936 protein-coding genes, 16 tRNA genes, 3 rRNA genes, 1 other RNA gene, 6 pseudogenes and 1 CRISPR repeat array (2 of these 963 only partly in view) are annotated in these 862,918 nt (G+C 69.3%); of the genes and pseudogenes, 462 read left to right on the forward strand and 500 right to left on the reverse strand.

Annotated elements, in window-relative coordinates:
* Positions 1-33, reverse strand: the start of a protein-coding gene (locus ACV7JO_RS04545) for a transcription initiation factor IIB (RefSeq protein WP_470355161.1). The gene continues 933 nt to the left of window position 1, outside the view; 33 of the gene's 966 nt are visible here — the first part of the coding sequence; its start codon is at positions 31-33; its stop codon lies off the left edge, out of view.
* A gap of 220 nt (positions 34-253) precedes the next feature.
* Here ACV7JO_RS04545 and gatC point away from each other — a divergent pair, with 220 nt between their 5' ends.
* From gatC to ACV7JO_RS04565, 4 genes are read left to right on the forward strand one after another with little or no spacing between them, the layout of a single operon-like run.
* A complete protein-coding gene (gene gatC, locus ACV7JO_RS04550; protein WP_470355162.1) occupies positions 254-532 on the forward strand; it encodes an Asp-tRNA(Asn)/Glu-tRNA(Gln) amidotransferase subunit GatC in 279 nt (92 codons plus the stop codon).
* A 1-nt stretch (position 533) separates the two neighbouring features.
* A complete protein-coding gene (gene gatA, locus ACV7JO_RS04555; protein WP_470355163.1) occupies positions 534-1,823 on the forward strand; it encodes an Asp-tRNA(Asn)/Glu-tRNA(Gln) amidotransferase subunit GatA in 1,290 nt (429 codons plus the stop codon).
* Positions 1,824-1,827: 4 nt separating this feature from the next.
* Positions 1,828-2,004 (forward strand): hypothetical protein, encoded by a 177-nt coding sequence (locus ACV7JO_RS04560; protein WP_470355164.1) that lies wholly within the window; start codon positions 1,828-1,830, stop codon positions 2,002-2,004.
* A 39-nt stretch (positions 2,005-2,043) separates the two neighbouring features.
* Positions 2,044-3,570 (forward strand): FAD-binding domain-containing protein, encoded by a 1,527-nt coding sequence (locus tag ACV7JO_RS04565; RefSeq protein WP_470355165.1) that lies wholly within the window; start codon positions 2,044-2,046, stop codon positions 3,568-3,570.
* A 21-nt stretch (positions 3,571-3,591) separates the two neighbouring features.
* Here the strand turns inward: ACV7JO_RS04565 and ACV7JO_RS04570 are convergent, their stop codons facing one another.
* The gene (locus tag ACV7JO_RS04570; RefSeq protein ID WP_470355166.1) at positions 3,592-4,695 is read right to left on the reverse strand and encodes a glycosyltransferase family 4 protein; all 1,104 of its coding nucleotides are present in this window, start codon (positions 4,693-4,695) and stop codon (positions 3,592-3,594) included.
* Positions 4,696-4,787: 92 nt separating this feature from the next.
* Between ACV7JO_RS04570 and ACV7JO_RS04575 the strand changes: the two genes are divergently transcribed.
* Positions 4,788-6,107, forward strand: coding sequence for an MFS transporter (locus tag ACV7JO_RS04575; protein WP_470355167.1), 1,320 nt, complete (start codon positions 4,788-4,790; stop codon positions 6,105-6,107).
* Here ACV7JO_RS04575 and ACV7JO_RS04580 read toward each other — a convergent pair whose 3' ends face one another.
* Positions 6,108-7,157: a glycosyltransferase family 4 protein gene (locus ACV7JO_RS04580; RefSeq protein WP_470355168.1), complete on the reverse strand. Its 1,050-nt coding sequence runs from the start codon at positions 7,155-7,157 to the stop codon at positions 6,108-6,110.
* 82 nt (positions 7,158-7,239) lie between these two features.
* Here ACV7JO_RS04580 and ACV7JO_RS04585 point away from each other — a divergent pair, with 82 nt between their 5' ends.
* The 4 genes from ACV7JO_RS04585 (at position 7,240) to ACV7JO_RS04600 (ending at position 9,822) form a co-directional block, all read left to right on the forward strand.
* A complete protein-coding gene (locus ACV7JO_RS04585; RefSeq protein WP_470355169.1) occupies positions 7,240-7,527 on the forward strand; it encodes a ribonuclease P protein component 4 in 288 nt (95 codons plus the stop codon).
* Between the two features lie 51 nt (positions 7,528-7,578).
* Positions 7,579-7,827, forward strand: a complete 249-nt coding sequence (locus ACV7JO_RS04590) for a YhbY family RNA-binding protein (protein WP_470355170.1) — start codon at positions 7,579-7,581, stop codon at positions 7,825-7,827.
* Positions 7,827-8,714 carry a mechanosensitive ion channel family protein gene (locus ACV7JO_RS04595; RefSeq protein WP_470355750.1) on the forward strand — a complete coding sequence of 296 codons (888 nt, stop codon included), beginning with the start codon at positions 7,827-7,829 and terminating at the stop codon, positions 8,712-8,714. The genes ACV7JO_RS04590 and ACV7JO_RS04595 overlap by 1 nt, the downstream gene beginning before the upstream one ends.
* Before the next feature lie 196 nt (positions 8,715-8,910).
* Positions 8,911-9,822, forward strand: coding sequence for a CheF family chemotaxis protein (locus ACV7JO_RS04600; RefSeq protein WP_470355171.1), 912 nt, complete (start codon positions 8,911-8,913; stop codon positions 9,820-9,822).
* A gap of 129 nt (positions 9,823-9,951) precedes the next feature.
* On the opposite strand, the gene ffs is transcribed toward ACV7JO_RS04600, so the two are convergent.
* Together ffs and ACV7JO_RS04610 are read right to left on the reverse strand one after the other, a co-directional pair.
* Positions 9,952-10,263: signal recognition particle sRNA (gene ffs, locus ACV7JO_RS04605), an RNA gene on the reverse strand.
* 78 nt (positions 10,264-10,341) lie between these two features.
* The gene (locus tag ACV7JO_RS04610) at positions 10,342-10,755 is read right to left on the reverse strand and encodes a DUF7548 family protein (protein ID WP_470355172.1); all 414 of its coding nucleotides are present in this window, start codon (positions 10,753-10,755) and stop codon (positions 10,342-10,344) included.
* Between the two features lie 79 nt (positions 10,756-10,834).
* Here ACV7JO_RS04610 and ACV7JO_RS04615 point away from each other — a divergent pair, with 79 nt between their 5' ends.
* A complete protein-coding gene (locus ACV7JO_RS04615) occupies positions 10,835-11,119 on the forward strand; it encodes a DUF5798 family protein (RefSeq protein ID WP_470355173.1) in 285 nt (94 codons plus the stop codon).
* On the opposite strand, the gene ACV7JO_RS04620 is transcribed toward ACV7JO_RS04615, so the two are convergent.
* On the reverse strand, positions 11,120-11,752 hold the full coding sequence (locus ACV7JO_RS04620) for an RAD55 family ATPase (protein ID WP_470355174.1): 633 nt from the start codon (positions 11,750-11,752) through the stop codon (positions 11,120-11,122).
* A gap of 206 nt (positions 11,753-11,958) precedes the next feature.
* On the opposite strand from ACV7JO_RS04620, the gene ACV7JO_RS04625 reads away from it, so the two are divergent.
* The 6 genes from ACV7JO_RS04625 to ACV7JO_RS04650 all read left to right on the forward strand — a co-directional run bounded on the left by ACV7JO_RS04625 (position 11,959) and on the right by ACV7JO_RS04650 (position 19,332).
* Positions 11,959-12,033 (forward strand) — tRNA-Arg (locus ACV7JO_RS04625).
* 663 nt (positions 12,034-12,696) lie between these two features.
* Positions 12,697-13,926: an ABC transporter substrate-binding protein gene (locus ACV7JO_RS04630; RefSeq protein ID WP_470355175.1), complete on the forward strand. Its 1,230-nt coding sequence runs from the start codon at positions 12,697-12,699 to the stop codon at positions 13,924-13,926.
* A gap of 135 nt (positions 13,927-14,061) precedes the next feature.
* Complete coding sequence (locus ACV7JO_RS04635; RefSeq protein ID WP_470355176.1) at positions 14,062-16,002, forward strand: 3-hydroxyacyl-CoA dehydrogenase/enoyl-CoA hydratase family protein; 1,941 nt, start codon at positions 14,062-14,064, stop codon at positions 16,000-16,002.
* On the forward strand, positions 16,002-17,195 hold the full coding sequence (locus ACV7JO_RS04640) for a thiolase C-terminal domain-containing protein (RefSeq protein WP_470355177.1): 1,194 nt from the start codon (positions 16,002-16,004) through the stop codon (positions 17,193-17,195). Before ACV7JO_RS04635 ends, ACV7JO_RS04640 begins: the two co-directional genes overlap by 1 nt.
* On the forward strand, positions 17,192-17,698 hold the full coding sequence (locus ACV7JO_RS04645) for a Zn-ribbon domain-containing OB-fold protein (protein ID WP_470355178.1): 507 nt from the start codon (positions 17,192-17,194) through the stop codon (positions 17,696-17,698). The genes ACV7JO_RS04640 and ACV7JO_RS04645 overlap by 4 nt, the downstream gene beginning before the upstream one ends.
* A 2-nt stretch (positions 17,699-17,700) precedes the next feature.
* A complete protein-coding gene (locus ACV7JO_RS04650; RefSeq protein ID WP_470355751.1) occupies positions 17,701-19,332 on the forward strand; it encodes a long-chain fatty acid--CoA ligase in 1,632 nt (543 codons plus the stop codon).
* A gap of 68 nt (positions 19,333-19,400) precedes the next feature.
* Here the strand turns inward: ACV7JO_RS04650 and ACV7JO_RS04655 are convergent, their stop codons facing one another.
* Positions 19,401-19,928 (reverse strand): winged helix-turn-helix domain-containing protein, encoded by a 528-nt coding sequence (locus ACV7JO_RS04655; RefSeq protein ID WP_470355179.1) that lies wholly within the window; start codon positions 19,926-19,928, stop codon positions 19,401-19,403.
* A gap of 177 nt (positions 19,929-20,105) precedes the next feature.
* Here ACV7JO_RS04655 and ACV7JO_RS04660 point away from each other — a divergent pair, with 177 nt between their 5' ends.
* From ACV7JO_RS04660 to ACV7JO_RS04685, 6 genes are all read left to right on the forward strand, one after another.
* Positions 20,106-20,960: a TrmB family transcriptional regulator gene (locus ACV7JO_RS04660; RefSeq protein ID WP_470355180.1), complete on the forward strand. Its 855-nt coding sequence runs from the start codon at positions 20,106-20,108 to the stop codon at positions 20,958-20,960.
* Complete coding sequence (locus tag ACV7JO_RS04665; protein ID WP_470355181.1) at positions 20,957-22,024, forward strand: glycosyltransferase family 4 protein; 1,068 nt, start codon at positions 20,957-20,959, stop codon at positions 22,022-22,024. Before ACV7JO_RS04660 ends, ACV7JO_RS04665 begins: the two co-directional genes overlap by 4 nt.
* An 80-nt stretch (positions 22,025-22,104) precedes the next feature.
* A complete protein-coding gene (asnB, locus tag ACV7JO_RS04670) occupies positions 22,105-23,934 on the forward strand; it encodes an asparagine synthase (glutamine-hydrolyzing) (RefSeq protein ID WP_470355182.1) in 1,830 nt (609 codons plus the stop codon).
* 58 nt (positions 23,935-23,992) lie between these two features.
* Positions 23,993-25,372 carry a sulfatase gene (locus tag ACV7JO_RS04675; protein ID WP_470355183.1) on the forward strand — a complete coding sequence of 460 codons (1,380 nt, stop codon included), beginning with the start codon at positions 23,993-23,995 and terminating at the stop codon, positions 25,370-25,372.
* Positions 25,373-25,441: 69 nt separating this feature from the next.
* A complete protein-coding gene (locus ACV7JO_RS04680) occupies positions 25,442-26,878 on the forward strand; it encodes a lipopolysaccharide biosynthesis protein (RefSeq protein ID WP_470355752.1) in 1,437 nt (478 codons plus the stop codon).
* A 39-nt stretch (positions 26,879-26,917) separates the two neighbouring features.
* Positions 26,918-28,270 (forward strand): sulfatase, encoded by a 1,353-nt coding sequence (locus ACV7JO_RS04685; protein WP_470355184.1) that lies wholly within the window; start codon positions 26,918-26,920, stop codon positions 28,268-28,270.
* A 476-nt stretch (positions 28,271-28,746) separates the two neighbouring features.
* Here the strand turns inward: ACV7JO_RS04685 and ACV7JO_RS04690 are convergent, their stop codons facing one another.
* From ACV7JO_RS04690 to aglG, 3 genes are all read right to left on the reverse strand, one after another.
* Positions 28,747-29,037, reverse strand: coding sequence for a DUF8011 family protein (locus tag ACV7JO_RS04690; RefSeq protein ID WP_470355185.1), 291 nt, complete (start codon positions 29,035-29,037; stop codon positions 28,747-28,749).
* A gap of 139 nt (positions 29,038-29,176) precedes the next feature.
* A complete protein-coding gene (locus tag ACV7JO_RS04695; protein ID WP_470355186.1) occupies positions 29,177-30,319 on the reverse strand; it encodes a glycosyltransferase family 4 protein in 1,143 nt (380 codons plus the stop codon).
* Positions 30,320-30,323: 4 nt separating this feature from the next.
* Complete coding sequence (aglG, locus tag ACV7JO_RS04700) at positions 30,324-31,259, reverse strand: glucosyl-dolichyl phosphate glucuronosyltransferase (RefSeq protein ID WP_470355187.1); 936 nt, start codon at positions 31,257-31,259, stop codon at positions 30,324-30,326.
* A gap of 119 nt (positions 31,260-31,378) precedes the next feature.
* Here aglG and ACV7JO_RS04705 point away from each other — a divergent pair, with 119 nt between their 5' ends.
* Entirely contained in the window at positions 31,379-34,315 is a 2,937-nt protein-coding gene (locus tag ACV7JO_RS04705) for an oligosaccharyl transferase, archaeosortase A system-associated (RefSeq protein WP_470355188.1), read from the forward strand.
* A 131-nt stretch (positions 34,316-34,446) separates the two neighbouring features.
* On the opposite strand, the gene ACV7JO_RS04710 is transcribed toward ACV7JO_RS04705, so the two are convergent.
* Positions 34,447-34,626 carry an HEWD family protein gene (locus ACV7JO_RS04710; RefSeq protein ID WP_470355189.1) on the reverse strand — a complete coding sequence of 60 codons (180 nt, stop codon included), beginning with the start codon at positions 34,624-34,626 and terminating at the stop codon, positions 34,447-34,449.
* A gap of 105 nt (positions 34,627-34,731) precedes the next feature.
* Between ACV7JO_RS04710 and ACV7JO_RS04715 the strand changes: the two genes are divergently transcribed.
* Positions 34,732-35,286 carry a class I SAM-dependent methyltransferase gene (locus ACV7JO_RS04715; RefSeq protein WP_470355190.1) on the forward strand — a complete coding sequence of 185 codons (555 nt, stop codon included), beginning with the start codon at positions 34,732-34,734 and terminating at the stop codon, positions 35,284-35,286.
* Here ACV7JO_RS04715 and ACV7JO_RS04720 read toward each other — a convergent pair.
* The 3 genes from ACV7JO_RS04720 to ACV7JO_RS04730 are packed head-to-tail and all read right to left on the reverse strand — an operon-like array spanning position 35,283 to position 36,541.
* Positions 35,283-35,738 carry a DUF7992 family protein gene (locus ACV7JO_RS04720; protein ID WP_470355191.1) on the reverse strand — a complete coding sequence of 152 codons (456 nt, stop codon included), beginning with the start codon at positions 35,736-35,738 and terminating at the stop codon, positions 35,283-35,285. The genes ACV7JO_RS04715 and ACV7JO_RS04720 overlap by 4 nt on opposite strands.
* A 25-nt stretch (positions 35,739-35,763) precedes the next feature.
* Entirely contained in the window at positions 35,764-36,213 is a 450-nt protein-coding gene (locus ACV7JO_RS04725; RefSeq protein WP_470355192.1) for an acyl-CoA thioesterase, read from the reverse strand.
* A 52-nt stretch (positions 36,214-36,265) separates the two neighbouring features.
* On the reverse strand, positions 36,266-36,541 hold the full coding sequence (locus tag ACV7JO_RS04730) for a PadR family transcriptional regulator (protein ID WP_470355193.1): 276 nt from the start codon (positions 36,539-36,541) through the stop codon (positions 36,266-36,268).
* Between the two features lie 279 nt (positions 36,542-36,820).
* Between ACV7JO_RS04730 and ACV7JO_RS04735 the strand changes: the two genes are divergently transcribed.
* From ACV7JO_RS04735 to purM, 3 genes are all read left to right on the forward strand, one after another.
* Positions 36,821-38,341, forward strand: a complete 1,521-nt coding sequence (locus ACV7JO_RS04735; protein WP_470355194.1) for a TraB/GumN family protein — start codon at positions 36,821-36,823, stop codon at positions 38,339-38,341.
* Positions 38,338-38,970, forward strand: a complete 633-nt coding sequence (locus ACV7JO_RS04740; RefSeq protein WP_470355195.1) for a site-2 protease family protein — start codon at positions 38,338-38,340, stop codon at positions 38,968-38,970. Before ACV7JO_RS04735 ends, ACV7JO_RS04740 begins: the two co-directional genes overlap by 4 nt.
* A 109-nt stretch (positions 38,971-39,079) precedes the next feature.
* Positions 39,080-40,090: a phosphoribosylformylglycinamidine cyclo-ligase gene (purM, locus tag ACV7JO_RS04745; protein WP_470355196.1), complete on the forward strand. Its 1,011-nt coding sequence runs from the start codon at positions 39,080-39,082 to the stop codon at positions 40,088-40,090.
* Here purM and ACV7JO_RS04750 read toward each other — a convergent pair whose 3' ends face one another.
* Entirely contained in the window at positions 40,091-40,633 is a 543-nt protein-coding gene (locus ACV7JO_RS04750) for a CBS domain-containing protein (RefSeq protein ID WP_470355197.1), read from the reverse strand. It lies immediately after the preceding gene.
* A 75-nt stretch (positions 40,634-40,708) separates the two neighbouring features.
* Positions 40,709-41,080, reverse strand: a complete 372-nt coding sequence (locus ACV7JO_RS04755; RefSeq protein WP_470355753.1) for a DUF555 domain-containing protein — start codon at positions 41,078-41,080, stop codon at positions 40,709-40,711.
* Between the two features lie 254 nt (positions 41,081-41,334).
* Between ACV7JO_RS04755 and ACV7JO_RS04760 the strand changes: the two genes are divergently transcribed.
* From ACV7JO_RS04760 to ACV7JO_RS04785, 6 genes are all read left to right on the forward strand, one after another.
* Positions 41,335-41,505 carry a hypothetical protein gene (locus ACV7JO_RS04760; RefSeq protein WP_470355198.1) on the forward strand — a complete coding sequence of 57 codons (171 nt, stop codon included), beginning with the start codon at positions 41,335-41,337 and terminating at the stop codon, positions 41,503-41,505.
* A gap of 58 nt (positions 41,506-41,563) precedes the next feature.
* On the forward strand, positions 41,564-42,295 hold the full coding sequence (gene psmB, locus ACV7JO_RS04765) for an archaeal proteasome endopeptidase complex subunit beta (protein WP_470355199.1): 732 nt from the start codon (positions 41,564-41,566) through the stop codon (positions 42,293-42,295).
* 63 nt (positions 42,296-42,358) lie between these two features.
* Positions 42,359-43,714, forward strand: coding sequence for a phosphohexomutase domain-containing protein (locus tag ACV7JO_RS04770; protein ID WP_470355200.1), 1,356 nt, complete (start codon positions 42,359-42,361; stop codon positions 43,712-43,714).
* Positions 43,715-43,753: 39 nt separating this feature from the next.
* Positions 43,754-44,140 (forward strand): cytidine deaminase, encoded by a 387-nt coding sequence (gene cdd, locus ACV7JO_RS04775; protein ID WP_470355201.1) that lies wholly within the window; start codon positions 43,754-43,756, stop codon positions 44,138-44,140.
* Positions 44,137-44,961 (forward strand): nucleoside phosphorylase, encoded by an 825-nt coding sequence (locus ACV7JO_RS04780; protein WP_470355202.1) that lies wholly within the window; start codon positions 44,137-44,139, stop codon positions 44,959-44,961. Before cdd ends, ACV7JO_RS04780 begins: the two co-directional genes overlap by 4 nt.
* A 141-nt stretch (positions 44,962-45,102) precedes the next feature.
* Positions 45,103-45,498 carry a DUF7344 domain-containing protein gene (locus ACV7JO_RS04785; RefSeq protein ID WP_470355203.1) on the forward strand — a complete coding sequence of 132 codons (396 nt, stop codon included), beginning with the start codon at positions 45,103-45,105 and terminating at the stop codon, positions 45,496-45,498.
* 113 nt (positions 45,499-45,611) lie between these two features.
* Here ACV7JO_RS04785 and ACV7JO_RS04790 read toward each other — a convergent pair whose 3' ends face one another.
* Both ACV7JO_RS04790 and ACV7JO_RS04795 read right to left on the reverse strand, forming a co-directional pair.
* Positions 45,612-46,775 (reverse strand): NAD(P)/FAD-dependent oxidoreductase, encoded by a 1,164-nt coding sequence (locus ACV7JO_RS04790; protein WP_470355204.1) that lies wholly within the window; start codon positions 46,773-46,775, stop codon positions 45,612-45,614.
* A gap of 126 nt (positions 46,776-46,901) precedes the next feature.
* Entirely contained in the window at positions 46,902-47,435 is a 534-nt protein-coding gene (locus ACV7JO_RS04795) for an HTH domain-containing protein (RefSeq protein ID WP_470355205.1), read from the reverse strand.
* A gap of 125 nt (positions 47,436-47,560) precedes the next feature.
* Here ACV7JO_RS04795 and ACV7JO_RS04800 point away from each other — a divergent pair, with 125 nt between their 5' ends.
* On the forward strand, positions 47,561-48,478 hold the full coding sequence (locus ACV7JO_RS04800) for an NAD-dependent epimerase/dehydratase family protein (RefSeq protein WP_470355206.1): 918 nt from the start codon (positions 47,561-47,563) through the stop codon (positions 48,476-48,478).
* Positions 48,479-48,560: 82 nt separating this feature from the next.
* Complete coding sequence (gene rocF / locus ACV7JO_RS04805) at positions 48,561-49,475, forward strand: arginase (RefSeq protein ID WP_470355207.1); 915 nt, start codon at positions 48,561-48,563, stop codon at positions 49,473-49,475.
* Positions 49,476-49,531: 56 nt separating this feature from the next.
* Here the strand turns inward: rocF and gyrA are convergent, their stop codons facing one another.
* On the reverse strand, positions 49,532-51,973 hold the full coding sequence (gene gyrA / locus ACV7JO_RS04810; protein ID WP_470355208.1) for a DNA gyrase subunit A: 2,442 nt from the start codon (positions 51,971-51,973) through the stop codon (positions 49,532-49,534).
* Positions 51,970-53,898 carry a DNA topoisomerase (ATP-hydrolyzing) subunit B gene (gyrB, locus tag ACV7JO_RS04815; RefSeq protein ID WP_470355209.1) on the reverse strand — a complete coding sequence of 643 codons (1,929 nt, stop codon included), beginning with the start codon at positions 53,896-53,898 and terminating at the stop codon, positions 51,970-51,972. Before gyrB ends, gyrA begins: the two co-directional genes overlap by 4 nt.
* Positions 53,899-54,113: 215 nt before the next feature.
* Between gyrB and ACV7JO_RS04820 the strand changes: the two genes are divergently transcribed.
* The 3 genes from ACV7JO_RS04820 to ACV7JO_RS04830 all read left to right on the forward strand — a co-directional run bounded on the left by ACV7JO_RS04820 (position 54,114) and on the right by ACV7JO_RS04830 (position 57,844).
* Positions 54,114-56,510 (forward strand): DNA topoisomerase VI subunit B, encoded by a 2,397-nt coding sequence (locus ACV7JO_RS04820; RefSeq protein ID WP_470355210.1) that lies wholly within the window; start codon positions 54,114-54,116, stop codon positions 56,508-56,510.
* Complete coding sequence (locus tag ACV7JO_RS04825; RefSeq protein ID WP_470355211.1) at positions 56,507-57,613, forward strand: DNA topoisomerase IV subunit A; 1,107 nt, start codon at positions 56,507-56,509, stop codon at positions 57,611-57,613. The genes ACV7JO_RS04820 and ACV7JO_RS04825 overlap by 4 nt, the downstream gene beginning before the upstream one ends.
* Positions 57,614-57,682: 69 nt before the next feature.
* On the forward strand, positions 57,683-57,844 hold the full coding sequence (locus ACV7JO_RS04830) for a hypothetical protein (protein WP_470355212.1): 162 nt from the start codon (positions 57,683-57,685) through the stop codon (positions 57,842-57,844).
* Positions 57,845-57,937: 93 nt separating this feature from the next.
* Here the strand turns inward: ACV7JO_RS04830 and ACV7JO_RS04835 are convergent, their stop codons facing one another.
* The 5 genes from ACV7JO_RS04835 to ACV7JO_RS04855 all read right to left on the reverse strand — a co-directional run bounded on the left by ACV7JO_RS04835 (position 57,938) and on the right by ACV7JO_RS04855 (position 65,105).
* A complete protein-coding gene (locus ACV7JO_RS04835; RefSeq protein ID WP_470355213.1) occupies positions 57,938-58,684 on the reverse strand; it encodes an MBL fold metallo-hydrolase in 747 nt (248 codons plus the stop codon).
* A 64-nt stretch (positions 58,685-58,748) separates the two neighbouring features.
* Positions 58,749-60,407, reverse strand: a complete 1,659-nt coding sequence (ligA, locus tag ACV7JO_RS04840) for an ATP-dependent DNA ligase LigA (protein WP_470355214.1) — start codon at positions 60,405-60,407, stop codon at positions 58,749-58,751.
* Between the two features lie 38 nt (positions 60,408-60,445).
* Entirely contained in the window at positions 60,446-62,890 is a 2,445-nt protein-coding gene (locus tag ACV7JO_RS04845) for a type II secretion system F family protein (protein ID WP_470355215.1), read from the reverse strand.
* A 1-nt stretch (position 62,891) separates the two neighbouring features.
* A complete protein-coding gene (locus ACV7JO_RS04850; RefSeq protein ID WP_470355216.1) occupies positions 62,892-64,517 on the reverse strand; it encodes a type II/IV secretion system ATPase subunit in 1,626 nt (541 codons plus the stop codon).
* An 87-nt stretch (positions 64,518-64,604) separates the two neighbouring features.
* The gene (locus tag ACV7JO_RS04855; protein ID WP_470355217.1) at positions 64,605-65,105 is read right to left on the reverse strand and encodes a TIGR04206 family protein; all 501 of its coding nucleotides are present in this window, start codon (positions 65,103-65,105) and stop codon (positions 64,605-64,607) included.
* Positions 65,106-65,238: 133 nt separating this feature from the next.
* On the opposite strand from ACV7JO_RS04855, the gene ACV7JO_RS04860 reads away from it, so the two are divergent.
* A complete protein-coding gene (locus ACV7JO_RS04860) occupies positions 65,239-65,667 on the forward strand; it encodes a DUF5793 family protein (protein ID WP_470355218.1) in 429 nt (142 codons plus the stop codon).
* Here the strand turns inward: ACV7JO_RS04860 and ACV7JO_RS04865 are convergent, their stop codons facing one another.
* Entirely contained in the window at positions 65,668-66,429 is a 762-nt protein-coding gene (locus ACV7JO_RS04865; RefSeq protein ID WP_470355219.1) for an NAD-dependent protein deacylase, read from the reverse strand.
* A 93-nt stretch (positions 66,430-66,522) separates the two neighbouring features.
* Here ACV7JO_RS04865 and ACV7JO_RS04870 point away from each other — a divergent pair, with 93 nt between their 5' ends.
* From ACV7JO_RS04870 to ACV7JO_RS04915, 10 genes are all read left to right on the forward strand, one after another.
* A complete protein-coding gene (locus tag ACV7JO_RS04870) occupies positions 66,523-66,795 on the forward strand; it encodes a hypothetical protein (RefSeq protein ID WP_470355220.1) in 273 nt (90 codons plus the stop codon).
* Positions 66,796-66,949: 154 nt separating this feature from the next.
* Entirely contained in the window at positions 66,950-68,101 is a 1,152-nt protein-coding gene (sucC, locus tag ACV7JO_RS04875; RefSeq protein ID WP_470355221.1) for an ADP-forming succinate--CoA ligase subunit beta, read from the forward strand.
* Complete coding sequence (gene sucD, locus ACV7JO_RS04880) at positions 68,101-68,973, forward strand: succinate--CoA ligase subunit alpha (protein ID WP_470355222.1); 873 nt, start codon at positions 68,101-68,103, stop codon at positions 68,971-68,973. The genes sucC and sucD overlap by 1 nt, the downstream gene beginning before the upstream one ends.
* Before the next feature lie 393 nt (positions 68,974-69,366).
* On the forward strand, positions 69,367-70,002 hold the full coding sequence (locus ACV7JO_RS04885) for a sensor histidine kinase (protein WP_470355223.1): 636 nt from the start codon (positions 69,367-69,369) through the stop codon (positions 70,000-70,002).
* A 169-nt stretch (positions 70,003-70,171) separates the two neighbouring features.
* A complete protein-coding gene (locus ACV7JO_RS04890; protein ID WP_470355224.1) occupies positions 70,172-70,408 on the forward strand; it encodes an HVO_2901 family zinc finger protein in 237 nt (78 codons plus the stop codon).
* A gap of 153 nt (positions 70,409-70,561) precedes the next feature.
* Complete coding sequence (locus tag ACV7JO_RS04895; protein ID WP_470355225.1) at positions 70,562-71,464, forward strand: ABC transporter ATP-binding protein; 903 nt, start codon at positions 70,562-70,564, stop codon at positions 71,462-71,464.
* A complete protein-coding gene (locus tag ACV7JO_RS04900; protein WP_470355226.1) occupies positions 71,465-73,303 on the forward strand; it encodes an ABC transporter permease family protein in 1,839 nt (612 codons plus the stop codon).
* Entirely contained in the window at positions 73,296-74,381 is a 1,086-nt protein-coding gene (locus ACV7JO_RS04905) for an ABC transporter permease (RefSeq protein ID WP_470355227.1), read from the forward strand. The genes ACV7JO_RS04900 and ACV7JO_RS04905 overlap by 8 nt, the downstream gene beginning before the upstream one ends.
* Before the next feature lie 47 nt (positions 74,382-74,428).
* Complete coding sequence (locus ACV7JO_RS04910; RefSeq protein ID WP_470355228.1) at positions 74,429-75,406, forward strand: aldo/keto reductase; 978 nt, start codon at positions 74,429-74,431, stop codon at positions 75,404-75,406.
* 353 nt (positions 75,407-75,759) lie between these two features.
* Positions 75,760-77,019: an ABC transporter substrate-binding protein gene (locus ACV7JO_RS04915; RefSeq protein WP_470355229.1), complete on the forward strand. Its 1,260-nt coding sequence runs from the start codon at positions 75,760-75,762 to the stop codon at positions 77,017-77,019.
* Between the two features lie 162 nt (positions 77,020-77,181).
* Here the strand turns inward: ACV7JO_RS04915 and ACV7JO_RS04920 are convergent, their stop codons facing one another.
* From ACV7JO_RS04920 to ACV7JO_RS04930, 3 genes are all read right to left on the reverse strand, one after another.
* Positions 77,182-77,475, reverse strand: coding sequence for a DUF8145 family protein (locus tag ACV7JO_RS04920; RefSeq protein ID WP_470355230.1), 294 nt, complete (start codon positions 77,473-77,475; stop codon positions 77,182-77,184).
* Positions 77,472-77,972, reverse strand: a complete 501-nt coding sequence (locus tag ACV7JO_RS04925; RefSeq protein WP_470355231.1) for a macro domain-containing protein — start codon at positions 77,970-77,972, stop codon at positions 77,472-77,474. The genes ACV7JO_RS04920 and ACV7JO_RS04925 overlap by 4 nt, the downstream gene beginning before the upstream one ends.
* A 67-nt stretch (positions 77,973-78,039) precedes the next feature.
* Positions 78,040-78,432 (reverse strand): DoxX family membrane protein, encoded by a 393-nt coding sequence (locus tag ACV7JO_RS04930; protein WP_470355232.1) that lies wholly within the window; start codon positions 78,430-78,432, stop codon positions 78,040-78,042.
* Between the two features lie 110 nt (positions 78,433-78,542).
* Between ACV7JO_RS04930 and ACV7JO_RS04935 the strand changes: the two genes are divergently transcribed.
* The 6 genes from ACV7JO_RS04935 to ACV7JO_RS04960 all read left to right on the forward strand — a co-directional run bounded on the left by ACV7JO_RS04935 (position 78,543) and on the right by ACV7JO_RS04960 (position 84,562).
* A complete protein-coding gene (locus ACV7JO_RS04935; protein ID WP_470355233.1) occupies positions 78,543-79,214 on the forward strand; it encodes a DUF2071 domain-containing protein in 672 nt (223 codons plus the stop codon).
* A 235-nt stretch (positions 79,215-79,449) separates the two neighbouring features.
* A complete protein-coding gene (locus ACV7JO_RS04940) occupies positions 79,450-80,175 on the forward strand; it encodes an ABC transporter ATP-binding protein (protein ID WP_470355754.1) in 726 nt (241 codons plus the stop codon).
* Positions 80,172-81,563, forward strand: a complete 1,392-nt coding sequence (locus ACV7JO_RS04945) for a hypothetical protein (RefSeq protein ID WP_470355234.1) — start codon at positions 80,172-80,174, stop codon at positions 81,561-81,563. Before ACV7JO_RS04940 ends, ACV7JO_RS04945 begins: the two co-directional genes overlap by 4 nt.
* Positions 81,564-81,639: 76 nt before the next feature.
* Positions 81,640-83,034, forward strand: coding sequence for a sensor histidine kinase (locus ACV7JO_RS04950; protein WP_470355235.1), 1,395 nt, complete (start codon positions 81,640-81,642; stop codon positions 83,032-83,034).
* Positions 83,035-83,068: 34 nt separating this feature from the next.
* Entirely contained in the window at positions 83,069-83,866 is a 798-nt protein-coding gene (locus tag ACV7JO_RS04955; protein WP_470355236.1) for an HAD-IIA family hydrolase, read from the forward strand.
* Between the two features lie 102 nt (positions 83,867-83,968).
* Positions 83,969-84,562, forward strand: a complete 594-nt coding sequence (locus ACV7JO_RS04960; RefSeq protein WP_470355237.1) for a DJ-1/PfpI family protein — start codon at positions 83,969-83,971, stop codon at positions 84,560-84,562.
* Here ACV7JO_RS04960 and ACV7JO_RS04965 read toward each other — a convergent pair.
* Positions 84,559-85,896 (reverse strand): PQQ-dependent sugar dehydrogenase, encoded by a 1,338-nt coding sequence (locus tag ACV7JO_RS04965; RefSeq protein ID WP_470355238.1) that lies wholly within the window; start codon positions 85,894-85,896, stop codon positions 84,559-84,561. The genes ACV7JO_RS04960 and ACV7JO_RS04965 overlap by 4 nt on opposite strands.
* Positions 85,897-86,015: 119 nt before the next feature.
* On the opposite strand from ACV7JO_RS04965, the gene ACV7JO_RS04970 reads away from it, so the two are divergent.
* A complete protein-coding gene (locus tag ACV7JO_RS04970; RefSeq protein WP_470355239.1) occupies positions 86,016-86,264 on the forward strand; it encodes an MTH865 family protein in 249 nt (82 codons plus the stop codon).
* On the opposite strand, the gene ACV7JO_RS04975 is transcribed toward ACV7JO_RS04970, so the two are convergent.
* The gene (locus tag ACV7JO_RS04975) at positions 86,257-86,763 is read right to left on the reverse strand and encodes a metal-dependent hydrolase (protein WP_470355240.1); all 507 of its coding nucleotides are present in this window, start codon (positions 86,761-86,763) and stop codon (positions 86,257-86,259) included. The two genes, ACV7JO_RS04970 and ACV7JO_RS04975, sit on opposite strands and share 8 nt — an antisense overlap.
* Positions 86,764-86,845: 82 nt before the next feature.
* On the opposite strand from ACV7JO_RS04975, the gene ACV7JO_RS04980 reads away from it, so the two are divergent.
* Complete coding sequence (locus tag ACV7JO_RS04980; RefSeq protein WP_470355241.1) at positions 86,846-87,001, forward strand: hypothetical protein; 156 nt, start codon at positions 86,846-86,848, stop codon at positions 86,999-87,001.
* Positions 87,002-87,398: 397 nt separating this feature from the next.
* Here ACV7JO_RS04980 and ACV7JO_RS04985 read toward each other — a convergent pair whose 3' ends face one another.
* From ACV7JO_RS04985 to ACV7JO_RS05005, 5 genes are all read right to left on the reverse strand, one after another.
* The gene (locus ACV7JO_RS04985) at positions 87,399-88,619 is read right to left on the reverse strand and encodes an ABC transporter substrate-binding protein (protein ID WP_470355242.1); all 1,221 of its coding nucleotides are present in this window, start codon (positions 88,617-88,619) and stop codon (positions 87,399-87,401) included.
* A gap of 158 nt (positions 88,620-88,777) precedes the next feature.
* On the reverse strand, positions 88,778-88,870 hold the full coding sequence (locus ACV7JO_RS04990; RefSeq protein WP_470355243.1) for a pentapeptide repeat-containing protein: 93 nt from the start codon (positions 88,868-88,870) through the stop codon (positions 88,778-88,780).
* A gap of 430 nt (positions 88,871-89,300) precedes the next feature.
* A tRNA-Trp gene (locus ACV7JO_RS04995) sits at positions 89,301-89,481 on the reverse strand.
* A gap of 48 nt (positions 89,482-89,529) precedes the next feature.
* A complete protein-coding gene (locus ACV7JO_RS05000; RefSeq protein WP_470355244.1) occupies positions 89,530-89,757 on the reverse strand; it encodes a DUF5795 family protein in 228 nt (75 codons plus the stop codon).
* 38 nt (positions 89,758-89,795) lie between these two features.
* Positions 89,796-90,683: a DUF5794 domain-containing protein gene (locus ACV7JO_RS05005; RefSeq protein ID WP_470355245.1), complete on the reverse strand. Its 888-nt coding sequence runs from the start codon at positions 90,681-90,683 to the stop codon at positions 89,796-89,798.
* Between the two features lie 386 nt (positions 90,684-91,069).
* Here ACV7JO_RS05005 and guaB point away from each other — a divergent pair, with 386 nt between their 5' ends.
* Both guaB and ACV7JO_RS05015 read left to right on the forward strand, forming a co-directional pair.
* Positions 91,070-92,554 carry an IMP dehydrogenase gene (gene guaB / locus ACV7JO_RS05010; RefSeq protein WP_470355246.1) on the forward strand — a complete coding sequence of 495 codons (1,485 nt, stop codon included), beginning with the start codon at positions 91,070-91,072 and terminating at the stop codon, positions 92,552-92,554.
* 151 nt (positions 92,555-92,705) lie between these two features.
* Entirely contained in the window at positions 92,706-93,137 is a 432-nt protein-coding gene (locus tag ACV7JO_RS05015) for a GNAT family N-acetyltransferase (RefSeq protein WP_470355247.1), read from the forward strand.
* A gap of 92 nt (positions 93,138-93,229) precedes the next feature.
* On the opposite strand, the gene ACV7JO_RS05020 is transcribed toward ACV7JO_RS05015, so the two are convergent.
* Positions 93,230-93,303: transfer RNA gene (locus tag ACV7JO_RS05020), tRNA-Lys, on the reverse strand.
* Positions 93,304-93,456: 153 nt separating this feature from the next.
* On the opposite strand from ACV7JO_RS05020, the gene ACV7JO_RS05025 reads away from it, so the two are divergent.
* Positions 93,457-94,920: a DHH family phosphoesterase gene (locus ACV7JO_RS05025; RefSeq protein WP_470355248.1), complete on the forward strand. Its 1,464-nt coding sequence runs from the start codon at positions 93,457-93,459 to the stop codon at positions 94,918-94,920.
* On the opposite strand, the gene ACV7JO_RS05030 is transcribed toward ACV7JO_RS05025, so the two are convergent.
* Positions 94,917-95,222, reverse strand: coding sequence for a PRC-barrel domain-containing protein (locus tag ACV7JO_RS05030; protein ID WP_470355249.1), 306 nt, complete (start codon positions 95,220-95,222; stop codon positions 94,917-94,919). The genes ACV7JO_RS05025 and ACV7JO_RS05030 overlap by 4 nt on opposite strands.
* Positions 95,223-95,327: 105 nt before the next feature.
* Here ACV7JO_RS05030 and ACV7JO_RS05035 point away from each other — a divergent pair, with 105 nt between their 5' ends.
* The gene (locus ACV7JO_RS05035) at positions 95,328-95,792 is read left to right on the forward strand and encodes an SRPBCC family protein (protein WP_470355250.1); all 465 of its coding nucleotides are present in this window, start codon (positions 95,328-95,330) and stop codon (positions 95,790-95,792) included.
* Positions 95,793-95,805: 13 nt separating this feature from the next.
* Here ACV7JO_RS05035 and ACV7JO_RS05040 read toward each other — a convergent pair whose 3' ends face one another.
* Positions 95,806-96,342 carry a DUF7504 family protein gene (locus ACV7JO_RS05040; protein ID WP_470355251.1) on the reverse strand — a complete coding sequence of 179 codons (537 nt, stop codon included), beginning with the start codon at positions 96,340-96,342 and terminating at the stop codon, positions 95,806-95,808.
* 161 nt (positions 96,343-96,503) lie between these two features.
* Here ACV7JO_RS05040 and ACV7JO_RS05045 point away from each other — a divergent pair, with 161 nt between their 5' ends.
* A complete protein-coding gene (locus ACV7JO_RS05045) occupies positions 96,504-97,178 on the forward strand; it encodes a metal-dependent hydrolase (protein ID WP_470355252.1) in 675 nt (224 codons plus the stop codon).
* Between the two features lie 57 nt (positions 97,179-97,235).
* Positions 97,236-97,922, forward strand: coding sequence for a protein sorting system archaetidylserine synthase (locus ACV7JO_RS05050; RefSeq protein ID WP_470355253.1), 687 nt, complete (start codon positions 97,236-97,238; stop codon positions 97,920-97,922).
* A gap of 28 nt (positions 97,923-97,950) precedes the next feature.
* On the opposite strand, the gene ACV7JO_RS05055 is transcribed toward ACV7JO_RS05050, so the two are convergent.
* A complete protein-coding gene (locus tag ACV7JO_RS05055) occupies positions 97,951-98,727 on the reverse strand; it encodes an alpha/beta fold hydrolase (RefSeq protein WP_470355254.1) in 777 nt (258 codons plus the stop codon).
* Positions 98,728-98,877: 150 nt separating this feature from the next.
* On the opposite strand from ACV7JO_RS05055, the gene ACV7JO_RS05060 reads away from it, so the two are divergent.
* Together ACV7JO_RS05060 and ACV7JO_RS05065 are read left to right on the forward strand one after the other, a co-directional pair.
* Positions 98,878-99,129 carry a DUF7127 family protein gene (locus ACV7JO_RS05060; protein WP_470355255.1) on the forward strand — a complete coding sequence of 84 codons (252 nt, stop codon included), beginning with the start codon at positions 98,878-98,880 and terminating at the stop codon, positions 99,127-99,129.
* Positions 99,126-101,390 carry a CDC48 family AAA ATPase gene (locus ACV7JO_RS05065; protein WP_470355256.1) on the forward strand — a complete coding sequence of 755 codons (2,265 nt, stop codon included), beginning with the start codon at positions 99,126-99,128 and terminating at the stop codon, positions 101,388-101,390. The genes ACV7JO_RS05060 and ACV7JO_RS05065 overlap by 4 nt, the downstream gene beginning before the upstream one ends.
* A gap of 87 nt (positions 101,391-101,477) precedes the next feature.
* Here the strand turns inward: ACV7JO_RS05065 and ACV7JO_RS05070 are convergent, their stop codons facing one another.
* The gene (locus ACV7JO_RS05070) at positions 101,478-102,932 is read right to left on the reverse strand and encodes a methyl-accepting chemotaxis protein (RefSeq protein ID WP_470355257.1); all 1,455 of its coding nucleotides are present in this window, start codon (positions 102,930-102,932) and stop codon (positions 101,478-101,480) included.
* Between the two features lie 105 nt (positions 102,933-103,037).
* Here ACV7JO_RS05070 and ACV7JO_RS05075 point away from each other — a divergent pair, with 105 nt between their 5' ends.
* The 3 genes from ACV7JO_RS05075 to ACV7JO_RS05085 all read left to right on the forward strand — a co-directional run bounded on the left by ACV7JO_RS05075 (position 103,038) and on the right by ACV7JO_RS05085 (position 106,204).
* Positions 103,038-104,231, forward strand: a complete 1,194-nt coding sequence (locus ACV7JO_RS05075; RefSeq protein ID WP_470355258.1) for an ABC transporter substrate-binding protein — start codon at positions 103,038-103,040, stop codon at positions 104,229-104,231.
* Positions 104,232-104,400: 169 nt separating this feature from the next.
* Positions 104,401-105,651, forward strand: a complete 1,251-nt coding sequence (locus ACV7JO_RS05080; RefSeq protein ID WP_470355259.1) for a mandelate racemase/muconate lactonizing enzyme family protein — start codon at positions 104,401-104,403, stop codon at positions 105,649-105,651.
* A gap of 28 nt (positions 105,652-105,679) precedes the next feature.
* Positions 105,680-106,204, forward strand: a complete 525-nt coding sequence (locus ACV7JO_RS05085; RefSeq protein ID WP_470355260.1) for a hypothetical protein — start codon at positions 105,680-105,682, stop codon at positions 106,202-106,204.
* Positions 106,205-106,230: 26 nt separating this feature from the next.
* Here the strand turns inward: ACV7JO_RS05085 and ACV7JO_RS05090 are convergent, their stop codons facing one another.
* Together ACV7JO_RS05090 and ACV7JO_RS05095 are read right to left on the reverse strand one after the other, a co-directional pair.
* A complete protein-coding gene (locus tag ACV7JO_RS05090; protein WP_470355261.1) occupies positions 106,231-107,832 on the reverse strand; it encodes an AMP-binding protein in 1,602 nt (533 codons plus the stop codon).
* Positions 107,825-108,688: an alpha/beta fold hydrolase gene (locus tag ACV7JO_RS05095; RefSeq protein ID WP_470355262.1), complete on the reverse strand. Its 864-nt coding sequence runs from the start codon at positions 108,686-108,688 to the stop codon at positions 107,825-107,827. Before ACV7JO_RS05095 ends, ACV7JO_RS05090 begins: the two co-directional genes overlap by 8 nt.
* 56 nt (positions 108,689-108,744) lie before the next feature.
* On the opposite strand from ACV7JO_RS05095, the gene ACV7JO_RS05100 reads away from it, so the two are divergent.
* On the forward strand, positions 108,745-109,578 hold the full coding sequence (locus ACV7JO_RS05100) for an aldo/keto reductase (protein ID WP_470355263.1): 834 nt from the start codon (positions 108,745-108,747) through the stop codon (positions 109,576-109,578).
* Entirely contained in the window at positions 109,566-110,627 is a 1,062-nt protein-coding gene (locus ACV7JO_RS05105; RefSeq protein WP_470355264.1) for a PD-(D/E)XK nuclease family protein, read from the forward strand. Before ACV7JO_RS05100 ends, ACV7JO_RS05105 begins: the two co-directional genes overlap by 13 nt.
* A 285-nt stretch (positions 110,628-110,912) precedes the next feature.
* Here ACV7JO_RS05105 and ACV7JO_RS05110 read toward each other — a convergent pair whose 3' ends face one another.
* Positions 110,913-112,271, reverse strand: coding sequence for an NAD(P)/FAD-dependent oxidoreductase (locus ACV7JO_RS05110; protein ID WP_470355265.1), 1,359 nt, complete (start codon positions 112,269-112,271; stop codon positions 110,913-110,915).
* A 47-nt stretch (positions 112,272-112,318) separates the two neighbouring features.
* A complete protein-coding gene (locus tag ACV7JO_RS05115) occupies positions 112,319-112,873 on the reverse strand; it encodes a response regulator (protein ID WP_470355266.1) in 555 nt (184 codons plus the stop codon).
* A 175-nt stretch (positions 112,874-113,048) separates the two neighbouring features.
* Here ACV7JO_RS05115 and ACV7JO_RS05120 point away from each other — a divergent pair, with 175 nt between their 5' ends.
* Complete coding sequence (locus ACV7JO_RS05120) at positions 113,049-114,005, forward strand: D-2-hydroxyacid dehydrogenase (protein WP_470355267.1); 957 nt, start codon at positions 113,049-113,051, stop codon at positions 114,003-114,005.
* Positions 114,006-114,039: 34 nt separating this feature from the next.
* On the opposite strand, the gene asd is transcribed toward ACV7JO_RS05120, so the two are convergent.
* The gene (asd, locus tag ACV7JO_RS05125; RefSeq protein WP_470355268.1) at positions 114,040-115,077 is read right to left on the reverse strand and encodes an aspartate-semialdehyde dehydrogenase; all 1,038 of its coding nucleotides are present in this window, start codon (positions 115,075-115,077) and stop codon (positions 114,040-114,042) included.
* A gap of 81 nt (positions 115,078-115,158) precedes the next feature.
* Entirely contained in the window at positions 115,159-115,614 is a 456-nt protein-coding gene (locus tag ACV7JO_RS05130; protein ID WP_470355269.1) for a DUF7960 family protein, read from the reverse strand.
* Positions 115,615-115,726: 112 nt separating this feature from the next.
* Here ACV7JO_RS05130 and ACV7JO_RS05135 point away from each other — a divergent pair, with 112 nt between their 5' ends.
* The 3 genes from ACV7JO_RS05135 (at position 115,727) to ACV7JO_RS05145 (ending at position 117,588) form a co-directional block, all read left to right on the forward strand.
* Positions 115,727-116,767, forward strand: coding sequence for a tyrosine--tRNA ligase (locus ACV7JO_RS05135; RefSeq protein ID WP_470355270.1), 1,041 nt, complete (start codon positions 115,727-115,729; stop codon positions 116,765-116,767).
* Between the two features lie 3 nt (positions 116,768-116,770).
* Positions 116,771-117,439, forward strand: a complete 669-nt coding sequence (locus tag ACV7JO_RS05140) for a class I SAM-dependent methyltransferase (RefSeq protein ID WP_470355271.1) — start codon at positions 116,771-116,773, stop codon at positions 117,437-117,439.
* 78 nt (positions 117,440-117,517) lie between these two features.
* Positions 117,518-117,588: transfer RNA gene (locus ACV7JO_RS05145), tRNA-Gly, on the forward strand.
* 194 nt (positions 117,589-117,782) lie between these two features.
* Here the strand turns inward: ACV7JO_RS05145 and ACV7JO_RS05150 are convergent.
* The 3 genes from ACV7JO_RS05150 to ACV7JO_RS05160 form a co-directional block, all read right to left on the reverse strand.
* A complete protein-coding gene (locus tag ACV7JO_RS05150) occupies positions 117,783-118,196 on the reverse strand; it encodes a hypothetical protein (RefSeq protein WP_470355272.1) in 414 nt (137 codons plus the stop codon).
* 67 nt (positions 118,197-118,263) lie between these two features.
* The gene (locus ACV7JO_RS05155) at positions 118,264-119,076 is read right to left on the reverse strand and encodes an HD domain-containing protein (protein WP_470355273.1); all 813 of its coding nucleotides are present in this window, start codon (positions 119,074-119,076) and stop codon (positions 118,264-118,266) included.
* 323 nt (positions 119,077-119,399) lie between these two features.
* On the reverse strand, positions 119,400-119,867 hold the full coding sequence (locus ACV7JO_RS05160) for a redoxin domain-containing protein (RefSeq protein WP_470355274.1): 468 nt from the start codon (positions 119,865-119,867) through the stop codon (positions 119,400-119,402).
* A 118-nt stretch (positions 119,868-119,985) separates the two neighbouring features.
* Here ACV7JO_RS05160 and tatA point away from each other — a divergent pair, with 118 nt between their 5' ends.
* On the forward strand, positions 119,986-120,279 hold the full coding sequence (gene tatA, locus ACV7JO_RS05165; RefSeq protein WP_470355275.1) for a twin-arginine translocase TatA/TatE family subunit: 294 nt from the start codon (positions 119,986-119,988) through the stop codon (positions 120,277-120,279).
* A gap of 86 nt (positions 120,280-120,365) precedes the next feature.
* Positions 120,366-120,439 (forward strand) — tRNA-Arg (locus ACV7JO_RS05170).
* Between the two features lie 376 nt (positions 120,440-120,815).
* Here ACV7JO_RS05170 and ACV7JO_RS05175 read toward each other — a convergent pair.
* Positions 120,816-121,682: a halocyanin domain-containing protein gene (locus ACV7JO_RS05175; RefSeq protein ID WP_470355276.1), complete on the reverse strand. Its 867-nt coding sequence runs from the start codon at positions 121,680-121,682 to the stop codon at positions 120,816-120,818.
* A gap of 227 nt (positions 121,683-121,909) precedes the next feature.
* On the opposite strand from ACV7JO_RS05175, the gene ACV7JO_RS05180 reads away from it, so the two are divergent.
* Together ACV7JO_RS05180 and ACV7JO_RS05185 are read left to right on the forward strand one after the other, a co-directional pair.
* A complete protein-coding gene (locus ACV7JO_RS05180) occupies positions 121,910-122,272 on the forward strand; it encodes a helix-turn-helix domain-containing protein (RefSeq protein ID WP_470355277.1) in 363 nt (120 codons plus the stop codon).
* A gap of 1 nt (position 122,273) precedes the next feature.
* Positions 122,274-122,579 carry a DUF7521 family protein gene (locus tag ACV7JO_RS05185; RefSeq protein WP_470355278.1) on the forward strand — a complete coding sequence of 102 codons (306 nt, stop codon included), beginning with the start codon at positions 122,274-122,276 and terminating at the stop codon, positions 122,577-122,579.
* Between the two features lie 12 nt (positions 122,580-122,591).
* On the opposite strand, the gene ACV7JO_RS05190 is transcribed toward ACV7JO_RS05185, so the two are convergent.
* A complete protein-coding gene (locus tag ACV7JO_RS05190; protein ID WP_470355279.1) occupies positions 122,592-123,101 on the reverse strand; it encodes a halocyanin domain-containing protein in 510 nt (169 codons plus the stop codon).
* A 119-nt stretch (positions 123,102-123,220) separates the two neighbouring features.
* Between ACV7JO_RS05190 and ACV7JO_RS05195 the strand changes: the two genes are divergently transcribed.
* A complete protein-coding gene (locus ACV7JO_RS05195) occupies positions 123,221-124,747 on the forward strand; it encodes a cryptochrome/photolyase family protein (RefSeq protein WP_470355280.1) in 1,527 nt (508 codons plus the stop codon).
* 49 nt (positions 124,748-124,796) lie between these two features.
* Here ACV7JO_RS05195 and ACV7JO_RS05200 read toward each other — a convergent pair whose 3' ends face one another.
* Genes ACV7JO_RS05200 through ACV7JO_RS05220 form a run of 5 tightly spaced genes read right to left on the reverse strand, consistent with a single transcriptional unit; the run spans position 124,797 to position 128,039 of the window.
* Positions 124,797-125,498 carry a DUF2270 domain-containing protein gene (locus ACV7JO_RS05200; protein ID WP_470355281.1) on the reverse strand — a complete coding sequence of 234 codons (702 nt, stop codon included), beginning with the start codon at positions 125,496-125,498 and terminating at the stop codon, positions 124,797-124,799.
* Complete coding sequence (locus ACV7JO_RS05205) at positions 125,495-125,878, reverse strand: helix-turn-helix domain-containing protein (RefSeq protein WP_470355282.1); 384 nt, start codon at positions 125,876-125,878, stop codon at positions 125,495-125,497. The genes ACV7JO_RS05200 and ACV7JO_RS05205 overlap by 4 nt, the downstream gene beginning before the upstream one ends.
* A complete protein-coding gene (locus ACV7JO_RS05210; protein ID WP_470355283.1) occupies positions 125,871-126,377 on the reverse strand; it encodes a DUF6691 family protein in 507 nt (168 codons plus the stop codon). Before ACV7JO_RS05210 ends, ACV7JO_RS05205 begins: the two co-directional genes overlap by 8 nt.
* Complete coding sequence (locus tag ACV7JO_RS05215; protein WP_470355284.1) at positions 126,374-126,847, reverse strand: YeeE/YedE family protein; 474 nt, start codon at positions 126,845-126,847, stop codon at positions 126,374-126,376. Before ACV7JO_RS05215 ends, ACV7JO_RS05210 begins: the two co-directional genes overlap by 4 nt.
* Position 126,848: 1 nt before the next feature.
* The gene (locus ACV7JO_RS05220) at positions 126,849-128,039 is read right to left on the reverse strand and encodes an MBL fold metallo-hydrolase (RefSeq protein WP_470355285.1); all 1,191 of its coding nucleotides are present in this window, start codon (positions 128,037-128,039) and stop codon (positions 126,849-126,851) included.
* 162 nt (positions 128,040-128,201) lie between these two features.
* On the opposite strand from ACV7JO_RS05220, the gene ACV7JO_RS05225 reads away from it, so the two are divergent.
* Positions 128,202-128,471 (forward strand): sulfurtransferase TusA family protein, encoded by a 270-nt coding sequence (locus ACV7JO_RS05225; RefSeq protein ID WP_470355286.1) that lies wholly within the window; start codon positions 128,202-128,204, stop codon positions 128,469-128,471.
* Complete coding sequence (locus ACV7JO_RS05230; protein ID WP_470355287.1) at positions 128,468-129,064, forward strand: DsrE/DsrF/DrsH-like family protein; 597 nt, start codon at positions 128,468-128,470, stop codon at positions 129,062-129,064. Before ACV7JO_RS05225 ends, ACV7JO_RS05230 begins: the two co-directional genes overlap by 4 nt.
* On the opposite strand, the gene ACV7JO_RS05235 is transcribed toward ACV7JO_RS05230, so the two are convergent.
* From ACV7JO_RS05235 to ACV7JO_RS05245, 3 genes are read right to left on the reverse strand one after another with little or no spacing between them, the layout of a single operon-like run.
* Positions 129,061-130,767: an ABC1 kinase family protein gene (locus ACV7JO_RS05235; RefSeq protein ID WP_470355288.1), complete on the reverse strand. Its 1,707-nt coding sequence runs from the start codon at positions 130,765-130,767 to the stop codon at positions 129,061-129,063. The two genes, ACV7JO_RS05230 and ACV7JO_RS05235, sit on opposite strands and share 4 nt — an antisense overlap.
* 46 nt (positions 130,768-130,813) lie before the next feature.
* On the reverse strand, positions 130,814-131,530 hold the full coding sequence (locus tag ACV7JO_RS05240) for a TMEM165/GDT1 family protein (RefSeq protein ID WP_470355289.1): 717 nt from the start codon (positions 131,528-131,530) through the stop codon (positions 130,814-130,816).
* Positions 131,527-132,225, reverse strand: coding sequence for a metal-dependent transcriptional regulator (locus ACV7JO_RS05245; protein ID WP_470355290.1), 699 nt, complete (start codon positions 132,223-132,225; stop codon positions 131,527-131,529). The genes ACV7JO_RS05240 and ACV7JO_RS05245 overlap by 4 nt, the downstream gene beginning before the upstream one ends.
* A 116-nt stretch (positions 132,226-132,341) precedes the next feature.
* Here ACV7JO_RS05245 and ACV7JO_RS05250 point away from each other — a divergent pair, with 116 nt between their 5' ends.
* Entirely contained in the window at positions 132,342-133,910 is a 1,569-nt protein-coding gene (locus tag ACV7JO_RS05250; protein WP_470355291.1) for an aryl-sulfate sulfotransferase, read from the forward strand.
* On the opposite strand, the gene ACV7JO_RS05255 is transcribed toward ACV7JO_RS05250, so the two are convergent.
* From ACV7JO_RS05255 to ACV7JO_RS05270, 4 genes are all read right to left on the reverse strand, one after another.
* Positions 133,897-134,343: a DUF21 domain-containing protein gene (locus ACV7JO_RS05255; protein ID WP_470355755.1), complete on the reverse strand. Its 447-nt coding sequence runs from the start codon at positions 134,341-134,343 to the stop codon at positions 133,897-133,899. The genes ACV7JO_RS05250 and ACV7JO_RS05255 overlap by 14 nt on opposite strands.
* A gap of 119 nt (positions 134,344-134,462) precedes the next feature.
* Positions 134,463-135,824, reverse strand: a complete 1,362-nt coding sequence (locus tag ACV7JO_RS05260) for an aryl-sulfate sulfotransferase (RefSeq protein WP_470355756.1) — start codon at positions 135,822-135,824, stop codon at positions 134,463-134,465.
* Positions 135,825-136,042: 218 nt separating this feature from the next.
* Positions 136,043-136,117, reverse strand: a tRNA-Glu gene (locus ACV7JO_RS05265).
* Positions 136,118-136,182: 65 nt separating this feature from the next.
* On the reverse strand, positions 136,183-137,394 hold the full coding sequence (locus ACV7JO_RS05270) for a helix-turn-helix transcriptional regulator (protein ID WP_470355292.1): 1,212 nt from the start codon (positions 137,392-137,394) through the stop codon (positions 136,183-136,185).
* Positions 137,395-137,690: 296 nt separating this feature from the next.
* Between ACV7JO_RS05270 and ACV7JO_RS05275 the strand changes: the two genes are divergently transcribed.
* The 4 genes from ACV7JO_RS05275 to ACV7JO_RS05290 are packed head-to-tail and all read left to right on the forward strand — an operon-like array spanning position 137,691 to position 141,649.
* Positions 137,691-138,803, forward strand: coding sequence for a branched-chain amino acid ABC transporter permease (locus ACV7JO_RS05275; RefSeq protein WP_470355293.1), 1,113 nt, complete (start codon positions 137,691-137,693; stop codon positions 138,801-138,803).
* The gene (locus ACV7JO_RS05280; protein ID WP_470355294.1) at positions 138,800-140,074 is read left to right on the forward strand and encodes a branched-chain amino acid ABC transporter permease; all 1,275 of its coding nucleotides are present in this window, start codon (positions 138,800-138,802) and stop codon (positions 140,072-140,074) included. Before ACV7JO_RS05275 ends, ACV7JO_RS05280 begins: the two co-directional genes overlap by 4 nt.
* Entirely contained in the window at positions 140,067-140,900 is an 834-nt protein-coding gene (locus ACV7JO_RS05285) for an ABC transporter ATP-binding protein (RefSeq protein ID WP_470355295.1), read from the forward strand. The genes ACV7JO_RS05280 and ACV7JO_RS05285 overlap by 8 nt, the downstream gene beginning before the upstream one ends.
* Positions 140,897-141,649, forward strand: coding sequence for an ABC transporter ATP-binding protein (locus ACV7JO_RS05290; RefSeq protein ID WP_470355296.1), 753 nt, complete (start codon positions 140,897-140,899; stop codon positions 141,647-141,649). The genes ACV7JO_RS05285 and ACV7JO_RS05290 overlap by 4 nt, the downstream gene beginning before the upstream one ends.
* A 34-nt stretch (positions 141,650-141,683) precedes the next feature.
* On the opposite strand, the gene ACV7JO_RS05295 is transcribed toward ACV7JO_RS05290, so the two are convergent.
* The 4 genes from ACV7JO_RS05295 to ACV7JO_RS05310 form a co-directional block, all read right to left on the reverse strand.
* Complete coding sequence (locus ACV7JO_RS05295; protein ID WP_470355297.1) at positions 141,684-143,051, reverse strand: ABC transporter substrate-binding protein; 1,368 nt, start codon at positions 143,049-143,051, stop codon at positions 141,684-141,686.
* Between the two features lie 72 nt (positions 143,052-143,123).
* Positions 143,124-143,867 carry an FAD-dependent thymidylate synthase gene (gene thyX / locus ACV7JO_RS05300; RefSeq protein WP_470355298.1) on the reverse strand — a complete coding sequence of 248 codons (744 nt, stop codon included), beginning with the start codon at positions 143,865-143,867 and terminating at the stop codon, positions 143,124-143,126.
* Positions 143,868-143,925: 58 nt separating this feature from the next.
* Positions 143,926-144,585 carry an RAD55 family ATPase gene (locus tag ACV7JO_RS05305; protein ID WP_470355299.1) on the reverse strand — a complete coding sequence of 220 codons (660 nt, stop codon included), beginning with the start codon at positions 144,583-144,585 and terminating at the stop codon, positions 143,926-143,928.
* Positions 144,586-144,591: 6 nt separating this feature from the next.
* Positions 144,592-145,173, reverse strand: coding sequence for a HalX domain-containing protein (locus ACV7JO_RS05310; RefSeq protein WP_470355300.1), 582 nt, complete (start codon positions 145,171-145,173; stop codon positions 144,592-144,594).
* Positions 145,174-145,292: 119 nt separating this feature from the next.
* Between ACV7JO_RS05310 and ACV7JO_RS05315 the strand changes: the two genes are divergently transcribed.
* A complete protein-coding gene (locus tag ACV7JO_RS05315) occupies positions 145,293-145,868 on the forward strand; it encodes an MBL fold metallo-hydrolase (RefSeq protein ID WP_470355301.1) in 576 nt (191 codons plus the stop codon).
* Between the two features lie 13 nt (positions 145,869-145,881).
* Here ACV7JO_RS05315 and ACV7JO_RS05320 read toward each other — a convergent pair whose 3' ends face one another.
* The 3 genes from ACV7JO_RS05320 to ACV7JO_RS05330 all read right to left on the reverse strand — a co-directional run bounded on the left by ACV7JO_RS05320 (position 145,882) and on the right by ACV7JO_RS05330 (position 148,567).
* Positions 145,882-146,439, reverse strand: a complete 558-nt coding sequence (locus ACV7JO_RS05320; protein WP_470355302.1) for a sensor histidine kinase — start codon at positions 146,437-146,439, stop codon at positions 145,882-145,884.
* Positions 146,370-147,803, reverse strand: a complete 1,434-nt coding sequence (locus tag ACV7JO_RS05325) for a PAS domain S-box protein (protein WP_470355303.1) — start codon at positions 147,801-147,803, stop codon at positions 146,370-146,372. The genes ACV7JO_RS05320 and ACV7JO_RS05325 overlap by 70 nt, the downstream gene beginning before the upstream one ends.
* A 215-nt stretch (positions 147,804-148,018) precedes the next feature.
* Positions 148,019-148,567 (reverse strand): DUF1684 domain-containing protein, encoded by a 549-nt coding sequence (locus tag ACV7JO_RS05330; RefSeq protein WP_470355304.1) that lies wholly within the window; start codon positions 148,565-148,567, stop codon positions 148,019-148,021.
* 106 nt (positions 148,568-148,673) lie between these two features.
* On the opposite strand from ACV7JO_RS05330, the gene ACV7JO_RS05335 reads away from it, so the two are divergent.
* From ACV7JO_RS05335 to ACV7JO_RS05345, 3 genes are read left to right on the forward strand one after another with little or no spacing between them, the layout of a single operon-like run.
* A complete protein-coding gene (locus tag ACV7JO_RS05335; RefSeq protein WP_470355305.1) occupies positions 148,674-149,336 on the forward strand; it encodes a J domain-containing protein in 663 nt (220 codons plus the stop codon).
* A 57-nt stretch (positions 149,337-149,393) separates the two neighbouring features.
* Entirely contained in the window at positions 149,394-150,665 is a 1,272-nt protein-coding gene (hisD, locus tag ACV7JO_RS05340; protein WP_470355306.1) for a histidinol dehydrogenase, read from the forward strand.
* A 41-nt stretch (positions 150,666-150,706) separates the two neighbouring features.
* Positions 150,707-151,081: a HesB/IscA family protein gene (locus tag ACV7JO_RS05345; protein WP_470355307.1), complete on the forward strand. Its 375-nt coding sequence runs from the start codon at positions 150,707-150,709 to the stop codon at positions 151,079-151,081.
* Here the strand turns inward: ACV7JO_RS05345 and ACV7JO_RS05350 are convergent.
* The 7 genes from ACV7JO_RS05350 to ACV7JO_RS05380 all read right to left on the reverse strand — a co-directional run bounded on the left by ACV7JO_RS05350 (position 151,078) and on the right by ACV7JO_RS05380 (position 154,823).
* Positions 151,078-151,278 (reverse strand): dodecin, encoded by a 201-nt coding sequence (locus ACV7JO_RS05350; RefSeq protein ID WP_470355308.1) that lies wholly within the window; start codon positions 151,276-151,278, stop codon positions 151,078-151,080. The two genes, ACV7JO_RS05345 and ACV7JO_RS05350, sit on opposite strands and share 4 nt — an antisense overlap.
* A gap of 45 nt (positions 151,279-151,323) precedes the next feature.
* Positions 151,324-151,983 carry a DUF2238 domain-containing protein gene (locus ACV7JO_RS05355; RefSeq protein ID WP_470355309.1) on the reverse strand — a complete coding sequence of 220 codons (660 nt, stop codon included), beginning with the start codon at positions 151,981-151,983 and terminating at the stop codon, positions 151,324-151,326.
* A complete protein-coding gene (locus tag ACV7JO_RS05360) occupies positions 151,970-152,593 on the reverse strand; it encodes a hypothetical protein (protein ID WP_470355310.1) in 624 nt (207 codons plus the stop codon). Before ACV7JO_RS05360 ends, ACV7JO_RS05355 begins: the two co-directional genes overlap by 14 nt.
* A 48-nt stretch (positions 152,594-152,641) precedes the next feature.
* Positions 152,642-153,556, reverse strand: a complete 915-nt coding sequence (locus tag ACV7JO_RS05365) for a metal-dependent hydrolase (RefSeq protein ID WP_470355311.1) — start codon at positions 153,554-153,556, stop codon at positions 152,642-152,644.
* Between the two features lie 39 nt (positions 153,557-153,595).
* Positions 153,596-154,126, reverse strand: coding sequence for a mechanosensitive ion channel domain-containing protein (locus ACV7JO_RS05370; protein WP_470355312.1), 531 nt, complete (start codon positions 154,124-154,126; stop codon positions 153,596-153,598).
* 91 nt (positions 154,127-154,217) lie between these two features.
* The gene (locus tag ACV7JO_RS05375; protein ID WP_470355313.1) at positions 154,218-154,523 is read right to left on the reverse strand and encodes a DUF7116 family protein; all 306 of its coding nucleotides are present in this window, start codon (positions 154,521-154,523) and stop codon (positions 154,218-154,220) included.
* 60 nt (positions 154,524-154,583) lie between these two features.
* Positions 154,584-154,823, reverse strand: coding sequence for a DUF5816 domain-containing protein (locus ACV7JO_RS05380; RefSeq protein WP_470355314.1), 240 nt, complete (start codon positions 154,821-154,823; stop codon positions 154,584-154,586).
* Positions 154,824-154,895: 72 nt separating this feature from the next.
* Here ACV7JO_RS05380 and ACV7JO_RS05385 point away from each other — a divergent pair, with 72 nt between their 5' ends.
* Together ACV7JO_RS05385 and ACV7JO_RS05390 are read left to right on the forward strand one after the other, a co-directional pair.
* A complete protein-coding gene (locus ACV7JO_RS05385) occupies positions 154,896-156,251 on the forward strand; it encodes a bifunctional metallophosphatase/5'-nucleotidase (RefSeq protein WP_470355315.1) in 1,356 nt (451 codons plus the stop codon).
* Positions 156,252-156,283: 32 nt separating this feature from the next.
* Positions 156,284-156,730, forward strand: coding sequence for a universal stress protein (locus ACV7JO_RS05390; RefSeq protein ID WP_470355316.1), 447 nt, complete (start codon positions 156,284-156,286; stop codon positions 156,728-156,730).
* On the opposite strand, the gene ACV7JO_RS05395 is transcribed toward ACV7JO_RS05390, so the two are convergent.
* The gene (locus tag ACV7JO_RS05395; protein WP_470355317.1) at positions 156,700-157,698 is read right to left on the reverse strand and encodes a mechanosensitive ion channel family protein; all 999 of its coding nucleotides are present in this window, start codon (positions 157,696-157,698) and stop codon (positions 156,700-156,702) included. The genes ACV7JO_RS05390 and ACV7JO_RS05395 overlap by 31 nt on opposite strands.
* 78 nt (positions 157,699-157,776) lie before the next feature.
* Here ACV7JO_RS05395 and ACV7JO_RS05400 point away from each other — a divergent pair, with 78 nt between their 5' ends.
* On the forward strand, positions 157,777-158,349 hold the full coding sequence (locus ACV7JO_RS05400; protein WP_470355318.1) for a PAC2 family protein: 573 nt from the start codon (positions 157,777-157,779) through the stop codon (positions 158,347-158,349).
* Between the two features lie 121 nt (positions 158,350-158,470).
* Positions 158,471-158,653, forward strand: a complete 183-nt coding sequence (locus tag ACV7JO_RS05405; RefSeq protein WP_470355319.1) for a DUF8106 domain-containing protein — start codon at positions 158,471-158,473, stop codon at positions 158,651-158,653.
* On the opposite strand, the gene ACV7JO_RS05410 is transcribed toward ACV7JO_RS05405, so the two are convergent.
* Positions 158,640-159,500 (reverse strand): eIF2B alpha/beta/delta subunit family protein, encoded by an 861-nt coding sequence (locus tag ACV7JO_RS05410; RefSeq protein WP_470355320.1) that lies wholly within the window; start codon positions 159,498-159,500, stop codon positions 158,640-158,642. The genes ACV7JO_RS05405 and ACV7JO_RS05410 overlap by 14 nt on opposite strands.
* Positions 159,501-159,594: 94 nt before the next feature.
* Between ACV7JO_RS05410 and ACV7JO_RS05415 the strand changes: the two genes are divergently transcribed.
* Positions 159,595-160,026 (forward strand): type IV pilin domain-containing protein, encoded by a 432-nt coding sequence (locus tag ACV7JO_RS05415; protein WP_470355321.1) that lies wholly within the window; start codon positions 159,595-159,597, stop codon positions 160,024-160,026.
* 41 nt (positions 160,027-160,067) lie between these two features.
* Here ACV7JO_RS05415 and ACV7JO_RS05420 read toward each other — a convergent pair whose 3' ends face one another.
* Positions 160,068-161,192, reverse strand: coding sequence for a DoxX family protein (locus ACV7JO_RS05420; protein WP_470355322.1), 1,125 nt, complete (start codon positions 161,190-161,192; stop codon positions 160,068-160,070).
* A 24-nt stretch (positions 161,193-161,216) separates the two neighbouring features.
* Positions 161,217-162,215 carry a DUF502 domain-containing protein gene (locus tag ACV7JO_RS05425; RefSeq protein WP_470355323.1) on the reverse strand — a complete coding sequence of 333 codons (999 nt, stop codon included), beginning with the start codon at positions 162,213-162,215 and terminating at the stop codon, positions 161,217-161,219.
* 88 nt (positions 162,216-162,303) lie between these two features.
* On the opposite strand from ACV7JO_RS05425, the gene ACV7JO_RS05430 reads away from it, so the two are divergent.
* Genes ACV7JO_RS05430 through ACV7JO_RS05440 form a run of 3 tightly spaced genes read left to right on the forward strand, consistent with a single transcriptional unit; the run spans position 162,304 to position 164,903 of the window.
* Positions 162,304-162,783, forward strand: a complete 480-nt coding sequence (locus ACV7JO_RS05430; protein ID WP_470355324.1) for a GNAT family N-acetyltransferase — start codon at positions 162,304-162,306, stop codon at positions 162,781-162,783.
* 39 nt (positions 162,784-162,822) lie between these two features.
* Positions 162,823-164,001: a DNA primase small subunit PriS gene (gene priS, locus ACV7JO_RS05435; RefSeq protein ID WP_470355325.1), complete on the forward strand. Its 1,179-nt coding sequence runs from the start codon at positions 162,823-162,825 to the stop codon at positions 163,999-164,001.
* Positions 163,998-164,903, forward strand: a complete 906-nt coding sequence (locus tag ACV7JO_RS05440) for a DNA replication complex subunit Gins51 (RefSeq protein WP_470355326.1) — start codon at positions 163,998-164,000, stop codon at positions 164,901-164,903. The genes priS and ACV7JO_RS05440 overlap by 4 nt, the downstream gene beginning before the upstream one ends.
* A gap of 33 nt (positions 164,904-164,936) precedes the next feature.
* On the opposite strand, the gene ACV7JO_RS05445 is transcribed toward ACV7JO_RS05440, so the two are convergent.
* Entirely contained in the window at positions 164,937-166,037 is a 1,101-nt protein-coding gene (locus tag ACV7JO_RS05445; protein WP_470355327.1) for a S1C family serine protease, read from the reverse strand.
* A gap of 79 nt (positions 166,038-166,116) precedes the next feature.
* Here ACV7JO_RS05445 and ACV7JO_RS05450 point away from each other — a divergent pair, with 79 nt between their 5' ends.
* From ACV7JO_RS05450 to ACV7JO_RS05465, 4 genes are all read left to right on the forward strand, one after another.
* Positions 166,117-166,302 carry a hypothetical protein gene (locus ACV7JO_RS05450; protein WP_470355328.1) on the forward strand — a complete coding sequence of 62 codons (186 nt, stop codon included), beginning with the start codon at positions 166,117-166,119 and terminating at the stop codon, positions 166,300-166,302.
* Positions 166,303-166,428: 126 nt separating this feature from the next.
* Positions 166,429-167,148 carry a metal-dependent hydrolase gene (locus ACV7JO_RS05455; protein ID WP_470355329.1) on the forward strand — a complete coding sequence of 240 codons (720 nt, stop codon included), beginning with the start codon at positions 166,429-166,431 and terminating at the stop codon, positions 167,146-167,148.
* A 119-nt stretch (positions 167,149-167,267) separates the two neighbouring features.
* Positions 167,268-167,663, forward strand: a complete 396-nt coding sequence (locus ACV7JO_RS05460; RefSeq protein WP_470355330.1) for an OsmC family protein — start codon at positions 167,268-167,270, stop codon at positions 167,661-167,663.
* Between the two features lie 44 nt (positions 167,664-167,707).
* On the forward strand, positions 167,708-168,145 hold the full coding sequence (locus ACV7JO_RS05465) for a DUF5799 family protein (RefSeq protein ID WP_470355331.1): 438 nt from the start codon (positions 167,708-167,710) through the stop codon (positions 168,143-168,145).
* Here ACV7JO_RS05465 and ACV7JO_RS05470 read toward each other — a convergent pair whose 3' ends face one another.
* Entirely contained in the window at positions 168,146-168,295 is a 150-nt protein-coding gene (locus tag ACV7JO_RS05470) for a DUF7557 family protein (protein ID WP_470355332.1), read from the reverse strand.
* A gap of 115 nt (positions 168,296-168,410) precedes the next feature.
* On the opposite strand from ACV7JO_RS05470, the gene ACV7JO_RS05475 reads away from it, so the two are divergent.
* Together ACV7JO_RS05475 and ACV7JO_RS05480 are read left to right on the forward strand one after the other, a co-directional pair.
* On the forward strand, positions 168,411-169,193 hold the full coding sequence (locus tag ACV7JO_RS05475) for a class I fructose-bisphosphate aldolase (RefSeq protein ID WP_470355333.1): 783 nt from the start codon (positions 168,411-168,413) through the stop codon (positions 169,191-169,193).
* Positions 169,194-169,195: 2 nt separating this feature from the next.
* Entirely contained in the window at positions 169,196-170,323 is a 1,128-nt protein-coding gene (locus tag ACV7JO_RS05480) for a hypothetical protein (protein WP_470355334.1), read from the forward strand.
* A 32-nt stretch (positions 170,324-170,355) separates the two neighbouring features.
* Here ACV7JO_RS05480 and pfkB read toward each other — a convergent pair whose 3' ends face one another.
* From pfkB to ACV7JO_RS05530, 10 genes are all read right to left on the reverse strand, one after another.
* Positions 170,356-171,264 (reverse strand): 1-phosphofructokinase, encoded by a 909-nt coding sequence (pfkB, locus tag ACV7JO_RS05485; protein ID WP_470355335.1) that lies wholly within the window; start codon positions 171,262-171,264, stop codon positions 170,356-170,358.
* Positions 171,261-172,022: an HTH-type transcriptional regulator GlpR gene (gene glpR / locus ACV7JO_RS05490; RefSeq protein WP_470355336.1), complete on the reverse strand. Its 762-nt coding sequence runs from the start codon at positions 172,020-172,022 to the stop codon at positions 171,261-171,263. The genes pfkB and glpR overlap by 4 nt, the downstream gene beginning before the upstream one ends.
* A gap of 66 nt (positions 172,023-172,088) precedes the next feature.
* A complete protein-coding gene (locus tag ACV7JO_RS05495) occupies positions 172,089-173,072 on the reverse strand; it encodes an isocitrate/isopropylmalate dehydrogenase family protein (protein WP_470355337.1) in 984 nt (327 codons plus the stop codon).
* A gap of 257 nt (positions 173,073-173,329) precedes the next feature.
* Positions 173,330-173,974, reverse strand: a complete 645-nt coding sequence (leuD, locus tag ACV7JO_RS05500) for a 3-isopropylmalate dehydratase small subunit (RefSeq protein WP_470355338.1) — start codon at positions 173,972-173,974, stop codon at positions 173,330-173,332.
* Positions 173,971-175,392: a 3-isopropylmalate dehydratase large subunit gene (gene leuC, locus ACV7JO_RS05505; protein ID WP_470355339.1), complete on the reverse strand. Its 1,422-nt coding sequence runs from the start codon at positions 175,390-175,392 to the stop codon at positions 173,971-173,973. The genes leuD and leuC overlap by 4 nt, the downstream gene beginning before the upstream one ends.
* Complete coding sequence (locus ACV7JO_RS05510) at positions 175,389-175,616, reverse strand: DUF7989 family protein (protein ID WP_470355340.1); 228 nt, start codon at positions 175,614-175,616, stop codon at positions 175,389-175,391. Before ACV7JO_RS05510 ends, leuC begins: the two co-directional genes overlap by 4 nt.
* Positions 175,609-176,643: a ketol-acid reductoisomerase gene (ilvC, locus tag ACV7JO_RS05515; protein WP_470355341.1), complete on the reverse strand. Its 1,035-nt coding sequence runs from the start codon at positions 176,641-176,643 to the stop codon at positions 175,609-175,611. The genes ACV7JO_RS05510 and ilvC overlap by 8 nt, the downstream gene beginning before the upstream one ends.
* Positions 176,636-177,223: an acetolactate synthase small subunit gene (ilvN, locus tag ACV7JO_RS05520; RefSeq protein WP_470355342.1), complete on the reverse strand. Its 588-nt coding sequence runs from the start codon at positions 177,221-177,223 to the stop codon at positions 176,636-176,638. The genes ilvC and ilvN overlap by 8 nt, the downstream gene beginning before the upstream one ends.
* 14 nt (positions 177,224-177,237) lie before the next feature.
* A complete protein-coding gene (gene ilvB / locus ACV7JO_RS05525) occupies positions 177,238-179,019 on the reverse strand; it encodes a biosynthetic-type acetolactate synthase large subunit (protein WP_470355343.1) in 1,782 nt (593 codons plus the stop codon).
* 339 nt (positions 179,020-179,358) lie between these two features.
* Entirely contained in the window at positions 179,359-180,609 is a 1,251-nt protein-coding gene (locus ACV7JO_RS05530) for a LeuA family protein (RefSeq protein ID WP_470355757.1), read from the reverse strand.
* Positions 180,610-180,713: 104 nt separating this feature from the next.
* Here ACV7JO_RS05530 and ACV7JO_RS05535 point away from each other — a divergent pair, with 104 nt between their 5' ends.
* Positions 180,714-181,016 carry a DUF5779 family protein gene (locus ACV7JO_RS05535; protein WP_470355344.1) on the forward strand — a complete coding sequence of 101 codons (303 nt, stop codon included), beginning with the start codon at positions 180,714-180,716 and terminating at the stop codon, positions 181,014-181,016.
* A 45-nt stretch (positions 181,017-181,061) separates the two neighbouring features.
* Here ACV7JO_RS05535 and ACV7JO_RS05540 read toward each other — a convergent pair whose 3' ends face one another.
* Positions 181,062-181,751: a VOC family protein gene (locus ACV7JO_RS05540; protein ID WP_470355345.1), complete on the reverse strand. Its 690-nt coding sequence runs from the start codon at positions 181,749-181,751 to the stop codon at positions 181,062-181,064.
* 91 nt (positions 181,752-181,842) lie between these two features.
* Here ACV7JO_RS05540 and ACV7JO_RS05545 point away from each other — a divergent pair, with 91 nt between their 5' ends.
* The 3 genes from ACV7JO_RS05545 to ACV7JO_RS05555 all read left to right on the forward strand — a co-directional run bounded on the left by ACV7JO_RS05545 (position 181,843) and on the right by ACV7JO_RS05555 (position 184,320).
* The gene (locus ACV7JO_RS05545) at positions 181,843-183,051 is read left to right on the forward strand and encodes a PQQ-binding-like beta-propeller repeat protein (protein ID WP_470355346.1); all 1,209 of its coding nucleotides are present in this window, start codon (positions 181,843-181,845) and stop codon (positions 183,049-183,051) included.
* 133 nt (positions 183,052-183,184) lie between these two features.
* Positions 183,185-183,865 (forward strand): hypothetical protein, encoded by a 681-nt coding sequence (locus tag ACV7JO_RS05550; protein ID WP_470355347.1) that lies wholly within the window; start codon positions 183,185-183,187, stop codon positions 183,863-183,865.
* A 44-nt stretch (positions 183,866-183,909) separates the two neighbouring features.
* A complete protein-coding gene (locus tag ACV7JO_RS05555) occupies positions 183,910-184,320 on the forward strand; it encodes a JAB/MPN domain protein-containing protein (RefSeq protein ID WP_470355348.1) in 411 nt (136 codons plus the stop codon).
* Between the two features lie 9 nt (positions 184,321-184,329).
* On the opposite strand, the gene ACV7JO_RS05560 is transcribed toward ACV7JO_RS05555, so the two are convergent.
* Together ACV7JO_RS05560 and ACV7JO_RS05565 are read right to left on the reverse strand one after the other, a co-directional pair.
* Entirely contained in the window at positions 184,330-184,539 is a 210-nt protein-coding gene (locus ACV7JO_RS05560; protein ID WP_276277535.1) for a ribbon-helix-helix domain-containing protein, read from the reverse strand.
* Between the two features lie 58 nt (positions 184,540-184,597).
* A complete protein-coding gene (locus tag ACV7JO_RS05565; RefSeq protein WP_470355349.1) occupies positions 184,598-184,852 on the reverse strand; it encodes a hypothetical protein in 255 nt (84 codons plus the stop codon).
* Positions 184,853-184,957: 105 nt separating this feature from the next.
* Here ACV7JO_RS05565 and ACV7JO_RS05570 point away from each other — a divergent pair, with 105 nt between their 5' ends.
* On the forward strand, positions 184,958-185,107 hold the full coding sequence (locus tag ACV7JO_RS05570) for a DUF1272 domain-containing protein (protein ID WP_470355350.1): 150 nt from the start codon (positions 184,958-184,960) through the stop codon (positions 185,105-185,107).
* Between the two features lie 11 nt (positions 185,108-185,118).
* Here ACV7JO_RS05570 and ACV7JO_RS05575 read toward each other — a convergent pair whose 3' ends face one another.
* A complete protein-coding gene (locus ACV7JO_RS05575) occupies positions 185,119-186,294 on the reverse strand; it encodes a M24 family metallopeptidase (RefSeq protein ID WP_470355351.1) in 1,176 nt (391 codons plus the stop codon).
* Positions 186,295-186,320: 26 nt separating this feature from the next.
* Between ACV7JO_RS05575 and ACV7JO_RS05580 the strand changes: the two genes are divergently transcribed.
* The 6 genes from ACV7JO_RS05580 to ACV7JO_RS05605 all read left to right on the forward strand — a co-directional run bounded on the left by ACV7JO_RS05580 (position 186,321) and on the right by ACV7JO_RS05605 (position 192,063).
* Positions 186,321-187,409 (forward strand): ABC transporter ATP-binding protein, encoded by a 1,089-nt coding sequence (locus ACV7JO_RS05580; RefSeq protein ID WP_470355352.1) that lies wholly within the window; start codon positions 186,321-186,323, stop codon positions 187,407-187,409.
* Entirely contained in the window at positions 187,406-188,278 is an 873-nt protein-coding gene (locus tag ACV7JO_RS05585; RefSeq protein WP_470355353.1) for an ABC transporter permease, read from the forward strand. Before ACV7JO_RS05580 ends, ACV7JO_RS05585 begins: the two co-directional genes overlap by 4 nt.
* A gap of 73 nt (positions 188,279-188,351) precedes the next feature.
* Positions 188,352-188,813: a cupin domain-containing protein gene (locus ACV7JO_RS05590; RefSeq protein ID WP_470355354.1), complete on the forward strand. Its 462-nt coding sequence runs from the start codon at positions 188,352-188,354 to the stop codon at positions 188,811-188,813.
* Between the two features lie 41 nt (positions 188,814-188,854).
* Positions 188,855-190,138: a 3-phosphoshikimate 1-carboxyvinyltransferase gene (gene aroA / locus ACV7JO_RS05595; protein WP_470355355.1), complete on the forward strand. Its 1,284-nt coding sequence runs from the start codon at positions 188,855-188,857 to the stop codon at positions 190,136-190,138.
* 97 nt (positions 190,139-190,235) lie between these two features.
* Positions 190,236-191,435 (forward strand): chorismate synthase, encoded by a 1,200-nt coding sequence (gene aroC / locus ACV7JO_RS05600; RefSeq protein WP_470355356.1) that lies wholly within the window; start codon positions 190,236-190,238, stop codon positions 191,433-191,435.
* A gap of 1 nt (position 191,436) precedes the next feature.
* Positions 191,437-192,063: a uracil-DNA glycosylase gene (locus ACV7JO_RS05605; RefSeq protein WP_470355357.1), complete on the forward strand. Its 627-nt coding sequence runs from the start codon at positions 191,437-191,439 to the stop codon at positions 192,061-192,063.
* A gap of 53 nt (positions 192,064-192,116) precedes the next feature.
* Here ACV7JO_RS05605 and ACV7JO_RS05610 read toward each other — a convergent pair whose 3' ends face one another.
* Entirely contained in the window at positions 192,117-192,545 is a 429-nt protein-coding gene (locus ACV7JO_RS05610) for a CBS domain-containing protein (protein WP_470355358.1), read from the reverse strand.
* A gap of 100 nt (positions 192,546-192,645) precedes the next feature.
* Here ACV7JO_RS05610 and ACV7JO_RS05615 point away from each other — a divergent pair, with 100 nt between their 5' ends.
* The 9 genes from ACV7JO_RS05615 (at position 192,646) to ACV7JO_RS05655 (ending at position 197,798) form a co-directional block, all read left to right on the forward strand.
* Entirely contained in the window at positions 192,646-193,383 is a 738-nt protein-coding gene (locus ACV7JO_RS05615; RefSeq protein WP_470355359.1) for a hypothetical protein, read from the forward strand.
* Between the two features lie 40 nt (positions 193,384-193,423).
* Positions 193,424-193,507 (forward strand) — tRNA-Ser (locus tag ACV7JO_RS05620).
* Between the two features lie 77 nt (positions 193,508-193,584).
* Entirely contained in the window at positions 193,585-194,967 is a 1,383-nt protein-coding gene (locus ACV7JO_RS05625) for a hypothetical protein (protein ID WP_470355360.1), read from the forward strand.
* A 42-nt stretch (positions 194,968-195,009) separates the two neighbouring features.
* Complete coding sequence (locus ACV7JO_RS05630) at positions 195,010-195,309, forward strand: DUF5785 family protein (RefSeq protein WP_470355361.1); 300 nt, start codon at positions 195,010-195,012, stop codon at positions 195,307-195,309.
* 61 nt (positions 195,310-195,370) lie between these two features.
* Positions 195,371-195,706, forward strand: a complete 336-nt coding sequence (locus tag ACV7JO_RS05635) for a DUF7344 domain-containing protein (RefSeq protein ID WP_470355362.1) — start codon at positions 195,371-195,373, stop codon at positions 195,704-195,706.
* A 48-nt stretch (positions 195,707-195,754) separates the two neighbouring features.
* Positions 195,755-196,513: a GTP cyclohydrolase III gene (locus ACV7JO_RS05640; RefSeq protein ID WP_470355363.1), complete on the forward strand. Its 759-nt coding sequence runs from the start codon at positions 195,755-195,757 to the stop codon at positions 196,511-196,513.
* Between the two features lie 75 nt (positions 196,514-196,588).
* A complete protein-coding gene (locus tag ACV7JO_RS05645; RefSeq protein WP_470355364.1) occupies positions 196,589-197,164 on the forward strand; it encodes a CBS domain-containing protein in 576 nt (191 codons plus the stop codon).
* Positions 197,165-197,230: 66 nt separating this feature from the next.
* Positions 197,231-197,698, forward strand: a complete 468-nt coding sequence (locus ACV7JO_RS05650) for a GNAT family N-acetyltransferase (protein WP_470355365.1) — start codon at positions 197,231-197,233, stop codon at positions 197,696-197,698.
* A gap of 26 nt (positions 197,699-197,724) precedes the next feature.
* Positions 197,725-197,798 (forward strand) — tRNA-Thr (locus ACV7JO_RS05655).
* Between the two features lie 142 nt (positions 197,799-197,940).
* On the opposite strand, the gene ACV7JO_RS05660 is transcribed toward ACV7JO_RS05655, so the two are convergent.
* Entirely contained in the window at positions 197,941-198,597 is a 657-nt protein-coding gene (locus tag ACV7JO_RS05660; RefSeq protein ID WP_470355366.1) for a lactate utilization protein, read from the reverse strand.
* A 265-nt stretch (positions 198,598-198,862) separates the two neighbouring features.
* Positions 198,863-200,223: a CRISPR direct-repeat array (repeat unit 31 nt; unit sequence GCTTCAACCCCACAAGGGGTCCGTCTGAAAC).
* Positions 200,224-200,415: 192 nt separating this feature from the next.
* On the opposite strand from ACV7JO_RS05660, the gene ACV7JO_RS05665 reads away from it, so the two are divergent.
* A complete protein-coding gene (locus ACV7JO_RS05665; protein WP_470355367.1) occupies positions 200,416-201,033 on the forward strand; it encodes a class I SAM-dependent methyltransferase in 618 nt (205 codons plus the stop codon).
* Positions 201,030-201,593, forward strand: coding sequence for a hypothetical protein (locus ACV7JO_RS05670; RefSeq protein WP_470355368.1), 564 nt, complete (start codon positions 201,030-201,032; stop codon positions 201,591-201,593). Before ACV7JO_RS05665 ends, ACV7JO_RS05670 begins: the two co-directional genes overlap by 4 nt.
* A 7-nt stretch (positions 201,594-201,600) precedes the next feature.
* Here the strand turns inward: ACV7JO_RS05670 and ACV7JO_RS05675 are convergent, their stop codons facing one another.
* The 4 genes from ACV7JO_RS05675 to ACV7JO_RS05690 form a co-directional block, all read right to left on the reverse strand.
* Positions 201,601-201,873, reverse strand: a complete 273-nt coding sequence (locus ACV7JO_RS05675; RefSeq protein WP_470355369.1) for a hypothetical protein — start codon at positions 201,871-201,873, stop codon at positions 201,601-201,603.
* Between the two features lie 63 nt (positions 201,874-201,936).
* Entirely contained in the window at positions 201,937-202,581 is a 645-nt protein-coding gene (locus tag ACV7JO_RS05680; RefSeq protein WP_470355370.1) for an alpha/beta hydrolase, read from the reverse strand.
* Positions 202,582-202,736: 155 nt separating this feature from the next.
* The gene (locus ACV7JO_RS05685; protein WP_470355371.1) at positions 202,737-203,582 is read right to left on the reverse strand and encodes a beta-keto acid cleavage family enzyme; all 846 of its coding nucleotides are present in this window, start codon (positions 203,580-203,582) and stop codon (positions 202,737-202,739) included.
* A complete protein-coding gene (locus ACV7JO_RS05690; protein ID WP_470355372.1) occupies positions 203,579-203,764 on the reverse strand; it encodes a hypothetical protein in 186 nt (61 codons plus the stop codon). The genes ACV7JO_RS05685 and ACV7JO_RS05690 overlap by 4 nt, the downstream gene beginning before the upstream one ends.
* A gap of 122 nt (positions 203,765-203,886) precedes the next feature.
* Here ACV7JO_RS05690 and ACV7JO_RS05695 point away from each other — a divergent pair, with 122 nt between their 5' ends.
* A complete protein-coding gene (locus ACV7JO_RS05695; RefSeq protein WP_470355373.1) occupies positions 203,887-204,843 on the forward strand; it encodes a ring-cleaving dioxygenase in 957 nt (318 codons plus the stop codon).
* Between the two features lie 3 nt (positions 204,844-204,846).
* Positions 204,847-206,067 carry an iron-containing alcohol dehydrogenase family protein gene (locus ACV7JO_RS05700; protein WP_470355374.1) on the forward strand — a complete coding sequence of 407 codons (1,221 nt, stop codon included), beginning with the start codon at positions 204,847-204,849 and terminating at the stop codon, positions 206,065-206,067.
* Positions 206,068-206,142: 75 nt separating this feature from the next.
* Here ACV7JO_RS05700 and ACV7JO_RS05705 read toward each other — a convergent pair whose 3' ends face one another.
* The 3 genes from ACV7JO_RS05705 to hisC are packed head-to-tail and all read right to left on the reverse strand — an operon-like array spanning position 206,143 to position 208,333.
* A complete protein-coding gene (locus ACV7JO_RS05705; protein ID WP_470355375.1) occupies positions 206,143-206,751 on the reverse strand; it encodes a CDP-alcohol phosphatidyltransferase family protein in 609 nt (202 codons plus the stop codon).
* Entirely contained in the window at positions 206,748-207,254 is a 507-nt protein-coding gene (locus tag ACV7JO_RS05710) for an adenylate kinase family protein (RefSeq protein ID WP_470355376.1), read from the reverse strand. The genes ACV7JO_RS05705 and ACV7JO_RS05710 overlap by 4 nt, the downstream gene beginning before the upstream one ends.
* Positions 207,251-208,333, reverse strand: a complete 1,083-nt coding sequence (gene hisC / locus ACV7JO_RS05715; protein WP_470355377.1) for a histidinol-phosphate transaminase — start codon at positions 208,331-208,333, stop codon at positions 207,251-207,253. Before hisC ends, ACV7JO_RS05710 begins: the two co-directional genes overlap by 4 nt.
* Before the next feature lie 152 nt (positions 208,334-208,485).
* Between hisC and ACV7JO_RS05720 the strand changes: the two genes are divergently transcribed.
* From ACV7JO_RS05720 to ACV7JO_RS05730, 3 genes are all read left to right on the forward strand, one after another.
* Positions 208,486-209,184, forward strand: coding sequence for a chemotaxis protein CheC (locus tag ACV7JO_RS05720; protein WP_470355378.1), 699 nt, complete (start codon positions 208,486-208,488; stop codon positions 209,182-209,184).
* 73 nt (positions 209,185-209,257) lie between these two features.
* Positions 209,258-209,713 (forward strand): transporter, encoded by a 456-nt coding sequence (locus tag ACV7JO_RS05725; RefSeq protein ID WP_470355379.1) that lies wholly within the window; start codon positions 209,258-209,260, stop codon positions 209,711-209,713.
* A gap of 156 nt (positions 209,714-209,869) precedes the next feature.
* Positions 209,870-211,822, forward strand: a complete 1,953-nt coding sequence (locus tag ACV7JO_RS05730; RefSeq protein WP_470355380.1) for a methyl-accepting chemotaxis protein — start codon at positions 209,870-209,872, stop codon at positions 211,820-211,822.
* 114 nt (positions 211,823-211,936) lie between these two features.
* On the opposite strand, the gene ACV7JO_RS05735 is transcribed toward ACV7JO_RS05730, so the two are convergent.
* Positions 211,937-212,710 carry a fumarylacetoacetate hydrolase family protein gene (locus ACV7JO_RS05735; RefSeq protein ID WP_470355381.1) on the reverse strand — a complete coding sequence of 258 codons (774 nt, stop codon included), beginning with the start codon at positions 212,708-212,710 and terminating at the stop codon, positions 211,937-211,939.
* Positions 212,711-212,890: 180 nt separating this feature from the next.
* On the opposite strand from ACV7JO_RS05735, the gene ACV7JO_RS05740 reads away from it, so the two are divergent.
* Genes ACV7JO_RS05740 through ACV7JO_RS05755 form a run of 4 tightly spaced genes read left to right on the forward strand, consistent with a single transcriptional unit; the run spans position 212,891 to position 216,819 of the window.
* Positions 212,891-213,622, forward strand: coding sequence for a prephenate dehydrogenase (locus ACV7JO_RS05740; RefSeq protein WP_470355382.1), 732 nt, complete (start codon positions 212,891-212,893; stop codon positions 213,620-213,622).
* Positions 213,619-215,022, forward strand: coding sequence for a small ribosomal subunit Rsm22 family protein (locus ACV7JO_RS05745; protein ID WP_470355383.1), 1,404 nt, complete (start codon positions 213,619-213,621; stop codon positions 215,020-215,022). The genes ACV7JO_RS05740 and ACV7JO_RS05745 overlap by 4 nt, the downstream gene beginning before the upstream one ends.
* Before the next feature lie 55 nt (positions 215,023-215,077).
* On the forward strand, positions 215,078-215,866 hold the full coding sequence (gene surE / locus ACV7JO_RS05750; protein WP_470355384.1) for a 5'/3'-nucleotidase SurE: 789 nt from the start codon (positions 215,078-215,080) through the stop codon (positions 215,864-215,866).
* Positions 215,867-215,886: 20 nt separating this feature from the next.
* Complete coding sequence (locus tag ACV7JO_RS05755; protein WP_470355385.1) at positions 215,887-216,819, forward strand: DMT family transporter; 933 nt, start codon at positions 215,887-215,889, stop codon at positions 216,817-216,819.
* A 5-nt stretch (positions 216,820-216,824) separates the two neighbouring features.
* Here ACV7JO_RS05755 and ACV7JO_RS05760 read toward each other — a convergent pair whose 3' ends face one another.
* From ACV7JO_RS05760 to ACV7JO_RS05770, 3 genes are read right to left on the reverse strand one after another with little or no spacing between them, the layout of a single operon-like run.
* Entirely contained in the window at positions 216,825-217,283 is a 459-nt protein-coding gene (locus ACV7JO_RS05760; protein ID WP_470355386.1) for an arsenate-mycothiol transferase ArsC, read from the reverse strand.
* 28 nt (positions 217,284-217,311) lie between these two features.
* A complete protein-coding gene (gene arsB / locus ACV7JO_RS05765; protein ID WP_470355387.1) occupies positions 217,312-218,370 on the reverse strand; it encodes an ACR3 family arsenite efflux transporter in 1,059 nt (352 codons plus the stop codon).
* Complete coding sequence (locus ACV7JO_RS05770; RefSeq protein ID WP_470355388.1) at positions 218,367-218,759, reverse strand: ArsR/SmtB family transcription factor; 393 nt, start codon at positions 218,757-218,759, stop codon at positions 218,367-218,369. Before ACV7JO_RS05770 ends, arsB begins: the two co-directional genes overlap by 4 nt.
* A gap of 282 nt (positions 218,760-219,041) precedes the next feature.
* On the opposite strand from ACV7JO_RS05770, the gene ACV7JO_RS05775 reads away from it, so the two are divergent.
* Positions 219,042-219,356 (forward strand): hypothetical protein, encoded by a 315-nt coding sequence (locus tag ACV7JO_RS05775; protein WP_470355389.1) that lies wholly within the window; start codon positions 219,042-219,044, stop codon positions 219,354-219,356.
* A gap of 29 nt (positions 219,357-219,385) precedes the next feature.
* Here ACV7JO_RS05775 and ACV7JO_RS05780 read toward each other — a convergent pair whose 3' ends face one another.
* Together ACV7JO_RS05780 and ACV7JO_RS05785 are read right to left on the reverse strand one after the other, a co-directional pair.
* On the reverse strand, positions 219,386-219,679 hold the full coding sequence (locus ACV7JO_RS05780; protein WP_470355390.1) for a chorismate mutase: 294 nt from the start codon (positions 219,677-219,679) through the stop codon (positions 219,386-219,388).
* The gene (locus ACV7JO_RS05785; protein WP_470355391.1) at positions 219,676-220,551 is read right to left on the reverse strand and encodes a shikimate kinase; all 876 of its coding nucleotides are present in this window, start codon (positions 220,549-220,551) and stop codon (positions 219,676-219,678) included. Before ACV7JO_RS05785 ends, ACV7JO_RS05780 begins: the two co-directional genes overlap by 4 nt.
* A 111-nt stretch (positions 220,552-220,662) precedes the next feature.
* On the opposite strand from ACV7JO_RS05785, the gene ACV7JO_RS05790 reads away from it, so the two are divergent.
* Positions 220,663-221,100 (forward strand): DUF5796 family protein, encoded by a 438-nt coding sequence (locus ACV7JO_RS05790; protein ID WP_470355392.1) that lies wholly within the window; start codon positions 220,663-220,665, stop codon positions 221,098-221,100.
* A 19-nt stretch (positions 221,101-221,119) separates the two neighbouring features.
* Here the strand turns inward: ACV7JO_RS05790 and ACV7JO_RS05795 are convergent, their stop codons facing one another.
* Positions 221,120-221,254: a DUF7128 family protein gene (locus ACV7JO_RS05795; RefSeq protein ID WP_470355393.1), complete on the reverse strand. Its 135-nt coding sequence runs from the start codon at positions 221,252-221,254 to the stop codon at positions 221,120-221,122.
* Positions 221,255-221,339: 85 nt separating this feature from the next.
* Between ACV7JO_RS05795 and ACV7JO_RS05800 the strand changes: the two genes are divergently transcribed.
* Positions 221,340-223,469 (forward strand): AAA family ATPase, encoded by a 2,130-nt coding sequence (locus ACV7JO_RS05800; RefSeq protein ID WP_470355394.1) that lies wholly within the window; start codon positions 221,340-221,342, stop codon positions 223,467-223,469.
* Positions 223,470-223,637: 168 nt separating this feature from the next.
* Here the strand turns inward: ACV7JO_RS05800 and ACV7JO_RS05805 are convergent, their stop codons facing one another.
* Positions 223,638-226,193 (reverse strand): DUF7827 domain-containing protein, encoded by a 2,556-nt coding sequence (locus tag ACV7JO_RS05805; protein WP_470355395.1) that lies wholly within the window; start codon positions 226,191-226,193, stop codon positions 223,638-223,640.
* Between the two features lie 155 nt (positions 226,194-226,348).
* Between ACV7JO_RS05805 and ACV7JO_RS05810 the strand changes: the two genes are divergently transcribed.
* A complete protein-coding gene (locus ACV7JO_RS05810) occupies positions 226,349-227,920 on the forward strand; it encodes an aldehyde dehydrogenase family protein (RefSeq protein ID WP_470355396.1) in 1,572 nt (523 codons plus the stop codon).
* Positions 227,921-228,173: 253 nt separating this feature from the next.
* On the opposite strand, the gene ACV7JO_RS05815 is transcribed toward ACV7JO_RS05810, so the two are convergent.
* The 5 genes from ACV7JO_RS05815 to ACV7JO_RS05835 all read right to left on the reverse strand — a co-directional run bounded on the left by ACV7JO_RS05815 (position 228,174) and on the right by ACV7JO_RS05835 (position 231,152).
* Positions 228,174-229,211, reverse strand: a complete 1,038-nt coding sequence (locus ACV7JO_RS05815; protein ID WP_470355397.1) for a DUF4349 domain-containing protein — start codon at positions 229,209-229,211, stop codon at positions 228,174-228,176.
* 79 nt (positions 229,212-229,290) lie between these two features.
* Positions 229,291-230,109, reverse strand: a complete 819-nt coding sequence (locus ACV7JO_RS05820; protein ID WP_470355398.1) for a carbon-nitrogen family hydrolase — start codon at positions 230,107-230,109, stop codon at positions 229,291-229,293.
* Positions 230,110-230,134: 25 nt separating this feature from the next.
* Entirely contained in the window at positions 230,135-230,566 is a 432-nt protein-coding gene (locus tag ACV7JO_RS05825; RefSeq protein WP_470355399.1) for an SRPBCC family protein, read from the reverse strand.
* A gap of 38 nt (positions 230,567-230,604) precedes the next feature.
* Positions 230,605-230,829: a DUF7123 family protein gene (locus tag ACV7JO_RS05830; protein ID WP_470355400.1), complete on the reverse strand. Its 225-nt coding sequence runs from the start codon at positions 230,827-230,829 to the stop codon at positions 230,605-230,607.
* Positions 230,830-230,921: 92 nt separating this feature from the next.
* Positions 230,922-231,152 carry a DUF7525 family protein gene (locus ACV7JO_RS05835; protein WP_470355401.1) on the reverse strand — a complete coding sequence of 77 codons (231 nt, stop codon included), beginning with the start codon at positions 231,150-231,152 and terminating at the stop codon, positions 230,922-230,924.
* A gap of 167 nt (positions 231,153-231,319) precedes the next feature.
* Between ACV7JO_RS05835 and aglJ the strand changes: the two genes are divergently transcribed.
* Complete coding sequence (gene aglJ, locus ACV7JO_RS05840; RefSeq protein WP_470355402.1) at positions 231,320-232,324, forward strand: S-layer glycoprotein N-glycosyltransferase AglJ; 1,005 nt, start codon at positions 231,320-231,322, stop codon at positions 232,322-232,324.
* 70 nt (positions 232,325-232,394) lie between these two features.
* On the opposite strand, the gene ACV7JO_RS05845 is transcribed toward aglJ, so the two are convergent.
* Together ACV7JO_RS05845 and ACV7JO_RS05850 are read right to left on the reverse strand one after the other, a co-directional pair.
* Positions 232,395-232,721 (reverse strand): hypothetical protein, encoded by a 327-nt coding sequence (locus ACV7JO_RS05845; RefSeq protein WP_470355403.1) that lies wholly within the window; start codon positions 232,719-232,721, stop codon positions 232,395-232,397.
* Positions 232,722-232,763: 42 nt separating this feature from the next.
* On the reverse strand, positions 232,764-233,120 hold the full coding sequence (locus tag ACV7JO_RS05850; RefSeq protein WP_470355404.1) for a winged helix-turn-helix transcriptional regulator: 357 nt from the start codon (positions 233,118-233,120) through the stop codon (positions 232,764-232,766).
* Positions 233,121-233,256: 136 nt separating this feature from the next.
* Here ACV7JO_RS05850 and ACV7JO_RS05855 point away from each other — a divergent pair, with 136 nt between their 5' ends.
* Both ACV7JO_RS05855 and ACV7JO_RS05860 read left to right on the forward strand, forming a co-directional pair.
* The gene (locus tag ACV7JO_RS05855) at positions 233,257-233,676 is read left to right on the forward strand and encodes a DoxX family protein (RefSeq protein ID WP_470355405.1); all 420 of its coding nucleotides are present in this window, start codon (positions 233,257-233,259) and stop codon (positions 233,674-233,676) included.
* Positions 233,677-233,761: 85 nt separating this feature from the next.
* On the forward strand, positions 233,762-235,411 hold the full coding sequence (locus tag ACV7JO_RS05860) for a rhomboid family intramembrane serine protease (RefSeq protein WP_470355406.1): 1,650 nt from the start codon (positions 233,762-233,764) through the stop codon (positions 235,409-235,411).
* Between the two features lie 9 nt (positions 235,412-235,420).
* On the opposite strand, the gene ACV7JO_RS05865 is transcribed toward ACV7JO_RS05860, so the two are convergent.
* From ACV7JO_RS05865 to dph2, 5 genes and pseudogenes are all read right to left on the reverse strand, one after another.
* Complete coding sequence (locus ACV7JO_RS05865; protein ID WP_470355407.1) at positions 235,421-236,047, reverse strand: METTL5 family protein; 627 nt, start codon at positions 236,045-236,047, stop codon at positions 235,421-235,423.
* A gap of 43 nt (positions 236,048-236,090) precedes the next feature.
* Positions 236,091-237,173 carry a sensor histidine kinase gene (locus ACV7JO_RS05870; protein ID WP_470355408.1) on the reverse strand — a complete coding sequence of 361 codons (1,083 nt, stop codon included), beginning with the start codon at positions 237,171-237,173 and terminating at the stop codon, positions 236,091-236,093.
* 3 nt (positions 237,174-237,176) lie between these two features.
* A pseudogene (locus ACV7JO_RS05875) lies at positions 237,177-237,625 on the reverse strand (response regulator).
* The gene (locus ACV7JO_RS05880) at positions 237,618-240,395 is read right to left on the reverse strand and encodes a PAS domain S-box protein (protein ID WP_470355409.1); all 2,778 of its coding nucleotides are present in this window, start codon (positions 240,393-240,395) and stop codon (positions 237,618-237,620) included. The pseudogene ACV7JO_RS05875 and the gene ACV7JO_RS05880 overlap by 8 nt, the downstream one beginning before the upstream one ends.
* A 78-nt stretch (positions 240,396-240,473) precedes the next feature.
* Positions 240,474-241,520 (reverse strand): diphthamide biosynthesis enzyme Dph2, encoded by a 1,047-nt coding sequence (gene dph2 / locus ACV7JO_RS05885; RefSeq protein WP_470355410.1) that lies wholly within the window; start codon positions 241,518-241,520, stop codon positions 240,474-240,476.
* 112 nt (positions 241,521-241,632) lie between these two features.
* Here dph2 and ACV7JO_RS05890 point away from each other — a divergent pair, with 112 nt between their 5' ends.
* From ACV7JO_RS05890 to ACV7JO_RS05910, 5 genes are all read left to right on the forward strand, one after another.
* The gene (locus tag ACV7JO_RS05890; RefSeq protein WP_470355411.1) at positions 241,633-242,031 is read left to right on the forward strand and encodes a YlbF/YmcA family competence regulator; all 399 of its coding nucleotides are present in this window, start codon (positions 241,633-241,635) and stop codon (positions 242,029-242,031) included.
* Between the two features lie 93 nt (positions 242,032-242,124).
* Complete coding sequence (locus tag ACV7JO_RS05895) at positions 242,125-242,958, forward strand: MBL fold metallo-hydrolase (RefSeq protein WP_470355412.1); 834 nt, start codon at positions 242,125-242,127, stop codon at positions 242,956-242,958.
* Between the two features lie 107 nt (positions 242,959-243,065).
* Positions 243,066-244,199, forward strand: coding sequence for a zinc ribbon domain-containing protein (locus ACV7JO_RS05900; RefSeq protein WP_470355413.1), 1,134 nt, complete (start codon positions 243,066-243,068; stop codon positions 244,197-244,199).
* A 39-nt stretch (positions 244,200-244,238) separates the two neighbouring features.
* Positions 244,239-245,135 carry a phosphoribosyltransferase HisG-related protein gene (locus ACV7JO_RS05905; protein ID WP_470355414.1) on the forward strand — a complete coding sequence of 299 codons (897 nt, stop codon included), beginning with the start codon at positions 244,239-244,241 and terminating at the stop codon, positions 245,133-245,135.
* Between the two features lie 52 nt (positions 245,136-245,187).
* Complete coding sequence (locus tag ACV7JO_RS05910; RefSeq protein ID WP_470355415.1) at positions 245,188-246,024, forward strand: HpcH/HpaI aldolase/citrate lyase family protein; 837 nt, start codon at positions 245,188-245,190, stop codon at positions 246,022-246,024.
* 169 nt (positions 246,025-246,193) lie between these two features.
* Here the strand turns inward: ACV7JO_RS05910 and ACV7JO_RS05915 are convergent, their stop codons facing one another.
* From ACV7JO_RS05915 to ACV7JO_RS05940, 6 genes are all read right to left on the reverse strand, one after another.
* Complete coding sequence (locus ACV7JO_RS05915; protein WP_470355416.1) at positions 246,194-247,231, reverse strand: tyrosine-type recombinase/integrase; 1,038 nt, start codon at positions 247,229-247,231, stop codon at positions 246,194-246,196.
* Positions 247,228-247,647, reverse strand: a complete 420-nt coding sequence (locus ACV7JO_RS05920; protein ID WP_470355417.1) for a DUF5805 domain-containing protein — start codon at positions 247,645-247,647, stop codon at positions 247,228-247,230. The genes ACV7JO_RS05915 and ACV7JO_RS05920 overlap by 4 nt, the downstream gene beginning before the upstream one ends.
* Before the next feature lie 366 nt (positions 247,648-248,013).
* Positions 248,014-248,382: a hypothetical protein gene (locus ACV7JO_RS05925; RefSeq protein WP_470355418.1), complete on the reverse strand. Its 369-nt coding sequence runs from the start codon at positions 248,380-248,382 to the stop codon at positions 248,014-248,016.
* Between the two features lie 262 nt (positions 248,383-248,644).
* A complete protein-coding gene (locus tag ACV7JO_RS05930; protein WP_470355419.1) occupies positions 248,645-248,857 on the reverse strand; it encodes a sigma factor-like helix-turn-helix DNA-binding protein in 213 nt (70 codons plus the stop codon).
* Positions 248,854-249,171 carry a hypothetical protein gene (locus ACV7JO_RS05935; protein ID WP_470355420.1) on the reverse strand — a complete coding sequence of 106 codons (318 nt, stop codon included), beginning with the start codon at positions 249,169-249,171 and terminating at the stop codon, positions 248,854-248,856. The genes ACV7JO_RS05930 and ACV7JO_RS05935 overlap by 4 nt, the downstream gene beginning before the upstream one ends.
* Complete coding sequence (locus tag ACV7JO_RS05940) at positions 249,171-249,329, reverse strand: hypothetical protein (protein WP_470355421.1); 159 nt, start codon at positions 249,327-249,329, stop codon at positions 249,171-249,173. The genes ACV7JO_RS05935 and ACV7JO_RS05940 overlap by 1 nt, the downstream gene beginning before the upstream one ends.
* Before the next feature lie 331 nt (positions 249,330-249,660).
* Here ACV7JO_RS05940 and ACV7JO_RS05945 point away from each other — a divergent pair, with 331 nt between their 5' ends.
* Together ACV7JO_RS05945 and ACV7JO_RS05950 are read left to right on the forward strand one after the other, a co-directional pair.
* Positions 249,661-249,978 carry a MarR family transcriptional regulator gene (locus tag ACV7JO_RS05945; protein ID WP_470355422.1) on the forward strand — a complete coding sequence of 106 codons (318 nt, stop codon included), beginning with the start codon at positions 249,661-249,663 and terminating at the stop codon, positions 249,976-249,978.
* A 6-nt stretch (positions 249,979-249,984) separates the two neighbouring features.
* On the forward strand, positions 249,985-250,269 hold the full coding sequence (locus ACV7JO_RS05950) for a hypothetical protein (RefSeq protein WP_470355423.1): 285 nt from the start codon (positions 249,985-249,987) through the stop codon (positions 250,267-250,269).
* Between the two features lies 1 nt (position 250,270).
* On the opposite strand, the gene ACV7JO_RS05955 is transcribed toward ACV7JO_RS05950, so the two are convergent.
* The 9 genes from ACV7JO_RS05955 to ACV7JO_RS05995 form a co-directional block, all read right to left on the reverse strand.
* Positions 250,271-250,672 (reverse strand): hypothetical protein, encoded by a 402-nt coding sequence (locus ACV7JO_RS05955; RefSeq protein WP_470355424.1) that lies wholly within the window; start codon positions 250,670-250,672, stop codon positions 250,271-250,273.
* On the reverse strand, positions 250,669-250,944 hold the full coding sequence (locus ACV7JO_RS05960) for an AbrB/MazE/SpoVT family DNA-binding domain-containing protein (RefSeq protein WP_470355425.1): 276 nt from the start codon (positions 250,942-250,944) through the stop codon (positions 250,669-250,671). Before ACV7JO_RS05960 ends, ACV7JO_RS05955 begins: the two co-directional genes overlap by 4 nt.
* A 40-nt stretch (positions 250,945-250,984) precedes the next feature.
* Positions 250,985-251,575: a tyrosine-type recombinase/integrase gene (locus tag ACV7JO_RS05965; RefSeq protein WP_470355426.1), complete on the reverse strand. Its 591-nt coding sequence runs from the start codon at positions 251,573-251,575 to the stop codon at positions 250,985-250,987.
* Between the two features lie 114 nt (positions 251,576-251,689).
* Positions 251,690-251,812, reverse strand: coding sequence for a hypothetical protein (locus tag ACV7JO_RS05970; protein WP_470355427.1), 123 nt, complete (start codon positions 251,810-251,812; stop codon positions 251,690-251,692).
* On the reverse strand, positions 251,809-252,312 hold the full coding sequence (locus tag ACV7JO_RS05975; RefSeq protein WP_470355428.1) for a PD-(D/E)XK family putative nuclease: 504 nt from the start codon (positions 252,310-252,312) through the stop codon (positions 251,809-251,811). Before ACV7JO_RS05975 ends, ACV7JO_RS05970 begins: the two co-directional genes overlap by 4 nt.
* Positions 252,309-252,968, reverse strand: coding sequence for a hypothetical protein (locus ACV7JO_RS05980; protein ID WP_470355429.1), 660 nt, complete (start codon positions 252,966-252,968; stop codon positions 252,309-252,311). Before ACV7JO_RS05980 ends, ACV7JO_RS05975 begins: the two co-directional genes overlap by 4 nt.
* Entirely contained in the window at positions 252,961-253,413 is a 453-nt protein-coding gene (locus tag ACV7JO_RS05985; RefSeq protein WP_470355430.1) for a hypothetical protein, read from the reverse strand. Before ACV7JO_RS05985 ends, ACV7JO_RS05980 begins: the two co-directional genes overlap by 8 nt.
* Positions 253,414-253,424: 11 nt before the next feature.
* The gene (locus tag ACV7JO_RS05990) at positions 253,425-253,961 is read right to left on the reverse strand and encodes a hypothetical protein (protein WP_470355431.1); all 537 of its coding nucleotides are present in this window, start codon (positions 253,959-253,961) and stop codon (positions 253,425-253,427) included.
* The gene (locus ACV7JO_RS05995; protein WP_470355432.1) at positions 253,919-254,053 is read right to left on the reverse strand and encodes a hypothetical protein; all 135 of its coding nucleotides are present in this window, start codon (positions 254,051-254,053) and stop codon (positions 253,919-253,921) included. The genes ACV7JO_RS05990 and ACV7JO_RS05995 overlap by 43 nt, the downstream gene beginning before the upstream one ends.
* A gap of 135 nt (positions 254,054-254,188) precedes the next feature.
* Between ACV7JO_RS05995 and ACV7JO_RS06000 the strand changes: the two genes are divergently transcribed.
* Genes ACV7JO_RS06000 through ACV7JO_RS06050 form a run of 11 tightly spaced genes read left to right on the forward strand, consistent with a single transcriptional unit; the run spans position 254,189 to position 258,917 of the window.
* The gene (locus tag ACV7JO_RS06000) at positions 254,189-254,416 is read left to right on the forward strand and encodes a hypothetical protein (protein WP_470355433.1); all 228 of its coding nucleotides are present in this window, start codon (positions 254,189-254,191) and stop codon (positions 254,414-254,416) included.
* The gene (locus ACV7JO_RS06005; protein WP_470355434.1) at positions 254,417-254,935 is read left to right on the forward strand and encodes a hypothetical protein; all 519 of its coding nucleotides are present in this window, start codon (positions 254,417-254,419) and stop codon (positions 254,933-254,935) included.
* A 12-nt stretch (positions 254,936-254,947) separates the two neighbouring features.
* Positions 254,948-255,373: a hypothetical protein gene (locus ACV7JO_RS06010; RefSeq protein ID WP_470355435.1), complete on the forward strand. Its 426-nt coding sequence runs from the start codon at positions 254,948-254,950 to the stop codon at positions 255,371-255,373.
* Entirely contained in the window at positions 255,373-255,717 is a 345-nt protein-coding gene (locus tag ACV7JO_RS06015; protein WP_470355436.1) for a hypothetical protein, read from the forward strand. The genes ACV7JO_RS06010 and ACV7JO_RS06015 overlap by 1 nt, the downstream gene beginning before the upstream one ends.
* The gene (locus ACV7JO_RS06020) at positions 255,714-256,685 is read left to right on the forward strand and encodes a hypothetical protein (RefSeq protein WP_470355437.1); all 972 of its coding nucleotides are present in this window, start codon (positions 255,714-255,716) and stop codon (positions 256,683-256,685) included. Before ACV7JO_RS06015 ends, ACV7JO_RS06020 begins: the two co-directional genes overlap by 4 nt.
* A 2-nt stretch (positions 256,686-256,687) precedes the next feature.
* Positions 256,688-257,278: a hypothetical protein gene (locus ACV7JO_RS06025; RefSeq protein WP_470355438.1), complete on the forward strand. Its 591-nt coding sequence runs from the start codon at positions 256,688-256,690 to the stop codon at positions 257,276-257,278.
* Positions 257,271-257,879 carry a hypothetical protein gene (locus tag ACV7JO_RS06030; RefSeq protein ID WP_470355439.1) on the forward strand — a complete coding sequence of 203 codons (609 nt, stop codon included), beginning with the start codon at positions 257,271-257,273 and terminating at the stop codon, positions 257,877-257,879. Before ACV7JO_RS06025 ends, ACV7JO_RS06030 begins: the two co-directional genes overlap by 8 nt.
* Positions 257,866-258,396 (forward strand): hypothetical protein, encoded by a 531-nt coding sequence (locus tag ACV7JO_RS06035; protein ID WP_470355440.1) that lies wholly within the window; start codon positions 257,866-257,868, stop codon positions 258,394-258,396. The genes ACV7JO_RS06030 and ACV7JO_RS06035 overlap by 14 nt, the downstream gene beginning before the upstream one ends.
* Positions 258,393-258,605 (forward strand): hypothetical protein, encoded by a 213-nt coding sequence (locus ACV7JO_RS06040; protein WP_470355441.1) that lies wholly within the window; start codon positions 258,393-258,395, stop codon positions 258,603-258,605. Before ACV7JO_RS06035 ends, ACV7JO_RS06040 begins: the two co-directional genes overlap by 4 nt.
* The gene (locus ACV7JO_RS06045; RefSeq protein ID WP_470355442.1) at positions 258,595-258,744 is read left to right on the forward strand and encodes a hypothetical protein; all 150 of its coding nucleotides are present in this window, start codon (positions 258,595-258,597) and stop codon (positions 258,742-258,744) included. Before ACV7JO_RS06040 ends, ACV7JO_RS06045 begins: the two co-directional genes overlap by 11 nt.
* Complete coding sequence (locus ACV7JO_RS06050) at positions 258,741-258,917, forward strand: hypothetical protein (RefSeq protein ID WP_470355443.1); 177 nt, start codon at positions 258,741-258,743, stop codon at positions 258,915-258,917. Before ACV7JO_RS06045 ends, ACV7JO_RS06050 begins: the two co-directional genes overlap by 4 nt.
* On the opposite strand, the gene ACV7JO_RS06055 is transcribed toward ACV7JO_RS06050, so the two are convergent.
* Genes ACV7JO_RS06055 through ACV7JO_RS06070 form a run of 4 tightly spaced genes read right to left on the reverse strand, consistent with a single transcriptional unit; the run spans position 258,918 to position 260,645 of the window.
* A complete protein-coding gene (locus ACV7JO_RS06055) occupies positions 258,918-259,817 on the reverse strand; it encodes a DNA adenine methylase (protein WP_470355444.1) in 900 nt (299 codons plus the stop codon). It lies immediately after the preceding gene.
* Positions 259,814-259,978, reverse strand: coding sequence for a hypothetical protein (locus ACV7JO_RS06060; RefSeq protein ID WP_470355445.1), 165 nt, complete (start codon positions 259,976-259,978; stop codon positions 259,814-259,816). Before ACV7JO_RS06060 ends, ACV7JO_RS06055 begins: the two co-directional genes overlap by 4 nt.
* Complete coding sequence (locus ACV7JO_RS06065) at positions 259,975-260,208, reverse strand: hypothetical protein (RefSeq protein WP_470355446.1); 234 nt, start codon at positions 260,206-260,208, stop codon at positions 259,975-259,977. The genes ACV7JO_RS06060 and ACV7JO_RS06065 overlap by 4 nt, the downstream gene beginning before the upstream one ends.
* Positions 260,205-260,645: a hypothetical protein gene (locus ACV7JO_RS06070; protein WP_470355447.1), complete on the reverse strand. Its 441-nt coding sequence runs from the start codon at positions 260,643-260,645 to the stop codon at positions 260,205-260,207. Before ACV7JO_RS06070 ends, ACV7JO_RS06065 begins: the two co-directional genes overlap by 4 nt.
* Positions 260,646-260,879: 234 nt before the next feature.
* Between ACV7JO_RS06070 and ACV7JO_RS06075 the strand changes: the two genes are divergently transcribed.
* Positions 260,880-261,065 (forward strand): hypothetical protein, encoded by a 186-nt coding sequence (locus tag ACV7JO_RS06075; protein ID WP_470355448.1) that lies wholly within the window; start codon positions 260,880-260,882, stop codon positions 261,063-261,065.
* Between the two features lie 142 nt (positions 261,066-261,207).
* Here the strand turns inward: ACV7JO_RS06075 and ACV7JO_RS06080 are convergent, their stop codons facing one another.
* From ACV7JO_RS06080 to ACV7JO_RS06090, 3 genes and pseudogenes are all read right to left on the reverse strand, one after another.
* A complete protein-coding gene (locus ACV7JO_RS06080) occupies positions 261,208-261,504 on the reverse strand; it encodes a PIN domain-containing protein (RefSeq protein WP_470355449.1) in 297 nt (98 codons plus the stop codon).
* Between the two features lie 138 nt (positions 261,505-261,642).
* Positions 261,643-261,690: pseudogene (locus ACV7JO_RS06085) on the reverse strand (hypothetical protein); the annotation flags it as partial.
* Between the two features lie 255 nt (positions 261,691-261,945).
* Positions 261,946-262,017, reverse strand: a pseudogene (locus ACV7JO_RS06090) (hypothetical protein); the annotation flags it as partial.
* 104 nt (positions 262,018-262,121) lie between these two features.
* Between ACV7JO_RS06090 and ACV7JO_RS06095 the strand changes: the two are divergent.
* Positions 262,122-262,292 carry a hypothetical protein gene (locus tag ACV7JO_RS06095; RefSeq protein WP_470355450.1) on the forward strand — a complete coding sequence of 57 codons (171 nt, stop codon included), beginning with the start codon at positions 262,122-262,124 and terminating at the stop codon, positions 262,290-262,292.
* A 267-nt stretch (positions 262,293-262,559) separates the two neighbouring features.
* Entirely contained in the window at positions 262,560-263,390 is an 831-nt protein-coding gene (locus ACV7JO_RS06100; RefSeq protein WP_470355451.1) for a hypothetical protein, read from the forward strand.
* A gap of 10 nt (positions 263,391-263,400) precedes the next feature.
* On the opposite strand, the gene ACV7JO_RS06105 is transcribed toward ACV7JO_RS06100, so the two are convergent.
* The 3 genes from ACV7JO_RS06105 to ACV7JO_RS06115 form a co-directional block, all read right to left on the reverse strand.
* Positions 263,401-265,725 (reverse strand): heavy metal translocating P-type ATPase, encoded by a 2,325-nt coding sequence (locus tag ACV7JO_RS06105; RefSeq protein ID WP_470355452.1) that lies wholly within the window; start codon positions 265,723-265,725, stop codon positions 263,401-263,403.
* A 148-nt stretch (positions 265,726-265,873) separates the two neighbouring features.
* Positions 265,874-267,778, reverse strand: a complete 1,905-nt coding sequence (locus tag ACV7JO_RS06110; protein WP_470355453.1) for a HAMP domain-containing protein — start codon at positions 267,776-267,778, stop codon at positions 265,874-265,876.
* A gap of 1 nt (position 267,779) precedes the next feature.
* Positions 267,780-269,135 (reverse strand): ABC transporter substrate-binding protein, encoded by a 1,356-nt coding sequence (locus tag ACV7JO_RS06115; protein WP_470355454.1) that lies wholly within the window; start codon positions 269,133-269,135, stop codon positions 267,780-267,782.
* A gap of 131 nt (positions 269,136-269,266) precedes the next feature.
* Between ACV7JO_RS06115 and kdgK1 the strand changes: the two genes are divergently transcribed.
* The 3 genes from kdgK1 (at position 269,267) to ACV7JO_RS06130 (ending at position 273,137) form a co-directional block, all read left to right on the forward strand.
* Complete coding sequence (gene kdgK1 / locus ACV7JO_RS06120; protein ID WP_470355455.1) at positions 269,267-270,226, forward strand: bifunctional 2-dehydro-3-deoxygluconokinase/2-dehydro-3-deoxygalactonokinase; 960 nt, start codon at positions 269,267-269,269, stop codon at positions 270,224-270,226.
* 123 nt (positions 270,227-270,349) lie between these two features.
* Positions 270,350-272,107, forward strand: a complete 1,758-nt coding sequence (pyk, locus tag ACV7JO_RS06125; protein WP_470355456.1) for a pyruvate kinase — start codon at positions 270,350-270,352, stop codon at positions 272,105-272,107.
* Between the two features lie 58 nt (positions 272,108-272,165).
* Entirely contained in the window at positions 272,166-273,137 is a 972-nt protein-coding gene (locus ACV7JO_RS06130; protein ID WP_470355457.1) for an ROK family protein, read from the forward strand.
* Between the two features lie 24 nt (positions 273,138-273,161).
* Here the strand turns inward: ACV7JO_RS06130 and ACV7JO_RS06135 are convergent, their stop codons facing one another.
* Genes ACV7JO_RS06135 through glpK form a run of 3 tightly spaced genes read right to left on the reverse strand, consistent with a single transcriptional unit; the run spans position 273,162 to position 277,054 of the window.
* Positions 273,162-274,337, reverse strand: coding sequence for a Cdc6/Cdc18 family protein (locus ACV7JO_RS06135; protein WP_470355458.1), 1,176 nt, complete (start codon positions 274,335-274,337; stop codon positions 273,162-273,164).
* Positions 274,338-274,393: 56 nt separating this feature from the next.
* The gene (locus ACV7JO_RS06140; protein ID WP_470355459.1) at positions 274,394-275,518 is read right to left on the reverse strand and encodes a DUF7973 family transport facilitator; all 1,125 of its coding nucleotides are present in this window, start codon (positions 275,516-275,518) and stop codon (positions 274,394-274,396) included.
* A gap of 3 nt (positions 275,519-275,521) precedes the next feature.
* A complete protein-coding gene (glpK, locus tag ACV7JO_RS06145) occupies positions 275,522-277,054 on the reverse strand; it encodes a glycerol kinase GlpK (RefSeq protein WP_470355460.1) in 1,533 nt (510 codons plus the stop codon).
* Positions 277,055-277,781: 727 nt separating this feature from the next.
* Between glpK and glpA the strand changes: the two genes are divergently transcribed.
* From glpA to ACV7JO_RS06160, 3 genes are read left to right on the forward strand one after another with little or no spacing between them, the layout of a single operon-like run.
* Complete coding sequence (gene glpA, locus ACV7JO_RS06150; RefSeq protein ID WP_470355461.1) at positions 277,782-279,509, forward strand: anaerobic glycerol-3-phosphate dehydrogenase subunit GlpA; 1,728 nt, start codon at positions 277,782-277,784, stop codon at positions 279,507-279,509.
* Positions 279,499-280,773: a glycerol-3-phosphate dehydrogenase subunit GlpB gene (gene glpB / locus ACV7JO_RS06155; RefSeq protein ID WP_470355462.1), complete on the forward strand. Its 1,275-nt coding sequence runs from the start codon at positions 279,499-279,501 to the stop codon at positions 280,771-280,773. The genes glpA and glpB overlap by 11 nt, the downstream gene beginning before the upstream one ends.
* Positions 280,770-282,161 carry an anaerobic glycerol-3-phosphate dehydrogenase subunit C gene (locus tag ACV7JO_RS06160; protein ID WP_470355463.1) on the forward strand — a complete coding sequence of 464 codons (1,392 nt, stop codon included), beginning with the start codon at positions 280,770-280,772 and terminating at the stop codon, positions 282,159-282,161. Before glpB ends, ACV7JO_RS06160 begins: the two co-directional genes overlap by 4 nt.
* A gap of 22 nt (positions 282,162-282,183) precedes the next feature.
* Here the strand turns inward: ACV7JO_RS06160 and ACV7JO_RS06165 are convergent, their stop codons facing one another.
* Both ACV7JO_RS06165 and ppc read right to left on the reverse strand, forming a co-directional pair.
* Complete coding sequence (locus ACV7JO_RS06165; RefSeq protein WP_470355464.1) at positions 282,184-282,633, reverse strand: universal stress protein; 450 nt, start codon at positions 282,631-282,633, stop codon at positions 282,184-282,186.
* 108 nt (positions 282,634-282,741) lie between these two features.
* Positions 282,742-285,438 carry a phosphoenolpyruvate carboxylase gene (gene ppc, locus ACV7JO_RS06170; protein WP_470355465.1) on the reverse strand — a complete coding sequence of 899 codons (2,697 nt, stop codon included), beginning with the start codon at positions 285,436-285,438 and terminating at the stop codon, positions 282,742-282,744.
* Between the two features lie 322 nt (positions 285,439-285,760).
* Between ppc and ACV7JO_RS06175 the strand changes: the two genes are divergently transcribed.
* The gene (locus tag ACV7JO_RS06175; protein ID WP_470355466.1) at positions 285,761-286,198 is read left to right on the forward strand and encodes a DUF302 domain-containing protein; all 438 of its coding nucleotides are present in this window, start codon (positions 285,761-285,763) and stop codon (positions 286,196-286,198) included.
* 2 nt (positions 286,199-286,200) lie between these two features.
* On the opposite strand, the gene ACV7JO_RS06180 is transcribed toward ACV7JO_RS06175, so the two are convergent.
* The 4 genes from ACV7JO_RS06180 to ACV7JO_RS06195 form a co-directional block, all read right to left on the reverse strand.
* Entirely contained in the window at positions 286,201-287,019 is an 819-nt protein-coding gene (locus ACV7JO_RS06180; protein ID WP_470355467.1) for an ATPase, read from the reverse strand.
* A complete protein-coding gene (locus tag ACV7JO_RS06185) occupies positions 287,016-287,285 on the reverse strand; it encodes a DUF5827 family protein (RefSeq protein WP_470355468.1) in 270 nt (89 codons plus the stop codon). Before ACV7JO_RS06185 ends, ACV7JO_RS06180 begins: the two co-directional genes overlap by 4 nt.
* Before the next feature lie 121 nt (positions 287,286-287,406).
* Positions 287,407-288,018: a superoxide dismutase gene (gene sod, locus ACV7JO_RS06190; protein WP_470355469.1), complete on the reverse strand. Its 612-nt coding sequence runs from the start codon at positions 288,016-288,018 to the stop codon at positions 287,407-287,409.
* 240 nt (positions 288,019-288,258) lie between these two features.
* The gene (locus tag ACV7JO_RS06195; protein ID WP_470355470.1) at positions 288,259-289,662 is read right to left on the reverse strand and encodes a cryptochrome/photolyase family protein; all 1,404 of its coding nucleotides are present in this window, start codon (positions 289,660-289,662) and stop codon (positions 288,259-288,261) included.
* 159 nt (positions 289,663-289,821) lie between these two features.
* Between ACV7JO_RS06195 and ACV7JO_RS06200 the strand changes: the two genes are divergently transcribed.
* Entirely contained in the window at positions 289,822-290,616 is a 795-nt protein-coding gene (locus tag ACV7JO_RS06200) for an enoyl-CoA hydratase/isomerase family protein (RefSeq protein ID WP_470355471.1), read from the forward strand.
* Positions 290,617-290,764: 148 nt separating this feature from the next.
* On the opposite strand, the gene ACV7JO_RS06205 is transcribed toward ACV7JO_RS06200, so the two are convergent.
* Both ACV7JO_RS06205 and ACV7JO_RS06210 read right to left on the reverse strand, forming a co-directional pair.
* Complete coding sequence (locus tag ACV7JO_RS06205) at positions 290,765-291,046, reverse strand: UPF0058 family protein (RefSeq protein ID WP_470355472.1); 282 nt, start codon at positions 291,044-291,046, stop codon at positions 290,765-290,767.
* A gap of 74 nt (positions 291,047-291,120) precedes the next feature.
* Positions 291,121-291,336 (reverse strand): ribbon-helix-helix domain-containing protein, encoded by a 216-nt coding sequence (locus tag ACV7JO_RS06210; RefSeq protein ID WP_470355473.1) that lies wholly within the window; start codon positions 291,334-291,336, stop codon positions 291,121-291,123.
* A gap of 236 nt (positions 291,337-291,572) precedes the next feature.
* Between ACV7JO_RS06210 and ACV7JO_RS06215 the strand changes: the two genes are divergently transcribed.
* A complete protein-coding gene (locus ACV7JO_RS06215; protein WP_470355474.1) occupies positions 291,573-292,910 on the forward strand; it encodes an isochorismate synthase in 1,338 nt (445 codons plus the stop codon).
* 5 nt (positions 292,911-292,915) lie between these two features.
* The gene (menD, locus tag ACV7JO_RS06220) at positions 292,916-294,712 is read left to right on the forward strand and encodes a 2-succinyl-5-enolpyruvyl-6-hydroxy-3-cyclohexene-1-carboxylic-acid synthase (protein WP_470355475.1); all 1,797 of its coding nucleotides are present in this window, start codon (positions 292,916-292,918) and stop codon (positions 294,710-294,712) included.
* On the opposite strand, the gene ACV7JO_RS06225 is transcribed toward menD, so the two are convergent.
* The gene (locus ACV7JO_RS06225; RefSeq protein ID WP_470355476.1) at positions 294,702-295,670 is read right to left on the reverse strand and encodes a J domain-containing protein; all 969 of its coding nucleotides are present in this window, start codon (positions 295,668-295,670) and stop codon (positions 294,702-294,704) included. The two genes, menD and ACV7JO_RS06225, sit on opposite strands and share 11 nt — an antisense overlap.
* Positions 295,671-295,725: 55 nt before the next feature.
* Positions 295,726-296,025 (reverse strand): DUF8066 domain-containing protein, encoded by a 300-nt coding sequence (locus ACV7JO_RS06230; RefSeq protein WP_470355477.1) that lies wholly within the window; start codon positions 296,023-296,025, stop codon positions 295,726-295,728.
* A gap of 125 nt (positions 296,026-296,150) precedes the next feature.
* Between ACV7JO_RS06230 and ACV7JO_RS06235 the strand changes: the two genes are divergently transcribed.
* A complete protein-coding gene (locus tag ACV7JO_RS06235) occupies positions 296,151-296,558 on the forward strand; it encodes a CBS domain-containing protein (protein WP_470355478.1) in 408 nt (135 codons plus the stop codon).
* A gap of 63 nt (positions 296,559-296,621) precedes the next feature.
* Positions 296,622-297,572, forward strand: coding sequence for a 1,4-dihydroxy-2-naphthoyl-CoA synthase (locus ACV7JO_RS06240; protein ID WP_470355479.1), 951 nt, complete (start codon positions 296,622-296,624; stop codon positions 297,570-297,572).
* 345 nt (positions 297,573-297,917) lie between these two features.
* Here ACV7JO_RS06240 and ACV7JO_RS06245 read toward each other — a convergent pair whose 3' ends face one another.
* Positions 297,918-299,537 (reverse strand): long-chain-fatty-acid--CoA ligase, encoded by a 1,620-nt coding sequence (locus ACV7JO_RS06245; RefSeq protein WP_470355480.1) that lies wholly within the window; start codon positions 299,535-299,537, stop codon positions 297,918-297,920.
* Between the two features lie 126 nt (positions 299,538-299,663).
* Here ACV7JO_RS06245 and ACV7JO_RS06250 point away from each other — a divergent pair, with 126 nt between their 5' ends.
* From ACV7JO_RS06250 to ACV7JO_RS06270, 5 genes are read left to right on the forward strand one after another with little or no spacing between them, the layout of a single operon-like run.
* On the forward strand, positions 299,664-300,611 hold the full coding sequence (locus tag ACV7JO_RS06250) for a 1,4-dihydroxy-2-naphthoate polyprenyltransferase (RefSeq protein WP_470355481.1): 948 nt from the start codon (positions 299,664-299,666) through the stop codon (positions 300,609-300,611).
* Positions 300,608-301,666, forward strand: a complete 1,059-nt coding sequence (locus ACV7JO_RS06255) for a mandelate racemase/muconate lactonizing enzyme family protein (protein ID WP_470355482.1) — start codon at positions 300,608-300,610, stop codon at positions 301,664-301,666. Before ACV7JO_RS06250 ends, ACV7JO_RS06255 begins: the two co-directional genes overlap by 4 nt.
* Entirely contained in the window at positions 301,659-303,137 is a 1,479-nt protein-coding gene (locus ACV7JO_RS06260) for an AMP-binding protein (protein WP_470355483.1), read from the forward strand. The genes ACV7JO_RS06255 and ACV7JO_RS06260 overlap by 8 nt, the downstream gene beginning before the upstream one ends.
* Before the next feature lie 39 nt (positions 303,138-303,176).
* A complete protein-coding gene (locus tag ACV7JO_RS06265; protein ID WP_470355484.1) occupies positions 303,177-303,914 on the forward strand; it encodes an NRDE family protein in 738 nt (245 codons plus the stop codon).
* Between the two features lie 27 nt (positions 303,915-303,941).
* A complete protein-coding gene (locus tag ACV7JO_RS06270) occupies positions 303,942-304,292 on the forward strand; it encodes a helix-turn-helix transcriptional regulator (protein WP_470355485.1) in 351 nt (116 codons plus the stop codon).
* Between the two features lie 72 nt (positions 304,293-304,364).
* Here the strand turns inward: ACV7JO_RS06270 and ACV7JO_RS06275 are convergent, their stop codons facing one another.
* From ACV7JO_RS06275 to ACV7JO_RS06295, 5 genes are all read right to left on the reverse strand, one after another.
* Positions 304,365-304,796 (reverse strand): hypothetical protein, encoded by a 432-nt coding sequence (locus ACV7JO_RS06275; RefSeq protein WP_470355486.1) that lies wholly within the window; start codon positions 304,794-304,796, stop codon positions 304,365-304,367.
* A gap of 40 nt (positions 304,797-304,836) precedes the next feature.
* Positions 304,837-305,214, reverse strand: coding sequence for a DUF8060 family membrane protein (locus ACV7JO_RS06280; protein ID WP_470355487.1), 378 nt, complete (start codon positions 305,212-305,214; stop codon positions 304,837-304,839).
* A complete protein-coding gene (locus ACV7JO_RS06285; RefSeq protein WP_470355488.1) occupies positions 305,211-306,224 on the reverse strand; it encodes a DUF7490 domain-containing protein in 1,014 nt (337 codons plus the stop codon). The genes ACV7JO_RS06280 and ACV7JO_RS06285 overlap by 4 nt, the downstream gene beginning before the upstream one ends.
* Before the next feature lie 132 nt (positions 306,225-306,356).
* The gene (locus tag ACV7JO_RS06290) at positions 306,357-307,112 is read right to left on the reverse strand and encodes a DUF2797 domain-containing protein (protein WP_470355489.1); all 756 of its coding nucleotides are present in this window, start codon (positions 307,110-307,112) and stop codon (positions 306,357-306,359) included.
* 114 nt (positions 307,113-307,226) lie between these two features.
* Complete coding sequence (locus ACV7JO_RS06295) at positions 307,227-308,153, reverse strand: NAD-dependent epimerase/dehydratase family protein (protein WP_470355490.1); 927 nt, start codon at positions 308,151-308,153, stop codon at positions 307,227-307,229.
* Between the two features lie 85 nt (positions 308,154-308,238).
* Between ACV7JO_RS06295 and ACV7JO_RS06300 the strand changes: the two genes are divergently transcribed.
* Genes ACV7JO_RS06300 through ACV7JO_RS06310 form a run of 3 tightly spaced genes read left to right on the forward strand, consistent with a single transcriptional unit; the run spans position 308,239 to position 310,859 of the window.
* Entirely contained in the window at positions 308,239-308,910 is a 672-nt protein-coding gene (locus ACV7JO_RS06300; RefSeq protein WP_470355491.1) for a DsbA family protein, read from the forward strand.
* A complete protein-coding gene (locus tag ACV7JO_RS06305; RefSeq protein ID WP_470355492.1) occupies positions 308,907-309,455 on the forward strand; it encodes a tRNA (cytidine(56)-2'-O)-methyltransferase in 549 nt (182 codons plus the stop codon). The genes ACV7JO_RS06300 and ACV7JO_RS06305 overlap by 4 nt, the downstream gene beginning before the upstream one ends.
* A gap of 51 nt (positions 309,456-309,506) precedes the next feature.
* Positions 309,507-310,859, forward strand: coding sequence for a sulfatase (locus tag ACV7JO_RS06310; protein WP_470355493.1), 1,353 nt, complete (start codon positions 309,507-309,509; stop codon positions 310,857-310,859).
* Here ACV7JO_RS06310 and ACV7JO_RS06315 read toward each other — a convergent pair.
* Positions 310,856-311,587, reverse strand: a complete 732-nt coding sequence (locus tag ACV7JO_RS06315) for an FkbM family methyltransferase (RefSeq protein WP_470355494.1) — start codon at positions 311,585-311,587, stop codon at positions 310,856-310,858. The genes ACV7JO_RS06310 and ACV7JO_RS06315 overlap by 4 nt on opposite strands.
* 105 nt (positions 311,588-311,692) lie before the next feature.
* On the opposite strand from ACV7JO_RS06315, the gene ACV7JO_RS06320 reads away from it, so the two are divergent.
* From ACV7JO_RS06320 to ACV7JO_RS06350, 7 genes are all read left to right on the forward strand, one after another.
* Positions 311,693-312,187, forward strand: a complete 495-nt coding sequence (locus tag ACV7JO_RS06320) for a dihydrofolate reductase (RefSeq protein ID WP_470355495.1) — start codon at positions 311,693-311,695, stop codon at positions 312,185-312,187.
* 64 nt (positions 312,188-312,251) lie between these two features.
* Positions 312,252-312,782 carry a transcription factor E gene (gene tfe / locus ACV7JO_RS06325; protein WP_470355496.1) on the forward strand — a complete coding sequence of 177 codons (531 nt, stop codon included), beginning with the start codon at positions 312,252-312,254 and terminating at the stop codon, positions 312,780-312,782.
* Positions 312,783-313,457, forward strand: coding sequence for a DUF2110 family protein (locus ACV7JO_RS06330; protein ID WP_470355497.1), 675 nt, complete (start codon positions 312,783-312,785; stop codon positions 313,455-313,457).
* A gap of 1 nt (position 313,458) precedes the next feature.
* Entirely contained in the window at positions 313,459-314,238 is a 780-nt protein-coding gene (locus tag ACV7JO_RS06335; protein WP_470355498.1) for a DUF5803 family protein, read from the forward strand.
* Between the two features lie 42 nt (positions 314,239-314,280).
* The gene (locus ACV7JO_RS06340; RefSeq protein ID WP_470355499.1) at positions 314,281-314,970 is read left to right on the forward strand and encodes a competence/damage-inducible protein A; all 690 of its coding nucleotides are present in this window, start codon (positions 314,281-314,283) and stop codon (positions 314,968-314,970) included.
* A 200-nt stretch (positions 314,971-315,170) separates the two neighbouring features.
* Complete coding sequence (locus ACV7JO_RS06345; protein WP_470355500.1) at positions 315,171-316,244, forward strand: ATP-NAD kinase family protein; 1,074 nt, start codon at positions 315,171-315,173, stop codon at positions 316,242-316,244.
* Positions 316,245-316,348: 104 nt separating this feature from the next.
* The gene (locus tag ACV7JO_RS06350) at positions 316,349-317,383 is read left to right on the forward strand and encodes a PhoU domain-containing protein (RefSeq protein WP_470355501.1); all 1,035 of its coding nucleotides are present in this window, start codon (positions 316,349-316,351) and stop codon (positions 317,381-317,383) included.
* Positions 317,384-317,391: 8 nt separating this feature from the next.
* On the opposite strand, the pseudogene ACV7JO_RS06355 reads toward ACV7JO_RS06350, so the two are convergent.
* Positions 317,392-318,611 (reverse strand): annotated as a pseudogene (locus ACV7JO_RS06355) (LEA/WHy family protein).
* Between the two features lie 64 nt (positions 318,612-318,675).
* Positions 318,676-318,822 (reverse strand): hypothetical protein, encoded by a 147-nt coding sequence (locus ACV7JO_RS06360; RefSeq protein ID WP_470355502.1) that lies wholly within the window; start codon positions 318,820-318,822, stop codon positions 318,676-318,678.
* A 109-nt stretch (positions 318,823-318,931) separates the two neighbouring features.
* On the opposite strand from ACV7JO_RS06360, the gene ACV7JO_RS06365 reads away from it, so the two are divergent.
* Positions 318,932-319,654 carry a profilin-fold protein gene (locus tag ACV7JO_RS06365; RefSeq protein WP_470355503.1) on the forward strand — a complete coding sequence of 241 codons (723 nt, stop codon included), beginning with the start codon at positions 318,932-318,934 and terminating at the stop codon, positions 319,652-319,654.
* Positions 319,655-319,657: 3 nt separating this feature from the next.
* On the opposite strand, the gene ACV7JO_RS06370 is transcribed toward ACV7JO_RS06365, so the two are convergent.
* Positions 319,658-321,580: a beta-CASP ribonuclease aCPSF1 gene (locus ACV7JO_RS06370; protein WP_470355504.1), complete on the reverse strand. Its 1,923-nt coding sequence runs from the start codon at positions 321,578-321,580 to the stop codon at positions 319,658-319,660.
* Positions 321,581-321,774: 194 nt separating this feature from the next.
* Between ACV7JO_RS06370 and ACV7JO_RS06375 the strand changes: the two genes are divergently transcribed.
* Positions 321,775-321,951 carry a DUF5786 family protein gene (locus ACV7JO_RS06375; RefSeq protein ID WP_470355505.1) on the forward strand — a complete coding sequence of 59 codons (177 nt, stop codon included), beginning with the start codon at positions 321,775-321,777 and terminating at the stop codon, positions 321,949-321,951.
* Positions 321,952-321,990: 39 nt separating this feature from the next.
* Here the strand turns inward: ACV7JO_RS06375 and ACV7JO_RS06380 are convergent, their stop codons facing one another.
* The 3 genes from ACV7JO_RS06380 to ACV7JO_RS06390 all read right to left on the reverse strand — a co-directional run bounded on the left by ACV7JO_RS06380 (position 321,991) and on the right by ACV7JO_RS06390 (position 323,837).
* Positions 321,991-322,329, reverse strand: a complete 339-nt coding sequence (locus ACV7JO_RS06380) for a glutaredoxin family protein (protein WP_470355506.1) — start codon at positions 322,327-322,329, stop codon at positions 321,991-321,993.
* A gap of 40 nt (positions 322,330-322,369) precedes the next feature.
* Complete coding sequence (locus ACV7JO_RS06385; protein WP_470355507.1) at positions 322,370-322,603, reverse strand: BolA/IbaG family iron-sulfur metabolism protein; 234 nt, start codon at positions 322,601-322,603, stop codon at positions 322,370-322,372.
* Positions 322,604-322,781: 178 nt separating this feature from the next.
* Positions 322,782-323,837: a TrmB family transcriptional regulator gene (locus tag ACV7JO_RS06390; protein ID WP_470355508.1), complete on the reverse strand. Its 1,056-nt coding sequence runs from the start codon at positions 323,835-323,837 to the stop codon at positions 322,782-322,784.
* 182 nt (positions 323,838-324,019) lie between these two features.
* On the opposite strand from ACV7JO_RS06390, the gene ACV7JO_RS06395 reads away from it, so the two are divergent.
* Positions 324,020-326,794, forward strand: a complete 2,775-nt coding sequence (locus ACV7JO_RS06395; protein WP_470355509.1) for a glycoside hydrolase family 3 C-terminal domain-containing protein — start codon at positions 324,020-324,022, stop codon at positions 326,792-326,794.
* 3 nt (positions 326,795-326,797) lie between these two features.
* On the opposite strand, the gene ACV7JO_RS06400 is transcribed toward ACV7JO_RS06395, so the two are convergent.
* The gene (locus ACV7JO_RS06400) at positions 326,798-327,208 is read right to left on the reverse strand and encodes a CoA-binding protein (protein ID WP_470355510.1); all 411 of its coding nucleotides are present in this window, start codon (positions 327,206-327,208) and stop codon (positions 326,798-326,800) included.
* An 89-nt stretch (positions 327,209-327,297) separates the two neighbouring features.
* On the opposite strand from ACV7JO_RS06400, the gene ACV7JO_RS06405 reads away from it, so the two are divergent.
* A complete protein-coding gene (locus ACV7JO_RS06405; RefSeq protein ID WP_470355511.1) occupies positions 327,298-327,825 on the forward strand; it encodes a multiprotein bridging factor aMBF1 in 528 nt (175 codons plus the stop codon).
* Here ACV7JO_RS06405 and ACV7JO_RS06410 read toward each other — a convergent pair.
* Positions 327,822-328,379 (reverse strand): response regulator transcription factor, encoded by a 558-nt coding sequence (locus tag ACV7JO_RS06410; protein WP_470355512.1) that lies wholly within the window; start codon positions 328,377-328,379, stop codon positions 327,822-327,824. The two genes, ACV7JO_RS06405 and ACV7JO_RS06410, sit on opposite strands and share 4 nt — an antisense overlap.
* A gap of 120 nt (positions 328,380-328,499) precedes the next feature.
* On the opposite strand from ACV7JO_RS06410, the gene tpiA reads away from it, so the two are divergent.
* Positions 328,500-329,147 carry a triose-phosphate isomerase gene (gene tpiA, locus ACV7JO_RS06415; protein WP_470355513.1) on the forward strand — a complete coding sequence of 216 codons (648 nt, stop codon included), beginning with the start codon at positions 328,500-328,502 and terminating at the stop codon, positions 329,145-329,147.
* A 93-nt stretch (positions 329,148-329,240) separates the two neighbouring features.
* The gene (locus ACV7JO_RS06420) at positions 329,241-330,287 is read left to right on the forward strand and encodes an ATP-binding protein (RefSeq protein WP_470355514.1); all 1,047 of its coding nucleotides are present in this window, start codon (positions 329,241-329,243) and stop codon (positions 330,285-330,287) included.
* Between the two features lie 3 nt (positions 330,288-330,290).
* Here the strand turns inward: ACV7JO_RS06420 and ACV7JO_RS06425 are convergent, their stop codons facing one another.
* Entirely contained in the window at positions 330,291-332,123 is a 1,833-nt protein-coding gene (locus tag ACV7JO_RS06425; RefSeq protein WP_470355515.1) for an ATP-binding protein, read from the reverse strand.
* Positions 332,124-332,258: 135 nt separating this feature from the next.
* Here ACV7JO_RS06425 and ACV7JO_RS06430 point away from each other — a divergent pair, with 135 nt between their 5' ends.
* Positions 332,259-332,606, forward strand: a complete 348-nt coding sequence (locus tag ACV7JO_RS06430; protein WP_470355516.1) for a hypothetical protein — start codon at positions 332,259-332,261, stop codon at positions 332,604-332,606.
* Between the two features lie 6 nt (positions 332,607-332,612).
* Here the strand turns inward: ACV7JO_RS06430 and dinB are convergent, their stop codons facing one another.
* The 5 genes from dinB to ACV7JO_RS06455 all read right to left on the reverse strand — a co-directional run bounded on the left by dinB (position 332,613) and on the right by ACV7JO_RS06455 (position 337,264).
* A complete protein-coding gene (gene dinB / locus ACV7JO_RS06435; RefSeq protein ID WP_470355517.1) occupies positions 332,613-333,977 on the reverse strand; it encodes a DNA polymerase IV in 1,365 nt (454 codons plus the stop codon).
* 62 nt (positions 333,978-334,039) lie between these two features.
* A complete protein-coding gene (locus tag ACV7JO_RS06440) occupies positions 334,040-334,552 on the reverse strand; it encodes a hypothetical protein (RefSeq protein WP_470355518.1) in 513 nt (170 codons plus the stop codon).
* Positions 334,553-334,771: 219 nt separating this feature from the next.
* Positions 334,772-335,101: a DUF7964 domain-containing protein gene (locus tag ACV7JO_RS06445; RefSeq protein ID WP_470355519.1), complete on the reverse strand. Its 330-nt coding sequence runs from the start codon at positions 335,099-335,101 to the stop codon at positions 334,772-334,774.
* 51 nt (positions 335,102-335,152) lie between these two features.
* Positions 335,153-335,530, reverse strand: a complete 378-nt coding sequence (locus ACV7JO_RS06450) for a hypothetical protein (protein WP_470355520.1) — start codon at positions 335,528-335,530, stop codon at positions 335,153-335,155.
* A gap of 45 nt (positions 335,531-335,575) precedes the next feature.
* On the reverse strand, positions 335,576-337,264 hold the full coding sequence (locus ACV7JO_RS06455; protein WP_470355521.1) for a hypothetical protein: 1,689 nt from the start codon (positions 337,262-337,264) through the stop codon (positions 335,576-335,578).
* A gap of 109 nt (positions 337,265-337,373) precedes the next feature.
* Between ACV7JO_RS06455 and ACV7JO_RS06460 the strand changes: the two genes are divergently transcribed.
* The 4 genes from ACV7JO_RS06460 to ACV7JO_RS06475 all read left to right on the forward strand — a co-directional run bounded on the left by ACV7JO_RS06460 (position 337,374) and on the right by ACV7JO_RS06475 (position 340,465).
* Positions 337,374-338,156, forward strand: coding sequence for a VOC family protein (locus tag ACV7JO_RS06460; protein ID WP_470355522.1), 783 nt, complete (start codon positions 337,374-337,376; stop codon positions 338,154-338,156).
* A gap of 109 nt (positions 338,157-338,265) precedes the next feature.
* Positions 338,266-339,468, forward strand: a complete 1,203-nt coding sequence (locus tag ACV7JO_RS06465; RefSeq protein WP_470355523.1) for a LolA family protein — start codon at positions 338,266-338,268, stop codon at positions 339,466-339,468.
* 315 nt (positions 339,469-339,783) lie between these two features.
* The gene (locus tag ACV7JO_RS06470) at positions 339,784-340,152 is read left to right on the forward strand and encodes an ArsR/SmtB family transcription factor (RefSeq protein WP_470355524.1); all 369 of its coding nucleotides are present in this window, start codon (positions 339,784-339,786) and stop codon (positions 340,150-340,152) included.
* Between the two features lies 1 nt (position 340,153).
* The gene (locus tag ACV7JO_RS06475) at positions 340,154-340,465 is read left to right on the forward strand and encodes a DUF7521 family protein (protein WP_470355525.1); all 312 of its coding nucleotides are present in this window, start codon (positions 340,154-340,156) and stop codon (positions 340,463-340,465) included.
* A 259-nt stretch (positions 340,466-340,724) separates the two neighbouring features.
* Here the strand turns inward: ACV7JO_RS06475 and ACV7JO_RS06480 are convergent, their stop codons facing one another.
* The 4 genes from ACV7JO_RS06480 to ACV7JO_RS06495 form a co-directional block, all read right to left on the reverse strand.
* Positions 340,725-340,910 carry a DUF7576 family protein gene (locus tag ACV7JO_RS06480; protein WP_470355526.1) on the reverse strand — a complete coding sequence of 62 codons (186 nt, stop codon included), beginning with the start codon at positions 340,908-340,910 and terminating at the stop codon, positions 340,725-340,727.
* Between the two features lie 66 nt (positions 340,911-340,976).
* Positions 340,977-342,158: a bifunctional sugar-1-phosphate nucleotidylyltransferase/acetyltransferase gene (gene glmU / locus ACV7JO_RS06485; protein WP_470355527.1), complete on the reverse strand. Its 1,182-nt coding sequence runs from the start codon at positions 342,156-342,158 to the stop codon at positions 340,977-340,979.
* Positions 342,159-342,258: 100 nt separating this feature from the next.
* Positions 342,259-342,365 (reverse strand) — tRNA-Glu (locus tag ACV7JO_RS06490).
* A 116-nt stretch (positions 342,366-342,481) separates the two neighbouring features.
* Positions 342,482-344,446: a 3-hydroxyacyl-CoA dehydrogenase/enoyl-CoA hydratase family protein gene (locus tag ACV7JO_RS06495; RefSeq protein ID WP_470355528.1), complete on the reverse strand. Its 1,965-nt coding sequence runs from the start codon at positions 344,444-344,446 to the stop codon at positions 342,482-342,484.
* Positions 344,447-344,759: 313 nt separating this feature from the next.
* Here ACV7JO_RS06495 and cysE point away from each other — a divergent pair, with 313 nt between their 5' ends.
* Both cysE and ACV7JO_RS06505 read left to right on the forward strand, forming a co-directional pair.
* Positions 344,760-345,329: a serine O-acetyltransferase gene (gene cysE / locus ACV7JO_RS06500; RefSeq protein WP_470355529.1), complete on the forward strand. Its 570-nt coding sequence runs from the start codon at positions 344,760-344,762 to the stop codon at positions 345,327-345,329.
* A gap of 43 nt (positions 345,330-345,372) precedes the next feature.
* A complete protein-coding gene (locus ACV7JO_RS06505) occupies positions 345,373-345,984 on the forward strand; it encodes a DNA-3-methyladenine glycosylase family protein (protein WP_470355530.1) in 612 nt (203 codons plus the stop codon).
* On the opposite strand, the gene ACV7JO_RS06510 is transcribed toward ACV7JO_RS06505, so the two are convergent.
* Positions 345,985-347,334: a RimK family alpha-L-glutamate ligase gene (locus ACV7JO_RS06510; RefSeq protein ID WP_470355531.1), complete on the reverse strand. Its 1,350-nt coding sequence runs from the start codon at positions 347,332-347,334 to the stop codon at positions 345,985-345,987. It lies immediately after the preceding gene.
* 112 nt (positions 347,335-347,446) lie between these two features.
* Here ACV7JO_RS06510 and ACV7JO_RS06515 point away from each other — a divergent pair, with 112 nt between their 5' ends.
* The 6 genes from ACV7JO_RS06515 to ACV7JO_RS06540 all read left to right on the forward strand — a co-directional run bounded on the left by ACV7JO_RS06515 (position 347,447) and on the right by ACV7JO_RS06540 (position 352,438).
* A complete protein-coding gene (locus tag ACV7JO_RS06515; protein WP_470355532.1) occupies positions 347,447-348,487 on the forward strand; it encodes a succinylglutamate desuccinylase/aspartoacylase family protein in 1,041 nt (346 codons plus the stop codon).
* Positions 348,488-348,603: 116 nt separating this feature from the next.
* Positions 348,604-348,999: a succinate dehydrogenase, cytochrome b556 subunit gene (sdhC, locus tag ACV7JO_RS06520; RefSeq protein WP_470355533.1), complete on the forward strand. Its 396-nt coding sequence runs from the start codon at positions 348,604-348,606 to the stop codon at positions 348,997-348,999.
* Positions 348,999-349,364, forward strand: a complete 366-nt coding sequence (locus ACV7JO_RS06525; protein WP_470355534.1) for a succinate dehydrogenase hydrophobic membrane anchor subunit — start codon at positions 348,999-349,001, stop codon at positions 349,362-349,364. The genes sdhC and ACV7JO_RS06525 overlap by 1 nt, the downstream gene beginning before the upstream one ends.
* A 3-nt stretch (positions 349,365-349,367) precedes the next feature.
* The gene (locus ACV7JO_RS06530) at positions 349,368-350,252 is read left to right on the forward strand and encodes a succinate dehydrogenase/fumarate reductase iron-sulfur subunit (protein ID WP_470355535.1); all 885 of its coding nucleotides are present in this window, start codon (positions 349,368-349,370) and stop codon (positions 350,250-350,252) included.
* Between the two features lie 177 nt (positions 350,253-350,429).
* Positions 350,430-352,256: an FAD-binding protein gene (locus tag ACV7JO_RS06535; protein ID WP_470355536.1), complete on the forward strand. Its 1,827-nt coding sequence runs from the start codon at positions 350,430-350,432 to the stop codon at positions 352,254-352,256.
* 80 nt (positions 352,257-352,336) lie between these two features.
* A tRNA-OTHER gene (locus ACV7JO_RS06540) sits at positions 352,337-352,438 on the forward strand.
* A gap of 330 nt (positions 352,439-352,768) precedes the next feature.
* On the opposite strand, the gene ACV7JO_RS06545 is transcribed toward ACV7JO_RS06540, so the two are convergent.
* Positions 352,769-352,853: transfer RNA gene (locus ACV7JO_RS06545), tRNA-Leu, on the reverse strand.
* Positions 352,854-352,984: 131 nt separating this feature from the next.
* Between ACV7JO_RS06545 and ACV7JO_RS06550 the strand changes: the two genes are divergently transcribed.
* The 3 genes from ACV7JO_RS06550 to ACV7JO_RS06560 all read left to right on the forward strand — a co-directional run bounded on the left by ACV7JO_RS06550 (position 352,985) and on the right by ACV7JO_RS06560 (position 355,279).
* Positions 352,985-353,485 carry a helix-turn-helix domain-containing protein gene (locus tag ACV7JO_RS06550; protein WP_470355537.1) on the forward strand — a complete coding sequence of 167 codons (501 nt, stop codon included), beginning with the start codon at positions 352,985-352,987 and terminating at the stop codon, positions 353,483-353,485.
* 75 nt (positions 353,486-353,560) lie between these two features.
* Complete coding sequence (locus tag ACV7JO_RS06555; RefSeq protein ID WP_470355538.1) at positions 353,561-354,694, forward strand: acyl-CoA dehydrogenase family protein; 1,134 nt, start codon at positions 353,561-353,563, stop codon at positions 354,692-354,694.
* 42 nt (positions 354,695-354,736) lie between these two features.
* Positions 354,737-355,279, forward strand: coding sequence for an HAD family hydrolase (locus ACV7JO_RS06560; protein ID WP_470355539.1), 543 nt, complete (start codon positions 354,737-354,739; stop codon positions 355,277-355,279).
* Here ACV7JO_RS06560 and ACV7JO_RS06565 read toward each other — a convergent pair.
* Positions 355,258-355,485, reverse strand: a complete 228-nt coding sequence (locus ACV7JO_RS06565; protein WP_470355540.1) for a DUF5822 domain-containing protein — start codon at positions 355,483-355,485, stop codon at positions 355,258-355,260. The genes ACV7JO_RS06560 and ACV7JO_RS06565 overlap by 22 nt on opposite strands.
* A gap of 113 nt (positions 355,486-355,598) precedes the next feature.
* On the opposite strand from ACV7JO_RS06565, the gene panB reads away from it, so the two are divergent.
* Positions 355,599-356,381 carry a 3-methyl-2-oxobutanoate hydroxymethyltransferase gene (panB, locus tag ACV7JO_RS06570; RefSeq protein ID WP_470355758.1) on the forward strand — a complete coding sequence of 261 codons (783 nt, stop codon included), beginning with the start codon at positions 355,599-355,601 and terminating at the stop codon, positions 356,379-356,381.
* Between the two features lie 42 nt (positions 356,382-356,423).
* Complete coding sequence (gene bioB / locus ACV7JO_RS06575; RefSeq protein WP_470355541.1) at positions 356,424-357,536, forward strand: biotin synthase BioB; 1,113 nt, start codon at positions 356,424-356,426, stop codon at positions 357,534-357,536.
* A gap of 100 nt (positions 357,537-357,636) precedes the next feature.
* Here bioB and ACV7JO_RS06580 read toward each other — a convergent pair whose 3' ends face one another.
* The 3 genes from ACV7JO_RS06580 to ACV7JO_RS06590 form a co-directional block, all read right to left on the reverse strand.
* Positions 357,637-358,053 (reverse strand): DUF8036 family membrane protein, encoded by a 417-nt coding sequence (locus ACV7JO_RS06580; protein WP_470355542.1) that lies wholly within the window; start codon positions 358,051-358,053, stop codon positions 357,637-357,639.
* A complete protein-coding gene (locus tag ACV7JO_RS06585) occupies positions 358,043-358,336 on the reverse strand; it encodes an ArsR/SmtB family transcription factor (RefSeq protein WP_470355543.1) in 294 nt (97 codons plus the stop codon). Before ACV7JO_RS06585 ends, ACV7JO_RS06580 begins: the two co-directional genes overlap by 11 nt.
* 107 nt (positions 358,337-358,443) lie before the next feature.
* Positions 358,444-358,833 carry a DUF7475 family protein gene (locus ACV7JO_RS06590; protein ID WP_470355544.1) on the reverse strand — a complete coding sequence of 130 codons (390 nt, stop codon included), beginning with the start codon at positions 358,831-358,833 and terminating at the stop codon, positions 358,444-358,446.
* A 320-nt stretch (positions 358,834-359,153) separates the two neighbouring features.
* Here ACV7JO_RS06590 and ACV7JO_RS06595 point away from each other — a divergent pair, with 320 nt between their 5' ends.
* Genes ACV7JO_RS06595 through ACV7JO_RS06605 form a run of 3 tightly spaced genes read left to right on the forward strand, consistent with a single transcriptional unit; the run spans position 359,154 to position 362,469 of the window.
* Positions 359,154-360,665: a COG1361 family protein gene (locus ACV7JO_RS06595; protein WP_470355545.1), complete on the forward strand. Its 1,512-nt coding sequence runs from the start codon at positions 359,154-359,156 to the stop codon at positions 360,663-360,665.
* Positions 360,662-361,324, forward strand: a complete 663-nt coding sequence (locus ACV7JO_RS06600; protein WP_470355546.1) for an ABC transporter ATP-binding protein — start codon at positions 360,662-360,664, stop codon at positions 361,322-361,324. Before ACV7JO_RS06595 ends, ACV7JO_RS06600 begins: the two co-directional genes overlap by 4 nt.
* The gene (locus ACV7JO_RS06605) at positions 361,321-362,469 is read left to right on the forward strand and encodes an ABC transporter permease (RefSeq protein WP_470355547.1); all 1,149 of its coding nucleotides are present in this window, start codon (positions 361,321-361,323) and stop codon (positions 362,467-362,469) included. The genes ACV7JO_RS06600 and ACV7JO_RS06605 overlap by 4 nt, the downstream gene beginning before the upstream one ends.
* Positions 362,470-362,859: 390 nt before the next feature.
* Here ACV7JO_RS06605 and ACV7JO_RS06610 read toward each other — a convergent pair whose 3' ends face one another.
* Positions 362,860-363,933 carry a phosphotransacetylase family protein gene (locus ACV7JO_RS06610; protein WP_470355548.1) on the reverse strand — a complete coding sequence of 358 codons (1,074 nt, stop codon included), beginning with the start codon at positions 363,931-363,933 and terminating at the stop codon, positions 362,860-362,862.
* Positions 363,930-366,035, reverse strand: coding sequence for an acetate--CoA ligase family protein (locus tag ACV7JO_RS06615; RefSeq protein ID WP_470355549.1), 2,106 nt, complete (start codon positions 366,033-366,035; stop codon positions 363,930-363,932). Before ACV7JO_RS06615 ends, ACV7JO_RS06610 begins: the two co-directional genes overlap by 4 nt.
* A 147-nt stretch (positions 366,036-366,182) precedes the next feature.
* Here ACV7JO_RS06615 and ACV7JO_RS06620 point away from each other — a divergent pair, with 147 nt between their 5' ends.
* The gene (locus tag ACV7JO_RS06620) at positions 366,183-366,566 is read left to right on the forward strand and encodes a DUF8048 family protein (protein ID WP_470355550.1); all 384 of its coding nucleotides are present in this window, start codon (positions 366,183-366,185) and stop codon (positions 366,564-366,566) included.
* Positions 366,567-366,731: 165 nt separating this feature from the next.
* A complete protein-coding gene (dpsA, locus tag ACV7JO_RS06625) occupies positions 366,732-367,280 on the forward strand; it encodes a DNA starvation/stationary phase protection protein DpsA (RefSeq protein WP_470355551.1) in 549 nt (182 codons plus the stop codon).
* A gap of 142 nt (positions 367,281-367,422) precedes the next feature.
* On the opposite strand, the gene ACV7JO_RS06630 is transcribed toward dpsA, so the two are convergent.
* Positions 367,423-367,581, reverse strand: coding sequence for a hypothetical protein (locus tag ACV7JO_RS06630; protein ID WP_470355552.1), 159 nt, complete (start codon positions 367,579-367,581; stop codon positions 367,423-367,425).
* Between the two features lie 92 nt (positions 367,582-367,673).
* Between ACV7JO_RS06630 and ACV7JO_RS06635 the strand changes: the two genes are divergently transcribed.
* Together ACV7JO_RS06635 and ACV7JO_RS06640 are read left to right on the forward strand one after the other, a co-directional pair.
* On the forward strand, positions 367,674-368,264 hold the full coding sequence (locus ACV7JO_RS06635) for a DUF7547 family protein (RefSeq protein ID WP_470355553.1): 591 nt from the start codon (positions 367,674-367,676) through the stop codon (positions 368,262-368,264).
* 76 nt (positions 368,265-368,340) lie between these two features.
* The gene (locus tag ACV7JO_RS06640; RefSeq protein ID WP_470355554.1) at positions 368,341-368,823 is read left to right on the forward strand and encodes an HTH domain-containing protein; all 483 of its coding nucleotides are present in this window, start codon (positions 368,341-368,343) and stop codon (positions 368,821-368,823) included.
* 23 nt (positions 368,824-368,846) lie between these two features.
* Here ACV7JO_RS06640 and ACV7JO_RS06645 read toward each other — a convergent pair whose 3' ends face one another.
* The 20 genes from ACV7JO_RS06645 to ACV7JO_RS06740 form a co-directional block, all read right to left on the reverse strand.
* Positions 368,847-370,055 carry an aminotransferase class V-fold PLP-dependent enzyme gene (locus tag ACV7JO_RS06645; RefSeq protein WP_470355555.1) on the reverse strand — a complete coding sequence of 403 codons (1,209 nt, stop codon included), beginning with the start codon at positions 370,053-370,055 and terminating at the stop codon, positions 368,847-368,849.
* A gap of 43 nt (positions 370,056-370,098) precedes the next feature.
* Positions 370,099-370,485: a Zn-ribbon domain-containing OB-fold protein gene (locus ACV7JO_RS06650; RefSeq protein WP_470355556.1), complete on the reverse strand. Its 387-nt coding sequence runs from the start codon at positions 370,483-370,485 to the stop codon at positions 370,099-370,101.
* Positions 370,482-371,633 (reverse strand): thiolase family protein, encoded by a 1,152-nt coding sequence (locus ACV7JO_RS06655; RefSeq protein ID WP_470355557.1) that lies wholly within the window; start codon positions 371,631-371,633, stop codon positions 370,482-370,484. The genes ACV7JO_RS06650 and ACV7JO_RS06655 overlap by 4 nt, the downstream gene beginning before the upstream one ends.
* A 63-nt stretch (positions 371,634-371,696) precedes the next feature.
* A complete protein-coding gene (locus tag ACV7JO_RS06660) occupies positions 371,697-372,521 on the reverse strand; it encodes a DUF7551 domain-containing protein (protein WP_470355558.1) in 825 nt (274 codons plus the stop codon).
* Positions 372,522-372,523: 2 nt separating this feature from the next.
* The gene (locus tag ACV7JO_RS06665) at positions 372,524-373,351 is read right to left on the reverse strand and encodes an ABC transporter ATP-binding protein (RefSeq protein WP_470355559.1); all 828 of its coding nucleotides are present in this window, start codon (positions 373,349-373,351) and stop codon (positions 372,524-372,526) included.
* Positions 373,351-374,484 (reverse strand): FecCD family ABC transporter permease, encoded by a 1,134-nt coding sequence (locus tag ACV7JO_RS06670; RefSeq protein WP_470355560.1) that lies wholly within the window; start codon positions 374,482-374,484, stop codon positions 373,351-373,353. Before ACV7JO_RS06670 ends, ACV7JO_RS06665 begins: the two co-directional genes overlap by 1 nt.
* Positions 374,485-374,493: 9 nt before the next feature.
* Positions 374,494-375,654 (reverse strand): ABC transporter substrate-binding protein, encoded by a 1,161-nt coding sequence (locus tag ACV7JO_RS06675; RefSeq protein WP_470355561.1) that lies wholly within the window; start codon positions 375,652-375,654, stop codon positions 374,494-374,496.
* 135 nt (positions 375,655-375,789) lie between these two features.
* A complete protein-coding gene (locus ACV7JO_RS06680) occupies positions 375,790-376,116 on the reverse strand; it encodes a DUF8022 family protein (protein ID WP_470355562.1) in 327 nt (108 codons plus the stop codon).
* On the reverse strand, positions 376,116-377,699 hold the full coding sequence (locus tag ACV7JO_RS06685; protein WP_470355563.1) for an acyl-CoA carboxylase subunit beta: 1,584 nt from the start codon (positions 377,697-377,699) through the stop codon (positions 376,116-376,118). The genes ACV7JO_RS06680 and ACV7JO_RS06685 overlap by 1 nt, the downstream gene beginning before the upstream one ends.
* Position 377,700: 1 nt before the next feature.
* Positions 377,701-378,444: a beta-ketoacyl-ACP reductase gene (locus ACV7JO_RS06690; RefSeq protein WP_470355564.1), complete on the reverse strand. Its 744-nt coding sequence runs from the start codon at positions 378,442-378,444 to the stop codon at positions 377,701-377,703.
* Positions 378,445-378,781: 337 nt separating this feature from the next.
* Positions 378,782-379,825, reverse strand: a complete 1,044-nt coding sequence (trmB, locus tag ACV7JO_RS06695; RefSeq protein WP_470355565.1) for an HTH-type sugar sensing transcriptional regulator TrmB — start codon at positions 379,823-379,825, stop codon at positions 378,782-378,784.
* A 47-nt stretch (positions 379,826-379,872) separates the two neighbouring features.
* Positions 379,873-381,012, reverse strand: coding sequence for an ABC transporter ATP-binding protein (locus ACV7JO_RS06700; RefSeq protein ID WP_470355566.1), 1,140 nt, complete (start codon positions 381,010-381,012; stop codon positions 379,873-379,875).
* Positions 381,013-381,163: 151 nt separating this feature from the next.
* On the reverse strand, positions 381,164-382,540 hold the full coding sequence (locus ACV7JO_RS06705) for an ABC transporter substrate-binding protein (RefSeq protein WP_470355567.1): 1,377 nt from the start codon (positions 382,538-382,540) through the stop codon (positions 381,164-381,166).
* Positions 382,541-382,754: 214 nt separating this feature from the next.
* Positions 382,755-383,819: a glucose 1-dehydrogenase gene (locus ACV7JO_RS06710; protein ID WP_470355568.1), complete on the reverse strand. Its 1,065-nt coding sequence runs from the start codon at positions 383,817-383,819 to the stop codon at positions 382,755-382,757.
* An 81-nt stretch (positions 383,820-383,900) separates the two neighbouring features.
* A complete protein-coding gene (locus ACV7JO_RS06715; protein WP_470355569.1) occupies positions 383,901-384,107 on the reverse strand; it encodes a DUF8005 family protein in 207 nt (68 codons plus the stop codon).
* Entirely contained in the window at positions 384,107-385,303 is a 1,197-nt protein-coding gene (locus ACV7JO_RS06720; protein ID WP_470355570.1) for an ABC transporter ATP-binding protein, read from the reverse strand. Before ACV7JO_RS06720 ends, ACV7JO_RS06715 begins: the two co-directional genes overlap by 1 nt.
* A gap of 4 nt (positions 385,304-385,307) precedes the next feature.
* Positions 385,308-386,306 carry a carbohydrate ABC transporter permease gene (locus ACV7JO_RS06725; protein ID WP_470355571.1) on the reverse strand — a complete coding sequence of 333 codons (999 nt, stop codon included), beginning with the start codon at positions 386,304-386,306 and terminating at the stop codon, positions 385,308-385,310.
* A 1-nt stretch (position 386,307) separates the two neighbouring features.
* Positions 386,308-387,297 (reverse strand): carbohydrate ABC transporter permease, encoded by a 990-nt coding sequence (locus ACV7JO_RS06730; protein ID WP_470355572.1) that lies wholly within the window; start codon positions 387,295-387,297, stop codon positions 386,308-386,310.
* Positions 387,298-387,373: 76 nt separating this feature from the next.
* Positions 387,374-388,912, reverse strand: coding sequence for a substrate-binding domain-containing protein (locus ACV7JO_RS06735; protein WP_470355573.1), 1,539 nt, complete (start codon positions 388,910-388,912; stop codon positions 387,374-387,376).
* A gap of 231 nt (positions 388,913-389,143) precedes the next feature.
* Positions 389,144-390,223, reverse strand: coding sequence for a TrmB family transcriptional regulator (locus tag ACV7JO_RS06740; RefSeq protein WP_470355574.1), 1,080 nt, complete (start codon positions 390,221-390,223; stop codon positions 389,144-389,146).
* 281 nt (positions 390,224-390,504) lie between these two features.
* Between ACV7JO_RS06740 and ACV7JO_RS06745 the strand changes: the two genes are divergently transcribed.
* Both ACV7JO_RS06745 and gfcR read left to right on the forward strand, forming a co-directional pair.
* Positions 390,505-391,308 carry a DUF8054 domain-containing protein gene (locus ACV7JO_RS06745; protein ID WP_470355575.1) on the forward strand — a complete coding sequence of 268 codons (804 nt, stop codon included), beginning with the start codon at positions 390,505-390,507 and terminating at the stop codon, positions 391,306-391,308.
* 294 nt (positions 391,309-391,602) lie between these two features.
* Complete coding sequence (gene gfcR / locus ACV7JO_RS06750) at positions 391,603-392,244, forward strand: transcriptional regulator GfcR (protein ID WP_470355576.1); 642 nt, start codon at positions 391,603-391,605, stop codon at positions 392,242-392,244.
* Between the two features lie 24 nt (positions 392,245-392,268).
* Here the strand turns inward: gfcR and ACV7JO_RS06755 are convergent.
* From ACV7JO_RS06755 to ACV7JO_RS06770, 4 genes and pseudogenes are all read right to left on the reverse strand, one after another.
* A pseudogene (locus ACV7JO_RS06755) lies at positions 392,269-393,941 on the reverse strand (glycoside hydrolase family 13 protein).
* 68 nt (positions 393,942-394,009) lie between these two features.
* Positions 394,010-395,098 carry a M24 family metallopeptidase gene (locus ACV7JO_RS06760; RefSeq protein ID WP_470355577.1) on the reverse strand — a complete coding sequence of 363 codons (1,089 nt, stop codon included), beginning with the start codon at positions 395,096-395,098 and terminating at the stop codon, positions 394,010-394,012.
* Positions 395,095-396,201 carry a Gfo/Idh/MocA family protein gene (locus ACV7JO_RS06765; RefSeq protein WP_470355578.1) on the reverse strand — a complete coding sequence of 369 codons (1,107 nt, stop codon included), beginning with the start codon at positions 396,199-396,201 and terminating at the stop codon, positions 395,095-395,097. Before ACV7JO_RS06765 ends, ACV7JO_RS06760 begins: the two co-directional genes overlap by 4 nt.
* Positions 396,202-396,318: 117 nt before the next feature.
* Positions 396,319-397,287, reverse strand: a complete 969-nt coding sequence (locus tag ACV7JO_RS06770; RefSeq protein ID WP_470355579.1) for a sugar phosphate isomerase/epimerase family protein — start codon at positions 397,285-397,287, stop codon at positions 396,319-396,321.
* 99 nt (positions 397,288-397,386) lie between these two features.
* On the opposite strand from ACV7JO_RS06770, the gene ACV7JO_RS06775 reads away from it, so the two are divergent.
* On the forward strand, positions 397,387-397,938 hold the full coding sequence (locus ACV7JO_RS06775) for a type IV pilin domain-containing protein (protein ID WP_470355580.1): 552 nt from the start codon (positions 397,387-397,389) through the stop codon (positions 397,936-397,938).
* Positions 397,939-397,977: 39 nt separating this feature from the next.
* Positions 397,978-398,535, forward strand: a complete 558-nt coding sequence (locus ACV7JO_RS06780; RefSeq protein ID WP_470355581.1) for a DUF420 domain-containing protein — start codon at positions 397,978-397,980, stop codon at positions 398,533-398,535.
* Positions 398,536-398,586: 51 nt separating this feature from the next.
* Here ACV7JO_RS06780 and purF read toward each other — a convergent pair whose 3' ends face one another.
* Genes purF through ACV7JO_RS06800 form a run of 4 tightly spaced genes read right to left on the reverse strand, consistent with a single transcriptional unit; the run spans position 398,587 to position 401,502 of the window.
* The gene (purF, locus tag ACV7JO_RS06785; RefSeq protein ID WP_470355582.1) at positions 398,587-400,029 is read right to left on the reverse strand and encodes an amidophosphoribosyltransferase; all 1,443 of its coding nucleotides are present in this window, start codon (positions 400,027-400,029) and stop codon (positions 398,587-398,589) included.
* Between the two features lie 9 nt (positions 400,030-400,038).
* Positions 400,039-400,212 (reverse strand): 50S ribosomal protein L37e, encoded by a 174-nt coding sequence (locus ACV7JO_RS06790; protein WP_004517916.1) that lies wholly within the window; start codon positions 400,210-400,212, stop codon positions 400,039-400,041.
* Positions 400,209-400,391 (reverse strand): LSM domain-containing protein, encoded by a 183-nt coding sequence (locus ACV7JO_RS06795; RefSeq protein WP_470355583.1) that lies wholly within the window; start codon positions 400,389-400,391, stop codon positions 400,209-400,211. Before ACV7JO_RS06795 ends, ACV7JO_RS06790 begins: the two co-directional genes overlap by 4 nt.
* 52 nt (positions 400,392-400,443) lie before the next feature.
* A complete protein-coding gene (locus ACV7JO_RS06800) occupies positions 400,444-401,502 on the reverse strand; it encodes a M20/M25/M40 family metallo-hydrolase (protein WP_470355584.1) in 1,059 nt (352 codons plus the stop codon).
* Between the two features lie 96 nt (positions 401,503-401,598).
* Here ACV7JO_RS06800 and ACV7JO_RS06805 point away from each other — a divergent pair, with 96 nt between their 5' ends.
* Together ACV7JO_RS06805 and ACV7JO_RS06810 are read left to right on the forward strand one after the other, a co-directional pair.
* Positions 401,599-401,838: a hypothetical protein gene (locus tag ACV7JO_RS06805; RefSeq protein WP_470355585.1), complete on the forward strand. Its 240-nt coding sequence runs from the start codon at positions 401,599-401,601 to the stop codon at positions 401,836-401,838.
* Between the two features lie 137 nt (positions 401,839-401,975).
* The gene (locus tag ACV7JO_RS06810) at positions 401,976-402,926 is read left to right on the forward strand and encodes a zinc-dependent metalloprotease (protein WP_470355586.1); all 951 of its coding nucleotides are present in this window, start codon (positions 401,976-401,978) and stop codon (positions 402,924-402,926) included.
* Here the strand turns inward: ACV7JO_RS06810 and ACV7JO_RS06815 are convergent, their stop codons facing one another.
* On the reverse strand, positions 402,927-403,274 hold the full coding sequence (locus ACV7JO_RS06815; protein ID WP_470355587.1) for a hypothetical protein: 348 nt from the start codon (positions 403,272-403,274) through the stop codon (positions 402,927-402,929). It lies immediately after the preceding gene.
* A gap of 22 nt (positions 403,275-403,296) precedes the next feature.
* The gene (locus tag ACV7JO_RS06820; protein ID WP_470355588.1) at positions 403,297-403,842 is read right to left on the reverse strand and encodes a hypothetical protein; all 546 of its coding nucleotides are present in this window, start codon (positions 403,840-403,842) and stop codon (positions 403,297-403,299) included.
* 101 nt (positions 403,843-403,943) lie between these two features.
* Between ACV7JO_RS06820 and ACV7JO_RS06825 the strand changes: the two genes are divergently transcribed.
* Together ACV7JO_RS06825 and ACV7JO_RS06830 are read left to right on the forward strand one after the other, a co-directional pair.
* A complete protein-coding gene (locus ACV7JO_RS06825; RefSeq protein WP_470355589.1) occupies positions 403,944-404,345 on the forward strand; it encodes a DUF2237 family protein in 402 nt (133 codons plus the stop codon).
* 66 nt (positions 404,346-404,411) lie between these two features.
* Positions 404,412-407,159, forward strand: coding sequence for an AAA domain-containing protein (locus tag ACV7JO_RS06830; RefSeq protein ID WP_470355590.1), 2,748 nt, complete (start codon positions 404,412-404,414; stop codon positions 407,157-407,159).
* A 185-nt stretch (positions 407,160-407,344) separates the two neighbouring features.
* Here ACV7JO_RS06830 and ACV7JO_RS06835 read toward each other — a convergent pair whose 3' ends face one another.
* The 4 genes from ACV7JO_RS06835 to ACV7JO_RS06850 form a co-directional block, all read right to left on the reverse strand.
* A complete protein-coding gene (locus ACV7JO_RS06835; protein ID WP_470355591.1) occupies positions 407,345-408,958 on the reverse strand; it encodes a PH domain-containing protein in 1,614 nt (537 codons plus the stop codon).
* Positions 408,955-409,416, reverse strand: coding sequence for a PH domain-containing protein (locus tag ACV7JO_RS06840; protein ID WP_470355592.1), 462 nt, complete (start codon positions 409,414-409,416; stop codon positions 408,955-408,957). The genes ACV7JO_RS06835 and ACV7JO_RS06840 overlap by 4 nt, the downstream gene beginning before the upstream one ends.
* Before the next feature lie 53 nt (positions 409,417-409,469).
* A complete protein-coding gene (locus ACV7JO_RS06845; RefSeq protein ID WP_470355593.1) occupies positions 409,470-410,093 on the reverse strand; it encodes a beta-class carbonic anhydrase in 624 nt (207 codons plus the stop codon).
* A gap of 75 nt (positions 410,094-410,168) precedes the next feature.
* Positions 410,169-412,913, reverse strand: coding sequence for an ATP-dependent helicase (locus tag ACV7JO_RS06850; RefSeq protein ID WP_470355594.1), 2,745 nt, complete (start codon positions 412,911-412,913; stop codon positions 410,169-410,171).
* An 87-nt stretch (positions 412,914-413,000) separates the two neighbouring features.
* Between ACV7JO_RS06850 and ACV7JO_RS06855 the strand changes: the two genes are divergently transcribed.
* From ACV7JO_RS06855 to ACV7JO_RS06865, 3 genes are all read left to right on the forward strand, one after another.
* Positions 413,001-413,900: a dihydrodipicolinate synthase family protein gene (locus tag ACV7JO_RS06855; protein WP_470355595.1), complete on the forward strand. Its 900-nt coding sequence runs from the start codon at positions 413,001-413,003 to the stop codon at positions 413,898-413,900.
* Positions 413,901-413,942: 42 nt separating this feature from the next.
* Complete coding sequence (locus ACV7JO_RS06860; protein ID WP_470355596.1) at positions 413,943-414,725, forward strand: ArsR/SmtB family transcription factor; 783 nt, start codon at positions 413,943-413,945, stop codon at positions 414,723-414,725.
* A gap of 319 nt (positions 414,726-415,044) precedes the next feature.
* On the forward strand, positions 415,045-415,842 hold the full coding sequence (locus tag ACV7JO_RS06865) for an MBL fold metallo-hydrolase (RefSeq protein WP_470355597.1): 798 nt from the start codon (positions 415,045-415,047) through the stop codon (positions 415,840-415,842).
* A 9-nt stretch (positions 415,843-415,851) separates the two neighbouring features.
* Here ACV7JO_RS06865 and ACV7JO_RS06870 read toward each other — a convergent pair whose 3' ends face one another.
* The 4 genes from ACV7JO_RS06870 to rqcH all read right to left on the reverse strand — a co-directional run bounded on the left by ACV7JO_RS06870 (position 415,852) and on the right by rqcH (position 421,312).
* Positions 415,852-417,009, reverse strand: coding sequence for a sensor histidine kinase (locus ACV7JO_RS06870; protein WP_470355598.1), 1,158 nt, complete (start codon positions 417,007-417,009; stop codon positions 415,852-415,854).
* A 205-nt stretch (positions 417,010-417,214) separates the two neighbouring features.
* Entirely contained in the window at positions 417,215-418,282 is a 1,068-nt protein-coding gene (locus ACV7JO_RS06875; RefSeq protein WP_470355599.1) for an mRNA surveillance protein pelota, read from the reverse strand.
* A gap of 59 nt (positions 418,283-418,341) precedes the next feature.
* A complete protein-coding gene (locus ACV7JO_RS06880; RefSeq protein ID WP_470355600.1) occupies positions 418,342-419,061 on the reverse strand; it encodes a DUF4013 domain-containing protein in 720 nt (239 codons plus the stop codon).
* A 115-nt stretch (positions 419,062-419,176) separates the two neighbouring features.
* Positions 419,177-421,312 carry a ribosome rescue protein RqcH gene (gene rqcH / locus ACV7JO_RS06885; RefSeq protein WP_470355601.1) on the reverse strand — a complete coding sequence of 712 codons (2,136 nt, stop codon included), beginning with the start codon at positions 421,310-421,312 and terminating at the stop codon, positions 419,177-419,179.
* A gap of 75 nt (positions 421,313-421,387) precedes the next feature.
* On the opposite strand from rqcH, the gene ACV7JO_RS06890 reads away from it, so the two are divergent.
* Positions 421,388-422,425 (forward strand): hypothetical protein, encoded by a 1,038-nt coding sequence (locus ACV7JO_RS06890; protein ID WP_470355602.1) that lies wholly within the window; start codon positions 421,388-421,390, stop codon positions 422,423-422,425.
* Positions 422,426-422,427: 2 nt separating this feature from the next.
* Here the strand turns inward: ACV7JO_RS06890 and ACV7JO_RS06895 are convergent, their stop codons facing one another.
* Entirely contained in the window at positions 422,428-423,138 is a 711-nt protein-coding gene (locus tag ACV7JO_RS06895; protein ID WP_470355603.1) for an MBL fold metallo-hydrolase, read from the reverse strand.
* A 78-nt stretch (positions 423,139-423,216) separates the two neighbouring features.
* Between ACV7JO_RS06895 and ACV7JO_RS06900 the strand changes: the two genes are divergently transcribed.
* Entirely contained in the window at positions 423,217-423,588 is a 372-nt protein-coding gene (locus ACV7JO_RS06900) for a DUF7994 family protein (RefSeq protein WP_470355604.1), read from the forward strand.
* A 4-nt stretch (positions 423,589-423,592) separates the two neighbouring features.
* On the opposite strand, the gene ACV7JO_RS06905 is transcribed toward ACV7JO_RS06900, so the two are convergent.
* Positions 423,593-425,257 (reverse strand): tRNA uridine(34) 5-carboxymethylaminomethyl modification radical SAM/GNAT enzyme Elp3, encoded by a 1,665-nt coding sequence (locus ACV7JO_RS06905; RefSeq protein ID WP_470355605.1) that lies wholly within the window; start codon positions 425,255-425,257, stop codon positions 423,593-423,595.
* Between the two features lie 108 nt (positions 425,258-425,365).
* On the opposite strand from ACV7JO_RS06905, the gene ACV7JO_RS06910 reads away from it, so the two are divergent.
* On the forward strand, positions 425,366-425,491 hold the full coding sequence (locus ACV7JO_RS06910; RefSeq protein WP_470355606.1) for a hypothetical protein: 126 nt from the start codon (positions 425,366-425,368) through the stop codon (positions 425,489-425,491).
* 4 nt (positions 425,492-425,495) lie between these two features.
* Here the strand turns inward: ACV7JO_RS06910 and ACV7JO_RS06915 are convergent, their stop codons facing one another.
* From ACV7JO_RS06915 to ACV7JO_RS06935, 5 genes are all read right to left on the reverse strand, one after another.
* The gene (locus ACV7JO_RS06915) at positions 425,496-425,984 is read right to left on the reverse strand and encodes a cupin domain-containing protein (RefSeq protein ID WP_470355607.1); all 489 of its coding nucleotides are present in this window, start codon (positions 425,982-425,984) and stop codon (positions 425,496-425,498) included.
* Positions 425,985-426,021: 37 nt separating this feature from the next.
* Positions 426,022-428,271 carry an OB-fold nucleic acid binding domain-containing protein gene (locus tag ACV7JO_RS06920; protein ID WP_470355608.1) on the reverse strand — a complete coding sequence of 750 codons (2,250 nt, stop codon included), beginning with the start codon at positions 428,269-428,271 and terminating at the stop codon, positions 426,022-426,024.
* 54 nt (positions 428,272-428,325) lie between these two features.
* Positions 428,326-428,598: a hypothetical protein gene (locus ACV7JO_RS06925; RefSeq protein WP_470355609.1), complete on the reverse strand. Its 273-nt coding sequence runs from the start codon at positions 428,596-428,598 to the stop codon at positions 428,326-428,328.
* Positions 428,599-428,665: 67 nt separating this feature from the next.
* On the reverse strand, positions 428,666-429,286 hold the full coding sequence (locus ACV7JO_RS06930) for a YIP1 family protein (RefSeq protein WP_470355610.1): 621 nt from the start codon (positions 429,284-429,286) through the stop codon (positions 428,666-428,668).
* 114 nt (positions 429,287-429,400) lie between these two features.
* Positions 429,401-429,979: an NADPH-dependent FMN reductase gene (locus ACV7JO_RS06935; RefSeq protein WP_470355611.1), complete on the reverse strand. Its 579-nt coding sequence runs from the start codon at positions 429,977-429,979 to the stop codon at positions 429,401-429,403.
* Positions 429,980-430,192: 213 nt separating this feature from the next.
* Between ACV7JO_RS06935 and ACV7JO_RS06940 the strand changes: the two genes are divergently transcribed.
* Complete coding sequence (locus tag ACV7JO_RS06940) at positions 430,193-431,176, forward strand: type IV pilin domain-containing protein (RefSeq protein ID WP_470355612.1); 984 nt, start codon at positions 430,193-430,195, stop codon at positions 431,174-431,176.
* Positions 431,177-431,268: 92 nt separating this feature from the next.
* Here the strand turns inward: ACV7JO_RS06940 and ACV7JO_RS06945 are convergent, their stop codons facing one another.
* Positions 431,269-432,225 carry an HhH-GPD family protein gene (locus ACV7JO_RS06945; protein ID WP_470355613.1) on the reverse strand — a complete coding sequence of 319 codons (957 nt, stop codon included), beginning with the start codon at positions 432,223-432,225 and terminating at the stop codon, positions 431,269-431,271.
* 49 nt (positions 432,226-432,274) lie between these two features.
* Positions 432,275-434,116, reverse strand: a complete 1,842-nt coding sequence (locus ACV7JO_RS06950) for a sensor histidine kinase (RefSeq protein ID WP_470355614.1) — start codon at positions 434,114-434,116, stop codon at positions 432,275-432,277.
* Positions 434,117-434,328: 212 nt separating this feature from the next.
* Here ACV7JO_RS06950 and ACV7JO_RS06955 point away from each other — a divergent pair, with 212 nt between their 5' ends.
* On the forward strand, positions 434,329-434,658 hold the full coding sequence (locus ACV7JO_RS06955) for a hypothetical protein (protein ID WP_470355615.1): 330 nt from the start codon (positions 434,329-434,331) through the stop codon (positions 434,656-434,658).
* A gap of 6 nt (positions 434,659-434,664) precedes the next feature.
* On the opposite strand, the gene ACV7JO_RS06960 is transcribed toward ACV7JO_RS06955, so the two are convergent.
* Entirely contained in the window at positions 434,665-435,930 is a 1,266-nt protein-coding gene (locus ACV7JO_RS06960) for an MgtC/SapB family protein (protein ID WP_470355616.1), read from the reverse strand.
* 114 nt (positions 435,931-436,044) lie between these two features.
* Between ACV7JO_RS06960 and ACV7JO_RS06965 the strand changes: the two genes are divergently transcribed.
* Positions 436,045-437,286 (forward strand): AI-2E family transporter, encoded by a 1,242-nt coding sequence (locus ACV7JO_RS06965; RefSeq protein ID WP_470355617.1) that lies wholly within the window; start codon positions 436,045-436,047, stop codon positions 437,284-437,286.
* Between the two features lie 14 nt (positions 437,287-437,300).
* On the opposite strand, the gene ACV7JO_RS06970 is transcribed toward ACV7JO_RS06965, so the two are convergent.
* On the reverse strand, positions 437,301-437,576 hold the full coding sequence (locus tag ACV7JO_RS06970) for a PadR family transcriptional regulator (protein ID WP_470355618.1): 276 nt from the start codon (positions 437,574-437,576) through the stop codon (positions 437,301-437,303).
* A gap of 524 nt (positions 437,577-438,100) precedes the next feature.
* Positions 438,101-438,247: a hypothetical protein gene (locus tag ACV7JO_RS06975; RefSeq protein ID WP_470355619.1), complete on the reverse strand. Its 147-nt coding sequence runs from the start codon at positions 438,245-438,247 to the stop codon at positions 438,101-438,103.
* Between the two features lie 59 nt (positions 438,248-438,306).
* Here ACV7JO_RS06975 and ACV7JO_RS06980 point away from each other — a divergent pair, with 59 nt between their 5' ends.
* Positions 438,307-439,023, forward strand: a complete 717-nt coding sequence (locus ACV7JO_RS06980) for a DUF7117 family protein (protein ID WP_470355620.1) — start codon at positions 438,307-438,309, stop codon at positions 439,021-439,023.
* Here ACV7JO_RS06980 and ACV7JO_RS06985 read toward each other — a convergent pair whose 3' ends face one another.
* The 3 genes from ACV7JO_RS06985 to glyA all read right to left on the reverse strand — a co-directional run bounded on the left by ACV7JO_RS06985 (position 439,024) and on the right by glyA (position 441,741).
* A complete protein-coding gene (locus tag ACV7JO_RS06985) occupies positions 439,024-439,506 on the reverse strand; it encodes an NUDIX hydrolase (protein ID WP_470355621.1) in 483 nt (160 codons plus the stop codon).
* Positions 439,507-440,400 carry a bifunctional methylenetetrahydrofolate dehydrogenase/methenyltetrahydrofolate cyclohydrolase gene (locus ACV7JO_RS06990; protein WP_470355622.1) on the reverse strand — a complete coding sequence of 298 codons (894 nt, stop codon included), beginning with the start codon at positions 440,398-440,400 and terminating at the stop codon, positions 439,507-439,509.
* 93 nt (positions 440,401-440,493) lie between these two features.
* A complete protein-coding gene (glyA, locus tag ACV7JO_RS06995; RefSeq protein ID WP_470355623.1) occupies positions 440,494-441,741 on the reverse strand; it encodes a serine hydroxymethyltransferase in 1,248 nt (415 codons plus the stop codon).
* A gap of 167 nt (positions 441,742-441,908) precedes the next feature.
* Here glyA and ACV7JO_RS07000 point away from each other — a divergent pair, with 167 nt between their 5' ends.
* The 4 genes from ACV7JO_RS07000 to ACV7JO_RS07015 all read left to right on the forward strand — a co-directional run bounded on the left by ACV7JO_RS07000 (position 441,909) and on the right by ACV7JO_RS07015 (position 447,152).
* Positions 441,909-443,990 carry a hypothetical protein gene (locus ACV7JO_RS07000; RefSeq protein WP_470355624.1) on the forward strand — a complete coding sequence of 694 codons (2,082 nt, stop codon included), beginning with the start codon at positions 441,909-441,911 and terminating at the stop codon, positions 443,988-443,990.
* A 248-nt stretch (positions 443,991-444,238) separates the two neighbouring features.
* A complete protein-coding gene (tbsP, locus tag ACV7JO_RS07005) occupies positions 444,239-445,057 on the forward strand; it encodes a transcriptional regulator TbsP (protein ID WP_470355625.1) in 819 nt (272 codons plus the stop codon).
* A 105-nt stretch (positions 445,058-445,162) separates the two neighbouring features.
* On the forward strand, positions 445,163-446,875 hold the full coding sequence (locus ACV7JO_RS07010; protein WP_470355626.1) for a YcaO-like family protein: 1,713 nt from the start codon (positions 445,163-445,165) through the stop codon (positions 446,873-446,875).
* Between the two features lie 118 nt (positions 446,876-446,993).
* Positions 446,994-447,152, forward strand: a complete 159-nt coding sequence (locus tag ACV7JO_RS07015) for a DUF7479 domain-containing protein (protein ID WP_470355627.1) — start codon at positions 446,994-446,996, stop codon at positions 447,150-447,152.
* Here the strand turns inward: ACV7JO_RS07015 and ACV7JO_RS07020 are convergent.
* The 4 genes from ACV7JO_RS07020 to ACV7JO_RS07035 form a co-directional block, all read right to left on the reverse strand.
* Positions 447,149-448,297: a DUF63 family protein gene (locus ACV7JO_RS07020; RefSeq protein WP_470355628.1), complete on the reverse strand. Its 1,149-nt coding sequence runs from the start codon at positions 448,295-448,297 to the stop codon at positions 447,149-447,151. The genes ACV7JO_RS07015 and ACV7JO_RS07020 overlap by 4 nt on opposite strands.
* 66 nt (positions 448,298-448,363) lie before the next feature.
* Positions 448,364-449,200: an inositol monophosphatase family protein gene (locus ACV7JO_RS07025; RefSeq protein WP_470355629.1), complete on the reverse strand. Its 837-nt coding sequence runs from the start codon at positions 449,198-449,200 to the stop codon at positions 448,364-448,366.
* 81 nt (positions 449,201-449,281) lie between these two features.
* On the reverse strand, positions 449,282-449,473 hold the full coding sequence (locus tag ACV7JO_RS07030) for a hypothetical protein (RefSeq protein WP_470355630.1): 192 nt from the start codon (positions 449,471-449,473) through the stop codon (positions 449,282-449,284).
* Between the two features lie 134 nt (positions 449,474-449,607).
* Positions 449,608-449,691: transfer RNA gene (locus tag ACV7JO_RS07035), tRNA-Leu, on the reverse strand.
* Between the two features lie 243 nt (positions 449,692-449,934).
* Here ACV7JO_RS07035 and ACV7JO_RS07040 point away from each other — a divergent pair.
* From ACV7JO_RS07040 to ACV7JO_RS07050, 3 genes and pseudogenes are all read left to right on the forward strand, one after another.
* A complete protein-coding gene (locus ACV7JO_RS07040; RefSeq protein ID WP_470355631.1) occupies positions 449,935-450,765 on the forward strand; it encodes a hypothetical protein in 831 nt (276 codons plus the stop codon).
* A gap of 121 nt (positions 450,766-450,886) precedes the next feature.
* Positions 450,887-451,368 (forward strand): annotated as a pseudogene (locus tag ACV7JO_RS07045) (DUF309 domain-containing protein).
* A 47-nt stretch (positions 451,369-451,415) separates the two neighbouring features.
* On the forward strand, positions 451,416-452,204 hold the full coding sequence (locus tag ACV7JO_RS07050; protein ID WP_470355632.1) for a M14 family metallopeptidase: 789 nt from the start codon (positions 451,416-451,418) through the stop codon (positions 452,202-452,204).
* Positions 452,205-452,221: 17 nt separating this feature from the next.
* On the opposite strand, the gene ACV7JO_RS07055 is transcribed toward ACV7JO_RS07050, so the two are convergent.
* Entirely contained in the window at positions 452,222-452,674 is a 453-nt protein-coding gene (locus ACV7JO_RS07055; RefSeq protein WP_470355633.1) for a UPF0179 family protein, read from the reverse strand.
* A gap of 104 nt (positions 452,675-452,778) precedes the next feature.
* Positions 452,779-453,156, reverse strand: a complete 378-nt coding sequence (locus ACV7JO_RS07060; protein ID WP_470355634.1) for a DUF5820 family protein — start codon at positions 453,154-453,156, stop codon at positions 452,779-452,781.
* A 464-nt stretch (positions 453,157-453,620) separates the two neighbouring features.
* Between ACV7JO_RS07060 and ACV7JO_RS07065 the strand changes: the two genes are divergently transcribed.
* The 5 genes from ACV7JO_RS07065 to ACV7JO_RS07085 all read left to right on the forward strand — a co-directional run bounded on the left by ACV7JO_RS07065 (position 453,621) and on the right by ACV7JO_RS07085 (position 461,779).
* The gene (locus ACV7JO_RS07065) at positions 453,621-455,693 is read left to right on the forward strand and encodes a PrkA family serine protein kinase (RefSeq protein WP_470355635.1); all 2,073 of its coding nucleotides are present in this window, start codon (positions 453,621-453,623) and stop codon (positions 455,691-455,693) included.
* A complete protein-coding gene (locus ACV7JO_RS07070) occupies positions 455,693-457,975 on the forward strand; it encodes a PrkA family serine protein kinase (RefSeq protein ID WP_470355636.1) in 2,283 nt (760 codons plus the stop codon). The genes ACV7JO_RS07065 and ACV7JO_RS07070 overlap by 1 nt, the downstream gene beginning before the upstream one ends.
* A complete protein-coding gene (locus ACV7JO_RS07075) occupies positions 457,966-459,276 on the forward strand; it encodes a YeaH/YhbH family protein (protein WP_470355637.1) in 1,311 nt (436 codons plus the stop codon). Before ACV7JO_RS07070 ends, ACV7JO_RS07075 begins: the two co-directional genes overlap by 10 nt.
* Positions 459,273-461,309, forward strand: a complete 2,037-nt coding sequence (locus tag ACV7JO_RS07080; protein ID WP_470355638.1) for a SpoVR family protein — start codon at positions 459,273-459,275, stop codon at positions 461,307-461,309. The genes ACV7JO_RS07075 and ACV7JO_RS07080 overlap by 4 nt, the downstream gene beginning before the upstream one ends.
* A gap of 83 nt (positions 461,310-461,392) precedes the next feature.
* Entirely contained in the window at positions 461,393-461,779 is a 387-nt protein-coding gene (locus ACV7JO_RS07085) for a secondary thiamine-phosphate synthase enzyme YjbQ (RefSeq protein ID WP_470355639.1), read from the forward strand.
* A gap of 34 nt (positions 461,780-461,813) precedes the next feature.
* Here the strand turns inward: ACV7JO_RS07085 and ACV7JO_RS07090 are convergent, their stop codons facing one another.
* Together ACV7JO_RS07090 and ACV7JO_RS07095 are read right to left on the reverse strand one after the other, a co-directional pair.
* The gene (locus ACV7JO_RS07090; RefSeq protein ID WP_470355640.1) at positions 461,814-463,799 is read right to left on the reverse strand and encodes an AMP-dependent synthetase/ligase; all 1,986 of its coding nucleotides are present in this window, start codon (positions 463,797-463,799) and stop codon (positions 461,814-461,816) included.
* Between the two features lie 120 nt (positions 463,800-463,919).
* Entirely contained in the window at positions 463,920-464,345 is a 426-nt protein-coding gene (locus tag ACV7JO_RS07095; protein ID WP_470355641.1) for an Hsp20/alpha crystallin family protein, read from the reverse strand.
* A gap of 112 nt (positions 464,346-464,457) precedes the next feature.
* Here ACV7JO_RS07095 and ACV7JO_RS07100 point away from each other — a divergent pair, with 112 nt between their 5' ends.
* The 5 genes from ACV7JO_RS07100 to ACV7JO_RS07120 all read left to right on the forward strand — a co-directional run bounded on the left by ACV7JO_RS07100 (position 464,458) and on the right by ACV7JO_RS07120 (position 468,578).
* Entirely contained in the window at positions 464,458-465,291 is an 834-nt protein-coding gene (locus ACV7JO_RS07100; protein WP_470355642.1) for an NOP5/NOP56 family protein, read from the forward strand.
* Positions 465,288-465,920, forward strand: a complete 633-nt coding sequence (locus tag ACV7JO_RS07105; RefSeq protein WP_470355643.1) for a fibrillarin-like rRNA/tRNA 2'-O-methyltransferase — start codon at positions 465,288-465,290, stop codon at positions 465,918-465,920. Before ACV7JO_RS07100 ends, ACV7JO_RS07105 begins: the two co-directional genes overlap by 4 nt.
* Before the next feature lie 56 nt (positions 465,921-465,976).
* Complete coding sequence (locus tag ACV7JO_RS07110; RefSeq protein WP_470355644.1) at positions 465,977-467,071, forward strand: glutamate--cysteine ligase; 1,095 nt, start codon at positions 465,977-465,979, stop codon at positions 467,069-467,071.
* A 448-nt stretch (positions 467,072-467,519) separates the two neighbouring features.
* Positions 467,520-468,017 (forward strand): helix-turn-helix domain-containing protein, encoded by a 498-nt coding sequence (locus tag ACV7JO_RS07115; protein ID WP_470355645.1) that lies wholly within the window; start codon positions 467,520-467,522, stop codon positions 468,015-468,017.
* Positions 468,018-468,089: 72 nt separating this feature from the next.
* Positions 468,090-468,578, forward strand: coding sequence for a phosphopantetheine adenylyltransferase (locus ACV7JO_RS07120; protein WP_470355646.1), 489 nt, complete (start codon positions 468,090-468,092; stop codon positions 468,576-468,578).
* Here the strand turns inward: ACV7JO_RS07120 and ACV7JO_RS07125 are convergent, their stop codons facing one another.
* Positions 468,579-468,887: a transcription initiation factor IIB family protein gene (locus ACV7JO_RS07125; RefSeq protein WP_470355647.1), complete on the reverse strand. Its 309-nt coding sequence runs from the start codon at positions 468,885-468,887 to the stop codon at positions 468,579-468,581. It abuts the gene before it with no gap.
* Between the two features lie 83 nt (positions 468,888-468,970).
* Between ACV7JO_RS07125 and ACV7JO_RS07130 the strand changes: the two genes are divergently transcribed.
* A tRNA-Leu gene (locus ACV7JO_RS07130) sits at positions 468,971-469,055 on the forward strand.
* Positions 469,056-469,147: 92 nt separating this feature from the next.
* On the opposite strand, the gene ACV7JO_RS07135 is transcribed toward ACV7JO_RS07130, so the two are convergent.
* Positions 469,148-469,372, reverse strand: a complete 225-nt coding sequence (locus ACV7JO_RS07135; protein ID WP_470355648.1) for a DUF7385 family protein — start codon at positions 469,370-469,372, stop codon at positions 469,148-469,150.
* Between the two features lie 87 nt (positions 469,373-469,459).
* On the opposite strand from ACV7JO_RS07135, the gene ACV7JO_RS07140 reads away from it, so the two are divergent.
* From ACV7JO_RS07140 to ACV7JO_RS07155, 4 genes are all read left to right on the forward strand, one after another.
* Positions 469,460-470,500 carry a nicotinate-nucleotide--dimethylbenzimidazole phosphoribosyltransferase gene (locus ACV7JO_RS07140; RefSeq protein ID WP_470355649.1) on the forward strand — a complete coding sequence of 347 codons (1,041 nt, stop codon included), beginning with the start codon at positions 469,460-469,462 and terminating at the stop codon, positions 470,498-470,500.
* Positions 470,497-471,789: a cobyrinic acid a,c-diamide synthase gene (locus ACV7JO_RS07145; RefSeq protein ID WP_470355650.1), complete on the forward strand. Its 1,293-nt coding sequence runs from the start codon at positions 470,497-470,499 to the stop codon at positions 471,787-471,789. Before ACV7JO_RS07140 ends, ACV7JO_RS07145 begins: the two co-directional genes overlap by 4 nt.
* Positions 471,790-471,886: 97 nt before the next feature.
* Positions 471,887-472,708 carry a diadenylate cyclase DacZ gene (dacZ, locus tag ACV7JO_RS07150; RefSeq protein ID WP_470355651.1) on the forward strand — a complete coding sequence of 274 codons (822 nt, stop codon included), beginning with the start codon at positions 471,887-471,889 and terminating at the stop codon, positions 472,706-472,708.
* Between the two features lie 2 nt (positions 472,709-472,710).
* Positions 472,711-473,505: a mechanosensitive ion channel domain-containing protein gene (locus tag ACV7JO_RS07155; protein ID WP_470355652.1), complete on the forward strand. Its 795-nt coding sequence runs from the start codon at positions 472,711-472,713 to the stop codon at positions 473,503-473,505.
* On the opposite strand, the gene ACV7JO_RS07160 is transcribed toward ACV7JO_RS07155, so the two are convergent.
* From ACV7JO_RS07160 to purD, 3 genes are all read right to left on the reverse strand, one after another.
* A complete protein-coding gene (locus ACV7JO_RS07160) occupies positions 473,502-474,038 on the reverse strand; it encodes an acyltransferase (RefSeq protein WP_470355653.1) in 537 nt (178 codons plus the stop codon). The genes ACV7JO_RS07155 and ACV7JO_RS07160 overlap by 4 nt on opposite strands.
* Positions 474,039-474,083: 45 nt before the next feature.
* A complete protein-coding gene (locus ACV7JO_RS07165; RefSeq protein ID WP_470355654.1) occupies positions 474,084-475,580 on the reverse strand; it encodes a TrkH family potassium uptake protein in 1,497 nt (498 codons plus the stop codon).
* Between the two features lie 111 nt (positions 475,581-475,691).
* Positions 475,692-476,990 (reverse strand): phosphoribosylamine--glycine ligase, encoded by a 1,299-nt coding sequence (gene purD, locus ACV7JO_RS07170; RefSeq protein WP_470355655.1) that lies wholly within the window; start codon positions 476,988-476,990, stop codon positions 475,692-475,694.
* 89 nt (positions 476,991-477,079) lie between these two features.
* Between purD and ACV7JO_RS07175 the strand changes: the two genes are divergently transcribed.
* The gene (locus ACV7JO_RS07175) at positions 477,080-479,239 is read left to right on the forward strand and encodes a thioredoxin domain-containing protein (RefSeq protein ID WP_470355656.1); all 2,160 of its coding nucleotides are present in this window, start codon (positions 477,080-477,082) and stop codon (positions 479,237-479,239) included.
* Between the two features lie 16 nt (positions 479,240-479,255).
* Here the strand turns inward: ACV7JO_RS07175 and ACV7JO_RS07180 are convergent, their stop codons facing one another.
* On the reverse strand, positions 479,256-479,651 hold the full coding sequence (locus ACV7JO_RS07180; protein ID WP_470355657.1) for a thioredoxin family protein: 396 nt from the start codon (positions 479,649-479,651) through the stop codon (positions 479,256-479,258).
* Positions 479,652-479,691: 40 nt separating this feature from the next.
* Positions 479,692-480,126: a DUF488 family protein, N3 subclade gene (locus tag ACV7JO_RS07185; RefSeq protein WP_470355658.1), complete on the reverse strand. Its 435-nt coding sequence runs from the start codon at positions 480,124-480,126 to the stop codon at positions 479,692-479,694.
* A 108-nt stretch (positions 480,127-480,234) separates the two neighbouring features.
* Here ACV7JO_RS07185 and ACV7JO_RS07190 point away from each other — a divergent pair, with 108 nt between their 5' ends.
* Complete coding sequence (locus ACV7JO_RS07190; RefSeq protein ID WP_470355659.1) at positions 480,235-481,146, forward strand: PLP-dependent cysteine synthase family protein; 912 nt, start codon at positions 480,235-480,237, stop codon at positions 481,144-481,146.
* Between the two features lie 28 nt (positions 481,147-481,174).
* On the opposite strand, the gene ACV7JO_RS07195 is transcribed toward ACV7JO_RS07190, so the two are convergent.
* The 4 genes from ACV7JO_RS07195 to cyaB are packed head-to-tail and all read right to left on the reverse strand — an operon-like array spanning position 481,175 to position 484,831.
* Complete coding sequence (locus tag ACV7JO_RS07195; protein ID WP_470355660.1) at positions 481,175-481,768, reverse strand: DUF5804 family protein; 594 nt, start codon at positions 481,766-481,768, stop codon at positions 481,175-481,177.
* 27 nt (positions 481,769-481,795) lie between these two features.
* The gene (locus ACV7JO_RS07200) at positions 481,796-482,983 is read right to left on the reverse strand and encodes a tRNA sulfurtransferase (protein WP_470355661.1); all 1,188 of its coding nucleotides are present in this window, start codon (positions 482,981-482,983) and stop codon (positions 481,796-481,798) included.
* Positions 482,984-483,025: 42 nt separating this feature from the next.
* Complete coding sequence (locus ACV7JO_RS07205; protein WP_470355662.1) at positions 483,026-484,228, reverse strand: methionine adenosyltransferase; 1,203 nt, start codon at positions 484,226-484,228, stop codon at positions 483,026-483,028.
* Positions 484,229-484,288: 60 nt separating this feature from the next.
* Positions 484,289-484,831, reverse strand: a complete 543-nt coding sequence (gene cyaB, locus ACV7JO_RS07210; RefSeq protein WP_470355663.1) for a class IV adenylate cyclase — start codon at positions 484,829-484,831, stop codon at positions 484,289-484,291.
* A 115-nt stretch (positions 484,832-484,946) separates the two neighbouring features.
* On the opposite strand from cyaB, the gene ACV7JO_RS07215 reads away from it, so the two are divergent.
* Entirely contained in the window at positions 484,947-485,894 is a 948-nt protein-coding gene (locus ACV7JO_RS07215) for an FKBP-type peptidyl-prolyl cis-trans isomerase (protein WP_470355664.1), read from the forward strand.
* Positions 485,895-486,086: 192 nt separating this feature from the next.
* Here ACV7JO_RS07215 and ACV7JO_RS07220 read toward each other — a convergent pair whose 3' ends face one another.
* The gene (locus ACV7JO_RS07220; RefSeq protein WP_470355665.1) at positions 486,087-486,716 is read right to left on the reverse strand and encodes an RAD55 family ATPase; all 630 of its coding nucleotides are present in this window, start codon (positions 486,714-486,716) and stop codon (positions 486,087-486,089) included.
* A 29-nt stretch (positions 486,717-486,745) separates the two neighbouring features.
* Positions 486,746-487,363: a MinD/ParA family ATP-binding protein gene (locus tag ACV7JO_RS07225; RefSeq protein ID WP_470355666.1), complete on the reverse strand. Its 618-nt coding sequence runs from the start codon at positions 487,361-487,363 to the stop codon at positions 486,746-486,748.
* An 85-nt stretch (positions 487,364-487,448) separates the two neighbouring features.
* Here ACV7JO_RS07225 and pyrB point away from each other — a divergent pair, with 85 nt between their 5' ends.
* The 8 genes from pyrB (at position 487,449) to ACV7JO_RS07265 (ending at position 493,852) form a co-directional block, all read left to right on the forward strand.
* Positions 487,449-488,363: an aspartate carbamoyltransferase gene (gene pyrB / locus ACV7JO_RS07230; protein ID WP_470355667.1), complete on the forward strand. Its 915-nt coding sequence runs from the start codon at positions 487,449-487,451 to the stop codon at positions 488,361-488,363.
* Complete coding sequence (gene pyrI / locus ACV7JO_RS07235) at positions 488,360-488,824, forward strand: aspartate carbamoyltransferase regulatory subunit (RefSeq protein ID WP_470355668.1); 465 nt, start codon at positions 488,360-488,362, stop codon at positions 488,822-488,824. Before pyrB ends, pyrI begins: the two co-directional genes overlap by 4 nt.
* A 120-nt stretch (positions 488,825-488,944) precedes the next feature.
* On the forward strand, positions 488,945-489,505 hold the full coding sequence (locus tag ACV7JO_RS07240; protein WP_470355669.1) for a MogA/MoaB family molybdenum cofactor biosynthesis protein: 561 nt from the start codon (positions 488,945-488,947) through the stop codon (positions 489,503-489,505).
* 55 nt (positions 489,506-489,560) lie between these two features.
* Positions 489,561-490,034, forward strand: a complete 474-nt coding sequence (moaC, locus tag ACV7JO_RS07245; protein WP_470355670.1) for a cyclic pyranopterin monophosphate synthase MoaC — start codon at positions 489,561-489,563, stop codon at positions 490,032-490,034.
* Between the two features lie 42 nt (positions 490,035-490,076).
* On the forward strand, positions 490,077-490,901 hold the full coding sequence (locus ACV7JO_RS07250) for a molybdopterin synthase (protein ID WP_470355671.1): 825 nt from the start codon (positions 490,077-490,079) through the stop codon (positions 490,899-490,901).
* Between the two features lie 111 nt (positions 490,902-491,012).
* On the forward strand, positions 491,013-492,464 hold the full coding sequence (thiC, locus tag ACV7JO_RS07255; RefSeq protein ID WP_470355672.1) for a phosphomethylpyrimidine synthase ThiC: 1,452 nt from the start codon (positions 491,013-491,015) through the stop codon (positions 492,462-492,464).
* A 281-nt stretch (positions 492,465-492,745) separates the two neighbouring features.
* A complete protein-coding gene (locus ACV7JO_RS07260) occupies positions 492,746-493,570 on the forward strand; it encodes a hypothetical protein (RefSeq protein WP_470355673.1) in 825 nt (274 codons plus the stop codon).
* Positions 493,571-493,639: 69 nt separating this feature from the next.
* Positions 493,640-493,852, forward strand: coding sequence for a hypothetical protein (locus ACV7JO_RS07265; protein ID WP_470355674.1), 213 nt, complete (start codon positions 493,640-493,642; stop codon positions 493,850-493,852).
* Positions 493,853-493,875: 23 nt separating this feature from the next.
* Here the strand turns inward: ACV7JO_RS07265 and ACV7JO_RS07270 are convergent, their stop codons facing one another.
* Positions 493,876-494,436: an NUDIX hydrolase gene (locus tag ACV7JO_RS07270; protein ID WP_470355675.1), complete on the reverse strand. Its 561-nt coding sequence runs from the start codon at positions 494,434-494,436 to the stop codon at positions 493,876-493,878.
* Between the two features lie 188 nt (positions 494,437-494,624).
* Here ACV7JO_RS07270 and ACV7JO_RS07275 point away from each other — a divergent pair, with 188 nt between their 5' ends.
* The 6 genes from ACV7JO_RS07275 (at position 494,625) to ACV7JO_RS07300 (ending at position 498,074) form a co-directional block, all read left to right on the forward strand.
* Positions 494,625-494,807: a DUF1918 domain-containing protein gene (locus ACV7JO_RS07275; RefSeq protein WP_470355676.1), complete on the forward strand. Its 183-nt coding sequence runs from the start codon at positions 494,625-494,627 to the stop codon at positions 494,805-494,807.
* 9 nt (positions 494,808-494,816) lie between these two features.
* Positions 494,817-495,242, forward strand: coding sequence for an RNA-binding protein (locus ACV7JO_RS07280; RefSeq protein ID WP_470355677.1), 426 nt, complete (start codon positions 494,817-494,819; stop codon positions 495,240-495,242).
* Positions 495,242-495,994, forward strand: a complete 753-nt coding sequence (locus ACV7JO_RS07285; RefSeq protein ID WP_470355678.1) for an RNase P subunit p30 family protein — start codon at positions 495,242-495,244, stop codon at positions 495,992-495,994. Before ACV7JO_RS07280 ends, ACV7JO_RS07285 begins: the two co-directional genes overlap by 1 nt.
* Positions 495,991-496,479, forward strand: a complete 489-nt coding sequence (locus ACV7JO_RS07290) for an Rpp14/Pop5 family protein (RefSeq protein ID WP_470355679.1) — start codon at positions 495,991-495,993, stop codon at positions 496,477-496,479. The genes ACV7JO_RS07285 and ACV7JO_RS07290 overlap by 4 nt, the downstream gene beginning before the upstream one ends.
* Before the next feature lie 2 nt (positions 496,480-496,481).
* A complete protein-coding gene (psmA, locus tag ACV7JO_RS07295) occupies positions 496,482-497,279 on the forward strand; it encodes an archaeal proteasome endopeptidase complex subunit alpha (RefSeq protein ID WP_470355680.1) in 798 nt (265 codons plus the stop codon).
* A gap of 69 nt (positions 497,280-497,348) precedes the next feature.
* Entirely contained in the window at positions 497,349-498,074 is a 726-nt protein-coding gene (locus ACV7JO_RS07300) for a ribosome assembly factor SBDS (protein WP_470355681.1), read from the forward strand.
* Here the strand turns inward: ACV7JO_RS07300 and ACV7JO_RS07305 are convergent, their stop codons facing one another.
* Entirely contained in the window at positions 498,075-498,422 is a 348-nt protein-coding gene (locus ACV7JO_RS07305) for an FUN14 domain-containing protein (RefSeq protein ID WP_470355682.1), read from the reverse strand. It lies immediately after the preceding gene.
* A gap of 119 nt (positions 498,423-498,541) precedes the next feature.
* On the opposite strand from ACV7JO_RS07305, the gene hflX reads away from it, so the two are divergent.
* Positions 498,542-499,852: a GTPase HflX gene (gene hflX, locus ACV7JO_RS07310; protein ID WP_470355683.1), complete on the forward strand. Its 1,311-nt coding sequence runs from the start codon at positions 498,542-498,544 to the stop codon at positions 499,850-499,852.
* A gap of 39 nt (positions 499,853-499,891) precedes the next feature.
* Here the strand turns inward: hflX and ACV7JO_RS07315 are convergent, their stop codons facing one another.
* The 3 genes from ACV7JO_RS07315 to ACV7JO_RS07325 form a co-directional block, all read right to left on the reverse strand.
* A complete protein-coding gene (locus tag ACV7JO_RS07315; protein WP_470355684.1) occupies positions 499,892-501,325 on the reverse strand; it encodes an NAD(P)H-hydrate dehydratase in 1,434 nt (477 codons plus the stop codon).
* Positions 501,326-501,394: 69 nt separating this feature from the next.
* Positions 501,395-501,670 (reverse strand): acylphosphatase, encoded by a 276-nt coding sequence (locus ACV7JO_RS07320; protein WP_470355685.1) that lies wholly within the window; start codon positions 501,668-501,670, stop codon positions 501,395-501,397.
* Positions 501,671-501,701: 31 nt separating this feature from the next.
* Positions 501,702-502,610, reverse strand: coding sequence for a DNA-3-methyladenine glycosylase family protein (locus tag ACV7JO_RS07325; RefSeq protein WP_470355686.1), 909 nt, complete (start codon positions 502,608-502,610; stop codon positions 501,702-501,704).
* Between the two features lie 90 nt (positions 502,611-502,700).
* Here ACV7JO_RS07325 and ACV7JO_RS07330 point away from each other — a divergent pair, with 90 nt between their 5' ends.
* A complete protein-coding gene (locus ACV7JO_RS07330; protein ID WP_470355687.1) occupies positions 502,701-503,186 on the forward strand; it encodes a DUF555 domain-containing protein in 486 nt (161 codons plus the stop codon).
* A gap of 62 nt (positions 503,187-503,248) precedes the next feature.
* Here the strand turns inward: ACV7JO_RS07330 and ACV7JO_RS07335 are convergent, their stop codons facing one another.
* Positions 503,249-503,485 carry a UPF0058 family protein gene (locus tag ACV7JO_RS07335; RefSeq protein ID WP_470355688.1) on the reverse strand — a complete coding sequence of 79 codons (237 nt, stop codon included), beginning with the start codon at positions 503,483-503,485 and terminating at the stop codon, positions 503,249-503,251.
* 184 nt (positions 503,486-503,669) lie between these two features.
* Here ACV7JO_RS07335 and ACV7JO_RS07340 point away from each other — a divergent pair, with 184 nt between their 5' ends.
* The gene (locus ACV7JO_RS07340; RefSeq protein WP_470355689.1) at positions 503,670-504,077 is read left to right on the forward strand and encodes a translation initiation factor IF-2 subunit beta; all 408 of its coding nucleotides are present in this window, start codon (positions 503,670-503,672) and stop codon (positions 504,075-504,077) included.
* A gap of 21 nt (positions 504,078-504,098) precedes the next feature.
* Here ACV7JO_RS07340 and ACV7JO_RS07345 read toward each other — a convergent pair whose 3' ends face one another.
* The 3 genes from ACV7JO_RS07345 to ACV7JO_RS07355 all read right to left on the reverse strand — a co-directional run bounded on the left by ACV7JO_RS07345 (position 504,099) and on the right by ACV7JO_RS07355 (position 505,858).
* Positions 504,099-504,278 carry a DUF7836 family putative zinc-binding protein gene (locus ACV7JO_RS07345; protein ID WP_470355690.1) on the reverse strand — a complete coding sequence of 60 codons (180 nt, stop codon included), beginning with the start codon at positions 504,276-504,278 and terminating at the stop codon, positions 504,099-504,101.
* A 76-nt stretch (positions 504,279-504,354) separates the two neighbouring features.
* Positions 504,355-505,326 (reverse strand): transcription initiation factor IIB, encoded by a 972-nt coding sequence (locus ACV7JO_RS07350; protein ID WP_470355691.1) that lies wholly within the window; start codon positions 505,324-505,326, stop codon positions 504,355-504,357.
* A 247-nt stretch (positions 505,327-505,573) separates the two neighbouring features.
* Positions 505,574-505,858 (reverse strand): DUF357 domain-containing protein, encoded by a 285-nt coding sequence (locus ACV7JO_RS07355; protein ID WP_470355692.1) that lies wholly within the window; start codon positions 505,856-505,858, stop codon positions 505,574-505,576.
* A gap of 93 nt (positions 505,859-505,951) precedes the next feature.
* On the opposite strand from ACV7JO_RS07355, the gene ACV7JO_RS07360 reads away from it, so the two are divergent.
* Both ACV7JO_RS07360 and ACV7JO_RS07365 read left to right on the forward strand, forming a co-directional pair.
* The gene (locus tag ACV7JO_RS07360) at positions 505,952-507,001 is read left to right on the forward strand and encodes an NAD(P)/FAD-dependent oxidoreductase (protein WP_470355693.1); all 1,050 of its coding nucleotides are present in this window, start codon (positions 505,952-505,954) and stop codon (positions 506,999-507,001) included.
* A 74-nt stretch (positions 507,002-507,075) separates the two neighbouring features.
* Positions 507,076-507,363 carry a DUF7545 family protein gene (locus tag ACV7JO_RS07365; RefSeq protein ID WP_470355694.1) on the forward strand — a complete coding sequence of 96 codons (288 nt, stop codon included), beginning with the start codon at positions 507,076-507,078 and terminating at the stop codon, positions 507,361-507,363.
* A 20-nt stretch (positions 507,364-507,383) separates the two neighbouring features.
* Here the strand turns inward: ACV7JO_RS07365 and ACV7JO_RS07370 are convergent, their stop codons facing one another.
* Both ACV7JO_RS07370 and ACV7JO_RS07375 read right to left on the reverse strand, forming a co-directional pair.
* Positions 507,384-508,043 (reverse strand): 2,5-diamino-6-(ribosylamino)-4(3H)-pyrimidinone 5'-phosphate reductase, encoded by a 660-nt coding sequence (locus ACV7JO_RS07370; protein ID WP_470355695.1) that lies wholly within the window; start codon positions 508,041-508,043, stop codon positions 507,384-507,386.
* Between the two features lie 49 nt (positions 508,044-508,092).
* The gene (locus ACV7JO_RS07375; protein ID WP_470355696.1) at positions 508,093-508,548 is read right to left on the reverse strand and encodes a hypothetical protein; all 456 of its coding nucleotides are present in this window, start codon (positions 508,546-508,548) and stop codon (positions 508,093-508,095) included.
* A gap of 243 nt (positions 508,549-508,791) precedes the next feature.
* Here ACV7JO_RS07375 and ACV7JO_RS07380 point away from each other — a divergent pair, with 243 nt between their 5' ends.
* Genes ACV7JO_RS07380 through ACV7JO_RS07390 form a run of 3 tightly spaced genes read left to right on the forward strand, consistent with a single transcriptional unit; the run spans position 508,792 to position 512,499 of the window.
* The gene (locus tag ACV7JO_RS07380) at positions 508,792-510,075 is read left to right on the forward strand and encodes a Single-stranded DNA binding protein (protein WP_470355697.1); all 1,284 of its coding nucleotides are present in this window, start codon (positions 508,792-508,794) and stop codon (positions 510,073-510,075) included.
* On the forward strand, positions 510,072-511,703 hold the full coding sequence (locus ACV7JO_RS07385) for an RPA family protein (RefSeq protein WP_470355698.1): 1,632 nt from the start codon (positions 510,072-510,074) through the stop codon (positions 511,701-511,703). Before ACV7JO_RS07380 ends, ACV7JO_RS07385 begins: the two co-directional genes overlap by 4 nt.
* Positions 511,704-511,749: 46 nt before the next feature.
* Positions 511,750-512,499 (forward strand): metallophosphoesterase, encoded by a 750-nt coding sequence (locus tag ACV7JO_RS07390; RefSeq protein ID WP_470355699.1) that lies wholly within the window; start codon positions 511,750-511,752, stop codon positions 512,497-512,499.
* On the opposite strand, the gene ACV7JO_RS07395 is transcribed toward ACV7JO_RS07390, so the two are convergent.
* Together ACV7JO_RS07395 and ACV7JO_RS07400 are read right to left on the reverse strand one after the other, a co-directional pair.
* Positions 512,496-513,341: a class 1 fructose-bisphosphatase gene (locus tag ACV7JO_RS07395; protein ID WP_470355700.1), complete on the reverse strand. Its 846-nt coding sequence runs from the start codon at positions 513,339-513,341 to the stop codon at positions 512,496-512,498. The genes ACV7JO_RS07390 and ACV7JO_RS07395 overlap by 4 nt on opposite strands.
* Positions 513,342-513,399: 58 nt before the next feature.
* Positions 513,400-514,170, reverse strand: coding sequence for a creatininase family protein (locus ACV7JO_RS07400; protein ID WP_470355701.1), 771 nt, complete (start codon positions 514,168-514,170; stop codon positions 513,400-513,402).
* Between the two features lie 112 nt (positions 514,171-514,282).
* On the opposite strand from ACV7JO_RS07400, the gene ACV7JO_RS07405 reads away from it, so the two are divergent.
* On the forward strand, positions 514,283-517,114 hold the full coding sequence (locus tag ACV7JO_RS07405) for a DEAD/DEAH box helicase (RefSeq protein WP_470355702.1): 2,832 nt from the start codon (positions 514,283-514,285) through the stop codon (positions 517,112-517,114).
* Positions 517,115-517,153: 39 nt separating this feature from the next.
* On the opposite strand, the gene ACV7JO_RS07410 is transcribed toward ACV7JO_RS07405, so the two are convergent.
* Together ACV7JO_RS07410 and ACV7JO_RS07415 are read right to left on the reverse strand one after the other, a co-directional pair.
* Complete coding sequence (locus tag ACV7JO_RS07410; protein WP_470355703.1) at positions 517,154-517,891, reverse strand: sporulation protein; 738 nt, start codon at positions 517,889-517,891, stop codon at positions 517,154-517,156.
* 47 nt (positions 517,892-517,938) lie between these two features.
* A complete protein-coding gene (locus ACV7JO_RS07415; RefSeq protein WP_470355704.1) occupies positions 517,939-518,613 on the reverse strand; it encodes a zinc ribbon domain-containing protein in 675 nt (224 codons plus the stop codon).
* 90 nt (positions 518,614-518,703) lie between these two features.
* On the opposite strand from ACV7JO_RS07415, the gene ACV7JO_RS07420 reads away from it, so the two are divergent.
* The gene (locus ACV7JO_RS07420; RefSeq protein WP_470355705.1) at positions 518,704-520,464 is read left to right on the forward strand and encodes a MutS-related protein; all 1,761 of its coding nucleotides are present in this window, start codon (positions 518,704-518,706) and stop codon (positions 520,462-520,464) included.
* A 15-nt stretch (positions 520,465-520,479) separates the two neighbouring features.
* Here the strand turns inward: ACV7JO_RS07420 and ACV7JO_RS07425 are convergent, their stop codons facing one another.
* Positions 520,480-520,782 carry a hypothetical protein gene (locus tag ACV7JO_RS07425; protein ID WP_470355706.1) on the reverse strand — a complete coding sequence of 101 codons (303 nt, stop codon included), beginning with the start codon at positions 520,780-520,782 and terminating at the stop codon, positions 520,480-520,482.
* Between the two features lie 535 nt (positions 520,783-521,317).
* Here ACV7JO_RS07425 and ACV7JO_RS07430 point away from each other — a divergent pair.
* Entirely contained in the window at positions 521,318-522,037 is a 720-nt protein-coding gene (locus ACV7JO_RS07430; RefSeq protein ID WP_470355707.1) for a halocyanin domain-containing protein, read from the forward strand.
* Here ACV7JO_RS07430 and ACV7JO_RS07435 read toward each other — a convergent pair.
* The 5 genes from ACV7JO_RS07435 to ACV7JO_RS07455 are packed head-to-tail and all read right to left on the reverse strand — an operon-like array spanning position 522,034 to position 528,112.
* Positions 522,034-523,221 carry a hypothetical protein gene (locus tag ACV7JO_RS07435; RefSeq protein WP_470355708.1) on the reverse strand — a complete coding sequence of 396 codons (1,188 nt, stop codon included), beginning with the start codon at positions 523,219-523,221 and terminating at the stop codon, positions 522,034-522,036. The two genes, ACV7JO_RS07430 and ACV7JO_RS07435, sit on opposite strands and share 4 nt — an antisense overlap.
* A 52-nt stretch (positions 523,222-523,273) precedes the next feature.
* Positions 523,274-524,389, reverse strand: a complete 1,116-nt coding sequence (locus ACV7JO_RS07440; protein ID WP_470355709.1) for a zinc ribbon domain-containing protein — start codon at positions 524,387-524,389, stop codon at positions 523,274-523,276.
* A gap of 58 nt (positions 524,390-524,447) precedes the next feature.
* Positions 524,448-525,641 carry a PP2C family protein-serine/threonine phosphatase gene (locus tag ACV7JO_RS07445; protein ID WP_470355710.1) on the reverse strand — a complete coding sequence of 398 codons (1,194 nt, stop codon included), beginning with the start codon at positions 525,639-525,641 and terminating at the stop codon, positions 524,448-524,450.
* Between the two features lie 2 nt (positions 525,642-525,643).
* The gene (locus ACV7JO_RS07450) at positions 525,644-526,876 is read right to left on the reverse strand and encodes a serine/threonine protein kinase (RefSeq protein ID WP_470355711.1); all 1,233 of its coding nucleotides are present in this window, start codon (positions 526,874-526,876) and stop codon (positions 525,644-525,646) included.
* A gap of 51 nt (positions 526,877-526,927) precedes the next feature.
* Positions 526,928-528,112 carry a vWA domain-containing protein gene (locus tag ACV7JO_RS07455; protein ID WP_470355712.1) on the reverse strand — a complete coding sequence of 395 codons (1,185 nt, stop codon included), beginning with the start codon at positions 528,110-528,112 and terminating at the stop codon, positions 526,928-526,930.
* Between the two features lie 122 nt (positions 528,113-528,234).
* On the opposite strand from ACV7JO_RS07455, the gene ACV7JO_RS07460 reads away from it, so the two are divergent.
* A complete protein-coding gene (locus ACV7JO_RS07460) occupies positions 528,235-528,663 on the forward strand; it encodes a CopG family ribbon-helix-helix protein (protein WP_470355713.1) in 429 nt (142 codons plus the stop codon).
* A 26-nt stretch (positions 528,664-528,689) separates the two neighbouring features.
* Here the strand turns inward: ACV7JO_RS07460 and ACV7JO_RS07465 are convergent, their stop codons facing one another.
* Positions 528,690-529,535 carry a VOC family protein gene (locus ACV7JO_RS07465; protein WP_470355714.1) on the reverse strand — a complete coding sequence of 282 codons (846 nt, stop codon included), beginning with the start codon at positions 529,533-529,535 and terminating at the stop codon, positions 528,690-528,692.
* A 78-nt stretch (positions 529,536-529,613) separates the two neighbouring features.
* Here ACV7JO_RS07465 and ACV7JO_RS07470 point away from each other — a divergent pair, with 78 nt between their 5' ends.
* Positions 529,614-531,698, forward strand: coding sequence for a beta-glucosidase (locus ACV7JO_RS07470; RefSeq protein ID WP_470355715.1), 2,085 nt, complete (start codon positions 529,614-529,616; stop codon positions 531,696-531,698).
* Positions 531,699-531,866: 168 nt separating this feature from the next.
* On the opposite strand, the gene rrf is transcribed toward ACV7JO_RS07470, so the two are convergent.
* The 6 genes from rrf to ACV7JO_RS07500 form a co-directional block, all read right to left on the reverse strand.
* A 5S ribosomal RNA gene (rrf, locus tag ACV7JO_RS07475) occupies positions 531,867-531,989 on the reverse strand.
* 127 nt (positions 531,990-532,116) lie between these two features.
* Positions 532,117-535,040: ribosomal RNA gene (locus tag ACV7JO_RS07480) — 23S ribosomal RNA — on the reverse strand.
* 338 nt (positions 535,041-535,378) lie between these two features.
* A 16S ribosomal RNA gene (locus tag ACV7JO_RS07485) occupies positions 535,379-536,849 on the reverse strand.
* Together the 16S, 23S and 5S rRNA genes form the textbook arrangement of a ribosomal RNA operon.
* Before the next feature lie 578 nt (positions 536,850-537,427).
* On the reverse strand, positions 537,428-537,724 hold the full coding sequence (locus tag ACV7JO_RS07490; protein ID WP_470355716.1) for a translation initiation factor eIF-1A: 297 nt from the start codon (positions 537,722-537,724) through the stop codon (positions 537,428-537,430).
* Positions 537,725-537,838: 114 nt separating this feature from the next.
* Positions 537,839-538,075 carry a UPF0058 family protein gene (locus tag ACV7JO_RS07495; RefSeq protein WP_470355717.1) on the reverse strand — a complete coding sequence of 79 codons (237 nt, stop codon included), beginning with the start codon at positions 538,073-538,075 and terminating at the stop codon, positions 537,839-537,841.
* A 300-nt stretch (positions 538,076-538,375) separates the two neighbouring features.
* Positions 538,376-538,534 carry a hypothetical protein gene (locus ACV7JO_RS07500; protein ID WP_470355718.1) on the reverse strand — a complete coding sequence of 53 codons (159 nt, stop codon included), beginning with the start codon at positions 538,532-538,534 and terminating at the stop codon, positions 538,376-538,378.
* Between the two features lie 85 nt (positions 538,535-538,619).
* Between ACV7JO_RS07500 and msrB the strand changes: the two genes are divergently transcribed.
* Positions 538,620-539,027 carry a peptide-methionine (R)-S-oxide reductase MsrB gene (gene msrB / locus ACV7JO_RS07505; RefSeq protein WP_470355719.1) on the forward strand — a complete coding sequence of 136 codons (408 nt, stop codon included), beginning with the start codon at positions 538,620-538,622 and terminating at the stop codon, positions 539,025-539,027.
* Positions 539,028-539,088: 61 nt separating this feature from the next.
* Positions 539,089-539,796 carry a DUF7978 family protein gene (locus tag ACV7JO_RS07510; RefSeq protein WP_470355720.1) on the forward strand — a complete coding sequence of 236 codons (708 nt, stop codon included), beginning with the start codon at positions 539,089-539,091 and terminating at the stop codon, positions 539,794-539,796.
* 6 nt (positions 539,797-539,802) lie between these two features.
* On the opposite strand, the gene ACV7JO_RS07515 is transcribed toward ACV7JO_RS07510, so the two are convergent.
* The 5 genes from ACV7JO_RS07515 to rpl7ae form a co-directional block, all read right to left on the reverse strand.
* Positions 539,803-540,042, reverse strand: coding sequence for a glutaredoxin family protein (locus tag ACV7JO_RS07515; protein WP_470355721.1), 240 nt, complete (start codon positions 540,040-540,042; stop codon positions 539,803-539,805).
* A gap of 87 nt (positions 540,043-540,129) precedes the next feature.
* Positions 540,130-540,594, reverse strand: coding sequence for a nucleoside-diphosphate kinase (gene ndk, locus ACV7JO_RS07520; protein WP_470355722.1), 465 nt, complete (start codon positions 540,592-540,594; stop codon positions 540,130-540,132).
* Complete coding sequence (locus ACV7JO_RS07525; RefSeq protein ID WP_470355723.1) at positions 540,594-540,977, reverse strand: 50S ribosomal protein L24e; 384 nt, start codon at positions 540,975-540,977, stop codon at positions 540,594-540,596. The genes ndk and ACV7JO_RS07525 overlap by 1 nt, the downstream gene beginning before the upstream one ends.
* Positions 540,978-540,979: 2 nt before the next feature.
* Positions 540,980-541,207, reverse strand: coding sequence for a 30S ribosomal protein S28e (locus ACV7JO_RS07530; protein WP_470355724.1), 228 nt, complete (start codon positions 541,205-541,207; stop codon positions 540,980-540,982).
* Positions 541,208-541,218: 11 nt separating this feature from the next.
* Complete coding sequence (rpl7ae, locus tag ACV7JO_RS07535) at positions 541,219-541,581, reverse strand: 50S ribosomal protein L7Ae (protein ID WP_470355725.1); 363 nt, start codon at positions 541,579-541,581, stop codon at positions 541,219-541,221.
* Between the two features lie 297 nt (positions 541,582-541,878).
* Here rpl7ae and tmcA point away from each other — a divergent pair, with 297 nt between their 5' ends.
* From tmcA to ACV7JO_RS07550, 3 genes are read left to right on the forward strand one after another with little or no spacing between them, the layout of a single operon-like run.
* On the forward strand, positions 541,879-544,119 hold the full coding sequence (gene tmcA / locus ACV7JO_RS07540; RefSeq protein WP_470355726.1) for a tRNA(Met) cytidine acetyltransferase TmcA: 2,241 nt from the start codon (positions 541,879-541,881) through the stop codon (positions 544,117-544,119).
* The gene (locus tag ACV7JO_RS07545) at positions 544,116-544,616 is read left to right on the forward strand and encodes a DUF456 domain-containing protein (RefSeq protein WP_470355727.1); all 501 of its coding nucleotides are present in this window, start codon (positions 544,116-544,118) and stop codon (positions 544,614-544,616) included. The genes tmcA and ACV7JO_RS07545 overlap by 4 nt, the downstream gene beginning before the upstream one ends.
* Positions 544,613-544,777: a DUF8014 family protein gene (locus tag ACV7JO_RS07550; protein ID WP_470355728.1), complete on the forward strand. Its 165-nt coding sequence runs from the start codon at positions 544,613-544,615 to the stop codon at positions 544,775-544,777. Before ACV7JO_RS07545 ends, ACV7JO_RS07550 begins: the two co-directional genes overlap by 4 nt.
* Here the strand turns inward: ACV7JO_RS07550 and ACV7JO_RS07555 are convergent.
* A complete protein-coding gene (locus ACV7JO_RS07555) occupies positions 544,774-545,505 on the reverse strand; it encodes a GNAT family N-acetyltransferase (protein ID WP_470355729.1) in 732 nt (243 codons plus the stop codon). The genes ACV7JO_RS07550 and ACV7JO_RS07555 overlap by 4 nt on opposite strands.
* Positions 545,506-545,622: 117 nt before the next feature.
* Here ACV7JO_RS07555 and ACV7JO_RS07560 point away from each other — a divergent pair, with 117 nt between their 5' ends.
* Entirely contained in the window at positions 545,623-545,850 is a 228-nt protein-coding gene (locus tag ACV7JO_RS07560; RefSeq protein WP_470355730.1) for a hypothetical protein, read from the forward strand.
* Positions 545,851-545,875: 25 nt separating this feature from the next.
* Here ACV7JO_RS07560 and ACV7JO_RS07565 read toward each other — a convergent pair whose 3' ends face one another.
* The 30 genes from ACV7JO_RS07565 to ACV7JO_RS07710 form a co-directional block, all read right to left on the reverse strand.
* Positions 545,876-546,244, reverse strand: a complete 369-nt coding sequence (locus tag ACV7JO_RS07565) for a DUF8055 family protein (protein ID WP_470355731.1) — start codon at positions 546,242-546,244, stop codon at positions 545,876-545,878.
* 3 nt (positions 546,245-546,247) lie between these two features.
* Positions 546,248-547,906: an FAD-dependent monooxygenase gene (locus ACV7JO_RS07570; protein ID WP_470355732.1), complete on the reverse strand. Its 1,659-nt coding sequence runs from the start codon at positions 547,904-547,906 to the stop codon at positions 546,248-546,250.
* Positions 547,899-549,557, reverse strand: coding sequence for an electron transfer flavoprotein subunit alpha/FixB family protein (locus ACV7JO_RS07575; protein ID WP_470355733.1), 1,659 nt, complete (start codon positions 549,555-549,557; stop codon positions 547,899-547,901). The genes ACV7JO_RS07570 and ACV7JO_RS07575 overlap by 8 nt, the downstream gene beginning before the upstream one ends.
* A gap of 2 nt (positions 549,558-549,559) precedes the next feature.
* Entirely contained in the window at positions 549,560-550,414 is an 855-nt protein-coding gene (locus ACV7JO_RS07580) for an electron transfer flavoprotein subunit beta/FixA family protein (RefSeq protein WP_470355734.1), read from the reverse strand.
* 242 nt (positions 550,415-550,656) lie between these two features.
* Entirely contained in the window at positions 550,657-550,986 is a 330-nt protein-coding gene (locus ACV7JO_RS07585) for a 4Fe-4S dicluster domain-containing protein (protein ID WP_470355735.1), read from the reverse strand.
* A gap of 48 nt (positions 550,987-551,034) precedes the next feature.
* Positions 551,035-551,946: an alpha/beta fold hydrolase gene (locus tag ACV7JO_RS07590; RefSeq protein ID WP_470355736.1), complete on the reverse strand. Its 912-nt coding sequence runs from the start codon at positions 551,944-551,946 to the stop codon at positions 551,035-551,037.
* Positions 551,947-551,983: 37 nt separating this feature from the next.
* Entirely contained in the window at positions 551,984-552,190 is a 207-nt protein-coding gene (locus ACV7JO_RS07595) for a hypothetical protein (RefSeq protein WP_470355737.1), read from the reverse strand.
* Between the two features lie 74 nt (positions 552,191-552,264).
* Entirely contained in the window at positions 552,265-553,998 is a 1,734-nt protein-coding gene (locus tag ACV7JO_RS07600; RefSeq protein WP_470355738.1) for a glutamate--tRNA ligase, read from the reverse strand.
* 97 nt (positions 553,999-554,095) lie between these two features.
* Positions 554,096-554,935 carry a CPBP family glutamic-type intramembrane protease gene (locus ACV7JO_RS07605; RefSeq protein ID WP_470355739.1) on the reverse strand — a complete coding sequence of 280 codons (840 nt, stop codon included), beginning with the start codon at positions 554,933-554,935 and terminating at the stop codon, positions 554,096-554,098.
* A 105-nt stretch (positions 554,936-555,040) separates the two neighbouring features.
* Complete coding sequence (idsA3, locus tag ACV7JO_RS07610; protein ID WP_470355740.1) at positions 555,041-556,081, reverse strand: geranylfarnesyl diphosphate synthase; 1,041 nt, start codon at positions 556,079-556,081, stop codon at positions 555,041-555,043.
* A gap of 3 nt (positions 556,082-556,084) precedes the next feature.
* Positions 556,085-557,431: an RNase J family beta-CASP ribonuclease gene (locus tag ACV7JO_RS07615; RefSeq protein ID WP_470352807.1), complete on the reverse strand. Its 1,347-nt coding sequence runs from the start codon at positions 557,429-557,431 to the stop codon at positions 556,085-556,087.
* A gap of 271 nt (positions 557,432-557,702) precedes the next feature.
* On the reverse strand, positions 557,703-559,187 hold the full coding sequence (locus tag ACV7JO_RS07620) for a DNA polymerase III subunit gamma/tau domain-containing protein (protein WP_470352808.1): 1,485 nt from the start codon (positions 559,185-559,187) through the stop codon (positions 557,703-557,705).
* Positions 559,188-559,244: 57 nt separating this feature from the next.
* Positions 559,245-559,988: an isopentenyl phosphate kinase gene (locus tag ACV7JO_RS07625; RefSeq protein ID WP_470352809.1), complete on the reverse strand. Its 744-nt coding sequence runs from the start codon at positions 559,986-559,988 to the stop codon at positions 559,245-559,247.
* On the reverse strand, positions 559,985-560,965 hold the full coding sequence (gene mvk, locus ACV7JO_RS07630) for a mevalonate kinase (RefSeq protein WP_470352810.1): 981 nt from the start codon (positions 560,963-560,965) through the stop codon (positions 559,985-559,987). The genes ACV7JO_RS07625 and mvk overlap by 4 nt, the downstream gene beginning before the upstream one ends.
* A 44-nt stretch (positions 560,966-561,009) precedes the next feature.
* On the reverse strand, positions 561,010-562,356 hold the full coding sequence (locus tag ACV7JO_RS07635; RefSeq protein ID WP_470352811.1) for a cytochrome P450: 1,347 nt from the start codon (positions 562,354-562,356) through the stop codon (positions 561,010-561,012).
* Between the two features lie 50 nt (positions 562,357-562,406).
* Positions 562,407-562,790, reverse strand: a complete 384-nt coding sequence (locus ACV7JO_RS07640; protein ID WP_470352812.1) for a DUF5518 domain-containing protein — start codon at positions 562,788-562,790, stop codon at positions 562,407-562,409.
* 43 nt (positions 562,791-562,833) lie between these two features.
* Positions 562,834-563,208, reverse strand: coding sequence for a DUF5518 domain-containing protein (locus ACV7JO_RS07645; RefSeq protein ID WP_470352813.1), 375 nt, complete (start codon positions 563,206-563,208; stop codon positions 562,834-562,836).
* A gap of 84 nt (positions 563,209-563,292) precedes the next feature.
* On the reverse strand, positions 563,293-564,084 hold the full coding sequence (gene rpsB, locus ACV7JO_RS07650; protein ID WP_470352814.1) for a 30S ribosomal protein S2: 792 nt from the start codon (positions 564,082-564,084) through the stop codon (positions 563,293-563,295).
* Positions 564,081-565,286, reverse strand: a complete 1,206-nt coding sequence (gene eno / locus ACV7JO_RS07655; RefSeq protein WP_470352815.1) for a phosphopyruvate hydratase — start codon at positions 565,284-565,286, stop codon at positions 564,081-564,083. Before eno ends, rpsB begins: the two co-directional genes overlap by 4 nt.
* A complete protein-coding gene (locus ACV7JO_RS07660; RefSeq protein ID WP_470352816.1) occupies positions 565,283-565,462 on the reverse strand; it encodes a DNA-directed RNA polymerase subunit K in 180 nt (59 codons plus the stop codon). The genes eno and ACV7JO_RS07660 overlap by 4 nt, the downstream gene beginning before the upstream one ends.
* Positions 565,459-565,659 carry a DNA-directed RNA polymerase subunit N gene (locus ACV7JO_RS07665; RefSeq protein WP_470352817.1) on the reverse strand — a complete coding sequence of 67 codons (201 nt, stop codon included), beginning with the start codon at positions 565,657-565,659 and terminating at the stop codon, positions 565,459-565,461. Before ACV7JO_RS07665 ends, ACV7JO_RS07660 begins: the two co-directional genes overlap by 4 nt.
* 12 nt (positions 565,660-565,671) lie before the next feature.
* Positions 565,672-566,070, reverse strand: coding sequence for a 30S ribosomal protein S9 (locus ACV7JO_RS07670; protein ID WP_470352818.1), 399 nt, complete (start codon positions 566,068-566,070; stop codon positions 565,672-565,674).
* Positions 566,064-566,498, reverse strand: a complete 435-nt coding sequence (locus tag ACV7JO_RS07675) for a 50S ribosomal protein L13 (RefSeq protein ID WP_470352819.1) — start codon at positions 566,496-566,498, stop codon at positions 566,064-566,066. Before ACV7JO_RS07675 ends, ACV7JO_RS07670 begins: the two co-directional genes overlap by 7 nt.
* On the reverse strand, positions 566,495-566,845 hold the full coding sequence (locus ACV7JO_RS07680; protein WP_470352820.1) for a 50S ribosomal protein L18e: 351 nt from the start codon (positions 566,843-566,845) through the stop codon (positions 566,495-566,497). Before ACV7JO_RS07680 ends, ACV7JO_RS07675 begins: the two co-directional genes overlap by 4 nt.
* A gap of 24 nt (positions 566,846-566,869) precedes the next feature.
* Positions 566,870-566,954 (reverse strand) — tRNA-Leu (locus tag ACV7JO_RS07685).
* A 103-nt stretch (positions 566,955-567,057) separates the two neighbouring features.
* A complete protein-coding gene (locus ACV7JO_RS07690) occupies positions 567,058-567,837 on the reverse strand; it encodes a DNA-directed RNA polymerase subunit D (RefSeq protein WP_470352821.1) in 780 nt (259 codons plus the stop codon).
* 3 nt (positions 567,838-567,840) lie between these two features.
* Positions 567,841-568,230, reverse strand: coding sequence for a 30S ribosomal protein S11 (locus tag ACV7JO_RS07695; RefSeq protein ID WP_470352822.1), 390 nt, complete (start codon positions 568,228-568,230; stop codon positions 567,841-567,843).
* The gene (locus ACV7JO_RS07700) at positions 568,227-568,739 is read right to left on the reverse strand and encodes a 30S ribosomal protein S4 (protein WP_470352823.1); all 513 of its coding nucleotides are present in this window, start codon (positions 568,737-568,739) and stop codon (positions 568,227-568,229) included. The genes ACV7JO_RS07695 and ACV7JO_RS07700 overlap by 4 nt, the downstream gene beginning before the upstream one ends.
* Entirely contained in the window at positions 568,739-569,272 is a 534-nt protein-coding gene (locus tag ACV7JO_RS07705) for a 30S ribosomal protein S13 (protein WP_470352824.1), read from the reverse strand. Before ACV7JO_RS07705 ends, ACV7JO_RS07700 begins: the two co-directional genes overlap by 1 nt.
* An 18-nt stretch (positions 569,273-569,290) precedes the next feature.
* Positions 569,291-569,375, reverse strand: a tRNA-Ser gene (locus ACV7JO_RS07710).
* Positions 569,376-569,607: 232 nt separating this feature from the next.
* Between ACV7JO_RS07710 and ACV7JO_RS07715 the strand changes: the two genes are divergently transcribed.
* Positions 569,608-570,666, forward strand: a complete 1,059-nt coding sequence (locus ACV7JO_RS07715) for an Mrp/NBP35 family ATP-binding protein (RefSeq protein ID WP_470352825.1) — start codon at positions 569,608-569,610, stop codon at positions 570,664-570,666.
* A 64-nt stretch (positions 570,667-570,730) separates the two neighbouring features.
* On the opposite strand, the gene ACV7JO_RS07720 is transcribed toward ACV7JO_RS07715, so the two are convergent.
* The 5 genes from ACV7JO_RS07720 to cofD form a co-directional block, all read right to left on the reverse strand.
* The gene (locus ACV7JO_RS07720; RefSeq protein ID WP_470352826.1) at positions 570,731-570,922 is read right to left on the reverse strand and encodes a 30S ribosomal protein S17e; all 192 of its coding nucleotides are present in this window, start codon (positions 570,920-570,922) and stop codon (positions 570,731-570,733) included.
* A 129-nt stretch (positions 570,923-571,051) separates the two neighbouring features.
* The gene (locus ACV7JO_RS07725) at positions 571,052-571,660 is read right to left on the reverse strand and encodes a DUF447 domain-containing protein (RefSeq protein ID WP_470352827.1); all 609 of its coding nucleotides are present in this window, start codon (positions 571,658-571,660) and stop codon (positions 571,052-571,054) included.
* The gene (locus ACV7JO_RS07730; protein ID WP_470352828.1) at positions 571,657-572,517 is read right to left on the reverse strand and encodes a triphosphoribosyl-dephospho-CoA synthase; all 861 of its coding nucleotides are present in this window, start codon (positions 572,515-572,517) and stop codon (positions 571,657-571,659) included. Before ACV7JO_RS07730 ends, ACV7JO_RS07725 begins: the two co-directional genes overlap by 4 nt.
* A complete protein-coding gene (locus tag ACV7JO_RS07735; protein WP_470352829.1) occupies positions 572,490-573,236 on the reverse strand; it encodes a tRNA-dihydrouridine synthase in 747 nt (248 codons plus the stop codon). The genes ACV7JO_RS07730 and ACV7JO_RS07735 overlap by 28 nt, the downstream gene beginning before the upstream one ends.
* Positions 573,236-574,228: a 2-phospho-L-lactate transferase gene (cofD, locus tag ACV7JO_RS07740; RefSeq protein WP_470352830.1), complete on the reverse strand. Its 993-nt coding sequence runs from the start codon at positions 574,226-574,228 to the stop codon at positions 573,236-573,238. Before cofD ends, ACV7JO_RS07735 begins: the two co-directional genes overlap by 1 nt.
* A 135-nt stretch (positions 574,229-574,363) precedes the next feature.
* Between cofD and ACV7JO_RS07745 the strand changes: the two genes are divergently transcribed.
* From ACV7JO_RS07745 to fen, 7 genes are all read left to right on the forward strand, one after another.
* Complete coding sequence (locus ACV7JO_RS07745; RefSeq protein WP_470355759.1) at positions 574,364-574,900, forward strand: protein-tyrosine phosphatase family protein; 537 nt, start codon at positions 574,364-574,366, stop codon at positions 574,898-574,900.
* Positions 574,901-574,983: 83 nt separating this feature from the next.
* Entirely contained in the window at positions 574,984-575,379 is a 396-nt protein-coding gene (locus tag ACV7JO_RS07750; RefSeq protein WP_470352831.1) for a hypothetical protein, read from the forward strand.
* Positions 575,380-575,455: 76 nt separating this feature from the next.
* A complete protein-coding gene (locus ACV7JO_RS07755) occupies positions 575,456-576,679 on the forward strand; it encodes an HD domain-containing protein (RefSeq protein WP_470352832.1) in 1,224 nt (407 codons plus the stop codon).
* Between the two features lie 21 nt (positions 576,680-576,700).
* Positions 576,701-577,723, forward strand: a complete 1,023-nt coding sequence (locus tag ACV7JO_RS07760; protein WP_470352833.1) for an amidohydrolase family protein — start codon at positions 576,701-576,703, stop codon at positions 577,721-577,723.
* A 67-nt stretch (positions 577,724-577,790) separates the two neighbouring features.
* Positions 577,791-577,952 (forward strand): hypothetical protein, encoded by a 162-nt coding sequence (locus ACV7JO_RS07765; RefSeq protein WP_470352834.1) that lies wholly within the window; start codon positions 577,791-577,793, stop codon positions 577,950-577,952.
* Positions 577,953-578,017: 65 nt separating this feature from the next.
* Positions 578,018-578,578 (forward strand): GNAT family N-acetyltransferase, encoded by a 561-nt coding sequence (locus ACV7JO_RS07770; protein WP_470352835.1) that lies wholly within the window; start codon positions 578,018-578,020, stop codon positions 578,576-578,578.
* Positions 578,579-578,587: 9 nt separating this feature from the next.
* Positions 578,588-579,568, forward strand: a complete 981-nt coding sequence (fen, locus tag ACV7JO_RS07775) for a flap endonuclease-1 (protein WP_470352836.1) — start codon at positions 578,588-578,590, stop codon at positions 579,566-579,568.
* Positions 579,569-579,583: 15 nt separating this feature from the next.
* On the opposite strand, the gene ACV7JO_RS07780 is transcribed toward fen, so the two are convergent.
* Genes ACV7JO_RS07780 through ACV7JO_RS07790 form a run of 3 tightly spaced genes read right to left on the reverse strand, consistent with a single transcriptional unit; the run spans position 579,584 to position 582,734 of the window.
* Positions 579,584-580,726, reverse strand: coding sequence for an ABC transporter ATP-binding protein (locus ACV7JO_RS07780; protein ID WP_470352837.1), 1,143 nt, complete (start codon positions 580,724-580,726; stop codon positions 579,584-579,586).
* An 11-nt stretch (positions 580,727-580,737) separates the two neighbouring features.
* Positions 580,738-581,667, reverse strand: a complete 930-nt coding sequence (locus tag ACV7JO_RS07785; protein WP_470352838.1) for a carbohydrate ABC transporter permease — start codon at positions 581,665-581,667, stop codon at positions 580,738-580,740.
* Positions 581,664-582,734 (reverse strand): carbohydrate ABC transporter permease, encoded by a 1,071-nt coding sequence (locus ACV7JO_RS07790; protein WP_470352839.1) that lies wholly within the window; start codon positions 582,732-582,734, stop codon positions 581,664-581,666. Before ACV7JO_RS07790 ends, ACV7JO_RS07785 begins: the two co-directional genes overlap by 4 nt.
* Positions 582,735-583,552: 818 nt before the next feature.
* On the opposite strand from ACV7JO_RS07790, the gene ACV7JO_RS07795 reads away from it, so the two are divergent.
* Together ACV7JO_RS07795 and ACV7JO_RS07800 are read left to right on the forward strand one after the other, a co-directional pair.
* Complete coding sequence (locus ACV7JO_RS07795; protein ID WP_470352840.1) at positions 583,553-584,959, forward strand: class II fumarate hydratase; 1,407 nt, start codon at positions 583,553-583,555, stop codon at positions 584,957-584,959.
* A gap of 504 nt (positions 584,960-585,463) precedes the next feature.
* Positions 585,464-586,195 carry a DUF4397 domain-containing protein gene (locus ACV7JO_RS07800; protein ID WP_470352841.1) on the forward strand — a complete coding sequence of 244 codons (732 nt, stop codon included), beginning with the start codon at positions 585,464-585,466 and terminating at the stop codon, positions 586,193-586,195.
* Between the two features lie 168 nt (positions 586,196-586,363).
* Here ACV7JO_RS07800 and ACV7JO_RS07805 read toward each other — a convergent pair whose 3' ends face one another.
* Positions 586,364-587,164 (reverse strand): DUF7537 family lipoprotein, encoded by an 801-nt coding sequence (locus tag ACV7JO_RS07805; protein WP_470352842.1) that lies wholly within the window; start codon positions 587,162-587,164, stop codon positions 586,364-586,366.
* A gap of 91 nt (positions 587,165-587,255) precedes the next feature.
* On the opposite strand from ACV7JO_RS07805, the gene gatE reads away from it, so the two are divergent.
* Positions 587,256-589,124, forward strand: a complete 1,869-nt coding sequence (gene gatE / locus ACV7JO_RS07810; RefSeq protein ID WP_470352843.1) for a Glu-tRNA(Gln) amidotransferase subunit GatE — start codon at positions 587,256-587,258, stop codon at positions 589,122-589,124.
* Positions 589,125-589,159: 35 nt separating this feature from the next.
* On the opposite strand, the gene ACV7JO_RS07815 is transcribed toward gatE, so the two are convergent.
* From ACV7JO_RS07815 to ACV7JO_RS07825, 3 genes are all read right to left on the reverse strand, one after another.
* Complete coding sequence (locus tag ACV7JO_RS07815; protein ID WP_470352844.1) at positions 589,160-589,918, reverse strand: RNA methyltransferase; 759 nt, start codon at positions 589,916-589,918, stop codon at positions 589,160-589,162.
* Entirely contained in the window at positions 589,915-590,439 is a 525-nt protein-coding gene (locus tag ACV7JO_RS07820; protein WP_470352845.1) for a DUF8114 family protein, read from the reverse strand. The genes ACV7JO_RS07815 and ACV7JO_RS07820 overlap by 4 nt, the downstream gene beginning before the upstream one ends.
* Positions 590,440-590,529: 90 nt before the next feature.
* Positions 590,530-591,999, reverse strand: a complete 1,470-nt coding sequence (locus ACV7JO_RS07825; protein WP_470352846.1) for an alpha,alpha-trehalose-phosphate synthase (UDP-forming) — start codon at positions 591,997-591,999, stop codon at positions 590,530-590,532.
* A gap of 189 nt (positions 592,000-592,188) precedes the next feature.
* Between ACV7JO_RS07825 and ACV7JO_RS07830 the strand changes: the two genes are divergently transcribed.
* The gene (locus ACV7JO_RS07830; RefSeq protein ID WP_470352847.1) at positions 592,189-592,878 is read left to right on the forward strand and encodes a 6-hydroxymethylpterin diphosphokinase MptE-like protein; all 690 of its coding nucleotides are present in this window, start codon (positions 592,189-592,191) and stop codon (positions 592,876-592,878) included.
* Positions 592,879-592,975: 97 nt separating this feature from the next.
* Positions 592,976-593,656 (forward strand): haloacid dehalogenase type II, encoded by a 681-nt coding sequence (locus ACV7JO_RS07835; RefSeq protein ID WP_470352848.1) that lies wholly within the window; start codon positions 592,976-592,978, stop codon positions 593,654-593,656.
* Positions 593,657-593,659: 3 nt separating this feature from the next.
* Here the strand turns inward: ACV7JO_RS07835 and ACV7JO_RS07840 are convergent, their stop codons facing one another.
* From ACV7JO_RS07840 to ACV7JO_RS07850, 3 genes are all read right to left on the reverse strand, one after another.
* Positions 593,660-595,345: a sensor histidine kinase gene (locus ACV7JO_RS07840; protein ID WP_470352849.1), complete on the reverse strand. Its 1,686-nt coding sequence runs from the start codon at positions 595,343-595,345 to the stop codon at positions 593,660-593,662.
* A gap of 59 nt (positions 595,346-595,404) precedes the next feature.
* Positions 595,405-596,040, reverse strand: a complete 636-nt coding sequence (locus ACV7JO_RS07845) for an IS6 family transposase (protein WP_470352850.1) — start codon at positions 596,038-596,040, stop codon at positions 595,405-595,407.
* 67 nt (positions 596,041-596,107) lie between these two features.
* Positions 596,108-597,265, reverse strand: coding sequence for a dihydropteroate synthase (locus ACV7JO_RS07850; RefSeq protein WP_470352851.1), 1,158 nt, complete (start codon positions 597,263-597,265; stop codon positions 596,108-596,110).
* A gap of 159 nt (positions 597,266-597,424) precedes the next feature.
* On the opposite strand from ACV7JO_RS07850, the gene ACV7JO_RS07855 reads away from it, so the two are divergent.
* Positions 597,425-598,438, forward strand: a complete 1,014-nt coding sequence (locus ACV7JO_RS07855; RefSeq protein WP_470352852.1) for a phosphotransferase family protein — start codon at positions 597,425-597,427, stop codon at positions 598,436-598,438.
* Here ACV7JO_RS07855 and ACV7JO_RS07860 read toward each other — a convergent pair whose 3' ends face one another.
* Positions 598,439-599,335 (reverse strand): ATP-dependent ribose-1-phosphate kinase, encoded by an 897-nt coding sequence (locus tag ACV7JO_RS07860; RefSeq protein ID WP_470352853.1) that lies wholly within the window; start codon positions 599,333-599,335, stop codon positions 598,439-598,441.
* 187 nt (positions 599,336-599,522) lie between these two features.
* Between ACV7JO_RS07860 and ACV7JO_RS07865 the strand changes: the two genes are divergently transcribed.
* Genes ACV7JO_RS07865 through ACV7JO_RS07875 form a run of 3 tightly spaced genes read left to right on the forward strand, consistent with a single transcriptional unit; the run spans position 599,523 to position 602,813 of the window.
* The gene (locus ACV7JO_RS07865) at positions 599,523-600,998 is read left to right on the forward strand and encodes a COG1361 family protein (protein ID WP_470352854.1); all 1,476 of its coding nucleotides are present in this window, start codon (positions 599,523-599,525) and stop codon (positions 600,996-600,998) included.
* Positions 600,995-601,675 carry an ABC transporter ATP-binding protein gene (locus tag ACV7JO_RS07870; protein WP_470352855.1) on the forward strand — a complete coding sequence of 227 codons (681 nt, stop codon included), beginning with the start codon at positions 600,995-600,997 and terminating at the stop codon, positions 601,673-601,675. Before ACV7JO_RS07865 ends, ACV7JO_RS07870 begins: the two co-directional genes overlap by 4 nt.
* Positions 601,668-602,813 (forward strand): ABC transporter permease, encoded by a 1,146-nt coding sequence (locus ACV7JO_RS07875; RefSeq protein WP_470352856.1) that lies wholly within the window; start codon positions 601,668-601,670, stop codon positions 602,811-602,813. Before ACV7JO_RS07870 ends, ACV7JO_RS07875 begins: the two co-directional genes overlap by 8 nt.
* On the opposite strand, the gene ACV7JO_RS07880 is transcribed toward ACV7JO_RS07875, so the two are convergent.
* Positions 602,810-603,244: an HTH domain-containing protein gene (locus tag ACV7JO_RS07880; RefSeq protein ID WP_470352857.1), complete on the reverse strand. Its 435-nt coding sequence runs from the start codon at positions 603,242-603,244 to the stop codon at positions 602,810-602,812. The two genes, ACV7JO_RS07875 and ACV7JO_RS07880, sit on opposite strands and share 4 nt — an antisense overlap.
* Before the next feature lie 640 nt (positions 603,245-603,884).
* On the opposite strand from ACV7JO_RS07880, the gene ACV7JO_RS07885 reads away from it, so the two are divergent.
* Positions 603,885-604,046 carry a hypothetical protein gene (locus ACV7JO_RS07885; RefSeq protein WP_470352858.1) on the forward strand — a complete coding sequence of 54 codons (162 nt, stop codon included), beginning with the start codon at positions 603,885-603,887 and terminating at the stop codon, positions 604,044-604,046.
* Positions 604,047-604,159: 113 nt separating this feature from the next.
* Here ACV7JO_RS07885 and ACV7JO_RS07890 read toward each other — a convergent pair whose 3' ends face one another.
* The 11 genes from ACV7JO_RS07890 to ACV7JO_RS07940 form a co-directional block, all read right to left on the reverse strand.
* Entirely contained in the window at positions 604,160-605,236 is a 1,077-nt protein-coding gene (locus ACV7JO_RS07890; RefSeq protein ID WP_470352859.1) for a methionine synthase, read from the reverse strand.
* Between the two features lie 2 nt (positions 605,237-605,238).
* Positions 605,239-606,237, reverse strand: a complete 999-nt coding sequence (locus tag ACV7JO_RS07895) for a 5-methyltetrahydropteroyltriglutamate--homocysteine methyltransferase (protein ID WP_470352860.1) — start codon at positions 606,235-606,237, stop codon at positions 605,239-605,241.
* A 62-nt stretch (positions 606,238-606,299) separates the two neighbouring features.
* A complete protein-coding gene (locus ACV7JO_RS07900) occupies positions 606,300-606,893 on the reverse strand; it encodes a HemK2/MTQ2 family protein methyltransferase (protein WP_470352861.1) in 594 nt (197 codons plus the stop codon).
* Positions 606,890-607,747 carry a 16S ribosomal RNA methyltransferase A gene (locus ACV7JO_RS07905; RefSeq protein ID WP_470352862.1) on the reverse strand — a complete coding sequence of 286 codons (858 nt, stop codon included), beginning with the start codon at positions 607,745-607,747 and terminating at the stop codon, positions 606,890-606,892. The genes ACV7JO_RS07900 and ACV7JO_RS07905 overlap by 4 nt, the downstream gene beginning before the upstream one ends.
* A 38-nt stretch (positions 607,748-607,785) precedes the next feature.
* Positions 607,786-608,349, reverse strand: coding sequence for a DUF655 domain-containing protein (locus ACV7JO_RS07910; RefSeq protein WP_470352863.1), 564 nt, complete (start codon positions 608,347-608,349; stop codon positions 607,786-607,788).
* Positions 608,350-608,460: 111 nt separating this feature from the next.
* Complete coding sequence (locus ACV7JO_RS07915; protein ID WP_470352864.1) at positions 608,461-608,817, reverse strand: RNA polymerase Rpb4 family protein; 357 nt, start codon at positions 608,815-608,817, stop codon at positions 608,461-608,463.
* A gap of 1 nt (position 608,818) precedes the next feature.
* Positions 608,819-609,112 (reverse strand): 50S ribosomal protein L21e, encoded by a 294-nt coding sequence (locus ACV7JO_RS07920; RefSeq protein ID WP_470352865.1) that lies wholly within the window; start codon positions 609,110-609,112, stop codon positions 608,819-608,821.
* 142 nt (positions 609,113-609,254) lie between these two features.
* On the reverse strand, positions 609,255-609,521 hold the full coding sequence (locus tag ACV7JO_RS07925; RefSeq protein WP_470352866.1) for an elongation factor 1-beta: 267 nt from the start codon (positions 609,519-609,521) through the stop codon (positions 609,255-609,257).
* A 2-nt stretch (positions 609,522-609,523) separates the two neighbouring features.
* Entirely contained in the window at positions 609,524-609,703 is a 180-nt protein-coding gene (locus ACV7JO_RS07930; protein WP_470352867.1) for an HVO_2753 family zinc finger protein, read from the reverse strand.
* 71 nt (positions 609,704-609,774) lie between these two features.
* Entirely contained in the window at positions 609,775-610,368 is a 594-nt protein-coding gene (locus ACV7JO_RS07935; RefSeq protein ID WP_470352868.1) for a DUF2391 domain-containing protein, read from the reverse strand.
* Positions 610,365-610,523 carry a hypothetical protein gene (locus ACV7JO_RS07940; RefSeq protein ID WP_470352869.1) on the reverse strand — a complete coding sequence of 53 codons (159 nt, stop codon included), beginning with the start codon at positions 610,521-610,523 and terminating at the stop codon, positions 610,365-610,367. Before ACV7JO_RS07940 ends, ACV7JO_RS07935 begins: the two co-directional genes overlap by 4 nt.
* Before the next feature lie 149 nt (positions 610,524-610,672).
* On the opposite strand from ACV7JO_RS07940, the gene ACV7JO_RS07945 reads away from it, so the two are divergent.
* Positions 610,673-611,632, forward strand: coding sequence for a transcription initiation factor IIB (locus ACV7JO_RS07945; protein ID WP_470352870.1), 960 nt, complete (start codon positions 610,673-610,675; stop codon positions 611,630-611,632).
* A 41-nt stretch (positions 611,633-611,673) separates the two neighbouring features.
* On the opposite strand, the gene ACV7JO_RS07950 is transcribed toward ACV7JO_RS07945, so the two are convergent.
* Both ACV7JO_RS07950 and ACV7JO_RS07955 read right to left on the reverse strand, forming a co-directional pair.
* The gene (locus tag ACV7JO_RS07950) at positions 611,674-612,387 is read right to left on the reverse strand and encodes a bacteriorhodopsin (protein ID WP_470352871.1); all 714 of its coding nucleotides are present in this window, start codon (positions 612,385-612,387) and stop codon (positions 611,674-611,676) included.
* Positions 612,388-612,389: 2 nt separating this feature from the next.
* Entirely contained in the window at positions 612,390-614,708 is a 2,319-nt protein-coding gene (locus tag ACV7JO_RS07955; protein WP_470352872.1) for a methyl-accepting chemotaxis protein, read from the reverse strand.
* Between the two features lie 138 nt (positions 614,709-614,846).
* Between ACV7JO_RS07955 and ACV7JO_RS07960 the strand changes: the two genes are divergently transcribed.
* The 4 genes from ACV7JO_RS07960 (at position 614,847) to ACV7JO_RS07975 (ending at position 618,870) form a co-directional block, all read left to right on the forward strand.
* Entirely contained in the window at positions 614,847-616,283 is a 1,437-nt protein-coding gene (locus ACV7JO_RS07960) for a protein kinase domain-containing protein (protein ID WP_470352873.1), read from the forward strand.
* A complete protein-coding gene (locus tag ACV7JO_RS07965) occupies positions 616,273-616,998 on the forward strand; it encodes a hypothetical protein (protein ID WP_470352874.1) in 726 nt (241 codons plus the stop codon). Before ACV7JO_RS07960 ends, ACV7JO_RS07965 begins: the two co-directional genes overlap by 11 nt.
* Positions 616,999-617,036: 38 nt before the next feature.
* Positions 617,037-617,993: an NADPH:quinone reductase gene (locus ACV7JO_RS07970; protein ID WP_470352875.1), complete on the forward strand. Its 957-nt coding sequence runs from the start codon at positions 617,037-617,039 to the stop codon at positions 617,991-617,993.
* 166 nt (positions 617,994-618,159) lie between these two features.
* A complete protein-coding gene (locus tag ACV7JO_RS07975; RefSeq protein WP_470352876.1) occupies positions 618,160-618,870 on the forward strand; it encodes an SDR family oxidoreductase in 711 nt (236 codons plus the stop codon).
* 30 nt (positions 618,871-618,900) lie between these two features.
* Here ACV7JO_RS07975 and ACV7JO_RS07980 read toward each other — a convergent pair whose 3' ends face one another.
* Both ACV7JO_RS07980 and ACV7JO_RS07985 read right to left on the reverse strand, forming a co-directional pair.
* Positions 618,901-619,137, reverse strand: coding sequence for a DUF7120 family protein (locus ACV7JO_RS07980; RefSeq protein ID WP_470352877.1), 237 nt, complete (start codon positions 619,135-619,137; stop codon positions 618,901-618,903).
* Positions 619,138-619,180: 43 nt separating this feature from the next.
* Positions 619,181-620,188, reverse strand: a complete 1,008-nt coding sequence (locus ACV7JO_RS07985) for a DMT family transporter (RefSeq protein ID WP_470352878.1) — start codon at positions 620,186-620,188, stop codon at positions 619,181-619,183.
* Positions 620,189-620,400: 212 nt separating this feature from the next.
* Here ACV7JO_RS07985 and ACV7JO_RS07990 point away from each other — a divergent pair, with 212 nt between their 5' ends.
* Entirely contained in the window at positions 620,401-621,192 is a 792-nt protein-coding gene (locus tag ACV7JO_RS07990) for a helix-turn-helix transcriptional regulator (RefSeq protein WP_470352879.1), read from the forward strand.
* 13 nt (positions 621,193-621,205) lie between these two features.
* Here the strand turns inward: ACV7JO_RS07990 and ACV7JO_RS07995 are convergent, their stop codons facing one another.
* Complete coding sequence (locus ACV7JO_RS07995) at positions 621,206-621,364, reverse strand: hypothetical protein (protein ID WP_470352880.1); 159 nt, start codon at positions 621,362-621,364, stop codon at positions 621,206-621,208.
* A 40-nt stretch (positions 621,365-621,404) separates the two neighbouring features.
* Positions 621,405-622,028 (reverse strand): uracil-DNA glycosylase family protein, encoded by a 624-nt coding sequence (locus ACV7JO_RS08000; RefSeq protein WP_470352881.1) that lies wholly within the window; start codon positions 622,026-622,028, stop codon positions 621,405-621,407.
* A 135-nt stretch (positions 622,029-622,163) separates the two neighbouring features.
* On the opposite strand from ACV7JO_RS08000, the gene ACV7JO_RS08005 reads away from it, so the two are divergent.
* The 4 genes from ACV7JO_RS08005 (at position 622,164) to ACV7JO_RS08020 (ending at position 627,033) form a co-directional block, all read left to right on the forward strand.
* Positions 622,164-623,714: an acyl-CoA carboxylase subunit beta gene (locus ACV7JO_RS08005; protein WP_470352882.1), complete on the forward strand. Its 1,551-nt coding sequence runs from the start codon at positions 622,164-622,166 to the stop codon at positions 623,712-623,714.
* Between the two features lie 2 nt (positions 623,715-623,716).
* Positions 623,717-624,046, forward strand: coding sequence for a DUF8022 family protein (locus tag ACV7JO_RS08010; protein WP_470352883.1), 330 nt, complete (start codon positions 623,717-623,719; stop codon positions 624,044-624,046).
* A gap of 104 nt (positions 624,047-624,150) precedes the next feature.
* A complete protein-coding gene (locus ACV7JO_RS08015) occupies positions 624,151-625,998 on the forward strand; it encodes an acetyl-CoA carboxylase biotin carboxylase subunit (RefSeq protein ID WP_470352884.1) in 1,848 nt (615 codons plus the stop codon).
* A gap of 90 nt (positions 625,999-626,088) precedes the next feature.
* The gene (locus ACV7JO_RS08020; RefSeq protein WP_470352885.1) at positions 626,089-627,033 is read left to right on the forward strand and encodes a biotin--[acetyl-CoA-carboxylase] ligase; all 945 of its coding nucleotides are present in this window, start codon (positions 626,089-626,091) and stop codon (positions 627,031-627,033) included.
* A gap of 35 nt (positions 627,034-627,068) precedes the next feature.
* Here ACV7JO_RS08020 and ACV7JO_RS08025 read toward each other — a convergent pair whose 3' ends face one another.
* Entirely contained in the window at positions 627,069-627,545 is a 477-nt protein-coding gene (locus ACV7JO_RS08025; protein ID WP_470352886.1) for a universal stress protein, read from the reverse strand.
* A gap of 216 nt (positions 627,546-627,761) precedes the next feature.
* On the opposite strand from ACV7JO_RS08025, the gene ACV7JO_RS08030 reads away from it, so the two are divergent.
* Entirely contained in the window at positions 627,762-628,367 is a 606-nt protein-coding gene (locus ACV7JO_RS08030; RefSeq protein ID WP_470352887.1) for a class I SAM-dependent methyltransferase, read from the forward strand.
* Positions 628,364-628,780, forward strand: a complete 417-nt coding sequence (locus tag ACV7JO_RS08035; protein WP_470352888.1) for a DUF3054 domain-containing protein — start codon at positions 628,364-628,366, stop codon at positions 628,778-628,780. The genes ACV7JO_RS08030 and ACV7JO_RS08035 overlap by 4 nt, the downstream gene beginning before the upstream one ends.
* Positions 628,781-628,830: 50 nt before the next feature.
* Here ACV7JO_RS08035 and ACV7JO_RS08040 read toward each other — a convergent pair whose 3' ends face one another.
* Complete coding sequence (locus ACV7JO_RS08040; protein ID WP_470352889.1) at positions 628,831-628,995, reverse strand: DUF7331 family protein; 165 nt, start codon at positions 628,993-628,995, stop codon at positions 628,831-628,833.
* A gap of 532 nt (positions 628,996-629,527) precedes the next feature.
* Between ACV7JO_RS08040 and ACV7JO_RS08045 the strand changes: the two genes are divergently transcribed.
* Positions 629,528-629,740, forward strand: coding sequence for a DUF8015 family protein (locus ACV7JO_RS08045; RefSeq protein WP_470352890.1), 213 nt, complete (start codon positions 629,528-629,530; stop codon positions 629,738-629,740).
* Positions 629,741-629,812: 72 nt separating this feature from the next.
* Positions 629,813-630,817, forward strand: a complete 1,005-nt coding sequence (locus ACV7JO_RS08050; RefSeq protein WP_470352891.1) for an ornithine cyclodeaminase family protein — start codon at positions 629,813-629,815, stop codon at positions 630,815-630,817.
* Between the two features lies 1 nt (position 630,818).
* Here ACV7JO_RS08050 and ACV7JO_RS08055 read toward each other — a convergent pair whose 3' ends face one another.
* The 3 genes from ACV7JO_RS08055 to srp19 form a co-directional block, all read right to left on the reverse strand.
* A complete protein-coding gene (locus ACV7JO_RS08055; RefSeq protein ID WP_470352892.1) occupies positions 630,819-631,868 on the reverse strand; it encodes a presenilin family intramembrane aspartyl protease PSH in 1,050 nt (349 codons plus the stop codon).
* Between the two features lie 115 nt (positions 631,869-631,983).
* Positions 631,984-632,211 carry an H/ACA ribonucleoprotein complex subunit GAR1 gene (locus ACV7JO_RS08060; RefSeq protein WP_470352893.1) on the reverse strand — a complete coding sequence of 76 codons (228 nt, stop codon included), beginning with the start codon at positions 632,209-632,211 and terminating at the stop codon, positions 631,984-631,986.
* A complete protein-coding gene (srp19, locus tag ACV7JO_RS08065; RefSeq protein ID WP_470352894.1) occupies positions 632,208-632,486 on the reverse strand; it encodes a signal recognition particle subunit SRP19 in 279 nt (92 codons plus the stop codon). Before srp19 ends, ACV7JO_RS08060 begins: the two co-directional genes overlap by 4 nt.
* A 99-nt stretch (positions 632,487-632,585) precedes the next feature.
* Between srp19 and ACV7JO_RS08070 the strand changes: the two genes are divergently transcribed.
* Positions 632,586-633,401 carry a CAP domain-containing protein gene (locus ACV7JO_RS08070; RefSeq protein WP_470352895.1) on the forward strand — a complete coding sequence of 272 codons (816 nt, stop codon included), beginning with the start codon at positions 632,586-632,588 and terminating at the stop codon, positions 633,399-633,401.
* An 84-nt stretch (positions 633,402-633,485) separates the two neighbouring features.
* A complete protein-coding gene (locus tag ACV7JO_RS08075; RefSeq protein WP_470352896.1) occupies positions 633,486-633,746 on the forward strand; it encodes a hypothetical protein in 261 nt (86 codons plus the stop codon).
* 214 nt (positions 633,747-633,960) lie between these two features.
* Here ACV7JO_RS08075 and coxB read toward each other — a convergent pair whose 3' ends face one another.
* The gene (gene coxB / locus ACV7JO_RS08080) at positions 633,961-634,695 is read right to left on the reverse strand and encodes a cytochrome c oxidase subunit II (protein ID WP_470352897.1); all 735 of its coding nucleotides are present in this window, start codon (positions 634,693-634,695) and stop codon (positions 633,961-633,963) included.
* Positions 634,696-634,826: 131 nt separating this feature from the next.
* Here coxB and ACV7JO_RS08085 point away from each other — a divergent pair, with 131 nt between their 5' ends.
* The 7 genes from ACV7JO_RS08085 to ACV7JO_RS08115 all read left to right on the forward strand — a co-directional run bounded on the left by ACV7JO_RS08085 (position 634,827) and on the right by ACV7JO_RS08115 (position 646,343).
* The gene (locus ACV7JO_RS08085; RefSeq protein WP_470352898.1) at positions 634,827-636,224 is read left to right on the forward strand and encodes a heme o synthase; all 1,398 of its coding nucleotides are present in this window, start codon (positions 634,827-634,829) and stop codon (positions 636,222-636,224) included.
* On the forward strand, positions 636,221-636,895 hold the full coding sequence (locus ACV7JO_RS08090; RefSeq protein ID WP_470352899.1) for a DUF7546 family protein: 675 nt from the start codon (positions 636,221-636,223) through the stop codon (positions 636,893-636,895). The genes ACV7JO_RS08085 and ACV7JO_RS08090 overlap by 4 nt, the downstream gene beginning before the upstream one ends.
* Before the next feature lie 49 nt (positions 636,896-636,944).
* Positions 636,945-637,175 carry a SelT/SelW/SelH family protein gene (locus ACV7JO_RS08095; RefSeq protein WP_470352900.1) on the forward strand — a complete coding sequence of 77 codons (231 nt, stop codon included), beginning with the start codon at positions 636,945-636,947 and terminating at the stop codon, positions 637,173-637,175.
* 45 nt (positions 637,176-637,220) lie between these two features.
* Complete coding sequence (locus ACV7JO_RS08100) at positions 637,221-638,159, forward strand: ABC transporter ATP-binding protein (protein ID WP_470352901.1); 939 nt, start codon at positions 637,221-637,223, stop codon at positions 638,157-638,159.
* Positions 638,156-638,896 carry an ABC transporter permease gene (locus ACV7JO_RS08105; RefSeq protein ID WP_470352902.1) on the forward strand — a complete coding sequence of 247 codons (741 nt, stop codon included), beginning with the start codon at positions 638,156-638,158 and terminating at the stop codon, positions 638,894-638,896. The genes ACV7JO_RS08100 and ACV7JO_RS08105 overlap by 4 nt, the downstream gene beginning before the upstream one ends.
* Positions 638,897-639,234: 338 nt before the next feature.
* Positions 639,235-644,082: a glycoside hydrolase family 97 N-terminal domain-containing protein gene (locus ACV7JO_RS08110; RefSeq protein WP_470352903.1), complete on the forward strand. Its 4,848-nt coding sequence runs from the start codon at positions 639,235-639,237 to the stop codon at positions 644,080-644,082.
* The gene (locus ACV7JO_RS08115; protein ID WP_470352904.1) at positions 644,079-646,343 is read left to right on the forward strand and encodes an outer membrane protein assembly factor BamB family protein; all 2,265 of its coding nucleotides are present in this window, start codon (positions 644,079-644,081) and stop codon (positions 646,341-646,343) included. The genes ACV7JO_RS08110 and ACV7JO_RS08115 overlap by 4 nt, the downstream gene beginning before the upstream one ends.
* Before the next feature lie 68 nt (positions 646,344-646,411).
* Here the strand turns inward: ACV7JO_RS08115 and ACV7JO_RS08120 are convergent, their stop codons facing one another.
* Positions 646,412-647,452: a zinc-dependent alcohol dehydrogenase family protein gene (locus ACV7JO_RS08120; RefSeq protein ID WP_470352905.1), complete on the reverse strand. Its 1,041-nt coding sequence runs from the start codon at positions 647,450-647,452 to the stop codon at positions 646,412-646,414.
* A 136-nt stretch (positions 647,453-647,588) separates the two neighbouring features.
* Here ACV7JO_RS08120 and ACV7JO_RS08125 point away from each other — a divergent pair, with 136 nt between their 5' ends.
* The 3 genes from ACV7JO_RS08125 to ACV7JO_RS08135 all read left to right on the forward strand — a co-directional run bounded on the left by ACV7JO_RS08125 (position 647,589) and on the right by ACV7JO_RS08135 (position 650,264).
* Entirely contained in the window at positions 647,589-648,566 is a 978-nt protein-coding gene (locus ACV7JO_RS08125) for a rhomboid family intramembrane serine protease (RefSeq protein WP_470352906.1), read from the forward strand.
* Between the two features lie 2 nt (positions 648,567-648,568).
* Positions 648,569-649,360: an endonuclease V gene (locus tag ACV7JO_RS08130; RefSeq protein ID WP_470352907.1), complete on the forward strand. Its 792-nt coding sequence runs from the start codon at positions 648,569-648,571 to the stop codon at positions 649,358-649,360.
* Between the two features lie 82 nt (positions 649,361-649,442).
* Positions 649,443-650,264: an SDR family NAD(P)-dependent oxidoreductase gene (locus tag ACV7JO_RS08135; RefSeq protein ID WP_470352908.1), complete on the forward strand. Its 822-nt coding sequence runs from the start codon at positions 649,443-649,445 to the stop codon at positions 650,262-650,264.
* Here ACV7JO_RS08135 and ACV7JO_RS08140 read toward each other — a convergent pair.
* The 3 genes from ACV7JO_RS08140 to ACV7JO_RS08150 all read right to left on the reverse strand — a co-directional run bounded on the left by ACV7JO_RS08140 (position 650,261) and on the right by ACV7JO_RS08150 (position 654,045).
* Positions 650,261-651,319 (reverse strand): ArsA family ATPase, encoded by a 1,059-nt coding sequence (locus tag ACV7JO_RS08140; protein WP_470352909.1) that lies wholly within the window; start codon positions 651,317-651,319, stop codon positions 650,261-650,263. The two genes, ACV7JO_RS08135 and ACV7JO_RS08140, sit on opposite strands and share 4 nt — an antisense overlap.
* Positions 651,320-651,370: 51 nt before the next feature.
* Positions 651,371-651,532, reverse strand: coding sequence for a DUF7563 family protein (locus ACV7JO_RS08145; RefSeq protein WP_470355760.1), 162 nt, complete (start codon positions 651,530-651,532; stop codon positions 651,371-651,373).
* A gap of 86 nt (positions 651,533-651,618) precedes the next feature.
* A complete protein-coding gene (locus ACV7JO_RS08150; protein ID WP_470352910.1) occupies positions 651,619-654,045 on the reverse strand; it encodes an ATP-dependent DNA helicase in 2,427 nt (808 codons plus the stop codon).
* A 127-nt stretch (positions 654,046-654,172) separates the two neighbouring features.
* On the opposite strand from ACV7JO_RS08150, the gene ACV7JO_RS08155 reads away from it, so the two are divergent.
* The gene (locus ACV7JO_RS08155; RefSeq protein WP_470352911.1) at positions 654,173-656,341 is read left to right on the forward strand and encodes a PAS domain S-box protein; all 2,169 of its coding nucleotides are present in this window, start codon (positions 654,173-654,175) and stop codon (positions 656,339-656,341) included.
* Between the two features lie 23 nt (positions 656,342-656,364).
* Positions 656,365-658,359 carry an NHL repeat-containing protein gene (locus tag ACV7JO_RS08160; protein ID WP_470352912.1) on the forward strand — a complete coding sequence of 665 codons (1,995 nt, stop codon included), beginning with the start codon at positions 656,365-656,367 and terminating at the stop codon, positions 658,357-658,359.
* Here ACV7JO_RS08160 and mct read toward each other — a convergent pair.
* Positions 658,356-659,540: a succinyl-CoA:mesaconate CoA-transferase gene (gene mct, locus ACV7JO_RS08165; RefSeq protein WP_470352913.1), complete on the reverse strand. Its 1,185-nt coding sequence runs from the start codon at positions 659,538-659,540 to the stop codon at positions 658,356-658,358. The two genes, ACV7JO_RS08160 and mct, sit on opposite strands and share 4 nt — an antisense overlap.
* A 121-nt stretch (positions 659,541-659,661) precedes the next feature.
* Here mct and glmS point away from each other — a divergent pair, with 121 nt between their 5' ends.
* The 8 genes from glmS (at position 659,662) to ACV7JO_RS08205 (ending at position 666,338) form a co-directional block, all read left to right on the forward strand.
* Positions 659,662-660,102, forward strand: coding sequence for a methylaspartate mutase subunit S (gene glmS, locus ACV7JO_RS08170; protein WP_470352914.1), 441 nt, complete (start codon positions 659,662-659,664; stop codon positions 660,100-660,102).
* A gap of 2 nt (positions 660,103-660,104) precedes the next feature.
* A complete protein-coding gene (locus ACV7JO_RS08175; protein WP_470352915.1) occupies positions 660,105-661,559 on the forward strand; it encodes a methylaspartate mutase subunit E in 1,455 nt (484 codons plus the stop codon).
* A complete protein-coding gene (locus tag ACV7JO_RS08180; protein ID WP_470352916.1) occupies positions 661,549-662,817 on the forward strand; it encodes a methylaspartate ammonia-lyase in 1,269 nt (422 codons plus the stop codon). The genes ACV7JO_RS08175 and ACV7JO_RS08180 overlap by 11 nt, the downstream gene beginning before the upstream one ends.
* Positions 662,810-663,892 (forward strand): 2-methylfumaryl-CoA hydratase, encoded by a 1,083-nt coding sequence (gene mch, locus ACV7JO_RS08185; RefSeq protein WP_470352917.1) that lies wholly within the window; start codon positions 662,810-662,812, stop codon positions 663,890-663,892. The genes ACV7JO_RS08180 and mch overlap by 8 nt, the downstream gene beginning before the upstream one ends.
* Positions 663,893-663,913: 21 nt before the next feature.
* Entirely contained in the window at positions 663,914-664,954 is a 1,041-nt protein-coding gene (citE, locus tag ACV7JO_RS08190; protein ID WP_470352918.1) for an L-malyl-CoA/beta-methylmalyl-CoA lyase, read from the forward strand.
* Between the two features lie 190 nt (positions 664,955-665,144).
* Positions 665,145-665,420, forward strand: a complete 276-nt coding sequence (locus tag ACV7JO_RS08195) for a hypothetical protein (RefSeq protein WP_470352919.1) — start codon at positions 665,145-665,147, stop codon at positions 665,418-665,420.
* Between the two features lie 28 nt (positions 665,421-665,448).
* Positions 665,449-666,027, forward strand: a complete 579-nt coding sequence (locus ACV7JO_RS08200; protein WP_470352920.1) for a stage II sporulation protein M — start codon at positions 665,449-665,451, stop codon at positions 666,025-666,027.
* Between the two features lie 74 nt (positions 666,028-666,101).
* Positions 666,102-666,338 carry a hypothetical protein gene (locus ACV7JO_RS08205; RefSeq protein WP_470352921.1) on the forward strand — a complete coding sequence of 79 codons (237 nt, stop codon included), beginning with the start codon at positions 666,102-666,104 and terminating at the stop codon, positions 666,336-666,338.
* Positions 666,339-666,413: 75 nt separating this feature from the next.
* Here ACV7JO_RS08205 and ACV7JO_RS08210 read toward each other — a convergent pair whose 3' ends face one another.
* The 3 genes from ACV7JO_RS08210 to ACV7JO_RS08220 form a co-directional block, all read right to left on the reverse strand.
* Positions 666,414-667,034 carry a YIP1 family protein gene (locus ACV7JO_RS08210; RefSeq protein ID WP_470352922.1) on the reverse strand — a complete coding sequence of 207 codons (621 nt, stop codon included), beginning with the start codon at positions 667,032-667,034 and terminating at the stop codon, positions 666,414-666,416.
* 119 nt (positions 667,035-667,153) lie between these two features.
* The gene (locus tag ACV7JO_RS08215) at positions 667,154-668,272 is read right to left on the reverse strand and encodes a pyridoxal phosphate-dependent aminotransferase (RefSeq protein ID WP_470352923.1); all 1,119 of its coding nucleotides are present in this window, start codon (positions 668,270-668,272) and stop codon (positions 667,154-667,156) included.
* A gap of 36 nt (positions 668,273-668,308) precedes the next feature.
* Positions 668,309-668,452: a hypothetical protein gene (locus ACV7JO_RS08220; protein WP_470352924.1), complete on the reverse strand. Its 144-nt coding sequence runs from the start codon at positions 668,450-668,452 to the stop codon at positions 668,309-668,311.
* 77 nt (positions 668,453-668,529) lie between these two features.
* On the opposite strand from ACV7JO_RS08220, the gene ACV7JO_RS08225 reads away from it, so the two are divergent.
* Both ACV7JO_RS08225 and ACV7JO_RS08230 read left to right on the forward strand, forming a co-directional pair.
* The gene (locus ACV7JO_RS08225; protein WP_470352925.1) at positions 668,530-669,030 is read left to right on the forward strand and encodes a CinA family protein; all 501 of its coding nucleotides are present in this window, start codon (positions 668,530-668,532) and stop codon (positions 669,028-669,030) included.
* A gap of 36 nt (positions 669,031-669,066) precedes the next feature.
* The gene (locus tag ACV7JO_RS08230) at positions 669,067-669,573 is read left to right on the forward strand and encodes a metal-dependent hydrolase (RefSeq protein ID WP_470352926.1); all 507 of its coding nucleotides are present in this window, start codon (positions 669,067-669,069) and stop codon (positions 669,571-669,573) included.
* A gap of 12 nt (positions 669,574-669,585) precedes the next feature.
* On the opposite strand, the gene ACV7JO_RS08235 is transcribed toward ACV7JO_RS08230, so the two are convergent.
* On the reverse strand, positions 669,586-670,320 hold the full coding sequence (locus ACV7JO_RS08235) for a PHP-associated domain-containing protein (protein WP_470355761.1): 735 nt from the start codon (positions 670,318-670,320) through the stop codon (positions 669,586-669,588).
* Between the two features lie 139 nt (positions 670,321-670,459).
* On the opposite strand from ACV7JO_RS08235, the gene ACV7JO_RS08240 reads away from it, so the two are divergent.
* Positions 670,460-670,759 (forward strand): DUF7565 family protein, encoded by a 300-nt coding sequence (locus ACV7JO_RS08240; RefSeq protein ID WP_470352927.1) that lies wholly within the window; start codon positions 670,460-670,462, stop codon positions 670,757-670,759.
* 96 nt (positions 670,760-670,855) lie between these two features.
* Here the strand turns inward: ACV7JO_RS08240 and ACV7JO_RS08245 are convergent, their stop codons facing one another.
* From ACV7JO_RS08245 to ACV7JO_RS08265, 5 genes are all read right to left on the reverse strand, one after another.
* Positions 670,856-671,293: a transcription elongation factor Spt5 gene (locus ACV7JO_RS08245; protein ID WP_470352928.1), complete on the reverse strand. Its 438-nt coding sequence runs from the start codon at positions 671,291-671,293 to the stop codon at positions 670,856-670,858.
* Between the two features lie 4 nt (positions 671,294-671,297).
* Positions 671,298-671,477 (reverse strand): protein translocase SEC61 complex subunit gamma, encoded by a 180-nt coding sequence (locus ACV7JO_RS08250; RefSeq protein ID WP_470352929.1) that lies wholly within the window; start codon positions 671,475-671,477, stop codon positions 671,298-671,300.
* Positions 671,478-671,554: 77 nt separating this feature from the next.
* Complete coding sequence (gene ftsZ / locus ACV7JO_RS08255) at positions 671,555-672,715, reverse strand: cell division protein FtsZ (RefSeq protein WP_470352930.1); 1,161 nt, start codon at positions 672,713-672,715, stop codon at positions 671,555-671,557.
* A gap of 103 nt (positions 672,716-672,818) precedes the next feature.
* Positions 672,819-674,174, reverse strand: a complete 1,356-nt coding sequence (locus ACV7JO_RS08260) for a D-aminoacyl-tRNA deacylase (RefSeq protein ID WP_470352931.1) — start codon at positions 674,172-674,174, stop codon at positions 672,819-672,821.
* Complete coding sequence (locus ACV7JO_RS08265; protein WP_470352932.1) at positions 674,174-675,559, reverse strand: sodium:calcium antiporter; 1,386 nt, start codon at positions 675,557-675,559, stop codon at positions 674,174-674,176. Before ACV7JO_RS08265 ends, ACV7JO_RS08260 begins: the two co-directional genes overlap by 1 nt.
* A gap of 89 nt (positions 675,560-675,648) precedes the next feature.
* Between ACV7JO_RS08265 and ACV7JO_RS08270 the strand changes: the two genes are divergently transcribed.
* The 6 genes from ACV7JO_RS08270 (at position 675,649) to ACV7JO_RS08295 (ending at position 680,510) form a co-directional block, all read left to right on the forward strand.
* On the forward strand, positions 675,649-676,446 hold the full coding sequence (locus tag ACV7JO_RS08270) for a shikimate dehydrogenase (protein ID WP_470352933.1): 798 nt from the start codon (positions 675,649-675,651) through the stop codon (positions 676,444-676,446).
* 50 nt (positions 676,447-676,496) lie between these two features.
* Positions 676,497-676,955, forward strand: a complete 459-nt coding sequence (locus ACV7JO_RS08275) for a helix-hairpin-helix domain-containing protein (RefSeq protein ID WP_470352934.1) — start codon at positions 676,497-676,499, stop codon at positions 676,953-676,955.
* A gap of 96 nt (positions 676,956-677,051) precedes the next feature.
* Positions 677,052-678,518, forward strand: coding sequence for an aminodeoxychorismate synthase, component I (gene pabB, locus ACV7JO_RS08280; RefSeq protein ID WP_470352935.1), 1,467 nt, complete (start codon positions 677,052-677,054; stop codon positions 678,516-678,518).
* Positions 678,515-679,168 (forward strand): anthranilate synthase component II, encoded by a 654-nt coding sequence (locus ACV7JO_RS08285; protein WP_470352936.1) that lies wholly within the window; start codon positions 678,515-678,517, stop codon positions 679,166-679,168. The genes pabB and ACV7JO_RS08285 overlap by 4 nt, the downstream gene beginning before the upstream one ends.
* Positions 679,153-680,025: an aminotransferase class IV gene (locus ACV7JO_RS08290; protein WP_470352937.1), complete on the forward strand. Its 873-nt coding sequence runs from the start codon at positions 679,153-679,155 to the stop codon at positions 680,023-680,025. Before ACV7JO_RS08285 ends, ACV7JO_RS08290 begins: the two co-directional genes overlap by 16 nt.
* Before the next feature lie 68 nt (positions 680,026-680,093).
* Positions 680,094-680,510, forward strand: coding sequence for a Rieske (2Fe-2S) protein (locus tag ACV7JO_RS08295; RefSeq protein WP_470352938.1), 417 nt, complete (start codon positions 680,094-680,096; stop codon positions 680,508-680,510).
* A gap of 45 nt (positions 680,511-680,555) precedes the next feature.
* Here ACV7JO_RS08295 and ACV7JO_RS08300 read toward each other — a convergent pair whose 3' ends face one another.
* On the reverse strand, positions 680,556-680,846 hold the full coding sequence (locus tag ACV7JO_RS08300; protein WP_470352939.1) for a transcriptional regulator: 291 nt from the start codon (positions 680,844-680,846) through the stop codon (positions 680,556-680,558).
* A 43-nt stretch (positions 680,847-680,889) separates the two neighbouring features.
* The gene (locus ACV7JO_RS08305; RefSeq protein ID WP_470352940.1) at positions 680,890-681,525 is read right to left on the reverse strand and encodes an FAD-dependent oxidoreductase; all 636 of its coding nucleotides are present in this window, start codon (positions 681,523-681,525) and stop codon (positions 680,890-680,892) included.
* A 141-nt stretch (positions 681,526-681,666) separates the two neighbouring features.
* On the opposite strand from ACV7JO_RS08305, the gene ACV7JO_RS08310 reads away from it, so the two are divergent.
* The 3 genes from ACV7JO_RS08310 to ACV7JO_RS08320 all read left to right on the forward strand — a co-directional run bounded on the left by ACV7JO_RS08310 (position 681,667) and on the right by ACV7JO_RS08320 (position 685,783).
* Positions 681,667-683,448 carry a 2-oxoacid:acceptor oxidoreductase subunit alpha gene (locus ACV7JO_RS08310; protein ID WP_470352941.1) on the forward strand — a complete coding sequence of 594 codons (1,782 nt, stop codon included), beginning with the start codon at positions 681,667-681,669 and terminating at the stop codon, positions 683,446-683,448.
* Positions 683,445-684,308, forward strand: coding sequence for a 2-oxoacid:ferredoxin oxidoreductase subunit beta (locus tag ACV7JO_RS08315; RefSeq protein ID WP_470352942.1), 864 nt, complete (start codon positions 683,445-683,447; stop codon positions 684,306-684,308). Before ACV7JO_RS08310 ends, ACV7JO_RS08315 begins: the two co-directional genes overlap by 4 nt.
* Before the next feature lie 107 nt (positions 684,309-684,415).
* The gene (locus ACV7JO_RS08320) at positions 684,416-685,783 is read left to right on the forward strand and encodes a cryptochrome/photolyase family protein (protein ID WP_470352943.1); all 1,368 of its coding nucleotides are present in this window, start codon (positions 684,416-684,418) and stop codon (positions 685,781-685,783) included.
* A 27-nt stretch (positions 685,784-685,810) separates the two neighbouring features.
* On the opposite strand, the gene ACV7JO_RS08325 is transcribed toward ACV7JO_RS08320, so the two are convergent.
* On the reverse strand, positions 685,811-686,986 hold the full coding sequence (locus ACV7JO_RS08325) for a hypothetical protein (protein ID WP_470352944.1): 1,176 nt from the start codon (positions 686,984-686,986) through the stop codon (positions 685,811-685,813).
* A 99-nt stretch (positions 686,987-687,085) separates the two neighbouring features.
* On the opposite strand from ACV7JO_RS08325, the gene ACV7JO_RS08330 reads away from it, so the two are divergent.
* The 3 genes from ACV7JO_RS08330 to ACV7JO_RS08340 all read left to right on the forward strand — a co-directional run bounded on the left by ACV7JO_RS08330 (position 687,086) and on the right by ACV7JO_RS08340 (position 689,613).
* Complete coding sequence (locus ACV7JO_RS08330; RefSeq protein ID WP_470352945.1) at positions 687,086-688,321, forward strand: digeranylgeranylglycerophospholipid reductase; 1,236 nt, start codon at positions 687,086-687,088, stop codon at positions 688,319-688,321.
* Between the two features lie 61 nt (positions 688,322-688,382).
* Positions 688,383-689,102: an NAD(+)/NADH kinase gene (locus ACV7JO_RS08335; protein ID WP_470352946.1), complete on the forward strand. Its 720-nt coding sequence runs from the start codon at positions 688,383-688,385 to the stop codon at positions 689,100-689,102.
* 49 nt (positions 689,103-689,151) lie between these two features.
* Positions 689,152-689,613, forward strand: a complete 462-nt coding sequence (locus ACV7JO_RS08340) for a DUF7313 family protein (RefSeq protein WP_470352947.1) — start codon at positions 689,152-689,154, stop codon at positions 689,611-689,613.
* A gap of 193 nt (positions 689,614-689,806) precedes the next feature.
* Here ACV7JO_RS08340 and ACV7JO_RS08345 read toward each other — a convergent pair whose 3' ends face one another.
* From ACV7JO_RS08345 to ACV7JO_RS08380, 8 genes are all read right to left on the reverse strand, one after another.
* The gene (locus ACV7JO_RS08345) at positions 689,807-690,076 is read right to left on the reverse strand and encodes a DUF7314 family protein (protein ID WP_470352948.1); all 270 of its coding nucleotides are present in this window, start codon (positions 690,074-690,076) and stop codon (positions 689,807-689,809) included.
* The gene (locus tag ACV7JO_RS08350; protein ID WP_470352949.1) at positions 690,069-690,368 is read right to left on the reverse strand and encodes a DUF7315 family membrane protein; all 300 of its coding nucleotides are present in this window, start codon (positions 690,366-690,368) and stop codon (positions 690,069-690,071) included. Before ACV7JO_RS08350 ends, ACV7JO_RS08345 begins: the two co-directional genes overlap by 8 nt.
* 118 nt (positions 690,369-690,486) lie before the next feature.
* Positions 690,487-691,257: a cytochrome b family protein gene (locus tag ACV7JO_RS08355; protein WP_470352950.1), complete on the reverse strand. Its 771-nt coding sequence runs from the start codon at positions 691,255-691,257 to the stop codon at positions 690,487-690,489.
* 4 nt (positions 691,258-691,261) lie between these two features.
* Positions 691,262-692,065 (reverse strand): cytochrome b, encoded by an 804-nt coding sequence (locus ACV7JO_RS08360; protein ID WP_470352951.1) that lies wholly within the window; start codon positions 692,063-692,065, stop codon positions 691,262-691,264.
* A gap of 3 nt (positions 692,066-692,068) precedes the next feature.
* Positions 692,069-692,935 carry a ubiquinol-cytochrome c reductase iron-sulfur subunit gene (locus ACV7JO_RS08365; protein WP_470352952.1) on the reverse strand — a complete coding sequence of 289 codons (867 nt, stop codon included), beginning with the start codon at positions 692,933-692,935 and terminating at the stop codon, positions 692,069-692,071.
* A 1-nt stretch (position 692,936) separates the two neighbouring features.
* Positions 692,937-693,356 (reverse strand): DUF7318 family protein, encoded by a 420-nt coding sequence (locus tag ACV7JO_RS08370; protein ID WP_470352953.1) that lies wholly within the window; start codon positions 693,354-693,356, stop codon positions 692,937-692,939.
* Complete coding sequence (locus ACV7JO_RS08375) at positions 693,356-694,018, reverse strand: halocyanin domain-containing protein (protein ID WP_470352954.1); 663 nt, start codon at positions 694,016-694,018, stop codon at positions 693,356-693,358. Before ACV7JO_RS08375 ends, ACV7JO_RS08370 begins: the two co-directional genes overlap by 1 nt.
* Positions 694,019-694,078: 60 nt before the next feature.
* Complete coding sequence (locus ACV7JO_RS08380; RefSeq protein ID WP_470352955.1) at positions 694,079-694,999, reverse strand: DUF7319 domain-containing protein; 921 nt, start codon at positions 694,997-694,999, stop codon at positions 694,079-694,081.
* An 86-nt stretch (positions 695,000-695,085) separates the two neighbouring features.
* Between ACV7JO_RS08380 and ACV7JO_RS08385 the strand changes: the two genes are divergently transcribed.
* Complete coding sequence (locus tag ACV7JO_RS08385) at positions 695,086-695,568, forward strand: DUF7321 family protein (RefSeq protein WP_470352956.1); 483 nt, start codon at positions 695,086-695,088, stop codon at positions 695,566-695,568.
* A 15-nt stretch (positions 695,569-695,583) separates the two neighbouring features.
* Here the strand turns inward: ACV7JO_RS08385 and nth are convergent, their stop codons facing one another.
* The 4 genes from nth to ACV7JO_RS08405 all read right to left on the reverse strand — a co-directional run bounded on the left by nth (position 695,584) and on the right by ACV7JO_RS08405 (position 697,779).
* Positions 695,584-696,267, reverse strand: a complete 684-nt coding sequence (gene nth, locus ACV7JO_RS08390; RefSeq protein WP_470352957.1) for an endonuclease III — start codon at positions 696,265-696,267, stop codon at positions 695,584-695,586.
* Between the two features lie 52 nt (positions 696,268-696,319).
* Positions 696,320-696,772, reverse strand: coding sequence for a peroxiredoxin family protein (locus ACV7JO_RS08395; RefSeq protein WP_470352958.1), 453 nt, complete (start codon positions 696,770-696,772; stop codon positions 696,320-696,322).
* 180 nt (positions 696,773-696,952) lie between these two features.
* Positions 696,953-697,240: a hypothetical protein gene (locus ACV7JO_RS08400; protein WP_470352959.1), complete on the reverse strand. Its 288-nt coding sequence runs from the start codon at positions 697,238-697,240 to the stop codon at positions 696,953-696,955.
* A gap of 14 nt (positions 697,241-697,254) precedes the next feature.
* Positions 697,255-697,779 (reverse strand): DoxX family protein, encoded by a 525-nt coding sequence (locus ACV7JO_RS08405; protein ID WP_470352960.1) that lies wholly within the window; start codon positions 697,777-697,779, stop codon positions 697,255-697,257.
* A 206-nt stretch (positions 697,780-697,985) separates the two neighbouring features.
* Between ACV7JO_RS08405 and ACV7JO_RS08410 the strand changes: the two genes are divergently transcribed.
* Positions 697,986-699,446 carry an RtcB family protein gene (locus ACV7JO_RS08410; protein ID WP_470352961.1) on the forward strand — a complete coding sequence of 487 codons (1,461 nt, stop codon included), beginning with the start codon at positions 697,986-697,988 and terminating at the stop codon, positions 699,444-699,446.
* Between the two features lie 13 nt (positions 699,447-699,459).
* Here ACV7JO_RS08410 and ACV7JO_RS08415 read toward each other — a convergent pair whose 3' ends face one another.
* Entirely contained in the window at positions 699,460-700,599 is a 1,140-nt protein-coding gene (locus tag ACV7JO_RS08415) for an acyl-CoA dehydrogenase family protein (protein WP_470352962.1), read from the reverse strand.
* Positions 700,600-700,695: 96 nt separating this feature from the next.
* Here ACV7JO_RS08415 and ACV7JO_RS08420 point away from each other — a divergent pair, with 96 nt between their 5' ends.
* The gene (locus ACV7JO_RS08420) at positions 700,696-701,505 is read left to right on the forward strand and encodes an RIO1 family regulatory kinase/ATPase domain-containing protein (RefSeq protein WP_470352963.1); all 810 of its coding nucleotides are present in this window, start codon (positions 700,696-700,698) and stop codon (positions 701,503-701,505) included.
* A gap of 31 nt (positions 701,506-701,536) precedes the next feature.
* Here the strand turns inward: ACV7JO_RS08420 and ACV7JO_RS08425 are convergent, their stop codons facing one another.
* The 3 genes from ACV7JO_RS08425 to ACV7JO_RS08435 form a co-directional block, all read right to left on the reverse strand.
* The gene (locus ACV7JO_RS08425) at positions 701,537-702,088 is read right to left on the reverse strand and encodes an FAD-dependent oxidoreductase (RefSeq protein ID WP_470352964.1); all 552 of its coding nucleotides are present in this window, start codon (positions 702,086-702,088) and stop codon (positions 701,537-701,539) included.
* Positions 702,089-702,167: 79 nt separating this feature from the next.
* Positions 702,168-702,653 carry an SRPBCC family protein gene (locus ACV7JO_RS08430; RefSeq protein WP_470352965.1) on the reverse strand — a complete coding sequence of 162 codons (486 nt, stop codon included), beginning with the start codon at positions 702,651-702,653 and terminating at the stop codon, positions 702,168-702,170.
* 66 nt (positions 702,654-702,719) lie between these two features.
* Positions 702,720-703,976 (reverse strand): Glu/Leu/Phe/Val family dehydrogenase, encoded by a 1,257-nt coding sequence (locus ACV7JO_RS08435; RefSeq protein ID WP_470352966.1) that lies wholly within the window; start codon positions 703,974-703,976, stop codon positions 702,720-702,722.
* 137 nt (positions 703,977-704,113) lie between these two features.
* On the opposite strand from ACV7JO_RS08435, the gene ACV7JO_RS08440 reads away from it, so the two are divergent.
* Positions 704,114-704,563: a MaoC family dehydratase gene (locus ACV7JO_RS08440; RefSeq protein WP_470352967.1), complete on the forward strand. Its 450-nt coding sequence runs from the start codon at positions 704,114-704,116 to the stop codon at positions 704,561-704,563.
* Here ACV7JO_RS08440 and ACV7JO_RS08445 read toward each other — a convergent pair.
* The gene (locus ACV7JO_RS08445) at positions 704,558-706,354 is read right to left on the reverse strand and encodes an acyl-CoA carboxylase subunit beta (RefSeq protein ID WP_470352968.1); all 1,797 of its coding nucleotides are present in this window, start codon (positions 706,352-706,354) and stop codon (positions 704,558-704,560) included. The two genes, ACV7JO_RS08440 and ACV7JO_RS08445, sit on opposite strands and share 6 nt — an antisense overlap.
* Positions 706,355-706,448: 94 nt before the next feature.
* On the opposite strand from ACV7JO_RS08445, the gene ACV7JO_RS08450 reads away from it, so the two are divergent.
* Positions 706,449-708,467 (forward strand): PKD domain-containing protein, encoded by a 2,019-nt coding sequence (locus ACV7JO_RS08450; RefSeq protein ID WP_470352969.1) that lies wholly within the window; start codon positions 706,449-706,451, stop codon positions 708,465-708,467.
* 25 nt (positions 708,468-708,492) lie between these two features.
* Here the strand turns inward: ACV7JO_RS08450 and ACV7JO_RS08455 are convergent, their stop codons facing one another.
* Complete coding sequence (locus ACV7JO_RS08455) at positions 708,493-709,368, reverse strand: class 1 fructose-bisphosphatase (RefSeq protein WP_470352970.1); 876 nt, start codon at positions 709,366-709,368, stop codon at positions 708,493-708,495.
* A 323-nt stretch (positions 709,369-709,691) separates the two neighbouring features.
* On the opposite strand from ACV7JO_RS08455, the gene ACV7JO_RS08460 reads away from it, so the two are divergent.
* The 3 genes from ACV7JO_RS08460 to ACV7JO_RS08470 all read left to right on the forward strand — a co-directional run bounded on the left by ACV7JO_RS08460 (position 709,692) and on the right by ACV7JO_RS08470 (position 712,051).
* A complete protein-coding gene (locus tag ACV7JO_RS08460) occupies positions 709,692-709,850 on the forward strand; it encodes a DUF7534 family protein (RefSeq protein ID WP_470352971.1) in 159 nt (52 codons plus the stop codon).
* A 111-nt stretch (positions 709,851-709,961) separates the two neighbouring features.
* Positions 709,962-710,819, forward strand: coding sequence for a 3-hydroxyacyl-CoA dehydrogenase family protein (locus ACV7JO_RS08465; protein WP_470352972.1), 858 nt, complete (start codon positions 709,962-709,964; stop codon positions 710,817-710,819).
* Positions 710,820-710,908: 89 nt separating this feature from the next.
* Positions 710,909-712,051: an acyl-CoA dehydrogenase gene (locus ACV7JO_RS08470; protein WP_470352973.1), complete on the forward strand. Its 1,143-nt coding sequence runs from the start codon at positions 710,909-710,911 to the stop codon at positions 712,049-712,051.
* Between the two features lie 9 nt (positions 712,052-712,060).
* Here ACV7JO_RS08470 and ACV7JO_RS08475 read toward each other — a convergent pair whose 3' ends face one another.
* Positions 712,061-712,354 carry a PadR family transcriptional regulator gene (locus ACV7JO_RS08475; protein ID WP_470352974.1) on the reverse strand — a complete coding sequence of 98 codons (294 nt, stop codon included), beginning with the start codon at positions 712,352-712,354 and terminating at the stop codon, positions 712,061-712,063.
* A 108-nt stretch (positions 712,355-712,462) separates the two neighbouring features.
* Here ACV7JO_RS08475 and ACV7JO_RS08480 point away from each other — a divergent pair, with 108 nt between their 5' ends.
* Positions 712,463-713,212, forward strand: a complete 750-nt coding sequence (locus tag ACV7JO_RS08480) for a pirin family protein (protein ID WP_470352975.1) — start codon at positions 712,463-712,465, stop codon at positions 713,210-713,212.
* 52 nt (positions 713,213-713,264) lie between these two features.
* Here ACV7JO_RS08480 and ACV7JO_RS08485 read toward each other — a convergent pair whose 3' ends face one another.
* Positions 713,265-714,689, reverse strand: coding sequence for an HTTM domain-containing protein (locus tag ACV7JO_RS08485; RefSeq protein WP_470352976.1), 1,425 nt, complete (start codon positions 714,687-714,689; stop codon positions 713,265-713,267).
* Positions 714,690-714,775: 86 nt separating this feature from the next.
* On the opposite strand from ACV7JO_RS08485, the gene ACV7JO_RS08490 reads away from it, so the two are divergent.
* The 6 genes from ACV7JO_RS08490 (at position 714,776) to ACV7JO_RS08515 (ending at position 718,432) form a co-directional block, all read left to right on the forward strand.
* Positions 714,776-715,054 carry a DUF7111 family protein gene (locus ACV7JO_RS08490; RefSeq protein WP_470352977.1) on the forward strand — a complete coding sequence of 93 codons (279 nt, stop codon included), beginning with the start codon at positions 714,776-714,778 and terminating at the stop codon, positions 715,052-715,054.
* A 40-nt stretch (positions 715,055-715,094) separates the two neighbouring features.
* Positions 715,095-715,229, forward strand: coding sequence for a hypothetical protein (locus tag ACV7JO_RS08495; RefSeq protein WP_470352978.1), 135 nt, complete (start codon positions 715,095-715,097; stop codon positions 715,227-715,229).
* A gap of 57 nt (positions 715,230-715,286) precedes the next feature.
* A complete protein-coding gene (locus ACV7JO_RS08500; protein ID WP_470352979.1) occupies positions 715,287-715,709 on the forward strand; it encodes a cobalamin B12-binding domain-containing protein in 423 nt (140 codons plus the stop codon).
* A complete protein-coding gene (gene meaB / locus ACV7JO_RS08505; RefSeq protein ID WP_470352980.1) occupies positions 715,706-716,812 on the forward strand; it encodes a methylmalonyl Co-A mutase-associated GTPase MeaB in 1,107 nt (368 codons plus the stop codon). Before ACV7JO_RS08500 ends, meaB begins: the two co-directional genes overlap by 4 nt.
* A gap of 90 nt (positions 716,813-716,902) precedes the next feature.
* On the forward strand, positions 716,903-717,421 hold the full coding sequence (locus tag ACV7JO_RS08510) for a hypothetical protein (RefSeq protein WP_470352981.1): 519 nt from the start codon (positions 716,903-716,905) through the stop codon (positions 717,419-717,421).
* A 72-nt stretch (positions 717,422-717,493) separates the two neighbouring features.
* Positions 717,494-718,432 carry an alpha/beta fold hydrolase gene (locus ACV7JO_RS08515; RefSeq protein WP_470352982.1) on the forward strand — a complete coding sequence of 313 codons (939 nt, stop codon included), beginning with the start codon at positions 717,494-717,496 and terminating at the stop codon, positions 718,430-718,432.
* Between the two features lies 1 nt (position 718,433).
* On the opposite strand, the gene ACV7JO_RS08520 is transcribed toward ACV7JO_RS08515, so the two are convergent.
* The 3 genes from ACV7JO_RS08520 to ACV7JO_RS08530 form a co-directional block, all read right to left on the reverse strand.
* Positions 718,434-718,814, reverse strand: a complete 381-nt coding sequence (locus ACV7JO_RS08520; RefSeq protein WP_470352983.1) for a Zn-ribbon domain-containing OB-fold protein — start codon at positions 718,812-718,814, stop codon at positions 718,434-718,436.
* The gene (locus tag ACV7JO_RS08525) at positions 718,811-719,977 is read right to left on the reverse strand and encodes a thiolase domain-containing protein (RefSeq protein WP_470352984.1); all 1,167 of its coding nucleotides are present in this window, start codon (positions 719,975-719,977) and stop codon (positions 718,811-718,813) included. Before ACV7JO_RS08525 ends, ACV7JO_RS08520 begins: the two co-directional genes overlap by 4 nt.
* Positions 719,978-720,142: 165 nt before the next feature.
* The gene (locus ACV7JO_RS08530; protein WP_470352985.1) at positions 720,143-720,340 is read right to left on the reverse strand and encodes a DUF5800 family protein; all 198 of its coding nucleotides are present in this window, start codon (positions 720,338-720,340) and stop codon (positions 720,143-720,145) included.
* Between the two features lie 130 nt (positions 720,341-720,470).
* Between ACV7JO_RS08530 and ACV7JO_RS08535 the strand changes: the two genes are divergently transcribed.
* From ACV7JO_RS08535 to ACV7JO_RS08550, 4 genes are read left to right on the forward strand one after another with little or no spacing between them, the layout of a single operon-like run.
* Complete coding sequence (locus ACV7JO_RS08535; protein WP_470352986.1) at positions 720,471-721,466, forward strand: polymer-forming cytoskeletal protein; 996 nt, start codon at positions 720,471-720,473, stop codon at positions 721,464-721,466.
* A 51-nt stretch (positions 721,467-721,517) separates the two neighbouring features.
* Positions 721,518-722,726 (forward strand): outer membrane protein assembly factor BamB family protein, encoded by a 1,209-nt coding sequence (locus ACV7JO_RS08540; protein WP_470352987.1) that lies wholly within the window; start codon positions 721,518-721,520, stop codon positions 722,724-722,726.
* Positions 722,726-724,000, forward strand: coding sequence for an outer membrane protein assembly factor BamB family protein (locus ACV7JO_RS08545; protein WP_470352988.1), 1,275 nt, complete (start codon positions 722,726-722,728; stop codon positions 723,998-724,000). Before ACV7JO_RS08540 ends, ACV7JO_RS08545 begins: the two co-directional genes overlap by 1 nt.
* 48 nt (positions 724,001-724,048) lie before the next feature.
* Positions 724,049-725,227: a redox-regulated ATPase YchF gene (locus ACV7JO_RS08550; protein WP_470352989.1), complete on the forward strand. Its 1,179-nt coding sequence runs from the start codon at positions 724,049-724,051 to the stop codon at positions 725,225-725,227.
* On the opposite strand, the gene ACV7JO_RS08555 is transcribed toward ACV7JO_RS08550, so the two are convergent.
* The gene (locus ACV7JO_RS08555; RefSeq protein WP_470352990.1) at positions 725,224-726,081 is read right to left on the reverse strand and encodes a UbiA family prenyltransferase; all 858 of its coding nucleotides are present in this window, start codon (positions 726,079-726,081) and stop codon (positions 725,224-725,226) included. The two genes, ACV7JO_RS08550 and ACV7JO_RS08555, sit on opposite strands and share 4 nt — an antisense overlap.
* Before the next feature lie 44 nt (positions 726,082-726,125).
* Positions 726,126-726,500, reverse strand: a complete 375-nt coding sequence (locus ACV7JO_RS08560) for a hypothetical protein (RefSeq protein WP_470352991.1) — start codon at positions 726,498-726,500, stop codon at positions 726,126-726,128.
* 88 nt (positions 726,501-726,588) lie between these two features.
* On the opposite strand from ACV7JO_RS08560, the gene ACV7JO_RS08565 reads away from it, so the two are divergent.
* Both ACV7JO_RS08565 and ACV7JO_RS08570 read left to right on the forward strand, forming a co-directional pair.
* Entirely contained in the window at positions 726,589-727,467 is an 879-nt protein-coding gene (locus ACV7JO_RS08565; RefSeq protein WP_470352992.1) for a hypothetical protein, read from the forward strand.
* A 39-nt stretch (positions 727,468-727,506) separates the two neighbouring features.
* Positions 727,507-727,638 (forward strand): hypothetical protein, encoded by a 132-nt coding sequence (locus tag ACV7JO_RS08570; RefSeq protein WP_470352993.1) that lies wholly within the window; start codon positions 727,507-727,509, stop codon positions 727,636-727,638.
* 7 nt (positions 727,639-727,645) lie between these two features.
* On the opposite strand, the gene ACV7JO_RS08575 is transcribed toward ACV7JO_RS08570, so the two are convergent.
* The 5 genes from ACV7JO_RS08575 to ACV7JO_RS08595 form a co-directional block, all read right to left on the reverse strand.
* Positions 727,646-727,942 (reverse strand): DUF8036 family membrane protein, encoded by a 297-nt coding sequence (locus tag ACV7JO_RS08575; protein ID WP_470352994.1) that lies wholly within the window; start codon positions 727,940-727,942, stop codon positions 727,646-727,648.
* A 46-nt stretch (positions 727,943-727,988) separates the two neighbouring features.
* Positions 727,989-728,267, reverse strand: coding sequence for an ArsR/SmtB family transcription factor (locus ACV7JO_RS08580; RefSeq protein WP_470352995.1), 279 nt, complete (start codon positions 728,265-728,267; stop codon positions 727,989-727,991).
* Between the two features lie 101 nt (positions 728,268-728,368).
* The gene (locus ACV7JO_RS08585) at positions 728,369-729,490 is read right to left on the reverse strand and encodes a pyridoxal phosphate-dependent aminotransferase (RefSeq protein WP_470352996.1); all 1,122 of its coding nucleotides are present in this window, start codon (positions 729,488-729,490) and stop codon (positions 728,369-728,371) included.
* A gap of 96 nt (positions 729,491-729,586) precedes the next feature.
* On the reverse strand, positions 729,587-729,790 hold the full coding sequence (locus ACV7JO_RS08590; RefSeq protein ID WP_470355795.1) for a hypothetical protein: 204 nt from the start codon (positions 729,788-729,790) through the stop codon (positions 729,587-729,589).
* 35 nt (positions 729,791-729,825) lie between these two features.
* Positions 729,826-730,596: a DUF7839 domain-containing protein gene (locus tag ACV7JO_RS08595; protein WP_470352997.1), complete on the reverse strand. Its 771-nt coding sequence runs from the start codon at positions 730,594-730,596 to the stop codon at positions 729,826-729,828.
* An 83-nt stretch (positions 730,597-730,679) separates the two neighbouring features.
* Here ACV7JO_RS08595 and ACV7JO_RS08600 point away from each other — a divergent pair, with 83 nt between their 5' ends.
* Both ACV7JO_RS08600 and ACV7JO_RS08605 read left to right on the forward strand, forming a co-directional pair.
* Positions 730,680-731,360, forward strand: a complete 681-nt coding sequence (locus tag ACV7JO_RS08600; protein WP_470352998.1) for a metallophosphoesterase — start codon at positions 730,680-730,682, stop codon at positions 731,358-731,360.
* Between the two features lie 36 nt (positions 731,361-731,396).
* Entirely contained in the window at positions 731,397-731,552 is a 156-nt protein-coding gene (locus tag ACV7JO_RS08605; RefSeq protein WP_470352999.1) for a hypothetical protein, read from the forward strand.
* A gap of 18 nt (positions 731,553-731,570) precedes the next feature.
* On the opposite strand, the gene ACV7JO_RS08610 is transcribed toward ACV7JO_RS08605, so the two are convergent.
* Entirely contained in the window at positions 731,571-732,827 is a 1,257-nt protein-coding gene (locus ACV7JO_RS08610) for an NAD(P)/FAD-dependent oxidoreductase (RefSeq protein WP_470353000.1), read from the reverse strand.
* A 134-nt stretch (positions 732,828-732,961) separates the two neighbouring features.
* Here ACV7JO_RS08610 and ACV7JO_RS08615 point away from each other — a divergent pair, with 134 nt between their 5' ends.
* Positions 732,962-734,122, forward strand: a complete 1,161-nt coding sequence (locus ACV7JO_RS08615; RefSeq protein WP_470353001.1) for a threonine synthase — start codon at positions 732,962-732,964, stop codon at positions 734,120-734,122.
* A gap of 43 nt (positions 734,123-734,165) precedes the next feature.
* Positions 734,166-734,615 carry a DUF6653 family protein gene (locus ACV7JO_RS08620; protein WP_470353002.1) on the forward strand — a complete coding sequence of 150 codons (450 nt, stop codon included), beginning with the start codon at positions 734,166-734,168 and terminating at the stop codon, positions 734,613-734,615.
* Between the two features lie 9 nt (positions 734,616-734,624).
* Here ACV7JO_RS08620 and ACV7JO_RS08625 read toward each other — a convergent pair whose 3' ends face one another.
* Genes ACV7JO_RS08625 through ACV7JO_RS08650 form a run of 6 tightly spaced genes read right to left on the reverse strand, consistent with a single transcriptional unit; the run spans position 734,625 to position 737,476 of the window.
* The gene (locus ACV7JO_RS08625) at positions 734,625-735,227 is read right to left on the reverse strand and encodes a J domain-containing protein (RefSeq protein ID WP_470353003.1); all 603 of its coding nucleotides are present in this window, start codon (positions 735,225-735,227) and stop codon (positions 734,625-734,627) included.
* A gap of 42 nt (positions 735,228-735,269) precedes the next feature.
* Positions 735,270-736,028: a proteasome assembly chaperone family protein gene (locus ACV7JO_RS08630; protein ID WP_470353004.1), complete on the reverse strand. Its 759-nt coding sequence runs from the start codon at positions 736,026-736,028 to the stop codon at positions 735,270-735,272.
* Positions 736,029-736,033: 5 nt separating this feature from the next.
* A complete protein-coding gene (locus tag ACV7JO_RS08635; protein WP_470353005.1) occupies positions 736,034-736,216 on the reverse strand; it encodes an RNA-protein complex protein Nop10 in 183 nt (60 codons plus the stop codon).
* A 6-nt stretch (positions 736,217-736,222) separates the two neighbouring features.
* Entirely contained in the window at positions 736,223-737,023 is an 801-nt protein-coding gene (locus tag ACV7JO_RS08640; RefSeq protein WP_470353006.1) for a translation initiation factor IF-2 subunit alpha, read from the reverse strand.
* Between the two features lies 1 nt (position 737,024).
* On the reverse strand, positions 737,025-737,198 hold the full coding sequence (locus ACV7JO_RS08645; protein WP_470353007.1) for a 30S ribosomal protein S27e: 174 nt from the start codon (positions 737,196-737,198) through the stop codon (positions 737,025-737,027).
* Positions 737,198-737,476: a 50S ribosomal protein L44e gene (locus ACV7JO_RS08650; RefSeq protein ID WP_470353008.1), complete on the reverse strand. Its 279-nt coding sequence runs from the start codon at positions 737,474-737,476 to the stop codon at positions 737,198-737,200. Before ACV7JO_RS08650 ends, ACV7JO_RS08645 begins: the two co-directional genes overlap by 1 nt.
* A 168-nt stretch (positions 737,477-737,644) precedes the next feature.
* Here ACV7JO_RS08650 and ACV7JO_RS08655 point away from each other — a divergent pair, with 168 nt between their 5' ends.
* Complete coding sequence (locus ACV7JO_RS08655) at positions 737,645-737,917, forward strand: HAH_0734 family protein (protein ID WP_470353009.1); 273 nt, start codon at positions 737,645-737,647, stop codon at positions 737,915-737,917.
* Here ACV7JO_RS08655 and ACV7JO_RS08660 read toward each other — a convergent pair whose 3' ends face one another.
* Entirely contained in the window at positions 737,918-740,230 is a 2,313-nt protein-coding gene (locus ACV7JO_RS08660; protein WP_470353010.1) for a DUF2298 domain-containing protein, read from the reverse strand.
* 169 nt (positions 740,231-740,399) lie between these two features.
* Here ACV7JO_RS08660 and ACV7JO_RS08665 point away from each other — a divergent pair, with 169 nt between their 5' ends.
* From ACV7JO_RS08665 to ACV7JO_RS08675, 3 genes are all read left to right on the forward strand, one after another.
* Positions 740,400-741,167 (forward strand): glycosyltransferase, encoded by a 768-nt coding sequence (locus ACV7JO_RS08665; protein ID WP_470353011.1) that lies wholly within the window; start codon positions 740,400-740,402, stop codon positions 741,165-741,167.
* Positions 741,164-741,646 (forward strand): GtrA family protein, encoded by a 483-nt coding sequence (locus ACV7JO_RS08670; RefSeq protein ID WP_470353012.1) that lies wholly within the window; start codon positions 741,164-741,166, stop codon positions 741,644-741,646. The genes ACV7JO_RS08665 and ACV7JO_RS08670 overlap by 4 nt, the downstream gene beginning before the upstream one ends.
* Before the next feature lie 68 nt (positions 741,647-741,714).
* A tRNA-Met gene (locus tag ACV7JO_RS08675) sits at positions 741,715-741,789 on the forward strand.
* 118 nt (positions 741,790-741,907) lie between these two features.
* Here ACV7JO_RS08675 and hpt read toward each other — a convergent pair.
* The 20 genes from hpt to ACV7JO_RS08775 form a co-directional block, all read right to left on the reverse strand.
* On the reverse strand, positions 741,908-742,477 hold the full coding sequence (gene hpt / locus ACV7JO_RS08680; protein WP_470353013.1) for a hypoxanthine/guanine phosphoribosyltransferase: 570 nt from the start codon (positions 742,475-742,477) through the stop codon (positions 741,908-741,910).
* A 44-nt stretch (positions 742,478-742,521) separates the two neighbouring features.
* The gene (locus tag ACV7JO_RS08685; protein ID WP_470353014.1) at positions 742,522-744,435 is read right to left on the reverse strand and encodes a hypothetical protein; all 1,914 of its coding nucleotides are present in this window, start codon (positions 744,433-744,435) and stop codon (positions 742,522-742,524) included.
* Positions 744,432-744,914: a hypothetical protein gene (locus ACV7JO_RS08690; RefSeq protein WP_470353015.1), complete on the reverse strand. Its 483-nt coding sequence runs from the start codon at positions 744,912-744,914 to the stop codon at positions 744,432-744,434. Before ACV7JO_RS08690 ends, ACV7JO_RS08685 begins: the two co-directional genes overlap by 4 nt.
* Positions 744,915-745,004: 90 nt before the next feature.
* Positions 745,005-745,454, reverse strand: a complete 450-nt coding sequence (locus tag ACV7JO_RS08695) for a type IV pilin domain-containing protein (RefSeq protein WP_470353016.1) — start codon at positions 745,452-745,454, stop codon at positions 745,005-745,007.
* A 260-nt stretch (positions 745,455-745,714) separates the two neighbouring features.
* A complete protein-coding gene (locus ACV7JO_RS08700) occupies positions 745,715-746,287 on the reverse strand; it encodes a DUF7344 domain-containing protein (protein WP_470353017.1) in 573 nt (190 codons plus the stop codon).
* Positions 746,288-746,420: 133 nt separating this feature from the next.
* On the reverse strand, positions 746,421-746,909 hold the full coding sequence (locus ACV7JO_RS08705; RefSeq protein ID WP_470353018.1) for a type IV pilin domain-containing protein: 489 nt from the start codon (positions 746,907-746,909) through the stop codon (positions 746,421-746,423).
* A 208-nt stretch (positions 746,910-747,117) separates the two neighbouring features.
* Positions 747,118-748,911 (reverse strand): Na(+)/H(+) antiporter subunit D, encoded by a 1,794-nt coding sequence (locus ACV7JO_RS08710; protein WP_470353019.1) that lies wholly within the window; start codon positions 748,909-748,911, stop codon positions 747,118-747,120.
* Positions 748,911-750,659: a cation:proton antiporter gene (locus ACV7JO_RS08715; RefSeq protein WP_470353020.1), complete on the reverse strand. Its 1,749-nt coding sequence runs from the start codon at positions 750,657-750,659 to the stop codon at positions 748,911-748,913. The genes ACV7JO_RS08710 and ACV7JO_RS08715 overlap by 1 nt, the downstream gene beginning before the upstream one ends.
* The gene (locus ACV7JO_RS08720) at positions 750,656-752,146 is read right to left on the reverse strand and encodes a monovalent cation/H+ antiporter subunit D family protein (RefSeq protein WP_470353021.1); all 1,491 of its coding nucleotides are present in this window, start codon (positions 752,144-752,146) and stop codon (positions 750,656-750,658) included. Before ACV7JO_RS08720 ends, ACV7JO_RS08715 begins: the two co-directional genes overlap by 4 nt.
* Positions 752,139-752,495 (reverse strand): cation:proton antiporter subunit C, encoded by a 357-nt coding sequence (locus tag ACV7JO_RS08725; RefSeq protein ID WP_470353022.1) that lies wholly within the window; start codon positions 752,493-752,495, stop codon positions 752,139-752,141. The genes ACV7JO_RS08720 and ACV7JO_RS08725 overlap by 8 nt, the downstream gene beginning before the upstream one ends.
* Complete coding sequence (locus tag ACV7JO_RS08730; protein WP_470353023.1) at positions 752,492-752,977, reverse strand: Na(+)/H(+) antiporter subunit B; 486 nt, start codon at positions 752,975-752,977, stop codon at positions 752,492-752,494. Before ACV7JO_RS08730 ends, ACV7JO_RS08725 begins: the two co-directional genes overlap by 4 nt.
* Positions 752,974-753,519, reverse strand: a complete 546-nt coding sequence (locus ACV7JO_RS08735; RefSeq protein WP_470353024.1) for a DUF4040 domain-containing protein — start codon at positions 753,517-753,519, stop codon at positions 752,974-752,976. Before ACV7JO_RS08735 ends, ACV7JO_RS08730 begins: the two co-directional genes overlap by 4 nt.
* Positions 753,516-753,836: a monovalent cation/H(+) antiporter subunit G gene (gene mnhG / locus ACV7JO_RS08740; RefSeq protein ID WP_470353025.1), complete on the reverse strand. Its 321-nt coding sequence runs from the start codon at positions 753,834-753,836 to the stop codon at positions 753,516-753,518. Before mnhG ends, ACV7JO_RS08735 begins: the two co-directional genes overlap by 4 nt.
* Positions 753,833-754,108 carry a cation:proton antiporter gene (locus ACV7JO_RS08745; protein ID WP_470353026.1) on the reverse strand — a complete coding sequence of 92 codons (276 nt, stop codon included), beginning with the start codon at positions 754,106-754,108 and terminating at the stop codon, positions 753,833-753,835. Before ACV7JO_RS08745 ends, mnhG begins: the two co-directional genes overlap by 4 nt.
* Positions 754,101-755,099: a monovalent cation/H+ antiporter subunit E gene (locus ACV7JO_RS08750; protein WP_470355762.1), complete on the reverse strand. Its 999-nt coding sequence runs from the start codon at positions 755,097-755,099 to the stop codon at positions 754,101-754,103. Before ACV7JO_RS08750 ends, ACV7JO_RS08745 begins: the two co-directional genes overlap by 8 nt.
* Before the next feature lie 146 nt (positions 755,100-755,245).
* Positions 755,246-756,406, reverse strand: coding sequence for a bifunctional phosphopantothenoylcysteine decarboxylase/phosphopantothenate--cysteine ligase CoaBC (coaBC, locus tag ACV7JO_RS08755; protein WP_470353027.1), 1,161 nt, complete (start codon positions 756,404-756,406; stop codon positions 755,246-755,248).
* A 42-nt stretch (positions 756,407-756,448) separates the two neighbouring features.
* Positions 756,449-757,957 carry a DUF7519 family protein gene (locus ACV7JO_RS08760; RefSeq protein ID WP_470353028.1) on the reverse strand — a complete coding sequence of 503 codons (1,509 nt, stop codon included), beginning with the start codon at positions 757,955-757,957 and terminating at the stop codon, positions 756,449-756,451.
* Positions 757,954-759,276, reverse strand: coding sequence for a DUF58 domain-containing protein (locus ACV7JO_RS08765; RefSeq protein ID WP_470353029.1), 1,323 nt, complete (start codon positions 759,274-759,276; stop codon positions 757,954-757,956). Before ACV7JO_RS08765 ends, ACV7JO_RS08760 begins: the two co-directional genes overlap by 4 nt.
* On the reverse strand, positions 759,273-760,052 hold the full coding sequence (locus ACV7JO_RS08770; RefSeq protein WP_470353030.1) for a DUF7269 family protein: 780 nt from the start codon (positions 760,050-760,052) through the stop codon (positions 759,273-759,275). The genes ACV7JO_RS08765 and ACV7JO_RS08770 overlap by 4 nt, the downstream gene beginning before the upstream one ends.
* Positions 760,049-761,035, reverse strand: coding sequence for a DUF4129 domain-containing protein (locus ACV7JO_RS08775; RefSeq protein WP_470353031.1), 987 nt, complete (start codon positions 761,033-761,035; stop codon positions 760,049-760,051). Before ACV7JO_RS08775 ends, ACV7JO_RS08770 begins: the two co-directional genes overlap by 4 nt.
* Positions 761,036-761,142: 107 nt before the next feature.
* On the opposite strand from ACV7JO_RS08775, the gene ACV7JO_RS08780 reads away from it, so the two are divergent.
* Entirely contained in the window at positions 761,143-762,195 is a 1,053-nt protein-coding gene (locus ACV7JO_RS08780) for a M48 family metalloprotease (RefSeq protein ID WP_470353032.1), read from the forward strand.
* Here the strand turns inward: ACV7JO_RS08780 and ACV7JO_RS08785 are convergent, their stop codons facing one another.
* Positions 762,196-762,939: an FAD-dependent oxidoreductase gene (locus ACV7JO_RS08785; RefSeq protein ID WP_470353033.1), complete on the reverse strand. Its 744-nt coding sequence runs from the start codon at positions 762,937-762,939 to the stop codon at positions 762,196-762,198.
* A 149-nt stretch (positions 762,940-763,088) separates the two neighbouring features.
* On the opposite strand from ACV7JO_RS08785, the gene pan1 reads away from it, so the two are divergent.
* Genes pan1 through ACV7JO_RS08810 form a run of 5 tightly spaced genes read left to right on the forward strand, consistent with a single transcriptional unit; the run spans position 763,089 to position 767,667 of the window.
* Positions 763,089-764,303: a proteasome-activating nucleotidase Pan1 gene (gene pan1 / locus ACV7JO_RS08790; protein ID WP_470353034.1), complete on the forward strand. Its 1,215-nt coding sequence runs from the start codon at positions 763,089-763,091 to the stop codon at positions 764,301-764,303.
* Positions 764,304-764,348: 45 nt separating this feature from the next.
* Positions 764,349-764,999 (forward strand): DUF420 domain-containing protein, encoded by a 651-nt coding sequence (locus ACV7JO_RS08795; RefSeq protein ID WP_470353035.1) that lies wholly within the window; start codon positions 764,349-764,351, stop codon positions 764,997-764,999.
* A 26-nt stretch (positions 765,000-765,025) separates the two neighbouring features.
* Positions 765,026-765,478, forward strand: coding sequence for a DUF5788 family protein (locus tag ACV7JO_RS08800; RefSeq protein ID WP_470353036.1), 453 nt, complete (start codon positions 765,026-765,028; stop codon positions 765,476-765,478).
* A gap of 1 nt (position 765,479) precedes the next feature.
* Positions 765,480-767,216, forward strand: a complete 1,737-nt coding sequence (gene polX, locus ACV7JO_RS08805) for a DNA polymerase/3'-5' exonuclease PolX (protein WP_470353037.1) — start codon at positions 765,480-765,482, stop codon at positions 767,214-767,216.
* Positions 767,209-767,667, forward strand: coding sequence for a Mut7-C RNAse domain-containing protein (locus ACV7JO_RS08810; protein ID WP_470353038.1), 459 nt, complete (start codon positions 767,209-767,211; stop codon positions 767,665-767,667). Before polX ends, ACV7JO_RS08810 begins: the two co-directional genes overlap by 8 nt.
* 55 nt (positions 767,668-767,722) lie before the next feature.
* On the opposite strand, the gene ACV7JO_RS08815 is transcribed toward ACV7JO_RS08810, so the two are convergent.
* A complete protein-coding gene (locus ACV7JO_RS08815; RefSeq protein WP_470353039.1) occupies positions 767,723-768,595 on the reverse strand; it encodes a hypothetical protein in 873 nt (290 codons plus the stop codon).
* Between the two features lie 138 nt (positions 768,596-768,733).
* On the opposite strand from ACV7JO_RS08815, the gene ACV7JO_RS08820 reads away from it, so the two are divergent.
* Positions 768,734-769,210 carry a DUF5797 family protein gene (locus ACV7JO_RS08820; RefSeq protein WP_470353040.1) on the forward strand — a complete coding sequence of 159 codons (477 nt, stop codon included), beginning with the start codon at positions 768,734-768,736 and terminating at the stop codon, positions 769,208-769,210.
* A 1-nt stretch (position 769,211) separates the two neighbouring features.
* On the opposite strand, the gene ACV7JO_RS08825 is transcribed toward ACV7JO_RS08820, so the two are convergent.
* Positions 769,212-770,246 (reverse strand): DUF5787 family protein, encoded by a 1,035-nt coding sequence (locus ACV7JO_RS08825; RefSeq protein ID WP_470353041.1) that lies wholly within the window; start codon positions 770,244-770,246, stop codon positions 769,212-769,214.
* Positions 770,247-770,441: 195 nt separating this feature from the next.
* Here ACV7JO_RS08825 and ACV7JO_RS08830 point away from each other — a divergent pair, with 195 nt between their 5' ends.
* The gene (locus tag ACV7JO_RS08830) at positions 770,442-770,876 is read left to right on the forward strand and encodes a hypothetical protein (protein ID WP_470353042.1); all 435 of its coding nucleotides are present in this window, start codon (positions 770,442-770,444) and stop codon (positions 770,874-770,876) included.
* Positions 770,877-770,914: 38 nt separating this feature from the next.
* Positions 770,915-771,418: a hypothetical protein gene (locus tag ACV7JO_RS08835; RefSeq protein ID WP_470353043.1), complete on the forward strand. Its 504-nt coding sequence runs from the start codon at positions 770,915-770,917 to the stop codon at positions 771,416-771,418.
* Between the two features lie 98 nt (positions 771,419-771,516).
* On the opposite strand, the gene ACV7JO_RS08840 is transcribed toward ACV7JO_RS08835, so the two are convergent.
* Complete coding sequence (locus ACV7JO_RS08840; RefSeq protein WP_470353044.1) at positions 771,517-771,945, reverse strand: hypothetical protein; 429 nt, start codon at positions 771,943-771,945, stop codon at positions 771,517-771,519.
* Positions 771,946-772,113: 168 nt separating this feature from the next.
* A complete protein-coding gene (locus ACV7JO_RS08845; RefSeq protein ID WP_470353045.1) occupies positions 772,114-772,539 on the reverse strand; it encodes a bis(5'-nucleosyl)-tetraphosphatase in 426 nt (141 codons plus the stop codon).
* Between the two features lie 139 nt (positions 772,540-772,678).
* Here ACV7JO_RS08845 and ACV7JO_RS08850 point away from each other — a divergent pair, with 139 nt between their 5' ends.
* Both ACV7JO_RS08850 and ACV7JO_RS08855 read left to right on the forward strand, forming a co-directional pair.
* Positions 772,679-773,008, forward strand: a complete 330-nt coding sequence (locus ACV7JO_RS08850) for a 30S ribosomal protein S10 (RefSeq protein WP_470353046.1) — start codon at positions 772,679-772,681, stop codon at positions 773,006-773,008.
* A 40-nt stretch (positions 773,009-773,048) separates the two neighbouring features.
* Entirely contained in the window at positions 773,049-774,320 is a 1,272-nt protein-coding gene (locus tag ACV7JO_RS08855; RefSeq protein ID WP_470353047.1) for an amidohydrolase, read from the forward strand.
* 1 nt (position 774,321) lies between these two features.
* Here ACV7JO_RS08855 and ACV7JO_RS08860 read toward each other — a convergent pair whose 3' ends face one another.
* Complete coding sequence (locus ACV7JO_RS08860) at positions 774,322-774,825, reverse strand: type IV pilin domain-containing protein (protein WP_470353048.1); 504 nt, start codon at positions 774,823-774,825, stop codon at positions 774,322-774,324.
* A gap of 195 nt (positions 774,826-775,020) precedes the next feature.
* Complete coding sequence (locus tag ACV7JO_RS08865) at positions 775,021-776,394, reverse strand: geranylgeranyl reductase family protein (RefSeq protein WP_470353049.1); 1,374 nt, start codon at positions 776,392-776,394, stop codon at positions 775,021-775,023.
* 114 nt (positions 776,395-776,508) lie between these two features.
* Here ACV7JO_RS08865 and ACV7JO_RS08870 point away from each other — a divergent pair, with 114 nt between their 5' ends.
* Together ACV7JO_RS08870 and ACV7JO_RS08875 are read left to right on the forward strand one after the other, a co-directional pair.
* Positions 776,509-776,841 carry a 2Fe-2S iron-sulfur cluster-binding protein gene (locus ACV7JO_RS08870; RefSeq protein WP_470353050.1) on the forward strand — a complete coding sequence of 111 codons (333 nt, stop codon included), beginning with the start codon at positions 776,509-776,511 and terminating at the stop codon, positions 776,839-776,841.
* 196 nt (positions 776,842-777,037) lie between these two features.
* A complete protein-coding gene (locus tag ACV7JO_RS08875) occupies positions 777,038-777,640 on the forward strand; it encodes a DUF7110 family protein (RefSeq protein ID WP_470353051.1) in 603 nt (200 codons plus the stop codon).
* 15 nt (positions 777,641-777,655) lie between these two features.
* On the opposite strand, the gene ACV7JO_RS08880 is transcribed toward ACV7JO_RS08875, so the two are convergent.
* On the reverse strand, positions 777,656-778,273 hold the full coding sequence (locus tag ACV7JO_RS08880; RefSeq protein ID WP_470353052.1) for a stage II sporulation protein M: 618 nt from the start codon (positions 778,271-778,273) through the stop codon (positions 777,656-777,658).
* Between the two features lie 113 nt (positions 778,274-778,386).
* On the opposite strand from ACV7JO_RS08880, the gene ACV7JO_RS08885 reads away from it, so the two are divergent.
* Entirely contained in the window at positions 778,387-779,361 is a 975-nt protein-coding gene (locus ACV7JO_RS08885; RefSeq protein ID WP_470353053.1) for a phosphoadenosine phosphosulfate reductase family protein, read from the forward strand.
* Between the two features lie 39 nt (positions 779,362-779,400).
* On the opposite strand, the gene ACV7JO_RS08890 is transcribed toward ACV7JO_RS08885, so the two are convergent.
* Positions 779,401-779,742 carry a pyridoxamine 5'-phosphate oxidase family protein gene (locus ACV7JO_RS08890; RefSeq protein ID WP_470355763.1) on the reverse strand — a complete coding sequence of 114 codons (342 nt, stop codon included), beginning with the start codon at positions 779,740-779,742 and terminating at the stop codon, positions 779,401-779,403.
* Positions 779,743-780,141: 399 nt separating this feature from the next.
* Here ACV7JO_RS08890 and ACV7JO_RS08895 point away from each other — a divergent pair, with 399 nt between their 5' ends.
* The gene (locus ACV7JO_RS08895) at positions 780,142-781,350 is read left to right on the forward strand and encodes an MFS transporter (protein ID WP_470353054.1); all 1,209 of its coding nucleotides are present in this window, start codon (positions 780,142-780,144) and stop codon (positions 781,348-781,350) included.
* Position 781,351: 1 nt separating this feature from the next.
* Here the strand turns inward: ACV7JO_RS08895 and ACV7JO_RS08900 are convergent, their stop codons facing one another.
* On the reverse strand, positions 781,352-783,370 hold the full coding sequence (locus ACV7JO_RS08900; RefSeq protein WP_470353055.1) for an AMP-binding protein: 2,019 nt from the start codon (positions 783,368-783,370) through the stop codon (positions 781,352-781,354).
* A gap of 126 nt (positions 783,371-783,496) precedes the next feature.
* Here ACV7JO_RS08900 and ACV7JO_RS08905 point away from each other — a divergent pair, with 126 nt between their 5' ends.
* Positions 783,497-784,084: a GNAT family N-acetyltransferase gene (locus ACV7JO_RS08905; RefSeq protein WP_470353056.1), complete on the forward strand. Its 588-nt coding sequence runs from the start codon at positions 783,497-783,499 to the stop codon at positions 784,082-784,084.
* A gap of 1 nt (position 784,085) precedes the next feature.
* Here the strand turns inward: ACV7JO_RS08905 and ACV7JO_RS08910 are convergent, their stop codons facing one another.
* A complete protein-coding gene (locus ACV7JO_RS08910; protein ID WP_470353057.1) occupies positions 784,086-784,559 on the reverse strand; it encodes an FKBP-type peptidyl-prolyl cis-trans isomerase in 474 nt (157 codons plus the stop codon).
* A 112-nt stretch (positions 784,560-784,671) separates the two neighbouring features.
* On the opposite strand from ACV7JO_RS08910, the gene ACV7JO_RS08915 reads away from it, so the two are divergent.
* Entirely contained in the window at positions 784,672-786,354 is a 1,683-nt protein-coding gene (locus ACV7JO_RS08915; protein ID WP_470353058.1) for an acyl-CoA mutase large subunit family protein, read from the forward strand.
* Between the two features lie 43 nt (positions 786,355-786,397).
* Complete coding sequence (gene mce / locus ACV7JO_RS08920; RefSeq protein WP_470353059.1) at positions 786,398-786,787, forward strand: methylmalonyl-CoA epimerase; 390 nt, start codon at positions 786,398-786,400, stop codon at positions 786,785-786,787.
* A gap of 42 nt (positions 786,788-786,829) precedes the next feature.
* Here mce and ACV7JO_RS08925 read toward each other — a convergent pair whose 3' ends face one another.
* Positions 786,830-787,588 (reverse strand): NUDIX domain-containing protein, encoded by a 759-nt coding sequence (locus tag ACV7JO_RS08925; protein WP_470353060.1) that lies wholly within the window; start codon positions 787,586-787,588, stop codon positions 786,830-786,832.
* Positions 787,589-787,690: 102 nt separating this feature from the next.
* On the opposite strand from ACV7JO_RS08925, the gene ACV7JO_RS08930 reads away from it, so the two are divergent.
* Positions 787,691-788,659, forward strand: coding sequence for a sugar phosphate nucleotidyltransferase (locus ACV7JO_RS08930; RefSeq protein WP_470353061.1), 969 nt, complete (start codon positions 787,691-787,693; stop codon positions 788,657-788,659).
* A gap of 126 nt (positions 788,660-788,785) precedes the next feature.
* On the opposite strand, the gene ACV7JO_RS08935 is transcribed toward ACV7JO_RS08930, so the two are convergent.
* From ACV7JO_RS08935 to ACV7JO_RS08950, 4 genes are read right to left on the reverse strand one after another with little or no spacing between them, the layout of a single operon-like run.
* Positions 788,786-789,505, reverse strand: a complete 720-nt coding sequence (locus ACV7JO_RS08935; protein WP_470353062.1) for a diphthine--ammonia ligase — start codon at positions 789,503-789,505, stop codon at positions 788,786-788,788.
* Between the two features lie 35 nt (positions 789,506-789,540).
* Positions 789,541-790,671 carry a DUF373 family protein gene (locus ACV7JO_RS08940; protein WP_470353063.1) on the reverse strand — a complete coding sequence of 377 codons (1,131 nt, stop codon included), beginning with the start codon at positions 790,669-790,671 and terminating at the stop codon, positions 789,541-789,543.
* A 42-nt stretch (positions 790,672-790,713) separates the two neighbouring features.
* On the reverse strand, positions 790,714-791,712 hold the full coding sequence (gene sppA / locus ACV7JO_RS08945; RefSeq protein ID WP_470353064.1) for a signal peptide peptidase SppA: 999 nt from the start codon (positions 791,710-791,712) through the stop codon (positions 790,714-790,716).
* Entirely contained in the window at positions 791,709-792,446 is a 738-nt protein-coding gene (locus ACV7JO_RS08950; protein ID WP_470353065.1) for a proteasome assembly chaperone family protein, read from the reverse strand. The genes sppA and ACV7JO_RS08950 overlap by 4 nt, the downstream gene beginning before the upstream one ends.
* 84 nt (positions 792,447-792,530) lie before the next feature.
* Here ACV7JO_RS08950 and ACV7JO_RS08955 point away from each other — a divergent pair, with 84 nt between their 5' ends.
* Positions 792,531-792,815: a DUF5789 family protein gene (locus ACV7JO_RS08955; RefSeq protein WP_470353066.1), complete on the forward strand. Its 285-nt coding sequence runs from the start codon at positions 792,531-792,533 to the stop codon at positions 792,813-792,815.
* Here ACV7JO_RS08955 and ACV7JO_RS08960 read toward each other — a convergent pair whose 3' ends face one another.
* The 4 genes from ACV7JO_RS08960 to nreA form a co-directional block, all read right to left on the reverse strand.
* Positions 792,816-793,040 carry a hypothetical protein gene (locus ACV7JO_RS08960; RefSeq protein WP_470353067.1) on the reverse strand — a complete coding sequence of 75 codons (225 nt, stop codon included), beginning with the start codon at positions 793,038-793,040 and terminating at the stop codon, positions 792,816-792,818.
* Between the two features lie 37 nt (positions 793,041-793,077).
* Entirely contained in the window at positions 793,078-793,242 is a 165-nt protein-coding gene (locus tag ACV7JO_RS08965) for a hypothetical protein (protein ID WP_470353068.1), read from the reverse strand.
* A 64-nt stretch (positions 793,243-793,306) separates the two neighbouring features.
* The gene (locus ACV7JO_RS08970) at positions 793,307-793,456 is read right to left on the reverse strand and encodes a hypothetical protein (RefSeq protein ID WP_470353069.1); all 150 of its coding nucleotides are present in this window, start codon (positions 793,454-793,456) and stop codon (positions 793,307-793,309) included.
* Between the two features lie 31 nt (positions 793,457-793,487).
* Positions 793,488-794,780: a DNA repair protein NreA gene (gene nreA / locus ACV7JO_RS08975; protein ID WP_470353070.1), complete on the reverse strand. Its 1,293-nt coding sequence runs from the start codon at positions 794,778-794,780 to the stop codon at positions 793,488-793,490.
* Positions 794,781-794,882: 102 nt separating this feature from the next.
* Here nreA and ACV7JO_RS08980 point away from each other — a divergent pair, with 102 nt between their 5' ends.
* Genes ACV7JO_RS08980 through ACV7JO_RS08990 form a run of 3 tightly spaced genes read left to right on the forward strand, consistent with a single transcriptional unit; the run spans position 794,883 to position 796,462 of the window.
* Positions 794,883-795,272, forward strand: coding sequence for a hypothetical protein (locus tag ACV7JO_RS08980; protein WP_470353071.1), 390 nt, complete (start codon positions 794,883-794,885; stop codon positions 795,270-795,272).
* A 46-nt stretch (positions 795,273-795,318) separates the two neighbouring features.
* Complete coding sequence (rnhA, locus tag ACV7JO_RS08985; protein WP_470353072.1) at positions 795,319-795,915, forward strand: ribonuclease HI; 597 nt, start codon at positions 795,319-795,321, stop codon at positions 795,913-795,915.
* On the forward strand, positions 795,908-796,462 hold the full coding sequence (locus ACV7JO_RS08990; RefSeq protein WP_470353073.1) for a DUF7108 family protein: 555 nt from the start codon (positions 795,908-795,910) through the stop codon (positions 796,460-796,462). The genes rnhA and ACV7JO_RS08990 overlap by 8 nt, the downstream gene beginning before the upstream one ends.
* 1 nt (position 796,463) lies before the next feature.
* Here the strand turns inward: ACV7JO_RS08990 and ACV7JO_RS08995 are convergent, their stop codons facing one another.
* On the reverse strand, positions 796,464-796,823 hold the full coding sequence (locus ACV7JO_RS08995) for a PadR family transcriptional regulator (protein WP_470353074.1): 360 nt from the start codon (positions 796,821-796,823) through the stop codon (positions 796,464-796,466).
* 266 nt (positions 796,824-797,089) lie between these two features.
* Here ACV7JO_RS08995 and ACV7JO_RS09000 point away from each other — a divergent pair, with 266 nt between their 5' ends.
* From ACV7JO_RS09000 to ACV7JO_RS09010, 3 genes are all read left to right on the forward strand, one after another.
* On the forward strand, positions 797,090-797,623 hold the full coding sequence (locus ACV7JO_RS09000) for an inorganic diphosphatase (protein WP_470353075.1): 534 nt from the start codon (positions 797,090-797,092) through the stop codon (positions 797,621-797,623).
* 126 nt (positions 797,624-797,749) lie between these two features.
* A complete protein-coding gene (locus ACV7JO_RS09005; protein WP_470353076.1) occupies positions 797,750-797,884 on the forward strand; it encodes a hypothetical protein in 135 nt (44 codons plus the stop codon).
* 68 nt (positions 797,885-797,952) lie between these two features.
* Positions 797,953-799,296: an alkaline phosphatase family protein gene (locus tag ACV7JO_RS09010; RefSeq protein WP_470353077.1), complete on the forward strand. Its 1,344-nt coding sequence runs from the start codon at positions 797,953-797,955 to the stop codon at positions 799,294-799,296.
* 24 nt (positions 799,297-799,320) lie between these two features.
* On the opposite strand, the gene ACV7JO_RS09015 is transcribed toward ACV7JO_RS09010, so the two are convergent.
* Positions 799,321-800,394: a tubulin/FtsZ family protein gene (locus ACV7JO_RS09015; protein WP_470353078.1), complete on the reverse strand. Its 1,074-nt coding sequence runs from the start codon at positions 800,392-800,394 to the stop codon at positions 799,321-799,323.
* 171 nt (positions 800,395-800,565) lie between these two features.
* A complete protein-coding gene (locus tag ACV7JO_RS09020) occupies positions 800,566-800,841 on the reverse strand; it encodes a MarR family transcriptional regulator (protein ID WP_470353079.1) in 276 nt (91 codons plus the stop codon).
* Between the two features lie 132 nt (positions 800,842-800,973).
* Between ACV7JO_RS09020 and ACV7JO_RS09025 the strand changes: the two genes are divergently transcribed.
* Positions 800,974-801,504, forward strand: coding sequence for an SRPBCC family protein (locus tag ACV7JO_RS09025; RefSeq protein ID WP_470353080.1), 531 nt, complete (start codon positions 800,974-800,976; stop codon positions 801,502-801,504).
* On the opposite strand, the gene ACV7JO_RS09030 is transcribed toward ACV7JO_RS09025, so the two are convergent.
* Positions 801,505-802,167 (reverse strand): halocyanin domain-containing protein, encoded by a 663-nt coding sequence (locus ACV7JO_RS09030; protein ID WP_470353081.1) that lies wholly within the window; start codon positions 802,165-802,167, stop codon positions 801,505-801,507. It abuts the gene before it with no gap.
* A gap of 149 nt (positions 802,168-802,316) precedes the next feature.
* Between ACV7JO_RS09030 and ACV7JO_RS09035 the strand changes: the two genes are divergently transcribed.
* The 3 genes from ACV7JO_RS09035 (at position 802,317) to ACV7JO_RS09045 (ending at position 804,151) form a co-directional block, all read left to right on the forward strand.
* A complete protein-coding gene (locus tag ACV7JO_RS09035) occupies positions 802,317-803,102 on the forward strand; it encodes an aldo/keto reductase (protein WP_470355764.1) in 786 nt (261 codons plus the stop codon).
* 66 nt (positions 803,103-803,168) lie between these two features.
* Positions 803,169-803,918 carry a hypothetical protein gene (locus ACV7JO_RS09040; protein ID WP_470353082.1) on the forward strand — a complete coding sequence of 250 codons (750 nt, stop codon included), beginning with the start codon at positions 803,169-803,171 and terminating at the stop codon, positions 803,916-803,918.
* Between the two features lie 47 nt (positions 803,919-803,965).
* Positions 803,966-804,151 (forward strand): DUF7333 family protein, encoded by a 186-nt coding sequence (locus ACV7JO_RS09045; RefSeq protein WP_470353083.1) that lies wholly within the window; start codon positions 803,966-803,968, stop codon positions 804,149-804,151.
* Here the strand turns inward: ACV7JO_RS09045 and ACV7JO_RS09050 are convergent.
* Together ACV7JO_RS09050 and dnaJ are read right to left on the reverse strand one after the other, a co-directional pair.
* On the reverse strand, positions 804,143-804,892 hold the full coding sequence (locus tag ACV7JO_RS09050; protein ID WP_470353084.1) for a hypothetical protein: 750 nt from the start codon (positions 804,890-804,892) through the stop codon (positions 804,143-804,145). The genes ACV7JO_RS09045 and ACV7JO_RS09050 overlap by 9 nt on opposite strands.
* Before the next feature lie 48 nt (positions 804,893-804,940).
* Positions 804,941-806,089: a molecular chaperone DnaJ gene (gene dnaJ, locus ACV7JO_RS09055; protein ID WP_470353085.1), complete on the reverse strand. Its 1,149-nt coding sequence runs from the start codon at positions 806,087-806,089 to the stop codon at positions 804,941-804,943.
* Between the two features lie 155 nt (positions 806,090-806,244).
* Here dnaJ and ACV7JO_RS09060 point away from each other — a divergent pair, with 155 nt between their 5' ends.
* Entirely contained in the window at positions 806,245-806,757 is a 513-nt protein-coding gene (locus tag ACV7JO_RS09060; protein WP_470353086.1) for a hypothetical protein, read from the forward strand.
* A 61-nt stretch (positions 806,758-806,818) separates the two neighbouring features.
* Here ACV7JO_RS09060 and dnaK read toward each other — a convergent pair whose 3' ends face one another.
* From dnaK to ACV7JO_RS09080, 4 genes are all read right to left on the reverse strand, one after another.
* Positions 806,819-808,720, reverse strand: a complete 1,902-nt coding sequence (dnaK, locus tag ACV7JO_RS09065) for a molecular chaperone DnaK (RefSeq protein WP_470353087.1) — start codon at positions 808,718-808,720, stop codon at positions 806,819-806,821.
* A 151-nt stretch (positions 808,721-808,871) separates the two neighbouring features.
* Positions 808,872-809,567, reverse strand: a complete 696-nt coding sequence (locus tag ACV7JO_RS09070; RefSeq protein ID WP_470353088.1) for a nucleotide exchange factor GrpE — start codon at positions 809,565-809,567, stop codon at positions 808,872-808,874.
* Positions 809,568-809,697: 130 nt separating this feature from the next.
* Positions 809,698-811,116 (reverse strand): MATE family efflux transporter, encoded by a 1,419-nt coding sequence (locus tag ACV7JO_RS09075; RefSeq protein ID WP_470355765.1) that lies wholly within the window; start codon positions 811,114-811,116, stop codon positions 809,698-809,700.
* Positions 811,117-811,182: 66 nt separating this feature from the next.
* Positions 811,183-811,803 carry a hypothetical protein gene (locus ACV7JO_RS09080; RefSeq protein WP_470353089.1) on the reverse strand — a complete coding sequence of 207 codons (621 nt, stop codon included), beginning with the start codon at positions 811,801-811,803 and terminating at the stop codon, positions 811,183-811,185.
* 80 nt (positions 811,804-811,883) lie between these two features.
* Between ACV7JO_RS09080 and ACV7JO_RS09085 the strand changes: the two genes are divergently transcribed.
* Together ACV7JO_RS09085 and ACV7JO_RS09090 are read left to right on the forward strand one after the other, a co-directional pair.
* Positions 811,884-813,221, forward strand: a complete 1,338-nt coding sequence (locus ACV7JO_RS09085; protein WP_470353090.1) for a DEAD/DEAH box helicase family protein — start codon at positions 811,884-811,886, stop codon at positions 813,219-813,221.
* Positions 813,222-813,252: 31 nt separating this feature from the next.
* Entirely contained in the window at positions 813,253-814,794 is a 1,542-nt protein-coding gene (locus ACV7JO_RS09090; protein ID WP_470353091.1) for a DUF790 family protein, read from the forward strand.
* Positions 814,795-814,979: 185 nt separating this feature from the next.
* Here ACV7JO_RS09090 and ACV7JO_RS09095 read toward each other — a convergent pair whose 3' ends face one another.
* Positions 814,980-815,480, reverse strand: coding sequence for a DUF7122 family protein (locus ACV7JO_RS09095; RefSeq protein ID WP_470353092.1), 501 nt, complete (start codon positions 815,478-815,480; stop codon positions 814,980-814,982).
* Positions 815,477-816,385 carry an RsmB/NOP family class I SAM-dependent RNA methyltransferase gene (locus tag ACV7JO_RS09100; protein WP_470353093.1) on the reverse strand — a complete coding sequence of 303 codons (909 nt, stop codon included), beginning with the start codon at positions 816,383-816,385 and terminating at the stop codon, positions 815,477-815,479. The genes ACV7JO_RS09095 and ACV7JO_RS09100 overlap by 4 nt, the downstream gene beginning before the upstream one ends.
* Positions 816,386-816,510: 125 nt before the next feature.
* On the opposite strand from ACV7JO_RS09100, the gene ACV7JO_RS09105 reads away from it, so the two are divergent.
* From ACV7JO_RS09105 to ACV7JO_RS09115, 3 genes are all read left to right on the forward strand, one after another.
* Positions 816,511-817,515 (forward strand): cell division protein CdpA domain-containing protein, encoded by a 1,005-nt coding sequence (locus tag ACV7JO_RS09105; RefSeq protein WP_470353094.1) that lies wholly within the window; start codon positions 816,511-816,513, stop codon positions 817,513-817,515.
* Positions 817,516-817,597: 82 nt separating this feature from the next.
* Positions 817,598-817,924, forward strand: a complete 327-nt coding sequence (locus ACV7JO_RS09110; protein WP_470353095.1) for a transcription factor S — start codon at positions 817,598-817,600, stop codon at positions 817,922-817,924.
* A gap of 9 nt (positions 817,925-817,933) precedes the next feature.
* Positions 817,934-818,542: a DUF6517 family protein gene (locus tag ACV7JO_RS09115; protein ID WP_470353096.1), complete on the forward strand. Its 609-nt coding sequence runs from the start codon at positions 817,934-817,936 to the stop codon at positions 818,540-818,542.
* Positions 818,543-818,580: 38 nt separating this feature from the next.
* Here ACV7JO_RS09115 and ACV7JO_RS09120 read toward each other — a convergent pair whose 3' ends face one another.
* Together ACV7JO_RS09120 and ACV7JO_RS09125 are read right to left on the reverse strand one after the other, a co-directional pair.
* Positions 818,581-819,303, reverse strand: a complete 723-nt coding sequence (locus ACV7JO_RS09120) for a methyltransferase domain-containing protein (RefSeq protein ID WP_470353097.1) — start codon at positions 819,301-819,303, stop codon at positions 818,581-818,583.
* A gap of 1 nt (position 819,304) precedes the next feature.
* Positions 819,305-819,697: a nascent polypeptide-associated complex protein gene (locus ACV7JO_RS09125; protein WP_470353098.1), complete on the reverse strand. Its 393-nt coding sequence runs from the start codon at positions 819,695-819,697 to the stop codon at positions 819,305-819,307.
* A 113-nt stretch (positions 819,698-819,810) separates the two neighbouring features.
* Here ACV7JO_RS09125 and ACV7JO_RS09130 point away from each other — a divergent pair, with 113 nt between their 5' ends.
* Positions 819,811-820,761, forward strand: coding sequence for an AEC family transporter (locus ACV7JO_RS09130; protein ID WP_470353099.1), 951 nt, complete (start codon positions 819,811-819,813; stop codon positions 820,759-820,761).
* On the opposite strand, the gene ACV7JO_RS09135 is transcribed toward ACV7JO_RS09130, so the two are convergent.
* Positions 820,762-821,232, reverse strand: a complete 471-nt coding sequence (locus tag ACV7JO_RS09135) for a hypothetical protein (RefSeq protein ID WP_470353100.1) — start codon at positions 821,230-821,232, stop codon at positions 820,762-820,764.
* 36 nt (positions 821,233-821,268) lie between these two features.
* Positions 821,269-821,736 (reverse strand): PUA domain-containing protein, encoded by a 468-nt coding sequence (locus ACV7JO_RS09140; RefSeq protein WP_470353101.1) that lies wholly within the window; start codon positions 821,734-821,736, stop codon positions 821,269-821,271.
* Positions 821,737-821,895: 159 nt separating this feature from the next.
* On the opposite strand from ACV7JO_RS09140, the gene ACV7JO_RS09145 reads away from it, so the two are divergent.
* Positions 821,896-822,078 carry a DUF8178 family membrane protein gene (locus ACV7JO_RS09145; RefSeq protein ID WP_470353102.1) on the forward strand — a complete coding sequence of 61 codons (183 nt, stop codon included), beginning with the start codon at positions 821,896-821,898 and terminating at the stop codon, positions 822,076-822,078.
* 39 nt (positions 822,079-822,117) lie between these two features.
* Here ACV7JO_RS09145 and ACV7JO_RS09150 read toward each other — a convergent pair whose 3' ends face one another.
* Positions 822,118-822,615: a LabA-like NYN domain-containing protein gene (locus ACV7JO_RS09150; RefSeq protein ID WP_470353103.1), complete on the reverse strand. Its 498-nt coding sequence runs from the start codon at positions 822,613-822,615 to the stop codon at positions 822,118-822,120.
* A gap of 82 nt (positions 822,616-822,697) precedes the next feature.
* Between ACV7JO_RS09150 and ACV7JO_RS09155 the strand changes: the two genes are divergently transcribed.
* From ACV7JO_RS09155 to ACV7JO_RS09210, 12 genes are read left to right on the forward strand one after another with little or no spacing between them, the layout of a single operon-like run.
* Positions 822,698-823,153, forward strand: a complete 456-nt coding sequence (locus ACV7JO_RS09155; RefSeq protein ID WP_470353104.1) for a DUF7310 family coiled-coil domain-containing protein — start codon at positions 822,698-822,700, stop codon at positions 823,151-823,153.
* Complete coding sequence (locus ACV7JO_RS09160; RefSeq protein WP_470353105.1) at positions 823,150-823,629, forward strand: DUF7311 family protein; 480 nt, start codon at positions 823,150-823,152, stop codon at positions 823,627-823,629. The genes ACV7JO_RS09155 and ACV7JO_RS09160 overlap by 4 nt, the downstream gene beginning before the upstream one ends.
* Positions 823,622-825,487 carry an ATPase, T2SS/T4P/T4SS family gene (locus tag ACV7JO_RS09165; RefSeq protein ID WP_470353106.1) on the forward strand — a complete coding sequence of 622 codons (1,866 nt, stop codon included), beginning with the start codon at positions 823,622-823,624 and terminating at the stop codon, positions 825,485-825,487. Before ACV7JO_RS09160 ends, ACV7JO_RS09165 begins: the two co-directional genes overlap by 8 nt.
* On the forward strand, positions 825,484-827,169 hold the full coding sequence (locus tag ACV7JO_RS09170) for a type II secretion system F family protein (protein WP_470353107.1): 1,686 nt from the start codon (positions 825,484-825,486) through the stop codon (positions 827,167-827,169). Before ACV7JO_RS09165 ends, ACV7JO_RS09170 begins: the two co-directional genes overlap by 4 nt.
* Before the next feature lie 33 nt (positions 827,170-827,202).
* On the forward strand, positions 827,203-827,664 hold the full coding sequence (locus ACV7JO_RS09175; RefSeq protein ID WP_470353108.1) for a DUF7283 family protein: 462 nt from the start codon (positions 827,203-827,205) through the stop codon (positions 827,662-827,664).
* Positions 827,645-828,034, forward strand: coding sequence for a DUF7285 family protein (locus ACV7JO_RS09180; RefSeq protein ID WP_470353109.1), 390 nt, complete (start codon positions 827,645-827,647; stop codon positions 828,032-828,034). The genes ACV7JO_RS09175 and ACV7JO_RS09180 overlap by 20 nt, the downstream gene beginning before the upstream one ends.
* Positions 828,031-828,897, forward strand: coding sequence for a DUF7284 family protein (locus ACV7JO_RS09185; protein ID WP_470353110.1), 867 nt, complete (start codon positions 828,031-828,033; stop codon positions 828,895-828,897). The genes ACV7JO_RS09180 and ACV7JO_RS09185 overlap by 4 nt, the downstream gene beginning before the upstream one ends.
* Positions 828,894-831,935 (forward strand): DUF7286 family protein, encoded by a 3,042-nt coding sequence (locus ACV7JO_RS09190; protein ID WP_470353111.1) that lies wholly within the window; start codon positions 828,894-828,896, stop codon positions 831,933-831,935. Before ACV7JO_RS09185 ends, ACV7JO_RS09190 begins: the two co-directional genes overlap by 4 nt.
* A gap of 34 nt (positions 831,936-831,969) precedes the next feature.
* A complete protein-coding gene (locus ACV7JO_RS09195) occupies positions 831,970-832,398 on the forward strand; it encodes a DUF5791 family protein (protein ID WP_470353112.1) in 429 nt (142 codons plus the stop codon).
* Between the two features lie 2 nt (positions 832,399-832,400).
* The gene (locus ACV7JO_RS09200) at positions 832,401-833,291 is read left to right on the forward strand and encodes an SDR family oxidoreductase (protein ID WP_470355766.1); all 891 of its coding nucleotides are present in this window, start codon (positions 832,401-832,403) and stop codon (positions 833,289-833,291) included.
* 40 nt (positions 833,292-833,331) lie between these two features.
* Entirely contained in the window at positions 833,332-834,531 is a 1,200-nt protein-coding gene (locus ACV7JO_RS09205; RefSeq protein WP_470353113.1) for a DHH family phosphoesterase, read from the forward strand.
* A gap of 47 nt (positions 834,532-834,578) precedes the next feature.
* Positions 834,579-835,667, forward strand: a complete 1,089-nt coding sequence (locus ACV7JO_RS09210) for an aldo/keto reductase (protein ID WP_470353114.1) — start codon at positions 834,579-834,581, stop codon at positions 835,665-835,667.
* A gap of 2 nt (positions 835,668-835,669) precedes the next feature.
* Here the strand turns inward: ACV7JO_RS09210 and ACV7JO_RS09215 are convergent, their stop codons facing one another.
* Positions 835,670-835,840, reverse strand: coding sequence for an HVO_0758 family zinc finger protein (locus ACV7JO_RS09215; protein ID WP_470353115.1), 171 nt, complete (start codon positions 835,838-835,840; stop codon positions 835,670-835,672).
* Positions 835,841-835,920: 80 nt separating this feature from the next.
* Here ACV7JO_RS09215 and ACV7JO_RS09220 point away from each other — a divergent pair, with 80 nt between their 5' ends.
* The 5 genes from ACV7JO_RS09220 to ACV7JO_RS09240 all read left to right on the forward strand — a co-directional run bounded on the left by ACV7JO_RS09220 (position 835,921) and on the right by ACV7JO_RS09240 (position 840,213).
* Positions 835,921-837,093, forward strand: a complete 1,173-nt coding sequence (locus ACV7JO_RS09220) for an MFS transporter (RefSeq protein ID WP_470353116.1) — start codon at positions 835,921-835,923, stop codon at positions 837,091-837,093.
* Positions 837,094-837,125: 32 nt separating this feature from the next.
* The gene (locus ACV7JO_RS09225; RefSeq protein WP_470353117.1) at positions 837,126-837,596 is read left to right on the forward strand and encodes a DUF7109 family protein; all 471 of its coding nucleotides are present in this window, start codon (positions 837,126-837,128) and stop codon (positions 837,594-837,596) included.
* A gap of 50 nt (positions 837,597-837,646) precedes the next feature.
* Positions 837,647-838,264 carry an NUDIX hydrolase gene (locus tag ACV7JO_RS09230; RefSeq protein WP_470353118.1) on the forward strand — a complete coding sequence of 206 codons (618 nt, stop codon included), beginning with the start codon at positions 837,647-837,649 and terminating at the stop codon, positions 838,262-838,264.
* Between the two features lie 65 nt (positions 838,265-838,329).
* Positions 838,330-839,115, forward strand: a complete 786-nt coding sequence (locus ACV7JO_RS09235) for a DUF7388 family protein (protein WP_470353119.1) — start codon at positions 838,330-838,332, stop codon at positions 839,113-839,115.
* Positions 839,116-840,213, forward strand: coding sequence for an NAD(P)/FAD-dependent oxidoreductase (locus ACV7JO_RS09240; protein WP_470353120.1), 1,098 nt, complete (start codon positions 839,116-839,118; stop codon positions 840,211-840,213).
* 30 nt (positions 840,214-840,243) lie between these two features.
* Here the strand turns inward: ACV7JO_RS09240 and ACV7JO_RS09245 are convergent, their stop codons facing one another.
* Positions 840,244-840,723: an Hsp20/alpha crystallin family protein gene (locus tag ACV7JO_RS09245; RefSeq protein ID WP_470353121.1), complete on the reverse strand. Its 480-nt coding sequence runs from the start codon at positions 840,721-840,723 to the stop codon at positions 840,244-840,246.
* The gene (locus ACV7JO_RS09250) at positions 840,720-840,878 is read right to left on the reverse strand and encodes a DUF7559 family protein (protein WP_470353122.1); all 159 of its coding nucleotides are present in this window, start codon (positions 840,876-840,878) and stop codon (positions 840,720-840,722) included. The genes ACV7JO_RS09245 and ACV7JO_RS09250 overlap by 4 nt, the downstream gene beginning before the upstream one ends.
* A 104-nt stretch (positions 840,879-840,982) precedes the next feature.
* On the opposite strand from ACV7JO_RS09250, the gene ACV7JO_RS09255 reads away from it, so the two are divergent.
* From ACV7JO_RS09255 to ACV7JO_RS09270, 4 genes are read left to right on the forward strand one after another with little or no spacing between them, the layout of a single operon-like run.
* Positions 840,983-841,774, forward strand: a complete 792-nt coding sequence (locus ACV7JO_RS09255; RefSeq protein ID WP_470353123.1) for a DUF429 domain-containing protein — start codon at positions 840,983-840,985, stop codon at positions 841,772-841,774.
* 44 nt (positions 841,775-841,818) lie between these two features.
* Positions 841,819-843,717, forward strand: a complete 1,899-nt coding sequence (locus ACV7JO_RS09260) for an ABC transporter ATP-binding protein (protein ID WP_470353124.1) — start codon at positions 841,819-841,821, stop codon at positions 843,715-843,717.
* A gap of 60 nt (positions 843,718-843,777) precedes the next feature.
* Positions 843,778-844,200 (forward strand): hypothetical protein, encoded by a 423-nt coding sequence (locus ACV7JO_RS09265; RefSeq protein WP_470353125.1) that lies wholly within the window; start codon positions 843,778-843,780, stop codon positions 844,198-844,200.
* Between the two features lie 51 nt (positions 844,201-844,251).
* Complete coding sequence (locus ACV7JO_RS09270) at positions 844,252-845,967, forward strand: radical SAM protein (RefSeq protein WP_470353126.1); 1,716 nt, start codon at positions 844,252-844,254, stop codon at positions 845,965-845,967.
* Positions 845,968-845,977: 10 nt separating this feature from the next.
* On the opposite strand, the gene ACV7JO_RS09275 is transcribed toward ACV7JO_RS09270, so the two are convergent.
* A complete protein-coding gene (locus ACV7JO_RS09275) occupies positions 845,978-847,717 on the reverse strand; it encodes a histidine kinase N-terminal 7TM domain-containing protein (RefSeq protein WP_470353127.1) in 1,740 nt (579 codons plus the stop codon).
* 172 nt (positions 847,718-847,889) lie between these two features.
* Here ACV7JO_RS09275 and ACV7JO_RS09280 point away from each other — a divergent pair, with 172 nt between their 5' ends.
* From ACV7JO_RS09280 to ACV7JO_RS09300, 5 genes are all read left to right on the forward strand, one after another.
* Complete coding sequence (locus ACV7JO_RS09280) at positions 847,890-849,710, forward strand: flippase-like domain-containing protein (RefSeq protein ID WP_470353128.1); 1,821 nt, start codon at positions 847,890-847,892, stop codon at positions 849,708-849,710.
* A gap of 232 nt (positions 849,711-849,942) precedes the next feature.
* A complete protein-coding gene (locus tag ACV7JO_RS09285; protein ID WP_470353129.1) occupies positions 849,943-850,899 on the forward strand; it encodes a transcription initiation factor IIB in 957 nt (318 codons plus the stop codon).
* A gap of 73 nt (positions 850,900-850,972) precedes the next feature.
* Positions 850,973-851,863 (forward strand): methyl-accepting chemotaxis protein, encoded by an 891-nt coding sequence (locus tag ACV7JO_RS09290; protein WP_470353130.1) that lies wholly within the window; start codon positions 850,973-850,975, stop codon positions 851,861-851,863.
* A gap of 37 nt (positions 851,864-851,900) precedes the next feature.
* Positions 851,901-852,929 (forward strand): DNA-methyltransferase, encoded by a 1,029-nt coding sequence (locus ACV7JO_RS09295; protein WP_470353131.1) that lies wholly within the window; start codon positions 851,901-851,903, stop codon positions 852,927-852,929.
* An 88-nt stretch (positions 852,930-853,017) separates the two neighbouring features.
* On the forward strand, positions 853,018-853,440 hold the full coding sequence (locus tag ACV7JO_RS09300; RefSeq protein ID WP_470353132.1) for a DUF7575 domain-containing protein: 423 nt from the start codon (positions 853,018-853,020) through the stop codon (positions 853,438-853,440).
* A 16-nt stretch (positions 853,441-853,456) separates the two neighbouring features.
* On the opposite strand, the gene ACV7JO_RS09305 is transcribed toward ACV7JO_RS09300, so the two are convergent.
* The 5 genes from ACV7JO_RS09305 to trpC form a co-directional block, all read right to left on the reverse strand.
* The gene (locus tag ACV7JO_RS09305) at positions 853,457-854,623 is read right to left on the reverse strand and encodes a 3-dehydroquinate synthase II (RefSeq protein ID WP_470353133.1); all 1,167 of its coding nucleotides are present in this window, start codon (positions 854,621-854,623) and stop codon (positions 853,457-853,459) included.
* A 75-nt stretch (positions 854,624-854,698) separates the two neighbouring features.
* On the reverse strand, positions 854,699-855,502 hold the full coding sequence (locus ACV7JO_RS09310; RefSeq protein ID WP_470353134.1) for a 2-amino-3,7-dideoxy-D-threo-hept-6-ulosonate synthase: 804 nt from the start codon (positions 855,500-855,502) through the stop codon (positions 854,699-854,701).
* Between the two features lie 26 nt (positions 855,503-855,528).
* Positions 855,529-856,359: a tryptophan synthase subunit alpha gene (gene trpA / locus ACV7JO_RS09315; RefSeq protein WP_470353135.1), complete on the reverse strand. Its 831-nt coding sequence runs from the start codon at positions 856,357-856,359 to the stop codon at positions 855,529-855,531.
* Positions 856,359-857,639 (reverse strand): tryptophan synthase subunit beta, encoded by a 1,281-nt coding sequence (trpB, locus tag ACV7JO_RS09320; RefSeq protein WP_470353136.1) that lies wholly within the window; start codon positions 857,637-857,639, stop codon positions 856,359-856,361. The genes trpA and trpB overlap by 1 nt, the downstream gene beginning before the upstream one ends.
* On the reverse strand, positions 857,636-858,454 hold the full coding sequence (gene trpC / locus ACV7JO_RS09325) for an indole-3-glycerol phosphate synthase (RefSeq protein WP_470353137.1): 819 nt from the start codon (positions 858,452-858,454) through the stop codon (positions 857,636-857,638). The genes trpB and trpC overlap by 4 nt, the downstream gene beginning before the upstream one ends.
* 88 nt (positions 858,455-858,542) lie before the next feature.
* On the opposite strand from trpC, the gene ACV7JO_RS09330 reads away from it, so the two are divergent.
* Positions 858,543-859,010, forward strand: a complete 468-nt coding sequence (locus ACV7JO_RS09330; protein WP_470353138.1) for an MGMT family protein — start codon at positions 858,543-858,545, stop codon at positions 859,008-859,010.
* On the opposite strand, the gene ACV7JO_RS09335 is transcribed toward ACV7JO_RS09330, so the two are convergent.
* Positions 859,007-859,819 (reverse strand): CPBP family intramembrane glutamic endopeptidase, encoded by an 813-nt coding sequence (locus ACV7JO_RS09335; RefSeq protein ID WP_470353139.1) that lies wholly within the window; start codon positions 859,817-859,819, stop codon positions 859,007-859,009. The two genes, ACV7JO_RS09330 and ACV7JO_RS09335, sit on opposite strands and share 4 nt — an antisense overlap.
* Before the next feature lie 3 nt (positions 859,820-859,822).
* Entirely contained in the window at positions 859,823-861,940 is a 2,118-nt protein-coding gene (gene lonB, locus ACV7JO_RS09340) for an ATP-dependent protease LonB (protein ID WP_470353140.1), read from the reverse strand.
* 169 nt (positions 861,941-862,109) lie between these two features.
* Here lonB and ACV7JO_RS09345 point away from each other — a divergent pair, with 169 nt between their 5' ends.
* Together ACV7JO_RS09345 and ACV7JO_RS09350 are read left to right on the forward strand one after the other, a co-directional pair.
* On the forward strand, positions 862,110-862,670 hold the full coding sequence (locus ACV7JO_RS09345; RefSeq protein ID WP_470353141.1) for a nicotinamide-nucleotide adenylyltransferase: 561 nt from the start codon (positions 862,110-862,112) through the stop codon (positions 862,668-862,670).
* Positions 862,667-862,918: the 5' end (the start) of an SAM hydrolase/SAM-dependent halogenase family protein gene (locus ACV7JO_RS09350; RefSeq protein WP_470353142.1), read on the forward strand. 522 nt of this gene lie beyond the right edge of the window; 252 of the gene's 774 nt are visible here — the first part of the coding sequence; its start codon is at positions 862,667-862,669; the stop codon falls past the right edge of the window. The genes ACV7JO_RS09345 and ACV7JO_RS09350 overlap by 4 nt, the downstream gene beginning before the upstream one ends.

The raw sequence follows: 862,918 nt of genomic DNA on the forward strand, positions 1-862,918 counted from the left end.
GTTCGCGTATCGGCGGATGGTGGTGTCGGTCATTGGTCACGGACAAACGGGGATGGATACCCGAAGAACGTCTTGTACACCTATCTGTTGCGGTCCGAGCGACTTAAAACCTTTGCCCAACCAGTATGAAGAGTTTCCGAATCGAAAAACTGGGTTTCTGAAATCGTGGGATACGTTCCTCGAACGGAACCGCTGCGACGATGTCGGCGGCCGTTCCGAAACCCTTACCGCCGGCCCAGTCCACCCCCGGAACATGAGTGACAACGCCGTCGACCCCGACGAGGTCCGTCACGTCGCGGACCTCGCCCGCGTCGACCTCGACGACGCCGAGGTCGAGCGGTTCACCGAGCAGTTCGGCGAGATACTGGCCGCTTTCGAGGCGCTGGACGAGGTGCCCGAGACCGACCGCGAGGCCGCCCTCGAGAACGTCATGCGGCCCGACGAGGTCCGCGAGAGCCTCTCGCAGGAGGAGGCGCTACAGAACGCCCCCGAGTCCGAGGCCGGCCAGTTCAAGGGACCGAAGGTGTCGTGAGATGACCAACTACAACGGCTACGTCACCGAGACGACCATCGAGGGGGCCGACGACGGCCCGCTGGCCGGGCGAACCGTCGCAGTCAAGGACAACATCTCCACCGAGGGCGTCCGGACGACCTGCGGGTCGGCGATGCTCGAAGAGTACGTCCCGCCCTACGACGCGACGGTCGTCGAGCGCCTGAAGGCGGCCGGCGCGACCGTCCCCGGCAAGACCAACATGGACGAGTTCGGGATGGGGACGACCACCGAAACGTCGGCGTTCGGCCCCGTCGAGAACCCTGTCGCCGAGGGGCGGGTCCCCGGCGGCTCCTCCGGCGGCTCGGCGGCCGTCGTCGCCGCCGGCGACGCCGACATGGCGCTGGGCAGCGACACCGGCGGCTCGGTCCGCTGTCCGGCCGCCTTCTGTGGCGTCGTCGGCATCAAGCCCACCTACGGGCTGGTCTCGCGGTACGGGCTGGTCGCCTACGCCAACAGCCTCGAACAGATCGGTCCCATCGCCCCCACCGTCGAGGAGGCCGCGGAACTGCTCGATGTCATCGCTGGCCCGGACGACCGCGACGCGACGACCCGCGAGGCCCCCGAGACCGACGGCTCGTACGCCGACGCGGCCGACGGCGACGTCGACGACCTCTCCATCGGCGTCCCGACGGAACTGCTCGACGGGGCTGACGAGCGCGTCGTCGAGACGTTCTGGGACGCCATCGACGACCTCGAAGCGCAGGGCGCGACCCACCACGAGGTCGACCTCCCCAGCGTCGAACACGCCGTCGAGGCCTACTACGTCATCGCCATGAGCGAGGCGTCCTCGAACCTCGCGCGCTTCGACGGCGTCCGCTACGGCCCCGCCGCGAGCGAGGCGGACGGCGGCCACGACGGCGACTGGAACGAGGCGTTCGCGGCGGTCCGCGAGGAGGGCTTCGGCGAGGAGGTCAAGCGCCGCGTCCTGCTCGGCACCTACGCCCTCTCGGCGGGCTACCACGACAAGTACTACAAGAAGGCACAGGACGCCCGCGCGTGGGTCAAGGCGGACTTCGACGACGCGCTCGACGGGGCGGACGTGCTGGCCTCGCCGACGATGCCCGTTCCGCCGATGGAGCGCGGCGAGAGCCTCTCGGACCCGCTGACGATGTACCTCGCCGACGCCAACACCACGCCGGTCAACCTCGCCAACCTCCCGGCCATCTCCGTCCCCGCCGGCGAGACCGAGGACGGCCCCGTCGGCCTCCAACTGGTCGGCCCTGCCTTCGGCGAGGAGACGATAATCCGGGCCGGGAGCGCGCTGGCCTGAACCCGTGAGCGACGACACCGACGGCGGCTGGGTCCACTGGCCGACGATGGCGAAAGCCGTCGCGCTCGGTGTCGGCGTCGGCCTGATTCTCGCCGTGACGCTCGGCGACTTCGTCGTCGGGATGGTGCTCGGAGTGGTCAACGGCGTCGCCTTCGGCGTCGGCTGGTCGCGGTCGCGCTGAGCGCAGTGGACTTTTGCGCGGGCCGCCCCAACGACGGGTGTGACACGAACGGTCGCCGTCTGGCACCGTGCGGACCTACGCACCGTCGACAACGCGGCGCTGGCGGCGGCCGCGGCCGACGCGGACCGGGTCGCCCCGCTGTTCGTCGTCGACCCGGCCTACTACGGCGACGACGCGCTGGCCTGTGACGCCCGCCGGCGCTTCCTCCACGAGTGTCTGACCGACCTCCGCGAGCAGTACCGCGCCGCCGGGAGCGACCTCGCACTGTGGCACGGCGACCCGCGCGAGCGGATTCCGGAGCTGTTGGACCGCGGTGACGAGGTGTACGTCAACCGCGACGTGACCGCCCGGCGCGGGCGCGAGCGGGACCGGAGACTGCTGGACTGCGACGGCGTGACGACCTTCGCGGACGACGGCATCCGGCGGCCCGGCGAGCGCGACCCCGACGGCACCGTCGCCGTCGACACCCGCGAGAAGTGGGACGACCACTGCGAGGCGTACTTCGAGGGCGACACCCACCCGCGGCCGGACACCCTCGACCAGAACCCGCTGGAGAGTGAGGTCACCGTCGACGGAATTGAGCGGCGCTACGGTGTGTGTCCGGACAAACGCCGCGTCCCCGAGGGCGGCACCGTCGCCGGCAACGAGCGGCTGTCGGCCTTCGTCGACCGCCTCGGCGAGTATCCCAGTGTCGTCTCGCCGCCCGCGGCGGCCGCCGAGCGCTCCTCACGGCTCTCGGCGTATCTGGCCTTCGGCGCGCTCTCCCACCGCGAGGTGTACCAACGAGTGCGGGACGCCCCCGCCTCGCGCGGCCGGTCGATGTACACCTCGCGGCTCTACTGGAACCGCCACTACCACCAGAAGCTCGCCGACTGGCCGGGCTGGACCGAGCGGGCGGTCAACCCCGTCTTCCGGGGACTGTTCCGCGACGACCGCGAGGACGAGCGCGACCCCGAACTGGCCCGGGCGTGGCGCGAGGGCCGGACGGGCTTTCCGATGGTCGACGCGGCGATGCGGGCCTTGGTCGAGACGGGGTACATCAACTTCCGGATGCGCGCGCTGGTGGCGACGTTCTACGTCTACGTCCTCAAGCAGTGGTGGAAGCCCGGCGCGGACTTCATGTACGCCCACCTCGTCGACGCCGACTCGGCCATCAACTACACGCAGTGGCAGTCCCAGTGCAACCTCACCGGCGTCCATCCGGTCCGCGTCTACGACCCGGCCAAGCAGGCCCGGGAGTACGACGCTGACGGCGCGTTCGTCCGCGAGTACGTCCCCGAACTCGCGCCGCTCCCCGACGAACACCTCCCGGCACCCGCCGACGCGCCGGTCCACATCCAACGCGAGTGTGGCGTCGACGTTGGCACCGACTACCCCTACCCCGTCGTCGACTACGACCACGAGGCCGACCGCGCCCGCGACCGGTACGCCGCTCTCGCCGACCGTGCCCGCGAGGCCCTGTCGGACCCGCAGGTACGGCGGCGCTGTTCGTTCTCGAACCGCGGCCGGGACCGCACCGACGGGGACGGCGGGGACGGCGGACAGGCCACGCTCGGGGATTTCTGAGGGCCGCGCCGGCCGCCCCGGCTACAGCACCCGCGCGTACACGTCTTCCAGTCGGTCGACGGCGTGGTCGACGCTGACGGCCTCGCGGCGGTCGAGACAGGTCTTGCGGAGTGTCTCGCGCTCGCGCAGCACCCGCTCGATAGCCCGGCGGAAGTCGTCGATGTCGCCCGGCTGGTACGAGTAGCCGGTCTCGCCGTCGTCGACGGTGTCCGACAGCGCCCCCGCGTCGACGCCGGCGACGGGGGTCCCACAGCAGTTGGCCTCCAGCGCGACCAGCCCCTGCGTCTCGACGGGGCTGGGGAAGGCGAACACGTCCAAGGCGGCGTACAGCTCCGGCAGCTCCGCGCGGTCGAGAAAGCCCAGAAAGCGGGCGTCCACGTCGCGCTCGGCCGCGGCGGCTTCGAGGTCCTCGCGGGCCGGCCCGTCGCCGCCGAAGACGACGGTCACGTCCAGCCCCTCGCAGGCCGCCAGCACGTCCTCCAGACACTTCTCGTAGCCGTGCCGGCCGGTGTACCCCACCAGCGGCCCCTCGGGGAGACCGTGGCGCTCGCGGAAGTCGCTCTCGGCCGGCGGGGCGAAGAAGTCCGTGTCGACGCCGTTGGGGATGACCACCGTCTCCGTCTCGACGCCGACGGTCTCGCGGACGTGGGCCGCCGCCCGCTCGCTGGGCGCGACCACCACGTCGGCCCGCCGGAGGTACCACCGCTCGTACTGCTCGGCGCTGGACCGGACGGCCGACTCGACCCGGCCGTTGAACGCGACGTACTCGGCGTACTCCCCCGTCGGCGTGTGGTAGGACGCAACGAGCGGCACGTCGAGCTTCCGGGCGAGCCGTCGGCCCGCCATCCCGAGGCTGAACGGGGTGTGGGCGTGGACGAGGTCGGCGTCCCGGACGCCGCTGGGTATCTGTGGCATCCCGAGCCGGTACCCCTCGTAGAAGGGGAAGGGAAGGCTGCGGACGGGGAACTCCCACGTCTCGGGGGCGTGGTCGCCGTCGGGGTAGACCACGTCCATCCGGCCGCCGCGGCCGCGCCAGCGGTCCTGCCACGTCCGAACGGTGTAGGTGACGCCGTTGACGGTCGGCAGGTACGTGTCCGTGAACGCGGCCACGTGCGGCAGTGTCATCGCCGCCCGCTACCACCACCAGTCGGTAAACGCTTGCCATCCGCGGCCGCGCCAGCGGTGGGCTTTTCCGCCCCGCCGTCGACGACCCGTCAATGCCCGACGACCGCTGGCTGTACGCGTGGGCCGTCGGCTCTATCGCGCTCGGGGCGGCGTCGCTGCTCGTCCCGCTGTACTTCGTCGCCATCGGCGGGTCGACGCTCATGCTCGGCGTGCTGGCGGGTGTCGCCGCCGCGGCCGGCGCACCGGGGGCGCTCCTGTTCGGCCGCGTCGCCGACCGGACCGGCAAGCGCCGCTCGCTCGTGCTCGTCGCCCTCGCGCTCGCGGCCGCCGCGGTCGCGCTCGTCTCGCTGACCCGCGACGAGGCGCTCGTCGTCCTCGCCAACGGCGTCCTCTGGTTCGCCGCCGGGGCCGTCGCGCCCGTCCTGACGCTGCTCGTGACCGTCGGCCACCACGAGCGCGACTGGCCGGGCCGCTTCGCCGACCTCAACCGTTATCAGGGGTGGGGGTGGGCCGGCGGTCTCGTCCTCGGGCTGGCGTGGACGGGTGCGCTCTCCGGGCCGCTCGGCCCGGTGTTCGCACAGCGGACGCTCCTGTGGCTCTGTGCCGGCACGGCGGGGTTAGCGGGCCTGCTGGCCGCGGTGTGGCTCCCCGCGGACCCGGACCCAGACACCGCCGCGGGGCCGCGCCCGAGCCGTATCGCCCGGGCTATCGCTCGCTCGCGGCGGCTCCCCGTCCGGAGTGCGACGTTCCCGGTCGGCCCGGGCCGGCTCTACTGGCTCACGCGCTCGTTTCACCCCCGCCGCGTCGCCGCGCGGTTCACGCCCGCGCTGTCGCTGTACTTCCTCGGCGTCGTCGCCGTCTTCGTCGGCTTCGGCGTCTTCTGGGGGCCGCTCCCGCTGTACCTCTCCCGGACGCTCGCCTACGACTCCGGGACCGTCTTCGCGCTGTACTTCGTCTCCAGTCTCGGCTCGGCGCTGTTCTACGGCCGGGTCGGTCGGCTGGCCGCCGACCGCGACGCCACCGCCGTCCAGACGGCCGGGCTCCTCGCCCGCTCGGTCCTGCATCCGGCGGTCGCCGTCGTCGGCGCGACCCTCGCTGGCGTCGCCGCACTCGCGGTCAACGGGCTGGTTTTCCTGCTCATTGGCGTCGCGTGGGCCGTCGTCGCCGTCACCGCCGCGAGCATCGTCACGGCGCTCTCTCCGCCGGATATCCGGGGAGAGGCGCTCGGCATCTACACGGCGCTTTCGGGCGTCGCCAACGGCGTCGGGTCGGTTCTTGGGGGGTATCTCGGCGAGACCGGGTTCGGCCTCGCGTTCGGCGTCGCTGGGGGTTGTGTCCTGCTCGGCGCGCTGCTGGTCGCGCTCGTGTGGCGTCGCGCGCCCGCGGTCGACCCCGACTCGGCCGCGACCTGACTACGCCAGTTCCTCGTACGTCTCGACCAGTCGGTCGGCCACGCAGTCCAGCCCGTGTTCGCGGGCGGTCTCGCGGGCGTTCGTGCCGAGACGGTCGCGGAGGTCGGGGTTCGCGGCCAGCCGCTCCAGTGCCGCGCGAAATTCCGCGGGCCCGTCGCAGATGAGGCAGTCGTAGCCGTCCTCGTAGTACTCCCGGAAGACCGGGATGTCCGAGAGGACGACGGCCTTCCCGCAGGCCATCGCTTCGAGGACGGCGATGCCCTGATTCTCGTTTTTCGTCGGGAACAGGTAGACGTCGCCGGCCCCGAACGCCGACCGGATGTCGTCGACCCAGCCGGTGAACGTGACGTTCTCGGGCGGCTCGCTCGTCCAGCGCTTGACGGCCGCCGAGGCCTGTGGTCCGTCGTCGTAGGGCCCGAACCACGCGAACTCGTAGTCTGTCGCCTCGGCGAGTTCACAGAAGGTCGTCAGCCCCTTGCGCTCGAAGACGTTGCCGACGGCGAAGACGACCATCCCGTCGAGGTCGTAGCGCTCCCGCGTCTCCCCGCGGAACTCCTCGAACCCCTCCAAGGCGTCGATGTCGACGCCGTTGGTCACCGGCCGAATCGGCGCGTCGACCGGGTACGATTCGAGGACGCCCTTGGTGTACTCGGAGGGACAGAGCACGAGGTCGGCCTGCGAGTAGAACCACTTGAGATACCGGCCCAGCGCCGGCGCGACGAGGTTCGACCCCCTGAAACTGTCCCGGAAGTCCTCGCGCGTGACGTGGGCGTGCAACACCAGCGGCACGTCGTTGCGACGGGCGTGCCGGGCGACGGCGGCCGACCCCGGGCCGATCATGTTACAGTGGGCCACGTCGAACTCGCGGAAGACCGGGTCGTCGAGCGCGGCGTTGCCGGCCAGCGCCCACGCCGGGTGGCCGTCCGTCCACGGCGTGGTCAGCACGTCCACGTCGGTCCCGGCGAGTGCCGTCCGCTGGTGGTCGACCGACGTGCCGATGCCAGACCGGTCGAGGCGGTCTTCCAGTTCGAGGTAGTGCAGGACGCGCACACCGCGACGCTCGACGGCGGGGGTGAAATTCCTACCGGACCACTCCGGAAGGCATTTTCGCGGCCCCGCCGGAGGGACGGCCATGGCAGACGAGGCGGCTATCGCCCGCGAGCGCATCGACCGGCTCCAGTCGTTGGCCCGCGAGGCCGTGCTGGCCGGCCGCGAGGACCGCGCCCGCGAGTACGTCGCCCGTGCCCGCCGCGTGGCCGAGCGCCATCGCCTCTCACTCCCCCGGGAGTTCAAGCGGTTCACCTGCGACAGCTGTGACGCCTTCCTCGTCCCCGGCCGCAACGCCCACGTCAGGACGCGCTCGGGCCACGTCGTCGTGACGTGTGACTGCGGGACACAGGCGCGGTACCCCTACGACTGAGATTTCTTTACGAATCGGGGATTTAAGGTCGACGATGCCCAGTAGGCGTACATGACGGAAAACTCTCGCCGGCAGCGCATCCACGACCTCGACGCGACGCTCCGCGTCGGGAAGGGCGGCATCGACGCCGTCGCCGACGAACTCGACTCGCAACTCGACGACCGGCAGTTCGTGAAAGCGAAGTTCCTCCGGGCGGCCCGCGGCGGGACGACGAGCGAGGAACTGGCCGCCGACCTCGCCGACGCGGTCGATGCCGACGTGGCGCAGGTCCGCGGCCACACGGCGGTGTTCGAACGATGATGCTCCAGACGGCCGGGACGCCGCTGGCTCGGACCCTCGCTAACGCCGGCATCCCCTACGCCGACGCCATCGGGTCGGCGGTGACGTTTCTCGTCGTCTTCGCCGTCATCTTCGCCGTCGGGCGCGCGTTCGTCGTCCCCGTCGTCAACCGCTTTCTCAAGCGCCGCGACCTCGACGCCCACGCCCGCACGCCGCTGCGGAAGCTGACGAGTATCCTCGTCGTCTTCGTCGGCATCGCCGTGGCGTTCGGGATGGCCGGCTACGGCGACTTCCTCCAGTCGCTCGCCACCGTCGCCGCCGCCGCGACGCTCGCCATCGGCTTCGCCATGCAGGACGTGTTGCAGAACTTCGTCGCCGGCCTGTTCATCTTCACCGACAAGCCGTTCCGCATCGGCGACTGGATAGAGTGGGACGGCAACGCCGGCGTCGTCGAGGACATCAGCCTCCGGGTCACGCGGGTCCGCACCTTCGACAACGAACTCCTCACCGTCCCGAACTCCCAGCTCACCGACGGCGTCATCAAGAACCCCGTGGCGAAAGACCAGCTCCGACTGAAGTTCCTCTTCGGCATCGGCTACGACGACGACATCGAGCAGGCGACCGAGATAATCGTCGAGGAGGCCGAGGCCCATCCCGACATCCTCGACGACCCCGCGCCCTCGGTCCGGCTGACGGAACTGGGCGACTCCTCGGTGGGACTGCAGTCCCGCATCTGGATCGCAAACCCCAGCCGCGCGGACTTCGTCAAGACTCGCGGCGAGTACGTCACCGCGGTCAAGGAGCGCTTCGACGAGGCGGGCGTCGACATCCCGTACCCGAACCGGACCATCGGCGGCGGGCTGGAACTGTCGAACGTCGAGGGCATCGTCGAACCGGCCGACGACTGACCCGACGGTACGCGTTCTCGGCGTCGCCGCTGTCCGGCGTTTCAGAACCTGAAAACCGGGAGGGTAGTATTATCAACCAGACGTAATTATCACCGGGTAGCACACGCGACCGATATGGCAGGAAACCGACGCGGTTGGCCGTGGCCCGGTGCTTTCGCCGGGCCGCTCACGGGCTCCGGGGGCGAGGGGTGTCACAGTGGCGACTGACCTCGAAGTACCCGTCACCGCTCTCTGTCACGCCTTCGGCGAGGACCCCGTCGAGACCACCCTCTCGCTGGCGGCGGACACGCTCTCGGTGACCGGCGGCGGCGTCGACGGGGCCATCGCACTCTCCAACGTCTTCGACGCTCGGGTGGGACCGTCGCCACAGGCCGCCCGCGGTCGGCTCGGCGGGACCGTCCTCACCGTCGGGTTCGGGCGCGACGGCCGCCGCCGCGTCCTGTTCGTCGACACCGACGACGACACGCTGGAGACCCTCTGTGGTCTCCTGTACCGCCGCCTCCTCGACGGCCGGGAGGTCGCGGTCCGACACCCGGCGGAGATAGGCGGCCGCGTCACCGACGCCACGTTCGACATCGGGACCCTCCACGTGGTCCCGGACCGCGTCGGCTGTACCGGTATCTCGACCGCGTTCGAGATAGACTTAGAGACCGTCGTCGAGTTCACGCGCTCGACAGAGGAACTGCTCGGCGACCGGCAGTCGGTCATCCACATCCAGTACGTCAAACACGGCATCGCCGTCTCGCTGGACATGGCGCTGAACCCGCCGCGACGCCAGCACCTGCTGGGCCGGCACCTCCAGCGGCGGTACGCCGACGTCCGTCGGTCGATTCGGGACCTCGACGTCGCTCCGCCCTGCGTCCGGACGCTGGTCCGACTCTACTCCCGGCAGGGCAGCGCCGACCTGAGCGCGCGCCTCACCGAGCCGTCGGTCTCGACCGAGGCGGTTCTGCGGGCGCTCCGCGCGCGGAGCCTCGTCGAAGTGACCGACGGCGAGGTCGGGTTGACCTCCCGCGGGTGGATTCTCGTCACCGAGTACGTTGGCACCGACGACCCGACGGCGGCGTCGGCCGACGCCGGCAACCGCTCGCCCGGTCACACGGACTGACGGCTACGCGGACTGTGTCTGGGGAAAGTGTCCGGACCGCGACTGCGCGGACCGTGCGGGAGCGACTGCACGGACCGCGACCGACGGCCGGACGGTGCCACCGCTGTCGAGTCCGATGCCGTATGAATAGGGTGGACCCCGGGATTGCCCGGCGTTCGGGCGTGGGTAATCCCGTTTGCCTCCTCCACCCCGCGACCCCACGAGCGACGGGTGTTCGATGGTCCGCTGCTCACTTCCGTGCCTGACGGGCTGCCATCGTTTAACCACGCGAGCGCGCCCCTGCAGGTGCGACCGCGTGGACCGCCGTCCCCGCGGGACGAGGCTTCCACGTTGGCTCACGGGGTCCACGTCCGTCGGACCGGACGCCCCCGGGCTTCGGTCCCCGCTGATGACCGTACTGCGGGTGGTGAGGGGGGCCAAACCCCCCGACCTAGTCCATCGTGAAATCCGCCGCCGCCCCATAAGGGCCTTTCGGATACACCACGGGACTGCGGCGGGGTCTCCCGCTTACGGCACCGCTCACAGTAATTTCAACGCGCGTGCGAACCACGCTGCGCCCAGCGGAATCGGCGCTGCGACGAGGACGGCGACCCACCGGTGGTACTCGATGACCGTCGACGTCGTCAGCCCCAGTACCAGACTCGTCGGGACCGTCGCCGCCCACAGCAGCGTCAGGCCGACCACGAACAGGCCCGAGACGATGCTCGCGCCGGCGGCGATAGCGGGGTCGGACCGCCCCTCCCGACCCGCCGCCAACACGATGACCGTCACGAGCGCGACGGCCGCGGCGACGAGCGGCGTCACCGCCCCCGCGTCGTAGTACGCCCCGGCGGCACCCGGCGTCTCGACCACGAGATACGGGACCGCGAGCGCGAGCAGGTACAGCACACAGCCGGCGATACCGACGGCGGGCGCGAGCCGCAAGTCGTCCATACCGGGCCTGTGGCCGGCGTGGTCTTAACGCCGACGTTCGAGCGAAACGACGAAACCCCCCGTCGCCGTACGGCCGCCCATGGGACTTGGCTCCACCGCGAAGAAGCTCCAGAAAGTCGCCGACCTCGCCGACGACCTCTACACGAAGGTCAACGAGGTGAAGACGCAGGTACAGGACCTCCGCGGGACCGTCGAGGAGACGAACGACCGCGTCGCGGACCTCGAACGCGAACTGGCCCAGCAGCGGGCGCTCGTCACGGCTCTCGCGGAGGACCGTGGCATCGACCCCGAGACGGTGACGACCGAGGCGCTCATCGACGACGCCGAGTCGGACACGTCCGATTCTGACGGCGAAACGGCCTGACTACGGCTGTACCGGCCCCGTGGGTCCGTGGACGTCGACGGAACGCTCGTCCGCGCTCTCGACTTCGATGACGCCGTCGAACAGCTGTTTCAGCGTGTTCGTCGTCTCCTCGTCGTGGGCCGTCCCCTCCATGGTGTAGACCCCCAGCGCGTCGGCGTTCTCGACCCGCGAAGTGAACACGTGCATGAACCGGAACACCGTCTGGAGGTTGGCGTACATCAGTAGCGTCGACAGCGAGTCGACGAGGACGCGGTTGCGCTCTATCTCCCGCCCCGCGTAGAACGACTCGATGAACTCGGCGAACTTGATGCCGATGCCGGTCATGTCCGTCGGCGACGCGGTGAACTTGACCTCGTCGGTGTCCTCGACGGACTTCCCGGTGTGTCTCGTGACCGCGTCGACGACGCCGACCGGTCCCGGTTCGGGTGCCGTCAGCAGCGACCGGTAGTCGCGCAACACCCGGTCGGCGCTGTCGCGCGCGGTCACGACTATCGCCCCTTCGCCCGCGTTCGACCCCGCGGCCAGCGTCTTCATCGCGAGCCGCCGTTTCCCCGTCAGCGGCGGTCCGACTACCAAGATGTTCGTCCCCGGTTCGACGGTCGTGTCGTCGAGATGTCGTCCTAGCTCGTACATGACCCGTGTTACCCACTCCACTCCGACGGTGACCCACCACCGCTGTATCGAAGCGTGGCTACGGCTACTTCTGACAGACATATATTCTTTTCTGTGGCGGGTGAAAATTGCAACGGGACGCGGTCGGTCGGCCGTTTGACGGCGCGCTGTGGCGTTCGCCCCGAACCGGTTGGTTTACAATGGACCACCGGCGAGTGAGTTGTACGGGGCGCTTAGCTCAGCCTGGACAGAGTGCTTGGCTTCGGACCAAACCGTCGGGGGTTCAAATCCCTCAGCGCCCGTGACTTCTGCGCGAACGACAGTGAGCGCTGAGAGCGTCGGCTATGGGATTTGAAGTAGAGAACGCCGAGCGGAGCGAGGTGTTCGCGTGGTTCAAATCCCTCAGCGCCCGTAGAATTTTGCGGCGACCAACTCGCGAGCCGCACATTCGCCATCTGATGCTTTGAACCACGCGAGACGAACGAAGTGAGTCTCGCACTCGGATTCAAATCTCGAATTCGACCGCCTCACGTCCGACAAGAGGGTTAGATGGCACCGTCGACGATGTCCGCGACGCGCCGCCGGTGCCCGCGGTTCTGCGAAGAACTGACGCGACGACCGAAGCGGTCGCCGTGGGATTTGGTCCCCCCGGTCGGCCCCAGCCAGTACGGCGACCCCCGATTCCGGCCCTCGGCACTCGTCCCAACCCTCCGCGGCCCGCCATCTCGGAGTGTCGCGGCCCCAGTCCCACGGTTCGAGGCGAGTAGTCCGTGACTACCGAACCGGTTTCGTGACACCCGACCGACGGCCGAGAGTACCGGCGGCGTCTCTCGATTCGACTGCCCCGAGTAAGTCGTGTATCTCCGCGACTTACCTTATTGTGGTAGCGTAAGCAACTATCTAAACTCACAATAAAACCATTAGAAACAGAAAAGCTTAACATCGTATTCGTATAGATGTGGGTCATGGGTACATTTGACAGTAGCCGAAGTCGGCGGTCGTATCTGAAAGCTGCCGGCGTCACGAGCGCTCTCGGTCTCAGTGGACTCGCCGGCTGCACCGCCTTCAGCGGCGGCGGTGGGTCCGACACCGTCACCATCGCGGCGGGCGTCCCGGAGACGGGACGGCTGTCCTCCGTCGGCAAGGAGATGCTCGCCGGCTACGAACTCGGCGTCGAACTGCTCAACGAGCGCGACAACGTCGACCGCGAGGTCGAACTCATCGCGCGGGACGACGAGAGCGACCCGACCGTCCTCCGCCAGCAGCTTCAGGAGGTCACGAGCAACAACGACGTGGACATGATCTGGGGGAGCTTCTCCAGCCTGCTCGTCATGGCCGGCTCCGCGTACGCCGAAAACGAGGGTCTGCCCTTCCTCGCCGTCGCGACCTGCTACGAGGAGCCGCTCGTCTCCGAGAACAAGGAGTGGACCTACACGCCGTTCCCGAAGACGCGGGACGTGACCCGGGCGACCACCGGGATGCTCGAACTGATTCCCGAGTCCGACCGGCCGCAGGCAGTCGGCATCTGGGAAGAGAACTCCGGGTGGGGGGCCGAGATGGCCGAAGCGTGGGAGACGAAGCTCTCGGAGGCCGGCTACGACATCGCCCTGCGGGAGACGTACAACCCCGGCAGTCAGGACTTCTCGACGCTCATCTCGCGGACCGCCAACGCGGACGTCGAGGCGCTGGTCGCGTGCCCGCAGCCACCCGACGGCATCACCGCGATGAACCAACTGAACAACTCCGAGTACATGCCGGAGTTCATCGAGTTCGTGCGCGCGTCGGACCCGCAGGCGTGGTGGTCGGCGCTCGGCGAGCAGGGTAACTACGTCACGATGTGCCCGGGCTGGGCGCCCGGCATGACCGGGAACGGCAACGAGGCGTTCCTGAACACGTGGGCGGAGCGAAACGACGGCGAGACGCCGCGGGTGATGGTCGGTGTCGGCTACAACCTCGCCCAGACCACCGAGCAGGCGCTGGCGGCCGCCGACGACGCGACCCCCGAGAGCGTGCGGTCGGCGCTCGACGAGACGACGTTCAACACGGTCATCGGCGACTTCGGCTTCGACCAGTACGGGATGCCCGAACAGGGCCAACTCGCCGCGGCGAGCGCGCAGTGGTGGAACGGCCAGCAGCGCCTCGTCTACCCCCAGACCGAGCAGGCCGCGGACTTCCAGTTCCCCATCGACCTGTAGCCCGCGCACCGCCGTGCCCCTCGGCGACCCACGGCCCGCTCGACGCCGACCGAAATAGATAGTTAAGAAAATACTGCGTATATCAAAACAGCGTAACCGATAGTTTAAATAGAATGATTAACTTGTTATCAAACGATGGTAGAACGTGACATAGAGAACGTGACCGTGCTCGGTGCGGGGAGCATGGGCCACGGCATCGCCGAACTCGCCGCTATCGCGGGCCGCGACGTGGTGGTGCGGGACATCGAGGCGTCGCTCGTCGAGGAGGGCCTCGACCAAGTGGAGTGGAGCCTCGGCAAACTCGAGGAGAAGGGCAAACTCGACGAGTCCGCGGACGAGGTCCGCGCCCGCCTGTCGGGCGAGACCGACCTCGCGGCCGCCGTCGCCGACGCGGACCTCGTCGTCGAGGCCGTCCCCGAGGACTTGGACCTCAAGCGCGAGACGTTCGCGGAGGTCGACGAGCATGCGCCCGCCCACGCCATCTTGGCGTCGAACACCTCCGGTCTGAGTATCACCGAAATCGGCGCGGCGACGGACCGACCCGAACGCGTCGTCGGCACGCACTTCTTCAACCCTCCGGTGAAGATGGACCTCGTCGAGGTCGTCCACGGGGAGCGGACCAGCGACGAGACGCTCGAAACGGTCCATGCGTTCGTCGACGACCTCGGGAAACGCGCAATCGACGTCAAGCGCGACGTTCACGGCTTCATCGTCAACAACGTCATGCTACCGTTCATCGAGGAGGGCGCGTGGATGCTCGCGGACGGCGACGCCGATATCCGGCAGGCCGACGCCGCGATGGTGTACGGCCGCGGCTACCCGATGGGGCCGTTCGAACTCGCCGACTACACCGGCATCGACATCGCGTACCACTTCCGGGCCGACACTGACCTCGACTCCCCGCCGACCATCGCCGAGAAGGTCGAGGCCGACGACCTCGGGAAGAAGAGCGGCCGCGGGTTCTACGACTGGGAGGCCGACGGCCCCGACTACGAACCCGGTGACGGAGATGGATTCGACACGCTGCGCGTGGAGGCTCGGATGGTCAACGAGGCCGCGCGCCTCGTCGGCGAGGGCGTCGCCACCCCGGACGACGTCGACCTCGGGAGCAGGCTGGGCGCTCGCTTCCCCGAGGGCGTCTGCCGACTCGGCGACCAACTCGGTCTCGACGCCGTCCTCGACAAACTGGAGACGCTGCACGAGGCGACCGGGGCCGAGCGGTTCGCGCCCGCGGACTACCTCGTCGAACTCGTCGACGACGGCCGGACGGGCGTCGACGCCGGCGAGGGGTTCCACGACTACCGCGGCGACGGTCCCTACCAGTACATCAACAGGAACGTCGACGATCGCGGCGTCCTCGAAATCGAGTTCGACCGACCGGAGCGCCTGAACGCGTTCTCCGAGACGATGTTCGGCGAGGTCGAGCGGGCGCTGGCCAACGCCGACACCGACGAGGTCGCCTGCGTCGTCTTCTCGGGAGCCGGCGACGACGCGTTCAGTTCCGGCGCGGACATCACGGGGTTCATGACCTCGTCGCCGACCGAACTGATGGACGTCGACGAGGCCATCCGCACCATCGACGAGTTCGAGCGCCCTACGGTGGCCCGCATCGACGGCTTCTGTCTCGGTGCCGGCTTCGAAATCGCGCTCGCCTGTGACCTCCGGGTCGCCACCGAGGGGTCCGTGTTCGGCTCTCCGGAGATCAACCTCGGCCTGATTCCGGGCGGCGGCGGCACCCAGCGACTCACGCGCATCGTCGGCGAGGGCCGCGCGAAGGAACTCGTCTTCCGCGGCGAGCGCATCTCCGCCGAGCGCGCCGCGGACTGGGGGCTCGTGAACCGTGCCGTCCCCGAATCGGAGTTCGAGGAGACGGTCGCAGCGTTCGTCGACGACCTCGCGGACGGCCCGAAGACCGCGCTGAAAGTCGCAAAGCGCGTCATCGACGACGGACAGGACGCCAGCCTCGACACGGGGCTCGACACCGAGAGTCAGGGCTTCGCGCTGCTCACGACCACCGACGACATGGTCGAGGGCGTGACGGCGTTCAGAGACGACCGCGAACCGGAGTTCGAGTGATGACTGGAACAGCCGCAATCGTCGGCGGCGGTCACGCCGACTGGGGGAAACGCGAGGCGACGTGGAAAGACCTCGCACAGGAGGCCGGCAAGGCCGCCTTCGACGACGTGGACGGCGTCACGCCCGACGACGTTGAGGGCCTGTTCGTCGGCGCGGTACAGCCCGAGCGGTTCGCCTTCCAGAGCCACGTCGCGCCGCTGGCGGCGGAACTGCTCGGTATCGAGGTGACGGAGATGGTCTCGCGGACCGAACTGGCGTGTGCCAGCGGGCAGGCGGCGCTGCGGTACGCGTGGCTCGCCATCGCAAGCGGACAACTCGACGTGGCGCTCGTCCTCGGCGTCGAGAAGATGAACCTCGGCGACGAGTACATGCAGGAGACGCAGTCGGGCATGACGAACGTACTCGACCGCGAGTTCGACGGCGTGAACGGCCTGAACGCGCCGTCGTTCTTCTCGATGTTCGCACAGCGACACATGCACGAGTACGGCACGACGCGGGAACAGCTCGCCACGGTGAGCGCGAAGAACAAGCGCCACGCCGCGAACAATCCCTACGCGCAGTTCCAGCAGGAAGTCAGCGTCGACGACGTACTGGAGTCGTACCCGGTCGCGCCGCCGCTGTGTCTGCTCGACTGCAGCGGCATCACCGACGGGGCCGCCGGCCTCCTGTTGCTCAGCGAGGAGAAGGCGCGCGAGGTCACCGACACCGCGGCGTACGTCACCGGGAGCGGCCAGTCCTGCATGGCGAGCAACTCCATCAACAACCTCCCGTCGATGTCGGCGTGGCCTCAGGCAACCGTCGCCGCCGAGTCGGCCTACGACCAAGCGGGCATCGACGACCCCGTGGCGGAACTGGATGTCGCCGAAATCCACGACTGCTTCTCCATCAGCGAGATAATCGAGTACGAGGACCTCGGCTGGGTGGAGAAAGGCGAGGGCGGCCAGTTCGCCGCCGACGGCCGCGGCGAACTCGACGGCGACATCGCGGTGAACCCCCGCGGGGGACTGCTCGGCTGCGGGCACCCGCTGGGCGCGACCGGTGTCTCACAGGCGCTTGAAGTGTACAAGCAGTTCGCCGGCGAGGTCGAGTCGGCCCGTCAAGTGCCCGACAGCCCGGAGACGGGCCTCATCCACAACCTCAGCGGCAGCGGGAGCGTACACAGCGTGATGACGCTCGGGAGGGACCCGCCATGACCGACGACAGCGACGGCGGGCCGCCCCGCAAGACGGTCTCGGTGCCCGAAACCGTCGAGATGCCGCGGCTGCTGGACTTCTACGACCTGCAGGACGCCGAGCACACGCGCATCCACGAGTTCTACGACCGACTCCGCGACGGGTCGCTGTCCACGACCGAGTGCCGGGACTGCGGCGAGTGCCACTTCCCCCCCCGCGTCGTGTGTCCCGAGTGTACCAGCGACGACCTCGAATACGTCTCGCTGCCCCACGACGGCACGCTGTTCGCGTTCGCGGCGGTGCGGGGCACCGGCCCGCTCGGGATGGCCGACGACGTGCCCTTCGTCACGGGGGTCGTGTCCCTCGACGGCGTCGACATCCGGCTGTCGGCGCGCATCGACGGCGTCGAGTACGACGACCTCGCTATCGGCGACCCCGTCACCCTGCAGGTCGTGGACATCGACGGACCGGCGGACGGAGACAGGGTGTTTTACCGATTCGTGCCAAAGAGTGACACACCATGACAATGGACTACGACCTCACCATCACGACGTTCTTAGAGCGTGCCCGCGACCTCTTCGACCACAAGGAGATAGTCACCGCGCTCCCGGACGGCACCACACACCGCTACACGTACGGCGATGCCTACGAGCGCATCAGCCAGCTCGCACACGCCCTCGACGACTTCGGCATGGAGCCGGGCGACCGCGCGGGCGTGATGGCGGTCAATCACTTCCGCCACTTCGAACTGTACTTCGGCCCGTCCTGTAGCGCGCGCAGCATCCACATGGTGAACCACCGGCTCCCCGAACACCACCTCACCGAAATCGTCACCGAGGCCGCCGACCGGCTGATGTTCGTGGACCCGCAGTTCGTCGAGACGCTGGAACCCGTGGCGGACGACCTCGATACCGTCGAACAGTACGTCGTCTTGGGCGACGCCGACGACGTGCCGGAGACGTCGCTGGAACCGGTCACGGACTACGAGTCGTTCATCGCGGGCTACGACACCGACTACGACTGGCCGGACATCGACGAGGAGACCGAGAGCGCGCTCTGTTACACGTCGGGGACGACCGGGCTGCCCAAGGGCGTCCAGTACACCCACCGCGGCCAGTTCCTGCACACGCTGATGCACAGCCACGTCGACGTCTTCGGCATCAGCGAGACCGACACCGTGATGCCGGTGGTCCCGATGTTCCACGTCAACGGCTGGGGGCTCCCGTACACGACGACGTTCACGGGCGCGAAAATCGTGCTCCCGGGACAGCGCACCGACCCGGCAGAACTCCTCGATATCGTCCGCGAGGAGGCCGTCACCGTCGCCGCGGCGGTACCGACCGTCTGGATGGAGGTCGACCGCATCATCGAGGCGTCCGACGACCTCGGTCCGGACGCGCTGGCGACGCTGACCGACGTACTCATCGGGGGGAGTTCGCCGCCGGCGTCGCTCATCCGGAAGTTCGACGAGGTCTACGGCGCGCCGATAGGGCAGGGGTACGGGATGACGGAGGCGTCGCCACACCTCGCCAACACGCTGATGACGACGGAGGTCCAACAGCTCCCCGAGGAGAAACAGGACCGCCTCCGCATGAAGGCGGGCGTGCCCGCGCCGGGTGTCCAGATTCGACTGCGCGACGAGGACGGCGAGCCCGTGCCCCACGACGGCGAATCCTCGGGCGAACTCCAAGCCCGAGCGCCGTGGCTGGCCGGCGAGTACTACGAGCGGCCCGAGGCGACGGCGTCGTCGTTCACCGACGACGGCTGGTTCCGGAGCCGCGACGTGGCGACCGTCGACGAGTACGGCTACCTCGACATCGTCGACCGCCTCGACCACGTCATCAAGAGCGGCGGTGAGTGGATATCCAGTATCGAACTGGAGAACGCGCTCATCGGCCACGACCGCGTCGAGGAGGCCACCGTCATCGGCGTCCCCCACGAGAAATGGCAGGAACGGCCCGTCGCGTACGTCGTCGTCGACGACGCGACCGTGGACGACCTCCGCGAGCACCTCCTCGAAGAGTTCCCGAAGTGGTGGCTCCCCGACCGGTTCGAGTTCGTCGACAAGGTGCCCAAGACGACGACCGGGAAGTTCGACAAGACGGCCCTCATCGACCGCTTCGAGGACGAACACGGCTCGCTGCCCGCCGAGGAGTAGGGAGCAGCCGTCGGCACCCGCATCGCCGTTCCAGTCGGCGCGTTAGAGCGCCACTCCGCCCGGCGAAATCAAAGTCGCCGCTCCTCGGCGACGTCGAGGCTATCGAAGAGGTCGGGGCTGGCACCGAACTCCAAGACGTTCGTCATCACGCTCGTGCGGACGTTCAGCACTGCCTTGCCGTGGTTCTTGTAGAACTCGTGGAGCCAGCGCTCGCCGTCCTCGCGGTGGGGAAACAGCATGATGGACTTCCACTGGTACTCGCCGTCCGACAGGAAGTACATGAGCGTGTGCTCGCTGTCGCGGATGTGTTCCATCGTCTCCCGCCACGTCTCCGCGAAGTACTCGGGGTTGAACTTGAACTCGAACAGTTCGAACACGAAGTACTCCTCGTTGGGCATGATGGCCTCGCGGAACACGCCGGCCTCGCGCATCTTCCGGATGGACTCGTTGACGGTGACGTAGGAGACGTCGATGCCGTACTCCGCTTCGAGTACCTCCGCGAGGTCCCGTGAGGAGATGCTGGGGTCTTCCGCGAGTTCGCGGAGGATGTAGACGTCTCGGTCCTTGAAGTCGTACGCCGGCGTGTCGTCTGCCATACGCCACTCTACCCGAGTAACAGTGTTAAGATTCCGGGTCACGAACGCCCCCAGCGTTAGGACTGGGGGGTGGCGACGACCGGGTGTCGCGCCGTCGGTTCGCACGGGTCGGCGGGCCGCCCGCGCTCCCGGGACGCTCCGGCGCGTTTTTTACGTCACGGCGAGCCAAGGGCGTGTATGAGCGACCCGTCCGACGTGTTCGAACTGGTCGGGCTGACCGAGTACGAGCAGACGGCGCTGGAGGAGCTGCTGTCGCTCGGTCGGACGACGGCCCCGAACCTCGCGGAGGCGACGGGCGTCCCGAAGGCGCGCATCTACGGCGTCCTCGACGCCCTCGCCGACCGCGGGTTCGTCAAGGTGATTCCGGGCCGGCCCAAGCAGTACCAGCCCAAAGCGCCCGACGAACTGCTCGACCGCGCCGTCGAGAACGAGCGCCAGTCCTACGAGCGCTTCGCCGAGGAACTCGACGACAGGCGCGAGGCGTTCCTCGCGGAGTACGAACCGCGCTACGAGCGGGCCGGCGAGGACATCTCGCCGACGGCGGAGCTGTTCCACGTCGTCGACGTGGGCGACCCGAGCGAGCGCGAGACGCGGCGGCTGTACGACGCCGCCGAGGGGACGCTGCGGGTCATCACCAACAGCTTCGCGTACCTCGACGGCGTGGCGGGGGCGCTCGCCGACGCCGTCGACCGGGGCGTGGACGCGGACGTGCTCTTCCTGCATCCCGACGCCCTGCCGCCGGAGAAAGCTGCCGTCCAGCGCGACATCGTCGACCGGCTCCGCGAGGAGTTCCCCGAGGTCGGCGTCCGGTTCAGCCCCGAGAAGCTGCCGTGGCGTGGGACCTTGGTCGACCCGAGCATGGACTACGACAGCGGCGAGGCAATCCTGCTGGTCGAGGAGCCGGACGTGCCGAACCACATGCGACAGGCCGCTCTGACAGACAACGGCTCCTTCGTCGCCGGGATGAAACGCTACTTCGACCTCGTGTGGGACCACGAGAGCGTCGACACGGCGGCCGTCGCGTGGGAATGAACGTCGCCCTCCTCGTCAAGGAGTTCCCGCCCAACGTCATCGGCGGCACCGAGACCCAGACGCGACGAATGGCCCGCGAGCTGCAGGCCCGCGGCCACGAGGTGACCGTCTACACGAAGGACTACGGCGCGTCGAACCCGGACGACGACCGCTTCGAGTTCGCGGTCAGGCGGGTGCCGACGCTCGCCGTCTCGCCGTTCGTCTCGACGCTCACCTTCGTCGTCTTCGCCACGCTGGCGCTGGCGCGGGAGGCCGGCGAGTTCGACGTCTGTCACTGCATGATGGTGTATCCGACGGGCTTCGTCGGCACCGTCGTCCAGCGCCTGCGAGGCCTGCCGTACTTCGCGTGGATTCGCGGCGGCGACTACTACTTCATGAAGGACACGCCGGGGAAGCGCTGGCTCATCGACACCGTCCTCGCCGACACGACCGTCTTGGTCCAGTCCGCGGAGATACGCGACGACGTCGAGCGGGAGTTCGACCCGCGGGACCTCCGGGTGCTGGGCAACGGCGTGGACCTGCCCGACGGGCGGGCCGACGGGGACGCCGTCGTCTTCGTCGGCCGGATGGAGGAGTGGAAGGGCGTCGACGTGCTGATTCGCGCGCTGGAGGGGACCGACCGCCGCCTCGTCGCCGTCGGGGACGGCCCCGAGCGCGAGCGCTTCGAGTCGCTGGCCGCCGACTGCGGCGTCGACGCGACCTTTCCCGGCATGGTCGACCCGGAGGCGGTCGTCGACTACCTCCAGCAGGGGCGGGTCTACGTCCAGCCATCCGTCGGCGAGGAGGGCGTGCCCAACGCCTTGCTCGAAGCGATGGCCGTCGGCCTCCCGGTGGTGGCGACGGACTCGGGCGGCGTGGCGACCGTCGTCCGGGACAGCGACGCCGGCTTCGTCGTCCCGAAGGGCGACCCCGACGCGCTCCGGGAGCGAATCGCCGAGGCGGCCACCGACGGGACGCACGCGGAACTGAGCGAGCGCTCGCGCGCGTACGTCGAGGCGAACCACAGTTGGGCGGCTATCACCGACGAACTCGGGACGCTGTACGCGGAACTGGCCGGGCGCTGACGCCGCGCGAGCGCGCCACCCGCTCGCGCCCCGTTGCGCGAAGCGGAAAGCCCTAAACGGCGACCGCTGTAGGGCGGGGTATGTGTGGCATCGCCGGGGTCCACGGCTGGGTCGACACCGACCGGCTGGACGAGATGCTGGCCTGCATCCGGCACCGCGGCCCGGACGAGGCCGGCCGGCACGTCGACGAGCGCGCCGGGATGATGATGGGGATGCGCCGCCTCTCCATCGTGGACCTCGCGGGCGGGAGCCAGCCCATCTACAACGAGGACGGGACGGTCGCGGTGACGTTCAACGGCGAGATATACAACCGCGACGGGCTCCGGGCCGAACTGGAGGCCGCCGGCCACCGCTTCACCACCGACAGCGACACCGAGGTGCTGGTCCACGGCTGGGAGGAGTGGGGACGGGGGCTCCCCGAGCGGCTCAACGGGATGTTCGCCTTCGCGGTCTGGGACGAGACCGACGGGACGCTGTTTCTCGCCCGCGACCGACTGGGCATCAAGCCGCTGTACGTCGCCGACCTCGACGGCGGGCTGGCGTGGGCCAGCGAACTGCGCCCGCTCCTGCGGGCCGGCGTCGACCGGACCGTCGACCGCGACGCGGTGACGAACTTCTTCTCGGTCCGGTACACGCCCGGCCCGGAGACGCCGCTGTCGGCCGTCGAGAAGGTCGAACCCGGCACCTCGCTGACCGTGACCGACGACGGCGTCGACCGCCGGCGCTACTGGTCGCTGACGCCGCGGGACGTGACCGGGAGCGCGAGTGCCGTCGCCGACCGCGTGCGAGACCTCCTCGAACGGTCGGTCGAGCGCCGCCTGATGGCCGACGTGCCGGTCGGCGCGTTCCTCTCGGGCGGGCTGGACTCCTCGGCCGTGGTCGGCCTCGCCAACGACCGCTACGACGGCGACCTCAAGACCTTCTCCGTCGGGTTCGCACAGGCGGCGGCCGACGAGAGCGAGGAGGCCCGCTTCGTCGCGGACCACTTCGGGACCGACCACCACGAACTGACCGTCGATTTGGACGACATGGACGTGTTCTCGGACCTCGTGGCCCACTACGGCGAGCCGCTGGCCGACGCCGCCGCGCTCCCGACGATGCTGCTCTCGCGGTACGCCGCCGACGAGGTGAAGTGCGTCCTCACCGGCGAGGGGGCCGACGAACTGTTCGCCGGCTATCACCGCCACCGCCGGATTCCGGCCCACCGGCGGTACGCCCGCCACGTCCCCGGCCCGGCCTTCGACGGGGTCGGCGCGGTCGCCGAGCGGGCCCCGGTCGGCCGCCGCTACCTCCGGTACGCCGCGAGCCTGCGCGACGACCGGACGGCGGTCCTCGAATCGGCCCGCCGGTACAGCGACGAGCGCCCCGAGCGCTACCTCGAAACCGACGGCGACCCGGCTGAAAGCGGCCTGACCGCGAAGGTCGACGCGGCCTTCGACCACGCCCGGGACGACACGCTCCAGCGGCTGACCGCCTACGACATCGGCTACTGGCTCCCCGACGACCTGCTGTACAAGGTCGACCGCGCGAGCATGGCCGCGTCGCTGGAGGCGCGGGTCCCGTTTCTGGACCACGAACTCGTCGAATACGCCCACAGCGTCCCCAGCGAGTACAAGCTGGCGGGCTACAAGCAGGTGCTCGTCGACGCCGTCGCGGACGCGGTGCCCCGTCGCATCCTCGACCGGGACAAACACGGGTTCGACGTGCCGGTCAGCGAGTGGTTCCGCCGGGACCACGCGGCCATCGACGGGTGGCTCACCGAGCCCAAGGTCGGTGCCGCGCCGTATCTCGACGCCGACGCGGTGTTCGAACTGCGCCGGGCCCACCGCGCCGGCGACGCCGACCACGGCATGACGCTGTGGAAGGCGCTGACCTACGTCGCGTGGTACCACGAGTTCGTCGCCGAGTGACGCGGCGGTGTGGCCGAAACGTAAGAGGTAATGGCCGCTGCCGTGTCGGTGCCCCCATATGGGCACGATTCTCGTCACCGTCGACGCGCTCCGGGCGGACCGGCTCGGCCAGTACGGCCACGACCGGGACACGATGCCGGTCCTCGACCGGCTGTTCGACGACGGCGTCCGGTTCGACGAGGCCTACGCCAACGGCCCGTACACGCGCATCTCGGTGCCGTCGCTGCACACCTCGCGGTACCTCGCCTACGACCGGCTGGAGGAGCTGCCGACTATCGCCTCGGTACTGGGCGACGCGGGCGTCGAGAGCGCCTGTATCGGGACCCGGACCGGGTTCGCCAACGCCGCCGGGGAGTTGGTCTTCGACGAGTACGTCGACTTCGGCCGGGACGGCTACCACGAGGGCGACGGCGGCGACGAGGACGACGCCGACGACGAGACCATCGCCGAGCGGTTCGACACGTTCGCCAGACAGCACGTCGGGCCGGCGCTGTTGCGGGTGTCGGGGCCGCTGTACGACCGGGTCCAGCGGACCTACGACGCGCTCCGGACGCGCCTGCCCGGCAAGCGCTTCGAGTACCTCGGCTACACCGCCGCCGAACACGTCACCGACGCCGCAATCGAGTGGTTCGAGGACGGTCCGGACGACGACTTCTTCCTCTGGCTGCACTACATGGAGGGGCACCGGCCCTACGGCGTCCACGACACCGACCCCGAGTACCTCGACGGGCCGCTCGACGAGGCCGAAATCAAGGCACTGATGAAGAAGGCCGGCACGCGCCCCGAGAGCGTCACCGACGACGAACACGAACTGCTCTGTGACCTCTACGACTCGGACCTGCGGTACTGCTCGGAACACATCGCCCGCCTCGTCGACGCCTTGGAGGAACAGGGGCGGTTCGAGGACACGAACGTCGTGTTCACGAGCGACCACGGCGAGGAGTTCCGCGAGCACGGCTACTACTTCCACCGCAACCTCCCCTACGACGAACTCCTGCGGGTCCCGCTGTTCCTGCGGACGCCCGAGACGGAGTCGTCGGTGGTGACCGAACAGCGGGAACTGCTCGACGTGGCCCCGACCATCTGCGACCGCCACGGCGTCGACGTGGACGGCTTGCCGTTTCTGGGCGAACCGCTGCTGTCGGGCGACGAGCGCCGGGTCGTCGCGGTCGGCTCGCAACACCTCCCGACGCAGGTCGTCGCCGGCCGCTGGGACGGCTGGAAGTACATCCACACCGACGCCGAGGACGCGCTGTACGACCTCGCCGCCGACCCCGGCGAGCAGTCCTCCGTCGCCGCCGACCACCCGGACGTACTCGACGAGTTCGAGGCCGAGATTCCCGACGCCGTCTTCGAGAACGACCCCGAGGAGCTCCGGGACCCCGACGGCGACGTGGACCGCGAGCAGTTGGAGGCGCTGGGGTACATGGAAATCTGACGGACCGGCGGCTGGAAAGCTTCTTGTAGCGCGACCCGGACCCACACCCATGAGGAGTGAGCGGTGACGATGCGGTTGGGGAAGACGACGGTGTTGCACTTCGTCTCGCAGGTCGTCATCTCGGGCTCGGGCTTCGCCGTCACGTGGGCCATCGCGTACCTGCTGGGCGAGGCGGCGCTGGGCCGGTACGCCGTCGCGGTCGGACTGGGCATCTTCTGGCTCTCCATCCCCGCCGGCGCGGTGGGGACCAGCGTCCGAAAGCGGATGAGTGAGGGCGAGGACCCCGAGAGCTACTTCAGCGTCGGCCTCCTACTGAACGGGACGCTGGCCGTCGTTCTCGGGGGCGGAATCTTCGCCGCGGGCGAACTCGCGGCCGCCGCCGCACCGGGCTCGGACGTGGAGTTCCTGCGAATCCTGACCCGGTACAACGCCGAGATGGCTGCGCTCGTCGTCGGGAGCGTGACCTTCGAGGCGGTCAAGGAAGGACTGGAGGGGTCGAAACGGGTCGCGTGGGCCGGCGGCCTCGCTGCCGCCGAGCGCGTCGGCCGCTCGCTCGTTCAAGTCGCCGTCGTCCTGCTGAGCTTCGGCGTCTCCGCGCTCATCGTCAGCCACGCCGCGGCGCTGTTCGTCGCGGCGCTGGTCGGCCTCGTCACCGGCGGTGTCGGGCTGGCGCTCCCCTCGCGCCGGCAGATACGCCGCGTCGTCGAGTACGCCCGTTACGCGTGGATGAGTTCGCTCCAGACGCAGGTGTTCGGCTGGGTCGACACCCTCGTCCTCTCGTTTTTCGTCACGGCCGGACTCATCGGCATCTACGAGGCGGCGTGGGGCATCGCGTCGCTGCTCGGGATGGTGAGCCTCTCCATCCGGCGGACGCTGTTCCCCGAGGTGAGCGAACTCGCCGAGGACGGCGACCACGAGTACATCAAGCACGTCCTCGACGAGGGGCTGGTGTTCAGCGGGGTGTTCGTCATCCCCGGGTTCGTCGGGGCGCTCGTCGTCGGCGAGCGGGTCCTCCAGTTCTACCGCCCCTCGTTCGGGGAGGGACAGCTGATTCTGGTCGTCCTCGTACTCGCGTACGCGGCGGACGTGTACGCCTCGCAGTTCCTCAACGTCCTCAACGCCGTCGACCGGCCGCGGGAGGCCTACCGCGTCAACACGGCGTTCATCGTCACCAACGTCGTCCTGAACGTCGTGCTCGTCTGGCAGTTCGGCTGGCTCGGCGCGGCCGTCGGGACGGTGCTGGCGGCGACGCTCCGGGCGGTCCTCGGGTACCGCTCGCTGACCGCCGCCATCGGCCGGCCGAGTATCCCGGTCCGGGAAATCGGTGCCGAGGTCGTCGCCGCCGCCGCGATGGGCGCGGTCGTCCTGCTGGCCCGTCCGGTCGTCCCCTTCCGCCGCGTGGGGACGCTCATGCTAGTCGGCATCGGGGCCGTCGTCTACGGGACCGTCCTGCTGGCGCTCTCCGGCCGGGTCCGGGCGAAGGCGGCCGCGCTCGCCCCGGTCTGAATACCAAACTTTACGGCCGGCAGGAGCACACCGAGTCGCATGGACAACGTCCTCCTCGTCACTATCGACTCCCTGCGGGCCGACCACGTCGGGTACCACGGCTACGAGCGGGACGTGACGCCGAACATCGACCGCATCGCCGGCGAGGGCAGCCGCTTCATGCGGACCCACGCCCCGGCCGGAGCGACGCCGTTCGCGTTCCCGTCGATTCTCACGGGCGTCACGCCGCTGATGTACGGCGGCCACGAGCGCGTCTCCGAGCGCCAGACCATCGTCTCCGAGGCGTTCCAGTCGGCCGGCTACCGCACCGCCGGCTACCACTCGAACCTCTATCTCTCCTCGCAGTTCGGCTACGGCAGAGGGTGGGACGACTTCTTCGACTCCGCCCCCGACCAGTCGACGCTCGCCAAGGCCCGCCGCTGGGCCAAGACCAACCTCGAAGGGACGCCGGTCTACGGCCTCCTCCAGTGGGGCTACGACCTACTGGAGTCCGAGGGCGGCCTGAACGTCGGCTCCTACCACGTCCCCGCCGACGAGATAACCGACCGCGCGATAGAATTTCTGGAGGCCGACGACGACGACTCGCCGACGTTTCTCTGGGTCCACTACATGGACGTGCACCACCCGTTCCTCCCGCCCGCCGAGTACCAGCGCGAACTCCGGGACGACGTCATCAGCGACCGCGAGTCTATCAAGCTCCGGCGGAAGTTCATCGAGGAGCCCGAGAGCGTCACCGACGAGGAGTACCAGCAGTTCATCGACCTCTACGACGCCGAAATCCTGTTCAACGACGCCGAGGTCGGCCGCCTGTTCGACGCCGTCGAGGCCCAGTGGGGCGAGGACTACCTCGCGGCCATCACCGCCGACCACGGCGACCACTTCCTCGAACGGGGCTACTTCAGCGACGCGACGCCCTACGACGTGAAGACCCACGTCCCGCTGACGGTGACGGGGCTGGACGACGACGGCGCGTACGACGACCTCGTCGCCTTGGAGGACCTGCCGGCCACGCTGGTCGACGCCGCCGGCCTCGACGTGCCCGACAACTGGCACGGTCACAGCCTCCGGCGGCTCGTCGCCGGCGAGGAGTGGCCCCGCGAGGAGGTCTTCGGCGGGTGGCGCAACGACGACGGCGAACACCGCGTCGTCCGCGAACCCGACTGGAAGCTCATCGCCTACGGCGACCGGCCCGACGAACTGTACCACCTCGCGGAGGACCCCGAGGAACGGGAGAACGTCATCGACGCCCACCCCGAGCAGGAGCGCCGCCTCCGAAAGAAACTGGACCGCCACTACGAGGTCATCCGGAAGACGGCCGATACCGACGTGGAACGCCCCGACATGGACGAGGACGTGAAAGAGCGGCTCCGGCGACTCGGCTATCAGGAGTAGTCACCGGTTCAGAGAGTCCCCGTCCGGTGCTCCGCGGCCCGTCACCGCCCGTGTGTCTGTACCCGCTGGAACGATGCTCGAATCACTGGTCCGTCTCGGTCTCTTGGCGGTATGCCCAGTACAGGAACAGCCCGACGAACGCCAGTCCGGCGGCTCCGCCGAGGAGGTCCGACACGAACTGTGGGAGCGAGAGGACCGTCGCGATAGTAGCTATATCCGCCGAGACCGCTGACTAGCACACCGAAGACGGCGGCCGCGAATCGGAGTTCAGGGCCCCGAACCAACCCATTGTGCGCCGTTCTCACGCGGGATTGGTACGTATTCTGCCTGTACTGCTCGAGTCCCGACCTGTCCGAGAAGCCGTTCGCTAAGACGCACGTCCGCTCCAAGGAACGGCCTGTTCGGTAGATGTGTACATTCTACCACGCGAGTCGCGGGTATCTCCATGTATACTTGTCAAATCCGACTGCTCTCACTCAGCCGAGGATTAACTCTGGCATCAATACGATGAGAACAATCAAGACGACGAGGATACCGATGCCGAGTATTCGCAACACTCCTGCTGAACGCTGTCGGTCCGGGGGCAGGGATTCGGCGAACCCGGAGAACGCGAACGCGACACCCAGAAAGAGCATGATGTGAGAGCTGTCGAGTACGACGCCGAAATACACCCACCCGAGGATGCAGACGAGCGAGAAGAGCCCGAAGAGGAGGCCCTTTCGCCGTCCATCCGGTTCACGAAACAACGGCCGTCGAAGTCCCGTCATACGTCCGCCCAGAAGTGTGTCCCAATTAAAACGTCGGGCTGCACGAACCGGGTCGGGGGACGGGTCACGTGGGAGAGCGGGTGTCCCGTTCCCTGACTTCCCGGCGCTCGACGGGCGCGGAGAACCGCCTGTAACGGCGTCAGCGCCCGACCGCGTTCAGAATTCCGCGGTAGCGCTCGCAGGCCGCCTCGAAGCTGTACTCCGACGCTATCAGGGCGCGGCCGTTCGCGCTGATGTCGGCGCGGTCGTCGCGGTCCAGCACCGACGCTATCGTCGTCCGGAGCGTCTCGGGGTCGCGCCCCTCCAGCAGGAACCCGGTCTCGCCGTCCCGGACCACGTCGGGGACGCCCGACACCGGCGCGGCCAGCACCGGCGTCCCGCAGGCCAGCGCCTCCAGTATCGTCGTCGGCAGGCCCTCGGTCGGCTGGGAGGGGAGTACGAGCAGGGCGAGGTCGTTCAACTGCGCTGGCACGTCGTCGTGGTCGACCCAACCGGTGAGTTCCACCCGCCCGGCCTCGATTTCGGCGGCGAGTTCGTCCTCCAGCCACCCCCGGAGGTCGCCGTCGCCGACGAAGCGGAAGGTCACGTCCGCGGGCAGGTCCCGCGCGGCTGCGGCGAGTTCGCGGACGCCCTTCTCCTCGTCGAGGCGACCCAGAAACCCCACGACCCGCTCGCGCTCGTCGTAGGGCCGCTCGACGGCGAACTCGTCGGTGCGGACGTAGCGCGCGCCGGTGGGGTACACGTCCGGGGCCTCGGGATGGAGGGCCAACTGCCGGGCCATCGCGGGGGTGTAGGTGACCACGCCGTCGGCCGCGGCGAACCCGGCGCGTTCGAGCGCGCGGACGAGTCCCGCGAGGAACCGCGCCACTTGGTCCGGCAGTTGCTGCTCCCAGTTGAGCCGCAGCGTCAGGGGCACGTCGCCGCGGGGCTCGACCAGCACCGTCTTCCCGAGCAGGCGGGCCGCGAGTATCGGCAGGAGATAGGACGTGGCCCCGTAGAACAGCACCACGTCCTCCTCTCTGTCGGCGAGGACGCGACACATCCGGAGTTGGTTCAGCAGGAAACGGGCGGCCGCGACGGGCACGGAATCGCCCGCGCCTTTCCGGGTGAGTTCGACCAGTTCCCGCCGGTCGCGTATCTCGGAGTCGGCCGGCAGGTCGGCGGTGACGAGGGCGACGCCCGTAATCGCCCCGAGGACGTCGAGCAGGCTCCGGGTGGCGTTCTCGCCGGCGGCCGCCAGCGGGTGCGTGACCACGCAGACGTCCGGGAGAGACTCGCCCATCGGGTCACCCCCACACGGACATCCCGTAGAGGTAGCCGACGCCGACGGCCCCCGTCAGGACGAACAGGAAACACAGTTGCAGAACGGCCGCGAGCGAGGGCGCGGCGACGAGCCCCCGCACCCGGTCCGGGACGTACGAGAACAGGAGGTCCCCGAGGAAGGCCGACTCCTCGCCGGTGGACTCGGGCACGAACACCTCCATCCCGCGCTTGGAGTAGCCCTGCCAGAACGCTCGGTCGACGAGCCACCCCGGGTCGGTGCGGTAGTCGAATATCTTGTGGGCGACGGTGGCCTCCGGGACGTAGTAGACGCCCGAGCCGTACTCGCTACGCAGGCGGGCACACAGTTCCGTCTCGCCGCCTTGGAGGTTCTTCTCGCCCTGCCGGCCGCCGATGTCGTCCTCGAAACCCCCGAGTTCGAGGAACGTCTCGCGGTCGAAGGAGATGTTCGAACCGAAGGTGTTGCGGACGACGCCGGCCTCGTCGGGGTCGCCGTCGGGGCCGAAGCCGCGGTGGGTGACGCCGACGAGCCAGTAGAACTCCGCGGGGAGAAACGCGGGCTTACCCGCGACCCACGCCGGCGTCATCCGGCCGCCGACGGCGAGCGTGTCCTCGGTCTCGTAGGCGTCGACGAGGCGCTCGACCCACCGCTCGTCGGCGACGGCGTCGTCGTCGAGAAACGCCACCACGTCGCCACTGGCGACTTCGGCCCCGTTGTTGCGGCTCTCCAGCAAGCCCACGTTCTCGTCGTTGCAGTGTGTCAGGACGCCCTCGCGGTCGCCGAAGTCGGCCTCGTAGCGCTCGTAGACGGTCTCGTTCCCGTCCGAGACCAAGACCAACTCCACGTCGTCGTACGACTGTGCGAGGACGCTCTCGGCCGCCTCGCGGCAGTCGCCGTAGCGCTCCATCGTGTGCGTACAGAGGACGACCGAGACGCGCATACCCGCTCGTGCGAGACGGGCGCTGTTAGGCGTTTCCATCGCCTACGCCGCCGACGCGCCATTCAGGCTGCGTCCGGAGGTCAAAAGGCTTATGCGCACGATGGCAGTCCTTTCGGCCAATGAGTCAATCGCGGGGCTATTTCGACGACAACCCCGAACTCGAGTCCGCCCTGGACTGGGTCCGCCAGTGGTATCATATCCCGATACTGCTCGCGGCGCTCGGGTTCATGCTGTGGAACCGCGCGCGGAACTGGGAGAACTTCATCGTCGACGGCGAGGTGCTGTTCAGCGGGAACGACCCGTGGTACCACTACCGGTCGACGGTATACGCCGTGCGCAACTGGCCGGCGACGATGCCGTTCGACCCGTGGACGTACTTCCCGAACGGGACCGCCTCCGGCCAGTTCGGGACGCTGTTCGACCAGATAGCCGCCACCGTCGCCCTCGTCGTCGGCTTGGGGTCGCCAAGCGACCAGACGATAGCGATGGTCGCGCTGTTCATGCCCGTCGTCTTCGGGACGCTCGCGGCCGTCCCGACGTACTTCATCGGTCGCCGACTCGGTGACCGCCTCGGTGGCGTGACGGCCGTCGTCGTCCTCGCGCTCTCGGCCGGGATGTTCCTCCAGCGCAGCCTCGTCGGGACCTTCGACCACCACGTCGCCGAGGCGTTCTTCCAAGTCCTCGCGATACTCGGCGTGATGGTCACGCTCTCCGTCGCCGAGCGCGACAAGCCCGTCTACGAGCAGTTCCTCGACCGGGACGTCGACGCCCTCCGGGACACCGTCGTCTGGTCGGTGTTGGCTGGCTTCAGCATCGCGCTGTACCTCTGGACGTGGCCGCCCGGCGTCCTCCTGCTGGGTATCCTCGGCGTCTTCTTCCTCCTGCGGCTCGTCTTCGAGTTCCTGCAGGGCGACAGCCCGGAGCACACGGCAATCGCCGGCGCGCTCACGCTGGGCTCGGTCGCCGTCTTCTCCTTTGCGACCATCCAGACCCTCGAAATCACGGCGACCGACCACTCGCTGCTCCAGCCGCTCCTCTCGCTGGTCGTCGCTGGCGGCTGCGTCTTCATGGCGTGGCTGGCCCGCTACATGGAGTCCGAGTCCGTCGACCGGAACCTCTACCCGGTGACGGTCGGGGGAATCATCGTCGTCGGCAGCGTCCTGCTGGCGGTGCTGACGCCGGACCTGTTCGGCTACTTCGTCGACAACATCCTCCGGGTCGTCGGGTTCACCAGTAGCCCGTCCGCGACGCTGACCTCCGTCGGCGAGGCTCAGCCCCTCAGGGACCCCGGCCGGCTGTTCCGCCAGCACGGCTTCGCGCTGTTCGTTGCCGTCGTCGGCGCGCTGTTGATACTCGCCGAGCAGTTCTTCCGCGACGAGACGGACAGCGAGCGCTTCCTCGTGGTCGTCTGGGGCGTGTTCATCCTCGCCGCGTCGTTCACGCAGGTCCGGTTCGCCGTCTACCTCGTCTTCCCGGTCGCCGTGCTGACCGGTCACGTCGTCGCCCGACTCGTCGACTGGATAGACCTCTCGCCCGACGACGGCGTGCAGGCCTATCAGGTCATGACCGTCGCCGGCCTCCTCTTGGTGGTCGTCGCGCCGCTGGTGTTCGTCACCCCGACGGCGATGCAGTACGGGGACCGCGCCGACCCCGGACAGGGCATCCAAGGCTGGGACGAGAACCTCCAGTGGATGGAGTCCAACACGCCCGAAGTCGGGGGCTACGGCACCGGCGACGGCCGCTCGCTCGACTACTACGGCACGTACCCGGTACAGGACAACTACGACTACCAGACCGGCGAGTACGGCGTGTTGTCGTGGTGGGACTACGGGCACTGGATTACCACCCGCGCCGAGCGCATCCCCAACGCGAACCCGTTCCAGCAGGGTGCCGGCTCGGTCGCCAACTTCCTGCTCGCGCCCAACGAGACCCAAGCCAACGACGTGTTGGCGACCATCGACGAGGACGACGCCGAGACCCGGTACGTCGCCATCGATTGGAAGATGACGCAGGTCCACGCCGGCACGGGCTACGACGGGAAGTTCTTCGCGCCGCCACGGTTCTACGGCGTGTCGAACGTCTCGGCCTCGGACTACTACCGCTCAATCTACCTCTCGCAGGGGGGTCAAGTGGTCAATCAGCGGTTCTACTACCGCACGCAGGACTACTACGACACCACTGTCGTCAGGCTCTACGAGTTCCACGGCAGCGCCGTCGAGCCCCAGCCCATCGTCCTCGACTGGGAGCGCCGACAGGTGCAGGGCGGCACCGTCCGCGCGCCGCCCTCTGACGGCAACCCCATCAAGCAGTTCCGGAACATGAGCGCCGCCCGGCAGTACGTCCAGCAGGACGGCACCTCGCAGGTCGGCGGCTTCGGGACGAACCCGGCCGAGCGCGTCCCCGCGATGGAGCACTACCGCTACGTCGGCTCCAGCGAGACGAGCGCGTACGCGGCCGACGGCCACAACCGGGCGCGGCTCGTCCAGTCCCAAGGCATCAACCTCCGGTTCCGCGTGGCCGGCGCACAGGGCTGTACGGCCAACGAGACGTCGATGCCCATCAGCGGGACGACCTACTGCATGCCCGACGCCGGCGCTGACCTGCTCCACCGCAACAACCCCGCGTGGACGAAGACCTTCGAGCGCGTCCCCGGGGCGACCGTCGAGGGCTCCGGCCCGGCCAACAGCACCGTGACCGCCGCCGTGCAGATGCGCAACACGCGGACCAACGAGACGTTCGTCTACCGTCAGGAGGCACAGACCGACGCCGACGGTGACTTCGAGATGACCGTCCCGTACTCGACGACCGGCTACGACGAGTACGGTACCGAGGCCGGCTACACGAACGTCAGTGTCCGCGCCGACAGCGCCTACCAGTTCAGCGCCACCGGGGCACAGGGCCCGATTCAGGTCCCCTTCAGCGGTACCACGCAGGTGACGGAGGGACAGGTCGTCGGTGAGAACGAGACGGCCGCGACCGTCACGCTCGAACCGACAGTCACTATCAACCAGAACGTCACGAGCGGTTCGACGGGCGGCAACGAGACGGCGGGCTAACGCGGACGACGATTCGAGTCACGCGGACATCGGACGCGCCGACCGCCCCCGTCGCCCGGTCGGCCACGCACGCGGCACTGTCGAGGAGACAACTGGTATCGGCACGCAGTGGTTCGGAAAAGTCGGGCGGCTCACTCGGCCAGCGGATTGAACGCGCCGTTGATGTCCCACTCGTGGAGGCAGTGGGGGTTCCCGGCGCGCTTCTCGCCGTCTTCGGTCACGATGACCCACGTCTGTCGGTCGTCGTCCCACTCGTCGCGCCGCCCGCAGCGTTCGCACTCGCGTTCCCGCGGTGGTACGACCTCTACCATACCGGTAGATGCGGACGCCCCGTAATCAGCGTGCCGGTCGCCGACGCCGTGAGCGACCGCACCTGCAGGCACGGAGTTTTACGGGTCCTCGACGTACAGTCGCCGATGGCGTTTCACACCTTCGACGTCGAGCGGGCCGACGAACTGGACGACCCGGGGCGCTACGAGTTCCTCTCGGTCGACGAACTGCTGGCGCTTCTCGACCCCGACCCGACCGACACGGTGGCGGACCTCGGCAGCGGGACCGGCTTCTACACGGACGACGTGGCCGCAGCGGTCGAGCGGGTGTACGCCGTGGATGTGCAGGCCGAGATGCACGACCTGTACCGCGAGAAGGGGCTGCCCGAGAACGTCGTCCCGCTGACGACGACCGTCGAGGCGATGCCGGTCGGCGAACCGCTGGACGGGGTCGTCTCGACGATGACGTTCCACGAGTTCGCCACCGAGGCGTCGATGGCCGCCGTCGCCGACGCGCTGGCGTCGGGCGGGCGGGTCGCAATCGCCGACTGGACGCGGGCCGGCCGCGGCGAGGACGGGCCGCCGCTGGACGAGCGCTTCGACGCCGCGGCCGCCGTCGAGTTCTGTGAGGTCGCCGGGCTCGACGTGGTCCGGGCCGAGGACCGCCGGGAGACGTTCGTTCTCGCCGCTCGGAAGCCTTAGAAGTCGGGGAGGTCGTCCGCGTCGACTTCATCGGCCTCCCAATCGAGGTAGTCCTCGGCCAGCACGTCACAGACCTCCTGTCCAAGTTCGGTCAGGCCGGCGTTGATGGCCGAGACGGTCCCCCACGAGTCGAGGTCCGGGTGGACGTTCCGCTCGCGCCAGTCCTCGGGGAGCCCCGGCGCGTGGTAGCCGACCCGTCCCGCGAAGGAGTCCCAGAAGAAATCGAACTCCGCGAGGAGGTCGAGGTCGGTGACGACGGCCCACGCGTCCGAGTCGAGGGCGGTCGTCTCGGCCCACCGGTCGAAGGCGTCGGCCCACGCCCCGTCGTCGAGCGCGTCGGCGAGTTCGTCGCGTCGGTACTCGTCGCCCTGCACGTCGGCGTCGTCGTAGTCGGCGGCGGCGACGCCGGCGGCGAGTTCAGGGCGGTCGGGCGTCGGCACGTCGAGTGGCATACCCACGCGTCGGACCGCCGCGCGATTAAGTCTCGCGGTCGGTCGCGTCCGCGAGCGCCGCCGCCCGGAGGTCCCGGCCCCGCTCGGAGTCGACGGTCAGGTCCGGGACCGGTAGCGGGTCACCGTCGGCGTCGACGGCGACGTAGACGGCGTGTGACTCCGTTGTCGCCTCGCGCTCGCCGGTGGTCGGGTCCTCGCTGGCCGCCTGCAGTCGGACCCGGACGCTCGTCTCGCCGGTGTCGTAGACGTAGGCCTGTACCACCGCCGCCCGGCCGACCGACACCGGCCGCTCGAAGTTCACTTGGTTCATCCGGGCGGTGACGCAGTTCTCCCCGGCGAACCGCATCGCCGACATCGCGCCGAGTTCGTCCATCCACTTGAGGACGTGCCCCCCGTGTGCGGTGCCGAGGTTGTTCGCGTGGTTCGGATGAACCAACCACCGGTTCTCCATGTGCGTCTCCATGACGGCGGGCATACCGGCAGGTGGCGGTCCCGTCGGTTGAGTGTGTCGACAGCGGCGCGTGGGCTCAGGCGGTGACGTACTGGGCTTCCCAGTCCTGTCGGGCCGTGAGTTCTCGGTCGCCGCGCTTGGTCAGCGTGTAGAAGTTGGTCCGACGGTCGAGTTCCCCCTTCTCGACGAGCCCCTTCTCGACGAGCGTGTCGAGGTTGGGGTAGAGTCGGCCGTGGTTGACCTCGCCCTCGTAGTAGTCCTCTAGCTCCTCCTTGATGGCGAGCCCGTGCGGTTCGTCGAGTCCGGCGATGACGTACAGTAGATCTCGCTGGAAACCTGTCAGGTCGTACATCTCTCAACAACTACGGTTGCGGTCCGTACATATCATACTTTCTGAGACGTACGTGAGATACTTACCTCGAGGTAATCGGAATACGACCTGCGATTACGCTTCGATGGGTGTGTAAATTAGTCGCTCTCGAACGTCGGTTCGACGCGTTCGGTCCGGATTGTGTAGGCTCGGCAATCATACTCTCCGCCCGACACCACCGGACCTCGTCGGCCGACGCGAGGCGTCGCGCGCCCGTACCGACCCGATAAGGGTAAAGGACGCCGCCGAGTATGGCGATTGATGACCGAACCTCCGGAGACGACGGCGGGCGCGCCTCCGGCCCCCTCCGGCGACGGCCGTGTCGAGGTGGTCGGGACCGCCCACGTCTCCGAACAGAGCGTCGAGACTGTCGAGTCGACGATAGCCGAGTCGAGACCGGACATCGTCGCGGTCGAACTCGACGAGGGCCGGTACAAGCAGTTCCGCGGCGAGACGCCCGACGACTTGGACGCCGGCGACCTGCTCAGGGGCAACACCGTCTTCCAGTTTCTCGCCTACTGGCTGCTCTCGTACGTCCAGACGCGGCTGGGCGAGCGCTTCGACATCGAACCGGGCGCGGACATGCGTGCGGCGGTCGACACCGCCGAGGAACTCGGCCTCGGCGTCGCCCTCGTCGACCGGGACATCCAGACGACCGTCCAGCGGTTCTGGGCGCGCCTGACTGCCAGAGAGAAGCTGACGCTGGTCGCCTCCTTGCTGGCCGAGGTCGGCCCGCCGCTGTCGGTCGGGCTCAGCATCGGTGCCGCGGTCGGCCTTTTCGTTGCCGCCGTCTCGACCGTCTTCGCCGGTCCGGTGCTGGTGCCGTCGGCTGTCGCGGCGACGCTGGGGGGGTTCGCCGCGTCGGTGCTGGACGCGGTCGCCGTCGGCGTCGCCGTCACCGTCGCGGTCGCGCTCGCCGTCGCCGCGTGGCTCGGCCGGACCCGCGACGCGGAGGCGACCGAGGAGTTCGATATGGAGTCGCTGACCGACACCGACGTAGTCAGCGCCATGATGGAGGAGTTCCGGCGTTTCTCGCCCGGCGGGGCCGAGGCGCTCATCGACGAGCGCGACGCCTTCATCGCCCACCGCCTCGTCGCGCTCCGGGAGGCCGGCTACCACGTCGTCGCCGTCGTCGGTGCCGGCCACCGCGAGGGCATCGAGCGCTACCTCGACCACCCCGAGGAACTGCCGCCCATGGAATCGCTGGTCGGCGAGGCCGAGAGCGGTCGGTTCTCGCTGTACAAACTCGTCGGCTACGCCATCTCGCTGGGCTTTCTGGCCTTCTTCGTCCTGCTGGCGATGGCCGGGGTCCGGGACACCTTCCTCCTGAAAATCTTCGGGGCGTGGTTCCTCGTCAACGGCGTCGCGGCCGCCGGCCTCGCACGACTGGCCGGCGCTCACTGGAGCAGTTCGCTGGTCGGCGGCGGCGTCGCGTGGATGACCAGCGTCAATCCGCTGCTCGCCCCGGGGTGGTTCGCCGGCTACGTCGAACTGCGCTATCTCGACGTCAACGTCGGCGACATCGGGAAGCTCAACGAGATACTGGCCGACGAAGAGTCGCCGATACGGGACGTGGTGGCGCGGCTGCGCGCCGTCCCGCTCTTTCGGCTCATCCTCATCGTGGCGCTGACCAACATCGGGAGCATGATCGCCAGTTTCGCCTTTCCCGTGGTCGCGCTCCCGTATCTCGCCTCGCAGGACCGCGACGTGAGCTGGGTCGTCGCCCAGATGGTTCAGGGCGCACAGAACAGCTTCGACCTCGTCTGGGGGCTGGTGGCGTGAAACTCTCGTTCAGCCGGCGGGAGCTACGGGACCTGCTCGTGGCGTGGCTCGCGCTCGGGGTCGCGTTCTCGCTCCTGTTGGAGCCACGGCTCACGTCGCTGCTGTTGGGCCAGCCGGCGGGGCTGACCCTCGCGACCGCGGCCGAGACGCTGGTCGTCAGCCTGCTGACCGTCGGCGTCGGCTTCCTCCTGCACGAACTGGCCCACAAGGTCGTCGCCGTGCGGTTCGGTCAGGTCGCTGCCTTCCGGGCGGACTACCGGATGCTCGGGTTCGCCGTCGTCGGGGCGCTCGTGGGCTTCCTGTTCGCCGCGCCGGGGGCGGTGGTCCACCGCGGGCGCATCACCCCCAAGGAGAACGGCCTCATCGCGCTGGCCGGCCCGGTGACGAACGTCCTGTTGGCCGTCGCCTTCCTCGTCCCGTTCGTGCTGGCGATACTCGCCGGTACCGGCGGTCTCCTCTGGGACCTCGCCAGCCGCGGCCTCCAGATAAACCTCCTGTTGGCCGGCTTCAACATGCTCCCGTTCGGCCCGCTCGACGGCCGGAAGGTGAAAGCGTGGAGCCTGCCGATATACGTCGCCGTCGCCGTCCCGACCATCCTGCTCGGGTTCGCCGCGCTGTTCGTCCTCTGACGGGGAGTCGCCCGGCTTCGCCGCCCGTGTCGGGGGACTCCGGACCGGTCCGCCGACGCCCGTCCGACGGAACGATGCTCTTTTGCCCGCGCCCCGCACCGTCTCGGGTATGACCGACGACGGCGCGGACGCCGAGGAGTCCGCCGACGAGGAGGGACTGACCTACGCCGAGACGGGCGTGGACATCGGCGAGAGCGAGGCCGCGACGAAGGCGCTCATCGGCGCGGCCGGCGAGTTCGAGGGCGACTACGCCGGGCTGGTCGACATCGGCGACCAGTACCTCGCGCTCGCCACCGACGGCGTCGGGACGAAGCTACTGGTCGCCGAGGCCGTCGACGACTACTCGACCATCGGCATCGACTGCATGGCGATGAACGCCAACGACCTCGTCGCGGCGGGCGTCGAGCCCGTCGCCTTCGTCGACTACCTCGCCGTCGAGGCTCCCGACGAGGCGACCAGCGAGGCCATCGGCGCGGGCCTACGGGAGGGAGCCGAGCGGGCCGGCGTCGCCCTCGTCGGCGGCGAGACGGCTGTGATGCCCGATGTCATCGAGGGGCTGGACATCGCGGGGACCTGTGCCGGCCTCGCTCCGAAAGACGCCGTCTTCCCCGGTGAGGCCGAGGCCGGCGACGCCCTCGTTGGCTGGCCCTCCTCGGGTATCCACTCCAACGGCCTGACGCTGGCCCGCGAGGCGGTCACGCGGAACCACGACTACACCGACCCGTTCCCGCCGAACCCCGACGCGAGCATCGCCGAAGAGCTGCTCACGCCGACGCGCATCTACAGCGACGTGCTGGGGCCGCTGCGGGCCGTCGACACCCACGCCGCGGCCCACGTCACCGGCGGCGGCTGGACGAACCTCACGCGCATGGGGGCGTTCCGCTACGAGGTCACCGACCCCTTCGACGCGCAGGCGGTCTTCGGGTTCGTCCAGCGCGAGGGGAACGTCGACGACGAGGAGATGCACCGGACGTTCAACATGGGCACCGGATTCGTGGCGGCGATGTCGGAGGACGACGCGGAGGCGGTCGTCGAAGACAGCGATGACGCCCGGATTGTCGGCCGCGTCGAGGCGGGCGAAGAAGCCGTCGCGATTCGCGGGCTGGAACTGCGGGACTGACTAGCTGACCGTCGCGGCGATGTCGGCCTCGGTGATGACGCCGACCGTCTCGCCGCCCTCGACGACGATGACGGCGGCGTTGTGGTTGAGGTAGGCGTCGACCTCGTCGATGGTCGCGTCCGGTTCGACGACGGCGATGGACTCGTGCATCACCTCGGCGACCGGGAGGTCGCCGACGTTCTCCTCGTCGCGCTGGCGGATGTCCGAGTTGCCGATGAGCCCCTGCGGGGAGCCGTCGCGGACGACCGGTACCTGCGAGTAGCCACGGTCGTCCATCAGGTTCTTGGCCTCGTGGACGGCGTCGTCGGGGGCGACCCCGACGACCGGGGTGTTCATCACGTCCCCGGCTCGGACGATGCCGCCCTCGGCCTCCTGCAAGGCGTTGACGATGCGCCGGAGCGTCGACAGGCGCGGGTCCACGTCGCCGCCCTCGATTCTGGCGATGAGCGGCTGTGACACGTCGGCCCGGTCGGCCAACTCGCTCTGTGTCAGCCCCAACTCGTTGCGCCGTTCGCGCAGGTCCTCGGGCGTCGGTAGCTCCATGGCGCTGTATAACCAAAGGTAATACAAAAACCCACCGGCTCCGCCTGCGGCGTGGCCGTTCGGACCCCTGTTCGGTCAGGCCTCGGCCTCGGCCTCGTCGTCGCTCTCCTCGGTTTCGAAAGCCTCGACGACCTTCAGCGGCACGTCCCGCAGCGCCCCGCCGATTTCGCTCTTGGCGATGCGCTGTGCGTGCTCGACCGACTCCGCGTTGAACACTTCCATCTCCAAGACGAGCCCGACCAACGCGGTGTCGGCGGCGATGAACGCCGAGTCGAACGGCTCACCGCAGGCCGGACACCCAGTCGCGCCGACCTCGACCTCGACGTAGTCCATGTCGGACTCGTTGAGTCGCTTGCCCGCCTCGCTCACCGCGACGCCGATGGCGTCGTCGATGTCCTCTACGTCACGAACCAACCAGGCCGCTTCCATCGCCACGAGGTAGTTCATACTCGTACGCTCGACCCCCGAGTACTCCATAGTTTTGATTCCGGACGGCGCGCACGTCACCGCAAATATCGGCATAAGTTATGCGAACGCCCGAGCAGGCCAACGGCCCAGTTACGCCGACGAACGACCCCGTGCCGTGTCGACGGCATCGCATCGGGCGTCACGACGAAACCGCAAGACTGCGGCCGTGTCTCTTTTGGCGGCCGGTGGAAAAGCTTATGTATCACTCTCACGCTGAGACGCACCGAGGGACGATGGAATCCCAACTGTACGCACTCGCTGTGCTCGCGCTGTACCAACTCGCCTTGGTGTTCGGTATCGTGTTGCTCCCGGTCGCGGTCGTGACCGAGCGCCTCGGCGTGACACTCCCCGTCGACCGAGCAGTCGACCGACTCGGCGACGCCTACGAGCGGGCGAGCGCCTGACAGGGACGGTCCGTCACAAGAAGAGGTTTTATCAGCGCCGGACTGGTATCGGGCGGTAATGCCCCACGACATCTCTGGACCCGACGTCTCGCAGCACCAGCGGCCCCCGACGGCCGCGGAGTTCCAGACTGACCCCTACGAGCCCGAAGTCGGCTCGCTCCCCGAACAGTCCGCCCGCGACGAGGAGACGGTCAACAAGACGGGTACGACCACCATCGGCATCGCCACGAGCGAGGGCGTCGTCGTCGCCACCGACATGCGCGCCTCGCTGGGCGGCCGCTTCGTCTCCAACAAGAACGTCCAGAAGGTCGAGCAGATACACCCGACGGCCGCGCTGACCCTCGTCGGCAGCGTCGGCGGCGCGCAGTCGTTCATCCGCTCGCTGCGGGCCGAGGTGAACCTCTACGAGGCCCGGCGCGACGAGGACATGACGATGCAGGCCCTCTCGACGCTGGCGGGTAACTTCGCCCGCGGCGGTCCCTTCTTCGCCATCAATCCCATCCTCGGCGGCGTCGACGAGGACGGCCACCACGTCTACTCCATCGACCCCGCCGGCGGCGTGATGAAAGACGACTACACCGTCACCGGCTCCGGCCTGACCGTCGCCTATGGGACCTTGGAGGACCGCTACGAGGACGACATGACCAACGCCGAGGCCCGCGAGGTCGCCGCCGCCGCCATCAAGGCCGCCGCCGAGCGCGACACCGGGTCGGGCAACGGTATCTACCTCGCCGACGTGACGAGCGACGGCGTCGACATCGAGGGTCACGACTTCGACGACCTGCTGTAGTCCGGTCTCCCGGGACCGACCGCGAACGGGACTACTAAACCGCGCCCCGACCGACCCACACGCATGACTCTGTTCGGGACCGCCGGCATCCGCGGCCCGGTCGACGACGCGGTGACGCCGACCCTCGCGCTCCGGGTCGGACAGGCCGCCGGCCGGGATGGCGAGGAGTTCGCGCTCGGCTACGACGGGCGCGTGACCGGACCGGCGCTGGCCGACGCGCTGGCCGCCGGCCTCCAGAGCGCCGGCGCTCGCGTCGTCCGCCTCGGCCGCGTCCCCACGCCCGCGCTGGCGTTTGCCTCCCGCGGTCGCCGCGGCGTGATGGTGACCGCCAGCCACAATCCGCCGGCGGACAACGGCATCAAACTGTTCGCCGACGGCGAGGAGTACGACGGCGAGGCCGAAGCCCGTATCGCGTCGCGGGTCGCCGACGCGGACGGCCCCGCCGAGTGGAACCGCTGGGCGTCGACCGAGTCGGCCGACCGCCTGTCCGACTACCGGGCGGCCGTCGTGGCCTACGCCGACGGCCACGGCGCGGCCCCGGACGGCGTAACCGTCGCCGTCGGCTGTGGGAACGGGATGGCCGGGTGGGCGACGCCGCAGGTCCTGCGCGCGCTCGGGGCGTCGGTCCGGGCCGTCGAGGCCAACGTCGACGGCTACTTCCCGGCCCGGGAGAGCAAGCCCACGCCGGAGACGCTGACGGAGTTCCGGTCGTTCGTCGCGGCGACGGACGCAGAAGTCGGGTTCGCCCACGACGGCGACGGCGACCGGGTCGTCGTCGTCGACAGCGACGGCGAGGTTGTTCACGAGGACACTGTCGTCGCCGTCCTCGCCGAACACTACACCGCCGCGGCCGACGCCGCGGACCCGGTGGTCGTGACCACGCCCAACGCCTCCGGGCGCATCGACGAGCGGGTCGCGGCAGCCGGGGGCCGCGTCGAGCGGGTCGCGCTCGGCGCGCTCCACGAGGGCATCGCCCGCGAACGCGAGCGCGCCGGCCCCGGGACCGAAGTCGTCTTCGCGGCCGAGCCGTGGAAACACGTCCACCCCGGTCTCGGCGGCTGGATAGACGCCGTCGCCAGCGCCGCCGTGGTGACGCGGCTGGTCGCCGCCGAGCCCTTGGCCAAGCGCCGCGAGGCCGTCACCGAGCGGCCCTACCGGAAGGTCAGCGTCGACTGCCCCGACGACGCCAAGGCCGCGGTGATGGACCGCCTCGAAACCGCCCTGCCGAAGCGGTTCCCCGACGCCGCGGTCGAGACGGAGTACGGCGTCCGCCTCGCCTTCGCGGACGGCGCGTGGACGCTGGTCCGGCCCAGTGGGACGGAGCCGTACGTCCGCGTCTACGCCGAGAGCGAAGCCGTCGACGACCTCGTCGGTCGGGTCGTCTCGGTGGTCGAGGACGCCGTCGCGGACCGGACGTAGTCCCGGTGCTTATTTCTCGCCGCCCGCCGAGCAACGGGCATGGACGACCTCCTCGAAGCGGCCCGCGACGCGGTCGCTCGGTCGTACGCGCCCTACTCCGAGTACCGCGTCGGCGCGGCCATCGAGACGGCCGACGGAACGGTGTACACTGGCTGTAACGTCGAGAACGCGAACTACAGCAACAGCCTCCACGCCGAGGAACTCGCCGTCGGGAAGGCCGTCGACGACGGCCACCGCGAGTTCGAGCGCCTCGCCGTCTCCTCGGCGGCCCGCGACGGCGTCACCCCCTGCGGGATGTGCCGGCAGACGCTGGCCGAGTTCTGCGGCGACGACCTCGAGATTCGCACCGACGGCGACGCGGGCCGGACGCACACGCTGGGGGAACTGCTGCCCGAGACCATCACGCAGTCGCATCTCGACCGATGACCGGCGACAGCGAGGACCCGAACGACGGCGAGCAGTACCACCTCGAAGTCGAGGACGACGACGTGGCCGAGACCGTCCTGCTCCCGGGCGACCCCGACCGCGTCGAGACGATAGTCACGGGGTGGGACGACCACGCCCTCGTCGGCGACCACCGCGAGTACCGCACGGCGACCGGCCGCCACGAGGGGACGCCGCTGTCGGTCACCTCGACCGGCATCGGGTCGCCGTCGGCGGCCATCGCCGTCGAGGAACTCGCCCGCGTCGGCGCGGAGACGCTCGTCCGGGTCGGCTCCTGTGGGGCCATCACCGAGGCCGCCGCCGTCGGCGACCTCGTCATCACGACCGGCGCGGTCAGGCAGGAGGGGACCAGCGGCGAGTACGTCCGCGAGGACTACCCGGCCAGCGCCGACCACCGGGTCGTCTCGGCGCTGGTCGCCGCCGCCGAGGAACTGGGCTACGACTATCACCTCGGCGTCACCTGCTCGACGGACAGCTTCTATGCCGGCCAGTCCCGGCCGGGCTTTGGCGGGTTCGAGGCCCGCGGGAGCGGCGAGCGACTCGCCGAACTCCGCGAGGCCGGCGTCGTCAACTTCGAGATGGAGGCCGCTGCCGTCCTGACGCTCGCGGGCCTCTACGGGCTTCGGGCCGGCGCGGTCTGTACCGTCTACGCCAACCGCGAGACCGGCGAGTTCCGGACCGAGGGCGAGCGCAGGGCGGCCGACTGCGCGAGTCTCGCGGCGACGTATCTCGACCGGATGGACGCCGCCGTCGCCGAGAGCGACGCCGACCGCTGGCACGCCGGCCTCTCGATAGAGCGGTGAGCGCCGCCCCGACGGTCCCGGGACGCCGCGAGGCCTCTACCCTTCGCCGGTGCGCCGTCCGGCACGGCTCGCGCGCCGCGTCCCGGCCCGGACCGGTGTCTAGCAGTAGTACTTAAGTTCGCAACGTTTGTTTGAGAGTACATGTCTATTGGCCCTTCGGGGGACGGGGACTGGGCTGGCCGGTGGGACCAACTGTACGACGCGCTTTCGGCGGAGCCGCGTCGGATGGTACTCATCTCGCTGGCAGACGAACCCCGAGAGTGCCGGCTCCCGCTGCCCGACGCCGCCGAGTCGCCGAATCAGGCGATAGACGCCGAGCGGCTGCGCGTCCAGTTGCACCACCACCACCTCCCGATGCTCGCCGGCGCGGGGTACGTCCGATGGGAACGCGAGCCGTTCTGCGTCCAGCGCGGCCCGCACTTCGACGAGGCGGCGTTCGTCGTGAACACGCTGCTAGATTCCACCGACGAGATTCCACAGAGTCTGGTAGACAACTGCCGGATTCTCCTCCGGATGACCGACGACGACTCGAACTGACACCGACCTCGCGGCGATGGACTCCGCGGGCGGCACAGCGCAGTCGAGAGGAGCGCCGTTCTACGAGCGGTTCGGCCGCCCGAGCGGGCCGCGGTCGACGGTTTCCACCGCGCTCACATGTCGGGCCACGCCTTGACGGCGCGGCCGACGCCGGTGACGTCGGCAATCCAGCGGGCGGCGATGCCTTTCTTGAGGAGCTTGGCGGGGAGGCCGCCGAAGGTGTCGATGGGAACGTTCATCACGTCGTGGGCGACGGCCTTCTCGCCGACGGAGACGACCGTGCCCTTGTCCTTGTGGGTCCACGTCTGGAGGGGCTGGCCCCGGACGGAGCGAGCGAGGTTCTCGCCGGCGACCTCGGCGGCCTGCCACGCGGCCTGTGCGGTGGGCGGGGCGGGCTGGTCGCCGGGCTGGTCGATGAGCGCGGAGTCGCCGATGGCGAAGACGCGGTCGTCGTCGGTCTGGAAGTTCCCTTCCGCGTGGATGCGGTGGTTGCGCTCGTCCTTCTCGAGGTCGACGTCGGCGATGCAGTCGCGGCCGGTGATGCCGCCGGTCCAGACGAGGACGTCGTAGTCGAGTTCCTCGTCGTCGCCGACGTAGACGGTTTCGGCGTCGACTTCGCCGATGAACTCGCCGCATTCGATGTTCACGTCGCGGGCTTCGAGGCGCTTGCGGAGCGCGCCCTGCAGTTCGGGGTCGCTGTTGGGGAGGACGTTGTCCAGCCCTTCGACGAGGTGGATGTCGATGGGGGCGCGGTGTTCGTCGCGGAACTCGGCGACTTCGCCGGCGGTCTGGATGCCGGAGAGGCCGGCACCGCCGATGACGACCTGTGCGGGGTCGGACCGGGAGGCGTCGCGGGCGGCGGCTTGGATGTCGTCGTGGATGTCGAGGGCGTCGTCGAGGCTCTTGAGGGTGTGGGCGTACTCTTCGAGGCCGTCGATACCGAAGAAGGCGGTCTGGGAGCCAAGCGCGACCAGCAGGTAGTCGTAGTCGATGGGGTCGCCGGATTCGAGTTCGACCGTGCGGTCGTCCGTGTCGACGCCGACGACCTCGTCGTGGACGAACTGGGTGGTCGGCTCCTTTATCTCGTGGACGGGGATAGTGATCTTCTGCTGGACGGCAGGGTCGCGGATGCAGCGATGGGACTCGTGGAGGACGAGATGGTAGTCGGTGTCAGAGACCCACGTCACGTCGGCCTCGCCGTTCAGTTCCGCCTCGAGACTGTTGATAGCGCCGGCACCCGCGTAGCCTGCGCCAAGCACCACCACGTTCTCTGTCATACCGTCCGGTCGGTCGTCGGGTGATACAAAGGCTTTGAAATCCGCCGCAGGATATCGTGTCGTGGCCGAACGTTCGTGGAGGATTCGAACCGGCGACGGCGGAGAAGAGGGTCGAGAGCCGGCGAGTCAGTGTTCGGGCTCGCCGGCGGGCGCCCGCATGTCGTCGATAGTGAGGATGAGCTTGTTGTTGGTGTCGTCTTTCCCCTCCAGCGTCCCGATTATCTGGAGCTTCGAGAGCGGCGTCGGCCCGACGGTGACCGAGTCGCCCTCGTGGAACGTGGAGATGGTGCCTTGGAGCTGTATCTCCGCGCGACACTCCTCGGGGTGGTGGACGCTCGTCAGGTCTATCTCCTCGACGTTGGCGTGTTCGACGAGTTCCCCGTTGTGGCGAAGCGGGACCTCGGCGGCTTGGTCCATGTCCTGAATCTGGAGTGCGTCGTAGGCCGTCGCCGTCGGCTTGTACCCGCCCTTCGGACCGGGGACGCCTTCGACCAACTGGAGCGCTTTCAGGCTCTGCATCTGGTTGCGGATGGTCCCCGGATTTCGGTCGACCTTCTGAGCGATGTCCTCGCCTTTGACCGCACTTTCACTTTCACGGTACAAATTTACCAGTTCTTGCAGAATGTTCTTCTGACTCGGTGTCAGTTCGATTGATGACATAATGGGTCGTTCGGCATAGCCGCCCTTAAACCCGACGGTGGTGTACGTCGCGTCCGCCCGCCGTCGTCGGGTCGTCGTCGGCGTGAACCGATAGCGATTTCAACCCTGAGTTTCACGATATAGGCATGGAAAATAAGCGTGTGCTCGTCACCGGCGGTGGCGGGTTCATCGGGTCGAACTTGGCGAACGCGCTGGCAGCGGACAACGACGTGGTCGCCGTCGACGACGGCTACCTCGGCACCCCAGAGAACGTCGACGACGCAGTGGAGTACGTCGAGCGCAGCGTCGTCGCGGACGACCTGCCGACCGACGTAGACGTCGTCTTTCACCTCGCCGCCCTCTCGTCGTACGCGATGCACGAGGACGACCCGACCCACGGCGCACGCGTCAACGTCGAGGGGTTCGTGAACGTCGTCGAGCAGGCCCGCGACGACGGCTGTGACACCGTCGTCTACGCCTCCACCTCCTCCATCTACGGGAGCCGAACCGACCCCTCCCCAGAGGACATGTCGGTCACGGTCAACACCGGCTACGAGGCCTCGAAGATGGCCCGCGAGACCTACGCCGAGTACTTCGGCAACCACTACGACCTCACGCTCGCGGGCATGCGCTTTTTCTCGGTGTATCAGGGCTACGGCGGCGCGGAGGAACACAAGGGCGAGTACGCCAACGTCATCGCCCAGTTCGCCGACGACATCGCCAACGGCGAGGCCCCGAAGCTCTACGGCGACGGCTCCCAGACCCGCGATTTCACCCACGTCTCGGACATCGTGCGCGGGCTGATACTGGCCGCCGAACACGAACTCGACGGCGTCTACAACCTCGGGACCGGCGAGGCCTACGACTTCGACACCGTCGTCGAGATGATAAACGAGGAGATAGGCACCGCCGTCGAACCGGAGTACGTCGAGAACCCCATCCCCGAGGACGTCTACGTCCACGACACCTGCGCGGACTACGAGAAGATGCGCGAGGCGACCGGCTGGGAGCCCGAGATATCCTTCGAGGAGGGTATCGAGCGGGTCTGCCGGCAGTACACCTGAGGCGCACCGTCGGACGTTTCTCCCCGCTCTGACACGCTTCCCGTGTCACCGGCCTTTATACCTCCGACCGTGAAGGACGGCTATGGACCGAAGCGTGCGCGTCCTCGGGGTGCCGATGGACCTCGGGGCCGACAGGCGCGGCGTCGATATGGGGCCGTCCGCCATCAGATACGGCGGCCTCGCCGCCGAACTCGAATCGCTCGGCCTCGGCTGTACCGACGGTGGCGACATCGCCGTCCCGCGGCCCGAGGAGCGGGACCCGGACGCGCCGGGTGTCCCGACCGGGCGAGCCAAGTTCTTCCGCGAGACGCGGGAGGTCTGTGAGGACGTGACCACCGCCGTCGAGGCGACCCGCGCCGACGGCGAGTTCCCGCTCCTGCTGGGCGGGGACCACTCCATCGCCATCGGGACAGTCAACGGTGCGGCGGCCGACACCGAGGACATCGGCGTCGTCTGGTTCGACGCCCACGGCGACTTCAACACCCCGACGACGACGCCCAGCGGGAACATCCACGGGATGTCGCTCGCGGCCATCCTCGGCAAGGGCGCGTTCGCCGACCGCGAGTGGGCCCACGCCCACGCCGTCAACGAGGAGAACGTCGCCATCGTCGGCCTCCGGAACGTCGACGACGAGGAACGGGCGCTGATACGGGAGAGCGAGGCGACCGCGTACACCATGTCGGACCTCGACGGCCGGAGTACGCCGGCCGTCGTCGAGGAGGCGCTGGACGTCGCCACGGACGGCACCGACGGCGTCCACGTCTCGCTCGACCTCGACTGGCTGGACCCGACCGAAGCGCCCGGCGTCGGGACCCCCGTCCGGGGCGGGGTCTCCTACCGCGAGGCCCACGTCTCGATGGAGCGGGTGGCCCAGCGAACCGACTCGCTGCGGTCGCTGGAACTCGTCGAGGTCAACCCCATCCTCGACGACCACAACCGGACGGCGGAACTGGCCTGCGAACTGGCCGCCAGCGCCCTCGGAAAGAAGATTCTATAGGACGCTCGTTTCATCACTCGCCGCGAAAACGTGGGCGAAAAAGTCGCTCGCTTCGCTTACTCGCCCGCGGGCACGACCGTCACGCTCGCCACGCGGTCGCCGGCTTCGAGTTCCATGATGGTGACGCCCTTCGTGTTCCGACCGACCTGCGAGATGTCGCCGGCCCGGATGCGCATTATCTGGCCGTCCTCGGACATGATGACGAGGTGGTCGGCGTCGGTGACGGCCTTGGCCGTCCGGACGCGACCGTTGCGCTCGTCGGTCTTGATGTCGATGAGTCCTTTGCCGTAGCGCGATTGGGTGCGGTACTCGTCGAGTTTCGTCCGCTTGCCGAAGCCGTGTTCGGTGACGGTCAGCAGCGAGCGCTCGTCGGCGTCGTCGGTGGCGACCATCGCGGCCACCCTGTCGTCGCCCTGCAGTTTGATGCCGTTGACGCCGCGGGCCGACCGCCCCATCTCACTGACCTCGTTCTCGTCGAAGCGGATGGTCATCCCCTCCTCGGTGGCGATGACGAGGTCGCCCTCGCCGTCGGTGACCTCCACGTCGACGAGGGCATCGCCGTCTTCGAGGCTGGCGGCCCGGATGCCCGTCGAGAGGATGTTCTCGAACTGGTCACAGCAGGTCCGCTTGACGTAGCCGTTCCGGGTGACCATCGTGATGCACTCGTCGGTCTCGAACTCGTCGGTGGAGACCACCGCGGTTATCTCCTCGCCGTCGTCCAAGTCGATGAGGTTGATGGCCGACTTCCCACGGGCGGTGCGGGACATCTCCGGTATCTCGTAGGTCTTCAGCCGGTAGACCTGCCCGCGGTTGGTGAAACACAGGAGGTAGTCGTGGCTGTTGGCTCGGAAAACCTTCGAGACGCGGTCGCCCTCCTTGGGGTCCGCGCCGATGATGCCCTTCCCGCCGCGGTTCTGCGGGTCGAAGGCATCGACGGCCATCCGCTTGATGTAGTCGTCCTCGGTGACGACGACGACGCAGTCCTGTTCGGGGATGAGGTCCTCGTGGGTGACCTCGCCCTCGTCCTCGACGATGGCGGTGCGGCGCTCGTCGTCGTATTCGGCTTTCATCTCGCGGAGTTCGTCCTTGATGACGCCGTCGAGTTTCTCGGCGCTGTCGAGCACCGACCGGAGGTACTCGATGGTCTCCTGTACGTCCGCGTACTCGTCCTCTATCTCGGCGGACTCCATCGAGGTGAGCGAACCGAGTTGCATCCGGACGATGTGGGCCGCTTGGTCCGCCGAGAAGTCGAGTCGCTCCTGCAGTCCGCTGCGGGCGGCGTCGCGGTCCTCGCTGTTGCGGATGAGTTCGACCACGTCCTCGACGTTCTCTAGGGCCTTCAGCCGGCCTTCGAGGATGTGGGCGCGGTCCTCGGCCTCGGCGAGGTCGTGTTCCGAGCGCCGGCGGACGACCTCGCGGCGGTGCTCGACGTAGTGTTGCAGGGTCTCTTTCAGCGAGAGGACCTTCGGTTGGCCGTCGACCAGCGCGAGGTTGATGACGCCGAACGTCGATTCGAGGTGGTGGTCCAGCAGGCGGTTCTCGACCACGTCGACGTTCGCGCCCCGCTTGAGGTCGACGACGATGCGGACGCCGTTGCGGTCGGACTCGTCGCGCAGGTCCGCGATGCCCTCTATCTCGCCGTCGTTGACGTCGTCGGCGATGCGCTCGACGATGCGGGCCTTGTTCGCCTGATAGGGCAGTTCCGTGACGACGATGCGGCCGGCCTCCCGGTCGACCTCGTACTCGGCGCGCACCCGGAGGCGGCCCCGTCCCGTCGAGTACGCCGAGTAGATGGCGTCCCGGCCGACGATGTTGCCGCCGGTCGGGAAGTCGGGGCCGGCGACGTGGTCCATCAGGTCCTCGACGGTGCAGTCGGGGTTGTCGATGAGGTGGACCGTCGCGTCGACGAGTTCGCCGAGGTTGTGCGGCGGGATGTTGGTCGACATCCCGACGGCGATGCCCGACGAGCCGTTGAGAAGCAGGTTCGGGAGCTTCGCGGGCAACACGTCGGGCTCCTGTAGCCGGTCGTCGTAGTTGCTGGAGAAGTCGACGGTGTCTTTCTCGATGTCGGCCAGCAGGTCCTCGGTGATGGGGGCCATCCGGGCCTCCGTGTACCGCATCGCCGCCGCGGGGTCGCCGTCCATCGAGCCGAAGTTCCCCTGTCCGTCGACCAGCGGGTACCGCATCGAGAAGTCCTGTGCCATCCGGACGAGCGTGTCGTAGATGGCCGAGTCGCCGTGGGGGTGGTAGTCACCCATCGTCTCGCCGACGATGGAGGAGGACTTCCGGTGGCTGGAGCCGGCGGTGACGCCCATCTCGTGCATCGCGTAGAGGATGCGCCGGTGGACCGGCTTCATCCCGTCGCGCACGTCCGGGAGCGCCCGGCCCGCGATGACCGACATCGCGTAGTCGATGTAGGACTGCTCCATCTCGTCCTCGATGCGGACGTGTTTCACGCGCTGTGCGGGACCGCCGTCCTCTGGCACGTCCGAACTCATATGTCGACCCACTCCGCTTCCGGGGAGTGTTCCTTGATGAACTCCTTGCGCGGTTCGACGGCGTCGCCCATGAGGACGTTGAACATCTTGTCGGCAGCGGCCGCGTCCTCGACGGTTATCTGCTTGAGGATGCGGTTCTCGGGGTCCATCGTCGTCTCCCACAGCTGTCCGGGGTTCATCTCACCGAGTCCCTTGAACCGCTGGACCTGCGTGGGGTTGCCGTCGCACTTCTCCTCGACGATGCGGTCCCGTTCGTCCTCCGTCATGGCGTCGTAGGTCTCGCCGCGGTAGCGCACGCGGTACAGCGGCGGCTGGGACGCGTAGACGTGGCCGGCCTCGATGAGCGGGCGCATGTGCCGGTAGAGCAGCGTCAACAGGAGCGTCCGGATGTGGGCTCCGTCGACGTCGGCGTCGGTCATCATGATTATCTTCTCGTAGCGGAGGTCGTCGAGGTCGAACTCGTCGCCGATACCGGTGCCAAGCGCCGTGATGAGGTTCCGAATCTCGTCGTTTTCGAGGATGCGGTCGAGCCGGTGTTTCTCGACGTTCAGAATCTTCCCCTTGATGGGGAGGATGGCCTGAAACTCGGGGTTGCGGCCCTGCTTGGCCGAGCCGCCGGCGGAGTCGCCCTCGACGATGAACAGCTCGGCGTCCTCGGGCTCTCTGGTCTGGCAGTCCGCGAGCTTTCCGGGCAGCGCCGTCGAGTCGAGCGCGGACTTCCGGCGGGTCAGCTCCTCGGCCTTCTTCGCGGCCTTCCGGGCCTTCGCGGCCTCGACGGCCTTGCCGACGATGGACTCGGCGGTGTCGGGGTTCTCCTCGAAGTACGTGTCCAGCCCGTCGTGCATCGCGGACTCGACGACGCCCCGGACCTCGCTGTTGCCCAGTTTCGTCTTGGTCTGGCCCTCGAACTGCGGGTCGGGGTGTTTGATGGAGATGACGGCGGTCAGCCCCTCGCGGATGTCCTCGCCCTTGAGGGTGCCGTCGATGTCCTTCAGGAGGCCGTTGTCCTGCGCGTAGTCGTTGACGACCCGCGTCAGCGCCGTCTTGAACCCGGTGAGGTGGTCGCCCCCCTCGCGGGTGTTGATGTTGTTGGCGAAGGCGTGAATCGAGCCCTGCAGGTCGTCGGTCCCCTGCATGGCGATCTCGACTTCGACGGTCCCCTCCGGGACCGTCTCGCTGTCCTCGAAGTAGATGACGTCGGCGTGGAGGTGGTCCTTGGTCTCGTTGAGGTAGCCGACGAACTCCTTGATGCCGCCCTCGTACTCGAAGGTCTCGGCGGTGTCGTCGCGCTCGTCGGCGAGCGTGATGGCGACCCCGGAGTTGAGGAAGGCGAGTTCGCGCAGGCGGGATTCGAGCGTGGAGAAGACGAACTCGCCGGTCTCGAAGATGTCGTCGTCGGGCCAGAATTGTACCGTCGTCCCGGTCTCCTCGTCGGGTTCGAGGTCGCGGACGCGTTCGAGGTCCGCCTCCGGCGCGCCGTGGTCGAACCGCTGTCGCCAGAGCGCCCCGTCGCGCTTTATCTCCACTTCGAGCCACTTCGAGAGCGCGTTGACGACGCTGACCCCGACGCCGTGGAGCCCTCCGGAGACCTGATAGGACTTGCTGTCGAACTTCCCCCCGGCGTGCAGGACCGTCATGACCACTTCGACCGCGGGGCGGCCGTGCTCTTCGTGGGTATCGACCGGAATACCCCGCCCGTCGTCGGTGACGGAGACGGACCCGTCGTCGTGGATGGTCACGTCGATAGTGTCACAGTAGCCGGCCAGCGCCTCGTCGATGGCGTTGTCGACCACCTCGTAGACGAGGTGGTGCAACCCCCGCGCGTCCGTCGACCCGATGTACATCGCGGGCCGCTTCCGGACGGCTTCCAGACCTTCGAGGGTCTGAATCGACTTGGCGCCGTACTCTTCAGACTCGCCTGACATAGGAACTAAATCGTGTTAGTGGGTGGGGGCGTATAAAGCTCCCGCACGCGCGCGTGTGGCGGCATTTCCGGCCCTCCGGGTCCTGCGGGACATCCCGGTCTCAGACCGTCTGCGTCGCCACTGTGACGCCGTTCCGACCGGCTCGCCGTCGTCCGGTTCACTTTCACCCCGGTGGCGAATCTCTTATATCCCCGACGGCGGTACGCTACCGTAGCATGACCTCGTATCAGTCACGACTCGGGGACGGCGAGGGTATCGCCGAGGAGCTGGCCGAGTCCCAGCGGGCCATCTCCATCGCCGAGTTCTTCGAGAAGAACAAGCACATGCTCGGCTTCGACTCGGAGGCCCGGGCGCTGGTGACGGCCGTCAAGGAGGCCGTCGACAACGCGCTGGACGCCTGCGAGGAGGCCGGTATCCTCCCGGACATCTACGTCGAAATCACGGAGGCGGGGGACTACTACCGCCTCGTCGTCGAGGACAACGGCCCCGGTATCACGAAGGAACAGCTCCCGAAGATATTCGGGAAGCTCCTGTACGGCTCGCGGTTCCACGCCCGCGAGCAGAACCGCGGCCAGCAGGGTATCGGCATCTCCGCGGCCGTCCTCTACTCGCAGTTGACCTCGGGCAAGCCCGCGAAGATCACCTCCCGGCCGAAGGGGCGGGCCGACGCCCAGTACTTCGAACTCATCGTCGATACGGATACCAACGAACCCGAAATCAGCGTCGACGAGACCACCTCGTGGGAGCGCCCCCACGGGACGCGCATCGAACTGGAGATGGAAGCCAACATGCGCGCCCGGTCGAGCCTGCAGGACTACATCAAGGACACGGCGGTCGTCAACCCCCACGCCCGAATCGAGTTCGACGAGCCCGGACTGGACGAGCCCCTGAAGTTCGAGCGCGCCGAGAACGCGGCGCTCCCCGACGAAACCGAGGAGATACGGCCCCACCCCCACGGTGTCGAACTCGGGACGCTGCTGAAGATGCTGGAGGCGACGGACTCGTACTCCGTCTCCGGCTTCCTCCAAGGCGAGTTCACGCGCGTCGGCGGGAAGACGGCCGACAGCGTCATCGGGAACTTCACCGACCGCCACTACGGCCGCGGGATGGCGTGGCGGCCCCCGGAGGTACAGGACGACGCCGACGTCGAGGCCGCCGTCGAGGACGCCGTGGCGAACAAGGGGGCCGAGGCCACCGCCGCCTTCGCCGCGGCCGTCGCCGAGGCCGTCGCCGACCGCGACCGGGTGGCCCACCACGAGATAGCCGCCGTCGTCGCCGAGACGGCTGACGACGTGGAGGCCGAGTACGACGCGACGTTCGGGTCGACGGTCCGGGAGAACGCCGTCGCGGCGGCGTGGGCGGCCGTGACGGCCGAGCGGACGAGCGACCTCTACGGGCTGGTCGACGCGGCTACGACCACTCGGAAGGACGATGCCGCCATCGAGGGACTGGCCCGGCGACTGGCCGACAAGTTCGGCGAGGCCGACGACAGCCGCCACCGCCTGACCCGCGACGAGTTCCGCGCCTACGTCGACCGCGCGGCCGACATGACCGAGGACCACGGCGACGCGACGTTCGGCGACACCGCCCGCGAGAACGTCCTCGAGGAGCTGTGGGCCGCCGCCGAGCGGGTCCCGGACGACCCGCCGAACGTCTCGGCGGTCGCCGACGACCGCGACACGGCCAGCGACCTGCTGGAGGCCATGCGCGAGACGGACATCATCGCGCCGCCGACCGACTGCCTCTCGCCCATCTCCGCGGAACTGGTCGAGTCCGGGCTGCGAAAGGAGTTCGACGCCGACTTCTACGCCGCCTCGACACGGGACGCCTCGGTCCACGGCGGCGACCCGTTCATCGTCGAGGCCGGCATCGCCTACGGCGGCGAACTGGAGAGCGAGGGCAGCGTCGACGTGATGCGCTTTGCCAACCGCGTCCCGCTGGTCTACCAGCGCGGGGCCTGTGCCACGACCGACGTGGTCAAGGACATCAACTGGCGCAACTACAACCTCGACCAGCCCGGCGGCTCTGGCATCCCGAACGGCCCCGCCGTCGTGATGGTCCACGTCGCCTCCACGAACGTCCCGTTTACCAGCGAGTCGAAAGACGCCATCGCCAATCTCCCGGAGATGGAAGACGAGATAGAGCTCGCCATCCGGGAGGCGGCCCGCGAGCTCAAGAGCTACCTCAACAAGCGCCGGTCGATGCAACAGCGCCGGCAGAAACAGGACAAGCTGGCGACCATCCTGCCGGAGATGGCCGAGAAGCTGACGCAGGTCACCGACAACGAGGAGCTGAACATCGACGACTCGCTGGCCCGCATCATGAACAACGTCCTCGTCGAGCGCGCCGTCGAGGACGGCCGCGTCCGCCTCACCGTCGAGAACAACGACGACACCAACGCCGACGTGGAACTGACCGACATCGTCACCGCGGAACCGCAGGACACCAACGGCGCGACTGTCGTCGAGATGGACGGGGAGTGGTTCGTGAAGTGGACCCCGACGGTTGGGGCCGGCGAGACCGAAACGCTGGAGTACAGCGTCGACGGCGAGGCGGAGTTCACCGTCTCCGTCGACGGCGTCGAAGACGAGAAGCTGACTGTCAACGCATGAGTACCGACACAGACACCGACCCGACCGACGCGGAGGCCCGCGAGCGACTCATCGACCTCGCGGCGGAGTTCTACGACCAGTTCGCCGAAGGCGACGTGCCGAAGATGCGGATTCCGACCCGTACGAAGTCCAACATCGAGTACGACGAGGACAAGGACGTGTGGGTCTACGGCGACCGGAGTTCCACGCGGTCGGCCAAGACCGTCTCCGGGGCCGAGAAGCTCCTGAAGGCCGTCTACACCATCGACTTCCTCAGCCAGCAACTCGACGAGGACCGCTCGTCGACCCTGCGTGAACTGTACTACCTCTCGGAGTCGTGGGACCTAGAGGAGGCCCAGTTCAACACCCAAGACGAGTCCAACAACCTCATCGAGGACTTGGAAATCGTCTCCGAGGTCAAGCGAGAGGACTTCCACATGCGTCCGGAGGAGTCCGGCGCGAAGGTGATGGGGCCGCTCCTGTTGCGCGAGCAGACCAGACGGGGCGACCGCGAAATCCACTGTCAGGAGGACGTGGGCCAAGGGGGGTACCAGATTCCGAACAACCCCGACACCATCGAGTTCCTCGACCACGACGCCGACTTCGTCCTCTGTGTCGAGACCGGCGGGATGCGCGACCGCCTCGTCGAGAACGGCTTCGACGACGAGTACAACTGCATCGTCGTCCATCTGGGCGGTCAGCCCGCCCGCGCCACCCGCCGGCTGACCAAGCGCCTCCACGACGAACTTGACCTCCCGGTCGTGGTCTTCACCGACGGCGACCCGTGGTCGTACCGCATCTACGGCTCCGTCGCCTACGGCTCCATCAAATCCGCGCACCTCTCGGAGTACCTCGCTACGCCCGAGGCGAAGTTCGTCGGCATCCGCCCGCAGGACATCGTGGAGTACGACCTGCCGACGGACCCGCTGGCGGATTCGGACGTCAACGCCTTGGAGTCCGAACTGGAGGACCCACGCTTCCAGACGGAGTTCTGGACCGAGCAGATAGAGCTCCAACTCGACATCGGGAAGAAGGCCGAACAGCAGGCGCTTGCCTCCCGCGGGCTGGACTTCGTGACCGACACCTACCTGCCCGAGCGCCTCTCGGAGATGGGCATGCTGTAGCCCGGCGGTCGGTTTCGACGCTCGAAACGGATGGTGTGATTATTACTTCGGAGCCCCGTAGCGACCGGTATGCCCGTCATGTCCAGCGACGACTTCTCGTTGCACACCGAGGACTGCGACCAGTACGACGACGGGATGCCGGTCACCTCGTTCCCGGACGAGGTGACGAGCATCGACGACTTGGAGTGTGGCTGCTGGGACGGCTTCGACTCGCTGACGGAGGCCGAGTGAGACACAGGTGGTCGCCGGACGGACGCGGAATCGGAGCGCGCGGACAGCGGTCGGACGGCCGCACCCGTCGGCCGCGCTCTCCCGTCCCGCCCGTCAGGACTCGTCGAGGACAACCGGGACGCCGCGTTTCGCCACGTCGCGGGCGAACGCCCCACTATCGGCCCCGAGTTTCTCGAACGTGTTGTAGTGGATAGGGAGTACGAGGTCGGGGTCCATCGCCGCGGCGAGTTCGGCCGCACCGTGGCGGTCCATCGTGTAACTCTGGGCGATGGAGGGGACAAACAGCGACACGTCGAGTTCGGCGTGGCCCTCCAGTACGTCGGTGTCGCCGGTCCAGAAGACGCGTGTCCCGGCGAGCGAGAGGAGGTAGCCACAGCCGATACCCTTCGGGTGGTGGGGCGTGCCGTCGGCTTTCACGTGCGGGCCGTCCGCGTGGTTGAACGCCGGCACCGTCCAGACGGGCACGTCGTCGACGACGAGTTCGTCCTCCATCGACACCTCGCGCACGTCGTAGTCGAGGGTGGCGACGCGGTCGAGGTCGCGGTCGGACTGGTGGACGTCGATGCCCTCGAAGGCGACGACGGTGGCATCGTCCTTGGCGACCCGGCGGATGCCGTCGGGGTCGTAGTGGTGGACGTGGGTCACCAAGACCACGTCGCCGTCGTTCGGGGCGTACTCGCGGGCCGGCGGGTGGTCGGCGTCCTCGTCGTAGGGCTCCCACTCACCCGTCAGGACGCCGTAGCGGCCGGGGTCCATGTAGACGACGGTGTCGTCGCCTTCGAGTCTGAGCGTGGCGTATCCGAGCCACTCCGCGGTGATGTCGTCGTGTCGGACGGTCATGCCGGCGGCTACTGCCAGCGGCGACATACGCGTGTCGGTCCGGTGCGCCGGCCGGTAGCTGCTTCTACTGCCGGTCGGCAAGCCGCTCGACACGGTCCAGCGAGTCCGCCTCGGCCGGTGGCTTGTCCTCACGGACGGCGACGAAGCGGGGGAAGCGGAGCGCGTACCCGGAGGCGTACGTCGACGAGGCCTGTATCTCCTCGTAGCCCACCTCGAAGACGACGGCGGGGTCGAGAGACACGTCCCGCCCGTCCTCGGCGGTGACGTGGGGTTCGAGGCGCTCGGTCAGGTCGTCGAGTTCGGCGTCGGTGACGCCGGTGGCGACGTTGCCCACCGTCGCGTACCCGTCGTCGGTCCGGAGCGAGAGTTCGAACGTGCCGAGGACGTTCGCCCGGCGGCCCTCGCCCCACTCCGCGCCGGTGACGACGCAGTCCAGCGTCTCAACGTCGGGCTTGCGCTTGCGCCAGCGCCGCCCGCGCTTGCCCGGCGTGTAGCTCCCGTCGGGGGCTTTCAGCATGATGCCCTCGTGGCCGGCGTCCAGCGCCGCGCGCTCGACGGCCGCTATCTCCTCGGCGTCGTCGGTCAGGTGTAGGGTCGAGACGACGCCGCTCCCGTCGGGAAACAGCGACGACAGCGCGGCGTGGCGCTCCCGGAGCGTCGCGTCCAGCAGGTCCTCGCCGTCGGCGTGCAGGCAGTCGAACGCCTGCAGGCGGACGGTCACCTCCTCCCGGGCGCGGGCCACGTCGTGCTTGCGCCGGAACCGGCGCAACACCTCCTGAAAGGGCAGCGGGTCACCGGTATCGTCGACGGCGACGACCTCGCCGTCGACGATGGCGGGGACCGACAGCGACTCCTCGACGGTCGTGACGACCTCCGGAAGGGGGTCGGTCACCTCCTCCATGTTCCGGGAGAAGACGCGGGCGCTGTCGCCGTCGTAGTGGACCTGTACCCGCGCGCCGTCGTACTTCCACTCGACGGCCGCCCGCTCCCAGTCCTCCAGCGCGCCCGTGACAGTGCCGGCCTGTGCGAGCATCGCCTGCACCGGCCGCCCGACTTCCAGCGCGATGTCGGCCAGCCCGTCAGCGCCCGCCTCGCGGGCCACCTCGGCGACGTGGCCGTAGTCGTTCGACACCTGCAGCGCGCGGGCGACGGTCTCGACGGGCACGTCGAACGCCGCGGCGACGGCGTCGCGGACGGTCCCCTCGCCGACGCCGATACGCATCTCGGCGAGGACGAGACGGGCGAGGTACCGGGCCTCGTCGGGCCGGCAGCGGTTGAACAGGCCAAAGAGCGTGTCGACCTTGGTCGCGCGGCTCCCGTCACCGTCGGCGGCCGCCAGTTCCCGGAGCGCGGCGTCGACCTCGCCGACCGTGAGCGACTCGTCGCCGTCGGCCCCGAACGCGCCCAGCCCCCGCTGACCGCCGAAGTCGTAGCTCGCGGCCACGTCGCCTATCTCCCCGCGGTCGGCGAGGCGCGCCTCCACGTCGTCGGCGTCGACGTTCCGGCCGGCGGCCCGCGCGATGGCCTCGTAACACAGCCGCGGTCCCACGTCGAGCGTCGCGGAGTCGTGGGCGGGGAAGACGCGTCCCTGCACGAACCGGGCGACCGTATCGAGTTCGCCCTCGCTCGCCGCGAACAGCGCCGTCACGCCCTCGGTGACGGCGGTGTCGGCGCTCTCGCTCTCGATGTCGGCGGCGCGCTCGGCGAAGGCTGCGAACTCCATCACCCCACGGTACCCGGTTGCGGACCGTAAACCCAGCGTCACTCGACGGTCAGCGTGACGGTGACTGACTCGCTCTGCCCGCTAGCGGGGTACGGCTGGTCCGGCGACCCCGTCGGCACCTCGAAGTCGTAGTCGAGGCGCTCGTTGTCGTTGGTCTCCTGATGGACGACGAGTACCAGCCGCCGTCCCGGCGGGGGCTCGCCGTTCAGTTGGACGGTCACGTCGTCGTGGGTCCCGGGTTCGAGGTAGCCGGTCGCCCCCAGCACCCTGCCGTCGGCCTCGAACTCGTGGACGACGACGTACCCCCCGCTGGACAGCGAGGCGGAGTCGACGGTCAACTGGTCGCCGTCGACGGCGGGCTGCTCGACGGCCAACGAGGCGACCGGCGAGGACAGCAACACGAATGCCGCGTAGGCCACGCCCAGCAGAATCGCCGCGTGTTTCGCGCCGTCTCGGAGCGTCCCCTCGCCGAGTTGGCCGCCGATGAACCCCGTCAGAATGGCCTGCACGATGGCCGTGTGGAAGAACACGAGCGTGTAGGCGGCCTTGTCGACCTGCCCGAGCCGGGCGAACTGCTCGACGCCGACGCCCAGCCGGTTCGACGAGTCGGGAGTCGGCACGCTGGAGGGGAGACTCGGCACCAGCACCTCCTGAACCGCGACGATGATGACCAGAAAGACCAGAAACGAGATGTAGATGACCACGAGGTAGGTGAACATCTGTCGCCGCCGGCGCTTGCGAAGGCGCAGGTCCGAGCGGGCCTGCGTGGCCGCGATTCGCAGGACTGGACCGAGCTGTCCGGAGGCGTACATCGCGTTCGTCAGCAACATCACGACGCGGGTCACCGCCGTCGTCCTGATTCGGCGACCGAACCGAATCAGTGCGTCGTCGACGTTCGCGCCCAGTTCGATGTCCGCCCAGATGTGGTCGACCTCGGGCGTCAGGACGCCGATGTCGCTGCCCCGGACCCGGCGGACGCTCTCGACGACGGTCATCCCGGCCTCGTTGAGGCTCGCCAGCCGTTCGAGCAGTTCCGGCGTCGCCTCCTCGATGCGGTCGATGCGCCGCCGGTAGACGTACCGGACGGCGGCGAAGCTGGCGAGCACCAACAGCAGCGACTGGACGGCGAAGTCGTCGAGCAGCCGGACGTTCACGCTCTGGGTCTGGAACGCGGCCGGCGACCGGACGAGGAAGGCGACGACGGCCACCGGGACGGCGACGTAGAGGACGCGGGTGGGGTGCCACAGCAGCGACCGTAGCGGCGACCGCAGCGTCTCGGTGAGCCAGCGCAGTCGGTCGTGGAACCGCAGGCGCGCCCAGTTCGCGTCGACTCCCGGAACGACGCCGCCGTCGGCGAGCCCCCGCCGGCTCCGGGTCGCCGCCGGGACGCCGTGGGTCGTCGTCTCGAGGCGGTCGAGTACGTCCGTCGTCCCGCCGCCGCCGATGCCCAAGGCGTCGAGCTTCTGGTCCAGATACACCATGAAACCGACGTTCGCCAGCGGGATGACGAGGTACGCGAGCAGTTGCAGGAGCCAGAGCGTGTCCGTCGTCGTCAGCCCGAACACGAGCAGGATGGTGATGAGAAACAGGACGGCCGCGACGAAGACGGTGACGTACGCCTCGGCGATGGTCGCCAGCCGTTCGAGCAGTTCCTCTTGGCGCTCCGCGGCCTCGGACTGGTGGCGCTGGTACTGGTCCTGCAGGAACGACGACAGCGACTGCCCGCTCTGGAGGACGCTGGAGAGGTTCTCGGTGAACGTCTTGAACTGCTCGCTGGGCGTGCGCCGCGAGACGTGTCTGAGCGCCGTTATCATGTCCCGGCCGAACAGGTCCATCTGCCGGACGGCGACCCCGACCTCCCGCGCGGCGTCGCCGTATATCTCGTCGTTGCGGGCCAGCGTCCGGAGCACGTCGGGAAACGACATCCCGCCCCGCGAGAGCGCGTACATGAACGCGAGGGTGCGGGGCATCCCCTCGTCGATGTTCCGCTGGCGGACATCGGCCGTGTCCTTGGGGAGTTCCCACCGCAACACGTATGTCAGGGCGGCCGTCACGAGACCGCCCGCGAAGCCGCTGCCCACGAGGACGAACAGCGTCTGGTCCGGTGTCAGGACGAGTTCGAAGCCACGGATGCCCAGCGCGGCGACCATCGTCGGCGGCAACCCCATCAGCAAGTCGACGATGGCCGGCACGGCCAGCAGGAACCCGCCGACGAGGTAGGCCCCGGCGACCGCGCCGCCGACGGCACCCAGCCCCGTGAACAGGAACGTTCGGGCCGCGTAGCCCCGGTAGGTCTGGCTGATGTAGGCCGCTTCGAGGCGGCGCTCGCGCTCCTCCGAGGGCTTGACGTAGCGGCCGAACAGGCGGCGCGCGAACCGGGTCAGCTGTCGGTCGAACGAGGGGTTCGCGCCGCCGTACAGCACCACGACGAGGATAGCGAAGACGACCGCGAGCGGTGCCAGTCCGAGCGGGTTCAGCGCCATGTCAGGCCCGGGCCGTGACGCCGATGTTCTCGAGTACCTCGTCCTTGTCGGCGTAGTACTTGTTGACCATCGCGGTGAACCGCCGGTAGTCGCTGACCCCCTCCTCGTGGAGGTACTCGAGGAACCGCTCGCGGTGGTTCAGCTCCCGGCGGAGTTCCGACTGGCTCCACCCGCGCTCCTGTCGAATCTCGTCCAAGAGCTCGCTGTTGTTCTCGGTGAAGGTGTCGGCGGTAGCCCGCCACGAGTAGGTGTTCGAGTAGTCGAGTTCGCCGGTCCGCTGGTCGATGCCCTCGATTTCGGCGAGGGTCTTGGCCCGGCGGACCCGCTGGTCGTCCGAGCGGGCCAACACCTGCACACAGAGGACGTCGAGGCTCTGGACCATCGGCCGCGGGACGTTGATGGGTTCGTTCTCCAGCCGGTTGATGACCGTCTGGACCGAGTCGGCGTGCATCGTCGAAAACGTCGTGTGGCCGGTGTTCATCGCCTGAAACAGCGTGATGGCCTCCTCGCCACGAACCTCGCCGACGACGATGTACTCGGGGCGGTGACGCAGCGCCGACCGCAGGAGGTCGTACATCGTGATGTCGGAGTCGTCCAGCCGTTCGCGGGTGACCGCCGAGAGCCAGTTGTCGTGGTACAGCGACAGCTCGCGGGTGTCCTCGATGGTCAGCACCTTCGACCGGGGCGGGATGAACATCGCCAGCGCGTTCATCGAGGTGGTCTTGCCCGCGGCCGTCCCGCCGGCGAAGATGAGCGACTTGTTGGACTCGATGGCGAGCCAGAGGTACGCCAGCATCTCAAGCGAGAAGGTGCCGTACTCCAGCAGGTCGATGGGCGTGAACGGCTCGTCGGCGTACTTCCGGATGGTGAACGCGGACCCGCGGGGCGTGACCTCCTCGCCCAGCGCGAGTTCGATGCGGGAACCGTCCGGAAGCGTCGTCGACACCACGGGGTCCGAGACGGAGACGTGCCGGCCCGACCGCTGTGCGAGTTGGATGACGAAGCTGTCCAGTTCCTCCTCGCCGTAGACGATGTTCGTCTCGATATCGGTGTACTGGTCGTGGTAGACGAAGATGGGGAGGTTCGCCCCGTCACAGGAGATGTCCTCGATACCCGGGTCGTGCATCAGCGGGTCGATGTGGCCGTAGCCGAGGAAGGAGCGATAGAGGTAGTAGTACAGCCGGTAGTACGTCTCGGGCTCGACGACGACGCCGTACTCCTCCAGTCGGGCACGCAGTTCCTCGGCGAGGGCCCGCTCGGGGTCCGTATCGACCTCCTCGCGGTAGATGAGCGGGCCGCGGACGTCGTCGAACAGGCGGTCGAGAAGCTCCTCCTCGATGTCGGTCAGCGACGGCTCGACGACGTGGTAGACGTGTTCGTCGCGCTCGGGGTCGCGGCTGATGGAGACGAACGCGAACGGGGCGTTGAGCCAGTAGCGCTCGACCTCCTCGGGGTACCCCTCGACGCCGTCGAACGAGACCAGTGACCCGTGTCTCTCGGGGTCGTAGTTCGAGGTCGGGACGGCCGACCCCGACAGCATCGTCGCCGTCCGCGAGAGCCACGCTCGGATGTGGCCCAGCGGGTCGTCGACGACGTCGCCGGGGGCGGGAGTTTCTGGGTCGGACATCGGTAAGGCGACGGTGAAACGCGAAGCTTGTCGCGGATATGGGACACAGCTACTTAAACCCGCTCGACTGCTCACCGGTCGTCACGCTCACGTCCGGTCGACGGTCGCCAGCAGTGCGGCGAACAACAGGGCGAGCGCGCTCCCGACCGGCACCGTGACGCCCGGGAAGTACCGGACGAACAGGGCCGTAGCGCCGAGTGTGAGGAGAGCGACCGCGCCCAACAGCCCGCCGAACAGCCGGACCGGGTCGGCCGGCAGGGCGGCGGCGACCCGCTCCTCCTCGAAGTAGTAGTAGAGGCTCAGCCCGAACGGCACCGCGAAGACGGCCAGCGCGGCCAGCCCGAGGTCGCCCGCGAGCGCGAGTTCGGCCGACGACTGGAAGCCGGCGACCTCCCACGCCCACAGGAACGGGCGCTCGCCGTCCAGCGTCGCGCCGAAGATGTACTGCAGGCGGAAGGGGAGAAAGCGCAGCGCGACCACCGTCAGCCCGGAGAGTTCGAACACCGACACCGACCACGGGGCCAGCGCGACCAGCCACGTCGACAGCACGGCGAGTTCCCCCGCGTACTCTGATTTCACCCACGCCATCCTGTCCGAGTGCGCGCCGGCGATCCGGTAAAAGCTACCGATGGGGGCCGGCGGAACTCGGCGTGGACGCCCCCGATTCGGTGCCGTCGCCGTTACGTTCTTTGCGACGGACGGCGTAGTCGTCAGTACCGGAATGAGGCGCGACTACTTCACGGTCGACGTTCGGAGCGAGCCCGACGACGGCGGCACACCCACGGTCGTTATCGACTACGGCGGGCCGTCGGGAGAGCTACGCGAGCGCCTCACGACAGCCGCGGGCGGCACGCTCGACGCCGACGAGGTGGACGTGACCTTCCGCCGCCAGCCCGACGCGGACGCCGGCGTCCTCTCGCTGACCGACCGCCTGACGGGCGATTTCGTCCTCGAAGCCAACGTGGCGGCCGACGCCGTCGCCGCGCTCGTCGACGCCGCACAGGCCCGCGACGACGGCCGCTACGCGGTCCGACTGACCGACGGCGGCGGGAAGTCACTCGTCTACGAGATGGAGACGCTGCTGGTCTACGACCCCGACGGGAGCCTCCGCCGCCAGCGCAGTCTCATCCCCGGCGGCGTCGAACTGTAGTCACGCGAGGGCCGCGGCGACGCGGGGCAACACGTCCGTCACGTCCGCCCGGAGTACGTCGGTCGCGTCCCCGTCCCGCGGCGTCGACTCCAGATTCACGACGACGAGCCGCCCGCCAGAGCGAGCGGCGACGCGGGGCAACAGCGCGGCCGGGTTGACCGACAGCGACGACCCGGCCGCGAGGAACACGTCGCTGTCCTGTGCGAGCCGCTGGGCCTTGCTCATCGCCGCGTCGGGCAGCGACTCGCCGAACAGCACCACGTCGGGCTTGTAGACGCCGCCACACGAACACCGCGGCGGCACGTCGCCGTCGGCCGCGCGCTCGAACACCGGGTCGGCCGCGGTCCGCTCGCCGCAGTCGTCACAGACGACCCGCCGGTTGGTGCCGTGGAGTTCGACGACGCGCTCGCTCCCGGCGTCCCCGTGGAGGCCGTCGACGTTCTGCGTGACGACGGCGTCGAGGTGGCCGCCGGCCTCCAGTTCGGCCAGCGCCTCGTGGGCGGCGTTGGGTTCGGGGTCCACGTCGCCGTAGAGGGCCGCCCGCAGTTCCACCCGGTCGCGCCAGAACCCCACGGGGTCGGCGTCGAAGCGCCGCCGGTGGAAGCTCTGTTGGTCGAACCGTTCCCAGACGCCGTCGTCGCCGCGAAAGGAGGGGATTCCAGAGGCCGTGGAGACGCCCGCGCCGGTCAGCGCGGCGACGGTGTCGGCTCCGCGGACGGCCGCCGCCACGTCGTCGATGGTCGCCGCGTAGTCGTCGGTCACGGCCGGCCGTACGCCCGGCCAGCCGGTGTCTCTATCGGTCCCGACTCCGCGGTGGCCCGACGGTTTAAGTCGACAGCGACCCCAGAGCGGACTATGTGCTACGACAGGCTGGTGAACGGCGACGCCGCCGAGGCCAGCGCCGCGACGCTACTGCGCGCCGAGGCGTACTACGCCCTGCGCAACGGCGCGATGGCCGGCGTCGTCGTCCTCGCGGTGCTCCTTTCCCGGGGCGCGCCGGCGTGGCTCGTCGCCGCCAGCGTCGCGGGCGCTGTCGCGCTCGGCGCGGCGCTCCATCAGGCGCTTTTGCTGGGCGGTGCCGCGGTCCTCCGGGTCAGAGCGGCCGTCAGTGGCGGCGGGCGGCCCTGACAGACGTTGTGACTGCAGCCCCGACACGAGTGGGTGTCTGTCGGCGGCGACGGTGGATTTCTCGACGTTCGACGAAGACCCGGCGGTACGGGCACCGGCCAGCGCGACCGAGAAAGACGGATTTAAACCGCCACCGCTCGGCTGTCCGCATGACATGCGCTTGCACGAATACCAGGCGAAGCAGGTCTTCGCCGACGCGGGCGTCCCCACACCCGCATCGCAGCTGGCGAAGACGGTCGACGAGGCCGTCGACGCGGCCGAGGACATCGGCTATCCGGTCGCTATCAAAGCACAGGTCCACGTCGGCGGCCGCGGCAAGGCCGGCGGCATCAAACTGGTCGAGGACGCCGCGGAGGCCCGCGAGGCCGCCGACGACATCCTCGGGATGGACCTCAAAGGCTACCACGTCTCGACGGTGCTCGTCGAGGAGGCCGTCGACTTCGTCAACGAACTGTACGTCGGCGTGACGATGGACCGCGGCGAGGGCAAGCCCGTCGCCATGGTCTCGACGAAAGGCGGCGTCAACATCGAGGAGGTCGCCGAGGAGGACCCCGACGCCATCGCCCGGGAGCACATCGACCCCGCGTTCGGGATGCACCCGTATCAGGCCCGGAAGGCCGTCTACGAGGCCGGCGTCGACCGCGACGTGGCGAACGACGTGGCGAGCGTCCTGACCACGCTCTACCAGCTCTGGGACGACCGCGACGGCAGCGACCTCGAAGTCAACCCGCTGATGATAACGAGCGACGACGAGGTCATCGCCGCCGACGCCGTGATGAACATCGACGGCGACGCGCTGTTCCGCCAGCCCGAACTCGCCGAGATGGGCGAGGAGGCGGCCGACGGCGACGAACTCGAACAGAAGGCCGACGAGTACGGCTTCGACTACGTCCGGCTGTCGGGCAACGTCGGCATCATCGGCAACGGCGCGGGCCTCGTGATGACGACGCTCGACCTCGTGGACCACTACGGCGGTTCGCCGGCGAACTTCCTCGACGTGGGCGGCGGCGCGAAGGCCGACCGCATCGCCAACGCCCTCGATATGGTGTTCTCCGACGACAACGTCGATTCGGTCGTGTTCAACATCTTCGGCGGCATCACCCGGGGCGACGAGGTGGCACAGGGTATCAACCAAGCGCTGGAGCAGTTCGACGAGATTCCCAAGCCCGTCACCGTCCGGCTGGCCGGAACCAACGCCGAGGAGGGGATGGAGATTCTGAACGAGGACCTCGTCACGGTCGAGCACACGCTCGAAGACGCCGTCCAGCGAGCGGTCCAGTACGCCCAAGAGGAGGAGGAGGAATAATGTCCGTTCTAGTCGACGAAGACACGCGCGTCGTGGTGCAGGGTATCACCGGCGGTGAGGGGAAGTTCCACACCGAGCAGATGCTGGAGTACGGCACCAACGTCGTCGCCGGCGCGGTGCCGGGCAAGGGCGGCCAGGAGGTCGCCGGCGTCCCGGTCTACGACACCGTCCAGCAGGCCGCCCGCGAGGAGGACGCCAACGCCTCCGTCGTGTTCGTCCCGCCGGCGTTCGCCGCGGACGCCTGCTTCGAGTCCATCGACGCCGACGGCGTCGACCTCGTGGTCGCCATCACCGAGGGCGTCCCGACGCAGGACATGGCGCGGGTCTACCGCCGCCTGAGCGAGACCGACACCCACCTCGTCGGGCCCAACTGTCCGGGCCTCATCACGCCCGGCGTCGCCAAACTGGGCATCCTGCCGGGCAACATCTTCTCGTCGGGGAACGTCGGGCTCGTCTCCCGGTCGGGGACGCTCACCTATCAGGTCGTCGACAATCTGACCGAGCGCGGACTCGGCCAGTCGACGGCCATCGGCATCGGCGGCGACCCCATCATCGGGACGGACTTCATCGACGCCCTCGAACTGTTCGAGAACGACCCCGACACCCACGCCGTCGCCATGTGCGGTGAAATCGGCGGCGAGGACGAGGAGGAGGCCGCCCGCTACATCGGCGAGCACATGGACACGCCGGTCGCCGGCTTCATCGCCGGCCGCACGGCACCGCCGGGCAAGCGGATGGGCCACGCCGGCGCTATCGTCTCGGGTAGCGGCACCGGCACCGCCGAGTCGAAGATTTCGGCGCTCGAAGACAACGGCGTCCCGGTCGGCGACACGCCGGAGGAAGTGGCGGACCACATCGAGGACCTGCTGTAGTTCCGCTTTGAAGGACGTGACGAGCCGAGCGGGGCTCGATAGGCGAGCGGGCGAGCCTATCGGCGTCCCGGTCGGAGACACGCCGGAGGAAGTGGCGGACCACATCGAGGACCTGCTGTAGTTCCGCTTTGAAGGACGTGACGAGCCGAGCGGGGCTCGATAGGCGAGCGGGCGAGCCTATCGGCGTCCCGGTCGGAGACACGCCGGAGGAAGTGGCGGACCACATCGAGGACCTGCTGTAGCGGCTCTCGCTGCAACCGGCTGGGAGCCGAGCGGGGCTCGATAGACGAACGGAGTGAGTCTATCGGCGTCCCGGTCGCCACGCCTGTGGCCCGGAACGGGGACCTGCCGCGACCCCGCGGTTTCTTGGTCCCGGTTTTCGTAAACGTGGGTATGAGTGACAGCGACGGCTCGGTCGGGGACGCGGCGTGGTGGGAGCGCGTGAGCAGCGACCTGTCCCACGACGCGAAGAACCCACTGAACGTCGTCACCGGCCGGATGGAACTACTCGACGTCGACGACACCAACGGCGAGGCTATCGACCGGTCGCTGGACCGCGTCGGCGCCCTGCTGACCGACCTGTCTACTCTGGGTCGCGTCGCCCGTTCGCCGGTCGACGGCGAGCGGGAGGCGGTGGCGCTCGCGGCCGCCGCCGAGCGCGCGTGGCAGAGCGCCGGCACGGAGGCAGCGACGCTCGTGACTGACGACGCCGGCGTGGTGCAGGCGCGCCCCGAGACCGTCCGGGCCATCCTCGAACGCCTCTTGGAGAACGCCGTGGTCCACGGCGGCGACGACGTGACGGTGACGGTCGGCGACGACGCCGACGGCTTCTACGTGGCCGACGACGGCCCCGGGTTCCCCGCCGACGAGCGCGACCGTATCCGCGAACAGGGGTACAGTACGACGCGCTACGGCGAGGGGTACGGCCTGTTCGTCGCCGACGCCGCGGCGCGGGCACACGGGTGGGAGTTACACCTCGGCGAGAGCGACGCCGGCGGTGCCCGCGTCGACGTTCGGTTCGAGGACTGACGTGTTCACACACTAGCATACCACACGGCACCGTGGAACAGGGTCCACGCCCCGCCGCCGTCGCGCCGACGACCGCAAGATGGCGGGCCGACGGCTTGCCGCTCTGCACTCAACCGAGAGACGTGAACGTTCCGGTGTAGTTATTAGATGCGGATATGTACGTTCGACTATGCCCCACACCTGCAGGAACTGCAAACAGGCGTTCGGCACCGAACTGGAACTGGAACTCCACCGGGACACCTGTTCGGCCGGTCAGCTGTTCTGCGACGAGTGTGGCGAGCGGTTCACCGAGCGGGCCGCCACCGAGGACGGGTGGCACTACCGGTGCCCCAGCGAGGACTGCGACGGGACAGGTATCGGCGACGACATCCACAAGGTATCGGACGCCCGCGTCGCCAAGCGGTAAGCACGGCGTCGCCGCGTCCACGAGGTGTGGCTCTCCGTTCCCACGTTCCTTTCTCGACAGCCGTGGGCGGCGTTTTCGCCGGTAGGACCCGATTATCAGCGTCCGTAGTGCGGAGCCAAGCTATAGGTTCGTTCGGGCACAAGCAACGGAGAAATGATAGAGGCCCGGGAGCTTCGGAAGGAGTACGGCGGGTTCGTCGCCGTCGAGGGGAGTTCGTTCAGCGTCGACCGCGGCGAGGTGTTCGGTATCATCGGTCCGAACGGGGCGGGCAAGACGACGACGCTGAAGATGCTCGCGGGCCTGCTGGAGCCGACCGGCGGCGACGCGGAGATAGCTGGCTACGACGTGGAGACGACGGAGATGCGCCGGCGGCTCGGCTTCCTCCCCGAGGAGTCCCCGCTGTACGAGGAGATGACGCCGGTCTCGTACCTACAGTTCTTCGCCGACCTCTACGACGTGCCCGGCGACGTGGCCGACGAGCGGATGCACGAGACGCTGGACGAACTGCAACTGGAACACCGCGACCGGAAGCTCGGCGACATGTCGAAGGGGATGAAACGGAAGGTCGCCATCGCCCGCTCGCTCATCAACGACCCGGAGGTGCTCATCTACGACGAGCCGGCCTCCGGGCTGGACCCGCTGACGACGAACTACGTCATCGAGTTCACGGAGCAACTGGCCCGCGAGGGCAAGACCATCGTCTTCTCGGCGCACAACCTCTTTCACGTCGAGTCCATCTGTGACCGCGTCGCCATCATGAACGAGGGGCAGGTGGTGGCACAGGGCGACCTCGACGCCCTGCAGGCCGAGTACGGCGAGACGGAGTACCACGTCTACACGACCGTCGAGGTGCCCGGCGCGGCCCGCGAGAACGGCCACTTCCGTCGGGTCGTCGGGAGCATGGACGCCGTCGAGTCGACCCGCGCGGCCGCCGCGGACGCCGGCGGCGAGGTGGTTGACATCCGGACCGAGGAATCCAGCCTCGAAGAGGTGTTCCTCAACGTCGCGGAGTCGGGCACGACCGGCACCCGCTACGTCGGGGAGGACGCGGCGTAGATGCAGGGCGACAAGCTCCTCCGCGTCGCGAAGTGGGAGGTGACGAAAAACGCCGGCGGCGTCGACCGGCGGACCGTCGCCGTCATGGCGCTGTCGGTCCTCGCCATGGGCGCGGTCGCCGCCGTCGCAGTGGGGGGCGGCGCAGGGCTGGACGCCGGCATCTACCGCGTCGGCGTCGACCAGTCCAGCCCGTACTACGGCGTCGCGGCCGACGACGACACGTTCGTCGTCAGCGAGCCGTCGTCGACCGCCGTCGAGCGCGGCCAGCAGGAACTGCTGTTCGACGGCGAGCGACTCCGGAGCGTCCCCCGGACGCCCAAACAGCGCGCGGCGCTCTCGGAGTTCCGGGACAGCACCGAACGCTACAACGACCGGCGGATGGCCCGGGACGACAATCAGACTGCGGCGTTCCCCGTCGAGGTGACGCTGCGCTACGACGAACAGACCGGCGAGACCATCGCTCCCGGAGCCGGCGACGGAACCGCGAGCGACGGGAGCGCGGACGGCGGGGGTGACGGGACCGCCGGCGGGGGGACCGGTGGAAGCGGTGCCGGCGCGGGCGGCGGGACCGCCGGCGGCGGCAGCGCGGACCTCGGCGGCATCGGTGCGCGCCTCACCGGGAGCGTCCAGAGCGGGACCCCCGCCGACATCTCGCCGCCGTTCCCCTTCGAGTCGCTGGTGCTCGCCTTCCTCTACATCGTCCCGATGAACTTCGTCATCCAAGCGTACGGCTCCTCAATGCTCTCCGAGCGGCTGAACCGCCGGGGGGAACTCCTGCTCGTGACGCCGGCCTCGCGGGGCGACATCATCGCCGGCAAGACGCTGCCGTACCTGCTGGGGGCCGTCGGCGTCGCGTCGGTCATCACCGGCGCACTCCGCTTTTCCGGCATCGCGCCCAGCGGGAGCCCGATTGCCGTGCTGGCGGTCCTCCCGCTGGCCCTGCTGTTCCTCGCGGCGACGTTCTGTGGGGCGATGTTCGCCCGTTCGTTCAAGGAACTCACCTTCGTCACGGTCACCATCACCGTCTCGCTGACCTCCTACGCCTTCGTCCCGGCCATCTTCACCGACGTGACCCCCATCGCGCTCATCTCGCCGCTGACGCTGGTCGTGATGGACCTCACCGGTCAGTCCGTCGGCCTCGGCGAGTTCGCGTTCTCGACGCTGCCGCCGCTGGTCACCGCGCTCGTGCTGTTCGGACTGGGCGCGGGCCTCTACCGCGAGGAGGACATGTTCACCCAGCGGGCCATCCCGCTGAAAGTGCTCGACGCGCTGGCCGGCCGTATCAAGAGCCGTCGGAGCGCGCTGAAGATGAGCGCGGTGTTGCTCCCCTTCGTCGTCGTCGCCGAACTGGCTGCTATCGCCTTCCTGTTCGTGTTGGACTCGGTGTCGCTGAACGTCTTCGGGACGAACCAGACGCTCGGCATCGTCCTCGTGTTGGGGGTGGTCGCCGTCGTCGAGGAGGTCGCCAAGAGTCTCCACGTCTACGCCGGTTACGCACACGCCCGCTACGAGCGGACGCTGCGCTCGGCCGTCGGCCTCGGCGCGCTGTCGGGACTGGGCTTTTTCGTCGCCGAGAAGGGCCTGCTCATTGCGCGGCTGGCCGACCTCGAATCGCTCCCCATCGGACAGGCCGCCCTGCAGGGGGCGACGCCGCCGACCGGCGTCTCGCTGGTGCTGGCCGGCCTCCTCTTCCTGCTCCCGCTGGCGTTGCACGCGGTCACCGCGACGGTGTCGGCGGTCGGCGCTCGGCGGGGCCGTGCCGCCTACCTCGCCGGCCTCGGCGGGGCGGTCCTACTGCACTTCGCCTACAACTTCGCGGTGGTGACCGCCCTTGTCTGAGCGCTCGTGGTGGCGCGACCCCCGCCTCGTGGTCGCCCGCCGGGACGTGCTGTCGCTGTCCCGCGAGAAGACCATCGTGCTGGCGCTGCTCATCCAGCTGTTCGTCGCCGGCTTCTCCTCGTTTCTGGTCGTCGGCCTCACATCGCTGTACGACCCCGCGTCGGTCTCGACGGCCGACGTGGACATCGGCGTCGCGGGCGAGGCCCGCGGCGAACTGGAGGCGGCCGTCGAGCGCCGCGAGAGCACCGACGGTATCGCCTTCGAGGACCGGACCGCGGCCCGACAGGCCTTCGAGGACCGGCGGGTCGACGCCCTGCTCATCGGCGACTACGTGGCCGCGGCCGACGGGTCCGGACAGCGGATAAGCGTGGTAGCGACAGCGCCACAGGGGAGCATCCGCTCGACGCTCGTCGTCGTCGAGATACGCGGTGTCCTGAACGCCCTCGAACGCCAGCAGCGCATCGAACGCGCCGACTCGCTGGACCGCCCCCCGGTCCCGCTGCCCCGCGACGTGGCCGCGAGCCCCTACTTCGGGTTCACGTACACGGTGTTGGTGCCGCTCCTGCTCTTTCTCCCGCCGTTTATCAGCGGCTCGGTCGCCGTCGACACAATCACCGAGGAGATAGAGCGCGGGACGCTCGAACTGCTGCGGGTCGCTCCCGTCTCGCTCGTCGACATCGTCGACGGCAAGGCGCTCGGGATGACGCTGCTCGCGCCCGCACAGGCCCTGCTGTGGGTCGGCCTGCTGTCGACGAACGGCATCCGCGTCGCCAACGTGCCCGCGCTGTTGCTCTTCGTCACGGCCGTCGCCGTCGTCGTGGTGACCCTCGGGATGGCCCTCGGCGTCGCCACCCAGCGCCGGCGGCCCGCACAGTTACTGTACTCCGTGCTGACGCTGGTGGTGTTCGGCGGGGCCGTCCTCCTGCCCGAACACCCCGCGACGACGGCGGCGAAACTGGCCGTCGACAGCCCGACGGCGACGACCTACGCGCACGTCCTCGGGATGTGCGTCGTCGCCGTCGCCGGGTACGCCGTCGTCCGGCGCTTCGTCGCCCGGGCCGAACCCGAGCAGTTCTGAGCGGCCGCGGGGCGTGGGCTTTTGTCCGCAGCGGCCCCCACTCCGGCATGGAGTACACCACACTCGGCTCCACCGGCGTCGAAGTCAGCCGGCTCTGTCTGGGCTGTATGAGCTTCGGGACCTCCGACTGGCGCGACTGGGTGTTAGACGAAGACGAGAGTCACGAGATACTGGACCGGGCGGTCGACCTCGGCATCAACTTCTTCGACACCGCCAACATGTACTCCGCGGGCGAGTCCGAGCGCGTGCTGGGGTCGTTTCTCGACGGCTACGACCGCGACGCGCAGGTCGTCGCCACCAAGGGGTACTTCCAGATGGACGACTCCGACCCCAACTCCGGCGGCCTCTCGCGGAAGGCGCTGGAACAGGCGCTCTCGGACTCGTTGGACCGGCTGGGGATGGACACCGTCGACCTCTACCAGATTCACCGCTGGGACTACGACACGCCTATCGAGCAGACGCTGCGGGCACTCGACGACGCCGTGCGCCGCGGTCGGACCCGCTACGTCGGCGCGTCGTCGATGTGGACCCGGCAGTTCCAGCGCTCGCGACACCTGAGCGACACACTGGGGCTGGAGCGGTTCGCCACGATGCAGAACCACTACAACCTCCTGTACCGCGAGGAGGAGCGGGAGATGCTCCCCCTCTGTGAGCGAGCGGGCGTCGGCGTGCTGCCGTGGAGCCCGCTGGCCCGGGGGTATCTCACTCGCCCCCACGAGGAAGTCGAGGCGACGACGCGGGGCGCGACCGACGACTACGCCCGCGAACATCCCTACTACGAGGGCGGCGGCCGGACGGTCAACGAGCGCGTGCAGGAACTGGCCGAGGAGTACGACGCGACGATGGCCCAAATCGCGCTCGCGTGGGTGCTGGACAAGGAGTGGGTCGACGCGCCCATCGTCGGCACGACGAGCGTCGAACACCTCGAACAGGCCGTCGCGGCGCTGGACATCGACCTCGCCGACAGCGACGTGACGTGGTTGGAGGACGCCTACGAGCCGGTCCGGGTGTCGGGACACGAGTAGCGAGGGGCGCGCGAAGCGCGGCCCTCGAAAGCGAGCGGGGAACGCAGTGACCCGCGTAACGGTGCGGGAGTGCGCGAAGCGCGGCCCTCGATACGGAACGGCGAGCGACAGCGAACGGTGAGCGGCGAGCCGCTTCCTCGCTGGTCACAATGGCGTGTGTTCGATCCGTGCAGTCGGTCCATTCCGGAAAGCGCTGCTCGGTGGGTCCGCGAACCGTCTTCGAGCAAGATGCTAGCCTCGGGAGACAATCCGCGAGCGTGCCGCATACGAGGCGCGTGTCGGTCATCGGGCTAGTTCTGTAAAACCGACTACAGACCGAAGAGGTTTTATCGACTTTAGGCTAGCCTAATCCCATGTCCGAAGATAGCGGTGGCCGCGATGAACCGACGCGCAGAGACTACATGAAGTCCGGTGGCGCAGTCGTTGGAGGTGGGTTCTTAGCGGGGTGTGTCGGGCAGACCGAACCCGACTCGGAGTCGACACCAGCCACAGCGGCGACTGAGGCCGAACCCGACTCGGAGACGACGGACCCGAACGAATCGTATTCGGCGACGATGCCTCCGGTGGGTGAACTGACGCTCGAGGAGCCACCGTCCACTTGGGTCGGCGGTCTCGGGTTCACTGCGGACGTATTGACTGCTCTTGGACAGGCCGACGGCGCTGTCGGGATGGCTGACCCACGGTATTGGTATCAGGGGTTCTACGACTTTCTCGACGGCGTCACGGTCCCAGCAGCCGACGAACTGACCCAGTTCACCACCGAGGACCGTGACACCGACCTCGAAGTGCTATACGAACTCGACCCGGATCTGATGGCGGTCGACCCGAACCCCATCATCGCGATCTACAGGCTTGACGAGGACGAAGCCGAAGAGATTCAGGAGAACGTCGCACCTTGGTTCGGCAACGAGAGCCGCCGCAAACGGTTCGACGGGTGGACCCACTGGCCCGTCGGCGAGTCGTACCCCTACCTCTCCATTTCGGAGTACATCCCGAAGTACGCCACTCTATTCGGTGAAGAAGAACGCGGGGAGGCCCTCTTGGAACTCTACGAGCCGTTCATCGAGAACGTGCGCTCGCGCGTCCCACCGGAGAGCGAGCGCCGGTCGCTAGCGCTGGTGAACGGCCGATACAACCCGGAGAACCGCGACGGATGGGTCGTATACAACCCGAAATCGGAAGTCGAGAAGACTTGGGGAAAAAAGCAATATCGCGACCTGAAGGTGAACGACTCGTTCGACGGCGCGTACGACGGCCAGTCGTCGGTCACTGTGGATCACGAAGGGCTCTTGGAGTACGACCCGGACGTCATCATCTTCAATTTCGGTATCACCCACCGCGACCTTCAGGGTGAGAACTACATCCAACAACAGCGAGAGCTGCTCAACGACCATCCCGTGACGAGCGAGGTGACTGCGGTCGAAAACGACGACCTCTACGTTGGCGGGACCCCGTACCAAGGGCCGATTATCAACATGTTCCAAACGGAGATGGCCGCAAAGCAACTCTACCCCCGCGAGTTCGGTTCGTACCCCGGCTACGGCGAGCTCTCGGAGGACGAACAGCTGTTCAACCGCCAGCGGCTCGCGGACATCGTCACGGGAGACATCTGACCGCGGACTCGTTCACGTCCCTTCCCGGCACTCGGTATCTGGGCCCATCCCATCGGTACGTTCAGTTTCCCGTCGGCCCAACCAAAGACCAGCGGTTCGCTGAATGGGCCCGCTATACCGACCGATTCGGAACGTCCTGTCCACTACAGAGTTTTCCGGGCCTCAGGGTACCCGCCCGCCGGGGGTCCCGGGCTGACCGGTTCCGGCCTGTTCGTGGGTGTGATGGAAGAAGCGAAGCAGGGGGTCGTCCTCGCCGGCGACCGGCTGGAAACAGACCCGCTGGAACCGCTCGTTGTCCAAGAGATTGACCATCACGCCCTCGTCGTGGACCGAGACGGACTCGAAGTCCGTGCCACAGACCGGGCAGACGACCGGCTCGTCGGGGGCTCGGCCCTCGACCGCGTTGTCGCCCTCGCCGTCGGGCGAGGCGTCGCCGCCGGGCGTGCCGTCGCTCACGCCCGCACCTCATCGGCGACCCGCCGCATCGTCTCGTAGTCGTCGTCGGAGTAGGCGATGAGGCGAACGTCCGACAGGTGAGTCGGCTCGAAGGCGGCTAGTTCCTCGCAGATGATGCGGACGCCGTCGGCGTAGTCGAAGCCGGCGATGCCACAGCCCACGGCGGGCATGACGACCGACTCGCAGTCGAGGGCGTCGGCCTCCCGGAGGGCGTTGCGCGCGGCCGACCGGACGCTGTCGGCGTCGGACTGGCCGCCCGGCGGCATCGCGGCGGCGTGAATCACGTACTCGGCGTCGAGGGCGTAGGCGTCCGTGGTGGCGACGCCGCCGAGTTCGACCGGCCCCTTCGAGACGGCCTCGTCGTCGATGCCCGACCCCGCGGCGCGTTTCAGCGCGCCGGCGACGCCCGACCCCATCCGGAGGCTGGTGTTCGCGGCGTTGACGAGCGCGTCCGCCGACTGTGCGGCGATGTCTCCCTGAACCACCTCGAACTGCATGGGCGACCGTTGGGCCGGCGGCCTGTTAGCAATTGCTGTGCGGGCGGCGAGAAGCGGGACCGCCGGCTCACTCCCGACTCGCGCGCTGGAGGAACGCGACCACAGCGCCGAGGAGCGCGAGGTTCTGGAGGAAGGCGGTCAGTTCCTCGCCGCGCTCGTCCGAGTCGACGGCCCAGAAATCGTGTATCGTGGGCGTGACGCCGACGAAGAACGCCGCGACGCCGGCCGCGGAGAGGCGGGGGAGCGTCCACGTGCCGATTCCGAGGCTCCCGCCGAGGAGGAGCCCGCTGGCCGCCGGGACCAGTCTGTCCGCGAGCGGGACGCCCTTGGCGTCCGCGTAGGCGATTCGGCCGTCGAGGTCTCGGAGGTTCCGGACGGCGAGCACCGCGAGCCCGCCGGCAAAGAGGAGGCGACCGAACAGCGACGGTGCGTCCGAGTCTGCCGTGTCAGAGTCAGCCATCGGTTTTCGAAGCCAATGGAGCGGCTTAAGGTCCACGTTTGCGCCACGGCGGTGGCGTCCGCGATACCGACCGCCGGCAGACTCATGCCCGCAGCGCTCCCAACACGACCGTGGCACCGCTTCGTCCGTTGGCGGCGACGCTCGCCGACGCGTGTTTCGTCCACTGGCCGGTCGATAGCGGCGCTGTCGGGCAGTCCCTGCCGCCGTGGCTCACGGTCGATACCGCCGACGGGAGTGCGTGGGTGACGGCCGTCGCGTGTACCGTCGAGCGCGTGGCGTCGTTCGGCCTCCCACTCACGACCCCCGTCGAGACCGTCACGCTCCGGACGTACGTGCGCGGGCCCCGCGACCAGCGCGGCGCGTGGGTCCTGTCGCTGTTTGCCGACGGCGGGGTCGCCGCCGGCTCGCGGCTGTTCGAACTCCCCGTCCGGCGCGGGCGGCCCGACGCGACCCGCGAAGGCGACGACCGGCGGCGGACGCTGACGGCCGACGGGGAGCGCCGCCTCGACGTGCGGTACGCGGTCCCCGACCGAGCGCCCGCGACCGCCCCGCCGGACTCGCTGGTCGCCTTCCTCGTCGGGCGCGAGCGGTACTTCGCGGCCGGAGCGCTCGGCGTCCCACTCGCCGGCAACGTCGGCCACGAACCGTGGCGGCTGGCCCCCGTCGACGCGTCGGTGACGACGGACCCGCTCGCCGCGCTCGCCCTGTCGGCGACCGGTCCCGCGCTGGTCCACCACAGCCCCGGCGGCGAACTGTCGCTGGCCCCGCCGACACCGGTGTGAGCGGGCGGCAACGTTAGGCCGCGCCGTGGGTGCCCGTATGGACCACGTTCGGACGAGCGCCCGGTTCGGGGTCGCCTCCGCGGAGGTGACGATGGCGTCGGTTTTCGGGGCCGCAACGGTCCCCACGCCGTGGGTGGTCCCGACCGCCCGCTGCTCCTGCGGGGCCGACACGCGGCGGTCCGGTCAGCGCTCCCGGGGCCAACAGCTAAGGGAGTACGCCGACTCCTTCCGGCGAATGCCAGCCATCGAGACACGGGACCTGTCGCGGCGGTTCGGGGACGTGACGGCGCTGGACGGGCTCTCGCTGACCGTCGCCGACGGGGCCGTCTTCGGGCTGCTCGGTCCGAACGGCTCCGGGAAGACGACGACCATCGAGCTGTTGACCGGGCAGCGCGAACCGACCGACGGGACGGCCAGCGTCGTCGGTCGCGACCCGGTCGCGGCCCCGACCGCCGTCCGCGAGGTCATCGGTATTCTCCCCGAGCGCGAGGACCCACCGAGCTTCCTCACGCCCCGGGAGTATCTCACCTTCGTCTGCGAGGTCCGGGACGTGGCCGCCCCCGACGAGCGCATCGCCGAGTGGGCGGAGCGACTGGCCTTCGAGGACACCCTCGACGCGCTGTCGACCGGGCTCTCCGAGGGGGAGCGCCAGCGGGTGATGCTGGCGGCGGCGTTCGTCCACGACCCCGAACTCGTCTTCATCGACGAGCCGCTGGTCAACTTAGACCCCATCATGCAGGAGGAGGTCAAGGCCCAGCTCTCGGCGTACTGCGAGCGGGGGAACACGCTCTTTCTCTCGACGCACTACGTCGACGTGGCCGCCGAACTGTGTACCCACGTCGGCATCGTCGAGGACGGTCGGCTCGTCGCCGAGTGCGACCCGCGGACGATGACCGAGGACGAACTGCTGGAGTACTTCGTCGCGGAGGTGAACGCCGAGCCGGCGGCGGCCGAGCGGTGACCTCCACCTTCCGCTGGATGGTCCGGGAGGAGTGGCGGCTCCACAGCCACCTCTTCGGCGGGCGGCGGTTCGCCGCGTTCCCGCTGGCCGTGGCGGCTCTCACCGCCGTCGGGACGTGGCTGCTCGCGCTCACCGGGACGCCGCCGTCGACGGTCGCGGGCTGGCTGGTGGCGCTGGCCGGGTTCTTCGGCTTGCAGGTCGGGACCATCGGACTCGTCGGGCGCGACGCGCTCCGGGACGCGCTGGGGGACGCGACGCTGCTGGTCTTTTCGGCCCGGACGCTCCCGCTCTCCTTTCGCCGGCTGCTGGCGACGTTTCTCGTCAAGGACGTGTGTTACTACGCCGCGCTGGTGCTGACGCCCGCCGTCGCCGGCTACGGCGTCGTCGCGGTCGAGCGGGGCGGCTCCGTCGGGGCGGTCGCCCTGCTGCTGGTCGCCGCCGTCGCGGCGTTCGCCTTCGGGGCGTCGCTCAGCCTGACGCTGGTCGGCGTGGCGACGCGGAGCCGGGCCGCGCTGGCGGCCGTGCTGGCGGTCGGGACCGGAGCGGTCGTCTACGGCGGCGTCGACCCGGTCGCGGTCACGCCCTACGCGGTGTACGCCGACCCGACCGCCGCCGCGGCCGTCGCTGGGCTCGTTCCGACCGCCGCGCTCGCGGTTCTGGGCGTGGCCCTGTTCGAGCCGGTCGAGGGCGGGACGCGGGGGAGTCGACGGTTCACCGACCGGCTGTTCGGTCGCGCCGCCGACCCCCTGACCCGACGGGCGCTGCTCTCGGTGAGTCGCTCGTCGGGGTCGGTCGGCAAGGTTGCGTTCTCGCTTGGCGTCCTGTTTCTCGTGACCGCGCTCCTGCTCGGCCGGCTCGCCGACGTGACGGGCATTACGCCACACGCGGGCATCGCGTTCGGGACGCTGCTGGGGCTGGGCTCGTTCACCACCTACAACTGGGTGACGCAGTTCGACGACCCGCGGGAGTACCTCCGCTTCCCGGTCGCCTACCGCGCCGTCTTCGTCGGGACGCTCCGGGCGCACCTGCTGCTCTCGCTGTCGGCGAGCGCCGGCTACCTCGCGCTGGCGACGGTCTGGTACCCGCCGTCTCGTGTGGCCGTGGGACTCGCAGTCGTGCCCGGCGTCGCGGCGTACGTCCACGGCGTCACGGTCTTCGTCACCGGCCTCGCGCCCAACGAGTTGCTGTTCGACACGCCGCTGTTCGCGCTGTTCGGGGCGGCGCTGTCCGCGCTCGCGGTGCCGCTGCTCGTCGCGGCGCTCGTGGCCTCGGCCGCGCCCGTACTCGCCCCCGCGGGCGCTGTGGCTCTCGCCACCGTCGCCGGTGGCGTCGGCTGGCTGCTGACGCGCCGGGCCGGCCCCCGTTGGGAACGACGGCTCCGCCGGTGACTCGCGCCGGCTCCGGGCCCTACATATATAAGTGGCACTGTATCAATTACCGGATAACGGCCACTCTCCACGTTATATGTCCGATAAATATCAGATACGCACCCTCGTCGTCGACGACAGCGAGTTCTTCGCGCAGATGACCGCCGAGACGCTGGCCGAAGAACACGGCATCGACGCGACACACGAGACCGACCCCGCGGCCGCCGCGACCCGCGTCGCGGACGAGGAGTTCGACTGCATCGTCAGCGACTACGAGATGCCGGCGATGAACGGGCTGGAGCTGTTGAAGAGGGTGCGGGAACACGACTCGTCGCTCCCCTTCATCCTGCTGACCGGGCGGGGCGACGAGGAGACGGCGAGCGAGGCCATCGCCGCCGGCGTCGCCGACTACCTGCTCAAGCTCGAAGTCGTCGAGGACAAGCAGTACGGCCGGCTGGCGAACCGCATCGAGAACGTCGTCGCACAGGAACGGACGCGAAAGAAGTTCGAGTCGCTGGTCGAGAACTCCAACGACGGTATCGCACAACTCGACACCGGCGGCCGCCTGCTCGAAGTGAACCCCGCGATGGCGACGCGCCTCGGCGGTGACCCCGGCGACTTCGCGGGCGAACAGCTCGCGTCGCTCATCGACCCGGAAACCGCCCGCGCCCGCGCCGAAGCGGCCCGGGATGCTATCGAGGCCGGTGAGCCGACCGAGACCGAGGACGTCGTCGACGGCCGCCACTACCACAACCAGTTCGTCCCCGTCGACAGCCTCCGAGAGGGCAACGTCGTCCAGTTCGTCTCCCGCGACGTGACCGAACAGCGGCGGCGCGAACGGGAGCTCCAGCGGCAGAACGAGCGCCTCGAACAGTTCGCCAGCGTCGTCAGCCACGACCTCCGGAACCCGCTCAACGTCGCCCGCAGCGCCGTGGAACTGCTCGATACCCCCGACGACGAGGAGGACGCGGAGTTCTACGACAAGGTCGACCGGTCGCTGGGACGGATGGCGGCCATCATCGACGACCTGCTGGCGCTGGCCCGGCAGGGACAGACCGTCGACGCGGTGGAGGCAGTCGACGTCGAGACCGTCGCCACGGACACGTGGCAGTACGTCGAGACGAACGGCTCGGAGCTTCGCGTCGACGGCTCGGCCCGCATCGCGGCCGACGCGGGCCGCCTGAAGGACCTGCTCTCGAACCTGTTTCGTAACGCCGTCGAACACAACGACGATGCGGTGACCGTCGAAGTCGGCCTGCTCGACGGCGAGGGCGGGGTCGACGGGTTCTACGTCGCCGACGACGGGACCGGTGTCGACGGGGAGACCGGCGACGTGTTCGAGATGGGCTTCTCGACCCAGTCCGACGGCACGGGGATGGGGCTCGGACTCGTCGCGGAGATAGCCGAGGCCCACGGCTGGGCGGTGTCGGTGACCGACGCGGACCCCTCGGGCGCTCGCTTCGAGGTCACCGGCGTCGAGCCGGCCGAGTGATGGGCTTTTGTCGTCGGCGGCCGAACCCGTATCGATGACACTGGCCGGCGTCGTCTTCGACCTCGACGGGACCATCTACCGCGGCGACGACCTCCTGCCCGGCGTCGACGACGCGGTCGCGGCGGCCCGCGACCGCGGCGCGTCGCTGTGCTTCTTCTCGAACAACCCGACCCACGACGGCGCGGCCTACGTCGAGCGGCTCCGCCGACTCGGCGTCGACGCCCGCGAGGGCGAGGCCTGTTCCTCGGGCGTGGTGACCCGCGAGTACCTCGACGCGCACCACGCCGGCGACCGGGTGTTCGTCGTCGGCGACGACGCGGTGAGCGAGCAGGTCCGGCGGAGCCGCGCCGCGGTCGTCGACCGGCCCGCCGAGACCGACGTGTTGCTGGCCTCGTGGACCGACGACTTCCACTACCGCGACATGGTCGACGCGCTCCGAGCCGTCGACGCCGAGACGGCGTTTCTCGGGACCGACCCGGACCCGACGTTCCCCGACGGCGACGGGAACCCGGTGCCCGGTTCGGGGGCGATACTCCGCGCCGTCGCCGGCGTCCTCGAACGGGAGCCCGACCGCGTCCTCGGGAAGCCCTCCGGCGTTGCCGTCGACGCCGCGCTCGACCGCCTCGGCTGTGCGCCCGCGGACTGTTTGGTCGTCGGCGACCGGCTGACGACCGACGTGGCGATGGGCGAGCGGGCCGGCATGACGACGGCGCTGGTCCTGACCGGCGTCACCGACCGGGACGACCTCGCGACCAGCGACGTGTCCCCGGACCACGTCATCGACTCGCTGGCCGAGTTCCCGGCGCTGGTCGAGCGGGTCTGCGGGGACTGACGCGGCCGCTTCGGGTACGCTCGCCGTCCGTCGCCGCTCGCTCGTGTTGGCTCACCGTCATTCTTATCTCCTCCTCGGGCGTAGCCGCGAGTGGTGTTCCCAATGGGCAAAGACATCCTGATGGTCGTCGGCGACTTCGGGGAGGACTACGAGATAATGGTGCCGTTTCAGGCCCTCCAGATGGTGGGCCACGACGTAGACGCGGTGTGTCCGGAGAAGGCCGCCGGCGAGACGGTCAAGACGGCCGTCCACGACTTCCGGGGCGACCAGACGTACATGGAGAGCCGGGGCCACGACTTCGAACTGAACGCGACGATGGCCGACGTGGAGCCGAGTGACTACGACGCGCTCTGTGTCCCGGGCGGGCGAGCCCCCGAGTACCTGCGGACCCACGAGCCCGTCATCGAGGCGGTCACGCACTTCTTCGAGGCGGACAAGCCCGTCGCGGCGCTGTGTCACGGCCCCCAGATTCTCGCCGCGGCGGACGTGCTGGACGGCTACGAGATGACGGCCTATCCAGCCGTCCGCGCCGAGTGCGAGGCCGCGGGCTGCTCGTGGGTCGACGGCGTCGTCCGAGACGGCAACCTCGTCACCGGGCAGGCGTGGCCCGACCACCCCGAGTGGCTCGCGGAGTTCATGACGCTGCTGGGCGACGAGGTGAGCCACGGCGACCCCGCCGTCGCGGCCGACGACTAGGCCTGCCGGAGCCGGTGGACCGCGCCGCTGGACCCCGAGACGCCCCCCTCGTCGCTCGAACAGACGAGCAGTTCGCCGGCCGGCGTGCGGCCGAACGAGAGGACGTTCGAGCCGATGCCCGCGACCGGGACGGCGGTGACGGGCCACGGGCCGTCGGCCCGCTCGGTCGCCACGAACAGCCGTCCGCGGGCGAGCCAGTCGGCGAAGACGTACCGGCCCGACAGCGCCGGCAGCGCCGTCCCGTCGTACAGGTAGCCGCCGACGACGGCCAGCCCCGACACCTCGTCGCCGTCGTGGGGGTACTGGAGGATGGGGTCCCGGAGCGGTTCCCCGTCCGGCGTCGTCGTCGGGCAGTCCGTCGCGCGGAAACAGCCCCGGCCCTCGCGGACGTTCCACCCGTAGTTGCCGCCCCGCCGGACCACGTCGACCTCCTCGTACTCGGACTGGCCCACGTCGGCGACGAACAGTCGTCCGTCGGGGCCAAAGGAGAACCGCCACGGGTTCCGGAACCCCCACGCGTACTGCTCGTCGAGGCCCTCGCGCCCCACGAGTGGGTTGTCGTCGGGGATTCCGTAGGGGCGGTCATCCCCGTTGTCCACGTCGAGGCGAAGGATACTCCCGAGCAGGTTCTCGGTCACGTCCTGCCCGTTGCCGCCGGGGACGGCGTCGTACCAGTCCGAGACGTGGCCGCGGCCCTCGTCGTTTGCGCCGCCGCCGTCGCCGACGCCGACGTAGAGGTAGCCGTCCGGCCCGAACGCCACGGCCCCGGCGTTGTGGTTCGACTGGGGCTCGGGAATCTCCAGCAGGGTCCGCTCGCTCCCGCGGTCGAGTTCCCCGTCGGCGAGGTCGAACTCGCTGAGGACGAACGTGTGCGAGTAGCCGTCGGGCGTCCCCGCTCTCGGCGGGGCGCTGTACCGGAGGTAGGCCCGCCCCGAGCCGTCGTACTCGGGGTGGACGGCCATCCCGAGCAGCCCCCGCTCGTCGTAGCCGCTCACGTCAACCACGCGGTCCCGCAGGTCCGCCGCCACCGCCGTCTCGCCGTCCGCGACGCGGACCACTCGCCCGGGCTGGTCGACGACGTAGTACTCGTCCGGCCCGGGCGCGACGATGCCGACCGGAGAGGTGAAGCCGTCCGCTACGACGGTCCCGCCCAGTTCCAGCGACGCGAGCGACGCGTCGGTCTCTGTCGACGCCGTCGTCTCCGTCGCCGTCCCGGTTACGTCGCTTTCGCTCCCGCCGCCGCTGTTCCCCCCGCCGTCGCTCGGTCCCGAACAGCCGGCGGCCAGCGCGGCCGCGCCGAGCGCGAGGAACCGGCGACGCGTCGACCCGTGCATACGCGTCCCACGGGGCAGGCGGACAAGAGGGTGGCGGTGGCAAATAAACTCACAACAACGGGCAAGTGTATCCCGTTCGAACCCTTTATGAAACGGCTCACGCAATACAGTGACGAGACATGGTTGACAAAGACGACCTCCGCGAACAGTTCGTCGAGGCGTTCGAGGAGGCGGAGTACCCCGTCTCCAGTCCGATGGACCTCGTGCCGACGCTTCCGGGGGGCCCCTCGACGAAGTTCGAGTCGGGCGAGTTCTCGATGACGGCGATGGAACTGAACACCAAACTCGACGCCGAGTTCCCCTACGAGAGCGTCGACGCCTTCGTCGACGACATCATGGACTCGCTGGAGAACCGCGGCCTCATCTGAGGAGCGCGAGCAGCGACGGCTCCCCCACCGCGACGGCGAGGACGGTCGCCAGCGCGCCCAGCGCCAGCAGTCCGTAGTTCGCCAGCGTGTTGTCGGCCCGCGCGAGGCCGAGCGTGTAGTTCCGCCCCGAGAGCGGCCAGAACGGCTCGATGCCGGCCGGCGTGAGCGCGTCCGCGAGGAGGTGCGAGAGGATGGCCGCCACCCCGACGACGGCGGCGAACCCGCCCAGTTCCGGGGCCGTCGCGCCGCCGACCCGCGCGCCCAGCGCCCACCCCACGCCGCCGAGGACCGCGCCGACGAGCCCCGCGAACAGGAGCGTGTGGGTACTCCCGCGGTGGCTGACGAACGGCACTCGCAGGTCGTAGTCCGGCAGCGGGGCGAGCGCCAGCGAGAGCGCGCCGCCGACCAGCGCGAGGCCCGTCGCGCCACTGGCGAGCAGCGCCGCGCCCACCGGCGCGTACACGACCAGCGCGGCACCGTAGTGCCCGGGACGATACATGGAGTGGCGTTCTCCCCGCCGGGGTTTCAACGTGGCGCTCGGACCCTCGTCGTTTAACTGTCCGCGCCGCCACTACCCGGCGATGACAGGACTGCCGGAGCTGTCGACGCTCGTCGAGACGTTCGGGCCGTTCCTGATTCCGGCGACGCTGTTCGTCCTCGGCGCGATAGGATACCTCGTGCTCTGGCTCGTCACCCGCCGCCGGACGGAGACGTACGCGGCCGAGGAGGATTCCTAGCCCTCACCCGGCCGCCATCCCCGACCTCGCCCGGCTGAACAGGCGGTTGTACCACTCCATTTATCCCCTTGGGCATGGTATGTCAAGCTGGGCCGGCCAACCATACCCTTCCCCCCACCACCCCCACCATCGATGGTTGTGCCGCCGGCCCGTTTTTGGCGGCTCCGATACTCCACGCCGATAGAGTCGCGCCTCGACACTCTCTCGCCGACTATCGCGTCGTGGGTGCAGTGTCCAGCAGACCCCGGGACTGTTGGCTATCTCGCTGAGTCCCCGACTACGGGAACCGTGATTCTCGGCTCTGTTGAACCACCCTGGACCTGAAGGTGTCGTGTGCTGAATAGAGAGGGTGTATGCAGCGCGGAGTCGCGGAGGCCAGATTCCTCGGCCGCCCCGCTCAGATGTCGCCGTTGATGATGTCCCTGACGCGTTGCCGGTCGAACAGGCGCTGCTCCTCGGGCACCTCAGGGAACGAATCAGGATTGAACGCGCCGAACTCGTCAGGGAAGAACTGCTGGGCGACCATTTCAGTCTGGAGCAGATTCACGAGCGGTCCCTGTGAGCCAAAGGCCCCCGGATACACATTCCCCTTCTGGACGGCCGTAAGCTGACTGCCGACCGAGTCCTGTTTCATTGGGTCGACGTACTGCTCGCGGAACGCCGTACGTGAGAAGCTGTCAGTATCACCGGTCGTTGCGATACCCCAATGAATGACGATGACTTCGGGGTCGACATCCAGCAGCTGCTCGTAGTCGATTGTCCCCTCGGCGACCAGTTCTTCTGGGAACGCACTTCCGATGTTCAGATCGCGGTAGGGCTTCAGTTCGACCCCCTCGACCTGGGTGTTCATCGGATAAAACGTCCCTTCTCCGGGTGCTGACGCGCTGTTCAGTAACGCAATGTTGGGGCGTCCCTCAGTCGGCGGGAGACGCGACTGGAGTTTGGACTGTAGTTGTTCGTGAACCTCGACGAGCGCCTCGTATCTCTCTCGCTCCTGGAACAGATTGGCGAGGTGGTCGAGCGCTTCGTACAGCGAGTAGAGCTTGTAGTCGTGGAACTCACGCCGACGGAGGATGTTGTTCCCGAAGAAGGGTGCGACCTTTTCAGCGATTTCTTGGGTATCGGATTCGTCCCAAGAATCGTCCCATCCCGTCTCGTGCATGTAATTGGGATCCATCAGAATGATGTCGGGATCGAGTTCGTAGAACAGCTCCTTGTCCCAGTTCCCGGCCGATAGCGACTCGGTCTCCGACCGGGTGCCCACGTCAAGACCGAATGGCTCGAAGAGGAATCCCGGTATCATATTTGTCGCAGTCAGGAAGCCGTCGCGCTGTCCCAGGGCGAAAGCCATGTCGGCCCATTCCCCGTTGTTGAGCATATACGTCTCGGGAACCTTCTGGAAGGTCTGGCAGCCGACGGGCTCGATGCAGGCCTCGTAGGAGCGTTCGGTTTGTGTCGATTCTGGGGCCTCGGCTCTAGTAGTCATCGACTCGGGGGTGCCGCCGGTATCGCTCTGTCCCGCACATCCGGCGAGTAGGCCTCCGCCTACGACTGCCCCGCCGTACTTGATGTAGTCTCTGCGTGTCGGTGCCTCGTGTCCACCGGTCTCTTCGGACATGCGATTTAGGCTAACCTAAAAATATATAATTGCTTCGGTCTTCGGACGGCTACACCTAATCAGCCTCGTGACCGATACGCGCCCTGAATTCAACACGGCCTCAGCAAACTATCAGCGACCGAGGATTTCAACAGAGCCTAATTCTCGGGAATGTGGTTTCACACCGATAGACGGTCTGAGAAATCCGCTCGACGGAGATTAGCGTCCGATAAGTTCGCGCTTCTTGATGAGATTCGGGATGCTGTACCCATCGCGATGCTACTTCACCAAGAGTACGAAGTAGCCGATGAAGGCCAGTATAGTCCCGACTGAGGCAGCCACCAGTTCAGTGGTTACGCTCAGGTCCAGACTGGATAGCGGCTGCCGACGAATCTTAGATGTTCGGGTGAAACCGATGGTAGATGGCATCTGGCTCGTCATCGCAGCGCTTCGTGCCATTGTGACCATCACACCGAAATTGGAGGCCAGACGCGAACAAGTGGTGGATTGGCTGGAAGCGAGCCTAATCAGTCGCCGGTCGGCGACGACTTCCAGCGCGGGGCAGGGCTACCGCTCGTCCTCAATGATGGTCCCACAGAACTCGTAGATGAGCGGAAGCGTCTTGTCTGGCGACGTGACGCGGCTCATGGGTGGCCACCGGCCAAGTGTCAGCAAGAAGTACCGCTGTAGTTATATACTGTATGGGGTCGGAGGGATTTGAACCCCCGATCGGCTGATATCTCCGTCCTGCGCCTCGGAACTCCAGAGGGTCATCGTCGCGCGCCGGTGATCAGCCGGCCGCTCAGTATATCAGCCCTTGGAGTTTCGTCCCGGGCGCGTGGCCTCTGGAGTCAGCCGCCTTCCCGGACTAGGCCACGACCCCGCCTGCACGCCGTCGTAGGCCGACTCGTGGTAAAGGGATTTCGATTGCTCAGTCCCGGTCGGTGTCGGACCAGTCACACTCTTGGCACTTGTAGCCGGTGACGAACTCCAGCGCCGAGGGCATGTAGCCGACCGAGACGACGTTCTCGCCGCAGTCGGGGCAGTCCATGCCGGCGTCTTCGATGTTTTCGGCGTCCATCACGCTCTCGCCCTCGATGAGTTCGGCGAGGCTCTCGGGCGTCTGCATCCGGCCTTGGATGACGCGGTTGTCGGCCATACGGGACGCCGGTCCCGGACCCGCCTAAAGCTTCGGGGTCAGAGCCACGGCGCGCGCTCTTGGTCGGGGTCGTAGTCGACGGCCGCGCCGTCGTCGGTGCGCTCGTCGGCGGCGACGCCCTGCGTGGCCCCGCCGTCGGAGAACGCCGCCGTGAGGTCGACGTGGTCGGGGTGGTAGTCGGCGTGGCGCTCGCGGGCGTGTTCGGGGTCGAAGCTCAGCAGGGCCGTGACGGCAAGTACCGCCAGCGCGACGGGCGCGCTCGTCGGCATGACGCCGAACACGGAGAGCGCGAGGACGCCCAGCGCGACGGCGCTCCCGAACCGGAAGCGGTCGATGTCGACGGCGTTGCGCAGCCACGGGCTGGTCAGCGCCACGGCGAGGGCGAACCCGACGCCGATGGCGGCGGTGCCGGCCGCCCGGGCGATGGTCGCGGGGTCGGCGTCGACGACCAGTTGCGCACCCGCGGGGTCGAAGCTGGCGAACAGCCCGAGGACCACGATGACGGCCGGGCGGGGCATGTACTCGGCGACGCGGGCGCTGGCGGTCTGGGCGGCGACGACGAGGATGACCAGTCCAGCGAAGCGCTCGAAGGTCGCCAGCGAGACGAGGCCGGCGATGGTCGGCGCGAGCGCGGCCTCGACGGCGGCGACGGGAATCAGCACGCTCCCGACCAGCAACACGGCGCGGGCCTGTCGGCGGGGACCGCCCTCCATCTCGGCGAGGATGACCGCGACGGTGGCGCTCCCGCCGAAGACCAGCAGGCCGATCTCGAGCATCCCGGTCCACGTCGTCAGCGCGCCCGCGAGGACGAGCGCCGGGAAGATACCGTCGACTAACGGGAGGCTCATCACGACGGCGAGCAGGCGGCCGCCGCGCCCCACCTGTCGCTCGATGGCGAGGGCGGTCGGGTGTCTGGAGCTACTCATGTCGCGTTACGGGCGTGGATAACCCCGCTCTCGCCGGGAAGCTCCGGTGACGGCGCGTGCGAGTCCGGGCGGGGAAGCCGACACCCGGCCGTTCCGTTTGCCGAACCCCTCGAAAAATGTCTTCTCGACGGCCGCGGCCGGCGTCGATAGTCGGGCAGTGCCCGCGCTGAGGGATTCGGTTTCGCGCATATCTATCACTATCCTTCATTCGCGCATAAGTGTTGCGTGAGAACCGGCCACAGGGGTCACGAAACGCACGGTGGAGCCGGCGGAACTGGACGGTCGTCACCCGTCGGACCGGCCTCGCCGCGGCGTCCGGTATGGGAGCGAGCCACAGTCTCGGCGAGTCTCGCAACGCTTTTGCCGTGCCGTCGTGGACGGTTTACATGGCGAACGATTCCGAGCCCTTCTCCGAGAAGCTCCGCGTTCCGGAGGCGTTGACCTTCGACGACGTACTGCTGCGACCCAAGGAGTCCCGGGTCGAACCCGACGAGGCCAACACCGCCACGCGGGTCTCCCAGAACGTCCGGCTGCAGGTCCCCGTCCTCTCGGCGGCGATGGACACCGTCACCGAGAGCGACATGGCCATCGCCATGGCCCGACAGGGCGGGCTGGGCGTCCTCCACCGCAACACCGACGTAGACGAGATGGTCGCCGAGATAGAGCGCGTCAAGCGCGCCGACGAACTCATCATCCGCGACGTGGTGACGGCCAACCCCGGCCAGACAGTCAAGGAGGTCGACGAGATGATGGAGCGCGAGGGCGTCTCCGGCGCACCCGTCGTCGACGACGGCACCGGCGAGGTGCTGGGCATCATCTCCGGGACCGACATCCGGCCGTTCCTCGAAGTCGGCGAGGACGACGCCGTCTCGGAGGCCATGACCGACGAGGTCATCACCGCCCCCGAGGACGTCACGCCCCGGGCCGCGCTCGAACTGATGTACGAGAACAAGATAGAGCGCGTCCCCATCGTCGACGACGGGGACCGGCTGGTTGGACTGGTGACGATGCAGGGCATTCTCCAACGCCGCGAGTACGACCAAGCGGCCCGCGCCGACGACGGCTCGCTGCGGTGTGGCGCGGCGGTCGGCCCGTTCGAACTCGACCGCGCCCGCGCCGCCGACGAGGCCGGCGTCGACGTGCTGTTCATCGACTGCGCGCACGCCCACAACCTCGATGTCATCGACAGCGCCCGCGAGATAAAGGCGGAGGTCGAGGCCGACGTGGTCGTCGGCAACATCGGCACCCGCGAGGCCGCCGAGGACGTCGTCGACTTCGCCGACGGCGTGAAAGTCGGCATCGGCCCCGGTTCCATCTGTACGACCCGCGTCGTCACCGGGTCCGGGATGCCACAGATTACGGCCGTCTCGCAGGTCGCCGACGTGGCGAGCCAGCACGACGTGCCGGTCATCGCCGACGGCGGGATTCGGTACTCCGGGGACGCTATCAAGGCCATCGCGGCCGGCGCGGACGCGGTGATGCTTGGCTCTTACTTCGCCGGCACCGACGAGGCACCGGGCCGCGTCATCCAGATGAACGGCAAGAAGTACAAGCAGTACCGCGGCATGGGCTCGGTCGGCGCGATGAACGAGGGCGGCGGCGACCGCTACCTCAAGGACGACGAGGAGGGCGAGGAGTTCGTCCCCGAGGGCGTCGAGGCGGCGACGCCGTACAAGGGGTCGCTCCAGTCCGAACTCCACCAACTGGTCGGCGGGATGCAGTCCGGGATGGGCTACGTCGGCGCGGAGACGATTCCGGAGTTCAAGGAACGGTCCGAGTTCGTCCGTGTCTCCGCCGCGGGCCAACAGGAGAGTCATCCCCACGACGTGATGATTACCGACGAAGCGCCGAACTACAGCCCCGACAGCTAACTCAGTACCCTTCTATCGCCGCGTGACAGACGGGGCTGCACGCCTCGGCCGGTTCGGACTCGCTCTCGACTGCGCCGTCGACGGTCCGACGGAACCCGATCGGACGCGCACCACCCGGAAGATACACCCGCGCGGCCGGGGAACGGACGGTATGGCAGTCGAAGTACGGACTGGCGACTGGGCGACGTTGCGAGCGCCCGCGACGGCGGTCCGGCGGGCGGTGTTCGTCGAGGAACAGGGGGTCTCCGAGGCCGAGGAGATGGACGGCCGGGACGAGGCGGCGCGCCACGCCGTCGCCGTCGACGACGGCCGCGCTGTCGGCACGGCCCGTCTCCGTATCCCCGAGGCCGGCGTCGGGAAGGCCGAGCGTGTGGCGGTCCGCGAGTCACACCGCGGGTCCGGCGTCGGCACGCGCCTGATGGACGCCGTCGAGTCGATGGCCCGCGACGCCGGCGCGACGACGGTTCGCCTCCACGCTCAGACCCGTGTCCGGTCGTTCTACGAGTCGCTGGGATACGCGGCCGTCGGCGACGAGTTCGAGGAGGCCGGCATCCCCCACGTCGAGATGGTGAGAGAGCTGTAGCGGCCGACGGGATTCGAACACCTGCGCGACGTTCACGCGACTCGAATCTCTCCGTAGCCGCTTCGCTCCTCACGAACTGTTCGAGCAGAAAGCGGGCCGGAAGGGATTTGAACCCTCGACCGACGGCTTAAGAGGCCGTCGCTCTGCCAGACTGAGCTACCGGCCCAGTACACTCTCACGTCTGGAAGGGAAACTCAAATAGGTTTTCATTCGTCCCACTCGTGTCGGTCGGTCTCACGCTCTTCCGGCGGTTTCTCGGCGGCGTCGCTGTTCGAAGGGCGTGATTAAAGGGGCCTCGCGCCCACCGATGTAAACACCAATGAGTGCAGCCAGCGGCATCACGATGGCCTCCATGTCCACGTACGCCATTCTCGGGTGCGGGAGCGTGGGCCACGCCGTGGCGGAGGAACTCGTCGGCGAGGGCAAAGACGTCCTCATCCTCGACGCGGACGACGGGCGGGTGGAGGCACTGCGCGACCAGGACCTCAACGCACAGCAGGCCGACATCGCGGAGCAGAGCGTCGTCGAGACGGTGCGGGACCGCGACGTGGTGCTCATCATGTCGCCGGACGTGGCCGCCAACGCCGAGGCGGTGCGGAACATCCGCGAGGCCGACGGCGACCAGTTCATCGTCGCGCGGGCCGACGACCCGGTCTCGGCCGACGAACTCACCGACCTCGGGGCCGACGTGGTCGTCAACCCCTCGGCAGTCATCGCCGACTCGGCGCTCCGGGCGCTGGAGACGGGCGAACTGGAGTATCAGGCCACACAGCTGGCCGACGTCATCGACGCCACGGAGGACCGGATGGCGATTCTCATCCACCGCTCCCCGGACCCCGACTCCATCGCCTCGGCGGCGGCGCTGCGGGCTATCGCCGAGAGCCGGGACGTGGAGGCCGACATCGTCTACGAGGGCGAAATCGGCCATCAGGAGAACCGCGCGTTCGTCAACCTGCTGGGCATCGACCTCGCCTCGCGCGAGTCCGTCGACCTCGGGGAGTACGACACCTTCGCGCTGGTCGACGTCGCCAAGGGCGGCGAACCGGACGTGGACAGCGTCGACATCGTCATCGACCACTACGAACACGAGGACGAGCACGACGCCGACTTCTCGGACATCCGCCCGAACGTCTCGGCCACGTCGACCATCCTGACGAAGTACATTCAGGAACTCGACCTCAACCTCGACCAGACCGTGGCGACGGCGCTGCTGTACGGTATCCGGGCCGAGACGCTGGACTTCAAGCGGGACACGACGCCGGCGGACCTCACCGCCGCGGCGTACCTCTACCCCTTCGCCGACCACGACACGCTGGAACAGGTCGAATCGCCGTCGATGAGCCCCGAGACGCTGGACGTGCTGGCCGAGGCCATCCGCAACCGCGAGGTACAGGGGAGCCACCTCGTCTCCAACGCCGGGTTCATCCGCGACCGCGACGCCTTGGCACAGGCCGCCCAACACCTCCTGAACCTCGAAGGTATCACGACGACCGCGGTCTTCGCCATCGCCGACGACACAATCTATCTGGCCGCGCGCTCGAAGGACATCCGGATGAACATCGGGAAGGTGCTGGCCGACGCCTTCGGGGGGATGGGCGAGACCGCGGGTCACTCGACGGACGCCAGCGTGGAGATACCGCTGGGCATCTTCACTGGACTGGACACGAGCGACGACAACCGCGACACGCTGCTGGAACTCACCGAGGAAGCCGTCAAGCGGAAACTGTTCGAGGCGATGGGCGTCGACAGTTCGAGCGGCGGCGAGAGCGCGAACGGGAACTAGGCCGCGACCTCTTCCTCGCCGTCGTCGGACTCGGGCGCGCGGATGCGCTCGACGATGTCGTTGACGATGACCACGTCGCCGACCGCCTGCACCCAGCGGTACGGGAGGATGACGCCCCGCGAGGACCGAACGTCGGCGTCGAAAAGCTCCGTGTTCAGTTCGTGGAGCGCGAGCCCCGTCACCTCCTGTCGGTCGAGGTCCAAGCGCAGGTCCTCCACTTCGCCGACGAAGACCCCGTTGTTCGAGTACACCTCACGACCCACTAGCGTCGTTATCTCCTGTGGAACGGCTTCGGCGTCCATACTGTTCGGTCGGACGCGCGGGTCTTAAAATTTCGTTGCCGTCCGTCGCCCGTCAGACACCGGGTCCCGCGGTGCTTTTGCCGACAGAACCCCAACTGTGACCCGATGCCGGAGATAGCGGCCAGCGTCGACGTGCCGACGCCGCCGGAGACAGTGTGGGCCGTCCTGACCGATACAGATGCTTACCCCCGGTGGAACACGCTCCTGCGGGTGGCTGGCCCGCTGGTCGCCGGTGAGACCGTGGACGCGACGCTCTCGGTTCCCGGGCTCCCGACCGTCTCCTTCCGCCCGACCGTCGTCGCCGTCGACCCGGAGTCCGAAATCCGCTGGGAGTCCTCGCTGTTCGGCTACGACGCCGTTCACGTCTTTCGCATCGAACCGCACGAGACCGGCTGTCGGTTCGTCCAGCGCGAGACCGTCCGCGGGCCGCTCGCAGGTCGCGTCGTGGGGCGACTGGAGCGACGGCTCGAACGCGGCTTCGAGCAGATGAACCTCGGCTTGCGCCGGCGGGCGGTGGCGCTGTCCGAGCGGTCGGTGTCGGCCGACGCGGAGCGGACGACCCGTCGCTGAACCACCGCCCCTCTTACCGCAGGTCGTGTTCCGTCTCGACGCACCGCCGCAGCGCGGCGTAGGTCCCCTCGTCGACGGCGTCGCGGACCACACCGTAGATTCCCCGGGTGTCGCCGTCGGCGGCCCGCGAGGCGACGTGGTCGAGAAACCGGACGACGCGGGCCTCGTCCGCGTACATCAGGAAGACGTTGAGGTTCTCGACGACCAACAGCCCGTCGCCGTCGAGTGTCCCGAGGAGCCGCGAGAGGCGCATGCTCAGGCCAGTCAGGTCGTCCGGGACGACCGGCGTCGTGTGGTGCATCGGGCCGTCGTACTCCACCGTCGACCCGGAGACGGGGACCATGCCGACGCGGTTGAGCGACCAGCCGGCGTCGGCGAGCGTCGTCGCCACGGCCGCGGGCGACGTGGCGGAGACGATGACGGCGTTCCCCGGGGTCTGGCGCGGGAGCCGACTGAACAGCGACTGCATCGACGTGAGCGCAACGAGCGACTGCTCGCCGGCGGCGAGCGACAGCTGTCCGCCGGTTTCGGCGAGGGTGTCGTCGCTCATCCCGGTCGACACCGCCCGCGTCCAGTCCCTATCTGGTCCACCGCAGCGTCCCGTCGCCGCATTCCACTACCGGAAAAACTCGGCTTTCGACGAATAAATAACTTCGCTTTCGCACTGCGACCACCGCAACACTCATCGTCGCGCTGTCGCCATGTGAATACGTGCCTTCCTTGGTGGTCCACTACGCCTTCGCGGGGTTGTTGGCCGCGACACTGCTGGGGGCGGCCTTCGACAAGCGGTCGCTGCTGTTGGCGCTGGGCGTCGTCACGTTCCCGGACGTGGACGCCTTCATCGGGCTGTTCTCGACGGTTGGACACCGCGCCGCGACGACGAACCTCGTGATTCCCGGGCTGTTGGCCGCCGCGCTCGCCGTCGACCTGTACCTCCGCGAGGAGTCGTACGTCCGGGCGCGCTGGGGTGCCTACGGCGTCCGCGTCGCGTGGTTCTGCGTGTTCGTCTACGCGGTCGGGCACGTCCTGCTGGACGCCGTCGGCGGCGGCGCGAATCTGCTGTGGCCGCTACACGACCAGTTCTACCAGATACAGGGCCGACTGGAGCTGTCGACACAGCGCGGTATCGTCCAGACGTACGTCGAGACTGGCGGGTCGCCGGACGGCGGCGACGGGGGCGTCCCGACGCTGCGGGCCATCGGGAACACGAGCGAGGTCCAGATGGACAGCGGCGTCGACCCAAACCCGGGCCAGTCGACGCCGTCGGACGGGCCGGTCGACCGGGTGTTTCCCGTCGCCCGCGGCGGGTGGCAGCTATACGTCCTCGTGGTGGGGACGCTGGCGACGGCCGCCCGATTCGTCGTCGGCTACGACCTGCCAGAGTGAGGGCGGGACCGTCCGGGTTCCGAGTCCTTCATGTGGCAGGTGGCCGAGCGGATAGCCATGGGATTCGAGGTGCGCCGACGACTCAGTGTCGCCGACGTGGTCACGCTGACCAATGCCGTCGTCGGGTTCCTCGCGGGGGCTATCGCCTTCGCGAACGTGCAGTTGGCCGCGCGGTTGATGCTGCTCGCGGTCATCGCCGATGCCGTCGACGGTATCGTCGCCCGGGGCGGCGAGAGCTCCGAGGTCGGTCCGCTGTTGGACTCCGTCACCGACGTGGTCTCGTTCGGCGCGACACCGGGGCTGTTCGTCTACGTCGTCCTGACCGAGGCCTACGGCGGGTTCGGGACGGCACCGCTCCCGGTCTACGCCGCCGTCGTCGCCGCGGCCGCGACCTTCGTCGTCTGTTCTATCGTCCGGACGGCCTTCTACAGCACGTACATCGACGACCCGAAGAACCGGCCGGGGATGCCCAACACCCTCGGGACGATGCTGCTGGGGACGGCCTACCTCGCCGGGGTGACCGACCCGCTGGTCGTCGGCGTCGCGGCCGTCGTCCTCGGACCGATGATGGTCGCGCCCTTCGACTACCCGAAGCCGGGACCGAAACACGCCGTCCCGATGGGGTGTGTGCTGGCCGTCGCCGTCGTCGCGCCGACGGCGTTGCACCGGGCCGGCCCGCGAGTCATGCTCGCCATCGCGCTCCTCTTTTTCGCGCTCGGGCCGCGGTACTACTGGGCCGACTGAGCGTGGGGCCGACCGAGAGCGGGACCGGCTAGAGCGCGTCGTCGAGGAACCCCGCGACCGCTCGGGCGAAGGCTCCGGGCTGTTCGACCATGGCGAGGTGGGCGGCGTCGGGGACGAGCGCGAACTCGCCGGCCGGCACCTCGCGGGCCAGTCGCTCGTGGACCGACCGGGGAGTCAGCCTGTCGTGTTCGCCACAGACCGCGAGCGTCGGCACGGCTATCTCGCCGAGGCGGTCCCGGCCGTCGAAGCGGTCGCAGGTCTCGAAGTCGCGGGCGGTGACCGCTCGCCCGACCGCCCGCATGGTCTCGCGCGAGCGCTCGACGACCGCGGCGTCGGCGTCGTGGAACAGACGGTCCCGGCCGTGGAGGAAGTCGACGGCCCGCTCGAAGTCTTCGGCCAGCCACGTCAGCAAGTCCTCGAACACCGGGAGACGCGGGCCGGTCCCGAGGAGGACGAGAGCGCGGGGCGTCCAGCCCTCTCGGAGTACGACCCGCTGTGTGACGGCCCCGCCAAGCGAGTTCCCGACGACCGCGTCCGCGTCGACGGCCCGCCCGACGGCGGCCACGTCGTCGGCGTAGGCCGCGAGCGCGGGGTCCCCGGCTTCAGCCGCCACGTCCTCGGAATCGCCGTGGCCGCTCAAATCGAGGGCCGCGGCCGGGAACGCGGGCGCGTGCGTCCCGTACTGCTGTGCCCAGACGCGGTGGGTCCCGCCGCTGCCGTGGACGTACAGGACCGTCGGCCCGTCGCCGGCCGGGCGGGCGTGCCGATAGGCCGTCTGCCGACCGTCGTGGTGGACGAACTCCATCGTCTCCCCGCACGCGGCCGATGCGGATAAAGGCCCGCGGGTAGTAGCCGGCGGTGTGAACCGCATTCAATCGAAACGTCTCTCGGAGACCGCCGTACCACGGTTTTTGAGCAAAGATTTATATACTAGTATGGCTTACGTATAGTTAGCATGAACGCAGAACAACCCCTGTTAGACGAGACTGCGCTCCGTCGGTACGACTACGACGACGGCTCCGCCGTCCTCGCAGTGGACGTGGGACCGACCGCCGACGCGAGCGTCGAGGTCGTCGACGGGACGGTCATCGTCGTCGTGGACGGCGAGCAACACGAGTACGACGTGCCCGCCGGTGACGCACGAGCGTTTATCAACAACGGCGTCCTCACTATCGAACTGTCAGAGAACGAGGGAGACGACCGATGAAACTCACTGTCAAACCACTCAAGCAGAAAGACGCGGGGCGCGGCCTCGCGGCCATCGACCGGGCCGCGATGGACGAGATGGAACTGGAAAACGGCGACTACATCGTCCTCGAAGGGCAACAGAACAAGGCCGTCGCGCGGGTCTGGCCGGGCTACCCCGAGGACGAGGGCAAGGACATCGTCCGCATCGACGGCCAACTCCGACAGGAGTGTGGCGTCGGCATCGACGACAGCGTGAACGTCGAGAAGGCCGAAGTGAAGGCCGCGACGAGCGTCACCGTCGCCTTGCCCCAGAACCTCCGGGTCCGGGGCAACGTCGGCCCGATGATTCGCAACAACCTGAGCGGGCAGGCCGTCACGCAGGGCCAGACGGTCCCCGTGAGCTTCGGGCTCGGTCCGCTGTCCTCGATGTCGGGCCAGAAGATTCCGCTGAAGGTGGCCGACACGGAGCCGTCGGGGACCGTAGTCGTCACCGACTCCACCGACATCGAGGTCAGCGAGAAGCCCGCCGAGCAGATACGCGGCGGGAGCGAGAGCGGGCGTGACACGCCCGACGTGGCCTACGAGGACATCGGCGGGCTGGACGACGAACTCGAACAGGTCCGGGAGATGATAGAGCTGCCGATGCGCCACCCCGAACTGTTCCAGCAACTCGGCATCGAACCGCCGAAGGGCGTCCTGCTGCACGGCCCGCCGGGCACCGGGAAGACGCTGATGGCGAAGGCCGTCGCCAACGAGATAGACGCCTACTTCACGACCATCTCCGGCCCGGAGATAATGTCGAAGTACTACGGCGAGAGCGAGGAACAGCTCCGCGAGATATTCGAGGAGGCCGAGGAGCAGTCCCCGGCCATCGTCTTCATCGACGAGATAGACTCCATCGCACCCAAGCGCGGCGAGACCCAAGGCGACGTGGAACGCCGCGTCGTCGCGCAACTGCTCAGCCTGATGGACGGGCTGGAGGAGCGCGGGCAGGTCATCGTCATCGGCGCGACCAACCGCGTCGACGCCATCGACCCCGCCCTGCGCCGGGGCGGTCGCTTCGACCGCGAGATCGAGATCGGCGTCCCGGACAAGGACGGCCGCCGGGAAATCCTGCAGGTCCACACCCGCGGGATGCCCCTCTCGGAGGACATCGACCTCAACGAGTACGCCGAGAACACCCACGGCTTCGTCGGGGCCGACCTCGAACAGCTGACCAAGGAGGGCGCGATGAGCGCTCTCCGGCGCATCCGGCCGGAGTTGGACCTCGAATCCGACGAGATAGACGCCGAGGTCCTCGAGGCCTTGGAGGTCAGCGAGCGCGACTTCCGCGAGGCCATCAAGGGCATCGAGCCCTCCGCCCTCCGGGAGGTGTTCGTCGAGGTGCCCGACACCACGTGGGAGAGCGTCGGCGGCCTCGAAGACACCAAGGAGCGCCTGCGCGAGACCATCCAGTGGCCCCTCGAATACCCCGAGGTGTTCGAGTCCATGGACGTCGACGCCGCCAAGGGCGTCCTGCTGTACGGCCCGCCGGGCACCGGCAAGACGCTACTGGCGAAGGCTGTCGCCAACGAGGCCGACTCGAACTTCATCTCGGTGAAGGGGCCGGAGCTGTTGAACAAGTTCGTGGGCGAGTCCGAGAAGGGCGTCCGCGAGGTGTTCAGCAAGGCCCGCGAGAACGCCCCGACGGTGGTGTTCTTCGACGAGATAGACTCCATCGCCACGGAGCGGGGCGGTGGCACCACCGACTCCGGCGTCGGCGAACGGGTCGTCTCCCAGCTACTGACCGAACTGGACGGCATCGAGGAGATGGAGGACGTGGTGGTCGTCGCCACGACGAACCGCCCGGACCTCATCGACGACGCGCTCCTGCGCCCGGGCCGGCTGGACCGCCACGTCCATGTCCCGGTCCCCGACGAGGAGGCCCGCCGGGCCATCTTCGGCGTCCACACCCGCGACAAGCCACTGGCCGACGACGTGGACCTCGACCAGTTGGCCCGTCGCACCGAGGGCTACGTCGGCGCGGACGTGGAGGCCGTCTGCCGCGAGGCGTCGATGGCCGCGACCCGCGAGTTCATCAACAGCGTGGCGCGCGAGGAGATGGCCGACTCGGTCGGCAACGTCCGCGTGACGATGGACCACTTCGAGCACGCGCTGGGCGAGGTCGCCCCGAGCGTCACCGAGGAGACCCGCGAGCGCTACGACGAGATAGAACAGCGCTTCGAGCGGGCCGAACCGGGCGTCGGCGACGACGAGAAGGTCGGCCGGACCTTCCAGTAACGTCGGTCCGGACAGCACCGTCGGCGGTCCCGGTGACCGCCTCGGGATAGCAGTGACGCGACCGCGGGGCCGGGGCGTTCGCCCCGCTCACCCGCTCGTCTCGTAGCGCTCGAACAGCGTCGTCAGCTGTTGGGCGCGCATCGTGAGCATCTTGACGTTGACGTACATCTCGCCAAGCGCGAGGTTCTGCTCCTCGGCGATTGCGGCGACGTGTTCGGCCTCCTCGACGTTCTCGCGGGAGACCTCGGCCACGTCGTCGGCGATGGCGGCGACCTCCTCGGAGGTCGCGGCTTGGTCGTCGGTCGCGTTGCTGATCTCCTCGACGCCCGAACTGGTCTTCTGGACGTGCTCCATGATGGATTCGAGCGCCTCCAGCCCCTCCTCGACGGCGGTCTGCCCGTCCTCGACGGCGTCCTGCATCGCCGTTATCTCGTCGACGGCCTCCTCGGTCTGGGTCTGGATGTCCGCGATGAGCGTCTCTATCTGGTTCGTGGCGTCCTTGGTCTCCTCGGCGAGAGTCTTGACCTCGTCGGCGACGACGCCGAATCCGGTGTTCTCGGCCCCGGAGGAGGCGTGAGCGGCCTCGATAGAGGCGTTCAGCGCGAGGATGTTGGTCTGCTCGGCGATGTCGTCGATGAGGTCGACTATCTGCCCGACCTCGTCGGTTCGCTCGTGGAGCGTCCGGACCGTCTCGACGACCTCGTCGGTCCGGTCGACCGTCGTCTCCATGGTGTCGTGGGCCTCCCGACCGGCCTCAATGCCCTCGACGGTGCGTCGCTCGGTCTTGTCCGCCATCTCGGTGACCTCGGTCGAGGAGGCCGCTATCTCCTCGATGGTCGCGGACATGTCCGACATCTCCTCGCTGATGGTGGATATCTGCTGGTGTTGCTCGTGGAACACGTCGGCTATCTCCTGCACCGTCCCCGCGACGCTCTCGGAGGCGTCCTTGACGGCCTCGGTCGCCGCCGTCACCTGCTCGGAGGAGCCGGCCACGTCCTCGGAGAACTCGCCGGCCGTGTCGATGGTCTGTTCGAACGCCGCGGCCATCTCGTTGAACTCGGCGGCGAGTTCGTCGAGCGAGACCGCGGGCGTGTCGTCGTCGAGCCGCCGGGTGAGGTCGCCGTCCCCGACGGCGCTGACGGTCGCTCGCTGGTCGTCGAGGTAGCTCTCTATCTCCGGTACATCGGTCCCGTCCGCGGAGGTGACGCCGCCGTCGGCCGTCGCGACCGCTGGCCCTGCGGGCGCGGCCGTCCGCGCTGTCTCGCGGGCGTCGTCGCGTTCGGCTCTCGCCCGCGCCAGTTCGGCTCGGGCAGTGTCACGCTCCTCGCGGAGGCGGTCCCGTGTCGCTCGAATCGCGTCTGTCTGCGAACGCACGTGCCTGACGGAGTACGCCCCACCTGCCACCGTGACCGCGAAGCCGGCTGCGGAGAGACCGAGCGCAGCTCCCGACGGCGCAGCCGTGACGACGACCGCCTGATACAGGGCGTGCCCCAGTTGCCCGAGTACGGCGGCAGTGGCGCTTCTTCGAAGGGAGTCTGACATGGTATTACGTTTCTAGATGCGCCATATAAATTATCGTGTCCGAGTAATCACATCTGAGAACAGGCGGGGTAGTTTGATTACGGCCCGGTCACGAAGGTCCCGGCAATGGCACAGCTTTCGGCTCCGGACCGCCGGCCCAGCGTGGAACTGCTCCACCGGCTGGTCGGCGGCGACGGCGGGGCGGCGCTCGACGCGTTCCTCGACGGCTTCCAGCAGCGACACCCGGACGTATCGCTGGGCGACGTGACCGACGAGAACCTCAGCCTCGAAGTCAAGAGCCGCATCCTCCGCGAGGACCCCCCGGACGTGTGGATAGAGTGGCCCGGCCGGAACCTCCGGCCCTACACCGAGGCCGGCGTCGTCGGCGACGTGAGCGAGGTCTGGGCCGCGGGCGACATGGAGCGCAGCTACCTCGACGGCCCGACGGAGGCGGCCCGCTTCGACGGCACCTACCGCGCCGTCCCGCTCAACATCCACCGCATCAACAACCTCTTTTACGACGTGGCGGCGGTCGAGCGACTCGGCATCGACCCCGCAAGCGTCGACAGCCCGCGGGAGTTCGTGACGGTCCTCCGGCAGGCCGACGACGAGGCCGCCGCGGCCGGGATGCTCTTCCCGATGAAGAACCCGTGGACGGTCCTCCAGATGTGGGAGACGGTTCTGCTCGGCGAGCAGGACGCGGACACCTACCGCGCCATAACCGACGGCGCGGCGTCGGAGCACCGGCGAGCCGTCGCCGACGCCTTGGAGATAGTCGAGGCGTACGCCGAACTCGCGACCGACGACCGGCTGTATCTCTCGCTGACCGAGGCCAACGACCGCTTCGTCGACGGCGGCTCCGTCTTCTTCCATCAGGGCGACTGGGCGGCCGGCGCGTACACCGGGACCGACGGGTTCGCGTACGGCGAGTCGTGGGACCACGTCCCCTTCCCGGGGACCGAAGGGCTGTACGCGATGAACATGGACGCCGTCGTCTCGGGGACCGGCGTCGGCGACCCCGACGCGGTCTCGACGTTCCTCTCGTACGCCGGGTCCGCCGACGGCCAACGCCGGTTCAACCGCAAGAAGGGGTCGATTCCGCCTCGGACCGACGTGGACACCTCGGCGTTTACCTCGTTCCTGCAGGACCAGCAGGACGACTTCCAGCGCTCCCGGACCCAGCCGCGCTCTATCACGCACGGCCTCGGCGTGCGGCCGGACCAACTCATCGAACTGAAGACGGCGCTGTCGACGTTCGTCTCGACGTGGGACGTCGACGCGGCGACGGCCGACATCGTCGCCGCGCTCGACTCGGCGTAACCGCTCCGCAATTTATTTACGCTACGAAAAGAGAGAATTGAACCGGGGAGCGTGGAAGCGACTCCACATTTCTTCGTGCCGAGCGAGCCCAGCGACGGCGGCGTCCGTGCCGCCACGCCGGACATCGAATCCCTCTACACTTTTGTAACGGGGGTAGTAAATCCCGGCCATGGGGCAAGCGAACGACGTCGATTACGCCGACCTACACGACCCGAACGCCGAGTACACGATGCGGGAGCTCTCCGCGGAGACGATGGGCGTCACCGCCAAGCGCGGTGGCGGCCGCGACGTGGAGATAACGGACGTACAGACCACGATGGTCGACGGGAACTTCCCGTGGACGCTGGTCCGCATCTACACCGACGCGGGCGTCGTCGGCACCGGGGAAGCCTACTGGGGCGCGGGCGTTCCGGAACTCATCGAGCGGATGAAGCCGTTCGTCGTCGGCGAGAACCCGCTGGACATCGACCGCCTCTACGAGCACCTCGTCCAGAAGATGTCCGGCGAGGGCAGCGTCGAGGGCGTCACCGTCACCGCCATCGCGGGCATCGAGGTCGCGCTGCACGACCTCGCCGGCAAGATTCTCGAAGTGCCGGCCTACCAGCTGCTGGGCGGCAAGTACCGCGACGAGATGCGCGTCTACTGTGACTGCCATACCGAGGAGGAGGCCGACGCCGACGCCTGCGCCGCGGAGGCCCGCCGCGTCGTCGACGAACTCGGCTACGACGCACTGAAGTTCGACCTCGACGTGCCCAGCGGCTTGGAGAAGGACCGCGCGAACCGCCACCTCCGCCCGGGCGAAATCCGCCACAAGGCCGAAATCGTCGAGAAGGTCACCGAGGAGGTCAAAGACGAGGCCGACGTGGCCTTCGACTGCCACTGGACGTTCTCCGGTGGCTCCGGCAAGCGACTGGCCGAGGCCATCGAGGAGTACGACGTGTGGTGGCTGGAAGACCCGGTGCCCCCGGAGAACCTCGAAGTTCAGGAGGAAGTCACGAAGTCGACGACCACGCCCATCACCGTCGGCGAGAACCGCTACCGCGTGACCGAGGAGCGCCGCCTCATCGAGGAGCAGGCCGTCGACATGATAGCGCCGGACATGCCCAAGGTCGGTGGCATGCGCGAGACCCGCAAGGTCGCCGACGTGGCGAACCAGTACTACATCCCCGTGGCGATGCACAACGTCTCCTCGCCCATCGCGACCATGGCGAGCGCGCAGGTCGGAGCCGCGATTCCGAACTCGCTGGCCGTCGAGTACCACTCCTACGAACTCGGCTGGTGGGAGGACCTCGTCGAGGAGACGGTCATCGAGGACGGCTACATCGAGATTCCCGAGGAGCCGGGGCTGGGCCTGACGCTCGACCTCGACGCCGTCGAGGAACACATGGTCGAGGGCGACACCCTCTTCGACGAGGCCTAACGCCCGCCCCGTCACGCTCGCACACGGTATGCCCTCCCGTCTCGCCTCGCTCGCGAACGCGCTCGTGACCGTCGCGGTCGGCCCCGGCATCGTCGCTCACGAGTACGCACACGCCGTAGCCTGCCGGCTGACCGGGGTCCCGGTGGTGTCGGCTCCCTCGTTCGACCTGTGGGGGGACGACACCGCGCTCGTCCACGGCCCGGTCGAGTCGTTCCGGGCCGACTTCGCCGTCGCCGTCGCGCCGTTTCTGGGGAACTCGCTGCTCGGGGCCGCGGCCTTCGCCGCCGCGGCCGCGCTCGCCGGACCGGCCGCTGCGGTCTGTCTCTGGCTCGGCGTCGCCTTCGGCTTCACGTCCCTTCCAAGCACCGTCGACACGGCGACGCTGTTCGAGTCGGCGGCCGACGAGCCCGGCCACCGGCGCGTCCTCGCGGGTGTGCTGGCGGCCCCGGTCCGCGCTGCGACGGCGTCGACGGTCGTCGCGGGCGTCCTCACGACCGTCTGGACCGGGCTGTTGTTCGCGGTCGGGACGGCGCTGGCCGGCGGCCCGTCGTAGGGCGTCTCCCGCCGGCCCTGCGGCGCTCACTCGCTCTCACCGAACCGCTCGGCGACGGCCTCGCGGTCTATCTTCTCCGGGCCGCTCGTGGGCATCGCGTCGACGAACGTGAGGTGCCGGGGGTGTTTGAACCGCGCCAGTCGACCGTCGAGGAACTCTCGGAGACGGTCGAGCGTGAGGGCCGCCGCGCTCGCCCCGTCGGCCGGTTCGACGACGGCGTTACCGACCTGTCCCCACCGCTCGTCGGGGACCGGAACCACGACCACCTCGCCGACCGCCGGGTGGTCGGCGACGGCGTCCTCGACTTCGGCCGGGTAGACGTTCTCGCCGCCGCTGACGAACAGTTCTTTCTTGCGCCCCTCGACGTAGTAGTAGCCGTCCGCGTCGACCCGGGCGAGGTCGCCGGTCGAGACCCACTCGCCGAACGTCGCCTCGGATTCCGGGCTGTCGAGGTAGCCGGCCGCGGCGTGTGGGGAGCGCAGTTCCAGTTCGCCGACCGCGCCCCGCTCGACCGGTTCGCCGTCCGCGACCACACGGGCGTCGACGTGTACGGCCGGTTTCCCGACGGAGTCGGCCTTCTCGCGGGGCCACCCGTCGGGCATGGCGAAGTTGTTCGGACCGCACTCGGTGAGGCCGTACCCCTGCGAGAGATCGACGCCGCGGTCCCACCACGCCTCCATGACGCGCTGCCGGCAGGGGCCGCCGCCGCTCTTGACGACCCGGAGCGTCGAGAGGTCGGTCCCGTCCCAGCGGGCGTGGTCGGCCATCGCCCGCAGGACGGCGGGGACGGCCACCAGCACCGACGCCGACTCCTCGGCTAACACGCGCAGGACATCGCCGGCGGCGAACTCGCGGGCGACGACGACCGTCCCGCCCATGTGCCACACCGGCACCGTGAGGACGTTCCAGCCGCCGGTGTGGAAGGTCGGGAACACCATCGGCGTGGTGTCGTCCTCGCGCAGGCCCCACGCCGTGATGGTGTTCAGTGAGTTCCAGACGATGCCCTCGTGTGTCAGCACTGTCTCCTTCGGCGTCCCCGTCGACCCGCCGGTGTGTAACAGGAGGTGGGGGTCCTCGGGGTCGAGCGCGGCTGTCTCGACCGGCCCGTCGGCGGCCGGCCGAGCGGCCTCGTACGACGGGGCGTCGGGGAACGGGGCCGTCTCTCCATCGTCGTCGCCGTTACTGCCACCCCCACCATCGTCGCCGTCGTCGGGCAGCGTGAGTATCGCCGGTGACGCCTCGGCGTGCTCGTCGAGGGCCGTCCGAACGCCGGCGGCGAAGGGCGCTTCGACGACGAGTACGCGCGGGGCCACGCGGTCGAGCAGTTCGCCGAGTTCCGGCGGCGCGAGGCGGTGCGAGAGGGGCGCGAGAACGCCGCCGGTCTTCCCCGCGGCGAAGAAGAGGTCGAAGACGGCGGGGCGGTTCCGCGAGACGACGGCCACCGGTTCGCCGTCTGCGACCCCGCGGTCCCGGAGGAGGCGGGCGGTCCGGTTGGCGCGGGCGTCCAGTTCGGCGTAGGTGTAGCGCCGCCCCGTCGTCGTGTCGACCAGCCCCTCGCGGTCGGGGGTCAGCGCCGCTCGCTTCTCGCTCCACGCGCCGACCCAGTCCCCCGGTCCGTGGTCAGACATCGTCGAGAAACTCAAGCAGCGCGTCGTTGACCCGCTCGCGGTACTGGATGAAAAACAGGTGCGGGGCGCTCTCGACGGGGTCGAAGAGCACGTCCGGGAGGCCGTCGGCCAGCAGTTCACCGTTCTCGAAGGGGACCACCCGGTCGGCGGTGCCGTGCATGACGAGCGCGGGCACCGTTATCTCGTCGAGACGCTCTGAAACGTCGAAGGCCTCGACCGCCGCGCCCTGCCAGCGGCGGGCCCGCTCGCCGGCGTCGCTCGCCAGCCGCCAGTCGACGATGCTGTCGAGGAGGTCGTCGTACTCGGCGGCGAACTCCCGGCTCAGCGCGGGTGCCATCTTGTAGCGTATCGCCTCGCGCTCGTCGAGGTCGTCCGGTACGTCGTACATCCGCGCCCGCGTCTCCTCGGGGACCGGGACGGCGTCGGGGCCGCCCGGCGACGTACACATGAGCGTCAGCGTCGCGGCCCGGTCGTACGCCAGCGCGTACTGCTGGGCTATCATCCCGCCCATGCTCGCGCCGACGACGTGGGCGCGCTCGATACCGGCGTCGTCGAGGACCGCTTCGAGGTCGGCCGCCATCTCCCCTATCGTGTACGGGCCCACCGGCTCGTCGGAGTCACCGGTGCCGCGGTTGTCCCAGCGGACGCTCTCGTAGCGCTCGCTCACCGCGCGGTGTTGCCAGCGCCACATCCACGTCCCGTATCCGACGCCCTCGACGAACACCACCGTCTCGGCGTCGTCGGGGTCGCCCGCGCGGGGCCCCTCGCGCTCGTAGGCGAGGCGGACCCCCTCGTTGTTCGCGTATGGCACGCTCGTCACTTCGCCCCGCGCGCCCTTCAAGGGGACCGTTAGCATGCGAACCGACCCCGCAGCCGACACCTCCATGAGGCTCGGGAACGTCAATCGAGGGAATGGTTCGGACCTTGCCACGCCTCGGCCTCGGGACCTCGGGCCTCGCCGGCGCGTTCGGCGGCGACGACCCCGAGACGTGTGTCGACGCCGTCGCGGCGGCGCTGGAGGCCGGCTACCGCCACGTCGACACGGCCCAGATGTACGGCAACGAGCGCCTCGTCGGTGCCGGCATCGAGCGCTCGGCGGTCCCCCGCGACGATGTCTTCCTCGCCACGAAGGTCGACCCGAGCAACCTCGCGTACGACGACGTCGTAGCGAGCACGAAGGCGAGCCTCGACGCGCTGGGCACCGATTCGGTTGACATGCTGTACGTCCACTGGCCCATCGACGCCTACGACCCCGAGGAAACGCTGCCGGCGTTCGACGCGCTCCGCGACGAGGGGTACGTCGACCACGTCGGCGTGAGTAACTTCACCGTCGAGACGCTGGAGCGGGCCCGGGAGGTCCTCGACGCGCCCGTCGCGGCGAATCAGATGCAGATGCACCCGCTGTTGCCGCCGACGGAGGGCGAGCGGGCCGAGCTACTGCCCTACGCCGCCGCCCACGACATCGACGTGGTGGCGTGGTCCCCGCTGGCTCGCGGCGACGTCCTGACCGTCCCCGAGGTGCGCGCCGTCGCGGCGAAACACGATACCAGTCCGGCACAGGTCGCGCTCGCGTGGCTGCTCCGGTACGACGTGAAGGTCGTCGTCAAGTCCGCCGACCGGGCGCACATCCGGGACAACCTCGGGGCGCTCACGCGGGCGCTGGACGACGAGGACGTCGAGCGACTCGCGTCGATTGACGAGCGAACGCGCCTCTTCGACCGCGAGGCGGCCCCGTGGAATCGCTGACTCCGCCCGCGAGGACGGCGGGCGATATTCACCGCACCGGGGGAAAAATCATGCATCAACCCTACGAACGGTCGCAGGTGAAAATTGAATCGGATACCATCTTCGAGACTGTCGGAGAGCACGAAATCGATTTTTCTGTAGCTCAGTTGGCAGAGTCCTCCGATGTATTCAGACACTGGTTCGTTTCTCGAGTTGACCCCGACATCGAGGTCGGTGAGTATCTCGGCGGAGCGATACACGCGAGTTACGCCGGTGAAGGTGAATCCGATATTGAGTTCGGGTTCGTCACGACAAACGGGGACCGACACATCGTATTGGTCGAAAACAAAATAGACGCCGCCAAGCAACCAAACCAGATCGAGCGATACTACAACCGGGGCCAGTTCCGCGTCGAACGTGACGATTGGGACTCGTATACCGTCTGTTTGTTAGCCCCGGAGAGGTACGTGTCCGAGGACGACGAGACGGGATTCGATTCTATCGTACACTACGAGGACGTTCTCGAACAGCTCAGGACCCTCTCACACGATGGGGCTGAGTTCCTACAAGATGTGTTTGAGGCGGCACTGACGAGGTCTCGCACGTCAACTACGGCTGATGCCTCCGAAACCCTTCAGGCAGTCCGAGACCAGTTTCTGACTGAGACGGATATTACGTATCTCGAAGCAGACCCAGAGTATGCTGGGTACAACAAGCGCACTTCGTTCGAATCAACGCATCCGGAGCATCACGACGCGGTTCGGTACGACGTTTTTGTCGGCGAAATCGGTGATACAGGCCACACAACTGTTAGATTGCAAATCCAAAGTTCAGACAATCTCACCCCGGAAGAACGGGAATCGCTCAAATCGGTCGCCTCACAACATACTGAGAAACTCCCCGATTACAAGTGGCGTTTCCATCGAAAGGTGAATATCGGCTTCAAACAGGTTGGGCACGAAGCCGTTATCGGAGACGATTCACACGAAACCTACGTTGACGCGATTGTCGGTGAGTTACTCACCCTCTCCGATACGTTCCATCCTCTATTCGCCGGAGAGAGTAGGTAAACGTATCCTTGTATCGGTGCGTGTCAGCTCTCAGTCGAGCGTCGCGTCTCGATCCGCAGAGAAGTATCTATGATGTTGTCAGTGTCGCCCGGAACACTAACGACCGGCGTCGTCCTCGGCGGTGTGCCGCGTCGGCCGGTAAACCCTCGTGCCGGGCGGTCGCCGTATGGCGACAGGTGTCGCGTGCCCGGGTTCTCCGGACGGTCATCGTCCCGGTGGCGGGCCTCGGCCGGGGATTGAAGGCACGCAGACCGACTACGCCGCCGGCGCACCTAAGCGTGGCGTTCAGACGGCGAAATCCGACTCCCGCAGTTGGACGTAGCGGCCGTCGCGGTTCCGGAACTTCCCCCACTTGTAGGACGCGGCTACCTTGAGGCCGTCGAGGCCGGCCCGCAGCGCCTCGCTCGTCCGGACGCCGCCGGCGTTCATCATCGAACTGGCCGTCGAGAACGCGTGGTCCCAATCCGCTGGGCGGTAGTCCCGGACCAAGTCGGCGAAGACGACGTTGCGGAGTATCTCGTCGCCGATGGCGGCGCGCCACTGGTGGTTGTACCGCTCCAGCCTGTCGTCGGCGGCGAGGCGGCCGGCGATTTTGCCGGTCCGGACGGCGACGTGGTCCCCGCCCTCGTGGAACGCCGAGGTGGTTCCCATCGCGCCGCCGACGACGGCGACGCCGGCGTCGACGGGCGACTCGATGGGGCGCGTCGAGGAGATGGCGTACGTCTCGGTTCCCTTGGCCTTCCCGCGGTCCTCGACGAGCGGGAAGTCCGCGAGGTCGTAGGCGGGGAACTGGTCTTCGAGGAGGCGCTCGACGTACTCGCCGCCCCGCGGGATGCTCTGGTCGTCCTCGCGCAGGAGGCCCCACTCGCCCCGGTCGTAGTCGTCGATGTCCAGCCCGATGGGCATCGTCAGACCGATGCGGGCGACGGGCGCGTCGTTGGGGAATATCCACGGGTAGGCGGTGTGGCCGGGCATGAACCCCCACCAGAACTCGATGTGGTCGGGGTCGAACAGCTCTTCGGGCATCCGCCGGTGTTCCTGATAGGCGATGTGGTTGGCCTCGTTCGAGGGGAGCACGTCGGACATCGAGCGCTCGCCCGGGAGGAACTGCGAGAGGACGGGGTTGGTGACGGTGCGCTGTGGACCGTCGGCCAGCACGAGGAAGTCGGCGGTCAGGTCGTCGCCGTTGGCGAGGTGGACCGTGTGCCGGGGGTCGCCACGGGGGGCGGTGTCGACGCCGGTGACGCTGACGCCGACGCGGTAGTCCGCGCCGGCGGTCGTCGCCCGCTCGCGGAGCCAGTCGTCGAAGCGCGCGCGGTGGAAGGTGAACCCGAAGCCGTCGTACGTCGACTCGATGCCCGTGTCGGTCAGCGTCAGCTCCGTGTGCGGGCCGTAGAAGGTCGCCCCCTCCAGTTCACTGAGGACGACATCCTCGGGGAACTCGTCGCGCTCGAACCCCATCAGGTCGACCCAGTAGTCCAGCAGGCCGGCGGCGTCCGTCGAGTCGGGGCCCGGCCCGTCGCGGTCCTCGCGCGGGACGCCCTTCTCGAGGACGACGGCGTCGGCACCCCGACGAGCCGCCGCCTCGGCCGCGGACGAGCCCGCCGGCCCGCCCCCGACAATCGCTACGTCTACGTGTTCCATACGGCCTACCCTGCCCCGCGACGGCTAAAACCTATTGTCTCGCCGGCCTACACAGCGTTGTCCGAGCGGGATTCGGACTCCCCACTGGTCACCGCGTGGTAGTCCCACCGGCCGTCGAGCGCCCTGAGACGCTGTTTCGCGTCGATGTAGGCCTCGGACCGTTCGAGGCGGGACGCTTCGACGGCCTCCTCGACGGCGCGCAGACGGGCCCGGAGCGCGAGTACGTCCCGGAGCGGGGCCGGCGACGCCTCCCACGCGGTCACCCGTCTGACCGCCCGCCGGACCGCGTCACCGTCGACCGGTTTCGTGAGGTAGTGGTCGACCGGGACCTCCAACAGCCCCACGTCCGGCGTGACGCCGCTGACCATCACGACCGGCGGGTCGGGCGTCCGGGCGGCGAGCGACTCGGCGACGGCCTCGCCGGACATCGCCGGCATCTCTCTGTCGAGGACGACGCAGTCGACCCCGTCGTCGATGCGGTCCAACGCCGCGCGTCCGTCCCCCGTCGTCCAGACGTCGCCTGTCTCGGACAGCCACAGCTCGTACAGCTCCCGACAGCCGGGGTCGTCGTCGACTACCGCAACTGTCCCGTCGAATCCCATGTCTCGACCGGGGCGACGGAGCCGATTACCATATACGTACCATTCCGTTGTAACCGTTCACGATAGTTTAATCGGCCGAAAACGGCGGTTTAAGGCCGGCGAGCGAGCGCCGCCACTATTTTCCCGATTCCCAACGCACGTCCGGTATGCGAGACACACGGGGTGTCGAGACGCGATGACCGACATCGTCGTCCTGCGGCACAACATCCACGGGATGCCCATCGATGAGTACGCCGCCGCGTTGCGCGAGCGGCTTCCGGACCGCGAGGTGGCCGTCGCCCGCACGCCCACCGCCGAGCGCGAACTTTCGCGGACGGCCACGGTCGTCACCGGGAGCAACGTTCCCGACGGCGTCCTCGGCCACGCCGACGACCTGCGGCTGTTCGCCAGCACCTACGCGGGCTACGACCACCTCCCGCTGGGCGAACTCGCCGACCACGGCGTCGCGCTGACGACGGCCTCAGGCGTCCACGGGCCGAACGTCGCGGAGTACGTCATCGGGGCGTGGCTCTCGACGTGCCGGGGGTTCCTGCGCGCGCGCCGCCAGCAGCGCGACGGCGTCTGGCAGTCGTTCAAGTCCCGGGACTTCGCCGGTAGTCGGGTCTGTGTCGTCGGGCTGGGGGCCATCGGCGAGGCCATCGTCGACCGGCTCGACGGCTTCGACGTGGAGACGGTCGGCGTCCGCTACTCCCCCGAGAAGGGCGGCCCCACCGACGAGGTGTATGGCTTCGACGAGATGCACGAGGCCGTCGCCGACACGGAGTTCTTCGCGCTGGCCTGTCCGCTGACCGACGCCACCGAGAACCTCGTCGACGACGCGGTGCTGGAGTCGATGCCCCCCTCGGCGGTGCTGGTCAACGTCGCCCGCGGGGGCGTCGTCGACACGGACGCGCTGGTCCACGCCCTGCGGCGAAACGCCGTCGGCGCGGCGGTGCTGGACGTGACCGACCCCGAACCGCTGCCGGGCGACCACCCGCTGTGGGGCTTCGAGAACGCGCTGATAACGCCCCACAACGCCGGCCACACGCCGAGCTACTACGACCGGTTGGCCGACATCGTCGCCGAGAACGTCGAACGGGCCGCCGAGACGGGGTCGTGGGACGGCCTGCGGAATCAGGTCGACCTATCCTAGCTTCGGGGACCGCGCCGGCGACGCGACGGACCGGCTACAGGTAGCCGCGCTCGAGCAGCAGTTCGCCGTTCAGGACGCTCGCGCCGGCGGCACCGCGCATCGTGTTGTGGGCGAGGCAGTTGAACTGGACGCCGTCGGTCGTCGCTTGGAACCCGCCGGTGGCGATAGCCATGCCGTTCGCGGCGTCACGGTCCAGCCGGGGCTGGGGGCGGTCGGGCTCGTCGAAGACGCGGATGAGGTCGTCGGGCGAGGACGGCAGGTCGAGGCCGGTGACCGACTCCATCGCCGCCTCGGCGTCGGCGGCGGTGGCCGCCTCCGCGGTGTCGGCCCAGACGTTCTCCAAGTGGCCGTCCAGCGTCGGGATGCGGTTACAGGAGGCGGCCACGTCCATCCCGTGGAGGTCGACCTCGGCCCCGTCGAACGAGCCCAGCAGCTTCCGGGACTCGCTCTCCATCTTGTCCTCCTCGCCGCCGATGTGGGGGATGGCGTTGTCGATTATCTCCATCGACGTGACGCCGGAGTAGCCCGCGCCGGAGACGGCCTGCAGCGTCGAGACGCGAACGTCGGTCAGGCCGAAGGCGTCGTCCAGCGCCGCCAGCGGTGGGACCATCGTGATGGTCGAGCAGTTGGGGTTTTTCAGGAGCGCGCCGTCCCAGCCGCGCTCGTCGCGCTGGACCTCGATGAGGTCGACGTGGTCGGCGTTCACTTCGGGGATAGTGAGGGGCACGTCGGGGTCCATCCGGCCGTTCGAGGAGTTCGAGGAGACGACGTAGCCCGCCTCGCAGAACTCGGGTTCGACCTCGGCACCTACCGACGAGGGCAGCGACGAGAAGATGAGGTCCACGTCGTCGGGCACGTCCTCGGGCGTGGTCGCGCCGACGGTGATGTCGGCCACGTCGTCGGGAATGGGGTGGTTGATGCGCCACTTGGCGGCGTCCCGGTAGGTGCGGCCAGCGCTGTCTTCGCTGGCGGTCAGTGCGGCTATCTCGAAGTCGGGGTGGGGGTCGAGCAACTGGATGAGTCGCTGGCCGACAGCCCCGGTCGCCCCGAGGATACCTACGCGCGTAGTCATCGGTTCACACAGGGCCGTGGGTACTCAAAACAGTTTGGATACGCGGCGTCGCCGGCCGTCGCCACGCCCCGCGAACCCCGGTCAGGCGTCGGCGTCGTCCGCCGCGCCGGGGTCGGTGTCCTCGAAGACCCACTGGACGACCCGAGCCTCGACCACGTCCCGCTCCTCGACGTAGGGGTCGCCGCGGTTGGCGAGCGCGTCGGCGGCCGCCTCGCGCATCTCCGCCTCCAGCTCGGTGTGGTCCGGTTCGTCGCGCACGTCGTTGAGCAGGGCCTCGAAGTCCTGCCGGAGGTCGAAGTCCGCCTTCGCAGCGTTGCACCGCGACAGCGGGCTCATCCCCGTCTCCAACACGAGGTCGCGGACCGTCTCCCAGTCCGAGCCACAGAAGTAGATGGACACCTCGCCGACGATGTCCCGCCACGCGATTGGGTCGCCGTGCTTGAGCAGCGGGACCGCCCGCGGCGGGAGGTCGAGGCGGGTCGCCGTCTCGGGGGTCCCGCACAGGCAACAGGCCGTCTCGCGCTTCCCCGTATACATGCGAGGCGGTTGGACTGGAGCCGGTAGAGGGTGTCGCTCGCGGCACCCGCCGCCGGCACGGCCGTGGTCCCACACAGGAACGCTTTACTCGCCGGAGCGGGGACCGGCCCGTATGGATACCGACGAGCGCCTCGCGCTGGCGACCCGGCACACGCAGGAGGTCGTCACCGAGGACGAGCTCGAAGCGCTGTTCGACGACGGCGACCCCTCGGCGTACATCGGCTACGCGCCCACCGGAGAGATGCACATCGGACACTTCACGACGATGCGGAAGCTCGCGGACTTCCTGCGGGCCGACGTGGACGTGACGGTGCTCATCGCCGACCTGCACGCCCACTTGGACGACGAGAAGTCCCCGTTCGACCTGCTGGACGCCCGCTCGGAGTACTACGAGATAGCCATCGAGGGGATGATAGCCGCCGCCGGCGGCGACCCCGACGCCGTCGAGTTCGTCCGCGGGACCGACTTCCAACTCGACGAGGAGTACACGCTGGAGATGTACCGCATGGCCGCCGAGACGACCATCGCCCGGTCCCAGCGGGCCGCCAGTGAGGTCGTCCGGGAGTCCGACAGCCCGAACCTCGGGGGACTGCTCTACCCGCTGATGCAGACGCTCGACGTGAAGGCGCTTGACGCCGACATCGCCTACGGCGGCGTCGACCAGCGCGGCATCTACATGCTCTCCCGGGAGGTCCTGCCCGACCACGGCGGCGACGCGCCGGTCTGCCTGTTCGCGCCGCTGCTCTCGGGCCTGACCGGCGGGAAGATGAGTGCCTCCGACGAGGCCTCGAAGGTCAACCTCACCGACTCGCCCGAGGCCGTCGAGGAGAAGATAGGGCAGGCCTACTGCCCGGCTGGCGAGGTCGAGGACAACGGCGTGTTGGAGTACCTCGACCACCTCGTCTTCCCGGTGTTGGAGGTCCGCGACGAGACGTTCGTCGTCGAGCGTCCCGAGGAGTACGGCGGCGACCTGACCTACGACGACTACGCGGCCCTCGAAGCGGACTTCGTCAGCGGCGAACTCCACCCGGCCGACCTCAAGCCCGCCGCCGCCGACGCCATCTCCGCGGTCATCGACCCCGTCCGCGAGCGACTGACCGACGAGGCCGACCTGCTGGCCGAGGCCTACCCCGAGACCTACGGCGACGCGTAGCGGATGCCCCCCGAAGACCGGTCTCGCGCGGCCGTGCGGGCGACCTACGAGTCGATAGGCGACCACTTCGCCAAGACCCGCGAGTACGCGTGGCCCGAGGTCGAGCGCTTCGTCGACGACCACGCCCACAGGGCCGGCGGGACCGCCCTCGACGTGGGCTGTGGCAACGGCCGCCACGCGGAACTGCTCGCCGGCGTCGCCGACCACGTCGTCGCCCTCGACGCGAGCCGAGCGCTCCTGTCGGTCGCCGCCGACCGCGTCCCGCCGTCGGTGGTGCTCGTCGAGGGCGACGCCAGCCGACTCCCGCTGCGGGACGGCTGCGTCTCGCTGGCCGTCTACGTCGCCACGCTGCATCACCTCCCCTCGCGGGCCGCCCGCCGCGCCAGTCTGGACGAACTCGCCCGCGTCCTCGCGCCCGACGGCCGGGCGCTGGTTAGCGCGTGGAGCACCGCCCACGACCGCTTCGACGCGGCCGCGGACGCCGACAAGGGGTTCGACACGACGGTCGACTGGACGCTCCCCGGCGGCGAGACGGTCCCGCGGTTCTACCACATCTACGCGCCCGCCGAGTTCGAGCGCGACGTGGCCGCCAGCGAACTCGCGTTGGCGTCGCTCGAACTCTCCAGTGGCAACTGCTACGCCGTCGTCGAACCGGAAGGGAAACGCCCTTAACGACCTCCCGACTACGAGGTGGTACGTTCGCCGACTGCGGCACTCGGACGCGCCGTCGCCGCACGAGCGAGCGTCTGCGCGGCGGTGGTCTAGTGGTAGGACCTGAGCCTTCCAAGCTCATGGCCCGGGTTCAAATCCCGGTCGCCGCATTTTGCGAGGAACGGACGTGACGAGCGGATGCGAAACCCGGCGATTCGAACCCTACGAGTCGCAGTGCGCCCAGCGAACGGAGTGAGCGAGCACAACCGTCTCGGTCCGGTTCAAATCCCGGCCGCCGCATTCTGCGAGGGACGGACGCGACAGGGACCCGACAGCGACGGGTCCACGGCGCGAGCGCCGAGGGCTACGGCTCGACGCGCTCCCACGTGTCCGAGGTCAGCGCCGTATCGGGGTTGTCCGGCAGCGCGACGGTCAGTTTGCTGCCGTCCTCGCGGCCCACCAGTTCGACGGGGTTTCGCTCGGCGTGGTTCCGCGTGGGGTACGCGAAGGGCCGGCGGCGGTCGGGCAGGCCGGCGACCGGCGGGCACTCCGGAGGAGCGACGGCGTCGTCGGCCAGCCCGTCGGTGTGGACACGGGAGATGGGCTTGGGACGGCCCCGTCGGTCGCGCCACGCGAGAAGCCGCTCGCCGAGGGGCACCGACGCGACGACCGACCGCAGTCGAGCGGCGAGGCGGGTCCGGAGCGACGGTTCTGTCGTCTCGTCCGGGGGCGGCTGTTCCCGGCTGCCCTGCCGCCTATCTATGGGTGTGAGACTCATACACACGACTTCGAGTCGCCGCTACAAAACCGTTGTGTCGCGTTGGTACCGTGACACGAGCGTCGGGCTACAGTTCGATGCGCTCGACGATTCTGTCGTCGTCCTCGTGGCTGTTTATCGCGACGATTCGGACGTGGTCCTCTAGCCCGGAGTCGCGGAGCTTCGCCTTCAACAGGTTGTCGACCTGATAGACGCCGGCGGCGTTGTTCATGGCTATCTCGACGAGAACGGGCGTCTCGTCGCCGGTGGTGAGCGTGACGCGCTCGATGGCCTGACTGGAGACGGTGTTGATGCCGCGGCCGCCCCGCTCGTAGGGAATCCGCGACCGGCCCCGCTCCATGTCCAAGGCGTCGGCGATGCGGACGACGCCGGCTTCGAGGGTCAGCGGCTGTTCTTCGGTGTGGTGACAGAGAATCGCGTGTAGGACCTCGCCTTTCACCCGGACGGCGTCGGGCGTGTCGTAGAAATCATCGAGGAAGTCGTCGAGCAGGTCCGCCGCTAGCGGAATCGAGTAGTAGGGGTGGTCGTCGCGGTGGACGACGTGGCCGATGTCGTGGAGGGTGGCCGCGAGGGCGACGATGACTGGCTCGTCGGCCTCGTCGAGACCCTGCTGACTGGCCCCGTTGAACGAGACGCCGCCGCGCTTGAGCAGGTCGTACAGGCACAGCGCCCGGTTGCGGACGATGCTGATGTGTTTGGCGCCGTGGTCGTTGTACCGCTTTCGCGTGACCGGGTTGACGTTCTGGGCGTCCAGGTAGGCCTGAATCTCGGCGTCGTCGGCGACGGCCGCGAGAACGTCGTTGACCCGCTTGTCGGGGAACGCGTGGTCGCCGTCGGGTTCGTAGACGCGGCCGCTCTCCGCCGCCGTATCGCTGCTCATAGACACCACATCGACGGCGAGCGAGAAAAAGCCTCGCCGGGCTCAGGCGGCAGTGTTTAGTTAAGAGAAATAGACTGCGAACAGCCAGAAAGCCCCGTCCGTAGCCGGTTGGCCAGCCGGCGTGGGTGGGGCTGAAAGGGGCCGTTCTCTCAGCGAACCCCGACGACGCAAGCACCTACGGGAGCGTGGTTCGAAAGACGCTCCGCGTCTTTCGTCATCACGAGCGAGCTTCGCTCTCTCGAACGACAGCGAGTCGCGGGAGCTGAGAGAACGGGGGCTTTCTGGCTCTACGAGCTGGTTCCTGCTAAACTAAACACCGCCGGTCAGGCCGCTCGAACCGCATCGAAGACGGCGTCGTAGTCCGGTTCCACGCCGGGGTCGTCGCTGACCCAGCGGTACGTGACCGTCCCGTCGGCGGCGACGACCAGCACCGCCCGCTTCGCCACGTCGGGGACGCCCAGAAAGTCCATTCCGAGGTCGTAGGCCTCGACGAGCGTCCGGTCGCTGTCGCTGATGAGCGGGAACGAGAGCCCGAGTTCCTCGCGGAAGGCGTTCAGCGCGAACGGCGTGTCGACGCTGACGCCGTACAGCGTCGCGTCGGTATCGGTCACTGCCGACACCCGCTCGTCCAGCGTCGATAGCTCGTCGCTGCAGGTCCCGGTGAACGCGCCGGGGAAGAACGCGAGCACGACCGGGCCGTCTTCGAGCGCGGCGTCGAGACTGACCTCGTCGACGTTGCCGTTGGCGAGCGGTGCGGTGAACCGTGGGGCGTCGTCGCCGACAGCGACCATCGCTCCGGCGTAGGAACCACACCGTGTAATCCCTTCGGGTCGAAACGGGCAACAGAGCGACACTACGGTGGCGCTGAGCAAAAAGACTATAATAACAACCACGTAAAATCCGACCACGATGTCAGGCATATTCGTACCGCTGTTCGGCGGCATCCCCGGTGGGCCGGAGCTGCTGGTCATCCTCCTGCTCGCCGTGTTGCTGTTCGGCGCGAACAAGATTCCGAAGCTCGCCCGCTCGACCGGCGAGGCGATGGGCGAGTTCCAGAAAGGCCGCGAAGAAGTCGAACAGGAACTCGAAGAGATTCGGGAGGGCGACGAAGCCGCCGGCGAGGCCGGCGAAGCGACGACGACCGACGCCACGGCTACCGACACGACGGCCACCGACGCCGACGAGTCGACCGCCGAGAACTGACGCCGCCCCCGATTCTTCGTCTCTCACCTCTCCGCTCGCCCGACCGAGCGAAAGCGTTTTTCGCCGGTGTCCCGTCGCCTCCCGCAGGGCGTGTGGCCTAGTGGACGAGGGTGAGGGGTTCCTAACCCCTAGAGCGCGGGTTCGAATCCCGCCACGCCCGTGCAGCGAACGTAGTGAGCGAACCGGCATGGCGGGATTCTAATCAGGGAACGGAAGGTGAGCGAGCGCCGCGAGCGAACGGGAGTGACCGTGGTTCGAATCCCGCCACGCCCGTTTCCGCCGAGCGGCAGGGAGGCGTGAAACGGCTCGGAGATTCGAACCCTGCAAGTCGCAGCGCCGAACGGAGTGAGGCGACCGTCTTGCTCCGGTTCGAATCCCGCCACGCCCGCTCGTGGTTTCGAGCGGTCGCTCGAAACACACTCGCGGCCGTGGCGTAGTTCGCAAACGCTTCGCGTTTGCTCACTCCCGCCACGCCCGTGCAGCGAACGCAGTGAGCGAGCGCCGCCAGCGAAGCGCGAAACGCACTGACTGCGGCGCTACTCCACGATTACCGCGCCTTTCTGGCCGACCCCGCGGTGGGGGGCGCAGTAGTAGAGGTACTGGCCGGGCGCGTCGAAGGAGTGTTCGAACGTCGTCGACGGTTCGGGGGAGATGTCGTCCGAGGCGATGTCGTGGTCCTTGAACACGACGTTGTGGCCGCCGCCCTCGCCGGTCCACTCCCAGACGACGGCGGTGTCGGTCGACACCTTCAGGACCTGCGGGTCGAACGCGAAGTGGCCGATGGTGCCCTCCGCGCCGACGGCGACGGTGGCCTCGTCGGCGTCGGTGCGGTCGACGACGGTGCCGTCGAAGGTGCCGGTGTCGTCCAGCCACGCGTCGACGCGCTCGTAGCCCGTCGACGGGGGTTCGCGGACGATGACCGCGCCTTTCATCCCCGCGTCGCGGTCGGGTTCGGAGACGAACGGGTACTCGCCGGTCTCCTCGAAGAAGTAGTGGTAGCTGGTGCCGGGCTGGGCGTTGGTGCGGCCGCTGTCGAAGGTGCCATCGAGCGCGACGACGTTGTGCTGGCCGCCGTGGCCGGTCCAGTCCCAGCGCACGTCAGTCAGCGGGGGGACCTCGACGACGGCGGGGCCGAAAGCCAACCCGTCGTCGGTCTCCTCCCCGACGGCGAGGGAGGGCGTGGAGCCGACGCCGTAGCTGCGGGGTTCGCCGTCGTAGCCGTTGGCGTCGGCGAGCCAGTCGTCGAGCGACTCGGGCGGCGTCAGTTCGGGCGTGTCGGTCGCTGTCGAGGTGGCCTCGGCCGCCGGCTGGCTGTTCGTCGAGCCGAGACAGCCGGCCGTCGCCAGCGCGGCCGAGGCGGCGGTGCTCGTGAGGAACGCTCGTCGTGTGGAGGGTCGGTCCATCGCGTCCGAACTGTTTGCCCGCTGGGCGTGAAAACGGGGGGTCCGCTTTCCAGTTCGTGGAAATCAACGACTGGCCTTTACAAAACGGGGGTTTTTACGACGAACGTGGGCATCCTCCGAGCACCCGCCGTGTGCCCCGTACCAGACACGCCGACGACTGGACCGTGACTTCCCTACTAGCCCGTTCCCTCGCGACGACGCGCGACACCAGACAGGAGGCCCCTCCGGTGACACGTGACCGAGACCCAGACAGACAGGCAGTATTCGAGGCGCTGGCCGACCCCGAGTGTCGTGACATCCTCCGAGTGCTGTCGGAGCCACGCCCCGCCAAGGAGGTGGCTGACCGCTGTGGCTTGGCTCAGACGAGCACGTACCGGAAGCTCCAGCGACTGAGCGACGCCGGCCTCGTCGCCGAGCGGACCGACATCAGGACCGACGGTCACCACGCCACGGCCTACGTCCGCGACTGCACCGGGCTGGCCGTCCCGCTGGAGGGCGACGACGCCTTCGAGGTGGAACTGTTCCGGGAGGAGGAATCGCCCGACGAGCGACTCGCGCGGCTCTGGACGCGCGTCAGCGAGGAACTCTGAGATGAGCGGCCACGTCCCCCTCGCCGTCCTCGGGTTCAAGTCGGTGACGCTGGTGCTGGGCGCGCTCGTCACGTATCTGGCCGCGCGCGCGGCGTCGACGACAGAGTCGACGGCGCTTGGCTACCTCGCCGTCGGATTCGCCACCGTGACCGTCGGCTCGCTCGTCGCCGGCATCGCCGACCAACTGTTCGGCGTCGAGACGGGCGTTGCGCTGGTCGTCGAGAGCGCGATAACCGCGCTCGGATTCGCCGTCATCGCGTACTCGCTGTCGCTGGCCCGGCGGTCGTCGGTCACCGAGCGGCCGTGAGGCCGGCCGTCGTCACTCGACGACGACCGCGCCCTTCATTCCGATTCCCCTGTGCGGGGCGCAGTAGTAGCGATAGACGCCGCCCGTCTCGAAGGTGTGTTGGAAGTCGTTGCCCGACTGGGCGGTGAGTTGGCTCTCGAACTCGCCGCCCTCGTGGACCACGTTGTGCGTCGACCCCTCGCCGGTCCACGACCAGTTCACGTCGGTGTCGGCGTCGATTCGGACCGCGGTCGGCGCGAACGCGAAGTGGCCGCCGTTGCCCTCTGCGCCGACCCGGACCTCGACGGTGCCGGTGCCGGTCCTGTCGGTGACGTCCCCGTCGAAGTTGTCGGCGTTCGAGAGGTACTGCGTGACGGCCGACGGCGCGGAGCCCCCGGCGTCGCTCGTGGTAGTGTCTCCGGAGCCGCCGTCCGAGCCACCGGAGCCGGAGTCGCCCGAGCCGCCACAGCCGGCCAGCAGTCCGGTACCGGTCACGGCCGCCGTGCTGCGGAGAAACGCACGCCTGTCGATGGCACCTGTCATACACGCTGTCCAAGCCGTGGGGTCAAAAACCGGTCGTTTCGCCCGTACCGACACAGTTCGGTCCGGGGTTGATGTGGTTGGCGTCCCTCCCATGAGACGATGCACGCGAGGGACTCCCGATGACGGTCTGGATTCGCGGCGATCACCTCGTCCGCGGGCGCGGTCCGCTGGCCCGCCGGCCCGACGAGCGGGTCCTGCTGGTCGAGGCCGAGTCGTTCGCCCGGAAGCTCCCCTACCACCCGCACAAACTGACGCTGGTTTTCAGCGCCATGCGGCACTTCCGCGACGACTGCCGGGCGGACGGCCGGACGGTCGACTACCGACGGGTGGAGACGTTTGCCGACGGCCTCGACGCCCACTTCGATGCATATCCCGACGACACGCTCGTCACGCCGGAGCCACAGGCCGCGGGGGCGCGCGACCGGCTCGAAGCCGTGGTCGCCGCGGCCGGCGGGCGCGTCGAGTTCGTCCCCGACGAGCGGTTCCTCTGCTCGCCCGCGACCTTCGACGAGTGGGCCGACGACGGGCGCTACCGCCACGAGGACTTCTACCGATTCATGCGCCGCGAGACGGGATATCTGATGGCCGACGGCGAGCCGGTCGGCGGCGAGTGGAACTACGACGACCGGAACCGGGAGACGCCCCCCGACGACTGGGACGCGCCCGCTCCGCCGTCGTTCGAGCCCGACGAGACGACCCGCGAGGTCCAGCAGTGGGTCCGCGAGACGTTCGACGGGGGGTACGACGAACCGCCCTACGGCGGCGACTGGGCCGACCCCGTCGCGTTCGACTGGCCGGTCACCCGGCGGGGAGCGGTCCGGGCGCTCGACGACTTCGTCGCCCACCGCCTGCCCGAGTTCGGCCCGTATCAAGACGCGATGCGCGCCGACGAGTGGGCGATGTGTCACAGCCTGCTGTCGACATCGCTCAATCTCGGCCTGCTCCTGCCCGACGAGGTCGTCGAGCGGGCCGTCGCGGCCTACGAGGCGGGCGACGCGCCCCTCCACAGCGTCGAGGGGTTCGTCCGACAGGTCGTCGGCTGGCGGGAGTTCCTCCGGCACGTCTACCGCCGGGAGATGCCCGACCTCGCCGCGGCCAACCAACTGGGCGCGACCGAGTCCCTGCCGGCGCTGTACTGGACCGGCGAGACGGAGATGGCCTGCCTCTCGGACGCGGTCGACGGGGTGCGCGAGCGGGGCTACGCCCACCACATCGAGCGGCTGATGTTGCTCTCGAACTTCGGCCTGCTGTACGGCGTCGAGCCGGCACAGCTGAACCGCTGGTTCCACGCGGCCTACGTCGACGCCTTCCACTGGGTGACGACGCCCAACGTCGTCGAGATGGGGCTGTACGGGGCGGGCGTGTTCGCCACGAAACCCTACGCCGCCTCGGCGAACTACGTCGACGGGATGAGCGACCACTGCTCGGACTGCCAGTACTACAAGACCAAGACCACGGGCGAGGGCGCGTGTCCGTTCAACGCCCTGTACTGGGACTTCCTCGACCGCAACGAGGGGGACCTGCGCTCGAACCACCGGATGGGGCTGGTCTACGGTCACTTGGACGACAAGGACGACGACGAGCGCGAGGCCATCCGCGAGCGGGCGGCGGACCTGCGGGGGATGGCGGCTCGGGGCGACCTCTGAGACGGCGCGACGCGACGGTCGCCGGGCCCGAGCCGCGACGGGCACCCGCTCAGTTGCGCCAGTCGTCGACGACGCACTCCCGCAGTTCCGACCGGCCGTGCCAGCGGCGGGGGCGGACGGCGACGGCGACGCCCGCGAGGTAGGCCAGCACGACGGCTGCCGTGACGACGACGCCGGGAACCATCCCTACCCGCGCGCTCGCGGGCCACGGGCCCGACTGAGCGAAGGCGGTCACGCGGACCACCCACGCGGCCGTGACGACGGTGAACAGCGCGAGGTAGACGCGCCGGAGCCGGTGGGCCAGCGCCTCCTCGAAGGGCACTTTCAGCGTCGGCCGGTCGTAGTCGTCGCTCAGCTTCCGCCGCCACGCGGCGTCGGCGACCGGCCGACTCGGGTCCAGCCCCTTCGCCCAGACGTTGCGCTGGACGAGCCGAACGCGGGCGCGCCACACGTCGAACCCGCGGTAGCGGTGGGCCTCGATGCCGAGGAAGACGGCCAGCGTCACCAGTCCCACGAGCACGAGGTAGTGGGGGTTCGTCGGGTCCGCGAACGCGTAGGTGAGGATGGCCGCGATGACGGTGACCGCCCAGTTGGTCGTACGGTCGAGGCGCTCGCGCCACCGGGTCATCCGGTGGACCTCGCCGCGATAGAGGTGCGCCATCGACGAACTCGGCCCCATGTCGCGCTCGAACAGCCCCTCCCCGAGGGCGCGCTCTTGCTCGCCGCCGGGGTCGAACTCCTCGTCGGTCATCCCGTCCGCTCACCGAACTTCTCGCGGAACTGTCGGATGAGCTGTCCCATCTCCGCGTAGTAGTCGTTGAGGTCGCGTTGCATCCGGTCGGCGATGGCGTCCGGGTCGCGGGGGGCGTAGACGTGGTGGTAGCTGCTCCCCTCGCCGCCGACCTTCGACTGCGTGACGAGGTCGGCGTCGAGCAGCCGCTGGACCGAGCGGTACGCCGTCGTCCGGTCGCGGTCGACGCGGTCGGCGAGGTCGTCGACCGTCAACGCCGCGTCGGCGTCGACGAGCGCGGCGAAACAGCGCCGGTCGAGGTCCGTCAGCCCGTGAAAGCAGTCCAGCAGGAACTCGCAGTCGTGGTCCTCCTCTAGCATCCGGCGGATGGCTTCAGGCATTGTCCGACCCTCCCCGCCGCTGGCTGTTAGGCGTGTCGCTCACGCCGCTCTCCCCGTCGCCCTCGGCACCGGCCGCCCGCGAGCGGACGGCTCCCTGTAGGTACGCCCCGGCGAACATCCCGGCGACGGCGTAGAGTATCGTGACGTTACCGACCCCGAGGCTGGCGTAGGCCGCGCCGGGACAGATGCCCGAGATACCCCAGCCGACACCGAAGACGGCCCCGCCGACCAGCACGTTCCGGTCGACGGTCTTCAGCCGACGGCCGAACGCCCGCCCGGTCAGCGGCGCGCGCCGCTCGGTCCGGGAGAGTCCCCAGAACGCCGTCCCAGCGACGGCACTGGCCCCGCCGATGACGAGGACGAGGCCGAAGTCAGTCAGTTGGAGGAACGCCAAGACGACCTCCGGGCGATACATCTGGCTCAGGCCGAGGCCGAAGCCGAAGACGACGCCGCCGACGAGGACGGCCGGCGCGAACAGCGGGTGGCGGTCGTCGCTCACGGCGTCACCCCCAGCGCTGCGACCACGTGGGCGGTGCCGACGGCGACGGCGACGAACGTGGCGACGTTGAGCAGCGAGGCCCGCGAGAGCGAACCGACGCCACAGACGCCGTGACCGGACGTACAGCCCTTTCCGAGGCGGGTTCCGACGCCGACGAGGACGCCGCCGCCGAGCAGCCGCCACCACTGCACGTCGGTCGTCCACCCGAACTCGCCGAACGCGAGGCCGTACGCCGCCCCGCCGAGGACGATACCGAGCGTGAACACCACCCGCCAGTCCCGCGTCGCGGTGAAGCGGCGTTGCTGGAAGCGCGCGCGGTCGGAGACGTACGACAGCGTCGATTCGAGGAACGTGCTTGCCCCGGCGATGATACCCGTCGAGAGGTAGACGACGACGGTCCCCGCGCCGATGAGCAGGCCCCCGAACAGGTAGTGCAGCCACCCGTTCGGGAAGAGCGCTTCGACGGCCACGCTACCGCCCCGTCATCGCGTCGGTAGACGCCGCGCAGTTGTTCGGGCCGCGTTCGAGTTCGGCGACCGACGCGTCGTCGACCGCCCGCGCTCCGAGGTTGGCAGCGATGATGTCCTCGTAGTTGGCCGGCCGCGGCGGCATCTCCGAGAGGACGGTCTCGACGAACGCCTCCCTGTCGCGGTCGAGCGCGTCCATCTCCGCGGCGAGCGAGCCCAGCATCGCCGAGTAGCTCCCGTCGGCGGCCCGCTCGGCCGCGTCGCTCGCGTGCCCCGGCGCGACGAGTGTCTCGTCGGGCAGCGAGAGGACGCGCTCGTGGAGCGTCTCGTAGAGCTGTCGGGCGGCGTCGGGCGCGCCCTCGTCGCCGCCCTCCAAGTCGGGGCGGGCGACGCTCTCGACGAACAGGCCGTCGCCGGTCAGCAGGACGGCGTCGTCGACCAGATAGGAGGTCATCCCGGTGGTGTGGCCGGGCGTGTGAACCGCCTCGACGGTGACGCCGCCGACCGAGAGCGTCTCGCCGTCGGCGACGGTGTCGTAACCGGTGTCGTAGTCGACCCCCCGGGACTCGGCGGCCGCGGGCACGACCGCGCGGACGCCGTGGTCGGCCGCGAGCGCCCGGACGCCGCTGACGTGGTCGGCGTGGACGTGCGTGTCGACCGCCGCGACCAGTTCGGCCCCGCGCTCGCTGGCGGCGGCGACGTACTCGTCGGCGAAGGCCCGCAGCGGGTCCACGACGACCGCCTCGTCGTCGTCGACGACGAGATAGGAGAGACAGCCCGACGAGGGCCGGTAGAACTGCACGACGGTCGCGTCGGTGTCGGCCGACAGCTCCGTGGCTTCGAGGACGCGCTCCCAGCCCTCCATGCCCTCGGCGACGGCGACCACCTCGTCGACGCCGGCGTCGTCGAGCGCGCCCGCGACGAACTTGCTCGACAGCCCCTTCGCACAGACGGTGTAGAGCGGGCGGGCGTCGGGAAGTGCCGCCAGCGCCTCGTCGTTCACGTCGTCCAAGAACTCGTAGTACGGGACGTTCTCGAACGCGACCGCGTCGCCGTCGATGCGCCAGTCGTCCACGTCGGCCGGCGCTCGCGTGTCGAGGACGCCGAACGCCTCGCCCGCGCGGAGCCGCTCGTACAGCGCGTCGGGTTCGATAGTCGCTACGTCGTCCGGAACGGTGAACGGTTTCTCGCTCATGCTGTAGTTCACCTACGCCGGTGTGGCGTAAAAAGAGTTGTGGATATCTTGCAACACTACTACAATAGAGGCGGGAAAGAGATAACTATGAAGTTTGAGAGGGGCGAAAATCATCCAAAGAATTTATATTCGATAGCAAGTATTGCACTACTTGCACAATACATGTCTGAACGAACTGTCCCAGACGACGTGGCGGAGACGATAGACGTGACCGGCGAGTCCTGTCCCATGCCGGTCGTGCGGACGAGACAGGCCGTCGACGACCTCGCGGCGGGCGAGGTGCTGGAGGTGCTGGCGACGGACGCCGGCAGCGTCAGCGATATCGACGGCTGGGCGGCCTCGGTGGCGTCGGTCGCCCTGCGCGCACAGACGGAGTCCGAGACTGACGGACGGACGGTCTACCGCCACTACGTCGAGCGGACCGGCGAATGAGTAGCGAACCGATTGCGTCGGCCGACGACGAGGCTACCGACGACGCGGTGCCGGCCGATCGGGAGACCGTGGAGTTACTCCGCGAGCGGGTCGCGGAACTGGAGTCGACGGTCGAGTCGCTACGGGACGACGAGGCCAAGCAGATGACCATCGTCGCCACGAAGGGGTCGCTCGACATGGCGTATCCGCCGCTGATACTGGCGAGTACGGCCGCGGCCTTCGGGTGGGACGTGACGGTCTTTCACACGTTCTGGGCGCTCGACGTTCTCCACGAGGAGCGTTCGCAGGACCTCCGTCTCAGCGCCGTCGGCAACCCCAGCATGCCGATGCCGAACCTGCTCGGCGCGCTCCCGGGCGGTGACGCGCTGGCGACGTGGTACGTGAACCGCGAGATGGCCGCCAACGGGACCGCGACCGTCGCAGAACTCGTCGAGACGAGCCTCGACATGGGCGTGGACCTGCAGGCCTGCGAGATGACGACCGAACTGTTCGACTACGACACCGACGAGTTCTACGACGGCGTGACGACCGGCGTGGGTGCGGCGACGGCGCTCCGGCACATGGCCGACGCCGACGTGCAGTTGCTCGTCTAACCGTCCTCGCGCTGTCGCATGTCGTGGCGCGTGAACTGCGGCGTCGCCAGCGTCCCGCGCCGCCGCCGGAACGACCACGAGAGGGCGGCGAACGCCGCCGCCGTAGCGCCGGCCGAGACCGCCGCGGTCCGCCAGTCCCCCGCGGCGTACAGGAACGCCGTCACTGGCACCCCCGCGCTCCCGGCCAGTCCCAACAGCAGGCGGCGGGCCATCGTCCGCAGGTGGTCGTCCGAGTCCCGCAGCAGCGTCCGGAGGTATAGGCTCTCCCGGTCGGCGGCGTCGAGGACCGACTCGACCCGCGGCGCGGTCGTCACGGCGGCGCGCCCGGCGTCCCCGACCCGCTCGCCCACCTCCTCGCGTACCGCGCCGCCGGCGTCGCCCATCCCCTCGCTGGTCACGTACTCGGTGATGACCTCGATGAAGTCGAAGTCGGGGTCCAGCGTCCGGCAGACCCCCTCCAAGACGGTCGTCACCCGGACGACGAGCGCGAGGTCCTGTGGCAACCGCATCGGGAACTCGTACAGTTGGGCCTCGAACTGGCCGACGAGCTGTTCGATGCGGTAGTCGCTCACGTCCTCGCCACGGAACTGGTCGATGACGATTTCGAACGCCTCGCGCATCACCTCGCGGTCCGCGGCCGGGTCCAGCGCGCCCATGGCGACGAACGCGTCCATCACCCGCTCCACGTCGTCCGTGGCGAGCGCGACGTAGAACTCCCGCAGTTGCCGGCGCGTCGTCGGGCCGAGGCGGCCGGTCATCCCGAAGTCGTAGAAGACGAGCGTCCCGTCGGCCTGCACGGCGAGGTTCCCGGGGTGGGGGTCGGCGTGGAACCGCCCGTCCTCGACTATCATCTGGATGTACGTCTCCTCCAGCCGGCGGACCAGTTCCCGCCGGTCGACGCCCAGTTCGTCGAGGCGCGCCACGTCGTCTATCTTGACGCCGTCGACGTAGCTCATCGTCAACACACGGTCGGTCGTGTGGCTCCCGAGTACGTCGGGGACGGCCACGTCGTCGGCGTCGGCGAAGTTCCCGCCGATCTCGTCGAGCATCCGCGCCTCGTGGCCGTAGTCCATCTCCTCGCGGATGGTGGCCGCGAACTCCTCGGCGAGGTTCTCCAAGGTGTAGGCCTGTGCCGGCTCGGCCCCGCGGGCGAGCAGCGGCGTCAACGTCGCCAACACCCGGAGGTCGGACTCGACGCGCTCGCGGATGCCCGGCCGGAGGACCTTCACTGCGACCCGTCGGCCGTCGACGCGGGCCTCGTACACCTGTCCCAGCGACGCGCCGCTTATGGGCTCCGTGTCGAACTCGTCGTAGCGCTCCTCGACCGGACCGAGTTCGGCGGCGAGGACGCCCTCGATGTCGGTCCACGGGGCCGGCGGGACCCGGTCCTGTAGCTCCGCGAGGACCTCGATGTACTCGGCGGGGAGCGCGTCGGGCCGCGTCGACAGCATCTGTCCGAGTTTGACGAACGCCGGCCCGAGGTCGACGAAGGTATCCTTGAGTGCCCGAGCGCGGCGAGTTTGCTCGGCGGCGTCGACCGACCGCGAGCGCCCGACGACGAGAAAGCGCCGCCGGTCGCGGGCCCACGCCACCAGCAGGGGAACGAACTGCCACGCGACGACGACGGCTCGCCGGAGCGCGCGCAGGCGGACCCGGAGGCCCCGGGGCTGTCGCGTCGGTCCCGACCGTGGCGACTGGCTCACTGCGTGTCCGTCGGGGCCGACGAGAGAAGAGTGTACTGGAAGTCGCTCAGACGGGGAGCGCGCCGGCCAGAGCCCCGACCGCGGTCTCCCAGACCGAGAACCCGACGGTGACCTTCAGCGCGAAGTCGAGGGCGAAAAAGCCAAACAGCGCCGCGCCCGCGAGGTGGGCCTTGCGGAGGTCGAACCGGTGGGAGAACCGGTAGAAAAACAGGGCGTTGACGATGCTCACCGGGATGATAGCGAGCATCTCGCCGGTCCAGATGGCGGTCGGGAACGCGGCGTACTGGGCGGCCAGCGAGACGGTGACGAGCTGGGTCTTGTCGCCGAACTCCCCGAAGGCCATCATCGCAAAGATGGGGAGGAAGCCGCCGAACTTGTTCGGTACTCGCCAGTTCGTCACCGGGACGCGCACGTCGAGTTCGCCGCCGTCGGTGAGCGTTCCGTATCCCGCGTCGGCGTCGGGGGGCGAGTCCTCGTCCGCCGACGGCGCGGTCCGCACCAGCAGGACGGCGAAGACGACGAACAGGACGGCGGTGAGCGCATCGAGGTAGATTCCGGGCAGGAGCTGCGTGACTGCCCGTCCCAGTGCGACTTCCAGTGCCGTCCAGCCGGCGAAGGCCGTCCCGGCGGCCGCGACGACCATGGCGGGGCTGAACCGCGTCGACAGGCCGGCGATGATGAACTGGACCTTCTCGCCGGGGAGTACCGCGAGCTGTGCGCCGGCGGCGATGGCGACGACGCCGAGCCACGTCGTATCGCTCACACCTCGGTCACCCGGTCGTTTCCGGCGGCGCGGTCGTCGGCCCGCTGTACGTGGATTGCGTCGGCGATGTGGTCGGGCACCGAGACCGGGTCCGAACCGGCTATCGCCACCGTCACCATCCCGATGGGGGCGACCTCGCGGACGGTCAGGACGGTGCCGGGCGTGATGCCCGCCTCGTCGAGGTAGGTCAGTTCGTCCGGGTCCCGGTCGCGGACGCGCGTCACTTCGACGCGAGCGCCCTCGCCGTGGTCCGCGAGCGTGGTCCCGCTCTCCTCGTCGACGGGGTCCAGCGAGTCGCTCGGGATGGGGTCGCCGTGGGGGTCGACCTCCGGCTCGTCCAGCGCGGCCGCGACCCGCCGCTCGAACTCCTCGCTGATGTGGTGTTCGAGGGTCTCGGCCTCCTCGTGGACTTCCGACCAGTCGTAGCCCAGTTCCTCCGTGAGAAACGTCTCCAGTAGGCGGTGGTGGCGGACGACCTCCAGCGCGATGGTCTCGCCCTCCGGCGTGAGCGTGACACCCTTGTACTTCTCGCGTTCGACCAGCCCGCGCTCCTCCAGCTTCTCGACCATGCTCGTGGCCGTCGGCGGAGTTACCTCCAGCGTCTCCGCTATCGCAGAAGTCGCTACCGGCGGTTCCCCGTCCCGTTCGAGCCGGTATATCGCCTTCAAATAGTCCTCCATCTTCGCGCTCAGCATACGAAACATTAGACGCAGCTAATCCAAAAACCCACTGCTTCCGAAAACGGTGTGCCGTCCATCCCGAGTCACACAAGACCTTTCCGGGGGTGGGTCGTTTGCTCGGCTGACAACCGATGAGCCGCCGCAGACGAACGACTGCCCGAGCCGTTCTGCTCTCGATACTCCTCTGTTCCGTGGCCGCCGTCGGCTACTCCTACGCCACGACGACCGGCGTCGCCGCCGGCGGTTCCGACGGTTCCCCCGACGCGAACGCGACCGACGCACGGACAACGGTCCAGACCGACGGCCGGCAGTTGGCCGTCGAGTCGCGCTTCGACCGCGCCCGGGACGGGCCGACGCGGGGCCAGAACTGGTCGACCGAACGGGTCACTGACGCCGTGGCGGCGCTGGACCGGAACGTCACGGTCGTCGCCACGCAGGGGTTCTACGTCAGCGACGAGCGCGCCGAAATCGCAGCGTTTCTCGCCAACGGGACGCTGATACACTACGACGACCGCTACCGCGTTTACTTCGACGTCGACCCCGTGCCCGGCCAGCGCTACACCGTCGAGTACGTCGCGGCCAAACACCTCCCGGGCGCGGCCTGTGCGAACGTCTCCTCGGAGGACTGCACGCGCAACGTCGTCAACCGCGTCAACCTCACGACCGGCGAGGAACGCACGGTCTACGCCGAGGTGACCCCGCGCATCTACTCCGCGCGCTGGCACGACGTGGACCGGCTGAACGACACCCACCTCGTCGTTGCGGACATCGTCGACGACGGCGTCTACGCTGTCGACACCCGCGACGGCGAGGTGGAGTGGCGCTGGTCGGCCGATGCCCACTACAACCGCTCGCAGGGCGGCAACGCCGGCGACTGGACCCACATCAACGACGTGGAACTGCTCGACGACGGCAGCGTCATGGTCAGCCCCCGGAACATGGACGAGGTCATCTTCATCGAGGAGGGACCGGACGGCTGGGCCGTCAACGAGAGCCGGACGCTCGGGACCGACGACGACCACTCCGTCCTCTACGAGCAGCACAACCCCGACTACATCCCCGCCGAACGCGGCGGGCCGGCCGTCCTCGTGGCCGACTCCGAGAACGGCCGCATCGTCGAGTACCAGCGGACCGACGACGGCTGGGAGCGGTCGTGGCGCTGGGTCGACGTGCGCCTCCAGTGGCCCCGGGACGCCGACCGCCTCCCGAACGGCGGGACGCTCGTCGTCGACTCCCACGGCGACCGCGTCGCCGAGGTCGGTCCGGACGACGAGGTGACGTGGTCGGCCGACGTGGGGATGCCTTACGACGCCGAGCGGCTGGGCACCGGCGACGAGTCCGCCGGCGGGCCGGCGGCCCGGTACCGGCAGACGGTGCGCGAGCGGCCGGGCAACGCGAGCGCGGTGGTCGCGAACGCGACGGACGCGGACGGGGACAGCGGCGGCCCGCAGGCCCGCTCGCCCGTCGACCGGTTCTGGCTCGGCCTGAAAGACGTCGTGCCGAGTCTGGTCGCCAACGGCCTGCTGTACGTCTCGCCGTCGTGGGTCCGGTTCAGCGACCTCGCGTTCGCGGCGCTGGGCCTCGCGGCCACCCTCTCGTGGGGCGGCGTCGAGTTCTACTACTCGCGGTTCTCCGTCCGCGGGTTCGCCGGCCGGTTCCGGCACGCTGCCGGCAGTGTCGCCGCGCTCATCGGTCGGTGACGCTCTCGTCGTCGTAGGGGTCCTCGATAGCGGGTGAGCCACCGACCAGTTCGGACAGCCGCCGGGTCAGCAGGTCGAAGACGACGACCGCCGGGTACAGCGCCAACTCGACGTACCGGAGCGGCACCACCACGCGCAGCGAGTGGGTCTGTGCGTGGCCCAGCCCGTACGACTTGGGGACGATTTCGCCGACGACGAGGACGACACTGCTGGCGACGACGGTCGTCACGACGACCGCGATGCCGGGGTCGAAGCGCTCGACGAGCAGGACGGTCAGCAGGCTGGAAATCGCGATGTTGACGACGTTGTTGCCGACGAGAATCGTCACGAGGAGTCGGTGTGGGTGCTCCAGTACCGCGGCGACGCGGGCGGCCCGGTCGTCGCTCTCGGCGGCGGTTTCGAGCCACTCGCGCGGGACGGAAAACAGCGCCATCTCGGAACTGGAGAAGAACGCGCTCAGGCCAAGCAACGCCGCGATGGCACCGACGAGGACGGGTGTCTGGGAACTCACGTCACGAGCGACGGCACCCGAGACCAAGAAAGTCCCCGCCCTCACCGCCGGACCAGCGACCGGAGCCGGCCGCGCCGGTAGACGACCTCCGCACCGCCCCACGCGGCGACGAGCGCCGCGCCACAGAGCACCCCGGCGAACTCCCACGAGGAGAGCCAGACCGGGCGGAGCCACGGGACGTAGTGGCCCCAGAGCCGGGCGAACGCAGCCGCGGGGTCCGCGAGGGGCGTCCCCTCGAACGCCGCCGCGACCCAGCCGTTGACGCGGAGGTTGTCGCCGGTCCCGGGGCGCGCGCCGGCGCTGTTCGTCACCGCGTACGCGCCGGTCGCGTCCTGCTCGCGGATGGTCGGCCCCCTGGACTCGTCGCCGGTGCCCCGCCGCTCGGCGTCGTACGGGCCCCACGTGGCGTAGGTCTCCCAGACGATGCGTCCGCGGGGCGTCACCTCGATGACGCGGTGGTTCAGGCTGTCGACGACGAGTGTGTTGCCGTTCGGCAGGCGGTCGGCGTCCCGGGGCCAACTGAGCGCGCCGTCGGTGCCGAGCGTCCACGTCCGCTCCCACGAGCCGTTCAGGTAGGCGTACTCGACGACGCGGTCGTTGCCCGAGTCCGCCACCAGCAGCGTCGGCGTGCCGTCCGGGCCGACGAAGTAGTCGGGGTTGTGCTGTTCGTTGAGCACGCTGTAGTCGCCGTCGCGGCCGAGCCGTCGTTCGATGTCGCCGGTGGTCCGGTTGACGATGATAGCTTGGTCGAAGTTCCGCGGCGAGAGCAGGAACCGGTTCTCGCCGACGGCGTCCACGTCGTTGACGTGGCTCCAGTCGGCGTTCATCCCGCCGTCGGTGTCGTTCGGGTAGTGGTCCCGGAACCGCCAGCGCCACGTCACCGTGTCGGTCGTCAGGTTGTAGACGACGACCTCGTCGTTGCTCACGCCGCGGGACTCGTTCCACGCTCGCATGTGCGCGACGACCAGTTCGTCCTCGCTGAGCATGTCCACGTCGTGGGTGTCGGTGTACGGAAACCGCTGGGTCCAGACCCGCTCCCGGGTGTCGGGGTTCAGTTCGTAGACGAGCGTGTCCCCGGCCCGCGGCGAGACGACGAGCAGGTTCCCGTCGGGCAGCGGGTCCACGTCGAAGAACCACGCGTCGGACCCCTGCCGGCTCTCGTATATCCATTCGGTCGTCCCGTTGCCGTCGACCGCCAACAGGCGGGCCGGCTTCTTCGGGTTCGTGTTCCCGTCGAAGGTGTAGCCCTGCACGCTGACGACGGTCGTGTTGTCGACCGGCGACTCGACGGTCCCGCGCTGAATCCCGATGTCGTCGCCCGGGTCGTACGTGGCCGCCGCCCCCGCGGTGACGGCGACGACGGCGACGACGGCGACGACGGCGACCGCACGGGCCGCGACCAACGGCGTCGGTCCCCGACGCGCCCGTTCGACGCCGTCGGCGACGAGGCGGTCGACGCGGCTCCCGCGGCGGCGTTCGTCTGACACAGACCCGCCTCGGGATGGGGTCGGGGTATGCCTTTCGCTTGACGGCGGGACCGTCGGCTCACCTCTCGATAGTCTCACTACCGCATTCGGTATCCGGCGACCTCACCGTCGCTGGGTACTTGGATACAGAGAAGTGCTCCGTCAGGGATTCGAACCCTGGTCATCACCGTGAGAGGGTGATATGATTGGCCGGACTACACCAACGGAGCGCATCCGATTGTTGCGAGGATGAACGTATAACCATTGCGCTTCAACCCCGCCCTGTTGGGGTTTCTCACTCGCCGCCGTCGTCGAACGGCGACCCGGCGGCGTCGGGCTCCTCGCCGGCGAGGCTGACGATGTTCTCGCGGCCGACCCGGAGTTTGCTAATCTCGCCCGCCTCTTCCATGTCCGAGAGGAGCATGCTGACCTTCGACTTCGACCAGTCGGTGTCGTCGACGATGTCGACCTGTTTCATCCGCCCGCCGTTGGCTTCGAGGAGGGCGATGACCCGGTCGCTATCGGTCAGCGCAACCTCGTCGGCGACGGGTTCGGTCGCCGGCGCGTCGGCCGCGGCTGTGGACTCCGTTCCCGGCGTCTCCGTGCCGGTCTCCGCCGCCGTGGCCGGGGCGTCACCGTCTGTCCCGTCGTCGCCGACGGATTCGACGATCGCCTCGACCGCGCCGCTGCGCCACGCGAGCGCGAGGCCCAACGCGAGGACGGCGACGGCGGCCAGTCCGAGCAGCCACGGGGCGTCGCTCCGTCGAACTGGCGGCGTCGCGCTCTCGGCGTCGGTCGCCTCGCCCGTGTCCGCCGACGACACGGCCGTCGCCGGCGTCGGCGTGGGTCCGACTAGCCCGCGCGGCCCGTAGGCCACGTACGGGCGGCGGTCGTCGAACGACGCTTCGCCGTTGTAGGTCACGCTCACGCTCCGGGCCAGCGAGTCGGGCTGGCTCCGGGAGTCCGGCGTCGGGAGCGCCTCGGTGAACGCCAGTTGCGGCCCTCGCTCGAACACCAGCGACTGGTCCGGCCCGACGTAGAACCCGCCCTCGAACACGTCGCTGACGACGACGCGGTCCCCGGTCACGGCGGCGAAGCCGGTCCAGCGAAACGACATCCTGACGACGCCGACGCTCTGGCCCGGCACGACGCCCGCCGACCGCTCGAACCCGGCGGCGTCCATCTCCCGGCCGGTGGCGTTCGCCCCGAAGCGGGTCAGCGCCGTCGCTTGGTCGACGAAGTCCGCGTACAGCCGCGTCTGGTTGGCCTCGAACTCCTCGGCGAAAGCCTCGAACTGCTGGCGCTCGGACTGGTTCTCCAGCGGCGTCCGGTGTTCGATGGCCCACGTCGCCGAACCGTTGGCGAAGACGGTGACGCGGAACGTCGTCGAGTCGAACCCCGCCGGCGTCTGGAGGTGGGTCGACGTTTGCGCCGACCCAGCAGCCGGAACGAGAGCGACGCCGGCGAGTAGGAGCGCGACGACGCAGATAGCGCCCGGGCGAGACATTCGACATATATGACCGGAGGTGCGTATAAAAGCGCTGTGAATAGCCGATAACGCACGCGGCGGACTGCCGCGCCGTCTGTGATTTTGCGGCGCGATGCGGTGGCGGCGACTCGCTCAGTCGCCGGCCGACGGTGGCCGTCTCTCGGACCGCGGTGCCCGCACTGGTGCCCCGACCGGAGCTGCTCGTCGGTCGGTCCACCGTCCCCGTACGGTCGTGAAAACGTCACAAGCGACCGACAGTAGTCCGCCCCCACCGACGCGTTATTATCCTTGGAGCGACCACAGGCGGGCAACAGATGGGCATCGCTGATACAGTCTCTGACGGCCGACGACTCGTGGTGGACCGACCGGGGACGGGCGTCGTAGCGGTAATCCTCGCCTATCTCTGCTTCGACCTCGTCGCAAAGCTCTCCGGAACGACCGTCTACGCGCTCGGGACGCGGGTACTGGGTGGCTCGCTCGCCGTCTCGTCGCTCGGGTCGATGGTTCTCGACGGAATTCTCGTGGGCCTCGCTGTCGGGCTGGCCGGCATCGGGCTCTCGATGACGTACAGCATCCTCGATTTCGCCAACTTCGCACACGGCGACACGGTGACTGCGGGCGCGTTCTTCGGGTGGGTCGTCGCCTACGTCCTCGCCGGACTGGGCACCGGCGCACCGTTCTCGGACCTCTTCCTGTTCAACTCGGGCCAGCAACTGAGCGCGCTGGCGACGCCGGTGCCGGTCGTGCTCGGACTCGTCGTCGCCGCCGTCGGCTCGGTCGCGCTCGTCCTGTTTCTCGACCGCGTGACCTACGCGCCGATGCGCGACGCCGACGGCATCTCACTGCTCATCGCCTCCGTCGGCGTCGCCTTGGCGCTGCGGTACTCCATCGCCTTCGTCTTCGGCACGCAGACCAGCGGCGTGGCCTCGTCCTCGCTCCAGTTCTCCTTCGGCGGAGTGAACCTCACCGACAACGAACTCGCGTTGATGGTCGTCGCGGTGGTGCTCATGCTCGGCGTCCACCTCCTCCTCCAGCGGACGAAACTGGGGAAGGCGATGCGCGCGATGGCCGACAACGAGGACCTCGCGCGCGTGACCGGCATCCCGACGGAGCGCGTCGTCCGCCTGACGTGGATTCTCGGCGGCGGACTGGCCGGGGTCGGGGGGTACCTGCTCGTCCTTGAACGCGGGACCATCGCGTTCAACTTCGGCTGGATTCTCCTCTTGCTCATCTTCGCGGCCGTCATCGTCGGCGGCATCGGCTCCATCTACGGCGCGATGGCCGGCGGCGTCCTCATCGGTCTCGTCGACAGCATGGCGCTCATCTGGCTCCCATCGGGGCTGACGAAAGCCGCCGCGTTCCTCGTGCTCATCGTCGTCCTCCTGTTGCGGCCGTCGGGCATCTTCGGGGGGGTGACCACCGCATGACGGCGCTGTCGGGGCTCTGGTCGTCGCTGGAGTCGCGCAGCGACGCGACGCTGGTCGCGGGGTTCATCGTCGCCATCTGGGCGATTCTCGTCGGGCTGGCGGTGGCGACCGGGGGCGAGCGCTGGCCCAACATCGCCGCCGGCTTCGTCGGCAGCGTCACCGTCCTCATCGGGGCCTACGCCCTGCTGACGCTGGCGCTGAACCTCCAGTGGGGGTACACGGGCCTGTTCAACATCGGCGTCGCCGGCTTCATGGCCGTCGGCGCGTACACGACCGCGATACTGACCGCGCCGGCCAGCCCCTCGGCGGGCGCGACGGCCGGGTTCGGCCTCCCGCTGTGGGTCGGACTGCTGGGCGGGATGGCGATGGCCGCCGTCGTCGGGGCCTTGGCCGCGCTGCCCGCTCTGCGGCTGAAGGCCGACTATCTCGCTATCGTGACCGTCGCCCTCTCGGAGATAATCCGACTGTTCGTCAACTGGAGCGGCGTCGCCCAGCTAGAGCTGTTCGGCCTGACCTTCGGGACCGGCGGGGCGACCGGCATCCGGTTCGCGCCGCCGGACGGCGTCGTCACGACGCTGGTCAACGGCCCCGGCCAGCCGCTCGTGGCCGCGGCTGAGGGCGTCGGCATCTCCGGCCCGAACCTCGTGAACTTCGTCTACGGGCTGTGCCTGCTGGCGCTGGTCGCCGCGAGCTACTGGGTCTTCGCCCGCGTCGTCAACTCCCCGTTCGGGCGCGTCCTCAAGGCCATCCGCGAGGACGAGACGGTCGCCCAGTCGCTGGGCAAGGACACCCGGCTGTTCAAAATCAAGGCGTTCATGCTGGGCTGTGCGCTGATGGGGCTGGCCGGCGCGCTGTTCCGGGGCAGCGCCGGCTACATCAGCCCGGCGCAGTTCCGGCCTGCCATCACCTTCTACGTGTTCGTCGCGCTCATCGTCGGCGGGGCCGGCTCCAACACCGGCAGCATCCTCGGGGCCGCGACGTTCTCCGCGCTGCTGTTTTACCTCCCGGCGCGGCTGGGCGAACTCGCGCCGACGGCGAGTCAGGCGACGGGCAACATCGTCGAGGCCGTCGCCGCGCTGGGGTCGCTCGAAGTGACGCCGCTTTTGGGCTACGTCGCCGGCAACGTCAGCACGCTCCGGTTCGTCCTCATCGGCGTCGTCCTCGTCTACATCATCCAGAACCGGCCCGACGGGCTGTTGGGCCACCGGAACGAACCGGCCGCCGCCATCGGGCTCGACGAACGGCCCGGCGGGGGTGAGAGCGATGAGTGAGAGCGCCCCAGAGCCGGGACCGGACCGGGACGCGGCGACGACCAGCGACGCCATCGACGCGCCGCTGCTGGAGGTCGACGGCCTCCGGAAGGAGTTCGGCGGCGTCACGGCCGTCGACGGTGCGAACTTCGCCGTCGAGACGGGGTCGCTGACGGGTCTCATCGGTCCGAACGGGGCCGGGAAGTCGACGACGTTCAACTGCATCACGGGGGTCCACGAGCCGACGGCGGGGCAGATACGCTTCGACGGGATGGACATCACCGGACGGGCCCCCTACACCATCGCACAGAACGGGTTGGTCCGGACGTTCCAAATCGCCCGCGAACTCTCGGAGATGACCGTCCTCGAAAACGTGATGCTCGCGCCGCCGGGGCAGGACGGCGAGTCGGTGGCGCGGTCGGTCCTGCCGGGCCTGCGGGACGACGTCGTCGCCGACGAGCGCGACGTATTGGAGCGGGCGTGGGAGACGCTGGAGTTCTTCGAGATAGACCACCTCGCCGACGAGAACGCGGGGACGCTCTCGGGCGGTCAGCGGAAGCTGCTGGAGATGGCCCGCGTGCTGATGACCGACCCGGAGATGGTCCTGCTCGACGAGCCGCTGGCCGGCGTCAACCCCACGCTGGAGGAGAAACTGCTGGAGCGGGTCCACGAACTCCGCGAGGAGGGCCTCACCTTCCTGCTGGTCGAACACGACATGGACGTCATCATGACTCACTGCGAACACATCGTCGTCATGCATCAGGGGTCGGTGTTGGCGGAGGGCGACGCCGAGGCGATTCGGAGCGACGAGCGCGTTCTCGACGCCTACCTCGGAGGTGACGTATGAGCCCCGCACAGCGCTCCGCCGACGTGGCGCTGCCGGGCGTCGACGAGAGCCTGCTGGCGGTCCGGGACTTGGACGCCGGCTACGGCGACCTACAGGTGCTCGACGGCGTCGACATGGACGTGGCCGACGGCGAGTACGTCGTCATCGTCGGCCCGAACGGCGCGGGGAAGTCGACGGTGATGAAGTCGGTGTTCGGGCTGACGACCCACATGGGCGGGCGGGTCGTCTTCGACGGCGACGACATCGGGACCCGTCGCCCCGACGAGATAATCCACGAGGGCGTCGGCTACGTCCCCCAGACCGACAACGTGTTCGGCTCGCTGTCGGTCCGCGAGAACTTGGAGATGGGGGCGTACATCCTCGACGAGGTGCCCGAGGACCAGATTCAGCGCATCTACGACCGGTTCCCCATCCTCGAAGAGCGGGCCGGACAGAAGGCCGGCACGCTCTCGGGGGGCCAACAGCAGATGCTCGCCATGGGGCGGGCGCTGATGCTCGACCCCGACCTCCTGCTGCTCGACGAGCCTTCGGCCGGACTCGCGCCGGACCTCGTCGAGGAGATGTTCGACCGCATCGACGGCATCAACGGCGACGGGACGGCGGTGCTGATGGTCGAGCAGAACGCGAAGGAGGCCCTGCGCCGGTGTGACCGGGGCTACGTCCTCGTGCAGGGCCAGAACCGATATCAGGACGCCGGCGACACGCTGCTGGACGACCAGCAGGTCCGGCAGGACTTCCTCGGCGGGTAAGCGGAGACGGGCGAGAGACGCGGTGACTCGCCGGCTACGGGTTCATCACGCTGTTTATCTGCGAGGTGTAGGAGGACTGCTGGGACTGGAAGCCCACCTCCGCGAGTATCTCCCCGCCGGCGTTCTCGAAGGCCGAGACGAAACTCGCCTGCAGCGCCTGCCCGTAGCTGTTGTTCAGGTACAGCGTCGCCGCGGTCGAGGCGTCCAGTTCCTCCGTGGCGACCTGTGCGAGCACTTCGCCCTGCAGGGCGTCGCTCGGCGGCGTCCGGAAGACGAAGTCGTCGTCCTCCAGACTGGTGATGGTCGGCGACGTGGAGGCCGGCGAGCAGCCCACCACCTCGTTGTCCACGAGGACGTTCCGAGCAACTTGGATGGTCGCCTCGGAGCCGGCCGCGCCGGTAATCGAGGGGTAGCCGGCGCTGACCAGCGAGTTCGCCGCGTTGATGGCCGCCTGCGCGGTCGACTGGGTGTCCCCGACCTGATACTCGATGCTCTGGTCGATGGCGTCCTCCAGTTGGATGGCCGGGAGGAGCGCGGCGTCGCGGATGGCGACCCCGAGCGGGCCGAGGTCGCCGGTCTCGGGCTGGAGCACGCCGAACCGGACCGTCCGGCCGCTCCCGCTGCCGCTGCCCTGCGGTTCCGGCTGTGGGAGTTCGCCCGAGGCCCCGAAGTTGATGTTCTGCGTGGTCTCGTACCCCTCGGAGTCGAACTGGAAGACCTGATACTGGGCGGAGGTGATGTCGCCGGCTTCGTCGAAGTTGACGTTGCTGGAGGCCCCCTGATACTCGATGTTCTCCCCGTTGGCGGCCGCCTCGGCGGCCTCCGGGAGTTCCGAGGGCGTGTACGTCGTGCCGCCGGGGTTGGCGACGACGCGCATGTGGTCCCGGATGGACGCCCCGTCGTTCGCGCCGGCCATGAGGTTCGCCAGAATCTGGACCGCCGTTGCGTCGTAGGCCTGCGAGGTGAACACGCCGGGGCTGTCGTAGTCGAACTCGGAGGTGAACTGCTCGGCGAAGAACTCCTCGCCCGGTCCGGCGGCGGAGGGGGCCGTCCCGCGGACGTTCGACATGTCGTTGCCGACGTTGCCCGGGAGGTCCTGTGACTGGAGGCCGTCGGTCACGAGGATGTCGGCGTCGTCGTCGCCGTAGTCCGAGTAGTAGTCCTTGAACAGTTGGACGCCGCTCTGTGGGTAGCCGACCACGATGACCACGTCCGGCGACTGGCCGCCCGAGGAGTCGGTCCCGGTCGACCCGCCGTCGCCACCGTCGCCACCGTCGCCACCGTCGCCACCACCGCCATCGGTGGATTCGGTCGAACACCCGGCCAGCCCCCCGAGGAGGCCGACGGTCGTCACCGCCCCAGTTCGCTTCAGAAACGCTCGTCTGCTGTTATCACGACTCATGTCCGTCGCACCGTTGGCTCGGGGCAGGTAAATAGGTTACTCGTCGAAGCCAGACACAGCGGCCGGGTCGACTCAGGGTGCCAGTCGGTTCTTCCGGTTTTTCATCTCCGCCTCGTAGTGTTCGAACGTCAGGGGACACCAGTCGGCCGCGAGGTCGAGCATGTCCTCTGTCAGTCCGCGGATCTCCCACTGGGCGTCCGCCGCGGCGCGCATGTCCGCGACGTGCATCAGCATCCGGGCGTTCATCGACATCACGATGTTGACCTTCGTCCCGATGGGGAGGACGAACCGGGCGTCCTCGGGGGGCATCCCCAGTTCGAGCAGTTCCTGATAGGACTCGACAGCCTGCCGGACGGTCTCCTCGAATATCTCGGTCCGCTCCTCGACGGTCGCCTCGGAGACGCTGCCGGACTGCTGGTTCCGACCGACCCAGTCGGCGTCGCTCGCCGACGGCGGGACGACCACCATCTCGCCGTCGCCGACGGTCTCGGGGTCCACGTCGTCGAAGGAGACGTAGCGCATCGACTGCACGTCGAAGGAGACGTGGCGGTGGCGGGTTATCTGGGCCATGCAGGCCCGGGAGACGCCTTTCACCGCGAACGTCGCCTGCGCGTGCTCGAACGGGCCGAAGTGGCCGTGGTCCAGCAGGTGCCCGATGAGGGTCCGCTTTTTCTCCTCGCTGGTCTCGCCGTCGACCGTCGCCATCGTCTCCGCGAAGGACTGGTCGCCGACGAACCCGCCGCTGTAGTCGTTGCGGGCGGCCGTGCAGATGACCTCTTCGGGGTCCGCCGTGGCTTCGAGCAACTGGACTTCCATACCGGGTGGGTGACCCCGAACGGCAAAATAGTTCTCACCTCGGTCCGCGCCCGCCCGCTCAGATACCCTTCCACGGGGTCGGCTCGCCGGCCAGTCCGAGGACGCGCGCCTCGCGGCCGCCGCCCTCGGCGTCCCGGACCTCGACGAGACCGTCGAAGGCCTGCTTGATGACCTGTAGCGTCTGGGCGTCGTGAGCGCCGGAGTCGATAGTGAACACGCCGACGTAGTCCGCGGCGTCGAGCCGCGAGGAGAGGACGTGACAGAACTTGAAGACGGTCTTCTTGTCGGTGTAGGTGAGCATCGTCGACAGCGAGACCAGCGCCAGCCGTCCGTTCTCGCGGCCGGAGTTGTGCAGTCCCTCCAGCGCCTTCGTGATGCCGATACCGATGCCGGTGAGGTCCCCCGGTGACGAGACGTGGTGGACGTACGCGCCGTCGACCGCCCCGCTCGTGGCCCCGCCGTCGCCCCGGCAGTCGACGATGCCGAGCTGTGACTCCTGTAGCTCCGGGACGCGTTCCCGGAAGTCGGTCACGACGTCCTGAGCGTCGTCGCTAGTGGTGACGACGATAGCGCCGTCGCCCTGCCGAGCCCCGTCGGCGAGGATGTCGTACGCCAACTGCTCTTTGCCGCTCATCGCCGGCCCGGAGATGAGAATGCTGGACCCCGGCCGGACATCGGCGAGCGCGTCGAACTCGATGACGTCTGTTAGGTCGTACATTGTCACTCAGTTCTCGTCGTCGCTCAGTCCACGGAGCGTGGCGATGAAGTCCTCGTCGTCCTCGATGCCGCCCAGCGTGTCGGAGAGGTCGTTCCGCATCGAACTTATCTCCGCTGTCAGCGACTCGTACTCCTCGCTCTCGGCCAGTTCGGCGCTGGATTTCGTCGCCTCCAGTGTCGCCTGTTTCTCCACCAGCGCGTAGTACTTCTGGAGCAGCGAGTCGTACTCGGAGCGCTCGAGGAGGTTGTCGACCGTCTCGTGGAGCTGTGCGCTACGGATAGGTTTCGAGAGGTACGCGTCGAACCCCATCTCCAGGATGTCGAAGTCCGGCTCGACCGCCGTCACCATCGCCACCCGGCAGTCGAGGTCGCGGCCGCGTATCTGGGCGAGCACCTCGTCGCCCGACAGCCCCGGCATCATCCGGTCGAGCAGGACGATGTCGACCGCCCCGTCGAGCATCTCCAGACCCTCGTCACCGTTCTGGGCCATCCGCACCTCGTAGTCCCCTTGGAGCCACAGCTTGTACGTCTCCGCGACGTCCGGTTCGTCTTCGACAATAAGTATGACTGGCGGGTCCGATTCAGACATTCTCCTCTCTTGCTTCCGTTTTCGTATCCTCCTACATAGCCCTGTGGGTAAGCGACGGACGCGCGTGCTGGCGAAACGGCGAGCGACAGCGACATTGCGACCCCGGTCCAAGCCGGCGTATGATTCGGAACCTCGCGCGGGGCGTCCAGACGTTCACGAGCAACGCCTTCCTCGTCACCGGCGACCGGACGGTGCTGGTCGACCCCGGCAACGAGTTCGACGCCGTCGGGGCGGTCCGGGACCACGCCGACGCCCTCGACGCCGTCGTCCTGACCCACACCCACCCCGACCACGTCGGGAACCTCGACGCCGTCGTCGACGCCTTCGACGTGGACGCGTGGGGGTTCGACACCGACCAGCCCGGCGTCGACCGCGCGCTCGCCGACGGCGAGACGGTCGCGCTGGGCGACCACGACTACCACGTGTTGCACACCCCGGGGCACAAGAACGACCACGTCTGCCTGTACTCCGCCGCGGCCGGCGTCCTGTTCGCCGGCGACCTCGTGTTCGCCAACGGGAGCTTCGGCCGCACGGACCTCGACGAGGGCGACCGCGACCTGCTCGTCGAGAGCATCGACCGGCTCCTCGACACCGTCGACGAGTCCCTCGCCGAGATGCACACCGGCCACGGCCCGAGCGTCACCGACCAACCCTACCGGGACATCGAACTGGCGTGGCAGGCCGCGCGGCGCTGAGAGCGGGGCCGGGTCACGACGCAACCGGTAGTTCCAGCACGACGACCGTTCCCGCCGGCTCGTTGTCCTCCATCCACACGTCGCCGTCGGCGCGGGTCACCAGCGTCCGGACCAGATACAGACCCATGCCGCTCCCGCCGCCCGACCCGGTCTCGCCCTTCCCGAAGACGGCCGCCTTCTCCGCGTCGGGGACGCCGGGACCGTTGTCGGCGATGCGCAGCGTGACTGTCTCGCCGGTCCGTTCGACCCGGACGGTCACCACGGGCGTCTCCTTGTCGTTGTGCTGGACGGCGTTCCGGACGACGTTCCGGACGACGGAGTCGAGCATCTCCCCGAGCGGGACGGCCACGTCGGGAATCGCCCCGTCGAGTTCGACCACCGCCTGTGGGTACTCCGCTCGCATCTCCTCGAGTTGCGCCGCCAGCGCCGGTCGAAGCTCGCTCCGGCGCTGTTCGTCGTCGGTACCGGTCACCACGTCCGCGAGCTGTCGGGCCGTCTCCGTCAGTTCGGTGGCGTGCTCGACGGCGTCGCGCGCGACGGCGATGTGTGGCGCGTCGCCGTCCCGGTCCAACTCCCGCGCGAGCAGTCCAGCCGGCCGGAAACGACGTGGAGGTCGTTCCGGATGTCGTGGCGGAGCATCTGGTTCAGCATCCGGAGGTCGTCGCGCTGCTGTGCGATGCGGGCCTCGTTCTCCAAGCGGTTCAGCGCCGACCTGATGTCGGTCGCCAGCATCTCTATCAGGATGCGGTCAATCTCGTCGACGGCTCCGGGTTCCAGCGACGACGCGATGAAGACGCCGTGACCCGGAATCGGTTGGACGACCGCGCTCGCCATCGGCGTCTCGTCGGTCGGTATCCGCTCGCTCGCCGCGATGTCGTTCACGACCAGCGTCTCGCCGGACTCGTAGGCGTCCCACACCACGCCGTCGACGGCTCGGTCCCCGTCGGTGCGTGCGAACGTCGGCGGCTCGTCGAACTGTTTGGGGTCCATCTGGCTGGCGGCGACGCCCCGGAGGTGTTCCCCGTCGTCGGATTCGAGGTGGACCCCGGCGTAGGGAAGCGAGACGCCGTCGTCGGCTATCTCGACGCCCGACTCGGCCACCTCGGCGACGGACTCGCTGCGTATCAGCGCCTGCATCCGTTCGAGCGTTCGCCGAAACCGTCTGGTCCGCTCCTTCCGCTCGGAGACGTCCCGGAGGATACCCATCGACCCCTCGAAGCCCGTCTCGGATGCCGGCAGCGTACACATGTTGTCCTCGCACTGCACCGGCTCGCCCTCGGCCGGGTGAATCTCGACCTCGAAGGTGACGGTGTCGGGCCCGTCGGCCGACAGCAGCCGTCCGAGTTGGCGCTCCCCCTCTCGGACCGCCGCCGCGCTCTTTATCGTCGACGGCTCGCTCCCGATGAGCGCACACCGGCTGTAGCCGACCAGTTCGGTGAACGCGTCGTTGACGTACGTGAACCGTCCGTCGGCGTCGAGGACGTACACCGGGTCGCCCACGGCCGAGGTCAGTGCCTCGAAGCGGGCGGTGCCCTCGTTCGACCGAGACAGTCGCACGTCGGCGCGGATGCGCTCGGCGAGATACGCGCTGCTCTCGGCCCCGTCCTTCCGGACGTAGCTGGACGCGCCCGCGTCGAGTGCCTCGGCCGCGACCCCGTCGCGCTCCACGTCGGCGAACAGGATACACGGCGGCGCGGGATGGGGCAGATGGCCCCGAATCGCACGCAGTAACTCGATGCCGTCGAAGTCGGGGAGGTCGTACGCACAGAGCACGCAGTCCACCGCGTCGCCGTCGGTCGCCAGCCGGTCCAACGCCGCGTCGCCGCTCCGGACGGTTCGGACGTCGAACTCCCCCGCCCCTTCCAGCCGCTCTTTCGTCGCGGTGAGGTGCTCCGCGTCGTCGTCAACGTGGAGTACCCGGAGACCATCTGACATTATCCGTAGTGACGATACGGATTATCTACAGCCCGAAATAACCACGACATACAGAATTCATAAATGAGATTTCACTATCGGGTGCGTTAGGTACCGTGATGTCGAGATTTCGCAGTACTGCGCGTTCATAAGACAGAATATCTAAACCAACCGTATATGTAAATCGTTCATCGGATACGCTGACTCCGCGGCGGTGTGACGAGCCGAGTCGGCGGCTACCGGACCCGCTCGCCGGCCTCGACGGCGGCGTCGAGCCAGTTCTCCTCGGGGGGCAGCGGGCAGTCGAACGTCTCGCTGTAGGCGCAGAACGGCGCGTACGCGAGGTTGAAGTCGAGCGTGACGCGGTCGCCGTCGGCGAGTTCACCGGCCGACTCCAGTTCGATGTAGCGCCCCTCCTCGTAGGTCTGTTGGCCCGTCGTCTTGTCGCGGAACGGGACGAAGACGGCGTCGCCGTCCTCGTCAGGCTGGCGGTACCCGTGGAGTTCGCACGCCTGCCCGTCCAGTTCGAACGCGAACGTGACGACGCGGCGGTAGCGGACCGACCGGCCGGCCGTCGTCTCGATGTCCAGCGTCGCCGGGTCGTCGTGGACGGTGACGGTCGCCTCGACGCGGTAGTCCGGGTCCGGGTCGAAGTACGCCAGCCCGTCGAAGGCGTCGCGTTCGTCCGGCGGAATCGGCGACTGCCGGTGGTCGGCGAAGAAGTCGTCTTTCTCCGCGCGGTTCGCCCGGAGCCGTGTGGCCCACGCTTCGGTGTCGTCGGTCATACCGACGGTACACTCTCGGTCGGTATCAGTCCGGCGGCTCGGCCCGGTGAAACCGGCGGTAGTTTCTTGTGATGGAGCCTGCAACGAACGCTCACGCAGGGGTGTCATGGGGACGACGTTCTACGAAGCGTTGGGGGTCGACCCGGACGCGAGCGAGACGGCAGTGTACCGAGCGTACCGACAGCGAGTCAAGTCCGCCCACCCGGACGTGAGCGACGACCCCGACGCGCGGGCGCGGTTCCGACGGCTCACGACAGCCAAGGAGGTACTCACCGACGGGGCCGAGCGGGCGCGGTACGACCGCCTCGGCCACGCGGCGTACGTGCAGCGACACGTCACCGACGGGGCGTGGGCGGCGACCGCGGACGGGTCGACTGACGGCACCGACCCGCCCCCGACGGACGGCGGTGACCCGACGGTCACTGGCGAACCGACGGCGCAGTCGGGTGCGCGAGCGCGGGAGCGCCAGACCCGCGGCGGGCACACGGCCCACGGGACCGCCGCGAGCTACTACCAGCCCGGCCGGCGGGTGAACCCCCGTCCGACGGGGTCGACGACGGGTCTCAGCGACGCCGTCCGGACGGCCGGGCCGTGGCTCCTGATACACGCGCTGTTGTTCGTCAGCGCGGCGGCGACCGCGCTGTTTCTCGCCGTGGGCGGACTGGCCGGCGCGTTCCCCTCGGTGGCGAGTGTGGTACTCGCGGTCTCGATGGTCGGCATCACGCTGTTCGTGCAGGCGATGCACGTCGCCTCGCGGGTGTCGGTCTGAGCCGGCCACCGACGGGCGAAGGGAAACCCGTTTTTCCGTCGGCCCCGAAGCGTCGGTATGAACGTACGGAGAGTCGCCGACCTCGGCCCCGATGAGCGGGCGTCGCTGTTCGACCGCGACGCCGGCGTCGAGGCGGTGCGCGACGACGTGCGGGACATCGTCTCGCAGGTCCGCGACGAGGGCGACGCCGCGGTGCGGCGCTTCGCCAGCGAGTTCGACGGCGTCGAGGTGGGCAACGTCGACATCACCGACGCGGCCGAGCGGGCCTACGACGAGATAGCCGATGAGACGCGCGACGCCATCGAGGACGCGGCGGCCAACGTCCGCGCCTTCCACGAGCGACAGGTCCCCGAGGACTGGCGCGACGACTTCGACGGCCGGGAACTCGGCCGGCGGTTCCGGCCGCTCGACAGCGCCGGCGTCTACGTCCCCGGCGGCACCGCCGCCTACCCCTCCAGCGCGCTGATGGGGGTCGTGCCGGCGGCCGTCGCCGGCGTCGACCACGTCGCCGTCGCCACGCCGCCAGCCGAGGAGGTCAACCCGGTCACGCTCGCCGCCGTCCACGCCGCGGGGGCCGACGCTGTCTATCAGGCCGGCGGGGCACAGGCCGTCGCGGCGCTGGCCTACGGCACCGAGACCGTCAGCGCGACCGACATCGTCGTCGGCCCGGGCAACCGCTGGGTCACCGCGGCGAAGGCGGAGGTCCGGGGCGACGTGGAGATCGACTTCCTCGCCGGCCCCTCGGAAGTGCTGGTGGTCGCCGACGGGACCGCGGACCCCGAACTGGTCGCCGCCGACCTCGTCGCACAGGCCGAACACGACGAGAACGCCTCCGTCGTCGCGATCACCGACGACGCCGACCTCGCGGACGCGGTCGCCGAGGCCGTCGACAGACAGGCGAGCGAGCGCGCCCGCGAGGCGGTCGTCCGCGGTGCGCTGGACAACGACGCCTCCGGCGTGTTGCTCGCCCGGTCGATGAGCGAGGCGGTCCTGTTCGCCGAGGAGTACGCCGCCGAACACCTCTCGATACAGGCCGCGGACGACGAGGCGCTGCTGGAGCGCATCCCCTCGGCGGGGTCGGTGTTTCTCGGCCCGTACAGCCCCGTCGCGGCCGGCGACTACGCCGCGGGCACGAACCACGTCCTGCCGACCGGCGGCGGGGCGCGGGTCACCGGCGGGCTCTCGGTCGACACGTTCGTCCGGTCGACGACGGTCCAGCGGTTGGACGCCGACGCGCTCGGCGACATCGCCGACACGGTCACGACGCTGGCCGAGGCCGAGGGGCTGGAGGGCCACGCCGAGAGCGTCCGCAAGCGCTTCGAGGACTGACCGGCGTCAGGGTTAACACGCTCGCCGACGGAGACGGTACCATGAGCAGCACCGTCGACGAGAGCGACCCGGAACCGGGCGGGACCACCATCGGCGTCACGGAGACGGCGGCCGCCGAAGCGCTGGACCTCCTGACCGGCGAAGGGATGGATACGGACGTGGCCGGCCTCCGCCTGTTCGTCCAACAGGGCGGCTGTGCGGGCCTCTCTTACGGGATGCGGTTCGACCACGAACCGGAAGACGACGACACCGTCTTCGAACACCACGGGCTGCGCGTGTTCGTCGACAGCGCCAGCATGGACTACATCGAGGGGTCCGTACTGGAGTACGAGGGCGGCCTGCAGGGCGCGGGGTTCCACGTCGAGAACCCCAACATCGTCAGCGAATGCGGTTGCGGCGAGTCGTTCCGGACCTAGTCCTCCAGTTCGAAGGCCACCACGACCTCGGCTTGGTACTCGCGGCCCTCGACGCTCGCTATCTCGACGCCCAGTTCCTCCACTTCCACCCACTTCAGGTTGTCCAGTGTCGCCTCCGCGCGCTCGATGGCGTTGTCGGCGGCGGCGTCGAAGCTCTCCGGGCTGGTCCCTATCAGCGTTATCTTCTTGAACACCATTGCGTGTTACCAAGACACACACTGGCGTCAAAAAGCTACGCCCCGCTATGCGGTCCGCGTCTCGAGCCAGCCCGTGACGTAGCCGACGACGTCGGTGAGGTGTGCGGTCCCCCAGACGGCGACGACGGCCGCGCCGACGGTGTCGAACACGAGGTCGAGCATCGTGTCGCCGAGGCCGTACTGGGTGAGGACCGCGCTGCTCCCGGTCGCCTCGGCGGCCAGCGCGACGGCGAACTCGATGACCTCCCAGAAGACGCCGAACGCGAGCACGAACAGGAGGATGAACACGAACATGAACCGCGGCGGGACGGCTATCTCCTCGGTGTGTTCGTCGAGGGCGCGGACCGTCGTGTACCCAACCGCGGCGACGACCGACGACGACAGGGCGTGCGTGAGGTGGTCCCACCACCAGACGGTGGCGTAGAAGTTCTGCTCGGCCCCGGGGAGCCCCACGGTCCCGAGCGCGTGCAGGAAGACGGCGCTCGTTATCCACAGCGTCAGCGCCGGGTCCAAGGCGATACCGTAGTCACGCTCTAAAAGCGGCGGGAGTTGGGTGACCACCAGCCCGACGGCGGTGTTGACGACGATACCGGTGTTGCCCCGCTCTAGCCCGATGGCGAGGATGGCGACCATCGAGAGCGTCATCGCTCGGGAGAGGCGCGCTTGCGTCCGCACGCTCATCCCGAGCCGGTCACGCAGCCTCATCCGGTCGCACCTCCGGGGGGACGCGTCGGGTGCCGACCTGCCGGCGCACGTAGACGGCGAAGACGACGCCGGCACCGAGACCGGCCAGCGTCGAGGCGACGAACTCCCACATCAGCGCCTCCTCGATGGCGTGGTTGGTCAGCGCGGGGTCCAACAGGAACGTCGTCCCAAACAGCTGGTCGGTCCCCCAGCGAACGACCGCCCAGACCCCCGCTGTCGCCATCGTGGCGATAGCGACGAACACGACTGCGAAGCGAGGGGTCATCCTGACCGGCGTGAACAGTTGGAGTTCGACGGCGACGACGAGCGCGATGGCCGCCACGGAGAGGTACGTGGCGAGGTTCCCGGTCCACGAGAGCGTGGCGAACGCCCGCCCGACGACCGGGAGCGCGGCGAGCAGCAGCATCTCCCACGGCAGCATCGCGTAGCGGTTCCGGAGCCGGACCGACGGCAGCACGGCCAGCAGTGCGACGACGGCCGCGAACCCCGCCCACAGCAGGTCGCCACGCAGCGCGCTCCCCGCGGCGACGGCCGCGACGAGCGCCACAATCGTCCATCCGACGACGGCGTTCGTCCGTCGGTCGCGGAGGAGGTCCGCGATGTCACTCATAGCTACGGAGAGCGCGCGGCGGTGGAAAACACTGTCGGCGCGGGGGGGTCAGAGCAGTCCGTAGGCCAAGGCGTAGGCCAGCGCCGCCACCGTCACCGCCGTCAGGCCGGTCACGACCGCTTCAAGCGGGTTCACGCCGCGCTTGAACGGGCGGGCCGGCACGCCGACGACGCCCAGCGAGAGGACGCTGAAGACGAACAGCGAGGCGTCGTCGAGCGTCGGCGCGGGGACCAACAGCGCGGCGGCCGCGTAGCCGGCCCCGAGGGAGGCCCGCGGGTGGACCAGTTCCCCCAGCGTGTACCCCCGCAGCCGGGCGTAGGTCCGGACGGCGAGCCAGACGGTCCCGAGTTCGACGAGGAAGGCCGCCAGCAGGTGCGCCGTCGGGTCGGGGTGGAGGGCGATTCGCTCCGCGACCAGCACCGTCTCGAACGGGTACAGCAGCGGCGGGGGCGACCCGGTGAACAGGTCGCCGAAGGGGTGTGTGAGGAGGCCGACGGCGGCCGCTGCGAACAGCGCCCGCGGCCCGACGGCCAGTCGGCGGGCGGGCAGCGTCACCGCGAGCCCGCACAGCGCGTAGACGGCGACGACGACGCCGCCGACCGCGCCGCTGGCAAGCGTTGTGACGGCGACGAGTCCGCCGACGAGTCCGAGGGCGGCTGCCCGGGTGCCGGGCCGGCGAGCGGCCCACAGCGCGACGGCGACCGCGAGGACGGCCCCCAGTACGAGCGAGTGGGTCGGCCCGCGGTGGACGACGTTGGCCGTCTCCCAGAACACGTCCGGACCGAGCGAGCCGACCGAGCGAAGCGCCAGCCCGACGGGCGCGTAGACGATGTCCGCGTCCGGGACCCACGCGAACAGTCCGGCGAGCACGCCGAGACCCATCGCCCGATTCCGGTCGGCTCCGGCCCGGCGCGCCGCCATCGCACAGAGGGCGAACGCTAACAGGCCGTGGCCGACGAACATAGGCTCGATTTCGTCGCCAGCGAATATAAGCGTCGCGTGTCACTCGGTAGCTACGTTCGTCCACTGCTTCTCGATGTCGGCGTTGGCCCGGACGACGGTGTCGCCGTCCACCTCGAACCGGGTCTTGCGGAGTTCGATGGCCCGGACCGTCCCCGTGATGCCGGCGGCGCTGACGGTGTCGCCGGGGTTGAAATCCGGGTCCCGGAGGAGGTAGACGCCGGCGACGGCGTCGGCTATCATCCCAGAGAGGGCGTAGGAGACGCCGAGCGCGAGAAATCCCGTGGCGGTGCCGAGCGACGCCGCGACCAGCGTCAGCCCAACGATAGAGAGAAAGGAGAGCCCGACGGCGAACCACAGGAACACGAAGACGATGGCCGCGATGAACTGCCGGTAGACGGGCGAGTCGCCCGGAAGTGCCCGTTCCAGTGCCGTTCGAACGGCCAGCATGACGACCTTGACGACGACAGCCGACGCCGCGAGAAACACCACGCCCGTCAGGAGGTCCGGGAGCGCCGTGACGATACCGTTGAGGAGCCGGTCGAGCGCTGTTTCGAGGACGCCGAGTTGCACGTAGGGGAGTCGCGTCGCCGGTCCCTAAGTGTTGGCCCGGCCGACCCGGCCGTGCCCGGTCGGGGCGAAACCGCCCCCGGAACCCGGACGGCTACTCGCCACAGGCGCGGACCACGTCGTAGCCGCCGTCGTCGCGGACGGCGATGACGGCCCACTCGTAGGCCGGGTCGGCGCTTGCGAGTCGGTCTCGGAGGTGGTCTGCCTCGGGGGCGCGGGTGACGAAACAGCGCAGGTCCCCCGTCTCGGGTATCTCGCTCGGCCCGTCACACACTGTCACGGCCACCGTCCGCCACTCGTGTTCGGCGCGCAGTTCGGTGCCGGTGCCCGACACGGAGTACCCGATGTCGTCGAATATCGACTGGGCCTGCTCGGTGAGGTGTGTGCTAACTGCACCCATCTGTGAGTCCGTACCGCGGGTGAGGGTATAAACGTTCCTAGCTGACAGGTGACCGACAGGCTACTCGTGGGCGGCGTCCCACTCGTCGGGCTTCTTGAGGTTGCTGCAGTCGTTACAGCGGATGCGCCCCATCGCATCCATCGCGTTGTTGAACGTCTCGCAGTTGCCACAGAAGTACCCCCACCGCCGCTCGCGCTCGTCGTCGACGTAGACGACGAAGAAGGGGCCTTTCGTCCCCGTCTCGCCGCCGGCCCGGTCGATGTACAGCGACTCCCCGTCCGGTCCCGAACGCTGTTCCATACCGTCCGCTGACCGCCCAGCGGCTAAACGACTGCGGAACCGACTTGTCGCTCCGGCGCGCCAGTGGGTCTGATGGGTCCCCGACTGGTCCACTACTCGGACATCGAGAACGTCTACGACGAGCCCGACCGGGTCGGCCGCCTCGCCGCCACCCTCCGGCGGCTGGACGGTCGGGACGCGCTGCTGGTCGGGACCGGCGACAACACCGGTCCCGGCGTGCTCTCGCTCGTGACCGACGGCCGGCAGGCCCGCGACCTGTTCGGGGCGGTCGAGCCCGCCCTCGAGACGTTCGGGAACCACGACTTCGACCACGGGCTGGCCGCGGCCCGCCGAATCGTCGCCTCGACACCCCAGACGTGGCTGACGGCCAACCTCCGCCACGAGGACCGGCGGCTGTTCGCCGAGGAGACGGCCCCGTCGGCGCTCCGGTCGGTCGGGGGGACGACAGTCGGGTTCGTCGGCGTCACCACGCCGTCGGTCGCGTCGGCCAACCCCGCGGCCGCGGCGCTGACGGTCACCGACCCCGTCGCCGCCGTCGCCGACGCCACGGCCGACCTCCGGGCGCGGGGGGCGGACCGCGTGGTCGTCCTCTCGCATCTCGGGCGGGCCGACGACGAGGTGGCGACGGCCTGCGACGTGGACGCGGTGCTGGGCGGGCACGTCCACGAGCGCCGCATCGAGCGCGTCGCCGGGACGCTGTGTACCCGCCCGGGGGTGAACGGGGACGCGGTGGTCGCCGTCGACCTCGGGGGCGAGGTGCCGACGGCCGAGTTCGTCCCCGTCGACAGCCCCCGCGACGAGACCGTCGCCGCCGCGGTGAGCGAACGGCTGGCCGATGCGGGGCTGGACGAGGTAGTCGCACACGTCGACGACCCGATACCCCGCGGTCGGCTGGACACGGTGGGCGGCGAGAGCCGCGTCGGGAACCTCGTCGCCGACGCCTACCGTTGGGCGACCGGGGCCGACGTGGGCCTCCAGAACGGCGGCGGCGTCCGGACCGCCGAGCGGCCCCTCGCGGGCGACGTGACCGTAGCCGACCTCGTCTCGGTGGTCCCCTTCGAGGAGTCGCTCGCGGTCGCCGAACTCACTGGCGCGGAACTGCGGACGCTGTGTCGGCAGGCCGACGGCCGCGCAGTCGGCTTCGGCGAACCGGAGTGGTGGCACGCGCACCTCTCGGGGATGTCGGTCGTCTACGACACCGACGCTCAGCGGGTCGAGCGCCTGACAGTGGGCGGTGACGTGGTCGACCCCGCGGCGACGTACACGCTGGCGACGACCGAGTACCTCCTCCAGACGCCCGAGGAGTTCCCCGCACTCACCGAATCTCACCGCGTGGCGACCGGCGACACGCAGTACGAGGTGCTGGCCGACTACGCGCGAGCGGCGGGCCTCGACCCCCGCGTCGAGGGACGAATCCGTCGTCGCTAGCCCTTTAACCCCGGACGGTGAAGCGTCGGGTGATGCCACAGGTCGTCGTTCCGGTGCGGTATCCGCTATCGGAGAACTCACGGGCCACGCTCGCCGAGGCCATCGAAGTCGCCGAGGCCGAGGACGCCGACCTCACAGTCCTCCACGTCAATCTCTACCAGAACGGAACGAAAGTGACCCGCGCACAGCTCAAGTCGGCCGTCGAGCGCGCGTTCGGCCACGTCCCCCGCTCGCGGTACGTCGTCCGGTCGGGGCTGCTGGTCGAGGAGACCATCCTCGACGAGGTGGCCGCACAGAACGCCGACATCGTCGTCATCGGGAGCAAGCAGGTCAGCCGCTGGCGGAAGATGATTCGGCAACTGCTGGACGACCCCGACGTCGAGCACTTCCTGCGCGAGGAGCTGGACTGCGACGTGGTCACGGTGACCCGCGACGGCGTGCCGACCCGCTACGGCCCCTCGGAGTCCTCGGGGAACTGAGTCTCGGGGTCGTCGGCCGCGGGACTCTCGGGGGCGTCGACGCTCCCGTCTCCGTTCCCGCGCTCGGCCACCGAGACGTCGAGTTCGCCGCTGGTATCGTCGAGATACAGGTGCGTGTGGGGGTACGCTATCTCCACGTCGGCGTCGTGGAGGGCGTCCCAGACGTTTGTCTGGACCCGCGAGCGCGTCGCCCGCAGCTTGTAGGGCTCGGTGACCCAATAGCGGAGGTTCAACAGGACACCGTGGTCGGCGAACGTCTCGATGTACGCCGTCGGCGCGGCGGGGTAGCGGGCGGCCCCGATGCGGATGTCCGGCCCGCCCTCGATGACGTTGTCGACGCCGCGGGCGGCCCGTTCGGCGAGGTCGCGGGCCGCCGGGATGTCGCTCTCGTAGGTGACCAACAGTTCGAGCGACTGGCGCGTCCGCGGGTCCTCGGCGGAGTAGTTGACGACGTCCCGGTCCCGCATCGTCCCGTTGGGAATGACGAGAAACGTGTTGTCGAGCGTGAAAACCTTGGTGTGTCGGAGCGTGATGTCCTCGACGAAGCCGCGCTCGTTGCGGTCGGCGAGTTCGACCATGTCGCCGATCTCGTAGGGCTGGTCGGCCAGCAGGAAGAGCCCGGAGATGTAGCCGCCGACGATGGGCGCGAGGATGACACCGACCACGGCGGAGAAGACGGCGACCGAGAGTCCGATGTCTCCGACACGCAGCCCGTAGATGTTCATGATAGCCAGCAGCGCGAAGACCCCGACGGCGACGCGGATGGCTCGCAGGGCCGTCCGCGTCAGGCTCGGTCGGCGGAAGTACTGGGCGATGCGCCGCCCGAGCAGGCGAACGAGGAGCTGTGAGAGGAGGTAGGCCCCGGTGATGACTATCACCGTCTCGCCGAAGTTGACGGCCCACTCGGGGACCCCGACGAGCAACTCGGTGATGGCCGTCTGGACCGCCCGGAGCGAACCGACGAACATGGCACACAGTCCACGGCCTCGTTAAAAAAGGGTTACTCCTCCCAAAGGGCTTAGCCCGCCGCCGCCGACTGTTCCGGTATGGGTGAGCCACGACACCACGACACACGGTTCGAGGTCACGAAGGCGCTCCCGCCGGTCGAGACGCTAGTCGTCGGCGTCCTCGTCAGCGAGCGCCCGGTTCGCCCCGAGGCGGCCCCGGACATCGCCGACGCCGTCGTCGACCTGTGTGCAGACCACGGTATTCCCTCGGTCACCGTCTGCTCCGGTGTTCCGGTCGCTCACGGCCCCGACGACCACGTTCCCTTCTACGTCGCCACGCAGGACTACCGCGAGCGGTACCTCGACGGGACCGACGTGCGGCCGATGGGCAACGGCTTTCTCGACGGCCTGTCCGCCGAACTGGTCCGCCACGGCATCGGGTCGCCGGAACTGGCCGTCGGCGTGCTCACGACGCCGGTCCACGCGCAGGCCCCCGACGCCGCGGCGGCGATACGCCTGCTCGACGCCCTCGCCGCGTGCCAAGACCTCACCGTCGACACGGGGCCGCTGGAGGCGTTCGCCGCCGACGTGGAGTCACACTACCGCGCGCTGGCCGAGCGCGTCGAGGAGTCACACGCCGAGACACAGCCCGACGACCGGATGTACATGTGAGGCGCGGCCGAAAGTATAAAATTATGTTAATAGTCGTTTCGGGGGTACGGGGGTGGTCTACGGTAAACGATTACACAGTCTGCCGACACATACTTGAGCGTACGGCGCGTCGGTTCACACGATGACCACCGATGTCGAACACGCGGCGGCCGTCGACGACGAACGGCCGACTCGCGGCCGGGCCAAGAGCGTGCTGTTCTGCCCGGTCTGTGGCTACGAGAGCCCGGTCGGCGGGGACTGGGACGTGAGCGGTTGCGAGCGGCGGCAGTGCCCGAACTGCCGCACGGTCGTCAGCGACCGGTAGGGCGGCGCACGTCCTCGTCGGTGACGACGGTGTCGAGCAGGCGGACCGGCGTGGCGTCGTAGTTCGGGTTCCCGATATCGAAGCCGTCGGCCGGTTCGCGCATCACCTCCGCGGGCGGCCGGAACTCGTTCTCGAAGGCGAAGGCCCCGTCGACGAGTTTCGACGCCGCGCCGACCACGGTGACCGGCACGTCTAGGTCGACCGCCGTCGCCGCGATGGGGTAGGTGCCGACCCGGTTGTACAGCGTCCCGTCGACGATGCAATCCATCCCGACGAGGACGCGGTCGCACTCCCCGAGGTAGTGTCCCGCGGCACTGTCGACGACGAGCGTCACGTCGACGCCTTCGCGGCCGGCCAGTTCGCGAGTCGTCTTCCGGCCGAGGAACCGCGGCCGGGACTCGGTGGCGTACACCTCGAAGCTCTTCCCGTCGGCCAGCGCGTGGTCGAGCGTCGCCAACACCGTCGAGGAGAAGTCGTGTGTCAGCAACACGTCGCCGTCGTCGAGCAGGTCGGCCGCCCGCTCGGCGGCGGTCTCTTTCGCCGACTCGACGGCGGCGACGACGGCCTCGACGGCCTCGACGGTCGCGGCCTTGGCCGCGTCGACGTCTTCGGGGTCGGCGTCGGCCACCCGGTCGAGTATCTCGCGTTGGGTGGTGTGTAGCGAAGCGTGGGAAGGGTTCGCGCGGCGGAGGGCGTCGCTGTTGCGTTCGAGCGAGCGGCGGTAGTCGTCGACGGTGTGGAACTCCCGGTCGGTCAGCGAGCGCAGCGCCTCGGCCGCCTTCACCGCGACCTCCGAGGAGCCGTGGGTCTGCATCTCGGTTATCTGTTCGACCGTCTCGTCTATCATGTGGGTGGCTGTGACCCGAACCGCAATGGGTCTTCCCCTCGCGGGGCCGAACGACATTTAACGCCGTCCCGCGTTGTGCGGGACAGAGACGGCAATGGGAACGGGACAGTTCTGGGCCGACGACGTCGGGATGTCCGAGTCGCTGGGCGTCGCCGTCCTCGTCGGGATAACGATATTCGTCACGGCCATCGTCGGGCTGAACGTCCTCGTCGTCGACACGGACACCGGGCCGCCGGAGGCCAACTTCACCTACGACTACGTCGAGCAGAGCCAACTGCTCATCGTGACCCACGCGCAGGGCGACGAGATTCCCGCGGGGAACATCGAGTTCGAGGGGCCGGAGACGAAGGCGACGTGGGCGACGCTGGCGAACCGAAACGAGTCCGCACCGGTGGGTCCCGGCGACATCACGCAGTTGGGCGAGGACAACGCCTACGGCGACGCCGTCAGCGCGAGCGACCGGATTCAGGTGTACTACAACGACAGCGGCAACCGGACCCGGCTGGGCGGGTGGGCCGGGGGCTGAGCGGCGGGCGCGCCCGTACTGTCCCGCCGCGCCGGCGTCGCTCAGTCTGCCGGTGTCGCCGCCTCGTCGTCGCTCCGCTCATCGACTGCCACAGTGTCGGTCTCGGGTGACGCCGGCCGCCCGTAGCGGCTGTCGAGCGAGAACGATCCCGCGCCCATCGTGAACACGGCCGAGGCCATCCCGAACAGCGTGACGTGTGCGAGCACCGGGTCGTCGGGGAGGCCGAACAGCGTGGTCGTAAAGAGGACGAACGACGCCGCGGCCGCACCCCGCGTGAACAGGCCGACGAGCAGGGCGAGGCCGACGACGATTTCGGTCGCGCCGGCCCCGAGTACCCACAGGCCCGGGTCGACCGGGACGACGTTCGTGAGGCCGTACTTCTCGACGACGAGTAGGGCGCTGCCGGGGTCGGCGAGTTTCTGGAACAGGCCCAGATAGACGAACGTCACGCCCATCCCGACTCGGACGACGGTCGGCACGAACCGGCGGTACGGCTCCGTGGCCGCGTCGAGGAACCGCTTCAGGTGGTGGACCGGGTCGACGCGGCCGTAGTAGGTGCCGTCGGTGCCCGCGACCGCTTGGAGCATGTCGTCGGCGCTGGGCCGGCCACCGCCAAGCACCAGTAGGGCGAGAAAGGCGGGCACGTACTCCATGGCGAGGACGACGGCGGGGTCGACGGCGAGCGCCCACGCGTAGGTGACCAGTGCGACCGCGGTGACGATGCGCGTCGCCAGCCCGAACAGGATGCAAAACCCCAGTCCGATGAACAACAGCCTGACGAGTGGGTTCGCGGCCGTATCGAAGGTCACGGTCGGCGCGAACAGGTACCCTTGGAAACCGGCACCCACCAGCGGGAGGCCGACGCTCAGGCGCAGCATCCACGGAACGAGGTCGGCGTAGCCCGCGAGTTTTCGCCGGAGGACGACCACGTCCTCGATAGTCGGCCTGACCCACAGGTACGCGCCGACGGCGACGGCCCCGGCGACGGTGGTGCCGCCGACCAGCGCCGCGTTGAACGGCTCCGACAGCACCGAGCGGGCGAAAGCGACCGCGTCGACGGCGCTGCCGGGGTCGCCGGTGACGTAGTCGACGTGCGCGGCGGCGCGACCGGTCGCCACGGCGGCGGTGACGACGGCGACGAGGGCGGCGTTGCGGAGCGAGCGCATACCCGTTCTAGGCGAACCGGCCACCTAACCCTGTTCCCTCTCGTCACGGTCGTCGTCACGTTCGAGGTCGGCCGGCGTCGTCGTCCCGTCGCCGAGGGTCCCCTCCGGGTTCTCGATGTCGGCCGGGGTCTCTGTCCCCTCGTCAACCGGGTCGTCGGCGGCGTCTCGGTCCGCGACGGCATCCGGCGTCGCGGCGTGTTTCGGGTCGACCTGCTCCTCGTAGGCCCCGCGCCGCCCGTCGAGGTCCCGCTCGGGGACTGGCCCCCGCATCTCGTCGGCCGGTCGGTACTGGGCCTCCGTGGGGTGGACCGTCGGCGTGCCGGTCGGCGACCCACCGCCGACGGGTGTCTGGACACCGCTCTCGCCGATTGCGACGCCGCTGGTCACGATAGAGCGGATGCCCTCCTCGACGGTGAGGTCCACCTCGTGTACCCGGTCGGCGTCGACGTGGATGACGTACCCGCCCATGACAGGGTTCGGTGCCATCGGCATGAACAGCGTCACCATCTCCTCGGTTCCGGTCGCTCTCTCTATCTCGCCCGGCGTCGCGGCGGTGACGAAGGCGATGGCGTAGGACCCGGCTGTCGGGTACTCGACGAGGACCACCTCCTGAAAGCTCTGCGTGTCGTCGTCGAGCAGCATGTCACTCATCTCGTCGAAACTGGTGTACAGCGACCCGATGCCCGGGATTCGCTGGACGGTCGCGTCGAACATCCCCTCGATTCGCCCCTCGCCCTCGCGGCGTTCGGCGACGAGGCCGACGGAGAATATTCCCGCGACCAGCAGGCCGAGGGCGGCGACTTTCAACACTACCGTGTCGGTGGTCGTCTCTTGGAGGCTGGAGACGCCGAAGATGACGCTGACCACGGGGTCCAACGCGTTCGAGAGGAAGTTCACGACGAATCCCAAGACCAGCAGCGTCACGAGCAGCGGGATGGTCAGGGCAAACCCCGTCAGGAGGGCCTGCCGCGCGGTGGTCCTGACTGTCGTCGGCGAGACTCGTCGCTCGACCCGCTCTTTCATACCCCCACACACGACAGCGACCGCAAAAAAGGTACAGCAGGTCCTCGGGCGGTGGAATTATATTCGTCCCCCTGCTACGTCAGTGGCAGTGAGCGTCAACATCGAAACGAAGGTCGTCGAGCGGGGGAGCGACGAGCACGTCGGTGCCGCGTGGCGTCTCAAGGAATCCATCCGGGACGCCGACGGCGTGCTCCGGCAGCGACGGGGCTTCTTCCGCGACGCCTACCGCCGGTCGACGGTCTATCTCTACGTCGACCGGTCGGCCGAGGAACTCGTCGGGTTCGCCGCGGTCCGCCGCGACGGCTACATCCTCTTTCTCGCCGTCGGCGACGACTACCGCGGGCACGGCTTCGGCAAGCGCCTCGTCGCCCGCGTCGCCGAGGACCACGGCACCATCACCTGCCACGCCCGGACGACCAACCGTGCCGCCATCGGCTTCTACAAACACATCGGCTTCGAGACACGCCGGCGCATCGACAACTACTACGAGGACGGCGGCGACGCCTACTACCTCAAACTCGGCGAGGACACCATCACCGACAAGCTCTCGAAACTGCTACGCGGGTAGGAGAACCCTTTTGCCCTCCCCTCGATTACGGAGCAGTCGATGGAAGAGCGGACCCGCGCGTACCTCCGTGGCCGGTTCGGCGACCACTACCGGCGCGTCTCGATAACGCCGCCGCCGGCCGCCAACGAGCGCGAGTGGGGGTTCATCCCGTGGACCGACGGCCCCGGCGAGACGATGGTCCGCCACCGCTCGCTGCTCGATTTGGGCGACGTCGAGGACTTCCTCGGCCGTAAGAAGCCCCGCCACGTCTACTTCTCGGCGGGCCACTACGACGACCCGAGCGCCTCGACGATGGGGTCGAAGGGATGGCGCGACTCCGACCTCGTCTTCGACCTCGACGCCGACCACCTCCCGAGCGTGACGCTGGGCGAGGACAGCTACGCCGAGATGCTGGCGAAGTGCAAGGACGCCCTCCTGCGCCTGCTCGATTTCCTCGAAGACGACTTCGCCTTCGAGGACCTCACGGTGGTCTTCTCCGGCGGCCGCGGCTACCACGTCCACGTCCGCGACGAGCGGATTCGCGGGCTCGAACGCGACGCCCGCCGCGAGATAGTCGACTACGTGCGGGGCATCGGGCTGGAGTTCGAGGAGCTGATACAGTCCGAGGCGGTGGCCGGCACGGCCGGCCGTTCCAGCCCGGCGCAGAAGCGGACGCTGAACGTCGACGGCGGGTGGAGCGCCCGCGCGCACCGCCACATTCTCGCGTTCGTCGACGACCTGCTGGAACTCGACGAGGACGACGCGCTGGCCCGCCTACAGGAGTACGACGGCATCGGCGAGGGGAAGGCCACGGCGGCGCTCACCGCCGCCCGGAACAACTACGACCAACTGGCCGCCGGCAACGTCGACGTGCACCCGGCCATCTACCAGATAGCGCAGGTGCTGGTCCACGAGGCGGTCGCAGCGGACAACGCCCCCATCGACGAGCCGGTGACGACCGACACCAACCGCCTCATCCGGCTCCCGGGGTCGCTCCACGGCGGGAGCGGGCTGGCGGTCCGGCGCATCGACCGGGGCGACCTCGCGGCGTTCGACCCGCTGGTCGACGCCGTCCCCGAGACGTTCCGCGGCCACCAGATAACCGTCGAGGTCACCGACGGCGGCCCGGTCGAACTCGACGGCGATAGCTTTACACTGGAGGCGGGACACCACTCGGTACCAGAGTCCGTGGGCGTGTTCCTGATGGCCCGCGGCCGCGCTGAGAAGGGACAGGAATGAACTTAGACGAACTCCAATCGGTCCAGTCGCGCGAGCGCCAGACCGACAAGCTCCAGCAGCTTCGACCGACGTTCTACGAGGAGGCCGGCGAGTTCGTCCAGCAACTCCGCGAGGAGCGCGAGCGCGCCGCCGAGCGCGCCGACGACCCCTTCGACGCGCCGGAGGTCAACCGCCTGACTGACGATATTAACACCGCCGAACAGACCGTCGAGGCCGTCTACGAGCGCCGCGTCGGCAAGGTCGTCAAGATGGCGTCGCTCGCCGCCGCCGACATGCCGACCGAGGACGACGGCCTGACACAGGAGGAACGGGAGCTCTTCGAGACGATGGTCGAGGCCATCCAGACCAACCGCCAGCACGTCCTCGATGTCGTCGCCGGCGAGGTCGACGCCGGCGGCTCGCCGGCCGAAACGGGGACGGGGGACGAACCCGACGCCGGCCCGGCCGACGCCGAACGACCGGCCCCGCCGACCGAGGAGTCGCCCGGCGTCGGCGCGGCGGACGTGATGGGCGGCGACGGCGGACCGCCCGAGTCGGAGACCGACGCCACGCCCGACGAGCGCCGCGCCGATGCACCGAGCGACGGGACCGCCGCCTCGGACGACGCGGACGGCTCCCGTCCCGCCCCGGCGGAGGCCGCCGCCGTCACCGACGACGCCCCGGCACCCGACCCACAGACCACCGACCCGTCGCCGCCCGAGTCCGACGCGCCGTCGGACGCGGCTGCTGGGGCCGGCGCGGCGTCGGTCGACCGCCGCACGGTCCGCATCACCGACGACGTGGGCGAGATACTCGGCGTCGACCAGCGGTCCTACGACCTCTCGGCCGACGACGTGGTGACGCTGCCCGCGGACAACGCCGACCCGCTGGTCGAGCGAGACGCGGCCGAGCCACTGGAGTGAACGGTTCGTCTTACTCGGCCGTCGGCCGCTGACTCAGGGCCGTGGGCGCTCGCCGAGCGTCAGCCCGACGACCTCCCGCCGACCGTCACGTTGCACGGTCACGTCGATGGCGGTGCCGGGGCTGGTCTCCAAGGCGAGAAACGACGCGAGCGCCTGCCGCGTCGGCGTCGGCGTGTTGTCCAGCTGGCGGACCACGTCGCCGCCGGTGGGGTACTCGACGCCCGACCGCACCGCCGAGCCGTCGCTCCCTTCGAGGACGCCGTCGGCGGGGCCGCCGTCGAGGACGCGGTCGATGTACACGCCGCTCGCACGGTCGAGCCCGTTGGCCGCCGCCAGCAGCGGCGTGACCGTCTGCAGCGTCACGCCGACGTACGAGTGGTCGTACTCGCCGGTCTCGACGAGCGCCGGGACGACCCGGCGGGCCAGTTGCGCCGAGATGGCGAAGCCGACGTTGTCGCCGCCGCCGGAGTTGATGACGCCGACGGCGTCGCCGTCGAGGGTCACCAGCGGGCCGCCGCTGTTGCCGGGGTTGACCGCCGCGTCGGTCTGGATGCCGTCGGCGATAGAGAAGTTGTTCGCGCCCTGTAGCGTCCGGTCGACGCCGCTGACGATGCCCTCGGAGGCCGACCCCGACAGCCCGAACGGGTTCCCGATAGCGACGACGCGGGTGCCGACGGGCTGTTCGCGCCGGACGAACGACAGGGGAGCGGCGTCGGGGGCGTCCGCCGACAGCACCGCGAGGTCGCTGTACACGTCGGTCCCGACCACCGCGGCCTCGCGCCACCCCGTCTCGGCGAACCGGACGTAGACGCTGTCGCCGCCGCCCACGACGTGTTCGTTGGTGACGACGTGGCGGTCGCCGACGAGGAAGCCGCTTCCCTGCGAACCGCGGCTGTCGCCGGCGTAGACCCGAATCGAGCAGACGGCGTCGACGGCGTCGCGGTAGGCCTCGGTGTAGGTGCTCCCGTCGAGTGTCGGCGTCGCTCGCGCCCCGTCCCGACCGGCCGGTGCGTCCTCGCTCGCCGCGTTCTCGCCGGCGCTGTCGCTCGTGAGCGACTGACAGCCGGCCGCGCCGGCCGCGCCGACGGCAAGCGACCCGAGGAAGCGGCGGCGCGTGAGCGGGTCCCGGTCCATATCCGTGGGTCGGCGGGTGCGTGCATGAAAGCCACGGTGTGCCCCAAACTACTACACGGCCGGCGGCCTATCCGGTGGCATGGCAGACAACGAGTCGGTTCCGTCTCCCGGGTTCGTCCTCCCGGGGCTCCGGTGTGGCGTCGAGATGGCACTGGTCGGCCTCATCGTCGCGCTGGTCGGCCTGCCGGCAGAGGAGCCGCTGATTCTGGGTATCGTACTCCTCTGTGCGCTGCTGTCGATGGTCGTCGTCCTCTTCTGGGGCTGAACCGGCACATGCGTCGGTGGGTCAGATACGCACAGGGCAAGCCGACGAGCGCCAACATCTTCGAGTGACTGCCACACGAGTTTCGGTGTACCATTAAGTGTTCGCCGGGAGTACCGTCGGGCGACCATGGAACTCACTTGGCACGGTCACTCGACGTTCAGCGTCACAGTGGGCGAGACGGACCTCCTCGTCGACCCGATGTTCGCCAACCCGAAGACGGACACCGACCCCGAAGACGTAGACCCCGACTACGTCCTCGTCACGCACGGCCACGACGACCACGTCGCCCACGTGGGCGCGTTCCCCGACGCGACGCTCGCCGGCACCCCCGAGGTGACGGGGCACCTTGCCGAGCAACACGGCATCGCCGAGGACGACGTTCTCGGGTTCAACTTCGGCGGGACCGTCGAGATGGGCGACGCCTTCGTGACGATGCACCGCGCCGACCACACCAACGGCGTCGAGGAGGGGTTCAGCGTCCCCAGCGGCGGCCTGCCGGCGGGGTACGTCATCTCCGACACCAAGCCGACGCAGGTCAGCGACGCCGACTCGACGACGTTCTACCACGCCGGCGACACCGGCCTGATGACCGAGATGCGGGAGGTCATCGGCCCGTACCTCGAACCCGACGCCGCCGCGCTGCCGGTCGGTGACCACTTCACCATGGGGCCGATGCAGGCGGCCGTCGCGGCCGACTGGCTCGACGTGGACTACGCCCTCCCGATGCACTACGACACGTTCCCGCCCATCGAAATCGACACGGACGACTTCGTGAAGGAACTGAAAGCCACCGGCAGCGACGCCGAGGCGGTCGTCCTCGACGGCGACGAGACGTTCGAGCTGTAGCTGGCGCGGTCCGCACCCGTCGGCGACTGCAGCGGCGACGCGCCGGCGGCCTCCCGCAGTCGCCGCGCCGTCCGAGTGCGCTAGCCTTTATTTGCGGGGGGAGCGAGCGAGCACACGCTATGGCAGACATCGAAGTCGAAAGCGAGTGCGAGGAAGGGTACACGGTCACCAGCGTCATCAACGGCGAGTGGGAGCTCATCGTCGACGCGCTCAGCGAGGACGGCCCCTCGCCCAACGAGGTGCTGGCCGCGGACTACGCCTCCTGTTACATCCCGGCGCTCCGGGTCGCCGCCGACCAGCACGGCTACGACGACCTCGGCGAGGTGAACGTCGAGATAGCCGCCGACCTCGACGAGGACGACGACCTCGAAGCCATCGACTTCGACGTCGAAGTCGAGACCGACCTCGGCGACGACGCACAGGACATCGTCGAACTCGGCGAGGAGATCTGTCACGTCCACTCCGCGCTGCGCGAGGACCTGCACGCCGACATCAGCATCGAGTCGGGCGTCTGACCGCGGCGGGAAACGCTCATACATCAGGGTCCCGAACTCCGGGTATGAGCGACAGTCAGTGGACCGACCGTATCGCCGGCGAGCGAATGGAAGTCGACCAGTTGTTCAACGACCGGGTGGAAGCGTCGTCGTTTTCCAGCCAGCAGTGGGGGCTCGTCATGACGGCCATCGAGTTCGAGATAGAGGGGGCCGACGACCCCGACTCGGCCCACATCGTCGCCGATACGTCGAAGCTATCGAGCATCATGCCGGAACTCGACCGGATAGAGCAGCAGTCGCCGATGGGCGGGGGCGGCGGTTCGGGCGACGGCAGTGGTAGTCTCCTCTCGGGCGTGATGGACGCGCTGGGACTGGGAGGCGGGAGCAGTTCCGACGAGCAGGCCGCCGAAGCCGAACAGCTAGCACAGGCCTACGCGGAGGAGCTACAGGAGAAACTGGAGTCCAACGGCCGCTGGGAGTCCGTCTGCCAGCAGGCCCGGTAGTCAGTACTCGTCGCCGCCGTGGAACAGCGTCAGTTCCTCGGCCTCGTAGATGTTGATGAGTTCGGTGACGAGTTCGTCGTAGCTCTCGTCTTCCTCCCGGAGGCCGTCGAGACGGGCGACCGTCTCCTCGTCGAGTTCGACAGTCGGCATAATTGGTGGTTCCGGCGGCAGCCACTTAACCTCTCTCCCGCGCAAAAACGTACACGAACGGGAGTAACAAATCAGTACCGAAAGCGCTTACTGTGTGTTCTCGGTACTGGCGGACATGCGACCACTGGGCGATTCACCGCTGGTGCGCAAGGACAAGACGCTGGTGCTGGCCCACGACCACGGGCTGGAACACGGCCCGAAACAGTTCAGCGGCGTCGAGGAGCGCCTCGACCCACGGGAAGTGTTCGAGATGGCCACCCACGACGCGGTCACCGCGCTGGCCGTGGGCAAGGGCCTCGCCGAGACGTACTACCCCAGCTACGAGGACGACGTGAACCTCTTGGCGAAGCTCAACGGCGGGTCGGACCTCTGGATGGGCGACCCTTACTCGCCCCAGAACTGGAGCGTCGAGTACGCCGCGGAACTGGGCGCGGACGCCATCGGCTACACGATTTACCCGGGCGTCAACCGCGAACCCGACATGTTCGAGGACTTCCGCCCCGTCCAAGAGGCCGCCCGCGACCACGACCTCCCCATCGCCATGTGGTCCTACCCCCGCGGCCAAGCCGTCAAAGCCCACCGCAACCCCGACACCATCGCCTACGCGGCCCGCATCGGCCTCGAACTGGGCGCTGACTTCACGAAGGTGAAATACCCCCGCGACAAGGAGGCCATGGCTCACGCGGTCGACGCCGCCGCCGACAACCGCGTCCTGCTGTCGGGTGGCTCGAAGACCTCCGACCGGGAGTTCCTCGAACTCGTCGCCGACTGCATGGACGTCGGCGTCGCCGGCCTGGCCGTCGGCCGCAACGTCTGGCAGCGCGAGGACCCCGACGACATCCTCGACAAACTCGACCCCGTCGTCTTCGACGGTGCCGACCCCGACGACGTGCTGTGAGCATGGACGAGGCCACACGAAAGGCCGTCGCCGCGGCCGAAGAGGAACTGCCGGCCGCCGACGCGCTGGCCGAGACGGTCGCCGACCGGCCGGTCGTGTTCGGCTTCGACGGCTACCTCGACCGCGTCCGCGAGGTCGTCGAGGACCGGGCGGACCCCGAGAGCTACGACCGCCTCGCCACGCTGTCGGGCTTTGGCGACCGCATCGAGCGGTCGGTGGCGGCCGATAGCTCGCTGAGTTTCGAGTGGCTCCAGCGGGGCAGTCGGACCGGCGGCCACACCAGCCACCTCGCGCGGGCCTTCGAGACGTGGTCGTTCGCGCCGGCGATGGTCGGGATGTTCGGCGACCCGGTCCACGAGGCCTTCGAGACGGAGTTCGCCGGCGTCGAGCGCTACTCGATGGGCGACCCGGGCGTCACCGACGCCGTCGAGTTCGACGACGGGAAGCTGATGCTGACCGAGATCGGCGACACGATGGAACTGGACTGGGCGGCCGTCGACGACGCCGTCGGCCACGAGCGGTTCCTCGACGTCCTCGACGGCGCGGCCCTGCTCGGGATGGGGTACTGGTCCGAGACGCCGGACCTCCCCGACGTCATCGACGGCCTCCGGGACGCGTGGGACCGGCTCTCGGACCCGCCGGCACACGTCCTCGTCGACCCCGGTGACGTGCGGAAACTCGACGCCGAGCGCCTGCGGGCCGGCCGCGAGGCCATCCGCCGTCTCGACGAGGTGGCGGACGTGGTGGTCTCCGCGAACCGCGCGGAAACGGCCGTGCTGGCCGACGCCTACGCCGGCGAGGCCGACCGCTCGTTCGCCGCGGACGCCGAGGCGGTGGCCGACGCCTTGGCCCCGACGTGGTTCGTCGGGCACGGCGTCGAGGCGTCGGTCGCCGTGAGCGGGGCCGGCACCGACCGCGTCGCCGTCCCGGCCGTCGACGACCCGGCGATGACGACCAGTTCCGGCGACCACTTCAACGCCGGACTGGGGCTCGGGCTGGTCCTCGGCCTCTCGCCGGCCACGGCCGTCGTCGTCGGCAACGCCGTCGCCGGCCACTTCGTGCGGACCGCCGACCAGCCGTCGCTGGCCGACGTGCGCGCGTTCGTCGAGAGCTACGTGGCGAAGTTCTGAGGCGAGAGCCGCTGGCGGCCGCGCTCGCTGTTCTACACGTCCGAGACGGTGACCCGGTCGCGGGCCGCGTCGAGGCCGTCGAACGACGGCACCGCCGTCCCGGCCTGTTCGACGAGGCGCGCCGAGACGGCGACGCCGTTCCGTAGCGCCGCCGCGTCGTCCGCGCCCCGTTCCCACGCCGCGAGCACGCCCGACAGCAGGGCGTCGCCCGCGCCGACGGTGTCGACCACGTCGACATCCAGCGCCTCGGCGAACAGCGTCCGGTCGGCGGTGGCGAGGACGGCCCCGTCGGCCCCCAGCGACGCCATCACGCGGTCGAACCCCTCCGCTCGGAACTGCTCGGCGGCCCGGGCACACCCCTCGACGGTGGACACGTCCGCGCCGGTGGCCTCCCCGAGTTCCTCGCGGTTCGGCTTACACAGCGCGAACTGCTCGTCCAGTTCCCGGAGCGCCGCCCCCTCCATGTCGACGACCGTCTCCCAGTCGCCGGCGGCGGCCACGCGGTCCACGTCCGCGACGCGCACGCCCGGCGGGAGGCTCCCGCCGACCAGCACGCGGTCGGGGTCCTGTGCGCGGACGCGGCCGACGACGCGGTCGACGACGCCGTCGCCGACGGCCGGCCCGTCGTGGTTGAGTTTGTACTCGGTGCCCTCGGCCAGCGCCGTCGTGTTGAGCCGGGTGACCCCCTCGACCTCGACGAACGCCGTCTCCACGCCGTCGGCCTGCATGTCGTCGCGGACGAACGCGCCGGTGAAGCCGGCGACGACGCCCGTGGCGACGCAAGGCCGGTCCATCGCGGTGAGGAACTGCGCGACGTTGATGCCCTTCCCGCCGGCGTCGAAGCGGGCGTCGCTCGCGCGCATGACGCGGTCGGCCGCCATCGGCTCGTCGAACTGCACCGTCTGGTCGACCGCGGGATTGTAGGTGAGCGTGACTATCATATGGCGACCACCTCGACGGTCACCTCGGCAGCGTCCAGCGCCTCGGCGAGGTCCGGCGGCGGCGTCTCGTCGGTGACGAGCAGGTCCACATCCGCGAGGTCGGCGAAGGAGACGAAGCTTCGTTCGCCGAACTTCGAGGCGTCGGCGACGAGGACGACGCGGCCGGCCCGCTCGACCATCCGCTCTTTGACCGACGCCTCCTCCTCGTTGGGGGTCGACAGCCCGACCGTCGCGTCCAAGGCGTTGGTCCCGAGAAACAGCTGGTCGAAGTTGGTGCGGTCGAGGAACTCCTCGGCGGTCGGACCGACCAGCGCCCGGGTCCGCGAGCGCAGCGTCCCGCCGGTCACCTTGACGTCGAGGTCGCCCTCGGCCAGTTCGGTCGCCAGTTCCGGCATGTTGGTGGCGACGGCGTAGCCGCTGTCGGGGGCAGCGCGGGCCACCTCTATCGTCGTCGTCCCCGCGTCGAAGACGACCACCTGTCCCTCGCGGACCTCCTCGGCCGCGCGGGCACCGATGGCCTGTTTGGCGTCGAGGTTGTCGACCTCGCGCTGGCTGTAGGTGCGCTCGGTACCGACAGAGGACGCGGGCACCGCGCCGCCGTGTGACCGCTCGATGCGGCCCTCGGACTCCAAATCCCGGAGGTCGCGCCGGATGGTCGCCTTCGAGAAGTCCAGTTGCTCGGCCAGTTCCGTGACGGAACGGCCGTCGTGTTCGGTCACCAGCCGGACGATGGTGCGCTTGCGCTCGGCGGGGAGCATCTCTCTCCCGTGATTGTTTCGCTTCGTTTTTACCACTTTCTATCGTCGGGTGCGCGTTTCTGCCCGCTACAGCGCGTCGACGACGGCGGCAGTGACCTCGTCGGTCCCGGCGTCGCCGCCGAGGTCCGGCGTCCGCGGGCCGGATTCGAGGACGGCCTCGACGGCCCCGCGCACTCGGTCGGCCTCCTCGTCGTAGCCCAAGTGGTCGAGCAGCATCGCGGCCGAGAGAATCATCGCCGAGGGGTTGGCGACGCCCTCGCCGGCGATGTCCGGCGCGGAGCCGTGGACCGGCTCGAACAGGGCGTTGTCCTCGCCGACGTTGGCCGACGGGAGCAGGCCGAGGCCGCCCACGAGGCCCGCAGCGAGGTCCGACAGCATGTCGCCCGCGAGGTTCGGACAGATGACCACGTCGTACTCCTCGGGCGTCATCACCAGATGCATCGCCAGCGCGTCCATCAGCGCCGTGTCGTAGTCCGCGCCGCGCTCCTCGGCGACCGCCTCCGCGGTGTCGAGGAACAGCCCGTCGGTCTCGCGCATGACGTTTGCCTTGTGGGCGATGGTCACGTCGTCGTAGCCGTTCTGCTTGGCGTAGCGGAAGCCGTACTCGGCGATGTCCCGGGAGGCGTCCTCGGTGACGACGCGGGTCAGCGTCCGCACGCCGTCGACGAGTTCGTCCTCGATGCCGGAGTAGACGCCCTCGGTGTTCTCGCGGATGAACACGATGTCGGTGTCCGGTTGGACCGCGTCAAGTCCGGGGTACGAACGGGCGGGCCGGACGTTGGCGAAGGAGCCGACCACGTCCCGCAGCGGGAGGATAACGTCGGCGGCCGTCTCGCCGGCGGCCCCGAACAGCGTGGCGTCGGCGTCGGCCGCGAGGTCCCGCGTCTCCTGTGGCAAGGCCTCGCCCGTCGCATCCCGCACCGCGTCGCCGGCCTCGCCCTCGACGAACTCGAAGTCGACCGTCTCGATTGCTTCCAGTACCTCGACGGCGGCGGGCGTGACCTCCTGCCCGATGCCGTCACCGGGGATGACCGCGATTTCGTGAGTCATGTGCGCCGAGAGGCGGGCGGCCGCCGAAAGTGGTTCGGTTCCGGGTCGACGCGAGCGCTGCGGGCAGTGTCTTGACGACCCACTGTCCGGCGGCCGGAGCGCGCGAAACGGCGAGAAAGCGGTCCGAACGTCGACGCAGCGTTAGTCGTCGGCTTCTACGAACCGGACGCTTACGCCGCAGGGCTGAAACCCTGCTTAGTTAATCGTCGGCTTCTACGAACCGGACGCTTACGCCGCAGGGCTGAAACCCTGCTTAGTTAATCGTCCGCTTCGAGACCCGACCGCGTCCGGTCCAGATACGGCAACTGGTCGGCCGTCTCCTCGATAGCGTTGCGGTTGGCCTTCATCAGCGCCGTCGTGTCCCAGATACCCTCGACGAGAGCCTGTCGCTGGGCGTCGTCGACGCTGACGGAGACCTCGGTGCCGCCGTAGGTGACCGTCTCGGCCGCCACGTCGACCTCGATGTCGCCGCCGGGGTTGTCGTCGACCCACTGCTGGAGCGCGTTGATGGTCTCGTGGTCGGCGGTCACCGTCGGGATGCCGAGCGCGAGGCAGTTGCCCGCGAAGATCTCGGCGAAGCTCTCGCCGATGATGGCGTCGATACCCCAGCGCATCAGCGCCTGCGGGGCGTGTTCCCGGGAGGAGCCACAGCCGAAGTTGTTGTTGACCACCATGACGTTGGCGTCTTGGAACCGCTCTTCGTTCATCGGGTGGTCCTTCTGGTTGTCCTCGTCGTCGAACCGCACGTCGAAGAAGGCGAACTCACCCAGACCGTCGAAGGTGACGACTTTCATGAACCGCGCGGGGATTATCTGGTCCGTGTCGATGTCGTTCCCGCGGATGGGGATACCGCTACCTTCGACGTAGTCGACTTCGGGAATGTCCTCGGTGGCGTCGCTCATGCGACCGTCACCTCCTCTAAGTCACGCACGTCAGAGACCTCGCCGTTGATGGCCGCCGCGGCCACCATCCGGGGGTTCATCAGGACGGTGCGGCCGTCCTTGCTCCCCTGCCGGCCGACGAAGTTCCGGTTCGAGGAGGAGGCACACGCCTCGTCGCCTTCGAGTTGGTCCTCGTTCATCCCCAGACACATCGAACAGCCGGCGTTGCGCCACTCGAAGCCGGCCTCCTCGAAGATGTCCTTGAGGCCCTCCTCCTCGGCGGCGCGCTGGACGCGCTGACTGCCGGGGACGACGAACGCGCGCACGTCGTCGGCGACCTGCCGGCCCTTGACGATGCGGGCCGCGCGGCGCAGGTCGGGCAGGCGGGCGTTCGTACAGGAGCCGAGGAAGGCCACGTCGATGTCGTAGCCGTTCATCGTCTGCCCGGGTTCGACGCGCATGTGGTCTTGGGCACGCCGGGCGGTGTCTTGCTTGTCCGCCGCGAGGTCCTCGGGGGCCGGAACCGGGTCGTCGATGCCGATGCCCTGTCCGGGCGTGGTCCCCCACGTCACGACGGGGTCGAGTTCGCTCGCGTCGATTTCGACCACGTCGTCGTACTCGGCGTCGTCGTCGCTCCGGATGGACTCCCAGTAGGGCTTCAGTTCCTCGAACTTCTCGGGGTTCTCCCGGAAGTAGTCGGTCTCCTCCAGCCACTCGTAGGTGGTCTCGTCGGGGTTGACGTAGCCCGCGCGAGCGCCGCCCTCGATGGACATGTTACAGATAGACATCCGCCCCTCCATGTCGAGGTTCTCGATGGCCTCGCCGGCGTACTCGTAGACGTAGCCGACGCCGCCCTCCGTTCCCAGACGGCGGATGATTTCGAGGATGATGTCCTTGGCCTCGACGCCCTCGCCGAGTTCGCCGGTGACCTCGATTTTCCGGACCTGCTGTTTCTCCATGGCGATGGTCTGGGTCGCCAGCACGTCCCGAATCTGGCTGGTCCCGATACCGAACGCCAGCGCGCCAAAGGCTCCGTGGGTCGAGGTGTGGCTGTCGCCACAGACGATGGTCTTGCCGGGTTGGGTGATGCCCTGCTCCGGCCCGATGACGTGGACGATGCCCTGGTCACCGGTCGTCGGGTCCGAGAACTGGATGCCCGCGTCGCGAACGTTCTCCTCCAGTTCGCTCATCATCCGCTCGGCCGCGTCGTCGGCGTAGGGCCGGTCCTGATTCGCCGTCGGGACGATGTGGTCGACCGTCGCGTGGGTCAGGTCGGGCCGCGCGACTTCGAGGCCGCGCTCTTGGAGCATCCCGAACGCCTGCGGACTCGTCACCTCGTGGATGAGGTGGAGGCCGACGAACAGTTGGTCCTGCCCGTTCGGCAGCGTCGTGACTTTGTGCCGGTCCCAGACCTTGTCGTAGAGCGTTCCGGAACTCATACTGTCTCGTCCCGTCCCTCGGTGCCGCGCTCGTAGGCGCGGTTGACTCCCTCGCTCTCGCCGGGGGCCTCGTGGTCTACGTCGCGCATCGTGTCGTCCGCCTCGTCGGCCGACTCGCCGCCGTCGGCGGCGACCGTCGGACCGCGCCGGAAGGCCCCGCCGAAGGTCGCCTCCGTGTGCGGGTGCGTGTGGTCCACGTCCCGCATCGTCCCGTCGTCAGTCATCCGCCGGCGCTTCCTCCGTCTGCTGGTCGGCCTCGTCGCCGCCCCACGCGAACAGTTCGCGCAGGCCGCCGCCGACCTGTTCTATCTGGTGGCTCTCCTCCGCCGAGCGGTACTGCTTGTAGGCGGGCCGGTGGGCCTGATTCTCGTTTATCCACTCGCGGGCGAACTCGCCGTTCTGAACCTCTTCGAGTATCTTCTCCATCCCCTCGCGGTCGATGACCTCCTCGCCGCGGGTCAGACCGCCGTACTCGGCGGTGTCGGAGACGGAGTTCCACATCTCCATGTGGCCGCCTTCGTACATCAGGTCGACGATGAGTTTGAGTTCGTTCAGGCACTCGAAGTAGGCCATCTCGGGCGCGTAGCCCGCGTCGACCAGCGTCTCGAAGCCGGCCTTGACCATCTCGGTGACGCCGCCACAGAGGACGGCCTGCTCGCCGAAGAGGTCGGTCTCGACCTCCTCTTTGAACGTCGTCTCGATGACGCCGGCGCGGGTGCAGCCGATAGCCTTCGCGTAGGCCAGCGACTCCTCGAACGTGTCGCCCGTGGCGTCCTGATAGACGGCTACGAGGCCGGGGGTTCCCTCGCCACGCTCGTAGGTCCGGCGGACCAGATGACCCGGGGACTTGGGTGCGACCATCGTCACGTCCACGTCCTCCGGCGGTTCTATCTGGCCGTAGTGGATGTTGAACCCGTGGGCGAACTGCAGCGTGTCGCCGGCGTCGAGTTCGTCCTCGATGGCCTCGTAGACCGCGGGCTGGACGGTGTCGGGCACCAATACGACCACGCGGTCGGCCTCGCGGGCCGCCACGTCGGGCGTCTCGACCCGCAGGCCGGCGTCGGTCGCGGCCTCGCGGGAGGACGACCCCTCGCGGAGGCCCACGACCACGTCGACGCCGGATTCGTGGAGGTTCAGCGCGTGGGCGTGGCCCTGCGAGCCGTACCCCAGTACGGCGACCGTCTCGTCGTCGAGTGTCGATACGTCGGCGTCCTCGTCGTAGTAGACCGTTGTCGTGAGTTCGTCAGTCATCTTTCTCTAGTGTCTCGGGGCCTCGTTCCAGTGCGGCGGCCCCGGTCCGCACGATTTCCTGCACGTCGAACTGCTCGAAGGCGTCGACGGCGGCGTCTATCTTCTGCTTGCTGCCCGTTATCTCGACGGTCACCGAGTCGGTGGAGGCGTCGACGGCCTGCCCGTCGTACATCTCCGCGACGGCGTTGACGTCGTCGGGTTTCTCCCCGCCCACCTTGATGAGCGCGAGTTCCCGACGGACCGCACCGCCCTCCAGTTCGGCGACCGAGACGACGGGCACGAGCTTCCGCAGTTGCTTTTTCGCCTGCTCGATACCCGGCTCGGGTTCCTCGATGAGGATGGTCATCCGGGCTATACTCTCGTCACTCGTGGGCCCGACGGTGAGGCTTTCGATGTTGAACTGCCGGCGGCTGAACAGCCCCGACACCTCCGAGAGCACGCCGGGGCGGTGTTTGACCAGCGCCGACAGCACCGCCTGTCGGGGGTCGTGGGTCACTTCGGCCTCGGGGTCGACGCGGATTCCCTGCGTGTTGCGTCGGCCCTCGGGGCGCATCCGTTCGTCGGGCGCGGGTCCGGGCATTCCTCCGGGCATCGTTAGAGCATCTCCAAGTGGTCTTCGTTCAGCGCGAACAGGCCGTTGTCGCCGCCGCTTGGCACCATCGGGAAGACGTTCTCCGCGGGGTCGATGATGGCGTCGACGACCGAGGGGCCGTCGTACTCGCGGGCCGCCTCTATCGTCTCGTCGACGCTGTCGTAGTCCTCCAGCCGGAAGCCGGCGGCCCCGAACGCCTCCGCGAGCTTGTCGAACTCCGGAATCCACGGGTACTCCGAGGCCATCCGGCGACCCTCGTAGAAGCCGTCCTGCCACTGGCGGACCATCCCGACGGCCTCGTTGTTGAGGACGACGTAGGTGACGTCAAGGTTCTCGCGGACCGCCACCGACAGCCCCTGCACCGTCATCAGGAACGAGCCGTCGCCGTCGAAGCAGACGACCTCTTGGTCGGGGGCGGCCAGTTTCGCGCCGATGGCCGCGGGCACGCCGTACCCCATCGTCCCCAGGCCGTGGGAGGAGACCCACGTCCGGGGCTCGGTGAACTCCCAGAACTGGGAGGCCCACATCTGGTGTTGGCCGACGCCGGTACAGACGACGGTGTCGTCCGGCGTCATCTCGGAGAACCGCTCGACGACGTACTGGGGCTTGAGCGGTTCGTCGTCCGGCGTCGAGTAGTCCATCGGGTACTCGTCTTTCCACGTCTGGCACTGCTCGCGCCACTCGTCGGCGTCCGGTGCGCGGGGCATCGCGTCGAACAGTTGGCGAAGCACCGCGCGGGCGTCCCCGACCAGCGGGTAGTCCGCGTAGACGTTCTTGCTGATTTCGGCGGGGTCGATGTCGACGTGGACGACCTCCGCGTCGGGCGCGAAGGAGTCGACGCCGCCGGTCAGGCGGTCGTCGAACCGGGTGCCGATAGCCAGCAGGCAGTCGGTGTTCGAGATAGCCATGTTGGCGTAGCCGGTGCCGTGCATCCCGGCCCACTCCAAGGAGAGGTCGTGGTCCTCGGGGAAGCTCCCGATGCCGGGCATCGTCGTGATGACCGGAACCTCGTACTCCGTGGCGAACTCGCGCAGCGCGTTCGACGCCTCCGCCCGGATGACGCCCCCGCCCGAGAGGATGACCGGGCGGTCGGCACCGGCCAGCGCCTCGGCGGCCTCTTGCACGGCCGCGTCGTCGGCCTCCTCGGGCACGTCGTACGTTTCCGGCGTCTCGGGCGCGTCGGGCTCGATGTCGGTCTCGCCCTGCGTGACGTCTTTCGGGAGGTCGACCAGCGTCGGCCCCTGTCGGCCGGCGTCGGCCAGCGCGAACGCCTCGCTCACGTCGTGGCCGACGGTGTCGGGGCTGTCGGCGAAGTAGCTCTCCTTCGTGACCGGTTGGGTGATGCCGACGGTGTCGGTCTCCTGAAAGGCGTCGTTGCCGACGAAATCCGTCGGGACCTGCCCGGTCAGCGCGACGACGGGGTCCGAGTCCATGTTGGCGTCGGCGATGCCGGTCACGAGGTTGGTCGCGCCCGGGCCGGACGTGGCGAAACAGACGCCGGGGTCGCCCGTGACGGTGCCGTAGGCGTCGGCGGCGTGGGAGGCCCCCTGCTCGTGGGCCATCGTCACGTGATTGATGTCGGAGTCGTACAGCGCGTCGTAGACGGGCATGATGGCCCCGCCCTGCACGCCGAAGACGTACTCCGCGCCGGCGTTTTCGAGCGCTCGGATGACCGACTGAGCGCCGGTCGTCACCGGCTCCTGTGTGCTCTCGCCGGTCGACTCCCCGGTCTGTTCCGCGTCCGTTTCCGCTTCCTCTTTCGGGACCGACGCGCGTTCGCTCATCGCGTCCCTCCCGCGTGATACGAGCGTCGTGTGGCTGTTGTGTACATTGCTTGCGTTGCTGTGGTGTGGTGGTGGAATATCGGTACGACCGGCACGGAGGTAGAGATGTGAGGGGCTATACAGCCCCTACAATACCCTCGCCGAGAATAGCGGACGCGGCGCTGGCCGCGGGACCGACCCGAACGCCAGCGCGCGCAGTCATCACATCCGGAGTCTGTCCGGCCCGGATAATAAGCGTTCTGTGATAGGTTTCTCCGAACGACGCGGGACCGGGGGCGCGTGCCGCCGCTGGGTAGGCGGCGCTGGCGGTGTGCCGGCACGACCGAGAACGGCATGGGCCTACGCCCGGACCTCCTCGGTCGCTTCCTCGACGCCGACCTCCGTGGCGAACCGTTCCAGCTCGGTCATCGTGACCTGCTGTTTCTCCGCGCCGAACTCCTTGACGCGGCGGGTCACCTCCCGCACTTCGGCGTCGGTGGGGTCGTAGCCCGCGTCGACGAGCCGCTCGCGCACCGAGTGCGCGCCGGTGTGTTTCCCCAACACCAGTTCGCGCTCCGCGCCGACCATCTCGGGGGTCATGACGCCGGGCTCGAACGTGTCGGAGTTCTCGATGACGCCGGCCGCGTGGATGCCGCTCTCGTGGGAGAATGCGTTGCGCCCGACCACCGGCTTGTTGGCCGGTACCGGGATGTCGGACTTCTCCCCGACGAGCCGCGACAGCTCCGTGATGCGCGTGGTGTCGATGCCGGTGTCGACGTCGTACAGCGCCTCCAGCGCCATCGCCACCTCCTCGTAGGCCGCGTTGCCGGCCCGCTCGCCGATGCCGTTGACCGACACCTGCGCCTGCCCCGCGCCGGCCTCGTAGCCGGCGATGGCGTTGGCCGACGCCAGCCCGAAGTCGTCGTGGGCGTGGACGTCGATACGGGCGTCCGTGACCGAGTCGACCTTCCCGATGAGGTCGGCGAAGCGACTCGGCGTCGCCACCCCGCAGGTGTCGGGGATGTTTATCCAGTCGGCCCCCGCCTCGGAGGTCGCTTGGATGACCTCGACGAGGAACTCCTCGTCGGTACGGGTGGCGTCCATCGGCGAGAACATGCACTCGGCACCGGCCTCGGCGATGCGCTCGACGGACTCGACGGCCGAGTCCAGCGCCTCCTGCCGGGTCGCGTGCATGGAATCCTGCAACTGTACGTCCGACGTCGAGACGAACGTGTGGACCATGTCCACACCCGAATCCAGCGCCGCCTCGATGTCTTTCTCGACCACACGCGCCAGCCCGCAGGTCGTCACGTGCGTGGACTCCGCGATGTCCCGGACCGCCTCGAACTCCGCGTCGGAGTTGACGGGGAACCCGGCCTCGATGACGTGGGTCCCCATCTCGTCGAGTACGGCGGCTATCTCGCGTTTGTCCTCGTAGTTGAACGACGTGCGTGGCGATTGCTCACCGTCGCGCAGCGTGGTGTCGAAAATGCGTGCGTCTGTTATCTCAGACGTGGAATCCAGTGTGCCCTGGAAGAACTCGATCCGCCGGAGATCCCGACGTGCCCTCGTTGTTGGACATAAGCACCTACATCTGGACGCTTCCGGTATTTATAGCTGTCCATCGGTCCCACCCGCGACCGACACGCGCAGGCGACGACGCGCGTCAGACACCGGGGTGGGGGTTTTTGCCGCCGTGTCGCCTGTACGCTCGTATGAGTGACTTCGATGGACTGGACCTACAGGCCGTCGAGGACCAGATGGAGGTCGACGGGGACACCGGCGGCAGCCACCGCGTCGTCCTCGGGGTCCTCGACGGGGACACGCCCGACGAGGAGTGGGTCGAATCCATAGACGACGGCTGTGTCCTCGTCTTGCACGTCGACGGCGACCTGAACGAACTCGCCGCTGGGTTCGCCCGCCCGGTCACCGAGGCCGGCGGCGAACTGATGCACTTCCGGGGTTTTCTGGTCGTGACGCCCCCCGGCGTCAGTATCGATTCGGACCGGTTGGACTGACCGGCCGACCGGCGAATCGGATGCCAGCGAATCGACAGCGGCGTCTCAGCCGGCGTCGACCAGCGTCAGGTAGTGGCCGTCGGGGTCCCGGATTCGGACGCCGCCCTCGACGGCCGTGACTGCCAGCGCGTCGTCGGCCACCTCGCGGGCGACCGAGCGCGGCGCGTCGGCGACGACGCCGAAGTCGACGTGGACGCCGCCGCGGGCGTCGGCGATGCCCAGCCGCGGCGACCAGAGTTCGAGGTCGAACTCGCCGGTCGAGAGGCGCACCCGCCCGTCCGCTCGGCCGTCGTCAACGACAGCGAAGCCGAGCCGTTCGTAGAAGCCGACGGCGGCGTCCAGCCGCTCGACTTCGAGGACGAGTTCGAACAGGCCGCCGACGCCGCCCCCGTCGACAGGGCGCTCGCCCAGTTCCACGCAGTTTCCTTCGGGGTCGTAGAAGTACAACGAGCGGGCGTCGCCGAACGTGCGCTCCACGAGGTCGAACCGCTCGGCGAGGCGGGCGTACCAGTCGTCGTAGGTCCGTTCGGGGACACGCAGCGCGTAGTGGGTGTGGAGCCCGCCCCGCGGGACCGGCCCGGGTTCGCGGAGCCGGAGTTCCGTCCCGCCGGCGGCCAGCACCGTCTCGCTCTCGACCTCACGGACGGCGTCCAGTCCGAGAACGGCGTCGTAGAACGCCGCCGTCCGGTCGACCCGCTTCGTCTCCAGCGCGAGCCACGACGGCGAGGAGAGCATTGTCGGACCGACGCCGCCGACGGAGGTAACTGCTGTGGTACCCCCTCACAGAGGTCGTTTAATGTGTCGGCACGACAGAGTGGGAACGTCAATGGAACGGCGCGCGCTGTTGGCGACGTTGGGAACCGCTATCGGCTCCGGCTGTCTCCGGTTTCGGGGCGGGCAGTCGACGGCCACCGGAACGGACACGCGGGCGGCGACGGCCGCGGCCGACGGCCAGTCGTCCCGGACGAGCACCCGTGCGGAGACGAGCACCGAGACGGACACATTCGACGGGTCGGTCTCGCTGGAACAGCGGTGGCAGGTGGACGGCTGGGCCGGCGACATCTGGACGCTGGACGGGACCTTCTTCCTCCCGGGGCAGGGGGCCTACAGCCCGGACGGGACCGAGGTCTGGACGGTGGAGCCGCCGGGACAGGAGTACTTCCCCGAGTCGGTCGGCTACACGGACGCGTCGGTGTTTCTGGGCGCGCTCGGCTCCGACGAGGTCCAGCGGGGGCGACTGTACGCCTACAGTCGGGCGGACGGGGGGCGCGAGTGGACCTTCGACACGCCCGCGGACGGCATGCACACCCGCGTCAGGACGGTCACGGCGTCGGGCGACGGGGTCGTCTTCTGCGGGTGTGACGGCGACGGAAGCGGCGACGACCAAGCGCCGCTGGTGTACGCGCTCGACGCGGCGACGGGCGACGTGGTGTGGCGGACTGGGGACCTCACTCCGTCGTTCGTCACCACGATAACGGTCCGGGACGGCGCGGTCTACGTGCTCACGACCGCCGGCGTGTTCGTCTTCGACGCCGCGAGCGGCGACCGACTGCGGTCGGCGGAGCAGTACATCGGCTTCGGCGGCGGCGTCCGACGCGCAGAGACGCTGTACGTGACCGGGACGGCGGCACGAGCGCTCGCGCTGCCCGGCCTCGACGCGGAGTGGCAGCAGTCGCTCGTCAGCAACGCATCGAGCGTGCGGCCGGTGCTCGCCGGCGACACTGTGGTCGTCACGACCGACGCGGGGCACGTCGTCGGACTCGACGCCGCGTCGGGCCGACAGCGCTGGCAGCGCCGCATCCAGACGGAACCCCGATACCGCCCGGAAGTCGGCGACGGACTCGTCTGGGTCGTCGACGACACTGCGACCACGTACGCCTACACCGTCTCGGACGGCGAGTTGGTCTACGAGCGCTCCGACGGCGGCGACGCGAGCACCCCCTTGGGCGTTCTCGGCGACACGCTGCTGACGGTGACCGAGACCGACGACGGGGGACACCTGACCGCGTACCGCGTCGTCCGGGCCGAGACGTAGCGGACGGGCACCTCGGAACTGCACCACCGGCACTGGGAACACCGCACGAGACAGCGCCGGCGGGCGCACCCGGCAACCGCGTCCGGCGCGAGTCGGCAGGCCGCTTTTACGTTTCGCCGACCTCGCTACGAGTATGCCGATGAAAGGTTCGGGCCGTGCGACCCACTGGGAGGAGACGAACCGCTGGGAGCGAGGGGCGAGTTGGATAGCCTACCCCGAGGAGGAGATGCAGCGGGCGAGTCACGTCCTCGGGACCGACGCCGGCGCGTTCGTCGTCGACCCGGTCGACGCCGAGGGCATCGACGACCTACTGACGGAGTTCGGCGAGGTGGCCGGCGTCGTCATCCTGCTCGACCGCCACAAGCGCGACTGCGCCGCGGTGGCGAACCGCCACGACGTGCCGGTGTACGTCCCCGACATCATGGAAGGGGCCGCGGACGACCTCGACGCCCCGGTCGAAATCGTTCACGGACAGCTTCCGGAGACGGACTACGGCGTCCACGAGGTCGTCCGGAACCCCTTCTGGAAGGAGGCCGCGCTGTACGGCGACGCCGACGACACGCTGGTCGTCTCGGAGTCGGTCGGGACGGCCGACTTCTTCGTGACGGGCCGCGAGCGGCTGGGGGTCCACCCCGTCCGGCGGCTCACGCCGCCCTCGAAACTCGGCCGTCTCGACCCGGACCGTATTCTCGTCGGCCACGGACACGGTGTCATGGACGACGCGACGGAGGCGCTCACTTACGCTCTCAAGGGGTCTCGGAGCCGGTCGCCGAGCCTGTACGCGAAGGCGCTGCGCTCGTTCGTCTTCGGCTGAGGCACGGACGACGACGTTTTACCCCCGGCGTGCGAACTGCCCACGTGGTCTACGTCACACGAGGACTGGTCGAGACGCTGTTGCGCCTCGCGCGGGAGGCCGACCCCGACGACGTCACGATTTCGCTGGCGGTCACGCCGGCCGCGGAGCTCTCCGAGACGGACGTACCCTCGGAGACACCGGTGTTCACCGACTTCTACCTGCCCTCCGCGGGCGGGTCGGTCAACGCCGTCTTCGGGATGGACCTCGGGACGCCGGCGGGCCAGACACAGGGGCGGTTCGTCTCGCACCCGCGGGGACACATGGGCGTCAGCGAACTCGACGACCTCCACGAAGTCGTGTTCGTCGCCGTCCCGCCGTGGGACGACGACGCCTTCGGCGCGTTCGACCGCGCCGGGCGGCGCAAGGACGTGACGATACTCGACGCCGAGCCCCCCGAGGAGTACCCCGCGTAGCGCCCGCTCTCACTCCAGATAGCCGAGGTCGCGCAGTTGGTCGGTAATGTCCTGAAACTCCGCCTCGGTCAGTTCCCCCTCGCGCTGGTGTTGGACGACGATGCTGCGAAGCAGGAAGCGGACGAGGTCCGACGTGCTGGAGAAACTGGTCCCCTCGATGGTCTCCTCGACGCGGTCGGCGAGGTCCTTCGGTATCGAGACCGTCGTGTAGTCTGCCATACCGGGGGCAGGACGGCCCGAGGCAAAGGCGTTGTGACCCCCGCGGTCGCCGTGGCGGCTACTGGGGGTCGTCGGCCTCGGTGTCGAACTGGCCCATCGTGGCGGCGCTGGTCGGCGAGAACATCATCGGCGCGCCGCGCTCGCGCGAGTCGGTCTCCTGTGGGCGGGTCGCGGTGGTCGTCTGTGTGAACGCGTCGTCGTCGGTGGGTGTCGTGATTCGGGTCGTCATCCGGGTGGTGGTGTGGGTCGGGTGTGGTCGGTCGGCGGCGCTGTGGCGCGGGTCGAACGGCGCGTGGCGGATACAAGCATGCACTCACCGGTTTGGCGGCATCTATAATAAATGTTAATGATGTAGTTGTGTGGTAACTGGTAACAATCATTATTGTCAGCCGAGGTGTATTTCAGGCCGGTGAGAAAGATGAAACTGTTCCCGAGACTCAGCGGCCTGTTCGGCGGCGAGACGGCCGAACCGCCGGAGATGAACTTCGAGTGCGTGCTGTGCGGGAAGCAGACGGAGACGGCCAGAACGGTGTGTCCGAACTGCGGTGGGCAGATGAAGCCGCTGTAGTTCGGCGGCCGTCAGACGACGAGGCGGCGCTCGTAGTCGGTCAGGTTCTCGTAGCCGTCCTCGGTGACGACCACGATGTCCTCGATGCGGAGGCCGCCCACGTCGGGGTCGTACAGCCCCGGTTCGACGGTGACGACGTGGCCGGCTTCGAGTTCACCGCCGGTCGGGGAGAGGCTGGGCAGTTCATGCACGTCGAGGCCAACGCCGTGGCCCGTGCTGTGGATGAACCCCGTCTCGGTGCGCTCGTCGCTGCGCAGCGTCGGGTGTCCCGCGTCCTCGTACACGTCACAGACCGCGTCGTGTATGTCGGCTCCAGTGGCACCCGCTTCGAGGGCGTCGAGAGCGGCGTCCAGCGCCCGCTCGGTGAGGTCGTGCCACTCCCGGATTTCCTCGCTCGGGTCGCCGCTGACGAACGTCCGCGTCATGTCGGCGTGGTACTTCGACGCCTTGTGCTGTGGGAAGATGTCGACGATGACCGGCTCGTCGGCCGTCAGCGGGCCGATTCCGCGGTCGTGGGGGTCGGCGGCGTCGCGGCCACAGGCCACGATGGTCTCGTCGAGTGAGCAGCCATGGCGCAACAGCGTCACCTCTATCTCCTCTTTGACGCGCTCGCTGGTCAGGGGCTCGCCGTCGTGTTCGAGCGTGCCGTCGCTCTCCACGTCGGCCGCTCGCAGCAGGTCCTCGGCGGCGGCCATCGCGGCCTCGTTGGCCCGCTGGGCCGTCCGGACGTGGTCGACCTCCTCGTCGGTCTTCGTCGCCCGTATCTCCGTGACGACGCCGTCCCGGTCGGCAGTCACCGCGACGCCACGGTCCCGCAGGCCGTCGGCGGTCCCCAGCGGGAACCGGGGCGGGACGGCGACGCTATCGACGCCGTGGGAAGCGAGGAAGTCCGCGAGGACGTACGAGACGGCCTCCTCCGGACCGTGTTCGGCGACCTTCCGCTGGTGGTCGAAGTCGACGTAGCGCTCGACGGTGTCGGCCCGGGCCTCGCGCATGGCGCGGCCGTACTCCAGACTGCGGGGAAAGAGGAGATGGACCGCGCCGTCGTACAGCGTGACGAACGGGTCGGGGGCGTCGAACCCGGAGAGGTAGTACTGGTCCGAGTCTGTCGAGTCGGCGTCTATCAGGTAGCCGTCCGCGCCGGTCTCGTCGAGGTAGGCGTCCAGTCTCGCGAAGTCGGGGTCCATATCTCACCCTCGCGGCGGCGAGGGAAATGGGTACCGCCCCCGGTGGCACCGACCGGGACCGGCCCGGCCGCGAGAGTGTTATCCGGTCGGCACTCCTCGGTCGAGACGTGACCGACGACGCCATCGTCGCCGACGGGGTCGAACTGACCTACGCCGACGGCACGCGAGCGGTGCGCGGCATCGATCTGACGGTGCCGGCGGGCGAGTTCTTCGGCTTTCTCGGTCCCAACGGTGCCGGGAAGACAACGCCCATCAAGACGCTAGTCACCCTGCTCCGACCGACCGCCGGGACCGTCCGCGTCAACGGCTTCGACGTGGTCGCCGAGGGCCGGGCCGTCCGTGAGACGGTGGGGTACATGGCCCAAGAGACGAGCGTCGACCCGGAGCTGACCGCCCGCGAGAACCTCCGGTTCGCCTGCGACGCCTACGGCGTCCCGAGGCGCGACCGGGCCGCCCGCATCGACGAACTGCTCGACCTCGTGGACCTCGCGGACGTGGCCGACAAGCGGGCTGACGACTTCTCGGGCGGCATGAAAAAGCGCCTCGACGCCGCCACGGCGCTGGTCCACCGCCCGCCGCTCGTCTTCTTAGACGAGCCCACGACCGGGCTGGACCCCAAGGCGCGCAACCGCCTGTGGGAGTACTTCGAGCGCATCAACGACCGGGGGACGACCATCTTCCTGACGACGCAGTACCTCGAAGAGGCCGACGCCCTCTGTGACCGACTGGCGGTCATCCTCGACGGCGACATCGTCTCGGAGGGGTCGCCGGCACAACTCAAACGCGAGGTCGGCGGCGAGATTCTGGAAGTGTCCGTCGAGGGCGGCCCGGACAACAGGGAGCGCGCCGCCGCGGTGGCCCGCGCCGAGGACCTCTTCGAGGTCGACGCGACCGTCGAGGTCACCGACGACGGGCTGGCGGTTACCTCCTCGCTGGCCCGCTCGCGGGGGACCGACCTCCTCGTCGCGCTCCGGGACGCGGACCTGACCGTGACGGGGTTCAACGTCCGCGCGCCGACGCTCGACGACGTGTTCCTCGCCATCACCGGCGAGCATCTGGACGACGAACGAGAGGCGGTGGCGTCGCCGGCCCCCGGCGGGGGTGACTCGGTGTGAGCGAGGCGGCCGACTCCCCGCGGCGGTCGGGCAACACTTTCCTCGGGGACCTCTGGGTGAACTTCGTCCGCTGGAACATCAAGGCCGTCCGCAACCCGTTCGTGCTTGTGGTATCGCTCGTCCAACCCGTCATCTTTCTCGTCCTGTTCACGCAGGTCTTCGGACAGGTGGCGACCGGCGCGGTCAGCCGCGGGGGCGCGACGCTGTCCTACGAGACGTATCTCGTGCCGGCCATCTGCATGCAGGTGGCGCTGGCCGCGGCGGCCACCTCCGGCGTGGGACTGGTCAACGACATCGAGAACGGGATGTTCGAGAAAGTGCTGGTCAGTCCGATGAACCGCGCCGCGGTCTTCCTCGGGAAGACGGCCGCCGAACTCGTCCGCATCGCCGTCCAGATAGCCATCATCATCGGACTCGGGACGGTGCTGGGCGCGGAGGTCGCGACCGGCCTCGTCGGCGCGGCCGGCATCGTCGCCGTCGGCGTCCTCTTCTCGCTGTGGTTCACCGCACTGTCGAACACCATCGCCGTCGTCACCCGGGACCAGGAGTCGACCATCATCGGCGCGAACCTGCTCCAGTTCCCGCTGCTGTTCGTCTCGACGGCCTTCCTCCCGCTGTCCGTCCTCCCGGGGTGGATACAGACGGTCGCGCGGTTCAACCCCGTCACCTACGGCGTCGACGCCGCGCGGGCCATCATGCTCGGCCGGGACGTGATGACCGTCGTCGAGGTGACCGAGTACGGACTGGAATTCGGCGGCCTCTACAACACGCTCGTCCCAGCTATCGCCGTGTTACTCGCGCTCGGGGTCGTCTTCGGTAGCGTCGCGGTGTACATGCTCCGGCGGGCCTCTAGTGCCGACGTGGCCTGACCCGCCTAGGCTCGTCGCCTCGGTGCAGTTCCGGGGTGGCAAGGTACTTTCGGCTCCCGTCCCAACGACGGCCATGGAGAAAGTCTCCACCGACGCGGTCGAACCGCAGTCGATGACCGGTGACATCGACCGGCGCGGGCTGTCGGACCCGCTGGGCACCACCGACCTCGCTATCAACCACTACCGGCTGGCCCCCGGCGAGGGCTTCTCGGGGAGCCTCCACGCCCACATGGACCAAGAGGAGGTGTTCTACGTCGTCGAGGGCGAGGCCACCTTCGAGACGATGGACGGTGCGGTCACCGTCGGCGCGGGCGAGGCCGTCCGGTTCGCGCCCGGCGAGTTCCAGACGGGGACCAACGAGAGCGACGAGGAACTGCGGGCCATCGCGCTGGGTGCGCCACGCGACAGCGAGGACGTACGCGTGCCACAGGACTGCCCGGAGTGTGGCAACGACGACATGCGCGCGCTCCCCGCCGAGGACGGCGACGGGTTCGCGCTGCAGTGTCCGGAGTGTGGCGCGGAACTGGACGCGTAGCGAGCGATACCCTCTTGTCGCCCGCCCGCCACCCGGCGGGCATGGACGTCACTATCTCACCGTCGACCGTCGGCGGGACCGCACAGGCCCCGCCGTCGAAGAGCTACACCCACCGCGCGGTGCTGGCGGCCGGCTACGCCGACGGCGCGACGGTCACGGACCCGCTCGTGAGCGCCGACACGAAAGCGACGATGCGCGCCGTCGAGGCCTACGGCGGCCGGGTCGACCGCTCGGACGGACGCATCGAAATCGAGGGGTTCGCCGGCGACCCGGCGACCCCCGACGACGTGGTGAACTGCGCCAACAGCGGGACGACGATGCGCCTCGTGACCGCGACGGCGGCGCTACAGGACGGGCTGACGGTCCTGACCGGCGACGGCTCGCTGCGCTCGCGGCCGCAGGGGCCGCTGCTCGACGCCGTCGAGCAACTGGGCGGGCGCGCCGAGAGCACGCGGGCCAACGGACAGGCCCCGCTGGTCGTCGGCGGCGGCGTCGACGGCGGGCGGGTCGCCATCCCCGGCGACGTCTCCTCGCAGTACATCACCGCCCTGCTGATGGCCGGCGCGGTCACCGACGACGGCGTCGAAATCGACCTGACGACCGAACTGAAGTCCGCGCCGTACGTCGACATCACGCTCGAAGTGCTCGCCGACTTCGGGGTCGACGCCGCGGCGACGGCCGACGGCTACGCGGTCGCGGGCGGGCAGACCTACGACCCCGCGGGCGGCGAGTACGCCGTCCCGGGCGACTTCTCCTCGATGAGCTACCTGCTCGCGGCGGGCGCGCTGGCGGCCGACGACGGCCTCGAAGTCACCTCGGCCCACCCGAGCGCGCAGGGCGACGCCGCCATCGTCGGCGTGCTCCAGCGGATGGGTGCGGACCTCGACTGGGACCGCGACGCCGGCGAGATAACCGTCCGGCGGTCGGCCCTCTCCGGCGTCGCGGTGGGCGTCGAGGACACGCCGGACCTCCTGCCGACCATCGCGGTGCTGGGTGCGGTCGCCGACGGCACCACCCGCATCACGGACGCCGAACACGTCCGCTACAAGGAGACCGACCGGGTCAGCGCGATGGCCGAGGCGCTGTCGAAGATGGGGGCCGAAATCGAGGAGGAGCGCGACGAACTAGTCGTCCACGGCGGTCGGAGCGACCTGCGGGGCGCGACCGTCGACGGCCGGGCCGACCACCGCATCATCATGTCGCTGGCCGTGGCCGGACTGGTCGCCGACGGCGAGACGACGGTCACCGGCGCGGAACACGTCGACGTGTCGTTCCCCGACTTCTTCGACGTGCTCGGCGGACTGGGCGCGGCGGTCCGGCAGTAGCGCGGCGGTCCGGCGGTAGGCCCCGTCGGGGCCACGCGTCGCGGCCGGGGGTTCGCACCTACAAGGTTCAAATGCCCCCGTCCCTCACACGTTCGTAATGAACGGCAACGAGTTCGGTCGTCTCTTCCGCATGACGACCTACGGCGAGTCCCACGGGGAGGCCATGGGCTGTACGGTCTCGGGCGTTCCCGCTGGCGTCGAGCTCTCCGCGGAGGAGATACAACGGGACTTAGACCGGCGCAAGCCGGGTCAGTCGATGATTACGACCTCGCGGGGCGAGCCCGACAAAGTGACGCTCAACTCGGGGGTTCAGGACGGCTACACGACCGGGACGCCCGTCGGCATGGTCATCCAGAACAAGGACGCCCGCTCGGGCAAGTACGAGCCGTTCATCACGGCCCCCCGGCCGTCCCACGGCGACTACACCTACTCCGCGAAGTTCGGCACGCGCAACTGGGGCGGCGGCGGCCGGTCGTCGGCCCGCGAGACGGTCAACTGGGTCGCCGCCGGCGGCGTGGCGAAGCAGGTCCTCGCCCAGAGCGACTTCGACGTGACCATCAAGGCCCACGTCTGCCAGATAGGCGACGTGGAGGCCGGCCCGGTCACCTTCGAGGACATGCTCGAACACAGCGAGGAGAACGAGGTCCGGTGTGCCGACCCCGACGCCGCCGCGGAGATGCGCGACCTCGCCGACGAGTACCAGACGGAGGGCGACTCCATCGGCGGGGCCATCTACTTCGAGTGTCGCGGCGTCCCGCCGGGGTTGGGCGCGCCCCGCTTCGACAGCTTCCCCTCGCGGCTCGCACAGGCGATGTACTCCATCCCCGCCGTCAACGACTTCGAGTACGGCATCGGCCGCGAGGCCCGCACCACGCGGGGCAGCGAGTACAACGAGGACTGGGAGTTCGACGAGGACGGCCACCCCGTGCCGGAGGGCAACGACCACGGCGGGATTCAGGGCGGCATCACGACCGGTCAGCCCATCTACGGCGAGGTGACGTGGCACCCGCCCGTCTCGATTCCCAAGACCCAGACGACCGTCGACTGGGAGACCGGCGAGGAGAAGGAGATAACCGTGACCGGACGGCACGACCCCGTACTTCCGCCACGGGCCGTCCCGGTCGTCGAGGCGATGCTGTCCTGTACGGTGCTGGATTTCATGCTGCTGGCCGGCCGCATCAACCCCGACCGCATCGACGGCCGGCCGGGCGAGTACGACACCGACTACCACCCTTCCAGCCCGCAGAACGACCCCGAGGACGCCGACACCCACGCGACGACCGTCGACGAGGACTAGCATGGACGCCCAACAGGAGTCCCAATCCAACCCCTACGGGATGGACGCGGACTGTCAGAACTGCCCGGCACTCTGTGAGACCCGGTCGCAGGTGGTCCACGGCTACGGCGACGTGGGCGCGGACTTCCTCGTCATCGGCGAGGCCCCCAGCGAGGGGGCCGACCGCTCGGGGATTCCGTTCACCGGCGAGCGCGAGCGGGGCCTGCTCGACATCCTCGCCGCCGTCGACCTCTGTGAGGACCCCGACGCCGACGAACCGGAACTGGCCAAGACTTTCCTCACCTACGTCACGCGCTGTCGCCACCCCGACCGCGCGGCGACCGACGCGGAGGCCACCAACTGCGAGCCGTACCTCAACAGCGAGGTGCGGATGATAAACCCCGAACTGCTGCTCCCGGTCGGCCAGCGGGCCTTGGAGGAACTGGCCTTCGAGTATACGACGACGAGCGCCGACGAACTCGACGTGGCCGACCTCCACGGCGAGACGCTTCGCGGCCGCGGGTTCGAACTCTTGCCGATGGTCCCGCCCGCGGAGCAGACCGACGCCCAGCGCGAGGCGTTTCTGGAGAACTTCAGCGAGACGCTTGGCCGGGACTACCGACAGACGAAGGGCCGGCGGGGGCGCTGACCCGGGCGGCGACGCCGCGACGGCGCTGGCTCGGTCGCCCCGTCGCGCCGCCGTCAGTTCGGTCCCCACTCCGAGCGCAACGCGCCGAGGTCCGACGCCTCGCTCCGGAGGTCCGAGAGCGCCCAGACGATGTCCGAGAGCGTGACGATGCCGACGAGGTCGACCCCGTCGAGCACCGGGACCTTCTTGACCCCCTCGGCGGTCATAGTCCGGGCGACGGCCGAGACCGACCGGCCCGGCGTCGTCGTGACGACCGCGGGATGACCGACTGCCCGGATCGCGATGTCGCCGAGGGGCTGCCCGGTCTCCGTCGCGGCCGCCAGCGCGTCCGACTCCGTGACCATGCCGACCGGGTTCCCGTCCCCGTCCACGACCACGGCCGACCCGACGCCGTTGTCCAGCAGCGCCTCGACCGCCACGTCGAGGGTCGCGTCAGCGTCGACGGTGACCACGTCCGTCGACATCAGGTCGCGCACGAGCATGGACCCGCGTAGGCCCTGTGTGGGGTTAACTCTCGGGGGCGGACACACCTTCCGCGACTGGAACGCAAGCGACTAACCGCCGCCCGCCACAGGAGGAGGTATGACCACTGTGGCAGTCCTCGCCGACCCTCCGGTCGACGGGACCGTCCTCCCCGCGCTGGCCGGCACGGTCCTCGACGAGAGCGAAGCGACCGCGCTCTACCGGGCGATGCTGGTCGACGTCTGTCGCGCGGTCGAGAAAAGCGGCGCGGAGCTGTTGGTGAACTACCGCCAGCCCGAGCAGGCCCCCGACAGTGTCGACCCGGAAGCGGCCGTCCGGGACGCGGTGGTCGACGAACTCGACGCGCCCGACGAGGCCCGCTTCGAGGTGCAGGTCGGGTCGACGCCGTCGGCCCGCGTCGGGAACACGGTGACGCACCTCCTCGAACGCGAGGGCGTCACGACGGCCGCGGCGGTCGAGCCGACGGCCGCACTGCTGGCCCGCCAGCAGGTCGACAGCGCCGCGATGAAGCTCCGCACCGACGACGTCGTCCTCGGTCCGTCGACCGACGGCCGCGTCTACTACGCCGGCTTCGGTGACCCGATAGACTTCGCCGACGCCTACGCCACTCCGACCGTCGAGACGCTGGTCGACCGGGCCGCCGACGCCGGCCTCTCCGTCGGCTTCCTGCCGACCGCGCCGGTCGTGGCGACGCCGGCCGACCTCCGGTCGGTGGTCCCGCTGTTGCGGGCGCGCCGCCGCGCCGAGCGCGTGGTCCCGCCCCGGACCAGCGACCTCGTCGAGGAGTTCGGGCTCCGGGTCCGCGACGACGACGGCCCCGCGCTGGTCCGCGAGTAACCGACAGGCCTTAGACGGGGGACCCGGTAGCCACGCCCGCGGTGGGGTGGCAGAGCGGCCTATTGCGCCTGCCTTGAAAGCAGGTATCCTCACGGGTTCCTGGGTTCGAATCCCAGCCCCACCGTATTTTCCCACGAGTGTCGCCGCGGTTGCTGTCGAATCGGGTACATTTATACGGTCGGTGGCGGTTAGATTTATACGATGCTGCGAGACAACTGGTCCCCAAGCGGTACCCGCGTCCTCACGCTCTGTCTCGTGACCCTCCTCCTCGCCGGCAGCGTCGTCGGTCCCGTCGCCGCAGACCCCCAGACGTTCGTCAACAGGGCGAACGGCGACGGCCCGTCGGTCCTCGTCGGCGAGGCGTACAACGTCACGGTCATCGTCTCGAACACCGGTAGCGACAGCGGCGGACAGACGGTCGACATCAAGCGCAACGGCACGACGGTGGCGACGGAGCGGGTCGTCGTCGGGTCCAACGAGGACGAACGACTCGAATTCACCCTCCGGTTCGACGAGCCCGGTCGGTACGAACTGAAGGCCAACGACCGGCGGATACGGACGGTCTCGGTCCGCGCGGCGACGGCCACCATCGTCAACGAGACGGCCGCGAGCCAGACGGTCGCGGTGGAGGCCGCCGCGGTGTCGACCACGGAGCCGTACGCGGTCGACGTGCCGGCGTCGAACCGCTCGGTCGCGCTCGACGGGTGGACCGTCGAGGCGACCCAGCGGAACTTCACCCAACGGGTCACCGCCTATAGCGACCCGTCGGCGTCGAACGCGACGCTCCCGGCCGCGGACAGCGCGACCGTGCTCGGCGTCCTGACGACCGGGTCGACCGGCGGCGTCGACGCGGTGACGATGCGCGTCGCCGTCAACCGGTCGCTGCTCCGGTCCAGCGGGCTCGACCCGTCGGCGGTCACGCTCTACCGTCGCAACGGGAGCGCGTGGACGGCGCTGAACACGTCGGTCGCGGCCGAGCGGACCGACGCCGTGGTCTACGAGGCCCGCACCGCCGACCCCTCGACGGTCGCCGTCGGTAGCATCGAGCCGGTCCTGTCCGTGACCGACACGTCGCTCAGCACGGCCCCGACCGACACCGGACAGCGCATCACCCTCGAAGCGGTCGTGCGCAACGACGGCGCGGTCGGGGGGCCCTACGAGGCGCGGATGCTGGTCAACGACGAGAGTATCAACACGACGACGGTGACGGTCCCGGCCGGCGAGTCGCGGACGGTCGCCCTCACCCACGTCGTCGAGTCGGCCGGGAACTACGAAGTCGCGCTCGGCGAGCGTGACGCCGGCAGCGTGGTCATCTCCGAGGCGCAGGTGTCGACGGCGACGCCGAGTTCGGCGACGGAGGCGGGGACGGAATCCGGCGTCGCCACCAGCACGACCGGAACCGGTAGCGACGCCGGGAGTGGCCTCTTACCCGCCGGCGTCCCGGCGACCGTTGTGGGTATCGACACGCGCTACCTCGCGGGCGGCGTCGGGGGCGCGCTCGTCGTCTTCCTCGCCATCGTCGGCCTCCTGCGACGGCGCGGCGGCGGCGGAAGCGGCGGTGGCGGCGGCTTCGAACAGCTGTAGCCGGAGAGAAATCCTTTTGCCGCCGGTGTCCGGAGGTCGGGTATGGACTGGCCCCACGACCCGGACGGCGAGGAGGGCAGCGAAGGACGGCGCAAGTACGGCCACGCCGTGCTCGCCAAGAAGATAGACGAGGACGAGGACTTCCCCCTGCGGGCCGAGGAGTACGTCGAGCAGTACGGGGACCACCCGGTCCGCATCGACTACGAGACGGTCGTCAGCGTCGCCGACATCTTCGAGCACGTCGACCAGTCGGAGTTCGCGGACTTCCCGGACTTCCACACCACGCTGGGCGAGGCGCTGCGCGAGGCGGACCTCTGGCCCTACCGACTCGAACACGCCTGAGTTCGATTGGTGCGTGTGAACGCGCGACACATTCTTGTGGAGAGCTGTCGTACCACCTCGTATGGCGACCCGTAGCCCGAACACCGAAACGGCCGAGCCACGGCTTCCGGACGACGTCGTCGCCGACCTGCTGGCCGACGAGCGCCGGCGGCGGCTCGTCGACGTGCTCGCCGCCCGCGGGGCACCGATGGTCCTCGAAGACCTCGCGGCACTACTCGTCGCGCGCGAGCGGGGCTGTGATCCGGCGGACGTGTCGGTCGCGGACAGGCACGCGGCCCGAGACGACCTCTTCGAGTCTCACCTCCCAAAACTGACCGCAACCGGCGTCGTCGCGTTCGACTCCCAGCTGGGGACCGTCGACCTCCTCGCGGACGTTCGCCCGGCGAGCGACCGGTAACGGCTTTCGACAGACCAATACCGGTCGGCCCCCAACCGTCGAGCGACAGTGACGAACACGCAGGTCACCCATATCCAGATAGACAACTACGGGCCGTGGACAGTGACGCCGGAGCCGCGCCGGGAGGTCGACCTCCAGACGCTCCAGTCCCGGCTCTACGCCGACCTCGCCCAACTGTTCGGCAACCGCGACGGCTACGTCTTCTTCTCGCGGTTCGACAACATGATCGCCGTCTCGAACGGGCTGGACGAGGCCGACCACGCGCTGATACAGGAGTCGGTCGCCAACCGCTACCCGGTTACGATGAGCCTCTCGGTCGCCACCGGGACGACGCCGGTGTCGGCGCTCGGGACAGCGACCGAACGGCTCCAAGAAGCCGGCAGCGCACAGGACAAGGGTCGTCGAGAAGTCCTCGGGGGCCAACCCATCGCCGAGGAGTTCCGGACCGACACGGACGTGCAACTCGCGCACTTCGACGTCAACGACGCCACGGGGAAGTACACCGACCAACTCAACGAGTTCGACACGTTCATCCGCATCGAGCAGGGGTACGCCTCGCTGATGAAGTACATGCGCGAGGCTCACGACTCGCTGGCCTTCTTCGTCGGCGGGGACAACGTCATCGCCGTTTGCCCCGCGCTCGACCGGCCGGCCTACGAGGACGCCATCGACCACGTCGCCGACGACGTGAGCGTCGACCTCAAGGTCGGCGTCGGCCGGGGCCGGAACGCCGCCGCCGCCGGGATGGACGCCAAACACGCCCTCGAAGCGTGTCGCGCCACCGGCGACGCGGTCGTCTTCGAGTGACTGTGGAGATTGGGGAGGACGCGGTATAAGCGTAGTGGAGGTACATTTTAGACCGGCCGTGTGATAATGACACGCATGAACGAGACGGTAACCGTTCGGGAGGTGATGAACCGGGAGTACGTCGGTGCCAGCGAGTCCGACGGCCTCGTCGAGACGACGGAGCTACTGGTCCGCGAGGACGAGGAACTCGCGCTCGTCGTGCGGGGCAACGAACCGGTCGGCGTCGTCACCGAGCGGGACATCCTCGGGCACGTCGTCGCCGACGGCGACCCGGCCTCGGCGACCGTCGGCGACGTGATGACTGAATCCATCCCCTCCGTCCCGCCGGACGCCCGGCTCTCGGAGGCCCGGGACCAGATGGCCGCGTGGTCTGCCGGCTGGCTGCTGGTGACCGACGACGGCGACCCCCTCGGCACCGTCACCGAACACGATATCCTCACGACCGCCCGCTTCGAGAGCGAGAGCACCGACGCCCCCGCCGAGGCGGCGACGGCATCGGAGCAGGTCGCGGCGACGGGACCGACTGACCGGCCCGGCGCGGCAGGCGACTCCTTCGACGAGCAGGGTATCTGCTCGGCCTGTGGAACCCTCTCCCGCGATTTGGCCTCGTTCAACGGGCAACTGCTCTGTGCGGACTGCCGTGACGTCTGACCCGCCGGACCGACCGCGGTCCCGCCCCGACACAAGGGCTTTGCCAGCCCCGCCCGCACCGTGAGTGTGGACATCCGTCCCGCCGAGACCGGCGACGTCGACGCCATCGTCGACCTCTGGGTCGAACTGGCGACCGACCAGCGCGACCACGGTTCGCACCTGCTCGCGGCCGCCAACCGCGGCCCCGTCCGCGAGGCCATCGCCCGGCGGACGGTCACCGACAACGTCTACGTCGCGGCCACCGACGACCGCCTCGTCGGGTTCGCCATGGGAGCGCTCGAAGAGGGTCGCTACGAACAGGACACCGTCCGCGGCGTCGTCGAGAACATCTACGTCGCCGAACCCGACCGCGACCGCGGCGTCGGCGGCCGCCTCCTTGCGGCGCTGGAAGCCGCGCTCGCTGCCGCCGGTGCCGACACGATAGCGCTGGAGGCCATGGCAGACAACGCCGCCGCCCGCCGGTTCTACCGCCGGCACGGCTACACCCCCCACCGCGTCGAGTTCGAGAAGCCGACCGAAAACGATACCCTCTAAACGGTCCCCCCGCAAGCACCATCCGCGCCAGGGGAGCTTGGGTGGTCCAAGCACTCGACTTGTAATCGAGAGTTCGTGGGTTCAAATCCCACCCCTGGCTCTCGCCCCCTGTCTCTCCGCCGCGTCTCGACGACCCGTCTCTCACCGGACCGGCGGCTGTCTGTCGTTCGTCGCCGCCGGAACGCGAAGCGAAAAGACGCGTCGGCGGATGTCGACGGACCGCCACGCTGTCGGTCGACCGCTCAGTAGCCCAACTGCTCGCGGACGAGTACGACCGTCGTCCGGTCGTCCTCGAGTTCCTGCCGGAAGACGAGCTGTTTCGCGATGGCGGAGTCGACGCCGTAAGCCTCCTTGGCGCGCTCGTTCTCCAGCGGGTAAGCGACGGATTCGAGTCGGTCGAAGGCGTCGTCTAGCGTCGCCACGATCTTGTTCACGCCGCTGACGATGACGACGTTGCTCGCGGCGAAGGGGTAGGCCCCGATACGACTGCCCGAGCGGTCCGCGGCGACGAGTTCGCCCGTCGCCGAGATAGCGTTGATGCCCCCGAGGAAGTAGTCGGCGGTCTGGGCCTCGCGGCGGGCGGCCTGCCGCTCGGCGTCGTCGTCGATGCCCCATATCTCGTCGGGCAGGCTCTCCCAGTCGTGGTCGCCCTCGGTGAGGTACTCGTCGAACCCGACCTCCTCCAGCGTCGTCGAGTGCCCGTTCATCACGGACGCGCCGGCAGGGACGTGGGATTTCAGCGTCTCCAGTGCCTCGTCGGCCGAGTCTACGACGACCACGTCGAACCCGTTGGCTTCGAGGTTCGCCACGGCCTCGTCGATGGTCTCGTCGTCGGGAAGTTCGTCGAGCGTTGCGTCGATATCGGCGTCGTCGGTGTAGTCGGATTTCTGCTGTGACATTGGTAGCGAGACGTTCGGTTCAGCGTCTCCCAGTACTGACTGCCGTCGTATAAGCCTCCGCGGACACCCGTATCAGGTGGTTACGCCGGTGTCACCGACATCTCAACGCCGACGAGAGTTCGCGCGTGACGGCACTGCACGCTCTGGCCCGCCCTCCAAGAGGGCCGTCCGAAATTCACTTGGTCGGGGCAGGCGCTGGGTTTCAACCACAGGGAGTCCGTCTGAAACCCGTGGAAGTCGTCGCCGGGGGACTGCTGCGACGCCAGCTTCAACCCCACAAGGGGTCCGTCTGAAACCCCTGCGGTTAATATCGCGTCCGAGAGGGAGAAATTGCTTCAACCCCACAAGGGGTCCGTCTGAAACGCCACGCTGTCCAACTCCGAGCCGTCGATGTCCCCGCTTCAACCCCACAAGGGGTCCGTCTGAAACGCGCCCGTCGACGCCGCCGAGCATGGCGTCGTCGGCTTCAACCCCACAAGGGGTCCGTCTGAAACCGGTGTGAGATAATGCCAAGCAATATACAGCACGGGCTTCAACCCCACAAGGGGTCCGTCTGAAACATGACTCTAGCAACGTATTTATCGGATTCAGTCCGTCGCTTCAACCCCACAAGGGGTCCGTCTGAAACCGGGTCTCCGATAATGGCTTGTGGGTCCCGGAGCTTCAACCCCACAAGGGGTCCGTCTGAAACACCACGTCCCCGCCAAAGTCGGTGCCGTCGTCGAGGCTTCAACCCCACAAGGGGTCCGTCTGAAACTAGTTTTATGGTTGCGGCGGCGCATACGTTTAGACACGCTTCAACCCCACAAGGGGTCCGTCTGAAACGAATACGTGGGTGGGGATGTTGGTCCAATCCATCTCGCTTCAACCCCACAAGGGGTCCGTCTGAAACCGAGGCTATCGCGGAGGTGTACGATGACTGACGACCGCTTCAACCCCACAAGGGGTCCGTCTGAAACCAGAGCCGGCTCTGGCTGGGTTCGCTGTCGAAGCCGCTTCAACCCCACAAGGGGTCCGTCTGAAACGCGCTGGCCCCCTACGCCCAGCCCGGCCGGAACCTCGCTTCAACCCCACAAGGGGTCCGTCTGAAACATATTTTCGCAATCGGTTTGTCAGAAATCACGCTGTGCTTCAACCCCACAAGGGGTCCGTCTGAAACTTACTGCGCTGCTTGATGTACTCCGTCCGAGCAAGGGCTTCAACCCCACAAGGGGTCCGTCTGAAACAGAATTAAGTACCCGGCCCCTAACTGGGAAGCAACGGCTTCAACCCCACAAGGGGTCCGTCTGAAACACGATCAGTGAGATGATTGCGAGAGCGAGCGCGATGCTTCAACCCCACAAGGGGTCCGTCTGAAACGTGGTAAATGGCAATCCAAAGTATACACAGGAGATGGCTTCAACCCCACAAGGGGTCCGTCTGAAACTCGAACTGGCGGCCCGTCTCGGCCGCGTCGGCCGTCGCTTCAACCCCACAAGGGGTCCGTCTGAAACACCCACGACGGCCAACACCGCTCACAGCGGGACTGCTTCAACCCCACAAGGGGTCCGTCTGAAACTATGTTGGTGGTGGTTGTGGTTGTAAGTGCAATGGTAGCTTCAACCCCACAAGGGGTCCGTCTGAAACCATGCCCGATTCGGGCACGTAACCGGTGCTATACACCCCTCAGAACTTCACGCTTTCGTCGACCCGCAATACCCCCGCTACCCCCGGGGGGTCGACGAAACGTCGGGTCGATACGGCCGGGCCGCCCCGCTGGCGGCGCGCCGCGAAGCCGAGTCCGGGGGGCATTTACCCTCCACCCACGCAGTGTCCCCTATGGACCCTGACGACGTCCGCCGCGACTGGGCCGAACGCGACGGGAAGTACTCGCCGACGTATTACGCCGGCCTCGGCCCCAACGGGGTGACCGAGACGCTCGCGGACGTCCTCGACCACTACGTCGACGACGACGCGCGCGTGCTCGAACTCGGTTGTGGCTCGGGCCGCCACCTCGCGTACCTGCTGGACCGCGGCTACGAGGACTTGACAGGCATCGACATCAACGAGCGGTCCGTCGAGGTGATGGCCGACGCCTACCCGGAACTGGCCGAGACGGGGACGTTCCACGTTGGCGCGATACAGGACCTGCTGCCGGAGTTCGACGACGGGGCCTTCGACGTTGTCTACACCGTCGAGACGCTCCAGCACATCCACCCGGAGGACGCGTGGGTCTTCGAGGAGGTGGCGCGGGTGACCGACGACCTGCTCGTGACCGCCGAGAACGAGGGCAACAGCCCGGAGCGAGGGCGCGAGGAGACCGACGTGAGCTACGTCGACGACGAGTTTCCGCTGTATCACCGGCACTGGAAGCGGGTGTTCGGCGACATCGGGCTCGCCCAGTTGCTCCGGGAGCCGACGGCGCGGGACACGATACGGGTGTTCCGCTCGCCATGAGCAGTGGCGGTGTCTCGTCGGCCGAACTCGCCGACTACGCGCGGACGCAGGCCCGCTTCCTCTGGGGCCGCGTCGAGACGCTGGGCGCGGAACTCGACGACCTGTTGGCGAGCATCGACGACGACATCGCGGCGGCCCGGGAGCGGCTATCGGAACACGCGGGGAGCGACCGCCCCGCGTCGCCGTCGGAGTCCCCGTCACCCGCCGGTCACGGGGCGGACGCCGACGCGACCCTCGACGAACTCGACTCGCTGGAGGACGACCTCGAACAGCGGCAGGCCGTCGCGGCGGCGAAACAGGCGCGCCGCGAGGCGTTCCGGAAGTTGGCCGACGCCTACGCCGAACTGGCCGCCGAACTGGAGGCGGCCGACGACGGCGAGGCCGCGCTGGCCCGGGTCGTGGCCTTCGAACGCGACCGCGACGCGCCGGCGTACTTCGACGAGCGCGAGACGCTGTTGGAGGCCGCGGCCGGTGCCGGAGACGAGAGCGGAAGCGAGGACGAGACGGACGGCTCGGCCGGCGACGCCGGTACGGACGACACGACCGACGCGGACGAATAGCGGCCGGTCAGCCGAAGACGGTTGTGAGCAGTCCGATACCGACGAGACTGACCAGCCCTGCGGCCGCTAGCGCGCGGCCGACCGCCAGCCACGGCCGCTCGGCGAACTGGACGAGGACGGCCCCGACGACGGCGAAGGCGACGCCGAGCGTGACCGCGTCGAACGGGAGGAAGAACCGGTGGCAGACGGCCATCGCGACGCCGATTCCGGCACCGCGCCGGAGTGGCGGGTCGCCGGTAAGGGCGGCGCGGGACTGCTCTGCGTCGGTCGTTGCGGGCATAGTTGTTCCCGGGTCCGCCGGCGGGAAAAACCCCGCCCTCGGCCCGGCGTCACGACGAGGAGGTCACTCCACCAAGTCCGCGACCATGTCGGCAGCGTAGTCGAGTTCCTCCTGATTGACGCCGTGGCCCATCCCCTCGTAGATTCGCTCTTCCACGTCGGCGTTCAGTCGTTCGAGGACGGCGGTGGTCTCTTCGACGCGCTCCAGCGGAATGTGGGGGTCCACGTCGCTGCAGCCGAGGAAGGCGGGCGTCCCGTCGAGGTCGCCCGCGTACTCGCTCTCGTCGATGCTCTCGCCGATGAGGCCGCCGCTGAAGGCGACGAGGCCGCCGTACCGCCGGGGGTTCCGGGCGACGTACTCGCTGGCGAGACAGGCCCCCTGTGAGAAACCGAGGAGGAGGACCTTCGCGGCGGGGATGCCGGCGTCTCCCGCCTCGTCGATGGCGTCGGCGATGGCCTGCAGGCCGGATGTCCGGCCCGGCTCGTTCTGGGCGACGGGCGAGAGGAACGACTGGGGGTACCACGTGTTGCGCGCGGCCTGTGGCGCGAGGAAGGCGACGCCGTCGCAGCCGATGTCCCCGGCCATCCCGACGATGCTCTGTGCGGTCGCGCCCCGTCCGTGGACGAGGACGGCGGCGGCCTCGGCGTCGTCGAGCGGCGTGCCCGCGGTGACCACCTGCTGGCCTTGGTGCGGCCCGTCGGCGCTCATCGCGTCTCACCCGCGTCTCGGTGTGGCGCTGGCTGTGTCATCTGGGCCGGGCTACGACGGCGAGTCGGATATAGGTTCTCGGGCGTCGGTGTCACCACCCGACGCCGGTGTTACCGGCGGGCGGCGGCGCGGCCGCTGCACCGTTCGGCGGCGACTCAGCCCAGCCCGAGTATCTCGCGGGCCTCGCCCGTGTCGGCGACCGGTCGGCCCAACTGCTCGGCGAGCGCGACGACCCGCTCGACCAGTTGGGCGTTGCTCTCGGCGAGTTCGCCGCGGCGGACGTAGACGTTGTCCTCCAGCCCGACGCGGACATGCCCGCCCAGCAGTATCCCCAGCGCCGCGAACGGGAGTTGGTGGCGGCCGAACCCCAGCGTGTTGAACGTCGCGCCGTCGGGGAGGTCCGCGACGGCCCGCAGGAAGTTCGCCGGCGTCGGCCGGGTGAGCGTCCCCGGACCGAAGATGAGCGTGGCGTAGACCGGGGCGGCCACCTCCCGGCGGTCCAGCAGGTCGAACACCTCGTTGCGGTGGCCGTCGTTGAACACCTCCAGTTCGGGCTTGATTCCCCGGTCGACCATCTCCGCGTGCAGCGAGTCGACGAGGGCGCGCGTGTTCTCACTGGTGAGGTGGTCGTAGCGGTTGAGCGGCCCCATGTCGAGCGAGGCCATCTCGGGGGGCGGGTCGGTCCGGAGCGGGCGGTGGCGGTCGGCGTCGGGCGCGCCGGTCCCGCCCGTCGAGTGCTGGAGTATCACGTCGTCGGTGTGCCGGCGGACGGCCTCGTCTATCTCCTGAAATCGCTCGGTGGCGAACGACCGCTCGCCGTTGGGGCGGCGCGCGTGGAGGTGGACGACCGAGGCTCCGGCGGCCTCGACTTCGCCGGCGGCCCGACCGATCTCTGCGGGCGTCTCCGGCACCGCGGAGTTGGTCTCCTTGCCGTGGACGCCGCCGGTCAGCGCCGCCGTGACGACGACGGGATCGCCGTCGAGGTAGGCGTCGTAGCTCACGGTTCCCCCTCTCGCTCCCGGAATATCTCGCAGTGGGCCGCGTGGTCCAGTTCGTAGCGGTCGTTGCAGATGTCGGCCCGCATCGGCTGGACGAACTCGTCGACGACGGTACAGAACGCCCGCGCCTCGTCGAAGCTCACGTCGCCGCTCGATTCCCGATAGGACAGATACGGACAGGACATACTCCCCGTTGCAGCCGGAGTGTGTTAACGATACCCGTGGCACGATGGGCGGTGTCGCCCGCGTCGCCCGGTGACACTGGGGCGAGCAAACACCTTCATGAGTCGCCCCCGTACGGCCCCGTATGGCACCTGATACCGCGGGACTACACCACGTGACGGCTATCGTGGGCGACCCGCAGCGAAACGCCGACTTCTACGTCGGCACGCTCGGCCTCCGACTGGTCAAGCGTACCGTCAACCACGACGACACCGGGACGTACCACCTCTACTTCGGCGACGGCGAGGGGTCGCCCGGGACGAACATCACCTTCTTCCCGTGGGGCGCGGACGGGCGGGACGGCGAGTTCGGCGCGGGACAGGCGCGCGCGACGGCGTACAACGTCCCTCGCGACGCGGTCGACTACTGGGTCGACCGGCTGGAAACCCGCGGTATCGGCGTGGAGCGGACCGAGCGGTTCGGCGAGACCGTCCTCCGGTTCGAGGACCCCGACGGCATCGGCCTCGAACTCGTCGCCGGCGACGACCCGACCGAGGCGACGCCGTGGGCCGACAGCCCGGTCCCCGCCGAGCGTCAACTGCGCGGCTTCCACGGCGTCACGCTCGCCGTCTCGGAGTTCGGGCCGACCGCGGCGGTCCTGACGGAGGTGCTTGGCTACGAACACGAGACGACCGAGGACGGCCGGCGGCGCTACCGGAGCGGCCCGGGCGGTCCCGGCTCGGTCGTCGACCTCGTGGAGACGGACCGCGAGCGCGGTCGGATGGGCGTCGGGACGGTCCACCACGTCGCGTTCACGGCCGAGAGCGTCGCGGAACTGGAGGCCTACCGGGAGGCGTACCGCGACCTCGGGCTCGACCCGACCGAGGTCATCGACCGGAAGTACTTCCGCGCCGTCTACGCCCGCGAACCGGGCGGTGTCCTGTTCGAGATCTCGACGACCGGTCCGGGGTTCACGGTCGACGAGGACCGCGGCGAACTCGGTTCGTCGCTCGTCTTACCCGAGTGGCTGGAGGACGAGCGCGACGAGATAGAATCGGGACTCCCACCCTTCGACGACCCGTCCGTCGGGGGCGGCGACTGAGCCGTGACCGACGGCTCCGACGGGGACCTGACGGCCCCGTTCCGGTTCGACTACGACGTGCCGGTCCTCCGCGAGGGGCCCGACGCCGCGGCGGCGCTGGGCGACGAACTGGCGGCCCACGGCCTCGACAGCGCCGTGGTCGTCTGTGGCTCGACGGTCGGGACGACGCCGGCCGTGATGGACCCCGTCCGCGACGGACTGGGCGACCGCCTCGCCGGCGTGTTCGCGGAGACGACGCCCGAAAAGCGGCTCGGTACCGCCGTCGACGGTCTCGAACGGTTCCGCGAACTGGACGCCGACGCCATCGTGGCCGTCGGCGGCGGCAGCAGCCTCGACGTGGCAAAGGTCGTGGCGACGCTGGCCGCGACCGACGCGGCTCCCGAGGCCGTGGGCGAGGCGTTCGCCGAGACCGGCACGATAGCGGTCCCCGAGGTGGGCCTCCCGCCGGTCGTCGCCGTGCCGACGACGCTCGCCGGTGCCGACCTCTCGATGGTGGCCGGCGTCACCGCCGACCCGGCGACCTGCCCGGTCCCCGAGGCGGTCAGCGGCGGCATCGGCGGGCGCACGCTGATGCCGACTGCGGTCCACTACGACGCCGGCCTGCTCGCCTCGACGCCGCGGGACGTGTTCGCCGCGTCGGCGATGAACGGCTTCGACAAGGGCGTCGAGACGCTGTACGCGCGCAACCGGACGCCCGTGACTGACGCCGCCGCGAGCCGCGGGCTCGACCTCCTCGCCGAGGGACTGCTGGCGTTTGGCGACGGGGCCGACGACACGGCAACCTACCGACGGCTCGCACAGGGGGTTGTACTCGCCCAGTTCGGCATCTCCCGGCCCGAGGGGACCACGCTGTCGCTGATTCACGCCCTCGGCCACGGGCTGACCCGGACCTACGACGTCCAGCAGGGCGCGGCCCACGCCGTCGTCGCGCCACACGCGCTGGCGTACCTGTTCGACGAGGTCGACGGCCGGCGCGCGATGCTGGCCGCGGCGCTGGGCGTCGGCGACGCCGCGGACCCCGCGGCGGCTGTCGTCGACCGCGTGCGCGAGGTTGCCGACGCGCTCGGCCTACCGAACCGACTCCGGGACGTGGACGGCCCCAACCCCGAGGAGTTCGCCGACGTGGCGCGGGCCGTCCTCGACGACTCGTTCGTGGCGAACGCGCCGGCCGGGCTCGACCCGACGCCGTCGGCCATCGAGGGCGTGCTGGAGGCCGCGTGGTGACCGTCGACCGGGGCGGCCCGGGCGACCGCGACGCCGTCGGTTACGGCCCGACCGCGGCGGGAGCGAGCGCCCGCCTCAGTCCAGCGCGCGCATCGAGTGGTAGAACCGCTGGGCCGCGGTCAGGTGGCCGACGAGTGCGAAGACGACGAGCAGCCAGCCGACCGGCGCGAGGCCGAGCGGGGCCGGCCGGGCGAAGGCGCTGACGCCGGTGACGACGCCGACCAGCGCCAATCGGTCGGCCCGACCGAGCAGGCCGCCGTAGACCCGGTCCAACCCGACGGCTTGGGCCTGCGTCCCCAGATACGAGGTCATCAGGACGCCCGTGACCGCCGCGATGCCCAGCGCCCAGCGGTCCAGTCCAGCCGCGAGGCCGACGATGACGGCGATGTCGGCGTAGCGGTCGAGCACGTGGTCGAGCAGGTCGCCGCCGTCGGAGGCCACGTCCAGTTCGCGGGCCAGCGCGCCGTCGACGAGGTCGAGCCAGCCGTTCAGGAAGACCAGCACCGCGCCGGCGAGATAGAGGAGCGGCGTCCCCGGAGCGACGCCGTAGACGCCGCCGGCGGCGACCGCCAGCAGGAAGGCGACGACGCTGACGCCGTCGGGCGAGAGGCCGACGGCTTTCGCCCCGGTGACGCAGGGGTCGAGAAAGCGGTCGGCCACCGAGCGGTACTTGTCGAGAGTCATAGCCAGTCCGTGTAGTCGACCGTGCCGGCGCTTGGGTCGCGCTCGCCCGCCAGCACGGCGGCTATCTCGGCCGCCACCGCCTCGGGGTCCCGGTCGGTCGTGTCTATCTCGTAGACGCTGTCCGCGCCGTGGGCGGCGACGGCTTCCGACAGGACCACGTCGAGCGCCTCGGACTCGGCGTTCTCGTAGGCCTTGGCGTCGCCGTCGCCCCGGCCGCGCAGGCGCTCGACGACCGTCTCGGGGTGGGCGCGCAGGACGACCACGCGGTCGGCGTCGAAGTGGTGTGCGAGGTGGGACTCGAAGAGCACGCCGTCGCGGTCGGCCAGTCGCTCCGAGAGGGCGTCCATGTCCGCGACGAGGCTGCCCCGCTCCTCGTCGACGCCCGTCGAGAGCCCCTCGTCCTCGATGACGCGGTTGAGGTGGACCACGTCGAGGTCCGTCGACAGCAGGTCCGTGGCCGTGGTCTTCCCGGTCCCCGGCGTGCCGGTGACCGCGGCTCTCACGCGCTGACCACCTCGATGACCTCGTTCAGCACCGCGACGGCCCGCTCCGTGTCGGCCTCGGTGCCGCAGGTGATGCGGATGCACTCGGGGAGGCCGAAGGACGAGCAGTCCCGGACGATGACACCCTCCTCCTGTGCGGCGGCGGCGACGGCCGCGGCGTCGCCGACCGCCGCGAGGACGAAGTTGCCGGCGCTGTCCCACGTGTCGGCGGCGAGTTCGTCGGCGATGTACTCGCGCGCCCACCGGGCCGTCTCGACGGAGCGCTCGACGTGTTCGTCGTCGTCCAGCGCGGCCAGTCCGGCCCGGCAGGCCAGTTCGCTCGCCGAGAACGGCGTGTTGATGCGGGCGTAGGCGTCGGCCCAGTCCTCGGGGACGAGCGCGTAGCCCAGTCGGACGCCGGCCAGCCCGTAGGCCTTCGAGAACGTCCGGAGGACGGCCACGTCGTCGCGCTCGTCGAGCAGCGGGCGGGCGCTGGGCGAGTCGGCGAACTCGCCGTAGGCCTCGTCGACGACGACCAGCGTCTCCGGGTCCGTCTCGGCGGCGATTTCGCGGACGGCGTCGGTGGTGAACTCCGCACCGGTGGGGTTGTGCGGACTGGTGAGGTAGACGATGCGTTCCCCGTCGTAGTCTTTCAGGACTGTCTCGGCGGTCTGGGCGAAGTCGTCGGCCTTCGAGAGCGTGTACTCGGCGACCTCGCCGTGGTGGTAGCGGGCGCTCATCGGGTAGTAGGCGAAGCCCGGCGTCGGGACGAGGACGCGCTGGCCGGGGTCGAGCATCGCCCGGGCGAGGCAGTCGAGCGCGCCGTCGCCGCCGTTGCCCAGCCACACCTGTTCGGGCGTGCAGTCCCACATCTCTGCGAGGGCCTCGGCGAGGTCGGCGTGGGACGCCTTGGGGTAGGAGTGCATCCGCTCGGCCGACTCCCGAATCGCCTCGACGGCCGCCGGACTGGGGCCGAACATGTTCTCGTTCGAGGCGAGTTTCACCATGTCGTCCGGGTCGCGGCCGAGCTCCCGGGCGACCTCCTCGATACCGCGGCCGGCGCGGTAGACGGTGTGGGCGGAGAGGTCCCGTGGTTCCATGCGTGTGCCAAGCGGACGGGGCGGCTTAAGCGTGCTCACCTGTCCGCACCGGCCCGTCCGTTGGGGCCCGCAACGGTCCCGCCGCGACAGTCCCGTCCCGCGACTCCGTCCCATCACAACGAATAATATCCCGTGGCATAACCTCTCAAGGGATGCCGCTTCTCATCGACGTCAGGAAGCTGACGCTCATCACGCAACTCATTCAGGACGGTGCCGAGGAGGTGGCGGACTCGCTGGCGTCGCTGGCCGGCGTCGAGGCCAGCGTCGAGATAAAGAGCCTCTCGTTCGTCCAGCCCGACGATATCACAACCGAGATGGGGACCGGCGAGATATACAGCGCCCGCGTCAGGCTGACAGAACCCCCGTACGGCGTCTTTCTGATGACCTTCTCGCCGGCGACGGCCGCGGAGATAGCGGGACTGATGACCGGCACCGAGGTCGACGACGGGTTCACGCAGCTACAGGAGTCGGCGCTACAGGAGATGTGCAACATCCTCACTTCCGGATTCATCGACGGCATCGCCAACACGCTGGAGGCGACCATCGACATGGGCACCCCGACCGTCGAGCAGGCCCCGCGCGCGAGCGTCGCCGACGCGGCGCTGTCCCACGTCCGCCGGGACTCGCTGACCATCGTGTTGGACTCGCTGGTCGACATCAAAGAGACGGACGTGGCCTTCTCGCTTCGCATCTTCCTCGTCCCGGACCCCGGGTCGTTCGTCCACCTCATCGACCAACTGGACCGCGACGTGGAGCGGGACGCCCCCATCACGACCGAGAACGCGGACGTACAGGAACTCGACATGTCCGCCGACGTGGAGGCGTTCGACGAGGCCTTCGGCGACAACTGACGCCCGACCCGCTCGGGGGCCGCCGGCCTGCCGTCTTCGAGACGTTGAAGGGACTCCCGTCCAAGGGCCGCGTATGAGTGCAGTCGACGCCGTCGTCTACGGCATCCATCTGTTGTTCGCCGGCCTCTGGTCGGGTAGTGTCCTGTTCACCGCCTACGCCGTCCTCCCGACGGCGACCGACGGCTCCGCCAACGCCGCACCCATGGCGGCGATAACCGGGAAGCTCACCACCGTCTCCCGGGCGAGCGCGCTCCTGCTGTTCCTGACCGGCGGCCACCTCGCCGCGACGAAGTACACCGCTGGGTCGCTGCTGGGGACGACGCGGGGCTATCTCGTCGTCGCTATGATCGTCCTGTGGTTCCTGCTGGCCGGACTGGTCGAAGTCGGCACGTCGAAACTCTCCGACGGGTTCGACCAGCAGAAGGTCCGCGAACCCGCCCGCGAGGCGCGGCCGTTCCTGCTCGCCGCGGCGATCGTCGCCGTCCTCCTCCTGCTGGACGCGGGGACCATCCTCGGGCTGTACTACTGAAGCCGCCCGCCGGTCCCCCGCTCCATCGGGCGTCGGTTGGTTTCGGTCCCACTCCCGATTGGACGACGAACGAATCGCCCGAACACCGCTCTCACGCTACTATCGCTGATAATACGGCCAAAACCGTTTTGCCAGTCCTATCCCGAGGGCGTGGACATGGGACAGGCCATCAGTCGCGGGTCGGACGACAGCGTTGCGGACGGGTTAGAGGAACGAATTCGGGAGCTCACGCGGTACATCCCGGCCGGGGACACGATTCCCGACGGGGTGTGGCGGTCGCGTCACCGGGCCATCGTCACTGTCGTCCTCGCGCACGTCCCCGCGCTCTTGGCCCTCGGGCTGTACGATGGGACCGAGTCCCTCGTTACCGGCGCGACGGTCCCGTCGATACCGCTCTCGACGGTCCTCCTCGAACTCGGTATCGTCGTCGCCATAGCTGGCCTCTCCGCTGTCCCACGGTTCGACAGACGCGTCCGGACGGCGTTGGCGTCGACGGCGCTGCTGTCGTGTTCGGTCGTGTTGGTCCACTTCTCGGGCGGATTTATCGAGGCTCACTTCCACTTCTTCGTCGGCATGGCCGTCGTCGCCATCTACGAGGACTGGGCGCCGTTCGCGCTCGGTATCGGCTACGTGGTGCTGACCCACGGCGGCTTCGGGATGATAAACCCGGAGCGCGTCTACAACCACGCCCCGGCGATAAACAACCCGTGGGCGTGGGGCCTCATCCACGGCCTCTTCGTGTTTGCGCTCGCCCTCGCGCTGATGACGAACTGGTACTCCACGGAGCGGTCCCGTGAGGAGACCGAACAGAAACTCGCCGAGGTGCGGGAGAAGACCGACGAGATAGACGACCTCGAACAGCGTCGCGAGGAGATCGAGGCCGAGCGGGCCGAAGCCGAGGAGCTGAAAGCCGAGGCCGAGGCCCGACAGGCCGAGGTCGAGGAGTTCGTCGACCACCTCGAGACGAAGGCCGACGCCTACAGCGCCACCATGGAACGAGCCGCCGCGGGCGACCTCACGGTCCGGTTGGACCCCGAGAGCGAGAGCGACGCCATGACGCAGGTCGGGGAGTCGTTCAACCAGATGCTCGACGAGATGTCGGGGACGATGCGGGAGATACAGTCGTCCGTCGACACCGTCACCACGACCAGCGAGGAGGCCGACACCGGGGCCGACGAGGCGCGGGAGGCGAGCGAGGAGGTGAGCCGCTCCATCCAAGAAATCGCCAGCGACGCCACCGAACAGCGCGAGATGCTCGAACGGGTGTCCGGCGAGATGAGCGACCTGTCGGCGACCGTCGAGGAGGTGGCCGCCTCCGCGACGACGGTCGCCGAGACCGCCCGCGAGACGAGCGAGATAACCGACGACGGCGAGCGGACGGCGCGGGAGGCCATTGCGGACGCTCGGGACGCCCAAGCGGCCATCGACGCGACCGTCGAGAACGTGGAGACGCTCGACGACCGGATGGCCGAAATCGGCGAGATAATCGAACTCATCGGCGACATCGCCGAGCAGACGAACATGCTGGCGCTCAACGCCAACATCGAGGCCGCCCGCGCCGGCGACGGGGGCAGCGGCGACGGGTTCGCCGTCGTCGCCGACGAGGTGAAGGGACTGGCCACCGAGACCCGCGAGTCGGCCGCCGAGATCGAACAGCTCATCGAGCGGACGCAGGCCCAGACTCGGGAGACCGTCGAGAAGGCGCGGACCGCCGAGCGGAACGTGGCCGACAGCGTCGACGCCACCGAGGAGGTCGTCGACGCGTTCGCCGAGGTCGCCGAGAACGCGGCCGCGACCGACAACGGCGTCGAGGAGATACGCGACGCGACCGACGAGCAGGCAGCCAGTACGGAGGAGGCGGTCTCGATGGTCGAAGAAGTGGCCGACATCAGCCGTGCCACCGCGTCCGAGACGGAGACGGCGTCGGCCGCCGCCGAGGAGCAGGCCGCCTCGATGTCACAGGTCAGCGACAGCGTGGCACGACTCAGCGAGCAGGCTGACCGGTTGCGGTCGCTGCTGGGGACGTTCGACGTCGGCTCCGGGGCCGGCGCGGGGACCGGCGACCCCCGAGAGACCGTCGCCCTCGAGGACGGCGGTCGGCAGGAGTGACGCCTCGGCGGGCGTGACCGCCGGACGGGTCGAGGCGGGGTCACCGGTGCGCTTTCCGCAGACGGTCTCTGTCGGCGCGGTCCCGAGAGAAGCGGCTTCGTTGCGGTCCCGAACTCAGGGGATGTTGACTGAGTGCCGGAGCGTCCCGACGCCCTCGACCTCGATTTCGACGGTGTCGCCGTCCGACAGCGGGCCGACGCCCTCCGGGGTCCCGGTGGCGATGACGTCGCCGGGTTCGAGCGTCATGTACTCCGTTATCTCCGCGACGAGTTCCTCGACGGGGAAGATGAGGTTCTCGATGGTCGAGGACTGTTTGACCTCGCCGTTGACGCGGCTCTCGACGGTGGCGTCGTCGGGGAGGTGTTCTGGGGTCGCCACCAGCGGGCCGATAGGACAGGCGTTGTCGAAGGCCTTCCCGCGGACCCAGTTTTGCTCCTTGTTCTGGTCGTCGCGGTTCGAGATGTCGTTGACGCAGGTGTAGCCGGCGATGACGTCCTCCGCGCCCGACTCGGAGACGTTCTTGCACTGCTCGCCGATAACGACGCCGAGTTCGGCCTCGAAGTCGATGCGCTCTTTGCCCGCCGGGAGCGTGAGGGTTTTACCGTGGGAGGCGACGGCGTTCGGTCCCTTGAGGAACAGCATCGGCCGGTCGGGGAGGTCTGACCCCATCTCGTCGGCGTGGTCGGCGTAGTTGCGCCCGATACAGACGATTTTCGTCGGCTCGCAGGGCGGGAGGATGTCCACCTCCTCGGGCGCGTACGTCTCGTCGCCGAAGGCGATGCGGCCGTACGGGCCAGCGGCCGCGGTGACGACGGGGTCGCCGTCCTCGACGGTCCAGCGGCCGCCGCGGACGTTGCCCGCCGTGTCGCGGAATCGAACGCGTTTCATACGTCTGCCCTCACGTGGCCGACGGATAAGCGTTTAGGAGGGGTCAACCGCGTCAGGCGGTCGGCTTCGACGGCTGTCTACGCTCGATTCGTCGACTGTAGCATCGCCGGTGCGCGCCCGGTCGCCGCCGGTCCGGAGTGACCGAACCGCTTTTGAAAGGTGACCGGCTACGGTGGGGCGATGAACGTCCTCGTCGTCGGTGCCGGCGCGATGGGTCGGTGGTTCGGGCAGACCCTCCGCGAGCACGCGGACGCCACGCTCGCGTTCGCCGACACCGACCGGACCGCCGCCGAGGACGCCGCGGCCGCCGTCGGCGGGCGGGCCGTCCCGACCGACACCGACGAGCGGTTCGCCCTCGTCTGCGTGGCCGTGCCGATGCCCGTCGCCGCGGCCGCCGTCGAGTCCTCCGCCCCGCTGGCCGACGGGGCGCTGGTCGACGTGACCGGGAGCATGGCCGGCCCGCTGGCCGCGATGCGCGAGGCCGCACCCGACCGCGGACGGCTCAGCCTCCATCCGCTTTTCGCCCCCGACAACGCGCCGGGCAACGTCGCCGCTATCACCGACGCCGACGCCGAGGCCGTCGCCGCGGTCCGGGAGGCGCTCTCGGCTGCGGGCAACGACGTGTTCGAGACGACGGCCGCCGAACACGACGCGGCGATGGAGACGGTGCAGGCGGCGGCCCACGCCGCCGTCCTCGCGTTCGCGGCGGCCGCCGACGACGTGCCCGAGCGCTTCGACACCCCGGTCTCGGCGGCGCTGTTCGAGTTGGTCGAGCAGGTCACCGGCGGCGACGCCCGCGTCTACGCCGACATCCAAGCGGCCTTCGACGGGGCCGACGACGTGGCCGTGGCCGCCCGCCGGCTGGCCGACGCCGACCGCGAGGCCTTCGCCGCCATCTACGAGGAGCTATGAACGACGAGACACGCGAGCAGGTCCGCTCGAACGCGAAGTACCTCCGGAACGTCCGCCCGGTCGACCCCGAGGAGATATTCGAGTACGTCGAGGGCCAACCCCACCCGGGGGTCGTCCGGCGGGTGCTCCGCGAGGAGGCCGTCGACCTCGGCCTCGTCGAAAACGCGGACGGCGCGTTCGTCCCCGCCCCGGAGGGGCCACTCTCGGCCCGGTTCCGCGGCGTCGAGGCGCTCCCCCGCGAACACGACCGTCGCGTCCGGGACCTGCTCGTCGAGACCTACGGGCCCGAGTGGTACGACGGCGAGAGCGGCGACCGCCTCCGCGAGCGCATCCGCGACATCAAGGAGCGGTACCTCCGGGGCTCGGACGTGGCCTACGACGACCTGAGCGCCCACGGCTACGCCATTTACCACCTCGCGGACTACTACGCCGTCGCCCAGTACGTCCTCGCAGGGCTGGCCGCCGACGGCCTGCTCCCCTCGCGGCTCCGCGTGCTGGACGTGGGGGCCGGCGTCGGCGGGCCGGCGCTGGGCCTCGTCGACCTGCTGCCCGACGACGCCCTGCTGGAGTACCACGCCGTCGAGCCCAGCGCGGCCGCCGGCGTCCTCGAACACCTGCTGGAACCGACCGGGCCGACGGTCGACTGGACGGTCCACCGCGAGCGCGCCGAGGCCTTCGCCCCCGACGGCACGTACGACCTCGTCCTGTTCGGGAACGTCCTCAGCGAACTCGACGACCCCGCGGCCGTCGTCGAGCGGTACCTCGACGCCGTCGCCCCGGACGGCTCGCTGGTCGCGCTCGCGCCGGCCGACCGGAACACGGCGACCGAACTGCGCGCGGTCGAGCGCGCGGTCGCCGACGACGGCCCCGCGACCGTCTACGCCCCGACGGTCCGGCTGTGGCCCCACCAGCGCCCCGAGAGCGAGTCGTGGTCGTTCGACCGCAAGCCCGACCTCGACACCCCCGAGGTCCAGCGCCGCCTCGACGACGCCGCCGGCGGGACCGGCGAGTTCGTCAACGTCGACGTGCAGTACGCCTACGCCGTGTTGCGCCGCGACGACCGGCGCGCCATCGACGTGACCCCCGACCGCGGGACCCACGCGCCGATGGCCGACGCCGACGGCAACGTCACCGACCGGGTGAACCTGCTGGCGGTCAAACTCAGCCACGATCTCTCCGAGTCGGCGGAAGCCAACCCGCTCTTTCTGGTCGGCGACGGGAGCCAAGCGGTCGACCACTTCGCCGTCCGCACGGAGCCCTCGGCGCTGAACGAGGACCTGCTAGCCGCCGACTACGGCGACCTCCTCTCGCTGCAGAACGTCCTCGTCCTCTGGAACGACGACGAGGCGGCGTACAACCTCGTTGTCGACGCCGAGACCGTGGTCGACCGGGCCCGCTGACCGGCCCGTCCGCCCCGAGCGGTGGGCTTTTCTCCCGGAGGGCCACAGGATGGGTATGGACGAGGAGCCGTCACTCCTGCTGACGAACGACGACGGCATCGAGAGCGCCGGCCTGCGCGCGCTGCGGGACGGGCTTGACGCGGTCGCCGACGTGACCGTCGTCGCGCCCGCCGAGGACCAGAGCGCCGTCGGTCGGGCCATCTCCCACGAGGTCGCGGTCAGGGAACACGACCTCGGCTACGCCGTCGACGGGACGCCGGCGGACTGCGTCGTCGCGGGACTGGAGTCGCTCGTGCCCGAGACGGACCTCGTGGTCGCCGGCTGCAACCGGGGCGCGAACCTCGGCGCGTACGTCCTCGGCCGGTCCGGGACCGTCAGCGCCGCCGTCGAGGCGACCTTCTTCGACGTGCCCGCGATGGCGGTCTCGATGTACATCCCCGTCCGGGAGGACACCGCCTTCGCCGACATTGAGGCCAACGGCGACAGCTACGGCGAGGCCGTCGCGGCCTCGGCGTATCTCGCCGACCATGCCATCGACGCCGGTGTCTTCGATCAGTGTGACTACCTCAACGTCAACGCGCCCGTCGCCGAGTGGGGACCGGCCCCCATCGCGGTGACCCGGCCGTCCCGGCTCTACAAGATGGACGCCGTGCGCGACGGCGACGCCGTGACGCTGCACGACCGCATCTGGGAGGACATGGCCGAGGGCGACATCCCCGACCCCGAAGGCACCGACCGCCGCGCCGTCGTCGACGGGAAGGTCAGCGTCTCGCCGCTGACGGCCCCGCACAGCACGGAACACCACGAGGCGCTGGACGCGCTAGCCGAGACCTACGACCGGTAACCCCGCCTCCGCCGCCCACCATGCGCCTCCGGAACCCGCTCCTGTTCGTCTTCCTCGCCGCCGTCTGGGGGAGCGCCTTCACGGCCATCAAGGCCGGCTTGGCGTTCTTCCCGCCGGTCCTGTTCGCCGCACTCCGGTACGACTTCGCCGGCGTGCTTATGCTCGCCTACGCCGGCTACGCGACCGAGCGGTGGCGACCGCACTCCCGGGACGAGTGGACGCTCGTCGCCGTCGGCGGCGTCTTCATGATAGCCGCCTACCACGCCTTCCTGTTCGTCGGCGAGCAGGGGACCACCAGCGCGCTCGCGGCCATCGTCGTGAGCCTCATGCCGGTGCTCACGACCGGGTTCGCCAGACTCTTCCTCCCCGAGGAACGGCTGACGCCGCTTGGCGCGCTCGGCTTGCTCGTCGGCTTCGTCGGCGTGGTCGTCCTGAGCCGGCCGGAACCCGGGAACCTACTGGACCCCCGGACGGTCTCGATGGCGCTGGTCTTCCTCGCCGCCCTCTCCTTTGCCCTCGGGAGCGTCCTCACGCGGCGGGTCGAGGCCGACCTCCCCATCGAGACGATGGAGGCGTGGTCGATGGTGCTGGGCGCGGTGCTGTTACACGGCGCTAGCCTCGCCCTCGGCGAGTCGGTCCGCGCCGTCCGGTGGACAAGCGACGCCGTCCTCGCGCTGGGCTACCTCGTCGTCGTCGCCAGCGCGCTTGGCTTTCTGGTCTACTTCGACCTGCTGGACCGACTCGGTCCCATCGAGATAAACTTCGTCTCCTACGCCGCGCCCGCCGCCGCCGCGCTGACGGGCTGGCTCTACCTCGACGAGGTGCTCGCGCCGCTGGACGTCGTCGGGTTCGGCGTCATCGTCGTCGGCTTCGCGCTTCTGAAACGCCGGGCGCTTGCCGACGAACTCGCACCGTTGGTCGAGCGAGTCGGTCGGTGGCGAACGGGCTCTTGAGGCCGCTACGCGTCGGCCGCGACCTCGTCGAACAGCGCGCTCACGCGGGCCGCGACGGCGTCGCGTATGTCGCGGACGCGCTTGATGTCGCGTCCGTCGGGGTCGTCGAGCGCCCACTCGCGGACCGTCACGTCGCCCTCGACGCCCCCGATATCGAGCGTCGAACAGCCCATCGTCGCCACGTAGTCACACTCGCGGAGTTCCGCGACGGGTATCTCGCGCGGGGTGCGGTCGGCGATGTCGACCCCCACCTCGGCCATCGCGTCGACGACCACCTCGTGGACGCGGTCCGCGGGGCGGGTCCCGCCGGTTCGGAGGGCGACCGCGTCGCCGAGGCCGCGGCGTTCGACCTCTCGCTGGGCGAACGCGAACGCCATCTGGCTCCGGCCGGCGTTCTGGACGCAGACGAAAGCGATTCGGACGGGGCTGTTCTCGGAGTCGGGGTCGGCGGTAGAGTCGGTCATGGTTTCGTTGAAGTCTCTCTGTGGCTGGTCAGTCGGTGTAGGTCGGGCCGCCGGCCTCCGCGCGGTCGGCGTCGGCGAACAGGCGGTCCCGCGTCGCCAGCGCGACGCGAACGAGCGCCAGCATCACCGGGACCTCGATGAGCGGGCCGACGACCGTCGCCAGCGCGACGTTGCTGCCGATACCGAAGACGGCGACGGCGACGGCGATAGCCAGTTCGAAGTTGTTCGACGCGGCGGTGAACGCGACGCTGACGCTCTCGGTGTAGTCGAAGCCGGCGAGCGCGCCGACGCCGTAGGCGACGGCCCACAGACCGACGAAGAAGACGAACAGCGGGACCGCGATGAGTACGATTTCGCCGGGGTTCGAGACGATGTAGTCGCCCTTGAGCGCGAACATCACGACGACGGTAAACAGCAGGCCCAACGAACCCAGTGGGCCGATACGCGGTACGAACCGCCGGTAGTAGGCCTCGCGACCGACCGTCCGGAACGCCACCGCCTGCGTGAGATAGCCAAGCGCGAGGGGGAGCCCGAGGAAAACGAGCACCATCTGCGCGATGAGTCCCATCGAGACGGCCACCGTCGTCCCGCGCAGGACCGTCAGAAACAGGAACGCGTACGGCACGAACAGGAGAATCTGGAGGAAGCTGTTCACACCGACGCAGACGGCACACAGCTCCTGATTGCCCGCGGCGAGTTCGTTCCAGACGAGCACCATCGCGATGCAGGGAGCGATGCCGACGATGATGAGGCCGGTCACGAACTCCGGGTGGCCGTCGAGGAAGAACACGGCGAGGCCGTACATCGCGACGGGGGCGACGAGCCAGTTGAACGCGAGCGTCAGCCCGATCTCCCGCCGCGCCGTCCGGGTGACATCGGGCACACGGCCGTAGTCGATTTCCGCCATGATGGGGAATATCATCACGAACAGCCCGAGAGCGATGGGGAGGCTCGTGCCGTGCCACGTCACCGCGTCGAGCAGCTCCCCGATACCCGGAACGAGGCGGCCGAGCGCGACGCCGCCCGCCATCGCGACCCCTATCCAGACCGTGAGGTAGCGGTCGAGAACGCCGAGGTCGCCGCTCACGCCGCACCCGCCCCGCGGTCGGCGGTCGCAAAGAGCGCGTCGGCGAGCGCGGTCGAAGTGTAGTACCGCCAGTTACCGTCCTTCCGGCGAGTGACGAGACCGGCGTCCACGAGGTCGGCGAGGGCGTGGCTGACCGCGCTCTCGCTCACGTCCACGAGGGGTTCGAGTTCGCAGACGCAGAGCGCCTCGCCGGCGACGGCGAGCGCGCGGGCGAGGCGGTAGCGCGTCTCGCTCCCGAGCGCGGCGAAGGCGGGCCGGGCCGCGTCGTCGCCGAACGCCGAGTCCGCGAGCGCTTCGAGTTCGTCCACCCGTTGCTCCACGTCGGCGTCACAGCACTCCCCGAGTTCGTCGGCGAGGAGCCGTCGAATCCGCGTCGTTGACTCTCCCATCGACACTCGATTGAAACAGCGTTCATATAGCTCTTCCCATATGAATCTAAGTTCAGGTAGTCGGCGCTCGCCGGGACACTCGCGTCCCGGAACGGCGCTCAGACACGGACTCCCGTACGGTCGTCGTCGCGGCTGCTGTTACAGACACCGTATCTCTCCACCTTTTACAAAATTCAGGCGTGTTTACCGTCTACTTCACAGCCCCTCGTGAGAACGCTTATCTACGAATGGTGTCTATCTACTGGCACTACTGTGACAGTTCGGGGCGAGCGAGTGCGGTGGGTGGTAGCAACAGTCGGCATCGGAATCGCAATTCTCGCGTTCGCCCGTTACCCGACTGTAACCGTCGTAGGGGTCTCAGTACCGGTCGGTCTCGTCACTGGCGTCGTCGCGGGATCGCTTTTGCTCCCGTCGGTTACCGAGCAGTACCGCGATGGCGAACGGCGGGAGGCACTCCAGTGGGGCCTGTTCGGCGTTGGAGTTCCGTTGTCGCTGACAGCGACCCCGGTCGTCCGTGAGATCGGACTGCTTGCTATCGTCGGGAGCGCCGGACTCGCGTGGGGACTCGACGCACGAGTCCGCGATACCGTCCGATAGAACTGGTCAGTACACGGTTCCAGTGTGAGCTACCTGTTCTCCCGCTGCTCGACCTTGTTCAGTTCGATGAGCAGTCGGAAGACGGCCTTCACGAGGTTCGAGTCCACGTCGAACCGCTCGGCGTTCTCGCCGGCGCGGTCCATCACGGCCTGTTCCTGTGTCTCGTCGGTCGTGGGCAGGCCCTGCTCGGCTTTGACATGGGCGATGGTGTCGGCAACGTACGTCCGCTGGGCTATCTTCTCGACGATTTCGCGGTCGATGGTGCGTATCTCCTCGCGCAGTTCGTCGAGACTCATGTCCTCGGGGTCCGGGTTCTGGCTCATACTGTGTGGGTTCCCTCTGTCTGTGTCGTGGTCAGCAGCGTCGTGCCGGGCCGGTCGTCCCAGCGCTCGCGGACGGCCTCCAAGGCGTCGCGGTCGCCGACGGCGGTAAAGGAGGGGCCGGTTCCGGACAGCGAGACGCCGGCGACGCGGGGCATCGCTTCCAGCAGCGGCTCCGTCTCGAAGCCGAGCGCGGCGCAGAAGGCCAGCCCGTTGACGGTCATCGCCTCGGCGTAGCGCCCGTCCAAGGCGAGGTCGGCGACGAGGTCGGCCATCGGCGCGACCTGTTGGCACCGCTCGATGTCGGCGTCGGCCGAGAAGGAGCGCTCGGGCGGCGTCCAGACCAGCACGTCCCAGTCGACCTCGTCGCGGGCTAGCAGGTCGTCGTCGCCGTTGTCGGTGACGGTGACGCCCCCCAGCATCGACGCCGAGGCGTCGTCGAACGCGCCCGTGGCCGTGACGCCGGCGTCGCGGGCCGCCATCACGCCCAGTCGGGCCATGTCCTCGCGGGTCATCCGGTCGGTGGCGTCGAGCGCGTCCAGCGTCGCCATGACCGTGGCGTTGGCCGCGGCGCTGGAGCTTTTCAGGCCCGACGCCATCGGCACCTCGCTCTCTGTGCGGACGTGTCCGCCGACGACCGGCGTCGAGACGACCTGCGGGCCGCCGTGGGCGTCGACGACGTACTCGACGCAGCGCTCGACCAGCCCGGTGTCGGCGTCGGGCGCGCCGGCCACCTCGCCGGTGAACCGCTCCTCGTCGGTCCACAGCTCCACGGTCGCCGTGGTGTACTCGTCGATGGCGAACGCCGAACCGCGCCCGTTTGCGAGCGCGTTCAGCACCGTTCCCGCCGCCGGCGCAGCAGCCGTGCCTTCCATCAGTGGATTCTCCCGCGCCGTGGTATTTACTATCTGCGGAACCGGCGGGCCGGACTGCCGGCACGGCCCCGACAGCGCGTCGCTTTTCAGGGGGCGGGCGAATGGGGACGTATGAGCAATCGCTCGGACGTGCCCCCGGACACGCTGTCGGTCGAACTGACCGAAGACGGGGTCGGTGTCGAGTACCTCGACGGACGGACGGCCTTCTACCGCGGCGTCCCGCACCGGGCCGAGGGCAGCGTCCGGACGGCACCGGGGAAAGACGCCCACGTGCTGATAACCGACGGGACGGAGACCTCGGGCATCCTCGTCTACGTCAACGACCTCCGGACCCACGACGACATCCTCGAAGGCTCCGGCGTCGGCCGGGTCATGCTCGACGACGGCGCAGAGGACGAGCTGTTCCCCGGCGTCACGGTCCGCGCCGACCAGTTGCGCACCGAGGTCGAGGTCGACTTCGACGTGACCGACGGCCGCGTGTTCGTCTTCGAGGAGGACGAACTCGGCGAGCGGAGCTACGAGATAGTGCCCGAATCCGACAGCGAGTGACGGCGGAAAAGCGGCTCGCTCACTGGATGTACGAGGGGTCTTCCTCGTCGCAGTTGGTCTCGTGCTGGCGCGCGTCGTCGCGGTCGTCGAACATCAGTCCGCACGTCTCGCACTTGTACCACGTCACGTCGTCACGTTCGGTAGTGACTACCATGTGAGTGGCTCCGACCGCCTGCTGTATATCCTTTTCGCGCGACACAACGGGAACCCTCAAGGGGACCGGACGGCAAGCGAGTGGTATGAGCGGGCCGAGCGAGGACGGCGTCGTCGTGACAGTCGAGGGAGCCAACAAGCGCGACGCCGGCCGCGGTATCGCGCGGCTCCCCGAGGCAGTCCGGAGCGAACTCGGGGTGTTGAGCGGCGACCCGGTTCTCGTCGAGGGCGAAGACGTCACCGTCGTCAAGGTGTGGCCGGCCGACGAGGACGGCGCGTTCGTCCGCGTCGACGCGGACACGCGGGCCAACGCCGGCGTCAACATCGGCGACGAGGTGCGAGTCAGCGCCGGGTCGGTCACGCCCGCGACCGCGATAACCGTCCAGCCGGCGACGCCCCTGCCGGGCACCGACGAGTACGAGTTCACCGTCCGGGAACGGCTCGTCGACCGGATGGTGCAGGCCGACGAGCGGGTCCACGTCGAGGGGCTTGGGACGCTGCTGGTCCGCGAGACGACCCCGGACGGCCCGGTGCGGGTTACCGGAACGACCGACGTGACGGTCCGGTCGCGGGCGGCCAGCGAGGACACGGGCCGACAGTCGACGCCGACCGCGGCGTCGGCCGGGGCCGCCGACGACGGCACCGACGCGCCGGCGACGCCCGAGCGGACCAGCTACGAGGACATCGGCGGCCTCGACGAGGAACTCGACCGCGTCCGCGAGATGATAGAGGTCCCGCTCTCGCGGCCTGAGGAGTTCCGCCGCCTCGGCGTCGACCCGCCCAGCGGCGTCCTGCTGTACGGCCCGCCGGGCACCGGCAAGACGCTCATCGCCCGCGCCGTCGCCAACGAGGTCGACGCCTACTTCGACACCATCTCCGGTCCGGAAATCGTCTCGAAGTACAAGGGCGAGAGCGAGGAGCGCCTGCGGGAGGCCTTCGACGAGGCGGCCGCGAACGCCCCGGCCATCCTGTTCGTCGACGAGATAGACTCCATCGCCGGCTCCCGCGACGAGGACGCCGACATGGAGAACCGCGTGGTCGCCCAACTGCTCACGCTGATGGACGGGCTGGAGGACCGCGGCCGCGTGGTGGTCATCGGCGCGACCAACCGCGTCGACGCCGTCGACCCCGCTCTGCGCCGGGGCGGACGCTTCGACCGCGAGATAGAGGTCGGGGTCCCCGACGAGAGCGGCCGCCGGGAGATTCTGGACGTTCACACCCGCGAGATGCCGCTGGCCGACGACGTGGAACTCGACCGCATCGCCACGCAGACCCACGGCTTCGTCGGCGCGGACCTCGACGCGCTGACGACGGAGGCCGCGATGGGCGCGCTCCGGCGGGACGAGGACGGGCCGGACGTGACCCGCGCCGACTTCGAGGAGGCCCTCGCCACCGTCGAGCCCTCCGCGATGCGGGAGTACGTCGCCGAGTCGCCGACCGTCTCCTTCGACGACGTGGGCGGCTTGGACGAGGTGAAGGCGACGCTGACCGAGACGGTCGAGTGGCCGCTGTCCTACGGTGACCTCTTCACCGCGACGAACACCGACCCGCCGAGCGGCGTCCTGCTGTACGGTCCGCCCGGCACCGGCAAGACGCTGCTCGCGCGGGCCATCGCCGGCGAGAGCGGCGTGAACTTCATCCACGTCGCCGGCCCGGAGATAATGGACCGCTACGTCGGCGAGAGCGAGGAGGCAGTCCGCGAACTGTTCGAGCGCGCCCGCCAGACCGCGCCGAGCATCGTCTTCCTCGACGAGATAGACGCCATCGCCGGCCACCGCGGGCAGGGCAACGAGGTGACCGAGCGGGTCGTCTCCCAACTGCTCGCCGAACTCGACGGCGTCACCGAGAACCCCAACGTCGTCGTGCTGGCGGCGACGAACCGCCGGGACATGATAGACGACGCGCTCCTGCGCCCGGGCCGACTCGAACAGCACGTCGAGGTGCCCGACCCCGACGCCACGGCCCGCGAGGAGATTCTGGCGGTCCACACCGCGGGGAAGCCGCTGGCCGAGGACGTGTCGCTGTCGGACCTCGCCGCGGCCACCGAGGGCCTCTCGGGCGCTGAACTGGCGGCTGTCGTCCGCGAGGCGTCGATGCTCGCCATCCGCGAGGTGGCCGACGAACTCGGCCCCGCGGAGGCCAGCGACCGCACCGACGAGGTGGTCCTCACCGCCGCGCAGTTCGAGACGGCGCTGGACCGCGAGCGCGACCGCTGAGCCAGCGCCGCGGGTGGCCACGGCAGTTCGCCCGCGACAGGTCACGGCAGTTCGCCATTTTCAGGCCGCTTCCGGCCGTTCGCCCGCATTTTCCGTGACTGTCCGGAGAAGTATCTCGCCGAGCGTGGCGCGCAGTGAGGAGGGCGCTTCGTCGGGGACCTGCGTCAGTTAGCTGTCGCGGCGAGCGGCCAGCAACGCGGCGGCGAGGAGGGCGGCGACGGCGGCGACGGCGGTGAAGCCCGGCCCGGCCGCCATCGTGAGGCCGTTCTCCGCCTCGTCGCCGGTGGTCGTGGCGAGCGGTTCGCCGACTGCCTCGTCGGCGTCGGCCGCGGTCTGCTCCGCGGTCACTCGCGCCGTCTCCGTCGCGGTCGGTTCGTCGGTCGGCTCCGCGGTCGCGGTCTCGGTGACGGCGTTCGCGTCGGCGTCGTCCGCGGCTTCGGTGTCGGTCTCCGTGTCGTCGTCGGTCGCCGCGACGACGCGCCCGTCCGCGCCGGAACCGAGGCTGTCACCGTCAGTGTCGAGGACGGCCGCGTTGAAGTTCGTGCCCGCCGACGCGTCGCTCATGTCGGCCGTGGCGGTGACCGTCCCGTCGGGGGCGACGGCCGCGTCGGGACGGCGGACGAACGGGTCGGACCGGCTCTCGGACCGGAGGTAGAGTGCCAGTTCGGTCCCGGGTGCGACCGTCGTCGTCCCGGTGACGGACTGGTTGGTGGCGGGCCGGACGGTCACCGACCCGTCGGTCGCGTCGATGGCCGCGTCCCGCTCCGTGACGGTGTAGCCGACCTCCGCGTCGCCGTCGGTCAGCGACGCGGCGTCCGTGAGTTCGAAGGTCGCCGTGAGTTCGTCGTCCTCGTCGTCGTCGCGTATCGTCGCCCCGCTCTCGTAGGTCGACTCCGCGAGTTCGACGGCGACGAAGTACGTGTCGTTGTCGGAATCCGGGACGACGACCACGTTGTCGCCGTCCAGCGCCAGCGCGTCGTTCTCGGCGTTCGCGCCGACGCTCGTTCGCTCGACGGAGAGGGAGAGCGCGCCACCGTCTGCGGCTTCGAGGAACGCGGTCGTGGCGTCGCTCGCGCCCGCGACGCCGGTCCAGTACTCCAACACGCCCTCGATGCCGGAGGCGTTGATTCGGTGGACGACGATGTCGCCGGCAGCGACCTCGTCGCTCCGTGTGAGGGTCGTCCCGACGCGGTCGTACACGCCCACGTCGTCGGCCGCGAGTTCGGCGTCCCGCGGCGCGACCCAGCTACTGACGTTCGCCACCGAGCGCTCTTGGAGGCGGAGGACGCCGGCGTCGTCGGCGGCGTCGTGCTTGGCCGTGCCGGCGGTCGCGTTCATGTCGTAGTCGGTCGCGTCCAGCGCCTCCTTCGAGACGTTGATTCGCTCGAACGACCCGCGCTCGCGTACGTCGGTTATCTCGTCGTCGCCCGCCGCGCTGAGCACGTCGCTCGCGGCGACGCTGTCGTTCCCGCTGTTGGGAACGCCCGCGAGGTAGCTGTTGAACTGGACGGTGACCTCGCCGTCGCCGTCGTCGTCGGTGATGTGGCCCTCGACCGCGTAGTGGTCCTCCGTCGCGTTGCCGATGACGACGAAGCCGTCGTCGGTGCCGTCGAGCCGGTACGTGACGTTGACCACGTCGCCGCGCTCGTCGACGACGACGTTGTCGGCGAAGCGTACGTCGCCCTCCGAGGGGTCGGTGACGGTTATCTGGTCCGAGGAGGCCGTGATGCCGGTCCGGAGGTCCGTCACCTCGACGGTGTAGGGGGCGTCCTCGGCGGTTCGGTTCCCGAAGTCGACCTCGACGGGGTCGTCGCCGTCGAGTTCCGTGACGACGCTGTCGACCTCGTCGTCGTCGCCGTCGAGCAGCGTCACCTCCGCCTTCGCGCCGCCGCGGATGGTCGTCACCTCGGCGACGATGTCGTCCGCGGTGGTGAGGTTGCCGTCGGCCTCGACGGCGAGGCTGAGGTTGCCGGTCCGGAACCCGGCCGTGTCGCTGTCGGTGGTGATGTCGTACTTCCGCTCGGTGTCGAGGTTCGACGTGTCGTAGACGTAGACCTGACTGTGCTCGGTGTAGCGCTCCAGCAGCAGGAGAGTCCCGTTTTCCGCCTCCAGATGGAACGCCGTGTCGGGGCCGGGGTCGGTGTCCTCGACGGCGACGACCTCGCCCCGGAAGACGTTCGGGTACGACCGCTCGCCGGCGTCGGCGGTCACCGTGCGCGAAGTCACGTCGATGTCCGTCGCGGTGACGGAGCCGCTACCGAAGTCCGTGAGCGCGACCGTCAGGTTCCGGGTCGGCGTTACGTCGCTTGTGAGGTCGATTTCGACCCGGCCGGTGGTGCCGTCTCGGTCGATGCCCCCAACTAGCGTGTCGGACACCTCGTCGCCATCGACGTACACGTCGAGTTCGTCGGTCCCGTCCAGCCCGTTCGCCACGGAGTCGTTCAGCGCCAGTTCTATCGTACTGCCGTCGCTGGCGGCGGAGTACTGGACCGCCTGCTCGACGCTGACGTTCGCGGCGGCCGCCGCGCCGCCCGAGAAGGCGACGGTACCGGCGAACACCGAGAACACCAGCAACACCGTGAGAAACAGGCTCCGGAGCTTGTCGTTCGTCCCCGCGACAGCCCGTGTCGTCTCGCTGTCGGTCGGTACAGGTGCTTTCCCGCGCTCTCGGAGCGGGTACTCACCCCGGTTCGGTTCGGCCGCGGTATCGGAATCGCGTACCATGTTGTTTAGGGCAGCCTAAATAATCCATATAGCTTGCGATATTTAGGCTAGCCAAAAAACGTGTGGTTCCGCCGGGCAGGGACACATCGGGACGCTCGTAAAGTGTGTTGCCATGTGGCACACGACTTATCAGCGTCGGCGGAGTATATCGTGGTATGTCACACCACACCAATAACGTACTCGGCCACTACATCGACGGGGCGTGGGACGACGGCGACGGGACGGACACCTTCGAGTCGCTGGACCCGGCGACGGGCGAGACGCTCGTGACCGTCCGGACGGGCGTCCCCACGGACGTAGAGCGCGCGGTCACCGCCGCCTGCGACGCTTTCGAGGAGTGGCGGGCCCTGTCGTACGTCGACCGCGCGGAGTACCTCTGGGAGGTGTTTCGCGAACTCCGGGACCGGACGGACGAACTCGGCGAAGTAGTCACCCGCGAGTGCGGCAAGGAGATAAGCGAGGGGCGGGCCGACGTGGTCGAGGCCGCCCACATGGTTGAACTGGCCGCGGGCAACGCCCGCCGTCCCCACGGCGACGTGGTCCCCAGCGAGATAGCCAGCAAGGACGCCTACATGCGCCGGAAACCCAACGGGGTCGTGGGCTGTATCACGCCGTGGAACTTCCCGGTCGCCATTCCCTTCTGGCACATGGCCGTCGCGCTGGTCGAGGGCAACACCGTCGTCTGGAAGCCCGCCGAACAGACGCCGTGGTGTGGCCGCATCGTCGCCGAGATGTTCGCCGACGCCGGCGTCCCCGACGGCGTGTTCAATATGGTTCAGGGCTTCGGCGAGGCCGGCAACGCCGTCGTCGAGGACGACCGCGTCGACACCGTCCTCTTCACCGGTAGCGCCGAGGTCGGCCACCGCGTCGACGAGAAACTCGGCGGCCGGCCGGGACGCAACGCCTGCTGTGAGATGGGCGGGAAAAACGCCGTCGTCGTTACGGAGACAGCCGACCTCGACATTGCCCTGCACGCGGCGGTCATGTCGGCGTTCAAGACGACCGGCCAGCGCTGTGTCTCCGCCGAGCGACTGGTCGTCCACGAGAGCGTCTACGACGAGTTCAAGTCCCGGTTCGTCGACCTCGCCGCGGCCGTGACCGTCGGCGACCCGCTCTCGGAGTCGACGTTCATGGGGCCGCTGGCCGACCGGGACCAAGTCGCCAAGTTCCGGCGGTACAACGCCCTCGTCCGCGACTCGGACGCGACGGTGCTGGTCGACCGCGAGGACCTCGCCAGCGGCGAGATTCCCGACGACACCGCGGCCGTGACCGCGGCGGACGACCGGGGCGGGAGCTTCGAAAACGGGCACTGGGTCGGCCCGTTCGTCTACGAGGTCGACGCCGACACCGACCTCCGCGCGTTCCGCGAGGAGGTGTTCGGCCCCCACGTCGCGCTCGTCGAGTACGAGGGGCGCGTCGACCGCGCCATCGAGATACACAACGACACCGACTACGGCCTCGCCGGCGCTATCGTGGCCGACGACTACCGGCAGATAAACCGCTACCGCGACCGCGCCGAGGTCGGCCTCGCGTACGCGAACCTCCCCTGTATCGGCGCGGAGGTCCAACTCCCCTTCGGCGGCGTCAAGCAGTCCGGCAGCGGACCGCCACACGCCCGCGAGGTCGTCGACGCGGTCACCGAACGGACCGCGTGGACCGTCAACAACAGCCGCGACATCGAGATGGCACAGGGGCTGTCGGCGGAGATTCACACCGACGGGGACTGACTAGCGCAGTCGCTCGGGAAACGAGATCGAGTGAAGAAGGCTGTCCGGACAGCCTTCGGGCGAGCGACGCCGTGGCCGAGCAGCGAGACGGGCTGTGATACCGGCATCGACGTGAAAAGCGCCTTGCCGGCACCGACTCGTAGCGAGTCCACACGCAAAAAAGGCCCGGTGTCGAGCCGCCGGGGCGACTCGGCCGTCGGACCGCGGCCTGTCGACCGTGGGACCGCTGCGACGGGGCGGCCGACGCGCGTGGCTATTCCGTCCGGTCGTCGGCCGCCCCGTCGGCGTCGTCGTCCGATACGTCGCCGCCGCTTTCGGCGGTCGAGCCGCCCGTCTCGTCAGGTTCGTTCTCGGCCGCCGTCGCGTCGGTCGGTGGCTCCGTGGTCGGTTTGGCATCGCTACCGACGAACGGCAGCCCGCGGCGGCGGACCCAGTAACGGACCCCCACCGCGGGCACGGCCAGCACGCCGAGCCACGGCAGGACCCCGGCGGTCGTCACCAGCGCCGCGCGGCCGAAGACGTACACGTCGGTCACCGAGCGCAGGAAGACGGCGCTCAGGGACTGCTCGTGGTACTGGGTGTGGGTCGCGGCGAAGTCAGGAGCTGGCTCCCGCAGTTCCACGCGGAGCGTCGAGTACTCGACGCGCTGTTCGAGCGAGCGCTGTTGGGCCTGCAGGCGCTCTATCTCGCCTTGCACGCTCGATAGCTCCTCCTCGATGCGGAGCAGTTCCTCGGTGTCGTTGGCCCGCTCGTAGAAGCCCCGGAGCCGGTCCCGGCGCTGGCGGAGGTTCGCCAGCCGCGCTTCGAGGTCGACCAGTTGGTCAGTCACGTCCTCGGTCTGTGTCTCCTCGAACCGGACGGTCCCCCGGGCCGCGGCGTCGTCCTGCATGGCCTCGTACTCCTCGCTCGGAATCCGGAGGACGACGGAGCCGGTGTACCAGCTCTCGGTTCCGTCGCGGTGGCGCTCCTGACTGGAGTCGCTGACGTAGCCGCCGTAGGCCCGGGCCTGCGCCGCGAGCGCGGCGCGGCTCCGCGAGAAGTTCGATACCTCGACGACCATCCGCCCGCTGCGGACGATGGCTCGCTGTTGGGCCGCGGCGCTCGGCTGGACGCTCCCGTCGCTCGCGGCGTCGCCGCCCCCGCCGTCGCCGCCTGTCTGTGCCGCCTGCTGACCGCTCTCGGCGGCCAGTTGCGCGCCGTCGCCGCCGCCGCTGGCGTCGGTCCCGGCACCGGCACAGCCGGCAAGGACGAGCAGCACCGCGGCCGCGACGACCCGGAGTGTTCTCGACATGACACCCGACTGTCTCTCGCCCGACGGTATAGTCGCGCTGGACGCTCAAAGCGCGCTTTTTGTGAAAGAGCGACTGGAGCTACCGGGCGTCGCCGCGTCGGTCGTCGAGCGCCGGGAACTCCTCGCGGACCCGCGCGACGCGCTCGGGGTCGACCGTCGCGGTGACCAGCGCCGGCTCGTCGGCCGAACTCGCCACGGCCGTCCCCCACGGGTCGTACACCGTCGAGCGGCCGAGCAGTTCATCGTCCGCGAACGAGCCGACGCCGTTGGCCGCGCCCACGTACATGAGGTTCTCGGCCGCCCGCGCTCTCGGGAACAGCCTCCAGTGTTCGACGCGGGGGTAGGGCCACGCGCTCGGGACGAGCGTCAGCGTCGCGCCGGCGTCGACGAGCCGCCGGTACAACTCGGGAAAGCGGAGGTCGTAGCAGGTCGTCACGCCGACGGTGTGGCCCTCGAACTCGACGGTGGGGAGCCGCCGGCCCGGTTCGAGGAGCCGCGCCTCCGTGGAGTCGTACCCGAACAGGTGCTGCTTGCGGTACACCGCCAGCCGGTCGCCGTCGCGGCCGAAAAAGACCGCCGTGTTCGCCAGTCCCGACTCCGCCGGCACGTCGTGGCCGGCCGCCGCGCTCGCGTCGAGGTCCTCGACGACGGAGCCGGCCAGCAAGCCGACACCGTGGTCCTCGGCCGTCGCTCGGAGGGTCGTGAGCGTCTCGCCGTCCAACCCCTCGGCACGGCGGGCGTAGCTATCGAACGCGAAGTAGCCGACGGTGAACAGCTCCGGGAGGACGACGAGGTCGGCGCCGTCGGCCGCCGCCCGCTCGACGGCGTCGGTCGCACGGTCGACGTTACGCGACACGTCGCCGGGTTCGATTTCGAGCTGCGCGAGTGCGAGCTTCATACGACCACTTCGGGGCCGCCAAGCTTCAGGCTTCTACTTCGAGTTCGTCCCGGAGGGCCTGTTCGAGGTTCTGAAGCTCTGCGTCGAGGTTCCGCTTGAAGAAGCGCTCGACGCCCGGGAGCCGGCCGTCGACGACGAACCGGTTCGTCAGCTCCGTCCCGCCGTCGTCGGTCGGCGATAGCTCGTGTTCACCCTGTACCCGCATCACCTTCGAGCGGCCGACGAAGCGGACGTACTCCGGGCGGCGGCGCTCGACGTCTTCGGTCTCGACGGCGAGTCGTCGGTCGATGACGGGGATGGGGAGCTTGAGCGACCACGTCGCGTGTCGCTCGTCGGTCACGTCCCAGTCGACGACGACGCTTATCGGACGGGCGCGCTTGTCCGGGTCGGTGATGAACTCCCAGACGCGCTCCGGCGGTGCCGACACGGTCATCGTTCGCTCGACCCGGACGGTCATGTCTCAGACTGTGGACTACTCCCCGATGAATCCACCGACTAACTCGTCGTTACCCGCCACGTCGTCGAGCGGGCACGCCCCCACTTCTCGATGTCGACTTCCTCGGCCTCCTCGGCGAGGCGCGGGAGCCGCGCGCCGACCTGCTTCGACGAGAGGCCGAGCTGTTCAGCGATGTTCTTTGCGCGGAAGTAGCTCTCGCCGCGCGCGACGCTGTCCCGGAGGTGTTCGAGGATGCGCCGGTCCTCCTCGCTGAAATCGACCATACGAAAACAAGGGGACGAGAACGTTTAACGGTTCCTTTCGTCGCCCGTCGAGCCGCGTTTTGACGGGCGTCTGTACGGCACTGAGGCCGGCGTCAGGCGTCGTAGGCGTGGATGGCGACGAGCGAAAGCGCGGCCGCCAGCATCGCCACGCCGAAGGCGATGCCGCTGGTCAGTTGGAGGGTCCCCGTGCCGACGCCGAGGGCGTGTTTTATCGCGTAGTCGTAGGCCGTGACCGTCGACGCCAGCGCCGCGCCGACGGCGACGAGGCCGAACAACAGTCCGAGGCCCAGACCCATGTCCGACTGCGAACCGGTCGATGTCATGTCTCTCCGTTCCGTCGTTGCCCACTTAGTTCATTCGGGCCGCTCGCCCGCGAGCCACGGGCAGTCCGCCGCCGCCGAGGGCACAGCGGTCGCTACCGACCCGCTACCGGCGGCCGCGCGGGCGGAGACCCGTGGATATTTCACCCCGCGTGGTGGACGTTCGGGCAATGGCCGACCGTGACGACGTCTGCGTGTTGCTGCCGACGTACAACGAGGCCGAGACTATCGGCTCGGTCGTCACCGGCTTCCGCGAACAGGGGTTCGACCACGTGCTCGTCATCGACGGCGGGTCGACCGACGACACCCGAGCTGTCGCGGAGTCCGCCGGCGCTCGCGTCGTCGAGCAGCAGGTCGGCGGCGAGGGGTCCGGGAAGGGGCAGGCCGTCCGCGAGGCCGTCGAGCGCCACGTCGAGCGCCCGTACGTCCTGCTCGCCGACGGCGACTCGACCTATCGCCCCGACGAGGCCGACCGGATGCTCGAACCGCTGTTTTCCGGGCGGGCCGAACACGTCATCGGCAACCGCTTCGCGGACATGCAACCCGGCGCGATGTCACGGCTGAATCAGGTCGGGAACCGCGTCATAAACTGGGCGTTCGGCGTCATCCACGGGCGACAGCTGACCGACATCCTCTCGGGCTACCGGGCGTTCACCCGCGAGTCGTTCCTCGGGCTGTCGCTGTCGGCCGAGGGGTTCGGCATCGAGACGGAGATGGCCGTCGAGTGCGTCAAACACAACGTCCGGACCGCAGTCGTCCCGGTCACCTACGAGCCCCGGCCCGACGAGTCCGAGACGAACCTCCGGCCGTTCCGCGACGGGGCGACCATCATCGCCACGCTCTACCGGATGGCCAAGACCAACAACCCGCTGTTTTACTTCGGGAGCGTCGCCTTCGGCTCCATCGGAACCGGCGTCGCGCTGGGCGCGTACGTCGCCTACGACTGGGTCGTCAACAACACCTCTCACGAGGTCATCGCGCTGGTCGGCGGCGTCGCCATCCTGCTGGGCCTCCAGTTGCTCATGTTCGGCGTCCTCTCGGACCTTATCGTCGCGGTCAACCGCGAGCAGACGCGCCAACTGGAGGACATCGCGGAGAAGCTCTCCGAGGCGTCGTCGGACCGTGACACGGAGGCCGACGGGACCGCGGTCCCGTCGGGCGACGCCGAGGACTGAACGGTGTCGCCGTCGTCGGTTCGACCGCGTGCCGGGGGTCAGCGCCCGTAACCGGCTACCGTTGCGCCGCTCAGAACGGGACGAGCGACCGCAACTGCGAGAGGAGACTGTTGCTCGTGGCCTCGCGCTTGCGCTCGAACACGGGGTGGAGGGCGTTCAGTAGCTCCTGTTCGTTCTCGAACTCCCGGCGGTCGGCCTCGGCCAGCGCGTCCTCGACGGTGACGGAGTGGCCCGTCGCGTCGAACGGGACCTCGATGTGTCCGGCGACGCGGCTGACCTCGGCGGTGCTCGCGGGATACTCTATCTCGATGTCGGTCAGTCGCGCGTCGAGGGCGGGTATCCCGAACTCGATGACGTCGGGTTCGTCGCTGTCGTCGGCAGGTGGCCGTACTCCCATTGCCGGTGTGCAGGAGGCGCTCGGTAGAAAAGGCTGTGCTGTCTACCGGGCGCACTCCGCCAGCCACTCCTCGGCCCAGTCGGTTATCTCCTCGAAGACGGGACACAGCGACTCCCCCTTGGGCGTCAGTCGGTAGTAGGTCGCGACCGGCGCGTCCTCCTCCAGTCGGCGCTCGACGAAGTCCATCTCTTGGAGGTCGTCGAGGACGCGCGAGAGGGTCCGCGAACTCGCGTCGGTCGCGCGCTTGAGTTCGTTGAACCGCCGCTCGCCGTCCTGTAGCTCGTGGAGGACGACGAGACGCCACTGCGAGCCGATCTGTTCCAGCGACTCGACGACGGGACAGGCCCCGGCGTTTTTCTCCTCGGTCTCGGCGGTGTCGGTGAAAGTCTGTGATGACATCGGTGCCACGTGGTATCTCCTATGTCCGGGAACCGATAAATAGGTTCGGATTCGAACCACGTAACGTAATGAAACTACCACTGCTCGCAGTCACGCACCGCACCGAACCGACCGCCGCGACGGAGGAGGGCCGCTGATGGCCTTCGACAGCGCCGGCGCGGCCGCGCTCTTTCTCGTCGGTCGCCTCCTGTTCGGCGGCGTCCTCGCGTTCATGGGCCTGAACCACTTCACGAGCGCCGACGGGATGATACCCTACGCCGAGGCGAAGGGGCTGCCCGCCCCGAGCGCCGCCGTCTACGGGAGCGGGGGCCTCCTCGTGTTCGCCGGTATCGGCGTCGCGGCCGGCCTGTTCCCGGTCCTCGCCGCGGGGGCGCTCGCGGTGTTCCTGCTTGGCTCCGCCGTGACGATGCACGACTTCTGGGCCGTCCCCGAGGACCAGCGACAAGACGAACTGACGCAGTTCCTGAAGAACCTCGTCATGGCCGGCGGCTCGGTCGCGCTGCTCGCGACCGCCGGGAGCGCGTGGCCCTACAGCGTCGGTATCGCGCTGTTCTGAGCGGCCGTCCGCGTGACCGACCCCCGAAGCCCGTCGACCGACAGCGCCGTCAACGATAAGCCCGAGCGGTTCCTCCGTCTCCTGAATGCTTCCGACTGGGTTGCCGAGCGTCCCCCCGTGGCTGCCGGCGCGGGCGCTCGTCACCGCCGCCGTCGTCGTCGCCGTTCTCGCAGGGCTGCGCGCCGTCGCCGGTCGCCGCTCCGGGGACTCCCTCCGGACGACCCTCCTGCTCGGTGTCCCGTGGGGGACGCTCCTGACCGCCGCGGGCGTCGTCGCCGTCTACCTGTTCGTACAGGGCGCGTGGTGGTACGGCCGCCCGCTGGTGACGCCGTTCCGGTCGTGGTCGTACTACTACCCGCTGGGGATGGTAACCGCTGCGTTCACCCACCAGGGCCTCGGGCACGTCACCGGTAACGTCCTCGGGACGCTCGTCTACGGCAGCGTCGTCGAGTACGCGTGGGGACACTACCCGCGACGACGGGGCTCGCAGTCGTTCTCGTCGCCGGCGACCGACCCGTTCGTCCGGGTCCTCGCCGTGCCCGCCGCCTGCGTCGTCGTCGGTCTGTTCACCGCGGTGTTCTCCGTCGGCCCGGTCGTGGGCTTCTCGGGCGTGGTGTTCGCCCTCGCCGGGTTCGCGCTCGTCACTCGGCCGGTGCTGTTTCTCGGTGCGGTGCTGGGCGGCCGAGTCGTCGACGCCGTCTACACCGCGCTCCGGTTCCCCGAGCCGACGCTGGGCGGGCGGACACAGTTCGTCACGCCGTGGTGGGCCGACATCGCGGTACAGGGTCACGCCGTCGGCCTGCTGACCGGCGTCGTCCTCGGGGCGGCGCTCCTGTACGCACGCGGGACCCGCCCGTCGCCGCCGCGGGTCTTCTTCGCGACGCTGGTCTACGCCGTCTCGCAGGGACTCTGGGCCGTCTACCTCCCCGTCGGCGGCGGGCGGTACACCCTGTTCCGGTGGCTCGGCGTCGGCGCGGTGTTCGTTCTCGCGTTGCTCGTCGCCGCGGGGACGGCGGGCACCGACCGTCGACTCCTGCCGCGGTTCGACGGCACCGCGACATCGACGGCGGGGGTCGCGCTGCTCGTCGTCTTCGTCGTGGTCTGTCTCGCCGCCGTTCCGACGAACCTCGCTGTCGTCGAGGGCGGCGACGTACCCGAGGACGGCGTGACCGTCCGGGACTACGTCGTCTCCTACGAGGAGCGCGCCCGCAACGGCTACATCGCCGGCATCCCGGTGCCGTTCCAGACCGACCGGACGACGGTCGACGAGAGCGGCGTCGTCGTCGCCAGTGCGGACCGCGAGGCGTGGATAGTCGCGGTCCCCAAGGGCCGTCTCGCCCTGAACGGGCGCGCGCGGGTCGTCGTCGGCGGCGTCGACTGGCGGGAGACGGTCCGGGTCAACCGGACCGGCTGGACCGTCGTCGGGAACCGCACCGCCTACCGGGTCCAGATGTGGCGGGAGGGCGGCGACCCGCGGACGACCTACACCTCGCCGCCGTCGACGGCCGACGCGACGGTTGCCGGCCGGAATCTCACTCTCATGCCGACCGAGTCCGGCTTCGACGTGGCCGTCAGTCGCGGGAACCGGACGCTGGGAGTGGTCCCACTGCCGGCCAACGGGACCGGGACGCGGGTCGGGGGGCTGACCGTCGAGCGCAACCGCACGCGCCTCTACGCGGCGACCAACAGGACGCGGGTGAGAATCGCCCGCGAGCGCCGGACTCGCCGCGGCTGACCGCGGCGGTCAGGCCCAGTCGATGCGGTACACTTCGGCCGTTATCGTCCGCGTGGCCTCGTCGTGGAAGTCGAACTGCTTCGGGAGGTCGAACTCGGCGGCGAACGCGTGGGTGACCTCGCCGCCCTCGTCGGCGGCGAAAGCGTCGACGAACGACCGACTGCCCTCGTTGTGGACCGAGTAGGAGACGCCGGCGATGTCGGCCGCCGTCCGCAGGAACGCCCGGTCGGCGTGTTCGTTGCCCGACTGCGCGCCGAACGGCGGGTTCATCACGACGGTCGTCTCCGCGCGCGGCGGGTCGAGCGGAACGGCGGTGGCGTCGCCCCGGACCCACGAGACGGGCGTCCGCGTCCCCACCTTCCGCTCGTTCTCCCGGGCCGTCGCCAGCGGCGCGGGGTCGATGTCGAGGCCGACCACTCGGGACGGCGCGCGGAGCGCGGCCCCGAGCGCGAGCATACCGGTGCCACAGCCGAGGTCGACCACCGTCCGGTCCTCGATGTCGCCCTGTAGGTCTGCCGTGTGGACGAGGTGGGCCGCGAGGTCGGGCGGCGTCCGGTACTGTTCGAGGTCGGCGCTCGGGTCCGCGAAGCCGGCGACGACGGCGAGTTGCTGGGCGAGGGCGCTCTTCGTGGGCATCGGCGGAGATACACCCAGTTAATCCTAAAAGGTTTGGAAATGCTCAGTGGTTATCCATGGCCGGCAGTTCGACGACGAACGCCGCGCCGCCGGCCGTACTCTCCTCGACCCACACGTCGCCGCCGTAGCTGTTCACCATCGCGTCGACGAAGTACAGTCCGAACCCGGTCCCGGTCGACTCCGTCCCCTTCTCGCCGCGGTCGAAGATGGTGCGCCTGTCGGCGGGTGAGACTCCGGGGCCGTCGTCGGCCACGCGGACGGTGACCGTCCCGTCGCGTTGCTGGGCCGTCACGTCGATGGCGACGCCGTCGCCGCCGTGCTCGACGGCGTTAGTCGTCACGTTACCGAGTACGTCGGCGAGCAAGTCGTCGGCCTCGACGGCGGCGTCGGGCACGTCGACCGACACGGACGCGTCGTCGCTCATCGAGCGGGCGCGGTCGGCCGCCTCGGAGACGACGGGGCGCAGGTCCATCCGCTGGGCGTCGGTGAGCCCTTCCTCGGAGAGCGTCTCCAGCACCGAGCGGACCTTGTCGGTGAGGTCGATGATGTCGTTGCTCCACTCGACGATGGTCTCCGCGTAGTCCCGCTGGGACCCCGAGAGTTCCGCCTCCAGTATCTCGCCGCGGGCCCGGATGACGTTCATCCCGTTGAGCATGTCGTGGCGCAGGATGTTGTTGAAAAACTCCATCTGCTCGGTGCGGCGTTCGAGCAGGCGCTCCTGACGGAACCGCTCGACGGCGTACCGCACCGTCCGGCCCAGCAGGGCGTCGGTCAGTTCGCCTTTGACGAGGTAGTCCTGTGCGCCCGCCTGAATCGTCTCCAAGGCCCGCTGCTTGTCGTCGAGACCCGTGAGAACGACGACGGGGAGCGTCTCGATAGTGTCGAGGAACTGCCGTAGCGTCTCGACACCGGTCGTTCGCCCGAGCCCGAGGTCCAGCAAGACGAGGTCGAACGGGCCGCCCCGCGCGGCCTCGATGCCGTCGTCCAACGTCCGCTCGTGGGCCAGCGTGATGTCCTCGGTCACCTGTCGGAAGTACTCGCTCTCGAAGCGCTTCTCGATGAGTTTCGCGTCGCCGGGGTTGTCCTCGACCAGCAACACGTCCAAGTGTCTCGTTTCGCCTGCCATCAGTCACTCCTCCGGGAACTTCACTATCGTCAGCCAGAAGTCCTCCAACCGCTGGACGACGTCGACGAACCCCTCGAAATCGACCGGCTTGGTCAGGTAGGCGTTCGCGCCGAGGTCGTAGGACTGGACGATGTCGTCCTCGGCGGCCGAACTCGTCAGGACGACAGTCGGGATGCGACACAGCGATTCGTCGTCCTGTATCTCCGCGAGTACGTCCTCGCCGTCCTTCCGAGGCATGTTGAGGTCCAGCAAGACGAGGTCGGGCCGGGGCGCGTCGTCGTACTCGTCCTCCTGCCTGAGGAAGGTGAGCGCCTCCACGCCGTCGGTGACGACGTGGAGGTTGTCAGCACGTTCGCCTCCTCCATCGCCTTCTGTGTCAGGCGAACGTCGCCGGGGTTGTCCTCCGCGAGCAGTATCTCGACTGGGTCTGGATTGGGGTTCGTCTCACTCATTCGTGGTCTCCGTGTCGGCCGCCGGCATCGTGAACTCGAACGTCGCACCGGTGCCGTCGTCGTCGGCGACCCAGATGCGGCCGCCGTGGCGTTCGACGATGCGCTCGCACACCGCCAGCCCGATACCGGTCCCGTCCGCGTCGTGAACGTCGCCTCGGTTGAAGATGTCGAATACGTCCTCGCGGGCGTGGTCGGGGACGCCGGGGCCGTTGTCCGCGACGCTGAACGTCACCGTCTCCGCCCCGTCGTCCCGCCGGGCGGTCACCGAGACCCGCGGTCGGGTGCCCGACTCGGCGGTGTAGGTCAGGGCGTTCGAGAGTAGGTTCTGGAACAGCTGGCGCAACTGGTCCGCGTCGGCCTCGACGGCGGGCAGGTCGCCGGTGGTGATTTCGGCGTCGGTCTCCGAAACCAACATGCCGAGGTCGTCCATGGTCGACTCGACGACGGCCTCGCTGTCGACGCGTTCCAGCGCCGCCGCCTCCGTCTGGACCCGCGAGTACGACAGCAGGGCGTCGACCATCGACCGCATCCGCTCGGCCCCGTCGACGGCGTACTCGATGTACTCCAGTGCCTCCCCGTCGAGTTCGTCGGCGTACTCGTCTTCGAGGAGGCCGAGGAAACTGGAGATCATCCGGAGCGGTTCCTGCAGGTCGTGGGAGGCGACGTAGGCGAACTGCTGGAGGCTCTCGTTGGACCGCTCCAGCTCGTCCCGGGAGGCCGCGAGTTCGGACTCCCGAGTCGCCGAGACCAGCGCCGCCTCGACGTTGCGGGCGAGAATGCCGAGCAGGTGCCGCTCGATGTCCGTCGGCGGGTCCCGCTCCCGCGACCCGACACACAACATGCCGAACTCGCCCAGCGGGACCATCACGACGGTTCCGAAGACGCCGGCGTCGGCCAGCGCGCCCGCCGCCGCCGAGTAGTCCTCGACGACGCGGGTCTCGCCGTCCTCGAACGCCTCCATCTCGAAGGTATCAGGCACGATGTCCGGGAGCGCGGCGGCGCTGTCGGCGTCGACCAGCGTTGTCGTCGCGTCGGTGGCGGCGGTCGGCTCCAACCGTTCGTCCTCGGCCAGCCAGACGGCGGCCAGCGAGTGCGAGAACAGCCGGTCGACGATGCCGACCGTCGTCTCGGCCACCTCGTCGGGCCGGCTGGCGTACAGCAAGTCCTCGGTGGCGCGGTGGACCGCGGCGATGCGGTCCTCCTGTCGCTTCCGCTCTGTGATGTCGACGGTGATGCCGATGACGGTCGTCTCCCCGTCGATGTCGACCGGGCGGTACCACGACTGGAAGGTCGTCTCGCCGATGGACCGGACCGAGCTGACGACCTCGCCGTCCCGCGCCCGCTCGAAGTCCTCGACGACGCGGTCGAACGCCGCGAACTCCTCGTGAATCGCCTTCCCGACCAGTTCGCCCTCTTCGAGACCGAACGCCTCTAGCCCGCGTCCGCGGGACTGGAGGAAGGTCCCCTCCTCGTCGAGCGAGAACAGCACTATCGGCGCGTTATCGAGGAGCGTGTCCAGTTGTGCCTGCCGGTCCTGCAGTTCCGCGACGTGCCGCCGGCGCTCGATAGTCAGCCCGACCCACTGGGTGACGAGGTCGACGAACGTCTGCTCCATCCCGGTGAACGGCTCGGCTCGGGGCTCGGTGTCGGCGAAACAGATCGTGCCGTAGTCCGCCCCGTCGACGGTGACGGTCCCACCCAAATAACACGAGAGTCCGAACTGCTCGAAGGCCTCGGAGTCTTCGAGTTCGGTCCCGGCCACGTCCTCGATGCCCCGGACCGTCCGGTCGCCCGACTCGTCACCGATGGTGTACTGACAGTACGTCGCGGACAGCGGCGTCCGGTCGCCGGCCTGTACCGCGTCGTTGTCGCCGACGGCCGCCGAAATCTCCTGGACGCCCTCGTCGATGCGAGTCATGTAGCCCACCGAGAGGTCCAGCCACTCGGTGCCGAGGTCGAGCAACTGCTCGACTTTCGTCTCGAAGTCGGTATCGCGCTGGGAGACTATCTCCTGCAACCGCCGGAGCGTCTGCGTGTTCTCGCGGAGTTGCCGCTCGCGTTCCCGGAGGTCGGACACGTCGCGGACGACGACCACCAGCCCGCCGTCGTCCAACCGCTCGACCGAGACCTCCTTCGGGAACGTCCCGCCGTCGACGCGCCGGCCGATGGCCTCGCCGCGCCACTCGCCCTGCTCGTCGACGGTCGGGAGGACCCGCTCCTCGAAGCGCGCCCACTCCTCGTCGTCGTACAGCGACGCCCACTCGGTCCCGACGAGGTCGGGCCCGTCCTCGAACCCGTGCATCTCCGCGAACGGCTGGTTCGTGTAGGTGAACGCGCGGTTATCGTCGACGATAGCCATCCCGTCGATGGTCGTCTCCAAGGCCCGCTCGCGCTGGTCGAGGGTCCGGCGCTGAATCTGCTCGGCAGTCACGTCCCGGCCGAACGAGAGGATGTACTCGTCGGTGGGCGCGCGCTGGAGAGTCACGTCGAGCCAGCGGCGCTCGCCGTCGGGGTGTTCGACGTGCCACTGCACGTCGTCCTCGTCGGCCAGCGTCGTCACGTCGGTGTCCGTCGAGCGGTCGCCGGCCAGCAGTTCACTCACCTGTCGGCCACACAGCGCCGCGGCGTCGTAGCCGTAGAGACGCTCGGCGGTCGGGTTGGCGTCGAGAACGGTCCCGTCGTCGGGGTCGTGGACCAGCACGGCCTCCGTCGACCCCTCGAAGAGGTCCGTCGCGGACGGGAGCGGCCCGTCACGCTCCGTATTCGACATGGCCCTCAATTTCGCGGCGGGTAAATTCAAACTACCCCGTCTATTTCAACACGTGATATCTATACTGTCAGCTGAGTGCTACCACGTGCCGTGGAACGTGTCGAACGAGAGGTCCTCCAGCGGCTTCTCGCCGATGGCTATCTCGTACTCGCCGGGGGTGAGCATCGGCTTCTTGAACTGCGGGCCGTCGTCGGTCGTGATGCGCGGACAGCCGGTGTTGACGTAGGCGTCCAGCCCGAAGTTGGTCAGGCGGTCGGGGGTCACCTCGTCCATCGTGATGAGGTAGGCGTCGTCGTTGTTCTCGACTATCTCTTGGGCGACTTCCCAGCGGCCCTGTCCGATCTTCGTACAGAAGATGACGCCCCACTCCTCGGCGTCCATCGCCTTGTGGACCGAGGCGTAGCGCTGTTTCATGAACTGCTCGGTGTCGGCGATGGTGAGGGCGTTGTTGACCGGGTCCGCGATGACGACCGTCTTCTCGGGGTGTTCCATCGCCAGCCCGAGCGGGTGGAACTTCCCGCCGCCGACGTAGAGTATCTGGTCGGCGTCTACGTCCGCCGAGGCGTAGTTACAGCCCAGCACCTGCCCCTCGTGGGTCAGGCGGTCGTCGCCCTTGCGCGTGTGGACCTCGTAGCCCCGCTCCTCCAGCCACGCCCGCATCTCGTCGAACTTGTTCATGTGCTGGGCCGTCGTCACCAGCCCCACGTCGGGGTCCTCCTCGGGGGTGGTCAGTTCTTCCTCCGCGGCCCGCTCCATCATCGGGAAGACGTCGACGTTCGAGAACAGCGGGACGTAGAGTATCTTCTCGGACTCCTTCATCGGGGAGTGGCCGAAGTGGACGAACACGTCGGTCCGGCGCATCATGTACGTGTCGAGGTCGCAGGCCCCGTAACAGGGCTGACCCGACAGCATGACCGTCACGCCGTCGGGCAGTTCCGCCCGCAGGTCGTCGGCGACGGCCGGGCCGCGACGTTTCAGTCCCTCGGGGAACTGGAGGCCGACCTTCTCGGCGTCGCGCTCCTCGACGGCGTCGATGATGCGGTCGAGTTCGTAGTCCCACTCGCGGTCGTGTTTGAGCGACAGCCCGGTGTTCCGGAGGTCGCCCTCGGTCCGCTCTTGGCTCATTGGAACGGCATACCCGTTCGAGCGGCATAACCTCGGTGCTTCGCCGCCCGCGCGTGTGAACGAGCCACGGGTTTCGGCAGGCCTATACCGCCGGAGACCGAACTCCGCGGTGATGAGCATCGAGACCGACACAGCCGCCGACCCCACCGGTGACCGCGTCGAGGAACTCGCCGCCGAGTTCGGCGAAGTCATCTCCGAGATGCCCGTGTACCGGCGCTTCGCGGAGGCCAAGGAGGCCGTCGAGAGCGACGAGGAGGCACAGGACGCCATCAGCGAGTTCGAGCAGATCCGCGAGGAGTACATGCTCGCCCGCCAGACCGGACAGGCCTCCCAAGAGGACCTGCGCCAGCTCCAGCAGGCACAGGAGGAGCTCCACGACATCCCGGTCATGAGCGACTACCTCGAAGCGCAGAACGAGCTCGAACTCCGCCTGCAGGAGCTCAACGAACTCGTCTCCGCGGAACTCGCCGTCGACTTCGGCCAGAAGGCCGGCGGCTGCTGCGAGGACTGAGCGCCCGTTTCTCCCGCCGGCTCGACGGGCCGGACTCGCACCCACTGCCGGCGGTCCGTAACGACTTAGCCACCGCCACGCGCACCCTCGGACATGACGGTAGACTCCGACTGGGACGACTGGCTCCTGCGCGCCGTCGAGGACGCCGACCCCGACGGGCTGGCGCTGTGGTATCTCGGCTGTAACGGGTTCGTCGTGAAATCGAGCGGCGGCACGACGGCCTTCATCGACCCGTACCTCGGTATCGGTGACCCGCCCCGGACGGTCCGGATGGTCCCGGTCCCGTTCGACCCCAGCGAGGTGCAGGAGGCCGACGCCGTCTTCGGCACCCACGAACACACCGACCACGTCCACGGTCCCTCGCAGGCCCCGATTCTCGCCGGCACCGGCGCGGACTTTTACACGACGGACAGCGGGCACGACGTCGTCCGCGAGGAGCGCTGGCTGCAAAACTGGAGCGTCACCGACGACCAGCTCCACGAGGTCGAGGCGGGCGACACCGTTTCCGTGGGCGACCTGACGGTCCACGTCGAGCCGGCCAACGACCCCGACGCCGAACACCCCGTCTCCTACGTCTTCGAACACGACGGCCTGACCTTCTTCCACGGCGGCGACGCCCGGCCCGGGGCGTTCGAGGGCGTCGGCGACCGCTACGACATCGACCTCGGCGTGCTCGCGTTCGGGACCGTCGGGATGATAGACGACAGCGAGACCGGCGAGCCGACGCGGACGAAGTGGTATAACGACGAGAACATGATTATCGAGGCCGCGAACGAGCTACAACTGGACACGCTGTTGCCAACCCACTGGGACATGTGGAAAGGAATGACCACCGAGCCGACGGTGTTGCACAACCACGCCAACAGCTTCGTGTACCCGTCGAGCCTCGAGATAGCCGAAATCGGCGACCGCGTCGACCTCGACTGAGTCGCCGGGCCGCCGCGGCGACGCCTCGGCGCGGCAAGGCCGGACCGTCGACCGACGCGCGACGACGCGGCGTACCTTTATTACCGGCCGAGTACGGAGTAAGACACATGAGTGATTCGCAGACGTACGAGGCGGTCACGGCCGAGTCGGACGGGGTGACCGTCACCAAGCGGTTCGAAGCCGACGAGTTCCCGGTCCCGGCCATCGCCTTCAACGTCGTCTCCCGGCGCTCGGAGGCGGTCACCATCCGGCTGGTCGACACCGTCCCCGAAGACGTCGCCGTCGAGGACCTCGGGTTCCACCCCGAGTACGGCAGCGAGTACTGGGACATCAACGAGGACCGCATCGCCTTCGAGAAGGAGATCGAACCGGAGGCCGACTACACGACGGTCTACGGCATCCGGGCGACGGGCACCGACGACGTCGAGAAGTTCCTCACCGTCCCCGAGATAGCCACCGTCGACCCGCCGCTCGACGCCGACGAGTCGGACCTCGTCGGCGACGGCGACGACGCTGTCAAAGACGTCATCTCGGGCGACAGCGACAGCGTCCCCGGCCTCGAAGACGACGAGGACGACGAAGACATCGAGACGCTGAACCTCGCCGACCCCAACAGCGACGGGACCGCCAACGGCGAGGCGGCCACGGGCGACGACGTCGAAGTCGAGACCGGCAACGTCATCGCCGCGATGGCCGAGGAGATACGGCAGAACAACGTCTCGGCCGACGACGTGAAACTGCTCAAGCGCGCGCTTGACGCCGTCTCCGAGGACGACGCGCCGAGCGCCGACGGAGCCGCCGAGGCTCGCATCCGGCGCATCCAGCAGGACATCGCCGACCTCCGGGCCTACACCGACGCCCTAGAGGAGTTCCTCGACGAGAACGGCACCGGCGACGAGATGATAGCCGAGTTCGAGGAGCGACTCGACGAGTTCGAACGCGAACTGGGAACCTTCGCCGACGAGATTCAGACGGCCGCCTCGACCGCCGAGGACGCCAGCGAGGCGGTCGACGGCCTCTCCGAGGACGTGAGCGATGTCGAGGGCGAGGTCGACGACGTCACCGGGACCGTCGCGGACTTAGACGAGGAACTGGACGACCTCGAAGCCGAGATCGAGTCCGTCCGCGAGGAGATCGGCGACGGCGAGGTCGACGACCGCCTCTCCGACGTGGAAACCGAGATAGAGGACCTCAAGGAGTGGCGCGAGCAGCTGTCGTCGGTCATCGGCGGCGGCGACTAACCGAACCCGTTTTACGCCGCCCCGTTCTGGAATCGGCTAATGACGACGACCAGAGTGGCCGTTCCTCGGAAGGGGCGGCCTCTCGAAGCCGTGCTCGAACGGCTCGCGGCACGGACCGGGACGACCCGGCTCGCCGACGACATCATCTCTACGCTGCGGTACGAGAAGGCAGTCACCAAGGGCAACCAGACCACGGACGACGACATCTACCATCGCCTCGCCGACTATTCCGACCTCTCGGACCCGACCCGGCCGGAGTTCTCCCTGCTGCGCGACGACCGCGACGGCATGCCCCGGCGCGTGGTCTTCGACAGCGTCACCGTCCCGACCGACCACGGCGACGTACAGTTGGTCGGCCGCGAGGAGCCGTTCCGAGCGCTTCGCACCCACGAGTTCGCGCTGGGCTTCGACAGCGCCGACCTCGTTCTCGAAGAGGTGGTCCAGCTCCGGGACGAGCCGCTGACGAGCATCGGCGAGATAAACGACCGCATCGACCCGCTCGACACCGACGTACGGGTACTCACCGGTCTCGGCGACACGGTCCATCACACGCTGTTGGCGACGCCGGCGGTCATCGACGCCGGAACGGGGCCGCTGGACCGCGATTTCGTCGCCGATTACGCCGGCGACCTCTGTATCTCGCCGCGGTACGAGCGGCTGGTCGAGGCCGTTCTCGGCACCGCCGCCCTCGACGGCATCGAGTTCACGTATCCCGGCGACGGTGCCGAGGAGGAGGCCGACATCGCCGAGACTGGCATCGGCGTCTACCTCACCGTCACCGGGTCGACGGCCCGGGACCACGGACTGGAACTCGGCGAGCGGCTCTTCCCCAGCGAGACAGTCCTGCTCGAGAACGCCGCCGAGCGAACCGGAACGACCGGCAACGTGGCCGACCTCTTCGCGGAGCCAGCAGAGACCGCGCTCCGGTCGGTCTGACGCCGCCGCAGGCGCTGTCGGGATTTATCACGTTCTCCGCCGTAGGTCGACTATGGCGCGTCGCTCCGTCCTGTTCGCCCCCGGCGACGACCCGGCGAAGCTCCGGAAGGCGATCACCACTGCGGCCGACGTGGTCGTGTTCGACCTCGAGGACGCGGTCCTGCCCGAGCGGAAAGCCAGCGCGCGCACCGCCGTCGCCGACGCGCTGGCCGACCGCGACGGCGGACGGACAGCGGTGACAGTCCGTATCAACCCCGTCGGCGCGGGCGGCGGCGACGACCTCGCCGCCCTCTCCGACGCCTCCCTCGATGGCATCGTCGTTCCGAAAGTCGACGGCGCGGCCGACGTGGCACCCGTCCGGGACCGACGGCCCGACGTTCCGCTGTTTGCGCTCGTCGAGACGGCCGGCGGCGTGTTGCGCGCCGCCGAGATAGCCGCCGCCGACGGGGTCGACGCACTGTTGTTCGGCGCGGAGGACTACGCCGCCGACGTTGGCGCGACCCGAACGGCGGGGAGCGAGGAGGTGCTCTACGCCCGGCAGCGGGTCGTCGCTGCGGCGGCGGCCGCCAGCGTCGACGCCGTCGACACCGTCTATCCCGACTACGGCGACGACGACGGCCTGCGGACGGCGACCGAGCGAGCCGTCCAGTACGGCTACGACGGTAAGATGGCTGTCCACCCCGCGCAGGTCCCCGTCATCAACGACGTGTTCACGCCGGCCCCGGAGCGTGTCGAGTGGGCCGAGCGGGTGTTGGCCGCGAAACGCGAGGCCGACGCCGCCGGGCGCGGCGTCTTCACCGTCGACGGCGAGATGGTCGACGAGCCGCTCGTCGAGCAGGCCCGCCGAGTCCGCCGCCGCGCCGCCGCTGCCGACGAAGACAGCGAGTGAGTCCGTCCGTTTGCCGACGAGCGGGACCGCGGGCGTTTCTCTCACCGCGCCCGTCACGCTCACCCCCATATTTTGTATAGCGACATGAGATTTATGAGTTCGAAATGCGTCACTGCGTTGGCGAGATAGTGACGGAAATGACACAACTTACGGCGGCGAAACCAGCGATTCACGTCACCAGCGAGTAGACGTTCGCCTCGTAGACGTCGCGGATACGGGTCCCCCACTCATGGGTGTAGGTGTCGATGACGTCCTGTGCAACGTCGCCCCGAAGATACTTCACGACGCCGCGGTCCCCGGTCCGGTCTCGGAGGTGGGTGGTGAAGAAGTGCCGGAAGTAGTGGGGTGTGACGTTCTCCTCGGCTCCGCCGCCGTCTCGGTACCAGCCTCGCTCTCTGGCGTGGGTCTCGACGACGTGATGAACCATGTCCGGCGTTAGCCGCCGGCCCCAGTCGCCGCTGGTCGAGACGAACAGCGGCTCGGCCGGTGACGGCGTGTCCGGTCGAATCGCCAGCCAGCGCCGGAGCGCCTCGGCGAGTTCGCCGTCGACGGGGACCGTCGTATCCCGCTTGCGCTTGTTCGAAGCGGTCCGCTCCGCGCCGTTGACGACCGCGCCGCGAGCCGGCTCCGAAGAGACGTACAGGGAGGCAGGCCGGCCGTCGAGAGCGGCTCTGACGGGCACGTCGGGGCGCGTCTCGACGGCCAGATTCAGGTCCCGACAGTCGAGGTTGCACAGCTCGCCGGCTCGCATCCCGGTCTTGAGCAGCGCTAGGACGACGGCGTGGTCGAGCGGGTGGGCGATACCGTCAACGAACGACCGCATCGCGGGCACGCCGATCTCCCGCCGCGTCGGGTCGGTGTTGATGGACTCGTCCATCTCCTCGACGACCAGCGTCATGGGGTTGCTGTCGAAGGTCCCGACCTGCGTCATGTAGGCGTAAAAGCGGTGGAGATAGGAGGCGTAGGTCGCCACCGTACTCTCGCTCTTGTCGCCGCGCAGGTCGTGCACGTAGGCCATACAGTCCCTGTGAGTCGCCTCTGCAACAGGGACCGGCCGCGACCCCTCGTCGAGGAACGCTTCGAAGTCGCGCAACACCCGGTCGTAGAATGCCCGCGTCCGGTCGCTTTTCCCGTGGTAGGTCACGTCGTCGAGGAAGTACTCGACCGGGTCCGCCTCGTCGTCCGCGGCGACGGCGTCCGAACTCATCCGTCGAGCACGTACCCCCCGTGGCGGCCGCTGTAGTGGACGCGGCCGTCGGCCTGTAGCTCTTGGAGCGCCGAGTCGAGTCGGTCCTCGACGTCGTCGGTCAGTGCCGCCAGCAGTTCGTCCCAGTCGTAGTGGTCCCCGTCGCCGAGAATCGCCTCGACCCGGGTCTTCAGGCCGTCGACCCCGGGGGTTGCGTCGGGAGAAGTGGGTTCCGCCGGCTTCGACGCCGATGTCTCCGCCTCGTTTCCGGATTCGCCCCCCTCAAAGCCGCTACGGCCCGCTTGGACCATCGTCCTGACGAACTCGCTCTGGGACATATCGAGCGCGTCGGCGTGGGCTTTCCAGTTCTCTTTCTGGTAGGCCGGTACGTAGGTGCGGACCGACACCCGCTCGGTCGACGCCTCGTCGATAGCCATGCGAGCATGCTCGACGGCGGGGCACTTCAAAGTGTCCCCAGATACCCGGATAAAAGCTCTTATTTGTGAATCTGACACTGTATTTCGTCGAAATCTGGTTCCATACTCCCAGATATACGGGTTCGCTGTGGTGTGTGATTCGTTGCCGTAGTGTCATAGTTACGCTTCTAAGGGGGGTGTGACAGAAGTGCGAGAAGTCGGCCCATTTCGTCCATGCTGAGCCGGTCGCTCTCGCGGTCCGAATCGATGTGTTCACGAAGCCGAGCGAGACACTCGTCCCGGCCGAGTCGCCACGCGAGGAAGTCGCCCCGCTCCTCCAGCGTCCATGCCTCCGAGCCCGGTGGGAGGCCGAGGTCGCGTTTCCCGTCACGCGTCCACCTCCACCGGCGTCACCGAAACGTGCCGTATCCCGGTCTTGACCCGGACATAGCCCCGGCGCTGGAGCGGCGTCAGCACCGACTTCTTCACCGTCTCCGTCTCCAACTGCAACCGTTGAGCGAGGTTCGACAGCACGACCTCCAGCCGGATGCTCTCGTCGCCGGCGTAGTCCGTCAGCCACTCGTAGGCCTTCCGCTCCGTCTCCGACAGCCCCCGCGTCCGGCGCGCTCGGCCCGTCCGCTCCCGCTCGACCCGCCGGACGCCCTCGCGCAGCACCTCAGACCGATTCTCGACGCTGTCGAGGTACTCTATCAGGTCCTCGTCCTCGGTCCGGAACGAGTACGTCTTCCCCGACATCACCGACCCCCCGCTGTACGCGCACGCCCCCCGGCGCGCGACCCTGCTATTTTCCGCGCGAGGTTGCGCACGGGGAAGGGAGCGCTGACGACCACGGGACGGGCATGTAATAACGACAGCGATACACCGGGAACAGGCAGTGAGCGGCCCGTTAGTCGGCCCTGAGACGTTATTACAGGACTCCGCCGAGTAATACACGCCGGCGAGACGGCGACGGACAGCGACCGCGTAAACCGCTGGCCGCTATATCGACTGCGGTCGCTCACGCCGAGCCCTCCGTCGGGTAGGCGTCGAGCTTGTCGCGGGCTCGCATCAGCAGGTTCGACACCGTGCCCCACGAGCGGCCGGTCTCGCGCGCGAACTCCCGGCCGCCCATCTCGCCCTGCACGACCGTTTCGAAGGCTTCGCGCTCGGCGGGGGAGAGCTTCGACAGGTCCGGCTCGTAGTCGCGTAGCTGGGCCTGCGCGGCCGTCATGCCGGCACCTCGTCGGTCTCGGCGGCGTCGTCGGCCGTCCACTCCTTAGCGAGTTCGCGGTACTTGCGCTCGGCCACGCGCTTCGACTTGTGGCCGAATTCGCTGGTCTCGCCGTACCGCTCCGTCTCGATTCGCTCGACGCCGGCGACACGGTGGGGCGGGAGGTAGATGACGCTCCCGTCCCAGTGCCTGATACGGAGCCAGCCGTTGTCCTTGAAAACCACGTCGGCGGCGAAGACACCGCCTTGGTCGACGACCTCGACCATCGACGGGGTCGCGTTCTGTCGCAGGTCTTCGGGGTCCGGGGCCTGCATCACTCGTCACCCCCTTCCAGCAGGTCGAGCACGTCGTCGAGCGCGTCGGCCCGAGCGTCGGCCCGGTACTCCTCGCGGAGCGTGCGGGCTTCGTCAGCGTCGACGAGCGCGTCCCGGTACAGCCGGTACACGCGGTCGGTGAGAGTGTCGGTGTCCATCGGGCGGGCGACAGTAGTCTTTTCAGCGGGCGGTTCGACCGTCCCAGTACGGGGTTCGAGCCCCGTGCGAGTGGTTTCGAGCATCCGTAACTCCACGGAACCACCTTCTCGGGCCTGCGCTGGACCGCAGGCCCAACGCCGGGCGATACCAGCGCCCGGCGTGAACCGAAACGGAGAGTGGCAACGCAGACCCGAGTAGGCAGTTCCTATGTCGTCCGATACACGCATCGTAGTTATATCTAACGACCGTAGAAATTAGGCACTTAGTTAGCAGGAGTGAATTTAAGTCACTGATATGCGGATTTCCCATCTATATCGAACTAACGATACAATGCGCCAGTCTGGTAAGTGGATGACAATTGTAGATGACCGTGTTCTAGAATATATCAGGGAACATGAACACGGCTCTCCTACAGAGATGCGTAAAAACGGGCCAATTAGGTACTCTCGTGGCTATATTTCTGAGAGATGTAAGAAACTCGCTGACCACGGCCTACTGAAGCCCGTCGGGAACGGGGTCTACGTCATCACCGAGCGCGGAGAGGCGTATCTCGACGGCGAACTCGACACGCACGAAGACGCTCCCGAACAGCAGTTGGACGAGTCGCAAGACGACGAGAACGGCGTCGCGTCGCCGGGGAATTCGTAAAGAGGGATGCGCCAGAACGCCTACTGGATGAAACAGCAGGACGACCGGATTCTCGAATACCTCGCCGCAGAGGGGCTATCGTCACCCGGACTCATCGCCCGAGAGACGAGTATCGACATCTCCGAGGGCCACATCGAGGAACGCCTGTTGATGCTGTGGTACGCTGGCTTCGTCTCGCAGCTGTGGAGCGACACCTACGAACTCACGAGCGAGGGGCGGCGGTATCTCAACGGCGACCTCGACGCCAGCCACCAGCCGACGCCGACCGTTGACCGGGTTCTGAGGGGATAGCTCAGTCCCAGACAGTTGGTTCTCCGGCGAATTCCTCGTCCTTCGTGACGAGTGCGTCGGTGCCACGAACTCGGTGGTTTGCGATAAGCAGAGCGTCGTGCAGCGTGTAGTGCTGGATGAGGCTTCCGTAGACCGCGAGGTCTTGCTCATCAGTTGGTGCGACCTGTACGGGACCGTCGTTCACCAGCCCGCGTAGCACCGCATTCGGCGTCGTGTCGACCTCGACGCCGGCGATGGTCCCCTTGTTGACTGCTGTCCAGATGGCTTCACTCACTGCGACTGTTGGTGCCTCAAGGACATCGACGCCCTGCTCGGCTCGGTCGAAAACCTCGTCGGCGGCCGGCGGAAGCTGGTCGACGAGGTATCGGGCCATCGCCACACCGTCGACGGTGTAGCGAGTCACGGCTGCCACTCTGTTCGGCGCTGCTCGCGGATGTCGGCCTCCATCTCCTCCGCCATCTCCTCGCGTTTCTCGTCGGAGACATCGTCATCGACGAGCATCCCACGGCCGGCCGAGCGGGTCGCCTTCCGTACCCTGATTCCGTCTTCGGCCTTCTGCCAGAGCAGTTCGTCGCCCTGTTCTAAGCCGAACTCCTCGCGGAGTTCTTTCGGGATGGTGACTTGCCCCTTCCGGGTGATTTGGGTCGTTTCTCCGTCAGAATCGCCTGTGCTCATACCAAGTACTACGGGACGTAGTACTAAGACGTTTCGCCGCTCATAGCCAGTTCACTTTCTGCCGTTCCCTCCGTTGCGCTTCGGGCGTGTGCGTCCCGCGGTAGTGGTCGAGGAACGTGTCGAGGTCGTCCCAGCCGCCCCAGTCGCAGACGACCATCGCGTCCACGTCGGCCGACCGGAGCGACGTGGCCCACGTCCGGCGGAGGTCGTGCATCCCGACGTGTTTCCAGCCGGGGTCTCCGGTCTCGTCGAGCAGGTCGCTCGTCGCTGAGTCCATCCACCGCCGGAGTGTCCGCGTCGAGACGCCGACGACAGGGGCGTCAGTCGCGGCGTCACGCACGTCCCCGACGGTGCGGATGGTTGTGGCGAGGTTCGGCGGCATCGGCGTCTCGCGGTACTCACCGGTCTTTGCGGATTCCCACACGCGGAGTACTGTCCCCGCATCGGTGTCGACGGCAACGTCATCAGGTGTGACTCGAACGACTTCGTCGGACCGAAGGCCACACCGCACGGCGAGCGACACCGCGATTCGTCTTTCTGTGTCGTCGAACTGGTCGAGTAGCTGGCCCACCTCTCGCTCGGAGAGCCATACTTTCATCCCGTCTTGGTCGGGGTAGTCTTCTAAGTTCATGTCCGGCAACTCCCCATAGCGGCCAGAAAGCCTAGAAAGTACCGTCGTCCGACCCCGTTCAGCGGGGTAAAACGGGACGATTCTGTCCGGGTCTGAGCCGAGAACCGGACGCACTTAGTACCGGGATAGCGGCTCGCTGGCACGCCCGTAGTGGTACCCACGGAGCCACCCCAGCGCGTAGCCACCAGCACCGCCGAGCAGGACGAACGCGGCGAGGATGACGACCGCGGTTGTCACGGGTCGAACACCTCACTCCACGGGAGTTTGTACTGGCGTCCCTTCGAATCGTGACCCGACGGCGACCAAGCAGTATCACCGTCTCCGCGCTCGCGGAGAATCCGCGTCACCGTCGACGGGTGCATCCGCCGCATCATGACCGGCTGGGCCGACGTGGACCGGTCGCTGTCGCCCTCGAACAGCACGAACACGTACCACGCGGTTTGGTCGGCCGCTCCCTCCGACGCGGCTATCCGCCGGTGCGCGCTCTCCCAAAGCCGAAATCGCCCCTCGACCTCCCCGTCGGGGTTGTCGATGGTCCGGTGGGTGCTCTTGCTCTCGTACTTCGACCCTGTCGACGGGTGCCGCGCGTCGTACCACGCTTCGCTGTTGTCGTGGCGCACGTCGAAGACCTCCGCGGCCAGCCGCTCGGCGAACTCGCCGTCGTCGCCGTTCGCCCGCTTTGCTATCTTCGAGAGTCGACGCCGAGACACACGCTCGCGCGGGTCGAACTCACTCATGCGTACTGAGCCTCCGCTTTGACTGTCCCGAGGGTCTCTCCGCTCATGTGGTGCAGGACGCCGGCGAACTCGGGGGCGTCGTCGATAGAGGCCCAGTCGAAGCCGTAATCCGACACCGCCCGACGGTTCTCCGTCGACATGGTCCACACCGCTCGATAGCGGGACTGGCGGAGCGCCCGCTTGTCGTAGCTCGTGGGGTCCTGCGTGATGCCGACCCACTTCACGTTTCGCTTGACCCCCTCGCTCGTGAAGTCGCGGACTGCGTCGCGACTCGGGAGATTCCCGTACGCTTTCTGAGATTGCTCCGCGAGACGGTCCACCTCGTCGGCTATTACCTGCACCGGCAGTTCTCTGTCGGCCGCCTCAGAGAGCGACCACAGATAGCTCTGTAGGTCGACAACCGCCGCGCGCCGGTCGGCCGGCACGAACTCGACGCGGTACTCGTCGGCCAGGAGCGCGTCGGCCACCTCGTCGAGCGTCCGCGCCTCGACGCCGGCGACATTCGGGACGCGATGTTTCCCGCGTTCGTTCAGCCAGATACTGACGCGGTTCGTCTCCGCGTGGAGTTCGCGCGCGAAGCTCGTCTTTCCGGTCTGTGTTGCCCCGAGGACGGCGAGATTGTGCGCGTCCTCCAGTGCCTCGGCCACCTCAGACACCGGCACCCCCTCCTTCGAGGTCGGCAAACGTCGGGCCGTCGTCGGCCTGCTCGTCCGTCGACGACTCGGCCGTTTGGTTCTCGGTGAGGTCGGTGCCGGTCACCCACTCCGCAAACCCGATACCGAGGTCTAGCAGCGCCGGTACCCCGTCAACATCGAACATCTTCTGGAATCCACGGTACATCCGTGCAATACCCCCTTCGTCGGGGTTCCATGGGGATTCCACCTCAGAGAGCGCCGGGTTCGGACCCGTCGACATCATCATCTCGCGCACCGTCGACGACGACCCCATGCCGCTCGTCGATTCGGGGTCAGTCCCCTCCGCCGCGGAGTGGTCGGCCGTCGCCTCGGCCGCCTGCTCGGTTGGGTCACCGGAGACGTCGTCATCCGTCTCGGGCTCGCTCGACGAGTCCCCACCGCTCGGAACCGGTACCTCGTCGGCCACGTCGGACGGGTTCACTGCGACACCCCAACCTTCTCGCCGCACTCACTGCACCGGTACGTCTTCGACGGGTCCAACTCCTCGGCGGTCGACCCGGTGTCGGCACCGCACGACGGACAGTCGAGTGTGTCGGGCTCGGGCTCCTCCTCGACGACGGCGTCGTCAGGCGTGGCCGTCGCTTCCGTTGTCGACGGCGTCGACTGGTGACCCGTCGACGGTGGCCCGGACAGACCGAGCCCGCTGGTCCCGCCGTCCGTCGCCGCACGCCCGCCAGTGTCGGACCCGCCCGGCGTCTCCACCGGGTCCGGCCCGCTGTCGGTCGTGTCGGTCGTCGTCTCAGATAGCTCCATATCTGAGATATCCAGCAGGTTCCGCGCTTTCTGGTAGCCGATGCCACTGTGGTCGTCGTCGACTTTAGATACCATGTGCCCTATGGCAGCGTTGCGGGCACCAGAGACGGTATCTCTGTCGAACGTCGCCCCACATTCGGGGCAGGTCTCTGTCTTGGTCATGGTGCGACGGCCAGATAGTAGGCCGCGGTCGCCGTCCACATCGCCACGATGCTGAGGCGCGCGCGACCGGATAGTCGCGCTGTCAGCAGCATAGCAACGATGGACGCGCCCGCGAGTCCGAACAGGGCCATCACAGATAACTTGTCTCAGATACCCATAAAGTCCGCCGCGTGATATCTCTGATATATCACCTGACAGCCCCGGAGTTTCTATAGATATCACGTTCAGACGGGTTTTTGAGTCCCGGCCCTCGGTCGGAGTGCAACATGCTCGAAGAAGTTGATGAAATCCCGCTGCCGTTCGTTGGCTCCCTCGAAGTCGAGGGGGGCGCGTCGGTAGTGGTCGGAATCGTCCTGCTCGTCGTGGGGATGATGGTCTATCATCTCACCGAGACGTGGGGGGCGAACCTCGCACAGACCGCTAATCAGGCCTTCGCCGGCATCCTGCCGGACGCTGCTGCCGGTAGCGAGAACTCCGGTGCGGAGGGGGTGTAGATGGCTGGTCCCATGCAGATTTCGCGGGCTCGGAGCCTCTACGACGCCGGAGACAAGCGTCCCCTCGTCGCGGGAGACCTCGACACCGTCACCGTGAAGGCTGGCTCGCCGGTCACTATCTGGCAGCGCAAGGTCAACCAAGACCAAATCGCGTGGTTCGGTCACGGGTCCCACGTCCGCGAACTCGCCGAGGCGTTCATCTACGCTGACCTCGTCGCTACCGGAGACGGTGCCGCCGCATCCGGCGGAGACCCTATCCGCGGGGAACTCGTCGCTCGCATCCGCGACTCCGACGACAATCACACGCTCGCCGAGACCACCGTCGACTATCTCGGAGAGCTCTCCGACGCAGAGGCCGACCAGCGGACTGAGCGTCCCGTAATGGAGGCGCTGGGTCCCTACGCCAAGCCCGGCCGTATCATCGAGTTCGCCGTCGTCGCAACCGAAGCCAGTGACGGCTACGAACTCGACACCTCGGCCAGCAACGCCCGGCTGTACTACTCGCTTCTCAGCAACTAGGAGGTCCCACCTATGCCTCCAACCCAATCCGAATCAGCCGATAGCGTCTCGCTCGCGGCCGAGGTGGACCCTGACGACAGCGAAACCCTCAGCTACGAGGTGCCAGCCGACGCGACCGTCGAGGAGGTCACCGTCCGCATCTACCGCGGTGCGGAACTCGACCTACACGTCGTCCCGTGGCACAACCCTGCTGGCGGCCGCGACGAACACGAGCCGCTCGTCACTCTCCGCGGGAAAGACTTCGTCGACGGTGACGGAGACCACTTCAGTTTCCCAGTCACACAGAGCGTCAAGGAAGGAGATAGCGTCGGCGTCGACGTGGTCAACACGTCGAGCGGAGACGGCGGATACACGCTCGACACGCGCGTAAACATGCACATCGACCGTGCTGGCGGCCTCTCGCGGGCCGTCTCGTCGGTCCTTGGGGGGCTGTTCTGATGGCGTCCGAACAGTTCTCTCAGGCCGTCCGCGGCAGCGAAGCCGAGCCCGTCAGCGTCGGACAAACCGGGTCGTTGGAGACCAACGACTACGACCACGGCGACGGCTTCGACGTGAGCGGCGGCGAACTCCCGGCGACAGTCAACCCGGCTGAGACCATCCAAGAACTCGCGTTCACCGTGACCCCTGACGACGGAGAGGCGGTGATAACGACCGTCGGCGGCGACACGTTCTCCATCCCGCTCGCGGGCGGCACCGGGTCGTGGAACCGCTGGAACATCGACGCGGTCGAACTCAAAAGCGCATCCGGCGGCCGAATCGCCGGGGGGTGGGCCGGCGAATGAGCGAGTGGTCCGGGAGCATCCCCGAACTGCTGTTTACCTACGTGCAGGAGTCCGAGCCCTCCGACGTCGAGGAAGGCATGACGTGGTACGACCTCGATTCCGACACCGTGTGGGTATTCACCGATAACACCGGCTCCAAAACCGAGTTCACCGTCGTCGACCACGCTGGACTCGCAGGTGTCGGGCCGGCCGACCATCACAACCCCGCGACTGTCAGTGACCCACTGACCGAGGATGGGTCGCAGGGGCTCGGCCTCAACCTCGGCGACGGCCTCCACGTGGCCGCGGGCTCGCTCGTCGCAGCGCTCGGGAACGGTCTCGGCATCGACGCCAACGGACGGGTCTACGTGCCCGGCGGGGCTGTCGGGAGCGACGAGATAGCCGACGGGGCCGTCGGCCTCACGCAGATAGGGTTCGATACCGCCACACAGGCGGAGCTTGACGGTCACGCCAGTCGGACCGACAACCCCCACAACGTCACCGACGACCAGACCGGGGCCGCGTCCGCGCTCGACTCGCACGCCGGTCGGACCGACAACCCCCACGGAGTGACCGACCAGCAGACCGGGGCCGCGTCCGCGCTCAGCAGTCACGCGAGCGATGCGGACGCGCATCACTCCCGGCCCGTCGAGACGCAGGGGGCGGGCGGGCGGGAGCCTGCCGGCCGCATCTCCTATGGCTACGAATTCCCCACGATAACTGTCGACACGCAGGGCAGCCTATCAGCGTCGACGGTCTATCACGGACTCCCCACGTGGCTCGACGAGGTACAGCTTGATGGAGGGGGCAACAGCCGGAGCTACACGATACACTACGCTGACGGGAGCACCACCACGGGGTCGACACAGTACACGAGTTGGGTATCTGTCGACCACAAGCCCGTTACTGCCATCGAGCCGGGCGGCTCGGGCCTGTCGCTCATCGGCATCAACCCGCTCGTCCCGCAGTCCCACACCCACAACATCTAACCATGCAACGATTAGTCATTGAAGGCAACGGGGCCTACAATAACGAGGAGTACAGCATCCAAGCCGGCGGTACAGCGGAGTCGCTGGAGTCCGGCCAGCAAGACAGTGCCTACGGCAACGGGTCCATCAACGGAGCTATCGGGACCGGGCGAGACACCTATCGCATCTCCGGCGGCATCGTCGAGATGGACGTGCCCGAGCGGGCGCGCGTCCTACTCGACGGAGAAGAGGTCGACGGCCCGACCACCGCAGGGACGTGGGTCGACCCCCACTCGTGGCCGGGCATGTCCGAGTTCGGGGAGCGGCTGTCTCCGTCGGCGCCGACGGAGTCGTCGAGCGAACCCGAGCCGGACACGTCGACCTCGTCCGGCTCGTCGAGCCCGACGCCCCCCTCCGGCAGTCAGTCGACCGGCTCGTCGAGTCCGTCGACTGGCTCCGCCGGGTCCTCGTCGAGCCCGTCGCCGTCGACGACGACCACGTCGGGCTCGTCGGACGGGGGCCTGCTGGGCATCGGGACCGTCCTGACCGTCGCGCTCGGCGCGCTCGGCTTCGTCGCGGTGTCCGTGCTGGGAGGTGACAACAACGATGCCTAACGCGATGGAACGCTGGGTCAGCAATCAGGACGACATGGTCATCGAGGACGACGGCAGCATCACCAACACCGAGACCGGGACCAACACGGCCGACGACGACAGCGGAGACGCGGTCATCTACGACGACACCGACACCGACCTCGCAGGCGCGTCGGTCGACCCGATGCCGTCCGGCCCGATGGTCGGCGGCGTCGACGAGGCCTCGGCAGAGGAGTACTCGGTCACCGACACCGCCGTCGACGACGACGCCGACCGTGCCGCGGTCGTCGACGCGCTCGACCAAGACGGGGATGCTGCGTCCGACCTCGCGAACATGGTCACCAACACCGCGGAGGTCGCGGCCAACGCGACCGGGACCAGCGCCGTCGACGCGCTCGACGGTATCATCGGCTCGGACGCCGCGCAGCGCGTCGCCGACTCCGTCACCTCTCCGACCGGCTCGTCGAGTCCGTCGACGGGCTCCTCGACCACGACGGGGTCGGGGATGATGGGCGGCGGCATCGGCAGCGGGGTCTGGATTGCCGTCGCGGCCGTCGTCGCGCTCGTCGTCGGGGGCGGCGCGGCGGCACTATCCGACGGAGGCGGCGATGGGGCTGGTTGACTCCGTCGCCGGATTCTACGACGATGCCTACGGGTCCGTTGACGAGGCCGTCGGTCGGCAGTTCGACGACACGCAGGGCGGCGGCGTTAGCGATGAGGCTGAGGCGGTCCTTGACCCGACGCGGTCGGGCTCGCAGCAGACCGAGCAGGACCTACGAAGCCCGCTCCTCGCGGCGGGTATTCCCGGCGGTCAGGCTCTGCTGCGGCTCTCCGATGTCGTCGACGAGGCCGGCGGCGTCGCGCCGCCGACCGAGGACGACTCGACCGCCGGGCAGACCCCCGCGGACGAGACGCCGACCGGCGACGGTGAGTGGTTCTCCGGCGACAACCCCATCGAACTCGGCATCGATACCGCGCAGGACGCGGCGGCGACCGCGGCCCCGACCGTCGACGACCTCGTGCCCGACTGGCTCCCGTGGGCCGGCGGCGCGGTCGTGCTGGTCGTCCTCATCGGTGCGCTGCTGTGGCTCGCCCGCCCCTTGCTGACTATCGGCGCGAACGTATCGGAGGGACCATGAGCGAGGTCACCGACGCGCTGATACAGCTCCTCGGTCGGCGGACCGGGCTCGTCCTCGTCGTGCTGCTCGCGGCCGACGCGCTCCAGACCCGGTATCTCGCGGAGCGCATCGGGGCCGTCGACGACGAAGTCGATGAGGCTGTCGACCGCATCGAGCGCGTGGAGGACGTGCATATCGCGGCCGACGGAGGGTCCGACGATGATGGATAGCGTGCCCGCGTGGGCCGCTCAGGACGTGACGCTCCCGCTGTGGGCCGTCCTCGTCCTCGGAGCCTACTCCTCGCGGCGCATCGTCGAGATGCTGGGCCGAGCCCGCGGCTCGCTGCCCTCGCTCGGTGGTGGGTCATGAGGTGGCACGACGGCGTGCCCGAGGACTGGGACGACGCGCCCGACGACCCGCCCGGCCCCGATGTCGACGGGACGCGGCTCGCGCGTGGCTGGTGCGTTCGTGTGGCCGGCTCAGAAACGGAGTGGGTCCGCGGCGACGACGAGGTCGTGGTCGACCTCGACGACGTGCGGTAGTCAGTTGTCGATTTGCTCAGTGGCCGGTCCTACGTTGCAGAGCGTTCGCTGCTGGGCCGACTGGAATAAAGTGGTCGTGTCGGGGTCGAAGGTCAGCAGCAGCCGCTCGGGACAGTCCTTGTCCTCGCCGTTCGCTCGTGAGAGCGTAGAGGTCACCGTCTCCTCGCGGAGCGTCCACGAGTCGGGATGCTCCGGGAGTTCGCCGTAGGAGATGACGGCCTCGCCCTCGATCTCGGCCAGCCGCTCGACGAGAGTCGCGTGGTCGAGATCGTGGTGCGGATAGTAGCCCTCGCTGCGGACCGCCGGATACGGCGGGTCAACGTAGAACGCCGTCGTCTCAGAGTCGTACCGGTCGATGACCTCGCGCCAGTCGAGACACTCGACGATGACCGGCTGGAACCGCTCGGCGAAGGCTTCGAGGCGTTCGCGGGACCGGTGGTAATTGCGGGCCTGCGAGTCGCACGGGTAGCCTCGCGCCGACGTCGAGGTCGAAAACGAGTTGCGTTTGGTGAGGTCGCCGTTGAACCCTGCCTGAACGAGATACCAGAGTCGTCCGGCCCGAACGACGGGGTCGTCGGCCCGTTCTCCCGCGTGGTAGGCGTCGGCGAACTCGTTGTAAAGCGTCCGCGAGTACGGCGTGTGACGGAGCCAGTCGAGCAGCTCGTCGCGGCGATCGCGGAGCACCTCGAAGAACTCCACGAGGTCGTCGTCGATGTCGTTGTAGACCTCGTTGATGGACTCCGGCTTGTGGACCAGGACCGCTGCGGACCCGCCGAACACCTCGACGTAGGTGTTGTGCTCGGGCAGGTGGTCGATGATCCACGGGGCGAGACGTGCCTTCGCACCAGGGTAGTTCATCACCGCCTTCCCCTGCTCGATCTGCTCAGTGCCGTCCGTCATGCGAAATCACCCAGCGCGCTCTGGCCGGTGCCGTCAGAGTGCGCACTGTCGAGCTTCTCCAGAGTTGCCTCCTTGTGGCAGGCCTGACACATCCCGCCGTAGAGGGTCCCGACGTACACCTCAGTCTCGCAGCGGTCGCAAATGAGCGGCCAGTCCGTCATGCCGTCTCACCTCGCTCAGACAGCGTCCGGGACCACACGTCCTCGTCGTACCAGAGGCACTCGGGGCAGTCCATCCACGTCGAGATGGGATGTCCGCAGCTCGGGCAGTCGTAGTAGTGCCGCGTGACCTCGCCCTCGATGGAGTCCTCGTGCGTCTCCGCACCGTCGTAGTCGAGCGTGTCGACGCAGACGGCAGGACGCTCAGTACCGCCTGAGGACTGACCACTCATCGCGGGTCACCCCCGTCTGTCCGGGCTTTCTCGACGGCGTAGTCGGCGCGGGCATCGGCGACGGCTCCGGAGTCGAGGATGCGGACAGGCTGGCCGTGCGTGTCTGTCAGCGGCGTCCCAGCCTCCTCGGCCTGAGAGCCGTAGGCGGCACGCCGAACGGCGCAGAGGTGGGCACACGGCCCGTCGTGGAAGGCCCAGCCGGGACACTCGTCACCGCGTCCGCCGTCCTCGTCGGCGACGTGGCACGCCCCGAGATAGGCTCCGTGGTCGCGGTGGAGTTGGACGAGATGCACGTCGCCGCCGTCGCCGAGCAGGACGAGCCAGCGGTCCCACGCGACCCGCTCGATGAGGGCGGGCTGGTTACAGGCGCGGTCCCACGACGTGCCATCTTTGTCCCGCTCACGCTCGAAATCGAGTGGGGTGGTCTCGTCACGCATTTGCATCACCCCAGAATTCCGAGGTGTATGGCGTGGCCCAATTATATCCGTGTGGCCGCCCTAATGCCTCGACACAGGGTGTCGATAGGTCTAAGGAGAAGTAAGTGTCAAAGCTCTTATTTGTGAATGTAGTGCTGTATTTCGCCGGTGTGTGGTTTCAGAAATTAGGATATACAGACACAAAGCAGTGTGAGGTTCGTTGTCGTGGTTTCATAGTTACGCTTCTAAAAAAGTGTGATAGACGCCTTCGAGAAGGTATTTCCGGACCTTGTCGAAGACCGGTTACTCTTTCTCCAGCGCGCCGAACTGGTCGCACCGATGCACGGCGGAATGTACGAACTCACGAGCGAGGACGACGGTATCTCGACGGCGACCTCGACGCCAGCCACCAGCCGACGCCGACCGTGGAGCGGGTTTTGAGCGGATAGATGCTCAGCTGTGGGGATTGATGGCCGCGTTCAACCGTTCGATACCCTCGGTGCTGTCGAAATCGTCGTCGAAACTGTAGATGTAGTCGATGTCCTCACTTCGCAGAAAGCCACCTGCATCGTGTCACCGAAGTTCAGCTGGCCATCCGCTCGGAACAGTGACCGAGCGGTGCCGTAGTTTTTCTGCGGATTGTCGGGTATCTCGAACTGTGCCCTTGAACGAACCTGTCCAGCAGGTCGATAGCCATCGCGTGGCCGGCTCGTTCGTGGATGTAGTTCAGCGACTCTTGAAGCGCGTCGCTGACGATGACACCCCGCGGGAGGGTTCCGGTGTCGACGGCCCGAAGTATCTCTAACCCGACATCGTGGTTTTCATCCTCGTCGTCTGCGGCGGCGATGACGACGGTGGCGTCGAGGAGGGCACGTGTCACCGCTCCGCCCGGTCGTGTTGTGGGCGGTCTTCCCGTCGCCACCCAGCGACGCCGGTTCGAAGTCGGAGAAGACGCCGGTTTTCTGCTTCTCGCGATTTCGACGGTCAGGTCACCGTCTTCGGTGATGGTCCACCGAATCTTATCGCCCGAGTCAATGTCGAGTTCGTCGCGTATCTCCGCGGGGATGGTCGTTCCGCTTTCGGTCGTTGACTTGGGTCTCGTCTGAGATAGTCATATCTGGAAACACGTCTTCGAGCCCAATATGACTCATGTGGTAGTGAATGTGCGACGAGTGTGACGGCCAGTCCACCTTCTCACGCTCCCTGCGCCGCGCTTCGGGCGTGCGTCCCGCAGTAGTGGTCGAGGAACGTGTCGAGGTCGTCCCAGTCGCCCCAGTCGCAGACGACCATCGCGTCTTCGCCGAGCAGGTCGTACGTGGCCGAGTCTTCTCCACTGCCGGAGTGTCCGCGTCGTGACGCCGGCGATAGAGGCGTCAGTCCCGGCGTCACGCACGTCCCCGGCCGGCGTGGGTGTGGACGGTGTCGGCTCTCGCGGCGCGCAGGAGCCGAGACAGCGGTTCCACAACGGCTTAGAGGCCGCTGGACGCAGGCTCGGTCATGCACCAGACGACCGCATCCGCTCTCCAGTCCGGAACTGTCCTGTTACAGGGTTCGCAGGGGTCGGTCCGGCTCTTCATGATTCTCATCGTCATCGTCTTCATGCTCGGGACGCTGGTCGGCGGGGTTCTCCTGCTTCGATACCTCCTCGACTACACGTTCGAGTCCTGACTTCTGCCTGTTCGTCGCCCGAGCGCGTAGGAACTGTAATCAAAATTACAGTATCCGGTGTCCCTGACACAACTCTTAAACTGTATAACGCTATATCAATCTGGTCGGGGCCGTGGTCGAGACCGGTCGATTCAATGCATACGTCTCACGCCCTTGCTGCTCAGTGAGTCAGAGGCCATCGTGCGTCGAAATATGACGTAGAGAGGTGGCTCGGGCAGTAGATACACGTACACTAGGCTTAATACCGAGAGTACGGAGGCACGAGATGTGTCTGTAGACAAACTGCTCGTGGAGACTGTCCTGTTTTGGGCCCCCATACTGGGCGTCTACGGAGTGCTACCCGGGGTAGTCGGTGGGGTCATCGCGACTGTGCTGGGGGTGTCCGCGACGATTCGCGGAGTCGAGGACATAACCGACTGGTGGCGATTATCGACCATCAGCTCGGTGTCGCTTCGTGAGGCTATCACGACCGATGGGTTAGTTCGGGTACAGGGGACCGTTCGACCGCCTCGGTCGGGAGACACCCTCGTATCACCGGTTCGGGGAGAAGAATGTGTCGCGTACGAGTACAACATCTACCACCAAGTGCAGGGAACCGGGGACCCCTCTATCGATGCTGGCATCGAGTACGGACCGTTCGTCGTCGCCGATGGGACTGCCGAAATATACGTCGACCCCACGGAGGAGAGCCTCTCGCTGGACCACGAGACGGAGACCGTCACGGGTTCGGAACTGCTGGAACGAGTGGACGAGGCGAGACTCGATGTGGAGCCCTCGGCGCAGTCGGACTCCGGCCTGTTCGGGAGTTACATCGAACTGGTAGAGGGAACACTCGGTGTTGGCGAGACGGTAAGCGTCGTCGGGAACGCGAGCGCAGCGCCGGAGAGGGATGCCACAGGTGCAGCTGCAGTCATGACGCCGGAGGAGGGACACTTGTTAGTGGCAAACGATGAGCCCGAAAGCGCCGCGTTGCGAACGGGCGCTCGGGGACTCTTCCTGCTGGTTCTCGGTATGGGGTTCGGTATTTTCGGGCTGGTCGCTCTCCTTACCAATGTCGGTAGTTTGGTGGAAATAACACCGTTTGTCGGTCGTGTCTGACTGGTGGCCGTCACGACTCCAGCGCGTCGGGCCGGATGCGCGAGAGGCGCATCGCGTTGGCGGTGACGGCCGTGGTCATGCCCGCGTCGCCGGCGAGGACGGCGAGCCAGATGGGGACGAGACCGAAGGGAACCGCCAGCGCGAGGCCGGCCTTGACCGCGAGGCTGGTGCCCACGTTCTGCCGGATGACGCCGTTGGCGTCGTGAGCCAGTTCGTAGAGGTACGGTAGCTTCGAGAGGTCGTCGGCCAGCAGGGCGATGTCGGCGGTCTCGATGGCGGTATCGGTGCCGGCCGCGCCCATGGCGACGCCGACGGTCGCCGTCGCCAGCGCCGGGGCGTCGTTGACGCCGTCGCCGACCATCGCCACGCCGTCGTGGGTCTCGCCGAGTTCCCGAACGGCGTCGACCTTCTCCTCGGGGAGCAGTTCGGCGCGGAACTCGTCGACGCCGACGCGGTCGGCGATGGCCCGCGCGGTCCGCTCGTTGTCGCCGGTGAGCATCACCACCCGCTCGACGCCGAGGTCGCGGAGGCGAGCGACCGCCGGCGCGGCGGCCGGGCGGACATCGTCGGCGACGGCGACGACACCCTCCAGTTCGTCCTCGGTGCCGACGAGGACGACCGTCTTCCCCTCGGACTGGAGTTTCGGGACGACAGTGTCGAGCAGGTCGAGACAGCGGTTCCGCTCGCATAGTTGCTCGGTCTTCGCGGTCACGACGCCGCCGTCGGTGGCCGCGTGGACGTGCGAGAGGTCGAAGCCGAGGTCCTCGAACAGCCCCGGCTTCCCCGCGTAGTGGGTCGTCCCGTCGAGGGTCGCCGTCACCCCCTTGCCGGTGATACTCTCGAACTCGCCGACCTCGCGGTCGCCGACCGCCTCGCGCTCGGCCTCGGCGACGATAGCGTCCCCGATGGGGTGTTCGCTGCGCGTCTCCAGCCCGCGGGCACACCGGAGCACGTCGGCCTCCGTGTTGTCGTTCAGCGGGACTACGTCGGTGACGGTCAGTTCGCCTTCGGTCAGCGTCCCGGTCTTGTCGAGCGCCACAGCGTCGACGGCCCCCATCGCTTCGAGGTGGTTCCCGCCCTTGACGAGGACGCCGTTTTTCGCCGCGCTCGTGATGCCCGAGACGACCGAGACTGGCGTCGAGATGACGAACGCACAGGGGCAGGCCAACACGAGCAGCGTCAGCCCGTAGACGACCGCCGTCGGCCACGCCACGCCGAAGACGAACGGGCTGGCCAGCGTCGTGAGCGCGGCGAAGGCGACGACGACCGGCGTGTAGTACGCCGAGAAGCGCTCGACGAACTGCTCGCGTTCGGTCTTGTTGCTCTGGGCGTCCTCGACGAGTTCGACGATGCGCGAGAGGGTGTCCTCACCGGCCGCGGCGTCGACGCGGATTTCGAGGTAGCCCGCCTCGTTGACGCTCCCGGCGTAGACCTCGTCGCCCTCGGTCTTGTCGACGGGGACGCTCTCGCCGGTGATGGGCGACTGGTCGACCGCGCTCTCGCCGCCGACGACCGTCCCGTCCATCGGAATCTTCTCGCCCGGCCGGACGGCAAGCACGTCGCCGACGGCCACCTCCTCGACCGGCACGGTCTCCTCGTGGTCGCCGTGTTTGACCGTGGCTTCGTCGGGCGAGAGGTCCATCAGTTCCCGCAGCGACGTGCGCGCCCGGTCCATCGAGTACTGTTCGAGCAGTTCGGCGGCGCTGAACAGGACGGCCAGCGTCGCCGCCTCGAAGTACAGCCCCTCGCCGAAGCCCACGCTGGCGACGAGCGCGCCGACGATGGCGATAGACATCAGCAGGTCGATGTCCAAGTTCCGGTTCGCCGCCGAGTAGTAGCCGTTCCGGAGGATGGCCTGCCCGCTGACGGCGACGGCGAGGAGGAAGGCCACGTCCGCGAGCGCGACCTCGCTGCCGAGCACGCTCGCCACGGTGGCGTTCATCCCGGGTAGGAGGAACTCCGTGACCAGTCCGACGGCGAGCGCAACCGCGCCGGCCCACGTCTTCTTCGCCCGCGGCGTCGTCCAGACGCCGGTCGTGTCCGACGCCGGACTGTCGGCGTCGCTCCCGTCGTCGCCCCCGCCGCCGCGTCCCGCGACCTCGTACCCCGCCGCGCCGACGGCCTCGACCACGTCGGCCTCGGCCGTCACCCCGTCGTCGAAGCCCACGACCAGCGTCCCGGTCGTCGGGTGGGCGTCGATCTCACGAATCCCGTCGAGCGACGCCACGCTGGATTCGACTTTCCCGGCACAGGACGCACAGTCCATGTCCGGGACCGAGAGTCGGACGGACGCCGTCGCGTCCGTGTGCCCGGGCTCCACGTCTCGTTCGACCATACGCGACCCTAGCCGGGCAGCGATTATTAATCCCGCTGCTAACAACCCCGCCATCACTGCGTTACTTTGCTAACGAAAAGACTCTGAGTTATTAATTCGGTGTGGCGCGTCGGCGGCGCGTCGAGACGGGGGTGCGCCGACCGGACCGTCAGTCGTCGTCCTCGCCGAGGCCCTGCGACGGGCCGCCGGAGAAGACGAACTCGTGTTCGGCCTCGGTCTGGAAGCGGTCGAGGATGTCACCCAGCGGCTGGGCGTAGCGCTTCAACCGCTCGGCGCGCGAGGACACCTCGTTGAGTTCGGCCGCCTGCTCCTCGGCGGCCCCGGCAACCGTCTCGGACTCGGCCATCATCTCCTCGCTCGTGTCGGCCGCCTCCTGCAGCGTCGTGGCGACGGCGCGGAACTGGCTCACCGACTCGGTGACGTCGAGGTCCGGGTTCTCGGCCTGCAGCGTCTCCAGCGAGTCGACGAGTTCGTCGAGGCTCTCGGAGACCTCTCGGAGGCGCTCCTTCTGGTCGTAGGCGTCGTCGGATATCTTCTGGACCGACTCGGCGACCTGCTCGGAGGCGTCCCGGACGGACTCTGCGCTGGTCAGCACCACGTCGCCGGAGTCGCCGACCTCGTCGGCGAAGCTGTTCAGTTGGCCGATGGTCTTCTCCAGTTCGTCGACCATCCCGTTGAACTCGCTGGCGATGCGGTCCATGGACTCGTTCTCGCCGTCGGTCTCCATCCGGCGAGTGAGGTTGCCGGCCGCCGTCGCCTCCATCACGTCGGAGAACTCCTCGGCCTTGTCCTGAAGGTAGTTGTTCATCTCCATGGCCTCTGCCCGCGACACCTCGGCCTCCTTGCGGGCGCTGTCGGCCTCGTGTATCTGCTCTTTCAGGCCGTCGCGCATCTGCGCGAACCCATCGTACAGCTGTCCGATGTTGTCGATGCGGTTGGTGCTGACGTCGATGTCGAGGTTCCCCTGTCGAATCTGGTCGGTCTTGCGCGTGAGGCGGTCGATGGAGGTCGCGGTGTTGTACCCCAGCACCGCGCCGACGCCACCGATGAGCAGCACCATCAGCGCCGTCGCCACGAGCCCGTAGGTCTGGACCTGCTGGACGAAGCCGAAGACGCTCTGGGAGGGTGCGTGGACCAGCACCACCCAGTCGGTGCCCGAGACGGTGGAGTAGCCGACGACGTACTCCTCGCCGATGACGCTCTCGGCCCCCGGGAGTCCGGCCGCGAAGCCGGCGGTCGCCGTGGTGTTCTGGAGGTCACGTGCGGCCTGCACGGGTTCGAGCGCGGCCTCGCTCGTGCTGTACGCCGAGAGCGTGGCGTCGCCGACGCTCTGTGACCCGGACTGGGGCTCGTCGATGACGACGCTGTTGGACGGGCCGACGACCTGCGTGAAGCCGCCTTCGGCCCGCTCGATGCCCTGAAGCTGGTTCCCGATGGCCCACATCTCGTACTCGACGAGGACGTACCGGTTCTGCGTCGCGTCGGCCGGCGAGAGGAAGCCGACGACCGGCCCGGACGACCCCTCGTAAGCATCGGAGACGGCGACCTCGCCCGCCCGGTTGAACTCCCGGTCGGCGGTCCAGCCCAGCCCGACCTGCTCGACGGCGGTGCCCGACGAGTAGGCGGTGCTGGCGACGACGGTGGTCTCGCCCGGCCCGCGCTCTATCAGGTGGACCGCGGCGGCGTCAGCGTCGATGCTCGACGCGCTGTTTTGCAGTTGGTTACTGAGCGCCGCCGTATCGTTGCCCGCCCACGCCGCGTTCGTCGAGACGAACCGCGTCGAGAGCCGGTTGCTCGCCACCCACTGCTCGACGAGGTTCCCCTCCTGTTCGGCCAGCCCGCGGTACTCCTGAACCACTTGGTCCTCGGTGTACTGCTGAATCTGGTCGGTGGCGACCAGCCCGGCCGCGCCCACCGACAGCGCCATCACCGCAAGCACGAGGCCGAACTTCAGCGCGAAGTTGCGGCGTATCACGTCCGGGACCACAGTCCCGAGTAGCCCGCCCGTCGTTCCCGAATCCGATTCCCCGTTCGTATCGTCTGCAGCACTCATGTTAGTTCTCTCCTAGTGAACAGTTCGCAGCCGGTCCTTCGTTGCAGCCGTACATCGCCTCCCGCGTTATCTCGACGAGGTCGTAGTAGCGACCGAACGCCTGCTCGTCCTCCGGGCGGCCCCGGACGATGGGGACCGGCCGCATCGACTGGTGGTCGCAGGCCCGCATCTGCTCGGCCCCGATTCCAGCGGCGTACTCGAACCCTTCGATGGCCTCGATGACGGCGTTCGGGTTGAACGTCTCGGCGATTCCCACCCCGTTGGCGTACTGGAGCGTCTGCGTGTAGGCCACGTGGGCCGGTCCCGAGGGGACGGCCGACGACGCCGCCCCCGCGCCCCCGCCGAACTCGTCGGCGTACGCCGAGCGGAACGTGTCGGACAGCGGAGTGTCGATGGACGGGTCCCACGCGATAGTCCCGAGTACGTCCTCGATAGCGCCGCCGGCGGCGTTGGCGACGGCCCGCGTGTACAGCGGGACGACGATGTTCTCCTCGGGGAACGCCGCGCGGAACTCGCGGACCGCGTTCGCGGCGTCGAGGCCCCGGAGGTTCAAGACGAGTACGTCCTCGTCGGCGGTGGCGAGGTTCTCGTTGTACTGGCTGTAGTCCCGCGTGCCCACCTGCGCGCTGAGGCTCCCGACGGGCTGCCACCCGGCGTTCGAGAGCGTGTTCTGCATGACCTCCCGCTGGGCCGTCCCCCACTCGTCTTGGGCGTAGACCTGAAAGAAGCGGGCGTCCTCGCCGTACTCGGACGTGAGGACGGGCGTCAAGGCGTTGGCCGTCATGTAGGCGTTGAACATCTCGCGGAACGAGAAGCGGTTACAGGCCTCGCCGGTGAGCGAGTCGAGATGTGACATGGTCGACATGTAGAGTACCTCGCTCTCGGCGGCGAGGCGCTGGTGGGCTAGCCCCACGTCGCTCGTCGACCCGCCCGAGAACATGATTATCCCGTCGGCGTTTATCATCGACCGGACGTTGTCGCGGGCCGTCTCCGGGTCGCTCTCGGTGTCGCCGACGGTGTACTCGACGGTCTTGCCGAGCAGTCCGTCGCCGCTCAGCGCGCCGAAGTAGTCGTTGCCGACCCACCCGCCGCCTTCGTTGATGTGCTTGACCGCGAGCTTGTGCCCGCGGAGTTCCTCCTTTCCTTCCGTCGAGAACGGCCCGGACTGCGCCACGTTGAAGCCGAACGTGACGGTGTCGCCCGAGACGGGGAACGTCCCGATTCGCTCCCCGGTCGGTGTCCCGGAGCCACTCCCACCACCGCAGCCGGCGAGCCCGGCGACGCCGGCCGCGCCTGCCGCCCGGACGAACCTGCGACGGGTGACGGACGGCCGCTGTTTCCCTGACCTGCCATCCATACGGTTGTGTGTCCATTTGGCCTACAAAAGCTTTTGGAGAAATCAAATTAAGATACTTATGCGAACGCGGCGGACGAAAGCGCCGGACCGCTTCTGCGGGATTTATAGCGGGTCGCCGACGACGAACGCACGTGACCGACCTCATCACGTTCGGGGAGACGATGCTCAGGCTCTCGCCGACCGGCGGGGAGCGACTGGAGACGGCCGACCAGTACGACGTGCGGGTCGCCGGTGCGGAGTCGAACGTCGCCGTGGCGGCCCAGCGCCTCGGCCTCGACGCCGCGTGGACGTCGAAACTGCCCGACTCGCCCGTCGGCCGGCGGGTCGCGGGGGAACTGCGGACCCACGGTGTCACCGTCGACGCCGTCTGGGACGACTCGCCGGCCGCCCGGCAGGGGACCTACTACCTCGAACTCGGCGAGGAACCGCGGGGCAACGAGGTCATCTACGACCGCGCCGACGCGAGCGTGACGACCGCCCGGCCGGCGGCGCTGCCCACCGACCGAATCGAGTCGGCGGCGGGCTTTCACACGACCGGCATCACGCCCGCGCTGTCGGACACCCTCGAATCGACCACCGCCGAGTTGCTCTCGCTCGCGCAGGACAGCGACACGCTGACGAGCTTCGACCTGAACTACCGCTCGAAGCTCTGGGAGCCGGCGGCGGCCGAGGCGACCCTGACCGACCTGTTTCCCGACGTGGACGTACTGGTCGTCGCCGAGCGCGACGCCGAACTGGTGTTGGGCCGGGACGGCGGCGCGGAGGCGGTCGCGCGGGGCCTCGCGGACGACTACGGCTTCGAGGTCACCGTCGTCACCCGCGGTTCGGCGGGGGCGCTGGCGCTCGCCGACGGCGAGGTGTTCGAACAGCCCACCTACGAGGCCTCGAACGCGCACCCGGTCGGCACCGGTGACTCCTTCGTCGGCGGCTTCCTCTCGCAGTACCTCTCGGACGGCTCCGTCGCCGACGCGCTGGCGTGGGGCGCGGCGACGGCGGCGCTGAAGCGCTCGGTGCCCGGTGACATCGCCGTCGTCTCGCCCGACGAGGTCCGGGACGTCATCGCCGGCGACACCGAGAGTATCTCCCGGTAGCGGGCCGTCGAGAGGCCCCGTCACACCGCCGTCCGACAAGCTTCTTATCCCCGCCGCGGGTACGGACGCGTATGATTCGCCGCAGTAGTCGACAGTTGCCGGTATCCGCCGGAGGGTGCGCCGATGCGTAGCGCGAAGATAGTCTGTACGCTGGGGCCGGCCAGCGAGTCAGTCGACCGGATAGCCGCCCTCGCGGAGGCCGGGATGTCGGTCGCCCGGCTGAACGCCAGCCACGGCTCGCCCGAACACCGCCGCGAAATGATAGACCGCATCCGTAGAGTCGACGAGACGGTCGACCAGCCGGTCGCGGCGATGCTCGACATGCCCGGGCCGGAGGTCCGGACGGCCCCCATCGAAGCGCCCATACAGCTCGAAGAGGGGACGACGGTCCAGTTCGTCGTCGGGGACGAGGCGACGCCGACCGAAATCGGCCTCTCACAGTCCATCTCCGCGGTCGTCCCGGGTGACCGCGTGCTGCTCGACGACGGCCGCATCGAGACGACCGTCGAGGGTGTCGACGGCGAGACGGTGACGGCCCGCGTCGAGAACGGCGGTGAACTCGGCGCGCGCAAGGGCGTCAACGTCCCCGGCGTGGAGTTGGACCTCCCGACGATAACCGAGAACGACGAGCGGGAACTCGACGTGGCCGCCGAGAAGGAGCCGGACTTCGTGGCGGCGTCGTTCGTCCGCTCGGGCGACGACATCTACGAGATAAACCAAGCGCTCGACGAGCGGGGCGTCGACATCCCCGTCATCGCCAAGATAGAGCGCTCCGGGGCCGTCGAGAACCTCGACTCCATCATCGAAGAGGCCTACGGCGTGATGGTCGCCCGCGGCGACCTCGGCGTCGAGTGTCCGCTCGAAGACGTCCCCATCATCCAGAAGCGCATCATCCGCAAGTGCCATCAGGCGGGCGTGCCGGTCATCACGGCCACGGAGATGCTGGACTCGATGGTCCACTCCCGGCGGCCGACCCGCGCGGAGGCCTCCGACGTGGCCAACGCCGTCCTCGACGGGACCGACGCCGTGATGCTGTCGGGGGAGACAGCCATCGGCGACCACCCGACCCGCGTCGTCGAGACGATGGACCGCATCGTCCGCGACGTGGAGGAAAGCGACGAGTACGCCGAGTCCCGCGAGCAGCGGGTCCCCAACGCGGGCGACACCCGGACCGACGCCTTGGCCCGGTCGGCCCGCTTTCTCGCCCGCGACATCGGCGCGTCCGCGGTCGTCGCCGCCTCCGAGTCCGGCTACACCGCGCTCAAGGCCGCGAAGTACCGCCCCTCCATCCCCATCGTCGCAGCCACGCCCAAGGAGGGCGTCAGACGAAAGCTCGCTCTCTCGTGGGGAATCAAGCCCGTGACGACGACGTACACGAGCGACGGAGCCGACGCCATCATCCAGACCTCTGTGCAGGCGGCCCTCGACACGAAGGCCGCCGACGGCGGCGATACCGTCGTCGTCCTCTCGGGGATGATGACCGAACTGGAGGGGCTCAACACCGCCAACATGCTGAAGGTCCACGTCGCCGCCGAAACCCTCGTCAGCGGCCGGTCGGTCGTCAGCGGCCTCGTCACCGGACCGGTCTACCGCGCACCCGACGGGGACGTGACCGACCTCCCCGACGACGCGGTCGTCGCCGTGCCCGAGGGCTTCGACGGGGAGTTCGTCGGCGACACCACCTCCATCGCGGGCATCATCGACGGCCATCAGGGCGTGACCAGCTACGCCGCCATCGTGGCCCGGGAGCTGTCCATCCCGATGGTCTCCGACGCCGTCCTCCCCGACGACGTGACCGACGGCGCGACGGTCACGCTCGACGCCGAGCGGGGCGTCCTCTACGAGGAGGCCGTTGGCCGCGAGCGGCTGGACCGGGACTGAAGTTTCCCGGCCGTGAATATGTGCAGTTAAGTATCGGAGGGGCGACCCTACACCCAACATGGGCGCATACGCTGGGGTCGACCTCGGCGCGACACACATCCGGGCCGTCATCGGCGACGACTCGGGGACGCCGGTGACATCGCACAAGACCGAGACGCCGCGCGGGCCGAACGGCATCGCCGTCACCGAGGCCGTCCTCGACGCCTTGCGGGCGGCCTGTGACGCGGCCGGCGTCGACCCGACCGAGGTCCGGGCCGCCGGCATCGGCTCGTTCGGGCCGATGGACCTCGCCGAGGGCGTCGTCGAGAATCCCGCCAACCTCCCGGACACCATCGACCGCATTCCGCTGACGGGGCCGGTCGAGAACCTCATCGGGAGTGAGACCGTCCACCTCCACAACGACGCCATCGCCGGCGTCATCGGCGAGCGGTTCTACTCCGACCGGAACCCCGACGACATGGTGTATCTCACCATCTCCTCGGGCGTCGGCGCGGGCGTGGCCGTCGACGGCAACATCCTCTCGGGGTGGGACGGCAACGCCGGCGAGGTCGGCCACCTCACCATCGACCCCAACGGGTTCATGACCTGTGGCTGTGGCCACGACGGCCACTGGGAGGCGTACTGCTCGGGCGAGAACATCCCGCGGTACGCGACCCAGCTCCACCGCGAGGACCCCGTCGATACCGCCCTCCCCATCGACGAGCAGGACTTCTCCGCCGCCGACGTGTTCGAACACGCCGGCAGCGACGACTTCGCCTCGTACGTCCTCGACCAAGTGAGCCACTGGAACACCATCGGCGTCGCCAACATGGTCCACTCCTACGCCCCGCTGGTCGTCTACGTCGGCGGTGCCGTCGCGCTCAACAACCCCGAGCAGGTGCTCGACCCCATCCGCGAACGGCTCGACGAGATGGTGATGTCGAACATCCCGGACATCCAGTTGACGACGCTGGGCGACGACGTGGTCGTCCGCGGCGCGCTCGCGTCGGCGCTGACCGGCGGGACTGGCGACCCGGCCCACCTCTCGTAGGGCGGCGACCCCGGCCCGCCGGCGCTACGTCCCGGCGTCGTAGAGAATCCGGAACGCCGTCGGCGGGAACCGGGGGACGACACGGCTGGGCGGTCGCCCCTGCCCGCCACGGGGCTCGGCCTCGACGCGCTCGACGACGCCGACCTCGGCCATCTCGTAGAGGAAGCGCTTGACCGTCCCCGGCGAGAGGTCGACCGCGGTGTCGGCGGCGATGGCCTCCGTGGTGGCAGTGACCGACGAGCGGTCGTCGGCGTCCAAGTCGACCAGTTCACGGAGGACCGCCTGTCGGTTCGTCGGCAACGCGAGGACCCGCCCCAGCGACACGCAGGGGTCGGGAACCTCCTCGATGGCCGCCTCGACGTCGGCCTCGGTGATGCGCGCGCGGCCGGTCCGCTCGGCGCGGTTGGCCGCCACGAGCAACGCGGTGAGAGCGTCGTGGGCGTCGCCGTCGGCCCAATCGGCGATGTGGCGGGCCAGCCCGTGGTCGAGCGCGCGCTGGGCCAGTCCGTCGGAGGCCCGCGTCATCAACACGTCGACCAGCATCTGCCGGCGGTACGGGTCGACGCCGATGAACGCGTCCGTCCGCCCGGCCAGCGCCGTCTCGTCGGGGGCACTCCGGCCGACGGCGAGCAGGCTGACGTTGTTCGGGAGCCCGTCGAGCATCTCGACGAGGTCGGCCGCGGCGATGCTGCCGGCCTCGTCGACGTGGTCGACGGCGGCGACGACGCCGGTCTGACTGCCGCCCAACCGCTCGCGGACACGGGTCCGCAGGGTGTCGGTCCCGACGCCGTGTTCGGGAACGGCCTCGTCGACGAGGCCGTCGAGGACGGCGTGGTAAAAGGCGAACTCGCTCGTGTGCTCGCGGCCGTCGACGTAGACGAACGCCGGCGAGGCCGGCGACTGGGCCCGCGTTGACGTGTGGATGACCGAACGGCGCTCGGTGGGCAGGCGCGCGAGGTGGTCGACCAGCGCGGTCACGACGGCGGACTTGCCCGCGCCGGCGGGGCCGTGGACGTAGCCGTCGACCGGTAGCTCACCGTCGAAGACCGGGTCGAAGTGGTCGAGCAACCGCTCTAGCACGGGACCGCGGTCGGCCGGCTCGTCGATGTGTGTGACCGGCGAGAGCGCGTTGTAATCCTGCACGAGCCGCGGTTCGCTGTCCCGGCGCTGTCGTCGCTTGATTCGCGCTTCGATATCCATCGTTCGGTGTCGAGATAATCGGTAATAGCCCGGTCGGTAAATAAAACGTTATCTCCTCACAGGAGCCCCAGCGTGGGGACCCACGAGGCGCTGCCGAAGACGCCGGCGATGGCGAGGACGGCGACGGTCAGCGTCGCCAACACGATGGCCGCCGCGGGCGGGTCGAAGTGGGTGTCCGAGTGCGCGTAGAAGGTCCGCTGGACGACTTCGCCCAGCAGTGCGCCGTAGACACCGAAGAGACCGCCCACCAGCAGGGCGACGACGGCCGCCGTCGTGCCGGCCGCGGGCGCGCCGCCGAAGACGGCGAGCGACGCGGTGCTGGCCGGGAGCGTGATGTGGTGGGTCACCGGTATCTTCTCGACCCCGAGGTTGAGGAAGGTCAGGCTCGCGGCCGAGATGCCGAACCCGAGGAACGCGCTCCCGGTCTTGAGCGCTATCCAGCCACCCAGCAGACCGGCGACCAGCCCTATCATGGCGACGTTGGCCCACTTGTACTGGTGGGGGAGCCACGGCTCGACGGCCAGTCGGTAGGAGCCGGCGGTGCCGCCGTCGGTCACGACCTCGCCGCCGTCCGTGGCGGCGCGCTTCTCGCCGTCCTCGAAGGGGGACATGTCGAGGATGTTGCGGCTGCCGGCCCCGACGAGCGGGTAGCCGAAGACGAGTCGGTGGGCGACCGCCGAGAGGACGACGCCCAGCGCGATGGGGTCCCACGGCAGCGCGAGGCCGCCCGAGACTTGGCGGACGAGCATCCCGAAGATGCCGAACAGGCCGCCGACCGCGAGGATGTCCGGACGGGTGCCCAGCGCGTAGGCGATGTCCTTGGCGACGTGGTAGTCGCCGTCGTCGGGCTCGTACATGCCGTCGGCCTTGGCCGCGTAGGCCGCCGCGGCCGCGCCGCCGGCGAAGGAGACGTGGGGGCCGAAGACGGGACCGAAGGCGATGGCACCGGTCACGCCCGTCGAGAGCGCGCCGGTACCGAGTTCGCCGACCTCCGCAACGAGGCTGCCACGGAGGATTGCGACCGCCTGCCCGGCGATGACCATGAAGCCGGTGAAACAGAACGCCGGCAGCGCGCCGAGGGCCGCGCCGAACGCGCCGCCAGCGAAGGCGGCGACGAGCAACAGGAGGAACTCGGGGACGCCGAGGCCGATGACCGGAATCTGGAGGACGAGGTCGTACACGAGTCAGTCCTCCTGTGCCCAGTCCAGCGAGCGCTCGACGGCGTCGTCCCAGCGGCCGTACATCGCGTCGGCCTCGCCACTGTCCATCTCGGGGGCGAACTCGCGGTCGACCTGCCAGTTGTCGCGCAGTTCGTCGACGGAGTCCCAGTAGCCGACGGCCAGCCCGGCGGCGTAGGCCGAGCCCAGCGCGGTGGTCTCGTCGACTTCCGGCCGGGCGATGTCGGTCTGGATGATGTCGGACTGGAGCTGACAGAGGAAGTTGTTCTTGACAGCGCCGCCGTCGACACGCAGCGTCGTCGTCTCGACGCCGGAGTCGGCCTCCATGGCCTCGGCGATGTCGCGGGTCTGGTAGGCGATGGACTCCAGCGTCGCGCGGACGATGTGTTCTTTCCGGGTGCCGCGGGTCATCCCGACGATGGTCCCGCGTGCGCGCCCGTCCCAGTGGGGCGCGCCGAGGCCGGTGAACGCGGGCACCATGTAGACGCCGTCGGTCGAGTCGACCGAGCGGGCCAGTTCCGCCGTCTGGGCGGCGTTGTTGATGAGGTCCACGTCTTCGAGCCACTCGATTGCGGCCCCGGTGATGAAGATAGAGCCCTCCAGCGCGTACTGGACCGGCTCGCCGGACAACTGGAAGCCGATAGTCGTCAGGAGCCCGTGGTCTGACGCGACTGCCTCGCTCCCGGTGTTCATCAGGTAGAACGAGCCGGTGCCGTAGGTGTTCTTCGCGTCGCCCTCGTCGAAGCAGGTCTGGCCGAACAGCGCGGCCTGCTGGTCGCCCAACGCGCCGGCGACGGGGACCGCCTCGCCGAGGAAGCCGTCGGGGTCGGTGTGGCCGTAGAAGTCCTCGTCGGAGGACGGACGGACCTCCGGGACCATCGCGGCCGGGACGCCGAACTCCTCCAACAGGTCGGCGTCCCACTCCAAGTCCTCGATGTTGTACAGCATCGTCCGGGAGGCGTTCGAGACGTCCGTGATGTGGTTGCCCGTGAGGTTGTAGATGAGCCACGCGTCGATGGTCCCCATCAGGAGTTCCCCCGCCGCGGCCCGGTCGCGCAGGTCCTCCGCGCGGGCGCTTTGCATCTTCAGCGGCTCGGCGTTGTCCAGAATCCACTCGGTCTTCGTCGCCGAGAAGTAGGCGTCACACTCCAGCCCGGTCTTCTCGCGTATCTCCCCGACCTTGCCCTGCTCCTGTAGCTCCTCGACGCGGTCGGTCGTCCGGCGGTCCTGCCAGACGAGGGCGTTGTGGACCGGCTTGCCCGTCTCCGCGTCCCACACGACTGTCGTCTCGCGCTGGTTCGTGATGCCCAGCGCCTCCAGTTGGCTCGCGTCCAACCCGGCGTCGTCTAGCCCGGTCGTCACGACCGACTTCGTGTTCTCCCATATCTCGACGGGGTCGTGCTCGACCCAGCCGGGTTCCGGGTATATCTGTTCGTGTTTCTCGTAGGCGTTGGCGACGACCTGCCCGCTGTGGTCGAATACCATGAAGCGAGTGCCGGTCGTCCCCTGATCGATTGCGCCGACGTACGTGTCTGCCATTGTTGTGTGCTCCGTGACGGCGGATGTTTACCTGAGACACCGCCTTGTCGATAAACAATATAGTGAATCATTATAAAGATTACTGCCGGAGACTACAGGCGAATAAAGAACCCCAAGCGTGGCTACGACGCCCTGAATGTCCCGATATCGGTCGTTTCCGGTCTCATAGAGTGAGCCCAGCGCGGTCGGCGGTGACGATATCGACGGTGTCGCTTCCACCTACGGACTCCGCAGTGATAGTACGGAGGGGCCGATGGAGTCCGTCCACACCTCACGGGACACCACCGCGTGCGTGAGCGGGACTCCCGAGACAACCGACGGGGACCGCACAGCGCCTCTGGCGCGTTGCTTCCGGGTCCGCGAGTCGGGAGTCGACGGGGACCGAGCCGAAAGCAGTTCGTCGGCCGGCCAGCAGCGACCCGCCGAAGGTGAGGCCCGACCGGGCAGTTCCAATATTATCAGTAAAGCCCAAGCGGTGGTACCGAAACACTGCCGCCAGTAGAGGCCGCCGCTCCGGGTCTACGCGGAGGTATCTACCGCCATTGCGGCCGATAAACGGGTTTTGGCGAATCGCTCCGGTCTCCGGAGCCGTCGCGGCCGGCGCTGCGGAGAACGTGTGTCACGAAGTACCGCCCCACCAGTCACACACGATTACCTGTTAAATTTACTGTCGAATCCCCTTCCGTCGGTAAAATAAAGTGGATGGACGCCAAAGCACCGGTAGTAGATGGCATCGACACCACACATCGCCGTCGTCGGCGGCGGGTCGACCGGGGCCGGCATCGCCCGCGACCTCGCTATGCGGGGCCTCGACGTGACCCTGTTGGAACAAGGCAATCTCACGCACGGGACGACCGGGCGGATGCACGGCCTGCTCCACAGCGGCGGGCGGTACGCGGTCTCCGACCGAGCCAGCGCGAGGGAGTGCATCGAGGAGAACCGCGTCCTCCGGGACATCGCCGGCCACTGCGTCGAGATGACCGGCGGCCTGTTCGTGAAACGTCCCGAAGACTCCGAAGAGTACTTCCAAGAGAAGTTGGCTGGCTGTGAGGCGTGTGGCATCCCCGCCGAGGTCCTCTCGGGCGAGGAGGCCCGGGCGATGGAGCCACACCTCGCCGCCGACGTCGACAAGGCGATTTCGGTCCCCGACGGGGCGGTCGACCCGTTCCGACTGGTCGTCGCCAACGCCGCCAGCGCGGAGGAACACGGTGCCCGCATCGAGACCCACTCGACGGTGACCGACCTCCTCGTCGATGGCGACGAGGTAGTGGGCGTCGAAGTCGAACACGACTCCGGCCCGGGCAAGCGCGTCCACGGGGTCGAGGGCGGCCGCGAGGAGCTACACGCCGACTACGTCGTCAACGCGACGGGCGCGTGGGCGGGCCGCATCGGCGACATGGCCGGCGTCGACATCGAAGTCCGTCCCTCGAAGGGCGTGATGACCATCATGAACGTCCGGCAGGTCGACACGGTCATCAACCGCTGTCGCCCGAAAGGCGACGCCGACATCGTCGTCCCCCACGAGACGACGGCCATCCTCGGAACGACCGACGAGGAGGTCTCGGACCCCGAGGACTACCCCGAGGAAGGGTGGGAGGTCGACATGATGATAGATACGCTCTCGGAGCTGATACCGATGCTGTCGGAGGCCCGGACCATCCGCTCGTTCTGGGGCGTGCGCCCGCTGTACGAGCCCCCGGAGGTCGGCAGCGACGACCCGACGGACATCACGCGGGACTACTTCCTGTTGGACCACGACGAACGGGACGGTCTGGGCGGGCTGACGAGCATCGTCGGCGGGAAGTTCACCACCTACCGGATGATGGGCGAGGAGATAAGCGACCACGTCTGTGCCAAGCTCGGCGTCGACGCCGACTGCCGGACCGCCGACGTGCCCCTGCCCGGCAGCGAGGACTTCAGCCTCCTGCGGGACTACATGGACGAATTCGGCCTGCGCTCGCCCATCGGCCGCCGGAGCGTCGAACGGCTGGGTTCGCGGGCCGAGGAGGTGCTGAAGACCGACGGGCCCAACCCGACGGTCTGCGAGTGCGAGGGCGTCACCCGCGCCGAGGTACGCGACGCAATCGAGGCGTCCGGCTCGGACCTCAACGCGGTCCGCATCCGCACCCGCGCCTCGATGGGCAACTGTCAGGGCGGTTTCTGTGCTCACCGGCTGGCGAGCGAACTGCACGACGCCTACGACGAGTCCGTCGTCCGGCGGTCGTGGGACGAACTGTTACAGGAGCGCTGGAAGGGCCAGCGCCACGCCCTGTGGGGCCAACAGCTCTCGCAGGCGGCGCTGAACTACGCGCTGCACGCGGCCACGCAGAACCGCGACCGGGACCCGGCCGACGGCGACCCGGTGGCGTTCGCGGCCTTCGACGACGGGACCGAACGACGCGACGCCCCGCCGGGCGGCGACGTGGCGGCCGACGGGGGGCGACATGGCGATTGAGTCGGACGTGCTCGTCGTCGGCGGCGGCCTCGCCGGCCTGACGAGCGCCGTCGCCGCCGCCCGCGCAGGGGTCGACGTACGCCTGCTGTCGTACAAGCAGAGCACGCTCCGGCAGGCATCGGGGCTGGTCGACGTGCTGGGCTACGGCCCCGACGGCGACGGGCCGCTCACCGACCCCTTCGACGCGATTCCGACCCTCCCGGACCGACACCCCTACCGGGCCGTCGGCGTGGCGGGCGTCCGCGAAGCGCTGTCGGCGTTCGACGACGCCGTGTCCCACTACGCGGGCGACCACACCGAGACGAACGCCCTGTTGCCGACCCACGGCGGGACGGTCAAGCCGACCGCGCGGTACCCCGAGGGGGCCGCTGCCGGCCTCGCGAGCGACACCCGCGACGCCCTGCTGGTCGGCTTCGAGTCCGGGGTCGATTTCGACGCCGCCCACGTCGCGGCCCACCTGCGGGCCACGGGCGTCCCCTTCGACGTGCGCGGCGTCACCGTCCGGTTCCCCGGCGACCTCCGGGCGGACGCGAAGGTGACCCGCTACGCGAAGTTGCTGGACCGGAACGGCGAGGTGGCCGTCGACGGCCGGACTGTCGGGGCCCGCGACGCCTTGGCCGACGCCGTCGACGACCACCTCGGCGACGAACGGCGAGTGGGGTTCCCGGCGGTCCTCGGCGACGACGACCCCGGAGCGGTGCGGGCCGCGCTCTCCGAGCGGTTGGGCGTCGACGTGTTCGAGGTGCCGACGGGACCGCCCTCGCTGCCCGGGCTCCGGCTCGAAGACGCGCTGTTCGCGGCGCTGGACGCGGCGGGGGGCAACTACGAGACGGGCAATCCCGTCGTCGACTACGAGGGCGGGGACCGCGTCGAGCGCGTCGTGGTCGAGAAGAACGGCTCCGCGGTCCCCTACGCGGCCGACCAGTTCGTCCTCGCCACCGGCGGCCTCGTGGGCAAGGGCGTCGAGTCCGACCGCGAGTCCGTCTACGAGCCGATATTCGACTGTCACGTCGCCCACGACGACGACCGCTACGAGTGGTTCGACAGCGACGCCTTCGGGGACCACCCGTTCGCCCGCTTCGGCGTCCGCACCGACGGGGACCTCCGACCGCTGGACGCCGGCGGCGGGACAGAGTTCTCGAACCTCAGGGCCGCCGGCTCGGTGCTGGGGGGCTACGACTTCGCGGCCGAGAAGTCCGGCAGCGGCGTCTCGATAGCGACCGGCCACGCCGCGGGCCGACGCGCCGCGGGGGAGGCACGATGAGCGACGCCGAGGACGCCCGGCCGGACGCGGAGACCGACCGGGAGTTCGCCCCGGCCGAACCCAACACCGGCGAGGGGTTCGAGCCCGTCGACGTCTTCCCCGACAGCGACGACTTCGACCTCCGGCCCGGTGCCGACTCCTGTTACAAGTGCGCCACCTGTGACACCAACTGTCCCGTCGCGGCGGTCGACGACGACTTCCCCGGGCCGAAGTTCCAAGGCCCCGAGCAGTGGCGGCTGAAACGGACCGACGACGACCACGCGGTCGACGACTCCGTCATGTCCTGCTCGAACTGCATGCGGTGCGACGACGCCTGTCCGTCCGGGGTCCCGCTCAGCCAGATGCACAACACCGCCCGCGGCGAGTACGTCAGCGAGCAGATGGACACGCTCTCGGTCGAGTACGTCCGCAACCGAATCCTCGCCAACTACCGGACCTCCGCCGCCATCGCCAGCAAGGTGCCGCGGCTGGCGAACGTCGCGATGAACTTCGGGCCGGCCCGCTGGCTCATGGAGAAGGCCATGGGCATCACCAGCGAGCGGGAGTTCCCCGCGTTCGCCACCGAGACGTTCACCGAGTGGTTCGCCGCCAACGGCGGGGCCGACGGCTCGCGGGAACGGGCCCGCGAGGCCCGAGAGCGCCGGGGCGAACCGGTCGACGCCGAGAAGAAGATAGCGTACTTCCACGGCTGTTACTCGGAGTACAACACCCCCGAGGTCGGGAAGGCGCTCGTCCGCGTCTACGAACACTTCGGCTACGAGGTGGTCGTCCCAGAACAGGGCTGTTCGGGAACCCCGATGTTCGCAAACGGGATGCTCGCGGACGCCCGGCGGGACGCCGAGGTGACCGTCTCCTCTTTCGCCGACCTCGTCGCGGAGGGGTACGACGCCATCGCCTCCTGTACCTCCTGTTCGATGGCGCTCCGGCAGGAGTACCCCGAACTGTTCGACATCGACGGCATCGACGACGTGGCCGAGAACACCTTCGAGTCCATCGAGTACCTCCGCATCCACGAGGACATCCGCGGGGAGCTTCGCGAGGCCGACATCGAGGGCGACCTCGCCCGGGAGTTCGCCTACCACGCGCCGTGTCACGCCCGCAATCAGGGCCTCGACCGGCAAGCCGTCGAACTGTTCCGTGACCTCGACGGCGTCGGCATCGCGGACGTGGGCGACTCCTGTTCGGGCATCTCGGGCACCTACGGCTGGAAAGCAGAGAAGTACGACACCTCGATGGACATCGGCGAAGAGATGTTCGACCACATGGAGCACGCCGAGGGAACGACCGGCATGACCGAGTGTCCGACCTGCTCGATGCAGATGGAACACGGGACCGGCTACGACGTTCGCCACCCGCTCGAACTGGTCGAAGCGGCGCTGGTCGAGTAGTCCGCAGAGAGCGGCGGTTCCCTTACTCGCCCCGGACGAAGGTGACCGGGCACGGAGCGTTCATCATGACTTCCTGTGCGACGGAGCCGAAGACGGCCTTCCCGGTGGGGGAGCGTTTACGACCGCCGACGACCACGAGGTCCGCGCGGGTGTCCTCCGCGAGCGAGACGATCTGCTCGCCGTGGTTGCCGACAGCACCGCGGACGCTGTAGGAGACGCCCGCGTCGCCCAGTCGGTCCTCCAGCCCGCGGACGGTGGCGTGGCGGTCGGCGACGGCGTCCGGGTCGGCCTCGCCGGCGGCTTCGAACTCCAGCCGGTCGACCACGTTGTCGTACTCGTCACCGGTGAACACGTGTGCGATGACGACCTCCGCGCCGGCCGGCCCGGCGATGTCGGTGACGGTGTCGGCCAGTGCGTCGATGCGGTCCTTGTCGTTCGGTCCTACTGCGAGGAGAATTCGCTCTAGTGCCATACCCGCGACTCACCCGGTGAGACAGTAAAAGTGTCGGTGATTACTACTTCAGTTGTTAGTCGTTTGCACGCTACGGGGAGTGAGGCCGGAACGCGGCCCCGACGGCCGCTATCCGGTGTTTTTCATCCCGGCGGCGATACCCTGCACCGTCAGCCGCAGCGTCCGCTTCTCGGTCTCGGTGAGGTGGGACTGGGCGAGCAGGCGGACCTGCAGGAGGTTCAGCGGGTCGACGTAGGGGTTGCGCCGTTCGAGGTTCTCCTGTAGCCAGTCCCGGGAGAGCAGCCCTTCCCGCTGGGTGATGTCCTCGACGAGCGCGACTGTCTCCTCGTACTCCTCGCGGACCCGCGGGAAGATTCGCTCCCGGAGGTCCTCGTCGGCGAGGTCGGCGTACTCCTCGGCGATGCCCATCTCGGTACGGGCCAGCGCCAGCGACGCGTTGTCGAGTTTCGTCCGGAAGAACGGCCACTCCTCGTACATCTCTTGGAGCGTCTCGACATCGCCGCCCGCCTCCAGATAGGCGTTCAGGCCGGTGGCGATGGAGTACCACCCCGGGATGATACAGCGGGCCTGCGTCCACGAGAACACCCACGGGATGGCCCGGAGGTCCTCGACGCTGCGGTCCTCGCTGCGGGAGGCCGGCCGCGACCCCATGTTGAGGTTCTCGATGACGGTGATGGGCGTGGCCTGCTCGAAGAACTCGACGAAGCCGTCGGTCTCGAGCAGGTCGCGGTACTCCTCGCGGGCGGCCGGCGCGGCCGTCTCCATCGCCTCGCGCCACTCCTCGGGTATCTCCTCGACCGGCTCTTCGAGGGCGTTGTGCCGGGCGCGTATCTGGGCGTTGAGCATCTGTTCGAGGTTGCGCTCGGCGATGTCGGGGTTGGCGTACTTCTCGGCGATGGCCTCGCCCTGCTCGGTGAACTTGATCTGGCCGGTGACCGTCTCGTTTGGCAGGGCCAGCATCGCGTCGTTCATCGGGCCGCCGCCCCGCGAGATGGAGCCGCCGCGGCCGTGGAACAGCCGCATCTCCACGTCGAAGTCGTCGGTGATGTTGGCGAGTCGCTTCTGGTTGTTGTACAGCGACCAGTTGGCCGCGAGGAAGCCGTTCTCCTTGTTGGAGTCCGAGTACCCCAGCATTATCTCCTGGACGCCCTCGCGGGCCTCCAGTGCCTTCGCGTAGGCGTCGTTCTCGAACAGCGTCCCCATGATGCGCCGCGCGCCCGAGAGCGCGTACTCCGACTCCAGCAGCGGGACGATGTCCAGCCCGCAGTAGCCCGGCAGGTCGACGATGTCGACTTGATCGGCGAGGAAGAGGACCTCCAGCACGTGGCTGGGCTCCTCACACCAGCTGATGGCGTAGGTGTCGATGGCGTCGACGCCGTACTCCTTCTGCCACTCGGCCGTCTTGCGGAACCGCCGGAGGACGCGCTGGCTGTCCTCGGAGAGGTCGTCGGTGTCGGTCATGTCCACGACCTGCCCCTCCTGGAGGATGGCCTCGGTCAGGAACTCGACGCGTTCCTGTTCGTCCATCTCGGCGTAGTCGACGCCCTCGTCCGCGACGGTCTCGGCGATGGCGTCGGTGTGCATCTTCCGGTGGTCGCGCAGGTCCAGACTGGCGAGCGTGAAGCCGAAGGTGTCGACCTTCCGCGCGAGGGGGTCGACGTGTGACTCGGCGACGACCTCCGCGGCGTTGTCCCGCAGGCTCTCGGCGATGACCCGGAGGTCGTCGAGCAGTTCGCCGTGGCCCTCGTAGCCGCCCTGTCGAACGTCGCCGACCCGAAGGACCGACTCGCGCATCAGCTTCAGCTTCTGGCGGTAGGGCTCGTCGGGGTAGCGCTGTTCGGCCTCGTCGGCGACGCCGGGGAGCTGTTCCTTGTGGGACTGGAGGCTCTCGTCGAACTCGTCGCCGGTGGTGATGTTCGAGGCGTCCTGACTCAGCACGCCCGAGAGTTCCTTGAGCCGGTCGCGGTACAGCGGGAGGATGGTGTCGCGCTGGCGTTCCAGCGTCTCCTCGGTGACCTCGGGGGTGACGAAGGGGTTGCCGTCGCGGTCGGAGCCGGCCCACGAGCGGAACTCGTAGAGCTTCGGCACGTCCACGTCGGCGTCGTAGACGTCGTCGATGGCGTACTCCAGTTCGTCGTACACCTCGTCGATGACATCGAACAGGACGTTTTCGAGGTACCACTGGACGTTGAGCGCCTCGTCGGTGACCTCGGGGCGGCGGTCCCGGACCTGCGGCGTCTGCCAGAGGCTCGTCACCTCGGCGTCGAGGTCGCGTTTCACCCGCTCGGTCTCCCGGTCGGTCAGCCGGACCTCGTCGAGCTCTTCGAGGTCGCCGGCGACCGCGCGGAGCTTCGCTTTGACCGTCTTCCGGCGGGCCTCGGTCGGGTGGGCGGTGAAGGTCGGCTGGATGAGAACGTCCTTGAGGACGCTCTCCAGTTCGTCGGCGTCGGCCCCTCCGTCGGCGAGGTCCTCGACCGCGGCGGCGACGCTGTCGTCGAGGACGCCCTCCTGACTCCCCTCGCGTATCTCGCGGACGCGCTCGCGCTCCTCGGCGAGGTTGATGAGTTCGAAGTACGTCGTGAACGCGCGTGCGACGATGTCTTCCATCTCCGGGTCGAGGCTGTCCAGCGTCTGGCCCACGTCGGTCCGCGTCTCGGCGTCGCCGCGCCGGTAGTCGATAGACGACGTCCGGATGCGTTCGACAATCTCGAACGCTTCCGAAGACGACTGTGCCTCGAGAACGTCGCCCACGAGTTCGCCCAACTCGCGCACGTCCTGATTAATTTCTCTGGCGTGCAAATTCATACCAGTCGCTCCCGAGCGCAGGCGTAAAACGTTATTGAATCGGGGTAGGAGAGCCCGATGGTCGTTCGTGTACGAATCGGCTCGACGACGGCTGAGGCGGCCGATTCATAAATTCGAAAACCAGTTACACTGACTGGAACGCCGGTCCGGGCCGCGGCCGGTCCGGTCGGCGATTCGGGGCCGTGCGGGCACGTCACCGGCCGTGTCCGCGTTCGAACACTGCGTGTTCATCATAGTCGAACAGAAGGCGTCTCGGCCTCGAAGCGCGCGGCGACCGACCCGTCGGGACAAGCGCTTTGGGAGGGCCGGCCGGAGTACCGCCATGCTCCCGATAGACCCGGCCGACATCGCCGCCGGTGACGTGGGCGAGAAGCGCGCCACGCTAGAGATGGACCACGAGGAAGCCGTCGAACACGTCCGCGAGACGTTCGCCGACGCGGGATTCGGCTTTCCGGCGGAGTTCTCACCGTCGGCCCTGCTCAACGAGAAAGTCGACGCCGACCGGGACCCCTACTACGTGCTGGGGGCGTGCAACCCGTCGGTAGCCGACCGCGCGCTCGACGCCTCGGCGAACCGCATCGGCGCACTCTTTCCCTGTAACGTCGTCGTCTGGCAGGAAGCGCCGGGCGTCCAGACGGTCTATCACGTCTCTATCATCCGCATCGCCCGCCTGACCGGGCTGGCACCGGACGACGAGACGATGGAAGACATCGTGGCCGAGACCGGGGAACTCGTCGACGAAGCGTTTGCGAACCTCTGAGGTCAGTCGAACGCCGTCGCCAGCAGCGCGTCGTAGGCGTGGTCGTAGGCGTCGGCGACGGCCGCCGGGTCGGCCCGCGTCTCGGCGTCCAGCGCCGGCAGCCTGACGGCCGCCCGCTGCTCTATCAGGTCGACGACGTTCTCGACGCGTTCCTCCAGTCGCCCCTCCTCGGGGCTCCCCGACGCGATTTCGCAGGCCTTCGCGTAGCGGTGGCCGTCGAAGAACCGGGCACGACCCGGTTCGACGACGGCGACGGCGTCGGGTTCGAAACCGTCGATGGGCCGGGCCACGTCGGCGTAGGACTCGACGACGGCCCGCTCGGCGTCGGCCACGTCGGCCGCGAGGTCCGCCAAGGCCTCCGCGTGCATCGCGCCCATCAGGTCGTTGAAGTCGGGGACCGACGTGACCCGTGGCGCGGCCGACAGCCCGAGGCGGTCGGCGACCGTCTCGGGGATGTCGACGGTGCCGTTGACGACGAACTCCGCGTCTTCCGGTGACCGGCTCACGCGGTCGACGACGAACTGGCGGTTCGGGCTCCCGAGCAGCCCGGTCCCGCCGCCGGCCGAGGGGTGCCAGAGCCGGTGGACCGCGTTGATGGCCTCGGGCTCGACCGAGCCGGGCGAAGCGGCTGCCAGCCGCTTGGCGTCTTTCCCGTAGAGCCGACCCTCGTCGGTCGCGTCCAGCACGTCGTCGTGGTCGAACCAGAAGTCGTTGCCCGCGCGGGGCTTGAACCCGCGCGCGCCGGTGTGCTCGACGAGGCCGACGCTGAAGGTCGTCTTGCCCGCGTCCACGCGGTCGCCGCCGGCGACGAGGAGCTTCATACGTCGGCGAGTCCGTACAGCCCGACCACGTCCTCGTCGTCCGGTTCGGCGAACACGAGCGCGTCCTGATGGTACACCATCCACGGGATGGCCCAGTCGATGAAGACGGACTCGTTGAAGTCGCTCAGTTCGGCGTCGGCCGGCAGCCCCTGCAACAGCCGGGCGAGCTCCGGGATGGTGTACAGAAGCTCCGGCTCCAACACGTCCGCGGGCTCGTGCAGTCTGAACGGCAGCAGGTCGTCGAACTCGTCTCTGGGGACAGGCATACACGCCGGTTGTCCGAGACCCGGGGTAAATCCCTCGAAGCGTCGTTACGGGCGGCCACCGCGGCTCGCGGACCGACAGCTGGTCGTTCGCGGGCGCGAAAAAACGGTCTGGTTGACGGGGTTACTCGACGCGACCGACGACCTTCTCGTACTCCTCGGCGGACTTCTCCCAGTCGACGACCTCGAAGAAGGCGTCGATGAAGTCGCCGCGGGCCGGGCCGTAGTCGTAGTAGTAGGAGTGTTCCCACACGTCGAGCGCGAGGATGGGGTGTGCGCCCCAGAGCGCGCCTTGGTCGTGCTTGTCGACCGCGACGTTGCGAAGCTGTTTGGCGACGGGGTCGTAGACCAGCAGCGCCCAGCCGCCGGCAGCGGACGCGGCGGCCTCGAACTCGCCTTTCCAGCCTTCGTAGGAACCGAAGTCCTCCTCAATGCGGTCGCGGAGGTCGCCGTCGGGTTCGCCGCCACCGTTGGGGTCCATGTTCTCCCAGAACAGCGTGTGGAGATAGTGACCACAGCCGTTGTGGGTAACGTTGCCCAGCGCGCCGGCCGTCGAGGAGAAGTCGCCGGACTCGCGGTTCTCCGCGAGCGTCTCCTCGGCCGAGGCCAGCCCGTTGACGTACCCCTGATGGTGGGTATCGTGGTGCCACGTCAGTACCTGCTCGGAGATGTGGGGCTCCAAGGCGTCGTAGTCGTACGGTAGCGGCGGCAGTTCGGGGTCGGAATGTTCGGACATATGAAATCCCCTCCGGTTTGAGGGTGGGTCGGACGACTGTTAAACGTTAGGAGCCGCACGTTACCACGCGTCACGCGGCGGGAGACGACACCCGGACACCCGACCGCGGCCGGCGCTGTCCCGTCGGAACGCGGGGCGCGCGCGGACGCGGCACCGAACGGTCAGCGAGCCGTCAGCACGGCGGAACTGTCGCGTTCGGCGACCTTCCCTCGCCGCTCCGCGCCGCGGCCCACCGTCCGCTCAGTCGTCGCCCCTCGCTCGCTCGAACATCGAGATGGCTTCCTCGCGTCGCTCGCTGTGGTCGACGATGGGGTCCGGGTAGTCGGGCGCGGCGTTGCGGCGCTGGGTCAGCGACGCCTCGTGCCACCCGTGGATTATCTCCGGGGCGGCATCGCGCAGTTCGGGGACGTACGCCTTGATGTACTCGGCGTCGGGGTCGTAGCGCTCGCCCTGCGTCATCGGGTTGAAGATTCGGAAGTACGGCTGGGCGTCGGTGCCGGTCGAGGCGGCCCACTGCCACCCGCCGTTGTCGTTGGCGGTGTCGTGGTCGACCAGTCGCTCCCGGAACCACTCGTAGCCGTGCCGCCAGTCGAGCAGCAGGTCCTTCGTGAGAAACGAGGCGACGATCATCCGCACGCGGTTGTGCATGTATGCCTCCGCGCGGAGTTGGCGCATTCCCGCGTCGACGATGGGGTAGCCGGTCTCGCCGTCCTTCCACGCCTGTAGCTTCTCGGGGTCCTCGGCCCACTCGATGGGGCGCTCGTAGGACTTGTAGTTCTCCGTGACCACCTGCGGGTCGGCGAACAGGACCTGCGCGTAGAACTCCCGCCACGCCAGTTGGTCGAGGAACTCCTCGACGGCGGCCGCGCGCTCGCTCCCGGGTTCGACGCGGTCCCGGGCCGCCGCCGTCTCGGCGTACACCTCGCGGATGCCGATAGTGCCGAACTTGAGGTGGGCCGAGAGCCGCGATGTGCACTCGTCGGCGGGGTAGTCCCGGCGCTGCTCGTAGCGGTACACGTCGTCGTCGAGGAACGACGCCAACAGCTCGCGGGCGGGTTCGGTCCCCGCGGGCGGCACGTCGGCCGCCGGCTCGTCGAAACCGAGTTCCGAGAGCGTCGGCAGGTCCTCGCCGCGCACGTCCGCCAGCGCGTCCGCCTCGGGCGGGTCGTAGGGGGCGTCCTTCTCGCGGTCCTGCCACTTCCGACCGAAGTAGGTGAAGACGCTGTAATAGTCGCCGTCGCTGGTCGTTATCTCGCCGGGTTCGTGCAGGACGGCGTCTTGGACGGCTTCGCGCCGGATGTCGGCGTCGTCGAGCGCCCGGCGGACGGCGGCGTCGCGCTCGCGCGCGAGGCCGGAGTAATCCCGGCCCCACGTGACCGTCTCGGCGTCGTACTCGGCGGCCAGTTCCGGCAGGACCTCCCGCGGGTCGCCGCGGGCGACGACGAGGTCGCTGCCGCGGTCGCGGTACCACGAGCGCAGCGCGGCCAGCGCGTCGAGCATGAACGCGACGCGGGGCGGGCCGGCGTGGGCGAGCACGTCGCGGTCGAAGACGAAAACGGGGACGACGGGGTCGTCCGCGCTCGCCGCGGCCAGTCCGGGGTTGTCGGCCGCGCGGAGGTCCCGCCGGTGCCAGTGGAGACGCATACGCTACCCTCGACGCGGACGGTACAAAAGGCAGTGCCCAACCAGATTGGGTCCGACCGACTCGGCGGCCGTGACGGCCCGGCGGTCCACCGACTCGGCGACCGCGACGGCGTGGCCGCGGGGCGTACTGTTACCACCCTTCGGGCCGTTCAGTCGGGCATGTCCGACGACGCGGTCCTGCTGGACGTTACCGACGGCGTGGCGACGGTCACGCTGAATAGACCCGACGTGCGCAACGCGCTCGCGGCCGACACCGCCCGGCGACTCGTCGCGGTGTTCGAGGCCATCGCCGACAGCGACGCCCGCTGTGTCGTCGTCGAGGGCGCGGGGTCGGCCTTCTGTGCCGGCGGCGACGTGAGCGCGATGGTCGAGGGCGTCGCCGAGGACCGGCCGCCGGCCGAGCGCGTCGAACTGGTCACTGACGCCATCAATCCGGCCATCCGGGCCGTCCACGGCTGTCGCCTGCCCGTCGTGGCGAAAGTCGACGGGCCGGCCTTCGGTGCCGGGAGCGGCCTCCTGCTGGCCTGTGACGTGCAACTCGCCAGCCCCGACGCGAGCGTCGGCTTCGGCTTCCGGCAGGTCGGCCTCGCCGTCGACTCCGGCGTCTCGTACTTCCTGCCGCGCATCGTCGGCCCGAACAAGGCCAAGGAGTTGGTGTTCACCGGGGAACTGCTCGACGCCGACGCGGCGCGCGAACTGGGCGTGTTCACCCGCCTGTTCGCAGCCGACGAGTTCGAGGCGGGCGTCAGGAACCTCGTCGAGACCATCGCCGACGGGCCGACGGTCGGCCTCGCCGAGGCCAAGCGGCTCATCGACCGCGGGACGGAGACCGGCCTCGAAGCGGCGCTGGAAAACGAGGCGGCGGCACAGGGCGTCGCGTTCACTACAGCCGACCACGCCGAGGGCGCGCGGGCGTTCATGGAGCAACGGGACCCCGAGTTCGAGGGACGGTGACCTCTCCGTCGCGGTCGTCACTGTCCCCCGGGTCGCGGTACGCCGTTCGGAAACCCAGCGGAGACAGGGAGTGGAGAAGAAAGGAGAACGGGGAACGAGAGAAAAACGAGACAGCGAGCGAGACAGAACGGACGTAGCGACGCGCGACCTACAGCTTTCGCTCGGCGTCCTCGGCGAGTTCCTTCATCCGCTTGCTGACACGGCCGGCGTCGGAGAACTCGTCTTCGCTCATCGCCGTCGCCAGCGCGTTCCCGAGGACGAAGACGGCGTGTTTGTGTTCGCTCTTGGACTTGTGCACGTCAGAGGGGCGCACGTCGAGTTCGTCGTAGGGGTCGAACAGGCTCGGGTCGACGCTGTCCATGTCGTCCCGGAAGAACTCCATGATGGTAACCATCTGCTCGTGTAGTTCGAGAAGCTCGTCTTTGTGCATAGTTGTCCTCATCTATATTCAGGCGTGCGTATAAGAATTTCCCGAGAAAGGGTACCAGACCGCCACGGCCGGCCTCAGAAGACGTACTCGTCGTCGTGACCCATCATCCCGTCGTCTTCGAAGCCCGGGTCTTCGTCGTCGTCCTGCGGGCCGGAGGTCTTGTACGCTTTCAGTCCCGTCGAGAGGAGGTCCTCGATGGCCTCCTCCCGGTTGAGGAACTCGCCCTGCTCGACGAGCTGGGCTATCTGCATTTCGAGGTGTTCAGGGATTGTTATCTCTACCTTTGGCATCGCAACGTTGGGTGCTTCGACCAAGTTGTATTTAAACCTGACGGGGGCTGTTGGAACATTCGATAAAGTAAAGTCTCCATACCCTCTCGAAAGTTATCTATACTGAAATTCGTATTCGCATCGACGAAAACGCGTCGGCCCTACGACGCGTGTCGGCGGATGCGTCGGTTCGGACGGCCGAGCGCCGACCGGATGTATAGTTAGGCTCAAAGGTGCGGAATCCTAAACCGGAGGTGATGGAACCATTGCGTGGCGACGAGCCGGCGGTCGGTGAGGCGACGGTCGTCGTCCGCGGCTGTCGGGTCGACCGAGCGCCGATGCGTGCCTTCTTGGCGACGGAGACGCGGCCGCGGTTCGCGTGGGCGACCGGCGACGAGTCGTTCGCCGCCCGGGGCAGCGCCGCCACGGTGACGGCGAGCGGGCCGGCGCGGTTCCGCGACGTTGCCGACGCGGCGGCCGAACTGTTCGAGCAGTGCCGAGTCGACGACGACCTGCCCGGCGTCGCGCGACCCAGACTCGTCGGCGGCTTCGCCTTCCACGACGGGGACCCGGAAGAGGCGGAGGGGCCGTGGGCCGGCTTCCCGAGCGCCGGGTTCTTCCTGCCGGCGGTCCAGCTATCGGCCGACGACGGGGGCGCGTGGCTGACCGCGGTCGGCACGGGGCCGGACGCCGACGAGCAGGCGGCGGCCCGACTCGACGAGTGGCGCGACCGACTGGCGTCGCTGTCCGACCCCGCGACGGCCGGCCCGCCGGGGGTCGCCGCCCGGGAGCGCAACCCCTCGCGGGCGGGCTGGCGCGAGCAGGTCGGTGCCGCCTTAGAGAGCGTCGAGGACGGGCACCTCCAGAAGGTCGTCCTCGCGCAAGCGCTGGACCTCTCGCTGGAGCGCCCGCTCGACGTGCCGGCCGCCCTTGAACGGCTGGCCGCGACCTATCCGGACTGCTACCGGTTCGTCCACTCGCCGACCGACGGGGGCACCTTCTTCGGCGCGACGCCGGAGCGGCTGGTTTCGGTCCGGGGCCGGACTGTGCGGACCGAAGCGCTGGCCGGGTCGACCGGGCGGGGCGACACGCCGGCAGAGGACGAGTGGCTGGCGGCCGAACTGCTGGAGAGCGAGAAGGACAGCCACGAACACCAGTTGGTGGTCGACACGATTCGGGACCAGTTGGCCCCCTTCGCCTCGGCGGTCCGCACCGGCGACCGGACGGTGCGCCGCCTCGCCACCGTCCAACACCTCCGGACCTCGATAACGGCCGAACTCGCGCGGGACGCCCACGTCCTCGAACTCGTCGAGGCCCTGCACCCGACGCCGGCCGTCGGCGGCCTCCCGCCCGACGCCGCCCTCCGGACCATCCGGGAGACGGAGGCGTTCGACCGCGGCTGGTACGCCGCGCCGATAGGGTGGGTCGACGCCGCCGGAAACGGGACGTTCGCGGTCGGCCTCCGCTCGGCGGTCGCCGACGGGGAGCGGGCAACGCTGTTTGCCGGTGCCGGCATCGTCGCCGACAGCGACCCGGACCGCGAGTGGGACGAGGTCCAACTCAAGTACCGGCCGATGCTGGACGAACTGGAGTGAGCCGCGTGAGCCACCCGAACGCCAACGCGCTGTGGGCCGAGACGCTCGTCGACGAACTCGTCGCCGCCGGCGTCGAGGCCGTCTGTGTCTCCCCGGGGAGTCGGTCGACGCCCCTGACCGTCGCCGTCGCCGAACACCCCGACCTCGCGGTGTACTCGCACTTGGACGAGCGGTCGTCGGCCTTCTTCGCGCTGGGCCGGGCGCGCCGGACCGGCGAGCCGACGCCGCTTATCTGCACCTCCGGGACGGCCGCCGCGAACTTCCACCCGGCGGTCGTCGAGGCCGCCCAGTCGGGCGTGCCGATGCTCCTGTTGACCGCCGACCGCCCCCCTGAACTCATCGACAGCGGCGCGAACCAGACCGTCGACCAAGAGAAGCTCTACGGCGACGCCGTCCGCTGGTACCGCGACCTCCCGGAGCCGGAGGCCGAGCCCCGAAAGGTCCGGATGCTCCGGACGACGGCGGCCCGGGCGGTGGCGGCCGCGACCGGGGCCGACGCCGGCCCGGTCCACCTCAACTGTCGGTTCCGGAAACCGCTGGAGCCGACGCCGGTGCCCGAGGACGCCCGCGACGGCGTCCCCGAGGACTGGGCCGGCGGCGACCGCCTCGCCCGCGAGGGGCGGGACGGCCCGTTCGTCGCCGCGAGCGAAGGTGTCGCCGAACCAGCCCCCGACGCGCTCCGTGCGGTCGCCGCGTCGGTCGACGGCGCGGACCGCGGTCTCGTCGTCGCCGGCCCGGCCGATGACGGTCTCGGTCCCGACGCGCTGGCCGCGCTGGCCGCGGCGACCGGGTTCCCGGTACTCGCGGACCCGCTGTCGGACCTGCGGTACGGCCCACACGTCGACCGGGTCGACGCGCCGCTGTGTGGCGGCTACGACGGCTATCTCGGGGCGAGCGGCGTCCGCGACTGGCCCGACCCCGAGGTGGTCCTGCGCTTCGGCGCGTCGCCGACCTCGAAGCCGCTGCGGCGGTACCTCCGGGACGCCGACTGCCGGCAGGTCGTCGTCGACCCCAGCGGCGGCTGGCCGGAGGCGGAGTTCACCGCCAGCGACCTGTTGGCCGCCGACGCGGACGCGACCGCCGCAGCCCTCGCCGAGCGCGTCACCGCGCGGGCGTCGGATGCGTGGCGCGAGCGGTTCGCGGCGGCCGAGCGCGTCCAGTGGGACGCCGTCGCCGACCGACTCGACGGGGGCGGGGGAACCTACTGGGAGGGGGGCCTCCTCGCAGACGTGGTCGCCGACGCGCCGGACCCGGCGACGGTGTTCGTCTCCAACAGCATGCCGGTGCGGGACCTAGACCGGTTCGGACGGCCGCGGAGCGCCGCCCTGACCGTCCTCGGGAACCGCGGGGCCAGCGGCATCGACGGCATCACCTCGACGGCGCTGGGCGCGGGGAGCGCGACCGCGGACCCGCTCGTGCTCGTGACCGGCGACCTCGCGTACTACCACGACATGAACGGGCTGTTGGCGCTGTCCCGCTGTGGGGTCGACGCGACGGTCGTCCTCGTCAACAACGACGGCGGCGGCATCTTCCACATGCTCCCCATCGAGGACCACGACACCTTCGAGTCACAGTTCCGGACGCCCCACGGGCTCGACTTCGAGCCGACGGGCGACCTCTACGACCTCTCGTTCGAACGGGCCGCGGACCGGGCGGCGTTCCGCGAGCGGTTCGCCGAGTCGGTCGGAACCGACGGGACGCAGGTCCTCGAAGTGGCGTTCGACGCGGCCGAGAGCCACGCCGTGAGGGCGGCCATCGAGGAGACGGTGGCGGACGCCCTCGACGAGCGGGTCACGGCCTAACGACCGAGAACGTCAGGACGGAGAAACCGAACGGGAGCCACGTGCCACAGAGGGCGACGATGCCAACGAGCGAGAAGACGTTCACGCCCAGCGCGACGAGGGCCAGCGGCGTGACCGCGCTCCAGCCGCCGAAGACCAGCACGGCGACCTCCGGCATCGACTGGAGGTAGCCGACGACGAGCAGGGTACAACAGACCAACAGGACGTTGACCGCGAGCGGGAACGCCGGCACGAGCGAACTGAACAGCAACACCGGGTAGAGCGTGAACGTCAGGCCGAGCAGGGTCAGTTCCCGCCCGGATGGGACCAGCCGCCGGATGTCCGACCCGGTCCCGAGGTCCCGCCGGACGGTGTACGTCGCCGAGTGGTTCCAGACGTGGTCGCCGGCCGGGTCGTCGCTGAACCCGCTCGCGGCCGTCGTACCGGCGGTCCACGCGCTGTCGGGCTCGTCCGCTCCCGGAGCGTCGCCCGCGCTGGGGCCGCTTGCTGTCCCGCCGTCGCCGCCGGCGGCGTCCCCCGTTCCGTCGCCCGCGCCGGGACCGCGCTCGGAGCCGCGGTCCGCGCCGACGCGCTCGCTGGCCCGCCGCTCGCGGCTCGCCCGGTCGCGGGCGCGCTGGCGCGGGTCGCGGTCGTTCCTGTTCGTCGGGCCGGACTCGCCGCTCGACTCCCGGTAGTCCGCTCGCCGCGCGGCACGGGAGACGCGACTCTCCGGGGCGTCGTCCTCGTCGCCGGCTCGCCCGACGTAGGCGGCGTGGCCGAGGTCGTCGTAGCGGGCGCGCTCGGCCTCGTCGACGAGCACGTCGCGGGCCTCGATGAGCGAGCGGGTCACGTCGCCCGCGTCGGCATCATCGTTCACGTCGGGGTGCGTCTGCTTGAGACGCTCCCTGTAGGCGGCCTCTATCTCCGCGGTGCTGGCGTCTTCGGCGACCCCCAGCACGTCGTAGAACGTCTCGGTCATGGCCGACGGTCGTGCTAACGTCGGTGGTTGTGAGTGATAAATCCTCGTCAGTCGTTCACACGTTCCGCTCGCGTTCGCGTTCCGTCTCGGCGGGCGACTCGGTCGACTCCTCGGGCGGCGGGTCCCGGGGCAGGTCGCGCTGGACGCGCTGGCCGCCGGCGCGGGACTCCAGCGCCGCCGCAATGCGTTCGAGCGCGCCGACCAGCCGCCAGCAGACGTACACCGCCCAGAGGACGCCGACGACGACGAAACCCAGCAGAATCTGCTGGACGATGAGCAGGCTGTAGAGGACGACCAGCGCCGAGAGGACCGCGAGCGCGCCGCGGAGACCGCGGTTTCCGTTGTCGGAGGGCATCGCTTTCGCTCTCGGCCCCCGCGGTCGAAAGCGTTGTGCCTGCGCCCGGGGCCGCCGTCGCGGGCCGGCGACCGCGGCGAGTCCGAACCGGTACGCATTAGCGGCTCACTCACCACGGGTCAGTCATGGACGCAGGAGACATCTACGTCGCACGGCTCATGTCCTCGGACGTCGTCACCGTCACGCCGGACACGTTCGTCGAGACCGCCGCGGAGACGCTGCTGACCCAGAACATCGGCTCGCTCGTCGTCGTCGACGGCGACAACCAGTTGCGCGGTATCCTGACCAGCACCGACTTCGTCGAGATCGTCTCGAAGAGCAAGCCCAAGGCCAAGACGACCGTCGAGCGGTACATGACCGAGGACGTCGTCACCGTCGGCGCGCAGGACACCATCGACGAGGCCGCGGAGAAGATGCTGGCCGACGGTATCCAGCACCTCCCGGTCGTCGACCCCGAAGAGGGCGTCATCGGCATGCTGTCGACGACAGACCTCACCGCCTACCTCTCGGACCTCGACGAAGGCGACCTGTAGCGGCCGCGGCGATAGCGCCCCCGTACTGGGAATCTTTTTGCGCCGGCCGTCCCCACCGACGGTATGGTCTCTGAGCTGTTCGACCCGGCCCGGTGGAGCGCCGTCGACCGGTTCGACTTCGAGGATATCACGTATCACCGCGCGACCGAGACGGGCGCAGTCCGCATCGCCTTCGACCGCCCCGCGGTCCGTAACGCCTTCCGACCGGAGACGGTCGACGAACTCGCCACCGCCTTGGACCACGCCAAGCGCCAGACCGATGTCGGGTGCGTGCTGCTGACCGGGAACGGCCCGTCGCCGAAAGACGGCGGCTGGGCGTTCTGCTCGGGCGGCGACCAGTCTATCCGGGGCGAGAGCGGCTACGAGTACAGCGAGTCGCCGAGCGACGCCGACCGGACGAGCGAGGCCGGAAGCGAGAACGAGGGCGAGAGCGACGGCCCCGACGACGCCCCCGAGAACGTCGGCCGCCTGCACATCCTCGAAGTCCAACGCCAGATTCGCCACATCCCCAAACCCGTCGTCGCCGTCGTCCCCGGGTGGGCCGTCGGCGGCGGCCACTCGCTGCACGTCGTCTGTGACATGACGCTCGCCAGCGCCGACCACGCGAAGTTCCTCCAGACCGACCCCGACGTTGGCAGTTTCGACGGCGGGTTCGGCTCGGCCTACCTCGCCCGGCAGGTCGGCCAGAAGAAGGCCCGGGAGGTGTTCTTCCTCGGGAAGACCTACGACGCCGCCGAGGCCGCGGAGATGGGGATGGTCAACGAGGCGGTCCCCCACGAGGAACTGGAGGACGTGGCGCTGGAGTGGGCCGAGCGGATGAACGAGAAGTCGCCGACGGCGATGCGGATGCTGAAGTACGCCTTTAACCTCGACTCGGACGGGATGGTCGGTCAGCAGGTGTTCGCCGGGGAGGCGACCCGGCTGGCGTACATGACCGACGAGGCCCAAGAGGGGCGCGACGCCTTCAACGAGGGGCGCAAGCCGGACTTCGACGACGTGCCGTGGCACTACTGAGCCACGCGGCTGGCGCATAACAGTTGTTGTGAATACGGCGATTCTATTCACGTGAGTAGCGTCTGTCTGATCAATACAGGTGGTGCAGTGACCGACGAGCATCCGCCGAGCGACGACAGGAGCGAGGCGGTTCACCGGACGCGAGGGAGCGAAGCGACCGAGTCGTCCGGCAGTTTTTCCCCATGTTTTTGCGAGGAGTGGTGCGCGAGCGACAGCGAGCGCACCCGACGAAGTAAAAAGTGGGCAGACTCACTGAGCAGCCGGGTCATAGACTGGACGGATGAAGAAACTGTATTCACAACTACTGATAACCGGCGTCGCAAACGGCGACCGCCCGCCCTGCGGTCATCCCTCGCCTATCATCCGGTCCTCGTCGTCCCACTCCTGCTGTCTGAGTTCGAACTTCTGGACCTTCCCGGTCGCCGTCGTCGGGAGCGACTCGACGAACTCGACGCGGGTGACCGCCTTGTAGCTCGCCAGCCGCTCCTTCGAGAAGTCCCGCAGGTCCCCGGGTGAGGTCCCCGGTTCGTCCGGGTCCCCCGAGGCGGGGACGACGAACGCCTTCGGCGTCTCGCCCCACTCGTCGCTGGGCGCGGGGATGACGGCCACGTCGCTCACCGCGTCGTGCTCGTAGAGGGTGTCCTCCAGTTCGATGCTGGAGATGTTCTCGCCGCCGGAGATGATGATGTCCTTCTTCCGGTCCCGGATGGCTATCATCCCGTTCTCGTCGACGGTAGCGAGGTCGCCCATGTGGTAGTACCCCTCGACGCGGTCGGAGAAGGCCACCTCGGTCTGTTCGGGCTTGTTCCAGTAGCGGTCCATCACTTGGTTGCCACGGACGACCACCTCGCCGATGGTGGCGTCGTCGTGGGGCACGTCGTTGCCCTCCTCGTCGACGACTCGTATCTCGGTCCCGAGGTAGCCCAGTCCCTGCCGCTTCTTGACGCTGAATCGGCTGTCGCTCCCGTCGTCGAAGAACCGTCGCGCGTCCGAGGTGGTGACGAGCGGCCCCGTCTCGGTCGCGCCGTAGACGTGCTGGAGGTACCAACCGAACTCGTCCTCGACGGCGCGGATGACCGCCTCGGGCGGGGCGCTGCCCGCGGTGGCGACGCGCACGTCGTTCTCGCCGGCGGTGCGCACGTCGCCGTCGTGGTTCCGGTAGTAGTCCTCCAGCATGTTCAGGACCGTCGGCGCGCCACAGAGGTACGAGACGTCCTCCTCGACGACGGTCTCGAAGATGCCGCCGGCGTCGATGCCCCGGGTGCAGACGTGTTTCGCGCCCAGCCCGGTTATCGAGAAGATGTGGCCCCAACCGTTGACGTGGAACATCGGCAGCGTCCACAGGTACACGTCGTCGTCGGAGATGTCCAGATGGAGCGCCACCAGATACGCGTGGAGTGTCTCGGTCCGGTGGGTCCGACAGACCCCCTTCGGGTCGCCGGTCGTCCCGGACGTGTAGTTGATGGTGATGACCTCGTCCTCGCTCATCTCGGGGCGCTCGAACTCGGTGTCGGCCGCGTCGACGACCTCGTCGAACGACTCCCAGTCGCCGTCGACGGCGTCGGTGTCGTTGGTGACGAACGTCTCGGTCGGCACGTCCTCGCGGACGGCTTCTATCTTCTCGGCGTGCTCGTAGTCGGCGAAGACGGCGTCGACGCCGGCGTCCGAGAGGATGTACTCGTAGTCGTCGGGGACCAGTCGGTAGTTCAGCGGCGTGTGGACGGCTCCGAGTTGCATGATGCCGTAGGCCGCTTCGAGGTGGTAGTGGGTGTTGGGGTCCAGCACCGCCACGCGGTCGCCCTTCTCGATGCCGCGGTCCGCGAGCGCGGCGGCGAAGCGGTCGGCCCGCTCCCCGAGTTCGGCGTACGTGTACCGCTCGCCGGTGGTCGCAACGACGGCCTCGTGGTCGCCGTAGTATCGGCGGGCGCGGTCCAGAAAGTCAGTCACGAGCAGTGGTTTCTCCATCGTGGGATATAATGCGAATAATAGTGATAAAGTCGTTTCGCCGCCGCGTCGCCGTTCGGGCCGCAGTATTCGGGGCCGGCCCGCCGAACCACAGTCGCTTTGGGGGCCGCGCACGGAGTTCCGGCAATGAGTACGGCGACGGCGGACGTATCGAAGCGAGAGGCGTGGGTGATGGCCGCGCGGCCACAGACGCTCCCGGCGGGCGCGTCACCGGTCATCGTCGGCGTCGGACTGGCGCTCCACGCCGGCGTGTTCGCGCTCCTGCCGGCGGTCGCGGCGCTGGTCGGGGCGCTGTTACTGCAGGTGGGGACGAACTTCGCCAACGACTACTACGACGCGGTGAAGGGCGCGGACACCGAGGAGCGCGAGGGCTTTACCCGCGTCACGGCCGGCGGACTCATCGAGCCGAGCGAGGTCAGACGCGCGATGGTCGCCACCTACGGCCTCGCGGTCCTCGTGGGCGTCTACCTCGTCGCCGTCGGCGGCCTCCCCATCGTCGTGGTGGGCCTCTCGGGCATCGCCGCGGGCGTGCTGTACACCGGCGGCCCGTTCCCCTACGGCTACCGCGGGCTGGGCGACCTGTTCGTGTTCGTCTACTTCGGGTTGGTCGCGGTGACGGGGACCTACTACGTACAGGCGGTGGCGGCGTCGTCGGTCGGCGCGTTCCCGACCGGCCTCCCGCCGGGGACGCTCCCGGTCGACGCCGTCGTCGCCGCGCTGGCACCGGCGGGCCTCTCGACGGCCATCCTCGTCGTCAACAACGTCCGCGACCGGGAGACGGACATGGCCGCGGGCAAGAAGACGCTGGCCGTCTATCTGGGCTATCGCTGGTCCCGCATCGAGTACCTCCTCGTCGTGGGGATGGCCTACGTCGTCCCCGTCCTGTTCGCGCTGGACCCCGTCTACGGCCTGCCGGCGCTCGCGCCCCTGCTCTCGCTCCCGCTGGCGGCGTCGGTGACGAAGACGGTGCTCGAACGGACCGACGGCGAGGCGCTGAACCCGGCGCTAGAGCGGGTCGGCCAGACGCTGTTCGCCCACTCGCTGCTGTTCGCCGCCGGCCTCGCGATAGCATGAACGTCGACGCCTTCTCGCTCCCGCTCGACCGGCCGCTCTCGACCGCACGCGGGACCATCGACGAGCGTCGGGGCTTTCTCGTCCGCTACGACCACCGCGGGGAGCGGGGCGTCGGCGAGGCCGCGCCGCTCCCGGGGTGGACCGAGAGCCGCGACGACTGCCGGCAGGGATTAGAGCGGGCCGCGGCCGCGGCCCCCGAGGGCGGACACACGGCGGCGCTGCTGGAACTCGACGCCGACGCGGTGCCGGCCGCCCGCTGCGGGTTCGCCACGGCCCTGCTCGACGCCGACGCGCGGGCCGACGGTGTCCCGCTGTACCGGTGGTTCGACGACGGCCGGCGCTGCGGGTCGGTCCCCGTCAACGCGACGGTCGGGGACGCCGACCCGGAGCCGACCGCCGACCGCGTCGCGGCGGCCGTCGACGCCGGCTTCGACTGCTGTAAGCTCAAGGTGGGCGCGCGGTCGGTCGCCGCGGACGCGGCCCGACTGCGCGCCGTCCGCGAGCGCGTCGGCGACAGCGTGACCCTGCGGGCCGACGCCAACGGCGCGTGGGACCGTGAGAGGGCCGCCGAGGCCTTCGAGCGGTTCGCGGCCTTCGACGTGGCTCTCGTCGAGCAGCCCCTGCCGGCCGACGACCTCGACGGCCACGCCGCCCTGCGGGGCGGCCCGGTCAGCGTCGCCCTCGACGAGTCGCTCGTCGAGTACCGTGCCGACACTGTACTCGACTCGGGGGCGGCCGACGCCCTCGTCCTGAAGCCGATGGTGCTGGGCGGCCCGGGCAACGCCCACACCATCGCCGTGCGGGCCCGCGAGCGGGGCGTCGAGCCGGTCGTCACGACGACGATAGACGGCGTCGTGGCCCGGCTGGCGGCGGCCCACGTCGCGGCGGCGATACCCGACGTGGCCGCCTGCGGGCTGGCGACCGGCGACCGCCTCCGGACCGACCTCGCACCCGACCCGGCGACGGTCGAGGACGGGCAGCTGTCCGTTCCACAGAGCGACGGGCTCGGACTCGACGCCGGGACCGTCTCCGTCGGAGGGTCCCCGGATGCGTGACCCGGCCGACTGGCCGACGCGGGACCTCGTGGCCGAGCGCGCGGCGGTCACGCCCGAGCGGACCGCCCTCGTCGCGCCCGGCAGCGACACGCGGTGGACCTACCGCGAGTACGACGCCGCGGTCGACGAGGCGGCGGCCGCCTTCGCGGACCACGTGCCGGAGGGCGGGACCGTCGCCGCGCTGCTGGACAGGCGGGTCGCGGTCGGGACGCTCCTGTTCGCCGCGATGCGCCGGGGCGCGCGGCTGGCCCCGCTGCAGGTCGACCTCGACGCCGATGCCATCGCCAGCCAGTTGGCGGCGCTGGACGCCGACCTGCTGGTCTGTGAGCGTGACACCGAGGCGGTGGCGCTGCGGGCCGCCGACTGCCCGGTCGCCGCCGTCGACGAGCCGAGCAGCGACCGGGTGTCGGCGTTCGCGTCGACGAGCGACCCGCCGGCACCGGCCGAGTCACACCGCGGCGACACCCGGCTGGTCCTGTTCACCTCGGGGACCACGAGCGACCCGAAGGGCGTGCGCCTGACGCTCGGGAACCTCGTCGCCAGCGCCGTCGCGTCGGCGTTCCGGCTGGGCGTCTCGCCCGACGACCGCTGGCTCGTCTGCCTGCCGACCTACCACATGGGCGGGCTCGCGCCGTTCGTCCGGACCGCGCTGTACGGGACCCGGGTCGTGGTCCAGCGGGCGTTCGACGCCGAGGAGACGGCGGCGCTGATAGACGACGCGGGCGTCACCGGCGTCTCGCTGGTCCCGACGATGCTCTCGCGGCTGCTCGACGCCGGCTGGGAGCCCCCCGCAGCGCTCCGGTTCGTCCTGCTGGGCGGCGGCCCGGCCAGCGAGGCCCTCGTCGAGCGGTGTGACCGCCGCGGCGTGCCGGTCTGTCCCACCTACGGGATGACCGAGACGGCATCCCAGATAGCGACGGCCCGGCCGGAGACGGCCGTCGACAACCCCGACACCGTCGGCCAGCCCCTCGCGTTCACCGAGGTGTCCGTCGTCGTCGACGGCGACCCGTGTCCGCCGGGCGAACCGGGCGAAATCGTCGTCGACGGGCCGACGGTGACGCCGGGCTACCTCGACGACGAGCGGACCGCCGCCGCCTTCGGCGACCGCGGCTTCCACACCGGCGACCTCGGCTACCGCGACGCGGACGGTCGCCTCTGGGTGGTCGGCCGCGCGGACGACCGCATCGTCACCGGCGGCGAGACGGTCGTGGCCGGCGACGTGGCGGCGGCGATACGCGACCACCCGGACGTGACCGAGGCCGCGGTCGTCGGCCTCCCCGACGCGGAGTGGGGCGAGCGGGTCGCCGCCGCCGTCGTCGGGTCGGTCACCGCCGGCGCGGTCCGGGACCACTGCGAGTCGCGGCTGGCGGCCCACGAGGTTCCCAAGGCGGTCCGGATCGTCGATACGCTCCCGCGGACGCCCTCCGGCACCGTCGACCGGGAAGCGGTCGCCGCGCTGCTGATGGACTGAGGCCGACCGCTTTTCTCCCGTCGCCCCGTACCCCCGCTCGTGTGTACTATCGTCCTCGCGTGGCAGGTGTTCGACGACACGCCCGTCGCCCTCGCGGCCAACCGCGACGAACTGCTGGACCGCCCCTCGGACCCGCCCGCGGTGCGGGAGTGGGGACCCCGCGTCGTCGCGCCGACCGACGCGGAGGCCGGCGGGACGTGGCTGGGCTACAACGAGCACGGCCTGCTCGCGGCCGTCACCAACCGCTGGGCCGACGCGGACCTCGCCGGTGAGCGCTCGCGGGGCCTGCTCGTCCGGGACGCCCTGAGCCACGAGACGGCCGAATCGGCGGCTCGGGCCGTCGAAAACGCCGTCCGGGACGCGGAGTACGACGGCTTCAACCTCCTGTTGGCCGACGCCGACGCCGCCGTGTTGCTGGAGTGGGACGGCCAGCTCGCTGTGCGCACCCTAACGCCGGGCGTCCACGTCGTCGTCAACGTCGGGGCCGACGGCGACTACCGGATTCCCGGCCACCGACCCGAGGTCGGCGAGCAGCAGGCCGCCAACGCCGACCGCCTCCGCGACGCCGTGCAGGCCGACCCCGGCGAGACGGCCGACGCGTGGCTGGACCGAGCGGGCCGGACCATCGCCGACCACGACTACGGCGTCTGCATCCACCGCGACGGCTTCGGCACCCGCTCGTCGTCGCTCGTCGCGCTGGGCGACCGCCGACGCTACGAGTTCGCCGACGGGCCGCCCTGTCGGACGACCTACCGGCGGGTCGAAGGTCAGGTTTAAGCGGCCCACGCGTCCAGTTGGTTGTACATGAGTGCTGCAGCCTCGGAGGCCGACCTCTCGGAGGACGAACGGGCAGGGCTAGAGCTCATCCGTGAGTCCGGCGGCATCCACCAGAGCGACTTCTGGAAGGAACTAGACGTCTCCTCCCGGAAGGGGAGTCGCATCATCGAGTCGCTCCACGAGAAGGGGTTCGTCCAGCGCGACGAGACCGTCTACGACGGCCACAACACCTACTACGTCACGCCGGCCGCGCGCGACCTCGACTTCTCCCTGCTGATGGCCGGCGACCAGCTCTCGCCGTTTATCGGCGACGAGGAGGTCGACCCCCACGACGACACCTTCTCGCAGTGGGTCATGAACCTCGCGTATCAGGACTGAGACGGTTCCGCTAGCGTCCGCCGAGCATCCGGCGGACAGAGAACGTGCGGAAACCGACCGCGCCGGCGAGCCTCAGTCTTCGAGCGCGTCGGCGATGCGGTCGAGCGAGCGCCGGACGTCGTGGACCTCGTCGCGGAGTTTCCGCATCTCGCGGGTGAGTTCCTCGGTGTCGGCACCGCTCTCAGCACCTTCTTCGGGGCCGCGGCCGGGCGGGCCGCCCCCGCCCATGCTGCCGGGACCGCCGGGGCCGCCGCCGCCCATCATGCCGCCCATCATCTGCGCGAACGGGTTGCCGCCCCCGCCCATGCCGCCGGGGCCGCCGCCACCGCCCATCATCTCCTCCATGCGCTCCTCGCGGCTCATCTCGTCTCCCTCGCCCTCCTCGCGTTCCTCGGCGCGCTTCTGTCGGATCTCCTCGACGCGCTCGCGGAAGGACTTCTCCTCGCCGTCGTTGTCGCTCTCCTCGCCAGCGTCGGCCGCCTGTTCGGAGTCGTCGTCTGCCATGGCCGCCGGTTCGGTTGGGCCGCTGAAAAGGGTTGTCGTGTCAGGACAGCCGGCGGACCAGCAGGGAGACGCCGGTCACCGCCGTCAGCAGGACGGCGAGGTTGAACCCGGCGTTGAACAGCGGCCGGTACCGCGGCGTCACGAACTCGCGGATGACGGCTGAAGTGGCGAAGTAGAACTGGAAGGTGGCGACCAGCGCCACGAGGACGAGGATGCCGAAGGCCGCGTACAGCGCGTACGTGGCGAGCGAGCGGTCGGCGACGCCGCCGGTCGTCTCGGTGGCATCGGCGACGGCGGTATCGGCGGGCGTGTTACCGGGAGCGTCGCCGTCACCGTCGGCCGGCGGCGCGGCGGCGTCGCTCTCGGCGTGGTCGTCGGGCGGTGCGCTCTCGTCGGGGGTGTCTGCGGTGTCGGTCATGCGTGTCTCCGTGCGAGGACGGCGGTGGCTGCCAGCAGGGCGGCGACGGCACCCAGCGCCGTGAAGCCGGGGCCGCCTCCGCCGGCGGTGGTTCGTGGTTCGCGGGTCGGCTGAGGCATCGGCGTCCCGCCATCGGCGAAGTCGCCGGACTGGAAGCCGGTGTCGCGGCGCGTCTCGTTGGCCCGCAGCGTCTCGGTCGGGTCGAGGTTGGCCGGGGCGCTCTCGGTGGCGATGATGACGCCGTCCGAGCGGAGGATGCCGTCGAGCCAGTAGTTGTAGCCGTCGGGGACGGTCAGCCGAGCGTCGACCACGGCGGTCCGGCCGGGCCGTATCTCCCCGACGGTGCGCCGCGCCGAGTCGGCGACGACGTTCGAGTCGGACTGCCGGGCGCGCAGTCGGAGGTCGAGGTTCCCGGCCGGTTCGTCGCCGGTGTTGGTGAGGTAGACCGAGACGTTCAGCGTCGTCCGGTTGTCCCGCACCTCGACGATGCTGTAGGAGATGGCCTGCAGCGGGACGTTGGCGTTCTCGAACCGGTGGAACGAGACGCTCGACCGGGCGTAGGCCGGCGTCAGCGCGTCGACGTTCCGGACGGACGTACGGCCGGTCGTCACGCGCTCCTCGTCGGCGTAGACGATGGTCTCGAAGCGGTACGCGCCGGCGCGTTCGACCGTCACGTCGCGGGTGACCTGTACCTCTCGCGTCCCCTCGATGTCGCCAAGCGACCGCCGGCTCGTCGTCACGACCAAGCCGGTGTCCGCGTCTATCGCGCGCGTCTCGACCGTCACGTTCGCCGCCGTCCCGCCGCGGTGGGCGAGCCGGGAATCGAGCGTGAGCGTGACCGTCTCGCCGTCGACCGAGGTGGCGTTCACGGTCGTCTCGCGGAGGTCGAGAACGCTCGGGCGGACGTCCTCGCGGGGCTCCGAGAGGACGCCGGGGACCGCCGTTGCACCGGCGACCATGGTGAGCAGGAGGAGGGCCACGGTGCCGGCGAGTGCTAGTTCACGTCGCACGGACGGCCAACCAACGGGAACCAGTAAAGGTCTTGTGCCGCGCGTAACGGGTCCGAAGCCGGTGCATTGCGTCGCTCGTCGGCATCCGGCGGTCGGGCGCGTCCGGCCCGGTTCGCACGGTCGGCGGTCGGCCTACCCGAACGCGCCGAGACTCGACTGCAGGTCGCGGTCGGTCCCGCCGTCGCGGAGTTCGTGGCCGACGAGGTCCCGCAGGTCGACGGCGTAGACGCTACCGCCGTTCTCGACGACCGCCACCCGTCCCTTGGTCCCGCGAACGGTCCCGGTCGCCAGCGTCTCGGCCATCGGCCGCTGTGGTAGGTCGAGCCCGTAGTCGAAGTCGTAGGTAGCGACCGCGTCGTAGTCGGCGAGCAGGGCCGACCAGACGGCGTCGTCGACCGTCGCCGCGAAGCCGGCTATCTTCGTCGGCACCCGAACCCGGTCGCCGACCGCGGCCGCGATGTCCGCCTCTATCTGCCGGGCGATGCGGCCGTCGGCGACGGTCCGGAGGTGGGCGGCGCGGTCGGCCCCCTGCTCGCGGAGGCGGGTTTCGAGCCGCCACGAGCGCGTGACCCCGACTTTCACCACGTCGGGGGCGAACGCGGCGAGGTAGACGGCGTGTTCCTCGTCGCAGGCGTCGACCGGCTTGCCGCAGTCACCGGTACAGCGCGCGCAGGGCCACGTACTCGTGTGTTCCGGGCAGTAGGGCGCGCCGTCGTTCCCGCAGGCGTGGTGGGCGTCGCCGTCGACGGCCCCCGCGCAGTGGCGCTCGCCGAGCGCGTATGTCAGCTCCGTCCCCGGCGCGAGCCGCTCGCTGCGCACCCGCCCGTCCGACGCGAGCAGGAGCGCGGCGTGGTCCTCGACGCGGGGTCTGTACCCGACGACTTGCACGGCCGCCGGTTGGCGACAGACGGGCAAATGCCTACCGGGACGGCGGTCCGGCGCGTCGGGCGTCGCGATACGAGCCGCGCGCGTCCGGTACACCATTCCGGATTCGTCGGCCGCTCAGAGTTCGTCGAGCAGTTCCCGAGCGCACCGGCGGACGGCGTCGTCGCTGGACTGGGACGGCTCGTAGCCCAGCGCGGCGAGTTTGTCGATAGAGAGACGCATCCGCGGTACGTCGCCGGTCCACCCGCGGTCGCCGCCGGTGTACTCGTAGGCGGGGTCGACGCCCATCTCGTCGGCAACGATATCGGCGATGCGGTCGACGGAGGTGGTCGTCCGGGTGCCGAGGTTGAACACGTTGTGGTCGCCGTCCGCCTGCTCGACGGCGAAGAGCATGGCGTCGAGGCACTCCGAGACGTGCATGTAGGACTTCTGCTGGCGGCCGTCGCCGAGGATGGTCAGCGAGGACGGGTCCGCGCGGAGCTTCTCGACGAAATCCGGGATGACCGCGCCACGCAGGCGCGGACCGACGATATTGGCGAAGCGAAACACCCACGACTGGAGGTCGTGGCTGTGAGCGTACGTCGATATCAGCGACTCCTCGGCGAGTTTCGTCGCGCCGTAGACGCTGATGGGCTCTAGCGGGGCGTAGTCCTCCGGCGTCGGCCGCGGAGCCTCGCCGTATACGGTAGACGACGACGTAAACACGAGCTTCTCCACGCCGACCGCGTCCATCCGTTCGAGGAGGTTGTAGGTGATGGTGCTGTTGTCCGCGAACTGCGAGCGGGGGGTGTCCGTGTCGACGAGTTTCGAGGCCGCGAGGTGGACGACGAGGTCCGTCTCGCCCGTCACCGCGTCCGCGACGACGGCGGGGTCGGTGAGGTCGCCGGCGACGGTCTCGACACCGTCGGGCACCCACTCGAACCGGCCGTTCGAGCCGTCGTCGACGACCACCACGTCGTTGTCGGGCGCGAGCCGTTCGACGAGGTGCGAACCGATGAAGCCGGCACCGCCGGTGACGGCGATTCGCTTGTCTCCGAGGTCCATACTTCCGTGTCGATTCGGGAGTAAAATAACCTATCGATGGGCGCGTGGCAACGTCGTTTTATATCCGCCGGCGTCAGGACGTAGTATGCACGAGCAGACGCGCCGCGGGTTCCTGACCGCGGCCGGTGTGGCGCTGGCGGCGACGGCCGGCTGTCTGTCCGGGGGGTCCGGTGGTGGGGGCGGCCAGAGCGCGAGCGAGCGGACGCCGGTGTCGACGGCCGAGGGCCAGCCCCTGTCCGCGCCGGTGGCCGGCGACCCCGACGCCGACGTGACGGTGGCGGTGTACGAGGACTACGCCTGTCCCCACTGCCGGACCTACGCCGAGGAGGTGTACCCGCAGGTCGAGAGCGAGTACCTCGACGCCGGAACGGTGCGCTACGAGTTCCACGACTTCCCCGTCCCGGTCGACGAGAACGTCTCGTGGGAGGCCGCGAACGCCGCCCGCGCGGTGCAGGACGGGGCCGGCGACGCGGCGTATTTCACCTACTCCAAACAGCTGTTCGAGAACCAGAGCCGCCTCGGTCCCGAGGTCTACGCCGAACTGACCGAGGGGCTCGACGCCGACGGCGCAACCGTCCGCGAGGCCGCGACCGGGCTCCGGTACAACCCGACGGTCCGGGCCGACCGACAGGCCGCGCGGGACGCGGGAATCGGGGCTACGCCGACGGTCCTCGTCGACGGCGAGGCCGTCGAGTGGTCGGAGATAGCCTTCGGCCCGGTCCGGGACGCCATCGAGGCCGCGAGGAGCGACGGATGAGAGGCGACCACGACGTGACCGTCCTCCGACTGGGCCACCGCCCCGGCCGCGACGAGCGGATGACGACCCACGTCGGCCTGACGGCGCGGGCGCTGGGCGCGGACCGGGTGGTCATGGCCGGGTCGGCGCGGGACCGGACCGACACCGTCGCCGACATCACGGAGCGGTTCGGCGGCCCCTTCGCGGTGGAGACGACCGACGAACCGAAGCGCCGGATACGGGCGTTCGAGGGGACGGTCGTCCACCTCACGATGTACGGCGAGCCGATACAGGCGGTGCAACGCGACATCGAGGCGGCCCACGCCGACGGCCCCCTGCTGGTCGTCGTCGGGGCCGAGAAGGTCCCCTTCGAGGTGTACGAACACGCCGACTGGAACGTCGGCGTGACGAACCAGCCCCACTCCGAGGTGGCGTCGCTCGCGGTGTTTCTGGACCGCCTCTACGGCGGCCGGGAACTCGACCGGGAGTGGGACGACCCCGAGCGCGTCGTCGTCCCGCAGGCGACCGGCAAGCGCGTGGTCGACCCCGACGACGCCGAGGAGTGACCGCTTCCCGGGACCGAAACCCCGATTGTCCGGCGGCGCGTGGCCGGTGACATGGAGCGCCCGAACGTCTTGCTCGTCGTCCTCGACTGCGTCCGCGCAGCGAACACGTCACTGCACGGCCACCGCCGGACGACGACGCCGGAACTGGACCGGTTCGCCGCGGAAGCGACGACGTACACGCAGGCGCGGACGGACGCCAGTTGGTCGCTGCCGGCGCACGCGAGCCTCTTCACCGGCGTCCCGTCGGCCGCCCACGGCCTCCGCATCACGGAGCGGTTAGAGCCGGGTCAGACCGTCTTCGACGACCTCGCCGACGAGGGGTACGACACCGCCGTCTTCTCCGAGAACCCGTACCTCACGGTCCACCCCTCGAACCTCCGGGCCGCCTTCGAGACGGTGGTGACGGAGCGCCCCGACTCGACTGACGTGGAGGACGCCGCCACGGCCCGCAACGCCGTCGACGGCTTCTGGTACGCCGAGGAGTTCACGTCGTGGACCGCCGAGCGCGACGGCCCGTGGGCCGCCTGTGTGAACCTGATGGACGCCCACATCCCGTACGCGACGCGGGACGAGTACGACCAGTGGGGGTCGGACCTCTCGTGGGCCGTCCACGACGCGCTCCCGCTCAAGTGGGAGTGGGCCGTCTACGGCGGCGACGTACCGCCAGAGGTCGGAAAGCTGCTCGAACCGCTGTACGACGGTGCGGTCAGGCAGGCCGATGCGGTGTTCGGGGCCGTCGTCGAGGCACTGCGAGCGCGGGGCGACCTCTCCGAGACGCTGGTCGTCGTCACCGCCGACCACGGCGACGGCTTCGGCGAACTGCCGGCCGCCGACGGGGAGCCCCACAGCGTCATGCACGGGATGGGCACCCACGAGGCGCTGTTCCACGTCCCGCTGGTCGTGAAAGCGCCCGGACAGACGACCGGGCGGCGGACCACCTCGCTGGCCGCGCTCCGTCAGTTCCCCACGGCGGTCGCAGCCGCGCTTGACGGCGAGACGACCGACACGGGCTGGTTCGCGGCCCCCGACGGGACGGCGACCGCCTACCAAGCGCCGCCCGAGGGACAGACGGCCGAGCAGGCGGCGAGACACACCGACTCGCCAGAGCGGTTCACGCGCCCGGCGGCCGTCGTCTACGCGGACCGCCCGGGCGACGCGGTTGCGAAGCGGGCGGCGTGGGGCGAGGCGACCTACGACGCGACCGTGACGGGGACACACGAGGCGCTCGCGTCCGAGGCAGCGGTCGACCGCGACCCGACGGCGGCGGTCGAGGACGCCGCGGCGTCCCACGACCCGCTCGACGTGACGCCGCTGGACGACGGCGAGGGCGACATGGCGGAGTACGAGGACGACGACCTCGATGTCGACCTACAGGAGCGCTTGGAGAGTCTTGGCTACCTCTAGGGGTCGACGCGGACGAACTCCTGATAGCAGGTCTCTGTCTGTCGCCGCGTCGCCAGCACCTCGGTGTCAAAGCCGTGGGCCTCGAAGAAGTCGTCGACCTCGGTGAAGCGACGGTCGAGGTGGTGGACCTCGACGAACAGCCGTCGCACGTCCGAGAGGTACGGCTCCAGTCCGCGGAGGACTTCGTCCTCGGCCCCCTCCACGTCGACTTTCACCACGTCGGGCACCGCCGCGCCGCCGTCGACGGCGTCGGTCGGCGTCACCGTCCGGACGGTCACGGTCTCGTAGTCGTCGTACTCCGAGGCGATGGAGTCGGTGCCGGGGAACGTCGACCCGGAGCCGCCGTCGGGGTCGACGGCGAAGTCGCGCTCGCCGCCGGTGTCGCCGACGGCGACGTTGTGCGCTCGGTTCTCGCCGGGGAGCGCGGCGACGACCGGCTCCAGCACCTCGAACGCGTGGGGGTTGGGCTCGAAGGCGACGACGCGGGCCGGGTCGGCGACCAGCCGCGCGGCGGCGGTGAACAGGCCGACGTGTGCGCCCACGTCCCAGAGCGTGTCCTCGGGCCGCAGTTCGTCGGCCAGCGCACCCATGAGGACCGCCTCCGTCTCGATGTCCGCTATCGGGACCGCGACCCCGCGCTCGGCGAGCGACCGGAACGCGTCGACGACGTCGTCGACGGTCGCGCCGGCCTCGGGGAGCGTCCGCGTCGCCGTGGACTGGTCGAGCATGGGGTCACTCGGGCGGCGTCGATGAAAGGCCTGTCCTTTGCCGGCCCGACGGCGGGCGGCCGCGTCGCGTCACGCCTAAGCCGGCGACGGCCCTACACCGACGCGATGGAGCTCCACATCGTCGTCGCCGCCGACGAGGACAACGTCATCGGGGACGGGCGGTCCGTCCCGTGGCACTACCCCGAAGACGTCGAGCAGTACAAGGCCCGCGTCAGAGGCCACCCGGTCGTCCTCGGCCGGCGGACGTTCGACTCGATGGACGGCATCGAGGACGGGTACCACGTCGTCCTCACGCGCGACGGGAGTAGAGCGAGCGACGCCGACGACGTGACCTACGCGACGACGGTCGCCGAGGCCGTCGCCGCGGCCGAATCGACCGGGGCCGACGTGGCCTACGTCCTCGGCGGCGCGGCCATCTACGACCTCTTTCTGCCCTACACCGACCGCGTCTTCCTCAGCCGCATCGAGGGGCACCACGAGGGCGACCGCTACTTCCCGGAACTCGGCCCGGAGTGGTCCGAGGTCGGCCGGGAGCACTACGAGGGGTTCGACGTGGTCGAGTACGTCGACGCCGACCCGGAGCCGGTCCCGGACGCCTGAGAACGGGGGCACGCGGGCGACCGACCCGATGGTTTTAACCACGTGACTCCCCCAGAGTCGGATAATGGCTTTTGAGGACCTTCTGGAGGACCCCGTCATACAGAAATACCTCCACGAGCTGGTCGGCCCGAAAGGGATGCCGGTCGCCGCCGCGCCGCCGGACGGCGAAGTGACCGACGAGGAACTGGCCGAGGAGTTGGGGCTGGAGCTCAACGACGTGCGCCGCGCGCTCTTTATCCTCTACGAGAACGACCTCGCCTCCTACCGGCGGCTCCGGGACGAGGACTCCGGGTGGCTGACCTACCTCTGGACCTTCGAGTACGAACAGATACCCGAACAGCTCGAATCCGAGATGCACCGCCTGCTCGACGGACTCGAGGAACGGCGCGAGTACGAGCGGGACAACGAGTTCTACCTCTGTGAACACTGCGGCATCCGGTTCGAGTTCGGCGAGGCGATGGAGTTCGGCTTCGAGTGTCCCGAGTGTGGCAACCAAGTCGAGACGATGGAGAACACCCGACTGGTGACCGCCATGGAGGAGCGCATCGACGACCTCCGCGACGAACTGAACGTCGAAGCCGACGTCGAGGCCTGAATGGTCGTACTCGGAACCAAGATCTACGTCTCGGGGGAGGCGCGCGAGCGGACCCTCGACGGCCTGCGCTCGCTGGTCGCCGACCGGCTGGGCGACCTCGACGCGACGTACGAGGTCGGCATCCGGGCCGACGAATTCCCGACGGTGACCGTCGACGGACCGGACGCGGCGGTCGCGCGGAACCTGCTCCGCGAGGAGTTCGGCGAGATGGTCACCGACCGCGAGGCCGGCGAGACGTACGTCGGAACCCTCCAGTCGTGGGACGACGAGGGGTTCGTGCTGGACGTGGGCTTCGACCGAACCGTCCGGGTCCCGGCGGCGAACCTCGGGCTCGGACAGGGGTCGCCGTCCCAGATTCGCAAGCGGTTCGGCCTCGTCCAACACCTCCCGCTGCGCTTCGTCGCGGGCTCGGAGCCCGAACTCGCCGACGCGGAGCGCGACCGGCTCTACGAGTGGACCCGGGGCGACACGGGCCGTGTCAACGCCAACAGCGTCACCCGCTCGGAGGCGCGCGCGACGGTCAACCGCGCCGGCCACGCCCGCGACATCGTCACGGTCGAGCGGCTGGGACTGCTCGAACAGAGCATCGTCTGCAATCCCGACACGGACCCGCCGGGCCTGCTCGCCGACGTGGGTCGGTTCATGCCCGCGGAACTGCTCGCCGTCGTCCCATAACATGACTCGACGCACCCTCGCGCTGCTCGGGCTGGTCGCGTTGGTGGCGCTCACCGGCTGTACCGGCCTGTTCGGCCCCAGCGAGGCCGACCCCGCCGAACTGAATCAGAACGCCAGCTACGAGTGGAACACGACCAGCGACGCGACAATCGACGTCTCGCGCTCGTCGTACACCGCGGTCTACGACGTAGAGAACCAGTCGACGTTCGAGGTGTACACCCGCGACGGCCTCGGCCGCGAGCGCAACGTCCCCATCAGCGCGCTCTACTTCCGCTACGACAACGGGACCGTCGTCACTCAAGCCAACTCCTCGCTGACCGCCACCAACACCCGCCAGCGGACGACGGTCCAGTTCCCCGGCAACGTCACGGGCGAGGTGGCCTTCACCGCGCCGCGGGCCGGCAAGCAGTTCGCCACGCCGACGCTGGTCGAGGGAGGCTCCTACGCCGTCAGGCTCCCGGCCAACGCCCGCATCGGCATCCCGCTGCTCTCGCAGGCGAGCCCGAACCCCACGTCGACCGCGGTCGACGGCCAGTACATGACCGTCCGGTGGGACGAGGTCACCGCTAATCAGGTCCGCGTGCGGTACTACCTCCAGCGGGACCTGCTGCTGTTTGGCGGGCTCGCACTGGTGGCGGTCGTCGTCGGCACCGCCGGGACGCTGTACTACTACCGCCAGCTACAGGCGGTCAGACGCCGGCGCAAGAAGGCCGGCATCGACCTCGAAGAGGAGGACGACGACGACCCGCGGGACCGCGGCCCGCCGCCCGGAATGGGGTAGCCGGGCAGACAGTATTTGTACCGTGACGCCGTACCGACGGCCATGCGCGTCGCGGTGGTCACGGTCGGTGACGAGTTGCTGACTGGCGAGACGGTCAACGGGAACGCCGCGTGGCTGGGGAAGCGGCTGACCGAGCGGGGCGCGACCGTCGAGCGGACCGTCGTGGTCCCCGACCGGACCGGCGACATCGCGCGGGTCGTCAACGAGTTCCACGCGGCCTACGACGCCGTCGTCGTCACCGGCGGGTTGGGGCCGACACACGACGACAAGACCATCGAGGCCGTCGCTGCGGCGTTCGGGCGCGACGTGGTGACCGACGAGGCGGCGCTGGAGTGGCTGGAGGCACACGGCGGCTACGCGCGCTCGGACCTGACCGACGGCACCGGCGACCTGCCGGCCGGGGCGCGGTTCCTGCCGAACCACGAGGGGGTCGCGCCCGGCTGTGTGGTCGAGAGCTGCTACGTCCTACCGGGCGTGCCCGGCGAGATGAAACGGATGTTCGAGGAGGTGGCCGACGAGTTCACCGGCCAGCGGCGCTACGTCCGCACCGTCGAGGCCGCCGAGCCAGAGAGCGCGCTGTTGGACCGCCTCGAAGCGGTGCGTGAGGAATTTTCGGTGAAGGTTGGGAGCTACCCCGGCGAGAACGTGACGGTGCGGTTCGAGAGCCCGGCGGAGGACGCCGTCGAAGACGCGGCGGCGTGGCTCCGCGAACGGGTCGAACGGCCCGAGTGAGCGGTCAGCGGTAGAGGTAGCGGAGCCAGAACAGCGTCAGCAACAGGCCGCCGAGCGTGATGACTGCGCCGGCACCGTTGATGACGCCGGTCTGGACGTGACTGGCAAGCAGTGGGAGCATACCCGTCCGTTCCGCGGCGGGTGGCTTCAAAGGCACGCTCCCACACCCCTTTTGCCGCCGGACCGCGTACCGTCGGCGAATGCGACGAATCGGTGTGGTGGTCAATCCGATAGCCGGGATGGGCGGACGCGTCGGCCTGAAGGGGACCGACGGGAAAGTCGAGGAGGCGAGAGCGCGCGGTGCCGAGCCGCGCGCCCCCGAGCGGGCGGGCGCAGCGCTTTCGGCGTTGGCGGCAACGGGCGCGGCCGTCGAGGTGGTCGCGGCCGGCGACCCGATGGGCGCGTCGCTGGCCGCCGACGCGGGGTTCGAGCCGACGGTCGTCGCCGACCCCGAAGACCCGGAGGCGACGACGAGCGCGGACACGCGTGCGGCCGTCCGGGCGTTCGTCGACGCCGGCGTCGACGCCGTGTTGTTCGTCGGCGGCGACGGGACGGCCGTCGACGTGGCGGAGACGCTTTCGGAACTGGGCGCGGCGACCCCGATGCTCGGCGTCCCCGCGGGCGTGAAGGTGTACTCGTCGGTGTTCGGCGTCTCCCCGCGGGCGGCCGGACGCATCGTGGCCCGGTTCTCCGAGACCGAGCGGGCCGAGGTCAACGACATCGACGAGGACGCCTTCCGCGGGGGCGAGGTGGTGACTGAACTCCGGGCCGTGGCGACGGTACCGGTCGCCGACCAGCGCCAGTCCGCGAAGCAACTCGGTGGCGGGAGCGTCGAGACGCTCGCGGCGGGCGTCGCCGACGGCGTCGACGAGGGCGTCACCTACGTCCTCGGGCCCGGCAGCACCGTCGGCGAAATCAAGCGCCGGCTCGGCTTCGACGGGACTGCGCTCGGGGTAGACGTGTGGCGCGACGGCGAGGTGCTGGCCGCCGACGCCGGCGAGTCGGAGATTCTGGACGCACTCGGCGAGGACAACGTCGTCGTCGTCTCGCCGGTCGGCGGACAGGGGTTCGTCTTCGGGCGCGGGAACCAACAGCTATCTCCCGCCGTCCTCCGGCGTTGCGAGGTGGAGATAGTCGCCTCGCGGCGAAAACTCGACGGGGTTGGGCAGCTACGGGTCGACACCGGCGACGCGGAGCTAGACGAGCGACTGTGTGGCTGGCGGCAGGTCCGCGTGGGTCGCCACGAGCGCCGGCTTGTCGAGGTCGTGTGCTGACGCGCGTTCGACTTCTCCGGCGGGCAGCGCGTGATTGTATTTGTCTTCCGGCATTAATTGGCGTATAGTCAAGATTAAGGCCGGTGGGGAAGATGATAGGACATATGGAAACCCGGAAAGTCCAGCGGTTGGGGCCGTCAACGCTGGCGATGACGCTCCCTGCGGAGTGGGCCAGCGAACACGACGTCGAGAAGGGCGACGAGGTCTCGCTCCGCATGGGCGGGAAAGGCACGCTGACCGTGATGCCCGAATCCGTCCAGACGGAGGAGTCGGAGGCGACCATCCACGCCGAGGACCTCAACGCCGACGCCGTCGAGCGGGCCATCGTGGCCCAGTACGTCCTCGGCCGGCGCGTCATCCACGTCGAGGCACCGGAGGGCGACACGCTCGAATCCTCGCACATCAACGCGGTCTACAACGCCGAGACACAGCTGATGGGGCTGGGCGTCATCGAGGAGACACCCGAACGCATCGCTATCCGGTGTTCCGTCGACCCGGAGGACTTCACGCTCGACAACCTGCTCGAACGGCTGGAGTCGACGGGGTCGACGATGCGAAACGAGGCCATCAAATCGCTGGCTCACGGGAACCCAGACCTCGCCCAGCGGGCGCTGAACCGCGAGCGCCAAGCCAACAAGATATTCGTCCTCCTGCTTCGCCTCATCTTCACGGCCTACCAGAACCCGAACCTCGCGCGGGCCGTGGGGCTGGAGGACGGCTTCCCGCTCATCGGCTACCGCTCTATCGCCAAGAACCTCGAACTCACCGCCGACAACGCCGAGGACATCGCCGACATCGCGCTGGAGGCCGAGGACCACGCGCTGGCGGTCGATAGCTCGACGATGCGGCGCATCCGGGAGTTCACCGACCAAGTCAACGAGATAACCGAACACGCCGTGCAGGCGGCGGTTAACCGCGACTACGACGCGGCCATCGAGGTCAGTGAGATGTACCGCGACATCGGCGACAAAGAACACGAGATACTGAACGACCTCCCGGAGATGGACAACGAGTCGCTGCTACAGGTCCGAGAAGTGCTGGTCAGTCTCCAGCAGACCGCGGAGTACGCCGTCCGGAACGCCGAGATAGCAACGAACCTCGCGCTGAACGAGGAGTCCGAACACACGACGATTCGGTAACCGCGAGGTCAGAGGAGGCCGTCGTCAGTCGGGGTCGAGTCGTCCGCCGGCGTTGCGGTGGGCGTCGGGGTCGGCGTCTCGGTCGGCGAGTCAGTCGCCGTCCCGTCGCCGTCGACGAGTCCGCCATCGGTGGCGGCCTCAGTCGTGGTTTCAGTCTCGGTCCCGGTCGCCGTCCCGTCGCCGTCCAACAGGCCGCCGTCGGTCGCGGTCTCCGTGGGCGTCGGCGTCGGAGTGGCGGTGTCGTCCTCGCCGTCGCTCTCCCCGTCACCGGTCTCGCCGTCGCCGGTCGGGTACGTCGCCTTGTTACCGAAGATGTCCGTCTCGATGCGCTTCTCGTAGTCGATGGCGTCGAGGTCGACGCGATAGGACTCGCCGCCGCCCTCCAACACGAGGTAGAAGTCGATGTACACGTCGGTCACTTGGTTGCGTTCGAGGTGGCTGACCCACCAGTCGTCGAGGCGAGCGTTCTGTATCGCGGTGTCGGTCTCGATGGTCTCGGTCGTCCCGGGTTCGACGACGTAGCCGCTGTCGGTCTCGCCCTCGCCGACGGTGACGTCGTTCATCGAGATGGTGTAGCCGATTTTCGAGACCGTGTATGGGAAGGGCTTGGGGTTGTAGACGGTGAATCCGAGGTCGAGGGGGTCGTCTCGCGGGTCAGTTCAGACTGGTCCCACGCGCCGCTCGTCTCGTTGACGTATAGGACCGGGTCGGAGACGAGCGGTTGGCTCGCGTTCACCGGGCGCGTCTCCGTGGAGTTGAACTGACTGACGATGTCGGTCTCGACCGAGCGGTTCTGCGTGACGGCAACGGAGCGCCCGAGCGTCGACGACCGGACGCTCGCGTCGATAGCCACCGTCGTCCGCTCGCCGTTCCGGACGTGGGTGTACCACCACGCTGGGATGCGGTCGTTGCGCATCCGCGTGGCGAACGGTACCGTCGAGTTCCCGGCGGCGACGGCGACGCCCGCTTTCGTCCCGTTGGCGATTCGCACGTCGTTCATCGCCACGGTGTAGTTGACCGTGACGCCGCCGAGGTCGACGCCGACGGGGTTGGGGTTGCTCACCGTGAGATTCGTCCCGATAGTCGTCGTCTCCGCCGAGACGGTCCCGAAGTGGTTCTCGACGCCGACGACGGCGGGCGTCCCGACCACGCCCAGCGCGAACGCGCCGGCACCGAGGATCGCGAGGGCGGCGACGCCGATACCGACCAGTTTCAGCTTCCCGACCATGTCGCCTCACGGTCTCTCGCGGGCGGATAAATGTCCTGTGGCCTGTCCCGGACGGTGTCCGGCCCTACTCCTGACGCCGCTCGCTGGTGTGCTCCCAGACCTCGGCACAGCCACAGCCGTCGTCGATGTCGTCGAGGTGGTCGGTCACCGAGTCGTCCGTGTCAGCCGTCGGTCCGTCCGCGTCGGCCGCCCCGTCAATTTGGTTACTCACTCTGCGAGTAACTAACTACACGCACCTCTAAATAGTTTCCGGGGAACCGGGCCGTCGCCGCGGGCAGTCGGACCGCGCCGGTTATGTCCGTGGGAGTGCAGTCTCGGGTGTGACAGACTGGCCACCGACCGACCCGACGGACGTGAGCGCGGTCGCCGACCGGCGGGACGACCTCGTCGCCGCGGTCCGGGACCACGCCGGGCGGGTCGCGTACCGACTCGCGCGGCTGGAGGGCGGCGACTACGGCAGCGCGACCGTCGATACCGACCGCGGCGAGTGGACGGTCAAGTACGAGGGCGGCGACCTCGAATACCTCCGGTTCGACCCGGGACGGGGCGACGAGGTGTACGTCGTCTCGACGAAACAACCACCGGAACCCGAACCCTTCGCCGACGCGCTGGCGGACTACGACGCCTTCGTGCGCGGGTTCAACGAGCGCATCGACTCGCTCGACGGCCTGTTGGACGACGTAGAGACCGACTTCCCAGAGGTGGCGACCACGGACGGCGTCGTCGGCGAGCGCGACCGCGTACTCGGGCGCGTCCGGGAGGTCTGTGACCGAATCGCTGGCGAACTCCGGCGCTACGAAGGCGGCGATTACGGGACGTTCTCGACGCGGGTCGACGCCACGCGGTGGGAACTGAAATGGGATACCGACGGCGCGTCGTATCTACGCGTCGGCGGGTCGAACGGGCTGTACCTGCTCTCGCAGTACGAACCGCCGTCGGCGGCCGACATCCGCGAGTACGTCCCGCGGTTCCGCGGGTTCGTCGCGGCCTACAACGACCACGTGGCCGAGTTGGAGTCGGACCTCGGCACCGTCGAGATGTAGCCCTCAGACGAACCGGAACGTCTCCAAGTTCTTGGGGTTGAACGTCCGCATGTTGAACTTCTGGTACAGCGCCGACGAGAGCTGGTTCGTCGAGGACTCGTCGCCGTGGACACAGAGGACCTTCTCGGGCCGGGGGTGCATCGTCTCGACGAACGTCTCCAGCCCCTGCCGGTCGGCGTGGCCCGAGAAGCCGTCGACCGTCTCGACCTCCATCTTCAGGCTGACGCGGTCGGCGCGGGGACCGGTACCGTCCGAGAGCGTAATCTCGTCTTGCCCGCGCTGAATCTGGCGGCCGAGCGTCCCCTCGGCCTGATAGCCGACGAACATCATCGTGTTGTCGGGGTCGCCCCCGAGCAGGCGCAGCCACGACATCACGGGACCGCCGGTGACCATCCCCGACGTGGTGAGGATGATAGCCGGGTCCTCGTCGACGATGTCCTGTCGCATCTCGTCGCCGCCGTCGACCTGCGCGAACTGGTCGGCGAGGAACGGGTTCTCGTCGTCGTAGAGGATGCGCTGGCGAAGGTCCTCGCGCAGGTACTCGGGGTAGGCGGTGTGGATGGCCGTCGCCTCCCGTATCATCCCGTCGAGGTAGACGGGCATCGTCGGGATGTCGCCCTCGCGCATCGCCTCCTCCAAGACGAGCATCAGTTCCTGCGAGCGGCCGACGGCGAACGCCGGGATGAGGATGTGGCCGCCCCGCTCGTGGGCCTCGTTGATGACGCGACGCAGCACTCGCTCGGAGTCCTCTTGGTCGGTCTGGTAGTCGTTCTTGCCGCCGTAGGTGGACTCCAACACCAGCGTCTCCACGCGCGGGAAGTCGTTGACCGCGCCGTCGAGCAGGCGGGTGTCCTTGTAGTGGATGTCCCCGGAGAAGGCGACGTTGTACCGGCCCTCGCCGATGTGGAAGTGACACACCGCCGAGCCGAGGATGTGACCGGCGTTGTGCATCGTCAGCTTCACGTCGGGCGCGATGTCGGTGACGTTGCCGAACTCCAGCGGGATGGTGTGTTTCAGGGCGTCCCGGACCTGCTGGCTCTCGTAGGGCGGGGCGCGCCCCTCCTTCGCGGCCACGTCGAGGTAGTCCAGTTGGAGCAGCCCCATCAGGTCCCGCGTCGGCGCGGTGGTGTAGATGGGCCCGTCGTAGCCGTACTTGAACAGGATGGGGATGAGCGCCGAGTGGTCGAGGTGGGCGTGGGTGAGTACGACGGCGTCGATGGAGTTGGGACCGGCCGCCAGCGCCTCGGGAACTTGGAGGTACGGCACCTCGCCGGCCGCGCCGGGCTTGTCGCCGCAGTCGATGAGGATGCGGGACTCGGGCGTCGAGAGGATGAACGACGCGCGCCCGACCTCCCGACAGCAGCCCAGCGTCGTCAGGCGGACCCAGTCGTCCTCGGCGGTCATCGGCCGGTTGATACCGCGGCCGACGCGTTCGAGGATGTCCCGGCGCTCGTCGCGCTCCTGTTTCAGGAAGTTCCGGACGTTCGAGACGGTACTCGACTCCATGGGCGGCGTGCGCACGACTTCGGGCGTCCAGCCGACGCTGGCGGAGATCTGGTCCAGCGTCTCGCCGTGGCGGCCGATGACCCGGCCGGGCTTCTCGGCCTCGATGAACACCTCGCCGGTCTCGGCGTCGAAATCGAGGTTCTGGACGCCGGCGTCCTCGGGGATGAGTTCCTGAATCCGGGCCTGCGCCTCGTCCTGTGGGACCAACGCGTTCGGGGTCGGCCGGACGGTGATGCGCTTTCGCAGCGTCTGTGCGAGGTTGCGCACGATGCCGTCGCGGTTGGCGACTGTCTTCGCGTCCGGCGTGTAGACGACCAACTCCGGCCCCTCGAAGGTCACCGACTCGACGCTGATGTCCCCCGGTAACTCCTCTTCGACCTGTGCTCGTATCCTGTCAAGTGCCTCGTCTGCAGTACTCATGAATGGAAATCGACGATCAGACTGTGGCCGTCGCAGAACAACGGCTCCGCGGTCGTTGTTGGATGGAATGCCGAGCACGAACAAGAGTCTTTGCTTCCACGTGCGTCGGTACCGCGGTGCTGGTGACGCGATACCACGCCTCGGCCCCGGCGTCGACCGTCCGATTTTTGTGGCGGACTCCGCCGGATACACACATGGGATTCGGTAGCTACGACGAGTCCGAACAGCAGGACCAAGACGTCGACGCCGACGACAGCGACGGCGTCGCCGTCCACGAAAACGACCACGACGGTAGCGTCTCCTTCGAGACGGACGCGTCGACCGACGCCCTCGTCGACCGGCTGGGCGAGATGAAAGACGACGAGGAGTAGCGTCGCAGTCCCGGGCCGTGTCCGCCCGCAGCAGTCGGCTTACGCGCTCAGCGTCTCGGCGAGGTCGCCGTTCTCCTCTAACTGTTCGAGGATGTCGCTACCGCCGACGAACTCGCCGTCGACGAACGTCTGGGGAATCGTCTCGCGGCCGCTTCGCTCCGACAGCTCCTCGCGGTAGGCGTCCGTCGCCTTGAGCACGTCGACGGTCGCCACGTCATCGCGGTGACGCTTGATGAGTCCCAGCGCCTTCCGCGAGTAGCCACACTGGGGCATCATCTCCGACCCCTTCATGAACAGGGCCACCTCGTTGTTCTCGATTGCTTCGGCGACCTTCGACTCAACCTCTTCGGACGAGAGCGTCTCGGGTTCGAACGACATGACTGCTCGTAGCGGGTCCGGCGACAAAGACGTGTCGGCGCTACTCCGGCGTCCGCGTGGTGAGTTCGATGGCGTGGATGTCTCGCGTGAGGTGCTCGCCCAGCGCGTCGTGGACGAGTTGGTGCTGGTCGACCAGCGACTCCCCCTCGAAGGCGGGCGAGACCACCTCGACCGCGTAGTGCTTGTCGTCGTCCGGGTCCCGGGGCGTGGTGACGGTCGCCTCCGCTTCGGGCAGGTCCGACTCGATGAGCGCCGCGACTTCGTCCGCGTCCATGGGCGAACGGAGGCCGCCGACGATGAAAACGGTTGGCTTCTCCGGGACGACTCGCCGGGGTCGGTTTGGGGGTGTGCTCACTCGTCGACCGGCGCGGCGACGACACCGCCGTCGCCGCGGACCGCCTCCCGAACCCCTGTGCGGACTGAGGTCGGGTCGGGGCGCGCTCCGGAGCGACCTACAGCGGTTTGAGCGAGAGGTGTTCCGCTTCGTAGTCTTCGAGGAACGCACCGAGGCCGCCCACGCTGACCTCGCCCGCGTCCGTCTCGACGAGGATGGTGTTCTCCATCCCGAACTTCACGTCGCGTTCCCCGACGAGGCCCTGTCTGGTCCCCACCAGCACGCCTGTCCGCTCCGTCGGCGTCTCCGCCGTCTTCGCGGGGCGGGCCCGGAAGGTCACGGCGACATCCCGCCCCGCTCGGTGGTGGAGCGTCGCGTCGTAGACGGCCCGCCTGAAACTATCGTAGGAGTCGGGGAGCGGGGTGGGCCGACGGACCAGTAGTTCCTCCGAGGCGGGCCACACCGTGCCCAGAAACGCGCTCTCGACCGAGAGCGCGACCGAGCGGTTCTCGAAGTGTATCGCCTCCGCGTCGCCGTGTTTCCAGTCGAGCATCTCCGACGGGGAGATGATGCCGCGGGACTGGTCCGCCGTAAGATACGCCGTCAGCCCCGTGACCCACGACCGGACGACGGTGGCGACGGTAGACAGCGTCTCGTTCGGGAACGCCTCCGTCGACCCGGCGATAGCGAGCAAGACGAACACGTCCCGGTCGACCGCGTCCTCGAGCGCGTCGGCTATCTCCGGAACCGTCTCCGCGGGGACGGCCGCGAACACCTCGTCGGTGGCGCTCTCGATGGCCTGCCTGAACCGCTTGTGCAGGGTCGGCCGCGAACGGACCACTTCCAGCGCCTCGAGGTCGTTCGAGGGCCGCTCGTATCGGTCGGCCACTTCTGACATCGTCTCGCTCATCGTCTCCAAGCGGGCTTGGAGCGCCTCCGAAGGCGGGGCGGCCCGCACCCGCGTCGGCGAGTGATGGTCCTCGACGGAGACGACGCCGTGTTGTTCGAGTCGGGTACAGAGTTGATAGACGTAACTCGGGGAGACGCCGGCGGCGGAGGCGATGGTACTCGGCGTCGCTTCGCCGCGTTCCACCACCGCGAGGTAGACGCTGGCTTCGGTCTCGGTGAACCCGAACTGCTGGAGGCGGTCGACGAGGGAGGTGTCCTGACCCATGGAGGTAGGCCACACTGACGGAGGCCCCGTAATCACTGTGTCGCTTCCGTATATCGGAGGTGACAACTTCCGGGGAGAAGACGGCTGAACGAAAAAATTTGGCGACTTCGAAAAATATTTTCAAATTTTTGGGTCAATAATCATCCAAATGTTTATTTATCGGCGTGTAATTCGTGCTTTCGATGGCGGACGAACCAAACCTGACTGACGGTGATGACGGGACTGGCACGTCCCGGCGAACGTTCATGCGAACGACCGGGGCGTTGGCGGCGGCGAGCGGTCTCGTCGGCGCGGCGGGTGTGACGGCCGCACAGGAGGACACCGACGACCTCGCGGCGCTCGTCTCGGAGATGACCTTAGAGGAGAAAGTGCGTCGGACACACGGCGGCAGCGGCGGCCCGAGCGGCATCGCGGGCTACCTCGAAGGCGTCGAACGCCTCAACGTGCCCGGGATGGGGATGGCCGACGGGCCCACGGGCGCGCGGTTGGGGGACCCGACCACGGCGTTTCCCCATCCGATCGCCGTCGCGGCGACGTTCGACCCCGAGTTGCCGGCACGACAGGGCGCGGCAATCGCCCGCGAAGTGAAAGACGGGGACGTCCAGATTCTCCTCGGGCCGGCGATGGACACGTTCCGCGTCCCGCTACACGCCCGTGGCGGCGAGACGTACGGCGAGGACCCGTACCTCTCGTCACAAATGGCTCGAGAGTACACGTCGGCGGTCCAGTCCGAGGGCGTCGTCGCGACGCTGAAACACTTCGTCGCGTACAATCAGGCGAGTACGACCGGGAACGTCTCCGACTACTTCTCCACCTCCGAGCACAACGTCGTGGTGAGCGAGCGGGCGCTCCGGGAGATCTACTGCCCGCCCTTCCGCGAGGCGGTCACCGAAGGCGACGCCGGCGCGGTCATGCCCGCCTACAACCGTATCAACGGGACCTACTGCTCGGAACACGACTACCTCCTCGAAGAGATTCTGCGCGAGGAATGGGGGTTCGAGGGGTTCGTCGTCTCCGACTGGGGCGGGACCCACAGCACCGTCGACGCGGCGGTTAGCGGGTTGGACATCGAGATGCCGTCGGAGAACTACTTCGGGGAGTCGCTGGCGTCGGCCGTCGAAGCCGACCGATTGCGCGAGGGCGTCGTTGACCGACAGGTCCTGCGGGGCCTCCGGTCCCAACAGGAAATCGGCGCACTCGACGGAGACCGCGTCGGGAGCGAACCCGCCCGCGGGACCGACGAACACTTCGCGCTCGCGGAGCGGATGGCCGAGGAGGGATCGGTCCTCCTCAAGAACGAGGAGGACCTGTTGCCGTTGAGCGACGGCGTGAGCGACATCGCCGTCGTCGGTCCGACGCCGGAGGCGTTCAAGGAGGGCGTCGGCGGCAGCGACACCGTCACTGCGCTCCGGCGGGTCGGCCTCACGGAAGGCATCGAACAGGTCGCCGACGACGTGTCGGTGACAACGGTGTCGACGGACCAATCCGAACTTGCCGGGCCCGCCGCCTTCACGCCCGCCTCGGGGAACGGGGGTGATGGGTTCACCCAGCGGGTGTACGCCAACGGCGACTGGTCAGGGTCTCCGGCACGGAGCGACCGCGTCGACGCGGTCGAACTGACCGGCGAGGAACGCGACGCCCTCGACGGCGACACCGTCACCATCCGGTGGGAGGCGACGCTCACCGCCCCCGAATCGGGAACGTTCGCGTTCACGCTCACCAGTCAAGCCGCCAGCAGCCTCACTGTCGACGGGGAGACCGTCGTCGACAACGAGGGTGGCGGGTTCGCCGGCCCGAAAGGCGAGGAGGCGGCACTGACCTTGGAAGCGGGCGAGACGTACGAGATTCGCGTCGACGCCGTCGGGACGGCCCCGGTCACGCTCAAGTGGAACCGTCCGTCCGCAATCGAGGCGGCCGTCGACGCGGTGGCCCAAGCGGACGTGGCCGTCGTCCTCGCCCGCAGCGACACGTTCTACGGCGACGACCGACACGAGTTCTCGCTGCCGGGCAATCAGGAGGAACTCGTTTCGCAGGTGGCCGCCGCGAACGATGACACCGTCCTCCTGCTGAACACCGAGACGCCCGTGGCGATGCCGTGGGTCGACGACGTGCCCGCCATCATGCAGACGTGGTTCCCCGGACAGGAGGCGGGGACCGCCGTGGCGAAACTCCTGTTTGGCGACGTGGTCCCCTCGGGGAAGACGCCGGTCACCTTCGCGGTGTCGCTGAGCGACTACCTCCCCGGCGAGGTCACGTCACTCCCCGACGAGGGGCGCGCCTACCCCGGCGTCGACGGCAACGTCTTCTACGACGAGGGCGTGTTCGTCGGCTATCGGCACTTCGACCAGGCGGGCATCGAACCGCTGTTTCCCTTCGGCCACGGGGAGTCCTACGCCGACTTCGAGTACGGGTCGGTCTCGCTGTCCCGTGAAGCGACGACGCCCGAGGAGGGCGTCACCGTCAGCGTCGACGTGACCAACACCAGCGACGTGACCGCTCGCGAGGCTGTACAGGTGTACGTCGGTGAGCGAGACCCGGTGGTCGAGCGGCCGCCGAAGGAACTGAAAGGCATCCGGAAAGTGGAGATTCCGGCCGGCGAGACCCGTACCGTCGAGGTGTCGCTGGGCGCGGACGCCTTCCAGTACTGGTCGACCGAGACGGACTCGTGGAGGGTCGAGAACGGCGTGTTTGACGTTCTCGTCGGTGCGTCGTCGCGCGACATCCGCGGCGAGGCAGCCGTCGAGATAGTCGAGTCGCTGTCGACGGCGAGTTCCGACGGCGGGGCGGACTCGGAGCAGGCGACCGAGACGGCCACCCCCGCGGAGACGACGGACGCCGACACCGAGGCGTCGCAGTCGACGGCGGCGTCCACGACGGGTGGGTCGGGGCCCGGCTTTACGATGGGCGCGGCCCTCGTCGGTATCGCCGCCGAAGCGGTGCGACAGATTCGGGAGTGATCCCTAGGCCTTCAGCCGCTGGTGGGTCGGCTTCATACAGCGGTCCTGCACCACCTGTCGCCCGGCGGCCTCGGCGCGGGCCACGGCCTCGTCGTCGTGGATGCCCAACTGGAGCCAGATGACGGCGTCCTCGTCGCGTTCGAGCGCGGCGTCGACGATGTCGCTGACCTCGTCGCTCGGTCGGAACACGTCGACGATGTCTATCTCGCCGGGCACGTCCGCAAGCGAGTCGTAGGCGGTCTGGCCGAATATCTCGTCGGCGAAGGGATTGACCGGGACCACGTCGTACCCCTGCTCGCGGAGGTACTTCGGTATCTCGTGGGCGTCCTTGCCGGCGGAAGTCGAACAGCCAACGACCGCCACGCGCTTCCGGTCGAGTATCTCGCTGAGTTCGTCGTCGTCGGTGACTGGCATACGCGGCGGTACGCCGGGCACGGACAAAAGCGGTCGGGCGATTCACCGACCAGCGCACCATTTATACCGTGGCCTCTCCAAGCCGGCATATGGTTCAGTGCGAGATGTGCGGGACGGAGGTCTCCTCTCCGAACCGCGTCAAAATCGAGGGGGCCGAACTCGACGTCTGCGACGAGTGTACCGACTTCGGCACGGAGGTCAAAACCGAGGAGCAGTCCTCGACGACCTCGACGAAGTACTCGACGTTGTCGAGCGGGTCGGGGTCCTCGTCGTCGAGCAGCGCCTCGTCGAGCGGCGGGTCGGGCGGGGGCCGCCGCCGGGACATGTTCGACGAGATGGACGAACTCGCACAGGACTACGACGACCGCATCCGGAACGCCCGGGAGTCCCGCGGCCTCAGTCAGGAAGAACTGGCGAAACAGCTCAACGAGAAGGCCAGCCTCATCCGCAAGCTCGAACAGGGCAAGTCCCTGCCCAGCGACGACGTACAGACCAAGCTCGAACGCGCGCTGGAGATAACCCTGAGCGCCGGGAGCAGCGCCGAGGAGACGGAGTGGTCCGGCGGGTCCAGCGAGGGGAGCTACACCCTCGGTGACGTGGTCGAGCGGAAGGATTAGAGCCGGAGGTCCCGCTCCTCGACGTCCAAGTCGTCGGCGAGGCTGTCGACCGCAGTCTCCAGTTCCGCGATTTCCGCCTGTAACTGCTCGTAGCGCTCGCTCTCGCGCAGTTCCGACTGGGTCTTCTCGACCTGTAGGACGTTGCGCTTGAGCTTCCGCGAGGTGAGCCGCTGGAGGCGGTCGTTGTACTCGGCTATCTTTCGGAGGCGCTCGACTATCTCGCGGAGGTCTGCCCGCGTGACCGGCTTGACGAGGTAGTCGTCGACGCCCATCTCGATGATGTCGAAGTCGGGGTTGACCGCGGTCACCATGGCGACGCGACACCGGAGGCCCCGCTCCTCGATGTGTGCGAGCACCTCGTTGCCGGAGACGACGGGCATCCGCCGGTCAAGCAGGACCACGTCGACGCCGGGACCGAGCAGTTCGATACCCTCCTCGCCGCTGTAGGCCGTCCGCACGTCGTAGCTGTCGGCCAAGTAGTCGGTGTAGAGGTCGGCGAGGTGCTGTTCGTCCTCGACGACGAGTACTGTCGTCGCGTCGTCCCGGGCGGTCACGGCTGGTCTATCGTACCGTTCAACGTCCGCCTGTATTAATCCTCCCCGGACGCCGTGCTCGCGGGGTGTGGCAACAGCACCCGCACAACCTATTTGCGGGCCGCCGTCGGTTGTGCATGCATGTTCGTTCTCGTCAACCTGAAGGCGTATCCGTGCGACCCAGTCGAAGTAGCGACCGCGGCGGCCGACGTGGCCGACGACGCCGGCGTCCGCGTGGCCGTCGCCCCGCAAGCGGCACACATCGAATCCGTCGCCGACACCGGCGTCGAGACGTGGGCCCAGCACGTCAGCCCGAACGGACACGGCAGCCACACCGGGAGCACGCTGGCCGAGGCCGCCGCCGACGCCGGCGCGGTCGGAACGCTGCTGAACCACTCGGAGAACCGCCTGAAGTTGGCCGACATCGACGGCTCGCTGGAGGCCGCCGAGCGGGCCGACCTCGAAACCATCGTCTGTGCGAACAACCCCGGGCAGATAGGTGCCGCGGCCGCGCTCGGTCCGGACGCCGTCGCCGTCGAACCGCCGGAGCTCATCGGGACGGGGACGCCGGTCAGTCAGGCCGACCCGGACATCGTCACCGGCGCGGTCGACGCCGCGGCCCGCGTCGACGGCGACGTGGACGTGCTCTGTGGGGCCGGCATCTCCACGGGCGAGGACCTCGTCTCGGCGAGCGACCTCGGCGCGACGGGCGTCCTGCTCGCCAGCGGCGTCGCCAAGGCCGACGACCCGCGGGCGGCCCTCGAAGACCTCGTCGCCCCGCTGGCCTGAACGCGGCGGCGCTTTTTTCGACCGGTGTCGTGTATTGTGGGGTATATATCCCTCATAGGAAGGTCGATAACGCCCGGTCGGCGATAGCTCGGTATGTCGATGCAGGCGTCGCCCACGCTCCCGACCGAGTACGAGCGACTGCACGTCGGCGTCGCGCTGTACGACCCGGAGACGGGGACAGTGCTCGACGCGAACGACCGACTGGAGTCGCTGTTGGGGTATCCAAGTGACCGGCTCGAACGGCTTCGCATCGACGAGTACAGCGCGAACACGCACGCCGTCTCTGAGGGTCGCGTCGCCGAGCTACTGCGGGCCGCCGCGGCCGGCGACCCACAGCGGTTCGAGTGGCGAATCAAGCGCAGCGACGGGACGCTCCGCTGGACGCAGGTGTCCCTCTCGGCGCTGGTTCGGGAGGGCGAGCGGCTCGTCCTCGCGGAGCTACGCGACATCACTGAGTACAAGGACACGAGCAGGCGCGTCGGCCTGCTCTCGCGGCTCATGCGCCACAACCTCCGCAACGACCTGACGGTCATCGCGGGACGGGCCGAGCGCATCGAGGCGGCTGCCGAGGACGACGCGGTCGGGGAACACGCCCGGACCATCCGCGAGACGGCCGGCAGCGTCGACCGGATGACCGAGTCGGTCCGCGAGATAGAGCGGGCGACGACGCCGACGCCGGGGCGGCGACAGCGGCGCAACGCCCGGACCGCGGTCGACGACGCCCTCGCCGACGTGCGTGAGCGCTATCCCGAGGCCGACGTGACCGTCGAGACGGCGACGGAGATGTGGTTCACCGTCGACGACGCGTTCGCGCAGGCGCTGGTCCACGCCGTCGAGAACGCCGTCGTCCACGCCGAGCGCGCCGAACCGTCCGTGACGGTCACCGTCGGCGAGTCGCCCAACACCGGGCGCGTGGAGATACGGGTCGCCGACGAAGCGCCCCCGATTCCGGAGGTCGAGATAGCCGCGCTCGCCGACGAACACGAGTCGACAGGCACCGAACACGGGACCGGCGTCGGCCTGTTCGTGATGAAGTGGTGTATCGAGTCGCTGGGCGGCGAGATAGCGTTCGCGTACGCCGACGGCGGCAACGTCGTGTCGTTTTACCTCCCGCCGGTCAGCCCGCCGACGAAGCCGTGACGCTCACTCGATGTCGTCGAGGACAGCGTTCTCGACGGCCGCCGCGCGCTCCTCGACGGCCGCGCCGTCCAGTTCCGCGTCGCTCTCCTCGCTGACGAGGTCGCGGAGGCGGTAGGCGTACTTCCCGCGGCCGACGTGTTCGACCAGTCCGCGGAGCCGGAGCGTCCGGTTGCGGGCGTAGGCCGCGGTTCTGTCGCCGGACCCGCCCGCCGAGAAGTGGGCGTTCAGCGGCGTTCCCGGCCCCTGTTCACGGTAGTACGCCAGCATCCGGCGGGTCTTTGACTCCATCTCTGCGATGTCGCGCCGGATGTCGTCGACTACGGGGTCCTCGTCGGCCGCGCCGGTCTCCCGGTCCTCGCCGTTCGGTCCGGCAGCGTCGGCCGACGCACTGTTGGCGGTCGCGTGTCCGTTCGCCGTCTCGTCACCGACGTCGGCCATCGCGGCGGCGACGGCGTCGTCGGTCGCGGTCCCGCCGGCCGCAGCGCCCGCGCCGTCGGTCGCTGCTTCGCCCGCGGCCGCTTCGTCGTCGCTACCCCCGTTCATCGCCGCTCCCGCGTCGGCGAAGGCGCTGAAGGCGTCGCCGAACCCGCCGCCGGAGGTCGTGTCCCCGGGTGCGTCGTCCTCGGACGCGTCGTCACCGGCCGCACCGTCGACGGGTTCGTCCGACACGTCGGCGTCGGCCCCACTGTCGGCCTCTGCGGGGGCGTCCTCGGGTGCACCCTCCTCGGCCGCGAACGCCGCTCGCCGCCGGCGCATGTTCTCCTGTTCCGTGCGGCCGGGGTTGTACCCCTCGACGTGGCTCACGAGCGCCTCGGTGAACTGGCTCGCCATCCGTTCGAGGTCGCGGGCGTCCTGTAGCTCCGTCTCCAGTTCCGCGATGCGGGAGTTCTTCTTGTCCAGTTCCTCCCGGAGGTCGGCGATGCGGCTCTCGGTGGCCTGCTTCTCCTCGCTGATGGTCTCCAGTTCCGAGACGAGGTCCTCGCTGACGGACTTGAGTTCCGGGCGCTCGAAGTCGTCGAGCCCCGGCGTCGCGCCCGCGTCGAAGGTCTGCTTGCGGTGGAACTGGACCCGGCGCACCGACTCGGACCAGTCGGTCATCAGGAACGCCTCGCCGTCGTCCAAGTCCTCGACGGCGTCGGCGTAGTCGTTGTCGAGGATGCGCCCGACCACCTTCGTGTCGTTGTTCCACGTCAGGCGGTGCCAGACGAGCCAGTCACACTGGGTGATGTAGTCCTTCTTCACGTCGGCCGGGCGCTGGCTGATGCCGACGATGCCCAGCCCGTGTTTCCGCCCGCGTTTGCCGATTTTGATGAGCATCTTCCCGACCTCGCCCATCGACCCCTTCTCGGGCATCCACTCGTGGCACTCCTCGACGAGCATCAGGAAGGGCTGTTTCTGCTTTTTCGCCTTGGCGAACAGCTGTTTCGATACCTCCGTCAGCAGGCTCTCGGCCTCCTCCTCGTCGAGAAACGACGAGATGTCCAAGATGATGGGGACGTTCTGCTCTAGCGCGAGCGAGGCTATCTTGCCCGCGTGGTCCTCGGTGACTTGGATGTCACACTCCTCGTCGCCACCGACGTGGAGTATCTCGTACGCCTCCTTGAGGCCGTAGTACTCGCCGTCGATGTCGACGATGAGCAGGCCGAACCCGTTGTCGAGCAGGTTCTCGGCGATGACGCTGGCGGTGTTGGACTTCCCGGACCCGGACTTGCCGGTGACGAACCCGCGGCCGGTCAACAGCTCCACGACCGGGAGTTCCACCGACCGGCCGGACTCGCCGGTGCCGCCGACGCCCGCGCTCGTCGTGGCGACGGGTATCGCTTCGGTCTCTGCCATCTTGCCATACAGGAGTGGCTAAACCCGTATAACTCTCCGTCAGACGCTGGGCATGCACCGGCACCGCTTCCCGGGCGGAAACGGCTTTCAGTGTGGGGGCCGTCGGTACGGCCGTTGGCGGTACGTGACCACGGCATGACTCGCTACGACACCGTCGTCGAGGACGACACCGTCTACGTCGGCACCGCGGACGGCCGCGTCGAGGTCGGCCCGCTCGACGACATCGTCGCGGCGGTCGGCGGCCCCGCGTGGACGATAGCCTACAGCGACGCCGAGAAGCGCCGCTACCCGGAGATGGACACGAGCGACGAGGGGCTGGTCGTCGACGTGGTCGACATGCTGCAGGCGATGACCCACAGCGAGCGGTTTGTCGAGACGCTGGCGGCCCACCCGACGACGGTCCCGGAAGCGGACACCCTCTCGCCGCGGGCGGGGCTGTTCGTCGGGAAGCTACTGGAGAACCTCGAACACGGCGTCGCCTGAGACCCCTCAGACGAAGTCCGCGAGCGTCGTCTGCCCGGGGTCGAGACCGCCGCCGTCGCCGGTGGCCGAGGCCGCTCGCTCGTCGTCCAACGCCCCGAGGGCGGCCTGTCCGCCGCCGTCGACGTGCTCGTCGCCGTCCTCCGTCGCGTCGTCGGTGTCGGCCGTCGAACCGTCGGTCGCCGCCGCCCCGTCGGTGCCGTTCGCGGCCGCCCCGTCGAACCCGTCGAGGCTCGCCTGCTCGCCCGCCGAGAAGTCGAGGTTCGAGACGCGCACGCCGACCTTCCGGACGGCGGCGTCGGCGAACTCCGCGAGAAGGTCCGTCGCCACCGACTCGACGAGGCCGGGGTCGTCGACGGGGCCCGGGAGGGAGCGGGCGCGCGTGTTCACGTCGTAGGGCGGCGTGACGACCTTGACGCCGATGGTCTGATAGCGCGCGCCCCGACGGCTCGCGCGGTCGGCAACGGCCTCGGCCAGCGTCCGCGCCCGGCGGTGGACCGTCTCGGCGTCGTCGGTGGCTTCGGTGAATGCCGACTCCCGAGAGAGGCTCTTGGGGTCGCCCGTCGGTGTCACCTCGCGGGGGTCGTTGCCGCGGGCGTAGCGCCGAATCTCGCGGCCCCGCTCGCCGAACTCGCGGTCCAGCAGGTCCGGGTCTGCGTCGGCGAGGTCGCCGGCCGTCTCGATATCGTGGGCGGCCAGTTCCCGCGCCGTGACCGGGCCGACGCCGTGGACGTCCTCGACGGGGAGGTCGGCGAAGAAGTCCCGCACGTCCCCCGGCCGGATGACCGTGCGGCCGTCGGGCTTGTCGTAGTCGCTGGCGACCTTCGCGGCGCTCATCGTCGGCGCGACGCCGACGCTCGCGGTCACGTCCGCCTCGCGTTCGATGCGCGCTTTCAGGTCCGCGGCCCACGATTCGACGCCCGACCACCCCACCGCGTCGGTCACGTCGAGGTAGGCCTCGTCGACGCTCACCTCCCGGAGCGTGTCGGCCGCGTCGCGGAGGACCTCCTTCACTTCGCGGCCGACCGACTCGTAGTAGTCGAGGTCGACCGGGCGGTAAAAGCCCGCCTCGCGCACGTCCAGTTCGGGGTCGCCGGCGGCGTCGACCTTCCGGGGGAGGCGGTCGAGAGCCTCGCCGATTGGCATCGCCGACTCGACGCCGTACTCGCGGGCCTCGTAGCTGGCCGTGGCGACGGCCCCGTGGCGCTCCCCGGATTCGTAGCCCATCCCGACGACCAGCGGCTCGCCGTCGAGGGCGGGCTCGCGGCGGCGCTCGCAGGCGGCGTAGAAACAGTCCATGTCGACGTGTGCGACCACCTGCGCGGACGCCTCGCTGTCGTCGGCGAACCAGTCGCCCCGTTCGTCGCTGTCCATCGGCACTCGGCGAGGACTATGACCGCCGGCCTACTCGAACCCATCGGCCGCGAGCGCCGGCGTCACGCGGACGGGTCGTACCACCGGGTCGTCCCGTCCAGCCGGTCGAGGTTCGACCGCAGCGCCGCGCGCTGTGTGGCGGTCGCCGCCGGCGTCAGGGTCACCGCGACTTCACCGTCGAAGGAGTGGGCTTCGAGCTGACTCCGGGCCTCGAACAGGCGGCCGTAGCCGTCGCTCCCCCACTCGACGGCCGTCGAGAACACCATCTCACGGAAGGAGCGACCGTAGTTCGCCTCGGCCTTCGTCGAGAGCGCGTCGAGGCGTTGCGCGACCGACGAGAGGTCACGCGTCGCCGCGAAGGCCAGCAGGAGGTCCGTCAGCGGGTGCGACGGGCGGGCGTCGAGATCTGCCGCGTAGCTTCCCGGAACGCGGTCGAGTTCCGGCCCATCGACGACTTCGAACGCGACGAACCGCGCCAGCCCGCCGGCGTAGAGATGGACCTCGACGCGCGGGACCATACCGGGTTCCAGCGGCCGCGCCGCACCGACGCGGACGACCGCGGCCAGACCGCTCATACGCTCCGGACGGTCTGGAGACTCCTCAACCCATCGCGTCGTCGATAAACAGGTCCGCAACTGGCGAAGTGGCCGTGCTTCGCCAGCCCGTGGTATGCCGCCGATACCAATCCCGGGTGCGTCGGCGGTCGTTCCCGCCGGGAGCTCGTGGGCTCCATGAGTGTGTATGTCACACCCACACTTCAATGTTTGGTACGTGGTAGCAACGGCCTACCGGAGTCAGTTCCCGACCTCGCCGCCCACGTCAACGGTGTCCTCCGCGTCGGCGTCCCAGTCGTCGCCGACCCACTCCCGAAGCCGGTTCGTGACGCCGGCGAAGTCGTCGCCGTCCGCGAACGATTCGACGACGACCCACTGCTCGTCGTCGCGGTCGAACCCGAGGCTGTAGCCGTGTTCGCCGCCGACGATGACGACGAACGCGACGACGATGTCGCGCTCCGGGAGAAAGCCGACGGGCGCGAACCCGTAGTCGTCGCGCTGTGCTTCGAGCGTCGTCAGTTCGTTCGCGGAGAGCGGGCGGTCCGGGAGCGACTCGCGGAGTTCGGTCACGCTCCCTTCTCGGCGGGAGACTGTCTAAGGCGTTTCGACCGGCCCGCGGGCTCAGAGCATGCGCTCGGCCTCGGCGACCGTCTGGGCGGTGCGTCCCTCGTAGCCGGCCTTCCGGGAGCAGCGCTGGAAGGCGTTCTCCGTGACTGCACTCGTCTCGCTGGCGACGACCCGCACCACACCGTCGACGCCCATCTCCGCCAGTTCGGCCTGTGCGCGTTCGATGGGTTGGGCGGCTTCGGGCGACGGCGGGGTGAACGTCGAGATGTCGTTGACGATGTCGAATCCCTCCGAGAGGTGCTTGGCCGACGTGACTGCCTCCGTGGCGGCCCGCTTGATTTCGTCCTCTTCGAGCGTGCCGCGGAGTTCGATGTACAGAGTGTTCGATGCCGTATCCGCGCGAACGTCGTAGGTCGCGTCTGTGACTGCCATATTACGACGTCGTCGGCCGCGGGGATTGCAGTCGTCCCTTACTAGTTAGCGTTGCCGTCGGGAGCGGCCACTGTCCCGTCGCCCGGTGACGAGTGCCGCCGCCACGGCGACTGCGAGCGCCGCGAGCGCGCCGAAACCGGGACCGGACCCGCCCGTCGCGGTCGGCGTCGCCGACGCCGGCGGCCGTGTCGTCGCGGACGGGTCGTCGGAGTCGGTCGCTTCGGGGCCCTCGGCGGTGTTCGACGCCCCGGGAGCCGTTGTGCTCCCGACCGGGGTCCCGTCGTCCGGTTCGCCGCCGTCGGCGGTGGGGTCTGTCGGGTCCGTCCCGAGTTCGACCTCCCGCCCGTCGTCGACGCCGTCACCGTCCGAGTCGGCAAGGAACGGGTGTGTCCCGTGTGTCCGTTCGGCCTCGTTGGTCAGTCCGTCGTCGTCGTGGTCGTCGATGCTGATGCCGGCGTACAGGTACGGGTCGGTCGGGAAGGCCATCCCGGTGCGGTCGGAGAGAACCTCGGTGACGTAGCCGTCGAGAGGGGTCCCGGCGACGGACTCGACCACGTCGACGAACACCGCCGTCGTAATCGGCCCGTTGCGCTCGTTCAGTCGGTACACGACCTGCTGGAAAGTCCGCTCGCCATCGGTCGCGTTCTGGATGCGGGCGTCCAGAAGCGCGACGGCGTGGGTGCCGGCGTCGTACTCGACGGTCTCGCTCTCCCACGTCGACGGGGCCGAGAGGTTCGCGTCGGGGTACCGCGGCGGCGAACGGGCCGCGGCGAGGAACCGGTCGTAGCTCGCGTCGCCGTCCCGCAGTTGCGTGAGCAGTGCGTAGTACTCCGCGCTCCCCTCGGTGAGCCAGCGCATCGACGCCGTGGCCCGCCAGCCTTGGCGCTCGTGGACGTACTCGTGGACCCACGTGCTGTCGTACTCGTCGGTCGGCGCGTCCTCGTTGACCCAGTACGAGCCCCCGCGGTTCGTGGCCGCGCCGCCGCGCCGGAACGGTTCGGGCGCGACGAAGACGGTGAAGTCGTCGGGACGCGGCGAGACGCGGAGTTCGCTCGCGCCGCTGTATATCTCGGCCAGAATGGCGTCCTGACCGGCGACCGGCGTCGCGGCGTCCGGGTAGACTACCCGAATCGTCCCGGTGTCGGACTCGTTCGTGCGGGTCCGGTGCGGGCCGAGATAGACCTGCGTCGGCGCGGCGACGCCGGACTCCCCGTCGGCGACGGCCAGTTCGGTGTCGAAGGTCGGTTCGTCGCCGTACGTCCGGCCGCCGACGACGGGGACGAACACCTGTTCGAGATCGAACAGCGCCCACTCGCCCGTGTCGACGGCGTCGTAGGTCCCCGGGGCCGCGGCGTCGAAGGCGGCGCTCTCGTTGACGTGCGCGTAGTACGTCACCGACGGGTCCGGCGGCGGCCGCTCCCAGACGTACCGACCGTCGCCCGCGTCGCGGAAGCCGGCCGTCCCCAGCACGTCGTACGCCGAGAGGTTGAGTTGGAGCGACTGCAGCGCCGGATACGTCTCGTAGGTGGCGGTGACCCTGACGACGCCCGGCCGGTCGGGGACGCGCTCGACCGCGTAGGTCACGGTAATCGTCGGCGACACCGCGGCCGGGTCGCCGCCGACCCGCGCGTCCACCCGCTTGTCGACGGGCGCGGCGGACGTGCCGGCCACCGGACCGAGGGCCGACAGGAACACCAGCACAGACAGGCAGACGGCGACGACTCGTGCGCTCACGGGGGTAGCTCTGCGCAGCTTCAGGTTTAAATCTTCGCCGGGCGCGGCGGTAACGGCACGGCCTGCTGGAGCGGGTGTGTTTTTCAGGCTCCTGCCCGTCTCACCGGACGTGACCGGAACACTCGACCACACGATGCTGCGCGTCTCGGACTTGGAGGCGTCGCTCGACTGGTACCAGACACACCTCGACTACGAGGAGAAAGACCGCCACGAGGGCGACGGGTTCACCATCGTCTACCTCGGTCCCGAGGGGATGGGCGAGGACGAGGCGATGCTGGAGCTGACGGCCAACGAGGGCGAGGACGTGACGCTGGGCGACGCGTGGGGCCACATCGCGGTCCGCGTCGAGGACGTCTACGACGCCTACGAGGAACTGCTGGACGAGGGCGTCGAGGACTACCGCGACCCGGATTCCTGTGGCGGCTCCTACGCCTTCGTGACCGACCCGGACGGCCACGAGGTCGAAATCGTCGAGCGTGACCACGGCTCGCGCTGGAGCATCGACCACACGATGATTCGCGTCGAGGACGCCGACGAGGCGCTGGGCTTCTGGACGCGGAAGTTCGAGTACACCGAGACCGGCCGCTGGGAGTCCGACACCTTCGCCAACTACTTCGTCGAACCCGCGGACGCGCCCGCCGAGGCGATGAGCGTCGAACTCACCTACAACTACGACGGGCGCTCCTACGAGATGGGCGACGCGTGGGGCCACCTCTGTGTCCGACTCGACGACCTCCACGACGACTGGGACCAGTTGCTGGAGCGCGGGGCCGAGGACTACCGCGACCCCGCGTCCTGTGACGACATGTACGCCTTCACGAAGACCCCTGACGGCCACGAGATAGAACTCCTCGCGCGCGACCCCGACGCGGACACGCTGTTCCCGTTCTGAGGGGCGTCCCGCCGGCTCGGCGGGCGCGAGCCGAAGCCGGACGTTTAATTACCGACCGGGTGTCCTGTCAAATAGACGCAGACCTCCGGTCGCGTACCCCCGCTCAGACATGCCCTCGAACCACGACGCCACCGACCGCCTCCTCCTCGGGTTCGCCAGCGTGGTTGCCGTCGCGGTGGTGGTACTCGCCCTCTGGTCCGTCGGCGTCGCCGGGCCACAGGGCCACCCGCGGGTCGACGCCGATGCGGGCGAGCGCGTCGCCGCCATCGACGCCATCGACGCGACCCAGACCGTGGTCGTCGAGCGCAATGACACGGTGGCGAGCCGGACCGTCTACGACGCGACGCTAGTTCCCGGAACCGGGAAGAAACGGCTCCGCCTCGTCGAGGGCGGCACCGAGCGGTACGACCGCCGCGTCTCGAACGGCTCGGTGCTGTGGCTGTACGCTCGCAACGACACGACTGTGGAGCGGATACCGTACAGTGGCCCGACCCCGGACGGACGGCTGGACGAGCGGGTACCACACCTCCTCCGTCGGGCGAACCTCACCGGGTCACCGAACGGGAGTGACCGGTCGCCCGGTGTCGAACCGCTCCCCGTCGTCCCGCGGGCGAGCGGCGCGCCCGCGGCCGAGACATCTGACGGGAGCTATCGGGTTCGCTACGCGGGGACGGAGTCGGTCGACGGCCGCGAGACCTACGTCCTGCGCGTCGTCCCGCGGGCCGACGAGTCGGCGGCGTACCGACAGACGCTCTGGATAGACACGGAGCGGTTCTACCCGCTCCAGCGGGAGACGAGTTGGGTCCACGACGGGACGCGGACCGTCCTGACGACGACGTACGCCGACGTGACGTTCGACCCCGAGGTGCCCGCGGGGGCGTTCGACCCGACGTTCGGCCCGAACGTGACGGTCACCACGCCGGAGACGCCGACGACTCGGACCTACAGACGGGTCGGGGCGCTCGAAGCCAACACCACCATCGCGGTCCCGGAACCGACGGTCCCGGCATCGTACGAACTGACCTACGCGACGCGGACGCGGGGGACAGTGAGCGGTGTCGGCCTGCGGTACGTCGACCGGACGAGTCGACTCACCGTCGCAAAGTACAACTTCACCTACGAATCCAGCGGGGGCGACGCCACCCGGCGCGTCGACGGCCGCACGGCGACGCTCAGCCGCGGGCCGACGAGTTCGCTCTCGTGGAACTGCGAAGCGTACCGCTACACCGTTCGGGGCGAGGGTGTCGACACCGAGCGGCTCCTCGCCGTCGCCCGCTCGGTCGGCTGTCCGGAGGAGCGCAGCGGGGAGTGACCCCCGACTTCTGGGTCAGAAACTCGCCTCCGGATTATAATATCCATCCGGCCGTCGGTCGAGACGCGGCGGAGGAACGGAACGCACCGCGGCCCTCCAAACGGTTGCCTGCCGCATCCCACGCCCGGCACCGCGCCCCCACTGCGCTGCCGGGCACCGTCCACGCGGTGCCCCGCCGCCCGATTCCGGCCGCTCCGCGGCCACACCCGCTGACGCGACACCTCTCTGGCCCGCCCGGCGACTCCGAGGCCCCCCGGCTTCCGAGTCGGAAACTGACGGGACCTTTTATTCGGGGACGGCTCGTTGCCCCCGTACGTGAGTGAGGACCCGGCGCTGGGTGAGTTTCTCGACCTCCTCAGCGACGAGTACGCCCGGGACATCCTCGCAGCAACGAGTACCAAACCAATGTCCGCGAAACAGCTCGCCGACCACTGCGACATGTCGGAACCCACCGTCTATCGCCGGGTTGAGTGGTTGCAGCAACACGACCTCCTCGAAGAACAGACCAAGATAGAGACCGGCGGCAACGACTACAGCCTCTACGCGGCGACGCTGTCGGAGTTCTCGGTGCAACTGGACGACGGCGACTTCGCGGCGGCCGTCGAGCGACAGGCTCCCGCGTTCCCCGGACAGGCGGAGACAGACACCGCGGACCGTTTCACCAAGATGTGGGAGAACCTCTGAGATGGTGACCGTAACGGCACTCGTCGAGTGGCTCGTCGTCGCGCTCGCGTTCGGCTCGACGGTCGTCGGCGGCTACGTCGGCTACCAAGCGTATCGCGGCTACCGGCGACACGATAGCAAGACGATGCGGTACCTCTCGGCGGGGCTGTTCCTGCTGACCGCCGCCGCCTTCAGCATCGCCTTCGTCGGCTCGCTCCTCCTCAGAGAGAGCGTGATTCCGCTCTCCTTCCAGCAGCCCCTGACGCTGGTGACGCGGGCGCTGCAGTTCCTCGGCGTGCTCTTCATCGCGTACTCGCTGCACACGCGGGAGTGACGGCGCGCTGTTGCGTACTCGATACATCCGCGGCGAGTGCTTAGATACCGCCCGTTCCGAGAGACGCGTGGCACCCGGCGGCTCCGCAGCCGTCCCTTCCCCCACTATCCGCGAGAGCACCGGGCGTCACTACCGTGGGACCAGACCCGCTGGCGCGCCCGTCGGCGCGCGCCACTGCTGTGTGGCAGTCCGCGGTGACGCGGCACTCGCGGCCGCGGGACCGGCGGCGACCCCGTCTCGCCCGTCGTCGGACGCGGCGTTACTCGGCGTCCCAGTCCATCCGGCAGGTCTCGTCACAGAAGTGCGCCGTCTGGACCGCGTCGTCCTCGACCCACGTGATGACGCGGTGCGTGTACTCGTTGACTATCTTCTCGCCGCACGTCGAACACTCCGGGGCGTCTTCTTCGTCGATGTCTTCGTGGTGATCCGATGTGGGGTCGACCATCCTACCTGTGCGTCGTCGTCACCCCACTTAATCACTCATACTCGCCGCGAACGTCACGGTCCTGCACTATCGGTCCCGCGTCACCGACTCGCCGGGGGCCGTGGTCGCTCCCGACGAGAGGACGACGCCGGGGTTCAGACTGGTGTTGATGCCGGTCTTGGCCCCGTCGCCGGCGACCACGCCGAACTTCCGGCGCTCCGTCGAGACCCGGTCGCCCTTGACCGTCAGTCGGACCGGTTCGCCGTCGTGGCGGAGGTTCCCGACCTGCGTCCCCGCGCCGAAGTTCACGTCCCGGCCGAGTACGCTGTCGCCGACGTAGGAGACGTGCGGGACGTGTGAGCCGGCCATCACGACCGAGTTCTTCACCTCGACGCCGTGGCCGACGTGGGAGTCCTCGCCCAGCAGCGTCGCCCCGCGGACGTAGGCGTTGGGCCCGACCTCGGCCCCGGCGCGAATCAGCGCCGGCCCCTCGACGACGACGCCCGGTTCGACGACGGCACCGTCCTCGACGACGACGCGCCCGCGCAGGTCGGCGTCGCCCCGGACCTCGCCGTCGACGCGCCGCTCCAGTTCGCCGAGTTTCCACTCGTTGGCTTCGAGCAGTTCCCACGGGCGGCCCACGTCGAGCCAGCGGTCCACCTCGACGGCAGTCACCGACCGCTCGGCGACAGTGCGGGCCAGCACGTCCGTAATCTCGTGTTCGCCGCGGTCGCTCGCCGGCACGTCGAGCCAGTCGCGGGCCGCGGCCGGGAAGACGTAGGCCCCGGCGTTTGCGAGGTCGGTCGGCGGGTCGGCCGGCTTCTCGACGATGTCGGTGACGCGGTCGCCGTCCGTCGAGAGGACGCCGTAGCTCGTCGGGTCCGGGACGCGGTAGGCGGCGACGGCCGGAGCGGCGTCGAACAGCGCACCGAGACTCGCCTCGTCGTAGAGGTTGTCACCGTTGAGGACGGCGAACGGGCCGTCGAGATGCTCGCGCGCGGCGGCGACGGCGTGGGCGGTCCCGTTTTGCTCCGCTTGGACCGCCACAGAGACGGGGACGCCGCGGTAGGTGTCGCCGAAGTACGACCGGACCGCGTCGGCCTCGTAGCCGACGACGAAGACGAGTTCGTCCGCGCCGGCGGCGACGGCGGTGTCGGCGGTGTGGGCGACCAGCGGCCGGTCGGCGACCGGGAGCATCGGTTTCGGCGTCGCGTCCGTCAGCGGGCGCATCCGCGTCCCCTGTCCCGCGGCGAGGATGACTGCGTGCATGCCGCCACCGTCTCGAGGCTCGGAAAAATACCTACCGCTGTCGGCGACCGACGGCGAGACGACACAGCTGCGGCGCTTTTCGGATGTCGCCCTGAAAATGTGCTCGGTAGGGGATTTGAACCCCTGTCCTCGGCTGTCTTCCCCGCGGAGGCGGACCCTCCGTGAGCCGAAAGGCCAAGATGATTGGCCGGACTACACCAACCGAGCGCATTCCCGCGTTCCCGGCGCACCAATTTAACCCCATCGAAGTCGACCACCCCTGCGGGTGCGTGACAGGACGGCGGGCGGGTGCCGCCGACCGGTCGCCCGCGTCCGCTCGAACGCTACTTCCCCTCGAACTCCGGCTCCCCGTCACCCATGAACGCCGTGATGCCTTCCATCACGTCGTCGGTGCCGATGAGGTGGCCGAAGGCCTGAGACTCGACTTCGAGGCCGGCGTCGGTGTCGTCGCGGCCGGCGTGCATCGCGCGCTTGGTGAACTTCTGTGCGACCGGCGGGCCGGCCGCGAGGTCGGCAGCGAGTTCGAGCGCGCGCTCTTCGAGGGCGTCGCCCTCGACGACTTCGTTGACGAAGCCGTAGTCGGCCATCTCCGCGGCGTCGTAGCGCTCGGCGGTGAAGATTATCTCCTTGGCGCGGCCCTCGCCGACGATGTTGGCGAGCCGTTGGGTGCCGCCCCACCCCGGAAGAAGTCCGAGGTTGTGTTCCGGCTGACCCAGTTCCGAGCGCTCGGAGGCCACGCGGAGGTCGGCACAGGTCGCCAGTTCCATCCCGCCGCCCAGCGCGTAGCCGTCGATGCCGGCGACGACCGGCATCGGGCACTCCTCTAGCTTGCCGAACGTCTCTTGGCCTTTCTTCGAGAGGTCGACCGCCTCCAAGGGCGTGGCGTTGGAAGCCATCGACTGCACGTCCGCGCCCGCGGAGAAGGCCTTGTCGCCGGCCCCCGTCAGCAGTATCGCCCGCACGTCCTCGTCCGCCGAAAGGCGGTCGACGGCCGCGGCGAGTTCGTCCATCATCTCCGGGCTGACGGTGTTCATCCGGTGGGGGCGGTCGAGTTCGACGTGGCCGACCATCTCGCCGGGGTAGGTGACGCTGATGTTCTCGAACGACGCCTCGTCCTCGTCGTCGCCGCCGTAGAAGCCGTCCTCGGCGGCCGCCTCGCGGAGGCCGTCGGAGACGGCGTAGCGCTCGGACCCAGTCTCCTCGCGGGCGGCCTCCAGCGCCTCGACGAGCGTGTCCAGTCCGGCCTTGTCGGCCAGTTTCGCCGGTCCCTCGGGGAAGCCCCCGCCCAGCATCACGGCCTCGTCGATATCGGCGACCGGGGCCACGTCGTCGTCGACGAGTTTGCCCACTTCGTTCGCCATCACGGCCAGCAGCCGGTGTTCGACCGTCTCGCGGCCGGCGTCAGTCGGGATGTCGACGCCGCCGTCATCGTAGTCGTAGAACCCCTCGCCGGTCTTTTTCCCCAGCTTCTCCTGTTCGACTTTCGTCTCCAGTAGCGGACAGGGGGCGTAAGCCTCGCCCAGCACCTCGTGCATGTATTCGAGGACGTGCAAGCCCACGTCGTTACCGACTTGGTCGGACAGTTCGAACGACCCCATCGGCAGGCCCATGTCGAACTTCGTCGTCGAATCGACCTCGGCGACGGTGGCCACGTCGTCGTGGACCAGCCAGCAGGCCTCATTCATCAGGGGGACGAGGATGCGGTTGACGATGAATCCCGGCGAGTCCTTGCGCACGCGGACCGGCGTCTTACCGAACTCCTCGGCCAGCGCTTCGACGGTTTCGAGGGTGGACTCGTCGGTGTGGCCGCCGGTGATGACCTCGACCAGTTGCATCCGTACCGGCGGGTTGAAGAAGTGCATCCCGCAGAACAGGTCCGGCCGGTCGGTCACCTCCGAGAGCTCCGTGATGGAGAGGCTGGAAGTGTTCGTGGCGAAGATGGCCCCGTCGGGAGCGTGGGCCTCGACCTCGCCGTAGACGTCTTTCTTTATCTCCATCTTCTCGGGGACGGCCTCGATGACCACGTCAGCGTCGCCGACGGCGGCTTCGACCTCGACCAGCGGCGTCACGCGGTCGAGCGCGGCGTCGGCTTCGGCCCGGGAGAGTTGGTCCTTCTCGGCCAGTTTGTCCAGCGACCACTCGATGTTGTCGTAGCCGTTCTGGACGAACTCCTCTTTGATGTCCCGCATCCGCACCTCGTAGCCAGCGAGCGCGGCGACCTCGGCGATTCCATGCCCCATGTTTCCCGCGCCGAGTACCGCGACGGTCTCGATGTCCTCGAAATCCATGACATATGTCCCCACTGCCGGCCCACGTTTCAACGTTTCTCTCGTCGAAAAACCTCGCCATCGTTTATTTCAACGTTGGAACTACTACGGCGGGCGAGGGGCTAGTCTGAACGACCACCGCTTTTAAGCCTCCGAGGGAGAAACCTCAGACAACATGGGCGACGCACCCGCTCGTGACACGGTTCGCCCGCTCGCCGCGCCAGACGCGTCTGTTCTGTCTCGCCGTCGCTGTTGCTGTCGCCGTTGCCGCTGTTGACCGGCCGACACCCCGGCCCGCCCGCACCGACTCCGACCGCCAGCGACACCAGTTCACATGCTCGACCGACTGCAAGCCGACGTACGCACCGCACTCGCCAAGGACCCCGCCGCCACCAGCGCCGCGGAGGTCGTCCTGACCTACCCCGGCCTGCACGCGGTCTGGCTGTACCGCCTCGCGCACTGGCTGTGGGGCCGCGACCGTCGCCTCGCCGCTCGTGTCCTCTCGCACGTCGCGCGCCTGCTGACCGGCGTCGAGATACACCCCGCCGCGGACGTAGGGGAGCGCCTGTTCGTCGACCACGGGATGGGCGTCGTCGTCGGCGAGACGGCCGAAATCGGCGACGACGTGCTCCTCTATCACGGCGTGACGCTCGGGGGCACCTCGATGCGACGCGAGAAGCGCCACCCGACGCTCGAAGACGGCGTGACCGTCGGTGCCGACGCGACGTTGGTCGGCCCGGTCACTGTCGGCGAGAACGCCACCGTCGGAGCCGGTGCCGTCGTCGTCGACGACGTACCACCCGGCGAGACGGTCGTCGGCAACCCCGCACGCGTCGTCGATGCGGACGCGTCGGAGGGCGTCGGCGACCCGGACGCCCCGGACCCCACGGTCGTCGACGACTGACTCACGGACAGGCTCTTTGTCGGGCGGCCGCTACCGGGAGTCGATGCCCGACACGCCCCACGAGACGCTGCGGCGCGACGACGACCTCGGCCCGCTGGTCGAAGCCCACGGCGAACTGACGCTGGACCCGGCCGACGACCTCTTCGAGCGACTGGTCGTCTCCATCCTCCGCCAGCAGGTGTCGATGGCCTCGGCGGCGGCGACCCGCGAGCGCCTGTTCGAGGCCGTCGAAGTGACTCCCGACGGCGTCCTCGCGGCCGACGACGAGACGCTCCGGGACGCCGGCCTCTCCCGGCAGAAGACCCGCTACGTCAACGAAGTCGCCGAGACGTTCCGACGGGAAGAGTACACGCGCGACGCGCTCGCGGGCCTGTCCGACGACGAGGTCCGGGCGGAACTGACGGCCATCACCGGCGTCGGCGAGTGGACCGCGAACATGCAACTCCTCTTCTCGCTGGGCCGCGAGGACGTGTTCCCGGTCGGGGACCTCGGCATCAGGAAGGGGTTCCGGACCGTCGTCGGCGACGACTACGACCGCGCGGCGATGCGCGACTACGCCCAGCGGTGGGCACCGTACCGGAGCTACGCGAGCCTGTATCTCTGGCGGGCCGAGGAGGACATCGCCGCGGGCGTCGACGAGGTCCGCGAGGGGTAGCTACTCCTCGCCGGCCTCCTCTTCCTCCGTCTCGGGCTCCCCGTCGCCGTCGGCCCGGCGGGTCACGTCGACGTGGTAGTGTTCGAGGATGTCGCGCCCGAGCAAGAGCGGGTAGTCCATGTGCGAGCGGTCCTCGACGCTCGCAGTCACGGTGTGTTGGGTGCCGCCGACGCCGACCACGAGGTCGACGACCGGCCGCGAACGCCCGGATTTCACGCTGCCGGATTTCACCTTCACGATGTCGAGGATGGGGCCGGTCCCGATTTCGGCGGCCAGTTCCGCGTCGATACTGGTCCGGGTCGCGCCGGTGTCAGACTTGGCGAGGACGGACTTCTTGCCCCGGGTCCCGGTGACGACGACCTCCTCGATGTAGCCGACGACGAGGTTCTCGGGCCGCTGGCGCGACGGTTTGCGCGGCGTACACTCCGGCCGGGAATCGTCCAGTCGCTCCGCGAGGCGCTCGACGGTCTCGTCGTCGACGCTGCCGCCGGCCCGCTCGATGGCCCGCCGGGCGATGTAGGGCGCGGGACTGGTCCCGGTGGCCTTGAACAGCCCTCGAAAGCCCGCGGTGGGGTTCACTTCGAGGACGTAGTAGCCGTCCGCCCCCTGTACGATGTCGACGCCGGCGTAGTCGAGGCCCACGGCCTCGGCCGACCGGCGGGCGATGTCGGCGACCGTCTCGGGGAGGTCGTCGGTCACGTCCTCGACCTCGCCGCCCAGCGCGACGTTGGTCCGCCACTCGCCGTCGGGGGCGTAGCGGTTCATCGCGCCGACGACTTCGTCGCCGACGACGTACACCCGCAGGTCGTGGTGGCGCTCGGCGTCGTGGTCGACGAACTCCTGCAAGAAGGCGTGTCGGTTGCCGACCTGCGCGTTGACCGGGTCGTCGAGTTCCACCATCCACGTCCCGCCGCCGTGAGTCCCGATGGCGGTCTTGTAGACGGCCCGCTCGCCGAACCGCTCGCGGTGTTCGTTCAGCCGCTCGTTCGAGAGCGCCAGCACCGCGTCGGGAACCGGAACGCCGGCCGCCGACAGCGCGGCGGCGCTGGCGAACTTGTGCAGCGCCGTCGCGGCGGCCGTCGGCTCGTTCAGCATCGGGACGACGTTCGACAGCGTCAGCGCCAGCCCGATACCCTCCGTCGGGTGCTCGTCGTTCGACAGCAGGAGGCGGTTGGCTATCACGTCGGCGTCCGGTTCGACCCGCATCTCGCCGTCGCTGACCTCGACAGTCGTGTTCTCGCGGCGGAGCCACTCGGTGTCGTAGCCCATCGCGTCGGCGGCGTTCAGGATGGCCTTTGACTCCTTGCTGGAGTGGAGACTCAGGACACCGACGGTGATGTCTTCGGTCATGTACCGAGTTCCAGTGGGCGGACCTAATCCCTGACGGTCCCGGCGTCCCCCGGCCGTTCGAGTGGGCGGGCGCTGCCGCGCGGTTTATAGCCGCGGTGGCCTAGTGGCACCCATGGACACGGCCGAACCGTTCACGTACGACGGTGGACGGGTCGACCCGGGGGAGACCCAGAACGTCCGCTACACGGTCAGCGAGACGTACATGGGGGAGCCAGTCAGGACGCCGGTGACGATAATCAACGGCGAGCAACCCGGCCCGACGGCGTTTCTCTCGGCGGCGGCCCACGGTGACGAACTCAACGGTATCGAGGTGGTGCGCGAGATAGCCCACGAGTGGGACCACACCGGCCTCGCGGGGACGCTGGTCTGCATGCCCGTGTTGAACGTCCCCGCCTTCCTCGCACAGGAGCGGTACCTCCCCATCTACGACCGAGACCTGAACCGCTCGTTCCCCGGCGACCCGGACTCAACCAGCGCCAAGCGGATGGCCGCGCGTGTCTTCGACAACTTCGTCGCGCCGTGTGACTTCGGACTGGACTTCCACACGTCGACGCGGGGCCGGACCAACATGCTCCACGTCCGGGCCGACACCGACGACCCCGCGGTCGCCCGGGTCGCACACGCCTTCGCCTCGAACGTCGTCATCTCCTCGTCGGGGCCGTCGGGGTCGCTCCGGCGCGAGGCCAGCGAGGCCGGGACGCCGGCCATCACCGTCGAGATGGGCGAGGCCCACCGGTTCCAGCGCCCGCTCATCGACAGCGCCAAGGAGAGCGTCCGCTCGGTGCTCGCGGAGTTCGGCCTGCTCCCCGCGGAGGTCGTGCAGTGGCCCGGGTGGCGGACAGTCATCGAGGACAGCGACGAGAAGACGTGGCTGCGCGCCGACGACGGCGGCCTCGTGGACATGCGCCACGAGCGGGGTGACCTCGTCTACGAGGACGAGGTCGTCTGTACCGTCGCCAACCCGTTCAAGACGGAGGGCACGACGGTCCGCGCGCCGTTCACCGGACTGCTGGTCGGCGTACTGGAGAACCCACTGGTCTACCCCGGCAACCCGCTCTGTCACCTCGTGCGCCTCGACGACCGGACCCGCCGAGCCTTGGAGCGAAGCGGGGCGTCCGACCGGGACGGCCCGCCCGACGCCGCTGGAAACTGACCGCGTGGGCTCCGGGCGGCCGGAAACGTCAGTCAGCGAACGTCTTCGGCCCGAGTCCCGGCGAGACGCGCCCGTTGTAGAAACTTCTATTTGTCCCCGGCCTAACCCCTCAGTGTATGAGTCAGTCTTACAACCGCGGCACCGTCGAGGACTTCGGACGGTGGCGGGACTTCACGGCCGGGATGTGGGCGTGGATATTCCACAAGTTCACCGGCTGGGTGCTGGTCGGGTACCTGTTCACCCACATCGCCGTCCTGAGTACCGCCCTCGGCACTGCCGACCTCTACAACAGCACCATCGGGGGGCTGGAGGCGCTGCTGGTGGTCCGGTTCCTCGAAGTCGGACTGCTGGCGGTGGCCGTCTTCCACATCCTCAACGGCATCCGGCTGTTGATGGTCGACCTCGGTGTCGGACTGGAATCGCAGGACAAGAGCTTCTACGCGTCGCTCGTGCTGACAGGGGCTATCGTCATCGCCAGCGTGCCGACGTTCCTCGGGGGTGTGCTGGCCTGATGGCCGAACACTACTCCTCGTTCGAGCGCGGCGGCCGGCGCTGGCTCCTCCAGCGCCTGACGGCGGTGTTTCTCATCGGCGTCCTCGCGTTCCACTTCATGCTGCTTCACTTCGTCAACCACGCCGCGAACATCACCTTCGCCGGGACCCAGCTCCGGATGCAGCAGGTCGGTTACTTCGCGACGATGTGGCTGTTCCTCGTGACGGCGACGTTCCACGGCGTCAACGGCGTCTACAACGCCCTCGTCAATCAGGGCATCCGCGGCACGCAGAAGACTGCGGCCAAGTACCTCCTCGGCGTCGCGGGCCTCCTGCTCGTCGTGCAGGGCACCCGCGTCGCACTCGCGATGAACGGCTTCCTCTGAACCATGAGCACACAGATAGAGCAACAGGAGACCGAAACCGAAGAACAGGAGACCGAACCGGAGGTCGAGTCGCCCGGCGACCAGCGCCGCGCGGCGAAAGAAGAACGCGCGGCCCAGCGCCGCGCCCAGCGCGAGACCGAGGAGGCCGTCCTCGACGACGAGGACAGCATCCTCCTGAAGGTGTTCCGCTACGACCCCGAGGTGGAGGGCAAGCAGGAGCCGCGCTTCGACGACTTCCGGGTCCCGTTCCACAAGGGGATGACCGTCCTCGACGCACTCATCTACGCCCGGGACCACTACGACTCGTCGCTGACATTCCGGCACTCCTGCCGGCAGGCCGTCTGTGGCTCCGACGCGCTGTTCGTCAACGGGAAGCAGCGCCTCGGTTGCAAGACCCAGATTTCGGCCCTCGAATCGCCCGTCCGTATCGAGCCCCTACCCCACCAAGAGGTCGTCAAGGACCTCGTCGTGGACATGGAGCACTTCTACGACCAGATGGAGGCCGTCGAGCCCTTCTTCGACGCCGACGAACTCCCGGATGGCGAACTCGAAGAGCAGCGCCAGACCCGAGAGAACCGCGAGAAGGTCAAGATGTCCACGCGGTGTATCTGGTGTGGGGCCTGCATGTCCTCGTGTAACATCGCCGCCGGCGACAACGAGTACCTCGGCCCCGCGGCCATCAACAAGGCCTACCGCTTCGCCATGGACGAACGCGAGGGCGAGGACCGCAAGCAGGAGCGCCTGCGCATCATCGAGCAAGAACACGGCGTTTGGCGTTGCCAGACCCAGTTCTCCTGTACCGAGGTCTGTCCGAAGGACATCCCGCTGACCGAACACATCCAAGAGCTCAAGCGGGAAGCGGTCAAGAACAACCTGAAGTTCTGGTAGCCGTTCGCTACTACAGTTCTCCGAGCGTTCTGCTGCGGGCGCGCCGAGCAGGTATCGCCGTCACGCGAGCCTCGCATGTCACGCGGCTGTGATACGGCTCCCGGCAGTCCGGCGACCCAACAGGGAGGCTTAAGTTCGGGTAATCCTAACCCGCGCACAGCAAGAGACATTCTCACAATGTACGAACACGATGTCATCGTGGTCGGTGCTGGCGGTGCCGGCCTCAGAGCGGCCATCGCGGCGCACGAGGAGGGCGCGGACGTCGCCCTCGTCACGAAGCTCCACCCCGTCCGCAGCCACACCGGCGCGGCCGAGGGTGGCATCAACGCGGCCCTTCAGGAGGGCGACTCGTGGGACCTGCACGCCTACGACACCATGAAGGGGTCCGACTACCTCGGCGACGCCCCCGCAATCGACACCTTCGCCAAGGACGCCCCCGAGGAGGTCATCCAACTCGAACACTGGGGGATGCCCTTCTCCCGGGAAGACGACGGCCGCGTCTCCCAGCGGCCCTTCGGCGGCCTCTCGTACCCCCGGACCACCTACGCCGGGGCCGAGACGGGCCACCACCTCCTGCACACGATGTACGAGCAGGTGGTCAAACGCGGCATCGAGGTGTACGACGAGTGGTACGTCACGCGGCTGGCCGTCACGGACCACGACGACCCCGAGGACCGGCAGTGTCACGGCTGTGTCGGCTACGACATCAAGTCCGGTGAGATAGAGGGCTTCCGCGCCAAGAACGGCGTCATCCTCGCCACCGGCGGCCTCGGGCAGGCGTTCGACCACACGACCAACGCCGTCGCCAACACCGGCGACGGCTGCGCGATGGCCTACCGCGCCGGCGTCCCGGTCGAGGACATGGAGATGATCCAGTTCCACCCGACGACGCTCCCCTCGACGGGGGTACTCATCTCCGAGGGTGTCCGTGGCGAGGGCGGTATCCTCTACAACGACAACGAGGAGCGCCTGATGTTCGAGTACGGCTACGCGAACAACGACGGCGAACTCGCCTCCCGGGACGTGGTCGCGCGCGCCGAACTCACCGAGGTCAACGAGGGCCGCGGCATCGAGGACGAGTACGTCCATCTGGACATGCGCCACCTCGGCGAGGAGCGCATCATCGACCGGCTGGAGAACATCCTCCACCTCGCCGAGGACTTCGAGGGCGTCGACGGCCTCGACGAGCCGATGCCGGTCAAGCCCGGCCAGCACTACGCCATGGGCGGCGTCGAGACCGACGAGAACGGCGAGACGTGTATCGACGGGCTCTACGCGGCCGGCGAGACGGCGTGTGTCTCCCTACACGGCGCGAACCGACTGGGCGGCAACGCGCTGCCGGAACTGCTCGTCTACGGGGCCCGCGCCGGCCACCACGCCGCCGGCAAGGACATGAAAGTCGCCGAGATAGAGACCGGCCCCTCCGCCCAGAGCGAGCCCGGCGAGGTCGAACCGCCGGTCGAACCCGGCGCGGTCGACGCCGGCAGCGAGGACGTGGCCGCCGACGGGGCCGCCGTCGAACCGACCGGTGTCATCGAGACGGCCGTCGACCACGAGCGCACCCGCGTCGACACGCTCTTGGAGGACGACGGCATCAACCACGCCGAGGTCCGCGCCGACGTGCAACAGACGATGACGGACAACGTCAACGTCTTCCGCGAGGAAGATGGTCTGAAGGAGGCCCTACGGGACATCCGCGAGGCTCGCAAGGAGTACGAGGACGTGGCCGTTGCCGACCCCTCGCGCACCTACAACACCGACCTCATCCACACCATCGAGACGCGCAACCTCCTCGACGTGGCCGAGGCCATCACGCTGGGCGCGCTGGCCCGCGAGGAGTTCCGCGGTGCCCACTGGCGCGCCGAGCATCAGGAGCGCAAGGACGACGAGTGGATAAAACACACCATGCTGGCGTGGAACGACGGCACGCCGGAACTGTACTACAAGCCCGTCATCCTCGAAGGCGACGAGCAGACCTACGAGCCCAAAGAGCGCTCGTACTGAACCCGGCGGAACGGGGTTTCGCGGCCCTCTCGTGGCTCCCGACATCTATTTGCGTGCCGCGACCCTACATCGGCGTGTCCGGAAGGGTGGCTCAGTGGTAGAGCGCTACCGGCTGTACTGCCAGAAACTGCTCGGTAGTTACCCGCACAGGGCTCCGCGTGGTTCGAATCCCGCCCCTTCCACTCCCGTGGTACGCGCGAGGAGCGTCGCTATCCGGACACCGAGCGGTTTCTCCCGGCCGATACGCCGCGAAGGTAGTGACTACCGGGTTCGGAAAGGTAGGAAAGTGGGGGTGGGGGGTGGGGGGTGGGGGGTGGATAGGCACCGAGAACGGTGCCACACTTGGTCCGAATGCACCCGTATAAAAAAAGCTACTGTCCCAATTATCAGAGTTGAAAACTCCGTTCGGGGGATACGAACCGGTTCGACACGGCGGTAGGAAGTCCATACCCCGGCGACGGCTCGTAGCACGGGTCTGGTTTCGGCGCTCGCGAGTTGTTCGTGGCAGAAGATGCGTGGGACCGGATTCGAACCGGCGGACCCCTACGGGACAGCGCCCTCAACGCTGCGCCGTTGGCCTGGCTTGGCTACCCACGCTCGTCGTCGCTTACTGCACTCGTTCGTTCCCCGTGGGTCAATAAAAGCGCTTTCGTTTGCGCCCACCGCGGGGAGGACTGTCACCCGAGCGAACCGGACGTTTCAAATACGACGAAGCCGCTACCGCGTCCATGACCAAGTATTCGACCGGCAGTAGCAGTGGCGGTGCCGGTGGGAGTTGCGAGCTCTGCGGGGCGGAGGGGGACCTCCAGACCGCGAGCGTCGCCGGCGCGACGCTGGACGTCTGTGCGGACTGCGCCCGGGACCACGGCGAGTCCGCGGGCCGCGACGGGGGCGACGACGGGTCCCGAGACGAGAGCGACCGTCGTCGCCGCGCCGCGCAGAACGCGGCGAAGATGCACGACGCACAGCAGGGCGACGCCGCGAACTGGGAGGACGGGGCCGACTACGACGACGACCAACTCCCCTACCTCGTCGGGGGCTACGGGGAGCGCGTGACCGAGGCCCGTCAGGAGGCCGGCCTCCAGCCGGCCGAACTCGCCGAGGAACTGGGCGTCGACGAGGCCGACATCCTCGCCGTCGAGCAGGGCCGAGCGACACAAGCCGGTATCGGCGGCTCGCTGGTCGGGGCGCTGGAGAAGCGACTCGACGTGACACTGGCCGAGGACTGAGCCCGCCGCCCCGGTGGACTCTGTGCCGCCCCGGCCGACCCCGACCGTTTTGCACCCGCCGCCCGAAGTGTGGGTATGGAACTCACACCCGAACAGACCGCCGTGCGCGAGACGGTTCGGGAGTTCGCCGTCGAGGAGATACGGCCCGTCGCCGCCGCGGCCGACCGCGAGGAGTCGTTCCCCGAGGACGTGTGGGACGGCCTCGCCGAACTGGACGTGACGGGCCTGACGACGCCGGCCGACTATGGCGGGTTCGACGCCGACCGGGTGACCTACGCCGTGGTCAACGAGGAACTTGCCTACGGGACGCTGGCGGTCGCCACGGCGCTATCGGTCCACTGCCTCGTCACGTCGTGTCTCGCGGAGTTCGCCTCCGAGGCGGTGCGCGAGGAGTGGCTGCCGGCGATGGCCGACGGGCGGCCGGTCGGTGCGTTCGCGCTCTCGGAGCCACACGCCGGCTCGGACCCGCGGGCGATGGCGACCGTCGCGCGCCGCGAGGGCGACGGGTACGTCCTCGACGGGGAGAAGCAGTGGCTGACGAACGGGGAGCGCTCGGGCGTGGTCGTCGTCTTCGCCAAGACCGACCCCGAGGACCCCGACTCGATAACGCAGTTTCTCGTCCCGAAAGACGCCGACGGCCTCTCGGTCGGGGAGCGGGAGGACAAACTCGGCCTGCGGGCCAGCGACACCACGTCGCTGACGCTCGACGGCGTGCGAATCCCGGAGCGGTACCGCCTCACCGAGTCGGGGCGGGGTCTCGCCGCGGCGCTATCGATACTGACCGCGGGACGGGTCGGCATCGCCGCGCAGGCCACCGGGGTCGCACAGGCCGCGCTGGACGCCGCCCGCGACTACGCGACCGACCGCGAGCAGTTCGACCGGCCGATAGCCGAGTTTCAGGCCGTTCGGCACAAACTGGCCGACATGGCGACGACGGTCCGGGCCGGGCGGCTCCTCGCGCTCGACGCCGCCCGCCGGCTCGAACGGGGCGAGGACGCCCGGCAGGCCGCGAGCATGGCGAAGTGCTTCGCCAGCGAGGGGGCCGTCGAGGTGACCAACGAGGCGGTCCAGATTCACGGCGGCTACGGCTACACCACCGACTTCCCCGTCGAACGGCTCTACCGCGACGCGAAGGTGACGACCATCTACGAGGGGACCTCCGAGATACAGCGCGACATCGTCGGCCGTGAACTGCTCGACGGTGATTGAGCGGTCGAAGCCCATTTCTCGGCCGGTCACCTACCGCGGGGCATGGAACACGACGCGGTCGTCTACGACCTCGACGGGACGCTCGTCAGGCTCGCCGTCGACTGGGACGCGGTCCGCGCGGACGCGGCGGCGGCGCTGCGCGAGCGCGGCGTCGACCCCGGTGACGACGGCCTCTGGGCGCTGTTGCAGCGGGCCGACGCGGCCGGACACCGGGAGCCGGTCGAGCGGGCGATAACCGACCACGAGCGCGTCGGTGCCCGCGAGTCGACGCGGCTGGGGCTGGCCGACGGCCTGCCACACGCCGTCCCGGTGGGCGTCTGCTCGCTCAACGCCGAGGCGGCCTGTCGGCTGGCGCTCGAGACACACGACCTCGCCAACCACGTCGGCCCGGTCGTGGGCCGGGACTCGACCGGCTCCGCGAAACCGGACCCGGAGGGGCTGCTCGCGGTCGTGTCGGCTCTCGACGCGGCCCCCGAGGCGACGGTGTTCGTCGGCGACTCCGAGCGCGACGCTGTGACGGCCCGGCGGGCCGGCACCGACTTCGCGTGGGCGACGGAGTTCAGTCAGCGCCGGTACCGAGCGTAGAGCGAGACGGCGACGGCAGTGAGAAACCAGACGACTGCGCCGACTCTGACCGCGAACGTCGCCCGCGCGGTCCACGTCGGGAGCGGCGTTCCGGCCGAGAGGACGGTGACCAGCGGCGCGCCGACGAGGATGGTCACGACGAAGGTGACCTGCATCACCCACCCGTAGTCGACGCCGTCGGGGTCCGTCTGTTCGACTGCTGGCACGCCAGACGCTTGCGCGGGCCGGGGCAAGCCGTTTCCGGTTCGGCCCAACCCGAACACGTATTACGCCGGCGGCCCCCCGACCGGACGTGACTACCGTCCGTGACCTCCAGTCGATGGCGGGCGAGCGACCGATAACGATGCTGACGGCCTACGACGCGGTGACGGCCGGTATCGTCGACGACGCCGGCGTGGACGCGATTCTCGTCGGCGACAGTATGGGCAACGCGGTGCTTGGCTACGAGGACACGCTGCCGGTCACCGTCGACGAGGTCGCCTCTCGGGTCGGTGCCGTCGCCCGCGGGGCCGAGGACGCGCTCGTCGTCGCCGACATGCCGTTCCTCTCGTTCGGTGCCGACGAGGCCGAGAGTGTCGCCAACTGCGGCCGGATGCTCAAAGAGGAGGGCGCGAGCGCCGTGAAACTGGAGTCCGGCCCCCACACCGTCGCGCTGACCGAGCGGCTCGCCGACCTCGGCATCCCGGTGATGGCCCACCTCGGCTTGACCCCCCAGAGCGTCAACCAGACCGGCTACACCCAGCAGGCCACCGACCGCGACGAGGCCGAGCGGATACTCGACCTCGCGCGCGACCACGAGGCCGCCGGCGCGTTCGCGCTGGTGCTCGAACACGTCCCGGCGAACCTCGCGGCGCAGGTCACCGACGCCATCGATATCCCGACCATCGGCATCGGCGCGGGCGGCGGGTGCGACGGGCAGGTGCTCGTGTTCACCGACGTGGTGGGACTGTCCGAGCGCAGTCCGCCCTTCGCCGAGCGGTTCGGCGACGTGCGCGGCGAGGTCGAGTCCGCCGTCGACGACTACGTCGACGCCGTCGAGTCCGGCGTGTTCCCCGGAGAGGACCACGCCAGCACGAGCGCGGAACTGGACGACCTCTACTGACTCACCCGAAGCTTTTTCCACTCGTCAACCGACGTTTCGGGTGTGGTTTACGAGACGGGTAACCGAACGGTCGACGACGCCGTCAGGCGCGTCCTCGACGGCGAGCGACTCGACCGCCGGGACGGACTGGCGCTCATCGCACAGCCGGTCGACGAGCTAGCGGCCGGAGCCGACTACGTCCGGACGCAGTTGGGCGACGGGACGGTCGACGCCTGTTCCATCGTGAACGCGAAAGCCGGGAACTGCGCCGAGGACTGTGGCTTCTGCGCCCAGTCGGTCCACTTCGATACGGGCATCGACGACTACGGGTTCCTCGGCCCGGAGAAGGTACTGGAGGCGGCGAAACGCGCCGAGCGCGACGGTGCCCAGCGGTTCGGTATCGTCGTCGCCGAGAAGGGCGTCTCCAAGGAGCGCCGCCCCGAGGAGTGGCAGGAGGTACTGGAGGCCATCCGGCTGGTCCGCGACGAGACGGCCGTGGAGGTCGACGCCTCGCTGGGCATCCTCACCGAGGAGGAGGCCGCGATTCTCGCCGAGGAGGGGTTGAACCACTACAACCACAACATCGAGACCTCGCCGCGGTACTTCCCGGAGGTCGTCGGCTCCCACGCCTTCGAGGACCGGATTCATACCCTCGAAGTCGCCAAGGAGGCCGGCATGGACCTCTGTGCCGGCGTCATCTTCGGGATGGGCGAGACGCCGACCGACCGCATCGACGCCGCGATGGCGTTGCAGGACCTCGGCGTCTCCTCGCTCCCGGTCAACATTCTGAACCCCGTCGCGGGGACGCCGATGGCCGAACAGGGACTGCCCGACATCACGACCGAGGCGGTGGTCAAGACCGTCGCCGTCTACCGTCTGCTCCACCCGACGGCCCGCGTGCGCCTGACCGGCGGCCGCGAGGTCAACCTCGACACGGACGGACAGGTGGCCGCCCTCGAAGCCGGCGCTGACGGCATCCTCACCGGCGACTACCTCACGACCGAGGGCCAGTCGGCGGCCGACGACCTCGACATCGTCGCCGAGGCCGGACTGGAACCGAACACGGACACGAACGAGTTCGACCCGAGCGAGGTGCGGGACCGGCGCGACGAGGACGGCGACCCCGAGACCGCGGCGGGGACGGCACGGAGTGCGTCGGAACTCCAGTCGGACTGAACGGACACGGCGGCGACCGGCGACAGCCGGACGGTGGCCCCGTTTCGGGCCGACAGAGCGGCCGGCGCGGTTCCGAATTCCCCGACGGTCCGCCCCCGTCTCACGTCTGGCTCTGGTAGAACAGGACCGTGATGGCGACCCCGACGAACAGGTGCGGGAGGAAGACGAACGGGCCGGTCGACGGCGGCCCGATGTACCCGAACGCGAGGTGGACGAGCGGGTTCGATGTCACCGCGTAGAACAGGAGCGCGACGCTGAGGAGGATGAGGCTCCGCGTGTACTTGTTGGGGAGGTCGCGATAGACCGAGAGGTACGTCGCCAGCAGCGCCAACAGGAGGACGAGGTTGAACGTCGTGCTGAACAGTTGCACCCGGGCTATCCACACCAGCAGCTCCGGCGGTGGCCCCTTCGGCGCTGGGGGGAAGAGTTCGAGACCGAGCGTAGCTAACAGACCGGCGAACGCCGCGACACCGGTCACGACGACTGTCTTGACGATAGGGGAACGTTTACTCACCATTGGTATCGAGGTCCGCCTGTTCGGCGATTTCGTCGAGGACGTCGAGGTTGTTCGACATCCGGTCGGTCAGAAAGTACATCTTGCCGTAGCCGTCGCCGTGTGTGGTGACGACGTCGTTTTCTTCGAGCACTTCGAGATGGTGTTGCACGGTCTTGTAGTTCAGGTCGAGCGACTCGGACAACTGGTTCGTGTTCTGGGGTCGCTCCTGAATCGTCTGGACGATTCGGAGGCGGTTTTCGCCGCCCCGCGAACCGCCGATGAGCCACCACAACACCTGCCGCATTGGCTCAGTTGCCGCCTGAAGTACGGAAATAGGTTCTGATTTCTCGGGCGTGGCGGAACTGGGAGGGGCGCGTCAGCGGTCGGGACCAGTAGGGTCATGCGAGGCCGCTACGGGGTGGGCGCGTCCGCGCGGTACAGGTACGCTGCCGCGAGGGCGAACACCAGTTCGCCGCCCTTCGACGCCATCGCCATCTGTCCCCAGCGGCCGCCCAGCAGGAAGAAGGCGACGACCTGTGCGAGCGCGAACACGATGGCGACGAGATACAGCTCGCGACGCCAGTACTTCGTCAGGTAGACGCCGATACCCACGACGAACCCGACTCCGGCGAGGACGAACAGGACGCCCTGCATCGTGTCGAACCGGAAAACCATCGGGGCCATCGAGAGGTGGACGTACGCCGACACCAACGCCGCGGCTATCGCGACGAAGGGGACGACACCCGACGGGAGCCCGGTGAACAGCGGCTTCGATTCGGTTTTTGAACCGTCAGTTGACATGATTTCCCACACCCGAAACGTCCCCGGCGGTGGCCAAAAGGGTTCGCCGAAGTTAGACACAATTTCGACCGAAATGGGACAAAGAAGGTCCGTATCGACATATCTCTCCGGAACTGGTTCGGGTCGTTGTGGAACGAATTTGTGCCTCTCTTGTGCCGAATGACTGCGTAATCTCGGAAATATGATTTAATAGTCCGGTACCAGCCTTCGAGCGTGAACCGGAGTGCCGAACCGTTCTGTATCGTATCGCTCGCCCGCGGCGCAACCCCCCGGGCCGCAAGACCGACCAGCAGACGCGCCGGCGCGGAGGGACCGTCGGTATGAGCCGGCGACGCGTCCTTCGGTCGCTCGCGTTGGCGACGCTGGTCCTCGGGAGCGCCGTCGCCGCCGTCGGAACCGGTGTCGCGGCCCAGACCGACGTGCAGATATCGTCGGTGACGCTGACCCCGAGCGACCCCGCGCCCGGCGAGACCGTCACCGTGGAGACGACCGTCTCGAACCTCGAAACGAGCGACGGTGCTGTCGACGTGACTGACGTCTACCTCCGGAAGTCGGGGTCGACGACCGAGTACGCGCGAGTCGGCGGCGTCGGGTCGGTGTCCTCGGGCGGCTCCATCACGGTGCCGATGACGGCCACGTTCGACAATCCGGGCTCGAAGCGGCTGACGGTCCACGTGGTCGTCGAGGACAACGACGGCGACACCCGCGACTACGAGTACCCGCTGTACGTCGACGTGGAAGCGCCCGACGAGACGCTGCTCTCGTTCGGCACCGACGACCCCGTCGCCGGCAGCGAGAGCCCGGTCAACGTCTCCGTCGTCAACAGCGACGACGACCGCATCACCGGCGTCCAGTTGGACCTCTCCGGGGACGGGACCGTCGAGGAGTCCACGCGGGTCAGCGCGGCCGTCGACGCCGGTGCCGAGCGGACCTTCCAGTACGACGTGGCGTTCGACACGGCCGGGACGAAGACGCTCACCGGGAACCTGACGTACACGACCGCCGACGGCGTGACGCGGACGACGGCCGAGAGCATCTCCGTCGCCGTCGACGAACCGACCGTCGACGCGAACCTCTCGGCGGCCGACGCGGACGGCGGGACGGCAGTGACGCTGACGAACTTCGGGAACACCGACCTCACGGACGTTGAACTCACCGCCGAGTCCGAGGGCGCGGTGGTCGAGCGCACGCTCATGGCCGACGTGGCCCCCGACTCGAACCGCACGGTCCGATTCGACTTCGGCGACTCGGTCGATGGCACCGTCACGTACACGGCGACCTACGAGGCCGCGGGCGAGTCCTACGCCGCGACGGCCAGCGAGGACACGCGCGACGAGGTGCTGGGCGAGATACGCCTCACCGGCGTCGAGGTGACCCGGACCGGGACGGACGTGACCGTCGAGGGCGACGCCGCCAACGTCGGGAGCACCGACACCGAGTCCGTGGTCGTGACCGTCGCCGACGGGACGAGCGCCAGCCCCGCCGCACCGTCGGGCGAGTACTTCGTCGGTGCCGTCGAGGCCAGCGAGTTCGCCACCTTCGAACTCACGGCGACGGTTGGGTCCGGCGCGGCGTCGGTCCCCGTCGAGGTGTCCTACATCGTCGACGGCGAGCGGGTGACGACGACCCAGCAGGTGTCGCTCGCATCGGCGAGTTCGGCGTCCGAACAGGCCAGCGGCGGCGAGTCCGGCGGCACGGGCGCGAACGGCGGGCCGCCCGGGGGCGCTCCCGGTAGTTCCGGTGGCGGCCTCTCCCTGCCGATGCTCGCCGTCGTCGGCCTCGTGGTGGTCGCCGCGGCCGGCTTCGGCGTCTACCGCTGGCGAGACCAATGAGCGTCATCGAACTCGACGAGGTGGTGAAGCGCTACCGGAACGGCGAAGAGGTCATCGAGGCGCTGAAAGGCGTCGGCTTCCGGGCCGACAGCGGCGAGATGGTCACCATCGTCGGGCCGTCCGGTTCGGGCAAGAGCACGCTGTTGAACATGATCGGACTGCTCGACACGCCGACCGCGGGCACGGTCCGGCTCGGCGGCCGGGAGGTGACGGACTTTTCCGAGGACGAACTCACCGAGGAGCGCCGGTCGGCCATCGGCTTCGTCTTTCAGGAGTTCCACCTGCTCCCGATGCTCACGGCGACCGAGAACGTCGAACTCCCCTCGATGTGGGACACGTCCGTCGACCGCCGCGACCGGGCCGTCGACCTGCTCCGGCGGGTCGGGCTTGGCGACCGGCTCGGCCACACGCCCGACCAGCTATCGGGCGGCCAGCGCCAGCGGGTCGCGCTCGCGCGGGCGCTGGTCAACGAGCCCGACATCCTGTTGGCCGACGAGCCGACGGGGAACCTGGACCAAGACACCGGCGAGACGATTCTCGAAGAGCTGACGCGGCTCAAGGAGGACGAGGAGGTCGCCATCGTCTCGGTGACCCACGACGAGCAGATGCTCGACTACACCGACCGCGTCGTCGAACTGGTCGACGGGGTGATACAGTGAGCGTCGCCGACCTGCTGTGGCGGGTCCCGAGCGTCCAGATGGCGTGGCGCAACCTCGGCCGGAACCGGCTCCGGACGGGGCTGGCGATGCTGGGCATCGTCATCGGCGTCGTCGCCATCGCCTCGCTGGGGATGGCCGGCGTGGCGCTACAGGAGCAGGCCTCGTCGAACCTCGGCGGGCTGACCGACGAGGTGACCGTCTCGGCCGGGCAGGACAGCACCACCGACGGCGTGACCGAGGACCAAGTCGCCGAGATTCGGGACGTGGCCGTCGACGCCGACGTGGTCCCCCAGAAGTCCAACCAGACGACCATCGAGTCGCGGAACGGGAACGAGGCCCGGGTCAGCGTGACGGGGGTGACGCGGGCCGACGCCCTCTACAACGTCTCGGCCGGCGAGAGCCCCCGGCGGCTCCAGTCCGGCGCGCTGATAAGCAACGGGACCGCGCGGACGCTCGGCCTCGAACTCGGCGACCCGGTCGAGTACGACGGACAGCTGTACCGGGTCCGCGGCCTGCTCGAATCCGACGGCGGCTTCGGCCCCGGCGGCGGGAACGAACTCGTCCTCCCGGTGGCGGCGCTGTCGGACCAGCAGTACTACGACTCGGTCACCGTCATCGCCGAGGACGGGGACGCGGCCACCGAACTCTCGGACACGCTCGACGCCCGGTTCAACAGCGAGGACGAGACGGTGCTGAGCATCCAGAGCTTCGGCGGGGCGCAGGACCAGATTAACTCGTTCCTGAACACGCTCAACCTCGCCCTGCTGGGCATCGGCTCCATCTCGCTGGTGGTCGCCAGCGTCGCCATCCTCAATGTGATGCTCATGAGTACCATCGAGCGGCGGGGCGAAATCGGCGTTCTCAGGGCCGTCGGCATCCGCCGAGGGGAGGTCCTGCGGACCATCCTCGCGGAGGCCGCCTTCCTCGGCGTCGTCGGCGGCGTCGTCGGCGCGACGGCGTCGCTGGCCGTGGGGCTCGTCGTGTTCCAGATGCTGACCGGCGACGCCCTCGGCGTCCTCGGCTGGGCGAGCTCGCAGTATCTCCTGTACGGGTTCGCGTTCGCCGTGTTCGCCAGCACGCTGAGCGGGCTCTACCCGGCGTGGAAGGCCGCGAACGACCCGCCGGTCGAGGCGCTGCGGGGGTGACCTCGCAGCGGCCGTCGCGGACCGAGCCGCCGCTGTGACGCTTACGTGTCGGAGAACCGGTCTGTGACGCCGCCAAAGGGGGTGTCGAAACCGGGGTGGTGCCCCGGGGCGTGTGACACTACGGAGCCTCTCGGCTCCATCGGTCGCTAGCGGCGGCACCCGTATAAATATCTGGTGCGTTTCGACTGGAGATTTCGACGTAGCCACGCTGACGGCGTCGGACTAGACAGTTGGTAACGCAACCGAAACCGGCCTCCTGTGAGCCGTTGTCGGTCGGGGCGAGGCGGTGTCGGCGCGGGGTGTTGACAGTCGGGGCGGTGTCGGTCGGCATGGTGTCGGTGGGCGCGAGGCGCTACCGGTCGGGGCGGTGACCCGGGTGCGACGGCCGTCTCAGTCGTCGAGGCCCAGCAGCGACGACACGTCGGTCCCGTCGGCGAGGAGTTCCCGCATGCGCTCGACGGTCTCCGCGTCACGGGTGCGACCGGAGCGGAGGACATCCTCCAGTCGGTCGATGGTCGTCCGGGTGTCGGACTGGACCGACAGGACCGGGACGGCCTCCTTCTCGGCGCGGCCCAGCACCGCGCTGGCCGGCCGTAAGCCGCCGGTCAGCAGGAGCGCCTTGATGCCCGAGGCCTCCAGCGCGGCGGTCTGAATCTCCGAGCGGTCCCCACCGGTAACCATCACGGCGTCGCGGGTGCGCCGGAACCGGTCCAAGGCGCTGTTGCCGCCCATCGCGCCGACGGTGAACCGCTCGACGTGGGTGTCGGTGGCCGCCTCGGCCGTGAGCACGTCCGCGCCGAGGCTGTCCGCGAGGTCCGCGACGGTGATGCCGGCGAGTTCCTGCACGCGGGGAAGCGCGCCGAAGACCGGGACGCCGCGCCCTTCGAGGAACGGGATGACGTCGTCGGTCAGTTCGTCCATCGCGGCGTCGGCGACGCCGTTGAACAGAACACCGCCGAGTCGGTCGCCGATGGCTGCGGCCGCGTCGAGTACCTCGTCGGTGTCGTCGGCGGTGACGAAGCCACAGACGACCACCACCGTGGCGTCCAGCGCCTCGGCGATGTCCACGTCGGTGAGGTCGACGATGCCGCCGGTGGTGAGTTCGTCGCTGCCCTCGACGACCATCAGGTCACGGCCCTCCGAGAGGGCCCCGTAGCTGTCGATGACGCGCTGGCGGAGTTCGGCCGGGTCTTCGCGGCCCCGCAGGGCCTCCGTGACGAACGTCGGCGAGTAGACGATGGGCTCCATCTCGTGCATCTCGTCGTCGAGTCCCAGTAGCGTCCGGGCCAGCATCGGGTCCTCGTCGCGGGTCTTGCCGACGGCGCTCTGGAGGCGGGTCCCCTTGGGCTTCATGTACCCCACGTCGTGGCCCGCCTCCTGTGCGGTCTGTGCCAGCGCGAGCGCGATAGCTGTCTTGCCGATGCCTTCCTGCGTCGAAGTGACGAGTACGGTGTTGTCGGTCATAGTTTCTCCTGGTCGAGCGTGAGCCGCAGGTCGACCGCCTGCACCCCGTCGGGGGTCGCAACGAGCGGATTGATGTCCAGTTCGACGATGGCCGGGAAGTCGGTGACCAGCTGTGAGAGGCGCTGTATCGTCTCGACGAGGGCGTCCTCGTCGACCGGGGCGCGGCCGCGCGCGCCGCGCAACAGCGGGGCGGAGTCGATGTCGTCGAGCATCCCGCGGGCCTCCGGTTCGCTGACGGGCGCGACCTTCACGGTGTTGTCTTCGAGCACCTCGACGAAGATGCCGCCGAGGCCGAACAACAGCAGCGGCCCGAACTGCGGGTCGCGGTTCATCCCGAGGATGGTCTCGGTTCCCGCGTCGAGGTCCACCGTCTCCTGCACTTGGACGCCCAACACGGTGGCGTCCTGCTGGTAGTTGCGCGCGCGGACCACGAGGTCCTCGAAGGTGTCCTCGACCGCCTCCGGCGGGACGCCGACCTCCACCCCACCGATGTCGGACTTGTGGAGGATGTCCGGGCTGACGATTTTCATCACCACCTCGTCGCCGATGTCCTCGGCCACCCGGCGGGCCTCGGTGGGCGACGAGACCACCGCGCCCCGCGGCGTCGGGATGCCGTAGGCGTCCAGCAGTTCCATCGCCTCGACGCCGAGGCGGTTGGTGTCCCGCCGGGCCGCGGACTGGAGTACCTCGCGGGCGCGCTCGCGGTCCACGTCGAAGGTCGTCGGCTCCGCGTACGCTCTGGACTGGATGCGCTGGTACTCCGCGAGCGCGTCGAGGCTCTCGACGGCGCGGGCGGGGTCGAAGTAGTTCGGGACCCCGCCCTCGCTGAGCACGTCCCGGCCCGCGCCGACGGACTTCCCGCCCATCAGGGTCGCGGCCACGGGTACATCGTGGGCCGCCTGTTGCTCGACGACGACCTCGGCCAGTCTCTCGAAGGAGAGGACGGCGGTCGGACAGGCCACGACGACGGCCATCGAGACGTCGTCGTCGGCCAGCACCGTCTCCAGCGCCACCTCGAACCGCTCGGCGGGCGCGTCGCCGATGATGTCGACCGGGTTGTAGATGTTGGCCTCGTCGGGCACGACCTCGCCCAACCGTGAGAGGGTATCGTCGCCGAACTCGGCCAGTTCGAGGTCCGAGTCGCCGACGGCGTCGGTGGTCATCACGCCGGGGCCACCGGCGTTGGTGACGATGGCGACCCCGTCGCCGTCGGGCAGCGGCTGGCCCGAGAGTATCTGTGCGAAGTCGAACAGCTCTTGGACGGACTCGACCCGCAGCGTTCCGGCTTGCTCCAGTCCGGCCTCGTAGGCCCGCTCGGACCCAGCCATCGCCCCCGTGTGGGAGGCCGCCGCCGACGCGCCGGCGTCGGTCCGACCGGACTTGACGAGGACGACCGGGGTGTCCTGTGTCACCTCGCGGGCCGTGCGGACGAACGACTCGCCGTCCGCGATGTCTTCGAGGTAGCCGAGGATGACCTCGGTGTCGGGGTCGTCGCCCCACTCGGCGATGAAGTCGCCCTCGTCGAGGACACTCTTGTTGCCGACGGAGACGATGTCCTTGAACCCCACGTCTCGCTCGGCCGCCCAGTCCAGAACCGCGGTGACGAACGCGCCCGACTGGCTCATGAAGGAGATGTCGCCGGACTCGGCCATCTCGTTGCCGAACGTGGCGTTCAGGCCGACGGCCGTCGACATGACCCCGAGGCTGTTGGGGCCGACGAGGTTGAGGTCGTGAGCCTCGGCCACGTCCCGCAGTTCGGACTCGCGGGCGGCCCCCTCGCTCCCGGTCTCGCCGAATCCCGCAGTGATGACGACGACGTTGTCGATGCCGGCGACCGCCGCCGACTCGATGGCGTCGACCGCTACGTCCGGCGGCACGACGACGACGGCCACGTCGACCGTCTCGGGGGAGGGAACGTCGCCTATCTCGTCGTGACACCGGAGACCCAGTACTTCTTCCTTGTACGGGTTGACCGCCAACACCTCGCCGTCGAACGTCGCCAGTAGGTTCGACGTGATGGCGCGGCCGACCGACCCCTCCGAGTCGGTGGCCCCGACGACGGCGACCCGTTCCGGCGCGAACAGCGTCGATAGTCGTCCCATGCCTCTAGTCGACGGTTGCGAACCCACGCACGAAATACCTGCCGGGCACTCCCAGTCTCCGGGATTTTAGACGGTAAATCGCCATGGATTCGGGAGCCAAATCCACACTCGGGGAGTTTTTGTCGTCGGTGGGCGTACCGCTCGCCCATGTCCGACAGCGACCTGCTCGCAGCGTTCGACGACCGCGTCGTAGAGAGCGTCGCCGAGACCAGCAGCGTCGACCGGGACCTGCTGGCCGACGCCGTGGCGACCCACCAGCGACAGATGCGCGCCAACCCCGGCGCCGAGGACCTCGTCTACGAGTGGCGCAAGCGCTTCGACGCGCCGGTCGTCCACCGGACGCCGGCGGTCTACTACGTCGCCGTCCCCGCGACCGTCTGGGAGGAGTTCCGGGCGGCGCTGGACGAACCGGACTACCTCTCGGCGGCCGTCGTGGCAGTCCACCAAGAGCAGACTATCCGGACCGAGGGCGTCGACGCGACCGACATCGGGGCCGACGACGCCGCCGTCGTCGTCGCTCGTCCCGAGTAACGGCGGCGTCCCGCTTACCGCACGAGTAGACCCGCGTTCGGTCGTTCGCGCCGCTCCTTTGCGAACTTATGACGCACATCACGTGAACTAATTTTGGTGGTACGAAAAATCTCTTTTCCTAGGTGCCAACCTTTAAGTGAGTGCCGCGAGTACAACGAAGTGAACATGGCCACCCAAGAAGAGCGCGTCCTGATGGAGTCCGGCGAAGTCGAAGAGAACAGCCTGCGTCTCGACAAGGAGAAGTCCGAGCAGATAATCGACGCCCTGAACCAAGACCTCGCGGACACGTACACGCTGTACCACCAGCTCAAGAAGCACCACTGGAACGTCTCCGGGGCCGAGTTCCGCGACCTCCACCTGTTCCTCGGCGACGCCGCCGGGGAGGCCGAGGAGGCCGCCGACGAACTCGCCGAGCGCGCGCAGGCCCTGGGCGGGGTCCCCGTCGCCGGCGGCAAGGCACAGGAGGAACACGCCACCGTCGAACCGGAGGGCAACGACGTCTACGACATCCGGACCTCGCTGTCCAACGACCTCGAGATGTACGGCGACGTCATCGAGTCGCTGCGCGACCACATCGAACTCGCCGAGAACCTCGGCGACCACACGACGGCCCAGATACTCCGTGAGATAATCGTCGACGTCGAAGACGCCGCCCACCACATCGAGCACTACCTCGAGGACGACACCCTCGTCTTCGAAGGCGCGATGGACTGAGGGCGGACACCGACGGCCGTTTTACGAAGCTCCCGTTTTCGGCGTGCCGACGCATCGAGCGTAGCCTACAGCGGGAGACAAAACGGCGTAGCGAACACACGAGGCTGTAACGCGGAGTAAAAGGAGAGACGAAGCGCCGGCGTTATCGGGGACAGTCGACCGTGAGGTCGGTCGCTATCCAGCCGTCGCGGTTCCCGTCCTCGGTGAAGACCGTCCGTTCTGTGCCGCTGCTGTGGGCCGTTACCCGCGGCGACTCGGAGTTCTCGTCGCGACCGGCGACGTCGTCCGTTTGGCTTGGCATTAGAAGTGATTAGGCAACCCTAAAGATAAAAGGATTTTGGTTGCCCTAGTCGAACGGAGAGACTTTTGTGTCGCTCGCGCCTACCGCCGCGCATGAGCGCGAGTTCGAGCGACGACCTTCCAGCCCTCCTGTCGGACCTCGTCACGACGCTGCAGGACCTCCAGACGGAGGTGGAGCCGACGACCGAGAGCGGCCTCCCGCGGCCGCCCACGCCCGACGAGTTGCTTCGGTTCACCACGGACGTGACCATTCCCGCCGCCATCCTCGTGTTGAAGACGAACATCGAGGCGCTGAAGCTCCTCAGGCGCGCGCTGCGGCTGGCCGACGGCCGGGAGCCGTCGACGGGGTCCACCGGCGAGGTGCGGGCGCGAGCGACGGAACTGAGCCGGACAACGCTGTCCCGACTCGACGACGCGCTGTCGGAGGTCCAGTCGGCCGTCGAGGGGCGGCCGCCCGACGACGACGCCCGCGAACTCCTCGCGGAGGCCCGGCGGCTCCGGACCGAACTGGACGACCGGCTCGCCGACGAGCCGCCCGTCGAGAACGGTAGCGGCGGGGAGAGCGAGGAGTCCGTCTCTGTCGACGTTGACGCCGAGCTACAGTCCCTGAAAGACGACGTGGACGACGCCGCCGGCGCGGCCGACGACGCCGACGGGGGCGACACCGACGAGGGTGACGCGTAGCGGCCTTCGGCCGGGCAAAAATATAACACAACAAACATAATGTTTTATTATTGCATAGGTCGTCGTAGCTGACGCCATGTCGAAGCCAGCGTCTCCGGCGAACAGGCGAGCCGAACTGCTCGTCAGGTCCGACCTGCCGAGGCCGACCGAGATGCGTCGCGCGGCCGTCGAAGCCGACCTGCAGGACCTCGTCGCCGCGGGCGTACTCGACGAGTGGGAGACGACGCGGTGGGAGAAGCGCGTCCCGATGACAGGCGACGGCGACCGCCCCGAGCGGACGCTGTACAACGAGTTCACCGACTGGGCGCGCGAGGCCGGCGCGTACCTCGCGCCCTTCTTCGACACGCGGCTGTGTTACAGCACGGAGACCGGCGAGAAGCGCCGGGAACTGGTCCTGCCCGCGCTGTGTCTCGCCGTCTACGAGGACGGCGACCTCGTCCGCGTCGCGCCCGCCGCCGCGGCCGGGCGAACGGAGTCGGTCGCGGACTGTCTGGCGGCCCTGCGACAGCGCCGCGACCCGTCGACGCGGCGTACGGTCGCCCCCACCTCGGCCGACTGACCGCGGCGGTCGTCGCCGGCTACTCACTCGGTCAGCGCCGCCCGTATCCGGTCGACGACGAGCGCCGGCTCGTCACCGCGAAGACACATCGGGTTCAGCGTCACCACTCCCTCCTCCAACCGGTCCGCGCCGACGTACACCCGCGGGTCGCCGGCCCGTAACTCGCGGACCAGCGCCGTGGCGTCGAGCGCGCTGGCGTCCGGGTCGACCGCGAGGACGACCGTCGGCGCGACGTTCGTCCCGTCGTCGGCAACCGTCGCGTCCAGTCCGGCGTCGGTCAGCGCGGTTGCCATCTCCTCGGCCGTCGCCGCCCACGCCTCGCGGTTCCGCGCGTGGTCCTCGTCGACGAAGGCGTCGAGCGCCGCGAGCAGGCCGGCCAGTTCCTCCTTCCCGACCTTCGTCGGCCGGCCGATGCCCTGCCGGGGCACGCCGTCGACGGCGTCGCGGTCGACGAGGCCCTCGGGCGGGTCCCACACCGACGGCGCGACGTGGGTGTCGAGTTGCTGGAGCGCGATGGAGGAGACGTACTCGCGGCGGCCGGCGACGATGCCGGTCGTCTGTGGTCCCCGAATCGCCTTCCCGCCGCTGAACACCACGAGGTCCGCGCCGGCGTCGACGAACCGCGAGAGGTTCCCGACCGGCGGGAGTTCGGCGGCGGCGTCGACCACGACCGGGACGCCGTTGTCGTGGGCCACCTCGGCGACCGTCGCCAGCGGCGGGCGCGTGAACTCCTTCTGGACGTAGAACACCGCCGCGGTCTCCGAGCCGATGGCCGCGTCGAGTTCCCACGGCTCGACCTCGCTGGCACCGGTGCCGAGGTGGACGTCGTTGGTCCCCACGTCGACGAGTGTCGCGCCGGCCGCCCGGAGCGCGTGGTCGTAGCCGGTCCGGTGGGTCCGCGGGACGACCACCTCGCTTGCCACCCCGTCGGTGTCGGGCAGTCGTGCCATCGTGTCGAGGTCGTGGCCCGCGATGGCGGCCGCCGTCGAGAGCGTGAGCCCGGCCGCGGCCCCGCTGGTGACGTAGCCCGCCTCGGCCCCGGTCACCTCGGCGATTCGCTCGGAGGCGCGGGCCTGTAGCTCGCCGAGTTCGACGAACTCGTCGGCGGCCCGCTCCATCGCCTCCAGCGCCGCCGGCCGGATGCGGCTCCCGCCGACTCGGGTCTTCGTCCCCGCGGCGTTGACGACCGGCGTCGCGCCGAGTTCGCGGTACAGTGAGTCGTCGTCGGTCACACCGACCCTCGGACCGACCGGAATAAATAGGTTCGCGGTCCGGTCAGACCGGGTCCCAGCGGTAGCCGTCCCAACTGGTGCTCTCGGGGTTGGCGCTTTTCAGTCCCACCTCGGGGTCGCGCAGTTCCTCGACGTACACCGGCTCGACGGTGTCGCCGGATTCGACGTCGTCGGTGGTGACCTGTCCGAGCGCGCGGACGAAGTCGTCGCTCGCGGCCTCGACGCCGGAGAGGTCGAACTCGACGATGGCGAGGGTATTGGGCTCCCGGACGCCCGGGGGCGTCGCCGTCGACTTCGTCCACGTCACGACCGCCGCGGTCCGGTCCGAGAGGTCGAGGGTCGTCTCCTGTGGCCGCCCACAGTCGGGACAGCGGGGGTGAGTCGGGTACGAGACGTGGCCGTCGGGACACGCGCCGGCTTCCAGCGTCATTCTGCGGCCTCCATGATGGTGGTGATGACACAGTTTCCGAACCCGCCGACGTTACACGCCAGTCCGACCTCGGCCTCTACCTGCCGGGGGCCGGCCTCGCCGACGAGTTGTTCGTATATCTCGACGCCCTGTGCGACCCCGCTGGCTCCGAGCGGGTGGCCCTTGGACTTCAGCCCGCCGGAGGTGTTGATTGGGAGGTCGCCGTCCTTGGCGGTGGTGCCGTCCATCGCCAGTTCCCACGCGGTGCCCTGCTCGGCGACGCCGATGCCCTCCAGTTGCAGGAACTCGAGGATGGTGAACATGTCGTGGAGTTCGGCGATGTCGAGGTCGTCGGGGCCGAGCCCGGCCATCTCGTAGGCCTGCTCGCTCGACTCGACGACGCCGCCCATCACCGTCGGGTCGTCGCGCTCGTGGACGACGTGGGTGTCGGTCGCCCCGCCGATACCGGAGACGACGGCGTACTCGTCGGTCAGTTCGGCGGCGCGCTCCTCGGTGGTGAACAGCATCGCGGCGCTGCCGTCCGTGATGGGACAGAAGTCGTACAGCCGGAGCGGGTCGGCGATTATCGGCGACTCCAAGGCCGTCTCCACGTCGATCTCCTTCTGGAACTGCGCGTTGGGGTTGTCGACGCCGTTCTCGTGGTTCTTGACCGCGACGCGGGCCAGCGACTCGCGAGGGGCGTCGAACCGTTCGAGGTAGTGCCGGGCCGTCATCCCGGCGAAGGACGGCAGAGTGACGCCGTGTTTGTACTCGTCGGGGTGTGTGATGGAGGCGATGATGTCCGTGGCCTCCCCGGTGGTCTTGTGGGTCATCTTCTCGCCGCCGACCAGCAGCGTCATCTCGCTGGCACCCGAGGCGACCGACTGCCACGCCTCGTAGATGCCCGCCCCGCCCGACGAGGAGGTCTGGTCGACCCGCTCGGTGTAGGCCGGCAGGAGGCCGAGGTCGTGGGCGAGCAGGTTCATGATGCCCCCTTGGCCCTCGAACTCCCCGCTCGCCATGTTCGATACGTACAGGTGGTCCACGGCGTCGGGTTCGACCCCCGCGTCGCCGAGACACTCCTCGCCCGCCTGTGAGAGGAGTTCCCGTATCCAAGCGTCGCGCTGGCCGAACTTCGTCATCGACGCGCCGATTACTGCGACTCCCATGCCCCGACCCACTCGGGGACGGAGTGTATTCGTTACGGTCGACCTGTCGGGTGACTGACCGTCTCACTCGCCCATGCGGGCGACGGCCAATCCGCTTCCGGCCGCGTCGCCGGCCGTCGTGACACAGAGCCGCCACCCGTCGTCCGTTCGGGAGAGGTCGTCGAGTCGCGGGGCGACGGTCGTCCGTCGAAGGAACTCGACGACGACGGGGAGGACGGGACAGGCGTCCTCGGACAGCGTGGGCCGGTAGCCCCCGAGCGTCACGCGTCGCGGCCGGCGGCCGGGTCCCTGCGGGGCGGCCGCAACCGACCACGAGGAGAGCAGTCCGGTGGCGGCGAGCGTCCGGAGCGTCCCTTCGAGCGGGTCCCGGCCCGCCCGACGGCGCGGCAGCGACCCGGCGGCCGAGCGCAGCAGGTCCGCCTGCTCGGCGGGGTCGAGGTGGCGGTCGATAGCCGACGCCATGCTCTCGACGAGTTCCAGACAGAGCGTCTCGCGGTTCTCGGTCTCCTCGGCGGCCGCGAGGTAGGTGTCCATCACGGCACGCTCGACGGACTGGTGGCGGCCCGCGAGCGTCTCGAACAGCGCCGCCGCGACGGTGTGGCAGTACTCGGGGAGCGAGGGCGGGCCGGACGGGCGCTCGGTCCCCCACGGCCCCTCGCAGACGATGAGGTCGTGGACCTCGACGCCGGGGTCGTAGCGCCGGAGCGCGGTCCGGTAGGCGGTGGCGACCGACGCCGCCTCGGCGGCGGTGTCCCGGTCGGGGAACTGGACGCCGGTGACCGGGTGTGGCGCGGACCCCGTACGCGAACTCACGACGCGGTAGGGGCCGACGGCGACGCTCAGTTCGTCGAGCCGCGACCGGATGTCCGCGAGAGTCCGTCCGACCATGGTTACAGGGAGTGTTTGGGCACTATTTCGGGGTCCGGCGTGTACCGGACCGACGCCGCAACGTCGAAGACATCGCGGAGCAGTTCCTCGGTCACGACCTCGTTGGGCGGCCCCCAGTCGTAGAGTTCGCCGTCGTCCATCGCCACGAGATAGTCGGCGAAGCGCGCGGCCTGTGCGATGTCGTGGAGTACCACCACGATGGTCACGTCCCGCTCCTCGTTGAGCCGCGTCACCGTCTCCATCACCCGTAGTTGGTGGTGTAAGTCCAGAAACGTCGTCGGTTCGTCCAGCAGGAGCACGTCTGTGTCCTGTGCCAACACCATGGCGATGAAGGCGAGTTGCTTCTGTCCGCCCGAGAGGGTGCCGACGGGTTCGTCCCGCAGGTGGTCGACGCCCGCGAGGTCTATCGCCCGCTCGACGGCCTCGTGGTCGGCCTCGTCGGTCGACTCGAAGAAGCCCCGATACGGGTAGCGACCGTGGTAGGCCAGTTCCTCGACGGTCACGCTCCCGGGCGCGTCGTTCTCCTGTGAGAGGTGGCCCAGTTCGCGGGCCAGCGCTTTCCGGTCGTAGCGCTGGACGCGCTCGCCGTCGAGCAGTACCTCGCCGTCGTCCGGGGACAGCTGCCGGGCGAGCGTCTTGACGAGCGTACTCTTGCCGCTGCCGTTCGGGCCGACCAGCGCGGTTATTTCGCCCTCGGGGATGTCGAGGCGTTCGAGCGCGACGACCGGCTCCTGTTCGGCCGTGTAGCTGACCGACAGGTCGGTCGCCGCGAGCGTGCTGTGTCGGTCGGTTCCGCTCTCCGTCGCCGTCTCGGTTTCGTGCGTTTGCATCAGATATCACCCAGCCGTTCGCTCCGCCGCATCAGGTACAGGAAGTACGGCCCGCCCAGCAGTCCCGTCACGATGCCGACGGGGAGCTGGATGGGCGAGAGCGCCAGTCGCGCCCCCACGTCCGCCGCGGTGACCAGCGCCGGACCGACGAACAGACACCCCACGAGCAGCCGCCGGTAGTCGCTGCCGACGAGGTTGCGCACGAGGTGCGGGACGACGAGGCCGACGAAGCCGACGAGGCCGGCGACGGCCACGGCGACGGCCGTCGTGGCGATAGCCAGCGCCGACAGCCCGAACCGGACCCGCTCAACGTTCATCCCCAGCGAGGTCGCGGTGCGCTCGCCCAGCAGGAGGACGTTCAACTGTCGGGAGCCGGCCAGCGCGAGCGCCAGCGAGAGCACGCTCCACGGGAGCGCCGTCCGGACCTGCTCCCAGTCGGTCCCGGTCAGCGAGCCGGTCAGCCACGACAGCGCCGTCTGGACGACGCCGGTGTTGCCCGCGAAGAAGAACAACCCCATCTGGAGGGATTGCCCGACCGTGGCGACGATGATGCCCGCGAGAACGAGCCGGACGGGGTTGGTCCCGCCCTTCCACGCGATGCCGTAGGTCAACAGGAAGGCGACGGTCCCGCCGGCCGCCGCGACCGCCGGCAGGTACGCGGTCAACACCGGCGCGAGGATGAGCGCCACGAGCACCGCCAGGCCGGCCCCGGCGCTCACGCCGAGGACGTACGGGCTGGCGAGTTCGTTGCGCGTGACCGCCTGAAAGATGGCTCCGGCGACCGCGAGGTTCGCACCGACGATGAGACCGACCACCAGCCGCGGAATCCGTATCTTCCAGACGATGAGCGTCTCGTTGGACACCTCCGGAAACGGGCCCCCCAGCAGGAGGTTCGCCAAGACCTCCGGCCGCGTGACGACGGCGGGGTCGAATATCGACCGGAAGACCGTGCCGGGGGCCATCGGGTAGGAACCGTACCGAATCTGCATGAATCCGCCGACGACGAGGACGGCGAGGCTCCCCGCGACCACGAGCCCGAGGTCGCGGTCGCGGAGCGCCTGCCACCCGTTGTCGGGCCTGTGGCTCCGGGCGTCGGCGGCTACGCCACCGTCAGTGCGAGGGCTGTCGGTCATCCGTCGGCGTCACGCACCCGCGACGATGTCGGCGATGCGGTCGCGGTCGAACAGCGTCTCGTCGCTCGTGACCGCGCCGAACGTGTCCGGGAACAGCTGTTGGGCCGCTCGCTCGGTGAGGAAGAAGTTCTGAATCGGCCCCTGATGGAGGAATCCGCCGCGGTAGACCCGGCCGTTCTGGACGGCGGTCAGTTGGCTCGCCACGTCGTGGTCCTGCATGTAGCCGAGGACGGTGTCGCGGAACTCCTGTGGCGACTTGCGCTCGTGGCCCCGGACCAACACCACGTCGGGGTCGATGTCCAGCATCGCCTCGTAATCCACCTTCCCGCGGTCGTTCGTGCTGAGACCCTCGACGCCGGTGCCGGCCAGGGCGTCGGCGACGCCGAGGTCGTGCCACTGCTTCTTGCTGGTCCCTTGGTCGGTCAGCCGGTACGGCGAGAACTCCTCGGGCTCGTCGGCGGCCGCGTAGGTCAACAGCGCGTTCGGTCGCTCGCTGGCCGGCGGCAGGTCGGTCTGGATGTCGGCGATGAACTCGTCGTGGTACTCCTTCATGGCCTCGTAGCGGTCGGTCGCCTGAAACACCTGCGCGACCTTCTCGAAGGCCTCGTACAGCGAGTAGTAGCGGTAGTCGTGCCACGAGTCCTCGCGGCGGAAGACGAGGTTCCCGAAGAAGGGCGCGACGTTGTCCCGAATCTCGGCCACGTCGGACTCGGACCAGCCGAACCAGTTTATCATCATCTTCGGGTCCATCAGGTGGATATCGTTGTCCAGTCGGTAGAGGGGCTCTTTCGGAATCGTGTCGCCGAGCAGTTCGTTCTCGGTCAGCAGCGACCGGTCGACGCTGAGGCCGTCTAGCTCGTCGTAGACGTAGGTGTAGTACCGGTCGGCGTAGCCGATGCCCGTGATGCCGTCAGCCCGGCCCAGCGCGACCGCCATGTCGGCGTAGCCGCCGTCGTAGGCGATCCACTTCTCGGGGACCGAGTCGAACGTGACTTCCCCGGTCGGGGCCATCGTCACGGAGTACGGGGTATCGGCCGGCGTCCCCGTACTCGCCGAGCCGTTGCCGTCAGTCCCGATGTCCGCGTCGCTAGCGCTCGATTCGCCGGCACACCCGGCTGTCAACCCCGTCAGTGCAACGCCACCGGCCTTCACGAAATCGCGTCGTTCCATGGTTGTTTTAGGCCCACCTAATCGTATTAAACCTTCTCATCTGCTGAAGTTCCCACCCGGATTCGAGTGAAACGAACGGGCGCGGTCGGCGAACAGCGTTCGGCGCATCGCCGGTGGGGGTGCCGGCCGTCGGTGTCAGTACTGCGCCCGGGCCGCCGCGGCCCACGCCCCGCCGCGCTCGACGTTCCGGGGGCGGCGGCGCTTCCCGAACCGGTCGAGGCGACCGGCCAGCGCCCACTCGGCGACGTGGTCGGTGGTATCGTCCGCTTCCGCGGTCGCCGCGGCCGCCGCCCGCCGCCGGTCGGTGACGTGCGCGCCGACGGCCGCTGCGATGGCCGCCGCCTCCGTCGCCGTCGCGTCGTCCGGGACCGACAGCGAGCGGTCCGGGGCGGCGGCCGCGACACCCTCGCCGGACTCGGCGGCCGACCCATCGTCGGCCGCGGGGGCGTCGAGCGTCGCCATCACAGCGGGATGTTGCCGTGGTCCTTTGGCGGGCTGTCCTCGCGCTTGCGCGAGAGCATGTCGAGGTCGTCGATGAGGCGCTTGCGGGTGTCCTTGGGCTCGATGACGTCGTCGAGGTACCCCCGCTTAGCCGGGCCGTAGGGGTGGGCGAACTCCTCGCGGAACTCGTCCATCAGCGCCTGTCGCTTGGCGTCCGGGTCGTCGGCCTCGGCTATCTCGTTGCGGTAGAGGATGTTGACCGCGCCCCGCGGCCCCAGCACCGCCATCTCGGAGCCGGGCCACGCGTAGTTCACGTCGCTGCCGAGGAACTTCGAGGACATGACGATGTAGGCCCCGCCGTAGGCCTTCCGGACGACCACCGAGAGCAGCGGCACCGTGGCCTCGGCGTAGGCGTAGATGAGCTTCGCGCCCCGGCGGATGATGCCGTTGTGCTCTTGGTCGGTCCCGGGCATGAACCCCGGCACGTCGACGAACGAGAGGATGGGGATGTTGAACGAGTCACAGAAGCGGATGAAGCGCGCGCCCTTCTCCGCGGCGTCGATGTCGAGCGTCCCAGCGCTCACGCGGGGCTGGTTGGCGACGACCCCGACGGCCTCCCCGTCCATCCGGGCGAAGCCGACGACGAGGTTGCGCGCCCAGTTGCCGTGGACCTCGAAGAACGACCCCTCGTCGACGATGCTGTCGACGACCTTCGTCATGTCGTAGGGCTTGCGCGGCGCGGACGGGACGATGTCGGTGACCTCCGGCACCTCCCGCTCGGGGTCGTCCCACGGTTTCAGGCTCGGCGGGCGCTCCATGTTGTTCTGCGGGAGATAGGAGAGCAGTCGCCGGATGTTCTCCAAGGCCTCCTCCTCGGAGGGGTACGAGAAGTGTGCGACGCCGGATTTCGAGGAGTGTGAGCCCGCCCCGCCCAGTTCCTCCTTCGAGACCTGCTCGCCGGTGACCGTCTCGATGACGTCGGGACCGGTGATGAACATGTGGCTCGTGTCCTGTACCATGAAGGTGAAGTCCGTCAGCGCCGGCGAGTAGGTCGCGCCGCCGGCACAGGGCCCCATGATGGCCGAAATCTGCGGGATGAGGCCGCTGGCCTTCGTGTTGCGCTCGAATATCTTGGCGAAGCCGACCAGCGAGTCGACGCCCTCCTGAATCCGCGCGCCGCCGGAGTCGTTGAGTCCGATGACGGGGACGCCGTTCTCGATAGCCTTGTCCATCACCTTGCATATCTTGTCGGCGACGACCTCGCCGACAGAGCCGCCAAGCACCGTGAAGTCGTGGGCGAACAGGAACACCTTCCGGCCGTCGACCTCGCCGTAGCCGGTGACGACGGCGTCGCCCGCGAACCGCTTCTCGTCCATGCCGAAGTTCGTCGAGCGGTGCTCGACGAAGGGGTCGACCTCGTTGAACGACCCCTCGTCGACGAGGAAGTCGATGCGCTCGCGCGCGGTCATCTTTCCCTTCTCGTGTTGGGACTCTATTCGGGCCTCGCCTCCGCCCAGTTCCGCCTGTCGGCGCTTCTCGCGCAGTTCCTCGACAGGGTCCGATACGTCCGTGTCGTCCTCGTTGGGGTCTTCTTGCTGGCTCATGTTACCACTCCATCCCGCCGTTGACGCCGAGTACCTGTCCGGTCATGTAGCTGGACTCCTCGCTGGCGACGAAGCGGACGATGCCGGCGATGTCCTCGACGGTGGCGAACCGGTCCAGCGGTATCTCGCGGAGAATCTTCTCCTGTACTCGCTCCGGAACCTCCTCCAGCATGTCGGTCTCGACGAACCCCGGCGCGACGCAGTTTGCCGTCGACCCGGTGTGGGCCAACTCCAGCGCGAGCGTCCGGGTGAACCCGAACAGGCCGGACTTCGTCGTGGCGTAGTTGGCCTGCCCGATGTTGCCCTGCTGGCCGACGACGCTGGAGATGTTGATGAGTCGCCCGTGGTCGGCCGAGCGGATGTCGTCGTAGAACACGTCGGTGCAGTTGAACACGCCGCCGAGGTTCACGTCGATGACGGCGTCCCAGTCCTCGCGGGTCATGTGTTCGAACTTCTTGTCGATGGTGATGCCGGCGTTGTTGACCAGCACGTCGACGGCCCCGAACTCGTCGTTGACCTGCTCGCGCATCGCCGCCACCTCGTCGTGGTCCGCCACGTCCGCCTGCGCGGCGATGGCGTCGCCGCCCGACTCGCGTATCTCCGAGACGACCGCGGCGGCCTCCTGCTCGGAGGAGCGGTAGTTGACGACGACGTTCGCCCCGTTCGCACCGAGGTCCGTGGCGATGCCGCGGCCGATACCCCGCGACGACCCCGTTACGACACAGGTCTGGTTGTCCAGATTCATGTTCGGTTGTGACCCCCGTCTCGTGGTGCGCTCATCTCTGCCCTAAGTGGCTTGGCACAGCCAGATAATAGTTCGCCTTATACTGGGTTAATCGCCGACGCGGGAATATAAAGTCAGCCTGTCCGAGAGTCGATACGTCGAGCGAGTGACGAACACACGTGGGAAAATTTTATCGTGCAGTCCATCCAACGCGGTCTTGCTGTCCGTTCGAGGGAACGACCCGGCCGCGCCATCGTCGCGGCGTCGAGTCGGATAGCGACAGACGGTGCCTCTGACATCGCTCCGTCTGCTGACGGGTTCCGTGGCGCGTTCCACGGTACTCATCTTTCCCGGAGAGCTACGGCTCGCTCCGACTGATACGTATCTCGTGGGCCTCGATATCCTCGTAGGCGGCTACCTGCCCGCCCACGTCGACATCCCCGTGGTCGGTCTCGACGACCAGCGTCGCCACCTCGCGGTTCGAACTGAACGACGCCTCGCCGACGCGGCCCTCGACGACCCAGTTCTCACCGCTCGTCACGTCGCGACCCTCGATGGACGCGTAGAACTCCCCGTCGATGGCCGTGAGGTCCGAGATACAGCGGCGTATCGTCCCGTACCGGCGGGGGAACTCGATGCCGTGGTCAGCCGTGGCGACGGTGTCGGCCGTCGTCCAGAGGACAGTGTTCAGGAAGCCAGAGACGAGAAAGCCAAGCTCCGAGCGGTTGAAGATGACGCCGTACTTGTCGGTGTCGCCCCGGATGGCCTCGCGCGAGGCGTACAGCGAGTAGTTGCCGTCGGCGACGGCGACGATGGGCGTAGTGATGCCCCGCCGGACCTTGGCCGTCGTCGCGAGAGAGCCGTAGTCGAACGTCTCGGTGTCGGGGGCCTCCGAGGCGGGCGAGATGAGCAGTTCCGTCGCGATGCCCTCGGTCCGCCGGTCCCGTAGCTCCGACTCGACACGCCGGAGCAGCGACGGCGTCAGCGAGAGCGTCAGTTCGTACTCCGCGGCGGCGATGATATCGTCGAGGTAGCGCAGAATCGTCGGCCGAGACTTGACCAGCGAGACGGCCTCCGGCTCACGCGCCGGGGCGGTGTAGCGGTCCGCGAGGTCGTCGACCAGCGAGTCGAGCGAGCTCTGGATGTCGTCGAAGGCCTCCCGCGGGTCGATAGCGAGGACCTTCATCGGCCGCGACTCTTTCAGTTCCACCAGCCCCACGTCGCTGAGGCTCCGGACCGTGTCGTAGACACGCGGTTGTGGGATGTCGGTGTTGTCCGATATCTCCGACGCCGTCAGCTCCCCGTGTTCAAGGACGGCCAGATACGCCGTCACCTCGTACTCCCCGAGATTAAACCGTGAGATGACCTGTTCGAGTGCCGCTTCCAGGTCGTCGCTTGCCATGCTGAGCCGTTCGCCGGTAGCCTACTAAGAGCTTCGGCCTCGGGCGGTCACTGGACGCGAGGGCGGTCCGCGTCCGCCATCTCGCGATTGCGGAGCGCCTCGCCGTTGGCCCGGTCGAACAGGTGGACCGCCGACTCGGGCAGTTCGACGGCGACCCGCTGGCCCGCGTCGACGCTTTTCATCCCGTCGATGACGGCCGTGAACGTCTCGTCGTCCGGTGCCGCGTCGAACGCCAAGTGGATGACGTTCTCGTCGCCCATCGGCTCGATGACGTCGACCGTCGCGTGGTAATCGTGTGCCGACTCGACGCTCGATTTCAGCACCACGTCCTCGGGTCTGACGCCGAACATCAAGTCCGTCGCGGTGCCGAGTTGCGACACCGTCTGGTCCGAGAGTTCGTAGTCGAATACCTCGCCGGCCAGCGTCGTCCCCTCCCGTTCGACCGGGAAGAAGTTCATCGACGGCTCGCCGATGAAACCGGCGACGAAGAGGTTGTTGGGCTCGTGGTAACACTCCAGCGGCGTGCCACACTGCTGGAGTACCCCCTCGTCGAGGATAGCGATACGGTCGGACATCGTCATCGCCTCGACTTGGTCGTGCGTGACGTAGACCGTCGTGGTGTCGAGGTCCTCTTGGAGGTGCTGGAGTTCGGTGCGCATCTCCGCCCGGAGCTTGGCGTCTAAGTTCGCCAACGGCTCGTCCATCAGGAAGACCTCCGGGTCTCGGACGATGGCCCGACCAAGCGCCACCCGCTGTTGCTGGCCGCCCGAGAGCTCGTCGGGCTGGCGGTCGAGCAGGTCCTCGATGCCCATCATCTCGGCGGCCTGCTCGACGCGCTCGTTTATCTCCGCGTCGGGCATGTCCGTGGACTCCTCCAGCCCGAACGCCATGTTCTCCCGCACGCTCATGTGCGGGTACAGCGCGTAGGACTGGAACACCATGGCGATGTTTCGGTCGGTCGCCGGGACGTCGTTCAGCACCTCGTTCCCGAGGCGAATCTCGCCCTCGGTGATGGTTTCGAGCCCGGCTATCATCCGCAGCGTCGTCGACTTGCCACAGCCCGAGGGACCGACTAACACGAGGAACTCCCCGTCGTCGATGTCGATATCCACGTCGTCTACCGCGACGATCTGTTCGCCGTCGTCGTCGTACACCTTGGTTACGTTGTCGAGTGTGAGCCCTGCCATCGCTTGTGTCCCCATTTGATCGCTTCGTGTTTATCGTTCTGCCGCCTCGGGCCGGTCCCGGGGCGAGTGCCGTCTGAAACGGCCGAACGACGCCGTATATAGCTATCGCTTGCGCGTCGCGCACCGAAAAAAGCGCGTTCGGGCCGCGGTCCTACTGGCTGTAGGCGTCGGCGAGTTGGTTGACGACCTCGTCGTTCGAGGCACCGGAGATGAACGACGAGATGGCCGACGTGACGCCGGAGGCGATCTCCGGCGGCGCGGCCAGCCCGTGGGCCAGCGACGGCGGCTGTGCGTCGCTGTTCTGGAAGTCCTCGATCTGGTCCGAGGAGAACTGGTTGAACGGCTCGGTGGAGACGTCCGACCGGGGCGGAATCGCGCCCTTGCCGGGGCAGAATATCTCCTGTGCCTCGGCGGTCCCGACGAAGCGACACCACAGCGTCGTCGCTTCCGGCGACGGGTTGTCGATGGGGTAGGGGAACGAGTCCATGTTCAGCATGTAGTTGCCTTCGGTCCCCGGGAACGGCACGTAGTCCCACTCCTCACCGTAGGTGAGGTCGTTGGTGATGTACGTCCCGGCCGCCCAGTCGCCCTGATGGAGGAAGCCGGCGTCGCCGTTGATGACGCCGGTGTTGGCCTCGGTCCAGGAGATAGAGCCGGCGTCGCTGGGGTAGAACTCGCTGTAGTCCCGAACGATGTCCAGCGCGTCCTCGATGGCGCTGCCGTTGTTGTCGATGTTGCCCTCCTCCCACGTGGCCGCGTAGGTGTCGGCGTCGGTGATGCCAAGGTACACCGTCGCGAGCAGTTGGACGGTCGACCACGGGGAGTTGGTCTGGTGGGCCATCGCGGTGTAGCCGGCCTCGTCGACGGCCTCCAGCGCGCCAACGACCTCCGAGGGGTCCGAGAGGCTCGTCGGGTCGACGCCCGCGTCCTCGACGACGCTGACGTTGTAGAACAGGTTGTTGATGCGGTGGATGTTCAGCGGTACCGTCACGTAGTTCCCCGCAGGCTGAGCCGCGGACTTGGGGCCGGCCAGATAGGCGTCTTTCATGCCGTTCTGGTCCCAGACGGACTCCTCGATGTCCTCGAGCAGGTTGGCGTCCGTGTACGGCGTCAGCGCCGCACCGGGCCAGTTCTGCCACGTGGAGGGGTGGTTGCCGTTCTGGATGCGGGTGCGGATGTTGGACTGGAGGTTCTGTCCGGCACCGCCGGCGATGAGGTTGTCGTCGAAGTCGACGAACGGGTACTGCTCGGTGAACGCGTCCATCACCGACTGGATGGCTTCGAGCCCGTCGCCCTCGCCCCACCAGTGGGCGACTTCCAGCGCGTTCGTCGTCGTCTGGGTTCCGCTGTCGCCGTCGGAGCTACCGCCGTCGCTCCCGCCGCTACCGCCGTCGGAACCGCTACTACCGCCGTCCGAACCGCCGTCGCCACCGCCGCCACAGCCGGCCAGCGATGCCGCACCGGCCGCACCGGCGATGCGCAAAGCGTTACGTCTCGTGAGTCGTTTGTCAGAGGCTTCGTCAGTCATGGTTGCACCAATACCTCACTATTTCGTATCGAGGATTGCCACTTAATACTTCTGTATGACAACAGTCCGTATTTCACATTGATTCCTGAGCGAGTAAATCGGCTTCCATCCGTGGGTTTCGAGCGGTCAGACTGTCTTCGTCCGATTACTTCGCAAACTGAGGAGTGTCGCATCGAGTCGGGAGACGGCGACGAATCGGGACGGCGAGACGACGCTACAGCGAGTCGAACTCGACGACGGCCTTTATCTGTTCGTCGTCGTCGACGAACGCGGGGGCGACGTTCTCGGGACCGACGACGGTCGTGACGAGGTCGTCGAGGAGCCACTCGGGCATCGCTTCGAGCGTGTCGACGGCCGACTCGAAGTGTTTGACGTGGGAGTTGACGGTGCCGACGAGACACTTGTTGTGGAGGACGAGTTCGTTGTGGAGCGCCCCGCCGTCGACCTCGAACTCCCACGACTCGGGGATACCCAGCAGGGCACCGACGCCGTTCGGGGCCAGCGCCTGCACCGTCTGGAAGGCGTGGGGGGCGAACCCAGTCGCCTCGTAGACGTAGTCCATCGGCTCGTGAGCGTCGGGCAGTTCGTCGACCGGCGTCTCGCGGGAGTCGACGTAGGTTCCGCCGATTTCCTCGATAAGGTCGACCGTCGGGTCCGGGCGGTCGCGGCGGCCGACGCAGTACGTCCGGCGGAACTCCTGTTGGAACATCCAGAGGGTGAGCAGGCCGAGCGAGCCGTTCCCGAGGACGCAGGCGGCTTCGGGCCGCCACTCGAAGGGCTCCCGGGTGGCGTAGGCGTGTTCGTTGGCCTTGGCGGTGATGGAGATGGGCTCGACGAACATCGCGTGTTCGGCGATGGCCTCTGGGACGGGGACGAGGTTGTCGGCCGGCGAGGTGAAGTACTCGGCCATGTAGCCGTGGCCGCCGACGATACCGCGCTCGACGTACTCGCCGGCGGGGGCCATGTCCGGTTCGCCGCGCCGGAAGTACTCGTTGGTCTCGCCGTTTGGCTTGCGCCGGACCGTCGGGACGACGACCTGTCCCTCATCGAGACCGGTCCCGTTCGGGTCGGCGACGACGCCGACGGCCTCGTGGCCCAGCACCATGTAGTCCTCGCCCTCGGGGTAGCCGCCGTGGGCGCCGCTGATGACCTCGTGGTCCGTGCCGTCCACGCCGACCCGGAGCGTCTTGACCAGCGCCTCGCCCGAATCTGGTTCGGGCCGGGCTACGTCGAGTAACTCCGGTTCGTCGCCGTCTCTGCGCACGCCGATAGCCTTCATGATATACTGTGTGTGAGAGTACGCCGGATTAAATCTTTCTTCCTTTCCGAGATAATTCTTCGATGGGCCGTCGCTGGCCGGTCAGTAGAGCTGTCGCTCGCGCTCCTCGCGGTCGGCCTCCTGCTCCCGCTCGGCCTGTTCCTGTCGCCGCCCCCGGCGATATCGGACGATACCGGGCAGTATCTTGTTTTTCAGGTCCAAGCCGAACGACACGACGCCGTAGGCCCAGAAGAAAAACAGGACGACCATCCCGCTCCAGTAGACCGTGGCGACGAGATGCGAACTCATCAGTCGTCGGACTCGGCCTCGCTGCCGGCGCTTTCGCCGCCCAGCCCGACGGGGTCGAGTCGGTGGGTGAGCGCCTCGCCAGTTCCGGTGTCGAACAGGTGGGTCTTCCGCCGGTCGACGACGACCTGTATCGCCTCGTCCTCCGCGATGTCGGCGTCGGGCTCGATGCTCATCAGGAGCTGGTCGTTCGTCGCCTGTTCCTGAGACATCGACGTCTCGCCGTCGCCGAGCAGGAGGTAGGCGAATATCTCGTCGCCCATCGGTTCGAGCACGTCCGTCGACGCGGCTATCTCTGCTGAGGGGTCGGCCAGCGAGCCGGCCTCGTCGGCCGGATAGACGTCCTCCGGTCGGATACCGAGCGTCACCCTGTCACCGACGCCGACGCCGTCGACGCCGGCCGGGTCGAACGCGAGGTCGAAGTTCTTGGTCTCCAAGGCGGCGTCGGTCACCTCGGCCTCGACGAAGTTCATCGACGGTGAGCCGATGAAGCCGGCGACGAAGAGGTTGTCAGGCTCGTTGTAGCAGGTCAGTGGCGGGGCTATCTGCTGGAGCCGTCCGTCGTTGAGGACGGCGATGCGGTCGGACATCGTCATCGCCTCCTCCTGGTCGTGGGTGACGTAGATGATGGTCGTGTCCAGTTCCTTGTGGAGGCGCTGGAGTTCGGTCCGCATGTGGACCTTGAGCTTGGCGTCTAGGTTCGCCAGCGGCTCGTCCATCAGGAACACGTCGGGCTCACGGACGATGGCCCGGGCGATGGCGACGCGCTGGCGCTGGCCGCCGGACATCTCGTCGGGCATCCGGTCCAACATCCCCTCCAACTGGACGATGTCGGCGGCCCGTTCGACCCGGCGGTCGATCTCGTCCTGCGGGTAGTCCCGCAGGCGCAGGCCGAAGGAGATGTTGTCGTAGACGTCCATGTGGGGAAACAGCGCGATGTTCTGGAACACCATCGCCACCCCGCGGTCCTTCGGCGGGAGGTTCGTCACCTCGCGATCGCCGATGAATATCTCACCTTCGGTGGGGATGGTCAGCCCGGCGATGGTCTCCATCGTGGTCGACTTCCCACAGCCCGAGGGGCCGACGAAGCAGATGAACTCGCCGTGGTCGATGTCGAGGTTCATGTCGTCGACGGCGACCACGCCGCCCTCGCCGTCGTCGTAGCGTTTCGTGACGTGTTCGAGTTTGACTCGTGCCATGTGTTTACTCCTTGAGTGCGCCAGAGGTCAGCCCGCTGACGATGCGCTCCTGTGCGACGATGACGAGAATGACGACGGGGAGGACCCCGACGATGCTCGCGGCCGCCATCAGGTTGAACTGCGTCGTGTACTGCGTCTGGTAGCTGAGGATACCGCCGACGATGGGCGACCAGTTGGGCGCTTCCGGCGAGGTCGCCATGATGGAGCTGAAGAAGTACTCGTTGTAGACGGAGATGAACGTCAGCACGGCCGCCGTCGCCACGCCGGGGGCCGACAGCGGCATGATGACGCGGAACAGCGCACCGAGTCGGGTCGTCCCCTCGACGCGCGCGGCGTCCTCCAAACCGTCCGGAATCTGGCCGTAGAACGTCGTGAGGATGAAGATGGACAGCGGCATGAACAGCGCGCTGAACGGCATTATCATCGAGCCGGGGGTGTTCAGCAGCTCCGGCGACGTGAACAGCGCCACGTCGGTGAACGGAATCGTGACCGCGTTGCCGGCGAAGATGTCGTACAGCGGGACGACGAAGGCGGCCGGCGGGAAGTAGCTGATGGCGAGGATAGCGAGCATCAGCACCGCCCGGCCGGGGAAGTCGAGCCGGCCGAAGACGTAGCCGGCGAGGCTCGCTACCACGAGGACGATGACGGTCGTCGTCACGGCCAGCGCGAAGCTGTTCAGCATGAACAGGTGGAAGGGGACCTGCTCGAAGACGCCGATGAACGACGCCGCGTTGAATCCCTGTGGCACCGGGAGCGGGAACGTGAACTCCGCTCCGAAGAGGTCCACCTGCGGGAGGAAGCCGCCGGCGGTTATCTGGCTGGTCGGCGTCACCGCCAACACGAGCAGCCAGTAGAAGGGAAACAGCGTGGTGACGATGAAAAACACCATCGCGGCGTAGAACAGGGCGCGGTACACCCGTTCGGGGTTCTGAATCGCGCCGGTGACCCAGCGCTGGAGCGGGCCGCCCGATTCCTCGTCGAGTTGCTCTGTCGGTGTCGCCATGTTATATCGCGTCCTCCCCTTGCCAGACGATGATGACCATCACCACGAGGCCGATGATGACGGCCGTGGTGAAGGCGATTGTCGACGCCGCCGCGTTGAAGCCGTTGAAGAAGGCCTCGACGACCATACACGACAGCGACGGCACGACGGTACAACTGGAGACGGTGTCGATGATACCGTAGACCCGCATCGCCTGCACCGACCGGAACAGCACCGCGACGCCGATGGTCGGCAGGATGAGCGGGAACGTTATCATCCGGAACTGCTGCCACTTCGACGCGCCCGCGACGCGGGCCACGTCGTAGAGGTTCCGGTCGATGCTCTGGAGTCCGGCGAGGATGAGCAGCGCCATGAACGCCGAGGTCTTCCAGATGTCGGCGAGGATGATGACGAACGTCGCGCTGGCCGGGTCGTTGAGCGTGTTGGTCGGGGCCAACAGCCCGAGGTCCGCGAGCGGCGGCGTCGCGAAGCCGACGCCGGGCAGGAACATCAGATAGAATATCATCCCCTGAATGACGATGGGGACGGCCCACGGGATGATGATGGCCGCACGCACCCACCGCCGCCCGTAGAAGTCCTGGTCGAGGATGAGCGCCTGTCCCAGCCCGATGAGCGTCTCGAAGAAGACGCTCACGACGGCGAAGATGATGGTCACCACCAGCGCACTCGTGATGAGGCTCTGGAACGCGAAACTCGTCGGGAGGAACGTCGGCTGTCCGGGGAGATATCGGTCCATCTCGCCCGTGAAGAGGTCGACGTAGTTCCCGAAGCCGACGAATCCGCCCAGCCCCGTGAACGTCTGCTCGAACAGCGATAGCTCGAACGTCCGCAGCAGGGGGTAGATGGCGACCGCGCCCAGCAGGAGAAACACCGGCGCCAACAGGAGGTACGCGTACGCCGTGTCGCTCAGGTTCTCCATCCAGCGCGTCACCGACACGAGAACGCCCGACCGACGGGACTTCCGTCCGGTGCCTGCCGTGTCAGTACTCATGGGCTACGCCCCTCGTTGAGTCTGGTGTGCCATGTATGATAATGATGGACAGGGTTTGTAAAGCTAGCCGCCCGGCTCAGGCCGAGGACTCGATGTCCGAGAGGCTGTTCTGGAGCGTCGCCATCGCGTCGCTCGAAGAGACCTCCTGCCCGACGGCGCGGTTGGCCTGCTGGGCGATGGAACTGGACTCCTGACTCCAGACCGCGGTGACGGGCCGGGCCATCGTGTTCTCACCGGCCACACGCAGCGTGTCCATGTAGCGGCCGACGACGGGCACGTTTCGGGCCTCGCTGGAGTTGAACAGCTCCGGCCGCGGCGGGAGCCACCCCTGAATGGACAGCAGTCGGAGCGCGAAGTCGGGCTGCATCGCGGCGCGGATGACCTCGACGACGGCGTCCTGCTGCTGGCTGTTGGGGTTGACGGTCATGTGCCAGCCGCCCAGCGCCGACGTGGTGCCGCCGGTGCCGGGCTGTGCGGCCTCGCTCTCCGGGACGGCGTACGGAATCGGCATCGCGCCGAGGTCCTCGCCCAGCACGGGGTCGTCGGTCTCGTCGGGGCTCCGGCCGGTCAGGGCCAGCGAGTAGGGCCAGTTGCGGTGGAACACCGAGTTGCCCTGCGCGAACGGTGCGCGGGACGGCTCCTCTATCCACCCTAAGACGTCCGTCGGCGTGAACCCGCCGGCGTAGCCGTCGAAGGTGCCGCCGAAGTCCTCATCGTGGACGAACTTCCGCATCATGTTGAGCGAGCGGATGGTCTCGGGTTCATCGACCGTGATGGGCCGTTCGCCGACCGGGCCGAAGAGGTTGTCCCGGCCGCCGAAGTACGCGCCGCCCCACGAGGACATGACCTCGTTGAACGTACAGCAGGCGGTCCCCTCGTAGATGTCCCACTGCGTCGTGAACCCGTAGTCCACGTCGGCGTTGTCGAGGGTGTCGGCCGCGACGTTGGACCACTCCTCCCACGTCATCGGCTCGGTCGCCCAGTTGTTCGATTCAGGGCTGTAGCCGGCCGCCTCGACGAGGTCCTTGCGGTACTGCATCGTCGGGAAGTCCGGGAACAGCGGCACCCCGTAGAGGTTGCCCGAACTCGGGTTTCGGGCGGTGTCGGTGAAGGCGCTGAAGTAGTTGTCGCTGATGTCCGAGAGCATCTCCTCGGACAGCAGTTCCGTCAGGTTCTGAATCTGTCCGCGCTGGATGAAGATGTTCGTCCAGCCGTTGTCCATCAGGAACATGTCCGGGTCGCCCTGCCCGGCGCTCAGTAGTCGGTTGTAGTTCGAGCGGGCCTGTCCGGTGTCGGACGCGCGGGGTACCCACTCGACTTGGATATCGTCGCTCAGGCCGCCTTGTTCGTGGAGCGCCTGCTTGATGGCTTCGCCGTTGTTCTGGACCGCCGTCGGGTCCATCCCCCAGCGGACCGTCGTCGTGCCGCTCCCACCGCCGCCGTCGCCGGTGGAACCGCCGTCGCCACCGTCACCGCCACCGCCGTCGCCGCCGCCGACGAGGTCGGCACAACCGGCAATACCGGCTGTCACACCTGTCGCACCAGCGGCCTGCACGAACCGCCGCCGGGAGACGCCCGTCTTTTCGCTGTCGCCTCGCGTGTCGTTGTCCGACATGTCTACCGTGTGGTTACACGGATATTACTTAAAGATTGCCCATGATTAACCACAGGTGTTGTTAATTGGGTGGCCGGGCGGCACGGAAGTGCTATTCTTCCAACAGCTGTAGCTCGAATCCAAGTAGGCGTATATAGGCGTTTGGTAATACCAAACGACTGTTTGTAGTTCGAGCGGCCGTGAACGCGTAAACTGTCGGGCTGTTTTCTCAGAAACGGACGACGGGTCGGGCTACTCGTAGTCGACGGTGTGGACAGTGATGTTGGTCGCCTCGACCTCTTCGAGGACTGCCCCCCACCCGCCGATTTCGTAGGTGTGGCCGTCGTCGGCCTTGAGCGTGGCGCTGACCCGGCCCGCGAACTGCGCCAGCGGGATGGGGTCGCGCCGACCCATGGCACTCCCGGTGTAGTCGACGGCGACGACGGTGCCGGTGAGCTCGACGGCCGCCTTCGTGTCCGTCTCGTAGCCCTGTATCGTCGCTTGGATGGTCGCGCCCTCCTCTAACAGCGGTTCGATGTCCCGGACGGCGTGGCGGAGGTCGACGTAGGTCGTCGGCGTCTCGGCCGTCCGTTCGGTGTGTAGCGTGTTCCAGATCTCCCAGAGGCAAGTCAGGAAGAACCAGTGGAAGACGTAGGTGTGGGTGCGGTCGTTGACGAGAACGCCGTACTCGCTGACGGAGTGGCGATGCGGCGCGAAGCAGGTCCACTCGCGGTCGACGAGGACGAGAAACGGCGCGGGGATGTCGCGGTGGCGGGCCTCGATACAGACGCCGTCGAGGTCCGAGGCCGTCGGCGGCACCTCGTCGGGGTCGGTGCAGACGCTCAGTTTGATGTTGACGCCCCGGTCGTGGGCCGCGGCCAGTTCGTCCCGGAGTTCGTAGAACTGCTCGACGTCGACACCGACCTGTATCTGGTTCTCCGCCGCGGCGATGAGTTCTTTGGCCCGGCCCATCACCGTGTCGAACCGTTTGACGATGCTGACCTCGTGGTCGGATATCTCGGGCTGGTTCCACCGTTCCTCGATGCTCTCGGCGGCGTCGATGAACTTGGTCGAACGCGAGCGGAGGTCTTCCAGCACGCTCTCGGGGTTGCGCGCCCGCGCCGTGAGGCTGTCCTGCTGGAACGTCTCGATGTACCCCTTCGATTCGAGGTCCCTGAGTACGTCGTAGATACGCGGGTCGGGCACGTCGCTGGACTCGGCGATGTCCGTCGCCGACGCCGTCCCCAAGCCCAGCAGCGTCACGTACGCCTCGGACTGGTACGGCGAGAGGCCGGCGTCTTCGAGGACCGTCGCGAGTTCGTCGTCGTTCATCGCTGGATGTCTTGCTGGTACGTCATCACGTCACTGTCCGTGGACACAACAGGCGAGTGCGGATACTTCGGTCGTTCGATACGAGTCCGACCCGGCGGGCGGAACCGCCGGCGGGCCACAGGTGACAGGCCCGCTGTTCGCACCCGAAGCGGACCGTGCGGCGTCGGAGCGTTCGACATACCGTTGCGTAACAACACGTGTTGTTAAAAAGTTTGTCAAGGTGTACCACGCCGCCGCGCCGAGCGAACGGGCTTTGTCGGCGGCGGTCGAACGGGTACCGGATGACCGACCTCGACTCGCTCCGCGACCCGTCCTACACCGGCGAGAACCGATGTCGACCGTGTACGCTCGTCAACGCCGCGTTCGTCGCGCTGGTGGCGCTGGCGCTCGACCGACGGAGCCACCGCCGGTTTGGCGTTGCAGTCGCGCTGTTGGGGACGGCCGCCATCTACCTTCGAGGGTACGTCCTGCCGGGGACGCCCACGTTCGCGCCTCGGCTAGTCGCGGCGTCGCCGCTGCCCGACGAGTGGTTCCACGGGGCCGTCGACGACGAAGAGGCGGTCTCGCTGGCCAGCGACGTGGACCTCGACGGGCAGCGGGTGCTGGAAGAACTGGTGACCGCCGGCGTCGTCGAGGCCGACGGCGAGACGCTGTTTCTCGCCGACGACGTGGAGAGCGAGTGGCGTGCGGAGATGGAACGGCTCGCCGACCGCTCGCCCGACGCGCTGGCGGCGGCGCTCCGGCGGACGCTCCCGGGCGTCGAGCGCACCGAAGGGCTGACCGTCGACGGCCGCGAGTTCGTCGTCGTCGGTCCCGGAGCCGGCGAACTCGTCGGCCGACCGGTCGCCGTCGCCGAACTGGCCGCCTACCGGACGCTCGACGGCCGCGTCGACGACCGACGGCTCCGGCTGGCCGCGGCGGAGTCGTTCCGGATGTTCCTCGAAGCGTGCCCCGCCTGCGGAAGCGCCCTCGCCGAGTCCTCGGACGTGGCCTGCTGTGGCGGCCACACCAACCCACGGAGTACGCCGGCCGAGACGCTCGTCTGTCCGGACTGCGAACAGCGACTGTACACGTTCCCGTCGTAGTCGCCGCGCGAAAACGGAGCACGTCGGCGGGGGTGGGGCCCGCCGGACCGCGCTGGTGACAACCATGCGGGCTGGCTGGGGAACCAGCCGCGTCGGCCGGTCGCGTGCGGGCGGTGCGTGGCGATGGCAGTGGGGTGGCACGTCGCCGTTCGAGAGCCCGTCTCGGCCGTTCGGCCACGAACGGCGAGAGTACGACCGGCCACGAATTGATAACAACTGGTGTTGTAAAACAATTTCGGGGCGCGTCCGGCCGATAGCACATCCTATTAAACCCTCCCGCTCGGACGGAGAGGTATGAAGAACATCGACGACCTCGTCGAGAGCGCCGCCGACCTCGCGGAACGGGGGCTCTCGAAGGGCGAGATAGCCGACGAACTCAACGTCTCGCGGGAGACGGCTAGCTGGCTTGTCGAGCGAAGCGGTGCCGGTGCGACGCCGACCCAGCCGACCGCCAGCGGCCCCTTCGACATCCACGTCGACTGGTCCGCAGTCGGCCGGGACAGCGCCCGCCTGCACCACCTCGGCTGTGCGATGGCGGACCTGCTCTCGAAGCAGGGCGAGGAAGTCGACCTCACCATCGGCATCGAGAAGGCCGGCGCGCCGATAGCGACCACTGTCGCCCGGGAACTCGACACGGACCTCGGGACGTACGCCCCGACGAAACACCAGTGGGACGACGACGACACGGAGGCGGTGGACGGCTCGTTCTCGCGGAACTTCGCCCAGATTCGCAACCGCGACTGCTACGTCGTCGACGACACCATCACCAGCGGCAACACGATGTCCGAGACCATCAACGCCATCCGCGAGCAGGGCGGGAACCCCGTCGCCTGCGTCGTGCTGGCCGACAAGCGCGGCGTCGAGGACATCGCCGGCGTGCCGGTCTACTCGCTGTTGCAGGTCATCCGCGTCGGGCGCGACGAGGACGACGAGTAGGCCGGCTCGGACCCGTCGCTCGCATCAGTCCAGTTCGTAGACCCGCGCCTCGTAGGGGGACAGGGAGACGGTCGCCGGGTCGGCGTCGTCGCGGTCGTAGTTCGACAACAGGAGCGAGGCCGCTTCGTACTCGACGGGCAGGTCCACCGTCGGTTCGTCGCCGAAGAAGTTCAGGACGACCAGTAGTCGGTCGGTCCCGTCCGCGCCGTCTAACGTGCGGGTGTAGGCGTACACCTCGTCGTGTTCGGGGAGCACGTCCTCGAACGCGCCGTAGACGAGCGCGTCCCGACTGTCCCGCAGGTCGATGAGCCGTCGGTAGTAGTGCAGCACCGAGTCGGGGTCGGCCTCCTCGCGTTCGACGTTGATCTCGGTGTAGTTGGGGTTGACCCGAATCCACGGCTCGCCGTCGGTGAAGCCGGCGTTGTCGCCGTCGTCCCACTGCATCGGCGTCCGGGCGTTGTCCCGCGAGCGGTACTCGACCACCTCGCGGACGGCGTCGTAGTCGTCGGTACCGGCTTCGGCCATCAGCTCCCGCGCGTGGTTGATGGCGTCCACGTCCCGCAGGTCGTCGAGCGAGGGCCACGGCGCGTTCGTCATCCCGAGTTCCTGTCCCTGATAGATGTAGGGCGTCCCCCGGAGGGTCAGGACGAACGTCCCCAGTAGCTTCGCCGACTCGCGGCGGTACTGTTCGGGGTCGCCGTAGCGGGAGACGACCCGGGGCTGGTCGTGGTTCTCCCAGTACAGCGCGTTCCACCCGTCCAACTCCGTTTGCCAGCGGTTCGTTATCGCCCGAAGCTCCGGGAGCGACCAGTCGCCGATGGCCCACCGCTCGCCGTCGTCGTAGTCCAGTTTCGTGTGCTGGAAGTGAAAGGCCATATCCAGCGGACCGTCGGCCGAGACGTAGTCGCCGGCCCGCTCGACGGTCAGTTGGGGCATCTCGCCGACGGTCATCGCGTCGTAGTTCGACAGCACTTGCTCGTCCATCTCGGTGAGGTACGTACCCATCTCCGGCCCGTCGACGAAGTGTTCGGAGCCGACCCACTCGCCGTCGGGGTCGCCGTCGGGCAGCCCCTCGGCCTTCGAGAGGAGGTTGATGACGTCCATCCGGAAGCCGTCGATGCCCTTCTCCAGCCACCACTCGATGGTGTCGAAGACGTCCCGCCGGACGGCTTCGTTCTCCCAGTCGAGGTCTGGCTGGCTCTCGTCGTAGAGGTGGAGGTAGTACTCGCCGCGCTCCTCGTCGAACTGCCACGCCGACCCGCCGAAAAACGACTCCCAGTTGTTCGGCGGGCCCTCGCCGTCCGCGGGCCGCCAGACGTAGTAGTCCTCGTACTCGGGGTCCCGTTCCCGGGACGCGCGGAACCACTCGTGGTGGGTCGACGTGTGGTTGACGACGAGGTCCATCACGAGGCGCATGTCCCGCTCGTGGACCGCTTCGAGCAGTCGCTCCCAGTCGGCCATCGTGCCGAACTCCTCGTGGATGGCGCGATAGTCGCTGATGTCGTAGCCGTTGTCCTGCTGCGGGGACTCGTAGACGGGGTTCAGCCAGATGACGTCGACGCCCAAGTCGGCGACGTAGTCGAGACGGTCGACGATGCCCGGGATGTCGCCGACGCCGTCGCCGTCGCTGTCGGCGAAGCTCCGGGGTATATCTGGTAGACGACGGCCTCTTTCCACCACGCTCGTTCGTCGTCCATACCAACGGTTAGCCGAACCGTTACATAAATCTACGCATCGAATGTACAACAGGTGTTGTTAGTGAGGCCTACCTCGAGAGGACGGCGTGGCGGGCCAGTTCGAAGTCGTACCCGACCGCCTCGACCGTCTCGGTGGGCCACTCGCCGGTCGCCGAGAGCACGTCGACGCCGTCCGCGGTCACCACGGCGGTGTCCTCGCTTTTCGCCCCCGCGACGGTGGGGTTCCACGCGTACCCCTGCGGGAGCGCCACCGCGGCGTCGCTGTCGGGCGTCCCGAACCACTCCCGGCCGGCGAACCCGGCCGCGCCGCCCTGATGGTGGTTGCGCCACTCGCCCTCCCAGCCGACGGCCGCGTAGGCGTCCCGTATCGCCTCGAACACCGCCGCGGCGCGCCCGTCCTCGCGGCCGACAGCCCGCGTCGCCGCCAGCGCCGTGGCCTCGACGCGCATGGCCGCCCGGGTCCGCTCGCGGAGCCACGCCGGCGGGTCGAAGGCGACGGTGCGGGTACAGCTAGTGTGAAGCCCGTCCCGTTGGGCGGTGACCGACAGCAGTGCGTACTCCCCGAGGGGGTCGCCTTTCGGCGTGTAGTGGCGGTAGGTCGACGCTCGCTCCCCGCCGCCGACCAGCGACACCGGGACCGCGAACCCCGCGGCGTTGAGCGCACTCCGGAGCCGACCCGCCACCTCCCGTTCGGTGTCGCCGGGCGAGAGGTCCCGAGCGACCCGTTCGACGGCCGCCGCGACGGTCGCACCCTGCTCGCGGTACGCCCGGACCTGCGCGTCGGTCAGGGGCTGGCGGAGCCACGTGCCGTCGACGGCGTCGAACCCCGGCACGTCGAAGTCGGCCGCCGCGGGTTCGGGGCTGACCGCGGCGACAGCCTCGCTCAGGTCCCGCTCGTACCACTGGAACGTCTCGACGGTCGCGTCGACGGCCAGTTCCTCGGCCTGCAGCCGCGGCGCTTCGATGTTGTCGGTGACGACGGTCACCGACTCGCCGTCGTAGCCCGCCGCGGCCGCCCCCGTCGCGCCCTCGTGGGCGACGACGTTGTCGCCGCCGGTGAGCCACGCGAAGCCGTTGGGCGTGGCGAACCAGACCGCTTCGAGGCCCTCGCTGTCGAGGTAGGCGTCCAACCGGGCGAAGAGCGCGTCGCCCGTCATACGGCCACCCACGCCCCGCGCTCGTCACTGCGCTGGACGGCGTCGAGTACCCGCTGGACGGCCAGCCCGTCGGCGAAACTCGGTTCGTAGTCGCCGCGCTCGGCGACCGCCGAGAGGAACTCGTAGTTCTCGTGGACGAAGGTGTGCTCCCAGCCGAGGACGTGGCCCGGCGGCCACCAGTGGTCGACGTAGGGGTCCGACTCGTCGGTGACCAACACCGTCTCGTATCCCCGGCCGTCCCCGCGCATGACCTCCAGTTCGTTCAGCCGCTCCAAGGAGAACCTGAGCCCGCCGTCCGTCCCCTCGATTTCGATGGTGTGGTCGTTCTTGTGGCCCGTCGCGTTCCGCGACGCTTCGAGCGTCCCCATCACGCCGTTCTCGAAGGCGACCTGCGCCGAGTAGGCGTCGTCGACCGTCACGGGGCGTCGCTCATCGCTTCCCTCGACGGGGCGCTCGTCGGTGAAGGTCCGCAGGTGGCCGCTGACCTCGGCGACGTCGCCGACGAGGAACCGCGCGAGGTCGACGGTGTGAGCGCCCAAGTCGCCCAGCGCGCCCGACCCCGCCATCTCGGCGTCGTTGCGCCACGACCACGGGGCCTCGGGGTCGACCAGCCAGTCCTGTAGGTACCGGCCCCGGAAGTGGCGTAGCTCGCCGAGTTCGCCCGCGTCCAGCAGTTCCTTCGCGTACTGGATGGCCGGGACGAACCGGTAGTTGAACGCGACGCCCGCCGGCACGTCGGCGTCGGCCGCCGCGGCGGCCATCCGCTCGGCCCCGTCGGTCGTCGGTGCAAGCGGCTTCTCGCAGAACGTCGGCGTCCCCGCCTCCAGCGCCGCGACCGAGGGGTCGGCGTGGACGTGGTTCGGCCCGAGGTTGTAGAACACGTCCACGTCGTCGACGACGGCCGCCCAGTCGGTCGCGGTGCGGTCGAAGCCGAGTCGGTCGGCGGCCTCCGCCAGCGCCGCCTCGTCGCGGCCGACGACCACGTCCTTGTTGACCGCCGGTGCGTCGGGGAAGAACATCCCCAGCCTGTCGAAGGCGTTCGCGTGCGCCTTGCCCATGAAACGGTACCCCAGTACGCCGATGTCGAGTGGTGTGTCAGTCATCTGTATCAGTCCGCGGTCGAACTGCCAGTGGTGTCTCAGTCATCCGTTGAGCTCCGCTGCCGGACTGTCGGTGGTGTCTCGGTCGTCTCGTCGCGCCACAGTGGCTCGATCACGTCGCTACTCCGCCCAGTAGGCGTCGCCCGGGCTGGTCTCGAACACCGCACGGGAGAGCACGTCGACGGCCTTCTCCAAGCCCTCCCGGGCCGAGGTCAGCGAGTCCTCGTGTTCGATGGAGAGCGTGCCGTCGTAGCCGACCATCCGCAGCGTCGAGACCACGTCCTTCCAGTGGCTCTCGTCGTGGCCGTAGCCGATGGAACGGAAGAGCCACGAGCGGTTCGGCTCGTCGGTGTACGCCGTGGTATCGAGCACGCCCTTCTCGCGGGCCTCGGAGTCGTAGACCTTCGTGTCCTTGGCGTGGAAGTGGTGGATGGCGTCGCGGTCCCCCAGCAGGCGGATGGCCTCGGGCACGTCGATGCCCTGCCAGTAGAGGTGCGAGGGGTCGAAGTTCGCGCCGATACGCTCGTTGGTCCGCTCACGCAGTTCGAGCATCCCCCGGGGCTCGTAGACCAGCATGTTCGGGTGCATCTCTATCGCCACGTCGACCCCGTGGGCGGCCGCGTGGTCGGCGAGGTCGGTCCAGTACTCCTCGGCGACGCCCCACTGATACTCGTGGGCGTCGGCGTGCTCGGTGGGCCACGGCGCGGTTATCCAGTTGGGCACCTCGTCGTTCGGGCCGCCGGCGGGCAGACCGGAGAAACACGTCACCGTGTTCACGTCCAGTTGGGCGGCGAGCCTGACGGCCTCTCGCAGTTCGGTGTCGGCGCGGGCGGCCCGCTCGTCGTCGGGGTGGAGCGGATTGTTGTGGGTCGCCAGCGCGCTCACGTCCATCCCGTGCTCGGCCAGCAGGTCCCGGAGGTCGGCCTGCGCGCGCTCGTCGTCGAGGTACGTCTCGCGCGGGAGGTGGTCGTCCCCCGGGAAGCCGCCACACCCCAGTTCGACCGCCTCGACGCCGATTCCGTCGAGGTACGCAAGTGCGTCTTCCAGCGGCTGGTCGCCCAGCGGGACGGTGAGGACACCGACTTGCATACGTGACACTGCGAAAATGACCCATATAAATCCTTGGCGCGACGGGGTGCTTTCTCAGAACCTGAAACAGGTCGCCGCGATTGAAGCGGTCGCGGGACAGTGATAGACCAACTCATGCCCGTCCCGGCCCCGGCGCTCGGCTCCGACCGCGGCGTCTCGCCCGTCATCGGAGCCGTCCTGTTGACAGCCATCTGCGTGCTGCTGGCGGCCACCGTCGCCGCGCTCGCCCTCGGTTTCGACGACGAGCTTCAGTCGCCGGCACCGAGCGGCGGGTTCGAACAGGAGTTCGTCGCCTCGGGCGCGGACAACACGGCCGACCGGCCCTACGTCGTCGTCACCCACGAGGTCGGACGGACCATCGACGCCGACAACGTGATTATCAAAGACGAGTCAGGCAACACGATAACGTGGCACGACGTCTGGACCGGCGGCCCGGAGGTCCACGCCGGCGAGTACGTCCACCTCGACGGGTTCGCCAGCGACAGCGTCTTGGACCCCATCTGCGAGGCGGGCGACACGTACTGGATTATCCTCGAAGACGACGACGGCGAGACGCTGATGATAAACGAGTGGACGGCCGCCCGCGACCCGCGACTGCCGGCGGGGTCGCCCTCGGATTCGGACGGCGACGGCGTCCCGGACTGGTGTTGATGTCACAACCCACTTCTTCGGCGCGGGCGTAGCCCGGTCATGGTCGACTCTCGGGTCCGGGTCCCCGCCCTGACGGGGCTGCTGACGGCCGTGTCGCTCGCGCTGGTGTTCGGTGCCGTGCTGGGGGCGATTCCACGGAGCGCGCTCCCGACCGCACCGCGAGGAGTCGTCGCTGCCATCCCGCATCTCAACGCCGCCATCAGCGCGCTCGCCATCGGGACGCTGTTGCGGGGACTCGGTGCCGTCCGTGCGGGTCAGGTCGACGCCCACCGGCGGTGGATGCTCGCCACCTTCGGGCTGTTCGTCGCCTTCCTCGTCCTGTATCTCTACCGCATCGTCCTCGAGGGACCGACGGACTTCGCCGGCCCCGCCGTCGTCGAGACGTACGTCTACCTCCCGCTGCTCGCGGTCCACATCCTGCTCGCCATCCTCGCGGTCCCGCTCGTGTACTACGTACTCCTGCTGGCGGCCACGCACACGCGGGCGGAACTCCCCCGGACCAACCACCCCCGGGCCGGCAAACTGGCCGCCGGGTTCTGGCTCGTCTCGTTCACGCTGGGTATCGCCGTCTACCTCATGCTGTACGTCGTCTGGTGAGAACGGGCGGAGTCGGGACGGACAAGAGGAGAAGGGGCCGCGAGCGACCGGTCAGTCGTCGGCCGGCGTCGCGCTCCCGGGGATGTCGGGGCGGACCACGTCGCGGTCGGTCGCCTCGCCCTCGATGTCGTAGGGATACTCGCCGGTGACACAGCCCAGACAGAGGTCCGTCCGGCTCTCGTCGAGCGTGTCGGCGATGGCGTCGATGGAGAGGTAGGCCAGCGAGTCGGCCTCGATATCGTCGCGTATCTCCGCGACGGACTGGTCGCCCGCGATGAGTTCGTCCCGCGAGGCCATGTCGATACCCATGTAACACGGGGCGACGATGGGGGGCGCGCCGATGCGGACGTTGACTTCCTCGGCCCCGGCGTCTTTCAGCAGTTGGATGAGCTGGGTCGAGGTGGTGCCGCGGACGATGGAGTCGTCGATGATGGTGACTTTCTTCCCCTCGATGGTGGATTTGATGGGGTTGAGCTTCAGGCGGACGGCCCGCTCGCGCTCGTCCTGTGTCGGCATGATGAACGTCCGGCCGACGTAGCGGTTCTTCATCAGCCCCTCCGCGAATTCGATGTCCGAGCCGTCCTCCTGTGCGGCCTCGGCGTAGCCCGAGGCAAACGCGCGCCCAGAGTCGGGTACCGGGAGGACCACGTCGGACTCGACGCCGTTTTCCTCCCAGAGCTTACGGCCCAGTTCGCGCCGTACCTCGTAGACCAGACTCTCGTCGATGGTCGAGTCGGGGCGCGCGAAGTAGACGTGCTCGAAGAAGCAGTGGGCCGTGTTCTCCTGTTCGATGAGTTGGTACGTGTCGTAGCCGGTGCCGTCCGGGTAGAGGACGACGAGTTCGCCCGGCCGTACGTCGCGGATGAGTTCGCCGTCGAGCGTGTCGATGGCGGCGGACTCGGAGGCCAGCACGTAGCCGTCGTCGAGTTCGCCGATACACAGCGGACGGTTGCCCTGCGGGTCCCGCACCCCCAGTACCGTCTCGTCGTGCATGATGGTCAGCGAGTACGAGCCGTGGATGCGGTTCATCGTCCGCTTGACCGCTCGCACGAGGTCCTCTTCGAGGAGGTTCCGGGCGAGGTCGTGGGCGATGACCTCGGTGTCGCCGTCGGAGGTGAAGGCGTGGCCGAGGTCGGCCAGTTCGTCGCCTATCTCGTCGGCGTTGACGAGGTTACCGTTGTGCGAGAGGCCAAGCGAGCCGGACTTGAACGAGACCGAGAACGGCTGTGCACAGCAGGCGTTGACGCTGCCCGCGGTCGGGTAGCGAACGTGGCCGATGCCGTTGGCACCGTTCAGCGATTCGAGGTCGCCGGGGCCGAAGGCGTCACCGACCAGCCCCATCTCGACGTGGCTGTGTTGCTGGAAGCCGTCGTGCGTCACGATACCGGCCGACTCTTGGCCGCGGTGCTGGAGGGCGTAGAGGGAGTAGTAAAGCGGGCGGGCGGCGTCGCGCTCTTCGAGAGAGATACCGACAACGCCGCACTTCTCGTGCATGTTCTCGGGTTACTCGCCGGCTTTCGATTGCCACTCGTAGTCTCGGCGCTTCGCGGACTTGCCGAAACCACAGCTCGAACAGACTTTCTTCTTCGTGTGATAGGACTTTTCGCCACACCGGCGACACTTCGTGTGTGTCGTGGTGTTTTTCTTGCCCTGGCTCGGGGTTCCTGCGCCAGTCATGGACTAATGGAGACGACGTTGTCGCCGCGTATAATCGTTGTGTCTTCGGCCTCAATTACGAGGTTCATGTGCTGGTCGTACCCGGAGAGTTCGCCCTCGAATATCTCGCCGCCTTTGAGTTGTACGGTGACTTCCTCGCCCAGCGACGCTTCGAGTACGTCCAGCGGTCGTCCACTCATGTACGGTTGGGATAGTGACGGCCGCTTAAACGTACCGTTTGCGGGGCCGCCCTCAGACAGCGACGCTGAACGGGGCGTACTCGTCGGCCCGGGCGGCGAAGCCGGCCAGCAGGTCCGCCAGCGCGTCGAGGTCATCCGGGTCGACGACTTCGACCGGCGTGTGCATGTAGCGGTTGGGCAGTCCGACGTTGACCGACGGGATGCCACCGCGCGAGGTGTAGAAGGCGTCGGCGTCGGTGCCGGTCCGGCTGCCGGCGGCCTGTAGCTGGACGGCCACCGCGTCGCGCTCGGCGGTGTCCCGCAGCGCGTCGACGACGACCGGGTGGTTGGCGCTGCCGCGGGCCACGACCGGCCCACCGCCGAGTTCGACCCCGGTCGAGCGCTTGCCCGGCGACTCCGGCGTGTCGGTCGCGTGGGTCACGTCGGCGGCGACGGCGGCGTCCGGGTCGAGGTCGAACCCGACCATCTTCGCGCCTTGTAGCCCGACCTCCTCCTGTACGGTCGAGACGGCGTGGACGGTCGCCGCGGTCCCGCGCTCGGCAGCTCGACGCAGGGCCTCCGCGGCGGCCCAAATGCCGACGCGGTTGTCCATCGCCCGCGCCGCGATGCGGCCGTTCTCGAGGTCGCTGATGGTCTGCTCGACGGTGACGGGGTCGCCGCGGTCGACGAGGTCGGCGAGTTCGTCGCCGTCGGTCGCCCCTACGTCGACGAGTTGCTCGGTCACGTCCGGCACCGACTCGTCGTCGCCGTCCCGGAGGTGGATGGCCGTCTGGCCGACCACACCCGAAACCGGGCCGTCCGTGGTGTGGACAGTGACGTGTTGCCCGCGCGAGACGGTCTTGTCGGAGCCGCCGATGCGGCCGACGCGGACGAAGCCGTCGTCGGTCAGGTCCCGGACGATGAACCCGATCTCGTCGCCGTGGCCCGCCAGCGCGACGCTGGTCTCGCCGCCCTCGACGGTGGCGACGGCGTTGCCGTAGTCGTCGGTCCGGACCTCGTCGGCGAACTGGGCGACGTAGTCGACCCACACGCGCTGGCCGTCGGCCTCGTAGCCAGACGGCGACGGCGTGGTCAACAGCGCTTCGAGAAACTCCCGTCGTTCGGCGTCCATACCCGCCGTTGCGCCCGCGCGGTCATGAACATCGTGGAACGGGCACCGCCTGCCGGGCGGCACAACCGCTAAGTCCGGTCGCCGAGAACGCACGGTATGGCGAAGTTTACCCTCCTCGAACTCCACCTCGACGGCGCGGAGTTCACCGCATCAGCACCGTTCGGCGGCGACAGCGAGAGCACCGACGCCGCCAACACTGACGACACCGACGACGAATCGGCGGGTGGCCCGCCGCTGGGGCTCGGGGCCGTCCTCGCGCTGGTCGCCCTCGCCGTCGTCGCGGTGGCCGCGAAGAAGCTCCTCGACGGCTCGGGCGAGCCGCTGGCCGACGAGTAGGTCGCTCGGCGCGGCCCCGTCGTCCGCCATCTTCTCCGGCCGCAGCACCGCTGTCGACCGACTCCCGGCCACTGTGCCGACCCCTGAGGTCCGTCGCGGGGGAGAAAGCCTATCCCGGTCGACCGCCTTCCGCGCGTATGGGACTCTATCACAGCGTCCGGGCCGTCGCGGGGGCGTCCGGCGACGGGCCGATAGACTGGCGCGCCGTCGCCGAGAGCGCCAAGGAGGCGACGGAGCCGGGCGACCTGACCGTCTCGGCGAGCGAACGCGAGGGGTACGCGACCGACGTTCGGGACGCCCGCGACCGGGTCCGGACTGTCTCGGGGCTCGACTTCGACCTGCCCGAGACGGTCGAGATACAGCACCGCCACCACTGGATAGACGCCAACGTGGCGACGTTCGAGCGGGTGATGGCACCCATCGAGCAGCAGGCGGAGTTCGTGCCGGGCGTCGCCCGCGTCGTCAACACCGGGTCGATGGCGTTCGCGCTGTCCTTTCTCGCCAACAACGTCCTCGGACAGTACGACCCGGTCCTGTTGGCCGACGGCGACGAGCACGCGCTGTACTTCGTGCGCCCGAACATCCGCCGCGTCGCCGACGAACTCGCGGTCGAGGGCGACCGCTTCCGGCGGTGGATAGCCTTCCACGAGGTGACCCACGCCGCCGAGTTCGGGGCCGCACCGTGGCTCTCTGACCACCTCGAATCGGCGATGGAAGAGGCCATCGGGAAGCTCAGCGACGGCGACATCGACCGCCAGTCGCTGGGCGAACTCGACACGACGATGACCGCCGTCGAGGGGTACGCCGAACTGCTGATGGACCGCGCGTTCGACGACGAGTACGACGACCTGCGCCGCAAGGTCGACGCCCGGCGGCAGGGACGGGGACCGATTTCGAAACTCGTCCGGCGCGCGCTGGGACTGGGGATGAAACGCCAGCAGTACGAGCGGGGCAAGGCCTTCTTCGACGCGGTCGCCGACGCCCGGGGCGTCGAGGCGGCCGGCGCGGTCTGGGAGTCGCCCGAGACGCTTCCGACGGACGACGAACTGGAGACGCCGTCGCTGTGGCTCGACCGTATCGACCCCTGACTACTCCCGGCTGCGGGACGACCGCGAGCCGGCGTCCTTCCCGCCGTCGGCGGCCTGCCGGGACTCGCTCTCGTCCCGGTCGGCCCTGAGGCGAGCGCCCGGCGTCGGCCCACGGTCGGGCGTCTCGTCGCTGTAAGGCGTCTCCGCGATACTGTCGGGGACGGTGTACCACGCCAGCCCCGCGCCGACGAGCGTGCCGCCGGCCCCGACGGCCGCGACGACGGGGGCCGGCGCGCCGCCGTACAGCGTCACCAGCCCCATCGAGACGCCGACCAGCAGCGCGAACCCCGCTTTGAGACGCTTGAGGAAGCGTTTCCGCTCGGCGTCGGTCGTCGAGGGGCCGACCATCAGCGCTCACCACGCCCGGCCATCAGTAGAACCCCCGGTCGACGTCCTCGTCGACCACGTCCTCGAACTCCGCGTCGAGCAGTTCCTCGGCCTCCTCGAAGGTGTCAGTCAGTTCGGCCATCTCCTCGGGCCGGTCGTACTGGTCGAACTCCATCGGGCCGTAGGCCGGGGAGTCCAGCGCGTCCATGACGTCCTCCAGCATGGCACGGGGCGTCGTCGGGGCGTCGGCGTGGGTGTCGACGACCGTCTCCAGGTTCCGGAGTTTCTCCTCGGCCTCGTCCTCGTCCTCGACGCCCTCTTGGACGCCGAAGATGCCCGACCCCTCCTCGGGGAACAGCGGGTCGATGTCGTCGTCGATGCTACGGGCGACCTGCGCGCCGACGCCCTGCACCTCGAAGGGGTTCTTCGCGTAGGTCTTGAGCTGGTAGACGCCCGCTCGCGGGTGGCCGACGTAGAGGTCCTCGCCGATACCGTTCGCGCGGTCGCCGCCGACGGCCCGCCAGCCGCCGGGGTCGCTCTGGCTCTCCAGCACGTCCTCGAAGATGTCCTGCCAGTCACGAACGCGCATAGCTACCCGAGAGTTGCGGCCGGTCCAGAATGAACCCATCGGTCTGTGACACGCGCTGGCGACAGCCGAACCCCTTTGGGGCGGCGGCCGCTTGCGGGGGTATGGAGAGCGAGACCAACGTTCTCGGGGGCGACCTCGCGGTCTGTTCGACGGACCCGACGACGGGGTTCATGCGGGACGGCTACTGCTATCCGCTCCGGCGCGACCCCGGCCGCCACGAGATATGTGCGGTGCTGACCGACGACTTCCTCCGGTACAGCAAGGCACAGGGCAACGACCTCGTGACGCCACGGCCCGAGTTGGACTTCCCCGGGCTGGAACCGGGCGACCGCTGGTGTGTCTGTGTCCCGCGCTGGCGGGAGGCCCGAGCGGCCGGCCACGCGCCGCCGGTGGTCCTCGAAGCGACGAGCGAGGACGTGCTGGCCGACGTGCCGCTGGCGACGCTCCGGGAGCACGCGGCCGGCGAGAACGCGCCGACCGGGGGCGCGGACGCCGGCGAGTGAGTCGCGCCGCGAACGACTTTTGAGGGTCGAACGCGTGGGCGATAGCGTGCAACGGAGGACCACGACGTGAGCGGGACCGACAGCCTCCGCGGGGTCGTCACGGCCGTCGCCGACCCGAAGACGGTGAACACCCAGTACGGTGAGAGCGAGCTCTGTGAGGTGACGCTCCGGCCCGAGCGGGGCGCGGGCGAGCCGACCACCGTCACGCTGTGGGGGAAGTGGACCGAGACGGCCGCCGTCCTCGAAGCGGGGATGGAACTGGCGGTGTACAACCCCGAGGAGAAGCGGTATCAGGGCGAGACCCAGTACTCCGTCGGCGGCGACGCCACCGTGGTCGTCGAGCCCGACTTCCTCGTCGACGTGACCGACATCCGCGCGTGGGTGCAGTGCCCCCGGATGTACTACCTCCGGAAGCTCGACGGGGCCGACCTCGCCTACCCGCTGGTGAAAGGGACCGTCGTCCACGAGGTGTTCGGCGACCTGCTGCGGGGCCGCGACTTGGAGGCGTCCATCGCGGCGCAGGTCGAGGCGGCGGGCCTTGACATCGGCCTGCTCGGGCGCGAGGCCGAGGAAGTGGCCGGCGACGTGCGGGCCCACGCCAGCGCCATCGAGGGGTGGCTGAATCAGGGGACGCTCACCGAGGACGACGAGTGGCGCTCCGAGATGACGCTCATCTCCGAGCGGTTCGGCATCAAGGGGCGGGCCGACGCTGTCCGGCGGGGGATGCCGGTCGAACTCAAGACGGGGAAAAACACCAAGCGCGAACCCCGGTTTCAGGACAAGATTCAGGCAGCCGCGTACGCCTTGGTGCTTGGCGAGCGGGCCGCGGCGACGACGATGGCCGCCGACGTGATGGCCGACGGCGCGGGCGGGGAGACGGCCGTCGAGGCCGCGCCGGACACGGGGACGCTGCTGTACACGAAGAACGCGGCCGTCGACCGCGCAGAGGAGAGTGGCGACCTCTCGCCGGCCAAGGAGTTCTCCATCGGCCCGGGCCTGCTGAATTACGTCGTCCGCACCCGCAACGCCATCGCGGCGATGGAACACGACGCCGACGTGCCGACGGGCTACGAGGCCAACGCGAAATGCGAGTACTGCTTCGAGCAGGACACCTGCATGGCCGTTTCGGGCCGGCTCGACCAGGAGTCGAAGGCCGGACAGGTCGGCGTCGCCGTCCCCGAGGAGGAGCGCGAGTACTTCGAACGGTTCTACGGCGCTATCGAGGCCGAGCGCCGGGCCGTCCACCGCGAGTACGCCAAACTGTGGGAACAGAGCGCCGCCGAGCGGGCCGACGACGACCGGGCGCTGGTCGACCTCGACCCGGCGGGCCGGCGCGAACTCGACGGCGGCCGCTGGGAGCTCCGCGCCCGCGGCACCGGCGCGGTCTCGAAGATACGCGAGGGCGACCTCGTGCTCGCCAGCGACGGCGACCCCGTGACCGGCGACGCGGAACTGGCCCGCGTCGAGCGCATCGACACCGACGACGGTGCGGGCGAGGAGCTAGTCGTCACCGCCGACGAGCCCCTCGACCTGCACCGCCTCGACGTTTACCCCTCGGAGCTGACCACCGACCGCCTGCTGAACGCGCTCCACGACGCGCTGTTGACCCAGCCCCCCGAGCGCAAAGACGTGCTGTTCGGGCGGCGCGACCCGTCGTTCGCCGAGGTCGCGGGGACGTTCATCGACAACAACGACGCGCAGGACGAGGCGGTCCGCAGGGCCGTCGCGGCCGAGGACTTCGCGCTGGTCCACGGCCCGCCCGGGACGGGCAAGACCTACACGCTGGCCCGGACGGTGCGGGCGCTCGTCGAGCGGGGCGACCGGGTGTTGCTGTCGGCGTTCACGAACCGCGCCGTCGACAACGCCATCGAGGCGCTGGAGGAGCAGGGGTTCACGGATATCGTGCGCGTCGGCACCGAGAGCGGCGTCCGCGAGGACATGCGGGAGTACCGCCTCGACCAGTCGGGCGACCCCGGGGAGTGCGCGACGACGCTGCAGTCGGCACAGGTCGTCGCGGCGACGACGGCCACCTGTGGCGGGACCGCGCTCCAGAGCCAGTCGTTCGACGCGGCCGTCGTCGACGAGGCCGGCCAACTGACCGAGCCCGGGACGCTGGCGGCGACGACGCTCGCCGACCGGTTCGTCCTCGTCGGCGACCACCAACAGCTCCCGCCCGTGGTCCAGTCCGAGGACGAGACGCTGTCGCGCTCGCTGTTCGAGCGGCTCATCGACGACAACCCCGAGGCCGGCGTTATGCTGGACCGCCAGTACCGGATGGCCCAGCACATCCAAGCGTTCGCCTCCAGAGAGTTCTACGACGGCCAACTCCGGCCGGCGACGGGCGACGTGGCCGCCCAGCGGGTCGACGACATCGAGGGCGTCACGCTGGATGGACTGCCCGCCCATCTCCGGGACCGCGTCTCCTTCGTCGACCCCGACGGGAGCCGCACCGGCAACACGAACCCCGAGGAGGCCGACGCGGTGGCGGACGTGGTCGCGGCCTACCGGGCGGCCGGCGTGGCCGCCGCGGACATCGGCGTCATCGCCCCGTTCCGGGCGCAGGTGGCGGAGCTGAACCGCCGGCTCCCGGACGTGGCCGTCGACACCGTCGACCGGTTTCAGGGGTCGAGCAAGGCGGTCATCGTCGTCTCGTTCGTCGCCACGGGGAGCCTCGACGGCCCCATCTTCGAGGACTACCGGCGCATCAACGTCGCGCTGACGCGGGCGAAGAAGGCGCTCGTGCTGGTCGGCGACGCGGCCGCGCTGTCGACAGACGACCGCTACGGCCGGATGGTCGAGTGGGCCGACGGGTGACCCTACGTGGTTAGCGTGTCTGATTAAATAGGCGGGCCGTGAGCATCGAATCGAGGATGAAGGACTGCCCTGACTGTGGGTTCCCCATGGCCGCCGAACACGAGCTTTCGAGCGGGACCGTCTACCGCTGTCGTAGCTGTGGGACGAAGCGTACTCGTTGATAGCGACGTGAGCCCGGCGCTCGCCTACCTGCCGTCGACGGCCCCGTCGCCACCGGGGTCCCGGCCGCCGTCGCGCGAGCGACGCCCCGCGGTGTCCGGTCGCCGCCGCGCGAGGTCGGCGGCCAACCGCTCCCGGACGGACGCTCGAAGCGCCGTTGCCGTCTCATCGTCGAGGTCGTAGATTCTGGCGTCGCCGCTCAGCAGACCGCCGGTACTCGCAGTGTCGACCGTGAGCGTCGCCAGCGAGCGCCGCCGCTGGAACGGCGTCCGGCGGACGAAGACCGTCTGGATGCGGTAGTAGGGGACGACGCGGGTCGTCCGCCGCCAGAACCCGGTCCGGGCCACGACCGCGTCGTCGTCGCAGTGGTAGCCCCGGTGTCGCCAGCGAAGGTGGGCCGCGACCGGTACCAGCGGAAGGAGAGCGAGCGAAACCCACCAGACGCCGCTGTCGAGGACCAGCGCATCGAGGGCGTAGGCGGCGGCGACGGCCAGCGTCGCGACGACCCCGAACCGCGCGGCGTAGCGCCGCCGGGCACGCGTCGGCGGGCGCTCGAACTCGGCGTCTTCGAACGGTTCGAGGTCCCGCGCGAGGTCGTAGACCGCCTCCCGGCGCGCCATCGGGACGGCGACGCCCTGCTGGGACTGCTGGGAGCCGCCGGCGTAGCCCGCCGTCTCGACGACCAGCGTCGCGTAGCCGAACCGTCGCATCAGGACGTTCTCGCGCACCGTCACCGTCTGGACCTTCGAGAGGGGAATCGTCCCGCTGTAGCGCCGCAAGAGGCCGCGCTCGTACTGCAGGTCGTCGCCCGAACGGGTGAGCCGGAAGCCGTGGTACTCGACGACGGTCAGGGCGACACTGACCGCCAGCGCGGCCAGCAGGAACTCGGCGACGGTCAACAGCCCGAACGCGAGCAACTGGCCCGCGGTGGCCTCGGCGACGAGGGCGGGCGACAGCGGCCCACTGACGCCGACCAGGGCCGCGTTCACCCGGAGCGCAGAGAACACCACGTCCCCGCCCAGCGGCAGGCCGAACAGCGCCAGCACCGGCGCGGCGGGCCTGACCGAGACCACGGCGTAGGTCAGCAGGTCCCGGGGCGAGAACGCGAACAGTTCCGTGTCCGCCGGCTCCGCCGCCCCGGCCCGGCCGACCGCGTCGTCGGCTTCGGGCGCGGGGTCGGCGTCCGCGTCGTCCGTTTCCGCCCCGTCATCGTACTGTCGGACTGCGCGGCGGAGTCGGTCGGCCTCGTCGGTCGAGACCGCGTCCAGCGTCGCCTCGGTCTGGCTGCCGCCGGCCGTCTCGAAGCCGACGACGGCCAGCCCGAGCAGTCGGTTGACAACGCCCTGCCGAACGTCGACGTTCTGGACGCGCCCGAGCGGGATTTCGCGGGACTGGCGGGCGAAGACGCCCGACTCGACGGCCAGCGTGTCACCCTCGACGGCGTAGCCAAAGCGGAGGTAGCGGGCGGTCGCGTAGCCGGCGAGCGCGAGCGCACCGCCGACGGCCAGCAGGGGGGCCGAGAGGAACGACAGCCCCAGCGCGCCGGCGACGGCCGTCCCGACGAAGAAGCCGAAGACGGCACCCTGAATAGCTGCCTGTGCGACGCTCAGCGCGGCGCTGTAGGGGTGGAGCCGTTTCATACCGCGTCGGTCGTCTCGCTCTCGATGGCGAGGTCGCGCAGTCGCTCGCGCAGCGCCGTCGCGCGCTCGGGGCGCAGCCCCGGAATCGTGATGTCGGCACCACGGGAGCCGGCGGTGTAGACGACGACGCTGGCGAGGCCGACGGCCCGCTCCAGCGGTCCCCGCGTGGTGTCGACGTGTTGGACGCGGACGTAGGGGACCGACGTGTCCGTCCGGGTCAGAACGCCCCGAACGAGAAAGAGCGCATCGGCCTGCAGTTCGAACCGCCAGACGCGGTGGGCCGCGACGGCGTGGGCGACGCCGAGTCCGACTGCGAGGACCCACAGTCCGGCGAGCGCCGCCGTCGGGACGGCGACGAGGAACCGGTCGACGAGCGCGACGAGAGCGGCCAGCGCGGTGGCCCCGGCGACGCGGCCGGCGACCCAGAGCCACCGCACGCGCGGGTGCAACGCCTCCATACCGGTCCGTGGGGCCGCCCGTGGATTAACGTTCGGCTCGCGGCGTCTCGGACTCAGACGCGCTCGTTGACCTGCGCGGCGACGCGCTCGCCCGGCCGGCGGAGGTGATCGGACTCGACCTCGTAGACGTAGCCCGTGACCGTCACGTCGTCGGGGATGAGCGCGTGTTCGCGGAGGTACTCGACCTGCGCGGCGCAGGCCTCGTCGATGTCGTCGGTCATCCGGACCCACTCGTCGACGTCGTGGTCGCCGATGTCGAGGCCGGGCAGCGCCGGGTCGAGGGGAACCTCGTCGAGGTCGCCGTCGACGGCGTCCTCGAAGCCCGCGAGTACGTCCTCGTCGGACGCGCTCATCATCCCGCAGTCGGTGTGGTTGACGACGATTATCTCCTCGGTGTCGAAGAACTGCGTCGTCAGCGCGGCCGACCGTATCACGTCGTCGGTGACCTTCCCGCCGGCGTTGCGGTATATCTGTGCGTCGCCCAGTTCGAGCCCGAGCGCCTCCTCGACGGGGATGCGCTCGTCCATGCAGGCCACGACCAGCAGGCGCTTGTCCGTCGGGATGCCCTTCCGCCGTCGTCGGGCCCAGTCGTCACGGGCGTCGACCGCGTCGTCGACGGACTCGTGGACGTGACCGGGTGTCGGTTCCGCGCCTTCGTCGCCGGTGTGGTGTGCCATCGCCACTCGTAGGGGACGGACGGTTTAGAGCGGGGAGAAAGGAGCAACTGCTACCGCTGTCTCTGACAGTGCGCGTCAGTCGTCCGTGGCGACGGCGCTGTGGTCCGCGTCTTCGATGTCGTCGAGTACGCGGCGGTGGAACTCCTGCAGCACGGCCGACTCGTCCTCGGCCAGCACCACGTCGCTGGCCATCAGCGTCGCCAGCCCGAACGCCCGCGGGGAAGGGGAGTCGACGCGGGTGGTCACCACGTCGACCGCGCCGCGGTCGATGTCGGCCAGCACGGACTCGATGCCGTCGACGTGGAGCTTGTCCTCCAGAATCTCGCGGTAGGTCTCCTCGACGACGGCGAACTCGCCCAACTCCTCGGCGAACCCGAGCAGCATCTCCGAGGAGACCTGCTGCTCGCTGGCGGACTTCTCGTACCCCTTGTAGCGTTTGAGTATCATCAGCGAGCGCGTGGCGTTGATGCGGAAGTACCGCTGGAGGAGGTCGGTGCCGTCGAGGCTCGCCCGCAGGTCCGCCCGGACCTCGGCCGGGTCGATGTCCCGGACCACGCCCTCGATGTCGACTTTCCGGTTCAGCGGCATCGAGAGCGTGAACCCGTTGTCGGCGACCGCCACTTGGACGTTGGCGTTGGCCGCCTGCGCGACGCGGTAGGCCAGCAGGCGCGAGAAGCCGTCGTTGAACCGCCGGCCGTAGTTCGAGTGGACGTAGTACCGGCGCTCGTACTCGTCGCGCTCCATCGACTCCTCGACGACGAGGCGGTCGTCGGTGGCGACGCTCTCGGCCCCGGCGTAGGCCACCTGCTCGCGGAACATCCGCGCGATGGCCCGCACCGAGTTCTCGTCGAGGGGGAACTCCCGGAGCCAGTTGCGCACCTCGGACATGCCGCCGCGTTCGAGGCGGGCGAGTAAGTCCCGCTGGAAGCCCAGTATCTCGCGGCCGAGGTCGTACGACAGCGGCAGGCGCTCGGAGAACCACGAGGGAACCGTCGGCCGCGCGCTCGTGGGGTCGACGTACACCTTCGACCCGCGGCGGTAGCGGTACTCGTAGTTGGAACCGCCCAGCACGAACACGTCGCCTTGCTCCAGCGTGTCGAGGTACTCCTCGTCGAGTTGACCCACCCACTCGTCGCTCCCGCGAGTGTACACGTCGCAGGTGAACGAATCGGGGATGGTCCCGAGGTTTGTCATATAGATGACCCGCGCCATCCGGCCGCGCTTGCCGACCAGCCGCTCGCCCACGTCGTACTCCTCGTAGTGGTGCTCGCCGTCGGGCGGGTCGTTGGTGTCGCGCCATATCTTGGCGTAGACGTTCTTGTCCTCCATCCCGGGGTAGTCCGCGGTGAGATACCGGCAGAGCTGTTCCCACTCGTCGTCACCGTAGTCGCGGTAGGGGTAGGCCCGCCGGAGGATGCCCCGGACCTCGCGCTCGGGCCGGACGGCGTTTATCGCCATGCCGTAGACGTGCTGTGCGGCCACGTCCTGTGCGTTCTCCGGGACGAACACGCGGTCGACGAACCCCTCTTCGGCCTTCCCGAGCATCACCGCGCACTCGACGAGTTCGTCGCGGTCCAGCGCCACCACGCGGCCCTCGACGGTCTCGCCGAGTTGGTGGCCGGCCCGACCGATGCGCTGGAGCAGCGAGGCGACGGACTTGGGCGAGCCCACCTGCACGACGAGGTCGATATGTGGCATGTCGATGCCCAGTTCCAGACTCGTCGAGGTGGTGACCACGTCGAGGGCACCGTCTTTCAGCGCCGCCTCTATCTCGTGGCGCTTCTCCTTCGAGAGCGAGCCGTGGTGACAGCCGGAGTTGTCGGCGTCGTAGGCGTCGTAGCGCTCCCGCAGCGTCTTGAGGACGCGCTCGGCTCCCGACCGGGTGTTGGTGAACACGAGGGTGTTGGTGTGGCTCTGGACGTGGTCGTGTAGCTGGCGGTAGAACCGCTCGGTCACCACGTCACTCGGCGTGTCGATGAGGTCGTCGGTCGGACAGGTCAGTTCCACGTCGAACTCCCGGGCGAAGCGCGTGTCGACTATCTCGTAGTCGCGGGGCGGCCCGCCGGGCTCCGACCGGCCGACGAGGAACTCCGCGACCGTATCCAGCGGGTCGACGGTCGCCGAACAGCCGATGCGGGTGGGGGACCCGTCGGCCATCGCCTCCAGTCGCTCCAGCGACACCGAGAGGTGGGTGCCACGCTTGTTCTCCGCAAGGCTGTGTATCTCGTCGACGACGACGTACTCGACGGTTCGGAGCTTCTCCTTGAACTTCGGGGAGTTGAGCAGGATAGCCAGCGTCTCCGGCGTGGTGTTGAGGATGTGGGGCGTCGTCTCCAGCATCGCCTGTCGCTCGCTGTCGCTGGTGTCGCCGTGGCGGATAGCGTGGCGTATCTCGGCGTCCTCGCCCCGGTCCGCGAGTTTCTCGGTGATGCCCGAGAGGGGCACTTCGAGGTTGCGGTGGATGTCGTTTGCCAGCGACTTCAGCGGCGAGACGTAGAGGCAGTAGACGGAGTTCTCCAGTTCGTCGGCGCGTGCCTTCCCGAACAGTTCGTTGATGATACCGGTGAAGGAGGCGAGCGTCTTGCCGCTGCCCGTCGGCGCGCAGATGAGGGCGTTCTCTCCCCGGTGAATCAGCGGCACCGCCTCCTTCTGTGGCGGCGTGAAGAAGCCGCCGTTTCCGGGGACGAACGCGCCGAACTGCTCGACCCACCACTCCTGTACGACCGGGTCCAGCAGTTCGAGGGCGTCGGCGTCGTCGATGGCGACCGATTCGGCGTCGAAGTCGGGGTCCGTCGCCGCGAGTCGCTCGCGTCCTCCCATGGCCTCTCTGTCCGTTCCGTAGGTCCGTATCGGGAAGTGGGTTCCGACCGGGCAAGACCTAACGGGATGCCGGCCCACGGTGGCCGTATGGCAACCATGCCCGACGTTCTCACGCCGCTGGTCACGCCGTTCGACGGGGACGGCGCGCTCGACACCGACGCCCTCGCCGCGCTCGTCGCACACCTCGCCGACGAGGGCGTCGACGGGTTCGTCCCCTGCGGGACGACCGGCGAGTTCGAGACGCTGTCCGACGCCGAGTTCGAGGCCGTCGTCCGGACCACCGTCGAGGCCGCGCCCGACGACAGCACAGTCATCGCGGGGGCCGGCGGGACGGCCGTCTCGACGGTGACCGACCGGCTCCGGTTCGCCGCGTCGGTCGGTGCCGACGCCGGCCTCGTCGTCGCGCCGTACTACGGCGGCCAGATGTCCCCGGCGGGCAACCGGCGGTTCTTCGAGCGCGTGGCCGCGGACGCCCCGCTCCCGCTGTACCTCTACGACATCCCCGCCGTCGCCGGCCAGTCGCTGGCGACCGAGACGGTCGCCGCCCTCGCCGAGGAGCCGAACGTGGTCGGCCTGAAGGACTCCTCGGGGGACGTGGCCGCGGTGACTGACGCGGTCCGGTCGACGCCGTCAGAGTTCGCCGTCTATCAGGGCAACGACGCGGTGCTGGTGCCGTCGCTCTCGGTCGGCGTCGACGGCGGCATCAACGCCCTGTCGCACGTCCTCGCGGCCGAACTGGCCGACGCCATCGAGGCCGTCCGGGACGGCGACCTCGGGCGCGCGCGGCGGCTCCAGAACGACGTACTCCAGCCCGCCGCGAACGCCTGTCTCGAACACGGGTTCGCCCCGGCGGTCAAGGCCGTCCTCGCCGAACGGGGCGTCATCGACAGCGCCACCGTCCGCCCGCCCCGGACGGAACTCGACGGCGAGACGCGGGCGTCGGTCGCCGACGCGTTCGCGCGGGCCGAGGGTCAAAGTCGGGATTGAGGTTCCACGAGATTCATTACGCTGGGCGTCGCTGGGACGGATATGTCCTTGCTGCCCTCCCGTGGCCCCGACACCAGCACGTCCCAAGACGGCGAACTGGACGTGGTCGGGGTCGACGAAGACGTCTCTGCGGTTTTCGACGCGCTGTCCTCCGATACCGCCCGCGAGATACTCAACGCCGTCTACGAGGACCCCGCAACCCCGTCGGAACTGGCCGACCGGCTCGACATGTCCATCCAGAAAGTCACCTACCACCTCGACAAACTCGACGACGAGGACCTCATCGCCGTCGCCGGCACGCGCTACTCCGAGAAGGGCCAAGAGATGAAAGTGTACGAGCCTCCCGAGGACCCGCTGGTCCTGTTCGTCGGGACCGAGGACCGCAAGCGCTCGCTCCGGTCGATGGTCAAGCGCCTCGTCCCCGTCGTCGGCCTGCTCACCGCCGCCAGCGTGGTCGTACAGGTCCTCTTGCGCGGGCTCCCGACAATCGGGTTCGGCGCGAGCGGCGACAGCGAGGTCCAGAGCGGGTCCGCAGGCGACGCGGGGAGCGCGGCCACCGCGACGCCGACCCCCGAACCGACGGCGCAACCGGCGACCGCGACCGGCGGCGACGGTGGCGGCGGCATCAGCATCGCCGAAGCGACGCCGACACCGACCGCTACCCCGGCACAGACGCCGGCCCAACTCGACGCGACGAGAGAGGCCGCGACGACCGCCGCAGCCGGCGGGGGCGCGGGGATATCACCGGGCGTCGCCTTCTTCCTCGGCGGCCTGCTCGTCGTGGCGCTGGTCGCCGCGGCGTGGGCATACGGCGAGTACCGCTGACCCGGGGTCGCTCAAAACCCGTTTTGAGCCACAGTCGCGCTTTTTATCACCCCGTACGAAGCCGTAGATGCGCCGTCGGCGGGAGACCTGACCGCCGCCGCTCCTGTGGTCCGCCCCTGCCGGCGGGCCATTCCCGACTGCCCTGACCGCCCTGACCGGCGCGGCGTCCCCGCCGCGCCCGTTCCGTTCCACCGGTCCCCGACGACGGCCTGCGGCCTGCCCGCGCCGCACTCCGCTGACGCCTCTCGCTCCGACTCCTCCGCTCGTCCCGCGCCCGACGACACGCACTTCTTTCCGTCTCGGTGCCCTCCGGCCCGGTATGCGACTGACGTTTCTCGGGACCGGGAGCGCCATGCCCACCGGCACGCGCGCCCAGTCGGGCTACCTGCTAGAGGCCGGCGACGACCGGCTGCTGGTCGACTGCGGCAGCGGCGTCCTGAACGCGCTCGCGCGGACCGACGCCGGCTACGAGGGCGTCGACGCGGTCCTCCTGACCCACCACCACCTCGACCACGTCTCGGACCTCGACGTGTTGCTGAAGGCGCGCTGGCTGGCCGGCGAGACGGACCTGACCGTCGCCGGCCCGCCGGGCACCGAACGGCTCGTCCGAGACCTCCTCGGCGTACACGAGTACATGCAGGGCCGACTGGACCTGACACTTCGGGACCTCGACATCGGGAGCGATGGTGACGAGACGGCGGCCGGCGGTGACGCCGCCGAGTTCTCCCTCGCGGGCTTTACCGGCGCGGCGACGGAGACGCGCCACTCGATGCAGTGCTTCGCGTACCGCCTCGCCGCGGACGGACCCGCGGTGGCGCTGTCGGGCGACTCGGAGGCGTTCCCCGGCCTCGTCGAGTTCGCCGACGGCGCGGCCGTCCTCGTCCACGACTGCTCGTTTCCCGACGGCGTCGACGTGTCGAACCACCCGACGCCGTCCGCGCTGGGGGCGGCGCTGGCTACGGCCGACGCCGAGGTGGGCCGAGTCTATCTCACGCATCTCTACCCACACACCGAGGGGAACCACGAGTCGATGCTCGACGCCGTCGCCGACCACTACGCCGGCGACGTGCGTTTCGCGTCCGACGGGCTGACGGTCACGGTCGCCGACGCCGAGTGACCGCGAGGGTCAGACCCGCTGGAGCGTGACGCGGAACTCCGCGCCGCCGTGCTCGCTGTCGGCGACCGCGACGGTGCCGCCGTAGGACTCGACGAGCGCCCTGACGAAGCCGAGGCCGAAGCCGCTGCCGGAGCTGTCAGGTCCCTTCTTCCCCATTTCGAATATCTGCTCGCGCAGTTCCTCGGGCACGCCGACCCCGTCGTCGGCGAAGACCACGACCACCTCGTCGGGCGAGCGCGCCTCGACGGAGACGTGGACCGACACCGGGCCGTCGTTGTGGACCGCCGCGTTGCTGACGATGTTCGTGAACACCGAGTCGAGCAACTCGCCGGCGAACACGCGGTACTCAACGCTTTCGGGGTCGAAATCGACGGCGAGGTTCTGGAAGTTCGCCCGCGCCTCGGTGACCGTCTCCGCGAGGACCGGCCGGAGGTCGCGGGGTTCCGGCTCCTCCTGTGCCTCCAGCGTCGAGACGAGGTCGCCGACCCGCTCGACGAGGTCGGCTGCGCTTCCGGCCGCCCGCTGTATCTTCTCGGCGTACTCCCGTGTCTCTCCCTCGGTTCGGTCAACCACGGCGTCGGCGAAACCCGCGATTATCTGGAGGTCGTTGCCGAGGTCGTGGCGCAGGAGCCGGTCGTACAGCTCTATCATCTCCTTGCGCGTTTCGAGGTCCTGTCGCGCGCGTTCGAGGCGCTCGCGCGAGCGGATGTTGCTGACCGCGGTCGCCGCGTGGGAGGCCAGAATCTCCAGCGGGCGGCTGTGTTGCTCGCCGAAAGCTTCCGTCGACGTGGACCGCGTCACGAGGATCACGGTCACCTCGTCGGCCATGCGGGCCGGCACGGCCAGCGTCGCCGTCACGTCGGAGTCGGCACCGACGCCGGCCGCGTCGCCGAGGACGGTGACCGTCTCGCCGGCGGCGTAGGCCTCGCTGGCGGCGTCGCTGGGCGGTTCGCCGGCGGTCAACTCCGGATACGTGCTGTGGACCACGCGGAGGTCACCGTCGCGGACCTCCACGAACGTCGAGTAGGAGAACTCGAAGAGGACCGAGATGGCTTCGAGGGTCAACGAGACGACTTCTTCGACGCTCTCACACCGGTTGAGCGCCTGCCCGTACTTGTTGAGGTCGGCGACTTGCCTCGCAAAGTCGGGCTGTTCTTCGAATGACATTCGTATAGCTCTCTCGTCGTGCGACTACCGGAGAGAGCGGAGGCCTACAAAAAACGATTTCGGGGCCGTTACAAGAAACGATATTCGGGCCGGACCAGTCGCCGGCTGCGACTGTTAGCTGGCAGACACGACGCGGCCGGTCGGGACGGTCGCGCCGAACGGTCGCGGTGGGCAGCCCGCCGAGGCGGACGGTCGCAGTGGACAGTCAGTCGAGGCGGTACCGAAGCAGAGCCGCGATGCCACCGAGGTTCGCCAACTGTTGACCCGGCGCGAACTCGGCCGAGAAGACCGTCACCTCGCCGCCCTGCTGTTCGGTCGTCTCGATGACGGCGTCCACGTCGATGTCCCAGTCTCCCTCGCCGGCGCGCTCCTGTCGGAGGCGGTCATCCAGTACCAGCAGCGTCTCGACGGCACCGTAGTCGGCCGCTTTGGCGACCTCCGCGGGGCCGTAGGCCACCTCGCTGCCCGCGCCGATGCGGGCCATCAGTTCGTCGACGAGGTCCGCCTCCTCGGCGATGCGGGTCTGTTGTTGGACCTCCTCGACCGCGCCGCGCTTGAGCACCTCGTGGACGCCGCGGTCACCGACGGCGGCGGTGTCGACGGTGCGGATGCCGTCGGCGACGTCGGGAATCTCGTCCGCGAAGTAATCGAGCGCGTCCTGCTTGGTGAACCCCGGGCCGGCGAGGATGTAGGCGTCCACGTCCTGCCGTTTCAGCACGTCCGCGAGTTCGGCGAACAGCTCCTCGCGCGGACGGGCGTACTCGCCCTTGCCGGTCGTCGAGGTGATGCTGGCGCGCTCCTCGGTGCCGTACTGGGCGACCGTGTGGACGTGGGCCTGTCCCTCCTCGACGGTGGCGATGGCGACATCGGGGTTCTCGGTAGCCTCGACGGCCTCCTCCAAGCGGTCGCGCTGGTCGGGCTTCCACACCTTCTCGACGGTCAGTTCGGTGTGTTCCTCGACGTTGAGCGTGTGGTGAAAGCCCAGTTGGTCCTCCCGGGAGCAGTCGACTATCTCGCCGCCGACGCGCAGGCGGTTGGCGAACTTGGCGAACTCCACGTCGCTCACCTCGATTTCGATCCACATGTGCTCGCGCTCGCCGCCGCTGTCCCGCAGGTTGTCGTCGTTGCGCTGGATGCGCCGCGTCGTGTCCCCATCGACGTGGTCGCCCGGCTCGACGACGTGCGAGAGGTGCCAGAGGTCGTCGAGTGTCTCGGGGACGACGGTGACGCGCTCGCGCCCGCCCTCGGTCGCCTCCCGATGCTGTATCTGCATGCGCGGGAGTCCGAGCGGGGGACACAAGTGCCCTACTATTCCCGGGCCGACGCCCCGCCTCAGGCCGTCGCGGTCCCGGCGGCCGAGTCCCCGGTCGAGAGGTCCGCCACGTCGACTGCTCGGACACCGCGCCCGATGGCGTAGGCCCCGGCGACGTTGCCGTAGAACGTGACGAAGGGGACCAGCAGCGCGCCGACGACCGTCGCGGCCACCGCGCCGGCGACCGCCTGTGCGATGACGGCTATCGCCACGGCGACCAGCCACGCGACGGCGTAGTCGCGCGCGCCGCCGACGCGACGGAGCGTCGACGGCGAGAACGCAGCCCCGAACCGACCGGTCACCGCGTAGGCCGCCACGGCCGCGGGCAGGAGATAGAGGGCGGCAAGCAGGACGAGCAGCGACAGGAACAGGAGCGCCACACCGACGAACAGTCCGAGGACCGAGAGCGCCGACGGTCCGCTTCCGACGCCGGCCTCGACGCCGGCCGGGACGAACAACGCCACGCCGGAGCCGACGAGGACGGCCGTCGGCACCAGCAGGTACACCGCGCTGACGACGAACGCGACGACGCCGTCCCGCAGCAGGCCACCCCAGTCGTCGAAGGCGGGCGGGGACCGGTCCGCGCCCGCGTGGCTCGCCCGAACGACCCGGACGAGGTAGCCGTACACGAACAGTAGCGGGACGAACAGGACCGCCAACAGCGTCAACACGCCGCCGACGAGCAGCGTCTCGGCCCTCCGGTCGCCGGTCCACGGGTATCTGAGTGCGTCTTCGAACATAGTGAATTCGCGCCGCCGCCGGTCACACCGTCGGTCCGCCGACGGCGGCCGCGTGAAGGGAAGTACCCACCGCGCCGATTTAAGTAGTCACCGGCAAGCGGGCGGTACGGCCGCGTTACTCCTCGACCATCCGGCTCCCGCCGGGCGGGAGGAACTCCTGAATCCGGTCGGGGCTGGCGACTTTCCGGACGAACGCCTCGTCGGCGAACCGGGACTTGAACTCCCGGTAGAGCCGCTTCGCGATGTCGTTTTGGGCGTACCGGCCGGGCTCGACGGTGATGCTGGTCGCGGCCTGCGGGCGAATCGCCGTCGGCGGGCCGCCGACGACTCTGGTCTCGTCCTCGCAGGTGACGCCGACGGCGACGCCGACCTCGGTGCTCTCGAAGTAGGTTCGGTCGCCCCGGACCGCGAAGCCACCTTTCTCCAAGTACTCGCCGCTCTCGGGCGTCTTCGACACTTGGTCGGGGTCGACCATATACACGTCGCCGGCGAACTTCCCGTCTTTCCAGACCGAGGAGTAGGAGACGGCGAACTGTGCGGCCTCGCGCAGCGACGACTCCGGGAACTCTACCTCCGCTGCGGGCTCGCTCGGCCCGGTTGCCTTGAGCACCGTCACCGGGCCGCCGTGTGCCTGCGCGTGGAAGAACTTGTCTCCGCGTTCGATGTACTTCTGGACGAGTTCCTCGTTGTCGTCGGCGTCCCGGCCGCCGATGACGAGGTAGCCGTCGGACGTGTGGAACCAACGGAACTGCTCGTACCACTGCTCGGTCGAGCGGACCGGAATCGACGGCTCGGCGAGCCAATCCGTCGGCTCGTCGGCGCTCTCGTCGTCGCTCTCAGAGTCGTCGCCGTCGTCGGCCGCCCACTGGTCGCGGCGCTGCTCGACGGCTTCGAGGTCCTCGCGGGTGTCCTCGATAGCCGCCAGCGCGCCCTCCTTCTTGCCCTCGATGCGCTTGGCCTCCTGATAGAGCCGGTCGGCGTTCTTCTCGACGCCGGTCGTCGCGTCCAGCGTCACGCGGGTCCCGTCGATGTCGAGAGTGACGGCGCTCTCGGAGCCGTCGACGCCGACGACGGCCTCGGCCTCGGGGATGCCGCGCTCGGCTCCCTCCTCGAACGTGTCGGCGATGTCGTCCCACGGCACGTCGTCGTCACGGGCGGCCCGCACCGTCGAGAGCACGTCGTCGACGAGGTCGTAGCGGGCGTACAGCAGTTCGGCCTTCTCGCGTTCGGCCTCGGCGTCGGCCTCGAAGTCATCGATGGCTCCCTGCTGTTGCTCGATGATGCGCTCGTACTTCGCCACCTCGGCCTCGAAGTCCGGCCGGGAGGGCTCGCCGCCCTCGACCTCGTCCTCGCGCTGGACGTCGTAGAAGTAGTCGTCCAAGGCGGCGTTGAACGAGTCGAAGGACTCGCTGTGGAGGTGGTCGTACTCCGCGAGCGGGAGCGGCGTCACGTCGACGCGGCGGCGCTCGGGCTCCTCGCCGTCGTCGCCCTCGTCGACGGTCTCGTAGTACACGCGGGGGTCGAGGTCGCCCTCGGCCAGCCGCGTCCCGAGGTCGGACACCACCTCGTAGACCCGCTCCAGTTGCGCGTCGGCGAGTTCGTCCACGTCGACGTTGTAGTCGATGCCGGCGCGGGTACACAGCTCCTCGCCGTAGAGGCCGCCGAAGTTGAGCTGCGTGGCGAGGGTGCGCACGAGGTCGGCGTCGGACTCCCGGACTCGCGCCTCGAACCCCTCGTAGTCGACGGTCAGCGGATTGAACCGCGCCGAGGGGAACTCGTAGGGCGTCCCCGGGGCGACCGTCCGGGACTTCAGCCGCACCGTCTCGACGCAGTCGACGACCTCGCCGTGTTCGTCCAGCACGGCGACGTTGCCGTCGCCGAACAGCTCCGCGACGATGGTGGTCGAGCCGTCCTCGCGGTCGAACTCCAGTTCGAGGATGCGGTCGAACTCGAACTGCTCGACGCGGACGAGGTCGGCCCCCGAGAGCCGGTTGCGCAACATCATGGCGAAGTCGGGCGGCCGCCCGGGCGCGTCGGGGACGTGAGCCGGGTCGGCGGCGTGGGCGCGCTTCACGTCACCGATTTCGACGACGAACTCGACGCGCCCGCGGTCGAAGTCCCGTAGTTTCAGCCTGACGAGGTCGTCCTCGGTGTAAAGGTACGCCTTGTCGAGTTTCGCGCCGGTGTAGCCGGCGAGCTCCCCCTCCAAGGCCGCGAGGTCGACGCTCGTCAGTTCCCGCTTGTGGTCCATGTCGGTGGCAGTCGTCGCCGGCCCAAAGGACTGTCGGGAGCGAACGCATTACTGTTTCCGAGTCGTAGCCGGCCTATGCCAGACCCACGGGACGAGCCGTCGGGGTACGACCGGCGGTCGATTCTCGGCGCGCTCGGGACCGCGCTGACCGGTGCGCTCGCCGGCTGTCCCGGGGTCACCGGACAGGCTGCCGTCGAGGAGTCGACGGTCACCCCCGCACCCGTCCCGACGGCGACCCCGACGCCGGAACCGGCACCGCTCCCGGCCGCGGCGACCGAAGCCCCGTGTCCGGAGTTTCCCGGCGTCGCCGTCGACGGCGTGGGTGTCTGTGGCGGGACCGAGGCGGACGGCGACCTGCCGGACGTGGCGCTGTCGCTGACCGACCGAGAACTCTCGGCACCGACGGCCGCGCTCGACGCTCGGTTCCGGAACGGAGGCGAGACGCCGCTATCGGGGCTGGTTCCGGCGTGGTCCCTCCAGAAGTACGTCGACGGGCGCTGGTTCGTCGTCGAACCCCGGGACATCACCTCCGGTACGGCCCGAACCGTCACTGGCTCGGACACCGAGCGGCGGTGGCGGCTCGCCCTCTTCGCGGACCCGTCCGGACGGCTCGACCCCCGCGACGGGGACGACGGCGAGGGTCTCGGCGTCGCCAGCCTTACCGACACGACGGAACTGGCCGTCGCCGGCGTGGGCGGGGGCGTCTACGCCTTCGTCGTCGGCGGGTGGCTCGGTGCCATCGCGCGCTCACAGCCCGTCGCCGTCGGCTCCCGATTCGTCTTCGACGGGCCGCCCCTCGAACTGACGCCGACGGAGTGGGTCCGGTCGGTCCGTCGGGAGGGGGACGCGGTGACGGTGACGGCCGACCCCGGTGCCGGCCCGGCGCGGACGTACACGCTCATCGCGCGCGAGACGGACAACGACGCCCGCCGCGTGCTCCCCGAACAGGTCGTCCGGAACCCGCCGCTTCGTAACCTGTTCGCCGCCTACGAGCCCGGGGTTCGGCGGGTCGTCCTGCGGACGCGGGCGCACCCGGCGTTCGACGACCTCTCGTTCAGCCGGCTGACCCTCGGCGACCGCGCGTTCGAGGTCCACGCGGGACTGTTGACGTGACCTCACAGCGACGCCGCCAGCGCCCGTAGCGCCTCGTCGCCGCCCGCCAGCAGCGGGTCGCCGTGCCCCATCGCCGCGAGGTCGAACGCGGGAATCCGGGCGGCCAGCGCGACGACGCTCTCGCGCAGTTGTGCCATGTCGTAGGAGTCGCCCCAGAACGGCGTCGTCAGCGCGCCGTCCTCCGCCCAGACGAGGTCGCCGAGAAACGCCGCCGCGACCCCGGCGTGGTAGTAGACCACGTGGCCGGGATTGTGGCCGGGCGTCGTGTAGGCGGTGAACCCACCGACGGCATCGCCGTCGGCGACCGGTCGGTAGTCGAGGTCCGGCAGCGGGAACACCCGTCGGGTGACGCGGTGGAACAGCCCCTTGTGGTGGAGGAGTTCGGGGTCGGTCCGGCCGTCGAGCAGCGCGAGGTCGTCGCTGCCGACGTAGACCGGCCCGTCGAACGCCGGGACCAGCCGATTGAGGCCGCCGACGTGGTCGAGGTCGTAGTGGGTGACCAGCACGCGGTCGAGGTCGGCCGGCCCGTAGCCCACCGCGGCCAGTTCCGCGACGGCGGTCGGCTCGTTCCACCACAGCCCCGCGTCCACGAGCGTCAGGGCGTCGCCGTCGCCCGGCAGGACGGACTCGTCGACGAGGTAGGCGTTCGCCGCCAGCGGCGTCACGAGGCCGAGTTCCAGCAACCAGACGCCTTCCCGGAGACGGCGGACCATACCCCACGGAGGGGACCGACGGGGAAAACTGTCGCGGTGGGGACAACGGATTTTGTCGGCGGCCGCGTACCGACGGGTGTGGACCACCTAAACGCCCTCGCCGGCGGCGGATGCCTCGCGGGCGCGGCGGTCCTGACAGCCCTCGTCGGGCCGGCCGGCGTCGTCGACGGGGCCGGCAGCGCGGTGTTCGCGGGCGGACTCGCGCTGGCCGGCCTCCTGTTTCTCGCCGCCGCGACGGAGCGGACCGTCGGTGTCGGACGCCGTCGCGTCGACCTCCACGACTGCTCGGGGCTGGGTGACGCGGCTGTCGGCGCGGCGATACTGGGCGGCCTCGCGGCCGCACCCGCCGGCCCCGCCGGCGTCGGTTACGCGGCGCTGGTCGCTCTCGGCGGGGCGAGCGCGGCGCTGTTCGGCGTCGTCGGCCTCGCGGAGAAGTACGGCCGGCTGTGAGCGGTCACGCCAGCCGCTTCGAGACGTACGGACCGTCCTGTCTGTAGCCTAGTTTCTCCCGGTAGTACTGCCGGACGCCGATACCGGAGATGACCGCCAGCTTCGAGTAGCCGGCCTCGCGGGCCAGTTCCTCGGCCTTCCCGAGCAGGCGCTTCCCGTACCCTTGGTGCTGGTGGTCGTCGTCGCCCGCGGACTGCCCGACGCCGACGGAACTGCCGTAGACGTGGAGTTCGCGGACGACGGCGGCGTCGTCGAGTTCGCGGCGCACTGGGTCGTTGGGGAACCGGAGCCGGCAGAAGCCCAACAGCACGTCCCGGTCGAAGTCCTCGAACGAGACGAAGTGCTCCGTGCCGCCACAGGCCTCGTAGGTCGAGACGCGCATCTCGACGGTCTCGGGTTCGGCGTCGCTGTGGCCGACCTCCCGACAGCGGATGCATTCACAGGACCAGCCGTGGTCGGCCATCCGCTTGCGGGCCAGTTGCCGGAGGTTGGACTTCCAGACGCCGCCCTCGATGAAGTCCGCGGGGATGTCCCGCTGGACGCGCTGGAGGCGCGTGTAGCGGGGAATCATCTCCTTTATCTCGGCGACGAGTTCGGCGGCCTCGTCGTTGTCCAGCGGCTCGAACTCGTCGTTTCGCCACCAGTCGTAGGTGACCGTCCCCTCGACGACCAGCGTCGGGTATATCTTGAGGTAGTCGGGCCGCCACTCGGTCTCCTCGAAGATCCGCCGGAAGTCCTCGAGTACCATCTCCGTGGACTGGCCGGGCTGGCCGGGCATCATGTGGAAGCCGACCTTGAACCCCGAGTCGCGCAGGCGGCGGTTGGCGTCGATAGAGGCCTGCACGCCGTGACCGCGGTGCATCTCGCGGTTGATGCGCTCGAAGGTGGTCTGGACACCGACCTCGACTTTCGTCCCGCCGAGGTCGAGCATCCGGTCTATCTGCTCGGGGTCACACCAGTCGGGCTTCGTCTCGAAGGTAGTGGCGACGTTGCGCACGTCGGCCGTCTCGTTCTCGGCGAGGACATCCTCCACGTAGCGGAATTCGCGGTCGTCGGGGTCCTCGGCGAAGCTCACGTCCTCGGCCGGCGTCGGCTCGGCCGTGGGGTCGAAGTCGTTCATCGCCTCGACGGCGCGCTTGACGAACCACTCCTGATAGTCGTGGCTCCGGGCGGTCATCGTCCCGCCCATCAGGATGAGTTCGGCCTTGTCGACGGGGTGGCCGATTTCCCGCAACTGGTTCAGGCGCAGCGTGACCTGCCCGTAGGGGTCGTAGTCGTTCTGCTCGCCGCGGGCCGCCGCCGGCTCGTGGCCCGTGTAGGACTGCGAGGAGGAGAACTCCGAGTCGGGACCGCCCGGACAGTAGAGGCACTTCCCGTGTGGACACCGGTGGGGCGAGGTCATGATTGCGACCGGCGAGACGCCCGAAGCGGTTCGGACCGGCTTTCGCTGGAGGACCTCCTCCAGCGTCTCGCGGTGTTCCTGTGGCGCGTAGTCGAGCAGTTCGGAGTTTTTCGGGACCTTCGGGGCCGAGTGTTCCCGGCAGACTGCTATCTTGGCCTGCTCGACGTCGTCGCGCTCGACTTCGCCGGCGAGGATGCGGTCGACCAGTTCGGCACAGACCTGCTGGAACGCCTCCGTCTCGCGGGGGTCGGCCGAGTCGCTGCTCATCGTCTTGTGGGTGGTCGTCGTCTGGCGCGAATAAGCGTGTCGCTCGCGTCCGTGCCCGGCCCGCACACGCCCGCCGGCTTGAACACGCGGGCGTCCGAAACAGAAGCTATGAACACCGACTCCGCCGACGCGCCCGAGCGACCGACGTTCCGCGGCTGCGTGGTCTGTTACGGCGCGGCGTGGGCCCACTACGGCGCGAAGCGGGCGGCCCGGACGGTCGGCACCGACGAGTGAGAGGTCACTCGTCCCAGTAGTCCATCTCGGCGTCGGCGTCGAGATACCGCGAGAGGCTCCGCTCGTCGCCGTCGCCGCCGGGTGCCGAGCCCGCGTAGAGGCCGACCATCCCGCGGTCGGGGTAGACGGTGATGTCGGGGTCGTCCATCGTCGAGACCATCAGCAGCCGAAGGCCGTCGTCGCCCGCGGCGACCTCGTGGGCGCTCTCCTCGCCGGCTGGGAGCGCGACGTAGTCGTCCGGTTCGAGCGCGTGTTCGGTCGCGTCCGTACCAAGCCACAGCGTTCCGGTCCCGTCGAGGACGAATATCGCCTCCTCGTTGCCCTCGTGGTAGTGCCGGAGCCAGAGCCGCTTGCCGGGGGGCACGCGGTAGAGGCTCGCGCCGAGTTCCTCCCCGCCGGCCGCGGCACCGAGTTGCTTGCGCTCGAACGCGCGGTCGCCGTGGTCGTGTTCGGTCCACGCCACGTCGTCGGCGTTGACAGGGCCGTCGCTCATGGTCGAGCGACGCGGGGCGGCCGCAAAAAGGTCGGCCCTACAGGCGGTCGGCCAGCGCCTCGACGGTCGCATCGACGACCGCGTCGCGCTCGCCGGCGAGGAAGCGGACCGACCCCTCGCGCGCGCTCCGGGTCGCCACGCCGCCCTCCGGCACGGCGTCGGCGACGGCGTCGACCAGTTCGTGCAGGTCCACGTCGGCGTCGGCACGGACGTACAGCGTGTCCGTCCCGTATCCAACGACGGCGTCGTACTCGTCGCGGACCTCGCGGTGGAGTTCGTCGAGCAGAAGCGTCTCCGGCGGGAACTCGTAGCGGTGCGTGTAGGCGTCGGTGTCAAGCACCGCCAGCGAAGCGTCGCCGACCGAGCGCTCGTCAGCGTTCGCCAGCGCGGTGTCGACCTCGGCGTCGACCTTCTGGCGGAACTGCTCGGCGACGTTGCCGGCGAGGTCGCCCACGTCCTCCTCCTCGTCGCCGAAGACGAGGTCGGTGATGAGTTCGCGCTTGTCCTCGTAGGACTGGTAGTGAGCCTTCAGCGCGACAGCCTGTCGAAGTTGGGTGACGGCCTCGGGACTGTAGCCGGCGTCGGTAGCGGCGTCGAGGTAGGCCTCGGGGGCGTCCTCCCAGAAGCTCACCGCAGGCAGGTGTCGGAGGTCGTCGCGCACGTCGGCGTTGACGTGGGCGGCGACGTTGGCGGCCAGCGCCGTCGCGGTGGTCGACGGGGCGTCGACGACCGCGTCGACGGCCTCGGCGATGCTCTCGTCGACTGCCACGTCGTCGACGACGACGCTCGGCGCGCCGTAGACATCGAGCATGTCGAAGCCGTCGAGGCTCTCGCGGGTGCCGCCGGCAGCGACGAAGACGAACAGGGGGAGCGTCTCGTCGTGGCGCTCCCGGTTGTCAAGCATCGTCGTCGTGTCCTTCGTCGCGTCGTCCATGTCGTAGACGCCGCCCTCCAGCGGACGGCGGTCGAAGTAGTGGTACCGGGCGTCGTCGCGGCGGTGCTGGTCGTCGACCAGCGGGAGCGTCGCGCGTTCGAGCGCGCTCCCCGCGAGGTAGCCGTCGGCGGTGTTGGCGTGGCGCACGATGACCGGCCGCTCCGTGAGGACGGCCTTGCGAATCTCGGTCGCCACGGCGACGAGGTCGTCGGCCAGCGCCTCGACGGCCGCGTCGGCCGCCAGCGGGTCGACGGCCTCGGGCCGGGCCTCGTCGTCGAGCGCGTCCGAGAGGCGCTGCCGGACGGCGTCGCCGTCTTCGCCGTCGAGGACGGTCAGCTCCTCGGTCTCGACCTGTATCTCGCCGCGGCGGCGGCGCACCTCGCCGACGAGTTCGATAACGTCGTCCTCGTCGACCTCGGGGTAGGCCCGGACGCCGGCCTCGACGAAGGCCGCGCAGTCGACCGTCCCGGTCTCGTCGTGGAGTTCGAACACCGTCGGGCCGGAGGTCTGGCGGATGCCGACGACCTCGCCGTCGAGTGCGACCGTCTCGCCGACGTGGTCTTCGAGGGCGTCGACGGTGACCGCAGTGGTCTCGGCGTCCGCCGCTGTCTCGTCCTCGGTGTCGGCTTCCGCGTCGGCGTCGGTACCAGCTTCCGCGTCGTCAGCTTCCGCGTCGGCGTCAGCTTCCGCGTCGGCGTCAGCTTCCGCGTCGGCCTCGCTCTCGGCGTCGTCCGCCGATGCGTCGGCCTCCTCGACGACGGCCGCGCCGGCCTGTCCGCTCGTCTCGCCGACGGAGCCGCCAGCGCCGTCCCGGCGGTCGGCGTCACCGGTCGTACTCACGCCGCCGGCAGTCGCCGCGGCGGCCTCGGTGTCGGCAGTCTCGTCGGACGCCGACGCGTCGCCGCTGCTGTCGCCGGCCGCCGCGGCCGGCTCACTCCCGTTTCCCTCGTCGCCCTCCCCGTCCTCCTCTTCGAGAAGTATCTCGTGGCCGCGGTCGGGGTCGTCGACGAGCACGCCGCGGAACTCGTTCTCGCTCTGGCGGATGGACCAGCCGAGGTCGATGTTGCCGTTGTCGCGGATGTTCTTGACCTGTACGTACACTGTCTCGCCCGAGTCCCAGTCGAGGGAGTCGAGCCGACGGTCCAGTTCGCTCCGGTGGAGGAGCCCCGTCACGCTGTCGCCGATGTCAACGAAGACGCCGAACTCGGCGAAGCCGTCGACCGAGCCGCGATAGTAGCGGTCGACCGACAGTTGGTTGGGGTGGTCGCCCCGAAACACGAACAGGGCGTCCTCCTCGTGGAGGTCACAGATGCGTCCTTCGACAGATGTGCCGCAGATGATACACGAACCCATTGACCGGTGAAAGCGGTTCGGGCCTAAAACGGTTGTCGAATTACGCGCGCCGTGTCACGCCGACTCGTCGAACACCGAACTTTCCGATTCGAGCTGTTCCAGCCCGTCTCTGACGGCTCTGGCCTGCTCTGGGAACAGCGACACCTCGATTTCGCTCCCCTGTTCGTCCTCGAAGGCGAGTTTCACGCGCTTGTCGCCGTACGTCCGAACGTCAACCCCCTCGACGTCGTAGAGCTTCACCGTCGCCTGCTTGTTCGACGGCCCGACGTGCTTGAACGCGCCGTCCTTGAGTTCGAGCATGAACCGTTCGATGTCCAGACTGAGCATACCGACCGGCCGAGGGCCGGCCACCTAAGCGTGTCGTCGCTGAACCCGCGCCCGAGCGGGCCGTCTGTCAGCCCAGCAGGACCGCGGCGGCGTGGAACCCGCGGAAGCCGTAGCCGAAGACGACGGCGGCCGGCAGGGCACACAGCGCGACGGCCCGGACCGGCGACAAGTCGTGGACGAGGCTCGCACCGAAGACGTACAGCCCCGCGCCCCACGCCGCCGCGAGTACCCGGAGTTCCGGGACCGGGAGTCCGGCGACGACGCAGGGGGCCATCGCGTAACAGAGGACCTGCACGGTCTCGCTGATGCCGCCGCGGTCGGGGGCAAAGGGCACCAGCAGGAGCGTCTGGACCGCGGCCGTCAGGTGGACCGTCGCGGGCGCGACGAACACCGTCGCCGCCAGCAGCGCGAGCAGAGCCACGCCCGGCGAGAAGCCGCCGATGGCCGGGTACGCGAACGGGTCGGTCGAGAGGACGCCCCGGCGCGCGAGGGCGACGACGCCGAAGCGACTCGCCTCCTCGACGGCGACGACGGCCGCCGCGAACACGAGCCCCGGCGCTTGGTCGCCGGGCGCGACGCCCGTCCGGAAGAACCGCCGGGGACGGGCGAGCACCTCGGCCCACGCGCGAACGAGCGCGACCGGGCCGCGGTCGCGGCCGCCGGTCGGGTTCTCGACCCACTGTGTCACGACCGTCTCTCGGTCGTCAGCGGGTTTGACGGTTTCCCTCCGAGTCGGTCGGCCGCGGTCGCGCCCCGCTGTCGGCCGGGCAGCTCCGGGAACGCGAGCGGACCGGCGGCTCGTTCAGTCGTCGGCACCGACGTTCTCCGCGCTCTCCAGACACGACGGGTCCGGCTCGATGTTGGCGTACTGCACCGCCTCCTCGCCGAGCGTGGCGACGCGCTCGTCGATGTCCCCGTCCCGTATCTCGCCGTTCTCGACGACGGTTCGGGCCTTCGGGATGGCCGCCTGATGCGGGATGACCCAACAGTTCAGCGACCGGCAGACCGAGCGGAGGTGGTCGAGTGCCGTAATCGGGAAGCTCCCACCTGCGACCGCGAGCAGGCCGACGGTCTTGTTCTCGAACTCGTCGAAGCCGCAGTAGTCGAGGGCGTTCTTCAGCGGCGCGGAGAAGGAGCCGTGGTACACCGGCGTCCCGAGCAGGGCGGCGTCGGCGGCGGCGACGGCGTCGGTCAGGGCGGGCGCGTCGCCGGCATCGCGCTCGTCGGCGTCGAACACCGGCAAGTCGTACTCCCGAAGGTCGACCAGTTCGGTCGTCGCGCCGGCGTCGGCGGCGGCCGCCAGCGCGCGCCGAACGGCGACGCGCGTGTAGCTCTCGTCCCGGAGACTGCCGGCGATTCCGACGACGTGTGGTCTCGACATGCCTCTCCGTTGCGAGCGCGGTGGCAAAGAACCACTGCCGTCGGTGCCCCGCTCGTGGCGGACGCCCTCGGCCCATGAGTTCCCCGGGGGATTTATTAGAGCGCGTTCCCGTATTCTTGCTAAATACTGATACGATGGGACGGACTGGAACGTATTTCGCAGGCGACAGAGCCACGACGACTCGGTCGGTGCCACTTCGGCTGGGGCGCTGAAATGACGAATCAGCAGACAGACCGCGCCGTCTCGTCGGTCATCGGAGTGATTCTGATGGTCGCGGTGACGGTCATCATCGCCACCGTCGTTGCGACGTTCGCGCTGGGCATCATCGGCGGGTCCCAGAACGTTGCCCCGCAGACGGCCTTCGAGTTTACCTACAACGAGGGGACCGGCGACGTGACCGTGACCCACGCCGAGGGCGACAACGTCGCGGCCGACCAGCTCCGACTGGCCGGCGCGGCCTACGGGCAGACCACCTTCGGCGGGACCGGCTGGAGCGGGACGGTCGAGGCAGGCGACTCCACGACCGTCAACGTCCGGCCGGGCGAGGAGCTACGCGTCGTCTGGCGCGCCGACGACGGGAGCGAGACGACCGCCGTGCTGGGCGAGTTCGTCGTGCCCGACGACGCACCCGCCGGCGGCGGCGGCATCGCGGGCGTGACGGCGAACGCCGGCGCTGACGAGGTGGCCGTCGACGTCTCCTCGTTCACCGGCACCTCCGGGAACAGCGCCTACCTCGAAGTGACCGACGGGAGCGGCAACACCAACAGCAAGACGCTCAACAGTCCGGGGACGGTGACGTTCACCGGCTTCAGCGTCGACGACGGCGAGACGTTCACCGCGACGCTGTGGGAAACCAGCGGCAAGAACAAGCGACTCGCACAGGCGTCCGACACGACCGCGAGCGCGACGGTCCAATCGCTCACGTCCTACGCGGCGGACGGTAGCGGGTCCATCGACGCACAGGTCGGCTACTCCAACGCCGACAGCGGCGACGTGACGCTCGTCGTCGAGAACCTCGACCGAGGGTCCACCGTGCAGGTGAACTCGTACAGTCCCTCGGGTTCGACGGAGGCGATAAACATCGACCACTTCCCCGGGGAGACGATTCGAGTGACCGTGTACGAGAACCCCGCTGAGGTGGGCAGCGGCGACTCGCTGGCCCAAGACTCCGTATCGGGCAACAACCAGAACCGGTAGAGTCGACTGGGCGACGGCCTTTTTTCACCCGCTAATTCGACACGCCGTGTGGTGCCTCTCGGTCACGTTTCGTGGGCGCCCGCGCCAGCGCGTCACTCTCGGAGAGCGACTGTCGTCTCGCCGTCCCGCTCGCGGACCGCGACGAGACCGTCGGATTCGAGGTCGTCGAGCAGGTCCAACAGCCACGCGCGGCTCCCCTCGCCGTCGCCGTCGGAGGCGTAGTCGACGCGGACGCGCGGACCGAGGTCGTCGACGGCCAGTTCGTCGTACTCGCCGAGGACGCCGACGACGCGCCCGCGCATCTGCCGGCGGCTCCCCTCGAACTCGGGCTGGGTCGGCACGTCGGGGGCGGTGAAATCACCCGACTGGTAGGCGACACAGCGGTCGCGCCACGGGCACTGTGCGCCGTCGCAGTCGGGCGTCTTCTCACAGGCGACGCCGCCGAGTTCCATCACGGCGTTGTTCCAGACGCGGGACTCGCCGGCGGGCATGAGGTGGCTCGCCGCCCGCTCGAAGGCCGCGTCGTCGTCGGGCACGTCGAACGCGCGGTAGAGGACGCGCTTGACGTTCGTGTCGACGACGGCGTCGCCGTTGTCGAACGCGAAGGAGGCGACGGCGTTGGCGGTGTAGGGACCGACGCCCATCAACTCCGAGAGGCCGTCGGGGTCGCGGGGCCACTCGCCGGGGTCGACGCCGTCGACGGCCCCCTCGACGACCTGTCCGGCCGCCTCGTGGAGGTACTTCGCGCGGTTGTTGTACCCAAGCGAGTGGTCGGTCCAGAACGCCACCACCTCCGAGCGGGCGGCGTCGGCCAGCGCCGCGGCCGTGGGCCAGCGGTCGAGGAAGTCCTCCCACGCCGAGACGACGCGGTCGAGTTGGGTCTGCTGGCTCATCACCTCGGAGACCAGAATCTCGTAGGGGTCGTCGGTCTGCCGCCACGGGAACGCCCGGTGGTCGGCCTCGTACCACTCGACGAGGGCGCGCTGGACCGCCGTCGGGTCGGCCGGCACGTCGCCGGGACGGTCCGCCGGGGTCGCCTGCTCGGTCATTGGGCGGGGTTGGGGGTGTCGGGGCTTGTGTGTGGCGGTCGCCGCCGGCTCAGTCGTCGCCCTCGACGCCGACCCACTCGAAGCCGGACTCGCGCCAGTCCGGGGTCTCGACCACGTCGGCGAAGACGAACATCGCGCCGTCCTCGTAGGTCGTGTCGATGTAGACCCGCCAGCCGTGAGCCTCGGCGATGGTCTTGACGATGGAGAGGCCGATACCGGTGCCCTCGTCGCTGGTGGTGTGGCCGTAGTCGAAGATGTCGTCGACCTCCTCGGACGGGATGCCGGGGCCGTCGTCGGCGACGTAGAAGCCGTCGTCGGTCAGGCCGACGGTTATCGCCGCCGACGGACCGACGTGGTCGATGGCGTTGCGAAACAGGTTCTCCAAGGCCCGCAGCAGGCGCGCCCGGTCGGCCTCGATGGTCCGGCTCCCGTCGATATCGAGGGTCGCCTTCTTAGCGTCGACGTTGTCCCACGCCGCCTCGGCGGCGCTCTCGAGTTCGACCGGGGCCGTCTCTTCGACGCTGGCCCCCTTCCGGGTGAGCGTCAGCACGTCTTGGATGATGGACTCGATGCGGTCGTGAGCGCCCTCCAGTTTCGAGAGGTGGCGGTCGGCGTCCTCGTCGTCGGTGCGGGCGGCGAGCAGTTCGACGTGGCCGCGCGCGACCGTCAGCGGGTTCCGGAGGTCGTGGCTCAGCGTCGACGCGAACTGGTCGAGGCGGTCGTTCTGGCGCTCCAGTTCCCGCTTCGAGCGCTCGGCTTCCTCGCGTGCGGCGTGGGCCTCGCGTATCTGCTGGCGGAGCGCGTCGCGCATGTTGGCGAACGCGCCGTAGAGACGACCGATTTCGTCGGTCCGCGTCGTCCCGAGGTCGACCGTGAGGTCCCCGTCCTCCATCGCTTGGGTCCGCTCCCGGAGGTCGACCAGCGGCGCGGCCGTCCGCCGGCCGAGGACGGCCGCCACGACGGCCAGCGAGAGGGCGGCGGTGGCGACGATGGCGACGACACTCCGGCCGACGGCACGGCTCGTCCGGTACAACACCGACTCGGGGACGGCGGTGAGCGCGACCCAGTCGGTCCCGGTGACCGGGGCGTAGGCGACGACTTCGCCGCCGGTCCCGCTCGCGGTCAGCGACCCGTTCAGCGCCGCGTCGAAGCCCGCCGTTCCGACGTAGCCCTCGACAGCGTCGGGGGTCGCCGCGAACAGCGGCATCCCGGCGGGGTCGACGACGGCGGTCGTCCGACTCGACGGAGCGGGGTCGGCCACGCGGGGCGGGACCGCCGCCGTCAGGACGACGGTACCCCCAGCGTCCGGGACCGGGGTGACGAACGCCATCCGAGACTGGTCGTCGACGGCGTAGGCCGGGCGGGTCAGCTGAACCGCTCCGGCGTCGGCAGCGAGCGCCGCCCGGCCTATCGGCGACTGCCACGCCGGCCGGACCGCGCCGACGTTGCGACGTTCGAGCGCATCGTCGGTGCTGGCGACGACGACGTCCCGGTCTCCGTCGGAAGCGACGTAGTGGACGCCGACGACATCGGCCGGTGCGGCCGCGGCGACTGCTCGGAGGTGACGCCGAACCGCCTCGGTGTCGCCGGTCGCGTACACGTCGGCGAGGGCGGCCGTCCGAGCGGTCGCCGAGTTGCTGCCGGCCCACTCCCCGACCCCGTCAGCCCGGACCCCTGTGGTCGTCCGGAGGTCGTCGACCGCCCGTTCGGTGGTCGCGGCCCGCGTCTGGGCGTAACTGGCCGCGCCGACAGCCGCGACGAGGACGACGACCAGCGCGAGCGTGAGCGCGAACTTCGCCGCGTATCGCTGTCTGATACTCGCGGGGACGAGCCGGGCGAACACCCGTCCGGCGGGGCCGCGACTGTCGGGACTGTCCGTGGTGGCGTCCATCCCGTCGCTCCCCGAACGAGAGCCCGTACCCGTGTCCTTCCCCAACATCGGTGACGACGACGGCGCGGCGGCACCGCGACGCCAATCTGTTCGCTTTCGTCATGACAGTCGTATAAAATTTGTGATAACGAATGATACTCAGGCCGGGCGCGGCGGCCGCGCGGGCCCGTCGAGTCGTAAGTCGTTTCACCGCGCTCCGCATCGCGTACGGTGTGACTCTCGACGACCTCCAGACCGACGTACAGGAGCGCTACGCCGCACAGGGCGAGGAACTGACCGTCGACCTCGACCGGGAGGCGCGCAACGAACTGGCGATGCTGTCGGTCGCGCTGGACCCGGCCGACCCCGACGAACTCGTCCGCCGCGGGCTACACGCGCTGTTCCAGTCGCTGGTCGAGCGCGGCCAACTGGACTTTCACCTCCGGTCGGGCTACGACTGCACCTACGACGAGTACCTCTCGGGGATGACCTTCGACGAGATGACCGGCGGTCCGGAGTTCCCCCAGCAACAGGACAACGACGACCGGCGCTACCAGTTCTGAGCCGCCTCAAGGGAGCAACGCGACGGCCGCGAGCGCCGCGGCCGCGAGGACGACCGCGCTCCAGACGGCGACGCGGGTGGCGAACGCCCGGTCGGGACTGGCGGCGGTCAACGCGGCTTTGACGGCGATGCTGGACGCCGTCGCGGCGAGGATAGCGACCATCGCGGTCGGGGCGTCGATAGCGCCCGAGCGGTACAGCAACACCGCCGAGGTCGTCGCGCCGGCGCTGGAGACTAGCCCACTGAGCGCCGACGTGACGTACAGGCCGACGGCCCCGAACTGCGCGCTGGCGACACCGCCGGCGACGACCACCAGCAGGAAGACGACGCCGAACGCCAGCGCGTTCCGCATCGAGAACGGGCTCTCCAAGTCCATCTCGACGGTGGTCGACCAGTCCGCGACGTAGGCCGCGATGGCGAGGCTCCCCGCGACGACCGCGCCCAGCGGGACCGCGGCCTCGACCAGCACGCCCCGTTCTACCGTGAAGACGACAGTGATGAGGAGGTTCCGCAGCGCCATCGCCGCGTCGGCCAGCAACACGGCCGCGACGGCGTAGGACGCGGCTTCGGGGCGCTGTCTGACGTGGTCGAGCATCGTCCCGACCACCGCCGTCGAGGAGGCGAGACCGCCGAAAAAGCCCGTCACCGCGATGCCGCGCCCGCCGTAGGTCTGGACGACGGCGTAGTTGACGATACCCAGTCCGGCGACGAAGACGACCATCAACCAGACCACCCGGAGTTCGACTGTCACCGCGGGCAGGCTGCCGGGGACCGCGACCGGTTCGGCCGGCAACAGCGGATAGACGACGAACGCGAGGATGGCGAACTCGGTCGCCGACCGCAGTTCCGCACGGGTGAGGCCCCACGCGAAGCTGTGCAGTTCGCGCTTGAGAACCAACAGCAGCGAGGAGACGACGGCGACGGTCACCCCTTCGAGGATGTAGCCGGCGGCCACGAGCGCGCCGATGCCGTAGGTGACCAGCATCGAGACGGACGTGGTCAGCGACAGGCCGGCGTCGTCGTCCAACAGGCCCGGCACCGCCAGCAGGACACCCTGTACGATGACGAGGACGCCGCCCACGACCAGCAGCGCCGGGCTATCGAGGATAGTGAACACCGCCGCGAGCAGGCTGACGAGCGCGAACGTCCGGACGCCGGCGGACTTGTGTGACCACTCGCGCTCCAACCCGAGAAACATGCCGAGCGCGCCCGCGAGAGCGATTCTGAGCACCGTGCCATCGACTGCGGCGGGCGGGAGTTGGAGGGCGCTCACACGCGGACGTACGCGGTCAGCGGTGTAAAGTCGTCCGGCCGTCGACGGCAGTGTCCCGTCGTCCGGCCAACTACAGGGTAGCTTTTTGTCCGCCGGTCCGAAAGCGGTTGTCGTATGGGACAGTACGACGTGGACTGGCCGCGGGCCTTCTGGATAGGGTTCGGGGTTGTACTCGCGGCCACGTTGCTTTTCGTCGTCTACTCCTTCGTGGGCACGTTCGTCTTCGGCGTCTTCCTCTACTACGCTACCCGGCCGCTGTACCGGTGGGTCCACCGCCGGGTCCGACAGCGGACCGTCGCCGCGCTGCTGTCGCTGTTCCTGCTCGCACTCCCCGTCCTCGCCTTGCTCTACTACACTATCGCCATCGGGCTGCAGGAGTTCGACCGGTTCGCCTCCTCGCGTGACCTCGGGCCGTACGCCGAGATGGTCGGGCCGTATCTGGGCATCTCCGACGTGTTCGAGAACCCGCAGGCGCTCGCGACCGACGCCGCCGGTACGGAGACGGTGGTGTCGATGCTGAGCGGCCTGCTCGACTACGTCGGTATCGTCGGGACGGCGCTGGTCCACGGCTTCGTGATGTTCGCGCTGGCGTTCTACCTCCTGCGGGACGGACCGCGCCTCGCCGAGTGGGGCAAGCGGTTTCTGGACCGCCGGGGCGTCCTCGACGAGTACTTCCGGGCCGTCGACCGGAGCTTCGACCGGGTGTTCTACGGCAACATCCTCAACGCCATCGTGACGGGAGCCATCGGCGCGATAGCCTTCAGCGTCGTCGACATCTTCGCGCCGCCGGCGCTCTCGATTCCGTACCCCGCCTTGACGGGACTGCTGGCGGGTGCGGCGAGTCTCATCCCCATCATCGGGATGAAGGTCGTCTACATCCCGATGACCGGCTTTCTCGCGGTGCAGGCGGCGTTCACTGGCGACGGCTGGTGGTTCGTCGGGCTGTTTTTCGCGCTCGCGCTGGTCGTCGTCGACACGATACCGGACCTGCTGGTCCGGCCGTACGTCTCGGGCGGAGGCTCGATATCCCCGGGTTTCCTGCGGCGGCGACGCCAGCCGCGACCCCGTCGCCGCGGACTCCACACGGGGATGCTCATGTTCGCGTACATCCTCGGACCGTTCCTCTTTGGCTGGTACGGTATCTTCCTCGCGCCGATGGTGCTGGTGCTCGTCGTTCACTTCGGTCGGTTCGTCTTCCCGGAACTCGTCGAGGGCAAACAGATACAACCGCGGGCCGTCGACCCGACGAACCTCCTCGGAGCGGAGACCGGAGCGGCAGACGAGGCGGCAGCCGTCGACGGGGGAACGGAGTCGGCCGACGGGACCGGGGCGGCGGCCGGCGAGACGGCGGAGTGAGAGAGTGAGCGGGCCTACGCGTCGAGGTACTGGTCTTCCCAGTCGCGCCGCGCCTCTATCTCGCGGCGGCCGCGCCGCGTGAGCGTGTAGAAGTTCGTCCGGCGGTCGCGTTGTCCCTTCTCGACCAACCCCTTGTCGACGAGCGTGTCGAGGTTCGGATACAACCGTCCGTGGTGTATCTCCTTCTCGTAGTACGCCTCCAGTTCCTCCTTTATCGCCAGCCCGTGTGGCTCCTCCTTGCCCGAGATGACGTAGAGGAGGTCGCGCTGGAACCCGGTCAGGTCGTGCATTTGATACTCCTTAACAAACGTTATTGTCTAAAACATTTAAGTATGTCGGCAGCGACCAGTTCGAGACCACCAGAATCGGAGACGACGGTCGAATCGGGGCTGTAACGGCGGTTCGGGGCGTCGTAGCGTTTCGGCCAGTCGAGTCAACGGATAATCATGCCGGGAAAGGTGACGACGGCGAGATTAGTTGCGGGGCGGGGACTGACGCGTGCGAGTTGGGTGCCGGACGCGTCGGTCGGGGCTGTCGAACAAGCGGACGCCCGAACGAGTGCCATGCTATCGAGTGACCCGACTTCGGGACGAGGCAAGCGCAGTCACGCGACCTGTCGCTCCGCGGTACTGTTCGAGATACGAAAGTGGAAAGCGGTCGCGGAAACCGCGACCGCTTGCCGCCCTGAATTGGTCCCCGCTGACGCTTCGGCCCTCCAAGCGAAGCGTCACTTTTGCCAAGGCGACTGATAACCTTAAATGTACCGGGACCTGCTGATTCATGTCGTCCGGCCGTCACGCCGTCCCCGAACGAGCTATATGTGGTCCGTTTCGAGTACCCAGCCCAGCGCCCGCTTGTAGTGCGTGAACATCGCTCGGACGCGTTCGTGGTCCATCTCGTCGCTGTCGAGTTGCGCGGCGAGGAACTCGTACTGTTCGCGGACCTCTGGTTCGGAGCGCATGGGCTGACAGACGGGGCGCTCGCGGAACAAACTTGAGGGTCGCCGCCCCACCAGGTGACATGAAGGTTCGCGGCGAGCGGGAGTGTCAGGACTGCGGGACGCGCTGGTCCTACTACGACACGGGGAGCATCGCGTGCCCGGACTGCGAGAGCCTCCGCAGCGTCGGCGTCGACGACCGCACCGAACACACCGATGCGCCGGCGGAGTTCGACCTCACGCCGGTCCGGAACCGCGTCGACGAGGTCCCCGACGCGGACCTCGCCGAGCGCACGGCCGAGACCTGCCGGGCGTACACGCGAAAGCGCGGGTTCGTCGACGCGGGGGAGCTGAAACCGCTCGACGAGACGTTCGTCGCCGCGGTCGAGTTGCGCCACGTCGCCGCGCGCCTCGCCCGCGAGATGCGCCCCGACGAGGCGACGGAGCTGTACTTCCTCGAACTGCTCCGCGGGGCCGACGCGGGCGAGCGCCCCGGACACGAGGCGGTCCCGACCGCGCTCCGGACCGCCTACGGACTGGCGATGGCGGCGGCGGTCGACCGGTACCAGCGCGACGTGCGGACGTACCTCGACGAGCATCCCGACGAGCAGGCCCGGCAGTTGTCGGGGCGCATCCGGGACCACCGCAAGCGAATCGAGGCGCTGGACGGCGAGGTCGACCCGGCCGACGCCAATCGTCTCCTGCGAGCGGCGCGGGACCTCGGGGCGTTCGCCGCCGGCGAGGAAAGCGCCTACGTCACTGCGGACAACTGGCTCAGCGGTCTCGAAGACGGGGCGTAGCTACCGCAGGCGGCGCAGTAGCTCGCGGTCCAGACAGTTCTCAGGGACCGACTCGCGCCACGTCGCTCGCTCGATACCCTCGCCGGGCAGTCCGGGCTCGGCCGCCGTCTCGGTCGTCTCGGGAGTGGCGCGGTACGTCCCGAAGAAGAACGTCTCGCCGTCGCCCGCGTGGGTGACGGTCACCTCGGTCACGGCAGCCAGTCCGTCGACCGACACCGCGACGCCGGTCTCCTCGCGGACCTCGCGGACGACGGCCTCGGTCCGTGACTCGCTGGGCTCGACGCCGCCGCCGGGGAGCTTCCACGTCCCGTCCTCGTAGACGACCAGCACCCGGTCGGCGGGGTCTGCGACGAGCGCGCCCACCGCCCACGAGAGGCCGCGCTCGCGTCGCTGCCGGACGCTCTCGATTCCGTCCCGGTCCGTCTCGCGGGCGACGCGGCGGGTCACCACGTCCCGGTCGGCGAAGGCCCCGAGCGACGGCATTCAGGGGAGGTCCACGTCGACGCCGTGCTGGAGGCTGGCGGCCTTGACCGTGTTGTACAGCAGCATCGCGCGGGTCATCGGGCCGACGCCGCCGGGGACCGGCGTGATGGCCCCCGCCCGCTCTTTCGCGCTCTCGTACTCGACGTCGCCGACCAGTTCGTACCCCTTCTCCGTGTCGGCGTCGACGCGGTTGATACCCACGTCGATGACGGTCGCACCCTCCTGAATCATGTCGCCGTCTATCATCTCGGGGACGCCAGCCGCGGCGACGATGATGTCGGCCTCGCGGGTCTTGGCGGCGAGGTCCTCGGTCCGGGAGTGACACACCGTCGTCGTGGCGTTGCCGCCCGGTGCCTTCTGGACGAGGAGGTTCGCCATCGGCTTGCCGACGATGTCCGAGCGGCCGACGACCACCGCGTCCGCGCCCTCGGTGTCGACGCCGGCGGCCTCGATGAGCTTCTGGATTCCGTGGGGCGTGCAGGGCTTGTAGCGGGCGTTTCCGGCGACGAGCCGGCCGACGTTCTCGGGGTGGAAGCCGTCCACGTCCTTCACGGGGTCGATGGCCCGCAGCACCGCGCGGTCGTCGACGTGGTCGGGTACCGGCATCTGGACGAGGATGCCGTTGACGTTCTCGTCGTCGTTGCAGTCCGCGACGGTGTCGAACAGTTCGCTCGCGTCGGCTTCGGGGTCTATCTCCACGTCGATGGCTTCGATGCCCACCTCCTCGCAGTCGTCTTGCTTCATCGAGACGTACGTCTCGCTGGCGGGGTCGTCGGACATCAGCACGGTCGCCAGCGACGGGCGGACGCCGGCGTCGGCCAACTGGTCGATGGCCGTCGAGAGGTCGTCACGAATCGACTGGGCGACGGCGTCGCCGTCGATTATCTCTGTCATCACGTGGAGAGCGACGCCGGGGAGGCAAAAACGTCACTATGCCGGGCCGGCCCCCGGGCGGTCACGCCAGCGAACCGCCCACAGGACTCCCGCTCAGTCGTACAGCGTGTACTCGTCGGTCAGTTCGTCGACGCGCTCGCCGACCTCGGCGACGACGGCGTCGTCCCCCGGAGCGTCGACGACCTCGTAGATGAGGTCGGCGACCTCGCGGCAGGCGTCCTCGTCGAAGCCGCGCGTCGTGAGCGCGGGCGTGCCGGCGCGGATGCCCGAAGGGTTGAACGCCGAGCGGGTCTCGCCGGGGACGGTGTTGGCGTTGAGGACGATGCCGGCCGCCTCCAGCGCCTCCTCGACCTCCTTGCCGGTCGTGTCGGGGTGGGAGGGCCGGAGGTCGACAAGCACGAGGTGGTTGTCGGTGCCGTCCGAGACCAAGTCGAGGCCGTGTTCCTGTAGCCGCTCGCCGAGCGCGACGGCGTTGTCGACGGTCTGCTGGGCGTACTCGTCGAACTCGGGGGCCAGCGCCTCGCCGAAGCCGACGGCCTTGCCGGCGACGTTGTGCATCAACGGGCCGCCCTGCGAGCCGGGAAAGACCGCCGAGTCGACGTCGTCGGCGTACTGCTCGTCGCACATGATGATGCCGCCCCGGCCCGCGCGGATGGTCTTGTGGGTCGAGCCGGTGACGAAGTCGGCGACGCCGACCGGCGACTCGTGGACGCCCGCGGCGACGAGGCCCGTGATGTGGGCGATGTCGGCGAGGTGGTAGGCGTCGACGGCGTCGGCCGTCTCCTGAATCCGCTCGAAGTCGACTTCCCGGGGGTACGCCGAGTAGCCCGAGACGATGATGTCCGGGTCGTAACTCTCGGCGAGGTCGGCGAGGCCCTCGTAGTCGATGTAGCCGGTCTCCTCGTCGACCTCGTACTGCTCCACGTCGTACACCTGTCCGGCGAAGTTCGCGGGGTGGCCGTGCGAGAGGTGGCCGCCGTGGGTCAGGTCCAAGGAGAGAATCTTGTCGCCGGGGTCGAGGACGGCGAGGTAGACGCCCATGTTGGCCTGCGAACCGGAGTGGGGTTGGACGTTGACGTGGTCCGCGCCCCACAGTTCCTTCGCGCGGTCGATGGCGAGTTCCTCGACGTCGTCGGCGAACTCACAGCCGCCGTAGTAGCGCTCACCGGGGTACCCCTCGGCGTACTTGTTCGTCAGCTCGGAGCTCTGGGCGGCCATCACGGCCTCGCTGACGTGGTTCTCGCTGGCGATCATCGCCAGCGTGTCGTTCTGCCGTGCGCGTTCGCCTTCGAGCGCGTCGGCGACGGCCGGGTCCGCCTCGCGGACGGTCTCGTAGGTCATGTCTGGTCCTCGGAACCCCCGTGTCAATAATCTACCTGTCCGGCCGGCGCGTGCGGGTCGCTGACAGGTGGCTGCCGCCCGTGCGGCCAGCCGGTGTGAGTGTCAATCGTGGCGAATGTCGTCGTTACCAGTACGTATTTAATACAGGACGACGCAGTAGTCGTCGTATGGTCACCTGGGGGGTGACAGACGCGGGGCCGGGCCCAGACGACGCCATCGCCGGTGGGAACGGGGGCGGCCTGACCGCGCTACTGGACCAACTCGACGGACAACGGCGAGTCGCAGCCCGAACAGTCCCACGGCCGGTCGACGAGGCACACGCCGGCGAGACGCGCCGGCTCGTCCTCCCGACCGGGGACGCGACGGTCGCACCGCTGGACTGTGGCGCGCAGTATCACCTATCGACGGCGGCGGAGTTGCCGGAGGGCGCGTTCGTGCTCACCTGTACGGTCGACGCCGGCAGTGGGGAGGACCCGCTGGCGGCCGACGAGCGCCGCGTGTTCGTTCGTTTCGACGGCCCGGCGTCGCTGGACCCGGCCGGCGACCGGACGGTGTTGTCGTTCTGGGACGCGACCGAGGTCACGGTCGGCGTCGCGGAGCGTTCCGACGCCAGCCCGGCGCGGGTCCAAGTCCCGGAGACGCTGTCCGGGCTCGCCACCGGACTGTCGTATCTGCGCGTCGCACAGCAGACGCTGTCGCCGTCGCGCTCGCACCCGAGCTTCCGGGACCAGCCGCCGCTGTTGACGGTCGGGGACGGCCTCGACGTCCCGAAGTCCGTCCGGTCGGACCAGCGCTCGACGGACATCGAACTCTCGGTCCCCGAGTCCGTCGAGTCGCTGTTCGTAACCGCGCCGCTGGTGTACTACCTCGGGGCGGACGTTCGGGTCACGACCGACGACCGGGCGCGCCTGACCGCCGCCGGCACCGGCGTCGACGTGACCCTCGGCCCGCTGCCGGAGTTACAGGAGTCGGTCGCCTCGCTCCTGCGTCGGACCTTCTACCTCGACTGTCTCGTCCGCCGCGTCGACCCGGCGGCGGACGCCGACGGGCTACTCGACGACACCGACGTGGACCCCGAGGCGGTACGGACGCTCGGCCCGGCGGGGCGGCTGGAGCGGTATCTCGAACTCCCGGACGAGGCCGTCGAACCGGCGCTCCCGGACTGGCACCTCTCGACGTACGCGCGCCCGACGATAGCCCGCTCGCGGTGCCTTCCCTTCCTGCTCGACAAGCTCAGCCTCGTCTTTCTTCCCGAGGGGTCGCGGCTCGACCACGGGGACATCCTCGACCGGACACTGTCGGACTGCTACCGCACTCGGGGTACGGCGGAGCGACCGTCCGTCGTCGCGCCCGCGGGCCAGACCGGCCGGGTTCACGGCTGGCTGGCTCCGGGGACGCCCATCGACGCGTTCAAGACGACGATGTCGGCCTACGAGAACCGCTACCGACACCGCGAGCGCGACAACGACCGCCTGCAGGTCGCCGTCGTCCTCAACGACGACTCGATGCGATACGAACACGGTGCCGTCTCGCGCATCTACCGGGACCGGGCGGCGAACCTACCGATGGACGTGACCGTCTGTGAGGGGTTGACGACGAACGAACTCGCGGAGGTCTTCGAGACCGAGACGGACTTCGTCCACTACATCGGCCACTGCGAGGCCGGCGGACTGCGCTGTCCCGACGGCACGCTGGCCGCGGCGTCGCTGTCGGAGTCCCGGACCCGGACCTTCTTCCTGAACGCCTGTGGCTCCTACGAGCAGGGGCTGGAACTCGTCGAGCAGGGGTCGATTGCGGGTGCCGTGACGTTCACAGAGGTCCTCGACGACCACGCGGCGACAGTCGGGACGACGTTCGCCCGACTGCTGAGCCACGGGTTCAGCATCCAGCGAGCGCTCGCACTGGCACGTCGGCGTATCGTGATGGGTAAAGACTACACCGTCGTCGGCGATGGCACGTACGCGCTGCTTCCCAGCCCGGCCAGACCCGCGGTACTCTGGGTGAGCGAGTCCGAGCGGGGGTACGACGTGACGTGTGAGGTCATCACTCCGCGTCGCGCCGGCGAGAGCTACCGGCTCCCCTTCGACGACGCGGGGACGCTGAACGGACAAGCGACCGAAACGTCGGTCACCGAGTCGGAACTGCTCGACGCGCTGGCGACCGACTCGCTACCGGTGGTGTTCGACGGCGACTTCCACTGGTCGAAGGACCTCGCCGAGCGACTCCGGCGTGAATCGGGCGCGCGCTGACCAGCCGTCGGGGGGAGCGGCCCAGTTGCGGTCGCCGATAGCGACGCACGGGAGTTCGAGCCACAGCGCCCGCGTCCCCGTGAGCGACGCGACTCGGTTCCGACCCCGTCTCTTTCACTTTTGATAACGTGTTCGTCGGATATATTTACTCCGGCGACGACGTGGCTGTGTCCGTCCGTTCAAGAATTCAACTATACGTAGCCGGTGAAATTAAGTATTATAATACACTATATACTATTCATAGGACAATGAGTCCAACCCTACTGGAGACCGACGTCGCGGCGGTGCTGGCGACGGTATTCGACGAAACCGACGACAGTTTGTACGTTGTCAACCCCGACAGGGCGGCCGTTTCGACGCTCGTCTCGACGCTCGACGAGCACGACGACCCGCCGGCGGTCAGGCTGCTGGCCGACGAGCGCGTGCTGAAAGACGTGATGGACGACTTCTTGGTGGCGAGTACGGCGGCCGACCTCGTCGAGTCCGACACGCTGTCGATGCGAGTGTTGGAGAGCGTTCCGAACCACGCCGTCGCCGTGACGCCGGATGAGGTGTACGCCCTCGTCGCCGTCGGCGGGGCGGTCGGCGGGCTGGCGACCGACGACGAGGCGTTCGTCGACGACGCCTACGGCTACTACGACTCGACGTGGGAGAGCGCGGAGACGTACTCGCTTCGGACGCCCGCCATCTCCCGCGTGCGCTCGACGCTGGAAGACGACATCAGTACCGAGACCGCGGACGACTTCGACAGCGTCCTCAGTTCGCTGGCGACGGCCCGCGGCGACGGTGACGGCCTCGACGAGGTGACTATCAGCCTGCTGGTGGCCGCTCGCAACGGCGAACTGCTGTACGACATCAGCAAGTGGGGAGAGGACGTGGGGCTGGCGAGCAAGGCCACTTTCTCGCGGACGAAGACGAAACTGGAGGACATGGGCCTCATCGACACCGAGAAGGTGCCCATCGACGTGGGGCGACCCCGCCTGCGCCTGATGCTGGGCGACGACCGACTGGCCGACGCCGACGCCGACGAACTGGCGACGGTCGCACAGAGCCTGCTCGCGGCCTGAGCGGGACTCCGTCCGAGTAGGGGGACGGGGAAGCGACGGTCGGGTCGAGCGGGGGTCCGTGCGGGCGGCGTAAGCCTTTTTCAGCCCGCTCCGTGTGGAGGGGGTATGCACACTGTCGAACTCGTCGGGAGCGGCCCGGCCGCCGCGGCGCTGTCGGGTGCGCTCGCCGACGTGGACGCCGAGGTCGTCGACCGCGACGAGCCACAGGTCGCGGACGCGGACCTGACGGTCGTCGCCGCGACGGTCGGAGACGAGGCCTTCGAGCGGGCCGACGAGCGGGCGCTCGAAACCGAGACGCCGTGGGTGGCCGTCGAACTCGGCGGGGTCGGCGGCGTCCCCGTGGTCGACGCCGCAGTGAGCGCGTTCGTCCCCGGCGCGGGCTGTTACGACTGTCTCGGACGGCGCGCCCGCGCGGGAGCCGACGCGGACGCCGACCCGCTCGGGCTGCCGCCGGACAGCACCGAGCGGTTCGCCGGGGCCGTCGCGGGGCGGACGGTCGCCGAGGCGCTTTCGGGACCGGGTCCGGCCTCGCTGGCCGGGCAGGTCGTGGAGTTCCCGCACACGTCGCGGACGTTCCTCCCGGTTCCGGGGTGTGACTGTGGCTCCCGACCCGGGAGCGAGATTCCGCGGACGGCGGAACACGAGGCCGGCGCGCTCGCCCGGGCCGAGCGGGGGCTGGACGAGCGCGTCGGCGTCGTCAGCGAGGTCGGCGAGGCCGAGTCGTTCCCGGTGCCGTACTATCTCGCGTCGGTCGCCGACACGAGCGGGTTCAGCGACGCGACGGCCGCGAGACAGGCCGCCGGCGTCTCGGCGGACTGGGACACGGCGTTCATGAAGGCCCTCGGGGAGGCCTACGAGCGGTACGCCGCGGGCGTCTATCGGACCGACGCCCTCGTGACCGGTCCCGCCGACGCGGTCGAGGGTGCGGTCGACCCGGCGTCGTTCGTCACGCCCGAGCAGACCGACTGGTCGCCCGGCGACGCCGTCGAGTGGGTCGACGCCGAGGCACTCCCGACCGGCGACGACCGACGGCTCCCGGCCGAGACGGTGTTGTACCCGCCGCCGTCGAACCGTCTCGGTCGGGCGACGACCACGGGCCTCGGCCTCGGGAGCAACGGGACGGAAGCCCTTCTCTCGGGGCTGTACGAGGTCGTCGAGCGCGACGCGGCGATGTTGGCGTGGTACTCGACGTACGACCCTCTCGGCGTCGCAGTCGAGGGCAACGAGGCCTTCGAGACACTGCGCCGACGCGCGGCGGCCGAAGGGCTGACGGTGACGCCGCTGCTGCTGACACAGGACGTGGACGTCCCGGTCGTCACCGTCGCGGTCCAGCGGGACGCCTACCCCCAGTTCGCGCTCGGGACGGCGGCCGACCTCGACGCCGGCGCGGCGGCGACCGACGCGCTGGCCGAGGCACTCCAGAACTGGACGGAGCTTCGGGGCATGGGGCCGGCGGAGGCGGCCGACGCCGACGGCGCTATCGGCCACTACGCGACGAACCCGAGCGCGGTCGCGGAGTGGGCCGACCCGGCGACGACGGTGCCACTGGACAGCGTCGGCCCGGCGACGGTCCCCGAAGGGGAAGCCGAACTCGACGCGCTCGTCGACCGCGCGACGGCGGCCGGCCTCACGCCGTACGCGAGCCGACTGACCACCCGTGACCTCGAACGGATCGGGTTCGAAGCGGTCCGCGTCTGCTGTCCGACGGCGCAGCCGCTGTTTTTCGGCGACGCGTACTTCGGCGACCGGGCGACCGCCGTCCCCGAGGCGATGGGATTCGAAGCGCGGACGGGGCGCGCCCACCATCCGTTTCCGTAGCCACCGGACCACTTATTGCGGTGTGTGGTGACGTATTACACGGGAGCGGTGCGCGGCCGGTTCGGTTCCGAGGACTGGGGCGTCGTGCCGGACGAGTCGACACACCGCCCAGTGACACATGGTATCGGAGTTCGACCTGCCCTGTAGCGAGTGCGGCCACGACCTCGAACGCGTCCCGCTGGCACGGTCCGACGAGGAGAGCGACGCGGTCGCAGTCGCCGAGTGCCCGAACTGCGGCGGGCGTCACTACCCCGAGGCGACGCTTCGACGCCTCTAGATGCCGAAGGTCGCCCGGAGCATGTCGCGGGTGCCGGGGCCGAGTCCGACGGCGGTGACGGCCACCAGCAGGAGCATCGCGTAGCGCGGGCTCTCCTCGAGGAACGCGTCGTTGAACAGCCAGACGACGAGCGACGCGACGGCCAGCTTGACGACGAGGAAGGGCCACGAGGTACCGATAGCGGCCGTGAGGCCGGCCGGCTGGAGCGCCTCGGTCGTGGCGATGACGAAGGCGTTGGCCGGGTGTTTGGGGTAGTAGGTCAGCGGGACGCCGAGTGCATCGAGCCAGTCGGCCAGCACGACGTTGGCGACGCCGTCGATGGCGTGCCCCCAGAGGACGAACAGGCCGATGTAGCCGGTCCCGGCGTTGATAGCGGGTCGGTAGGCGTCGAAGAACCGATAGAGGCCGTAGGAGAGCGCGGAGGCGATGAGGACGACGCTGGCGAGTACCGAGGGGTACAGCGTCGCGTACTCGGTGGTCGTCGCCACGAACGTCAGATAGGCCAGCGTCAGCAAGACGAGGGCGCTCCCGACGTAGCCCGTGGTGCGGTAGTAGCTCTCGACGTACCCCTCGTGGTCCAAGCGCAGCGCCGCGACGAGGACAGCGAGGGTCAGGACGAACAGCGTCCCGTAGATGACCGGGCTGATGATGAGCGAACTCAGCGGGTAGTCGACGATGGGCGTGACGCCCGCGTCGACGGCCCGGTCGGTGGCGTCCTCGACGGTCCGGAGCGCGCCGCCGAGCAGCATGAACGGGACCAGCGCGAAGTACAGTTCGGGGTCTTCCGCGATTTCGAGTCGGTCGAGGAGGATGTACACGCCGACGAGCATGTAGACGAGAATCAGCATGTACCCGACCTCCGAGACGATGGTGTAGCCGGGTTCGGCGACAACGCGACCCGCGTCGGCGGCCGCCTGACAGCCCTCGTACAGCGGCGTCGGGCGGCCGCCCTCGATGACCGCACAGGCGGCCGAGCGGGCGTCCGCGTACACCGGTCCCCAGAAGTAGTGCCAGAGGAACCGGTCCCAGACGAGGCGCGGCGCGGCGGCGACGGCTCCGGCTCCGACAAGCAGTATCCCGACCAACGAGCCGAGCCAGAGGCGACCCGGCCCGTACTCGTCGACGACTCGCTCGAAGGCGTCCATGGGCGAGTGAGCGGTTGGCGTGGGTTTCAGGCTTCCGGTCCGGCGGACGCGGGCGGCCCGCCCCGGTCAGTCGAGCGCCGCGGCGGCGGCCGCGAGCAGTTCGTCGTGAGCCTCGCCGTTGGAGGCGACGAGTCCCGCGGCGTCGTGTCGCCACGGCTCGCCGTCCAAGTCGGTGACGGTCCCCCCGGCCGCGCGGACGAGGTGGACGCCGGCGACGGTGTCCCACGGGTGCATCGGCTTCGTGCAGACGGCCCCGTCGAGGCCGCCGTCGGCGACGAGCGCGAGCGTCGCTTGGAAGCAGCCGATGCGGCGGATGTCGCCGAAGCGGTCGGCCACCGCCCGACACAGGCCCCCGAACTCGGCGCGGTCGTCCCGGTCCCACCAGCCCACGGGCGCGACGGCGAACGTCTCGGGGTCGGTCCGGTCGCTGACGGCCAGCGCCGTCCCGTCCCGGGTCGAGCTCTCCGGCCCAGCGGCGTAGAGGTCCCCGTCGGCGGGCATGTAGGTCGCCGAGCCGACCGGCTCCCCGTCGACGAGGGCAGCGACGCTGGTCGCCCACGTCCGGATACCCCGGACGTAGTTGGCGGTGCCGTCGATGGGGTCGACGACCCACGACGGGCCGGTCGCGGGTATCTCGTCGGCGGCCGTCGGCCCGTCGTCACCGCTCTCGGGGCCGACCAGCGTCGTCAGGTCCTCCTCGCAGACGAACGCGTCGTCGGCGAACTCCTCGCGGACGGTGGCGACCACCTGCCGCTGGGCGTCGCGGTCGGCGTTGGTCACGTAGTCGTTCTTGTTCGCCTTCGTCTCGACGGCGAGGTCGCCCCGGAACTGCTTGCGGGCGACGGCTCCCCCGGCCCGGGCGGCCCGCTCGGCGAGCGCCGCGCGGTGGTGTCCATCGGACATACCCGACGCTGGCGGGGCTCCCCTGAAAGTGACTCGGTAAGCAGCAAGATGGGCGCACCGGCCGCGTCCCCGCGAGGCCGGCTACTCGGCGTCGTCGGCCGCGTCGAGGATGGCCTCGGCCACGTCGCGGGCTTCCTCGGGCGTGTACAGCACCTGATTCCCGAGGGACTGCTCGATGCGCACGTAGTCGTCGTCGGGCTCTATCGAGAAGAACGCGGTGTTCTCCAGCGGCGGCACTCGGAGGCTCGACCCGTCAGTCCGGTCGGTTGCCATGTCATCACATACCATCTGACGCGGTATAAACCTATGGCCGACGCGCGTCTCTCGGGCGGGTAGCGTCACGAAGGAATTTGCGAGGGAAGACCGCTCCGTGCGGACTTCCGCACTGGTTGGCCGGTGGCCGTCAGTGCGAGGGAAGGGATTTGAACCCTTGGACCCCTACGGGAGCGGATCTTGAGTCCGCCGCCGTTTCCAGGCTTGGCTACCCTCGCACGCAACCGCGTCTCACGCGGTTCTCGGTGTCTTTTCGGGATTGCCGACTCCGGCGGAGTCGTACGTCACTCTCAACCTCGGCTGGTATAAATGCTCCACGAAACGGACTCCCGCCGTTGCCGGCCGTGACCGAGACCGCGTCACTCGGCGGTGACGGGCGGGGCCCGACACCACGTTTATGACAAAACTGATGCACGTACGGGTACTGCACTCCGGAAGCCGCCGCTCGAAAAGACGAAACAATGGACATCGAACTCCCGTCCGACGACACCTCGTCGGACAGCGAATCCGTGTTCGGCGGACGAATCGACCGCTACGAAGCGTACTGGCTCTACGTCGACGGGGTGCGGTACGTCGGCCCGGTACTGGAACAGTCCGACGCCACCGAGAGCGACGAGGACCGCTCCCCGCTGGCGCGCCACTATATCCACTTCTACGAGAAGAAAGAGGAACACAAGGAGAAATGTCGGGAACTGCCGGGAAGCCTCCCCGCGTACAAAGACCACTTCGGAGAGCCGCGGGGCGACGTCGAGCGAGTTCCCCGGCAGCAGTTGGACGAACTCGGAATCGAGTGGCAGGAGAGTCACGACCCGATTTGGCTCCCGCCGGAGTACGAGTTGCCGTCGGTCTGGGACACCGACCGGGAGGAGATGGACGAAGCGGAGTTACGGGACCGCGTCGAGACGCTCCGGGCGGAGAACGACGACCTCCGGGCCGAACGCGACGACCTGGAGCAGAAGTTAGCGACTGTCAGACAGCGCCTCTCCAGTTACCTCGATGCTCGAAAGCAGGACGCGGGCGAAGGGACGGTGGCATCGAGTTCGGCTTCGCTCGTCTGTGGTGGTTGCGGGAGGGAGTTCGACACGAAAGCGGCGAAAAACGGTCACAAGCCCCACTGCGACGGAACCGCCGAGAACACGGAGGGGGCGTCGGCGACGACGACGGCCGAACTCGAACGGCTCGCCGAGGAACTGCCCGAGTTGAGCGAGCGCCAGTCCACGGCGGGACGCGAGCGGGGGTCCCCCGAGGCGGAACTGGAGAACCTCAATCACCTGTTGCAGGGCAGTCTCTGAGGGCCGACCCACATCGCCGCCTTCGCGTCGTGTCCCCGACGCGTGACACACGCCCGATAGTTCGTCGGCCGGGGCGCATGGCGACCGGAGGTTTCACCCGCGGTGGTTCCCAACGTGAAGTATGGACGACCACACGCGGGACCCGAGCGTCGCGCCGCCGGCCGGGGACCCGTCGGGATGGCGGGCCGACGAGCGGTGGGAACACGCGACGCTCAGGCGCGCCGTCGTCCACGGGGTCCGGCTCTACAACTCGGGAGCGTTCCACGAATCGCACGACTGCTTCGAGGACGAGTGGTACAACTACGGCCGCGGGGGACCGAGAGCAAGTTCCTCCACGGGATGGTGCAGGTGGCCGCGGGCGCGTACAAGCACTTCGACTTCGAGAACGACGAGGGGATGCGCTCGCTGTTCCGGACCTCGCTGCAGTACTTCCGCGGGGTCCCCAACGACTACTACGGCGTGGACCTGCTGGACGTGCGCACGACGGTCAACAACGCGCTGTCGGACCCGACGGCGCTGCAGGGCTGGCGGATTCGCCTCGACGGGGAGTATCCCGAGGCGCGGCCGGAGGACTACGACTACGCCGAGTCGCTGGACCACTGAACTCGATTCCGGACCACTCTAATGGCTGGACGCGCTACGCCGGATAGATGCGAGTCGAGCAACTGGGAACTGGGGAACCGGAGATAGCCGTCGTCGGCAGTATCCACGGCGACGAGCCGTGTGGCCGCGACGGCATCGAGGCCGTACTCGCCGACCCGCCCGAGGTCCGGCGGCCGGTGAAGTTCGTCGTCGCCAACGAGGCCGCGCTGGAGGCCGGCGAGCGGTACGTCGACGAGGACCTCAACCGCGTGTTCCCCGGCGACCCCGACGCCGACAGCCACGAGCGCCGTCTGGCCGCGGCGCTGACCGACGAACTCGACGGCTGTACGGTGTTGTCGCTACACTCGACGCAGTCCTACGAGGGCATGTTCGCGCTCGTCGACGACCTCTCGCCGACCGTCGAGTCGCTCTGTGGAGCGCTGTCGGTCGACGCGGTCGTCCGGACCAGCGGCGAGAACGACGGCCGGCTGTTCTCCGCCGTCGCCCCGGTCGTCGAGGTGGAGTGTGGCTATCAGGGGTCGGCCGAGGCCGCCCGCAACGCCGAGCAGGTCATCCGGGAGTTCCTCGCGGCGACGGGGGTTACCGGCGGGAAGCCGGCCGGCGGCGACGAGCGACTACCCGTGTTCCAACTGGGCGACCCGATTCCCAAGGCCGCGGCCGAGGAGTACGAGGTGTACGCCCGGAACTTCGAGGAGGTGTTGGCGGGGGACCCGGTCGCGGCGGCCGACGGCAAGACGGTCACCGCCGAGGAGCCGTTCCACCCGGTCTTGCTCTCGGCGAACGGCTACGAGGACGTCTTCGGCTACACGGCGAGTCGAATCGGCGTCCTCGACTGAGCGGCGTCCGCGGCCGACTACGCGTCCTCCGGCGGCGAGAACTCCACCAGCGTCAGGTCCCGGTCGAGTATGCAGTAGTCGTGGGGCGGGTCGCCGACGATGGTGTCGATGCGGTAGTCCTCGTCGAAGTCGGCACCCGCCGGCTCACAGTAGGGATGGCTCGGGCAGTCGGTGTGGGGACAGGAGCCGGCGAGACGCGCGTCGCTACCGGCGTAGGCACCCTTCGACGGCACGTTGGCGCGAATCGGCGCGGGTTCGACCTCGACGGCGTGGACGCCGCCGTCGTGGACCGCGCATTCGAGGGTCTGCCCGCTCTCGCGGACGTTCGTGACTCGGTAGCGACGGCCGGCGGTGAGATTCAGACACTGGTCGCGGTACGGACAGCCCGCACAGCCGCTCGCTTCGCCGTGGTAGACGAACTCCTCGCCGACCTCCGCGAGGCGGGTGCCGACGAGCGTGACTGCTGACATACGCGTCGGTAGCCCCGGCGAACTGATAAGTTCTGACACTCCGGGTCGGGGGGTGGCGGAGCGGCCGGGGTGGGCGGAGCGAGCGTGGCGGAGCGGGCCCGACCTCAGGCCCGACCGGTGAGCGCGTCGAGTTCGTCCAAGTACCCCTCTCGGGGGACCTGATACAGCGCCCGGAAGTCGAACTCGCCGGCGGCGAACTCGTTGGCCGCGGCGACGGCCCCGTCGACGGCGGCCGGCCGGTCGGGGAACGAGCCGACCTCGTGGTCGACCTCCGGCTCTAGATAAAGCGTGACGTACCAGCTTTCGCCGGTGCGGGTCGCGCCCGGGCGGCGGGTGCGCTTGCCCCGAGTCAGGTACAGCGTCGGGAGACACGGCGCGGGAAAGGACTCGCTGTCGAAGACGTCGGGCCGGTAGGCGAGGATGACCTTGGCCTCGGTCTCGTTCCAGACCACCCAGTCGTCGACCAGCGCGTCGAGGCTCATACGCTCGCGTTCCCGCGGGCGACCCATAACCCCGTCGGCCTCGGTCGTCGACAATTATTTAAGTAATTTCCACTCGATTGGCATACGTTGACATACCTCGGCTACGCCGTCTGCGTGTTGACCGCGCGAGAGTCGGGGCTGATAAGGCCCTGATATGGCTGTCGGAGAAAGGTTCATAAGTTGCGAGCACTCAAACAATATATAGTATCGGAAGTCAGTTCGACACTGTCACCCGCTACCGAACCACGGGGGACCGCCCTCCACGGCAGGCCAGACATGGTAAGGTACAGCAACCCGCCACCGACGGTGGGCCGAACCACGGGCGGCCGCGAGCACGCGCGGAGCGCCCGATGGCGACGAAGTCGGCGACGGCGACGGGCCGTGACCGACACCGTTCTACGAGCGCCGGCCGCTCCGGTGCGAAGCGGGCGTGTGCGGTCCGGAACCGACTCCACCCCGATAGCATGAGCAAGAACAAAGAGACACTAGAAGCGCTGAGCAGAGAGTACCGGGACACGATACCGACCGACCTGCGGGCGACCCACTCCTTCGACTGGTATCTCGACCAGTTGTACGACGAGCCCCGCGTCGCCCGCAACGCCCACCAGCGGGTCGCCGACATGTTCGACTACTACGGGACGACCTACGACGAGGAGGCCGGGGTCGTCGAGTACGAACTCGCCAGCGAGGACCCGCTTCACGACGGCGAGAACACCTTCTACGGCCGCGTCATCCACGAGGCCATCCACGAGTTCGTCAACAAGGTGAAGTCGGGCGCTCGCGGCCTCGGTCCCGAAAAGCGAATCAAACTCCTGCTGGGGCCGGTCGGGTCGGGGAAGTCCGACTTCGACCGGCAGGTCCGGCGGTACTACGAGGACTACACCCAGCGCGACGAGGGACGGATGTACACCTTCCGGTGGACGAACCTCTGTGACGTCATCGGCGACCAAGACCCGGCCGACGACGTGGTGCGGTCGCCGATGAACCAAGACCCAGTCGTCTTGCTCCCGCAGGACCAGCGCGACAAGGTCGTCGAGGACGTCAACGAGGAACTCGACGCCCCCTACACCATCCGCAACGAGCAGGCACTGGACCCCGCCTCGGAGTTCTACATGGACCGCCTGCTGGCTCACTACGACGACGACCTGCAGGCGGTGCTGGAGAACCACGTCGAGATCGTCCGGCTCATCGCCGACGAGAACCAGCGACAGGCCATCGAGACCTTCGAACCCAAAGACAAGAAGAATCAGGACGAGACGGAGCTGACCGGCGACGTCAACTACTCGAAGATAGCCATCTACGGCGAGAGCGACCCGCGGGCGTTCGACTACTCCGGCGCGTTCTGTAACGCCAACCGCGGCATCTTCTCGGGCGAGGAGCTACTGAAGCTCCAGCGGGAGTTCCTCTACGATTTCCTCCACGCGAGCCAAGAACAGACGATAAAGCCCAAGAACAACCCCCGAATCGACATCGACCAAGTCATCGTCGGCCGGACGAACATGCCCGAGTACCGGGACAAGAAAGGCGACGAGAAGATGGAGGCGTTCAACGACCGGACCAAGCGCATCGACTTCCCGTACGTCCTCCAGTACGCCGAGGAGGCCAAGATATACGAGAAGATGCTGCGCAACGCGGACCTCCCGGACATACAGGTCGAGCCACACACACTCCAGATGGCGGGACTGTTCGGCGTGTTGACCCGTATCGAGGAGCCAGACACCGAATCCGTCGACCTCGTCCAGAAGGCCAAGGCCTACAACGGCGAGATAGACGAGGCCGACGACATCGACGTGAAGAAGCTCCGCGAGGAGGCCGACCAGATGGCCGACATCGGCGAGGGGATGGACGGCGTCTCGCCGCGTTTCATCGGCGACGAGATAGCCGAGGCCATCATGGACTCGATGCACCGCGACCGGCAGTTCCTCTCGCCGCTGACGACGTTCAACCACCTCGACGCGAACCTCGAAAACCACGGCTCCATCGACCCGGAGATGTTCGACGAGTACTACCGCTACCTCGAACTCGTCCGCGAGGAGTACAAGGAGCGGGCCATCGAGGACGTGCGCCACGCGCTGGCCTACGACATGGACGAGATACAGCGCCAAGGCGAGAAGTACATGGACCACGTGATGGCCTACATCGACGACGCCACCGTCGAGGACGAACTCACGGGCCGGGAACAGGAACCCGACGAGCAGTTCCTCCGCTCGGTCGAGGAGAAACTCGACCTCCCCGAGGACCGGAAAGACGACTTCCGACAGGAAGTCTCGAACTGGGTGTCCCGCAGAGCGCGCGAGGGCGACACGTTCAATCCGCAGGACAACGACCGGCTGCGCCGGGCACTGGAACGGAAACTCTGGGAGGACAAGAAACACAACATCAACTTCTCGGCGCTGGTGTCGTCGGGCGAGATGGACGACGACGAGCGCAACCAGTGGATAGACGCGCTCATCGAGCAGGGTTACTCCGAGGAAGGTGCCAAGGAGGTGCTGGAGTTCGCGGGGGCCGAAGTCGCCAAAAGCGAGATGGAGGACTGATGACAGGCGAGGAGTTCATCGACCGGGCGGACGAGTCGCTCGACGCCACCTACGAGGCCCCGATGAGCCTCGCCGAGTACGTCGACGCCGTACTCGAAACGCCCGAGATAGCCGCCCACGCGGCGAAGTACCTGCTTTCGGCCGTCGAGGCCGCGGGGACCCGGACCGTCATCGAGGAGGGCGAGGAGAAGGAGCGCTACCGCTTTTTCGACGACCCGTACAACGACGGCGAACACGCCATCCTCGGCAACACCGAGGTGCTCAACGCCTTCGTCGACGACCTGCGCTCCATCGCCGCCGGCCGCGGCAAGGGCGAGAAGATAATCTGGCTCGAAGGGCCGACGGCGACGGGCAAGTCCGAGCTGAAGCGCTGTCTCATCAACGGGCTCCGGGAGTACTCCAAGACGCCGGCGGGCCGGCGCTACACCGTCGAGTGGAACGTCGCCGGCGCTGGCGGGGACGGCAACGGCCTCACCTACGGCGACCGGCCGGTGCCCGACGAGGACGACTGGTACGAGAGCCCGGTCCAGTCCCACCCGCTGACCGTGTTCCCCGAGGACGTGCAGGCGGACCTGCTCGCGGCCATCAACGACCGGCTGGACGACCACATCCCGGTCCGACTGGACGCCGAACTGGACCCGTTCTCGCGGGAGGCCTACGACTACCTCGAAGAGCAGTACCGCCGGCAGGGCGTCGCCGACCTGTTCTCGGCGGTGACCGACCCGAGCCACCTCCGCGTGAAGAACTACGTCGTCGGCGTCGGCGACGGCATCGGCGTCCTCCACTCCGAGGACGAGGGGACGCCCAAGGAGCGGCTGGTCGGGTCGTGGATGCACGGGATGCTCCGCGAACTGGACTCGCGGGGCCGGAAGAACCCGCAGGCGTTCTCCTACGACGGCGTCCTCTCGCAGGGCAACGGCCTGCTGACCATCGTCGAGGACGCCGCCCAACACGCCGACCTGCTTCAGAAGCTCCTGAACGTCCCCGACGAGGGGCGGGTGAAACTGGACAAGGGCATCGGGATGGCCGTCGACACGCAGCTGGTCATCATCTCGAACCCCGACTTGGAGGCGCAGCTGAATCAACACGCCGACCGCGAGGGGCAGGACCCGCTGAAGGCGCTGAAACGCCGGCTCGATAAACACGAGTTCACGTACCTGACGAACCTCTCGCTGGAGGCCCAACTGCTCCGGCGGGAACTGGCCGACGAGACGGACGTGTGGGACCCCGACTCGTGGGAGGAGGTGGAGACGTGGATTCAGGAGCCCCTGACCCTGTCGGTGCGGGACGAGGGCGGGGCGGTCACCGAGAAGGAACTGGCTCCCCACACCGTCGAGGCGGCGGCGCTGTACGCGGTCGTCTCGCGACTCGACGACAGCGAGGTGCCGAACGGACTGGACCTCGTCGACAAGGCGCTGTTGTTCGACCGTGGCTACCTGATGGAGGGCGATGAGCGTGTCGACATCGACGACTACGACCTCGAAACGACGGCCCGAGACGGCGAACACGGCATCCCCGTGACCCACGTCCGGGACGTGGTCGCCGACCTGCTTCACGAGACACAGGACCGCCACCACCCCGACCTGCCCGTCGAACACGTCGTCATGCCCCGGGACGTGCTCAACGCCGTCGCGGAGGGGTTGGCCGACGCGCCGGTGTTCTCCGCGGGCGAGGCCGCCGAGTACGAGGAGCGCGTCGTGACCGCGAAGAACCACGTCTTCGGCCAGCAGGAGCGGGACGTGTTGGACGCGATGATGCGGGACAAGCGCGTCGACGCGGCGACCGTCGAGTCCTACATCGAGCAGGTGTACGCGTGGGAGTCCGACGAGCAGATAGCGAACGACCGCGGCGAACTCGTCGACCCCGACCCCTTGGAGATGAAAGTCTTCGAGATAGAACACCTCGGACGGTTCGACGAGGGCAACTACGACGGCGACACCCCCGACGAGGCGGTCCGAGCGTTCCGCACGGACAAGATAATCACGGCGCTGAACCGTCACGCGTGGCAGCGCCGCGACGAGGAGTTCCGCGTCGGCGACGTCTCTCCGAAGGAGATTCCGGTCATCAAGACCGTGCTGGGCAGCTACGACTGGGACGACGTGCGCCGGACCTACGAGGACTTCGACCCCCGCCAGTGGGACAACCCGCCGTCGGGCACCGAGACGGCCCGGCTGAAGGCCCAGACGACCGCGAACATGGTCGACCTGTTTGGCTACTCCGAGGCCGCCGCGGAGCTGACCAGCCGACACGTCATGAGTCAGGTGAGCTACAGATGGGACTGAGAGACGACCTCGAACGGTACCGCGAAGTGGGCGAGGAGCGCCGACAGGACCTCGCCGAGTTCATCCAGTACGGCGACCTCGGCCAGTCGCGGGGCGACGAGGTCCGCATCCCCATCAAGATAGTCGACCTGCCGGAGTTTGCCTACGACCAGCGCGACATGGGCGGCGTCGGGCAGGGTGAGGGGGCCGAGCCGGGCGACCCGGTCGGCCAGCCGCAGCCCCAACCCGGCGACGGTGACGAGGACGGCGACCCCGGCGAGGAGGGGGGCGACCACGAGTACTACGAGATGGACCCCGAGGAGTTCGCGCAGGAGCTCGACGAGCAACTCGGCTTGGACCTCGAACCCAAGGGGAAGAAGGTCGTCGAGGAGACCGAGGGCGACTACACCGACATCACCCGGACCGGTCCGTCCTCGACGCTGGACTTCGAGCGGCTGTTCAAGAAGGGGCTGAAGCGCAAGCTGGCGATGGACTTCGACGAGGCATACGTCCGGGCGGCCCTGAAGATAGACGGCTGGGGGCCGGCGACGGCCTTCGAGTGGGCCCGCGGCGAGAACATCCCCGTCTCGAAGGCGTGGCTCGACGACACGTACGCCGAGTTGGACGACGACGAGAAGACGACGTGGGCCGACCTCTCGGAGATGGAGGCGAGCGTCGAGCGGGAGGACACCGCGCACCGAATCCGCCGGGAGGGCGTCGACGAGATACCGTTCCGCCGGGAGGACGAGCGCTACCGCTACCCCGAGGTCGTCGAGGAGCGCGAGAAGAACGTCGTCGTCGTCAACATCCGCGACGTGTCGGGGTCGATGCGAAAGAAGAAGCGTGAACTCGTCGAGCGGACGTTCACGCCGCTGGACTGGTATCTACAGGGAAAGTACGACAACGCCGAGTTCGTCTACATCGCCCACGACGCCGACGCGTGGGAGGTCAACCGCGAGGAGTTCTTCGGCATCCGGAGCGGCGGCGGGACGCGCATCTCCAGCGCCTACGAACTGGCCGCCGCCGTCTTGGAGGAGCAGTACCCGTGGGCCGAGTGGAACCGCTACGTCTTCGCCGCCGGCGACAGCGAGAACTCCTCGAACGACACCGAGGAGAAGGTCATCCCGCTGATGCGTGATATTCCGGCCAACCTCCACGCCTACGTAGAGACCCAGCCCAGCGGCAACGCCATCAACGCGACCCACGCCGAGGAGGTCGAGCGGGAGTTCCGGGACAGCGGCGACGTGGCCGTCGCCTACGTCTCCTCGCCAGAGGACGTGGTCGAGGCCATCGACGAGATACTCAGCACGGAGGACCAATGAGCACCGAAGACCGATTCACGAAACGGCGCGTCGCCGACGAACTGGCGGAGCCGACCGCTGCGGCGGGCGACCTCGCCCGTCGCTTGGGCCTGACCCCCTACCCGGTCAACTACTGGGTCGTCGACTACGACGAGATGAACGAACTCATCGCCTACGGCGGGTTCCAGAAGCGCTACCCCCACTGGCGCTGGGGGATGCAGTACGACCGCCAGCAAAAGCAGGGCCAGTTCCTCGGCGGGAAGGCCTTCGAAATCGTCAACAACGACAACCCGGCCCACGCCTTCCTGCAAGAGTCGAACACGCTGGCCGACCAGAAGGCCGTCATCACCCACGTCGAGGCACACGCGGACTTCTTCGCCAACAACGAGTGGTTCGGGATGTTCGCCGGCCGGGCCTCGCCCCGGGCGGCCGACGACGCCGACGGCGACCGCGGCCCCGACGCCGCTGGGATGCTCGCCCGCCACGCCGACACCGTCCGGGAGTTCATGCAGGACCCCGACATCGACCGCGGCGAGGTCGAGCGGTTCATCGACCACGTCCTCTGTCTGGAGGACAACATCGACCAGCACGAGCCGTACAGCCCGGTCGAGACGGCCGCGGACGTACTGGAGGACATCGAGGGAGCCGACGTGGCCGAGCAACTGGACGAACTGGACCTCTCCGAGGAGGTCAAGCGGCAAGTGTTCGACGACGAGTGGCTGGACGACCAGCGCGAGGACGGCGACGCCGCGACGTTCCCGGCCCAACCCGAGAAGGACGTACTCGGCTTCCTGCGCAAACACGGGATGCGCTACGACGAGGACGCCGAGAAGGCCGTCGAGATGGCCGACTGGCAGCTGGAGCTGTTGGAACTGCTCCGCCGGGAGGCGTACTACTTCGCCCCCCAGAAGATGACGAAGGTGATGAACGAGGGGTGGGCGAGCTACTGGGAGTCGGTCATGATGACCGGCGAGGGGTTCGCCGGCGACGACGAGTTCGTCCTCTACGCCGACCACATGGCGAAGGTGTTGGGCGCGGGCGGGTTGAACCCCTACAAGCTCGGGCTGGAGCTGTGGCAGTACGTCGAGAACACGGCCAACCGCCGGGAGGTGGTCGAACGGCTCCTCCGGGTCGACGGTATCACGTGGCGGAACTTCCACGACACGGTCGACTTCGAGGCCGTCCGGGACCGCCTCGAACCGCCCGCGTGGCTGGTCGACGTGCCCACCCACCTCGACGAACTGGACCCGGACGACCCGCGGGTCGACGCCGACGGCCTCGAACGGGCACGCGACGGCGCGGTCGACGCCGAGCGGTACCCGTGGAAGGTGCTGACCTACGCGGGGCTGGTCGAACGCCACTACTCGCTCGTGAAGCCCCAGTTCCGCGGGTTCCTCGGCCGCGTCAGTCAGGAGGAACTGGAGCGGGTCGCCCGCTACATGTTCGACGACAGCCGCTACGACGGCGTCGACGCCGCGCTGGCGGACGTGGAGTACGGCCGGGGTTGGGACCGGATGCGTGAAATCCGGGAGAGCCACAACGACGTGACCTTCCTCGACGAGTTCCTCACACAGGAGTTCGTCGACGAGAACGACTACTTCACCTACGAGTACACGCAGGCCTCGGGCGACTACCGCGTCACCTCCGTCGACCACGAGGACGTGAAGAAGAAGCTGATGTTGCAGTTCACCAACTTCGGGAAGCCGACCGTCGTCGTCGAGGACGGCAACTACCGGAACCGCAACGAACTGCTGTTGTCCCACCAGTACAACGGCGTGAGCCTCGACGTGGGGCAGGCGACCGACGTGCTGGAGCGGGTGTTCGAACTGTGGGGCCGGCCGGTGAACCTGCTGACCATCGTCAAGGAGTACGACGACCACGACGTGGAGGTCGCCAAGCGCCGCGACCGCGAGCCCGAACCCGAGGAGGTCGGCAAGCGACTCCGGTACGACGGCGAGAACGTCACCGTCGAGGACGTGGACTGGTCGACCGTCGAGCACCTGACCGCGACCGACGTGGACTACGACACGAAGCCCGACGAGTGGCTCGCCTGAGCGGCCGCGCGGTCGCGGACCGACCGTGACGGGTGCGGACCGCCGACGCGTACTTTTACCTCGCCCGGCGGCGAACTGCGGGTATGACCAGCGAGCGCTTCACCGTGGCGACGGACGAGCGGCTCACGGTCACCGACATCACCGACGAGGTCGCCGCCGCGTTGCCGCCGTCGGCCGACGGGACCTGTACGGTGTTCGTCCGCCACACGACCTGCGGTATCACGGTCAACGAGGCCGAACAGCGGCTGCTGGGCGACCTCGGCGACGCGCTGGGGGACCTCGTCGCGGACGAGGGGTGGGCCCACGACGCCCTCGACGGGAACGCCGACGCCCACGTCAGGGCGATGCTGGTCGGGCCGGACGCGACCGTCCCGGTCGCCGACGGCGAACTCGACCTCGGGACGTGGCAGTCCGTGCTACTGGTCGAGTGTGACGGGCCGCGCGAGCGGCTGGTGAGCGTCCACGCGTAAGGACAGGCGAGCGCCGGTCACCCCGTCCGCGCCGTCACTCCCGGGGCACGTAGTCGTCGCCGTATATCTCCCCGAGTTTGTCCCCGTGTTGCGCGCGGATGTTGCGCCGCTTCTTCTTCATCGACGGTGTGAGGAGGTCGTTCTCCGCCGTCCACTCCCGGGAGACGAGCGCGAACCGCTTGATGCGCTCGACGGACTCCAGTTCGGCGTTGACCGACTCGACGGCCTCCCCGACCCACTCCCGGGCGCGCTCGTCGGCGCAGACGGCCTCGTCGTCGTCGGGTAGGTCGACGCCGCGCTCGGCGGCCCACTTCCGGAGCGCCTCGAAGTTCGGGACTATCAGCGCGCCGACGAACTTCTGCTCGTCGCCGACGACCATCGCCTGCTCGACCCGGTCGTTCGTCGAGAAGCGGTCCTCGATGGGTTGGGGGGCGACGTTCTTCCCGGTCGAGAGGACTAGCACCGCCTTGATGCGGTCGTGGTAGACGAGGTAGTCGTCCGGGGTCCGCGAGACGATGTCGCCGGTACGGAAGTACCGCGTCCCCTCGACGTCGGTGAACGCTCGGTCGGTCACGTCGGGCCGGTTCCAGTAGCCGTCGGTGACGTTCGGGCCGGCGACGAGCAGTTCACCCACCTCGCCGTCGACGCTCTCGAACTGCGACTGGTCGACGACGGTGGTGTCGAGTCTGGTGTCCACGTCGTGAAACGGGACGCCAAGCGTCCCCGGCCGAACGTCCTCGGGCGGATTGACGCAGATGACGGGGGCCGTCTCGGTCAGCCCGTACCCCTCGACGATGGTCAGACCCATGCCGAGAAACGTCTCGCAGAGCGACTTCGGGAGGCTCCCGCCGCCGCTGACCATGAACTCGACGTTCCCCCCGAGGCGCTCCTTGAGCGTGCTGTAGACGAGGCGGTCCGCGAGTGCGTGTTTCGCCGACAACATTGCCCCGGGGTCGTCGGTCCCGGCGTACTCGCGGGCGACGCCGACCGACCACTCGAAGATGCGCTCTTTGATCGCGGACTCGGCGGCCTGCTCGCGCATGTTCGCGAAGATGCGTTCGTAGACACGGGGGACGCTCGCGCCCGTGTTCGGCCGTATCTTCCCGATGTCGTCGGCCAGCGTGTCGGGGTGTTCGACGTAGCCGACGGTCGCGCCGGAGGCGAACATCAGGAAGTGCCCGGCGAGGCGCTCGAAGACGTGCGCGAGCGGGAGGAAGGCGATAGAGGTCGTCCCGGCGTCGATAGTCGGCAGGTCGGGGTCCTTGTCCGGTCGGGGCGCGAAGCGCCGGCGGCACTGGTTGACGTTGGCCCGGAAGTTCCGGTGAGTGAGCCGGACGCCCTTTGGCTGTCCCGTCGTGCCGGAGGTGTAGATGAGACTCGCCACGTCCGACGGGTCGCGCTCGTCGAGCCACGACTCGTAGGCGGCCGGGTCGAAGGCGTCGACGCCGCGGTCGTGGACCGCGCGCAGCGAGTACACGTCGTCCCGGTCGATGTCGCAGTCGTCCATGACGACGATGACCGACAGCGAGAGGGCGTCCTCGACTTCGAGGACCCGGTCGAGCAGGGCGGCGTTCTCGACGACGACGGCGTCGGTGTCGGGGTCCGAGAGCAGGTACTGGACCTGCGACGGCGAGGACTCGGTGTAGACCGTCGACGTGACGCCGCCGGCCGAGAGCGCGGCGAAGTCGGCCAGCGCCCACTCCATCCGGGTGCTGGCGAAGAGGCTGACCGTGTCGCCGGCTCCGATACCGAGGTCCCGGAAGCCGGCGGCGAGGTGGCGCACGAGCTCGTTCATTCGCTCGTAGGTAATTCCGCGGTACTCGCCGTCGGGAGCCGCCGGAATCACGCCGTCGGTCAGGGACCGGTCGTACGCGCCGCCCTTGTACAGCTGTGCCGTCGAGTCGGCGTTTCGTCGGGCGCTGTCGGCGAACATCCGCGCGAGCGTGTCGTCGCCGATGGTCGGGTCCGTATACTCGGACTCGGCCGCCCGCCACCCCGCCGGCGGCCTGCTGGCTGTCATAGCCACCGATTCGACAGGGACGGTGAAATACGTGCGGGAAGTTCACGGTCGACACGTTTCCGTCAGTTCCAAGAAGTACCTACGAGCGAAACGCCGGCCGTCGAGAGCGAAACCGCGCCGTCACCGGATGTCGATGTCGACGCCGTCGTCGGCGTCGGCGGCCGGGAAGACGATTTCGAGGACGCCGTTCCGGTAGTTCGCCTCGGCGGCCGCCGCGTCGACGGTGGTCGGGAGACGGACGCGCTCGCGGACCGACCGGCTCCGGGCGGTCGCGCCGTCGCCGCTCTCGTGGGTGCCCGCGAGGTGGAGCACGTCGTCCCGGAGCGTCACCGAGAGTTCGTCGCGCTCGAACCCCGGCACGTCGGCGAGGACGACGAGCGAGTCCCCGTCGCGCTCGACGCTGACGCCGGCGTCCCACCGGCGAGCGTCGAGTTCGCGGTCCGCGGACCGACGGGGTGTGCCGCCGGCTCCCCGGCTATCGAACGCGTCGTGGCGCATCTGTTCGAAGAGTCGTTCCATCTCCGCGAAGGGGTTGTTTCGGTTCATCGCGGACTAATATAGGTCGTCGTGGAGCTTAACTTAGTACGGACGCGTGATAGCATATCGCGGCGGGCGAACATCGCGTGGCTTTTTCGCCCCCGGGCGGTAACCGACTGGTATGACAGACGGGTGGTTCGCCGGGCTGGACCCCGACGACGCAGCCGCCGGTGCCGAGCGCGTCCGGAACGGGCGGGCCGACGAGCCCGAGGACTGGCCCGCGCGAGCCGTCGAAGCGGGCTACGCGGCCGACGAGGAGGCGTATTACGACCGGCTCCGGGCGGCGACGACCGCCGCGGCCGAGGCGGCCGTTGCGGAGCGCGAGGGGGCCGACGACCAGCAGCTCGTCCACGCCGTCCGGGCGATGACTGACTGCGAGGCGACGGCGAACGAACTCGCCGAGCGCGTCGCCGAGTGGGGGACCAGCCGGTACGGCGAGACGGGTAGCGGCGTCGAGTACGCCCGCGAGGTGGCGGCCCGCGACCCGTCCGACGGCGGCGACCGGGCGCTACAGTCGCTCGCCGAGCGCGCCGTGGGTGTGGCCGACGAGGCCGACGCCCTGCGCGAGCACATCGAGCGGACCGCGCCGGCGGTCGCCCCCAACCTCTCGGCGCTCGCCGGGCCAGTGCTGGCGGCCCGGCTGCTCTCGCTGGCCGGCGGGCTGGAACCGCTGGCGCGCAAACCCAGCGGGACTGTGCAGGTACTCGGGGCCGAGGACGCCCTGTTTGCCCACCTCCGGGGAGACGCCCCCTCGCCCAAGCACGGTGCGATATACACCCACGAGTACGTCCGCGGTACCCGGCCCGAGGAGCGGGGCTCCGCGGCGCGGGCGCTGGCGGGGAAGCTGAGCATCGCGGCCCGCGTCGACCACTACAGCGGGGACCGCCGGCCGGAACTGGAGCGGGAACTCGACGAGCGAATCGAGCGCATCCGGTCCCGGGGGGCAGAGGAGTGACGCTCCCAGACGGCGTCGAACGGCGGTCGTTCGACGGCGAGACCGGGCTGGCGACGCGGGGCGAACCGGTCTACGGCGAGCCCACCGACGGGCCGTGGCGACGGTGGAACCCCCACCGGTCGAAGCTGGGCGCGATGCTCGAACTCGGGATGGAGACCGGCCTAACCGGCGGCGAGACGGTGCTGTATCTCGGTGCCGCGGCGGGGACGACGGTGAGCCACGTCGCCGACTTCGCCGGCCCGACCTACGCCGTGGAGTTCGCCCCCCGGCCGGTCCGGGACCTGCTCGCCGCGGCCGCGGACCGCGAGCGGCTGTTCCCGCTGGTGAAAGACGCCCGCAAGCCCGAGACGTACGCCCACGTGGTCGAGCCGGTCGACGTGGTCGTACAGGACGTTGCGACCCGCGGGCAAGGACGGGTCGCGCGCTTGAACGAGCGGTTTCTCGACGCGGACGGCCGCCTGCTCGCGGCTATCAAGGCCCGCAGCGAGGACGTGACCGCCGACCCCGAGACGGTGTTCGAGTCGGTACTCGACGACCTGCGCGAGCGCTACGACGTGCTGGAGACGGCGCGGCTACGGCCGTACCACGACGACCACTTGGGGGTCGTGGCGCGGCCGCGAAGCGAGTGAGGGCCGGCGACGGGGTGACGGAAGGCTTTAGCGGGTCCCTGCCGATGCAACAGGCGATGGACGAGACGGGGTCTCCCGAGAACTTCACCCGGATGGGTACGCTCGGTATCGAAGAGGAGTTCTACGTCGTCGACGCGCACGGTCGTCCGACCTCGGGGACGGACGAACTGGTCTACGAGTCCGAGCCGCCCGCCGTACTCGACGGCCGCCTCGACCACGAGCTGTTCAAGTGCGTCATCGAGACGCAGACGCCGCTCATCGAGAGGCCGAGCGCGGCCGGCGACCGGCTCCGCGAGGTCCGCGAGGCCCTCGTCGAACACGCGCGCGAGCACGGCTTCGACGTGGCGGCCGCGGGGCTGCACCCGCTGGCGAAGTGGCGGGAACTCGAACACGCCGAGAAGCCCCGCTACCGGGCGCAACTGGACCGAATAAAGTACCCCCAACACCGGAACACGACGGCGGGATTGCACGTCCACGTCGGCGTCGACGACCCGGACAAGGCGGTCTGGATAGCCAACGAACTCCGGTGGCATCTCCCGCTCATGCTCGCGCTCTCGGCCAACTCGCCGTTCTGGAACGGGTTCGACACCGGCCTCCAGTCGGCCCGCGCGAAGGTGTTCGAGGGGCTTCCAAACACCGGGATGCCGACAGCCTTCGAGGACTACGACGCCTTCCAACGCTACGAGGAGCGGATGATAGCGACGGGAAGCATCGACGACCGCGGGGAACTGTGGTTCGACGTGCGTCCCCACTCCGGGCACGGGACCGTCGAGGTCCGCGCGCCCGACGGGCAGGCCGACCCCGACGTGGTGCTCGCGTTCGTGGAGTACGTCCGCGCGCTCGTCGAGGACTACGCGGCCCGCTACGAGGACGGCGAGCGCGGGCGCGGGCTCCGTCGGGAGTTCCTCGACGAGAACAAGTGGCGGGCCATCAGACACGGCCGGTCGGCGTCGCTGCTCCCGCGGGACCCCGCGGCGTCGGACCCGGTGCCGGTGAGCGAACTCGTCGCGCGGGAGTGCGACCGCCTCGGCGTCGACGGCCTCCAGCGTGTCCTCGATAGCGAGAGCGGGGCCGAGCGCCAGCGTCGCCTGCGGCGCGAGGACGGCCGACTCGCGCTGGCGGCGGACCTGTTGCTCGCCGAAAACCACTGAGGAAAGCTGTCGGCGGGACGGGCCCGTAGCGTCGAACGAGTGCCACCACGTGACGGCTGTGTCGCTTGCACCAGCCACAGCAGCCGAGTCAGTCAGTCAGTGCCGTCCACGTCGTCACACGGCACGCGAGAGCGCCCGGTCCCCACCGGCCCGGGCGTTCCCTGAATCCCTGCTCGTGCCATCGCTCGCGGTCGTGCCATGCGACGATATGAGGTATTGATTATAGTAGTAAATAATAACCGGTTATTTTCGGTCGAGATAGCGGTAAGTGATTCACACGGCTGTTTAAGTACAATCGTCGAGCTGACGACGGAACGAACGCGGCAGTGCCGGGGCTGTCGGGTGACCGGACGCGACCGTCGTCACCGTCTCGACGGCGGCGACGCGGCGGCCCACCCGACCAAGGGTTTTTGTTCGAGAGCGACTTTCGTCCTTACAGAGACAACGCATGTCCGCAGACGACCCCACCGACGACGACGAGACCGGCGACGTCCGGGAACGCATCGAACAGGAGGCCGACCGGGCCGTCGAGCAGTTCGACGAGGGCATCGTCGACCTGCTGGCGTGGGTCCTCGACACGGAGACCCGCGCGCGCATCTACGTCCACCTCCGCCAACACCCCGCCGCGACGAGCGACGAGATAGCGGCCGGCACGGGGCTGTACCCCAGCACCGTCCGCGAGGCGCTGGCCGAACTCCACGAGGAGGGGAAAGTCGAGCGGCAGAAACGCGAGAGCGACGGCGCTGGCAACAACCCCTACGAGTACAGCGCCATCTCGCCGAGCGAACTCGTCGACGCCATCGTCGGCGACGTGCAGTCGGAACTGAACACCGTCTTCAACCTCGACGACCACCTCACCGGCGACACCGACGACTCGGCCGACGACGACCCGGTGACCATCTCCGTCGAGGACGCCGACGACGGCGACGACGAGGGCGACGTGTGAGCCGCGTGTGGGTCGCTCTCGAAGGGTGCCGGAGTCGACACCACTAAATCGGCCCGTACCGTTGCTCGCCACATGAAGGTCGCGCTGGGTGGGACATTCGACCCTATCCACGACGGGCACCGCGCGCTGTTCGAGCGCGCGTTCCAGCTCGGCGACGTGACTGTCGGCCTCACCGGCGACGACCTCGCGCCGAAGACGCGACACGACGAGCGGTACATCCGACCCTTCGACGAGCGCCGCGCGTCGCTGGCGACCGAACTCGAACGGCTGGCCGCCGAGTACGACGGCGACTGGGAAATCCGGGAGCTCACCGAACCCACCGGTATCGCCACCGAGCAGCAGTTCGACGTACTCGTCGTCTCCCCCGAGACCGAGACCGGCGGCAAGCGAATCAACGAGATACGTGCCGAGCGCGGCTACGACCCGCTCGAAATCGAGACGGTCCCGCACGTCCGCGCCGACGACGGCGACATCATCTCCTCGACACGCATCGTCAACGGCGAGATAGACGAACACGGAAACCCCACGCCCGACCGCGACGGCCGCGAGACGCCGTCGTAGCTACCAGTCCGGCGCGTCCAGCCCCGCCGTCTCCAGCAAGTCCTTCCAGCGTTGCTGTATCGTCAACCGCGAAACCTCCGTGGCGTCGGCGACGGCCGACTGTGACCGCTCCTCGCCCGCGACCAGCGCGCCGACGTAGACGCTCGCCGCCAGCGTCGCCCGCTTCGAGCGGTCCTCTTCGGGCAGCGTCGAGAGAAAGAGGTCGACGGCGTGCGAGCGCGCTTCTCCGCCCAACCCGAGCGCGTCGGCCGCCCGCTCAATGTCGGCGAGCCACTCCTCGTGTTCGACTCGGTCGCTGGCCCGGTACATACCCCCCGTTCGACGCCGACCCACGTAAACGCCTCGCCGGCAAGCGAAGGGTTCATCACCGCGCTCCGGAAAGCCGGTGGTGCGCGCGGGTTGCCGAGCCAGGCCAAAGGCGCAGCGCTTAGGACGCTGTCCCGTAGGGGTCCGCCGGTTCGAATCCGGTCCCGCGCATGAGCGAACGCAGTGAGCGAAGAGCAGGACCGACTGAACCCGACAGGTCACAGCGGCCGAACGAGGCCGACCGTCCTGCCCCGGTCCCGGGACTATTTGTGCGTGAACAGCACGACGTTACCGTCGTGGATGCCGGTACAGAGGTCCATCTCGAAATCGAGGTTCAGCGACGTGAGCGCCTGCTTGCAGACCACCATGTCGTCGAACGGCTGGTCGCAGGCCGGGCAGGCGACGGCGGTCGTGTTCTGGTACGAGGAGATGGCGTCGTTGTCCTCGCGGGGCGTCAGCGACGAGACGAGTTCCTCGAAGTCGTCCATACCGTGGTGGCGGTACGCCGGGGCATAAATCACACGCCGGTCGGACCACCGGTGGGTTAAAGTCAGCTTGTGCGAACGCAAATAGACATGAACGTTGGCGACAGTCGGCGGTTCTGTCTCGTCGCCGGGACGACGGCGACGGCCCGGGAGCCGGGCATCAGCGCCGCGGGCGCGGACCCGGAGCTGATGGCGGCCACGCCGTCGGCGGACGCGGAGTTGGTGACCTACGGACGGCCGGTCCGGACCGACACCGTGCCCGTGAGTCCGAGTGGCTGTCCGACGCCGGCGCTGGTGACGCGGGCGGTTCGGGACCTGCTGGGGTTCGACGTGACCGTGATGGACGGGGGGCTGGCCGAGCCCACCGGCGCACCCACAGTCACCGTCGGGGCGCGGCCCGGCCGGACGATAACCGAGCAGGACCCGGTACCGACCGCGCACGGGGCCTTCGAGGCGGCGCGGCAGTTCGGGCGGGCGCTGCCGGCCGACGAGCTCTGGCTGGCCGAGAGCGTCCCCGGCGGGACGACGACGGCGCTGGGGGTCATGCGGGCGCTGGGCGAGTCTGGGGCGGTCTCCTCGTCGCTTCCCGAAAATCCCGTCGAGCGCAAGGAGGGGCTGGTCGAGGAGGGGCTGGCAGCGAGTTCGCTGGCCCCGGGCGACGCGGCGGGCGAGCCAAAGCGGGCCGTCCGCCGGATGGGCGACCCCGTGCTGGCGACGCTGGCGGGCCTGACCGCTGGGGCCGTCGAGACCGACACCGCCGTCGTCCTCGCGGGTGGGAGCCAACAGCTCGCGGTCGCGGCGCTGGTCCGCCACGGTGGCTACGAGGGGCCGCTGACGGTGGCGACGACGCGCTACGTCGACGACGACGAGACGGCGACCGTCCGCGAGACGGCCGACCGGCTCGGCGTCTCGCTGCGGGTCGCCGACCCGGGGTTCGACGCGAGCGACCACGTGGCGATGACGCGGTTCGTCGCGGGCGAGGGCAAGGAGGGCGTCGGCATGGGCGGCGCGCTGGCGATGGCCGCCGACGCCGGAGTGCCGATGGCCGACGTGCGCGAGCGGGTCGCGGCCGTCTACGACGCCGTCGTGGAGCGCGAGGACGGCGAGAGCGGGGACGGTGAGCGAGCGTGAAGGGGGTCGTCCTCGCCGGGACGAAGTCGGGCGTCGGCAAGACCGTCGCCACGCTGGCGACGCTGGTCGCGCTGGAGGAGGCTGGCTACGACCCCCAGCCCGCGAAGGCCGGCCCGGACTTCATCGACCCGAGCCACCACGAGGCCGTCGCAGACCGGCCGTCGCGGACGTTGGACCCGTGGCTCGAAGGACCCGACGGGATGCGCCGGACCTACTGGCGCGGCGACGGCGACATCTGCGTCGTCGAGGGCGTCATGGGGCTGTACGACGGCGAGAAGGCGTCGACGGCAGCCGTCGCCGAGGGCCTGTCGCTCCCAGTGGTCCTCGTCGTCGACGCCAAGGCCGGGATGGAGAGCGTCGCGGCGACGGCACTGGGCTTCGAGCGCTACGCCGAGCGTGCGGGCTACGACATCGACGTGGCCGGCGTCCTCGCACAGCGTGCCCACGGGGGCCGCCACGCCGACGGCATCCGGGAGGCGCTCCCCGCGGAACTGGAGTACTTCGGTCGGGTGCCGCCGACCCCGGAACTGGAGATTCCGGAGCGCCACCTCGGCCTCCACATGGGGGCGGAGGCCCCGCTCGACCGGGCGGCGTTGGCCGAGGCCGGGGAGTCGATACGGGCCGAGCGGCTGGTCGAGGCGGCGCGAGAGCCACCGAACGAGGAACCCCGTCGTCCCGACTCGACCGGGCGAACCGTCGCCGTCGCGCGGGACGGGGCGTTCTGCTTCGCGTACCCGACGACGATGGACCGACTGCACGAACTGGGGCGCGTCGCGACGTTCTCGCCGGTGGCCGGCGACCCGCTGCCCGACGCCGACGCGGTCTATCTCCCGGGCGGGTATCCGGAACTTCACGCCGAGGAACTGGCCGGGAGCGCGACGCTGGACGAACTGGGGACGCGGGCCGCGGAGGGCCTACCGGTGTACGGCGAGTGCGGCGGGCTGATGACCCTCGCGGAGTCGCTGACGACGACCGACGGCGAGACCTACGGGATGGCCGGCGTCCTGCCGGCCGAGGTGCGGATGGCCGACCGGTATCAGGCGCTCGACCACGTGGAGTTGCGGGCGCAGGCGAACACGGTGACCGCCCCCGGGGGCGCGACCCGGCGAGGCCACGAGTTCCACTACTCCACGGCCGACGTGGCCGGCGACGCGACCTTCGCCTTCGACGTGGTCCGGGGCGAGGGCGTCGACGGCGAGCGCGACGGTCTGACGGAGTACCGGACCGTCGGGACGTACTGCCACTGCCACGCCGAGAGCGGCGCGTTCGACAGCCTGCTGGCGGAGTGAGTCTCGGTCCGCCGCGCCCGCAGCCCGTCAGACGGAGGGCTGCCGAACGGCTGACGGCCCGCAAACTTTTTTCCCGTCTGCAGTCGTGATACGTACAATGAGTCCGCTGGGTGAGTTGCTCGAATCAGTCGTCGACGACGCCGACGCGGTGTTCCTGTTCTCCCCGAGCGGGTCGCTGTTCGAACAGTTCACGGACGCGACAGACAACAACACGCCGGACAGCATCGTCGTCGCCCCGGAGAACGACGTGGAGGGCGACCGCTTCGTCGAACTGCCACTGGAGTTCACCGACCTCGAAGGCCGCGTCCGGTTCGGCATCGAGGGCGCGCTCGAACAGGGTCTCGTCGAGGAGGGCGACGAAGTAGTCTGTGTCGCCGACGCATTCGGCGGGACCGCGAACTCCGTCACCCGGGTCCGAACCGACGAGTTCTCGCCCTCGGGAGTCTACGACCTGTTCGTCAACTCCCGGGCCGAACCGGGCGTCGTTCGGGACGTCTTCGAGGTGGCTATCGAACTCGGCAAGAAGGGACAGAAGGGCAAGCCCGTCGGCGCGCTGTTCGTCGTCGGCGACGCGGGCAAGGTGATGAACAAGTCCCGGCCGCTGTCGTACAACCCCTTCGAGAAGTCCCACGTCCACGTCGGCGACCCCATCGTCAACGTGATGCTCAAGGAGTTCTCGCGCCTCGACGGCGCGTTCGTCATCTCCGACGCCGGGAAGATAGTCTCGTCGTACCGGTACCTCGAACCCTCGGCAGAGGGCGTCGACATCCCGAAGGGGCTCGGTGCCCGCCACATGGCCGCCGGGGCCATCACCCGCGACACGAACGCGACGGCCGTCGTCCTCTCGGAGAGCGACGGGCTGGTCCGGGCGTTCAAAGGCGGCGAACTCGTCCTCGAAATCGACCCAGAGGAGTACTGACAATGCAGTTCAGCTTCGACTGGGCCGACGCCATCAGGACCGTGTTCTCGCCACAGGGGACCTTCGTCATCGCCGCGGCCGTACTCGTCGCCGGCATCGTACTGGGCTATCTCGTCTGGCGCGCCACGCGGCAGTTCATGGCCGAACTGGGCGTCGGCGAGGCCGTCGAGGGGACCCCCTTCGAGCGAACGGCACGCAACTTCGGCACGTCGACGGTCGGCATCGTCTCGAACCTCGCGGCGCTGTTCGTCTACCTCGCCGCCATCACCGTCGCGCTCAACGTCGCCCGGTTGGTCTCGCCGGAGGCGTTCTGGACCCGCTTTACCGCCTTCCTCCCGAACCTCTTCATCGCCACCTTCGCCGTCATCATCGGCCTCATCGCCGGCGACAAGGCCAAACTGGTCGTCTCCGAGCGGCTCCGGAGCGTCAAGATGCCCGAAGCGACGGCGCTCGCGGAACTCGTCAAGTACAGCATCTTCTTTCTCGCCGTGCTCGTCGCGCTCGGGCAGTTGGGCGTGGCGACGATGGCGCTGCTCATCCTGCTCGCGGCGTACGCCTTCGGCCTCGTCTTCCTCTGTGGGCTGGCGTTCAAGGACCTGCTCGCCGCCGGCGCGGCCGGCCTCTATCTCGTGTTGACCGAGCCCTACAGCATCGGCGACGAGATAGTCGTCGGCGACCAGCGCGGCATCGTCCAAGAGGTGGACGTACTCGTCACTCGCATCGAGAGCGACGGCAAGGAGCACATCATCCCTAACCAGCAGGTGTTCCGGGCCGGCATCGTCAGGGTCCGGGACTAGTCGCGGTCGACCGGCTCGGCGGGGACGCCGGCCACTGTCGTCCCCGGGGGCACGTCCGACGCGACCAGCGAGTTCGCGGCCACCTGCGCGTCGGCCCCGATCTCGACGCCGGGGAGGACCACGGCCCCCGCCCCTATCATCGCCCGCTCGCCGACGACGACGCGGCCGGTCCGGTACTCCTCTTGGAGGAACTCGTGACACAGCAGCGTCGCGTCGTAGCCGACGATGGCGTCCTCGCGGACGGTTATCAGTTCCGGCCAGAACACGTCCGGCGTCGCGGTCAAGCCGAAGGCGACGCCCGCCGCCACGTCGGCACCCAGACGGCGCAACAGCCAGTTTTTCGCCCGCAGGCTGGGCGAGTACCGCACCGCCCACACGAGCAGGAAGTTGACGACGAGCCGGAGCGGCGACTTCGCGTCGGGCCAGTGCAGGAGGGCGTTTCGCGGCCCGGGCGTCGGCGTCCGGTCCAGTCGGTCGTGGCGCGACTCGTCGGCGGCGGCCGTCTCGCGCTCGTCCGGCGTGGCGTCGCTCACTGCCGGCCGTACGACCGGCACGCTCTTGAACGCCTCGGCGGGCCGTCACCGCCGCCAGTACGTCGGCGTGAACAGGACCAACACGGGGATTATCTCGATGCGGCCGACCCACATCAGCAGGAACAACAGCAGTTTGCTCGACCGGGCGAACCCGTCGTAGGTGCCGTACGGGCCCGCGCGGCCGAAGGCGGGTCCGATGTTGAAAAACGCCGAGGCGGCCGCCGAGAGCGCCTCGAACTCGGTGATACCGGTCCCCGCCCGCTCGCCGTTGACCACGAGCAACACCGTCCCGAAGATGAAGAAGACGAGCGCGACCAGCGTGTAGGCGTACACGTCCCGGACCGTCGCCTCGTCGACCACCTCGTCGCCGAGCCTGACGACGCGGACGCTGTCGGCGTAGGCGGCGGTGTTGAGGTCCCGCCAGAAGGACTTGGTGACGACGAGCCACCGGAGGGTCTTGATGGAGCAGGTCGTGCTCCCGGCCATCCCGCCGACGAACATCCCCACGAAGAGGACGTTCTTCGCGCCCGCGGACCACGTGTTGAAGTCCGTCGAGGCGTAGCCCGTGGTCGTCACGATAGAGGCGACCTGAAAGACCGCGTGCCGGAGCGTCGCCTCGCCGTCGGCGGTGAAGCCGGGGTCGGCGGCCAGCAGGCCCGTGACGAGCAGGCTCCCGACGGCGAGGATGCCGATGTAGAAGCGGAACTCGGCGCTGTCCCGGAGGCGGGTCACGTCTCCCCGGACCAGCGCGTACAACAGGACGAAGTTCGTCGCGCCGACGACCATGAACAGCGTCACCGTCCACTGGACGACGGGGGCAAACGCGCCGATGCTCTCGGCCCGCGGGGAGAAGCCGGCCGTGGCGATAGCCGTCAGCGCGTGGGCGACGGCGTCGTAGGGAGTCATCTCGGGGGCCAGCCCCGTCAGCCCCAGCGCCAGCAACACTAACGCGGCCGCCGCGGTCAGCGAGAGGTACAGCAACACCAGTATCTTCGCCGTCTCCTCGATGCCGGGTGTGAGCTTGGTCAGGTCTTTCGTCCGCGTCTCCGTCTCCATGAGCTGTGCGCCGGCGACCGAGAGCCGCGAGAGCACCGCCGTCGCCAGCAGCAGGACGCCCAATCCCCCGAGCCACTGGAGTACCTGCCGCCACAGCAACAGCGCCCGCGAGTGCGCGCCGAAGTCCCGGACTACGGTCGCGCCCGTGGTCGTGATACCGCTCATCCCCTCGAAGAGGGCGTTGACCGGGTCGGAGAACACCCCGGAGGCCTCGATGGCGAACGGGACGGCTCCGAGGACGGCGATGGAGAGCCACGCCAGCGAGACGGTCAGGAACGCCTCGCGGTCGTCGATTCGGTCCCGTGGAAGCCGCGTCAACAGCGTCCCGACGGCGAGTGCCAGCGCCATCGCGGCGAGATACGGGACCGACGACTCGCCGTAGATCAGCGCCGTCACCGCAGGGATGGCGAGCGGCACAGCGGTCCACCGGAGAATTGCCCCGAGAACGTGCAGCGCCGACCGGACGTCGACGGTGGTCAACGCCACCGCAGCCCACCCAGCACCGCGGTGTGTTCGACGCCGACTAATTCGGTCACGCGCCGACGTACGCGGAGGCGACCCTTCAATCCAACCGCCCCGAAAACGGTTCTCGTCCGTTCAGTCGGCGTCGCCGCGTATCTCGTCCATGTGGTCGATGCGCTGCTGGACGAGGTCGGCTTTGCCGATGTCGTGGCGCACCCGCAGGCCCTCGGTCCCGGCCCGCCGGAGCGCGTCCTCCGCTATCTCCTCGGCGTCGCCGATGGTGTCGGCGAGGCCGACGACGGCGTAGGAGCGCGAGGTGGTCGTGTAGATGCCGTCGTCGCGCTCGTCGACGCTGGCGTAGAACAGCAGCGCGTCGCCGGCCGAGTCCTCGTCGATGGTCACCTTCGCCCCGGCCTCGGGTTCGGTCGGGTAGCCGTCGGGGACGGCGTACTTACAGACGGTGGCGGTGGGCTGGAACGAGAGTTGCGGGAGCGGCTCGTCGTCCCGGGCCGCGGTCAGCACGTCGAGGAAGTCGGTGTTCAACACCGGCAGCGTGTTCATCGCCTCGGGGTCGCCAAAGCGGGCGTTGAACTCGACGACGCGGGGCCCGCTCTCGGTGAGCATGAACTGGCCGTACAGGACGCCCTTGTAGCCGTCCAAGGCCTCGACGGTCGCTCGGAGGACATCGACGGCGTCCATGTAGTCGTCCTCGGACATGAACGGGAGATGGAGGCTTGCGTCGGAGTAGCTGCCCATCCCGCCGGTGTTGGGCCCCTCGTCGCCCTCGTAGGCGCGCTTGTGGTCCTGCACCGCCGGCGTGACGCGGAGTTGGCCGTTGGCGACGAACGCCTGAATCGTGAACTCCTCGCCGACCAGCCGCTCTTCGAGGACGATGCGGTCGTAGTCGGAGTCGCGGATGTACTCCTTGGCCTCCGCGGCGGTGCACTGGTCGCCGATGACGCGGACGCCCTTGCCGCCGGTGAGCCCCGCGGGCTTGACCGCGAGGTCGCCGTCGTACTCGTCGATGTACTCGCAGGCGGCGTCCATGTCCTCGAAGGTCTCGAAGTCGGGACAGCCGGGCACGTCGTGTTCCCGCATGAAGCGGCGCTGGAAGGCCTTGTCCGTCTCGATGCGGGCTTCGGCTTCCTGCGGGCCGAAGGCGTAGACGCCCGCGTCGTCGAGGGCGTCGGCGACGCCGGCGGCCAGCGGTGCCTCCGGGCCGACGACGGCCAGCGTGGCGTCCACCTCGCGGGCGTAGGTGGTCACCGCCTGCGGGTTGGTCGTATCGAGCGTCTCGAACCCCTCCGCGACGGCGACGATGCCGGGGTTTCGGTTCCCGGCGCAGGCGTACAGGTCGGCGTCAGCGTCGGCGAGCGACCGAGCGACGGCGTGCTCCCGACCGCCGCCGCCCACCAGCAGCACTGTCTCTGTCATATGCCAACGCCGGATTGGCTCGGACGTAAGCATTGCCCTTCCCGGGAGCCGTCGCGTGGCTTTTCAGGGCGGCCCCCGGAGACAGAGCCATGAGCGACAGCGCGGACCCGACGGCGCGGAACCGACTGGACGGCGAGGAGAGTCCGTACCTCAGGCAACACGCCGACAACCCGGTCAACTGGCAGCCGTGGGACGAGCGGGCGCTCGACGCGGCGAAGGAGCGCGACGTGCCCGTCTTCCTCTCTATCGGCTACGCGGCCTGTCACTGGTGTCACGTCATGGCCGAGGAGAGCTTCGAGGACGAGGCCATCGCCCGGAAGCTCAACGAGAACTTCGTCCCCGTCAAGGTCGACCGGGAGGAACGGCCGGACCTCGACTCGGTGTACATGAGCATCTGCCAGCAGGTGACCGGCCGCGGGGGCTGGCCGCTGTCGGCGTGGCTCACCCCCGAGGGCGAGCCCTTCTACGTGGGGACGTACTTCCCGCCGGAGGGCAAGCGGGGTACGCCGGGGTTCGGCGAACTGCTCGACGACATCGCCAACTCGTGGGCCGACCCGGAGCAACGCGAGGAGATGGAGAACCGCGCCCAGCAGTGGACCGAGGCCATCGAGAGCGACCTCGAAGCGACGCCGGCCGAGCCCGGCGACCCGGCCGAGGACATCGTTGCGACCGCCGCGCGAATCGCCCACCGCGGCGCGGACCGGCAGGACGGCGGCTGGGGGTCGGGCGGCCCGAAGTTCCCCCAGCCCGGACGCATCCACGCGCTGTTGCGGGCCCACGCCGACGGCGAGTCGGCCCCCGACTCGGGGCAGAGCGGTGAGGACTACCTCGCCGTCGTCGAGGAGACGCTGAACGCGATGGCGGACCGCGGGCTGTACGACCACGTCGGCGGCGGCTTCCACCGCTACTCGACGGACCAGCAGTGGGGCGTCCCCCACTTCGAGAAGATGCTGTACGACAACGCCGAGATTCCCCGCGCCCTGCTGGCGGGGTATCAGGCGACCGGCAACGAGCGCTACGCCGCCGTCGTCCGCGAGACCTTCGAGTTCGTCCAGCGGGAGCTACAACACGAGGACGGGGGCTTTTTCAGCACGCTCGACGCCCAGAGCGCCCCGGCGGACGACCCCGACGGCGCGGCCGAGGAGGGTGCCTTCTACGTCTGGACGCCCGAACAGGTCCGCGCGGCCGTCGACGACGAGGCGGCCGCCGAGGTGTTCTGTGAGTACTACGGCGTCACCGAGCGCGGAAACTTCGAGGGGGCGACCGTGCTGGGCGTCCGCAAGCCGCTGTCGGCAATCGCTGCGGAACGGGACCGCACGGAGGAGGCGGTGACCGACCTGCTCCGGACGGCGCTGAACGACGCCTTCGAGGCCCGGGAGCAGCGCCCGCGGCCCGCCCGCGACGAGAAGGTCCTCGCGGGGTGGAACGGGCTGATGATATCGGCGCTGGCGGAGGGCGCGGTCGTCCTCGACGAGGCGTATGCCGAGGTGGCCGCCGACGCGCTCGGCTTCGTCCGCGAGTGCCTGTGGGACGCCGAGGCGGGCCGTCTCGCCCGGCGGTACAAGGACGGCGACGTAGCTGTCGACGGCTACTTGGAGGACTACGCCTTCCTCGGCCGGGGGGCGCTGGACCTGTATCAGGCGACCGGCGACGCCGAGCACTTGGCGTTCGCCCGTGCGCTCGGCGAGGCCATCGTCGAGGCGTTCTGGGACGCCGACGACGAGACGCTGTATTTCACCCCTGCGGGCGGGGAGTCGTTGGTCGCTCGGCCACAGGAGCTGAACGACCAGTCGACCCCCTCCAGCACCGGCGTCGCCGTCTCCTTGTTGCAGTCGCTGGACCTGTTCGACGCCGGCGACCGGTTCGGGGACGTGGCCGAGGCCGTCCTCCGGACCCACGCCGACCGCGTCTCCTCGGACCCGCTACAACACGCGGCGCTGCTGCTGGCGACGGACAGCTACGAGCGGGGGGCGCTGGAACTGACGCTGGTCGCCGACCCGGACGACCGGCCCGCCGAGTGGCGCGAGACGCTGGCGGAGACGTACGTCCCGCGGCGACTGCTCGCGCCGCGGCCGGCCGACGAGGCGGCCTTCGAGTCGTGGCTCGAGACGCTTGGCCTCGACGCGGCACCGCCCATCTGGGCCGAGCGGGGCCCGGTCGACGGTGAGCCGACGGTCTACGCCTGCCGGCAGTTTGCCTGCTCGCCGCCGAAACACGACCTCGCGGCGGCGCTGTCGTGGGGCGAGTGAGCCGCGACGACCGGTCTCACTCCAGCGCGGCCCGAATCTGGTCGGCGAGGTGGACGAGAATCGGGACCGGTTCGTCCTCGACGAACCGCGCTATCTCCTCGCCGTCGTGTTCGACCACGACGGTCGGTATCAGTTCGATGCCGTACTCCGCGACCTGCGGCCCGGTCTTCGAGCCGTCGTCTTCCTTCTCGACGGGGTAGTGGTGGACCTGCGAGTCGGGGACGCCGGCCGACTCCAGCGCCGCCCCGAAGTCCGGAAGCTGGGCCCGACAGTCCTTGCACCAGTCGCCGCCCCACACCTTGACAACGAGGGCGTCGGCGTGCCGGGAGAGCACGTCGACGCTGTCGGTGTACGCGTCCTCGACCCACACCGGATTCGGCTCCATCGTCTCGAGTCGCTCGCTCTCGCTCATGGAGCCACGTAACGCGCCGGGCGGCTTGAAGCTCCCGGCTCTACGCGCCCTCGACGGCATCGGCGAGGCGGTCCCGGAGCAGCGTCCGGTGGCAGCGTTTCCCGTCGCCCTCGAAACAGACGAGGACGACCGTCTCGCCGCCGGCGACGCGGTCGGCGAGGGCGGCCAACGCGCGCTCGGCCGCGTCACTCTCGTCGAGATGCGCCCGATACCGCTCGGCGAAGTCGGTCTCCTCCCACGCGGCGTTGTGCGCACCCTCGTCGCACATCCCGCGCATCTTCAGGTCCTCCGTCCGCCGCTTCGTCTCCCGGAGCAGGGCCGCGGGCGGCCCGAGTTCGGGGACGTTCTCGTCGACGGCCGCGCGGAACCAGCCCGTCGGCTCCCGGACGACCCCGACGAGGGACTCGTCGCCGTCGAGGTCGGCGAGGCCGTGCTGGACGGCCGCGACGTAGGTATCGCGCACGTCGCCGCGCATGTCCGACGGGAGCGCGCGCCGGCGGAAAAGCCTGCCGGGACCGCGGACCCCCCGCACGGCTTGGCGGCTCCAGTAGTCGTTTAAGACCCCACGGTCTACGTCGGGGTAATGCACGACTCCGTTCTCGACACCATCGGCTCGCCGCTGGTGTCGGTCAGGGCACCCGAGGGCGCGACGGTCGCGGCGAAAGTCGAGTCGAAGAACCCCGGCGGGTCGGCCAAGGACCGCCCGGCGCTGTACATGATAGAGCGCGCCGAGCGCGAAGGCGACCTGCACGCGGGCGACACGCTGGTCGAGCCCACCAGCGGCAACACCGGCATCGGGATGGCGATGGTCGGCGCGGCGAAAGGCTACGACGTGACGCTGGTCATCCCCGAGTCGAAGTCGCCCGAGCGGCGGCGGATAATGCGGGCCTACGGCGCGGAACTAGAACTCGTCGAGGGGGACATCTCGGCGGCGAAAGACCGCGCGGACGAACTCGCCGCCCGTGACGACTACGTCCAGTTACACCAGTTCGAGAACCCGGCCAACCCCGAGGCCCACTACGAGACGACGGGCGCGGAGATAGTCGAACAGGTCGGCGACCGGACCGTCGACGCGCTCGTGGCCGGCGTCGGCACCGGCGGCACCATCTCCGGGACCGGGCGGCGGTTGAAGGAGGCGTTCCCCGACGCGAGCGTCGTCGCGGTCGAGCCCGAAGACAACGCCGTCCTCTCGGGGATGGAACCGGGGACGGGGGAGGACAGCTTTCAGGGGATGGGGCCGGGATTCGTCAGCGACAACCTCGACGTGGACCTGCTCGACGACGTGCGGACCGTCTCGCTATCGGACGCGGAAGTGGAGTGTCGCCGCCTCGCGCGCGAGGAGGGTATCCTCGTCGGCCAGTCCTCGGGCGCGTCCGGACTGGTCGCCTACGACGTGGCCGCGGAACTGGTCGACGACGGCGTCGCGGACCCGCTCGTCGTCACGGTGTACTGGGACAGCGGCGAGCGGTACATGTCGACCGGGCTGTTCGACTGAGCGGACCCGGGCGTGTACCGACGGGCCGTCAGGCTCCGAACTCCGACTCGGTCACCCGAACCGTGAGCGTCTCGGCCACCTCGCGCAGGTCGTACTCCGGGACGGTGTCGCCGGTGCGGGTGACGAGCATCGGTTCGACGAGCCGCGGGGGACGGTCCTGCTCGGCGGTCGCTCCGGACGCCGCCGTGTCGCCGCCGGACGCGTCGCCGCTCTCGGCTACGTCAGCCGTGCCGTCGCCGGCCGTATCCGCCTCGGAACTGTCGAGCGCGTCAGTCCCGGGAGCGCCGCCGTCTTCGACGCCGTAGACCTTCAGGAACCGGTCCGTCTCGTCGGGGTCGACCGCGTCGTTGCGGACCGCCGTGGCGAGGTCCCGCGAGAGCCATTCGGACTCTGTGATAGAGGGCTCGCGGACGAACGCGGCGTCGGCGAATCGGACGAGGTACCAGTCGAGGTCGTTCAGCAGGGCGACGGCGGCCCCGAGACTGACCGTCTCGACGGCCACCGTGTTTGCGAACGGCTCCCGCAGGTCGTAGGTCGCGAGGGCGTCGCGGGCGGTCTCTCGGGAGAGCAACTCGTAGCGGACGTTGACCTCGTCGCTCCCGACGATACAGACCTGCGTCATGGGCGAGGAGTCGCCCGCGGCGGGGATTTAGCTTTCGATGGGAACGACCTCGCGGCGGTCGGCACAGGACCGGGCGCGCTCGAAGAGGTCGTCGGGCTCGGCCGCCTCGACGGCCGACAGCGCGGCGTTGGTCTCGGGGTAGGCCGGTGCGACGCGGTTACAGCCGGCGTCGACCGTCGAGTCCTCGAAGGTCCCGATGGCGCGGGCCTGCGCGGTGATGTCGGCCTTGTCCCGCGTGAGCAGCGGCCGGTGAACCGGCAGCGTCGTCGCGGCGTCTGTGACCGCGACGTTGGCGCTGGTCTGGCTGGACTTCTGTCCGACGGCCTCGCCGGTGACGATGCCCACGGCGTCGGTCGCCTCGGCGACGCGCTCGGCAGCGACGAGCATGAACCGGCGGAGGGCGAGCATCCGTAGCTCGTCGAGGTCGGCCGCGAGGTCCGCGACCGCGTCGCCGGCGGGGACGACGTGGAGCGCCCAGTCCTCGTGTGGCGCGAAGTCGGCGAGGCGGGCGACCGTGGCCGTCGCGCGGGCGCGGTGGTCCGGCCCGCCGTAGTCGCCGAGATCGACGTACACCGGGACGACCGGGCACCCCCGCTTGAGCAGTTCCCACGCCGCGACCGGCGAGTCGATGCCGCCGGAGACGAGCGCGACGACCGGGCGCTGGGTCCCGACCGGGAGGCCGCCGGGGCCGTCCCGGCGCTCGACGAAGACGTAGGCGCGGTCCTCGCGACACTCCACGAACAGCTCGAAATCGGGTGCGTCGAGGTCGACGGCGGGGTCGCCGCCGGCCGCCTCGATGGCCGCCCAGACGGCCCGGCCGCCGGCCGATTCGATGTCCTCGCTGGAGAAGGGGTGGGCGTCGGCCGGGCCGGCCCGGCGGGCGTCGACGGCGAACGTCCCGCCGTCGTAGTGCGCCCGCGCGGCGTCGGCCAGCCCCGCCTCGACGGCGTCCAGCGTCGGGTCGACGGCGACGGCGGGCGCGGCCGACGCGACGCCGAACGTGTCCGCGGCCGCAGCCGTCGTGCCCTCGGGGTCACCGGTGTGGACGAACAGGCGGTTGCGCCGCCGTTCGACGGTGCCGTCGACGCCGCGGTCGCCGAGGACCGCCCGGAGGTTGTCGGCCAGCCGGCGCTCCATCTTCCGGCGGACCTGCTCGCTTTTGACCCCCAGTTCGCCGTGACTGACGAGGACGACGCCGGCGTCCGGTGGGTGCATACCCGCGGTTGTCGAGCGGGGTGTAAATGGATGTCGTTCGGCTCAGAACGTCGAGAGGTCGCCCTCGATGACCTGCCGCGTGATGTCGGTCACGTCGGCCAGTTCCGCGTCGACGGCCGCGCGCACGTCGTCCTCGATGTCGCCGACCGCGACGCCGTCCTCGGTGACGACCGTCGCGTCGGCGACGTGGGGCTCGTCGATGGGCGAACCGATCTGCGAGAGCAGGCGAATCTGAAGCTGACGGATGCCCTCGACCTCGCTTGCGACGGACTCGGCGATCTCCGTCGAGAGGAGGTTGTATATCTTCCCGATGTGGTTGACCGGGTTCTTCCCCGAGGTGGCCTCCATGCTCATCGGCCGGTTGGGCGTGATGAGACCGTTGGCGCGGTTCCCCCGGCCGACCGAGCCGTCGTCGCCCTGCTCGGCGCTGGTGCCGGTCGTCGTCAGATAGATGGAGCCCTCGTCGTAGTCGTCGGCGGTGTTGACGTGGACGGTCACCTCGCGGTCGGTGTACTCCGCGGCGAGGGCGGCGACGTGGTCGCGGACGGCGTCGACGGCCGCGCGGTACTCGGCGAGGTCTGCGACGTGGTCGTCGACCATCGCAACGGCGACGGTCACGTCGATGTGGTCGCCCTCGCGCTTACCCATCACCTTCACGTCCTGTCCGACCACGGGGTTGTCGGCCGCGTACTCGCCGGTGAGGCTATGCTCGGTGTTGTAGACGATTTCCTCGGTCTCCGAGAGCGGGGCGTGGCCGACGCCGTAGCTGGTGTCGTTGGCCATCGGGACGGCCCCGTCCTCGCCGAAGACCTCCTGCAGGTCGCCCGACCCCTCGCCCAGTTCCACGTCGACGATGACGTCCGAGCCGAGGTCAAGATGCGGGAAGTTCTCGGCGAGGTAGTCGCGGGCGGCCTCCAGCGCGATGCTCTCGGCGGCGATGCGCTGGCCGTCGTAGGTCTTGGTCGCGCGGCCGACCACCAGCAGGTAGATGGGTTCGAGTACCTCGCCGCCGCCGTAGGCGGGCGCGGCCGTGCCGGCGACCAACTGCGTCTCGTCGGTGTTGTAGTGCAGGACCGTCCCGAACCGGTCGAGGTAGGTCTGGGCCAGCGCGCGGGAGACGGACTCGGCGACGCCGTCACAGATGGAGTCCGGGTGGCCGATGCCCTTCCGCTCGACGATTTCGACGTCCTGCTCCTCGACTGCCAGCCCGCTTGCGGGCTGGACGTGGATGTTCCGGTCGGTCATTGCCACGGGGTTGGCTGTGGCGGGTTCTATAACTTACGGGAACCGCTCGCGACCGAAAGATTACTCGTTCGCATCAGCGAGCAGCATGCCGAGGTAGGACGTGCGGACTTGGTCGTCCGGGTCGAGGCCGAGGTCCCGCAGGACCGCGAACGCTCCCTCGCGGGCCGTGTCCACGCCGTCGTCGGTCTCGGTCTCGACCTCGACGTACTCGCCGACGCCGTCGACGGCGTCCAGCGTGACCGTGTAGCCGTCGTAGCGGTAGTGCCGGCGCTCCTTGCGGACGGTCGCGGCCGGCTCGAAACCGAGGTTCCGGAAGATCGCGTCGGCGTCGTCGCCGTCGTCGACGCCGGTCTCGACCTCCTCGCGGGTCTTCGAGTCGGCGTCGACCAGCGGCCCCTTGTAGGTGATGCGAGCCGTCGTCTCGCCGTCGACGGTCTCCCGGCGCACCCGTAGCGCCTCGTCGGTCTCGGCGAACACCCGATGTGGCGCGTCGTAGTAGGTGTCGGCCTGCGTGACCGCGTCGGTCCGCTCGGCACCCAGTTCGTCGAGTCGAGCGGCGACACGTTCGATGTCGGCCGGCACTTTGACCTCGACCTCGTACATACGGCGGGCGTCGGCCGGCCGGGGCAAAAGCCGTCGGGTTCACCACGGCCCGCGGTTCCGGTGCCGGCCGGGCGGAAACGTTGTCCTTAAGAGTGCCACGACTGACCGTCAGGGTATGAGCAACGAGTCCGAGGAAGACGAGTCGGAAGCCGCCGAAGAAGAGGTCGAAGAAGCGACTGGGCTGCAGGAAGGCGACGTCGTCGAACTCGCCTACACCGCCCGAACCGTCGAGGGCGACCAGCTCGTCGACACGACCGACGAGGAGATCGCCGAGGACGAGGGCGTCGACACCGACCAGCAGGCGTTCGGCCCCCGAACCATCGTGCTGGGCGAGAACCACATCTTCCCGGACGTCGAGGAGGCCATCTACGGCTCCGAGGTCGGCGACGAGGGCACCGTCACCGTCGCTGCTGTCGACGCCTTCGGCGAGTACGACGAGGGCGAGGTCCGGACCGTCTCGAAGGACAAGATTCCCGAGGACGACCGCTACCCCGGCGGTCACGTCGACATCGAGGGCGAGCACGGCCACGTCGAGACCATCATCGGCGGCCGCGCCCGCGTCGACTTCAACCACCCGCTGGCCGGCGAGGACGTGGAGTACGACTACGAAATCCTCGGCGAGGTCACCGACCGCGAGGAGAAGGCCAAGGGAATCATCAAGCTCATGCTCGACATGGAACTCGACCTCTGGTTCGAGACCGACACCGTCGAGGAGGAGCAACTGGTCGAGTCCGACGAGGACGAAGACGACGAGGAGGAGAGCGAGCCCGAGTACGAGACCGTCGAAGTCGAGAAGGAGACGCTGTACATCGAGGCAACTCCGGAGCTGACGATGAACCAGCAGTGGATGATGGGCAAGACCCAGATCGCCCAGCAGCTCACCCAACTGCTCGATGTCGACCGCATCATCGTCCAAGAGGAGCTCGGCGGTGGCGGCATGGGCATGCCCGGCATGATGGGCGGCATGGGCGGTGCCGGCGGCGGCGACCTCGAAGCCGCGCTCGAAGACGCCGACGTCGACGCCGAGGAGATCGTCGACGAGATCGAAGGCGCAGAAGAGTAACGCCGACGGCCGATTTCTGGTCTTCGTCGCTCCGAACGGTGGTCCACGCGTGGAGCCACCCAGCGGCCGAGCGCGTCGTCGCGTGACTCGGGACAGCCGAGCCGACGGCGAGCGGCCGGCGGCGACGCCGCTGGCCGAATACTGCCGTTTCCCCACGTTCTTCCGGGAACGGTGCGCAGAGGAAACCGATAGTCAGGCGATATCCCGGCTCGTGTCGATGCTGACCTCCTCGACGAGGTCGAGCTTGATGATATCGTTGGGCGCGCGCCCGCCCCGGAACTTCGGAATAGCGAGTCGGTTCTCCACCTCGTCGCCCTGCGTCGTCGTCTTCAGCTGAAAGACCACGTCGGCGAAGTGCTCGGTGGTGTCCCGGAGCGGCGGCACGTCCCGGCCGTCGAGACAGTGGAGAATCGCGAGACTCCCCGTGTTGACGATGTGGTTCTGGAGGTCGTTCATGAACGCGCGGAACCGCGAGTGAGGCTCTTGTGCTTCGAGGACGTCGAGCGGGTCGACGATGAGGTTCGAGGTCTCGGGCAGGGCCGAGACCAGCTTGCCGGCGTTGTCCAGCGGCGCTTCGCCGGAGATGTGCCGGACCGTCGGGTCACCGGTGTTGGTCGGCGTCTGCTCGATGCTGGCGACGACCGACTCTGCGGTGCGGTCGAGCGAGAGCCACAGCGTCCCGCGCGTCGCGGTGAGTTCGTAGAGTAGCAGTTCCGCTTGGCTGGCCGGCTGGGCCGTGAGCGCGACGATACTGCCCGCTGGAATCCCCCCGTCGAGCTTCCGGTCCAGAACGTCGATGCCCGTCCGCAGCCGGTTTGCCATCCCACCACGAGCTAGGGACACCCTCCGGATTAAACATTCCGCTTACGCAGTATTTTCGCCGCCGTCGTGTACCGAAACGCCGGTTCCGGGGTTTCGAGTGGAGGTTTCGAAACGTCGGGCACGTGGACGATAGTGTCACACGCCAGCAGCTCCTGTGGGTCGGTATCGTCGTCGCTCCGGCAGAGAACGGCGAGCGCGGGCGCGGCGTCGAGTTCACGGGCCATCGCCGCGGTCTTGGCAGCGTCGGCGAGGCTCTGCCGGGTCGGCGTGGCGACGAGGACGGAGGCTGCGGCGTGGCGCAACGGGGCCGTCGCGTCCGGGCTCACCCCGGCGGGGCAGTCGACGAGGACCGGGCGCGAGCAGCCGCGAAACGCTGCCAGCGTCGCCGCGAGGGCGTCGGCGTCCTCCGGGCACGGTACCACGTCGACGCCGGGAAAGCGGGGCGACTCCCGGACGCGCGCGTCCGGACCGGCCTCCGTGGTAACCGGACCATGCCGGTCCAGACCCGCCCTGCGGTGGAGGTCCGGCATGTCGCGGTCGGCGTCGACGACCAGCGGCCTGTCGGGGCCGGCGGCGAGCGCGCTTGCCAGTCCCAGCGCCGTCGTGGTCTTCCCACAACCCCCCTTGCCGCCGGCGATAGCGAGCATACCGGGTCTGGTCACCCCACCCCTCTTGAACGTTCGTGGTCGTGTCGGGGGATTCAAGAGCGTCGGGGGCGCGGTTGGGAGTGAGATGCGGCACGACCACATCATCAGCGCGAAACAGCTCTCGCGGGCCGACATCGAGACCGTTCTCGACCACGCGGCCGACATCGCGGCGGACCCGGAGGCGTTCGCCGACCGGCACGCGGACACGCTGTTGGGCCTGCTCTTCTTCGAGCCGAGTACGCGCACCAAAATGAGCTTCACCGCGGCGATGAAACGGTTGGGTGGCGACATCGTCGACATGGGACCGGTCGGCTCCTCTAGCGTCAAGAAAGGCGAGTCGCTGGCCGACACCGTCCGCGTCGTCGAGGGGTACGCCGACGCCCTCGTCTTGCGCCACCCGATGGAGGGGTCGGCGAAGATGGCGAGCGAGTTCGTCGATGTGCCGCTGGTCAACGCCGGTGACGGGGCCGGTCAACACCCGACACAGACGCTGCTGGACCTCTACACCATCCGAGAGAACGCCGGCTTCGAGGACCTGACAATCGGAATCATGGGCGACCTGAAGTACGGCCGCACCGTCCACTCGCTGGCCCACGCGCTGACGACGGTCGACGCCCGCCAGCACTTCGTCAGCCCGGAGTCGCTGCGCCTCCCGCGCTCGGTTCGGTACGACCTCCACGAGGAGGGCGCGGAAGTGCGAGAGCACACGGAACTGAGCGGCGTCCTCCCCGAACTGGACGTGCTGTACGTCACCCGAATCCAGCGCGAGCGGTTCCCCAGCGAGAGCGAGTACCGCGAGGTGGCCGGGGAGTACCAGATAGACGCCGAGACACTCGAGGCCGCTAGAGACGACCTGACGGTGATGCACCCGCTCCCGCGCGTCGACGAGATAGCCCACGACATCGACGCGACCGACCACGCGAAGTACTTCGAGCAGGCCCACAACGGGGTGCCCGTCAGGATGGCGCTGCTCGACCTGATGCTCGGAGGTGAACGATGACCGACGACCGACAGCTCCGCGTCTCGAAGATAGAGAACGGCACCGTCATCGACCACATCGCCGGCGGACAGGCGCTCAACGTACTCGCCATCCTCGGCATCGACGGGAGCGGCGGCGAGTCCGTCTCCGTGGCGATGAACATGCCTTCGGACCGACTGGGCAAGAAAGACATCGTGAAAGTCGAGGGCCGGGAGCTCTCACAGGAGGAGGTCGACGCCCTCTCGCTCATCGCTCCCGCGGCCTCCATCAACATCATCCGGGACTACGACGTGGTCGAGAAACGCCGCGTCGAGCGGCCCGACGAAGTGGTCGGCGTCCTCGAGTGTCCCAACCACAACTGCATCACGACGGAGGACGAACCCGTCGCCTCCCGCTTCGCCGTCAGCGACGACGGGGTCCGCTGTGAGTACTGCGACACCATCATCCGCGACGACCTGCCGGCACACATCCTCACAGAGTAGAGCGCTGGCGGCGTTTTCTCAGTGATAAAACGTATACGCTTCGAGAGGCCCGCCAGCCCCGGCGTTCCGCCGGCCGCCGAGACCGCCAGCTATTCGACGCCGCCGGGCGACCGAGCGCGCATGAGCGACGACGGCCACGGCGACCACGCGGAAGGCGACCACGGCGAACACGCACACGACCACGCAGGCGACGGCCACCACGACCACGACCCGGCGACGGTAGCCGTCGGCGTCGTCACCGTCTCCTCCTCGCGGACGCTCGACGACGACCCGGCCGGCGACGCCGCCGCGACGGCGTGTGTCACCGCCGGTCACGAGGTCGTCGACCGCCGCGTGGCCCCGGACGACGCGGCCGCGATTCAGGACGCCGTGGCGGCGGCCTACGACGGCGGTGCCGACGCCGTCGTGACGACGGGCGGGACGGGGCTGACCCCCGACGACGTGACCGTCGCGGCCGCGACCGAACTGTTCGACCGTCCGGTTCCCGGCTTCGGCGAACTGTTCCGCTGGCTCTCTTACGAGGAGGTCGGGGCGATGGCGATGGCCTCGCGGGCGACGGCCGGCGTCGTCGGCGACCGCCTCCTGTTTTGCCTGCCCGGCAGCGAGAACGCCGCGCGCCTCGGGGCCGCCGAACTCGTCGCGCCCGCGGTGGGGCACCTGCTCGGTCTCGTTCGCCGGTGACCCCGCCCGCGCCGTGACACAGGGCGTTTAGTCCCGGCCGTCGTAGCGCCGGGCGATGACCGACGACCTCACCCACATCGACGACGACGGCGACGCGCAGATGGTCGACGTCGGCGAGAAGGCCGACAGCCGCCGGCGGGCGGTCGCCCGCGGCGAGATACGGCTCTCGGCGGCGACGCTCGACGCGGTCGAACGCGACGCCGTCGAGAAGGGCGACGTGCGCTCGACGGCCCGCATCGGCGCGATTCAGGCCGTCAAACACACGTGGGAGACGATTCCGATGTGCCACCAGATACCAGTGACGAACATCGACGTGGCGTTCGAACTGCTGGACGACGGCATCGAGGCGACTGTCGCCGTCGAGACGGTCGGCAAGACCGGCTGCGAGATGGAGGCCCTAGAGGGGGTGACCACGGGGCTGAACGTCGTCTGGGACATGGTGAAAGCCAGCGAGAAAGACGACGACGGCGGATACCCGACGGCTGCCATCGAGGACGTCCGCGTGGTCGAGAAGACCGTCGAGCGGTGACCCAACGGGAACGCATAGATACCCGGCCCCACAAGGCGGGGTATGCACGTCCTCGGAATCGTCGGCCACTCCGACACGGGGAAGACGACGCTGGTCGAGCGCCTGACCGAGCGGCTCTCGGCGTCGGCCAGCGTCGCCACGGTCAAACACTGCACGCACGCGCCGGACGTTGACACCGAGGGGAAGGACACGGCGCGACACCGCGCCGCCGGCGCGGCCGAGACGGTGGCGCTGTCCGACGACGGCTGGTTTGCCACGGGCGCGGAGCGCACCCTCGACGAGACGCTGGACGCGCTGGCCCCCGAGTACGACTACGCGCTCGTCGAGGGATGTTCGGACGCGGTCATCCCGAAGGTGGTACTCGGCGACCGCGAGGCGGCCGCTCCGGTCGTCCATCGCGCCGACAGCGGGGCAGAGGCGGACCTCGACGCCGTCGTCGAGGCCGTCCGCGAGCGGGACCCCTACGTCACGCTGGAGGCACTGGTCGAGGCAGTCAAGCGGTCGCCCGACGCGGACCGCGCCGGGGCCATCGCCACGTTCACCGGCCGGGTCCGGGCGCGGGACGCCCCCGACGACCCACCGACGGAGTCGCTGGAGTTCGAGCGCTACGACGACGTGGCCGCCGAGAAACTCGACGCCCTGCGGACCGACCTCGAAGCCCGCGACGGCGTGTGGGCGGTCCGGCTCCACCACAAGACCGGCGTCGTGCCGGCCGGCGAGGACATCGTCTTCGTGGTGGTGCTGGCCGGTCACCGCGAACAGGCGTTCCGGACCGTCGAGGACGGCATCAATCGGCTGAAAGCGGAGGTGCCGCTGTTCAAGAAGGAGGTCACGGTCGAAGACGAGTTCTGGGCCCACGAGCGCTGAACGCTCACGGGTCACCGACGCGCCTGCGTCGCCCTGTTTCTGCGGGTCCGCGCACCGAACGGCCGCGGCCGCGCGCCAGATTTATTACCTAGTGATATTACCTAGTTGCTAATGACGCAACTCGACGCCGCGCGGAGCGGCACGGTGACGCCGGCGATGGAGCGGGTCGCAGAGCGGGAGAACGTCGCCCCGGAGTTCGTGCGCCAGCAGGTCTCCGACGGGCAGGCGGTGGTCCCGGCCAACGTCGGCCACGAGTCGCTGGACCCGATGATAATCGGCCGGGAGTTCTCGACGAAGGTCAACGCCAACATCGGCAACAGCGAGGAGACGAGCGACATCGAGGGCGAACTGGAGAAGCTCCACACGGCCGTCCACCACGGTGCGGACACGGTGATGGACCTCTCGACGGGCAGCGACCTCGACCCCATCCGCGAGGCCAACGTCGCCCACTCGCCGGTTCCCGTCGGCACCGTCCCCATCTACGAGGCGGTCAAGCGCGCCGGCGACGCCGCCGACATCACCCACGAACTGCTCGTGGACGTCATCGAGAAGCAGGCCCGGCAGGGCGTCGATTACATGACCATCCACGCGGGCGTGCTGATGGAGCACCTGCCCCTGACCGACGGCCGCAAGACCGGCATCGTCTCCCGCGGGGGGTCCATCCTCGCGCAGTGGATGGAGGAAAACGGGATGCAGAACCCCCTCTACGCCAAGTTCGAGGAGATATGCGAGATATTCCACGAGTACGACGTGACGTTCAGCCTCGGCGACGGCCTGCGTCCGGGGTGTCTGGCCGACGCCGGCGACGAGGCGCAGTTCGCCGAACTGGACACGCTGGGGGAACTCACGCGGACCGCGTGGAACCACGACGTACAGGTGATGGTCGAGGGCCCCGGCCACGTGCCGATGAACCAAGTCACCGAGCAGGTCGAGCGCCAGCAGGCGGTGTGTGACGGCGCGCCCTTCTACGTGCTGGGCCCGCTCGTGACCGACGTGGCCCCGGGCTACGACCACATCACGAGCGCCATCGGCGCGACGGAGGCAGGACGGGCCGGCGCAGCGATGCTGTGTTACGTCACGCCCAAGGAGCATCTGGGCCTCCCCGAAGCCGAGGACGTGCGCGACGGGCTGGCGGCCTACCGCATCGCGGCCCACGCCGCCGACGTGGCGAACGGCCGCGAGGGGGCCCGCGACTGGGACGACGCGCTCTCGGAGGCCCGTTACGCCTTCGACTGGCGCGAGCAGTTCGACCTCGCGCTGGACCCCGAGCGCGCGCAGGACTACCACGACCAGACCCTACCCGGCGACAACTACAAGGACGCCCGCTTTTGCTCGATGTGCGGCGTCGACTTCTGCTCGATGCGCATCGACCAAGACGCCCGCGAGGGCGACGGCGAGATGGGCGACATCGAGACGGAGGGCGAGAGCCGGACCGACGTGAGGGCCTCCGCGGCCGCCGAGGTGAACCGGCCGCCCGTAGGAACCCACGACGGGGCCGACCTGCCCGAAGACGGCCCGCTCGCGGATCACGCGGACGAGGGCGAGAGCGCGGCCGACGACTGACTCCGCTCTTCGGACGAGTCGCCGCCCGACCCCGGATATGTCCACGTCCCTATCCCGCCGCCGCGGGCAGCGGCGACCGGGTCGCCGGTAGTTCTATATCGCCGTTGTTCGTATCTCCACGCGGATGTCGAAGAAGGTCATCGCGCTGGTCGCCGTCACGGCGCTCGCGCTCGCGTACTTCGCAAAGAAGTAAGCGCCCGAACCCCGTCGAACCGCCCGCGAACTACACCTCCGGACCGCTTTTCCGAACGCTTACCCCGCCCAATCGCGTACCGGGTCGCATGTACGGCGTCGTCACCCGCAACGAGGAAGAGACCCGGTGGTCGGAGTTCGACCGCGCGTTCTACGAGGTGAAAGACGTCACCGGACGGGCGGCCGACCCCGTCGCGGACGCGGTGAACATGGTGTCGTGTTTCGGCGACAACGCCGTCGAAAGCGAGCGGGATATGCTCGCGTTCGACGACGAGGGGACGGCGGCGACCCGGAACGAACCCTACTTCGACTGGACCTACGTCTGTCCGACCCACGAGCGCTACCGCGAGGGCTTGCTCGACATCGTCGAGGAGGCCGCCGCCGTCAACGGGGACGTGCGCCTCGACGACGTGGGTTTTCCACGCGAGGAGTACTGCCACTGCGAGCGCTGCGAGCGGCGGTTCGCGGAGAGCGAGTTCGACGACTGGGGGGCGTGGCGCACTCACGTCATCACCTCCTTCGTCGCCGCCGCCCGCGAGCGCGTGCCGGGGGACCTCTACCTGACGCTGTACCCCGACCCCTACCCGGGCCACCTCGAAGCGCGGACCGGCCTCGCCGTCGACGACGTGGCCGAGTACGTCGACGAGTTCGTCGTCCCCATCTACGACATGGCCTACTCGACGACCTACTGGCTGGAGATACTCGCCAAGGGCTGGCGGGACCGCCTTTCGACGCCGTTCAGCGTCGAACTGTACGCCGTCGACGTTGACATCGACGACCTCGCCAAGGCCGTCGAGGTGGCCGAGGCCTACGGCGAGTCGGTGCTGTTCGGCTACGACGCCAGCAACGCCCGCGCGACGGTCCGGCGGCTGGACGCCGACGCCCGAGAGGGGCGGTCGTGGGGTCCCGAGTGACAGCGCTGACGACGCCCGGACGCGGGGGTCGGGCGTACTTTTAACACCACCAGCCCCGACTATCCAGACGTGAAAGACCGATTCAAGCGGACGTTCAATCGAGCGAAGTACGCGGCCATCGGGGCTGCCGTCGGCGGCGCGCTGGGCGGTCTGCTCAGCCGGAACGCGGCGAGTACGGCCGCCGGCGTCGGCGGACTGGTCGGCGCGACGCTGGGCGAGAAGTGGACCGACGCGGCACCGGTCGTCGAGAAGGCCAAAGAGAAGGCGTCGAAACGGTCGTAACGGGCGCGGCGACGGTCGGACCGCTACCGACCGGTCCGCTCGCGCCACCGCAGTATCTCCTCGCGGTCTCTGGTGTCTTCGGGTAGCTCGTCGAACCAGCGCGCCGCGCTTATCTCGCCGTCGGGGTCGGACACGTCGAGGGCCGTCGAGGCCGCTCGCGCCTCGTACACCGGGAGGACGCCCCACACCATGTTGCCGTCGCAGTAGAACTCGACGCGGCCCAGCAGCCCCAGTCCCTCGACGGTCGCCTCGACGCCGCTCTCCTCGCCGAGTTCCCGGAGCGCGGCCTCGCGGAACGACTCGTCACCGTCGAGTTCGCCGCCGGGCGGGACCCACTTCTCGACGCCCTCGTGGCGAACGAGCAGGAGTTCGCCCGAGGGCCGGTAGGTCAGCGTGTGCGCGCCGAAGGGCGCGCCGTGGTCGCGGGCGGCCTCGGCGACCCGACGGAAGCGCGAGCGGGGGACCCGGCGGTGACGCGTGAACTCGACGACCGGGTCGTGGCGGTCGGTGAGGTCGTGGTAGGTCTGTTCGGCCTGCTGGACGGCAGTGTCGGCGAGATACCAGAGGTCGTCGACGGCGGTCATCTGTGCCGGGACCGGACGGCGGCGGTCGGCGGCCCGGCGAGCGTCGACTGATACGGCGGCGTCCGACGACGCTCCGTACGTGGCGTACCGGCGGTCATGGGTCCGCGTACGGCTGAGGCCGGTATAAGTTTTCCACACCCGCGCGACGAATCAGTCCCTTTTTGAGCGGGCACACAGTAGCGGCGAGCATGGCATTCGAAGAGGACGACAGCGTCATCCTCCACGACGAGCACAGCGACTACGACGGCGAAGAGGGCACCATCACGCAGGTCGTCGAGACGATGTTCGGCGACGCCAACTACACCGTCTCCTTCGAGGACGGCCAAGAGCAGGGCGTCCCCGAGGACAGCCTCGAAGCCGTCGAGGAGTAACCGACCCCGATGTCGTCGGTCCCGTTTCACTACGTCGACCTCCGGACGTTCTGCTACGCGACGGAGGACGACAAGCGCGTCGAGAGTGCGCTTCGGACGTTCCTCCCCGAGGAGTGCCCGATAGAGCGCGCGACCAGCGAGGGTCACTACGGCGACCGCATCGTCGTCCTCTCGGCGCGCGTCGAGAACGCCGACGACGTGCGCCACGTCCTCTCGCAGGTGGCGACACTGGAGGACATCGACGACGTGCGAGCGGAACTCGACGACCGGGTCGACGACAACTGCTCGTTTTTCCTGACGTTCGACAAACAGGCGGCCTTCGGCGGAACCGTCGCGCGTGGCGACGGCATCACCCTCCGCGCGAAGGTGGAGGCCTACCCGGCCAAGCGGGAGAACGCCGTCGAAAACGCCCGGGAACTGCTCGCCGAACTGTGATGTACGAGGCGGTCCACGCCCGGCCCGACGGCGAGAGCACCGTCGCCCGGCAGGCGCTGACGGCCGCCGACTACGGCTACGACGGCATCGTCGTCCGGAACCACGGCGACGCGCCCCCCGAGTACGACCCCGCGGCCGTCGCCGCCGAGTACGACATCGACGTGGCGACTGGCGTCGAGGTGCGGGCCGACGACCCCTCGCGGGCCAGCGGCTTCGTCGGGAACCACCGGTCAGAGAAGGCCGTCGTGGTCGTCCACGGCGGCGACCGGGCCGTCAACCGCTTCGCGGTCGAACAGCCGGCCGTCGACGTCCTGGCCCACCCGATGCGCGGCGGCGGGGACTTCAACCACGTGCTCGCGGCCGCCGCCGCCGAGAACGGCGTCCGCGTCGAGTTCGCGCTCGGTCCGGTCCTCAGAGACAGCGGCGGCAGCCGCGTCCGGGCGCTACAGGACCTCCGGAAACTCCGGGAACTGGTCGCCGACGCCGACGCGCCCTACGTCGTCAGCGCCGACCCGTCGACGCACCTCCAACTGCGCGCGCCCCGGGAACTCGTCGTCGTCGGGGAGCGAATCGGGTTCGACGCCGACGCGGTCCGGGACGGCCTCGCCGAGTGGGGCCGGCTGGTCGAGCGCAACCGCGACCGACGCGGCGACGCGTTCCTCGAACCCGGCGTCCGCATCGAGGAGAGCGACGGGCAGGGCGGAGACGGGAGCGGCGACGACGCGCCGCGCGACCGGGGTGACCCCCGGTGAAGCACCTCCCGAAACACCTCCGACCGCGCTGGCGCTACCTCGCGGTGACCTTCGAGACGTGGCCCGACGCCGACTTCGGCCGCCGGGCGTTCCAGCGGTCGGTGTGGTACGCCGCCCAGAACCTGCTGGGCGACACTGGGAGCGCCGACGCGGACGTGACCGTCGTCGCCTTCGAGCGGGCCGACGAGTCGGGGACGGCTATCGTCCGCGCCCGCCGCGGGCACGCCGAGGACGCGCGGGCGGCGCTGGCCTGTGTCGACAGCGTCGACGGCGACCCCGTCGGCCTCGCAGTCCGGGGGGTAAGCGGCACACTGCGGGCGTGTGAAGAAAAGTATATACGCGGGCCGCCGGAACCTCGTGACCAGAGACACGTCGTGTTCGAAGACGCGGACCACGCGGCCGTCGTGCGCGGCGACCGGTGCGACATCGACCTCGGCTCGGGCGCGGACACGCGGTTCGCGGGCGCGACAACGCTCGACATCTAACTATGCAGGGACAAAACCAACAACAGGCGTACGACCGCGGGATTACCATCTTCTCTCCGGATGGCCGTCTCTATCAGGTCGAGTACGCACGCGAAGCCGTCAAGCGCGGGACAGCCAGCATCGGCGTCCGCGCCGAGGACGGCGTGGTACTGGTCGTCGACAAGCGCATCCGCTCGCCGCTGATGGAGCGCTCCTCCGTCGAGAAGATACACAAGGCCGACGACCACGTCGGCATCGCCTCCGCGGGCCACGTCGCCGACGCCCGTCGGCTCATCGACTTCGCCCGCCGCGAGGCGCAGGTGAACCAGCTCCGGTACGGCGAACCGGTCGGCGTCGAGACGCTCACCAAGGAGATAACCGACTTCATCCAGCAGTACACGCAGGTCGGCGGCGCGCGCCCGTTCGGCGTCGCGCTCATCATCGCCGGTATCGCCGACGGCGAGCCCCGCCTCTACGAGACCGACCCCTCGGGAACCCCCTACGAGTGGAAGGCGCTCGCCGTCGGGGCCGACCGCGGCGACATCCGCTCGTACCTCGAAGAGCACTACGACGAGTCGCTCTCGCTCGACGAGGCCGTCACGCTCGCGCTCGAATCGCTGGCGTCGGTCAACGACGGCGGGCTCAGCCCCGAGGGCGTCGGTGTCGCCACCATCGACACCGACACTGAGGCCTTCGGTGAACTGACCGACGACGAGAAGGCGTCGTATCTCGAGAGCGCCGGCTTGCTCGCCGACGAGGGAGCGGCCGACGAGGCCGACGAGGGAGTGGCTGACGAGGCCGACGAAGACGACGAGGAGTAACCGCCCCGTTTTTCCCGGCGTCGTGCCGGCGCAGTAAGGCCTTTAAGGAGTGCAGCGCTACCCGCAGGTATGATATCGCTTGACGAGGCGGTGACGGCGCGCCTCGAATCCCACGGCCAGCGGTTCGAGGTACTCGTCGACCCGGACGCGGCGCTGGCGATAAAGCGCGGGGAGTTCGACGACGACCTCGAGGACGTCATCGCGGCCGAGGACATCTTCGAGGACGCCTCGCGGGGCGACCGACCGCCCGAGAACATGCTCGAAGAGGTGTTCGGGACCACAGACCCGATGGAGATAATCCCGGACGTAATCAAGCAGGGGGAGATACAGATAACGGCCGACCAGCGCCGGGAGATGCAGGAACAAAAGCACAAGCAACTGGTCCAGCGCATCACCCGGAACGCGGTCAACCCCCAGATGGACGACGCCCCCCACCCGCCCGAGCGCATCGAGTCCGCGCTGGAGGAGACGGACTTCCGCGTCGACCCGATGGAGCCGGTCGAGAACCAAGTCGACGACGCCTTGGACGCCCTGCGGCCGGTCATCCCCATCCGGTTCGACGAGGTGACCGTCGCGGTGCAGGTGCCAGCCGACCACGCCGGCAGCGCGCAGGCCCGCATCCGTCAGTTCGGCGAACTGGAGCGCGAGGAGTGGCAGTCCGACGGGTCGTGGGTCGGCGTGTTGACGTTCCCGGCGGGGATGCAAAACGACTTCTACGACCTCGTGAACGAGCACACGAGCGGCGAGGCGGAGACGCGAATCATCAAAGACGAGGACGACCTCAACACGCGGTGATTACCCCTTCTTGAAGCCGACGGTGAACCCCCCGGCGAAGCCAGCGCTGACCGGGAGCGCGGCCAGCAGCGAGACGAGCCACGAGGGGGGCTGTCCCGCCGCCGCACCAGTGGCCGCGCTGGTCGTGTTCTGGGCCGCCCCGCCGATGGCCTGCCAGTTCACTTCGAGGACGCCACGCGTCTCGAGGAACTTGAACAGGGCCAGTTCCAACCCGACGATGACGGCGATGAGCTTCGCCACCTTCTTCGCCGCGAAGCCGATGATGCCGCCGATGAGGGCACCGCCGCCGAGTTCGAGGCCGATCTGCTGGAGGCCGAACCCGTCGAGTTGTAACAGTGTCGCTACCATACCGGGTACCTGACGGTCGGGTTTTAAATCCTTTGTGCTAAATCGGGGGCGGCGAGCGGGTCCGGTGGCCGACACCCCACCCCGCAGATTAAATAAGCGGCCGCCGTATTCCTCGGTGAGTGACGGCGAGACAGGACACAGACCGCGCGGTAGTCGCAAAGCGGGTCGATAGCGGCGACGCCGACACGACCGAGATTCGGGACCTCGCGCGGGCGGCCGGGTACAGTATCGCGGGCGAGGTGACACAGACCCGGACGGAGGACCCCGCTTACCACCTCGGCGAGGGGAAGGTGACGCGCCTCGCCAACACCGTCGCGCGGACGGGCGCGGGCGTGGTGCTGTTCGACAACCAACTGGGCCCGTACCAGACGTACAACATCGGCAACGAGCTCCCGGAGGGCGTCCGGATTCTCGACCGGTTCCGCCTCATCCTCGAGATATTCGGGCAGCGGGCACAGACCCGCAAGGCCCAGCTACAGGTCGAACTCGCGGAGTTGCGCTACGAACTCCCGCGGGCCGAGGCCAAGGCCAGCCTCGCCAAGCGCGACGAGCGGCCGGGGTTCATGGGGCTGGGGGAGTACGACGAGAGCCGCGAGGAGGACATCAAAAAGCAGATCTCGAACATCCGGGACGAACTCGAATCCATCGAGGAGACCGAGCAACACCGGCGCGAACAGCGCCGCGAGTCCGGGTTCGACCTCGTGGCGCTGGCGGGCTACACGAACGCCGGCAAGTCGACGCTGCTGCGCCGCCTCGCCGAGGACCACGAGGTCGGCGAGAACGAGGAACTCCACCCGGACCTCGACACGACCGCCGAGAGCCGCGACCAGCTTTTCACGACGCTCGGCACCACGACGCGCCGGGCGGCGGTGGGCAAACGCGAGGTGCTGGTGACCGACACCGTCGGCTTCATTCAGGACCTCCCACACTGGCTCGTCGAGTCGTTCAAGTCGACGCTGGGGTCGGTGTACCACGCCGACCTCGTCCTGCTGGTCGTGGACGTCTCGGAGTCCGTCGAGGAGATACGCGAGAAGCTGGTGACCTGCCACGACACTCTCTACGAGCGCAACGAGGCCCCCATCGTCACCGTTCTCAACAAGACCGACGCGGTCGCGGACGAGGAGATACGCCGCAAGCGCGAGGCGCTGTCGGCGCTGGCCCCCAACCCCGTCGCCGTCAGCGCGAAGGCCGGAACCGGCGTCGACGAACTGGCCGCCCGCGTCGACGCGGAACTTCCGGACTACGAGTCCGAGCGACTGGTCCTTCCGATGACCGACGACACGATGAGCCTCGTCTCGTGGATTCACGACCACGCCAACGTCGAGTCCGTCGACTACGGCGACCAAGTCGTCATCGAGTTCGAGGCCCGGCCGGCCATCGTCGAGCAGTCCCGGGCCAAGGCCGGCGACCTCGTCGGCGCGTCGGTCTGAGGGTCCCGGGCAGCGGTCGCGTGTGCGGCGGTCGCGTTCTCAGTCACGCTCCCACAGCACCGCCGGAACGGCGTCGAGTAGGTCCGTCGCGACGAGACCGTGACCCCGCTCGTCGACGACCGCGTCGCCGGCCGAACCGGTGGCGTAGGCCGCGATGGCGGCGGCGCGGACGGGCGGCTGGACGCAGGCGAGCGCGCCCGTGACGCCGGCGAGTACGTCGCCGGTCCCGCCGACGGTCATGCCCGGGTTCCCGGTCCGGTTGACGCGGGTCCGCTCGCCGTCGGATATCACGTCGTAGGCACCTTTCACGAGCAGCGTCGCACCGAGGTCGGCGGCAAACGACTCGACGAGGGACGCTCGCTCGCGCCAGTCGTCGCTCGTCTCGCCGCCCATCGCCCGGAGTTCACCTTGATGTGGCGTACAGACGAGGGCAGCGTCGGTGTCGGCTTCGGTGACGGCCCGCAGCGCGTCGGCGTCAACGACGGCGGTTCCCTCGAAGGTGCCGAGGAGGTCCGTGACGGCCTCTTGCGTCGCGTCGGCGTCGCCCAGCCCCGGGCCGAGCACCATCGCGTCGTGACGCTGGGCGAGGGCGGCGACGCGGTCGACGTGGGGCGGCGCGAGCGAGTCGCCGTCGTAGGGCTCGACGATGAGGTTCTCGCTGTAGCCCTGCACCTCGCGGGCGACGGGCGCGGGGCAGGCAACCCGGACGAGGTCGGCCCCGGCCCGGAGCGCGGCCTGTGCGGCCAGCGCCGGCGCGCCGGTGTAGGGGCCGCCGCCGACGACCAGCACCTCGCCGTTGTCGCCCTTGTGGCTCTCGGGGTCCCGAGAGAGACGCCGGAGGTCGCCCCGTGCGACGAACAGTTCGGCGGCGTCGGGGATGCCGATGTCGGCGACGGTGACCGGCGCGCTCAGTTCGGGGAGGCCGGGCTTGGTGTCGTGGAACGTGACCACCCGGTCGGCGTCGACGGCGTTGGCCGCGAGCGCGCCGGTTTCGGCGTCGAGGCCGGAGGGCACGTCCACCGATAGGACGGTCGCGTCGGCGTCGTTCATCGCCGCCGCGGCCGTCGCGGCGGGTTCGCGAAGGTCGCCGCTGATGCCGGTCCCGAGCATCGCGTCGACGACCACGTCGGGGTCGTCCAGCGCGAACGCGCTGGCGTCCCGGACCTGCTCGGTGGGGTACTCGGCACGCCGGAGCGCGTCCCAGTTCTCGCGGGCGATGTCGGTCGTGATGGTCTCCGGGCGGCCCAAGAGCAGGACCCGGAGGTCGTAGGGGTCCAGAAAGCGGGCCGCGACGAGCGCGTCGCCGCCGTTGTTGCCGCGGCCGGCGACGACGGTCACGCGGTCGCCGGGGTCGGCGGCCTCCCCCACCACCCGGGCGACGGCGTTGCCCGAGGACTCCATCAACTGCTTGCGCGGGACGCCGAGGGCGGCCGCGTTCTCGTCGACGACGCCCATCTCGGTGCCGGTGAGCATGGGCGGGCCTTGGCCGGCCACCGCCCTAACTGTGGGGGACGGCGGTCGGCCGCAGGGCAGTGCCGTCGGCTACCACCGGACCTCGAAACCGTCGAGGCCCTCGGGGTCCTCGTAGGTGGCGTCGACGTCGGTCACCTCGGCGCGGTCGCTGCCCTCGTGACAGAACTCGACCATCGCCGCCACGTCGCTCTCCGCGCCCTCGAAGACCGCCTCGACGCGGCCGTCGTCGAGGTTCCGAACCCACCCGTCGACGCCGCGCTCGCGGGCGGTGTCGCGGGTCGTCGCCCGGAAGTAGACGCCCTGCACTCTGCCGGTGACGTAGACGTGTGCATGCGTTCGCGTCATGGCACACGCTACTGGGGGCCGGCAGTTAGGTTCAGTGGTCCCGGCCGCCCGACCGGAGGTAGTGAAACAGATACGTCTGCGCGTAGCCGGCGTACTCCCCGCCCAGTCGCTCGCGGATGGCCCGCGATGTGTCGGCGTAGTTCCCGCGGTCACAGTCGGGGTAGTACTCCTCGATGGTGGTGCGAATCCACGTGTCAAGCGGGACGGCTTCGAGGTAGCCAAGCGAGAACAGCAAAACGCAGTCGGCGACCTTCTCGCCGACGCCGACGAACTGCGTGAGGTACTCCCGGGCGGCCTCGTACTCCCGACCGCTCGCCTCGTCGGGGCGGGCCGTCCCGTCGGCGACCATCCCGGCGGTGCGGGTGACGTAGGGGGCCCGGTAACCGAGGTTCAGGTCCCGCAGGGCCGTCTCGGTGGCGTCGGCGAGGGCCGTCGGTGTCGGGAAGGCGTGGTAGGTCCGGCCGTCGAACTCGATGGGGTCGCCGAACTCGGTCCGGAGCGCCCGCTGCATCGCGTGGATGCGGGCGACGCGCATCTGGGCCGAACAGATGAAGGAGACGAGCGACGGGAACGGTGGGTCGCGGACGATGCGCATCCCCCAGTAGGCGTCGAAGGCCTCCTCGACCACGTCGTCGTCGGGCGACCGCGCCCGTATCGCCGGCAGGTCGTCGTCGAGTCCGAGCAACCGTCGGAGGCGCGCCTCGGCGTCGAACGTCGATTCCCACTCGAGGCCACCGTCGGCCTGTCGGACTCGGACGACCGCGGGGTCGCCGTCGACGCGGACCGTCGTCCAGTACCACGCGTCGCCGCCGGTCGCGCCGTCGTTCTCGTACATCTGACCGTCCTCGCGGTCCCAGAGGTACGACTGGCCGCTCTCGACGGTCGCCTGCAGGTCGACCCCGCCGGGCACCGACTCGCTGTCGACGTATCCCCGTTCCATCGGGCTATCAGAGGGGCTGCAGGCCTTTCGGCGTTACGAGTCGAGACGGGCGGGCCAACCTTCATTATATTGGCCAGTAAACACGCGAGCATGGACTGCAGAGTTGTCGTCGAGGCGGCCGTGCCCGTGTACGACGTAGGCTCGCCCGACGAGGCGGTCCGCATCGCCATCTCCAAGACCGGCGAGATGCTGAATCCGGACCTCAACTACGTCGAGATAAACATGGGCGAGCGGAGCTGTCCGCACTGCGGCGAGACGCTCGAACCCGCCTTCATCGCGGCCGACGAGAGCCTCGTGGCGCTCGAGCTGGAGATGACGGTGTTCAACGTCGAGCGCGACGAGCACGCGGCCCGAATCGCCCGGAAAGAGATCGGCCAGCGGCTGGAGAACATCCCGTTGGAGGTCCTCTCCATCGTGGAACTGCCGGGCGAAGACGAGGAAGAAGACGACAGCGAGGCCGAAGCGGAGGAGAACGAGGCGGACGACGAAGCGGGCGGCGGGACGGAGAACGGTGGGGGAGACGACCGCGAGGACGACGACGTGTTACCCGAGTTCGAGGAACTCATCGACGAGTGAGCGAGGGGACGGCCGCATGGCTGTGGGGTAGTCGATGACACGTCGGAGCGGACGACAGTAACTCAGTCGGCGGCGGCGGAGACGGGCTCTTTCGCTTCTTCGGTCATCGCGTCCGTGATACCGTTGGCGATGGCGAAGACGGCAGCCTTGTGGTCGGTCTTGGACTTGTGGATCGATGTCGGCTTCACGCCGAGTTCGGCGTACTCGTCGTGTTCGACCGGGGAACCGGTGTCTTCCTCGTAGTGCTCTTGTACCTGTGCAAGCAGGCCGTGAAGGTGAATGAGTTCCTGCTTTTTCATGGTCACCGCAACGTAGCGACTGGAGGGTTATAGTACTACTCTGACGAAGGTTAACACACGTACACCCGGGGACGCGCGAGCGGTGGCGTCGCCGCGGGTCATCCCCGAGTAGAGGGTCACAGACACCCGAGAGCCCCGACTACTGGCTGAAAGATTTTTGCCGGCGGCCGGACGAACACGGGGTATGAACTACGACGACATGCTCGACCGAGCGGTCGAGGAGACGCCGGAGGGAGCGGGGGAGTCAGAACGGTTCGAAGTCCCCGACCCGGAGGTGCGACAGGAGGGTAACGTCACTGTCTTCGAGAACTTCCGACAGGTGTGTCGCCGGCTGAACCGCGACCCCGAACACGTGATGAAGTTCCTCCAGAACGAGGTCGGCACCAGCGGCCACATCGACGAGAGCGGCCGCGCCAGACTCACCGGCGAGTTCGGCCAGCGCCGCGTCGGGGACGCGCTGGACGCCTACGTCGAGGAGTTCGTGCTGTGTTCGGAGTGTGGGCTACCGGACACCCGCCTCGAACGGGAGCAGGGAACGGTGGTACTCCGCTGTGAGGCCTGCGGGGCGCGGTCGCCGACGGGCGAGGACTGAGCGAACCCCGGGGGTCGGGAGCTACTGGAGTCCTTTCAACGTCTGGAGGTCGCGGTCCGTCCGCGTGAACTCGGCGAGGCGGCGGCTGGCGTGGCAGTTCGGACAGTGAAACGTGGTGTCGTGTTCGGGGAGGCTCGACGGCGTCGATTCCCAGTCTTTCGCGCATTCGGGGCAGAGCAACCGGACGAAGGCTTCCTCCATGTATGCTATTGACTCACATATCGAGACGACAAAAGCCTTGTCCTCGCCCCGGTGCCGTGCCGGGAACTGCGCCGGTTCAGGCGGGGACGCCGTCGGTTTCCAGCAGCTCCTTGTAGCGGTTGCGGATGGTGACCTCGGAGACGTCGGCGACCTCGCTGACCTCGCTCTGGGTGACCTTCTCGTTGGTCAGCAGGGCCGCCGCGTAGATGGCCGCCGCGGCGATGCCGACCGGCGACTTCCCCGAGAGGAGGCCGCCGTCGCGGGCGCTCCCGACGAGTTCCCGCGCCCGTCGCTCCGTCTCGTCGCTCAGGTCGAGGTCGGAGACGAACCGCGGGAGGTACTGCTCGGGGTCGGCGGGCTGGACTTCGAGACGGAGTTCCTTGACGACGTAGCGGTAGGTCCGCGTGAGTTCCATCTTGTCGACGCGGGAGACGCGCTCCATCTCGTCGAGCGACCGCGGGTGTCCGGCCTGCCGGGCGGCGGCGTACAGCGACGCCGTGGCGACGCCCTCGATGGAGCGGCCGGGCAGGAGGTCCTCGTCCAGCGCGCGGCGGTAGACGACGCTCGCTGTCTCGCGGACGCTCTGGGGCAGGCCGAGGGCGCTAGCCATGCGGTCGATTTCGCCGAGTGCCTGCTTGAGATTGCGCTCCTTGGAGTCGCGGGTGCGAAACCGCTCGTTCCACGTGCGCAGGCGCTGCATCTTCTGACGCTGGTCGCTGGAGAGCGCCCGTCCGTAGGCGTCCCTGTTCTGCCAGCCGATGTTTGTCGAGAGCCCCTTGTCGTGCATCATGTTCGTCGTCGGCGCGCCGACGCGGGACTTGGAATCGCGCTCGCTGGCGTCGAACGCGCGCCACTCGGGACCGCGGTCTATCTCGTCTTCCTCGACGACCAGTCCGCAGTCGCCACAGACCGTCTCGCCGTGTTCCGTGTCCGTAACGAGGTCGCCGCCACACTCCGGGCAGGTGTCGACGCTCTCTGTCGTCTCGGGCTGTTCGAGTTCGCTCTCTCGGTGCTGTTCGCGGGTGTTGACTGCTGATGACTCACTCATGGTATGGATGTCCCCGTTCTGCCGGTTGCAGAACGTTGAATAACCGCTGTGAACGTTCCGTTATCAAATAGTTAGTGAGGAAAGTATATAAATCTGTCGCCAAAATTCTCACAGATTGTACGGTACATGCCCTCTAACGCCACGATAGGGAGTAGCGCACGATTCTTTTTGATATATAAAAACACCGGACAAAACCGCCTGGCGGCGGGTCGGCGTCGCGGTTCGGGCGGCGGTGTCTCGGAGGCAGTCAGACCGTGAACAGGTGGCCCTCAGTCGGCACGTCGAACAGGCCGATTCGAGCGCCGGCGTCGAGCCACGCGTGCCCGTAGGAGAACGACGCGAGCGCGTTCACCGGGTCGTCGTCCGCGCGGAAGTGACGGCCGTCTTCGAGGTAGGCGGCGGCCATCTCCGCGCACTCCGCGGCGGCGTCGTGCATCGGCGTCCCCTCGGGCGGAGCGAGTTCGGCGGCGTCGAGCGCCTCCGCGAGCAGTCCCTCGTAGCGGTCGGTCTTCTCGGCGAGGTCGGCGGCCATACCCGACCCTGTCGGGGCGGCGGGGTAAGCGTGTCTGTACCGCTCCGACCCGACAGCACAAGCGTAATACGCGACCACAGAGTACATCAGACAATGACAGATACGCAGAACCACCACCGGCTCATCGTCGCCGGAACCGGCATCGCAGGCCTCACCGCGGCCATCTATGCGGCCAGAAGCAACAACGACCCGCTCGTCCTTGAAGGGGACGAACCGGGGGGACAGCTCACCCTCACCAGCGAAGTCGAGAACTACCCCGGCTTCCCGGAAGGCATCTCCGGGCCGGACCTCGTGAACAACATGAAAGAACAGGCCAAGCGCTTCGGCGCGGAGCTGGACCACGGCATCGTCGAGCGCGTCGGCGACAGCGAGCGCCCGTTCCGGGTCGAGCTATCGAACGGCGACGCCTACACCTGCGACGCCTTCATCGCCGCCTCGGGGGCCAGCGCCCGGACGCTCGGGGTACCGGGCGAAGACGAACTGATGGGCTACGGCGTCTCGACGTGTGCGACCTGCGACGGCGCGTTCTTCCGGGGCGAGGACATGCTCGTCGTCGGGGGCGGCGACGCCGCCTTCGAGGAGGCCGACTTCCTGACGAAGTTCGCCGACACCGTCTACCTCGCCCACCGGCGCGAGGAGTTCCGCGCCGAGGACTACTGGATAGACCGCGTCCAAGAGAAGGTCGACGACGGCGAGATAGAGATACTGCGCAACACGGAACTGCTCGAAGTCCACGGCTCGGCCGAGGACGGCGTCGACTACGTCACGCTCGCCCAGAACGACGCGGGCCACCCCTCCGAGCGCCTCGACGAGGCGGCGACGGAACAGTTCGACTTCGACGTGGGCGCGGTGTTCGTCGCCATCGGCCACACGCCAAACACCGGCTACCTCGAAGACACCGGCGTCGAACTGGACGAGACGGGGTACATCCGGACCACGGACGGCGCGGGCGGGGGCCAGACCGCTACCGGCGTCGACGGCCTGTTCGGGGCCGGCGACGTGGTCGACTACCACTACCAGCAGGCGGTCACCGCCGCCGGGATGGGGAGTAAGGCCGCGATAGACGCCGACGAGTACCTCGAAGGGCTCCCCGAGACGGCGACCGACGCGGACGCCGAGGCGGCCGCCGAAGCCGACGACTGAGCGCGAGTGTCCGAGCGCGGCCGGTCCGGGACCAGCATCACAGCCCCTTTAGGTCGGTCCGCCGAAGACGGTCCATGGCAGACGACACTGTCACCCTGACCATCGAGAGCGACGACGCGACCGACGAACTAGAAGTCCCCAGCGGCCTCGTCGACATCCTCCGGGAACAGCCCGACGAGACGGACCCGGAAGTCGTCGGCGACATCGCCATGTTCGGCCTCGCCCAGCGCATCCACAGCGCGGTCCACCACGGGCAGGGCGACCCCGACGAGGAGATAGCGGCGCTCGAGGAACTGACGCTCGACCTCTTCGAGGAGCGGTTCGGGGCCACGTTCGGCGACCTGACCGGCCACGACCACTGAGTCGTCACGCCGCCCGCTTTTCACACCGTCCAGCGGAGCAAGACGCCGTCGTCGACGCGCTCCACGTCGGTCAGTTCGAGACGCGGGAACTCGTCGACGAAGCCGTCCCCGTCGGCCAGCGTCGGCGCGTCCCGGCCGCCGACCAGCGTCGACCCGACGAACACCGAGAGTTCGTCGACCAGCCCCTCCTCGAAGAGGCTGAAGATTAGCTCCCCGCCGCCCTCGACCATCAGTTGGTCGATACCCTCGCCTTCCAGTTTCGCCAGCGCCGTCGTCAGGTCCACGCGGTCCGCGCCGGCCGCGAGGACGTACGCGCCCGCGTCCTCCATCTGCTCGACGAAGTCCGTCGGCGCGGCCTCGCTGACGAGTAGGTACGTCTCGGCGCGGTCGTCGAGCAGCGTCGCGTCCGGCGGTGTCCGGACGCGGGAGTCGGCGACCACGCGAGCAGGGTTTTCGGGTTCGCCGGCCGCGACGCGGGCCTCGCGGCGGTCCGGGTCGTCGACGGTCAGCGAGGGGTCGTCGGCGATGACGGTGCCGACGCCGACCATGACCGCGTCGCTGTCCGCTCGGAGTCGGTCGACGCGGTCGAAGTCGTCCGGCCCGGAGATGTCGACCTGCTCGCGGCGGCGCGAGGAGAGCTTCCCGTCGGCGCTCATCGCGGCGTTGACGACGACGTGCATGGCTACCGGCAAGCGGGTCGGCCAAAAACGGGTTTCGGTTCGCCCCTGCTCAGGTCGTCTTCGTCGGCCGTTCGGCGAGCTTTCGCACGTCGAGGGTCTTGGTCTCTCCGCCGGCGGTCCGGAGGTTGCAGTCGGTCCCGTCGAGGACCATCTCGTCGACGTCGAGGACGGCCTCGGTCGTCCAGCCCTCGAATCTGACCATCCCCGCCTCGTCTATCTCGACGAACGTCTTCGGTCGCTCGCTGCTCCCCAGCGTCCAGCTATCGTCGCCCAGCGATATCTCTTGGTCGCCGGACTCCGCCCACCGGAACACGCAGACGTGCTGGGTCCGCGACTCGCCGCCGCGGTCGTGGTCGACCCGTTCCCACACCTCGTAATCGACGCCGAAGTGCGCGGCCCACAGCTCCAGATACTCGAAGTCGAACTTCTTCTTGCCGCCGTTGTCGCGCCCGCTGCGCCAGATGACGTGGGACGCCGACGGCTTCGACCCGAAGATGTCAGCCACGGCGGACCGCCTCCAGTCCGCTCCGAGCGCCGCGGCCGAACCGCCCGTCGTTCGCGGTCGCGACACCGCTGACCCAGTCCGCGTGTCGCGTCTCGCGCCGTCTCCGACAACACTGACCCATGTGCGCCGATTGTCAGTATCACATATTAAAATTTGGGCGTATTTTCCGGCTCTTTTATATACTAGCGAGCTACAGCGGCGGCTCACAAACCCTTTTCCCCGCCCCCGTCGAACGTCCGGGCGATGTCTCTCGAAGACCATGCCGAGGAACTCGCCTCCGACCTCGGCGTCGACAAAGAGGAGGTCAGACGCGACTTGGAGAACCTCGTGAACTACTCGGTGCCGATGGACGAGGCCAAGCAGAGCCTCCGCCGGAAGTACGGCGACGGCGGCGGCGGTGGTGGCGACGCCACGCCGTCCAGTAAGCCCGTCGTCGAGGTGTCGACCGACGACTCGAACGTGACCGTCACGGCCGTCGTCCTCACGTCAGGCCGCCGGTCCATCCAGTACAACGGCGAGCAACACGTCATCCGCGAGGGCGAACTCGCCGACGAGTCGGGCAGGATATCCTACACCGCGTGGGACGGCTTCGACGCCGACCTCGAACCCGGGCAGACGCTCGAACTCGGCAACGCCGGCGTCCGCGAGTGGGACGGCAACCCCGAACTCAATCTCGGGCAGAGCACGCAGGCCACCGCCGCCGAGGAGGCGGTCTCGGTCCCCTACGAGGTCGGCGGCGGGGCCGACCTGCGGGAGCTGGACCCCGGCGACCGCGGCGTGACCGTCGACGTGCAGGTCGTCGAGTGCGAGGAGAAGGTCATCGACGGCCGCGACGGCGAGACGACCATCCTCAGCGGCGTGTTGGGCGACGAGAGCGGCCGCCTTCCCTTCACCGACTGGGACCCCCACGAGGAGATTAGCGAGGGGGCGTCAGTCCGAATCACCGAGGCGTTCGTCCGGGAGTTCCGCGGCGCACCCTCTGTCAACGTCTCGGAGTTCTCGACGGTCGAGGCGCTCGATTCGCCCGTCCCCGTCGCCGAGGACGCCCCGCGCCTCTCCGTCGGCGAGGCCGTCTCGCAGGGCGGTCTGTTCGACGTGGAACTGGCCGGCAACGTCATCGAGATACGCGACGGCTCGGGGCTCATCGAGCGCTGTCCGGAGTGTGGCCGCGTCGTCCAGAACGGTCAGTGTCGCTCCCACGGCAGCGTCGAGGGGGAGGACGACCTCCGGACGAAAGCCATCCTCGACGACGGCACCGGCACCGTCACCGCCATCCTCGACGACGACCTGACCTCACAGGTGTACGGCGGCGACTTGGACGACGCCCGCGAGCACGCCCGCGACGCGATGGACCGCGAAGTCGTCGCGGAGCGCATCGCCGAGCGCGTCGTCGGCCGCGAGTACGTCGTCCGCGGCTCGCTGTCGGTCGACGAGTACGGGGCGAACCTCACCGCGGAGTCGTTCGCCGAGGCCGGCGACGACCCGGCGGCCCGCGCCCGTGACCTGCTGGCGGAGGTGGCGGAATGAGCGAGTCCGAGTCCGACGGCGGCGGCGCGGGCCGCCGCGAGGTCGCCCACCGCCTGTTCGCCGCCGAGTTCGACGACGCCGACTTCTCGTACTCGGAGTCCGACGAGGAGCGCGCTCCCAACTACGTCGTCACGCCGACGGGCGCGCGGGTCAACCGCCTGTTCCTCGTCGGCGTCCTCACCGAACTGGAGCGGGTCAACGAGGAGGTGCTGCGCGCCCGCGTCGTCGACCCGACCGGCGCGTTCGTCGTCTACGCCGGTCAGTACCAGCCCGACGAACTGGCCTTCCTCGAAGGGGTCGAGCCGCCGCTGTTCGTCGCCGTCACCGGGAAAGCCCGGACCTTCGAACCCGACGACGGCGACCGGGTATTCACCTCTGTCCGGCCCGAGAGCATCAGCGAGGTCGACGCCGACACGCGGGACCGCTGGGTCGTCCAAGCCGCCGAGCAGACCGTCGCCCGCGTCGGCCGGATAGCCAGCGCCAAGCACAGCGGCCTCGCCGGCGACGCCCTCCGGGAGTCGTTGGTCGAGGACGGGGTCGACGAGAGCCTCGCGGCCGGTATCCCGCTGGCGCTCGACCGCTACGGCACGACGGGCGACTATCTGGCGGCGCTGCGGGACCTCGCGTTCGACGCCGCCCGCGTCGTCGCCGGCGAGGTCGACGAGGCAGGGACCCTCTCGCTGTCGCCCGGCGACGGGACCGACGACCCGCTCCCCGTGCTGGCCGACCGCTCGCTCGACGCCGACGCGACGGCGGCCGCGAGCGCGGAGGCGGACGCAGACACGGACGCGGACGCAGAGACCGTCTCGGTGCCCGGCACACCCGACGCCGGCGACGACGGCGAGCCGACGCCCGAGTCCGGCGACGCACCGGCCGACGCCGGGACCGCCGTCCCGGACGAGAGCGAGGCCGCCGCGGCCGCGGACCCCGAACCATCGGCGGAACCGGCGGGGGCCGACGACGGCGGACCGGCGGGCGAACCGGGCGAGAGCGAACCGGCCGGGAGCGACCCCGTCGAGAGCGACCCCGTCGACGACGAGGCCGGCGTCGACACCGGTGACGCTGACGACGACATCGGCGACTTCGACACGGAGTTCGAACTCGACGATGACGAGCGGGCGGAGATAGAGTCCGAGTACGGCACCGACTTCCAGTCGGGCACGGAGGTCGACGACGCAGGCGAGGCCGACATCGAGACGCCCGACCCCGAGGAACTGTCGGAGGCGGAGGCCGCCGACGCCGGCGCGCCCGCGGAGGCCGCCGACGCCGAGGCGGCACCGGAATCGGGCGGCGCGCCGGCCGGGACGGAGTCGCCGTCGCCGGACGCCGACGCCGCGACGAGCGACGCGGTCGCCGAGACGCCCGAGACCGGAACGGACGCGGGTGCCGACGAGACGGCGGGCGGGGCCGACGACGCGGACGCAGAGGCGGACGTGGACCTCGAAGACGCCGTCATGGACGCGATGGACGAACTGAACGAGGGCGACGGAGCCGACCGCGAGGCCGTCGTCGAGACAGTCGTCGAGCGCCACGGGGCCAACCACGAGGCCGTCGAGGACGCCGTCCAAGACGCGCTGATGGGCGGGCGCTGCTACGAGCCCGAAGACGGGAAGCTCACGCCCATCTGAGCGCGAGCCGCGCCGCTTTTCTCCGCGCGTCACCAACCCGACGGCGATGCGCGTCGAACCGCTCCCCGGCAGCCCGGCCGCCCGCGTCGACGCTGACGGGCAGCGGCTGCTCGTGCTGGCGGACTACCACGCCGGCATCGAGGCGGGGCTTCGTCGCGAGGGGGTCGAACTCCGGTCGGCCGCGGCCGACCGCCGGGAGCGACTGCTCGGGCTGGTCGACCGCGTCGCCCCGGACCGACTGGTCGTCGTCGGTGACCTCGGCCACGCCGTCGGCGACCCGTTCGACGACGAGCGCGCGGAACTGGCGGCGCTTTTCGACGCCCTCCCCGTACCGGCGACGCTCGTCAAGGGAAACCACGACGGCGACCTCGAACCCGTCCTCGCGGGTCTCGACGCGGACGTGACCGTCGCGCCGGCCCACGGCACCCGCATCGGGGACGCGGGCTTCGTCCACGGCCACACGTGGCCCGCGCCGGACGTACTCGACGCCGCGGTGGTCTGCATGGGCCACGAACACCCGGTCGTGCGGCTCGAAGACGGCGTCGGCGGGGCGCGGAAGGAGCGGGCGTGGCTCCGTGGCTCGCTGGACCCGACCCCCTTCGAGTCGTTCCACGACGCGCCCGTCGAGACGGACGCCGACCTCGTGGTCTGTCCGGCGTTCAACGACCGCTCGGGCGGGACGTGGGTCAACGTCGACGGACAGGAGTTCCTCGCGCCCTTCCTCCCCGGGGCGCTGTCCGAGGCCGAGGCGTTCCTGCTCGACGGGACGCGGCTGGGCCGGTATCGGCGGGTCTAGCCGCCGAGGGCGGCTTCGAGGCGGTCGACGAGGGCGGCGTCGCCCAGAAACGTCGCGGTCCGGTCGTGGAGGCCGTCGGGGGCGACGGCGAGCAGCGACCCGGACCCGTCCGAGGAGCCGCCGCCAGCGGACTCGACGAGGTAGGCCAGCGGCGCGGCCTCGAAGTGGACCCGGAGCTTCCCGTCGGGGTACGTCTCGGTCTCGGGGTAGCCAAAGAGTCCGCCGTACTCCAGCACCTGCGCGAGGTCGGCGACGGTCGCGCCGCCGTAGCGTGGTTTCAGTTCGCGCTCCAACCGCTCGGCGAAGGCGTTGAACGCGTCGCTTCGCTCGCTGGTCTTGCCGGCGAGGCCGACGACGGTCGGCTCGGCGGGCAGTTCGAAGGTGCCCCAGCGCTCGCTGTGGCCGTCCCGCAGGAGGTACTCGCGAACCACGTCGCGGTCCTCGCGGGCGACGGTCATCGTCGTGTAGGGGCCGTACAGTACCATCACCGAGGCGACCATCTCCCGGCCGCTGGCGGGCAGGGCGGCGTCGTAGACCCCGACGATGGTGCCCACGGAGTTGTTCGAGGCGAGGTTCGAGGAGCCGTCGAGCGGGTCGATGGCGACGGCGTAGCCCTCGCCGCAGTCGACGACGTCGTCGCGCTCCTCGCTGGCGTACTGCCCGACGCCGTCGAGGTAACACAGCGCGTCGGCGAAGAGGTCGTCGGCCCACACGTCGGCCCCCACCTGTCGCTCGCCGCTGGGGTTGGTGCCGGCGCTCCGGCCGGCGTAGTTCGGGAGGTTGCGGCTGACGTAGTAGGCCGTGTCGGAGACGGCGCGGACGAGTTCGTCGAGCGCGTTCATCGCTCACCTGCGTCGAGTCGTTCGGTCACGATAGTCGACGATGGGACGGGGAGGTACATCAAACGTGGTCCTCGGGCATGAGGGCCGCGAAGGGCCGGTCGGCCAGCCAGTCGGCGAGGCCACAGAGGTTCTCCAGCGCGGCCTCGAACAGCTCCGCACCGATGTCCGCGGAGGCGTCGGTCTGGTCGCCGACGACGCCGTTGGGGCTGTTGTCGATGGTGTCGTAGAAGGTCCGTGCGCCGTGGACGCGGCCGGTCGAGCCGTCGAACTCGGCTAGCCCACCGTCCCGGGCCGCCTCGATGCGGTCCTCGTGGACCAACTCCGGCGCGAGGTGCTGTATCAGCGAGGTCTCCTTGGGTCCGCCGTGGGGGCCGGGCGTCTCGAAGACCTCCTCGATGCGCTCCGTGATGCTCTCGTCCCACATCCACTCGATGGCGTACATCTCGCCGTCGTCGCGCAGCCGCCGGCCGACCTCCCGGAGGTGGTCGACGTTGCCACCGTGGGCGTTGACGTAGACGACGCGGTCGACGCCGTGGTACGAGAGGTTCCGCGTGAGGCTCTCGACGTAGTCCCGGAAGGCGGGGGCGTCGGCCCACATCGTCCCGTGAAACTGGCGGTGGTGGGGACTCACGCCGACGGTTATCGTCGGCGTACAGAGGTAACCCGTCCGCTCGGCGGCGGCGCGGGCGAACGCCTCGGCGATGATGTGGTCGGTGCCCTCGGGGAGGTGGGGGCCGTGCTGTTCGGTCGACCCGAGCGGGACCAGCGCCAGCGACTCCGACTCGAAGTACGACTCCAAGTCCGGCCACGCCTCGTCTGCGAGGTACATATCCACCGTAGGCCCGGCACGGCCTTGAACGTGGGGACGCGACGGCGCGGCGGCAGACCGCCCGAGCCGGGGATACAACGCGCTTAACCCCGTCCGGTCGCTAATGGGGCCGATGAGTGACGGGGCCACGCGCGGGGCCGACGCGTTCGCGCGGTTGGGCGAATCGGTCAGGGAGGCCCTCTCCGAGCGGGGGTTCACGACGCCGACCGAACCTCAGCGGAAGGCCATTCCGGCGCTGGCGGCGGGCCGGGACGCCCTCGTGGTCGCGCCGACCGGGACCGGGAAGACGGAGACGGCGATGCTGCCGGTGTTCGACGCCTTGGCCGACGAGGAACGGTTCGGCATCGGCGCGCTCTACGTCACGCCCCTGCGCGCGCTGAACCGGGACATGCGCGAGCGGTTGGAGTGGTGGGGCGAGACGCTCGACCTCGACGTGGACGTGCGCCACGGCGACACGACGGACTACCAGCGCCAGAAGCAGGCCGACGACCCGCCGGACGTGCTTGTGACCACGCCCGAGACGCTACAGGCGATGCTGACGGGGTCGAAGCTCCGGACCGCGCTCGAAGACGTGACCCACGTCGTCGTCGACGAGGTCCACGAACTCGCCGCGGCCAAGCGCGGGGCGCAGATGACCGTCGGACTGGAGCGCCTGCGGGAACTCGCCGACGACGTCCAGCGAATCGGCCTCTCGGCGACGGTCGGCGACCCAGAGGAGGTCGGGCGCTTCCTCACCGGCGGCCGGGGCTGTGCCGTCGTCGAGGTCGACCTCGGGAGCCGTCTCGACGTGTCGGTGGTCCGCCCGCAGGTGACCGAGCGCGACGAGCGACTCTCCAGCGAACTCGTCACCGACGCGGAGACGGCCAGCCACGTCCGGTTCATCGACGACCTGATAGCCGACCACGACTCCGTCCTGCTGTTCGTCAACACTCGACAGACAGCGGAGGCGCTGGGGTCGCGGTTCAAGGAACTCGGGACGGACCTCGGCGTCCACCACGGCTCGCTGTCGAAGGAGGCCCGCATCGAGGTCGAGGACGCGTTCAAGGCCGGCGAACTGGACGCCCTGCTGTGTACCTCCTCGATGGAGCTGGGCATCGACGTGGGCCACGTCGACCACGTCGTCCAGTACGGCAGTCCGCGGCAGGTCTCCCGGCTCGTCCAGCGGGTCGGCCGCGCCGGCCACCGGCGGGACGAAGTCTCGTCCGGGACCGTCGTGACGACCCACCCCGACGACACGCTGGAGGCCCTCGCCATCGCCCGGCAGGCACAGGCTGGCGACGTGGAACCGGCCGAGATACACGACGGGAGCTTAGACACCGTCGCCAACCAGATAGCCGGCCTCGTGATGGACACCGGCGAGCGCCGGGCGATGGAGGCCTACGAGGTGTTGACCGACGCCTCCCCGTTCCGAGACCTCTCCGAGAGCGACTTCAAGGCCGTGGTGCGCGAACTGGCCGAGAACAACGTTGTCTGGCTCGACGAGGACCGCGACGCTATCGAGAAGCGCCGCGGCACGTGGCAGTACTTCTACCAGAACCTCTCGATGATACCCGACGAGGCGACCTACGACGTGGAGGACGTGGCCTCCGGCCAGCAGGTCGGGACCCTCGACGAGCGGTTCGTCGTCAACTTCGCCACGCCCGGCGAGGTGTTCGTCCAGCGCGGCGAGATGTGGCGCATCACGAACATCGACGCGGACGAGGAGACGGTGACGGTCTCGCCCATCGAGGACCCGGCCGGCGAGGTGCCTTCGTGGGTCGGACAGGAGATTCCGGTGCCCCGCGCCGTCGCCGAGGAGGTCGGCGAGATACGCCGGGTCGCCGGCGAGCAGTTGCAGGCCGGCGCGCCGCTGGCGTCGGTCGCATCCCACGTGGCTGGCCGGTACGACGGGGACAGCGACACTGTCGCGTCCGGCCTCTCGCAACTGGAGGGTCACGACGCGCCGATTCCCGACGCGGAGACCGTCCTCGTCGAGTTCCACGGCCGCGAGGTGGTCGTCAACGCACCCTACGGCCACAAGGTCAACGAGACGCTGGGGCGCGTGTTGTCGGCGCTGCTGGGCCAGCGGGCCGGCTCCTCGGTGGCGATGGAGGTCGACCCCTACCGCATCGAACTGGAGGTGCCCCGGCGGATTACCGCCGGCGACGTCGTCGAGGTGCTGGAGGAGACCGACCCCGAACACCTCGACGCGCTCGTCGAACTGAGCCTGAAAAACGCCGACGCGCTGAAGTTCAAACTCGCGCAGGTCGCCACCAAGTTCGGGTCGCTCAAGCGCTGGCGGGGCCGGGGGTCGACGGAGTTCGGCCGGGACCGCCTGCTCGCGGCGCTGGAGGACACCCCGATGTACGACGAGGCGCTGCGCGAGGTGCGCCACGAGGACCTCGCCGTCGAGGAGACGGCCGCGCTGCTGGCGTCGCTGCAGTCCGGCGAGATAGCGTTAGAGACGGTGGCCGAGCGGACGCCGGTCGGCGCGGGCGGGCGCTCCTCGGGCCGGGAACTGCTCTCGCCGGAGAACGCCGACGCCAGCGTCATCGAGACGGTCAGAGAGCGCATCCAGAGCGACCGCGTCATCCTCCTGTGCCTGCACTGTCAGGACTGGGAGCGGACCCAGCAGGTCGGGCGCGTGCGCGACCAGCCGACCTGTCCCGAGTGCGGGTCGACCCACGTCGCCGCGTTGAACCCGTGGGCCGACGAGGTGGTCGCGGCCGTGCGAGTCGACGACAAGGACGACGAGCAGGAGAAGATGACCGAGCGGGCCTACCGGGCCGGCTCGCTCGTCCAGAGCCACGGCAAGCAGGCGGTCGTCGCGCTGGCGGCCCGCGGGGTCGGCCCGCACAACGCCGCGCGCATCATCAACCGCCTCCGGGAGGACGAAGACGAGTTCTACCGCGACATCCTCAGGCAGGAGCGGGAGTACGCGCGCACCCAGTCGTTCTGGGAGTAGCCGTTTCAGAGTGGCCGTTCGTCCGGTTCGGGGCGGCCGCTAGCTCAGTTCCCGGATAGTGCCCGCAAGCATCCCCTCGATGGCGGCGGGGTCGTCGCTGTCGACGGAAATCGTCGTGTACCGCTCGTCGATATCCATGGCCTCCGAGAGCAGGCCGCCGCGCCGGTCGACTTCGAGGTAGAGGGTCAGCCCGCGCTCGGCGAACTCCGGGACGACCTCCACCTCGTCGACCTCGCCCGCGAACTCGCCGCCGCGGGGCCGGAACTCGAACTCCTGAACGAACGACGCGCTGGTGCCGAAGGCGCTCCCGGGCGTCGCCTCGCAGGAGGCCGAGTGGAGGTCGAGCCCGTGCCTGTCGAGCGCGTCGAACACCGCCTGCAGGCGGGGCGAGGGCTCGACCTGTAGCCGGTCCTCATCCTCCGGGTCGACGGCCATGGAGATGTCCAGTCCGGTCTCGACCGCGACCGAGGTCGAGCCGACCGTCACCGGCGTCCGCCGGGGCACGTCGACGCTCGTCTCGAAACGCCGCTGCTCGTCGGGCGTGATAGTGAACGGGTCCGTCAATCGCCACTTGTCGACGACGGCGTCCCGGTACCCTTCCTCAGTCCGGTACTCAGTCTCGATGGCGAAGTAGATGGCGTCTATCTCCTGTTCGGTCGAGCCGCCCTCGACGCGTACTTCGGCGTCGACTGTCTCGCCGGCCCGAATCGTCGTGGAGGGCAGGACCGTGTCGACGCGAGCGGAGCCGATTCCGATGCGGGAGAGCACGTCTTTCATCGCGGGTAGAACGGGCGGCCCCGCCGGGATAAGCTTCGTGGCGGCGGCTATCCGCCGCGGTCGTCCTGGCTCTGCTCGGGGCCGTCGACGGCGTCGGTGTCATCACCGGGGGCGGCAGTCGGAGTCCCGCTGTCACCGGACGCGGCAACGCCCGCCCGCTCGTGCAGCCGTCCGGGTTCGCCCCGGAGCTGTCTGGCTGCCCGCGCGGCGACGCGGCGTGCGAGCAGGAGCGCCCCGGCGGCGACGGCCCCGAGCAGGAGGACGACGGCGGTCGCCCCGTCGCCGAGCATCGACGGGCCGCCCGTGAGCGAGTCGTAGCCGACGGCGGCCGCGACCAGCGCGATGCCGGCGACGACGAGGTACAGTCCCCGGGCGAGGGCGTCGCTGGGGTTCCGACACCGCGAGAGGAGTGCCGCCGGGAGGAGCCACCCCCCGAGCATGAGCGCAGCGGTCGCCGCCGGCGAGAGGCCGCCGGCCGCGATGACGCCGGCGTAGGCGACCAGCGGCGCGACGGCGATGCCGAGTGCCAGCCCGGTCAGCGCGGTGGCCCACGTCGGCGACGACGGCCGCTGGGCGGCGAGGACGTCGTCCATCCGCTCGGTGACGAGGTCGAGTTGCTCGTCGGTGAGCAGCCGCGCGTCGCAGTGGGGACACTCGGAGACCGCCGACGGCAGCGGCTCGCCACACTCCGGACAGGCCGGGCCGCCGTCGGCGTTCGCCATACGCGGGCTTGCACGCCGGGGGGCTTCAGTTGCCGGGTCGGAAACGGGCGGAGATAAACGACTAAACCGCCGCCACCCGTCGCCCCGCGCATGCGACTGGAGGAGTACTGGGGCGTCGGCCCGAAGACGGCCGAACTCCTGACGACCGAACTCGGCGTCGAGCGGGCCGTCGAGGCCATCGAGTCGGCCGACACGCGGACGCTGACCGCCGCGGGGCTCTCGCGGGGCCGGGCGACGCGCATCCTCCGGCGAGCCAGCGGCGCGGCGTCGATGGACCTGCTTGCGACCCGTGACGCCCGCGACGTGTACAAGGAGCTGTTGGACCTCGCCGAGGAGTACGCAGTCACCGCGGACGCGGCCGACAGCGTCCGCGTCCTGACGCCGCTGCCGACGGTCGCGGCGATGCAGGACCGCCTCGACGACGTGCTCGCGGCCCGCGACACGTGGACGGCAATGAGCGAGAGCGACCGGCGGGCCGTCCTCGAAGCCTTCGAGCGACACGACGGCGACGGCGGCGAGCGGGCGGCCGTCGAGACGGCGCTGGCCCTGCGGGAGGTGGGCGTCTCCGAGGGCGTGTTCGAACCGCTCGCGGAACTGGACGGCGACGCGCTCCGGGACGCCAGCGCCGCGCTGGCGGGACTGGCCGGCGAGGACGACCGCGTCGGCGACGGGGCCGACGACGAACTCGACGCGCTCCGGGACGGCCTCGGGGCGGTCGAGGACCTCGCGGCCGCCGCCCCGGAGGTCGCCGAGGCGGTTCGGGAGGGTGCTCGCCGGCCCGACGAACTGCGGGACGGACTCGTCCGCCACGTCACCGACGAGACGGGCCTCGACGCCGCACGGGTCAGGGAGGCGATGCCCGACGAGGCGACGGACGCGCGGGACTTCGTCGAGGCGGCGCTCCGGGACCTGCGAAGCGGCCTCCGGAGCGACGCCGAGGCGCGCGAGGCGGCCGTGGCCGACCGGCTGGAGGGCGACCTCGCGGCGGCCCGGGACGAGGTCGACGCGGCGGTCCGCGCGGTCGACGACATCGCGCTGTCGGTGTCGCTGGCGCGTTTCGCCGACGCCTTCGACCTCGTCCGACCGACGTTCGTCGAGGACCGCAAGACAGTCGCGGTGCGGGGCGCGCGCAACCTCTCGCTGGCCGACGGGGGCGGCACGGTCCAGCCGGTGACCTACGCCGTCGGCGACCACGGGCTGGGCGGCGACGACGGCCCACCAGACGGCGACCGCGTGGCGGTCCTGACAGGGGCCAACTCCGGCGGGAAGACGACACTGCTGGAGACGCTGTGTCAGGTCCAACTGCTCGCCCAAATGGGGCTGCCCGTCCCCGCGGAGGCCGCCGAGGTCGGCCCCGTCGACGCCGTCGTCTTCCACCGCCGGCACGCCTCGTTCAACGCCGGCGTGCTGGAGTCGACGCTGCGGTCGGTCGTGCCGCCGCTCTCGGAGAGCGACCGGACGCTGATGCTGGTCGACGAGTTCGAGGCCATCACCGAACCGGGGTCGGCCGCGGACCTCCTGCACGGCCTCGTGACGCTGACCGTCGACCGCGACGCGCTGGGCGTGTTCGTTACCCATCTGGCCGACGACCTCGAACCGCTGCCCGAGGCGGCCCGCACCGACGGCATCTTCGCCGAGGGGCTGAACACCGACCTCGAACTGCAGGTCGACTACCAGCCGCGGTTCGGGACCGTCGGGCGCTCGACGCCGGAGTTCATCGTCTCGCGGTTGGTCGCCAACGCGGGCGACCCCGCAGAGCGGTCCGGATTCGAGACACTGGCGGAGGCCGTCGGCGAGGCGGCCGTCCAGCGGACGCTCTCGGACGCCCGGTGGACCGAGAGCGAGGGGTGACGGACGGCGCGCCGCTCAGGGGTCGTCGACGGCGACCGCTCTGACGGCGATGACGCCGAACCCCTCGCGGAGACGCGTTGCGACCGCCTCGGGAGTGTCGTCGCCGACAGCCACCGACAGCGTCACGTCGGCATCGACGCGGAGGTCGGTGAACGTCGGCCGGACGCCCGTGACGCCGTCGACCGTGACCGAGTCGACGCCGTCGACGGCCGCGAGTACCGCCGCGACGCCGGATTCGAGGTCTGCTGACTCACCGCGGGGGACCCGCAGCGAGAGGTCGACCGACGCGACGACGGTGCCGGACGCGTGTCGGGACATGAGTCCGGCGGCCGGAGTCGAACCGGGAGCGCTCGCCGACCGAGCCCGCCGGGAACAGGGCGGCGGCGTCGCTGACCGAGCGGGCGCTGTCCCTGTCGAGAGATGCCGACCGGTGACGCGGGCCGTGGTGCAGAGCGCGGCGGACGGCCTCACGAGTACCGAGTCGGCGGTGACGAACGCGACACCCGTCCGCTACCGGGCAGAGCGGCGACGCGATGGGGAGCGTCGATCCCGAACCGGACCGCGCCTACGCGGCGACGGACGAAAAGCGACGACGGCGGGCGAGTGGCCCGGCCCGGCCGCCTACGAGCGTCCCGGTGGCGAGCGCGGCGCAGGGCCGACTCGGGACGGTGGCGAACGACGGAGCCGAGAGCCGAATCACACTGAATCACCACGCCGTCTTGGCGTACCGATACGGTGTGGCGTCGCGGTATTAAAGCTGATTCACGACTGGCAACACACCTCACGGTCGGCGATTCCAGGGCCGTGGGAACGCGCGACCCGCTTTATGACGGTGGTCGGCCGACTGTGATGTATGGGCGCGGATACCCGACCCGAGGCGAGCCGTATCGACACCGCTACCACGAGTCGCCGGCGGTTCGCGGCGGCGTCGGTCGGCGTCGCGCTGCTGGGCGCGGCCGGGGCCGCGACGGCACAGCAGGAACCGGAGTACGGCGGTTGGTTCGACGACGTCTCGAACTTCGACGGGACGGTCGACCGCCGGGGGCAAGACACGGTCGAGATAACCGTCGGCGCGGAGGGCAACAACGGGGCCTACGCCTACGGGCCGGCGGCGGTGATGGTCTCGCCCGGGACCGAAGTCGTCTGGACGTGGACGGGTAACGGCGGGACCCACAACGTCATCTCGGAGGGCGAGGGGCCGCTGGACTCCGGGTCGGCTGTCACCGGCAGCGACACGACTTACAGCCACACCTTCGAGAGCGAGGGCACCTTCAAGTACTACTGTACCCCGCACAAGGCGCTAGGTATGAAGGGGGCCGTCGTCGTCCGCCCCGGCGAGGCCAGCGGGACGAGCGGCGGGGCAGCGGGCGGAGACGAGTCCGAAAGCGGGTCGCCGTCCGGTTCGAGCGGTCAGTCCGGCGGGAACGGGACCGACGGAGCGGGCCAAGCCGGCGGTGCTAGCCGCTCGAGCAGCGCCGACGGGCCGCTGGCGACGCTGGCGGCGGTCATCACGATGGCGTTCCTCTCGCCGCTGGCGTTCGCCGCGCTCGTTCGCCGGAGCGAGGACCGCTAACCGCCGTCCAGCCGCTCGCCGCAGTTCGGACAGAACGTCGCCGCCGTCGACGAGGACAGCGGCGTCTCACAGGCGGGACAGGTCTCGGGAACCGCATCGGCCGCGGCCGACGGGTCGAAGACGGCCGTGTCCGCCTCCCACTCCTCGCCGGCGTTCGGACCGTCAGCGTCGGCCCCGCGGTCCGACGCGGTCGGAGTGGACCCAGCGGAAGCGGTGACGGAGTCGGCGGGACCCTCGGCGTCGTCGAGCGAGAACACGCGCGTCTGTGACGTGCCCGCCACGCCGTCGCGGCCGGTCGCCTCGGCCCCGTCCGGACCGTCGTCGGCCTCGGGCCGGCCGGACGAGGTCGGCTCGGCGTCGTCGCCCGCCGCGGCCGAGGTTGGCGGGGTCGTCGAAGGGTACCGCTGTCCGGGCCGCCGAGAGGGGTCGTCGAGGGGCGCGCGGAGGCGGACGACCGCCGCGGCCGCCTGCTGGGGCAGGAGGTACGCCGCCGACAGCGCCGCGGGGGCGACGGCGGCCGCGGCCAGCAGGTCTGTGGTCGAGCGGCCGGTGAGCGCCAGTGCGGCCCCGGCGACCGAGTCGACGCCGGCCCGCGAGAGCGTCCCCGCGGCCCCGACGCGGCCGAAGGCGGCCGGCGCGTGAATCAGCCACCCGACCGCCAGCGCCGCCGCGGCGACGGCGACGAGCGCCGCGAGCGCGCGCGGGAGCGACAGGGAGTAGACGCGGTGGCCGTAGGCGACGGTCCGCCAGAGCAGGTGCGTCGCCGCGAGCGCGAGAAGCGCCAACACCGGAGCCGACCGCCCGGCGACGACGGTGGCCGCGACCGCCACGAGGACTGCTGTTCCCGGCAACGCCAGCAGGACGCCCGGATTGTCGAAGCGGTACGCCGACGCGAGGTTTCCGTGTTCGTTGCGGAGCCGTCGCGTCGCCAGCGCGGCGACGGCCAGCGCGGGCACCGCGACCCAGCAACACAGCGCGGCGACGGCGAACGCACTCACCGTTGTCGGACCGACGGCGACGGCCCGCCCGGGCGTGGGGAGCGCCCGCCCGAGGGCGAGGCCGGTCCCGAACACCCAGAGCGCGTAGCCGGCGTACGCGACCGGCAGTCCGAGGAACAGCCAGCGTTCGGCCCCGAGAAGCGAGACGGACGCGCGGAGTTGCGCACCCGGTGTACCACCCGACATCGTCTTGGTCTTGGTCTTTCCACAGGCGGGGCTTAACTGTGGGTGGTGGCGGTCAGGGCGCGCGGACCGTCATCGTGGCGACGCCGGACAGCCCGAGTTCGTCCCCGGGTTCGACGCGCTCGCGGTCGCCCTTCTGGAGGGACCGACCGTTGAGCCGCGTGGGGTTCTCCCCGAGGTCGACGAGGTAGAAGCCGTCGGCCTCGCGGACGAACCGGACGTGTTCGCGGTGGATGCGGACGACCTCGTCCTCCGGCCGGCCGGCATCGGATAGCGCCGCCCGGACCTCGCGCCCAACGTGGTCGCCGTCGGCCACGTCTATCTCCCGCCCGCTGACTTCGAGAACGAGCGAATCCGGGACGGCGTCGGTGTCGGTCCCAGTCTCGGAGCCGGACTGGAGCGCGTCAACGGCGTCGTCCGCGGCCGCGTCGTCGCCGCTGTCCGCCGGGTCGTCCCCGGCGTCCGTCGCCCCGTCGTCGAGGCCGGTACCGCAGTTCGCACAGAAGTTGTCGTCGCCGTCCACCTCGGCCCCGCAGGACGGGCAGTCCGTGCGCGCGTCGCCGGGTTCGAGGTCGCGCACGTCGGCCCCGCAGTCGGGGCAGAAGTTGGCGTCGGCTGCCAGCGTCGCGTCGCAGTCCGGGCAGGCGACCGCCTCCTCGCCGGCCGCGTCGTCCCCGGAAACGTCGTCGGCCGGGTCGGTCTCAGAAGCGTCGGCCGTATCGGCAGGTGGCTCGCCCGCCGCGTCGTCGGCCGCCGACCGCTCCGTCCCGTCGTCCGTCTCTCCGGCGTCGGGCTCCGGTGTGTCCGCAGCCGGCGTATCGGTCGCTTCGGCGTCGTCGACCTCGCCGTCGGCGGTCGCCCCGTCCACGTTCCCGTCGGGGACGCCGTCGTCACCGTCGCGCTCGTCGGCCGCGCCGGTAGCGGCGTCGGCCGACGCGGCGTCACCGTGGTCCCCGACCGCTCCCTCACCCTCGGCGGCCTCGGCGAGGATGTCCCGGTAACCGTCGTCGGTCCCGTCGCCCTCGGCCGCGACGGTCGCGTCCTCTGGGTCGCCGGTGTACTGCCACTCCCCGCAGTCCGGGTTCGTACACCACCCACCGGCCGCCGTCGGGTCGAACCCCGTCCCACAGATCGGGCATTCGACCTCGCGTTCGACATCTGCGTCAGACATGCGTGTTCGTTCGCGGGTTCTACACAGAGAAAGAAAACAGTTACCCCCGCCGAACCGGTCACTCGTCAGTCATGATTACTGTGTCGCGGTCCGCGATGTCCGTGTCGGGGTCGACGGCCCGGACGGGGAGCCCGCCGCGCTCGGGCGTCGACGGCAGGGCGTCGTCGGCGAACAGGAGGACCGAGACGTTGTCCTTGCCGCCGCGGTCGTTCGCCAGCGAGACGTACGTCCGACTGGCGTCGTCGAGCGAGGCCGCGTCGAGCACCACGTCGCGTATCTCGTCGTCGGTGACGACCGCCTCCCGCACCGTCTCTGCCATCGCCGCCGAGCGGTCGGCGTCGAGGTACTCCCGGTACAACTGCGGCGCGTCGGTCTGTGCGTCGACCAGCCCGTCGCTGGTCAGGACCACCGTATCTTCGGCGTAGAGGCGAACGCTGCGCGTGTCGACCGGGACCGCCGCGTCGGTCGGGTCCTCGCGGCCCGCGCCGCCCAGCGCGCGAGTGATTTCGTTCCCGTCGGGGTGGACGTGGGCCTCGACGGCGTCTATCTCGCCCTCGTCGGCGCGCTCCTGTACAACAGCGTGGTCTTTCGTCAGCGGAACTATCGACTCGCGGGCCCCGTTGACGAGGTAGCCGCGACTGTCGCCGACCCACCCGAGATGGAGGTGGCCGTCGGCGTACACCCCCGCGACGACGGTCGTGTACGACTGCGTGCCGGCGTCGGCGGCGTAGCGGAGTATCTCGCGGTGGGCCTCGACGACCGCGTTCTCGATGGCCGCCTGTATGTCGGCCTCCCCCAGCGTGTCGGGCAGCGAGTCGGGGCCGATGTCCACGTCGAACTGGGTCGGGCGCTGTCGGGCCGCCCTGACCGCGATAGCACCCAGTCGCTCGGCGGCGACGGTCGTCGCGATGTAGGAGGCCGCGTCGCCGGCGTCGTGGCCGCCAGCCCCGTCGGCGACGACGAAGACGCCGGCCGAGCGGTTCGCCGGGCGGGCCTCGTCGTCGGCCGTCTCGTCGCTCTCGACCTGCTCGCTGTTCCCGGCTGTCTCGCCGACCGCTTCCGGTCCGTCGGCGGCGTCCGTCTCGCCTTCCCCGTCGACCGCCTCGCCCTCGCTCGCGTCGGGGGGGGTCCGCGTCTGCCCGCGGTAGCCGTCGCGGTGTCCCTCCTCGAAGACGAGCACCGAGAGGCTGTCCTCGTTGATTCCCTGTCCGCGCTTCCGGTCGCCGATGTCGTAGTTGGTGCTGTATCGCATAGTCAGTCGGGGTGAAACTCGAAGGTGACGCCGTAGGTGGGGTGGACCAGCGAGACGAGGTCGCCCTCCCGGAGCCGGACCGATTCGGGCGGCACGTCGCCGTGTCTGTCGGTCGGGTCCTCGCCCTCCTCGCGCAGGCGCTCGCGCCCCGCCGCACAGAGGACGCGCTGCCAGCCGGCCCCCTTCTGGACGAAGGTGCCGTTGAGGCTCCGGTCGTGGAGGTGCCAGTCGCCGCCGTCGGTGTCGAACTGGACCTGCACCGAGGAGATGTACTCGCCCTGCGGGTCGTCGATGGTGATGGAGGCCCGCGGCCCGCTAGCGCCCGCGCGGCCGATGGTGTCGCCGGGTTCGACGGTGAACCGCGTGTCGGCCTGCACGTAGACGACCGAGGCCGTCGCCGGCGGCGTCGGGTCCTTGGCTTCGAGGACTTCCTTGAGGACAGTCGCGTTCCGGTAGCGGTAGCGGTAGTCGGACTGGGTGGCGCGCTCGACGATTTCGGCGAGGTAATCCTCGCAGTCCGCGCCGAACCGCCGCGGGTCGACGCCGTCTTTCTTCGGGACGCTGCCTTTCAGCAGGAAGAGCAGTATCTTCCCGATGGAGTAGACGTCCGACCACGGCCCCTGTCGCACGTCGGTCCGGCCGGCCTCCGCGACCTCTCGGGGCTTGAACGACCCCAGAATCGTCGTCCCGGAGTTGCCCGTCGCGGGGTCGCCGTCGGCGTCGAAGCCGGTGGCCGTGTTGAAGTCGATGAGCGTCGGCGTGATGTCGGGCGTGAGCATCACGTTCTCGGGCTTGAGGTCGCGGTAGACGATCTCGTTCTCGTGGAGAAATCCCATCGCGTCACAGAGGTCGATGCCGATGCGCCGGACCCGCTCCGTGTCCTCGATGGGGCCGTGTTCCGCGATGACCTCGTCCAGTTCGATACCGCCCTCGACGAGTTGGACCACGAGGAAGGGCACGTCCCGCTCGGCCACCGTCTCGTAGAGGTCCATCACGTTCTCGTGGCCGCCGGCGGCGCTGATGCGCTCCAGCGAGGCCGCCTCCTTGCGGAAGTACTCCTCGATGACGCCCGGGTCGTTCGACGACTCGGTGTAGTTGGGATGTTTCAGGACGACGGTGTCGCCGCCCTCGGTGTCGACGGCCCGGTAGGCCTTGGCGAACCCGCCCTTGCCGAGGAACTCGTCGAGTTCGTAGCGGCCGGCGATGACGTCACCGGGCGCTGGCTCCCACGTCATGTCACGCCGGGAATGCACCGCGTTGGCTCGCGTGACGCCGCGGTCCCGCGCTCACTGCTCCAACCCCTCGTCGGTGACTATCTTCGTGGCCTCGCTCTGCTCGGCTCGGCCCCCCTCCATCACGATCTCCGTCTCGCGCTCGGCCGACTGGACGGCCCGCGTGTCCGCGCCGTGTATCCGGGTCATCCGTTCGAGTTGGGTCTGGGCCTCGGCGACGTTTCCCTTGCCGAGTTCGGTCCGGATGACCGTCTGCCGGTGGTCCACGTCGACCGCCTCGTTGTGCGCCGCGAGCTTCGCCTCGTCGTCGGTGTAGCGGACGGTGACCGCCCCGGTCGCCGTCTGCCCGCGCGCGGTCAGCGTCACGTCCGCGAGCGTCGCCTCGCGCCCGATATCGCGGGCCGGCGCGTGTATCTTCAGGACAACCCGCTGGGTCTCGCGCTCGACGAGGTCGGGTAGCCGGACGACCGCGGTGTTGTCCTCCCACTCCGGGGCGACTTCCTGTGTCTGTGGTAGCGCGCGGTAGACCTCGCTGACCTCGACGCCGTCGGCCGCGTCGAGTTCGAGGCGGGCGTCGGGCGCGACGACGGTCCCGGCCTCCTCGACGGCGTCGCCGAAGAAGTCCTCGATGTCGCCCGACGAGTCGAGATGGGTCCACTCCCCGCGGGCGGTCGTGCCGAGCGTCCGGATGGTCTCTTTCCGGTAGTCGCTCCCGATGCCGGCGGACTTGATTCGGATGCCCTCTCCGTCTATCTCGCGGGCCAGTTCCGCGAACTCCGGCGGGTCGTGCCTGTTGTCCTTGCCGTCCGATAGCAACAGCACCCGCCGGGCCGTGCTGTCGTCGAGCGGGAGGTCCCGCAGCGAGTCCTTCGCGGCGACGAGGCCGCGGTACATGTCCGTCCCGCCGCCGGCGGCGATATCGGCGACGCGGTCGACGGCCGTCTCGCGGTCGATGTCCCCCCACCGAGTCGCCGGCAGGACGGTCTCGACCTCGCTGTCGAAGGCGACGACGGAGACGTAGTCGTCGGCGTCGAGGAGCCCGAACACCCACTCGGCCCCGTCGCGGGCCTTCGCTATCTCGTCGCCGGCCATCGACCCGCTGGCGTCGACACAGAGCGCTATCTGCCGGGTCGGGCGCTCCGTCTGGCGTCCGGGTTCGACCTCGATTTCGGCGGTCACCCGCGCCCCCTCCCCCGGGACGTACGGTCGGTTGACGTCCGTCTCGACGTTCGCTGTCATGTGTTTGGTCGGAGTTACGAGCCGCCTATAAGTTTTCCGCCGAGTGAGGGCGGAACGAGGTGACGCGTTCGCCGCAGAGCAGTTCGGTAATAATTAATAGATTACCGAGCGTCGGTTAATACATGACAGTCGTCAGCGTCTCCATGCCGGAAGCGTTGCTCGAACGAATCGACGAGTTCGCGGACGAACACGGCTACACCGGCCGCAGCGAGATAATCCGCGAAGCGAGCCGGAATCTGCTGGGCGAGTTCGAAGACAAGCGGCTCGAAGGCCGGGAGCTGATGGGCATCGTCACCGTCCTGTTCGACTTCGAGACCACCAGTGTCGAGGAGAAGATGATGCACCTGCGCCACGAACACGAGGGGCTGGTGGCCTCGAACTTCCACAGCCACGTCGGCGAACACCGGTGTATGGAACTGTTCGTGCTGGAGGGGACCCTCGAAGAGATATCGACGTTCGTCGGGAAGATTCGCGCGACGAAAGACACCCTCAACATCGACTACTCGGTCGTCCCCGTAGACGACTTCGGGACGCTCGCCGACGTGGAGTGAGCGGCCGGTGAGACGGGCGTGCGCCGTCAGGACGCCACGCGCACGCGAACGGTGATACCGTCGGCGTCGGTCACGGCCAGCCCGTCCCCGCAGTCGCGGGGGTCGTACCCCGCCGCGTCGAGGCTGTCGCGTACCGCCGCCAGCGCCTCGCGGTCGGGCACGACCACCTCGAACCACTCGAGCCCGCGACCCGTGCCCGGCCCCGACCGGCTGTTCCAGACGTTCGCGCCGACGTGGTGGTGGTAGCCGCCGGCGGCCATGAACAGGGCGTCGGGATACGTCGCCCGCAGCCCCAGTCCGAGGCCGTCGAGGTAGAACGAGCGCGCCGCCGACAGGTCGGACAGTTCGAGGTGGACGTGGCCGATATCGGTCCCGACCGGGGCGGCCTCACCGCCGTCGCGGTCGGCCCGGAGCGCGTCGGTGTCGAGCGGTTCCGTCGCCATCTCGACGCCGCCGTCGGGCGTCTCACCCCACGTCTCCCGGGGCCGGTCGCGGTACACCTCGACGCCGTTCCCCTCCGGGTCCGTGAGGTACAGTGCCTCGCTGACGAGGTGGTCCGACGCGCCGGCCAGCCGCCACTCCGACTCGATGCGGGCGAGGGCGTCGCCGAGCGCCCCGCGGGACGGGACCCGGAACGCGGTGTGAAAGAGCCCGGTCTCGTCGCGTGAGCGCTCGGGCGCCTCGGGGTCCTCGTCGAGTACGAGTAGGTCCGTCTCGCCGTCACCCAGCACGGTCCGATCACCGTTTTGGTGGTGTTCGGTCAGTCCGACGATGCGCTCGTAAAACGTCGCGACCGTGTCCGGGTCAGTCACCGTCAGCCCCACCCGTCCGACGGCGGTGTCGTCCGGCAGAGCCGCGTCGCGTCTCTCCATGTCGCCCGGTTGTTTCCCCGAGGGGATAGCGTTTTGGCGCCATGCCTAAGACGCGAAGCGCCGAAGTACGGCTATCCGATGACCCGAGCGAACGCCACCGAACTCGTCGCCGACCTGACGCGCTCTGAGAAGCTCTCTCTCGTCCGCGGCACGGCCGACCCCGACGGCACCGCGACCGGCTACCTCCCCGGCATCGACCGACTCGACATCCCGCCGTACCGTCTCGTCGACGGCCCCCTCGGCATCCGCGCGGAGGGTGAGCGCGCCACCGCGTTCCCGGCCTCTATCGCCACGGCGGCGACCTTCGACGCCGAACTGGCACGCGAGCAGGGCCGTGCGCTCGCCCGCGAGGCTGTGGCCCACGGGCAGGACTCCCTGCTCGGCCCCGGTCTGAACATCGTTCGGGTCCCCCACTGCGGCCGGAACTTCGAGTACCTCTCGGAGGACCCCGTGCTGGCCGGCGCGCTCGGCGCAGCGCTCGTCGACGGCGTCCAATCTGCGGGCGTCGTCGCGACCGCCAAGCACTTCGTGGCGAACAATCAGGAGACGAACCGGACCGCCGTCAGCGCCGAGGTCGGCGAGCGCGCGCTCCGCGAACTCTACCTCCCGCCCTTCCGCGCCGCCGTCGACGCCGGCGTCGGCTCGGTGATGACCGCCTACAACCGCGTCAACGGGACGTACATGAGCGACCACGAGCGGCTGGTCGGCGACGTACTCAAAGGGGAGTGGGGGTTCGACGGCTACGTCGTCTCCGACTGGTACGGGCTGGCGACGACGGTCGGCGCGGCGACGGCCGGACTGGACGTCGAGATGCCCGGCGTCCCGATGTCGCTGCCCGACGACTACGAACCGCCCGACGGCATCCCCGACGCCCGCCACGCCGGCCTGTTCGGCGACCCGCTCGAGGACGCCCTCGACAGCGGGGCGGTTCCCGAGGACCGGCTAAACGACATGGTCGCCCGCGTCCTCGGCCAACTGTCCCAGACCGGTCTGCTGGACGGCGCCGACGACCGACAGGGCGAACTCGACACCGACGCCCACCGCGCGCTGGCCGAGCGCGTCGCCGTCCGCGGGACGGTGCTGCTCGACAACGACGACACACTGCCACTGGCTGACGACGCCGACGTGGCGCTTCTCGGCCCGCACGTCGACGAACCGAAACTCGGCGGCGGCGGCTCCTCCGAGACCACCCCGTTCCACGCCGTCAGCCCCGCCGACGGCGTCCGCGAGCGGGCCGAGGGGCGGGTGCGGACCGCCCGGGGAATCCCGGAGATACGGGACGTGTCGCTGTTCGACCGCCTCCCGTTCGTCGAGGCGGGCGCCGGCGACGGCGCGTTCGCACAGGCCGACACCGACCCGTCGCTCGACGACGCGGTCGCGGCGACCGAAGACGCCGACGTGGCCGTCGTCCTCGTCAGGGACGCCACGACCGAGGGCGAGGACCGCGCGTCGATAGCACTCCCCGGCCGACAGGACGAACTGGTCACTGCCGTGGCCGACGCGGCCGACCGGACCGTCGTCGTCGTCCGGTCCAGCGGCCCCGTCGAGACCCCGTGGCGCGACGACGTGGACGCCATCGCGCAGGCGTGGTACCCGGGACAGGCCGACGGTGACGCGCTGGCCGCCGTCCTCTACGGCGACCGCGACCCCGGCGGCCGCCTCCCCGTCACTGTCGCGCCCGAAGGGGCGTACCCCGCGACCGACGACCGGCAGTACCCCGGCGTCGACGGCGAAGCCCACTACGACGAGGGCGTCTTCGTCGGCTACCGCCACTTCGACGCGGCCGACGCCGACCCCACCTACCCCTTCGGCCACGGCCGCTCGTACGCCGACTTCGAGTACCGCGACGCGACGGTCCGCGACGACCGCACCGTCGACGTGACCGTGGCCAACGTCGCCGACCGCGCCGGCCGCGAAGTCGTGCAGGCGTACGTCGAACCCCCCGCGGTCGACGGCGTCGCGCGGCCACGCCGGGAGCTAGCCGGCTTCGAATCGGTCCGCGTCGAGGCCGGCGACAGTGAGACGGTCACGCTCGCGCTCGACGACCTCGCCTTCGAGCGGTTCGCCCCTGAGACCGGTTGGACGGTGGACGCCGGGCGGTACGTGGTCGCGGTCGGCCGGTCGTCGCGCGACGTGCGTCTGACCCGCACCGTCGAACACTAACGCTCTCACGCGTCGGTGGACTCGCCCGGCCGCTTCCCGCGCGCTGTCGCTATCTGGCGCTTCCTAAAGACACAGACGGGTGAAGCGTCTGTTCGGCCGTGGAGTATGATGCCCGCGCGAGACGCGTGGATGCGTCTCGCGGGCGTGTAAGTGGAATGAGAGTATGAGTGGTGGCGGCGAACCGCGTTTCCCAGAGGCTCGCGCACTCCAGTACTCCCCGGAACGCTGGCGGGCTTATCTTCCGTGTTCGGGATGGGTACGGGAGGCAACCCCGCCGCTATGGCCGCCTAACGCCGAGTCACGGAGTCGAACCGTGAGGATACCGGTCTCGGTTGTGTCTTGTACGTGCGATCCAGATTGCGCCTGGACTCGTTCAGTCCGACGAGCGAATCGTCGGTGAATCGAGTCACAGTGCGTATGATTGATGGCTTCAGGTTGTTAGTGCTCGCGGGCTCAACGTCTCGTTACCTCGACGCGTACACCCCGAGTCTATCGACCGCGTCTTCTACGCGGACCTTCGGCGGTGTCTCTTTTCCGGGTGGGTTTCGAGCTTAGATGCGTTCAGCTCTTACCCCGTGTCGCGTGGCTGCCCGGCGTTGCCCTCTCGGACAACCGGTACACCAGTGGCGACCAACCGTAGTTCCTCTCGTACTATACGGTCGTTCCCGTCAGACACCAGACACACCCAGTAGATAGCAGCCGACCTGTCTCACGACGGTCTAAACCCAGCTCACGACCTCCTTTAATAGGCGAACAACCTCACCCTTGCCCGCTTCTGCACGGGCAGGATGGAGGGAACCGACATCGAGGTAGCAAGCCACTCGGTCGATATGTGCTCTTGCGAGTGACGACTCTGTTATCCCTAGGGTAGCTTTTCTGTCATCAATTGCCCGCATCAAGCAGGCTAATTGGTTCGCTAGACCACGCTTTCGCGTCAGCGTCCCTCGTTGGGAAGGACACTGTCAAGCCATCTTTTGCTCTTGCACTCTTCGCCGGGTCTCTGTCCCGGCTGAGATGGCCGTAGGGCGCGCTCGATATCTTTTCGAGCGCGTACCGCCCCAGTCAAACTGCCCGGCTACCGGTGTCCTCCTCCCGGAGTGAGAGTCGCAGTCACCGACGGGTAGTATTTCACTGTTGTCTGGGTGGCCCGCTAGCGCGGGTACCTCTGTAACGACTCCTACCTATGCTGCACATCGGCGACCACGTCTCAGCGACAGCCTGCAGTAAAGCTCCATAGGGTCTTCGCTTCCCCCTGGGTGTCTCCAGACTCCGCACTGGAATGTACAGTTCACCGGGCCCAACGTTGGGACAGTGATGCTCTGGTTAATCCATTCATGCAAGCCGCTACTGATGCGGCAAGGTACTACGCTACCTTAAGAGGGTCATAGTTACCCCCGCCGTTGACAGGTCCTTCGTCCTCTTGTACGAGGTGTTCAGATACCTGCACTGGGCAGGATTCAGTGACCGTACGAGTCCTTGCGGATTTGCGGTCACCTATGTTGTTACTAGACAGTCCGAGCATCCGAGTCACTGCGACCTGCTCCGTTCCGGAGCAGGCATCCCTTATTGCGAACGTACGGGACTAACTTGCCGAATTCCCTAACGTCGGTTGCTCCCGACAGGCCGTGGCTTTCGCCGCCATGGACACCTGTGTCGGATCTCGGTACGGACACCACACTCCCTTTTCACGGGCCCCAGGTTGAACCACGTTGCCCTATCCCGCCGTTTGTCCGCTTCGTGCCGTTACGGCTTCCACGGAGGTTGACGGTTCGACTGGGCGAGTGCCCAGCGTGGTCGACCCCAGGGCGTCGGTTTCACTGTGTGGTGGCACGGGAATATTAACCCGTTTCCCATTTTGTCTCAGTCGAGTTACGGTGAGACTTAGGACCGGCTAACCCTCAGCTGATCAGCAGTGCTGAGGAACCCTTGTCCATTCGGCCGTCGGGGTTCTCACCCGACTATCGCTGCTACTATGGCCAGGATTTTCGTCACTGATCGGTCCACGCGAGCTCTCGCCCGAGCTTCCATCCAATCAGAGCGCCAATCTACTCGGTCACCTTCTGACAGGTGCGGGTAGGTCTCGGTGGTGGATTTGAGTCCCGATCATTTTGGGTGCCTCAAACCTCGGCCGGTAAGCTGTTACGCTTTTCTTAGAGGGTAGCTGCTTCTAAGCTCACCTCCCGGCTGTCTAGGGCTCGAGACCACCTTCAGAGGATTACACTTAATCCACACTTGGGGACCTTAACCTACCGCTGGGTTGTTCCCCTCCTGGTGCACAGGCTTACCCCGCACACCGGAATCCCTCCGTCGACAGCGTTCGTGCGTTTGGAGTTCGACAGGTGCGCCGACTCCTCTCGGAGGCGGACACACCAATCGGTCGCTCTACCACACGAACTACCTCGGGAGAGGTCATGCTTCGACATGTTTCGATTGGAACCAGCTGTTGCCGGACTCGATGGGCCTTTCACCCCTACACGAAGGTCACGAGAGGGTATTGTAGGACACCAACTCTAACAGGCCTCCACGTGCCTTTCGGCACGCTTCACCTTGCCCACGTGTAGATCGTCCGGATTCGGGTCGTGTCCGAATGACTCCCCGCGCTTGAACACGGCGGCCCTCGTCGTAAGACTGCGGCCATGTCGGTTTCCCTGTGCCTTCCCCGATGCTCGGGTTAGACTTGCCATTCAGACACACTCCCTGGCTCGTTTTTCAAAACGTACGACGGAACACCGGCTTCCCGCGAGTCTTACTGGAGGCTCGCGCCTCGGTCATTCGTCGCGGGACCTTTCGTGCCCCGTCGCTCGATCGCCAACTGAGTTCATGCTCTATTTCGCCTCCCGTCTGAGGGTACTTTGCAGCGTTCGCTCACGCTACTTGTTCACTATCGGTCTCAGGTTGTGTTTAGCCTTCGCAGTCGATGCCTGCGAGATTCGCGAGGGATATCCAACCCCCGCTACTCTGGAACTACCGCACGTCGTAGTGGTCTCGATTACGGGGTTGTCACCCTGTGTCACGCCCTGTTCCAAGGGACTTCGTCGAGACGGTCGGACGCTGAGGGGTAGCCCTGACACCACATTGCCCGTGAGGGCTTCGGTTTGGGCTGTGTCGCGGTCACTCGCGGTTACTGACGACATCACGTTGCGTTTTCTCTTCCGCCCGATACTGAGATGTTTCAGTTCTCGGGGTTCCTCATTGCGCGAAGCAATTGCGTCGGAGATTCTCATTCGGAAATCCATGGTTCTTAGCCTCCGTGCGGCTCCCCATGGCTTATCGCAGCTTGGCACGTCCTTCATCAGCGCCTGAGCCGAGCAATCCACCAGCTGGCATAGTAGCCAACGTCGTTGTGACTCGTTGAACTGAACGAGTCCAGTGGACGCCTGGATCGCACGTACATACGGTTTCATCCTCGCCCCCAAGGTGGGAGTGGTGGGCGAATCGACCCTTCCCAGCCTCGCTTTCACGCGGGCTGGTGCATCTGTCGTCGTACCGCTATCGAGCCACGTCCCACACTTAAGGGGAGCGGTTCGAACACGGTACGAGGTACGGACCCGTCGGGAGTTGCACCCGACACCCCGTGAGGGGTATCCGCCTCGGATAGGTCTCGTGAGCCCAGCGGGCCCAACAGTCGGCGCTTGCCGACTACGTAGGTGGGCTGGGGCAAAGCCCCAGTCCCGTTCTGTAGGAGGTGATCCAGCCGCAGATTCCTCTACGGCTACCTTGTTACGACTTAAGCCCCCTTGCGGAGCCCAGATTCAACCATCGCATGATGGCTTCATCCGGACCCCACTCGGGTGCTTTGACGGGCGGTGTGTGCAAGGAGCAGGGACGTATTCACCGCGCGCTTCTGACACGCGATTACTACCGAATCCAGCTTCATGCGGGCGGGTTTCAGCCCGCAATCCGAACTACGACCACGTTTGGAGATTGGCTTCACCTCTCGGTGTCGCGTCCCACTGTCGTGACCATTGTAGCCCGCGTGTTGCCCGGTCCATTCGGGGCATACTGACCTACCGTTGCCCGTTCCTTCCTCCGCTTTAGCAGCGGCAGTCTCCGTAGTGTACCCGACTACCTCAGGGGTATCGCTGGCAACTACGGATGCGGGTCTCGCTCGTTGCCTGACTTAACAGGACGCCTCACGGTACGAGCTGACGGCGGCCATGCACCTCCTCTCAGTAGCTCGGGTAAGGTCGTCAACCTGACCGTCGTTACTACTGTCGGGACCGGTGAGATGTCCGGCGTTGAGTCCAATTAAACCGCAGGCTCCTCCGGTTGTGGTGCTCCCCCGCCAATTCCTTTAAGTTTCATCCTTGCGGACGTACTTCCCAGGCGGCTCGCTTATCGTCTTCACTACGGCACATCACGCACTCGTGGTGCGTGACATACCTAGCGAGCATCGTTTACAGCTAGGACTACCCGGGTATCTAATCCGGTTCGAGACCCTAGCTTTCGTCCCTCACCGTCGGGTCCGGTCTCTCGACGTGCTTTCGCCATTGGTGGTCCGTCCAGGATTACAGGATTTCACTCCTACCCCGGACGTACCCGTCGAGTCTCTCGGCCCCAAGCCGTGCAGTTTCCACCGGACGCCGACCAGTTGAGCTGGTCGATTTCCCAATGGACTTGCACAGCAGGCTACGGACGCTTTAGGCCCAATAAGATCGGCCATCACTCGGACTGCCGGTATTACCGCGGCGGCTGGCACCGGTCTTGCCCAGTCCTTGTTCCTGTACCACCTTACGGTACAGAAAAGCGAGGGCTATATGCCCTCGCACTCGGAGTCCCCCTATCGCACTGTCGTGCAGTGTAAAGGTTTCGCGCCTGCTGCGCCCCGTAGGGCCCGGTATCTTGTCTCAGATACCGTCTCCAGGCTCTTGCTCTCACAACCTGTACCGATTATGGGCATGGTGGGCCGTTACCCCACCATCTACCTAATCGGCCGCAGCCACATCCTACAGCGCCGGAACGTTTCCAGCTCTCGGCACTCCAGCCTGAGAGCTGTATCCGCTATTGGCCTCAGTTTCCCGAGGTTATCGCGGTCTGTAGGGTAGTTTGGCCACGTGTTACTGAGCTATATGCCGCGGGTCTGAACCCGCGCGACTAGCATGGCTAAATCGGACTCCGATAGCAATGGCCTCCGGCAGGATCAACCGGAATGTGCTGACTGAGTCAGCGGCGGGCGTTGCTCGATGCAACGTATGAGTGTGGTATCACTCCGTCGGAAGCGTAACACATTGGAATCTTCCAATGTTGACTGTTGGGTCCGTGGGCTCACATCAGATCCCTCCAGTACGGCGGACCGCAGGGCCGGGATCCTCATACTTCGAACACGGGCGGTGCCCCGAAGGGCGACCGCGGCGCGCTCTGAGCGAACGATTCGACCGGCGAGCCGGTCGAACCGTGTCGGGCCGGGGGCGCTCCCCGGCGCGACCTTCGCATTCATTCGGATGGGAGGGGTACATATAAATGACTCGTCTCGAAGCCGCCCTGTTGCGACCCCACACGCCACACACGTGACGTGACGCCGTCACACATCGAATCGCAAGACGTGGCCGTTGTGTCATCGGGAAAGATAATCTCAGTTACCGAAACGGTGGCTCGAGTTGTCGAGTGGGCGCCGCCGGAGGTGGTACAGAGCGCTATTGAGCGGGATAGAGACGCTCGTCCGCATCGGATGGAGTGCAACTTGACGGTAGCTGCGTCGCGGTGCCGCGCACGCGGCGCGTAGAGAATAATCAGGCGCTCAGCGAGTCGAGGTGGCCCTCGTCTCGGAGCTGGTCGGCGTCTTGCCCGTCGTATCGCCACTCGACGTTGGCCTTCTCGTCTTGCCAGTCCCACGGCTCGGCGAGGACGACGTCGTCCTCGTTGATCCACGTCCGGAACTTCATTCGACCGGGGATGCGCCCCATCCGGGTCTCGCCGTCCTCACACTGGAGTCGGACGTGGTTTCCGCCGAGGTGTTCCGTTACGACCGCGAACAGTTCGTCGTTCGTAGGCATGCGGAGGTTCCGCCGCCCTGTATCTTCGCTCACACTCGTAGTTGGGTCCCCAGACGTATAGTTCGCCCGAGAGTTGCGATACCGAGTCACACGACGGGGAAGGAGCGGAGGCTGGTCGGTGGGGAGTGTCGGAGAAGCGTCGGCGGCTCAGTCGGCTGCCAGCGTCAGCGGCTCGTCGGCTTCCTCGGCCATATCGTCGGTGAGACCGTGGGACAGTGCGAAGACCGCTTCCTTGTGGTCGGTCTTGGACTTGTGAATCGAGGTGGGTTTGACGCCAAGTGTCGCGTACTCGTCGTGTGCGACGACGGTGTCGCGCTCGATCTCGTAGTGGTTCTGTACTTGTGCGAGGAGTCCGTGCAGATGGATGAGTTCCTGCTTCTTCATGGATACCACAGCGTAGTGGACGGAGGGTTATAGTATTATCTTGCCAACTGTTCGCACGGACGGTGGTTGTGGGTGCCGTCGCGGGCAGTGTGGGCCGCCGAGTCGGCCCGGGACGTACACGAACGACCGCCCAAATTGTTGGGAATCGAATACTTAATCCGCGTGCGGAGGCTACGGACGGTGATGAACTGGAAACACCCACGAAACGAGACGGCAGCGGCACACAAGCAACGGGAGTCACGAAGCGGGACGCGGTGGTCGTTCCTCGCGGCAGCAGCGCTGGCGGCGTAGACCGGCGGCTCACTTTTCGACGGCGTCGTGTGGCCCGAGCGGCCCGTGGTTCGGACAGACGCCGGCTATCGGGGTCGCGTTGAGACAGCAGTGCCGGCGGTCCGTAGCGACGAGACCCGTCGAGAGTACAGCACCGCAGTACCGGCAGGTGTGCTCGGTATCGCCCATACCGCCCCTTCACGCCGACAGACCTAACACTGGCGGACGCGGGGAGCGGCCGATGGTATATACGCCGCGAGACCGTACGTGTGGTATGAACGACACGGAACGGGACCACCCGGAGTCGGACCGCGAGTGGCGCGAACGCCTCACGGACGAGGAGTACCGCATCCTCCGCGAAGCGGGGACCGAACCGCGATTCAGCAGCGACCTCCTCGATGTCAAAGACGACGGGGTGTTCACCTGCGCCGGTTGCGGTGCCGAACTGTTCGACAGCGACGAGAAGTTCGAGTCCGGCACCGGCTGGCCGAGCTTCTGGGACGTCTACGCGGCGGGCAACGTCGAGACCCGGCGCGACACCAGCCACGGGATGAACCGGACGGAGGTCGTCTGCGCGTCCTGCGGGGGCCATCTCGGACACGTCTTCGACGACGGGCCGGAGCCGACGGGCAAGCGGTACTGCATCAACGGCGCGGCGCTGGACTTCGAGGGCGACTCGTAGCGACCCGAGGCACCGGAACGCTTTTTTCGCTGTTCGGGATTGCTACGGGTAGGGTTGTCACGTGACGGACGACGAGGCAGACGCCGACGGCGAACCGGTCGGCCGGGCCGACGCGCCCGGCGCGACGAGTACCGATCCGCCGACCGCCGACGCGCCCGACAGAGACGCCGGCGGGGAGTCGTACCTGCTCAAAGCGAGCCTCCGGACGTTCCCGTGGCTCCGGACGGGTCTCGCGGCGGCGGGCGCGTTCGTGGCCCAGTACGCCGTCTTCGCGCTGCTTTTCGTCCTCGGCCCGTCGTCCATCGACGTAGACTCGCGCCGGGAGTTCGCGGTCCTGCTCGGTCTGCTCGTGTACAACGCGAACCACGTCCCGACGTTGGTCACGGCCGACGGCGCGACCATCTCGGGGAACCCGTACCGGAACATTCTCTACGGGGCACAGAGCGAGTCGGTCCCCGTCGTCGTGTTCTTCCTCGTCCCGATAGCGGCGCTGGTCCTCACCGGCGTCGCGGTCGAGCGGTGGCGCGGGGCCGACCGGACGGACAGCGTCTTCGAGGAGGCCGCGCTCGTCGGGACCGCGGTGGCGTTTGGCTACGTCGCCACCGGCCTCGTCGGGCACCTCGTCTTCGTCCGCGAGATAACGTTCCCCGAGGCCACCGGTTCCGCACAGCCGGCCGCGCTGTGGGCCGTCATCCTCATGTTCGCGCTGCCGCTCGTGTTCTCGACACTGGGCGCGCTGGTGATGTACGTCTACGCCGAGTACGCCTGAGCAGGGTTACGCGTACGTCCGCTCGGCGAACTCGAGGATGCGTTCGGACTCCGCCATCGTGACGCCGTACTCGTCGTCGACGAGCACCGGGACGGCGCGCTGGCCGGAGACGCGCTTGACCGCGTCGCGCTCGGAGTGCAGCGCCTCGACCCACACGCTCTCGTAGTCGACGCCGAGTTCGTCCAGCCGGTCCGCGACCGTCTCGCAGTACGGGCAGCCGTCGAGTCGGTATAGCGTCGTCGCCATACACACGCGACGGACGCGACGGCAAAGGCGGTTGCGCTTCCGGCGGCACCGCTCCCCGATAGCGTCGAAAGAAGTGGTGAAGCTGGCTTACTCGTAGAGCCAGCTCTCGTCGATGCGCTCCCAGTCGACCAGTTCGTCGTCGTCGAAGAACAGGTCGATTTCGCGCTCGTTCGCCCCCTCGTCCTCGTGGTCGGAGCCGTGGATGACGTTCCGACCGAGGTCGAGTCCGTAGTCGCCCCGGATGGTACCGGGCGCGGAGTCGGCGGGGTCGGTCTCGCCCATCATCCGGCGGACCTGCCGCGTGGCGTCCTGACCTTCCCAGACCATGGCGAAGACCGGACCGGCGGTGATGAACTCCACGAGGTCGTCGAAGAACGGCTTGTCCTCGTGTTCGCCGTAGTGCTGCTCGGCGAGGTCGCGGTCGATCTGCATGAACTTCCCGGCGACAAGCTTCAGCCCGCGGTCCTCGAACCGCGAGACGATGTCGCCGACGAGCCCGCGCTGGACCCCGTCGGGCTTGACCATCACGAAGGTTCGCTCGGCGTCGGCCATCAGGCCTCGGCCTCCTCGGCTTCCTCGTCGTCGCTGTCGTCGGACGACGCCTCGCTCTCGTCGTCCGCGTCCGCGGCGTCTGCTTCGTCGTCGGCCTCGTCGTCGGCTTCAGCCTCGTCTTCCGCCGCTTCGAGGTCGGGGGCCGCCGACTCGTCGGCTTCAGCTTCGGCCTCGTCCTCGGTTTCGGCGGCCGCCGCCTCGGCGGCACCGGCACCGCCGGCCTCGGTCCACTCGAGGTTGCGCGCCTCGCGGCCGAGGTCGGCGTTGTTCTCGCACTTCGAGGAGCAGAAGTGGACGGTCGAGCCGTCGTTGCGGACGAGCATCGTGCCCGTACCGGGCTCGATGTCGGCACCGCAGTAGTCACACTCGCGCGTTCGGGGCATGGTTACTGGCCTCCGATCTGGTCGGCCTCGCGGGCCGTCTCGCGCAGTTGGAGCACGTCGCCCTCGCGGACCGGGCCGAGCACGTTCCGGGTGATGATTCGCCCTTGGTTCTCGCCCTCGCGGATGCGGCACTTGACCTGCATGGCCTCGCCGTGCATCCCCGTCCGGCCCACGACTTCGATGACTTCGGCGGGCGTGGAGCCGCTGCCTTCGGATTCCTCAGCACTCATCAGTGGTCACCTCAGCGGAGCTCCTCGACCTTGTCGGCGATGTCCTCGACGTCGGCGTCGGCCTCGCCCGCGTCGACGACGGCGGCCGCGGCGGAGCCGACTTCGAGCCCGGCGGCGTGGCCGAGGTCGTCCTGCTGCTCGACGAAGATGTAGGGGACGCCCTTCTCGTCGGCGATTTCGGGAATGTGCATGACGATTTCCTCGGGCTGAACGTCCTCGGCGACGAGGACGAGTTCGGCCGAGCCGCGCTCGACGGCCTTCGTGGTCTCGTTGGTTCCTTTCTTCACGCTGCCTGTGTCTCGTGCGACCTCCAGCGCCTCGAGGGCGTCGTCCTCGAGGTCCGCCGGAACGTCGAAATCTACGTATACTGGCATTTGTAGGTCACCTCCTGCGCGCGGACTCAGGCTCCCCCGCCGTTCGCGGGTCGCCCCGCGGCGCACCCCGCTGGTGCGAGTTGTCCTGAGAAGGCTGGGAGCATCATCAACCCGGCGCAGGCTGTACCCCAATCTGTGCCACCGGCCCTAAAAGCGCTTTCGAAGCCGAAATCCCGTGACAGCGCGCCACACGGTCGCTGTCGGGCGGTCGCGCGCTGTGTAGGGGACGGGAGGGGGCGCGTTGCGGGGCGACCCGTCTCCGTCAGGCACATACTCGCGGGTCGCCCACGCTGGGGTATGGAACTCGCGCGGTCGCTACGCGAGGAGGCCCGCCGGACGAACGAGCGTCGGATGCTCGTGCTGGCTGGGCCGGCGACCGTGACGCGCGACCGCGCCCGCGAGGCGCTCGACGCGGCGGGCGTCCCACGCGCGGAGACGACGGTGGTCGGGCCGGAGCCGTTCCTCGACTGCGAGCACCGCGAGCAGTCCCGCGCCGGCGACCTGTTGGGGCGGACGCGGGCGGCAGTCGTCCTCGACGCCCACGGGGAACTGCGGCCCAACGCCGTGGGCCGGACCGTCGGGGCCGTCGACGGCGGCGGCCTGTTCGTCCTGCTCGCGCCGCCACTGGAGGCGTGGCCGGAGCGACGCGACGCCTTCGACGAGACGCTCGCCGTGCGGCCGTTCGGCGTGGACGACGTGACGGGGCACTTCCGTCGCCGACTGGTCGGGACGCTGCGGGCCCATCGCGGGGTCGCCGTCGTCTCGGTCGACGAGGACGGCGTGACCGTCGAGGACGACGGGCTGACCGACCCCGCACCGCGCCGGGCAGCACCGGCCCCGGAGCCGCCGGCGACCCACGCGTTCCCGGACGAGGCGTACGCGGCCTGTCGCACCGCTGACCAAGTCGAGGCGGTTCGCGCCTTCGAGGCGCTCCGGGAACCCGGCGCGGCGGTCGTCGCGGAGGCCGACCGCGGCCGCGGGAAGTCGAGCGCGGCCGGTTTGGCCGCGGCGTCGCTCGCGGCCGAGGGGCGAGACGTGCTCGTGACCGCGCCGGCGTACCGGAGCGCGAGCGAGGTCTTCGAGCGCGCCGGGGAACTGTTCGACGCGCTCGGCGCGGCGGTCGAGCGCGACGACCCGGCGACGCCACACCGCCTCGACGTGGACGGCGGCGGCCGGCTCCGGTTCGCCGACCCGGCGGACGCCGTCGACCTGCCGGAGCGCCCCGACGCCGTGGTCGTCGACGAGGCGGCGGCGCTGCCGGTCCGGCGGCTCGACGCCCTGCTCGCCGCGCCGGCCGTCGCGTTCACGACGACGGTCCACGGCTACGAGGGTGCCGGCCGGGGGTTCTCGGTGCGGTTCCGCGACCGCCTCGCCGAGAGCGACCACGCCGCGACCGACGTGACGCTGACGACGCCGATTCGCTACGCAGCGGCCGACCCGGTCGAGACGTGGGCGTTCCGGGCGCTATTGCTCGACGCGCGCCCGCCGGCCGACGAGTTGGTCGCCGACGCGACGCCCGAGACGGTCGCCTACCGGCGGCTGACGGCCGCGGACCTGCTGGCCGACGAACACCTGCTCCGGGAGGCCTTCGGCCTGCTCGTACTCGCACACTACCGGACCGAGCCGGCCGACCTCGCGCGCCTGCTCGACGCGCCGAACCTCTCCCTGCGGGCGCTGACCCACGGCGGCCACGTGGTTTCGGTCTGCCTGCTCGCGCGAGAGGGGGGCCTCGACAGCGAGACGCGGGCGGCGATGTACGGCGGCGGGCGGGTCCGGGGCAACATGGTTCCGGACGTGCTGACGACACAACTGCGCGACGAGGCCGCCGGCGTCCCCGTGGGCCAGCGCGTCCTCCGGGTCGCCACCCACGCCGCGGTCCGCTCGCGCGGGCTCGGCTCCCGCCTGCTCGGCGAGGTCCGGGCGGAGTTCGCGGACGGGGTCGACTGGCTCGGCGTCGGCTACGGGGCGACGCCGGAACTGGTCCGGTTCTGGCGGGCGAACGGCTACGGCGCGGTCCACCTCTCGACCTCGCGCAACGACGCCAGCGGCGAGTACTCGGCCGTGATGCTGGACCCGTGTTCGGAGGCCGGCGCGGCGCTGGCGCGGCGACACGCCGAGTGGTTCTGCGAGCGCGCCGCGGCGATGCTGTCGGACCCGCTCGACGACTGCGACCCCGACGTGGCCCGGGCGACGCTGCGCTCGGTCGACGCGGTGCCGCCGCTGGACCTCTCGCCGTGGGCGTGGCGGCTCGTCGCCGGGGTTCCCGGCGGCGCGGCCGTCCTCGATACGAACCCCGCCCCGTTCCGGCAGTTGGCCGTCCGGCACCTCGTGGCCGGCGACCCCGAGGCTCTGACCGACCGCGAGGAGCGCCTGCTGGTCCGGAAAGTGCTGCAGGCCCGTCCGTGGACGGCCGTCGCCGACGGACTGGGCTTCGTCTCGCGCCGGCAGTGCATGCGGGCGCTGGGCGGGGTCGCCGAAACGTTGACGACGCTGTACGGCGACACGTCGGCACGGGAGGAACTCGACCGCCACCGATGATACTCGCTCTCGACACCGTCCTCGTCGCCGTCGCCTTCGCCCTGCTGGTCGGCGGCGTCGTCGGCAGCCTCGTGCCGCAGGTCCCCGGCGCGCCCGTCTCGCTCGCCGGCGTCTACGTCTACTGGGTCGCCACCGGGATGACCGAGCCCGGCCCCCTCGTCCTCGCCGGCCTGACGCTGGTGGGCGTCCTGACGTGGGTCGTCGACTTCGCCGGCGGGGCCATCGCGGCCCGGGTCGGCGGCGCGTCCACGACGACAGCGGTCGTCGCCGGCCTCGTCGGCGTCGTCCTGTTTTTCCTCACCGGGACCGGCCCACTGGGGCTCGTCGTCGGCGTCGCCGCGACCGTCTTCGGGCTGGAGCTGTACCGCCAGCGCGACGCCCGGAAGGGGCTGAAAGCCGCCGTCGTCACCACTCTCGGGATGCTGGCCTCGGGCGTGATACAAGCGCTGCTGACCGGGTCGATACTGGTGGCGATGGTCGCCGTCGCCCTGCTATGACGACCTGCGAGGCGAGAGACTGCGAGCGCGACGCCGCGGTCGAGCTACACCTACCGCGGGGGGAGAACGAGCGGGTCTGTGCGGCCCACGCGCGAGCGCGGGCACAGCAGGACGGCGTCGTCGCGGAGCCACTGGCCGGCCGCGGGGACGGGTGGCCCTAGAGAGCCCGTTCGAGCATCACCTCGTCGACGTACTCGCCGTCGAGCTTGTAGTGGTCGGCGCGGACGGCCGCACGCTCCCAGCCGTGGGCTTCGAGGAAGGCGATGGCGTCCTCGTTGGTGGCCGGGACGGAGTTGTACAGCTTCTCGTAGCCGTTGGTCGCCGCCCACTCGGTGCCACGTTGGAGCAGGTGCGCGCCGATGCCGTAGTCCCGGTACTGTTCGAGGACGCCCAGCGTCAGCTCCGCGGTGTGGCTCAGCTTCTCGATCTCGGGATGTTTGAGGTGGACCCAGCCGACCACGTCGCCGTCGATGCAGGCGACGAAGAAGATGCGCGACTCCAGTTCGTTGTGCCGGAGGAGAACGCCCTCGGAGTCGACCACGCCGGCGACCGTCTCCGCGTCGACGTACTCGCCGCCGCCGATGGCCGCCCGGATGGCTCCGACCAGCCCGGTCAGGTCCTCCTGTCTGGCCTGCCGGATAGTGAACTCCACGTCGCCGGACTCGAACTCCTCGGCGACGGTGTCCTCGTAGGCGACGCGCAGGTCGCCGTCGCGCTCGTCGAGGACGCCGTCGCGTTTCAGGATGGCGACGTGGTGGCCGAACGGACGTGGCTCCATCCGGAGGGCGTTCCGGACGTTCTCCGCCGGCACCGAGCCGTGGGACTCGACGTACTCGTAGATATCCCGGCGGTCCGCGTGGTCGAACTGCAGTGGCTCTGTCAACTCCATGGTATTCGCTACCACAGGACAGTACTTAATGGTTTGTCATTACATAGTGACAGTAGCGGGGTCCAGCGGACGGCGGGTCGGCACGGGACTTTTGACGGCGGAGCAGCCAGTGAGGGTATGCACGGCGACGAGTGTCCGGCCTGCGGGCGCGAACTGATACCGTTTGCCGACCTTCCAGCGGAGACACGCGACCGCCTCGAAGCGGCCCCGGACAGACAGCGCCAGTCGGTGGCCCACCGCCGGGCGAAGCACACGGTCTGTCCGGAGTGTACGCTGGAGATTCACGGCTGCGGGCAGCCCTACGCCGTTCCGACGGCGGCACCGGACCCCGCCGCCACGGAGTAGCGGCCGCCGGCGCACGCCGGACGGCTCACCGCTCGGGGACGCCGGTCATGATTTCTGCGGTGTCCCGCGCGTCGCGGGTGTCGACGAGCAGTTCGGCGGCCTCGCGGACGGTGAAACGCCCGTCCAGTTCGACGCCGTAACAGGCCGCGTAGAGGCCGAGCCACGCGTTCATCGTCCGCTCCAGCCGGTCGAACGTCGCCTCGTCGAACCGGACCCACGTCTCCCCGGTCCGGGCCTCGCAGTACAGCGCCACGGTCGGCCCGAACCCGCGCCTGAGCAGGTCCGTCGCCAGTTCGTCGTCCGGCGGGTCGGGGTCCAGCGACTCGCGGTGCCGGTCGGCGCGGCGTTCGAGGTCGCGGAGGCGGTCGCGGAGTCCGTCGAACTGCTCGGACACGGGTCAGCCCTGCTCGAACTCGACGCCCTTGCCGCCGGCGGGGTGTTCCCAGCGGGTGTCGGCGACGACGGCACAGGTCCCGCACTCGACGCAGGGCTGGGTGTCGAGGCTGACGAGGTGCTCCTCGCGGCCGTCGGTCTCGACGCGCTCGTCGCGGTAACAGCCGCCGCCGAAGTCCGCTGCGCTGACCGGGCAGGCGGTGACGGCGGTCCCCGAGGCCTCGAAGGAGTTGTCGCGGAGTTCGATGTGGGGGTCGCCAACGTCGTAGGTCAGGTCGCCGATGCGGTCGTCGAGTTCGGGCGGCGAGACGGTGTTCTCGTCGGTCACCCGCTCGCCCAGTTCCTCCGCGATGACCGTCGGGAGCGTGACGTAGGGCAGTTTCGTGTCCGGAATCATCGAGACGAGCGTCGGCGAGTTGTACGCCCGCTCGACCAGCCCCGACGCCGCCCGCACGCCGAACCGCCCCAGCGCCGAGTCTGCGACGGCGTTGGCGACGCCGTCAAGCGGCCCGACCTCGCCGAGTCGCCCGACGACGCTGTAGCCGGTCGGGCGCAGTTTGTCCATGACGCCCTCGTCGCGGAGCTTCTGCTCGTAGAGCGCCCCGGCCCGGTCGGGGTCCCCGCGGGCCTTCGCGTCGGCGAACGCCTCGGCGGCCAGCGCGCCGGCGGTGACGGCGTGGTTCATCCCCTTGATGATGGGGCCTTGGGCCTGCATCTGCCCGGCGGCGTCGCCGACGAGGACGAGCCGCCCCTGATGGGGCGAGGGATGAGCGACCTTCTTCGAGTCGGGAACGAGTTTCGCGCTGTACTCGCGCTCCGCGTAGTCGTCGCCGAGCCACTGGGCCAACAGCGGGTGCGTGAGCAGGCCGTCGAGCAGGTCGTGGGGTTCGGCGCGCTCGTCGGCGAGGGAGTCGAGGTGGAAGACGGTCCCGATGGAGAGCGACGCCTCGTTGGTGTAGAGGAAGCCGCCACCGCGCACCCCGTCGAAGAGGTCCCCCGAGAACAGGTGGGCCTCGCCCTCGTCGTCGTCGATGTCGAACCGCTCGTTGACCGTCCCGGGCTCCATCTCGACGACGGCCTTCACGCCTTGGAACCACTCCGCCGGGTCCGCCCAGTCCATCAGCCCGGCGTCGCGGGCCAACTCGGAGTTGACGCCGTCGGCGGCGACGACGAGGTCGGCCCGTATCGGGTCCAGTTCCTCGCAGGTCACGCCGACGATGCGGCCCCGCTCCCGGAGCAAGCCGGTGACCCGGACCTCGGTCAGCAGACCCCCGCCCGTCTCGCGGGTGCGTTCGTGGACGCGCTCGGCGAGCCACGAGTCCATCTCCCGGCGGAGGACGGCGTCGGCCCACGCGGTGTCGTGGTGGTGGAGGTCGCCGATGTCGAAAGTCTTCACGCGGTCGCCGGCGACGTTGTGGATGTAGTTCTCGGTGACCGGCCGCTCGGTGGCCTCCGCGCGGAACTCCGGGAACAGTCCGTCGACAGTGTAGGGCGCGGACTCCTCGGCGTAGATGAGGCCGCCGGAGACGTTCTTCGAGCCGGCGTCGACGCCCCGTTCGAGGACGAGCGTCTCGACGCCGTTGCGCGCGAGATTCGCCGCCGCGGCCGCGCCACCCGGACCGCAGCCGACGACGACGGCCTCGTAGTGTTCGGCGTCAGTCATCGCCGGCCTCCTGTAGCGCCCCGACCAGTTCGCCCGCCTCGACCGCCTCGGTCAGCCGGGGGAGGACCTCGAACAGGTCCCCCCGGACGAAGTAGTCGGAGAAGTCGCGGATGTCGGCCTCGGGGTCGGTGTTGACGGCGATTATCGTGTCCGACTCGTCGCAGCCGACCTTGTGCTGAATAGCCCCCGAGATGCCCGCGGCGAGATATACGTCCGGCTCGACGACCTGTCCGGACTCGCCTATCTGGCGGTCCTCGCCGACGTACTGCTCGACGTGACCGTCAAACGAGTACGAGGAGGTGATGACGCCCCGCGAGAGGCCGAGGTCGGCCTCCTCGAAGGCGTCGACGAGGTCCAAAGCGAGTTCGATGCCCCGCGTCGGGTCGTCGCCGATGCCCCGGCCGACGGCCACGACCACGTCGTTGCCCGTGAGGTCGACCCCTTCCGAGAGCGTGTCGTGGTCCGCGACGGCGACGTGGAACCAGTCGTCGTCGAGAGCCAGTTCGTAGGCGACGACCTCGGCCTCGCGCTCGGGGTCGGGCTCGGGCAGGTCGAAGCTGCCGGGGATGACCGACGCGCCCTGCGGGTGGAAGTCCCGGTCGGGCTTGTCGATACAGAGGATCGTCGAGTACTCGAAGCCGGAGAAGTCCGGGCGCTTCATGTGGAGGACCCGCTCGAACTCCGTCTTGTCGCCGGCGGAGCCGACCTTCGCCGGATTGGAGATGACCTCGGAGTCGATGTACAGCCCCGAACAGTCCGAGGCCAGCCCGGAGTCCAAGGCCCCTTGGACGAGCGCCGAGAGGTCCCGGCCGTTGTTCGTCGCGGGGAAGACGGTGTATCGCGGTTCGTGGTACGTCTTCCAGTCCACGTCCTCGTGGCCCGCGCTGGCGAGGTCGCCCCCGGCCCGCATCATGTCGACGACGATTTCCGTGTAGGGGGTGTGGCGGAACCGTTCGAGCCGGTCGTCCTCGTGGTAGACGACGAGGTCGGCCCCGCAGGCGACGACGTCGTCGACGTGGTCGCTCGCGTCGGCCCCCACGAGGACGGCCACCACCCGCTCGTCCGCGTCGTAGCGCTCGTTGTAGCCGTCCATCAGCTCCCGGGACTTCCCCAGCATCTCCTTCGACACGTCGAGGAGGTCGCCGGCTTGGGTCTCGCAGTAGACCCACATGTCGCGGTACTCGCCGCCGACGGTCCCCTCGACCCACTGCTTGTCGTTGGTCGGGTGGTCGAGTTCGGGGTACTTCTCCTCGGGCGGGAGGGACTCGGTCTCCGTTTCGTCCCCGTCGTCGTCGCTCCCCTCGACGGACTCGATGCGGCTCTCTATCTGCGTTATCGCGGTCGTTCGCTCCTCGCCGGCCCGCTCGCGGTCGAGCATGTCGCGCAACACGTCGGCGTCGTCGACGTCCCGGACCAAGTTGGCGATGTCGGCGACGGTCAGGTCCGTCAGGTCGACCGTCTCGGGGTCGACGGCCCCATCGTCGTCCGCGACGCTCTCGATTCGGCTCTCGATGAGCGTCACGACGCCGGTGCGGCCCTCGCCGTCCTCCTCCAGCGCGAGCATCGCCCGCAGTTCGTCGGCGTCGTCGACGGCCTTGATTTTCGGGCCCAGTTCCGCTATCTCGTACTCGGTGGGGTCGATTTCGGGCACGGTCAGTCACCCGCCGCGTGGGGCGCGAGTTCGTCCACGACCCGTTCCATCTCGGCCGCGTCGTCGGCGTCGACCACCGTCGCCTCGCGCTCGGAGGGTGCCTTCGGGATGGGGTCGACGCCGGCGACGATGGTCGGCGAGCCGTCCAGTCCGATGTAGTCCGGGTCGAGGTTCAGGTCCTCGTGGTCCCAGACGGTGAGGTGGTCCTCGTAGTCCTCGGCCCGCCGGACGGTCTCGGCCCGGCGGTCCTTCTGTCGCAGCCGGTGGCCGGCCTTGCGGTAGGTCGGCTCGAACTCCGGGTCGGCGACGACGAAGCACGGCATCGGGGCCTCGACGGTCTCTATCTCCGAGATGTCACCCTCGACCAGCCGCTTGGCCCGCAGGACGCCCTCGTCGGTGTCTATCTCCAGCGAGACCACGTGGGTCACGATGGGCCAGCCCAGACAGTAGGCGGCCTGCGGGCCGGTGTGGCCCGTCTCCCCGTCGGCGGTCTTGAACCCCGCGAACACGAGGTCCGGCGGTTCGTCCAGCCGCTGGATACCAGTGGCGACGGTCATCGCGGTCGCCCACGTGTCGGCCGCGCCCATCTCCCGGTCCGAGAGGAGATAGAGGTCGTCGGCGTACACGTCGGCCATCCCCTCGCGCAGGACGTCCTCGTACCCGGGTGGCCCCATGCTCATCAGCGAGAGGTGGCCGCCGTTGCGGACCGTCGTCTGGAACGCCGCCCGGAGCGCGTGCTTGTCGTTCGGGTTCATCACTGTCGGCGTCTTCCCCCGTTCGAGGTGCCCGTCCTCGTCGAACGAGACCTGCCCCTCGCGGAAGTCGGGGACGCCCTTCGTCAGCACTACTGTGCGCATATGTAACACGACCCTCGTGAACGTACCTCACGAGCGGTCAGTAATAAACTTATGTTTACAACTCTGTCTGACACGTTCCGTGACTGAGCGGCGGCGAAGGAAAGCATCGACTACCGACAGCGCGCGGGAGAAGCGGCTGGAACCGGGGTTGCGACGAGAACGGCCGGCAGCGACGGCGACGAACGGACGGTAGGCCGCGGCGAAAGGGCGAACGACCGACTCGACCGGAGTCGACGAAGCGGTCAGATGCGGCCGGCGCGTCCGGGGTCGACATCGATGGCGTCGACGGGACAGACGTCGACACACAGCATGCAGTCGATGCACTGGTCCTCGTGGGCCGGGTCGGCCTTTATCTCGCTCTCGGGGTGGCCGGGCGTGTCGACCCACTCGAAGACGTCGACCGGGCAGTCCTCCAAGCACGCGCCGTCGGCGATGCAGATGTCGAAGTCGACGGCGACGTGTGTGCCGTGGATGCCCGCCGTCTCCGGTTCGTCGACCGGCCCCCAGACGTTGTGGCCGTCGTGTTGCTCGACGACGTCGCGGTTCTCCTCGAACTCCGGGTCTATGGCCATTGGTATCTAATCCCACTTCGCCGCGCTACTTAAAATTTCCATCGAACGTCAGCGGCTCCGGTCGGGACCGCCACGCCGTCGGTCGGTTCCGTCGCCCGTCCCGTTGCGGACCGCGTCTGGACCCCCGGGGCCGACCGGGCCGTCGCCGCGGCCGGCGAGGGAACGGTTGAGGAACGCGGTAGTCCGCTCGTAGACGTCGTCGTAGAACGCCCCGTGGAACGGGAACCCGTGGTCGCTCTCGACGGTCGCGTGCTCGACGGTCGTCAGCGGCTCCAAGGCCTCGGCGAACAGTTCGGACTGCACCGGCGGCACCGTCCCGTCGGCCGTCCCGTGGAGCAACAGCGTCGGCGGCATCGAGACGTCCGCGTGTGTCACCGGAGAGGCCAGTTCGTAGGCCTCCGGGACCTCCTCGGGAGTCCCGTCGAGGTATTTCCGGTGGGGAGCGTCGTCGGTCACGTCGTCGGCCTCGACGGCCTCGAAGTCGTAGACGCCGGCGTAGCCGACGGCGGCGTCGAGCGCCGACGAGGCACCGGGGTACAGCTTCGGCTCGAAGGCGGGGTCGTCGGCCGTCGCGGCCGCGAGCGCCACGAGGGTCGCGCCGGCGGAGTGACCGACGCCGACGACGCGGTTGGGGTCGGCCCCGTACGCCTCGCCCTCGGCGCGAACCCACTCGATGGCCGCCTTCACGTCGACGACCGGGGCCGGGAAGGTCCAGTCGGGTGCCAGTCGGTACTGGGGTTCCACGACGAGGTAGCCGTCCGCGGCCATATCGATGGCGTGGCGGGCGAACTCGCCCTTGTCGCCGACGAGAAACGCGCCGCCCCTGACGAGGACGGCGACGGGCTTCGGGCCGCCGACGGCCGGGCAGTCGTAGAGGTCGAGCGCCAGCCGCTGGTCCTCGACCGTCTGGAACGGAACGTCCCGCTGGACCGACACCGTGGTTTCGGCGCGCTCTGACACGGGCGTGACTGGGGCCCTGTGAGTAATAAGCCCGTCGTCAGAGGGCGCACCGGCCGGCACGGTGACCGGCGTCGTAGAGCCACCGCACGGCGTCGGCCGCCTGTCCCGGGTCGTGGCCGCGGTCGACCAGCGCGGCCCTGAGTTCGGCGTCGGTGGCGTCGCCGGCCCTGACGCCGTGTTCCTCCAGCGCACACAGCTCCGGTTCCGAGTGGTCCGCCAGCGTCAGCCACGCGCGTCCCTGCATGGATGCATCAAGCGGGGCCACCGGCAAAAGACTCAGTCAGACGGGCGGCGGACGGCCGACCCTCTCCCGCGCCGTCAGGGGTGAGCGAAGTACGCCACCGACTCGCCGTCGGCGTCGACGCTGTCGAGGCGGGCGAAGCCGACTCGCTCGAACTGGAGCAGATCGTCGGCCGCGTAGTCGAGCACGCCCGGTTCGGCGACGCCGGTCACGTCGCCGTCCATCGTCCGCAGGCGCAGCGCCGGCCCGTCGGCCGGTGCCCAGTGGACCACGTCGACGCCCTCCTCGCGGACCGCCGCGATGTCGTCGCCGACGTACTCGAAGGCGTCGCGGGTGTGCCGGACGCAACCGTACCCCTTGAGCCAGACGCGCTCGCCGTGGGGCGGCAGGTCGTCGCCCTCGACGGCGACGGACCCCGTGACCGGTATCTCGCGGCGGCCCCGCTCCTCGAAGTCGGGGTGTAGCGGCGGCTCGCCCGCGTCGGGGCCGCCGACGACCTGTCGCTCGACGAGACCGCCCGTCGCCTCGTCGTCCCGGACGAAGAAGGCCCGGTCGGTGTCGTCGTCTATCAGGTCGCGGTTGTTGGCGTACACCGACGACATGGCGAGGTCGACGTTCGACGTGGAGGTGCCCAGTTCGACCATCGCCGCGACGACGGCGTCGCCGCGGATGCCCCGCCGGCGCAGGCTCGCCACCGTCGGCGCGCGCGGGTCGTCCCAGCCGTCGAGTTCGCCGTCGGCTATCAACTCCGAGATGGTCGAAGTCGACATCGACACGTCGTACTCGTCCAGCTGGACGTGGCCCCAGTGGACGACTTCGGGGTACTCCCAGCCGAAGTAGTCGTAGAGGAAGCCCTGTCGCTTCGCCGAGTCCTGCAGGTCGATGCCGCGGATGATGTGCGTGACGCCCAGCAGGTGGTCGTCGAGGCCGCTCTGGAAGTCCAGCATCGGCCAGCACCGATAGTCGGCCGCTTCCTCGCGGGGATGGGGCGTGTCGACGATTCGGAAGGCCACCCAGTCCCGGAGCGCGGGGTTCTTGTGGGTGATGTCGGTGCGGACCCGGAGAACCATCTCGCCGCTCGCGTACTCGCCGTCGACCATCGCCTCGAACTCCTCGCGGACGGTCTCGACGCCCTTCTCGCGGTGGGGACAGGCCTCGCCGTCGTTTTTCAGCTCCGAGAACGCCGCCTGCGGACAGGAGCAGGTGTAGGCACCCCCCTTCTCGATGAGGTCGCGGGCGTACTCGTAGTAGGTCTCGACGCGGTCGCTGGCTTTGAACACCTCGTCGGGCTCGAACCCCAGATACTCGATAGCGTCGAGGATGGCGTCGTAGGCGTCGAGGTCCGGCCGCTTGGTCTCGGGGTCCGTGTCGTCGAAGCGACAGTAGAACTCGCCGTCGTAGCGCTCCTTGTAGGTGCCGACGACGGCGGCCATCCGTGCGTGGCCGATGTGCCACGGCCCGTTGGGGTTTGGCGCGACCCGCATCCGCACCGTCTCGTACTCCTCGGCGTTGGGCAGGTCCGGCAGCGGGTGGTCCTCGCCCTCGTCCTCGGCTTCGAGTTCGGCCAGCTTCTCGGGGGCGAGTTCGGCCAGTCGCTCGCGGCGCTCCGAACTACTCATCCCGTTGACCCGGTCGATGACCGGCGCGATGACGCCCGGAATCTCGTCGCCGTGCTCGCGGAACTCCGGGTACTCGCCCATCAACGGCCCCATGATAGCGCCGACCTGTGCCTCGCTGTCGTGTTTGACCGCGTTGAGCAGGGCGCTCACCTCGGCGGCGTCCCTGACCCGGTCGCGCAACTCGTCGTCCATTATCGGACCCTGCGGCTGGGAGGGTCAAAACGCCGTCGGGTTCGTCGGCGGAGCGGCGACGCGGACGCCCAGAGCGGGGCGGCGGAACCGCCCGGACTCACTCGCGGTCGGCCGAGCCGGGCCGCCACGAGAGGGCGGCCCCGTCCGCGTCGCCGTGACGGGTCACCGCGGCGACGAGCGCGACGGCGGCACCGAACTCGACGACCATCGACGGGAGGACCAGCGCCGGCGGGACGTGACCCGCGACCAGCACGGGCGGCCGATTCATCGTCGTGTGCAACAGCGCGACCAGCCAGAGGTTCCCGGAGAGGGCGTAGACGGCCCCGTACGCGAGGCCGATGACGGTCAGTTCGACCAGCCGGCCGGCGAGCGCGCCGCCGACGCCGTTGCCCAACACGATGAACCACCGCGGGAGGTGAAAGAGGGCGAACAGCACCGCCGCGACGACGACGCCGACCGCGACCGCACGGCGCGGGCCGCCGCCGACGAGCGACACGACCTTCGACTGGAGGTACGCGCGGAAGAACAGCTCCTCGGGCAGCGCCGTGAACAGGGCGGTACTCAGGAACGCCGCGAGGTACGGAAGCGGGTGAGCGAGGGCCCGCGACGCCGCGGGCTCGAAGCCGGCCAGCCCGCCCAGCGCGAGCGCGTACGCGGCGACGTTGTAGAGCGCCCAGAACGCGAGGAGGACGCCGACGGCGGAGGCTGCCGACCGGGCGGCCGGGATGACCGACCGCGGGTCGATTCCCTCAACGGCGAACGCGCCGACCGCGAGCGCGGTGAGGAAGACGGCCCACGCGATACCCAACACCGGCGGCGGCGACCCGCCACCGACGAGCGTGAATCCGACGAGGGGAGCCACAGTCAGGAGGTACGCTACGACGGGGACCAGCGGCCCGCGGTCGAACGACGGCGGGCCGACGGCTGTGAGCGACATCCGGTCGGTGTTCGCGCGACCGCGGAAAATGGACTTCGGTTCCGCGCGGTCGGTGCCCGCCGCGTGGGGCGGGTCGCGGCCGCGCGAGGGCTCGCCGCGGTGCCGTCAGTACTCTCGCTCGACGAGGTAGTCCGCGATGCCCGCGAGCAGGTCGCGGGGCTCGTTGTCGGGCAGGACTTCGAGGTTCGCCTTGCCGCTGGCGATGAGGTCCTGTGCCGTCTCGCGGGCGTACTCGATGGAGCCGACGGCTTCGAGTTCCTCGACGGCCGCGTCGATTTCGGCCTCGGAGACGGCGGCGACGGAGTCGGTCTCGACGAGGTCGTCGATGTCCAGCCCCTGCTGGCTGGCGTGCAGCGTCACGAGCGTCTGCTTGTTCTCGACGAGGTCCGAGCCCCGCTGTTTGCCGAGCTTTTCCGACGGCGTCGTCAGGTCGAGCAGGTCGTCCTGAATCTGGAACGCGCGGCCCACGTCGAGCCCGTAGTTGTACAGCGACTCGACGGTATCGGCGTCGGCACCGACGAGCGTCGCCGGGATGGCCGCCGCGGCCCCGTACAGCACCGCAGTCTTCAGTTCGACCATCTCCAAGTACTCCTCGGGCGTGACCGCATCGCGGCTCTCGAACTCGATGTCGAGCGACTGCCCCTCGCAGATGCGCGTACAGGTCGAGGCCAGCCGTTGGTTGGCCGCGACGGTCCGCTCCGGGGCCGCACCCGTGGCGAGCAGGAACTCGAAGGCCTTGGAGTACAGCGTGTCGCCGGCCAGAATCGCCGTCGAGAGGTCGTACTCCTCGTGGACGGAGGGGACCCCGCGCCGCAACGGGTCGTCGTCCATGATGTCGTCGTGGATGAGGGTGAACGTCTGGATGACCTCGATAGCGAGGGCGGCCGACAGCGCGTCGATGTCGTCGCCGCCGAGCGTCGGGAACGCGCGATAGTCGGCGGCGGGCGGTTCCACGTCGAGCAGGGATTCGGCCACCAGCAGCAACACGGTCGGGCGGAGCCGCTTCCCGCCCGCGTCCAGCAGGTAGCGGGTCGCCTCGTAGAGTCCCGCCGGCTTCGTCACCGGGAGGTCCTCGGGGAGCGCGTCGTTGACCCGCTCCCGGCGCGCGACGATTGCGTCTTCGACCCGCTGATGGCGTCCGGACATCTGTTACTCGGTGAGCTGAATCATGTTGCCGTTGCGCGTGATGTGGAGGTCACGGCCGACCTGATAGCCCATGTTCTCCGCGAGGTCGACGTACGGCGAGAAGCCTTCGAGGCTCTGGTGGGCCGGGATGACGTTCCGGGGCTGGAGGGCGTCGAGCATCTCGTAGTGGCCCTCCTGTCGGAGGTGGCCCGAGACGTGGATGTCGTCGTAAATGCGAGCGCCCTGCATGCCGAGCAGCTTCTCGGACTGGTAGCGCTGGCCCTCGTTGGTCGGCTCCGGGATGACCCGGGCCGAGAAGATGACCTTGTCGCCGTCGTCTAGCTCGTAGGGCGTCTCGCCCCGTCCCATGCGGGTGAGCATCGCGCGGGGCTCGCCCTGGTGGCCGGTGACGATGGGCAGGAAGTTCTCCTTGCCCTCGTTCATGATGCGCTTGAACGTCCGGTCGACGGACTTGCGGTGGCCGTACATCCCGAGGTCCTCCGGGAAGTCGATGAAGTCCAGTCGCTCGGCGGTCCCGGAGTACTTCTCCATCGAGCGGCCAAGCAGGACCGGCTGGCGGCCGATGTCGTCGGCAAACTCGACGAGACTCTTCACGCGGGCGATGTGCGAGGAGAACGTGGTGGCGACGATGCCGCCGTCGTAGTCCTCGACGGAGTACATCACGTCCTTGAGGTGCCGCCGGGCGACGGATTCGGAGGGCGTGCGGCCCTTCTTGCCCGCGTTCGTACAGTCCTCGATGTACGCGAGGACGCCCTCGCCCTCGCGGCCGATCTCCCGGAACCGTTCCATGTCGATGGGGTCGCCGATGACCGGCGTGTGGTCCATGCGCTTGTCCAGTCCGTAGACGACCGACCCCTCCGGCGTGTGCAGGACCGGGTTGATGGCGTCGATGATGGAGTGGGTGACGTTGACGAACTCCAGTTCGTTGCGCTCGCCGATGGACATCGTCTCGCCGGCCTCCATCTTCACGAGGTCGTTCTGGACGCCGAACTTCTCCTCGCCCTTTATCTGCTGTTTGACCAGTTCGATGGTGAACGGCGTCGCCACGACGGGGGCGTCGTAGCGGTGGGCGAGCTTCGAGATAGCGCCGATGTGGTCGAGGTGACCGTGTGTCGGCACGATGGCCTTCACGTCGCCTTCGAGGTCGGACATGACGCGGTCGTCCGGAATCGCGCCCATGTCGATGAGGTCCAGCGAGTGCATCCGCTCGGTCTCGACGTTGTCGTGAATCAGTACCTTCGAGAGGTTCAGGCCCATGTCGAAGACGACGACGTCGTCTCCGGCACGGACGGCCGTCATCTGACGACCGACCTCCTCGTAACCGCCGATTGTTGCGATTTCGACTTCCATGGTTGTGGGTCCGAGTGGAAGCCGTCCGTGAACGCGCGGTCGGCAGGGGCGACGACGGTATCGGCTGCGAGGCGACGTCTCGGTTCCGTGGACTCCGCAGGCCGACCGGGGTCCGCCCGTAGCCTCGGAGTCCGCTGTGGAGGGGGCCGGATGCCCCACGACATCTGTCCGTCGTCTGCCGGCCGCCGAACCGCGGTCCGCGGGCGGCCGTGCGCTCGGTTACCCGTCGCTACAACGTGGCGTCTTAAAACGGTGTGGGTTCGCTCGCGGGCTACTCGTCGTCGAGCGCGTCCGAGAGCGGGTCGCCGTCGTCCGCGACTTCGAACCCGTCGACGCCCTCGTCGGCGAGCGTCTCGTCGGCGTCGGCAGCGGCGTCGGGGTCCGACGGCGGCTGGTCGGCCTCGTCGTCCGGCCCCACGGCGTCGGCGAAGGGGTCGTCGCCGCCGGTCTCGTCCACGAACGGGTCGCCGCTGTCGCCGCCGTCGAAGAGGTCGTCGGTCGTCCGCGGCTCGCTCGGTCCATCGGGGGTCCCCGCGCCGTCGGCCGGTGCGTCCGTCGTTCCGTCGCCGGGCGCACTCGCCGTCCCGTCGGCCGGCGGGGTGCCCGTCTCGTCGGCCAGCGGCGCGTCGCTCCCGCCGGTATCGGCCGGGTCGTCGACCGAGTCCGCGGCGTCGCCCGACTCGTCGCGCTCGGCGGGCGGCGTCTCGAACTCGGAGGGGTCCGGCGGCGTCCACTCCTGTGGCTCCGGCTCCGCCGGCCCGTCCGCCTCCTCGGCCGTCGAGTCGTCGGTATCGGGGTGTTGCTCGAACGACTGCGCGTCGGCGGGTTCCGACGCTTCCGATTCGTCGGATGGTGCGGGCTCTTCGACCGGCGCGGTATCGGCGGTCGGCGCGGGGTCACCGGCTCCAGCGTGTTCTCCGGTCGTCGGGGCCTCGTCGTCAGTTCCGGCTCGCCCCCCGGCTGCCGAGACCCCGTCGGCGTCGGCAGCACCCTCCGCCGCCGGCTCGTCGGCCGTCGGTGGCGCGTGCGTCGAGGAGTCGGTGTCGACGCCGTCCCCCGAACCGTCGTCGGCCGGAACCGGCTCTGACCGCGATTCACCGGCCACGTCCGTTCGATCGTCGGTGGTCGGTTGGTCGGCCGGCGTCGCCTCGGTGGCTGGAGTCGGGTCGTCGCTCGCGGTCGGCGACTCCCCACCTGCGGCCGGCGTCGCTTCCGCGTCCGGCGTCGGTTTCCTCTCGACGGGCGTCCCCTCCGGTTCGGGCTGAGCGGGTTCGGCGTCGTCCGACTCGACGGGGTCGACCGCCGACGCGGGCTCGGTGTCGTCTCCGTCGGCCGGCTCCGGGGTCGACGCCGGCTCTCTCCCGGCGTCGGTCGCGTCGGCGTCCGGCGAGTCACCGACGACCGGGTCCGCGGGCGTCATCGGCGGGGCGTCTTCCCCGTCGGCTTCCGCGGCGTCGGCCTCCGAGCCGGCGTGACTCGACAGCGCCGTCGCGGCACCGACCATCGTCGCGTCGGCGACCAGTTTGTGCACCAGCCCGAGGCCGCCGGAGACGGTCAGGAGGACGCCGAGGACACCGACGAGGACGCCCGCGACGGCCTGTGCGCCGCTTGCCTGCGTCGATAGTGCGAACGCGCCGTCGGTGAGGAGGTACGCGCCGACGGCGACCAGTCCGCCGCCGACGACGCCGACGACGAGGAGGTAGCCGAGGTACTTCGTACCGTAGCGGTAGACATCGGACAGCCCAACAGCAGACATAGTGCGACAATCGGTAACGGCGGTCAAATAGGTTACGACGGAGCCGGCCGGCAGCACTCAATCGGACCGGCCACCGACGGTCGTGCCAACGGCCTCGCCAGCGAGGAACGCGGCCAGTTCGTCGGGGCCGAACACCTGCGCCGGCGCATCGAGTGCGAGCAGCGCACGTACCTTGGCGGCCATCCCGCCGGAGACATCGGTGGCGTCACTCCCGCCCAGTGCGGCGGCCGCGTCGTCGAAGGCGTCGATTCGCTCGATGACCGCGTCGTCGGCGTCGAGGACGCCCGGGACGGTCGAGCAGACGCCGACCCGGGCCGCGTCAACCGCCGGCGCGAGTTCGGCGACGAGTTCGTCGCCGGAGAGTACCGTCGCGCCCTCGCCGGCGTGGGCGACCACGTCGCCGTGGAGTACCGGGACGAACCCCTCGCCCAGCAGCGTCCGGACCTGCGCGGTCGGCAGCGAGAGCGTCCCGTCGGCGTCCCGGCTGGCCGCCGAGAGCGGGTGGACCGGGACCGCCGGAACGCCCCGGTCGGAGAGAGCGTGGACGACGCGGGCGTTGAGCCGCTTCATCGCGCCGTGGATGGCGCGGACGCCGGCGGCGTCGCGGGTCCCCACGGTCGTGCTCACCCCGTAGTCGGCGGCGTGGTGGTGGCCGAAGCTCCCGCCGCCGTGGACGACGACGAGGTCGTCCGGGCCGTCGGCGACAGCGCCGGCCGCGGCCGCGAGCGCGTCGTCGTCGACGGTCTCGGGGCGCGTCTTCTCGGTGACGACGCTCCCGCCGAGTTTCAGGACCGTCGTCATTCCCGGCGGACCCCGTCGGTGTCCAGTTCCGCCCGGAAGGCGTCCTCGCAGCCGGGGGTGTACTTCAGCGCCGTGAGCGCGTCGTCGGTCTCGTCCAGCGCGACGATACACCCGCCGCCGCCCGCCCCGGTGAGCTTCGCCCCGTGGGCGTCGGCGTCGCGGGCGGCCCACACCATCGAGTCCAGCGACCGCGAGGAGACGCCCAACGCGGACAACAGCCCGTGGTTGAAGTTCATCAGGTCGCCCAAGGCGGCGTGGTCGTCGGCTTCGAGCGCCGACTCGCCCTTCCGGACCACGTCGCCGATGGCCCGCACCGTGTCGTCGGCGAAGCCGTACTCCTCGCGGAGGTCCCGGACGCCGGCGACCAGCGCGCCCGTATCGCCCGCGCCGCCGTCGTAGCCGATGACGAACGGGAGGTTGCCGACCCCGTCCAGCCGACGGCAGTCGTCGCCCTCCACGCGGACCGCGCCGCCCATCGCCGAGCAGAAGGTGTCCGCGCGGGAGGCCTGCCCGTCCTGTACCTCGTACTCGACTCGGTAGGCACGGTCGGCTATCTCCGCGGGCGAGAGGTCGACGCCCAGTTCCGCCGCGGCGGCGTCGATAGCCGCGACGCCGACGGCCGCCGACGACCCCAGCCCCGCGCCCAGCGGGATGTCGCTCTCGACGACGATTTCGAAGCCGGCGTCCGGTCGGTCGGCGACCGCGCGGGCTTGCTCGACCGCCTCGCTGATGTAGCCGACGCCGGCCTCGACCAGCGACTCGGCGACGTCGATGTCCGGATGGCCGTCGCCGTCGGTGTACTCGACGGTGTAGCCGTCGAGCGTGAGGTCGTCGGCGTGGACTCGCAGCCCCTCGTCTATCTCCCGCGCTGTGACCCGCGCCCGCCGCTCGATGGCGCACGGGACCGCCGGCTCGCCGTAGACGACCGCGTGCTCCCCGAAGAGGTAGACCTTCCCGGGAGCGCTCGACGTGACCATACCCGCCCGTGTGCCCCGAGGGGGTTAGGCGTTTTCGGAGCGTCTCACGCTCGGTCGCGCTCGACGACCCGCATCGACATCTCCTGTCGCGGGTGGGCCGTCAGCGAGGGCAGCAGTTCCAGCGGGGTCTCTCCGAGGAACTCCAGTCGGTACTCCTGTGCCGTCCGCGCGACGATGAGTTGGGCCTCCAACATGGCGAGGTGTTTGCCGATGCAGTGGCGCGGCCCGCCGCCGAAGGGGAAGTACGCAAAGCGGGGCCGCTCGCCGGCTCGGTCGGGCCGCCAGCGGTCCGGGTCGAACGCCTCGGGGTCCTCGTAGAAGCGGTCCGAACGGTGGACGCCCCACTGGGGGAGCATCAGCGTCGTCCCCGCCGGGACGTCGTAGCCGGCGAGGGTCACGTCGCCGGTCGGCTCGCGGAAGACGGTGTACACCGGCGGGTAGAGCCGCATCGCCTCCTGTACGACCCGCTCCAGATACTCCAGTTCGCGGACGTGTTCCATCCCGGGCCGGTCGTCGCCGACGACCGCGTCGAGTTCGGCGTGGAGTTTCCGCTCGGCCGCGGGGTGTTCCGAGAGCAGGAACCACGTGTAAGTCAGCGTCAGCGCCGTCGTGTCGTGGCCGGCCAGCAGCATCGTCATCATCTCGTCGCGCAGTTGCTCGGAGGACTGCCGGCCGTCGTCGCGGGCCCGCAACAGTACGGAGAGGAAGTCCATCGGCCCGTCCGCGTCGGTGCCGACATCGTCCTCGCGGGCGGCGATAATCTCGTCGAGCACCCCGTCCAGCGTCTCGACGGCGGCGTCGAACTCCCCGTCGCCGGGCATCGGCAGCCACTCCGGCGCGGCGAAGCGCAGCGGGTCCGGCTCGAACCGCTGGCCTAGCGGCACCAGTTGCTCCTCGATGGTCCGGACCCGCTCGTCGGAGAGTTCGACGCCCATCATCAGGTCGAGGATGACGTCGAGCGTGGTTCGGGTCATCACCTGCTCGACGTCGACCACGTCGCCGTCCCGCCAGCCGGCGACGCGGTCGGCGGCGTGGCCGGTGATGCGGTCGGTCATCCCCGACAGCCGGCGCATCGAGAACGCGGGGTTCGCCAGTCCCCGCTGGCGCTCCCACGTCTCCCCCTCGCTCAACAGCAGGCCGTCGCCCAGTAGGTCCCCCAAGGCGTCGCCCTGAAAGTCCGGCTTGCGGAAGTCCTCGGCCTCCGAGACCAGAATCCGCTCGATGGCCGTCGGGTCACAGACCATGTAGGTGTCCATCGGCCCCATGTCGAACCGGGCCACGTCGCCGTAGGCCCGTTCCAGCGCCGTGATGAACCGGAACGGGTCGCGCGCGTACGTCCGACTGCTGCCGAACAGCGGTTCCCCTTGCGGGCCGGGTGGCGTCCCTGACATCGACTGCTAGTTGGGCTGGAGACGTTTGAATCGCGTGCCAAACCGCCGCGCTACAGCCACCGGCCGGGGTCGAGGTCCCAGCCGGTGTGGCGGCCGACCCAGACACCGGCGACGCCGCCGACGGCGCTCAGACCGACGGTGTACAGCAGGAACAGCGCGAACACGAGCGCGAGGAAGAGGTCGAAGGCGGGCGAGGCCGGCCCGATGCCGTAGCCGAGCACGGCGCTGGCGAGGTAAACGGTGGGGACGAACAGGACGAGCAGCGGGAGCGCCGCCGCGACGCCGGCCAACGCCCCGACCCACAGCCCCACGGCGTAGCCGCCGCCGCGGCGGTCGGCCGCGACGGCCCCGCCGAGGAGCGAGGAGAAGGGGACGACCGAGAGGACCACCGTCACCAGCCCACCCCACCCGGCGTCGACTAGCGTCTCGCGCATCTCGGTGGAGTGTCTGCCCGGCGCGGTAAATACCTTCCCGGCGTCACCGCCAGAGGTCGGTGTCGTACCGGACGTAGTTGCCGAGCCAGCCGCCGGCGACGCTCAGGCCGACGATGTACGCGAGGCCGAGAAGAGCGGCGGCGAAGACGACGAGGAACCCGACCGCCGCCAGCACGTTCGGGACGCCGGCGAGCAGGAAGCTGACCAGCAATCCGAAGACGGTGGCGAACGCGATGAAGACGACGAGTCCGAGCAGCCCGGCGACGAGGCCGACCCGCAACCCGTCTTCCCGGGAGCCGCCCTCGAGGTATCCGGCGACGGCCCCGCCGAAAAGCGGTGCGAGCGGGACGAACCCGCCCAACAGCGCCGTCGCTGCGGCACCGACGAACGCGTTCCGGAGCGTGTCACCGTCCGCCATCTGGTCCCCGTTGTCGGTCGAGGAGGGTATGTCTTACGTCGTGGCGTCGCTGGTGGAACACGCGGAACGGAAAAACCGAGCGCCTCAGAGGTCGGACTCGAAGTCGTCGAGCCCGTAGGCGGGTTCGGCACCGCGGCGGTCGAGCGTCTCGTTGGCGAGCAGCCAGTAGACGACCGACAGGGCCTTGCGACCCTTGTTGTTCGTGGGCACCACGAGGTCGACGTTCGACGTGGTGTTGTTGGAGTCACACATCGCGATGACCGGGATGCCGACCGTGATGGCCTCCTTGACGGCCTGGGCGTCGCCGATGGGGTCGGTGACGACCACCACGTCGGGTTCGATGTAGCCGTCGTAGTCCGGGTTGGTCAGCGTGCCGGGGATGAACCGGCCCGTCCGGGCGCGCGCCCCGACGGCGTCGGCGAACTTCTCGGCCGGGAATCGGCCGTACTGGCGCGACGACGCCACGAGAATCTGCTCGGGGTCGTAGTTCGCCAGGAAGTCCGCTGCGGTCCGGATGCGCTGGTCGGTCGTCGAGACGTCCAGCACGTACAGCCCGTCGGTCCGGACGCGGTGGATGAACCGCTCCATGTCCTGGGTCTTTTGCTGGGTCCCGATGTGGACGCCTGCGCCGAGGTAGTCCTCGACGGGGATGAGGAGGTCGGCCTCCGACTGCTCGTCGGGCATGACGTCCTCGTCGAGCTGGGGACCGGTCTCCTCGTCCGCGGGTTCTTCGGCCTCGGCCGTCTCCGTGGCGTCGGCGGGCTGTTCGGCTTCCGTTTCGGTCTCTGCGTCGGCGTCGACAGCGTCCTCGTCCTCCGCGGACGGGTCGTAGTCGGACTCCGAGGCGTCGAGACCCTCTTTTTCGTTGCCGCTCATACTGCGTTGTCCTCGATACGGATGAGTTCGTTCAGTTTCGCTGTGCGCTCGCCCCCGACCGCGCCGGTCTTGATGAACGGCGCGGCCGTGGCGACGGCCAGATGGGCGATGGTCGCGTCCTCCGTCTCGCCGCTGCGGTGGGAGACGACCGACTCGTAGCCGTTGTCGCCGGCCAGTTCGATGGCGTCGACGGCGTCGGTGAGCGTACCAATCTGGTTGGGTTTGATGAGGATGCTGTTGGCCGCGCCGGCGTTGATGCCGGCCTGCAGGCGCTCGACGTTGGTGACGAACAGGTCGTCGCCACAGACGAGCGTCTGGTCGCCGACCCGGTCGGTCAGGTCGGCGAAGGCCTCGTAGTCGTCCTCGTCGAGGGGGTCCTCGACGTAGACGAGGTCATACTCCTCGACCTTCCCGGCGATGTAGTCGATCTGCTCCTCGGTGGAGCGGACGCGGTCGCCGTAGACGTAGCCACCCTCCTCGGCGTCGTACAGTTCCGCGCCGGCGACGTCGAGCCCGAACGTGATGGCGAACCCGAAGTCGTCGGCGACCGTCTCGACGGCCTCGGCCATGATTTCGAAGGCCGTGTCGTCGTCGATGGAGGGTGCCCACGCGCCCTCGTCGCCTTTGCCCGAAGGCAGGTCGCGGTCCATGAGGATGTCGTGGACCTCTTGATGGACCGCGGCGTTGGCGAAGACGGCCTCCTCGACGCTGGGCGCGCCGACGGGGGCCGCGAGGAACTCCTGAATGTCGGTTGCGTCCGCGGCGTGTTCGCCGCCGCCGATGATGTTACCCAGCGGCGTCGGGTACTCGTTGCCCCGGAAGGTCCCACCGAGGTGCTGGAACAGGGGCGCGCCCAGCACGTCGGCACCGGCCTTGGCGGCCGCCATCGAGATGGCGACGGCGCTGTTGGCCCCGATGCCGGAGAAGTCGTCCGTGCCGTCGGCGGCGTGCAGCGCCGCGTCGACGTCACGCTGGTTCCCGGCGTGGACCTCGCCGACGAGCCGCGGGACGGCTTCCTCGCGGGCTTTGGCGATGGCCTCGTTGGCCGGGAGCTCGATGGCCTCGTACTCGCCGGTGCTTGCGCCGCTCGGTGCCTTGCCGCGGCCGAAGCCCCCGCTCTCGGTGAGGACGTCGGCCTCGACGGTCGCGTTGCCACGCGAGTCGAGGACGCGGCGGAGTCGGACGTCGGTGATGCGTGTCACTTGTGGTCACCTCGCTTGACAGTGAAGGGCAGGACGCCAGCGTCGTACTCCTCGGCCGCGATGAGGATGGGCTGGGTCTGCTCCGTGTCGATGAGCACCGGCGCGCCGTGGGCCAGCTGCAGCGCTCGCGCGCCGAGTTTGCGGGCCTTCTCGTAGCGGCTCTCTTGTGTGCTCATTGGTAGGGTGAGACGATGTCGACGAGGTCCTTGTGCGAGACGAGCATCCGGCGACAGCAGTGTCGCTCGACGCCGAGCTCGTCGAGGACCTTCTCCGGGTCCTCGGGCTCGTCGGCCTCGCGGGTGCGGGCCTTGAACTCCTCCCAGTGCTCGCCGACGACGTTGCCGCAGGTGAAACACCGGACCGGTACCATCATAGCTCTCTCACCTCAGCGGTAGGACTTCTGGTAGCGGGCCCGAGCGCCGGGGCCGCCCCACTTCTTCGGTTCGGACTGGCGAACGTCGTTGACCAGCAGCGAGCGGTCGAACTCCATGAACGCGTCGCGTAGCTCCGCGTCGTTCGTGAAGTCCACGAGGCCGCGGGCGATGGCGGTGCGGGCCGCGTCGGCCTGCCCCATGACGCCCCCGCCCTCGACGCTGACTTCCACGTCGATGTCGTCGCGGAGGTCGGCCTCCGCGATGCGGAACGGCTCCAGCATCTTCAGCTGGGCCAGTTCCGGTTCGACCAGTTCGACGGGCTGGGAGTCGATGCGCACGCGCCCTTCGCCCTCGTGGATAGTGGCGCGGGCGACGGCGGTCTTCTTCTTGCCAGACGTGTTCGTTACCATGTCTTGTTCGCTCCGAGGTGCTCGCTGATTTCGTCCAGCGTGACGAACTTGATGTTCGACAGTCGGTCGAGCGACGTGCCCTCCAGAACCTCCGCCTCGTCGTAGGGGTTCCCGACGTAGACGCGGATGTTCTCGAAGGCCTCGCGGCCACGGGACTTCTTGTGGGGCAGCATGCCGCGGATGGCACGCTTGACGATGCCGTCGGGCCGCTTGGGGTAGAAGTACCCGTTGTCGTTCCCGATGTCGACGCGCTTCTTGTACTTGGCCTTGACCTGCTCGTCGCGGCCGGTGATGACGGCCCGCTCGGCGTTGACCACGGCGACCGTCTCGCCGTCGAGAGCCTTCTCGGCGACCTCGGAGGCGACACGGCCCATGATGCAGTCGCGGGCGTCGACGACGACGTCGGCGTCTATCTCTGCGACGCTCATCGAATCACCCGTACGTGGGAGCCGTCCGGATTGTTCTCGATTGCCTGTTCTAGCGATACAGTCTCTCCGACCTGTTCTATCTTCGTCTCGGCGGTGCCGGAGAAGTCGACGGCGGCGACGGTGACGTCCTTCTGCAGGACGCCGGAACCGAGCACCTTGCCGGGTACGACCACGGTCTCGTCCTCCTCGGCGTACCGCTCGATGCGGCCGAGGTTGACTTCCGCGTGGGTGCGCCGGGGCTTTTCCAGCCGCTCGGCGACGTCGCCCCAGACGTTGCCGCCCGCGTCGCGGGCGGCCGACTTCAGGTCGGCGATGAGACTACTGAGTCTCGGGTTCGTCTTGCTCATAGCGTTCCTCCTTTGTAGGAAAAGTGCAGGGAGCAGGATTTGAACCTGCGGACCCCTACGGGACAGCGCCCTGAACGCTGCGCCGTTGGCCAAACTTGGCTATCCCTGCTCGCGTTGTGTCGTTTTCCGTGCCCCGTAAAACCCCTTTCGGTCCTCGCGCTCGGGGGGCGGGCGGTCATCGGTGCCGGATGGGTGTTTCGGGGCATCTGTCGTTACAGTTGAACCGCGTCTTTCAGCTCGCTCGCGCGCGACCGCAGCGTCTCGATGGCGCGCAGGACCAGTTCGTCGGCCGTGACCGAACCGTCGGTCTCGACGTGGAACACGAAGGCGTTCGCCACGTCCGTGACCTCGACCTCCTTGCCGGGGTAGCGCTGGCTGAGGTCGTTGTCGAAGGTCTCGGTCGGGACGAGGTCGCCGTCCGCCGCGTCGCCGACCGCGTGGTCGGCCGCCTGCTCCTCGATGACGCCACGGAGAATCCGGGGCTCCTCGTCCTCGAACTCGCCGCGGTCGCCGACGACCTCCACGCGCTGGAGGTGTCGGTAGCCGACGCCCACGCCGCCCTGATGTTTGGCGTGTTCTTTCCCCGTATCGAGGACGGCGTCGGCCTCGACTTCGAGGCGCTGGCCCTCCTTCAGGTCGATGATGGGGATGTTGTCGTCGGCGGGTTCGACCATCGGGTCCGAGGCGACGAGGTCGCCCGAGTAGGCCGTTTCCGGGCCGTCGACCGAGAGCGACAGCGTGACCTCGTCGCCGACCTCGAAGTCGTCGAGGTCGGTCGTGAGCGGGACCAGCCCCAATCGGAGGCCGATCTGCTCGTTGAACATCACGCTGGTGTTCTCGATGACGCGGACAGTGTCGACGCTGAACGTCGGCACGTCGGCGACCATCGCCCGGCGGATGCCGTTGGCGAACGCGGGCGTGATGCCCCGGACGAGCACGCGTGCCTCGCGTTCGTCGCGGTCGACGAACTCAACCTCGTAGTCCTGTGTCATGTGTTAGAACCCGGAGTTCTTGGGTGCGCGGGTGCCGTCGTGGGGCGTCGGCGTGACGTCCTCGATACGGCCGATTTCGAGCCCGGCACGGGCCAGCGCGCGAATCGTCGCCTGCGCGCCCGGCCCGGGCGAGGTCTGCTGATTGCCGCCGGGGCCGCGGACGCGGACGTCGACGCCTTCGACGCCGCGGTCCTTGGCCTTCTCCGCGACGACCTCGGCCATCTGCATGGCGGCGTACGGCGACGCCTCGTCGCGGTTCTGCTTGACGACCGTCCCGCCGGAGCTCTTGGCGAGCGTCTCCGCGCCAGTCTGGTCGGTGATGGTGATGATGGTGTTGTTGAACGATGCGTGCACGTGGGCGATGCCCCAGATGTCGTCTACTTCCTCGCTCATTCTTGGGCCTCCGCGCGTTCGGGGTGCAGTTCGTCCGACAGCGAGCTGTTCTCGTCGAAGCCGACGGTGCCGCCGACGGCGTCCTCGACCTTCATCGACGGGCGCGTGACGCGCTGGCCGTCGAGTTCGATGTGGCCGTGGACGATGAACTGCCGGGCCTGCTCGGGCGTGTTCGCGTAGCCCTTGCGGTAGACGACCGTCTGGAGACGGCGCTCCAGTACGTCGGTCACGTCCAGCGACAGGACGTCGTCGAGCGTGTCCTGCTCGTTGAGGATGCCGTAGCGCTTGAGACGGGCGAGGAACTCGTCGGCCTCGTCCGTGTCGGCGGTCTGGCCGAGCAGCTTCCGGGCCTCGCGGCGGTAGCCACGAAGCTCGGACTGGGCGCGCCAGAGCTCTTCCTTGTTCTTCAGGCCGTAGCGGCCGAGCAGGTTGCTCTCGTCGGCGATTCGCTCGCCTTGGAACGGGTGGTTCGGCGTCTCGTAGAACTTGGTGTTAGAGCCGAGTGCCATTATTCGTCATCCTCCGCGGCGGCCTCCTCGGCCTGCTCTTCCTTGATCGCCTCGACGTTGACGCCGATGGTCCCCTCGGTACGACCCGTGGACTTCGTCCGCTGGCCGCGGACCTTCTGGCCGCGCTTGTGGCGGACACCGCGGTAGGAGTCGATCATCTTCATGCGGTTGATGTCCTGCCGGCGGGTGAGTTGGAGGTCGTTGCCGGTCTCGTGAGTGGTCTCACCGGAGAAGTAGTCCTTCTGGTGGTTCGCCATCCACTCGGGCACCTCGTCGGCGAAGTTCTCGACGTGCTCGACGACGTTGTCGATGACGTCGTCGTCGAGTTTGCCGAAGACCGCGCGGCGGTCCACATCTGCCTGCTGGGTGATGATGCGGGCGGCGCGGTGGCCGATACCGTTCAGTTCTGTCAGTGCTCGCTCGACGGACTTCGTGCCGTCGAGGTCGGTCTGTCCGATACGGACGAAGTAGCGGATGTCCTCCTCTTCTTCGGCATCCGCGTCGTCGCCCGCGTTGGGGTCTTCTGCACTCATGTGTGGTTGTGGGGTGAGCGTCGTGGCGGGGATTCGAACCCCGGAGGCTGTACGCCACAGAGTTAGCAACCCTGCGCCTTGGGCCAGGCTTGGCTACCACGACACGCGTTCTGTTGATACTCGCGCCCGCAGCACGCGGACTCGGGGGCGGGTCCCCCTACACGAGTCTGTTCGTCAGTATTCCGGGGTCGTATTTAAACGCAACGGAAGGGTCGCCCCGCGTGACGCGTGTGCATACCGCCACAGAGCGGCGAGAGCGGCGGGGCCGGACGGCCGCCGACCCGTCTCCCCGCGGGTCACAATCCTTATCGCCGTTCCCGGGCCTACGCCGTGGCATGGACGAGGACGACGTACGCGCGCGACTCGAGGCCGTCGAGGACCCGGACCTCGGGGACGACATCGTCTCGCTGGGGCTGGTAAACAGCGTCGAGGTGACGGACGACGAGATACGCATCGACCTCGCGCTCGGTGCGCCCTACTCGCCGACGGAGACGGCGATGGCGAACGAGGTCCGCGAGGCGCTCGCGGACCTCGACCGCGCGGTCGACCTCTCGGCCAGCGTCGACCGCGGCGTCACGACCGACGAGGACCCGCTTCCGAAGGTCAAGAACATCATCGCCGTCGCCTCCGGGAAAGGCGGCGTCGGCAAGTCCACCGTCGCGGTCAACCTCGCGGCCGGGCTGGCCCAACTGGGCGCGCGTGTCGGCCTGTTCGACGCCGACGTGTACGGCCCGAACGTCCCGCGGATGCTCGGCGCGGACGAACAGCCCCGGGCGACCGAGGACGAGGAGATCGTCCCGGTCGAGAAGTACGGGATGAAGCTGATGAGCATGGACTTCCTCGTCGGCGACGACGACCCGGTCATCTTCCGCGGGCCGATGGTCGACAACGTCCTCACCCAACTGTGGGAGGACGTACTCTGGGGCGGGCTGGACTACATGGTCGTCGACCTGCCGCCGGGGACCGGCGACACGCAACTGACGATGCTCCAGCGGGTGCCCGTCTCGGGCGCGGTCATCGTCACCACGCCTCAGCAGGTCGCGCTGGACGACGCCCGCAAGGGCCTGCGGATGTTCGGCCGCCACGAGACGCCGGTGCTGGGCATCGTCGAGAACATGTCGACGTTCGTCTGCCCGGACTGCGGGGGCGAACACGACATCTTCGGCAGCGGCGGCGGCCGCGAGTTCGCCGAGGAGACGGAGATGCCGTTCCTCGGCGAAGTTCCGCTCGACCCGGCGGTCCGGGAGGGCGGCGACAGCGGCGAACCGCTCGTGTTAGACGAGGACAGCGAGGTCGGCGCGGCGTTCCGGGACATCGCCGCCAACGCGGCGAACATGCAGGGCATCGTCCACCGGAACCGCCAGTCCGGCAGCGGAGCCGAACCGGAGCCCTGAGCCCGGCGGGCCCCGGGAGACCGGTCGCTCGCGGAGCGAGAGCGCAGAGAGAGAAAGACCGGGGTTACGCTTCGACGGCGTTGTTCCGCTTGCGCGTGACGTAGCCGGCGATGCGGTTGCGAACGCCCTTGGACTCGATGTTGGTCACTTCGTCGACGACGTCCTTGTTGTGCTCGAAGTCGCCACCGAACGCGTCGGGGTATCGCTCCAGCAGCAGTTTCCCTGTCTTCTTGACGTAGGCGGGCTTGATTGCCATACGAGAGTGTTTTCCGGTCGCGCTCAAAAAGGGTTCGACTTCGGAATCGGGCGCGAACCGTTGGCAGGGGCGGTCTCGCCGTCGCGCGGTCGGCGGCCCGGTCACGCGCCGCTGGGGCCGGTGCCGCCCTCACCACTCGGCGTCGACCAGTTCGCGGACTCGCTCGAAGGCGGCCCGCTCGCGCTCGCTGCCGGCCGTCTCGACGACGGACTCGAAGTACGACAGCCGGTCCAGCAACGCCGCGGTGTCGTAGGCCGGCACGTCCAGCCGCGAGGCCGCGACGGTGGCCTCGACGACGGCGGCGTGGCCCCGGTCGGTCGTCGGGACGACGCGGCGCTCGACCGCCGCCTCCTCGGGCCGAAGCGCCCACTCGACCCGCTGGGTCCCTCCGTCCGTGTCGCGGTCGAGTCGCTCGACGGACACCCGGACCCACGCGTCGGCGCTGTCGAGTACCGGCGTGTCGGCCTCGCGTATCGACAGCGCCGCCTCGACGAAGTCGACGGGGTCCCGCGTGAACTGGACGTACCCCGTGGCGCGCTCGCGGAAGTTGCGCCACGTCCGGGTCCGTCCCCACGTCGTCGCCGTGACGGGGCCGTCGTCGGGTTCCCGGAGACCGAGCGCCGCGGCGTTCCACCGGTCGTTGGGTCCCAGCGTCGTGACGACGGACTCGGTGACGCCACCGAGGGCGACCGGCCAGTCGGCCCCGTCGCCGGCCGGCCCGGAGGCGTCGCCGCTCACACCGTCAGCCCCCGTTCGAGCGCGACGAACAGCGCGCCGGCGGTGAGGTCCGCCGTCGTCCCGGGGTTCACGTCCCGGGCGACCAGTTCCGCGGCGAGGTCGGCCGCGCGCTCCTCGCCGTCGAGTACCGCCTGTGCCCGTCGCCGGACTTCTTCGGCCGTCTCGCGGTCGTTGCGCGTGACGACGAACGTGTCCGGTTCGTCGGCCAGCAGTTCGAGAAAGGCCCGCGAGGCCCGGTCGGCCACGGGACCGTCCCCGTCGAGAACCGCGTCGGCGGCCCCGAACACCCGCGGGAACCCGTCGACCCACTCGGCGGCGACGCCGTCCACGTCGGCGCTGCGGGCCATCACGTCTGCGAGGGAGAGCCCGCGCTCTTCGAGGGCCGGCACGGCATCGCTCCCGCGGCGCACGTCCAGCGGCTCCATCCCCTCGGGCGGGTCGTCGACGGCCACGTCGACGTGGTCGAACGCCCGGTAGAAGTCGGCCGCGTCGGCGACGCCAGTCCCGGCGACGACCGACGCGACCCCGTCGGGCGAGAGGTCGCCCGCGGCGGCCGCGGCGACCAGCGGCGTCAGCGTGAGCAGCGCGCCGAACTGCGTGTTGCCGGCCGACTGGGTCGCCATGCCGGCGACGCCCCGCTCGAAGGCCCGGCCGACCCGCTCGCCGTCGGCGGCCAGCGAGAGGCCGCGGCGCGCGCCGACCGCGCCGGCCATGAAGTGCTCGAAGCGCAGGTCGTCGTACTCGCGTTCCCGGTCGACGTTGCCCGGTTTGGGCGTGCCGGTCACCTCCAAGAGCAACGCGAGTTGGGCGTTCTCCGCGACGGAACGGCTCACGCCGACGCCACCTCCGCGAACCACGCGTCGGTCGCCTCGCGCACGCGTTCGAGGACCGCCGGGTCGTCGCTGGGCCGCCCGACGCTGACCGCGTCGGCCCCGTGGTCGAGGTACTCCCGGACCGTCTCGCGGCCGCGGACGCCGTTGTTGGCGACCACGAACAGGTCCGCGGCGTCGACCACGTCGCCGACGACCGCCTCGGAGTCCATCGCGTCGACGTGTAGCATCGCGGCCCCGGCGTCGGCGACGGCGCGGGCGACCGCCGGGAGGTCGACGCCGTCGACTTCGGCCCGGACCTTGACAGACACCGGCGCGCCGGCCTCGGCCGCCGCCGCGACCTGCTCGCGGAGGCGGTCAGGGTCCCGGAGCAGCGACTCGCCGGCCCCGGCGGCGCACATCTCGGCCTGCCGGCAGTGGGCGTTGAGTTCGAGGACGGCCCCGTGGTCGGCACACGCCGCCGCGGCGCGGGCCACCGGCGCGGTGCCGGCGCTACGGACGTTGACCGCCGGCCGGAGCGGCGCGTCCGCGAGCGCGGCCAGTTGCGCGTCAACGAACGCGACGGGGTCGTCGGGCAGGAACTCCGAGCGGTCGCGGGCGACTATCTCGCGGGCGGCGTCGCGGGTCGGTCCGTCGAGCGCGACGCCGCCGAGGACGGCACAGCCGACATGGTCGGCGGCCGCGCGGGCCCACGCCGCGTCGGACGCGCCGCTGAGACTCGCCAGCGCCACCCGCGGCGCGAACATCAGGCCACCTCCGTCAGCGCCTCGTCGACGGCGCGGGCCACTCTGGCGGCGTCGGCCGCGTCGTCGAGCGTCGTGTCGGTGCGGACGACCGGGCGGTCGAGTTCGGTCCCGTCGGCCGTATCGAGGACGAAGGCGTCGGCGAAGGGGTAGGCCGCGGCGACGCCGGCCGTGCTGGGGTCGTCGCCGACACCCGCCATCAGGTCGGCCGCGGGCCCAGAGAACACCCGGTCCTCGACGAACGGCGAGACGGCGACGGCCGGCGTCTCCCGCAGGGCCGCGGCGACGCCGTCGACGGCCAGCATCGGTCCGATAGACGTGACGGGGTTCGAGGGACCGACCACCACCGGCTCCGAGAGCGCCGCAAGCACCGCGTCGGTAGCCTCCGCCTGCGCCGCGCCGCGGTACTCCACGTCGACCACCTCGGGGTCGCCGCCGCGGCCGACCCACCACTCCTGAAAGTGCATCGGCCCGTCGGGGGTGTGGACGATGGTCGCCACGGGGTCGTCGCTCATCGGCAGCACCGTCCGGTCGAGGCCGAAGGCGTCGGCGAGCGTCCGCGTGACCTCTGTCAGCGAGCGGCCCGCGTCGAGCAGCGAGGTCCGCATGACGTGGACCGCGCGGTCCCGGTCACCGATGTGCATGAACTCCGCGACCCCGGAGAAGCGACGCCAGCGGGCGATATCCCGACCGGCGGTCTGGGCGTCGTCGGGGAGGTACCGCGGGCCGTCGGCCAGTCCGGCGGCGTCGGCGAGTCGGCGGAGTTCGGCGTGGGTCTCGGCGGTGTCGTCGGCGAGTCCCCACCACGTCTCGCGGTCGAGTTCGCCGCCGCCGAGAAACAACAGCGTGTCGAGGTCCGGACAGACGAGGTGTCCACCCAGTTCCACGTCGTCGCCCGTGTTGGCGACGACCGTCGTCGTCTCGGGCGGGAACACGTCGTCGGCACCGGCGAGTAGCTTCGGCGTCCCGGTGCCCCCGGCGAGGAACGTCACCATACGCCGACGTAGGGGGGAGGGGCGGTATAAACGTGGCCCTGTCGACCCCAGTCGCCATCCGGTGGAGAATCACTGCTGAGAACTGAGCGGACACACCTAAGTCCGTGCGAACGTTCCGCTCAGCTAATGGGTGTCATGCGCACGTCGAACGCACACCGATTCGCCCCCGCTGCCCCCGACGAAACGTACGTCTACGGGGCGTGCTCGCCGAGTTGGCACTCGGTGGCGCGCCACGACGAGGCCCTCGACGACTGGCTGGCGTTCGTACAGGACGAAGGCATCGAACGGGTCTGCTGTCTCCTGCCGGGCCGCCAACTCGACGCCGCCGGTTCGAACCTCGACCGCTACCGCGAGACGTTCGGAGCCGAGCGCGTCCTGCACGCGCCGGTCCCCGACCACCACCTCGTCCCCGAACAGCGCCTCCAAGAGGAGATTCTGCCGTTCCTCGTGACGGCCCGCGCCGACGAGGAGCCGGTGGTCGTCCACTGTCTGGCCGGCCTCGGTCGCACCGGGCAGGTACTCGCGGCGTGGCTCGTCTACAACCGCGACTACGGCCCGGAACGCGCCGTCGAGACCGTCTCCGAGATGGGCCGTGAGCCACGCGACGCCGTCGAGGCCGGCAACGCGACGGCAGCGGACCTGCTCGAACGGCTCGGCTCGGCCCGTCGCTGACCCCGGCGCTCGCTCGGCTCTCGTCGAACACCAACACTGTTAGGTACTCCTGACATTTCCAGTGCCGCTCTACGACACTGTGTATGTCAGGCACCATCGGTTCACTCCCGAATCCGGACGAGTACGAGTGGGACTTCGAGACGCGCGACGGCGTCGGTATCTGGTACATGAAGGGCTGGCAGGGTTTCGCCGACGAGGCCCTCGAAGCGGCCAGCGACCACTACCGGGAACGGGGGAGCCGCGACGACATCACCGCGACGCTTGCGGTGTTCGGCGACGAGACGAATCTCCCCCGCGACACGCAGGAGTACATGGGCGAGGCGTGGTCGGACAACGGCGAGTACACGGGCGTCGACAGAATCGGGTTCGTCGCCGACGGCACCACGGCGATGGCGGTCAAGGCGAGAGTGGACGTTCCCGGTGCCGAAGTCGAGAGCTTCAGCGACGTTGACGCGGCCGTCGAGTGGGCTCGGAACTGACGCCGCCGGCTCCGAACACCGCCACGACGGGCGACCGGCCGAATCGTTTTGCCGGGGGCCGTCGTACCCCGACCCGATGACCACCATCAAGGACAGCGTCCACGACCACATCGCGGTCGAGGGCGTCGCCGAGGCCCTGTTGGACACGCCGCCGATCCAGCGGCTCCGCCACGTCACGCAACTGGGGACGGTGACGCTCGTCTACCCCTCGGCCAACCACACCCGGTTCGAGCACTCGCTGGGGGTGTACCACCTCGCCGACCGGGCGCTCTCCCACCTCGGCATCGAGGGCCAGCAGGCCGAGCGGGTCCGGGCGGCGGCGCTGTTGCACGACGTGGGCCACTCGCCGTACAGCCACAACGTCGAGTCGCTGGTCCACCGGGAGACGGGGAAGTACCACGACGACGTGCACGAACTGCTGGGCGAGGGGGCGGTCGCGCGGGTGCTGACCGACCACGGCCTGAACCCCGACCGGGTGGCCGACCTCGTAGCCGGCGACGGCGAACTGGGCCAACTGGTCTCGGGCGAACTCGACGTGGACCGGATGGACTACCTCGTCCGGGACGCCCACCACACCGGCGTCCCCTACGGCACCATCGACCACGAGCGACTGGTCCGGGAACTCCGGTTCGTCGACGGCGACCTCGTGTTGGACGAGGGGAACGTCCAGACCGCCGAGTCGCTCCTGCTGGCGCGGGCGCTGATGAACCCCACCGTCTACGCCCACCACGTCGCCCGCATCGCTAAGTCGACGCTCCGGCGGGCCAGCGAGCGCCTGCTGGCGGCGACCAACTACACCGCCGACGACCTGCGCCGCTGGGACGACAGCGACCTGCTGGTTCGGCTACGCCGCTGTGACGAGACCGCGGAGTACGCCCGGCGACTGAGCGAGCGGGACCTCCACAAGCGCGCGGTGTGGGCCGAGCGGTCGGCGGTCCCCGACGACCTGCTGGCCGCCGACCACCGGGACGTGCGGGCGCTGGAGCACGACATCGCCGAGGCCGCGAGCGTCGACCCCGACGCGGTCATCCTCGACGTGCCCGCGGAGCCGTCGATGACCGAATCCAGCAGCCGCGTCCTCGTCAACGGCGAGGTGCGGCGGCTGGGCGAGCAGTCGACGCTCGTCAACGCCATCCGGGCCGCCCAGCGCGACCAGTGGCGACTCGGCGTCTACGCCCCCGACGGTGAGAGCGAGCGGGTCGGCGAGGCGGCCATCCGCGAACTGGGACTGGACCTCGACGGCGCGCGGGTCCGGGACGTTCGCCCGGGCATCCACGCGACCCTCGACGAGTTTAATTGACCGAGGCGTCCAAACACGACCATGATTCTGGAAGGGACCGTCCTGCGCGGCCGCGAGTTCGACCCCGTCGAGGGCCGCGTGGTCGTCGAGGACGGCGAGATAGTCGACATCGAGGAGACGGCGGCCGCGAGCGACGACATCGTCCTGCCCGCGTTCGTCAACGCCCACACCCACATCGGCGACTCCATCGCCAAGGAGGCCGGCGAGGGACTCTCGCTCGAAGAACTCGTCGCGCCGCCCGACGGGCTGAAACACCGTCTGCTCCGGGAGGCCGACCGCTCTGACCTCGTCGCGGCGATGGCCCGCTCCATCGCCTACATGGCCGAGTCCGGCACCGGCGCGCTCGTGGAGTTCCGCGAGGGCGGCGTCGACGGCGTCGCGGCCATCCGCGAGGCCGTGGCCGCGGCCGACGCCGGCGTCGAGCCGGTGGTACTCGGCCGCGAGACGGTCGACGCCATGTACGAGGCCGACGGGTTCGGAGCCAGCGGAGCCAACGACGGCGAGTTCGGGGCCGAACGGACCGCCACGCGCGAGGCCGGGAAGCTCTTCGGCATCCACGCCGGCGAGGTCGACGCCTCCGACATCAACCCCGCGCTGGACCTCGACCCGGACTTCCTCGTCCACATGGTCCACGCAGAGGACCTCCACCTCGAACGCGTCGCCGACAGCGGGATTCCGGTCGTCTGTTGCCCCCGCTCGAACCTCGTGACTGACGTGGGGCTGCCCCCCATCGAGGCCCTCTCCGAACGGACCACCGTCGCGCTGGGCACGGACAACGTGATGCTCAACGGCCCATCGATGTTCCGCGAGATGGCCTTCACCGCGAAGTACTACGACCTGCCGACCCGCGAGGTGTTGCGGATGGCGACCTGCAACGGCGCAGCCATCGCCGGCCTCGACGGCGGCGTCGTCGAACCCGGCGCGCCGGCCCGCCTGCTCGTCCTCGACGGCGACTCGAACAACCTCGCCGGGGCGCAGGACCCCGTCCGGGCCGTCGTCCGCCGGGCCGAAACCGCCGACGTGAAGCGGGTCGTTCGGCCGTAGCGGGGGTGCGTCCCCGCTCGCACGGGCCGGCAAAACTCTGATACGGGCGGCGGCCGACGCTGCGGGCGTGCCCGACCGCGACCCGAAGCCGAACAACCCGCTGTCCCCGTATTACCCGTCCGAGACTCCCTCCATCCCGGGGAACGGCCGCACGTGGTTCGCCGTGCTGGTGACGCTGCTGTTGCTTTCGGGAACGGCGTACGCGTTCCTACTGCTGCTCGTTCCGTGAGCCGCGGCGGCGCTGGGACGACGCCTCGGCGGTGGATACATCCGACCGGAACCACTGCCGAGCGTATGGAGTTCGCGCTGCTGGGCTGGCCCGCGGACGACCCGCAACTCAGGCTCGACCACGAGCGCTTCGCCTACGCCGGGAAGTTCGTCATGACGACGACCGGGAAGGCTGTCTGTCGGGACGGTGACGCCGTCGTCGCCGCCGCCGCGTTCAGCCCCGACCGGACCGACGGGGCGACGCTCTGCGTGCGCTACGTCACCGTCCGGCAGGACTGGCAGGGCGACCGCCTCGGGCCGCGGCTCCTGCGGTTCGTCCGCGCGCGGGCGGCCGACCGGGGCTTCGACCGCGTCACCATCGGCGTCAACAACCCGTTCTCGTATCAGGCCGCCTACCGGGCCGGCTTCGGCTACACCGGCGAGCGGACCGGGATGGCGGAACTGACGCTGGCGTGGCCCAGCGAGTGCGCCGGCGAGCGGTACCGGGCTGGGCTCGACGCCTTCCGCGAGCGGGACCTCTCGGCGGCCGAGACGCGGTTCCTCGACGACCACGCGGAAGCGGACCCGCCGGCGGTCGTCGACCCGCCGAGCGACCGGTCGGGGGATTCAAACCACACTCGGGCGTAGAGGGGCGCGATGGGAAACGCAGACCTCCGTTCGCTGGCCGCCATCGAGGAGGTGTCTTTCGGCGACCTCGACGGGAGCGTCGTCGCCGTCGACGCCCACAACTGGCTCTATCGCTACCTGACGACCACCGTGAAGTTCACCGCCGACGGGAAGTACACCACCGCCGACGGCGAGGAGGTGGCGAACCTCATCGGCGTCGTGCAGGGTCTCCCGAAGTTCTTCGAGCACGACCTGACGCCGGTGTTCGTCTTCGACGGCGCGGTCACCGACCTCAAGGACGACGAGGTCGAGCAGCGCCGACAGCAACGCGAGCGCTACGAGCGGGAGCTGGAGGAGGCCCGCGAGGCCGGCGACGCGACCCGCGTCGCGAAACTCGACTCCCGAACCCAGCGCCTCACCGACACCATCGTCGAGACGACCCGCGAACTGCTCGGCCTGCTCGACGTGCCGGTCGTCGACGCCCCCGCCGAGGGCGAGGGACAGGCCTCGTACATGGCCCGGCAGGGCGACGTCGACTACGTCGGGACCGAGGACTACGACGCTCTGCTGTTCGGCGCACCGTTGACCCTCCGGCAGCTCACCTCCAGTGGCGACCCGGAGCTGATGGACTTCGCGGCGACGCTGGAACGCCACGACCTGACGTGGGAGCAACTGGTCGACGCGGCCATCCTGATGGGGACCGACTTCAACGAGGGCATCTCGGGCATCGGTCCCAAGACCGCCGTCGCGGAGATATCCGAGCACGGCGACCTCTATGCCGTCCTGAAAGCCCGGGACGAACACGTCGACCACGCCGACCGCATCCGGGACCTCTTTCTCGACCCGGCGGTGACCGACGACTACGCGGTTCCGGACGCGGTCGAACCGGACGTCGACGCCGCTCGCCGGTTCGTCACCGAGAAGTGGGAGGTCGACCCCGAAGAAGTCGCGCGGGGCTTCGAGCGCATCGAGGCGTCGGTGGTCCAGACCGGACTGGACCGCTGGACGTAGACCCGGGCGCGGCGGTCAGGCCGCCGGCTCGACCTTCTCGACGGATTCGAGGCGGCGGTTCCGGATGGCCTCGCCGGTCCGGCTGTCGAAGACGTGGATAGCCTCTTCCGGGAACCGGACGGTGACCGTCTCGCCCGCGTCGACGCTCTGCATCCCGTCGACGGTGGCGGTGAACTTCGACGTCTCGTCGCCGTCGAACAGCAGGTGAACGGTGTTCTCGTTCCCGCGTGGTTCGACCACGTCGACGGTGGCCTCGTACTCGTGTCGCCCGCCGGTGCCCTCGACGACCTCGATGTCCTCGGGCCGGATGCCCAGCGTCAGGTCCGCGGCGTCGCCGAGGTCGGCGGCCGTCGACTCCGAGAGGTCGTAGTCGAAGTAGTCGGCCGCGAGCGTCGCCTCGTCCCGGTCGACGGGGAAGAAGTTCATCGACGGTTCGCCGATGAAGCCGGCGACGAAGAGGTTGTTCGGCTCGTGGTAACACTCCAGCGGCGTCGCGCACTGCTGGAGTTTCCCGTCGTCCAAGATGGCGATGCGGTCGGACATCGTCATCGCCTCCGTCTGGTCGTGGGTGACGTAGACCGTGGTCACGTCGAGGTCCTCTTGGAGATGCTGGAGTTCGGTGCGCATCTCCGCGCGGAGCTTGGCGTCCAAGTTCGCCAGCGGCTCGTCCATCAGGAACACTTCGGGGTCCCGGACGATGGCGCGGCCAAGCGCCACCCGCTGTTGCTGCCCGCCCGAGAGTTCGCCGGGTTTGCGGTCGATGAGGTCGAAGATGCCGAGCATCTTCGTCGACTCCTCGACGCGCTGGGCGATCTCGTCCTCGGACATGTCCGTGGACTGCTCCAGTCCGAACGCCATGTTCTCCCGCACGCTCATGTGCGGGTACAGCGCGTAGGACTGGAACACCATGGCGACGTTGCGCTGTGCCGGGGGCTTGTTGTTGATGAGCCTGCCGCCGAGGCGAATCTCGCCCGACGTGATGCTCTCCAGCCCGGCTATCATCCGCAGCGTCGTCGACTTGCCACAGCCCGAGGGGCCGACGACACACAGGAACTCCCCGTCCTGAATGTCGATGTCGACGTCGTCGACCGCGACGATTTCGCCCTCGTCGTCGTCGTGGAACACCTTCGTTACCGAATCGAGTGTGAGTTGTGCCATTCGTGGTCCTCCTACTCCGCAACACCCTTCGCGAACTGTTCACCGAAGAAGACGTACACGAGCAGGGTCGGCAGCGCCGCGATGATAGCGCCGGCCATCGTGAGCGTGAAGTCCTGCTGGACGCCGCCGGTCAGGCGGACGAGCCGCTGGGTCGCCACCTGCGTGTTCGGGTCGTTGAGCAGGACCAGCGCGAACAGCAGGTCGTTGTACACCTGCGTGAACTGGTAGATGAGCGTCACCGCGAACATCGGCAGCGACAGCGGCAGGATGACGTTCTTGTAGATACTGAAGGCGTTCGCGCCGTCGAGACGCGCCGCCTCGACCATCTCGTCGGAGATGCCCTGATAGTACGACCGGAACAGCAGCGTACAGATGGGAATCCCGTAGGCCGTGTGGGTCACCATCAGCTGGAAGAGCTGGACGCCGCCGCCGCCGGGGTACTGCCAGTTGCCGCCGGTGATGAACCCGAAGACGGTGTTGACGAAGCCGTTGACGATGCCCGGGAAGAACTGGAACCAGAACGTCGTCAGTGGGACCAGCACCGCCTGATACGGGATGAAGATACCGGCGATGATGAGGACGACGATGGCTATCTGCCCGCGCCAGTCGATAGTCGTCAGGCCGTACGCCGCGAGGCTCCCGAACAGCGCCGACAGCGCCGTCGCCGGCACCGCCATCACGATGGAGGTGACGAGGCCGGGCTGGAGCGTGTTCCACGCGTTGAACACCGACCCCAGCGAGAAGTACTCGCTGCCGGGCAGGGGCGGGATGTACGGGGCCGTCGCGGTAAAGCCCTGCTGGGTCTTTATCATCGTCGCCAGCGCCGTCTCCACCGGAACGAGGTAGAAGACGATACCGCCGAGCAGGACGACGTACAGCGCGATACGACTCGGGTCCATCTCCCGCAACGACTCTATCGGGTTCCGTGTGCTCGTGCTCATAGCTCACCTCGCCGGTATTCGCTGTACAGGTACGGTGCGACGACCAGCAGCGCCATCACGAACAGGACGATGGCGATGGCCGACCCGTACGCCCACTCGTTGCCGCCGGTGAACGCCTCCCGGTACATCATCGTCGCCAGGATGTCGAGGTTCGCACCGGGCTGGTCGCCCCGCAGCGCGTAGATGAAGTCGAACGCCTTCAGGGCGAACACCATCAGCACGACGGCCGCCGAGACGGCCGACGCGCGCAGTTGCGGGATGATGACCCGCATGTACATCCGAACCGTCGACGCCCCGTCGACGCGGGCGGCCTCGTAGTGTTCGGTCGGAATCGCGCGCAGGCCGGCGAGGAACACGACCATCGCGTAACCGCTGAACTGCCACAGCAGCGCGAAGATGACCGCGGCCAGCGCCGTCGTGTTCCACGAGAGCCACTGGAGCACCGTCGCGTTGACGGCCGCGGGTTTCAACAGGCTGACGAGCAGCCCTTCGAGGTTGAGCACCCGGAGGAAGTTGTTGAGCACGCCGTTGCTGGCGTTGTACATCCACGCCCACATCGTCGCCGTCACGACGAACGAAAGCGACATCGGCAGGAGATAGATGGTCCGGAACGTGTTCTCGAAGCGGATGTTCTGGTCGATGAGTATGGCGCTGACCAGCCCGATAGCCAGACAGACCAGCGTGAACACCACCAGCAGGACGAGCGTGTTCTGGAACGCCTGCCAGAACGTCGGGTCGCCCGCCATCCGGGTGTACATACTGAAATCGAGGCTGCTGTAGTCCGCGCCCGACAGGGCAAGCCCCTCCCAGTCGGTCAGCGAGATGATGAGGTTCCAGAAAATCGCGCCGTAGACGAAAAAGCCCGCCAACAGGACCGTCGGCACCCAGAACGGGGCCGCCTCGTACATCTCCCAGTCGCCCGGGAGCGATTCGCGCAGCGGTTGCTCGTCGGTCCCGACCGCGGTGCCCCCGTCAGTCGCGACCCGTTCGTCGCCCGGTTCGTCTCTCGTTACCGCTGACCGGAGTGTCCGTCCGGCAGTTCGGAGTCTGTTGAGTATCTCGCGCATGGTTGTGTCAGTCGTACGCGCAGGTGAGTTCGCCGTACACCGGCCGCACGCTCGGTCGCGCCCGCCGCGTCGACGGGGCGAGAGCCTGCCGCCCACCGCATCGCGTCCGGCCCGCGTGCCGTCGGGCTCGGCGCTGGCGCGGCGAGCGCTGTCCGGGACCACCCTCGCCGGTCGCCGGAGTCGCCGCCGCTGTGCCGCTCGCGCCGGTGCGTCGCGGGGTCAGTGCCATCGCCCCGCCTCGCCCGGCCCGCGACCGGCGTCGCCGGTGTACCACTGCCACCCGAGACCGCCCCGGACGGTCCGGTGTCGCCGGACACGCCTGCCGGAGCGGGACCCACCGCCGTCTCGACGGCCGTGTCGGTCACGCCGTCGCCGGACGGGTGCGGAGTCGGGTCGTCAGTCATCGTCGTCACCGTGGAGTCGAACTCATCCTAAGTGGTTTGAGCCGACACTTAACGCTTCCGAATATTCATGCATGACTCTCCGGGCGTGAGGCGTCCGAATTCGGCGTTTTCGGCACTCTGTTGCCGACCGCAATGACGTAGAAATAGTAATAATTGAGTGGATTTACCACAGTCCGGAATTCGGTGCTTTGAGCGTCTTTGGCCGCCGAAAAACGTCGATTTCTCTCGAAGGTTCGCTGAGACAGTATGCCGTTCTGTGAGGTCCGCGTCGCGGCAGCGTTCGCTCCGCTCCACGGACCGTGGTTTCGACTGGAGTTGTACACGGACGATAGTCTACTACGCCGGAGCCACCGTCGGCGCACGCTTTACCGTGTCCACGGGGGTTTTACAGCCGGCGGCTGACCGCTCAGGTGTATGACCGACGAGTTCCGCACCGAACGGGATAGCCTCGGCGAGATGCAGGTTCCGGCCGACGCCTACTGGGGCGCACAGACACAGCGCGCCGTCGAGAACTTCCCAATCAGCGAGGTGACGTTCGGCCGCCGCTTCGTGCGCGCGCTGGGCGTCGTGAAGAAAGCCGCCGCGCAGGCCAACCGCGACCTCGGCACGGTCCCCGAGGACAAGGCCGACTGCATCGTCGAGGCCGCGGACGAGGTCATCGCCGGCGACCACGACGACCAGTTCCCGGTCGACGTATTCCAGACCGGCTCCGGGACCTCCTCGAACATGAACGCCAACGAGGTCATCAGCAACCGCGCGACCGAGCTCTACGGCGGCGAAATCGGCACCCGCGAGATTCACCCCAACGACCACGTCAACTTCGGCCAATCGAGCAACGACGTCGTCCCGACGGCGATGCACGTCGCGGCCCTCGAAGCCGTCGAGAACGACGTGCTCCCCGCGCTGGCGACGCTCCGGGACGCGCTGGCGGCCAAGGAAGAGGAGTTCGACGACGTGGTCAAGACCGGGCGCACGCACCTCCAAGACGCGACGCCGGTGACGCTCGGGCAGGAGTTCTCGGGCTACCGCACCCAAATCGAGAAGGGCGTCACCCGCGTCGAGGGCGTCCGCGACCACCTCTCGGAGCTGGCGCTTGGCGGCACCGCGGTCGGGACGGGGCTGAACACCCACCCCGAGTTCCCCGCGAAGGCCGCTGCGTACATCAGCGAGGAGACCGGCATCGAGTTCCGCGAGGCCGACAACCACTTCGAGGCACAGGCCGCCCACGACGCGATGTCCGAGGCCCACGGTGCCCTGCGGACCGTCGCCGGGTCGCTGAACAAGATAGCCAACGACCTCCGCCTGCTGGCCTCCGGCCCCCGGAACGGGCTCGGCGAACTCGAACAGCCCGAGAACCAGCCCGGCTCGTCCATCATGCCGGGCAAGATAAACCCCGTCGTCGCCGAGGCCGTGAACCAACTCCACAAGCAGGTCGTCGGCAACGACGCCGCCGTCTCCGCCGGGGCCGCCGAGGGCCAGATAGACCTCAACCTCTACAAGCCCGTGCTGGCCTCGAACTTCCTCCAGTCGGCCCGCCTCATCGCCAACGGCTCGGAGGTGTTCGCCGAGAAGTTCGTGGCGAAACTCGAGGCCGAGGCCGACCACTGCGCCGAGCGCGTCCAGCAGAGCATGGCGCTGGCGACGGCGCTCAACCCCGCCATCGGCTACGACAAGGCCAGCAAGGTGGCGAAGAAGGCCCTCGCCGAGGACAAGACCATCCGCGAGGTCGTCCTCGAAGAGGGGTACCTCGACGAGGACGAGGTCGACGAGGTACTCGACCCAGCGAAGATGACCGAGCGCGGCATCCTCGGCGAGGACTGAGACGGACCGCCGGAGCGAGGTCCCGGGGAGCGCCGTCCGGGACCGGCGCTGTCTGAGACGACGCTGCGACGATTCACGTGCGGTCGCCGTGAGTACGGTCCCATCATTCGTCCAGTCTGTGAAGTGGCTGGTCGGGAAGCGTGCGTACCCTCCGCAGAGGGGCATATCAACTCACCGTTATATCCGGGTAACCGTACGATATACAGCGCGCGTACCCTACATCAAACGCGAGTACGACTACGAATGTCACGACTGCGGTATCGCCGGTAACGGAACTACCGACGCCCGTATTTGGCGTTCCGTCTCGACTGACGGCTCGAACCGATACCTGTCCGGGCGGAGGCCCCATCACTTGCCGCGGCGGCGGTCTTCCGGTGACAGATAAGAATCACTTGTTTCCGTTGGCGTAATCTTACTCGCTGCTCGTCAGCGTATAACAAACAGCGTGCCGTTTCAACGCGTTTTTGCATGCTATCAGATAGACCAACAAAGACCGTAGCCATCGTGCTGCTGTCAGTCACGCTTCTCGGGAGTGTCGTGGCGTCCGGGGCCGTCGCCCAGACAGACGACGAGGACTCGTCCTCTCTCAGAGTGATTCACGCGTCGCCGGACGCGCCCGAGGTCGACGTACTGGTGGACGATGAGATCGTCCTCTCGAACGTCTCCTTCGGGACGGTCAGCGACTATCTGACCCTCGACGCCGGGACGTACAACGTCACGATTACCGTGGCCGACGACCCTGACACCGTCGTGTTCGAGGACGAAGTCAGCGTCGAAGCCGGGACGGCAACCACGCTCGCAGCCACCGGCGAGGTCAGCGAAGACGCCGAAACGTCCTTCGAAGCGGTGCGCTACGAAGACAACGCGACGACGCCCGCGGGCAACGAGAGTGCGGTTCGCGTCCTGCATCTCTCCCCGGACGCACCCACGGTCGACGTGACGGCCGCTGACGGAGACGTCGTCCTCGCCGACAACGTGAGCTTCCAAGACGGCTCGGACTACGTGAGCGTGCCCGCCGGTAACTACACCGTCGAGGTGCGGGAGGCGACCGAAGACGACGACGGGCCCGTCGTCACGACCGTCGACGTCTCACTGGAGGACGAGACTTCGTACTCGGCTCTGGCCGTCGGCTACCTGAACCCGGACGACGCGCCGGCTGACACCCCGTTCGAGGTCCTGCTGGCCGAGGACTACGACAACGATTCGACCAACGAATCGGATGGCTCGGACAGCTAGGCCGAACCGCCGCGCTGAATCGGGAGGAAAATAGAGCGGCTACCACCGTCCGCTCTCGTTTCGAACCGTACTGACTGCTGACTACACGCTCTGGCTGGCCATTGCCGGATAGACTGAGTCACCGCGTTCACAACGCGGGATACGCGGTCGTCGCGGGTTCGAGGGGCGCTACGGCTCGCTTTCGTCCGCGGCGGTCGCGTTCCGGACCCACGCCGGCGGGTCCACCGTCGTCCGGTCGAGGTCGGTGTACCGGAACGAGTACCGGACCCGCTCGGTCGTCGCCGGCGTCGTCACCCGGTAGGAGACGGCGAAGCGGTGGACGACGCCGGTCGGGTCGACGAGCAGATCCGCCCGGTACGCCGCCGGGTCCGGGAACCCCGGAACCCCGCCGTCCGCGACGACGACGCGGTAGCGGCGCGCTCCGTCCCGCCGGACCGGGACCGTCCGGCTCGCCGTCGCCTGCCCGTACTGTTCGAGGTAGAACGCGGCTTCGTAGGCGAACTGGTCGCGGTCGAAGGCGACCGTCCCGCTGTCGTCGGTGACGGTCCCGCGGTCCTGACGCTCGTACCACCGGCCGTCGACCGCGACGGTCGTCTGCTCGAATCGGGCGACAGTGCCGTTGCGGACCGTCCGCCGGCGCAAGCGGTGGACGTACCGGGTGGTGTTGACAACGGCGGTCGTCTCGGTTCGCTCGACGCGGACGGTCCCGCCGTCGCTCGTCGTCTCGCGGACGAACCGCTCGCGGAAGGTGTACGACCGGCCGGCGACCGCCTGCCGGTGGGTGGTCGCCAGCGCGGCCGCCGACCGGAGCCCGTCCTCGCCGACGCCGCTCGGAGGTGGCGGGGTCCGGTCGCCGTCGGCCGTCGGCACCGGTGCCGGCGTGACCGTCGGCTCGCCGCCGGGCGCACCGAACCCGCCACAGCCGGCGGTCGCGGCCAGCGCCGCGACGAGGACGGCCTGCCAGCGCATACCCCAGTCAGGGGACCGAGTACGCAAAAACCCGCCGCCCGGGGGAGCGGAAGGGTGCGTTTTTTGGCCCCCGGTCACGGATTCACGCCCAATGACCGACTACGACTACGAGGCGCTGGGCCTCGTGGCCGGGCTGGAGATACACCAGCAACTCGACACGGCCACGAAGCTGTTCTGCGAGTGCCCGACGACGCTCCGGGAGCCCGAGGAGTCCGTACGGAGCTTCACCCGCTACCTCCACCCGACGAAGAGCGAACTCGGCGAGATAGACGAGGCGGCCCTCGAAGAGAGCGTGGTCGACCGCGAGTTCGAGTACCTCGCCTACGACACCACCTGCCTCGTCGAGGAGGACGACGAGCCGCCCCACCGCGTCGACCGCGAGGCCACGGAGACGGCGCTGGAGATAGCCCAGCTACTCGACATGAACGTCGTCGACCAAGTGAACGTGATGCGCAAGATAGTCGTCGACGGCTCGAACACGACGGGGTTCCAGCGGTCGATGCTGGTCGCCAACGACGGAGCCATCGAGACCGACGCGGGGCCGGTCGGCATCGAGGACATGCTGCTCGAAGAGGAGTCCTGCCAGCGCGTCGCCGAGACCGACGACGGCGTGCGGTTCTCGCTCGACCGGCTGGGCATCCCGCTGGTCGAAATCGGCACCAAACCCGACATCCGCTCGCCCGAGCAGGCCCGCGAGGCCGCCGAGCGAATCGGGATGTTGCTGCGCTCGACGGGCAAGGTCAAGCGCGGCCTCGGCACCATCCGACAGGACGTGAACGTCTCCGTCGCCGACGGGGCGCGAATCGAACTCAAGGGCGTCCAGAGCCTCGACGACATCGACGACATCGTCCGCTACGAGGTCCAGCGGCAGGTCGAACTGCTGGAGATCGCCGAGGAACTACGGGACCGCGACGCCGCCGTCGGCGAACCCCGTGACGTGACCGATACCTTCGCCGACACCGAATCGAGCGTCATCCGGAGCGCGCTCGACGACGGCGGCGACGTGTTCGCGGTCCGGCTGACGGGCTTCGATGGACTGGTCGGCCGCGAGATTCAGCCCGACCGACGGCTCGGCACCGAGCTCTCGGACCACGCCAAGCGCCACGGGGCGGGCGGTATCTTCCACACCGACGAACTGCCGGCCTACGGCGTCACCGAGGCGGAGGTGACGGCGTTGCGCGAGGCCGTCGACGCGGAGCCGGACGACGCCGTCGCCATCGTCGCCGACGACCCCGAGACCGCCCGCCTCGCCATCGACGCCGTTGCCGAGCGCGCCGAGACGGCCCTCGAAGGGGTCCCCGAGGAGACCCGGGACGCCACCGAGGACGCCACCTCCCGCTACCTCCGCCCGCTGCCCGGCGCGGCGCGGATGTACCCCGAGACCGACGTTCCGCCGGTCGAACCCGACGTGACCGAGGTGGAGACGCCGGAACTGCTCACCGAGAAGGTCGACCGCTACGCCGAGGCCCACGGCCTCGACGCCGGTCTCGCCGAGCAGGTCGCCTACGGCCAGCGGTGGCCGCTGTTCGAGGCCGTCGTCGACGACGGCGTCGACGCGACGCTGGCGGCCGGCACGCTCGAATCGACGCTGACCGAACTCCGCCGCGACGGCGTCCCCGTCGAGCGACTGACCGACGCGCACCTCCGGGAGTCGCTGAAACTGGTCGATTCGGGCGAGGTGCCCCGCGAGGGCATCGAAGACCTGCTGACCGCGTTGGCCGAGGAGCCCGAACTGACCGCCGAAGCGGCCGTCGAGCGGGAGGACTTGGGCGGCGTCGACGAGAGCGAGGTCCGCGAGGCCGTCGCCGAGGTCGTCGAGCGCAACGCCGAACAGGTCGAGGCCGAGGGGATGGGCGCGTTCTCGGCGCTGATGGGCGAGTGCATGGGCGCGCTCCGCGGGAAGGCCGACGGCGACGCCGTCAGCGACGCGCTGCGCGAGGAGATCCAGAAGCGGGCCTGAGAAACGAGCCCGAGAAGCGAGGGCGACGCCGCCGACTACCGGTCGTCGGGACCGCTGTCGCCGTCACCGCGGTCGCTGCCGTCCCGCGTCGTGGCCTGTCGCGCCCGCCGGAACACCCCCCTGAGCGTCCGCGTCTCGCGGCCGGTCGGGTGCGCGCGGCCCAGCACCCGCCGGAACAGCCGCCGGGTCTTCGCTCGCTTCTCGGTCGGGTGGCCGACGGCGTCGAGGAACCGCCCGAACTCTCCGTGGAGCCCCTCGACGGCGCGCTCGTCGGCGCGCTCGTGGAGGTCGTCGGGGTGTTGGTCGCGCTCGACGGTCAGGTCGCGCAGTTCGTACAGCACGACGGTCGCGGCCTGCCCGAGGTTCAGAACGGGGTAGTCGGCGGCCGCGGGGATAGAGCATATCTCGTCTAACTGCGCGAGTTCGTCGTTGGTCAGGCCCACGCGCTCGCGGCCGAAGACGACGCAGGTGTCGGCGTCGACCCCGCGAAGCGAGTCGGCCAGTTGCGCCGGCGTCTTGGCCGGATACCGGACGTGCTTGGAGGCGTCCTCGTTGGTCGTGGCCGTGCAGGCGACGGTGTGGTAGTTCTGCGCGAGGTGGTCGAAGGTGACCTCGCGGGCGTTCGGGAGGATGTCCTCGCGGGCCTGTCCGGCGAAGCCGTAGGCCTCGCCGTCGGGGTCCAGTTCCGGCGGGTCGACGAGCAACAGCTCCGAGAGGCCGAAGTTCTTCATCGACCGCGCGATGGTGCCGACGTTGCCGGGCGTCTCGGCGTCGACGACCGCGACGGCGGTCATACGTCGAGGTCGCCGAGGTCGATGTCGAGTGCCTCGACGTCCTCGTCGTCCATCGCCTCGATTTCCTCCTCCAGCCCGGGGACGGCCTCCCCGCGCTCGGGTGCCTCCGGGAGTGCGGTCGGGTCCTCCTCGACGTGTTCCAGCCCCTCGTAGCCCTCGGGAGCGCGATTCCCCGCTGCGAACCACTCGGCGAAGGCCTCCTGTAGCTCCAGTTCGCCGGCGTAGGCGTCGCCGCCGGCCTCCCGGAACCAGTAGAGGAAGTCGGTCTCGTGGACCGAGCAGAGGACGACTTCGCCGCGGGGCTCGCCGTAGACGGCCTCGGCGACGTTGCACGCCTCGATGTCGTCGTCGCCGTGGACCAGCCAGCAGGCGTCACAGGGGTCGACGACGCGTTCGGCGAGGACGAGGAGCCGCTGGCGGGTTTCCGGTTCCAGCGTGGCGAGAGGCCGGAGCGTCCCGTCGTCGTCGACCACCGACTCGTCGAACCGCCAGCCGCGCAGTCCGATACTGACCTTGCCCATGCCCCCGGGTAGCCGGTTCGCCGACTAAAAGAGCGCGGTGTCAGCGTCGGAGGAGGGAGCGGGACGGTAGAGGCCGGCGTTCACTGCCGGTCACGGGTCGCCCGCGTCGAACTGCCGGCGGACCCACGTCGAGCTATCGAGAGCGCGGACGCCCGCCCGGAGCCGGTCGAGGCGGTCGCGGCGCTCGGCCGCGTCGGTGTCCAGCGCCCGCACTATCGCGTCGGCGATGCCGCGGATGTCGTGGGGGTTGACGGTGAGCGCGCCGTCCAAGTGCGTCGCCGCGCCGGCGAGTTCGCTCAACACGAGGACGCCGTCGTCGTCCACGCAGGCCGCGGGGTACTCGTGGGCGACGAGGTTCATCCCGTCGCGGTGGGGCGTCACCAGCGCCACGTCGCTGGCGCGGTAGAGCCCGGCGAGGGTCTCCGCGCCGAGCTTTCGCTCGACGTAGGCGACGGGCCGCCAGTCGTCGGTGCCGTAGGTCTCGTTGACACGCTCGACGGCCGCCACCACGTCGTGGCGGTAGCGCCGGTAGTCGGCGATACCCTCGCGGGTCCGGCTGGCCTTCTGGACGTAGGTGAACGCCCCCCGAAACTCCGGGCGGCGGTCCCACAGGTGCGCGAGGGCCTCGATTCGCTCGGGGACCCCCTTCGAGTAGTCGAGGCGCTCGACGCCGACGACGAGCGGAACCGAGGGGTCGGGAACCGCGTCGTCGAGGACGCGCCGCCGGACCGCCGTCGTGTCGGCCGCCGCGGCCCGCCGGCGCACGCGCTCGGCGTCGATACCCAGCGGGTTCGAGAGCGCCCGGGTGGTCGCCCCGTCGTAGCGGACCCGCGTCTCCGAGGCCGCCGTCGCGTCGGGCAGCAGTTCGGTGGCACAGGCAACGAACCGCCGGGCGTCGGCCGGGGTGTGGAAGCCGACGGCGTCACAGGCCAGCAGTCCGTCGAGCAACTGCTCGCCGTGGGGGCAGTGCTCGAAGACGGCGGGGGCCGGCCACGGGACGTGCCAGAAGTGATGCAGCGTCGCGTCCGGGCGGGCCGCACGGACCCGCCGGGGGGCGAGCGCGAGGTGGTAGTCCTGAAACCAGACCGTGTCCGCCGGCCCGCTGGCGTCGAGGACGGCGTCGGCGAAGCGGTCATTGACCCGCTGGTACTGCGCCCAGAACTCCGGCGCGGCCCACACGCGCCCGGTCTCGTCGTGACAGAGGGGCCACAGCACGCGGTTGGCGTAGCCGTAGTAGTACCCCTCGACGGCGTCCTCGTCCAGCGCGACCGGACGCATCTCGTAGGACGGGTCGGCCGGCGGGACGGGGACGGTCCCGTCGGTGGCGACGGCGGTGTCGGCCTCGCCGCTGGCCCACGCCACCCAGACGCCGCCGGCGTCCTGCAGGACGGGGTCGACGGCGCTGGTCAGCCCGCCGGTGGGCTCGGACACTGTGACGTCCTCGGGACCGGGGTCCGTCACCGGGCCGTCGATCCACGAGTGGCTGTACGGCCCCCGGTTCGAGACGACCACGAGCGACCCCTCGCCGTCCCACCGTCCGACTCCGCCCTCGTCGTCCATACGCTACGTTCGGCCGTCCGACCCTTCAGGGTGTCGCGGTCCCGACAATCGCTTGGTAGTAAGAGAAAGCTTATACCGGATGCGTCAGAAAAGGCGGGTGAAAGCCGAAAGGGCACCCGGGTAGGGGTACACGGACGTGCCACTTCGGCTCAATCCGGTTTATCTGGACACCACCAGCTAGTGACAACTATGGAGTACGAAACGTGGGAGCCAGTCTACGAGTCGATACTCGCGGCGTTTGGCTACGGCCGCGCGGGTGACGAGCGGGCGCGGGACCGCCTCGTTGCCCTGCTCGACGGCGACCGCACCTACGACCCGGCCACGCTCGACATCGAGGGGGCGCGAGTCGCCGTCGCCGGCGCGGGGCCGTCACTGGAGGCAGAGGCCGACCGGGCCCGGGCGGCCGACTACGTCGTCGCCGCCTCGACGGCCGTCGACCGGCTGGCCGACTGCGGCGTCGGGACCGACTGCATGGTGACTGACCTCGACAAGAACCCCGACACCGGCCGTCGGCTGTCCGAGTCGGGGACCCCGGTCGCGGTCCACGCCCACGGCGACAACGTCTCGCTGCTGGAATCGCACGTCCCCCGGTACGACGCGGCGTTCGTCCTCCCGACGACGCAGGCCGCTCCGCGCTCGCCGGTCCGGAACTTCGGCGGGTTCACCGACGGCGACCGCGCGGCGTTTCTCGCGGACCACCTCGGGGCCGGCGAACTGGCCTTCGTCGGCTGGGACTTCGACGACCCCTCGGTGAGCGCGGAGAAGCGCCGGAAGCTCGCGTGGGCCGAGCGCCTGCTGCACTGGCTCGAAGGGCGACGCGGCGAGCGCTTCGCCGTCCTCGACGGCCGCCGGGACGCCATCGACCCGGTCGTCGGCTGACGCGACGGCACCGACCGGGCGGGACGGGGAACGACTGCGGAGCGTCGCCCGTCGGGCCGCCAGAGCGTTGATGGGGCGGGCCGCCCAATCGCCCCCCATGGCCTTCGACCCGGACCGCGTCACGGCCGTCACGTTCGACTCCTACAGCACCATCGTCGACGTCGACGCCGCCGAGCGAGCCCTCGCCGACCGCGTCCCCGACCCCGAGCCGGTGTCCCGGCTCTGGCGCTCGCGCTCGCTGGCGTACACGTTCATCGCCAACCACGTCGACGCCTACCAGCCCTTCTACGAGATGAACCGCGACGCGCTCCAGTTCGCGCTCGACGCCCACGGGGTCGACCTCTCGACCGAGCGCCGCGACGAGATTCTGGCCGTCTACCACGAACTCGACGTGTTCGACGACGTCCGCGAGGGGATGAACCGGCTCTACGACGCCGGCTACGACTGCTACGTCGTCTCGAACGGGAACCCCGAGATGCTCGACTCGATGGTCGACCACGCTGGCATCGGCGGCCTCGTCGAGGACACCGTCAGCGCCGACGAGGTCCGGACGTTCAAGCCCGACGCCGAACTGTACCGCCACGCCGCCGCCCGGACCGGGACGCCGATAGACGAACTCGCCCACGTCACCGCCGGTTACTTCGACGTCTACGGCGCGATGCACGCCGGGATGCAGGGCGTCTGGGTGAACCGCGACGACGGTCCGTGGGACGGCTTCGCCGGGGAGCCGGACCTGACCATCGGCTCGTTCCACGACCTCGTCGAGCGGCTCACCTGACCGTCACCGAGCCCCTGCCCGACCCGTGAGGCCACGCTCGCCGTCGCCGCCTCCGTCGCTCCCGTCGACCACCTCGACGCCGGTCACGTCGAAGCGCGCGCCGCCGGCCTCGCTCTCGCTGACACGCACGTCCCACCCGTGAGCCTCGGCGATACGGGCGACGATGGCGAGCCCGAAGCCGGTGCCGTCCTCGGCGGTGGTGTAGCCGGATTCGAACACGCCCGCGCGCTCGTCTTCGGGGATGCCGAGGCCGTCGTCGGCGACGTAAAAGCCCGCTCCCGTCGCGCCGATTCGGACGGTCACCGACTCGCCGCCGTGCTCGACCGCGTTCCGGAGGAGGTTCTCCAACAGCTGCTGACAGCGGGTCACGTCGGCCCGGAAGCGCAGGTCACCGTCGACGACGACGGTCGCGGCCCCGAGGTCGACGGTCTCGCGGCAGGCGTCGACCAGCGCCGACAGCTCGACGACCTCCGTCTCGCCGATGCGCTCGCCCTGCCGGGCGAGGGTGAGGATGTCGTCGATGAGCGTGTCCATCCGTTCCAAGGCGTCGGCGGCGGTGTCGAGCCGCTCGTCGTCGTAGTCGGCACGGGCCAGTTCGAGGTTCCCCTCGGCGACGGTCAGCGGGTTCCGGAGGTCGTGGCTCAGCGTCGACGCGAACTCAGAGAGGCGCTCGTTTCGCTGTTCGAGCGCGGTCTGTTTGGCCACCGACTCGGTCACGTCGCTGACGACGACGAGCGAGCCGGCCTCCGAGCGACCGAGGGCGAACCGGTTCCGGTCGGCCCGGTAGTACCGCGTCTCGCCGCCGCGCTCGTACTCGAAGGTCTCGCCGTCGGCGGCCGCGGCCAGCGCCGGGACGACCGCTGCGAGGGGGTCGCCGACGGCGTCGCCCAGTCCGGGAAACAGGTCGTTCGCCGCCTCGTTGTAGTCCCTGACTCGACCGTCGTCGTCGAGGTAGACGGCGGGGTCGTCGGCCTCGTCGGTGAACTGTATCGCCTGAAAGCGGGCGGCGAACACGAACAGGAGGCCGACGGCGAAGGCCGCGAGCCCGAGGGGCTCGTAGGTGATGCCTATCAACGCCGGGCTGGCGTAGCCGACGATGTCGAACAGGACCGGCAGCGCCGTCAGCCCGACGAGGGCACTCAGGGGCCGCGTGTCGTAGCCGCCCGTGACGAACAGTTCGTACAGCATGAAGTAGCCGACCGCCGACAGCGCGTAGGCCAGCCCGCTCACTACCCAGTGGACAGCGCCGTACTGGATAGCCAGATGCGGGAATGGCGTGTCGACGAGCCGCGCCGAGAAGTAGATGCCGTGGAACGGGTTCGTCACCTTCAGCGCCACGACGGCGAGAAACAGCGCGACGGCGACGTGCCGGATGCTCCGCCGCCGGTGGAGCGTCCGGCCGGTGTAGGCCGAGCAGAAGTACAGCCACGGGCCGACGGAGGCCAGTCCGATGATGAGGCCCGCCTCGTAGAAGGCGTACTTCCAGCCGACTGCGGGGATGAGAAGGAAACCGACGTGGGCGCTGGCCCACCCGCCGCTGGTGACGAGCAGGGCGACGAGGCCCCGTCGGGTGTCCCGGTCTTCGAGCCACAGCGCTCGCGGGACGCTGCCGAAACACGCGAGCGCGGCGAGCGCGAACGCCGCGACGTAGACGGCGTGTCGGGGACCGAGTCCGGCGATAGTCTGCACGGTTCTCAGGGCTAGGGGCTGCGGACTAATCAATCCTCGACCAAACGAGTTGGTAGTGTTTAGTTAGCAGCATTGTGCCAGACGGCGAAGGTTCGCAACCATGTTTCAGCTGTCTCTGGGTCAACGTGACTAAAACAGTTTGAAAAAGAGGATGTCCGTCGTTTTACTTCTCGAAAAACACGTTCGACAGTATTCCGATTTCCATGGAGTTCGTATCTGAAATCGAGGCCGTGTCGTTGCAGGGCTGTTTTGAGCCAGTCCGCATCATCGACAAGAAACACGGCGTCGTCGACATCGTGTTTCTCACGAAGTTCTCCGAGAAAGATTTCCGTCAAAGCAGTTGTGTACGTGGCAAAAAGCCGTATATGGAGAAATTTGTTTGTGGCAGGATCGATAGCGGCGTACAGCCAGTATTGCTGATCATTGATGCGAATCACGCTCTCGTCAAGCGCGACCTGATTCGGAGCTTCATCGCCGTCTGGCTGTAAATCAGCCTTCTGTACCCAATCGTGGATGGCCTTTCGAGACCGTTTGACACCCAACTTACCAAGAACAGAGATTGTATTCGAAAGTGATAGTCCAGCCACGTGCATCTGAATACCGAGCTTCATCGCTCGCTCGGGTGTCCGCTCGCGCTCCACAAAGTCCAAATCTATCCAGTCGCTACTACCGCTGAGGCGGACGATTTCTGGCATAGAGCACCAAGAAATTCGCCCGCCTCACTTTTCACGCTTAACTAAACACCGTCAACGAGTTACCCCGCTACACCCGGCGGGAGAGCGCAGCTCTGAGTTCGCCGACCAGTTCCCGGTGACCGTCCGCGGCGAGGCTGTCGGCGACGACGCCCACCGCCGCGGCCGACCCGCCGAGATACAGCGTGCCGCTTTCCTTCTCGACGAGGACCACGTCGGTCACGTCGGCGGCCGCCCGCAGGCTCGCCGCCGCGTCGTCGGTGAGGTCCCCGAGCAGGAAGGTCAGCGTCGCGCCGTCGTCGGTCGCCCCGGCCACGGTCGTCCCCAGCGACTGGTTGCGCTCGACCTCGCGGACGGTCACGTCGGTCAGCTCCGCCACCGTCGGGCCGGGTTCGGTCCCCGCCCGGGTCGTCCGCTCGTCGCCCAGCGCGTCGGCGACCCGGACCACGTCGTGCGTCTCGCGGGTGTCGTGCGTCCGGATGATGTGGGAGCCGCGCTCGACCTCCATCGTCGCGGCGGCCAGCGACACCGCGAGCTGGTCCTCCGTCTCCGGCCGGCCGGCGAGGTCCCCGAGGAAGTCCTCCCGGTTGGTCGCGGTCAGCATCGGCCGACCGAACGCACGGAACTCCCGGAGGCGGCGGAACAGCTCCCAGTTGTCCGCGAACTCCTTGCCGTCGTACCACCCGCCGAAGGCCGGGTCGATGATGGTCCGGTCGGTGAAGCCGTCGCGCTGGATGGCCTCGAACAGTTCGTCGACCGTCTTCAGCGCGCCCGGTGCGGTGAGGTCGGGCGGACTCGCCATCTTCACGACGGGCATGTCGTGGGCCTCGACGACGCCGCGCATGTCGGGGTCGGCGAAGCCACAGACGTCGTTGATGAGGTCGAAGCCGTAGCCGATGGCCTCCTCGGCTACCTCGGCGTAGCGGGTCTCTATCGACAGCGGCACGTCGGCGTCGAGTTCGTCCACCAGCGGCGCGACCTCCGCCAAGCGGTCTTTCTCCTTCTCGACGGGCTTGGCCTCGTACTTGGGGTTGGCCGACTGCAGGCCCACGTCGACGATGTCGGCACCAGCGGGGACGAGCGTCTCCTCTATCGCCTCGGCGGCCGCCTCGGGGTCGAGGTAGACGCTGGGCTTGTACCCGGAGTTCGAACTCATGTTCAGGACGCTCATCACCCGCGTCGGGTGGCCGTCCCCGACCGGAAGCCCGTCGATATCGACCGTTCGCATACGCCTCGGTCAGGGCCGCGCGTACAAAGACCCTCCACTTCCGGCGGCGGGCGGGGCGAGCGGTACGGACGACCGACCGCGGACAGTTCCGGACGGTCAGTTCGCCGCGTGGTGGCGGGACTGACAGATTTATTTATGGTACGGGCAAAGTGAGCGATAGTGTCCGAAGCGGCGCGCGCCATCGAAGCGGTTCTCGCCGAATCCGGGCCGGACTACGAGGACTTCTGGTTCGAAACGCCCGGCGGCGGCCACCAGAGCGATGTCTATCTCGTCACCGTCCGCCACGCCGGCGAGGAGTACGAGGTGGTACTGAAGTTCAAGCCGACCGGTGACCTCCCGTTCGAGGTCGAACCCAAACTCCACGAGTACGTCGCCGAACGGACCGACATCCCGGTCCCGCGTATCCTCGTGTTCAAGGAGGACCCAGCGGTCGACGTGCGGCCGTACTTCATCACCGAGCGGGTCAGCGGGGACAACCTCGCGGAGTCGTTCGGGACGCTCTCGACTGAGACCCGGACACGGATTATGCGACAGACCGGACGGATACTGGGCGATATGCACTCCGAAATCGGGTTCGAGGCGTTCGGCCGGCTCGACCTCCACGACGGCCGGCTCATCGTCCGGGACTGGATGGGGAGTTGGCGCGAGTATTTCGGCCGACTCACCCGCTCACATCTGGACCGGCTCGCCGACACCCGCTTCGAGGACGTGGCCGACCGCGCCGGCGCGCGCATCGAACCGGCCCTCGACATCGTCCCCGAGGACGGCGTCCCCCGGCTGGTCCACGACGACTTCCGCCCGACGAACCTGCTTTTCGACGCCGAGCGCGACGCTCCAATCACGGCCGTCCTCGACTGGCAGGACGTGCTGGCGGCGCTACCGGAGTACAATCTCGCTCAGACGGAGTTTCTCTTCGTCGGCTCCTCGTTTCAGGACCCAGAGGCGTGTCGCGAGCTTCGGAGCGAGTTCCGCGCCGGCTACCGCGAGTTCCGCCCGTCAGCGTTCGACGACGGCTACGAGCGGCGGCGACCGCTGTACCAACTCTCGACGCTGCTGTGGCGGATGGCCGGCTTCGAGGCTGTCTTCGCCGACGACTCGGGGCTCGCCACCGCACGGGCCGAGGCCCAGTACCGACAGCAGTTCGAGCGGCTTCTCGACGGGCTCCCCGCGTAGTCACTCGGCCGGCTCGCCGTCGAGCAGCGACTCGACGCCGTGCCACGCGACCCGCGTCCGAGCGCCGCCCGTGCGTGCAGCCAGCGCTCCGCAGGCGTTGCCCACCCGCAGCGCCCGCTCGTCGCCGGCCCCCCGACACCGCGCCGCGAGAAAGCCCGCTGCGAAGGCGTCACCGGCCCCGGAGGTGTCGACCGGGTCGACGGCGAACCCGTCGTGGCTGACGGTCCCGGCCGCCGTCCGGCACTCTGCGCCGCGGGCACCGCGCGTGACCACGACCGTCGGCACGGTCGCAAGCAGGCCGGCGTCGGCGGCCGCTCGCGTCTCGCGCTCGTTGCAAAACAGCAGGTCCGCGTGTTCGAGCGCCCGACCGTAGTCCCGGTCGGCGAGCCTGCGGCCGGGGTCGAGGCTGACCGGGACGCCGGCGGCACTGGCGCGCTCGGCGAGTCGTCCCGCCGTCGACGGGGACTGGCTCGTCAGGTGGAGGTGGTCGGCTCCGTCGAGGTCGGTCTCGGAGAGGTCCGCGGCGGCGAACCGCTCGTTGACCCCGTCTGTTCCCAACACCATCACCTCGCCGCGCTCGTCGACCACGAGGTACTTGACGGCCGTCTCCCCGTCGGTCTCGACCAGCCGCGTCTCGACGCCGGCCGCGTCGAGTTCCCGGCGGGCCAGCAGGCCGTGCTCGTCGCGGCCGACGCTGCCGAGCAACACGGGGTCGGCGTCGAGTCCCGCCAGCGCGACGGCGACGTTCGCGGCGCTCCCACCGGCCGACTGCCGCTGTCGCTCGATGGCCGCCTCGCCGTCGGGCCCCGGGAGCCGGTCCACGCGGAGCGTCACGTCCCAGTTGACGTGGCCGGCACAGACGACGCGCATGCCCCGTGGTCTCTCGCCGTCTGCCATAGGTCCCGCGGTCGCGGCCGCAGGATGCCGCCGAATCGCCCCGTCGATACCGAGCATTCGGTCGAGATTTCAGTACGTTTAAGCGCTCAGATTACGCAGGGAACGCCATGACAGTGGTCCCTGTCAGCAATGCTGTTACGGCCCTCCGAACACTCCCGCTCCATCGACACCGAGACGGGAGGCCGAGATGCGTCGACTGACGCTACTTGCGGTCGTCGCGCTCGTGGCGGCCGTCCCCGCGGTCGCCAGCGCGGCGTCGGTCAACGTCTCGGTCACGTCGGTCGCAGTCTCGCCCGAGCAGCCCGCACCCGGCGAGACGATAACGTTCACGCCGACGATTCGGAACTTAGAGAGCAGTCAGGACGGGCTACGAATCGAGGCCGTCGCCATCCGGCGGACGCAGGCGAGCGGCTTCACCGAGTACGCCCGCGTGGCCGACTTGGGGACGCTCTCGCCGGGTTCTTCGCTCGAAGTCCCCCTGACGCACTCGTTCGACGAGCCGGGGACGAAAGACCTCCGCGTGCTGGTCTACGGGCAGTCGACCGGCGCGCCCGTGAACTCCATACGGGTCCGCTACCCAGTCACCGTCTCTGTGTACGAACGGGACCCGCAACTGGACATCCGGACCAACGAGTCCATCGAGGGCATCGAGACCAACGGGACGGTCACCGTCGCTAACGGCCTCAACACCTCCGTCTCGAACGTCGAGGTGACCGTCGACGGCACCGACATCACGGCGACCGAAGGCCGGTCGGTCATCGCCACCCTCGGGGCCGGCGAGACGGCCACGGTGCCGTTCCAGTTCCGGCCGGAGACGCCCGGCGAACACGAACTCACGGCGACGATGTCTTACTCCGTCGACGGGACGACCCAGCGGACCGTCACCCAGACGCGGCTCATCGAATCCGAGCCGCTCCGAGAGGGGCTCTCGCTCGACGCCTCCGCGGTCGGTAGCGGGGAGAACCGCGCGCTCGCGGTCGACGTCATCAACCAAGGGAACGCCCCCGTCGAGGACGTCGTCGTGACCGCCAGTTCCGACAACGCGACGTTCCGCCGGGCTATCGTCCGCTCGGTCGAACCGGGCGACTCCGAGCGGGTCCGGCTCAACACCACGCTGTCCGAGTCGAGCGCCGCCGCGACCGTCACCGCGGACTACGAGGTCGGGACGGCCAGCCGGCAGGCGACGACCGAGACGACGATACGGTCGACGCCCGGCGCGATAACCCTGACCGGGCTGGACGTGAGTAGCGAGGCCGGCCGCCTCCAGATAACCGGGAGCGCGAGCAACGTCGGGACGACGGACGCCGACAGCGTCCTCGTCAGTGTCGTCGACACGGCGACCGTCGAGCCGGCCTATCCCAACCGCGAGTACTTCGTCGGCACCGTGCCGGCCAGCGACTTCGTCTCCTTCGACGTGTACGCCACGACGTCGGGCAACGCGACGACGGTCCCGCTCGAAGTGACGTACCTCGTCGACGGCGACCGCGAGCGCCAGCGCTTCGACGTGGAGGTCCCCGTGACCGACACCGACCCGCAGTCACAGTCCGGCGGCGGTGGCGGCGGTGGCGGCGGGCTGCTCCCCGTCGTCGGTGTCGCGGCACTCGCGGCGCTGGTCGTCGCGGCCGTGCTGGTCCGGCGCTACCGGCGTGACGACGAGCAATGACCGTCCTCCGTGCCGACGACGTGGTCAAGCGTTACCGGTCGGGCAGCGAGACGCTCGTCGCGCTGAACGGCATCGACTTCCACCTCGAAGCCGGGGAGTTCGTCTCCATCATGGGCCCCAGCGGCAGCGGAAAGACGACGCTGCTGAACATCCTCGGCCTGCTCGACACGCCCACGGAGGGGACCGTCAGGCTCGAAGGGCGCGACGTGACCGGGCTGGGCGACCGCGAGCGGACGCGGCTCCGCAAGCGGACCATCGGGTTCGTCTTCCAGCACTTCTATCTCCTGCCGACGCTGACGGCCGTCGAGAACGTCGAGGTGCCGGCGCTCTTGGACCGGGACCCGACCCGGACCGAGCGAGCGACGGACTTGCTCGACCGGATGGGGCTGGGCGAGCGTCTCACCCACCGCCCCGACGAGCTCTCCGGCGGGCAGAAACAGCGCGTCGCCATCGCTCGCTCGCTCATCAACGACCCGCCCATCGTGCTGGCCGACGAGCCGACCGGGAACTTGGACCGGGACACCGGCCGGCAGATTCTCGACGAGTTCCAGCGCATCGCCGACGAGGACGACGTGGCTATCATCGCCGTCACCCACGACGAACTCGTCAACGAGTACGTCGACCGGACCATCCGCCTCGTCGACGGCTCCATCGGACGGGAGGAGATAGATGCGTAACCCCCTCGCCGAGCGGTTCCCCACCGGCCTGATGGCGTGGCGGAACCTCTCGCGGACGAAGATGCGGTCGCTGCTGGCCGCGCTGGGCATCGTCATCGGCGTCATCGCCATCGCGTCGCTGGGGATGTTCGGCGTCGCCCTGCGGTACTCCTTCTCCCAGAACCTCGGCGACATCGGGAATCAGGTGACCGTCTCGCCGAACGCCGAGGAGGGCATCGAGAACCTCACGGAGCGCGACGTGCGCGAGATACGCCGCGTCGCTGGCCCCGGCACGACCGTCACGCCGGTCACCACCACCGTCGAACCAGTGACGTACAGCCGCGAGGCGGAGCGGGACGAACTGCTGTACGCGATGACGGACCCGGCCGAAGTGTACAACGCCAGCGACGGCCGGATTCCCCAGCCGTTCCGGACCGGCGTGTTAGTCGGCGAGAGCGTCGCCGAGGAGCGCGACCTCCACAGCGGGAGCACCATCGCCATCAACGGCAGCACGGCCCGGGTCCGAGCCGTCCTCGCCTCGGGCGACTCGTTCTCACAACTCAACCCCGACAACCGCATCGTCGTCCCCGCGAGCCGGTACGGTGGCCGAGGCTACTCGTCGGTGTACGTCACCGCGCCCTCGGGCACCGAGGCCAACGCCACGGCCATGGCGATACGCGGCGCGCTCAACGACCGCGAACAGCGCGTCACCGTCACGGAACTGGGCTCCATCGTCGACACCATCAACCAGCAGTTCCAGATAATCAACACCGTCCTGACCGGTATCGCCTCCATCTCGCTGCTGGTCGCCGGCATCTCCATCCTCAACGTGATGCTGATGTCGACCGTCGAGCGCCGGGAAGAGATCGGCGTCCTCCGGGCCGTGGGCTACCAGAAGCGGGACATCCTCAAGGTGATGCTGATGGAGGCGACGCTGCTGGGTATCGTCGGCGGACTGGCGGGCGTCCTCATGAGCGTCGGGGCGGGCCTCGCCATCAACCACTACACTGTGGGCGACGCGACGGCGGTGTTTCGCCTCGCCAACGCGTGGTATCTCGTCGCCGCGTTCGCGTTCGGCGTCGGAACGAGCGTCGTCAGCGGCCTGTATCCGGCGTGGAAGGCGGCCAGCGAAGAACCGGTCGAAGCGCTGCGCGGCTAGGGCGTCACGTCGACGCCCGGTTCGAGCCACGGCTCCGTCCGGTCGACGGTCACCGCGTCGAACTGGGCGAGCCAGTCCTCGTCGCCGTTCTCGAAGGCGTCCAGCGCGTCGCCGACGGTGTAGGTCCGCCCGGTGTCCGAACACGGGAAGACGCCCTGTAGCTGCTGGCCCTCGTAGAGCGCCAGCGAGACGACGGGGAAGACGACTACCTCGTCGGTGCGCTCCATGCCGACGTAGCTCCGCGCGCGCCGTTCGAAGGCCGGTGTCAGCGAGAACCCGTTCCGGTCGCCCCAGTCCTCGAACTCGTCGTAGGTCGCCAGCGCGCCCGAGCGCTTGTCCTCGGCCAGCGTCCGGATGCGCTGCCACTCGCCGGCGACCATCGACTCCGTGAACACGCCGTTGGCCTCCAGTCGCTTGACCCGGTTCAACACCTGCTGTTGGGCGTCGAATGTGCCGTACGTGTCCCGCGGAGGTACAGTTCCGCTCGGAGGTGCGCGTCTCCAACCATAGTTCTCACCTGATACGTCTGGCGAGACCGACTAAACTCTTTCCCAAAACCGGACCGTCCTACCGAAATTAATTCGTTCGTAGGAAATTCGGTATAGAGTGTTTAATAGACGTATTTGCTGCGTATTTGTCAAATATACCCGCGCCCATAACTGACAGTAAAAGTGAACTAATTATGCGCAGTGGTCGTTTTCGAGTTCGTCTCTCGTCGAACACTGCGGGGCGGCGAATACCTGTCTGAAATATTATCTGAACGGTCACGGTCCGTCACAGACCGACGGCTCCCGGGACGATTGGCCGGTCGAGCGCCCATCCGGTCGTGTCGTGTCACACACCCGGCGCGCTTGCTACTCGGGCGACAGTACTGGGCTACTCGTCGTCGGTCGTCGGTAAGAGCCGCTTACTCGGGCCGCGACGCTTTCGTCGAAGCCTGCTTCGCTCACGGCCCACTTCGTTCGCCGTTCGCATCCCGTGTTCGCGCACGACTGGGTACCACGCCGTCCGCTTCCCGAACGATGACGGGTCGCGGCTACCCGCTCACTGCGTCAATCGTCCGCTGCGCGGATGATTGACTACTCGCAGCCGAGCCTGCTCGTCGCTTCAATCATCCGCGCTCGCTTCCGCACCACCGCTCGCGACAACCTCGATTTCGCCGGCGTCGAGTTCCTGCTCGATTTCGCGGGCGGCCTGCACCATGCCGCTCCCACTTTTTACTTCGTCGGGTAGCCTCGCTACGCTCGGCTACCACTCCTCAGAAAAACGTGGGGAAAAAGGCCGGACGCTCCGTTCGCTGCGTTCACTCGCGTCCGGTGAAACGGCTCACTCCGTTCGCCGTATGCTCAGTCGTCCGCGCTCGCTTCCGCACCACCGCTCGCCACCACGTCGATTTCGCCGGCGTCGAGTTCCTGCTCGATTTCGCGGGCGGCCTGCACCATGTTCTCCATCTTGCCGTAGGCGACCTCACGGGGCAGGAGCTTCACACCGCAGTCCGGCGAGACGGTGAGTCGCTCCGGCGGCACGACTTCCAGCCCCTTCTTGATGTTCTCTTTAATCTCCTCGACGGACTCGACTTCGGCGGTGTGGGCGTCGAGGACGCCCATGGCGAAGTCCTTCGTGAACTCGTGGTCTGTGAACACGTCCAACTGGTCGTAGTCGCCGTTGGCGAGTTCGAGGTCGTACTCGTGGACCGGGTAGTCCAGAATCTCGGGGTAGATGCGCGAGTAGTCGCCGTAACAGACGTGCAGGCCGAGGCGCACGTCGTCGGGCACGTCGTCGACGATGCGTTCGAGACACTCGCCGACGATGGCGTGGTCGTCGGGCGTCGTCGCCAGCGCCGGTTCGTCTATCTGGATGTAGCGCGCGCCGGCCTCGACCAGTGACTCTATCTCCTCGTTGACGAGGTCGGCCAGTTCGTAGGCCAGTTGCTCCTCGCTGTCGTAGACCTCGTTGAACGACCAGTTCGCGAGCGTGTACGGGCCGGTGATGGGGACCTTGACCGGACGCTCGGCCACCTCGTCGGTGAATTCGAACTCCTCGACGAGCCACTGCTCGCCGTACTCCACCTCGTCGGCGACGCTTGGCTTGTCGAAGTAGTTGTGGCCCCACACCTTCACGCGGCCGTTGAACTCGTAGCCGTCGATGCGGTGGGCGAAGTACTCCACCATCTCGTTGCGGCGCATCTCGCCGTCGCAGACGACGTCGATGCCCGCCCGCTCGTGCTCGTGGGTGATGAGCCGCGAGGCGTCGTCTTTCGACTCCTGCCACTCGTCCTCGCCGAAGTCGGCCGCGTCGTCCTCGAACTGCTCGCGGGCGCGGTCGTGCCACTTGGGCTTGGGGTAGGAGCCGACGACGGTCGTCAGCAGGAAGTGGTCGTTGTCGTGATTCGCCGGTCGGAACTGCTCTCGTGGTCCGGTCATGGTTAGGCCTCCACCTCCTCGAGGTCGGCGGCGTTGGCGAGCGCGCGGAGTTTCGCCTCGAACTTGTTGTCAGGGAGGTAGAACAGCTCGGTGTTGGCCGTCGCGTAGACGGTGTCGTAGGCGGTGTTGGTCTGCTGTTCGAACCAGTCGATGCGGTCCCGGATGGTCTCGGGGGCCTCGACGAGCGTGTTCTGCCCGTCGACGACGCCCAGCGCCACGTCGTCTTTCGTCCCGTACTCTTGGACGTTGTAGACGGTGGCGTCGTGGTCGGAAATGAGGTCGAAGCCGACGGCGTCGACGCCCGCGTCCATCAGGTGCGCGTAGGTCTTCTCCTCGATAGCGCCCCAGTAGGTGTGGGCGACGACCTCGGCGTCGGCCGCGTCGGCGACGGCGTCGATGGCCTCGCTGGCGCGCTCGTCGACGCCGTCCGCGGGCGGGTTCTCGACGAGCGAGGGCTCCAGCAGGAACAGCGTCTCGACCTCGGGGAACTCCCGGACCTCCTCGACGAGGAAGTCGGCGACGGCGTCGAGGAACGCGGCCTCGTCGCCGTAGTGTTCGTCCGTGGCGAGGTCCGCGAGCGAGTAGGGACCGGGCAGCACCGCCTGCAGGCCCGAGTCGACGAGGTCGGCGGCCGCACCGAGGTCCGCCGCCACGTCGCCGCCGTCGGCCGAGAGGTCGTCCTGCACGACCGGCTCGCGGTAGAAGTTGTTGTTGTCGTAGTAGCGGACGATGCCGCGGGTCTCGACGCTGTCGTGGACCGCCAGCGGGTGTGCGAGCATGTCGTCCCACCGGCCCTGCCCCTCGACGACGCGGTCGAGCCCCGCCTCGGTCTGTGCCGAGACGAGGTCCTCGCGGACGCGGTCGTACGCGTCCTCGATGTCCTCACCCTCGTCGCCGGAGACGAGGTCCGTCTTCTGGTGGCCCTTCAGGTCCGATAGCTCCTCTTTGGCCCAGTCCGGGAGCGGATACAGCCCCGGAGTCGTGGCGACTATCTGTGGCATTGCCAGCGGCTACGAAATGACGGGCTTTAATATTTCCTATTCAGAAAAATGCCCTATGGTAATCACTTCGGGGAGAACCGGAGGACGACGAGTTCCTCGTAGGGGTGGTTCTCGCTGGCCACCCGCTCGCCGTCGAGGCCGCGCTCGGCGGCGTACGCGAGCACCTCGTCGACGCCCGTGAGGCTGCTGACCAACAGGAGCGCCCGGCCGCCCGGCGCGAGGACCCGGCCGACGGAGTCGAGGAACGGGTCGACGAGGCGGCGGCCGTCCTCCCCACCCGACAGCGCGTGTTCCATCCAGTCGTCCCACTCCTCGGCCGCCGGTGTCGGGAGATAGGGTGGGTTGAACGCGACGAAGTCGAAGACACCGTCGGCGAATGGGGACACGAGGTCGCCACGGACCGCGGGCACGCCGCGCTCGCGGGCCTGCCGGCAGGCCAGCGGGCTGAGGTCGACGCCGACCGCCTCGGCCCCGGCGTCGGCGAGTTCGGCGGCGACGTAGCCCGACCCGGTCCCCACGTCCAGCACGCGGTCGCCGTCCGTCACGTGGTCGCGGGCGGTCCGGGCCAACAGCGCCGAGTCCGCCGCGGGCTGGTAGACGGTCTCGACGCCGCGCTGGTCGGCCAGCGCCGGCCGGCCGCCGTCCTCGTCGGTCACGACTCCGGCCGGCCCACGTCGTGGGCCAGCGTCGCCAGTTCGGCGAAGTCCGCGGGCGCGAGTTCGCCGGCGCGGGCGCTCATGCGTTCCTCGTCGGCCGCGTCGACGACCGCGTCGGGGTCGCCCAGCCCGGAGATGTGGGCCGTGTTCCGGACGGCGTTGCGCATCGTCTTCCGGCGCTGGGTGAAGACGGCCTTCAGAAAGGCCATGAAGAAGTCGTCGTCCGGGACCGTGTAGTCCGGCTCCCGCGGCGTCGTCCGGACGACGGCGCTCGTGACCCGTGGCTGCGGGTCGAACGCCGCCGGGGGCACCGTCTCGACCACCTCCACGTCGGCGTAGTGGCCGGCAGTCACCGAAAGTCGGCCGTAGTCGTCGGTGCCGGGGTCGGCGGCCATCCGCTCGGCGAACTCCCGCTGGAACATCACCACGAGGGGCTTCCCTTCGGGCAACAGCCGGAAGGCTATCTCCGAGGACGCGCCGTAGGGGAGGTTCGAGACGCTAGCGGTGAACTCCGGGAGGTCGACGGCCAAGGCGTCGCCGGAGACGACGGTTAGCCGGCCGCCAGCGACGGCGTCGGCGAACTCCTCGCGCAGGTGCGCGGCGAAGTCGGGGTCGCGTTCGACGGCGGTCACCTCGTCGGCCGCCGCGAGCAGTCGGTCGGTCAGCGCGCCCGGGCCGGCCCCGACTTCGAGGACGTGCGAGGTATCGATGCCGGCCGAAGTCGCGTACTCGGGGATGCGGTCGAGCACGCGGTCGTCGACGAGGAAGTGCTGGTCCTGCCGGGTGTCTGCCCGCTTGCCCGCCCGGCGGACGAGCGCGTCGGGGTCGCGCGTGCCCGTCGCTGTGTCGGTCATCGACTGCCCGTAGACGGCAGGGGGTGAAAAACTCCGCCCTACGACTGCTCGCCGGGGCGGACGAACGTGCGGTACTTCAGGTCGTCCTCCCGTAGCTCTTCGAGGATGCGGTCGATGAGCACCTCTCTGGGCGTGTGGAGCCCGCTGACGCGCTCTTCGAGGTCGTCGAAGCTCTCGAAGGGCTGGCGCTTGCGCTCGTCGAGGATGGTGTTGCGGAGCTTCTTCCCGATGCCCGGCAGGAGGTTCAGTTGGTGGAGCCGCAGCGTGATGGGCTGGGCGTCGTTGTAGAAGTCCACGAAGCGCTCCTCGTCGTTCTCGACGACCTCCTCGACGGCGTACTCCAGTTCCGAGCGCGCGCCGCTTGGCAGGTCGTCGAACTCGATGCGGCGGACCCGGTCGAAGGCGGTGAGGTCGATGCGGTCACCGAAGGCCATCTCGTCGCCGGAGTCGAGCGTCAGCTCGTAGAGAGAGAAGTCGTCGACGTCGAGGGCGAACGCGAGCGGGTCCTTCTGGTGTTGCGGGCGGTCGTCGTCGGTCCGCCCTGTCGGGAGGACGTCGAGGACGGCCGCGACCATGTCGTCGCCGCGCTCCGTGTCGGTCATGCGCAGCGATACGAATAGAACACACTTAATGGCGGCGGGTGCCGCGTTCGGCCGACTTCCGTCGAGCGGTTTCTGCGACGAGCGGGAGAACCGGCGGGCCGACGGCGAGCGTCAGGCGTACCGCTTGACGACGTTGAGGATGTCGTCCAGTTCGTCGCCCGACAGGGAGTACCGCTCCTGCGCGTAGACGGCCCGCAGTTCGTCGCGGTCCAGCGGTCGCAGGTTCGCTATCTTGTAGGCGGTGGCCTCGTCGACTTTCTCCAGTTCCCGCAGTTCCGCGACGAGTTCGCGGGACTCCTCGGGGTCCAACACCGCGAACCGGTTGACGTGGTCGATGGCTCGCTTGAGTTCGTACCGCATCTCGCGGTCCTCGTCGGCGGCCCGCTCCATCTCGAGGCCTTCGAGAATCTCCTTGGTCTCGGCGACCGTGAGATACTCCTCGTCGACCTTCTCTTTGAAGATGGTCATCTCAGCTCTGCTGGCGGCGGAGGTGTGCGGCCTTGGCGATGACGGTCTTCTCCTTGCCGCCGTCGACGATTTCGACCTTGAAGGCAGTCCCCTGCTCGCCGACGACGGTGCCGGTCTGGCCGTCGAAGCGGGCGTGGAAGCGGCCGTCGGGCACCGAGGGGTCAATCTTGAGGTGGACCTTCTCGCCGGCCTCGAACTCCTCGACGGCTCGCTGGGGCGGGGAGGTCCCGCGGTTGCGCGGCTTGTTCTTGAGCTTGTCCCGTGTTCCTTCGAGCGGACCGTTCGAACTGGGCATTCTTGCTCACCGGTTGTCCGGTCGCCCTAATAAAACGTGCGTTCCGGGGGCGGCGTGTGGGCGGGACACACCGTGTACGCCCGCCGTTCCGACACCGGTGGCACCGCTGTGCGGTTGTGCGCGGCGAGAACGGCGAGCGAGGTTACAGACGGCCGACGCTGTCGACTTCGACGGACTCGACGCCCTCGACGTCCGCGAAGGCCTCCTCCACGGCCTCGGTCCCGCCCGTGTCGTCGGGGACGATGACCGTCGGGAACAGCGCGACGAGGCCGAACGCGACGTCGTCGCGCTCGAAGCCGTTGATTTTGGCACCTTCCGGAAGCGCGCCCTCGAGACGCTCCTGCAGGTCGTCGAGGTCGACTTCGGGGCTCTGCGGCATAATCTTGATCTTGGCGGCGACTTTTCCCATCGTTACGGACCTGTGAAACCGCAGTCGGGGCACTTGTAGAGGTTGCTCTGCTTCCGGCAGGTGGCACACCGGTAAATCTGGTGCCCGCAATCGGGGCACTTGAACGCGGCGGCGCTCGTGCCGGCGATGTTGATGCCACACGAGACGCACTTCTGCGTCCGCTTCTGTTGGCTCTCGCTCATACCTCCCCGTATCCGACCGCGGCTTTTAACGGTTGCCAAACGGCGTGACGGGCGAGAGGGTGTGCCACGCCCTAGCTCCCGGGGAGGATGTCGCCCAGTGCGGCCCCGATAGACATGGGGACGAACGCCACGGTACAGACGCAGACGCTCTCCCAGAGAGCCGCCGGCTCCGCCGACCACGTGACCATTCCCCACCCAGTCAGCAGGGCGACGGCGATGGCGTAGGCACAGAGCGTGACACCGATCAGCCGCCGCGGGACGACGCCGAAGATGGCGTGTGCGACCCGCACGTCCTGTATGTCGGCGACGTAGAGGATGCCGACGACCATCCCGACGGCACCCAGCAGCGTCGCGACGAACAGCGACGGGTGGGCCGCGAGGAAGCGGCCCGCGTCGAGCGTGCCGCCCTCGACGGCCATCGGGATGCCGAAAAGCACCGACCCGAGCGCGGCCTCCGCGAGGTCGTCCCACCCGAACCCCCAGATGACGCGCCCGAAGACGGCTGGGTCGGACTCCTGTACCTCGGTGGCCTTCCGCATCGCGGCCCTGACCCGCTCGCGCTCGGCCGGCGAGTCGACGGCCGCTTCCAGTTCCTCCAAGTGGTCGAACAGGTCGGCGAGTTCGTCGTCCGCGTCCGGCCGGCCGTCGTCGGAAGTGTCGCTCATCGCGGGCCCCGGTCGTCCCGCGTCGGTACCGTGTCGACGCCGTCCATCACGGCGTTTGCGTCCTCGCCGTAGAGGCGGCCAGCGTGCCCACTCCGCGCGCACATCGCCGCGATAGTCCGGACCCGTCGACCGAGTCCGAGTACGGCCACGTCCATGCCCGTACAAGCCGCGGGGGTGGCGGTTAAGCCTTTGTGCCGCCGTCGAGGGCACCGATATCCCCGCGAGCGGGGCGTCGTGTCCGTGTGAATCCGACACAATCTGCCAAACATTTATATGTAATAGACCTTTCTCCGTAAAAGAACACATGGAACGGCCGACGCGCCAGCGGGATACGGACCAGGCGGAACGCCAGCAGGAGTCCGAGGAGACAGGCCAACAGGTCTGTCCCGAGTGTGAGTCGGAGTCCATCTCCAGCGACGGGGGCGGTGAACTCGTCTGTGAGGACTGCGGTCTCGTCATCGAGGACGAGAACATCGACCGCGGACCGGAGTGGCGCGCGTTCAACCACTCCGAGCGCCAGTCGAAGTCGCGCGTCGGGGCCCCGACGACACAGACGATGCACGACAAGGGGCTGACGACGCAGATAGACTGGAAGGACAAGGACGCCTACGGGCGCTCGCTGTCCTCCGAGAAGCGCTCCCAGATGCACCGGCTGCGCAAGTGGCAAGAGCGCATCCGGACCAAGGACGCGGGCGAGCGCAACCTCCAGTTCGCCCTCTCCGAGATAGACCGCATGGCGTCGGCGCTGGGCGTGCCACGCTCCGTGCGCGAGGTCGCCTCGGTCATCTACCGGCGGGCGCTGAACGAGGACCTCATCCGCGGGCGCTCCATCGAGGGCGTCGCCACCGCCTGCCTCTACGCTGCCTGCCGGCAGGAGGGTATCCCCCGGAGTCTGGAGGAGGTCTCGGACGTCTCCCGTGTCGAGCAAAAGGAGATCGGTCGGACCTACCGCTACGTCGCACAGGAACTCGAACTGAAGATGGAGCCGGTCGACCCCAAGCAGTACGTCCCGCGGTTCGCCTCGGAACTGGACCTCTCGGAGGAGGTCCAGTCGAAGGCCAACGAGATTATCGACACGACGGCCGAGCAGGGGCTGCTCTCGGGGAAGTCCCCGACCGGCTACGCCGCGGCCGCCATCTACGCCGCCTCGCTGCTGTGCAACGAGAAGAAGACCCAGCGCGAGGTCGCCGACGTGGCGCAGGTGACGGAGGTCACCATCCGGAACCGTTATCAGGAACAGATCGAAGCGATGGGCATCCACTGAGGACGCCCCGCCCCACTTCTCGGCCCCGCCGGACGACGCCGTCAGTCGCCGGCGGTCGCCGCCTCCACCGTCTCCGCGGCCGATTCGACGTCGGCGAAGGTCGTCAGCCCGGCCAGTGCGATGACGCCGAAGCCGACCTTCGTCACCACGTCGAGGTAGACGATGACCAGCGACGCAGTCTCCAAATCCATGAGCCCGACTCCGGAGACGCCCAGCAGCCAGACGACTGGGTAGACCAGCCACAGCACGACGACGAAATTCCGGAGCGTGCGATAGAGGCTCCGTTCGAGGTCCGACAGCGCGTCGCGGGCGGCCGCGGCGACGGTCGTGTACAGCAGGTAGACGACGCCGGCGAACGCCGCCGCCCCGAGCGCGAACAGGCCGTAGCTGAACGGCGGTGACGCGACAGAGCCGGCGAAGCCGAAGACGATGGTCAACGCTTGCAGGCCGACCAGCTTCCCGATGTCGTGTCGGCCCGCCTGCGCGAGCAATCCGAGATACAGGACGTTCAGCGGCGTCGTCAGCAGCCAGTCGGCGTAGCGGACGACGTAGACGGTGTGGTCGCCGGTGTCGATGGCACCGAACCCGAGCGTCATCAGCGCGTACGCCACGATGGCGATTCCCGGGATGGCTATCAACAGCAGGTAGCGCCGTCTGTTCGATTCGGGGACGAGCGTGTAGCCGTAGGCCAACACGGCCGTCCCGAGCAGTTCGCCCAGCAGTCCCAGCGTGAACCACGTCGTTATCGTTACCATGGTCAGTCGTCGGTGGCGGCGGTCGTCTCGTCGGCGCTCGCGGCGGCGGCGGTTGCGACCTCGAAGCGGTCGAGTAGCGATTCCAGTTCGTCGGCGCGTCGGCCCAGTTCGTCGGCGGAGTCGGCCACCTGCGCGATAGAGGAAGACTGGTCCTCGGCGGCACCGGCGACCGTGTCGGCCTCCGTCGCCGTCTGTTGGCTGATGGCCGTCAGGTCGTCGATGGTCTCCATCACGTCCTGTGCGGTCCGGGCCTGTTCCTCGGTCGCCCGGTCAATCTCCTGAATGCCGGTGTCGACCTCCTCGGTGTACTCGACGATGGTCTCCAAGGCGTCGACGGCGTCCTCGACGGTCGCCACGCCCTCGGTGATGCGTTCGCTGGTCGACTCGATGGTGTCGACCGTGTCGCCGGCTTGGCTCTGGATGCGCTCGATGCGCTGTTCGATGTCGCCGGCGGCCGACTTCGTCTCCTCGGCGAGCCCCTTTATCTCGTCGGCGACGACGGCGAAGCCGGCCCCGTCACCGTCGGCGTGCGCGGCTTCGATAGAGGCGTTCAGCGCCAGCATGTTCGTCTGCTCGACGATGTCGGTGATGACGCTCACGATGTCGCCGATCTCGTCCAAGTCGTCGTCGAGGGCGTTGATCTCCTCGACGGTCGCGGCCGTCTCGGCGTCGATGGCGCTCATCTCTTCGATGGCCGCCTGTGCAGCCTCGCGGCCGTCCTCGCCGACCTCCGCGGCCGACTGGGAGGTGTCGGCGACCTCCTGTGCCGAGGAGGCGACCTCCTCGGCGGTCGCCGAGAGGTTCTCCATCTCCGAGGCCGCGTTCTGGAGGCGGTCGCTCTGCTCGGAGGTCCCCTCGAATATCTCCTGAATCGAGCGGGACACCTGCTGGCTGGCTTGGTCGACGCGCTCGGCGTTCTGTCCGACCCGGTTGCTGGACTGCATGACCTCGGCCGCGAACGCCTTCATGTCGGCGATGGTCTCCTCCAGCGCGGCCAGCGTAGCGTTGATTTCGGTTCCCACGTCGGCCATCGCGTCGCTCATACTGTCGTCGTCGACGCGGGCCGTGAGGTCGCCGTCCGCGGCGGCCCCCAAGGCGTCGCTGTACTGCTGGGCCTTCAGTTCGAGGTGGCTGGACAGCGCCTCCATCTCGTTTCGCTCCGTCTCGGCCTCCTCGCGGGCCTGTTCGGCGTCCTGCCGGGCCTGTTCGGCCTCCTCGCGGGCCGTCTCGGCCTCGGATATCTGTTCGCGGAGGGTATCCCGCATGTCGCCGAAGGCGGCGTAGAGCGTCCCGAACTCGTCTTCACGGGTCGTACTCAGGTCGACGTCGAGGTCGCCCTCGGCCATCGTCTCGGCCTTCTCCGAGAGGCGGCGCAGCGACGCGATGGTGCTGCCGCCGATGGTGACGCCGACGAGTCCGAGGTTGATGACCGCGAGCAGGACCAGTCCGACGAGGTCGGCGTTGATCTGGCTCCGCAAGGCGTAGGCCTGCTCGGGGTTGGAGTGAACCATCACCACCCAGTCGTGGCTCTCCAACCGGGTCAGTCCCATCAGCATCATGTCGGTCTCGACGAACTCGCTGTCGCCGGCCGACAGCGACGAGAGGGGCGTACCCTCGGCCGACGCGATGGGCGCGGTCGTCCCTATCAGCGACGCGTTCGGGTGCGCGACGAACGTCCCGTCGGTGCCGACAACAGTAGTGAAGGACCCCTCGCGCTGGTTCGACACCTCTTGGGCCTTCGCTTCGAGGTCGGTCATGTAGACCAGCATCCGGTCGGAGTCGGGCACCGGCGAGACGACCGCGACGATTGGGTGGTCGACGACGGAGACGGTGAACGGCTCCGTGACGTGCGTGTCGGCGGCCCCGTCGAACGCCGGCGGGTCCGTGGCGAAGGGCGCGCCCTGCTGGGCGGCGTTGACGCCGACGAACTGCGCGTCGGAACTGGCGAGAATCTCGCCGGAGCCGGTGTCGACGTAGTGGACCGCCACTACGTCGGGCGGTACCGCGTCGTTCTCGACTTTCGTCTCCAACGCCGTCTGAATCTCGCTGTCCGTGCCTTCGCGGAAGACGCGGTCGTCGGAGGCCGTCCTGACGTCCCGACGCACCGTCCGGAGCCACGCGTCGAGTTGGTCGCCCTGCGTGGCAGACAGCGCCGTTACGTCGTCGGCGACGTCCTCCTCCAGCGTCGCCGAGGCCTGCGTGCTCACTACTGTACCGAACGCCACGATGACGATGACGGCGAACGCCAGCGCCACCCCGAGGCGCGCGGCGTAGCTACCGCCGACGACACTCGGGAGGGGTGAATCCCTGTCTGTTGGCATTGGACAACCATAGGGCAAGGGTACTGTAAAGCGTTCGTACGCCATTTTCACGCGTGATAAGCGGCTGTTAGCGGGATCGGTTCCGGACCGGATTCGCCAAAACAGTGATACGTCCGTGCCGCCAACGTCTGACGACCGATGGCCGACGACGCGGACACCTCGGAGCCGAGCGCGCTCGTCGCGGACGTGCTCACGTCTCCCGACGCCGGCCGGGGCCGAGTCCCGGCGCTGTTGCACCTGCTCGACGTCGGCGACCGGCAGGTCCGCCTCGGCGCGGCGACGGCCCTCTGTGTCGTCGCCGAGGCCGACTCCGAGACCGTCCGGTCGCTGGTCGTGCCACTCGCCGACCGGGCCGGCGAGGACTCGCTTGCTGCGGCGCTGGCCGTGGAGTATCTGGCCGCCCGCTTTCCCGACACCGTCGAGGAGGCACTCGCCGAGCGCGGTGACGAGGCGGACCGGTCGGCGCTCGGCGGCGGGGGCACGCTCCGAGGCGGTCTCGGCAACCGCGACATCGGCCGGACGCGGCTGGCCGGCGCGGGCCTCTCGCCGGACCCCAGACGCGTCTACACCGACGACGAGAGCGACGAGGGCGACGGCGAGGCGGCCGACGCGACCGAGGACGACGACCCCGACGCGGCCGACGGGACCATCGGTGGCCGACCGACGGGCGGGCCCCTCGCCGACGACGCCGACTGGCTCGCCCTCGTCGAGTACGAGAGCGAGTTCGAGTCGCTGTCGGTTCTGGCCCCGCGCGAGCGTCGGCGCTACGACGACGTGTACCGAACTCTCGGGGTCGTCGGCGAGTCGGGGCTGTCGTCGACCGGCGTCGAGAGCGACGAACTCGGCGTGGGGCTCCGACTGCTGCACGCGTCCGACGACCCGGACGCAGCGTTTCTCGACGCGCTCGGGACCCGCCTCGACGACTGGCGGGCCGTCGCCGGGACGCGCAACGTCGTCACCGTCTACGACTGGAACGACGAACCTCGACCGTGGGTCGCGACCGCCTACACCGGCGAGACGCTGGCCGACCGCGACCGACTGCCGCCGGCCGAGGCCGCGTGGCACGCCGAGCGGCTGGCGACGGCCGTCGCCGAACTCCACGAGCGCGGCGTCGTCCACGCCGGCATCGACCCCGAAAACGTCGCCTACTACGGCAACGTCCTCGACGACTCCGAGCGCCAGCCGCCCCTGCTGGACAACGTCGGGCTCGTGCACGTCTACCGCTTCGCCGGCGACCCCGCGTCGTACCTCGACCCGCGCTACGCTGCCCCCGAGTTCTACGACCGCCGCTTCGGTCGGGTCGACCACGCGACGGACATCTACGGGCTGGGTGCGGTCTGTTACCGCCTGTTCACCGGGCGGTCCCCCTACGCCGGCGACTTCGGGGCCGTCAGGGACCGCGTCCTCGACGCCTCGCCGCCGACGCCCAGCGACGCAGCCGCCGTCCCCCGGGCCGTCGACGACATCGTCGGGAAGGCGATGGCGAAACAGAAGCTTACCCGCTACGAGACGGCCACGCACCTAGCGCAAGAGCTACGTGCCCTCCGGGAGCCACACGGAGACGATGCAGAGTGAGCTGGCCGTCGAGTTGCAGTTCGTGGCGGGGAACCCGAACCTCACGTTCATCTTCTTCGTCGCGCTGGCGCTGACGGCGACGCTCGGCGCTCGCTTCAGCTACTACGCCTACCGCAACCGACAGGCCAGCGACCTCGTCGCCGAACACCGCCTGTGGGACTACCTCGTCGTCGTCGGACTGCTGTCGGTCACCTTCGCCGCGCTCGGCCTCGTCGAAATCGTCACCACGCTCGTCGTCCCGGTCAAGCAGGCCCTGCTGGTCGGGACCGTCGCCCTGCTGGCGGTGACGATGCGCGTCCTCTATCGCAGCGTCGTCCCGACGGCCGCCGACGGCGGCGGGGCCGAGCGGCTGGCGACCCGAATCGGCTTCGTCGGCGTCGTGGCGGTGACCCTTGGCTTCCTGCTCGTCGGCCGCCACCCGCTGGTCGTCGCCGCGTCGGGCTTCTGTGCCGTCACGTTCGCGGCCGCCGGCTTCTCCTTCGGCCGGCGCGGGGCCGCCGAGACCCGCGTGCAGGGGACCGTCATCGACACGCTGTTGCGACACCTGCTTCCCGTCCTGCTGTTCGCGGCGCTGGTCCCAACCCTCGACCTCGCCACCCTCGCCGGCCTCGACCGCGCCGTCGTCCTCCACGTGCAGGTCGTCTTCGTCATCATGACCGCGACGACGCTGATGACCGCGACCATCAAGCTCCGGCAGAACCTCGCCACCCTCTGAGGGCAAGGGTTTTGGCCGGACCGGCCGACATTTCGGCTATGCGAGCAGTTCGCTTCCACGAACACGGCGGTCCCGAGGTACTTCGAGAGGACGACGTTCCGCGCCCGACACCGGCCGACGACGAGGTGCTGGTCGCCGTCGAGGCGGCGGCGGTCAACCCCGTCGACACCTACTTTCGAGCCGGTGACTACGAGCCCGGCGACCTCCCGTGGGTTCCGGGGTCGGACTGCGCCGGCACCGTCGCGGCCGTCGGCGAGGCCGTCGACGCCTACGCCGAGGGCGACCGCGTGTTCGCCACCGGGCTGGGCAACTGGCTGCCGGGGACCTGCGCCGAGTACGTCGCCGTCCCCGAGTCCCACTGCGCCGCACTGCCCGATTCGGTCGACTTCGAGACCGGCGCGGCGGTCGCGCTCGTCGGGGTCACCGCGTGGCAGACGCTCGTCGACGCCTGTGGGCTGGAGCCGGGCGAGCGGGCGCTGGTCCACGGGGGGAGTGGCGGCGTCGGCCACGTCGCGGTCCAACTGGCCGACGCGGCCGGCGCGCGCGTGACGACGACGGCCTCGCCGGCGTCCCACGACCGCCTGCGCGACCTCGGGGCCGACGACGTCTTCGACTACCGGCGCGACGACCTCGCGGAGGCGGTGCGGGCGGCCGGCGAACCGGACGTGATACTGGACCACCGCCTCGACGACTACCTCGCGTTCGACACGGACGTGGCGGCCCAGAGCGCCCGCATCGCCGCCATCGGCAACACCGACCTCGCGGCGACCTTCGAGAACGTCCCGCAGTGCCGGGCCAAGGACCTCTCGGTCCACCACGTCTCGATGTTCAACACGCCGGCCTTCGGCGACGTGTTGGGGCGGTTGGCGACGCTCATGGCCGACGGCGACCTCACCGCCGCGGTCGCCCGCGAGTACCGCCTCGCGGAGGTGGCCGACGCCCACGAGGACGTGCTGGCCGACAGCTTCTTCGGAAAACTGGTCGTGACGCCCTGAGCCGGCGACAGCGGCGACGCGGGGCCACCGTATCGGCCGTACCGGCTGCACCGACCGCATCGACCCACCGGCCGCGCCGACTGCACCGGCTGCACCGACTGCACCGACCCACCGGCCGCGCCGACCGCCTGCGGGTTTTATCCGCCGGCCGCGCGTCCGCTAACGTATGTCTGTCGAGTTCGACTTCGGCGGCGACGTGGCACTGGTGACCGGCGTCGGCGGGGCGCTCGGGAGTTCCGTCGCGGCGGCCTTCCTCGACGCCGGCGCGACGGTCTGTGGTGCGGACGTGGTCGGCCCGGACAGCGAGGACTTCCAGTTCGAGGACCCCGACCGCCTCGACTTCCACCGGGGGGACTTCACCGACGAGGACGACGTGGCCCGCGTCGTCGGGGACGTGGTCGACGAACACGGCCGCCTCGACTACCTGCTCAACGTCGCCGGGACGTGGCGCGGCGGGACCCCGATAGACGAGACCGACGCCGACACCTTCGACTTCCTGTTCGGCGTCAACCTCAAGACGATGTTTCTCGCGTCGAAACACGCGCTCCCGCACCTCCGGGAGACCGAGGGCGCTGTCGTCTCCGTCTCGGCGCGGGCCTCGCTGGAGGGCGGCGAGGGCGACGGCATCTACCGGGCGACGAAAGCCGGCGTGCGCCTGCTGACCGAGACCGTCGCGGCGGAGAACCTCGGGACGGTGCGGGCAAACAGCGTGTTGCCCAGCGTCATCGACACCCCGATGAACCGCGAGATGATGCCCGACGCGGCGTTCGACGAGTGGGTCGACCCCGACGACATCGCCGCCGTGATGCTGTTTCTCTGCTCGGGCGCGGCGACCGTCACCAGCGGCGCGGCGGTACCCGTCTACGGCGAGGCGTAGGCGGCGTCAGCCGGCGTGTCGCCCGCCGTCTCAGAACCCGTAGCCCTCGTCCTCGTCGCGCGCCGCGGGGTCCTGCCGGTCGCCGGTCATCTCGGCGAACATGTCGTCGGTCTCGTCGTCGTCCTCGGTCGTGACCGTGTAGGCCGCGATACCCTGTTCGAGGAGGTCCTCGACGGCTTTCTCGCGGTCAAGGAAGTCGCCCTGTTCGACCAGTCGTTCGATGTCGTTCAGCGTCCTGTCGGAGAGAGAGACGGTGACTCGGCTCACGGCGGCGGTTATTCGTACGCGTACATAAGTCCTTCCCGCGTGGTCAGTCCGACTCGAAACCGCGCGGGTCGTCGCCGACGCCGAAGGACTCGGTCGCCTCTTCGTCGGGCCAGTCGGCGTCGGCCCCGCCGACGAACGACCGCACCCCGTCGGCCAGTGACCCGAGGTCGACGGCCTCGCTGCCCAGCACGGCGAACCCGACGAAGATGGTCAGGAACCCCGCGGCGGCCGTCGACGAGACGGTCTCGCCCAGCAGCGCCCACCCGCCAAGCGTGGTCACCGCGGGCACGACGTAGAACACGACGTTGGCGTCGGTCGCGCCGACCCGGTCGAGCAGGCCGAAGTAGGCGATGTAGGCCACCGCGCCGGCGAGCAGGCCGACGTACAGCAGCGCCGTCACCGCCGCGGGTGTCCAGACGACGCTGGCGACGGTCTCGCCGGCCGAGAGGCTGAGCGCGTGACACAGCGCGGCGGCGAAGGGCAGTCCCCACGCGGTCCGGACGGTGCTGTCGAGGTCGGCGTCGGCCCGCCGGACGAGGACGCTCCCCAGTGCCGCGCTGACCGCGCCGACGAACAGGACGGCCTTGCCGACACCGCCCGACAGGAGCGTTGCCGGGTCGGGACTCACGACGAGGGCGACGCCGACGAGGCCAAGCGAGAGTCCGACCGCGCCGCGGGCCGAGAGCCGCTCGTCTGAGAGCAACAGAGCGGCGAACACCGGCGTCAGAACGGGGTTCAGACTGAAGACGATTGCCGCGACGGCGCTGGTCGCGTACTGCTGGCCGACGAACAGGAGCGCGTTCGCCAGTCCGATGGTGAACACGCCGGTAGCGAGGACACCGGCTACGTCGGCCCGCGTCCGCGGCAGGAACTCGGCGGGCGTACGAGTGAGCGCGGCGTAGCCCAGCAGCGCGGCGGCGGCCACGTCGAACCGCAGCGCGACGAACAGGAGCGGCGGGAAGTACGCCAGTCCGGCCTTCGCCGCGACGAACGTGCCGCCGAACAGGACGCTGGCGAGCGCGCCCAGCGCGAGCGTCCGGCGAGCGACCATCAGCGGGACACCTCCGACGGCGCGCAACCACGAGAGATGACGGAATCGAGCGAAGAGGACATCGTACCAAAGCGTACGGTACAGGTCCTTATAGACCCGTTCAGAAAATATTACGCGGCGGGAAACGGGCGACGCCGCGCGGGCGGTTTTCACGGTGTGAAATATTTTCACGGGCCGAAACCGCTTTCCCTCGCGCCCGCGTGGGGACGGGTATGGAATCAGCGCTGTCGGAGGTGGAGTTCCTCGCGCTGTCGGCCAACCGCGTCGAGGTATTGCGCCTGCTGGCGGCGGGTCGCCACACCCGGCGGGGACTGGCCGACGAGACGGGCGCGTCACAGGCGACGCTGGGGCGCATTCTGGAGGACTTCGAGGAGCGCAGTTGGGTCCGGCGGGCCGACGGGGGGTACGTCGCCACGGCGACGGGCCGACTCGTCGCCGAGGGGGTGACCGACCTGCTCGACATCCTCGAAACCGAACAGGAACTGCGGGGTATCGTCCGCTACCTCCCGACCCACGCGATGGACTTCGACCTGCGTCACCTCGCCGACGCCACCATCACGACGCCGACCCAGACGCGGCCGAACGCGCCGCTCCAGCGCGTGCTGGACCTGATGCGCGAGTGCGACGAGATACGGCTGTTCTCTCACGCCTTCAACGAGCAGAGTCTCACCGTCGCCCGCGACCACGTCACCGACGGCGGGCGGCTGAAGGGCGTTTTCTCCCGGTCGGCCATCGACGCCTTGGCCGAGGACGCGCAGTTGCGGGCGACGCTTACGGACCTGCTCGCGGCCGAAGACGCGCAGGTGCGGGTCCGCGAGGAGGGCATCCCGCTGGCGGTCAGCATCGTCGACGGCGTCGTCCACCTCCTGTTGCGCGACGAGAACGGCGTCCTGCGGGCCTCCGTCGACACGGACGCGACGGCGGTCCGGTCGTGGGCCGACGACACGTTCGACCACTACTGGCGGACGGCGACGCCGGTCGACGCCGATGCTCTCGGCGAGTAACGCCGCCGCTCGCTCATTCGGGCGGGTCGCGCGGGCCGGCGTCGTCCGAGAGGAAGATGCTGTCCTGCGTGGGGTCGAAGTACACTTCCAGCGCGCGCAGCGTCCCGGCGTAGGCCGCTATCATCACGAACGCGAACGCGACCAGTGCGGGCAGAAGCAAGTGGAGGACCATCGCGGCGGGGTTCGACCGCCCGAGTCAAGTACGCACCGGTCTACCGGACGCGCCACGCCGCGTCGCCCGGCAGGAACCGGCCGAGTTCGGCCTCGCGGCGGTAGTCCGTCTGTCGGAGCGCCACCAGCGCGTCGACGAGGCGGCGCTCGTCGTCGTCGGTCCACGCCGCGGGTTCCTTGATGGGGTAGACCAGCCAGCCGCTGCCGACGACCTCCGTCGCGTGGCGCGCGTCCATGTCGATGTCGTCGGTCGGCTCCGAGGTCATGTTGGCGAACACCCAGCGGGTCGCCCGCTCGCCGACGGGGAGCAGGACGTGGGCGGTGATGGCCCGGACCGCGGAGTCGAGCAGCGGCTCCTGCTCGGCGTAGTCGGCGTCGGTCGGCGTCCGGTCCCCGCACATGTACAGGTACGAGAGGTACGTCTGCTCGACGGTCGGGGGCGTCCCGGCCGCCGAGAGCAGGCCGGCCTCGACCAGCGCCCGCTGGAGGCGCTCGCCGGCCTCGCTGTCGGTAAACGGGATGCCCGACTCCAGTCCACCGTGGACGCGAGGGTGGTCGCCGACGACGTGGAAGTGGGCGTTGGCGTCGCCGTAGCCCGGGACGAACGGCTCACAGGGTGGCTCGAAGCCGAAGGGGTTGTGCTGTGTGGCCGCGATGTTCTTCACGCGCGGTCAGACGTTACACCCCCCCTAAACTCCGACGGTTCGGTCTATCACGGTCGATGCTTCGGATTCGGTAACGCTTTTCTCGGACGCCCTCGACGGGGCGTGTATGTGCTGGTCCGGGAGCCGTGATGCCGCGTGAGCCACGACGACCGCGTCGAGGACCTCCGCGAGCGCAAGGCCGAGGCCGAGCGTGGCGGCGGCGAAGAACGCATCGAGTCCCAACACGAGAAGGGGAAACTGACCGCCCGCGAGCGCATCGACTACTTCCTCGACGACGACACGTTCGTCGAGGTGGACGCGCTGCGCGAGCACCGCTCGACGAACTTCGACATGGACGAGAAGCGGCACCCCGGCGACGGCGTCGTCGTCGGCTACGGGAAGGTAAACGGCGAGCGCGTCTACGTCTTCGCCCACGACTTCACCGTGTTGGGCGGGTCGCTGGGCGAGGCCTTCGCCCAGAAGGTCTGTAAGGTGATGGACAAGGCCATCGAGAACGGCGCGCCCATCATCGGGCTGAACGACTCCGCCGGCGCGCGGATTCAGGAGGGTATCGACTCGCTGGCGGGCTACGCCGACATCTTCCACCGCAACCAACAGGCCAGCGGCGTCGTCCCGCAGATTTCGGCCATCATGGGGCCGTGTGCCGGCGGCGCGGTGTACTCGCCGGCCATCACGGACTTCGTCTACATGGTCGAGGAGACGAGCCACATGTTCATCACCGGCCCTGACGTCATCGAGACGGTCACCGGCGAGGAGGTGGGCTTCGACGAACTCGGCGGGGCCAACACCCACGCCACGGAGTCGGGGGTGGCACACTTCACCGCCGCCGACGAGAAGGCCGCGATGGACGACATCCGCTACCTGCTGTCGTATCTCCCGCAGAACAACGTTCAGGACCCGCCCCGCGTCGACCCGTGGGACGACCCCGAGCGCCGGGACGAGACGCTGGTCGACACCGTCCCCGACGCGCCACAGAAGCCCTACGACATGGTGGACGTGGTCGGCGGCGTCGTCGACGAGGGGTCGTTCTTCGAGGTGGCCGAGGACTTCGCCCGCAACATCGTCACCGGCTTCGGGCGGCTCGACGGCTACTCCGTCGGCGTCGTCGGCAACCAACCGCGGGTCAACGCCGGGACGCTGGACATCGACGCCTCCCGGAAGGGGGCGCGGTTCGTCCGCTTCTGTGACGCGTTCAACATCCCCATCCTCACGTTCGTCGACGTGCCGGGGTTCATGCCCGGCAAGGACCAGGAGCGTGACGCCATCATCAACCACGGCGCGAAGCTGCTGTACGCCTACAGCGAGGCGACGGTGCCGCTGCTGACGGTCATCACGCGCAAGGCCTACGGCGGGGCCTACGACGTGATGGCCTCGAAACACATCGGCGCGGACGTGAACTACGCGTGGCCCACCGCCGAGATAGCCGTCATGGGGCCACAGGGCGCGGTCAACGTCCTCTACGACGACGAACTCGAGGCCGCCGAGGACGTGGAGGCCCGCCGGCAACAGCTCATCGACGAGTACCGCGACGCCTTCGCCAACCCCTACACCGCCGCCGAACGGGGCTTCGTCGACGACGTGCTCGAACCGCGCGACACCCGCCCGCGGCTGGTCGAGGACCTCGACTTGCTGCGGGGCAAGCGGAAGGACCAGCCCGACCGCAAACACGGCAACATCCCACTGTGACGATGGCTACTGAGACAGACACCGACACCGACATGGACGCCGGACCGACCGTCGACGCCGACCTCGTCGCCGAGATAGCCGCGCAGGTGCCCGACGCCGCGCTCGACGAGGCCGCGGCCATCGCCGTCGCCGTCGGCGCGCACCTGACCGACCAACAGCGGGCGGCCGCTGCGGCGGCCGCCGCGGCCGCGGGCGGCGAGACCGAGACGTGGGACGGGAAGGAGTGGTCGTTCTCCGAGCGCGTCGCGGGCACGCAACACCGCCACGTCCGCGTCCGCGAGGAGGCACCCACCGACCCGTGGAGCGCGGCGGGGCGGACCGAGCGGATGTAGCGGCGCGCCGACGGCCGTGAGCCGCGGTCGCCAGCGGCGGTTCTCGTCGGCGTTCTGACACCGCGCAGGGTAGTTTTATGGGCCGACTCTCGGTATGGGGGTGTATGTTCGACAAGGTGCTCGTCGCCAACCGCGGGGAAATCGCGGTGCGCGTCATGCGTGCGTGCGAGGAGTTGGGCATCGGTACAGTCGCGGTTTACTCCGAGGCGGACAAACATGCCGGGCACGTCCGGTACGCCGACGAGGCGTACAACGTCGGCCCGGCCCGCGCGGCGGACTCGTATCTCGACCAAGCGGCCATCGTCGACGCCGCCAAGCAGGCCGGTGCCGACGCCATCCACCCCGGCTACGGCTTCCTCGCGGAGAACGCCGACTTCGCCGAGCGTGTCGAGGAGACCGAAGGGGTCGTCTGGGTCGGCCCCGAGAGCGGGCCGATGGAGTCGCTGGGCGAGAAGACCAAGGCCCGCACCATCATGCAGGCCGCGGACGTGCCCATCGTCCCCGGGACGACCGACCCCGTCGACGACCCCGAGGAGGTCGTCGCCTTCGGCGAGGAGAACGGCTTCCCCGTCGCTATCAAGGCCGAGGGCGGTGGCGGCGGCCGCGGGATGAAGATAGTCCACGACCCCGACGAGGCCGCGGAGCAACTCGAAAGCGCCAAGCGCGAGGGCGAGGCCTACTTCTCGAACGACTCCGTCTACCTCGAACGCTACTTGGAGAACCCCCGCCACATCGAGGTCCAGATAATCGCCGACCACCACGGCAACGTCCGCCATCTGGGCGAGCGGGACTGCTCGCTCCAGCGTCGCCACCAGAAGGTCATCGAGGAGGGCCCCTCGCCGGCGCTCTCGGACGACCTCCGGGAGAGAATCGGCGAGTCGGCCCGCCGCGGGGTCCGGGAGGCCGGCTACTACAACGCCGGCACCGTCGAGTTCCTCGTCGAAGAGGACACCGAGCGCGAACCGGGCGAACTGCTCGGCGACGACACGAACTTCTACTTCCTCGAAGTCAACACGCGCATTCAGGTCGAACACTGCGTCACCGAGGAGATAACCGACATCGACATCGTGAAGTGGCAGCTCAGGGTGGCGATGGACGAGGAGATAACCTTCTCGCAGGACGACGTGGAGATAGAGGGCCACGCCATGGAGTTCCGCATCAACGCGGAGAACGCCGCCGACGACTTCGCGCCGGCGACCGGCGGGAGCCTCGACACGTACGACCCGCCGGGGGGTATCGGCGTCAGGCTCGACGACGCGCTCCGGCAGGGCGACGACCTCGTCACCGACTACGATTCGATGATAGCGAAACTCATCACCTACGGTGGCGACCGCGAGGAGTGCATCCAGCGGGGCAAGCGCGCGCTCGCGGACTTCGACATCGAGGGTATCCCGACAGTCGTCCCCTTCCACCGCCTGATGCTCACCGACGACGCGTTCGTCGGGGGCACCCACACCACGAAGTACCTCGACGAACACCTCGACCGCTCGCGCATCGAGGAGGCCCAAGAGCGGTGGGGCGGCGACGCCACCGGCGAGAGCGGCGACGACGAGGAGGTCGTCGAGCGCCAGTTCACCGTCGAAGTCAACGGCAAGCGCTTCGAGGTCGACCTCGAAGAGCAGGGCGCGCCCGCCATCGACATCGGCGACGTGGACGCCGGGGACGGGAGCGGCGGCAACCGGCCACAGCGTCCCGACGCCGGCGGCTCCGACGGCGACGGCGGCGGCTCCAGCGCCGAGGGCCAAGAGGTCACCGCGGAGATGCAGGGGACCATCCTCGAAGTCAACATCGACGAGGGCGACGAGGTCGAGTCCGGCGACGTGCTCTGCGTGCTCGAAGCGATGAAGATGGAAAACGACATCGTCGCCGAGCGCGGCGGGACGGTCAATCAGGTCGCGGTCGGCGAGGGCGAATCCGTCGACATGGGCGACCTCCTGTTCGTCATCGGCTGATAGCTCGCGCCGACACCCGCGGGCGGTTCGAGTCGACCGCCCGACCGCGTCGCCCACCGCTTTTTACCGCCCGCCGTCGAATGGACGGGCATGCAAACAACGCGCCACCGCGTGCTGGACGCGCTCGCCGACGGCCCGGTCTCCGGGCCGGCGCTGGCAGAGGACCTCGGCATCTCCCGGTCGGCGGTCTGGAAACACGTCGAGGCGCTCCGGGAGACGGGCTTCGAGGTGACGAGCGGCGACGACGGCTACGCGCTGGCGTCGGTCCCGGAGTTCGGCGGCCCCGCCGTCGAGTACGGGCTGGACGCCCCCTTCGAGGTGGAGTACCACGACAGCATCCCGAGTACGAACGCCCGGGCGCGGGAGCTCGCGGCTGAGGGGGCGACCGACACCGTCGTGCTGGCCGACGAGCAGACCGGCGGCCGCGGGCGACTGGACCGCGAGTGGGCCTCGCCCAGTGGGGGCGTCTGGCTCTCGATACTCGTCCGGCCGGACGTGCCGATGGCCCACGCGCCCGTGTTCACGCTCGCGGCCGCCGTCGCGGTCACGCGGGCCGCTCGCGAGGCCGGCGTCGAGGCCGGTATCAAGTGGCCCAACGACGTGCTCGTGCCGGGCCCCGGCGGCGGCGAGCGGAAACTGGTCGGCGTCCTCACCGAGATGGAGGGGGAGGCCGACCGCGCCTCGTGGGTGGTCGTCGGTATCGGCGTCAACGCCAACGTCGACCCCGCGGACCTGCCCGGCGGGGCGAACCCGACCAGCCTCCTCGCGGAGCGGGGCGACCCGGTCGACAGACGTGTGTTCACCCAGCGCGTACTGGAGTCGTTCGACGCGCTCCGGGGCGACCCCGACGGCGTCCTCGATGCGTGGCGGGAGTACGCGACGACGCTGGGGCGGCGGGTCCGCGTCGAGACGCCGAGCGGCACCGTCGAGGGCGAGGCCGTCGACGTGGCGTTCCCCGGCGCGCTGGTCGTCGAGACCGACGACGGCCGGCAGACGGTCTCGGCGGGGGACTGCGACCACCTGCGACCGGTCTGAGGTGGACGACGAGCGGGTGAGGCGTCGACCGGCAATTACTCCGGCGGTCCCGCCGTCGTCGCCTCGCCGGCGGACTCGTCGCGGGTCGCGCCGACGGGTACCGTCACGACCGGAACGCCAGCGCCCCTGACGACGCGCTCGGCGACACTCCCGAGCAGGAGGCGGTCGATGCCGCCGCGGCCGTGGGTCCCCATCACGACGATGTTACAGTCGTGTTCCCGGGCGTAGTCGACTATCTCGCGGCTCGGCGTTCCCTCTCTGGTCCCGGTCCGGACCGGGACGGTGCCACAGGCCTGTTCCAGCGCGGCCAGCGCCTCGTCGCCCTCTTCCCCGAGCAGGCCGGTGACGCCGTCCCACGCCGACCCCGCCGGGAGGGTGGCGGGCCGGCCCGTATCGACGACGTACAGCCCGTGTATCTCGCTTCCGTGTGTCTCCGCCAGCCCCACGGCGTGGTCGATCACCGCCGTCATCGCCGGGGACCCGTCCGTCGGCACCAGTATGCGGTCGTACATGCCCCCCGGTAGGGCGGCCGCGCGCTTAGATAGTGAGGATTGTTAACGGGCGGTAGGGTCGGCGTTCTTCGGTCGCTCGCACGGTAATGCGACCCGTCAGTGTATCGTGGCAACCGAGTCAGAGCGTCCGCGCGAGCGCCGAACCCGGCTTGGAGGAGCGGTCACCGGTCACACCGTCCAGTGGCTTCATGCGTTCGAAGCCCCGTATCACGGAACATGCACGACGTGGGGTCGTTCGACCGCTTCGCGCCGGTGTACGACCGCCTGATGCCGCGGGCGCGGGCGTCGAAACTCGACGCGGGGCTCGCGCTGGCGACACGGGACGTAGAGCGCATCCTCGACGTAGGCGGCGGCCCCGGGCGTGCGGTCCGGCGGGTCGACGCGCCCGAGCGGGTCGTCGTCGACGCGGCCCGCGGGATGCTCCAGCGGGCCCGCGGCCACGGTCTCGGCGCGGTCGCTGGCGACGCGACGCGACTCCCGGTCGGCGACGAGCGGGTCGACGCCGTTCTCGTCGTCGACGCGCTCCACCACATGCGCCCGCTCGATGCAGTCGTCGCCGAGGCGGCGCGGGTCCTGCGTCCCGGCGGCGTCCTCGTCGTCCGCGAGTTCGACCCGACGACGGTCAGGGGCCGGGCGCTCGCCGCGGCCGAACACCTCGTCGGCTTCGAGTCGCGGTTCGTCGCGCCGGAGGAACTGGCGACGGCGTTCGCGGACGCCGGCCTGTCGCCGACGGTCACCGAGCATGGGTTCGCCTACACCGTCGTCGGTCACCGGGAAGACGGGGAAGATGAAAGTAGGCCGAGCGACGAGGGTGGAACATGAGCGTCTCCACAGCCGCCCGAGGGCGGGTCGACGTCTCGGCGACGACGGCGGTCCTCGCGGTCGGCGACGTACTGGCGATAACGCTGTTCGTCGCGGTCGGGGAGTACACGCACGGCTACGACCCGCTAGTCCACGTGGGTCGAGTGGCCGGGACGCTGGCACCGTTTCTCGTCGGGTGGACGGTCGTCTCGCTGGCGAGCCGGCAGTACACGACCGCGCTCACCCAGTCGGTCCGTACCGCGCTGACGCGGACGTTCGCCTCGTGGGTCGTCGCCGTGGCTATCGCCCAGTTACTCAGGTCGACGGCGGTGTTTCACGGCGGCGCGGCGCTGACCTTCGCGCTCGTCTCCGTCGCTGTCGGCGGGACGTTACTCTGTCTGTGGCGGGCGGCCGCGACGCTGTTTCTCCGATAGTCCGTCAAAAGGGGCTCCGCAGGGGGCTGCCGTGACCGCCACGGGACCGGTCACCGAAGCTGGTCTACGTCGAGGGCGAGTGTCGACTGAATCCACGCCTGATGGTTCTCGCGGTCGTAGATGACGAACTCTTCGTCGCCGATGTTCAGTTCGGCGTACCGTCGCTCACCGTCCTTGGCTGCGTCGCGGGCGTCGTCCGTGGCGTTCGTACTCATTGGTCTCGGGGGAGACAGGTGGTCCGTGCCGCCGTCTCTCCACGTGGTCGTATTGGACGGTCTATAATAAGGGCAACCCCCCAGTTATCAGACGCTAAAATCGGCATCGGAAGGCGACCCGTGAGCGTCGAACTCGTTATCAGACACTGAAAACGGCCGCGGTGGCGGGTCTCGGCCGCGACCGGGACGCGAACGCACCCGAGCGGGTCCCTCCCCGCGTGCGAGACGCGGGCCCGGCCGAAGCATCCGTCCGGAGGGGACGACGACCGCTCACACAGCGGTGCCGACCAGTCCAGTCGCCCAGCGTCCCGGTTCCGGAGCCACGGGATACGACGGCGGAGCGGCCCTCGGGGTGGACAGCACAACTGCCGGGAGAGACACTCTCCGTCGCATATCTGTGGTTTATATTGCTATAAGTTATGAGTTGTATCTGTCTACAGTGCAGAGTAAATACTCTGTGCCTACATAGAATACTACTGAACACATACGGGAAACACTTATGTACCCATAGCTCGAACAATTATTCACACTTATGACGGGTTACTACGACATCGTTCTCGGTCTCATTCCGCTCGCAATGGCTGGTATCACCGGCGTCCTCAGCGTCGCCGGGTTCGCGCTGACGACCGCCATCCCGCTGGCCTCGCTCGTCGCGGTCGGCCTCATCGGCCACGCGATGTTCGTCCGCGCACCGGTCGACCCGCGCCCCGAAGTCGGGTCCGACCCCGTGCAGGCAGCCGACTGACTGTGCCGACCCGTCACCGTTCTCGCTGCCCGACCCCCGAGTGTTAACACCGCCTCGCTCGAAGGGCCGCGTATGCCAGACGGAACCGCCTACTTCCTGACGAGCGACGACCTCACCGACCTCGCAGCTCCCGCCGACTACGTCGACGCCGTCCGCGAGGGCTACCGGGAGCGGGGTCGCGGCGCGCCGGCCGAGCCGCGGACGACGCTGTTCAGCGAGGAACCGGCGGGGATGCTCACCGGCTATCTCGCTATCCTGCCCGAGACCGGTGCGATGGGCGGGTACACCTACGCCGCCGGGTTCGGCGAACGGGACGCTCACTTCGCGCTGCCGATTTTCGACGCCGAGTCGGGCGAGCCGCTGGCTGTCCTCGACGGGGCCAGCCTCAACCCGTTCAAGACCGGCGCGGCGGGCGCGGTCGGCGTCGACGCCCTCGCACGCGCTGACGCCTCGGACCTCGCGGTCATCGGCAGCGGCGCACAGGCCCGGGGGCAGGTCCGCGCGGCGGCGACGGTCCGAGAGTTCGACCGCGTCGAGGTGTACTCGCCGACGGCCGCCCACCGGGAGTCGTTCGCGGCCGAGATGAACGAGGCCTTGGACGCCACCGTCGCGGCCGTCGCCTCCTCGGCGGCGGCCGTCGAGGGAGCCGACGTAGTCGTCACGGCGACCGACGCCAGCGAGCCGGTGTTCGACGGCGAACTGCTGGCCGACGGCGCGCACGTGACGGCGATGGGGCAGTACCACCCGGAGAAGCGCGAACTCGACGCGACGACTATCGAACGAGCGACGTACGTCCCGGACCTGCGCGCCCGCGTCGAACAGGACGCCGGGTCGTTCAGACACGCCCTCGAGGAGGGCGTCGTCGAGGAGGATCACGTCCACGCCGAACTGGGCGCGGTGGTCGCGGGCGAGGCCCCCGGCCGGACCAACGACGACGAGATTACCGTCTTCGACTCCGGCGGAACGGCCATCGAGACGGTCGCCGCGGGCCACATGCTCTACGAGCGCGCACGCGAGGCCGGGCGGGGCGAGGAAATCGAGTTCGCGCCCGCCAGCGAGGCGCTGACCGGGGAGTGAGTCAGACGTACGGCGCGAGACCCAGCGCCTCCACGAGTCCGACGCCGGCGACGAGCGCGCCGACGACGTAGCCGGCGATGGTCCCGCCGTTCAAAAGCGGGAGTCCGGCGTGCGCGCGGCCCTTGAGGACCATCCAGAGCAGGACGGCGAGTCCGAGGAAGGTCCCGACCATCGCGGTCAGGGCCGGGAGCGGAACCCCGACGACCGTCGCCACCCCGGCCGGGGCGAAGAAGGCCGCGCTGGCGACGAGCACGGTCGGGATGACGGCGTCGCCGAGGCCGATGAACAGAGCGTCGCGCTCCAGTGGCCCCTCGTCCATCCCCGTCGAGGCGTCGCCGTCTCCGTCGTCGGTGCCGTCGGATTCATCCTCCGCGGCCGCGTTCTCGGTGTCGTCGGTCGCGCCGTCGGCCGCCGCGTCGCCCTCGGCCGTCGGGTCGGGCGTCGTCGCGTCGAGGAAGGAGTACGACAGCGACAGCGGGATGACGAGGACGACGGGCACCCGGAGGTCCATCACGCCGGAGGCCAGCGTCAGCATGTGCTCGGTCCCGTAGACGCTGATGGCGTCGTAGACGGCCAACACGGTGAGCAAGAGGAGCGACGGGAGGACGCCGAAACTGATGCCGAAAAGGCCGGCGGCGGCCGCGCCCATCACCGCGCCGGCGGCGTCGACGACGTACCACTCGGGGTGGACCAGCAACGCGATTCCCAGCCCCGCCGCGAGGCCGAGCGCGAGGACGTTCCGCCCGCCGACAGTCACCACGGGCGGGACCAGGACGCGGAAGACGTACAGGGAGAGCCACGCGCCCGAGAAGACGATGAGACCACGGATGAACTGGTCGGCGTCGTACTTGAACGCAAGCAACATCACCGCCGTAGCGACGAGGATACCGCCGACGTACAGCAGGCTGTTGGTCGGGTTCGACGGGTCCTCGACGGCCTGATAGCCGGCGGACTCGAAAGGTCCCACGAGCGACAGCGCCCCCAACTGGACGAACAGGAAGATACAGGCGATGAGACCACAGCCAGCCGTCGCACGCCAGCGAGCGTCCATGTCACGCCCTCCGGCGGGCGGCGGTTTCAGGATTTCGGAGCGGACGAGGCGGGCCGACCGTCGCCGCGTTCGGCGCGGCACCGACGGTGGACAGCGAGTCGTCGCGAACAACGAGTCACCGAGCGTACAGCGGCGACCCGACGAGCGACGGGAGGTGAACGTCGTCCGCAGGCGAGACGGCGACGTATGGTCGGGCTACCGGCCCGAACACGTCGACGACGGTACCGACCTCGGTCAGCCCCTCGTCGACCACGTCCGTTCCGAAGTCGGGCGTCGACTCGTCGGGCGAGCGGACGACCAACCGGCCCTGCGCGACCCGGACCACCGTCCCGACGCGCCTCATTCCCGGAGCGCCTGCAGGTACGCGCCGACGGCCCCGAGCAGGTCGCTCTTGGTCGCGTCGTCGGCGTTCTTCACGACGACGCGACCCCGCTGTTCCGTCTCTCGGGGGTAGGTCTTGTCGCGCTCGATGACCGCGTCGTAGCCGACCTGCTGGACGGCTTTCGCTATCTCGTCGGCGGCGGGGTCGCTGACCGCGAGGTCGCGGGCGACGCGCCGCCCCTCACTCCGGGAGCGGTCGGCGTCAAGCGCGACCGGCCAGATGACGTTCTCGACCATACCGGGAGTGGCCGCCCCGCCCTTATGTGCCTTTCCGACGGCACGCGGCAGGTTGGAACGGGGGGTTTACATAATAAGACGGTCAACATCTCGGAAGGAATGGTCAACAAATCGGGTATCGCACTCGTGGTCGTCGTCCTCGTCGCGGCGCTGGGCGTCGGCGTCCTCGTCGGGATGCAACTCGGCGGGGCCGCCCCGGCACCCAGTGACGACGGTGGGGCGTCGACCCCAAGCGGTAACGGTGGGGGCGGTGGGGACGACGGCGGGAACGGAACGGCCACGGCCACGGCGACGCCGACGAACGCCACGGGCAACGAGACGACGACACCGACGAACGCCGCGGGCAACGAGACGGCGACGCCGACGGCGACGCCCACGCCGGACGAGCGGGAGCCGTACGTCCCACCGGAGTACTACAACGAAACGACGATAGAGAAGGAGATTCAGGCCCACATCAACGCGCGGCGGTCGAACCGTGGGGCCGGGACGCTCTCGACGGGCGGGACGACCGTCCAATCGCTCACGCGGATGGCGCGAAATCACAGCGACGGCATGGCCCGCGCCGGGGAGACGGTCCACACGATAGACGGCGTCGGCAGCCACGACCGGTACCAGCGAAACGACCTCGCCGACACCTGCACGTTCCCCGCCGCCAACAAGGCGTTCATCCGGAACTCCCGTGACAACAACTTCGAGGCCGTCGGTCGAACCACCGCCGGCCAACTGTACACGGACGACGGGCAACGGCGCATCAACCGCGACGAGGAGGAAGTCGCCGAGGCCATCGTCGACAACTGGTTCGACTCGGTCATCTACAGCGAGCGCCTCTCCTACGAGAACGCCGGCCGTGTCGGCGTCGGCGTCACCGTGACCGACTCCGGAGCGGTCTACGCGACGGCGAACATCTGCGGCTGAGTCCGTTGTCGGCGTCGTTTTCGTCGGAATCCGAACCACCGTCAGAACTAAGTCCGGGGCGCGTCTCGCATGTGATGAGCTACCATGTCACAATCAAACGCCGACTGGGTACAGCCGGTCGACACCGAAATCGTCCGCACCGTCGCCGCAACCGGTATCAGCGCGCCGGCGGTCGTCGCGGCACGCCGTGGCCGGGACACCGAGACGATCCGCGAGCGCTGCGTGGCTCTCGCGGACCGCGGCGTGCTCGAACGGGTGACCCCGGAGCCGGTCTTCCGAGTGACGCGAACCGGGCGACTGCTCGGGCAGTCCGGGCGGCCCCCACAGTCGGTCACCGGCGACTGACCACGCCAGCGTACCGGGAAGCGACGCTCGCGCGTGTGGCGCTGTTCTATCGTTGTCGACGTAGCAGCGTCGCCGCCAGCGCGACGGCGCAGACGGTTGTCCGGGGGCGCACCCACTGACGGTCGGACAGAGCGAAACGAGGAACTGGTACTCGGAAGCGAGCGGTGAGAAAACACGACGAGCGCGGGAACGCGAAGGCGGTGAGAGTGAGTCGCTACGCGCTGGACTGGTTGCTGACCCACTCGTCGTAGTCGTCTTGGGGCATCACGACGACTTCGCCGAGCATCTGCGAGTGGCCCGAGCCACAGTACTCCGCACAGTAGAGTTGGTAGGAGCCCGGTTCGGTGGCGGTGGTCCGGAGCTTGTTGTACTGGCCGGGGAAGGCGTCGGACTTCAGCCCGAGCCCCGGCGCGTGGAAGGCGTGGAGCCAGTCGCGCGAGGTGATGTGCAAGACCACGGGCCTGTCGGCCGGGAGGCGGAGTGTCGTGGTCGTCGAAGTCGCGGCCTCGGAACTCCGCTGACTGCCGTTGTAGTAGAAGCTCCACCCGTAGCGGTAGGCTTGCACCTCGATGTGTTCGACGTCCTGTCCCTGCAGTTCGGCCTGATTGCCGGCCTCGGCCGTGACGGCCGGCTGAGCCATCACCTGATACGAGGCGACGCCGACGAACAGAAGGATGATGGCGGTGGCGACGGTCCACGTGATTTCGAGGCGGCGGTTCTCCTTCGTCGGCAGGGCCTCCTCCTGATTGCGGAACCGCCAGACGGTGTAGATGAGGATACCCTCGACCAGCACCGTGATCGGGATTGCGACGTAGAGCAGGTTCTGGTTCAGGTTCCAGATGAGGCGCTCCGTCGTCGTGTCGGCGGTCTGCGCGGCGGCCGGTTCGACGAGAAACGCGAGCAACGCGACGCCGAACAGAGCGACCAAGCCGGCGCGTTTCCGGGTCATGCTCGCGGCTTAGGATTTGGGAGATAAATAACTGCTGTCTTGTGGTCAATTGCCCGTTACCGGGCGAACACGTTCGAGCCGAAGAACCGGAAAGCGCGGGGTCTAAGTGTCCAGCACCGAAGACACGAACAATGGCATCGAAGCCGACGCTCTCGGGGCTGTTGGCGGCCACCGCCGTCGGCGTCTACCTGCTGGTCGTCGCGGGTGCGACGGCCTCGATAACCGACGCCGTGGCGGCGTGTTCGTCGTGGCCGCTGTGTCGTGGTCCGGTGACACTGTCCGACCCGGCGTTGCTCGTCGCGCGCGGTCACAGGCTGACCGCGGCCGCCGTCGGCGTCCTCGCCGTCGTGACCACCGCCGTCGGATTCCGCCGAGCAGCCGAGACGCGCGTCAAGGCCGCGCTGGCCGTCGGCCTCGCGCTGTACCCGGTGCAGGTCGCCCTCGGCGCATTCGTCGCCACGACCGGCGCGGCGACGGGACTACCGAGCGCGCACCTGCTCATCGGCACGGTCATCTTCGGCGCGTTCGTGCTCGCACTAGCGTGGCATCTCGAAGCCGAGACGGGCGACGCCGACGACACCGGCGTCGCCGACCCCTCGCCCGCGCCAGCACCCGACGCGGCGGCCGACGAACCGGAGCCGTCGCCCGCGCTGTCGACGCGCGAGCGGGTCGTCGGGACCCTCTCGGCGTACGTCCGGCTGACGAAGCCGCGGCTGATGTGGCTGCTGTGTCTGGTCGCGGCCGCCGGGATGGCGCTCGCCGCCGGACCGGCCCTGACCGTCCGGACGGTCCTGCTGACTCTCGGCGGCGGCGTCCTCTCTATCGGCGCGTCGGGGACGTTCAACCACGTGCTCGAACGCGACATCGACAAGCGGATGGACCGCACCGCCGACCGGCCGGTGGCGACCCACGAGATTCCCGTCCGGAACGCGCTCGCGTTCGGCGTCGCGCTGGGACTGGCCGCGCTCGTGTTGTTCTGGCAGGTCAACGTCCTCGCCGCCGTGCTGGGGCTGACAGCCATCGTCTTCTACAGCGTCGTCTACACGCTGCTGTTGAAGCCAAACACCGTCCAGAACACCGTCATCGGCGGCGCGGCGGGAGCGCTCCCGGCGCTCATCGGCTGGGTCGCCGTCACGGGTTCTATCGACCTGCCGGGACTGGCGCTGGCCGGCCTCATCTTCATGTGGACGCCCGCACACTTCTACAACCTCGCGCTGGCGTACCGCGACGACTACGAGCGCGGGGGCTTCCCGATGATGCCGGTCGTCCGCGGGGCGACAGAGACCCGCAAACACATCGTCTACTACCTCGGCGCGACGCTCATCACCGCGGGGGTGCTTGCCGCGGTGACGACGCTGGGGTGGGTGTACACCCTGACCGCGACGGTGCTGGGGGCGGTGTTCCTCTGGGCAGTCGTGCGCTTGCACCGCGAGCAGACCGAGCAGGCCGCGTTCAGGGCCTTCCACGCGTCGAACGCCTATCTCGGGGCCGTCCTCGTGGCCGTCGTCGTCGACGCGCTGGCCGTATGAGCGCGTTCGCTCGGGGCCGGGAGCTCTCGCTGGACCGGCGGACACTGGTCTACGGCGCGCTCGTCCTCAACACGGAGCTATTGCTGGTCGCCCTGCACGTCTTCGTCGGCGGGACATCGGCGGCATCGCTGCGCGGGGTCGCGCAGTACGTCTACCCGCTGGTGTGGATAAACGTCGGGCTGGCGGCCGTCGTCGCCACGGACCCGCCGCCGGTGTCGGAGAGCCAGCGCAGGCGGGCGCTGGCCGTCGGCGCGGTGTATTTCCTCGTCCTCGCCGCCATCGGCGGCCTCCTGCGGCCGGGGTCGCCGGGCATCGAGCCGTACCTCCAGTTCAATCTCCTCTATCTCCCGCCGGGGTGGAACCCGATGCTGGCGTACTTCGGGTCGGTCGTCAGCGTGACGCTCATCCCGTACAAGGTCGTTGGCTACGGCGCGCTGGCGTATCTGGTCTACGTGATGGTGCTGGACGCGTCGGGGCTGTCCCTGGGGACGCTGACCGGGCTGTTCTCCTGTGTCTCCTGCGTGCTGGGAATCCTCGTCCCGACGGTGTCGAGCCTACTGGGCGGGAGCGTCGCGGTCGTCGGGCAGGCGCTGCCCCAGTCCTACGGCGCGGCGACGGTGGTGTACGTCGTCTCGGTGGCCCTGCTGTACTGGCGACCGTTCGGTCGGTGACGCCGGTCCGGACGGCAACCGGTATCAGCGGCCGGGGCGTAGCCGGCGTATGAGCGACGTGACCATCGAGTACTGCGTCCCGTGTGGGTTCCGCGGCCGCGCCCTCGACGTGGCCGAGGCGGTCCTGACCGGGCTGGAGAGTGACCTCGACAGCCTCGAACTGGAGATGGGGAGCCACGGCGTCTTCGCCGTCCGCGTCGACGGGGAGACGGTCTACGAGAAGGAGGAGGACGACTACGACGTGGACGGCATCGTCAGGGCGGTGCGGGCGGCGCTGTAAGGCAAGAGCGGAACGGCTTTCGGTCCCGCGGTCGGAGCGGGGCGTATGGACGAGGTACTGGTCGCTGCAGACGTGCGCCGGCGCTACGGCGACACGGTCGCGCTCGACGGCGTCTCGCTGTCGGCGGCGCGCGGCGAGGTGCTGGCGGTGGTGGGACCGAACGGGGCTGGTAAGACGACGCTGGTCCGGGCCCTGACCGGCACGACCGACGCGACGGGTCACGTGGAGCTGTTCGGGCGGGACCCGCGGGACGTGGACCGGGACCGAATCGGACTGCTACCCCAGTCGTTCGACCCTCACGAGCGGCTCACCGCCCGCGAACTCGTGGCGTACTACGGGGGGCTGTACGACGAGGCGCGGCCGGTGGCCGACGTGCTCGACGACGTGGGGATTGCCGACGCGGCCGACACGGCCTACGAGAACCTCTCGGGCGGGCAACAGCGCCGGACCTGCGTGGCGACGGCGCTGGTCAACGACCCGGACCTGCTCGTCCTCGACGAGCCGACCACGGGCATCGACCCCGCGGGGCGGCGGGCGCTGTGGGACCTGCTCGACGGGCTGGCAGACGCGGGCGTGACGATTCTCGTGACGACACACTACATGGAGGAAGCCGAGGAACTCGCCGACCGCGTGGCGCTGCTGGCCGACGGCGAACTCGCGGCGCTGGACACCCCCGAACGGCTCGTCGCGGACCACGGCGGGGAGAGCCGACTCGTCGTCAGCGGGCCGTTCGACGCCGACGCGGCGGCGTCGCTCGACCACCCGGCGCGCACGGCGGTCCGGAACGGTGACCTCGTCGTCTACGGGGTGCAGCCGGCCGCCATCGCGGGGGTCGTCGACGCGCTCGAAGCTGCCGGCGTGGCCTACGACGGCCTGACGTGGAGCGAACCGGACCTCGAAGACGTCTACCTCGAACTGACCGGCACGGCCGTCGAGCGCGGCGGCGAGGCGCGGGCCGGAGCCGTCGCGGGAGGGGACCGATGAGCCGCCTCGGGCGGCTGCGGTCGGAGACGCGGGCGGCGGCGCTGTCGTTCCTGCGGCGGCGGACGGCCGTCTTCTTCACCTTCTTCTTCCCCGTCATCATCGTCGTCATCTTCGGCGTACTCGTCCGGACCCAACCGGGCGGCGGCGGGCTGTTCACCGAGCCGCCGAGCTACTACGTGCCGGGGTATCTCGCCGTCGTCGTCCTGTTCACGCCGCTGTCGCGGGTCGGCAGCGAGGTGGCGCGCCACCGCGACGGGAACCGGTTCGAGAAGCTGGCGACGACGCCGCTGACGCGGCCCGAGTGGGTGCTGGCCCAGACGCTCGTCAACGTCGTCGTCATCGGCCTCGCGGGCGTCCTCCTGCTGGGCGTGATGGTCGCGCTGACGGGGGCGACGGTCCGCCCGGCGGCGTCGCTGGTCCCGTTCGTCGCGCTGGGCGTCGCCTGCTTCTGCGGGGTCGGGGCCGTCATCGGGAGCCTCGCGGACTCCCAAGACGGCGTCATCTCCGCGAGCAACGCCGTCGCGCTCCCCCTGCTTTTCCTCTCGGAGACGTTCGTCCCGCCGTCGATGCTCCCGGCGTGGCTCCCGACGTGGCTGTCGCCGCTGACGTACTTCTCTCGTGGCGTCCGCGCGGCGACGACCGGGAGCGGCGACGTGGCGTTCCCGCTGGTCGTGCTGGCCGCCTGCGCCGTCGCCGCCGTGGCGGCCGGGGCCCGGCTTCTGCCCCGGACGGACTGAGGCGGGCCGCGTCCCTCGCGGAGCGCGCGCCAGCGAGCGTATATAAACCCCCGGTCCCCGAGAGAGCCGAAGCGACGCGAAAACGTGTGAAGTAGTCGTCACTACGGCCGCGACCGGTCGAAGCGCGTCTCACCGCTGATGGCCCCATCGATTAACTATAATCCGGATAAGTCGTTCTGACGGCGTCGTTCGTCCCGTCCGAGTATCGCGCGTGAGACTCGCTCGCGTCGGTTCCGCCGTACTATCATCATCGTCCACAACCGTTGGATTTATACTGTACAATTCCCCTTGGGCCGTTGGCGATGGTTAATAGAAAATCCGAACAAACATTTAAACAAGTGGACCGCCGGGGGTTCCTCGGCGGGGTGACGTCGTTGCTTGCGGCGGCGGCGTACACAGCGGACGTACCCGAGACGGTCACGGCACAGGTGACCGACGGGGACGACTCGAACGTACAGACGGTCACGTCACCCGACGGGCGAATCGCGGTCACGGTCGACGTGTCCGACGGCGTCCCGTCGTACGGCGTCGCGGTCGACGGGACGACGTACATCACGTCCTCGAACGTCGGCTTCGACTTCCAGAACCAGCCGACGTTCGGCGTGGCGGCCGACGGGACGACGGGGGCCGCCGTCACCGTCACCGGCAGCGAGAGCGGGACGGCGACGGAGACGTGGGACCCGCTGTGGGGCCAGTACGACAGCGTCGCCGAGGACTACAACTATCTCCGGCTCGGACTGGCGGAGTCGGCCGACCCCGGCCGCTCGGGAAACCTCGAACTCCGCGTGTTCGACGACGGACTCGGCTTCCGGTTCGCGTTCGACGACGACTTCGCCGCCAACAGCGGCAACCTCGTCGTCACCTCGGAGAACACCGAGTTCAACTTCGCGGACGATTACACGAGCTGGTGGATAGAGAACACGTTCGTCAATCCGCGCTTCGAGCAGGAGTACACCGAGTCGAATCTGAGCGAACTGCCCTCCGGGACGAAACCCATCGAGAACGACGAGGGAGTCGGACCGGTCGGCGACAACGACAGGCAGGCCGGTGCGCACACCCCGCTGACCGTCGACACCGGCGACGGGACGTACCTCAGCGTCCACGAGGCGAACCTCGAGGACTACGCGACGATGTCGCTCGCGCCACAGAGCGACGGCGGCACCGAGTTCGCCGCCGAACTCGCGCCCAAGCGGGACGGGAGCAAGGTGTCGGCGTCGGCCCCGCACGTCACGCCGTGGCGGACGGTGCAGGTCGGGCGGTCGCCGGGGGACCTCGTCGAGTCCTCGCTGATTCCGCTCCTGAACGAGCCACTCGACACGGCGAGTCTCCCGACGGACGCGAACGGCGACCCGGACACCGACTGGATAACGCCGCGGATGTACGTCGGCATCTGGTGGACGATGATAGCGGGCAAGGCCAAGTGGCAGTACCGGACCGACGAGCAGGTCCGGAACGAACTCGGCAGCATCGGCGGCGTCGGGAGCGTCGCCGAGTACATCCACGGGGCCCGCACCGAGCGGATGAAGCGCTACATGCGCTTTGCCAGCCAGAACAACGTCGACAGCGTCCTCGTCGAGGGGTGGAATCAGGGCTGGGACAGCTACGGGTCCAGCGCCGCCACCGACGGACTGGGGCTGAAGATGGGCGTCGACGACTCCTATCCGGACTTCGACGTTCCGGAGGTCGTGAACTACGGACAGGGACTCGACAGCCCGGTCGAGATGACCGTCCACAACGAGACCTCGGGGAACCTCTCGAACTACGAGAACGAGATATTCACGCAGAACGTCTTCGAGGAGTACGACGACATCGGCATCCGGAGCATCAAGAACGGCTACGTCTCCGACCCGGGGCTGTTCGCGAACGCCGACGACCAAGACCAAGTCACCAGCAACCAACACAGTCAGGAGGCGGTCAATCACCACCGGCGCGTCATCGAGGCGGCGGCGGCGAACCGCCAGATGCTCGAAATCCACGAGGGAATCAAGCCGACCGGCGAGCGACGGACATACCCGAACGTCGCCGCCCGCGAGGTCGTCGAGGCACAGGAGTACGACGGCTTCGGCGCGCTGGGGTCGAACGTCGGCCGCGACCACCACGTGACCCTGCCGTTCACGCGGATGCTCGCCGGGCCGACCAGCTACCAGCCGGGCATCTTCGACATCACGTTCAACGACAGCGAGGGCGACCAGATACAGACGACGCGGGCGAAACAGCTCGCCATGTACCCCGCGTACAACGCGGGCATCCAGATGGCGGCCGACCGTATCGAGGCCTACGTCGACGATAGCCTCGGCGTCGGCGAGTTCGTACAGGCCGCGTCGGGCACCCTCGACGGGATGATAACGAACGACGACTACCGCAACGCCTTCGGGACCAACTACGTCCCCATCGACCCCAACAGCGAGCCCTCGGGTGCCCGCGTCGAGTTCACCGTCGCGGGCGTCGCCAGCGCCGGCACGTACGACCTCCATCTCCGGTACGCCAGCGACGGCGAGGTCAACGCCCAGCGGGTCATCGACAACGGGAACGGACAGGCGACGGTCTCGGTCAACGGGTCGACACAGACCGTCGAACCGGCGTTCACCGGCGGCTGGGACCAGTGGGCGGTCCTCACGACGCAGGTCGACCTCCAGTCGGGCGACAACACCGTCGCCGTCGAACTGAACTACGACGACGCCGACGGCTTCACCGGCGACGTGGGCGGGTTCAACCTCAACACGGTCGGCGTCACACAGCGGGGTGCGGACGCCCCCTTCCCCGCGGCGTACACCGACTTCACCGACACCACGGCCGCGAACGAGAACTTCGCCACCGTGCGCGAGTTCGACTACATCGAGGACGTGCCCGCCGGCGGCTGGGACGAGACGCGGGTGCTCGACAGCGCCATCGGCGAGTACCTCGTCGTCGCGCGCCGGAAGGGCGAGGCGTGGTACGTCGGCGCGATGAACGACGACAACGGCCGGTCGTTCCAACTGCCGCTCGACTTCCTCGGGAGCGAGGCCGACGGCTGGAAGATGGAGATGTACACCGACGCCTACGGGACGACCGTCGACACGGCCCCGACGGGCGTCCGCAGCACCGAGTCAGTCGTCTCGGCAGGCGACACGGTGACGCTCTCGGCGGCCCGCGGGGGCGGGACGGCGCTACGGCTCGTCCCGGCGACCGCCGCGGAGGCGTCGAGCCTCCAGTCCTACGAGCGCCCCGCGCAGGACCTCTCGCTCGAACTCGACGGCCAGACCGTCGTGAGCGAGACCTACGCCCGCGCGACCGGGGCGAACGACACGGCGTTCATCAGCGGCCAGACCGTCGAGGTGGTCGTGGACGGGACGGCCACGGCGCTGGAGAACATCAGGCTCCCGCCGAACTCGGAGAGCCGCACCGTGGAACTCGGGCCGACGTTCGAGGAGACCGGCGAGTACGCGGTCGAGATACGCTCGCTGGACGGCGACGTCCTCGCCTCGGAGACGGTGACGGTGACCGACCCGACGACCGTCGCGCAGTTCAGCGACCCGGACGACGCAGCCGACGCGCTGGGGCCGGGGTCGTACGTCAACGCGACGAACTACGCCGACGGCTCGATGGACATCCGACAGTTCACCGTCACGGAGACCCCAACGAACGCGGTCTTCGAGATAGAGGTCGGCTCGCTGAACGACCCGTACAACGCGGCCGAGAACGGGAGCAACGCCTTCTCGCCCCAGTGGTTCTTCGTCTGGCTGCGGGACCCGACCCGGAGCGACGGCGGCGTCACCGAGGTCGGGAACCTCGGCGACCCCGGCCTGAACACCGACTTCGGGTCCGCGTGGCACTACCGACTCGACGCCTACGGCTTCGGGCAAAACGCCATCGACTACAACGGCGCGGGACTGACCGACGGCGAGGACAACCCGGTCTCGCTGTCGGTCTCGACCGACAAGCAAACCGACACGGTCTCGCTCCAGCTCCCCAAGAGCGCGCTGGGCGGGACCGACCTCTGGGACATGGAGTTCGTCGCCGGCGTCCACTCCGAGAGCTACGGCGCGTTGCGGTCCATCGCCGAGAGCGCCGGGGCCGACCAGTTCGGCGGCCTCGACCCCGACGCCGCCGGGAACGCCCCGCGGATAATGGACATCACGACGCCGCCGGGGACGACGCGGGCCGAGGCGCTGTCGTACTCGGCGACCGAGCGGGCGACGCTCCCGTTCACGCCGGTGTACACCGGACGGCTCGGCGACGTGGACCGCGTGGCGACGCTCGACGACGACGGCGGCGACCCGTACGGACCCGCCACGTCCGCCGACGGCGCGAACGCCTTCGACTACCCGTCGACAGGCGACATCACGCCCCCGGACCACGACATCGAGCGTGTCGAGATATACGAGGACGACGGCGAGTACACGTTCCTCGTCCGCCTGCCGGAACTGCGCAACCCACAGACCTTCGCCGAGAACAGCGACTACGGCTACGGCCTCCAGCACCTCCAGATATACGTCCGGGACCCCGGTGCCGAGATCGGGGCGAACACGTACAGCCGCGACGGCGTCCACGCGTTCGACAGCGCACAGGACATCTTCGCGGAGAGCTATCACCGCCGCATCGTCGCCCACGGGTTCGCGAGGGCGAACGAGGTCGTCTCGGGGACGTACCCCGTCGTCGAGGACGGGTCGTGGGGCCTCGTCGCCGACGCCGACAGCGGCGTCGGCACCCGCGGTATCGAGGCCATCGATGCCATCGAGGTCACGGTCCCGCGCAGCGCCATCCCGTCGGACATCCGCGAGGTGAGCCTCGTCCCGATGCTGTTCAGCTACGACGGGGCCGGGACCGGCGAGGTGCGGAAAGTCCAGTCCAGCGGGAACGTCGGCGGGGAGTTCGACTTCGGCGGCGCGCCCTCGGACTACCACCACACCAACGTCCTCGATATCGTGCTGCCCGACAGCGTCTCGCAGGCGGACATCCTCGACCCGACGGCCGGCGACATCGGCTCCGGTGACGACTTCTCCGGCTACGACGTGCCGTTCGTCTCGCTATCGGAGCGGGCCAACGGTATCAGGGCGGCGCTGGCCGGCGACGGGCCGGTCACGGCGCGCCACTTCGAGACCGTCCGGCGGGCCTACGAGCGCGGCGAGGCCGTCGACGGGACCGGCGGGCTGGTGCCGAGTTACGGCGACGTCCGCGAGATGGCCGCGGAGGTGACCGACGGATGAACCGGTCCACGCGTGGACTGCTCGCGCTGACGCTGAGCGTCCTCGTGGTCGCGGCCGCGCCGGTGGCCGTCGTCGCCCCGGTCGGGCTTGCGAGCGCCGCGAACACGGCCGGGAACGCCGGCTGGACGAGCTACCAAGCCGGGGCCGACAACGCCGGGACCGGCGCGACGACAGCCGACTACGGCGGCGTCGCCGCCGGCTGGACGGCCGCCGGGAACACGGACGTCGCGTCCGGACCGGCCGTCGCCGACGGGCGCGTCTACGCGGCCGACGGCGACACGGTCCGCTCGCTCGCCGAGGGCGACGGGGCCGTGAACTGGGCGACAACCGTCGACGGACAGGCCTTTGGCACGCCGGCAGTCCACGACGGCACCGTCTACGTCGCCACCGACACCGGACAGGTGACGGCGCTCGACGCCGCCACCGGCGACAGCCGCGCCGGCTGGCCGGTGACGAAGGGGGCCGACAGGGACGACATCGGCTCCGTGGTCGGGTCGCCGACGGTCGACGGCGACGGGACCGTCTACGTTGCCACCGAGCGCGGGACGCTGCACGCCATCGGGAGCGACGGCACGCCCCGCTGGACCTACGACATCGGAAGCTCCGCCCAGACCGCGACGCCCGCGGTCCACGACGGGACCGTCTACGTCGGCGACGCCAGCGGGACGCTCCACGCCGTCGCGGCCGCCGACGGGAGCGGCGTGGCGACGGTCGACGCCGCCGGCCGCGCGCTGAACTCGCCGGCGGTCCACGACGGCACCGGGACGGTCGTCGTGACGGCCACCGACGGAACGGTCGCCGCCTACACGGCCGACCTGAGCGAACAGCGCTGGAGCGACGCGGACGCCTACGGCGAGATATACAGCAGCCCCGCGCTCGACGGGACGACGGTCGTCGTCGGCACCTCCGAGGGTGCCGTCGCCGGCCACCGACTCAGCGACGGGGTGAACCTGTGGACCGCCGTCGTCGATACGAAGAACGCGCTCGGCGCGTCCGTCTCGACGGCGGGCGACCGCGTGTTCGTCGGTACCGACACCGGTTCCGTCGTCGTCCTCGACGCCGCGGACGGCAGCGAGACGGCCGCCGCGTCGGTCGACTCGTCGCCGCTCCTGACAGCGCCGACGGTCGTCGGGTCGAGCCTCTACGTCGCGACCAGCGAGGGAGCGGTCGAGCAGTTCGTCGACGCCGACCCGTCGTTCAGCGTGACCGGGCTCGACGCCCCGGCCGCGACGACGACCGGGTCGACGGTGACCGTCGACGCGACCGTCGAGAACAGCGGCCGAACCGCCGGAATCTACGCGGCCGAACTGGCGGTCGAGGGCACCGTCGTCGCCTCGACGGGCGTCTCCGTCGCGGCGGGCGACAGCGAGACGGTCGCGCTCGACTACACGCCGTCGACGGGCGGCGAGCGGACGCTCGCGGTCGGCTCCCGGTCGGCGACGCTGATGGTCGAGGACCCTGCGGCGCTGTCCGTGACCGGGGTCAGCGCGCCGTCGACGGTAACCGTCGGCGACACCGCGACCCTCGAAGCGACGGTGGAGAACGCCGGCGACATCGAGGGCACCGAAAGCGTCACGCTCACCGTCGCGGGGACGGACGTGACCACGCAGGACGTGACGGTCGCCGGCGGCGAGAGCCAGAGTGTGAGCCTCGACTACACGTTCCAGTCGACCGGCGAACGGACCGTGGCGTTCGGGTCGCAGTCGGCCACCGTCAGCGTCCAACCGCGAGCGGACGGCGGGAGTGACGGCGACGAAAGCGGGGACGGAAGCGACGAGGGAAGCAGCGGGGACGACGGCGGAAACGACGACGGCAGCGGTGACGGGGGCAGTGACGGCGACGGAAGCGACGAGAGCAGTGACGGCGGGAGCGGTGGCGGCGACGGCGTCACCTACCCCGACGACGACACGGACACGCCCGAACCGGCCGAGAACGACACCGAGACCCCCACACCGACCGTGAACGGCACGGTGACGCCCGAATCGACCGGCACCGACACGCCGGCAGAGGCGACGGCGTCCGACGGTGAGGACGACGAGAGCGCCGGAGAGAGCGACGACAGCGACGGCGACTCCGGCGGCAGCGAGAGCGCCGGACAGGGCGACCAGCCCGGCACCGACGCGGCGTCGAGCGGCGACGAGAGCGGCGGCGCAGGGACCGCCGCCGGGACGACCGGGAGCAGCGGTCCCGGCTTCACCGCCGGCCTCGCCCTCGTGGCGCTGCTGGCCGCGGCGCTGCTCGCGGCCCGGCGCGACGGCTGAAGTCGCCGTCGGCTACCGACCCCTATCTTTTGCCGCCGACGGAGCGGGTTCTCGGGAGTCGGTCCGGTTCAGACCCGGACGAGAACCTTGATTGCCTCGCGCTCGTCCATCGCGCGGTACCCCTCGGGGATGCCGTCGAGGTCGACGGTCTTCGTGAATATCGGGGACGGGTCGAGCGTTCCCTGTAGCACGTCGGCCATCAGGTCCTCGACGTAGGCCCGGACCGGGGCGACGCCGCCCGAGAGCGTGACGTTGTCCCGGAACAGCGAGTCGATGACCGCGCCGTCGTCGCCGATGCCGTGGGGGACGCCGACGTAGCCGACGGTCCCGCCGGGGCGACAGCAGTCGATGGCCGTCTCCATCGCCGACGACGCGCCGACACACTCCATGACGTGGTCGACGCCGCCGGCGGTGCGGGCGCGCAGTTCCTCGACGGCCGCCTCGCCGCGGGCCGCGATGGTGTCGGTCGCGCCGAACGACTCGGCGATGTCGAGGCGGTCCTCGTGGTGGCCGAGCGCGAGGATGCGGTTCGCGCCGAGTCGCTGGGCGGCGAGAACGGCACACAGCCCGACAGCGCCGTCGCCGACCACGGCGCAGGTGCTGCCCCGCTCGACGCCGGCACTGACGGCGGCGTGGTGGCCGGTACACAGCACGTCCGTCAGCGGGAGGAGCGATTCGAGCGTGGCCTCGTCGTCGGCGTGGCGGTCGGGCACCCGGACGAGCGTCCCGTCGGCGAAGGGGACCCGGACCTGCTCGCCCTGCGCGCCGTCAGTCGTCCCGCTCCACGACTCGCCCTCGACACAGGAGGTGTAGAGCCCCTTCCGGCAGTACTCGCACTCGCCGCAGCTGATTGCGAAGGGGGCCAGCACCCGGTCGCCGGGGTCGACGCTGGTCACGTCGTCGCCGACAGCCTCGACGACGCCCATCGGCTCGTGGCCGACGCGAGCGCCCTCGTCGCGGTCGCTCTCGCCCCGGTAGAACCAGAGGTCCGAGCCACAGACCGCGGTGTGGGTGACGCGGACGACCGCGTCCGTCGGAGCCTCGACCTCGGGGTCGGGTACCTCCTCGATGCGGATGTCGCCGGGGCCGCGGAACACTGCTGCACGCATGGGCGACCGTTCGCGCGTGGCGACCAAAAGGACACGCCCCTCGGCGTCGCGGGCCGGCGGGCGGGGAGGGGCGAGAGCGGTGGCGAGCGTCCCGGCAAACACAACCCCTTTGGCCGGGCCACCCATACCGCCGGTAATGTCGAACTGCGACGAGTGCGGCAGGTCAGAGAGCATGCCGTACCAGTGTGGCCACTGCGGCGGGACGTTCTGCTCGGAACACCGCCTCCCGGAGGCCCACGACTGTCCCGGCCTCGATAGCTGGGACGACCCCGGCGGCGTCTTCGACAGCGGCTTCGACGACAGCGTCACGACCGACCGGTCGACGGGTTCGCAGAGCCTCGCGGACCGTCTCGGCCTCGACACGGGTCCCGGCGGCGTCTTCGGCTACTTCCGGGGCAACGTGACGTACCTGTTCCTCGCGGTGATGGCCGTCGTCTTCGTCCTCGAACACGTCGTCGGGCGGCTGGTGTTGGGTATCCCCAATCCCGCGCTGTACCCGCGGTCGCCGGCGTGGCAGGCGATATTCACGCTCAGCCCGGCCCACCCCGAGTACGTCTGGACGTGGGTCACGTCCATCTTCTCGCACTCGCCGGCGGGCTTCTACCACATCATCGGCAACGGGATCATCATCTACTTCTTCGGCCGTATCGTCGAGCAGCAACTGGGCTCGCGGCGCTACGCCGCCTTCTTCCTCGCGGCGGGCGTCCTCGCCGGCCTCGGGCAGATACTCATCATGGCCGTCCAAGGCATCACCGCGCCGGTGCTGGGGGCCAGCGGCGCGGCGCTCGCCATCCTCGCGTTCCTGACCGTGCTGAACCCGGACCTCCGGGTGTACCTCTACTTCCTCATCCCGGTCCCCATCTGGGCTATCACCGGCTTCTACCTGCTGTTGAGCGTCTTCGGCGCGTTCAGTCCGTTCGCCGGCGGCCTGCTCGGCGGGAACGTCGCCCACGCGGCTCACCTCATCGGCCTCGGCATCGGCCTCTGGTACGGGAAGCGAATCAAGGGGCAGACGCGGGTTCCGAGCCAACTCCAGTTCGGCCGCGGGGGCGGCCCGGGCGGCGGCCCCGGCGGCCCCGGCGGCCCGGGCGGTCCCGGCCGGCGGCGACCGTGACGATGGTCCCCGCCCGCCCCGAGTTCGTTCCCGACCCGTCGCTCTCGCGGGCCGAGATGGAGGCGCTCCAGCGGGACATCGCGGCGGCGGCCGTCTTCGACGACGACCTCTCGGTCGACCCCACCGCGCTCGGGACCGACGCGGGGCAGGCGACGCTTACCGAGGGGGACGCGGCGCGCGCGGAGCCGCCGCTGGTCGCCGGCGTCGACCAAGCGTTCGCCGGCGACCGGGCCGTCTCGGCGGCGGTCGTCCTGCGGGACGGCGACGTCGTCGAGCGGGTCCACGCCGTCGAGCCGGCGGAGATTCCCTACGTCCCCGGCCTGCTGTCCTTCCGCGAGGGCGGGGCCGTCCTCGCGGCGCTCGACCAGCTGGAGCGCGAGCCGGACGTGGTGCTCGTCGACGGCAGCGGCCGCATCCACTACCGCGAGGCGGGGCTGGCAACCCACGTCGGCGTCACGCTCGACGTGCCGACCGTCGGGGTCGCCAAGAGCCTGCTCTGTGGGACGCCCGCGGAGCCGCTCGACGGCGGCTTCCCCGCCGGGACGACGGTCCCCATCGAGGCCGACGACGAGTACGAGACGGCCGCCCCCGGGACCGTCGTCGGCTACGCCGTCCAAACCCGGCAGTACGACTCGCCGAACCGCCACGTCAATCCGCTGGTCGTGAGCCCGGGCCACCGTGTGAGCGCCGACACGGCCGCGGCCCTCGTCGCGGCGACCGCCGAGGACTACAAGCTCCCGGAGCCGACCCGGCTCGCCGACGCCGCCGCCGACGAGGCGAAAGCCGACGTGTGAGCCCCCGTGGCGCGAGCCGCCGGCTCGGGGTCGCGGGCGTCGACCGTGTGGCCTTAACTGCCTCGGGCGTGTCCGGGCGACCATGGCGAAGACGGTGCTGATTACGGGCGCGTCCTCGGGCGTGGGCCGAGCGACCGCCGAGGCCTTTCTGGACGACGACTGGACCGTGTGGGCGACCGCCGCCGACGCGGAGGCGGTGAGCGACCTCGCCGAGCGTGAGGGGTGTGAGACGGCGGAACTGGACGTGACGAACGCCCGCGAGTGCGAGCGGGTCGTCGCGGACGTGGTCGACGCTACCGGGCGAATCGACTGTCTGGTCAACAACGCCGGCCGGGCGCACTTCGGCGCGCTGGAGGACGTGGGTACCGACACCCTCGACGCGCAGTTCGACCGGTGGGTCAACGGGCCACACCGGCTCGTCCGCGAGGTGCTCCCGCACATGCGCGACCGGGAGCGGGGGACCGTCGTCAACGTCTCGACGATAGCGGCCCGCTTCGGTGTGGCCGGACAGGGCGCGACGGCGGCCCCGGCGGCGGGGCTGGAGGCGCTGAGCGACGCGCTCCGGACGGAGGTCGACCCCTTCGGCGTCGACGTGGTCGTGGTCGAACCCGGGCCCGTCGAGAGCGCCGTCGACGGCGAGGGCGCGCGAACCCGTCCCTCCGCCGCCTACGGCTGGCTCGACAGACTGGCCGAGGATTCGCGGGTCTCGGGCGTCCACGACGCCGTCTCGGTGACGCCGTGGGCGGTCGCACTGACGATTCGGGACGCCGCCAGCGCCAGCGACCCCGCGCCGCGGTATCCGGTCGGCGAGAGCGCGCGGCTGGCGGGGCTGGCGCGGTACGTCCCCGAGCAGTGGCGAGACGCCGCCGTCGGACTGGTCCGGCGGGTGGCCGCGAGCGACTAGTCCAGACAGGCGGCGACGACCGACAGCAGGCGCTCGCCGTGGACCGCCTCGGCGAACAGCGGGACTCGCCGCACGTCGTGGCCCCGGAACAGGTCCTGTGCGCGGGCCAGCGCCGACTGCTGGACGTCCCAGCGGCGGGCACAGAAGCCACAGTCCGCGTGGTTCGGCCCCTCGATGTCGACTGGTTCGCCCAGAATCTCGCTGGGGTCCTGCATCACGCGGTTGACGACGATAGTGCCGACGGGGATGCCGAACTCCTCTAACTGGCCCAGCAACCGCTCGGACTCGACGACCGACAGCTCCTCGGGCACCATCACCACGCGGAAGTCGGTCTGGGCGGGGTCCCGGAGGATGCCCCGCAGGTGCTCGATGCGGGCGCTGAGTTCCCGCAGGTCCTCGACGCCGGCCTCGGTGTCGGGTTCGTCGTCGCCGAACAGTCCGCCGAGGTTGTCCATCATCCCCGAGAACCGCTCGCGCAGTTTGAGGACCGTCCCGACCATCGAATCCATCGTCTCGGGCAGTTCCAGCAGGCGGAGCGTGTGGCCGGTCGGCGCGGTGTCGACGACCACGCGGTCGAAGCGGTCGTCGTCGACGTAATCGAGCAGGAGCCGCATCGCGGCGGCCTCGTCGGCCCCGGGCATCGACCCGTCGAGCAGACCGTCGTCGCCGTCGAGCGGTCCCGCACCGCCCTCGGACGCCGGCCCGCCACCGCCGAGCATCTCGCCGAGGCCACCCAGCGCGTCGCCGTCCATCCCGAGCGGGCCGTCGCCGACGGCGGCCTCCGGGTCTATCTCGGCGGCGTACAGCGGGATGTCCTCGCGGACCCGCGTCGGGGTCGCCGGGATGTCCGTCCCCAGCGTATCCGACAGCGAGTGGGCCGGGTCCGTCGAGACGACCAGCGTCGCGGTGTCGTCTCTGGCCGAGGCCAGCGCCGTCGCCGCCGCACAGGTCGTCTTCCCGACGCCGCCTTTCCCGCCGTAGAGCACGTAGTCGGGGGCGTCGACGCCGGTCGGTGCGGCGATGTCGTCGACGGCCTCGACGTCGATGTCGGTCATGGGAGCGACTACGCGCCCCCAGACTTGTGTACTTCCCGGAAAAGAGTCAGGTCACTGCCGGGAGGAGCGGGCCTCGCGCACGTCGGCACCGTCCCGGAGCTTGTCCTCGCAGTTCGGGCAGACCCGCGGCCCGTGGCTCTCGGCGGCCTCGGGGGTGAAGACCCGCACGTACTGCTCTGTTACGAACTCGCCGCAGTTCTGACACTCGGGCATCCCCTGAAACACTCCGGCCATCGTGTATAGTCTTTCTGTTGCCCCCGAAATGTTCCGGTTGATAGGCACGTGTGGGACCCGCCGACTCAGCGGTGAGCGCCCCAGAACGCGTCGAGCTGGTCGGCGAGGAAGTCCGGCGTCATGCGGGTGAACTCCCTTCGCTCGCCGGCCGGGAGATACGGGAAGACAGAGTGGCGCGCGCCCTCGGTGTAGCGCCGGCCCACGAACGCCCGGACGCCGACCTCGTCGACGCCGCGGATGACCCGCCCGAGCGCCTGTCGCGCCCGGCGGACCGCCGGCACCGTCAGCGCGTACTCGAAGGCCACGTCCTCGCCGAAGGCGTCGCCGTAGGCCCGCTGGACCGCCCGCACCCGAGGCGAGCCGATGTTCACGAGCGGGACGCCGACGACGGCACAGGTCGAGAGCTTCGCGCCGTCGTAGTCGACACCCTCGGTGAGTGTCCCGCGAGTCGAGGTGACTAGAACCTTCCCGTCACCGCGGAAGAACCGCCGTTTCAGCGCCTCCGTGGCCTCGTTTCCGGAAGACTCGTCGACCAACACCGGCTTGTCGACGGCCCCGTCGAGGTACGCACCGGCCCAGCGGGCCTCCCGGTAGTTGGGCATGGCGAGCATGACGTTGCCCGGCGAGCGGGCCAGCGCCCGGAGCGCTTGGGCGTACTCGTCGCGGGTCCGGTTCCACTCCGCGCCCAGCGGCTCCATCGCCTCGGGGTCGCCGCGGTTGCGGGCGGTGAAGGGCGCGGCGTCGACTAGATACGAGGCGCGGTTCTCGCGGGGAAAGGGGAGGTCGTAGGTCGCGGTCCGGACCGGGCGGGCGTCGTCCCCGTCGGCCGCCAGCGCGTCCAGCCCGGAGACCCGCGTGAACACGTCCAGCGGCTCCAGCGTCGCGCTCATCAACACGCCACCCCCGAGGTCGTCGAAGACGTCCCGCAACGCCGTCGCCGGCATGCAGTTGTAACAGCACAGCCCGGCGGTGTAGGCGGCCTCGTAGTCGGCGTCGACCGAGCGGCGGTCTTTCGGCGAATGTTCGAGTTCCACCTCGCGGAGGAAGGTCGCGTGGTCCCGCTCCCACCAGTTGCCCAGCAGAGCACCGACGGCGGCACAGACGGGCTGGCGGGTCAAGCCGAGTTGGTCGACGGCATCCTCGACGGCCGCCCCGACCTGCGAGAGCGTCCGCCAGAACCCCCCGTCGTACCCTTGGCGCTCGGCCCACGCGGTCAGTTCGTCGCGCTCGACGGCGTCGGGGTCCCGCAGCGGTATCTCCCGGTCGCGCTCGGGGAGTCGGCTCGGGTCGGCGCGCCACCCCTCGTGTTCGGCGTCGAGAAACGACGCGACCCGCTCGTCGAGCCAGTCGAGCAGGTCGTCGTAGAACGTCCGAGCGCGGTCGACGGCCTCCAGTGGCACCTCGCGGGCGCTCAGCACGTCCCGGACCTGCTGCTTGTGGTCGGCGCTCTGCTGGGCGCGCTGGACGAGCAGGTTGCAGTCGTTGCGGGCCTGCGTGATGGTCTGGCGGCCGATGCGGTCCGAGAGCAGGTCCCGGACCCGGCCTTCGAGGCGGTGGGCCTCGTCGACGACGACGAAGGTCCGGTCGTCCAGCACCGACTCCAGCAGGGGCCGGGCGTCCGGGTCGAACAGGTGGTTGTAGTTACCGACCACCACGTCCGCGGCGTCGAGCATGACTCCCATCACGCGGTGGGGGCAGGTCCCGCGCTCGACGGCCGCCGGGAGGTACTCGTCGAGCGTGACGACGTGTTCCGGGCCGACCGAGAAGTCCACCGGCGACCCGCGGTTGCGGGCGTACCAGTCGGCCTCGAACGGGCAGTACAGCGGCGGGTCGTCGCTCTCGGCCATCGACGCCGGCGCGGTCGGCTGGTCGGGACGGTACGGCGAGGTGGCACCGGCCGTCGACAGCGCGTCGTCGCCCAGCGTCGTCTGGTCGACGGCGTCGGGCCGGGCCGCGGCCGCGAGGTCCGTGCCCTTCCGGGGGTCCCACCACTGGTCCTCGTCGTCGACGGCCGGCTCGATGGCCGTCGACGCGGCCGCGCCGCCGGCGGCCGTCCCGTCGTCCTCGACGAGCCGGGCGGTCGCCTCCCGCAGGTCCTCACACCGGTCGTGGGTCCCCACGTCCGCGGGGAACTTCCCCTCGCGGCCGTACGGGCAGAGGTCCGTCTTGCCGACAAGCGCGATACCGTCCATCGGTTCGTCGAGGCCGGCGTTGAGCGTCCGCAGGTCGTCGACGAACTGCTGGAGCTGCTGTTTGACCGGCGTGACGACGACGAGGCGGTCGTACAGCTCCGTGTCCCGGAGGAGGTGCGTCGCGGCCGTCAGCGCCGCCATCGTCTTCCCGGTGCCACAGGGCCCCTCCATGGCGAGAAAGCCCCGCGACTTGCCGGCTTCGATGGCGCGCTCGATGGCGTCGGCCTGATTGGCGTAGGGCTCGTCGAAGCCGAAGTACGACTGCCACGGCTCGTCGTCCGTCGCGGCCCGGTCGGACATCACGGCGGGGTTGGGCGCGCCCGTATTTCAACCGCCGGGTTCCGTCACCCGCCCGGTGTCTCATCGACGACATGTTTTTTAGCTCCCCCTCGGAAGGTGTGGTACCGTACTCCAAAGACGGGTCAGGATGACAGAGAGCCACGAACCCCACGAACCGGCCCGCCGCGTCCTCCACGTCGACGGCGACGACGACTGCCGCGCCGCGGTCGCCGAGACGCTCGAACGGCGTTGCGAGGGCGTCACGGTCCTCGGTGCCGGCGACACCGAACGCGCCCGCGAGCTACTCGCGGGCGAGCGCATCGACTGTCTCGTCGTCGCCGACCGCGTCGACGGCGTCTCGTTGGCGGCCCTTCTCGACCGCGTCGCGGCTCCAGTCGTCCTCTACACCGGTATCGACCCGTCCCGGGTCGACCCCGACGTACTCACCGCGGTCGACACCGTCGTCGAGCGCCGGGCCGGCGGGGACGACGGGGACCTGCTGGCGGCGAAGGTCCAGTCGCTGACCGACCCGGCGGGCAGTACCGACCGGACGCGGTACGCGCTGGCCCGGGCGCTGGCACGGGTCGAGACGGACACCGACCGGCGGACCGAGCAGTTCCTCGTCGCCGACGACGGGACAGCCGTCTGGGCGAGCGCGCCGTTCGAGTCGGTGTTTCCGGTCGACCGGGTCGAGACGGCGGTCCCGTCGAGCACGTTCGACGAGCGCCTGCGGGCGCTGCTCGCCGACGAGCCGGAAAGCATCGAGACGGTGACACGGGCGGCCGCCGACGGGGAGCCGGCGACGTTCACCATCCCGACGGCCGACGGCGCGGTCTGTTTCCGTCACAGCCGCCACCGACTGCCGGCGGCCGCCGGGTCGCTCAGGCTGGAGGTGTTCGAGCGCGTGACCGCGGACGTACACCGGGAGGCCCGGCTGGAACTGCTCGACCTGCTCGTCGAGCGGGCCGAGGACGGCCTCTACACGCTCGACGAGAACGGCAACATCGACCTCTGTAACCGCGCGTTCGCCGAGTTGGTGGGGTACGACCGCGACGACCTCATCGGCTCGCACGCGGCGCGGGTCCTCGCCGACGGCGAACTCGAACGTGGACAGGAGAGCGTCGAAGAGCTACTGGCCGACGACGGCCCCGACAGCGTCACGCTGGATATGACCTTCGAGACGCGGACCGGGGAGCGAAAGGACGTGGCGGTCAACTACACGCTCTTGCTGTCGGCCGACGGCGCGTACGCCGGGCTGATGGGCGTCGCGCGCGACATCACCGAACGCAAGCGCCGCGAGCGAACGCTGGAGCGCTACGAGCGGCTCGTTGAGGCCGCGCGCGACCCGATGTACGTCCTCGACAGGGCGGGCCGCATCGAACTGCTCAACGGGGCGATGGCGGCGCTGTTCGACGCGGACCGGGCGTCGCTGACCGGCCGCGCGCTCGTCGACCTGTTCCCGGCCCGAGCGGCCGAGCGGGTCTCGGCGGCGCTAGACGCGCTCGACGACGGGGACGAGGAGTGGCAACGGGACGAACTCCGAGTGCCCGACGGCGACGGCGCCGACCGGCGGTACGAACTGACGCTCGGGACCGTACGGACCGACGACGGCGCGGGCGTGGTCGGGACGCTCCACGACGTGACGGACCGCGAGCGCCGCCGGGCCGAACTGAACCTTCTCAAACAGGTACTCGCTCGCTTCCTCCGCCACAACATCAGGTCCGAACTGACGCTCGTCCAGCACCACGGCGACAGGCTGCGGACCGGCGAGGCCGACCCGGAGACGGCCGGCGAGAAGATAGCGGCGAGCGCAACGAAACTCCTCCGGACCGCGGAGAAGGCCCGCGAGATAGAGCGTTTGGTCGACAGCGAGGCCGAGCGGACGACGCTCGCGCTCGCGGCCATCGTCCGCAACGCCGTCGGCACCGTCGCCGAGGCACATCCCGAGGCCGACTACGCCGTCGACGTGCCCGAGGACTGTGCGGTCCGAGCGCACCCGACACTCCGGCTCGCAGTCGAGAACGCCGTCGAGAACGCCGTCGTCCACGACGACGCGGAGCCGTCGGTCACCGTCGAGGCGCGTCGGCGGGGCGAGCGCGTCGTCCTCAGCGTCAGTGACACCGGCCCCGGCATCCCGACCAACGAACTCGCCGCGCTGGAGAGCCGCGAGGAGACCCAGCTCAAACACACCAGCGGCGCGGGCCTGTGGCTCATCGACTGGGTGGTCCGGCGGGCCGACGGCGACCTCCACGTCGACACCGACGAGGGCGGGACGACGGTCCGCATCGAACTCGACGCCGCCGACAGTACTACTTGAGGGCGGCCCGAACCCCGGTATCGATGCCCGCCCGACACGTCCACACCTACGGTGTCCGCCCCGAACCCGCCGCCGACGCGGTCCCCGGACCCGCCGACGACGTGGCGCTCACGACGCCGGTCGGCGCGCTACAGGACCGCCGCGGGAACGTCTGGGTCGCCGACGCCGGCGGCAACCGCCTGCTGGTGTTCGATACGGCGCTCGAGCGCGTCCTCACGCGGGTCGGCGGCGTCGGGGCCGCGCCCGGCGAGTTCGACCTGCCCTTCCGGCTCGCCCACCATCCGAACGAGCCGACGGTGTTCGTCACGGACCTCGGAAACCACCGCGTGCAGGCGCTCTCGTATCGCTACGACGGAGACGACGCCGGGCCCGCAGTGACCCACGAGCGGACGCTCGCGGTCGGCGACGGGAACTTTCACCCCAACGGCGTCGCGGTCCGGGAAGGACCGGACGGCCTCGACGTGTTCGTCGCCGACGAGTTCTACCACGCCGGCCCGGAACGGACGCGGAGCCGCGTGGTCGTCTTCGACGGCGAGGGGGCGGTCCGTCGCCACATCGAGGCCGTCGACCGACCCGACGACGACCCGATACCGCTGTACTGGCCCCAAGGGCTGGCTATCGGCCCCGAGGGGAACCTGCTGGTCGCCAACACCGGCTACGGCGTCCAGCACCGCGTCGACGGCGACCCGCCCTACTACGCCAACGTGGTGCGGTGTGACGGCCGCGGCCGGGGGGTCCCGTTCGACCACACGGACAGCCCGGTGCTGGACGACGAGTTCCGGGTCCCGCGGGGTGTGAGCTACCTCCCCGACGAGGAGCGCATCCTCGTCCCCGACGTGGGCGGGGGCCACGTCTTCGCCTACGACGCCGACGGCGACAGCAAGGGCGAGGTCCCTTCGGTAATCGCGCCGGCCCTCGACGACCGCCGGTTCGCCGGGCCGATGGCCGTCGCCGGCTACGACGCGGGCGACGCCGGCGACGACACCGGACTGATTCGCGGCCGCGCGCTCGTCACTGAGGCGCTCTCCCACACCGTCTCCGGGTTCGAACTCCGGTTCGTCGCCGAGCGTCGGGACCTGCTGGCGCGGACCGGCGGCCGGCCCGACGCGGCGGGGTGGCTGGACTACCCCGCCGGGAGCGTCGTCACCGAGGACGACGGCGAGCGACGGCTCTGGATAGCCGACGGCGGGAACGGCCGCGTCCAGCGCACGGGGCCGGGGCTGGAACCGCCGCTGGAACCGCTGGCGCTCCCGCGGAACTACTTCCCGGCGGCGCTGGCGACGTGGCGCGTCGGCGGCGAGCGGGTCCTCTTCGCCGCGGACTACAGCGCCGACGCGGGAGAGCGCGACGACGAGCGCCAGATACACGGCTACCGGGTCGCCGACGGGACGCTCGAACCGGTGGCCTCGTTCGGGAAGTGGGGGTACTTCGGTCCGGACGTGAAGCTCCCGCGGGGCGTCGCCGTCGAGCCGCTCGGCGGGGGCCGCGCCCGCATCCGCGTGGCCGACTCGCTCAACGGCCGGGTCGGGAAGTGGGTTGTCGACGCCGACGGCTGGACCGTCGAGGACGACGGCTACGCCGGCGGTTTCGGCCACGACGCCGGCGAGTTCTGGCTCCCGTCGGCGGTGGCGGTCGGTCCCGAGGGTACCTACGTCGCCGACCGGAACAACCACCGGGTGCAGTACGACACGGGCGAGGGGTGGCGGAGCCTCGGGACGGCCGGCTACGGCGACGACAGCGCCCGGTTCCTCCTGCCGACCGGGCTGGCGCTGGCCGACGGCCACCTGTTCGTGACCGACCTCGTCAACCGCGCCATCAAGGTGTTCGCGCTCGACGACGACGGCGTCCCGAGCGCGGAGCCGGTGGACTCGTTCGGCGTCTTCGGCGGCGAAACCGGGCGGGGGGACCTCTGGTTCCCGACGACGGTGAGCGCGACGCCCGGCCCCGAGGGCGTCACGGTCTGTCTCTCGGACTCGGTGTTGAACGTCGTCTACCGGTTCGAGTGGACGCCTGCCTAGTCGTCGTCAGCGCGGCCGGTCGGCGTCGGCGCGTCCTCTCCCAGCAGTTCCTCGCGGTGTTCGTCCAGCAGCGGCGCGCGGCCGCGGGGCTCGGGGTTCGTCTCGGTCATCTTGACCGGCGACCCGGCGACGGTCATGGGGGCGTCCGCCCCCGGTTGGTCCACGTCGGCCAGCATCTTCCGGTCGCGGACGTGGGGGTCGGCGAACACGTCCGCGGCGTCTTGGACGGGCGCGGCGGGCACCGACCCGTCCAGCGTCTCGACGACTTCCTCGACGGTATATCGGCGCGTCCAGTCGGCGATTTCGGCCCGTAGGTCCTCGCGGTTCGCCAGCCGCGCGCCCGCGTCGTCGTACTCGGCCGCGAGTTCCGGGCGGTCCATCGCCTCACACAGCGCCGTCCAGTGGCGGTCGTTGAACGCCGCGAGGACGAGGTAGCCGTCGTCGGCCTCGAAGGCGTCGTAGGGGAACAGCGTCGGGTGGGAGTTGCCCTGTCTGGTCGGCGCGTCGCCGTCACAGGAGTACTGGTAGGCGCTGCGCTCACAGAGCGACACCATCGCGTCGTACATCGCGGTGTCGACGTACTGGCCCTCGCCGGTCCGCTCGCGGTGGTGGACCGCCGCGAGGACGCCGACGGCGTTGAGCGCGGCCGTGAAGATGTCGCCGACGCCCGGCCCCACCTTCGTCGGCGGGCCGTCCTCGGGCCCGGTAATCTCCATGACGCCGCCCAGCGCCTGCGCGATGAGGTCGAAGGAGGGTTGGCCCTGTCGGTGGGTCTCGCCCGTCCGCGGGTCGCCGAAGCCACGGATGGAGGAGTAGATTAGCTGCGGGTTGTGCTCGCGCAGGGTCTCGTAGCCGAGGTCGAACGACTCCATCGTCCCGGCCTTGAAGTTCTCGACGACCACGTCCGCGCGCTCGACCAGCGAGAGGAACGCCTCGCGGTCGGCGTCGGTCCGGAGGTCCAACTCCAGCGAGCGCTTGCCGCGGTTGACGCTCTGGAAGTAGCCGCCGTAGGCCTCGGCCTCGCGGTCGTCGACGAACGGGGGGTTCGAGCGTATCATGTCGCCGCCGGGACGCTCGACCTTTACCACGTCCGCGCCCATGTCCGCGAGCAGCATCGTGCAGTACGGTCCGGACAGGACCTGCGTCAGGTCGAGCACACGCAGGTCGGCAAGCGCACCCATGGCCGGAGCGAGGCGACGGCCGGGCATAAATCCTCGTGATTAACCATTATAGATTGTTTAAGGAGATATTATCATGATAGACCATTAGGTTTATCCCCGGGCGGCTGCCAGTCCGTTGTACATGCCCCGGACCGTCATCCTCGGCGTGATAGGCTCCGACGCACACGTCGTCGGTATCACGATTCTCGAGCAGGCGCTCTCGGCCGCCGGCTTCGACGTCGTCAACCTCGGCGTCCAGACCTCGCAGGCCGAGTTCGTCAACGCCGCGAAATCCCACGACGCCGAGGCTGTACTGGTCTCCTCGCTCTACGGGCACGCCCGGCAGGACTGCGACGGGCTCCACGAGGAACTCGACGCGGCCGGGCTGGACGTCCTGACCTACGTCGGCGGCAACCTCTCGGTCGGGCAGGCCGACTTCGAGGAGACCCGCGAGCGCTTCCGCGAGATGGGCTTCGACCGGGTCTTCGACGCGGAAACGGACCCCGAAGACGCCATCGCGGACCTCCGGCGTGACCTGCAGGTCACGACCACAGAGGGCGAACGGGTCACGGTCGATAGCTGACCATGCCCACGGACACGAAGCTCCCGGCCGACCAGCTACAGCGCATCGCCGGCGACCTCCGCGACGAGTGGCCCACCGGGCGCGAGGTCGACTTCGAAGAGGCCGTCGCCTTCCACGACTCCCTGCCCGCCTCGAAGTCGTTCGCCCGCGTCTTGGAGACGGCCGACCGGCCGCTGCTCCAGCCGCGCGCTGGAGTGCCGCTGCTCGAAGACCAGATAGACCTCCTGCGCTATCTGCAAGACGAGGGCGGGGCCGACCTCCTGCCGACGACCATCGACTCCTACACGCGTGACAACGAGTACGAGAAGGCCGAGGAGGGGCTATCGGCCTCTCGCAACAGCGAGTCCGACGAACTCAACGGCTTCCCCGCCGTCAACCACGGGGTCGAGGACTGCCGCCGGCTCATCCGGGCCCTCGACGCCCCCATCGAGGTGCGCCACGGGACGCCCGACGCGCGCCTGCTGGCGATGGTCACCCTCGCGGGCGGCTTCCAGAGCTTCGAGGGCGGCCCCATCTCGTACAACATCCCCTACACGAAACGCCACGACCTCGAGACGACCATCGAGCACTGGCAGTTCGTCGACCGGCTCTGTGGGGCCTACACCGAGCGGGGCGTCACCATCAACCGCGAGCCGTTCGGTCCGCTGACCGGGACGCTGGTCCCACCCTGCATCGCCATCGCGGTGATGCTCATCGAGGGGCAGCTCGCGGCCACGCAGGGCGTGCGCTCGCTGACGCTGGGCTACGGGCAGGTCGGCAACCTCGTGCAGGACGTGGCCGCGCTGCGGGCACTGCGGGCGCTGGGCGAGGCGTATCTGCCAGACCCAGTGACGGTCACCACCGTCTTCCACGAGTGGATGGGCGGGTTCCCGCCCGACGAGGCCCGCGCCAACGGCGTCATCAGCCTCGGCGGCGCGACGGCGGCGGTCGCACAGCCCGACAAGGTCATCACGAAGTCCCCACAGGAGTTCCAAGGCGTCCCGACGAAGGAGGCAAACGCCTCCGGCCTCCGCACCACACGACAGCTCATCGACATGCTGATAGAGCAAGACATCGACCTCGGCGGCATCGACGAGGAACAGGCACTCATCGAACGGGCGACCCACGCGCTGATGGACGCCGTCTCCGACGCCGGCGACGGCGACGTGGCCCGCGGCGTCGTCCGGGCGTTCGACAGCGGCGCGCTGGACGTGCCCTTCGCGCCCAGCGACGCCGCGAAGGGGGCGGTCCTGCCCGCCCGCGACGACGACGGGCGCGTCCGCATCTTCGAGTTCGGCGACCTCGCGCTCCCCGAGGAGATACAGGAGACCCACAGCGCCCTGCTGGGCGAGCGGGCCCGCACGGAGGGGCGCGACCAGTCGTTCCGGATGGTCGCCGACGACGTGGACGCCATCAGCGAGGGGAAACTCATCGGTCGGCCGACCGCCGGCGAGGGAGGTGCGAGCGATGCGGATTGAGTCGGTCCGGGCGGTCCCGGGCGTCTCGGGCTTTTTCTTCGACGACCAGCGCGCCATCAAGGACGGGGCGACCCAACAGGGGTTCGACTACGACGGCCAGCCCGTGACCGACGGCTTCGAGCGGGTCCGCGAGGCCGGCGAGTCGCTCGTCGTCGAACTCGAACTGGCCGACGGCACGGTCGTCTCCGGGGACTGCGCCGCGGTCCAGTACTCGGGCGCGGGCGGCCGGGACCCGCTGTTTCGCGCCGCCGAGTACCGGCCGGTCGTGGAAAGGGAGGTCGCCGACGAACTCCGGGGCCGGAACGCGACCGCGTTCCGGGACAACGCCGAGACCGTCGAGTCGCTGGACGCCCGCGAGTCCGGCGGCGACCGCCTACACACCGCGGTCCGCTACGGCGTCTCGCAGGCGCTTTTGAACGCCGCGGCCACCGCCGAGCGGACGACGCCGACGGACGTGCTCGCGGCGGCCTACGACACCGACCCCGCCGACCGGCCGGTGCCGGTGTTCGGCCAGTCGGGCGACGAGCGCCGGACCAACGCCGAGAAGATGCTCATCAAGGGCGTCCCCGTTTTGCCACACGGGCTGTTCAACAGCGTCGAGAAGGTCGGCGAAGACGGCGAGGGACTGCGGGAGTACCTCGCGTGGCTGTCCGACCGCGCCGGCGAACTCGGTCCCGACGGGTACGCCCCGCGGTTCCACGTCGACGTGTACGGCATTCTCGGAAAGGTGTTCGGACCGCCCTACGACCGCGCCGAGGTGACCGACTACTTCCGGACGCTCCAAGAGGCCGCCGCGCCGTACCCCCTGCAGGTCGAGGGGCCGATGGACGCCGGCGGACGGAGCGAGCAGATTCGGGAGATGGCCCAACTCCGGGACGGACTGGCCGACGCGGGCGTCGACGTGGACATCGTCGCCGACGAGTGGTGCAACACCTTCGACGACGTGCGGGCGTTCGTCGACGCCGGCGCGGCCGACGTGGTGCAGGTCAAGACGCCCGACCTCGGCGGCGTCCAGCGCTCGGCCGAGGCGGTGCTGTACTGCGAGGGCACCGACACGCGGGCGTATCTGGGCGGCACCTGCAACGAGACGGTCACCTCGGCGCGGGCCTGCGCCCACGTGGCGATGGCGACCGACGCCGCGCAGGTGCTGGCAAAGCCCGGGATGGGGTTCGACGAGGGGTTCATGGTCGTCACCAACGAGATGCGGCGGACGCTGGCCCGTCGCCGTGACGGGCGGGAGGTGCCCGCCGATGACTGACTGGAGCGACCCCGACGCGCTCGACACCGCCGACGGCGAGACCTTCGACGCCTTGCTGGACCGCGCGGCGACCCGCGAGAAGGGCCACTACTTCGAGTTCTTCGCCGAGGGCGACACGCTCGACCACGACCCCGGCCTCCGCCTCTCTCAGCACGGCAGCGAGGAGTGGATGGGGGCGACGCTCAACCACGCCCCGGCCTACTGGCGGCCCGACGCGGCCCGCGACCGCGGGTTCGAGGAGCCGCCGGTCCACCCCGACTACCTGCTGGCCTGCGTGATGGGCGTCACCGTCGAGGACCTCTCGGAGAAGGGCGGCTACTTCCTCGGCCGGACGGACGTGACGTTCCACCGCCCGGCCTATCCCGGGACGGAACTGGCGGTCACCTCGACGGTGACCGACACGCGCACGTCGTCCTCGCGGCCCGAGTACGGCATCGTCTCGTGGGCGACGGAGGGCCGGGACCCCGAGACCGGCGAGGTACTGGTCTCCTACGAACGGACGAACATGCTCCCGCGGCGCGACCCGGTCTCGACTGACGGGGGCGGGCAGTCGGCGGAGCAGGCCGACGACGGCCCGGCCCTCCCGGACACGCTGGTCGCGCCCGACGGCGGGCGCTTCGAGGACTTCCGGGCGGCGCTGGAGCGGGCCGACGGTGCCGACGCCGCCGTCGCCTACCGCCACGAACGCGGACGGACGATGGACGACCACCTCGTCGCCGGCCTCCCGCTGGCGACGCTGAACACGGCCCGCCAGCACCACAACCGCGACGAGATGGCCGACTCGCCGTCGGGCGACATCGTGGCCTACGGCGACGTGACCCGCTCGGTCGCGCTGGCACACGCCCGCTCCGACGAGGCGACCTACCGCGAGCGCCGGTTCGTCGACGAGCGGTTCCACGACTTCGTGACGCTCGGCGACACCGTCTACGGCTTCACCCGCGTCCTCGACTGCGACGGGAGCGAGGGGCCGCCCGAGGCCGGCGCGGTCACCTTCGAACACGTCGCCTTCAATCAGCACGACACCCCGGTCTACTCCGGCCGGCGAACCGCGCTCGTCCGGCGAGAGGGCGAGTGACCGACACGACACCACCGACCCATGACACGACTCTGCCGCACGTTCCAGACCGCACCGGCCGCCGTCCCGCGAGACGACAGCGCGAAGTTCCTGCGCTCGGGCCTGACCAGCGAGGGGTTTCAGGCCCCCGACTGGCTCGTCCCCGACATCGAGGACGGAACCGCCCCGTCGATGAAAGACGAGGCCGTCGAGAACGTCCTCGAACACATCCCCGAGCACGCCGCGGCGTTCGCCGGCGAGATACGCCCCCGCGTCGAGTGGGCCTACGACGACGAGGCCGCCAGAGAGCGGGGGACCGACCAGATGCGTCGGCTGGCCGACGGCGTCGGCGAGTCCGTCGACGGCTTCGTCGTCCCGAAGGTGGGCCGACTCGGCGACGTGCGCGAGGCCGCCGGCGTCGTCGCCGAGGCCGAGCGCGAGGCGGGACTCGACGACGGGGCGCTGTCGCTGTCTATTATCTTGGAGACCGCGCCGGCCCGTTCGGACCTGCGGGAAATATGTCAGTTCGCCGCCGACGCGCGGCTTGACGCGCTGATATTCGGCCCCGTCGACTACACCGCGGAACTGGGCGGCCGCTCGATGGGCGGGGAGCGGCCCCGCTGGGACGGCCTGCTGGAGGCGCTCTCGAACGAGACCAGCGCCGCGGGCGCGCTGGCCGTCGGCGGCCCCTTCGACCAACTGTTCCACGAGCGGGCCGGCGTCACCTACTACAACGCCGAGGGGTACGCCGACCAAGTCGAGCGGGAGGCCAAGATCGGCCTCGACGGCTCGTGGTCGCTCCACCCCAAACAGACCGCACAGGCCAACCGCATCCACATGCCGACGCCGGCGGAGCTAGAGCGGGACGTCTCGAAAATCGAGGGGTTCAACGAGGCCAAGGAGTCGGGAACCGGCGCGGTCGTCCTCGACGGACAGATGGTCGACGAGGCCACCTACAAGAACTTCGCCAACACCGTGCGGGCCGTCCGCGCTATCGACGAGCGCCACCCCGAGCAGACGGGAGAGCGCTACGAAACGGGGCTCTTAGAGCGGACCCGGTCGGTCGACTTGGGGTACGAGTAGGCGTCCGGACGGCGCGTTGGCCGCCCACGTTCTCTCTTCGGACGGCCGGCCGGAGCGGGCACGCATCGAACCGACGGACGAGCGGCGCGTGTCGCGTTGCGGTGTAGTTCCGAGAATATTTCACTCTTGTTTTCTTGGGTATTACATTTAATGCATAGAAATTATGCCTCCTCGGGTCCTTCCTCCGTCCGTGGCGTGTAACGCTCACACCGAACCGATGGGTTCGGACAGTCAGGACATCAGTATCGGCCTCATAACCGTCGGGGCCTTCGTCGGACTGCTGCTTTTCGCGCTCGCCCCGACTCTCGCGTCGACGAACGCCGGCATCGGACTGACGGCGGCGGGTGCGGCTACCCCTGTGCCGGGAGACGCCGCCATCGGGCTCACCGTCTTCAACGCCGGTGCGACGATGAACATGCCGACCGGACCCGGGGGAGCGGCCCTCAAGTTCGGCACGATGGCGTAACGACACCCCGATTCAGTTTTTTTCAGTGATGGAGTTGGTCCCTGACGGCGTCAGCGGGGTTCGTACCCGGACCTACCGCAGCGTGCGCACGGGTATGCTCGTCTATCTCGTCGGATTCGCGCTCGGAGCGTCGGTAGTCGTCGGCGTCGGTCCGGTCGGCTCCGAAGACCTCCCGGGGGCACACGAGAGGCCGAACCAGTCCCCCGACGAGATAGACCTGAACCGGATTCTCGGACCGAACCTGAGCAACGTCGTCGCGATGTCGCTCGGGTTCGTCGTGTTCGGCACGATTACGGTCCTGTTGGCCCTCCAGAACGGGTTCGCCCACGGCGTCATCGTCACCGCGAGTCTGGTCGGGTCGGGGGCCCCCGGTCTCGTCGCCCTCCTGTTTCTCCCACACGCCGTGATAGAGCTGCCGGCGATATGGGTCGCTGCCGGAGCGGGGCTGCGGGTCCCCCGTCGGTTCGTCGGTTACCTTCGGGGCGACCACGAGACACCCGTCTCGCGGACCGCGCTCGTGGACTCGTTCGTACTCGGCTTCGCGGCCGTCTGCCTCACCGTCGTCGCCGCGCTGGTGGAGTTCTACGTCACGCTGTCGTTTATCTGAACGCCGTGGCCGCCGGCGCGTGTCGCTGTTTTTTCTGAGGCCAAGGCTTATTTTTATTGGCTGTAACTGTCGATATGAACACGACAGTGCGGTTTCTGGGGTATCTGGCCCCGTACGTGGTTTTCGTACTCGGGGCGGCAGTCGTCGGCGGTGCCTTCGTCGTCCCCGAACTCGTGTTCGACACGGTCGGCACGGCGGGATTCGTGGCTGCCGTCGCGGCGGTCGCTACGTCGCTCGTACTCATCGTGAAGACGAGTTCGAACCTCCAGTCGGTGGGACGGGAACTCGCCGGTGGGCGCGAGGGCCCCTAGCCGGGCGGTCCGGTCCTGTCGCACGTCCGGACGACCGGGACCGTGAGCGGAACCCACACACGCACGACGGGGCTGTCAGACAGCGGTCGACAGGACAAAGAGTCCGATGCTGACGGCGACGGGGACCAGCGTCGTCGGAAGCGACTTCGTCACCGGCAGGCCGAAACTGTGCTGGACGGCGTAGTTCCAGAGAACGATGGACCAGAGAAAGGCGACCATACCGACGACGCTGGAGACGGTAAACAGTGGGTGGGCCTGCAACTGACCCACCGCCTGTCCCGCGTCCGTCCCCAAGAAGCGATACGTGAGCGCGATTCGCGTTCCGGCGGCGACGGCACCGGCCACGACTTGTCCCGCGAACCCCCATCCGGTCAGCGCAAACAGCGTCCGGAACTCCCCGCGCCCGCCGAACAGCTTCACGCCGACGAGATAGAACCCGCCCGCGTATAGGACCCAGAACAGGTACAGCATCAGCGCCGTCGAGAGCGCGCTGAAGGCCGCGCCGAGATAGAAATACGCGACGGCGTCCCCGGCGAACTGCCGCGACTGGACTGGCGCGGTGGCGACGGCCGAGAGCCCGTAGCACACGCCGGCGATAGTGACGACGGCGGTCGCCCCGCGGAGGTCCCCGGTCCGCTGCTCCTCCGCGAAGAACCGGTTCGGCGAGGAGACGAGCGTGGCGATTTTGTTCCGCATACTGTATCGATTGGTTTTAATTACTAATCAGCGCTTCGGAACCGGAGCGCCGCCGCGTCGCCGGACACGCGACGGGACCGGTGTGGCCGACCGCTCGGCTACCGACCCGTGAAGGGCCCTCACGCGAAGAACGCTTCGAGACGGGCGGCCGCGTCGTCGACCCGCGGCGTCACCAGCGCGAACCGAATCCACGCTTTTCGTGACTCGCCGAAGGCCGCGCCGGGCATCCCGGCGACGCCGGCCTCGTCGATGAGTTCGTAGACGTTCTCGAAGGTCCCCGGGAACCCCGGGAGGCGAGCCATGACGTAGAAGCCGCCCTCGGGGCGCTCGTACGTCGCGCCGACCGCGTCCAGCGCCTCACAGAGCACGTCGATGCGCTGGTCGAGGCGGCGGCGACACCGCGCGTAGTAGTCGGGACCGGTCGTCCGCAGCGCCCGGTCGACGGCGTACTGGGCGGGGCGACTGCCCGTGACGTTCGTCAGCATGTGCCGCGTCCGCGCCCGCTCCAGCAGGTCGCCGTTCGGACCGTCGGCCGGCGGGAAGACGGCGTAGCCGACCCGCAGGCCCGTTATCGCCATCGACTTCGAGAAGGCGTTCGTGGCGACGACGTTGGCCGAGTCGTGGGCCAGCGCCGACGCGAACCGGCCGGTGTAGTCGAAGTGGTCGTACACCTCGTCGCTGACCAGCAGGGCGTCGACGTCCTCCGCGATAGCGACGAACTCGGCCATCGCGTCGGCGTCGTAGATGGCTCCCGTCGGGTTGTTTGGCGTGTTGACGACGATGACCGCCGTGTCGGCCGAGGCCGCCTCGCGGACGGCCGCGGGCCGCAGGTGGCCGTCGTCGGCGACCGGGACGAACGTCGTCTCAGCCCCCAAGAAGTTCGCCCGGCCGGCGTAGTAGGGGTAGACGGGGTCGGTCAGCAGTATCTCCTCGCCCGAGAACGCCTCCAGCGCGCCGGTCATGGCGAGGTGGTTGGCCTCGCCCGCGCCGTTGGTGACGACGACCCGGTCGACGCCGACGCCGCGGCGGGCGGCTATCTCCTCGCGCAGCGAGCGCAGGCCGGTGCTGGGCGCGTACTGGTACTCCTCGGCGTCGGCCTCGGCGTAGTCCCGGAGGCCGTCGCGAACCCCCGAGGGCGGGTCCCAGTCGGGACTTCCCGACACCATGTCGACCACGTCCCGGTCGGCCCGGGCAGCGTACTGCATGACGCGGAAGAACTGCGGCGTCTCGTAGTCCATACGGTCACTGGAACCGAGCCGCCCTTTGCTCTTCCCCTACCTGCGGGCGTAGAGGACGGCGACGCCGACCGCGAACAGGAGGAGTCCCCACAACAGGTCCGACCCCGGCAACGCGCCCAGCAGCAGCGTCACGAGACCGGAACTGACGAGCGACCAGCCGAGCGTGGTTCGGTAGGCCATGCGCGACGTTCGGGCCGGAGACGGAAAACCCGTCGGTGGAGTGAACGCTTTTGGCCCGGTGTGGCGAAGGAGCGGGCATGGCCGATGAGCCCATCGAATCGCGCGTCGGCGACCTGCTCAGGGAACGGGGCGAACGCGTCGCCGTCGCCGAGTCCTGCACCGGCGGCCTCGTCGGGTCGCTGCTGACCGACGTGCCCGGTTCCAGCGACTACTTCGACCGGTCGGTGGTGACCTACTCCTACGACGCGAAACGGGAGCTACTGGCCGTCCCGCGGGAGGCGCTGGACGAACACGGGGCCGTCTCCGAACCCGTCGCGCGGGCGATGGCGCGGGCGGTCCGGGACACCGCCGGCACCGACTGGGGGGTGGCGACCACCGGCGTCGCCGGGCCGAGCGGCGGCACCGAAGCGACGCCGGTCGGCACGGTGTACGTCGGCGTCGCCCGCGCCGCGCCGTGGGGGTCGGGCGACTCCGGGGCCTCGGTCGCCCGCTACGAGTTCGACGGCGACCGAACGGCCGTCAAAGAGCAGATAGCCCGGCAGGCGCTGTCGGACCTCGAACGGGCGGCCTCGCAGTAGCAAGACCTTTCGGCCGACGGCCCGACCGTCCCGTCGATGGACAAACGCGGCCACGTGTTGAACGCGGTCCTCCTGAGCATCGGCCTCGGCTACGTCCTCGACCCCTCCGGCGGGGTCGGCACCTTCGCCACGATAGCCGAGGTGTTTCTCCCCGTCGTGTTGGGCGCGCTCTTTCCCGACGTGGACACGGCCTTCGGGAAACACCGGAAGACGCTGCACAATCTGCTGGTGTTGGCTATCTTCCTCGCCCACCCCATCTACCACGGCGGCAACCTCCAGTGGGTGTGGCTCGGCGTGTTGACCCACTACGTCCTCGACTACTTCGGGTCCCGGCGGGGCATCGCCCTGTTTTACCCGGTCTGGGACGAGGAGTTCGGCTTCCCGTCGGGCGTGACGACGTCGAGCGACCGCGCGGAGATAGTGACCGTCGTCATCACCGGGGTCGAACTGGCCGCCGTCGCGTTGCTCGTCCACGTCATCCCGCGGTACCTCCCCCCGACCGTCACCCAGTTCCTCGCCGAGAACACCGCCTTTCTCGTCTGAGCCGGCGGCGCGTTAGTACACCTTCACGTCGTCGAAGCGCCCCTGATAGGCCACGTGGTCGGGGTGGGTCGCCGCAGTGCCCTGTAGCATCACGCGGTCGAACTTCTCCCACGAGTTCTCGTAGCCGAGGTGGGCGAACTCCAAGGCGCGGCGCAGTCCGTGCGAGACGCCGCTGCGGTGGAAGATGCGCCGCGGGTCGCCCGCCCGCAACGCCGCTGCCAGTTCGTCGACGCTCTCTATCGGTCGGTCGAAGCGCACCCACGCTTCGCCGACGGTCCCCCGGAGGTGGGCGTACGACGAGGTGAACGTCTTGAGTCCCGTCTCCTTGGCCCACTCGCGCGCCCGGCGGTTGTGGTGGGGCAGGTGTTTGGGGTTGTACACTTCGAGGGCGTCGATGGCGTCGGCGTGGCGGCGAATCTCGTCGATACCGAGGCTCACGCTGAGGAATCCGGGGTGAGGGACCAACACCGCGGCGTCCTGACGCCGGAGTTCGTCGAGGGTGCCCGCGAGCGTGAGAAAGTCCGGCGTCGGTTCCGAGAGCCCGAGGGCAAGGACGTGCCGACGCTGTTGCCACGTGCCGGTAAACAGCTCTCGGGCCGGGAACACGCGCAAGTCCGCATCGGAGAAGCGCGCGGCGCGCTCCCGGATGTCGGGCAGGCGTTCGAAATGCGGGGCGTAGACGAGCGCGTCGAGGCCGCGGGCCTTCGCGCGCTCGACGACGCGCTCGTCGAGGACCTTCACGTGCAGGTCGATATCGAACCCCTCGCTCGTCACGCCCCGGCCTACCGGCGTGTCGCCATTAGGGGTTTCTATCTCGGCAGACGGCGGCGGGAATCCGGGGTCGGCGGGGAACGCTTTTACCCCAGCGTCGCCTGCCACCGAGCAAATGACACGCTGGGAGTGCGCCATCGAAGGCGACGACAGCAGCCAGTTCGACCGCGTCGAGGACCTCATCGTCCACCAGTCGACCGAACACGAGCGAATCTCGTGTAAGGTCTGTGGGGCCGTCGTCCCCGACGGCTACTTCGCAATCAAACACGCCTTCGACGAGCACTCCCGCGCGGAGTACGTCCGGGCGTACGACGCCTCCGCGGCCGACGTGCGCCGGCGCGAGAACATCAAGGAGTCCATCGAGGCCGCCGCCGACATGAACGAGGTCATCGAGCGAATCGAGGGCGACACCTGAGAAACGGGCCGCGTCGCGCCGTCCGACCGAGGCGGGGAACCGCCGTCTCTCGCTATATTCGTCGCGGCGAGGCCACGACGACCGAGAGAGGCGCTTTCAGCGTTCCTCGCTGTCCAGCACGCGAATCTGGTCCCCGCGGACGGTGACGGGGATGGGGACCGTCGCTTCGTACAGTTCGACCGTGACTTGGTCTTTCCCCTCGTCGATGCGCTGGACCTGCGCCTTCTCGCCTTTGAACGGGCCGGCGATGAGTTCGACGATGTCCCCCTCGGCGATGCCCTCGACGTCGGGTTTCGGCGAGAGGAAGTGCTCGACCTCGGAGATGGAGGACTCGCCCTGCACCACGCCGTTGGCGTGGGGAATCTCGTCGAGGATGCGGTCGAAGACCGCGGCGTCGTCGGCCTCGACCATCACGTAGGAGGTCAGCGAGTCCGGCGCGAGGGCGGCGTGGACCTCCGGCTCCTCGCGGTTGACGATCATGTCCGCGACGGTGCGTTCCTGACTGGCCGTGGTCTTGACTGCGTAGATACCCATGAGTTTACACCGGCTTGCTGCCGGGGACGAAGGTCATCACGACGAAGATGATGAACCCGAGCAGTCCGACCAGCGCGATGCCCGCGCCGGCGATCTTGGCGATCTGGGAGAACTCCTCCCAAGAGGGCGTACTCGCCAGTTTGAGTACGCGGATGTAAGATGTGAGGTCGTACGGGACGTCCATGGCGGAGCGTACCCGCCGGCGGCTTTTCTATATTGTGGTCCCGGTCGAGACGGGCTATTCGACGGCGGGCGGCCGGGTCAGTCGACGTAGTCGATGTCGTCGCCCAGTTGCTGGGCGGCCTTCTCCTGTTCGGCCTCGCTCTGGCCGTATATCTGGGGGCTCTCGACGCCGGTGACGACTATCATCGTCTCCATCTTGCCGTCGAACTCGTTGTTGACCGACGCCCCCCAGATGATGCGGGCGTCGGGGTCGATGCGGTCGTAGATCTCCTCGACGACGCCCTCGGCCTCCTCGATGGACATGTCCGGGCCACCGACGACGTTCACGAGGGCGCTGTTGGCCCCGTCGAACTCCACGTCCAACAGCGGCGAGCGCAGCGCCGAGCGGATGGAGTCCTGCGCTTTGTTCTCGGAGTCGGACTCGCCCAGCCCTATCATGGCGACGCCGCCGTTCTCCATGATGGTGCGAACGTCGGCGAAGTCGACGTTGACGAGGCCCGGCTTGGTGATGAGTTCGGTCATCCCCTTGACCGAGCGCATCAGGACGCGGTCACAGATCTTGAAGGCGTCCTGCAGGGGCATGCTGGGCGCGTAGTCGAGCAGGCGGTCGTTGGGGACGACGATGACCGTGTCGGAGACGGCCCGCAGGCGTTCGAGGCCCGCGTCGGCGTTGGCCCGCCGGCGCTCGCCTTCCGCGGTGAAGGGGATGGTGACGATGGAGATGGTAAGCGCGCCGGCCTCTTGGGCGGCCTGTGCGACGACCGGTGCCGCGCCGGTCCCGGTCCCGCCGCCCAGCCCGGCGGTGACGAACACCATGTCCGAGCCGTCGATGGACTGCTGGATGTCTTCGAGGTCCTCTTGGGCGGCCTCCTCGCCGATCTTCGGGACGGAGCCGGCACCGCGGCCGCCGGTGCGCTTGCGACCGATGAGAATCTTGGTGTCGGCCGCGACCTCGTCGGCGAGGTGCTGGGCGTCGGTGTTGGCGGCGACGAGTTTGGCCCCGTGGATGCCTTCCTCCATCATCCGGGTGACGGTGTTGCCGCCGGCACCGCCACAGCCCACGACGGTTATCTTGGTCTCGAGGTCCTTGACGACGCTGGCGAGTTCCTCGTCGCTCATCTGTCCGGAGGTCGATACGTCCTCCGTGGTCGTCGGCGTCGTCTCGTCGGCCGGCTCCGACGACGGCTCCTCCCGCTCGTCCTCGGCCTCCTCGATGGCGTCGTCGATAATCGAGTCCATATTTAAATCCCCGTTGCGGACGGACCGTTATTAGTTTTCCCCCTGTGTCTGACGTACGGCTGACGATTTCGGCAACGCTTTCGGGGTCGCTCGTCCCGGTTTCTCACAGCGTAAAGCGACGTATACGCTCGCGCTGGAACCGCTCTGGGCCTATCTCTTCCCCGTCGACCTCGACCGACTGGCCGGCCGACAGCCGCCCGAACTTGGGACCTTCTGGCACGCCCGCGGTTCGGGCGAGGTCGGGGTCGAAGGCCGTCTCGCGGGCGAGGAGTTCGCCGTCCGCGCGCTCGACGGTGTCGTACCGCTGTCGAAGCACGTCGGCGAGGTCCGCGAGGACGGCGTCCCTGTCGCCGTCCGCGGGCAGGACGAACGGGCCGGCGACGACGGTGCCGTTTTGCTCCGTCCCGAACGCTAGCGCGTGGCGTTTGGCGACCTCGCGGGCGGCCTCGCGGTCGATACCGCGGGCCTCGGCCAGCAGGTCGTCGGGGACGGCGACGGTCCGCCACGCGCCCTCGTAGCCGGCCGCGGGGTCGCCGAAGCGAAGCCCCTCGTCGACGGAGGCGACGGCCGATTCGAGCGCGTCGACCAGCGACAGCGGGACGCTCGTCGTCTCGCGGACGAACGTCTCGTCGACGACGCGGTACCCGAGAGACTCGACGGTCGCGGCGACGTCGGGGTACTCGCTCCCAAACAGCGCGTAGTCGGCGGCGCTGCCCGCGAAGGCGCGGTCGAGGACCGCCGCGCGCTCGGTCCCGTCCGCGGCCCACTCGGCGAGCGCGTCGAGGGACCAGTCGGCCGCGACGTGGCCGACCGCCCAGTCGGTCTCCCGGACGACGCGCTCGAACCGCGGGGCGTAGTGACCGCCGCCGATGCCGACGAGGTGCCGGCGCGTGCCGTCCTCGGCGGGCGCGTCGGCGGCCACGTCCCGGAGGTCGAGAATCGCCCGGGCGACGGCCTCGGCCGCCGCGGGGTCGCGCCACTGGGGTTCGGCGCTGCCGACCTCGACGAACATCGACGGGACGCCCACGCTCGTCGGGCCGTGATGGGTACACTCGGTGCCGACCTCGTAGCCGTCGGGCGCGTACTCGGCCAGTGCGCGTGTCACGATGCGGTGGGCCTGCGGGCAGGCGCGGGCGAACCGACCCGGCGCGCCGCCGTGCTCCGCGGCCCCGAAGTTGCCGGTGTGGTGGGCGGTCAACAGTTCCCCCGTCTCGCCGGCGTGTCTGGAGGCGAAGACCAGCAGGTCCGGGTCGTCGAAGGCGTCGGCCGCGTCGTCGAGGTCCAAGTGCAGAGCTTCGAACGCCCGGAGTTCGACACCGTCGGTCCGGTAGACGGTGCCGCCGCCGTCGGCGTCGGCACGGCTCTCGTCGACGTGTGTCTCCCAGTCGGCGACGGCGCGAAGGCGCTCTCCGACGTGTGTCGAGGCCTCGTCGGCCCGGGAGACGACGATGGCGAGCATCAGTCGGCCCGGTCGATGTGTTGCGGTTCGCGGCCGAAGGCGGTTCTGACGGCGTCACCGGCCAGCGCGAGCAGGTGGACCAGCGACTCCCGTCGGACGGCAAACAGCGCGAGGCCGGCGACGACGTACAGCACCGTGTAGCCGACGAGGAGGTCGTGACTGCCGAACGGGAGCGCGACGAGGTCGCGGATGAGCGCGAACTCGAGTATCACCTGCGAGATGAACAGGACGAAGAGTACGACCGACTCGCGGATGCTGATTTCGAAGTTACAGAGGATGGCGAGCGCGAAGAAGGACTGGCCGGCGGTTATCCATATCTCCGCGGCCTGTCGGGCGTCGAACGGGAGCGCGCCGTAGACGCCCAGTCCCAGCGAGTAGACGACGGCGATGGTACCGATGAGCAGCGTCCACTGATTGAGCTTCGAGGAGATGAGGGCGTTGAACCCCGCCGTCGACCGCGCCTTGTTGACGAGGACGGCGACGACGATGAGTTCCGGGGACTCGCTGGCGAGGGGGGCTATCCACTGAATCATGAAGAACTCGGGGATGCCGTTCTCGACACCCAGCACCTCCAGTCCGTGCGCGAACGGCTCGACGGCGGTGAATATCATCGCACCGGAGTAGCCAAAGAGGACGAGGACGACCAGCGGCCGCCACGGGAGCGACCACGACTGGAAGTAGTCGGGGACGCCGACCGTGTGTTCGCTGGTCTCCACGTCGGAGCGCAGCGTCAGACCGATGTAGGCGACGTAGAGGCCGACGAGAAACAGCGTGTCGAACGCGCCGATACCGCCGCCCAGCGGGACGAGGAAGGCCCACAGCGTCGCCACGAACAGGAACGTTATTTCGGTCGCGATATCCTCGTCGAGTTGGACGGCGTCACGGAGCGTTCCCTCGCGGCTCACGACGGCGGGGTCCTGCGTCGAGGCGGCCTGCATCACGGTGAACACGGCGATGCCGGCCCAGCCGATGCCGATGAGGATGCGGTTCGCGCCGGTCATGTTGGCGATGGCGAGGTTCGCGTCGTGACAGGCCCGGGCGAGCCCCGTCGCACCGGCCTCGACTTCCGCGGCCGTCAGCTGACTGCAGGCCTGTGCCGTCGCACCGCCGGCCCCGGCGTTCCACGCGTAGAGGGCGTCGACGGCGTACTCCGGGGCGACGGCCAGTACCGCGAGGACGGCGATAGCGAAGGCCCGCGGGACGTCTTTCTCGGCGGTCTCCGCGCCCCACGCTAGCAGGAACGAGCCGCCGAGGATGGCGATGCCGGCGACGGCGACGGTTCCCGCGGTCCCAATCGGGACCCCGGTAGCACCGGCCCAGACCCAGCCGAGCGTGAGAGCGACGGCGAACGCGACCTGTGCGAGCGGGTGGCGGAGACGGCTCACTACCGGAGCCTACGCGGGTCGGGCCGAAAAGCTTGCGAAACCCCGGCCGGAGCCGTGGCGTTCATGTCCCCCGCGCGTGCTCACCCGGTATGGACGTCTACGGACTCATCGGGAACCCGGTCGGGCACTCGCTGTCGCCGCCGATGCACGAGGCGGGCTACGCGGCGCTGGACCTCGACGCGAAGTACGTCACCTTCGAGCCGCCGGCCGACGAGGGGGCCGCGGCCGTCGCGGCCGCCGACCGGCTCGGGGTCGCCGGGCTGAACGTCACCATCCCGTTCAAACAGGACGTGTTGACGGCCGTCGAGCCGGCACCGCTGGCCGAGCGCATCGGCGCGGTCAACACGATAGCGTTCTCGGGCGAGACGCCGATGGGGTACAACACCGACGCCGTCGGCGCGGTCCGGGCGCTGGGTCACCACGGCGTCGACCTGTCGGGGACGGCCGTCGTCGTCGGAGCCGGCGGGGCCGGTCGAGCCGTCGCCTTCGGGCTGGCCGACGAGGGGATGACCGTCCGCGTGGCGAACCGGACCGAGTCGACCGCCCGCGACCTCGCCGGCGAGGTGCCCGACGCGAGCGGCCACGGCCTCGACGCCGTCGAGGACCTGCTCGCCGACGCCGACGTACTCGTCAACTGCACCAGCGTCGGGATGGACGAGGACGCGACACCGGTGCCCGCGGCGGCGCTGCACGGTGACCTCGCGGTGCTGGACGCGGTGTACTCGCCGGTCGAGACGCGGCTGCTCCGGGACGCCGCGGCGGCCGGCGCGACCACCGTCGACGGCGCGTGGATGCTCCTGTATCAGGGCGTCGAGGCCTTCGAGCGCTGGACCGGGGCCGACGCGCCCGTCGGGGCGATGAACGAGGCGCTGCGAGCGCACCTCTAGGCGACGCCTTACCAGCAAGAGATTAGTGTCGGGGGGCAATACGTCCGGATATGGGTCTGCTTCAGAAACTCAAATCTGCGCTCGGGCTCGACGGGACGGAGTCCGCGACCGGGGGGCGGTCGGGCGACGTCGACGTGACAGTCGAGCGCGAGCCTTCTACTGCGGGCGAAGACGCCGTCAAGGGGACCGACACCGCGGGCGCGAGCGACGAGTCCGCCATGACGACCGACGACCACGACGACGCCGAGTCGGCGCTGTCCGAGGACGACCACGAGGGGGGCGACGCCGCGCCGACAGCGGACGCCGGCGATGCGACCGCGAGCGAGGGCAGCGGCGACCCCGTGACGGAGGTCAAGGGTATCGGTCCGGCCTACGCCGAGCGCCTCTCCGGTATCGGCATCGAGACCGTCGGCGACCTCGCGGCCGCGGACGCCGCCGACGTGGCCGGGCAGACGGACCTCTCGGAGAGCCGCGTCGACGGCTGGATAGAGCGGGCGGGCGAGTACTGAGACGGCGACACTGGCCGACCGGGTAGCCGCCGCGTCGCCGGCCGCAGGACCGGCCGAACCGCAAGGGAGTTAGTCGCGCCGCGTCTCTCTCCGGTGATGCCAACGGTCGAGACCGACCGCGAATCGTTCGAGCGGACGGCCGGGGCCGCGCCGGCGGCCCGGGTCCCGGTCGAGGTCCGCGCGACCGTCGACGACCCCTTCGTCGCGTACCGGCGGGCGCGCGACGAGGTCGGCGGCGTCTACCTCGGGACGACGGGGGGCCAGTCGGGGTGGGGGTACTTCGCCACCGCGCCGGCCGCGTTCCGCGAGGTCGCACCCGACGAGGGGCCGGCGCTGGACGCGCTCGCCGACGCGCTCGCCGGCGAGTCCCTCGAACGGGGCGACTGTGACGTGCCGTACCCGTGTGGCGCTATCGGCTGGCTCTCCTACGACGTGGTGCGGGAACTGGAGGACCTGCCGAGTCACGCCGTCGCCGACCGCGCGCTCCCGCGGCTCCAGCTTGCGACCTACGACCGCGTCGCGGCGTGGGAGGAGCCACGCGGCGAGCCGGTGACCCTGCGGGTGACCGCCTGCCCGCGACTGGGCGAGTACGAGACGGTCGGGGCCGCCTACGAGTTCGGGAGACAGCACGCGCTGGCACTCGCGCGGAAGGCCCTCGAAGGCGACCCCGCGGTCGGGGAGCCGCCGGTCGACGCGACGACGGCGACCTTCGAGAGCGACTGCACGCGCGAGTCGTTCGCCGAGCGGGTGCGGACGGTCAAGGAGTACATCCGGGACGGGGACACCTTTCAGGCGAACGTCTCCCAGCGCCTCGAAGCACCGGCGGCGGTCCACCCGGTCGAGGTGTTCGACGCGCTCCGAGCGGGCAACCCCGCGCCCTACTCCGCGCTGGTGGAGTTCCCCGGCGTCGACCTCGTCAGCGCGAGCCCCGAACTCCTCTTGCACCGCGACGGCGACCGCCTCGTCACCGAACCCATCGCCGGCACGCGGCCCCGCGGCGGGACGGACGCGGCCGACGAGCGGCTGGCCGCGGACCTGCTGAGCGACGAGAAAGAACGGGCCGAACACGCCATGCTCGTCGACCTCGAGCGAAACGACCTCGGCAAGGTGAGCCGCTTCGGGAGCGTCGACGTGACCGACTACCGACGGGTGGACCGCTACTCCGAGGTGATGCATCTGGTCTCGGTCGTGGAGGGACGTCTCCGGGACAGCGCGACGCTGCGGGACGCCGTGGCGGCGGTGTTCCCCGGCGGGACCATCACCGGCGCGCCCAAGCCCCGGACGATGGGGATAATCGACGAGGTGGAGCGGACCCGGCGCGGCCCCTACACCGGCTCGGTCGGCGCCTTCGGTTTCGACGGCCGGGCGACGCTGAACATCGTCATCCGAACGCTCGTGCGCTACGCCGGGACGTACTCGCTTCGGGTCGGGGCCGGCGTCGTCCACGACTCCGACCCCGACCGGGAGTACGAGGAGACGCTCGACAAGGGTCGGGCGCTTATCACCGCCGTCGACGAGGCGCTGGGCCGGGACGCGGCGCTCAGTGTGGAGGGTCACCGGTGACTACCGACCCACGGCCGGGGTCCGGGACGGCCGCCGCGCCCGACCTCGCGCCGACCGTGCTGGTCGTCGACAACTACGACTCGTTCGCCTACAACCTCGTCCAGTACGTCGGCGAGGTCGTCACGCGCCTCGGCGGCGGCGAGGAGGACGTGGTCGTCCGCCGGAACGACGCCGTCGACGCGGCCGCGATACGCGAGTTGGACCCCGACGGAATCGTCGTCTCGCCCGGTCCCGGCACGCCCGAGGACGCCGGCGTCTCGATGCCGGTGTTCGCGGACCTGTCGTACCCGACGCTGGGGGTCTGTCTGGGCCACCAAGCCCTGTGTGCGGCAAACGGCTCGCCGGTCGGCCACGCCGAGTCGGTCGTCCACGGCAAGGCCTCCGCGGTGACCCACGACGGAACCGGGGTGTTCGAGGGGCTGCCCGACCCCGTCGAAGTGGGGCGGTACCACTCGCTGGCCGTCGAGCGCACGGCCCTCCCGGACGCACTCGTAGAGACGGCCTACACCGACGACGAGGCCGGCGTCGTCATGGGCGTGCGTCATCGCGAGCGCCCCCACATCGGCGTCCAGTTCCACCCCGAGAGCATCCTCACCGACCACGGGAAAACGATGATACGGAACTTCTGTCAACTATGCAGTACCACGTAGACGGCGAACTGGTGCCGGCCGAGGAGGCGACGGTGTCGGTCCGGGACCGCGGGTTCATGTACGGCGACGCGGCCTTCGAGACGCTGCGGGTCTACGGCGGCGACCCCTTCGAGTGGGCGGCCCACCGCGACCGGCTGGGACACACGGCGGCGACGCTGGGGTTCGCCGACGCCGTCCCCGAGGACCTGCGCGAGCGCGTCGACGAGACGCTGGCCGCCAACGACCTCACCGAGGCGTACGTCAGGCTGTCGGTCACCCGAGGCGTCCAACCCGGGAAGCTCACTCCCGACTCCGAGGTGGACCCGACGGTGGTCGTCGTCTGCTCGGAGCTGCCCCGCGGCGGCAAGGACGGCGAGCGCGTCTGGGACGGGCCGGCCGACCTACAGACCGTTCGCACCCGGCGCGCCCCGAGCGAGGCGCTGCCCGCCGACGCGAAGACCCACAACTACCTCAACGGCGTCCTCGCCCGCCTCGAACTCCGGCGGGCGGCCGTCGACGGCGACGCGGCCGACGAGGCGCTCATGCGGGACACCGACGGCACCGTCGTCGAGGGCGCGACGAGCAACCTCTTTTTCGTCACCGAGGCCGGCCTGCGGACGCCCAGCGAGGACCTCGACCTCCTGCCGGGCGTCACCCGCGACGTGGTGCTGGAACTGGCCCGCGAGGAGGAGTTCCCCGTCGAGACGGGCCACTACTCGCTCGACGCCGTCCGGGACGCCGACGAGGCGTTTCTCACGAACTCGACGTGGGAGATACGCCCCGTGGGGAGCGTCGACGGCATCGAGGTGGGGACGGGACCGATGACGACGCTCCTGCAGCGGCTGTTCGACGAGCGCGTCGCGGAGCGCCACTACTGAGCGGGGTCCCGACAACACGTGCGCCGACCGGGGCGTTGAAACCGGACAGCCCCGTATCGGAGGCCACGATGGACGAAGACAGCCGCATCGCGCCGGTCGCGGACGTGCCCGAGGAGGGGTCGCTGCTCGTCACCGTCCGGGACGGCTTCGACACCGAGGAGGTCATCCTCGTGAATCTGACTGACGCCGTCGTCGCCTTCGAGAACTACTGCCCGCACTGGCGGGACATCCGGCTCGACAAGGGCGACGGCGCGACGATGCGCAGCGACGAACTGGTCTGTGAGAAACACGGCGCGACCTTCGAGTCGGCGACCGGGGAGTGTACCTACGGCCCCTGCGAGGGGGCGGTGCTGGACGAGGTGGACGTGACCGTCGCCGACGGCGCGGTGTATCTCACCGACGACCGCTACGAGTTCGAGGCGGTGGGGCCGTCGGGCGACCACGACCGCTCCTCGCGGGGCCGAATCGGCTTCTCCGGCCAGTGAGTTCCGGCAGGCCGGCGGTCCCGGCTGGGCGCGACGCCGCGCGGTTCAGTTGATGCGGTAGGCCGGCTCGGAGACGCTCTCGCTCTTGCACTCGGGACACCGGCTGGGCCGGTTCGTCAGGTCGTCGAAGTCGGCGAAGCCACACTCCTCGCACTCCGGGGGCGCGACCAGCAGTTCCTCCTCTGTCGAGTCCAAGGACTTGGCGATGTGTTCGACGTGGGACAGCGCCGTTGTCGTCCGTATCTCGAAGGTGTTGGCTATCGTTCCGGCGGCCATCGCTTCCTCGCGCAGTCGGTCGGCGATACGCTGGCGCGTCGTCCGACTTGCCTCGCGCATGGGAGCGCTTGGCGAGCGACGAGTATATGTCTTACCGCCGCCCTCAGCCGAAGTTCTCGACCTTCGCGTCGTCGGCGTCGACGCCGGCCGCTTCGAGCGCTGCCGTCGCCTCGTCGAGGAACTCCGCGAAGCCGTAGACGAACACCTGTCCGCCGTCGGCGGTGGCGTCGGCGACGGCGTCGGTCAGCGGGTCGTCGCCGCCGAGGACGGTGACGTGTGCGCCCCGCTCGCGGAGGGTTTCGAGCCGGTCGGTGTGGAGGGGACTGTCGTCGCGGTAGACCACGGCGGCGTCGTTGCCGTCGTCCAGCGCGCGCTCGGCGATGCCGACGGCGGGGCCGATGCCGGGGCCGCCGGCGAGCAGGACCGGGCGGGACTCGCCCTCGTAGTAGTCCGAGCCGAAGGGGCCGGCGACGCGGACGGTGTCGCCGGGTTCCAGCGCCGCGAGCAGGGGAGCCACGTCGCCGTCGGGGTCGACGCCGACGGTTACCTCGAACGTCCCCGCGACGGTCGGCGAGGAGATGGTGTAGAAGCGGGACTCGTCGTCGCCGTCGACCGACAGCGTCAGTTTGACGAACTGACCCGGCCGGGCGTCGAACTCGTCGGGCGATTCGAAGTCGATAGCGACCGCGTCGGGACCCGCGTCCGAGACGGCGGTGACGGCGAGTGAACGTTCGTCCATGTCGGGCCCGTAGCGGGGGCCGGCTAAGGGGGTTTCGGTCGATTCTGCCGGGAGATAGTATCGGTTTATCCACATCCGAGTTCACGCGCGCGGGCGCATGCAGAAGGCTTTTCCACCCCGACGAGCTATCCGTGCGGTAGTATGCCAGACGACCTCAACTGGGCCATCGGCGGGGAAGCCGGCGATGGAATCGACTCAACCGGGAAGATATTCGCACAGGCGCTCTCCCGGGCCGGTCGACACGTCTTCACATCCAAGGACTTCGCGTCCCGGATTCGGGGCGGCTACACCGCCTACAAGGTCCGGACCTCGGTCGACCGCGTCGAGAGCGTCGTCGACCGACTCGACATCCTCATCGCTCTGACCGAGCGGACGGTCCACGAGAACGAGGACGAGCTCCACGAGGACTCGGTGGTCATCTACGACGGCGAGCGCTCGACGATGCAGGACGTCGAGGTGCCCCACGGGGCGACCGCGCTGGAGGTCCCGCTGAAGGCACTGGCCGAGGAGGCCGGCGGCGCAATCATGCTGAACGTCGTGGCGCTGGGCGCGGCGTGTGAGGTCACCGACTTCCCCATCGAGAACCTCGACGAGAGCCTCAAGAAGCGCTTCGGCGACAAGGGCGAGGCCATCGTCGAGAACAACAAGCAGGCCGCGCGCAAGGGCCGAGACTACGTCCGCGAGGAGTTCGAGGTCGACGACTTCGGCTACGAACTGGAGACGACCGACGAGGACTACGTTCTGCTCAACGGCGACGAGGCCATCGGGATGGGCGCTATCGCCGCCGGCTGTCGGTTCTACGCCGGCTACCCCATCACGCCGGCGACGGACGTGATGGAGTACATGACCGGGCGCGTCGACCAGTTCGGCGGGAAGGTCGTACAGGCCGAGGACGAACTCGCGGCCATCAACATGGCGCTGGGCGCGGCGCGGGCCGGCGCGCGCTCGATGACCGCCACCTCCGGACCGGGCATCGACCTGATGACCGAGACGTTCGGACTCGTGGCGACCAGCGAGACCCCCCTGGTCATCTGTGACGTGATGCGGTCGGGGCCCTCGACCGGGATGCCGACCAAGCAGGAACAGGGCGACCTCAACATGGCGCTGTACGGCGGCCACGGGGAGATTCCCCGCTTCGTCGTCGCGCCGACCACGATTTCGGAGTGTTTCTGGAAGACCGTCGAGGCGTTCAACCTCGCCGAGAAGTACCAGACGCCGGTGTTTCTCGTCTCCGACCTCGCGATGGCGGTCACCGAGCAGACGTTCACGCCCGACACCTTCGACATGGACGAGGTCGAGGTCGAACGCGGGAAGGTCGTCGACGAGGACGACGTCGACGCGTGGCTCGACGAGCAGGGGCGCTTTCAGGCCCACTTCCCGGCGGCCGACGGGGTCTCCCCGCGGGCGTTCCCCGGGACGACCGACGGCGCGCACATGACCACCGGCCTCGAACACGACGAACTCGGCCGCCGGACCGAGGACACCGAGGTCCGCCTCGAACAGGTCGACAAGCGCGAGCGGAAGGTCCAGACCGCCCGCGAACAGGAGGAGTTCGACTATCGCGAGTTCGGCGACCCCGAGGCGGACACGCTGGTCATCTCGTGGGGCTCCAACGAGGGCGCGATACGGGAGGGCATGACGCTCCTCGAGGAGGAGGGCCACGACGTGCGGTTCATCTCCGTCCCCTACATCTTCCCCCGGCCGGACCTCAGCGACGCCGTCGAGGCCGCCGAGGAGGTCATCGTCGTCGAGTGTAACGCGACCGGGCAGTTCGCCGATGTCATCGAACACGACGTGTTGGAGCGGGTCGACCGCGTGAACAAGTACAACGGCGTTCGGTTCAAGGCCGACGAACTGGCCGAGGAAATCAAGGCGACACTCGCCGGCGAGGCCGCCGGCACACAGGAGGTGGAGGCAGAATGAGCTCCGACGTTCGATTCACAGACTTCAAATCCGACAAGCAACCGACGTGGTGTCCCGGCTGCGGTGACTTCGGGACGATGAACGGCATGATGAAGGCGCTGGCCGAGACGGGGAACTCCCCCGACGACACGTTCGTCGTCGCCGGTATCGGCTGCTCGGGCAAAATCGGGACGTACATGCACAGCTACGCGCTGCACGGCGTCCACGGCCGCGCCCTGCCGGTCGGCATCGGCGTGAAGATGGCGAACCCCGACCTCGAAGTGATGGTCGCCGGCGGCGACGGCGACGGCTACTCCATCGGGGCCGGCCACTTCATCCACGCCGTCCGCCGGAACGTCGACATGACCTACGTCGTCATGGACAACCGCATCTACGGGCTGACCAAGGGGCAGGCCTCGCCGACCTCCCGCGAGGACTTCGAGACATCGACCTCGCCCGACGGGCCCCAGCAGCCCCCGGTCAACCCCAAGGCGCTGGCGCTGTCGGCCGGCGCAACGTTCATCGCACAGTCCTTCAGCTCGAACGCTCAGCGCCACGCCGAAATCGTCCAGCAGGCCGTCGAACACGACGGCTTCGGCTTCGTCAACGTCTACAGCCCCTGCGTGACGTTCAACGACGTCGACACCTACGACTACTTCCGGGACGCCATCGTGGACTTGGACGAGACCGACCACGACCCGGCGAACCGCGACCAAGCCAAGGACAAGATTCTGGAGAGCGACAAGGAGTACATGGGCGTCCTCTATCAGGACGAGGACTCCGTGGGCTTCGAGGAGCGCGAGGGCGTCGAGGGGTCGATGGCCGAGATTCCCGACGGCGCGCCCGAGGGCGCGATGGACCTCGTCCGCGAGTTCTACTGACGCCGCAGGGGTTCGCGCCCGCTTCGCCGGCGCGTTCCGGTGTCACACCGTCGCACACCCAACAGCGTTGGGACAGCAGCCAAGCCGGGGCCGGCCGTACCCGTGGTATGCACGTCTTCTGGCACCAGCGGGACCTCCGGCTTCCGGACAACCGCGGACTGGCGCGCGCGGCCGAGGGCGACCGAGTGGTTCCGGTCTACGTCGTCGACGACGACGTTCTGAGCGAGGTCGGCCAGCGCCAGCGCGCGTTCTTCGCTCGCGGCGTCCGAGAACTGAAACGCGCCTACCGGGAGCGCGGGAGCGACCTGCTGGTCCGGTCGGGCGCGGCCGCGGAGGTACTCCGGGACGTGGTCGCCGAGTACGACGCCGCCCGCGTGTTCTACAACGACCACTACCGGCCCGCGCGCCGGGACCGACAGCGACGGGTCGACGACGCCACCCCGACCGAATCGGTGACCGACCTCGTCCTCGTCGACCCCGCGGCGCTCGACGAGCGCTACGAGAACCACAGCCGCTTTCACGACGACTGGGAGGCCCGCGAGAAGCTCCCGCCGGCCGACGCGCCGGACGCGGCGTCGCTGGCCGACGTCTCGGACTCGGAACCGGTGCCGGACGCCGAGGCGGACATCGACCTGCCGCCGGCGGGCTACGACGCCGCCCGCGAGCGCTACGACCGCTTTCTCGACGAGGGTATCGCCACCTACGCCGAGACGCGGGACGACATGAGCGCGGCCGTCGACCGCCCGACGAGCGCCGTCTCGCGCATGTCGCCGTACCTCGCTGCGGGGATGATCGGCGTCCGCGAGATGTGGCGAGACGCCACCGAGCGCTACCGCGACGCCGACGACGAACGACGCAACGTCGGGAAATACCGCTACGAACTCACGTGGCGCGAGCAGAACTACCACCTGCTGTACCACACCCCGACGCTGCTGACCGAGAACTACGTCGACTTCCCGAACCGCATCGAGTGGGAGAACGACCCCGAGGCGTTCGCGGCGTGGAAAGACGGCGAGACCGGCTATCCGCTGGTCGACGCCGGGATGCGCCAACTGAACGCGGAGGGGTACGTCCACAACCGCCCCCGGCAGAACGTCGCCTCCTTCCTGACGAAACACCTGCTGGTCGACTGGCGGACGGGCGCGCGGTACTTCGCGGAGCAGTTGGTGGACCACGACCCGGCCTCGAACTACGGGAACTGGCAGTGGACCGCCTCGACGGGGACCGACTCCGTCGACGTGCGTATCTTCGACCCCATCGCCCAGATGCACAAGTACGACGCCGGCGCGGACTACGTCACCGAGTACGTCCCCGAACTGCGGGACGTGCCGCCGGGGAAGATAGTGGACTGGCCGACGCTGTCCGCCGCGGAGCGCGCGGAACTCGCACCGGCCTACGCCGACCCCATCGTCGACCGGGACGCGGCCTACGAGCGCGCTCAGCGGGTGTTCGAGCGGGCGCTCGGCAAGCGGTAAGACGCTCGAAAAGCGGTAGCCGGGCGCTCAGCGGACGCGGTCGTGACCCGGCAGCACGCTCGGGTCGCCCGAGCGGTAGATGTACTCGGCGGCGATGCCGGTCAGCGGCGAGTCGGCCGCCGTCGCGGCCGCCTTGGCGAGGTCGAGGTACCGCTCGGTCACGTCGACGACCCGGCGGTAGCCGGCCTCCTCGTCGGGGGCCAGCAGGTACTCGGCGGTGACCGGCGTGAGTTGTCCCTCGCGGCGGTCGTCGGGGTAGTCGTCCACGTCGTCGAGCCACACCTGCGCGCCGATTATCGCCAACACGATGGCCTTGGCGAAGGCGTCCTCGATTTCAATCCCGGCGAGCCGGTAGAGGTCGAGCATCCCGTCGTAGAGGACGCCGACGCGGGCGTACTGGGTTCTGCTGTATGGGAGGGCCCGCTCGCGCTCGCCGAAGGTCGGCGGGGCCTCGTCGTAGCCGGCGAACTTGTACTCCTCGCGTATCGCCGTCAGCGCGTCCTCGTCGCCGTCTTCGGCGGCGCGCATCCGCTCGCGGAAGTAGTCGTCGCGCTCTTGGTGGGCCTCGCTGTAGTCGACCGCCCACTGGTAGGCCTCGGCGACGGCGGGTGGCATATCGTCGAGCAGGCCGTCCAGATGCGACTGGAGGGCCGACTGGGCCACCTCGGCGACGCGGCGGCGGTCGGCCGCATCGGCGTCGAAGTCGACGGCGAAGTCCTCGAACTCGTCGTCGTTGATGGCGTCGCGCATGTCCCCGTCTATCAGCGCCTCGATGGACAGGCGGGTCATCTGCTCGCCGCGGACGACCATCTCGCGAGGGGTGAGTTCCTGTGCCGGCCCGCGTTCGAGCGCCGCCGCGTCGACCGCGGGGACACCGGTGGCGACGGTCTCGGTGACCGGGTCGCCGTCGGCCCGCCGCCGGGCGTTGCGGTAGACGTACCCCAGCGTCAACTGCGCCGGGAGCGTCAGCTTCGTGTCGTAGCTAAAGGACACCGGGTGGCCGAACTCCGCTTCGAGGGCGTCCTCGACGCGGGCCATCACGTCGGCGACCATCCGCTCCGTCCGCTCGTCGGTCTCGGACTTCAGCGAGAGGCTCCGGTAGTCGAACACGCCGGCGTCGGCGTAGTAGCCAAGCACCGCTCGGAGCGCGGTCGGGAGGCGGCGACTGTCGGCGAGCGCGCCCGCACCTGTCTTCAGGACCATCGCGTGTCCCCGCATGTGACGGGCGGCGTCTTTACCCTTTCGAGACCGGGAACGTGCGGATTCAGCAAGGTTGATTACGTACAGGTGTAACCCACGATTATGCGCGACCGTTTCGACGTGGTTATCGCCGGGGCCGGCCCTGCCGGGGGGCAGTGCGCCCGGGACTTGGCCGAGCGTGGCTACGACGTCCTCGTGTTGGAGACGGAGGCCGAGGCGGAGTTCCCGCGCCAGAGTAACAAGTCCACCGCCGGCACGTTCCCGTCGATGATGACCGCCTTCGGTGTCCCCGACGACGTGGTGATGAACTACACCGACAACGTCGTCTTGGAGTCCCCGAACGACCACTACGTCCGCAAACAGACCGGCGCGGTACTGGAGTTCGCCGACTTCAAGCGGTTCCTCGTCGACGACAGCCGCGAGAAGGGCGCGACCTACCGCTTCGACTCGCGGGCCACCGCGCCCATCACCGACGACGGCGACGTGGTCGGGGTCCGCTACGACGGCGACGAGGAGGTGTACGCCGACGTGGTCGTCGACGCCACCGGCCCGGCCGCGCCGCTGGCGAAGAAGTTGGGAGTCAGCGACCTCGAACGCGAGCGACAGGCCATCGGCATCGAGTACGAGTACGAGGGCGTCGACGTGGCCCACCCCGACTACGCCGACCTGACCGACGCGATGATGCTCCGGTTGGACCACGACCTCGCGCCCGGCGGCTACTCGTGGATATTCCACACCGGCGCGGACACCGCCAAGGTCGGGCTCTGCTACATCCAGAACGCCGCCCACCGCGACTACGGCAAGGAGGGGATGGCGATAGACGACTACCTCGACTACTGGCTCGACCGAGACCCACGGTTCGACGACGCCGAGCGCATCTCGGACAAGAGCGCCCACCGCGGCTCGGCCCACATCCAGCCGCCGGGGTCGCTCAGCACCGCCGGCTTCCTCGCCATCGGCGACACCGTCCCCAGCATCGACCCGCTGTGGGGCGAGGGCATCCACAAGGGGATGAAGTCGGCCCGCGCCGCCGCCGCGACCATCGACGCCGCGCTCACGCCCGAGGAACCGGACACCTCCGCCGAGACGATGGCCGTCTACGACGAACTCTGGCACGGCGAGGTGGCCCCGAAGGCCAAGACCCGTATCATGATGACCGAACTCCTCTATCTCGCACCCAACGAGCGATACGACCAGCTGATGGCCGACCTCCAAGCGGCCGACGGCGACACGCTCCGGAAGGTAAACGGCGGCAACAAGCTGGCGATGCGGACGCTGCTCCACCTGAACGACCTGCCGATTCTGGCCCGCTACGCCCGCGAGCGTCTCGGGATGTGAACTCCGCCGCGGGCGGGCGGAGTGCGAGGGTTTTTCCACCGCCGCCGCGGACCCACTCACAATGAGCGACAGCGAGGCTGTCGGCGTCGTCGGCGACGACGACGTGGCCGCCGCGGTGCGTGAGACCGGCCGGACGGTGGCGACGGGGACAGTCGACTCCGTCCCCGAGACCGACCGCGTCGTCGCCGTCGGCTTCGAGGCCGTCCGGGCCGTCGCGACCGGCGACCGCGACCCGCTGGTGGTCCCCGTCGCGGCCGGGCGCGGACTGCGCTCGGTCCCGCGAGAGCGCGTCGTCGACGCCGTGGCCGGCCTCGACGACGCCCGGGTCGAACGCCACCCGGTCCTGGCGGTCGAACGCGGGGGCTGCCGCCGGTCGCCGGCGGTCCGGGACGTGACGCTGGTGACCGCCGACGCGGCGCGCATCTCGGAGTACGCCGTGAGGTCCGGCCCGGAGCGGGTCGGTCGCTTCCGCGCCGACGGCGTCACGGTGGCGACGGCCGCGGGCTCCCCGGAGTACGCGCGCCGCGTCGGCGGGCCGGTGCTTGCCCCGGGCGAGGCGGTGGCCGTCACCCCCATCGCGCCGTTCGCGACCGACCCCGACCACTGGGTCGTCGCGGCCGACGACCTGACCTGTTCGGTCGAACGCGACGAGGCGACCGTCGCACTCGTGGTCGACGGCACGCGCGTCGGGACGGTCGCCGACGGCGAGGCTGTGACGCTCGCCCGGACCGGGACGCTCCGGGTCGCGGTGGGTTCGGCGAGCCGGATGCGGTTCCGGTAGCCCACCGCGAGTGGAAAGACACTAATGGGATTCGGACTGAGATGCAGATATGCAGCCATCCGTAACCCTCTTCGGGCCGTTGGACGCCATCATGGGGAGTCCCGCTCCCGGCGGCGTGCTCCTGATAGAGTACGTCCTGCTCGTGCTGGTGGTTGCCAACTTCGGGACGCGACATCTGGCCCACAGACGGCACAAGAAACAGTACGAGGACGGCGGCTCCGAGGCCATCAGCCGCCACCCCGTCCACACGGCGAGCAACGTCGTGCTGGTGCTCACGTCGTTTTTCTACATGACGCTGGCGGCACACGGCGGGATGGTCATGTCGACGCTCGTCGTCGGACTGGTCCTCACCGACTTCTTCGAGTTCGAATCGCGCAAGGTCGAAGCCCGCCGCGACCTCGACCTCGACGTGCCGAAAGGCGCAATCGTCGCGGCCGGAGTCCTGTTCCTCTACGCCGGCTACCAGAGCCTGTTCTGGGCCATCAAGGCCCCGTGGTCGGCGGTCGTCTGAACCGGCCCACCGTCTCGGCCCGTGCAGTCACGATAGCGCTTGGACTGCCGAGCAGTGACTCGGTAGCGAACGCGGGACACTCGCAGCACCGGAGCGTGCGACGAGCGACAGCCGACGTTGGCGGGGTCGGAGAACGCTGGTGGGTCGGAAAAAGGCTGGCGGGTCGACGGCGACCGCTTGCGAGCGACGACGGTCAGGCTGACCGCTCGTCGAGATAGTCGCGGAACTCGTCGAGCAGCGGGATGAGGACCCAGAAGGTGAGCGCGCCGGTGACGGCGAACCAGAAGAACGCGTCCATCAGGAACAGGCCGAGTTGGTCGTACACCGTCGGGTTCTCCAGCGTCACCTCGCCGATGAGCTGTGCGCCCTCGAAGCTGGGCGTCCGATACCAGCCGGCGAGACTCATCCAGCCGAGCCCACCGGTCAGGAGGACACCGAGTCCTTTGATGAATTCGTCAGCCATTACCCGATTCTTCGTCACCCTCGTCTTTAGACTTTCCCATTTCCTCGGTCCGGAACCGGGTCGAAAACGCGTAGACTGCGGAGCCGGCGAGGATGAGTCCGATGCCGCCGACGCCGAGGGGAACGTCTATCTCGGAGGCCGGGACCGACGCCCGCTGGGTCGCGGCGTCGATGAGAACGAACCCGACGACGACACACAGGACGGCAAACAGCGTCGAGAACACCGTCACCGTCTTGTACACGCGCAGCGGCACCACCACGTCGCGCCGGTCGGACTGTGGGCCCTCCGTCATTGGTGGCTGTAGGGACGGGAACTACTTTACTGCGGCGAGAGCGCAGTGCTGTCGCTGAGTGTCGGGGCGTACCAGACCGAGAAAGCGGCCGGAGAACAGACGGAGCGGGAGGCCGGCGTTACTTCGGCGGCCGGAGCCGGTAGTACCGGCGGTTGAGGTCGAACATGTAGCCCTCGCGCATCGACTTCAACACGGCGTAAGTGAGGGTGCCGGTGATGATGGGGACGAGGAACGTCAGGTCGAACAGCAGGTGGGAGTCCATCGGGATGAGGTTCTTGATGGACAGCGCGGCGATGGTCAGGCTGAAGATGACGCCGGCCATCCCGACGGCGGCCCAGAAGGGCTGCTCGACGGGTCGCCGGGCAGACCCCTTGTTGAGGAAGGGGACGATGGCGACGAAGCCGACCACGACCACGTTGGCGATGACCCCGTAGGTCCGGTCGGCCATGAGCTTCGACCCGCCGAGGATGGCGAGGTTGGGGTTCAGCGGGCCGAGCTTCAGGAGGCCGAACGACCAGTAGAGGTACCAGTCCGGCAGGATGATAGCGGGCGTGACCGCGGAGTTGGCGGCGTTTGGCATCTCCGGCGGAAGCACGGCCGAGACGAACAGTATCATCCCGACGAAGAAGCTCGTCAGCGCGAGGTTCCGGATCATCTCGTGGGGCCACGCCGGGAAGGCAAGCACGTCACGCTCGACGTAGTCGGACTGCTGGCGCAGGTCCTGGTCCTCGCGGCGGGAGCGCTCGAAGTACTCGTAGGTCAGGCGCGCGAGCCCCTGCGAACGCTGTTTGCGCTCGGACCACGTCGGCGTCTCGTCGTCGGGGGCGACGATGCCGGGTCCCGAGCCGTCTGTGCGAACGTCGTCGGTGTCGGTGTCGTTGTCGCTCATGGTTTCAGTGGGGTTCCGCGATGCCTTGCATCCAGACGATGCCGATGTGGACCGCGATGACGCTGGTCGTGATGAAGGGCAGGAGGAACACGTGCAGGATGTACATCCGCTGGAGCGTCGACTGCGAGAGCGTGAAGCCGCCGAACATCAGCTGTGCGACCCACTCGCCGATGAGCGGGATGGACAGCGACATCTCGACGCCGATCTGGCCCGCCCAGTAGGAGAGCTGACTCCACGGGAGCAGATACCCGGTGTACCCGAACACCAGCGTCAAGGAGATGAGGACGATACCGATGAGCCAGTTCAGCTCGCGGGGTTCCTTGTACGCGCCCGTGAAGTAGACGCGCAGCATGTGCAGGAACACCGCCGCGACCATCACCTGTGCGGACCAGCGGTGGACCGAACGCAGGAAGTAGCCGAGATTCAGCTGGCCCATGATGAGCATCACCGAGTCGTACGCGACGGTCGGACTCCCGTTGGCGGCCGCCGCGGCGGGGGCGTAGTAGAAGCCGAGCAACGCGCCGGAGATGGCGGCGACGATGTACGCCACGGTCGAGAACGAGCCGAGGGCGTACAGCGGATACCAGTACCAGAACTTGTTGTCGAGGTTGTACTGCTCGGTGTGGCTCTTCGGCATCTGCATGTTGACCTTGTAGTAGAGGTCCTCGAGGATTTCGAGGTAGTCAACGATGCGCAGCCGCTTGTCGAGCCAGATGAGCGTCGTCAGGTAGATGGACTCGATCGGCGAGAGGTCCCGCGTGTCCATCCACCCTTCGTGGTCGTGTTCGTCTTTGCGTTCTAAGCTCATTGGTTACTCCGTCTGTGGTGGGCGCGGCAGCGCCACGAACGTCTTCTGGACCGGGCTGAACGGGTCGTAGACGGACTGGTGGCACTGACAGTAGATGTCGTTCGCTGCGCCGAAGTTGGCGCTCCCGGACTGGGTCTTGAACCCCGGCACGCAACAGAAGTGCGTACACTTGTTCAGCCACGCGATGAAGCCTTGGTCGGTCGCCTCGGAGATGAACTGCTGGACGGTACCCGGGAGCTCGGAGTACTCGCCTTCGCCGTTTGCCATCCGCTCGACTTCGACCGAGCGGATAGTCTGGACCGGGACACCGCCCGAGCCGTCGTCGTTGGCGCGCCACGTGACGCTCGCGGGCTTCCCGATACCGGCGTTTCCGATGCCGTTGCCCCACTCTTGGTAGTCGTCGAACATGTCGACGGTGAGCGCGGTCCCGCTCTCGTACTCGCCCTGCCACGAGAAGGTCCCGGTGCTGTTGCGGAACGTGTTGTCCCGCTCGGCCTGCGGGTAGATGGCACCGTTGCTCTGGATGCCACAGTACTGGAACCACTGCGAGGAGTAGTCCATCCCGCTGCCGCCGAAGTCCCGAGCGACGGCCGCGCCGGCTTCCGAATCGTACTCGGGCCAGAGCCCCTGTAGCTCGCCGCCGTTGATTTCGATGGGGATGATGGGCATCCCGCGGGGGGCGGGACCGTCGGTGTTCTCGACGCCGATGAAGGGGGTCGTCCCCCCGCCTTCGCCGGCGGCGTCGGTCGTCGCGTCGACGGCGACCGCACCGCCGACGCCGACGGTGGAGAGCGCGGCGCTGCCGACGACGCCTTTCACGAAGCGGCGCCGACCTGTCTCGGCCGGGTACTTGTCTTCGTCTAGTGGCATCTTACTTCTTGTAGTAGGGGTAGACTGCGCGTTTGATTGTCTCTACGAACTTCTCTTGGTCGGCCATCGTGGTGCCGTCGGCGTCGTCCTGCCGGATGTAGAGGTCCTCCCACTTGCGCCGGCGCTTCTTGACTATCATCACATCCGGGAGGAACTCCTTGCGGTACAGCAGCATGATGAACGCTAGGTCGAGGAAGATAGCCGTCAGGACGCCCCCGAGGAACATGTTGGCCTCGATGAGCCGGACGGTCAGCGTCGTCCCGACGCCCGAGGCCCAGCCCGATATCATCCCGAACGTGAACAGCCCGACGAGGACGATCTGGATGACCGTCAGCAGGACGATGCCGACGGCCGCAGCCGTGCTCTCACGGGGCGGCTCGTACCGGTGGATGTCGCCGTAGGTGGAGCCTTCCGAGGCCATCAGTTGTTCCCTCCGCTAGTGTGTGGGGACTCGCCGTACTTCAGTGTGAAGAACGTGAAGATGAGCGGTAGTATGACGGCCAGCCCGGCACCGAAGCCGACGAAGTGTGGCTGGATTGGGACGCCGGCCTCGTGGGGGTTGACCTCGACCGGGCCCCCGCCACCGAGCGTCTGCGTCGGGTACTCCGAGCCGACGACGATGGCACCCTTCATCTGCAGGCCTTCGTGCGGGGAACAGTAGTACGGGTAGATGCCGTCGGACTCGAACGTGTGTTCGTAGTTGACGCCGGCCGACGAGGTGGAACTGCCCGAGTCCAGCGGACCCTCGCCCTGCGAGACCACGTTGTGACCGCCGCCCTCACCGGTCCACTCGAACTGGACCGTCGCGCCGTTGTCGACGTGGACGGCTGGCGGGCCGAACCCGTAGGCACCGCCGTTGGCCTGCACGCCGACCTCGACCGTCACCGTGTCCTGCCCAGTGGCGTCGACGGTGCTGCCGGGGCCGCCGAAGTTCCCGACTTGGTCGAGATAGCCGCCGTAGTCCGGGGCCGTCTGGCCACCGCCGCCGCCCTCCTCTTGGGCGGCGGCCGAACCGGTGGCACTGAGGGCGGCCGCTGTCCCGGCGGCCCCCCCTGCGGTCCGGACGAACTCCCGTCTGTTCATGTACACGTGGGCGTCAGGACCGAGTTTGTATAAACCCACCGAATACACCCGCAGGCGGTGTCACGTCCCGCGTTCGTCGCCCTCGTCGTCCGCGTCGGAACCCCCTCTATTCTGCGGTTCCAGCTCGGGGACGAAGTCGGGCCGCTCGCCGCCGGCCAGCCCGACCGCACGGAGCCTGTCGCGGTACTCCTCCGCGCGGAACTTGTCCGAGAGGCGGGCGTTGGCGACCGTGAAAAACAGGACGAGCGCGACGCCGACGAAGGCGAGGCCGGCGACGAACAGGAGGTAGACGTTCGCCCCGAGCCCGCCGACGACGCCGCCAGCCACGAGGACGCCGCTGCCGAGCAGGGCCAGCCCGGCGAGCAGTTGCGCGCCGGCGATGAACTGGAGCATCCGGTTGCCGAGTTCGCCCCCGCCCTCGGGCACCGCGTCGGGTTCGGGCAGGGGGTTGTCCGGGACCGTCTCGGGCACCTCGTAGGAGTCCATCGAGGCGAGCGCGACGGTCGGTTTCACGTCCCGGAGGACCGTCCCCTCGCCCTCAACGGTGCCGTCCGGATAGACCAGCGCGTACCCCTCGTCGGAGTACGCCAGCACGCGCGGCGGGTCGCGGTGGCGCTCGATTCGGGCGAACACGTCCCGGTTCGCCACCCGGTTCCGGAGGTCCCGGGTCACGCGGTCCAGCAGGTCCGCGCCCGTTATCCACGACTCGTCGTCGAAGGCCACTTCCCACTCCTCGGCGGTCATCTCGGCCATGTCCGCCGGTCCGAAGTCGTCGAAGTCGTACTTTGCCTCGACCTGCTCGCGGAGCGCTTCGGTGTCGAGCCCCTCGTCGTCCGGTGCTTCTGTTTCCGGGTCCGGCGCGGGCCGGTCCTCGCTCGCGCCCGCGTCGGAAGCGCCGTCCGGGGCGTCGGAACCGGAGGCGTCGCTGCCCGCCGCGTCGTCGTCGGACGCCTCGGACGGTGCCGGGTCCGGGTCAGCCATTGCCGGACGTAGGGACTGCTGGGACTTACGCGTTCTGACCTCCGGCATCCGGCACGTTTTAGCGCGCCCTGTCCCAACCGTGGGCCATGGTGTCGGAGACGCTGATTGCGACAGTCGTGCTGGCGTCGGTGACACTGAGCTTCCCCTGTTTCGTCTACGGCGCGTACTACATCATCGAGACCGAGCCGGTGACGTGGGGCGTGTTGATGCACCACCTGAAGTTCGTCGTCACCGGGCTGACGCTGACGACGGTCCCGCTGCTGGTCTGGATGGCCCCGCGCCTGCCGAGCCAACTGGGCGGGCTGTCGGCGGTCCACGCCTACCTCGGCCTGCAGGCGTACGCGCTGCTGGCCTTCGGCGGCACCGGTATCGTCCGCATCCTCCGTGCCAAGCGCCGCCACGACCTCTACAACGACTACGACGAGGACGTGCTGCTCGACGAGATCGGCGACGAGACGTTCGACCACTGGCGAAAGCGGCTCCGCATCGGCGTGTTCGGCTACGTCATCTTCTGGATGCTGGCCTACGTCGTCGGCGTCGCGCGGTACGTGCTCCGATACCTCGGGTGACCGGGCGGCCGTCGCTCACCACGCCTCGCCGCTGGCGAGGTCCACGTCGCTGTCGCCCCGCTCGGAGGGGCAGATGTCGGCGAGGACACAGGCCTCGCAGTCGGCCGACCGCGCGCCACACACCGCCCGCCCGTGGTCGATGAGCAGGTGGGTGAACTGCTGCCACTCGGACTCGGGGACGACGCCCAGCAGGTCCTGCTCGATGGCCTCGGGGCGCTCCTCCTCGGTCAGTCCCAGCCGGCGCGAGAGCCGCTGGACGTGCGTGTCGACGACGATGCCCTCGACGACGTCGTGGCCGTGCTGGAGGACGACGTTGGCCGTCTTGCGGCCCACGCCGGAGAGCTCCGTCAGGGCGCTCATCTCGTCGGGCACCTCGCCGTCGTGTTCGGCGACCAGCCGCTCGCCGATTGCTTTGAGGTAGCCCGCCTTGTTGTTGTGAAAGGTGATGCCGTAGATGTCCTCGGCCAGTTGCTCCTCGTCGGCGTCGGCGTAGTCCTGTGGCGTCCGGTACGTCTCGAAGAGGTCCGCGGTGACCTCGTTGACACGCTCGTCGGTACACTGCGCCGAGAGGACGACGGCGACCAGCAGTTCCAGCCGGTTCGCGTAGTTCAGCGAGATGGTCGAGTCGGGGTACTCCTCGTGGAGCCGGTCGACGATTTCGGCGGCGTGGGCCTCGCGAGAGTCCAGTGGCTGTCCCATGTCCACGGTGCGGGGCGGACGCGACTTCCCGGTGTCGCTCCCGGCGAGCGGGTCACAGCGAGGCGACGGCGTCGCGGACCGGCGTCAGGTCCAGCGCCCCCGCGGCGTCGTCGGCCCACGCGAACCGCACGCGACAGCGCCGGTCGACGAGGAAGGCGGCCCGCCGCGGCTCGTCGTCCGGCCCCCCGAGGCCGAACTGCGCCGCGACGCCGGCGTGGTCGACGAGCAGCGGGAACGGGAGCGAGAGGTCGTCCGCGGCGGCTCGGTGGTCTTCGAGCGCGCCGGGCGCGACGCCGAAGACGGCGACGGCGTCGGTCAGGTCGCCCCAGTCGGTGTCCCGGAGCGCTTCGAGGTACGCCCGGCACCGGGGCTCGGAGTCCGCGGCGTAGAACGCGACCACCACCGGCGCGCGGCTCGCCGCGGCCGAGAGTCGGTACCGGCCCGCGCCGCCGTCAGCGGTGCCGTCGAGGTCGAAGTCGGGCGCTGGTGCGCCGGCGTCGAGCATACCGGAGAGAGCGGCGACGGCGACAAAAGCCTGCCGCGGTCCGCGGACGGACCCGCCCGCTCGGGCGGTCGAAAAGACCGGAAAAACGGGGGTGTCGGCGGCACCGACCGGGTCGTCAGTCAGCGGTCCCGCAGGCCGTCAGTCGACCGGACGCGGGTCGTCAGTCGTCAGGTGGACCCGTCAGTCGGCCGTCGCACGGACCGCCGCGTCGTCCGCGTCTTCGACGGGCGTGACGAGCTTGTACACCGCGTACAGGCCCAATACGACCAGCCCGGCGATGACTAGTCCGGTCCGGATGGTCGGGTCGACCGCCGGGGTGGCGATGACCTCGCCCGCGTCGTTGGTCATCGGGACAGGCCCGTATGGCTGGCCCGCCAGTATCTCCACGATTCCGAGGACGACGACGCCCAGCAGCAGCAGTCCGCCGCTGAGTGCCATCGCCGCCTTGTCGATGATAGTAGTTGGCATATCCTGTCACCTCCTCAGCCGAGGATGTATTTCAGCCGCGGCCGTTGCTTGACGAACCCCAGCTGCTCGATGACGCCGTCGAGGCCGTAGTACCGGCCCGCGCCCAGCACCAGCACCGTCATGAACAGCATGAGGCCCATGAGGTCGCTGTTCACGAGGCCGTGCCCGAAGCTGGCGTTGCCGACCCAGAACAGGGTCATGAAGACGACCCCGCCGAAGGCCGCCAGCCGGGTGAGTGCGCCGGCCATCAGCGCCAGCCCGATGAGCGTCTCGAACAGCGGGACGCCCGGCGCGATGAGCCACGCGAGGTTGTTCCCCATCCACACCGGGATGGGACCGAGCGCCGTGCCGGTCATCTGCTGGAGGTACGCCGGCCCGTAGGTGTAGGCCAGCCCGTCCTCGATGAGCTTCGTCACGCCGGCGTGGAAGAACCACCAGCCGGTGACCACCCGAAGCAGCGCTATCCAGTACGTCGCCCACGGCCCGCCTAGTGCGAACTCGAACCGGTCGTCCAGCGGGTTCGCGGCTTGGTAGGACATCTGTGTCACCTCACATCTGTATCTCCGCCGCGGGAGAGCATATAAACCAGCGCGCGTTCCCATCCCGTGAAAACGCCGTAGGAATTCTGAACGGTCGATATACCACGAAATCGGCGTCAGTCATCCGTTCGGCCGCGGCTTTTTCCGTCCGGCGGCGGCCGCGGCCCACCGTGAGGTTCAAACCCGGTTCCGGACTACCACCGTGTATGGTGCTCGAACTGCGAGGAGAGTGTACGACCGCACGCGTGATGGTCGAGGACGAGTCGCTGCTGGAACGCGAGTGCCGCGAGCAGATACAGACGCTCATCGACCACCCCGCCTTCACCGAGCCGGTCCGAATCATGCCCGACACCCACTGGGGGGCCGGCGCGCCCATCGGCTTCACCATGCCGCTGGCCGACCGCGTCGTCCCCAACATCGTCGGCGTGGACGTGGGGTGTGGGATGTGCGCGACCAACCTCGGGCCGGACCTCCCGCTTTCCGACGCCGAGCGCGAGCGCCGCGTCCGCGAGGCGGTCCCGATGGGCCGGGCCGTCCACGACTACGACGACGCGCCCCATCTCGTCGAGGAGTTCCCCTTCGAACGCGCCACCCGGGTCTTCGAGCGGTTCGACGACGCCTTCCGCGAGCGGTTCGGCGAGGGCATCGACCCCGTCGAGTTCGACTTCGACGGCTACGACGGCGACTACTTCGAGTCGCTGTGTGACCGCGTGCTGGCGGCCCAGCGACAGGGGATGGACCACGTCATCAAGAGCGCCGGGACGCTGGGCGGGGGCAACCACTTCGTCGAGTTCGCGCAGGCCCGCGAATCGGGCGATTACTGGCTGGTCATCCACAGCGGGTCGCGCTATCTGGGGATGTCCGTCGCGCAGTACTGGCAGGGGACGGCAACCGACCGCCGGACCGTCGGCGAACTCCGCGAGCGAATCCCCGACGAGTACGCCGAGTACCTGAAGTTCGACCCCGAGACCGTCGAGTCCCGGGACCTCTACGAGTGGGTCACCGGCGGCAAGGGCGAGTCCCACATCGACAAGGAGCGCCTGCGCCGGGAGCTCGACGGCGGCGAGATAGAGGCCGCCTTCGACGCGCTCGGGCGACTCCAGCGGGCGGTCCACGACGACGACAGCGACCGCGAGACGGAACTGGACTGGCTGGAGGGGCAGGAGGCCCACGGCTACTACGTCGACATGCTGTTCGCCCAGCAGTACGCCCGCTGGAACCGGGAACTGATGGCCGAGGCCGTCTGTGACGCGCTGGGCGTCGACCCCGTCGAGCAGTTCCAGTCGGTCCACAACTACATCGACTTCCGGGACCTGACAATTCGGAAGGGCGCGACGCCGGCCCGCGAGGACCAGCGCCTGCTGATTCCGTTCAACATGGCCGACGGCTCCGTCCTCGCCCGCGGGAAGGGCAACGACGACTACCACCGGACGGCCCCACACGGCGCGGGCCGGGTGATGAGTCGGTCGCGGGCCCACGACGTGGTCGACATGGGCGAGTTCGAGACCGCGATGGACGGCGTCTACTCCGAGTCCGTCGTCGAGGCGGTCCGGGACGAGGCCCCGATGGCGTACAAGGACGCCGACGCGATTCTGGAGGCCGTCCGCCCGACCGCCGAGGTCGTCGAGTGGCTCGACGCCGTCCACAACCTGAAAGCGACCGACTGACCGCGCGCCCCGGCTACAGCCCGAGTTCCCGGCCCAACACGAGCCGCTGTATCTCGCTGGTCCCCTCGCCGATCTCCATGAGCTTCGCGTCCCGGTAGAACCGCTGGGGCGCGAAGTCGGTCGTGTAGCCGTAGCCGCCCAACACCTGCACCGCGTCCTCGGCGACCTCGCGGCATATCTCGCTGGCGTCGAGTTTGGCGAGCGAGGACAGCCGCGTCACGTCCGCCCCGTCGTCGTACATCGTCGCGGCCTTGTGGGTCAGCAGCCGAGCGCGCTCTATCTTGCGGTCCATCTCGACCAGTTTGTCCCGGACGGCGTCGAACGTCGAGATGGGGCGGTCGAACTGCTCGCGCTCGGTGGCGTAGGATTTGGCGGCCTCGTAGGCCCCCTGTGCCAGCCCGACCGAGAGCGCCGCGATGGAGATGCGCCCGCCGTTCAGCGTCGCCAGCGTCTGGTCCCACCCGTCGCCTTCCGCGCCGAGCATGCGGTCCGCGGGGAGTCGGCAGTCGGTGAACTGGAGTTCGCAGGTCGGCGAGGCGTTCAGCCCCAGCTTCTCCCACTCGGTGGTGACTTCCCAGCCGTCGTCCTCGGGCGAGACGATGAACGTCGAGATGCCGTCGTAGCCCGCGTCGGGGTCCGTGACCGCCTTGACCACCACGGAGCCGGCGACGGAGGCGTTGGTGATGAACTGCTTGGTGCCGTTCAGGACGTAGGCGTCGCCGTCGCGCTCGGCACGGGTGTCCATGTCGCTGGCGTCGCTCCCGCTCTCGGGCTCGGTCAGCGCCCACGCGCCGAGGTGGTCGCCGGTCGCCAGCGGCTCCAGCCACCGCTCGCGCTGGGCGTCCGTGCCGAACGACTCGATTGGCTTGCTCCCCAGCGAGACGTGCGCGGCGTAGGAGAGGCCGACGGCCCCCGAGACCCGCCCCAGTTCCTCACAGACCAGCGCGTACATGAGTTGGTCGCCGCCGAGCCCGCCCCACCGCTCGTCGACCGGGACGCCCATCACGTCCAGAGCCGCCAGTTCCTCGAACACCTCGCCCGGGAACCGTCCCTCGTCCTCGATGTCCTGTGCGATAGGAGCGATCTCTTCCTCGCAGAACTCCCGAACGGAGTCCCGTATCAGCCGGTGTTCGTCGGGCAGCGAGAACTCCATGGGCCGATATACGTCCCCTGTCACCATATACCACGGGGTCGGCCGGGACCGTCGGGGACACAAGCCATTTGCCACCCCCGCCCCTCTGGTCGTGGCATGGCCTTCCGTCGACTGGTCCGCGGGACCGTGCCGTGGGACCAGCTGGAAGGCGTCGCTCGGGCGGTGATGGCCCGCTACGGCGCGTCCGACGCCCGCGTGACCTTCCTCGAAGCGGACAACTGGCTGTCGACGCCGTTCGTCGTCGACGAGGAGTGGTTCGTGAAGCTCATCACCCAGCAGAACTCGCTGGTCCACGCATTGCTGACGACGGGGCGAAACCTCGGGGCCTTCTCGTCGGGGACGGAGGGGTTCTTCGAACACTTCGGAACGCCCTACGAGATGGCCGAGCACGAACTGGCCGCCACCGAGCGGATGCGCGAACTCGGCGTGAACGCCCCCGAGCCCATCGAGGCCTTCGAGTACGAGGGGATGGGCGTGCTGGTGTTCGAGTACCTCCGGGAGTTCGAGCCGCTAGACGCGCTGGCCCCCGACGCCATCGAGGCCCACGCGCCGGCGGTGTTCGAGTACCTCCACCTGATGCACGAGGACGGCCTCGCCCACGGCGACTTCCGGTGTGAGAACGTCCTCGTGGCCGACGGGGAACTCTACTTCATCGACGCGACCAGCGTCCGCGAGGACGCCATCGCCGACGCGCGAGCGTACGACGTGGCCTGTGCGCTCGGCGCGCTGGAGCCACTCGTCGGCGCGCCCGAGACGGTCGGGGCGGCCGCGACCCACTACACGACCGAGGAGCTACTGGCCGCCGAGGAGTTCCTCGATTTCGTCAACCTCCGGCCGGACCACGACTTCGACGCGGCCGCGATACGCGGTGCCGTCGAGAAGCGGGCGGCTGGTACCGGCTCCTGACCCGAGAAGCGAGTGGCCGGAACGACCCGACTTACTCCGCGTCGGCGGGCGTATCGAAGTCGTGGAAGTGTTCGCCTTTCTCCTTCGAGAGGATGTCGAGCGCCGCCGCGGCCCCGTCGCCGGCGGCGATGATGGCCTGCCACTCCTGGTCACGACACATCGCACCGGTGGCGTAGACGTCGTCGACGCTGGTCTCCATGGAGACGTTGACCGACACCACGTCGCCGTCGAACGAGCAGTCGAGCGACTCCGCCAGCGAGCGGTCGCTCCCCGTGGCGAGGACGAGGTAGTCGGCCGACACCTCGCCGTCGGGCGTTTCGGCGGTGAAGCCGTCGTCGGTCGACTCGACCGCCGTCACCTCGCCGTCGCGGCGGTCGACGCCGAACTCCGCGACCTGCTCGCGGGCGTCCTCGATGAACTCGGTGCCGTCCTTGGACTCGATGCCGAGGTAGTTGAACAGGTGGGCCTTGTGCATCCACGTCTCGTCGGTGTCGTAGACGACCGTGTCCAGACCGTTCTTCGCCGTGAACAGGCCGGCGCTCAGGCCGGCCGCGCCGCCGCCGACTATCAGTACGTCGGTCATACACGAAACACCGGCGCACGGACGGATAAAGGCACGCGTGTGCCGCCAGCGTACACACTCGGCGACCGATAACGGGCAGTCAGTCCTCCAGCAGTTCGCGGGTCCGGCGGTGCCGGTAGCGGAACATCGGCTCGAAGCCCAGCACGCCCAGCGGACCGACCGCGCGGCCGAGCGGCCCGCCCGGGAGTTCGTACTCGACGTGGTCTTCGACGACGGTGGCGTCGGGGCCGTCGGCGTAGAAGCGGTGGGTGTGTTCCCAGTGGGGGAACGGCCCCTCGGCCATCACGTCGCGGAACATCGCCTCGTCGTCGCCCGTCTCGCGGGCGACGATGTCCGAGACCCACCGCTGGCGCGGCCCGACGCCGAACGGCTGGACCGTCGAGACGACCGTCGACCCCGCCGCCAACACCTCGGGGTCCGACTCGCCGTCCGGGCCGCGCTCGTCCTCGATTCGGAGGTGCATCCAGTCCGGCGTCAGCGCGACCAGTCCGTCGCCGGTCGAGTGAAACGCGACGACCTCGTCGAGCGGGGCCGCGACGCGGACCCGCCGCTCGTAGGTGTCCATGCCCCTGCTAGGGGCGAGAGCGGCAAAACGTCGTGGGTGGCGGCGACCGCCCGCGACCGGGGCCGGTCAGGGCCAGATACCGCCTTCCTCGGTCGCCGAGACGACCCGGCGGATGGCGACGACGTACATCGCCGTCCGGAAGGTCTCGGTGTCGGTCGACTCGTAGGTGTCGACGAGGTCCTCGAAGGCGTTGGTGATGACCGTCTCCAGTTCGTCGTTGACCCGCTGTTCGGACCAGTAGAACCGCTGGCGGTTCTGGACCCACTCGAAGTACGAGACGGTGACGCCGCCGGCGTTGGCGAGGATGTCGGGGAAGACGTACACGTCGCGGTCGGCGAGTACGTCGTCGGCGTCGGGCGTCAGCGGCCCGTTGGCGGCCTCGACGACGACCTCGGCCTGCACGTCGCGGGCGATGTCCTCGTCGATGGCGTTTTCCAGCGCCGCGGGCACCAGCAGGTCCACGTCCATCGTCAGCAGTTCCCGGTTGGTCAGCTCTTCGCTCGCGCCCTCGAACCCCGAGAGCGACCCGGTCTCGCGCTTGTGGTCCTTCGCGGCCTCGGTGTCCAGTCCGTCGGGGTGGTAAACCGCCCCGGAGGAGTCGGAGACGGCGACCACGTCCGCGCCCAGTTCGTCGATGAGCGTCGCCGCCACGGAGCCGGCGTTGCCGTACCCCTGTACGGCGACGGTCGCGCCATCGACGGCGCGGTCGAGGTAGTCGAAGGCCTCGCGGGTGACCAGCATCACCGAGCGCCCCGTCGCCTCGACGCGGCCCTCGCTGCCGCCCGACTCGGGCGCTTTGCCGGTGATGACGCCGGGTTCGGTGGTGTCTTCCAGCGTCTCGTAGGTGCTCTTTATCCAGTTCATCTCCCGCTGGCCGGTGTTGACATCGGGGGCGGGGATATCCTTGTCCTCGCCGATGAACGGCCGTAGTTCCGTCGCGAACGAGCGGGTGATGCGCTCCATCTCGTCGTCGGAGTAGTTCCGGGGGTCGATGCGGATGCCGCCCTTGCCGCCGCCGTAGGGGATGTTGACGGCGGCGCACTTGTACACCATCCACCCCGAGAGGGCCTTGACCTCGTCGCGGGAGACCTGCGGGTGGTAGCGGATACCGCCCTTGTAGGGGCCGCGGTCGCCGTTGAACTGCGAGCGGAAGGCCGTGAACACCTCGACGGAGCCGTCGTCCATCTCGACCGAGAGCGTCGTCTCCAGCACTCGCTCGGGATGTTTGAGCCGTTCGAGCACGTCGGTCGGGTACTCCAGATAGGCGGCGGCGTCGTCTATCTGCTCCCGGAGGCTCTCGAACGGGTTCACCTCGTCGGACATGCCCTAGCAGTCAGTCAGCATCGACAAAAGAATACCGACGGACGTGACCGGGATACGACGGTCGAGGTGGGTTCGTGCGGCTCACACCGGGTCGCGCGGGCCGCACCGATAAGGGAACGGGGCCCGTCGGTCCGCCCATGCCCGGCCTGTACTACGAGGAGTTCGAGGAGGGCGAGACGATACGCCACGAGAAGCGCCGCACGATAAGCGAGAGCGACAACCAGCGGTTCTGCGACCTGACGATGAACCAACAGCCCCTGCACTTGGACGCCGAGTTCGCCGCCGGGACGGAGTTCGGCGAGCGCGTCGTCAACGGCCTCTACACGCTGTCGCTGGCGGTCGGGCTGACGGTCCCGGACACCACCGACGGGACCGTCGTCGCCAACCTCGCGTACGACGCGGTCGAACACCCCGCGCCGGTGTTCCACGGCGACACCATCCGGGCGGAGACGACGGTGCTCGACACGCGGCTCACGAGCGACGGCGACCGGGGCGTCGTCACGATGCGGGTCGACGCCTACAACGGGGACGACACGCTCGTCTGTACGTTCGAGCGGACCGCGCTGGTCGAGCGGGCCGAGTCATAGCACTGTCCCGTGTTTCTTCTCGGGGCGTCGCTTCTCTACGTCCTCGTACAGTTCGTAGCGCGCGGCGAGTTCGGCCCGCAGGTCGCCGGGGGGAACTATCTCGTCGATGACGACCTCGCTGGCCGCCCGGTGGGCGTCGATGTCCTCGCGGTACTGCTCGCGGAGTTCCCGCTCGCGCTCGGCGCGCTCCTCGGGGTCGTCGATGGCGTCCAGCTTGTTGGCGTAGACGGCGTTGATGGCCGCTTCCGGGCCCATAATGGCAATCTCCCCGCTCGGGAGCGCGAGCGTCGCCTCCGGGTCGTAGGCGGGGCCGGACATGGCGTAGATGCCCGCGCCGTAGGCCTTCCGGACGACGACGCACTGTTTCGGCACGGTCGCCGCAGAGGTGGCGTATATCATCTTCTTGCCGGCTTCGAGGATGCCCTCCTTCTCGACATCCGAGCCGGCCATGAACCCCGGCGTGTCACAGAGGTACAGCAGCGGGACGTTGAACGCGTCGCACTTCCAGACGAACTCGGCGGCCTTGCGGGCGGAGTCGGGGAAGATAGCGCCCGCGCGGCGCTCGGGCTGACTGGCGACGACGCCCACCGGACGGCCGTCGAGCCGGGCGAACCCGGTCAGGATTTCGGGGCCGTACTCCGGTTGGAGTTCGAGGAAGGAGTCGGCGTCGACGACCCGCTCGACGACCCGGCGCATGTCGTAGCCCTTGTTGGGTTCGTCCGGGACGACGCCGTCGATGCCCTCGGGCGGCCGTTCGGGGGCGGTCGGCGAGCGACGCGGCGGGCGCTCGTCGCAGTCGTCCGGGAGATACGAGAGGAGGGCGGCGACGAGTTCGCGGGCGTGTTCCTCGTCGTCGGCCACGAGGTCGGCGCTGCCGGAGTGGCGGGCGTGGACCTCGGGACCGCCCAGTTCGGCCAAGTCGATGTCCTCGCCGGTGACCATCTCGACCATCCGCGGCGAGGCGATGGCGAGGGCGCTCATCCCGCGGACCATCACGGTGAAATCCGAGAAGACCGGCGTGTACGCCGCGCCGGCGATGCAGGGACCGTAGAGGACGCATATCTGGGGGACCGCCCCCGAGAGGCGGGAGTGGTTGTAGTAGAACTTCCCGATGCCCTCCCGGTTGGCGAAGAAGCCGCGCTGGCGGTCGATGCGGCCGCCCGAGGAGTCGACGAGGTACAGCAGGGGGCGGCCGGCCTTCAGGGCGCGCTGTTGCAGGCGGAGGAACTTCTCGACGCCGCGCTCGGCGATGGAGCCGGCCTTCACCGTGAAGTCGTTGGCGGCGACCGAGACCTGCCGGCCCTCGAAGGTAGCACCGCCGGTCAGCAGGCCGTCGGCCGGGAGGCGGTCGCCGTCGGCGTCCCCGGCGCTGTCCCCGCCCGTCCCGTGCCACGCGTCGAAGTTGGCGAACCGGCCGTCCTCGAAGTCGAGGCCGCCCTCGCCGAACCACAGTTCGAGGCGGTCCCGGACGAACAGTTTGCCCTGCTCCGCGAGGCGGTCGCGGTACTTCTCGGGCCCGCCGCGTTCGATGTCGGCTATCTCCTCTCGGAGGCGGCGCTCGCGGTCGGTCGGTCCGGAGTCGGGGTCGCCGTCGGTCGCCCCGTCCGACGCCCCGGTGCGGTCCGTCGGCTCGTCCGCGCCGTCGGACGTGACCTCCCTGACGAGCGTCGGCTCGGCGGCGTCGCCGACGTACACCTCGACGGTGTGGCCCGACCCGACGTGTTCGGCGACGGCGGCGGCGATAGCGGACGCCTCCTCTCGGCTCGCGTCCGCGGCGATACGTACCTTCATACCACACCACACGGACTCCGGGACCACAGTAGTTACCCCTGTGTCCGCCCCGCGATTATCAGAGTTCGTAATCCCGCCGAGCGATTGATAGCCGGTGCCGGAGAACGTCGGGGTGATGACTCGTGGCGGCGGGCGGCGACGGCGGTCGGCGGGGAGCGTCGGCCTCGCGCTGACCGCGGCGGTGGTCGCGCTGTGCGTGCTGGTCGCGCTCGGCGGGACGGCGACGGCGGCCGACACCGAACGGCCGAAGTGGGAGAACGCGACGGTGGTCAACGGCACGGCCATCGCAGTGACGATATCCGACAACGCGACGATAGACACCGGCAGTATCGAGCAGGGGGACTTCGTCACCTCGGAGGGGACCGTCGAGAACATCTCCGTTCGGTCGGTGGACGCGGCCGGCGAGAACCGAACCGCCGCTGAGGTGACGCTACACTTCACCAGCCGGTTCGACGTGGACAACGTCACCATCGGGCTCGTCTCGGGCGAGCGCATCACCGACGAGGCCGGCAACAACATCCGGGACGGCACGGTGACGGCGACGGGGACCGACACCGTGACGCCGAGCTACCGCTCGTTCTCGGTCACTCGGGTCAACAGCTCGACCGCCGAGATAGTCGCCGAGACCCACGAGCCGCTCTCGAACCTCGTCGTCTCTATCGGCGGCCCGACCGTCGACCGGCTCAACGCCTCGAACTTCACCGAGTCCGTCGGCGGGTCGGCGGTGTACCGCACCGAGTACACCTTCCCCGAGGAAGGGGAGTACTCGCTGCTGTGGCTGACCGCCACCGACGAGAGCAACAACACGATACAGTTCAGCCGACAGGCGACGTTCCGGTACGACGGCTCCGCGCCCAACGTGACAGTGAGCGGCCCGTCGAACGCGACGGTCGGCGAGCCGGTGACGGTCACGGCCCGCAACAGCACCGACGAACAGGGCATCGCCTCGTACCGGTGGCGCGTCGACGGCGGGACCATCCTCGCCGGCCCGAACGTCACCGTGGCCTTCGCCACGCCGGGCACCCACCGGCTCACCGCCACCGTCACCGACCCGCTGGGCAACGCCGCCCGGGCGACCCACGTGGTCACCGTCGCCCGCAACGGCAGCGACGCCGGTATCAACGTGACACGATACAACGGGACCTACACCCGTGTCGCCGTGGCCGGCACCGGGCGAACCCAGCAGGTCCGGTGGGCGAACGGCTCGCTGGCGGCTGCCGGCAACACGTCGCTGGACCGGCTCCGGGCGACCTTCCGGGCCAACGAGACGACGCTGTGGCTGCGGTCGTCGGACCGGACGCCGCCGTCGTTCGCCACGGCGACCGAGGAGACGGGGCTGGCCCGCTACGACGTGGCCCACGGCAACGCCAGCGCCGACAGCGTCGCCGTCACGTTCTCGGTGAACCGCACGGCGCTGAACCGGACCGGCGCGGGACCGAACGACGTGACGCTCTACCGCGACGAGGGCGGCTGGGTGCCCCTCGACACCGCCGTCGTCGGCCGGACCGACGCGGCCGTGACCTATCAGGCGTCGTCGCCCGGGCTGTCGACGTTCGTCGTCGGCGCGGCCAACGGAACCGACGGGGCGTCAGAGGCCGACCTCGCGGCCACGGACGCCGAGGCGGGGAACGCGACCGGCGGCGACAGCGCGGTCGACGGGAACGCAACTGAGGCGGCGTCCGGCGAGCCGAACGTCGTCGTCACGAACGCCACCGCCGACCCGGCGAACCTCTCTGTCGGCGAGTCGTTCGTCGTCCACGCCGAACTGACCAACCGCGGGACGGCGACCGGCGACCGCCGCGTCCTCGTCGTCCTCAACGGGACGGCGCTCGGGACGCGGACGGTGACGGTCCCGCCGGGCGAGCGCCGGGAGACCACGCTGGCGCTCGAAGCCGACGAGGGCGGCAACGTCACCGTCGAGGGCCAGCGGGTCGCCACCGTGGCGGCCGGCGGTGGGGTCGGACTGCCCGCGCTACCGGGGCTGCCGTCGCTGCCGAACCCGCTCGCGCTCTGGCCCAGCGGACTGCTCGGGACGGTTCTGAGCGCGCTCGTCGGACTGGTCGTGGTCGTCTACGGCGTCCTGAAGGCGCTCGCCATCTATCTGGGCTACTGAACGCGGCGAGCCGAAGAAGGGACCGTCAGTCGGTCTTGGCTTCGAGGCGCTCGATGAGCGGCGCGTTCCCGAGATACAGCGGCGTCCGAGCGTGGAGTTCGTCGGGCGTCGCCTCCAGCAGCGACGCCGATCCGTCCGAGGAGCGCCCGCCGGCCGCCTCGACGACGTAGGCCATGGGCTGGCCCTCGAACTGGAGGCGGAGCTTGCCCTCGGGGCGGGACTGGAGTTCGGGGTAGGCGAAGACGCCGCCGTAGGAGAGCACTTGATTGATGTCGGCTATCATCGCGCCGCCGTACCGGAGCTTCAGTTCCCGGCGGACGCTCTCGGCGTAGTCGGTGAACTCGTCGGTCCACGAATCGACCCCGCCGCCGAACCCGAAGACCGTCGGCTCCGACGGGACGGTCACGTCGTCGTCGACGAGCGTCCGCTCGCCGTCCTCGACGATGAACTCGTTGACGCGGCCGTCGCGGGCGACGACCATCGACGTGGCCGGGCCGTAGATGACGAATCCGGCGGCCAGCAGGTTCCGGCCGCTGGTGGGCGGGCGTTCGCTGTAGACGCCGAAAATCGTCCCCATCCCGCTGTTGGGTTCGAGGTTCGAGGAGCCGTCGAGGGGGTCCATCGCCACGTGGAGTTGGCCCTCGTCCTCGACGACTTCGGTGCGCTCCTCGCTGGCGTACGTGGCGACGCCGTCGACGGCCAGCAGCGCGTCCTCGAACAGCTCGTCCGCGCGGACGTCGGCGGCCAGTTGCCGGTCGCCGCTGGGGTTGACCGTGCCGCTGCCCTCGCGGTGTTGCGCGATGGCAGTGCGGACTGCCGGTGTCGTCCCGGCGATGGTGTCGGTTATCCGTTCGAGCGTCCGGTCGGCCGAAGCAGTCGAGGCGTCGAGTGACTTACTCATTGGTTGTGGCAGGCGGGTGCGGTTGCGCGGGCCGACGGTCGCCGCGGCGCCGACAGCGGCGACCGCCGGTTGGCATCACCTGCTGGTTCATCGGGCCAGCATAAGTATCTTATTCCTGACATTTACTACGGTGCGAGTGAATCGTTTCGGAACGGCCAAGTCGTTGCCCGAAAGTGTGCGAAACCCTGACAACGGAGGCGTCTCCGGACGCACCGTCTCGTGGCAACTGCCGTCACAAAGTTCCATACATAGTATAAGTAACTCTGTCGACAGAATTATTGTCCGGGTGAGAGTGTGTCCCACCGATGGGGATGTCACAGCGCATGCAGTTCGCCGTATTCGAGTCCCTCTTGATTATGCTCGGGTTCGCCCTTGCCGCTCAGGTATTGCCGCCGGACCCCTTCAGCCAAGTGATATCGACGGCGATAATTCTGGCGGTGACGCTCCCGCTCTCGTACTGGCTGGTCTACAGACGGGACTAACCGAGACACTCCCCGTACTGCGCGGTTGTCGGGGTTGCCGACAGGGTCCGCGGACCGTCCTGTAGCACCGTCAGCGGCATACTTACACGACTGCCGGCCCAAGCGTGTGGTATGCGCACGTCAAACATTGAGGCGGTCGGCGTCGTCGGTGCCGGGACGATGGGCAGCGGCATCGCGCAGGTCGCGGCGGCGGCGGGCTACGACGTGGTCATGCGCGATATCGAACCGGGCCTCGTCGAGGCGGGGTTCGAGCGCATCGACGAGAGCCTCGGCAAACTGGTCGCGCGGTCGGACCTCTCGTCGGCGGAGGCCGACGCCGCCCGCGAGCGCATCGACGGGACGACCGACGCGGCCGCCCTCGCCGACTGCGACGTGGTCGTCGAGGCCGTCACCGAGGACATGAGCGTCAAGCAGTCCGTCTTCGAGACGCTGGCCGAACACTGCTCGCGCGAGGCAGTGCTGGCGACGAACACCAGCACACTGTCGATAACGACCATCGCCAGCGCCATCCCGGCCCCCGAGCGCGTGGTGGGGCTTCACTTCATGAACCCGGTCCCGCTGATGAAAGGCGTGGAGGTGGTCGTCGGCGAGAAGACGGGGGAAGCGACCCGGACGCTGGCCCACGAGTTCGCCGGTGAACTGGGCAAGGAGACGTGGGAGGCCGACGACAAACCGGGGTTCGTCACCAACCGCATCCTGATGCCGTGGATAAACGAGGGCGTCCGCGCCTACGACGAGGGCGTCGCCTCGATGGCCGACATCGACCGCGGGATGCGACTGGGGACGAACGTCCCGATGGGCCCGCTGGAACTGGCCGACCACATCGGACTGGACGTGGTGTTGGATGCCAGCGAGACGCTCCACGAGGAACTGGGCGACCGCTACCAGCCTGCCTACCTCCTGAAGCGCAAGGTCGCCGCCGGCGACCTCGGGAAGAAGAGCGGCATCGGCTTCTACGAGTACGAGTAGCGACGGCGCGGTCCGACCGCCGAGGGACCACCGGGATACCCGTCCCCCGGTGGCCAACAGTAAAGGTTCGGGCCACGGTACCTCGTCGCATGGACTTCGCCCCGACACAGGAGCAGCGCCAGATACGCGAGATGGTCGCCGAGTTCGTCGACGAGGAGGTCGTTCCGCGGGCGGGCGAGATAGACGAGACCGACGAGTTCCCCGCCGACCTCGTCGACCAGATGGCCGACCTCGGCCTCATGGGGATGCCCATCCCCGAGACCTACGGCGGTGCCGGGCTGGACTACCACAGCTACGCGATGGCGCTCGAAGAGATATCGCGGGGCAGCGGCGGCCTCGGGACCGTCGTCGCCGCCCACGTCTCGCTGGCCTGCAACATGGTCTACGAGTTCGGCGACGACGACCAGCGAGAGCGGTTCCTGAAGCCGCTGGCGGCGGGCGAAGACATCGGCGCGTTCGCGCTCTCGGAGGCCGGGGCCGGCAGCGACGTGCCGGCGATGGAGACGACCGCCGAGCGCGACGGCGACGGCTACGTCGTCGACGGGGGGAAGCTCTGGATATCCAACGGCTCCGTGGCCGACACGGTCGTCCTGTTCGCCAAGACCGACCCCGACGCCGGCCGGGACGGCATCTCGTCGTTCGTCGTCCGCCCCGAGACCGACGACGGCTTCGTCGTCGAGGGCACCGAGCACAAACTCGGCGACAAGGGCTGTCCGACCGCCGAGTTGCGCTTCGACGACATGTACCTCCCGGCGGACCGCCGGCTGGGCGAGGAGGGCGAGGGGTTCGGCCACGCGCTGCAGACGCTCAACGGCGGGCGCATCACCATCGCGGCCCGCGGCGTCGGCATCGCACAGGCCGCGCTGGACGAGGCCCTGCGGTACGCCGGCGACCGCGAGCAGTTCGGCCGTCCCATCGGCGACTTCCAAGCAATCCAACACAAGCTGGCCGATATGGACACCAAGACCGAGGCCGCCCGACTGTTGATGCACCGGGCCGCCGACCTGAAAGAGCGCGGCGAGCCCTTCGTCAAGGCGGCCGCGCAGGCGAAACTGTACGCTTCGGAAATCTCCCGGGAGGTCGCCAACGAGGGCATCCAGATTCACGGCGGCTACGGCTACACGAAGGAGTTCCCGGTCGAGCGGTTCTACCGGGACGCGAAGCTCAACGAGATTTACGAGGGGACCAGCGAGGTGCTGCGCAACACCATCGCCGACCGGCTGCTCGACTGAGCGCCGGCGTCACCGTTCCGACGCGTCGAGGTTCGCGGCCATCCACTCGAACTGTTCGCGCAGGCGGCGCTGGCCGCCGTCGGTCAGCGAGTACACGTCGGCGATGCCCTCCGTCCGGTTCTGGAGGAACCCGGCATCCTCCATCGCCCGCAGGGCGGCGTAGAAGCTCTGTGGCTCGATGCGGGTGTCGTAGCGGTCTTCGAGACGGGTCTTGAGCCGCTGGCCGGTCAGTTCGCCGTCCTCGGCCCCGGCCAGCAGGACGCACACGTCGCGGCGGCGGCCGCTCTGGAACCACTTCGCCATACCCGTAGCGGGCGCGAGCCGACCTTGGCGCTTGCGGTCGAGAGCGGTCGTGTGGACCGGCGACCGACCCGCCCGGCCGCTTATGCGCCGCGGTCCCGTGGGAGCGGTATGGCCGCCGACGAGACACGACACGGCGACGACGGGCCGATTCCGGGCGAAGAGGTGCGACACGGGACGGGCGTGACATCGACGCGCGCGTTTCCGACCGACGGCTACCCCCACAACCTCGACCCGTTCGTCCTCTTCGAGCGCTTCTACATCGACCCCGACGAGGGGTTCCCGACCCACCCCCACCGCGGCTTCGAAATCGTCTCGTACATGCTCGAAGGCGGGATGGAACACGAGGACTCGCTGGGCGTCACGAACACCGCCCGAGCGGGCGAGGCGATGCGTATCACGACCGGGAGCGGCATCAAACACTCCGAGTTCCCGGCCGGCGACGCCGGCTGTAACGGGCTGCAGCTGTGGGTAAACCTCCCGCGGGCGGAGAAGGATGCCGACCCCGGCTACGTCGACGCGGCCGCCGACGAACTCCCGACAGCCACGCGGGCGGGGGCGACGGTCACGACGGTCGTCGGCGAGGGGTCGCCGCTTGCCCTCCGGACGGAGATGGAGTACCTCGACGCCACCGTCTCGGGCGAGTGGGCGTGGGACCTCCGGGACGGGTGGCGGGGCTTCCTCTACGGCGTCGACGGGAGCGGGACGGTCGACGGCGCGGCGTTCGGCGACGGCGACGTACTCCCGGTCACCGACTCGCGGACGGTCCGGGTGCGGAGCGACGACTCGCTGCGCGTCGCGGCCGTCTCGGGCGAGCCCCACGGCGAGCCGATACGACAGCGCGGCCCGTTCGTCCTGTGAGCGAGAATCGCCGGCGGCGGACTCGCCGACCGCGAGCGCGCTGCCGGCGTCGTCAGGCCCCGCACTGATAGCGCCCGAGCGTCTCGCGGGTGACCGACTCCGGCCCGTCGAGGTCGGTCCGCTCGACGAGATACACCAGCCGTAGGCCGACCATCCGGTCGTCGTGGGCGCGGTTCCAGCGCCCACAGAGGTAGTCCGCCAGCGAGCGCCGCAGTCGCGCCTCGCCGCGGGCGTCGTCGAGGAACTTCCGCCAGCGCTCGTTGGGGTAGGCCGCCGCCGCCTCCGCGGGCCGGGAGAGGTCGACCGGCGCGCCGTCGAGCGCGTCGACCCTCGCTCCGGACTCCAGCGTCGCGGGCGCGGCGTACCACCACGTCGCCAGCGGCGGCGACGGCGCAAACATGTCCCACGTCCGCTGTTCGACGCGGTCGGGCGTCCCGGGGGGCGCGTCAACGACGCCGAGTCCGATGCCGTTGACGACGAGCAACACGGCCAGACAGACGACGGCCAACGCGCGGGCGACCCGGCCCAGCGCCGGCAGTCGGGCCGCCAGCGGTGGGCGCGGGTCGGCGTCGGGGAGGCGCTTCGGGACCCCCGAGACGGCGCGCTCGACGCGGTCCCAGACCTCGCTCGGGAGGAAGGGGAGGAGGCCCGTCATCGACACCAGCGGGAACACGCCGATGTTGAGCGTCAGCAGCATGCCGAAGTGGGCGGCGACGAACGCACCGGCCAGCAGCCCCCGGACGCGCCCGGTCGAGAGGAGCAACAGCGGCGAGCAGACCAGCAGCGCCACCCACGCCCAGTCGGCCAGCGTCAGCAGCGGCGCGGCCCCGGCCAGCGCGTTCCCGACGACGGTGGTGAACTGGTCCAACTGGAAGACGTAGCGGACGGCGTCGCCGCGGAGCCAGACGTCCGCGCGGAACTTCACGAGCGCGTTGGCCGCGTAGACGGCGAGCACCTGCACCAGCAGGCCGGCCGTCGCGGGACCGGCGACGGTGTGGTCGGTCTCGGAGGGCGGGCCGGCGTCGACGGCCCACCGGCTCCCGAGCGGGAGAAAGAGGCCCCAGAAGACCAGCCGTCGAAGCAGCGAGTCGCCGGCGTTGAGCAACATCGGGTTGCGGACCTGCAGCGAGACGAGCAAGACCAGCGACACCGCCGCCGCCAGCCGCGTCCGGTAGCCGACAAGCAGCGCGAGCGCCGCCGCGCCGGCGACGGCGAACAACAGGAGTTGGAGCCACGCCTCGCCCGACAGCGCGTGCAGGGAGAGCCGGTTCCAGCCGGGGTACAGCGCCGCCAGCACTGCCCGCGGGAGGACGCCGCGGTCGGTGTAGAAGGCAACGAGGTCCGGGGCGCGCCGGAGGAGGTCGACGAGCAACACCGCGCCCAGCGAGACGCGGACGGCGGCCAGCGCGCGTCGGTCGACGGCCACGCGGCGGGCTACCGCGGCGCGGGCGCGCTCGCTCCACGAGGCCTCTGTCACTGCACGACGACTGGCCCGACGGCGGGATAAGTCTTACAGTGTCGCCATCGACAGGTTTCACTACGCGCGGTCCCAACGGGGAGTCGATGAGCGAGCACGCGACGGCCGAGGCAGACGGTATCACCGCCCGCTACCGGGAGACCGACGGGGAGCGCCGCCTCACCTTCGAGAGTCCCGGCGGGTCGGCGGCCATCGCCCAGAACGTCGAGGGGTACGCCATGCTGAAGGTCCGGCCGACGGCCGACGGCGACGAACTGGAGCGCTACTACGGCTTCGACATGGCGCTCGACCACGCCGCCGAACTGCTCGGCGTCGCGGCCCACGACCTGCCGGTCCCCGACGCCGCGAGCGACATGGGGATGTGACCGGCAAACGCTTTTTTCGAGAGGCGTGTTAGCGTCAGTCATGGTACGGCTCGCCGACCGCTTGGGACACCCGGCGTGGGCGACCGCCGTGGCGACGCTCGCGGGCTACGGACTGGTCTTGCTCGCCCTGTTCGCGCTCCTGTTCGTGGTTCCCTCCCTCCTGTTTCCGGCCTGACGCGGACGGGAACGAGACAGGGCAAGAGTGAAAGTGCCACCCGTGGTACTGCCCGGCATGAGTGTCGAGCAGGAGCAGGCCGAACGCACCATCCGCTGTCTGGTGGCGAAGGTCGGACTCGACGGACACGACCGGGGAGCCCACGTCATCGCGCGGGCGCTCCGTGACGCCGGCTTCGAGGTCATCTACTCGGGGCTACACCGCTCGCCCGACGAGGTGGTACAGGCGGCCGTCCAGGAGGACGTGGACGTGGTCGGCATCTCCATCCTCTCGGGGGCGCACAACACGCTCGTCCCCCGGATTCTCGACGGCCTGCGGGAGTACGACGCCTTCGACGACCGGCTCGTCGTCGTCGGCGGCATCATCCCCGAGGACGACCGCGAGGAGCTGTACGACCGCGGCGTCGACGAGATATTCGGACCCGGGGCGTCGATGGACCGGATGGTCGAGTTCATCCGGGCCAACGCCCCCGAGCGATGAGCGACCTCGTCGACGACCTGCTGGCCGGCAGCCACAGCGCGCTCGCGCGGGTCATCACGAAAATCGAGAACCGGTCGCCGGGCTACCGCGACGTGGTCTCGGCGCTGCACGCCCACGCCGGCGACGCGGACGTCGTCGGCGTCACGGGCAGCCCCGGGGCCGGCAAGTCGACGCTGGTCGACAAGGCGGCGGCCGCCTACCGCGAGCAGGGGCTGACCGTCGGCGTCATCGCCATCGACCCTTCCTCGCCCTTTACCGGCGGCGCGGTGCTGGGCGACCGCATCCGGATGGCTTCGAACGCCGGCGACATGGACGTGTTCTTCCGCTCGATGTCCGCCCGCGGGTCGCTCGGGGGCCTCTCGACGGCGACGACCGACGCCGTCACCGCCTTGGACGCCTTCGGCAAGGACGTGGTCATCGTCGAGACGGTCGGCGCGGGACAGAACGAGGTCGACATCGTGCGGACCGCCGACACCGTCGCCGTCCTCGTCCCGCCGGGCAGCGGCGACGACGTGCAGATGCTCAAGGCCGGCATCCTCGAAATCGGCGACGTGTTCGTCGTCAACAAGGCCGACCTCGACGGGGCCGACCGGACGGTCCAACAGCTCAAGGAGATGTTACAGGGACGGGACGGCCGGCCGGACACGGGCCACCACGGGACCATCTCCGCGGGCGGGGAGACGGTCGGCGGGAGCGCGGCCGGTGGTACGGCCGGCGGAAACGGCGGGGGAGCGGCGGATGCGGACGCGGCCGGCCACGACGGCCCGGCCGACAGCGGGGCCGACGACAGCTGGGACCCCGTCGTCGTCGAGACGGTGGCGAACCGCGGCGAGGGCGTCGATGACTTCCTCGGGGCGCTGGCCGACCACGCCGACTACCTCGACCGGACCGGCCGCCGGGAGCGGCGGGCGCGCGAGCGCTACGCCTCGGAGATACGGACCCTCCTCCGAGAGGACGTGAACGACCTGCTCGCGGACGAACTCGACCGTCGCGGCGGCGTCGACGGCTACGTCGACCGGGTGTTGGCCCGCGAGACCGACCCCTACACCGTCGCCGCCGAGGTGCTCGAACCGCTGCGGGAGTGTCTGGACGACCAGCGGTGAGAGCGCCGCGGGTCGAACGGTGACTCGTCACGGCGTTCGCCCGCGGCGATGACACAGAACTATATACCGGATTCACGACTGGTCGCGTAGATGTCAGCCAGTTCGACCCGGCCGACGCGGGCGACCGGACTCCGGTCCCGCCTCGCGGCCGTCCCGCCGCGGCAGTGGGTCGCCGCCGCCGTCACCGGCTTCCTCGGGAGCGTCCCGCTCGGTCTGATGATGCAGTTCGGCAACCCGGAGCCGCTGCTCGCGCTCGCGCTCCCGCGGATGTACGGGCTCGGCGGCCCCGATATCCGGCTCGGGTGGGCGCTGCACCAGTGCCACGGCGTCGCGCTCGCGGTGCTGTACGTCGCGGCCGTCCAGTGGCCGTCCGTCCGCTGGACGGCGGCGACGCTCCGGGGGGCGGTCGGGTTCGCGTTCGTCGTCGGCGTCGGGACGACGGCGCTGCTCTCGGTGCTGGTGATGCCGCTGTGGCTCCACGCCGTCGGGTACCCGTACGCGCCACCCGTCCCGGACCTGACGATGCCCGAGAAGCTCTGGAGCGTCGGCGGCCACGTCGTCTACGCGCTCCCGGTGACGGTCGGCTACGCGGTGCTCGCCCGCGACTGAGAAGCCGGGACGTGGAGCGGGTAGTGTCGGCGGCCCGCCACGTATAAGCGGCTTCCCGGCCTACCGTTCGGTATGAGACTCCGCAAGGCACTCGGTGCCGCCGTCGGCGCGGCCGGGGCGACGGCGCTGGCGAACCGCGTCCTCCAGTCGCGCGCCGCCGATTTCGACCCGTTCCTGCCGGGGATACAGGGCGAGTACCGTTGGCGGGGCTTCGACGTGGCCTACGCGGAGGCCGGCGACCCGTCGGACCCCGACCTCGTCTTGCTACACGGCATCAACGCCGCCGCGAGCAACCACGAGTTCCACGCGGTCTTCGAGGCGCTGGCCGAGGAGTACCACGTCCTCGCGCCGGACCTGCCGGGCTTCGGTCACTCCGACCGGCCGCCGCTGCTGTACTCGGCATCGCTGCTGACGACGTTCGTCCGGGAGTTCCTCGCCGACGAGACCGAGGCCCCGACGGTCGTGGCGAGTTCGCTGACGGCCGCCTACGCCGCCGAGGCTGCGACCGAGGTCGACGTCGCCGAGTTGGTGCTGATCTGTCCGACCGACGCCTCGATGGGCGACCGGAACGTCCTGCTGCGGTCGGTGCTCCGGTCGCCGCTGCTCGGGCAGGCCATCTACAACCTCGTCGGCTCCAAGGCGTCGATTCGGTACTTCCACGACGACCACGGCTACTACGACCTGTCGAACCTCACCGAGGCGGTCGTCGACTACGAGTGGGCCAGCGCCCACCAGCCCGGTGCGCGGTTCGCGCCCGCGTCGTTCATCTCGGGCTTTCTCGACCCCGAAACGGACCTCGCCGAGGTGCTGGCCGAACTCGACGTGCCGGTGACGCTGGTCTGGGGCGAGGAGGCCGACATCACGCCGCTGTCGGCGGGCCGCGAACTCGCCGAGGCGGCCGACGCGACGCTCGTCGTCTTCGGCGACTCGCTGCTGTTGCCCCACGTCGAACACCCCGAGGCGTTTGTCGACGTGGTCCGGGGCGAGACGACGACGGTGGCCGTCGAGTAGGCTACCGTGGCCGGAACACGACCACGCGGTCGCCGGTCGTTGCCCGCTCACCGACCTCGATACCGACCACGTCGCCGATAGCCACGTCGTCGGCCCCCCGGACCAACCCGGTCACCGAGACCGGGCCGAAGTCGGCGATGGCGGTGACGTAGGGCGCGTCGTCCTCGAACTGCGGCGTGGCGACCGTAATCGTGGTGTGAGTGACTATCTCGCCGGCGTCGGGCAGGGGCTCCGAGGCGAGGTCGCGCGAGCCACAGTCGGGACAGACCCGCCGGGGCGGGAGCCAGCCGTGGCCGTTCTCGCACTCGCGGTAGGTCGCCTCGCCGGCGGCCACGCCGTCCAGCCACGCGTCGTACTCGCCGTCGCGCGCGGTCTCGCTCATCCGCGCACCTCCAGTACGTGGACGGTCGTGGACGCGACGGTGCCCCCGGCGTTGTGCGCGACGCCGACGGTGCCGTCGGGGACGGCGTCGGCCCGCGGGTGCGAACCGTCGAGGACCCACGCGATGGTCGCCAGTTGGGCGACGCCGGTCGCGCCGACGGGGTGGCCCTTTGCTTTCAGGCCACCCGAGAGGTTGACCGGCAGGTCGCCGTGGCGGTCAGTGACGCCCTCCGTCGCGGCGGTGATGCCCTCGCCACGCTCGAAGAGGCCCAGCGACTCGATGGCGAGTACCTCGGCGATAGTGAAACAGTCGTGGACCTCCGCCACATCCACGTCGTCGGGGCCGACGCCGGCGTCGGCGTAGGCCTCCTCGGCGGCCTTGTCGGCGGCCGGGGTCTGTGCGAGGTGGCGGCGGTCCTGCAGCGCGAGGTTGTCCCCGCCCTGCCCGGTGCCGGTGACGGCGACGGGCGCGTCGAGGTCGTGTTCGTCGGCGTAGGACTCCGTGGTCAGGACCGCCGCGGCGGCCCCGTCGGTGATGGGACAGGAGTCGTACAGCCCCAGCGGACTGGCTATCGTCGGGGCCTCCAGCGCGTCCTCGACGGTAATCTCCTTCTGTATCTGGGCGTGGTCGTTGACCAGCGCGTGCTCGTGGTTCTTCACCGCGACGTGGGCGAGGTCCTCGTGGCTCCCGCCGTACTCCTCGAAGTACGACCGGGCCATCAGCGCGTACGCGCCGGGGAAGGTCATCCCGGCCCGAACCTCGTAGAGGTCGTCGGCGGCGATGGCGAGCGCGTCCGTCGCCGCGGCCGTCCCGACGTTGGTCATCCGCTCGGCCCCGCCGACGACGGCCACCTCGGCCTCGCCGTTCCGGAGGGTCTTGACCGCCTCGCGGATGGCGGCCCCAGCGGAGGCACAGGCCGCTTCGACGCGGGTGGCCGGCGCGTCGAGCCCGATGGCCTCCGCCATCAGCGGTCCCTGATGGCCCTGATGCTCGGCCAGTTCGCCCATGAAGTTGCCGTAGTACAGCGCCGCGACGTCGTCCGGGTCGACCCCCGAATCGTCCAGCGCTTCGAGGCCGGCCTCGGCGAACAAATCGCGGCCGGTGCGCTCGGGGTGTTTCCCGAAGTTGGTGACGCCGACACCGGCGACACGTGGGTCTGTCATTACCTCTCAGTCGGCGCTTGGGACATAAATGCCTGCCGACTGTGTGAGTTTTTGCCACGGTTCCGGCGTCGAATTACCGCAAGAGGGCACCACATTAGTTGGAATTTGGTACTTTTCCCACGACGGATTAATATCCCACGAAGGTACCGGAAAACGACGGGCCGGTCAGTCGACGATCTCGCCGACTCGCCGCGGCTCACCCGACAGCGCCGGCTCCGGCTCGACGATTTTGAGTACCTCGTGGTCGGTCACGTCGGGGTAGGACTTCTGGGTCGCATCCTCGATGAGGGCTTTCTCCAACCGGAACTCCGTCCCCTCGAAGACGACATCGACGCCCTGCTCGTCGAACGACAGTGCAGTCATGGGCGACGGTACGGCTGGCGCGGATAAAAGTTGGTCGTTCGCTCCTCTCGGAGGACGGCGTCAGACGCACGTCAGACACCCGTCGTGCGCGCCCTGAGGCTTTAATACGCCGGAATACCGTTGTGACGACGTGCAACTGGGCTCTGCTCCGCTCTCGGAACTCTCGATTCCCGACGGGACCACCGTCGAGGAACACGACTTGGTGACGGAGGGCGACGTCATCGTGGGTGGACAGAGCACCGTCGAGTTCGGTGTCCGCTGTCGCTCGCTCATCGCCGACGAGCGGGTGCGCTTTGGCGGCCACATCGAGGCCGAGGGCGACTGTCGGCTCGACATGTGGTGTGAGGTGGCCGACAGCGTGCTGGTCGGCGAGGACGCCTACATCGGCGAGCGAGTCCACATCGGCGGCGAACTCAGGGTCGCGGGTGGACTCGACATCGGCGACGACGTCGACATCGAGGACGGCTTCGAGGTCAACGGCTGGATAGTCATCCGGAACCCGATGCCGACCATCGTCTTCCTGTTCGTCTACCTCTCGCATCTCTTCCGCCTCGGCGAGGACGAGGCCGCCGAGGCGGTGCTGGAGTCGATGCTCGGCGAGGACGGCGACGCCGACCCGGTGTTGGTCCCTCGCGGGGCCAGCGTCTCCGACGACGCGTGGCGCGTCTCGACGCCCGCAACCATCGGCGACGATTGCCGGCTCCACGGAAACATCCGCGCCGAGTCGATGGAGGTCGGCCGGGACAACGTCGTCTTCGGGAGCCTTCGGGCCCGCGGTGACGTGGTCGTCGGGAAGGGGACCGAGATAAAGGGCGACGTGACGACCCGGGACGGGACGGTCCGCATCGGCCCCGGCGTGACGGTGTGGGGCGACATCGCCGCCAAGACGGTCGAACTCCACGAGAACGCCACCGTCGACGGGACCATCCGCGCCCGCGAGGAGATGCGGATGCACACCGATGCCGTGCTGGACCGCCCCGACGAGTCCGCCGAGGCGATGGCGGCGATGGCCGAGGAACTCGACGAGGCCGAGATAGGCGGCGAGGACGGGACGGAAACCGAGGACGCAAACGGTGCGACCGACGGCGGTACCGACGACGCCGCGTCGCCGGACCCGTCGGACTGATACCCGCCCGTACCGGAGGGGTTTTTGACAGCGGGACCGACCGCCACGGTAATGCGCCGCCGGACCGCCATCGGAGCCATCTGTTCGTGTGCGCTCGCCGGTTGTCTCACGTTCGAGTCCGAGGCGTCGGGCGGCGAGTCCGACGCGACTGACACGACCGCGGCCGCGACGGACCCATCGCCCGCCGACACAGCGACGCCGACGGAGACCCCCCGCGAGAACGCGGTCGCGCTCGGGGAGGCGTGGCACCGCAAGTTCCCGTCTGAGGACGGGGTCCGCGTCGACGGCGACGCCCTCTACACCCCGTTCCGGGGCCAGAGCGGCGAGCCAAGTGGGGTCCGCTCGGTCGCGCTCGACACCGGCGAGACGCTGTGGACGGCCGCGCTCGGCACCTCGCCGAACAGTCTGTATTCGACGGTCGCCGGCGACGTGCTCTACCTGACCGCGGACGGGACGCTTTTCGCCGTCGATACCGCTGACGGCGGCGTCCTCGCGCGCCGGGAACTCGGCGACACCCGCGGCCCGCCGGCCGTGGCCGGGGACACGCTGGTCGTCGGGACGACGTTCGTCGAGGAGAGCACGCTCTACGGGCTCGACCCCGAGACGCTGGCGGTCCGCTGGACCGTCGATGGCCGCCTCGACCTCAGTGAAAACAGTTGGGTCACCTCGGGATTCGACGGTGCTGCCGCGGTCGACGGCGTCGTCGTCGCGGCCTACCGCAACGGTCGGTTCTCCGGCTACGACCCGGCGACCGGCGAGGAACTATGGTTGACGGAGTTCGTCGTCCCCGGCCCGGGGAACGGCCCCTTTGCCGACGGGGCCGGCGGCGTCGTCGCCGTCGACTCGGAGCGGCGGGCCGTCGGCCGCCTCGACCCGGCGACCGGCGAGGAACTGTGGCTGTTCGAGTTCGACACGCGGACGGGCGAGCTACCGCCGGTGTCCCGCCCGGTCTTCGAGGACGGGGTCGGCTGGCTCGGCGTCGAGCGGCACCTGTTCGCGTTCGACACTGCGACCGGCGAGCGCCGGTGGCACGCCGAGTTCGACGCCCCGGTCACCGACGGCCGAGTCGCGCTCACCGACGCGACCGTCTGGGTCGTCACGGGCGACGGGTCGTTGCGGGGGTACGACCGCGAGTCGGGGACACTTCGCTACCGGCGCGACGACCCCCCGATGGCCGGCCACCTCGCCGGCGACGGGTCGGCGCTGGTCGCCAGCACCCGGGCGGAACTGGGACGGTTCGCCGTGACGGAGGCCGAGTGATGGACGGGAAGCGACCGTCACGGCGGGCGCTGCTGGCGTCGCTGGCCGCCGCCGGGACGGCAGGCTGTCTCAGGACGGGTGTCGAGGAGGCCGGCGGCGGGACGGACACGGAACCGGGCGGCGAGCGGACGGCAGACCCGGCGACCGCCACGGCGACGACGGCCGAAACGACCGCGACCGGCGGCACCGAGGCGTGGCCGACGTTCGGCGCGGACCGGACCGGTCGCGGGGCCGCCGACGTGACCGGGCCGGGCCGCGCGCTCACCGAGGAGTGGTCGGCGACGTTCGACGGGTGGTCAGGTGGCTGTGACCCCGCCGTCGCGGCCGGGACGGCGTACGTCGTCACTCGGACGAACCTGCGGGCGCTGGACGCGGCCACCGGTGACGAGCGGTGGGCGTTCGAGGTCGGTCTGACCGACTCCGTCAGCCCCGCACCGACGGTGCGCGACGGGACGGTGTACGCGACGCCGGGCGACGGGTTCGCGTACGCGCTCTCGACGGACGGGGAGTTCCGATGGTCGACGCAACTGACGGCGGGGAGCGGTCTGAGCCACCTGACGCCGCGGCCGGCGGGAGACGCCGTCGTCGTGGCGGAGCAGACATCTCTCTCCGCAGTCGGGGCCGAGGGAGGAGAGACCCGCTGGTCGGCGACGGTCGAGGGAGACCACGTTACCGGCGTCGTCACGGCCGACGGGACGGCGTACGTCGGCGTGTTCACCACCGGCTCGACCCAGCCCAGCCTCCTCGCGTTCGATGCGGCCGACGGCGAGCGGCTGTGGTCGAACACGGACCGTAGCGTCAACGGGACCACCGCCCCGACGGTGGTCGACGGCGGGGTCTACGCCGCGGGCTTCGGCCGCGACGGCCGGGTCGTCGCCCTCGACGCCGCCAGCGGCGACGAGCGGTGGGCGACGACTGTCGGTGCAGAGATACGGGCGTCGCTGACCGTCGACGCGTCGACGGTGTACGTCCCCGACGCGAGCGGGACGGTCACCGCTCTCGACGCCGCCGACGGCACCGAGCAGTGGCGGACTAGCCTCCACGACGCGGGCCCCGAAGCCGAGCGGCTGAACGCCGCCGCCGCGGCGCTCGTCGAGGGCGTGCTATACGCGGGGACCACCGACGGTCGCCTCGTCGCGCTCGACGCCGACGACGGGACGGTCGCCGGCGAGGCGACGGTCGGCGCGGCGGTGCACTCCTCGCCGGCGGTCGCCGAGGGCCGCGTCCTCGTCAGCGACATCGAGGGCCGACTGGCCGCGTACGGCCCCGAATGAGCGGGCGAGACCGAAACCCCCTTTCCGGCGAGTGCGGTAGCAGATGGCATGCTCTCTCTCGCGCTCGCCGGCAAGCCAAACGCCGGGAAATCGACCTTCTACACGGCCGCAACGATGGCCGACGTGGACGTGGGCAACTACCCGTTCACGACCATCGACGCCAACCGCGGCGTCAGCCACGTCCGCACCGACTGCCCGTGTCTGGACCGCGACCAGCGCTGTGGCGACGACGACTGCCGGGCGGGCAAACGTTACGTCCCCGTCGAACTCGTCGACGTGGCCGGCCTCGTCCCCGGCGCACACGAGGGCCGGGGACTGGGCAACCAGTTCCTCGACGAACTCACCAACGCCGACGTCATCCTGAACGTCGTCGACGCCTCGGGCGGGACCGACGCCGAGGGCGAACCGGTCGAAGTCGGGAGCCACGACCCGGTCGAGGACGTGAACTTCGTCGAGACGGAGATGGACCTGTGGCTCGCCAGTATCGTCTCCCGTAACTGGGAGTCCGTCGAGCGCCAGTCCCGGTCACCCGACTTCGACTTGGACGAGGCGCTGGTGGACCTGCTCGCCGGCGTCGGCGCGACGGAGTTGGACGTGGCTCGCACGCTCCGGGAACTGGAGTACCCCGAGGACCCCATCGCGTGGGAGGACGACCACCGCGAGGCGCTGGCCCGCGAGATTCGCCGGCGTACCAAGCCCATCGTCGTCGTCGCCAACAAGGCCGACATCGCGCCCCCGGAGAACGTCGAGCGCCTGCACGAGGCCGCCGACGTGGTGGTGCCGGCCACCGCCGACGGCGAACTCGCCCTGCGGCGGGCCGCCGAGGCCGGCGTCGTCGACTACGACCCCGGCGACCCCGACTTCGAGATAACCGGCGACGTGAGTACACAGCAACGCGAGGGGTTAGAGCGAGTCCGCGAGGTGATGGCCGAGTTCGGCGGGACCGGCGTCCAGACGGCGATGGACACCGCCGTCTACGACCTGCTGGACCACGTCACGGCCTACCCGGTCCAGAACGACACGCAGTGGACCGACGGGCAGGGGAACGTCCTCCCGGACGCCCACCTCCTCCCGCGTGGGTCGACGCCGCTGGACCTCGCCTACGCCGTCCACTCCGACATCGGCGACGGCTACATCCACGCCGTCGACGCCCGGAAGGGGATGCGGGTCAGCGACGAGGAGGAACTCGAAGAGGGTTCGGTCGTCAAGATAGTCAGCGACGACTAGGCGAGCGGCCGGAACCACACCGCCGCCACCAGCACCGCGAGAAAGAGGTAGGACGCCCGGACGAGCAACATGGTGGCGAGTTCGGGGTCGGCCCGCCGGGCGACGGCGGCCACCGCACCGAACGCCAGCGCCGCCCCCGCCGCGGTGGGCGGCACCGCGGGCACGGCGGCCGCGAGCGCGACGACGCCGCCCATCGCCGCCAGCATGAGCGCTGCCGCGAGTCGACGGGCGCGCCGCGGGCCCAGCACCACGGCGACGGTGCGCTTGTCGATGGAGCGGTCGTAGTCGTAGTCCGTCTCGTCGTCGATAACCTTGATGCCCGTCAGCAGGAGGCAAAACACCGCGGCGAGGCCCAGCACCGCCGCCGACAGCCTCCCGGCCTGCGCGTAGAACCCCCCAAGCAACGCCAGCGCGATACCGGCCGGGTACCCCATCGTCGCGCCGACAGGATTACGGTCCAGTTGGGGCGCGTGCGCGTAGCCGAGGACCCACATCGGGAGCGTCAACAGGACCGTGCCGACGCCGGCCAGCGCCCAGAGCGCGGCGAGACAGGCCCCGAAGCCCGCCGTCGCGCCGACGAGCGCGGCCCGACAGCCGCCGACGGTCAGCGGGTGGTCGTCGTCCTCGTCCCGGACGTGGAAGTCGACGTAGCCGTCCGTGACGTGGGCGGTGTAGACGGCGAGGAAGGTCGCGGCGGCGTGGACGACGGCGACCGAGACGCGGAAGTCGGCGGCGGCGAGCGCGGCACCGAACAGCGAGGTGGCCAGCGGCGGGAGCATGAACACGGGGTGGACCTGCGACGCGAGGGCGCGCCCAGCCGCAAGCGCTCCCGAATCGTGTCGGGCGATTGCCATGCTCGGAGGGAGGGAGCGGCGTGTGAAAAAGTCTCGTGCGCGGCTCAGGCGCGCCAGTTGTCGCGGTCGAGCACGAACGGGGAGATGTGCGAGGCGAGGTCGCGGCCGGCGTCCTCGGTCGGCGTGTGGAGTTCGCCCGACACCGGGCCGGCCTCCCCGCCCAACCCCTCGGTCTGTGAGACGGGGTCCGTGCCGGTGGGGTACGGCCGCCGGGAACGGACCCGGTCGCGCAGGCGCTGGACCGTCGACGGCGAGAGCTGTCGGTCGAGGTGCTGGAGGTCGTAGCGGACGATGAAGCCCCGCGTCGCGGCCCGGACGGCGACGACCGGCTGTCCCCGGTCGGCACAGCGGTCCCAAATCGCGGCGCGCTCCTCCGGGGTCGCGTACACCGGGACGTTCGACGGTGCGAGATGGTCCATCGGAACGCTGTACGTGCCCGAGCGGTATCGGTGCTTCGGCCCGGTGGGGCGGTACGATTATTACGCCACCACCGGACAGACCTGACAGATGAGCGAACGGAGTGGCGAAGTACAGTCGGGGAGCGGCCTCGCTGTCGGTGCCCATCTGGTCGGAGCGGCGCTCGCAGCCGTGGCGTACGTCGCCTTGCTACCGCTCGCTCGGGCCCTGTCCCCGGACGCCGTGGCGGCGGTCTGGCCCAACCGCGTGGAGGTCGCGCTACTGATGTACGCGTCCACCGTCGTCGTCGGGACCTACGTGACGTACGACCCCGAGACGGCGGGCAGTACCTACCCCGCCGAGACGCACTTCGAACTGGACGCCGAACCGACCGGGGGTCACCAAACCGACGTAGCGACCTACGAGCGGACCGTCGAGGAGTCGCGCCACACGCTGTCGAACCAGATCGAACTGGCCGACGAGATAGACGACAAGGCGATGCGGACCACCCGGACGGCTGTGTTGGTGCTGGGTATCGTCATCTCGGCGCTCGGCATCGCGGGCGGCAGCCCCCTCGAATCCGTCAGCGTGTTCACGCTGGCCGTGGCCGCCGTCGGCGTGCTCCTGCTCGTCGCCTCGTCGGTTCTCGGGACGGGCACCTACACCGTCAGCACGTCCATCCCGTACGGGATTGCGAGCGACCACCGGCGTGAAGTGCTCCGCGAGGGGTACTCACGGAGCGAGTGGCTGGTCTCGCTCATCAGGAGCTACAACGAGTGGTCGGCCGAACTGGCGAAGCAAAACGAGCACAACGCGGCGTATCTCAACCGCGTCCAAATCCTCTTTATTCTCGGTATCGTCTGTCTGCTGGTCGCGTCCGGGATGCGACTGTTCGACGCACGGTTCGCCGTCCATCCAGTGGCGACGCTCGTGTCCGGACTCGTCGTGGTCGTCGAGTCGATACGGGCCGCGACGTGGGACCTCGCCTAGCGCCCAAGAGTTATATGTGCGCTGACGAAAACTCACAGCATGGTGAAGTCACAGAAGACGGGCCGCGATATGGAGCCCGAACGCGGGAGCAAGGGGTCCGAGGGCGCGCTGAGCCTCTTTCGGTTCCTCGGCATCCGGCCGGCCGAGCGGCGCGACGACAGCGACGAGTGAGGGGGCGTCACCGCAGCGTCGTGTAGCTCAGCCCGGCGACGGCGACGAACTGGAGCGCACGCAACACGAACACGGCCTCTTGGACGTGCGGGTCGCCGGCGTAGAAGCTCTGCATCGAGAAGAAGTAGTACAGCGCGACGGCGTTTTCCGCGAGCATGGCGAGGGCGAACGCGAGCAGCCCGGCCACCAGCCCCGTCCGGAACGTCGCGTAGTTGCGCGCCCAGACGCCGACCAGCGGCAGGAGGAGGAGGACGTTCAGTCCGGCCAACACCGCCGCGGCGGTGATGAGCGGCCCCATCGCCATCAGCGCCACGCTCCCGCCGGTCCGCGCCGTCGTGTGGTGGTCCCGGTCATTCGTCCATCTGGTCGACGATGTCCTCGAAGGTGTCGCGGTACTTGTCGAATCGGTCGGTGAGGAAGTACAGCTTCGCGTAGTCCTCGTCGCCGGACTCGACGACCCCGTGATCTTCGAGCTGTTCCATGTGGTGGCGAACCGTCTTGTAGCCCACGTCGAGTTCGTCGGCGAGTTCGTTCGCGTTCATTGGTCGCTCCAAGAGAGCGTCGATGATGCGCGCCCGGTTTGCCCCGCCGCGCGTCGCCGTCAGCAGGTACCAGAGCGCTTTCTCCATCGCACTGTCTTGCCGAGTCGTGCGCCCGGCCACGGTATATGTCTGTCTCTCGGTCCCCCCGGCGAGCGGCGTCGTCCCCGCCCGGCGAACGCCGTCGCCACTCAGCGCAGGGCGGCCGTGGCGTCGGCCATCACGCCGATGGCTTCCGTCAGCGTCTCGGCGTCGGTCGCGTAGGAGATGCGGGCGTACCCCTCGCCGTGGCTGCCGAAAGCCTCGCCCGGGACGACGACGACGCCGCGGTCGATGACCTCGTCGACCCAGCCGTCGGGGACTTTCGGCATCGCGTAGAACGCGCCCTTGGGCGTCGGACACTCGAGGCCCATCTCGGCGAGGCCGTCGAGCAGGATGTCCCGCCGTTCCTCGAAGGCCGCGCGCATCTCGGCGACCGGCTCCTGCGGGCCGTCGAGCGCGGCCTCGGCGGCGTACTGGGCCGGCGCGGAGGCACAGGCCTGCGCGTACTGGTGGACCCGCAGCATCCGCTCGATGCGGTCGGTCGGGCCGGTCACCCAGCCCAGCCGCCACCCGGTCATCGAGTAGGCTTTCGAACAGGCGTTGACCACGACGACGTTGCCCGACTCGGAGAACTCCGCCGGCGAGCGGTGCTCGCCCTCGAACACCTGCTTCTCGTACACCTCGTCGGAGATACAGAGCACGTCGTGCTCGTCGGCGATGCGGGCGAACTCCCGCATGTCCTCGGGCGACTGGACCGCGCCTGTGGGGTTGGCCGGGGAGTTGACGACGAAGACCGCGGTGTCGTCGGTGATGGCCTCCTCGACGGCCGCCGGCGAGAGCGTCAAGTCCTCGCGCAGGGCGACCGGCTTCGGGGTGCCGCCCGCGAGGTGAGTCAGCGCCTCGTAGGAGACGAAGCCCGGGTCCGGCAGTATCACTTCCTCGCCCGCGTCGACGTGGGCCTCCAGCGCGAGGTGGAGCGCCTCGCTCCCGCCAGAGGTGGCGATGATGTCGCCGGGAGCCACGTCGAGGTCGTTGTCCCTGCAGTGTTTCGCGGCGATTGCCTCCCGCAGGGACTCGGTGCCCTTGTTGGAGGTGTAGGCGTCGGCCTTCCCCGCGCGGATGGCCTCGACGGCGGCCTCGCGGGCGTGGTCCGGCGTCGGGAAGTCCGGCTGGCCGAGGCCGAGGTTGATGGCGTCGTCGCCGGCGGCCTCGAACACCTCACGGATGCCCGAAATCGACACCTGCTCGACGCGGCGTGAGAAGCCTGTCATACCTCTAGGGGGCGGCCACAGCCGATAACTGTTGGTGGTTCCGGGCCGACGCCGGTCTCTCGGGGCGGTTCGCCGGGAACCGCCCGTCGTCGGCCGTCACTCCCGGGCGGCGCGCAACTCCGCGAGGGCCGTCTCCAGTCGCCGGAGCGTCGCGTCCGCGTCGGTGTATCCCTTCTCGTAGACTGCGTAGGCGTCGTCGGCCTCCGCGAGGAAGGCGTCGACGGCCGCCGCCAAGTCGGCATCGCCGGGGCTGTCGGTGTCGATTTCGCCAGCGCTGTCGGCGTCGGTGTCGTCGGTCATACGCGGGAGCAGGAGCCGCGGCGGCAAAAGCGTCCTCACTGAGCCACGTCGTAGGCGACGGCCGCGTCCCGGAGCGCGTCGGTGACGCGGCCGACGCTGTCCTGCGTGACCACGACGACGGCGTCGAGGCCGCGGGAGGCCGCGTCGGCAGCCACCTCGCCGGCGGCGAAGTACGTCGTCGGCTCGACGCCGGCGTCCCGGAGGGCGACGACAGACTCGACGCCGGCGGCGGTCACGATGGCAGCGTCGGCACAGGCCGCGGCGATGGCGTCGGTGTCCCGGACGCTCCCCGAGCGGATAGGCGGGACCTGAATGACGCTGACGTGACCCGGGTCGAGGTCGATGACGCCTTCGAACCCCGTGACGCCGACCACCTCCCCCTCGGCGGCGTCGGTGGTGGTGATACCGGTCGCGCCGCCGGCGTCGCCGGGCGCGGCGTGGAGGAGGCCGTCTTCGAGCGAGAGGGTCACCGTCTCGCCCTCGTCGAGGGCCGCCGCGGCGATTGCGGCGTCCTCCTGAACGCTGCCCAGCACGTCGTCGGTGACGTGGTCGACGAACCGCCGCATGTCGGTCGCCGACTGGAACACCCAGTCGACGCCCTCCTTCGTGACGCGGTAGCGGGAGCGCCCCTCCTTCTCGACGAGGCCCTCGTCGACCAGTTCGCGGATGTACTCGCTGACGGCCTGACTGGTGACGCCGACGGCCTCGGCTATCTCGCCCTGACTCACCGCGGGCTGGCGCTCGGCGATCTCGACGAGGATGCGAAATCGCGTCGCGGCCCGCTTGTTTTCGAGGACGTCGACCATACCTCCCCCTCGGGTGTCGGACTTAAAAATACCACCGACCCGCAACGTCAGCGGTTTGTGCGTGTGGCCCCGAGAGCGGACCGATGGACGCGACCTACGACGGCCGGGCAGTGGTCCTCGACGGGACGCTCGTCGTCGCCGACCTCCACGTCGGCCGGGGCACCGGCGGCGACCTCGAACTCCCCGTCGGCTCCGGGACCGACATGGTCGAGCGGTTCGGGTCGCTGGTCGACCGCCACGACCCCGCGACGGTCGTCGTCGCCGGCGACCTCCTGCACTCGTTTCGGACGGTTCCCCGGACCGTCGAGAGCACCGTCGCCGGCCTCCGGTCGGCCTGCCGTGACCGCGGCGCGGAACTGGTCGTGACGCCGGGCAACCACGACACGATGCTCGATTCGGCGTGGGACGGCCCGACCGAGCGCGAACACCGCGTCGGCGACACCGTCGTCTGCCACGGCCACGAGCGCCCCGAGACCGACGCCGACCGGTACGTCGTCGGCCACGACCACCCGACCATCGAGATAGAGGGCCAGCGCCGCCCGTGCTATCTCGTCGGCGAGGGGCAGTACCGGGGCAGCGAGATGGTGATGCTCCCGTCGTTCAACCGACTCAACGCCGGCGTGGCGGTCAACCGGATGGACGCCGGCGACTTCCAGTCGCCGCTCGTGACCGACGCCGACGCGCTCGAACCGGTGGTGTGGGACGAGAACGCGCGCGAGACCCTCTCCTTTCCCCCGCTGGGCGAGTTCCGGCGGATGCTATAGCGGTAGGTATTTGAGCCGTCGCGGTGGACGACCGGTATGGTCCAGACTGGTGCCGCGCTCGCACTCATCGCACTCACGCTGGTGTCGCTGCTCGCGCTGTACTTCGCGACGATAAAGTACGTCTCCGACGTTCTCTACCCCGAAGACGAGGAGAGCGAGGGAAACGGGAGTAGCGGCGGCCCGGTCGCGTAGGCCGCCGCGCCACGACAGTTATCCGGAGAGCAGGTCCGCGGCGACCCGGCCGCTCTCCAGCGCACCCTGTATCGACGACCAACGGGTGTAGTCGCCGGCCAGCACGACCGGCCCGTCGGGGGCGTCGGGGTCCGGGAGGGCGGCGCGAAAGCCCGGCGACTGGGCGAACTGCGCCAGCGGGACGCGGTCGGTCCGCAGGTGGGCGAGGTCCTCGAAGCCGGCGGCCGGGTACCACGACGACAGCGCCCGCCGGACCGCGTCCGCCAGCGCCGCGTCGTCTTCGTCGGGGACGCCGAGGAACGTCGCGCTGTACAGTTCCATCCCCTCGGGCGCGTACTCGGGGGCGACGGCCGACATCGGCGCGACCGTGTTGGGCCGGTCGTCGGCCGCGTTGAGGACGATTCGCTTGCCCGTGTCCGGGGCCTTGCTCGTCGGTAACGAGAAGTACTGCGTCACACAACCGAGCGTCTCCGTCGGGACGCCGTCGACGCCGGTCAGGTCCCGGGCCGTCGCCGGGTCGGTCGCCACGACAGCCGCGTCGGCGGTGACGGTCTCGCCGCCGGTCTCGACGGTGACCTCGCCGTCGCCGCTGTCGAGGGCGGTCACCGCCCGCCCCGTCTCGATAGTCGCGCCGGCCGCGGTCGCGCGGTCGGCCAGTTGCTCGGGCATCGCCTGCATCCCCGCCGCGGGCACGAATATCTCGCCCTCGGTGAGCATCTTGTAGGTGTACTCGAAGACGGCGCTGTCGGTACCGAGCGAGCGGTCCAGCGTGATGCCCCCGTAGAACGGCTCGGCGAACCGCTCGACGAACCGCCGAGAGAAGCCGTAGTCGGCGAGGTACTCCCGGACCGTCTCCCCGCCGCCGTCGAGGAGTCGCTCGGGGTCCGCGCGCCGGAGGTCCCGCTGGAGCGCGAACAGGCGGAGTTTGTCGGTAAAGGCCACGTCGCGGTTGAACAGCGTCTCGGGCGCGGCCGTGGGGTTGCGAAGCGGGTCCGACAGCACCGTCCGGCGGTTCGGCCGGGCGATGGTCGCGCCCGGAGTGAACGGCCGGGGGCTGAGCGCCGCGACGTTCAGTTCCCGCTGGACGGCCGGATACGCCGAGAACAGGACCTGAAAGCCGCGGTCGAGGGTATAGCCGTCCTCGTGGGCCGTCCGGACGCGGCCGCCGACCGCTTCGGCGGCCTCGAACACCGTCACGTCACGCCCGGCGGTCGCCAGATGGCGGGCGGCGACCAGTCCAGCGAGTCCCGCACCTGCGACGACGACGTCTGTCATGCCCGGTGGTTCGAACGCCCCGACCATGAGCGTGCTGGAGTCGCGTGCCTCGGGGAACCGAGGGCGGGGCGCGGGCAGTGATACGGCGTGTCGAGACCGGACGACACAAGGCCGTGCCGTCCCGACCGGGAGGTATGGAGACGACCTCGGCGTTCGACGGGCTGGTGTGTACGGCGTGTGGCGAGCGGGCCGACGCGACGGCGCGGCGGTGCCGGGACTGTGGCGGCGTCCTCGTCGCCGACCTCGACGTGCCGGCGCTGTCCCCGGCGGACCTCCCCGCGGGGCGTGGCCCCGACCGGTTCGAACCGCTGTCGGCGGTCCCGGCGAGCGCGGCGGTCGGACTCGACGAGGGCGCGACGCCGCTGGTGGCCGTCCCGGCGCTGGCCGACGAGCTCGGCGTCGACGCGGTCTACGTCAAAGACGAGGGCCGTAACCCCACCGGCTCGCTGGCCGACCGGAAGCTATCGCTGGCGGTGACCGCCGCGGCCGAACAGGGGGCCGAGCGGGTCGCCGCGCCCTCGACGGGCAACGGGGCGCAGGCGGCCGCGGCCTACGCCGCGCGGGCGGGCGTCGAGTCGAAGGGGTTCGTCCCCTCGCGGTGCCCGTTTCTCAACAAGGCGATGGTCAACGTCCACGGCGGCGACATGCGCGTCGTCGAGGGGCGGTACGCCGACGCCGTCGAGGCGTTCACGGAGCGCGACGGGGACACCGAGAGCGTCGCTCCCGGCCACCCGTTCCGCACCGAGGGCGCGGCGTCGGTGGCCTACGAGACGGTCGCCGAACTCGACTGGACCGCGCCGGACGCGGTCGTCCACCCGACCGGCCACGGCGAGACGCTCGTCGGCCTCGAAGCGGGGTTCGACCGCGCCGCGGCGAGCGGGCTGACCGACGGCGCGCCCGCGCTGTACGCCGCACAGCCAGCCGACTGCGCGCCCGTCGCCGACGCCGCCCGGGACGGCGACGACGCGCCCGCGACCGTCGACCACCCCGACACCATCGTCGGGCCGCTGGAGGTACCCGACCCGGCGGCCGGGACCGCCGCGCTCGGCGCGCTCTCGCGGACCGGCGGCGGCGCGGCCGCGGTCCCCGACGAGGACGTGTTGCGGGGGGCCGTCGACGGCTGCGAGTTCGGCCCGGAAGTCGGCGCGACGGGCGGGGTGGCGGTCGCCGCCGCCCGCACGCTGGCTGACCGGGGCGCGTTCGACGCCGACGACGCGGTCGTCCTCGTCAACCCCGTCGCCGGCAGCAAGGAGGCCGACCTCCTGCGCAGCCACCTGATGAGCCGCGGGCTCTGAGCCGCGGCGGTAGCGACTTGTCGGTGGCGGCTCTGGGTTCACTATGGCACCGTCACCGCGGCCCGACCCCGAGGGCTCGCCGCTCAACCGGTACTTCTGGGCGCGCCACGCCAACCCGAAAAGCGGGTGGTCCCGGGCGGCGTCGCTGCCGCTGCTCGTCGCGTGCGTCTACCGGCGCGACTGGCGTGGACTGGCGCTGACCGCGCTGTTCGTCGCCGTCAACCCCGTCCTGTTTCCGCCGCCGACCGACGACGCGTCGTGGATGACGCGCGGTGTCTACGGCGAACGGCTGTGGCTCGCGGGCGAACGGGGCGGCCCGACCGACTACCCCGAGGTGTTGAACACCCTGAACGGGGCGGCCACGGCGTACGCGTTCTACGCCGCAATCAGGCGGCGGCCGGCCGAGGCGGGGCTGGCGGCGGCGCTGGCGATGGCGCTGAAGTTCTGGTTCGTCGCGGAGATGGTCCACCTGTACGAGGCGGCGGACGCCTGACCCCGGCGGTCACGAGGCGCGCTGTTTCGCCAGCGTGTAGGCGTCCCGAACGCGCTTGAACTCCTCCTCGTCGCCGCCGTGGTCGGGGTGGACCTCCATGACCCGGTCGCGGTAGGCCGACTTCACCTCCGCCAGCGTGGCCGACTCTCGGAGGCCGAGTTCGGCGAACGCCTGCACCGCGGGGTCCTGTGGCGGTTCGGGGTCGATACCGAGGTCCACCGTCGGCGTCTCGAAGGGGAGTCGCGCCCCGAGGTGGACCCCGGGCATCTCGTGTTCGACCAGCACCGGGTGGGTCGGCGAGCGCTCGATGCGGTAGTACGCCCGCGCGTCGAACGTTATCGCCACGTCCCGGCGGGGCAGGTAGAAGGCGACGTGTTGGCCCTCGACGAAGTGGTCCTCGGCGAAGGGCTCCTCGATGGCCCGCAGGTACTCCCGGAGTTCGCCACGTCGCCGCCGCTCGCCGCCGTCGCCCCGAACCCGGCGCTCGGGCCGCTCGGCGGGGAACAGACGACCGGCCGCGAGGAAAGTGACGGCGGCGGCGACGCTGCCCGCGACGCCGAGGACGACGCCGACGAGGAGCCACTCCGGGGCCGCGCCCAGTTCCGGCTGCACGGTCCCCTATTGGGCGCGCAGAATCAAGAAACGCTCGGCCCGTCAGCCGATGTACCGGAGGTCCTCGTCGGCAGGCGAGGGCGAGTTCTGCTGTTCCATCTCCTGAATGCGCCGGACGACCTCCTCCATCTCGTCGGCCCGCTCCTCCAGCGACGCGAAGTCGACCTCGAAGCCCACCACGTCCTGCAGGACTTCGAGGACGGCCTGTGCGCTCTTGGGGTCGACGAGATAGCCCGACGTTTCGCCCATCAGGCAGGCCGCGGGGACGCCGCGGCGGCGGCCGAGTCCCAGCAGGAGGCCGGAGACGCCGACGATGCCGCCGGCCGGCTCGTCCTCGCGGAACTCGACACCGGTGTCTTCGAGCGTCTCGGCGAGCCCGTCGGTGGTCGTCGCGCCGAGTACGTCGTACTCCTCGACGAGTTCGCCGGTCGGGACGCCCCCGAGCGCGAACACCTGCTCGACGCCGAAGGACGCGGCCACGTCGAGGAACGTGTCGGTCAGGCCGTAGTGGCCCTGATTGTCCTGTGCCTGATGGTCGCCCGAGAGGACGAGCACGTCCCGCCCGTCTTCGGGCGTGACGGCGTGGAACTCGGCGCAGGCGAGTTCCGCCTGCCCGTCGCCGACGCTGACCTGCGGCGGGAAGTGCGTCGAGTACACCCGCCGGACCAGTTCGCTGTCCAACTCTTCGAGCAGGTGCTCGGCGGCGAGCTTGCCGACGTGGCCGACGCCGGGCAGCCCCTCGACGAGGACCGGGTCCGACAGGTCGGGGTCGGCGACGGTCTCGATGTCGAATTCGTCCATACCGCCTACCTGCGGCGGCGGCGCTTAAGAGAACGTCGATACTCGCCGTAGCGGTCCTCGGGGTCGAACGGCGCGGGAGCGCTGTTGACCGCTTCGGCCCCGCAGTCGGGGCAGGTGTCGGCGAGCGTGTAGACGGGTCGGTCGTGTTCGGCTTCCCAGTCGGCACAGACCCGGATGTCCGACTTCACGGCTAGTCACTCGTCGTCTTCGTTGCGGTCGCGGTGGAAGGCGGCGGTGCCGCCGTAGTCCTCGACGACAGCCGCGGCGCGGTCGGCGCTGTCTTCGAGCGCGCCCTCAGCAGTCTTGTAGTCGGGTGCCCGCACCTGAATGCGGTACTCGGGCGAGCCGACGTAGGTGACTTCCAGCTCTATCTCGTCGGGCACCTCGCCGTTACCCTCGGCGGCCTGCAGGGCCTCCTTGACGACGTCGACGCCGTCGCCGTCGGGACAGGTCAGGTCGACGTAACCGGTGACGTTGACGTAGGGTACCGAGACGTTCGAGCGGGCCGTTTCGACGATGGCCTCGACTTCCCCGGCGTCGAGGTCGGTCTCGTCGAGCGCCTCCTCGCCGTGGATGGCGGCCGCTTCGAACCCGTCGTACATCGACCCGAACTCCGCGAGCAGTTCGTTGGCGATGGCACCGTAGGTCTCGTCGGCGATGTCCTCGCCGAAGGCCAGTTCCATCCAGTTGTCGGCCTTCTGCTCGTTTTTCCACTCCTGAATCTTCTCCTTGCGCTGGTGGTCGTTGACGTCCTTTATCGAGAGGTCTATCTGCTGGGCGCTCTCGTCGACGTCGAGTACCTTGGCGACGACGGTCTGCCCCTCGTTGACGTGGTCGCGGACGTTCTTTATCCACCCGCTGGCGACCTCGGAGATGTGACAGAGGCCGCGCTTGCCCTCGTACTCCTCTAAGTCGACGAACACGCCGAAGTCCTCGATTTCGTCGACCTTGCCGACGACGAGTTCGTTCGGTTCGGGCCAGCCGCTGTATTTCATCCTATCGTGCCTCGACGACGGCGGTCACTTCGCCTTCGATGGCCGCCTTCCCGCCGGTGGAGCGGGCGAGCGTGTGCCCGCAGACGGCACAGGACACGTCGCTCGCGGCCTTCTCGAAGATGGTCTGTTCGTTCTCGCAGTCCGGACACGTGACGGTGACGAAGCTCCCAGCCATTATTCTTGGAACTCCAGTCGGCCGGCGCGCCATCCCTCGCGGAGGTGGGCCTTGCCACAGTCGCTGCAGCGGTACTTGAGGTCCGTCTTCTTGGTGGGTTTGTCCCCACCGGGGACCTTCGAGAACTTGCCGTCGTTCCCGATACCGGAGTTGCGCTCGCGCTGGCGGTCGATCCACTTCATCCCGGTCTCGCGGCCGGAGCGGACCTTCTCGACCTCGTGTTCCTGATGTTCGTTACAGTGCGGACAGTACGTGTTGAAGCGTCGCGGCATCTCCATAGATATCGACCTTACGGGGCGATTTGGCGTGGCCGCTTAAAACCCGTTTGGTTCGCCACCGTCGCGCCGTCGGTGTGTCACGACCCCACGCGCCCGGTGCGGGCGGCACGAACGAGCCGGCGGTGCGCCTTCGAAGTCCCTAAGTACGCCGTTTCCGAAGGTCGTCACATGCAGAAGCTCATCATCCACGGGGACCCCGGCCTCCGCAAGGGCGGCCGCATCGAGTACGACGGCGCGGAGTACGAGGTGTTCGCCGTCTCCCGGCAGGGTGACTGGCACGGCCCCGAGCGCCCGCAACTGTGGTGTACCGTCGGGAGCGAGGACGAGGAGGAGGCCTTCGAGAAGCGCGACTACATCCCGATGCATCTGGACGTCGACGACGTCGACGCCGAGGCCGTCACGGTGTTGCGCGAGCGCGGCGCGCCCGACGCCGAGGCGTAACTACCCTTCTTCGCCGACCCGGTATATCGTCACGTCACCCGACCGGTGGACCGGCGTGACGCCGGCGACGTGGTCGACTGTTATCTCGTCGTAGCGGCTGCGCTCCGCGGGACCGACGTAGACGTAGCGCACGTCGTACTCGGCCAACAGGGTGCGCTGGGCCGTCGCTGGACCGGTGTAGATGGTCTCGACGTCGTCGACCCGCTCCCGGTACACCGTCTCGTTGCGGTACTGGGCCTCGTGGTTCCAGCCGGCGATGGTGGGAATGCCGGTGAGGCTGGCCGGCGCGCTCGCGCCCTCGCCGTCGGCGGGCGACCAGCGGTAGCTCGCGGGGGCCGCCGTGACGATAGTGGGCCGTCCCTCGACCGTGCGGTCGAGCCAGCGGATAGCCTCGGCCTCGCCGGGGTGTGCGGTGTCGAGGTACGCCCGACCGTCCAGCGTCGGGTCGCCGCCGTTGCCGACGTGGTTCGAGAGCGCGAACGCGCCGTACAGCGACGCGGAGACGACCAACGCGGCGACGAACGCGCGGACGGCGACCGCGGCCCACCGGCGGCCAGCGCGGTCCGCGAGCCAGCGGGTCGTCAGCCACGCGAGCGCCGGCCCGACGGCGACGCTCCAGAGCACCCACACCTGCATGTAGGTCTTGAAGACGGTGTTCATCCGGCCGACGTTCTCCCGGACGAAGACGAACTCGACGAGGACGACCAGCCCCGCGCCGGCGACGACCAGCACCGCTTCGAAGCCGACCGGGCGCTCGCCGCCGTCGGCGGCCGCCGGCACCGCGTCGACGGCCCGCGAGAGCGCGGGCGAGCGCGACAGCAGCCACGCGGCGGCGAGCAGCGGACCGAGGACGCCGAGCGCTGCGAGGTCAGCCGCGGCAGCGACGGCGACCGCAGCGAGCGAGAGCGCACCCAACAGCCGCGCGCGGTCGGTCCCCACCGCTGAGCCGGCGCGGGCGTAAAGGTACAGCGCGAACGGGAGGACGAAGGGGCCGTGGACCGCGAGCAGTTCGACCAGCCCGGTCCGGTCAGGTAGGACCGCGACGGCGCGGCCCGCCGCCGGTCCGAACCAGAACGGTAGCGACCAGCACAGCCCCAGCGCGAGGACGCCGGCGGCGACCGCCAGCCCGACGCCGAGCCGGACCGCCTCGGCGACGCTCGCAGTCGCCGGTAGCCGCGCCCGGAGGCGACGGGGCAGCAGCGTCGCCGGGTCCGCGGGCGCGAGCGCGACCGTCAGAAAGGCGAGGCCGCCGACGGAGGGGAACGACCACGTGTTCGTCACCGCGAGCAGGCCGGCGACGGGGGGGAGCGCCCCGAACAGGAGCGCCAGCCGACGGCGGCGGTCGGCGGCGGGCGTCCGGTAGTAGGCGAAACAGAGCGCGGCCGAGAGCACCAGAAAGCCGGTACTCATCATGTGGGCGTGGAGGTCGCCGTTGAGCCACGCGAACAGGGGGAACTCGTCGATGACCGGCGCGGCGGGCGGCTCGTAGGTGGCGAAGTCGGCCGGGTCGTCGGTGATGACGCGGCTGGCGTCCCAGTAGCTGAACGACTCCGGTCCCGTCGCCAGCCCGTCGAGTTCGTACTCCGTCGCCGAGACCAACCGCCGGCTGAGCCCCTGCGGGAGCAGCCAGACGAGGAACCGCGCCGGCGTCGAGAGGTTGCTGGCGACACCGACGAAAAACGCCGCGAGGGCCGCGGCCGGCCGGCGGGCCAGCCCGTGGTCGGCGGCGACGGCTCCAGCCAGCCCGTAGACGGCGGTGACCAGCGTCGCGTAGAAGCCCGCGAGGGCGAGGTTGTAGGCGTACTGGCCGGCGGTTCCGGTCAGCCGGGTGAGTATCGCCGCCGCGAGGTGCCCGCCGTAGTAGTACGCGACCGGCTCGCCGGCGAACCACATGTCTTCGGGGGGGAGGCTGTCGGCCCGCAGGAGCGACTGCAACAGCCCGAAGTCGAGGAACTTCTCGCCGCCCAGCGGGACGATAGCGGGGTCCAGCGCCCGGACGGCGACCAGAAAGAGGAAAGCCAGCGAGAACACGCCGGCCGCCTCCGCGTAGGCCCGGCCGTCGACCGTCGCGCCGCGCGTGGTGGCGGCGAAGGCGGCGGCGACGAGGACGGCGAGCCCCAGCCAGACGCCGACCGCGAGCGAGAGCCGGCCGACGAGGTACGTGACGAGCCACAGCACGGTCACCGCGACCGGGACGCCGAGGGCGACGCCGCGGTCGGGAAAGCGCGGGAACAGCGCCGTGGCGACGGTGCCGCCGACGTACAGGAGCAGCAGGTAGAGGGCGAGCCACAGCGCGACGAGCCCGTACTCCATCACCGGAGAGGGCGCGGCGCTCCCCTATACGTCTTTTGTACGGCGGTCGGCGGTCGTCCCGTCTCCGGGTCCGCAACCGACAGTCCCCGACGGGACCGAGCGGCCGTTCCCGACCGCTGGGACCGACCAGTCGAACCGTTTTTACTCGCCCCCGGCGGAGTTTACACTAATGCCGCGCTCCGTCGGCGTCGTGGTCCCCGCCTATCGGCCCGACGTGGCTCGCCTCCGAGCCTACGTCGACGCCATCGACGCCACTCTCGACCCAGCGACCGTCGTCGTCGAACTCGACGCGCCCCGTGAGCGGGTCGCCGAGCGACTCGCCGACCTCCCGGCGCGCGTCGAGACAGTGCCGTACCGCCGCGGAAAGGGAGCCGCAGTCACCGCCGGGTTCGAGCGCCTCGACACCGACGTGCTGGCGTTCGCGGACGCCGACGGGTCGACGCCGGTCGAGGAGTTCGTGGCCGTCGTCGAACCGGCCCGCGAGGGCCGGGCTGACCTCGCCGTGGGCTCCCGTCGCCACCCCGACGCCGAGGTGGCGAGCCACCAGACGTTCGCCCGCCGCTTTCTGGGCGACGGGTTCGCGTGGCTGGCCGGGCAGCTGCTCTCGGTTTCGCTGCACGACTACCAGTGCGGCGCGAAGGCCATCGACGCCGAGGCGTGGACCGCGGTCCGGGAGCACCTCTACGAGCCCGGCTTCGCGTGGGACGTGGAACTGGTCGCCATGGCCGGCGCGCTGGACCTGCGCGTCGCGGAGGTCCCCATCGTCTGGGAGGACCGCGCCGGGTCGACGGTGTCGCCGGTGCGGACCTCCGTGGCGCTGTTTCGCGCCCTGCTGGCCGCGCGCCACCGCGCGAAGCGGCTCAGCGACGACCGCCTGCACACCGCCATCGCCGCCCGCCGCGAGGAGCCGACGGCGCTCGTCGAGCAGAACCGATGAGCGCCGTCGACCGCCTCCGCCGGGCCGTCCCCGACCGGTTCGAGTCGCTGGTCTCGGGCGCTCGCTTCGGGCAGTTCGCCTCCGTCGGCGTCGTCGGCGCGATAAGCGACAACACTGTCCTCGCGGCGCTGCGGCTCGGTGCCGGCGTCCCCGAAATGGTGGCGAAAGCCGCCGGCGTCGAGACGGCCATCCTCGTGATGTTTCTGGTCAACGAGCGCTGGACGTTCGCCGACGCCGGCGGCGGCGGCCGCCGGGCGATGCTGGGGCGACTGGCCCGCTCACACCTCGTTCGCTCGGGCGGCGTCGCAGTCCAGCTTTCGGTCTACTGGGTTCTGACCCAACTGCTGACCGTCGAACTCGTCGTGTTCGGGACCGACCTCTGGTTTCTGGCCGCCAGCCCGCTGGCCATCGGCGTCGCCATGTCGGTCAACTACGTCTTCGAGAGCCTGTTCACGTGGCGGGTCCACCAAGACGGATAGCGCGTCACTATCTCACGGACGGCGCGTGAATCACAACCCTTAATGAAGGGCGTCGGGTACGAGTTGGTAGCGGGATGGGATAGCCAGGAGATTCCGGCGGGCTCATAACCCGCAGACCGGTGGTTCAAATCCACCTCCCGCTACTTCTCACCGAAATTTCGACTCGGAGTTCGGTCTCCGTGTTCGCTCGGCGTCGTCTCGTCGTTCGGGTCGTATCGGCCGACAAGCGACGGTGCGGTCCGACCAGGGAGCGGGCGAAACTCAGCCGTCGCCGTACTCGTCGACGACGACGACCTCGCCGTCGACTACTTCGACGTTGATGAGCGTCTTGGCCTCGTAGCCGGCCTCGTCGAGTCGGTTCTCGCCGTCGGCCTTCTTGATGACGGCGACGATGTCACAGACATCGGCACCGATGTCTTCGAGCGCGCCGGTCAGGGCCGCGAGGGTACCACCCGTCGAGAGCACGTCGTCGAGGACGAGCACGCGGTCGCCGTCGTAGACGTCGTTGACGTACATCTCGTTCTCGGAGTAGCCCGTGACCTGCGAGAGCGCCACCTCGCCCTCCAAGCCGTACTGGCGCTTGCGGACGACGACGAGTGGGATGTCGGTCATCAGCGAAACGGCCGTCGAGAGGTGGATGCCCATCGCGGCCGGGGTGACTATCTTGTCGACGTCTTCCAGTTCCGCCTTCCGGATGATCTTGATGACGATCTCGCGCAGGAGTTCCGGGCGAAGCATCGGCACGCCGTCGCTGATGGGGTGGACGAAGTAGTGATACCCGTCTTTTTCGATGATAGGGGCCTCGAGCAGCGACTCCTTCAACTGGTCCATGTCGTCGGTACTTCGAGCCGATACAAAAATTCGTCGTCACCGGGTCAGAGGAGCGCCAGTAGTTCGCCGACCGCACGGACCATCGGCAGCAAGTGAGCGTCGCCGAGGGCGTAGTACTCCACGGCGGTCAGCGCGACGAACAGCGCCGCGGTCGCGGTGGCGAGCGCGAGGCAGACAGCCCCGACGCGGCCCGCCCACCCATCGGACCGACCCGTGAGCGACCACGCGCCAAGCGGGACGGCCGTCGCGAGCGCGAGCAACGCGTGGAACTGGAACGCCTCGCCGCGGCCGTCGACAGTCAGGAAGACCGCGACGACGACGAGTTGTCCGCCGAGGAGGACGGCGGCGGCCAGCGTCCACGCGAACAGCCGCCAGTGGCGGTTGAACACCGCCTCGACCGCCGGGAGGCGGACGACTGCGTAGACGCCCAGCGGGTAGAGCGGGAAGAGGTACCGGACGGTCACCTGCGCGTGAATCGGGAGCAGACCCGCGTACTGGAGTGTGACGGCGGCGGCCGCGACGGCCGCGAAGGCGTCGACGACCCGAAGCGGCCGGTCGAACGGCGACCGGAGGCCGGCGAACGCCCGCCGCCGGAGACGCGCCGCGGCGGCCGGGACGACGCCGAGCGTCGCGGCCAGCAGCGGCGCGGATTCGAGCAGGGCGAGGTTGACCGACTCCCGGTTCGACGTGCCGCGCATCCCGACGGCCTGCCCGGAACGGACGAAGACGTGGTAGACCTCCTCGGGTCGCCGGAGGAACGCTTCGAGCCCGTCTTCGAGGTGGCGCTGGAGGATAGAGAGGGGGCGGTAGGCCTCCCCGACGAGCGCGAGAAGCGGCCCGAAGAGAGCGAGTCCCGCGGACCCGCCCGCCGACCCGTCGCCTGCGGAGGCGGTACCCGCGCCGTCGGCGGCCGACGCCGCCGTGGTTCTCGCCGACCCGGCGCTGTCGAGCAGCCGAGTCGGCGTGAGCGGTGAGCCGGTGAGTACGGCGTTCGTGACGAGGAAGGGCACCAGCGACGCGGCGAACGCCAGCGCCACGACCGCCACCGTCCGCGGGCCGTTGTCCCGCGCCGTGGGCACGTCGACGACCAGCAACGCGACGAGCAACAGGAGTGCCTCGGCCGCGTGGACCCACGCGTAGAGCCCCACGAGCGCGTACGCCAGCGCACGGAAGACCCGCCGGCGGCCGAGCGCGGCCGGGCCGTCGGCGGCTCTGGACCGGTACAGCGCGTACGCGACGCCGACGACGACGGTGGCGGTGACGACGTGTCGCTTCGGGGTGACGCCCCAGAGTGCGAACGGCGTCCCCGACACCAGCAACGCCGCGCCGAACAGCCCGGCCCGCACCGACGCCGCACGGGCGAGCAATCGGTAGAGGACGACCGGGGCGAACGCGGCGACGGTCGCGTGGAACAACTGGAGCGCGTAGAGGTGTGTCGCCCCGTCGAGCGGGCGCGCCAGCGCGACGTTGCCGAGAAACAGCGCGGCCACGACGGCGGCGGTCCCGACGACGACCCGCTCGCTGTCGAGGAGCCGCCCCAGTTGGACGCCGAAGGCGAGCAGCGCCAGCGACCACAGCGCCAGCAGGACGATTCGCAGCTCCGCGACCGCGGACGCCGCTTCGAGGACGGCCCACAAGGGGAGCGAGAGGACGATGACGCCGTAGTTTCTGGCTATCAGGCCCCCGTCGACCGGCGTCGCGCCCGGCGTCTCCAGCCCCGGCCCGTAGGCGGCCTCGGTCAGGAACAGCCGTCCCTCGGTGAGTGCGTACAGCCCGTTGGCGAGCGTGTAGGAGTCGTTGATGAGAAACGTCGTCCGCCAGACCAGTCCGAGCAGGCAGAGCGTCCCCAAGAAGACGACCAGTCCGCAGCGGTCCCCGAACAGGACCCGCGTCGCGGTCCGTCTGGCCTCGGCACCCGCGTATCGGCGCGCCCGCGTCCGGAGGGCGGCGACGCTCACGCGACCACCCGAACGGTGACGTTACGCGTCGCGAGCACCGTCTCGCCGCGGTCGTCGCGGAGCGTGAGCGACAGCGTGCCGTCGTAGCGGTCGCGCTGTGTCGTCCCGAAGGCGTCGGTGCGCATCGACGCCTCGTAGACCGGCGCGTTCGCGGCGCTGAGGAAGTGTGCGGTCGACCGGGTGTAGTTGAGCGCGTCGATGCGGAGCGCGTAGATGAGCGTCGGGTGACCGTCGAGTTCCGCGAAGCGGACCGTCGCCGGCGGCACGGTGAGGTAGTAGCCCGCAGCACCGAACGACCCTGCTTCGATGGTCGCCGACGCCGGTAGCGACACCTCGGTGACCGTGGCGTTACCGGTCCCGTAGTCGGCCGGTTCGGCCGCGGTGGCGAAAGAGAGGCCGGGAACCAACGGCCCCGAGGCGAGCGTCACCGCGACGACGAGCGCCGTCACCCCCGCGACAGCCCCGCGCGTTGCGTCCATCGTTACAACGGGCTTGGCCGTCGAAGATAAAAGCATCGCGGCGCGACGGCCGCGGCTGGTCGGCGAGAAAACGGAGAAGAGAACGCGGCGTTACGCGTTCGGACCGCTGTCCTGCGCGAGCGTCGCGGAGTTGTCGCCCTCCAGCGCCTCGTAGACGACGCGGATGTCGTAATCCGGGTCAACACTGGTGAGCAAGGCCGAATTACCGGCAGTCACATCGCTTGTACTACTCGTTGAAGTACCCGGGAGATTGTGCCACGCCCCGGTGTTCGACGAACTCGAACTGATGGTGCCGCGGACGAACAGCTCCTGTGCCTGAATCGAGTCGCCCCCGTCGTGGGTTATCTGCAGTTCGCTATCGCCGCTGTCGTACTCGAACGCGAAACTGGCCTGCGGCGTGGTCTGCTGTGCTTGGTCGCCGAGGCCGAGGACGAACGAGGCGATGACGGCCGCGAGGATGACCGTGATAGCGACCATCAGGATGACCCCGATGACCGGCGATACAGCGTCGTCGTCTCGGATGAGTTGCTTCAGATCCATGGTTGTGCCATAGTATCACACACCGTCGTACGAGTCCGCGTGTGCCGCCCCACCAAGGGTGACTTGCTCGCGGTGGTGTGCTGGTCGAATCCCATGTGGTACGGGGACTTATACTGGTGGAACGTTTCACGGGTTCAAGAGTCGCCTGAAGCGGTTCAAGAGCGGCCTGCACCCGGTTACCGCTCGGCCCGCTCGTGGCGGCCGCTCTCGGACTGTTTTCCCGGCCCGATTATCAAAGTTAAATATCGGCCGGCAGCCGGTTACTCGTCGTCACGAGCGCCGTACTCCGCGAGCGTGAGCTCTCGGCCGGCGTAGGTGTGGTAGGCCGCGGAGGCGGTGAGCGAGACGGCGATGAGCCCCGCCCACGTCAGGTTCGGGACCGCGGTGAACGGGTAGACGCCGACCCAGAGGATGACGACGACGGCGAGGCTCACCGCGCCCAGCGAGAGGTAGTACTCCCGCCACGGGAACTCCCCGCCGGGGACGATTTCGAGGTAGACGGTCAGCTCCTCGGTCTGTGGGGTCCGGGCGACGCGGCCGGTGTCGGCGTCGTACTCGACGATTCCCGCCTCGGCCATCCGCGGGAGGTGGGTCTGCTGGAGCGTGGTGTAGACGCGCTTGCGCTGTGCGCTCGACACGTCGCAGGCGTCGCAGTCGTACTCCCGCGCGGCGACGGCGGAGGCGAGGTCGCCGAGTTCGACCGGCCCGCCGTCATCTTCCAGATACTGGAGGACGTACCGGCGACGGTCGTTCTGGAGCACGTCGAATATCTCGCCGTCGGACAGCGACGCCGAGCGGTCGCGGACAGTACCGACCTCGGTCTGTTGGCTCACGGCCAGCCGACACCTCGGCTCTCGACACCCGATACCATCGTGAGAAGTGATGTGGAGTGCGAAGTAATAATTACAGCGGTACGTCAGCGCGGTGACAGCCCAGCCGGCGGCGGGGCCGAGCGTCGGATGGCGGTTACGCTTCGGGGCCGGTCCAGCGAGCGAGCGTCGCGGAACTGCCGCCCGTGTCGTCTTGGTAGGTCACGCGGACGGTGTCGTCGTTCTGGACGGCGTAGTTGATGTTCGTGCCAGCAGCAATTTGACTGTTCGGGCCGAAACTGAAACTGTTCTCATCAGCATCAGTGAATACGAATGAGCCACCGACACCACCGGTTACTTGTAGATTACTGGCTTCGATGGTATCACCCCCATCGTGGACAATAGAGAGTACGCCGTCTGCGCTGTCCCCGTTGTTCGCGCTGAATGCGTCGTCACCGACGCCTGAGCTTGTGTCGTAGTCAAAGCTGAAACTGGCTTGCGGTGCGGTGTTGCTTATCTGGTCGCCGAGGCCGAGGACGAACGTCGCGATGACGGCCGCGAGGATGACCGTGATAGCGACCATCAGGATGACCCCGATGACGGGAGAGACCGCGTCGTCGTCCCGGAAGAATCGTTGTAGTTCCATGGTTTCGTTATGTCCGACACGCGCTGTCGTGGCAGATTCGACCGCGAGAGGGGGCCCTGCCCACGACGCCGTGCTTACCAGACAATGAGTATCACCGCATATAAATGTACAGTTGAACTCACGGCTCGTTCACGTTAGGTAGCGGAACTGTGCCGGGCGATTACTGTATATTTCCGAACCAATACGCGTCGTGATAATCGCGCATCCGTCAGGAAAGTGCGATGAGCGCGAGCGCGACGAACACCGCGAGGACGAGGACGCTGAACCCGATACCGGCACGGAGCGGGTGGGACAGCCCAGTTTCGGCGTCGGATTCGGGGCGGAGGCGGGCGAGGAGTTCGTCGGGCGTGGTGACGGCCCAGACGACGCGCCCGGTCGCACCGACGACGGCCCGGTCGACGGCGGCGTACAGCTCCGTGACGCCGACGACCAGCGCGCGCGTGCCGTAGAAGACGGCGGGGTTGTACAGCGAATCGATGTCGGGGACGCGACCGAGCTTCGAGAGCGGCTTCTTCGTCACGGCGAAGCCGACGAGGCCGAGGACGGCGAGCGCGACGCCTTCGACGACGTGGGGGACGGTGTAGGTGTGATAGACGTGCGCGACGACGTTGCCGTCGGTCACGTCGAAGGGCAGAAGCTCGAACAACGAGTGGTCGAAGACGCCGTAGTAGACACACAGGGCCGCGACCGACAGCATGGCAACGCTCTGGAGGCGGTTGGCGTCGGGGACGCTCCCGTCGTACTCGCCGTGGAAGAAGGCGTAGTAGCCGAACTTGATGAACGACATGAACGTGCCGACGCCGCCCAGCAAGAGGAGCCATTCGAGCGTGTAGAACTCGCCAATGGGCAAGGGTCCCTTCGAGAAGTCGTAGTGGCTCGCCGAGATGATGATGCCCTTGCTGACGAAGCCGTTGAACCCGGGGAAGCCGGCGATAGACAGCGCGGCGACGGAGAACGCGCCGGCCGTGATGGGCATCTCCCGCCAGAGGCCGCCCAGTTTCTTCAGGCTCTCCTCGCCGGTTCGGTAGATGACGACGCCCGCGGTCATGAACAGCAGGCCCTTGTACAGGATGTGGTTGAAGACGTGGGCGAACGCGCCGGCCTGTGCCAGCGCGCCGCCGATGCCGACGCCGGCCACCATGTAGCCGACCTGCGACTGGATGTGATAGGAGAGCAGGCGGCGCATGTCGTTTTGGAACAGCGCGAACATCGCGCCGAAGACCGCCATCCCGCCGCCCATGTAGGCGATGGCGACGTGGCCGTCGGGGAACGCCCGGTACATCCCGTAGACGCCGGTCTTGGTCGTGAATACGCAGAGGAAGACGCTCGCGGCGACGTGGGGGCGCGGGTAGGTGTCGGGCAGCCACGCGTGCAGGCCGATGAAGCCGACGTTGACGCCGATGCCGACCGCGGCCAGCGCCGCGGGCAGACCGGCCGTGATGCCGGCCGCCTCGGGACCACCGGGGACCGACGCGAACAGGAAGGTGCCCTTAGCGACGTACGTCTGGAGGATGGCCGCCATCAGCAGCGTCCCGCCGATGCCGTGAAAGAGCGCGTAGCGAAAGCCCGCCCGCACCGCCCGCCCGCCGTAGTGCCAGACCAGCAGCGTGCTCGTTATCGCCATCAGCTCCCAGAAGAACAGCATCGAGAGCCAGTCGCCGGCGAAGACGGCCCCGAAGCTGGTGGCGACGTAGGAGAGGGCGAAGGCCGTCTGGACGTTCTCGGCGTCGCTGGCGTAGGAGTAGGTGACCGCGACGGCTCCGATGAGCCCGAATATCAGCCCCATCAGCCGGGAGAAGTCGTCGACGTTGAGCAAGACGGCCTCGAACCCGAGGAACGTCGCCCGGACGTGGGCTCCCTGTGGGACGACGACCGCCCACGCCGCGGCCGCCGCGGAGGCGACGGCCCCGAGGGCGTGGCCGCTCCGACGGGGCAGGACGGCGACCAGAAACGCCGTCGCCAGCAGGACGACGACCGGCGGGACGGCGGTGAGCGGGTCCATCAGAGCGCCACCCCCGGGAGGCTCCCGACGACGGTAGTGACGATGCGGAGGAAGACGACGCCGTTGGGGACGATACCCAACAGCAGCGACAGCGTCGCCGCGGTCAGGACGGGCGCGAGCATGAACCACGTACTCTCGCCGCCGCGCCAGCCTCGGGCGTCCCATCCTCCCTCGGGCGGGCCGCCGTGGTGGTCGTGGGCTTCGCGGTGCATCCCCTCGTGGTCGGCGTGCTGGGACTCGGCGACGCCGTCCGCGTCGTCGGTGCCCTCGGCCGGGGCACTGTCGGCGTCGCCCGCACTGTCGTCGGCGGCGTGTGCCGCGTGGCTCGCCCCGCCAGCACCGCCCCCGTCGGCTCGCAGGCCCACGCGGCCGCCGAACGCGTGTTCCAACAGCGGCTTCTCGTCGTGACTCTCGGGGGACTCGAAGTACGCCTGATAGACGACGGGCCAGAAGTACGCGATGTTGAGGACCCCGGAGAGCAACAGCGCGCCGGCGAAGACGAGCCCGCTGCCCCCCAGTTCGAGCGCGCCGATGACGAGGTACCACTTGCTGACGAACCCGGCGACCAGCGGGATACCGGCCATCCCGGCCGACGCGACGGCGAAGGCGGCCATCGTCAGCGGCATCCGCTTCCCGATGCCGGCCATGTCGCTGATGTCGTCGGTGTGGGTCTCGACGTGGATGGCTCCCGCACAGAAGAAGAGGGTGAGCTTCATGAACGCGTGGGCCGGGATGTGGAGCAGGCCGCCGACGAGCGCCTGTCCCCGCAGTAAGGCGAGTCCCAACACGATGTAGGACAGTTGGCTGATGGTCGAATACGCCAGCCGGCGCTTGAGGTTGTCCTGTCTGAGCGCGATGAGACTGGACACGAGGAGCGTGAACGTGGCGACGGCGGCCAGCGGCAGCCCCACGCCGAGGTCGCCGACGGTGACCGGGCCGTACACGTCCAGCACGACCCGCGCGATGCCGAACACGCCGCTCTTGACGACGGCGACGGCGTGCAACAGGCCCGAGACGGGCGTCGGCGCGACCATCGCGTCCGGGAGCCACGAGTGGGTCGGCATCAACGCGGCCTTGACGCCGAAGCCGCCGACCAGCAGGGCGAAGGCCGCACGGGCCAACACCGGGTCTGCACTGGCGAGCGCCTCGATGCCGCCGGGCGTGAACGCCGTCGTCCCCGTCAGGAAGAAGACGAGCGCGGTCCCGCCCAACACGGCGACGCCGCCGGTGAACGTGTAGGTGAGGTACTTCCGGCCGGCCGCGCGGGCCTCGTCGGTCTCGTCGTGGGTGACCAGCGGGTACGTCGACACCGTCAGCAGTTCGTAGCAGACGAACAGCGTCAGGAGGTTCGCGGCGAAGGCGACGCCGACGGCCGAGGCGAGGCTGGCCGCGAACGACGCGAAGTAGCGCGTCTGGGCGTGCTCGTCGAGGCCGCGCATGTAGCCGATGCTGTAGAAGCTCGTCACTATCCACAGCAGACTGGCGAGCAGGCCAAAGAGCAGCCCCAGCGCGTCCACCCGGAAGGCGAACTCGATGCCGGTGGCGAACTGGCCCGCCCGGAAGACGTACCGGGTGCCGGCGAGGACGCCGGGCACCATGCTGGCGACGAGCGCGAACTTCGCCACGGCCGCGGCGACGGTGACGCCCTCTCGGAGGTTCGGCCGGTCGGCGAGCGCGAGAATGAGCGGTATCGCGGCTGTCGAGGCGAGAACGGCCAACAGCGGTCTGAGGGATGCGACGTCTGTCATGGGTTCAAAAGCGGCGGGAGCGTGTCTACGAGAAGCTGTTCCAGCGACGGGACCGCGAGCGTGAGCGCGACGGCGAGGACGGCCGCGGCGACGACGACGGCGACCATCCCCGTGGAGACGGCGTCGTCGCCGCCGTCGGCGACCGGCTCACCGGGGCCGCCCTCGGCGACCGGCGAGTCGGCGAAGTAGAGGCGCTCGACCAGCCGAGCGAAGTACGCGAGCGTCAACAGCGTACTCGCCAGCAGGACCGCGACGACGGACCAAAAGCCCGCCTCGACGGCCCCGACGACGATGTACCACTTGCCGACGAAGCCGACCGCGGGCGGGACGCCGACCATCGCCAGCGCGAGGACGGCGAACCCGCCGGCGGCGACCGGCGTCTGCCGCGCCAGCCCGGCGTAGCCGGCGACGGTGGTCTCGCCGGTCCGGCGCTCGATGACGCCAGTGGCGGCGAACAGGCCGCCTTTCATCACCGCGTGGCCCAGCAGGTGGACCGTCGCCCCGACGACGGCCGTCGGCGTGGCGAGCGCGAAGCCGGCGACGACGAGGCCGAACTGCGACACCGAGGAGTACGCGAGCATGCGCTGGACGCTGGACTGGGACACCGCGAGGGCGCTCCCGACGACGACACTCACGCAGGCGAGGCCGACCAGCGCCCGGCGGGCTATCGGGACCGCCGCGAGGAAGTCGACGGTGAACACGGAGAAGACGATGCGGGCGAGCGCGTAGGCCGACACCGTCGAGACCAGCGCGGAGATGAATGCGCTGACCGTGTCGGGCGCGTTCGAGTAGGCGTCGGGCTGCCACGTGTGCAGCGGGAACAGCGCGACCTTCACCGCGAGTCCGCCGACCAGCAGGCCGAAGGCGGTCAGTATCAGCGGCGACTGGTAGCCCACGTCGGCGATCTTCCCGGTCAGGTCGGCCATGTTGAGCGTCCCCGTCGCCGCGAGCAGGTAGCCCACGCCCAGCAGGTACAGCGACGCGCCGATAGTGCCGATTATCAGGTACTTCAGCGCTGCGACGGCGGCGCTGGCCTCCCGGCCGCTGGCGACGAGGCCGTAGGCGGCCAGTCCCGTGATTTCGAGGAACACGTAGAGGTTGAACACGTCGCCGGTGACGCTCATCCCCGTCAGCCCGGTCACGAGCAGGAGGTACTGGCTGTAGAAGGCGTTCGAGCGCGGCCCGGCACGGCGGGCGTACGCCAGCAGGCCGAACGCGACGACGGCGACCAGCAGGACCACCGCCGCCGAGAGCCCGTCGACTGCCAGTTCGATACCGTAGGGTATCTCGAACCCGCCGACGGCGTAGTCGACCGGACCGCCGGTCCGGACCCCCCACGCCAGCGCCGCGGCCAGCGCCGTGTGGACCGCGAGCGTCGCGGCCGCCACGGACCAGCCCGTGCGGTCGGAGACGAAACTCAACACGAGCGGGAGCGACCCGCCGACGATGGGGACGACGACCAGTAGGACGGGGAGGTGTTCAATCATAGTAGAGACGTTCGAGTTTGTCTTCGTCCAGCGTGCCGTACTCGGAGTAGATGCGGATTATCAGTGCCAGCGCCACCGCGGTGAGGCTCACCCCGACGACGATGGCGGTCAGGATGAGGACGTGCGGGAGCGGGCTGACGTAGGGGCCGGCCCCGTCCTCGATGACCGGCGGTCCGCCGCCGGTGCGGTACGCGAGCGTGATGAAAAACAGGAAGATGCCCGTCTGGAAGATGTTCATCCCGATGACCTTCTTCACGAGGTTCGCGGAGTCGACGACCATGTACAGACCGATACCGAGCAGCAGTACGACCGCGTAGTAGTTGTAGTGTGACTGGAGCAGGTCTATCACGCGCTCTCACCCCCTTCGTCCCGGTCTGTCACGTGGCCGAACCCGGCGGCGAGCAGGAAGAAGAGGCCGATGGCGACGCTGGCGACGATGCCGCCGATGCCGAGTTCGACAAGTTCGATGCCGTAAGCACTGGCGTGTGCGATGTAGGGCTCGTACTCGTGGTACTCGAGGAACTGCCCGCCCAGCGCGATGGGGACCAGCCCGATGGTCGCAAAGAGCAGGACACCGCCGGTCGCCAGCGCCGCGGCGACGCGGGCGTCGACCCACTGCCGGGCCGACTCGATGCCGTAGGCGAAGCCCAGCATCATCACGACCGACCCCGCGATGACGCCGCCCTGAAAGCCCCCACCCGGCGAGTTCGCGCCGTGGAACATCACGAACAGGGCGAAAGTCAACACGAACGGGGCCACGACGCGGACGGTGGTCATGATGATGGTACTCTCGACGTACAGGCCGGCCGTCTCGTCGGCGCTGGAACTCATGCGAACACCTCCCGGCGGAGGACCGACAGCGCGGCGACGCCGGCCGTGAACACCACGACGGCCTCGCCCAGCGTGTCGAACCCGCGGTAGGCCGCGAGTACGGCCGTCACCGCGTTCTGGACCTCCGTCTCCGCGTAGGCGTTGTCGAGGTAGTACTGGGTCACCTCGCCGCCGACGACGGGGTTGGCGGCCCCCGAACTTCCGATGGCCGGGAGGTGCGGAACCGTCGCGCCCATGACGACGACGAACACGCCGACGCCCAGCGCCGTCCGCAGGTCGACCGACTCCAGTAGTTCGTCCGTGCTGGGGCGGACGGTGTTCGAGAGCGCGAGCAGGAACAGCAGCGTCATGATGCCCGCGCCGACCGCCGCCTCGGTCAGCCCCACGTCCGGGGCCTGCAACAGGAGCCAGATGATGGAGACGCCGAGGCTGTAGGCGGCGAAGGCGATGACGGAGGCCAGCAGGTCCCGCAACAGCGCCGCGCCCACCGCGCAGGCGAGGACGAAGGCGAGCAACGCGGCGTCGACGAGCGAGAGGGTCACGGCTTGCCCTCCTCGTCGTCGACGGTCCACGGCTCGATGCCCTGGTCCTGTGCGGCGCGGGCGATAGCGTGTGCGGCCGTCGGGTTGGTGATAAACAGGAACACGAGCAGGAACACCGCTTTGATGGTCGAGAGGTCGGTCTGGAGCGCCAGCGCCGCCGCGGCGACCGAGAGGACCGCACCGAGGGTGTCGCTCTTCGAGGCCGCGTGGGCCCGTGTGTACACGTCCGGCAGGCGGACGATGCCCACGGCGGCCACGAGCGCGAAGAACGCGCCCGCGACGGCCAGCGCCACGGCGGCGTACTCCGTCGGCGTCACAGCACGCCACCCCGCTCAACGTTGAACTTCGAGAACGCGATGGAGAGCAGGAAGTTCAATAGGGCGTAGACCAGCGCCACGTCCAGAAAGACCGGCCGGTCGAGCGCGCCGGCGACCAAGGCGATGGCGATGACGGTGTTGGTCCCGACGACGTTGACCGCGATGACGCGGTCGTGGGCCGTCGGTCCGGCGAAGACCCGGTAGAGGCCGACGCCGGCGAAGACGACGAACGCGCCCGCGACGGCGAGCATGGCCGTCTCGAACTCAACCATCCTGTACCTCCTCGCCGTCGCCGCGCTCGCGGGGCGAGACGATGTCGGCGGCGTCCCGGCCGTAGAAGACGAACCGGACGGCCCGTTCGAGGCCGCCCTCGAAGAGGTCCGCCCGGGAGCCGTCGGTCAGCGAGTGGACGTCGAACTCGCGGGCCGAGACGCTGACGGTCAGCGTCCCCGGCGTGAGCGTGATGCTGTTTGCCAGCGTCGTCACGGGCACGTCACCCCAGACGGCCGCCCGCAGGCGGACGAGTTTGGGGTCGATGGGCAGGTCCGGGTGGAGGACGACGTAGGCGACCTGCAGGTTGGCGACGGCGATCTCCTTGAGCAGGTACGGGACGTAGACGAGCAGGCGCGCGACTTGCCGGGGGATGCGGGTCACGGACGGCTGTTCGCTGAACGCGATGGGCGCGAGCAGCACCGAGACGATGGTCGCCGTAACGGCCCCGGTGAAGAAATCCAGCGGCTTGTACGAACTCAACAGCATGTAAAACAGGTACGAGGCCCCGAACACCGTGAGGTATTTGGGCAGCGTCGCGGCCCGGGCGACGGCCGTCGAGCGGGTCTGGCGCTCGATGGGCGCTTCCTCGATGTCGATGTCGGCGCGGGCCAGTTCCACCTCCAGCGGGCGGAGCATCGGCGTCGCGCCGCCGGGGTTGTACTCGGGGTCGAGCACCACCGTCCCGAGGTCGTGGGCGGCGGCGTACTCGGTGAGCGCGTCGGCGTAGTCGCCGGGGCCGAACAGGTAGCGGTCGGCCCCGACGACGCCGAGTTCGACGGTCAGGTCGGCCGGGGCGTCGTCGCCGAGGTCCTCGTCGACCCAGACCTCGACCCGGTCGAGCAGGTCCGATGCGGCGTCCAGTTCCCCCTGTGCCTCGGGGTCGACCGCGCGCGCTCGGGCGACGACGACGAAGTGCAGTTCCGCTGGGCCGTCGCTGGCCGCCGTCACGGCCCGGTCGACGGCGTGGGCGACGGTGTTTCGCACCGTCACCGAGTCGGCGACCGGAACCAACAGTCGGGTGGCGTCGGATGTGGTCACGGTAGTGTGAAAATCCAATGTGTGTACAGTTGTCGGGCGATACGGTTCGTTATCGGTGGGTACCGTGGAGCGCGGAAAACTATTTCGGGATACGACGGTCAACGACGCACTACGTCCGCGAGTTCGTCGGCCACTCGCAGTCCGAGTCCCCGCTTGTCGCCGACGTACTCGCTCCGGTCGTCGCCGTCGACCAGCAGGGCCCGCGTCTCCGTCTCGCCCATCACGCTCGCGTCGTTGGCGACGACGAACGCGAGGTCGGCCCGCCGCTGTATCTCGCGGGCACGCTCGACCAACCGAGCGTCGTCGCCGTCGGTCTCGACCTTGAACCCGACGATGGGGAGGTCGGGGTGGGCCGCCCGGACGGTGTCGATGAGCTTCGGCGTCGGTTCGAGTTCCAGCGTCAGCGAGTCCTCGCCGCTGGGTATCTTCTCCGGGGCCGCCTCGACGGTGTAATCGGAGATAGCGGCCGCCGAGACGACGGCGTCGGCCGTCGACGCGGCCTCGGCGACGGCGTCGGTCATCTCCGCGCCGGACTCGACCGCGACCACGTCGGCGTAGGGTACGTCCGGCCCGTCGTGGACGAGCGTCACCGACGCCCCGCGGACGTAGCAGGCCTGCGCCACCGCGCGGCCGGTCGCACCCGACGCGCGGTTCGAGAGGGTCCGCACCGGGTCGACGGACTCGGTCGTCGCGCCGGCCGTGACGACGACGTGTTCGCCCGCGAGGGGGCGGTCGCCCGCCGCGCGAGCCGTCGCGGTGACGATAGCCTCCTCGGTGGCTATCTTCGCTTTCCCCTCCTCGACGCGCGGGGCGACGAAGTCGACACCCCACGACTCGACGCGCTCGATGGCGTCCAACACGCCGGGGTGGTCGTACATCGGTTCGTGCATCGCCGGCGCGACGACGACCGGCAGGCCCGCCCCCAGCGCCGTCGTCGCGCAGGTCGTCACCGGCGTGTCGTCGACGGCGGCCGCCACCTTCCCGACGGTGTTTGCCGTCGCCGGCGCGAGTACGAGCACGTCGCCCCACCCGTCGGTCCCACAGAGGTCGACGTGTTCGACCGCCCCCGTCAGTTCCGTCACCACGTCGGCCTCGGTGGCGAACTCGACGGCCCACGGGTGGACGATGCCCGCCGCGCTCTCGGTCATCACGGCCCTGACCGCGGCCCCCCGTCGGCGGAGTTCGTGGGCCAACTCGACCGTCTTGACCGCGGCGATGGACCCGGAGACGCCGAGGACGACGTTGACTCCCGTCAGCATACCAGCCCTTGTGCCGGTCCCGACTAAAAGAGTCCGCTCGCCCTACGCCGACGGCGCGTCGTCGCGCAGCGTCAGCGCGACGGTGAACGCGAGGACGGCGACCAGCACGAGGCCCAGTGCGATAGCCGAGCGCCACGCCGCCGCTCCGGTGGCGGGCGGGGCCAGCGTCGGGACGAGCAGGTACCGCGCGGCGAGCGCGAACGCGACCGCGCCAAGCAGGACCAGTCCCGCGCCCGTGACGTGGACGAACTCGCTGTCCGTCGAGACGGCGGCCCGACCCAGTTGCGTCCCGAGGCTCGTGGCGTGTGCGCCGGCGTCCCAGACCAGCAGGGAGCCCGCGACCGCACAGACGACCAGCGGGGTCGGGAGCCCGAGTTGGGCCGCGCCCAGCGTCGTCAGGAACAGGGCCGCGCTCCCGACGGCGAACCCGGTCGCGGTGTCGGGCACGAGGTCGTACCGGGCCAGCAGCGACGGGAGGCCGACGGCGGCACCGACCACGATGAGCGCGCCCAGAAGCGCCGTCAGCGCGACCGCGGCCGGGCCGACGAGCGTCGCCATCCCGCTGCCGGCCGGCGTCAGCGTCGCCCCGGTGGCGGTCAGTACGGCCACCGCGGCCAGCGTCAGGGCGACGGCGACGACGGTCCCAGTCTGGTAGGCGAGGGTCCGTGCTGGGTCGTCGCCCAGCCAGTCGACGAGCCACGAGCGCAGCGTCTCGCTGGCTCGAACTCCGACCAGCGCGACGACGACTGCGGCGAGGAGAGCGTGTAGCGGGCCGGCGAAAGCCACCCGAAGCACCGCGCCCAACACCGGGACCGCGGCGAGGAAGCGGTCGAACAGCGCGCCGAACGGCGACGCGGCCAGCACCAACTGGACGGCGATGGCACCCCAGACAGACACCGGGACCGACCGGAACGGGACGCCGACGTCGTCGAGGCGGGCGAGCGGGCCGTCTTCGGCCGGGCTCGCACCGGGGTGCCACGACGCGAGGACCGGGACCGCCGCGTGCAGCGCCACCGCGGCGAGGACGACGCCCAGTTGGAGCGTGACGAAGCCGACGAACGGCGTCACCGTCGCCGCCGCGAACGCCGCCGCGGCGACTACGCCAGCCACGTCGAAGGTGGCGTTGAGGTTCAACAGGACCCCGAGGACGACGCCCACGAGCAGGACGTTGACTCCCTCCCGGAGCGCGGTCGAGAGCGCGTCGCCCGGCCCGTGGCCCTCGTCGGTCGCGTCGAGGACGACCAGTGCCGTCCCGAAGGCAAGCCCCAGACAGACGGCGAGCGCGCCCGCGGTCGGCGCGAGCGCCGCCACTGCACCGAGCAGGCCGACGCCGGCCACCACGCCGAGGCTGCCCGCGGCGACGCGGGCGTTCGTCTCGCCGCCGAGCGCGACCGCCCCGCCGCCCAGCGCCAGCGCCCCGAGGACGGCGACGACGGCCGCACGCGGCGTGCCGATGCCGACGCCGACCGCCAGCGCGACCGCGACCGCGACCGTCGCGGCCAGCGCTGCCCCCGAGCGGGCGGGCCGGCGGTCCGGCGTGACGGCGCTCACGCCGACCACCCCGCCATCGCCCGGCGCAGCGCCGCCGAGAGCGGTTCCGACGGCGACCAATCGACGAGCCGGACCGTCCCGCGGAGGTCGTCGACGCGCTCGCCGCGGTCGAGCGCTTCGAGGGTCGCGCCCGGCGAGTCCGTCGCGGTCACGTCGGGGCTGATGAGCGTGACCGCGTGGCCAAAGGCCGACAGTCGCTTGGCGGCGTCGGCCGCCCGGTCGTCGAGCAGCGGCGTGCAAAACACCACCTGCGCCCCATCGGGGAGACGGCGTTCGAGCGTGGCGAGCGGGTCGCCGCCGTCGGCGACCCCGTAGCGGCGGTCGACCTCATCGACGGACTCGAAGAACGTCCGCTCGACGCCCTCGAAGAACCACGTGTCCGACCCGTCGTCGGACGGGGCCGCCGCGCCGACAGCGTCGGCGAGGAACCGCCGGACGCGCTTGGCCTGTGCGCGGTCGGCGTCGGGCGCGAGGTAGTCCCCGGCGTCGAAGGTCGCCGCGCCGACGCGGTTGTTCGCCGCGAGCAGGCGGCACGCGACCTGTTCGGCGGCGTAGGTGCCGAACTGGACGGCGGTCGGGCCACGTGGCGTCGCCGAGACGTGGTGTCTGGTGTCGACCAGCGCGACGACGCTCGCGGCCCGCGTCTCCCGGAACTGCACGGTCGCCAGTTCGCCGGTCCGGGCGAACCGGTTCCAGTCGATGCGGCTCATCGGGTCCGTCGAGTGGTACTCCCGGATGGCGTGGAAGGAGACGCCCGTCCCGCCGGCGTCGGTCGGGACACGGCCGCTGTGGCGAAGCGTCTGTGCGGGCACGTCGAGACCCTCGACGGGAGCGCGACAGGTCAGCGGCGAGTCGACGGCCACCGCCGTCCGGTACTCGGAGCCCCCGGTAAGGTTCCGGCAGACGACCGTCGTCTCGCCGAACTCGTGTTCGCCGCGGCGGGCGCGGACAGTGTAGGTGACCGACGCGGACTCGCCGGCGTCGACGGTCGTCCCGAGGCGGGGCGAGCCGTCGACGACCGGGAGCCGGTCGGGAACGCCGTCGACGACGCGCACGTCGGGGAGGTAGTCGTCGCCATCGTTGCGGACCGTCACCGTCACCTCGACGTCGTCGCCGGGCGTCGGCGCGGGCGGGTCCAGCGAGCGGGTGACCGACAGCCGCGGCTCGGGGGCGTCGACGGCGGACTCGTAGGCCGCGTAGACCAGCCCGACGGTGGCGGCGACGAAGACGGCGGCGTTACCGGTGACGACGCCGACGGCCCCGGCGACCAGCGCCGCCGCGACGCCCACTGCGCGGCGGGGCGACCGGCGCTCGCTCACTGCGGCTCACCCCCGTCGACGACGCGGCGAAGCTCCGCGACGGTCGCTCGCACCTGCCGGTCGAACCCCTCGCCGCTTGCCCAGTCCCGCAACTGGACCGACAGCGGCGGGTCCGGAACGTCGCGGCCGCCGAGGAACGCCGCTGCGCGCCGGTCGTCGGTCCACGTCCCGTTCTCGACGGCCTGACCGGCCTCCGCCTCGTTGTACCCGCGCCGGACGAGCGCGCGTTCGACGGTCTGTCGGAGCTGCCAGCGCACGTCGGCGGCGTAGCTCGCCTGTAGCCCGTCGTACGGGTCGACGCGACCGTCTATCTCCGCGAGCAGTTCGTCGAAGTCGGCACCGGCGACGCGGGGGTCGGCCGCGACCGCGTCGGGCGTCGGCGCGGGGACCTCTATCGGGTCGCCGTCGTCCTCGGGTGCGCCGCGCGAGCGGTCGTAGGCGACGTACAGCCCGAACAGGCCGACAAACGCGCCCAGCAGGAGCGTGAACGAGCGCAGCGACTCGACCGCGGTGGGGTCCGGCGGGGCCGGGACGAGGCCGGGGAACGTCGCGACGAGGACGCTTCCGGCCAGCGCGGCGATGCCGACGACGGCGGCGGCCGCCCAGAGCCGTCCCGGCGCGGTCCGCTCGACGGTAGCGTCTATCGTCGCCCGCGTCGCGTCTCGGGTCCGCGCCGCGGGGTCGTCGGAGGCCACCGCGCCGGTCGTCGCCTCGGACGCCGTCGCGTCAGTTGCCGCGTCGTCGGCGTCTCGCTCCGTCGTCTCGGTGGCGCTCATCGGTCCTCACCCCCGCGCCGCAGGCGGGCGTAGGCCGCGCGAGCGCGCTCCAGCCGGTCGTGCGAGGACGAACCACCGCCGTACTCCAGTTCGCGGTAGAGGGCCGTCAGTGTCCGGACGGGGGCCGCGGGGAGCCCCGCGTCGATGGCGGTCCGAGCGTACTCGCCGGGCGTCGTCGCGTCGGGATTGGGTACCGACACGAGGTCGGTCAGCCACGCCCACGCCTCGCGGACCGAGGACGGCGTCGGCGTCGGGTCGTCGGCCGCGGACGGCTCGCTCGCCCCGCCGTCGTCGGCGCTGTCGTCGGAGAGGAACCCCGGCGATGAGAGTCCGTCGCGAACCGACGGCAGGAGCCCGCTCCCGGCGGTGAGCGAGCCGAGCGCGGTCAGCGGCGCGGCGACGAGCGCGCCCAGCGCCCCCGGGAAGACCCGGAGGCTCCGTCGGGCCATCCGACCGAACGGGCCGAGACCGGCGGTGAGGCCGCGCGCGACGCCGCCGGCGATGCTCCCGACGCCCGCGGCGACCCTGCCGAGCGCGCCGGCCCCGGTCAGCAGGACCAGCGTCGTGAGCCGCGGGATACGCCCGACGACGCCGGCGAAGGGTATCCCGGGCAGCGAGAGCGCGCCGAGGCCGGGCAGGGAGCCGTCGACCCCGTCGACCGAGCGGGCCACGGCGACCGCGAGGTACGCCAGCCCGCCCACCACGAGGACGGCGAACAGCTTCGGGACGAACGACAGCGGGTCGCCACCGCCGGCCGGGGCGGTCGCGGCGCTGGGGGTGTCCGTCGGCGTCGGGTCGGGCGTGGGCGTCGGCGTCTGTGTCGCTGTCGGTGTCGTCTCCGGGACCGACGGCTCTGTCGGTCCCGCGACGGTCGGGCCAGTGTCGAGTTCGGCGTCGAGGGCAGCCGGGAACAGTCCGGTGGCGAACACCACGGCACCGGCACAGAGGAGGGCGAGGGCGGTGCGGACCAGAGTGGAGGGCACGTTAATCGTAGTTCATGCCAGCGAAGCTAAAATATTGTCCTTGGCAAAACCGGGGTCGGACCCACCAGAAGGATTTTCATTCGTTGACAGCAACGTCGATACACTGTATGGGGTCCCTCGCACGACGCATCGTCCTGACGCTCTCGCTGCTGGTGGTCGTCGACCTCGCGGTGGTCACGGCCGTCGCCGCCCTCCTGACGCCGTGGCTGTCGCCGCTCCGAGCCGTCGTCGCCGACGCTCTCCCGCTGGGCGGCGCTTCGGCGGCCGCCGCGTGGTGGCTCGCCGTGGTCGCTCCGGCGCTCGTCGCCTTCGTCTGGGCACAGCTCCGGTACACGCGGGCACAGACCCTCGCGGAGGTCGACGCCCGGGAGGTCGGTCCCGACGAGTACCCCGACCTCCACGGACGGGTCCAGCGGCTCGCACAGCTCGCCGACGTTCGCCCGCCGACCGTCGCGGTCGCGGCGACGGACGTCCCGAACAGCTTCGCGGTCGGCACGCTCGGGAGCGCGACCGTCGTCGTCAGCGACGGCCTGCTCGCCGCGCTCGACGGCGACGAACTCGACGCCGTGCTGGCCCACGAACTCGCGCACGTCTCGAACCGGGACGCGACAGTGATGACGCTCGCCAGCTTCCTGCCGGCGCTGACCCGTGGCGAGTACGGTCCGCTCGACGACTTCCTCCCGGGTCGCCGCGGGAGCCGGGCGCTCGCCGCCGTCGCCGCGCTGGTCGGGGCCGCGGTCCTGAGCGTCCGTTTCGTCGACGCCCCCGTCGCCAGCCCGGCATTCGGGGCCGCGGTGCTGTTCCTGTCGGCGGTGACGGTGGTTCTGGGGGGCGTCCTGCTGGGCGTGTTCACCGCGCCGGTGGTCGTCCTCGGCCGGTCGCTCTCCCGGTCGCGGGAGTTCGCGGCCGACCGGAGCGCGGCGGCGCTCACCGGGAAGCCGGCGGCGCTGGTCGACGCCCTGCGGTCGCTCGACGACGGGGTCGAGGGGACGCCGGCGGCGGACAAGCGCCGCGCGTATGCGAGCGTTCGCGGACTGTGTTTCCTCCCGCACGGCTTCGACCCAGCCGGGGAGCACGACGACGACCCGATAGCGGTCCGGTCGCACCCGCCGACGCGCGAACGAATCGACCGCCTGCGCGCCGTCGCGGGCGAGGCGTAGCTACTCCGCCTCGTCGTCGGCGAGGCTGGGGTGGGGCGTCGGCTCGCTCGGCATCGGCTCGGCGAAGTACCGCCGCATCACCTCCAGTGACTCCTGCTCGCGGCGTTCGCGCTCCTCGTCGGAGATCTCCTCACAGCCCGGCGGGACCGGCCGGCCGCGGTCGGTGAAGTACCCCTCGGGGGCGGTCCAGTCGTGGTAGAAGTCCACGTCGGAGTCCTCGACGAGCGCGAGGCCGACCTGCGCGCCGTGGCCCGCCGCGACGATGGCTTGGTGGTGGCGCTCGGCGAGGCGGCCGGCGGCGTAGAGGCCGTCGACGGCGGTCCGGCCCACGTCGTCGGTGCCGACGAACTCCTTGGAACCGCGGTCGATGCTCTCGACGCCGAGTCCGTCCAGATACGACGGGTCGGACCACGAGGCGGCGACGAGGTACGTCGCGTCGTACGCCTCGCCGTCGGTCAGCGTCACCTCGAAGCCGCCGTCGGTCTCGACGGCCGAGTCGGCCTCGCCGTCGATGAACCAGACGCCGGCGCGACGGGCTTGGGCCTGCATCAACTCCAGCAGGAGGCGGGGGTTGACACCCGCCGGGAAGCCGGGGTAGTTCTCCAGATGGGCGTTCCGTCCGAGGATGGACTCGCCAACGGAGACGATTCGGGTCGAGAGACCCGCGCGGGCGGTGAAGATGGCCGCCGAGAGGCCGGCCACCCCGCCGCCGACGACGATGACGTCCTCGCGGTCGTCTGTCATGGGCGTGCGTGCTCACTGCCCGACCAGAAAGCTGCCGGTTCGCGCTCGGCGGGGTCGACAGACCCGCCTGTACGGACCTCTCGGCGGGCGTTACCGGTATCTGACCCTACCCGAAGCCTCATAACGGTTCACCTGCTAGACGTGGCGTAATGACCGACACCGTCGACGAAGTCGACCTGCCATACGACGACGACGCCTCCCAACAGAAGAAGATAGAGGCGCTGCAGGAGCGGCTCGAGGTGCTCGAAGCCCAGAACGAGGAGATGCGGGACAAGCTCCTCGACGCGAACGCCGAGAACAACAAGTACCAGCAGAAGCTCGAACGGCTGACCCACGAGAACAAGAAGCTCAAGCAGTCGCCGCTGTTCGTCGCCACCGTCCAAGAGCTCACCGACGAGGGCGTCATCATCAAACAGCACGGCAACAATCAGGAGGCCCTGACCGAGGTCACCGACGAGATGCGCGAGGACATCGAGCCCGACGACCGCGTGGCGGTCAACAACTCTCTCTCTATCGTCAAGACGCTGGACGACGAGACCGACGTTCGCGCCCGCGTGATGCAGGTCGACCAGTCGCCGGACGTCACCTATCAGGACATCGGCGGCATCGAGGAGCAGATGGAGGAGGTCCGCGAGACCGTCGAGATGCCTCTGAAGAGCCCCGAGATGTTCGAGGAAGTGGGCATCGACCCACCCAGCGGGGTCCTGTTGCACGGGCCGCCGGGGACGGGCAAGACGATGCTCGCCAAGGCCGTCGCCAACCAGACCGACGCCACCTTCATCAAGATGGCCGGCTCCGAGCTGGTGCACAAGTTCATCGGTGAGGGGTCGAAACTGGTTCGGGACCTCTTCGAACTCGCCCGGCAGGAAGAGCCCGCCGTCGTCTTCATCGACGAGATAGACGCCATCGCGGCCAAGCGCACGGAGTCGAAGACCTCGGGGGACGCGGAGGTCCAGCGGACGATGATGCAACTGCTCTCGGAGATGGACGGCTTCGACGACCGCGGCGAAATCCGCATCATCGCCGCCACCAACCGCTTCGACATGCTCGACCGCGCCATTCTGCGCCCCGGCCGGTTCGACCGCCTCATCGAGGTCCCGAAACCGGACTTCGAGGGGCGCAAGCAGATATTCCAGATTCACACCCGCAGCATGAACGTCGCCGACGACGTGGCGTTCGAGGCCCTCGCCGAGGAGATAGACGAGGCCTCCGGCGCGGACGTGAAGGCCATCTGCACCGAGGCGGGGATGTTCGCCATCCGCGACGACCGTACCGAGGTCCGGATGCAGGACTTCCACGACGCGTGGGAGAAGATTCAGCAGGACGACACCGAGGACGAGGACGTCTCCCGGACGTTCGCCTGAGCCGCGTTCCAGAACACAGAAAGCCGTCCGCTTCTCAGTACCGCCATGGCCGTCGCTGACAGACTCCAGTCGCAGGCACGAGCCAGTCCCAAGCGCGTCACCGCCGCCGTCTCGGTCGTCGGCTACGCGCTCGTGTTCGGGGCCTTCGGCGGTGTCCTCCCGCTACCGGAGCTCTCGAACGAGACCGTCATCCTGCTCTCCGACGCCATCGCCGTCGTCAACTCCGCCGCGTTGCTCGCCATCCTCGCCGGCGTCTACTTCATCAAGCGGGGCGCGGTCCGAAAACACCGCGCGGCGATGCTCACCGCCTTCGGGCTCATCCTCACGTTCCTCGTGATGTATCTCACGAAGGTCGGGGGCGGCTTCGAGAAGGCCATCACGGCCACGGGACTCGTCTGGGGAGCCTACATCGTGATGCTCGCGGTCCACATCCTCCTGTCGGCCGTCTCGGTCCCCGTCGTCGTCCACGCCGTCGTCCTCGGGCTGAGCCACTCGCCGGCCGAACTGCGCGAGACGGCCCACGCCCGCGTCGGCCGCATCGCCGTCGCCGCGTGGGGCCTCAGCCTCTTTCTCGGGCTCGTGACCTACGTGATGCTCAACCACGTCTACGGCTGGGTGCCACGAGGGACCGAGGCGGTGCTGCTCGCCGCGGTCGGCCCCTCGCTGCGCGAGTGGGTCGACGGGCGAAGCGGGTAAGAGGCACCGTCACGAACGGAGGAGTAGTGCAAGAGTTCGAGCGCAAGCAACTGTTAGAGCGCATCGAACGGGAGGGGGCGACCGTCGGTGCCGACATCCCCGACGAGATAACGGTCCAAGGGGAGGAGATAGCGCTGCGGTCGTTCGTCTTCGAGATAAAGCGCCGCGACACCGTCCCGCCCGGCGAGCGCGAGCGCGTCGAGCAGGCCAAGAAGAACCTGCGGCGCGAGCGCCTCCAGCGCCGACAGCGCATCGAGGACGGCGCGGTGAGCTACGCCGAGGGCGAGCGGCTGGCGAACGCCATCATCGGCATCGACCGGGCGCTGAACGCCCTCGAACAGCTCGGCCCGGCGAACCTCGAACAGGAACAGCGGGCACAGGAGGCGGCCGACAAGAAGCGCTGGATGACGTTCCTCCGGAAGGCACTGGGCCACGAGGACGCCGATTCGGGCACGGGCCGTGCCGGGCGGAGCCGCTGAGATGAGCCGCAACGACGAGGTCGCGCGGCGACTGGAGGCGTTCGCCGACCTGCTGGAGGCAAACGGCGTCGAGTACAAGCCCCGCGCCTACCGGCGGGCGGCCGAGAACATCCGCGACCACCCGGGAGCCATCGAGGGGCTGGCGGCCGACGGTGAGGCCGCCGTCGCCGAGATAGAGGGGGTCGGCGACGCCATCTCCTCGAAGGTCGTCGAGTACGTCGAGACCGGCGAGATAGCCGAGCTAGAGGAGTTGCGGGACCAACTCCCCGTCGACATGGCCGCGCTGACCGCCGTCGAGGGCGTCGGTCCAAAGACCGTCGGGACGCTCTACGAGGCACTGGGAATCACGACGCTGGACGAACTGGAGGCCGCCGCCGAGGCCGGCGAGATACGCGAGGTGAAGGGCTTCGGCCGGAAGACGGAGGCGAACATCCTCGACAACGTCGACTTCGCCCGCGAGGCCCACGAGCGGTCGTTGCTGGGCGAGGCGCGGCCCTACGGCGAGCGGGTCCGGGACTACGTGGCCGGCGTCGACGCCGTCGAGCGGTGCGAACTCGGCGGCTCCATCCGCCGCTGGAAGCCGACCATCGGCGACGTGGACGTGCTGGTCGGCAGCGACGACGGCGAGGCGGTCGTCGCGGCGTTCACCGACTGGGCGGAGGTCGACCGCGTACTGGAAGCCGGCGAGACGAAGGCGAGCGTCCGAGCCGACGACGTGCGCGTCGACCTCCGAGTGGTCGTCCCCGAGGAGTTCGGGGCCGCACTCCAGTATTTCACCGGGAGCAAGGACCACAACGTCACCGTCCGCAACCGTGCCATCGAGCGCGACCTGAAGGTCAACGAGTACGGCGTGTTCGACGTGGCCGGCGTCGAAGACGACGGCCAGCGGGCCGGCGAGCGCGTCGCCGGCGCGACCGAGGAGGGGGTCTACGAGGCGCTGGGGATGGCGTGGGTCCCGCCGGAGCTGCGCGAGGACCGCGGCGAGGTCGACGCCGCGGCCGGGGACGACCTCCCGGACCTGCTCGCCGAGGGCGAGGTTCGAGGCGACCTCCACACCCACACCGAGTGGTCCGACGGCGGGAACACCGTCGCGGAGATGGTCGCCGGGGCCGCCGCGTTCGGCCACGACTACCTCGCCGTCACGGACCACGCGACCGGGCCCGGGATGGTCGGCGGTGTCGGCGTCCCCGACGACGAACTCCGCGAGCAGATGGCCGCGGTGGAGTCGGTCGCCGCCGAGGCCGACATCGAGGTGTTCACCGGCGTCGAAGCCAACGTCGACGCCGACGGCTCGGTGTCGGTCGCCGACGACCTGCTGGCAGAGCTGGACGTGGTGGTCGCCTCGCCCCACGCCGCGCTCGACGGCGACGGGACCGACCGCCTCGTCGCCGCCGCCGAACACCCACACGTCGACATCGTCGGCCACCCGACCGGCCGGTACCTGAACCGGCGGCCGGGGCTGGACGTGGACGTGGCGCGGCTGGCCGCGGTCGCCGCCGACAACGGGACGGCACTGGAGATAAACGCCAATCCGGCCCGGCTCGACCTCGGGGGCGGCGCGGTCAAACAGGCCGTCGAGGCCGGCGCGACCGTGGTCGTCGACACCGACGCACACTCGCCCGGCGACTTCGAACTGGTCCGCTACGGCGTCCACACGGCCCGGCGGGGCTGGGCGGAGACGGCCGACGTGCTCAACGCCCGCGACGCGGCGGGGGTCCGCGCGTTCCTCGATGACTGACGACCGCCCGCCGCTGGCGCTGGACGCGATGCTGGGGTCGCTGGCGACGCGCCTGCGGATGTGTGGCTACGACGCGGCCTACGCGCTGGACCGGGACGCCGAGGCCGACGACGACCTGCTCGCGCTGGCCCGGACGGAGAGTCGGCGCATCCTCACCCGCGATACCGACCTCGCTCGGCGGGCCGACGACGCCGTCCTGCTGACCGAGCGCGAGGTGACCGACCAGCTCCGGGAACTCGCCGCGGCCGGGTTCGCGCTCCAACTCGACGACGAGCCCCGGTACTGTGGCACGTGCAACGGCCGCGTCGAGCCGGTCGCGTGGCCCGAGCCGACGCCCGAGTACGCGCCGGACCCGAGCGAGGTGGCCGTCTGGCGGTGTCGGGACTGCGGCCAACACTTCTGGAAGGGGAGCCACTGGGACGACGTAGCCGCGACGCTGGCCGACCTGTAGCCCGCCGCGTCGCCGCGCGGTCGGGCTGTCTCGGAAACGGCCCTCGAGGACCGCCTCAGAGGACCGCCTCGACCGGCCGGTCGCCCGCGTGTCGCCGGACCTCGAAGTCGTAGCAGAGCTGCTCGGCGACGAGTTCGTACGCCGTGGCGACCGTCTCCAGCATCGACTCGTCGGGCGGGTGGAGGTACCGCGGCGGCGACTCACGCACCCTGTCGAGGAGTCCCCGGACGGCCCGGCCCAGCGAGGTGTCGGCCCGCGACCGGCGGGTGGGCCACGCCAGCAACACCTCGCAGTCGGCGGGGTCGACGACGACGCCGCGCAGGTCGCCGTGTGGGTACCAGCGCGTCGTCCCGTCGGCGCGTCCGAGCCACAGCCCCTCGACGGTGAGTTCGACCGCCACGTCGCCGACGGTCCACGCCGCCAGCGCGCCGTGGGGGAACAGTTCGGTGCAGGCCACGTCGGCGACGGCGTCTCTGACCCGTTCCCGGTCGGCCTCGTCGAGGCCGTCGACGGCCCGGACGGCGTCGTGGCGGGGCTCCGAGTAGTAGTGCCAGTCGTCGCCGTCGACGACCGCGAGGTGGTCGATGCCGTGGACCCGCCAGCCCGGCACGTCGGCGTCCGCGTCGGGGTCGTCGAGGGCCAGACACGAACCGAGCGCGTCGGCGTCGGCGGGCGTCGCACGGACCACGGGTAGCTCGGTCTGCAGCGGGCCGTCGTCGGTTTCGAGCCGGTGCAGTTCCGCGAGGCGCTGGGGGACGTGGCGGTCGAGTATCTTCGGCGAGACGGCGACGTGGGCGGTCATCCCGGCCGCGAGCAGCGCCTCGACGGCGGCGTTCTCGGCGCGGACCCACGCCCGGAGCGGTGCGCTGTCGCGGTTCGTCACCAGCCTGTGTGAGGTCGAGGCGTAGGTCCGGGAGGGCGGCTGCACGCGTCGGGGGAAGAGGGCGGGGACCGTATCGGTTTCCGTTCCGGCCGGGAACGGCGCGCAATCGGGGGCAGTCCGAACGCCCGGCCCGACCGCCGCAGTCCAGAACGCTTGTTACGCCCCTCCCGTTAGGTGCGAGCGATGACCCTCTCGGAGGAGGCCCGCGAGCGACTGGCGGACATCGTCGAACTCCAACCGACGAAAAACGCCGACCTGCAGGACCGCTGGGGGATGGAAAGCGGGAGCGAGGTCCACCAGTACCTCGAATCCGAACTCAAGGAGCACTACTACCGCAACGAAGACAGCCTCATCTGCGCGACGCCGGAGGCGACCGCGCTCATCGACGGCGAGGACTCCGACCGCGTCCAGACGGTGACCGTGACACCGCTCCAGCAGGCGGTCATCGACGTGCTGGCCGCGCCCGACGAGGAGAGCCAGAGCGTCGTCGCCGTCCTCCACGCGCTCCGGGACGCCGGCGAGGACCCCGAGGTCGACGCGGTCCGGTCGGCGCTGCGGAGCCTCGCCGACAAGGGCATCGTCGAGACGGTCCAGAAGACCGTCCCGACGTTCAAACTCGCCGTCGCGCGCGACCAGATAGACGTGGCCCTCGTCGAGTAGCCTACTCGTCCAGCCCTGGCCGACGACGGCGGCGGCGGTCGTCGAGCAGTCGTTTGCTGGCTGCGCCCGGCCCGCCCTCGATGGGCCACCCCGACGTGCGCCACGCCGGCGGTTCCGGCTCGAACGACGGGCACGCGCCGCGACACTCGCCGGCCGTCGGCAGTCGCTCCTTGGCACCACAGTGCGGGTAGACGCCGGACTCGTCGGCGCACAACGAGAAGTGCCGGCAGTCGGGCCGCATCGTGTCCGCGTAGGCGCGCCACCCCCGCTCGTAGGCCCGCTCGGCTATCTCCAGCCGCTTGGCGCGCTTCCACTCGGGGTCGGCGTACTCGAAGCGGGCCGCGCTCGCGCCGTCGTCGGGCCGGTCGAGGATTCGGGTCCCGGGGTCGGAAACGGCCAGTGAGCGCGGTTGCCAGACCGCGTCGGCGGTGCCGGCCGCCGGGTCGACGGTCAGGACACCGGCCTCCCCCGGGAGGTCCGCGAGCAGGACCGGTTCGACGCGCTCGCCGGTGGCCGCGCTGGCGACCCACACCTCGTCGGCCAGCGAGAGCGCCGCGTCGCGCTCCAGTTGCGGGACGAGGTCGCGGGCGGCGCTGGCCGAGAGGTCGGGCTTGTTCTCGATAGCGACGACCCGGCGGAGCCAGTCGGGGTAGCGGTGGCGACGCCGGATTTCGATGCGGTTGCCCCGCTTGCGCGTCTCGACGGCGTCGCGGTCGGCGGCGGCGTGGACCGCCTCGCGGACGTACCGCCACGGGTAGCCCGGGTCCGGCAGGGCCTCGCGGTAGTAGGTCCACTCCGCAGGGGCGTTCCGGACGACGTGCAACAGGTCCGAGTCCAGCGCCGCGGCCCCGAAGCGGGCGCGCTGGCGGAGACCGTCGGGGTCGCATTCGAGGACGACGGTGTCCCAGCGCCGGTGTTTGGTCCCGAGTTGCCGCGCGACGAGGACGGCCGAGTCGGCGCGAGCGGGGTCCCACGACCGCTCGGCCCACTGGCAGACCGCTAGCTCGAAGGCGAACTCGGAGTCGACGGCGCGCACACTCGGCGTTGACCCGCTGTCGGTAAAACCCCGTGGGTCGCCGAGCAGACAGCCGTGTGAATTATTTAGATATACCAGTCCCAGAATATATCCCGCGTAGAAGCCACGGAAGTAACTCGCTAGCAGGAATAGTTGGCAGAGCCGTTTCCGGCATCATTAGGTTTTTGTATAAAGCTTTTGACGGCATATCTGTTAATGTCAGCAGAATCACCCGGGGACAACGAGCAGTACTGTCGAGAGTGTGGCGAGATAATCCTCTCGAAGGCGGAGATATGTCCGGAGTGTGGGGTCCGGCAGCAGAACAACGCGACCGCACAGCAGGGCCAACAGCCCAGAAGCGGCGGCGGGAGAGCTGGGGGCGGCGCGGGAGGCGGAGCCGCCGTTCAGAACGCCCAGCCGGCCGGTAGCCAGAGTTACGGGCTCATCTTCGCCATCATCGACTCGTGGAAGTACCAGAACGTCCTCCGGCACCTGCTGAACATAATTCTGGCGCTCAGTACCGTCGGCGTGTATCTCGGCGTGTTGCTCGTCGAGGGACTGGTCCACTACCGGAACCTGAACAACGGCGACAGCCAACCGTACGACGAAAGCAAACAGAAGGTGTGGACGACCTTCACTCACGTCCAGTGAGTGGCAGCGATCCGGAAACACAATCGCCTGAATCATAAATGTCAGATAGAGACCGTTCCGATGACGACGAGGACTTGGTGCATTGTTTCGAGTGCGGCGCGGAGATACGGCGCAGCGCGGAGATCTGTAAAGAGTGTGGCGTCAGGCAGCAGGACGCACCACCGGCCGCAGCGGGGACTCCGGCGGGGTCGTCGCAGTCCGCCGCGGGCGGACAGGCGACCCAAGGGCAAGGGACGACTCAGACGGCGGGGGCTGAGAGTACCGATTATCTGGAGGAATACAGCATCCTGCAGTGGCTCGTCGCGATAGTCGTCGGCGTTGCCACGTTCCCGGTCGGGCTGATCGTTCCGGGGTACATGCTCTACAAGGCCTCCAACGGGACGGGGAAGGAACAGAGCGGGCTGGAGGCGTGGACGGCCATCCTCTTCGGTATCATCGGCATCATCGCCGTCGAGGTCGGCGGGAGAACCGCGGCAAAGGTGCTGTGGGGACTGTTCGTTCTCGTCCTCCTCTTGCTCGCCGTCGTCCTCCTCGGCATGTAGCGGACGGACCGGGGCCGCCCACGGTGTTGCCGGCGGGCAGCCGGTTTTCAGTTCCGAACTGGCGATAGTTTCGGGCAGCCCGGCGGGTCAGGCTGCCGTCACTGGTTCAGGTAGCCGCCGATGGCACCGCCGGCGGCGTAGCCGATGGGCGAGAAAAACAGGAGGCCGATGAGGTTCGTCAGCGCGCCGAACCCGGCCATCATCGCCATCCCGCCGCCGGTCTGGGCCATCCCGGACCCGGTGGCGGCACCGAGGACGCCGCCGAGCAGGAACGAGCCGGGGATGTAGACGACGTTGAACGCGACAGCCGCGACCATCCCGGTCACGAGGGCGAACTTGACCGCTTCGCCCGTGTCGTCGATGGTCGTGAACAGGGTCACGACGGCCGCACCGAGGAATATCTCTTTGAGCGTCGGGACGAGTCGCACCAGCGTCCCGAGAATCGGGACGAAGCCGGCGAGGAGGAGGGCGACGAACGTCACGGCGACCGATTTCTTGACGGCGGTTTCGTCGAATCCGAATATCATGTCTTCGGTCGTACTATATCCCCGCCGTATAAAATAGTAGCGAGCAGTCGCCGTCGCTGTCGACGCACGGTAGGGAGGCGTTACCCGCCGGTGGCCCGTAACCTCTCGCAGTCGTCCCGGTGGGCCGGGACGCGCCGCCCCGGGCGGCGCTATCCGGAACTGACCGACTCAGTCATCGTAGTTCTCGTCGATGAACTCGTGGGCCTGCTCCAGTATCTCCCGGGGACCGTCCTGCGTGACGGTGTTGACCGCTTGGTCGTAGTCGCGCCACTGCATGTCGCGATGTTCGGTCGACAGTTCGGCTGACGCTTCGTAGGACTTGGCGACGAACAGGTGGACCGTCTTGTGGATGGTGTTGCCGTTCGCCTCGAACACGTAGTCGTAGTCCTCGCGGAACCCGTCTAAGAGCCGGAAGTCCTCGATTCCGGCCTCCTCTTTCACTTCGCGGATGGCGGTCTGCTGAAGTTCCTCCTCGCCCTCGACGCCGCCCTTGGGGAACTCCCAATCGCCGGGGCGGGACTTGAGCAGCAGGTACTCACGCCGGCCACGCGTATCGCGAAAGAGGATGGCTCCCGCGCTCGTGGCCTCTATCATTACCCCGTTGGTAAAACGTCGGTACTTAAGTGAATATCGGAGAGCGAATCGGGCGACCGCGGCCGTCTCGGTGGCGGTCGGTCGGCGGGCGACGCGAACAGATGCGTTTTTGGTGCTCGCCGGACAGAGTGGGTGACAGATGCCCTTCGTCACCACCCTGCGGCTCACCAGCGGGGACCGCCACCGCCTCGACGACGTCGTCGCGGACATCAAGGAATCCGCCGAGCGCAAGGGGGTCGAACTGAAGGGCCCCCACCCCGAGCCGCCGTCGGAACTGCGCGTCCCGCAGTCCAAGACGCTCGGTCCCTCGGGGGACCGGTTCGAGCCGTGGACCCACACCGTTTACGTCCGAACCATCGAAATCGTCGGCTACGAGGAGTTCGCCCGCGACGTGACTCAACAGACATTCCCCGGCGGCGTCCACGTCGAGGCCGACATCGAACAGCGGACCCACGCCAGCGGCTCCTGAACGGCGCGGCCGATAAGTCGGTGGCCGCCGTCGGCCCGGTATGGACACCGACCTGTACGACCGCCTCGTCTCGCTCCGGCGGACGTTCCACGCGTACCCCGAGCCGGCGTGGTGCGAGTTCTACACGACCAGCCGCGTCGTCGACGAACTGGAGCGAATCGGCGTCGACGAGATACGCGTCGGCCCGGAGCTTCTCGACGCCGACGCGCGGATGTCGGTCCCCGACGGCGAGACGCTCGAGGAGTGGCACGACCGGGCGCGGGAGGCGGGCGCTCGTGCCGACGTGCTCGAACAGACGGCCGGCGGGCTGACGGGTGCGCTGGCGGTGCTGGACCGCGGCGACGGCCCGACGGTTGGTCTCCGCGTCGACGTCGACGCCCTGCCGATACGGGAGAGCGACGCCGACGCCCACGCGCCGGCGGCCGGCGGGTTCCGGTCAGGCAACGAGGGGTACATGCACGCCTGCGGGCACGACGCCCACGCGACCATCGGCCTCGGCGTGCTGGCGGCCGTCGCCGAGAGCGACTTCCGCGGGACGCTGAAGGTGCTGTTCCAGCCCGCCGAAGAGGTCATCGGCGGCGCGAAGGCCGTCGCCGAGAGCGGCGTGCTCGACGACGTGGACGAACTGCTGGCGGTCCACATCGGCTTAGACCACCCGACGGGCGAGGTGGTCGCGGGCGTGGGCGGGTTCCTCGCCGTCCGACAGTTCGAAGCGACGTTCTCCGGGGAGTCGTCCCACGCCGGCGGCCACCCCGCACAGGGGCGGGACGCGGTGCAGGCGCTGTCGACGGCGGTCCAGAATCTCCACGCCGTCCGTCGGCACGCCGACGGGGCGACGCGGGTCAACGTCGGCGTCGTCGAGGGCGGCACGGCGACGAACATCGTCCCCGAGCGCGCCCGCATCGAGGGCGAGGTGCGCGGCGAGACGACAGCGCTGAAAGAGTACATGAGCGAGCGGACCGACGACGTGGTCGAACACGCGGCGGAGATGCACGGCTGCGAGTGGACCGTCGAGACGACCGCCGAGGCCCCCAGCGCCGAGAGCGACACCGGGCTGGCGGACGTGGTGTACGACGTGGCGGGGACGGTGGCGGGCGTCGACAGCTGGCTCCACGAGGCACCGCTTGGCGGCAGCGAGGACGCCACCTACCTGATGGACCGCGTCCAGCGAACCGGCGGCCGGGCCACGTTCGTCGGGGTCGGCACCGACCACCCCGGCGGCCACCACACGCCGACGTTCGACGTGGACGAGCGGTCGCTGGCCGTCGGCGTGGACGTCCTCGCCGGGGCGGTAGCGCGGCTGGGCCGGTAGCTCACGCCTCGGGGCCGCGCCACGTGGCGAACGTGACCGTCCGGTCGGTGTTCCGTGACGCCCAGTGGACCCTGACCGTCGCGCCGGTCAGGTCGAGTACCCCGCCCGAGAGGCCCGCGTCGGCGGCGTCGAAGGTGGCGGTGCTGCCGGCCGAGAGCCGGGACGTGGTCGACACGCCCGCGTCGAGCGCCTCGAACTCGTACCGCCCGTCGGGGTCGCCCGGCCCCGAGTAGGCGGCCCCTTCGACGGTGACGGAGACGGTCCCGGCGGGGACCGGGTCCCCGCTGGCGTGTGTTATCCGCAGCGTGTCGTCGCCGCTGGACGCGTACGCGTACTCGAAGTCGAACGCGGTCTGTGGCGTGTCGGCGTCGGTCGCGTCCTCGCCCAGTCCGAAGGCGAAGGTGGCGGCCGTCGCCGCGAGCAGGACAGTGATGGCGACCATCAGGACGACGCCGACGACTGGCGAGACGGCTCGGTTCGCTGACGTGAGTCGTGTTGCTGTCATGGATTCCCCCCGGCGCGGGCCGTCGGCGACGGCCACGCGCTCGTTTTCACGTTAGTTCACTTCGGAAGTGGTCGAAATAAATATTGTCGTCCTAACTGAGACGACGGCGCGGCTCGGCGTCCGAGCCTCGGCGAGAATCCGCGACGGTTCGGGGCGGTCGGTTCCACGGCGGCACGGCCTGTCGGTCGTCGGGAGTCAGTACTTGGGTTCCGCGCCGGTCGCGGCGTAGATGTCGTCCATGATGGCGTCGCGCTCGCGCTGCCACGCGTCGAGGCCCGAGGGGGTCTCGGGGTAGGACTCGTAGTGGTCGAGCAGGCGGTCGGCCAACTGCTTGGTCCGGTAGAGGTCGCGGATGGTCCCCCAGTGGCCGAAGCTCTTGACCGCGGTCCTGAGCTTCAGGCCGAGACCCACGCTGGTCGACCCCGAGTACAGCGCCTCGGCGAGTTTCGTGGCCGGCAGTGCCGCCAACAGCCCCATCAGGTCGTCCACGTCGTAGGCCGTCGCGAAGATGTTGTACACGTCCAAGGCGGCGTAGCGGGCCCCGAAGTGGTCCATCACGCGCCGGTTGTACTCCCAGAGGGCCGCCTCGTCGTCGGTGCGGCCATCCTCGATGGCCTCGATGGCCTGCTCGGCGGCGTACTTGCCGGCGTAGGCGGCCCCGGCGATGCCGCCGCCGGTCGTGGGGTTGACGTGGCCCGCGGCGTCGCCGACCGCCATGTAACCGGGTGCAACGGCCGAGTCGTACGGGCGGCGGGTCGGCAGCGCCGCCCCGAGTTTGTCCGTGACGGTCGCGTCCTCGAACTCGGCGCGGCCCTGCAGGTCCCGCTTGAGGTCGTCGACCAGTTCCATGGGTTCCTCGTTCATCTGGAACCCCAGCCCGACGTTTATCTCCGTCTCCGTCCGCGGGAAGTACCAGAGGTAGCCCGCCGAGCGGTCGGTGGGTTTGAACACCAGCGCGTCGTCCCACTCGACCGGCTCGTCGACCTCGACGATTTCGCGGTAGGCCGAGCAGAACTGCGAGTACTGGACGTTGGTGTCGAAGGTGGTCCCCTCGAAGTCGACCTTGTCTTGGAGGACCGACAGCGCGCCCGCGGCGTCGACGACCACGTCGGCGTCGTAGGTGACCGCTTCTCCTTTCCGGGTGGCGTCGATGCCGGTGACTCGGCCGTCGTCGGCCTGTCGCACGTCCTGGACGACGGTGTCGTAGTGAAACGTCGCGCCCGCGGAGGTCGCCCCGTCGATGACCCGCCGGCCGTACTCCCAGCGGTCGATGACGGCCAGTTCGCCGGGCACCGGAATCTCCAGCACCGTGTCCTCTTGGGGAATCTCGAAGCGCCCGTGGTCGACGCCGGTGTTCGTGAACGCGGGTTCGAGTTGGGACTTCGGGATGGCCTCGGGGAAGTCGCTGGCCCCCTTCAACGCGTCGCCGCAGGCGATGTGGCCCGCTTCCTCCTCGTCCTTGCGCTCGACGACGACGGCGTCGTACCCCGCGTCGGCGAGCGTCGCGGCGGCGTAACACCCCGACGTCCCCGCACCGACGACGACGACGTCGTACTGGTGTGTGGTCATGCCCGCCCGTCGTCACCGGAGGGGCAAAACGATTCCGGCCTGTCGAACCCGCCGGCCTCTCGGTGTCACGTCCGGGAATAAAGAGTTTTGCCGGGGGGTACCGAACGGCGGGGTATGACCGACTACACCGTCGAGTTCGTCGGTACCGGTGAGACGATCACCGTCGCCGACACGGAGACCATCCTCGCCCGCTGTCTGGAGGAAGGCATCGCACAGGAGTACTCCTGTCGGGTCGGGATGTGTCTCGCTTGCTCCGCCGAGGTCCTCGAAGGGGAGGTCACGCAGCCGGCGGCCCGGGGACTCACCGAGAGCGAGCGAGAGGACTACGCACTGACGTGCATGGCCCGGCCCGCGTCGGACCTCAAACTGGACCGCGGGAAGTACCCGCCGAGCATCGAGCGCGAAGCCGTCGCCGACGGGAGCGACTCGGCCGCGGCCGACGACTGACATCCTTCCGCCCGCACGTTCTCGGAAGATTTTTCGAAGGCGGTCTGGAGGCGTGATAGCGTCCTCTCGGCTGGTCAACCGAATCGGGAGAGGGGCCGGCAGAAAGAAGGGCAGGTCATATAAGCATGTGGCTCGTAGAGTGGAGCGACCGCAGCGTCAGCGGACGGCCGGCGATGACCGACACCCTTTCCCAATCATGACCAGCCGCGTATACAGACTGCACTCGACGCTCGAACTGCCACTCGAAGACGCCTACGACTTTTTCGAGGACCCCGACCTTCCACCGGAAATCGCTGACGTGGACATCACCCGACGGAACAACACGCTCATCGTGAGTGCCGTGGCGAAAGACGACAGCATGAGCAAGTACACGCCGACGGCACAGCTGAAAGCGAGCGTGACGGAGAACCGCGTCTACGAGGAGGACCCTGAAGAGATGGGGCCGTCCAGCGCGGCCAGCACGGGGAGTTCGACCGGCCCACAGTGGGGCGCGCTCAAAGAGGAGGAGGAAGAAGAGATAGAGTCCGAGCTCGTCGAGTACGCCTGCTTCAAGGGCGACCGCGAGACGGTACTCCAGAACACTGCGCTCCAGTACGCGATGTTCGAGGTGCTGTGTGAGGTCGCCAAGATAGCCGAGAAGGGGACACTCACCGCCATCGCGGCGGTCGACGAGGACCTCGAAGCCATCCGCATCGTCGACGGCGAGGAGCGACCCGCCGCCATCAACGTCGCCGAAGAGCCCCGCGACGAGGACGAGGAGGGCGGCGTCGACTGGCGGGACAACGAGTTCATCAACTGACGCCGCCGCCGGTTCTCAGCCGACCGACCCGAGTTCCCCGCCAGCGACGCGCTCGGCGACGGCGATAGTGAGGTTCGCCTCGACGTAGGCCGCGACGAGGATGAGCAGCGCGGCGACGCCGACGAGCCACCCGGCCTCCCGCAGGTCCCGCGTCCGCAGGAGTTCGTCGTCCCACCCCAGCAGGTACCGAACCGTCAGCCAGCCAAAGCGTAGCCCGACGGCCGAGACGATGAGTAACGCCGGAATCTCCAAGACGCCGTGTGGCACGAGAAGCGCCGCGACGACCAGCGGTGGAGCCTCTTGGACGACGAGTCCGACGACGCCGCCGATGAGCAGGCCGTTCAACACGAGTCCGAACAGGGTGACGAGACCGAGCGAGACGGCCCCGAGCAGTATCACCAGCATCGCGGTCAGGTTGTTGACCGCGAGTGAGACCGTCGTGATGCGGTCGGGGAAGAAGGGGTTCGACCCGGCGGTACCGGTGGCAGGGTCGGGGAGCGATTCGATGGGGACCAGACTCCCGAGGAAGAAGCCGACCAGCGTGCTCACGCCGAGGACCAACGCCGCGACGGGGAAGTAAACGAGGAGCCAGCGCCGGCAGACGGCGCTGGCGGCGGTCAGGCGGTCGTTCATACCGGCGACAGGTGCGTCGCCGACAAAAGGACACTGGAGCGGGTGTAACTCGTTGACATACCTGTCGGTCTCCCGAAAAGTACTTACAAAAGCTAATTATATCTCATTACACGATGTCCCAGACAGAGTTCCCCGACTATCTGGACGTTGATTACACCGACGGCGAGGGCGAGTCCCCCGAGGACTACCCCTCCATCAACCACAAGATAGAGAAGGCCATCGAGGTCACCAAGGAGGGCCTCGAGGAGTACGAGAACCCGGTCGTCATGTGGACCGGCGGGAAGGACTCGACGCTGACGCTGTACTTCGTCAAGGAGGTCGCCGACCGCTTCGACCTCGAAGTGCCGCCCGTGGTGTTCATCGACCACTACCAGCACTTCGACGAACTCATCGAGTTCACGAAACACTGGGCCGACGAGTGGGACCTCGAGGTCATCTGGGCCCGCAACACCGACGTGGGCGAGTACGTCGACGAGAACGGGCTGGAACCGGGCGACGACATCCCGGTTTCGGACCTCTCGGAACACAACCAACACCACATCCGCAACATCCTCGAGTACGAGGAGGACGACTTCCCGTTCCTGCTGGACACCTACGTCGGCAACCACCTCCTCAAGACGGTGGCGCTCAACGACACCATCGAGGAGCACGACGTCGACGGCATCCTCTCAGGCATCCGCTGGGACGAGCAGGAGTCCCGTGCCGACGAGACGTTCTTCTCGCCCCGGCACGACCCGGACATCTACCCGCCTCACGACCGCATCCAGCCCATCCTCCAGTTCGCCGAGGCCGACGTGTGGGAAGCCTTCTGGAACTTCGTCGTCCCGGACACGGTCGCCGGCTTCCCGGACGACGGCTACGTCCCGCAGGGCCAGGACGACCTGCCCGAGGGCATCGAGAAGGAGGACGTGCCCGTCTCGCCGAAGTACTTCGCCGGCTTCCGCTCGCTGGGCAGCGAGGTCTCGACGGACAAGTCCGCCGAGGAGCCCGCGTGGCTACAGGACATGGCGAACACGACCGAGCGCGCCGGCCGCGCACAGGACAAAGAAGACCTGATGGAGCGCCTGCGCGACCTCGGCTACATGTGAGGTAGGCGGCCTCCCGGCTCTTTTCCGCCGCAGTTCCCTTCAGTCGTAGGTCCAGTAGCTCGCTGACCCGACAGCGATGCGGACGGCGGTGTTCTCCGCCCACGCGTCCGGGTCGGCCCCGTACCGGCGATTGATGCGCCGACGTATCGCGTCGGCCCGCTCCTCGTCCGTCACGACCGTCGCGGTCCCGTGGAGCGAGAGCCCCCAGACGGCGTCACCGTCGTCGTCCCGCTGGACCGACAGCGCCACGCGGGGGTTGTGTCGGATGTCGGCCAGTTTCCGCCCCGTGGTGACGACCTCGACGGCCCCGTCGTGGTAGGCGAACCACACCGGCGCGGCGTGTGGGCGGTCGTCGCGGGCGGTGGCGAGGTGGCCGACCAGCGCCGCCTCGGTGAGCGCGTCGACGACGGCCGAATCGAGGTCGCCGCCGTCGGTGCGGGCGGGTGCGTCGTCGGCGTCCGCGTCGGCAGCCGTCGCGGCGTCGCCGTCGTCCTCGGGGACCCGGTAGCGGTCGCCGTCGCGTTCGAGTCGCCCCTCGGCGACGGCCCGTTTCAGGGCGCGGTCGACCTCGCGCTTGTCGACTGTCGTCGCTCCCATCAGCGAGTCGACCTGTTCGCGGGAACACCAGCCGTCGCGGGCGGCGTCCCGGACCGTCTCGACGACCCGAGCGGTGATGTCGGTGACCATACGCGAACGGAGGCGCGGCGGCGAGGTATAGCTGCCGCCGGCGGTCCGGCCCGCTCCGACACATATTTTCGCCCGCTGGGCGTACGTATCGACGTGTCGACCCGGCGTGACCGAGCGGTGCTTGCAAGCGTCGTCTTCGTGGTCCTGCTCGCGCAGGTGCTGCTGTACCCCGGCATCGACCGGCTGGTGCGGGCGCTTGGCGCGACGACCGAACTGGACGCGAGCATGTGGTTCCTCGGCGCGGAGTTCGCCGCGTTCGTCGTCTTCGCGGGCGTCTGGGGCGCGTTGAGCGACCGGACGGGGCGGCGGGTCCCGTTCGTCGTCGGCGGCGCGGCCGCCGGGGCGGGGCTGTACGCCCTGCTGGCGTGGCTCCCCGGCGTCGTCCCCATCTCGTTTGCCGGCGTCCTCGTCCTCCGGGCGCTACAGGGGGCGGCGACCATCGCCGCGTTCTCGCTGTCGATGACGATGCTGATGGACCTCGACGGGGGCCACGGGAAAAACATGGGCGCGGCTGGCATCGCCATCGGCGGCGGCACCGCGCTGGGCGCGCCCCTCGGCGGCCAACTGTACGAGGTGCGGACGACGCTGCCGCTGTACGTGGCCGCGGTGCTGTTGCTGGTGGTGGCGACGCTTGCGCTGCTGGTCGACGACCGCGCCCGGGCGAGCGACGCGGGCCGGCTCCGGGAGGCAGTCACCCTGCTCCGGCGGACCCGAACGCTGGCCATACCCTACGCCTTCGGGTTCATCGACCGGCTGACCGCCGGGTTCTTCGCGCTCGTCGGGACGCTGTACTTCCGGGAGGTGTTCGCGCTCTCGCCGGGCGAGACGGGCGTGTTGCTGGCGCTGTTTTTCGGCCCGTTCGCCCTCCTGCAGTACCCCTTCGGCGTCCTCTCCGACAGAATCGGGCGGACGGTCCCCATCGCGGCCGGGTCGTCGCTGTACGGCATCGCCGTCGTCGGCGTCGGACTGGCCCCCGCGCCGACCGTCGCCGGCGTCGGGATGGTCGTCGTCGGCGTCATCGGCGCGCTGATGGCCCCCGCGACGATGGCGCTGGTCTCGGACCTCGCACCGGCGACCGAACGCGGGGCCGCGATGGCCGGGTTCAACGCCTTCGGCAGCGTCGGCTTCCTCGCGGGGGTGCTCGTCGGCGGCGGCGTCGCCGGGACGTTCGGCTACTTCGCCGCGTTCGTCGTGGCCGGCGGCGCGGAGGTCGTGCTGGCGCTGGCCGCGCTCCCCGGACTGCTCGGGCTGGACGGGACGCGGGCCGACGCCGAAGCCGAACCGGAGCCCGAGTCGGGCTGACTCACCGCGACGCCCGGACGGCGTCGAGCGCGTTCGGGTTCTCGACGCTGGAGAGGTCACCCGGGTCCTCGCCGCGGTGGACCGCGCCGATGGCGCGGCGGACCACCTTCCCGCTCTGGGTCTTCGGGAGCGCGTTGACGAACAGCACCTCGGCCGGCCGGAACGGCTTCCCGAGTTCGTCGCCGACGGTGTCTCGGACCGCCGCCCGGAGGTCGTCGCCGGGCTCGACACCGGGTTCGAGGACGGCGTAGAGGACGACGGCCGTCCCCGTGGTGTCGTCCGGCTGCCCGACGGCGGCGGCCTGATTGACCGCGGGGTGTTCCAGCGCCGCGCCCTCGACTTCGGCGGGGCCGACCTTCCGGCCGGCGACGTTGAGCGCGTCGTCGGCCCGGCCGTGCAGGTACCACAGGCCGTCGGCATCGACCTGCGCCCAGTCGCCGTGGTCCCAGAGGTCCGGCCACGTCGACCAGTACTCCTCGACGTAGCGCTCATCGCCGCGCCACAGCGACTTGGTCATCGACGGGCAGGAGTCCCGGGCGACGAGGTAGCCCCGCTCGTGGTCGTCGGCGACCGACGCCCCGGAGTCGTCGACGACGTCGACGGCCATCCCCAGTCCCGGCCCGCCGAGCGTGCATGGCTTCAACTCCTGAATCGGCATGGGCATGAGAAAGCACCCCATAATCTCCGTGCCGCCGGAGATGTTGATGACGGGGCACTCGCCGCCGCCGACGCGCTCGTAGAACCACACCCAGCTCTCGGGGTCCCACGGCTCGCCGGTCGAGCCCAGCAGCCGGAGACTGGAGCGGTCGTGGCCCGCGAGCCACTCGTCGCCGTGCTTTCGCAGCGCCCGGACTGCGGTCGGCGAGACGCCGAAGACGGTGAGGTCGTGGCGGTCTATCATCGCCCAGAGGCGGTCGGGTTCGGGGTGGTCCGGCGCGCCCTCGTAGAGGAAGACGGTGCCGCCGAAGGCGTGGTTGCCAAGCAGCGTCCACGGCCCCATCATCCACCCGATGTCGCTGACCCAGAAGAAGCGGTCGGCGGGCTTGTGGTCGAACCCGAAGTATATCTCCTTGGCCGCCTGCAACAGCGCCCCCGCGTGCGTGTGGACGATGCCCTTCGGTTCGCCCGTCGTCCCGGAGGAGTACAGCAGCATCGACGCCTGCTCGCTGGGCAGCGACTGCGTCTCGTAGGCGTCCGAGCGCGCGCCGACCGCCTCGTCCCACCACGCGTCGCGGCGGGTCCACGTCAGCGACTCGTCGGGCGCGTCGGCGATGCCGAGTCGGTCGTAGACGACCACCTCCGCGACGGCGAAGTCGTCGACGGCGTCCTCGGCGGCCCGGACGGCCGCGTCGGCGGTGTCTTTCAGTCGCACGCGCTCGCCTCGGCGGTGGAAGCCGTCGGCGGTGAACAGCACCGTACACTCGGCGTCGGCCAGTCGCGTGGCCGTCGCGTCCGTCCCGAACCCGGAGAATATCGGGACGGCGACGGCCCCGACCTTCAGACAGCCATAGAGGATGCTCGCCACCTCGGGGACCATCGGCATGTACAGGCCGACGGCGTCGCCGGTCCCGACGCCGGCCGCGTCGAGGTAGTTCGCCACGCGGTTGCTCTGCCGGTGGAGGTCGTGAAACGTCAGTTGGCGCACGTCACCGGGTTCGCCCTCCCAGACGAGCGCGACGCGGTTTCGCGCGCCGCTGTCGCGGGCGGCGTGGCGGTCCACGACGTTGTGGGCGGCGTTTAGCTTCCCGCCGGGGTACCAGTCGGTGAACTGCGGGCCGTCGGTGTCGTCCCGCACCCGGTCGTAGGGCTCGTCGAACTCGATGTCGAGGTAGTCGACCAGTTCGTCCCAGAACCAGTCGACGCCCGAGGCCGGTTCGCCCTCGATTTCGGTGGTCGTGCGCCGTATCAGTTCCTCGTAGTCGTCGATGTCGTGGGCCCGCATGAACTGCCAGACGTTGGTCGACTCGACGAACGACCGGTCGGGGACGTGACGGACGGACTCGAACTCCTCGTCGGCCATGAGTTGACAGACGGTGACAATCACCAAAGTAGTTGCGCGGCGGCGTCCATCGGCGACCCGCGCCCAGCGGCGGCGAAAATCCTGTTACAGGCAACCCTTTTCACCGGGGACGGCCAACCCCGTCGTATGTACGTCCGGGACGCGAAAAACCGCGAGGAGGTCTGGCTGTTGGACCGTATCGAGGAGATGGGGCTGGACGAGACGGCCTTCCGCTCCCGGGATTACGTCGTCGCCATCGACGAACACAGCCACGAGAAGGCCGGCTTCGGCCGCATCCGCATCCACAAGACCGACGAGGGCGACCTGTGTGAACTGACGAGCATCGGCGTCCGCGAGGAGTGGCGCGGGCAGGGCGTGGGCGCACACGTCATCGAGCGCCTCGTCGAGTACGCCGACGACGAGGGGTTCGAGACGGTGTACTCGCTGACGAACGCGGCCGACTACCTCGCGCAGTTCGGCTTCGAGCGCATCGAGCCCGCGCAGTTGCCCGAACGGCTCCGCGAGCGACTGGCGACCAAACAGGAGAACATCCAGCCCGACGCCGTCCCGCTGCGGCTGGCGGTCGACGGGTTCCGGATGCCCGACCGATTCCGCGAGCGGTTCAAGAACGCCTCGACGCAGGAGACCGAGGAGACCTCCGAGCACGAGGAGGGGCCGGAGGACTTCGGCATCGACCCCGACGAGGCGACCTACAAGTACGACACCGGAAACTGACTCACCGGGTGTCGAGTACTTCTATCTCGAAGGTCAGGGTCCTGCCGGCGAGTTCGTGGTTGAAGTCCACCTCGACGCTGTCCTCGCGGACGGCGGTCACGTCGCCGTGGAGATCGTTGGCGGCCTGTACGTGCATCCCGACCGCGGGCGCGGAGCCGACCATCTCCTCGAAGGCCGCCGGGTCGTACTCCCGGACGCGGTCGGGGTCGACCGCGCCGTAGGCCCGCTCGGGAGGCACCTCGACGGTCGCCGTCTCGCCGTCGGTCATTCCGACCAGCGCCTCGTCTAACCCCTCGACTACCTCGCCAGCCCCGACGGTAAACGAGAGCGCCCGGTAGTCTTCGGGGGCGGCGTCCTGTGCATCGTCCAGCCCGTGTTCGGCCGCGACGGCGTACCGCGAGGTGTCGAAGACGGTGCCGTCCGCGAACCGCCCGACGTACTCGATGGTGACGCCGTCGCCGGGTTCGATGACCATACGCCACGTCGGGCGACCACGACCAAAAGCACCCCGGCGAACGGCGCGGCCGTTCGTGAACAACCATGTAAGATTCGCACCGCTTAAGCCACCCCCGCCCGACGCTCCGGGTATGTTCGACCCCGACGAGTTGGACCGCATCCGCGAGGCGAAAGCCGAGTGGGAGGCCGAGGAGGTCCAACCGACCGTCGACCGCTTCGGCGAGCGCCAAGAGACGTTCACGACGGACACCGAGGGGACCGAGGTAGACCGTCTGTACACACCCGCCGACGTGGCCGACCTCGACTACGAGACGGACCTCGGGTACCCCGGCGAGGAACCGTACACCCGTGGCGTCTACTCGACGGGCTACCGCGGCCGACTGTGGACGATGCGCCAGTACGCGGGGATGGGGACCGCCGCCGAGACCAACGAGCGGTTCCACTACCTGCTGGACCAAGGCCAGACCGGGCTCTCGATGGCCTTCGACCTCCCCACCCAGATGGGGTACGACTCCGACGACGCGATGGCCGCCGGCGAGGTCGGCAAGACCGGCGTCGCCATCGACTCCCTGCGGGACATGGAGCGGGTCTTCGAGGGCATCCCGCTGGACGAGGTCTCGACCTCGATGACCATCAACGCGCCCGCCAGCGTCCTGCTGGCGATGTACATCGCCGTCGGCGACCAGCAGGGCGTCGACCGCGCCGAACTCAGGGGAACCATCCAGAACGACGTACTCAAGGAGTACATCGCCCGGAACACGTTCATCTTCCCGCCGGAGCCGTCGATGCGGCTCATCACCGACATCTTCGAGTTCTGCGCGGCCGAGACGCCGAAGTTCAACACCATCTCCATCTCGGGGTACCACATCCGCGAGGCCGGGTCGACCGCCGCACAGGAGATCGCCTTCACCCTCGGGGACGGCATCGAGTACGTCGATGCCGCCGTCGAGGCCGGACTCGACGTCGACGACTTCGCCCCGCAACTGTCCTTTTTCTTCGCTTCCTACAACAACATCCTCGAAGAGGTGGCGAAGTTCCGGGCGGCCCGCCGGCTCTGGGCCTCGCTGATGGACGAGCGCTTCGACGCCTCGGACCCCAAGTCCAAGCAACTGAAGTTCCACACCCAGACCGCCGGCTCGACGCTGACCGCCCAACAGATAGAGAACAACGTCGTCCGCGTCGCCTATCAGGCGCTGGCGGCGGTACTCGGCGGCACGCAGAGCCTCCACACGAACGGGAAAGACGAGGCCATCGGCCTCCCGACAGAGGAGTCGGTGCGGACGGCGCTGCGGACCCAGCAGATTCTCGCCCACGAGTCGGGCGCGGCCGACACTATCGACCCGCTGGCGGGCAGTTACTACGTCGAGTCCCTCACCGACGAACTCGAGGCCGAGGCCCGCGACATCATCGCCGACGTGGACGAACGCGGCGGGATGCGCCGGGCCATCGAGGAGCAGTGGGTCCAACGTCGCATTCAGGACGTGGCCTTCGAGCGCCAGCGCGAGCAGGAGGCCGGCGAGCGGGTCATCGTCGGCGTCAACGAGTTCCAGATAGACGAGGAGGAGGACGAGGACATCGAGGAGGTCGACCCGGAACTGGAGCAGGCCCAACAGGAGCGGGTCGCGGCCATCCGCGAGGAGCGCGACGACGCGGCCGTCGAGGCGGCGCTCGACGACCTCCGGACGGCCGCCCGCGGCGACGAGAACCTCATGCCGTACATCGTCGACGCCGTCAAGACCTACGCGACGACCGGCGAGGTCTGTAACGCCCTCCGGGACGTGTTCGGGGAGTACCAGCCCGGCAGTTCGATGTGAGCGCCGGCACCGCAGTTAACTCCCCGGCGGGCGACCGACGAGTATGCACTTCGACCACGCCGGCATCGCCACCGACGACGCGGCGTCGCTGGCCGCGCTGTTTACCGACGCGTTCGGACTCGAAACCGGACACGAGGAGACGTTCGGCGACCTACGCGTGACGTTTCTGGACGTGGGCGACGGCTACTTCGAACTGCTAGAGCCACTACCCGACGCCGACGGCGCGATTCCGCGCTACGTGGAGCGGGAGGGGCCGGGCATCCACCACCTCGCGCTGGCGACCGCCGACATCGAGGCGGCGCTCGACGACGCCCGCACCGCGGGCATCGACCTCGTCGACGAGGAGCCTCGCCCGGGCGCGTGGGGTCACGAGGTCGCCTTCCTCCATCCCAAGTCGACCGGCGGCGTGTTGCTCGAACTCGTCGAACACTGAGAGCGGAGTCGGCGAGTCGTCGCCCGGTCCGGACGGCGGCGCTCAGTCCGCGTCGCCGCGGACCCGCTCCCAGACATCGCGCGCGCCCTCGGTGACGTTCTCCGGGGGGTCGGCCAGCCACGCCGCGCCGGTCAGTTCCGACTCGTCCACGTCGACCGAGCCGCTGTGGTACTCCGCCCGGAAGTAGACGTCGAGGGTGTGGACGGACCCCTCCGCGTCGGTGTCGGGGTAGTACTTCCGGTGGAAGACCTCCTCGACGCCGGTGATTGTACACCGGACGCCGGTCTGTTCGTTGACCCGCCGGACAGCCGTCTCTTGGATTGACTCGTACTGCCCGCCCTTGCCGTCGCCGGGCAGCGCCCAGATGTCCGCGCCGCGGCCCAGCACCATCAACACCCGGTCGCGGGTGTCGCTCGCGGCCTGCTCGGGGATGTTCTCGCTCAGGTCCGGGAACTCCTCGCCGCTCCGGGTGACGAAGACGACGCTGTTGCCCGAGTAGCCGGTCCCCTGTGTCGCGGTGTACACGTCGGCGTACTCCTCGGCGGTCAGTTCGTACGTCTCCTCGGTGACCGGCACGTCGTCGTACACCGCTTCGAGCGTGTCGATGCGCTGGTCGACGTTGAGCTGATTTATCTTGTCGGCGAGGTTCACGTCTGTCTCGCGGGTGTCCGGGGTTTCGAGGTCCGCCAGTTCCCGACGGGTCTCCTCGTCGAGTGCGTCCTCGTCTATCTCGAACAGCCCGCCACCGCCGTCCCCGTCCGCCGTCCGCTCTTCGCCCGCGCGCTCGCCGTCGTCGGTCATACGGGCAGATTCGCGCGGACGCGGATAAGTACGGCGGTGCCGGGGACGAGCGCGGTTTCGAGGATGAAAAAGACCTTATATTTCGACCGCGGAGTTGCGTGTATGAAAGCCATCGTCTTGGCTGGCGGGTACGCGACGCGGATGTGGCCAGTCACCAAGAACCGCCCGAAGATGCTCCTCCCGGTCGGCGACACGACGGTCATCGACCGCATTCTGGGCGAACTCGAAGCCGACGAGCGCATCTCCGACGTGTTCGTCTCGACCAACGAGCGCTTCGCCGACGACTTCCGCTCGCACCTGTCGGCCAGTTCCTTCGAGAAGCCCTCGCTCACCATCGAGGAGACCGTCGAGGAAGACGAGAAGTTCGGCGTCGTCGGCGCGCTCGCACAACTCGTCGAGCGCGAGCGCCTCGGCGACGAGGACCTGCTGGTCATCGCCGGCGACAACCTCATCAGTTTCGACGTGGCCGAGTTCCTCGACTACTTCCAGCAGTACGACGACCCCACACTCGCCGCCTACGACGTGGGTTCGCTGGAGAAAGCCAAGTCCTACGGCCTCATCGACGTCGACGGCGAGGAGGTCGTGGACTTCCAGGAGAAACCCGCCGACCCCAAGAGTACGTTGGTCTCTATCGCCTGCTACGCTTTCCCCGCGGACTCGATTCGCTTCGAGGAGTATCTCTCGGGGGGCAACAATCCCGACGAACCCGGCTGGTTCATCCAGTGGCTCGTCGAGGACGAACCCGTCCGCGCGTTCACCTTCGACGGCGCGTGGTACGACATCGGCACCCCCGAGAGCTACCTCGACGCCGTCGCGTGGGAACTCGACGGCGAGAACGTCGTCGCCGAGACCGCCACCGTCGAGAACACCACGCTGGGCGAGAACGTCCACGTCCTCCCGGGTGCGGAGGTCGTCAACTCCTCGCTCGACAACTCCGTCGTCTTCCCGAACGCCACCATCCTCGACGCCGACATCCGCAACTCCATCATCGACAAGGACACCCACATCGAGAGCCTCGACCTCGCCGGCGCGCTCATCGGTGCCCACACGCAACTGACCAACGGGAACTGACGGCCGTACCGTTTTCCTCCTCGGGTTTTCTCGCTCCCGCCGGTCGCCGCGGGAACCGCTCCTCGAAAAACCGCTGCTAAAGAGCGCCGCCTCGTTCGCAGGACTCGCTCGGCGTCGAGAAGAGGACTACGCCAGCCACGCGTCCGCGATTTGCAGTGTCCCGCGAGTCCCGTCCCACTCGGTCTCGGCGTCCCACTCGATGCGGCGGTCCATATGCGGGCCGTCGACCACCAGCGTCTCGAACTCGCCGCCTTCCCCGAGGACGTGGACGCCGTACTCGTCGTTGAGCGCTTCGAGGTCGTCGAGCGCGTCGGCGTCGAGCGTCCGGTCGAGCCACGACTCGTCCAGTCCGTAGGCGGCGACCCGGACGATGCGAATCTCGAAGCCGGCGTCGAGCATCGCGTCCGCGAGGTCGCGGGGGTCTTCCTGCCAGAGCGGGGCGAACACCGCGGCTTCGAGGCGCTCGGCCATCGCCTCGATGCGGGTCGTCTGGTACTCGCTCTCGACGGCCCCGGCGGTGAGGCCGGCGATGCCGTCGGGGAGGTCCGCGTCGAGGTCGCGGAGCGCGGCTTCGAGCGGTTCGAGTTCGGCGTCGCCCTGCGCGCCGGCGTCGGCGGCGTCCTCGGCCCCGAAGCCGTCGGGTTCGACCTCGACGAGCGGGATGCCGATACTCTCGGCCGCGAGTGCGGCCAGCCGCGTCGCGGGGACGTGGTACATGTAGGAGTCGCCGTCGGGGTGGACGGTCACCAGCCGCTCGACGGGATAATCCCGCTCCAGCGCCCGGTACAGCGCCCACGAAGAGTCCTTGCCGCCGGAGAACAGCGAAACCCACGCGCCGTCTGCCATGCCCGTCGGTAGCCGGGGCCGGCGTAAATCGCTGTCTATCCCCGCTCGGGCAGTTCGCTCTCGATGTCGGCCTCGCTGACGTAGGCGGCGACGCGCACGCCGACGAGGCTGATGAGGATGCCGGCGAGGATGAACAGCGCGAGCCGTTGGCCGGCCTCCATGGCGAAACGCTGCACTTCCAGCACGCCGAGGTCGGTCGGTTGGACGACGAACCGGTCGAAGACGCCGGCGCGTTCGAGGAAGTACGCCGAGAACCCGCGCACGACGAGGCCGACCGCGACGGCACCGAACGGGAGGTTGACGTAGGCGCTGCGGACCCCCTCCCGCTGGATGAGTTCGTCGAGGAGGCGACCGAGCGAGGCCGCCAGCGCCGCGGCGGTGAGCCACGGCACGGCGTCGAAGAGGAACCGGTTGGCGAGGATGAACGGACTCGGGTCGTCCATCGAGGAGATGCTGAGACCGCCGGCGAACAGGCCCACGACCAACAGCCCGCCGGCGACGACGTAGGTGACCAGCGACACCTGCCCGGAGTACAGCGCCTCGCGGGTCTGGCTCGGGAGCCGCGAGAGGTAGTCGTCGATGCCCAGCCCCTTGTAGATGAGGAACACGCCGACGGCGGCCGCGATGGCCCCGACGGCGATGGTGGGGCTGTCGGCGGCCACCAGCAACACCGGGAAGGCGATGAGGGCGATACCCAGCGGGACGAGGACGGTCTTGCGCAGTTCCTCGTCGGCGAGGAACTGCTTGAGCAGGTAGTAGGTGGACTCGATGTCGCGGGCCTGCCGGACGATGACGCGGTCGACGGCGTCGACCCGGACGCGGCTCTCGACGATGGGGACCAGCCGCTCGTCTTCGGCGCTGTCGACGACGACGACGGCCGAGTCGGGGTCGTGTTCGGCGACGAGCTCCTCGGTCTGGCGGGCTATCTGTCGGTCGGTCCCGACGCCGTCGCTCCCGCCGCCGACGACGGCGACCACCGCGTCGTCGCCGTCGGCTTCGAGGTCCTCGGCGACGCGCAGTCCTTCGAGCAGGCAGTTGACGCGGCTGTCCTCGGGGTCGGCGATGCCCGTCTCGGTGACCAGCGATTCGACGGCCGCGCGGCCGACGACCGGACACGCCGCTCCGGCGGGACTCCCGCGGTCGATACACACTACCAGCGTCGACACAGTGACAGAGACACACGCGCGGATTAAAAACCTCTCGTGACCTCACCGACGGAACGACAGCCCGTCCACGTCGCCGTCGAACGCGCTCGCGACCCCCGCCCCGAGGGCGTAGGCGACCCGCTCCGTGCCGCCCCGGAGGCGGCCAGCGAGGCCCGAGGAGGGTTCGAACTCGCGGACCTCGGCGGGTTCGCCCAGCGTCTCTTCGAGGTGCGCCTCCACCTCCTCGCGGGTGCCGAGTTCGTCGACGAGACCGCGCTCGTGGGCGTCCGCGCCGAGGAATATCTTCGCCTCGGTCTCGCGGAGTCGGTCGGCCTCGACCCCGCGGCCCTCGGCGACGGTCTCGACGAACTGGTCGTAGTAGTCGTCGACGATGCCTTGCAGGTACTCGCGCTCGTCGTCGTGCAGTTCCTTCAGCGGCGTGCCGGCGTCTTTGTACTCGCCGGCGGTGAACTGCTCGTAGGAGAGGCCCGCCCGGTCGGCCAACTCCTTGGCGTTGACCCGCGAGCCGATGACGCCGATGGAACCGACGATAGAGCCCTCGCGCGCCCACAGTTCGTCACAGCCCGCGGCGATGTCGTAGCCGCCGCTGGCACAGACATCGGTGGCGTAGCCGACCGTCGGGCCGTCGAAGGCCTCCGCCGCGAGCCGGATGTCCTCGCTCGGGACGATTTCGCCCCCCGGCGTGTTCAACTTCAGCAACAGCGCTTCCGACCCGCGGTCGTCGTCGGCCCGCTCTATCTGCTCGACGATGTCGTCGGCACCGGCCCCGCCGGGCGGACTTGTGAGCCCGCCACCGCTGTCGCGGGTGATGGGACCTTCGACGGCGACCTCGGCGACGTTGTGCGCGGGGAGATACGAGTCGGTGACGCTGCCGACGAGCCGCACGGCCGCCAGTACCGCGGCGAGCGCGAGGAGGACGCCGAGTAGGTCGGCGAGGTCGCCCGGCACGTTGACGAAGAGGAACCACGCGACGGCACCGACGAGGACGGCCGCCACGAAGGCGACGAGCAGGCGGACGACCGTGTCGCCGGTGGACCTCATTGGTACATGCCGAGGGGCCGAGCGCTGGTGCTCTCCTCCTCGGACTCGCTCATCTGCTTTGCGAGGCGCTCCTTGGCGTCGGCGATGTGCTCGGCTTGCTCGACGAGCGCGTCGGTGTCGACCTCGAACGCGCCGAGCGGACCGATGGCGGTCTGGAGGAGCGCGCGGGCCGCTTCGGGGTCGGGGAACTGCGGGTCGGCCTCGGTCACCAGCGCCGCGCCGGACAGCCCGACGCGCTGGGCCTCGTGGACCAGCGCGCCGGTGGGACCGGTGATAGCGCCGTCCTCGGTGGGCGGGTCGACCGCGGCGTCGTCCAGCAGCGCCGCCCCATCGCCGGTCGCCACGCCGTAGACCGACGGTGTGCCCTCCTTCTCGGCGGGTCGCCCGCTGAGAAACACCGGTGTCACGTCGTTGGCCTCCAGCCAGCCGACGAGACAGCCGGCGAACTCCTCCGCACCGGACGGCGAGACCGGGGCGTCGCTCTGGAGGACCAGCAGGTCCCGGTCGGCGTCCGCGTAGAGGCGGACCGGCGCGCGGATCTGCCGGTCGCCCTCGGCGTAGACGGCGATCTCCGGCAGTCCGTCACAGTGGACGGAGGCGTAGTGAGTCATGTCGTAGGCGTCGACGAGGTGGTCGGCGGCTAGCTTGCCGACCAACCCCACGCCGGGGAGCCCCTCGACGAGCGTCGGGGCCGTCAGGTCGAGGTCCGGGCGGTGTATCTGGACGCGTGCCATACCACACCAGTCGGTCGCCGTCGGCTTGAAAGCCGCGGCCGACGTTCCGAAAGCACTAATCGGGCTGGGACGGACAGTTCGGGTATGAGCGACGACGACAGCGACGAGGACGCCCCCGCCGTCGAACTCGGCGAGGGCCCGGACGTGGAGGGCGCACCGCTTGCCCGTGTCATCGCGCGACTCACGTGGGGCATCGAACACAGCACGGTCGTCGACCGCGAGGGCGAGACGACAGTGCGGACGCCCGACGGTCCGCGGGAACTCGCCGACGTGATGGAGGACGTGGACGTGCCGTACTTCTCCGACCGCCACGAGTTCGAGTCGGCCGTCCGCGAGGCCATCGGCTCCGGTCCGGTCCAGACCGAGTAGTCAGTCGGGGCGGTCGTCGGCCTCGGAGGCGGTTCCGCCGACCGAGTCGCCGCCGAGACTCGCGTCGAGGCTCTTCTCGACGGCGTCGCTGCGGTTCCCCCACTGGCCGCTCGTCAGCGACAGCGCGACGCCCAGAACGAGTAGCGCCGGGACGACCATCGCGGCGAGCAACAGGGCGACGAGGACGAGTTCGGCCAACCCCGGGAGCGGTATCAGCGCGAGCATGGCGCTACTTCCGGCGCGACGGGGAAGCCTTCTGCGGTCACCGCATCGACTCCAGCGCGTAGACGGTGTCCGAGACCAGCCACGCGGTCTCCGAGCCCTCGCGTTCGATGCTGAGAGCGTCGACGGCCTCCTCGTCGTCGACGACGATACGGAACGCGCGGGCGGTGAGCGGGTCGGCTCGGTCCGGTTGCGAGCGTGGCACAGCCACCGCTCACCGGTTCGGAGGGATAAAGCAGTCGTTTCGCGTCCGTAGCGGTGCCGTCTGTCTATTCTGACTCGGCGCGGCCGCGCCGTCTGCCGACGAGGTAGCCGACGGCGAGGAGCGCGAGCGGGGCGACCAGCAACACGCACATCACGAGCAAGAGGACGAGTAGTTCGGGACCACCGGGGAGGCCGGGGAACAGGAGAGCGGGCATAGCGGCCGTCGGGGGCGGTAACACATAGTTGTCACGGCCCGAAGTCGGAGAGCCGCGACTGGAGGCCGGCGACGAGTTTCGACTTGCGCCGGAGCGCCCCGACGGAGACGGGTAACTGGTCGGCGACGGCCGACAGCGTCTCGCGGAACGTCTCCCCCTCGCCGGGTTCGCCGTCGAAGGCGTTGCGCACGCCCTCGCGGACCTGCCAGACGCCGACCGGGGCCCAGTAGTCGTCGGTTATCTCCCGGAGGACCAGACACTTCGCCTGCCGGCCCCGCTCGCGCAGGTGTTCGAGGACGCCAAGCCGGGCCGCGTAGTACGCGCCGGCCGTCTCCTCGACGTAGCCCGAACGGCCCTCGTACCCCTCGTGGGCGCTGGCGAGGTAGTAGCCGGCCCCGGGCCGGGGGTTCCAGACGCTCTCGGGGGCCTTCATCTCGACGAGTTCGAACTCCCACTGGCCCGGGGCCAGCAGGACCCAGTAGCGGTTACCCATGTACTCGTTGTACCAGACCTCGGGGGCGTCGACGGTGTCGCTGTTCCGGAGCGTCCCGCGGAGGTACTGACCGACGGTGTCGTCGACGGCGGTGATGGACCACCGCGTCGGCACCAGCGACCGCTCGCTGGCCTGTCCGAGCGCACCCGCCGACAGAATCGTGTTGATGTCGTACACGTCGAAGCCGCGGCGGTAGAGGTACGTCATCGCCCCCTCGGCGCGCCAGTCGTCGTCCGAGAGCGTCTTCTCCACCTCGACGGGGACGTGGGGGTTCTCCGCGAGGTCCGCGCCGGTCGCCCGGGCGCGCGGGCCAGTCGGCGTCCGCACGTCGTCGAAGCCCACGTCGATGTCCGGGTCGCCGTCGAGGCCGACCTCCACGTCGACGGGCCGGTGGGCGATGGCGACCTCGCGCTGGACGCCGACGAACCCCTCCCACACGTCGTACGCGCCGCCGGCGTCGCGCCCGCCCGACTGCACGGCGTCGACGGCAGTCGTCCGCGTGGAGTTCAACAGGCCGGTACGGCGCTGGAGCACGTCCTCGATGTTCAGCCCCTGTCGGTACCAGTCGCCGCTGGTGGCGAACTCCGCGGCGGCCGCGTCGGCGTCGACCGGCGAGAGCAGTCCCGTCGAAACGTTCGGGTAGCCCGACCGGCCGACGAATATCTCCGGCGCGGTCGAACCGAACAGCGAGTCGCCCTGCACCGTCTCGCGGAACTGCCGTTCGACGTCTTCGAGGTGGTCGGTGACGGCGTAGGACTTCTCGGCGGCCAGCCGGCGCTTCTCGTCGCGCTCGTCGCGTTCGAACCCCTCGATGAACTCGTCGAGCCGCATCCGTCCGTCGGTTGGACGCAGCCGGATAAGAAGGTGTCCCCGTCGGCCCGCCGTGACCAACTATTACATAGTCGGGGGGAGTAACAACGGGTGATATAAATCATGATGCGCGCCACGAAGTACCTCGGGACGGTCGCGGCGGTACTCAGTCTGCTCGTCGTCCTCATCCCGGCGACGTCGTCGGTCGGGCACACCCAAGCCCTGGCGAACCTGCTCGTCGGGGAGATAACCGCCATCGCCGCCGGCCACACGGCGTACCGCGCCGCGTCCGGGAAGCAGGCCAATCCCGTCGCCGCGGTCACGGCTGTCGTCGGCGGGACCGTCCTCGCCGTCTCGGCGGTCTTTCTCACGCCGGTCGACCCGTTCCTCACGATAATGATGCTGTTCGGGGCGGTCATCGCGCTGTCGGGCGTCCTCGGTGTCGTGGGACTGCTCCGGAGCGGCGGCGAGGCGGACCACAGCGGAGCGCGGCGGCTCGCCGACCGGTCGTGAGCGCCGACCACAACGGCTATACAGGCGGGTGGGCCACCCACGGACGATGCCGGTCATCGAGTGCGACGAGGCGGTAGCCCGGGAGCGACTGGCGGCCGAGGGCGTCGAGATAACCGAGGGGAACACCGACCACGAGCGCTGGCGGGCTTCCTACGGGGACGCGACGGCCGTCGCCTACGAGGGGAAGGTGGTCGTACAGGGCGGGGAGACCGCGCGGCTGGAGGCCCTGCTCCGGGACGACGGCGACGGGCGCGTCCACGCCTACTTCGACGGGGCCTCGCGGGGGAACCCGGGGCCGGCCGCCGTCGGGTACGTCCTCGTCGACGACGGCGGTATCGTCGCCGAGGGCGGGGAGACCATCGGCCGCGCCACGAACAATCAAGCCGAGTACGCGGCGCTGATACGCGCGCTCGAAGCCGCGACGGACTACGGGTTCGACGAGGTCCGCCTGCGCGGCGACTCGGAACTCATCGTCAAACAGGTCCGGGGCGAGTGGAACACGAACGACCCCGAACTTCGCGAGCGGCGGGTCCGGGCCAGAGAGCTACTGATGGGCTTCGAGGAGTGGTCCATAGAGCACGTTCCGCGGGACATAAACGAGCGCGCGGACCAACTAGCCAACGACGCACTCGACGATGACTGACCTCCCCGAGGACGCTGTCACCGAGGCCGAACGGCTCACCAGACTGGCTCGGCAGGCGGTCGACGACGACGAAGCGGCGGCCTACCGACGGGACCGCGACGACCTGCTCGCCGGCCACGACTACACCGCCCGCGTCCGCGAGGACGACACCGGCGACGTGCTCGTCTGCCACCCCTCAGAGTGGGTCGAAGAGGGCGTCATCAGGCCCGAGCGGGTCGACGACGTGGACCGCGGCGTCGAGGTCCGACTGTCGGGTCCCGACGACCCCGACTCGTGGGACGCCGTCGACGAGCGCAACCGCGCTGTCGCAGAGGCCGTCGCCGAGGCCCACGGGCCGGTCCACGGCGCGACCGCGGCGTCGCTCGCGGACTTCATGAGCAACCACTACGCCAAGCCCATCGCGGCGGCGACGCCCGACGAACTCGAGGAGTTCGAGACGGAGTACTTCCCGCGCAACGGGTGGCCCAGCGACGAACAGCGGTCGCTGCTGTCGGAGTCGGTCCGGTTGGCGGTCGCGGAAGCGGACGCGGGACGGCCGGAGGAGTAGCTTACTGCTCGGAGGTGACGAGGTCGCGGAGTTCGTCGGCGCGGGTCTCGTCGGTGACGAACTTCGAGAACTCCCAGCTGAACTGGTCGAGAACGGCCGCCTTCCCGTCCTCGGTCAGGGAGTACTGGTTGGTCCGCTTGTCGAGTTCGCTCTTCTCGACCAGCCCCATCTCGACGAGGTCGTCGAGGTTGGGGTAGAGACGGCCGTGGTTCACTTCGTCGTCGTAGTAGGATTCGAGTTCCCGCTTGATAGCCAGTCCGTAGCGTGGCTCCTCGGCGAGGATGACGAGGATGTTCTGCTGGAAGGCTGTGAGCTCTTTTGCGATGCCCGGACTGTCCCTGACTGCTTGTGCCTCTGACATGGTTAGCAAAATGTCAGCAAGCTATTTAACGCTTGTTAACTCCAACGTATAGCGGCCCTCTTTTTGCGAGACAGTACCACGTCCGCCCGGCGCGAGCGAGTGTCGGTATTATTTTTAATAACAGCCGTTGTTGTTCGTCGCAGACGGTCGGCTGCGGCCGAGGATGCGGCGAGTACGAGACCGTTGCGCAACTGCGTAGATATATCTTGTGGGAACGGACAGGGATTACGAAAGGACTTTTTGACCGCCCGGCGCAGTCGCCGATGATGACGAACCTCTGGGAAGACCTCGAAACCGGACCGAACCCGCCCGAAGAGATATACGCCGTCGTCGAGTGCCTCAAGGGCGAGCGCAACAAGTACGAGTACGACAAGGACGTCCCCGGCGTCGTGCTGGACCGGGTGCTTCACTCCAACGTCCACTACCCCAGCGACTACGGCTTCATCCCGCAGAGCTACTACGACGACGAGGACCCCTTCGACGTGCTCGTCCTCGTCGAGGACCAGACGTTCCCCGGCTGTATCGTCGAGGCCCGGCCGGTCGCCCTGATGAAGATGGACGACGACGGCGAGCAGGACGACAAGGTCATCGCCGTCCCGACGGAGGACCCCCGCTACGACCACATCGAGGACCTCGACGACATCCCTCAGCAGACGCTCGACGAGATTGACGAGTTCTTCGCGACGTACAAGAACTTAGAGGAGGGCAAGGAAGTCGAGACGCTGGGTTGGGAGGACAAGCAGGCCGCCAAGGACGCCATCGAACACGCGCAGGACCTCTACGACGAGCACTTCAACTGAGCCGAACCGTCGTAGGCGGTCCCGACCCACGCCGGACCGATGCTCCCCGGTAATATCGGCAGTGATTGCCGATTATGTATGAGCATGGGTAATCTTTTGAACGTGAGGGGCGTACGCGCAACCACGATGGCGACCGACCACTCAGACCCCGCAATCGAGCATTCGACGGTCGTTCCGGACCGGACTGACCGGACCGTGCCGGGAATCGCACACGTGACAGTCGTCCCGGAGAACGCGCCGCGGACGGACGGCGACGCGTAGGCCTTGCCGCTTTCCCCGACGGTCTCCCGAAAAGAAGCTTCTTGGTCCCGACCGGCTTACCGGGCCACATGGGACTATTCGACCGTCTGAAAGGCGACGACGCCCCCCGCGTCGCCTTCTTCGGCATCGACGGGGTACCGTACAGCCTCATCGACGAGCACCCCGAGGTGTTCCCGAACCTGACCGAACTCAAAGAGGAGGGTAGCGCCGGCCCCATCGACAGCATCGTCCCCCCGGAGTCCAGCGCCTGCTGGCCGGCCCTGACCACCGGCGTCAACCCCGGTGAGACCGGCGTCTACGGCTTTCAGGACCGCGAAGTCGGCTCCTACGACACCTACGTCCCGATGGGCCGGGACGTACAGGCCACCCGCCTGTGGGACCGTATCACCGAGGAGGGACGCGACGCGACGGTGCTGAACGTCCCCGTCACCTTCCCGCCCCAGCGCAACGTCCAGCGGATGGTCTCGGGCTTTCTCTCACCGGGCGTCGACAAGGCCGCCTACCCCGACGAACTCCGTGACTACCTCGAATCGACGGACTACCGCATCGACGTCAACGCCAAACTCGGTCACGACGACGACAAATCGGAGTTCGTCGCCGACGCCCACGAGACGCTGGAGAAGCGCTACGAGACGTTCAGCCACTACGTCGAGCAGGACGACTGGGACCTCTTTTTCGGCGTCTTCATGACCACCGACCGGGTCAACCACTTCCTGTTCAAGGACTTCGAGCGCGACGGCGAGAACAAGGACGCCTTCCTCGAGTTCTACGGCGCTGTCGACGAGTACCTCGGGAAACTCCGCGAGCAACTGCCCGACGACGTGACGATGGTCGTCGCCTCCGACCACGGGTTCACCTCGCTCGACCACGAAGTCCACTTCAACGAGTGGCTCCGACAGGAGGGGTGGCTCTCCTACGCCGACGACGACCACTCGGAACTGGGCGACATCAGCGAGGACACGACAGCCTACTCGCTCATTCCCGGGCGGTTCTACATCAACCTCGAAGGGCGCGAACCGCGCGGCAGCGTCCCCGAAGACGAGTACGAGTCCGTGCGCGCGGACCTCAAAGAGCAACTCGAAGCCCTCGAAGGTCCCGACGGGAAGAAGGTGGCCGACCGTGTCGTCACCCGCGAGGACGCCTTCCGGGGCGACCACGACGACATCGCGCCGGACCTCGTCGTCGTCCCCAACCACGGGTTCGACCTCAAGGCCGGCTTCAAGGGCAGCGACGAGGTGTTCGACGTGGGCCCCCGCAACGGGATGCACAGCTTCGACAACGCCACGCTGCTGGTCGACGACCCCGGGGCGAACGTCACCGACGCCGACCTCTACGACATCGCGCCGACGATTCTGGACCTCCTCGAACACGACTACGAGCGCGCCGAGTTCGACGGCAGCAGTCTGGTCTGAGACTGCCCTCGCCGTCGGAATCGACTACAGTAAGCTGTCGAGGTCGTCGTTCTCGAACTCGTCGGGGTCGACGGACTGGCCCTGAGACTCGGCGGCCTCTTGGGCGCGCTCCATGAACTCGTCGACGCGGGAGGAGCGCTCGACGCCCGAGAGGACGACGAGTGCCGCGATCTTGTCCGAGCCGATGGGGAAGTCGCCGCCCCGGACCTGCATGCTGCCGGTCTCGTCTTCCACCCAGCGGCGGGCGCGCTCGACCCCCTTCCGGGAGAGGCGTTCGGGGTCGCCGGCGACGACGAGGAGGGCGGCGTCGGCGTCGACGGCGTCGGGGAGGCTCATGCTCGTCAGGAGCGCGTTGCGGGTGACGCTGGTGATGGTGTTGACGTTCTCCGCGGGGTCCTCGCTGGCCTCGGCGCTGGCGTAGCCGATAGAGGCGATGCCGCCCCCGCGGAGCGTGTTGATTATCTCCGAGGAGTCGACGACGCTCTCGCCGACGCCCTCGACGGCCTCGCCGGAGGCGAAGAGCAGCCCGATTCGCTGTGCGATGGCGTCGTTGATACGCTCGTACCCCTCGGCGACGCTGTCGCCGGTGCCGCGCCACGCGTCGTTGTCGACCAGCAGGAGCGAGTCGGCCTCGCGCGCGGCGGTCTTCAGCGACCGCCCGGCGTTGGCCTGATAGATGCCGCCCTCGTCGCGCCCGGGGAGGATGCCGAGGACGTAGATCGGCATGTCGTAGATGCGGTTGAGTTCGCGCGCGAGCATCGGCGCACCGCCGGAACCGGTGCCGCCGCCGAGTCCGGCGACGATGACGACGGCCTCGGCCTCGGTGGTGATGCGGCCGTCGAGGTTGTCCATGACCTCGGTCGCGTTCTCCTGCATCACCTGTGCGCCCAGTTCGTTGTCGCCGCCGACGCCGTGGCCTTTCACCCGGTCTTGGCCGATGAGCGTCGTGTCGATGTCGAGGTTCTGGAGGTCCGCCTTGGCGGTGTTGACCGCCATCGCACCGCGGACCGCCTCGAACCCCATGTCGTAGTCGAACTCGGCGAGGGCCTGTGTTACCTTCCCACCCGCCTGTCCGACACCAATCAGGACGACCTTCATACCGAACGTCTCGGTAGGGCGACTAATCAACGTTACCCCGAGACATCGGAAAAAACCCCCGCTGACCGCGGTCGAACGCCGGCGGACGCCGGCGGATGGGCGGCCGCGACCGCTCGTGGGTCGTCGGTGGACGGCCTCGTCGGTGCCGGCGCGTGCCCGCTGGCGAGGACGTTACTCGATGCTGAGCGCGTAGATACGCTTTCGCGCGTCGGCAAACGAGAAGCGGGCGTCGACGACGCCGGCGTCCTCGAGGCGGTTCAGCGCGTACCGGACCGTCCGGGGCGGTAGCAGCGTCTCGTCGGCGAGTTGGCTCTGGGTCAGCGTGTCGTTGTACTCCAACACCTTGGCGACGAGCTTCGCGCTGGGCGGGAGGTCCCGGACCGCGTCCCAGCCGTCTGTGTCCGCGTCGGTGTCGGCGTCCGCGTGGTGTGCGTCGGATGCGCTCATATGCTACTCGTAGCGGATACAGGGTAATAATATTTCTTGTTCTAATATATGCTTTCTAAGCATCTTCCGGCAGTCATCGCCGGCAGCTGTCGGTCCCGAAAGCTTACGTCGGGAACCGCACCCATACCGTACGTGGACGAGATCGAGGTCACGACGACGGTGTACGTGCCGCCGTCGGAGATATACGAGTTTCTGCTCGATTTCCCCGGCTACGCGCGGTACTCGGAGTACATCGACCGCGTAGGGCGTGAGGGCGACGGGGCGAGCGGGACCCGGTACGACCTCGTCTTCTCGTGGTGGAAGCTATCCTACACCGCTCGGTCCGAGGTGACCGGCACCGACCCGCCCAACCGCATCGACTGGCGCATCGTCAAGGACATCGACGCCGAGGGGTACTGGCAGGTCGAGGCGGCCCCGGAGGCCGCGCCGGCGGACGCGCCGACCGCCTCGCGGGTGCGGTTGTACATCCAGTTCGACCCCGGGTCGGCGTCGTCGGACGCGGTCGACCTCCCGCGACTCGTCTCGATGGACTGGGTCATCGAGAGAGTGAAACCCCTCGTCGAGAAGGAGGCGACCCGCATCGTCGAACGGGTGGTCAGAGACCTCGAAGGACGGTCCCGCGAGGTCGAGTTGGACATCCGGACCGGGCCGGAGTCGGTCTGACTACTCGCCGGCCGGCGTCTCGTAGTCGCCGCCGTACCGCATGAAGAAGTACGCCAGCCCCAGCGTCGCTATCATCACGAACGTCGTCGCGATGCCGAGGGATTTGGCGCTGCCGGGGACCTCCGGCGGCCCGCTGCTGCCACCGCCGCCACCGCCGCCGGCGGTCGGGTAGTCGGTCCCGACGACGACGGCACCTTTCATGCCCAGCCCTTGGTGGGGGGTACAGACGTACTGGTAGATGCCGTCGGACTCGAACGTGTGCTCGTAGTTGACGCCGCTCTGTGAGACGGCGCTGCCCGAGTCGAGCGGGCCGTCGCCCTGCGAGACCACGTTGTGGCCGCCGCCGTTGCCGGTCCACTCGAACTGGACCGTCGCGCCGTTATCGACGTGGATCGCCGGCGGGTCGAAGGCGTACGCGCCGCCGTTGCCCTCGGCCCCGACAGTGACCGTCGCGGTGTCTTGGCCGGTGGCGTCAACCGTCGTCCCGTCGAAGTTCCCGACGTTGCTGAACCAACTGCCGTAGTCGGGGGTCCCGCCGCCACCGCCTTCGCCGCCGCCCTCTTCCTGTGCGGTCGCGGTCCCTGCGGCGGCCGAGACAGCGGTGGCCCCCGCGGCCGTCCGAACGAAGTCCCGACGAGATACGTCCACACTACCGTCTGACATACACGGCACTTCGGCGGTCCCCGTCCTGAATATGTCGGTTTGGATTCGGCATCGCGGCCGGTTCCCGGCCCCTTTTTACTCGCAAGCCCTCATCGTCGGTGATGACAGAGACAGACGCGACACCCGGCAGTGTACCGGCCGCCGACGGGATGCCGATGCTCGGTCTGGGCACGTGGCAAAACGACGACGCGGACCAGTGCGCCGCGAGCGTCCGGACGGCCCTCGAAGCGGGCTATCGACACATCGACACGGCGCAGGCGTACGGCAACGAGGACGCCGTCGGCGACGGCATCGCGGCGGCCGAGGTCGACCGCGAGGAGGTCTTCCTCGCCACGAAGGTCTGGACCAAGAACCTCGCGGGCGACGACGTGCTGGCGACGACCGAGGCGAGCCTCGACGCCCTCGGCGTCGACAGCGTCGACCTCCTGTACGTCCACTGGCCCACGAACGAGTACGACCCCGAGGACACGCTCTCGGCGTTCGACGAACTGTACGCCGACGGCAAGATAGACCGCGTCGGCGTCTCGAACTTCGGGCCCGAACACGTCGAGCGCGCCCTCGACGTGCTGGACGCGCCGCTGTTCGCCAATCAGGTCGAACTCCACCCCTTCCTCCAGCAGGAGGAACTGCGCGCCCACGCCGACGAACACGGCTACGAACTGGTCGCGTACTCGCCGCTGGCCCGCGGCGCGGTGTTCGACAACGACACCCTCGCGGACATCGCCGACGCCCACGGCGTCAGCGAGGCGCAGGTCAGCCTCGCGTGGCTCCGCGAGAAGGGCGTGACGGCCATCCCGAAGGCGACCGGGCGGGACCACATCGTCGACAACCTCGCCAGCGCGGACCTGTCGCTGACCGACGCCGAGATCGAGCGCATCGACGCCATCGAGACGACCGACCGGCGCGTCGACCCGGACTGGGCCCCGTGGAACTGAGCGGGGGCCACACACCGCGGCGGTCGGCCTCAAAACTTTAACGCGGGTGGGGCGATACCATCGCGTATGTCCGTCCAGAGCGAAGGTATCGTCGGCGGTGCACGGGTCGACCTCAGGCGCATGCACGAGACGTGGATGGAACTCGTCTACCCGCGCCAGCGGGGCGCCAGCGACACCGTCCTCGGCACGTGGACCCCCGACTCGCAGGCCGGCCGTCTCTTCTATCGCGCGTGGTCGGTACTTGGCGTCCCCATCGTGGGCGTCGTCTACCCGCTCGTACTGCTCGGTGTCATCCTGCGCTACCAGACGCGGCGCATCAGCCTCACCGCGACCCGTCTCGGACTCGTCGGGGTCGTCCTCCTCTCCCTGCTCGTCTGGGGTGGTCTGGCCGCGCTCGTCAGGGTCGAACCCGGACAGTTGGACCTCGCGGCCGGCGGGTTCGTCGCCGTCGCGGTCGCCGGCGGGGTGGCGACGCTGTCGGCGGCGCTCGCCGTCGGGTCCCGGGCCGTCGGCGGCCGCGTGACGACCGTCGCGCTCGCGTACCCCTTCGCCGTCACGGCTATCTTCCTCCCGCCGGTGGTGGCGGCGCTGTACTCCACGTTCGTCGCCGGCATCGTCCTCACCGGCAGCGACGCCTTGGCCCGCTGGCTCCTCTACGACCTGCTGGGAGGCAACAGCGTCGCGCAGTTCTTCATCGAGAACTTCGAGCGCGAGGGGGTCGCGTACGTCCTGATGTGGCTCGGCATCTCGTTCCCGCTCGGGTGGGTGCTGGGGTCGCTGGTGTCGCTCGCGGACCTCGTTCGCCCCACAGACTGACCGGGACGCGAACGCTTAGGCCCCCGAAGCCCCAACGGCCGACCGTCATGGAGTTCGACCGGACGAAAACGGCACTGGCGTTCGTCGTCCTGTTCGCCGTACTCGCCGTCGGGACGTTCATGAGCCCGATGACGACGAGTACGGTGATGATGGTGCTGGGGGGACTGCTCGTGTTCGGTCTGCTGACGCTGTTTCTCGGCGTCCAGCACGGCCAGTACCGCGCCTCACGGTGAGGCGTCCGCGGGGGTGACCACCCGCGTCTCCGGCACGTCGTCGTCGGGAGCCACCGCCACGTCCGCCGGGTCGTCGCCGCTCAGTCGCACGGTCGCGCCGGCCCGCATCGGCGCGAGCAGGCCGGCGACCAGCGCGCCGGCGCTCGTGACCGGCGCGCGGAGCGCGACCGTCGTCCCCTCGTCGATGTCGTAGTCGGCAACGACGCGGCGGCTCGCGGCCAGCAGGTCGCCGTGGGAGTACAGCGCGTCCGTGGCCAGCACGTCGTCGTCGGGCGCGACCTCGGCCGGCGGGGCCAGCGGGTTCTCGCTCCAGAGTTCGCGCTCGAACTGGGCGACCGTCGGGTCCTCGGCCGGTCCGCCATAGGCCAGCGCCTTCGTCCCGGGGCCGAGTTCGTAGCGGTCCAGCCAGCCGGCCGGGGCGACCAGCGCCGTCGCGTCGACCGCACCGGGCGGGTCCGGGTCGACGACGGCTCCGTCGAGCGCCGCGGCGAGGACGGCCAACAGCGCGTCGGGGGCGTCGCGTAGCCGGCCCGGTTCGTCGTCAGCCGTCGGCTCTTTCGGCCCGGCGACGACCGCCACGCGGGTCCCGTGGCGGACGCCGTAGTGGCGCATGAGGTTCCCGCCCTTCCACGCGTTGGTTGCGAAGTCGCTGTAGCTGTACGGCGCGGTCCGCTCGGGCGCGGTGAACAACACGCCGTCCCGCTCGCGGGCCCGCGCGACGAGGTCGCCGAGTGTCTGCATGGGCGTGGGTTGGGCCCGCCGGGAGAAAAACGCCGCGAGTGCGACCGGTTACAGCGAGTTCTTCAGCTTCTCGAAGAAGCCCTCGTCGACCTCGACCTCCTCGCCGCCGGCCTCCGCGAACGCCTCCAGCGCCTCCCGCTGCTCGGCGTTCAGTTCCTCGGGCGTGACGACCTGCACCTTCACGTAGAGGTCGCCGTCGCCGCGCCGACGCAGGCGGGGCATCCCCTTGCCTTCGAGGCGGAACACCTCGCCGCTCTGAGTGCCACTGGGCACGTCGAACTCCACGTCGCCGTCCAGCGTCGGCACGGAGACCGTAGCACCGAAGACCGCCTGCGGGAAGGAGACGGCGTGCTGGTGGACGAGGTCGTCGCCCTCCCGCTCGAAGTCGGGGTGGTCGCCGACCCGGAGTTCGATGAGGAGGTCGCCGTTGGGGCCGCCGCGCTCGCCGGGCGCGCCCTCCCGCTCCATCCGGAGGGTCTGGCCGTCCTCGACGCCCGGCGGAATCTCGACTTCGAGGGTCGCGTCGTTCTGGACCGTGCCGTTGCCACGGCAGGTCGAACACGTCTCCTCGTAGACGGTCCCCTCGCCGTCACAGCGCCGGCACGTGGTGGTCTGTTGGACCCGCCCCATCGGCGTCTGCTGGACCTGCCGCGTCTGACCCTGCCCGTCGCACTCCGGGCAGGTCCGCGAGTCGGTTCCGGGCGGGTGTCCCGAGCCGTCGCAGTCGCCGCAGGTCTCGGGCCGGGTGACGTGCAGTTGCTTCGTCGCGCCGTCGTAGGCCTCCTGTAGGTCGATGTCCAGCCGGGTCTGGAGGTCTTGTCCCTGCCGCGGGCGGTTGCCGCCGCCACGTCCGCCGCCGCCGAAGAACTGGTCGAAGATATCCTGCATGTCGAACCCGCCGGCCCCGCCGAAGGGGTCCCCGCCCGCGCCGGCGCGTCCGCCGGCACCGCCGCCGGCCCCGCCGCGCTTCTCGGCCTGTTCGAAGCGCTCGTGCCCCATCTGGTCGTACATCTGACGCTTCTCGGCGTCGGTCAGCACCTCCTTTGCCTTCTTGGCTTTCTTGAACTTCTCCTCCGCGTTCGGCTCGTCGCTGACGTCCGGGTGGTACTCGCGGGCCTTCTGCCGATAGGCCTCCTGAATCTCCTCCTCCGACGCGTCTCGCGAGACGCCCAGCACCTCGTAGAAGTCCTCGCTCATTCGTTGTGCGAAGCATAGACGATTGACCCACTTGAAAAGAACGGGTCCGGCCGAGACCGGCGGCGACCCCGAGTCACGCCTTGCTGACGCCGTGGCCCACCGATGCCCCGCACAGACCGGGGGGCTTATTTCCGTCCCGGCGGACGGTTCTCGTAATGACAGGGGGAGCGCCGGCCGCCGACCGAGGAGCCGTCACCGCCGAGCGGGTCGCGGTGTGGTGTCTCGCACTGGTGGCTCTGGGCGGCCTCGTCGCCGTCGCCTACGGCCCGGTCGACGCCGCGACCGCGGCCCCCGAGGCGACCGTCGACGTGGCGTTCGACGCGGCGACCGGGTCGGTGACGCTGACTCACGCCGGCGGCGACACAGTCGGCGGCGACGCGAGCGAACTCGCCGTCGTCGTCACCGACGCCGACCGGAACGCGACCGCGCGCCTCCGCTGGGCCGGCGCGGGTGACGGCCCCGTGAGAGCCGGTGACGCCTTCGTCGTCGACGACCCCCGTGTCGACGCCGACGGCGACGGGAACTACCTCGACGGCGACGCCTCGGTCGGCTTCTACCTCGCGGCCGGCGACACCGTCCGCGTCGTCTGGACCGGCCGCCCGCTCGGTGCCCCGAGGACGCGAACGGCGACGCTGACCGAAGCGACGCTCGCCAACGAAACCGCGTGAAAACGGGAGCGCGTACACGTCTCCGTCGTCAGTTCACGGCCGACGGGCTGACGGCGGCGACTTATTCGTCGTCGTTCTCGTCGACGTCCTCGAAGTCGGCGTCGACGTACTCCTCGCCCTGCCCGGCCGCGCCGCCGGCGGCACCGCCCGCGGCACCGCCCATGCCGCCGGGACCGGCACCCGCAGCGCCCGCGCCGGCACCGCCCGCGGCCTGCTGGGCCTGTCCCTCGTACATCTGCTTGCCGATCTCCTGTAGGGCCTCCGAGAGTTCCTCGGCGGCCTCGTCGTAGTCGTCTTTCGTGGCGTCCTCGTCGTCGAGTACGTCCTCAACGTCCTCGATTTTCGCCTCGATGTCGGAGACGAGGTCGGCATCGAGTTCCTCCTCGTTCTCCTCGAGCAGGGTCTCGGCGCGGCGGATGGAGGCCTCGGCCTCGTTGCGGGCCTCGATGCGCTCGCGGCGCTGTTCGTCTTCCTCAGCGTGTTGCTCGGCCTCCTCCTGCATCTCCTCTATCTGCTCGTCGGAGAGGCCGGCACCGCCCTCGATGGTGATGTCCTCCTTGTTGCCCGACCCCTTGTCCTCGGCCTCGACGTTGACGATGCCGTTCTCGTCGATGTTGAACGAGACCTCTATCTGCGGGGTGCCGGCGGGGGCCGGCGGGATGCCCGAGAGGGCGAACGCGCCCAGTAGCTCGTTCTCCTCGGCGATTTCACGCTCGCCTTGGAAGACGCGTATCTGGACCTGCGTCTGGTTGTCCTGTGCGGTCGTGAATATCTTCGACTCCTCGGTCGGGATGGTGGTGTTCTTCTCGATGAGACGCTCGAAGAGACCGCCCTTGACCTCGACACCGAGCGACAGGGGCGTCACGTCCAGCAGGACGATATCGTCCACGTCGCCCGAGAGGACGCCGCCCTGAATGGCCGCGCCCAGCGCGACGGCCTCGTCGGGGTTGACGTTCTTCTTGGGCGCTTGGCCGGTCATCTCCTCGACCCGGTCCTGCACTTGAGGCATCCGGGTCGAGCCGCCGACGAGGATGACCTCGTCGATGTCGCCCTTGTCGTAGCCGGCGTCGGAGAGGGCCTGCTCGGTCGGGCCGACGGTCCGGTCGATGAGGTCCTCGGTCAGGCTCTCGAAGGTCGCCCGGGTGAGCTTCTCTTCGAGGTCCAGCGGGCCGTCGTCGGTCGTCGCGATGAACGGCAGATTGATGCGGGTCTCCTTCCGGCTGGAGAGTTCGACCTTCGCCTCCTCGGCGGCTTCGGTCAGGCGCTGGAGGGCCTGCCGGTCGTCGCGCAGGTCGATGCCGTGTTCGTCCTCGAAGTTGTCCGCGAGGTAGTCGATGATTGCCTCGTCCCAGTCGTCGCCACCGAGGTCGTTGTCCCCGTTCGTGGCGACGACCTCGTAGACGCCGCCCCCGAGGTCGAGGATGGAGACGTCGAAGGTGCCGCCGCCGAGGTCGTAGACGAGGACGGTCTGGTCAGACTCGTCGTCGAGGCCGTAGGCCATCGCGGCCGCGGTCGGCTCGTTGACGATGCGTTCGACCTCGAAGCCGGCGATTTCGCCGGCGTCCTTCGTGGCCTGTCGCTGACGGTCGTTGAAGTACGCGGGGACCGTGATGACCGCCTTCTCCACGTCGTCGCCGAGGTACTCCTCGGCGTCGCGCTTTATCTTCTGGAGTATCATCGCCGAGACCTGCTCGGGCGTGTACTCCTCGCCGTCGAGTTCGACGGTGTAGTCGTCCTCGCCCATGTGGCGCTTGACGGACTGGATGGTCTCGTCGGGGTTCTTGACGGCTTGGTTCTTCCCGGGCTTGCCGACCAGTCGCTCGCCGTCGTCGAACGCCACGACCGACGGTGTCGTCCGCTCACCCTCCGAGTTCACGATTATCTCGGGGTCGCCACCCTCCATGACCGCGAACGCGCTGTTCGTGGTCCCGAGGTCGATTCCGAGAATCTTGTTGCTCGCCATCTTACACGCTCCTATCGGATTCGGCCGGTTAAAAGTTGCTAGATTGGCCGACCCGCGAACGGTCCGGAGGGCGCGCCTGCCGTCGGTTTTATACGGTTCGAAACGTAGCGACCGGAGGCTATATCACGCACCGCAAACAGCGCGCTCCGGCCTACTCCTCGCGGCTGACTGTCACTTGGGCCTCGCGGAGCATCTTCCCGGCCATCTCGTAACCGAGACGGTGCACGTCGGCGATGGTGCCCGCTTCGGCGTCGCTCTCGACCTGCGCGAGCACCTGATGGCGGGTGGGGTCGACCTCGGTGCCGGGGTCAGGGTCGACCACGTCGACGTTCTCCGCGTCGAGGACGTCGTCGAGTTGTCGGAGCGTCGACTCGACGCCGCCCCGAATGTCCGCGTCCGCGTCCTGCTCCAAGGCCCGGTCGAGGTTGTCACGCACGTCCAGCAACCGCTCGACGAGGTCCTCCGTGGCCCGCTCTTTCTCCTGCTCGCGGCGCTTCTCCATCCGCTTCTTGTAGTTCTGGAAGTCGGCCTGCTTGCGCTTGAGCTTCGCCTCCAGTTCGTCTATCTCCGCGGTCTGTGCGTCGACTTGCCCTTCGAGGCCGTCGACGCGGGTCCGCAGCGCGGCCAGTTCGCGGGCCACGTCCTCGGGCTCCGCGTCGGCGACCCGGTCGACGAGTTCGTCGTCGACCCCGCCGTCGTAGTCCGCGGCGATGTCGTCGAGGGAGACCGCCCCGGCACCGCCCTCGTCGGCCGCTCCGTCGGGGCCGGCCTCGGAGTCCCCGTCCGTGGCCGCTTCCCCGTCGGTCGCGGTCGCGTCGACGCCGTCGGCTGTGTCCTGCTCGGTCATACCTCCACGGAGGCGTCACACGGGTAAAAGGATTCAGAAACCGCGTGGCGGGCATCCGGCGTGCCGTCCGGCGGGTCCGCATCTCGCCGTCCCGAACCGGTAGCGACCGGCGACGCCGTGGCGGCCGGTCTCAGTCCGTCGTCGGCCGGTACCGACGGCTGAGCGAGCGCCATGTCCCGTCGTAGAACCGCCGGGTGTTGAGCACCGCCGGCACCAGCGTCTCCAAGACGAGCGCGAGGTACAGGCCGGCGACGCCAAGCGGCGTCACCAGCGCCGCGGCGGCGACCGGGAGCGCGAACAGGTACCGCCCCGCAAGCGACGCGGCCAACGGGTAGCGCGTGTCGCCGGCACCGCGCAGGGCACCGGTCGCGGAGCCGCCGACGCCCAACGGCACGACGCTGACGGCGGCGACGACGACGAACGCCCGCGCGGCCGGGACGGCACTGGCGTCGCCGACGAACAGCAGGGCGATGGGGGCCGACAGGGCGACGACGGCCGCCGCCGCGACGACGTAGACCACGCTCGACAGCCGGAGGATGGCGGCTCCGTAGGCCGTGGCGTCGGTCTCGTCGCCGGCACCCAGCCGCTGGCCGACGAGCGAACTCGACGCGATGCTGAACCCCCAGCCGAAGCTGTTGACCAGTCCGCGGACGCGCCGGCCGACCTCCAGCGCGGCGACCACGTCCGAGCCAAAGCGGCCGGCGATAGCGAGCATCGGGAACGCCACGAGCCCCTCGGCGACGCGGCGCGCCATCAGCGGCGCGCTCACCCGGAGTAGCTGCCGGACCAAGCCGATGTCGAGGTGGGGCGGGGCCGACGAGAGCGCGACCGGGCTGGCACCGCGGCCCCAGTACTCGCGGCCGAACATCCCCCACGAGAACGCCAGCGTCACCAGCACGGTCGAGAGGGTCGTCCCGAGCGCCGCGCCGACGACGCCCATCCCGGCCCCGAACACCAACGCCGCCGAGATGACGACGTTGAGGACCGCGCCGCCCGCCCGGAACGCCATCGGCGTCATGGTGTCGTTGCCGGCGGCGTAGGTCCGGCTGGCGACGAGGTTGCAGAACTCGAAGCCGAGCGCTGGCGCGGCGACAGCGAGATACCGGCTCCCGTAGCCCAGCACGTCCGTCTCGGGACCGAACAGTCCGACGAGTGGCGTCGCAAACGTCACCAGCGCGGCCACGAGGGGGACGGCGAGGAAGAGCGCCACTCCGAGGCTCTGCTCGACGACCAGCGCCGCTCGCCCGCCCGCGTCGCCGCCGTAGTTCTGCGAGACGAGGCTGATGGTGCCCCCGGCCAGCCCGATGCCGAGGAACTTCCCGACCTGCCAGTAGACGTTGGCGAACGCGAGGCCGGCGACGGCCGGCGGGCCCAGCGCCCAACCCACGATAGCCACGTCCGCGGCCCGCTTCGACATGATGGCGAAGCCGGTGACGACCCGCGGCCACGCGAGGTCGACCGTCTCGCCGAGGCGGCGGCGGTCGATGACGCCCGCTCGCTCCAGCGCGCCGGCCACGGCCGCGGCCAGCCACGCGAGGCGTGCTCGCATCATCGACACCTCGACCGCGACGCTAATCCGCCTGTCGACTCGGGCCGCCAGTGTCGTCGCGGCGACTTACGGACCGAGGGCGAACGCGTCGGTGTCGTACCGCAACTGCGTGCCGTAGGTCTCCCACTCGTCCAGTTCGACCAGCCGATAGCGGGCGAACGCCGGGTTCCGGACGAGTTCGAGTTCGACCAGCCGCTCCCGGACCGGTTCGTAGAGGTCGTCCCAATCGAGGGTCCGCATCGTCTCCTCGGCGTCGCTGTCGTCGGCGACGAACCTGACCTCGCCGGTCTGCCGGTCGATGTGGCCGAACTGGTAGCGCGTCCAGACGGTGTACTCGTCGAAGGGCGCACTGTCGGTCGGTGGCGGCTCGCGGCGGTACTGGGCTTTGAACCGCTGGGTCCGGTCCGCGTCGCCCCAGAGTACGCCGCGGGTGAGAAGCTTGATGCGGCGCTTGACGTCGACGCCGGCGTTGTAGACGACCCGGGCGTTAGCGTACGTCCGCGACCGGAACTCCGCCGCCACCTCGTCGGTGTGGTGTACGTCGGCCTCGTACTGGTAAGGCAGCGGCGAGCGCTCGGCGCGTTCGAGCACCGACAGCCGGTCGTCGCCCCGCCGGAGGTCCTCGTGCGGTCGCTCGCCGCGCCACGTCCGCGGGTCGGACTCGTCGGGGTCGCTCCAGTGGGCCATCGTTTCATCTTGTGTTTCTATTCCTATACGTTTTTACCCCGTCCCACACGGTTAACACCGGCCGCCGCCGAACTGTGGGCGTGTCGCTCAGGCTCACCTTCGAGTCGGGAACTGTCCGACTCGACGGCGACGTACCGGCCGACCTCCCCGGCGTCGAGCGCGACCCGCGCTCGAAGGCCGCCCGCGCGCCCGGCTACCGGTACGCCGACCTCCGCGCCGCCCTCGACGAGCGCGGCGTCGCGTACGAGGACCGCGTCCTCCCCCTTCCGGACCTCTCGCTGACGACGACCTACGACCTGCGCGAGTACCAGCAGGCGGCCCTGTCGGCGTGGCGTGACGCCGGCGACCGCGGGTCGCTCGAACTGCCGACCGGGAGCGGGAAGACGGTCATCGGCATCGCGGCCATGGTCGCGCTCGGCACGCCGACGCTCGTCGTCGTGCCGACCATCGACCTGCTGGAGCAGTGGGAGCGCGAACTCCGACGGGAGTTCGACGCGCCCATCGGCCGGCTAGGCGGGGGCGAACAGCGCGTCGCCGACGTGACAGTCGCCACCTACGACTCGGCGTACCTCCGGGCCGACGAACTCGGCGACCGGTTCGGCTTGGTTGTCTTCGACGAGGTCCATCACCTCGGCGGCGAGGGATACCGCGACATCGCCCGCCTGCTCGCCGCGCCGGCGCGCCTCGGCCTGACGGCCACGTTCGAACGCCCCGACGGCGCACACGAGGCTGTCACGGAACTGGTCGGGCCGCTGGTCCGGTCGGTCGCCGTCGACGACCTCGCCGGCGAGCACCTCGCGGACTACGACATCAAGCGCATCGAGGTGGCGCTGACCGACGACGAGCGCGAGCGCTACGAGACCCATCAAGGGACGTTCACCGACTACCTCGAGTCCTCGAACATCCAGTTGCGGTCGGGCAGCGACTATCAGGAACTCGTCAAGCGCTCGGGCTCGGACCCGCGGGCCCGCGAGGCGCTGCTCGCCAAGCAGCGGGCCCGGGAGGTGATGATGAACGCCCGGCGGAAAGTCGACCGGCTGGCCGACATCCTCGACCGCCACCGCGGGGACCGCGTCATCGTCTTCACGGCCCACACGGACCTCGTCTACCGCCTCTCCGAGCGGTTCCTGCTGCCGGCTATCACCCACGAGACGAGCGCCGCCGAGCGCCGCGAGATACTGGCACGGTTCCGCGAAGGCGACTACTCGCGGGTCGTCACGGCCAACGTGCTGGACGAGGGCGTCGACGTGCCCGACGCGAACGTCGCCGTCGTGCTCTCGGGCAGCGGCTCCGAGCGGGAGTTTACCCAGCGGCTCGGCCGCGTCCTGCGGCCGAAGGCCGACGGCTCGCGCGCCTTGCTGTACGAACTCGTCACCGAGGAGACCGCCGAGGAGCGGGTCGCGCGCCGACGGCGGTGAGCCTTTGTAGCGCCCGCCCGCACTCTCGGGCGTGCTGACGAAGGACCTCCTGCGCGTCTCGCGGGCCGGCGGCGGCTACCACCCACAGTTCGTCGGCGACGAGGCCGAGCGGCTGGCGGCTCGCGTCCTCGGCGTCTATCAGGGCCACGTCGGCGAGCCCCGGGCGCGCCTGCAGGAGGCCCTGACGGACGTCGAGCGCGAGGCCGACGATTTCAAGCTCGTCCGCGGGTTCGCAAAGCTCGTCGAGCGCGGCACGACGTTCGAGACGCGGGCCGCCGTCGACCCGGTGCGGGCGCGTCGGCAGGTGTTCGAGGCCGCCGAATCGGTCGGCGTGGTCACCGACGACGAGCGCGAGCGGGCGCTGGCCGCCGCCGCGGACCACTTCGGAACGGACGCCGAGACACTCGCGGACGGGCTCTACGCCGACTTGGAGGAGCGGCAGGTGCTCGCGGCGGTAGACGTGCGCTGGTCGCCCGAGCAACTGGTCGAGCAGTACAACCTCTCGCTGGCACAGACGGCACTGTTCGACGCTACCGAACTCCGGGTTCGGTCGACCGACCCGACCACACTTGTCTCGGCGGTCAAGCGCTTCCGCCTGCTGTACGAGGTCCGAGAGACGCCGACGGGGCGGGAACTCGTCGTCACCGGGCCGGACGCGCTGTTCTCGAACACGCGCCGCTACGGGACCGGCTTCGCGCGGCTCCTCCGGACGGTCGCCAAATCGAACGACTGGGAGCTGACGGCGACCGTCGACGACCGCGGGACCGAGCGGGAACTGCGGCTCTCGGCGGGCGACGTTTCGGTCCCCGACGTGGAGCCGCTGGCGGAGGTCACCTACGACAGCGGCGTCGAGGCGGACTTCGCCGCGCGGTTCGGAGCGCTGGGGTTGGACTGGCGGCTGGTCCGCGAGCCGGAGCCGCTCGAAGCCGGCGAGTACGTCGTCGTCCCCGACTTTGCCTTCGAGTGGGTACCCGGCGGGGACGACGCGGTCCGGGACGCCGTCGACCCCGACGCCGACTTCCGCGTGTTCTTCGAGATAATGGGCTTTTGGACCCCCGAATACGTCGAGAAGAAGCTCTCGCGGCTGGCCGACCTCGAAGACGTGGCGATGCTGGTCGCGGTCGACGAGTCCCTCGGTGTCGGCGAGGCCATCGAGGCCAGCGACCACCGCGCGATTCCGTACTCGGGGACGGTCCGAGTCAAAGACGTGCGGGACGCGCTGCGCCCCTACGAGGACGAACTGGTCGCCGAGGGGACAGCGCGACTGCCCGACGAACTCCGTCCCGAGGCGGACGTGGTGGGACTCGCCGACGTGGCGGCCGACCACGGCGTGAGCGAGGCGGTCGTCGAGGACCTGCCGTTCCCGGAACACGAACGAGTCGGGCGGACACTGGTCCGGCCCGCCGTGCTGGACGCGCTGGCCGACGACATCGAGGCGGGGTTGTCGCTGGCCGAAGCCGAGTCGGTCCTCGGCGAGCGGGGTCTCGACGACGCCAGCGCCGTCCTCTCGCGGCTGGGCTACCGCGTCGAGTGGGACGGGCTGAGCGGCGGGACGGTCCGGGAGCGCGAGTGACCGGGGACGGTCGGCCGGCACGGAGACGACCGGACGGTGCGACGGGACAGAAAACCGACTGACGGGGCGAGCAGGCACCACGGGCGTCCGCGGCGCGGAGTGGTGCGCGACCGCTGGCCGCGCCGCGGCGACGGTCAGGTCACGGCGGGGATGGTCCCGGGTTCGGTGATAAACCTACCCCGCTGTCAGAGGTCGCGCCGGCGACCCTTCGGGACCTGCGAGCGGAGTTCGCCGTAGACGTACAGGCCGACGCCGACGGGTTCGGGCCTGCCCGCGAGGTCGCGGGTGACCACGAGGTAGCCCCAGTCGCCGTCCCAGTCCATGTTTCGGTCCTCGCCGGCGGCGAAGGCCGCGGCCCGCTCGTCGTCGAGGTGGACGACGTTCTCGGTGGCGCGATGGCCGAACCGCTGGACGGCTTCCAGCGTCGGTTTCCAGTGTTCCTGCCGGGTCCGGAGGAACGCCATCCCCAGCCCCTCGGCGTCGACGGGCGAAGGCGGGTCGCCGCGGGCGACCCACACCTTGCCGGCACCGCGCTCCCAGAAGGTGTGGTCAGCGAACGTCTCGGGCGGGACGCCGAAGCGGTCGTCCCAGAAGTCGAGGACCTCGGCGCGGGTCGCTCGTTCCGGGGCCTCGCGCTCGGCGTCGGTGGCGGGCAGGCGCGTGAACACGGTGCTGTCGTTGCTCATCCGGTCACCTCCAGTTTCGCACAGAAGAACCCGCCCGTGTCGTTGTGGTGGGGGTAGATGCGCTTCGCCGCCGCGACGGCGGGGTCGTACTCCTCGCCGTCCCACTCGGTGACGCCGTCGGTGTGGGCGAGGGGCAGGTCGAACTCGGCGAGTTCGCAGTCCGCCTCGGCGAGCGCGTAGTCCAGCACGGCCTCGTTCTCCTCGGGTGCGAACGTACACGTCGAGTAGACGACGGTGCCGCCGGGGTCGGTGACCTGCACGGCGCGGGTGAGTACGCCCTTCTGGACGCCGGAGATACCCTCGACGTGGGACAGCGACCAGTCCTCGAAGGTGTCGGGGTTCTTCCGGATGGTCCCCTCACACGAGCAGGGCACGTCGACGAGCGCGCGGTCGTAGGTCGCGCCGCCGAAGGGCTTCAGCGAGTGGTTGCGGGCGTCCTCGTGGGTGACGGCGACGTTGGTCGCGCCCAGTCGCTCCGTATTCGACCGGAGCGCGGAGATGCGTCCGAGGTTGTCGTCGGTCGCCACCACCGCCCCGGTGTCGTCCATCAGCGCGGCCAGTTGCGTCGTCTTGCTCCCCGGCGCGGCACAGGCGTCCCAGACCCGTTCGCCGGGGTCGGGGTCGAGGACGGCCGCGGGGACGGCCGACACCTCCTCCTGCCCGTGAATCCAGCCGTGGAAGTACGGCCAGTTGCCCCCCGCGGAGTCCTCAGGCAGGACGAACAGACCGTCGTGCCAGTCGACGGCCTCGTGGGCGATGTCGGCGTCGTCGAGCGCCCGGCCGACCCGCTCGGGCGAGGCCTTGATGTCGTTGACCCGGACCACCGACGGGAGCGGACGCTCACAGGCCGTACGGAGCGCCGCGAAGTCGTCGACGATGGGCCGGTACCGTTCGAGTGGCTTCATTGCCCCGCCGTTGGCGAGGTGCGCGCTTGTGGGTTTCGGAGCGGACCGACACGCGCTCTCCCGCGTCCGCGTGTCTTGCGCGTGTCTGACGGGTAGTTTTGACGGGAGCGGTCATAGAGACGCTCATGACCAGTCTCACGGACGTGTACGAGGGGAGCGCGGCCCGCGCCGCGTCGCGGCGGCAGCAACTCGTCGGGGGCGGGTTGTTCCTCGCGGGTGCCGCGGGCCTCGTCGGTGCCATCGCCATCGCCACGACGGACGCCGGCAGTGCCGTCGCCAGCGGTGAGTACGCCGCCCGCAGGGTCGCCGGGGTCGTCGCCGGCCTCGGCCTTCCGGCGGTGATGCTCGGCGTCTTCGCCGTCCTCCCGACCGGTCGCCGGGTCCGGGCGGGCGCGCTTGCCGGCACGGGCCTCGCGGTCCTCGGCGTCGCCGCGTTCCAGCACCTCTACCCGTACAGCTGGATGAGCAGCGAGCCGCTGCTGGCGCTCGGGACGGGCGTGGTCTACGCCGCCGGTGTCCTGACGACGTTCTGGTGTCTGTTCCTCGCCGTGGCGACGTTCAAGACCCGGAGCGATCCCGGCGGCACCGCCCGGATGGCGGTCACCGAGGAGGGGACCATCGAACTCGTCGAGGAGGCGCGCTCGCTGCCCGGGATGGGCGGTATCGGCTTCTTCGGCCGGGACCCGGACGGTGACGTGGAGACGCAGACGAACCGGGCCGACGCGCCAGTCAGCGACGGCGGCGACAGCGGCGGAGCCGAGGTGCTGGGCGGCGACGCGGCGACGGAGAGCGCGGAGTCGAAGTCCCGGGACAACGAACCGAGCCGACGGCAGTCCGCGGGGTCGGCGGCCGGGACGACTCCGACCGGCCCGAGCGAACATTCGCTGGACCCCGACGTGGCGAGCGCCGGCCCGGAGGCCTCGGCGTCGACCGACGGCGGCACCGCCGCGACGGGCCACGACACTATCACCGAGACGGCTACCCACCGGGGCGAGCCAGACACCTACTGCGGTAACTGCCGGCACTTCGAGTACGTGATGCACGACGGCGACATCGAGCCGTACTGTTCCTTTCACGGCGAGTTGATGGACGACATGGAGCCGTGTTCCGCGTGGGTCGAAAACGAGTGATGGCGACGCGAGACCCCTCGAACCGGCGACGGGCGGTATGAGGAATCCTTAACACGGGCCGGCCACCTACACGTGCCCAACAATGGAGTTTTGCGACGACTGCGGTTCGATGATGAAGACCGAGGGCGACCGCTGGGTCTGTGACAGCTGCGGGTTCGAGAAGGCGCGCAACGCCGAGACCGAACAGGAGATGGCCGTCACCACGCAGGGCCAAGAGGAGTCCGAAATCGTCGACACCTCCGAAGTCGACGCCGGCGACATGGGGCCGACGACCAACGAGCGGTGCCCCGAGTGTGGCAACGACACCGCCTTCTACGAGATGAAACAGATCCGCGCGGCCGACGAGTCCGAGACTCGGTTTTTCACCTGCACCGAGTGCGAACACAAGTGGCGCGAGGACGACCACTGAGGCGATAGCGTGCCAGACGCCGCGTTCCCGACGGTGCCGGACGACCGCCTGCGCGACAGCGGCTGGGAGCGCGTCGACCGGAGCGTCGAGACGGTGTTCCGGCTCCCGACCGCGAGCGTCGAGGGGGCGACGCTGCTGTACGACGACGCCGCGACCCGCACGGCGGCCAGCGAGGCGGCCGGCGTCGACCAACAGTGGCGCTTCTTCTTCGCCACGGCGCTGACGTTCACGCCCCCGCTTGCACCGGGCATCGGGCCGGCGATGATTCTGCCGACGGTCCGCTCGGAGGCCCAATCGGCTTTCGGGGACGAGCTGCGCGAGCGAGGGTTCGAGGGCGTCCAGCAGGGGCGACGCGAGCGGGTCCGGGTCGACTCCGGCGACCGAGCGCGCCTCCGGACCTACACGGGGCGTCTCGCCCTCGACGGCGTCGACGCCGCGCTGTCGGTGACTGGCTGGGTCGCCGTCTGGCACGGGGACGGCTTCCGCGTCGCCGCCGGCGCGTACCCCGACGAACCGGTCGCGGCGGTGCTCGGTCTCGACGACCCGCCGGCGCGCCTCGAACGCGGTCCCGGCGAGTACCGCGACGAACTGCTCGACCTCGTGCGCGCAGTCGGGTAGAGAGAACGGGCGGCCCGGAAAACGGGCAGCGGCGGCGCTCAGGGCCGCCGGGCGAAGGTGAGATAGCCGGTGTGGCCGACGCCGGCCGTCGACGGGCGCGAGCCGCGGTCGTCGAAGTCCATCTCCCGTTGCACCGTGTCCAGCGTCTCGATGGCCGTCAGTCCGGCGTCCTCGGCGGCCGTGACGGCCGCCCGGGACTGCTCGACGAACGGCGCGTACACCGACAGCGCGCCACCGCGCCCCAGCAGCGTCGGGGCGCGCTCGACGACGGCGGCGGCGTCCTCGGTGTCCAGCGTCACCACGTCGAACCCCGCGAGGTCGTTCAGGTCGTCGGTCACGTCGCCTGTCCGCACGTCCACAGTGTCGGCGACGCCCGCCGTCGCCATGTTCTCGCGGGCCACGTCCGCGAAGTCGGGGTCGCGCTCGTAGGTGACCACGTCGGCCCCGGTCCGGCCCATGTAGGCCGCGAGGACGCCGGTGCCGGTGCCCGCGTCGAGCACCCGGTCGCCGGCGGCGACGCCGGTCTTCCCGAGAACCAACCCGATGTCGCGAGGCATCATCGGCGCGCCGGTCCGTTCGAGGTGCGTAAAGAGGTCAGGACCCCGCAGCGCACGGACGGTGAAGGCCGTCCCAAGGTGGGTCTCGACCACGTCGCCCGGCTCCACGTCCGTCGGGACTTCGAGGATGCCGAGGTCGGACTCGAAGCGCTCGCCGGGTTCCAGCAGGTACTCGCGCTCGTCGCTGACGAAGAGGTACGCCACGCTACTCCAACTGGTCGACGGCGTCCGCGAGGTCGCCGTCGTTGTCGGCGAGCGCCTGCCGGGCGGTGTCCTCGTCGACGCCGGCCCGCATGGCGACCAGTTCCACGTCGTCCTCGTCGACGCCGTCGTCGGTCGCGGTGTCGTTGTCGTCACCGCTCGTAGCGTCAGCGGCCGCGTCGCCGCTCCGCTCGCGGCTCTCCGGGTCGCCGACGACCTGATAGGTCTTCTGGCCCTGCGCGGCCATCAGTTGGACCTCCGCGTCGGTGAACACGAGTTCCTCGTCGGGGGTCCGGATGATTACCTCCTCGGCATCGATGTCCTCCATGTCGATGCCCATCTGTTCCATCATCTGCTTCATCTTGCGCGGGTTCATCCCGCCGCCTCCGCCGAACATACCTGTGAGTGGCGGGGCCGGGCAGAAAAGCGTAGCGACCCGTCGGTCGGCGGCAGGCCGGCCCTACCCATCGGATTCGTAACGGTTCTAAGGCTCGCCCGTCCATCCCCGCCGTGTCGCTGCTCTCCATCTTCGCCACGGCCATCCTCCCGGTCGTCGGCGTCGCCGCTGCGGGATTCGCCTTGGGGCGAACGCGAGGCGTCGACCCCGACGCGCTCAACGCCGTCACCGTCTACGTCCTCGCGCCCGCGCTGGTCCTCCACAGCCTCACCACGTCGACGCTGGGCGGCGGGACGATTCTGAGCGTCGTGTTGGCGGTGGGTGCGTTCACCGCGGCGATGCTCGCGGTCGCCGAGGGCGTCGGTCGGCTGACCGGCCACCGGGAGCCGCTACTTGGCGCGTTCGTCCTCGTGGCGGCGTTTCCCAACACCGGGAACTACGGTATCCCGCTGGCCGACTTCGCGTTCGGGGCGACCGGGCGCAGCACAGCGGTCCTCGTGACCGCGCTGCAGGGCGTGATGCTGTACACCGTCGGCATCTACGTCGCGGCCCGCGGGAGCGGCGGGAGTCCGCTTGCGGACATGCGCCGCGTGTTCGGCGTGCCCCTCGTGTACGCCGTCGTCGTCGCGCTCGCCCTCCGGTGGCTCGGCGCGGTGCCGCCGACCGACTCGACGCTGATGCAGACGCTGGAACTGCTGGGCAACGCCTCCATCCCGGTGATGCTGCTCATCCTCGGCATCCAGTTGTCGAACGTCGACGGGAGCAGCGACCTCCGGTCGGTCGGCGTCGCCAGCGGGCTTCGCCTCCTGCTCGCCCCCGTGCTGGCGCTGGCCGCGGTACTCGCCGTCGGCTTTCAGAACACGACGGTCGCCCGCGTCGTCGTCCTCCTGTTGGCGACGCCGACGGGCGTGACGACGCTCATCCTCGTCGGTGCGTTCAGCGCCGAGTCGACCGAGCGCCCGCCCGGCGAGTTCGTCAGCGCGACCGTGCTCCTGACGACGGTCGGGAGCGCGCTGACGGTGACGGTGCTGGTCTGGGCGCTCCAGTCCGGGCTCGTGCTCTGACTACTCCTCCCAGTAGATGCGGAGACCGCCGTCGGTGAGTTCGACGAAGTGGTTCGCTCCCGTCCGAACGTCGTACGGGCCGATAGCGCGCTCGACGGTCCGCGACGGGCCGTCGGTCACGGCGGCAGTAATCGCGTACTCGCCGGGTGCGGCGATACCGGGGTCGAACTCCGCGCTCGCCGACGGCGCGAGCGTCACGGGCCGGTCAAGCAGCACTGTCTCGCCGCGGGCGACTCGGAGGGAGACCGTCCGCTCGCGCTCGGTCCGGTTCGAGACGACGAACAGAATCGGGTCCTCGGGGTCGGGAGTCACGGTCGACGTATCGGCCGGCGTCGCGTGAGTCGGTAACGGCGTCCCCGGCGACGTGTCGGCCGGTGTCGCCGAGTCGACGGGACCATCGGCGGTATCGGGGGCCAGACAGCCGCCGACCGGGAGCGTTGAGAGGGCCGCGAGGAGGGCACGACGGCGCATGACGGCCGTATCGGGAGCCGCGGTATATGCTTTCGGTCAGTCCTCGGCACCCGCGCGGACCTTGACGGCCATCCCAGTCTCGAAGTCGGCCATGCCCGCACCGGGGAGTTCGGCCCGGCCGACCGCGAGCAGGCCGCCGTCCTCGTGGACGACTAGCGCCTCGTCGCCGGGCCGGAGCTCGGGGTCCGCCCGCTGGACGAACTTGGCGAAGGCGTTGCGACCCTCGCGGACGAACGGGTCGCTCTCGTCGCCGACGACGACGCGGTGTCGCGGCGGGTCGAAACTGGCGGCGAGGCTCCGGCCGCCGGCGAGACCCAGCACGTACCGCCCGTCGCTGGCGTAGGTGGCGAGGCGGCCGTCGTCGGTGTGGACCTGCCGGGGGCGGCCCGAACTGGTGTGCGTGACCTCGATGGCGTCGGCGTCGGGGAACAGCGCGCGGCCGGCCCCCCGACCGAACTGGTAGTCGGCGGTCCGGCGGAGGCTCCGGAGTTCGCGGTCGGTCATCGTCGGTCGTGAGCACCGCGGGGGTAACGGCCTTTCGGTCGGCGGGAAGGGGTCGGGACCGACGACTGCGGGACAGTTTGTCGTGCGTGTGACTTACTAACGCACTTCCGTCGGGCGATTTCGGGGAAATTTATACCGAATGACCTCTAAGGGGTCGGTATGGCAACGGACAAGCGCAAAGTACTGCTCGGTGCCGTGTTGCTGTTCGTCAGCAGCGCGCTCATCCTCGGTGCGGGGACAATCGACATCGCCGTGCCGGCCGTCGGGGCCGCGGCCGCGGCGCTCGGACTCGCCGCCGGCGCACTGCTGGTCGGCACGTCCGAAGACGGCCGCCCGGTCTGAACCAGCACCCTTCTCCGAGACGCCGCCGACCAGCGGCCGCTACAGCAGGAAGCGGTCGGGATCGTCGCTCATGTCGACGAACCCGTCGGTCGCGGCTTTGAGTTCCTCGGCGGCCGAGGCCTCGAACCCCATCGCCTCGACGCGACAGCCCTCGTGGCGGAGGTACCGACAGAGGCGAGCGAAGTCGCCGTCGCCGGTACAGAGGACGACGGCGTCGTTGTGTTTCGCCAGCGTGACGGCGTCTAAGCTCATCCCCACGTCCCAGTCGGCCTTCTTCGAGCCGTCGCCGAACGTCTTTATCTCCTTGATACGGGTCTCGAAGCCGATGTCGACGAGCGCCTCGAAGAAGGACTCCTCGTCGGGCGCGTCGGCGCGGATGACGTAGGCGATGGCGCGACTCAGCGTCCGGCCGTCGACGGCCTCCTCCAAGAGCGCGGCGTAGTCGATGTTGCGCGAGTAGAGACTCCGGGCCGTGTGATAGAGGTTCTGCGCGTCGGCCAGTACGGCCACGCGCTGTCCCGGATGTGATACGGTCATACGGGTGTTTCTCAGGCCCGGAAGGATAGGCTTTCGGGGTCGCGCCGTAGGTTGAAGTACCGGGACGGACGCAGGGCTGGCCATGACCGACGTAGAGACGCTCACAGAACGCGTGCGGACCGTCGAGCGGGCCGTGACCGACGGCGACCACACCTTCCCCGAGGCGGCCGACGCCGCAGCGCTCGAAGCGCGGGTCGAGGCCGTCGAGGAGCGCCTCGATGCCCTCGAATCGGAGACGCAGGAACTCGAAGCGGCGACGCAGGCGGTCCGGGGGTACGTCGGCAACGTCCGCTCGGTCAACGAGGACGTCGAGCGGCGGGCCGACGCCGCGCTGGCGGCGGTCGAGAAACTGGAGCGACGGCTCGACGAGGGCGGCACAGATCCAGAGCGCCCGACCGGCGACCCAGCGATGAGTCCGCGGGACCGCGCGGGCGGTGACGGACCGGCGTCGGCAACACCGTCGGCGACCGACGAGGGCGGGCGGACGGACGACGGCGGCGACGCCGGCCTCGTGACGCGCATCCGGTCGCTGCTGTGATAGTCCGACTGCTCGTCGCCGCCGTCCTCACGACGGCGCTTGTCGCGGTCAGCGCGCCGGCGGTCTCGACCGCCCGGGCCGACGCCGCCGACGCGGCCGTCGAGCGACAGCTAACGGCCCTCGCCGACCGACTCGACCGCGTCGCCGCGACCGACGACGCCACCCGCCGCGGCTACGCCCGCGCCGTCGTCGAGTTCCGCGTCCCCGGCGCGACGGCGACGAGCGCGGGCGTCGACGTCGTCCGGTTCTCGACGCGAGACGGCGTCGCGGTCGCACAGTGGTCGGTCGGCGACCGCGGCCGCGACGCGGCGCGTCTCGTCGGTGTCCCGGTCCGACGGGCCGGCGGCGGTCCGCTCGTGCTCGCGGCCGCCGGCACGCACACGCTCGTCTTCGAGTTGCGCCGCGTCGACGGCCGCCGCGCGTTCCGGGTCCGACGGTTTAAGTCCGATACCGCGGCCAACGCGGCGCATGCGTGAGTGGTTCAGCGACCGGGGGTGGTTCGGCGACGGCGACGACGGCCGCTGTGAGTGTGTCCCGGAACGCGACGGCGCGGTCCTGACCGTCGACAGCACCGACTGTCCGGGCGGCGGCGACGTGGCGACCGAACCGGCCTGTCGTGCGACGGTAGTCGGCGCGCTCGCCGGCGACGACGCGTCGGCGGTCGTCACCGAGCGCCGCGGGCGCGAGCGGGCGTATCTCGACGGCGCGGCGGCGCTGCTCGTCGCGGCGGGGCGGTTCGCGGCCAGCGTCGCGGCTCGCGACGAGCGGCTTGCGGCCCGGACGCGCCGGGACCCGCTGGCGGCCGCGACCGAAGCGACCGGACGGAGCGGGCCGGTCGCGGACCTCGCGGCGACGACCGGGCTGGCCGTCGCGGCCGAGCAGGGCGACGACTACGAGTCCGTACTGGCCCCGTACGTCGGCCCCGCGGTCAGCGACACCCGCGTCCGGACACGTCCGCCGACCGACGGCCGACTCGTCGACCGTCGGACGACCGACACCGGGGCCGTCGTCAGGCGCTACGACACCGGCGACGACACCGTCGACCGGTACCACGTCGAACCCCGCGCGACCCGGTTCGACGACGACCGACTCGCCGCGCTCTCGGCCGCCAGCGAGCGCCTCGCGGCCGCACCCCGGGGTGACGACGAGTCCCCGCACGACGCCGCGCAGGCGGTCGCCGACGACGCCGCGGTCGTCGGCGAGACGCTGGCGAAACACACCCGCGGCCACGGCGTGCTCGCGGACCTCTTCTCGGACCCGCTGGTTTCGGACGTGTTCGTGACGGCCCCGGTGACCGAGACGCGGCTTCGCGTCCGGGTCGACGGTGAGGCCAGACGGACGAACGTCAGGCTGACCGCCGACGGCGCGGCGGCGCTGGCGTCCCGGTTCCGGCGCACCAGCGGGCGGGCGTTCTCCCGGGCCAGCCCGACCCTCGACGCGACGGCGACCGTCGCCGGCCGCCGGGTGCGAGTCGCCGGCGTCACCGAGCCGGTCAGCGACGGCGTCGCCTTCGCTTTCCGCGCCCACGACGACGACATTTGGCGGCTCTCGGACCTCGTCGGCAACGGGACGTTCCCGCCGCGGGTCGCGGCCTTGCTCTCGCTCGCCGTCGAGCGAGGCGCGGCGTGTCTCGTCGCCGGCCCCCGCGGCGCGGGCAAGACGACGACGCTGGGCGCGTTGCTGTGGGAACTCCCGCGGGCCGTCAGGACGCTCGTCATCGAGGACACGCCGGAACTGCCGGTGTCGCCGCTCCAGTCCGACGGGCGCGACGTGCAGCCGCTCCGGACGGCGTCGGGCGACGGGCCGTCGATAGACGCGACGGCGGCGCTCAGGACCGCGCTCCGACTCGGCGAGGGTGCGCTCGTCGTCGGTGAAGTCCGGGGCGAGGAAGCCAGCGTCCTCTACGAGGCGATGCGGGTCGGCGGCGGCGACGGCGCGGTGCTGGGGACGATTCACGGCGACGGCTGTGACGGGGTCCGCGAGCGCCTCGTCACCGACCTCGGCGTCCCCGAGCGGTCGTTCGCCGCGACGGACCTCGTCGTGACGCTCGCGCCGCCGGACTGCCCCGGTGGTCGCGGTGTCACCAGCGTCGCGGAGGTCCACGAGCGGAACGGCGGGGCCGCCTTCGAGCACCTCTTCGAGCGGACCGGTCGGTCGGCCGCGGCGACGGGCCGCATCGAACGCGGGAACAGCCATCTCGTCGATGCGCTGGCCGCCCCGAGCGAGTCCTACGCCGACGTTCGGGGCGAACTCGCCGACCAAACGGCCCGCTTCGAGCGGGCGGAGGTCGGGAACGTGTCACCCGCCGCCGGCCGGAGTGAGAGCGGGTCGTGATCCCCGTCGCGCTCGCCGGCCGCTGGCCGGTCGCCGTCGCGGCCCCGGACGAGTACAGCCGAGCGTGCCGGCTGCTGGACCTCGACGCCGACCCCGGGCGGCTCCTCGGGGCCAGCTACGCGGCCGCAACGCTCGCGTGGTGTCTCGGCCTCGTCGCACTCGCCGCGGCGGGGGGCCCGGTCGGCGTCGTCGCCGGCGTCGGACTGCTCGGGCTCGGCGTCGGAACCGCGGTACTGGGCCGGTACGGCGTCCCGTTCGCCGCCCGAGCACGGCGGGTTCGCGCACTCGGGGCCGCGCCGGCGCTCGTCGCCACGCTGACGCTCGGCGCGGCACTGTGGCCCACAGCCGAGCGGGCAGTCTCGTTCACAGCCGAGACCTGCGACGGCCTGCTGGCGGCGAGTCTCGACACCCAGCAGCGGCGAGCGAGACAGACGCCCCGGAGCGGGCTCGAGTCGTTCGCCGACCGGTGGAACGACGCGTTCCCGGCGCTCGACCGTGCGGTCAACAGCGTCGAACGCGCCGTCGCCGCGCCGCCGACAGAGCGTCCGGAGCAGCTCGCGGCCGCCCGTCGGTGCGTCCTCGACGGGACCCGCGACGAGATGGCGCGTTTCGCGGGCGCGCTCCGCGGGCCGGCGACGGCGCTGTACGCCTTCGGCGTCCTCGTCCCGCTCGCGCTCGCGTCGCTGCTCCCGGCGGCCGGCGCGGCCGGGCTCCCGGTGACCGACGGCGTACTGGCCGCGCTGTACGGGGTCGCATTCCCCGGCGTACTGCTCGTCGCGGCCGGGTGGCTGCTGGGGAAGCGCCCGGTCGCGTTCCCGCCGGTGCGCGTGCCCCGGTGTCACCCCGACGTGCCCTCGCACCGGTGGCCGGCGCTGGCGCTGGGGGCGTGTTGCGGGGCCGCCGCGTGGGTGGTCGCCGCGCTCGCGCTTCCGCCGTGGAGCCCGCCGGTGGCGGCCACCGGGTCCGCCGCGGGGACGGCGTTGGTCGTCTACTACAGGCCGGTCCGGCAGGTCCGGGCGCGCGTCGACGCCGTCGAGCGCGGACTCCCCGACGCCCTGACTGCGGTCGGTCGCCGCCTCGACCGGGGGGAGTCCGTCGAGACAGCACTGGAAGCGGCGGTGGCGGCGACGCCGAAAGCGACCGCGAAACTGCTCGACGCGGCGGCGGCCCGACAGCGGACCCTCGGCGTCGGCGTCGAGCGCGCCTTCGGCGGCGACCACGGCCCGCTCGTGACCCTGCCCAGCCGTCGGGCTCGCCGGATGGCGTCGCTGCTGGCGGCGGCGGCCAGCATCGGACCGCCGGCCGGGACAGCGGTGGCGGCGATGGGGGAACACCTCGACGACCTCCGGGCGGTCGAGCGGGCGACCAGACGCGACCTCGAACAGGTCACCGCCACCTTCTCGAACACCGCCGGGCTGTTCGGTCCGCTCGTCGGCGGTGTGACGGTCGCGCTGTCGGGCCGAGTCCGCGCGGTCGGTCCGGTTGCCGCGGTCGATACGGCCACGCTCGGCGTCGTCATCGGCTGGTACGTCCTCGTCCTCGCCGTCGTTCTGACCGCGCTGTCGACGGGGCTACACCGCGGACTGGACCGCGCGCTGGTCGGCTACCGCGCCGGGCTGGCTCTGCTGTCGGCGACGGCGACCTATCTGCTCGCCGTCGTCGCGACCGGCTTGGTGGTCTAAGGTTTAAATCAGAGACCGGGACCAGTCGGCCACGTGTTCGACACGCACGCCGACACACTGCCGGTCTGGCTCGGGGTGAGCGCCGTCAGCGTCGCGGCGCTCGCGGTGGTCGTCGCTCTGCCCACGACGGCACCACCCGACGCGACGCCGACGGCAGGAACGATAGACGAGGTGTCGACCGCCCCCGACGGGGCAGTGGCCCACCGGCAACTCGGGGCGAGCCACTGGTCGCTCGACGGGCGGCAGTTCGGCCTCCGGAACGACGCCGGGACCGCGCACGCGACGCTGCTGTACCCCGCGGTGCCGGCGACGACGACAGGACTCGAGACGGTGCTGACGGGACGCGACCCGGCGCGGGTGTATCGCTCACCGGCGTCGTTCGAGCGCGCCGTCGCCGACGCGCGGTCGACCGAGGACGGGTGGCGGCCGACACCGGACAGGCTCACCGTCAGACGGGTGGTGTGGGGAGGCGTCGATGTCACGCTCGTCGGATAGGGGCGCGACGGAGCCGCTGGCAGCGCTGCTGGCGGTCTTCGCCGTCACCGCGGGCCTGTCGCTGTACGCCGGCGTCCTCGACGACGCGTTCGGTCAGCGCACTCCCCGGAACCTCGCGTCGGCCGCTGGCGACGCCGTCGAGCGGAACCTCACGACGGCCGGTGTCGTCGAACCGACGCGGGTGGAGTCCGCACTCGGGGCTGTCCCCGAAGCCTACGGGGCGAACGCGACGCTCCGGGTCGACGACCGGGCGTGGACGGCTGGTCCGGCCCCGCCGCCGGCCGCGGATACGGACGGGCGAACGGTCAGCGTCGCCGTCGCGCCGGGACGGGTCCGGACCGGGCGGCTGGAGGTGCGCGTCTGGCGATGAGAGGCGTCAGCACCGTCGTCGACGTGACGCTCTGTCTCCTGTTCGTCAGCGCGGCCAGTGTCGTAGTGGTCGACAGCGCGGTCGAACAGCCGGCGACCGGGACCACGCCGGCCGCGGCGACGGCCGAGCGACTGGCGACCGACACCGCGAGCGTGGAGTACGCCCTCGCGGTGCCGGGCGAACCGCCGGCGTGGGTCGCCGACAGGGCCGACAGACACCGACGGACCGCCCACGGGACCGTCGCCGAACTGCTCGGCGAGGCCGCCCTGAGCAACGCGACGGTTGACGGACACCGTCTCTCGGAGGCCGGCCGCGACTTCGAGCGGCGGACGGCGTCGGTGACCCGGGACCGAATCGTCCTCCGGGAGCGGCGGGTCGCCGTCGACGCCGACTGGCGTCCCTACCCGGGCGCGCCGGTCGGTGGCCGGTTCCACGTCGGCGGCCGTCCGCCTCGCGACGCGGACGTCCGAGCAGCCGCCGTGACCGTCCCCAGCGGGATGGACGATGCCACCGCGCCGGCGCGGGCCGCCGCCCGGAACGACGGCTACCACGGTGTCGCTGTCGTCGTCGCGCGGGCGGTCGTCGACGGGCTGTTCCCGCCCGACCGGACGCGCCTCGCGCTCCGGGGCGACTACCCGGGCGACAGCCTGATGGCGGCTCGGTACCGACGGGCAGCCAGCCTCACCGGCGGCGCTGTCGACCCGGAGAGCCAGTCCGTCGAGGCGATGAACCGGGAGCTGACGGCCGCGTTGCGCGCGAAACTGGTTACGGACCTCCGACGGACGTTCGACTCCCCGCGGGCCGCCGCGGACGCCGTCCGGACGGAGTCAATTCGGGTCACTGTCAGGACGTGGTCGCCGTGAATCGGCGCGGCCGGAGCCTGCGCGTCGACACACGCGGTCGCGTCCCGTTCGCGCTCGTCGGGGTACTCCTGCTCGTGGGCAGCCTCGTCCTCGCGCCGACGCTGGCCCAGCGGCCGGCACCCGACGACACCGCCGTCGAGCGCGCCTTCGACCGGGCGACGGCGGAGACGCGGACGGCACTGCGCGACGGGGCGGCCGCGGCCGGCCGGGCGGCGGCCGCTACGCCGGTCGTCACCCCGGCGAACACGACCGCCGGGCACGCCCTGAACGAGTCGAGACCGTTCCGCGACGCGCTCAGGCTCCGCGTCTACGTCCGCGTTCGGGAACGACTCCGCCGCGTCGGCCACACCAGCGACGGCGTGACGGTGACCGCCTCGCTGCCCGAGACGACCGACACGGCCTCGCTCCGGGCGGCGAAGCGCCGCGTCCGCCTCGCCCGCGCGGGAGCGAACGGGACGGCGATGCGCGCGACGGTGACCGGTGTCAACCTCACCGTCCGGCGGGGAGAGCGGGTCGTGGCAACGCGGACCGTCTCGCCGACCGTCGTCGTCGCGACGCCCGTACTCGCGGTCCACGAGCAGGTCCGGACCTACGAAAAGCGACTGCACCACGGCATCGGACGCCCCGGACTGACACAGCGGCTCACCGCTCGCCTCTACCCGATTGCGTGGGCCCGCGGCTACGCGCAGTTCGGTGGCGCGCCGATAGCCAACGTCGTCACCAACCGCCACGTGGGACTGGCCGCGAACGGCGCGTTGCTGGGGGTCCAGCGGTCGACGTTCGGGCGGAGCGACCCCGACGGTCGCCGGGCGCTCACCGAGGCGACGGCAGCGGCCGGCGTGACCGACATCGTCCGGGCGAGCGGGGCCGCGCCACCGGGCGCATCGGCGCTCAGCGGACCGCAGTACCGGCCGCCGCCGGACGGTATCAGCCCGACCGAGACGCCGGCGAGTACCCCCGACCCCGGCGACGAGATGCGAATCGGCGTCAACGAGACGGCCGACGCGGCGTTCGCATCGGTTGCAGAGCCGACCCGCCTCGACAGCCTCACGCGGCACGTCTACAGCGTCGAGACGCGACTCGCGACCCGGTCGCGCCACCGGGGCGGCGGGACGCCCTCGGTGCCTCCGTCGCCGGGGCCGGACTGGACGAACGTCGACACGGACACGTTCCGCGACGTTCGCGTCGTCGGGCCGGCCGACGCGACCCTCCCGGACCGCGACGGTTGGCATCGCCTCGACGGGTTCGCCCGCGTAGTCGAGATAACACACCGACGGACCGCCGAGTGGAAGAACGGCAGCGAGCGACTGTGGACCACGTCGACCAGCACCGAGCGGCGGGTGGTGAGCGTCAGCGTCCTCGGGCGACACGTCGACCGGTCCGTCGCGCCGGAGCGCCCGATTCGGACCGCCCACCGACGCGGTGCCGGACCGCTCGACGGCCCGAATCTGGCGGACGTCGAGCCGAAGGCGACGACGCGGCTGGTCGAGGACCGCGGAGGCGCGGACGGCGTGGCGGCCCGCGTGGTCACCGACGGCGTCGACACCGGCGCGGTACGGATACAGGCAGACCGTCCCCCCGACCTACAGGCGTGGGTGTACCGCGACCTCCGGCGGCTCCGGGAGACGGTCCGCAACACGAGCGTCACGCTCGAACGGGGACAGGTCGGCACCTTCGGGGTGAACCCGCCGCGACGGCTTCGCGAGCGGCTCGATGCCCGGCGCGCGGCGCTGGTCGCCGCTCCGGAGACGTACGACAGCGTGGCCGAGAAGGCCCGCGTCGCCGCGCGAATCGAGTACCTGAACGCCGTCGAGGACCGGCTCGACGAGCAGGCCGGCCAGCGGTCGTCGGCCCGCGGGGCCGTGGGCGATATCGTGGCCGACCGCACCGGCGGGACGCTCGCCGAACTCAGGCGGGGACTGGGCGCGCGGGACACCCGAGTCCCGCGGACGCGGCCGGTCCCGACCGGTCCCGCGGGTCCGGTCCGGACCCGTGTCGACGCCAGCCCGGCGTACCTGACGCTCGCAGAACTGGACGGGGCGAACTACCACGCCGTCGAGGGAACGGAACACCCGCTGGTCGCACGGAACGTGAACCTCTTTACCGCCCCGTATGCCGACACGGCGGACGTGGCGACCGAGGGGCTGTTCGACACTGCCGACCGGTCGCGGCTGCGCGTGGCCGCGGCGACGCTGGCGGCGGCGAACGCGACCCTCGACAACGATTCGGCCCCGAACCTGCGGACGAAGCGCGACCGCCTCCAGTCGGTCGTGGCGGTGTCGAACGGGTACGTCGCAGCGCGCCTCGAAGCGACGGTGCGGGCCGAGACCGACGCGGGACCGCGCGAGAGCGAGCGGCTGGTCGCGGCGGCACTGGGGCGGTGGGAGACGACCGCGGCGCGCGGGCAGGCGCTCGCGAGCGGTGCGGCGGCCGACCGCGTCGCCGACGCGGCCGCGCGGCGGCACGGACTCTCTGCGCTCGAACGCGACTGGCTGGCGATACAGCTGTCCCGGACCGTCAACGAGGCGACGACACAGCGGACCGCCCGGCCGCGCGAGACGACGGTCAACCGGACGGCGTCGGCGGTCCGGACCGTCTCGCGGACGGCGGTCAGCGAGGCGTTCGCCCGCGCGGGACAGCGCGAGGCCGAGCGCGTCGCCAAGCGACGGCTCGGGACGAAAGGTCTCCCCGCCGGCCTCCCGCTGGCACCGCCGCTGACGGCGTGGTACGCGACCACGAACCTCTGGTGGGTCACCGTCGAGGGCGAGTACGCCCGCTTCACGGTGACGGCCGGCCACGGACCGCCGACCGAGCCCGGCGGGCAACTGACGTACGCACGCGACGGCGACACGGCGCGACTGGATGTCGACAGCGACGACACGCGCGAGCGCCTCGGGACGGCCGACCGCATCTCGTTCCGGGCGAACACGGGCGTCGTGGTCGTCGTGCCCCCGAAGCCCCGGGGCGTCGGCGACAAGGGCGGCGACGCCGACGAGCGCTCGGCGGGCTGGCCCGACGCCGGCCGCGGTGGAGAGTGACACCCACTAATACCCCCCGGCCGTACCAGTCGGTATGCTCAGAGCCGAGTTCCCGGACGCTGGCGAGCAGTCGACGGCCGAACTCGTGACGGCCTACGGGACTGTCATCGCCGAGGCGGTCGAGCGGGTCGGTGTCGCGGACGCCGCCGACGAAAGCGGGGTCGACGAGGAGGCGGTCGCGGCCGCCGCGGACGGCGACGTGGCCGACCTGACGCTGGAAGACGCCGCAGCCCTGCTCGCGACCGACCCCGAGCGGCCCGACGCGGCGGCGATTCGCGCCGAGGCACAGGACATCCTGTTGATGGGGATGACGACGGCGGTGCTGGACGTCGAGTCGCTGGCGTCGGGTATCGACGGCGAGATGGAGCCCAAAGCGATACAGCAGAAGATAGAAGGGCGCTACCCGGTGACGCTCGCGGAGTACGCCCGCCTGCACGGCTACATCGAGCGCCGGCAGCGGTGACCATGCGGGTCGTGATACTGGGCTGTGGCTACGTCGGGCTCGAACTCGGCCGCCAACTGCGCGACGCTCACGACGTGGTCGGCGTCCGCCGGTCCGAGGTGGGCGTCGCGGCCATCGAGGACGCGGGCTTCGACGGCGTCCGTGCCGACGTGACCGACGCGGAGTCGCTCGCCGCGGTCCCGGACACCGACTGGGTCGTCTTCGCCGCGAGTTCGGGCGGTCGCGGGGCCGCGGCCGCGCGCGAAGTGTACGTCGACGGCCTCCGGACGGCCGTCGACCACCTCTGGGGCCGCGAGGACCCGCCAGAACGGCTCGTCTACACCTCCAGTACCGGCGTCTACGGCGACCACGGGGGCGAGTGGGTCGACGAGGGGACACCGCTGGACCCGCGGACCGAGAAGACCGAGGTGTTGGCCGAGGCCGAGCGCGTCGCCCGCGAACGGCCGGCGGAACACGGCGGGCACGGCACCGTCGCCCGTTTCGCCGGGCTGTACGGACCGGACCGCTACCGGCTGGAGCGGTACCTCGACGGCCCGGTGACGGCCGGCTACCTCAACATGGTCCACCGGGACGACGCGGCGGGCGCGGTGCGGTTCCTGCTCGAGGGCGACCACCGCGAGGACACGGTGCTGGTGGTCGACGACGAACCGGTCGAGAAGTGGGCGTTCGCGGACTGGCTGGCCGAGCAGTGTGAGGTCGACTACCCGCCCAAACAGACGAAAGCCCAGCGTCTCGACGATACCGACCTCTCGGCGACTGCACGGCGGCGGATTCAGACGAGCAAGCGCTGCTCGAACACGTTGCTCCGGACGCTTGGCTACGAGTTCGCCTATCCGACGTTCCGAGAAGGGTATCTGGCCGCAGTCGAGCGATACCGCGAGTCGCAGCGGTAGCGGGGGAACCTTCTTGTCGCCGCCGGGGTATCTCCCACGTATGACACAGGTACCCGCGGGCGGTCCCGGCGAGTGGGCCGAGACCGCTGCGGGGGTCGTCAGGTCCGACCCGGCCGTCGCCGCCGGTGTCGCCGTTGCCCTCCTCGCGCTGGCCGCCGCCGGCGTGTGGCTCTGGCGCACTGTCGGGCGCTCGCCGGGGAAACGGCTCGCCTCGGTCCTCGCCGACTACGACGAGGTGGCGGTCCTGATGCACCCGAACCCGGACCCCGACGCGATGTCCTCGGCGCTGGCCGTCCAGCAACTGGCCCGGGCCGTCGACACTGCGGCGACGCTGCACTACCCCGGCGAGATTCGCCGGCCGGAAAACCGGGCGTTCGAGACGGTCCTCGACCTCGACTTCGACCGTGTCGAGTCGGCCGACGGCATCGACGCCGACGCGACGGTCCTCGTCGACCACAACGAGGCCCGCGGATTCCCCGGTGCGGCGGAGATAGAGCCCGTCGCCGTCGTCGACCACCATCCCGGCGAGGGGACCGGGCGGCGGTTCACCGACGTGCGACCGGACATGGGGTCGTGTGCGACATTGTTTGCGACGTACTTCGACGCGCTTGACTGGGCGTTCCACGAGGTCGACGTGGACCCCGACGACGGCGGCGTCGACCCCGACGAGGTTCCCGAGCGGGCGCTCCCGAGCCACGTCGCCACGGGGCTGGTCTACGGTATCCAGTCGGACACCCGGTCGCTGACCAACGGCTGTTCGGCGACCGACTTCGAGGCCGCGGCGTTTCTCTACGAGGGCATGGACGGCGACCTCCTGAACCGCATCGCCAACCCGCAGATAGACGCCGAGGTGTTGGAGGTGAAAGCGCGGGCCATCACCAACCGCGAGGTCCGCGCGCCCTACGCCTTCAGCGACGTGGGCGAGGTGTCGAACACCGACGCCATCCCGCAGGCCGCCGACGAACTAGAGACCCTCGAAGGCGTCTCGGCGGTCGTCGTCGTCGGGGTCAGCGAGGGGACGATGCGGGTCGCGGGCCGTTCCCGGGACGACCGGGTCCACATCGGCCACGTGATAGAGGCAGTTCTCGACGACATCCCGATGGCCGAGGGCGGCGGCCACGCCCGGATGGGCGGGGGGCAGGTCCCCGTCGAGTACATGGCTGGCATCGGCCCCAGCGACGGGCTCTCGCGGACCGAGTTCCGCGAGGAGATGTTCAAGGCGCTGGGCGGCGAGCGCTGACCGCGCGGAAACTCCGCGCTTTTGTCCGTCCCCGTCGAAGGGACGCCATGGCGACACGCGAGGGGACATGGGCGTACCGGGACGACCACGGCGACGCGTTCGCGCGGACGTTCTTCCGCCGGTTCGGCGAGGGCGTCGTCTCCAGCATCGGCGTCGGCACGTATCTGGGGGACGCGACCGACGAACGCGACGCGGCCTACCGCGACGCCGTCCGGACGGCGCTGTCCTCGGGGGTCAACCTCGTCGACACGGCCATCAACTACCGCCACCAGCGCTCCGAGCGCGCCGTCGGCGCGGCCGTCACGGACGCCGACGTGCCCCGGGAGGCCGTCGTGGTCGCCACCAAGGGTGGGTTCGTCCCCTTCGACGGCGAGCGGCCGGCCGACCCCGGCCGGTTCGTGAAGACCGAGTACGTCGACACCGGCATCGTCGACCGCGCGGACCTCGCGGGCGGCCAGCACTGCATCGCGCCGGCCTTCCTCGACGACCAGTTGGACCGCTCGCTGTCGAACCTCGGGCTGGAGACGGTCGACCTCTACTACGTCCACAACCCGGAGACGCAACTGGCCGAGCGCTCCCGGAGCGAGGTCTACGACCAACTCGAAGCCGCGTTCGAGCGGCTGGAGCGACGGGCCGCCGACGGTGACATCGGCCACTACGGGGTCGCCAGTTGGGACGCCTTCCGCGTGCCGGCCGACCACGAGCGGTACCTCTCCCTGCCGGCGGTCGTCGAGCGAGCGCGGGCGGCCGCCGACAGCGCGGGCAACGCCGCGACCCACTTCCGGGCGATACAGGTGCCGTTCAACGTCTACATGGCCGACGCCTTCACCGTCGCCGCCCACGATGGGGCCGACGGCCCGCAGTCTGCGCTGTGGTTCGCCCACGAGGCGGGGCTAGACGTGTTCACCAGCGCGTCGATAATGCAGGGTCGGCTGGCCGAGGAGATGCCGGAGTCCGTCGCTGCCCGTCTCGACGGGGAAACGCGGGCCCAGCGCGCCATCAACTTCGCCCGGAGCGCGCCCGGCGTCACCGCGTCGTTGGTCGGGACAGGGTCGGTCGCCCACGCGGAAGAAAACGTCGCCGCGGGCCGTCACGAGCCGCTCGGGGCCGACGCGTTCGACGCCGTCTTCGAGTAGGTTCAGCTCAGTTCCTTCCACTCGCTCCCGCACTCGGGGCAGGTGCGAACCTTCCCGACCTGGTCCGGGTCGTTGTCGGTGTCCAGCGGCTCGTCACAGGCCGTACAGGAGAGTCGCCCGTAGCTGTCTTTCTCGACGTCCCCGGCCCGCAGGGCCTTCCTGACAGAATCCATACGCGGGAGTGCGGCACCCGCGGGTAAAAAGGCCGCGGCGTTCCGGAACCCTTCTGTGGGTCGACCGCCGACCCGAAGCCGTGTCACGACGACAGGTGTTCGGCACCCTGCTCGGGTTCGTCTTCCTCATCAACTTCTCCCGAGTTGTCTTCGCGCCGCTCATCGAGCCGATACGGCTGGCGACGGACGCGAGCGACGCCACGCTGGGGCTGCTCGCGACGCTGGTCTGGGCCGGCAGTGCCCTCTCGCGGCTCCCGACGGGTTTTCTCCTGACCCGCGTGAGCCGGTCGGCGGCCGTCGTTGGCTCCGGCGTCGTCCTGACCGTCGGGACAGCCGCCACCGCGCTCGTTCCGGACCCGGTGCTGTTGCTCCCCGGCGCGTTCGTCATGGGACTTGCGAGCGGTATCTACCTCATCGCGGCCAACACGCTCATCAGCGAACTGTACCCGTCCCGGCCGGGTCGCGCCTTGGGTCGGCACGGGGTCGCCAGCCAACTCGCGGCCGTCGTCGCGCCGGCGCTCGTCTCGGTGGTCCTGCTGTACGGCCCGTGGCGTATCACGCTCCAACTGCTTGCCGTCGCCGCCGGGCTGACGACGGTGGCGTTCGCCGTCGTCGCGCGTCGCGTCTCGCTACCCGAGGCTGGGACCGAGGACCGGGACGTACTCGGGGCCGTGCGGGCGCAGTGGCGCATCGTGGCGACGGCCGTCGCGGCGCTCGGGCTGACGACGATGGTCTGGAACGGCCTGTTCAACTTCTACGTCACCTACCTCGGGACGCTGGGGGTCCCCGACGGCGACGGGCGCGTCCTCTTGCTGGTGGCGTTCGGGGCCGGCGTCCCGGCCTTCTACGTCAGCGGTCGCCTCGCCGACCGACTGCCGGCCGTCCCGTACATGCTCGTCATCGTCGCGGCCTTCACCGGCTGTATCCTCGCGCTCCCGGCGCTGTCGGGGTTCCGAGCGCTCGCCGTCTTCAGCGCCGTCACCGGCTACGTCATCCACAGCATCTTCCCGGCTGCCGACACCTACCTCCTCGGCTCCCTGCCCGACCGCCACCGTGCCAGCGCCTACGCGGCCTACGGGACCGGGATGATGGTCCTTCAGGCCCCGGGCAGCGCCGTCATCGGATTCCTCCGGGACGCCGGGGTGGGCTTCCCGACCATCTTCCGCGGGATGGCCGCCGCGTTGCTCGTCTTGCTGGCCGCCCTGCTCGCCATGTACGCCGACGGCCGGCTACCGAGTCGCGCGGAGACCTAAGGCTCAAGCCCCTCGCCCGCGCGGACTCGGACATGGACCCGTCACCGGACGAACTCGCCGGCGTCGTCGACGTGGTCGGCCCGCTGACCCGCGGGGAACTCGCGGAGGCCTGCGCCGAACTCGCCTTCAAGCGCGGCGCGGACGCCGACCCGGCGGCCTTCGGCGACGCCATCGACGCGGCGGTCGACTCTTATCACCTCGTCGCCGTCGCCGACCACGACGCGGAGGGGGTCGACCCCCTGCTCGCGGTCGGGCCGACGGCGTTTCCCGCGCTCCCGGACGGCGCGGCGGACCTCCCGCACATCATGGACGTGCCCGAGCGGACGCTGCCGAGAGAGCGCGTCGCGGCGGCCGTCGAGTCGCGGTTCCGCGAGGACGCCGCGCGGGCCGTCACCGACGGCGACCGCGAGCGAATCGACCGGCTGCTGGACGCCAGCTACGACCTCGAAGCGTGGGGCCCGGTCGACCTGCGGAGCGCGCGCGAGCGACTCGACGACGCCTGAGCCGGCACGCGGACCCACGCGATTAAGAGCGTCCACGCCGTTCGTCCGGTATGGAGTTCGACCGGATACGGGCACACGACCCGCTGGCCGTCGACGACGAGCCACAGTCGGCGGCCGTCGTCGCGCCGGTCGTCACCCGTCCGGAGGGCGAGGCCGTCCTGTTCACGAAGCGGGCCGACCACCTGCCCGACCACCCCGGACAGATGTCTTTCCCCGGCGGCGGCCGAGAGCCGGAGGACGAGGACCTGCTCGCGACGGCGCTACGCGAGGCCAACGAGGAGATCGGGCTGGACCCGCGGGCGGTCAACGTCGTCGGCCGACTGGACGACATCCGCACGGTGACCCACTACTCGGTGCGCCCCTTCGTCGGCCGCATCCCGGACCGGGACTACCTCCCGACCGACGAGGAGGTCGCCGAGGTGGTCCCGCTGCCCGTGTCGGAACTCACCGACCCCGACAACTACGAGTCCGAGCAGCGCGACCACCACCACTACGGCGAGATACGGCTGCACTTCTTCTACGTCGACGGTTACACCGTCTGGGGCGCGACCGCTCGGATGCTCGTCCAGTTGCTCGAACTGGGCACCGACTGGGACGTCCCGCCCGAACCCGACCGCTACACCGGGCCGGACGACGACCTGCCCGAGCGCGTCCGGGACCAAGTCTGAGCGAGCGCCGCCGTGCGGGCCGGGAGCGACAGGACTTTGCGCCACACCGCCGATACTACACCGACATGACGACACTCGCGGGTGCGACGCTGCCCGACCTCGGTGTCGACGCGGTCGCGCTCAAGCCCACGGAGACCGACCTCGTTGCGGCCGCCGACCTCGCGGTGGAGACGCTCGCGGTCGACTACGAGGGGGCGGCGGCTGTCCCCGACGCCGAGACGCTGTCGGCGCTCGCGGCATCGGCCACCGTCCGCGTGACCACCCCGGTACGGGCCGACGGTTTCGACCCGCTGGGCGACGACGGAGCCGTCGCCGACCTCCCCGACGGCGTCGGGCGCGTCCTCGTGGCGGGCCACGGCGACTACCTCACGGAAAGCGAGCGCGAGCGTGCCGTCGCGCCGCGGTTGCGGGCCGCCGCGGCCGACGCCGACGCGCCGTGGGTGGGGACCGACGGCATCGAGCGCGTGGCGCTGGCCGTCGGCGGGACCCAGTACGACCTCCTCTCTCGGACCACCGCGCAGGAGGTCCGGGCGCTGCGGGCGGCGGGGTTCGACGGTGGGGTGGCCGTCTACGCGCCGCTGGTCGCGACTGACGACGAGGACGCCGCGCTCGACGCGCTGGGGCCTTACGTCGCCCGGCGCGGCCCGGTCCGGCGGGCGCTCCCCGACGACGCCGCGACCGGCGCGGCCGCCGAGGGGCGCGCGCGGGAGGTCCTCCGGCAGGCGGTCCGGGACTACGGACTGGTCGGCGCGCCGGGGGCGGTCGCCGAGCGCGTCGAACGACTCCGCGAGGCAGGCGTCGACACCGTCGTCGCGTACCCGGCCCGCGGGCTGGACCCGCTCGGGCGATAGATGCGGGTCGCCGTCGTCGGCGGCGGGGCGGTGGGACTCGTCGCGGCCGGGGACCTCGCGGCCCGCGGCGCGGCGGTGACGCTGTACGAGCGAGACACGCCGGGCAACGGCGCGACCGGGCGCGCGGCCGGTATCTGCTACGACGCCTTCGCGGACCGGACCGACGCCGCCGTCGCCGGCCGCGCGCTGACTCGGTACCGCGAGTGGGGCCTGCTGACCGACCGCCCCTACGTCTGGGTGGCCCGCGACGAGAGCGACGCGGCCGCCGTCCGCGAGCAGGTCGCGGGGATGCAGGACTGCGGCGTCGACGCCGCGCTCGTAGACCCGCCCGACCTCGGGGAGCGGTATCCGGCGCTCCGAACCGAGACGGTGACCGCGGCCGGCGTCGCCCGTGACGCCGGGACCGTCGACCCCGAAGCGGTCGCGGCGGCGCTGGCCGACCGGGCGCGGGCCGCGGGCGCGACCGTCGAGACGGGGACCGAAGTGTCGCTCGCGGCGGCGACGACGGTGTCGACGCCCGACGGCGAGGTCGACTACGACGCCGTCGTGGTCGCGGCCGGCCCCGCGACGAAGCCGCTGGCGGCCGCCGCCGGCGTCGAACTCCCGCTGAAGACCTACCGGGCGCAGGCGCTGGTCACCGCCGCCGTCGACGCCGACCTGCCGTCGCTGTACGACGCCGCGCGGGAGTTCTACTGGCGGCCCCGCGACGGCGGCCTGCTGGTCGGCGACGGTGCCCACGAGGTCGACCCAGACGACTGGGACGCCGCGGCCGACCCGGCGTTCGTCGACGCGTCGCTGCGGCGGGTGGCCGAGGCGACCACGCTCGACCCCGCCGTCGAGCGGTCGTGGGCCGGCCTCTGTACGGCGACGCCGGACCGGGACCCCCTCCTCGGCCGCGTCGCCGACGGCCTGTGGGTCGCAACCGGGTGGCAGGGCCACGGCCTGATGCGCGCGCCGGCCGTCGGCGAGTACGTCGCCGCACGACTGCTCGACGGGGAGTGGGGGGTCGCGCCGGGACTGCCCGAGCGGGTCGACCCGACCCGCTTCGACGGGGGCGAGACGTTCGACGCGCTGGGGGACCCGACGCGGGACTGGTGAGTGTATACGTCGTAAAACAGCGGATGCGGTTCAGTCGTCAGCGTCGTCGTCCGCGCCAACGTCCGTTTGAACGTCGACAGCGCCGTCCGCGTCGTCGGTGCCGCCAGCGTCGCCCGTCTCGTCCGCGTCGTCGAGCGCCGCCGTCTTCGGGACGCGAACGTGGAGCGTCCCGTCGTCTCGCAGCGTCGCCGTCGCCGTCTCCGGGTCGACGACGGCGTCGTCGGGAAGAGTCACGCGGCCGTCGAGTGCCAGCCCGCGGCCGGGGTAGCGCATCTCGAACTCGTCGTAGAACTCCCGGAAGCGGTCGACCCGGACCTCGATGCTGTCGTCGACGTATCGGACTTGGATGTCACTGGCGGTCGCACCGGGCGCGTCGAAGACGACGAGGTAGGCGTCGTCGGACTCCAGCAGGTCCGCCGGCAGCGGCTTGTTCTCTTGGACACGCCCCGCGGCGCGCCCGATGTTCTCGAAGATGGCGTCCCCGATGGACTCGCCCAGTCCGCGCATCATAGCTCGATGGCTTCGAGTTCCTCGGTCGTCCCGCAGTACGGACAGTCGAAGTCGGCGACGCCGACCGACTCCGGCATGTCGTAGGTGTAGTGCAACTCGAACATGTCGAGTTCGCAGTCGTCGTCGTTACAGACGATTTCGAGTGTAGTCGGCATGGTATTCCGTTGGTCGGTCAGCGACAAACCCCTTTCGGCGACCGCGGTCGCGGCCGCACTCTCCCGTCGGTAGATTGATAGTAGTACGTCGTGAGAGGCCCGGTATGGGTTCCGGTGTCCTTGGCGTGGACTTCAGCGGCGCGAGCGCGGCCGGGGACGCGCTCTGGGTGACTGAGGCCACGCGAACAGACGGGGGGTTGCGAGTGGACGACTGCTATCGCGCGGCCGATAGGTGGGGCCGCGACCGGGAGACGGCCCACGCGGCGCTGGTCGAGCGCGTCGCCGACGGGCCGGCCTGTGTGGGACTTGACTTCCCCTTCAGCCTCCCGCAGTCGCTGCTGGACGCGCAGTGTGACGGCGACTGGCGGGGGCTGCTGTCGTGGACCGCGAGCGACGGCGGCCCGACCGACCCCGACGCCTTCGCCGAGGCCTGTCGCCACACCGCCGAGATGGTCGCCGGCAAGCGCGCGCTGCGGCGCGAGACGGACTTCCGGCGGGGCGGCCTCTGCCCGTACGAGCGCCACGTCAGGAGCATGACCTTCTACGGCCTCCGGGACGTGCTGGGCCGGCTCGCCGACGCGCCGGACGTGGCCGTCGCGCCGATGCAGGGCCGCGGGGCCGACACCGTCGTCTGTGAGGTGTACCCCGCGGCGACGTTCGGCTGGCTGGGCTGTTACCGCGAGGGGTACAAGACGACCGACGGCGCACGCCAGCGGCGGGCGGCGAACCTCGACGCGCTCGCGGACTGCGGCGTCGCCGTCGGCGACCACCGCGAGGCGTACCTCGACAGCCACGACGCGCTGGACTCGCTGGCCGCGGCCGTCTCGGCCGGCCGAGTCGCCAGCGGGGCCGGGGCGACGCCGGCCGAGACGCAGGAAGGCCACATCTACGTGTAGTCCGCAAGCCCGGAGTATTTCAGTTTCCGACCGGACTAGCCGGTATGGCCGACGAACACGGCGGCTTCGATGGCGTCCGGGAGAACGTCGACGGCCACCCGATGGTGAACCTCGTCGGCTACGCGACGCCGTACTGGCTCCGCCTCGCCGCGGGCGTCCTCGCGGCGTTTTGCACGCGGTTCGCCCGGCTCGTCCCGCCCATCGTCGTCGCCGCCGCCATCGACCGGGTCGTCCTCAGCAGCGGCGAGCCCGGACTGCTGACGGCGGCCGGGCTGTTGCCCGGGGGGACCATCACCGGCGAAGCGGCGAAGCTCGCTTTCCTCCGGCGGCTCGTCGCCGTCGCCGCCATCGCCTATCTCGTCCGGTCGGTGACCCGCTTCGCCTCGCGGTACCTCCTCCAGTCGACGGCTCAGAAGGTCCAGCGGGACCTCCGGAACGACACCTACGACCACCTCCAGCACCTCTCGCTGTCGTTTTTCGCCGACCACCAGACCGGCGGGATGATGTCCATCCTCAACAGCGACATCAACCGGCTGGAGTCGTTCCTGAACACGGAGTTCCGGCAGTTCATCCGGGTCGTCGCCACGGTCGGCGGCATCGCGGTCGTCCTCTACTGGCACTCGCCGACGCTCGCCGCCATCGCGCTCGCGCCCGTCCCCGTCATCGGCGTCGCCAGCGGCTACTTCCTGACGTGGATAGAGCCCCGGTACCGCTCGATTCGACAGACCGTCTCGCGGCTCAACACCCGGCTGGAGAACAACCTGAGCGGCGTCCCCGTCATCAAGGCTTTCGACCGCTACGACTTCGAGAACCGACGGGTGACCGAGCAGAGTCAGGCCTACCACGACGAGAAGGTAGCCGCGCTACGCATCCGGCGGGCCTTCTTCGCCGCCCTGCGCCTGCTCACCGGCGTCGTCTTCGTCGGCATCCTCTTCGTCGCCGGGAGAGACTTCGTCACCGCCGACGGGGAGACAATGCTCCGGGCCGGGACGTTCGCGCTCTTCTTCCTCTATCTCCGCCGGCTCTACTCGCCGATGCGCCGCGTCGGGAAGTCGGCGAACAAGTACCAACTCGCCAAGTCGAGCGCCGAGCGGGTCTTCGGCCTGCTGGGGCAGTCCCCGACCGTCACCGACCCGCCGGACCCCCACACCCCCGAGGACATCGACGGGCGGGTCGCCTTCGACGGCGTGACCTTCGGCTACGAGGCCGACCGGCCGGTGCTCGAAGACGTGTCGCTGGACGTGCCCGCCGGGGCGACCGTCGGGCTGGCGGGACCGACCGGCGCGGGGAAGTCCACCCTCCTCCAACTCGTCCCGCGCTTTCACGACGTGGACGCGGGCGCGGTCGAAGTCGACGGCGTCGACGTGCGGGAGTACGGCCTGCAGTCCCTCCGGGACAGCGTCGCCATCGTCGAGCAACAGCCATACCTCTTCTCGGGCACCGTCGCCGAGAACGTCGCCTACGGCGACCGCGAGGTGCTGGCCGGCGAGGCGGCCGGCGAGGAGCAGGCTCGCGACCGGGTCCGGGAGGCCGCCCGCGCCGCACAGGCCCACGAGTTCGTCGCGGCTCTCCCCGAGGGATACGACACCCAGATAGGCGAGCGGGGCATCAAGCTCTCGGGCGGCCAGCGCCAGCGGGTCGCCATCGCCCGCGCCCTGCTCAACGACCCCGAGATAATCGTCTTCGACGAGGCGACCAGCGACGTGGACACCGAGACCGAGGAGCGGATTCAGGCCAGCATCGAACGCCTCGTCGAGGACCGCACCGCCTTCGTCATCGCTCACCGCCTCTCGACGATTCGGGACGCCGACACCATCGCCGTCCTCGACGACGGCGAACTCGTCGAGCGGGGCAGCCACGCCGAGTTGCTGGCGGCCGGCGGGGACTACGCCGACCTCTGGGCCGCACAGGCCGACGAGAGTGCGGCGAGTGCGGACGACTGACCGCCTGCCGTGCCGGGGCCGGCGCGTGGTTTTATCCGTCCGCCGGCGGGGAGAGTCGACATGGTCGCCCGTCCGCCCCTCCTGTTTGGAACCGGCGAGCGCCGGCCGCGTCGCGTCCAGTTGCTCGCCAGCCTGTTCGCCGTCACGTTCGCCTGCTACGCCGTCGGCGTCTTCGAGACGACCGGCGGCGTCGTCTTCTTCCCGATGGACGCCGCCGCGGTCGGTACCGTCGCCGCGGCGTGGGTCGGCTACACGCGCCGGGGCCTCCTGACCGGGTGGCTGGCCGTCTACGCGGCGCTGCTGGCGGCCCGGGCCGACCACGCGCTGCTCGGGCAGTCCGGCGACGCGCCGGCGAGGCGGCTGGGGATGCTCCTCCGACTCGACGGACTGGCGTTCTACGGCGTCGAGGCGCTGGTCCTCGGGACGCTCGCCGTCCTTGTCGGTCGGCTGGCGCTGGCGGGCCACCGCGCGGTCGGTCGCTGAGGACAGCGGGGACCAGACACCGTTTTAGGCGTCGAGCGTCAACCCCGGCCCATGACAGACCCCGAGACGCTCTCCGTGACCATCGTCGACGGCTACGTCGACGAGCCCGCGCACTTCGGGGTCCCGCCGTACGTCTCGACGTACCCGCGCTACGCCGCCGGGGCGCTGGTCGACGCCGGCGTCCCCCGCGAGCGGGTCACGTACCACACCATCGACGAACTCCGCGACGACAACGAGCGGTGGCGCGACGTGGAGACGGCCGACCTGCTGGTGTACGTCGGCGGGATGACCGTTCCCGGGAAGTACGTCGGCGGGACGCCCGCCGAACCCGACGAGGTCCGCCGGCTGGCGTGGACCGCCGAGGGGACCTCGCTGATGGGCGGCCCCGTCCGCTTCGGCGTCGGCGAGGCCAACGAGGGGGCCAGCGAGACCGCGCGCGACGACCTCGACTTCGACTTCCTCGCGATGGCCGACGTGGAGGCGGCGGCCTTCGACCTCGTCGACTCCGGGCTGGAGGGGTTCAACGACCGCTACCGCTCGGTCGAGGAGGAGACGCGCTGGGCGCGGGCCGGCGCGTTCGTCGTCGAGCAACACCCCAACCACCCCGACTACCTCATCTGCGAGATGGAGACCTCGCGGGGGTGTCCGTACCGCTGCTCCTTTTGCACGGAGCCGATGTACGGCGACCCGGACTTCCGCCCGCCCGAGAGCGTCGTCGACGAGGTCGACGCCCTCTCGGACCACGGCGTGAGACACTTCCGCTTGGGCCGACAGGCCGACATCCTCGCCTACGGCGGCGACGGCGAGGCCCCGAACCCCGACGCGCTCCGGCGGCTCTACGGCGGTATCCGCGAGGTGGCCCCGGACTTGGAGACGCTCCACCTCGACAACATGAACCCCATCACCGTCGTGCAGTGGCCCGAGAAGGCCCGGGAGGGGATTCGAATCATCGCCGAGCACAACACCCCCGGCGACACCGCGGCCTTCGGCCTCGAATCCGCGGACCCCGAGGTGATGAGCGACAACAACCTCAACGTCACCGCCGACGAGTGTTTCGAGGCCGTGAAGGTCGTCAACGAGGTCGCGGGCTGGCGGCCGGACGGCGACAGGGACTCCGCCCCCAACTTCGGCGACGACGCGGCCCGCCGGCTCCCGAAGCTCCTGCCGGGAATCAACCTCGTCCACGGGCTGAAAGGCGAGCGAAAGGAGACCTTCGAACACAACAAGCGGTTCCTACAGCGGGTCTACGACGCCGGCCTCATGCTCCGCCGGGTGAACATCCGGCAGGTGATGGCCTTCGAGGGCACCGACATGGCCGACACCGGCGCGGAGATAGCCCACGACCACAAGAAGCTGTTCAAGCAGTACAAGCGGGAGGTCCGCGAGGAGATAGACAACCCGATGCTCCAGCGGGTCGCCCCGCCGGGGACGGTCCTGCCCGACGTGCATCTGGAGTACCATCAGGACGGCAAGACGTTCGGCCGACAGCTAGGAACCTACCCGCTTCTCGTCGGCCTCCCCGGCGAGCGTCCCCTCGGCCGCACCGTGGACGTGGCCGTCACCGACCACGGCTACCGCTCGGTGACCGGCGTCCCCTACCCGCTGGACGTGAACGCGGCGTCGATGGCGGAGCTGTCGACTATCCCCGGCGTCGGGCAGAGCCGCGCCGGCGACATCCTCGTCGGCCGCCCCTACGACGCGGCGAGCGAAGTGGGCGACGACCTCCGCCCGTTCGTCACCGCCGGGAACCCCGAGGGCGCGGACTGAGACGGCGCGGTCACGTCCCGTCGCCGCTACCGCGTCCGCCGTCCGCGACCGCCGTCTCTCGCCCGGCGTTGCCCGTCCCGCCGTCGACCTCTGCCGGGAGGTCGAAGAACAGCCCCTCGCGCCCGCCGTCGGCAAAGGCGAGTTCCCCGCCCAGCGTCTCGACGCCCCACTTGACGAGCCAGAGGTCGAGGTCCTGTATGTGTTCGAGTTGCGTCTCCGTCTCGCTGGTGATGACTGCTCGGTCGTCCGGGTGGATTCCGGGGCCGTCGGTCGTGAGGCCGACGGTCACCCACCCGCCGTGGCGCTCGACGGTCACGTCGAGTTCGTCGGCGTCGCCGGCGGCGTCCAACAGGGTCCGGGCGCTCGCGTCGACGACGGCCTCCAGCGTCCCGGGCTGGCAGTACAGGTCGCAGTCGGCCGGCGCGTCGACCGAGACGGCCAGCTCCTCGCGGTCGGCCCGTAACGCCTCGACGCGGTCACGGAGCAGGGCGGCGAGGTCGACCGTCGCGCGCGAGCCGCTGCCCTCGAACACGCGGTCGACCGCCCGGGCCTGCTCGCTCAGTTCGACCAGCGACTCGGCGTTGCCGACGATGGTCTCGGCGGCCGAGGCCACGTCCCCGCCGCCGCTATCGGCGACGTACTCGGCGTTTCCCATCACGACCGACATGGAGTTGCGGATGTTGTGTCGGACGACGCGGTTGAGGACGGCGAGGCGCTGCTGGCGGTGCTTCTCGTCGGTGACATCGTACAGCGAGACGGCGTGGCCGATGACGCGGTCGTGATGGTCCTCGACGGGCGCGGTCGTCAGGCCGAACTCCCGGCGTCCGCGCTCGGTCTCGATGGAGACCGGACCGGTCCCCCCGTCGGGGTCGAACTCGTCGACGCCGAGGCGGTCCCAGAGGTCCGTCTCGACGAGGGCGTCCGTCGACGCGCCGAACAGCGCCTCTGCGGCGGCGTTGGCGTCGACGATAGCCCCGCCAGTGTCGACGATGACGACGCTGTTGCCGAGGTCGTCGATGGCCGTCTGCGTGCCGAAGCGCTGGGTCGCCGGGACGAGGTCGAACAGGTCCCGCTGGAGCAGGGCGTAGCCGATGAGTATCGACGAGAGCGTGAACGTCACCGGCGTGAGGTTGATGGTCGGCAGCGGCTCCAAGCGGAGTATCCACTTCAGGTTGCTCGCGAGCGGCACGGTGGCGGCGACGGCGAGCGAGACGACCTGCCGGGTGTAGACGCCCCGGGAGAAGACCGCGACCTCGACGAGCAGGAGCAGGCCGGTACCGATGACAGCGTAGGAGAAGACGACGAAGACGACGAACCACGGACCGTAGTCGTACGTCGACGACGCCAGCCCGGCGACCGACCGCACCGCGTAGTCGGTCCACAGCAGGTGGTGATACGAGTTGGTCGCGGCGAAGACCGCGGTCAACACCGGTACGACGAGCAACAGCGCGACTGACCGCTGCGTGACGAGTTCGCCCCGGCCGGTGTACCGCAGCGCGAAGACGAGCCAGCCAGCCGCCGCGACGCCGGCGACGCCGTAGTGCGGAATCTCCAGCAGGCGGTGCAGTGCCGGGTCGTAGACGAACAGGGAGAGGAGGTACGACCCTATCCAGACGGCACCGATACAGAGCAACACCCGGTAGGCACCGACGCCCGGGACGGTGTCGCGGTCACCGAGCACGGCGACGACGGCGAGCGTCGCGAGCAGCGAGCAGACCATCCCGCCCGCGATGACAGTGCCGATGACCATTCGAATACCGGTAGTGGGGCTCGAACCCGGATAACGATGTCCCTACCGCCGACGGCGTGCGGGCCGCTCGCGCTCGCCCGCTTCGTAACGATGTCCTTACCCGCGACAACGACGGCGTACCGCGTTCGGGCTATCAGAAAGCTCTTGACGCCGCTCGGACTATCCGGGGTCAATGACCGACGTCGAGGTGAGCGTCGTCCTCCCCGCGTACAACGAGGAGGACACCATCGAGCGGACCGTCACGGTGACGCTCGAGACGCTCGCTTCCTTCCTCCCCGCCGGTAGCTTCGAGGTTATCGTCGCTGAGGACGGCTGTGACGACCGCACGCCCGCCATCGCCGACCGGCTGGCCGCCGCCGACGACCGGGTGCGCCACGTCCACAGCGACGAGCGCCTCGGCCGGGGCGGCGCGCTGGCGCTCGCCTTCGAGCGCGCCCGCGGCGAGACGCTGGCGTACTTCGATACGGACCTCGCCACCGACATGCGCCACCTGGAAGAACTCGTCGAGTCCGTCCGGACCGAGGGGTACGACGTGGCGACCGGCTCCCGCTGGCTGCCCGAGAACCGCGCCGACCGGCCCGCCAAGCGCGGCGTCCCCAGCCTCGGCTACAACACGCTCGTCCGGACCTTCCTCCGGTCGGACTTGCGGGACCACCAGTGCGGCTTCAAGGCCTTCGACCGCGCGGCGCTCGACAGTTTGCTCCCGCAGGTCGGCGACGACCACTGGTTCTGGGACACGGAACTGCTCGTCAAGGCCCAGCGCGAGGGGTTCCGCGTCAAGGAGTTCCCCGTTGACTGGACGCCCAAGGGGGACTCGAAGGTCGACATCGTCCGAGACGTGTTGGGCATGGGGAGCCAGATTCTCCGGACGTGGTGGGAGCTGTCGGTCAGCCCGCGCATCACCCCCCGCGTCTCGCTGGGGGCCGGCACCGCGCTCGTCGTCGTTGCCCTGCTGTTGATGACCCAGTACCTCGACCCCCGGGACGTGCTGGCTCGGATGGCCGACGCCAGCCCGGAACTCGTCGCGGTCAGCGGGGCCGTCTACGCGCTCTCGTGGCCGCTTCGCGGGGTCCGGTACCGCGACATCCTCGCCTCGACGGGCCACCGCGAGCGGTGGGGATTTCTCACGGGCGCGATATTCATCAGCCAGACCGGCAACCTCGTGTTCCCCGCCCGCGCGGGCGACGCCGTCCGTGCCTACGTCGTGAAGGCGCGGCGCTCGATTCCGTACCCCACCGGCTTCGCCTCGCTGGCCGTCGAACGGGTGTTCGACCTGCTGACCATCACGCTGCTTGCCGGCGTCGTCATGGTCGGGTTGGCCGCGACCGGCTCCGTCGACCCGCTCCTGACGGCGCTGGCCGGCGGGACCGTCGGGGGCGACACCGCCGCCAGCGGGCAGACGGCCGTCGTCGTCGCCGCGGCCGTCGGGGCGGCCGCCATCGCCGCCGTCCTCGTCATCGTCGCCAGCGCCCGCACGGACCGGAACTACGTCCGGGCGGCGGTGGGACGGCTGAGCGACGACTCCTACGCCGACTACGTCGCGGGCGTCGTCGAGCGCTTCGTCGGCGACGTACAGACCGTCGCCGCCGACGGCCCGGCCTTCGCCCGCGTCGGTCTCGGGAGCCTCGGCATCTGGACGCTAGACGTGGTGACGGCGCTGGTGGTGTTCGCCGCCTTCGGCTTCGAGGTGACGGCGTCGCTGGTGGCCGTCTCGTTTTTCGCGGTCAGCGTCGGCAACCTCGCCAAGGTCCTCCCCCTGACGCCGGGGGGCGTGGGCCTCTACGAGGGCGCGTTCACCGTCATCGTCGCGCCGCTGACTCCGGCGGGCGTGACCGCCGCCCTGAGCATCGCCGTCGTCGACCACGCGGTGAAAAACGCCGTCACCATCGTCGGCGGCGTGGCCTCGATGGCGTGGCTCAACGTCTCGTTGACGACGGCCGTCGAGGAGTCCAAAGCCGCCGGCGAGGTCGACGCCGAGGCCGACGCGCAGTAGCGGTCGCCGCGTCCGCCCGACGGCGAGCGCCGCCCCCGTGAGACGGCCGGTCCTTCACGATTGATATTTGAACCCCCGTGTGGACGGTACACAGACGCGCTTTTCGGGACGTGACTCGGCAGTCTCGCTCCGGATACCAAAGATTTTAAATCTCTTTCGAACCGACTCAGTGTTACCGATTGCCGCCGGGTTCTACGGCCCGTCCTACCCGGTGAGCACCCGCCTTCGCACCATGAGCGAACACACACGAACGCGACAGCGAACAGAGGAAGAGACGACGGAATCGACGTCGACCGCCTGCCCGGAGTGCTCGGGCACGCTCGTCATGGACGACGAACACGGCGAGACGGTCTGTGAGGACTGCGGACTGGTCGTCGAGTCCGACGAGATAGACCGCGGCCCCGAGTGGCGCGCGTTCGACGCCAGCGAGAAAGACGAGAAGTCCCGCGTCGGCGCGCCGACGACGAACATGATGCACGACAAGGGGCTCTCGACCAACATCGACTGGCGCGACAAGGACGCCTACGGCAATTCCCTGTCGGGCAAGCAGCGCCAGAAGATGCAGCGCCTGCGCAAGTGGAACGAGCGGTTCCGCACGCGCGACTCCAAGGAGCGCAACCTCAAGCAGGCCCTTGGCGAGATAGACCGCATGGCATCCGCGCTCGGCCTCCCCGAGAACGTTCGCGAGACGGCGAGTGTCATCTACCGCCGCGCGCTCGACGAGGACCTCCTGCCCGGCCGCTCCATCGAGGGCGTCTCGACGGCCTCGGTGTACGCCGCCGCTCGGCAGGCCGGCGTCCCGCGGTCGCTCGACGAGATTACCGACGTGTCCCGGGTCGAGAAAAGCGAGATCGCCCGCACCTACCGCTACGTCGTCCGGGAACTCGGACTGGAGGTCAAACCCGCCGACCCCGAGAGCTACGTCCCGCGGTTCGCCTCCTCGCTGGAACTGTCCGACGAGGCCGAACACCGCGCCCGACAGCTGCTCCAGAACGCCAAAGAGCAGGGCGTCCACTCCGGGAAGTCCCCCGTCGGACTGGCCGCGGCCGCCGTCTACGCCGCCGCGCTGTTGACCAACGAGAAGACGACCCAAGCCGCCGTCAGCGAGGTGGCCGACATCTCCGAGGTCACCATCCGCAACCGCTACCACGAACTGCTGGAAGCCGAGCAGGACCTCCCGGTCGCCTGAGACGACGGCGAATAGAATCAGCCCTGATAACGACGGAGATACGTTTAATCCGCTGGCCCGTTCGGTCACACGTATGGCATCAGATACGGGTGACGGCGGACAGTCTCTCGGCGGGTCGAGCAGTATCTCCGCGGGCGACGTGGGCGGTGCGATAGACGAGCTTCTCAGGGCCTCCGAGAACGTCTCGGAGAGTTCACAGGAGATAAGCGACCTCGCCAACCAGCAGTCGGACAACATGCGCGAGGTCGCCGGCGAGGTGTCGAACCTCTCGGCGACCGTCGAGGAGGTCGCCTCCTCCGCACAGCAGGTCAAACAGGTCAGCGATACGGCTCGTGACCTCGCCGACGAGGGCCGCGAAGTGGCCGACGACGCCATCGCAGCCATGCAGTCCGTCGACGAGGCCAACAGCGACGTCTCCGAGGACGTCGACCAGCTCCGGGACCGCATCGACGAGATAGACGACATCGTGGAGGTCATCAACGACATCGCCGACCAGACGAACATGCTGGCGCTCAACGCCTCCATCGAGGCCGCCCGCGCCGGCGAGGCCGGGGAAGGGTTCGCCGTCGTCGCCGACGAGGTCAAATCGCTGGCCGAGGAGTCCCAGCAGAACGCGACCGAGATAGAGCAGTTGGTCTCGAACATCAAGGCCGACTCGGCCGACACCGTCGAGAGCATCGAGCGCGCCAACGAGGAGGTCGAGGCCGGCATCGAACAGGTCGAACGCACCGTCGACATCCTCCGGGACATCGACGAGGCCGTCGAGGAGGCCGCCCGCGGTGCCGAGGAGGTCGCCTCCGCCACCGACGAGCAGGCCGCCTCGACCGAGGAAGTGGCGAGCATGGTCGACGTGACCGCCGAGAACGCCGAGGAAGTCGCCGAGGAGATAGAGCAGATAGCCGCAGCCAACGAGGAGCAGACGGCGAAGATAAACGAGCTGAAGTCGATGGTCGACACCCGCTGACCGCAAGACACGAGTCCCACCCCGCGCTTGTCCGGGTATGGAGACGACACACCGGGTCGTCGCCGGCGACGCCCGGGACCTGCCGCTGCCCGACGACAGCGTCGAACTCGTCGTGACCTCGCCGCCGTACCCGATGATAGAGATGTGGGACGAGGTGTTTTCGGACCTCGACCCCGCCGTCGGGGCGGCGCTGGAGGACGACGACGGCGACCGGGCGTTCCGGCTGATGCACGACGTGTTAGACGAGGTGTGGGCCGAGGTCGTCCGCGTCCTCGTGCCCGGCGGCATTGCCTGCGTCAACGTCGGCGACGCCACGCGGTCGATGGCTGACGGCTTCCGGTCGTACCCGAACCACGCCGAGGTGACCGGCCGGCTGACCGACCGCGGCCTGCGGGCGCTGCCGGACATCCTCTGGCGCAAGCCCGGCAACAGCGCCGCGAAGTTCATGGGGTCGGGGATGGTCCCGCCCAACGCCTATCCGACGCTGGAACACGAGCACATCCTCGTGTTCCGCAACGGGGACCACCGCCGGTTCGAACCGGGCAGCGACCGCCGCTACGAGAGCGCGTACTTCTGGGAGGAGCGCAACGAGTGGTTCTCCGACCTCTGGGAACTTCGCGGCGAGCGACAGGCCGTCGACGAGGGGCTCCGGGAGCGCTCGGGCGCGTTCCCGCTGACGGTCCCTTACCGGCTGGTCTCGATGTTCTCTATCTACGGCGACACCGTGTTGGACCCCTTCCTCGGGACCGGCACGACCACGCAGGCCGCTGCGGTCGCCACCCGGAACTCCGTCGGCGTCGAGCGCGACGCCGACCTGTTGGGGGCGCTGGAGGAGCGAATCGCGGCGACGCCGGCCCGCTCCCGAGAGGTCACGGAAGAGCGGCTGGCCGACCACCGCGAGTGGGTCACACAGCGCCGCGAGGACGGGGACGAACCCGAATACGAGGCCGAACACTACGACTTCCCGGTCACCACGAAACAGGAGCGCCGCGTCCGCCTGTACGCCGTCGAAGAAGTCGAGTCGACCGACGAGGGGTACCGCGCCACCCACGCGCCCGTCGAGTGAGCGGGCGCGACGGACCGCCAGCGTCCGGTGCCGGGACGAGCGCCGGCAGACGGAAGTTATACCACGCTCGGGCGGCGAACTCCGAGCCATGACTGATGCGGGCCGCAAGCGGCCGTTGTTCGCGGCGGTGCTCTCGGTCCTCTACCCCGGACTGGGCCACGTCTACCTGCGGGAGTGGCTTCGCGCGGTACTGTGGTTCGGACTGGTCTGGAGTTCGACGATGCTGCTGGTCAGCGAGGAGACGCTGGCGCAGTTCGGCCGGCTATCTCTCGACGGGGCGCGGGCCGGCTACGAGGCGATGGGGCTGGAGGTCCAACTCGCCCTGCTCGCGCTGACCGCGCTGAGCGTGGCCGACGCATACTGGATAGCGTCGAAGGCCAACGCTACGGCCGAGGTCGTCGAGGGCCGGACCTGTCCGAACTGCGGGAAGGAACTGGACGAGGACCTGACGTTCTGTCACTGGTGTACGACCGAACTCGAACCGATCGACCCCGACGGCGACGGTCAGTAGCGGTCCGAACCGCCGCTCACTTCTCGATGATGGACTCCTCTATCTGCTCGCCGAAGTGCGTCGCGGTGTCCTCGTAGTGGACCAGCACCTCGTCGCCGGGTTCGAGGTCCGTCACGGCGGTCCGGCCCTCGCGGGTGCTGACCTTGATTGTCTCGGCGTTCTGGAGCAGCGTCTCGATACGGTCGCCGTCCTCCGTCTCGGCCTGCACCCGGAACATCGGGCGCTTCTCTATCTTCGCGCGGCCGACGATGGCCTCGCGGGTGTGACCCTCGGTGTCGACTATCTGGACCTCGTCGCCCGACTGCAGTTCCGAGAGGTACTTGGTCCCGCCGTCGGGGGTGCGGACGTAGGCGTGGACCGCGCCGGCGTTGACCCGGAACGGCCGGGAGGCAACGTACGGCGACTCGGCGGTCTCCGCGTGGACGAAGAAGAGCCCGCGGGCCATCGACCCGACGAGCATCCCCTCGTCGTGTTCCATCAGGTTGCCGGTGTCGATACAGACCCGGTCGGCGGAACTGGTCTGCTCCACGGCGGTTATCTCGGCGTACTGGAGGTCGAGTTGCTCGCGGCCCAACTCGTCGCGCACCTCGACGGTCCGGCGGATTTCGTCGACGTCGTCGGTGTCGAGCAGGACGCCGTCGGCCCCCAGTTCTAGCGTCTCGTAGGCGGTGCGGGCGTCCTCGGCCGACCGGACGCCGGTGACAAGTTCCGTCTCGTCGCCGACGCGAGCGATGAGGTTCTCCAGCGGGATAATCTGCCAGTCCTCGCCGATGACGATGGTGTGGTCGGCCTCGGTGGCGACGGCCTCGGCGAAGGCCTCGTAGTCCTCGTCGAAGATGCGGACGTAGCCGGCCTCGGGCGCGCCCCCGTCCTGCCGGAGCGACGAGAGGTCGGCCGACCCCGAGAGGTCGGCGGGCAGGTCGACGGTGCCGTCGCCCTCGCCACCCTTCCCGACGACGGTGGCGTCGGCGTCCGAAACGTCGCCCTCGGCGTCTAACACGTGAACGTCGCCGTTCGTGAACGCGGCCACGTCGACCGCGCCGAGTTCGCGGACCCGCTCGACGTCGGCCTCGTCGACCAGCACCCAGTCGACGCCGGCCTCGATGCCGGCGGTGATGCGCCGCTTTCGCGTCTCCCAGTCGCCGACCTCGTCGTCGGCTTTGAGCCACACGCTTCGTGTCATGGCCCCACGTCCGCAACGGTAGGGCTTGAACGTGGCGGAACGCGCGACGGGGGCGTCCCGCCGCCGGCAAAACAGTCAGGCTTCGACGGTCAGTTCGGCCTCGCGCAGCGCCGCCGCCGCGTCACTGTCCTCGTGGACGACGCTGGCGACGGCCCGCGTAATTCCCTCGGGGTCCTCGTGCTGGAAGATGGACCGTCCCATCGAGACGCCGGCGGCACCGGCGTCCATCGCGCCCCGCACCATGTCGAGCGTCTCCTCGTCGGTGCCGCGCGCGCCGCCGGCGATGACGACCGGCAGCGACGTGGACTCGACGACGTGTTGGAACGAGTCGGCGTCACCGGTGTAGCCGGTCTTCACCACGTCGGCTCCGAGTTCCTCGGCGAGGCGGACGGCGTGGCCGACGGCCTGATTGTAGTCGTCGGCCTCGCTGTCGATGTCCGGACCGCGGGCGTAGGCCATCGCCAGCACCGGCAGGCCGTAGCGTTCGGCCTCGCTGGTGAGGTCCGAGAGGGCGGCTATCTGTTCGCGCTCGTACTCGCTGCCGACGTTGATGTGGAAGGAGACGGCGTCGGCTCCGACCCGGACCGCGTCCGTGACGGTCCCGGTCCGTCGCTTGTCGTTCTCGTCGGGGCCGATGGTGGTCGAGCCGTTGAGGTGGGCGATGTAGCCAGCGTCGTTCTTGTTCGGGTGGACCCGGTCGGCGATGCCCCGCTGCGTGAGAACGGCGTCCGCGCCGCCCCGCGTAATCGCGTCGATGGTCGATTCGATGTCTTTCAGCCCGGTCACGGCACCCATGGTTACGCCGTGGTCCATCGGGACGACGACGTAGCGGTCGTCTGTCCCGATTCGGTTCAGTCGTGCGCGTGTGCCTACGTTCATGTTATGGGACAGTGTGGCAAGTACGATTATGTGCGTTCCGGTTGCGGCCGTTCCTGTCCCCCCCGTACGGCCCCATCCTTGAGTTCGCGGGCCTTCGATTCGAGGCGGTCGGCGACCGCCGCGGCCGGGTCGCCGTTCTCGTGGCCCGCGGCGATGATGTCGACCAGCGCGGACCCGACGATGACGCCGTCGGCCCCCGCCGCGACGATGCGCTCGGCGTGGTCGCCGGTCTTGATACCGAAGCCGACGGCCTTGGGCACCGCCCAGTCGTCGATGCGGGCCAGTGACGCCCCGGTGGCGTCGTCGACGTCCTCGCGCGCGCCAGTGACGCCCAACCGGGCCTGCACGTAGACGTAGCCGGAGGTCTGCTCGCGCATCCGGTCGAGACGGTCCGGCGTCGTCGTGGGCGCGACGATGAACACCAGATCGAGGCCGAACTCGTCGCAGGCCGCCCGGAGCGGGCCGGCCTCCTCGGCGGGCAGGTCGGGGACGACGAACCCCTCGATGCCCACGTCGGCGGCCCGCTCGACGAACGGGCGGGGCCCCTCCGCGTCGCCGTACTGGTAGATGAGGTTGTAGTAGGTCATGCAGACCAGCGGCACGTCCACGTCCACGTCGGCGACGAACTCGAAGTAGCGCTCGACGGTCATCCCCGATTCGAGCGCGCGGACGATGGCGTTCTGGATTGTCTTGCCCTCCGCGATGGGTTCGGAGAAGGGCAGGCCGAGTTCGATGGCGTCCGCGCCGCCGCGGGCCAGCGCCTCGACGTAGGCGACCGACGACTCGTAGTCCGGGTCGCCCGCCGCCAGATAGGGGACGAACGCCGGTTCGTCGGCGAAGGCGCGTTCGAGCCCCATCAGAATCCTCCTCCCACGCGCTCGAAGACGGACATGTCCGGCGCGATGTCGAGGTCCCGCTTGCCCGTCTCCTCGATGACGGTTTCGAGGTCCTTGTCGCCTCGGCCCGAGACGTTGACGACGACGGTGTCGCCGAGGGCGTCGTCCCCGTCGGCCTCGGGGCCGGCCACGCGTTCGAGGTAGCCGAAGGCGTGGGCCGTCTCCAGCGCCGGGATGACGCCCTCGTCCTGCGAGAGCCGGTGGAAGGCCTCCAGCGCCGCGTCGTCGCCGACGTTGACCGGCCGCACGCGGCCCTCGTCGACGAGGTGAGCCAGTTCCGGACCGACGCCGGCGTAGTCCAGCCCCGCGGAGACAGAGTGCGACTCCATTATCTGGCCGTCGGAGTCCTGCAGGAGCTTCGTGCGCGCGCCGTGGAGGACACCCTCGTCGCCGGTCGACAGCGACGCGGAGTTGGGCGCGACGCCCTCGTCCTCGTCGACCCGGAGCGAGGAGCCGCCGGCCTCGACGGCGACCAACGCCACGTCGGTGTCGCCGACGAACTCGGCGAACGCACCCATCGTGTTCGACCCGCCGCCGGCACAGGCCAGCACGGCGTCGGGGAGGCCACCGGTCTCCTCGATGCACTGCTCGCGTGCCTCCTCGCTGATGACCGCCTGGAAGTCCCGGACCATCTTCGGGAACGGGTGCGGGCCGACGATGCTCCCGATGACGTAGTGGGTGTCCTCGACGGTGGTCGCCCAGTCCCGCATCGTCTCGGAGATGGCCTCCTTCAGCGTCCCGCGCCCGACGGTGACGGGGTTGACCTCGGCCCCGTTGATGCGCATCCGGAAGACGTTGGGCCGCTGGCGCGCGATGTCGGTCTCGCCCATGTATATCTCACAGGGCATGTCGAGGTGGGCGGCGGCCATCGCCGTCGCGGTGCCGTGCTGTCCGGCCCCGGTCTCGGCGATGATGCGCTCCTTGCCCATGTACTTCGCCAGCAGCACCTGCCCGAGCGCGTTGTTGAGCTTGTGCGCGCCGCCGTGGAGCAGGTCCTCGCGTTTGAGGTAGACGTCCCGGTCGTACCGTTCCGAGAGCTGGTCGGCGTACTGCAGCGGCGTCGGCCGCCCGCCGAAGTCCGCCAGCCGCTCGCGGAACTCGTCCACGAAGCCGTCCTCGTTGTTCAGTACGTACCGCTCGTAGGCGTCGGTCAGCTCCTCGATGGCCGGCATCAGTGCCTCGGGAACGTACTGTCCGCCGTACTCGCCGAACTTGGGGTCGTGTGCGTCGTCAGTGCTCATGACTGTGTCTCCGTCTCCGCGTCCGCGCCGTCCGCCTCAGCACGGGTCAGCCGCCGCGTGTTGGCGGCCACGTCGGTGTCCGCACCGTGGTCCATGATGGCCGAGCCCACCAGCAGGGCGTCGGCCCCGGCCGCCCGCATCCGTCGCGCGTCGTCCGGCGTGTGTATGCCGCTTTCGGCAATGAGGGTGACGCTCTCGGGAACCGACTCGGCGACCCGCTCGAACGTCGAGAGGTCCACCTCCAGCTTCCCGAGGTCGCGGTTGTTGACGCCGACGACGTCCGCGCCGGCCGCTATCGCCCGTTCGACCTCCCGCTCGGTGTGGGTCTCGACGAGCACCTGCAGGCCTCGCTCGCGCGCGGCGGCCACGAGGTCCGCGAGGTCGTCCGTGTCCGCCTCCTCCAAGAAGCGGACGATGAGCAGGACCACGTCGGCCTCGACGGCGTCCAACTGCGCCTCGTGCAGGACGAAGTCCTTCCGGAGGACCGGCACGTCGACGGCCGCGCGGACCCGTTCGAGCGTCTCCGGCGAGCCGCCGAAGTGGTCCGGCTCGGTCAGCACCGAGAGGGCAGCCGCGCCGCCCGCGACCATCCGCTCGGCCAGCGCGACCGGGTCGTCGGTCCGCTCGCCGTCGGTCGTCGGGCTCGTGGGCTTTATCTCCGCCAGCAGCGGCACGCGGCCGTCTGCCTCGGCGGCCGCGAACGCGTCGGCCAGCGAGCGCGCGTCGACCGAGACGCGGTCGCCGCCCCCGCCTCGCTCGCGCGCCGCGTCAAGAATCGACCGGACTTCCGGTGCAATCTCCTCACTGTCGCTCATTACTGACCACTAACGTACAGAAGTGTACATAAGGCTTGCCTTCGGACGGAGGCCGAATCTTCAAGGCCGCGCTGCCCGACCGAGACGTATGGACGCGCCCACGGCGGATGCGGGCATCTACGCGCGCGAGTCGACGTATCTCGACCGGTACGTCCAACTCGGCGCGGCCGGGGAGAAAGTCATCTCCGTCTCCTTCCCCGAGACGCCCGAGGACGCGAGCGACGACCACCCGCTGTTGGACCGCATCGACGACTACCTGACCGGAACCGAGGACGACTTCGCCGACGTGGACGTAGGCCTGACCGTCCCGACGGTCCAGCGCCGGGTACTGGAGGCCGTTCGGGAAGTTCCCTACGGCGAGGACGCGACCGTCGCGCAGGTGGCCCGGATGACCCCGGAGTTGGACCCCGACGAGTCCGAGGACGTGACGCGGGTCCGCGAGGCGCTGGCGGCCAACCCGGTGCCGCTGTTGGTCCCCGACCACCGGGTCCGTGACGGCCCCAGCGCCGCGCCCCCGCCCGTCGAACAGAAACTCCGCGCCGTCGAGGGCCTCTAGAGCGAGAGCCGGTCGACGCCCAGCCCCTCGTGGACGACCAGTTCCAAGGCGTTGACGAGGTAGTGGGCGACGACCACCGCGAGCAGGCTGTTCGTCGCCACGAACAGCCCCGCCAGCCCGAGCCCGAGCGCACCCGTCACGGCGACGCCGACCCGCCCCTGCGCGCCGTGGCCCAGCGCGAACGCGACGGAGGCGACGACAGCCATCGCCCACGCGGGCGCGCCGAGTCCGGCGACGGGGACGCCGACGGCGGCCGCCCGGAAGAGCAGTTCCTCGACGACGGCGATGACCGGCAGGATACCGCCCAGCAACAGCGCCCACCCGCCGGCCGACGAGGGGGCTAGTAGCTCCCGCAGGGACTCGTCGAAGGCCATCCCGAAGCCGTCGGCCAGCGCCGCCGCGGCCTCGTTGCCGAGCCAGAAGCCGACGCCGGCGGCCACCCCGACAGCGGCGGCGGGGAGGCCGGTCGACAGCGGGTCCGGGGCGACGCCCAGCGCGCCGGCCGGGATGGCGAAGTAGGCCGCCCCGCCCAGCAGGAGGACGCCGAACAGCCCCTGCGTGAGCGCGACGTTCGCCAGCAGCGCGCCGGTGGACACGTCGCCGGGTTCGAGCCGACGCTCCAGTCGTCGGCGCTGGGTGGCCGCCGCCCGCGTCTCGAACCGCGGGACGACCGGGTCCGCGGCGTCGACGGCCGCACCGTTCGGGACTGCACGGTCGCTACGCACCGCTCCCTGTGAGAGTCGTGCGAGCGCGAGTAACGCGGTCAGAAGAAAGCCCGTCAGGCCGACGAAGGCGGCCCACTGGGGCATCCGTTACTGCGGGCTGGGACTGCCGCTGCCCTGCCGACCGACCTCGTGTTCGAGCGCCTTGCCCGTGATGGACTTGAGGCGGTCGACCAGCGAGTCCTTCTCGGGCTCACCGGCCAGCGCGACTTCGAGGACCTCGGAGATGTGCGAGACGGGGATTATCTCGATCATGTCCTCGTACTCCTCCTCTATCATCACGTCCTGCGTGTTGGCCTCGGGAATGATGACCGTGTCGAGGCCGGCCTTGGCCGCGGCCTCTATCTTGTGCGTGACGCCCCCGACCGGCAACACGTCGCCCCGAACCGACAGCGAGCCGGTCATGGCGATGTTCTGCTCGACCGGGACGTTCTCCAGTGCGCTGATGACGGCGGTGGCGACGGTGATGGAGGCGGAGTCGCCGTCGACGCCGCCCTCGCCGGCCTGCACGAACTGGATGTGGACGTCCTTCTCGGAGATGTCCTCGTCGCTGAACTTCTTGATGATGGCCGAGACGTTCTGGACGGCCTCCTCGGCCATCTCCTGTAGCTGGCCGGTGGCGATGACCTGTCCGGGGCCCTGCGAGGGCGTGACCTCGGCCATCACCGGGAGGACGATGCCGCTGTCCTCGCCCATGACGGCGAGCCCGTTGACGCGGCCGACCACGTCGCCGTCGTTGACCGTGAGTTCGTAGTCCTTGCGGCGCTCGATGTAGTTGTCCGCGAGCTGTTGCTCGATGGAGCGCGAGCGCCGTTTGGCCTGCAGCACGTCCTCGCGGCCGGTGTAGTCCCTGTCCTCGGCGCGGGCGATGTCGCCGGCGACGCGGACCAGTCCGCCGAGGTCGCGGAACTTCAGCGTGAGGTGGCCCTTCCGACCCGCGCGGCGGCGGGCTTCGAGGATGAGTTCCTCGACGGCGTCCTCGGTGAAGTGCGGGAGCCGCCCGTCGTTTTCGACCTCTTGGGCGATGAAGCGGGCGTACTTCCGACGCATCTCGGCGTCGTCCTCGATGGTGTCGTCCATGTACACCTCGTAGCCGTACCCCTTGATACGGCTCCGGAGCGCCGGGTGCATGTTCTCCATGGCGTCGAGGTTCCCGGCGGCAATCATGATGAAGTCACAGGGGACCGGCTCGGTCTGGACCATCGCGCCCGAGGAGCGCTCGGACTGGCCCGTGATGCCGAACTCGCCCTCCTGAATCGCGGTCATGAGCTTCTGCTGGCTCCGGATGTCGAGCGTGTTTATCTCGTCGACGAACAGCACGCCCTTGTTGGCCTTGTGGATGGCTCCGGGCTCGACGCGGTCGTGGCTGGGCGTCTCCATCCCGCCGGACTGGAACGGGTCGTGGCGGACGTCGCCAAGCAGCGCACCGGCGTGGGCACCGGTCGCGTCCTCGAAGGGCGCGGTCTTCTGGCTGGCGTTGTTGACCAGCAGGTTCGGAATCATCGCGTCGCTGCCACGCGAGCCGTAGCGGAAGGCCAGATAGATGACGCCGGCCGCGAGGATGCCCAGCAGAATCTGCTGGACGATTATCAGCGAGTAGCCGATGACGATGGCGATGATTATCCACATCAGGAAGGTCCGCATCTGGTTGCGCTTGCGGGCCTCCTCCTTGTGGGCGTCGACTATCTGCTCGCCTTTCCCGCTGGGGACGGTCCGAACCTTGGGCTCGTTCCCGTCGTCGGGGTTGTGGTAGACGAGCACGTCCTGTAGCTCCTCGCGGGGGAGCAGTTGGCTCATCGCCTTGGCGAGCATCGACTTGCCCGTCCCGGGCGAGCCGATCATCATCACGTGGCGGCGCTGTTTGGCCGCTTTCTTGATTACGTCGCGGGCGTGGTCCTGCCCGATGACTTGGTCGACGAGGCGGTCCGGGACCTCGATGTCGGCGGTCGAGGAGATGTCGAGACCGCCCAGAATGTCCTCTTCGGCGTCTTCGAGGGCCGATTCGCCCTCGACCTCGACATCGCTTCCGAGTGTCGTACCCGACGTTGCTCCGTCGCCGGCCGGGGTCTCCTCGGCCGGCTCGTCGGCGTCGCCGGCCCCGCGGTCGGCCGGCTGTTCCTCGGTCACGTCCCCGTGACCGTCGTCCGACCGCGCGTCCTCGGCGGGGTCGGCGTCGGGAGCCGCGTCAGTGTCGGTGTTGTCGCTCATGCAAACGTTGCTAACACCCGACTTCAGGGACTGTCGACTGATATACTTTCTCCCCGCGTCCGCCTTTGCCGAACCCCGGAAACCGCCGGACTGCGCTGTGATGAGCGGGGTGCGTCGACCCCGGCGGCGGTGGCGTCGGGTTTATCAGAGCCCCATCCGGAGTACGGGTATGCGCGGGTTCTACATCGGCCGGTTTCAGCCGTACCACAACGGCCACCACTCGATGGTCGAGCGCATCGCCGACGAGGTCGACGAACTGGTGTTGGGTATCGGGAGCGCCGACGACTCCCACACGACCCACGACCCCTTCACCGCCGGCGAGCGCATCATGATGATGACCAAGACCGTCGCCGAGTTCGACCTGACGACCTACGTCGTCCCGCTGGAGGACATCAACCGCAACGCCGTCTGGGTGAGCCACGTCGAGAGCATGTGCCCTGACTTCGAGGTGGCGTACTCGAACAACCCGCTCGTCGTCCGCCTGTTCGAGGAGGCCGGCATCGAGGTCCGGCAGTCCCCGATGTTCGACCGGGACCGGCTGGAGGGCAGCGAGATACGCGAGCGGATGATACGCGGGGACAAGTGGCGCGACCGGGTGCCCGACGCCGTCGTCTCGGTCATCGAAGAGATTCACGGCGTCCAGCGGCTGAAACACGTCTCCGAGAGCGACGCGATGGACCGCTACGCCGCCGAGGACGAGACGCTCGCCGACTCCGACGGCGACGTATGATAACGCTGAGTTCCGACTTCGGGTCGCCGTACCCGGCGGCGATGAAGGGGGTGCTCTGTGCGCGGACCGATGCCCGCATCGAGGACGTGGCCCACGACTTCCCGCGACAGGACGTGCGGGCCGCGGCGTTCTGGCTGACCCAGACGCTCCCGTACTTCCCGCCAGCGGTCCACTGCGTCGTCGTCGACCCCGGCGTGGGAACGGACCGCGACGCGCTCGTCGTCCGCGCGGGCGAGCACGCGCTCGTG

This window comes from Haloarcula sp. MBLA0138 (assembly GCF_055632455.1).

What these genes read in the sequence shown, in the direction of transcription:
- gatC (WP_470355162.1), top strand. Translation starts at nt 254, where the DNA reads ATGAGTGACAACGCCGTCGACCCCGACGAGGTCCGTCACGTCGCGGAC.
- gatA (WP_470355163.1), top strand. Translation starts at nt 534, where the DNA reads ATGACCAACTACAACGGCTACGTCACCGAGACGACCATCGAGGGGGCC.
- ACV7JO_RS04570 (WP_470355166.1), bottom strand. Translation starts at nt 4,695, where the DNA reads ATGACACTGCCGCACGTGGCCGCGTTCACGGACACGTACCTGCCGACC.
- ACV7JO_RS04575 (WP_470355167.1), top strand. Translation starts at nt 4,788, where the DNA reads ATGCCCGACGACCGCTGGCTGTACGCGTGGGCCGTCGGCTCTATCGCG.
- ACV7JO_RS04585 (WP_470355169.1), top strand. Translation starts at nt 7,240, where the DNA reads ATGGCAGACGAGGCGGCTATCGCCCGCGAGCGCATCGACCGGCTCCAG.
- ACV7JO_RS04590 (WP_470355170.1), top strand. Translation starts at nt 7,579, where the DNA reads ATGACGGAAAACTCTCGCCGGCAGCGCATCCACGACCTCGACGCGACG.
- ACV7JO_RS04595 (WP_470355750.1), top strand. Translation starts at nt 7,827, where the DNA reads ATGCTCCAGACGGCCGGGACGCCGCTGGCTCGGACCCTCGCTAACGCC.
- ACV7JO_RS04610 (WP_470355172.1), bottom strand. Translation starts at nt 10,755, where the DNA reads ATGGACGACTTGCGGCTCGCGCCCGCCGTCGGTATCGCCGGCTGTGTG.
- ACV7JO_RS04615 (WP_470355173.1), top strand. Translation starts at nt 10,835, where the DNA reads ATGGGACTTGGCTCCACCGCGAAGAAGCTCCAGAAAGTCGCCGACCTC.
- ACV7JO_RS04620 (WP_470355174.1), bottom strand. Translation starts at nt 11,752, where the DNA reads ATGTACGAGCTAGGACGACATCTCGACGACACGACCGTCGAACCGGGG.
- ACV7JO_RS04630 (WP_470355175.1), top strand. Translation starts at nt 12,697, where the DNA reads ATGGGTACATTTGACAGTAGCCGAAGTCGGCGGTCGTATCTGAAAGCT.
- ACV7JO_RS04635 (WP_470355176.1), top strand. Translation starts at nt 14,062, where the DNA reads ATGGTAGAACGTGACATAGAGAACGTGACCGTGCTCGGTGCGGGGAGC.
- ACV7JO_RS04640 (WP_470355177.1), top strand. Translation starts at nt 16,002, where the DNA reads ATGACTGGAACAGCCGCAATCGTCGGCGGCGGTCACGCCGACTGGGGG.
- ACV7JO_RS04645 (WP_470355178.1), top strand. Translation starts at nt 17,192, where the DNA reads ATGACCGACGACAGCGACGGCGGGCCGCCCCGCAAGACGGTCTCGGTG.
- ACV7JO_RS04650 (WP_470355751.1), top strand. Translation starts at nt 17,701, where the DNA reads ATGGACTACGACCTCACCATCACGACGTTCTTAGAGCGTGCCCGCGAC.
- ACV7JO_RS04655 (WP_470355179.1), bottom strand. Translation starts at nt 19,928, where the DNA reads ATGGCAGACGACACGCCGGCGTACGACTTCAAGGACCGAGACGTCTAC.
- ACV7JO_RS04660 (WP_470355180.1), top strand. Translation starts at nt 20,106, where the DNA reads ATGAGCGACCCGTCCGACGTGTTCGAACTGGTCGGGCTGACCGAGTAC.
- ACV7JO_RS04665 (WP_470355181.1), top strand. Translation starts at nt 20,957, where the DNA reads ATGAACGTCGCCCTCCTCGTCAAGGAGTTCCCGCCCAACGTCATCGGC.
- asnB (WP_470355182.1), top strand. Translation starts at nt 22,105, where the DNA reads ATGTGTGGCATCGCCGGGGTCCACGGCTGGGTCGACACCGACCGGCTG.
- ACV7JO_RS04675 (WP_470355183.1), top strand. Translation starts at nt 23,993, where the DNA reads ATGGGCACGATTCTCGTCACCGTCGACGCGCTCCGGGCGGACCGGCTC.
- ACV7JO_RS04680 (WP_470355752.1), top strand. Translation starts at nt 25,442, where the DNA reads ATGCGGTTGGGGAAGACGACGGTGTTGCACTTCGTCTCGCAGGTCGTC.
- ACV7JO_RS04685 (WP_470355184.1), top strand. Translation starts at nt 26,918, where the DNA reads ATGGACAACGTCCTCCTCGTCACTATCGACTCCCTGCGGGCCGACCAC.
- ACV7JO_RS04690 (WP_470355185.1), bottom strand. Translation starts at nt 29,037, where the DNA reads ATGACGGGACTTCGACGGCCGTTGTTTCGTGAACCGGATGGACGGCGA.
- ACV7JO_RS04695 (WP_470355186.1), bottom strand. Translation starts at nt 30,319, where the DNA reads ATGGGCGAGTCTCTCCCGGACGTCTGCGTGGTCACGCACCCGCTGGCG.
- aglG (WP_470355187.1), bottom strand. Translation starts at nt 31,259, where the DNA reads ATGCGCGTCTCGGTCGTCCTCTGTACGCACACGATGGAGCGCTACGGC.
- ACV7JO_RS04705 (WP_470355188.1), top strand. Translation starts at nt 31,379, where the DNA reads ATGAGTCAATCGCGGGGCTATTTCGACGACAACCCCGAACTCGAGTCC.
- ACV7JO_RS04710 (WP_470355189.1), bottom strand. Translation starts at nt 34,626, where the DNA reads ATGGTAGAGGTCGTACCACCGCGGGAACGCGAGTGCGAACGCTGCGGG.
- ACV7JO_RS04715 (WP_470355190.1), top strand. Translation starts at nt 34,732, where the DNA reads ATGGCGTTTCACACCTTCGACGTCGAGCGGGCCGACGAACTGGACGAC.
- ACV7JO_RS04720 (WP_470355191.1), bottom strand. Translation starts at nt 35,738, where the DNA reads ATGCCACTCGACGTGCCGACGCCCGACCGCCCTGAACTCGCCGCCGGC.
- ACV7JO_RS04725 (WP_470355192.1), bottom strand. Translation starts at nt 36,213, where the DNA reads ATGCCCGCCGTCATGGAGACGCACATGGAGAACCGGTGGTTGGTTCAT.
- ACV7JO_RS04730 (WP_470355193.1), bottom strand. Translation starts at nt 36,541, where the DNA reads ATGTACGACCTGACAGGTTTCCAGCGAGATCTACTGTACGTCATCGCC.
- ACV7JO_RS04735 (WP_470355194.1), top strand. Translation starts at nt 36,821, where the DNA reads ATGACCGAACCTCCGGAGACGACGGCGGGCGCGCCTCCGGCCCCCTCC.
- purM (WP_470355196.1), top strand. Translation starts at nt 39,080, where the DNA reads ATGACCGACGACGGCGCGGACGCCGAGGAGTCCGCCGACGAGGAGGGA.
- ACV7JO_RS04750 (WP_470355197.1), bottom strand. Translation starts at nt 40,633, where the DNA reads ATGGAGCTACCGACGCCCGAGGACCTGCGCGAACGGCGCAACGAGTTG.
- ACV7JO_RS04755 (WP_470355753.1), bottom strand. Translation starts at nt 41,080, where the DNA reads ATGAACTACCTCGTGGCGATGGAAGCGGCCTGGTTGGTTCGTGACGTA.
- ACV7JO_RS04760 (WP_470355198.1), top strand. Translation starts at nt 41,335, where the DNA reads ATGGAATCCCAACTGTACGCACTCGCTGTGCTCGCGCTGTACCAACTC.
- psmB (WP_470355199.1), top strand. Translation starts at nt 41,564, where the DNA reads ATGCCCCACGACATCTCTGGACCCGACGTCTCGCAGCACCAGCGGCCC.
- ACV7JO_RS04770 (WP_470355200.1), top strand. Translation starts at nt 42,359, where the DNA reads ATGACTCTGTTCGGGACCGCCGGCATCCGCGGCCCGGTCGACGACGCG.
- cdd (WP_470355201.1), top strand. Translation starts at nt 43,754, where the DNA reads ATGGACGACCTCCTCGAAGCGGCCCGCGACGCGGTCGCTCGGTCGTAC.
- ACV7JO_RS04780 (WP_470355202.1), top strand. Translation starts at nt 44,137, where the DNA reads ATGACCGGCGACAGCGAGGACCCGAACGACGGCGAGCAGTACCACCTC.
- ACV7JO_RS04785 (WP_470355203.1), top strand. Translation starts at nt 45,103, where the DNA reads ATGTCTATTGGCCCTTCGGGGGACGGGGACTGGGCTGGCCGGTGGGAC.
- ACV7JO_RS04790 (WP_470355204.1), bottom strand. Translation starts at nt 46,775, where the DNA reads ATGACAGAGAACGTGGTGGTGCTTGGCGCAGGCTACGCGGGTGCCGGC.
- ACV7JO_RS04795 (WP_470355205.1), bottom strand. Translation starts at nt 47,435, where the DNA reads ATGTCATCAATCGAACTGACACCGAGTCAGAAGAACATTCTGCAAGAA.
- ACV7JO_RS04800 (WP_470355206.1), top strand. Translation starts at nt 47,561, where the DNA reads ATGGAAAATAAGCGTGTGCTCGTCACCGGCGGTGGCGGGTTCATCGGG.
- rocF (WP_470355207.1), top strand. Translation starts at nt 48,561, where the DNA reads ATGGACCGAAGCGTGCGCGTCCTCGGGGTGCCGATGGACCTCGGGGCC.
- gyrA (WP_470355208.1), bottom strand. Translation starts at nt 51,973, where the DNA reads ATGAGTTCGGACGTGCCAGAGGACGGCGGTCCCGCACAGCGCGTGAAA.
- gyrB (WP_470355209.1), bottom strand. Translation starts at nt 53,898, where the DNA reads ATGTCAGGCGAGTCTGAAGAGTACGGCGCCAAGTCGATTCAGACCCTC.
- ACV7JO_RS04820 (WP_470355210.1), top strand. Translation starts at nt 54,114, where the DNA reads ATGACCTCGTATCAGTCACGACTCGGGGACGGCGAGGGTATCGCCGAG.
- ACV7JO_RS04825 (WP_470355211.1), top strand. Translation starts at nt 56,507, where the DNA reads ATGAGTACCGACACAGACACCGACCCGACCGACGCGGAGGCCCGCGAG.
- ACV7JO_RS04830 (WP_470355212.1), top strand. Translation starts at nt 57,683, where the DNA reads ATGCCCGTCATGTCCAGCGACGACTTCTCGTTGCACACCGAGGACTGC.
- ACV7JO_RS04835 (WP_470355213.1), bottom strand. Translation starts at nt 58,684, where the DNA reads ATGACCGTCCGACACGACGACATCACCGCGGAGTGGCTCGGATACGCC.
- ligA (WP_470355214.1), bottom strand. Translation starts at nt 60,407, where the DNA reads ATGGAGTTCGCAGCCTTCGCCGAGCGCGCCGCCGACATCGAGAGCGAG.
- ACV7JO_RS04845 (WP_470355215.1), bottom strand. Translation starts at nt 62,890, where the DNA reads ATGGCGCTGAACCCGCTCGGACTGGCACCGCTCGCGGTCGTCTTCGCT.
- ACV7JO_RS04850 (WP_470355216.1), bottom strand. Translation starts at nt 64,517, where the DNA reads ATGTCCGACCCAGAAACTCCCGCCCCCGGCGACGTCGTCGACGACCCG.
- ACV7JO_RS04855 (WP_470355217.1), bottom strand. Translation starts at nt 65,105, where the DNA reads ATGGCGTGGGTGAAATCAGAGTACGCGGGGGAACTCGCCGTGCTGTCG.
- ACV7JO_RS04860 (WP_470355218.1), top strand. Translation starts at nt 65,239, where the DNA reads ATGAGGCGCGACTACTTCACGGTCGACGTTCGGAGCGAGCCCGACGAC.
- ACV7JO_RS04870 (WP_470355220.1), top strand. Translation starts at nt 66,523, where the DNA reads ATGTGCTACGACAGGCTGGTGAACGGCGACGCCGCCGAGGCCAGCGCC.
- sucC (WP_470355221.1), top strand. Translation starts at nt 66,950, where the DNA reads ATGCGCTTGCACGAATACCAGGCGAAGCAGGTCTTCGCCGACGCGGGC.
- sucD (WP_470355222.1), top strand. Translation starts at nt 68,101, where the DNA reads ATGTCCGTTCTAGTCGACGAAGACACGCGCGTCGTGGTGCAGGGTATC.
- ACV7JO_RS04885 (WP_470355223.1), top strand. Translation starts at nt 69,367, where the DNA reads ATGAGTGACAGCGACGGCTCGGTCGGGGACGCGGCGTGGTGGGAGCGC.
- ACV7JO_RS04890 (WP_470355224.1), top strand. Translation starts at nt 70,172, where the DNA reads ATGCCCCACACCTGCAGGAACTGCAAACAGGCGTTCGGCACCGAACTG.
- ACV7JO_RS04895 (WP_470355225.1), top strand. Translation starts at nt 70,562, where the DNA reads ATGATAGAGGCCCGGGAGCTTCGGAAGGAGTACGGCGGGTTCGTCGCC.
- ACV7JO_RS04900 (WP_470355226.1), top strand. Translation starts at nt 71,465, where the DNA reads ATGCAGGGCGACAAGCTCCTCCGCGTCGCGAAGTGGGAGGTGACGAAA.
- ACV7JO_RS04910 (WP_470355228.1), top strand. Translation starts at nt 74,429, where the DNA reads ATGGAGTACACCACACTCGGCTCCACCGGCGTCGAAGTCAGCCGGCTC.
- ACV7JO_RS04915 (WP_470355229.1), top strand. Translation starts at nt 75,760, where the DNA reads ATGTCCGAAGATAGCGGTGGCCGCGATGAACCGACGCGCAGAGACTAC.
- ACV7JO_RS04925 (WP_470355231.1), bottom strand. Translation starts at nt 77,972, where the DNA reads ATGCAGTTCGAGGTGGTTCAGGGAGACATCGCCGCACAGTCGGCGGAC.
- ACV7JO_RS04930 (WP_470355232.1), bottom strand. Translation starts at nt 78,432, where the DNA reads ATGGCTGACTCTGACACGGCAGACTCGGACGCACCGTCGCTGTTCGGT.
- ACV7JO_RS04940 (WP_470355754.1), top strand. Translation starts at nt 79,450, where the DNA reads ATGCCAGCCATCGAGACACGGGACCTGTCGCGGCGGTTCGGGGACGTG.
- ACV7JO_RS04950 (WP_470355235.1), top strand. Translation starts at nt 81,640, where the DNA reads ATGTCCGATAAATATCAGATACGCACCCTCGTCGTCGACGACAGCGAG.
- ACV7JO_RS04955 (WP_470355236.1), top strand. Translation starts at nt 83,069, where the DNA reads ATGACACTGGCCGGCGTCGTCTTCGACCTCGACGGGACCATCTACCGC.
- ACV7JO_RS04960 (WP_470355237.1), top strand. Translation starts at nt 83,969, where the DNA reads ATGGGCAAAGACATCCTGATGGTCGTCGGCGACTTCGGGGAGGACTAC.
- ACV7JO_RS04965 (WP_470355238.1), bottom strand. Translation starts at nt 85,896, where the DNA reads ATGCACGGGTCGACGCGTCGCCGGTTCCTCGCGCTCGGCGCGGCCGCG.
- ACV7JO_RS04970 (WP_470355239.1), top strand. Translation starts at nt 86,016, where the DNA reads ATGGTTGACAAAGACGACCTCCGCGAACAGTTCGTCGAGGCGTTCGAG.
- ACV7JO_RS04975 (WP_470355240.1), bottom strand. Translation starts at nt 86,763, where the DNA reads ATGTATCGTCCCGGGCACTACGGTGCCGCGCTGGTCGTGTACGCGCCG.
- ACV7JO_RS04980 (WP_470355241.1), top strand. Translation starts at nt 86,846, where the DNA reads ATGACAGGACTGCCGGAGCTGTCGACGCTCGTCGAGACGTTCGGGCCG.
- ACV7JO_RS04985 (WP_470355242.1), bottom strand. Translation starts at nt 88,619, where the DNA reads ATGTCCGAAGAGACCGGTGGACACGAGGCACCGACACGCAGAGACTAC.
- ACV7JO_RS04990 (WP_470355243.1), bottom strand. Translation starts at nt 88,870, where the DNA reads ATGGGTACAGCATCCCGAATCTCATCAAGAAGCGCGAACTTATCGGAC.
- ACV7JO_RS05000 (WP_470355244.1), bottom strand. Translation starts at nt 89,757, where the DNA reads ATGGCCGACAACCGCGTCATCCAAGGCCGGATGCAGACGCCCGAGAGC.
- ACV7JO_RS05005 (WP_470355245.1), bottom strand. Translation starts at nt 90,683, where the DNA reads ATGAGTAGCTCCAGACACCCGACCGCCCTCGCCATCGAGCGACAGGTG.
- guaB (WP_470355246.1), top strand. Translation starts at nt 91,070, where the DNA reads ATGGCGAACGATTCCGAGCCCTTCTCCGAGAAGCTCCGCGTTCCGGAG.
- ACV7JO_RS05015 (WP_470355247.1), top strand. Translation starts at nt 92,706, where the DNA reads ATGGCAGTCGAAGTACGGACTGGCGACTGGGCGACGTTGCGAGCGCCC.
- ACV7JO_RS05025 (WP_470355248.1), top strand. Translation starts at nt 93,457, where the DNA reads ATGAGTGCAGCCAGCGGCATCACGATGGCCTCCATGTCCACGTACGCC.
- ACV7JO_RS05030 (WP_470355249.1), bottom strand. Translation starts at nt 95,222, where the DNA reads ATGGACGCCGAAGCCGTTCCACAGGAGATAACGACGCTAGTGGGTCGT.
- ACV7JO_RS05035 (WP_470355250.1), top strand. Translation starts at nt 95,328, where the DNA reads ATGCCGGAGATAGCGGCCAGCGTCGACGTGCCGACGCCGCCGGAGACA.
- ACV7JO_RS05040 (WP_470355251.1), bottom strand. Translation starts at nt 96,342, where the DNA reads ATGAGCGACGACACCCTCGCCGAAACCGGCGGACAGCTGTCGCTCGCC.
- ACV7JO_RS05050 (WP_470355253.1), top strand. Translation starts at nt 97,236, where the DNA reads ATGGGATTCGAGGTGCGCCGACGACTCAGTGTCGCCGACGTGGTCACG.
- ACV7JO_RS05055 (WP_470355254.1), bottom strand. Translation starts at nt 98,727, where the DNA reads ATGGAGTTCGTCCACCACGACGGTCGGCAGACGGCCTATCGGCACGCC.
- ACV7JO_RS05060 (WP_470355255.1), top strand. Translation starts at nt 98,878, where the DNA reads ATGAACGCAGAACAACCCCTGTTAGACGAGACTGCGCTCCGTCGGTAC.
- ACV7JO_RS05065 (WP_470355256.1), top strand. Translation starts at nt 99,126, where the DNA reads ATGAAACTCACTGTCAAACCACTCAAGCAGAAAGACGCGGGGCGCGGC.
- ACV7JO_RS05070 (WP_470355257.1), bottom strand. Translation starts at nt 102,932, where the DNA reads ATGTCAGACTCCCTTCGAAGAAGCGCCACTGCCGCCGTACTCGGGCAA.
- ACV7JO_RS05075 (WP_470355258.1), top strand. Translation starts at nt 103,038, where the DNA reads ATGGCACAGCTTTCGGCTCCGGACCGCCGGCCCAGCGTGGAACTGCTC.
- ACV7JO_RS05080 (WP_470355259.1), top strand. Translation starts at nt 104,401, where the DNA reads ATGGGGCAAGCGAACGACGTCGATTACGCCGACCTACACGACCCGAAC.
- ACV7JO_RS05085 (WP_470355260.1), top strand. Translation starts at nt 105,680, where the DNA reads ATGCCCTCCCGTCTCGCCTCGCTCGCGAACGCGCTCGTGACCGTCGCG.
- ACV7JO_RS05090 (WP_470355261.1), bottom strand. Translation starts at nt 107,832, where the DNA reads ATGTCTGACCACGGACCGGGGGACTGGGTCGGCGCGTGGAGCGAGAAG.
- ACV7JO_RS05095 (WP_470355262.1), bottom strand. Translation starts at nt 108,688, where the DNA reads ATGCTAACGGTCCCCTTGAAGGGCGCGCGGGGCGAAGTGACGAGCGTG.
- ACV7JO_RS05100 (WP_470355263.1), top strand. Translation starts at nt 108,745, where the DNA reads ATGGTTCGGACCTTGCCACGCCTCGGCCTCGGGACCTCGGGCCTCGCC.
- ACV7JO_RS05110 (WP_470355265.1), bottom strand. Translation starts at nt 112,271, where the DNA reads ATGGAACACGTAGACGTAGCGATTGTCGGGGGCGGGCCGGCGGGCTCG.
- ACV7JO_RS05115 (WP_470355266.1), bottom strand. Translation starts at nt 112,873, where the DNA reads ATGGGATTCGACGGGACAGTTGCGGTAGTCGACGACGACCCCGGCTGT.
- ACV7JO_RS05120 (WP_470355267.1), top strand. Translation starts at nt 113,049, where the DNA reads ATGACCGACATCGTCGTCCTGCGGCACAACATCCACGGGATGCCCATC.
- asd (WP_470355268.1), bottom strand. Translation starts at nt 115,077, where the DNA reads ATGACTACGCGCGTAGGTATCCTCGGGGCGACCGGGGCTGTCGGCCAG.
- ACV7JO_RS05130 (WP_470355269.1), bottom strand. Translation starts at nt 115,614, where the DNA reads ATGTATACGGGGAAGCGCGAGACGGCCTGTTGCCTGTGCGGGACCCCC.
- ACV7JO_RS05135 (WP_470355270.1), top strand. Translation starts at nt 115,727, where the DNA reads ATGGATACCGACGAGCGCCTCGCGCTGGCGACCCGGCACACGCAGGAG.
- ACV7JO_RS05140 (WP_470355271.1), top strand. Translation starts at nt 116,771, where the DNA reads ATGCCCCCCGAAGACCGGTCTCGCGCGGCCGTGCGGGCGACCTACGAG.
- ACV7JO_RS05150 (WP_470355272.1), bottom strand. Translation starts at nt 118,196, where the DNA reads ATGAGTCTCACACCCATAGATAGGCGGCAGGGCAGCCGGGAACAGCCG.
- ACV7JO_RS05155 (WP_470355273.1), bottom strand. Translation starts at nt 119,076, where the DNA reads ATGAGCAGCGATACGGCGGCGGAGAGCGGCCGCGTCTACGAACCCGAC.
- ACV7JO_RS05160 (WP_470355274.1), bottom strand. Translation starts at nt 119,867, where the DNA reads ATGGTCGCTGTCGGCGACGACGCCCCACGGTTCACCGCACCGCTCGCC.
- tatA (WP_470355275.1), top strand. Translation starts at nt 119,986, where the DNA reads ATGTCAGGCATATTCGTACCGCTGTTCGGCGGCATCCCCGGTGGGCCG.
- ACV7JO_RS05175 (WP_470355276.1), bottom strand. Translation starts at nt 121,682, where the DNA reads ATGGACCGACCCTCCACACGACGAGCGTTCCTCACGAGCACCGCCGCC.
- ACV7JO_RS05185 (WP_470355278.1), top strand. Translation starts at nt 122,274, where the DNA reads ATGAGCGGCCACGTCCCCCTCGCCGTCCTCGGGTTCAAGTCGGTGACG.
- ACV7JO_RS05190 (WP_470355279.1), bottom strand. Translation starts at nt 123,101, where the DNA reads ATGACAGGTGCCATCGACAGGCGTGCGTTTCTCCGCAGCACGGCGGCC.
- ACV7JO_RS05195 (WP_470355280.1), top strand. Translation starts at nt 123,221, where the DNA reads ATGACGGTCTGGATTCGCGGCGATCACCTCGTCCGCGGGCGCGGTCCG.
- ACV7JO_RS05200 (WP_470355281.1), bottom strand. Translation starts at nt 125,498, where the DNA reads ATGACCGACGAGGAGTTCGACCCCGGCGGCGAGCAAGAGCGCGCCCTC.
- ACV7JO_RS05205 (WP_470355282.1), bottom strand. Translation starts at nt 125,878, where the DNA reads ATGCCTGAAGCCATCCGCCGGATGCTAGAGGAGGACCACGACTGCGAG.
- ACV7JO_RS05220 (WP_470355285.1), bottom strand. Translation starts at nt 128,039, where the DNA reads ATGAGCGAGAAACCGTTCACCGTTCCGGACGACGTAGCGACTATCGAA.
- ACV7JO_RS05225 (WP_470355286.1), top strand. Translation starts at nt 128,202, where the DNA reads ATGTCTGAACGAACTGTCCCAGACGACGTGGCGGAGACGATAGACGTG.
- ACV7JO_RS05230 (WP_470355287.1), top strand. Translation starts at nt 128,468, where the DNA reads ATGAGTAGCGAACCGATTGCGTCGGCCGACGACGAGGCTACCGACGAC.
- ACV7JO_RS05245 (WP_470355290.1), bottom strand. Translation starts at nt 132,225, where the DNA reads ATGCTGAGCGCGAAGATGGAGGACTATTTGAAGGCGATATACCGGCTC.
- ACV7JO_RS05250 (WP_470355291.1), top strand. Translation starts at nt 132,342, where the DNA reads ATGAGCCGCCGCAGACGAACGACTGCCCGAGCCGTTCTGCTCTCGATA.
- ACV7JO_RS05255 (WP_470355755.1), bottom strand. Translation starts at nt 134,343, where the DNA reads ATGGCGCTGTTTTCCGTCCCGCGCGAGTGGCTCGAAACCGCCGCCGAG.
- ACV7JO_RS05270 (WP_470355292.1), bottom strand. Translation starts at nt 137,394, where the DNA reads ATGTCTCGCCCGGGCGCTATCTGCGTCGTCGCGCTCCTACTCGCCGGC.
- ACV7JO_RS05275 (WP_470355293.1), top strand. Translation starts at nt 137,691, where the DNA reads ATGGGCATCGCTGATACAGTCTCTGACGGCCGACGACTCGTGGTGGAC.
- ACV7JO_RS05280 (WP_470355294.1), top strand. Translation starts at nt 138,800, where the DNA reads ATGACGGCGCTGTCGGGGCTCTGGTCGTCGCTGGAGTCGCGCAGCGAC.
- ACV7JO_RS05285 (WP_470355295.1), top strand. Translation starts at nt 140,067, where the DNA reads ATGAGTGAGAGCGCCCCAGAGCCGGGACCGGACCGGGACGCGGCGACG.
- ACV7JO_RS05290 (WP_470355296.1), top strand. Translation starts at nt 140,897, where the DNA reads ATGAGCCCCGCACAGCGCTCCGCCGACGTGGCGCTGCCGGGCGTCGAC.
- ACV7JO_RS05295 (WP_470355297.1), bottom strand. Translation starts at nt 143,051, where the DNA reads ATGAGTCGTGATAACAGCAGACGAGCGTTTCTGAAGCGAACTGGGGCG.
- thyX (WP_470355298.1), bottom strand. Translation starts at nt 143,867, where the DNA reads ATGGAAGTCCAGTTGCTCGAAGCCACGGCGGACCCCGAAGAGGTCATC.
- ACV7JO_RS05305 (WP_470355299.1), bottom strand. Translation starts at nt 144,585, where the DNA reads ATGTACGACCTAACAGACGTCATCGAGTTCGACGCGCTCGCCGATGTC.
- ACV7JO_RS05310 (WP_470355300.1), bottom strand. Translation starts at nt 145,173, where the DNA reads ATGTCTGAATCGGACCCGCCAGTCATACTTATTGTCGAAGACGAACCG.
- ACV7JO_RS05315 (WP_470355301.1), top strand. Translation starts at nt 145,293, where the DNA reads ATGATTCGGAACCTCGCGCGGGGCGTCCAGACGTTCACGAGCAACGCC.
- ACV7JO_RS05325 (WP_470355303.1), bottom strand. Translation starts at nt 147,803, where the DNA reads ATGTCAGATGGTCTCCGGGTACTCCACGTTGACGACGACGCGGAGCAC.
- ACV7JO_RS05330 (WP_470355304.1), bottom strand. Translation starts at nt 148,567, where the DNA reads ATGACCGACGACACCGAAGCGTGGGCCACACGGCTCCGGGCGAACCGC.
- ACV7JO_RS05335 (WP_470355305.1), top strand. Translation starts at nt 148,674, where the DNA reads ATGGGGACGACGTTCTACGAAGCGTTGGGGGTCGACCCGGACGCGAGC.
- hisD (WP_470355306.1), top strand. Translation starts at nt 149,394, where the DNA reads ATGAACGTACGGAGAGTCGCCGACCTCGGCCCCGATGAGCGGGCGTCG.
- ACV7JO_RS05345 (WP_470355307.1), top strand. Translation starts at nt 150,707, where the DNA reads ATGAGCAGCACCGTCGACGAGAGCGACCCGGAACCGGGCGGGACCACC.
- ACV7JO_RS05350 (WP_470355308.1), bottom strand. Translation starts at nt 151,278, where the DNA reads ATGGTGTTCAAGAAGATAACGCTGATAGGGACCAGCCCGGAGAGCTTC.
- ACV7JO_RS05355 (WP_470355309.1), bottom strand. Translation starts at nt 151,983, where the DNA reads ATGAGGCTGCGTGACCGGCTCGGGATGAGCGTGCGGACGCAAGCGCGC.
- ACV7JO_RS05360 (WP_470355310.1), bottom strand. Translation starts at nt 152,593, where the DNA reads ATGAGTGACATCGCGGACCTCCTCCGCGACCGACGGACGAACGCCGTC.
- ACV7JO_RS05365 (WP_470355311.1), bottom strand. Translation starts at nt 153,556, where the DNA reads ATGTTCGTCGGCCACGGCCTGTTAGCGTTCGCCCTCTGTGCGATGGCG.
- ACV7JO_RS05375 (WP_470355313.1), bottom strand. Translation starts at nt 154,523, where the DNA reads ATGGGTGCAGTTAGCACACACCTCACCGAGCAGGCCCAGTCGATATTC.
- ACV7JO_RS05380 (WP_470355314.1), bottom strand. Translation starts at nt 154,823, where the DNA reads ATGGAACAGCGTTCGGGACCGGACGGGGAGTCGCTGTACATCGACCGG.
- ACV7JO_RS05385 (WP_470355315.1), top strand. Translation starts at nt 154,896, where the DNA reads ATGGGTCCCCGACTGGTCCACTACTCGGACATCGAGAACGTCTACGAC.
- ACV7JO_RS05390 (WP_470355316.1), top strand. Translation starts at nt 156,284, where the DNA reads ATGCCACAGGTCGTCGTTCCGGTGCGGTATCCGCTATCGGAGAACTCA.
- ACV7JO_RS05395 (WP_470355317.1), bottom strand. Translation starts at nt 157,698, where the DNA reads ATGTTCGTCGGTTCGCTCCGGGCGGTCCAGACGGCCATCACCGAGTTG.
- ACV7JO_RS05400 (WP_470355318.1), top strand. Translation starts at nt 157,777, where the DNA reads ATGGGTGAGCCACGACACCACGACACACGGTTCGAGGTCACGAAGGCG.
- ACV7JO_RS05405 (WP_470355319.1), top strand. Translation starts at nt 158,471, where the DNA reads ATGACCACCGATGTCGAACACGCGGCGGCCGTCGACGACGAACGGCCG.
- ACV7JO_RS05410 (WP_470355320.1), bottom strand. Translation starts at nt 159,500, where the DNA reads ATGATAGACGAGACGGTCGAACAGATAACCGAGATGCAGACCCACGGC.
- ACV7JO_RS05415 (WP_470355321.1), top strand. Translation starts at nt 159,595, where the DNA reads ATGGGAACGGGACAGTTCTGGGCCGACGACGTCGGGATGTCCGAGTCG.
- ACV7JO_RS05420 (WP_470355322.1), bottom strand. Translation starts at nt 161,192, where the DNA reads ATGCGCTCGCTCCGCAACGCCGCCCTCGTCGCCGTCGTCACCGCCGCC.
- ACV7JO_RS05425 (WP_470355323.1), bottom strand. Translation starts at nt 162,215, where the DNA reads ATGAAAGAGCGGGTCGAGCGACGAGTCTCGCCGACGACAGTCAGGACC.
- priS (WP_470355325.1), top strand. Translation starts at nt 162,823, where the DNA reads ATGGAAGAGCGGACCCGCGCGTACCTCCGTGGCCGGTTCGGCGACCAC.
- ACV7JO_RS05440 (WP_470355326.1), top strand. Translation starts at nt 163,998, where the DNA reads ATGAACTTAGACGAACTCCAATCGGTCCAGTCGCGCGAGCGCCAGACC.
- ACV7JO_RS05445 (WP_470355327.1), bottom strand. Translation starts at nt 166,037, where the DNA reads ATGGACCGGGACCCGCTCACGCGCCGCCGCTTCCTCGGGTCGCTTGCC.
- ACV7JO_RS05450 (WP_470355328.1), top strand. Translation starts at nt 166,117, where the DNA reads ATGGCAGACAACGAGTCGGTTCCGTCTCCCGGGTTCGTCCTCCCGGGG.
- ACV7JO_RS05455 (WP_470355329.1), top strand. Translation starts at nt 166,429, where the DNA reads ATGGAACTCACTTGGCACGGTCACTCGACGTTCAGCGTCACAGTGGGC.
- ACV7JO_RS05460 (WP_470355330.1), top strand. Translation starts at nt 167,268, where the DNA reads ATGGCAGACATCGAAGTCGAAAGCGAGTGCGAGGAAGGGTACACGGTC.
- ACV7JO_RS05465 (WP_470355331.1), top strand. Translation starts at nt 167,708, where the DNA reads ATGAGCGACAGTCAGTGGACCGACCGTATCGCCGGCGAGCGAATGGAA.
- ACV7JO_RS05470 (WP_470355332.1), bottom strand. Translation starts at nt 168,295, where the DNA reads ATGCCGACTGTCGAACTCGACGAGGAGACGGTCGCCCGTCTCGACGGC.
- ACV7JO_RS05475 (WP_470355333.1), top strand. Translation starts at nt 168,411, where the DNA reads ATGCGACCACTGGGCGATTCACCGCTGGTGCGCAAGGACAAGACGCTG.
- ACV7JO_RS05480 (WP_470355334.1), top strand. Translation starts at nt 169,196, where the DNA reads ATGGACGAGGCCACACGAAAGGCCGTCGCCGCGGCCGAAGAGGAACTG.
- pfkB (WP_470355335.1), bottom strand. Translation starts at nt 171,264, where the DNA reads ATGATAGTCACGCTCACCTACAATCCCGCGGTCGACCAGACGGTGCAG.
- glpR (WP_470355336.1), bottom strand. Translation starts at nt 172,022, where the DNA reads ATGCTCCCCGCCGAGCGCAAGCGCACCATCGTCCGGCTGGTGACCGAA.
- ACV7JO_RS05495 (WP_470355337.1), bottom strand. Translation starts at nt 173,072, where the DNA reads ATGACTCACGAAATCGCGGTCATCCCCGGTGACGGCATCGGGCAGGAG.
- leuD (WP_470355338.1), bottom strand. Translation starts at nt 173,974, where the DNA reads ATGAGCGACGCCACCGAGGACATTCCCGAAGTCGACTACGTCGAAGGT.
- leuC (WP_470355339.1), bottom strand. Translation starts at nt 175,392, where the DNA reads ATGAGTTCCGGAACGCTCTACGACAAGGTCTGGGACCGGCACAAAGTC.
- ACV7JO_RS05510 (WP_470355340.1), bottom strand. Translation starts at nt 175,616, where the DNA reads ATGACTGACGACGGGACGATGCGGGACGTGGACCACACGCACCCGCAC.
- ilvC (WP_470355341.1), bottom strand. Translation starts at nt 176,643, where the DNA reads ATGACTGACGAACTCACGACAACGGTCTACTACGACGAGGACGCCGAC.
- ilvN (WP_470355342.1), bottom strand. Translation starts at nt 177,223, where the DNA reads ATGCCCGGACCCGCGCCCGACGAACGGATGCGCCCCGAGGGCCGACGC.
- ilvB (WP_470355343.1), bottom strand. Translation starts at nt 179,019, where the DNA reads ATGAGCGAACGCGCGTCGGTCCCGAAAGAGGAAGCGGAAACGGACGCG.
- ACV7JO_RS05535 (WP_470355344.1), top strand. Translation starts at nt 180,714, where the DNA reads ATGAGTGACTTCGATGGACTGGACCTACAGGCCGTCGAGGACCAGATG.
- ACV7JO_RS05540 (WP_470355345.1), bottom strand. Translation starts at nt 181,751, where the DNA reads ATGCTCTCCTCGCCGTCGTGGCTCGCGCTGGAGACGAAGCGGGTCGAC.
- ACV7JO_RS05545 (WP_470355346.1), top strand. Translation starts at nt 181,843, where the DNA reads ATGGAACGGCGCGCGCTGTTGGCGACGTTGGGAACCGCTATCGGCTCC.
- ACV7JO_RS05550 (WP_470355347.1), top strand. Translation starts at nt 183,185, where the DNA reads ATGCCGATGAAAGGTTCGGGCCGTGCGACCCACTGGGAGGAGACGAAC.
- ACV7JO_RS05560 (WP_276277535.1), bottom strand. Translation starts at nt 184,539, where the DNA reads ATGGCAGACTACACGACGGTCTCGATACCGAAGGACCTCGCCGACCGC.
- ACV7JO_RS05570 (WP_470355350.1), top strand. Translation starts at nt 184,958, where the DNA reads ATGAAACTGTTCCCGAGACTCAGCGGCCTGTTCGGCGGCGAGACGGCC.
- ACV7JO_RS05575 (WP_470355351.1), bottom strand. Translation starts at nt 186,294, where the DNA reads ATGGACCCCGACTTCGCGAGACTGGACGCCTACCTCGACGAGACCGGC.
- ACV7JO_RS05580 (WP_470355352.1), top strand. Translation starts at nt 186,321, where the DNA reads ATGGGTACCGCCCCCGGTGGCACCGACCGGGACCGGCCCGGCCGCGAG.
- ACV7JO_RS05590 (WP_470355354.1), top strand. Translation starts at nt 188,352, where the DNA reads ATGGAGAAAGTCTCCACCGACGCGGTCGAACCGCAGTCGATGACCGGT.
- aroA (WP_470355355.1), top strand. Translation starts at nt 188,855, where the DNA reads ATGGACGTCACTATCTCACCGTCGACCGTCGGCGGGACCGCACAGGCC.
- aroC (WP_470355356.1), top strand. Translation starts at nt 190,236, where the DNA reads ATGAACGGCAACGAGTTCGGTCGTCTCTTCCGCATGACGACCTACGGC.
- ACV7JO_RS05605 (WP_470355357.1), top strand. Translation starts at nt 191,437, where the DNA reads ATGGACGCCCAACAGGAGTCCCAATCCAACCCCTACGGGATGGACGCG.
- ACV7JO_RS05610 (WP_470355358.1), bottom strand. Translation starts at nt 192,545, where the DNA reads ATGCTCGTGCGCGACCTGATGTCGACGGACGTGGTCACCGTCGACGCT.
- ACV7JO_RS05615 (WP_470355359.1), top strand. Translation starts at nt 192,646, where the DNA reads ATGACCACTGTGGCAGTCCTCGCCGACCCTCCGGTCGACGGGACCGTC.
- ACV7JO_RS05625 (WP_470355360.1), top strand. Translation starts at nt 193,585, where the DNA reads ATGCTGCGAGACAACTGGTCCCCAAGCGGTACCCGCGTCCTCACGCTC.
- ACV7JO_RS05630 (WP_470355361.1), top strand. Translation starts at nt 195,010, where the DNA reads ATGGACTGGCCCCACGACCCGGACGGCGAGGAGGGCAGCGAAGGACGG.
- ACV7JO_RS05635 (WP_470355362.1), top strand. Translation starts at nt 195,371, where the DNA reads ATGGCGACCCGTAGCCCGAACACCGAAACGGCCGAGCCACGGCTTCCG.
- ACV7JO_RS05645 (WP_470355364.1), top strand. Translation starts at nt 196,589, where the DNA reads ATGAACGAGACGGTAACCGTTCGGGAGGTGATGAACCGGGAGTACGTC.
- ACV7JO_RS05660 (WP_470355366.1), bottom strand. Translation starts at nt 198,597, where the DNA reads ATGTCACAGCAGAAATCCGACTACACCGACGACGCCGATATCGACGCA.
- ACV7JO_RS05665 (WP_470355367.1), top strand. Translation starts at nt 200,416, where the DNA reads ATGGACCCTGACGACGTCCGCCGCGACTGGGCCGAACGCGACGGGAAG.
- ACV7JO_RS05670 (WP_470355368.1), top strand. Translation starts at nt 201,030, where the DNA reads ATGAGCAGTGGCGGTGTCTCGTCGGCCGAACTCGCCGACTACGCGCGG.
- ACV7JO_RS05675 (WP_470355369.1), bottom strand. Translation starts at nt 201,873, where the DNA reads ATGCCCGCAACGACCGACGCAGAGCAGTCCCGCGCCGCCCTTACCGGC.
- ACV7JO_RS05680 (WP_470355370.1), bottom strand. Translation starts at nt 202,581, where the DNA reads ATGAGCGCCGACGGGCCGCACCAAGGCCAGCAGGTGGTCACCGCGGGC.
- ACV7JO_RS05690 (WP_470355372.1), bottom strand. Translation starts at nt 203,764, where the DNA reads ATGTCCTGTCCGTATCTGTCCTATCGGGAATCGAGCGGCGACGTGAGC.
- ACV7JO_RS05695 (WP_470355373.1), top strand. Translation starts at nt 203,887, where the DNA reads ATGGCACCTGATACCGCGGGACTACACCACGTGACGGCTATCGTGGGC.
- ACV7JO_RS05705 (WP_470355375.1), bottom strand. Translation starts at nt 206,751, where the DNA reads ATGACTCTCGACAAGTACCGCTCGGTGGCCGACCGCTTTCTCGACCCC.
- hisC (WP_470355377.1), bottom strand. Translation starts at nt 208,333, where the DNA reads ATGGAACCACGGGACCTCTCCGCCCACACCGTCTACCGCGCCGGCCGC.
- ACV7JO_RS05720 (WP_470355378.1), top strand. Translation starts at nt 208,486, where the DNA reads ATGCCGCTTCTCATCGACGTCAGGAAGCTGACGCTCATCACGCAACTC.
- ACV7JO_RS05725 (WP_470355379.1), top strand. Translation starts at nt 209,258, where the DNA reads ATGAGTGCAGTCGACGCCGTCGTCTACGGCATCCATCTGTTGTTCGCC.
- ACV7JO_RS05730 (WP_470355380.1), top strand. Translation starts at nt 209,870, where the DNA reads ATGGGACAGGCCATCAGTCGCGGGTCGGACGACAGCGTTGCGGACGGG.
- ACV7JO_RS05735 (WP_470355381.1), bottom strand. Translation starts at nt 212,710, where the DNA reads ATGAAACGCGTTCGATTCCGCGACACGGCGGGCAACGTCCGCGGCGGC.
- ACV7JO_RS05740 (WP_470355382.1), top strand. Translation starts at nt 212,891, where the DNA reads ATGAACGTCCTCGTCGTCGGTGCCGGCGCGATGGGTCGGTGGTTCGGG.
- ACV7JO_RS05745 (WP_470355383.1), top strand. Translation starts at nt 213,619, where the DNA reads ATGAACGACGAGACACGCGAGCAGGTCCGCTCGAACGCGAAGTACCTC.
- surE (WP_470355384.1), top strand. Translation starts at nt 215,078, where the DNA reads ATGGACGAGGAGCCGTCACTCCTGCTGACGAACGACGACGGCATCGAG.
- ACV7JO_RS05755 (WP_470355385.1), top strand. Translation starts at nt 215,887, where the DNA reads ATGCGCCTCCGGAACCCGCTCCTGTTCGTCTTCCTCGCCGCCGTCTGG.
- ACV7JO_RS05760 (WP_470355386.1), bottom strand. Translation starts at nt 217,283, where the DNA reads ATGACCGACTCTACCGCCGACCCCGACTCCGAGAACAGCCCCGTCCGA.
- ACV7JO_RS05770 (WP_470355388.1), bottom strand. Translation starts at nt 218,759, where the DNA reads ATGGGAGAGTCAACGACGCGGATTCGACGGCTCCTCGCCGACGAACTC.
- ACV7JO_RS05780 (WP_470355390.1), bottom strand. Translation starts at nt 219,679, where the DNA reads ATGAGCCAGAACCCGGACCCCGAGGACATGAGTCTCGACGAACTGCGC.
- ACV7JO_RS05785 (WP_470355391.1), bottom strand. Translation starts at nt 220,551, where the DNA reads ATGGAAGGCACGGCTGCTGCGCCGGCGGCGGGAACGGTGCTGAACGCG.
- ACV7JO_RS05790 (WP_470355392.1), top strand. Translation starts at nt 220,663, where the DNA reads ATGAGCAATCGCTCGGACGTGCCCCCGGACACGCTGTCGGTCGAACTG.
- ACV7JO_RS05795 (WP_470355393.1), bottom strand. Translation starts at nt 221,254, where the DNA reads ATGGTAGTCACTACCGAACGTGACGACGTGACGTGGTACAAGTGCGAG.
- ACV7JO_RS05800 (WP_470355394.1), top strand. Translation starts at nt 221,340, where the DNA reads ATGAGCGGGCCGAGCGAGGACGGCGTCGTCGTGACAGTCGAGGGAGCC.
- ACV7JO_RS05805 (WP_470355395.1), bottom strand. Translation starts at nt 226,193, where the DNA reads ATGGTACGCGATTCCGATACCGCGGCCGAACCGAACCGGGGTGAGTAC.
- ACV7JO_RS05810 (WP_470355396.1), top strand. Translation starts at nt 226,349, where the DNA reads ATGTCACACCACACCAATAACGTACTCGGCCACTACATCGACGGGGCG.
- ACV7JO_RS05815 (WP_470355397.1), bottom strand. Translation starts at nt 229,211, where the DNA reads ATGTCGAGAACACTCCGGGTCGTCGCGGCCGCGGTGCTGCTCGTCCTT.
- ACV7JO_RS05820 (WP_470355398.1), bottom strand. Translation starts at nt 230,109, where the DNA reads ATGAAGCTCGCACTCGCGCAGCTCGAAATCGAACCCGGCGACGTGTCG.
- ACV7JO_RS05825 (WP_470355399.1), bottom strand. Translation starts at nt 230,566, where the DNA reads ATGACCGTCCGGGTCGAGCGAACGATGACCGTGTCGGCACCGCCGGAG.
- ACV7JO_RS05830 (WP_470355400.1), bottom strand. Translation starts at nt 230,829, where the DNA reads ATGGTCGATTTCAGCGAGGAGGACCGGCGCATCCTCGAACACCTCCGG.
- ACV7JO_RS05835 (WP_470355401.1), bottom strand. Translation starts at nt 231,152, where the DNA reads ATGACATCGACCGGTTCGCAGTCGGACATGGGTCTGGGCCTCGGACTG.
- aglJ (WP_470355402.1), top strand. Translation starts at nt 231,320, where the DNA reads ATGGCCGACCGTGACGACGTCTGCGTGTTGCTGCCGACGTACAACGAG.
- ACV7JO_RS05845 (WP_470355403.1), bottom strand. Translation starts at nt 232,721, where the DNA reads ATGGGAGTACGGCCACCTGCCGACGACAGCGACGAACCCGACGTCATC.
- ACV7JO_RS05850 (WP_470355404.1), bottom strand. Translation starts at nt 233,120, where the DNA reads ATGTCATCACAGACTTTCACCGACACCGCCGAGACCGAGGAGAAAAAC.
- ACV7JO_RS05855 (WP_470355405.1), top strand. Translation starts at nt 233,257, where the DNA reads ATGGCCTTCGACAGCGCCGGCGCGGCCGCGCTCTTTCTCGTCGGTCGC.
- ACV7JO_RS05860 (WP_470355406.1), top strand. Translation starts at nt 233,762, where the DNA reads ATGCTTCCGACTGGGTTGCCGAGCGTCCCCCCGTGGCTGCCGGCGCGG.
- ACV7JO_RS05865 (WP_470355407.1), bottom strand. Translation starts at nt 236,047, where the DNA reads ATGCCCACGAAGAGCGCCCTCGCCCAGCAACTCGCCGTCGTCGCCGGC.
- ACV7JO_RS05870 (WP_470355408.1), bottom strand. Translation starts at nt 237,173, where the DNA reads ATGGCAGGCGAAACGAGACACTTGGACGTGTTGCTGGTCGAGGACAAC.
- ACV7JO_RS05880 (WP_470355409.1), bottom strand. Translation starts at nt 240,395, where the DNA reads ATGTCGAATACGGAGCGTGACGGGCCGCTCCCGTCCGCGACGGACCTC.
- dph2 (WP_470355410.1), bottom strand. Translation starts at nt 241,520, where the DNA reads ATGAGCCAAGAGCGGACCGAGGGCGACCTCCGGAACACCGGGCTGTCG.
- ACV7JO_RS05890 (WP_470355411.1), top strand. Translation starts at nt 241,633, where the DNA reads ATGAGCATCGAGACCGACACAGCCGCCGACCCCACCGGTGACCGCGTC.
- ACV7JO_RS05895 (WP_470355412.1), top strand. Translation starts at nt 242,125, where the DNA reads ATGACGGTAGACTCCGACTGGGACGACTGGCTCCTGCGCGCCGTCGAG.
- ACV7JO_RS05900 (WP_470355413.1), top strand. Translation starts at nt 243,066, where the DNA reads ATGAGTGATTCGCAGACGTACGAGGCGGTCACGGCCGAGTCGGACGGG.
- ACV7JO_RS05905 (WP_470355414.1), top strand. Translation starts at nt 244,239, where the DNA reads ATGACGACGACCAGAGTGGCCGTTCCTCGGAAGGGGCGGCCTCTCGAA.
- ACV7JO_RS05910 (WP_470355415.1), top strand. Translation starts at nt 245,188, where the DNA reads ATGGCGCGTCGCTCCGTCCTGTTCGCCCCCGGCGACGACCCGGCGAAG.
- ACV7JO_RS05915 (WP_470355416.1), bottom strand. Translation starts at nt 247,231, where the DNA reads ATGAGTTCGGACGCCGTCGCCGCGGACGACGAGGCGGACCCGGTCGAG.
- ACV7JO_RS05920 (WP_470355417.1), bottom strand. Translation starts at nt 247,647, where the DNA reads ATGGCTATCGACGAGGCGTCGACCGAGCGGGTGTCGGTCCGCACCTAC.
- ACV7JO_RS05925 (WP_470355418.1), bottom strand. Translation starts at nt 248,382, where the DNA reads ATGTCGGGGAAGACGTACTCGTTCCGGACCGAGGACGAGGACCTGATA.
- ACV7JO_RS05930 (WP_470355419.1), bottom strand. Translation starts at nt 248,857, where the DNA reads ATGACGGCCGCGCAGGCCCAGCTACGCGACTACGAGCCGGACCTGTCG.
- ACV7JO_RS05935 (WP_470355420.1), bottom strand. Translation starts at nt 249,171, where the DNA reads ATGCAGGCCCCGGACCCCGAAGACCTGCGACAGAACGCGACCCCGTCG.
- ACV7JO_RS05940 (WP_470355421.1), bottom strand. Translation starts at nt 249,329, where the DNA reads ATGGACACCGACACTCTCACCGACCGCGTGTACCGGCTGTACCGGGAC.
- ACV7JO_RS05945 (WP_470355422.1), top strand. Translation starts at nt 249,661, where the DNA reads ATGCGCCAGTCTGGTAAGTGGATGACAATTGTAGATGACCGTGTTCTA.
- ACV7JO_RS05950 (WP_470355423.1), top strand. Translation starts at nt 249,985, where the DNA reads ATGCGCCAGAACGCCTACTGGATGAAACAGCAGGACGACCGGATTCTC.
- ACV7JO_RS05960 (WP_470355425.1), bottom strand. Translation starts at nt 250,944, where the DNA reads ATGAGCACAGGCGATTCTGACGGAGAAACGACCCAAATCACCCGGAAG.
- ACV7JO_RS05965 (WP_470355426.1), bottom strand. Translation starts at nt 251,575, where the DNA reads ATGAACTTAGAAGACTACCCCGACCAAGACGGGATGAAAGTATGGCTC.
- ACV7JO_RS05975 (WP_470355428.1), bottom strand. Translation starts at nt 252,312, where the DNA reads ATGAGTGAGTTCGACCCGCGCGAGCGTGTGTCTCGGCGTCGACTCTCG.
- ACV7JO_RS05995 (WP_470355432.1), bottom strand. Translation starts at nt 254,053, where the DNA reads ATGGCCCTGTTCGGACTCGCGGGCGCGTCCATCGTTGCTATGCTGCTG.
- ACV7JO_RS06000 (WP_470355433.1), top strand. Translation starts at nt 254,189, where the DNA reads ATGCTCGAAGAAGTTGATGAAATCCCGCTGCCGTTCGTTGGCTCCCTC.
- ACV7JO_RS06005 (WP_470355434.1), top strand. Translation starts at nt 254,417, where the DNA reads ATGGCTGGTCCCATGCAGATTTCGCGGGCTCGGAGCCTCTACGACGCC.
- ACV7JO_RS06010 (WP_470355435.1), top strand. Translation starts at nt 254,948, where the DNA reads ATGCCTCCAACCCAATCCGAATCAGCCGATAGCGTCTCGCTCGCGGCC.
- ACV7JO_RS06015 (WP_470355436.1), top strand. Translation starts at nt 255,373, where the DNA reads ATGGCGTCCGAACAGTTCTCTCAGGCCGTCCGCGGCAGCGAAGCCGAG.
- ACV7JO_RS06020 (WP_470355437.1), top strand. Translation starts at nt 255,714, where the DNA reads ATGAGCGAGTGGTCCGGGAGCATCCCCGAACTGCTGTTTACCTACGTG.
- ACV7JO_RS06025 (WP_470355438.1), top strand. Translation starts at nt 256,688, where the DNA reads ATGCAACGATTAGTCATTGAAGGCAACGGGGCCTACAATAACGAGGAG.
- ACV7JO_RS06030 (WP_470355439.1), top strand. Translation starts at nt 257,271, where the DNA reads ATGCCTAACGCGATGGAACGCTGGGTCAGCAATCAGGACGACATGGTC.
- ACV7JO_RS06035 (WP_470355440.1), top strand. Translation starts at nt 257,866, where the DNA reads ATGGGGCTGGTTGACTCCGTCGCCGGATTCTACGACGATGCCTACGGG.
- ACV7JO_RS06040 (WP_470355441.1), top strand. Translation starts at nt 258,393, where the DNA reads ATGAGCGAGGTCACCGACGCGCTGATACAGCTCCTCGGTCGGCGGACC.
- ACV7JO_RS06045 (WP_470355442.1), top strand. Translation starts at nt 258,595, where the DNA reads ATGATGGATAGCGTGCCCGCGTGGGCCGCTCAGGACGTGACGCTCCCG.
- ACV7JO_RS06050 (WP_470355443.1), top strand. Translation starts at nt 258,741, where the DNA reads ATGAGGTGGCACGACGGCGTGCCCGAGGACTGGGACGACGCGCCCGAC.
- ACV7JO_RS06055 (WP_470355444.1), bottom strand. Translation starts at nt 259,817, where the DNA reads ATGACGGACGGCACTGAGCAGATCGAGCAGGGGAAGGCGGTGATGAAC.
- ACV7JO_RS06060 (WP_470355445.1), bottom strand. Translation starts at nt 259,978, where the DNA reads ATGACGGACTGGCCGCTCATTTGCGACCGCTGCGAGACTGAGGTGTAC.
- ACV7JO_RS06065 (WP_470355446.1), bottom strand. Translation starts at nt 260,208, where the DNA reads ATGAGTGGTCAGTCCTCAGGCGGTACTGAGCGTCCTGCCGTCTGCGTC.
- ACV7JO_RS06070 (WP_470355447.1), bottom strand. Translation starts at nt 260,645, where the DNA reads ATGCGTGACGAGACCACCCCACTCGATTTCGAGCGTGAGCGGGACAAA.
- ACV7JO_RS06095 (WP_470355450.1), top strand. Translation starts at nt 262,122, where the DNA reads ATGCACCAGACGACCGCATCCGCTCTCCAGTCCGGAACTGTCCTGTTA.
- ACV7JO_RS06105 (WP_470355452.1), bottom strand. Translation starts at nt 265,725, where the DNA reads ATGGTCGAACGAGACGTGGAGCCCGGGCACACGGACGCGACGGCGTCC.
- ACV7JO_RS06110 (WP_470355453.1), bottom strand. Translation starts at nt 267,778, where the DNA reads ATGAGTGCTGCAGACGATACGAACGGGGAATCGGATTCGGGAACGACG.
- ACV7JO_RS06115 (WP_470355454.1), bottom strand. Translation starts at nt 269,135, where the DNA reads ATGGATGGCAGGTCAGGGAAACAGCGGCCGTCCGTCACCCGTCGCAGG.
- pyk (WP_470355456.1), top strand. Translation starts at nt 270,350, where the DNA reads ATGCGTAGCGCGAAGATAGTCTGTACGCTGGGGCCGGCCAGCGAGTCA.
- ACV7JO_RS06130 (WP_470355457.1), top strand. Translation starts at nt 272,166, where the DNA reads ATGGGCGCATACGCTGGGGTCGACCTCGGCGCGACACACATCCGGGCC.
- ACV7JO_RS06135 (WP_470355458.1), bottom strand. Translation starts at nt 274,337, where the DNA reads ATGGATATCGAAGCGCGAATCAAGCGACGACAGCGCCGGGACAGCGAA.
- glpK (WP_470355460.1), bottom strand. Translation starts at nt 277,054, where the DNA reads ATGGCAGACACGTACGTCGGCGCAATCGATCAGGGGACGACCGGCACT.
- glpA (WP_470355461.1), top strand. Translation starts at nt 277,782, where the DNA reads ATGGCATCGACACCACACATCGCCGTCGTCGGCGGCGGGTCGACCGGG.
- glpB (WP_470355462.1), top strand. Translation starts at nt 279,499, where the DNA reads ATGGCGATTGAGTCGGACGTGCTCGTCGTCGGCGGCGGCCTCGCCGGC.
- ACV7JO_RS06160 (WP_470355463.1), top strand. Translation starts at nt 280,770, where the DNA reads ATGAGCGACGCCGAGGACGCCCGGCCGGACGCGGAGACCGACCGGGAG.
- ACV7JO_RS06165 (WP_470355464.1), bottom strand. Translation starts at nt 282,633, where the DNA reads ATGGCACTAGAGCGAATTCTCCTCGCAGTAGGACCGAACGACAAGGAC.
- ppc (WP_470355465.1), bottom strand. Translation starts at nt 285,438, where the DNA reads ATGAATTTGCACGCCAGAGAAATTAATCAGGACGTGCGCGAGTTGGGC.
- ACV7JO_RS06175 (WP_470355466.1), top strand. Translation starts at nt 285,761, where the DNA reads ATGCTCCCGATAGACCCGGCCGACATCGCCGCCGGTGACGTGGGCGAG.
- ACV7JO_RS06180 (WP_470355467.1), bottom strand. Translation starts at nt 287,019, where the DNA reads ATGAAGCTCCTCGTCGCCGGCGGCGACCGCGTGGACGCGGGCAAGACG.
- ACV7JO_RS06185 (WP_470355468.1), bottom strand. Translation starts at nt 287,285, where the DNA reads ATGCCTGTCCCCAGAGACGAGTTCGACGACCTGCTGCCGTTCAGACTG.
- sod (WP_470355469.1), bottom strand. Translation starts at nt 288,018, where the DNA reads ATGTCCGAACATTCCGACCCCGAACTGCCGCCGCTACCGTACGACTAC.
- ACV7JO_RS06195 (WP_470355470.1), bottom strand. Translation starts at nt 289,662, where the DNA reads ATGCGTCTCCACTGGCACCGGCGGGACCTCCGCGCGGCCGACAACCCC.
- ACV7JO_RS06200 (WP_470355471.1), top strand. Translation starts at nt 289,822, where the DNA reads ATGTCCGACGACGCGGTCCTGCTGGACGTTACCGACGGCGTGGCGACG.
- ACV7JO_RS06205 (WP_470355472.1), bottom strand. Translation starts at nt 291,046, where the DNA reads ATGCACAAAGACGAGCTTCTCGAACTACACGAGCAGATGGTTACCATC.
- ACV7JO_RS06210 (WP_470355473.1), bottom strand. Translation starts at nt 291,336, where the DNA reads ATGCCAAAGGTAGAGATAACAATCCCTGAACACCTCGAAATGCAGATA.
- ACV7JO_RS06215 (WP_470355474.1), top strand. Translation starts at nt 291,573, where the DNA reads ATGGAACCATTGCGTGGCGACGAGCCGGCGGTCGGTGAGGCGACGGTC.
- ACV7JO_RS06225 (WP_470355476.1), bottom strand. Translation starts at nt 295,670, where the DNA reads ATGACCGAGACGTTCTACGACGTGCTGGGGGTCGCCGAAGACGCCAGC.
- ACV7JO_RS06230 (WP_470355477.1), bottom strand. Translation starts at nt 296,025, where the DNA reads ATGCCCTCCGACAACGGAAACCGCGGTCTCCGCGGCGCGCTCGCGGTC.
- ACV7JO_RS06235 (WP_470355478.1), top strand. Translation starts at nt 296,151, where the DNA reads ATGGACGCAGGAGACATCTACGTCGCACGGCTCATGTCCTCGGACGTC.
- ACV7JO_RS06240 (WP_470355479.1), top strand. Translation starts at nt 296,622, where the DNA reads ATGGTCTCTGAGCTGTTCGACCCGGCCCGGTGGAGCGCCGTCGACCGG.
- ACV7JO_RS06245 (WP_470355480.1), bottom strand. Translation starts at nt 299,537, where the DNA reads ATGGAGAAACCACTGCTCGTGACTGACTTTCTGGACCGCGCCCGCCGA.
- ACV7JO_RS06250 (WP_470355481.1), top strand. Translation starts at nt 299,664, where the DNA reads ATGAGTACGGCGACGGCGGACGTATCGAAGCGAGAGGCGTGGGTGATG.
- ACV7JO_RS06255 (WP_470355482.1), top strand. Translation starts at nt 300,608, where the DNA reads ATGAACGTCGACGCCTTCTCGCTCCCGCTCGACCGGCCGCTCTCGACC.
- ACV7JO_RS06260 (WP_470355483.1), top strand. Translation starts at nt 301,659, where the DNA reads ATGCGTGACCCGGCCGACTGGCCGACGCGGGACCTCGTGGCCGAGCGC.
- ACV7JO_RS06270 (WP_470355485.1), top strand. Translation starts at nt 303,942, where the DNA reads ATGAGTGCTGCAGCCTCGGAGGCCGACCTCTCGGAGGACGAACGGGCA.
- ACV7JO_RS06275 (WP_470355486.1), bottom strand. Translation starts at nt 304,796, where the DNA reads ATGGCAGACGACGACTCCGAACAGGCGGCCGACGCTGGCGAGGAGAGC.
- ACV7JO_RS06280 (WP_470355487.1), bottom strand. Translation starts at nt 305,214, where the DNA reads ATGACCGACACCGCAGACACCCCCGACGAGAGCGCACCGCCCGACGAC.
- ACV7JO_RS06295 (WP_470355490.1), bottom strand. Translation starts at nt 308,153, where the DNA reads ATGGACCTCGGAGACAAGCGAATCGCCGTCACCGGCGGTGCCGGCTTC.
- ACV7JO_RS06300 (WP_470355491.1), top strand. Translation starts at nt 308,239, where the DNA reads ATGCACGAGCAGACGCGCCGCGGGTTCCTGACCGCGGCCGGTGTGGCG.
- ACV7JO_RS06305 (WP_470355492.1), top strand. Translation starts at nt 308,907, where the DNA reads ATGAGAGGCGACCACGACGTGACCGTCCTCCGACTGGGCCACCGCCCC.
- ACV7JO_RS06310 (WP_470355493.1), top strand. Translation starts at nt 309,507, where the DNA reads ATGGAGCGCCCGAACGTCTTGCTCGTCGTCCTCGACTGCGTCCGCGCA.
- ACV7JO_RS06315 (WP_470355494.1), bottom strand. Translation starts at nt 311,587, where the DNA reads ATGCTCGACCAGTCCACGGCGACGCGGACGCTCCCCGAGGCCGGCGCG.
- ACV7JO_RS06320 (WP_470355495.1), top strand. Translation starts at nt 311,693, where the DNA reads ATGGAGCTCCACATCGTCGTCGCCGCCGACGAGGACAACGTCATCGGG.
- tfe (WP_470355496.1), top strand. Translation starts at nt 312,252, where the DNA reads ATGGCTTTTGAGGACCTTCTGGAGGACCCCGTCATACAGAAATACCTC.
- ACV7JO_RS06330 (WP_470355497.1), top strand. Translation starts at nt 312,783, where the DNA reads ATGGTCGTACTCGGAACCAAGATCTACGTCTCGGGGGAGGCGCGCGAG.
- ACV7JO_RS06335 (WP_470355498.1), top strand. Translation starts at nt 313,459, where the DNA reads ATGACTCGACGCACCCTCGCGCTGCTCGGGCTGGTCGCGTTGGTGGCG.
- ACV7JO_RS06340 (WP_470355499.1), top strand. Translation starts at nt 314,281, where the DNA reads ATGCGCGTCGCGGTGGTCACGGTCGGTGACGAGTTGCTGACTGGCGAG.
- ACV7JO_RS06345 (WP_470355500.1), top strand. Translation starts at nt 315,171, where the DNA reads ATGCGACGAATCGGTGTGGTGGTCAATCCGATAGCCGGGATGGGCGGA.
- ACV7JO_RS06350 (WP_470355501.1), top strand. Translation starts at nt 316,349, where the DNA reads ATGGAAACCCGGAAAGTCCAGCGGTTGGGGCCGTCAACGCTGGCGATG.
- ACV7JO_RS06370 (WP_470355504.1), bottom strand. Translation starts at nt 321,580, where the DNA reads ATGAGTACTGCAGACGAGGCACTTGACAGGATACGAGCACAGGTCGAA.
- ACV7JO_RS06375 (WP_470355505.1), top strand. Translation starts at nt 321,775, where the DNA reads ATGGGATTCGGTAGCTACGACGAGTCCGAACAGCAGGACCAAGACGTC.
- ACV7JO_RS06380 (WP_470355506.1), bottom strand. Translation starts at nt 322,329, where the DNA reads ATGTCGTTCGAACCCGAGACGCTCTCGTCCGAAGAGGTTGAGTCGAAG.
- ACV7JO_RS06385 (WP_470355507.1), bottom strand. Translation starts at nt 322,603, where the DNA reads ATGGACGCGGACGAAGTCGCGGCGCTCATCGAGTCGGACCTGCCCGAA.
- ACV7JO_RS06390 (WP_470355508.1), bottom strand. Translation starts at nt 323,837, where the DNA reads ATGGGTCAGGACACCTCCCTCGTCGACCGCCTCCAGCAGTTCGGGTTC.
- ACV7JO_RS06395 (WP_470355509.1), top strand. Translation starts at nt 324,020, where the DNA reads ATGGCGGACGAACCAAACCTGACTGACGGTGATGACGGGACTGGCACG.
- ACV7JO_RS06400 (WP_470355510.1), bottom strand. Translation starts at nt 327,208, where the DNA reads ATGCCAGTCACCGACGACGACGAACTCAGCGAGATACTCGACCGGAAG.
- ACV7JO_RS06405 (WP_470355511.1), top strand. Translation starts at nt 327,298, where the DNA reads ATGGTTCAGTGCGAGATGTGCGGGACGGAGGTCTCCTCTCCGAACCGC.
- tpiA (WP_470355513.1), top strand. Translation starts at nt 328,500, where the DNA reads ATGTTCGTTCTCGTCAACCTGAAGGCGTATCCGTGCGACCCAGTCGAA.
- ACV7JO_RS06420 (WP_470355514.1), top strand. Translation starts at nt 329,241, where the DNA reads ATGTCGATGCAGGCGTCGCCCACGCTCCCGACCGAGTACGAGCGACTG.
- ACV7JO_RS06425 (WP_470355515.1), bottom strand. Translation starts at nt 332,123, where the DNA reads ATGGCAGAGACCGAAGCGATACCCGTCGCCACGACGAGCGCGGGCGTC.
- ACV7JO_RS06430 (WP_470355516.1), top strand. Translation starts at nt 332,259, where the DNA reads ATGACTCGCTACGACACCGTCGTCGAGGACGACACCGTCTACGTCGGC.
- dinB (WP_470355517.1), bottom strand. Translation starts at nt 333,977, where the DNA reads ATGGACAGCGACGAACGGGGCGACTGGTTCGCCGACGACAGCGAGGCG.
- ACV7JO_RS06440 (WP_470355518.1), bottom strand. Translation starts at nt 334,552, where the DNA reads ATGAGCGGTCTGGCCGCGGTCGTCCGCGTCGGTGCGGCGCGGCCGCTG.
- ACV7JO_RS06450 (WP_470355520.1), bottom strand. Translation starts at nt 335,530, where the DNA reads ATGGCAGTCACAGACGCGACCTACGACGTTCGCGCGGATACGGCATCG.
- ACV7JO_RS06465 (WP_470355523.1), top strand. Translation starts at nt 338,266, where the DNA reads ATGCCCTCGAACCACGACGCCACCGACCGCCTCCTCCTCGGGTTCGCC.
- ACV7JO_RS06475 (WP_470355525.1), top strand. Translation starts at nt 340,154, where the DNA reads ATGGTGACCGTAACGGCACTCGTCGAGTGGCTCGTCGTCGCGCTCGCG.
- ACV7JO_RS06480 (WP_470355526.1), bottom strand. Translation starts at nt 340,910, where the DNA reads ATGGTCGACCCCACATCGGATCACCACGAAGACATCGACGAAGAAGAC.
- glmU (WP_470355527.1), bottom strand. Translation starts at nt 342,158, where the DNA reads ATGCACGCAGTCATCCTCGCCGCGGGACAGGGGACGCGGATGCGCCCG.
- ACV7JO_RS06495 (WP_470355528.1), bottom strand. Translation starts at nt 344,446, where the DNA reads ATGGATTTCGAGGACATCGAGACCGTCGCGGTACTCGGCGCGGGAAAC.
- cysE (WP_470355529.1), top strand. Translation starts at nt 344,760, where the DNA reads ATGCTCGACCGACTGCAAGCCGACGTACGCACCGCACTCGCCAAGGAC.
- ACV7JO_RS06505 (WP_470355530.1), top strand. Translation starts at nt 345,373, where the DNA reads ATGCCCGACACGCCCCACGAGACGCTGCGGCGCGACGACGACCTCGGC.
- ACV7JO_RS06510 (WP_470355531.1), bottom strand. Translation starts at nt 347,334, where the DNA reads ATGACCGAAGACATCACCGTCGGTGTCCTGAGTCTCCACTCCAGCAAG.
- ACV7JO_RS06515 (WP_470355532.1), top strand. Translation starts at nt 347,447, where the DNA reads ATGGACACGGCCGAACCGTTCACGTACGACGGTGGACGGGTCGACCCG.
- sdhC (WP_470355533.1), top strand. Translation starts at nt 348,604, where the DNA reads ATGAGTCAGTCTTACAACCGCGGCACCGTCGAGGACTTCGGACGGTGG.
- ACV7JO_RS06525 (WP_470355534.1), top strand. Translation starts at nt 348,999, where the DNA reads ATGGCCGAACACTACTCCTCGTTCGAGCGCGGCGGCCGGCGCTGGCTC.
- ACV7JO_RS06530 (WP_470355535.1), top strand. Translation starts at nt 349,368, where the DNA reads ATGAGCACACAGATAGAGCAACAGGAGACCGAAACCGAAGAACAGGAG.
- ACV7JO_RS06535 (WP_470355536.1), top strand. Translation starts at nt 350,430, where the DNA reads ATGTACGAACACGATGTCATCGTGGTCGGTGCTGGCGGTGCCGGCCTC.
- ACV7JO_RS06550 (WP_470355537.1), top strand. Translation starts at nt 352,985, where the DNA reads ATGACCAAGTATTCGACCGGCAGTAGCAGTGGCGGTGCCGGTGGGAGT.
- ACV7JO_RS06555 (WP_470355538.1), top strand. Translation starts at nt 353,561, where the DNA reads ATGGAACTCACACCCGAACAGACCGCCGTGCGCGAGACGGTTCGGGAG.
- ACV7JO_RS06560 (WP_470355539.1), top strand. Translation starts at nt 354,737, where the DNA reads ATGGAACACGACGCGGTCGTCTACGACCTCGACGGGACGCTCGTCAGG.
- panB (WP_470355758.1), top strand. Translation starts at nt 355,599, where the DNA reads ATGGCGGGCGAGCGACCGATAACGATGCTGACGGCCTACGACGCGGTG.
- ACV7JO_RS06580 (WP_470355542.1), bottom strand. Translation starts at nt 358,053, where the DNA reads ATGGTGAGTAAACGTTCCCCTATCGTCAAGACAGTCGTCGTGACCGGT.
- ACV7JO_RS06585 (WP_470355543.1), bottom strand. Translation starts at nt 358,336, where the DNA reads ATGCGGCAGGTGTTGTGGTGGCTCATCGGCGGTTCGCGGGGCGGCGAA.
- ACV7JO_RS06590 (WP_470355544.1), bottom strand. Translation starts at nt 358,833, where the DNA reads ATGTCAACTGACGGTTCAAAAACCGAATCGAAGCCGCTGTTCACCGGG.
- ACV7JO_RS06595 (WP_470355545.1), top strand. Translation starts at nt 359,154, where the DNA reads ATGAGCCGGCGACGCGTCCTTCGGTCGCTCGCGTTGGCGACGCTGGTC.
- ACV7JO_RS06600 (WP_470355546.1), top strand. Translation starts at nt 360,662, where the DNA reads ATGAGCGTCATCGAACTCGACGAGGTGGTGAAGCGCTACCGGAACGGC.
- ACV7JO_RS06610 (WP_470355548.1), bottom strand. Translation starts at nt 363,933, where the DNA reads ATGACCGACAACACCGTACTCGTCACTTCGACGCAGGAAGGCATCGGC.
- ACV7JO_RS06615 (WP_470355549.1), bottom strand. Translation starts at nt 366,035, where the DNA reads ATGGGACGACTATCGACGCTGTTCGCGCCGGAACGGGTCGCCGTCGTC.
- ACV7JO_RS06620 (WP_470355550.1), top strand. Translation starts at nt 366,183, where the DNA reads ATGTCCGACAGCGACCTGCTCGCAGCGTTCGACGACCGCGTCGTAGAG.
- dpsA (WP_470355551.1), top strand. Translation starts at nt 366,732, where the DNA reads ATGGCCACCCAAGAAGAGCGCGTCCTGATGGAGTCCGGCGAAGTCGAA.
- ACV7JO_RS06630 (WP_470355552.1), bottom strand. Translation starts at nt 367,581, where the DNA reads ATGCCAAGCCAAACGGACGACGTCGCCGGTCGCGACGAGAACTCCGAG.
- ACV7JO_RS06635 (WP_470355553.1), top strand. Translation starts at nt 367,674, where the DNA reads ATGAGCGCGAGTTCGAGCGACGACCTTCCAGCCCTCCTGTCGGACCTC.
- ACV7JO_RS06640 (WP_470355554.1), top strand. Translation starts at nt 368,341, where the DNA reads ATGTCGAAGCCAGCGTCTCCGGCGAACAGGCGAGCCGAACTGCTCGTC.
- ACV7JO_RS06650 (WP_470355556.1), bottom strand. Translation starts at nt 370,485, where the DNA reads ATGACGCTGGAAGCCGGCGCGTGTCCCGACGGCCACGTCTCGTACCCG.
- ACV7JO_RS06655 (WP_470355557.1), bottom strand. Translation starts at nt 371,633, where the DNA reads ATGGGAGTCGCAGTAATCGGCGCGTCGATGACGAAGTTCGGCCAGCGC.
- ACV7JO_RS06660 (WP_470355558.1), bottom strand. Translation starts at nt 372,521, where the DNA reads ATGGTCGGACGGACTCTCGCGGACATCCGGTCGCGGCTCGACGAACTG.
- ACV7JO_RS06665 (WP_470355559.1), bottom strand. Translation starts at nt 373,351, where the DNA reads ATGCAAACGCACGAAACCGAGACGGCGACGGAGAGCGGAACCGACCGA.
- ACV7JO_RS06670 (WP_470355560.1), bottom strand. Translation starts at nt 374,484, where the DNA reads ATGACCGACAGCCCTCGCACTGACGGTGGCGTAGCCGCCGACGCCCGG.
- ACV7JO_RS06675 (WP_470355561.1), bottom strand. Translation starts at nt 375,654, where the DNA reads ATGGAACGACGCGATTTCGTGAAGGCCGGTGGCGTTGCACTGACGGGG.
- ACV7JO_RS06680 (WP_470355562.1), bottom strand. Translation starts at nt 376,116, where the DNA reads ATGGCGACGCTCGACGCCCCCGCGGCCGACGATGGGTCGGCCGCCGAG.
- ACV7JO_RS06685 (WP_470355563.1), bottom strand. Translation starts at nt 377,699, where the DNA reads ATGAGCCAGCAAGAAGACCCCAACGAGGACGACACGGACGTATCGGAC.
- ACV7JO_RS06690 (WP_470355564.1), bottom strand. Translation starts at nt 378,444, where the DNA reads ATGAATCTGGACAACCAGACCTGTGTCGTAACGGGGTCGTCGCGGGGT.
- trmB (WP_470355565.1), bottom strand. Translation starts at nt 379,825, where the DNA reads ATGGCAAGCGACGACCTGGAAGCGGCACTCGAACAGGTCATCTCACGG.
- ACV7JO_RS06700 (WP_470355566.1), bottom strand. Translation starts at nt 381,012, where the DNA reads ATGGCAGGGCTCACACTCGACAACGTAACCAAGGTGTACGACGACGAC.
- ACV7JO_RS06705 (WP_470355567.1), bottom strand. Translation starts at nt 382,540, where the DNA reads ATGACTGACGAAGCCTCTGACAAACGACTCACGAGACGTAACGCTTTG.
- ACV7JO_RS06710 (WP_470355568.1), bottom strand. Translation starts at nt 383,819, where the DNA reads ATGAAGGCTATCGGCGTGCGCAGAGACGGCGACGAACCGGAGTTACTC.
- ACV7JO_RS06715 (WP_470355569.1), bottom strand. Translation starts at nt 384,107, where the DNA reads ATGAGTTCGCATCTCGTCGCCACGGTCTACTGGAGCGGGATGGTCGTC.
- ACV7JO_RS06720 (WP_470355570.1), bottom strand. Translation starts at nt 385,303, where the DNA reads ATGGCACGAGTCAAACTCGAACACGTCACGAAACGCTACGACGACGGC.
- ACV7JO_RS06725 (WP_470355571.1), bottom strand. Translation starts at nt 386,306, where the DNA reads ATGGCGACACCGACAGAGCAACTCGACGAGGAATCGGGCGGCCCGCTC.
- ACV7JO_RS06730 (WP_470355572.1), bottom strand. Translation starts at nt 387,297, where the DNA reads ATGAGTACTGACACGGCAGGCACCGGACGGAAGTCCCGTCGGTCGGGC.
- ACV7JO_RS06735 (WP_470355573.1), bottom strand. Translation starts at nt 388,912, where the DNA reads ATGTCGGACAACGACACGCGAGGCGACAGCGAAAAGACGGGCGTCTCC.
- ACV7JO_RS06740 (WP_470355574.1), bottom strand. Translation starts at nt 390,223, where the DNA reads ATGAACGACGACGAACTCGCGACGGTCCTCGAAGACGCCGGCCTCTCG.
- ACV7JO_RS06745 (WP_470355575.1), top strand. Translation starts at nt 390,505, where the DNA reads ATGACCGACCTCGACTCGCTCCGCGACCCGTCCTACACCGGCGAGAAC.
- gfcR (WP_470355576.1), top strand. Translation starts at nt 391,603, where the DNA reads ATGAAGAACATCGACGACCTCGTCGAGAGCGCCGCCGACCTCGCGGAA.
- ACV7JO_RS06760 (WP_470355577.1), bottom strand. Translation starts at nt 395,098, where the DNA reads ATGACGGGCGACGCGCTCTTCGCCCGGTTGGACGCCTACCTCGACAGC.
- ACV7JO_RS06765 (WP_470355578.1), bottom strand. Translation starts at nt 396,201, where the DNA reads ATGACTGACACACCACTCGACATCGGCGTACTGGGGTACCGTTTCATG.
- ACV7JO_RS06770 (WP_470355579.1), bottom strand. Translation starts at nt 397,287, where the DNA reads ATGCAAGTCGGTGTCCTCACCGTCCCGCTGGGCGACCAGCCGCTGGAA.
- ACV7JO_RS06780 (WP_470355581.1), top strand. Translation starts at nt 397,978, where the DNA reads ATGGTCGACTCTCGGGTCCGGGTCCCCGCCCTGACGGGGCTGCTGACG.
- purF (WP_470355582.1), bottom strand. Translation starts at nt 400,029, where the DNA reads ATGCACGAGAAGTGCGGCGTTGTCGGTATCTCTCTCGAAGAGCGCGAC.
- ACV7JO_RS06790 (WP_004517916.1), bottom strand. Translation starts at nt 400,212, where the DNA reads ATGACTGGCGCAGGAACCCCGAGCCAGGGCAAGAAAAACACCACGACA.
- ACV7JO_RS06795 (WP_470355583.1), bottom strand. Translation starts at nt 400,391, where the DNA reads ATGAGTGGACGACCGCTGGACGTACTCGAAGCGTCGCTGGGCGAGGAA.
- ACV7JO_RS06800 (WP_470355584.1), bottom strand. Translation starts at nt 401,502, where the DNA reads ATGGACGCCGAACGACGGGAGTTTCTCGAAGCGCTGTTGACCACGCCG.
- ACV7JO_RS06805 (WP_470355585.1), top strand. Translation starts at nt 401,599, where the DNA reads ATGGCGAAGTTTACCCTCCTCGAACTCCACCTCGACGGCGCGGAGTTC.
- ACV7JO_RS06810 (WP_470355586.1), top strand. Translation starts at nt 401,976, where the DNA reads ATGGGACTCTATCACAGCGTCCGGGCCGTCGCGGGGGCGTCCGGCGAC.
- ACV7JO_RS06815 (WP_470355587.1), bottom strand. Translation starts at nt 403,274, where the DNA reads ATGGTCGGCCCCTCGACGACCGACGCCGAGCGGAAACGCTTCCTCAAG.
- ACV7JO_RS06820 (WP_470355588.1), bottom strand. Translation starts at nt 403,842, where the DNA reads ATGCGCGTTCGTGACTGGCAGGACATCTTCGAGGACGTGCTGGAGAGC.
- ACV7JO_RS06825 (WP_470355589.1), top strand. Translation starts at nt 403,944, where the DNA reads ATGGAGAGCGAGACCAACGTTCTCGGGGGCGACCTCGCGGTCTGTTCG.
- ACV7JO_RS06835 (WP_470355591.1), bottom strand. Translation starts at nt 408,958, where the DNA reads ATGAAACGGCTCCACCCCTACAGCGCCGCGCTGAGCGTCGCACAGGCA.
- ACV7JO_RS06840 (WP_470355592.1), bottom strand. Translation starts at nt 409,416, where the DNA reads ATGGAGGCGTTGCACCCGCGCGTGCGGTGGCTCTGGGTCGCCGGCCGC.
- ACV7JO_RS06845 (WP_470355593.1), bottom strand. Translation starts at nt 410,093, where the DNA reads ATGGCACACCACACCGGCGACGAAGGCGCGGAACCGACACCCGGTCAC.
- ACV7JO_RS06850 (WP_470355594.1), bottom strand. Translation starts at nt 412,913, where the DNA reads ATGGGAGGACGCGAGCGACTCGCGGCGACGGACCCCGACTTCGACGCC.
- ACV7JO_RS06855 (WP_470355595.1), top strand. Translation starts at nt 413,001, where the DNA reads ATGGCAACCATGCCCGACGTTCTCACGCCGCTGGTCACGCCGTTCGAC.
- ACV7JO_RS06860 (WP_470355596.1), top strand. Translation starts at nt 413,943, where the DNA reads ATGTCCTTGCTGCCCTCCCGTGGCCCCGACACCAGCACGTCCCAAGAC.
- ACV7JO_RS06865 (WP_470355597.1), top strand. Translation starts at nt 415,045, where the DNA reads ATGCGACTGACGTTTCTCGGGACCGGGAGCGCCATGCCCACCGGCACG.
- ACV7JO_RS06870 (WP_470355598.1), bottom strand. Translation starts at nt 417,009, where the DNA reads ATGTCATTCGAAGAACAGCCCGACTTTGCGAGGCAAGTCGCCGACCTC.
- ACV7JO_RS06875 (WP_470355599.1), bottom strand. Translation starts at nt 418,282, where the DNA reads ATGCAGATACAGCATCGGGAGGCGACCGAGGGCGGGCGCGAGCGCGTC.
- ACV7JO_RS06880 (WP_470355600.1), bottom strand. Translation starts at nt 419,061, where the DNA reads ATGTTCGAAGACGCACTCAGATACCCGTGGACCGGCGACCGGAGGGCC.
- rqcH (WP_470355601.1), bottom strand. Translation starts at nt 421,312, where the DNA reads ATGGACCACAAGCGGGAACTGACGAGCGTCGACCTCGCGGCCTTGGAG.
- ACV7JO_RS06890 (WP_470355602.1), top strand. Translation starts at nt 421,388, where the DNA reads ATGCCAGACCCACGGGACGAGCCGTCGGGGTACGACCGGCGGTCGATT.
- ACV7JO_RS06895 (WP_470355603.1), bottom strand. Translation starts at nt 423,138, where the DNA reads ATGGTCCGCCGTCTCCGGGAAGGCGTCTGGTTGCTGGAACTCGGCCTC.
- ACV7JO_RS06905 (WP_470355605.1), bottom strand. Translation starts at nt 425,257, where the DNA reads ATGAGCAGCGACTCGGCCGACCCCCGCGAGACGGAGGCGTTCCAGCAG.
- ACV7JO_RS06910 (WP_470355606.1), top strand. Translation starts at nt 425,366, where the DNA reads ATGAACACCGACTCCGCCGACGCGCCCGAGCGACCGACGTTCCGCGGC.
- ACV7JO_RS06915 (WP_470355607.1), bottom strand. Translation starts at nt 425,984, where the DNA reads ATGAGCGACGGCCCTGTCAACGCCGACGACGTGGCGTGGACCGAACAC.
- ACV7JO_RS06920 (WP_470355608.1), bottom strand. Translation starts at nt 428,271, where the DNA reads ATGGGTTCGTGTATCATCTGCGGCACATCTGTCGAAGGACGCATCTGT.
- ACV7JO_RS06925 (WP_470355609.1), bottom strand. Translation starts at nt 428,598, where the DNA reads ATGCTCAGTCTGGACATCGAACGGTTCATGCTCGAACTCAAGGACGGC.
- ACV7JO_RS06935 (WP_470355611.1), bottom strand. Translation starts at nt 429,979, where the DNA reads ATGTCGAGACCACACGTCGTCGGAATCGCCGGCAGTCTCCGGGACGAG.
- ACV7JO_RS06940 (WP_470355612.1), top strand. Translation starts at nt 430,193, where the DNA reads ATGACGAATCAGCAGACAGACCGCGCCGTCTCGTCGGTCATCGGAGTG.
- ACV7JO_RS06945 (WP_470355613.1), bottom strand. Translation starts at nt 432,225, where the DNA reads ATGACCGAGCAGGCGACCCCGGCGGACCGTCCCGGCGACGTGCCGGCC.
- ACV7JO_RS06950 (WP_470355614.1), bottom strand. Translation starts at nt 434,116, where the DNA reads ATGGACGCCACCACGGACAGTCCCGACAGTCGCGGCCCCGCCGGACGG.
- ACV7JO_RS06965 (WP_470355617.1), top strand. Translation starts at nt 436,045, where the DNA reads ATGGGACAGTACGACGTGGACTGGCCGCGGGCCTTCTGGATAGGGTTC.
- ACV7JO_RS06970 (WP_470355618.1), bottom strand. Translation starts at nt 437,576, where the DNA reads ATGCACGACCTGACCGGGTTCCAGCGCGACCTCCTCTACGTCATCTCG.
- ACV7JO_RS06975 (WP_470355619.1), bottom strand. Translation starts at nt 438,247, where the DNA reads ATGCGCTCCGAACCAGAGGTCCGCGAACAGTACGAGTTCCTCGCCGCG.
- ACV7JO_RS06980 (WP_470355620.1), top strand. Translation starts at nt 438,307, where the DNA reads ATGAAGGTTCGCGGCGAGCGGGAGTGTCAGGACTGCGGGACGCGCTGG.
- ACV7JO_RS06985 (WP_470355621.1), bottom strand. Translation starts at nt 439,506, where the DNA reads ATGCCGTCGCTCGGGGCCTTCGCCGACCGGGACGTGGTGACCCGCCGC.
- ACV7JO_RS06990 (WP_470355622.1), bottom strand. Translation starts at nt 440,400, where the DNA reads ATGACAGAGATAATCGACGGCGACGCCGTCGCCCAGTCGATTCGTGAC.
- glyA (WP_470355623.1), bottom strand. Translation starts at nt 441,741, where the DNA reads ATGACCTACGAGACCGTCCGCGAGGCGGACCCGGCCGTCGCCGACGCG.
- ACV7JO_RS07000 (WP_470355624.1), top strand. Translation starts at nt 441,909, where the DNA reads ATGGTCACCTGGGGGGTGACAGACGCGGGGCCGGGCCCAGACGACGCC.
- tbsP (WP_470355625.1), top strand. Translation starts at nt 444,239, where the DNA reads ATGAGTCCAACCCTACTGGAGACCGACGTCGCGGCGGTGCTGGCGACG.
- ACV7JO_RS07010 (WP_470355626.1), top strand. Translation starts at nt 445,163, where the DNA reads ATGCACACTGTCGAACTCGTCGGGAGCGGCCCGGCCGCCGCGGCGCTG.
- ACV7JO_RS07015 (WP_470355627.1), top strand. Translation starts at nt 446,994, where the DNA reads ATGGTATCGGAGTTCGACCTGCCCTGTAGCGAGTGCGGCCACGACCTC.
- ACV7JO_RS07020 (WP_470355628.1), bottom strand. Translation starts at nt 448,297, where the DNA reads ATGGACGCCTTCGAGCGAGTCGTCGACGAGTACGGGCCGGGTCGCCTC.
- ACV7JO_RS07025 (WP_470355629.1), bottom strand. Translation starts at nt 449,200, where the DNA reads ATGTCCGATGGACACCACCGCGCGGCGCTCGCCGAGCGGGCCGCCCGG.
- ACV7JO_RS07030 (WP_470355630.1), bottom strand. Translation starts at nt 449,473, where the DNA reads ATGGCAACCGACCGGACTGACGGGTCGAGCCTCCGAGTGCCGCCGCTG.
- ACV7JO_RS07040 (WP_470355631.1), top strand. Translation starts at nt 449,935, where the DNA reads ATGGACATCGAACTCCCGTCCGACGACACCTCGTCGGACAGCGAATCC.
- ACV7JO_RS07050 (WP_470355632.1), top strand. Translation starts at nt 451,416, where the DNA reads ATGCGAGTCGAGCAACTGGGAACTGGGGAACCGGAGATAGCCGTCGTC.
- ACV7JO_RS07055 (WP_470355633.1), bottom strand. Translation starts at nt 452,674, where the DNA reads ATGTCAGCAGTCACGCTCGTCGGCACCCGCCTCGCGGAGGTCGGCGAG.
- ACV7JO_RS07060 (WP_470355634.1), bottom strand. Translation starts at nt 453,156, where the DNA reads ATGAGCCTCGACGCGCTGGTCGACGACTGGGTGGTCTGGAACGAGACC.
- ACV7JO_RS07065 (WP_470355635.1), top strand. Translation starts at nt 453,621, where the DNA reads ATGAGCAAGAACAAAGAGACACTAGAAGCGCTGAGCAGAGAGTACCGG.
- ACV7JO_RS07070 (WP_470355636.1), top strand. Translation starts at nt 455,693, where the DNA reads ATGACAGGCGAGGAGTTCATCGACCGGGCGGACGAGTCGCTCGACGCC.
- ACV7JO_RS07075 (WP_470355637.1), top strand. Translation starts at nt 457,966, where the DNA reads ATGGGACTGAGAGACGACCTCGAACGGTACCGCGAAGTGGGCGAGGAG.
- ACV7JO_RS07080 (WP_470355638.1), top strand. Translation starts at nt 459,273, where the DNA reads ATGAGCACCGAAGACCGATTCACGAAACGGCGCGTCGCCGACGAACTG.
- ACV7JO_RS07085 (WP_470355639.1), top strand. Translation starts at nt 461,393, where the DNA reads ATGACCAGCGAGCGCTTCACCGTGGCGACGGACGAGCGGCTCACGGTC.
- ACV7JO_RS07090 (WP_470355640.1), bottom strand. Translation starts at nt 463,799, where the DNA reads ATGACAGCCAGCAGGCCGCCGGCGGGGTGGCGGGCGGCCGAGTCCGAG.
- ACV7JO_RS07095 (WP_470355641.1), bottom strand. Translation starts at nt 464,345, where the DNA reads ATGAACCGAAACAACCCCTTCGCGGAGATGGAACGACTCTTCGAACAG.
- ACV7JO_RS07100 (WP_470355642.1), top strand. Translation starts at nt 464,458, where the DNA reads ATGACAGACGGGTGGTTCGCCGGGCTGGACCCCGACGACGCAGCCGCC.
- ACV7JO_RS07110 (WP_470355644.1), top strand. Translation starts at nt 465,977, where the DNA reads ATGGACGAGACGGGGTCTCCCGAGAACTTCACCCGGATGGGTACGCTC.
- ACV7JO_RS07115 (WP_470355645.1), top strand. Translation starts at nt 467,520, where the DNA reads ATGTCCGCAGACGACCCCACCGACGACGACGAGACCGGCGACGTCCGG.
- ACV7JO_RS07120 (WP_470355646.1), top strand. Translation starts at nt 468,090, where the DNA reads ATGAAGGTCGCGCTGGGTGGGACATTCGACCCTATCCACGACGGGCAC.
- ACV7JO_RS07125 (WP_470355647.1), bottom strand. Translation starts at nt 468,887, where the DNA reads ATGTACCGGGCCAGCGACCGAGTCGAACACGAGGAGTGGCTCGCCGAC.
- ACV7JO_RS07135 (WP_470355648.1), bottom strand. Translation starts at nt 469,372, where the DNA reads ATGGACGACTTCGAGGAACTCGTCTCGTCGCTGACGCCCCGCGAGGAC.
- ACV7JO_RS07140 (WP_470355649.1), top strand. Translation starts at nt 469,460, where the DNA reads ATGAACGTTGGCGACAGTCGGCGGTTCTGTCTCGTCGCCGGGACGACG.
- dacZ (WP_470355651.1), top strand. Translation starts at nt 471,887, where the DNA reads ATGAGTCCGCTGGGTGAGTTGCTCGAATCAGTCGTCGACGACGCCGAC.
- ACV7JO_RS07155 (WP_470355652.1), top strand. Translation starts at nt 472,711, where the DNA reads ATGCAGTTCAGCTTCGACTGGGCCGACGCCATCAGGACCGTGTTCTCG.
- purD (WP_470355655.1), bottom strand. Translation starts at nt 476,990, where the DNA reads ATGACAGAGACAGTGCTGCTGGTGGGCGGCGGCGGTCGGGAGCACGCC.
- ACV7JO_RS07175 (WP_470355656.1), top strand. Translation starts at nt 477,080, where the DNA reads ATGAGCGACAGCGCGGACCCGACGGCGCGGAACCGACTGGACGGCGAG.
- ACV7JO_RS07180 (WP_470355657.1), bottom strand. Translation starts at nt 479,651, where the DNA reads ATGAGCGAGAGCGAGCGACTCGAGACGATGGAGCCGAATCCGGTGTGG.
- ACV7JO_RS07185 (WP_470355658.1), bottom strand. Translation starts at nt 480,126, where the DNA reads ATGCGCGGCGACGTGCGCGATACCTACGTCGCGGCCGTCCAGCACGGC.
- ACV7JO_RS07190 (WP_470355659.1), top strand. Translation starts at nt 480,235, where the DNA reads ATGCACGACTCCGTTCTCGACACCATCGGCTCGCCGCTGGTGTCGGTC.
- ACV7JO_RS07195 (WP_470355660.1), bottom strand. Translation starts at nt 481,768, where the DNA reads ATGACGCAGGTCTGTATCGTCGGGAGCGACGAGGTCAACGTCCGCTAC.
- ACV7JO_RS07200 (WP_470355661.1), bottom strand. Translation starts at nt 482,983, where the DNA reads ATGCACCCACCGGACGCCGGCGTCGTCCTCGTCAGTCACGGCGAACTG.
- ACV7JO_RS07205 (WP_470355662.1), bottom strand. Translation starts at nt 484,228, where the DNA reads ATGACCGACCGGAACATCCACGTCCAGCCCGCAAGCGGGCTGGCAGTC.
- cyaB (WP_470355663.1), bottom strand. Translation starts at nt 484,831, where the DNA reads ATGTACGAGGTCGAGGTCAAAGTGCCGGCCGACATCGAACGTGTCGCC.
- ACV7JO_RS07215 (WP_470355664.1), top strand. Translation starts at nt 484,947, where the DNA reads ATGAGCAACGAGTCCGAGGAAGACGAGTCGGAAGCCGCCGAAGAAGAG.
- ACV7JO_RS07220 (WP_470355665.1), bottom strand. Translation starts at nt 486,716, where the DNA reads ATGGCAAACCGGCTGCGGACGGGCATCGACGTTCTGGACCGGAAGCTC.
- ACV7JO_RS07225 (WP_470355666.1), bottom strand. Translation starts at nt 487,363, where the DNA reads ATGCTCGCTATCGCCGGCGGCAAGGGGGGTTGTGGGAAGACCACGACG.
- pyrB (WP_470355667.1), top strand. Translation starts at nt 487,449, where the DNA reads ATGCGGCACGACCACATCATCAGCGCGAAACAGCTCTCGCGGGCCGAC.
- pyrI (WP_470355668.1), top strand. Translation starts at nt 488,360, where the DNA reads ATGACCGACGACCGACAGCTCCGCGTCTCGAAGATAGAGAACGGCACC.
- ACV7JO_RS07240 (WP_470355669.1), top strand. Translation starts at nt 488,945, where the DNA reads ATGAGCGACGACGGCCACGGCGACCACGCGGAAGGCGACCACGGCGAA.
- moaC (WP_470355670.1), top strand. Translation starts at nt 489,561, where the DNA reads ATGACCGACGACCTCACCCACATCGACGACGACGGCGACGCGCAGATG.
- ACV7JO_RS07250 (WP_470355671.1), top strand. Translation starts at nt 490,077, where the DNA reads ATGCACGTCCTCGGAATCGTCGGCCACTCCGACACGGGGAAGACGACG.
- thiC (WP_470355672.1), top strand. Translation starts at nt 491,013, where the DNA reads ATGACGCAACTCGACGCCGCGCGGAGCGGCACGGTGACGCCGGCGATG.
- ACV7JO_RS07260 (WP_470355673.1), top strand. Translation starts at nt 492,746, where the DNA reads ATGTACGGCGTCGTCACCCGCAACGAGGAAGAGACCCGGTGGTCGGAG.
- ACV7JO_RS07270 (WP_470355675.1), bottom strand. Translation starts at nt 494,436, where the DNA reads ATGACCGCCGTCGACGACCTCTGGTATCTCGCCGACACTGCCGTCCAG.
- ACV7JO_RS07275 (WP_470355676.1), top strand. Translation starts at nt 494,625, where the DNA reads ATGGCATTCGAAGAGGACGACAGCGTCATCCTCCACGACGAGCACAGC.
- ACV7JO_RS07280 (WP_470355677.1), top strand. Translation starts at nt 494,817, where the DNA reads ATGTCGTCGGTCCCGTTTCACTACGTCGACCTCCGGACGTTCTGCTAC.
- ACV7JO_RS07285 (WP_470355678.1), top strand. Translation starts at nt 495,242, where the DNA reads ATGTACGAGGCGGTCCACGCCCGGCCCGACGGCGAGAGCACCGTCGCC.
- psmA (WP_470355680.1), top strand. Translation starts at nt 496,482, where the DNA reads ATGCAGGGACAAAACCAACAACAGGCGTACGACCGCGGGATTACCATC.
- ACV7JO_RS07300 (WP_470355681.1), top strand. Translation starts at nt 497,349, where the DNA reads ATGATATCGCTTGACGAGGCGGTGACGGCGCGCCTCGAATCCCACGGC.
- ACV7JO_RS07305 (WP_470355682.1), bottom strand. Translation starts at nt 498,422, where the DNA reads ATGGTAGCGACACTGTTACAACTCGACGGGTTCGGCCTCCAGCAGATC.
- ACV7JO_RS07315 (WP_470355684.1), bottom strand. Translation starts at nt 501,325, where the DNA reads ATGCTCACCGGCACCGAGATGGGCGTCGTCGACGAGAACGCGGCCGCC.
- ACV7JO_RS07320 (WP_470355685.1), bottom strand. Translation starts at nt 501,670, where the DNA reads ATGACGCGAACGCATGCACACGTCTACGTCACCGGCAGAGTGCAGGGC.
- ACV7JO_RS07325 (WP_470355686.1), bottom strand. Translation starts at nt 502,610, where the DNA reads ATGGAACGGGGATACGTCGACAGCGAGTCGGTGCCCGGCGGGGTCGAC.
- ACV7JO_RS07330 (WP_470355687.1), top strand. Translation starts at nt 502,701, where the DNA reads ATGGACTGCAGAGTTGTCGTCGAGGCGGCCGTGCCCGTGTACGACGTA.
- ACV7JO_RS07335 (WP_470355688.1), bottom strand. Translation starts at nt 503,485, where the DNA reads ATGAAAAAGCAGGAACTCATTCACCTTCACGGCCTGCTTGCACAGGTA.
- ACV7JO_RS07340 (WP_470355689.1), top strand. Translation starts at nt 503,670, where the DNA reads ATGAACTACGACGACATGCTCGACCGAGCGGTCGAGGAGACGCCGGAG.
- ACV7JO_RS07345 (WP_470355690.1), bottom strand. Translation starts at nt 504,278, where the DNA reads ATGGAGGAAGCCTTCGTCCGGTTGCTCTGCCCCGAATGCGCGAAAGAC.
- ACV7JO_RS07350 (WP_470355691.1), bottom strand. Translation starts at nt 505,326, where the DNA reads ATGAGTGAGTCATCAGCAGTCAACACCCGCGAACAGCACCGAGAGAGC.
- ACV7JO_RS07355 (WP_470355692.1), bottom strand. Translation starts at nt 505,858, where the DNA reads ATGGCCGCCGACCTCGCCGAGAAGACCGACCGCTACGAGGGACTGCTC.
- ACV7JO_RS07360 (WP_470355693.1), top strand. Translation starts at nt 505,952, where the DNA reads ATGACAGATACGCAGAACCACCACCGGCTCATCGTCGCCGGAACCGGC.
- ACV7JO_RS07365 (WP_470355694.1), top strand. Translation starts at nt 507,076, where the DNA reads ATGGCAGACGACACTGTCACCCTGACCATCGAGAGCGACGACGCGACC.
- ACV7JO_RS07370 (WP_470355695.1), bottom strand. Translation starts at nt 508,043, where the DNA reads ATGCACGTCGTCGTCAACGCCGCGATGAGCGCCGACGGGAAGCTCTCC.
- ACV7JO_RS07380 (WP_470355697.1), top strand. Translation starts at nt 508,792, where the DNA reads ATGTCTCTCGAAGACCATGCCGAGGAACTCGCCTCCGACCTCGGCGTC.
- ACV7JO_RS07385 (WP_470355698.1), top strand. Translation starts at nt 510,072, where the DNA reads ATGAGCGAGTCCGAGTCCGACGGCGGCGGCGCGGGCCGCCGCGAGGTC.
- ACV7JO_RS07390 (WP_470355699.1), top strand. Translation starts at nt 511,750, where the DNA reads ATGCGCGTCGAACCGCTCCCCGGCAGCCCGGCCGCCCGCGTCGACGCT.
- ACV7JO_RS07395 (WP_470355700.1), bottom strand. Translation starts at nt 513,341, where the DNA reads ATGAACGCGCTCGACGAACTCGTCCGCGCCGTCTCCGACACGGCCTAC.
- ACV7JO_RS07400 (WP_470355701.1), bottom strand. Translation starts at nt 514,170, where the DNA reads ATGTACCTCGCAGACGAGGCGTGGCCGGACTTGGAGTCGTACTTCGAG.
- ACV7JO_RS07405 (WP_470355702.1), top strand. Translation starts at nt 514,283, where the DNA reads ATGAGTGACGGGGCCACGCGCGGGGCCGACGCGTTCGCGCGGTTGGGC.
- ACV7JO_RS07410 (WP_470355703.1), bottom strand. Translation starts at nt 517,891, where the DNA reads ATGAAAGACGTGCTCTCCCGCATCGGAATCGGCTCCGCTCGCGTCGAC.
- ACV7JO_RS07415 (WP_470355704.1), bottom strand. Translation starts at nt 518,613, where the DNA reads ATGGCGAACGCCGACGGCGGCCCGGCCTGTCCGGAGTGTGGCGAGCCG.
- ACV7JO_RS07420 (WP_470355705.1), top strand. Translation starts at nt 518,704, where the DNA reads ATGCGACTGGAGGAGTACTGGGGCGTCGGCCCGAAGACGGCCGAACTC.
- ACV7JO_RS07425 (WP_470355706.1), bottom strand. Translation starts at nt 520,782, where the DNA reads ATGTCCCGACACGCGTCCGGCACCGTCGTCGCGTCGGTCGACCTCTCG.
- ACV7JO_RS07430 (WP_470355707.1), top strand. Translation starts at nt 521,318, where the DNA reads ATGGGCGCGGATACCCGACCCGAGGCGAGCCGTATCGACACCGCTACC.
- ACV7JO_RS07435 (WP_470355708.1), bottom strand. Translation starts at nt 523,221, where the DNA reads ATGTCGGGTGGTACACCGGGTGCGCAACTCCGCGCGTCCGTCTCGCTT.
- ACV7JO_RS07440 (WP_470355709.1), bottom strand. Translation starts at nt 524,389, where the DNA reads ATGTCTGACGCAGATGTCGAACGCGAGGTCGAATGCCCGATCTGTGGG.
- ACV7JO_RS07445 (WP_470355710.1), bottom strand. Translation starts at nt 525,641, where the DNA reads ATGCGATACAGCACCAACTACGACATCGGCGACCGGAAGCGCGGACAG.
- ACV7JO_RS07450 (WP_470355711.1), bottom strand. Translation starts at nt 526,876, where the DNA reads ATGACGTGGGAGCCAGCGCCCGGTGACGTCATCGCCGGCCGCTACGAA.
- ACV7JO_RS07455 (WP_470355712.1), bottom strand. Translation starts at nt 528,112, where the DNA reads ATGACAGCGAACGTCGAGACGGACGTCAACCGACCGTACGTCCCGGGG.
- ACV7JO_RS07460 (WP_470355713.1), top strand. Translation starts at nt 528,235, where the DNA reads ATGACAGTCGTCAGCGTCTCCATGCCGGAAGCGTTGCTCGAACGAATC.
- ACV7JO_RS07465 (WP_470355714.1), bottom strand. Translation starts at nt 529,535, where the DNA reads ATGGAGAGACGCGACGCGGCTCTGCCGGACGACACCGCCGTCGGACGG.
- ACV7JO_RS07470 (WP_470355715.1), top strand. Translation starts at nt 529,614, where the DNA reads ATGACCCGAGCGAACGCCACCGAACTCGTCGCCGACCTGACGCGCTCT.
- ACV7JO_RS07495 (WP_470355717.1), bottom strand. Translation starts at nt 538,075, where the DNA reads ATGAAGAAGCAGGAACTCATCCATCTGCACGGACTCCTCGCACAAGTA.
- ACV7JO_RS07500 (WP_470355718.1), bottom strand. Translation starts at nt 538,534, where the DNA reads ATGGGCGATACCGAGCACACCTGCCGGTACTGCGGTGCTGTACTCTCG.
- msrB (WP_470355719.1), top strand. Translation starts at nt 538,620, where the DNA reads ATGAACGACACGGAACGGGACCACCCGGAGTCGGACCGCGAGTGGCGC.
- ACV7JO_RS07515 (WP_470355721.1), bottom strand. Translation starts at nt 540,042, where the DNA reads ATGGCGACGACGCTATACCGACTCGACGGCTGCCCGTACTGCGAGACG.
- ndk (WP_470355722.1), bottom strand. Translation starts at nt 540,594, where the DNA reads ATGGCCGACGCCGAGCGAACCTTCGTGATGGTCAAGCCCGACGGGGTC.
- ACV7JO_RS07525 (WP_470355723.1), bottom strand. Translation starts at nt 540,977, where the DNA reads ATGCCCCGAACGCGCGAGTGTGACTACTGCGGTGCCGACATCGAGCCC.
- ACV7JO_RS07530 (WP_470355724.1), bottom strand. Translation starts at nt 541,207, where the DNA reads ATGAGTGCTGAGGAATCCGAAGGCAGCGGCTCCACGCCCGCCGAAGTC.
- rpl7ae (WP_470355725.1), bottom strand. Translation starts at nt 541,581, where the DNA reads ATGCCAGTATACGTAGATTTCGACGTTCCGGCGGACCTCGAGGACGAC.
- tmcA (WP_470355726.1), top strand. Translation starts at nt 541,879, where the DNA reads ATGGAACTCGCGCGGTCGCTACGCGAGGAGGCCCGCCGGACGAACGAG.
- ACV7JO_RS07545 (WP_470355727.1), top strand. Translation starts at nt 544,116, where the DNA reads ATGATACTCGCTCTCGACACCGTCCTCGTCGCCGTCGCCTTCGCCCTG.
- ACV7JO_RS07550 (WP_470355728.1), top strand. Translation starts at nt 544,613, where the DNA reads ATGACGACCTGCGAGGCGAGAGACTGCGAGCGCGACGCCGCGGTCGAG.
- ACV7JO_RS07555 (WP_470355729.1), bottom strand. Translation starts at nt 545,505, where the DNA reads ATGGAGTTGACAGAGCCACTGCAGTTCGACCACGCGGACCGCCGGGAT.
- ACV7JO_RS07560 (WP_470355730.1), top strand. Translation starts at nt 545,623, where the DNA reads ATGCACGGCGACGAGTGTCCGGCCTGCGGGCGCGAACTGATACCGTTT.
- ACV7JO_RS07570 (WP_470355732.1), bottom strand. Translation starts at nt 547,906, where the DNA reads ATGACTGACGCCGAACACTACGAGGCCGTCGTCGTCGGCTGCGGTCCG.
- ACV7JO_RS07580 (WP_470355734.1), bottom strand. Translation starts at nt 550,414, where the DNA reads ATGCGCACAGTAGTGCTGACGAAGGGCGTCCCCGACTTCCGCGAGGGG.
- ACV7JO_RS07585 (WP_470355735.1), bottom strand. Translation starts at nt 550,986, where the DNA reads ATGGCCATAGACCCGGAGTTCGAGGAGAACCGCGACGTCGTCGAGCAA.
- ACV7JO_RS07595 (WP_470355737.1), bottom strand. Translation starts at nt 552,190, where the DNA reads ATGCAGGGACGCGCGTGGCTGACGCTGGCGGACCACTCGGAACCGGAG.
- ACV7JO_RS07600 (WP_470355738.1), bottom strand. Translation starts at nt 553,998, where the DNA reads ATGGACGACGAGTTGCGCGACCGGGTCAGGGACGCCGCCGAGGTGAGC.
- ACV7JO_RS07605 (WP_470355739.1), bottom strand. Translation starts at nt 554,935, where the DNA reads ATGTCGCTCACAGCCGTCGGCCCGCCGTCGTTCGACCGCGGGCCGCTG.
- idsA3 (WP_470355740.1), bottom strand. Translation starts at nt 556,081, where the DNA reads ATGTCCGGACGCCATCAGCGGGTCGAAGACGCAATCGTCGCGCGCCGG.
- ACV7JO_RS07615 (WP_470352807.1), bottom strand. Translation starts at nt 557,431, where the DNA reads ATGGAAGTCGAAATCGCAACAATCGGCGGTTACGAGGAGGTCGGTCGT.
- ACV7JO_RS07620 (WP_470352808.1), bottom strand. Translation starts at nt 559,187, where the DNA reads ATGTCTGCTGTTGGGCTGTCCGATGTCTACCGCTACGGTACGAAGTAC.
- ACV7JO_RS07625 (WP_470352809.1), bottom strand. Translation starts at nt 559,988, where the DNA reads ATGACGACGGTCCTGAAACTCGGCGGGAGCGTCGTCACCGAGAAGACG.
- mvk (WP_470352810.1), bottom strand. Translation starts at nt 560,965, where the DNA reads ATGGTCACGTCGAGCGCTCCCGGGAAGGTCTACCTCTTCGGGGAGCAC.
- ACV7JO_RS07635 (WP_470352811.1), bottom strand. Translation starts at nt 562,356, where the DNA reads ATGTCAGGGACGCCACCCGGCCCGCAAGGGGAACCGCTGTTCGGCAGC.
- ACV7JO_RS07640 (WP_470352812.1), bottom strand. Translation starts at nt 562,790, where the DNA reads ATGCGCGAGACGCTAGTCGACGCCGGGTGGGGTGGGCTGGTGACGGTG.
- ACV7JO_RS07645 (WP_470352813.1), bottom strand. Translation starts at nt 563,208, where the DNA reads ATGGCGGACGGTGACACGCTCCGGAACGCGTTCGTCGGTGCCGCAGCG.
- rpsB (WP_470352814.1), bottom strand. Translation starts at nt 564,084, where the DNA reads ATGAGCGGCAACGAAAAAGAGGGTCTCGACGCCTCGGAGTCCGACTAC.
- ACV7JO_RS07660 (WP_470352816.1), bottom strand. Translation starts at nt 565,462, where the DNA reads ATGAGCACACAAGAGAGCCGCTACGAGAAGGCCCGCAAACTCGGCGCG.
- ACV7JO_RS07665 (WP_470352817.1), bottom strand. Translation starts at nt 565,659, where the DNA reads ATGATGGTACCGGTCCGGTGTTTCACCTGCGGCAACGTCGTCGGCGAG.
- ACV7JO_RS07670 (WP_470352818.1), bottom strand. Translation starts at nt 566,070, where the DNA reads ATGGTAACGAACACGTCTGGCAAGAAGAAGACCGCCGTCGCCCGCGCC.
- ACV7JO_RS07675 (WP_470352819.1), bottom strand. Translation starts at nt 566,498, where the DNA reads ATGAGCGTCGCAGAGATAGACGCCGACGTCGTCGTCGACGCCCGCGAC.
- ACV7JO_RS07680 (WP_470352820.1), bottom strand. Translation starts at nt 566,845, where the DNA reads ATGAGCAAGACGAACCCGAGACTCAGTAGTCTCATCGCCGACCTGAAG.
- ACV7JO_RS07690 (WP_470352821.1), bottom strand. Translation starts at nt 567,837, where the DNA reads ATGACACAGGACTACGAGGTTGAGTTCGTCGACCGCGACGAACGCGAG.
- ACV7JO_RS07695 (WP_470352822.1), bottom strand. Translation starts at nt 568,230, where the DNA reads ATGAGCGAGGAAGTAGACGACATCTGGGGCATCGCCCACGTGCACGCA.
- ACV7JO_RS07700 (WP_470352823.1), bottom strand. Translation starts at nt 568,739, where the DNA reads ATGGCACTCGGCTCTAACACCAAGTTCTACGAGACGCCGAACCACCCG.
- ACV7JO_RS07705 (WP_470352824.1), bottom strand. Translation starts at nt 569,272, where the DNA reads ATGAGTGCAGAAGACCCCAACGCGGGCGACGACGCGGATGCCGAAGAA.
- ACV7JO_RS07715 (WP_470352825.1), top strand. Translation starts at nt 569,608, where the DNA reads ATGGACGAGGACGACGTACGCGCGCGACTCGAGGCCGTCGAGGACCCG.
- ACV7JO_RS07720 (WP_470352826.1), bottom strand. Translation starts at nt 570,922, where the DNA reads ATGGCAATCAAGCCCGCCTACGTCAAGAAGACAGGGAAACTGCTGCTG.
- ACV7JO_RS07735 (WP_470352829.1), bottom strand. Translation starts at nt 573,236, where the DNA reads ATGTTCGCGCCGCGGGTGGCGCTGGCGAGTCTCAGCGGCGCGTCCGAC.
- cofD (WP_470352830.1), bottom strand. Translation starts at nt 574,228, where the DNA reads ATGGTGACGTTCCTCGCCGGGGGCACCGGGACGCCGAAGCTACTCGCC.
- ACV7JO_RS07745 (WP_470355759.1), top strand. Translation starts at nt 574,364, where the DNA reads ATGCGCACGTCGAACGCACACCGATTCGCCCCCGCTGCCCCCGACGAA.
- ACV7JO_RS07750 (WP_470352831.1), top strand. Translation starts at nt 574,984, where the DNA reads ATGTCAGGCACCATCGGTTCACTCCCGAATCCGGACGAGTACGAGTGG.
- ACV7JO_RS07755 (WP_470352832.1), top strand. Translation starts at nt 575,456, where the DNA reads ATGACCACCATCAAGGACAGCGTCCACGACCACATCGCGGTCGAGGGC.
- ACV7JO_RS07760 (WP_470352833.1), top strand. Translation starts at nt 576,701, where the DNA reads ATGATTCTGGAAGGGACCGTCCTGCGCGGCCGCGAGTTCGACCCCGTC.
- ACV7JO_RS07770 (WP_470352835.1), top strand. Translation starts at nt 578,018, where the DNA reads ATGGAGTTCGCGCTGCTGGGCTGGCCCGCGGACGACCCGCAACTCAGG.
- fen (WP_470352836.1), top strand. Translation starts at nt 578,588, where the DNA reads ATGGGAAACGCAGACCTCCGTTCGCTGGCCGCCATCGAGGAGGTGTCT.
- ACV7JO_RS07780 (WP_470352837.1), bottom strand. Translation starts at nt 580,726, where the DNA reads ATGGCACAACTCACACTCGATTCGGTAACGAAGGTGTTCCACGACGAC.
- ACV7JO_RS07785 (WP_470352838.1), bottom strand. Translation starts at nt 581,667, where the DNA reads ATGAGCACGAGCACACGGAACCCGATAGAGTCGTTGCGGGAGATGGAC.
- ACV7JO_RS07790 (WP_470352839.1), bottom strand. Translation starts at nt 582,734, where the DNA reads ATGCGCGAGATACTCAACAGACTCCGAACTGCCGGACGGACACTCCGG.
- ACV7JO_RS07795 (WP_470352840.1), top strand. Translation starts at nt 583,553, where the DNA reads ATGACCGACGAGTTCCGCACCGAACGGGATAGCCTCGGCGAGATGCAG.
- ACV7JO_RS07805 (WP_470352842.1), bottom strand. Translation starts at nt 587,164, where the DNA reads ATGCGCTGGCAGGCCGTCCTCGTCGCGGCGCTGGCCGCGACCGCCGGC.
- gatE (WP_470352843.1), top strand. Translation starts at nt 587,256, where the DNA reads ATGACCGACTACGACTACGAGGCGCTGGGCCTCGTGGCCGGGCTGGAG.
- ACV7JO_RS07815 (WP_470352844.1), bottom strand. Translation starts at nt 589,918, where the DNA reads ATGACCGCCGTCGCGGTCGTCGACGCCGAGACGCCCGGCAACGTCGGC.
- ACV7JO_RS07820 (WP_470352845.1), bottom strand. Translation starts at nt 590,439, where the DNA reads ATGGGCAAGGTCAGTATCGGACTGCGCGGCTGGCGGTTCGACGAGTCG.
- ACV7JO_RS07825 (WP_470352846.1), bottom strand. Translation starts at nt 591,999, where the DNA reads ATGGACGACGAGGGCGGAGTCGGACGGTGGGACGGCGAGGGGTCGCTC.
- ACV7JO_RS07830 (WP_470352847.1), top strand. Translation starts at nt 592,189, where the DNA reads ATGGAGTACGAAACGTGGGAGCCAGTCTACGAGTCGATACTCGCGGCG.
- ACV7JO_RS07835 (WP_470352848.1), top strand. Translation starts at nt 592,976, where the DNA reads ATGGCCTTCGACCCGGACCGCGTCACGGCCGTCACGTTCGACTCCTAC.
- ACV7JO_RS07845 (WP_470352850.1), bottom strand. Translation starts at nt 596,040, where the DNA reads ATGCCAGAAATCGTCCGCCTCAGCGGTAGTAGCGACTGGATAGATTTG.
- ACV7JO_RS07850 (WP_470352851.1), bottom strand. Translation starts at nt 597,265, where the DNA reads ATGCGAACGGTCGATATCGACGGGCTTCCGGTCGGGGACGGCCACCCG.
- ACV7JO_RS07860 (WP_470352853.1), bottom strand. Translation starts at nt 599,335, where the DNA reads ATGGCAGACGGCGAGAGACCACGGGGCATGCGCGTCGTCTGTGCCGGC.
- ACV7JO_RS07865 (WP_470352854.1), top strand. Translation starts at nt 599,523, where the DNA reads ATGCGTCGACTGACGCTACTTGCGGTCGTCGCGCTCGTGGCGGCCGTC.
- ACV7JO_RS07870 (WP_470352855.1), top strand. Translation starts at nt 600,995, where the DNA reads ATGACCGTCCTCCGTGCCGACGACGTGGTCAAGCGTTACCGGTCGGGC.
- ACV7JO_RS07875 (WP_470352856.1), top strand. Translation starts at nt 601,668, where the DNA reads ATGCGTAACCCCCTCGCCGAGCGGTTCCCCACCGGCCTGATGGCGTGG.
- ACV7JO_RS07885 (WP_470352858.1), top strand. Translation starts at nt 603,885, where the DNA reads ATGATTGACTACTCGCAGCCGAGCCTGCTCGTCGCTTCAATCATCCGC.
- ACV7JO_RS07890 (WP_470352859.1), bottom strand. Translation starts at nt 605,236, where the DNA reads ATGACCGGACCACGAGAGCAGTTCCGACCGGCGAATCACGACAACGAC.
- ACV7JO_RS07895 (WP_470352860.1), bottom strand. Translation starts at nt 606,237, where the DNA reads ATGCCACAGATAGTCGCCACGACTCCGGGGCTGTATCCGCTCCCGGAC.
- ACV7JO_RS07905 (WP_470352862.1), bottom strand. Translation starts at nt 607,747, where the DNA reads ATGACCGACACAGCGACGGGCACGCGCGACCCCGACGCGCTCGTCCGC.
- ACV7JO_RS07910 (WP_470352863.1), bottom strand. Translation starts at nt 608,349, where the DNA reads ATGACCGACACGGAGCGCGGCGACGACATGGTCGCGGCCGTCCTCGAC.
- ACV7JO_RS07915 (WP_470352864.1), bottom strand. Translation starts at nt 608,817, where the DNA reads ATGACCATCTTCAAAGAGAAGGTCGACGAGGAGTATCTCACGGTCGCC.
- ACV7JO_RS07920 (WP_470352865.1), bottom strand. Translation starts at nt 609,112, where the DNA reads ATGCCCAGTTCGAACGGTCCGCTCGAAGGAACACGGGACAAGCTCAAG.
- ACV7JO_RS07925 (WP_470352866.1), bottom strand. Translation starts at nt 609,521, where the DNA reads ATGGGAAAAGTCGCCGCCAAGATCAAGATTATGCCGCAGAGCCCCGAA.
- ACV7JO_RS07930 (WP_470352867.1), bottom strand. Translation starts at nt 609,703, where the DNA reads ATGAGCGAGAGCCAACAGAAGCGGACGCAGAAGTGCGTCTCGTGTGGC.
- ACV7JO_RS07935 (WP_470352868.1), bottom strand. Translation starts at nt 610,368, where the DNA reads ATGAGCGACACTTCCGACGACGGCCGGCCGGACGCGGACGACGAACTC.
- ACV7JO_RS07940 (WP_470352869.1), bottom strand. Translation starts at nt 610,523, where the DNA reads ATGGACGTGGCCGTACTCGGACTCGGTCGACGGGTCCGGACTATCGCG.
- ACV7JO_RS07945 (WP_470352870.1), top strand. Translation starts at nt 610,673, where the DNA reads ATGGAACGGCCGACGCGCCAGCGGGATACGGACCAGGCGGAACGCCAG.
- ACV7JO_RS07950 (WP_470352871.1), bottom strand. Translation starts at nt 612,387, where the DNA reads ATGGTAACGATAACGACGTGGTTCACGCTGGGACTGCTGGGCGAACTG.
- ACV7JO_RS07955 (WP_470352872.1), bottom strand. Translation starts at nt 614,708, where the DNA reads ATGCCAACAGACAGGGATTCACCCCTCCCGAGTGTCGTCGGCGGTAGC.
- ACV7JO_RS07960 (WP_470352873.1), top strand. Translation starts at nt 614,847, where the DNA reads ATGGCCGACGACGCGGACACCTCGGAGCCGAGCGCGCTCGTCGCGGAC.
- ACV7JO_RS07965 (WP_470352874.1), top strand. Translation starts at nt 616,273, where the DNA reads ATGCAGAGTGAGCTGGCCGTCGAGTTGCAGTTCGTGGCGGGGAACCCG.
- ACV7JO_RS07970 (WP_470352875.1), top strand. Translation starts at nt 617,037, where the DNA reads ATGCGAGCAGTTCGCTTCCACGAACACGGCGGTCCCGAGGTACTTCGA.
- ACV7JO_RS07975 (WP_470352876.1), top strand. Translation starts at nt 618,160, where the DNA reads ATGTCTGTCGAGTTCGACTTCGGCGGCGACGTGGCACTGGTGACCGGC.
- ACV7JO_RS07985 (WP_470352878.1), bottom strand. Translation starts at nt 620,188, where the DNA reads ATGGTCGCTCGCCGGACGCTCGCGCTGGGCGCGCTCGCCAGCGTCCTG.
- ACV7JO_RS07990 (WP_470352879.1), top strand. Translation starts at nt 620,401, where the DNA reads ATGGAATCAGCGCTGTCGGAGGTGGAGTTCCTCGCGCTGTCGGCCAAC.
- ACV7JO_RS07995 (WP_470352880.1), bottom strand. Translation starts at nt 621,364, where the DNA reads ATGGTCCTCCACTTGCTTCTGCCCGCACTGGTCGCGTTCGCGTTCGTG.
- ACV7JO_RS08010 (WP_470352883.1), top strand. Translation starts at nt 623,717, where the DNA reads ATGGCTACTGAGACAGACACCGACACCGACATGGACGCCGGACCGACC.
- ACV7JO_RS08015 (WP_470352884.1), top strand. Translation starts at nt 624,151, where the DNA reads ATGTTCGACAAGGTGCTCGTCGCCAACCGCGGGGAAATCGCGGTGCGC.
- ACV7JO_RS08020 (WP_470352885.1), top strand. Translation starts at nt 626,089, where the DNA reads ATGCAAACAACGCGCCACCGCGTGCTGGACGCGCTCGCCGACGGCCCG.
- ACV7JO_RS08025 (WP_470352886.1), bottom strand. Translation starts at nt 627,545, where the DNA reads ATGTACGACCGCATACTGGTGCCGACGGACGGGTCCCCGGCGATGACG.
- ACV7JO_RS08030 (WP_470352887.1), top strand. Translation starts at nt 627,762, where the DNA reads ATGCACGACGTGGGGTCGTTCGACCGCTTCGCGCCGGTGTACGACCGC.
- ACV7JO_RS08035 (WP_470352888.1), top strand. Translation starts at nt 628,364, where the DNA reads ATGAGCGTCTCCACAGCCGCCCGAGGGCGGGTCGACGTCTCGGCGACG.
- ACV7JO_RS08040 (WP_470352889.1), bottom strand. Translation starts at nt 628,995, where the DNA reads ATGAGTACGAACGCCACGGACGACGCCCGCGACGCAGCCAAGGACGGT.
- ACV7JO_RS08045 (WP_470352890.1), top strand. Translation starts at nt 629,528, where the DNA reads ATGACGGGTTACTACGACATCGTTCTCGGTCTCATTCCGCTCGCAATG.
- ACV7JO_RS08050 (WP_470352891.1), top strand. Translation starts at nt 629,813, where the DNA reads ATGCCAGACGGAACCGCCTACTTCCTGACGAGCGACGACCTCACCGAC.
- ACV7JO_RS08055 (WP_470352892.1), bottom strand. Translation starts at nt 631,868, where the DNA reads ATGGACGCTCGCTGGCGTGCGACGGCTGGCTGTGGTCTCATCGCCTGT.
- ACV7JO_RS08060 (WP_470352893.1), bottom strand. Translation starts at nt 632,211, where the DNA reads ATGAGGCGCGTCGGGACGGTGGTCCGGGTCGCGCAGGGCCGGTTGGTC.
- srp19 (WP_470352894.1), bottom strand. Translation starts at nt 632,486, where the DNA reads ATGGTCGAGAACGTCATCTGGCCGGTCGCGCTTGACGCCGACCGCTCC.
- ACV7JO_RS08070 (WP_470352895.1), top strand. Translation starts at nt 632,586, where the DNA reads ATGGTCAACAAATCGGGTATCGCACTCGTGGTCGTCGTCCTCGTCGCG.
- ACV7JO_RS08075 (WP_470352896.1), top strand. Translation starts at nt 633,486, where the DNA reads ATGTCACAATCAAACGCCGACTGGGTACAGCCGGTCGACACCGAAATC.
- coxB (WP_470352897.1), bottom strand. Translation starts at nt 634,695, where the DNA reads ATGACCCGGAAACGCGCCGGCTTGGTCGCTCTGTTCGGCGTCGCGTTG.
- ACV7JO_RS08085 (WP_470352898.1), top strand. Translation starts at nt 634,827, where the DNA reads ATGGCATCGAAGCCGACGCTCTCGGGGCTGTTGGCGGCCACCGCCGTC.
- ACV7JO_RS08090 (WP_470352899.1), top strand. Translation starts at nt 636,221, where the DNA reads ATGAGCGCGTTCGCTCGGGGCCGGGAGCTCTCGCTGGACCGGCGGACA.
- ACV7JO_RS08095 (WP_470352900.1), top strand. Translation starts at nt 636,945, where the DNA reads ATGAGCGACGTGACCATCGAGTACTGCGTCCCGTGTGGGTTCCGCGGC.
- ACV7JO_RS08100 (WP_470352901.1), top strand. Translation starts at nt 637,221, where the DNA reads ATGGACGAGGTACTGGTCGCTGCAGACGTGCGCCGGCGCTACGGCGAC.
- ACV7JO_RS08105 (WP_470352902.1), top strand. Translation starts at nt 638,156, where the DNA reads ATGAGCCGCCTCGGGCGGCTGCGGTCGGAGACGCGGGCGGCGGCGCTG.
- ACV7JO_RS08115 (WP_470352904.1), top strand. Translation starts at nt 644,079, where the DNA reads ATGAACCGGTCCACGCGTGGACTGCTCGCGCTGACGCTGAGCGTCCTC.
- ACV7JO_RS08120 (WP_470352905.1), bottom strand. Translation starts at nt 647,452, where the DNA reads ATGCGTGCAGCAGTGTTCCGCGGCCCCGGCGACATCCGCATCGAGGAG.
- ACV7JO_RS08125 (WP_470352906.1), top strand. Translation starts at nt 647,589, where the DNA reads ATGTCGAACTGCGACGAGTGCGGCAGGTCAGAGAGCATGCCGTACCAG.
- ACV7JO_RS08130 (WP_470352907.1), top strand. Translation starts at nt 648,569, where the DNA reads ATGGTCCCCGCCCGCCCCGAGTTCGTTCCCGACCCGTCGCTCTCGCGG.
- ACV7JO_RS08135 (WP_470352908.1), top strand. Translation starts at nt 649,443, where the DNA reads ATGGCGAAGACGGTGCTGATTACGGGCGCGTCCTCGGGCGTGGGCCGA.
- ACV7JO_RS08140 (WP_470352909.1), bottom strand. Translation starts at nt 651,319, where the DNA reads ATGACCGACATCGACGTCGAGGCCGTCGACGACATCGCCGCACCGACC.
- ACV7JO_RS08145 (WP_470355760.1), bottom strand. Translation starts at nt 651,532, where the DNA reads ATGCCCGAGTGTCAGAACTGCGGCGAGTTCGTAACAGAGCAGTACGTG.
- ACV7JO_RS08150 (WP_470352910.1), bottom strand. Translation starts at nt 654,045, where the DNA reads ATGTCCGACCGGGCCGCGACGGACGACGAGCCGTGGCAGTCGTACTTC.
- ACV7JO_RS08155 (WP_470352911.1), top strand. Translation starts at nt 654,173, where the DNA reads ATGACAGAGAGCCACGAACCCCACGAACCGGCCCGCCGCGTCCTCCAC.
- ACV7JO_RS08160 (WP_470352912.1), top strand. Translation starts at nt 656,365, where the DNA reads ATGCCCGCCCGACACGTCCACACCTACGGTGTCCGCCCCGAACCCGCC.
- mct (WP_470352913.1), bottom strand. Translation starts at nt 659,540, where the DNA reads ATGGGTGCGCTTGCCGACCTGCGTGTGCTCGACCTGACGCAGGTCCTG.
- glmS (WP_470352914.1), top strand. Translation starts at nt 659,662, where the DNA reads ATGCCCCGGACCGTCATCCTCGGCGTGATAGGCTCCGACGCACACGTC.
- ACV7JO_RS08175 (WP_470352915.1), top strand. Translation starts at nt 660,105, where the DNA reads ATGCCCACGGACACGAAGCTCCCGGCCGACCAGCTACAGCGCATCGCC.
- ACV7JO_RS08180 (WP_470352916.1), top strand. Translation starts at nt 661,549, where the DNA reads ATGCGGATTGAGTCGGTCCGGGCGGTCCCGGGCGTCTCGGGCTTTTTC.
- mch (WP_470352917.1), top strand. Translation starts at nt 662,810, where the DNA reads ATGACTGACTGGAGCGACCCCGACGCGCTCGACACCGCCGACGGCGAG.
- citE (WP_470352918.1), top strand. Translation starts at nt 663,914, where the DNA reads ATGACACGACTCTGCCGCACGTTCCAGACCGCACCGGCCGCCGTCCCG.
- ACV7JO_RS08200 (WP_470352920.1), top strand. Translation starts at nt 665,449, where the DNA reads ATGGAGTTGGTCCCTGACGGCGTCAGCGGGGTTCGTACCCGGACCTAC.
- ACV7JO_RS08205 (WP_470352921.1), top strand. Translation starts at nt 666,102, where the DNA reads ATGAACACGACAGTGCGGTTTCTGGGGTATCTGGCCCCGTACGTGGTT.
- ACV7JO_RS08210 (WP_470352922.1), bottom strand. Translation starts at nt 667,034, where the DNA reads ATGCGGAACAAAATCGCCACGCTCGTCTCCTCGCCGAACCGGTTCTTC.
- ACV7JO_RS08215 (WP_470352923.1), bottom strand. Translation starts at nt 668,272, where the DNA reads ATGGACTACGAGACGCCGCAGTTCTTCCGCGTCATGCAGTACGCTGCC.
- ACV7JO_RS08220 (WP_470352924.1), bottom strand. Translation starts at nt 668,452, where the DNA reads ATGGCCTACCGAACCACGCTCGGCTGGTCGCTCGTCAGTTCCGGTCTC.
- ACV7JO_RS08225 (WP_470352925.1), top strand. Translation starts at nt 668,530, where the DNA reads ATGGCCGATGAGCCCATCGAATCGCGCGTCGGCGACCTGCTCAGGGAA.
- ACV7JO_RS08230 (WP_470352926.1), top strand. Translation starts at nt 669,067, where the DNA reads ATGGACAAACGCGGCCACGTGTTGAACGCGGTCCTCCTGAGCATCGGC.
- ACV7JO_RS08240 (WP_470352927.1), top strand. Translation starts at nt 670,460, where the DNA reads ATGACACGCTGGGAGTGCGCCATCGAAGGCGACGACAGCAGCCAGTTC.
- ACV7JO_RS08245 (WP_470352928.1), bottom strand. Translation starts at nt 671,293, where the DNA reads ATGGGTATCTACGCAGTCAAGACCACGGCCAGTCAGGAACGCACCGTC.
- ACV7JO_RS08250 (WP_470352929.1), bottom strand. Translation starts at nt 671,477, where the DNA reads ATGGACGTCCCGTACGACCTCACATCTTACATCCGCGTACTCAAACTG.
- ftsZ (WP_470352930.1), bottom strand. Translation starts at nt 672,715, where the DNA reads ATGGACTCGATTATCGACGACGCCATCGAGGAGGCCGAGGACGAGCGG.
- ACV7JO_RS08260 (WP_470352931.1), bottom strand. Translation starts at nt 674,174, where the DNA reads ATGCTCGCCATCGTCGTCTCCCGGGCCGACGAGGCCTCGACACACGTC.
- ACV7JO_RS08270 (WP_470352933.1), top strand. Translation starts at nt 675,649, where the DNA reads ATGGACGTCTACGGACTCATCGGGAACCCGGTCGGGCACTCGCTGTCG.
- ACV7JO_RS08275 (WP_470352934.1), top strand. Translation starts at nt 676,497, where the DNA reads ATGGGTCTGCTTCAGAAACTCAAATCTGCGCTCGGGCTCGACGGGACG.
- pabB (WP_470352935.1), top strand. Translation starts at nt 677,052, where the DNA reads ATGCCAACGGTCGAGACCGACCGCGAATCGTTCGAGCGGACGGCCGGG.
- ACV7JO_RS08290 (WP_470352937.1), top strand. Translation starts at nt 679,153, where the DNA reads ATGCAGTACCACGTAGACGGCGAACTGGTGCCGGCCGAGGAGGCGACG.
- ACV7JO_RS08295 (WP_470352938.1), top strand. Translation starts at nt 680,094, where the DNA reads ATGGACGAAGACAGCCGCATCGCGCCGGTCGCGGACGTGCCCGAGGAG.
- ACV7JO_RS08300 (WP_470352939.1), bottom strand. Translation starts at nt 680,846, where the DNA reads ATGCGCGAGGCAAGTCGGACGACGCGCCAGCGTATCGCCGACCGACTG.
- ACV7JO_RS08305 (WP_470352940.1), bottom strand. Translation starts at nt 681,525, where the DNA reads ATGGACGAACGTTCACTCGCCGTCACCGCCGTCTCGGACGCGGGTCCC.
- ACV7JO_RS08310 (WP_470352941.1), top strand. Translation starts at nt 681,667, where the DNA reads ATGCCAGACGACCTCAACTGGGCCATCGGCGGGGAAGCCGGCGATGGA.
- ACV7JO_RS08315 (WP_470352942.1), top strand. Translation starts at nt 683,445, where the DNA reads ATGAGCTCCGACGTTCGATTCACAGACTTCAAATCCGACAAGCAACCG.
- ACV7JO_RS08320 (WP_470352943.1), top strand. Translation starts at nt 684,416, where the DNA reads ATGCACGTCTTCTGGCACCAGCGGGACCTCCGGCTTCCGGACAACCGC.
- ACV7JO_RS08325 (WP_470352944.1), bottom strand. Translation starts at nt 686,986, where the DNA reads ATGGTCCTGAAGACAGGTGCGGGCGCGCTCGCCGACAGTCGCCGCCTC.
- ACV7JO_RS08330 (WP_470352945.1), top strand. Translation starts at nt 687,086, where the DNA reads ATGCGCGACCGTTTCGACGTGGTTATCGCCGGGGCCGGCCCTGCCGGG.
- ACV7JO_RS08335 (WP_470352946.1), top strand. Translation starts at nt 688,383, where the DNA reads ATGAGCGACAGCGAGGCTGTCGGCGTCGTCGGCGACGACGACGTGGCC.
- ACV7JO_RS08340 (WP_470352947.1), top strand. Translation starts at nt 689,152, where the DNA reads ATGCAGCCATCCGTAACCCTCTTCGGGCCGTTGGACGCCATCATGGGG.
- ACV7JO_RS08345 (WP_470352948.1), bottom strand. Translation starts at nt 690,076, where the DNA reads ATGGCTGACGAATTCATCAAAGGACTCGGTGTCCTCCTGACCGGTGGG.
- ACV7JO_RS08350 (WP_470352949.1), bottom strand. Translation starts at nt 690,368, where the DNA reads ATGACGGAGGGCCCACAGTCCGACCGGCGCGACGTGGTGGTGCCGCTG.
- ACV7JO_RS08355 (WP_470352950.1), bottom strand. Translation starts at nt 691,257, where the DNA reads ATGAGCGACAACGACACCGACACCGACGACGTTCGCACAGACGGCTCG.
- ACV7JO_RS08360 (WP_470352951.1), bottom strand. Translation starts at nt 692,065, where the DNA reads ATGAGCTTAGAACGCAAAGACGAACACGACCACGAAGGGTGGATGGAC.
- ACV7JO_RS08365 (WP_470352952.1), bottom strand. Translation starts at nt 692,935, where the DNA reads ATGCCACTAGACGAAGACAAGTACCCGGCCGAGACAGGTCGGCGCCGC.
- ACV7JO_RS08370 (WP_470352953.1), bottom strand. Translation starts at nt 693,356, where the DNA reads ATGGCCTCGGAAGGCTCCACCTACGGCGACATCCACCGGTACGAGCCG.
- ACV7JO_RS08375 (WP_470352954.1), bottom strand. Translation starts at nt 694,018, where the DNA reads ATGAACAGACGGGAGTTCGTCCGGACCGCAGGGGGGGCCGCCGGGACA.
- ACV7JO_RS08380 (WP_470352955.1), bottom strand. Translation starts at nt 694,999, where the DNA reads ATGGCTGACCCGGACCCGGCACCGTCCGAGGCGTCCGACGACGACGCG.
- ACV7JO_RS08385 (WP_470352956.1), top strand. Translation starts at nt 695,086, where the DNA reads ATGGTGTCGGAGACGCTGATTGCGACAGTCGTGCTGGCGTCGGTGACA.
- nth (WP_470352957.1), bottom strand. Translation starts at nt 696,267, where the DNA reads ATGGGACAGCCACTGGACTCTCGCGAGGCCCACGCCGCCGAAATCGTC.
- ACV7JO_RS08395 (WP_470352958.1), bottom strand. Translation starts at nt 696,772, where the DNA reads ATGCTCGACGCCGGCGCACCAGCGCCCGACTTCGACCTCGACGGCACC.
- ACV7JO_RS08400 (WP_470352959.1), bottom strand. Translation starts at nt 697,240, where the DNA reads ATGCCAACTACTATCATCGACAAGGCGGCGATGGCACTCAGCGGCGGA.
- ACV7JO_RS08405 (WP_470352960.1), bottom strand. Translation starts at nt 697,779, where the DNA reads ATGTCCTACCAAGCCGCGAACCCGCTGGACGACCGGTTCGAGTTCGCA.
- ACV7JO_RS08410 (WP_470352961.1), top strand. Translation starts at nt 697,986, where the DNA reads ATGGTGCTCGAACTGCGAGGAGAGTGTACGACCGCACGCGTGATGGTC.
- ACV7JO_RS08415 (WP_470352962.1), bottom strand. Translation starts at nt 700,599, where the DNA reads ATGGAGTTCTCGCTGCCCGACGAACACCGGCTGATACGGGACTCCGTT.
- ACV7JO_RS08420 (WP_470352963.1), top strand. Translation starts at nt 700,696, where the DNA reads ATGGCCTTCCGTCGACTGGTCCGCGGGACCGTGCCGTGGGACCAGCTG.
- ACV7JO_RS08425 (WP_470352964.1), bottom strand. Translation starts at nt 702,088, where the DNA reads ATGACCGACGTACTGATAGTCGGCGGCGGCGCGGCCGGCCTGAGCGCC.
- ACV7JO_RS08430 (WP_470352965.1), bottom strand. Translation starts at nt 702,653, where the DNA reads ATGGACACCTACGAGCGGCGGGTCCGCGTCGCGGCCCCGCTCGACGAG.
- ACV7JO_RS08435 (WP_470352966.1), bottom strand. Translation starts at nt 703,976, where the DNA reads ATGTCCGACGAGGTGAACCCGTTCGAGAGCCTCCGGGAGCAGATAGAC.
- ACV7JO_RS08440 (WP_470352967.1), top strand. Translation starts at nt 704,114, where the DNA reads ATGCCCGGCCTGTACTACGAGGAGTTCGAGGAGGGCGAGACGATACGC.
- ACV7JO_RS08445 (WP_470352968.1), bottom strand. Translation starts at nt 706,354, where the DNA reads ATGAAGGTACGTATCGCCGCGGACGCGAGCCGAGAGGAGGCGTCCGCT.
- ACV7JO_RS08455 (WP_470352970.1), bottom strand. Translation starts at nt 709,368, where the DNA reads ATGAGTAAGTCACTCGACGCCTCGACTGCTTCGGCCGACCGGACGCTC.
- ACV7JO_RS08460 (WP_470352971.1), top strand. Translation starts at nt 709,692, where the DNA reads ATGCAGTTCGCCGTATTCGAGTCCCTCTTGATTATGCTCGGGTTCGCC.
- ACV7JO_RS08465 (WP_470352972.1), top strand. Translation starts at nt 709,962, where the DNA reads ATGCGCACGTCAAACATTGAGGCGGTCGGCGTCGTCGGTGCCGGGACG.
- ACV7JO_RS08470 (WP_470352973.1), top strand. Translation starts at nt 710,909, where the DNA reads ATGGACTTCGCCCCGACACAGGAGCAGCGCCAGATACGCGAGATGGTC.
- ACV7JO_RS08475 (WP_470352974.1), bottom strand. Translation starts at nt 712,354, where the DNA reads ATGGCGAAGTGGTTCCAGAGCGGCCGCCGCCGCGACGTGTGCGTCCTG.
- ACV7JO_RS08480 (WP_470352975.1), top strand. Translation starts at nt 712,463, where the DNA reads ATGGCCGCCGACGAGACACGACACGGCGACGACGGGCCGATTCCGGGC.
- ACV7JO_RS08490 (WP_470352977.1), top strand. Translation starts at nt 714,776, where the DNA reads ATGAGCGAGCACGCGACGGCCGAGGCAGACGGTATCACCGCCCGCTAC.
- ACV7JO_RS08495 (WP_470352978.1), top strand. Translation starts at nt 715,095, where the DNA reads ATGGTACGGCTCGCCGACCGCTTGGGACACCCGGCGTGGGCGACCGCC.
- ACV7JO_RS08500 (WP_470352979.1), top strand. Translation starts at nt 715,287, where the DNA reads ATGAGTGTCGAGCAGGAGCAGGCCGAACGCACCATCCGCTGTCTGGTG.
- meaB (WP_470352980.1), top strand. Translation starts at nt 715,706, where the DNA reads ATGAGCGACCTCGTCGACGACCTGCTGGCCGGCAGCCACAGCGCGCTC.
- ACV7JO_RS08510 (WP_470352981.1), top strand. Translation starts at nt 716,903, where the DNA reads ATGTCAGCCAGTTCGACCCGGCCGACGCGGGCGACCGGACTCCGGTCC.
- ACV7JO_RS08515 (WP_470352982.1), top strand. Translation starts at nt 717,494, where the DNA reads ATGAGACTCCGCAAGGCACTCGGTGCCGCCGTCGGCGCGGCCGGGGCG.
- ACV7JO_RS08520 (WP_470352983.1), bottom strand. Translation starts at nt 718,814, where the DNA reads ATGAGCGAGACCGCGCGCGACGGCGAGTACGACGCGTGGCTGGACGGC.
- ACV7JO_RS08525 (WP_470352984.1), bottom strand. Translation starts at nt 719,977, where the DNA reads ATGACAGACCCACGTGTCGCCGGTGTCGGCGTCACCAACTTCGGGAAA.
- ACV7JO_RS08530 (WP_470352985.1), bottom strand. Translation starts at nt 720,340, where the DNA reads ATGACTGCACTGTCGTTCGACGAGCAGGGCGTCGATGTCGTCTTCGAG.
- ACV7JO_RS08540 (WP_470352987.1), top strand. Translation starts at nt 721,518, where the DNA reads ATGCGCCGCCGGACCGCCATCGGAGCCATCTGTTCGTGTGCGCTCGCC.
- ACV7JO_RS08545 (WP_470352988.1), top strand. Translation starts at nt 722,726, where the DNA reads ATGGACGGGAAGCGACCGTCACGGCGGGCGCTGCTGGCGTCGCTGGCC.
- ACV7JO_RS08550 (WP_470352989.1), top strand. Translation starts at nt 724,049, where the DNA reads ATGCTCTCTCTCGCGCTCGCCGGCAAGCCAAACGCCGGGAAATCGACC.
- ACV7JO_RS08555 (WP_470352990.1), bottom strand. Translation starts at nt 726,081, where the DNA reads ATGGCAATCGCCCGACACGATTCGGGAGCGCTTGCGGCTGGGCGCGCC.
- ACV7JO_RS08560 (WP_470352991.1), bottom strand. Translation starts at nt 726,500, where the DNA reads ATGGACCATCTCGCACCGTCGAACGTCCCGGTGTACGCGACCCCGGAG.
- ACV7JO_RS08565 (WP_470352992.1), top strand. Translation starts at nt 726,589, where the DNA reads ATGAGCGAACGGAGTGGCGAAGTACAGTCGGGGAGCGGCCTCGCTGTC.
- ACV7JO_RS08570 (WP_470352993.1), top strand. Translation starts at nt 727,507, where the DNA reads ATGGTGAAGTCACAGAAGACGGGCCGCGATATGGAGCCCGAACGCGGG.
- ACV7JO_RS08575 (WP_470352994.1), bottom strand. Translation starts at nt 727,942, where the DNA reads ATGGCGATGGGGCCGCTCATCACCGCCGCGGCGGTGTTGGCCGGACTG.
- ACV7JO_RS08580 (WP_470352995.1), bottom strand. Translation starts at nt 728,267, where the DNA reads ATGGAGAAAGCGCTCTGGTACCTGCTGACGGCGACGCGCGGCGGGGCA.
- ACV7JO_RS08585 (WP_470352996.1), bottom strand. Translation starts at nt 729,490, where the DNA reads ATGACAGGCTTCTCACGCCGCGTCGAGCAGGTGTCGATTTCGGGCATC.
- ACV7JO_RS08590 (WP_470355795.1), bottom strand. Translation starts at nt 729,790, where the DNA reads ATGACCGACGACACCGACGCCGACAGCGCTGGCGAAATCGACACCGAC.
- ACV7JO_RS08595 (WP_470352997.1), bottom strand. Translation starts at nt 730,596, where the DNA reads ATGGTCGACGTCCTCGAAAACAAGCGGGCCGCGACGCGATTTCGCATC.
- ACV7JO_RS08600 (WP_470352998.1), top strand. Translation starts at nt 730,680, where the DNA reads ATGGACGCGACCTACGACGGCCGGGCAGTGGTCCTCGACGGGACGCTC.
- ACV7JO_RS08605 (WP_470352999.1), top strand. Translation starts at nt 731,397, where the DNA reads ATGGTCCAGACTGGTGCCGCGCTCGCACTCATCGCACTCACGCTGGTG.
- ACV7JO_RS08610 (WP_470353000.1), bottom strand. Translation starts at nt 732,827, where the DNA reads ATGACAGACGTCGTCGTCGCAGGTGCGGGACTCGCTGGACTGGTCGCC.
- ACV7JO_RS08615 (WP_470353001.1), top strand. Translation starts at nt 732,962, where the DNA reads ATGGAGACGACCTCGGCGTTCGACGGGCTGGTGTGTACGGCGTGTGGC.
- ACV7JO_RS08620 (WP_470353002.1), top strand. Translation starts at nt 734,166, where the DNA reads ATGGCACCGTCACCGCGGCCCGACCCCGAGGGCTCGCCGCTCAACCGG.
- ACV7JO_RS08630 (WP_470353004.1), bottom strand. Translation starts at nt 736,028, where the DNA reads ATGGACGAATTCGACATCGAGACCGTCGCCGACCCCGACCTGTCGGAC.
- ACV7JO_RS08640 (WP_470353006.1), bottom strand. Translation starts at nt 737,023, where the DNA reads ATGAAATACAGCGGCTGGCCCGAACCGAACGAACTCGTCGTCGGCAAG.
- ACV7JO_RS08645 (WP_470353007.1), bottom strand. Translation starts at nt 737,198, where the DNA reads ATGGCTGGGAGCTTCGTCACCGTCACGTGTCCGGACTGCGAGAACGAA.
- ACV7JO_RS08650 (WP_470353008.1), bottom strand. Translation starts at nt 737,476, where the DNA reads ATGGAGATGCCGCGACGCTTCAACACGTACTGTCCGCACTGTAACGAA.
- ACV7JO_RS08655 (WP_470353009.1), top strand. Translation starts at nt 737,645, where the DNA reads ATGCAGAAGCTCATCATCCACGGGGACCCCGGCCTCCGCAAGGGCGGC.
- ACV7JO_RS08660 (WP_470353010.1), bottom strand. Translation starts at nt 740,230, where the DNA reads ATGGAGTACGGGCTCGTCGCGCTGTGGCTCGCCCTCTACCTGCTGCTC.
- ACV7JO_RS08665 (WP_470353011.1), top strand. Translation starts at nt 740,400, where the DNA reads ATGCCGCGCTCCGTCGGCGTCGTGGTCCCCGCCTATCGGCCCGACGTG.
- ACV7JO_RS08670 (WP_470353012.1), top strand. Translation starts at nt 741,164, where the DNA reads ATGAGCGCCGTCGACCGCCTCCGCCGGGCCGTCCCCGACCGGTTCGAG.
- hpt (WP_470353013.1), bottom strand. Translation starts at nt 742,477, where the DNA reads ATGGACCAGTTGAAGGAGTCGCTGCTCGAGGCCCCTATCATCGAAAAA.
- ACV7JO_RS08690 (WP_470353015.1), bottom strand. Translation starts at nt 744,914, where the DNA reads ATGGACGCAACGCGCGGGGCTGTCGCGGGGGTGACGGCGCTCGTCGTC.
- ACV7JO_RS08695 (WP_470353016.1), bottom strand. Translation starts at nt 745,454, where the DNA reads ATGGATCTGAAGCAACTCATCCGAGACGACGACGCTGTATCGCCGGTC.
- ACV7JO_RS08705 (WP_470353018.1), bottom strand. Translation starts at nt 746,909, where the DNA reads ATGGAACTACAACGATTCTTCCGGGACGACGACGCGGTCTCTCCCGTC.
- ACV7JO_RS08710 (WP_470353019.1), bottom strand. Translation starts at nt 748,911, where the DNA reads ATGGACCCGCTCACCGCCGTCCCGCCGGTCGTCGTCCTGCTGGCGACG.
- ACV7JO_RS08715 (WP_470353020.1), bottom strand. Translation starts at nt 750,659, where the DNA reads ATGACAGACGTCGCATCCCTCAGACCGCTGTTGGCCGTTCTCGCCTCG.
- ACV7JO_RS08720 (WP_470353021.1), bottom strand. Translation starts at nt 752,146, where the DNA reads ATGATTGAACACCTCCCCGTCCTACTGGTCGTCGTCCCCATCGTCGGC.
- ACV7JO_RS08730 (WP_470353023.1), bottom strand. Translation starts at nt 752,977, where the DNA reads ATGAGTTCCAGCGCCGACGAGACGGCCGGCCTGTACGTCGAGAGTACC.
- ACV7JO_RS08745 (WP_470353026.1), bottom strand. Translation starts at nt 754,108, where the DNA reads ATGGTTGAGTTCGAGACGGCCATGCTCGCCGTCGCGGGCGCGTTCGTC.
- coaBC (WP_470353027.1), bottom strand. Translation starts at nt 756,406, where the DNA reads ATGCTGACGGGAGTCAACGTCGTCCTCGGCGTCTCCGGGTCCATCGCC.
- ACV7JO_RS08770 (WP_470353030.1), bottom strand. Translation starts at nt 760,052, where the DNA reads ATGAGCGCCACCGAGACGACGGAGCGAGACGCCGACGACGCGGCAACT.
- ACV7JO_RS08780 (WP_470353032.1), top strand. Translation starts at nt 761,143, where the DNA reads ATGGGGTCCCTCGCACGACGCATCGTCCTGACGCTCTCGCTGCTGGTG.
- ACV7JO_RS08785 (WP_470353033.1), bottom strand. Translation starts at nt 762,939, where the DNA reads ATGACAGACGACCGCGAGGACGTCATCGTCGTCGGCGGCGGGGTGGCC.
- pan1 (WP_470353034.1), top strand. Translation starts at nt 763,089, where the DNA reads ATGACCGACACCGTCGACGAAGTCGACCTGCCATACGACGACGACGCC.
- ACV7JO_RS08795 (WP_470353035.1), top strand. Translation starts at nt 764,349, where the DNA reads ATGGCCGTCGCTGACAGACTCCAGTCGCAGGCACGAGCCAGTCCCAAG.
- polX (WP_470353037.1), top strand. Translation starts at nt 765,480, where the DNA reads ATGAGCCGCAACGACGAGGTCGCGCGGCGACTGGAGGCGTTCGCCGAC.
- ACV7JO_RS08810 (WP_470353038.1), top strand. Translation starts at nt 767,209, where the DNA reads ATGACTGACGACCGCCCGCCGCTGGCGCTGGACGCGATGCTGGGGTCG.
- ACV7JO_RS08820 (WP_470353040.1), top strand. Translation starts at nt 768,734, where the DNA reads ATGACCCTCTCGGAGGAGGCCCGCGAGCGACTGGCGGACATCGTCGAA.
- ACV7JO_RS08830 (WP_470353042.1), top strand. Translation starts at nt 770,442, where the DNA reads ATGTCAGCAGAATCACCCGGGGACAACGAGCAGTACTGTCGAGAGTGT.
- ACV7JO_RS08835 (WP_470353043.1), top strand. Translation starts at nt 770,915, where the DNA reads ATGTCAGATAGAGACCGTTCCGATGACGACGAGGACTTGGTGCATTGT.
- ACV7JO_RS08840 (WP_470353044.1), bottom strand. Translation starts at nt 771,945, where the DNA reads ATGATATTCGGATTCGACGAAACCGCCGTCAAGAAATCGGTCGCCGTG.
- ACV7JO_RS08845 (WP_470353045.1), bottom strand. Translation starts at nt 772,539, where the DNA reads ATGATAGAGGCCACGAGCGCGGGAGCCATCCTCTTTCGCGATACGCGT.
- ACV7JO_RS08850 (WP_470353046.1), top strand. Translation starts at nt 772,679, where the DNA reads ATGCCCTTCGTCACCACCCTGCGGCTCACCAGCGGGGACCGCCACCGC.
- ACV7JO_RS08855 (WP_470353047.1), top strand. Translation starts at nt 773,049, where the DNA reads ATGGACACCGACCTGTACGACCGCCTCGTCTCGCTCCGGCGGACGTTC.
- ACV7JO_RS08860 (WP_470353048.1), bottom strand. Translation starts at nt 774,825, where the DNA reads ATGACAGCAACACGACTCACGTCAGCGAACCGAGCCGTCTCGCCAGTC.
- ACV7JO_RS08865 (WP_470353049.1), bottom strand. Translation starts at nt 776,394, where the DNA reads ATGACCACACACCAGTACGACGTCGTCGTCGTCGGTGCGGGGACGTCG.
- ACV7JO_RS08870 (WP_470353050.1), top strand. Translation starts at nt 776,509, where the DNA reads ATGACCGACTACACCGTCGAGTTCGTCGGTACCGGTGAGACGATCACC.
- ACV7JO_RS08875 (WP_470353051.1), top strand. Translation starts at nt 777,038, where the DNA reads ATGACCAGCCGCGTATACAGACTGCACTCGACGCTCGAACTGCCACTC.
- ACV7JO_RS08880 (WP_470353052.1), bottom strand. Translation starts at nt 778,273, where the DNA reads ATGAACGACCGCCTGACCGCCGCCAGCGCCGTCTGCCGGCGCTGGCTC.
- ACV7JO_RS08885 (WP_470353053.1), top strand. Translation starts at nt 778,387, where the DNA reads ATGTCCCAGACAGAGTTCCCCGACTATCTGGACGTTGATTACACCGAC.
- ACV7JO_RS08900 (WP_470353055.1), bottom strand. Translation starts at nt 783,370, where the DNA reads ATGGCCGACGAGGAGTTCGAGTCCGTCCGTCACGTCCCCGACCGGTCG.
- ACV7JO_RS08905 (WP_470353056.1), top strand. Translation starts at nt 783,497, where the DNA reads ATGTACGTCCGGGACGCGAAAAACCGCGAGGAGGTCTGGCTGTTGGAC.
- ACV7JO_RS08910 (WP_470353057.1), bottom strand. Translation starts at nt 784,559, where the DNA reads ATGGTCATCGAACCCGGCGACGGCGTCACCATCGAGTACGTCGGGCGG.
- ACV7JO_RS08915 (WP_470353058.1), top strand. Translation starts at nt 784,672, where the DNA reads ATGTTCGACCCCGACGAGTTGGACCGCATCCGCGAGGCGAAAGCCGAG.
- mce (WP_470353059.1), top strand. Translation starts at nt 786,398, where the DNA reads ATGCACTTCGACCACGCCGGCATCGCCACCGACGACGCGGCGTCGCTG.
- ACV7JO_RS08925 (WP_470353060.1), bottom strand. Translation starts at nt 787,588, where the DNA reads ATGACCGACGACGGCGAGCGCGCGGGCGAAGAGCGGACGGCGGACGGG.
- ACV7JO_RS08930 (WP_470353061.1), top strand. Translation starts at nt 787,691, where the DNA reads ATGAAAGCCATCGTCTTGGCTGGCGGGTACGCGACGCGGATGTGGCCA.
- ACV7JO_RS08935 (WP_470353062.1), bottom strand. Translation starts at nt 789,505, where the DNA reads ATGGCAGACGGCGCGTGGGTTTCGCTGTTCTCCGGCGGCAAGGACTCT.
- sppA (WP_470353064.1), bottom strand. Translation starts at nt 791,712, where the DNA reads ATGAGGTCCACCGGCGACACGGTCGTCCGCCTGCTCGTCGCCTTCGTG.
- ACV7JO_RS08950 (WP_470353065.1), bottom strand. Translation starts at nt 792,446, where the DNA reads ATGGCACGCGTCCAGATACACCGCCCGGACCTCGACCTGACGGCCCCG.
- ACV7JO_RS08955 (WP_470353066.1), top strand. Translation starts at nt 792,531, where the DNA reads ATGAGCGACGACGACAGCGACGAGGACGCCCCCGCCGTCGAACTCGGC.
- ACV7JO_RS08960 (WP_470353067.1), bottom strand. Translation starts at nt 793,040, where the DNA reads ATGCTCGCGCTGATACCGCTCCCGGGGTTGGCCGAACTCGTCCTCGTC.
- ACV7JO_RS08970 (WP_470353069.1), bottom strand. Translation starts at nt 793,456, where the DNA reads ATGCCCGCTCTCCTGTTCCCCGGCCTCCCCGGTGGTCCCGAACTACTC.
- nreA (WP_470353070.1), bottom strand. Translation starts at nt 794,780, where the DNA reads ATGCGGCTCGACGAGTTCATCGAGGGGTTCGAACGCGACGAGCGCGAC.
- ACV7JO_RS08980 (WP_470353071.1), top strand. Translation starts at nt 794,883, where the DNA reads ATGATGCGCGCCACGAAGTACCTCGGGACGGTCGCGGCGGTACTCAGT.
- rnhA (WP_470353072.1), top strand. Translation starts at nt 795,319, where the DNA reads ATGCCGGTCATCGAGTGCGACGAGGCGGTAGCCCGGGAGCGACTGGCG.
- ACV7JO_RS08990 (WP_470353073.1), top strand. Translation starts at nt 795,908, where the DNA reads ATGACTGACCTCCCCGAGGACGCTGTCACCGAGGCCGAACGGCTCACC.
- ACV7JO_RS08995 (WP_470353074.1), bottom strand. Translation starts at nt 796,823, where the DNA reads ATGTCAGAGGCACAAGCAGTCAGGGACAGTCCGGGCATCGCAAAAGAG.
- ACV7JO_RS09000 (WP_470353075.1), top strand. Translation starts at nt 797,090, where the DNA reads ATGACGAACCTCTGGGAAGACCTCGAAACCGGACCGAACCCGCCCGAA.
- ACV7JO_RS09005 (WP_470353076.1), top strand. Translation starts at nt 797,750, where the DNA reads ATGGCGACCGACCACTCAGACCCCGCAATCGAGCATTCGACGGTCGTT.
- ACV7JO_RS09010 (WP_470353077.1), top strand. Translation starts at nt 797,953, where the DNA reads ATGGGACTATTCGACCGTCTGAAAGGCGACGACGCCCCCCGCGTCGCC.
- ACV7JO_RS09015 (WP_470353078.1), bottom strand. Translation starts at nt 800,394, where the DNA reads ATGAAGGTCGTCCTGATTGGTGTCGGACAGGCGGGTGGGAAGGTAACA.
- ACV7JO_RS09020 (WP_470353079.1), bottom strand. Translation starts at nt 800,841, where the DNA reads ATGAGCGCATCCGACGCACACCACGCGGACGCCGACACCGACGCGGAC.
- ACV7JO_RS09030 (WP_470353081.1), bottom strand. Translation starts at nt 802,167, where the DNA reads ATGTCAGACGGTAGTGTGGACGTATCTCGTCGGGACTTCGTTCGGACG.
- ACV7JO_RS09035 (WP_470355764.1), top strand. Translation starts at nt 802,317, where the DNA reads ATGCCGATGCTCGGTCTGGGCACGTGGCAAAACGACGACGCGGACCAG.
- ACV7JO_RS09040 (WP_470353082.1), top strand. Translation starts at nt 803,169, where the DNA reads ATGTCCGTCCAGAGCGAAGGTATCGTCGGCGGTGCACGGGTCGACCTC.
- ACV7JO_RS09045 (WP_470353083.1), top strand. Translation starts at nt 803,966, where the DNA reads ATGGAGTTCGACCGGACGAAAACGGCACTGGCGTTCGTCGTCCTGTTC.
- ACV7JO_RS09050 (WP_470353084.1), bottom strand. Translation starts at nt 804,892, where the DNA reads ATGCAGACACTCGGCGACCTCGTCGCGCGGGCCCGCGAGCGGGACGGC.
- dnaJ (WP_470353085.1), bottom strand. Translation starts at nt 806,089, where the DNA reads ATGAGCGAGGACTTCTACGAGGTGCTGGGCGTCTCGCGAGACGCGTCG.
- ACV7JO_RS09060 (WP_470353086.1), top strand. Translation starts at nt 806,245, where the DNA reads ATGACAGGGGGAGCGCCGGCCGCCGACCGAGGAGCCGTCACCGCCGAG.
- dnaK (WP_470353087.1), bottom strand. Translation starts at nt 808,720, where the DNA reads ATGGCGAGCAACAAGATTCTCGGAATCGACCTCGGGACCACGAACAGC.
- ACV7JO_RS09070 (WP_470353088.1), bottom strand. Translation starts at nt 809,567, where the DNA reads ATGACCGAGCAGGACACAGCCGACGGCGTCGACGCGACCGCGACCGAC.
- ACV7JO_RS09075 (WP_470355765.1), bottom strand. Translation starts at nt 811,116, where the DNA reads ATGCGAGCACGCCTCGCGTGGCTGGCCGCGGCCGTGGCCGGCGCGCTG.
- ACV7JO_RS09080 (WP_470353089.1), bottom strand. Translation starts at nt 811,803, where the DNA reads ATGGCCCACTGGAGCGACCCCGACGAGTCCGACCCGCGGACGTGGCGC.
- ACV7JO_RS09095 (WP_470353092.1), bottom strand. Translation starts at nt 815,480, where the DNA reads ATGAGCAACGACAGCACCGTGTTCACGCGCCTGCCCGCCACCGACGCC.
- ACV7JO_RS09100 (WP_470353093.1), bottom strand. Translation starts at nt 816,385, where the DNA reads ATGAAGCCACTCGAACGGTACCGGCCCATCGTCGACGACTTCGCGGCG.
- ACV7JO_RS09105 (WP_470353094.1), top strand. Translation starts at nt 816,511, where the DNA reads ATGACCAGTCTCACGGACGTGTACGAGGGGAGCGCGGCCCGCGCCGCG.
- ACV7JO_RS09110 (WP_470353095.1), top strand. Translation starts at nt 817,598, where the DNA reads ATGGAGTTTTGCGACGACTGCGGTTCGATGATGAAGACCGAGGGCGAC.
- ACV7JO_RS09125 (WP_470353098.1), bottom strand. Translation starts at nt 819,697, where the DNA reads ATGTTCGGCGGAGGCGGCGGGATGAACCCGCGCAAGATGAAGCAGATG.
- ACV7JO_RS09135 (WP_470353100.1), bottom strand. Translation starts at nt 821,232, where the DNA reads ATGCGCCGTCGTGCCCTCCTCGCGGCCCTCTCAACGCTCCCGGTCGGC.
- ACV7JO_RS09140 (WP_470353101.1), bottom strand. Translation starts at nt 821,736, where the DNA reads ATGACCGACCGCGAACTCCGGAGCCTCCGCCGGACCGCCGACTACCAG.
- ACV7JO_RS09145 (WP_470353102.1), top strand. Translation starts at nt 821,896, where the DNA reads ATGGCAACGGACAAGCGCAAAGTACTGCTCGGTGCCGTGTTGCTGTTC.
- ACV7JO_RS09150 (WP_470353103.1), bottom strand. Translation starts at nt 822,615, where the DNA reads ATGACCGTATCACATCCGGGACAGCGCGTGGCCGTACTGGCCGACGCG.
- ACV7JO_RS09155 (WP_470353104.1), top strand. Translation starts at nt 822,698, where the DNA reads ATGACCGACGTAGAGACGCTCACAGAACGCGTGCGGACCGTCGAGCGG.
- ACV7JO_RS09165 (WP_470353106.1), top strand. Translation starts at nt 823,622, where the DNA reads ATGCGTGAGTGGTTCAGCGACCGGGGGTGGTTCGGCGACGGCGACGAC.
- ACV7JO_RS09180 (WP_470353109.1), top strand. Translation starts at nt 827,645, where the DNA reads ATGTCACGCTCGTCGGATAGGGGCGCGACGGAGCCGCTGGCAGCGCTG.
- ACV7JO_RS09185 (WP_470353110.1), top strand. Translation starts at nt 828,031, where the DNA reads ATGAGAGGCGTCAGCACCGTCGTCGACGTGACGCTCTGTCTCCTGTTC.
- ACV7JO_RS09195 (WP_470353112.1), top strand. Translation starts at nt 831,970, where the DNA reads ATGCTCAGAGCCGAGTTCCCGGACGCTGGCGAGCAGTCGACGGCCGAA.
- ACV7JO_RS09200 (WP_470355766.1), top strand. Translation starts at nt 832,401, where the DNA reads ATGCGGGTCGTGATACTGGGCTGTGGCTACGTCGGGCTCGAACTCGGC.
- ACV7JO_RS09205 (WP_470353113.1), top strand. Translation starts at nt 833,332, where the DNA reads ATGACACAGGTACCCGCGGGCGGTCCCGGCGAGTGGGCCGAGACCGCT.
- ACV7JO_RS09210 (WP_470353114.1), top strand. Translation starts at nt 834,579, where the DNA reads ATGGCGACACGCGAGGGGACATGGGCGTACCGGGACGACCACGGCGAC.
- ACV7JO_RS09215 (WP_470353115.1), bottom strand. Translation starts at nt 835,840, where the DNA reads ATGGATTCTGTCAGGAAGGCCCTGCGGGCCGGGGACGTCGAGAAAGAC.
- ACV7JO_RS09225 (WP_470353117.1), top strand. Translation starts at nt 837,126, where the DNA reads ATGGACCCGTCACCGGACGAACTCGCCGGCGTCGTCGACGTGGTCGGC.
- ACV7JO_RS09230 (WP_470353118.1), top strand. Translation starts at nt 837,647, where the DNA reads ATGGAGTTCGACCGGATACGGGCACACGACCCGCTGGCCGTCGACGAC.
- ACV7JO_RS09235 (WP_470353119.1), top strand. Translation starts at nt 838,330, where the DNA reads ATGACGACACTCGCGGGTGCGACGCTGCCCGACCTCGGTGTCGACGCG.
- ACV7JO_RS09240 (WP_470353120.1), top strand. Translation starts at nt 839,116, where the DNA reads ATGCGGGTCGCCGTCGTCGGCGGCGGGGCGGTGGGACTCGTCGCGGCC.
- ACV7JO_RS09245 (WP_470353121.1), bottom strand. Translation starts at nt 840,723, where the DNA reads ATGATGCGCGGACTGGGCGAGTCCATCGGGGACGCCATCTTCGAGAAC.
- ACV7JO_RS09250 (WP_470353122.1), bottom strand. Translation starts at nt 840,878, where the DNA reads ATGCCGACTACACTCGAAATCGTCTGTAACGACGACGACTGCGAACTC.
- ACV7JO_RS09255 (WP_470353123.1), top strand. Translation starts at nt 840,983, where the DNA reads ATGGGTTCCGGTGTCCTTGGCGTGGACTTCAGCGGCGCGAGCGCGGCC.
- ACV7JO_RS09260 (WP_470353124.1), top strand. Translation starts at nt 841,819, where the DNA reads ATGGCCGACGAACACGGCGGCTTCGATGGCGTCCGGGAGAACGTCGAC.
- ACV7JO_RS09265 (WP_470353125.1), top strand. Translation starts at nt 843,778, where the DNA reads ATGGTCGCCCGTCCGCCCCTCCTGTTTGGAACCGGCGAGCGCCGGCCG.
- ACV7JO_RS09270 (WP_470353126.1), top strand. Translation starts at nt 844,252, where the DNA reads ATGACAGACCCCGAGACGCTCTCCGTGACCATCGTCGACGGCTACGTC.
- ACV7JO_RS09275 (WP_470353127.1), bottom strand. Translation starts at nt 847,717, where the DNA reads ATGGTCATCGGCACTGTCATCGCGGGCGGGATGGTCTGCTCGCTGCTC.
- ACV7JO_RS09280 (WP_470353128.1), top strand. Translation starts at nt 847,890, where the DNA reads ATGACCGACGTCGAGGTGAGCGTCGTCCTCCCCGCGTACAACGAGGAG.
- ACV7JO_RS09285 (WP_470353129.1), top strand. Translation starts at nt 849,943, where the DNA reads ATGAGCGAACACACACGAACGCGACAGCGAACAGAGGAAGAGACGACG.
- ACV7JO_RS09290 (WP_470353130.1), top strand. Translation starts at nt 850,973, where the DNA reads ATGGCATCAGATACGGGTGACGGCGGACAGTCTCTCGGCGGGTCGAGC.
- ACV7JO_RS09295 (WP_470353131.1), top strand. Translation starts at nt 851,901, where the DNA reads ATGGAGACGACACACCGGGTCGTCGCCGGCGACGCCCGGGACCTGCCG.
- ACV7JO_RS09300 (WP_470353132.1), top strand. Translation starts at nt 853,018, where the DNA reads ATGACTGATGCGGGCCGCAAGCGGCCGTTGTTCGCGGCGGTGCTCTCG.
- ACV7JO_RS09305 (WP_470353133.1), bottom strand. Translation starts at nt 854,623, where the DNA reads ATGACACGAAGCGTGTGGCTCAAAGCCGACGACGAGGTCGGCGACTGG.
- ACV7JO_RS09310 (WP_470353134.1), bottom strand. Translation starts at nt 855,502, where the DNA reads ATGAACGTAGGCACACGCGCACGACTGAACCGAATCGGGACAGACGAC.
- trpA (WP_470353135.1), bottom strand. Translation starts at nt 856,359, where the DNA reads ATGGGGCTCGAACGCGCCTTCGCCGACGAACCGGCGTTCGTCCCCTAT.
- trpB (WP_470353136.1), bottom strand. Translation starts at nt 857,639, where the DNA reads ATGAGCACTGACGACGCACACGACCCCAAGTTCGGCGAGTACGGCGGA.
- trpC (WP_470353137.1), bottom strand. Translation starts at nt 858,454, where the DNA reads ATGAGCGACAGTGAGGAGATTGCACCGGAAGTCCGGTCGATTCTTGAC.
- ACV7JO_RS09330 (WP_470353138.1), top strand. Translation starts at nt 858,543, where the DNA reads ATGGACGCGCCCACGGCGGATGCGGGCATCTACGCGCGCGAGTCGACG.
- ACV7JO_RS09335 (WP_470353139.1), bottom strand. Translation starts at nt 859,819, where the DNA reads ATGCCCCAGTGGGCCGCCTTCGTCGGCCTGACGGGCTTTCTTCTGACC.
- lonB (WP_470353140.1), bottom strand. Translation starts at nt 861,940, where the DNA reads ATGAGCGACAACACCGACACTGACGCGGCTCCCGACGCCGACCCCGCC.
- ACV7JO_RS09345 (WP_470353141.1), top strand. Translation starts at nt 862,110, where the DNA reads ATGCGCGGGTTCTACATCGGCCGGTTTCAGCCGTACCACAACGGCCAC.